The organism is Methanothrix sp. (assembly GCF_016706325.1).
Lineage (GTDB): Archaea > Halobacteriota > Methanosarcinia > Methanotrichales > Methanotrichaceae > Methanothrix.
The window spans coordinates 744,525-1,667,270 of sequence record NZ_JADJJX010000001.1 but is presented as its reverse complement, the minus strand read 5'-3'; the positions used below and the strand labels follow the sequence as shown (position 1 = coordinate 1,667,270).

The window sequence follows — 922,746 nt, the reverse complement described above, 5'->3', positions numbered from 1 at the left end:
GATCAACCCTCAGGGGCCGGGTCCCTGGAAGATCCATTTCTCTGAGTACATCCGGGCGGCATACCGCATGCGCAGCCCCAAATGGAAGCTGACCAATCGCGATCTGGCAGACGGATATCTCACAGTTACCGATGTTGAGCTAAGGCGGCTCTTGGAGGAGGCGATCCGGGAGAGGGTCCTCAGGGGTCTGCCGGTACCCGTGGACGAGGGGCTCTGTCAGAGCCTGGAGGAGTACCTCGCCCCGGCCAGGAGGGAGCTGGAGGCTCTGGCCGCCAGGCAGAAGATGGATTTGGGTGAGGTGAGAGAGGGCGCTTTTCCCCCCTGCATCAAGAAGATGCTCGATGATGTCTCCCGGGGCACCAACCTGGCCCACAGCGCCCGGTTTGCCCTGGTCAGCTTCCTCCTGCAGATCAATATGACTCCCGGAGGAGGTGATCGCCCTCTTTGCCGCCAGCCCGGACTTCGACCAGGACCGCACCCGCTACCAGGTGGAGCACATCGCCGGAGCGACAGGAACCCGCTATAAGCCGCCTGCATGTGCCACCATGGCCACCTACGGCAACTGCCCAGGAAAGGACGATCTCTGCCGGAGGGTTCGCCATCCTCTCAGCTATTATGAGCGCAGGTCAAGGATGCTCAAACCGGGACCTATGGCGGCGAGAGAGGCAGGGCAGAGATAAGCGATTGCATCCTGGGATCTCTTCCTCTCCCGGCTCCAGCCAGAAGCTGCAGCTCAACCTCTGCTACTGGCTGGAATCCCAGGCCGGCCTGGCTTGCCGCCTCCTCTTCTCCAAACCCCAGGTCCGCCCGGCCTGAGGCGATGGTGGCCGCCACAGCAGAGTGGGTCTTGGCCAGGCGGGCATAGACGGGTGGATCGACGCCCAATCCCTTCAGGGCCTGCTCGAATGAGCCCTTCATCCTCGAGTCCCCAGGCCAGCCCACAATCCTCCGATCGGCCAGATCGGCCAGAGCAGAAGGGTCCCTGTAGATCAGCCCCAGCCTTCTGCTGCCCCTCCAGATGGTCTCTGTCCCTTCCCCAGAGCCCTCCTGGGCCGGGCCCCAGACAGCTGCCAGGTCTGCAATGCCGTCCTCCAAATAGATCCTTCCCCGGTATGAGCCGGTGTTCAAGAGCATCAGCCTCCAGGGCAGATCCTCAGCCAGCCTCTCCAGGAGGAGGGAGTTCTCTCCTGCCACCACCAGACAGGGGGCCTGGAAGGGAGAGAAGAGCTTGACCTGGACCGGCGAGCCCCCTTCCAGGAACTCCACCCCCGCTGGGATCTCTATCACGCCATCTGCCAGGGCCAGTGTGGTGATCGAGCCACTGCCCTTATCCACTGGATAGACCAGATCCCCGGATATGCCCACTGCCATCATCTGCTGCCGTCCTTCAGTGCGCAACGGCCCGGCCAGCCTTCCTGCGATCTTATTCTCACTATGCTCCAGGCCCAGAGCAGAGCGTATGGCCGGGGCGACAAGCTCAGTGAAGACAGTCAGAGCACTGGTGGGATAGCCGGGCAGCCCGATACAGGGCTTGCCCTGGATCATCCCGAAGAGGGTGGGCTTTCCCGGCTTGAGGTTCACCCCATGGAAGATCAGCTCCCCGATCTCCTCCAGAACCTGATAGATCATATCCCCCACCCCGGCGGAGGTGCTGCCGCTCACCAGGATCATATCGCACTCTTCTGCCATCCTCAAGAGGGCCTTTGCCATCTCCCCTCTATCGTCAGGCAGGATGCCATAGCCCCTGGGGCAGGCTCCACACTCCTCCACCCCTGCGGCTATGGTGTAGCTGTTGATATCATGGATCTGGCCCGAGGAGAGCTCTCTGCCCGGGGGGACGAGCTCCGCGCCGGTGGAGGCCAGGCCTATATGCAGGCTCCGCACCCGGACCCTCTCCCTGCCCAGGGCAGCCAGAACGCCTATCTCCCGCGCGGCAACTGGCGTGCCCGGAAAGAGGACCGCCTCCCCGAAGGATATGTCGCTTCCTGCTGCCTGAACGTTCTCCCCCCCGAATACCGGCCTGCGGATGTGAACCATCCCCTCCCCGACCTGGGAGTACTCGATCATCACCACGGCATCAGCACCCTGAGGCATCATGGAGCCGGTGGAGACCTCTGCTGCCTCTCCTCGAGAGATCGCGATCTCGGGCTTCCTGCCCATGGGCACCGATCCTGCTAGGCGCAAGGAGACGGGCCTGTCCTCCCGGGCCTCGATTGTGTCCTGGGAGAGGACGGCATAACCATCCATGGAGGCGCGGCTGAAGCCGGGCACATCCAGGCTGGATATGACCTTCTCCGCCAGGATGCAGCCCAGAGAGGAGCCCAGGGCGACTGACCTCTCCTGAACTGTGGGCAGATGGTCGAAGATGATCGATTTTGCTTGCTGAAGTGAGATGAGGCTGCGAAATTCCTTGGGCATGCTGCTCCTGTAAGCCCGGAGAAGATATAAAATCAGAGCCTTACCACTCTCTGACGCAGGAGATGGTCCGCCAGGACGATAGCCACCATGGCCTCGGCCACGGGCACCATTCTGGGGGGTATGGCCGGGTCGTGCCTCCCTTTGATCTCTATCTCCACATCCTTTCTGCTCTTCAGGTCCACGGTATGCTGCCTTCTTGCAATGGAGGGGGTGGGCTTGACTGCTATCCGGCAGACTATATCCTCTCCAGTGGATATCCCTCCTGTAATGCCCCCCGCATTGTTGCTCTCAAAGCTGATCCTCCCCTCCTTCACTCGCAGAGGATCGTTCATCTCGCTCCCCCTCATCCTGGCGCAGCCAAGGCCAGCCCCTATCTCCACCGCCTTCACTGCACCCAGGCTCATGAGCCCCTTGGCCAGGTCGGCATCCAGCTTATCGAAGACCGGATCCCCCAGACCTGGGGGCACCCCGCGGGCGATGATCGTCACCATCCCACCCAGGCTATCGCCCTCCTGCCGGACGGCATCCAATAGCACCATCATCCTCTCTGCTGCCTCCCGATCCGGGCAACGAATGGGGTTGGCCTCTGCCCGGGCCTGGAGCTCGGCCAGATCCCCTGAATCGATCCTGGCCTCGATCCCCCCCATCTCGGTCACATAAGCGACCACCTCTATGCCCTCCTTTAAGAGAAGCTTCTTGGCCACTGCCCCTGCTGCCACCCTGCCCGCCGTCTCCCGGGCAGAGGATCTCCCCCCTCCCCGGTGGTCGCGCCTGCCATACCTCATCTGATAGGCATAATCGGCATGCCCGGGCCGGGGCCTCTCACGCAGAAGGTCGTAGCTGCCGGAATCTGCATCCCGGTTCCAGATGAGCATTGATATGGGGGTGCCGGTGGTCTCTCCCTCGAAGATGCCGGAGAGTATCTCCACCCGGTCCTCCTCCTTTCTCTGGGTGGAGGCCCGGCTCTGGCCCGGACGCCTGCGGTCCAGCTCCTTTTGGATATCATCCTCCTTCAATTCCAGGCCTGCAGGGCAGCCGTCCAGGACCACCCCCACTGCTCTGCCATGTGACTCGCCCCAGGTGGTGATGCAAAAGAGCCCTCCAAAAGAGCTGCCGGGCATAATTATCAACCTCGATCAATAACTGTAATTCTATCTCAGCCCCCGTTTAGGGGATGAAGTTCTGGGCTATGCCTCTCTCATCAGCCTCGGCGCAGGCGGAGAGGATTGGGCGGGCCCTCTCAGAGCCGTCCAGGAGGTGCCCGATGCGCATTGATGCCCTCTCCAGAAATGGCAGGCATTCAATCTCCTCACAGGCCAAGACCAGCGCCCCTTTCCTCTGCTCCCTGGAGATGACCGGGGCTGAGATCCAGCCTCTCTCTGACCCATCTTTGGCCTGATGAGACTGAGCCGGTCCGAGAAGGTCGCCGCGGGCCTGGATATCCTCGATGAACTCAATCAGGATCTCCACTGAGCCATGCAGGGCCCTCAGCACCAGGCTGCTGCCCTCCTGGAGGAATATCCCTCCCACATCCACTCCCCCCACCCCGGCGATGACACAGGTCAGGAGATCGGTCAGCATTCTGTCTGTATCCTCATGGGGAGAAAGGCAGATCTCCGCTATCCTATCCATGGCTTCCAGCTCCCGGTTGGCCCTGAGGATCTTTATCTCCAGCTCCTTTCTCTCCGTTATATCAAGGAGATTTCCCAGCATCGCCCTCTGCCCCTCGTGCTCTATGGGCACTGTGCGGAACTCTATCCAGCGGTATGTCCCATCCTTGCGTGCGACCTTTGATTCGAAGATCGGTATGCTGGACTGGCGGTCCCTCTCCAGCTGGCTGACACACTGGATGTCGTCCGGTTTGACCAGCTTCCAGAAGGGCATCCCCAGAAGGCTATCCGCAGTGCAGCCGAATATATCTCCCAGCTTTGGATTGGCCAGTTTGAAAGCCCCCTCCTGGAGGATATAAATGCCAGCCAGTGAGTTCTCCACAATGTTCCTGTGAATCCTCTCCGACCTCTCGATGCACTCTCTCATCTGCCTCTCGCTTATCTTGAACCGCGCCTCTTGTATGAGATTTTCAAAGACATAGGGCAGGCTCTTGAAGCTCTCCAGGCTCTTGACCACATATTTCGTCGCCCGGTTCTCAAAGGCGACCACCACCATCTCCGTTGTGCCATGGCCCGAGACCATGACCACGGGGATGTCAGGGTCCAGCCTTCTGATCCGCACCAGGACATCCAGGCCTCCAATCCCGGGCAGGACCAGGTCCACAGAGATCAGATCGTATCGATCCTGGGATATCATCTCCAGGCCATCCTCCCCGGTGGCAGCAAAGTCCAAGAAGAACTCATCATGCTTCCTGAAGCCCATCCGGATCAGCTCAGCATGCTCTGGATCGTCCTCAATGATAAGAATGCGATAAGGCCCTGTCATTGGAAACCGTCCTTCCAGGATAATAGATGTTTGATCTGTGTTATTATATCTTTCTGCTGCAGTTTTTGCCGATTGCCGGCATTAGCTTTAATAGCCTGCAAAAGCATAACCAGGATAGATGAGACCAATTGCCGCTTTCATTCTCATTTCCATTCTCCTGATAGCTTCATCCCAGGCCCGTGTCCTGACCGTCGAGCCTGGAGGCCGTGGTGATGCGAAGACCATTTCTGCTGCTGTACATCAGGCCAGTCCCGGTGATACCATCCAGATTCAACCGGGAAGGTACGGTGGCGCAGTCATCGACCGCAGCCTCAAGATCCAAGGCCGGGAGGGGGTATCAATAGAGGGACCGCTCAGCATCAATGCGCCGAATTGCGAGCTCTTTGACCTCAATGTCAGCAGCAGCAAGGATGATCCCTCTTTGAGCCTCCTCTCGCGAGACTGCCGGGCTCTTCGCTGCACCATCTCCGGGACGAAGGCGGCAGTAAGCTCGGAGGGTCCCAATAACACCATTTTGGAGTGCAGCATCAACTCTCCAGGGGGGATCGAGATCTTCGCCCCGGACAACCAGGTTAAGGGCTGCCGCCTTCAGGGCGGGGTGGGGGTGAGGATAAACCGGACCTCCGGCTGCCTGGTCGAGGATTGTACGATCTCCACTCTGCAAGGGGTGCTGATCGAGGACTCGAAGGGGAGCAGGGTGGCCAACAATACCATCCTCTCCGGTGGATTGGGCCTGGTCCTCACCCGTTCGGATGGAAATGAGGTCCGGGAAAATAACCTCAGCGGCGGATTTGTGAGCGGCATGGATGTCCTCGATTCCCGGGCAAACCTCATTGTGGCGAATAGGGTTGAGGGGGGGAAGGTGGGCATCAGCCTCAGGGCTGCAGAGGACTGCAATATAACCGAGAATCATTGCCTGGCAAATGAGAGGGCGGGAATATACAGCAATGAAGCGAGGGGATTGAACCTGGCAGAGAACCATCTTTATGATAACGGCAATGGCATACTTCTCTCCGCCTCTAACGACTGCATCGTCCGCTCCAATCACGTCTCTCGCAATGTCTACGGCATATCATTGCGCGGATCGGGAGAAAACCTCCTCCGGGAGAATCTCATGGAATTGAACCGCTACCATCTGCGCATTGATGGGGGTGAGGGCATGGGGGTTCCAGCTCTTGGCAGTTATGCTCAGGATATAGACCAGAGCAATCTGGTCGATGGCAGGCCGGTCTGCTATTTAGTGGGAAGATCGGGGACTGATGTGCCTGAGGATTGCGGCTTCCTGGGATTGGTATCCTGCCGGGAGGTGGCGGCCCGCAATCTGAGCATATCCAATAGCAGCGTGGGGATACTGCTGGTGAACTCCTCTGGCTGCCGCATTCAGAACGGCAGCATCGATTCATCAGAGAAGGGAATCCTCATCCAGGAAAGCCGTGACTGTATCATCGCCAGTTGCGAGGCCGAGGGCTGTATTGCCGGCTTTGAGAGCCGGGATTCAAGCGGCATTCAGTTTGTGGCCAACCGGGCTCAAGGCTGCTCCGCAGAGGGCTTCCGTCTGGATGGCTCTCTCAATCTGCTCCTGCTCAAGTGCAGCTCTGCCTCCTCCAACGGCGGCATATCCCTTCATAGCTGCCGGCTGTGCAGAGTGCAGGACTGTAGTGCTGCTGGCAATGCAAAGGATGGACTCTTCCTGAGCCTCTCCCATAAATGCTCTATTGTGGGCAATCAGGCCACCTCAAATGGCCGGGGCATCTCCCTTGCCGGCAGCAATGCCTGCATCCTGGAGGCCAATTCTGCCACCTCCAATCAAAGGGACGGCATATCCTTAGAGCAGCTGTCCGATGCCGAGGTGGTGAACAATACCGCCAGCGAGAACGGCCAGGGCATCTTTGTCCATTCGTCCAAGAGGTCGAGGATTGCAGGCAACACCCTCTGCAACAACAGCCGCTACGGTCTGCGCATGAGCACCACAACCAGCTGCAATATCACCAGCAATCAGATCTGCTCCAACCAGATCGCTGGCATCAATCTGGTCGACTGCACTGACAACCTCCTTTATCATAACATAATCCAAGACAACCTCATCCAGAATGCTGCGGACAACGGCAACAATCACTGGGATGCCGGGGCTGAGCTGGGCGGCAACTACTGGAGCGATCATGCCGTGATGGGCGATCCGGGGGATGTGCCCCGCCTCATCCCCGGCCGGGGCCGGGATCGTTATCCATTTCAGCATCCAGGAGGCTGGAGTTGATGGATGAGCGGGATTTAGAGCTTCTCAGGGTGGCACAGGATGGATTGAGCCTGGAGGAGAGGCCATACCGGATCTGGGGCGAGGCCCTGGGGATGGGGGAGGAGGAGGTCATATCCCGTCTCCTGGCCATGGAGGAGGAGGGCATCATCCGCCGGTTCTCCGCCACCATAGGCCACCGGGCCCTGGGGATTCTGGCCAATGCCCTCATCGTCTGGAGGGTTCCGCCGGAGAGGGTGGAGGAGGTGGGGCTGGCCTATGCCGCGGCTGAGGAGGTGACTCACTGCTATGAGAGGGAGACTGCCGAGGACTGGCTTTATAACATCTACACCATGGTCCACTCTCGCAGCAGAGAGGAGTGCCTGGAGATTGCAGACCGGCTCTGCAAGAATATCGGGCATAAGCGAGTATATCGTCCTTTTCAGCGAGAAGGAGTACAAGAAGACCAGCGCCAGGATTTGATACCAGTATGATGGAGTCTTATGGCTGGATCGGATGACCACAGCTCCAACCGCCCCCTTCTGCCCCTATATCTCGATATGAGCCACAGGAGGGTGGTGATCTTCGGCGGGGGCAGGGTGGCGGAGAGGAAGGCCGCCCTCTTTTCCGATTACGGGCCGGTGCAGGTGGTGAGCCAGAGCTTCACCCCCGCCCTTCTGGCCTCTCAAGATAGGTGGGAGCTGACGGAGTGCGACCTGAGGGTGGACTTCAAGAGATATCTGCAGGGGGCATTCATTGCCGTTCCTGCTACCAGCAACACCCAGCTCAACCGTTCGATTGAGGAGGAGGCGGTCAGGATGGGGGTGCTGGTCAACCGGGTCGAGGGCAGGGGGGAGGTGGTAGTGCCCTCGATCATCAGAAAAGGGCAGATATCCATCGCCATCTCCACTGAGGCCCCCGGCCTGACCAGATACCTCCGCCTCCGCCTGGAGGAGGAGCTGACTGAGGACTACCAGGGGATGGCAAGACTCCTCAGCCGGCTGAGGCCTGAGCTGAAGGAGGCTCTGCCCCGGCAGGTGGATCGGGCGCTGGTGATCAGGAGCATCCTGGAGGATGAGGAGGTGTGGAGGCTTCTGGGGGTCTCCAATGAAAAGGCCTATATGAGAGCCCGCTCACACGCATGCCAGGATGAGCGAGATAGCCTCGATGCTGGTGACTCACCGCACCGCCTCCATAGAGGAGATTGAGAGAGCCTGGCACGGTGACGTGGAGAGCATCCTCAAATGGGTACAGTCTTTGGACGCAGTGGAGGAGTGTGCTGTTCTCAAGACCTGCAACCGGGTCGAGATCTATGTGGTGGCGCCGCGGGGGGAGAAGGTGCTCTTCGACCTGGCCAAGAAAGCGCGTGTCTCCTCCCGAATCATCGATTTTCATGATCATGACGAATCCCTGGTTCACCTTCTCCGCCTGGCATCGGGCCTGGAGTCCATGATCATCGGCGAGGACCAGATCCTGGGACAGATGAAGGATCTGATCCAGATGGCGATGAGGGTGGGCACGACCGGCTGGATGTTGGAGACCGCCTTCAAGAAGGCCATTCAGGTGGGCAAGAGGGTGCGCAGGGAGACCCATATCAACGAGCGCTCAGTCTCTGTAGGCTCGGCGGCAGTTGATTTGGCGGAGGAGATCCTGGGCGACCTGAAGGGGAAGGCGGTGCTTGTGATCGGTGCTGGTGAGACGGGTGAGCTCATATCCCGGTCACTGCTCTGCCGGGAGATCGGATCTCTGACCGTCACCAACCGCACCCTCAGCACAGCAGTCTGCCTGGCGCAGAGCCTGGGAGGGGAGGCGGTCCCATTTGACGACATGCCCTCATGCCTTCATGCTGCAGATGTGGTGATCAGTGCCACCTCTGCCCCTCACTACATCCTTCTCAAGGGCGATATCGAGAAGGCAATGGCAGGCAGAAGCAGCAAATTGCTGATAATCGATATCGCCAATCCGCGTGATGTGGACCAGGCAGCAGCCGAGGTCCCGGGGGTCGAGCTGCATAACATCGACAGCCTGAAGAACATCAGCCGGGAGAATATGATGCAGAGAATGGCAGAGACGGTGAGGGTGGAGGAGATCATAGCAGAAGAGCTGCAGCTCCTCCAGGCCAAGTACAAGAGAAAGGAGGCAGAAGAGCTGCTGGCCCGGCTTTACTTCCAGGCGGAGCAGATCAAGGATCAGGAGGTCAGAAAGGCCATGAACAAGCTCTCCGCCAGGCATACCCTGGGCGAGATCGAGCAGCAGGTCCTGTGCGATATGAGCCGCTCCATTGTGAACAAGATCCTGTCCCAGCCCACCAAATCCCTGAAAGAGCGCTGCTGAGAGGGGGGACGTGCAGATACTGAATTCATTATGCGAGCTGTTCCGGCTGGAGGAGAAGAGATGAGGAGAATGAGGCGGCTGAGAGTGCCGGGGATCAGGGAGATGGTAAGGGAGACGGATCTGGGCCTGCAGGACCTGATTCAGCCCATCTTCGTGGATGAGAGGATATCCGGGCCGAGGATGATAGAATCCATGCCTGGTCAGTATCATCAGAGCATTGAGAGTGCAGCCAATGAGGCGGGGGCGCTGGAGGATCTGGGAGTGCCGGCGGTGCTCCTCTTCGGTCTGCCCTCCTTCAAGGATGAGATGGGCTCTGCTGCCGCCGATCCCGAGGGTGTGATCCAAAAGGCGGTGCGGGCGATCAAGGAGTGCACCGATCTGGTGGTCATCACTGATCTGTGCCTGTGTGAGTACACCAGCCACGGCCACTGTGGTCTGGTCCAGGGAGAGAGGGTGCTAAATGATGAGACCCTTCCCCTGCTCGGCGAGGTGGCTGTGAGCCAGGCCCAGGCGGGGGCGGATATCGTCGCCCCCAGCGGGATGATGGATCATATGGTGCGGGCCATTCGCACCTCTTTGGATTGGGAGGGATTTGCTGATACTCCCATCCTCTCTTATTCCGCCAAGTATGCCTCTACCTTCTACGGCCCCTTCCGGGAGGCGGCCCAGTCGGGCTTCGCTTTTGGCGACAGGCGGGGATATCAGATGGACCCGGCCAACTTTGCCGAAGCCCTCTGGGAGGTGCAGCTGGATATCGAGGAGGGGGCGGATATGGTGATGATAAAGCCGGCCATGCCCTATCTGGATGTGCTGCGGGCGGTAAAGGAGATGTTCGGCATGCCCACCTGTGCCTATCAGGTATCGGGCGAGTACTCCATGATCCAGGCCGCCGCCGAGAGGGGGTGGCTGGATGAGCGGGCCGCCTTTCTGGAGTCGTTGATGTGCATAAAGAGGGCGGGGGCGGATATGATCATCACCTACTGGGCGAAGGAGTATGCCAGGCAATGCGAAGGATGAAGGAGCAGTTGCCATGGATAGAATTATAACTGATAACGTTTTTATTACAACGGGTGTGCAGAGGGTCGCGAATACCCCGACCTTCAGGTCGGGGATGAAGTGAACCCTCGCCTCTTCTTTTCTGCTATCTAATTCAATAAACCGTCCCTTCTTTTAAAATGAGGCCTTTAAGCACCTTAGCCACAGGTGGTGCCAGCCACCTATGGCTAGGATGTGATAAGCTTGGAGTTGTGCAGTTTTAGCCATGGCTATGGTCAGATAACCTACCACATCGTACTGGTGCCTAAGTACCGATACAGAATATTCTACGATAGGCAAGTTAAAAAGGATTGCAAGTTGATCCTTAGAAATATTTACATGGAGTAAGGCTACAAGATTCATGCAATGGAAATTGTAGAGGATCACGTTCACTTGTTCCTGGAATTCCAGCCAAGCATATCTCTATCAAGATTTGTTCAATACTTGAAAGGATGCAGTTCTTATTGATTGTTCAGGCTTCATCTTGAATTGAAAAACGCTATTGGGGTGGAAATCTATGGTCAAGCGGCAAATTTTTTCGTTCTGTAGGAAATGTAACTGCTGACACAATTGCGCACTATATTAGGGAGTCTCAAGGAAAAGCTGTAACAGAGGTCCGATTTTTCAAGTCAAGGGCTTCAGGTCAACGAAGACTGGATGATTTCTGAATTCCGGAGAACGGCAGCGCGCGGCCCGAAGCATACCCCGTCCCTTTAGGGCGGGGTGGCCGCGCGCAGTTTGATTTTAATATAGATGGCCACTATTGGAATGGCAGAAAGGATCGCAATAATCTCATCCCCTGGGGAGGGAAAAGGGCTTGATGAGCTGTTTCTGCTGAAGTTAAATCCAGGGAGGCGAAGACAACGGCAAATGCCATATTGAAAAGGGCGACTTAAGTCGTCAATTTTCAAAAAGGAAGGACTTTTCAAACACCTTTACTGAAGGGTAAAAGATTAATAATTCATTAGTTATTATGGGAATGTAACCGCCAAGTGGTGGTTTTAAGAACTTATGTTTTGATAAAATACCAAAAATTAATTGGACAAGAGATATGCTTATAGGAACTTGAGGTGGCTTGAGTTCATCAAGCTCTTTGATAATGATCTTTAAACCGGCCTTAACATATCTATGTCGCTTGATTGGGTTCATCTCCTGAGCTTCATTCGTTGCAATGAGCATGTTGTAAATATTGTCACTGAATCGTGTCCAATCCTTTGGTTCGAGTTCCTTCGGGAGTTGATTTTTCAAAAAAGCATTCTTGATTTGCTCTATTATTGTTTGTTTTGCCTCTACCTCTGGCCATGCGTTTTCTGAAATGAATTCTGATGCTTGATCAAAACCCATCACAAGCATGTCCATCTGTTCAACAACTGCTTTAAGCTGAGCGGCCAGTCTGTAGCGTTTCCAATCAATTTTTTCGCTCTTATATATTAACGGATGCGTAGCTGCAATCCAGGCATGTTCAAACGCCGTGCGAATTTGAATCTCAAATTTAATATTGAATATTGGATTATTTTCGTCGCCTTCCCTAGAAATTAATTTGCCGATGAATCTCGTAGAATCAAACCTGAAAACATCTGGAGCCTTTAGTGTAGTCCCTCTTCGTTTAAGATGAACCTCGCAAAAAGTGGTTTTTAGGAATTTTATAACATTCTCTTCATAGCTGAGGTTAGGAATAATTATAGTGCATGCAAACAAATCATCAATATCGGACCATCTCTCGAATCGACCGGTCTCGATTTTTTCTGCTAACGAATCTAATGTCTTTATGCGATTAATATATGCAAATCCAGATTTACTGCAAAAAGTAGATACTGTTGTATCAACTGTTTTGCTGGTGTGTTTAAGATAAGGAGATATATAATTAAACTGCTGCTGCAAACGTGAAGGGATTATCATGTTACATTTAACAAAATAATATTTTTAATTATATCGATTCTATCTTTTCTGGGACCACTGTCATTTGAGGCGGCCCTTGTTGCTTCATAATATCTTTTCGCATTTTCGTCCTTAAGACGTTCTTCTTCGTTTCCGACTATATTCACAAATTTAGTTAAGTTTCCAGCTAACTTATTTGACTCAGGCAACTTGCCCTCTCTATTCAATAGTGCAATTGCACCAAATAGCGAGTAGAAATCTGCCTGATTATGGTATCTTGATCTTTGTAGATCGGCACCATAATCTTGATCTTCGACTACTTTATTAATAATATCAATAACTTCTCTGAATTCGGATTCTATTTCTTGCCTTGAGTTCCAAGACATATCCTTCTCCGCGAAAGCTTTATCCAAGTCGTCCTGAGAATATCCCTTTGGTCCCTCTTCGAGAAGCAAAAGCAAATGAGCTGTTAATTCCACATCTTTCATCTGACGCTTAGATTTCGCGTCGAACCGTGGGAAGTTTTGAGGCAATCTTGTAGACATAAACTCGGTCAAGTCTTCAGCTGTTCTGATAAAATCTCCACTGAAGCGAGCATGTCTCAGTTCTTGAGACGTAAGCTTGGCCACATTACGGTTAATCCGATTAAATATGTCGTTGATTATCTCCTCTTGATTGGTGGGGATGTATTCAACAGAAAACAAATAATTCCAGAAATTGACCTTATCCTCAATATCTAAATTAGAGAAATATTTTCCGCGAAAGCTCTTTTTACCAGCGACATCACTAACGGGAAATCTATCCTCAACAAACTCAAAAACGGTTGTAAGGCGTTGCTTTCCATCGACCACATTATATTTAGCGTGCCCATTTGAATCAATTTCTTCATAAAGGAAGATCGAAGGAGATGGATATTCGAGGAGAATTGTATCTATAAAATTATCTTTATATTCTTGCGTCCACACGCTTCTTCTCTGATATTTGGGATCAAGGTTAAGCAAGTTTCGTATATATAAATCTCTAAACCAGGAGATAGTCTGGAAATTCAGCCTGCGCTTCATCAGCTGATCTGAGAATCTGCTGGAAGATAAAGATTATCCCTCTGCGAAATCCATTTCAACTTAAGGCTTCACTCTTGCTAGATTTAAAATTAACCTATAAATTCCGGATATTTTTGGATTAAACTTTGGGATATGTCTAAATCATGAATTCAAATACATATCGCAAGTATTAAGTAATTTGGACGCTTAATAACAGGTTGAACCACCAAAAGAGGTTGAATGATATGCTACCTCTGTTGATTCCTGATATCCAGCATCCAAAATAGGTTTTAGTCATCAAGTTACTTGAGATTATCGCTTCTCCAAGAGCTATGTGTAGTCCCGAAACATTTAGGACTATACACTTCTCCAAAAGCTAATAAAATCGCGGAGAAACAGGAATAGAATATGTAAAGGGGATAAAAGATATAAATATGTATTCGCCGACTCAATTTTGACCCCCTATTTAAGGAAACGCCAGGTCGTTTTTGACCCCCCCCCAAAAAGGAAAGCCTTCCCTCTCCAAGTACTCTGAGAGGTGGGCGGTAAGGTGAAAACGATGGCAGATGTACGTAGAATCGTAGACCTGTACGAACTCCATAAGTCCTACAAAAAAGTAGCCCGCGAACTGAACATATCCCGGAACACTGTGAAAAAGTATCTTCATCAGGTCAAAGATGTGCAAGAAGGATTGGCGGAGGAGATCATTCCCAAAAACCGAAAGATCGTTCAACCCTCTCGCGTTCTCACTGATCTTGTCCGTCAGAAGATACATCAATATCTTGAGTCAAACATGGGATGCCCCAAAAACAACGACTCACGGCAAAAAGAATCTGGGAGCTTCTCGTCCAGGATGGTCATAAAATAGGTTATACCACGGTCAAGGACGAAGTTGTCCGCTGGAAACGCACTAATGCACCCCGAGAGGTGTTTATCTTGCAGGAGCCGCGCATTGGTCAGCGTGCAGAATTCGATTGGGGCGAAGTCACACTCAATATCGCCGGAGTATGGCAGAAATTCTACCTTGCGGTCTTCGTCTTGCCCTTCTCGCTCTATCGATTTGCTCGCCTCTATAACAGATCAACCCGTCTGGAAGTGATCCAGGCCCACATCGAATTCTTCCGCGAGATCGGCTCAGTTCCCGAGGCGATATTCTATGACAGAATGGCTGCTGTATACGATTCTCGAAAGCAGCAGTTCAATGATAAATTTCTGGAATTCTCTATGCATTTCGGTTTTCAGCCCTGTGTCTGCAATCCAGCTTCACCTAACGAGAAAGGGACAGACGAAGAAAGTGTAGGCTATGTCCGGCGTGCCACTTTCAGCGAAAGGAGTTCATTTGCATCCATAAATGAGGCTGCTGAATGGCTAAAAATGCGCCTTGGCGAGATAAACGGCCATCCTGTCTATCGTCGATCCGATGTGCCGGTCCAGGGCCTTGATCAAGAGCGAGCCTTGATGCATCCATTGCCAACACTCGAATTTGAAAACTGCGAACTGAAACGTGCAACTATTTCGCGGTATTCATTGGTAAAATTTGACGGGAACTTCTACTCAATTCCGGATACATACCGTCCTCGATATATTACACTGAAGATGTTGGTGGATAGGATCGAGTTCCTTGATGGAAACGATATCATTGCAGTTCATCGTCGATTGGCTGGGAATCAGAAGTATTCGCTTGATATCGCTCATTACATCAAGACTTTTCATCGCAAACCGGGTGCGCTCCCAAATTCCAGAGTTTTAGCTCAGGCAGATGAACTGATTCGGGATGCTTTCAATAGCTATTATGCGAATGATCCAAAAAAAATTCTGCCTATTCTTGACCTGATAAAAGAGACCCCCCTGAAAAATTTTCAACCGCTCTTGCGATCCTAAAAGAACAGAACATCCATCCGACCAGCGATAGCATTCGGTTTTTGCTTCATCAAACCAATGCTCTGATGGTTGAGCCCTTTGACATCGAGGGTGGTTTCGAGGTCCTGGAGCCGGATCTCACCATATTCGATCAGTTTATGGAGGGATAGACTGTGGAACCGAATCTTGCAGATCTATGTAAACAGTTGCGACTGAGCGGAGTCTACAACTACGTCCTGGACTATCAGCCTGATAATGAGGATATGCTGCAGTTTCTGACTTCAGCATTGCAGTCCGAACTCGACAAGAGACATCTGAACCGCCAGATGAGAGCGCTTCGGCAAGCCGGCTTTCCGACAAAAAGAGGTTCGAGGATCTATTGATGGATGATTTGCCACAAGATGGGCGAGAGGCTATTCCTGAACTAAAAGCGCTTGCGTTTCTTAAAGAAAGGAGGAATGTTATTCTCATCGGAAATTCAGGAACCGGCAAGACTCATATGGCTATTGCGGTAGGGATCAAAGCATGCGAGGAGAACTATCGAGTTGTATTTCGCTCCGCAGCGGCATTGGTCAATGAGATGATCGAAGCGAGAAAAGATAACAGGCTCTCAATTTATATCAAACAGTTTAAAAAGGTTGATCTCCTCATAATTGATGAGCTTGGGTACGTAACATTTGATCTCGCTGCTGCTGAATTGCTATTTCAGTTGCTTGCAGCACGATATGAGACTATGAGTACTATCATTACCTCGAACCTGGGATTTTCAGATTGGGTGAAGGTATTCCATGACAGGACTCTAACCGCAGCAATTCTGGATAGGATTACCCACCACGCGCTGATACTGAACATGAACGGAGAGAGTTTCCGCAGAAAGTAGCGAGACGTGAACTTTATACTCTATGAGTTAGGTTAGTCGTCTAAGGGGGTCAAAATCGGATCGGCGCGGGGGGTCAAATTTGGACCGGCGGATACATAAATATCCATATTGCCCATCCATTGGATATTATGTTGGATTTAAGTTAATTTTGGCGATAAATCAAGATAATGAACTTTTAGGATTAGAAATCTTCAATGATTCGCTTAACGACTTTGAATTGCTTATTCTGTTCCTTAAAAAGCTATATCGCTCTAAAATTATCAAATCAGAAGATATAATCATTTGCGACAAGGGTTTTGCGTCAAAAAAGAATTATCATGCCATTATAAATAGATTTAACGTGGTTTCGATCATTTATCCTAGGAAAAACACTAATTTAGATAAAATAATTCACAGCCTAAATCCACTGCCAGATCTTTTTTAAAAAATATAATTTAGCGATTTGGAAAGAACTGTTGTGGCATTCAAAGAATTGATCTGTAAATGAGAGGATTTCAAGATAATAGGGTCGAATATTTAAGATTTCTTTAATATAGCTAAGAATTTTCTAGAAATGAACCGAAATCACCAATATACAAGGATTAGCGTCAAAAAAAGAGTCACCCGAATAATTCTTTTGACCTAAAAGCTAATTTATTTGTTGGATGATCTAAATATCGACAAAAAAGCTATACCATATTGGTGTTCTTAGGAAAGGGGTATGTTCATTTCATGAGAGCCGTGCTCAAGAACATACCCAAGAAAGATAAAAAAGAGGTTGCTTATATGCTGAAGGATTCTCTTGAGGATGAGTGCAAGATGCAGGAGCAGGCAGTCATTCTTGATGATAGGGGGGCCAAAAAGTCAGCAGACGCGGTTGATAGCTTCAGATTTGATCTTTGGAACTACAAATAATTTCCTAGACAGCACCGGAGGCGGATCCGGACTACCAACGGCCTAGAAAGGATCAACAAGGAACTGAAACGAAGAAGTCTCGTATCAGGAGCATATTCGAATGATCAATCGCTTCTGAGTGTAGCGGTTTGCATCATGATGGATATAAACGAGGATTGGATAACAGGTAATAGGTATTTCTGAAGGAGTGAGTAGAATCAGGATACGGGGCCACTGAGATTTTGCAGCATTTATGGCACGCTACCCCGGCATAGCATGCCAGACATCCGAGTGCCATTTACATATTAAATCAAGCACCATTCGGGGCCATAACTAAATAGTAATAATTGTACTAGAAAACAGTTGTATTAGATAATCGAGGGATAAGACATGATCGAAGCTGCATTAGCTGGTCAACTGGCTGGTATTCTGGCACCTTTTTTGCCAAAGCTTATGGACACTGCTGCCGCCGGTGGCATGAAGGTCTTGGAGTCTGCAGCCGGCAAAGCCGGTGAAGCCGCCTGGGACAAAGCAGTTAAAGTGTGGAATATTCTCAGACCAGAGGTAAAGAAGGACCCAGAGGTTGACAGGGCCATACAGGATGTGGCAAAAAATGCCGAAGATCCTGACGCCAAGGTTGCTCTATCCTGGCAACTGAAGAAGCTGACCGTTCCACCAGGGACGCTAGCCGAGCTCCAGAAGATAGTCGGCGAGAGCAGGAGCGAGGTTCGCATCACCTCTGCCGACCGCGGAGGCGTGGCCGTCGGAGGCAGTGTATCAGGCAGCACGATCATCGCAGGATATCACGAAAGCAGTAAGGAGTCTGAGTCATAGATGTCAGCAGAATACCTGGCCGAGGCATTGAAACGCCTGGCATCAGGCCTGATCAGGCAGGATGATTTAAGTGAGCTGCAACAGGCTGTGGCTTCGGGCAATATCACCCTCACCAGCGCATCACAAGGTGGCGTGGCAGTTGGCGGCAATGTATCGGGTAGTATAGTCGGCAGCTTTATCCTGCCACCTGAGGTCCTGAAACTCCTGCAGCAGACTCCTTACCGACCGGCAGCACTGCCTCCTCCTGAGAAGCTCGCAGACCGTGGCATCTTGCCACCAGGCTTCAGGCTGCCTTTCTCGCAAAACGCGGTTTTCACCGGCCGGCAGGATGACCTGATCGAGCTGGGCCGATACCTGCTCTATTCACATGATAAACGCGGTGTAGTAGTTAGCGGCATGGGTGGCCTGGGCAAGAGCCAGCTGGCAGTTGAGTTTTGCTATCGTTACGGCCGGTTCTTCCGGGGAGTGCATTGGATCCAGGCCGACCTGGATATACAGGCGGAGATTGCCGAGAACGGTCTGGCCATGGGCCTTCCTTACTGGCCTGACAAGCTCCCTGAGCAGGTGCAGGCCACCCTAAAAGTCTGGCAGGAGGAAGGTGGACAGAGGTTAATAGTGCTTGACAATGCCGAGGATCTGCAGGTCTTGCAGAACTGGCTGCCGAAGCTCCAGTCAGCAAGGCTGCTTATCACATCTCGGCAGGAGAACTGGCCTATAGATATGGGATTGAATGTCAAGAAACTGGAGGTGCTCGCCCGCAGCCAGAGCATCGAGCTGTTGTGTAAGCTGGCTGCCAGACTGAAGAAGATGCCTGACGAGCAGCTGGACAATCTAGCTGATTTTCTGGGCGACCTGCCTCTTGCCTTGGACCTGGCAGGTCGGTATCTGGCGGACAGGCCGGAGTTGCCGGTAGAGGGTTATCTGGCAGAGCTTGAGGCTGGTTCAGCCCTGGAGCATACTTCTCTCAGGGATTGGGCGGAACACAGCCCTACTGGACACTTGACCAGCTTGGCTGCCACCTTCGCCCTTAGCTGGGAGCGGCTCACCGAGGGCGATGAGCTGGCAAAGCAACTGTTCAAGATAGGAGGATACTGTGCTCCCAATATACCTATACCCCGACAGATTCTGGCCAAGGCCATGAAGACAGATGTGCCTGACCACGAGCTGGACAGGGCGTTACGTAAGCTTACCAGCCTGGGGTTGATGGATTCTTCTGAAGGCAGCAGGAGGATGCATAGTCTCCTAGCGGAATTTGCTCGCCTTCAAGACCAAGATTCTGATGAAAGCGTTTTACCTGACCTGGCAGAAGCAATGGCCGAAATCACCACCCTAGCCTTGGAAAGCGGCCTGCCTGAAAATATGAGGCCTTTACATGAGCACCTTGATTTTGTGGCCAGGTCAGCAGAAGAATCGAACCTGCAGATATCCGGGGCTCTGTGGAACAACCTCGGAATGAATCTGAAAGATTTAGCGGACTATGAGGAAGCTAAAAGAATTCTTGAGAGGGCTCTGAAGATCGACGAGAAAGTTTATGGCCCATACCATCCCAACGTGGCCACAGATGTCAACAACATCGGAGGGGTGCTGCTAGATCTTGGTGACCACCAGGAAGCCAAGAAGTATCTCGAAAGAGCCCTGAAGATCGACGAGAAAGCCTATGGTCCAGACCATCCCAACGTGGCCAGAGATGTCAACAACATCGGAGGGGTGCTGAAAGATCTGGGTGACCTCAAGGAAGCCAGGAAGTACCTCGAAAGAGCTCTGAAGATCGACGAGAAAGCCTACGGCCCAGACCATCCCAACGTGGCCAGAGATGTCAACAACATCGGAGGGGTGCTGAAAGATCTTGGTGATCTCCAGGAAGCCAGGAAGTGCTTCGAAAGAGCTCTGAAGATCGACGAGAAAGCCTATGGTCCAGACCATCCCAACGTGGCCAGAGATGTCAACAACATCGGATCGGTGCTGAAAGATCTTGGTGACCTCCAGGAAGCCAGGAAGTGCTTCGAAAGAGCCCTGAAGATCGACGAGAAAGCCTACGGCCCAGACCATCCCAACGTGGCCACAGATGTCAACAACATCGGAGGGGTGCTGCTAGATCTTGGTGACCACCAAAGCCTACGGCCCAGACCATCCCGACGTGGCCATAAGAGTCAACAACATCGGATTGGTGCTGCAAGCTCAGGGTGACCACCAGGAAGCCAGGAAGTGCTTCGAAAGAGCCCTGAAGATCGACGAGAAAGCCTACGGCCCAGACCATCCCGACGTGGCCATAAGAGTCAACAACATCGGATTGGTGCTGCAAGCTCAGGGTGACCACCAGGAAGCCAGGAAGTGCTTCGAAAGAGCCCTGAAGATCGACGAGAAAGCCTACGGCCCAGACCATCCCAACGTGGCCAGATATGTCAACAACATCGGATTGGTGCTGCTAGATCTTGGTGACCACCAGGAAGCCAAGAAGTATCTCGAAAGAGCCCTGAAGATCGACGAGAAAGCCTACGGCCCAGACCATCCCAACGTGGCCATAAGAGTCAACAACATCGGATTGGTGCTGCAATATCAAGGTGACCTCCAGGAAGCCAGGAAGTATCTCGAAAGAGCCCTGAAGATCGACGAGAAAGCCTACGGCCCAGACCATCCCAACGTGGCCATAAGAGTCAACAACATCGGATCAGTGCTGCTAGATCTGGGTGATCTCCAGGAAGCCAGGAAGTGCTTCGAAAGAGCCCTGAAGATCGACGAGAAAGCCTATGGTCCAGACCATCCCAACGTGGCCAGGGATGTCAACAACCTCGGATCAGTGCTGCAATATCAAGGTGACCTCAAGGAAGCCAGGAAGTACCTCGAAAGAGCTCTGAAGATCGACGAGAAAGCCTACGGCCCAGACCATCCCAACGTGGCCATAGATGTCAACAACATCGGATCGGTGCTGCAAGCTCAGGGTGACCTCCAGGGAGCCAGGAAGTATCTCGAAAGAGCCCTGAAGATCGACGAGAAAGCCTACGGCCCAGACCATCCCAACGTGGCCATAAGAGTCAACAACATCGGAGGGGTGCTGAAAGATCTTGGTGACCTCCAGGGAGCCAGGAAGTACCTCGAAAGAGCCCTGAAGATCGACGAGGATGCCTACGGCCCAGATCATCCCAAAGTGGCCAGATATGTCAACAACATCGGATCGGTGCTGCAAGCACAGGGTGACCTCCAGGAAGCCAGGAAGTGCTTCAAAAGAGCCCTGAAGATCGACGAGAAAGCTTACGGCCCAGACCATCCCAAAGTGGCCAGAGGTGTCAACAACATAGGATTGGTGCTGCAAGCTCAGGGTGACCTCCAGGAAGCCAGGAAGTGCTTCGAAAGAGCCCTGAAGATCGGCGAGAAAGCCTGCGGCCCAGACCATCCCAACGTGGCCAGATATGTCAACAACATCGGAGGGGTGCTGCAAGCTCAGGGTGACCTCCAGGAAGCCAGGAAATGCTACGAAAGAGCTCTGAAGATATGCCGAGATAAATTCGGCCCAGACCACCCGAACACCAGAACAGTGGCGGACAATCTGAGTTCACTTGGTCAGGGGCTTAAATAGACTTAGGGTTATGCCCAAGCACATGTCATGAAATTGATATATTATGACATTGTCCACTGTTGCATGCACCCTGAGGACTTTCTCTCGTTAAACGAACGGCACAGACTGCTGGCTGCAGCCCCTTCCTTGCGAGAGGCTGCCCATCTCTCGGCTGATGGCCGGCTGTGGCCTTCGTGTCTCGGAAGTAGCAGCCTTGAAGGTGGAGCACCTGGATGGCGCCGGAGGATATCTGCATGTCGTGAACGGCAAGGGCGGTAAACGGCGTACCTCTATCCTCCCAAAGCCTGTCATAGAAGTCTTTGGTGCTCATCTCCAGGCGAAGACAGAGGATATATCTTCGAGGGCAGAGATCAGGGCCATATCTCTGCCAGGCAGATTCAGAGGCTGCTGGACGAAGCTGCTGAGAAGGCAGGGCCCCAGGAGACAAGAATGGGCAAAATGAAGCAGCGGAAGAGGATCACGCCGCATCTGCTAAGGCGCAGCTTCAGCCGGTGGTCACTGGATGCTGGAATCGATATCAGCTATCTGCAGCATCAGTTAGGCCATTCTTCGTTGACTACCACAGCAATTTGCTTACAGGCCAGGCCCAATCATCGGAGGAAGGCATATGAAAAGGCTGGATTCGATCAATTGCTCAGTCCTTATGAGCTTCCATGTTTCCTGGCTAGAGATATGAGGATAAGCTCGCTTGGGATATAATGATATCATGAAGAAGGGCCTGCAAATGAAAGAAAAGTCGGCCTCTGTAGGTGAGATGGGGAAATCAGGAGAGAATGAAATCGCCATTGCCTCAGAAGAGCTTATCGGCAACATCCGGCCACTCATAGAGCAGGCAAAGGCCCGTGTCGCTCAATCAGTGAACTCAGGGCTTGTGCTCCTCTACTGGCAAATCGGCAAGCGCATCAGCGATGATTTGCCAGCCGAGAGCCGAGCGGAGTATGGAGCGAAAGTTGTCGAGCTGGTGAGCGAGAGGCTTGCTGCGGAGTACGGAAAGGGCTTTCGTCGTAGCAATGTCTTTCACATGATCCGTTTTGCCGAGGCCTTCGATGATGCCAAGATAGTCCAGACACTGTCTGGACAATTATCCTGGTCGCACTTCATTGAGATCATCTACTTCAAGGATCCACTACAGCGCCAGTTTTACACCGAGATGGCCAGAGTGGAGCGCTGGAGCGTGCGAACCTTGAGAAAGAAGATCCAGGGCATGCTCTATGAGCGCACTGCCATCTCCCGCAAGCCTGAGGAGCTGGCCAGACAGGAGCTTGAGGACCTGAAGGAGGAAGACCGCATGACGCCCGATCTGGTCTTCCAGGATCCATATCTGCTGGACTTCCTGGGGCTGGAGGACACCTACAGCGAGCGAGATCTGGAGGCGGCCATCCTCCGGGAGCTAGAGAGGTTCCTGCTGGAGTTGGGCACTGACTTCTCCTTCATCGCCCGCCAGAAGCGTATGACCATCGGAGACAGAGACTTCTACCTCGACATGCTCTTCTATCACCGCAGCTTGCGTCGTCTGGTGGCTATAGAACTTAAGCTGGGCAGCTTCGATGCTGCCTATAAGGGCCAGATGGAGCTTTATCTGCGCTGGCTGGACAGATACGAGCGCCGGCCGGGTGAGGAGGCACCTATAGGGCTGATCCTGTGCAGCGAGAAGAACCGGGAGCAGATTGAGCTTTTGCAGCTCGACCGGGGCGAGATCAGGGTGGCTGAGTACCTGGTGGAGCTGCCGCCAAAGGGACTGCTGGAGGCCAAGCTGCATGAGGCCATACGGCTGGCAAGAGGGCAGGAGGAGCTATGCTCATATCAGAGCAAGTGGCATTGATGCAAAGCTATACATAACTATCAGCATAACATCTGAGTACATGAGCGAGATAGTTTTACAAGTGCCAGATGATGCCTTACTGGCTCTAAAGATGTCCCCAGACGAATTGGGAAAGGAGCTAAAGCTGGCAGCTGCCGTAGAGCTCTTTGAACTGGGAAGGCTATCATCCGGGGCTGCAGCCGGGCTGGCAGGCATACAACGAACGCTCTTTCTTGCCAGGCTGGCTAACTATGGCGTGGATACCTTCCGTCTGACGGAAGAAGACCTCAAGGCGGAGGCTTCTCTTGCCTGAAGTCGTCTGCAACACATCTCCCTCACAGTATATGCAATCGAATCTCGTTTGCTCCGCCACATGGCTTTGCGCCGTGTCCAGCAGGCGGCGAGAATTCAGGACTCTGCAAGCCAATTTGTCCAAGACTATCTCAGATTCAAGCCGCTCTTTTCCTTCTCACATAGCTCTCATATGCCACCCGGGAGAGCCGATCCGCCTCTTCGTTCTCCTCTCGCGGAACCCAGCGAAATCTGACCTCTTTTCCCTCCAGGAGCTTCTTGATCTGGGGCACATACCTCTTGGAGGTGGCCGAGCTTATCCTGTACTCCCCCTTCATCTGCTTGATCACCAGCTCTGAGTCTCCTCGGACCTCGATCTTCTCATCAATCCCCTCATCATTCAGCCAGCGGGCCGCGGCCAAGAGGCCCTCGTACTCCGCCACGTTGCTGGTCATCCCCCGGCCCTCGCCCACAGCGCCAAAGCCTTTCCAGATGGGCTCATTATCCCGATAGATCAGATAGCCATAAGCTGCCACCCCGCCGGGATTTTGGGGATAGCAGAGGCCGTCGAAGTAAACAATGATCATTTCAACTACTGAATTGGCTGTGCTATTATAAAAATTAAATGCAGATCTCCTTCTCTGGATTTCATATCAGCTCCGGGGTTTCTGCACACGATGCATTTATAACTGACTTATCCAAATCAGGGAAATTGACAATTCCCGGCAGCGGCGGGGAGAGGTTCTAAAGACCATGAAGGTAGCTGTTATTGGCGGGGGCATTGCCGGCGCAGAGCTGATCCGGGTGGCTGCACCCTGCCCACTGGAGTTCACACTGATTGAGCCCAAAAAGCAGATAGAGATGCAGGCTCTCTATCCCGAGTATCTGGGTGGGGTGGCCAGGCTCCAGGACCTGGCCGCTCCCCTCAAGCCCTTCTGCGAGCGGGTGGGTGCCCGTCATGTCCAGGAGAGGGCCCTCCGCCTGGAGGGAAGCACTGTGCTCTGCGAGAGAACCCGGGTGGACTTCGACTATGCTATAATCGCTACTGGTGCTGCTCAGAACTACTTTGGCATCAAAGGGGTGGAGAACACCTTCTCCATCAACACCCTGGAGGAGACAAAGAGGGCGCGACGATTCGTGGAGGACAACTATCCAGAGAGGATCATGATCATGGGCTCCGGGCTCACTGGAGTGGAGGCGGCATCCATCCTGGCGGAGAGCCTGGATGCCAGCATATATGTCATTGAGGCTAAAGAGCGCGTCCTGCCCCAGTTCTCCCCCCAGACCTCTGAGCTGGTGGAGAGGGCCCTCTCCAAGCGGGGGGTGAACATCCTCACCTCCACTCAGGTGACTGAGGTCAAGGAGGACTGCATAATGTTCACAGACAACACCTGCCTGGATTGCGATATGGCCATCTGGACGGCTGGGGTGAAGCCCTCCCAGTTCATCGAGGGTCTGGATCTGCCCAAGAGGAAGGGCTGGCTGCTGGTGGACCCTTACCTCAATGTCTCAAGCAACCTATTCGCCATCGGAGATTGCGCCTGGGTGGAGATCGATGGCCGGCTGGCCACCAAGACCGGCCTGGAGGCGGAGAGGCAGGCCAAGTACCTGGCCCGTCACCTATCCTATCTGATAAGAGGCAGGGGGCTGGAGCGGTATTCAGTCCGGGCCAGCACCGACAGCCAGGTAGCACTGATATCCCTGGGATCGGACTGCGCTGTGGGAGTGGTGGGGAAGACCTGCATTGGAGTGCCCACCAGATTGATCTACTCTCTGAAGAGCTGGATCGACAAATCATTCATCAAAAGATTTAAATAAAAATCAGAGGTCTGGCTGAGGGGCTCTCATCCTGCCCGACCCCGGCCAGGAAAATTTGATCGCTTTCCTCTAGCTCAGCCTCGTCTTCAGCTTAAAGCCACCAGAGCCCCGGTGGGAGCGGACCGTTATGTAGTATTCCCCCGGCCCGGTTATGGGAAGGATGACGCTCTCGCTGGCCTTGGATGTGTATCCCCGGGCATCGTACTTCTCTTTAGTGGGAGCTGCTCCCTTTCTCACATAAAGATCGTAGTCTGCTCCCCCCGGCCCATCCAGGTCCATGATCAGTTGGTTGGAGACAGCTATCCTGTAGACCTTCTCCTCTCCCATGCTCTTGAGATTGCCTGCCACCTCCTGAACAAAGGGCGGTATCTCCTCTGCCGGCTGGACCCCAGGCCCGTGAACCTCTTTGGCCGCCTTCAGGGCGTCTATTATGCCATATCCGGACTCTCTGTCATACTGGTCGCTCCTGCTGCTTGTCCTGCGGATAATATCGATGATCTCTGCCGGGGTGAGGCGGGGGTCGATGGATTTGATCAGCGCTGCCAGGCCGGCCACAAAGGGAGTGGCCATGGACGTCCCGTCCAGGGTCTCATAGCGTGAGCCGAAATAGGTGCTCAAAATGCCACACCCGGGGCCATGACCTGCTTGTAGTCCCCGAAATTTGAGAGGTTCGCTCTCTTTCCGTTCTTGCTCGCCGCCCCCACGGCAATCAGCTTGCTGTATCTCATCTATCACTCCGTCAGATATAATAGCAGAGAGCTGCATGTAAATGGAAACGATGCCCGGACAAAGCGCTCAAGGAGGATGGAGAGCTATAACCCTGCTCTTGTGCGCCTCTGCATAAGGCAGCAGGTACGCAGCAAATACAGGCTAGAGGCGGTGAAATTGGCGGATAACGTTGTATACTATACGACCAGGGGGACAAGACGGGGCTCTTGTGAGCACAAGCATCGAACAGTTGCCTATGCCTATCACTGCTTGAGGCATGATATCCAGGCCTGTCAGAAGGAGGGCACCATCTCCGATCGGCGGATCTATGCTGTGGAGGATGGGAAAGAGAGGGAGTTGGTGGAAAGAGAGATCTATGAACTCGATCATGCCAAGAGGCTGGTCCTGGGCAAGACCATTCTCAAGCAGGAGCAAAGGGAGCTGAAATCCAGGCTGATGAGTGATGATCGCTGAGTGCCAGGCTGTTCAACTCCATGACGGGGTGCTCAACAGATCGAAAAGGATTGCAGCAGCATCACAGGTTGACTACAGAGGAGAGGGATCTCATGTATTCTGTAATTGAGATAGTCGGAAAGGATTCAATGGGCTGGGAATACTCAGTCAGAAATGCCATCGAGGCTGCATCTGAAAGCATCAGGGACATGAGGATAGCGGAGGTGAAAGAGCTGGATGTGAAGATAGAAGATGGAAAGATTTCCGCCTACCGGGCCAAGATCAACCTCTCATTCAGGGACGAGAGATAGTAAGCTGCATAGAGATTGAGCCTGCCTCAACCCCATCCTTTACTGAAGATCGCATCCAGCCGTTCAAAGTATCAGCTGTTCGATGTTCAAATTATCAGCTATTTAATATCATCCGGTCAGAGTGTCATCCGGTCAGAGTGTCAGCCGATCAAGAGCCGACCGTGCCGGTCGATCTTTCCCTCCGATATCCGGGTGGAGCTTATGCGGATCTTATCCTGAGCCATCTGATACTCTATCCTGGATATCTGCAGGGGCGGCAGGCCCTTCTTGGTCCGGAGGCGATTGATCTTCTCCGCCATGGGCAGGGTCTCTGGGGATACCACAATAAAATCAAAGTTCTAATAGATCGATGGGCCGCATTGATCCTCGATCTTGGTGATATGGACATCATCAATCCCAAAGCATTTCTTGATCGCAGTGCGCAGATCCTCCTCTCTGCTCTCATAGCTGCGTACTGATCTGCTCCTGCTCGACCGGGCCATCTCGTCCGAGGTCAGGCCGATCACCACCTCTCCGTCCTTCCCCAGCTCAAAAGCGCGCCGGAGCAGGGCTATATGCCCATCATGGATGGGATCAAAGGTGCCTCCTACTGCGACTCTGGCCATACAGGCCCGCAAACTATCAATGCCGTATAAGTACTTGGCGGCTAGATGCGGCGGCCCCGGAAGCGTTCCAGTATCTTATTGACGATACGCCGGGAGCTGCACAGCTCACAGGGCTCCTGCTCATCTATCCTCACAATCTGGGGGTGTAGGCCGCGACGGAAGAGATCGTGCTCCAGCCTTAAGGGGTCGAAGTGCTGGTCGAAGCCCAGGGTGATTATATCAGGCCGGAGCTCCTCTATTGTCCGGAAGATATCGCCCACCTCGCCCAGAACTGCCCTGTCCACCGGCTTTAGGGATTCGATCATCCTCCGCCTCTGCTCCTCAGGCAGGATGGGCTTGGCCTTATGGCGGACATTCACATCCCTGGCCACTATGACCACCAGCTCATCTCCCAGAGCCCTGGATCGCTCCAGGTACAGGACATGCCCGGGATGGAGAAGGTCAAAGGTGCCTGTGGCAACCACCAGCGTCAAGGCTCAATCTCCATTCCGGACCCCGGCCATCCTCTCAATGAAGATCATCCTCAATGGATATCATCCTCAATAGAGGTCATCATAAAAGCCATCATCATCGAACTGTACATCCAGGACTGGAAGGTCGCGACGCTCCCCTGCGGCATTGTAGCACACCCAGCTCCTCTCGTCGAAGGGGGGACCGACGATGATATGATAGTCTCCGGTGCGAGAGAAGAAGAGGATATCCGGCTCTGAGGGGCGGAGCACTCCGGATGGATGGCTGTGGACTGAGCCTGCCACCTGCATATTGGGAAGCATATAGAGCCTTACCAGAGCGTTCATGCGAGAGCTTTCCGTGCCGGGCAGGATCAGAACCTCAGTTATGATATCATCATCCACCTGGAGCAGGCCAGCAAACTCCAACGGGGCGGTGGAGCGCGATGCCTCCAGTATGAACTTCAAAGTATCTTTAGCAATTCCCAAAACCTTTTTTCTCCTCATTTTCTCTCCAATCCTCGCAGATGAATGCAATCCCCTTCCAGGACTCTCATCAGATCGCCATTTATCCTCAGCATTAAGGCTCCGTCCCGGGCCAGGTCCACCACCTCACCCACCACCTCTCCAGAACGGGCAGAGATGCGCACCATCCTGCCCAGGGTGACTGAGCGCTGCCGCCACTCATCATAGATCTCCTCTGAGCCCATACTCTCATATGCCCTCTCCATCTCCAGGAGAATTCTCTGGATCAGAGCAGTACGACAGATACTGGATCCCATCTCCTGGGATAAAGAGGTCGCCATCCATTCACCGGGAAAGGGAGATGGATCGATATTAGCGTTGATGCCCACCCCCACCACTGCATACTCCAGCCTCTCTCCATTGGCTTGGATCTCCATCAGTATGCCTCCGACCTTTCTCCCTCCGATAAGAATGTCATTGGGCCATTTGATCCCTGCCTTGAGGCCTAGCAGTGAGGATATGGCTCTGCAGGCAGCGAGACAGACCGCCATATTGATCTGGTAGGCAAGGGCAAGGGGGATGTCCGGCTCTAAAATGAGGCTCATCCAGATCCCGCCGGGTGGCGATTCCCAGGATCGAGAGAGCCTGCCCCGGCCACCGGTCTGGCTCTCGGCCAGGATGACACTGCCCCTGCTGCCCTTCCGGGCCAGTGAGCTGGCCAGCTCATTGGTGGATGCGACCCTATCAAAGAGGAGCAAATCCCTGCCCAGCCACCTGGTCTCAAGGCCGGAGAGGATGCGCTCTTCATCCAGGGAATCCGAATCATTGCCCCTGGGATCATGGCCGGAGCTCATAGCCTGGGCCTCACCATCAGTGCTTCTCCTCTGGTTTCTGCTGGCCAAGGTAGGAGCCTACAGCTGCTGCTATCGCCGCCACCTTGCGGTTGTCGGCCCCAAGGGCGGAGGCCAGTGATTGGTGCTTATCAAAGTCCTCTGCAGCCACCCGGATAACAGCATCGGCGATGTTCTCCTCCTTGATGAATCCCGTATTGAAGTCACCGCTTCTGAACCGGGCATTTCTGAGCACTGCCTTATGGAAGAAGATGTTCGTCTTCACCCCCACGATGATGTACTCATAAAGGGCTCGCTCCATCCGGGCGATTGCCTCTTTGCGGTCTTTGCCATGGGCGACCAGCTTGGAGATCAAGGAGTCATAGTAAGGGGGAATAAGGTAGCCTGAATAGACTCCGCTGTCAACTCTGATGCCTGGACCGCCTGGACTTCTGTATCTTTGGATCCTGCCGGGCGCGGGAGAGAAGTCGTTTAAGGGATCCTCGGCATTGATGCGGCACTCTATTGCCCATCCCCGGATCTGTATGTCGCTCTGATCGTAGTTCAGGGGCTGGCCGGCAGCGATGAGGATCTGCTCTTTGGCCAGATCCACGTCTGTCACCATCTCAGTTATGGGATGCTCGACCTGCAGGCGGGTGTTCATCTCCAGGAAATAGAAGTCCCCCCGGGAGTACATGAACTCCACTGTCCCGGCGCTGGCGTATCCAATGGCTTTTGCCGCCTTAACGGCGATGGCACCCATGCTCTCGCGCAGCTCATCGCTCATCACAGGCGAAGGCGACTCCTCGATGAGCTTTTGGTGGCGGCGCTGAATGGAGCACTCCCGGTCGGAGACATATATCGTCTTTCCCATCTCATCTGCCAGGATCTGGAACTCGATATGCCTGGGCTCGGTGAGATACTTTTCGATATATATCGTATCATCTCCAAAGGCACTGAGGGCCACAGACTGGGATGAGGTGAGGGCAGGGAGCATCTCCCCCCGGCTTTTCACGATCTTCATGCCGATTCCTCCGCCACCAGCCGCGGGCTTGAGGATGATCGGATAGCCGATGCCATCTGCCAGGTCCATCGCTTCATCAGGATCATTGATGCCCTTTTCAATGCCCGGGACTATTGGAACCCCTGCCTCCTTCATCGTCTGGCGGGCGGTGATCTTCGATCCCATGGAATCGATGGCCGATGAGGGCGGCCCGATGAATACTATGCCGTTTTCAGCGCAGGCAGATGCAAAGGCGGTGTTCTCAGATAGAAAGCCATATCCAGGATGGATAGCTTGGGCGCCAGTCTCCAGGGCGGCCTTGATTATGTTATCTATCTTCAGGTAGCTCTGGCTGGATGGAGATGGTCCTATGAATACTGCTTCATCGGCGTACTTGGCGAACAGTGCATTCTTGTCCGCTTCGGAGTAGACGGCCACACTGGGGATGCCCAGCTCCCGGCAGGCTCGCATAACCCGGATGGCGATCTCTCCCCGGTTGGCTATCAGGATCTTGCTGAACATTCGCCTATGAAAGGCTCTGTTAGGGTAAAACCTTTTTGGAAGGAGGGCGATCTGAGCTGGCCAGCTGAGGGGCCAACTGGCAAAGGAGGCTCATCACCTTCCCCGTCCAGATCATCCGGCAAAAGCTAAAAACCTGGAGGGCCAACTGCAGATCATGAAGCCCAGGGAGTTATCTGAAGAGGAATGCAAAGCGCTTCTCCTGTCAGCCAGATATGGCAGGCTGGGGCTGTCCAGGGATGACCAGCCTTATGTGGTTCCAATGTCTTTTGTCTATCATGACGGCAAGATCTACCTTCACTCCCGGGGGAGGGGCAGGAAGGTCCAGTATGCCTCTGAGAATCCTCGGGTCTGCTTTCAGGTGGATGTTCTGGAGAAGGGCAGGTGGATGAGCGTCAATGCCTTTGGCAGGGCAGAGCTGTTGGATGATATAGAGGCCAAGCAGAGGATGTTTGACGCCTTTACCAGAATGGGCCTGGGCGGCCACGGAGGCAAGAGCTTCCAGCGCCAGGATCTGGAGAGGATGGATATGACCATATGGGAGATTGCCATCGATGAGCTGACGGGAAGAGAGGGCGTCTGGTAGATGCCCGCAGCATTGAAGTGGACTGAGAAGTACCGCCCAGCCTCACTCAAACAGGTCCTGGGCAATGGCAAGGCAGTAGATGACCTTCGAGAGTGGGCTCTATCCTGGGAGAGGGGTGAGCCTATAGCCGGCGCCGTCATTCTCTACGGCCCGGCGGGAACAGGAAAGACCTCAGCCGCTCTGGCCCTGGCACGTGATCTCGATTGGGACTACATTGAGATGAACGCCTCAGATGCCCGCACTGCGGGGATGATCGAGAGGATTGCCGTTCCTGCATCGCGAAGTCAGACCTTCTCTGGAAAGCCGAGGCTGGTGATCCTGGATGAGGCGGACAACCTCCATGGCACTGCCGACCGGGGCGGGGCGGCGGCCATGCTCCGCCTGGTCAGGGAGACCCTCCAGCCGGTGATCCTGATTGCCAATGAATACTATGAGATCGATAAGACCCTCCGCGATGCAACCCGGGGAATTCAGTTCCGCTCGGTGCGCTCCACCACCATCGCCCAGGCCTTAAGGGAGATCTGCCGGGCAGAGGGCATAGATTGCGATCCCGATCTGCTGGTTACGATCTCCCAGAGGGCAGGGGGGGACATGCGCTCTGCAGTAAACGATCTGCAGGCAGCTGCAGAGGGCCGGGAGAGCATTCTGATGGAGGATCTGGCCACTGCTCAAAGGGATGTCAAATCATCCATCTTCCGGGTGCTGGAGGTGATCTATAAGGGCAGCAGCGCCAAAGAGGCACTGGAGGCATCCTACACCCTGGATGAGAGCCCTGAGGATCTGATCAACTGGGTGGACGAGAACCTGCCCCTGGCATACTCCGGCCAGGACCTTCTCCAGGGATATGAGAGCCTGGCCCGAAGCGACATATTTCTGGGCCGGGTGCGGCGTAGGCAGAACTATGGGCTGTGGCGTTATGCCAGCTATCTCATGACCGGGGGGGTGCAGGCGGCCAAGAGGGAACGCAGGCATGGTTATGTGGCCTTCCGTCCCCCCAGCCTGTGGCGGAGGATGGGCCAGACCCGCAAAGCCAGATCGATCAGGGATTCTGCCGCCAGAAAGATCGGCAGGCATTGTCATGTATCCCTCTCCTTCGCCCGCTCGGAGCTGATGGACTTTGTGGGCATGCTCCTCAGGGACAAGAAGAGCGCCCCCCGGCTGGCGGCCCAGCTGGAGCTGACTGCTGAGGAGGTTGCTCTCCTCCTGGGAAGCTCTCCTGGCACCAAGAAGGTGCAGGGCATCATCGATGAGGCGGTGAGAATTCAGAGCAGAGAGAAGATTGAGAAGATAGAGCTGGCATGGCGGAAGAGCGGCCAGGCGGCAGATGAGCCGGAGGGGAGTGGACCTAAGGGACGGGATGGGCCGAGCAAGAGAGACGGCCAGGCCAGGGCGGAGAGGAAGAATGGCAGCGAGCCCGCCCCCAGCTCAGAGAAGAGGCAGAAGTCCCTGTTCGACTTCTGATCGAAAGGGCTAACTAGCATAGTTGAGAGAATAAACTGCGTCCGGCACTGCAATCCAAAAGCGCAAGAGCTGTGAGGGGTGTTAATTATGACAGTACATAGCAGCAAATTTCCAAGAATGAAATCCGGCATACCTGGGTTTGATGAGATGGTAGGCGGCGGATTTCATCTGGGAACTGTAAATACCATAACTGGTTCCTCAGGCACTGGCAAGACCGTCTTCGCCAGCCAGTTCATTCACTATGGCATCGGAGAGGGAGAGAAGGGAATGATCATCACTCCCTCAGAGAGCGCAGAATATATGAGAAGAGAGATGATGTCCTCCTTTGGCTGGGACTTCGGCGCAATGGAAAAAGCAGGGAAGCTGAGCATCATCGATGTCACAGACCCGGTCCTGAGGCTGCAGAAGAGCGTCGATATAGATCCAGTGGAGTTTCTCATCAATTTCAGAAAACTGGTGGAGAGGAAGGTGGAGGAGGAAAAGCCTAAGAGGCTCTTTATCGATGATCTGACAGCATTTTTCATGGCGGTAGAGGCGCCTTTCAAGGTTCGTTCATTAACCGACGACCTCTTCGGCACCATCCGCTCCAGCGGTGTTACCTGCATGGTCACCATAGGCACCGCCTTTGGCACCAATCAGTTCCTGGAGTACGGGGCGGACTCCGCCACCATGCTCAACCGGGAGAGAATAGGCAATACGCTCATCAGATCGATCTACATAATGAAGATGAGGGGATCGAGGATCGCCAATAGCATCAGAGTATTGGACATCTCAGATGATGGCATCTCTGTATCAACCCTCTCCCCTTATCCATGAGGAAAGAATGATAGAAAGATGGATCGTCCTGGCCGCAGAGGAAGCGGGCCCTGCCTCCAATAAGATGGGAGGCATTTGGAATGTAGTGGATGCCGAGGCCACAACCTTAGCGCGGCTGGTAGCGAAAGGGGAAATAGATAGCGAATTTCGTATTCTGGTAGCCGGCCCCAATTATCCTGCTGCAGGATCGGACTGGAACGCCGGCCGGAACCGGGTGACTGATATCTCTTCCTTCAACCGGCTGGAGATGGGAGAGGAGCTGGGCCAGGCCCTGGCGGAACTGAACTCCATGGGCATTGAGAGCATCACCGGCCAGCGGGTCGAGAATGGCGTTCCCATCGGCTATGTGCTATTTAATACCAATTATTATCAGTCCCGTTTGGTGCGCTGGAAGAACCAGGAGATGACTCTCAACAATGCCATCAAGACCGAGGCCTTTACTCTCCTGGGCCTGGACTCCATGAGGTTTGAGAAGGAGCACTACGGAGGGGAGTACAATCACTATCTCAATCTCTCCTATGCCGTCTCAGAGCTGGTGCGCAACCTTGCCCAGTCCCGGGATGAGGGGGCGAAGAAGTACGCCGATAAGGCGGTGGCGGATTTCGCCCGCTCGGTTATGCCCAAGGTCCGGATCTCATTGCACTGCCATGAGTTTGGGGTTTTCTATGCTGCTGCCAGGCTGGAGAAGCTGGGCATTCCAGTGAGAACCCTCTGTACCTTCCATGCTACTGTACCTGGAAGGACGGCGGGTTACAGATCGCTGGAGAAGATAAGGAGGAATGACTCAAAGATGGAGCCTGGAACCCCACTGGGCTTTGCCGCCCTGGAGGCCCTGGCCCGCTATGCTGATGGGGTCACATTTGTGGGCGATTCCACAATGAAAGAGGCGATGCTCTTTCACCGCATGAAGGGGGTGGTCATCCGCAATGGGATCGATGTTCGTGTAGACCGGATTGACTGGGATAAAAAGGAACGCTGCCGGGCCAGGATCCAGGATTTCATCATCAAAAACCTCTATGGGAACCACGAGGGAAACTGCCCAGCAAGGGAGAACATCATCCCCATCTTCTCCATCTCCAGGATAGAGATAGAGAACAAAGGCTATCCTCAGCTCCTGGATGCCCTGGTGCTTCAGGATCATCTCCTCCAGCACAGGATGATGGGACAGCGACATGCCGATCAGATCGTAGTGGTTTGCTTTCTCATCACTGCTCACGGTCCCAAAGCCAGGGATAAGCTTCCCGAGGGCTTCCCCATCAAACTGCCCATAGAGGTTTTAGTGGGCGATGAGATCCGTCTGGAGAACATGATCCATGAACGGCGGCTCGGCAAGGATGAGCTGATCTCCGGCCGGAGGGGTGTGGCGGCCGTTCTCTATCCTCAGTGGCTGGGACCGAATGATGGCGGCCTGGGAATGAGAACGGATGAGCTCATGGCCGGCTGTGTTGCTGGCATATTCCCCTCTCAGTACGAACCCTTCCTTCTAACTGCACTGGAAGCGGGACGGGAGGGGACTCCCAGCATCGTCAGCCGGAGCGCTGGATATAGCGATGCCCTGAAGAAGGTTGAGCATCGGGTGCCCGGATTGGGTGGGGTGGTGATTGTGGACAATATCGAGATGCAGCTCCAGGAGACAGTAATGGACTATGCCCTGGCTCTGGATTACTTCTCCCGCACCTATCTGGAGGACGAGGTGAAATACCGGCTGCTGTGCGAGGAGTCATTCTCCCTGGCCAGGCAGTTCAGCTGGGATCAGCCCGTATTGGAGTATTATAAAAACCTTACAGTCTGATCACCGGTCAGGTATCAGTCCCGGCGTCGGCATATCTATGGCATGAACACCCATATCTATGGCATGAACACCATCACATCTATCTGCCGGCATGAGCACCGGTTTGAGTACTGGCATGAATGCCGGTTTGCACCAGACAGATGAATCCAGAGGAGTGGCATTAATTGAGGTCAATGAGAATCGCCTATTTCAGCACTGAGTACCCTCCCCTCATCTATGGGGGGCTGGGGGTGTATGCAGATAATATCTCTCGCTCTTTAGTCGCCCAGGGGCAGGAGGTCACAGTCTTCTCCTGGGGATCGGAGAAGACTCCCAGACATGAGAGGATGAGCGGGGTGGAGGTCTTCCGGGAGAGGCCCCTTCCCATGAGGGAGGGAATGGAGATCTTTCTCTCCCCCCAGACCCTGGGCTGGGGAGAGGGGCTGGATTATCTTCTCAATCTGTTCTGCTACAACCAGCTCGCTCTTGACAGGCTGATGCAGGAGGGGGGTTTCGATCTGATCGTTGCCCATGACTGGCTGGCCCTTCCTGGTGGTATGGCCGCCAGAAGATCCGGCATTCCCCTGATCTACCACGTTCACGGCCTGGAGGCGGGCCGGTCCTCCCGCCCCAATCCTCAGCTCATTGCCCTGGAGCACAAGGGCGCTGAGGTGGCTGACCTGGTCATCACAGTATCCGAGGCCATGAAAAGGGAGCTTGCTGGCCTGGGCGTCCAGCCGGATAAAATCCGGGTCTGCTATCATGGAGTGGATTGCGATTTCTTCGATCCGGATAAGGTGGATAAAAGATCCCTGGCCGCTCTCAGAGAGAGATATGGCTTTGATGAGGATGATATCGTAATTCTCTTTGTAGGACGGCTGGAGCCTGTGAAGGGAATAAGAGAGCTTTTTGCTGCCCTGCCCCGCGTTCGGGCAGAGCACAACAGAATAAAGCTCCTGGTGCTGGGTGTCGGCAGCCTGGAGGATTGGGCTATGGATGAGGCCAGGCGGCAGGGCAATATAACCCTGGTTACTGATTTCGTCAGTGCAGAGGAGAAGAGGCTCTTTTATGCTCTGGCTGATCTATGCGTCTTTCCCAGCCTCTATGAGCCCTTTGGCATCGTGGCCCTTGAGGCAGCAGCCATGGGCAGAGCGGCAGTGGTTGGTGCAGCGGGTACCAGCGGCCTGGCGGAGATAGTCAGGAATCCAGGGGAGGACGAGCCCACCGGGGTTCATGTCAATGCTCGCGATCCAGCCGATCTGGCCTGGGGGATCAACCTCGCCCTGGAGAACAGAGAGCGCCTGGAGGCCTGGGGCAGAAACGGCAGGAAGAGAGCTCAGACCGCCTTCAGTTGGCAGAAGGCAGCGGAGAGCACCCTGGCCATCTATGAGGAGGCGATAGCTCTCTGTCAAGATAGGTCTCAGGCGGTATAGGTTTGCCCGAGATAAGGGGCATTATTTCTTGGAAGAGCACTGCATCATCGCTTCCGAATGCAATAGAAGGCCTTCGGATCTCCTGGCGGCCAAAGCAGTCCCGGCAGATGAGAGAGGCAGACGAGAGAGATTGCCCCCCTCTGCCGGGGCATGAGGATAGGACCTCGATGGCCCTTGCCGCTTATACTGGCGACGGTCTCCTGCGCCAGGATCAGATCGGATCGAAGCCCTGCAGATCAGGGCTTTTCTCAATGCATATCCTACTGTGATTCCAAGGCCTGGGCCCCTGGAAGCAGAATGGATTTCCCTCTTTGGCCAGGGCTATCATGAGGTGATCGCAGGCTCACAGGATCATCGCCAAAATCCCAAGGATTTCAGCAGGGGGCACATGGAGATGCTGGTTGAAGCCCATGCCGATTGCTACCGGCATTACTGCTGCCATGATTGCCTTCCACTTCCTGAGAGACATCACTTCAACACCAGGATTCAGCCGACATTCTCCAGGATCGCAGGCTTTGAGAGGTGCTCGGGCATATATGTCAATCCCCTTCCTCCAGAGCAGGCCGCGGCGGAATTGATTTTTCTGCCCTGCCGCCGAAAGATTAATCAATTATCGGACTAAAATCATACTGAGCCTTTGTAGGGCCTGAAATACTTTTAAAAACAGGCAAACAAGAAGAAACAGCACTAAAAAATGACCATACTGATAATAATTTAAAGGCACCTCTCCGAAGTACTACTGGCATAATGCTCTGAGCACCCTTTGCAGCATTCACAGCAGTACTCTCAGCGATATGGACAGGATGCCTTTAGGGATGCATGGTGAGTGGATGCGAATTGGAATGCTCTCCTGGGAGAGTCTATACTCAATAAAAGTAGGTGGTGTTGCCCCTCATGTCTCAGAGATATCGGAAGCGCTGGCCAGGCGGGGCCATGAGGTTCATGTCTTTACCCGCAGAGGGGACTTTGAGTCTTATGATAAGATAAATGGGGTGCACTACCAGCGGGCAGATGTAGATGAGCACGGCGATATCCTCGACCAGATGAACAGGATGTGCGATGCGCTGTACTATCGTTTTGGTGCAGTGCAGCAGCTCTTCGGCAGCTTCGATGTGGTGCATGGCCACGACTGGCATCCAGTTACCGCCTTGACCCGCATTAAGAGCGACTATCATCTGCCCTTCCTTCTGACTATGCACAGCACTGAATGGGGGAGGAATGGGAATCACTTTGGATATGGCATATCCGAGGAGATATCTCATAGGGAGTGGCTGGGCTGCTATGAGGCGGCGAAGGTGATTGTGACCACCAAGAGGATGCAGGATGAGCTGATGCAGATCTACAGCCTGCCCAAGGAGAAGCTCCTCATCATCCCAAACGGCATAATTGTGGGCAAGATGAGGCGGGGGGTTGATGCTGGCCGGATCAAGGAGAGATATGGCATTCATCCCCTGGCACCGGTGGTGCTCTTCTGTGGCAGGATGAGCATCCAGAAGGGTCCGGATCTCCTGGTGGAGGCCATTCCCCAGGTGCTTAGAAATAGGCCTGATGTCTGCTTCCTTTTCATCGGAGAGGGGGGCATGAGGGCAGAATGCGAGCAAAAGGCTCGCGATCTTGGCGTTGCTGATTCCTGCCGCTTCCTGGGCTATATCTCCAGCGCTGAGAAGCAGATGCTGATCAATGCCTGTGACATGATGTGCGTCCCCTCCCGCAATGAGCCCTTTGGGGTGGTGGTGCTGGAGGCATGGGATGCCTGCAAGCCGGTGGTGGCCACTGATGCTGTGAGCATCATCAACAACTTCCAGGATGGTCTGCTAGCATATATCCAGCCCGACTCCATAGCCTGGTGCATAAACAGGATGCTCAACGATCCCAAAGAGATGAGACATCTGGCGCGGGCAGGCTGGGCCAGGATAGAGAGCGAGTTTTCCTGGGATCATATTGCCGAGAGGACAGAGGAGGCCTATGAGCAGGCCATTGAGCTTAGCCATCATTGAGCTTAGCTATCATTGAGCTGAGCTATCATCGAGCGAGCCGTCATTGAGCTGAGCCATGAGCAAAGCAGTTGAAGGTCTGCCTTGCACTCCTCTCATTCTCTTTTCACGCGGCTTCATATCAGCCCCTTTCCCCTTTTCAGACCGAAAGGTTCATGAAGGGCGAGCGCAAGGGGCTCTTAGCGCCTCGATAGCTTAGCCCGGTATAGCGCGTCCTTGGTAAGGACGAGGTCGCGGGTTCGAATCCCGTCCGAGGCTTAACCTTTTTTTTGTCTCATAGAAAACAGTGAAAAGCCCCTTTTTCTTCGAGGAAAAAGCCCTGGACAGATGGAATTATCAGGGAATAGAAAGTTCGGTTGTTCTTGATAGATGCATAGTCTTGGGCATAGTCTTGGGCATTGCATTTGGCGCTCCGGGAGGGCCAGATGGATCGATCGACTGATCATCGGCAGAGCATCAATGCCGCCCGCGGCCAGCTCCCCTGCGGGCTCTCTCCCTCTCTTGGGCATCCATCTGCCGGGAAGCCGTCCTCCGGACTTGAGGCCAGGCCTGCCTTCTCAGTCGCGCCCTGAATCAGAGGTGGCGCTCTCAGTCTCCTCATGCGGGATGCGGCAGCGGAGAAATCGTCTGGCAAGCCAGGTGAAGGCCATCAGACCGATGAACAGCTTTATGAGACCTTTGATCATGATCTATATCACCAATAATCAGTATTGGCCTCTGAACCTATAAAAATACCTGGGTCTCTACTCCTCCAACCCCCTCCCATCAAAGGCCTCCACCCAAAACTATTTCTCATTGCCAGCCAGAGTAATGCTGGTGGCATCATCTTGAAGAGAGGCGCTTTTCTGATCATCTTGGCACTGCTCAGCATCTGGGCGGCCTTGATGCATTCTGGCATGGGCACATCTCCTGCCGCATCGGGGTTTGATATGGGCGGCACCATCACATATGTCCTCACCCCGGCGAGCATCGTTGTGGGCAACATCACAGTCGATCTAGCTGGCATCAATGCATCCGGCTTATCCAGCTCAGCATATGTCTATCTGATGGAGGATCTGAGAAGATATTACACCGGCAAGGGTGTGCTGGTGAAGGGAAATTATGCATATTTCGATCTAAACGGATCTTACAATTCGGAAAGCATAAATGAAATGATCCAGAGGCAGATCTCCGAGCTGGAGGCGGTCCAGGGATACATAACCTCCCAGAATCATACCCATAGCCATCATCACCATCCCAATCATCCCCATCCCAATCATCCCCATCCCAATCGCCGGATCATAAATCAAAAATAAAAGGCTCCTTGCTCTCTTTTATGGCAAAAATAAATAAAAGGATGTTTATCGTCCTGGCCGGGCAGAAGAGGCAGAGAAATCCAGCATATTCTCCTGAAGGTCAACAGCCAGATCATCCATATCCAGACCATTCGCATCCAGACCATTTGCAGCCAGGCCATCCGCATCCAGATCATTCATTGTCAGGGCACCCATGTCCTGCAGACTCTGCTGATAGAGGCTGTTGGCCGGATCCAGCTGGGCCGCCTTCTGGAAGCACTTCAGGGCTTCACTATTCCTCCCCAGCCTCATGAGAACATGCCCCTGGCGGAACCAGGCTCTGTCCAGATCCTCATCCAGATCGATCGCCCTTCTGTAGGCCTCCAAAGACTCGTTATTCCTCTCCATCTTCTCCAGGACCATTCCCTTGTTATACCAGATATTGGCATTGAAGGGCTCGATCTGCAGGGCTGCCTCCAGGGAAGCCAGTGCCTCATCATCCCGGTTCAGCCCTCCTGCGAGGATGAGAGCGCGATCGTTATAGGCTTCTGCATGGGAGCTATCCAGGGCGATGAGCATATCAAAGCTCTCCACTGCCTCTCTGTATCTTTCCATCTTCTTCAGGAGATTGGCCCTGAAGCTCCAGGCCCAGGTGTCTGTCTGATTGATCTTCAGGTATTGATCGATATCATCAAGGGCAAGGGAGTATGAGCCGTTATAATAATCGCTTTTCGTCTGGCTGATCCAGTGTTCAGCATCCTGGCTCATCACAGCAGGGATGGCCAGCATCATAATGGCAAGAAGAAGTGAGGCTATTGGCTTCATGCTTTCGAATGTATTCGAATAAGTGGATATAGGTTGCGGTCGGTTGAGCAATTCGACTGGACTTCTCAGCGGACTATTCAGCTCGAAGCTCTCATATTGAGGCTATCAGCAGCAGCGTTGAGCCGGCCGGTAACTATTCTCTCATCGAAGATCAATCGCGGATCTTCTGATATGGGGTATGCTCTTAAGGTGAATTGAATTGCCGCAGGTCGATATTATCCTTTTTTACCTCGGATGAGGCCCGGCTGCCTGGCGGCCTGGAGCTATCGATGGTAATTTCTTTTTCCGAAGGCCTAATGGCAGCATAAGTGGGGACCAAATTAGAATTGGCATGGGGTCAAATTCGGATTGGGAGTACATAAAAAGAGATCTATCGCATGCAGAAGGGATTGTATCTGCATGCTTGAAGCCTATTTTCGTATCAAAGCTGTTCATCCCGTTGCAACAATCAGCTGATGGCAAAAAATAGCTCCGCCAATTCAAATTATTGATAAAATATTTATTGTTATATTCTGGTATGAACAGTACAATCCCGGATAAGAATTGCACTCAATCGTCTATATTACTTAACGAAGTGTAGTGCATGCTGCCATTGGACTGGAGGGTAAACAGGTGAAAAAAAATATTTCGGTGCTGCTCTTGATGCTGCTCTTGGCCACAGCATACACTGCAGAGGGTGCCAGTCTGCTGGGGTCAAAGACATCTGGAGAGATAATCAGCCTGGCAACAGCGGCCCAGAATGCCCAGGATGAAGTGGATTATGACTACATTTGGACAGTAGTTGAGGTGGATGAGAATGGAAATGAGATCGGCGATGATTTAGTTACCACTGGGGTTCTTACACAGACAGGATCGAATACAGGATCGTTTGAGTTCTATGCCCCTGTAATCCCTAAAGGGCAGCAGAAAAGGTTCAGAATAAATGCAAAGCTCACCCCCAAGATAGGGCAGGATGGAGCAGGCCTGGCGGCATGCATTGGGGAGTCCAATATGGAACTCATAGTGGACGGTCCGACTGATTCTGCAATTGGCGAAGAGCTGGTTGTCTGCGAGGACGATTCGAATGTTGAGGTCGAGCTGGACGAATCCATCGGAGACAGTGGACTGGATTTGCAGTGGTCGGTGGATGATGAGGCTCCGGGATCCAGGAACCATCCGGAAAAGGGCAAACGCTTCGCAAAGATCGATGCAACGGGGCTCTCCCTTGGGGAGCACATCATAAAGCTTAAGCTTAAGAATCAATCAGGAAAAGGCGATGAAACAGAGATCACAAAGGAACTTCATGTGATTCACAAGCCCAAACCGATCATGCGATGAGCCGCAGGAGATGGCCAAATGAACATCACTGCCAGAGAGCAGCCGGATGTAAGGGCTACTGAATCGGCTCTTTCCGAATCATCAGCCCCTTCATAGTCCTGGTATTGAGCTCTTCGCCGTTTTCCTTGGATAAACCGGCAGAGGCAATCTGGATCAATTTCTTTGCGCCTAAGCTCCATGAGCCTGAGACTATCTCATTGCTGGAAAATAAAAAGAGATCAGAATTTATTTGTGCTGCCAGGATATGCCCTGCCACAATCATATGATGCCGATTGCATGCCCTAAGCGAGCTCAGTGGAATTGATGGTGGCGTTGTCCGTGCAGTTCAAGCACTCCTTGCTCTTACTTACACTATAGCTGATAATGGATGCACCCTTTTCAGCCTTTGCCTCATCACAGGTTGGGCAGACTATGACCGATCCCTTCTCTGAGGGACTCACATCCATTCCACCCTTCCTGGCCTCCTCAAGCTCTGGAATAGTGCTGCCGGGATCCTTGGCTGCCGCCTCTTCAACCAGTTGCAGTGTGGTCAGGAATCGGGCACCATTGGATCCAGCATAGTCCAGGAAGTTCCTGTAGGCATCAAGGTACTCCCCATTCCCAGAAACGAGATTGCTGAAGATAACGACAGTGGGCGCCCCATCCCTGACATTCTCGTCGAACTTGGACTGCAAGAGCTCCTGCCACTGTGAGCCGCTGAGCCCCTGCTCCTTGACATATTTATCGTAGAGGACGGCGTACTCTCCATTGACCTTCGCTGTAGTGATGGGAACGGCATATAGCTTGAATCCATCCAGGAGGTAAGGCCAGGCATCTTCTTCATGTCCGGGCGCATAGATCAGGCCCTGCTGGAAGCCTGCATTGTAGATTATGCTCAGATTCTCCAGGATGCGCAGTGTATCCTCATTCTGCTCGAAGCCCTGGGGACGGAAGCCCCTGATATCTATATGCTTTCCTCCGCAGACATAGCAGTGGTATAGCCTGTTATTTGCATCCTTCAGGATAGCTCCCTGCTCGGCATTGGATAGGATGGTCAGATCCTCGCCGGTATTGTTTCCATAGAGGGCAAGCTCATGGTTGGCCATAGTGCCCTGTGATGCCACTCCGAGCCTGTAGACGGTTGCCATCCCCCCGCTCACGAAGATGGTGACATTTCGTTTCTTGGGATCGATCTCATTGATTAATTTTATCAGAGAGGTGCCAGCTACATCTACATCATCCGCGGAGTGAGTTGGAGCGATATCAGCATCTATCATGATGTTCACTACAGGAGATTCCTGGCATAATCCAATGCATGCAGTTCCCAGCAATGCCATTCCTAGCAGTATTCCAAATGCTATCTTGCTAGACTCATTCATTTTTTCACCTCGTTTTGCTGTAAAGATCTGACAATCCTCGTTTATTCTCTTAATTTTTAATTTTATTAGGAATGATCACAGTTGAGGTTGCTCCTACTAATAATCTTTACGCCTAAAATAAATTTATGACATAGATGCTTAAATAAGTTGGGTTTAGTAAAATTTTATAACACTGGGTTATTATTATTAGTAAATTTCATAATTAATATAATTTTAATTAAGAAGATTATATCTATAATAAAGTTAATAACAAATTTTAAATAGTTTCGAGGCGGAGAGCTCTTTCAGGGTGATATCTATATGCAAAGATTTGTGAATAATTTGGCACTGTTGTTTTCGCTATGCCTGATGGGAATGGTATCGGGTGCATTTGCGGCTTGTACTCCAATCCAGCAGGGGCAAGTTGCACCAGGAGATATAATCGACCTGAGTGGCCCTGATGTACCGGCTGATCAGCAGGCCCTGGGAGTTCACTGGGATTATTACTGGACTGTCAAAGAAGAGGATGCCAGTGGCAAGACTGTTGCAACATTCAATACAAAAAGCATTTCCTATACAGTTCCAGCTTCTGAATATGCAAAGAATTATTATTTCGAATTGATGGTTACTGCACGTGAGGCACAGCTATGCATCAACCAGGCCTGTGTGACCTTCCCCATTGTGAAGCCTGGGCCGTGCGCAATCAAGACTGAGGCACCCAAACAGATCTGCATCACTGATGAGAATAAATATTCCTACAGTACAGGCTCAACTCCAGGCCAGGTCAATCAGCGCTGGTGGGTCTTCCTCAAGGATGATATGCCCGAGAGCCTTCAGTATAACAGCTTCGCCGATCATGTTGTTGGCGATGGCTCCGATGTGGGGCTGGTCTGGCATAAGGTTGCTCCCAAATCAGGCACATATGTGGTAGTAACGGGCTACTTCGCCAAGAAGGCTCCCTATGCCTTCCAGGGCTCATGCCAGGTGCAGGTTCAAGTCGTGGATATACCACTCAATACCATAACTGTGAGGTAGACCGCTGATCAGGGCACATGGCGATGCGCCATGTCCCTCTTTACCAATTTAATAATTTATATTTTTAAATATTTATGATAATAACTTCAAAAGATATATATAATAGTAATCCAAATTGGGTTATAAAATCATAAACGGAGTTATTATGAGATGCGAATCAGCTCTTATAAAAAAAACCAAGTTAATAATGATTGTTTTAATTATATTTTTAGTAAATATATCGCACTGCTCCGCCTACTCAGATACAGTCTATTCCGGTACGGTTAACATCTATCATGTGAAATCCTTGGATGGAGAGGATTTCGAAGGGCCCGGTTATAAATTTTACTGGGTACCATCTGATGGATCGTATGATTCCTGCAAAGAAAGCATTTTTAAATGGACTGCACCTGAGGTCAGCGAGCCCAGGAACGTCACAATAGCTGTTTATGCTGCAAATAGCATTGATGCTGATAGCATTTGCGTGGGCAAAGATGAGATTGAGGTAACAGTCCTTCCGAGGGAAAATGGAGGGATTCGACTTGAAAAGACTCTCCTCTCTGCTGCAGATGACATCAGGGTGAATGATATCATCACCTACCGTGTTTGCATAACCAATATTGGGAATAGCAGTATAGTCTCTATGCCTTTTTTAGATGACTATCCAGAGCAATTCCTGAGAGCAGAAAGCTCTGATCTGCCCTGGGATGAGGATACAGGATCTGCACTGGCCTGGATTGATTTGCTGAATTCCACTCTGCATCCAGGTCAGTCCATAAATATCAATATCAATTTCAGGGCCATTGCTGCTAGCAGTCTGAAGGTGACGAATATCGCCAGGGTGATTGGAGCCAGGATTGAGAATGGGGCTACTCTGAAGGCCGTATCAGCGGAGAGCACAATCGATAGCATAAGGGCTCAATGTCATTTGCTTGGGCCATCGACAGGATGTATTGGCTCTTCTATCATATTCTCCTCGCCATCTTGGAGCCAGGGGGATCGATGGATGGCATTCAATGCCAGCAATAATGTGCCTGTAGGTGGTTTTGATGATCCCACCCAATCCGAGGTCATTTGGACGCCTGCTGCAATTGGAGAATTTATCATATCTTATAATAATTTCTGCAAGCATAAAATAACAATATATCAATGCTCTGATTTAAAAGGAGATCTGGATCTGAAAAAGACACTGTTGGGAAATAAATATGATATTGGTATTGGAGATGTCATATATTATAGGATCGCCATCACCAATACCGGTCAGAACAATATCTCTGTACTGCGTCTGGTTGAGGACTATCCTGAACAATTTATAAAGCCCATGACCTCCAGTATTCCCTGGGATGAGGACAACCAATCTACATTGACCTGGAATGATTTGCTGAATGATCTGCCGACATCTCCACTTCCGCCCGGCAATTCCATAACAGTCAGCCTCAGCTTTAGAGCGATCGCCCCCACCAACCTCACAGTTGTCAACCTGGCAATGGTGAGCAATGCCATTGATGAGGGCGGAGCCAGTCTCAAAACAAAAACAGCGGCTGAACAATTTCCTGGCATCAGCACCAATTGCTCTTATATTGGGGCTGAAAGCGGATATGCTGGAGTGCCTGTGACATTTTCCGCTCCTTTTTGGCTTGATGGCGATGAGTGGACGGCTCAGGATAGCAAAGGCCGGCCAGTGGACGGTTTCAATGAGACAAAAAGAGCAGTGGTGATATGGACGCCGCCATATTCAGGCATCTTCCAGATTTCATATAATTCTCAGTGCAAATATTACATTTCTATAAAAAATCCTTCGCTTTGTATAAGCAAGAGATCGACCAAGGATGCCTACTCGCCTCAAGATACAGTCAAATACACAATCAATTATGCAAATCACCTCGAACTCGAAGCTGATGACGTGACCATTTATGATGTTCTTCCTGATGTCGAATATATGAACTCGACTCCCGGGCCCGATCATATAACAGGAAATACCTTGATATGGAAGGTGGGGACGATGGCGCCGGGAACTAATGGATCTATTGAGCTCTTTATCAGGATCAAAGAGAGGCCAGATCTGATGTTTAAAGAGGATCAATCGGTCTATGGCCAGGGGTATGTATATTCCAACAAGAGGCTATCAACAGCCACTCCGCCCACCAGCTTGGTGAATTATGCCAATATCACCGCCTTTTATGGAAGGGAATTCAATTCATCGACCTGTGCAATACAGGTTCAGGATTCAAAGGGGATAGAGTTCAGGTCTACAACGCATGGAAGCGGCAGCTATTCGAAAAGCATCAGATCCCAGCTCTCCTCCCTGAATAAGACTGTACAGATCGATACCGATCTTGCAGAGAGCTTCGGCATATCCTCCTTCTCACTTCCCCAGGGCAGATCGATAGACTATGCCTCTAGCTGGTCTGAAATGCAAATGGCGAAGAATCGTGAGACGGGCGCCTTCTTTGAGCAGCAGATCATGTATGCGGCGATGATCAAGAGCAATAGCTCGATCGCCCTGGATAAAAATGGCTCTATTGCGAAATCAAGGATATCTTTTGAGGGTGCCGGCCACTTCAGGGAACAGAAGATGCCCTCAAACAACTCCTCCCGCTCCAATGGGCCAGCCATTTACCATTCGGAAGAGGACTATCTGGGACAATTCGAGGTCGATAAGAGATTTGATGAATACGGCAAGAATGCTGTTATTGTGCACTCAGCCACAGGCAACGGATCGATCAGCTCAGAGAAGAGGGCGGGAAGAAGGCAGATGAGCTACCATTCCGGCACGGGAGCATATCAGTCAATGGAGGAAATTCAAACTCAGACAGACCACATGGACAAACTCATAAATGCCCGTTATGGACCCCTTAATTACATCTATCCATCAGGATTCAATATAAATATCTCTAAAAAGTGGGCAGAAGGTATGTGCTCCCGATCAGGAGAGTTAAATCCAAAGAGCTCGACCAGCTCCGAGCCGGCAAGCTACATCGCAGAGCAGATCTCAAATGCAGAGTTCCTTAATAAGATCACTGCTCTTGTGGGATTGGCTGAGATGAGAACCGATCTCAATCTCTCAGGAACTGCTCGCTTTGAAGCCTTCAGCAGCCTGCCGAGCACAAGCAAAGACGACAGCGGCACATATCTTTTTGAGGAGTATAGCGGCCGCTATGATATCTCAAGAAAGCTGAATATAGGGGGAGTGGCTCGGTTTGACGAGCCCCACCTCAACCTCACTATATCAGGAAAGCTCTCCGCAGCCGGAGACAGTCTCATTGACTATGTTATAAATGTAACAAATGACGGAAACATAGCACTTGGGCCGATCATCATAACTGACTATTTCCCGCCCGGCACAGAATATGTCTCCTCCTCATTGAGGCCCTCTGAACTGAACAGAAGCCTCGCCCAGTGGACTTTAATCGATCTGGGCATTGGAGCCTCTGCTATCATAGAGCTCAGGCTCAATATAACTGAGAAGCAGGCGGACAGCCTGATCAATCGGGTCAGAGCTCGCAGCAATCAATCCGATAAATGGACGGATGCAGAGGCCTTATCATCTCTGCAGCTTGACTGGCTGGGTTGCTGCTCGCCCCACCTGTCTGCGTCCAAGAAAGCTCGGGCAGACCCAATAGACCCCTTGCTGGTTCATTACTGCATCTCTGTGACGAATCACAACAATCAGACCATGACGGCGGCGGTTAGAGATCTGCTGCCGAATGGCATGGTATTTCAAAGCTCATCCCCTGCTGCCACAGGCCAGAGCACCGGTGAGGTTCTCTGGACGATCGCTGATCTTCACCCGGAGGAGACAAGGCGCATCAATTACACCCTCAGAGCAATGCGAGGAGGAATCTATGTAAATCGGGCTCATATCTCATTATATTCTGCTGATGCTTCCGGGTATGCGCAGGGAGATATCGCCTCCAGGATAGAAGTTCAGGGCGCACAGGACGGGGGCAGCGGCTCTGCCGGGCAGGGATCCTCCTGTCTTGGCCTGAGCTCCATCAAGCAGGAATGGACGGAGGATTGGATTTCGTGTGGCGCATGCGAGAATGCTCAGTCTGACTCTTCAGCCTGGGAATGCTCTTCTTGCATCACATCGGCTCTTAACGAATCTGATCATCCTGATCTATCTGATCGCTCTTCGGCCAGCTCGATCTAATTCGATCTAATCCGATCTAATCTCAGGTCACCTGCCCTCGGCTGCCGTCGCCTATTGCAATCTCGTTATCGGGCAGTTGTTGTGGTCGCGCACTGCCGGGGTGGGGGCGGCTGGGCGGCAGATGAGATCCTGCTGGCAGAGGAATAGCTGACCAGGCCTTGATCTTGCGCTGGGAATGTACCTTACAAGGCGGGGTTTTCTGCAGCAAGCCTTCCATATAATTAAAAGGCCAAAGAGCATATCAAAGAGTATATCAAGAAATGCAGTATCCTATTGTGAGGAGAGTCAGCTTTGGCCGGTAAGAGCCAGAACTCAATGAGCCTCAGGCAGATCCCTGCCACATTAATCCTGGCGGAGATAGAGCAGGGCAGGTCGGTGGAGTTCAATGAGGTTCTCATCAAGGGTGATCTGATCATAGGTTATGCCAGCCTGCCAGTGGAGGAGAAGAGGTTTCAGGTAAGCTCCGCCATAAGGATAACCAACTCCCAATTCGATGGCAAAGTGACCCTGGGACGGACTGCTTTCCTGGAACCGGTCGACCTCAGGGGATCGAGCTTCCATCAGCAGGCCAGCTTCAGCGGCTCCCTATTCAAATCGGTTGCCGACTTTGGAAATGTCTCCTTTTCCGGAGAGGTCAGCTTCAACAAATGCCAGTTTGAGGATGAGACAAGCTTCAACCGGGCGCTCTTCGAGAGGAAGGCATTCTTCAGCAAATCGCTCTTCAAGAGGGAGGCCTACTTCAGAAAATCCATCTTCATGGAGAGTCTGAGCTTCAATCGCTGCCAGTTCGAGGGCGATTCTTACTTCAAGGGATCCCAGTTTCATAAGGATGCCTCGTTCAGAAAGGCCAATTTCGCCCACGATGCCGACTTCAGCAGCTCCCACTTCACAGGAGTGTCGAGCTTCCAGTCCGCTCATCTCCTTGGAGATGCATTCTTCATCGATGCCACCTTCGATGGCGGCCTGATCCTCAGCCGGATCAAATATGAGAAGCTTCACATCCGCTGGAAGAGCCTGACCAGACCCAAGTATCGATGCCGCTTCCTGGAGCACCTGGAGAGAAAAAGCAAGCTGATCAGCACCAATAGCGATGGAGAGACTGCATATCTGCTTTTAATTGAGAACTTCAAGAGGTTGGGCTTTCTCGAGGATGCTGACGACTGTTACTATCACTACAGAAATGAGCGCCGGCCGGGCTTGCCGGCCCACTACCGCCCCATCGACTGGATACTCATGGCCTCCTATGGCTATGGCGTCCGCCCCCTCCGCCCTCTTCTCCTCTCCGCCGCCTTCCTCTTTGCCTTCTCCCTCTTTTATGCTGCCGTTCCGGGCTTGTTCAACCCCTCTGGATCTATGGGCCTGGGGGAGGCAGTAAACCTCAGCCTCACCCTCCTTCTCTCCGGCACCAGGCTCATAGATGATCCCAACAGCGCCGCCACAGGCGCTCTTTACTTCATCTTCACCCTGGAGAAGCTTGTTGGCTCGTTTCTCTTCGCCCTCTTCCTGATCTCAGTGGGCAGGACGATAATCAGATAGATGCTTGTGGCCGAATGGCCTCTGGTGCTCAGGGCAGTAGTAGCTGGTCCGTCCGCCAAGCTTCTCGTGCTTGAGAAGTGTGCCGTCCCGGGGACAGAGGCCGCCGGGATGGCGGTGGCGGAGAAGGTAGGAATCGGGCAGGCGGCTAAAATCCGCCTGGACGGAGATGGATGTTCTCAGTACCTCCTGAATGGTGGAGTGGAGGCGGCCTAGCTGCAGCTCATTCAGCCCCCGGGATTGGGGATGTATGCCCGCCTGAAAGAGGGCCTCATCAGCATAGAGGTTTCCAATGCCGGAGACGAGCCTCTGATTGAGGAGAAGGGACTTGATAGCTCCCCTCCTGCCGCGCATGATCTCTGCAAATCCCTCCCGGTCAACCTGCAGGGCATCAGGCCCTGTCTTCGCCTCTGCCAGAAAAGAGGAGGGGCTTGCTGTGAGCCCCGCCTCCCCGAAGATCCGAAGATCGTCAAAGGCCAGACAGAAGCCGTTTTGAAATCGGAGCAGCAGCCTGGTATGGGCAGGCTCATCCTCCCCTTTCTGCAGATAGATCAGCCTTCCAGTCATGCCCAGATGAATTGTGAGCCACAGCCTCCCGTCCAGCTCCAAAAAGAGCCTCTTACCATGCCTTTGAACTGAGCGGAAGCTCTTTTTTGCCAGGTGCTGCTCAATCTCAGCCGGAGTGATCCGGGAGAGGATGCGTTCATCTTCAACTAGCACCTCCTCTATGGGCTGGCAGAGGACAGCCGCCTCCAGATATCCTCTGGCCAGCTCTACCTCAGGAAGCTCGGGCATGGGCTTCAGCTATCCTTTCTCATAGCGTTATCGTCTCCTTTTCGTTATCGTCTCCCTTTGCGCAGTGCGGTATACCAGGAGAAACTTCTTACCATATATACACCAGGCCTGCAGATATGGCAGTGAAAGAATGATTGTGAAGCCAGCAGCAAAGGTGTGAGCATGGGCGGCATTACAGCCAATGAATCATGTGATAATGATAAGGCATATGTCTTTACAGAGACGGACAAGACCAAGTCCAAATGGGTAGCCAGGGTCTACCAGGATTTCCTCCGGAGGACCGGCAGGCCCAGGACCACATTGAGAGGGCTCTTCTATCATGCTCTGCAGATGAAGGATTCTGAGTATCCGATCTGCGGGGGGTTTGTGGGGGAGATCAGGATCATGAGGCCCTATCACGAGCAAGACGGGCTGAAGCTCTCCAAGTGGGCGCGCAAATCCATCGCCATGGGATTTGTCTCCCCGGAGGCTTTGATCGAGGAGCTCTCCGAAGAGGGCGGCTTTCTGCCGGAGGGAGAGCAGACAAATGTGAGCGGCCGACGGATGAGGTCCTCCCCGGCCATTGAGGTCTGGCTGAATAAACCCTCGCTCTCCAGCCTTCTCATCCCCGTATGCAAAAAGCATGGAGTTGCCCTGGTCTGGTCAGATCGCCGCCCCTCTCAGGAGGCCCTGGCCGCCCTCTTCGCCCGTGCCTCTGCTGAGATGACCATCCTCACCCTCTCCGACCTCAGCCCGAGGGATGCCTTCTTTGCCGGGGAGCTGGCCGAGCTGATCGAGGCCTCAAGACCCAGGGGTTGCACTGCCCGGATTGGGGTGAGATCGATTGGGCTGCTGCCTGAGCAGATCGGAGAGCTGAAGATTCCGCTGGTGCAGGGCAGCGGCAAAGGCCAAAAGGAGGAGGCGTCTCGTTATGCCCGGCTTATGAAGGAATGCTCTCTTGATCCGGGAAAGATGGCTGAGCTTGATGCCCTCGAGGTCTATTATCCGGGGGGTGTTGCCGCATTTCTGGAGGATGCACTCTCCCGGCATCCAGCCTGATTCAGCTCAATTCAGGGCGCGGAAGTATTATAACAGACGGGATCGCTCCTGGGTCGATATGACAGAAGTTCCGGATATCCCCCTGGACCAGATCCAGCAGCGGGTGGTGGCCATGTGGATGGGAAGCTTTTATGGCAGCAGCGGCTATGTAGCCCGGAAGCTTGGCAAGAAGGGCTTGAGGGAGTTTCAGGATATCGGAGCCCGCCAGGTTGCAGCCACATTCAAGCAGCTAGGCCTGGAGGAGCCGGAGGGGGTGGCCATGGCCATTGCCACCAATGACAAGAACCTCTTTGGCAGTGTGGTGGAGGTGGTAGAAGGAGATGGATTTGTTGAGATCAGGCGGCTTCGCTGCGGCCAGATGGAGGGGGCCAAGTCATTTGCCCGGGTGGGAGCGAACCTGATCGCTCGGGAGCACTGCAAGACCTGTATAGAATCCCACTGGCAGAAGGTGATCTCTGAGCTGAAGATGAATCTGGAGGTCGAGCATACCGATGAGGGATGCATCATGAGGATATCAAAGCAGAAGGCCTAAGAGAGCAGTCTCGGGCAAGTTCAATCTGATATAATTTTATTTATTTAAATCAAAATGCCAGACGTATAACAGCATTTTGATCTGGGTCCGATCTGGATCTGCTCTCCTGCAGCTTGCTCTTCCTTGCATTCGCCGCTGAGAGGGCCATCTCACTGGCCTTCTCCTTCGCCTTCATCCGCTCTGACTGGGTCTGGGCCTTGAGGGCTGCGGCTGAGGCCTTCGCTGCTGCTGCAGCAGCATTTCGATCGGCCCTCTGATCAGCGATTTTCTCCCGCCGTTCTGACTGGCTGCTCCTCCAGTCTCTCTCTGCCCGATCGGGGAACGAGGCTGAGGCCTTTGTCAATGAGGCAGCATCATCTCCCTCCAGTGCCGCTGGAGTGGATTGCTCAGATGTGGATTGTGCAGAGGGAGCGGTTTGTGCAGATGGTGCGGATTGCTCAGATGTGAATTGTGCAGAGGGAGAGGGTAGTGCAGGGGCCGAACTCGGGCCGTCATCTCTGCCCTGTGAGAGAGCCTTTGTGCTCATCGCTGCATCATTGCGCTCTGTTCTTTTCTGAGCCATGATATCATCCTTCTCTGAGCGTCTCTCCTGCAGCTTTGCGCTCCTCTCCGATGCCATCTGGCTCGCTTTTCTGGCAGATTCGCTCCTCTTTTCCAAGCCCTTCTCAATGGATGAGGATAACAGAGCCCTTTCTCTGGCCATCCTCTCATCCCTCTCGGCCATTTCCCCGGCTAAATCAGTACTCTGCTTTGACAGGCTCTCATGCTGATTATTTTCACTTTTGGCAGTCGTCTTTGTGCTGACTGCTGCCTCTGTGTTGGCTGCAGTCTCTGCTCTGGCTGGCAGCTCGATCTTGACCGGGGCCTCGATCTTTGCCTTCGCCTCTGCCTTGGCCTGCCCTTCCGCTTCTGCTGCATTCTCAGCCCCTGCCGATTCCGTGTCATCTGCCAGAGTCTTCATCCGGGCAGGTGTCCTGATAGCGCCAATCTCGCTCTTGAGCTGCTCCGATCCGGATTCGGAATCTCCTTCCTTGATATCGGCAGGCTGCTGCGGACCATCATTGCGATATAGCCCTGTTGACATCCCCTTCTGTTGCTGATCGGCAGAAGCTGCAGTATCCTTTGGCGCAGGGTGAATTGCTGAGCTATTTGCCAGAATCTGAGTGATCAATGCCCTATCTGTGGTGGTGTTATTCTCGCTCTTATTGTTCGCGATGGCGCCCCTCTCCTCTGCCTCCCCCTGGGATGGGGATCTTGAAAGAGGCAAGCCCGATGAGCCTGAGGAGACCGGTGAGCCTGAGGAGTCTGAGGAGCCCGATGAGCCCGATGAGCCCGATGAGCCCGATGAGCCCGATGAGCCGGATGAGCCTGATGAGCCGGATGAGCCCGATGAACCTGAGGAGCCTGAAGAGACCGGTGAACCTGAGGAGTCTGAGGAGCCCGATGAACCTGAGGAGCTCGATGAGCCCGATGAGCTATTGCTTTTTTTGCTGGTAGATGTGCCGGCCTTCCTCGCAGAGGCAGTGGAGGCTGTGGCCAGGCCTGCTGTGGAGCTTGTCGGGGATGAGTTCAGCTCTCGGCTCGCGCTGACCACCCTGTCCTCGGCGGTCGAATTCGAGGTGGATTGACCGTTTACTGCCTCATCTGGGGATGAGTTGCCATCTAGGGCCCCGGGGGAGAGCCCCTTCTCCAGCCCGCCATCCCCCACTCCCTCTTGGCCTGCTTTATCATGATCGATGCCGAGGGAGATGATATCCGAGACCAGAAAGGCGGCGACGCCAGTAAGCAGGAGCAATATGAATATCAGAATGAGATTGTATATCCTGGGATGCCTTCCCTTCAATCTATCTTTAGCCAGATTGTAATAGGTGATTCTCGTTCCCATAGAGGCCCTCATACTTAAATAGATATTTTTCAGAGTTTATAACCCTTGCGACTGAATGCCAAATCGAGTTGGATGGCATTACATCGAGATCCCACCCTGGTTGATTAACGATGAGCATGCCGGTACTCTATTTCAATATTTCCATCTTGGTATGGCCATTATCATATGAATTTGCTTAGTAAATTATATATACTGTTATTAGCTGAATACACTAATTGAAGGCGAGGAATATGAAGAAGATAATCTGCAAAAATTGTGGAGTGGTAAATGAGATCTCAGATGATGCTCAGATCGAAGATTCTGATTGGGTGGAATGCACCCTCCCTGAGGGCTTTGAATGGGTCCTTCCTGCAGGGAAGATAACTCCAGTCATTGGCGATCCCCTCTACATCTCCGCCCAGGGCGAGCACCTCTCCCAGCATGCCTACCTGGACCGGTACAGCATCGACCCAGAGATATCCTATCAGCTCATACGGGGAAGCAGCCGCTCTCGATCTGCCGTCATGGCTGCAGCCGGCAGGAGAAGAGGTCCAGAGGCAATCAGCTCAAAGGGCAGATCAGATAGCTGGCTGGATGAGGATGACTGGATCTCTTGATGGCCGGAGGTATATGCGCCCAGAATAGAGCAAATCTATAGCTCAGCACAAAGGATAGAGCAAATTTTCAGCACAAAGGAACGAAGGCATAAGGCGGGATAAACAGCAGTCCCTGATTTCATTCACAGGAGGGTGCAAGGGGCTGCAAGGGGCTGCGAGGAGCCTATCTGTTTTTGCAGGATTAGCATTCACCCTCTTCTATGGAAAAGCAAGGCATATGCCACGCTGCCGCTCGATCGATGTGGATCTCCCTGGATCGATCTCATTTAAGCCGAACCAGCCCGACTTGCAGAGATAGATTCAAATATAAATGTGGGGCAGTCTCAATCCTGCATTACCTGTGGCCTGGATCTACTGCTCTGGACCATGAAGTTGGGATGCGCCGAGGAATGTGCATGAAAGAAACGCTTGAGGAGATAGGAACGCGACTTCGTGAGCTGAGAGAGTTGAACCGAGTATCATCCAAAGAGATGGCAGAGCACCTGAATGTACCAGTGGATGCGTACAACTGCTATGAGGAGGGAAAGCTGGACATCCCGGCCAGCGCCCTCATAGGCATTGCGCGAAAGCTGAACGTGGACACAGGACTGCTGCTGACCGGCGAGGAGTCCAAGATGAGCATCTTCACCATAACCCGCAAGGGCGAGGGGGTGGAGGTGGAGCGCAGGAAGCAGTATCATTATCAGAGCCTGGCCAGGAAGTTCGCCAATAAGAAGGCTGAGCCCTTTATCGTCACCATCGATCCCAAAAAAGAGAGCCAATCACATCCCGGCCACTCGCTCTACAGCCATCCAGGCCAGGAGTTCGAGTATGTGCTCGAGGGCACCTTGAAGATCACCATCAATGAAAACGAGGTCATTCTCAATGAAGGAGACTCGATATTCTTTGATTCAACATATGACCACGTCATGGAAGCCTTAAATGATAGGCCGGTGAAGATTCTGGCCGTGGTCATGTAAACCCATTACAGAGGATTGAATATGACATCTTTACTGCCCAGGTATGTCACGCGATTGGATTTCAAATCATACGATGACTTCAGAGAGGATCTGAGGATAATCATCCCCGAGAACTTCAATTTCGCTTATGACATCGTCGATACTTATGCTGCTGAATGTCCTGACAAACGTGCCCTTGTCTGGTGCAATGATCATGGAGAGGAGAAGACCATCAACTTCAAGGATCTGAAGAGACTGAGCGACAAGGCAGCCAACCTCTTTCAAAGCTGCGGGATAAAGAAGGGCGATACTGTAATGCTCACCCTCAAGAGCCGCTGGGAGTTCTGGGTGTGCATGGTGGGCTTGAACAAGCTGGGCGCCATCTCCATCCCTTCCACCCATATGCTGAAGGCGAAGGACTTCCTCTACCGGATCAAAAAAGCAGACCTGAAAATGATAGTCTGCATCGGCGAGAATGGCGTTCCGGCGGAGTTTGATGCCGCCCATAACGAGGCAGGGAACATCCCCCTGGTCAAAGCCCTGGTGGGAGGCCGGGATCTGAACCGGGAGGGCTGGATCAACTTCGATCAGGAGCTGGAGAGGGCCAGCGCTGACTTCATCCGCCCCACAGGGGATCAGGCAACAAAGAACGATGACATACTCTTGGCATACTTCACCTCCGGCACTACCGGCTACCCGAAATTGGTAAAGCATGATCAGACCTATCCTCTGGGCCACATCCTCACCGCCAAGTTCTGGCAGAATGTGGAGGATGACGGCCTGCATTACACAGTGGCCGATACCGGCTGGGCCAAATGTGCCTGGGGCAAGATCTTCGGCCAGTGGATAGCAGGATCGGCCGTCTTCGTCTATGATTATGATCGCTTCGATGCCGGAAGGATGATGGACGAGATGGGCAAGTACGGCGTGACCACCTTCTGCGCCCCGCCCACCATCTTCAGGTTCATGATCAAGAGCGATATGTCTCGCTACGACTTCTCCCGTCTCAAGTATGCCGTCACCGCGGGCGAGCCCCTCAATCCATCGGTATACGAGAGCTTCCTGAAGACCACTGGCTTGCGGCTGATGGAGGGGTACGGCCAGACTGAGACTGTGGTCTGCATCTCCAATTATCCCTGGATGGAGGCCAAACCAGGTTCCATGGGCAAGCCGGCAGCAGGATATGATATCCTCCTGGTGGGCAAGAACAACAAGATCTGCGAGGTGGGCGAGGAGGGGGAGATTGTCATCCGGACGGATAAAGGAAAGCCGGTAGGCCTTTTCACCGACTATCACATGGATCCGGACAAGACCCATAACACCTGGCATGATGACTATTATCATACTGGGGATACCGCCTGGCGGGATGAGGATGGATACTACTGGTTCATCGGCCGGACAGACGATATGATCAAGAGCTCCGGCTACCGGGTAGGCCCCTTTGAGGTGGAGTCAGCCCTCATGTCCCACCCTGCCGTCCTGGAGGTGGCGATCACCGGGGTGCCCGATCCCATCCGCGGCCAGGTGGTCAAGGCCACTGTGGTCTTGACCGAGGGATTCAGCCCCTCAGAGGAATTGAAGAGGGAGCTGCAAGACCATGTGAAAAAGGTTACAGCTCCCTACAAATATCCCCGCATAGTGGAGTTCGTGGATGAGCTTCCCAAGACCATCAGCGGCAAGATAAGAAGGGTGGAGATCAGGGATAAGGACAAGCCATACCCGGTGATCAACACCCTGGAATGCAAGGCCTGCGAGAGATGCATTGAGGCCTGTCCGGTAGGGGTGCTGAAGATGGGCGATGAGCTGAACATTCGCGGCTACAAGTATGTGCTCTATTCAGGGGATGGTTGCATAGGCTGTGCTGCCTGCTACTATACCTGCCCCGAGCCGCTGGCAATTGAGGTGCATGTGCCTCAGAAGGAGAAGTCCGTGGGGGGGAGCTGAAGATGGCATCTGCATTAATGGCAGGGAACAGCGCTGTGATTGTGGGTGCACTCTATGCAGGATGCGACTGCTTCTTCGGCTATCCCATAACTCCGGCCAGCGAGATACTGCATGAGGCCTCAAGGCTCTTTCCCCTGGTGGGCAGGAAGTTCGTCCAGGCGGAGTCCGAGGAGGCAGCGATCAATATGGTCTATGGAGCGGCAGCCGCCGGCCACCGGGTCTTGGCCGCCAGCTCCGGGCCGGGAATGAGCCTGAAGCAGGAGGGGATCACCTACATCGCTGGGGCCCAACTGCCCTGTGTGATCGTGGATATCTGCCGGGCGGGGCCGGGCCTGGGAAACATCGGCCCGGAGCAGTCCGACTACAATCAGGCCTGCAAGGGTGGAGGCCACGGCTGCTATCATAACATAGTCCTCGCCCCGGCCAGTGTGCAGGAGATGTGCGACTTCACCGCCAAGGGCTTTGAGCTGGCCTTCAAGTACAGAAACCCGGTGATCATCCTGGCAGATGGCGTCTTAGGGCACATGGTCGAGCCCTTGGAGTTTCCCCATGAGGCGACGCATCCCACAATCGATACCAGCTGGGCGGTGGCAGGCAATGCAGAGACGAGAGGAAATCTGGTGACATCCATCTCCTTGGACTTCATCGACCTGGAGAGGCATAACCTGATGCTGCAGGAGAAGTACCGCCAGGTGGAGGAGAATGAGGTCTTATGGGATGGCTACCGTCTGGAGGATGCCGATGTCGTCCTGGTCTCTTATGGCATCAGCAGCCGTATCGCCCGGTCGGCAGTGGACAGCGCCCGCAGGGAGGGAATCCGGGCCGGGCTCTTCCGGCCTATAACCCTCTATCCCTTCCCCAAGGGGGAGATCGCCCAGCTTGCCGGCAGGGGCTGCAGATTCATATCAGTGGAGATGAGCAACGGCCAGATGAGGGATGATATCCGCCTTGCCAGCGGCTGCCGGCCGGTGGAGCTTGTCTCCCGTTACGGAGGAAATCTGATTGATGCAGAACAGATCATGAATAAGATCAGGGAGGTGGCATAAATGGCAGCAATGGAGAAGCTCTTCGGCGACCATCCGGGGCTGTATGATATCTTTCCCCGGAAGGGAGGATCTGCTCCCACTGCTACACATTACTGTCCAGGCTGCGGGCATGGCATCCTGCATAAGCTGATCGGCGAGGCCATGGCCGACCTGGGAATTCAGGACCGCTGTGTTGTGATCAGCCCGGTGGGGTGTGCTGTGTTCGCTTATTATTATCTGGATTGCGGGCATGTGCAGGCAGCCCACGGCCGGGCTCCGGCCATAGCCACGGGGATCTCCCGGGCAGAGGATGATGCCATAGTCATCTCCTATCAGGGGGATGGAGATCTGGCCTCCATCGGCCTTAACGAGACCATCCAGGCGGCTAACCGGGGGGAGAAGCTGGCGGTCTTCTTCGTAAATAACACTGTCTATGGCATGACCGGCGGGCAGATGGCGCCCACCACCCTGATCGGAGAGGTCACAGCCACCACCCCTCAGGGCCGTGATCCCCTGGAGCAGGGCTATCCCATCCATATCTGTGAGATCCTGGATACCCTCAGCGCCCCGGTGTACATCGAGAGGGTCAGCCTCTCGGATATCGAGCATATCCGCAAGGCCCGGCGGGCGGTGAGAAAGGCCCTGGAGGTTCAAAGGGATAAGAAAGGGTATGCTTTTGTGGAGCTGCTCAGCCCCTGTCCCACCATCCTGAGGATGGATGCCCGTGGCTGTGCTAGGTTCATCAATGAGCAGATGGAAAAGGAGTTCCCCTTGAAGAGGTTCCGGGACAGGTCAGCCCAGGCCCAGCCCATCAACAGGCAGGAGAGCGACTATTCTCTGCAATCCCTGAATAGGATCTTCGGCTGCGAGGATGATAGCTGCATTCAGTTCGAAGAGGATCCGGAGTTTGTGCCCAAAGGGGTGAAGATCGCCGGGTTCGGCGGGCAGGGGGTGCTCAGCATGGGCCTGGCCCTGGCCCAGGCAGCCTTTGGCTGCGGCCGTTTTGTATCCTGGTATCCCGATTACGGGCCGGAGCAGAGGGGCGGGACCTCCAACTGCTCTGTGATCATCTCCGGAGTGCCCATCGGCTCGCCGATGGTAGACCATCCCGATGTGCTGGTGGCCTTCAACCGGCCATCCCTGGAGAAGTTCGCCCCTTCCGTCAAGAAGGGGGGCGTGATCCTGTACGACTCTTTGGCCGGCCAGTTCCAGGCTCCTGAGGGGGTGAAGGCCATATCGGTGCCTGCAACAGAGATCGCTGTGGGCAGGGGAGCCAGTATGGCTGCCAATACCACCATGTTTGGGGCCTTGATGCAGGCTGGAGATCTGGGGCTGCCCAGAGAGGCTTACGGGAACGCCTTCCGCGTCACATTCGCCAAGAAGCCCAAGCTCATCCCCAAGAACCTGGAGATCTTAGAGGCGGGGGCGGAGGCGGCCCGTGTGCTGGAGATGGCAGCGAGAAAGTAGGGCTGCAGGCTGTATCGAGATAGGATCCGCGAGATCTTCCTGAGAGCGATTGGATCCTGACCCCCTTTTTTTATGGGCAGAATTTTTTTATGGAGCAGAAAGCCTCTCTTGGAGGAGCGATATATATCAGTTAATCTTCAGAGCGGCAGGTCTTTTCCCATAGCCACTGGCATGGGCCCGGTCTGCATTCAAAGATTAGCAGTCAGCAAGATAGAGATATATATACGATCAATATAATCAGAGTCCAGCCTCAAAGGGAGAAGAGAGTATGAGCGATCCCGTCCTCACCAAAGCGATAAAAGATGCTGCCATCGAAATGAATGCTGACTTCATAGGCATTGCGGACCCCTCCTGTTTTCTGAATCCAGACTATCTCGGAAACAGACCCCAGGAGATCATGCCCGGTCTGAGGTCGGTCATCGTTTTGGGGGTTGGCATTCCCAGGGGAGCATTTGAGCCCCTCCCCAAGGGGCGGGCGGAATATACCAATACCCTCATGGCTGCAACTGCAACCCTGAGGGTGATCGCCTTTCAGATTGCAAGGATGATCGAGAAGCAGGGCTACCGGGCGACAATCGTCCCCCCGGAGGGGAGCGAGTTTGGATACTGGTATGCTGATCGGGAGACGCTAAAGGCAAGCGTCTCCATCAAGTATGCAGGCTATTGTGCTGGACTGGGAAACTTCGGGATGAATCACCTATTGATCACAGAGGGCTTCGGCCCCAGAGTTCGCATGACAGCATTGCTGACCGATGCTCCCCTGGAGGCTGATGAAAATGGATCGATGCCTTTTATCCATGAGCACTGCAGAAGCTGTCTGAAGTGCATTGATATCTGCCCTGTAGGTGCCATCTCTCCCGATGGGAAGATCGGCCGGCATAAGTGCGCTGAGTATATGTTCAATGCTCTGGGCGGATTGCGTTGCGGCCTGTGCATCAATGTCTGCCCGTTGTGAAATCTATTCTGAGCTGAGAGAGCACGGGCCTCATCTCTGCAGGGCGAACCGGATCCTCTGCAGGGCAGTGGCATTGGCCAGGATGGCCGTCAGGATGATGATCGCCATCAGCCATTGATCATTGAAAAGCCCGAGGAACATGCCGAAATAGAGCAGCATGAGCCGCTCCAGCCTCTCAAGGAATCCGCCCATTCTCTTCAGATCACCCGGGTCCTTCACAATCCCCCGGTGGTCGGCATAGGCCCGGACAAAGCTGGTCATGAGCCCGCCAAATATCAGGAGCACAATCCAGGCCTCATTGGGAAGGCCCAGAGACTCCCCCCGGCCCACATAGATGAGCAGCCCCAGGTAGAGCATCAACTCCACATATCTGTCCACCACCCCGTCGATGAAAGCCCCCTTGTCGGTGACCTGATTGGTGACCCGGGCGACAGTTCCGTCCACTATATCGATGAAAGCCGAGAGTGCGAACATCGCCAGGCCGATGGCGAGATGGTGCATGACCAGAGCGAGCAGGCCTGCTATGGCCGGCAGCAGGGAGATGAGCGACCAGGTGTTGGGGCTGATGCCGAGGGCAGCCAGCCCCCCTGCCAGGCGATCGGTCCTCTCCGATCGAAGGGTGGCTTTGAGCATTTACTCTCTCCTCATCCTCTCCTTCTCTTCTCCTTATCCTCTCCTCTTACTGCCCTTTTGATCTCTCCCCGGCTACAGGCTCTTGATGAATGTCTCCATCCTGTCCAGAGCCTCTATCAGCTCCTCTCTGCTGGTGGCATAGCTGCAGCGCAGGAAGCCCTCCCCGCTCTCGCCGAAGACATTCCCCGGGACCACTGCCACCTTCTGTTCATGCAGCAGCCTCTCTGCGAACTCCTCAGAGGAGAGGCCGAAGCCCTCTATGGAGGGGAAGGCATAAAAAGCTCCCTTGGGCTCAAAGCAGTCCATACCTATGCGGTTTAGCCCCGAGACGAAGAGGCGTCTGCGCAGATTGTACTCATGCCTCATCTGCAGCATCTCCTCTTTTCCCGCTTCCATCGCCTCTAAAGCCGCCACCTGGGCCATGGTGGGGGCACATAACATGGTGTACTGATGGATCTTGGTCATCGCCCCGATGAGCGCCGGGTCTCCCAGGGCATATCCTATCCGCCAGCCGGTCATGGCATGGGACTTGGAAAGGCCGCTCAGGATGATGGTCCTCTCCTTCATCCCCTCCAGCTGGGCAAAGCTGGTGTGGTCCCTGTTGTAAGATAATTCTCCATAAACCTCATCAGATATCACAATCAGGTCGTTTTCCATCACCACATCCGCCAGATCCTCAAGATCCGAGCGGGTCATTATCGCCCCGGTGGGATTGTTGGGGTAGCTTAATAGAAGGCTGCGGGTCTTCCCGGTCACTACAGGGGCAATATCCTCTCTTTGCACCCGAAACTCGTTCTCCAGATGGGTGGGAACCGTCCTTGGCACCCCCCCTGCCAGGATGATGTCCGGGGTGTAAGCCACATAACAGGGCTCGGGCACCACTGCCTCTTCGCCTGGGTTCAGTGTCGCCCGGAAGGCCAGATCCACCCCCTCGCTGACTCCTGTGGTGATGAGTATCTCCTCACTGGAGTCATACTCCAGCCCCTTGTCCCTTTTTGCCTCCTGGCAGATGGCCTCTCTCAGCTCAGGCATGCCTTTATTGGAGGTGTAGTGGGTGTTTCCCAGCTCCAGGGAGTAGATGCAGGCCTCGCGCACATGCCAGGGGGTGACGAAGTCGGGCTCGCCCACTCCCAGGGAGATTGCTCCTTTCATCTCGTTTACCAGGTCGAAGAACTTTCGAATCCCTGAGGGGGGCATGTCCCTTACAGATTGATTGATGTGCCTTTTGGCATTCCAGGGGGGTACGTTCTTGAGGCTCTGCTTTTTTGTCTGCTTTTTCATGGGGTTACCACCAATCTCTCGGGCTTGGGCTGATCGGTGAGGATAGCCCCATGCTCCTTATAGCTCTTGAGGATAAAATGGGTGCAGGTGGACTGGATCCCCTCCAAGGGGGCGATCTTCTCCGCCACAAAATAGGCGATATCCTTCATCGATTTTCCCCGCACGGTGACCGATAGGTCATGCCCTCCGGAGACCAGCCGCACCGACTCCACCTCCGAGAACCTGGCGATCCTCTCTGCCACAGCATCGTAGCCCCTCTTTCTCTGCAGCGCCACCTTCAGCTCCAGGACGGCGAAGACAACGCTCTGGTCGAGCCTCTCCCAGTTGATCAGGGTGATGTACTTTCTGATTATGCCCGCATCCTCCATCTCTTTGATCTTCTCGGCCACCTCCTCCTCCGGTCTGCCGAGAAGTGCTGCGATCTCAGAGGGTGTTGCCTTGGCATTCTCATAGAGGATCTGCAAAATCTCGTGCATGAATTCCTCTATTAGCCCACTCCATTCAATTATAGGCTTTGCCCTTGCCAGAGTAATAGGGATAATCATATACTATCGAAAGTTATTAATACTCTTATTACAACTGTATTAATATGAAACGAATGAAATGCCCCAAATGCAATTATGCATGGGAGACGAGGGTGAACAGACCAAAGGCCTGTCCCAGGTGCAAGACCAGATTGGATGTGAAGAGAACGAGAAGGGCTTGAATGAATATTCCGGTGGGGGCAGGGATGAGGCCGGACCATTTCTTTTTCTTTCTAATTATTTTAGTCTTAATTGCATCCCCTGCCGGTTTACTGGAAAAGCCCCGAGCGTGATTCGAACACGCGACCTATTGATTACAAGTCAATCGCTCTGGACCAGCTGAGCTACCGAGGCACAGGATCGAGATATTTTTCACCATCACTTAAAGGCTTTGCTCCTGGCGGTCCCTGATCGATAAGATCTCTCAAACCCAGCTTCTCCAGGCTGCGCAGCAGGGAATACTTTGTTCCCGGGTGGCGCAGATCAAAGAGAGATAGCTCTTCCCGTGCCCGGGCTTGTCTCTCCTCTCTCTTCCCCCTCTCCCGGCAGAAGCAGAGGCCATGCTGGAGGGCATAGAGCCTGACCTCCCTGGCGGGTATGCGCCGCAGGGGCTGGATGATGGGAATCGTACCCCTCCCCCCCTGCCCTATCCCCTGCTCTACATCCGGCAGCCTGCATCGGAGTCCATCAATATCCCCATCAAGATAGCTCATGAATATCCCTGTGGCCACGTCGTCCAGGTCCTCGCCGGTGGCCATGGCATCCGCCCCCCTCTCTTGCGCGAGGTCTGCTGCCCTCCTCACTCTCTGGACAGGGCGGGAGGGATCGGGCAGAAGATCCCCTCTCTCCTCTCCATTCCGGGCGGAGCCGGCAGGAGCTCGATGCTCGAGAATAGCCCTAGCTGCTGGCAGGCAACCCGGGCCGCCCTGAGGCCAGGACCTCGGTCATCTACGATCAGGGCGATGAGATCGATATCCCTTCTGCAGCCAAAGAGGCTCTTGATGATACTGGCCATCACAGCGCTCCCCTCTCCTCCATCCATGAGCAGGGCCAGCCGCAGGCCGTGGGCAAAGAGCCCGCTCTGGCGCAGAATCTCTCTCGCCTTGCGGTGGATGTCATCCTCAAAGTGGGCCCGGCATAGATGCATCCCCGAGTACTTCTGGTAGATTATGGCAGGCAGGGGGCACTTGCAGCAGCAGGTCAACTCATTCTCCCCTTACGCCATCGATCCATCCTGTGGATGCATCTCTCTTGCTTATTCTCGTTCTCATTCTCGTTCTCATTCTCGTTCTCAAGCTATCTTGAATCTGAGCAGTGCCGCCACTCCCCCTAAAGAGGCCAGCCGGTCTCCGGGCTCAAACTCCGAGCTGAATATGACCACCTTTCCGCGGGCATCTCCCACCTCGCGCATGATATCGTCCATCCCTCCCCGGCGGGCGAGATCGTCCAGGACCAGCAGGCTCTCGACGGCCCCGTAGCTTATCGCCTTTCTGACCTCTTCCGGGCCATAGGCGGCCCTGCCATCAGTGGCGATCTCCCGGAAGAGCTCCTCGATCAGCCTCGCCTCGCGGGCGATGCGGCTGGACTCAAGGACGCTCTTTACAGCTCCCCGGCGGAGAACCTCCTGAAACCCGGACCTGCCAATGGAAGAGGCATCGTCCAATGCAATCCTCTCCGCTAGATCAGGGTAGGTGGAATCGATCACCTTTTTCAGGTCATCTTTGGCAAATCCCGGACCGGCGAGGATCACCTCTGCACCATCCTGAGCGATCTTGTCAATGGCCCCTGCCACCTCTCTCATGAATGAGGAGCGCCCGTCTTCACCCCCTCCCTTGCCGCTGCTCGTGCTGATCTCCGCTGCCATCTGCACCCCGAACTGGCGGAGAATGCCGATGGTGGCCTCGCCCTCCTCCACCAGAGCCAGCACCACCTTGGGCCGCTGAGACTCCTTCACAGCATCATCGATGCGCGCCAGAAGGTCAGGCCTCCAGTGGTATTTGAGTATGGACAGATCAGTGCCCACCTCGATATTCAGGGTGTGGTAAGAGCCCACATCCATGCCCGATACAATCCGCCCGTGGAGCCGCAGCCAGTTGGAGTACATATGAAACTCTATGTCCTCCACCCGCACCCCCAGGCGCACTGTCTTTCTCTCCATCTTCTCCGGCCGGGCCTTGTCTGCAATTGCCGGAAGCTTCCTCTGGGTCAGGGCGAAGACCAGGTCCCCCCTCTCCACCAGGTGGCGCAGGTGCCACAGGTCATCCAGGGACTCGGGAAGAAGGGCGATCTCTCCCTCCTCACCGCGCAGATCTCTCTTCAGGACGCGCATAGGATATGCTCTCAGATCAAAAGGCTTAAATCATTGTGCATCCAGGGTGGTGGTCGAGCCGCCATAACTCAGATGGTAGAGTGTCTGGCTGTTAATTGAGCAAGCAGCAACCAGAATGTCACAGGTTCGAGCCCTGTTGGCGGCGCATTCCTTTCGGGCCTGTAGCTTAGTCCGGTTAGAGCGCTCGGCTCATAACCGAGTGGCCGCCGGTTCAAATCCGGCCAGGCCCATGCTGGCTACTGAGGATTGGGATGCTCTGGACTTTGATATGGTGATGGACCTCAAGCATATCGCTATATTCTCTTGCATGTGATTGATCTCTTCGGAGATGCCCTTGTTCATTGATTCATTCTCATGCCCCAGGGCGCGCTTTTGCTGCTTTCATCCAGACGGCGATCTTCTTCTCAGATAAGCCCGTCTTCTCCGCCAGAGCCTTGGCCTTGGAGCTCAGCAGGTCCTGCGATGTCCTGACACCCGCTGCCTCCAGCTTCTCCAGGGTCTTGGGTCCCACGCCCGGCAGGCTGGCGAGGCCGTCGCCCCTGGCACTGGATGATTTGCTGGCAGTCTTCTTGGCTCCTGTTGCCCCTCCTGCTTTTCTGGCCGTCTTTTTGGCGGGCTGGGGCTTTGCCTCTCCGCTCTCTTTGCCCTCGGCCAGCTCCAGAGCCTTCCTGGCCTGCCATTCCAAGAAATTGCAGTGAGGGCAGCCCAGGTCCCAGGGCCTCTTGCCCTTGTTGATTATGCGGATATGGAACATGCCGTGCTCCTCGCAGAGCCTGTCCGTTACCACTATCGCTCCCGAGCGGGGGAGGGGAAGGGTGAAGCGGCAGTTCGGATAGCCGGAGCAGCCGATGAATCGCGATCCGCGATGGCCGCGCCTTATAATGAGTTCGGAGCCGCATTTCTCACAGGTCCCCACGATCTTGTCCGTCCTCAGGCCATCTTTAAGGGACTGTCCAATTCCCTCCTGATTGCAGCTGAGCTCATCGAAGACGCTGGTGAGCATGACCCTTGACTCCTCTATCACCTCATCCTCCTTGATCTTTCTCTCTGAGATCTGGGCCATATCCTTCTCCAGGGTCTGGGTCATCTCCGGCTTGGTGATGGTGGGGCGTACCTCTGCAGGGTGTCCACCACGGCATAGGCAGTGTTTGTGGGCCGCATGGGATTGCCCTGCACATAGGCGCGGGCATAGAGCTTGCTGATGATATCATGACGGGTGGACTTGGTCCCCAGGCCCAGCTTGTCCATCAGCTTGATCAGCTTGCCCTGGCCGTATCTGGCCGGCGGCTGGGTCTCCTTGGCCTCCACACTGTGGCCCAAGACCTTCAGCCTCTCTCCCTCCTTCACTGAGGGCAGTATATGCTCTTCCGCCTTGCTGTAGGGATAGTAGTACCTCCATCCCGCCTCGACCAGCCGCGCTCCATTGGCCCGGAAGGGCTCGGGGCCGATGTCCACCTTGAGGCTGGTGGCATCCCAGACGCATGGGTCTGCCAAGGTGGCGAAGAAGCGGCGCACCACCAGCTCATATATCCGCCACTGCTCTTCTTTGAGCTCGCTCTTCTCCGCAGGAGCAGTGGGATAGATTGGGGGATGGTCGGTGGTCGACCTCTTGCCCCGGGTGGGCACCATCTTTCCCTGCAGCAGCTTTTCTGCCTCCGAAGAGAACTCGCCCTTGGTGAAGAGGCGGGTGAGGGCCACCAGATCGATGGAAGGGGGATAGACGGTATTGTCCGTCCGGGGATAGGATATGAATCCGTTGATGTAGAGCCATTCGCCAATCCGCATGGCATTGGCAGCGGAGAAGCCAATTCCGCTGGCAGCAGAGATGAAGCTTGTGGTGTCAAAGGGGACGGGCGGCTTTTCCACCCTTGGCTTGGTCTGGATGGAGCGGATGATGCCCACCGGGCCCAGGCGGGCCAGGATCCCATCTACCTCATCCTTATCCCAGATCCGGCCCTTGGAGTGCTGAACGCGCAGCTCGCGTTCCAGGTCGGCATATATCTCCCAGTAGGGTTTGGGGACGAATGACTGGATCTCCTTCTCCCGATCGACGATCAGGGCCAGGGTGGGCGACTGGACCCTTCCCACTGAGAGGAACTCCTTGCCCAGCCGGCCGGAGGTGAGGGATATATATCGGGTCAAGGTCGCCCCCCAGACCAGATCTATGATCTGCCTGGCCTCCCCAGAGGCGGCCAGGTCATAGTCCACCTCGCCAGCATTCTTGAAGGCCTTGAGGATCTCATCCTTGACGATGGCGCTGTAGCGCACCCGATCCTCCTTAAGGCGGGGGTTTGCCTCCTTTGCGATCTTCAGGGCCTCAACCCCAATGAGCTCACCCTCCCGGTCGTAGTCCGTGGCCACAGTGATGCGGTCAGCCTCTTTTCCCAGGGAGCGCAGGGCATCGACTATCTTTTCATTTATGGGGCGGGCGATTATCTCTGCTCGGATCAGCTCCCGGCAGTCAACCTTCTGCCAGTTGTTGTATCCAGGAGGATAGTCCATTCCCACGATGTGGCCGGAGAGGCCCAATACCACCTTATCATCGAACTGGAAGGTCTCAACTCCTCCTATACGATGAGAGCGAGGCTTCGTGCCTGCCAGGATCTGGGCAATCCTCTTTGCAGCATCGTGCTTCTCCGCGATTATGAGATGCATTCGTCAAAGGCAAAACATGGCATTGATTTAAATTTTCTCTAAATCCCGAATTTTCAATATTCTGGATTGTTTATATAATTATTCGGCTGTTAACTCACTCAACTGACATTATTATTCACTGAATTTCACCAGTCAATTTTCGATATCAGCCAACAAAACACTGCCTTTGGAAGAGCCCTTCAACCCCCCAAGATCAAAGATGAGAGCAAACATTTGCGTCAGAGCTGAAATAAATTATTTAAAACGACTATATCAATTTATCAAAAATAGAAAATATTATCATCCCATTTCGGGAACGCTGTGAGCTCTCGCGATTTTGGGAGAAGGGGAGGCGTATCTCTTCAGGATAGGATCAGGCCAGATGTCGAGAGGCATGGAGCAGCATAATTAGATAAATGTATTTAATAAAAATAAACATAAAAAATTTTTTAATTATCGCTTCACAAAGGTTACAGATTCTTATAATATAATAAGTAATAATAAAATCACTCAAAACCTTTAAGTATAAATGGTGCATTGTGAAGAGAGGCGGGAGATCGTTACAGATTGTGCTGATGCTGGGCATGATACCTTTTAGACCTGGTTATCATGCTTTCGCTCCAGCATCACCTCTTGTCTCGATCTTGGCTGCTAAAAAAGGTAAAGGAGGATAAAGAACGTGTCTGATAAGATAGACCTATACAGCGACCGCGGAGTTCTTTTGAAGAGCGACGTCGACCTGAGCGCCGTCAGCCCTCTCAAGAACGCGGCCATGCAGAGGCTCATTGCCCTTACTAAGCGAACTGTCGCCGTAAACCTGGCCGGCATCGATGCTGCCCTTAAGACCGGAAAGGTTGCAGGCGGACGCAGGCAGATCAAGGGAAGGGAGCTAAATTACGATGTTCTTGGAAATGCCAGTGCCATTGCTGACAAGATAAAGTCTCTGCTCCAGGTGACACCTGGCGATGACACCAATGTTCAGGTTCTTGGCGGCGGCAAGCAACTGCTAGTCCAGGTCCCCACTTCCAGGGTCAATGCCGCCTCCGAGTTCGTTGTGGGATTGACCGGCGCTGCCTCTGCCACTGTTGAGGCTCTGATCCAGCAGTTCAATGTAGGCATCGTCGAGGCCCCAATGATCCATGCCTCCGTCTGGGGCGAGTACCCGCAGACAGTGGGCATGAACGGAGGAAACGTAGCCTCTGTTCTGAACATCCCCCAGAACGATGAAGGCCTGGGATTTGCCCTCAGAAACGTCATGGCCAACCACCTGGCCGTCATCACCAAGAGAAACGCCATGAATGCTGCCGCTCTGGCATCCATCTACGAGCAGATCGGCGAGTTCGAGATGGGCAATGCTATGGGCATATTCGAGCGCCATCAGCTCTTGGGCATGGCATATCAGGGCCTGAACGCCAATAACCTGGTCTATGAGACCGTCAAGGCCAATGGCAAGACAGGAACCATCGGCACTGTAGTGCAGAGCTTAGTGGCCAAGGCCCTTGAGGACAAGGTCATCAAGGCCGACAAGAAGCTGCCCTCTGGCTACGTCATGTATGATGCCAACGATGTATCCAAGTGGAATGCCTATGCCGCAGCAGGCGTCCTGGCGGCCACCATGGTCAACTGTGGCGCCCTGAGGGGTGCTCAGGCTGTCTCCTCGACACTGCTGTACTTCAACGATATACTTGAGAAGGAGACCGCCTTGCCCGGATGCGACTTCGGCAGGGTAATGGGAACTGCTGTCGGCTTCTCGTTCTTCAGCCACTCCATCTATGGCGGCGGCGGCCCCGGCGTCTTCAACGGCAACCACGTTGTAACCAGGCACTCCAGAGGATTTGCCATACCCTGCGTGGCTGCAGCAGTAGCGCTGGATGCCGGCACTCAGATGTTCACCCCTGAGATGACATCTGGATTGGTTGGCGCTATTTATGGAGAGATCAAGGAATTCCGTGAGCCGATTGTATCGGTTGCGGAGGCTGTGTAAGGCGAAATAAATGGTCACTGCATCAGACACCGCATCTTTGCAGATCGAGATAACACCCCAGAGATATCTCACCCCTGCTACAGCTCAGAAGCTGCTAAATGAGATCTATTCCAATGGGGGAGTAGCCAGGATAATGATCCACGGGCCCAATCTGCCCCGGACAATTCCCTACGGTCCGGGCAAGGGCACCCCCATCGATGAGAATAAAGATCTACTGATAGAGGTAGCTGGGCAGGCCTTCGAGCTGAGCGTTAAGGTTGGAAGGGTAAGGCTGGAGCTGGAGAGCGAAGAGTATATGCCCGGCCTTAAGGCGGCGTGTGAGCGAGCGCTTCCTTTCTCCTTTCAGATCAAACGCGGCAAATTCTTCCACAACCGTCCCACTCTTTCGGACTATGCCAAGTATGGCGATGTGGAGGACAAGAGGATCCTGGGGTTGATCGATCCCAAGGCCGGGAAGGATAAACTGGCCATTCTGTCTGAAGAGAAAGTGACTATTGAAGATGAGGAGAGATAATTATGGCATACACACCACAATTTTATCCCGGAAGCACCTCTGTTGGCATCAACAGAAGGAAGCATATGTCCGGCAATGTCGAGAAGCTCAGAGACATCCCTGAGGCGGACGTCGTAGCCATCATGGGCCACAGGGCCCCCGGCGCCGATTACTCCAGCACTCACCCACCCCTCAAAGAGATGGGCGAGCCGGACTGCCCCGTAAGGCAGATTGTGGAGCCTACAGCAGGCGCTGCTGCAGGTGACCGCATCAGATACTCTCAGTGGACTGACTCCATGTACTTCGCCCCCTCCATCCCCTACTTCAGATCCTACTGGGGAGCAATCAACTGCAAGGGCTGCGATCCTGGCACTCTATCCGGCAGACAGATCATCGAGGCCAGGGAGAGAGATATCGAGGACTATACCAAGACCCAGTACGATAGCGAGATGACCGATGTCGCCCTCTGTTCCATGAGGGGCTGCACTGTGCACGGCCACTCCCTGAGATTGGAAGAGAACGGCATGCAGTTCGATATGCTGGCCAGGACTGAGATGGGCGAGGACGGAAATGTCTATGCTGTCAAGGACCAGGTGGGCATTCCCCTGGATAAGAAGATCAACCTGGGCAAGCCCATGTCCGAGGCCGAGGCCAAGAAGAGAACCACCATCTTCAGGTTCGATGGTGTTCCCATGGGCGGAAAGGTCGGCGCCAGAGAGTTCGATGAGGCCATCGAGATGACCCACCATATGTGGGAGCGCAGAAGCAAATGGGGCTACAGGCCGGAGTAAGAGGGGTGATTTAAATGGCAGTTAAGCACACTAAGAAGCTATTCGTTAAGGCTCTGAACAAGAAGTTCGGAAAGGATTTCGATCTGGCCAGCCAGAAGACCGAGTACAAGAGGCTGGGCCCTGAGCAGAACGTCCGCAAGCGGGAGTTCATGGAGTACGCCAAGAAGCTTGAGGGCAAGCGCGGCATGACCGGCTACAACCCCTATGTCCACGCTGGCGGCATTCCCCTTGGACAGAGGCAGCTTGTGCCCTACAAGCTCTCATCCACTGAGTATGTGGTAGAGGGCGACGACCTGCACTTCGTCAACAATCCAGCCATGCAGCAGTTCTGGGATGATATCAGGAGGACCACTATTGTCGGCCTGGATATGGCCCATGAGGTGCTGCAGAAGAGGTTGGGCAAGGAGGTCACACCCGAGACCATCAACAACTACCTGGAGATCCTCAACCACGCCATGCCCGGCGCAGCCGTGGTTCAGGAGCACATGGTGGAGACCCACCCTGGCCTGGTAGATGACTGCAACGTCCGCGTCTTCTCCGGTGACGATGCCCTGGCCGATGAGATCGATGATCAGTACAAGATCGACATCAACAAGATGTTCCCCGAGGACCAGGCTGAGTCCATCAAGGCCGCTATCGGCAAGACCACCTGGCAGGCAGTGCACATCCCGACCATCGTGGTCAGGACCTGCGACGGCGGCACCACATCCAGATGGAGCGCCATGCAGCTCTCTATGACCTTCATCGATGCCTACAACATGTGCGCTGGTGAGGCCGCTGTGGCTGATTTGGCCTATGCTGCCAAGCACGCTGCTGTCCTGCAGATGTCTGAGATGCTGCCGGCAAGGCGCGCTCGCGGACCCAACAACCCCGGAGGCCTCTCCTTCGGCTATTTGTCCGACATGGTCCAGACCTCCAGGGTCAAGCCCCAGGATCCAGTCTATGTATCCTTGAACGTCGTCGCCGCCGGCGCCATGTTCTACGATCAGATCTGGCTGGGAAGCTACATGTCCGGCGGTGTCGGATTCACCCAGTACGCCACTGCAGCCTACACCAACGATGTCCTGGATGACTTCTCCTACTATGGCGTGGACTTCGCCAGCGACAAGTTCGGAGGATTTGCCAAGGCACCAGCGACCCTCGATATCGCCAAGGAGCTGGCCACTGAGGTCACCCTGTACGGCATTGAGCAGTACGAGTCCTTCCCCACCCTGCTTGAGGATCACTTCGGCGGGTCACAGAGGGCAGCCGTTCTGGCAGCCGCATCCGGTATCACCTCTGCCATCGCTACCGGTCACTCCCAGATCGGCCTTGCTGGCTGGTATCTCTCCATGCTCCTGCACAAGGAGTCCTGGGGCAGACTGGGATTCTTCGGCTACGACCTGCAGGATCAGTGCGGTCCAACCAATGTGTTCTCTTACCAGTCCGACGAGGGCAACCCACTGGAGCTGAGGGGTGCCAACTATCCGAACTATGCCATGAACGTGGGCCACCAGGGCGAGTACGCAGGCATCACCAGCGCCGCACATGCCGGCCGCATGGACGCCTTCGCCGTCAACCCCCTGATCAAGGTCACCTTCGCCAACCCCGGCCTGGTCTTCGACTGGACCAATATCCGCGACTGCTTCGGCAAGGGCGGTGCACGCGAGTTCCGCGCTGCAGGCGAGAGATCCTTGGTCATGCCCGCTGTGTAGGTCAGAAGACCTTCACACCATTTTTCTTTTTTTTCCTCTGCTATTCTGTTCAGCCCGGGCTATGAGATTGATTTAATTAATGAAAAATTATATATGAAATGCTCTTCGCTAAAATCCCGCTTATGGCAGAGCATCCCGGTATTTATCCAGAAGGTCGATGACCCTTCTGATATCCCTGCCCTGGCCCCGGCTCTCATCCAGATAGGCATTGTAGAGCCCTTGGCTCAGAGCTCTGGGAATGGGCTTGGAGCTTTCTCCCTGCAGCATCAGCTCAAAGCAGCGTGCTTCCCCCTCAGAGAGGCGGAGGGCCTTATACTCCCCCTGGTGCTTCTGATAGAGGGCCAGCTCCTCTTTGGGCATATCCAGGATCTGCCTGGAGAGGGGGGTTCCGGGTATCGGCTCGGCAATGCTCACAAATACATCATCCAGCATCGTCTCCTCTGCAAAGCTCATCGTCTCCTGGAAGTCCTCTCTGCTCTCTCCCGGATAGCCGACGATGAAGCTTCCCCCTACCTTCACCCCCAGCTCTCTGGCCATCTCCACTGCCCGCCGGTTCTCCTCCACAGTGACCCCTTTTCTCATCGCCTTGAGCATCCTCTCGCTTCCGCTCTCCAGCCCGAAGAAGACCCAGCCGATGGTATAATCGCGCACTGCCTCCAGCACTGTCTCATCCACCAGATCCACCCTCATGTCCGGCACTGATAGGTTCTTCTTGCCCAGGATCTGGGAGAGGGAGTGGATCATCTCCACAAAGGCCTCTCGATTGATCTGATTGCGGTAGCCGAAGAGAGATCCCGTGCCCCCACTTATCGCTATCCTTTGCACCCCCCGGCGCTTCATCTCTCTCACCTCGGCCACGATATTCTCAATGCTCCGGCTCCTTATGCTCCGGCCAAAGAAGCGGGGGACCTGGCAGAAGGTGCAGCTTCCCAGGCATCCGCGATGGGTCTCAATGTAGACATTGGCCCCCCGCACATTCTGCTGGGCCAGGTCATCGGGAATCAGGGGAAGGGCATGATCAAGGGAGCCGACCGGTTGGGGAGGGCTTTTTATGATCTCTCCTTCATGGCTGTAGGCCACGCCTGCCAGCTCCTCCGGCCCATTCTCAACCAGCCGGGCCACTATCTCCTCTCCCTCCCCGCTGACCACAGCCCTGGGGTTCAGCTCCCCCAAGACCATCTCCGGGCAGAGGCCCACAGGCCCTCCCACATATACATTCTCCTTTGCCGCCACGAAATCCCTGATCCTCAGGTCGAGAAGCTGAAGGGTGGAGAAGAGGCTGAGGAGGACGACCTCCCCCTGGGAGTGCAGATTCCTGCTGATCTTTACATCATGCCCTCTATCCCTGAGCACTCCTCCCAATACCAAAGAGCCGTAGGTGTATGTTCCCGGAGATACTATATCGATTCTCATCTGTAATCCCTCCTCATCTGTAATCCCTTCTCGCCTGTCAAATCAGAAAAAAACATGCCTGCTCTGGATATAAACCCAATTGCCAGGGCAGGCGAGCAAAAAAAGGGATTGGCCTTGCTCTATGCCGCTGATATCTCGTCCTCTTCCTCAGGCCTGGGCCAGCACATCCACAATGACCACATTGCTGGGCTGGCTGCCTATCACAAAGTAGAGCATATGCCTTCCTATTGCATCCGCCTGGAAGTTCATGCTGTTGTAGCCCGGGCTGAATTGATAGGTGCTGTACCTGGAGGTGGTGGCATCCGTCTGGATCATCTGATAGAAGCCTGCAGTCCCCCCAGCCGGGGCGTGGGCGATCAGTTGCAGCCAGGTTCCTGCAGGGCATATCACATACTGGGTCCAGCTGGACTCCCCGTGAATCCACAGCTCGCTGCTCTGGGATTGAGCCGAGGACGAGTACTGGGAGAACGGCAATCCTGTCCCGCTGCCATAGTATACCCTGGAGGGGGATTTCCCGGCGATATCGTACTTGGCCGGATTGCTTATGATCCCGCTGCCGGCGGCACTCCCACCAGCCGAGCCCAGGGTGGTATAGTACTCTTTATAGGGGGTGAATGTGGCATCAGGTGCAGCCTGTTTATAGAAGCTGGACTCGGAGCTGTACCATGGCAGGCTGACCGGCCGGTCCAGCCACTGAAGCATGCCGGATATGCCTGGATCAGCCATGGAACGATCCCCGCTGCCAACATATCCTCCCTGGAGAAAATCCCCCTCTCCTGATGCAAAACCAGCAAGCAGACACGTGATAAGTCCTGCTATGCAGATAATAATTCTGCTATTTATCCTGTAATTCATCAAATCACCCTTGAGAAGAGATAGCGCCCTTCTTTCTATCCATTGCGCTCGGGGTTTTATGATATTGGCTGAAGGATGAGCTAAAAAGGAGGGGGATATAGTCAGGGCTCAGTATGAGCAGCAGTCTATCTGAACAGTTCCTTTACAACCTCAGTCAATATAGGGCCGGACTGATCTATCACTGTGGCCTCATATAGCCATCCCTTGTGCTCGGGGAGAGAGCCAGTTACCATGATGGCTTTGCCTTCATATTCAGCCAGGTCTATCTCATGTGAGGTTACCAGTTCTTCTGCTATCGATGCTGGCTTCATTATTCTTGTGAGCCTGACGGTACAACATTGAGGACGGGGCAGCACTATAGAGAATCTGCCATCCTTCACTATGCCAAGAAATCTGTCCACTTTTATTGACCTCCTCAGAAGGCGACCTATTCCTGTTTATATTAGATATCGATGGCTTTTATCAATTAAATATCTTTGGACGCTTGAGGGAAAGATTATGGTTTTCCCTCCAGTTGAGCCAGAATCGATTTTACGATCCCCTCGAATGACCTGGCAGCGGCGGTATCTTTATTGGCAAAGGTCTTTCCCATATCGCCCAGCCTTCCTATCTCCGTGTCCAGAGGGATAGCTCCCAGGAACGGCACACCCAGCTCTCTGGCTGCATTCTCTCCCCCTCCCGTCTTGAAAACCTCAATTCTCTGGCCGCAGTGGGGGCAGACCAGCCCGCTCATGTTCTCCACAATCCCCAGCATGGGCACATTCATCATCAGGAACATGTTGACCGCTTTTCGAGAATCGAGAAGCGCTACCTCCTGAGGGGTGGTGACCACAATCGCCCCATCGAGGCCCGGAATGAGCTGGGCAATGCTTATGGGCTCATCGCTGGTTCCTGGGGGCAGGTCCACCAAAAGGAAGTCCAGCTCGCCCCAATTGACCTCTCCGATGAACTGCTTTAGGGCAGCCATCTTCATGGGCCCCCTCCAGACCACAGGGGAGTCCCGGCTCTGCAGGAGAAGGGCCATAGAGACCGCCTTGATCCCATCAGCATCTGCCGGCTCAAGGCCTGAGGGGCCGGGGATAAGCTTCTGATCCTCTATTCCCAGGAGCTTTGGTATATCCGGGCCTGTGATGTCGCCGTCCAGGATGCCCACCTTATAGCCCTGCTCCCGCAGGGCAGCGGCCAGGTTCACAGTGACTGTGCTCTTGCCCACGCCTCCTTTTCCGCTTGCGATTGCGATCTTGTACCTGATCTGTCTCAGCCGTTCATCGATCTGGCTTTGCCGGGCTCTGGGATCAGTGCACTTTTCTTTCTCGGCGCATGAACTGCAGACGCCTTCGCAGCTATCAGGGCTGCTCTTACTTGAAGGGGATGGATTCATCTTAACACCAGGGTATGATCGTTGCTCTTTTATTCAGCAGATTTAAGAGCCTATGAGAGCTTCTATTTAATTCTTTGGAGAAATAGCATTAAATCCAATGGGCGCATTTATGGCCGCAGGTGAGAATGATGACAACTGGCAGAATCCTTTTCCCCTTGATTCTATTTGCCGCCCTTTTGCTCCTGATCGGCTCATCCTCAGGCGACTGGCTGGAGGGCGGGTATGTGGGGCCGATCGACCGCAACGATGTATTGCCCTACTTCTCAGATCCGATATTCTATATGCCCGTTCCCTCCGGCAGCCAGGGCTATTCTTATGCCTCGCGATACTATTATCCCCGCCCGGATGTGGTCCGGCTGGGCAAGTATCCATATTCAGGATCCTGGGGGACCTATTCTGGGGAGAGCTATCCACCCAGCGATGAGCCCCGTGGCTCTGAGTTCAGACAAAGCTCTCTGGCAGCAATGCAGTGGGCCCCTTTTCAGAAGAACTGGACAGAGACAGTGAGCTATGCGCAGAAACACTCCACCCTGCGAGTGAATCAGGATGGGATGTGGAGGACTGCTCTTTGATTGCACTTTGATCGCCGTGATCACAGAGAGATCGCACTTTGACCTGTTCAGAGAAAATCGACGGCCTTGAGAGGTTTTAAATCCTCTCAGGGATCCTTCTTTATATCTTCATTCTCTCCCCGCTCCCGCGGGGCTGGCTTGCCTGGATTATCCCTCTTCAAGGCTGAGAGCGGCCCTCTCTTTGCCCATTTGGGCGGCCATCCTCCTGTTAAGATATTCCAGCCTTGAGCTGAGGAGTTCTATCTCCCTTTCCATCAGCGCCATCTCCTTCTGATGCTCCTGAGACTCTGCGCTCCCTGATGCTGCCTCTCCTCGCAGGGCAAAGCTGCCACCCTCAATTCTCAGGCCCATGCCGTAGACCAGGGCGGCAGAGATCTTCTTTCTGGCATTCATCAGGTCGTTCCAGAAGGCCTTTCTGGAGATCCCCATAAAGAATGCCGCCTCCTCCTGATTCAGATCCAGGAGATCCACCAGCCGCACGGCCTCCAACTCCTCCAAGGTGATGGAGACGCCCTCCACTCTGGGACAGCCCTCAGGCAAGAAGCTTCTCACAGAGGGGACCTCTGATATCCACCGCCTTCCCCTCCTTCTTCCTCTACAAGGAGACATGCTCCTTGTTATGCAGGCGGGGTGTATTTCAATCTTACTACACAGAAAGATTTAAATACTTTTTCTCATAAGTTACTATTACTTGGACAGAAGGCTCAGCTGGCATTGCAAGTCCAGCATGCCTTCCGCCATAAGTCCATATAAATATGTAAAATATAAAATGTAATGTGAGGTGTAATAGGTATGCCATGGGGAGATTTTACGGGGCCCTGGTGGATGGGCCCTCGCGGGAATAGAGCTGCAGGATATTATAATCCCTGGTGCCGCCGGGCAGCAGGTTTCGGCATGGGTTATGGCAGGGGCTATGGCAGAGGTTTCGGCATGGGTTATGGCAGAGGCTATGGCATTGGCTATGGCAGAGGATTTGGCTATATTCCAGACGTGCCCTTCCGTCAGCCTACTCCAGAGGAAAAGAGAGATTATCTGGAGGCAGTAGCCAGGAATCTGGAGGAAGATCTGAAAGCAGTGCGCGCTCAGATCGAGAATCTGCAGCCTTGAGCCTGATCAGGCTCAAACGCCCTCTCTTTTATTGCAGCCCGGCTTTTTTATATTTTTAATAGTTTTTAGATCTTCTGCCAGGACTGACGGCATTGCCCGCCATTGCATTCATATTTCCTTATTCATAGTAACCACTGCCACTCACATCGAGCCGAGCGCCAGGCAGAAGTGAGATATTGGCAGCTGAAGGCCATCCAATTGAGCTTCCTGAATGATCATATGCCGCCTCTCAACACCGGCTTTAGCCTCTACTCGCGAACCTTCCTTTGGATCATGGTGAATGCTATTTTGAGAGATCAAATTAGGCATGAGCCTGGCCGTGAGGCCTCTGCAATTCTGCAATCTTCGCCTTATCTTTGTACCTATTTCCGTTGCCTCTGAATGCTTGTTCGGGATCTTCGGCCAGCTCTGCCTTCCATCGGCAAGGAGGGCTCGGATGGAGGCCATATTCTCGGGCATTCTGAGCAGTGGCTTGTCAGCCCCAAGCTCGGATATTACTGATATCTTGAAGTTCTGGTTGTAGCGCCGCCTGGTCTTCTCCATACCTCCACGATTCGGCATCGCCGAACTTTTTGTCCGCTCCGGGGGTCCGCTCCATCTCTGCAGTATATCGCCCACACAATTCAGCGATGAGCTAAGAATTCTTTTCAGTACAATACCCGCGCAATTTAGCGAAGGTCCAAAAGATTAATAATCTGAAAATGGCACCATCATAATAGTGAAAGGGAACCTGGCCTCTTTGATCCCCGTAGCTGCGACGTTGATAGCTCTGGCTGCAGTTCTCTTCTGCTGCGCGGGGGCAATAGGCCATAGCCATGATGGCAGCGGGTCCCATTCCGCTCCGGGCCCGGCCCGGGAGGATGGTGCAAAAAAGGGTTTCCGCTTTGAGGAGTCATCGACGGTGAGAGGCTCAGGAGAGCTCTCGATAAAAGGAGCATTCCATGACCGCTCGATTGATTCCAGCGGCTGGATGAAAGGCTCAGGATCGATCAGCTTCGAGTCCCTCAGAAACATGAGCAAGGTTCGAGAGGAGGTTGAATTCAGCCAGAGGGGCGATCTTGTCTTTACAGGAGGAGAGCTCAAGAACAAAAAGAGCATGAGGCTGCCCTTATTCGAAAACGGCACTGGCGCTTCTGTCAGCGAGAGATTCAACACCAGCCACCTGGACCAGAGTGAGACCAGTCTGATGAGGTCCCTTGGCCTTCATAACAACTCGATGATCTACGATACTGCACTTGCATTTGAAGGGAAGTGGGATGTCGAGAACAGGAGGGGATGGTCCATCTATATGAATAGAAGTAAGCAGTCATATGTGGGATCATTCCAGACTCAAAAGATGATCGAGTTCGATGATTCTCCCTCCAATCGAGGCTGATCCAGATCGGCCTATATTTATCATAATATAACATATATCTGAGCTTGCCCCTGCCTCGCCTTCTGAGTCATCGATCTCCAATTCTAAAAGATCTATTTTAAAATATCTTTAACAGGAAAATGTCTATTTATGAATTTGCGTATTTCACAATAAATTGATCAATTGATTTTTCAAAATTTGGCTGAAATTAAGTTTTTATCTAATTTAGACCGCAATGTTGATAATATAGTATGCGATCTTGTCCTCATATCTGCAAATCAGTTGTCGGCGTATAGGATACAAAAATGGATGCAGGAGCAGCCTGGAATCCTGAGACTGCTCTCTTCACTCTGATTTGCAGGGGGTACTATCATGGGCTTTGAAGTTGACCTGGATGCTGTGGCGCAGTGCAATAACGCCATAAAAGAAAGCTCTTTCCTGGATGAGAGGACAGTGGAGTTGATCTCCATATCGGTCTTGGCAGCCATCAGAAGCAGCCATTATCTGAGGTTGCATATTCGGGCCGCTTGCAAGCTGGGCATACCGAACGATCAGATCGCAGCGGCGGTATTTTTCGCTGGAGACCTCTGTACAAGCAGCGTGCTCTCCTCGGCTGCTGCTCATCGGGAGGAGGAGCCTGCAGCCTGCACCATCTGTGAGCTGACGGGCAGGTGCAGCGAGATTCAGGCAAGGCCCAGGGATTGAAATATTGACTATTAGGTGATCATTGAATGATTGAGATTGCAGATGAGGCAGTTACACTGACCGATATAGGCCTGTTTATAATCTTTTTAATTGTATTGATCTTCCCCTTCAAGGTTAAGATGGTGGAGCAGAATCTGGAGGCGTTCCTGTTCATCATGGGGGCGACGGCTGTCACCATTACCAGCAAGTGGGGACTTGATCTGATAGCGTTGGCTGCGAGCGAGCCAGTGCTAAAAGGCATAGTCCCGGCAGTGTTCGTTGCCGGACTGATATTCTTCTATGGAAAGGTGCCGATGAATAGAGCCCTCAGAAGACTGACCAATTCCATTCCGTTGCCGGTTTTTGTCGCTGCAGTTGTATTCATCCTGGGAATGATCTCAAGCCTGATCACAGCCATCATTGCATCTTTGTTCTTGGTGGAGATCGCAAACCTCATGCCCTTGGAAAGGAGCGATAAGATAAAAATGGTTATCATCGCCTGTTTTGCCATCGTGCTGGGAGCTGTCCTCACTCCACTGGGCGAGCCGTTATCTACCATTGCCGTCACCAAGCTGCAGGGCCCGCCCTATAATGCCACCTTCTGGTACCTGGCAGACCAGCTGGGCATACTCATCACTCTGGGGGTTTTGGGATGCGCCCTCTTCGGGGCTTTCTATGTGGGAAGAAGAGGCTCAAGGGCGGAGGTACAGGAGATTGTGGATGAGGGCGGCTTGAGGGAGGTATTCGTCAGAGCGGCCAAGGTCTGGCTCTTCGTCTCAGCCCTCTTCCTGCTGGGGGCGGGCATGGAGGTGCTCATATTCAAGTATTTCACCAAGATCCCCGATTATGTCCTCTTCTGGGTGAACATGGTCTCTGCCATCCTGGATAATGCGACCCTCACTGCTGCAGAGATCTCTCCGGCGATGAGCCAGAGCCAGATCAATGCCGCTCTGTACGGCCTGCTCATATCCGGTGGTATGCTGATACCGGGTAACATCCCCAATATCATCTCTGCAGGGAAGCTGGGGATCACCAGCAGCGAATGGGCAAAGCTGGGAATTCCCATGGGACTGGCATTGAATGCGATATACTTCATCGTGGTCTTCATTCTGGGAATCAATCCCACACTGGGACTGTAGGGCGGTGCGTGTGCATCGCCCCTATGGGCAATGATCCTTGGAGTAAGAAAGAGAGAAAAGGGGTCCAGGCTGCAAATCCTCTGAAGGATCTCTCTTCGAATCCTCTGAAGGATCTCTCTTCGAATCCTCTGAAGGATCTCTCTTCGAATCCTTTGAAGGATCTCTCTTCGAATCTCTCTGCGAGTCTCTCTCTTTCAACAGCTCGATCAGGACTGAAAATACGGCAGCCTCCAAAGGATCATCCAGAGCATAGAATGCCTCGCTTGAGTGCATTTTTGCCATGTCCGCGAGCTTTTTTGCGTAAATCTGATCCCTCTTTTTCAATGCCCGGCCAGCCCTGGTCCAGCGAGCAGAGAGCTCGTTCACCCCCATGCGCAGGCTCTCAAAGCTCCGGCCCATAACAGGCTCCCTCCCGATTTGGCCACTGGAAATGTCTCTTCTTCATAGATCACCATCTTCTCCAAATAGGGATCTGCAAGCGAGGGAGTTATAGAGAGCAGTGCAGCCCTCTGCTGTAGATATCATCTTCCCGGCTTCAGCTCCATGGAACCGACTCCCTTTGAGGAGATAAGCCTGAGGAATGTGCACAGCGAAGGTGAATCCATGCGCGAATGGGTTGGTGGATGGATGAGCGTAATATGGAGGTGAAAGTAATATGGGTCGTGAGCCTCTAATGGGTTTGAGTTTTGTAATATGGAAAAGTCAAGAGTTCCTGCAAGCTCCAGACATGATCGATTAAGCCAGCTTGCTTCGCGGGACTATTGAACTTCGTTATGCCCATCTCATTTCTATATTTTAGAGCACGATGCTTTCGGCAGTAGTTGAAGTGCGCGAAATATAGGGTCATTTGGTTATTCAATTCTGCAGTCTCCTTAGAGAAACCTATGGTTTTCCTTGATATGCGGTTATTATCTTGTCTGCATGTCAGGTTTTGCCGTTCAATGTAGCTGGTAGATATCATTTTGTGGTCTATATCTTTGCCAAATATGATTCTCTTGACCACTTTTTTAGTCTACCGTTGACCCTCATTTTAATGACTTGAGCATATTGTAATAGTTCATCTACGATTAATTTAGGACTTCGAGGTCGCCCTCGCTTGCCTGTTGGTGCGAACGGCTGTAGTTTTCCATATTGCTTTCGAAGAGCTGCTGCATATAGTCTTAATCCATCTGTCACAAAGAGCGGCATTGATCTGAGTCTTTTGGCAGTATTTGAAACGAGCTGATCTGCATTTTCCTGAGATCGCTCACCGATAACATGTGAAAGCACCAACCTGCAATTTGCAGCCATGCTTATCCAGATCCAAGTTCCTTTATCTTCGTATTCACCTTCTCTGGGTAGTGTTTTTCCCCACAAAAGTCCATGCCTCGTCCATCTCTACCTTTGGGGTCTCTACATCCTTCAAGACAACTTCATTGACTTTTTCACTATGCTTTGCTGCTTTCGAGATCCAAGTGCTTACAGTAGATGGTTTTGACTCAAGGATCTCAGCTATTCCTAAGACACTCATTCCACGCATGGCCATTTTTAGAGCCAGCTTGATCTTTTCTTCGTTTGTTCTTGTGTCATAGAATGCAGTGTTAGTTCTATCACAGAATCTGGTACCACATGTGTGGCAAATATATTTCCTGACCTTGCCGGAGCTTATCTTGTAAGTTCCGTACACAGTGACGTTTCCTTTCCCAGCAATTCCAAATAGATTGCACTGCTCATTCGGGCATGCTACATCCAAGAATCGAGGCTTTGGACCTCTTTTGCCCATTTTGCTACACCCCATGTAGCATATAGGAATAGGTTATATAAATAACAGCCGATTGTAGATTCACGACCGAAGCAGCCAAAAGGATCAAATACTTTTAATTCTTACTATAGATAAGTATTACAAGTAGGAGGGTCGAGATGAGATGCTTTTTTGTAGCTTTGGTGATGCTGATAGCTTTGTACAGCCTCATGATGCCTGTCTTGGGCATCAGTGTGAGCTTTGTCGCAGAGGAAAACGGGAAGACGGCAGTCTCCTCATCTGCCTATCAGCTGGATAAAGAGACGAGTCTGCAAACAGAGACCAATGGCTGGATGACGGATACCAGGATCAATGGGGCAGGCATCGCCAGGCATAATGGTCTCTTCATTGCCACAGATCATCCCCAGATGAATACAAAGATTACCTCTGCCGGCCAGGATGTCAGCATTATAGCAGATGGAATGGAGGTCGCATCAAGATCTGATGATTTGATGATGGGCACCAGCATGCAGATGGAGAGGGGATCGCTTCTCGCCGGGCCTGATTATACTGCAGAAGGAGGGAGAGCGAATGCCTATACATTGTTGGGATACCGCTGGAATACGAGAGATCCTCAATTGAAATGGGTATTGAAGAATGATGCCATTCTGGCAGCTCAAGGCCTGAACAGCATGGATGTTAAGAATGCCCTGGAGGCGGCGGCGAATACCTGGGATGAGGCATCCAATCAGAATCTCTTTGCAGACAGCAATATGGTCACCTTGAACCCCACCGTCGAGGGCGATAAATTTAATAAGATAAATACAATTAACTGGCAATCCTTCCGAACATGCACCAATGCAATCGCATATGCCCGGACTTACTATTATGCAGGCAGACGGGTTGATGGATATGGAACGGCAATTGAGTCCGATCTGGTCTTCAATTCTGATAAGAGGTGGAGGGTGGAAAGCGGCAACAGTAAAGATATCGACATCCAGTCTGTGGCATTGCATGAGATGGGCCATACTTTGGGGTTGGGGGACATCTACGGCATTGCGATGTATAAGTATGATACAGATCAGGTGATGCATTACTACTCAGGAGAGAAGCGTTCTCTAGGAAATGGTGATAAGACTGCAATATGGAAGCTGTACGGATGATAGTATCTCAGCCGATTGCATGCCATACAGCGCGATCCCCGGAATCCACCGAATGGCTTGAGGGCCCCTGGGCCTTCAAGCATTATTCTTGACCACTCTGACCGCTGTCGCCATTTACTTCGACATTCAGCGTATATTTTTTCCGGCGGAATGACCCCTTTTTGGCATTCAACCTACCAATGATGGCGGACAATTGCTGCTAAAACCTGCGAAAGGACTAAATATAACGGCATTAAACGAATTAATCAGAGGAACTCTTTATTTAGTATGAAGAGTGCCCCGATTGATCCAATACGAATCAAGGATCGGTCCTTATTCCAAAGGAGGATAGATCTGATGAGAAGGAGTTATGCAATATTAGCATTAACAATATTTTTTTGTAGTTTAATAGCCCCCGCCCTCAGCATCGATGTGGGTTTCAGCTCCGAGAGGAGTGGACAGACTGCTTCGTCCTCTGCCAGCTATGACCTGGATGCCTCCACCAGATTGGGGGAGGCAGCAAAAATAGGCGATGGGGATGTAATCCGGGCCATCACTGCCAGTGGATCGGGTGAGAACAGCATTTCTGTCTCAAGCACTGCAAAGGGCAAGAGCACTGGCTCAAAGATGGACAGCTCAGGAGATTTCCGGACAACTGCCTTTGCTGGTGTATCCAAAAACGGAGCCATTATCGATCAGGATACATCCATCCATGGCAGCAGCGGCGAATTGGCCTATTATGCTGATTCCCCAGAAAACAGGATGCTCATCTCCGCCGGATTTGACAGCCAGGGCGATCTTTCAGCAAGGGTATTTGCCGGGGCTGCCAAGAGGGCTTCCATGTCCGGAGATATAGAAGCTCTTGGTGTGAAGATGCTTGACAGCGAGAGCATGCAGATTGTGGGCTCCGGTGATATATCCATGGCGGTCAATGGCCTCTCCAATGATGGCCAGGGAGGCTTCGGTCTGATAGCCTCAAATGCCAAGAAAGGGATAGGCAGCGATCTATCCCAAGAGCTCATCGGCCCACAGATGACCGCCAGCGGGGGGAGAGCCTCTGCCTATACGCTATTGGGATATCGCTGGAATACGAGGGATCCCCAGATAAAATGGATCTTGAAGAATGACAATATAATGAAGAATGAAGGACTGCAGACAGCAGAGGTGAAGAGAGCAATCGAAGCAGCCTCAAACACCTGGGATGCAGCATCAAATCAGAATCTCTTCGCCGACAGCAACCTGGTCACATTGGATCCGCTGATGGCTGCAGACCGGTATGACAGGAAGAATGTGATCAACTGGAAGCCTTTCGCCACCAACTGCAATGCATTGGCCTATGCCAGAACCTATTACAGCTCGGCTAAGGTTGATGGTTACAACAGTGCCCTTGAGTCGGATCTAGTGCTGAATTCGAATTACAACTGGCGCACAGATAGCACCAATAAGAGAGATATTGATGTGCAGTCGGTGCTATTGCATGAGATGGGGCATACCCTGGGTCTGGGCGATCTTTACAATAAAATGGAGTTCGCATATGATACCGGACAGGTGATGCATTGCTATTCAGGGGAGAAGCGCTCGCTTGGAAATGGTGATAAGGCCGGAATATGGAGGCTTTACCGATGATGGTGATGAGTGGCGAAACCATCGCCATATATTTTTAAAATATTATATGCTTAATTTTCAAAGAATATCCCCATCCTGGCAATAAAACATCAGCAAAAGATATATGTATCAAAAAGCTTAACCCAAATGTGGCCAAAGGAGGGCGAAAAAATAAGGCATGGGGCACTTTGCATCTTTATATTTCTGCTGACGATATCGATATTATCATTGGCCGAAGGGAGGATTGGCTATGATATCTCTGTTACAGTAAACGACAGCAACAACAGCACCTCATGGAGCCGGGGCCATTTTATATCGGCCTATGAGTTCAACTCAGAGAGCCACTGCAAAGGAGATGGGAACTCTTCCAAGTATATATTTATCAAAGGCCTGGACGATGTAAGCCTTAAGGAGAATACTCATACCAAAGAGGGAAGGCTTAAAGAGGATAGCCTTCTATCTGCAGGAAGTTCAATCAACTTTGTCAGCATCGAGGAGGCTGTATCCGATAACGCCGAAAGATATAATGTAAAAATAAACGAGAGCATGCCCTCCTATCTGATGAGCGTTGAGGAGACCATGTACCGAGGAGAGGGGCTACACAAGCGAAATATATTCCAAAACCATGATGATAAAATGATGACCAGCTATCATGCTAAGAAGTTCTCCGAATCGTCTGCTTTCGCTGCAAGATACAGAAATGCATTGATCATGGCCGATGTAGTCCCCAGTGGGGTCGATGAGTTTGCAGGAGAGAATCACAGCTCAATGCTTCGGTTTGTCTCTGAATCGGATATATATTCTGGATTTAAATTCAAATCACCGGACAGAGATATCGAGGAGGACTATGTAGGCTCATTCAAGATAAGCAAAAAGGTTGCTTCAGAGCATAGCTTCCAATTTGCGGAGGACGATATTGGCGGCATGCTGGATTGCTGTCCGGCCACCTATCCCGGGCTGGACTATTCCCTCAGAGCCGCCTGGTCATGCCTGCTCCATTCGATGCTGAATGATTCAAGTCTAGCAGTTAAATGAGGTGTTGAAATGAGATCAAGATTAAATGTCCTATTGGCGCTATTCATACTGGCCGCAACTGCAGCAATGAGCATGCCGCCAGTATCGGCACAAGATGAAAGCAGTTCGGCCGGCATGATCGATCAGCCTGTTCTGAAGATCATGCAGGCTCAAGATGCGGGGGATCCAGATGAAGGGGCAACAGAGAAGCGAATCTGGAACACCTTCGTTGAGAATTTCGACTATCAATGGGAGATATGGAATGCCACAGTGCATGGAAATGGCTCGAACCAGTCGATCAGAGAGGCCATGATTGCCACCACAGCACTCCTGGTCCTGAACTCACACGGCCTGGCTGAAGCGGAGAGCACTGTGCCATCAGAGAAGTTCGAAGATTTTCATAACTATACTGTCAGTTCCATGAAATATTTCAATATATATCTCTATAATATGGCGAAATACTTTGAGACCAGAAAGACGAAGTACTCCACGGCTGCCACAGACGCCCTCAACAACAGCATAAAATATTACGATTTGGGCAAGACAGAGGCCGAGTTCCTCTTCTGATAGAGGCTGACTCTATCATCTTATTTTCATTATTTTTGTTTTCATTATTTCCATATTCATTATATCCATATCCATATCCATTATATTTATATTCATTGTGTTTATATTCGTTATATTCATATTCATTGTGTTTATATTCGTTATATTCATATTTATTATTTTTACATATATTATTTCTATATTCATTATCTTTGTATTCATATGTTATAGCGTTTCTGCTCTTTCGGAATTAAGCTCTTAACACGCATACGCATCCATTGTTCGTCTCTCCTTAAGAACAGGAATGAGGTAATGACTACATAAAATAATCTGGAGGCAAAACCATAATGGAGGCAACGACTTATGTATAAAAGATCGCTCAAGGGCATTCTTATTCTCGGAGTGTTGCTGGCTTTGATGGCCTCACTCTCATCAGCAGCAACATGTCCCTGGCTTATCCGGGGGGAGCTTTATACAGCTCAATGCGGAGTGATAAAGGAGGTTCCTGAAAGCCAGGGGCTCTTGGCGAATGATCCCCAGGCCCTTGAAGTCCTGGATCCTGAACTGATAACGATCGATCCCAAATATGGATCCATAAAGGTAGCAGCAAATGGATCCTTTATCTACTCGCCATCACCGAATATCCGGCAAGGCACATATGTGTGGTTCAAGTATAATGCAACCAATGGAAGGTGCAAGTCACTATATCCAGCGATTGCTAAGATCCAGATCCGTTGCACATGCCGGCCCAATATCCCGACCATAGACCCCATCTGTCTGCCAACCACTCTGGGTGAGATCAGAGATATTCTGGCAGAGGCTGGAGCGGGCTGTTACGGATGTGGAGATGTATCTCCAATCATCGATCTGAGCAGGATCGGAGTGGATAAAAATGGCAATCCAATTGCTGGCACATACTCCTTCTGTGTGAAATGCCCGGGATGCAAAGAGCAATGTGGGCAGATCAGCCTCATAGATTGTGCCAATGATCATCCAGTGGCCAATGATGACACATTCAACACCATCGAGGACACGCCGATAACCGACAGTGTTGCAGGCAATGACATTCCCTCCAAGGACGGCGGAAATGTCTGGCTGAAGGAGACCGATCCAGAACACGGAACTGTAGTGCTCAATCAAGATGGCTCATTCACCTATACACCAGAGGAGGGCTACTGCGGAGAAGACGAGTTCACCTACATCCTCAAGGATGTCGATGGAGACTACGATACTGCCACTGTGACCATCAACATAGAGTGCATAAACCACATTCCAGTGGCCAATGATGACACATTCAACACCATCGAGGACACGCCGATAACCGACAGCGTTGCAGGCAATGACATTCCCTCCAAGGATGGCGGAAATGTCTGGCTGAAGGAGACCGATCCAGAACACGGAACTGTAGTGCTGAACCAAGATGGCTCATTCACCTATACACCAAAGGAGGGCTACTGCGGAGAAGACGAGTTCACCTACATCCTCAAGGATGTCGATGGAGACTACGATACTGCCACTGTGACCATCTATATAGAGTGCATAAACCACATTCCAGTGGCCAATGATGACACATTCAACACCATAGAGGACACGCCGATCACCGACAGTGTTGCAGGCAATGACATTCCCTCAAAGGATGGCGGAAATGTCTGGCTGAAGGAGACCGATCCAGAACACGGAACTGTAGTGCTCAATCAAGATGGCTCATTCACCTATACACCAGAGGAGGGCTACTGCGGAGAAGACGAGTTCACCTACATCCTCAAGGATGTCGATGGGGACTACGATACTGCCACTGTGACGATCAATATAGAGTGCATAAACCACATTCCAGTGGCCAATGATGACACATTCAACACCATCGAGGACACGCCGATAACCGACAGTGTTGCAGGCAATGACATTCCCTCCAAGGACGGCGGAAATGTCTGGCTGAAGGAGACCGATCCAGAACACGGAACTGTAGTGCTGAATCAAGATGGCTCATTCACCTACACACCAGAGGAGGGCTACTGCGGAGAAGACGAGTTCACCTACATCCTCAAGGATGTCGATGGGGACTACGATACTGCCACTGTGACCATCAATATAGAGTGCGTAAACGATATTCCAGTGGCCAATGACGACTCAGCCCGCATATGCCAGGACAGTACGCTATGCAGCAGCGTTGCGGATAACGATATCCCCTCCAAAGATGGTGAGAACACCTGGTCTTTGCTCTCGAATCCCGCCCATGGAACGGCAGTTGTCGACTCCGATGGCACATACTGCTATACCCCAATAGAAGGCTGGAGCGGCATGGACTGCTTCACCTATCAGCTCTGCGATATCGACAATGATTGCAGCCAGGGGACTGTGACCATAACTGTAGTCGAGAAGTGCAACTGCGATCTGATAAGCTTCTCGCAGGATGGATGCATGTATCCAGATGAGCTGGAGGATCTTATCAAGGACGTGAATGCCTATGTCTGTGCAGAATGCGATGATACGCCCGAGTGGTCGTTCCCTGAATGGCCTGTGGACCAAACAACAGGCTATGTGATGGGCGGCGAGTACACATTCAGCGTCACCTGCCATGCCGGGGGGGAGGAGCTTGAGAACTGCGACTCCACCTGCGAAGGGGTGATCCTGTGTACCTGCCAGCATGCTGTCTGCCCCTGCGAGGCCTATGCCGAGGATATCATTGTGGGCTGCGGCGTGAGCAAAGAGGATCTCTCCGCTCTGGTCGTCGCCGACTGTCAGAACAAAGGAGACTATGTCTGTGATCAGACGCCGGTGATAGATCTCAGCGGCGTGATCACCGATCCCAGCACAGGATTTGTCACCGGCGGCAGCTACACAGTCGACTGCAGCCCATCTTGGGTGGAATGCCCAACTGCCAAGGGCGATGTGATTGTGGAATGCAATGACATTGCTCATGCTCCCGATATCTGTCTGCCCATAGTATGTGTAGAGCTATCCGGCAAGCTCTCCTGCAGAGATTACAGCCTGCCGCTATACAGTGCGGGGCTGAAGCAGATGGTGACAGCAGCAGGAGGAGGGTGCGCAGACGAGCTCAGCGAGATGAGCGTTGTCTTGCCAGGAAATATCAATTGGGGGGTCCCGGGCCTGTACCAATATAAAGTGGTATGCAAGGACGCCAAAGGGCTGATTATCGCCTCAGATACAGGACGGCTGATCCTCGACGACGACTGCGGCTGCGGGCCATGCGGATGCTCAGGCTTCTGCTAAATGGATTCTGCCATAGGGAGCACCCCCTGGTGCTCTCCCTCTTTTTTTGATTCAATTCAATGAGCTCTTCACAGGATCAGCCATCTCTCCCCCAGAGATCAAGATCAAGTTAGTCGCCATTGCAGGGACTGCGATTCTTATCCGAGCTTAGATCAGTGTTCAGGATTCATCTGAATAAAGAGATGATCTCACTTGAATGTCAGCTTATCTTACGATTTCCTATAGATTCCTATAGCCTAGTTTATATAATAGATCCCATCTGTGTTATCGATCATCGCCGGGTTCTGGCTGATCAGATGGCTCCTAGACCACCTCTCCGTATCGGCGCGTGCTCTATCAAAGCATCTTTTCAGGAGGACTCTGTTGCTTCTCTCCCTCTCCTCTCTGATGGCTTTGATCAAATAAGAGGTGAATACGCTCATTGAGCCGGTCCATTCCCCATTGCTGGACTCATTGTGCCGGGATGAGGCTATGATGAGCTGATCTTTGCCGATTGCCCGGCTCATGCCCTCGCTATTGCAGGCATCGATGATCATAGCAAAATTTTTTAAATCTGCTATCTGCTCTCTCAGCTCGGCCTCGCTGATATATGTGGAGATATGTCCATCTGCATCCCGGGGTATGAGGTAGAAGCTATCATCTCCCTCCTTTGTTCCATGCCCGGAGAAGTAGAATATCACATTCCCCACATTCGGCTTAGCTTTTATCTCATCAAATGCCTTTTTCAGGATGTTCTCTTTCGTCGGCTTTTCATCAGTCTGATCGCTGAGCAGGAGGACATCATAGCCCATCTCCCTCATCAGATCTGCCATCGACCTGGCATCATTCGCGCAGGTGCGCAGCCTCATGCGATCATTGTACTGATCGATCCCCACAACTATGGCGTAGTTTTTCAGTTCCTTCTTATTTCTCGACTTGGGAAGCCTCTCCGGAAAATAGCTATAGACTTCTTTGGAGGAGCCGTCCGTTCTGCGAGGCTCCAGCGGGCTGATGAATGGATTCAAGGCCTGATCACCGCCCGCCTGAACGGAGGGCGTGCCAATTATGTGAGATGTAATGAGGGAGGTCTCATAAAACTGAGCGATGCGCTCCGGGTCCAAAAGCTTGAGGCTATTAGAATCGCTGGTTCTGAGCATGCCCTCAAATTCTCCTTCCGATGGCGCCCAGATACCAGTGATCATGTCGATGGGGCTGTCAATGATCTTTTTCTTTTCATCTACAAAGGCGATATCGCTCTCTTTGAGCATCCCCAGTGAGGTGCTGTAGTCAAGCAGCCTCTCTTGCGCTTTATCGCTCCTCTGAATGAACTGCAATTCAGGGGAGCTCTGGCTCAGGCCTGCGCGGCTGAAGGGACCGTCTCCTCCTGGCTCTTTGCTGCTGATCTTTGGCAGATGGCTATAGTTGGATGAGGCCGATTTTAAGAATTGAATATCATCCTCTCTCTCATCGGTCAGAAAGAGATCGTTCAGAGAGAATTGCAGGGATCTCAGCTCTCCTGAGTGGACAGAGGATGCAAAAGCCTCAGGATGATCCTGAGCATGGGATGGAGAGAGCCAGTCCCATCCCGACATATACTCATACTGCTGGGTGAGATTGGCCCCGGAGAGCGTGATAGCGAGGGTTCCCTCCCCTGTGGCCATGGAATCGTCTACAGCTCCCGCTAAAGAGATCTCCAAGCAGCATAGCAGCAGGGCAAGAAGACGCTTCATGCTCAAAGGCATCACTGGCCGTTTATCGATAAGTATAAGGCCTGCATGATCCTATATAAAAAAAATCCATATCACCTGTAAGTAACGAGGTTACTTATCAAAACTACCGAAATGCAACTCTTATAGATGGTTCCTATTCCTTTAATAAATTACAGGTGCAAGTAATGTACGACCACCTGGGAGGGGCAGATATCCCTTCCACGGATTGGGGAAGAATTATATATGAAACGTAAGGAGGCAAAAAAGCTATGTTGAAGTATCTAGCGGCGTTCATGCTGCTCCTGACAATAGGAGTGGTAGGCGCTGATGAACTGAAAGTCTGTCCCGATTGCTATGCGAACATCATCACCCAGAAGGACACTCAGACTGTCGAGAATGTCAGGGTTGGCATTTCCGTTAATGACGAGCAGAAGGTGGGCATTGGAAACGAGGGTCTCTCTGCAGCAATCATCGTCACACCCAAGGCCCAGGATGCAGCCGATGGCAGTGTATTCAGGATTGCTCCCTTTGCAAGAATCGATCAGGAAATGAACCAGAAGATCTCCAGCCTGGGACCCGCATCCTTCGAAGATGGTGAAGGAGCAAAGGGCCTCACCTGGAACAAGGCTATTCAGGGTGCCTGGATCGCTAACCAGGGCTTGAAGGAGCTGGAGACAGACGAAGATGGATCCATGGTCTGGTTGAAGGAGGGCTCCTACATCGGCCAGATCACCAATCAGGACATCCTGAATATATACGACTACAACTGCCATGATGAGGCCAAGGTCTTGAACGTCGACAACAAGCTGGCCATGATCGTCGATGATGTCAGGACTGTGATCGAGCTGACCGCCTCGGCCAACACCAAGTCACTCGACAACCAGACCTCCATCGGTGCAGTTGAGAACAACGTCAACATCACCGTCGCCGCCAAGGATCCGTAAATACTGGATTCAGAGTGGAAAAGCCATAAAGAGAACAAGATGTGAATAAGGCGAGGGGGTTGCCTTCCTCCCTTATTCCTTAAATTATTTATCACGATTATGTCTCAGATCTTCAGAATCTCCCGGCCGTTCATCCTGATGGCAGCGCTGATCATATTGGCGGGACTGTTCATGGAGAGTGGCTCCTCCCAGGAGGATCTCGATTTCACCAATGCTGAAGATGAAGATGGATATTATTTTGAGATTATCGATGAGCCCGCTGATGCACTGACCATCAGCAGCAAGGATATACATAGCGTCGCATCCTTCAGCAACAACCCCATGGGCCTATGGAGCATGATGAATACAGCCATCCTGACAGAGGATGGGGCCATCAAAAAAACTCGAAATCAAGGGTTGATCTCTTATGGATCTGAGCTGATGCAGATATTCGATTACTCATGGCTGACCATAGAATACGGAATGGGAGATGAGCGCTACAATGATGGATATCAGATAGACAGAACACTCCAGAATGCAGCACTGCCCTTTGCTGTGCTTCGAGAGGATATGTTGACTCTGTCCGATCTGGTCAATATCAACAATGAGACCATGAGTTCAAGCTCAGCGACAAAGCTATTGTTATATGAGGATTTTTACAAGAGCTACGATATTAGCGCTTTAAACGAGGCCTTTGGAAATTCAAGCACTGTGGAAGAGGTGCTGTTCAGGTACGATCCGGAGCTGGGGGAGCTGAACCCATTGAGTGCGTCAGGCCTGGATCTGAGCATATTCGGAGGTTTCTGGTCTGAGTTTGGCAGCATCTTTAATAATCAGGATATCATGCAGATGTTCCATGATTATGCAAAGGAACAGCTGGAGAGAGAGAATCAAGAACAAAACAACAAAGACCAATTTGAAAGGATCGAGAATATGTTTAATAAGTGCGAGGGTGGGATCTGCTGCAAGTGGGGCACATCGAGATAGAATAATCATGGATCCCCGTCATCTCTTTTTCCTGATTGTTCTGGCAACCATTATCATCTGCCCCTCTGCGGCGGATGGGCAGAGAAGCGATCTGGCAGCCGGTGATCGGGGCATTGAATATATATCCAGTTATGATATCGAGAGGGCGATCAACGAATCCAATAAAATTATCAGCAGCATTGTGTTTTTGAAGGAGCCATCGACAAGAGAGGAGCTGCTCTTGATCGGCGAGGTTACTATATCCTCAGTCATGAAGAGGCTGGCGGATATATCCAGCGATTCCCAGGGCAGCAGCATGGAGCTGGTTGAGGCTCGAGATCTGGCGGTGCTCTACAGCGATATGAGCTATTCTCTGGGGATTGAGAGGATCCCCATCGCACTGGCCCGCCCACAATCACAGAAAAAGTTCACTCCAATCGGAAACCTCACAGAGGAGAGGGCTATGATAAATAGAACCACCATCCGGGAAAATCTATTTCAACCATTGCAGCCAGAGTTCACTGTAGTTGAGATCTCAGAGGGAAGGAGACAGTCCTCAACTGGAGGCGATGTAATTTGGGTTTGAGAGATCTGCCAGCAATAATAGAAGGCCAAAAGACAATGAGAATGGGGCTGATTGTCCTGTCAATCATCCTTCTGGCCAGCATTTCATCTGCCGATGTAAGTCTGCAGAACACCTATGCAACCAGCGGCAGTGAGACTAAGGAGAGCATCTACCTGCAGGGGGTAGATTACACCAACACCGCCGGCATCTATCAGACCACTTACTTTGCCAGCTCCGCCGCCAGCCCGGCAGAAAATGCCAAAAGCAGCCGGTTCGAGGATACTGCTTATATGAGAACCCCGAATGGCGATCAAGGGGCAGGCCTCACGATCGATGCCGGTGATCTGAACTACACCCGCCGCATCTCCGGCGGACAGTCCAACTCCATCCTCTTCTCCTATCGCTCCGGCTCCGGCATTGTGCTTATGGACTATTTTACCCCTAAGTCGGCGATGCAGGAGGAGATCTATTTAAATAATAATTCATACATTGGCGATTTAGCAGTATTTGATTTAAAGGCATATTCTATGGGGGATGGAGAATGCTCCCTTGATGCCCAGAGCAGTCTGAAGCATAACATCACCATGAGGTTTCTGGATAAATTCAACCAGATAAATGCTGTCCTGAATACAGAGCCGATAAATGGAGGAGAGGTCCCCTTGAAGTATACATGGACCGGCTACAGCTCTCAGAGGGATTATGCATTATCGGGGATAAATATCAAGCTCACTCCTGGCAACAGAAGCGCCACTGCCTGGATCGATGGCACAAGCTCTATAATGGAGGCGAAGTTCTCCCCGGATAAGGATATGGGGCTATATGCCTATCCGCTGCAGATCAACGAACAAGGGAAGATCAGACTGAAGGGCGATGATATCTGGGTATACGAGGCCAACCGGACCATCGTCATGCAGTACAGGCTAAATGCAACCGGTGTAGAGGTGGATCTGGAGAATTCCACAATAGAGTAATCCTCCCCAGTGGGGCTCCCGGTGGACCTCCATGTGGAGCAGATCCAGCCGGGAAGGCTCCTGTCCAGTGCTTATTATGGCATCATCTTCCCAGCAGATCCTCCTCCTTGATGAGGTCCAGGGAGATCCGACCTGACGAAGTCAAGTGACAAAGCCGGGCGAAAATCAAGCTCCTGGCATCCTGGATAGATTGAGGAGATGATAGTCATCCTCTAGAGCACCAGACAAGCCATGGCATGACTTTGCTGTGATCAGGTCCAGGCAGGCAATCATCTCCCAAACCGCCTGCCGGCTGGAGTTCATATCTATCTCTTGCCATCCTTCCCCTGAATCCATCTGCAGCTCACCTGGAAGGCAGTAGAAAACCAGGATGTTCGTCCTGCAAAAGTCGATGCCTTTTGGATTATCTTTGCTTCTCATATCCTTCATGATCTCCATCAGGCCAGCAGCATTGATGTCCCGGGGAGCAGCTCCATGCCCCCCTCTCATAAATGATGCATCTGTGCAATCGAGATTGGTCCATTCTTGCTTCTGATTTATCTGCTGGATGATGAAGGCATCTTCCCCCTCGATGCCTGATATCTGGATGCTGCTTTGCAAGCTGCCTTTATCTTTTGAATAATCTATATCCTGGCTGACGCTCTGCACGATCCAGCTTTCTGCCGCCCCGGGCAAGGCCAGTAGGAGGAGAAGTACCAGGGCGCAGAGCATAAGTCTTATCATGAAGCTCATTTGGATAATCCTCAGGATGATGGCCGGTCCTGGTCCCTGCCATCTGCAATCTTATTGAACTTTTTACCGGATAAAAGGAGGCGAACCTCAAGATCGAAATTGAACTGAATTGTCCAATATCAGTAATTTAGTGGATTAGTGATTGCTTCTCTCCTCCTTGCACAGAAAGGGTTTTAACCGGAAACTGCCTCTGCATTCCGGGATAGCTTTGCAAATAGATCCAAAGACCTGGCCCGGGCTGATCGCTGGCCGATAAACTGCTGGTGGTCTCACCCCCACAGGAACCAGATGCAGTAGAAGGAGATTGATCGATTATGAGAATGATATCCTGGGAGGAGATGCGGGCCGTGGACGCCAACTGCCAGTACCTGGGCCTTCTTCCTCTCCAGCTTATGGAGAATGCAGGTGCTGCTATAGCCAGAGAAGTAATTGCATCCTCTCCGGGCAAGAGGGTCGCCATCATCGCTGGCCGGGGGAACAATGGCGGCGATGCCTTCGCTGCTGCCCGCCATCTGTCAGGCTTTGAGGTTACCATTTATCTTCTGGGCCGGGCACGTGATATATCCACAGAGGAGGCGAAGAGGAACTGGGAGATCTTAGAGCAGCTGCACTGGGATCTGCGCGAGGTGAGGAGCTCGGAGGAGCTGAAGCTTGGCGAGTGCGACCTGATAGTGGATGGGATATTTGGAACCGGGGTGAAGGGAAGGGTGGCCGGGCTGGAGGCAGAAGCGATCGATGCTATAAACCTCTCCGGAAAGAAGGTGCTATCGGTGGATATCCCCAGTGGCCAGGGGACGGGCAAGGTGGTGCGGGCTGATTATGTGGTCACATTTCATCGCCCAAAGCCGGATCTGGGTGAATGCGTTATCGTAGCTGATATCGGCATACCCCCGGAGGCAGAACTCTTTGTGGGGCCAGGGGACCTGGGGCTGATGGGAAAGAGGTCTCGGGAGAGCCACAAAGGAGATAGCGGCCGGGTTTTGGTGATCGGCGGCGGCCCTTACACCGGCGCTCCTGCTCTCGCTGCCCTTGCTGCCTTGCGGGCGGGTGCAGATATCGTCACCGTGGCAGCGCCAGCAGAGGCCGCAAGGGCCATCTCCTGCTTCTCGCCTAACCTGATTGTGCGGGAGCTCTCCAGCGATCATCTCACCCCCCAGGACCTTCCAGTGCTCCAGGACCTTATTCCAGCTCATGATGTGGTGGTCATGGGCATGGGACTGGGAAGGCATCCCGATACCGGTGATGCCCTGGCCAGTATAATCCCTCTGGCGGAGAAGGCGGTCATCGATGCCGATGCCCTCCTGCCAGGCCTGCCCCTGAAGGGAATTATCACCCCCCATGCCGGGGAGTTTCAGCGCCTCAGTGGACTCTCCCTGGCGGATATGGACTGGAGAGAGAGGATGGAGCCATTGAAGGGCTATGCCCGGGAGAGGGAGGTGATCGTTCTGCTCAAGGGAAAGGTCGACCTGATCACCGATGGAGAGCTCATTCGGGCCAATACCACCGGCAATCCGGGGATGACTGTGGGCGGCACGGGAGATGTCCTGGCGGGGATTGCCGCTGCCTTTTATGCCCGAACATCCGCTCTGAGGGCAGCAAACGCTGCAGCCTTCGTCAATGGCAGGGCAGGAGATCTGGCCTATGCAGAGAGGGGATTTGGCATGCTGGCCACTGATCTGGTGGAGAAGATCCCTCTGGCCATGCAGCTGGAGGGGGAAGAGCTGAGGAAGTGAGGATGAGGGAAGAGGGGGACGGGCCAGGCGATCGGGCCGGCACAGAAGAGCTGCTGGGCATGGTGGATATCACCTTCAAGCCCCAGGTCTTCAGAAGGGCCACTGCCGCAGGATCGATCAGGCTGAAGGAATCCACCATCGAGGCGGTGAGAAGAGGGGATACTAAGAAGGGAGATCCTCTGGCTACCGCCAGGCTGGCGGCCATACTGGCAGTCAAGGAGACACCCCGTCTGATTCCCTTCTGTCATCCCATTCCCATCACCGCTCTGGAGGTCGGCTTTGAGCTGGAGGAGATGAGGGTGAAAGCAACAGTCACAGTGACCTCCTTGGGAAGAACGGGGGTGGAGATGGAGGCCCTCGCCGGCGTGAGCGCAGCCTTGCTCAATATCTGGGATATGATCAAGTATCTGGAGAAGGATGAGAGCGGGAACTATCCTGAGACAGCGATTGAGGAGATCCGGGTGCTGGAGAAGATGAAAGAGGAATGACTCCAAATGCAAAAGCGATGGTGCTCCCTGGAGTCATTGGGCCCTTCGCCGGATCGTTGGGGTGATGTGCCACCGGGAGTTTTCCTCCTGTGCCTTGCAGTCTTTGCAATGAGGCCAAATGGCACCATCACTGCCCTCTATGCAGCCTGAAAGAGGAGCTGTGATGAGGCATAAAAGCGCAGGATAACTGCTGCCGCCAGGCTAACGCCACCGCCCTCATAATCATTCTGGCCCTTTAAAGCTCCATTTGCCTGCCACCCTCTGCCATCCTCATCCACCTATTCCTTCCGCTTAGAGGATGATTGCTACTGTATGATATATACTTGCGATTTTTTCTGTTTTCTTGATTGGGCATCGATTTCAATCCTGAGAACGGTGCCCGATATGCGGCAAGTAGATCGATTTCACAAGATGGTGCACGCAGGGCACGATCCTGCGCGAAGAATTTCCGGCAAGGAATTGAGCACAGGAGCAGTGATGCCCTCAGCGATGGGATCATTTGATCATGATCAAAGGATATTCAGGGCCTCGATGATCCATTCATCTCTGCCATAAGAGTTGACAGAGAAGATGGACATGATGATACAAATTGGAATTGATAAAAAGTTGATGTAATTTCCTCACATCACCAAGAATGTAATTATAACGAACAGCAAAATCTTCCTTTAAAAAATTTAGACATATACAGCAAAAATCGATAACAGTAAAGCTTTTATAGCCTTTTGGTTGAATTCATATTGTGAAAATAAGATCGGAGGTGAAAGCTAATGTGCTGTCATACAGAGGATAAACACTCCCACCCTCATGAGCATGATGGAAAGGTGCACGAGCATGAGCATGTTCATGACAAAGAGCATCACAATCATACCCATCAGTGCTGCCACAGCCACTAAATGCCATATTCCCTTGGCTCTATGGTAGGGTGGCATTGATGCCTCTTTTTTATTAATGCCTCTTTTTTGATACCTCTTTTTTGATACCTCTTTTTTTTTTTGATATCAGGCGACGTTTTTTTGATTTCGTAGCAAGATTTAAGTATGATTTCATATCTAGTATGATTGGTGTATTGAGAATGAGAAGGATTTTCCTGATATTGGTGCTGCTGATGCTATTTTGCTCGGCAGCAGGGAACGCACATCAAGTATTCATCAGGCCCGTATCCGGCTGGGTGAATATCGGAGATACAGCCATACTGCCTGTAGCTGCTGGTCATAACACCTCCTCCTCAGAGATGCCTGAAGGATTGACCAACCTGACTGTAATCAGGCAGGATGGCGGCGTGATCGAGCATATCCTTAATGAAAAGACAGATACCATGGGCAACTGGCCTATCTTCAGCTTCGATGTCGAGCATCCGGGACTGTACCTCATAACTGCTTACAACGGCGGCGGAGCCTGGACGCACATCATCACCAATCCTCCGGTAACAGGATACTGGGAGGCAGGAGGGGTGGACGAGATCGACTTCAACGCCATCAACAAGACGGGATGGGCCAATGACTGGTATGTCGAGAGATCTTATCCCCTCCATACCTATGGCAAGACATTCATTGCAGGCCCCGATTCTGATTACTCCATAGCCTCAAAGCCTGTGGGTCAGATACTAGAGATCGTGCCCCTCACCAATATCACTGAGGCGGGCAAGGGCAACTTCCAGCTCCAGGTTCTCTATCAGGGCCAGCCCTTCAGCGGCATCGAATTGATCGCTCAGAAGGTTGGCGATGATGCGAAGATAAGAGGCATGACCGATGCAGAAGGAAAGGTGATGCTGAACCTGTCCACCACTGATGAGTTCAGGGAGTGGGTGATTGTCGCCGATACTCTCATGGACACCAGAGTGGTTGAGGCAAAGGAGGAGCCCCGGGGCGAGGCCTCCAAAGAGCTGACATTTGTGGGCCCCGTCTACAGGACAACCCTGGTCCTGAGAACGGACTTCTGAAGCCCAGGGAGCATCTCCTGAGCTTTGCTTTTTTTTTTGGGGGGGGCGCACTCAGGCCTTGTATGATAGCCGAGTGCTTCATTTGCATGCCCCCTCCCTCATCTGTGCGCACATTCAGGGCTACAAGCACCGCCCTCAGCTTATCGGGACATAGATTATGGTCAGGATCTCCTCTGGGGCGACCTCTCTGGGATCATTGGCATAACCCTCCCTTATCGGTCCGGTGATCTGATAGTCATTCTCTTGCAGCCAGTCAAAGAGTCTCGTATAAGTTGATTCGCACTCCTGGTAAGGTCCTTTGTGAACTGTCCGGGCCATCCTTCCCCCACTAAGCTCATAGCAAGTTATCCCGCCATTCTCCGGGATCTTCTCTGCAATGGGAACGCAGACCTCTATCTCAGCATTCCCGGCCTCATCTGCCCTCTTCGCCTCCTCAGAGCTGCTCTCATGATATATAAAAAAGGGATGGCCGACGATTTTGGCTCCATGTCCCACTGCATATTTGAATAGTGTAGGGATCATTTCTGCAATATCTCTGTAGTGCCCCCTCCGCCTCATCCCGACAACCAGCTGAGGCTTCTCCTCTATCACAGTGATTTCGATCATGCTATCATGCCCGTGATGAGATTGCATGCAGATATACTTTATTAATTTGGTTCTGAAGGCGATAGGCTGCGCTATGCCGGTTTGGAAATTGAGGGTCTGGAAATTGAAAGGGAGATGCTAGCGCCACGGCCATCATCAGTGCCAGGTATGCTGCGATCGATGGCCAGGCTGCTGCTATTTGTCTGTGTGGATGACGAAGAGGATGATAGCAGATCGATGGGGCATTCTCCCGGTCAAGGACATGAGCTGCTGAGATCTCTGTTGATCTGTCTGCAGGCAGAAGGAGGGCGTGATCCTGATGGGAGATGGGAGCTGCCAGCCCTCCGGAGCTCTTCGCCTCCGCCCTCAAAGGGGCCTGGCTCTTCTGGCCCTAACCGGCCTTTGAGCACCATAAACCGGCCAGCCCCGAGAGGGCAGACCACCGACCCTGGGCTGACTGGCAGTTATGATCGATACCCTGGATGCTGTTCTATCATAACATCTTAAGAATTGTCCACTTCTGCTTATCTTAATCGTCTATATATTCTTTGAATTGTACATTGTGAATGTCATTAGGCTTGATATAGGTGGAGAATGAAATGAGATCAAAATTCAGAACCTGTGAAAGGACAACATCAATTGTTTTAAAAAAATGTATGAATGGAGCAAAAGGGACTAAGATCGTGACCAAGCCCGGCCCCGCCACCCTGAAGTTGATATCTTATCTGCTCCTGATCGATGATGGCCTGATCGAGGTGAGATCCAAAGGCTCCCGGTCTGTACACAAGACCACTCAGAAGGGGATGGAGGCAATAGAGAGGTTCGAGAGGTTCCAGAGCGGAGGAGAGAAGATCCATGTCTGAAGCGCAGGTTCATCCAGGAGATGATGGTGGAGCTTTGCTCTTTCCACAGGCAGGATGCATCCGGGCCCCACCCCCTGGAGCCCTTTTCCCTCCTGGGAGGCCCTGGATCTGGCCAGGAGGCCCAATGCCATTGAGAAAGCCCCTCGGACCGGCAGACCATCCTGGCTGAGCGTCATGCTCTCCCCGCTCCGGGTAGGGATGGATTTCACTGCAGTGATCAATCCATCCCCTTCTCATCAGCCGGGATGAAAAATGTGCCCGGATCGCTCTCATCAGAAAGGCTCTCATCAGAAAGATCGCTCTCATCAGGAAGATCGCTCTCATCAGGGATCATCATTCTCTCATTTGTATCTTATTCATACTTTCTAATGTGTAAAAATGCTTTCTTGCTATTAATTTCTAGAAAAAATACTTAAACTTACACGCAGTAGATGTCCATTATGGCAGGAGTCTTTGAGCATCTGACCAGGTCTCATAAGAGAGCAGTTCATGGAGGCCTTGAGGCCATGGAGCTCCAGGCAGCAAAGGAGATCCTGGCAGAGGTATTCAGAATCAACCTGGAGGAGGTGGAGGAGATGATCTCCAGCCGGCTGCAAGAGGTGCAAACCGGACCCGGTCAGGAGGGAGGGCTCTGGCCGCAGGAGTTTTGGGTGGAGGATTGAGGCCGGGGCCATGTCTGCACCGCCTTTGAGCATAGTGCTCCCACTACCCTGTGCCCTGCGGGGGAGCCAGGATGCACTAGACCCCACCATAAAAGCATCAAAGCACTGAGGATCCTCTGCTGCACACCGCCCATGTATTGGCTGAGGGCAGCACCCCTCCCTCCCTCTCCAATCAGGATGCTTTTTATGAGAATGGAGGCTTTCTGCTATGCTATTCCTTTATCCTTCATCAGCCGGGTTATATAGAGCCTGGCCCATAAATAACTCAAGAGGCTGCCAGCGGTGTTTCCAAACACAATTCCCCACCAGATGCCCTCCTGGCCCAGGCCCAGGACCATCCCCAGGAGGAAGGCCAGCCCGGTTATGAGAATCACATCTCTTAAGATATTGAGCAGAAGGGAGGTGAGACCTTTTCCTGCCCCCTGAAAGAGGCTGGAAGACATTATCCCCGGGGACATGAAAGGGTAGAACAGGCACATGACATGCATGAACGCCACCATCGTCCCGGCAAGATGGGCGCTCTGGGGGGAATAGGTGAAAAACAGGGTTATCTGAGGGGCAAATATGGCGGTGATCAGGGCGGTCACCGTTCCAATGGCAAAGCCGAGCTTTGTGGAAAATCTGTGAATTATCGCCAGGTTCTCATATTTCCTGGCGCCGATCGCAGCTCCTGCGACGGATACCTCTGCTGTGGCAATGGCGATCAGAGGAATTACAGCCATCATTATCACCCGCCAGCCTGCAGTGTACACAGCTACTGCATCCGTCCCTGAAACCCGAACCAACATGCTGTTGATTATGATGGCATCTATAGAGTAAAGGAGAAACTCGATACTGGCCGGGATCCCCACCTGAAGGATGTCACTCATCACCTTCCTGCTGGGGAAGAAAGCCTTCCTGGATAGGGAGACATAGGTATCCTTCTTGATGATCAGCCAGTAGATCTGAACCCCGGAGACGAACATGAGCGAGATGACTGTTCCCCATGCCGCTCCGGCAATCCCCAACCCCATCCAGTAGATGAGAATGGGATCCAGTATGGCATTGATCAGTGACCCCGCCCCCATGGCATACATAGTGCGCCTGGTATCCCCTTCCCCTCTCAGGATGGCGTAAGCGATGTTATTGAAGACTATGAATATCGATCCAGTGAATATGATACTGCCATAATCAACTGCCAGGCCCAGAGCAGCCCCTGCACCCATTGCAATAAGGAGGGGCTCTAAGGCAATGAAAAGGCCGGCCGTCAATATCATCGAGACGGCTAAGACCAGCAGGAGGGCATGCATGGTGGTATTGTCCGCTCCCCTTTTATCCTGTGCCCCTATCCGGCGGGAGATGGAGGAGGAGACCCCAGCTCCCAGGCCATTGCTCAGACCCACCACCACCATGAATATGGGGCTTGTAAATCCAACTGCAGCCAAGGCATCGGATCCCAGGCCTGCCACCCAGATGGCGTTCACCAGATTGTAGGCGGCAAGGATCAGCATGGCCATGATCATGGGCCAGGAGAGCTTTAGGATGGCCTTTTTCGGCTCTCCGATCAATAAGGAGACGCCCCGGGTCATGCTCTTTTGGCCTCTCTCTCCCCGATCCGGCAGGCCTTCGCTCATTGTTTCACCGGGCACTGTTGCCTCTTTGAATTCCCTGCCCGGAAAAAGATGTGGATATGATAGAACAACTCCCGACTCAAGCCACCTTCAGCTCCCTCTCCAGCCTGCGGACGGTATCCCGAAGCTGAATGGCCCTCTCGAACTCCAGCCGATCTGCTGCTGCCATCATCTCCGCCTCCAGCTCGATGATCGCATTTGGAATATCCGATTTCGGAATGTGCCTGGTGTCTGTGATCTCCACCACCTTTTCCCGGATGGGCTTTCTGATGGTCTGGGGGGTGATGCCGTGCTCTTGATTGTAGGCCATCTGCAGCAGCCTGCGCCTCTCTGTCGTCTCAACAGCCTTCTTTATGGAGGCCGTCATCCTGTCCGCATAGAGCACCACCCGGGAATCAGCATTCCTTGAAGCGCGGCCTATGGTCTGGATCAGGCTCTTCTCATCCCTGAGAAATCCCTCTTTGTCTGCGTCCAGAATTCCGATGAACCCCACCTCAGGGATGTCCAGCCCCTCCCGGAGGAGGTTGATCCCCACCAGAACATCGAATTTGCCCAGCCTGAGCTCACGGATGATCTCTGTCCTCTCCAAAGGCTGGATCTCCGAGTGCAGATAGCGTGCCCGGATATCATTCCGGCTCAGATAATCTGTCAATTCCTCTGCCAGCCGTTTGGTGAGGGTGGTGACCAGGGCTCGATCCCCTCTGAGGACCACCTTGCTGATCTCCTCCATCACATCCCTCACCTGCCCATCGACGGGCCGGACCTCCACCTCCGGGTCGAGAAGGCCAGTGGGGCGGATGATCTGCTCCACCAGGGAGCTGGAATGCTCAAGCTCATAGTCTCCTGGGGTGGCGGAGACGAATATCACATTCCTCATGAAGCTCTCGAACTCGCCAAAGTCGAGGGGGCGGTTGTCATAGCTGCTGGGCAGCCGGAAGCCGTAATCCACCAGGTTCTTCTTGCGGGACCGGTCGCCTCTGTTCATCGCCCGGAGCTGGGGTAGGGTCTGATGGCTCTCATCGATTATGAGCAGGAAGTCGTCCGGGAAATAATCGATCAAACAGAATGGAGGCTCCCCCGGCTGCCGGCGGTCAAAGTGGCGGGAGTAGTTCTCTATTCCCTTACAGCTGCCGGTCTCCTCTATCATCTCTATATCATGCATTGTTCGCTGCCGGAGGCGGTGGGCCTCAATCATTCCCAGCTGGGGCAGCCTCTCATCCAGCTCTGCCTTTATGGATTCGATCGCCGCTTTCAGCTCCTCCTCTGGTATGACATAATGCCTGGCCGGATAGATGAAGAAGTAGCTCATATCCTCCACCCTTCTGCCGGTGATCCTGTCAACCTCAGAGATCCTCTCCACAGTATTTCCAAATAGCTCAATTCTGATGATGTTGTTGAAGTAGCTGGGGACGAGATCGATGATCTCGCCATTGACTCTGAAGCGTCCTGGGGAGAGGTCCAGGTCAGAGCGCTCATAGAGGATATCCACCAGCCTTTCCAGGATATCCTTTCTGGAGATCCTGTCCCTCACCTTCAGCTCAAATCCCATGCTCTGGAAGTTCTCTGGATTGCCAAGGCCGTAGATGCAGGAGACGGAGGCCACCACGATCACATCCCGGCGAGAGAGGAGGGAGGCAGTGGTCGCCAGCCTCATCTGCTCTATCTTGGGATTGATAAGAGAGTCCTTCTCTATGTACTGATCCTTTGAGGGAATATATGACTCCGGCTGATAATAGTCATAATATGAGATGAAATACTCAACCCGGTTATCCGGGAAGAACTCTTTGAACTCATTATAAAGCTGCTCAGCCAGGGTCTTGTTGTGGGCGATCACCAGGGTTGGCTTTTGAACCCGTTGGATGACATTGGCCACAGTATAGGTCTTGCCTGAGCCTGTGACACCGATCAGGGTCTGGAATCTCTCTCTTCTCTGCAGGCCTCTGATCAGCTCTTCTATAGCCTCTGGCTGGGAGCCACAGGGAGCAAAGCTGGAGTGGAGGGAGAACTGCTCTTCATGCGGGATAAGGGAGGGGGAGTGCTCTGTCATATTCGATGGCTGAGGCATGATCCTCAGAGCTAATAGCCTTTGCCCTGCACCACATGTAATTGCTCCTTGCATCCTCCCGACTGCACAATGGCTAAATAATCCAGGGATAAAAGACCAGGGGGATGAGTGCGGAAATCATGAGCGAGCCAGATGAGAAGAGGGCAGATGAGAAGATGGCAGGAGGATGGCATTCCCTCTCCATCCAGGAATTGCTGGACCTTTATGCTCCCGTGAAAGAGCAGATAGAGGCAAGGCTGGAGGAGTTTGGGCATATCTGGGAGACGGCCAGCGATGAGGATCTCTTCCGGGAGCTGGTGTTCTGCCTTCTCACCCCTCAGTCCAAGGCCAGGGTATGCTGGAGGGCGGTGCAGAGGCTGGAGAGAAGGTGCCTCATCTCTTCTGGAGAGCCCTGTCAGCTTCAAGAGGAGCTGGTGGGAGTGAGATTCAACCGGAGGAAGGCGGAGTACATATGCCTTGCCCGATCCATGTTCTGCCATCAATCCCTTCGCTCTACCCTGGAGATGTTCTCCAGTCCTGCTGCTGCCCGGGAGTGGCTGGTGGAGAACGTCAAGGGCCTGGGCTATAAGGAGGCCAGCCACTTCTTGAGGAACATCGGCCTGGGAGAGGAGCTGGCCATCCTCGACCGGCATATCCTCAAGAATCTGCTCCTCTTAGGAGTGATAGCAGAGCTTCCCAGGTCACCTACCAAGAGGCTTTACCTTGAGATCGAGAAGGAGATGGCTGCCTTCTCTTCCCGGACTGAAATTCCCATGGGTCAGCTCGATCTATTGCTCTGGTACAAAGAAGCGGGCGAGGTGTTCAAATAAATTCAAGATTATTCCACCAGGAGGCGATCCCCTTTTCCATGAGAGTGCTGATCGCATCCTATCAGCCTCAGGCTCCAGCTTATCACCATCGCCTCCGTCCACTATCCCCGTCCGGCCACCATCCTGGCTCTCAACTGCGCCCGCCAATACCAGTGCATCGGCGATATCCATTGACCTGGCACGATATCCATTGACCTGGCACGATATCCATTGACCTGGCACGATATCCTGCCTCTTCACCATTACTGAGAGATATGCTACAGGCCCCTTTTTCATCATTCTGTAGCACTTATCCATTTGTATGTGGCTCTGCCGATCTTCTGAGGCTCTTTGATTCAAATATCCCTGGAGAGCCGTGAGAGCTTGTTTATCATCCACTTGGTCATGAATCCGGTCAAAAAGCAGATGAACATTATGCTGAAGAGACCATTCCCGCCATCATCGTTCAGAGCTAATAGCCCGGGGCTGGATATCAGATAGGCCATATAGCCGAAGACCATGCTGAGCAGGGGTATGGCCATATACCAGAGCCTCTTGTACCGTGTGGCCAGGCCGTAGCGGCGCAGGTCGTCAGCCACACCGGTGAGGATCTGAGCTGATGCCCCCAGGCCGGCGAAGAACGATGACCAGAGAGGAACGTCAAGAACCTTCACCTCCGGATATTCATAGATCAGCAGGCTGAAGAGGATCACAGCCAGTGCAGCAAATGCTATGGCATACAGGCCGTAGAGCTGGAAGAAGTAGGAGATAGTCCTTAAGCTATGAAACCGGGAGCCTCTGATATTGATCTTGGCTTCATTGAGAGCACTGGTGAGCTCATAGTTCGCCCGGTCGCAGTAGAGGAATGAGTCGGAGAGGTTCTGCTTGTTGAACTCCTTTAAGGCAAGGACATAGAAGTCATAGCCATCCTTTATGTCTATGGAGCTTCTATGAGCGGCCTGAAGCATACGGTCAAGCCTCTTGAGATCTATCTCCAACTCAGAGCATGATTGGGGGATGGAGCAGGGTGTAGAGTTCACATCATAATAACCTGTTAAATTAATATATATAGTTTGCGTGGCGAAAACGTTCTTACACACTTAAAATAATTTTAAAATATTTCAATTCAAAATCGCAGGCAAATAGCCCGATTATGCTCTGGATAGGCCTTCGGATAGCTTATTACAATATCTTATATTCTACCAATCTAATAAATTTATTTTTTTGTGTAATAGGGGATCAGCCCAGCCTTCTGTCATGCGATAAGCTATATAAAATGTTTTATGTATTTGATACTATTCTTGGCCGGATCTCTCAACCCGCCATGGCAAATCAATCCCTTAACCGAGCATAGCAAACCTCCTGGCATTTCTTATCTGCTGCAGAATCCTGCTTTTGAATGAGCCCTTGTGCCTTCCACCACCCGGGTGGCTGGATATCCTCTCAGGAAATGCTATCTGATGCAGCTCATCTATCATGCTCTCAGCGATGAGGTAGCACTCATCAGCTCCCTGGGCAGGGGGATCAGAGAGATCTTTGTTTATTTTCTTCATAAGTACTAATTGTACATCTTCCTTAAAAAATTTTTCCTTGTATAGAACTGGGGGATACCAAAGGATCCTCTCGTCCTCCTCCGGTCATGCTTAATACCTTAAAGGACAAACGGTATGGCATGCTTGAAGATCAGATCTTCTGCCCAGCCTGCGGCACGGATACCAGCCATACAACGATCAAATCCGGACAGGAGAACCTGGTGCGCTGCGATGACTGCGGGACGGTTCATTCCGTTGAGGCGAGAAGGGAGCGTTTGGTCAATCTGAAGGTGATCGTCAACCAGGACGACCGATCCACTCCTCACTTCATCACCATCCCGGCAAAGGAGGTGCTGAATGTGGGAGATGAGCTTTTAGTGGACGACCCATCAAAGGAGGTGGTGATGGCTCAGATCACATCCTTGGAGAGCGATCGCCGGGTCAGGAGCGCTCCCGCCGGGGAGGTGTCGACCGTCTGGGCAAGGGCGACGGATGAGGTGCCCCTGAGGATAACCATCTTCCGGGGAGGCAAGAGCCACCCCCTGAAGACAACTGTCCCTGGAGATGAGATCCTGGAGGTGGGCGAGAGGCGGAGGGCGGAGAGATTCCAGTTCGATATAGTCAAGATCAAGCTGCGGGGCGAGGGTTTTGCCGATGCGGCGGAGGCGAAGGATATTGTTCGGGTTTGGGGGCGGGAGATCTGAGCATGGACCAGAAAAAGAGGCTTTTAGATGGCATGCGGGGAAGGATCAACGAATCAGTCCTGAATGCCATGTCCCGCATTCCCAGAGAGCTGTTCGTTCCCGAGCAGCTTCGAGATAGAGCCTATGAGGATACCCCACTGCCCATAGGCCTGGGTCAGACCATATCCGCCCCCCATATGGTGGCCATAATGAGCGATCTTCTCGATGTCAGGCCAGGGATGAAGATCCTGGAAGTGGGTGGAGGAAGCGGCTATCATGCAGCAGTTCTGGCAGCCCTCACCGGCCCCCAGGGCCGGGTATACTCGGTGGAGAGGATGCCTGATCTCGCTGCTGCTGCCAGAAGAAATCTGCAGGCAGCAGGGATTGAGAATGTCACTGTGGTGGAGGGAGATGGCAGCCTGGGCCTTCCCGAGCATGCCCCCTACGATAGGATCAGCGTCGCTGCATCAGCCCCAAAAATTCCCGAGCCCCTAAAAGAGCAGCTTCAGGTGGGGGGAAAGATGGTACTTCCAGTGGGCGGGGGCTCGCAGGAGCTGATCTTGGTCACGAGAAAGAACGGCCTGTTGGCAGAGGAAAAGATGGGAGTGATCTTCGTCCCCCTCATCGGCAAAGAGGGATTTGGAGAACGGCAGATTTGATATATTCGGCGGGATGATCAACCAGGCAAGATGAGGCCAATTGCGATAATAATCATGGACGGATTCGGCATAAGCCCTGTCCTGGAGGGAAATGCCATTGCTCATGCCCGTAAGCCCAACCTGGAGCGATTATGGAAGGAATATCCAACCGTCACCCTCAAGGCCTCCGGTCTGGCGGTGGGCCTGCCCCAGGGGCAGATGGGCAACTCTGAGGTGGGACACCTCAACCTGGGCGGGGGGAGGATCGTCTACCAGGATCTGACCAGGATCAGCCTGGCAGTGGAGAAGGGCACAATTGAGAGCAATCCCGTTCTGCTGGAGGCGATGGCTCAGGCCAGGAGATCTGGTAGCAAGCTCCATCTGATCGGACTTCTCTCCGATGGCGGGGTTCACAGCCATATCACCCATCTTTACGCCCTTCTGAAGCTGGCAAGATCGATGGATCTATCCCGGGTATATGTGCATGCCATCTTGGATGGCCGGGATGTGCCGCCCCGCAGCGCCCTGGGCTATCTTCAGGATCTGGAGGCGAGGTTCTCCCAGACGGGCACAGGCAAGACGGCCACTGTGAGCGGCCGCTACTACACCATGGACCGGGACCGCCGCTGGGAGAGGATAGAGAAGGCATATCGCTGTTTGGTCTATGGCGAGGGGCCGAGGGCTAAGAGCGCTGAGGAGGCAGTCAGGAAGGGATACGAACGGGGGGAGAACGATGAGTTCATCATGCCCACAGTGGTGGATGAGATGGGCATGGTGGAGGATGGGGATAGCATCATCTTCTTCAACTTCCGGCCGGACAGGGCGCGGGAGGTGACCTGGGCCTTTGTGGACGAGGATTTTCGGGAATTTGCCACCAAACCCCTCCAGGTCCATTATGTCTGCATGACCGTCTATGATGCCACCCTGAAGGTGCCGGTGGCCTTCCCGGCGGAGAACCTCGCTGACACCCTGGGAGAGGTTGCCAGCCGGAGGGGATTGAAGCAATTGAGGATAGCTGAGACGGAGAAGTATGCTCATGTCACCTACTTTTTTAACGGGGGGAAGGAGGTGCTCAATCCAGGGGAGGATCGGGTGTTGATACCCTCGCCCAAGGTGGCGACCTACGACCTGCAGCCCGAGATGAGCGCCTATCAGGTGCGAGATGAGCTCTTAGCCCGCATCGATTCCGGCAGGTATGACCTAATAATCCTCAACTTCGCCAATCCGGATATGGTCGGCCATACCGGCATCTATGAGGCTGCAGTGAAGGCGGTGGAGGTGGTGGATGGCTGTGTTGGGGAGATTGTGGACCGGATACTCAGCGCGGGTGGAGCAGTCCTTCTCACTGCAGACCATGGCAATGCAGAGAAGATGCTCGACTCAGATACCGGCCAGCCCCATACTGCTCATACCACCAATCCGGTGCCATTCTCTCTGATCACCTCTGAGCAGAAGGGCTACCGCCTCCGGGAGGATGGAATCCTGGCTGATGTGGCACCGACAGCACTGCAGCTCATGAATATCCCTCAGCCTGAGGCCATGACCGGAAGGACTCTCATCATACCGGGATGAGGGCAGGCATCCGTCCTGAAGTCCTCTTTGGGATGCTCTTCGAGCCCTCCGGCGAAGCCCCAGCAGCCGCATCCCGCTTTTGATCTATCCCGGGGGTTCCGCCCTGGGAGCTGCTCTGAGATCCGTCTAGAGATCTGTCCTGAGATCGGTCTTGAGACCCACCGGGACGCCGCCCTAAGATCGGTCTTGGGATCTGTCCTGAGATCGGTCTTGAGACCCACCGGAGCGCCGCCCTGAGATCTGTCTAGAGATCCGTCTTGGGATCCGTCTAGAGATCTGTCCTGGGATCTGTCTAGAGATCTGTCCTGGGAGCCCGTCCTGGAATCTGGGAGCCTCCAGTCATTCATATGATTTCAGATTTCAGAAGCATTTTATATCTAGCGGGGATTGATATTATCTGATTGGAGAAGGGATAAACAGATGCGAGAAGATTCAAAGCGAGAAGATTCAAAGCGAGAAGATTCAAAGCCCGAAGAGCCCATCATCCCAGATCGAGACGAACTGCTGGATCTGCTGAAAAATATCATAAGTTTTAGAACGGTCGCCCCACCTGGGGACTGCTATAAGGAGATAGTGGAGTGGCTGGAGCCCATATTCAAGGAGATGGGGTTTAAGACGGCAAAGATTAAAATTCCCGAGGAGGTGTTCGCAGCTAAATGCTCCGACTCAAGGCTGGTGGGAGACCGGTATAACCTGCGGGCCGATCTATCTGTGGGAGCGGAGAAGACCCTGGTGATATATGCCCACCTGGATGTAGTACCAGCAGAAGGGGAATGGGAGACCGATCCGTTCTGTGCAGTGCAGAGAAACGGCCGGGTCTATGGCCGGGGGGTCTCAGATTGCAAGGGATCGATCGCTGCCCTCATCGCCGCCCTAAGGGCCCTCCTGCCCCGGAGCGCGCCCAGGTACAATCTGAGCCTCCTCTTGACCACAGATGAGGAGGTAGGGGGCTACTCCGGCCTGTGCTATCTGACCGATCTGGGCCAGGTGCAGGGAGATATGATGCTCTGCATGGACGGATTTTCAGATGACGTGGGGATTGGAAGCAATGGCATCATAACCTGGGAGGTAATAGTCAGGGGCCAGTCGGCTCATAGCGGTTCCAGCTTCATGGGGGTGAATGCAGTGGAAAGGTCGGTCCTGGCCATGGAGAGGCTCATGGATCTGAAGAGGGTGGTGCAGTCCAGGCGTTCCCGCCTCCCTGCCAGCTCGGCGGTGAGATCCCTGGGCATCGAGAACCTCATCCCCATCCTCAATATCACCATGATCAATGGAGGGATCAAGGAGAACATAGTGCCAGATAGATGCGTTCTCCGGGGGGACCGCAGGGTGATACCGGAGGAGAGGATGGAGGAGGCGATGGAGGAGATGGAGAGGGCACTGGAGCCCCTGAGGTCTGAGGATATCGACTTTGCCCTGAAGTTCTATCCTGGATATCCGCCCATGAGCGTGGACCCGGAGCATGCCTGGGTGAATGAGGTGAGAAGAGCAGTGGAGAAGGGAATGGGATTCTTCCCCCAGCTCTCGGCAGCACAGGGAAGCCTGGATCAGGCCTATGCCACAGAGAAGACAGGGATCCCCACCTGCGTCTATGGAGTTGGCCGGCAGTTGGAGAGCAATATCCATGCTCCAAATGAGAACGTGCGCATAGCTGACCTGGAAGGCTTTGCCCGGTTCCTAATCGAGCTATTGAGATAGCCCATGCTGCAGTTCAATCTTCGATTGTATCTTTGGGAAGAAGGAGGGGAACCGCAATGGTAAGACATTCAAATGCAAGATCTGTATCTCACAGATCGATGCCGATTTGAACACATCAAGATGCATCGCTGCATTCAGCAGAACTGATCGTAGCAGGCTGCCCGCCAACCAGCCAATGGCAGCAGAGCGATCACCGGCTGCAGGCGGCGCCCTTTAGGTTGGCAGTGACTCTCGCCGGTCAGATATGAAGGCCATAGCAGTTGTCGGGACCAAGAAGACGGGAAAGACCACCCTGGTGGAGGCTCTGGTCAGATCCCTGGCAGAGCACGGCAGAGTGGGAACGGTCAAGAGCATGCTCCATCACTCTGTGGACCGGGGAGACACCAAAAGGCATTACGATGCCGGGGCGGATGTGGTCATAGGCCTTGGCGATGCCCGTCTGGTGATCCGGAGGGAGCGGGGAGATCTGGAGTCCGCCCTGGCAGAGCTGGAGAGGGAGGGGATGGACTATGCAGTGGTGGAGGGCTTCAAGAACAGCTCCCTTCCCAAGATCGTCATGGGGGATATAGAGGTGCCAAAGATGCTGCGAAGGGTGAGGCTATCTGAGGTGGACGGGGCCCTGATAGAGGAGCTGACGGAGATGATCAGGGGGTTGGAGGAGTACAGCACACCTGTAGCCGGGCGAGGATAGCAGTCGAGAAGCAGTCGAGAAGCAGATGAGATATTCAATAGCGTCCCGCCCCCCTCATCCCGGCCAGCGCCCCGGCCAGCATCACCGGCCCGTCAAATCCGCTCCTCGCCCGGCTGGAATCGATGAATATCCAGTCCATCCTCTCCGTTATGACCGGAGCGCCATAGGACTGCGCCCCGCACAGGAGCATCAGAGTGCGGAAGATAAGGTTGCCGGAGATGCCCTCCGGTGCAATGACGATATCATCTCCCCGGCAGCCCTCGATCAGAATTCCCTTATGCTCTGCATTTATCCCTGCCTCGGCTGCTCGGGCGGCGATCTGATCTCCCTCCAGGAGGCTTGTATCCACCCTCTCACTCCTCCCCCGGTCCTCCATCCTCCCTCCAGAGAGAACTGCCGCCCGGGGGGAGACGCCCAGCCCTTGCAGGAGCTTTGCCCCCCCAAGCAGCAGATCCAGACGGGCAGAGGGCGTCTCACCCTCATCGATTCCCACTGGCCCGAGAAGAAAGGACCAGCCGAAAAGCTCGATCAGGGCCAGGCGGCGGACGGGCAGGCCGAATCGGTCCACCAGGGCGCGCATGCTCCTTCCTGCAGGCAGGTTGCCCCGCACAGCGCCATCGATCTCGCCACTGGCCAGGAGGCGCACCAGATCCCTCCAGGGCTCATTGCTATTCATGTGATCGAAGGGGCAATCCTCGCCCAAGTCGCCCACCAGCAGCAGCTCTGCGAACCTCTCTGCTGAGTGCAGGGATGCTATCAGCTCCTCGTCTGCATTCCAGATGCCAATTCCTATGCGGGCGCGCCTCTCTTCCGCCCGGTCCTGTAGGGATCTTATAAAGCTGGCGTCCATGAAGCCCCTCAATGAATCCCGGTCACGCTCTCCTGGGCCAGGTCAAAGAGCACAGCCTCCTCCTCTCTGCCTCTGATGATGAGCCTTCTCGCCTCTGTGATCCGGCCTATGACCCGGGCGGTCAGGCCGCGCCTGGTGAACACCTCCAAGACAGCCTCCTGATTCTCGGGCCTGGTGCTGACCACAAATCCCATTCCCGGGTACATCTTCAGCCATTCGACCAGGGAAAGTCCCTCGGGCACGGCTATGGCCTCTACATCCACCACTGCGCCCACCTTGCTCGTCTCCAGGAGCATGGCCAGGGTTCCCAGGAGGCCGGGGTTGCTGATATCCTTGCCCGCCCGGACCAGGCCGCTCTCGCCCAGCTCCCTCATCGATCCCAATTGCTCCGCCAGGACGCTGCTCTCCTTGAAGCTGGTGGAGTCGAAGTTGATGGCAAAAAGAGGATGGGGACTGCCATCCATATCATAGGCGGCAATGATCACCTCGCCGGGCTTTGCTGTGCTGCTTAAGATCACGCCATCCTTCTTCGCCTTTCCGAGGATGGCGACATCCAGGGCGTTGTAGGGCGTATCAGGATGGAGGTGGCAGCCGATGATGGGCACGCCGAACTTCTCTATCCCCTTCTTCATCCCTCGCAGGACCTTCTCTGCCAGCTCTGGATCCCCTATGGAGAGGACGTCCACCATGGCCACCGGCCAGCCACCCATAGCGGCGATGTCGTGCACATTCACCAGCACAGAGCAGTAGCCCGACCACTCTGGGTCTGCATCCATGAGCCTGGACCAGATGCCGTCTGCGGCGAGGAGCATGACCTCATCGCCATCATCTATCACTGCCGCATCCTCCCCGAAGGATGCAATGATCTGCTTGGACTCTATGGGAAAGAATGAGATGAGCTCGCCAATCTGCTTCTTCCTGGTGACTCCCACAAATCCGCGCAGTTCAGCTGCCAGAGACTCAAGATTCATCAGGGCATGCTGGAGCTATGATCAAAAATAGATGTCGCCTAAACTCGGCCGAAAAGTTCTTAAGCAGTTAACTGCATCAGGAAATTGAGCTTTTTGGATGGCGGTCATCTCCTCAGGGGTTCCAATGGAAACGATTCATCAAAAAATTTATAATGCTTTTAAGGATGCTGCTTTTCAGAGATAAAATAAAAAATAATAATAAGTTGTCCTGGAGTTCTTCTGGTAAAAAAGATGTTGTGATCCAAGTTTACACTGGAAAAAAAGGGGTTTATTAATAAAATATTTAATTAAGTTTGTGGGCGCTGATTGCCAAGGCCGCTGAGCTGCAGAACCTCAAAACCGCAGAACAGATGAGCTGCAGAACCACAGAGCCACGAATTGAATCGCTCCGTTAGATTCATCATATCCTGAGACCATCGGATGGTGGATACATCAAAAGAGCAACCGGAGGCGGGATTGAGTGCTGATCAGGGAGTTTGAGCTTGGGCGAAGCCTGCTGGCCAGGCTGGAGCACGGGGAGGAGATCATCGGCCAGATCACGAGCATCATAAGGGAGGAGGATATCCGGGCAGGCCACCTGAACGCCATTGGCGCCCTGGAGGAGGCGGAGATCGGCTGCTACAATCAGCAGACTCATAAGTACCAGGGCATCAAGATCAATGAGCCAGTGGAGATTGCCTCCTGCTCGGGCAACATCTCCCTTCTGGAGGGGCGACCATTTGCCCATGTTCATGCCGTTCTCTCCGGGATGGAGGGGAAGGTCTGGGCGGGACACCTCAACTCGGGCCGGATCTTCGCCGCAGAGCTATATATTCAGGAGCTTGGCGGGCAGGAGCTGATCAGATCTGAAGATCCTGTCACCGGCCTTAATCTGTGGAGAGAGGAGTGAACAACCAGGAGTATTTTCAGTCGTTGCAGCAGGGGCTTGACGAGGCCATGGCCATCGCCCAGGAGGCCCGCAGCCAGGGGCTGGACCCCACCACTGAGGTGGAGATACCCCTGGCAGTAGACCTGGCAGAGAGGGTAGAGAAGCTGATCGGCATCCCTGGAATTGCTGCCCGGATCCGGGAGCATGATGCAGAGGGGATGAGCAGAGAGGAGGCAGCTTTGGCCATAGGAATAGACTTCGCTGAGGGCCGGCTGGGAGGGGGAGCCAGCAAGATCGAGTCGGTGGAGAACGCCATCCGCACCTCTGTGGCCCTGCTCACCGAGGGCGTCGTCGCCGCCCCCATGGAGGGGATCGCCCGGGTGGAGCTGGGAAAGAATGATGATGGGACGGAGTACCTCAAGGTCTATTATGCCGGGCCGATAAGGTCTGCTGGGGGGACAGCCCAGGCGCTATCCGTTCTCGTCGCCGATTATGTGAGGAGAGGGGTGGGCATCGCCCCCTGGAGGCCGAGGCCAGAGGAGGTGGAGCGCTATGTGGAGGAGATCGGCCTGTACAAGCGGGTGGCTGGCCTGCAGTACTCTCCCTCGGACGATGAGATCAGAACCATTGTGAGGAACTGCCCCATCTGCATAGATGGCGAGCCCACAGAGGAGGAGGAGGTCTCAGGCTACAGGGACCTCGAGAGGATTGATACCAATCGGGTGCGGGGAGGGATTGCCCTGGTCTCAGCGGAGGGCATCGCCCTTAAGCGGCTCAAGCTCAAAAAGCATGTCTCAAAGCTCGGCATATCCGGCTGGGAGTGGCTGGACTCCCTGGCCAGCGGCAAGAAGGAGGGGGGGGACTCAACTCCCAAGTTCCTCCGTGATCTGATAGCAGGAAGGCCGGTCTTCTCCCATCCCTCCCGGCCAGGAGGGTTTCGGCTGCGCTACGGCCGGGCGAGGAACACCGGGCTTGCCGCAGCAGGGATCAATCCGGCCAGCATGCTCCTCCTGGGCGAGTTCATGGCCGCTGGAACCCAGATCAAGGTGGAGCAGCCGGGAAAGGCTGCAGCAGTGGCCCCGGTCAGCTCGATTGAGGGGCCCACAGTGAGGCTGCTCAACGGGGATGTGGTGCGTTTTGACTCCGATCGGGATATCCGGGCATGGATGCCTGTGAGCAGCAAAGATCCCAAGGCCATCCAGGCCGCCCTCAGGGCCCATGTAGCAGAGATCCTGGACCTGGGGGAGATCCTGATCAGCTATGGAGAGTTTTTGGAGAACAACCGCCCTCTGGCCCCGGCCTCATATGCCTTTGAGTGGTGGGCGCAAGAGCTTCTCAGAGCAGGGGGCGACCCCGCCGGCTGCCAGTCCATCGATGGCGAGCAGGCCATCGCCCTCTCTCGAAGATATGGGGTCCCCCTTCATCCCGCCCACACCTACCTATGGCATGATCTATCCCTGGAGGAGTACGAGCAGCTCAGGGAGCTGGCAGAAGAGCAGGGCCGGCTGCAGATCGAGGCTGGATCTGGAAAGCCCTTCCAGCTCATCCTTCCCCTGGAGGCGAAGAGATACCTGGAGACATTGCTCGTCCTGCACCGGGTCCGGAGGGGGAGGATAATAATCGATGATCCTCTGCCCCTCCTGCTCTGCCTGGGATTGGAGCCTGCACCAGCAGATCCAGCCGCCCCATCCACCCCGGCAGATCCCGCCGGGCCTGCAGATATCGCAGGCAGTTCATTGAGGAGGATCTCTGAGGGTCGGCAGGGGAATGAGAGAACTGATGAGAGGGCGGAGAGAGGGGAGGGCGGAGCAGAGGATAGAGCAGAGGATGAAGCAGAGGACGGGATGGGAAAAGAGGGCAAAGACTCGGCCCTGGCCTGTGTCAACCGGCTATCAGGATTGCTGGTCAGGGCGCGGGCGCCCACCCGCATCGGTGCCCGGATGGGCCGCCCTGAGAAGTCTGATCGGCGACTGATGCGTCCCCCTCCCCATGTCCTCTTCCCCACGGGGGAGATGGGGGGCAAGGGCAGGTCGGTTCAGGAGGCGGCAAAGCATTCCACTAGCAGCTCCACCGGGATCATCAATGTGCAGATCGAGAGAAGGGTCTGCAAGAGCTGCGGTAAGGAGGGCTTCGCCTTCAAATGCGAGTGCGGCAGCCATACAGAGATGAAGAGGGTCTGCCCCAGATGCAACATTCCCGCTCCAGGAAGGTGCCCCAAGTGCGGAGAGGAGACCAATGCCGTCGCCGATATGCAGATCGATATCAAAAAGCTCTATTTCCAGGCTCTGGAGAATCTGGGCGAGAGGGAGCCCGAGTCGTTGAAGGGGGTGCTGGGCCTCTCCTCCCGTGACAAGACCCCTGAGCCCCTGGAGAAGGGTATCCTGCGGGCCAAGCATGGGATCAATATCTTCAAGGATGGCACAGTCAGGTATGACCTCACAGATCTGCCGTTAACCCATTTCCGACCGGACGAGATAGCCACCAGCCCACAGGTGCTGCAAGGCCTGGGCTATACAGTGGATATGCATGGCCATCCTCTGACCAGGCCGGAGCAGGTCTGCGAGCTGAGGATCCAGGATATCATCCTTTCCCGTGATGCGGGCGAGCACCTCCTGAGGGTATCCTGGTTTGTGGACGAGCTGCTGGTCAAGTTCTATCATCTGGAGCCCTTCTACAATGCCCGCACCCCCCAGGATCTGATCGGCAAGCTGATGATAGGCCTGGCCCCCCATACCTCGGCTGGAGTCCTCTGCCGCCTGATCGGCTACACCCCGGCCTCAGCAGGCTTCGGCCATCCATTCTTCCATGCCGCCAAAAGAAGGAACTGCGATGGGGATGAGGACTGTGTGATGCTTCTCATGGATGCCCTGCTCAACTTCTCCATGTCCTACCTTCCAGCTAAGCGGGGGGGAAAGATGGATGCCTGTCTGGTGATGACCACCATCCTCAATCCAGTGGAGGTGGACAAGGAAGCTCATAACCTGGATCTGAGCCCGGCCTATCCCCTGGAGTTCTATGAGGCCACTCTATCTGCCGCCAGCCCCAAGGAGCTGGAGGGAAGGTTCGATCTGGTCTCTCAGAGGCTGGGCACAGAGCTGCAGTATCAGGGCTTCAACTTCAGCCATGCCACCACAGATATCGCCGCCGGGCCGAGAAACAGTGCTTACAAGACCCTAGAGACTATGATCGATAAGATGGATGCCCAGCTGGAGCTGGCGCGGATGATCCGGGCGGTTGATGAGCGGGATGTGGCGGAGAGGGTGATCAACTCTCATTTCCTGCCCGACCTGATAGGCAATCTGCATGCCTTCTCCAAGCAGAGGGTGAGGTGCGTGAAGTGCGGGGCCAAGTACAGGAGGCCTCCCCTGAAGGAGAGCTGTCCCCGTTGCGGAGGGAGGATCATCCTCACTGTGCATGAGGGGAGCGTGCGAAAGTACCTGGAGGTCTCGATCAAGGTGGCAGAGGAGTATGGAGTCAGCAGCTACACCAGACAGAGGCTAGAGCTTCTGAAGATGGAGATCGACTCCCTTTTCAAGAACGAGAAGGCCAGGCAGACGGGTCTGGCGGACTTCATGTGAGCAGATCATTGCAAGAGGATGAGAGATGAGCCCTGGGTTGGATCTGCAGGCAGGCCCACAACTCAGCCGGCCCGTGGCCATCAGAAATCGGATTGAATCTGCAATCCCTAAACCCTCACCTTCAGCATCCTCTCAATCGCCCCTCTCGCCCGCATGGCGATCTCCTCGGGCACAACAATCCGCGGCTGCAGGGTTCTGAGCGCCCTTAAGACATCGGGAAGGGCAGTCTTCTTCATATTCTGGCAGATAGCCTCCTCGCTCAGAGGATAAAACTCCCTGTCCGGGTGGGCCTTCTTCAGGCGGTAGAGCATGCCCACCTCTGTGCCGATGATGAACTCCCGCGCCCGGCTGGTATTGGGATGCCTGCACATGCCTGCAGTGCTGTAGACGAAATCAGCCAGGTCGATCACCTCCGGCCGGCACTCCGGATGGGCCAGAAACTCTGCACCTGGATGGAGCTGCTTTGCCCTCTTCACCATCTCCGGGGTGAAGTGGTCATGAACATAACAGTAGCCATCCCAGGGGATGATCTTCTTCTTCGTATGACGGGCCACATAGGCGGCCAGGTTTCTGTCCGGCACGAATATGACCTCGTCTTCAGATAACGAATTTGTCACCTGCACCCCATTAGCAGATGTGCAGCAGATGTCGCTTTTCGCCTTGATCTCGGCAGTGGAGTTCACATAGCATACCACTGCTGCTTGGGGATAGAGGGCCTTCAGATCATCCAGCTGCTGAGGGGTGATCATATGGGCCATGGGGCACCAGGCCCCTTTCACCGGCAGAACCACCCTCTTTTGCGGGGATAAGATGGCTGCCGTCTCCGCCATGAAATCCACACCGCAGAAGACTATAACCTCAGAGTCCAGGGCTGCTGCTGCCCGGGATAGCTCCAGGGAGTCGCCTGCCAGATCTGCTATATCCTGAACTGCCGGTATCTGATAGTTATGAGCCAGAATCGTCGCCCGGCGCTCTTTCTTCAAAGCCCGAATCTCTTCTATCGTATCCATCGAGAACAGTTCCAGGGAATGGGAAACTATTATTTCAATCTATTTAAATAGATTTACTGAATATTATTAGCTCAATTAAACTGTAATTGATTGCGATCGGTTAATCTCAATCATTTATTCTCACTCCTCTGCAATCTCTTTGGCCCTCTTCAAGGCCTCCAGTGCATCCTCCATCTTGAAGTCCCTCTGGCTATGAGCCAGGAATTCGCGAAATCTCTCCACCTCCTCCTCTGCCACCAGGCCAGCCGCTCCTTCCATCATCCTCTCATAGCTTCTCTCAGGAAAATACAGGGCCTGCGCACAATGAAAGAGCCGGTCTCTACTCTCTTTGCTGATCACTCCCCTCTGCCAGGCCTCCTCCAGATTGAAGCGGATGTTCACCAGAGGCTCTGAGCGCGGCTCGTAGGTGAAAGGATCAAAGGTCAGCGCCACCTCATCATCGGAGACCAGCCTTCCACTCTTATAAGCCTGATAGATGAGCCCCACTCCCTCCATGCCATAAACATCCAGCTCCGAGGCCCGCAGGGCTCCCATGCTCGATGCTCCCAGGACCCTCGCCCCCGCCTCCAGGGCATATATGACCTCTTTGTGAGCCACAGAGGAGGCTTGGAAGAAGACCCCATCGATGAGAAGGATGATCTTTGCTCCCTCCCGGGCCGCCCGGTAGATGTCGCCCCGCCGGGCAGGAGGGCGCCAGTCAGCCTGTAGCGAAAAGGCCTCCTCTGCCTTAACTTGGGATAGGCTTGGCCCTAGGAAGACGACGACCTCTGGCATTCCTGATCCTCTTGCCCACCCTCTCCGGGTCCACTCCAGCGATCTCAAGACCGGGGACGATCACCCTCACCACTGGGACTTCGATCTCCTCCCGGGTCAGGTCGACCACCACCACCCGCTCCAGCCCCACCTCCTCCAGCCTGCCGATCATAAACCTGATATCCAAAAGGAAGTCATCGCTCTCAAAGGATTGGATATCGCTGAAGCTCCTCTTCTCCCCGATATCAAACCAATACCGGTTGATCCTCTTAGTCCTTTCATAGCCTATCTGCCGGCGGAAATCGGCGGTGACGGTATCCTCTCTTGCCCCGTGGATCTGGGTGAGCCTGCTCTGCGCCACCTCAGTCAGGGCGCGCAGCACCGCCACCCGGGCGCTGGTATGAGTGCCCATCCCAGTGGTGAGCAGAGTGGGATCGCGCAGCTTTACATCATCAGCAGCGGCAGCACAGGTGGGAACAGCGATATCGCTGGTGATATCCCGCAGGTAGACATCCACCTCTGCAGCAGCAAACCTATCCAGGAGGCTCCTGGCCTGGCTATCCTGAATGTCAGTAATCAGCGGCCCCATGCGCCGCGTAGCCTCCACTATCGCCCAGGCATCCCTCTCTATCACCTCTGCCAGGCCGTGGAATATCGCCTCCTCCATGGTATTTCCTGATGCCAGGCCAGTGGTATTGCTCCGGAAGAGCCTCAGGTACTCAGAGGGCAGTGGATGAAATACTGCATTGGCCGGAACTATGATCTGCTCATCGTTCATCAAATCCCATCCCCAAACCCAGGGAATGGGGGCGTCAGCATCCGCCACCGCCTGGGGAGGGAGGATCAGATCGACGGGGTTCAGAGCCTCCGAGCCGAGACTGGAATAACGAGCAATGAATAGCTCCCGGTCTCGCACCTCTCCTGAGTAACGCTCAAGCCCCTCCATCATCGCCGAGACACGAGCCTCGACAGGAGTTGCCCCCTTGCCATTGTAGACGGAGATCGCTCCCCGATCGGCCATCGGCCGGATGGAAGAGAAGACCGGTATGCCGATCCGGTCCAGGTTGGTTATATCTGCCACCCTGGTGATCCCGGCAGCAGGCAGTTTCGCCTCGATGCGTTCCTCAGTCTCCTCCGGGGATACCGCCCGGTGAGTATCCTCCTTGTATCTCTTTATGCAGGGCTCAAGCTTCATCGCCTGATCCTTGAGAGGCGATGGAATATAAACCCTGTTCAAGAGAGGCCCTTGTGATGCTCGGGATATCATCAAGCAGGGATACCGTCAATTGCTGGGATGCCGTCAAATATGGGAACGCCCTCAAGTACGAGGTGCCCTCAAGTGGGGGATATCATCGTGTACTCGGAGCATCCTCAGGCGGCAGGAATGGGAGTCGGTCCCTCATTCTGTAGGCCAGGGCCTGGCAGGTGGCAACCAGCCGGCCGTCCCCTCCTGTCACCCGGATATCACAGGAGGCTATCCTGCGGGATCGATTGATCTCCCGCCCTTCCGCCAGCAGCATCTCCCCGGGATGGGCTGAAGACAGATAGTTGACATTTACCCCCAGTGCCACCGCCACTGTGCCATGGGAGTTGACTGTCAGCTCAAAGGCGGCATCGAGAAGGGAATATATGGCCGCCCCATGAACTGTTCCGAAGAGGTTGCTCATGCTCTCCTTCGTCCTCATCCTCAGGATGGCGTGCCCCGCCTCCAGCTCGATGATCTCTATCCCCAACAGTTGGGCATAGGGCTCCTGGGAAAACTCTCTCTTTAAAGCCGTTAAGCATTGGTCCATGGGAATCGATCCTCTCAGAGGATCATTTCTCGAAATGGTTATATCTGCTCCGCCAGGATCTAGAGATGATGCCCTCCTCCTCAGCCTCCAGGCCGGAACCGGTCTCCATAGAGATCAGTGGATCTTCTGCATCCATCCTGCTCACACAGGGCTCCATCAACATCTGGTTTGGCAGAAAATTCGATAGGCTGCTTCTCTCCAGAATTCTGCTGATAATCTCCAAGGTCGACTCGACCACAGAGCATGAGAAGGAGGTATTATGCCGCTTTGAGGAGATCAGCGAGTTCGAGAGCAATGGCTATATTCTGACCTCATATGCCCGCAAGCAGGACAGATACCGAGCGATATTCGTTGTACCATTCTCAAACAGCCGGGCTCTGGAGAGGTTCATGGAATCGCTATCATTGGAGATAGAGAAGGAGGATGTGAAGATCACCCTTTACTGGAGGGGAGGGAGGGTGAGGATGAACATCATGAAAGAGGAGTTGAGCACCCTCGGCTGCTTTAACATTCTCAATGTGGTCTACAGAGATGATCAGACAGGAGAGCAAATTCGGAGGGAGAAGCCATGAGGTTTGCACGTTGTACAGAGGAGATTGAGATATCTGGAATTAGGAGATGCTTCGAGTCGGCCAAGCCCGGTTCAGTCAACCTGGGATTGGGCCAGCCGGATTTCGATACCCCTGCCCACATAAAGAGGGCAGCGATCAAGGCCATTGAGATGGGGCAGTGCGGCTACACCTCCAACTGCGGGGTGCCGGAGCTCAGAGAGGCACTGGCAGAGAAGTTCAGAAGGGAGAACCTGATCGACTGCACCGCTGATGATATAATGGTCACCAGTGGTGCCAGCGAGGCCCTCTTCCTGGCCATTGCCGCCCTGGTCGACCGGGGCGAGGAGGTGCTGGTGGGCGATCCGAGCTTTCTCTCCTATGCCGAGCTGACCAAATTGGTGGGGGCAAGGCCGGTCTCCGTTCCACTGGACGAGAACCTCCGGCTGGCTCCGGAGGCGGTAGAGGAGAGGATAACCGAGAAGACCAGGATGATAATCATCAACTCCCCCTCCAACCCCACAGGATCGGTACAGACGGGCGAGCAGATGAGGGCCATCGCCGAAATAGCCGATGACGAGGATATCGCTCTCCTCTCAGATGAGGTCTACGAGCACTTCATCTACCGGGGGGAGCATGTCAGCCCCGCCCGGTTCGCAGAGAATGTGATCACCGTCAATGCCGTCTCCAAGACCTATGCCATGACCGGCTGGCGGCTGGGGTATCTCGCCGCCCGGAGCGGGGCCATAGAGCAACTGCTCAAGATACATCAGTATATCCAGGCCTGCGCCAGCTCCATCTCCCAGGCAGCCGCTCTGGAGGCGGTCTGCGGACCGCAGGATTGCGTCCATCAGATGAGGGACGAATTCAGGGCCCGCAGAGATCTGCTGGTGGCCGGCTTCAGGGAGATGGGTGTGGAGCTGACTGAGCCCGATGGCGCCTTCTATCTCTTTCCCCGGGTGGGAGATGGTGACCTGATGGCCGAGAGGCTGGCCCAGGCGGGGGTCATCACCGTTCCAGGTTCGGCCTTCGGTGTTGGTGGCCGCGAGCACATCAGGATCTCCTATGCCGCCAGCCGGGCCAATCTGGAGGAGGCCCTGCGGCGGATGAAAGATATCCTTTAAATAGATGAGTCGCATTCGCCCCTAGGAGTGATGAAATGAAGGAGCAGGTTGAGGTCAGAGAGCTGAAAGAAGGAAGGTATGTGATCATCGATGAAGAGCCCTGCATAATCAAGAGCATATCCCATTCAAAACCCGGTAAGCACGGCTCAGCCAAGGCGAGGGTGGATGCCATTGGCATCTTCGACAATCAGAAGAAATCCATTGTCCAGCCGGTCACCACCAAGATCTATGTGCCCACTGTGGAGCGCAAGACCGGCCAGGTTCTCTCCATCGGAGAGACATCAGTGCAGTTGATGGACCTGAGCAGTTATGCCACCATAGACGTTCCCATAGACGAGGACCAGAAGTCCAAGATCGAGGAAGGAAAAGAGGTGGCCTATCTGGCAGTGATGGGCAGGACAAAGCTGGATATCCGCTAGGGATAAAGCGGCTTCGTGGCCAAACGATCAGCTTTCTGCTCCTGGGCGGGCTGTCCAGGTTTTTCTGTAGCCTGCCTTCGATCCCAGCCATTTTTCTTTTAAGGATGTCGAGGTGATAATTGTCATCCTACTCCGCCTACAGCGGCACGGGCTCGGATCAGTTGGACCCATTCGATTCCAAGGACAGCAATCTATGGCGAAAGGCGGAGCATCTGGGCCGCTACCTCTTCGCCGCTGATTTTCTTCGCCATCGTTCTGTTGGGCTTGCCGCGGATATATCCTGCGGCCTGGGATATGGATCAGCAGAGCTGGCCTCGATCTTTGAGAAGGTTGTGGGCATAGACAGCAGCCAGAGGATGATCGATCAGGCGATGAATAGATACAAGCTGCCCAATGTCCGCTTCATCTGCCTGGACCTGGAAGAGGATGATCTGTGCAGCCATATCCCGCCGGAATCCTGTGGAGCAGTGGTCAGCTTTGAGACCCTGGAGCATCTGAACGATCCCGGCGGGGCAGCAGATCAGATCAGCAGAGTCCTCATGCCCGAGGGCTTTCTCATCTGTTCCGTACCCAATGTCATCTACGAGGCGGGCGATGGTGCCGGCCTGCCCAAGAACCGCTCTCATAAGCAATGGTTCAGCTTCCCCTCCCTCTCCCGGATGGTGGAAGGATGCGGCATGCGGGTGATATACCGGCTGGGCCAGTCTCGCTCCCGAGCCCTCTTTCGAAGAGAGCAGCAGCTCTTTAATGCCGGGAGGATTGAGCACAGGTTGACAGAAGAGCAGACAATGCATTCACCGGAGATGATCCGCTGGCTCTCTTATGTCGCCGCCTACCCCACAGTAGAGGATGTCGATGGATCCTATTCCATCATAATTGTGGCCCAAAAAAGGGGCCCAGAATAGATACAGCAGATCAATCAGATCCAATCATCAATCAGATCCAATCATCAATCAGATCCAATCATCAATCAGATCCAATCATCAAAGTAATATAGACTCAACTGTTATATTCTCATCAGCCATTCGCCCATCTCTCATTTTCTCAGCCAGGCCGATCACAGCTCCGTATCCCTGGCGCAGCTCTCCCACATTGATCACCAGCGTGGAGCCGATCCGGCATTCTCCCCGGTCCTCATGGATGTGGCCGCATAGAACCAGATCGGGCTGATAGTCCTCTATGAAACGGCGCAGCCCCAAGGAGCCCGATCTTTCGCCGTTGTAGAGAAGATCCTGCGCCCCACGTGGGGGCTGGTGGACGATGACGATCTTGCACCTGGCATCAGAGACCTTCAGATAGGCCTTCTCCAGAATTGCATAGACCTCCTCATCCCGATGGTAGAACCGATTTGGGTCTGCCAGCCTGCGGGGGTCCAAGGAGACCATTCCCCCAAGTCCCAGAAAACTGTACCCCTTATAGCGAAAGGTGGATTGATGGAGCAGGATAAACCCAGCCTCTTCCCAGAGCGGGTAGATGGTATCTCTATGGTCCATATTGCCGGGGACGATCAGCACAGGCGGCCCGAGGCGGGCCAAGGCCATGGCCGCAGGCCTCGCCCTCTCCCCGGGGCTGCCGTTATGAAGGTCGCCGCAAAAGGCGATGATATCGCATCTGATATCCTCCAGACCATCGAGCCTCTCTATGCTGTCATGAAGGTCTGCCAGCCCCAGAATTCTCAGAGCTTCACTCATTGATCATCTTATTGACGGTCTAGTCTATCATCTCGTTGATCATCTCGTTGATCATCTTATCGATCATCTTACCGATCATCTTATCGATCACCTCATGGATCATCGCCTGGGCAGGCTGCGGACTCACGGATATGCGGATCTCTAGGATACAGTATGGGCGGGCTTGGATGATGCCGGCTCAGCCTGCTGGGGGAAGACATCCACTATGATCAGGTTGCTCGGCTGGTTGTTTATCACGAAGTAGAGCATATGCCTCCCAGATAGATCGGCATCAAAGCTCATTGTGCTATAGCCCGGATTCAACTGATAGGTTCCATAATAAGGCAGTATGTTATTGGTCTGGGTGGTCTGATAAAAGCCTGCACTCCCCCCCTGGGGTGCATAGGCCACCAGCTCCAGTCTGCTTCCCAATGGCACGGCCGCATATTGAGACCAGTTGCTTGTTCCCTTTATCCATAGATCGCTCCTCATGGCCATGGCAGATGCATACTGGGAGTATGCCAGTCCCTGGCCGTCACCGTAATAGACTGCCTGGGGCTCTTTTCCAGATATATCAAATTGAGCGGGATTGCCCACCACCCCGCCCTCAGCAGCGGCTGCAGCGGCTTTATAATACTCTCTGTAAGGAGCAAAAGCGCTCTCTGTCGCACCTGTGGTATAAAGGGATGGGTCTGAGGTGGGCAGGGGATATCTGACGCTTGGTACGGGCTGGTCCAGCCAGTCCAGCATCCCGGCCAGGCCCTCATCCAGGGTACCCCGGCCGTATGACTGGCCGATATTGGGATTGGCATAGCCTCCATTCACTGCAAAAGCAGGCAGCATCAGACTGGTCGCCAGTATGCAGATGCATAATATTCCGCGATTCATCTCATTTTCACCTGCCAGCTGATCTTCGACACATCCTAATTAAGCTTGCGTCATAACTTCGACAATCGATGAAGCTCATCGGAGATGCAGATTGCCGCGAAATCGCCAGAGCAAAAAAAAGTATGAGATCAGCCTTACCTGTACAGATGGCCGTCTATGATCAGATCCATGATGATATCGAACTTCAGGGCATCGGCCCATCCGGAATTCTGAAAGATCGACATGAATCCGACACCAATAAGCCTCTTGTAACTCATCTGAGAGAGAAAAGCAGCCATCTCCTCTGCAGTCACTCCGATCTTGGGCATGGCCATGCCGCCCAAAATCACCACCGTGTCTGCATCGAAGCTGCAGGGATCAGCCAGCTCCAGACCGCATTCAGTGGAGATTATCCTCCTCATATTCTCCTTTTCCAGACCGGGAATAAAGGCCATCTCCTTCTCTCTTACTGGATAGCCCAGGAAGAGGGCGAAGGGAGTACAAAAACCGGGAGAGCCAACGAAGATTATCTTTTTGTCATCCTTGACCAGATCCCGAAAGCCATTCAGCATTCCGCCCAGACCCTTGAACTCTTGAATCTTCTCCATAGTTATCGATCATATATTTCCTGCTCATGGGCAATAATGTTTTGGGGATTCTTTGCTGTTTTCTGTGGGCGAGCCTGGGGATACCATTTCTCTTGTCTTTGTCCTCTGTATCTTTGTCCTCTGTATCTTTGTCCTCTGTTGGGGCCAGGGGCAGCATCGGGCTGCATTAGAATTGTCACAAGCCGATGTTAATTTATCTCCCGATCATCCTTTGCATCAACGACATGATCCCCGGCCCGCTGCTTTTTCCGCCTCCCGGCCCCATCCCCTCCAATCCCAGGCCCATGGAGCTCATCATCTCTCTGTTGAAGCGATCGGAGATCTCATCAAATATCCGCTTATAGGCGATGCAATGAGGATCGACCCCCCTGATCTCTCCCTCTGTTGGTGCCATGGCATTGTAGGGGCAGCCTCCCCGGCAGTAGCGGATGTGCTTGCAGCCTTTGCAGTTCACATCCACATACTCCTTGAACTGGCGCATGAGAACTCCTGCTGGGGAGGCGGCCAGGTCCGATTGGCTGGGGCGGTCGCGGACGTTTCCCATGACGAACTCGGGCATCCCCACAAACCGGTAGCATGGATAGATGCTTCCATCGGGGCCCACGGCAAAGGTGTTCTCCATGCAGTCGACGAAGGTGCAGACAGTGCCCCTTCCGGTGAGCACACATCTGGCATAATCGTTGATGTTCCTGACCTCGATCTGGTCCATGTTCTCCAGGTACTTGTCCAGGAGATAGACCAGCAGCTCGCCATAATCCTCCGGAGGGAGGGCCCACCGATCTGGCTGCTCGCTCTTCAGCGAGGGGAGGGCAGGGTGAAGCTTGAGTGTGAGCTCGTTTTCCAGAAAGTGATTGAATATCTCCTCTTTGAACTGCACTGAATAGGAGGTGAATGTACAGATGAACTGCACCTGCAGTCCGTGCTTTCGGGCCAGCTCATATCCGGCCATGGTCCTTTCAAAGTAGCCCTCCGACCTTTGCAGATCATTGAGCTCCTGGGGGCCGTCAAGGCTTGAGCCTATGGGGATCTCATGCTCTGCCAAGACCTCCGCCAGCTCCGGGGTCAGCAGCCAGAGGTTGGTCTGCAGGGCGAAGTTAGGGCAGAGGTGCTCAAGCTCCTTTTTGAGCAGGGGAAGGGCCGCCCGGTAGTAGTCCACACCGGCGAGCAGTGGCTCTCCGCCGTGAAAGGTGAAAGTAACCGGATCGTCCCGAAAGTCGCGCAGCCATTCCACTATCTCTCCTACAGTCTCGATGCTCATCCTCGGGGATCCGACCTCAGAGCTCCAGCAGTAGCTGCACTTGGAGGGGCAGCCGAGGGTGGGTATGATCATGACGTGAAAAGGCCTCTTCTGTGTTCTCATCTTTCTCATCTTTCTCACCTATCTCACCTATCTCACCTATCTCCTGTCCCCCTTCCCTGGCTCATATGCTCATATGCCCATGGCATTGATGGCCTCGATCAGCTCTCCGAAGGCCTCAACCTCCAGATCTATGACCTCCTCGGCACTCATGGAGATGCTCATCTCGCCGTCCACAGTGAGTGTATCCGGGCCCCGGATTATCATCCTCTCCCGGCCATCCTTTGATAGAATGCCCTTGATCTCTTTTTCATGAGCCATGGTCCGGCCGGGAATGATGACAGTCTCCATCACCCGGTCAAGGTCCAGGCCGTAGAAGTCCTCAATGGTGATCAGGCAGCCGATGTCCTTTTCCACCGGCAGGATGTTCACCCGATCACCCGTCTCCATCTGGGAGAAGATGCTCCTCAGCATTGGAGCCGCCACCCGGCTGGTGATGATGCTCGCCCCCCTCCGCAGAGGGGTCAGGCGGGATATGACATCTGGACGCCTGGCCAGAGCGAAGGGGGCGCCGGTGACCGGGTCCCACAGGGGAGTTCCAGTCACCCGGAAGCGATACTGCTCGGCAGTACGGGTGACCAGATCTCTGAACTCCTCGATGCTATGAGGGGTTATCCCCGGCAGAATGGGATCATTTCCCAGGATCAATCCCTGATCCCGCTGGTTGGCAAACCGCATGAGGATAAGGCCACGTGCGCCCATACTCTCCAGGTCATTGCAGGTCCTCTCCAACTCCGGGCCGTCGTTCACTCCTGGAATGATGACTGCTGCACAGTAGACAGCACAGCTACGGCAGAAGCTCTTGAGGTTCTCCAGGGCGATCTCCGGATGCCTGTCTCCCATATACCTGCGTCGGAGCTCGGGGTTGGTGGAGAAGACAGTGAAGGATACCTCATTCACCCCGGCATCAATAAGCTCCGCTGCATCGTCAGCACTCTCAAACCCCTTTCCGCTGGTGTAGCCAAGGCTGATGGGTACCATCCCCTGACCCAGCATCCTCGCCAGGGGAATGAGGTCCGGGTAGCAGCTCAGGTCGCCGCCCCCGCTTATGGTGACCTTGTCCGGTATGCTGCCCATGCACCTCTGGGCCACCTCGAACAGGACATCGTTTATGGGTTTGAAGCCCGGATAGCCCTCCATTATGGCACGGGAGCAGTAGTCACAGCCCTTCCTGAAAGGCATACAGTTCTTGCAGCCGAAAGCTGGCACCTTCTTCACCCCTTTGAAGTAGCAGTAGCTGCAAAATCCCCTGCAGTCCAGGCCCGGCCTTCCACCTACATCTGCGAGTACGTCCATCTCCCTCTCGATCATGCCAAATGGTAAATAAGCCTTGGGGTGGCAGTAGAAGCAATCATAATAACAAATAAATATCTTGATTTTGTGAATTTAATTATCGTGCTAGAGGAAAGGTTTACATATGGGAAAGTGATATATACATCCTCGAATACATAATTAAGTTAAGGAGCGATAGTAAGCGGAATCCTCGAAGGGGCCAGCACTGCAGGATTTGGCGGAGGTAGCCTTTGTACATCAAAGAGGTTGAACTCAAGAACTTCAAATCATTCGGCAAGAGCATCAGAGTTCCTCTGAAGAATGATTTTATGACGGTTACCGGCCCAAACGGAAGCGGAAAATCCAATATAGTCGATGCCCTTCTCTTTGCCCTCTGTCTCTCCAGCTCGCGGGCGATGAGGGCGGAAAGGCTGCCCGACCTCATCTACCGGGGGGATAACGGCAAGAATCCTGATTTTGCCCAGGTGATCGTCCGGCTGGACAATACCAGCCGTCACTTTCCCCTGGACCAGGACATAATCGAGGTCTCAAGGAAGATCAAGACGAAGAGGGATAAATATGCCTCCTCCTATTCTTTTAATGGCAAGACCTGTGGCCAGGCAGAGCTGCAGGATCTGCTCGCCAAAGCGGGAATAACCCCGGAAAGCTACAATATAGTCATGCAGGGAGATGTGACCCGCATCATCGAGATGACAGCTGTTGAGCGGCGCAAGATCATCGACGAGATCGCTGGCGTCGCCGAGTTCGATGAGAAGAAGAAAAAAGCACTAGAAGAGCTTGATGTGGTGCGAGAGCGCATAGAGAGGGTTGATGTCATCCTGGAGGAGGTGGGAGGCCAGCTGGATCGGCTGCGAGTGGAGAGGGACAAGGCCCATTCCTACCAGGCGCACAAGGATGAGCTGAAGAGGCAAGAGGCATTCCTTCTTCTGGCCAGGCTCAAAGAGGCCTCAAGAGAGCTGGAATGCCTCAACCAGGAGATACTCACCCTCCAGGGCAGAAACGATGAGATAAGGCTGCAGGCAGATGAGGAGCGCTCCTGCCTTGCCGTCCAGGAGGAGAAGCTGCAGAGCCTCGGCCAGGAGATCACCCATAAGGGGGAGGACGAGCAGATCGAGGTCAAGCGTAGGATCGAGGAGCTTAAAGGGGAGATCGCTCGCGAGGCCGATAAGGTCAAGATGGCGGAGAGGTCTCTGACCGAGATGGATCGCCAGCAGAGTGCGAGCTTCATCCAGCTGGGCAACCTCACCGATGAGGAGGAGCTCCTGGAAGAGAGGATTCGGGACCTTGGCATTCGCAAGGCCAGCCTGGAGGGAGAGCTTGAGGATCAAGAAGCTCTCCTCCGGGAGGCGACTTTGAGCCTGACCCGAGAGGGGGCTCAATTCTCCGCTCTCAGAGAGGAGCTTGAAGGGGCCAGACGAACCCGGGAAGAGGCCAAGGCAAAGCTGGGAGATCTCTTGCGGGAGAGGGACCGACTGCTTGATGCTGTGAGGAGGGGAGGCCTGGAGAGAGAGGAGCTCTCCTATGCCATCAAGGAGGCGATGGATGCCCTGGCCAGCAGCGAGCACGAGGCCGAGAAGTTGAAGGAGGATATGGCCGAGCTCAACAACCGGGCGATGGAGCTGGAGAGGGATAGAGACGACCTTGAGAGCGGGAGGCTCAGGCTGCGGCGGGAGATCTCTGAGGCCGAGAGGGAGATGCATAAATTGCAGGGGGAGTTCGCCCGCATTGATGGCCGGATCAAGGCGGCAGAGGACAGGGGCGGATTTTCCCGCGCAGTGGACGCCATACGCTCTGCTATCAAGAGAGATATGCTTCCGGGCCTGTATGGCACAGTGGCGGAGCTGGGAAATGTACAATCCCGCTATTCTGCCGCATTGGAGGTGGCGGCAGGAGGGCGGATGCAGAGCATCGTCGCCGCCACAGATGAGGATGCCGCCCGGGCCATTGAGTATCTGAAGAGGTCTCAGGTCGGCAGGGCCACCTTCCTCCCCCTGAACAAGCTGGATCGGGGAAGCCCCTCCCTCAAGCCCAATTATGAGGGGATAATCGACTATGCCTTCAACCTGGTGGAGTTCGATCCCAAGTTTCAGGGAGCCTTCTGGTATGTATTTCGTGATACTTTAGTGGTGGAGAGACTCGACCACGCCCGAGCCCTCATGGGCCGCTACAGGATGGTGACCCTGGACGGGGACCTGGTGGAAAGGTCAGGAGCTATGACTGGAGGACACTACAGGGCCAGGATGAAGTTCGCAGCAGAGGAGGGAAAGAAGCTGCTGGAGCTCTCAGAGAGGATCTCCGGCGCTGATGCTGAGCGGGGGAAGCTTATCGAGAGGCTGGACAGGATCGAGGGGCAGATCTCCCACTTAACCCGGGAGGTGGAGGAGCTGAACCGGGCCATCTCCAAGAAGACCTTCCAGGCGGATGAGATGGCGGAGGCAAGGCCCCGTCTGGAGAAGGGCATTGCAGAGAAGCGCGAGCGGCTTGTGCAGATGGAGAGAGAATTTTTCAGTTGCAAAGGAAGGCTGGATGCCCTGGAGGGGGAGGTTCGAGCATCTGAGGAGATCTTAACCAGCACGAATGAGAGCATCGACCGGATAGAGTCTGGCCTTTCAGGCTCATCCATCCCCGAGCTGAATCGCAGGGCAGATGAGGCTAAATCAGAGATAAGAAGGCTTCAGGACAGAATAGCAGAGATCGATGCCGAGATCCTCAAGGACAGGATCCGGTCAGAGGGAGTAATCGAGAGGAGAGAGGAGATCACCTCCAGAAGAGAGCAACTGGAGGCGGAGAAGGCGGAGGCAGCAGAGCAGAAGGAGGCGGCATCCGCCCGCATCCAGAGCCTGAACCAGGAACTGGAGGAGATGAAATTCCGCGAGGCGGAGATCGAGCATGAGCTGCATGGCCTGAAAGGGGTGAGAGTCGAGCTTTTAGAGAAGACCATCACCATGCAGCGAGCGATCGATAAGATGGAACGGGAGATGGATCGGATCCAGGCCCGCCTGGATGCTGGCCTCTCCGCCCGTGATGCCATTCAGCTGAAGGTGGATGGCCTGCGCACAGAGATCGAAGAGAGCGGCGTCGACTCAGCCCAGGAGCCGCCGGAGAGCAGCACAGTCGCCGAGAAGATCCGAGCTCTGACCCAGTTCATGAGAGATCTGGAGCCGGTGAACATGCTGGCCATCGATGAGTACGATCATGTCCAGACCCGCTACGACTTCCTGGCCCTGAGGAGGACCACTCTGAGGGAGGAGAGGGAAGCGATCATCGACAAGCTGGACAGGTACGACCAGATGAAGAAAGAGGCGTTCCTGTCCAGCTTCACTGCAATCAATAAGAATTTCAAGGATATATTCCAGGAGCTCTCCCGGGGCGAGGGAGAGCTGATCCTGGAGAGCCCGGAGGACCCTCTGAGCGGGGGGATGAGCATCAAGGCCCGGCCGGCGGGAAAGCCCTTCCACCGCCTGGAGGCCATGTCCGGGGGGGAGAAGAGCCTGACTGCCCTCTCCTTCATCTTCTCCATCCAGATGTTCCGGCCTGCTCCCTTCTATGCCATGGACGAGATCGATATGTTCCTGGACGGGGCCAATGTGGAGAGGGTGGCAAGGCTGATCAAGAAGATCTCTGCCCAGGCCCAGTTCATTGTGGTATCCCTGAGAAAGCCGATGATACTCCAGTCCAAGTACACCCTGGGAGTGACAATGCAGGAGAACAATATCACCACGGTGACCGGCATATGCACCAGCAGAGATGGTTGAGGCGGTTGAGGTAGGACTTTGTCTGAAGATTCATTCATCCCCGGCCTGGGAGCCAATCCCGGAGGCTTTGAGTTCGGCGAGCCGGCAGAGGTCTTGGTGGAACTGGCCCGAAGAGGGGATATCGATCCCTGGGATATCGATATTGCCCGGACCACAGAGAAGTTTTTGCAGTACATCGATTCCCTGGAGAAGAGGGATCTGAGGATACCGGCCAGGACGCTGCTTTATGCCAGCATCCTCCTGAGGATGAAGTCCGACTCCATGGAGGGGCAGAAGGAGGAGCGGAATGAGGAGCCCGCCCATGAGATCGAGGAGATGGGGGGAGAGGAAGAGGAGGCCTGGGAGGAGGAGAGGGAGAGCACTCTGCCCCATCCGCCGGTGAGAAGACGCTCCAAGAGGCCCGTAACCTTGGATGAGCTTATCTCGGAGCTGAAGAAGGCGGAGATGGTGGGCCGGAGAAAGGCCATGAGAGACCGCTGGCCTACACTTGATGAGAAGGTGTTGGACCTCTCCCACGATGAGGGCATCGAGGAGAGGATCAAGGCTTTGGGGCCCATACTGGATGATATGTTCATGGGGAGCAAGACCGTCACCTTCCAGGATATCAACCGCAGAGAGGAACTGAATGAGGATGGGGTGACCAACTATGTCTCGCTGCTCTTCATGGCGCAGAGAAAGCAGGTCTGGCTGGAGCAGGAGGAGATCTTCGGGGAGCTGTTTGTGAGAAGGCGTCCATAGCTGCTGCTTTATACCCACCAGATCATCTGGGAAAGAGGAGAACGCCAAAAAAAATGACTGTGGAAGTAAGGCGGAAGCCTATCCCTACATCAATTCATTCTTATTGAGATATGCGGTCGATGGTTGCAAAGCCCCCCTCCGCGCCCCGGAAAGCATTTTTGAAGTGGACGATCAATTCTTTCTGGGTTCCCGGCTCGATGTAGACGAATGTATCTGCAACTTCATTGGCTGATATTATCACCTTAGAGGCGATCACCTCTCCATCTTTGGAAAGCTCCAGGTATGTTTTATTCCCATCTATGTCTACGGACTGAGCAGTCAGCTCATATCCCTCATCCAGCGAAAGAGGCATCTCAGTGGTTATCGTCAATGATCGGGAGTCATTTATCAGGATAAGATTGGGATTTTTTTCTGAGTTCTGCCAGATATGATCGATAGTGGCCAGATTCTTATTCGCCCCCCGAAAGGCATTCTTGAAGTGAACCCTTATCTCCTGTGATGTTCCCGGCTTAGAGTAAATGAAGGTATCATCAACCTCATTGGCAGGTATGACAACTTGAGAGCTGACCACTTCTCCATCTTTGGAAAGCTCCAGATATGTTTTATTCCCATATATGTCTATGGACTGAGCAGTCAGCTCATATCCCTCATCCAGCGAAAGAGGCATCTCGGTGGTTATCGTCAATGATCGGGAGTCATTTATCAGGACAAGATCGGAATTTTTTTCTGAGTTCTGCCAGATATGATCGATAGTGACCAGATTCTTATTCACCCCCCGAAAGGTATTCTTGAAGTGAACCCTTATCTCCTGTGATGTTCCCGGCTTAGAGTAAATGAAGGTATCATCAACTCTGTTAGCGAGTATGATAGCCTGAGAGCCGACCACTTCTCCATCCTTGGAAAGCTCCAGGTATGCTTTATCCCCATCGATATCTATCGAATGGACAGTCAACTCATATCCTTCATCCAGCATCAGAGGCACTCCGACAGTCATTGTCAGGGATTCAGAGCGATTTATCAGCACCTGATAAGGATCTTCTTCTGAATTCTGCCAGATCCGGTCAATTGTGACCAGATTCTCATTCGCGCCCCGAAAAGCATTCTTGAAATGAAGCTTTATCGAGTGCGATGTTCCCAGTTTGATATATTCAAAGATATCATCAACCTCATTAGAGGGTATGATTATCTGAGAGTCGATTACATCTCCGTCCTTTGAGAGCTCCAGGTGTACTCTATTCCCATCTATGTCAACAGATCGGACTGCCAGCTCATAGCCTTCTTCCAGCGTTAGATTATACCCAGAAGTCACAATCAAAGGCTGAGAGTCATCGATCAGCTCCAGATCGGGATCCTTTTCAGAATTCTGCCAGATCCTGTCGATTGTGATGAGGGTAAGATCTGGAACTCGGAGAATATTCTTAAAGTGAACTCTTATCTCCTGCGATGTTCCCGGGCGTGAATAGAGGAACGTATCATATATCTGGTTGGCAGGAAGGATTAACTGGGAATCAATGACTTCCTCCCCCTTTCTGAGATCGAGACGAGCCTTATTTCCATCGATATCCACTGAATGGAGTACGAGGTCATAGCCCTCTTCCAGCTCTAAGGGCATTCCAGAAGCGATAGTCTTCAGGTCAGATTCATTCAACTGAATGCGATGAGGATGGATCTTTGAAGTCTGATAGACCCCATCGATTGTGACAATGTCGTATACGACCCCGCGGAAAACGTTCTTGAGGTGTACTGCTATCTTGTGCCCATCCCCAGTCTCTGGCCGGGGATGGACAAATGTATCAGAGATATCATTAGAGGGTATGATTATCCTGGAATCTATCATCCGTCCATTCTTATAAAGCTCAGAATAAAGCTTATTCCCATCAATATCAGCCGACTTGACCGCCAGCTCATAGCCCTCCTGCAGCTTCAGTCTATTCTCTTCTGAGATGCTGAAGAGAATCTCGGCATCATTCCCTTTGGGCAGCAGATCCGAGGAGTTATCTTGAGATTGAGATTGATCAGCTCCATCGCAGATCAGTCCACCCAAAAAAAGGACTAACAGCGGAATTAACAGAGTAATTTTAATTAAAATCCCTCCCGGCAGACTATATTTGGCCTGCTATATGTAGTTCATGATCAATTCTAGCTGCGGGGCAGATCTATCTGTGAACGTCTCTATGCAATCTGCGATGGATGATATCTCCCAATACTGTCCATAATAAAGATGGAGGTTTTACCACTTGCCTCCCCCGCTGCTGCCTCCTCCCATGCTGCCGCCGCCAAAGCTACCTGATCCCGAGCTGCCAAAACCGCCGTGGCGCACAGATGTAGCCCGCACTCTTGCTTTCATCTCCTCTATCCTTTGGCGGCCAATTTCCATCTCCCTCTGATGGCTCTGACGTCCGTGCTCGATATGCCTGTTGACAGACTCCAAGATGATATACAAATCGATGTTATTGATCTTTCCCGAGCGGTACTGCTGTGCCCTCTCATACTCTGCCCTGCTCGCCTCCAGGTCAGGCTGGGCAGAATAGGAGGTTCCAAACCTCTCTTCCGCAGCCTCCAAAGACTCTTTCATCCTCGCCAGCATCTCCTCCGGGTCCTGGCCCTGGATCTTTGCAGCTATTGATTTATCTCTGGCTGCCATTTGACTGACCTGGCCGACTGCCTCCTCTGCCTTCTGAATCCTCTCCTGGAGAGCTATCCAGTCGACTGCATCCGGGCTCTCGCCGGCCATGTCCTTTGCCTCGCGGAAAAGCTGTTTTGCCTTCTCCAGCTCCATCATCGTGGTCATGGATATCTGCGCGCCTGCAACCTCGTTTTCTGCCTGCTTGAATGCCAGGCCAAGCCCTGCCAAGCGCGACTGATATTCGTTCTGAGACTTCTTCACATCAGCCAGCCTCTCCATGGGAAGGGAGATGTTCTTGCTGGCGATCCTGGAGCTGCTTTCCAGGCCATCTATCAGTTGCTGGGCAGCAGGGGCATTGATCCAGCCCCTCTTGGAGGCCTTCACTGCTCTGATATATTCCAGCTCCAGCCTGTTCAGATCTACAATGCTGAAGGCATCCTCTGCTGGTTTCCAGACCGACGGAACATAATTGGCCCTGAGCTCTTTCAGTGCCTCAATGGCAGCAGTAGAATCCTCCACCATCATATCCAGATCTCTTCTGATCCCCTCGAGCTTCGTTTTATTCTTCCCCGCCTGGGCACTCCGGGGATTTATTATGTCGAAGAATGCCCTGGAGAGAGCAATGAGTGCTGCAAAGGCGGCTCCAACCCAGATCAAAATACCATCCTTCCCCCTCTGGCTTTGAGATGATGGTGCAGATGATCTTGACGGCGCAGCCGGCGCGGGGGCTCCTGCCCCTTGAACCGGAGACTGCCCATCAAAATGATCGATTATCGCTCTTGTTCCCTTGATTATCCCCTGATCGGGCCTTCCAGCACGGAATTCCGGTATGATGATCTCATCCACTATCTGCTGCACCTGGCGGCTGGATATATCTCCGGAGAGCCCCTGGCCGGTCTCAATCCAGATATCATGGGACTGCATGGCCACAAGAAAGATGATACCGTTATCCTTGCCCCTCTTACCAATCCCCCAGAGGTTGGCCAGATAGGTGGCATAGCCCTGAGGGTCCTCTCTCCCTATGGAGTTTACTGTCACCACTGCCAGCTCGATGGTGCTTCGATTGTCAAAGTCCCTCAGCTCCTGGTTCAGGCTCGATGCCTGTGGCGCTGAGAGCAGATGGGCATAATCGTTCACATATCCCACAAAATCGGGATAATCCTCGGCAAAGGCGCATGATACTGAAAAAAAGATCAGGATTGAAAGCGCAAACCGGCAGAACCAGGCCGGATTTATCTTATTCATCTCACATCACTCCGCCAACTCTCCTGATTATGATAATAGTCTCTGATCACATAAAAACAATTCGCTTTAAGTTCCCAGAAGCAGACCTTTGGCTGTATGCTCTGGCTAAAACTTAAATCCCTCGGGAAGAGATCATCCCTCAGGTAGATCTGATGATGGACTCCAGCGCCAAAGCAGTTATCGAAGCCGCCCTCTTCGCCGCCGGCAGAATGCTCACTTCTAGAGAGCTGGCTGAGATCTCCGGCCTGTCACTGCAGATGGTCGAACAAGCGGCCGGCGACCTGGCGCAGGAGTATGCCAGCCGAAACGCGGGAATAGAGATCAGGAGCATAGGAGAGGGCTATTCCATGCAGGTTCGACCCCTTCTGGCCAGACGGGTTCTCTCCTTCGCCCCCCGGGAGATAGAGGCCCCCCTGATCAGAACCCTGGCCATCATCGCCTACAAGCAGCCCATCAAACAGAGCGAGCTGGTCCAGGTCAGGGGAAACAAGAGCTATGAGCATGTGAGGGAACTGGAGAAGAGGGGCCTGATCAATGCCGTCAAGCACAGCCGGACCAAGCTTCTGACCACCACACCTGGGTTTGCCGACTACTTCGGCATCGCCTCCTCCAATCCCCAGACGGTGAGAAAAGCCCTTCTGCAGAACAGAAAGCTGGTGGGGGTCAGCCCGATGTACAGGAGCCTGGCTGTGCGATTGGGTCTGGATCATCTAGTGCTCAACCCCTACAATCCCGGGGAGGAGGACCTCTCCCGGCTGCAGGAGATCGACCTTCTGGTCATTGCCCCCGGCTACCTGGAGAGGGTGAGGGAGAACTACTCCGGAGATGTGATAGAGGCCAAAGTTCGCACCCTCTCCCAGCTCAAAGAGAGCGCCGAGCTGATCGCCCAGGCGGCAGGGGCAGGCGATGTGGAGCCCCTGGCAGCAGAGGTCGACCGCCTCCTGAAAAAGCTCCGCAAAAGGGCGAAGAGAGCAGGAGCAATCAAGCCCCTCACCCCCATGATCGAGGATATCGCCCGCGATCTCCGTTTGGATGTTCAGGAGGGGGGGCTGAGAGCAGCGCCCAGCTCTGCCCAGATGGAGGCGGAGATCCAGGTGCCCGTCCACCAGCCCTACGATATGGACATAGTGAGGAGGATAGTGGAGCGCTGCGAGAAGCTCCTGGCGGATAATGCTCCTGCCACGGGCGGGCATTGACAGCCCATTCACATCTCCGGGATGGCCGATCCTTCCGATTTAAGCCGTTACCCCTGATTTTGAGCCGGTGCCTCTGAATACGAGCCGGTTCAGAGGAACAACAGGGAGGCTGTGGGGGAGGCTGGCTGCTCCAAGGATATCAAGGCAAGATATATCAATTGCCAAAGATCTCGACTCCTCATGCTCATCTCGGAGGCTGAGTTCGGCTCCATCATCAGCAGATACAAGAATGTCCTGTACCTGTGCCACCGCAACGCCGATCCGGACGCCATAGGGAGCGCCTTTGCCCTGGCTGAAGCCTTCGGCGGGGCTGTAGGAGCGGCGGATGGCCTGAGCCGCACCGGCAAGAAGCTGTCAGATACCATCGGAGCAGATGTCCTGATCGACCCTGTGGCAGAGGATTGGGATCTGATTGTGGTGGTGGACACCTCCATCCATCTGCAATTGGGAAGAATCTCCCTTTCCAGATACGGCCTTGTAGACCATCACCAGGACGAAGGACTCCTGGAGGGTGCGGAGTTCTATATCCAAAGGCCGGCCAAATCAACTGCAGAGATCGTCTGGAAGATCCTGAAGGATAATGGGCGAAAACCGAGCAGGGAGATGGCCCTGGGACTCCTGGTAGGGATCATCTCGGATACAGGGAGGTTCAAACGGGCCAGCGCGGAATCGTTTCAGGCCGCTTCAGAGCTCTTGGAGGCGGGAGGGTTTGATTATGATGAGGCATTGCAGGCCCTATCCATTGCCCCGGACATCTCCCAGAGGATAGCTGTGCTCAAGGCCGCCTCGAGGGCAAAGATCGAACGGCAGGGAGAATGGCTGATTGCCTCCTCCAGGGCGAACTCATTTGAGGGCTCAGCAGCATCTGCGCTGATCGATCTGGGAGCGGATGTGGCCTTTGTTGCCGGAAGGCATAGTGGCCGGGTCAGGATAAGCGCCCGGTCCAGCCGCAAAGCAGTCAAAGCGGGCCTGAACCTCAACCAGATGATGGGCGAGATCGGCAGAGATCATGATGGGGACGGCGGGGGGCACAGCTCTGCCGCCTCTTTTGATGCCCAAGGAGACCCGGCGCCCTCCTGCAAAGATGCAGGGAGATGGCGGCTGGGCAGCTGCCTTGAATGAGCTTTTTAAGCCTTGCGCATCCTCCGGGCGGAGCTTTTCAGGGCCTCGATCCCCGGCAGGGGCTCCCCTGAGAGATAGGTTATGCTCGCTCCGCCGCCCATGCTCACATGGGAGAATTTTGACTCCAGACCCAGCTGATCTATGGCGGCCACGCTATGCCCTCCACCGGCTATGGAGTAGCCAGACTCGGCTGCAGCCTTCAGCAGCTCAGATGTGCCCAGCCGGAACTTATCCTGCTCGAACACCCCTGCCGGCCCGTTCATCACTGTAATCCGGGCATCCTTCAGCTCTTTGGAATAATCCACTATCGTCTCCAGACCGATATCAGCTATGGGAAGATCTTTGGGGATAGCAGTGACGGCAACCTCTACCCTCTTTCCATCCTTGTTCAGAGCCACGTCCAGCGGAATTGAGATCTTGTCCGGATAATCTGCCAGCAGCCTTGTGGCCAAGGGTATCTGCTCCAGATACTCCTGATCCTCGACGAACTTGCGATTGGCTTCTCCAACATCGATTCCTGCCGCCATCATGAAGACCGTTGCCACCACACCAGAGGTCAGAATCTTGTCCGCCCCACCCCGTTGCAGAACATGCTCTATCACCTTGATGGAGTCGTCTACCTTGGTCCCACCCAGGGAATAGACTGCAGGATGCTCATCGCCCTTCAGGCCTCTATCCAGTGCTGTGATCTCCCTGTCCATAAGAAGGCCGGCAATGCTGGGCAGGACCTCAGTGAAGCCGACCACAGAGCAATGAGAGCGGTGGGAGACGGCAAAAGCATCGTTTATAAAGAGGTCGAAAAGAGGAGCCAGCTTCTTTACCATATGGCTCTTGGCATGATCCGCAGGGGTGCGGTTCATGTTCTCCTCAGCATAAAAGCGGGTGTTCTCCAGGAGAAGAACCTCCCCTGGGATGAGGGATTTTATGGCCTTTTGAGCATGAGAGCCGAAGATATCATCAACATAGGTGACATCGCGTCGAAGTAGCCTGGTAGCAGAGCGGGCATGGGCCTCCATTGTGGTATAGTCCTTCTTTCCTGCCCTGCTCTGATGGGCCATGAGGACCACCCGGCAATCCTCCAGGGCGCGCAGAGTATCTAAATGGCTCTTGATCCGTTTGTCATCCAGGATATTTCCGCTCGGGTCCATGGGGGAGTTGAAGTCGACCCTTACCAGGACCCGTTTATTATCGAGTTTGACATCATCCATTGTGAGATAGGCCTTCAACTGAGTTCCTCCCGGTCTGTCTAGGGGGTTAGCAGAAAGGAATATAAAGTCGTTGCTGATTTGGGCAGGGCAGCTTTCAAAAATGATTCTGCTTTCAGGGAGCTCAACTATCCGGAAATGCCGATCTTCGCGCCACAAGCTTCAATGAAGACCTGAAGAAGAGACGAAAAGGATCAACTGGTCCAAGCACCTGGACGGACTGGCCTGGATCTCCTGCAGGTATGAGTTCGCCCCAGATACACTGTCCTCTTAAGCTGCCTATTCATCCTGCTCATTGCATTCTTCTACTGGCAGGGAGCAGGAATTGTGGCGATACCGCTGAGGGGATCCGCACAGTCTCAGGGGCAGAACCTGAAGCTGACGCTCCTGGATAATCCCTATCTCAGCGCAATGGCATTCACTGCCAAGAGCCAGGTCAAGAGGTATCCCATAGGGATTTACTGCTATCTGGCCGCATTGAAGCCCACCCTTGACTGGCCGCTCCTTGCTTTTTCCTGGTGAGCCTGGACCGAACTGTGATCCGCTAGCCCGGCCCATTCTCACTCCGGCTCCGGTCCGGTCCGCACCTAAACTCTTCTTGGATTGATCACGGCAAACGTCGAGAAAAGTCCTTATAGTGGCTCGCCAAAATCATGGGCCATCAAGCGAGAAAAGAGATCGTAGAATAGATCGCAGATGATCGTAGAATAGATCGCAGATGATCGTAGAATAGATCGCAGATGATGGATAATAAAGATCATAGAGCGATGAGAAGTAACGAGAAGTTGCGAGAAGTGATGAGAAGTTGCGAGAAGTGATGAGAAGTTGCGAGAAGTGATGAGAAGTTGTGAGAAGTGATGAGAAGTTGTGAGAAGTGATGAGATGCACAGGATGATTAGGCTTTCTATCATGATAATAGCTCTCCTCTTGGCAGGAATGGCCAGCGGGGTGGAGTTTGGAAAGGAACGCCCCATAGCCATAATTGCAGGAGAGCAGATGCAGCCTGCACTGGATGGGCATATTGTGGCCTGGTCAGACAACAGGAGCGGAAATTATGACATATTCATGTACGATCTGGAGACCGGCCTGGAGAGATGGGTTTGCATCGATCCCTTCTTCCAGATCAGCCCTGCCGTCTCCGGCGAGCGCATCGTCTGGCAGGATATGCGCTCTGGGAACGCAGACATCTATATGTATGACGTCATCAATAAGACTGAGTCTGCAGTCACCACTGCAGAGGGCAACCAGACCCAGCCGGACATCAGCGGCAATAGAGTGGTCTGGGCAGACGATCGCACGGGAACTTATCAGATACGCCTCCTGGATCTATCCACCGGGAATGAGGTGGTGGTATCCTCTGCGAACGGCGAGCAGATCAGGCCCAGGATCAGCGGTGACCGGATAGTCTGGATGGACAAGCGCTCTGGCGACTTCGATGTCTATTCATATGATATCTCCTCAGGCAAAGAGGCTGCCGTCTCTACCGGCCCCGGTGACCAGTCGTTCCCATCGGTCAGCGGGGATATTGTGGTCTGGGCAGACAACCGCACCGGCGAGTCCAACATCGCCTTCAAGGACCTGGCAACCGGCAAGGAGGGCACTATAAACAAACCCGGCATGCAGACCGATCCCAAGATCTACGGCCGCTATATCGCCTATCTCAACAATCACACAGACATAAACCTCTATGATATCGAGACTGGCGCAGATTCCACTCTTGCACCAGGCAGCATCAAGATGGAGCCGGCAATCAGCAAACGGGGTGTGGTCTGGACTGATTACCGGAAGGGAAGCATCGATCCGGACATCCAGATGTTCGACTTCGAGATAATGGCTGACATATCCATAACCAGCGGTCCCTTCAATCACACCAATCCCTCGATCTCCGGGGACAATATCGTCTGGACAGACAACAGGGACGGCAACTTCAATGTCTTTCTCTTCAACACCACTACCAATGAGGAGACGCAGATAACCAAGGAGAGCTTCGATCATAGCAGCCCTGATATCAGCAACGATAACCTGATCTGGACGGACCAGAGCCAGGGAAGTCTGCAGATATTTCTCTATAATCTGAGGACAAAAGAGAGAAAGCAGGTGACCACCGATCAATCCGACCACCGCTACGGGATGATCGATGACGACAGCATCATCTGGATCGATTCCCGCTCAGGAAGCGAGCAGATCTACCTTTATAATATCACTACCGGCCAGGAAAGGCAGGTCACCACTATCCAGTCCATGAAGCTCTCCCCGGTGATAGATAAAGACAGAATCGTCTGGATCGATTCTCGCAGCGGGGAGGATAAATGGGATCTGTATCTGCTCAACCTCACCACAGGCGAGGAGAGCGCCATCTGCACCAACCCGGCCCGTCAGGCTCAACCCTGGATCTCAGGCAACACTGTGGTCTGGGCTGACGGCAGAAACGGGAACTGGGATATATATGCCTATGACCTGACCACCAAAACAGAGAGGGCGGTGGTGATCAACCCCGCTCATCAGGGTAATCCAGTGGTCCATGGGAATTATGTGGCCTGGCTTGACGTCCGGCAGGGGGACTCAGATATCTATCTGTACGACCTGAGAAAGGGGGTAGAGGTAGCTGTTGCCACTCTTCCCAATCAGCAGACTCCTAATGACGGCAAGGGCGATCCATATCAGGTCAAACCCTACCTCTCCAGCAGGATCATAAGCGGAAACAGGATAGTGTGGATGGATAACAGCGACGGCCACTCCCAGATCAAGATGAGGTACATCAACTCCGATCCCCTTCTTCTCTTGGAGGCAGACTATCCAAACACCAACGGCAGCCTTCTGGTATGGAGCGATAACCGGAGGGGCAACTGGAATATCTATGGCTTTGACTTCTTCACCCGCTCGGAGAGGCCCATAACCAAAGGGGATTACGACCAGCTCTATCCCAAGTGCTCTGGGGATATAGTGGTCTACTCCGACTACCGGAGCGGAGATTCAGACATTTATATGACGAACATCGCCACTGGCATCGAGTCTGCCGTGGCCACCGGCAAGGGCGATCAGACATGGCCCTCCATATCCGGGAATCTGGTGGTCTGGCAGGATAACTCCAGCGGCAACTGGGACATCTATATGAAGGATCTGTCCACGGACAAGGTCACCCCCATCTACAAGGGAGCGGGGCAACAGATGTATCCCGTCATCAGCGGCGATCTGGTGGTCTGGCAGGACAACCGCAATGGAGACTGGGATATATATGTAAAGGACCTGATAAATGGAACTGAGACCAAGCTCACTGGGGATGGCGATCAGCTCTATCCGGATATATCTGGAAACACCATCGCCTGGCAGGATTCTTCGACAGGGGATATCTCCTATTACTTCTGGGACAAGAAATGGGGCAAGAGCTATCCGCGGGAGGGAGAGCAGAGCAGCCCGGCGGTATGGGGCAATTACATCGCCTATGTGGACGGTTCGGGCGAGGATACAGCCATAAGAAAGCTGGATCTCTCCAGCTGGAAGGATGAGCTGGTCCAGGCCGGTCCAGGCCAGGCCAAGCCAAGCATGGACAGGAAGCTGGTATGGATCAATACCTACAGCGGCAAGCCAAGGTCAATGGCAGTGGCTGCTGGCCAGACCAGCGTCATCTGCAAGGCCCCCGGAGACCAAAGCCATCCGGTGGTGGGCGGAAACGATCAGGTGGGCTACTATGTGGCCTGGATGGACAACCGCACTGGTGATCCTGATGTCTACGTCTACAGCCTGGCTCAAGAGCTGGAGCTGCCCCTCGCTGCCAGCCCCTATGAGGATATGTATCCGGATATCAAAGGAAGCATCATCGCCTGGGTGGCCAGAAACCCTGATAATCAATATAAGATAGAGGACTACTGGTGCATCAGGACGTTTGATGTATCCATAGACAACTCGACTGAGCTGGTCTATGGCCTGGAGAATGTCACCCCCATCTCCCTGAGCGAGAATTATCTGGCCTATTTGAGAAAGACATACTTTGGCTGGATGGTCTACTCCCGGCCGCTATATGAGAAGGAAGTTGCCCCTAAGTCACCTCCCAGCGGCATCAATGCCCGGGCAGGAGGGGATTATGTGGTCTTCCAGAACAATAAGGCTGGAAGCTGGGATATCCTCCTTTGGAAGCAGGGACAGGACAAGGATCCAGTACCTATTGTGACCGATCCCGCCGATCAGATCAATCCGTCCACTGACGGCCGCACTGTGGTCTGGCAGGACAACCGCAATGGAGACTGGGATATATATGCCCTCGATCTGAACACCAGCAAGGAGATGCAGATAACCACTGATTCAGCCGATCAGATCAATCCCGATGTCGAGGATGGTGTCATCGTATGGCAGGATAAGCGCAATGGAGAATGGGATATCTATGTCTACGACCTGAATGCAGAAAAGGAGATGCCCATCTGCACCGATCCTGGCAATCAGACAGATCCGCGCATAAGCAGCTCAAGGATAGTCTGGGCGGATGATCGCAATGGGGACTGGGATATATACATCTACGAAAACTATATGCCATAAGCGGGGATGCAGGGGTCTGTCCCCCTCTTCCTCAATCTTTTATGGCTTTTTTCCCTCCCCGACCCGCCCCTCTTTTCATCTCATTTTTTCAAGAGATATCGCAGTCCGTCGGGGCAAAGTTTATTTATTCTCGGTGTTTAGCTATCCCCTTAAGAATATTTGGGGCAATTCATGGAACTTGAAAATCTTCGATTTGGTACGGAACTGCTAAAGCGCGGTTTCGCTGAGATTCAGAGAGGGGGGGTGATCATGGATGTCACAACTCCTGAACAGGCCATAATAGCAGAAAAAGCAGGTGCTGTAGCCGTAATGGCTTTGCATGCCGTTCCCGCCGATATCAGGAAGATGGGCGGGGTGGCCAGGATGGCAGACCCCCTGATCATAGAGGAGATCATAGAGGCGGTGACCATCCCGGTCATGGCAAAGGCCAGGATCGGTCACTTCGTCGAGGCCCAGATACTGGAAGCTTTGGGCGTAGATATGGTGGACGAGTCAGAGGTCTTGACCCCTGCAGACGATTTCCATATCGAGAAGGCCAGGTTCAATGTTCCTTTCGTCTGCGGCGCCAGGAACCTGGGTGAGGCCTGCCGGCGGATCAAAGAGGGTGCGGCCATGATCAGGACCAAGGGCGAAGCAGGAACTGGAGATGTAAGCCAGGCGGTCTTGCATATGAGGATGATCCTGGGTCAGATCAGGAGCCTGAAGGGGATGGACGATCTTCAGCTGCTGAAGGTGGCCAGGGAGATAGAGGCCGATTTGGATCTGGTCAGAGAGTGTGCCCAGATGCAACGCCTTCCAGTGGTCAACTTCGCAGCTGGTGGAGTGGCTACCCCCGCCGATGCTGCCCTTATGATGCAGCTTGGGGCTGACGGGGTCTTCGTGGGCTCAGGAATATTCAAGTCCGAATGTCCGGAGGCGATGGCCAGGGCAATAGTGAATGCTGTTCATCATTATGATGATCCGGCTCGCCTAGCAGAGCTCTCAAAGGGTCTGGGAGCGGCTATGAAGGGGCTGGAGGCGGCGAGCATTCCCGAGGCTGAAGCCCTGCAGACGAGAGGCTGGTAAGAATCTGGCGAGCGCGACCGGCGAGGATCTTGTAGTCCTGGGGCTTGAGGCCCTGCAGAAGAGATCCTCGCCGGCTGAGCAGCAAGGTGAAGAGAGGCTAAGCGATGCATGAAATAGGGGACCTGTTCTGCAGGATGATGCCTAATGCAGGATGATGTCCCTTCTGAAGATGCTGGGGGCGTGATATGTTCTCGGATAAGGATCTGGTGGCCAGAAGCATAGAGGATATGGCAGAAGAGGTAGCGGATCTCCAGGCTCTGGCCAGGAAAGAGAGGGAGAAGTACGAAGCCCTTCGTCAGATGGAGATCGAGCTGCGCCGGAAGTCAGTGGAGACCCGGCCGGTGAGCGACAAACTGGCAGAGAGCTTCTGGCAGGAGGCAGAGAGCCTGCGGGAAGAGAGCCAGGAGCTGATGCGGCTTTTTATGGAGCATAAGCTGCGTGCGGCCGAGGTTCAGCGCCGCATAGATATTCACGATCAGATCGAATCTCTGGACGGCTACGACGAGGTCTGGAGAGAGGCTGCAAGAGCCAGACGGGGTTAAAATCCGATCCGATCATCCGGCCTCAGTACCCAAGCCAGATCATCCAGCCCGATCATCAGCCCTGATCTCCTCTTCTACCTGTTGTCCTGGAACTGTATATCCTTCTCCGTCTGGAAGGAGCCTTTGTACTGCTGATCTGCCTTAACCCTCTTGAATAGCCTGGCGTAATTGGTCTGAATATTCCATGTTCCATTGAAGGCCTGCTCGGTCTTGAAGTTAAGGGAGTTGTTGGCATAGCCTGCACTGGAGACGCTGGAGCTCTCCGATCGATCCACATGGCTCAGATTGTACCTCTCGCTGACCGATGCACCCATGCCTCCATCGAATCGCGGCGATTCGACTGTCTTGTGCCCTTTCAGGCTGCCACCAGTGAAGACCAGATCCTTGGTCTCAGTGAAGTTGTCCATAGATGATCTTCTATCAATGCTTCTCAGGGTCTCCATGGATATCGATCCATTGCCCATCATCCTATCGTTGTAGTGCATGGCCGCTCCATTGAAGTTGTCCTTTATTGAGACCTCCCCCTCTCCTTTCACCGATGTGGACTCAATGAATAGCCTCTTTTCCAGAGAAGCCGTGGTGCTCTCCCCTCTCTTCCCATCGGAAGCAGTATTGACTGTGCTCCAGTGAATCAGGTAGGGCCCGCCTTCCGCCGTGTTCGATCCATCGGTTATCCAGATGGATAGTGGCATGTAGGTGCCCGCTGCTCTGCCCGGTATGGTGCCGCTCCAGTATCCATCTGTCTCGTCCCCCGTCTCAATGGCCAGTCCGGTCTCGTAGACTCGATTAACTCTCATCATGCTCTGCCTGGTCAGAGGGGAATCAGAGAGGCCGTACTTCACAGAGGCATCCTCTATTGGAGTTTGGCTCTTTATATGGACTGTGACTACAACATCCTCCCCTGCAGCCGGCTGACGGGGCTGGGCGTTAACATCCAGTATAGAAATCACCCCGTGCTCTGAGTTCTTCACTCCCTCAATGCTCAATTCATAGTTCTCTGAGCCGGATAGATTCCTTTCCCTGGATTCAGGCTTGATCGAGGGCATTGGGATCGGTTCGATCCTGCCGGTGGAGCTGAGGTTGGAGGTTCCATCATCCACAATAAGATGATCTCTCGCCTCCTTGGCATCTCCCATTTCTTTAATACCTCCCACCTCCTCACCATCCCTTGCCCCTTTATCACCCCCCAAATCCTCAACATCCCTTGCCCCTTTATCACCCCTCAAATCCTCAACATCCCCTGCCCTTTTATCACCCCCCAAATCCTCAACATCCTCGCCCCTCTATCACCCCTTAAATCCTCAAAATCCCTCGCCCCTTTATCACCCCTCAAATCCTCAAAATCCTCTGCCCCTTTATCACCCCTCAAATCCTCAACATCCCTCGCCCCTCTATCACCCCTTAAATCCTCAAAATCCCTTGCCCCTCTATCACCCCTCAAATCCTCAAAATCCCTCGCCCCTTTATCACCCCCCAAATCCTCACCATCCCCTGCCCCTTTATCACCCCTCAAATCCTCACAATCCTCTGCCCCTTTATCACCCCTCAAATCCTTATCATCTCCCCCTCCACCAGAGAGGCCCAGGAGATTTTCCACATAGCGAAGGAGGTTTGAGACCCCCTCCACCACGACGTTGTTGGACCTTCGGGCGGTTTGATCGATGTCCCTGGCCATCGTTCCCGAGACCTGGGTGATGGTCGACTCCTCTTCTGGCAGATTGAAGGGCAGGCTCAGATTCCCATAGCTGATGTTTGATCGGACCATCTTTATGCTGTATTCAGGATAATCGTCCTGTGCTTTGCTGCTGCTTTCAACAGATGAGCCCTCGATCAGGACCAGGCTCAGGTGGTATTCTCCCCGCACCGACTCTCTATCCATGGTGAAGCCCTCAGCAGTTATGGTATCTTCTCCTCCACTGCTGATCGTCTTCTTTGCAGTGATCGTCTTCTGGTGCTTGGGAGAGAGGAAGTCAATGCTCCCCAAGGGGCCTGTATTTTTGCTGATTACGAAGATGCTATAAAGGGGCACACTGCCTGTATTGGCCACAGTGCAGGTGATGTTGCTGGTGCCACCAGGGGCCAGTGCAGAAGGCGAAGCACTGGCAAATACCTTGACTGCCGTTATGACTGTATTCGCCTCAACTGCCATTCTGTCAGACCAGGTCCTGCCCAGGGAATCCTTTCCTGCCACAGCAAATTGCAGTGTTCCATTCTCCTGGATGATCGGGCTTGCCTCCACCACTCTGAACTCTCCCGGTTCGAGGTCGCCCAGGGAGATGAGCATTGCGCCATCCAGGGTGAGGACCACGCCCTCCAGTCTATCCTGGCCAGAGTTGGTGACCAGACAGTTGATGGGGGCTGCATCTCCTGAAACGGCCTCGACCCTCTCGGGCATGATCTTCAGGCTGATGCCTGGCTGGATGCTCTTCAGCAACACACTACCATTGGCGGTGGTCTCAAAGCCGCGGCTGTCTACCCCCCGGGCGGTGACATTGATCATGGTGGTGGCATTCTTGTTGTAGATGGCGGCCATTCGCACTGATCCATTCGGAAGCATTACGGGCAGAATGCAGTCTGTCTCATCCCCCTGCAAAGTGACATCGAACAGAGTCTCCTGGCCGGTGTTGCTCAGGATCCAGGTCACCTCTGCCGGCTCCCCGGGATATGAGGCCACCTCCATTCTCTCGCTCTTGATCTCTAGAGAGGAGTTCATCACAGCAATCATCTGGCTCTGGCGGGCATAGAGCTGTCCACCCATCTCGTCTTGGGCGGATACAACAACCTCATAGGGCAGTGTGTGCAGAATTGTCCTGTTCCCATGCACCGTCCTGACCTCTCCTGCCGCCAGGACGGGGATCCGGGCCACCTCCCCCCATCTGTCATCCACCTTGAGGTCAGTGAGGCTATCTTCCCCGCTGTTGGAGATCTGGATCAGTATGGAGGCGTTCTCCCCTCGGTGAACAAGCTCCGGGGCTCTGAGCAGAAGGTCGATCTTCGGGGAGATCATGCGGATATCAAGGCTGCTGTTATTGGCATGGATATTGCCCCGGCCATCTTTGGCACGGGCCTCGGCCAGTAGCCTGGTGTTGTTCTCGATCAGCAGAACTCCATCCAGCTGAAGCTCCTTATCTGGTGTGAGGAACCTGGTGGAGGCGATCTTGCCCCCACAGGTGATGAGAACATCGGATAGCTCATCCTTGCCAGTGTTCCTGGCCAGGCACTGGAAGCTTACCGCCTCTCCTGCCAGCCCGGCCGATCTATTGACTGATAGGTTAAGGGACAGAGAGGCTGAGCTGGAGTTCTGGCCTGGCGGGCGGATGGGCTCTTCTGCCACTGGTGCTTCTACAGCAGGGGGGGCGGGGGCTGGAGCTTCCGCTGGAATAGCTCCTCCTGCAGGAATGGACATGGGAAGCAAGGCCATCTCTTCTATCGGCTCTTTGTTCAGGGCATCCTCTGGTTCGTTCTGCCCCTCTCCTGTGCTGTTGTACAGGACCCGCCCCTGAATCTCCAGGCCGGTTGGGTCTAGAGCGAAGACACCCACCTTCTCTGCCCTGCCGCCTATTGACAGGACCTTCTTCTCCCCAGGGTCAAGCTCGGAGAGGGTGCCAAGGGATCTGTCCCGTCCCTTCACCTTAATTCTATGAAGCTTAGTGATGCCGTTGTTTTCCAGATAGACCAAAGAGAGATCCGGGCTGGAGTTGACCACCGCCAGCAGGGATACATCTGAGGAGGCAACCCTGAGCACAGGCTCAGAGGGACGGCTTTGGGCAGATGAGGGCCCAATCCCTGAATTCTGGTCGGAGGATGAAGGGGATGATTGGGAGTCCTCTCCGGTGAACAGATAGAATACAGCCGGGACTAGAATTAGCAGAAATATGGCGGTGCCCATGAGCACAGGGCTTGCCTTTAGACTACGCTTCCCCCGAGGTAGTCTGAGCCTGGAGCTCCCCCTCCTCATTCAACTACTCCCTTCACCAGCCGGACCTATCCCTTCAATAGACCGCGGCCTTCGTTCCTGGCTAATTTATTATGATTATTTCCCTTTTGAGCGATTTTTATATTTCGATCTATAAATGCGTTTCGGATGTTTGAGCGAGAAAGGCGATGCAGGCATACTTTCTGACATATAGCACAGAAGATATATCAATATCGGCAGAACCTGCATCCAATCTATAATCGGCCCTCTCCCCCGATCATTCTCGCGAGGGCACCAAAGCCATTGATGCTGCCTGAGAATGGGCGATAGATACAGCCTCCCTCGTCCTCTCCAGATCATCGCCATAATAAAGATGGCTGATGCAGTTGCAGTCGCTGCAGCCGAAGCCCGCGACAGGACTGAGATGCTCTCCTACGGCCTTCGCTATGCTGCATTCCAGATCCCGGCTTGTCCTGGTTATGAACACCTCAACCAAACCAGTTTTGCAGAGAAGGTAGTCGATATGCCATCTGCGGGTAGCTCTACTGCCCTCAAGTATCTCTACATGGCGGTCCACCCTCTTGCATCCCCCCGGCCCCCGGGCAGAGCCGGTATAGGCATAGTATCCAGGGGCGAAATCGATGGTGCCCAGCGATCCGATGCCAATCCTCCTCCCCTTCTCCAGGAAGAGGATGATGGTGTAGATCCCCGGCTCATCACAGCCATATCTCATTATGAATCCCTTCCCCATTACCCTCATTTGATCCTAATGCTCTTTTGGAGGGCTGATACGAGATCTATATCAAAGCAAGACTTTTCTAGGATGAAAGGCAAGAGATGGTCAGGTGAATAGAGTGAGAATAGTACTAGCAGTTGCTTTGGTGCTGATGCTATCCTCTCTGGCCATGTCTGCGCCAGAGAGCAGCCAGCTTGGGCCGTATGGCATCACTTTCGATTTGAATACCAACCTGGGTTATACGGTAACTGAACAGAAGCCGCAAGTTATGGAATCTGCCACAATATACCTCCTGCAGATATCCACTGACAACACCACTGGAGCGAATGTGATAATAAATCAGTTCAATGAATTAGTAGATGCAACACTTGCGCCCCAAAAGCAAATTTCCATTATGGCCGCTGCATTCAGCGGGTATAATGTAACCAGTCTGGATGACATCATCATAGACGGGAAAGAGGGATATGTAATCAGTGCCATTCCAGCATCCTTCAACACCATGGTCCCCGCCGATCTCAACCGTTATGAGGCAGTCTACTGGCTGGACAGCGTGCAGTGCGATTGCGGGCCGGTCTCCGTGGGCACAACACGTGTAGGCATAACCTCAACCTATCCAGAGGATGTGACCATGAACCTGATCAACAGCCTGAGGATAGTGAAGGGTGAGGCTGTGGCTGCTGCAAATGCCCAGGTTCTGCCTCCGGCATGAACGAGATGAACGATCAGCAACAACTGAAGACGGCGAATAAGAGATTGCAAGCACGGCATGGGCCACAAGCCTCTGGCTTATAGCCTATTCCGATGGCGATAGCGACAAAGAGAGGCTCAAAAGGCCTCTTCTTCGCCTTTAAATAGCTATTTATCTTTTTTCAAGGCCATTTGCGACTGCACACAAGGCATTCGGGAAACTATTTATCCATCATCCCCGACTATAAGCGGCCTTAAATGGTTGCGGGGTTTGCCAAGCCGGCCAAAGGCGCAGGACTTAAGATCCTGTCTCGAAGGAGTTCACGGGTTCGAATCCCGTACCCCGCATTAAACCCATGCTGGATATTGATTTAGCCTTAGACTGCTTATTATGCCGTTAACGCAGCAGGCACTTGACCAAACCCGTCGTTTACATCGCGGCATAAACCACTTAGTTATATAAATACAAACATTTAAATAACGTAAAAATAATGATGTTTTGATATAAAAAATAAGGGATAGTATGAGTATAATAGTAACTATAAAATTAACCGCAACGGGCCTGAATGCATCGATGAGAAGGTTTTGAAGATAAAGCAGAAGGCTGCAAAGATGGCTATTGAGCTTAAACAGAAGAGATATTCACTTCCATGATGTTCAGATGAGGCCGATACAAGACTTAAGTCTAAATAGATACAATTCCTGTCAGAATCATTGAGGTGTGATAGTTGAGATTCAATTGCTTATGCCTGTGCCTCTTGGCCCTGACCGCTGGCCTGGGAATGGCAGCAGGATATGATATATCCATATCGCAGTCCATGGAGATCACCCAGACTGCCTTCGATGAGGAATTCGTCAAGAGCCTCTTTGGATTGGGCACAAATGGCATGATGAGCGGAGAAAGCTATTGGTTTGGCCCGGAGTTCGAGGATGTCAGCGCAGCCACCACCTTCTTCTCCGAGTTCTATATGGAGAGCACCATACCGGTGGTCAAGACCTTCACTCCAGTGAGGATCGATGTGGCTCAGGTTGCTCCCACCAGGATATACCTGGGCAGCGGCCAGGAGATCGCATACGCTCAGTATCAGTCGGCAGTGGCCTCCAATAGGGGAAATGAGCTCTGGATTCGTAAAGGTGCTGATTGGTCCCAATATGTCATAGTTCCTGCTGGGTCCGGGGTGGAGTTCATCGCCTTTGCCCCTGTGGGCGGCCAGGCGGACTACTACTGGATCCTTCAGAACAACACCCTCAACATCACCAGCAAGCGCCTTGACATCTTCCCGGGATACAACAGCCTGAACTTCCGGGCGGATGAGGTGGGCAGGCACATCATCCTCTTCGTTCTCAACAACCAGCCCAGCAATGCCATCATCATCGATGTGATCAGCCAGGCCCCTCCCGCCCAGCAGACGCCAATGATGGCTGATATGCCGCCATCCACCAATCCTCCCCTGCCCTCTGCCACCCAGGCCACTCAAATGGCACAGGCGACACAGCCAGTGCAGATGCCCACAGGAGTTTCCGCCCCAGGCGGCGGCATGCAGAGCTATAGCGCAACTGCTCAGCAGACTGCTGCAGCCGGCGGCACCACCAGCCAACAACAGATCGCAGCAACATATCCCCAGCCCAAACCAGCGGGCTCAGCCCACGCTGCTCCAGTTGCTGCAGCCCCCGTGCCTGCCCTCTCTACAGGCGATACCCCGGTGACCATCCAGACCACCATGAAGGGCTATGACGTCTATGTAGATGAGGTCTTCATCGGCAAAGAAGGAACTGGTGGCGACCCTCTGGATGGCATCTTCAAGTTCAAGGTGGTGGGCGGCATGAACCACCTCATCAGGGTCTTCGATGGCGAGAACAACTACCCGAGGGAGATTTACTTTGAGAGAGGGGTGCACAAGATCATCAATGTCCCCCCGGGCACAACCGTCTACGGAGCAGTCATACCCTATCGCTAATCGATGCCCGATCATCTTGGGCATATTTTTTTTTTTAAAAAAAAAAGAGAGGCCCAACTCTCCTCTGCGCCCTGGCGCATCAGCCAGATGCCATTCATTGCTGCAATCAGGCGGCCGATGATCATTCTGCCAGGAGGATTTGCGAATCTCCTCCAATACACCAACAGCTATTTATCCATAATAGATAGCATGAGAAGAGAACTCCATATTAACTAGGCTCATCTTGAACGGAGATTGGTATGAGGCCTGGATCCGCACCAGTTCACTGTTCAGCCGGCCAGCCTTCTGAGGAGGATATCCCTTGGTGAAAATTGCAGTCAAGAACCTCGTATTCGGCTATAACAGCCGCAGGATACTGGATGGAATAAACATCGATGTGAAGGATTCAGAGGTCATGAGCCTGGTGGGTCCGAACGGCTCGGGAAAGACCACTCTATTAAAGTGCATGGTCCGCATCCTCAAGCCCCAGGGAAGCATCCTCATGGATGGCCGGGATATCGAGAGGATGAGCCGCCAGGAGGTGGCCAGACAGGTCGGTTATGTGCCCCAGTCCAGCTCCACCCCCCTGGCCACAACAGTCTTTGATACCGTCCTCATGGGCAGAAGGCCCCATATCGGCTGGCGGGTACAGGATAAAGACCTGGACATAGTGGCAGAGGTATTGGAGAGGCTGCACCTTGAGGAGCTGGCCATGCGTGACTTCTCCCAACTCTCCGGTGGCCAGAAGCAGAAGGTCCTCATCGCCCGCGCCCTGGCCCAGGAACCATCTGTACTGCTCCTGGATGAGCCCACGTCCAACCTGGATATGCTCCATCAATTGGAGGTGATGGAGACCATCAGCAGCCTGGTCAAGGAGAAGGGGATCTCTGCCATCATGGCCATCCATGACCTCAATTTGGCCTCTCGCTTCTCAGATAAGCTGGTGATGCTGAAGGATGGCAAGGTCTATGCCGCCGGAGCGCCGAAGGCCCTCCTCAATGAGATCAATATCACCCAGGTCTATGGCATAGAGGCCATGATAATGAATGCTATGGACAGGCCTTATGTGGTGCCGATACGCTCGCTGGCAGAGGCGGCTGCATGCGAGTGATACAAACCTTTATCTATTTCAGATGTCAAAATTTACTTAATGGTCAACCCCATTGCAGATAAACTCGGATTCTCTGCCCAACTGACCGGGCAGGGGCCCGCCGAGGACCTTATAGCAATAATAAAATACATATACATACGTTACATTGGGGGCGCACTGGCAGAGAACATATTATATCTCATCTCGACCATCATATCCGTATCTATAATCATTATATTAACTTTTATTATCGCCAGGCTGGTCAATGAGCTTTTGGAGAAGCATATACCCAGAATCATGGAGTCCAGCCGGATAGGCAAGGAGTTCGATGAGACCTCCCATGCCCTGACCCGCAGGCTCATCGTTGCCGCGATATACACCGTCGGCATCCTGATGACCATACTCCTGATCCCCTCCCTGAACAGAATTGCCATCGCCATGCTGGCCGGGGCGGGGGTGGCAACCCTGGCCATTGGTTTTGCCGCCCAGGACTCCCTCTCCAATATAATATCCGGGATCTTTCTCGCGCTCTTCAAGCCAGTGCGCATCGGCGACTATGTCGACTTCAAAGGCGAGTACGGCTATATCGAGGATATAACCCTGCGCCACACGATAATCTGCACCTCGGATCTGAGGAGGATAATTGTGCCCAACAAGCTCATGGGCTCTGACTTCATCGTCAACTGGAGCATCAACAATCCCGAGACGGTCTGGCCGGTCATCTTCAGAATTAGCTATTCAGCGGATATCGATAAGGCGCGAAGCATCATCACTGAGGTGGTCGAGGACCATCCCAATGTGCTGAAGGAGAGGGGCATCAACGTCCGCCTCACTGAGCTGGGAGACTTCGCCATGACCCTGCGCCTGACCTTCTATGCCCCCAGCCGGGGGGTGGCATATGATGCCGGTTGTGATATAAGGGAGGCAGTCAAAAAGAGGTTTGATGCAGAGGGAATTGAGATCCCCTATCCCTATCAGAATGTCATAATAGCAAAGCATTTGGCCGATCCCTCAATCCATCCCGGTGCGGAGGACGACCAACACCCAGAAGAGGGATGAGCCGGGAGAGGGCTGGGAGAGGCAGCCGGATTTTTAAAAGAGATAAGTTTATCTTTCTCCCCTCCCTGAAGGGTTGCAAGGCATATGATCAGCACAGACCTATCCATAATCTTATTTCTGCAAAGCTATGAATGGGCCATTCCCATGATGAGGTTCGCCTCCTTTCTGGGATCACTGGAGTTCATGCTCCTCTTTATGCCCTTTCTCTTCTGGTGCTGGGATGCGCCGAGGGGTTTCAGAGTGGGGCTGATACTGGTCGCAAGCCACGGCCTGAATGCCGCCCTGAAGGTCGTCCTGCACGGCCCACGCCCCTACTGGATAGATCCCTCTGTCAAGGCGTTGAGCACTCAGCCCTCCTTTGGTATGCCCTCCGGCCATGCCCAGAATGCCGTCTCCATCTGGGGGCTGACAGCCCATCTCATCCACAAGAGATGGGCCGTTGCCCTGGCCGCTGGCGTCTGTCTTTTTATAGGGATCTCCAGAGCATACCTGGGGGCCCACCTCCTGGGGGATGTGCTTGTCGGCTGGGCCGCAGGCGCAGTGTTCTTGGGCCTGTTCATCAGGGCGATGCCTGTCTTGGAAGAGAGGATAGGGAGGATGGATCTGAAAGGGCAGATAGCCCTCGCCTTCCTGGCCTCTCTTGCCATCATTCTGCTCTATCTCCTGGGCCGGGCCAGTGTGGCAGGCTGGCAGGTGCCCCCGGCCTGGGAGGCCAATGCCCTGAGAGCAGGGGGAGAGACCATCGCCCCATTCAGTCCAGTAGATGCTCTCCTGGCCGCGGGGATGATGCTGGGAGTCTCCTCTGGCTATGCCATTCTGAATAGATGGGGAGGATTCAGGGTGGACGGGCTATCCAGGCGTCTGGCATGCTATCTTTTAGGAATGGCGGGCGTGGTCTTGATCTGGCATGCTCTGAGGGAGGCACAGATGCATGCTGTCGGTTGGATCATCAATTATATCATGATCACCCTGGCAGGCCTCTGGGTCACATTGGGGGCGCCATTGATCTTCATCCGCCTGGGCCTAGCTGAAAGGGAGGAGCCTGCTGACCGGTGAATGGGCAGAAGGGATGCCGGCGCAGGATGCCTCTGCCAATCAGAGAGCAGGACTCAAGATTTATTTCTCTATTCATCTCTAATCTCTCAATTGGATCCTCATCTCAGTCCGGACTCGATCTTGTTGAGGTTCAGGATGATATCTGCAGCCAGGATGTTGGTCAGGCCGTTGCGCTCGCATATGTTCAGTACCCGGTGAAGCTCATCTCTTTGTATGGAGGCTGTGTTCTGGGCGGCATATAGCATTCCTCCGGAGTAGCCCTCAGCCTGGACGACATCGTGCATCTTCGCCAGGATGCTCTGGTCGAAGCTCATCCCTGTGGCTCCGATCTCCTGGATGGCGCCCTCCATGGCGCTGCTGCCCGGAGCCCGGCGGGCCTTCTTAGACTCTTTCGCCTTTCTGATAAAATCAAGAGCCTCTTTGGAGATGCCCCGCATGATCAGCTCTGAGGCCAGCCGCTTCAATGTCTTCTCCTGTAAAATAGCCTCCACCTCAAGGGCCTTGTAAGCCTCGGGGGTGATCTCTATTCTGGTATATTTTGTGCTGGGCATTTGTCTGAAGCGCCTCGGTCTTCTCGCAGGATTGCTAATAAAATTATTCCTATTAATAGGCTGCGATCATATGCGATCAGCAATGGATGCAATATTGCTGACGAGCTTTTTCTCAATAACAAGGGCGGAGTGGGAAAGAGATCTCAAGTCCATCACTTAACCTGTATGTATGCCGATTTGGGGCTCAAGGCATTGCCCTCAGACATCGACTCCCAGGCTAACCTCACAGCTTCATTTCTGGATGAAGAGGAGCTGGAGGAATTCTGGCCAGACGGAGATCACAGCAAGAGCATCTGCGGCAGCTTAGATCCTCTGCTGTGCGGCGTTAGGCGATATTGCAGAGGATCCCCATGCAGAGGAGATCGATGAACGAATCCGCCTGATCATTGGAGATCAGGCGTTATCCCGTTTTGATGATGAACTATCCTGGCAGTGGCCGCATTGCCTAGATGGGAAGGAGAGGACATTTCGGAGAGAGTCTGCCATCTGGCGCATCATGAAGCGGATAATGGATAAATCCAGCATCGATGTCACTCCGGCTGACCTGGGGCCAAATCTAGGCCTGATCAATCATCCGATGCTTATAGCAGCAGATCATCTCGCTGTCCCATTGCTACCCGGTCTATCCCCCTCCCCGTGATTGAAGAACCGCGGCCCATCAGCTAGGGAATGGCGGGACGATTCACTCGTAAAGAACAACCTCCACCATATCCCCCTCCTCAAATCCCTCCAGCGGCTCGGGCACAACCACAAAGCCGTCCGCGCGGGCGACAGAGCTGAGTATCCCCGCCCCGGAGATCATTATGGGCTCAACCTGACCGTCCTCCCCGATGGCCACCCGGACCAGGCTCAGATAGCCGGGCTTGGAGGGCATCTTGCGGACCAAGCGGCCCTGAACCCGGGGCGGCTTATCACTCAGATGGGCCATCCTCTTTATGGCCGGACGGACGAATAGATACAGATTGGAGAGCGCAGCCACTGGATAGCCGGGCAGACAGATCACCTGCTTTCCCGATATCACTCCCAATGCCGTGGGCTTGCCCGGCTGCAGGCGCACCCCGTGGACATAAAGCTCACCCATCTCCGAGATGATCCGAGGGGCATAGTCCCTCTCCCCTACGCTGCTCCCGCCGATGATTATGATCATGTCGGCATCCAGGTTTGAGCGAATGGCCTCGCGAATCAATTCTGCATCGCCCGGAACCGTCTCCATCTTCTGCACATCCGCCCCCCATCTCTCGGCATAAAGCCGGGCCATGAGCCCGTTGATCTCATAGGCCTCACCGGGATTCAGGCTGCGCGCACCAATATCCACCAGCCCGTCGCCTGTGGGGATGATGACCACATCCGGTTTAGCATAGACACTGACCCGCCCTATTCCCAGAGCAGAGAGAAGGGCAAGATCGGGGGGACGCAGCCTGTGCCCCTCAGAGAAGATCACATCTCCGGCCATCACATCCTCCCCCGCCCTGGCCACATTCCTGTAGGGATGAGCCTCGGCTGTCACCTCCAAGACCTCGCCCCGAATCCGAGCATCCTCGAGCATCACCACGGCATCATATCCTTCAGGAACCATCATCCCTGTCTGCAGAGGAATGAAGTCCTGAATAAAGCGGGGTGCATTCAGCTTGGCTCCCCTGGTATCAGTAGATCGAACGGCATAGCCGTCCATGGCCGAACGGTCGAAGGAGGGGAGGCTGGCAGGAGAGCAGATCACCTCAGCCGCCACCCGATCCACAGCCCCAGAGGTATCAAGCTCCTCGACATCCTTTAAGGGAAGAGATCGCTCCAAAAGCATCCTTCTTGCTGCCATTGCCCCGGAGAAGCGTTTGAACATGCAATTCAGACTGGAATGATCCTTGATAAATGCTTTTGTATATATTCTATATATCATGTGAAAGCTTCATATAATGTCATGAGGGAGATGTGGGCGTAACTGGCCTGTAATATCGGGCGGGTGATTTGATGGATGCTGTTATATGGTTGGAGGATGTCGGCAAGGAAGATCTTTCCATTGTCGGTGGCAAAGGCGCAAGCCTCGGTGAGATGATCAATATAGGTGTTCCCGTTCCTGGCGGTTTCGCTGTCACAGCCCAGGCCTTCAGAGACTTCATCAACCGGGCGGGGATTGCCGATGAGCTCTTTGAGGCCCTCAACGTCGATGTGAACCAGGCGTCTGAGCTGCATCGAGCAGAGGAGACGGCAAAAAAGCTCATCATGGATGCCAAGGTACCAAAGGATATCGAAGAGGCCATTAAAGCCCGTTATGATGAGCTATGCAAGAGGGAGGGAAGAGAGGTCTTCGTGGCTGTGAGGTCCAGTGCCACCGCCGAGGATCTGCCCGAAGCCAGCTTCGCCGGCCAGCAGGAGACCTATCTCAATATGCGGGGCGCTGAGGAGGTATTCGATGCTGTGCGCAAGTGCTGGGCATCTCTTTATGGCGCCCGGGCCATCTTCTACCGGGTGGAGCATGGCTTCGAGCACGACAAAGTCAATCTCTCCGCTATAGTACAGTTGATGGTGGACTCAGAGAAGGCAGGGGTGATGTTCAGCTCCCAGCCGAGCACTGGCGAGCCACTGGTGGTCATCGAGGCCGCCTGGGGTCTGGGAGAGTCCGTAGTCAGTGGCAGTGTATCTCCGGACAACTATGTCGTGGACCGGCAGACAAAGAGGATAGTGGACAGGTACATCGCCACCAAAGAGATCATGATCACCAAAGATCCCAAGACCCTCAAGACCACCACTACCAAGGTCCCTGCTGAGAAGAAGGAGGCAGTGGTCCTGACAGATAAGGAGATCATCGAGCTTGCCAGGTACGGAGAGATCCTGGAAGAGCACTACGGCCTCCCCCAGGACATCGAGTGGGGGGTGGAGAGGGAGAAGATCTACATCCTTCAATCCCGCCCCATCACCACCATCAGCGGCGGGATGAAGGCCGCCGGATTAAAAGCAGTCGAATCTGGCAGCGGCAAGGTCCTCCTGAATGGTCTGGCAGCGGCACCGGGTGTGGCCAGTGGTATTGTGAAGATAGTCAGCAGCGGCAGAGAACTGGATAAGATCAAGCAGGGAGATATCATGGTCACCAAGATGACCATGCCGGATATGGTTCCGGGGATGAAGCGGGCGGGGGCCATAGTCACTGATGAGGGGGGAATGGCCAGCCATGCAGCCATCGTCAGCCGCGAGCTGGGCTGCCCGGCAGTGGTGGGAACCAAGAAAGCCACCTTCACGCTGAAGGACGGCATGGAGATCACAGTGGATGGAGGCAAGGGGATCATCTACGAGGGAGTGGTGGCTCATGCTGCCCCGGCCAAGGCTGCCGCCCCGACAACTGCAGGAGACATCTTCTACTCCAAGCCAGTGACGGCAACGGAGATCAAGGTGAATGTCAGCGAGCCGGACCGGGCAGAGGCCGCAGCCGCCACTCAGGCCGATGGAGTGGGGCTGCTCAGGATCGAGCACATGATCATAGGCATGGGCAAGACCCCCAACTGGTATATCAAGAACGAGAAGACCGAAGAGTACATATCAGCGCTGGTCGATGGCATCAAGACTGTTGCTGATGTCTTCTATCCCCGCCCGGTCTGGGTGCGCACCCTGGATGCCCCCACAGACGAGTTCCGGGCCATGGAGGGAGGAGAGGGCGAGCCTCATGAACACAACCCCATGCTGGGCTGGAGGGGCATCAGAAGGGATATGACTGAGACCGATCACTTCCGCCTGGAGGTCAGAGCCTTCAAGAGGCTGCATGAGATGGGCCTTACCAATGTGGGAATCATGCTGCCCATGGTCCAGCATGTAAGCGAGTTTCAAAAGGCCAAAGCTTTAATGAGGGAAGAGGGTCTGGACCTGAATAAGATCGATGTGGGGATCATGATCGAGACCCCTGGAGCGGCCCTGACCATAGAGGACTTCATTGAGGACGGAATAGATTTCATCTCCTTTGGCACCAACGATCTCACCCAGTACACCCTGGCTGTAGACAGGAACAATGAGAATGTGGCCGGGCTCTTCTCAGAGCTTCATCCCGCCGTCCTGAAACTGATCGAGTATGTGGTGGAGCAGTGCCGGGAGGCGGGGGTCAAGACCTCCATATGCGGCCAGGCGGGCTCCTATCCGGAGATGGCCAAGAGGCTGGTGGAGATGGGCATCACCAGCATATCCGCCAATATCGATGCTGTAGCCATCGTCAGGGATACTGTGGCCAGGAGCGAGAAGATCCTGATCATGAATGCCCTGAGAAATAAGGACTGAATACACAGAAGAGCAGATCAATCAAAGAGCCGAGGATGCCAACAGGCCAGGTCAAGGATCGAAGATGAGAGAGAGATCTCTTCCCGCAGATGAGGTGATCGCCAGTCTGGCGAGGACGAAAGAGCATGACTACAGCTACGACCGGTTCTTCTCCACCATGTGCTCCCGCCCTCACCCCATAGCTGTGAGGGCCCATGATATGTTCCTGGAGACCAACCTGGGAGATCCCGGGCTCTTCCCCGGGACGGCGGGGTTGGAGGAGGAGACAGTTCGGATGCTGGGAGAGCTCCTGGGCTGCCCTCAGGCCCAGGGCTACATCTCCACTGGCGGCACGGAGTCGAACATCCAGGCCGTCCGCGCAGCCAAAAACCGGTCTGGCAAGAGAGAGGGGAATATCATCGTTCCTGCATCGGCTCATTTCTCCTTTGACAAGATAGGGGACCTTCTATCCCTGGAGGTGCGCAAAGCAGAGCTCGACTCTCATCTCAGAGTGGACATCAGCTCTGTTGAGGCGCTGATCGATGAGCAGACAGCAGCCCTGGTGGGAATAGCAGGGACCACTGAGTTTGGCCAGGTGGATCCAATAGAAGAGCTGGCGGATATCGCCAGCGAATGGGGGATTCACCTCCATGTGGATGCTGCCTTCGGCGGCTTTGTCCTCCCCTTTCTGGATAATGGCCTCAAGTGGGACTTCTCTTTGCCTGCAGTAAGCTCCATCACCATAGATCCCCATAAGATGGGACTGGCCACTATACCTGCCGGCGGCCTGCTCTTCCGCAACCAGGATTGCATGAATGCCCTGGAGACAGAGACCCATTATCTCACCCGGGCCAAGCAGACATCCCTGACCGGCACCAGGAGCGGGGCTTCCGCTGCGGCCGCCTATGCAGTGATGATGCATCTGGGAAGGGAGGGATTCAGGGAGATGGTCGGCTACTGCATGGAGCTGACACGCCATCTGGTCCGGGGGGCAAGAGAGATCGGAGTGGAGCCCCTGATCGAGCCGGTGATGAATGTGGTTGCTCTGCAGGTTCCCCAGCCTCCCAAGGTTCGCGAGAGGCTGATGGATCGCGACTGGCACGTATCCATGACCAGGGAGCCGAAGAGGGCATTGAGGCTGATCCTTATGACCCATATGAGCCATGAGAACATCGATCTCTTTCTGGCAGACCTGAAGGAGATTCTGGCCGATATCAATTAAAAATCGAGCTTTCTGGATCCGGCCATCCCCTCCCTGCCGGAAAGAGGCTCGAAGGTCCGGGGGTCAAGCTGGATTGCATTCTGACAGTAGCTGCAGATCGTCTCCAGGAAGGTTCTCCCTTCCAGAGCAGAGTCCACCTCATCCTGGTCGGTCAGATACTGGGTCATCTCCTCTTCGCATCTGGGGCAGACCACCTTCAGCCACTCCAGGCGGCCCAACTCCCGGATGGTCTTTATCAAGATGCCGATGGCATCAGCATAGCTCTCCCTTCTGAAGGACAGAGGTCTCAGTGAATCGATGAGAAAAGGGAGCTGCACGCCCTCTTCCTGCAGGGGGATGATGAGCAGATCGATTCCCCTGGCCAGACCTATCTCCTGGCAAAGGAGAGGAGATCGGCTGCCCTTCTGCGTCACCAGGGCCACCAGGCACTCTGAGTTTCTTATGGCAAAGGAGACCCTATCGGCAAGAGCGATAGCAGGAGATTGGTTGTACAGAGCGGAATAGCTCTCCAGGCCCACCCGTTCCAGCGCCAGGGAGAGCCGAAGGGCCAGGTCCTCGTCATCCGGATCGTGGGATATATAGATTCGAGAGATCATCTTGGCATCATGATATCTCAGCTCGTCCAAACTAGAAGAAGATAACTGCAGCTACGGTGTTTGAGTCAAAAAAAGAGAAAAGATTTTTTGGCCCTGGACGATCACTGATTGTATGTGACCTGGCTTGTGTTCAGATCCGGCTTAGCCAGGCGCAGCCTCTCTACAATATACCTCTTGGAGGCGAACCCCTCACTCCTCTCCACCAGAGTTCCGTTCTCAAACACAAGCAGCGTGGGATGACCGGTGACGTTATACCTCTTCTCGGCGAGAGGGTTATTTTTGCCATTTATCATCCCGAATGCTGCCTGGTCCTCCAGCTCAAGGGATAGCTCATGGATTGCCGCCTCCATCCTCTCGCAGGGATTGCATAGAGGCTTGTGGATGACCAGGACGAAGAATGGATACCTGGCAATGGTCTCATTTATGGTGCTGTAATCCAACTGCAGGACGGCACTGTCGACAGGCTGCGAATCAATGATTGCGCCAGCCAGGGTTATGCTCGATAGCGAGAGCAATGCGCCCGCTATAAGATAGGTGATCATCATCCGCTTTATCTCTGTTCTGATATGCAAAGTATCGCCTCTGTCTAGTTCTTTTTCTGGCCCAGTGAAAGGCCGGGTTCCTTGGATAATGATCCCGGCTCGCATATCGGCGGCGGCCCTCCCGCTCATGCCTCCGGCCGGGCGGCCGAGAACATCGTCGCCGCCCGGCTCTCATTCAGTGTGAGGGAGCAGAACTCCGGCCTCTCCTTGAAGCCGCAGCAGAGCAGCTCCTTCAATGCTTCAGGGCTGCGCGCATTGGTGGTATTGGTGGCAAAGTGAGACTCCCTGACGATCTCATCGTTCATGAGCAATGTTGGCGAGCCTGTTATCTTGAACTTCTCAGCTATCTCGAAGTCCTCCCGGGCATAGGCCACGCCCCGGGAGGAGCCGTTGGTGCATGATTCGAGCCGACCCACATCTATTGAGGCAGACTGCAGGCACTCTTTGGCTTTGCCCTCCCTCATATAGCAGCGGATATAATCCCAGTACCTGTCGGGCTCTTCCTCTCTGATGCATATCTGGCGCAGGTTTTCCTGAGCCTCTACATCGCCATGCATAGCCCTTATGGTGTTGTTCTCTGCATCCACAGATCCGATATATCTCACCTTAAGGTGCTCTTCCGACCCCTCTGCCTCGCTGATGACAGCGGCCATGATCCTCTGCATCTGCAGGCCGAACGGACATCGGGATACAACGAAGGCCTGCAGGAGGGGCTGATCTGACTTATTCATCTTGGCGCATGCTTCTTGTGGCGTCAGCTTGAGCTGAGAGAGGGGGAGGGAGACTCTGCTCAGGTTCAGGCTCGGATCTATCTCCTTGAGCTTGGCCACAATTATGGACTTGTCCTTGTTGCCCTGCACCATTCCTGCGAGCCTTCCGTCCTTGAATATGAGAGTGGCTGGTATCCGAGTTATGTTGTACCTCTCCCGGCTCTCTAAATTTGGCCGTGTGTCTATCATGGCGAAGGCCACCTGGCCCTGCAGCTCTCTTGCCAGCTCTGAGACTGTGGAATTGAAAAGATCGCAATAAGGGCAGGGGTTTGTGAACCCTACAACAACAAGCAAGGGCTGATACTGAGATATAGCTGAATCTATGGTCGCATCATCTACCAGCATTGCCTGATCTGGCTCCTTTATGCCCAGCTTGATTAAGGGTATGCATTTCTCTGATGTATTCTTCTCTGCCCCCGCATCTGGCCCCTCAGAGGCCGGCTGCTTTGTGGATTCGGCAGCCGCTGGCAGCAAGACTCTGCTGTCATCAAGGGAGGGATTAAGCCCCTTAAGCTCTGCCAGAAGCTCTGACTTGCTGCTATTGCCATTTATTCTGCTGACCAGAGCCCCTGGTCGAAGATGAGGAGGGTAGGATACCTGGATACCTTATAATCCTTGATCGTCTTGCTGTTTCCTTTATCCTTGACATTCATCCTGCCGAACCGGACCTGTCCATCGAGCTCATGAGAGAGCTCTCTTGTGACATTGCCAACGAAGTTGCAAGGGCTGCAGCCAGGATAGTAAAATTCCAAGACAGAGAGAGTGCTGCTGCTCAAGAATTGATCGACGCTCTCGTCGGTCAGCTCCTGTACATACTTTGAATTATCCTGAAGCAACGCAGAGCTCGATGGCCCCGTATTGTTCACAGGGGCGAGCCTGACCACCGTCGCAGATATTGCCAGAAGGGCAACGACGGCGATTATGGCGATCTTATGACTCCTCTGTAATGGCATGAGGCTAAATTGGGAACTTACCGATATATCAGCATTCTGGCAGTGAAGGGGATTTGCCGCTCTCAAACTGATGCTGAACTGATAGGGATCCAATGAAAGGCCCATTTATCCGGTCTTTGGAGCACAACTATTATCATGAGCAGCCTCACTCTGCTAATGGGAAGAAGACGGCCTCTCCGCTCTTGAACAGACAGTTTAAGAGGTCTCTGGTAGAGAGGATCAGAGGAAAAATTGAAATAGAAGAGAAAAGGCGGGCAATGATAAGCTGATAGAAAGGAGGTAGTGGCTTGCAGAGAGGTGAGAGAGAGGAATACTCAACAGATCGCCCAGATCATCCATCCAGCGGCCGCACTGAAGCTCAGGCTGGGTCCTCTATCGCGGGATCGCCTCCCTCATTGCCAATTACATCCTCCACTGCATCACAGCCTGAATCAAAAAATACCTCACAACCTGAATCAAAAAATACGTCGCCTCTTATACAGCCCTCAGCCCAATCCGAGAATTGCTCGGATATCCTGGCCTCTGAATCGGATTCTGTGACCGTTCTCAATGGCCCAACGCTCCCTTCTTACATACAGCAGAGTCGAGAGCTGCCCAGGTTCACTGTGTTCAACTATGATGAGAGTCACTTCCTTGAGATGGAGACAGATGATGTTGAGGATTGTCTGATATTCCGGGATCGACCTAATATAACCTGGATCAATGTAGACCATCCCCGGCAGGTCTATTCACTGGAGAAGCTTGGAACGTGCTATGGATTGCATCCTCTGGTCGTGGAGGACATTCTCACCGATCAGCGTCCCAAGGTGGAGGATTATGAGGATTACATCTTCATAGCCCTCAAGATGTTATATTACGAGGAGGGGGAGGGAGACGATGACGATGAGATCGGGGATTTCAATATCGACATGGACCAGGTGAGCATAATCTTCGGCGAAAACTTTATAATATCTTTTTGCGAGAAGGATATAGATATATTCCGCCCCCTCAAGGAGAAGCTAAGGACATCCCGGGGACGGATAAGAAAGCAGGGGACCGATTATCTGGCCTACTCCATGATCGATCTGATCGTCGACCATTATTTTGTGATCATGGAGAAGCTGGGCGACAGATTCGAGGAGTTGGAGGACTCAGTGGTCTCCAATCCCGAACAGGGAACCCTCCCTGCAATCTACAATCTGAAAAGAGATATGCTCTTTCTGCGTAAGTCGGTCTGGCCTCTGAGGGAGGCGATAAGTCGCATGCATAGAATGGACTCGCACCTCATCTCTGAGACCACCAAGATCTATCTGAGGGATGTGTACGACCATACCATTCAGGTGATCGAGAACATAGAGACATTCAGAGAGATGTCCTCCTCCCTTTTGGAGACCTATCTATCCAGCCTGAGCAATAAGCTAAATGAGGTGATCAAGCTCCTGACCATCATCTCCACCATATTCATCCCCCTGACCTTCCTGTCTGGCCTTTACGGCATGAACTTCACCCACATGCCAGAGCTGGAGCATCCCTGGGGCTATCCCGCCGTCCTGGTGCTGATGCTGCTGGTGGTGGTGGTGATGCTGGCATACTTTTACCGGAAGAAATGGATCTGATGCTGAAGCCGGCACCCAGGAGGGCTTTGCCGACGCACTCTGCCGGCTGCTGGCCCACCTGCCCCCGCGCAGAGGATCTGGACCTGCTCTCAGACCCTGCGCCCCTTTTTCCCAGCTTCGCTGCCCCCCCTAGCGGGCCAAAGCCTTGCCCCAGCCCCGTGCTCCAGTTGATAGAGAGCATCCTGAAAATCATTTTACAGAATCTTTAAATATCCATTTTTCCTCCTCTCACTGATGAATCTCTCTAGAGCGATGAGCCTGGCAGACCCCCAGCTTGTGGCCGATCAGATTCAGTATCAGGTGGATTCAGCAGCAGGAAGGCATATAGATCTCGCATCCCTGCGCCTCCTGGCAGATGCTATCGAGGGAATAGATATTGTATATATCGTTGTAACTTTAATAGTAATAACAATCATAATAATTCTGACCAGGGCGGCTGCCGGGCTGGTGGATCGCATGCTGCGCAATCATATCCCCCAGGTGGCGAACCGGATGGAGGTAAGGATGGACGAGACCATGCAGCTTATGATCCGCAGGATCGTCTCTGCCGCCATCCATCTCATCGGCCTGATGCTGGTCATCCTGCAGGTTCCACAGTTGCATAGCATTGCCACTGCCATGCTCGCCGGAGCGGGGATTGCCGGCCTGGCCATCGGCTATGCGGCCAAGGATTCCCTGTCCAACTTCACCTCCGGGATCTTCATCGCTCTATTTCAGCCCTTCCGGGTGGGAGATCTGGTAGACTTTAGAAATGAATACGGCCAGATCGAGGATCTAACCCTAAGGCATACAGTGATTCGCACCTCAGACAACCGCAGGATCTTTGTGCCCAACAGCATCATGAGCACTGAGCCCATCATAAACTGGACGATCAGGGAGAAAGAGATCACCTGGTCGGTGGACTTCGATCTGGAGAGGGCAGCGGATATAGACCGGGCAAAGGAGATCATCCTGGAGAGGGCTCGTCTTCATCCTCTGGTCCTGGCGGATAGGCCGATGAGCGTTCAGTTGGCCAGCTCCAGGGCCTCGGAGATCCTTCTCAGACTGGAGGTGACCGTGCCGGGGAGAAATGTGGCCAAGAGGGTGGGCAATGAGATCAGAGAGGCAGTGATCAAGCAGTTCGAGGCTGAGGGATTGCCGCCCTCATCCCAGTGCCCGATCAGATTAAAGCCACCTTTGCAGAGATGAGGGCCCGAAGGGGCTCGATCTGGCCCTGCTTGGCGCTGATGGGAGCAACCTTATCCTGCCACTGGGTCCAGGGGGGGAGCATTCCCAGCCGCTCGCAGATCAGATCCAGTGCTCCGTCTCTATCCTGCCTGGCTATGCGGTCCATCTTATTCGCCGCCAGGATAACGTCCAGGCCCAGATCGTCCAGGAACTCCCACAGCTCGATCTCCAGGGGCACCTCACCCCGCCCCTCCCAGCGGTCGGCTATATCCAGGAAGGATGAGGCGTCGATCACCTGTACCGCCAGGAGGATCTCACTGGCGTGCTCCTCGAAGTAATGGACGATCAGGTCCTTGGTCTTCTCCTGCTCCGCCCGGCTGGCCTTGAACATGAATCCGTAGCCGGGCATATCCACATAATAGACCTTTCCAAGCGGGGCCTTGAAGGGATGCAGTGTGATGCCAGGCCTCTTGCCCACCCGGACCCGGGTTCCAGTGAGCTGCCAGAAAAGGGTGGATTTGCCGACATTGGACCGGCCGATGAGGACGATTTCGCGGGACATATTATAAGGGGAGAGGGCAATCTAAAAAAGGATGTCCATACCGGGAGAGGATACAGCAAAGGATAGAGAAGGGAAGGGAGAAGAGGATATAGAAGGGAAGGGGGAAGGGGATATAGAAGGGAGGGGAGAAGGGGATCCAAGAAATGATCTGAAAATGAATCCAAAAGATGTGGCCCTTCTGCTTTACCGGGCCATGATGCTCCCGGACGGGGAGGTCTTCCCGCAGCCCGATCAGCCGAAGTACACCTCCGCCGATTATACCCGCATGGCCTGTCACATTCTCTTCTGCTGCAAAAGGTGCGGGACCTGCTGCACCACTGGAGATCCCATCCGCCTGCGGCCCGAGGATGCTGTACAACTGGCAAAGCATCTCAAAATCCCCCTGAGAAAGGCCCTGAAAAAGTATACCGTTCCCGATCCCAAAAGGGCGGGAGTGCTCAATTTCAAGCATATTCTGCCCTGCAAGTTCTACGACAAAAGAGCAGAGGGCTGCAAGATCTACTCTGCCCGCCCCTGGTCCTGCCGCATCTTTCCCTTTCTGGGGGTCTACGGCTCCTCCCGCCAGGTGGTGGTAAACCCCTCCTGTCCGGGGTCAGTTGAGACAATGACCGCCTTAACCGAGGCAATGGAGGAGGTAAGACGAGAGCAGCAGGGATATTCCCCCAGCAGGGAGGAGATCAGGCGGAGCAAGGAGAGGCTGCGAAGTGCCCTGGAATCGATCTAAAATATAATAAATATGAATATGAATCTAAATGCAATTATTTATCTGGCCAGAAAGGCTAAAAGGCTGCACATCCCCAGAGGGTGTTATGAGAAAGGGGCTGGGGTCTGCCTTTGCAACTGTTATTCTCGCTGCTCTCATCCTGTCTCTTTTCGCCTTCAGCCTCCTCATTCCCGATGCTTGCGCCTCAGACAGAGGAGAGGAGAAGAAGAGCAACGCTCCTGCAATCGAGGTCTCAGCTATCCAGGGCCGGCTGGATCTGGGGAGCCCCTCTACTATTGCCGTTCTGCTGCTCAATAATGCCTCCGATCAGGGAGATGCTGCAAAGATGGACCCCGATCCGGCAAAGGCCTGCAGCATCACAGCGGAGCTCGTCTGCGATGACGGGAGGATCCAGCTCTTATCCGGGCCCCAGATGGCAGGCTCCCTGTCTCCGGGGGAGAGCACTGCAGTTGAGTTCATGGCCCTGGCAGAGGGGGCAGAGGTGGGCATCCATCCCGCCCGGCTGCGCCTGGGCTACACTCATCTGGAGAGGGTCTCAATATCGGGTGAGGAGGAGGCTCCTTATATCATATTCAACTATGAAGAGCTGTCCAGGGAGCTTCCCTTGCCGCTCAAGGTCGCCCTCGGGCCAAGAATCGAGATCGAAGAGATGCGGGGAGAAGCCATTCCGGGAGAGAGGTCAGTCCTGGAGGTGGTACTGGCCAACCGCGGGGATGAGAGCGCCTTCGACCTGCAGTTGAGGACAAAGCCCATTCCGCCATTTCTGAAGAGAGAGGATTCGCCGGCTGAGGAGGAGCCAAAGAGGCTGGCAAGCCTTGAGGCCGGATCTATGGCATCAATCAGCCTTATGGTATTCACTGATGCCAATGCCACTGCAGGATATGCGCCCCTTCCCTGCAGCATATCCTATCTGACTGCCGCCCTAAAAGGAGAGGGAGAGGCAATCCTCCCGGGAGGAGAGAGAGAGGAAGAGATCGCCCTCCTGGTCGATGTGAAGGAGAGCTCATACCCTTGGGCATGGCCTGCTCTGCCCGCTGCTGCGGCCTTCGTCCTGGTCCTGGCAGCAGGCCTCCTCTATTACCGGCGGAATATCTCCCCCGGCAGCAGCAGAAGGAGAAGGCGGCGATAGAGAATCAGGGTCACGGGCAGAGTGGCTGCTGATGCTAATCCTCAGAGGAGAGCCTCTGGAAGCGCTCCTGTGCTCTTTCCAGGATCTCCTCCTCCCCCGGTATGATGCCATTCTGCATCAGAATCCGTCCGTTGACGATGGTGGTCTCCACCCCCCCTGCCATGCTGTAGACCAGATGGGATATGATATTCGACCGGGGGACGAACCAGGGCTTTTTCAGGTCGATCAAGGCCAGGTCGGCATTGGCCCCGGCACGGATTCCGCTGTTCAATCCAAATGCCCGGCAGGCGTTATCTGTGGCGAACTGCCAGATCTCCTCCGCAGAGAAGGCGGCAGGGGTGTGATAGGCATTCTTCTGCACAACGGCTGTTGTTTTCATCTCCTCGAACAGGCTGAGGTTGTTGTTGCTGGATGCGCTGTCCGTCCCCAGACATACATTCACTCCGGCCTTCATCAGAGTGTTCAGCGGTGCGATGCCCGAGGCCAGCTTCAGATTGCTCACAGTGCAGGCCACCACATTGGCCCCCCTCCTCTCCAGGAGGCAGCAGTCCTCCTCAGAGAGCCAGACGCAGTGGATGGCGGCAAGGCGGCTGTTCAATAGGCCGAGCGAGTCCAGGTACTCCACCGGGCTCATGCCCCGGCTGAGCAGAAATCCGTCCACCTCCTTGCGGGTCTCTGAGAGGTGCATATGGACCATCACCTGATGCTTTTCTGCGATCTCTCTCACCTTGAGAAGGGTCTCCTCTGAGCAGGTGTAAGCAGCATGGGGGCCCACGGCCGGCCTTATCAGCGCATCATCCTTCCACCTGTGGATGAAGGGCTCGACCTGGGAGAGAAGCTCGGGCTTCATATCGAAGACCACGCCCGAGATAAACGCCCTCAGCCCCATCTCCTTTGTCGCCGCAGCAGTCATATCCGGGAAATAGTACATATCATTATAACAGGTGATGCCGAATCTGATCAGCTCCAGGCAGCCGAGCTTCACCCCCCAGTAGATATCCTCCTCAGTCAGCCGCGCCTCCAGGGGCCAGATCTTCTCCTCCAGCCAGGGCATCAGCTCCATGTCGTCGGCATAGCCCCGCAGGAGGCTCATTGCCAGGTGGGTATGGCAGTTGACCAGGCCGGGGATGGCCAGCATTCCATTGCCCTCTATCACCTCATCGCTGCGCTCTCGGGGCAGGCCGGGGCCGATCTGGGCGATCTTGCCCTCCTCGATTCTGATATCCTGCCCTGGCAGAAGGCGGCTGGACTGAAGGATGGATACATTCTTTATGAGCATTGGAGAAAAATATGCCTTGCAGATAAAAAAGATTGTCGACCTGAGGATACTGCGGGGGCTTCTTAGCTGCTTTTTGGGGCAGGGGATCGTCAGGCTTAAGATCTAGCGGGATCAAGTATGCGGGCGTGCTGAGGTAGCCAAGCGGCCTACGGCGCTGGTCTTGAGCTGCCGTCCTCTTTCGGGAGGACGGGACGGGCAAACCAGTGGTGCATCGCACCTCGTGAGTTCAAATCTCACCCTCAGCGCTATTTTAAAGGTAATTTTTTAAATAGCATCGAATACATTTATTCATTTATTCTCTATAATCTGTTTAAGCCCATTCATGGCCTGGCTGTGCAGCTTCTCTGGAGCCTGCATCTCCTGCACTTTCTCGAAATACTTCTAGGACCGCTCCATGTCGCCCAGCTCCATTTAGGCGAAGGCGAGGCTGCACACAGGTTCCGCCCAGGTTCTTGAGGGCCACCGGGTTCCTTGGATTGGATTTATGGGCGGGGGCCCTGCTGGTGCAAGCCCTGCTGGCCTGGGCCAGGTCGCCCTTCTTCTGATAGGCGATGCCCAGGGCCGTGCTGGAGTGATAGTGCTACAGCACCATCTTCAGGCCGCGGTGCATCAGCTCTCGCCCCTGATTAAGCTGGCCGAGATCCACATCACAGAGGCCCAGGTTGTAGAGGAGATCGGGATTCTCGGGAGCCTGGCGGAGGAGTTCCTCCAGGTAGATGCAGGCCTCGGCAAAGCGGCCTGCGGCGAGGAGCTGGTGAGCGCGGGAGAGGTTGTCGTTGTCGGTCAGGGGGAGATCAGTCCAAATGCAGAAGGGCGAATATTGTTATCCTGATGGCTGCAGTTTCTATTCTATGATCTAATGAATATGCTATTTAGGCTGAACGGCATAAATAGCTTTAAGTTACTTAGTGGCTAACGACCAGCGTTGGCATGAATAAATTATTGGGGATAGGTTATAAATATGATATTAGCTGATAATATTCTCAAAAAAATAAAGGAGTATAAAAAAGAATTGGATATGAAAGGTGATTTGCCGTCTGATACGCATCTTGCCAAATATTATGAAAATTTTCGGAAGCGTTTCGGTCCAGATAGACTTAGAAACCTAGATGGAGAAGCTCTTCTGGAAGCAATCCATGATCACAGGAACCGAGACAGTCTGGTCTATTGGTTAGAATTCAAAAACGATGACGAATTTCCTGCAATATTTGGTGGCATAGCTGGTGGAAGTGCCCTCAAATTCGGCATCTATCGACGTAAGGAGACTGGAGAATGGACAACGGGAAGCCCTCAAAATCAGAGGGGGTTGCCCATTGAAGAAGCAATTCTTATTGCCAGAACGCACCGAGACCAGCTATTAAAAGGCGCTGAGTTGCTGGATAAACTTCCAATAAATGCCACCGACTTGGATTATTCAAACCTGCAGCATGATATGGATTATTTGGCGCCAGCGATCAGCAATTCATCTTGGGGTCACAAGTACCTGAGTTTGCTTTATCCAGAGAAGCTAGATAACTACCATACCCCTTATTATCAGCGATTTCACCTTATAAAATTGCTTCAAATACCACCACAAGAAGATGGTCGATACGTCTGCGCTGGGCGATATGTATCCATAGCTCGTGAATTGGGAATATCCTTGAATAACCTTACTGCAACACTAATCAGCCTAAATGGAAGTCCTTATCAATATTGGCGCATTGGAACTACAAAGGGACTCCGCGGTGATAGTGAATGGAAATATATGCGGGAGGGTGGCTATATTGCCATCGGCTGGAACGAGCTAGGCGATATTTCATATATTTCCAATGACAAGGCTGGAAAGGAGAAAATTCGAGAGAAGATAACCGCACGTTACCCAGACTCTCCAGGAACAGCTAGTAAACAGGCTAACCAAGTCTTCAATTTCATTTTTGGAATTAAAAACGGCGACTTGGTATTAGCTTGCTCTGGGATGAAAGTACTAGGCATAGGCAAAGTCACGGGTGGATACGTCTTTAAGGAAGGACCGAATTTTTCACACCGTCGCCCCGTCGAGTGGCTCTCTCTAGATCCATGGGATCTTCCAGAGAAAGAAGGCCTTACGAGCACCCTCTCAAAACTCAAGATTCATGCAAATTTGGCTGAGGCTGAAAGTCACATACTTGATATATCCACACTTAAAACGCATCAACGACTTAGTGGTTTGCTCGGTCGTATCCAGTCTGCTTTAGCACGCAAAGGTCAGATCATACTCTATGGCCCTCCTGGTACTGGTAAGACTTATTGGGCCGAGAGGGCAGCCTATGAGCTAGCAGCTTTGTACAACTTTGGTAAAAGCTTTGATGAATTATCAGATGAACACCGAAAGCAAGTTCTCGGAAATGACAAATTTCCTGGAATTATTCGGATTTGTTCTTTCCATCCAGCATATGGTTATGAGGATTTTCTTGAGGGATATAAACCAGAAGTTGTCGATGGTCAAATGATTTTTAATTTGAGTGATGGTATCTTTAAAAAATTATGTGAAGATGCTCAGAAAGATACCGATCATAGGTTTTTTGATCATTGATGAGATCAATCGAGGTGATATACCACGAATTTTCGGAGAACTTATAACTATTTTAGAGAAAAATAAACGAGGAAAACCTGTAACCTTGCCCCTAAGTAAAGCGCAATTTCAAGTTCCAGATAATATATATATAATAGGTACTATGAACACTGCGGACAGGTCTATTGCTCTGTTGGATACTGCATTGAGACGCCGGTTTGGTTTCATTGAAATAATGCCAGATAGCTCAATTTTAGGACGTTCTAGTGTAAGAGGGATTCCATTAGGGCCCTGGCTAGACGCCATAAATCGACAGATATGTGATAATATAGGACGAGATGCACGCAACCTGCAGATAGGCCATTCATATTTATTGGAGAATGGGTCTCCGATCTCAGATTTTTCAATATTCTCAAGGGTTATTCAGGAGGATATAATCCCTCTCTTAGAAGAGTACTGCTATGAAGACTACTCTGTATTGGAGAAGATTCTTGGAAAAGGACTTGTTGATGTTGGTAATCAGCGGATTAAACATGAACTTTTTGAGGAATCACGTCGAGACGACCTTATTCAGGCATTGATCACACCATTCCCAGTAATGTTTACATCTTCGCGGGTTCAGGAATCTGAAAGTGAGGAACCAGAAGAGGATTTAACCGGATCAGAAATCATCTCTGAGGAAAATGCAGATGATTGAAAACAGAAATCACATTGATCTCCATGAATGGACTAAACTTGAGCCTACCGAAGGGAGTATAGGAGAACTCTTTCTCGAAAACGATCCACTCGCGCGCAAGATGGCCCAAGACCTTTCAGCGAAAGGTATGCTGCATATAACTGAGCTTCGTCAGGGGTTATCGATTAGGTCAACATCTTTCGTCGGGAGGATTAAACTGGGTGACATCAATATCTCTATTCGCCCCAAAATAAAAAATGCCCCTTTGCTTAAACTTATTCGCTATGCTTACGGACTTCGTGACCTTCAACTATTTTTTCCAACGGAATATGGTGTAGAATCTAAGAACTTCCAAGACTTGCTAATAACTCAACTTGCGGCAGAGGCCGACGAACTCATTTCACGGGGTTTGCATCGGAAATATACACGTGAGGATGGCAACATTATCAGCCCAAAAGGGAAGATAAATATACAAAAGATTGCCAAGGAAGGCGGGATTCGGCATGCATCTTTGCCTTGTACATACTATCCAAGGCTGGAAAATTGTTTGATCAACCAGTTTTTGGCCGAAGGTTTGCGCCTCGGAGCCTGCATTACAGAGGATATCCTTTTGATATCAAGGCTTCGCCGTTTGATAGTATTAATTCAAGATAGCTCATCTTCTGTTGAGCTAAATCGGTACACAATAAAGCGACTACATAGGGAGATGGATAGGCTGACTGCAGCTTACAGGCCTGCAATAAATATTATTGAGATCTTGTTTCAGCTAAAAGGAGTCTCACTGGAAGATATAGGTGGTTTAAAGCTTCCTGGTTTCCTTTTCGATATGAACAAGTTCTTTCAAGCGCTTTTATCACGGTTTCTAAGAGAAAATTTGCCCGGCTATGTTATCCAGGATAACTATCGATTAAGTGGCATGATATCCTATGTACAAAACCCAAGAAATAGACCAGATCCCTCTTTACAACCCGATTATGTTATTCAAAAAGAAAAAGGATCTGAAATAGTCTCCGTGCTGGATGCTAAATACCGAGATCTTTGGATTGAACCTTTGCCTTCAGAAATGCTATATCAACTGGCGATCTATGCTTTGAGTCCAATATCCGGAGGAACAGCAACAATCCTTTACCCAACAATTGACCCTGAAGCAGAGGAAGCTAGAATTAATATCAACGATCCTATTCATGAACGCAACTATGCTAAAGTTGTTCTGCGTCCTGTAAATTTGGACAAGCTCGCATACTTGATCTCGCACGAAAATGCTGTTCAGGAACGTGTTGAATATGCCCGATGGCTAGCTTTGAATGGAGTGAACCCCTCCGAGTGGACAATGAGTTAAGCAATGGCAACTCATGGAGGGAATCATATGAAAAAGACCAGACGGCGCTACGACCGAGGATTCAAGATATCAGTAGTAGCCGAGCTTGAGTCCGGCAAACCCCTGGCCCAGATTGCCCGCGAATATGGCATCCATCCGAGTCTTTTGTGTCGATAACGGGATGATTGGCCTGGAATCCTGAAGGAGTCCTGGCAGAGGCCAAGTACCTCAAGCTCCAGGCTCGGCTGGATGGCCTTAACATCTAGCAGATGAAGAAGTCCAAGAAAGGCAAAGACAGAGCTCAGATCCACACCTACTGGATGGGCTCCTGGTGCAAGGGCGGCAAGACATATAGCTACTGGATGACCTCATGGAGAGAGGGCGATAGCGTGCGAAATGTGTATCTAGTTAGCTGCGCGAAGATGGAACAGGAAGTGGCCATTCAGAGGGCTAGGAAGATAATGGCGAATGCCCAGGGATATCTTGGCATTCCATAACCACTTTCTATCCTCCAATCTGACAAGCTTGGACTCAGGCCAATTTACGGGTAAATATAGGCTGAAGTCTAACCCTCAGCGTAAATATCGGGTTGATTCTTACACTGCTGTTTATCCTCCTCTTCCAGCTTGTCTTGGGGAGAGAGAAGAGAGCTTTTATCCCGGACAGAGGCGCTGAGTTCAGGCCATAAGAAAAGGCCGCTCCTCGAGGGATTGATGGCAAGATCTAATAAGCCAGCGATTTGATCCTCTTGATAGAAGTTGATTAGAAGAGTCATTATGAGTGAAGTTATGAGCGATAAGATCCCGGAAAATCCAAAATACGATATCCTGGAGACGGCCAGGAGAATAGTCCGGCTGGGCCCCATCTGTGATAGCTGCCTTGGCCGCCAGTTTGCCATGCTGTCCACCGGCCTTACCAATGCCGAGCGGGGCCGATCCCTGAAGACCGTCCTGGCCATGCAGGCCTCAGCGCAGGAGGATCCGGCCCTGCTGGAGGATCTGGCCCCCTGCTACCTGCCTGCCCGGCTCAAGCTTGGCCGCAGGGATGAGCCTGACGCTCGCTGCACAGTCTGTCTGGGGGAGATGTCTCACGAGATGCTGGATAAATGGGCGGAGAGGGCTGCCGCTGCCCTTTCTGGCTGGGAGTATTCCACCCTGGTGGTGGGCACGAAGATCTCCGGCCTCCTGGCGGAGAACGAGGAGCTCCTCTTGGCAGATGGCGGCTCTCGCCACGCCGAGCCGTTCAAGTCAGAGCTGAACCGGGAGGTGGGCAAACGCCTAGCCCAACTCACAGGAAAGAGCTTCGATCTGAAAAGCCCGGATATGGTGGTCCACCTGAACCTGGAGAAGGGCGAGGTCGAGCTGCAGGTGGCATCCCTGTTCATCCGCGGCCGCTACAGAAAGCTCGTCCGGGGCATTCCCCAGACCCGCTGGCCCTGTCGCGAGTGCCGGGGCCGGGGCTGCCCGCGCTGCAACGGCACAGGGCGCATGTACCAGGAGTCGGTGGACGAGCTGATCCGGCCGGCGGTGATGCAGGCGGCAGAGTCTGAGGATACAGTCTTTCACGGAGCCGGTCGCGAGGATATCGATGCCCGCATGCTGGGCCGGGGCAGGCCGTTCATAGTGGAGGCCATCCGGCCGCGGAAGAGGAGGATCGACCTGCCGGGGTTGGCGGCAGAGATCAACCGCCAAGCAGAGGGCAAAGTAGAGGTGATCGAGCTTGCCCTGGCCGATTCCTCAATGGTCGAACGGCTCAAAGAGGCCACCTTCCAGAAGACCTACTCCGTCCTGGTCAGGCTGGGTGCAGAGGTCGCAGAAGAAAAGCTTAAATCTGGCCTGAATAGATTGGTTGGACAGGTCGATCAGCGTACGCCAACTCGGGTGTCTCGCCGCAGGGCAGATAAGCTCAGGTTGAGGAGGGTCTATAGCGCAGATCTGATCGAGGTTAAGGGCAGACTGGCTCGCATAAATGTAAAGGGCGAGAGCGGCCTTTACATCAAAGAGCTGATCTTTGGGGATGGAGGCAGAACCCAGCCGAACCTCGCTGAGATCCTCAGAGTGGATGCGATTGTCGAAGAGCTGGATGTAATAGATGTAGGTGGAGAATCAGATGGCACATCATCATGGAATGCGGAAGAAGTCTAGAGACAAGCTGAGCAAGACTGTCAGGAGCAGTGGAATATCTCCTGTAGTCAGGGCTATTCAAGAGTTCGATAAGGGGTCAAAGGTTCACGTGCTCATCGATCCCAGCATACATAAGGGGATGCCACACCCCAGGTTCCACGGCAAGACGGCCGAGGTCGTTGGAAAGAGGGGCAGAGCATTCGTCCTGAAGGTCACCGATGGCAATGCCACAAAGACCCTGATCACATTGCCTGAGCACCTTAAGGCGCAAAAATAAGATGATTGTCAAGAGCATCATAGAGGAGGAATTCCTGACCTTGGCGGAGGTCAAGGAGATCCTCGATCAGATCAGGGAGAAGCGGGCTGATGAAGAGGAGCTGGGCTATGAACTTCGCCGGGCGATAAGGCATGCCGAGTTCTTTTCCAAGGGCAGCGCAGAAGATAATAGAGCATTGGTAGCTGAGCTGATGAAAATGGAGAAGATGACAAAGCCTCTGGCGGTGAAGATCGCAGATATCAGGCCGGTCAGCAAGGATGAGCTGAGGGCGATCTATGCCAAAGAGAGGTTCAACCTCAGCGAGGAAGAGCTCAGCGGAATTTTAGAGATCGTATTCAGGGGGTAGGGCCAATGGCTGAGGGGAGACCGCCAAAGAGAGAAGAGATAGCTAGGGTTCTCGATTACCTCCCTCACGGCCGTACGACAGATGGCAGAACCTACCAGAAGCAGCCTTTAGTTCAGGCGGTGGGCGAGACCAACTTTGTGCTCATGGAGATGACCCCCAAAGAGGGTGTGGTTCCAGTAGCAGGGGATCGGGTCTACATCGGCAGTGGCAGCAGGGATGTAATCGATCATGTCAACCGCAGAATTGACTATTCTGAGCTCTCCAATAGCGCCAAGCTGGAGCTGCCTTTCATCATTCAGACCATAGTACTGGAGGATGAGGCCAGGTTCATTCGCTACTTCAATGATGCCGGCCCCATCACCACCCGCATGCACGGCCTGGAGCTTCTGCCGGGCATAGGCAAGAAGCTGATGTGGTCGGTGCTCAACGAGCGCAAGAAGGGGCCCTTCAAGAGCTTTGCCGAGCTGGTGGAGAGGGTGAAGGGCCTTTACAGCCCGGAGAAGCTCATAGCCAAACGCATCGAGGACGAGCTGATGGATGACCGGATCAAGTATCGGGTCTTTACCACATTGCCTCGCTCAAGATGATACTGGGCCAGCATTTTTTGATCGATCACTCAGTTGTGGATACCATTGTGAGCCATGCCGAGCTTGGGCCCCAGGATTGGGTGCTTGAGATCGGGCCAGGGGAAGGAATCCTTACCCGGGAGCTGGCTGCCCGCGCCGGCCTGGTCTACGCAGTGGAGATCGATCCCGATCTGGCAGCCAATTTATGCTCTCTGGCAGCGAATGTGCAGGTGATACATGCCGATGCTCTGACCGTCCCGCTTCCCGAGTACAATAAGATCGTATCCAATCTTCCCTACAGCATCTCCAGCAAGATCACCTACCGCCTCCTCGCCCGGCCCTTCGATCTGGCGGTCCTGATGTTCCAAAAGGAGTTCGCCTTGCGGCTCAGGGCCCAAACAGGCAGCAAAAATTACGGCCGGCTGGGAATGGTGGCCGGCTTCTTCTCCCATATCGAGATCCTGGAGAACGTCTCCAGAAAGTCCTTCCGCCCTGTTCCCGAGGTGGATTCGATGATAGTCAGGCTCCGTCCGCGTAAAGAGAGGCCCCAGGTGGACCCCAGGGCCTTTATGAGGATGGCGGATATGCTCTTCAGAAACAGGCGCAAAAAAGTGAAGAAAGGGCTGGCAGCATACGGGATTGATAAGATGACCATCTCTGAGCTGGACCGGACTCTGATCAATATGCGGCCCGAGGAGCTGACACCGGATCAGGTGGCTGGGCTGCTAATGGCAGCTGAAGCGAGCAAGCGGGATTGATGAGCATCATGCTTGGCAAGCGATCCTGCAGGGTCTGATCACGCCCGGATCTATTAAGATCCAAGGAGCCTCCTCTGCGCCCCGGTAGCCATCTCTTCGATCTCGGATATCACAGACAGCCGTCCCCCTCCAGTGCCTCTTCTCCGATCTCTATTCCACAGTCCAGCTCATCCAGCGACTGGCCGCTTATCCTCTTGCTGGAGTACCTCCATCTTGCCTCCCCCTCCAGGCTGTAGTTGCCCGCCAATCGCTGATCTATGAATCCACCCGCCCAGACCGCCCTCCTATCGGCGGTGCCATTGAACTGGGCAGAAGTCTGCAGATAGGATATCGTCTTTCCCAGACTTGTCCTGTAGCTCAGATTGATGGAGCCTGCCTCATGATATCTATCCCTCCAGCCCAGCTCCCGATAGTTGTTCTGCGCCCGGACGGCTGCAGACCAGCTCTCCTCCAAGGAGATCGAGCGGCGGGGAAGAAGGAGAGTGCAGGGCGCCTGGATGGCTGTCAGGCTGCGCCCTGCAGAGATGCTCGATGACCTGAGTTTGAGATCCTCCTCTGCCCGGTATGATCCTGAGCCGTGCTCGCCATAATCCAGGGTGGAGCCGATGACCGGTTTTATTGCTGTATTTACAGAAGCGGAAAAGCTGGTATTCCCCGCCAGAATCCGTACCTTGTTGGTGATGATGTAGCTCTCATAATCTGTGGATAGCATGCCATGAGTGGAGGTGTAGCCAACACCCAAGACAACGCCCGATATATCGGCTTTGGCAGCGGGCTTTCTGGTCTTCACCACCACCTTGATCTGGCCATGCTCGCCTGGGGCGAGAGAGGGGATGGTCCAGCGGTTGTTGGTTCCCGGATCGGGGGCGGGGTTAGATTCGATGAATACTGTTTTTGGGTCGTAGTTCTCATAGACTACAAGATTCACCGGCTGGAATTCATTGTTGCCATAGGTGATGGTGTAGGTGATCTTGCTCCCGGCGGCGGCACTCTTGGGGCCGCCCTTGACCTTCTTTTCCTCCAGGGGCTCGAAGGAGATGATCTGATCTCCCACCCGGATATAGTCTATGAGGGCCGAGGTCACAGGCACTTTGGAATCCTTGTAAAGGGTGATATAGATCCGGACCACCCTCTGTCCTTCCAGCCAGCCTTTGAAATCATTCAGGCTGCCGCGGGGGAATTTCTTGTCGCCGTATTTCTCATATTCGAGTGTGAAGCCATCCAGTTCACTCCACTGGCCGGGGGAGAATCCCAGCTCCGACCATGAGCGTTTGATGGAGCGAATCCTGGCATCCTGAGGGTCCTTGCTCTCATATCTGCCGCTCATGTCGCCATCCAGATAGAACTCGATCTCGACCTTTCCATCTCCTGACCCGGGATTCACCCACAGACTCAATGCATCTATCTTCTCCAGGGGCATGGGCTCGTCCATGTAGATGCGCGCCCGCACTGTGGTGCCCTTCTTGTCCACAGAGAGATCAGCACAATTGGCCCCGTGAAAAGCAGTCTCATTGTTGACTTGAGCTCTGGCGTACTTCGAGCTGCTCATGCGCCAGTCCAGGTCGGTGAGCCCCGCGGCAGGAGAGGAGGATATCTGCAGGAGGATGAGGACCGCCAGGATGCAGAAATGGAAGCGGCCGCTTATTAATAGCTTGTTGAGCTTGCCCATACTTCCTAATAATATTACGCTAGTAGAAAAAGGATTCGGTCCGGAAACTCCTCCTGATGGCCTCTCGGTCTGCCAATTGGCCAAGCCTTCTTATCTCATTGCTCTGGTGCCTCAGCCATTGCTCAACCCCTCAATCCCTCTCAAATATTTTCAATGCCATCCGGCAGGATGGATGCACCCGGCCTGACCACCAACACCTGCACAGGAAATCCGCGCTCCTTCAGCTCCTCTCCTGTTAGCTCCCTTTTATTGCCGTCCCGGTCCGCTAGTGTCAAGCTCTCCAGGCGCCAGATGCCGGTCTGATTGGAGGGCAGGATTATACTGGCGTAATACCAGCCATCCCTGATCGATCCTGAGCTGATGCTCGATGCCGGGAAGAGGGCGACAGCCTCCAATTCACCAGGCCCTGAAAAGCTGGCCCGGGCCTCATGGAATGCCTGGTCATCTATGGCATGAAGGCTGATATTGACCGGCTGGCTGGAGTTGACGGGGATCGATTGCGGCTCGATTGATAAGCCTGCCAGGCTGGGGGCCTGGTCGTCAGCAAGGGATCTGTAAAGGCTTCTGGGCGGGCTCAGTGGATCAGCCTCGTCTCCTGGGAGGAGGTCCTGGCTACTGCCACCGATCCGAATGGTCTTCTCGATTGAGAATACGCCTATTAGGTCCTCTGTGCTCCGGCCGTACTCAGTGACTGAGCCCAGGGCAGGGATGCTCAGGGCTACTGCGAGCAGGATGAATGCAGAGATGAGACGGGGGAAGAGAGATATTCCGTTCACGATCCTGGCAACGGGTTGGGAAGAGAAAAAGCTTTTCCCTCTGAAGAGGCCGGGGCGCCAGTGAGGCGAGCAAGCGGGATTGACGGGCATCATGCCCCATCCCCTACTGAGCCTCTTCAACCAATACAGCTCCGCTCTTGTTCACATAGATCCTGGCGTCCCTCTCCAAGGCCCTCTTATGAAATAGCCGGGGCGCATTTCGCCGCAATTGAACCAGTATATCCATCGATGTCACAGGCAGCCTGATACCCTTTTCATCGGCTGCGGCGAAGATCATCCTGGGAAGATCGAAGACATCCGTTCCCCCCTTTGCGAATAAGTGGATCGGAGCACGAATCATCATCCACTGCTGAACCGTCCTCTCCGCCCGGAGGATGTTCTGGTGGGCCCGCTTCTCCAGAATGCTGATATTGGAGCGGGTGGTCCCCAGCCGATCGGCCACATCCTGCTGAGAGAGGCCCTGATGACGCAACTGCAGCACCTCCCGCTGCCTGGCGGTGAGAAAGGAGAGGGGCGGCTCATCCGAACCCATCTCTTCCAGTCCGAATGCTCCTTCTGCTCCTCCTGCATCCCCCGCTCTCTCTGCTTCCCCTGCTCTCCCTGCATCCCCTGCTTCTTCTGCCACTCTCACCCTCCCCCTTGCCCTTCTTGCTTCTTTTGCCCTTTTTTTATCCCCTTGATCAAAGATCATCTCATCGACCCATACAGAGGAGCTACAAGAAGATAAAATCAGCTCTTCGCTAAATTGTGCGGGCGGTATACTACGATCCGAGAGCCTTTCCGGCCACAGATATCAAGGTCAGGAAAAAAGATAAAATTCGTCTCATGCCATGTCGCCAGGGCATGCTGCAGCCGTATTCATCCTAGATCTGGAGACCGTACCTCTGGAGGATAAGTGCCAGCTCGGCCAGCAGCTGTCTGGACATATCCGGTTGCATAGCTGCCATCGGATGAGCGGGCTCTCTGACTCCCGGAAAGGCCGCCACTCTGGGGGGCAGAGGCTGAGGATTGAGCATTCCATAGCTATACCGGGCAAGTATATCTGCAATCTCAGAGAGGAGATGATACCTCCAGGGGAGAGGCTGAGGCCCATATCGTTCCAGCAATCTGGCGATCTCATCCATGATCGGCCTCCACGGATAGGGGGTAGGGCCTTGGAGCCAGGGGTCAGCAGCCATCATATGTGCCGGCTCTCTTGCTCCCGGCCAGACGGCACGGGGAGGAGGCAGAGGCAGAGTGGGAGTCATGGCGTATTGAGCCTGATTCAACCTCTCACCAAGCTTCAGCTCCGGATAGACCTCGTCGATGGCCGAGACCAGCACCGTCTTCTCTATGATCATCTGATGCACCCTTGACAGATACTGGGCGGGCTCTGTATGCTCATACCTTCTCTCCTGGATCTTTTGCAGATCAGAGGGTTGGAAGACAGGATGGGCGGGCTCCAACCAGGGCATATGATGATGGGCAGGCTCCATCCAGGGTCTGTACCAGGGCCCATGATGAACAGGCTCCAGCCAGGGCATATGCGGATGGGCGGGCTCCATCCAGGGCATGTGAGGATGGGCAGGCTCCATCCAGGGTCTGCACCAGGGCCCATGATGAACGGGCTCCAGCCAGGGATGGGGCCGGGTGAGCATATCCATGCCTCTGGCACTCTGAGGAGACCTGCGCAGACCCATCAGCTCAGACTGCAGCCGGAATGCCGGATGAGCAGGTTCCATCCAGTCCGTCCTCAGCTTGAGATTCACGGCATCATACCAGAACAGAGCAATATTGTAGATGCCCGAGGATGCGCCGGTTTTGATATTACCCTTTATCATCCTTTCAAAGACGGCTAAAAGCTCTCTCTCCAGGGCAGTGCCCTTCAAGCAATCCGAGCCCAGGCCCAGGCTCTTTATGAAGCCACCCTCCCCCAACTCCAGGGTCACGGGGACGGTAGTGGTGACCACAAAGCCGATCTGCTGCGATCCCCGGTCGAAAGCAGCGTCTATCTCTTTCTGAAACCTATCCTTAACGAACCGGTATATTGCCACCAGATCGTCTCTGAGCTTTATCACCATGGGGTGAGCTGGCTCCACCCAGTAGCGTAAATTCTCCAAGCTATCATTCACCATCTCTTTGGCCTCCTGAATTCATTGAAATTTTTAAATTAAATATTGGATAAATTAACATTGATGCACATCGATTGCAACATCGAATATCATATCAAATCTGGCCTTCACCTCCCCGCTCCCCGAGATAATTGTGACTTGAAGAGATGATAGGGAATGGGAACTGGGGTCAGACCGAAGATATCCGCCTCCCCCATGGATGCCTCTGTTGATCGGAGAGTGTATGCTCCCTGCTCCGGCCCTCCCATACCAAAGTAAGGTGAAGCAAAACCGGCCTGGAGGGCTTCAACTGCTCTTTCTCTGGCCGGCCAAGCCCCGGGACTGCCCTGGCTCCGGCGGTCATAGGCATAATTCAGGGCATTGAGGATCCTCTCTCCCTGAGAATGGAGATGCCGGCTCCTTCCATCCACAACCGCCCTCATATCGGCTGCAAAGGCCTGCAGCTCCAGGCGGTTGGAGGGATCAGCTGATTCTATAAAATCATAGACCTGGCAGAGGCATTTGTAGGTGTCCAGGTTCGTCTCTTTGATGAAGCTCTTCACTGCTCCCCGCAGAGATTCGGAGAGTACCTCCGGATAGAAGCGCCGCAGGAGCTGATAGGTGAAGTCCACCTGCATATTGAAGTAGTGCAGGCCGAAGTCAGAGAAGTTGCGATCGAAGAAGGCATAGTTGACCACCTGATGGAATGCCTCGCATTGGGGATCCTTCAGCCTGTAATCCAGGCCGAAGTAGTCGCCCAGGAGCATTCCCTCCGCTTTGAGCCTCTCCTCCAGACCGGTGCCTGCATGGGCCTCCGCCCGGCAGAAGTTGAATGGATTGTCCAGATGCCGCTCGATGAAGCGAAGATTGATCAGCAGGTCATCCATCACTGTATCCGGCTCGAACATGAGCAGATTGAAGGCCAAATGAACATCGAAGTCGTTTAAGATCTCCAGGGCGTTGAGCGATTGCTCAACCGTCTGCCTGCGGTTGAGATTGGCAAGGCCATTCTCAGATGCGTTCTCTACTCCCAGGAAGACCCGGAATAGGCCCAGGTCATCAAGAATGCTTATGGATTCACGGGTGATGCTGTCCGGGCGGGCCTTGATGGCAATGGCGATATCCTCTACCCCCTCCTGGGCGAGCTTGTCCCTCAGGCTCTCAAACCTCTGCAGGGCTTGGCTTCTATCCGGCAGGAAGAAGTTGTCATCCTGGAAATTGAAAATCCGAACACCATGCAGATCATAGAGCTCTTTCATCTCGGATACAATGTTGTCTACGCTCCTCATGCGAAACTTCTTTCCCCCCACCCGGTCATACCAGGCATTGATGCTGCAGAAGGCGCAGTCTCGCCAGCAGCCCCGGCTGGTGAGGATGCTGGCTATGGGCTTGCCAAAGTAACTGTGGAAGGTGGTGCGCCTGGGAAAGGGCAGCCTGTCCAGGTCATCATGCTCATTTGTTGAGGGGTTTAAGGCCAAGCTTCCATCAGGCCTCCGGTAGCAAATTCCGGGAATGAGAGAGAGATCGTTCAGGTTCTCCGCCAGGTTGCAGATAAGAGTCTCCCCTTCGCCCAGGGCGATGGAATCGAAGGCCGGGAAATCTCGCAGCAGCAACTCACAGTTGAATGAGGCGAAAGGCCCTCCTGCAGTCAGATGGCCGCTGTAGCCACCCTTCCGCAAAGCCTCCGCCAGCCGGCAAAACTCCCTTCCCCTGCTGGTGAAGACCATGGAGAGGCCGACCAGCTCCGGAGAGTGAGAGAGGACCACCCTCACTACCTCCTCCATATCCGATTCCGAGTTGAAGGGTATGATCTGTACTTGATGTCCCCTGGCTTCCAGGGAGGACGCCATATAGCGGATTCCCAGGTTTTCCTCCAGCTCCGCTCCCACTAAGGCAACTTTCATACACAAACTCCCCATTGACTCCAGTTAGAATCCGATCCAAAGCTCTATGATCTTGGATATAATATAGCCCATTGCAATCTATTTAAGTATTATGCCATCTTGACGTTCATGATTGCAATGCTATTAATTTAGAAATTTAAAAACACCCACGGCCTGAATATATCACCCTCTCCACAATCTTGATTAACTTGCAGAGAAATTCACCCCCTGATGCTAAAGGATAGATCAATCCTCGTCACAGGAGGGGCAGGGTTTATAGGCAGCCATCTGGTGGAGAGGCTTCTCTTGGACAATGAGGTGACGGTGCTTGACAACTTCAGCTCCGGAAGAACGGAGTTTCTCGCCCCCTATCAAGACAACCCAAACTTTCATCTCCTGATCGGCGATCTCATGGATCCCGAGGTGCTGGATGAGGCAGTAACAGGAAAGGACCTCGTCTTCCATCTGGCTGCCAACCCGGATGTGAAATTGGGTGCAGAGGACACCCGCGTTCATCTGGAGCAGAATGTCCTGGCCACCTACAACCTCCTGGAGGCGATGAGGGAGAATAATGCCTGCAGGATAGCATTCACCTCCACCTCTACCGTCTACGGTGAGGCGGCAGTGCTTCCCACTCCCGAGGAGTACGGCCCTCTTCTGCCCATCTCTCTTTATGGAGCCTCCAAGCTCTCCTGCGAGGCCCTGATCTCCTCATACTGCCATACCTTCCAGATGCAGTCCTGGATCTACCGCTTTGCCAATATCGTGGGCGAGCGGGGGACACATGGAGTCCTGGTGGATTTTATCAGAAAGCTGCGGAACGACCCTCACAGGCTGGAGATCCTGGGCTCAGGAAAACAGCGCAAGTCCTACCTGGAGGTGAAGGATTGCATCCATGCTATGATCCATGCAGTGGAGAACTCCGCTGACCGGGTCAACCTCTTCAATATAGGATCAGAGGACTCCATAGATGTCACCGGGATTGCAGATATCGTAGTAGGCCAGATGGGTCTGGATGAGGTCCAGTACAGCTACACCGGCGGGGTAGACGGCCGGGGCTGGAGAGGGGACGTGAAGCTGATGCTCCTTTCCATTGATAGGATCAAGAGGCTTGGCTGGAGGCCGGTGCTGGGATCGGCCGGGGCCCTGGAGGTGGCGACAAGAGCTCTTCTCAAGGATTGAAGGGAGAAGAGAGGATTGATGAATTCGAGAAGATTCTTCCCCGGGAGGGGCTAGACAGCTCCTTTTTGCCGGCTTATCTCACATTGCTGACCGCCCACCTGCTCTCCTTCCACCACTCCCCCTCCAGCAGGGTGGCATTGTAGCCCATAAGCCGGAGGCTGAAAAAGAGGCTGTAGGCCTCTGGCGTCCCGTAGACAATGGCGGTCCCGGACTCATCCAATCGCCGGCCAAAGAGGTCCCCCAGTATGGAGGCATCCTTGATCCTCCGATCTTTATAGACCTTATCCAGGCCCAGGGGTATGGCCTCATTGGTGATCCTGTTCTTGCCGTATTCGGAGAAGTCCCGCGCATCCAGAATATTGACATCAGACCGCCCGAGCATCCCATCGAGGTTCTCAGGGGTCACCAGTAGCCATGGTACTGTGCGGCCGGTGTAGTTGGTCGGTGTGGGAGAGGGCGCATTTGCGCTCAGAGATAGGCCAGCATCAATGGCGGCATCAACCCCTCCATCAAGCAGGCTGACATCCTCCTGCCCGAGGTATGAGAGGGCCCAGAAGACAAAGGCTGCACCCTGATCACTGGAATCCCCATAGATGAGGAGACGGTCGCGGGCAGATATCCCTGCCCGGCTCAGAGCATCCCGGGCCAGGATCTGGTCCAAGGCCCCATCCTTTTGCAGATCCCTCCAGTAGATGTTGCGGGCACCAGGGATATGCCCCGCCTGATACTCCTGACTGGAGCGCACATCCAGGATGATCCTATCGCCATCGATCGAACCCGCCCGGGTGAGGAGGGAAGGGATGGGGTAGTCCTCCTGCTCTTTTTCTGGGAGGGATATGGTGGCGGCCTGTGCTGGCGAATCTGTCCTGCTCTCCCGGGCGGGAGGGCTGGGGTTATGCATGCCATTCACATAAGACTCCCGCTGGGAATACCAGCCATCAAGGTTGGTCCAATCGGGGCAATCGGGGCAGAACTCCCCAGTCTCAGTGCCTGCCAGTGCTGTTCCCAATATCAGGTTTAAAGAAAGGCCTGCCAGCAGAAAGATGAAAAAGGGCTCTTCTGCAGTCTTTTGCAGCCGATCGAGGCCAGATACACCGAAACCCATCCAAATCACTCTCTGGATACGGAGTTTTTTCCCCTATTTCAGGCTTACTCAACCACATCCCCTCCTTTTAAGGCGGACGGAAGGTATAAATATGCAATGTTGCACATCAATGATAGATATTATACAATGGTGTATTGATCTATACATTAAATGAGGGATATGCGAGATAAGCCAATAACAAGGGGTTGCCGAGATTGAGAGGAACATCGATTCGCCTGGAGAGGATATTCAATCGCAATACAGGAAACGCCGTCATAATCCCCATGGACCACGGGGTAACAGTTGGACCCATCACGGGAATCAAGAGCGTCAAAAGCATCGCCGATGCTGTGGCTCGGGGGGGAGCAGATGCCGCAGTGGTGCATAAAGGCGCTGCCACCTTCGGCCATAGAGGCTACGGCCGGGACCTCGGCCTGATCATCCACCTCTCAGCCTCCACAGCCCTGGGACCCGATCCGAACAACAAGGTCCTGGTGGCGACAGTGGAGGAGGCTTTGAAGATCGGAGCAGATGCAGTGAGCATTCACGTCAATGTGGGGGCAGAGGATGAGAGCAGCATGCTCTCTACCTTAGGGGAGATCTCCCGCCACTGCCAGGAATGGGGCATGCCTCTCCTGGCTATGATGTACCCCCGGGGAAAGAGGATCAAGGATGAGTACTCTGCTGAGAGCATCGCCCATGCCGCCCGGGTGGGAGCGGAGCTGGGCGCGGATATCGTCAAGACCAACTACACAGGGGATCCGGATAGCTTTGCCAGTGTCGTCGATAGCTGCCCGGTTCCGGTGGTGATCGCAGGCGGCCCCAAGGTGGAGACGGAGCTGGATCTTCTTCTCATGGTGCAGGGTGCAATCTCCTCTGGAGCGAGGGGGGTGGCCATTGGGAGAAATGTCTTCCAGCATCAAGATCCCGAGCTGATCACCAGAAGGATCTGCGGGGTGGTGCATAAAGGCCTTGACGCCCGAGAGGCAGCAGCCTTAACGATCTATGCAGATGGTCCATCCTGAGGCTGGCTGGTGAAATCAGTATGCTTGGGTCCAGCCGCAGAGATATCAAGGCACAGAGAAGAATTCTCTGCTGCACACCGCCCGCACGCCTCGGCGAAGAACCTAAAAATGCTCTCGGATAGGTGATCGAAGCATTGTTCTTATAGCACATGCGATCTACTCCTCATTGTGATAGATTCCGCCAAGAACCGCGAGATCGCTCTCATCCTCTATCAGATGGCAGAGCTCCTGGAGCTGCATGACCAGAATCGCTTCAAGATCATAGCCTACAGCAAAGCGGCAAGGGCGATAGAGTCTCTGAATGAGGACATCGAGAAGCTCTGCCGGGAAAGGAGGCTTCAGTCCATACCAGGCGTGGGAAAAGCAATCGCTGAGAAGATCGAGGAGTACCTGCGCACGGGAAAGATCAAATCCCATCAGGAGCTTCTGCTGCAGACCCCTCCTGGCTTGGCTGAGCTTCTCCAGATCTCGGGGCTGGGTCCGAAGACAGTCTCTCTGCTTCATGAGAAGCTGAACATAACCAACCTGGATGAACTGGAGAGGGCGGCAAGAGAGCACCGCATACGCCGGCTTCCCAGAATGGGCGAGGTGCGGGAGAAAAACATTCTGAAATCCATTGAAAGATACAGAAAGCGCAGCGGTCGCATCCTCTACAGCAATGCTGAACCGATAGTAAATGAGATCCTGGCTTATCTGGGCCGGATAGAGGGCCTGGAGCATGCCACTGCTGCCGGCAGCTACCGCCGGCGGAAGGAGACTGTGGGAGATGTCGATATCCTGGCCACTGCGGAAAGGCCGGAGGAGATCGTGGCCGCATTTGTGAGGATGCCCCTGGTGGAGGAGGTCCTGGCCAAGGGCCCCACCAAAGCGAGCGTCATCGTGAATGATACCATCCAGGTGGACCTGAGGATAGTTGAGCACCGCTCCTATGCCACTGTGCTTCAGTACTTCACCGGCTCCAAGGAGCATAATGTCCGCATGCGCCAGCTGGCCCTTGATCGCGGCTACTCTTTGAGCGAGTACTCCCTCACCCGCCTGGCCGATGGCCAGGAGCTCTTCTTTGACCGGGAGGAGGATATCTATCTGACTGTAGGCCTGCCCTACATCCCGCCTGAGCTGCGGGAGGATCGGGGGGAGATCGAGGCTGCACTGGAGGGGCGCCTGCCCAGGCTGGTCGAGGAGAAGGATATTCGGGGCGACCTGCATGTCCACAGCAACTGGTCTGATGGGAGGGGCTCCATCATCGAGCTGGCCCATGCCGCCCGCGCCCTGGGCTATGAGTATATTGCATTCTCCGACCACTCCCCCTCTGTGGGCATCGCCGGAGGGATCGTAATAGAGAGGATGGAGGAGAAGATAGAGGCAGTGGCCGAGGCGAATGAGAGCCTTGATGGCATCACCGTTCTTATGGGGGCAGAGGTGGATATAAAGGCAGACGGCAGCCTGGACTATCCTGACGATATCCTGCAGAGGATAGATATCGTCATTGCCTCGGTGCACATGGCCCAGCAGCAGAATGAGAGGGCGATCACAGGAAGGTTGATCTCGGCCATGGAGAACGAGAACGTGGATATCATCGGCCACCCGACAGGGAGGATCATCAACCAGCGAGAGCCATCAGCCATGGATTTCGCAGCGGTTTTAGAGGCAGCTGCGAGTACGGGCACCGCTCTGGAGATCAATGCCCATCCCAGCCGTCTGGACCTGAATGATGTCAATGCCCGGAGGGCGAAGGAGATGGGGGTTCTGATGTGCATCAACTCCGATGCCCACGATGCCGCCCAGCTTCTTAATATGAAGTATGGGGTGAATGTCGCCCGAAGGGCCTGGCTGGAGAAGAAGGATATCCTCAATTCCATGAGTCTGCCCGCTCTTCTCCGCTCTTTGAAAGAGAGACATTAGCTCTCTGAACTGTTGGACGGATCAATGCTTCACAGTTTGTGCTAAATATTCTTAGATTGTGCCATAAACTCCTTATTGGTGGGATTCATATATTTATCCAGAGGCTCCCTGGCTCCGATCCTGAGTGCATTCAATCTCATTTGGATGGAAGCAGGCTCAAAGAGGCAGAAGAGAGCCCATATGCAATATGCTGAGAGAAGCGGAGGTGGCTAATGCCATGATAATCGATTTTGAAATGACTGAATCGCTGGCCAACACTCTGAAGGCTTATGCGGTGAGAACAAGCTCCAGTAGCCAAGACCACAGCCAGATCGTAGAGGCGGCGCTGATAGAATTCTTTGAGAGGCGCGGCATCAAGGTTGATACTTGAAGCCCGTACTATCTGCTCATTGATACCTTTTCAACCGTTCTCATGCTTATGATTCGGGGGTCGGAACTAACATTTTTATCCTTCTTCTCCTTTTCGACTTCGGGCCCTATCGCTTGAAGCTTGCAAAGCTGTCCTCCTCGTCAGATATTGGCAATGCAAAAGCAACCCATAAGATAAATCATCAGAAAAACAATAGATTCCGATATGACTTGATAGTGATATGCTAAATTTTCTGCAATTTACATGGCTTTGTTATCTCATTTATCATTCGACATCCATTTATCTGGGCCGAAAGATAGACTACATAATGTGCTTAAAGGTGTAGGATTAAAAATCCAAAATATGTGAATATATAGCCATATATCATCGGTTAAGAACCAGCATAATGCCCACTGGCGATTGGTTTCAGTGATTCTCGGAATTGGGCTCAATAGCATAGCATAAAATAAAATTTTAGTATATTATTAATAAATCCTTAACTGAAGATGTATGAATATATAGCAGTTCCTAAGAGAATTACGATAATACCTGAAACGAAGTCAATAAGTCTTCTTTTCCAATTATCCCTTAATTTTTTGGCTTGATACTCATTCAATGAAGGCAACATTCTAATAATCTCGTTATAATCTTTCTTAGTCGTCTCAATAATTGCCATGTAAGCTTCTACCTGTTCTAGGTTCGGATCAGCAATATTCTTTCTCTTTCTATAATCTGGTATTATATTTATCGCATCAACAAGCCTCGGATTGATATCTCTATAGTACTCTGGAAACACAGTTGCCAATGTTTCTGGATAAATATTCGCAAGATTATTTTGTATAGCTTCATGCTGATAGATTTTTATGTAGTCCAGATGTTCGTATGTTGCTCTATACACATGTGAAAGCGCAGCATTTAGATTCGACTTAATATATTCGTGCTCTGTTTCTTTTCCAGTATCTCCAAAACCAAACACCACCGCAAAAACGCGCATTATATGGTCATTTGCATCTCTAATCTCATTTATTGGAGGCAAAAAGGTTTCGTCAGTCAAATCCTCTGCATAAAGCATCAAACATTTATTATAATTATATAACTTTACAATTGTTTTGATGATGTTCACTTCTATATCATCAAAAAACTCCATACGGCCCTCTTTAAAAAAATTATGGAAGCTTGATGCTTAATATTCTCTTTTTATCTTGCTCAAATTCTTCTTTTGTACGGATTCGTCCGGTGGCGAGTCTCACACTACCCATCCTATACTTCTGAGCATGATGTCTTGTCGCTTCTTTGTTCACTCTTATCTCGCGCAGATCTTTATTCCAGATCTCTTTCCGAACGCCCAAATATCCCACCCCAATATCGGCTAATCACGCAAATACAACACAATTTCCCAGGATGTACATAAAGCTAATCATGCTCAGATCTTTCAGATTTTCCGAACTCCGTGATGCATCCACCCCAGTATCATAAGTGATTCTCTTAAATCTCTAAATGATTTTATCGGCAAATCATGTATTTAAAGATACTGTTGAATAAGATTGCCAAATCAGTGTTCAATCCAACAGCCTCCTCAAATTAAACCCCCAACTGCAGTATTCAACGCTAAATAAGCCTCCCTCAACTCCCTCAGGTCGATAATGGTCATAATATTCATCGCCCTCCGTCTGGAATCACTCCTTAGCTCCCGGATGAACTCATGCCTCATCCCGCATCATCTCAGATAGGCAGTCATCCAGTGCCCGCAACAGTGCAGAGAAAAGCGATCCTCCATCCCATCGGGCCTGGGATTGTGCAGGCCTCTTGCTCCACCGCTTCTGCAATCGCCTGATATACGCCGTTCCGGAGTATCCTCTCCCCCCAAGAGCTGATGATAGGGCAGTCTCCTTCTTCTCGCCGATGCCTTTCATCGCTCGGGCCCATTGCCTGAGGGCCGGCCACCATACATGAACAACGCCTTGCTAGTCGATCTCTCAATCTGTTTGAGCCAGGGCTCGTTCTCGAGCGCATAAACTTCGCGCATAATTTGCCCCGGTTTGGTCAGGAGAAGACGATAACTGCCATCAGGCAGTTCCTGCAGTTTGCTTTTGATCTCCCACTGTCATACCGCCTGTCTGTGAGCAGGCATCTGCTTCTCTTATGATAGGCTCATGGATCAGCAGAGGCTTTCTGTATCATCTCCACCTTCAGATTCTTACAGATAGTAGGGATATTCTTTTATTTAAGGAGATATTAACCGAAGGCGCAAAGATGAGGCCTACACATATTTTGATCCTCCTGGCGCTGCTCCTTTGCCTTCCTCACCTGGCATCAGGATCGGTGATGATCAATGAGGTGGAGCTGGATTACCTGGAGGACGATGTGGAGGTTCAATGGGTCGAACTATATAATAGCGGTCCGGGAGAGGTGGATGTGAGCGGCTGGGCGATCATTTCCAGAGATGATCTGCCCAGAAAGGAGCTCGTCCCTGATGGAACAGTTATACCACCGGGCGGCTTTTATCAACTGAGCTTCAGCGAGAAGTGGATCAACAATTTTGGTGCCGTCCTCACCCTCTTAAGCGATACCGGTCAGGAGATGGATCGTACCATAAGCCTGTTTGATATCCAGGGTAATAGCTGTGCCTGGGGCAGGTATCCGGATGGAGGGGCTGAATGGCTGTTCATGGAATCCACTCCCGGCGAGGCCAATTCCGGCGTCCCCTGCGAAGAGGAGGAGAGCAAGGCATTGAGGTTCAATATGATTGAGAGAGTCTCTGGCAAAGGCTATGTAAACGTGCATGATCGTGCCGTCGGGCCGGATGGCAGCAGCCTTCTCTCCCATGAGCATGGATCAGGCGACTACCAGGGCGAGAGCTCCATCAAGATGAATCTCAATATGATCACCAATACAAGCAGCATTCAATTGAGGAAGGATGGCCTCTCTATGAACCATGAACAGACTGTCCATGAGCTTCCAGGCAACATGACTGCTGTATATGATTCCAGGTGGGCGGAATCATCGGCCACAGTTGCCGGCAGTAATGAGGGAGAGCACAGCTCAAGGGCAGCTGAGTCGACAACTTATGCCTCATCTGTATCCAAGGACCTCCTGACACGATCTGAATATGGCTCCCTGAAGCTCAACCTCAGCTCTGATTCTGTCGGCAGGACAAATATTGAGTATCATTCAGAGGGGCTGAAGCTCTCTGAGGATTACCTGGGCGCATTTGCAGTGGATGAGATCATCTCTGGAGATGACTACCAGAGAACAGTCAACTCCACCAGCGAACCGGGATATGTGGATGTATATAAGAAGGCCAAAAAGGGCTATTCCACCTACGAGCGGGGAAGCGGAATCTATCAGGCAGAAGAGCTCATCAAGGGAGGAGATCGGGCCCGAAAGGACTTGAGCCTGATCTATCTTCCATCAAGCTATGAATACTCACCCCACTCAGTTATAAACCGCTCTCATAAGTGGGAGGAGGGCCTCAAGCTGAACATCTCCAATAGCCTTTATGCTGAGGAGCATTACAGCAGTCTGGAAAGGATGGATAAAGAGGTTCAGGTAAACTGGCCCAATGTTCTGCAGACATCATCCAACTTCACAGGCAGAGCCAATCTCAAATCTGCCTTCAGGCCGGATAATAACTCCACCAGCCTATCGTTTGTGGAGGACGATTATGTGGGCAGCTATAATATCGAGAGGAAGATCACCATCCTGCCCAAGTATGCCACCCCCCACATGTCCGTGTACAAGAAGGGTCATGTCGACCCCGATCGCTGTGATATCCTCTGGTTCACAGTCACTGTGGTCAATGATGGCAACAGGACCTTCGCCCCGATATACGTCCGGGACACATTCCCCACGGGAACCCGTTTCATAGGCTCATCCATCGAGCCTATAGAGCTGACCAGGAGCTACGGCAACTGGTCAATCCCCTCCCTCGGCTCGGGGGAGTCCGCCTCTATCGATATGCAATTCCAGGTTATCACCCGAAAGGAGAACTATACCAACCGGGCGCGGGCAAACACCATCTATGTTTACAGCACCAAGGGAGCCTTTAAGGAGAGGAACCTCAGGGTGAGCAACAGCACCACACTGGATGTGGATTGGGGAGAATGTGCACCGGAGATATTGCCCCTGGATTTCAGCGCCACCATCTCCCAGAGCGATGAGAGGATTGTGAACTACCGGTTGATACTGAACAACTCCGCCGGCTATAATATGAGCGCCAATGTCACTGCTCTTCTCCCCCAGGGCATGAGCTTCATCAACTCCACCACTGCCACCCTGGAAAACCAGTCGGGAGTGATCAAATGGAATATCAAGAAGCTCGATTCTGGGCGGAGAAGGACGGTCAGCTTCATGGCCCGGGCGGAAAGGGAGGGACTCTTCGAGGTAGATGCCCTGGTTGAAGGCAGGTCCATTGAGGGCAACGATAGCATATCCGCTCGCACCTCTGCCCTCATCAGAGTGGGCAAGGTCCCCAGGGCGAGCAACATTGAATCGCTGCAGTCTATGCAATGGCTGCCCTGCGATGACAGCTCCCTATACCAATCCCTGGCCAGGCTGGAGTCCACCACCAGTTCCAAAGAATTAAAATGCTGTTACTGACATATCGAATCCCCGCATACCGCTATTAGAGGGGATCATCACGATTTTATGAGAAATTTTTTAAAAATAGGGTCTGTGATCGCCATCGAAGTGGATTCCATTTTTTTAAAAATATACCAATTATGATGTAGAATAGATATGAGGAACTGACAACTTTCTTTAAAACCAAGCCATGAACTGAGATTCTTCATTCAACTCATTATCATTAATACTAACAATTTGTAAAGAACTTTATGTCTGAGCAGGTTAAATACAAATAATGACTTTCTACTATTTGGTAAAATTGCGACAATTGTCCATTTACCGGAACGATGAGGGTCGCATCTCTCGAGGAGGATTATGGATAGAGAAAATATGAGCTTGAGTGAAGTGGTTAAGAGCACGTTAAGTCTGCTCTTGGCAATATTCATTGTGGCTTCGATCATCTCTCTCTCAGCAGGAGGGGTTGAAACAGCAACATACTGCGATACGCTTACCTTTGCTGGTAAGGGCTTGAAGGATAATCATACTCTTCCTCTCTTCGATCCAGGCCTGGGCAGACTGGTCGATGTAGGCTTAGCTGTAGATCTTGGAGTTCTTCAGAACTACAGCCTTGAGAATGAGGAGAATGAAGCCCATGAGGTCAGTGCGAAGTCCGAATCTGTGCTTATGATCTCCTTACCAGATGGGAGGTCGATTCCCATCAACGCCTCGAGCGGCATAAACGAGAAGCTTGCAGCATACGACGGTAAGACCGACTTTGCAGGAGCTTCCGGGAAGAGGATCGAGGCTTCTTCAGTGGGCACCTTTCAGGAGAAATATCAGGAACTGTCAGATTTCACGGCCTCATTCCAGAATGAGACCATCTCTCTCCCTGTGGAGATCTCCTTCACAAGCTCGACCTCAGGTAGCCTTGTCTTCAGATTATCTACCTATGCTGAGTCCAAGGTTTATGTGACTTACACCTATGAGCCAGATGGCTCAGGATAAAAGTGAATAAGAAATGAAGATTAATATGATCATATGGGTAATGCTCATAGGGCTGATATTTTGCCAATCGGCATCAGCCGAGAGCTACGCGCCCGATTGTGCTGTATTCATTAATACCAGTACTGATTGGACAAGAACTCAATCCATTGAGAAGTTTGATCCGAGCCTGGGTGTTCTTACAAAAGTGGTTTTAACTGCAGATGCCTGTGCTTCTCAGTCCTTTAAGATTGATAACGAAGACAGTGAAGGACAGTTTTATAAGGTCACATCTAGTGCCAGACTCACTACACCCATGCCCGATGGATCTAACCTGACCATCGATCTCGACTTGGGCTACCGCGAGTTCTATTTGGAAGAGGACTCCGATCCAGGTTATGGGGACTTCGAAGGAGATGACTCCTACAGTTTCTTTGAAAAAAAAGTGTGATGAAATAGTAAAAGAGTTCGATGATCCCGCCGCATTAGCAGCATGGATTGGCGTGGGCAGATTGAACTTTGTTACGAGTACAAAGGGTACTGCAAATATCGATGGCCCTGGCAACTATGATAGCAGAATTCGCACCTTTGGCGAAGAAAAGATCTGTGTTACCTACTATTATGAGCCGTGCGATGATGATAATGCCTGCACCACCGATTCTGTGGTCGACAACAAGTGCGTCCACACTCCAATAACCTGTGATGACAGCAATCCCTGCACTGCTGACAGCTGTGATCCCGCCAAGGGCTGTGTATTCACTCCAATAACCTGTGATGACAAGAACGCCTGCACAGAGGACAGCTGCGATCCAGCCGAGGGATGTGTATTCACTCCAATAGTCTGTGATGACAAGAACGCATGCACAGAGGACAGCTGCAATCCTGATACTGGATGCGTCTACACTCCAATAATCTGCGACGACAAAGATGCATGTACTGTGGACAGCTGCGATCCAGTCGAGGGATGCGTATTCACCCCAATAGACTGCGATGATGGAGATCCGTGCACCATTGATGAATGCGTAGATGGAGAATGCGTCTTCACCCCAATGGACTGCGATGATGGAGATCCGTGCACCATTGATGAATGCGTAGATGGAGAATGCGTCTTCACCCCAATGGACTGCGATGATGGAGATCCGTGCACCATTGACAGTTGCGTAGATGGCGTTTGCGACCACACTCCGATGGTCTGCGATGACGGCGATCCGTGCACCATTGACAGATGCGTAGATGGAGAATGCGTCTTCACTCCGATGGTCTGCGATGACGGCGATCCATGCACCATTGACAGATGCGTAGATGGAGAATGCGTCTTCACTCCGATGGACTGCGATGATGGAGATCCATGCACCATTGACAGATGCGTAGATGGCGTTTGCGACAACACTCCGATGGTCTGCGATGACGGAGATCCATGCACCACTGACGAATGTGTAGATGGAGAATGCATCTTCACTCCGATGGTCTGCGATGACGGCGATCCATGCACCATTGACAGATGCGTAGATGGAGAATGCGTCTTCACCCCGATGGACTGCGATGACGGCGATCCATGCACCATTGATGAATGCGTAGATGGAGAATGCGTCTTCACCCCGATGGACTGCGATGGCGGCGATCCATGCACCATTGACAGATGCGTAGATGGAGAATGCGTCTTCACCCCGATGGACTGCGATGATGGAGATCCGTGCACCATTGATGAATGCGTAGATGGAGAATGCGTCTTCACCCGATGGTCTGCGATGACGGCGATCCGTGCACCATTGATGAATGCGTAGATGGAGAATGCGTCTTCACTCCGATGGTCTGCGATGACGGCGATCCGTGCACCATTGATGAATGCGTAGATGGCGTTTGCGACCACACTCCGATGGTCTGCGATGACGGCGATCCGTGCACCATTGACAGATGCGTAGATGGAGAATGCGTCTTCACTCCGATGGTCTGCGATGACGGCGATCCATGCACCATTGACAGATGCGTAGATGGAGAATGCGTCTTCACTCCGATGGTCTGCGATGACGGCGATCCGTGCACCATTGACAGATGCGTAGATGGAGAATGCATCTTCACTCCAATGGACTGCGATGACGGCGATCCGTGCACCATTGATGAATGCGTAGATGGAGAATGCGTCTTCACTCCAATGGACTGCGATGACGGCGATCCGTGCACCATTGATGAATGCGTAGATGGAGAATGCGTCTTCACTCCGATGGTCTGCGATGACGGCGATCCGTGCACCATTGACAGATGCGTAGATGGAGAATGCGTCTTCACTCCGATGGTCTGCGATGATGGAGATCCGTGCACCATTGATGAATGCGTAGATGGAGAATGCGTCTTCACCCCAATGGACTGCGATGATGGAGATCCATGCACCATTGACAGTTGCGTAGATGGCGTTTGCGACCACACTCCAATGGTCTGCGATGATGGAGATCCGTGCACCATTGATGAATGCGTAGATGGAGAATGCGTCTTCACTCCAATGGACTGCGATGATGGAGATCCATGCACCATTGACAGATGCGTAGATGGCAAATGCGTCTTCACTCCAATGGACTGCGATGATGGAGATCCATGCACATCCGATGCCTGTGTTGATGGTGTATGTGTTCACACGCCCATAACCAACTGCAACTGTGCCTCCAAATGCCCCTGGTCCATCAGGAATGATTTATACACAGCTTCCTGTACAGAGGTGAAAGAGGTTTCAGCAATTGAGGGTATTTTGGCAAATGATCCTGCAGCAGTCGCGGTGTTGAATCCTGAATCAATAACCATCGATCCCAAGTATGGGACCATTGAGGTTCATGAGGATGGGTCATTCGTCTATGATCCAACCGAGGCTAGAGGCCTTTATAATGGTGCCTATGTGATATTCAAATACAGCGCGACAAATGGGTATTGCGAGGCCAAGAATCAGGGAACTGCCAAGATCCAAGTCCGGTGCAAAAAATAGATGAGGGGTCTAAACCCCTTTTCTTTTTTACAATATATTATTTAAAAAAATTAAAGCTCTTGACCTTTCCGGGCCCCCTCCCTTCAAGCTATGCCGGTCGGATATCAATGAACTTGAGATCTCTACTCACCCGCTATAACCTCTATGGTCACAAAGTCGGAAATGGTCTCGCCTGTGGGATTGAAGTCCTCGTCCAGCATGATCAGCCTGCATTCGATCTCGTAGATACCCACATCTGGCGGGGCCCAATTACTGCACTTGTTAAGCGCACCATTGATAAATGTCCTGACTCTGAAATCACTATTCCCGCCATTATCCACAACTGTGGATCTGATCAGGACTTTCTCTTTTCCTAATTCGTAAACCGCCCCATCCGTGGGAGAGGTTATATGGATATCAATGGCTGACACAACTCCACTGACTGCGAGTAGTGCAATCAAGAACGCTACAAAGGTCCTCATATCTCATCGCCTCAAATTTATCTTAACAGTATCTAATGTACTTACTTATTATAAGTACTTTACGACAGTAACTTAAGTATCTATCAGGGCCATGAGGCTGATACATTCTTGCAGCAGCATCATCTGTAAAATAGCACAAAAAATCTCTCGGCCTGGGAAGCTAATGCAGATATTTAGGAATGAAGATGATATACGGTCTCGTGGTTGATTCTCGGCCCATCTCTCCATTCCATCGATGACTATTCATCAAATCGTCGAGGTGGAGGCTTCTGCAGGAGGATCCTGCCAGCCTCCGCCCCGGACTCCGATCCTGCTTCCGCCCTTGACTCCGCCTCTAGCCAAAATCCAAGCGCCTGCACGCCTCTGCCATCCAGGGCCCTCTGCAAGCTTATGCGAGCTTGTGGCAGCTTATGCGAGCTTGTGCCAGCTTATGCCAGCTCATTCCTTTGAGAACATCGTAGCTGACCGGCTCTCATTCAGTCTCATTGAGCAGAATGAGGGCTCTTTGATGAAACCACAGCAGAGAAGCTCCTTCACTGCTTGGGGGCTCCTGGCGTTGGTGGTATTGGTGGCGAAGTTGGACTCTTTGACGATCTCATTGTTCATGAGCATAGTGGGCGAGCCGGTGATCTTGAACTCACCCGCCAGCTCGAAGTCCTCCCGGGCATAGGCCAGGCCGCGGGAGGATGTATTGGTGCAGGCGTTCAGCTCATTCACATCTATCTGGGCCGATGTGAGGCATTCTGCCGTCTTTCCCTCCTTCATGTAGCAGCGCAGGTAGTCCCAGTACCTCTCCGGCTGCTCCTCCCGGATGCAGATCTGGAGGAGGTTCTCCTGGGCCTCCACCTCGCCGTGCATGGCCCTTATGGTGTTATTCTTCTCGTCCACCGAGCCGATATACCTCACCTTCAGGTATCTGTCCGTCTCCCCGGATTCCATGATTATATCAGCCATGATCCGCTGCATCTGCAGACCGAAGGGGCATCTTGATACCACGAAGGCCTGCAGGAGCGGCTGCTCGGATTTGCTCATATTGGCGCAGACCTGCTGGGGGGTCGGCTTGGGCGGGGGCGGAGGAAGGACTACTTTGCTGGTGTTCAGGCCGGGCTGGATCTTTTTGAGCTGTGCGAGGACAACCTCCTTCTTCTTGGCCCCTACCACCTTTCCTGCCAGCTCGCCGTCCTTGAATATGAGCATGGTGGGCACACTGGTGATGTTATACCTGGCTTTTGTCTCCGGATTGGCCCTGGTATCGATCAGGCCGAAGGCCACCTGGCTTTGAAGCTCCCGGGCCAGCTCCTCGATGGTTACATTGATCTGCCTGCAGAAGGCACATGTTTCCCTGAATGCCACTACCGCCATCACTGGCTGGTACTGGGATATCGCCGCGCCGATGGACTCATCGGTGATCAGCATAGCCTGGTGGGGGTTTTTCGATCCCGGCTTGATCAGGGGAATTGCCTTCCCCGGGGCCTTCTCTCCGGCGGGTTCAAGTGGGTCGGGCTTTGTGATGGACTTTTCCGCAGGCTTTGTGGGGGCCTTTGATTCCTCTCCCCCTCCCTCTCTCTCCGCCTCTCTCTCTGCTCCTCTCTCTGCCCCTCTCTCTGCCTCTGTCTCTGCCTCTGCCTCAAGATCCGCCTCAAGATCCGCTGGCGGAAGCTTTACCCGGTCGCAGTTCAGGGCCGGCTCTATATTCTGCAGCTCTGCCAGAAGATCTGATTTGCTGATGTTGCCCCTCATCCTGCTGATCAGAACGCCATCATTGAAGATGAGAAGAGTGGGATAAGAGGAGATCTTATAATCCTTGACTGCCCTGCTGTTCTCTTTATTCTTGGCATTCATCCTGCCGAACTGGACCTGCCCTCCCAGCTCTTCTGATAGCTCTGAGGTGGTATTGTTAAGGAATCGGCAGGGCCCGCATCCTGGATAGTAGAAATCAAGGACGAAGAGGGTGCTGCTATTCAGGGCTTGAGAGATGCTCTCGCCGCTGAGCTCAAGCAGAGCAGCCGGCCGGCTGGAGGCGGAGATGGCATTCATCGGGCTTCCTTGATCTGCTGGGATGAACCTTAACACAGTGGCAGACATCACCAGCAGGCTGATGATGACAATTATGGCGATCTTATAGCTCTTCTCAAGAGGCATGAGTCTGTTAATTGGCATTTCGGTTATATTAGCATATCTGGTGCTTTGGGCTGGGTCAGGACAGATTGAAATTTATATTGCTCTCCCATGACAGGTGGTGTACGCTAGCTATTAATCAAAAGAAGTGATCTATGCTTTTGCCTATCGCGCCAAAGCCATTTCCTTGGATCATGAATAATCCAAGCCCCCCATCTCATTGGCGATGATCATAATCCGTCTTGTGATACTGGATGGACATGTCATACTACTTTTCCCGACGATTGATTCTCATCCCCCGCATAGAACCCTTAAAAGATCATATGACCGATCCAAGAGATAGAGTACGTATTTGTCATAAGATCCGGTTATAATTTCATTTATTACTTACAATATGTGCTTCTACCTTTATGAATTGGAAGATAGGTAGTTAAACCATTTATCGATCACCTGGAAAATTCACACCCAGGGGGTCAGGCGGAGGAATTTGTTAAAAAATTTTTGATGTAGGAGATGAAAAAGAGATGAGAGATAAGATTAGACTGAGAGGGGATTCAAAGCACACCGGTTTGAAGCCTCCTCTTGAAAGGAATAAAAGATATTTATGGACATCTTTAGCCGCCATTTTCATCTTTCTGGCTGCCGTTTGCCTTCTGTCCATCGGCCCGGCGATGGGACAGGATATAGCGGCCAGCTCGTCTGGTATCTGGACAAAAGTGAGTGGTGGCTCAGGTGTTATAGGAACGGGAACCGAAGAGGTTCGCTGGGGCAACCCAAGTATGGGTCAAAAGAGCGGATTGCGCTTTGATGGGCAGTCTGTCGCCTCTTCTTTCGGGCAGGAGTTCTGTCTGGGAAAGCTCACCCACTTCAACTGGCCAATCCTGAGCAATTCGGCGGCCAATGGAGCCACTCTGAAGATCCAGATGGAATTCACCAACCCGGCATTGGGCTCTGTCTACTTCACCTATGATATGGGCATCGACGAGACGCCCAACACTGGAACATGCGACGAATGCCAATATGAGCCATGCACTAAACCCTGTCCGGACAAGATATCCTGGCCATCAGTTCCCCCAGCAGATCAGAGCTTTGAGCTCAACGGCGACACATATACCCTGCAGATAGTGGGCATCAAGGATTCATGCTCAGGCGGAAAGCTGTTGCCGGACTTCGTAACTCAAGAAGAGGAGGATAACGCTGGATATCTTATTGGAAGAATCGTTCTCACCAGCAGGCCGGATGCAATCGACGACGAATACGAGACGAAAACGAATGTGCCCTTAACTGTGACTGCTCCCGGTGTGCTTGAAAATGATTTTGATAGGGGCGGATTGCCGCTAACAGTCACTGAGTACACCCAGCCCGCCAATGGCCAGGTCGAAATCAATAATGATGGATCTTTTACCTACACTCCAAATCAGGACTTCTGCGGCAAAGATACCTTCACCTATACCATAACGAATGGCAAGCCGGGCAAGTTTGATACAGCCACAGTCACGATCATAGTGGTCTGCGATGATGGCGATCCGTGCACCATTGACGAATGCGTAGATAATGTATGCATTCACACACCAGTAAACTGCGATGATGGCAACCCCTGCACAGACGATAGCTGCGACCCAGCCACAGGCAATTGCGTCCATACCGCTAACGACAATAATGCCTGCTCAGATGGGGACCCCTGCACAGAGGACTTCTGTTTTGAAGGGGAGTGCGTATCCTCAGCCATCAACTACGATGATGAAGATATCTGTAATGGTCTGGAAGCCTGCGATCCAAAGACAGGCGAGATGATATACATTGAGCCGCCTCTGAACTGTGATGACGGCATATTCTGCAATGGCGCTGAGACCTGTGATCCGGTTAAAGGCTGTCAGCCCGGCACGCCGCCCGACTGCAATGATGGCATCGACTGTACCATAGACTTCTGCAATGAGGAGACCGACAAGTGCGAGAACAATCCTGACGACGACTTCTGCGATGACGGCATATTCTGCAATGGCGCTGAGACCTGTGATCCGGTTAAAGGCTGTCAGCCCGGCACGCCGCCCGACTGCAATGATGGCATCGACTGTACCATAGACTTCTGCAATGAGGAGACCGACAAGTGCGAGAACAATCCTGACGACGACTTCTGCGATGACGGCATATTCTGCAATGGCGCTGAGACCTGTGATCCAGCCAAGGGCTGTATACCAGGCACGCCGCCCGACTGCAATGATGGCATCGACTGTACCATAGACTTCTGCAATGAGGAGACCGACAAGTGCGAGAACAATCCTGACGACGACTTCTGCGATGACGGCAAATTCTGCAATGGCGCTGAGACCTGCGACCCGGTTGAAGGTTGTATGCCAGGCACGCCGCCCGACTGCATTGACGGCATCGAGTGTACCATAGACTTCTGCAATGAGGAAACCGACACGTGTGAGCACCGTGCTAATGACAGCAAGTGCGACGACGGCATATTCTGCAATGGCGCTGAGACCTGCGACCCGGTTGAAGGTTGTATGCCCGGCACGCCACCTGACTGCAGTGACGGCATCGACTGTACCATAGACACATGCAACGAGGAGACCGACACGTGTGCGCTGAGACCTGTGACCCGGTTGAAGGTTGTATGCCAGGCACGCCACCTGACTGCAATGACGGTATCGACTGTACCATAGACACATGCAATGAGGAGACCGACAGGTGCGATCGCAATCCTGATGACGACTTCTGCGACGACGGCAAATTCTGCAATGGTGCTGAGACCTGTGATCCAGCCAAGGGCTGTATACCAGGCACGCCACCTGACTGCAATGACGGCATCGACTGTACCATAGACACATGCAATGAGGAGACCGACAGGTGCGAGAACAATCCTGATGACGACTTCTGCGATGACAGCATATTCTGCAATGGTGCTGAGACCTGTGATCCAGCCAAGGGCTGTATACCAGGCACGCCACCTGACTGCAATGACGGCATCGACTGTACCATAGACACATGCAATGAGGAGACCGACAGGTGCGAGAACAATCCTGATGACGACTTCTGCGACGACGGCAAATTCTGCAATGGCGCTGAGACCTGTGATCCAGCCAAGGGCTGTATACCAGGCACGCCACCTGACTGCAGTGACGGCATCGAGTGTACCATAGACTTCTGCAATGAGGAGACCGACAGGTGCGAGAACAATCCTGATGACGACTTCTGCGACGACGGCAAATTCTGCAATGGCGCTGAGACCTGTGATCCAGCCAAGGGCTGTATACCAGGCACGCCACCTGACTGCAATGACGGCATCGACTGTACCATAGACACATGCAATGAGGAGACCGACAGGTGCGAGAACAATCCTGATGACGACTTCTGCGATGACGGCATATTCTGCAATGGTGCTGAGACCTGTGATCCAGCCAAGGGCTGTATGCCAGGCACGCCACCTGACTGCAGTGACGGCATCGACTGTACCATAGACTTCTGCAATGAGGAGACCGACAGGTGCGAGAACAATCCTGATGACGACTTCTGCGATGACGGCATATTCTGCAATGGTGCTGAGACCTGTGATCCAGCCAAGGGCTGTATGCCAGGCACGCCACCTGACTGCAGTGACGGCATCGACTGTACCATAGACTTCTGCAATGAGGAGACCGACAGGTGCGAGAACAGTCCTGATGACAGCAAGTGCGACGACGATGATGCATGCACTATCGACTCCTGCGATCCACTGACCGGATGCACCTATGAGGACGTGGACTGTGATGACGACGATGCATGCACTATCGACTCCTGCGATCCACTGACCGGATGCACCTATGAGGACGTGGACTGCGATGACGGCGATCCATGCACTGAGGATTCATGCGATCCTGCTATAGGATGCATCCACATCCCAATAATTCCGGAGGCAGTTGATGACTCATACGGCGCGATCTATGGCAAGACCCTGACCGTTTCTGCTGGCGAGGGAGTTCTGGTGAACGATGTGTACGATGGCAGCGGCACGATGACCGCCACTTTAGTGACCGGCCCAAGCTCAGGCACTCTATCCCTTAATGCCGACGGCTCTTTCACCTACAAGCCCAAGACCGGCTTCATGGGCACAGTCACCTTTACCTATGAAGCCTGTGACGGCAACTGCTGCTCCGATCCAGCAACAGTGACCATCATCGTCGCCAAATGCCCGTGGACCCTCAGGAACGATATGTATTCTGCAAAATGCGGAGAGGACAAGGTTGTTCCAGCCAGCCAGGGAATCCTGGCGAATGATCCCACTGCAATCGCTGTCATAGACCCAGAATCCATCACCATAGACCCGGTCTATGGCACCATAGAAGTGAATGAGGACGGATCCTTCGTCTACCATGCAGCAGAGGTGATCTCCTCAGGCACCTATGTGCAGTTTACGTACACGGCAACCAATGGTGTCTGCCCGGCCTCTAATTTGGCAACCGCCAAGATACAGATAATCTGCCCGTGCAGATAGAGAGGACTCCTCATCCTCTCTCTTTTTTATGAGGGCATTCTCCCGAGAATGAGGCTGACATAACGCCTCGAATTCAGTCTGAGATCTCCTTTTTCGCCTGAGGGGCATCGATCTGGAGGATGGAATTTATCTCATTGAGCTCCTTTAGCATCTCTTCCCCTGCAGGGGTGAGCTTATAGAGCCTATCCGCCCTCTCCAAGTATCCCTTCTCAGTCAGCCATTTGAGATACGCGCCAGCATTCTTGAAGTTGAGGTTGACCTGGTAGACTATGCGCGTCTTGCTCGATCCCTCCCCTCTGCAGATCCCCAGAATGCTGCCCAGCACCTCCAACCTGGTTCGGCGTGCCATATACCTTCCTCTTAAAAAATATTTAAGAGTACTTGTTTTTCGGTGCTGATAAATCTTTCGTAAAATAAAACCATTTGTCAGGTCAATGGCGCAATGAAGCAGAAATCCTGCCGTCCAGAGCCTCTGCCTCCTCTCGCAGCCCGAGGTCCTCAGTTGCCATCATCTTTGCCAGATCTCTACGCAGAGGGCCAAGGGCCAGATGGGCCTCTGCCCCTCCACCGGCGGCATATGCCATCTCCACCAACCCCTCCAGACGCTTCAACCTCTGCATCATGCCATCCGGTCTGGTCAAGAGGTCGGAAAGCTCCTTCAGTGCTCTGGCCACCTCCCTTCCCCTGTCGGTCAGCTCCAGGTATCTGATCCTTCCCTCCGGCCGGGAGACGATCAGCCCCTGCCCCTCCAGCTCGCCCAGGATGCTGGAGGTATGGGGAAAGGTGGAGTCTATGTGCTTGGCGATCTGGGCGGCATAGACCGGCTCCATCTCCCTCAATGCCAGAAGGGCCAAGGACGGCTTCTCCCTGAGGAAGAGCCGCTGCAATGGGTCCCTCATGCTCTGGTTCTTGATCGAGTTCTCAGTCGGCAATGCTGTTGGCTTCCAGTGCTGTTATTGAGATCCCAGTGCTGTTATTGAGATCTCAGCACTGTTATCGGCTCTCCTTATCTTTGCCCCTGCGAGCTGTCCTCTGCCCGGATCTGTATGGGCCGGATAACTGGGGCCTCAAGGGCCTCCGCCGGCGGATCGATGCCCACCTGCTTGTCGAAGTCGTAGTACACATCACTCGTCTCTATGCGGACATCGATCGCTCCCATCCCTATCGATTCATTGAACATGGTCATCTGGCTGGTATTGATATCCAGAGCGCCCACAATAGACGGGGTCACAGTGAAGCTCATCAGACTATGATACTTAACCGGAAGATATGTGCTCTTGGAGATCCAGATGCTCTTCTCTATCTTGCCGGTCTCATTCAGCTCCGCTCTATCGATTTGTGGCATAAACATGGGATAAGAGACCATATTTGCGGCCAGGTTGAAGGCGGTATTGTAAAGGGCCTCATCATCTGATTCTCCCGTTATGATCCGCAGCTTATAGGCATCTGTATCATCGATCTTCTCCGAGCCTGCCATCTCCACCGGCGAGAGATTGAAGGTCTCGGCCATGGCCTTCACCTGGTTGTTATTGCCCCCGCCCCAGATCTCCTCTGTCGTCCTCGGATCCTGCAGGTGGGTCCAGTTGCCGCTCTCATCCATTATATATGTCGAGTTGCCCATCTGATAGACATCTGCTTTAGTGGTGGTGATGTTGCTGTCCAGTCCCGGTTGCTTTACCTCAATGGAAGTTGATCCCTTGGCATGAGCCTTATGCTCGACCAGGCTGACAATGGCGGTGGTCTCGGCGCTCTCTGTGATGGTAGTGGCATTCTCAGAAGTGGCATTCTCCCCAGCGGCATTGAGCGTCCTGACGCGGGTCATAGTGCTCTGCAGGCTGTAGCCGGTAAGGTTATCTGCTGCAGAGAGGGAGAGGGTCTTAAGCTCATCTATGCTCTTTTCCGGCTTATCCTGACTTTCCATACAGCCGGATATGAGCAGGGCTGCCAGTATCAGAATTATCATCAGCAATCTCTTCATATCATCATCTCTTCTCAAATTACGGCAAATCAGATCTCATCTTATAGGCTTGAACTTTTCTCCTGTGATCATCTCAAAGAGCTTGATGTAGATCCGGCTGGTCTCTTCCACCACATCGTCTGGAAGAGAAGGTATTGCAGGCTCTGCCCTCCCCTCTTCTCTGGCCTGATAGAGGCGGTCTTTGTAGCCGGTCTGGCGGTAGTACTGGCGCACATACTCCTTTGACAGATCCACCAGCTCTCCTTCATCATAGCTCTTCTTATCCCAGAATCGATCCTCATCTGCTGTTCCGTAGACGTCGACTACCATTATCTCCCTATCGGCATCGAAGGCCAGCTCCTTTTTGCCATCCACATGGATCAGGCCGCGGCTGGAAACGCTGTGGTTGATATCCTCGTCGATCCTGAGAACGATCTCCCGCGCCTGCTCGTACTCCTGGGAGGAGAGGCCGGATATCGCTAAAGCCTCCTCTTTCTTCAGCAGCCGATCGGTGCTCTCCAGCTTGGTGGAGACCTCCAGGAAGGGCTCAGGCAGAATCTCCCCCGCGCTGATGGAATGCCCGCTGGGGAAGCCCAGATCGCGGGCGGTGATCTCACCCGATCTCACCCGATCCAGAAGGGAGCCTGCCACATACCAGCGGCAGATCCACTCCAGGGGGATGAGATAGTCCCTCGATTGGGGGGTGATTTTGGTAGATGGTATTATCTTCACCCTTTTGCAGAGCATTCCCGTTGGGGGCAGATACTCCAGAAAGTGGCTCTTAATTCCCATCCGGCCCGCCCTCTCAAACCAGTAGACCCCCTCCCGGCAGAGGGTCTCGCCTTTGAAGGGGATGGTGCTGGGGATTATCTTATCAAAGACGGAGATGTTGTCTGTGAACTGGAACTCCAGTCGGTCTCCAAGGTCGTATGCCTCTTTGACCTTGCCTTTCATCAGAAGCTTGCGTTCCATCGCAGTAGATGAGTTCAACAAGAAGATAACACTTTTGCCTTTATGTCTGGCAATAGGGAAAAAAAGGATGATGGGAGAGATCTATTCGAAGTCCTCTCCGCCCATTCCGCCGGGCATTCCTCCCGGTCCGCCCGCCGGCCCGCCGGCCTTGGAGGCGATGACATCATCGATCCTCAGGATCATGACTGCCGCCTCAGCAGCAGAGTTGATGGCCTGGGTCTTGACCCGCAGGGGCTCAACTACGCCCAGCGTCATCATGTCCACAGGAACGCCGGTGTCCATGTCCAGTCCGGAGCTCTTGATACCCTTCTCATGCTGGCTGCGCAGGGCAACCAGGGAGTCTATCTGATCCAGACCGGCGTTCTCGGCCAGGGTCTTGGGTATGGCCTCCATGGAGTCGGCGAAGGCCTCAATGGCCAGCTGCTCTCTGCCTCCGACTGTTGCTGCATACTCCCGGAGGCGGAGGGCCAGCTCTACCTCGGGGGCGCCGCCGCCGGGAACGAGCATCTTGTCCTCTACTACCACCGCCACTACCCGCAGGGCATCCTCCATCGCCCGGTTCAGCTCATCCACCACATGCTCAGTTCCGCCTCTGAGGATGATGGAGACCGACTTGGGGTTCTCGCACTCCTCAACGAAGGTCATCTTCTCGTCGCCTATCTTTCTCTCCTCCACCAGGCCTGCCTTCCCCAGATCCTTCTCAGTCAGGTCGTGGATGCTGGTGACAACCCTGCCCCCAGTGGCGCGGGCCAGCTTCTCCATGTCGCTCTTCTTCACCCGGCGCACAGTGTAGATCCCCTCTTTGGCCAGGAAGTGCTGTGCCAGATCGTCGATGCCCTTCTGGCAGAATACGACATTGGCGCCGGTCTTGATGATATTGTCCACCATGCCCTTGAGCATGCTCTCCTCCTGATCGAGGAAGGCCTGCAACTGATCGGGCGATGTGATCTCTATCTTGGCATCGACCTCGGTCTTCTCTATCTCTATGGCGGCATTGAGCAGGGCGATCTTGGCCCCGGTCACCTTCTTTGGCATATTGGGGTGGAGTCGATCCTTGTCGATGACCATTCCATGTACCAGCTCGGAGTCGGTTATCCCTCCTCCTACCTTCTTCTCCACAGTGATGTTGTCTGTGTCCACTGAGCCATCCTCATCCACCACCGACTTCACAGCTTGCACCGCCAAGGCCGCCAGGCTCTCTCTCGCTGTCCCTGAGCCCTTGCCGGTCATGGAGGTGACGGCGATCTTCTTCAAAAATTCAGCGTCATCGACTGAGACGCTGGTGGAGATGGTCTTCAGGATCTCCATGGATTTGTCTGCTGCCGCCCTGTATCCGGCAGTGATGACTGTGGGATGGATCTCCTGGTCCAGCAGGCCCTCTGCCTGCTTGAGAAGCTCTCCTGCCAGGACCACAGCAGTGGTTGTGCCATCCCCGACCTCGGCATCCTGGGTCTTGGCGATCTCCACCATCATCTTGGCGGCGGGGTGCTCGATGTCCATCTCTTTGAGGATAGTGACACCATCATTGGTTATTACCACATCCCCCAGGTTGTCGACCATCATCTTATCCATGCCTTTGGGTCCCAGGGTGGTTCTCACAGCACCTGCGACTGCCTTGGCGGCCATGATGTTCGACCTCTGTGCCTCACGACCAGCCGTTCTCTGGCTGCCCTCTTTGAGAATAATTATGGGCTGTCCGCCCAGTTGTCCTGCTGCCATTTAATCTCCTCCGTTGCATTAGATCAAAGCGTGATATTCCGTGTTTAAACTTCTATATGAAGGTTGCGATAAGCAGCACTGCTGTGCAATCCCTGGGGGATTGATTTGGGGGAGTCTCTGATCCCTTATGTCCTTTCCGATCCCTCCTGTCCTTCCGATCCCTTATGTCTTCTTGGATTCTCTGCCAAATTGTGCGGGCGATATACTGCAGAGAATCCGTGCCTTGGTCTCTCTGTGGTGATGCCCGTGCATTCTGATCTCACCACAGAGGGCCGCGGGCACAGGGAGGAGAGGAGCAGCCGTCCCAGATGGGAAACGGCCCCTTCAGGGAGGGATCAGCTTGAATATCTTTGCCGTCTCATTCGCCGGCCCCATCTCACTGGAAGTGAGGACATAGATCTCGCCCTCATCATCCTGCCCGAAGCCGCGGATGAAGGCGCCGATCCGGCCGCCGGGGCGGCCAGCTACCACCAGCTCTTCCCACATCCACAATCCCTCTGCTGAGGGGGTGGCTACGAGCAGTGTCCCATTTCCCTTCCCAAAGTCATTGGACCAGTCGGCGAAGATATACTCCCCTTCCAGTTCGGGCATGGCTGTGCCGCGGTAGATATAACCCCCAACCACCACTGTGCCCAGGTCATGCCCATACTCGATGACCGGATCGATCAGCGGCTCGCCTCGAGGCCCTTTCTCCGGGCAGCTGGAGGGCGATTCAGCAGGGCTCTGGGGATCAAAGCAATGAGTGCCCTCACGGATGCGCCAGCCATAATTGCCCCCCCGGACTACAAGATCAACCTCCTCCCAGAGGTCCTGCCCGGCATCAGAGACGAACAAATCATGCTCCCCTCCTCTGTCGAAGCTCATCGCCCAGGGATTCCTGAATCCCAATGCCCAGATCTCGGGGAGAGTATCCTCATCCTCCCGGAAAGGATTGTCTGATGGAATACCATAAGGCAGGCCGTCATCCTGGTGGTCCACATCTATGCGCAGGATCTTGCCCAGGAAGGTCTGGGTATTCTGGCCATTGCCCTCCGGTGCATGCCCCATTCCCGTATCGTCTGCTCCGCCGCCATCGCCCAGGGGTATATAGAGATACCCATCCGGGCCGAAGGCAATGCCGCCCCCGTTGTGGTTCCCTTGAGGCTTATCAACCTCAATCAGGACCCTCTCGGAGCTCATGTCCACCTTATCTGGGTCCTCCTGGGAGACTCTGAACTCGGATATGCGATTGGTGCAATCCCAGCCCTCCGGTGCACTCTCTCTTGGGGGTGCACTGTACATGACAAAGAGCCGTCCATTTTCAGAGAATTGAGGGTGGAAGGAGAGGCTCAGAAGGCCGCGTTCATCATATCTGGAGGAGATTGGAACCATTCTGCCGCCAATGTCAAAAAAGGGCTCCTTGAGAATTGTGCCATCGGCCTGCATCACCCTTATCAGTCCGGTCTGCTCAACGATGAACATCCTCCCATCTCCTGCGCTCACAAATCCCATAGGCGCCACCAGTCCCTCTGCTATCAGCTCCAGGCCGACCACTGGCTTAAGGGAGGACTCCCCCGCCTCCACCGTTCTATCCGTTGTATCTATGTCTGCTGATAATCCCGCGGGCAATAACAGGATCATTGCCATGATGATCAGCCTGAATTTATCGATCATATATCTCACATCCTCAGGGATCGCCTCATGCCCCCTGTGAAAGCCCTCCTGATTTAGATCTCACACCCCCTTACAGGGCTGCTAACACAGATAAGGCGGAGCAGTTGGGCCAGGCCTTTGGAGGCTATTTCCCCTCTCTATTCAGCCCCTTCAGCCCCCTCCGCATCTGCGACGCTGATCACATAATCGATGTCAATCAGATATCGCACTCCTCCCTTCTGCTCGATCATCAGAGTGGAATCATTGAAATCAGCAAGTTTTCCAGCTATTGGATGAAACCCGCCTCCCTCCACGAGCACCCTTATCTCTTTTCCTTTCCTGCCTTCAAGAAAATTTCTCACTATATCACAGCATTCCATATCTATCGTCCTCCTGAAAGAGTTCATGCCTACGATCTATTGCCCATCAGCATCAGGCCCTCTTAACGCTCAGCCTTCTGATCAATTCCTCGACCCCTCAACCCCATCCGGGCTCTTGTCCTGAGAGGATGCCCATCTATCACCGGGTCCTCCCGCCGCCTGTTGACTGCTGCATCACTGGCTCGGTATCAAAGCCATGCCTTTTGATGTAGTCCGCTCTTTTCATCTCCTGCATGCTTTCATCCACATGCAGCTTTGTGGCTTGATCAGCCAGCAGCCTCTCTCCAGTGGGCATGACAGCAGGGTTGATACATACATCCTCGCAGCAGACAGACCATCCGCCCTCCGCTTCCTCTATTTTGAAAGGTTTTCCACATCCCAGACAGATTCCAATCGCCCTCTTGCCCCTGTTCCGTTATGTCCTCGATCGTCATGTCCCCGATCGTCATGTCCCCGATCGTCATGTCCCCGATCGTCATGTCCCCGATCGTCATGTCCCCGATCGTCATGTCCCCGATCGTCATGTCCCCGGTCGTCGTATAGTTCTGCAGCCAAAGCTAGTCGATCTTCACCTTTACCCCGGGCTGAAATGGCTTTTTATACGGCACATTGACTGTAAGAAGTCCATTCGCATAACTGGCGATGGCCTTCTCGGGCTCTACTGGGAAGATCAGAGAGTAAGAGGCCATATATTTGGTGCCCTCCCCCCTGGCCACCACATAGAATCCGTCTTCATAGAAATGCAGATTGATGTTCTCCTTATCCACGCCTGGAATCTCGATCTGGATGTTCATCGTCTCAAGGTTCTCATCACTGAAGAGACAAACCTGTGGAGCTATTACCTTCTCGGTCATGAATTCGCCCTCTCAATAAATGCTCAATCGATTTTCACTTCTTTGCCAGTTCTCTTTAATTTTTTATCCAGTTCTATCGTCAGAATTCCATTTTTATAGGATGCTTTGGTGCTGTCTACGTCAACCGTCTCATCAAGATCGATAAATTTATAGAACTTTTTTTCATCATTGGTCTGGATCTCAATGCTATCCTCTGCCACATTCAGCTTAACCTCATCCTTATCCACACCGGGCAGCTCAACAAATATCTTAAACTTGTCCTTCTCAGACATCACATCCACCAATGGCTCTCGCCCCTGGCTGGGCAGGATTCCCCGGCTGGAAGGGCGGATGTTGCCGAACTCCTGAAATACAGGCTCCTTTCCCGGCTCGGCGGTATAGCTGAATCCATAGACAAAGGGACCGTACCTGCGGATTGTACCGGTCGGTGTCTCCTCCTCTCGAACCAGATCTTTGAACTCAGAGGGCGTAGACTCCTCAAACCTCTTGATCATGGCCTTGAATGGATCCTGCAGCCAGTCCTCTGGGTCTCTGTCCCATCCAAATGGGTTGCCTTTCAAAAAATTCTCAAATATATCAAATATCGATGGTCGTCTTGTTGGCATATCTATCTCACCTTTCTAAATTGATGCTGCGCAATGGCGGCCTTCAAAGACGGTTTTATCCAGCCAAGAACGGCCCTTAGCTCTCAGGGCCTTATAGGCCGTCTATGGCCTCCGTCCTATTTGAATTGATATGGCACAAGCCGGGAAATGACTGGAACAAAGCGTGAATTCTGGATTCAACTGAAAGCCCTGGCCACATAGAGAGCTATATGCTAGGGACAAGAATATCTATCTTTAGATGCTATCAAATTGATGGTGATGATAGCATGGACGAGACTGATCGGACGAGAATCAGCGATGCTGCCCTGTCCATGGATCAGGGCGAGAGGATCCTGCTCTACGAGGTGATGAAAAAGAAGGTTGGCCTGATCACCCTCATCAGCATCTTCATCCCCGGTGGCGGTCAGATATATCAAGGGTCATATTTAAAAGGCATCCTGATCCTGCTCCTCGCCTGGCTCATCCTTCCCTGGCTGTATGGCATATACGATGCCCATACGGGAGCGAGCAGATTCAACCGGGAGCTTCTGAAGCTGATCTATCCTGAGAGCATGCCAACCAGGGCAGATTCATTGAGGGTTGCTGTGGGGGAGTAGGTCCGGCGGCAGCGGATATTCCCCTTTTATCCATCCACCCGCTTGAAGTCGATGAACCCGAGGCTCACATCCACTGAGACCAGCTCCACAGTGATCTCATCTCCCACATCGATCCCTTTTCTTCCGCTCTTCAGCATCCCTTCCACTGGAATCTCCAGCAGCCGCACCCAGGTGCCCTTCTCTGCTGAGCCGGTGACCATGGCGGAGAACCTCTCTCCGATCCGGGGCTCCAGCAGAAGGGCGGCAGCGGACTTGCTCACCTGCCTCTCCACCTTGACCACAGTATCCTCTTTTCTGGTGCAGTGATCGGCCAGGCGGTCCAGCTCATCCATCTTGTAGGGCAGGGGCCTCCTCTCAATGGCCGCCTTGAGCAGCCTCTGGGTGATAAGATCGGGGTAGCGGCGGTTGGGGGCGGTGGAATGGGCATAGTCCTTGACCGCCAGGCCGAAGTGGCCGGTGGGCTCCTCTCCGGGCCGTTCAGCCACGTACTCGCCATTTCCCAGCAGCTTGATTATCGCCAGGGAGAGATCGGGAAATCTGAGAGGATCTTTCTTTTTCATCATGTTCAGGAATATCTCCAGCTTTCTGGAGCTGGGGTTAGGGGGGAGCTTGAAGGCGTTCTGGGCGGCGATCTGGACGATCCTGTCCCACCTCTTCGGGACCCTCACCACTCTGCGAATGGAGGGGAAGTCTCGTTCAGTCAGGTAGCGGACGGTCACTCCATTGGCAGCGATCATGAAGTCCTCGATGATCTGTTTGGCCCGGTTGGTCTCCTCCACCAGAAGGTCGCAGATCCTCTCCCCCTTGAAGACCGGCCGGGCCTCAATGGTCTCCAGGCTGAGGGCTCCCCCCTCATGGCGGAGGCTCTTCATGCTCTGGGCCACCCTATCCTGAAGGAGCAGGTTCTCAGCCAGCCCGGCCACTGCGCCCACTGCATCCGGCATGGGCCCCGATCCCTCCAGCCAGGCGGCCACGCTGTTGTAGGCCAGCTTGGCGTGGTTGTGCACCACTGCCCGGTAGACGTCCGAGTCCACCAGAGAGCCGTCTGGGGCGATGCTCATGTCCACCACCACTGCCAGGCGGTCCTGGCCGGGGTTCAGGGAGGTGAGGTTGGTGGAGAGCTTCAGGGGGAGCATGGGGAAGATCTGGGCGGCGGTGTAGACGGTGGTGGTGTTGGCCTGGGCGTCCCGGTCGATGGCCGAGCCCTTATGGACCAGGCTGTCCACATCAGCCACAGCCACTCTGATCCTGGCCTTCCCCTCGGGGAGGGGCTCGGCCACAGTGAGTTGATCCAGATCCTCAGAGTCATCATTATCTATGGAGGCCCAGAGCAGGCCTCTCAGGTCGCGGATATGGGAGGCGCCGTCAATTGAGGCCGGGCCCTTGATCCGGGCCAGCTCAGAGAGGCATTCGGGCGAGAAGTCGGTCTGAAGGCCCCGCATAAGCATTATTCCTCTGGCCACCTTCTGCAGGACAGTCCTGTTCTGAGCCTCAGGCCTCTTCCCTGGGGCGTTCATGAATTATCCTCCTCTTCACCGGATCTCATGATCCTTCTCAGAGGGACTAATGATATAAATGATTCCTGCTCGATTGCCGTTGCCATCCCGCTACAGATTCGCCGGCCTTCAGGGCCGGCTGTATATCGAACAACAGCCCGATCCTCTGCATATATCCCTCCCTCTCCCCGCCTCACACTCCGCCCAGGTCACATTCTGCACAATTGCTCCATGATCGACAGCCTGCAGCACAGGAGCTATACCCGGACCTCATCCGATGGGAGATTTAGGTGGATTCGAGCTGTTCACTCCTCTGGATGGGCCAGCCTGCTGCGAGGCTCAAAGGAGGCGGGCATGGTGGATAGTGCCCTTGGGAATGGAAAATACAGATTATTGATTATGATTTAATGTTCGACTTGATTGCTTTTCAGCCTTCAACAGACCGGAAGAGCTTTGCATAACCGAGAGATCTGTGACGCAGATAACCTATTCAAATGTAAGTTTTAACCAAATTCTACATTCTTTTAGGTTGAAACGCCCTAGATATATGGTTTTGCGGCGGCCATTAGAAGAGCTCTTGCTTTTCACGACAATATCGCTCAAGTGCGCTCCATTCAAATGAGGATTCTCTGAACTGAGCTTATCAAAAGGTTAATTCGCCAACACAGGTCTTGAAGGCTCTCAACCAGGTGCCGCTTTCGTGTGCCTTTCTCTGAGGGCTGCGCTCATGCTACATCTAAGAATCAAGGCTTTGAACCTCGTTTGTCGGTTACTAAATTTCATATTGTATATATAAATAATTATATAAATAATATCTTATAACAAGTTCTAATCGAAAATTTGAGAAGATGATCGAACATTTTTTGATCCGGAAAATTTATCAAGCTTAATTGGATCTCTGTTATGATAAGCCTCACAGGGCACACGTGTATCATAATATAAATGCGCTGTGACGAGATGTGCCCTATCGACATCATGTAATATGGAATAGCATCTTGTGGAGATGACAGGGGGGCGTGCGATGCGATTATGGGTGGAAAGCACATGAGAGATGCACACTATGAGTGGAGATGTAAAGCAATAACGCCCATCTGGACTGGGGATGCCTACCAGAAGAATGGTCGTATGATACCTAGCGGACTACTCGGTTCAGTTAGGTGGTGGTTCGAGGTGCTGGTGCGTGGCATGGGTGGCCCGGCTTGTGACCCTACTGACCCTGACAGTCGATGCCCGGATAAGCATGGGAATCGGTGTGTTGTTTGCGAACTTTTTGGGTGCACAGGATGGGCGCGGAGGTTGCAGTTCAAAATAGTGGACAGTAATGGTCAGCCAGTTCAAGCTGCAATAGTGAAAGACCAAGAATTCGTATTTCATTTCACACCCTTGCGACCCATCCTAGATGAAGAGTGGGCGTTACTCGATCTTACGCTTAGACTTATAGCCGATTATGGTGCTATCGGCGGACGAACTGTATTCAAGCCTTCTGATGAAAGACGCAGGGAGAACATGCCACAACATAAGGACTATGGCCTAATTGAGATCACGAGTTGGCCAGACATAAAGGTCGAAGAAAGACAACTTCGTTCCTACCTCAAACAGAGCCATTGGCGCAATATGGATCATGGGGACTATGCCTGGGCGTCGCTAGATAATTTTTGGTGCGCAAATGGAAAGCATCTTGCACGTCAGAATAAAGATGATAGCAACTTCAACAGAGTGCTTGGGCGCGATGAGCGCAAGACCTGCAAAATTTGTGGAGACATTCATGATCCCCCGAATAAGTGCCCAAAAAACAATAGATATCCCCATCGACACAGTGAAAACCTAATAAATAAAAATCGAACTAATCAATGGATTGCTGGTGACAAGCAGGAGAGCAAGAAGGTCTTCAGTTTTAGGCATCCGCAGCGTACCTTTGGTTTTGTCAACCCAGAGGTCATCGATTTCAGTGAGATGAAAAAACGGTTGAGGAAGGCATGGCCTGACCTCAAAGACGATGAATTCCATCAGGGTTCTGATTTATTAAATGACCTTATCCGATCGCCAGGAGGTGCCCCATGAAGTTCGATTATTATGCAGAGCTTTCCTTTCTGCCAGCTTGCCCTACGGATCTAAAATCGCCTACAGGTCTTATCTCGGGCGGTGGGTACACTACATGGGCAGCACGGGGCGATGACGAAAAAAACCAAGCTCGGCAGTGCTACATAAAAAATGCAAAGCAGCTTTCTGCGCCCCAACTTCCTGAAGAACTCAAGCTTGATGTATGTTTATCCTCTCTGCCTGATTCAATGTGGATTGGATTCCAGATCGGCTTTGAACTCCAATATCCTTGGTATTCTAAGGATGACAAACCGTTTCACGTCCTCGATAATCCTGTGCGCAAAGACCGAGTCTTCGGCGTGCCATATATGTCAGCAGCGAGCTGGAAGGGGCTCTTGCGTTGGGCTTGTCGCATGCGGTCAGGATTGATTGGACATCTTAAGGATCATAGTGGCAAGATGGATGGTTGGCGCGACGATCCGTGGATCGTATACCTTTTCGGTAATGAGAAGATAGAAAAGAGAGAGTTTCAGCAGGGTGCAGTTGCATTCTATCCAACATGGTTTAAAAAGATCGGTTTTGAGGTGATCAATCCCCATAGCCGTGCTAGGCGTGCCGGAACGCAGCCTATCTACTACGAAGTTGTTCCTGCTAAAACCAAGGCCCTCCTTAATCTGCTCTATGCACCTCTCCCTGGCGCAGCCGCACGTGATGAAGTGGATTCCAGCAAGGGGTTATGCAACCTTCTCGACGCTACAGAAACGCTGCTAACATCCTACGGTATCTCTGCAAAACGAACCACAAGCTGGGGCACAGCGAAGATCGAAAGCTGGCAGGCTTTTAGCAAAGGTCGGACCCCAATTAAAGAAAGCTCACTTCTCAATTTCAAAGATAAAGTTCAGTCCTGGATGACTTCCGAGGTGAAGGCCCATGAGTAAATTTGAGCCTGCTGAAAAACTTCGTAATCATCGGCCGCTTCTTTTGGCCGTTGAAGCCATAGGATGGCTGCATATGGCAGGAAAGGCCAAGGCAGATTTCCTTCGAGGACAGGGGGGACAGTCCAATGGATACAGATACGAAACCTGGTTCGAGTATGAGAACCCGCCATTTCCCGGGTCAGATCTGCTTGGATGGGTGAATAGCCAGTATCCTCGTTATAACGAGGCTTGGCCCGACTTCGTGACTAAACATGCTGCATCCTCTGGTCTAGGCATCTTAGGGCTTCTACAGGCCGGACATGCTATGGCCTCTGGCATCGAGAAAAATCTACCAAAAGCCACCTCTGAATATCTCAAACAAGACATAACCCATACATGGCTGTCCTCTGCATTTGGCTATCCCGTGCGAAACCTACTTTTTGACCCACCGACAGTCTTAACGGACACTGGCTGGGGAGAACTCGTAGCGGAGATCCACAAAATTTTGGATGATCTCAGGAATCTTGGCACAGCCAACACTAAGGAGAAAGATAGCTGGTGGCAGTGGCGAGAACAAGCAATCGGTCAGAGGAGCCTCCTCCGTCAAGCTTTCACGTCGACTGTTGCTGAGACGCGACTGCCAAACAACGATGTGACGTTGTGGGATCAGTCCTATGTTGCAGCAGCTCTGTTCAAGAGTGCCATGGCTGGTGCAATACTTGACGACAACTTTAATTGGACAGACAATAAAGTCAAACAGAACACACGCTGGCGACTGCTTACCGTCGGGATTGGCACCGAGCATTATGAGTCGCGCGCGGTGAAGATCGGTGATTGGAAAGGGGCTCAGCAGACGTTCGAGGATTTCTTCTTGGTGATTAGAAAGCTAGTGGAGGTCGATTTAGCCTGTGGCTCGCTCCTTTACAGGGATAGAGAGGTCGCAGTGTTCTCATTTCCTGGAGAGCAGGAAGGAGCAGGAACAGATCCCTCGATGCAATCATGGATCGATTACTTCACAGAGCAGGCTACTGAAATTGCACGGGATTTAAAGCTAGAGACACCTCCGTATTGCAGAATAAGCAAACCAAGCCGATCCTTGATCCTGCTAACGAGTGAATCCGAAGAAGCCCGTCAGATTCTGGAGGTTCCTATTCACCGATTCTGGGAAATTCCGGGCGAGGAGAGCACAGGAGGGCATGTTTGTCCTGTGTGTTTTGTTCGACTAAACGAAGGATACCGTGACAAGCAGAAGCCATGCTCTGTATGTTACGAACGCAGGCGTCACCGCCTCGATGCTTGGCTTAAGGGGAATTTAGAGAACGATAGTATCTGGATCGATGAGATCGTGGATACCAACGATCGGGCTGCTCTCCTCACATTCAGCCTCGATATTAAGCCCTGGCTGAATGGAACACGGATAGATTCATTTCGTACACAGTCCATCCAGGAATGGCGGCGGCACAACCCTAAGCTAAAAAGTATGATCAATCCGATTGATCTTCTTGATCCATATAACAGCCTATTTGGATATGTCCGTGGAAAGCTTGACCGACCTGGTCGATATGAAAAAGATGACTTGGTGCTTAGCAGTCTGCAAGAGGGCTTCAAATATGAGCCAGACTGGTCTTCATTCTTCAGAAAGATAGTTGAGGACCGTGCCGATGCACCGTCATGGGACAAGCTCGACAAGCTTCCGCGTGAGCGTGCGAGTTGGCTTGTCCACCAGCTCTTTCGTAAGTTGGCATCACCAGGGCGAGTCTATCGTTTCTGGCGTCAGACGGAGGAGTTCTTCCAAGGTCGCCTGCAAGATTTCTGTGAGATCTGCTCTAGCGATCCCAACCGCTGGCGTGTGCGGCGGTTGAAACTCAAGCCGGATCTATCCACCTCCTCAGGCTGGGAAAAACATGAAACCTATAGTGCACGCTGGCGAGATGCTCCGTTGGAGTTGCTCTATGACAAAGAAGAATTCCTTACGATCTGTAACCTCGCTCGCTTGCTTGGTCCAGAAGAGACGAAGGACGTGCTTAAGGACGAGGACCTCAAACTGCGAGACGAAAAAGGACATGAACGATCTCTGAAGATCATGGATGTGATGGATGACGTTGGCGCTCTTGGTATCTACTATCCGATCATCCCTCTGGAACTTTCGCCCTTTCGATTTCGAGTTTTAGTGCCGCTGGAAGCGGTATCGGAATGTGTAAAATGCACCATCGAGGCATGGGAAGAAGAATTTGGCAGCGTTTGGGACAGGCTGCCATTACGCATAGGCATCGTGGCCTTTCCTCGCATGATGCCGTTTCAGGCCATCATTGAGGCTGCGAGAAAACTTGAGAAAGGACTTCAGGAAAGAAGCGAGAAATCAGAGATCTGTTGTGTGGCCGAATCTGCAGCTCGCGACGGTATGTCCATTTTGCGTCTGATTCGCAAGGACGGAGAACAGGAGATCAAAGCAGTTTCCGCTCGCTTGCCAGACGGACGGAAGGACGTGTTTTACCCCTATCTGGCAATCGAGGACCAGTTCATTCGCTTCTCTCATGACTTCCAGCACCCGGCCAGCGGCCAGGTCTATCGTCATGTAAAACAATTGCATGCATGAGGCGGCGTGAAGTTCTATCCATCAGTCGTTGCATCTCTCTTTCTAGAGACCACTGCAGCTAGGTTTGATCCAATAGAAATCCATTACTTGGCCGAATGGAAAGCGATGCAGGAGGTATGGGAAATCATCAAACGTATCTCTCCCAGTCAGACTGCACTCAGGGGATTTTGGAGCGAGATAGAGGCCTGTCGGGTGGCGTGGCAGAATCCTGATGGGTCTTGGATCGAAGGCGGAGAGCGTGACTGGATTGAGCTGGCTAAAGTAGGGCTGGCCAATCGACTAATGGCTCATGGTGCATCACTTGATGTGCTTGCGGATGCATTGCGGACTGGCCTGTTTGGAATGGCTCTGGAATGGCATCTACGAGTACTTAAGAAGAGTATAGGAGGGAAATTATGAGTGATGGTTTTGAGTGTTTCAAGCATGTCGGGCTTGCTCTGGACCCAATTCATGTAGGTACAGGCGGGGCTCGACTGGGGCGCGTTGATTTGAGCATAGTCCGGGATCCAGTGACAAAGATCCCAAAGATTCCAGGGTCAAGCCTGGCCGGAGTCCACCGTGCTTATGTGGCAATGGCCGAGAAAAAGTACCCTGGTTGTGCAGGTCAGGGGCAGCCAGATACTTCTGGAGCAGGAGGGCATTGCTGCGATCCAAAATGCCCTGTTTGCACAGTCTTCGGCTTTGCCAAGGGGAAAGATTCGACCACTGGATTTACTGGGCTGGCAGCATTCAGTGATGTTCACATTCAGCTCTTTCCAGTGGCAACTCGGGAAGGGCCATTGTGGGTGACCTCTCCAGAACAGCTTCGAATTGCGGGATTGTCAATCCCAGAGGATGCAAATGCAGATGCAGTCTATCGCAAAAGTACCTCCAGCCAACCGTTGAACTTGGGATGGTTGTTGCTTCCGGTCAAGGCACTATCTGAACATTCCTGCATTAGGGATGAGCTTAATAAACTTGGTGTACCGAAACATATTCTCGATCGGTTTGGGGTAGTCCCAGACAGACTCTTCAGCCATGTGGTCAATAGCAACCTAGAGGTGCGTACATCTGTTTCAATCAATCCTGAAACAGGTGCAGCCGAAGAAGGTGCGTTATTCACCTATGAAGCTCTTCCCCGTGCTACATTGCTCTTCTGGGAGGTCACCTGTAAGAATCCAAAACACTTTAAGATCGGCAATAAGGATATCGAGGCCGCTAATAATAAGGACAAAGTTCACAGTTTGGTGAAGAAGGCTTACCCATATCTTGAACATCTGGGCATCGGTGGCATGGGAACTAGAGGGATGGGACGGCTGAGAGTTCTAGAGCCAAACGCATCATCCAATCACTCATCAGAGATTGAGCAGAGCGACAAAGATAAATCACAGGAGGCAAGGCATTGATGGAAAACTTGGACCTTTGTTGCGCCAAGTTTGGGCGAAAGCTTTCTGCCATAGATGGGGTCGATGAGGAACTCCTGCAAGACTCATTGTCCGTCCTTGAGGAACAGGGTTTGTATGCCTTCTTTCTTTATCTTAAGGCGCATGGAAAAGAGCCGGGCAAGAAAGTAATGGATGAGTGTTATAAATTCTTTATTGACAATCCAGTGATGGGTCAGAAATTTCAGGTCTCAACAAACAATGTCTTTGATGCTGTGCTCGAACTGGGCCAAAGCATTAATGACCTAATCTTTGCACGAGAGCTGTTGATACAATCGCTGATCTATGCCCGTTATCATTCTAAGGCGAAAGGACGCTCGGTGAGCAAGACATGACTTGGTCATTATTCCGATGGGTATGGCGTCTCGAAGCACCTCTGCATGTGGGTATACCACCTGCTGGAAGCCTGGATCGCTGCCGTTTGTACCTGCCAGCGCGAAATCTCTGGGCGGCACTCACAGCGGCATTGGCGCGGCAAGAAATGGGCGATACACCTAAAAACCATAATAAATACCAGGAAATCGGAAAAGAGCTACAGAGGTCTTACCGCTTTAGCTATCTTTATCCTTCTGAGCGATGTGATGGAGAGTGGAGGGCGTGGCTGCCATTCTTTGCAAAGGGGAACCTCTACTGGCGAAAAGAAGCCAAATTTGATATTACGCTACATAGTGCCTTTCGAGGCCGATTGCTCGATTCTCGTCCAGGTACTGCCATCGATCCATGTACTGATTCTGCTGCTGAAAAGTCGCTGCACGAGACTGAGGTCGTCAATTCATGGTGGAGGGGATCTCAGGGGAGCAAGGCCGGGCCTGTGGCCATGATAGGCTATCTCTTCTGCAGAAAACACAGTACTTATAGCGATCTTCGAGAAGTTAATCTGCTGTACATAGGAGGAGATACCCGATACGGTCTCGGAAAGCTGGTGCGAGTTGAGATGGAAAAAGCCGAGCACTTTTTTGAATATGATGTGCAACCTGACCAGGATGATCCGAAAGTATTTTCAAATGTAGTTCTTGCTCACACTAAAGCCGATACAAAAAACGATTTAATTTGCGGAGCACTGGAGAGGTTAGGTGGCTGGAATATGGGAACGCCCATATCTATGGCTGATACACCCTTCTGGATACCTGGATCCAGGCTACCAGCGAGAAGTGGCATAAAATCCTGGACAACGGAACATGGAAGACATTATTATAGTAATCAACGGGCTGCATTAAAGCGTTGAAAAGTGAATGATTTATATGCCGATATCTAAGGAGAAAGGAATTTTTTCATATTTAATAGCTAATAAATTCACTTACCATAAACGATGATTATTAATACCTATATGTCTTCAATGGCTGCAATAATGATTTACGTCCCCAGGAAGGTGTGGCGATGACCAGAAGAGAGCCGAGATATGGTGATAAAAATACATGGATGTGTTTTTTTTTAGTATGCGCTCTGGCAGCACCGGCAGCTGGAATCTCAGTTAGCTGCTCCACTTCAGCGGGAGGAGAGACAGTAGGCTCACAGGAGAGCTTTTCCCTGAACGGCTCCACATCGCTCCAAGAGAGCCTGCTCCTGGGCTCGGGCAGCATCTCCGCCCACCGCCAGTCAGAGGGGAAGGGAAATAACAGCCTCAAACAGTCGCTCACCTTGCCGGGAAGGATACTGCAAAATGATATCAATAGCCAGGGGGAGTTCGCCTCTTCCACCACTTCTGCTGTCTCCGGCCAGTGGGCCAGCATCCACCAGAGAGCAGCCGGCACGGGGAGCATGAACCTTGAGCTTCGCGGCAGGAAGGGGGATACAGATGCTGGCCAGGAGGCGAGCGTCTCCAGCGGCACCCTGAGAAGCTCCCAGAGCCTCTCTGCTGCTGAAGGGATATCAGCCAGCCAGAGCACAGAGATTCAAGGCCTGGAAGGAGGCGTGCTGGCGGGAGCTTTAGGAAGTGATAATGTAATGGTAGCCAAGGGAAGCTTCGAGGGCCTTGGAAGCATGAAAGCCGATCTTGGCGCAACCACCCAGGATCAAGCTTCCATTACGGGCACCGCTTCTATTGATGGAGCGCCTTTGCTGAGTGGTCACACCTTCAGAGCCTTATCACTGAATGATGAGGGGCGGGGTGTGGGAATATCTGGCCTCCGAATGGTAGATGGTGGCCTGGGCAACTTTGATGTCAGCGTCATCAGTTCCGATTTGAATGACGCAAGTGGCAGGCCTTATGCCTCCAAAGAGTACAACCCCATTGCATCATCGGGTGGATCATCCTCGTCTTATGTCCTGACCGGATTTCGTTGGAATCAAGAGAATCCCAATATTCAGCTGTATCTGAATCCAACCGATATTCCTCCGGGCATAAAAGCGGAATCTGCTCGAGATGCCATATCGGCAGCGGCCAATACATGGGATGACGCCGTCCACAAGAACCTCTTCACGGATAAGTCCACTGTGATAATCGACTATAGCAAAGAGGTGCCAAATCCCTTCTCAGGCGACTACCGGGCCGATGGTATTAATACGAATGGCTTTAGGAATTTTGGAAACAATTATCTTGCCGTATCGATCTTCTGGACCGATTTAAAGAAAGAAGATGGTTATTATTCCACCATCGAATCCGATATCCTATATAATTTGGATTTTAAATGGACCGACGACCTGAAGCAGGCAGAGAGCAGCGGCAGACTGGACCTACAGAGCGTTGCCATTCATGAGCTGGGACATGCCATCGGCTTGGACGATCTCTACACACTGGATAACAGCGATGCACGCAAATATGACTTTGACCAAGTAATGAACCTATACAACGGCCCGCAAAGGACGCTGGGAAATGGGGATAAGGCTGGAGCACAGGTGCTGTATGGTATGCCTACAGCAACAGAAAACATATCAAAAAAGATAGCTCTCCAAGTCGCTAATGGCCAATATCTCTGTGCAGAGAACGGAGGCGGTAGCTTTTTGGTGGCTAATCGAGATTTGATTCAGGCGTGGGAAACATTTGGCTTAATCGATCTGGGAGAAAATAAAGTAGCTCTTCAGGCTATTAATGGCCAATATGTATGTGCAGAGAATGGGGGGAATAGTAATTTGGTAGCCAACCGAGATTGGATTCTTGCATGGGAAACATTTGGCTTAATCGATCTGGGAGAAAATAAAGTAGCTCTTCAGGCTATTAATGGCAAATATGTCTGTGCAGAAAACGGTGGCGGCAGCGATCTGGTGGCTAACCGAGATTGGATTTTGAAATGGGAGACATTCGGGATTCAGGCCGTGAACCTCTAATGAGAATTCCGATTAACTTAACGGCAATGGCCCCATAACGAACAACGCCAAGATACCACGAGTTTTGCTGTTCATGCCGATTACGAAGAACTGGACTGCAAGCATGCTATAGAGATAACTCCTGTCCATCCTAAAAACGGTCGCTGGGATCCAAAACAGTTAATTGTGAGCATGGTGACCAGTCAATGTGGTTTTTCCTGCATTTTAGATCATCGGGATCATCTTGAATGTTTCCCAGCTTGAAATCCAATTACGATTGGCCACGACAGCATTCCCCCCACCGCCTTCGGCGCAGACATACTGACCATTGTAGGCCTGCAAAGCCACATTACCATTTCCTCTATAAATTAGCCTGAATGTCTCCCAGCCAGCTATAGCATTGCGGTTTGCTACAATCTCCCGGCCACCGCTACCTTCTGCACAAAGATACTGGCCGTTATAGGCCTGTAGAGCTATATTGCCATTTCCACGGTCAATGAGGTTGAAGGTCTCCCAACCTAATGCAGCCTTACGGTTAGCTACTACCCCATCACCGCCACCACCTTCAGCACAGAGATATTGGCCGTTATAGGCTTGTAGTGCTACTTTTGCTGGTCTTCGGAGGTCCACAACCCGGAACGTTTCCCAGGCATCAATCCAGTTGCGGTTAGCTACTAATCCATCACCGCCACCACCTTCAGCACAGAGATACTGGCCATTGGCGGCCTGGAGAGCTACATTGCCATTTCCCAGATCGATTAGCTTAAAAGTCTCCCAGCCTAATACGGCGTCGCGGTTTGCCACAATACCATCTCCGCCTCCGCCTTCAGCACAAAGATATTGGCCATTGGCAGCCTGGAGAGCTACATTGCCATTTCCCAGATCGATGATTTTAAAACTCCCCCAACCATCCACTGAGATGCAATTAGCCTGGACCACCCCTCCGCCACCGTTTTCTGCGCAGACAAACTGGCCATTGGCGGTCTCAAGAGCAATTGACAATTCTTCCCTTTCCGATCCCAGTTTGACCACCCATATATCACCAAATCCATGATTTCCGCTTACATCTCCATCATTGGAATTTGTAAATCCTACAATGATATATTTATCATCACTTGTCAGTCCAACGCCATGTGCGATATCGGCAACCATGCCACCTAGAGCCTTTTGCCACTCGATATTTCCGACATCATCAAGTTTTGCTATCCAGAAATCTGGAAAGATATAATATGGTGCAACATGCGAGCCATTCACATCACCGTCATCTGAATAGGTATCACCAGCGATGATATATCCGCCATCACCCGTCTGCTCAATACTATAGGCTTCATCGGTGCGACTGCCGCCAAGGCTTCTTTGCCATTGGATAACACCAACGCTATTGAGTTTTACTACCCAAGAGTCAGAGGCACCGTGATTCTCAATTACATCTCCATCATCAGAAAAGGTATTGCCACAAAAGATATATCCACCATCAGCTGTCTGCTGACCGCTATATCCCCAATCATAGTCGCTTCCTCCTAGGCACTTTTGCCATTGAATAGCGCCATCACTGTTAAGCTTTACCACCCAGAAATCCGGATTGCGTGAGCCGGGATTGTGTTTGCCTGTTACATCGCCATCATGTGAGTATGTCGTCCCTGTGACAATAAAGCCACCATCAACTGTCATTCGTATGCTTTCCGCAGTATCATCGTCACTGCCTCCAAGGCATTTTTGCCATTGTATTGCGCCGTTCCTGCTTAGTTTGACTATCCAAATATCTGCCCCGCCATGGAATCCTCCCCCTGCTACATCGCCGTCATTGGATCGGGTCATGCCGGCCACAATATATCCGCCATCATTCGTCTGCTGGACGCTGCGGGCTGAATCGTAATCGCTTCCGCCAAGACACTTATGCCACTGAATAGAACCTGAACCATCGAGCTTCACCACCCAATAATCGAATTCTCCATGAAATCCTCCATCTATAACATCACCATCATTCGAATTGGTATCACCCGCTACAATATAGCCGCCATCATTAGTCTGTTGAATGCTATAAGCAGTTTCGGAACCATTTCCGCCCAAGCATTTTTGCCATTTGATAGCACCAGCACTAGTAAGCTTAGCTATCCAGAAATCAAATTCACCATGGAATCCACTGCCAGCCATATCGCCATCATCGGATCCCGTAGTTCCAGCCACAATGTAATCGCCATCATTCGTCTGCTTGATGCTGTTACCTCGTTCAAAGTCACTCCCACCAAGACATTTTTGCCAAAGTAGCTCCACAGATCCATAAATAGCCCTATATTCAATCCCATCTGTAAAAGAGGCTGAATTGGATAGATCCTCTTGAACATCTTGCTTATAATGCGGCATATCGCCTGTGCTATTATATGATCGGCTCACTGGGTATAGCACATCAAATTGAATGGAAGGGGTTAATAAAATATCTGATTTTATACCATCTGAGTCAATTGGATGGCATTTGGTCATTAAAGCGATTCTCGCATTCGAATAATTGTCTTGTTCGAAATTAACAGGGAATTTCTGCATATAATGGCAAGGTGGGACATCTGATTCAAGTGAGGCCTGAATAGCCAATGCTGATGCTGAGAATACAATAACAAGCACGAAAATTACTTCTAAGGCCCCGACGAATTTCCAAGCAGACATTGTGCTACCTCATTCTTTTTGATAGCTTTGGCCGATTCTGTATTTAAATTTGTTGAGCGCTTTCTTCAAAATTTGAGACCAAGAATAGGATCCTATTTTAACGGCATTCAATTTAATATTTATTGTTTATAATAAATAGGGAGCTAGTTTAGGGCACTGGATCATTGTCCTAAAAGGATGAATGCTTTCACTGCCCATATCAGGCTAGAATTAATGCAAATCGAATGTGAGGTTTTTTATCGGCCACGTATGAGCCCAGTCCTAAGGCTCATGAGGGTCTAGAGTAGGTGGCCGTATCATTATCTATTAAAAATGAAATTAATGAAAATTTCTTTTTGCTCCAAGAAAAGAAAAAGGTGATTCGCGCAAAATAGTGCGCGACCTGAACCGCACAGCTTTCCGATCCACCGTGAGAGGATTCTGCATCTTCTTGCCACCTTTTTCAGTGCAATCCAGGAAAAGGGGCAATCTCTGGTGGTTGAAGCGGAAATGATGCTTTCTACGACCATCCTTTCTCATCTAGTACCATTACAGCCGCATTTCGTATATAATCATCTTCATCTTCAGTGGAAGTCCTGATTAAGTGTTCAGCTGCTCGGCTATCATTGATATCTCCGAGGGCTATGATTGCCCAATATCTCACGCTGCTATCACTATCATTCAATGACTTTGCGAGCGCATCAACAGACCTGCTGTCTTTTATAGCTCCGAGCGCCTTTGCGGCCTCGTATCTGGCGCGAGGATCCTCGTCCCCCAAAGCTTGAATCAAAGGATCAACTGCTTTTTTGCTACCAATCTTACCAAGGGCCCCTGCTGCACTTGCTCGAACAAGACTGTTTTCATCGTTCAGTAATTGTAATAGCCGGTCTACAGCATTAGGATCTTTAAGATATCCCAAAGCCATTGCTGATGAACTTCTAACATTCCAATCTGGATCATCCAAAGCCCGAATCAATGGATCAACAGCACGATCATCCCCTATCCATCCGAGAGCTTTCGCAGATTCTGATCGGACTGAGCTGTTTTCGTCCTTGAGAGCCTGGATCAAAGGTTCTACATACGCAGCATCATTGAGTTCTCCCAGTGCCATTGCCGCTTGTGCTCGCACTGTGCTGCTCTCATCCGTTAGATCATCTATATACTGATCAAGATTCTCCCCCAAGGCAGCTCCGCCGAGAAATATTACACCAAAAACAAATATAGTCACATATCTATATTTCAAATTCAACACCACCTCTGATGCTATAAATTACTTTAGATGACATGCGATATAACTCTATCGGAATTAAACAGCACAACCGCTGCAAGCCACGGGGATGTTCACGCTATTTCCCTTCATTCGAAATCCTGCAAATTCATTTGCTTATAAACCTCCTTTTCTTCAGGCATTCCATTGCGTTTCAACATAATTCCGTATGGTATTCGCTATAACATCATCGTCTACTGTTCCAAGATAACCTCCATTGCTTCCAATTCTCCTCCTCAGAGTAGCTTTTCTCTTCTAGTTGGTAAATGCAATACCTATATTGGGATCAACTTGAAGGTCTCCCAACCAGCAATCCAGTCGCGGTTAGCCACCACATCATCTCCGCCGCCACCCTCAGCGCAGACGTATTGACCGTTATAGGCCTGCAGCGCTATATTGCCATCTCCTCTATAGATGAGCCTGAATCTCTCCCAGGCAGCTATGGCGTCGCGGTTGGCAACCATCTGCTGACCTCCGCCACCTTCGGCACAGAGATACTGGCCGTTATAGGCCTGCAGAGCTATATCGCCATTCCCACAGTCGATGAGATTGAAGGTCTCCCAGCCTAATACAGCGTCACGGTTGGCCACCACTCCATCTCCCCCGCCTCCTTCAGCACAGAGATACTGGCCGTTGTAGGCCTGAAGCGCCACTCTGGCAGGTCTTCGCAGGTCCAATATCCTGAAGGTCTCCCAGCCTAATATTTCGTCACGGTTGGCCACAACACCATCTCCTCCGCCTCCTTCAGCACAGAGATATTGGCCATTAAAAGCCTGCAGAGAATAATATCCGTTTCCCTGGTCGATAAGCTTGAACGTCTCCCAGCCTGCTATCCAGTCGCGATTGGCCATCACCTCGGCACCACCGCCACCTTCTGCACAAAGATATTGGCCATTGGCGGCCTGCAAAGCTACGTTGCCATTTCCAAGATCAATGAGATTGAAAGCCTCCCATGCATCTATTGCATTACGGTTAGCTACGACTGCACCACCTCCACTGCCTTCGGCACAGAGGTACTGTCCACAATAAGTCTGAATGGCAATTGGATTGATAACTTCAATCTTGATATCAGGAGAATATGTATTATGTATGGATGGTGTTTTCCTGAAGAATTGCCAGCATGTACCATTAATTTCCATCCATCCACCCATAATAGGAACCTCTCCCTGCAGTACTCGGATATGGTCTACATCAGCATTGCCGTCTGTCACCCACATTGATCGGAATCGTGCAAATGGGTGATTGGACGTATCATATTTAATATTTGAAACTTCGACAACATTCCGACTGCGATCAACATGGATGGTAATGTGTGCTGTTGTTGTATCCCCATAGACAATATCCATCTCCATATTTAGCGGATCGATCTCCACGAAGTCGATATCAGAGAAAGGACGCGGCAGATCTTCAGAGGCTCCAATGATCACCGATGAGCCAAATTTTACCTCACTTAAATACGTTGGAGGTTGTGGTGCAATGCGACAATTTCCGTCTTCATATAATACAAAAACTTGGGGATAATCCCAGTTGGTTCCTTTTATATATTTATAAATCCTAAAATATGTAACATTGTACTGGATAGTTCCACCTTTAACTCTGACGTCCATTGATTCCCCATCTCGCCACCAGGAATTGACATTGACTGCCTCGATTACAACATCTCCATCATCGTAAATTTTAGTTACTGTTTCATCATCAAATTTTACTCTACTAAATGCATTATCAAGATCGCAGTTGGTCCAATTAGCACCCTGATCAATTACATCTGTCGGCAAATATGTCGGATGGGTCGCTGTTATTCTAAATGCAGTTGGATTGCTGTGGAAAATAGGAATGTTGATATTATCCTCCTCTGCGCATAATGTCATGATGGAATTGTTTTTAATCGAACCAAAGACAGATAAGAAATATGAATTAGCCTTTTCAAATTCTGTAGCATCCATATGATCTGATCCATTCTCCCATGAGTTTGCTTTTGCATCAAAGGAAGGAAATAAGAACAATAATGCAAAGGCGAGCAAAATGATCCTTATTTTCATTGGGCACCACCTGCAAATTACTCCTAGTCTTTAAATAACCCTCAAATTATATGAACTTATTGGCTCAAAATCTGTCGTGTGAGTCCCGGAGAATTTCTTAGTATTCTACAAATATTAATAATAATTATAATATAATTATAAAAAATATAAAATTATAGATAGGTGAGGTGAAGAGGACCTCACATCGACAATTCGCGCTTTTTTACAGCTGATGTTTTATCTTGTGACTTCAAATGGCGATCAGCTTGAATGTCTCCCAACCTGCTATCCAGTCGCGGTTAGCCACTACTCCATCTCCTCCACCTCCTTCAGCGCAGACGTATTGACCGTTATAGGCCTGCAGCGCTATATTGCCATCTCCTCTATAGATAAGCCTGAATCTCTCCCAGGCAGCTATGGCGTCGCGGTTGGCAACCATCTGCTGACCTCCGCCACCTTCGGCACAGAGATACTGGCCGTTATAGGCCTGCAGAGCTATATCGCCATTCCCACAGTCGATGAGATTGAAGGTCTCCCAGCCTAATACAGCGTCACGGTTGGCAACCATCTGCTGACCTCCGCCACCTTCGGCACAGAGATACTGGCCGTTATAGGCCTGAAGCGCCACTCTGGCAGGTCTTCGCAGGTCCAATATCCTGAAGGTCTCCCAGCCTAATATTTCGTCACGGTTGGCCACAACACCATCTCCTCCGCCTCCTTCAGCACAGAGATATTGGCCATTGGCAGCCTGCAAGGCATAGTACCCATTCCCTCGATCGATAAGCTTGAAAGTCTCCCAGCCTGCGATGGCATCGCGATTAGCTACGACTGGTCCGCCGCCGCTGCCTTCAGCACAGAGATATTGGCCATTGGCAGCCTGCAAGGCATAATACCCATTCCCTCGATCTATGAGTTTAAAAGTCTCCCATGCACCTATGGCATTGCGATTAGCAACGACCTCACGTCCGCCGCTGCCTTCAGCGCAGAGATACTGGCCATTGGCAGCTTGAAAGGCTACGGAATTTGATGCAACTATATTGGTAATGAAGGCATATTTGGTCGAGGTTGAAGTGATAGATTGACTCCAGCTTTTAGTGTTATAGCCGCTCTTGGATGCAGTGAAAGACCACGTCCCTGGAGTACCGCTTATGGTTACATAACCTGCTGAATTGGTCACTTTATTGAAGCTATTGCCTCCTGCATCGGTACCGGCTACAGTCGCACCTGATATGACGGGTCCAGATGTACTTCCTTCATGGACATAGAGAGTTAGAGTAACTGAAGACGGCGAAGCCGTAAGGTAAGCATCTTTGGTCGAGGTTGAAGTGATAGATTGGCTCCAGCTATTGGTGTTATAGCCGCTCTTGGATGCAGTGAAAGACCATGTCCCTGGAGTGCCGCTTATGGTTACATAACCTGCTGAATTGGTCACCTTGTTGAAGCTATTGCCTGCTGCATCGGTACCTGCTACAGTTGCACCTGATATGACGGGTCCCGATGTACTTCCTTCATGAACATAGAGGGTTAGAGTAACTGGAGACGGCGAAGCCGTAAGGTAGGCATCTTTGGTCGAGGTTGAAGTGACAGATTGACTCCAGCTTTTAGTGTTATAGCCGCTCTTGGATGCAGTGAAAGACCACGTCCCTGGAGTACCGCTTATGGTTACATAACCTGCTGAATTGGTCACTTTATTGAAGCTATAGCCTCCTGCATCGGTACCGGCTACAGTCGCACCTGATATGACGGGTCCAGATGTACTTCCGTCATGGACATAGAGAGTTAGAGTGACTGAAGACGGCGAAGCCGTAAGGTAGGCATATTTGGTCGAGGTTGAAGTGATAGATTGACTCCAGCTTTTAGTGTTATAGCCGCTCTTGGATGCAGTGAAAGACCACGTCCCTGGAGTACCGCTTATGGTTACATAACCTGCTGAATTGGTCACTTTATTGAGGCTATAGCCTCCTGCATCGGTACCGGCTACAGTCGCACCTGATATGACGGGTCCAGATGTACTTCCGTCATGGACATAGAGAGTTAGAGTAACTGAAGACGGCGAAGCCGTAAGGTAGGCATCTTTTCTAGAAGTTGAAGTGATAGATTGGCTCCAGCTATTAGTGTTATAGCCGCTCTTGGATGCAGTGAAAGACCATGTCCCTGGAGTACCGCTTATGGTTACATAACCTGCTGAATTGGTCACCTTATTGAAGCTATTGCCTGCTGCATCGGTACCGGCTACAGTTGCACCTGATATGACGGGTCCCGATGTACTTCCGTCATGGACATAAAGGGTAAGGGTAACTGAAGATTGAGGGGGTCTGACTTTGACAATCCATTTCTGAGCAATCCCCATTTCGCTCCAAGTGTACTGGACATCTGCACCATTGCAATTACCATAAGTTTCATACTTTCCATCACTCCGCCGTTTTCCAAATGGATCATTAACAATATAATACCCATCTGAAGTGTACCCTTTAATAACGACTATGTGGCCATTATCAGTAAGCTTCGTGGAAGCCACCACTGGGTATCCTGCATCTAGCTCACTTTTTATGTCATTTTCTGTGGGAGCTGATATGTATGGAAGTGCCTGAAGCCCGTTTTTATTGAAGAAATCGACCATCAAACCGGCATATGCTGCTCCGCTAGAATCCGATATATATCCGTATGCTCCTCTGGCATGATTTCCCAGTACATCATCAGTCTGCCAATAAAAAGTTATACCGGTTAGGGGCGAAGTATATTCATTTGAAACATACCACCCATAGCTGCACCCGCCTGAGGAGCATGGTGTGTTGCACGTTGTAGATTTGGGTGAAATAGCACTATATTTAGCCAGAATCATAACTGCGCTAGTGGCTCCGCATGCATATCTGCCATTAAAATTATTTGGAGTATCATTGCATTGGTGTATGTATGGTACTTCCCAGTTTTTTATTGGGGTTCCCAATGGAACACTTGTACTATTTCTGCATGTTTCTATTGTTGGTGCTGCAGCAGCAAAGATTGATCCAGAAAGCATTATTAAAACGAATGCAATCATGCTTCCCCAGATTAAAGCGTGTCTAGACATACTATCCATCCTACATCTCCATTAAATGAAATAATACTTAATCTGCATATATATATAAAGTTATTCAATGTATATCCTCCAAGCAGACAATGGATTGAGTAACACAAACTCATGAAGGGAGATGCATGAAAATGAAAAGCATGAGGCAGCATTAGAACCGAGCATTCAAGATCTCAGTAGCAGTTGAACTCGAGAGTGTCAAACCTCCAGCTTAGATAGCCTGCGAGTTGGGGTCTCATTCGCCGCAAGTAATAACAGATTAAGAACCAACATCTATGGATTAATCTTGAATAATAAGACGGTTACCAGTAATTTTCCTGCCTTGTCGTAGTAATGCTGCAAATCTATTGTACGTACTTTCTTACATAATTTCTATCTTCAGTCTTAATACTACTGCGCGCATCTTGAGATCAATCTCTATAACCGTTACTGTGGGACTTTCGAGATTCTACACGCTCATGAGGCTCGGAATCAATAATACTAATTCACCATAGAATGAATCCAGGGCATGGATACCTGTTATCAATCTTCAGGTACCCTACTTAGGAAACACGAGAAGGACGACTCCAGATCCCTGGGCGATCAAATAGATCCTGGCCGAGGATTTTTCCCTCGCCAGTATAACCATCAAGGGATTTGCCGTGATCTCTAGTACCCATAAGGCGTGCTTCTAACTTCCTGCCTTGGAAAGTAGCTATAGTAGTAATAAACTGGCCACCTATCCTCCGCTGCGCTATCAGGCACGTATAGCGCCATGGATCGAGGTATTGCAATCCAGGTTACAGATGCGGCATAAAGGCGAGTATCACCCCAGGTTGCGTAGCGCAAGACAAAACCATTATTGGTTATATCCTCCGCAGTAACATGCACTCTCTCGTTTCTATCGTCAGAATCCAACCCATTTAGCATTACAAGAACGATCGGTGGTTGCCTCTCAGTAAATGGCTTTTGAAAATCAATATGCTGCAAAAAATATCTGTCTCCTGGCGGTTGAGCCAAGTGCAGATACCAGACGCCAGCATCATTGATATAATCATTCTGTATCGTCCCTGTTTGTATCATGTCGCAGCATGCTGGGGGCACAATCCCAATGCAGACCAATATAAGCAAAAAGAATAATCTCATACTCGTAGCCTCTCTCAGTTAAAGACGCTATTTCTATTTAATCCTACATTCCGCACTTTAGACTCATGATTTCCGAATTTAGGCTTTTAAATATCAGTAACATTTTTAAATAAATAGCTGATATACCCTTTTGAAGGGATGTGGCATGGATGTAGATGTCCAGTCATACAATATAAGTCATCTTGGTATCGTAGCTGGCATTTTTGATTATCTGAAAATAGCAGAAGTAATAGATAGAGCACTACCAAAACAAGGTTCAAGGAATCTTCCTCATTCGATAACAACTAAAGCCATGGTCCTTAACGGTTTAGGGTTCACTCATCAGCGGCTATACCTGTTTCCCAATTTCTTCATGACCATACCAACCGAAAAGCTTCTCGGCGAAGGCGTCACTCCATCAGATCTCAATGATTATGTAGTCGGCAGGACGCTCGATGCGATTTATGAATACGGCCCGACCGAGCTGTTCAATGAGATTACTCTGCAGGTCATGAAAAATTTCTCATTAGGAACTCAGCTGATCCACGTTGATACAACGAACTTCAGCGTTCAGGGCAAATACGAAAATGATGCCCCTGACGGCACGGATTCGATGAGAATTACCTTTGGTCATGCCAAAGACGGCAGAAAAGATCTTAAACGGTTTGTTCTTGGTTTGGTAACAGACCAGTTTGGATTGCCACTTATACCGAAGCGTTTTCTGGTAATGAATCGGATAAGAAAAGCATAATCAAAATGATCCAAAAAACGCAAAAGGCAATCAACTTTGATGACGAAAGCTACTGGATCGCGGATAGTGTTATGTATACCGAGGATAATATCAAGCTTCTGGGAACGGAGAAGAAATGGATCACTCGTGCCCCGGCGACTTTAGAAGAGGTAGATAAACTTCTCAATGCTGAACTGAATTTCACTACTGGCATCGATTCTAGATATGCCTTTTACGCTGCCGACCTAAATTATGGTGGCATTCCGCAACGTGCCGTTGTTGTTTGGTCTGATGAAAAACAAAAGAGGGATGAACAGACCTTCGACAGGAAGATCCAGAAGGAGACCACTCAGGCCGAAAAGAGCTTAAAAAACTCACGAGTAAGAAGTTCGCCTGCATTCCTGATGCCGAAAACGATGCTAAGATCTGGGCATCTGCGCATCCTCATCACATTCTCAAAAATCTAGATATACTTCAAGTGGCAGAAAAAGTTGAAAAAAAGCGTGGCCGACCAAAGAAGAATGAACCCATAAAGGTCAGCTTTAAAATCGAAGCCCAGATTGGTCTAAATGAGGATGCACTAAACAATAAACGCAAGAAGCTCGGTCGATTCGTATTAGTCAGCAACGATACCGATCTTGATCCTGAGGTCATGTTCAATTATTATAAAGGGCAACAGACTGCAGAACGTGGGTTTCGTTTCCTGAAGGATAAAAGCTTCCATGTCTCTGAGGTTTACCTGAAGAAGGAGGAAAGGATAGAAGCGCTATGCATGATTATGGTTCTCAGTCTACTTATTTACTCCTTTGCCGAATGGCAGCTAAGGGAGAAGCTCAAGGAAACGGGACAAACAATACCTAATCAACTAAATAAACCAACTCAGCGGCCGACAATGAGATGGGTTTTCGAGATTTTTATGGGAGTAATCCAGTCTGTTGTTACTTCAGAAGGCAAAGTCATCAAATTCAGCGTGAACTTGAACAGCGTACAGGTCACAATTCTGAGGTTGTTGGGGCATGGATGCGAAAATTATTACGGGATGAACTGAAGGTGCGGAATGTAGGTTTAATCTATTTCCCGCAGAATTACCTGGTTGATCTTGTGCACGTCGAAGCGCTCTTCTGCCATTCGTCGGCTCGCCTTTCCCATCTTCTCTATAAGCTCGGGCTGCAGAATGAATTTCTCCATTGCATCTGCCAGCGCCTTTACATCACATACAGGCACTAGGAAGCCGTTTTCGCCATCATTCACAGTCTCACGGCAACCAGGTGCATCTGTGGTGATTATTGGACGTCCCATGGCCATAGCCTCCTGAGTGCTGCGAGGAACGCCCTCGCGATAGGAAGGAAGGACAAAGACGCTGGTCTCCGCCAGCCAGAGACTCATATCTCGGACATGCCCAGGCCACTCGATGATTCCCTCAGATACCCATTGCTGTACATCACCCATAGAGAGGCTGCCAGGATTAGAGTCGAGGCTTCCCAGAAGGATAAAGCATGTTCCGGGATACCTCTGTTTAATGACCCTGGCCGCTCCAGCATACTCCACTATCCCCTTCTCCCGCAACAGGCGTGCGGCCAGAGTAAAGGTCATCGGCTTTTTAACCGATGGCGCGGGCGTCCATTCATCCAGATCCACACCGATACCGCCGAGCAGGAAGGCCTTTGTGGGGGAGACAAGCCGGTTTTTCAGGAACTCATCAATATCGTCTTTATTGAGGAAGAACACTAGGTTGGCACGCCTGAGTGCCGCAGTGTAGAGCATGCTGACAGTTCTTCTCAGCACTCGGCGCTTAAGCGGCTCTGCGCCCTCGGGCGGGGTAAAGACATAACCCAGACCCTCGATCATGGCAAACCTTCGCGGGACGCGCGCCAGCCATGCAGCAAGAGTGCCGTAGATCACAGGCTTGGTGGCATAGCCCAGGGTGATGTCTGGCTTCAGCCTGCGCAAAAGAAGAGTCAAGCGTAGCATATCTGTCGCATCCCTCACCGGATTCATGCCTGTGCGAGATAGCGAGAAGTCCACAGGCTCCGCTCCAAGTGCTCGCACCGCTGCTCGCGTGGCTTCATCGTAGTCTGGGGCAAGGGCGGAGACTTCATGGCCCTTGGCAACTATGTCTTCGATGAGTGGACCGCGGAAATTCAGGAGCGAAAATGCCTGGTTGCCGATGATGCTGATGTGAAGATGTGAGTTTGATTTAACGGACATGTTCTGCACCATGGAAATTCTCATCGATCCCCTTCTTGGCGAGAAATTTCCTATACAGATTCTCCCACATGTCCGTTATCCGATCCAGTGAGTAGTTGTCTTGGATGTGCCTGCGGCCAGCCTCGCTCATTCGCCCACGCTCGCCTTCGGAGAGACCCATGAGGCGAATCATAGCCCCTGCCAGGGCTTCAGAATTTTTTGATGGCACTAGGAACCCCGTTTCGCCATCCTTTACAATTTCGCTGTTCCCGCCTACATCAGTGGCTACAACCGGAAGTCCCGTTGCTGCCGCCTCCAGGAGCACTACTGGCATGCCCTCCCAAGCAGAGGACATCACATAACCGTCCGCCGCTTTCATCAATCTGGGAACATCCTGTCCGGTGCCCAGAAACTTCACACGATCTTTTTGGCTCAGTTTTTGAGCAAGCTCCTCCATCGCTGGGCGCAGGCGGCCATCTCCAACGAGGATTAGAATAGTATCCGGCAGCTCCCTGACAACATAAGCAAATGCCTGGAGCATGTTGATATAATCCTTTTGGATGTCAAATCTCCCAACTGCAAGCCAGAGGAAGGCATTCTGCAGCCCCAATCCTTCTCGGATGCTACTCCGGTTCTCTAGATCTGGTTGAAAGCGGATAGTGTCCACACCATTAGGGATGTATCGTATCCTGTGCCGGGGAACTGCACTAATCCTCACGTAGCGTTGCATTCCCGCCTGGCTCACCTGGGTGGTAAGATCACAAAACGGATCAGTCAGACGGTATAGAAACTCACGGAAACGCCCGCCTTCATTGGTATTATGTGCAGTACATATCAAGACGTTAGCCGGTGCCAACGGTCGCACTATTCTTGCCAGGAGATTGGCGTGCACCATGTGGCTATGTACAACATCGGGTTGCCAGGATCGAATGATCCTGACAAGACGTAGGATTGGCCGCGGATCAGGAATCTTTCGAGCAATTCCAAGGGATGATACATGTATGCCCGCTGCTTCAAGCTCATCCACATAGGCCTTGGGCCGCATCATGCTGACCACTCGCACGTCCCAGCCACGCTTCTTTAGCCTGATTGCAAGGCGTATCACTTGCGTCTCCGCACCGCCATAGGCAAGGGTGGTGGAGACAAAAAGAACTCGGAAAGGTTTGCTATACATCAATATAATCCTCCATCAGTGATGGATGAACTATTAAAGTCAGTAAATAAGTCCAGAGTATAGTATGGAAACCATATCTCAATATATTAAGCTCGAAAATTTCATGAGAAATCATAGCAATTAATATCGCTAAGGATGTAGCAAGAATCAACCGCACAGGCGCAGGAGCAAAGCGCAACAATTTTCGCCCCTGCCAGATCGGTATCAACCAAATTAGCATAAATATTAAAAAAAACGGCAAGCCCATCTCACTCAATATCGCTAAATAAACATTATGGGCGGAAAAATCCAGTCCTGTAGGTTCTAGAATAGCTTCGTAACTTACCCCAAAACCAACCCCCAGAAGAGGATTATTGAGGATACTTTCCCACAAAGGCTCCCACGCCAGCTCGCGTAGGTTGAGATCTGCGGATAAAATGCGAATCTGATGCAGATCGAATGAAAAGAGGGCATATACCATTGTCAAGAAGGCTACAAAGAGGCTAAATGGAAAAAGCTTGCGAACTTGAAGGTGCCCGTCTCTTGTGGACAGGTACTTAAATAAGATCAGGCTTATAATGGTCGCAGCGATACCTGCTCGAGAGGATGTAATGAGGATTGCTATCACTTGGATAAGTGCCATTAATCCCCACATAAATTGATGTGATCCTTTTGAAATAAGATAAATGGCCATCGTTAAAGTTACTAAAAGCCATGATGCCAAGGTATTAGGATTCCCAAGTAGAGATGATATCCTATAGAATGGTGACGATACAAACATCCGTTGGGAAATCTCGAGAGGACCAACATTCAAGATAGAAACATAGCCAAATACGGTCGGCTCAATTCTTCCGAAGAAGTAGATTATCAGTCCAATTAGGCTTATGACTGTCCCAAAAAGAACCATATATTCAGCCAGTCGATCAAATGTCACTATAGGCCTGCGATCGGCAAATGAGAGCACTACAATAAATATCGAGATTCCCAATATCATCAACGTCCTTTGAACAACCAACTCTGGATAGAGACTCCAGAAGGAAGAGGCCAATGCCATCAAAAAAAGCACAGAAATTCCCAATAATAGCCAAGCACTATTGATATGTATCTTAATTCTCAGAAATGGTATAAGCAAGATGAAAACGCTTATTTGCAGAGCAAGCTGAAGATAAGGCGCATAAGGGAATATATAATCAAGGGAGGCTGTCTGAAGGCTTAATAATGCAGTCGTTAGGAGACAAAGGACAAGCCAAGAACCAATAAGTGTTGGTTGGGATATAGCCTTACGTCTCATTACAGAGGATTTCTGCATATTGCCTCACAATACGATCTATCGAGAATGCCAAGCTTCTCTGATGGGCGTCTATCTTATTTCCTTGAAAAACTTCAAGTATCGCCATAGCCATTTCTTGGATATCGCCCACGGGAACCAGCATACCCCAGCGACCTCGCTGCAAAATCTCAGAGGGACCACTGGGACAATCCGTTGCCACAACAGGAGTACCACAAGCCATGGCTTCCACCAGGACCAATCCGAATCCTTCATACCTCGATGACAGCACAAACACCCCTGCATGCTTCATATACTTATAGGGATTGTCCACAAACCCCGGCAGCGCCACATCCGCCTCCAGGCCCAGTTCCTGGACTAGAGCCTCCAGCCTGGGACGCTCTTCACCCTCGCTGAGAATCATGAGCCGAGATGGAAGTTTCCTTTGCACCAAAGCAAAGGCGCGAATCAGCGTGGGAAAGTCTTTTTGCGCAGTTAATCTACCAGCACCTAAGATAACCGGCGGCTCTCCAGGCTGGAACCAAGGGTGATCTAGGGCTTCCTCTGCTTTGGCCAAGAGTTCAGGAGTGACTGCAGGATTATAGATGACTTTGACTTTGTCCATGGGCAACCCGGTGAGCTGCACGAGGTCTTTAGCCACTCCCTGCGAAACAGCTACCACTGTATGCGCCCAAGGGTAAAAAATTTGCCCCCAAAGGGGCATGAGTTTGGCTCGAAAGGTTTGCGCGTTAGCTGTATCCAGACTCGGAGGATTATGCACACTTAACACAACGCGAGTAGGCACCCCTGCGAGCTTCTTTGCCCATAGTGCCACTACATTGGCATGATCCAGAGCGGAAAGCATGGCGGAGGGCCTTTCGCGTCGCAGATAACGCACCAGCCCCGGCAGGCTGTAGAGAACACGCTTTGCTCCCAGGTCCACCACCCGCACCTCCTTGGGAACCTCTGCCAGGAGGGGGCCCTCTGCTCTGGCTAGAACCAGGTCCACCTGCAGGCCCAGTTCAGCTAAGCCCCGAGCCAGGTTTACCATCACTCGTTCTGCTCCACCGCCCCGGAGTGAGGGCAGAAAAATAGCTACATTTTTTCCCATAAAACCCTCCCATTATCCAGAAGATATACTGCAATCCCCAATGGAGCCGTTAAAATCCATAAAAACTTGGAAGGTGTATTCGCGATCATTTCCTTTGGATATATGTGTGCATGTAATCCAAACCTAGTATAGCTAACATATGATTTAAGACGAAACTTAAAAGGCAAATTTTTCTTCTCAAAAATTGTACATAGTCTTTTGAAATACACCCATGCACTCCTAGCGTTTTCAATCGCAAAGCGGATTTTTTTGGATGATAGGCCACCGGGAAGATATTCCTTATAGGCAACCACCTCATTGAAAAAGCGTGTCTCATAGCTCAGACTCAGTTCGTTCCAAATGAGACCCTCTGGAACGAACCGTCCAATATCCTCTGGAAAGGGATAACGCCTGAGAACATCCACCCGAAAGCACTCCATTTTATCCCCATAGATATTCAATTTAGCCCATCGTTCCAGCATATCTGAGTCAAATACAGTTGATGGAAAAGGGTCACCAACTATTTCTCCATTGAAATAAGCGAACAATCCTCCTACACCAACGAAATTCTCCTTCTGGCCATCAGGTATGCTCTCCCAGCACCTGAGCATTCGCTCCAGAGCATCTGGATGCAGCCAATCATCGGAATCGACTATGACAAAAAGAAATCCTCTCGCTCTTGCTACACCTCTATTAATTGCCACATGCTTACCGCTATTGTGTTGGCAGTAAATGATTGGGAAATCCGATTCCTCCATCCACCCTCTGACCAACTCGGAAGTGTTATCCTCCGAGCCGCCATCAATGACAATCCATTCAAAATCCCTGAATGTCTGTTGTCTTATGCTCTGGAACACCCTTCCGAGAGTATGAGCACGATTATAGGTCGGCGTAAAGATGGTGAAGGCATGAACTTTATTAACTTCCATTATATGCTCCTTTATCATTTTGATTTAGAGCGCAAGCCATGTTGTTTCCTGCAACTAGTGTGATGCAGCCATCAACATAGAGATATGTCGAGGTAACCTGATGCAGATGCTCATTTTCCGAATCAATGAATCCGCCAATAATCATTAATTGGCTGAAATTGAGACTATCTTCTTTACCTGGCAGGCTCATGGTGCCACCTCCATCGCAGATAATATATAAAAACAAATAAAATAAAGAAATAACAAAGATACATGATACTGGTTCCCATAGCAAGGCCATTTACCCCATACAACTGCATCAAAACGGCATTGCAAATCAACTTGATGACTAAAACTACAGCCGCAGAAAAAAGCAGAACTCGGTAAAGCGATCGGCTCGTGGTCCAAGACATCAAGACAATTCCTGCAAAATAAAACGGAACCTGCAATAGATAATATCTCAGCACTTCGCTAACCGCGATTGTATCCTCCAGTCTAAATGCCCCTCGCTGGAACAGAATTGCGACTGCCCATGGCGCCAGCCACCAGCCAATCAGGACTATAGGCACGCCAGCTGCCAGGATGAATCCAGACAGACGCAAGGCCATATTCTGGCTGTCGCTATCACCGAATTCAGCCTGGATGCCGGAGAATACCGGCAATGTAGCACGATGAACCGAGGTTGCTCCCAGTCCCAGTATCAGAGCCATGATGCGGTTGGCATAACCCAGAGTAGCTATGGAGCCAGGACTCAAATGGGCTGCAAAGAACTGATCACTGATTGGAGCTAAGCTCAAAGCAGCTTGGGCTACAATCATTATGCCTATTCCGCTCCAAATTCCCTGCCATTGAGTACTTGCGCGCTGCAAGAGCGGGGGCTGCAATTCGTCACGTCGCGCCAATGAAATGGAAAGCATTAAGAGCTGAACGAAGGTTCCCACAATGGTCCCCCATATCAGTGGCTCGATTCTTCCGGACGAAGTCAACAAGACCGCTAAGAGAATAATGAGTGCTGGAATGCCCTCAAATAGTGTGTTGATATAGCTTTCCCGCGACATCATCCAAACGGAAAACAGGCTGATCACACAGCCTAAAGGAAGCAGCAGGGAGAATGGTCCAACTGCGGCAATAGCAGCATGCTGTGCACCCGGGGCTAATCCGATCCAAGGAGATTCCAATAGAATCCTCAAGGCGATCCATGTCACTAAACCAAATGCAACTCCCATAGTCAGCGAGAAACCCAACATTTCAGCACGAAAACGTGGCAGCTCCGCAGGAGCATCTTGCCGCGCTCGGACGGCTAATGGGATCAAGACGGCGCTGATCACTGAAAACCAGATTGAAACCGGCCAATTTACTAGATTGAAAACGAAGAGATAACCATCTATAATATCGCTCACACCATACTGCCAGGCAACCGCCATCTCCTTAACAGCACCAATAATTTTTGCCCCAATCAAGAAAAAGGTGACGTATATCATGCCCCAAATGATCCTCTGATAATCTGCGTTCACCTTTTTTTGGTATCCTGGCAATCTTGCGGCCATAAGCTCTCTAAACGATCGCTTCATAGATCCCTCGGAGCATTCGACATCGAAGTGTGTAATATCCTGTTCTTAGATGGCATGCAACGGTATTCATTCCTAAATATGTTCTAAAAAATTCCAATAGGACATCTCCAAGACCGCGCCTTTGAGGCATCTCTCTAAACCTCAATTAGGATTGACTATCTCAATCGAGCCATCCACCTCTTCTCATAGGATTCCGCACGGGCTGAATGGCTCTCGCAAGAGCCCGGCGATCGAGAAAGCGATCCAATCCACCTTAAAATATCGAGGTATGCAACTTGAATCGTTAATCATTTATTCTGCCCCCTAGTCCCTCCAGCAAGAATGCCGCGAATATCCCAACCATCAGCCCCAGCATCCCCGAGATCGCCACCATCAAGACTCTGCGAGGTCCAATCGGGCTCGCGGGCTCTCCTGTCGGCTGTACGACCTCCAGGTGCCTGAGCAGCTCCAGTTGCTTTTGCAGATCCAGACCTCGATCTATCAGGGCTGAGCGCTGCCCTTCCATGCTGCTCAATCGATCTAGAGCACGCGAAAAGCTGATCTCGCTCTCCACCGCGTACGAGCCTGAGGTTTTTTGTATGTTCTGCAGTGCGCTACGTGCTTGATTTATCTCTGAATTCAAGATATCCAGGCGTTCTTGAGTGGTCGCTAGCTGATCAGACAAGATCTTCTTGTATTTATTATAGCTATTCTCGCTGAGATCGGCATATAAGAGGACCATCTTCTCAACAGCTATCTTTCCCTCCCTCCTATCTGGAGTTTCAACCGATATCTCAATAAGCCTATCGCTATCTTTCACGGACTCCACTTTGACGCTTTTCTTAAATTTTTGGAAGTCATTTATTGTACTGTTTGGGAGCTGCTGTAAAATGTCTATCAAGAATTGATCACTAAGCATAATGCTTTTTGCAGATGCCTGGGTGGTGTAGACTGGATCCTCAAAATTTCCCAGAGCAACAATTGAAGATACTCTGTATACCGATGGCATAGTGAAGCTTATCACGCCTGCCATCAGTACTGCGATTGCAAAGACGCCTATGATCAGGAGCCGTCTCTTCCAGAGAATACGGAATATATCACGCAGATCTATCTCATCATCCATTTTGCAGCCTCAGGCACATATTATTATAGACAGGTTAGAAAACTTAGTCCGACTACAGCCAGCTCCAAGCCGCACAGTAAAAGCACTACATCCCTCTCATATACATTTTGCTTCATCCTCTTGAGCACTGCTATTGCCAGATGGGTGAGGTGGTATATACCTTTATAAGGCTTCTCCAGGCTGCCATCTTCATTCACCCTGGCGAAAGCCTCCTTTCGAAATCCGCCTGCTGCCTGGATGATAAAGTCGAAGGCGTAGGGCAAGAAGATCGCAACCGCTATCTTTTCCATGTTCCCCAGAATGGCAACGCATGCTATCAGCGCGCCCACCGGATAGGTCATGGTATCACCAGGAAATACCCTTGCCGGGTACCAGTTAAAGTATAAAAATGCGACCAATGCGCCCACCATGCATATGGCCAGTATCATGGCGCTCTTCTCATTCGTGAGAAATGCATAGTAACCGAGGGCAGATAGCATTATGATTCCCATCCCCGCTTCCAGACCATTATATCCTGCAACCATGTTGTAGGAATTTGAAGCTCCGACAATTCCCAATGGGACGATCAAGAGTGGAAAGAGAATTCCCCAATCGACAACTCCTATGATTGGCAGATTCATGGTAGATTGACCGGCATTAATTACCATCATGGGAAGGGCAGCAAATAGGGTGAAGATCGGCTTTTGCCACTGCCGCAGCCCTTTCTTCCAACCCAGCAAGTCATCCATCATCCCAATTATGCACATGCTCAAAATAGTACATAGAACACCAAGAATTGCTACATAATCTGGATTATGCAGACAGAAAGTCATCAATCCAATATAGATGAGCATGCTGAGAACAAAACCAAAAATTACGCATACACCGCCCATCTCTGCCACCTTAGGCCTACCGGATTTATTCATATCGAAGCCTAAAAGGCCGATCTCTGGCGCTTTTTGTATCCACTTGCGTAATGTAATCCACGTGGCAGCAAAGCTTATAAGGACAATTAAATAAGGGAGCATACATTTTAACCGTCTGCTTTTTGTCTACTTAGGTCAATCAGTCACTATTTTGGACTCTTAAGTGTACTTCGATCTATATTTAAGTGTTTCCAATACCGCCAAAATCTGTGTAGTCCTAAAATTACTTCGCGCCCGCCCTAATTTTATATTTTTAAATTATTCATATTTTTTACAACCCAAGCGATCTATGGCCGATTGAGAAATAAGCTTCCAAAGGCATTTTTCGCCTGAAAGCCTTTTCAAGACCTCCAGGCTTTGGAAATTCGAATATCAGCTCCATCGTGGGATTGAGCCACCAGAATCCATCCACCAATTGATCGATTATCAGCATTCTGTTATCCGTATTGAACTTGGTGAGCTCTCCGCCAGCCTGTATCATCCCGGATGCATCATCCAGAATTGCGCGAACCTTAGCGCGAGTGCCTTCCCATTCATGCCAGTTGATATGCTCTGCCGACATGCTGTGCTTGCATTCATAACGAACCAACTTCAGGCGCTTATGCAAAAACCCCAATAATCTTATGGGGAGTTGTATGACTAAGCTTGTGAGGGTACCATTAAAGCTCAATCCATATTTAGCGAGCTTCTATGATCTTTTTACCAGGCCAAGTTGTGTATTTTCATAAGCCTTTTCATATTTTTTTTGATAGCTGCCGTTATGCTTTTTCATTGCGGCATCATATTCTTTCGTCTTGGCAACTGTGACCTCGATCCTTCCATAGCATCATGCGGCTCGTAGTCGGAAAAGGATTTTGCTCCTTTCTTCGCCCACGCTCCTCTTTGCTCCGCCTGGTCTTGACTTCACTGACGCGAGGGTCTCTGCATTGCCTTGACCAGTATCAGCAGCCACGTTCGATATTGTTCCTGTACATAGCTTCAAGAGGCGGTCTGAATTCTTCCCAATTCAGTCTACTGTACTTTCCAACTTTTAGCTTTATTTATAATATATTTTGATTAATTTAAATCTCAAACGCGATTTTAAAATTTAAAGTTTTTATACTTGGATTGATTTTACTCGTACGGGAGTAGAATGATCAAAATAGTAAAGGTACCATTACAATTAGAGCCATTCTTGAAAAAATTTGAGGATCTCTTTACCAAACCGAGCTATTGCTCATTTCGAGACCTATGCGGGGCTCTGAGCGTATGTGATAAATCCAAGACTGTCGCCAACCTATGTGATACTATGGCGGATTGCAGTAAAGGTAAAAAGGCACGTTCTTCATATAATTGGTTTTTAAGCGATGCTAACTGGGATGAGAATGAGGTCGCGCAGCGTAAAGTGGATCTTTTCATCGATAAATTATGTTTAAAAAATAATGATAAAATACTGCTAATAATTGATGATACATATAACGAAAAGAATGGAATCCAAACGGATGGTGTTGGTAGATTTTACGATCATAGTAAAGAATCCTACATTTGGGATAACAATTTTGTTACCTCTGTAATCCAGTCAAAAGGATTATTCATTCCACATAAGGCTAAGATGTACTTCAAAAATAGCGATGAATGTTTGAATTTCAAGACAAAGCTGGAAATTGCCTTTGATGAGATAATTGAACCATTGAAGGTCCCAAAAGGGATGGACCTCTGTATAGTTTTCGATAGCTGGTGGTCATCCGAAGACTTAATTAATAAATGCATAAATTTAGGGCACAGCGTAGTGTGCCAAATTAAATCCGATAGAAAAGTTGGGATAAATAACATCATGAAATTCCAAGTTAAGGAAATGGCAAACCAAATTGATGAAAAGCATTTCACCAAGACAATTATCAATGTCCGGGGAAAGAAAAGACCTATTACACATTTGAAAAAAATGTTATAATTGATCGCATCGGAGAGGTCAAACTTGTTATCTCTAAAAGAAAGAGAGACGGAGGAACAAAGTATATCATAAGCACCGACAAATCCCTTTCTTCGAAAGAAGTCATATCTATTTACGAGGATAGGTGGGATATCAGAAACAGCCCACCGAGAAACAAATCAAAATTGGGGTTCAAGGATTATCAATTAAGGGATAAAAACTCCATTGAGAGATTTATCCAGCTTGTCTTTTCAGTATGGGCTGCAATTCTCTTCTGGGAAATAGACAATCCATCAGCAAAAGACGGTTCAAATCCAAGAACAATGGGCGAGATGATCGATCAAGTAAAAATGCAGGCACTTGGAGAAACATTTGAATACATAATGATATATTTTAATTTGCCTGTGCCGAAAGGTGGACTACTTCATGTGCTTAAAGGTCTAGGATTGAAAATTTAAAGAAGCGAATAATTTGAATAATAAAAAATTAGGAGAAACTTGGAAAGTACAGTCAGTCTACATAGATGACTGCCGGCGTCTTTGTCAGAGCTTGATGAATCAAGACTGATATGCTGCAGTCGACTCTTCGCTTGGGGGGAGGATCTCTTCTGCTCAAAGCACAATGGAGAAAAGCAGAGTGATCAAACCAAAGGCAATGCAGAATCCAGAGAAGTTTATCCTTTGAGCAAATCTGATCAAAAGATCCATGGTCAGGTATCCTACTGCAAGGGAGGCTATCAGCATGACGGTAGCTGTCGCCCATGGGATCTCAGAGATGGAGTGATCCAGGAGAATGGCACCCAAGACAGCAGGAACGCTTATGATGAAGGATACCGCCAGTGCTTCATCCTGTTTAAATCCCCTCATGAGCAGCACTGTGAGAGTCGTCCCAGATCTGGATACTCCGGGCAGGATTGAGAATCCTTGGGCTAGACCAAGTACAACCATATCCATTAGGCCCATATCCTCTGTTCCCCTGGCCCCTGAGCCTTTGAAGCGGAGCATGAAACCGGTAGCTATAAGAAGACAGCCAATGAGAATTGTCGCCTCCCTGCCCCCAGTGAAGCTCTCTTGAAATAGCAGGTATAGGGGAATTCCGGTAATTCCTGTGCACAAAGTTGAGACTATTATAATTCGAGTCATCATGGAATCGATATCTTTGATCATTTTTATGAACTCCCGCCTGAACCGGATCAGCACAGCAAACATCGTGCCCAGGTGAAGGAAGATTGAGTTGGTGAGGGCATCATTGGGACTTAGCCCGAGCCAGTATATCATGGCTAGCATACTCTGGCCCTGGCTGCTTACGGGAATCCATTCCAGTATCCCCTGTGATACACCCAAAACAATACCCTGCAAGGCATCCATATTCCGCTACATTTGCCTTGGTGTATATTATATTTTGGATTTACTGGATATGAAGATCTCGCGTAAGCGGGTACAGCAAATCTAGAAAGGCTATACAGAAGGAGGGCGAGAGCCCATCCTCGGCGAGAGCATAGGCCGTCCCAGGAAGCCTTTTGGCAAGAAAGAGGCAGAGATCATTGACGAAGCTTATGCACTTTGCAGATTTGGCGCGCACCGTGTTCATGACGATGGAAAATAGGATAGCGATTCAGGCAGCATCTCGAATGCCATAGCATAAAACCAATCTTGGTAAAGGTGAAGCACCCTTAGACCACCGGGAAACTGGAACGACGGTTTGCCGAATATCAAACGCATCGGCAAGCATTCCTTTCCTTTTGGGCATTTGTTGAATGGCATAATAACAGGCCGCATGGAAGCCTGGATTTTGAGCGGCTGGAAACACTGGAAAAGGCATTCAGATGAAAGATGCGTCTGGAGATGTATTTCGCAATAGGTAACAGGTTGTTTGGGCTATAAGCAAAATATGCAAAATATGAATCACTCACATGAAGGGAGACCTGAGCAGGCACGAAATACTCTCGGGACTAAGCGACCAATGAGAGGGATCGGAGCATTGATATGCTATTTAATCTCAATGAAGCCGTAATGAAGAATACGAATGCCCTATTGATCGGTTCCTTTTGTTTGCTGGTCCTGGCCAAGGCATTCTTATCCCTTAGATTTCATTCGCCATGGATGATGCCCGATGAAGTTGCATACGCGAAGATGGCAGCAGATATCTTTGGGTCAGTGCATCCGGCATTATCGCCAGGATATCCGCTATTCCTATCCATAGCGTATCTATCCTCCGGCGATATGAACGTAGTATATCACTGCATGCTTCTGATCAACTGTTTTCTCTCATCATTGATACTCTTTCCTTCTTATTTTATCTTAAACAAGTATTGCGCCAAGGACTTCGCGATAATGGGGGCTGTGCTGGTGGCAACTCTTCCCTCGTCTGTACTATACACATTTCTCATAATGACAGAAAACCTATTTATTCCCATCTTTTTATTCAGCATCTGGTTTTTGCTACAAGCCTATGAGACTGAAAAGCCATACTGGATCTTTCTAGCCATTCTATCAGTCGCCCTGCTCTTTTTCACAAGGCATAACGGCATATTCATGGTAGCCAGCATGGCTGTCTCCTTAGGCTATTTTCTGCTTTCGTCAGGAAAGCTAAAAGACTACAGTAAATTAATATTATATAATTCACCTCCAGTAAACTTTGCAGGCTTTTTGATCCTATTTCTAGTCATAAGTGCTATCATCCTAAACAGAATGGATGGATATCATTACCTCGTCTGGATGTATTCTCACGCTAATACAGACATGCAAATCTATTCCGCCTTATTCAGCAATGCAGACAATCTAAAAGCATATTTGGTGCTGCTGCAAAATGAGATTGGATATATCATTATAACTACTTACTTTATATTTATTGTTTTATCTTCTATATTCTTCTTACACCTGTTCTTGCCAACCAATAAGATATGCATATCCTCGTCCCTCGCAGAATGGTTTAGAACTATGAGCGCTCAAAGAAAGATTTCATTGAAATCCACAAGTATCTATTTTCTTCTGATCTTTATAGTACTCGTCCCCAGTACGACCACATACGTTTATAGAATGAACCAGGAATTCCCTGAGGGGAACTGGGTATTAATAAGCAGATACATAGACCCTATAATCCCGGCCTTTTTTCTTTTTGGTTTGATGGCGTTATATAAAATACGTGAAACTCCGGAAAAAAGGAGCCTAGCATTGATTGCAGCATTTGTCGCTATATTCTCAGCTATATTCTTCATCCGTTTTCCCGCACTACTTAATGCGGACATAATTTCAATATTTTTTATTAAATTTTTTATGAATAGAGCGCCAAATTTTGCGGCATTTCCTGCAGTTGCCGCTGGCTTCTTCTCGCTATTAGGTATGTATCTGATAACTAAAAGACACAAAGAGATCTTCTTTCTTGCACTAATAATCTTCTCTATCTGCGCCTCTGCCTACACCTACCATCAAACATTTGTATATTATTCTGAAAAAAATAATACTGAGAACGGAATTGGGCAATTCCTTAATGCACATGCAGATAGCGATAATCATCCGATAATTATGGACTGGGAGGATTATCAGCGAGATTGGTATTTCTCAACCTTAACCAGCTTCTGGACCAAAAAAGAGATCACTTACGGCGACATCAATGGAACGCTCACAGATTTAAAGAACAATGAGAAAAAAGAGTATCTGATAAGCTCCAAAGTGCTGCAGCTTGAGACTTTAGCGGTCTCCTCGCGGGGGTACTATTTATATAGCTCTTAACTCTGAGAGCCAATTTCTGATTTTAGCGGAATTTGTAGAATCCCGAAATTATTTCGCCTATCATCTAATGATATGCAGATCTTAAATTGTTTCCGGACCACAGTCTCCAGCATTTGCGCTCCGAAGCGGTAGCGAGTGTGCGCTGCTATGACGACATCTACTTCACTCTGATGGTAAGGTCTGCGGGGGCGCGACCAACACTTTCGCCCAAGACAGGTTCTTCCCCGGTCCCTTTGTACTCTTTGATGACCTGCAGGACTTCCATTGTGAGACCTTGACATTCTGCGCAATCTCTTTTTGTGGATACCCTTTGCGGTTTTGACGAAGAATATAGCGAATCTTCGTCTTATTCAATTTCATATCATGGACTGTGCGTCTAAGCTTGGATTATATATTTACCTTTCTGGCATTATTCATCATCCGATCATACTCTTTCAAGACCTCTTCGGTATCTCCAATTGCCATCATCTTCCCATTACCCAAGAGCAGAGATCTGCTGCATAGCTGCCGTACTGTGCCCAGAGCATGTGATACCAGCAGTATGGTTTTTCCATCCCTGCGGATCTCATCGATCTTTATCTCACACTTCTTCTGGAAGGCCTCATCGCCCACAGAGAGGACCTCGTCCACCAACATAATCTCCGGATCAGTATGGATCGCGGTGGCAAAGGCCAGCCGCACATACATGCCCGATGAGAAGTTGCGCAATTTCATATTCTCAAAGCGTTTCAGCTCGGCAAAATCCATAATCTCCTCATAACGGCGGCTCACCTCCTTGCCAGTCATCCCCATGATAGCACCATAAAGGTAGACATTATCCCTGGCGGAAAGCTCTGGCTGGAATCCAACACCCAACTCGAGAAACGGCGCGATCTTCCCGTTAATCATTACCCAGCCATCATCCGGATATAGCACGCCAGCCAGGACCTTAAGGAGAGTGCTTTTGCCGCAGCCATTCGGGCCGATCACTCCAAAGGTCTCTCCTCGCTTGACGGAAAAGCTCACATCATTAAGAGCGGAGAACTCCTCATAGTTGCCAGCCTTCCCCTGAAATAGGCCGATCAAGTTTTCATAAACCGTACGCTTCTTTTCTCGAGGTATTCGGAACCTCTTCGAAAGGCCCTCAACAACGACGGCATTGTGACCGAGTTTCATTTTGTCTATTCCGGATTTAGACCGTCTGAGTCCTTGGAGTACCAATCAGATCTCCTCCGCGAATCTGCGTTCAAGCCGGCGAAATATGTATGAACCAATAATGGCGATGAACAGCCCTGCTGAAAGGGTGAAGACAATTGATTCTAAAGGTGGTATTTGATGATACAGCAGAATCTCACGGTACATCTGAATTATTCCGGTCATTGGATTTAGCATATAATAATCTATATATTCGGATGGAACTGCCGATAAAGGATATACAATTGGAGAGAGGAAAAATCCCATCTGGATAATCACATTCCATATCTGAGTGAGATCTCGATAATAGACATAGAGAGCTGCAAGGATCAGACTTACTCCATAGACTATAAGGAAGTAAATAGCATGAATTATGAGGAATAAAGGTATGTACGGTGATAATCCTGCGCCAAGCACAATGAGAAAAGGGATTAGCACCAAAAACTCCATCAACGAGCTTATGAAAGCAGACAGAGTCGCGCTAAGCACCAGCCCCTCTCTGGGGATGAAGATCTTGGTCACCAGGCTCGAGTTGCTCACAATGACGTTCATCGCCGATGTGGTTCCATTGGCAAAAAAGCGCCAGCTTATCACCCCTATCAGAAGATAAAGTGCAAATTGATCCTCTGCCGCCCGGAATGCATTGGAGAATACTGCATAGAGGATTAGCATTAGCAGAAGGGGATTTAGCATAGACCAGGCAAATCCCAGAACCGAACTCTGGTACTTCACCTTCAGATCACTTATGGTGAGGATTTTTATTAGCTCCCTATACTCCGCAAACCACATCTCTAGTGCCTCTTGATCTCTGCCCAGCAACAAATAAATCTGCTGATCTCATCCCCGGAATACCGGCGCACCACATCTCTTCTCTTCTTCAGCATTCTTGGCAGACCCTTCATCACGTCTATCTTCGATTTAAGGATGACCCTTCCCTGGCCGCGCAGAGCATAATAGGGTATTGTGGCCAGGTTTCTGGCCAGGATAAACGGCAGGGAGGTGATATAGGGTCGTGAGCCTCTAATGGGTTTGAGTTTTGTAATATGGAAAAGTCAAGAGTTCCTGCAAGCTCCAGACATGATCGATTAAGCCAGCTTGCTTCGCGGGACTATTGAACTTCGTTATGCCCATCTCATTTCTATATTTTAGAGCACGATGCTTTCGGCAGTAGTTGAAGTGCGCGAAATATAGGGTCATTTGGTTATTCAATTCTGCAGTCTCCTTAGAGAAACCTATGGTTTTCCTTGATATGCGGTTATTATCTTGTCTGCATGTCAGGTTTTGCCGTTCAATGTAGCTGGTAGATATCATTTTGTGGTCTATATCTTTGCCAAATATGATTCTCTTGACCACTTTTTTAGTCTACCGTTGACCCTCATTTTAATGACTTGAGCATATTGTAATAGTTCATCTACGATTAATTTAGGACTTCGAGGTCGCCCTCGCTTGCCTGTTGGTGCGAACGGCTGTAGTTTTCCATATTGCTTTCGAAGAGCTGCTGCATATAGTCTTAATCCATCTGTCACAAAGAGCGGCATTGATCTGAGTCTTTTGGCAGTATTTGAAACGAGCTGATCTGCATTTTCCTGAGATCGCTCACCGATAACATGTGAAAGCACCAACCTGCAATTTGCAGCCATGCTTATCCAGATCCAAGTTCCTTTATCTTCGTATTCACCTTCTCTGGGTAGTGTTTTTTCCCCACAAAAGTCCATGCCTCGTCCATCTCTACCTTTGGGGTCTCTACATCCTTCAAGACAACTTCATTGACTTTTTCACTATGCTTTGCTGCTTTCGAGATCCAAGTGCTTACAGTAGATGGTTTTGACTCAAGGATCTCAGCTATTCCTAAGACACTCATTCCACGCATGGCCATTTTTAGAGCCAGCTTGATCTTTTCTTCGTTTGTTCTTGTGTCATAGAATGCAGTGTTAGTTCTATCACAGAATCTGGTACCACATGTGTGGCAAATATATTTCCTGACCTTGCCGGAGCTTATCTTGTAAGTTCCGTACACAGTGACGTTTCCTTTCCCAGCAATTCCAAATAGATTGCACTGCTCATTCGGGCATGCTACATCCAAGAATCGAGGCTTTGGACCTCTTTTGCCCATTTTGCTACACCCCATGTAGCATATAGGAATAGGTTATATAAATAACAGCCGATTGTAGATTCACGACCGTGATATAGAGCATGACAGAAAAATCCTTGACCGGATAGATCGGATACCAGACAATATTCCGGTTGTCATAGTAGACCGCCAGGTCCTTGACCACTCCGGCAGTCTTTCCGTGATGGTGAACGACCTCAGCCCGGGGCACATATAAGCACTTCCAGCCAGCCAGACGGAGCCGCATGGCCAGGTCTACATCTTCCAGATAGAGAGAAGTCCTCATCGAAGAGGCCGATCTCATCCAGCATCCTTTTCCAGTAGAGGGCCGCACAGGCTCCAAGTACCTCTTCCATGGAGTCGTACTGCCCCTGATCTGGCTCAAACATTCCCCGGTCTCAGGCCGCTCCGCTGCGAGAGATGCATATCCCGGCAGAATTGATCCACCCGTCGGGGAACAGCATCTTGGCGGCGCAGACGCCAACCTGTGGATCGACCCATGGGCCTTTCAGCTCCTGGATAAGATTCTTGCATCTTATCACCCCATAGGTGGGAATATCTGCTGATGAAGAGATTGGCTCGCTACATTAAGCTCTTTGAGGGTTTAATATCGCTATCGCCCACGAGAGCATATATATCCGTTTGATGAGGAGATATCTATGTGAAGAGGTTTTGGAATGTCAGCTAAATTGATGGAATACTTCAACCGGCAGCCCAGGCTTGGTGCTCTTGGCACTGCAAACAAGGATGGAATAGTAGACGTGGCAGTAATGGGCTCGCTGCAGATGATCGATGAGAAGACGGTTATCGCGGCCTTTGCCCGCGGCCGCACCTTCGCCAATCTGCAGGAGAACCCAAATGCAGTCTACATTATCATGGAGCCCCATGCTGAGATCCTTGATTGGAAGGGGATCCGAGTCTATCTGCGGATGAGGGATTATGCCACATCCGGGCCCCAGCTGGAGGGCTACAAGAGTCAAATGGCCAGGGTCGTGGGCGAGCAGGCAGCAGAGATGGTCCAGGTGATGGTCACCTTTGATCTGACTGAGATCCGGCCTCTAATAGACCTCGGCCAGGGTTGGGAGAAATCCATCTGATCCCCGATAACTGACCTTGGATACCTGGCCATTATGCCATATAAGTATATCTGATCAATGTGTCTGATCAATGTGTCTGATCAATGTGTCTGATCAATGTGTCTGATCAATGTGTCTGATCAATGTGTCTGATCAATGTGTCTGATAAATATATCTGATAGATATATCTGATCAATATGTCTGGTCAATATGTCTGGCCAATGTATCTGATCAATATGTCTGGTCAATATGTCTGATCAATAATCTCGACCCATTCAAACACATTCGCTCTCCGCTCCCCTCGCCCTTATCACCTCGCCCGCCGGATCGTTCCAGCGATCCCTGTGCAGACGGCACCGGGCATCTCTCGGAGCAGCGATGTGGATCTTCGACTCATATTATAAGGGCTCAGTGGAGTTATGGGGCAGAGAGAACGGCCCGGTAAAGGTCAGCGCTCCCTTTCCCCATTCATTTTATATGCACCTGAGAGATCCTCCCGCCCACAGGGAGATGCTGGCGGCATTGGAGGACCTCTACCGGGTGGAGGAGGGCACTTTCAGGACCATCTTCGGCCCTTTAGAGGGCTACAGGATCTTCGCCGGCCGCAAGGTGGCAGAGAAGATCGAGATCCAGACCCGCTACTCCGCTCAGCTTTACAATGTGGACGTCAGGCATGACCAGTGGTATATGGCCAAGCACGATCTCTTCCCCTGCGGAGAGAAGGATGAGTCCCGCTTCTCTCCCGATTTCCCCATTCCCCTGACCTCTCTGCAAATAGAGGTAAAATCAGCAAAGGTGAAAGGGGCAGAAAGAGCAGGAGGAACGGGAGGAGGAGGAGCGAGAAGAGCAGAAGATGCAGAAGGAACGGGGAGCAGCCCCCTCCTGCCCGGGGCGGAGATCACCTCCATTCAGATCTGCAGGGGCAAAGAGAGGAGGCTAGATGGACCGGAGAGGAGGGTCATCGCCGACCTGATGGAGCTGATCCGCTCCTACAACCCGGACCTGATCCTCTTTCCCTATGCCGACAACTGGGTCCCGGCAATGCTCCGCAAGGCGGAGAGGTATGGCATCGAGCCGGCCTTCAGCCGCAGCGGCTGGTTCAAATCAATAGCCCCCAAATCCTACTGGAGCTACGGCCGGGCCAATCACAAGGAGGGCGCCCTCATCCCCGAGGGGCGGGTGCTCATAGATACCGCCAGGAGCTTCGTCTATCGAGAGGGGGGGCTGAAGGGGGTGCTGATGGCCTCCCGCCTCACCGGCCTCTCCCCAAACCTCACCTCCCGCTTCACCCCAGGCACTCTGATCTCCAGCTATGAGGTCTTTGAGGCCCTCCGAAGAGGAGTGGCCGTCCCCTTCCGGAAGAGCGATGCAGAGAGCACAAGAAAGATCACCGATCTGAGAGCCTGCGACCGGGGAGGGATGATGTTCCAGCCCCAGCCCGGGATTTACGAACGGGTCTATCAGATCGATTTTACATCTTTATACCCCTCCATCATTGTGAAGTACAACCTCTCCCCGGAGAGCCTGGAGCATCCGGAGGTGAGGGGCTTTCTCGCCACAGTGATCTCCTCTCTGCTCAACCTCCGGATTGAGACCAAGAAGCGGAAGAAGACCGACCCCGAGTACAGAGGAATCGACTCGGTGCTGAAGTGGATGCTCGTGACCTGCTTTGGCTACACCGGCTACAGGAATGCCAAGTTCGGCCAGATCCAGGTGCACGAGAGGATCACCGCCATCTCCCGCGATCTGCTCATGGACATCAAGGAGCTGGCAGAGGATATGGACTTCGAGGTACTGCACGGCATTGTGGACTGCCTCTGGGTCCGGGGCGGGTCCATATCGAACTACCAGAGGGCAGTAGAGCAGATGACCGGCATTCTCACTGAGGTCGACAGCTTTGACTGGATAGCCTTCCTCCCCATGGCCGATGGCTGGGGCTCTTACACCCGTTACTTCGGCCGGCTGGATAATGGAGAGATGAAGGCGCGGGGAGTTGCCGCCCGGAGGGGTGATACCCCGCATTATGTGAAAAGGATGCAGATGGATCTGCTCGGCCTTCTGGCCCGGGCAGAGAGGAGGGAGGAGCTACACCTCTTGAGGCCCGAGGCGGAGGAGGTGCACAGAGGGTACCGGCAGGGCCTTATGGACGCCAGGGTCGATCTCCGGGAGCTGGCCGTGCGCCGCCGGCTGAGCAGGACCAGTTACAGCCGCCGCTGTGCTGAGGCCTCTGCCCTCCAGGCCCTGAAGAGCGCCGGCCGGCGTCCTGCACCAGGAATGGAGGTGGGATATGTGGTGGCTGATGCCAGACGCTGGGAGGTCGATCTGGTGGAAGAGGCAGCAGAGTATGACGCCCGGTACTACGAAAAGCTGCTGGATAAGGCCTGGGAGGAGGTGGCCTTTGTCTTCGGGCCGCAGACGGAATGATCAGCTCGCAGATGGATGCCGTACCGGAAAAAAGAGCAAACGGAGATGAGGTAACCCCTGGCGCGTCATCCTTAAGCCCTCAGCAATCATATATCAATACATGCTCCAGAACCTCAGTCTGACCATTGTGGTCGAGAACTCTGCATCCCTTGAGAATGATCAGCTACAGGCCCAGCACGGCCTATCCATCCTGCTGGATATGAGCCTGGAATCAGAGAGCATGAAGCTGCTCTGGGACACGGGTGCCACCCCGGAGGTGATGCTCCATAATGCCGATGCTCTGAATATAGATCTGGAAGAGATCGGTCTGATCTGCCTCAGCCACGGCCACTATGATCACACCGGCGGCCTGATGGGCATCCTGCAGGAGAGGACTGCTCCCGTGCCGCTCATCGCCCATCCCGAGATCTTCTCCCCCAAATTGAAGCTCCGGCCCTATCTCAAGTACATAGGCGCTCCCTTCACCCGCGATCAGCTGGAGGCTGCGGGGGCGGTAATGCTCCCCTGCCGCGGCCCGGCAACCTTAGCTCCGGGGGTTATGACCACAGGAGAGGTGCCGCGCATGGAGGTCTTCGAGACGGTGGAGGGATTCTGGACGGTGAAAAATGAGCAATACACTCCTGATCTCATTCCTGATGATCAATCATTGGCTGTACATCTGCCAGGAAAGGGGCTGATTGTGATCAGCGGCTGTGCCCACAGCGGCATCATCAACACCATAAGATATGCCCAGAGGATTACAGGAGAGGAGAGTCTGTATGCAGTGGTAGGCGGATTCCACCTCATGGGCGCAGACAATAAGCGCATAGACTCCACAGCCCGCGCCTTGCTCGATTTGGGCCCGGCGGTGGTCCGGCCTGGTCACTGCACCGGCCAGAAGGCCCTCTCCCGGCTGCAGGAGGTATTGGGGGAGAGCTGCCAGCCCCTGACAGTGGGGGAGACAATTGAGCTGTAGGTCTAGGTCTGATGACGGGCTGAGTCTCAGATCGGTGGCGAGGCGATGAGGCGATGAGGTGAGAGGGTTGATAGCCTTTGGCCCTGTGCCCTCCCGCAGGCTGGGAAGGTCACTGGGGATCAACAACATACCAGCCAAGATCTGCAGCTATTCCTGTGCCTACTGCCAGGTGGGCAGGACTGTACAGATGTCGGCTGAGCGCCGCCCCTACTACCCCCCTCAGCAGATCTTCTCAGAGGTGGCAGAGAAGGTGGCAATGGCAAAGAGCCAGGGGCTGAGCATCGACTACTTGACATTTGTCCCTGATGGCGAGCCCACACTGGACATCAACCTGGGAGAGGAGATCGAACGGCTGAGATCCCTGGGAATCAAGATGGCAGTGATAAGCAACGCCTCCCTGATCTGGAATGAAGGGGTCAGAGAGGATCTATTCAAGGCGGACTGGGTCTCAGTCAAGGTGGATTCTCTCCAGGAGAGCACCTGGCGGCGGATCGACCGGCCCCACAGCAGCCTCAGGCTTGAGACCATACTTGAAGGGATTCGAGATTTCGCCCGGGATTATGAAGGGGTGCTGGCCACAGAGAGCATGCTCTTGGCGGGAATAAACGATGACCAGGCCAGCCTCCAGGCCATAGGAGAGTTCCTGGAGGGGATCGATCCCGATGTATCCTACGTCTCAGCTCCCATCCGCCCCCCAGCAGAATCGTGGGTTCAGATGCCATCCCCGGAGAGGCTGTGCCAGGCTTATCAGATATTCGACCAGAGAGTGAAGAGGGTCGAGCTTCTGGCTGGATACGAGGGAGACAGCTTTGACCTCACTGGAGATACAAGAGAGGATATCCTGGCGATCGCCTCCGTTCATCCCATGAGAGAGGCCGCCTTAAGAGGATTTTTGGATAAATCCGCCGGCGGCTGGGCTATCATAGAAGATCTGGTGGAGAGGAAGGAGCTCCTTCGCATTGAATACCAGGGGAATGTCTTCTACCTGAGAAGGCCAAAGAGAGAGAGAATTAAGTGACAAGAGAGATGAGATGATTCAATCCCATCTCTTTGCTTTCACTCTCCGCTCATATTCTCAGTTTGCACTCTCTTCGTACATTCTCAGTTTGCACTCTCTTCGTGCATTCTCAGTTTAAATTATCAGACCGTTCTCTCTGATCGCCTTTGATCTATGTCAGGCGGCTTCCCTGCATTGGTCCCGACCAGCTTCCGCCCATGGCATCATAGGCGCTGAAGCTGCCGGAGAGGCTGCTTTCGCTCATAGTCAGAGTGCACCGGAAGAGCATCATATTCTGCAGATCCACCAGGTCTAAATAGAGCACATCCTTCACCGTCCAGCCGCTGGCGGACAGCTCCTTTGTCGTGCCAGCAGAGGTGAGTATGCCCCTGCCAAAGACGGCATCCTTATTCTGCGCCAGCAGCAGATCTATTGTGCCCGGCATGCTGCCATACATCGACATCCTCCAGTTGCCTCGCAGATTCAGAGCGATTATCGCAAAGGGGCCGGCATGATCCCGACCGCTGATCACATCCAGGTATTCCGCAGAGTGCTGTGGATCGATCGGCCTCATCAAGGGCTCAATGCCCAAAGGATCGGCATAAGGATCGATGATCCTCTTCACACTATCCTGACCGCCGATGGCCCTTTGCTCGCCGGGGAGGAGAAAGATCTCGCTTCCCAACGGATCGTATCCCTGAGCCGACACAAAGAGGCAGGTCATAAAGCAGGCCATCAGACAGGTCGCTAAACAGACCATCAGTGACCTGCGAGCCAAAGATTTTTTAGCTGACATTTTTTCAAAACCCCCAATTCATATACATCATCTCCAGAATAAAAAAAATTCGCCCGGAGGGAGATTCTAAATATACCCTCCAGATCTTTCCACATCTCTTCGATCGCCTCTGCCACCGGCCCTCCGATCTCCACCACCGCCTGGGCCCTGACCATGGCATCTATGACCGAGGTATGGTAAGGCAGCCTTCCGATGATCTCCACCCCTCTCCTCTGGCAGAGCTCCTCGATCTGCTCTGCCGCCTTGATGTTGAGATCGTACTTGTTGATGCAGACTGTGGTCCTTATGCCGAAGTGGCCGGCCACGTCCAAGAGCCGGAGCAGATCATGCTCTCCAGTGACAGTGGGTTCAGCCACCACCAGCGCCAGATCGACTCCAGTCAATGATGCTATCACCGGACAGCCTATGCCAGGAGAGGCATCTATGAGGATCAGATTCAGCTTCTTCTCTTCAGCCAGATCGCGGGCCATCTCCCTTACCATGGCCACCAGCATCCCCGATGCCTCCTCTCCTGGATATAGCTCGGCGTGGACCATGGGGCCGAACCTGGTCTGGGAGATGTAAGCCTCCCCGGCCTGGACGTCCCTCATCTCGACTGCCCCCTCAGGGCAGACCAGATGGCATACCCCACAGCCCTCGCAAAGGGAGGTCTCTACCTGGAAATCTCTGATGGCATCGAAGCGGCAGGCATCCTGGCAGATCCCGCACTGGATGCACTTCTCTTCATCTATGAATGCCCTCTTGATGCCATAGAACTCCCGCCTTTCCAGGATCTTGGGCTGGAGGAGGAGGTGCAGATCAGGGGCGTCCACATCACAGTCGGCAAAGACCGCCTTTCCCTGAGCAAGAGCCGCCAGTGAGGCGATGATCGAGGTCTTGCCGGTCCCGCCCTTACCGCTCACTATGGCGACCTGCTTCATGATATCATCTCCTCAATTCTCTTTGCCAGTTCAAGGAACCTCTCCTTCCATTCCGGCATCTGCAAGACGAATATCTCTCCCCGGGAGTAGATCTCAGCGATCCTGCGGTCCAGAGGGATCTCCATCAAGAGGGGGATCTTCCTCTCCATCAGGTACTGGTAGAGCTTCCGGTCGCCCACACCACTCTTGTTGACCAGAACAGCTTGAGGAATTCCCATCTTATCCAGCACCCGTAAGGCGATATCCAGGTCGTACAGGCCGAAGGGGGTGGGCTCGGTGACCAACAGGCAGAAGTCACTTCCCCGCACCGACTCCACCAGGGAGCAGGAGGTGCCCGGAGGGCAATCGACGATCACCGTATCGCTCTGAGCCCTATCCTTCACTGCTTTGATGAGGGGGGTGGTCCTGGCCTCGCCCAGAGCCAGCTTGGCCCAGACGATATCCATTCCCTCTGAACGGGCATGAAATATCTCCCCTATGGAGCGACTGCTCTCGCTTATGGCCTTCTCAGGACAGACGATGCTGCAGGCTCCGCAGCCGTGGCAGAGCTGGGGGAATATCAGAACCGTCTGGGGAAGCACAGCCAGGGCATGATAATTGCAGACCTTGCTGCATTTGCCACAATGGGTGCACTTCTCCTCATCTACCACCGGCACAACAACCTGGCAGCTCTCCTCCTCCAGAAGGATCCTGTCCGGAAAGAAAAGGTAGGCATTGGGCTCCTCAACATCGCAATCAGCGATTGTGATCCCCCGTCCCCTCTGGGAATGAAGGGAGGCGGCAAGAGAGGTAGCAACCAGGGTCTTGCCAGTACCGCCCTTGCCGCTGGCTATGGATAGCTTCAATTACAGCTCCCCATGCAAAGGCTAATGTCTGTGCTCTTGGCAGGCATTCTCCTGGCTGGCGCGGCTCAGCAGATCCTCATGCCAGTCATCGATGGCATCCTTGACTGTACCCGTAGCCCCCACGAAGACATCTATGCCCGCCTGGCTGAAGGCCATGACCGCCTTGGGGCCCAGGCCGCCTACAATCAGCACCTGGACGCCCTCTGCAAAGATGGTCTCTGTGGGAAGGCCCTTCCCCCCCATATGCTCAGAGACATTGGGCAGGATGCGGATCTCATCGCTGTTCAGGTCCACCACTGTGAAGGTGGGCGCCCGTCCGAAATGCTGGCAGATGGCCTCGCCCAGGCCGGCATTGCCCATGGTGGGAACGCAGATCTTCATCAGAATTGGCCTCCCTGACCGCCGCCTCGTCCCATGCCCTGGCCGCCGCCGCCCCGACCTCTTCCTCCGCCTCCTCTTCCTCTGCCCGCTCCCTGACCGCCACCACGTCCCATGCCCTGACCACCTGGGCCCATGCCGGTATGGCCCGGCACGGATGCACCAGTGATCTTGACAAGCTCGCCTCGCTTGAACTTCTCCACCACCTCTCTGACGCTACCTGCGCCCTGGTACTGATAGACATCGATATTGGCTGAGGTTAGGGTCTGCATAGCATTGGGGCCGACATTTCCAGTGATCAGGGCACTGGCCCCCTCTCTGGCTATATCCTGTGCCGCCTGTATGCCAGCGCCACTGGCTGCATCGACGTTGGTGTTGGCGATGGAGTTCTCGCTCATGCTCTCTGTATCTACGATCACAAAAAAGGGGCTGCGCCCAAACCTGGGATCCATAGGAGCATCAAGCCCTGATGCCCCTGCAGTAACACATACCTTCATTAAACCTCACAGATTCTGAATTTTTCAAACACATCATGCTCTAATTCGGACTGTCCTGCTCCACCAGCAGATGTCGACGACAAATGCCGATAAGGGTAAAGAGTAATTGCGCTTATATGCGATATTGTATTTAAAGGTTTGTACTCCCTTCTGCCTGTAGCAGACTGTCCACCAGCTCCTCCAGGGTCCTGGCATCTGTCTGCAGCGTCTCCACTCCAGCTTCGGCAAAGACATAGCCCGGCCCCTTGCCCTCCAGGCGCTCTGAAGAGAAGACCACATCAGGCTTGAAGCCCAGGAGAAACTGGGCGACCTTCAGGCCCTTGCCCTTGATCAGATCTTTATGGGGGTTGGCCACTATCTCCTGGCGGAGAAGCCTCATCTCCTCGAAATCTATCTCCACCAGGGCGAAATAGGGGGATTCGCCGAAGTGCTTGCCCAGTGTGCCTCGCATATCGGCCAGAGGAGTAGTGTATCTGCGCCGACTCTCCACAATGGGCTCATAATGAATCTGCACCCGGTCCACCTGAGGAATCTCTCTTTTGATCCTGGACTCGATCCTCTCGCTAACCTGATGGGCCCTCTTCAGATCGGCCACCCTCAGGGTCAAGCTGGCCTGTACAAAGAGATACCGCCCGGAGTTCCTGGCCACCAGTTCACTGATGGATACGACCTCTGGAGCCTCCATGATCTGAGTGCGGATCTCCTCCAGTGTTGCTGCGTCCACAGAGGCATCCAGGAGGACGCGCATGCCGGAGACCAGTATCTTCCAGCCCTCCTTGACGATCACCAGTGCTATGATCACTGCCGCAATCCTGTCCAAAGGAAGGGAGACGCTCTGGGCGATCAGAGCGAGGAAGACCAGGGAGGAGGTGAGGACATCGGCCTTATGCTGCACGCCATCTGCTATCAGGCTGGGCGAGCCGGTCCTCTCCCCCACCTTGATCTGAAAGCTGCCGAATAGATAGGGCAGGGGGATTATAGCTGCCACAGCATAAAGAACCCACCCCTGATAGCTGATGAGCACAGCATCCCCTCGCACCGCCTCTATGATGATCTCATAAGCAGTGAGGAATAACAGGAAGGAGATGACGATGGATGCCAGGTTCTCCACCTTATAAAGCCCCAGGGGAAAGCTCTCGCTCTTCCTCTCAGAGATCTTCACCCCCAGGATGAGGGCCAGTGAGGCCAGAACATCCACTGTGGAGTGAACAGCATCGGCTCGCAGGGCCAGGCTGCCGGATAGAGAGGATAAGACGAGCTTTACTACCACCAGTGACAGGTTGAAGAGCAGGGAGTAGAAGGCCACCCTCAGGACGGAGGGAGGATTAGAGGAAGAGCTTAAGGTGGGAATAGAGGGAGGAGCGGATGGGGGATTGGAGCGGGAATCGAAGGCTGAGCGCGCCTTCGCACCACTGGACTTCACGGGGATCAACGGATTTTCAGCTATGCTTTCAACCTCCTGTATGCCATACTGGCGCTCTTTAGAGAGACTCCATCAATGTCAACCCTATCATCATCACCAAAAACCCGCCGATAAGGCCTATGTTTGTGACATGCTCGCCCCCATAACGGTTTGCTATGGGGATGAGCTCGTCAAAGCTGAGGAAGATCATGATTCCCGCCACCAGGGCAGTGGCAGCAGCAACGAGCCATTCATTTAAGAATGGATAGAGGATCAATATGGCCAGGATTGCTCCCAGGGGCTCAGTCATTCCGGCGGCAAAGGAGATAAGGCAGGATTTCCTCCTGTCGGATGTGGCGCAGTAAAGGGGGATGCTGCAGGCCAGCCCCTCGGGGATGTTGTGGATGGCGATGGCGATGGCCACTGGCACTCCCAGGCGCAGATCGGCCAGGGAGACCAGGGCCACAGTCATACCCTCGGGGAGGTTATGAATGGCGATGCCGATGGTGGTCATAATCCCGGTGCGATAGAGCCTATCGCAGTGGGAGTCCACCTGGCCGTCAATATGGATGTGAGGAACGAGATGGTCGAGCAGATAGATCAATGCAAGGCCTATCAGGAAGAAGAGATTGGCATACCCGAAGCCCAAGACCAGCTTTGAGCTGCAGAAGAGATCCACAAAGCCCACATAGATCATCACTCCGGCGGCAAAGCCCAGGCTCAGTGATAGGTAGCGCATGTTGGGCTCGGGGATGAAATATGAGATCAGGCTCCCGATACCTGTGGCCAGGCCAGCGAGCAGGGTCAAAGCCAGGGCGATGAAGATATTTCCTTCCACAACAGGCCTATGCCGAGAATATATTTCAATTTGCTGCTCGATTCATCCTAATCAGCCCTCTCTCCGAAGCCCCCTCTCCGAAGCCCCCTCTCTGAAGCCCTCTCTCTGAGCCGAGCCTCCAGGCTTTGATATCTTCTGGCTGGATATATTCAGCTCTTGAATCTCTCTTCAGCGAGCGTCTTCAGGAGTTAACCTCATATAAGGGCATGCAAAAGCCGTCCGCATGAGCCTGAGCATATCCTTGCCCCGCGATCAGGAGGCTCGGCCTCCGTCACGGGTACGGGAGATCACCCAGCTTACCCTGGCACACCTCATCAACGATATCTATGCCCCGGTGCTGATGGCACTCCAGCCGCTTCTCATCACCACTCTCGGGTACAGCTATTCTCAGGCCGCTCTCCTGCCGGTAATGCACAGCCTGATCTCCTCTGCCCTCCAGCCGATCTTCGGCAGCCTCGCTGACAGGCGAGGATTTCGGGTCAGCGTGGCCCTCTCCGTCCTTCTCTCCGGCAGCGGGATTGCATTTCTGGGGCTGTTATCAGATCATTACCTGATCATGCTCTGCTCCATTGCAATTGCCGCTGTGGGCGCTGCCACCTTTCATCCCGGTGCTCTCTGCAAGGTGGCGGCGATTGCAGTATCCAGCAACCGGGGCCGCCTCACATCGTTCTTTATCGTGGGCGGCAACCTCGGTCAGGCGCTTGGGCCGATCCTGGGCGGCATTGTGATAACCACCGGCGGCCTCTCCGCTGTGACCTGGCTTCTGATACCTGCTCTGCTCGCTGCCCTTCTCCTCGCCGTCCGGCCGATTCCGGACATCTGCCCGGTGGCAGGGCGGCAGGCAGAGTCCAGTGGAAGCGAGAGCTGGATGCCTGTGCTCCTCCTCTTTGCCGGTTCGATCCTTCGCTCCTGGGTCACCTTCGGAGCGATGACCTTTCTGCCCACCTATCTCGTCTTGAGCGGATATCCGTTGATCGAGGCCACCTTCCTCATCAGCGCCATGCTCCTGGCTGGCGTTGCCGGCCAGCTCACTGGAGGCTACCTCTCCGACCGCATGGGCAGAAAACCGATATCTGTCGCGACTACCTTCTTCTCCATCCCGGCCTTTGCCGCCATTCTCCTCACGCAGGGTTCGCTTCAAATTGCAGCAATGCTCAGCTTTGGATTTTTCCTCTGGGCCTCGTTCTCGGTGACGATCGCCATGGCTCATGAGCTCATGCCCAGCAGGATCGGCCTGATCTCGGGCCTCTTCATGGGTATTGCAATGGGTGCCGGGGGCATTGGCGTCTCTGTCTCAGGAGTAATTGCCGACCACTTCGGGCTCACAGCCACCCTCTCTGTATTCCCGGCCCTGATCCTCGTGACAACACTGCTCTTCGCAGTTGTTGGATAACCGCGAAGAGGCTAGATACCATTTTTTGGCTCTTCGCTCTCCTCTGCAGGCGAGCCTGAGGAGGCCATCTCCCTTCTCACTGTGCCTTTGTTCCTTTATGCTCTTCCTGCTCTCTGTGGTCGAAATCCGTTAGCTTCAAACCGATTTGCAATAGAAATAACGTACGTGTTTAGCTGGCCAGTCTCATGGTTAGCATTTGGAGGCAATCCAACCCTCTCTGTCCCCATGTTGTCAGCGCCGTCATGATCAGCTCGTGGATAGCAGTTCCCTTGCTATTTCTCAAAGTTCCCAAGATTTTTCTTAGCACAACATGTGGCCGCAAAGCTCTCTCTGCTCTATTATTTGTCGGCTCCACGCCTGGATTTAGAACGAACGTGAGCCAGTAGTCAAAGCCATTGCAGATTTTGCGGATGAATTTTTGGACCTTCACTTCCAAGTACTCTCTGTCGATCCAATGCTGCAGCACTTCTCGTGCTGATTGCCAGATATTTATTCTCACCTCTGGCGGAGGATCGCATTCTAAGGGCGTGTTCAGCGATTCATAGAGTTCCTTTCATACGTCTTCGGTTAAGGATTCTGTACTTTCCAAGTTTTTCATTTCAACCACCAACTTTATAAACTGAATCCAATTCTTACATAATTAACTATCGATAGACATCCTTTCTGTGCTAATACCTTGCTATTTAATTACATTTGTTTTACCTTTTTACTGCATTGTGTATGCAAAATCAAGAACTTGGAAACTACAGGCTAAAAGTTGGAAAGTATAGAACTTATCTGTACTTTCCAAGTTTCTCCTAATTTTTTATTATTCGAATTATTCGCTTCTTTAAATTTTCAATCCTAGACCTTTAAGCACATGAAGTAGTCCACCTTTCGGCACAGGCAAATTAAAATATATCATGATGTATTCAAATGTTTCTCCAAGTGCCTGCATTTTTACTTGATCGATCATCTCGCCCATTGTTCTTGGATTTGAGCCGTCTTTTGCTGATGGGTTGTCTATTTCCCAGAAGAGAATTGCAGCCCATACTGAAAAAGACAAGTTGGATAAATCTCTCAATGGAGTTTTATCCCTTAATTGATAATCTTTGAACCCCAATTTTGATTTGTTTCTCGGTGGGCTGTTTCGATATCCCATCTATCCTCGTAAATAGATATGACTTCTTTCGAAGAAAGGGATTTGTCGGTGCTTATGATATACTTTGTTCCCCCATCTCTCTTTCTTTTAGAGATAACAAGTTTGACCTCTCCGATGCGATCAATTATAACATTTTTTTCAAATATGTAATAGGTCTTTTTCTTTCCCCGGACATTGATAATTGTCTTGGTGAAATGCTTTGCATCAATTTGGTTTGCCATTTCCTTAACTTGGAATTTCATGATGTTATTTATCCCAACTTTTCTATCGGATTTAATTTGGCACACTACGCTGTGCCCTAAATTTATGCATTTATTAATTAAGTCTTCGGATGACCACCAGCTATCGAAAACTATACAGAGGTTCATCCCTTTTGGGACCTTCAATGGTTCAATTATCTCATCAAAGGCAATTTCCAGCTTTGTCCTGAAATTCACACTTCATCGCTATTTTTGAAGTACATCTTAGCCTTATGTGGAATGAATAATCCTTTTGACTGGATTACAGAGGTAACAAAATTGTTACCCCAAATGTAGGATTCTTTACTATGATCGTAAAATCTACCAACACCATCCGTTTGGATTCCATTCTTTTCGTTATATGTATCATCAATTATTAGCAATATTTTATCATTATTTTTAAACATAATTTATCGATGAAAAGATCCACTTTACGCTGCGCGACCTCATTCTCATCCCAGTTAGCATCGCTTAAAAACCAATTATATGAAGAACGTGCCTTTTTACCTTTACTGCAATCCGCCATAGTATCACATAGGTTGGCGACAGTCTTGGATTTATCACATACGCTCAGAGCCCCGCATAGGTCTCGAAATGAGCAATAGCTCGGTTTGGTAAAGAGATCCTCAAATTTTTTCAAGAACGGCTCTAATTGTAATGGTACCTTTACTATTTTGATCATTCTACTCCCATACGAGTAAAATCAATCCAAGTATAAAAACTTTAAATTTTAAAATCGCGTTTGAGATTTGAATTAATCAAAATATATTATAAATAAAGCTAAAAGTTGGAAAGTACAGAACTTATGCATAATATTATAATTTGGCCAAAAACCATTTATAGATGCGATTAAACCAAAATTGATTTAAAGCAATTTGGATGGAATAAGATGGATTCTAAAGGGAGCTATGTCTCGATATTTGCGCTATGTTTTTTTCTAGTTATCATGCCAACTGATGCCGCGGGTTATACAGAATTTGCCTGGGCTTGGGGTGATACGCTTACAGTTTATGGGAATGCCAATTTGGATGATATCATAGACGAAAGGGACGTAGAATACGTTCGAGGGATCATCGACGGGACAAAAGATGAGACTGCATTTGCTGATGCCAACTACGATGGCCGGATCGATGAGGATGACATCGCCCAAATCGAACTGATCATAGCTGGTGAGGAGGATTACCTTGTCATCCTGGATATGGACAATCGTACTGTGACCGTGCCCATGCCCGTAAAGAGAATTGTAGCGACGGGTTATGGTTCCATACACACTCTGATGCAGCTTGGCGCCGAAGACAAGATCGTCGGATGCAGCCATCCAGATCAATGGTCTGCGTTGCCATATGTTGCCCCCGAGCTGGACGAACTTCCTGATACTGGTGGTCCATCAAAAACGAACTTCAACGTCGAATTGGCGGCATCATTAGAGCCTGATGTCATATTCGCCTGTTCATCAGGCGGCGGATTTGGCGATGTTGATATGATTTCGGACAAAACCCAGGTGCCCACTATAGCCGTTAACATTGGTAAGGGTCTCTGGTTCGTTGATGAACTCAGGATTATAGGAGCTATCACGGGAAAAGACGATAGGGCGAGGGATGTTATAGCCTACACAAAGGAGAAGGTCGATGAGATTGCTGAAATCACTTCGAAAGTTCCCGATGAAGATAAACCAGTCGTCTTCGCTTGTGGGTGCAGCAAGAGCCTTACCACCAGCTGTGGCACCACTCCTGAAATAGAACTGGCAGGTGGTCTATGCGTCCCAGGGGCAGCATGGGGTCAGCAGGTTTCAAAGGAACAGATCATCAAATGGAACCCCGACGTAATCGTCATCCAGTGGGCAAGCCCCGAGTGGATTGAAGAGATGCTTTCAGATCCAGTTTTACAAAATACAAACGCTGTAAAGAACGGAAGGGTTTACTCAACCATTGGCGGATACTGGGGTGATGCTCCACTGGATCAACACATGGCCTCGGTGTATTATCTTGCAAAGCTCTTCTACCCCGATAAGTTCGAGGATCTGAACGTGGAAAAAGAGAGCAACGAGATTTGGAAACACTTCTATGGCGTGGACGGACTGTACACGGAGATGGCGGAAGAATATAATTTCTATAGGTGGGATTAAGGTGGTTAAAAATGATTAAAAATATATCATCACACTCGGTGATCCTGGTTGCGTTATGCTTGTCGGTGGCCATCACGCCCGTTATTGCAGATTGGGATTCGTTTCACAGGGCGGACGAAAACACACTTGCAGTTTATGGTAACGCCAATCTGGACAACGTCATAGACGAAGATGACATAGAGTATGTTCAAGGGATATTAGACGGAACCGAAGATGAGACGCAGTTTGCGGATGCCAACTACGATGGCCAGATTAGCGAGGAAGACATAGTTCAAATCAGGGCGATAATCTCGGGGAATGAGACAGAACTGACCCTTCTAGACATGGCAGGCCGAGCGGTCACCGTTCCAGGATCAATAGAGCGAGTAGTATCGGCTGCAGGCCTTGACAGCACCAGAGCACTGGTGTATCTCGGCGATAAGGATAAGATCGTGGGAATAGGCATGAACAGCTCTTCTTGGTCCCTGATAAATTATGCTGCACCTGAACTTGCAAAGGTGCCTGTCGTCGGCTCCGATCAGCTGAACCTGGAGCTGATTGCGACATTGAAGCCGGATGTAATACTTGCCGGAACGAGATCGAACCTCGACAAAATCCAGGAGAAAACTCACATCCCAACAGTAGGGGTTCTGTCAGGGATCGATAGCTGTTTGGCCTTCGACATGCTCAGGACCATCGGCTGGACCATGAGAAGCGAAGGCAGAGCTGAAGAGCTGATATCTTACGCCGACAGGAAGATCTGCGAAGCTACAAATATTACATCACAGATACCCGAAGACGAAAAGCCAAGGGTATACTCTTGCAGCGGCCTTCACGAAGGGATAACAACAGCTTTGAGCTACAAGCTCGTCATCGAAGCGGCAGGCGGAATCGACGTTGCGCCCGAACTTGCTAATAGCAGCAAGACGAAAGTCTCAAAGGAGAATATCATCGATTGGAACCCGGATATCATCATCCTTCATAACGGCAATCCTGAAGAAATCAAAGCCGTTTTGTCAGACCCGGTTTTGCAAAGCGTAAACGCGGTGAAAAACGAGCGCATATATCCGGTGATGATAGGTCTGGGCGGAAAGGGCATCCTCGCAGAATCCGTTACCCAAGTCCTTTACCTTACTAAGATCTTTCATCCCGATAGATTCGAAAGCTTAGACGTGGAAAAAGAGGGTAATGAGATCTTGAAGACTTTTTATGGTATAGACGGACTCTATACCGAGCTTGAGAACGAGTTTCAGCTTTACAGTTGGGATTAAAGAGGACGAACCGATAGAGATGGCCGTTGCGATGCAATGATTCGAAAGGTAAGCAATCGACCGGTCATTCTCAATTTTTGAGATGAATTTGTTGTATAATTTGGAGACGTAGATAATGGCTGGAATAGTAAATTGGAGCGAGCTTTGGAAAATATCAATTGCAGGTCATCGCCACAGAAGGCAAAATGAAGATCTAGTGAAGACCTGGGACAATAGGGCCCAAAGGTTCAACGAGCGCGCCATGCGCCATACGGAGATGACCAATAAGCAGATCGCTAAAATGCACCTGGAGCCGGATTACACGATTCTGGATCTTGGCGCGGGCACAGGCAGGCTTTCAATTCCAATCGCCAAGAAGGTGAAGAGCGTAACCGCCATCGATCAATCTGGCGGGATGCTCGCTCTCCTAAAAGAGAACATGCGAAAGGAGGGGATGGATAACATCACTTGCCTGCAAAAACGGTGGGAAGATGTAGTTATTGGCCAGGACATCGAGCCTCATGATGTGGTAATAGCATCTCATTCTCTGGGAATGCTCGATCTGCAGGAGTCTCTTGCGAAGATAGATGCCGCTGCAAAGAGGTACGTGTACATATCGACAGGTTTAGGCTCCTGGATGAACCGTGATGATAGAGACGTCAAATTCCAAAAAGACATCTTTGGCCAGAACGATCGTCATCACGGCTGGCATTGGGATTATATCCTGCTCTACAACATCCTGCATGACATGAAGATATACGCTAATGTGGAAATAGATGATTCTGAATCTGAACATTGTTACGACGATCTGGACGATGCCGTTAAGAGCTGGTCGGAGATGCAAGACATACCTCCAGATAAAACAGATGTGCTGAAGGAACATCTTGTTAAAATACTAAAATGTAACGGAGACGGAAAACTTTGTTACAGGCACACTTCCAAAGACGTGTTGATCTGGTGGCAGAGGGATGGGAAAAGTGAATTGCGGTGACCTAGCATGGACTTGAACCTCGCCCTCCTGGCAGGAGCATTTCTGGTGGCTTTGATCTTGATCAGTTCAGCTAAGATCACCAGGCAATATGAACGAGCAGTAGTCTTCAGGTTCGGAAAACTCCTGGGAGAGAGAGGTCCGGGACTGTTCTTCATCATTCCTATCGCAGACAGGATCGTTAAGGTCGATTTAAGGGTGAGAGAGCTGGATGTTCCCAAGCAGACGGTGATCTCCTGTGACAATGTCACCCTCGATGTGGACGCGGTCATCTACTACAAGGTGATCGATGCCACCAAGGCCATCATCGAAGTGGAAGACTTCGAGGCTGCTACACTTCTCCTGGCGCAGACCACTCTGCGAGACATCCTGGGTCAAAACGAGCTGGATACAATCCTTTCGGACAGAGACGACCTCAACCTGAGGATTAAGGAGATATTAGACTCGATAACCGAGCCTTGGGGTATGCATGTGGTCATGGTCACTATGAGAGACGTCTCCCTGCCTGAGAACATGTTGCGCGCTATAGCTCGCCAGGCTGAGGCTGAGAGAGAGAAGAGAGCCCGCATAATCCTGGCGGAAGGAGAGCTTCTGTCCTCAAAGATGATGAATGAGGCTGCAGATATGTATGAAAACAAGCCAAGCGCATTGAAGTTAAGAGAGTTTCAGACCCTGACTGAGATTGCCAAGGAGAAAAATTTGATTGTGGTATCCACGGGCTCAGATAGCGCCAAAGCTTCAATGGAGATCAGCTCCACTGTCGGCTTGGCGAAGGCGGTCGCTGAGAGGTAGGGATGACAAAGGCTTTCAGGTACACTTCATCCCGCACTGGAAAGAAGTCAGATGTTCAGAGAGATTTTGACAAGTTCGTTGGAAGAAAAATACTGTTTATGCTTGTCCTAGTGGTCCTGGCAGTTTTCCTGGTGGGGGTAAGCGTAACCTTTGGCCCGCTGGAGATCACCGTATTGGAGGTGTACAGGACCATAATTCAGAGGGTTCTGTCCACCGATCTCGGCATGAACCGGCTTACAGAGCTCGTCATCTGGAACATCAGGCTCCCGAGGATCATGTGGGGGCTCGCGGCCGGTTTCGGCCTGGGTGTTGCAGGATGTATCATGCAGGCCGTGCTCAGAAACCCGCTGGCCAGCCCCTTCACTTTGGGGATTTCAGCCGGCGCCAACTTCGGCGTCTCCTTGGCGATTATTCTGGATTTCGCCATCTTCGGCGGGATGTATGCAGTTATCGGAAACGCCTTCATCTTTGCATTTTTGACCTCGATGATAATAATAGGCATCTCTGCCATAAAAGGAGGGACGGTAGAGTTGCTAATCCTCGCCGGGATCGCATTGAACTACGTTTTCCGAGCGGCAAGTGACCTTTTCCGGTACTTTGCAACCACTGAACAGAAGGAAGCGACACAAGCGTTCGGTCAGGGCGACCTGGGTACATTCGGCTGGAGTGAACTATCCCTCGTCAGTCTTACTATCCTCATCTGCATGATCCTGGTGACACCAAAATTGAGGGATCTGAACATAATGACCGCGGGCGATGAGACCGCCAAGAGCCTGGGGATTGATGCTGGAAAGCTGAGGATGTTTGTGATGACTGTGGCCAGCTTTCTTGTAGCAAGCGTGGTCGCCTTCGTCGGGCCGATTGGGTTTGTAGGGCTGGTGGCACCCCATATGTCCCGGATGATTATTGGTTCCGACCACCGGTTCCAGCTTCCTGCTTCCGGCCTTCTTGGAGCCATAATACTGGTATCCTCAGACATCCTCGGAATGAACATCATCCCGCCCATAATCATCCCTGTAGGGATCATGACCTCCATTCTGGGGGTCCCCTTCTTCTTCTATCTGATATTGACCCGGAGGAGGGAGTACTGGTAAAATGATGATCAAGCTGCAGATCAACGGCCTTACCTTCAGTTACAGCAGCGTTCCAATTCTTGACGATATATGCATGGAAGTGGCGTCGGCAAAGTTGCTCAGCATCGCCGGGCCAAACGGCTCCGGCAAGTCCACATTGCTCAAATGCATCGATCGGGTGCTAAAGCCTCAGCGGGGAAGCATCCTCCTGGATCGCAAAGAGATCATGAAGATGGACCGGATGGAGATTGCAAAACAGGTCGGCTACGTCCAACAAAACGTAAAAAGAAGCTTTCCAACTACGGTCTTCGATACGGTGATCATGGGAAGAAGGCCTCATCAAGGCTGCCATACCAACGACGAGGATCAAGAGATCGTCTGGGAAATACTGGAGCTTCTGGACATCGATCAGTTCGCGTTGAAGTATTTTAACGAGCTCAGCGGGGGCCAGCAGCAAAGAGTTCTCATAGCGCGAGCTCTCGCTCAAGAGGCCAGTGTTCTGTTACTGGACGAACCCACCTCTAACCTGGACATCAAACGCCAGCTTGAGGTCATGGACATAATACAGGATCTCGTGAGAAGGAAAGGGATAACAGCTATCGTTGCCATTCACGATCTTAATCTGGCGTCACGATATTCAGATAGAATGATTATGATGAAGGATGGGAAGATCATCGTTGCCGGATATCCGGGTGAGGTTTTGACCGCTGAGAACATAGAGGCGATTTATGGCGTTAAAGCTGCAATAAAAACCCAATCAGATGCGCCTTACATCATACCTATAAAACCGATCAAAACGAACCGGGATAATAGTCGCAATGACGGCTTTTCCTACAGAAGGAAGAAAAAGGACTCTACCATTGATCGGATTTCGGATAACCTCTATGAGCGTTTCGGCCAGATGAAGATCCTGAAGTGAATAGGGATACAGAATATAACCAGATCAAATATTTATAGTCATATATTTATATCAAATTCGATTTGAGGCGAACTGAGATGAACTATGAAGAGATATCTATGGAGGGAAGATGCATCCGGCTGAGCGAGTTCGTGGAGGGCGGGGCCCTGCCCAAACCAGCCGACTCCCAATATCCAGGGTCACATTGCGCCTTCAGGGCCGTGGCGGGCATAATTCCATTGATCAAAAACTCCTATGGTCTGCTCTTGGGCCCGGCCATCTGCCTGTATAACGCCAAGCTGACCACGAACATCAGGTCTTTAACCTCCGATCCCCAGCCAAACACCCTCCTCTTTCTAACCTACTCCCAGGATGATATCATATTCGGATTTCACGATAAGGTCAGAGAGGCCATCTTGGAGGTGGACCGCAAATATCGCCCTCAGGTGCTGTTCTTGGTCACCACCTGCCTGCAAGAGATCGTGGGCGAGGATTTCGATGCCTCCGTAGAGGAGATCCAAAGGGAGGTGAAGGCCAGGCTGCTGGTGATCCACACCGACAACTTCACCTGCGAGAATGCATCCCCCGGCATCGAGAACATCTTCTTGTCCTTATCAGAGTTGATGGAGCCCTGCGAGGTGGAGGAGGGGTCTGTCAACCTGCTGGGCTTTATGGCCCCGAACGCGAGGAGGACGGAGCTTGCACGGCTGCTGGGATCTGCGGGAATTAAGATCAAGAACATTGTACCCTCTTTCTGCACCCCCGAGGATCTGAGTCGCGCCCCCGGAGTCTCGCTCAATATCGCCCTGGACCATCACGCCCTGAAGCTCGCCGAGAAGATGAAGGAGGAGTTTGGAACAGAGTACATCTACTGTGAAAAGCCCTATCATCCAGATTCAATCGAGCTATGGTACCAGAAGATGGCTGAGGCTTTGAGGATCGATCTCGATGAAGAGATAAATGATCTGAAGAGAGAGACTGAAGATCTGATCACTAAGACGAAGGGCCGTTTTTCCGGGAAGAGATGTGCCCTCTCTGGCCAGCCAGGTAGGACCCTTGATTTCGCCTCTCTTCTGGTCGAGCTGGGGATCGAGCCGGTGGTGATCATGATCCACCACCTCTCCAGAGAAGACAGGAGGGATGCCCAAAGGCTTTTGGCCCAAGGGGTCGATTCTCTCCTTTTCCGAGGGGACAACTCCCTTCAGACGGATAAGCTTCTCTTTATGCTGAAGCCCGAGATCTGCATAGGGAGGATGGATTATAAAGTCCTGGCCCAGCTGGGGATACAACCCTGCATGCTGATTCGATCCCACTTCAGGCTGGGGTTTGAGGCCAGCAATGAGATTCTGCGTCTCATGGTTCGGGAACCGGCAGGTTTTGGGGCCTTGAGGTACAAAGAGAGGCTTTTGGCCGGGAGGGCGATCTAGGATGGATCTAAAGCTGGAGAGCTATCCCGTGCCCTCCGATTACTTCGGGGTATTGTGGGGTCTCTCAGGGGTTGAAGACCTCCTCGTTCTGGAGCACGGGTCCACGGGAACCTGCAGCTACAACGTCGTCAACTACATGATAATGAACAAGCAGTCTCCGAAGGGGAAGCTCTTCTCCTGCGGGATGGACGAGGATGACGTGGTGATGGGGAGAGAGGACAAGCTGAAACGAGCGGTGAAGGATCTCGATTGCACCCTGCACCCCAAGATCATCGCCCTGGTGGCAACGGGGGTCACCTCCGTGATTGGCCTGGACCTGGACGGCGTCATCGAGGAGATCCAGCCCCGCACAAAGGCCAGGCTACTCTCCTTCTCCGGCGGAGGCTTCAAAGGAGACTATACCCAGGGGATAAAGGAGGCCTTCTCCACTTTGGCCAGAGAGGTGGCAAAGGAGCCCAAAGAAAAAAAGCCCTTCTCCATCAACATGATCGGCCCCACCATCGACTCTTTCAACAACGTCTCGGACCTGGTCGAGCTGAAGCGGCTGTTGGGGCTATTGGGCGCCGAGGTGAACACCGTCTTCACCTGCCGAACAAGCACGGACGAGATAGAAGAGATGGCTTCAGCCTCTCTGAACCTGGTAACCAGGGACGTGGGGCTGGAAGCCGCCGGGATCCTGGAGGAGCGTTTCGGGATTCCTCACCTTTACAGCCTTCCCTTTGGGATAAGGGGAACGGTGGAGTGGCTGGAGGATGTGGGAGAGAGGCTGGACCTGGATCTGGGACGAGGTGTCCTGGCCTCTGAGCTTGAAAGGTACGGATTTTCGATCCTGGAGCTCACCACCCCTCTTCAGAGATTCGATCACCTGAGGGCGATGGTATCCTGTCCTTACGACTATGCCCTGGGATTGGTCAGGTTGATGGTGGAGGAGTGGGAGATGAAATCGCCCCTGGTGGTCCTGCCGAAGTCCCCCGAAGATCCGAGATTCGAAGAGAAGTTCAAGAGGTGGGGCACGCCCGACATTCTGATCGGGCCAGATACTGCGATCCTGGAGGAGGAGATCGCCAGGATCGATCCTCAGGTGATCTTCGGAAACTCCTACGACCTCTACTTGGCAAAGGATGTCCCTATCAAGATCCATGCCGCCTTTCCGGCCTTCGATCACCTCTACCGGTTCAATGGTACGCCCTTTGTCGGTTTTCGGGGGCATGCCTACCTCACCCAGACCTTCCTCAACCGACTCAACCAGAATCCAGAGGTGTTTCGAAGATGAAGAAGATTGCCATCTATGGTAAGGGGGGGATCGGAAAGTCCACCACCACCGCCAACATTTCTGCGGCCCTGGGAGAATTGGGGTACAAGGTGATGCAGATCGGATGCGACCCGAAAGCCGATTCGACCAGCATGCTGATGAACGGAAGGCCGGTGCCGACCATTCTGGACACCCTGAGAGAAAGCGGAGGGGAGGCGTCCCTCGACGATATGGCCTTTCGAGGCTTTGGAGGCGTGCTCTGTGCAGAATGCGGCGGACCAACTCCTGGGGTCGGGTGCGCCGGACGAGGCATAATTGCCTCTTTCGAGAAGCTCGAATCTCTAAACGCCTACGAGATCTATCAGCCCCAGGTCGTCTTTTATGATGTTTTAGGAGACGTCGTATGCGGCGGATTTGCCATGCCCCTCCGAAGAGGATACGCAGAGGAGGTCTATATAGTGACCTCTGGAGAGAAGATGTCCCTCTTCGCCGCCAGGAACATCGCCAAGGCGGTGGAGCAGTTCAAGGGCCGGGGATACGCCCGGCTGAAGGGCGTCATCCTCAACGCCCGGGGAGTCACAAATGAGTCAGAGATGGTGAAGAGAGCAGCCCAGGAGATGGGCACGGAAGTGGTGGCTGAAATTCCTCGTGACCCCATCATTCAGGTCTGTGAAGAAAAGAACATGACCGTGATCGAAGGGGCGCCCGGCTCGCCTCAGGCCGAGGTGTACAGAAGGCTGGCCCAGAAGATCATGGACTGAGCTTTCCTGGGGCAAGGCCTCTTTTTTATTACATAAAGGGGGTAAAGTATTACGGACCTCCTTTTTGGGGCAGATGTCCGCGCCCAATTTAACTTATTGGATTATAATTTTGTACGTGTTTAGCTAGCCAGTCTTATGGTTAGCATTTGGAGGCAATCCAATCCTCTCTGTCCCCATGTTGTCAGCGCCGTAATGATCAGCTCGTGAATAGCAGTTCCCTTGCTATTTCTCAAAGTTCCCAAGATCTTTCTTAGCACAACATGTGGCCGCAAAGCTCTCTCTGCTCTATTATTTGTCGGCTCCACGCCTGGATTTAGAATGAACGTGAACCAGTAGTCAAAGCCATTGCAGATTTTGCGGATGAATTTTTGGACCTTCACTTCCAAGTACTCTCTGTCGATCCAATGCTGTAGCACTTCTCGTGCCGATTGCCAGATATTTATTCTCACCTCTGGCGGAGGATCACATTCTGAGGACGTGTTCAGCGATTCATAAAGTCCCTTGAGTGCTTCATGCAAAGGAGCTGCTTCATCAAACATCTCAGAAAGGTCTTTTGATTCTCGAAGAAGATGCGCCCAACATCGCTGCAACCTTTTTGTGAATCTAGCATAAGGTTTCCATCCGTCACATACAATTATCCCCTTGAACTTCCGCGTAAGGACGTCTATCAGGACATTCGTTCCTCGACTTTTTCGAATTACAAAAAAGGTCTCAAATGGAGTAGTAAACGCCCAGATCCAGTGCTTTTCTCCCTGAACATGAATCCCCGTCTCATCTATGTAAAGAATCGGAGCACCACGAATCCTTTCCAAGATGGCATCGTATTCCGGCCTAACTGCTTCCCCAGCGCGACGAGTCAGATCAAATATCGCAGCAGGGCTTAATACCAGGCCATGCATTCTCTTCAGAGCATCCTGGATCTTTCTGTGAGGCAACCTATCCGCGTATCTCATAAGCGTCGCCTGCGCAATAACGTTGTTTCCGAATTTGCCTTCATGTGGGCAATTTGGATCGGATGCAACGACCTCCTTCCGACAACATGGACAAATGTAATGGGCTATTTTGTATTCAGTGACTGTGACAGGCTGTGGTTCAGGAATTTCCTCGATAATCTTAGACTCAAATCGAAAAGGAAGGGCAAGCTTTGCTCCGCAATCCGGGCATCGATCGGCTGTAACCTCAACTTGGCTATCCGGGATAGCCGAGGGTCTGGTTACACCTTTATGCCCGACTTTTTGGCCGGGCTTTCCCTTGTTGGTCACATCCTTTTTGCGATTGCGGCCACGTCGCAGGCTTGGCGGAGTGTGGGCATTTTCATATTGAGCTAAACGGGCTTCTAGCTCACAGATCCTGGCTTTGAGAAATTCATTCTCAAGCCTTAATTGCTCATTTTGAGCTTGAAGTTGACGGATGATCTCTGATTGATCCATACTCTCAATTAAAGATTATTGACATAATATTACTTAATTTTTCCGGTCTAATTTATTTCGGCATGGTGGGAAAATATTAAGAACCATGTGAGAGCTAAACACGTACGAACTTTTTATGGCTTTCTTCTCTTCCAGCCTCAAGTGATAATCATTTATCCTATCTGATATAATCGCTTCTTGTAGCGTCTGGATTGTTGATATGTGATAGTAGATGCTGCAAATCCTCCAGCATTATGGTGCGAGAAGTATGTATTCCAACCTTTTCGAGCCTGAACCCGAAACGCGATGTTTTGCTTGTATTTTTTTCCTTCATTTCAATGACTTTTGGGAGTATTTCTTTCTAGCACAAAAATTGATCGCTTGAATCTCAGTTCCCGCTGAGATAGCATCAGTCCTTCAAGGTTATTCAACTAAAATTATTATACGCATATTCCTATAATCAGCCCCTCTGCTACCCTCTTCTCCTCTAAGGTCCACCACGATATCCCATCCCCTGCTCGATCATCCACGAGCACGGGGTTACATGATGCACGACATAACCGGCTACTTGCTCTCAGACAGGTGCATAATATCCAGCAGATAGGTGATTGGCATCCTTTGCGCGGCCTGGAAGAATTCAGGGCCACGCAAGCGCAGAAGGGCAGCCGCTCCTATCTGCGGGCAGTGCATAGGCCCTTGCCCGGCCCGGTCCCCTAGCTTATCCTGGCTATCGCCGCCACCTCGTCCCCCGGCTTGACCGCCATGATCCGCACCCCCTGGGTGGAGCGGCCCTGCACCCGGATGTCGCTCGCCGGGATCCTGATCATCACCCCATCTTTGGTGGTGATGAGCAGCTCGTCCTCCTCGAAGACGGTGGTGGTGCAGCAGACATACCCCTTGCGGGCATCGATGTTCTTAACCCCCTTGCCCCCCCGCCTCTGCGAGGGATACTCCTTGAGGTCAGTCCTCTTGCCATAGCCCAGATTGGTGATGGTGAGCAGCGTCGAGCCTGAGTCGGGCTCGATCACATCCATGCTGATCAGCTCGTCCCCCATATTGAGGCTGATCGCCTTGACCCCCATGGTCCCCCGGTTGGAGGCACGCACATCCCCCTCCTTGAAGCGGATGGCTTTGCCATACTTGGTGGCCACCAGCAGCTCCTTCTCTCCGTTGGTGAGCTTGGCCGAGACCAGGCTGTCCCCCTTCAGATTCACTGCTTTTATCCCACCCTTGCGGGGATTGGAGAAGGCCCGCAGGGCATCTTCACAATATTGCCGCTTCTTGTGACCAGAACGATGTAGCCCGCCTCGAAGCTCTTCACCGGAATGGCCCCGGTGATCCTCTCATCAGGCTCCAGATGGAGAAGGTTCACTATTGACTTGCCCCGCGCCACTCTCCCCAAAGAGGGCACCTCATAGACCTTGAGCCAGTGGGCTTTGCCCTTATCGGTGAAGAAGAGAAGATAGTCCTTGGTGGAGGCGGTGGACACGTCGGTCACAAACTCCTCTGTCTTGGTCTCAGCCCCTATCACCCCCCGTCCACCCCTTCTCTGCATGCGATAGGCATTGAGGGGCTGGCGTTTGATGTATCCGGAGCTGGTGATGGTCACTGCCACCTCCTCCTCCTGAATGAGATCCTCATGGGTGACCTCGCCCTCGGCCTCGATGATCTGGGTGCGCCGCTCATCGCCATACTTGCTTATAAGCTCCGTCAGCTCATCCTTGATGATGCCCAGTATCTCCAGGTTGCTGGAGAGGATCTGCCGGAGCCTCTCTATCTGCCGCTCCAGCTCTGCTGCCTCGGAGGCTATCTTCTCCTGCTCCAGGCCAGTGAGCCTCTGCAGCCTCATGTCCAAAATGGCCTTCGCCTGCTCCTCAGAGAGGAGGAATGCCTCAATCAGACCACTCCTGGCCTCGGCCGGGCTGGGTGCGGCCTTGATGATCCTTATCACCTCATCGATGCTCTTCAGGGCGATGAGCAGGCCGGCCAGGATATGAGCCCTCTTTTCAGCCGCATCCAGCTCGAAGCGGGTGCGCCTCTCCACCACAATGGAGCGGTAGTAGATGTACTGCTCCAATGTCTCCTTCAAGGAGAGGATCTTGGGCATGCCGTCCACCAGCACCATATTGTTGATGCCGTAGCTGGTCTGCAGAGCAGTATGTTTATGCAACTGGTTTAAGACCACATTGGCATTGAATCCGGCCTTGACCTCCACCACCAGGCGAATGCCTTCCTTGTCCGACTCATCCCGCAGATCGGATATGCCCTCCAGCCGCCCCCTCTTCACCATCTCCGCTGTATCCTCAATCAACTTGGACTTGTTCACCTGGTAGGGAAGCTCAGTGAAGATGATCTTGCTGCCCTTTGGCCCCTCCTCCATCTCCGACCTGGCCTGGAGGATTATGCTCCCCCTGCCGGTCAGATAGGCGGACTCGATCCCTGCCCGGCCCACAATATAACCACCTGTGGGAAAGTCAGGGCCCGGCAAGTGGTGCATCAGCTCAGCCATTGATGCCTCGGGATTGTCTATCAGATGGATGATCGCCCCCGCCAGCTCGTTCAGATTGTGGGGAGGTATATTGGTCGCCATGCCCACAGCAATGCCGGTCGAGCCATTGAGAAGCAGGTTGGGGAGCTTTCCCGGAAGGACCGTCGGCTCCTTCAGCGAGTTGTCGTAGTTGGGCGCAAAGTCCACAGTATCTTTATCTATGTCCTGCAGCATCTCCCCGGCAATGCGGGAGAGCCGCACCTCGGTGTAGCGCATGGCTGCTGCCGGATCACCATCGATGGAGCCGAAGTTGCCCTGACCGTCGATCAGGGGATAACGCATGGAGAAGGTCTGGGCCATTCTGACCATGGTCTCATATATGGCGGCATCGCCATGGGGATGGTACTTGCCCATCACATCGCCCACCACGCGGGCGGACTTCTTGTAGGGCTGATCGTGGGTCATCCCCTGCTCATACATGGCATAGAGAATGCGGCGGTGGACGGGCTTCAATCCGTCTCGAACGTCGGGAAGCGCCCTCCCCACAATAACGCTCATGGCATAATCGATGTAAGAGGACTTCATCTCCTCGGTGATGTTTACATGTACCTCTGTCACAATCCACCTCAGATATCCAGATTCTTCACAAACTTGGCATGCTTCTCAATGAACTCCCGCCGCGGCTCCACCCGGTCGCCCATGAGAATGGTGAATATACGGTCCGCTTCAACTGCATCCTCCAAGGTGACCTTGAGCATGATCCTCCTCTCCGGGTCCATGGTGGTCTCCCAGAGCTGATCTGGGTTCATCTCACCCAGGCCCTTGTACCTTTGGATGACCGGCTTGGTCATGGAGCTCACCAGTTGGTTGAGCTGCTCATCGCTATAGGCATAATTGATCTGCTTTCCCTTCTTGACCTGATAGAGGGGGGGCTGGGCGATGAAGACATAGCCGGCATCGATCAGAGGCCGCATATAGCGATAGAAGAAGGTGAGAAGAAGGGTGCGAATGTGTGCGCCATCAACATCGGCATCGGTCATTATAACCACCTTATGGTATCTCGCCTTACTGATATCGAAGTCATCTCCTATCCCGGTGCCGAAGGCCACAATCATATTGCGGATCTCGGCGTTCTTGAGGATCTTGTCCAGCCTTGCCCTCTCCACATTGAGGATCTTGCCCCGCAGGGGCAGTATGGCCTGAAAATGCCTGTTCCTTCCCTGCTTGGCGCTATTGTGGACGAAGACACCGCTGGCCAAGGCGAAGTTGTGTGTATTGGGCACCTCGATGTCATACACATCCATCTTGACATCCACCGGCTCAATTGATACTATCCGATGGTTGAGGCTCTGAGCGGCCTGGGCAGCCAGATTCCTGTCACAATAAGGATCTCTTTCCTCTGATGTCTCAAAATGTAATAGGGACTTATCTCCTATGGCATTGCAATGCGAGCTGCATTCTACGATATCGATGCTGTGGCCTGGATTTGCAGGAAGATCATTCTTTTGAAGGCGTCTGATATTTGTCGGATTATTGTTACCTCTGTTGAGATCGATGTGATGGCAATGATCGCCATCTGAATTGGCATATGCGCCTTGCCTGAGATTGTACCAATCAGCCAGGATATGAGTGAACAGCCAGGAGTCTGTGCGAGGATTCAAGACCATCTCATAGCCAGCAGTTGAGGCTGCTGGTTGCCCGATATCCGAAAGCCTGCGATATAAGGGCATCAGCGGGTCATCTGCTGTGAGCTCCTTTGCCATCTTATAGCTGCCATCGCGCAGCATGAATCGATGGTCTGGAGTGCAGGTGATCCTCTTGCCGCTGTCAAGGAGGACTCTGATCACCTCGGCATCTCTGCTTGTGATTCTGGCGTTCTCAATTCTCTCCAGTCCGATGGCGCCATCCCTGCAAATGGTGTAGCAGAAGTGCTCCTTTCCCTCTGCCTGCTCTGCCAGCAGCTCTTTGAAACTTATGTTCCGGCCATCAGCCAGCGATATCTCGGTGTCGCCTGAGAAACAGCCACCAGCAGACTCGCCCTCCACGATGTAGATCTCGCATCTTGCCGGATCGTTGTCTGAGCAGTCGGCCAGCTTTCCGGGCAGTCCGCCGGAGCTGAGGGCATTCTTGCGCCGGGTCAGCTCCTTGGCCTTCCGCGCTGCCTCTCTGGCGCGCATGGCCTCAGCCGCCTTCTCCACAATGGTCGTGGCAACGGCAGGGTTCTCCTCGAAGTACTCCGCCAGGCCTTCTGCCACCAAGGAATCGACTATCCCCCGGATGGAGCTGTTGCCCAGCCGGGTCTTGGTCTGGCCCTCGAACTGGGGGTCAGGGAGCTTTACGCTTACAACCGCCACCAGCCCCTCTCGCAGATCCTCTCCCCCCAGCTTCATCTCGCTCTTGAAGAGCTTGTTGTTCCGGGCATAATCATTGACCGTGCGGGTTAAAGCAGCGCGAAAGCCCATGAGGTGAGTTCCACCCTCACGGGTGTTGATGTTATTGGCATAAGAGAATATATTTTCTGCATAAGAGTCGTTGTACTGCAGGGCTACTTCCACCTGGGTCCCATTCTTGCTGCGCGAGAGGTAGACTGGCTCGTGTAACGCCTCTTTATTCTTATTGAGGTACTCCACAAAGGAGATGATGCCTCCCTCGTACTGGAAGATGTTCTCCTTATCGGAGGGCTCATCCTTTATGGTTATCTTCAGGCCGCGGTTGAGGAAGGCCAGCTCCCTCAGCCGGGAGGAGAGGGTATCGAAATGGAACTCCGTCTCCTCGAATACGGCCGGATCGGGCTTGAAGGTGATGGTGGTTCCGGTGCTATCGGAGCTGCCCCGATCCTCCAGATCCGAGGCCACCTTGCCCTTCTCAAAGCGCTGCCAGTAGATCCGCCCGTTCCTGCGGACCTGCACCTCCATCCACTCGGAGAGGGCATTTACCACCGAGACCCCCACCCCATGCAGCCCGCCTGAGACGCCATAAGACTCGTGATCGAACTTGCCGCCGGCGTGCAGAACTGTCAAGACGATCTCCAGGGCTGGCCGGTTGAACTGAGGATGGATATCCACCGGGATGCCCCGGCCGTTGTCTCGTATGGAGACGCTCCCACCGGGATTGATGATCACATTGATCTCAGTGCAAAAACCACCCAGGGCCTCGTCCACGCTATTGTCCACTACCTCATAGACCAGATGGTGCAGCCCCAGGGAGTCTGTGCTGCCTATGTACATCGATGGCCGGCGCCTGACCGCCTCAAGGCCATCGAGAACCTGGATTTGGCTTGCATCATAGCCTGTAGCTTCGCTCAAAATCGACTAAGCCTCCTTAATAATTAGGACTGTATCAAACTGACTTGAGCGGATATAAGCCTTTCCCTGAAATATATCACAAATTAAAAGAGGATATTAATACAATATGATGTCAGAATGGGGACGATATCTCTACAAAATCGGGGCAGAGAGGGGGACATTTGACAGGGGCATAGGGAAGAGATGAAAGATTGAAAAATCATTGAAGATGAGGAAGCCAAGGTCCGGATTCGAACCGGAGTAGTAATGCTCTGCAGGCATTTGCGTAGCCGCTCCGCCACCTTGGCACAGGGAGGCTCAATCTGCCAGAGCACTGCTTCACCCTGGACATCGCCTGGCCTTCACCGGACAGGGCAGCACTCTGCGCAGAGATCTTGCTGCACCTCTCTCCTTATAAAGATTGCCTTTGAAGGCGGGGCTGTGCACTTGATAGCGAGGATGGGCAGGATGATCGGGCGGAATGGAATGAGGTGGAATAGAGTGGAATGGAATGAGGTGGAATAGGATGGAATGGGATGAGGTGGAATAGGATGGAATGAGATAAGCCGAGCGGAATGAAATGAGAGATGGAGAGATTGGGGAAGAGCAAACCCCGGGCAAAGACTAGATAAATGGGCCCGAAGAGAGCTGGGCTTGATGCCAGCCAATAGCGGCAAGAACCGCCTGGATATCCGGCCCGGCCTGGTGGTGGAGGTGGTCTTGAAGAAGGATCAGCGCAGCGGAAAGAGAACGCGCGGGATTGTGAAGGCCATCCTCACCACCTCCTCTTTTCATCCTCATGGCATAAAGGTGAGGCTGGAGGACGGCCGGGTGGGAAGGGTACAGGAGATCCTGCCTTAGATCTGCTGAAAAGCTCAATGTTGCCGGGAATACTTTTTATCCCATCTCATTCATACGCCCAGCCCATGACAAAAGAAGTCCATGCTGCACACATACTGTGCAAGACGGAGAAGAAGGCCTTAGAGCTCAAAGAGCTGCTGGCAGCCGGGCGGGCGAGCTTCGCGGAGATGGCCCGCAAGCACTCGCAGTGCCCATCGGGCAAGGACGGCGGAGACTTAGGCTGGTTTGGCAGGGGCAGAATGGTCCCTGAGTTTGAGAAGGCCGCCTTCGAGGGGGAGAAGGGAAAGGTCATCGGCCCGGTCAAATCCCAGTTCGGCTATCATCTCATCCGGGTCCTGGAGAGGAGATGATGCTCCATACCCGCACAAGTGAGAATACTTATGAGCGAATAACCCCTGGATGATCTGGGAATTCGATTGCCTGGACAGCAAATGCCTGCCATTTATGATGCGCTGCTGAGCAAAGAGCTGCATGATATCAGTGTGCCCATAGAGAGCTCTCCCCTCTATCCGGGAGACAGCCCCCCTCTCAGGCAGTGGAGAGCGGGATTGGAGGGGGGATCGGGCTATCGCCTCTCCCATCTCTCCCTGGGCTCTCATGCCGGGACTCATATCGACTCTCCCTCTCATACTCTCAGGGACGGCCCCCCTCTGGACAGCTATCCTTCGGGCAGGTTCATAACCCCGGCCCTGGTGATCGCCGCCCAGGATTGCCATGCCATCCCCGCTGAAGCATTGCAGAATGCCAGCATCCTGAAGGGAGAGGCCATCCTCTTCAAGACCAGCAACTCCTCCCGGGGGCTGATGCACGAGCCTGTATTCCGGGATGAATACGTCTACCTCTCCATGCCTGCGGCAAAGATGTGCATAACTCTGGGAGCCGGCCTGGTGGGAATCGATTATCTCTCAGTGGACCGGTATGAGGATGATTCACTCCCTGTCCACAATATTCTGCTGAAGAACGACATCCTGATACTGGAGGGGATCGATCTCGATGCTGTTCTCCCCGGAAGATACTGGTTGATATGCCTTCCCCTGAAGATGAAGGATGCTGAGGCATCTCCAGTGCGTGCAGTCCTGCTGGGGCGATCTGCATGAGCCTTGAGAGGATGCTTCAGTCCGCCCTGGAGGCCCTGGAGGATGGAATATGCATCTGCGACCAGTCCGGGGCGATCCTCTACTCCAATCCTGCAGCAGAGATGCTGGCAGGATCTATGAAGGGGCTGGCCCCCGGCAGAGGATGCGAGATTCTGAAGGATCTATGCACAGGAATCCTGGAGAGCGCCAGGAGCTCTGACTGCTCGATCCATAGGGGTGATGCCGATCTGCAGGGAAGGAGGGTAGAGTACTCCATCGCCCCCATGCAGGGGCAGGGGGGTGAAGGCAGATCCATAATCACATTTAGAGAGCCTTCGCCCCCCGGGGAAGAGAAGGAGGGAGGGCATCGTTTTTCCGGAGATGTGAGCTGTGGGATAGCCCATCCGGGATCAAATGAGGACCTGCGGGGGAGGGACAGGATCATGGCAGGAGCCACCCTGGCCGCAAATCAGCTCCTGATCACAGAGGAGATGGATGTCGCCCTTACCCAATCCCTGGAGATGCTGGGCTGCTCGGCCAATGTGGATCGGGCCTGCATCTATGAGCATTATCTGGATGAAGAGGGCGGAGATCAGATCTGGCTCCGGTATGAATGGATATCTGACGATGAGGGATATGCTGGCAATGAGGAAGGTGCTGGCCCAGCCAGGATTCACCATCCTGATCAGGGCTACAGGGCATACAGCTCTATTCCTCAGTGGTTTGAGATCCTCTCCGGAGGGATGCCCCTCCGGGGAAGGAGCCGTGATCTGCCCCCATCGGCGAGGGAGGCATTGGAGAACCTGGGGGTGTTATCATTCCTGATCGCCCCAATATCCACTATAGACCGCTTCTGGGGCTTCATCGGCTTCGAGGACCGCAAGCGTGAGAGGGTCTGGAGCTGGGGCGAGGCCTCGATACTGATGACCATGGCCAGCGCCATAGGGGGATTCATCGATCGTTTCGAGGCAGAATCCGCCCTCCGGGAGAGCGAGGAGAAGTACCGGGAGCTGGTAGAGAGCTCAAGCAGCGTCATCATCCGGGTGGACACCAGTGGAGCTGTCAGGTTCATCAATAAGTTCGGCCTGCATTTCTTCGGCTACAAAGAGGAGGATATTCTGGGACGGGCTATATCTGAGACCATCTTTCCGCCGGGGGGGGAGGGCTGCAATCTCGATGAGATAATCCGGCATATAAGAGAGCATCCAGAGGAATGCTCCTCACAGATAACGGAGAACATAAGAGCCACCAAAGAGCGAGTCTGGATCGCCTGGACCCACAGGCTGGTCTTGAATGAGCGGGGAGAGGTGATAGAGGTCCTGTGCATCGGCAACGACGTAACTGAAAACAAGCGCTCTTCTGAGGAGCTTAAGCGAGCTGCTGCCGAGCTGCGGGAGACGGGGGACTATCTGGAGAACCTCCTCGGCCATGCCAATGCCCCCATCATCGTCTGGGATCCCAACTTCTGCATCACCCGCTTCAACCATGCCTTCGAGAGGCTGACCGGCCGGCTGGCGGAGGAGGTCTTGGGCCAATCGCTGGGGATCCTCTTTCCGGATGAGAGCCGGGCGGAGTCGTTCGCCTATATCCGCCGAACCCTCTCCGGAGAGAGCTGGGATGCATTGGAGATACCCATACTCCATCAGAGTGGAGTTGTGAGGACTGTTCTTTGGAACTCAGCCAACATCTACGATGAGAGCAGAAGCCGGGTAATTGCCACCATTGCCCAGGGACAGGATATCACTGAGAGGAAGGAGGCGGAGGAGAGGGTAGCATTCCAGGCCTCATTGCTCGATCAGGTCAGGAATGCTGTTATTGCTACCGACCTGGATGGGAGGATAGTCTACTGGAACCGGTTTGCTGAATCCCTCTACCAGTGGAAGGCAGAAGAGGTGCTGGGGCAGAGGATCAAGGATACCATCATTCCTCTGGATAATAGATCCGCCCAGGAGGATCTGATGGAGGAGATCCTCGCCCAGGGCTACCGGGAATGCGAGTGCCTGGCCAGGAGGAAGAACGGCAGCCTGTTTCCCTCCTCTCATGCCTTCAGCACCATCTGCGATAATCGGGGAAGGCGGATTGGAATAGTCTCTGTGAGCAACGATCTCACAGAGAGAAAGAGGGTGGAACAGGACCTTCGTGAGGCCAAAGAGAGGGCGGAATCGGCTACAAAAGCCAAGTCCGAGTTCCTGGCCAATATGAGCCATGAGATCCGCACCCCCATGAATGCAGTGATCGGCTTCACCGACCTTCTTCTCAATACCAATATCGACCCTGTGCAGAGGGACTATATCGAGACCATTCGCAGCAGCGGTGATTCCCTGCTCAAGGTCATCAGCGACATCCTGGACTTCTCCAAGATCGAGGGGGGGATGATGGAGCTGGAGAATGAGTGCTTCGACCTCATCGAGTGCCTGGAGGGCTCAATCAACATGGTGGCTGAAGCCGCCGCCCGCAAGGGGCTCGCCCTCTCCTATGAGGTCAAGCCCACTGTTCCCAGGTACCTTCTGGGCGATCTGACCAGGCTCGGGCAGATCCTGGTCAATCTCCTGGGCAATGCAGTCAAGTTCACTGAGAAGGGCTTCGTCCGGGTGGATGTATCCGCCCTGCCGGTGGAGGATGGCTATGAGATCCAGTTCCAGGTGAAGGACTCTGGCATTGGCATATCCCAGGACAGGATGAGCCGGCTCTTCCAGTCCTTCAGCCAGGTGGATGCCTCCACCACCCGCAAGTATGGCGGAACAGGGCTGGGCCTGGCCATCTGCAAGCATCTGTCTGAGCTGATGGGCGGTGACATCTGGGCGGAGAGCACCCCAGGAGAGGGATCCAGCTTCTGCTTCACCATTCGGGCTGAGGCCTCAGAGCAACCTCATCCCAAGCCCAAGAAGAAGCTGCCTGAGATATCCCTTGACCTATCCGAGCGGCACATCCCCAAGAGCCTGAGAATACTGCTCGCCGAGGACAATGTGATCAATCAGAAGGTGGCGGTGCGCATGCTGGAGCGGCTGGGCTATCGGGCGGATGTCGCCGCTGATGGCCGGGAGGTCCTGGCAGCGCTGAAGAGACGCCCCTATGATGTGGTGCTGATGGATGTGCAGATGCCGGAAATGGACGGCCTGGAGGCGACCAGGAGCATACGCCGTACCCCCTGCCAGCAGCCCTATATCATCGCCATGACTGCTCATGCCATGAAAGGGGACAGAGAGGTGTGCCTGAATGCAGGGATGGATGACTATGTATCAAAACCGGTGAGAATCGAGGAGCTGAGAGAAGCTCTTGAACAGAGCAGAACGCCGGTCCTCAAGGGCTGAGCAGCCTGGCAGGTCAATCTAAAATGATGCTGGATCATCTCTTCTCTGGGGCCATCAGGGCGAAGTATGCCAGCAGGGCCTCGAGCTGAATCCTCTCGTTTGCCCCCTCCGTCATGCGGAAATCGATCTCACCGATGCGATCGATCAGCTTTGTCCTGTCCCGGTCTGCAACATCCTCCAAGTCCAGCATTGCCCGGTGGATCTGGACCACCACATCCTGGCCGGAGAGGCCTTTGGAGAGCAATAGATCGTCCAGCATGGCGCGCGCCCCCACAAAGTCTCCTGATATCGCCGTCTTGATGAAGCTCCTGATCTCCTCTGGCCTGGCAGTGGATGTGATCTGGTAGATCGTCTCCTCATCCACCTCGTCGCCCAAGAGGGCTGCTGCTTGCAGGGCGTTGATCGCCCTTCTCATATCGCCCCCAGCAACATACTCTATGGCGGACAGACCGCCCTCTGATACCTTTAGCTTCTCCTCAGAGGCAATGAATCCGATCCTCTTTCTCACTGCATCAGCGGAGAGAGGCTTGAAGCGGTAGACTGCACAGCGGGATTGAATGGGCTCGATGATCTTGGAGGAGTAGTTGCAGGAGAGGATGAACCTGGTGGTGGCGGAGTATCTCTCCATGGTCCGGCGCAGGGCGCTCTGGGCATCATTGGTCAGGGCATCGGCCTCATCCAGAAATATCACCTTGAAATCCGCCTTGCCCAGGGGGGCCATCCGGGCGAAGTCCTTCACCTTATGGCGGATGACATCTATGCCCCGTTCATCGCTGGCATTCAATTCAATGAAGTTATTCCGCCAGCCCTCGCCGAAGATCTCTTTGACGATGGAGATGGAGGCGGCGGTCTTGCCCACCCCCGGGGGCCCGGAGAACAGAAGATGGGGCAGGTTCCGTGTCTTCACATAGGACTTCAGACGGCGGATTATCTCGTCCTGGCCCACGATGTCGTCCAGCCTCTCCGGGCGGTACTTCTCTATCCAGATCTCCTCTTTGATATGCAACCCCTCAGTTACGGGGTTTGGGCTATCTGTATATCAATATTCCTCCCTGAATCTTCCTGCAAGGTGGGCAACAAAGGCTAAATATAGAGGAGCTACATGGATGCCAATCGTTTTTCGGAGGATTGCAAGTGATCTGTGAGGTGGCGGGACAGTATAATGCGCAAGATCTTGAGAATGAGGTAAGATCGCTGTGGGAGCGAACGGATGCATACCGCAAGGTTCGAGAGTTGAGGCTGGGGGGCAAGAGATTCTTCTTTGTGGACGGGCCGCCCTATACCACAGGCCGCATTCACCTGGGAACCGCCTGGAACAAGGTGATCAAGGACTCCGTCTTGCGATACCGATCCATGAATGGCTTTGAGGTCAAGGACCGGGCGGGCTGGGATATGCACGGCCTGCCCATTGAGGTGAAGGTGGAGGAGTCCTTCGGCTTCCGCAACAAAAGGGATATCGAGGCCTATGGGGTGGACAAGTTCATCCAGAGGTGCAAGGAGTTTGCCCTCCAACAGATGGATGACATGACAGGACAATTCAAGATCCTGGGAGCCTGGCTGGACTGGGACGACCCCTACATGACCCTTAAGAATGAGTATCTTGAGGCTGCCTGGTGGGCGCTGAAGAGGGCGCATGAGCATAACCTCCTGGAGAGGGGCTCAAGGGTGGTCAACTGGTGCCCCCGCTGCCAGACGGCCATTGCCGACTCGGAGGTGGAGTACTGGGATGAGACCGACTACTCGATCTACGTCAAATTCCCGCTGATCGGAGAGGAGAACACCTACATAGTGATCTGGACCACCACCCCCTGGACTATTCCCGCCAATGTGGCAGTGGCGGTCAATCCCGCATTCCATTATTCCCGGGTCAGAGCCTGGAAGGATGGAAGGTCTGAGATCCTGATCATGGCCTCAGAGCTTGTCGACTCCGTCCTCCGCACTGGGCGCTACCAGGACTATGAGCTCCTGCAGGAGCTATCAGCCGATGATATGCAAAGGCTGAGCTACGAGCATCCTCTGCTCGATCTGATCCCCAGACAAAGGGAGATAGATCATGGCGTCTATGCTGCGGACTTCGTCACTGCTGAGAACACCGGCTGCGTGCACATCGCACCTGGGCACGGCCTGGAGGACTATGAGCTGGGGATGGAGCACCATCTGGAGATATTCTGCCCGGTGGGCGAGGATGGCAGGTACACCGCCGGGGCGGGAGAGAGATATCAGGGCCAGTATGTCAAGGAGGCGGACAGCATTGTCATCGATGACCTGGAGGAGAGAGGCAAGCTCCTGGCCCAGGGAAGGCTGGCCCATCGCTATGGACACTGCTGGCGCTGCAAGACCCCCATCATCTTCATCGCCACCAACCAGTGGTTCCTCCGGATATCCGATCTTCGAGATAAGATGCTCGATGAGATCTCCCGCGTGACCTGGTATCCGGAGTGGGCAGGATCGGCGAGGTTTGCCGACTGGATAAGCAATGCCCGTGACTGGTGCATATCCAGGCAGAGGTACTGGGGCATCCCCCTGCCCATCTGGAGCTGTCCTGACTGCGAGCACATGGAGGTTATAGGCACTGCAGCAGAGCTTGAGGAGAGGGCGGGCAGAGAGATCGCCGACCTGCACCGGCCGGAGGTGGATGGAGTCCTCCTGGACTGTCCCTGCGGAGGCAAGATGCACCGCTCTCCGGATGTCTTTGATGTATGGTTTGACAGTGCAGTGGCCTCCTGGGCCACACTCAGATTCCCCAGCCAGAAGGAGGAGTTTGACGACTGGTGGCCGGCGGATTTCATCACTGAGGGGCATGATCAGACCCGTGGTTGGTTTTATTCTCAGCTTGGGGCCTCAATGGTCTCCTTTGGCCGGGCACCCTATAAGAGCGTTCTCATGCATGGCTTCACCCTGGACGATCAGGGGCGGAAGATGTCCAAGAGCATAGGGAACATCGTCCAGCCAGAGGAGGTGGTGGAGAGGTTCGGTGCCGATATACTGCGCTTCTATGTGCTGGGAGCCAATGCCCCCTGGGAGGATCTGCACTTCTCCTGGGAGGCGGTGGAGAACACCAGCCGGATGATCAATATCTTCTGGAATGCTTATCGCTTCGCCCTTCCCTATATGGTCCTGGACGGTTTCGATCTGAAGCAGGCGGATCTCTCCTTATACCAAAGCAGCCTGCGAGCTGAGGACCGCTGGATCCTCTCCCGGGCGAACAGTCTGGCAGAGGTGATAAGAGAGGAGATGGAGGGCTATCAACTGCACCGCATCGTCCGCGCCATATCCGAGTTCATCCTGGAGGATCTCAGCCGCTGGTACATCCAACTGGTCCGGCCCAGAACCTGGATTGAGCAGGATGATCCTGATAAGCTCGCCGCATATGCTACCATCTACGAGGTCCTGACCAAGCTCGCCCTGCTCATGGCCCCCTTCGCCCCCTTCATCGCCGAGTCCATCTATCAGAACCTGGTGCGCGGCCTGGACGGGAGTGCCAGGCCCTCAGTTCATATGTGCGACTGGCCCCGGGGGGATGAGAAATGGATCGACACGGGCCTGGAGGAGAGCATGGATCTGGTAAGGGAGATCTCAATGGCCGCCTCCAATGCCCGGCAGAAAGGCGGGAGAAAGCTACGCTGGCCGGTTTCTGAGATTGTAATCGCCCCCTCCAAAGAGGCTTTGGACCTGGGGGGCCTGGAGGATGTCCTCCGGGGGCAGACCAACTCCAAAAAGGATCACCCTGCTCTCGCCAGGTGAGAAGCCCAGAATGGACCTGGAGATCTCTCCCGTTCATAAGATGATCGGGCCGGTCTACAAGGGGGAGGCCAGGCTGGTGGTGGAGGCTATAGCCGCCGCCGATCCCTTCACAGTCAAATCAGATCTGGACAGAAGCGGCCAGGCGGTCTTGAGGCATCAGGGCCGGGAGTACTCTATCACCCCCGAGATGGTGCAATTCCGGGAGCTTCCTCCGGAGAACCTGCCGGCTGCAGAGTTCTCGCGGGGACTCGTCTATGTGGACATCACCCTCACCCCGGAGCTGGAGGCGGAGGCCTACAGCCGGGAGATCATCCGCCGGATTCAGGATATGAGAAAGGAGCTGAATCTGCGGGTAGAGGACCAGATCCGGGCGGTGGTGGATATCGAGAGCAAGCCCATCCTCGATCTGGTGGTGCAGAGAAGGGAGCACATCGCTGGAGAGGTCCGGGCGGCTGATCTGGAGATGGGGCTGGGGCTGCAGATGCACGGCTCCCTGCTGAAGGAGTGGGATGTCGAGGGCATATGCATGCGCATCGGCATAGATAGGGTGTGATGTATTTTGATCACCGGAGTTTTATAAGATGAACGACCATGACAGTAGTATGGAGTCGCCAGTCCCTGTAAGGGTCAAAGGAGTTTATATAGCGGAGTCAGAGGGGAGCAATCCAGCGCCGGTGGTTCTGCTGGAGGATGAGGGGGGGCGGATAGTGCCCATATTCGTGGGGCTCTCCGAGGCCATCTCCATCCATCATGCCCTCTGTGGAGAGCTGGCCCCCCGGCCCATGACCCATGATCTGTTCATCTCCGTCCTGGAGAGCCTCGCCGCCAGCATCACTAATGTGCTGATCGATGACCTTGATGGAGGGATCTACTATGCCCGGCTGACCATCAGAAGTGACTCCCGGCAGAGTGAGATCGATGCCCGGCCCAGCGATTGCCTGGCACTGGCCCTGCGGGCCAAGGCCCCCATTGAGGTCCAAGAGAGGGTGATGGCAGATGCGAGCATCAGCAAGAGCGATGCTGAGAGGCTGACGAGTATCGACAACTACCTGCAGTAGCCTATATGCAGTAGCCTATATGCAGTAGCCTATATGCAGTGCCCCATGTGCAGTGCCCTTTAACAGGCCGATCTACCAGAGAACGATATAGACAGTATCTCCCTCTTTCTTCCCCTTCAGGAGCTGGCAGTGCCTGAGAATGGCGAACTGGTTGTTCAGTTCAGCCTCAGATAGATTGAACCTCGCCTTTATATCGGCCATGGTGACCCTGCCCTGGGACTGGATATACCCGTATATCTCCTTTTGCAGATCAGTCAATCCATCAGTCCCCTCCAGGCCGTGGCTCTCCCGGTAGATCTTCTTCGACCTCTCCCCCCAGGGATCACAGGCCCGGATCCTGCTGCTCAGATCGATGTAGCAGTCCTCGCAGAGGGTCTTGCCCTCTGTCGCGAAGGCCTCATCCTCCGGGACGCTCCTGTCGCAGCTGTGGCATCTTACGAAATCTGGCATTATAGTCCACCTGGCGGCATTGTTTTATCTCAAGGTTAAATATCCTCATCCCAACAGAGAGGTTAGTATCGCTCCACCCAGTCCGCCGGCATCTGCTATCGCTGCTTTTGCCGGCGCGGCCCGCAGCCCGGCGGGATCTTGACAAATATGAGATCTTAACGAATATGGGATCTTAACGAAAAAGTTCTAATAGGAAAATGGGGTCAAAATACGATTTATGCATGCACGATCAATAATAATGATCCTTATCTTAATTCTGATCATAGGGTATGCGAACGCTGCCCGGATCTCGGTGGCGCCCGAAGGTGCAGATCATAGCAGCATCCAGCAGGCATTGAATAATGCCAGCGATGGAGATGTTATTGAAGTGCAAAGCGGCCATTATATAGAGCACGTCCATGTCCTCCACTCAGTGGCCCTGATCGGCCTTGATACCGGCGGCGGACGCCCAGTGGTGGACGCCAATAAATCCTCCACTGCCATCACATTGAGGGCCAATGGCACCCGGATAGAGGGCTTCAACCTCACCGGCTCCGGGGGATGCGGATGTGGCAATGCCGGGATACTGGTTGACTCCTCTGATAACATCATCCGGAACAATATCCTCTACAAGAATCGGTATGGCATTTACATCGAGGAGGGGGCAGTGAACAACACCATCTACGGCAACGATTTTCTGGAGAACAGAGTCCCGGCAAGTGATACTGGTGGCAATCGGTGGAGCATGGAGGTGAAGGAGGGAGGTCTGCTGGGATTGTTCAAGGCTGCAAAGCCCATGGGAAATCATTACAGCGATTATGATGAGCCAGACGAGGGCTGCAATGATACCAACCTAGATGGCTTTTGCGATGAGGCCCGGATGATCGGGAAGGGGCCGGGGATCGATGAGCATCCGCTGACAGCCCCCGTTAATGTTTAGGAAGGGGGCCATTCGCCTGACTTGAATTGCTGCTCAAAGGCTTTATATTGATCGAATATCTTTGATAAGAAACATGGACCAGGGGAGGAGAAGCGAGCCGCTTGAGCTCATTGCTGTCATTTTTTTCGGACTGATCTTGAAGCTCTTTGCCGGGCGGAACTCTCTTACTGAAGACGGCATAATGCTCCCGGGCTATGATGAATACTATCATATGCGCAGGATAGTGCATGGAGCAGGCAGTTTTCCCGATGTCCTCTGGTTTGACTCCTACCTCAACTACCCTCACGGCCTCTCCATAAGCTGGCCCCCCCTCTTCGACCAGATATCTGCTGCTTTGTGTATCATTCTGGGCCAGAATACAATAGCGGGGGTGGAGATGACGGCGGCCTTCGTGCCGGTGGTCATCGGCCTTCTGGCCCTGGTTGTGGTCTACTATATGATGCGTGAGCTCTTCGACCACCGGGTTGCCCTTCTGTCCAGCATTATGGCTGCCCTTGCCCCCTATTACCTCCTGTATACTATGGTTGCCGCCACCGACCATCACTCTTTAGAGGTATTTCTTCAGCTCCTCTCCCTGCTCTTCCTCATCCTGGCCGTCAGCCGGCCCCAGAGAAGGTGGCTTTTTGCCTCTGCCAGTGGAGTGGCTCTGGCTGCTCTGGCCTATACCTGGCAGGGCGCGGATGTCTATCTCGGCGCTTATCTGCTCATTGCTGCCGTTGCCCTGAGCCTTGAGCTGCGGGACGGCTCGCCATTGAGGGTAGCTCCCACCCTGCTGGCAGCATTCATCCTTGCCCTCCTCCTGGTCCTGCCCTATAGAGATACGCTCTGGATGTCCCCCTCCTTCTTGGGATTGGCGGCCATACTCGCCGCCCTGGCGATCATGCTCGCCCTGGCCCTCCTCCTGGTGCGGAGGGGAGCATCCTGGAAGGCATTCCCCCTGGCCATCCTGGTGGCATCCCTTGCCCTCATTCTCCTCTCCAGGCCATTGGGAGGTCTGTTCGGGCTGGAGAGCCTGATCCGCATGGGATTGGGATACATCTGGGGCGGGGGGATGATCGGCCTGATCGGCGAGGCCGAGCCTTTGATCTACAATATGGAGACATTCTCTCAGGTGATGTTCTCCTGGTTGGGATTGAACATCCTGCTATCCCTGGCGGGTGCCGCGGCCACCATGATCTATCTGCGAGGAGTGAAGGGCGAAGGGAGGCAGGCATTGCTGCTCTTCCTGATGTGGGCGGTCTACTCCCTCGTTCTCACCTTCGGCCAGTCCAGATTCCTGTATCTATCCACCATATACATGGGGATGCTGATCAGCATATTGGCATTCTATATCCTGGATAACCTCAAGAAGAGCTGGGAGGAGGAGGGGAAGAAGACTCCGCGTTCTCTGGCGGCGGCAGTCATCCTCGTGCTCATTCTGCCAACGGCAATCGGTGCCATCTCATTTGCTCAGAGTACCCCGCCGGCAGTGGCAGGCGACTGGTATGAATCTCTGCTATGGCTGAAGGAGAATAGCAATACGACCAGCTTCTATGCCGATCCGAGAGAGGCTCCAGAGTACAGTGTGATGAGCTGGTGGGATTATGGCAACTGGATACTCTATCTATCAGAGCGAGCAGTGGTGGCAAACAACTTCCAGTCCGGGGTGGAGGATGCCGTCCGGTTCTACCTGACGGAGAGCGAGAGCGAGGCGGCGGGGATCATGGACTCCAGGGGAGCAAGATATGTATTCGCCGATTACAGCATAGCCTATGGCAAGCTCGCCTCCCTGGCAGAATGGGGAGGTGAGGATGTCAACAGCTATATGCTGCGGGAGGATCGCGGAGACCAGGTCTCGCTCATTCACACAGGAAAATTCTTCGATACCACACTGGGCCGGCTTTATCTCGTCGACGGCACCGGCATGGGCCGCTTCCGTCTGATATACGAGTCGCAGACCCTCCTGGGAGGCAATCCGGGGAAGAGCAAGGTCAAGATATTCCAGTATGTTCCCGGGGCATTGCTCAGAATTCATGCCGGTCCAGATCAGAAGGCAGGGGCATTGCTAAATATGAGCTCCAATAGGGAGAGGAAGTTCGTCTATATCAACCAGGCCACCTGGAATGGGGATGTACTTGAGCTGAGAGTTCCCTATTCCACTGAGAAGAGTTATGAGACCCATGCCCTTGATCCTTATCTGGTGTTCTCGGGCAATGAGGCCGGGGTGAAGACGCAGATGGTCGAGGTGAGCGAGGAGGATGTCCTCTTGGGCAGGAGCATTGATATCACCTTCTGAGATGGGTTTTCTGCTGTCTGCTGCTGTCTGCAGCATATACTCCCATTTATCAAATGGGTAAGCCGGGCCTCTTTGCCGCTTTAATTGTCGATTGTGCTTATTATCTTTCCTTTTTCCATGACAGCGATCCTGTCGCTCATATGTCTCATGACGTCCATATCATGGGATATGAAGAGCATCGTCAGGCCGAACTCGCTCTTGAGGTCCATCATGAGCCGCAGGATCTGAGCCTGCACAGAGACATCAAGAGAGGCAGTGGGCTCATCGGCAACGATGAACTCCGGCTTTATGGCCAGGATCCTGGCCAGGACCACCCTCTGGTTCTGTCCGCCGCTGAGCTGATGAGGGAAGCGGTTGACATGCTCCGGGTTCAGGCCCACCACGTCGACGAGCTCTAAAACCCTCTTTTTCATCTCCCCCCGGCTCATCCCTCCCCTCAGCTTCAGCCGGAAAGGCTCAGAGATGCTCTCCCCTATTCGCATCCTGGGATTGAGGGATGACTCTGGATCCTGAAAGATCATCTGCATCCGGGGCCTGAGCTTTCTCATCTCACCCTTCTTCAGCCCGATGATATCTGTGCCATCAAAAGTTATGCGGCCTGATGTGGGCTCGACCAGCCGCAGGAGCAGCCTTCCCACAGTGGTCTTGCCGCAGCCGCTCTCTCCCACCAGTCCCAGGGTTTCCCCCCGGTTGATATGAAATGAGACTCCATCTACTGCTCTTGAGTATTGCTTATTTATCAATCCGGAGGAATAGTACTTCTTCAGATCCCGCACCTCTATCAGTGGCATAAGTAACACCTCGAAGAATGCCCCCTTTCCAGTCTGATCATCTGGGGATGCTCTCTCTTGCAGATCTCCATCACATAGGGGCAGCGGGGGTGGAATCTGCAGCCAGAGGGCGGATCGATGAGAGAGGGGCTGGACCCGGATATGGGATGCAATCCCTGGCTTGGCAGCGAGCGGATGAAACCCTGGGTGTAGGGGTGCTGGGGATCGCTCAATATCTTATCTGCCCCCGCCTCCTCTAAAATCTCGCCGGCATATAAAACCGCAATCCGGTCGCATATCTCCCCGGCAGCGGCCAGATCATGGGTTATCATGAGCATCGACCGGCCTGAGGTCATATCCTGGATCAGGCTGATGATCTCCGCCTTGGTTCGGGCATCAAGCCCCTTGGTGGGCTCATCGGCGATGACAAAAGAGGGATGGCTGGCCAGCCCCATAGCGATCATTACCCTCTCCTTCATCCCTCCAGAGAGCTCGTGGGGGTATTGTTCAGCCCTCCTCTCCGCTTCCGGGATCATGGCCGCCTCCAGCATCTGCACTGCTCTGGCTTTCGCCTCCCTTTTCCCCAGGCCCAGGTGCAGGCTGATAACCTCTGCGATCTGGTCTCCTATCTTCAGGACGGGATTGAGGGAGGTGGTGGGATTCTGCAGGATCATAGCGATCTCCTTTCCCCTCAATCTCCTCATCTCCTCCTCTGTCAGGCGGAGGAGGTCCCGCCCTTTGTAGATCATCCTGCCCTCAACTATGGCAGAGGGGGGCAGCAGGCGGATGATGGACATGCCAAGCACAGTCTTTCCGCTACCGGTCTCGCCGATCAGCCCCAATCGCTCGTTATCTTCTATTTGCAGATCTACAGAATCCACCGCCTTCACCAATCCATCCGGGGTGGGAAAATGAGCCTTAAGATCAATTATGTCCAGCATAACCATTGATAGGGCAAAAGGATTTCTCCATAATAAAGATTGCTACAAAATGGCACCGATGTTAAGATCAGCCCTTGCCCTGCAGAGCTGCTTTTGCGAGCAGACTAGTCTTAATAAATCATACTTTTATCGACATACTTATAAACAGATGGATCAGTCTCAGTACAGCCTTGGCAATTGAGGTGACGGACTGTGAGCAAAACGATCTACGCATTGATCTCATTGGGATTATTGCTGATCCTCTCCGCGACCGCCCAGGAGTTCACCCTGGATATCTTCGGCAATGCGAATGAGGACGGCCTGATCGATGAAGAGGACATAAGCTATGTGCAGGGCATCCTGGATGGCAAGAATGAAAAGACCGATCTCTCTGATGCCAACCGGGATGGAAAGGTGGATGAGGCAGATCTGGATCAGATCAAGAAGATCATCCAGGGGACTGAATCTGAGATATATTATCTCGATGCCTTTGGCAATGCCAGCCGGGTCAAGCATCCCTTGGAGAGGATCGTTCTGGTATATGACAATACGGCAGAGATCATCCGCATCCTGGGTGCAGAAGAGAGGGTGGTCGGGGTGGATTCTGAGGGGAGCTCCGGCGCCATTGGAAAGTACCCCACCTACTTCCCCCAGTTCATTCAGACTGCCTCCATCGGCAACAGAAACGATTGCGATGTGGAGGCGATCATGAAGCTCCAGCCGGATGCGATCATCATCGGCACAAAGGCCGGCTGCCCTTATCTCAAGGAGAAGCTCAGGGGCTCTGGCATAGATGTGGTCCATCTGGAGACCTGGAGCAAGGGGACGCCATCTCTTTTCACCATCGCCTATATGCTGGATGAGGTGGATAAGGCGCTGGAGTACCAGGAATGGAAGGACGGATATCTGGATATGGTTGTTGAGAGGGTAGCTGCTATTCCAGAGGACGAGAGGGTAAGGGTCTTCGTTGACCGGCCGGGCAACACCACAGTCGCCCGGGGAAGCGGCTACTCAGAGGCGATAGAGCTTGCTGGAGGGATAAACATTGCTGCAGACCTGGGGGATAGCCTCCGGGTGGATGGAGGCATCTCCTCAAAGAACACCCTGCCCCCAGTGGAGACCGAATGGGTGCTGAAGCAGAATCCGGATGCGATCATTGGACTGTCCTGGAATGGTGGCTATGAGGTGGATGATGAATCCGTCCTGAAGGAGCGCCATGATGAGATCATGGGAACAGCAGGATTTGGCAAGACCGATGCAGGAAAGAATGGCCGGATCTATGTGACCTATTTCATAAACACCCTGGGAGCAGGAGATCATATTGGCGTGCTGTACTTTGCCAAGTGGCTCTATCCCGATCTATTCCGGGACCTCGATCCAGAACAGGTGCATCAGGAATTCATCGATAGGTTCCAGAATGTGGACTACGACCTGAAAAAGCATGGAGCATTCGTTTATCCTCCAATGAGTTAAAGGCTGCAAATGGTTCCCCCGGATCCGGTGGGCGGAAGATGCAGTGATTGAGGCCACCCTGCATTCAGCCGCTTTGCATCTGCTGCTTTGCATCTGCTGCTTTGCATCAGCGGCCCCGATCTTCCGCCTTCCCCCCCTCCGGTTGGAGGGGCAAACCGAAGCATAGAAAAGTAGCATTATTTTTAATTTTTGATTTAATGTATTATTACAAAATATTATTGTCATAGGAAAACTTATTAATAAACAAACCTTACAACCCCAATCAATCACACCTGCAATGAGGATTGGATATATGCAAGAGAGAAATCTATCATTGATGATTCAGGGCCATGAGATATGGCTGGAGAGATCGAAGATCGAGAAGGATGATGTGGAGCTTTTCCTTGTCTACGGCCACAATATGCGCCAGGATGGCGTGGCCGATATCAGCAGGTTTTCGCCGTTTGTCTTTCGTCCTGACGGAAGCAGAGGAGAGGCCGTTTTATCAGCGGGCGATGATCGCCATTCAATGAGGTTCAAGGCAGAGAACGCCGGCCACTACACTGCTTTCGTGGACATGGGCACCACCGTCTGGTCTCAGACCAAAGATGGCTACAATCAGGGGCCAAAATTCCAGTTCAAGGATGTTATCTATGCTGGAGCTTACAATCAGATGGCCAAGACGATAGTCTCTGTGGGAAATGGCAGCAGTTACACAGGCCGGCCATTGCATGGAATTCTGGAGATAGTGCCCAAAGAGCCCTTCTGCCGCACCGGGCAGGAGATCGAGCTCTCCGTCCTGTACGAGGAGAAGCCACTGGCATCTGCTGAGGTCAAGGCCGTCTCCAAGAGGGAGGGACGGGAGATAGCATCCTCCAGAACGGACGGGACTGGTGTGGCAAGGATTCCCATCGATGTGGAGGGAGAATGCATGTTCTTGGTCAGGCATGCTGATGGGACGAAGAGGGTGAACGAGGAGTTCGACGAAACCGTATTTGTCAACACTCTCGTTCTGGAGTCCCGATGAAACGGATCATCTTCTCAGGAAAGGGTGGTGTGGGCAAGACCACCATCCTCTCCAATCTGGCCAGGCTGCTGGCCCGGGATGGCTATAAAGTGCTGGTCATAGACTGCGATCCGAGCATGAACCTGGCCATGTCCCTGGGCATCTCGCTCGACGATATAGTCTCCCTGGCAGATGATAGCGCCCATCTCCGGGAGATGCTCGGCTCACATATGGAGGAGCATGATGAGCATGAGATGGAGTGCACTGAAGAGGATCTTCACGAGTTCATCCTCCCGGCAGCAGACGGAGTGAGGCTGATAGTGATGGGAACGATCCCCTTCGGCGGCGCCGGGTGCCTGTGCGCCCCCATATCCCTGGTCAGGCTGCTGGTGAACTACCTGGCATCCGACACTGAGGAGTACGACTTCATCTTTGTCGACTCTCAGGCCGGGGTGGAGATCTTCGGCCGGGGGCTGGCCTCGGAGTTTGACCTCTCCTTCGTCATCACTGAGCCCACCCCCAAGTCCTTGGAGGTGGCAAAGCACGGCCTGAAGCTGGCGGGGGATCTGGGCGTCAAGAGGCAGATCGTGGTGGTGAACAAGGTAGAGGTCGATGGGGACCTTCAAACAGCAAAAAGAGAGCTTGATGGAAACGCTCAGCAGATAATGTCTGTGAGCTATGATCGAGAGGTGGTGGAGGCGGACAAGAAAGGAGCATTGCTCCTCGATTATTCCCCTCAGTTCAGCTCCCTTCAGGATATCATGAAAGTGAAGCAGTTCATGCTTTCGGTGGAATAATGTGCGAATTTACAGTATATCTATTGGATGATGGTACAGGAGATCGTCAGATGATGGCAAAAGGCATCCTCGTTGCCAGGAGAAAGGAGGGAAAGGTGCTCTTAATGGATGGCTTCGGGGGCATTACACCAGTGGAGAATGCCACTATCGAGGAGGCGAATACCCTCTCTCAGGAGATGATACTGAAGAGGATGAATTAGAATTGATGAATTAATTAGTATCGGCGAGGGGGTGGCGAGAGTGGCGACAGAGATGACGGGCTTGTACCCCCCTCATCTTAGCCGGAGCCAAATGATAAGCATTGAAAACGATACCTGCGATTGCCATTCTTGGCTCTAACTCTTGGAATCGCTGTAACAGCGACATGTCCTGCCTTGCAGCACACTTGGCGAAAGCGCAGGACCTTAGCAGGACCTTACCACGTCTGGATACTTCATCAAGCGCCATGAGATGAATGGCTCCCAAGTAGGCCGTCATCCCGTGGCCACATGATGGAGAGTTGAAATGTGAAGCGATCACCAATTCATCCCGCAGATACGACCTTATTTGCTACATATACTAATCCCATAATATCATTTATATGTTTTTTGGGTCGATATTACTGGACAGTTCATACAGTCAATGCTATCTGAAAAGCTAAGATGGCTATCCAGGACCTGTTCATCATCCCCTGCATTTTCTGTTGAACCATAAGAGCACTGCCTACCAAGGTACTACGTAAACCACGCCATCTCTATCTTGTCCTTTTAATAATTCGCAATGCCTGAGAATGGCTATTTGGTTTTGAAGTTCATTGGGCGATATTTTAAGCTCCTGAATGATCTCAGCTGAAGTGGCCCCATTTCTTGACACTATAAGGTCGTAGATCCTTTTCTGCAAATCAGTTAGCCCTTCTGTGCCCTCTTGGCCTGCGCGTTTTCGTAAGACCGTCTTGGAGTGAACACCCCATGGATCGCAGGCTTTGATTTTTTGATGTATATCTAAATAGCATTCTTCACAGATGAACAGATCACCTTCTTGAAACATGTCCTCCTTTAAAGCCTCTTGGCCGCAGTTTGGACATTTAACGATGGAGTTTTTTTCGTTTTCCACCTAGCATCACGCCTTTTGCTATTTTTATCATAATATCTCAATATATCAATGCTGCTATTCTTATGGCCACAATCAGATTTTTCCCGCATGAATTCATGACTCTCATGAGGGAATCATTCACCCTCTGACTCCGGCATATTGGAATAGATCTCTTCAACAGTGATTAGAACTGCTGCCTTCGGTTTTGATTTCTTATGCCGCTCGCCCATTCGTCTAAATTTCTCCTTAATTTTTGGATCGCTGATCTCGCTGAGAAGATCCTCATGCCTCCGGGAATTCTTCATTATTTCCAGGACTTTCTCAAACATATCTCCTTCAGTATAGATTCTTGCTTTCCCCTTAAGCTGGAAAGACTCCCATCGTTTCACATCAGTAAAAGACATGGCAACCTGTGGATTGTCTTCCAGGTTTTTCCTTGTTTTCTTGAACATCATATCATGAATCAAAATCTCGTTCTCGCTTATGGCGTGAGCCATACCGATAGGAACCACATTTGGCTTTCCATCTTTGGTCGATGTCGCCAGGTAGACTATGTTTTCATCCAGCATCTGTTTAATCTCAGTGCTCAGTTTTATATTCATCAACTCACCACCAGTTCTTAACGCCCTTTGATATTTCCAATCCAACCAGCCACCCCATGCCCCGGGCGATGGAGGGTTTCCAGGCTGAGATGGTCAAGATATCCATTCGCTAATTATCGTATATTAGTATGAGGATATATATCTTTTCTTGAGTCTTTTAAACAAAGAACCATAAGATTTTAGAGTTAATGAATTAACAGATACCCGGCTTTGGGGCGGCGAGAGTGGCGACAAGATGATGGACTTGTACGCCTCCCTCATTTTAACTGGATTTGCATCCCAGCCTATTGGCTGAGATACATTGTTCATTTATTCAACTTCTGCGGGCGAATAGATGTTATCTGGAGTATTATTAGTTGCCAGACCCGTATTACCCACCAGATTACCAAGCAGTTCTATGAAAATACCACCACCTTCTTTTGCACAGTTATTTGAGATCTTAGCGTTTCTCAGGTCGAGCGTGCCTCGGTTATAAATTGCTCCACCCTTTTCTTTTGCCTGGTTATCGATGATGGTTACTTTGCCATCCAGCCTTATTTGGCTTCCTTCATCTATGTAGATCGCACCTCCTTTTCTGGCAGCGTAATTTCTTTCAATTGTAACATCGTTCAATGTGGCGTTACCAATGATAAAAATGCCTCCGCCATCTCCGCCAAAAGTATCAGGAATGCTGTCGGTCTGATCAACTCGTTCACAGCCCGTATCGGTGCATTTAGATAAACTTAAAGAAGTTAATGTTATTCTTTCAGGCAATTTAATACCTTTAGCTACGTTATCTGAGATTATTCCACCATTTACGATTAAATTGCCTTTAAATACATTTATGCCTCCTCCGTAAAATGCCTTGTTGCGTCGTATATCACAGTTATCCACAGTCACATTAGATTCTGAAGCATAAATACCGCCGCCAGTCCCACATGTTTCATGCAAATTCTCAACCATGGCTTCGTTATCGAGAAGGGAACAATTCTCAATAAGCGCATTTTGTCCGAAGATGAAAACGCTAGCCCCAATACCGGCGTTAAAACAGTTATCCGCCATCTTACTGTTCAGAATTTTGCAGCCCGTGGCTATTAATGGGCAATTAAAGGCGTAAATCGCACCCCCAGATCCTCTATTGGATTCGAAGGATGTCGAATCTATTATAAGACTGCCGCCTTCACTACTGATGGCACCTCCTGTATCTCCACGGTTGTATGAAATGGTGCAATTTCTCACGATCACCTGCATGCCACTCCTGAAATCATTCCTGTATTCTTCACGGATCTTCTGCAGGTCATAGCTATCTTTTCGCAGCACGGCTCCCTTACTGGAGATGCCACCTCCCATAGATGCTATATTTTGGGAAAATGTGCTGTTTTCCACGATCAATTTTCCTCCCTCGTTAACCACTGTACCATCATGAAGAGCGAAGTTATTCGTTACTAAGCTGTCATTTATCCACACTTCACCGTATTTATTGTAAATACTTGAACCATTGTATGCTATATTGTTACCTAATAAGCAATCATCCAAGATCAGCATTTTGCCATGGTTGAGTATAGCCGCGCCAGTCTCACCTTTGCAGTTTATCAATTTGATATTAGATAGTTTTACTTTTACTTGGGGATTGTTTTTGCCTATGGCCAATGCACTGCGCAATCTCCGACCGTCTATGATTGCCATCCCTTGTCCTTTCAGGGTCAGGTTCTTATCAATCTCTACAAGAAATCCCGAAGAATTCTGGTCAGATTTATACCAGCCTGGCTGTAATTCGATGGTATCACCATCTACAGCACTGTCTATCAACTGCTGTAAAGTATCATTATATGAAGACAGAGATACCAGTTCAACGCCGTAAATGCTAGTCCAAACCCGCCCGTAGCCTGATCGCAGATCCACATCCCCCATAACAGCGTGTTCAAGCTCATCCGCCTGTCCATATACTTCCCCTAATGTGATTAAGAATATTGCTAATGCCAGCAATTTTACGTTCATAACTGATTTCCTCCTAGCAGGTAACTAAGCATAACAATGCAAGCCTGAGCTATCCCAATATCCATACAAACAGCATACATGCGATCTTGAATAGCTAAAACAATTGGGACAATGCCCATCAACATAACAGTTATTGGAATATTGGCATGTACCTGAATATATAGTGGCACAGGATATTATGTGCCAACTAACTGCATCATCAAGGGCTCCTTTTTCTCGATCACTGCAGTTTGTCCTTTGCTCACATTTTGTATCATTTTCAATAAGACTACGGTTATCCCTTGCAGTCCTTTCCAACCCAATCGGTGTCGATGTTGACTGATTCAAAGCGACGCTATTATTTGGCAAAGGAGCAAACTCAGTATTAGACTGATTCTCTTGTAGTTCGAGTTCTGTTTCTGCACCTTGATTCTCATTACCTTGAGCGGACATTACGACATGCATACAAGAAAGTAGTATGCATACCATTAATACATTCCATTTCAGTAGCATACCTCCTGATTATCAATACAAAGCACCATTGTATTCTAAATATTTAAAGATATTGGAATGCGCGGAGTGCACACCTGATTGTCCTTTACCACATCGACATTGGCCAGTTCGCTTCGATTGAGGACTTGATCTCTTGATGCGATCATCTTGGAGAGATCGTCCCACCCGAGGAGAGGCCGATGATCAACAGCCTGACCTGGGCAGTATGCTACCTGTTTGTGGGGACAGGGACATATGCCGGAGGAATTATGATGGCATGAAGGCATAACCAGATGCCGTTCCTGATAACCGGTGCACTTATGCCCTGACAGCATTCCTATTTTATGCATTCTTTGGCTGCGATTCATCCATCAGGATGGACTGGATGGATTGCCTTTTCTCGGGTCCAGTTGGTCACGCAGGCCATCGCCGATCAGGGTGAAACCGGTCACGCAGACGATTATCAATGCAGAGGGCACAAGAACCAGATGGGGATGGCCTGGGAAGACGGCAAATCCGTTCTTGATCATCATCCCCAGCTCTGGAGTTCCCGCCTCCACCCCCAATCCTATGAAGCTCAATCCGCTCACGCTGAGAAGCAAGCTCCCAAGGCCCAAGGTGATCATCGGTATCAGGGGGGCGATGGAGTTGGGAAATATGTGTCTTCCCATGATGTAGCTCTCGCTTGCCCCCAGAGCACGGGCGCTCTCGACGAATTGGTTTTCTCTGCCTGCTGCGCAGCTCCTCTCATATATCTTTCAATCCTCATATCTATGCCTCCTATATCTCTTGCATGCACGTCTATCGACCGGGATAGAATTGCAGGCGGTGATATGATCTGCCGCAGTTAACGGCTCGTACATTAATAAGCATTTCGACATCATAGCAATTAATAAAAAAAATCATAAAAAACGTGTTAACAAATATTCCTAAAAACATGCGAACCCATCTGGTGATGCACTACAAGGCCATCGATTTCTCAAGCTTGTTAAAGTATATGTAATAGAGCACTGCCGTTACACCGTAGAGCAGGGCGGTGATGAGAAAGGGCATACTGCTATACCCTTCAGCCATCATCATACCTCCGGCATAGGTGCCAATCCCCACAAAGGTGTAGCAGGCCATCCACATCACACTGTTTATTATCGACCTCTCCTCCGGCTTGACTATCTCCAGCTTGAAGCTGTTTAATATTGGGTTTGCCATATTCATTAGCATATATCTCATCACAAATCCAATCACAGCAAGGAGAAGGTTGTTGGTGTGGACGAACAATAAGAGGAATGGTATGGATAGGATCTGCACTGATGCCACCAGCTTCACCCGACCCGTTCTCTCAGCGAGGATGGGGACCATGAAGTATCCGAAGATCATAAAGAGCTGGGAGATGGAGAAGAAGATGCCGATCTGATTGGCATCCGCCCCCAGCACAGTAGCGAAATATACATTGAAATAGGGCAGAGAGGTTCCCCATCCGATCCCATACAGGCAGTAAAAAAAGGTCATCTGCCGGACAGCTTTTGATTTGAATATGGATATGTAGATGCCCAGTTGACTGCCAATACCATCTCCGTTCAGTGCCTTGGCCTCAGTGACAAATATCAGTGGCAGCAATGATGCAGTTGTGGCAATGAGGGAGAGATAAAGGGTCAGCCGGTAGGCTTCTGCCCCACCGATCTCAAGGGAGAAGATGCCGGCCATAACGCCGGGAAATGATCCGCCGATCATATTCCCGGAGAGAATGGAGAAGGTATAGATGAGCGAGGACATGGAAAAAAGATACATCCTCTCCTCTCTTGCCGAGTTCTCCAGGAGGAAGGTCGAGCCTGTGATCAGACTCAGGGAGCCGGCCATACCCATTGCCACACTGAAGAGCACCAATAGACTGGGCGAGGTGATGTTATAGAGGAATAGAAGGGAGAATACTGAGAGGAGAGAGGAGAGAAGAAGTGTCCTCTTCCGTCCCAGGCGGTCACAGACGAAGGCCGCCGGTATGGCGAAGAGGCCCATGGCGGTCGAGGAGCTGGAGAGGATCAGCCCCAGGAAGTCCTCGCCGAAGCCGAGCCGAAGGATGTAGAGATTGAATATCACCCCATAAATCCCCGCATTCAGGGTGGTGAGGAATACGAAGAGAAGGTACATTCTGGCATTGAAGCTGAAGCGCTTCACCTTGGCAGCATAACTGCCGGAGGCTATCAACATATTCCTGACCAGGATATTGAATCGCGGCTTCACTTGAATAACCTCAAAGAATAGTCCCGCTCAATCTCTCTTACCGCCTCACTTAATGCCTGTGATCAGGAACTGCCTGCCGCTGTGTCCATGCTTCAGATAGTTGAGGGTGAAAAGAAGCCTTCTATCAAGGTCATAGCTCACCTGGACATCCTTGAAGCCCAGATTCGAGAGCATCTCTATATCGATATCAGGCCTCTTCACATTGCAGGACCACAAGTTCCTTTTTATATCCTTGTCCAGCTCCCGGTAGCAGGGAACTCTCCTCTCTGCGAGCATGATCAGGAGGGGCGAGAGTCCTCGCCATAGCTGCCTCCATGCGGTGAGGCTTTTATGGTCAAACCAGGTGCCATCAATGATAACCAGCCGGCCTCCTGGCAGAAGAACCCTCTGCCATTCGGCCAGAGCCTTTTCCGGCTGGGGCAGGGTCCAAAGGACATACCTGTTGACCACAGCATCAAAGGAGCCGCTGGCAAAAGGCAGGCGCTCGCCATCTCCCTGCAGGAGCTGAATTGAGTTCTGCAGGGCAAAAGAGTTGGATCTGGCCCTCTTGAGCATCCCCTCTGAGGCATCAATGCCCGTGACCTCATGGCCCAGCTCGGAGAGAAGATTAGACAGAATACCCGGCCCCGTGCCCACGTCAAGAATCCTGAGAGGAGTGCTGCCTATAGCTTCACTGAAGATCTCCTGCCATATGCGCCTCTCCCGGGGTGAGTATATGACCTGCCTGACATTCTCATCATATGCCTTTGCCCTCCCATCCCAATGCCTGGTTATCCGATCCTTCATCTCAGGCTCCAGAAGGACGGATGGAAGGGGAAGAGAACTATCATGTCCTCATGCCCCCACCGGCCAGCGATTATATGGAGGATAGAGGAATGCTCCCTGCTCTTTGACGTCGAAGTCCATGCGGCAGAAGCGATCCACATATTCTTGATGTATGGCCGAGGGATCTATATCCTGGAATAGATCGGGATGTAATAGCTTGGCCACGTAAGAAGTGCCTATGATGTTGTTTCCCGCGCCTATAAGAATCCAAAAGCTCATGCAGTATGCATCATTACCTCTAACAGCAGCAGTATTTGCCAGCTCTGTACGATTCATCACCTGCTCTTTGTAGGCGGCCAGTGCCCGGGAGTTATCGAACTGATAGCCGCTATCCCAGCTTCCCACTGCCTTAAAGATATATTCAGGATCCTCCCTGACCACGAACTCAGGCTCGATATCCAGCATTGAGCCATATTTTGGATCATCCGGGCCGATCTTCTTATCGAGGATGTTCTTTCCCCCAGCAAGGGCCAGAACCTGGCCCAGACTGCTTCCCGATGCATAGCAGTAGTAGGGGGTATACTCAATGACGCATCTTGGCCTCTCATCATCGGAGAGGGATGCAGTTCTGCTCAGGAACAGATCATAGTATTCAGAGTACCAGTCTATGAACTCCTCTGCTTCCTGCTCTCGATCCAGTATGTATCCATATGTCCTTACATTCTTCACCAGAGTATCTTGCTCGCGCATGTTGAGGCTGATCAGGGGAATATCCTTTAAATTATTTTCAAAGATGCGCTTCTGATCCAATCCCCCCACAGTGAAGCTCGCCCTTTCTATATTTGTCTGGACGGCATCGGGCTTGAGGCTGACTATCATCTCATAGTCGCAGTCATTGGGGTCATTTCCCACAAAAGGCAGCTCAGCGAATTTGGGGAAGAATATTGCATGCTCAGTTCTATCCTGGCCGTAGGCGACAAGGATATCCTCTGCGCCCAGGATTCTGGTCATCTCCACCCCATTGTAGCCCATGTTCACCAGCCGGCGGATGGGCTTGTTGATGGTGACCGGCTCGCCCAGCATGTCAATGAATGTGAGCTTCTCCTCCCTGCCCTCCAGTATTGCCTGTATCTGTGCTATGTCCTCTTCATCCACCTTCCCATCGAAGTTGGCATCGGCAAGCTTGGTGGGCTCGATTTTGCCCGATACAATATCGTTGATATAATCCAGGTCGTCCTGGTTCAGATATTCATCCATATTGGCATTGCCATAGATCTCCAGGACAAAATCGGCTGCATTAGCAGGAGATAATGCCACTAAAGCATAGATCAGAATCCAGATCAGATGGTTTTTCATCATGACATCTTACCTCGCACAGAATTATAATCGGCGGTCATTTTTCATACGACGTTATATCCTGTTAATAAATATTGTGATAAATCAGGGGCTTTCAGAGCCCTCTCCGTCCAGATTCCGCCATTTCATCTCATTGGCCATCGATCACTTTCAGCCGCCTGAAGCTGCCTTTATCATCTATGGCGCGGGCCTGGGCCTAAGCATTCAATTCAGTGTCCCTCTTCTCGTACCTGGGATCCATCTCATCCCTCAGGCCATCGCCCAGGAAGTTGAAGGCCAGGACGGTGATCATTATGGCCAGGCCAGGGAAGATCATTATATGCGGTGCTTTCCTCATGAACAGCCGGCCATCATCGAGCATTGAACCCCATTCGGGAGTGGGTGGCTGCACGCCAAACCCCAGAAAGCTAAGGCCGGATGCAGCGAGGATGGCATAGCCTATGCCGAGGGTGGCGATCACAATCAAAGGAGAGAGTATATTCGGCAGGATATGCCGGGTCAAAATATAAGCATCTCCCGCACCCAGACACCTTATTGCATCGACAAACTCCTTCCCCCTTATGGAGAGAATGGAGCTTCTCACCACCCGGGCATAGCTCGTCCACTCCACCACAATCAGGGCAACAGTCAGATTGAACAGCCCCGGCCCCAGAGTGCCGGCCAGGGCCAGGGCGAGGAACATACTGGGAATAGCAAGAAAGCCATCGACAAGCCTCATGACGATGTCATCGACCAGGCCTCCAAGGTAGCCGGAGATGGTTCCCAGAAAGATCCCGATCATAAGAGAGCCAAGAATCACCATCATCCCGATGAGCAGGGATATCCTGGCCCCGTATATGGTCCGGCTCAGCACGCAGCGGCCCATATGGTCCGTCCCGAAGGGGTAATCCATTGTTGGCGGCTCCAGCCTGATCTGGGGGTTGGCAGCTATGGGGTCGTGGGGGGCGATGTAGGGAGCAAATACGGCAAGCACTACCAGAATTGAGATGATGGAAAGGCCAATCAGGATGTTTCTGTTCTTAATCGAGCTCATCATAGCGTATCCTTGGATCCAGGTAGGTATATGATATGTCCACAATTAAATTCAATGTTACGAATATAGCAGCAATAAAGAGCACCGACCCCTGGATCATGGTATAATCCCTCTTATATATGGAATCCACAACCAGTCCGCCGATACCAGGCCAGCCGAATATCCACTCTATCACCACTGAGCCGTTTAAAAGAAAACCGAAGCTGAGGGCGAGCATAGTCACCACCGGGATCAATGCATTTCTCAGGGCATGCCTTCCTATCACCACCCTCTCCGGAAGGCCTTTTGCCCTGGCGGTGATGATATAATCCTGGTTCATCGCCTCCAGCAGGCTTGATCTCATCAGCCTGGTGGTCATGGCAGCAGAGCTCGTCCCCAGAACGGTCGCCGGCAATATCATATGCATCAGGTCTCCCCCATGGCCGTATCCTGCTACTGGCAGCCAGTCAAGATAGATGGAGAATATCATGATGAAGATGAACGCCTGCCAGAAGTTGGGGATGGAGACCCCAATGAGAGCCCCGAGACGGCAGAAATCGTCTATGATCGTATTGCTCCTGACGGCGGCTATGATTCCCAGGGGAATGGAGATGACCAGGGATATGATCATGCTGAGAATGGAGAGCTTCAAGGTGGCCTGGAAGCATCTCATAATCCTGTCCGCCACCGGCTGATTGGAGATATAGGAGTATCCCAGATCGCCGTGGATGAGCCGATTGAGCCAGTTCAGGTACTGAATGTAGACCGGCTGGTCCATTCCCATTCGAACCTTGAACTTCTCAATGGCCTCCTGGCTGGGGCTGCCCTCGGGGCTGGTCAGAAGCACAACAGCAGGATCCCCCGGAGCGAGAAAGATCAATGAGAAGCTGATGACTGAGACCAGGAGCATTGCCGGTATGACCTGCAATACTCTCCTTGCCACATAAGCCAGAAGGCCCGTTTAATCACCAGCCTCATTTCCCTGGCCGGAAGGGTTCATCTGACCGGGCTGGATCGTTCTCATTGCATTCACTCTCCTCTCTTCGCCACATCGCCCGTCACCAGGAATGTGGGCTCGTGATACTCCAGCCTCCTCAGGAGGGAGCCCTTCTCATCCTGGAGCTTCTGCACCTCTATCAACTGGCGAAAAGAGATGTTGGACAGGCCTGCCTCATGGAAGATATTGCAGATCCTTTCCGGCTGGGAATGGCTGTAGAGGGGAAGATCCCCTTTTATCGAATGGTAGTGCTTTTTAAATCTCGATTGAATGGAGGGGCCGCTCTTCAAGCTTATTTTGGAGACTGCTCTGGAGATGCCCCGGCGGATCTGGGCATTGAGGGAGGGGTCAAACCAGGCTCCATCGATGGCCAGGATCCGGCCCCCACCCGACAGAACCCTAGACCATTCTCTTACAGCATCCAGGGGATGAGGAAGGGTCCAGAGCAGATGCCTGTTGACCAGCAGATCGAAGCTACCATCATCGAATGCAAGCTGCTCGCCATCCGCATGGCGAAAGTCGACCTGTAAACCCATCGCCCTGGCGTTCTCCCTGGCCTTCTCTACCATTCCTTTGGAGATGTCCACACCAGTCACATCAAAGCCCATCTCCGCCAGTATCAGGGCCATAAATCCGGGTCCAGTCCCCACATCCAGGACTCTCTTATGCCTATTTCCCGGGAGGAATGGCTCCAGTTCCCTCTTCCAGACCGCCTTCTCCTCCTCTTCGAATCCGTGGCTGCCATTGGTATAGCTCTGACTTCTCCAGTCCCAGTACTGCGATATACTCTCCTTCACATCCATGATCTTCCTCCAAATCCTTCATCTGGCCGAACTCATCTCTATATCCCAAAGGAGATCTTTGCTATAAGATGATACTAAGTAATATTAGTCATTTTAGTATTATCGATATATCATACTTATTGGCTGAATTTAGAGTCAAGTTAATAAATCTATTGGGCTCTTCGCTCTAGCCAAGAGTGTGGCTGCCACCTCCCTCATCCATCTGCCTCTTCAGCTCTTTGGTGGAATCAGGATGAGTGGGCCATGCCACAAAACAGCATGATCCTTTTTTTCAGGCAGCGATTGAATCGCACCTGAAGAATGAAAATGGTCACGCAAGAGCGCTAATTGAATCATTGAATCATTTTTCATAACAAGAGACAGGCGAGGCAAAAGACATAAAGGAGTAAAGATGTAAAAATAAAGATGTAAATGAATAAAGAAAATAAAAAAAAATAATAAAATTTAGATCAGAGCACATTCACCTTATCGGTGATTATGGTGATCTCATTGGGATATATCTCAAAGCCTTCCACCTTATCGCTGATCCCCCACCATCATCCGATCGTAGAACAGGAAGATCTCAGGACAGTCCTGCAGAACCCTCTCCTGGATCTGCTTGTATATCTTCATCCTCTCGTTCTCGTCCAGGGTCGATCTTCCCTCCAGAATCATGTCATCGATCCCTGAATAGCGGGTGTAGCCCGCCTCGATACCGCTGGAGAGGAACTGCTGGGAGACGAAGTAGTCCGGATCGCCGCTGGTTGCTGTGCCATAGGCATAGAGTGCTAGGTCATAGTCCCCTTTGCTCATGTCAGATGTTATGGCTGCACCTTCCAGGGTTGTGATTGAGGTCTTGATGCCGATCTTCTCCAGCTGAGATGCCACCAGCTCAGCAGAGGGCTTGTTGGCTGGCCGGCTGGTGTAGGTCTTGATGACCAGCTCAAAGGGCTGGCCATCATAAAGCCATGCCTGGCCATCCCAGGTGAGGCCTGCACTCTCAAGCAGCTCCTTCGCCCTCTCTGGATTGTAGGGGTACCCCTCGATCTCATCGTTTGCCGACCAGGGATAGTTCGAGGACCAAAAGCCCTTCGCTGGAGTGCCAGCCACCCCTTCCAGAGCGGAATCCACCAGCTCCTCTCTGTCGATGGCATAGCTTATCGCCTGCCTGACCTCCACCTTGTCCAGGGGGGGCTTGGCGGTGTTGACGAACATGAAGTAGGTCCTCATGGTGTCCTTGGAGACGACCTTGGTGGATGGGGCATCATCGATGGTCTCATACCACTGGGCCGGCAATGCCCAGACTATGTCCGCCTCCCCGCCCTCGAGCATCAGCGCCCGGGTCTCGGGCTGGGAGATGTAGCTGACTGTGGCCCTATCCGCCTTCACCGGTCCCTTCCAGTAGTTCTCGTTCTTCTCCAGTACCAGCTTCACATCCGGCTCGTAGCTGACGAACTTGAAGGGGCCGGTTCCCACTGGATGATGCTCCAGGTCAGTGGCTGCAGGGCTCACAATGCTGGCAATCCGGACATCGGCAAGGGCGGCCAAAGTGGGGGCATAGACCTCCTTGGTTGTGATCTTGATGGTGTGATCGTCCTGGGCATCGATGGAGTCCACAAAGTCAAAGCGATCATGCCACTTGTTGTTCGGATCGTCCATCACCCGGTGAAGGGAATAGATGACGGCATCGGCATTGAGCGGAGTGCCATCATGAAATTCCACCCCTTCCCGCAGTTTTATGATCCACTCCTTATCGCTGGCCATCTCATATCCCGTGGCGAGCTCGGGGACGAGGTTCATATCCTGATCAAAGGCGAACAGGGTCTCAACTATGCCCGACTCTCTGACATACCAGCCCGAATAATCAAATGTGGGGTCGAGATTGTCTCCCGGCAGGTGCTGCATCACCAGCCGAACATCCCCGGCCAGGGCGGAGAGGGGCATCAGTAGTAGAATACATATTGAAAGTATGCTGATCGTATGTTTTTTCATTATAAGATACCACCTTTCATCTGAAGAGAACCCTCTAAGATAAAACTTTTCCCCTGGTTGAAAATAATGGCATTTTGTCATACTGAGAAATTTTAGATCCTTCTCTGCCGGGGCGAGGCTGAGGATGCTAATCCTCCTCTTTTTGCCTTTGCTCCTTTACAGTGAGATCGGGATTCTTCTGCCCCGCCATAGATGGCGATTGCTGTTTGCTTCCGGTGGCAGAGGGCCTTATCACCTTGATATTGATCTCCCCGGCGCTTGTGGCAGGGGGCTCATGCTGGCGATATCAGAGATGAAAATCGATCCACTCCAGTGATCTGGAGGCGAATTTACACTCAAATCAAATCCAGCATAGATCTCATCCCAATGTAGATCTCCACCCTGCAGGATCTAGTCAATGAATCCTTGCGCCTCGAAGAGCAGGTCTCCCTTCTCATCCACCTCCCGGAAGACCGCCCAGGTGGCTCTGTCCCTGGGGACGGGATTGAGATCATTATCGAAGTATCTTATCTCTGAGCGACCCAGTCTATTCGGGCTGGAATCAACATCTCTCTTTCGCATAATATGATATTGAGCTCTACTTGTATAATAAATTTGCTACAGTAATAGTGAGTTTGAATTAAGTAGATAGTTGAAAATAGGATATCTTTATAAGAAAAAGCATAATTGATGATATGTCTATCTCCAATCGCGAAATTAAATATCAGAGTATCAGTAATCAGGGCGGGATATTGTAATCATATTGCCACCGGGATTGGCTCATCTATTTGGAATTAAAATCTTTGGATATTCTTCTATAACTAGTCAGCCCCGCTCGCGGAATCATCAAGAATTCGGACAGCGGAAAGAGTTCTCTGAGGATTGAATGGCTTCTCTTGAAAAGCTCCTCGAATAGCATCGATAGCTGAGCAGTAGTTCTCTTTAGCCGTGGAGATAAGCCCTCTAATGGGGCAAAGGGCCGCGGCCTCTGGGCAGTAGTTGATGATATAAAGCCTGCGGAAAAGAAGAAAGATTTTTCATCTATCCCAGACCATATATAATGCAAAAATTGGAGTCGAGGAAATGGAAGAGCTGAGCGATATCCTGAAGACCATCACCACGGAGATGCAAAAGTCCCTCTCCCCCCAGACAGCAGTGGGCGAGCCCATCACTGTGGAGGGAAGAACCATCATCCCTCTGATGAGTGTGGGAATGGGGTTTGGCGCTGGATCTGGAAAGGGAAAGGAGAGCGAACCGGGTGGAGCCGGCGGGGGCGGCCTGGGGATGAAGCCCATAGCAGTGGTGATAATCGATCCACTGGGTGTGAGAATAGAGAGGATGGCTGTGAGCCGTGACTCCCTGGTCGATCACCTGGTGGAGGCCGTACCCAGGTTTGTGGAGAACATCTCCCGCAAAAAGGAGACCCGGGTACAGATCGAGGGGGCAGAAGAGGGATGAAGAGCAGAGGTTTTTTCTGCATGCCAGATTGAAGGAGACTTCACTGCCCTCCCACGGACAGACCCGATACCATATTTCCTCGTCTTTGTGCCTCTGCACCTCTGCGGTGAGAGCAGAATGAACGAGCCTCACCACAAGGATGCCAAGGAATAGAGAAGGGGGATGTAGCAGGCTCTGCCATACATCCGCCACACAATCGAGCAGAAAGCCAATTATGAGCCGCGGCTCAGATCCACTGCAGCACCTTCGCCGCCCTTGGCTTTGCCTCCGGGACATCATTTGGATTTGGATAGCCGAAGATCAGGGGGGCCATCAGCTCGTGATCCTCTGGTATCCCTATCCTGGCCAGATGCTCCGGAGACTGGTTCAGCAAGGAGGCAAATCCGATAAAGCAGCTACCGAGGCCCTCCTGATAGGCGGCGAGGAACATATTCTGGGCGGCCAGTCCGCAGTCCAAGAGGTTGACTGTCCTCCAGTCAGGATTCTTTTTGACGCTGATGAGAATGAGCAGGGGAGCACTGTAGAATACCACATCCCTCCCCGACTTGAAGCTCGCCTCCATCTCCGGGGGGAGGGGCCTGGACTTCATCACCAGCTCTGCAGTTCTGGCTGAGAGGCTCTTTATGACCTCCCGGTCCTGGATGACAGTGAACCGCCAGGGCTGCCCGTTCATGCCCGAAGGAGCCCAGACAGCAGCATCCAGCAATCTGTCGATGACCTCTCTGGGCACAGGCCGGTCCAGATAGCTCCTCACACTTCTTCTGCCTTTAATGCAAAGATTCAGATCCATGGATTGATGCTGGCCTCAGATCTATATTAAAGGCATCTTCCCTGGCAAAATCGAAAATCTATTTCCTGGGATGCTCTTTATATCAATAAGGGAATGGAATAATGAAGATCTCGGAGGAATGAAGAATGAGATTGATAAAAGGACTGACCATATCTATGAAAATGCTCTTCGCCTTTGCCCTTATCAGGCCTGCCTTGGCCCAGAGCGATTCTCTGACCGATTATCAGAGGGGGGTCCTGGACGGCCTGGGCGTGGGATGGGAGATGGCCAAAAAGCATGATCAGGCACTTCAGGGAAGACCAGAGGAGTTCAATTTGGCCGTCCCGATATACAACGCCTGGATAGAGAATATATTCGGAAGGAATGAATCGCTGATGCTGCTGCCCGTATCCTCCGCCACTGCGGGGCAGGCCGCCCGGCAGAAGGACTCCTACTTCATAAGCAAGACATTCACCCCCATACACTCCCTGGATGCCAGCTGGAACCAGACGGAGATCTCCTTGCTGCCCGAGCCGGATGCTTACGGCCTTATCGATGGTGTTCCTGCCCATGCCTACTACTCCTTCGGCCCCGCCCTGGCGGACTTTTAACGAGTGACGATCCTTCCATCTCATGGGCCTTCATATCATGGAGCAGCTGAGCGATCATGAGGGAGTGATCAGGAGAGAGTGATCATGAGGAGCGATCATGGGGGAGCGATCCTGTCAGCATGATCACATTTATATTTCCCCGCTCCATCTGATACAGGAGGTTCGTGAGGTGCAAGTATGAAGTCGATGGCTCTGGCTCTGAGCATAATCTGTATCGCCGCCCTGGCGGCTGCCGGGCAGGCGGCGGGCTCTGCCGGTTTATTGGCCCAGAACACAACTGAGCACTCCTGGATATTCGTCAATGGCTACATGGATGAGTTCAGGATCCTTCAGACCCAGCCCGGCTTCGCCGGACAGAAGGCAGTGCTGGGGGCAAGCGGCAGCGGAATGGTCACCAGGAGCATCGACTCCTTCACCTATCGGGATGCAGATATGGATGAGACCTCCCTTGCCACATCAGTGGAATTCAATTACAAGCCCTATTATGCGCCCCTCACTCAAAGCGAGCTGAGAAATGCCCTCTGCGCCAAGAACTATGAGGTGGGCTCGGTATTCTCTGAGGTCTACTGCATAGATGAGGATCTGATCAAGGATACCAAGGCCTATCAGGACGACAGCATCTCTGTCTATGAGATAAGCTCTGAGATCCAGGGCTCGGCCAGGATCGGCCAGAGGGTGCAGAAGAACGCCCGCACAGTGCCCACTATGATGATGGGGGGGAGCTACATGGGCTATGCCCAGATCAGATCGGAGACCGTGGCAGGAAATATATCCATCCTCAACCTGCCCTGCCCCTGAATGAATAAGAGGGGATAGAGCATCAGCTGCAGTATATCTGCTATGCATCTGCCATGCACCTGCTACACACCTGCTATGCACCTGCTACGCACCTGCTACACACCTGCTATGCACCTGCTGTCCATCCCCCGGCCCGTCTGCTCAGATCTTCTGCAGATCAAGGGCCCAGCGGCTGACATTTGGGGCCACATTTCCACAACGCCGGCATAGCAGCAGCTTCCAGCCCAGATCTTGATAGCTTCTCACCAGCCCCTCGATCTCCGGGGCCTTCTTGAAGGTATAAAAATGGACCACTCCCCCCTTCTTCAGCATCCCCGGCAAAGAGTCCACAATTCTGTCCATTCCATAGGGGGTGGGAACAACTGCCCGGTCAAAGCTCCTCTTCAGCAGGATAGCAGCCCCGAAGGCATCGGCATTGATGACTGCGACCCTCTCATCCACCCCGTTCTCGCGGGCGTTCCTTGCCAGCCAATAGCAAGCATTTGGGCTCTTCTCCAGGGCCACCACCCTCGCCCCCCTGGCGGCAGGGGGGATGGCAAAGGGCCCCACCCCGGCGAATAGGACCAGCACCTCCTCCCCCGCCCTCACCTCCCCAGCCACCCTCATCCTCTCGTGGCCCAGATGGCTGTTGAAAAAGACCCCTTGCACATCCAGATGATAGCGGAAGCCATACTCTTTGTGAATGGTAGTCGAGCTGCCTCTGCCCGCCAAAAGCTCCAGGCGGGGGATCCTCCTCTCCCCCTGCAGAGGGGAGGCCTTGTTGAAGACGGTGTGAACATTCCCGCACTGCTCCAGGAGGGCTATGGCAATCTCCCTTCTGTAGCCCTCCAGCTCAGGGTGAAGGGAGAGGATGGCGATATCTCCTATCACATGAAAGCGGCGGGAGAGATGCACAAGCCTCTCCTCGGGCACAACCCCCCTCAGCCTCTCTTTCAGACCCATCCATTGCCACCCCCTAAAAGCAGCCCAGGGTGAACTGATCCTGTGGCCGGATCTCCTTGGGCTGATGGGGGATCTGCAGGAGATCCATGTGCTGCAGAGCATTCTTTGCCGCCTTGGAGCGGGCGTGGTTATTGAAATAGATCCTGATCATCTGCTCATTCAGCTCCATCTCCCTGATCCTGGGAACCCAGGGCTCAAGCTCCTGGAGGGAGTAGAGATAGTCGTAACGGTTCAGGCGGAGATCATCCTCCCCCCTCTCCCTCTCGCCCCGATACCAGATATCATAGTTGCGCCCGTGGAAGCGAATGTAGGCGTGGCCCGGACCCTCCGCCCAGCGGATATGGGGCCCGGGGCCGTCGATCAGTGCCAAAGCGATGCTTCTTTGCCGGAGGATCTCTGCTGCTTGTGGGTCGATCATATCCCCCACCCCGTCCCGCCAGGAAGGATGGCGGAACTCCACAGCATAATCGTAATCAAGAGATGACAGGGATTCCAGGACAGCTTCAAGAGTCCTCAAATTGGACTCATCTTTGGAAAAGAAGGGGGAGAGCTGCAGGAGCACTGAGCCCAGCAGCCCGGCCTGGGCCAAAGGCTCAATGCAGCCTCTCTCGAAGGCTGCTGCCCCCCGGATGGCGCCATCCCTCTCCCCCCGCACCATATGCTCATGGGTCACCTGCTGGGGCATCTTCAAAGAGTACTGGAAATCCCTCAGCTCTGAGCCCTTTCGCACCCAGGAGGCGACCTGCAGCTCGCCAGGAGGGCGATAGAAGGTGCTGTTGATCTCCACAGTGGAAAAATAGCGGGCGTAGTATGCCAGCCACTCCCCCCTCCTCCGGGCCAGCTCCCGTGGGTAGAAGCTGCCCACCCAGTCCTCATAAGACCAGCCACTGCAGCCGATGAGAATGCTCAATATCCCTCCGACTCTAGCATACTCCAGGATTTCTTGAATTCAACAGCAAAAATCACCCCACCAGCTATATAAGTGTCGTTTTTCCAGGGTTTATGAGGTCGATGAGATGAGCTATCTGGAGAACATCCGGATCCGGGGCAGGGATGCCAATCCGTTCTTCCGTTTGATGGACATAGAGCTGGGCCCTTATGGCGGCGGGGAGGCAGTGCTGTTCATGCCCGTCCGCCCGGATATGCTGAATGGGGCGGGGTGGCTGCAGGGGGGGCTTTATTCTGCCCTGTGCGATGAGGCCATGGCCCTGGCCCTCTTCACTGTTCTTGAAGAGGGGGAGAGCATAGCCACCATATCAGAGAGCACCAGCTTTTTGCAGGGAATCAGGAGAGGGAACCTCGCCGCCCGGGCCGAGGTGGTCAAGAGGGGCAGAGCTGTGGCCTTTGTCCAGGGGAAGGTGACAGAGAGAGATGGCGGCACCCCTCTCTCCAGCACCCAGGCCTCATTTGCTATCATCCCCCGAAGAGAAGACCGCTCTGGCGGGGAATAAGCTCCCAGAGCACTAGAGCTTAGCCTGTCTGAAGCCGGTCATTCCGGACTCGCCCAGCTGCAGCCTTCTCACCATCTCCCCTGCAATGCGGGCATCAGGGGCGGTGGCCAGAATCCTCGCCTTGCTCAGGGTCGTCCTCTTTCCGCAGGGGCAGGTTCTGCTCTTGGCATCATCAGGAGAGTAAAGATGCCGCCCGCAGCTACAGCGGAAGACCACGAACATCATGATAAAAATGTGCTCTCACTGGGAGGGGAGCAGCACGGCATTGACGACGCCATCCTGGCCCGGCCGGTTGGTTATCCTGGCGTCCCCGATCTCAGTCTTGATGACAGCCCCTTTGGTGAGGATGCTCCTTCTCATGTAGTGCAGATTGGCCTGGTTCTCCTTTGCCGTCTCGATCTTGACCATCTTGGTCATGCCGGTTACGGGATCGGCAACGGCCGCCATATTGCCCCGCAGCATTCTGATCTTCTTCTTCCCGCCCCGGGTCTGGACCCTCTTGATCCTCGATTCGCCGATGGTGGTATCGCTCTGCTCTCTTCCGATCTCGAACTTCCTCTTGCCCCGGGCCAAAATCAGCTTTCCGCCCGTGGGCTTCCTTCCCATCTTGCCTTGCCAACGCATATCTTCATTCCTCAGATCGCAGAGGGTCTTCAGGGCACTGAATTTAAATGTTGTGGTAAATCCAGCCTCTCTGGCATTCTACGCCAGCCTCTTTCTCATATAGGGTCCACTGAGCTCGTAGCCCAGCCGGCGGTAGTAGCCCCGCGCCCCTATGCCGCTGGTAACCTCGATCTGGGGGTAACCCTCCTCCCGGGCCAGCCTCTCCCCCTCCTCCAACAGCCGGGCTCCATATCCCCGGTGCTGCCAGCCCTCCTTCCTGCTGCCGATGGGAACCAGAGGGCCGTAGACATGCAGCTCTCTCACCCGGGCAGATCTGCTCAGGCGCAGGCGGAGGAATCCCAGCAGGACATCCTCCTCGCTCTCAAAGGAGAGGAAGTGCTCCCTTCCCCCGGAGGCGGTATAGGACTCATGCACCAGCCTGGGCTCAGCCTGGGCCACTCCTCTCAACCCCGCCTCCCGGCAGCGAATGCACTGGCAGCTCCCTCCCCTCTCCTCCAGCCTCTGCCGGGCCAGTTGGCGCAGATTGGACCTTCTCACCCCGGCCACAATCAGAGGGGAGGGGATGTCCCTTTGCACCCTCTGCAGCCGGACATAGCGGGGGAGGATCTCCTTGATCCTCGATACCAGCTCAGCGGCATCATCGTCCCCCAGGGGAGAGTACTCCCCCCTCTGGTACTGGCAGAAGAGCTCCGTTCCATCGATGACCAGGGTGGGATAGATCTTGAGGTAGTCAGGGCGAAAGCGGTGATCTGAGAAGAGCCTCCTGAATATCGCCAGATCATTCTCTTGGCTGGAGCCGGGAAGGCCGGGCATCATATGAAATCCCACCTTCAGGCCCGCCTCCCGCAATAGGCGGCTGGCATGGGCGGCATCCTCGACTGTATGCCCCCTCTTCATCCTCACCAGGATATCATCATCCAGGCTCTGCACCCCTAACTCCACCTTGGTCCCTCCTAAGCGCAGCATCCCCTCGATATCCTGAGGGCGGCACCAGTCCGGTCTGGTCTCAAAGGTGGTGCCGATATTCCGCACAGAAGAGCTCTCATTTGCCCGTGCCACATCCTCGAAGGACTGCCAGCCAGAGCACCCCAGTCTGGCGGGAAAGTCGTTCATGGCCTGCAGGCAGCGCTTGACAAACCAGTTCTGATATCCCAGGGGGCGGGAGGTCATCGTCCCCCCCATGATGATCAGCTCCGACTTATCCAGAGGGTGGCCGATCTCATCCAACTGGGCCAGCCTGGCCATCACCTGATCATAGGGATCAAAGCTGTGCTGCCCGGCTCGAAGAGCTGCCGGCTCTCTGCCGGTGTAGCTTTGGGGAGAGAGGTTTGCAATCCCCCCCGGGCAGGGAACGCAGGTCCCGTGTGGACAGCGGGCAGGAGAGGTCATGGCGGCGATGACTGCCACCCCGGAGAGGGTTCGGGTCGGCTTTCTGATCAGCATCTTCAGAGCCTCCCTCTCCCCCGCCCTCGCCTGGCCCAGGATATCGGCATTGCTGGGCAGAGAGGGCAGGCCGAGCTGAGATGAGAGATCCCTCTTGGCCCTCTCTAAAGCGGCCTCATCTCTTATCGCCCCTGCCAGGATCGCCTCTACAATGCTGCGCAGCCCGGCGGCTAGTCTATCCAACGGACATCCCCAGCGCGTCTCGGGCGCTCCGGCCGGGCAGGGCTCTCCGCCGGCCAGCCCAATGAGAGTATGGCCACGGGCAGGACGCCGTCCTCCAAAGTGAGTGCTTCGCGCACTAGATCATCATCGAACGCCCCGTTCCAGCAGCCTCCCAGGCCGGCATCATGGGCGGCCAGGAGAAGGCACATGGCAGCAGCATCAGCATCCTGGATGGCATACAGGCTGCCCCGGCTGCCATAGCGGATGCTGGAGGCGGCGACATCTGCACAGATCACAATGAGAAGGGGAGCCGATTCGATATGCTCCTGGCTGTAGGCGGCCATGGCCAAAATTCTCTTCATATTCTCATTGCTCACCAGGATATACCTTCTGGCAGAGAGGTTCCCTGCTGAAGGGGCTGTCTGGGCGGCATCGATCAGGGATGCTGCCAGATCCTTGGGAATGGGGCGGGGCTGATACCTTCGGATCGACCTCCTGCTCCTCAGGACATCTATGAGATTCATCGATTACAAAAGCAGACCACTACGATAATAACCTTCTCACCCCCTCAATTCAGAGAAGTTCGCATAGATAGACAGGCTCTCTTCTGCCAAGCTGTCTCAGGGCCAGGCCATCATCGTTCAGAATGATGTATGTATCGGGAAGCTCGATCCGAGAGCTCTTTCCCGGCTCGCGGGTGAAGCTTCCCGCATTCACCGCCAGCGGGCCACCCCTCCTCTGGAAGATCCCCGCCCGGTGGGTATCGCCGTAGATGAAGCAGTCGACTTCACCCAGGTTTCTGTCGCGAATGAACCTCATTATGGCCTCATACTGCATCTGCACTGAGGCGAGGCGCTGATCATGAAAGACCCCGCAGGTCAGCCTCTTGAGCAGACTGGAGGCCTTCCAGATCCGCTCCTCAAAGGAGACCATCTCACCGATGTATGATGAGCGGTAGATGCTCTCATAGACATAGGCCATCATCATCTCCAGGTCTGCGGGGAGGATCTCCTCCCCATAAAGTTGGCGAATCCCCCCCACCATCTGCATAGTGAAGGTCTGGATGCCATCCAGGTGGTGGCCATGGGTGAAGAGCACTCTGCGATGGGAGCAGCGGACCTGGTAGGTGGGATAGAGCATATCGATGTTCAGGCCGTTTATGGTCTGGCGCCAGCGCAAAGAGGGCGAGTATACCGGGAAGAGATCTCCCCGCGCCACCCTCTCCATGAAATCGGACTCCTGCTTCTGCACCACTAAATGGTGGTCATGGTTTCCCACCACATAGTGGATCTTCAGATCCTCCTCTTTCAGCCTATTCAGAAGGGGGACTGATTCTCGCAGAGCACATTCAGGCCGCACCCTCCAGAAGTCGAATATATCTCCCAACAGGATGACCTCGTCGCATCCGCCCCCAAACTCCAGTATCTCTCCCATCAACTGATCGACCCTGGCCGGATCGCTGAGCGTAGATGAATTCAGCCCAAAGTGCGTATCCGAGATTATAACCGCTGACATGATCTCTGCTACCCCTTTGCCAGTGTTTATTACGGTAGTTATTTATAAATATTGTGAAGGTCGGCGGCGGATCCGAGGCCGCGGGGATGCAATGAGATCGAGCAAGAGAGACTGCTTGCATGATCGGCCAATGAAATCAGTTATAAAGCGAGAGGGGCTTTCAGATTGGGCATAAGACAAAAATACGAAGCCTCAGAGGAGATCAAGCAATGATTGATATCGCCATTCCCAAGGGCAGCCTGCAAAACCAGACCCTGCAGCTGTTTGAGCAGGCTGGACTGGAGGTCAAGAGGACGGAGCGGGAGTACAATGCCCGCATAGATGACCCGCGTATAGGTAAGGTGAAGATCCTCCGCCCCCAGGAGATTCCGGGATATGTGGCCAAGGGCTACTTCGACCTGGGGATCTCTGGCACAGATTGGGTTATGGAGTCCGGCGCCATTGTGACCAAGGTCGCAGATCTCAACTACGGCAAACAGGGGCCGGGAGTGGTAAAGCTGGTGGTGGCCGTTCCGGAGAGCCTGGAGATAAGCTCTGCCCGCATGATAAAGCCCGGCAGCAGAGTGGCCACGGAGTATCCCAATCTCACCCAGTCCTACTTCTCCAACCTGGGAATTCCAGTGGAGATCCAGTTCTCCTTTGGGGCCACTGAGGCCAAGGTTCCTGAGTTGACCGATGTGGTGGTGGATCTCACTGAGACCGGCTCCACCCTGAGGAAGAATGGCCTGAAGATCATCGATGTCATGCTGGAGTCGACATCAGAGCTGATAGCCAATAAGAAGAGCTTTGCCGATAAGAAGAAGCACGATGACATCACCGCCGTCCAGACCCTTCTCCTGGCGGTGATGAGGGCAAGGGGAAAGGTCCTCTTGAAGATGAACGTGCCAGAAGCTGCTCTGGACGCCGTCATATCCATGCTGCCCAGCATGAAGAGGCCCACCCTCTCCAAGCTCTACAATACCGATTACTATGCCATAGAGACAGTGGTGGACCGCTCCCAGGTCAATCTGCTCATCCCCCAACTGAAAAAAACGGGTGCTGAGGATATACTGGAGCTGGCGATATCCAAGATCGTGCCCTGATGGGAAAAGCAAGCGGGCGCGGAGGGATTCGAACCCCCGATCTACAGCTTAGGAGGCTGCCGCCTTATCCTGACTAGGCCACGCGCCCTTGTTTTGGACTCTCCCCGTTTAACCAGCAGATATATCAACCTTTCCGGATCGGTCTGCTGGCCGAACGGTGGCGGCCAGGATCAGGAGATAAGCCGGCCCTCCTTCAGCGGATCAGCACCCCGCTCAGGACGACCACGAACAGGCCCAGGAAGAACCATCCAAGGATCCCCTCTGCCATGGCCAGATGGCGGTAGACCCCTACGGGATAGGTGTTGACGGGCGCTTGAGAGGTGGTGAACATGGCAATGGAGAAGTAGAGGGCATCGGTGAAAGAGACCCTGGATGTGGGCTTCAGGCTGGTATCGCCGGGAAGCTCCATCCCCACAATCTCGAACTTGTTCATGCCCTTTCCCGCCCAGAATACCACTCCGAAGAAGAGAATGGTAAAGAGGCACCAAAAGGAGGTGTAGCTCACCCGGACCCCATAGCCGCAGGAGAGCCAGGAGATCAGATCGGAGATCTTTCCCCAGCCCCAGGGTGCCTGGTCCTGCCCTATTCTGCGGTACTGATAGTAGCAGTCGTCGGAATCATCAAACCACTCCAGGCTCTTGTAGTTCTTGACCAGGGCCAGATAGGCAGCCCCGTTGTAGACCAGCCGATCCTTGAGCATCCCCCATCTCACCTCCAGCTTGGTGAAATCGGAGTTGTTGAGGTTGATCCTGGAGCCCCCCATAAAGCTCACATTGTCCAGGCGCAGGTTATAGAGCCTGGAGTCCTCCATGTTCAGATCACGATCGAAGCGAGCATTGATGAAGTAGGCCAGATCGGTGAACCGCACCCCTCCGAAGTAGGCTGTGCTGTTGAAATAGACATTGGTGAAATCGGCCAGCCCGCCGAAGCTGGAGAGGCCGAAGGTGCTCCCCGAGGAGAAGCTTGCCCCCCGGAAGACCACACTGCCAAGGAATCTGGTGGCGGCAAAGGCCGCATTGCCCTGAAACCGGGCATCCAGGAATGTGGTATGACCGCCGAACTGGGTCTCCAGAAAGCTCACATTCACAAAGCTGGCATCAGCGAAGGAGGCCAGCCGCTGGAACTGAGCGAAATCGAAGTCCACATCCCGGGCGAAGCTGCTGTTGAGGAAGACGGCATCTCCGGCGAACTGGCTGTTCCCGAAGCTGGCGTCCTCAGCGAATTGGGCGCTGAAGAATGAGGCCTGCCCTCCGAAATAGGCGTTGCGAAGATCTGCCTGGCCCTGGAAGGCGGCCCCAGCCAATCTCGCCCCCCCTAAAAACCGGCAGCCAGCAAAGTTTGCGTTATCCTGAAAGAGGCTTCCCTGCAGGTCGAGTGGCTGATCGAAGCTCGCCCCGGCAAAGCTGACCGGCCCGGTGAAGATGCTATTGGTGATCTTCACCGGCTGCGGCAGCGGCCCCTGCAGCTCTGCCAGGTCCAATGAGCCGGCAACGGTTACATTGTCATATCTCACCGGCTCGCCGATCATCAACTGAGAGAAGATGTCCTCAGCTGCTACGATCTCCTGTTCTGGCGATGCATGGACTGGCGATGCATGACCTGCCGCCGGCTCTGCCGCTGATGTCGCGAAGGAGAGGAGCATTACGAGGAGCAATGTCCAGGGGGATACTTCGAGCACTGGATAAGGATTGAGCCGTCAGGGATTTATGACTTTGTATGGCAGGAATATCATGCGAGATACTATGGCAGAGAAGACCCTCGCCCGCCAGGGCTACCACCTGGTGGGCTCAGGTGCAGTCAAGCCCTGCCTCTGGCTGAACCGCTCCCTCCGGGGGGGCGATCAGTGCTACAAACATCACTTCTATGGCATAGCCAGCCACCGCTGTGTGCAGATGACCCCCCACACTGGAGTGCAATCACCTCTGCCTGCACTGCTGGAGGCCGATAGATGATCCAGTACCGGGAAGGAAAGCCACTGAGCCGGCAGAGCTTCTGGAGGGGATACTGCAAGGCCAGCAGAGGTTTATATCCGGATATGGAGGCTCTGCAACCACCGATCCCGAGCGCCTGGCTGAGGCGCGCGATCCGAAGCATATGGCCATATCCCTGATGGGCGAGCCCACCCTCTATCCCTATCTGAAGGAGTTCATCGATTTAGTCATGAAGCGGGGCATGACCACATTTCTGGTCAGCAATGCCACCCGCCCCGAGGTTCTGGCGGAGCTGAGGCCCACCCAGCTCTATCTCAGCCTCAATGCTCCAAATGAAGAGAAGTACCGCCAGGTATGCAATCCCTCACAGGAGCTCTGGCCAAAGGTCCTGCAATCCCTGCAGCTCTTGAAGGAGCGCCGGTGCCGCAGCGTTATCCGCATGACCCTGGCCCGGGGCCTTAACATGGATGGTATCGAGGATTATGCCCGGCTGATAGGGGATGCTGAGCCTGATTTCGTCGAGCTGAAGGCCTACATGCACCTTGGCCGCTCCCGTGCCCGTCTGGAGAGGGCAGCCATGCCCCAGCATTCAGAGATCATGGCCCTGGCCCATTCCCTGGGCGAGCTCTTGGGCTACCGCCTGGAGGCAGAGGTGCCCCTGAGCAGAGTGGCTCTCCTCAGCCGGGAGAGCAGCCCCAGGTTCATTGAGATGGAGCTTCAGCCGGATGATGAAGAGAGATTCTGAGCGGCGCGAGATATGAGGGAGGATGATATTCATCGGTGGAGATGATGCCTCGGCTGGAGGAGGCGACTGAGATGGCAGGAGGAATTTTATATTCACTGCTGCCTAAACCAATAGCTGTAGACGATATTCAAATTCAATATTTATTTGAATCACAAAAAATTAAGCAGCTGGGAGGGGCCGATTTATCATTCGGATTTGGGCCGCCGGCCGGGCCAGCCTGCTGCCAGAGAGGCTCACTTTTGGCTTTCAGTGGGAAAACTATTTTTGCGGGTAGTTCAATCATGGATCAGGGGCTCAGTTCAACAGGAGAGCGTTGATGATCAAGGGCCAGGGGTAAATCAATGGGTCGCAAACTGAAGATCGTACTGGTGGAGGATAATGCTGAGGACATCGCATACACCAGGCGGGTCCTGAAGCACAATGATCTGATAAGAGATCTCATCGTGGCCACCGATGGCAAAGGGGCACTGGCTGCCCTTCAGAAGATCAAGAGAGATGATCCCGCTGATCTCATCCTCCTGGACCTGCTCCTGCCCGATATCAGCGGCATTGATCTGCTCACCCTGATCAAGAAGGACGAGAGATTGAAAGATATACCCGTGGTCATTCTCACCGGCTCGAATGAGGATCAGGATATCCAGAAGAGCTATGATCTGGGGGCGAGCAGTTACCTGGTCAAGCCCGTATCCAATGAGGCTCTGATGCTGGTCATAGAGAGGCTATTTGATATCTGAAGCAAGCGCCCTGATCACCTCCAGGTTTCCTGAATCATCGCGGCGGGAGTCCTCTGGCGTTTCCAGTATCATTGCCCTCTCTCGCAGGAGGGGGTGGCAGACGATCGAGCGGAAACCCTCCAGGCCGATCTGTCCCAGGCCGATGTGCTCATGCCGGTCAAGATGTGAGCCCAGGCCACCCCGGCAATCATTCAGATGGACCAGCTTGAGCCTCTCTGGATCTATACAGCCCTCAAACTCCCCCAAGGTCCTCTCCAGAGCCTGAGGGGTGCGAATATCATATCCGGCAGCAAAGAGGTGGCAGGTGTCCAGGCACACCCCCAGCCTCCTGGACTGGCGGGGGAGGGACTCGATGATGGAGGCGATATCTTCGAAGGTGCTCCCCATGCTGTTTCTCGTCCCGGGGCTGTTCTCCAGGAGGATCAGCACCTCGCTGCCTGAATCGATGATCGCCTTCTGCAGGGCCTCGGCGATCCTCTCCCTGCCACTTCTCCTTCCAGCGCCCAGATTGCTTCCCAGGTGAACCACCAGATATGGTATGCCTAGAAGCTGGCAGCGCAGCAGTTCATCGGTCAGGGCCTCTACCGAGCGGGAGTAGACCTCCTCCCTTGGGGAGGCGAGGTTGGGAAGGTAGGGCATATGAGATACGACAGTCTCCAGGCCGCAGCCCTTGAGCCGGATGGAGAAGAGACGGGCTGTCTCCGCGGAAATGGGCCTGGATCTCCAGCTGCGAGGATTGGTGGTGAATATCTGAAAGGCCTGGCAGCCCTTCCTATGCGCTCTGTCCACTGCCCTCTCCAGGCCGCCGGCAACTGAGACATGCACACCCAATTGAAGCATAGATCCAGGAGGGGTGGCAAGACGGATCAAGTTTGCCCAGGGAAAAATTGATCATGGGAGAGGACTGAGAGTTGAAACCAGACTGCAGCGCCGATGATGATCAATCTGCTCTGAAAAAATGATGAGCCCTATGAGTCCTGAGGCGTGATGAGTCCTTAAGGGCGATGAGTGCTGAGATGATGAGGTCTTGGAGACAATGAGACACTAGGGACGATGAGACACTAAGGATGATGGGACACTAAGGATGATGAGGCCTATGATTTTGAGGCATACAACTCTCATGCGGCCTTATGAGCCTGGGCCCAATGGCTGATGTTGTCGATGAGATTGAACTCCAGGATCTTCTTTGTATCATAAAGCATATCCGAGACTTCATTGATGAGGAAAGGCCTCATCAGGCCGTTCCTGTCGACCACCTCGATCTTCTCATCCGGAAGAGCCCGTCCCAGTTCCCGCATCAGAACCGCCAGGTCAGAGCATGCCTTTTTGAGATACCTTATTGAATAATCAGATGTGGCCGGCCTGTCGCTGAGGTTTCGGTTGACCTCTTTAATGGACCAGCAAATGGTGAGAATATACCCGTACATATCGGCACCTTCCAGTTAGTTCATAGCAGAGATATTTAAACGCTGTGGAGAGGGCAAGAAAAAGGTGGGGCTGGTGAGATTCGAACTCACGATCGACGGGTATCTCCGATACTGAAGTCCTTACAGGGATTGCTCCTCCTGTAACAACCCATTTCAGTGCTCCAACGGATCATCAACGACCTCCCCGTCGAGAGGTCTCAGCAGACCCGTTGCTCATCATCAAATATACCGCTGGAGCCCATCGCCCTACCTGGCTAGGCCACAGCCCCGTTCTTTCAAGCGGGCCGAGAGGGATTTGAACCCCCGACCTAAAGGTTAAGAGCCTTTCGCTCTGCCTGACTAAGCTACCGGCCCGGACCCCCCAATGTCAATGCTAGATATATACATTTCGGATGAAGCAGTGGCATGAGAGGCACTGCATGCGGGCAGCATAAACCTTTTCTGGAGAGGAGAGCCCTGATCTGGGGGATCATTCGCCATGCAATTCAGATCCTTTAATAGGTGTTGATGTATCTCTCGATCTCCCAGGGGTGAACGAATTTATTGTACTGCTCCCACTCCAGCATGCCCAATCGCATGACATTCTGATAGACGTGCTCGCCCAGGGCCTCGCGTATCACCTTATCCTCCTCCAGACAGGCGAGAGCCTCCTTCAGATCGGTGGGCAGCGTCCTGATCCCCAGAGATTTCCTCTCAGCTGCTGTGAGATGGTATACATTCAGGTCCACTGGATCTCCCGGATCGATACCCCTCTTGATTCCGTCCAGGCCAGCGGCCAGGATGACAGCAAAGGTCAGATAGGGGTTGCAGCTCGGATCAGGGGAGCGGAACTCCACCCGGGTGGAGAGGCCCCGGCCGGAGGGAATGCGGATAAGAGAGGAGCGGTTCGGGCCGGACCAGGTTATATAGACAGGAGCCTCGAACCCGGATACCAACCGCTTATAGGAGTTGATCAGGGGATTGGCGATGGCGGTGATAGCGCCTGCATGCTCTATCAGGCCGCCCACAAAGAACCTGGCCAGATCGCTGATATTCAGACTGGTCTCTGGGTCATAGAAGGCATTCTCCAGCCCTCGGAAGAGGGAGATGTTGACATGCATTCCGCTGCCGGCGGCACCGAATACAGGCTTGGGCATGAACGTCGCCCTCAGGCCGTGGCGCATGGCGATGGTCTTGGTGACGTACTTGAATGTCACCACGTTATCGGCATTCTTGATGGCATCGCCATAGACGAAGTCTATCTCATGCTGCCCCCGAGCAGTCTCGTGATGGGAGGCCTCAATGGTGAAGCCCATCTTGATCAGAGCCCTGATGATCTCCCGGCGCACATCCTCTGCCAGGTCCACCGGGCCCAGGTCGAAGTAGCCCCCGAAGTCGTGTGGGATGGTGGCAGATCCGCCATTCTCCTTTTCAAAGAGGAAGAACTCCAGCTCCGGACCGACCTTCATCTTGAGGCCCATCTCCTCTGCCCTCTCCAACTGCCGGCAGAGCACCCGGCGGGGAGCACCCTCGAAGGGCAATCCATTGGGAAGATGCACATCACAGATCAGTCGAGCCTCATTGGCATCGTCCTTATTGCTCCAGGGCAGGAGGCTGAATGTGGAGAGATCGGGGCGGAGGACCATATCCGACTCCTGAATTCTGGCGAAGCCCTCAATGGATGATCCGTCAAAGGAAATGCCACTCTTCAAAGCCTTTCCCATCTGGGTGGCGGGAATGGCCACATTCTTCACTATCCCTGATATGTCAGTGAACTGCAAGCGGAGGAACTCGACGTTCTTCTCTCGAATGACTTTAAGCATCTTCTCTTGGGAATACATTCCGTTATCATCTCCTGCGCGACCTGCAAGATATTCTGCAACAGGCAGAGACTTGCGGGATGGGGCCAGAGCTGTACCTGGGCATCAACGATGGTGCGGGACTTGCTGCCTTTGCCTTAGCCTGTCATTTTATATAGCTAACTGATGAAAGAAGAGCCATCAGAATCGCCGCGCTGCCATAAATATCAGCCGGTCAAATATGCTTATCTAGGGTTAAAATCCTCAAATGGATCTGATGTCAGGCAAGAGAGTTCTTGTAGTGGATGCAGGAGGCAGAGGAAATGCCATAGCCCATAGATACTGGGACCAAAAAGGGAGGCAACCGTCCTGGAGAGCAGCAAATGCCAGACCAAGGATCTTCTCAAGAGGCTCAATGTCCCCATCCCCCCCTACCGGAACTTCAGCGACCCTCAAGAGGCAAAGGAGTATGCCCGGCAGCGTTGCGCAGAGGATCCGGGGATGGGATTGGTGATCAAGGCGGACGGCCTGGCAGCGGGAAAGGGCTCCATCCTCTGCGCAAACCAAGAGGAGGCAGACTCAGTCATCGAGCGCATCATGGTAAGCCCCAGGCCCTTCGGCCAGGCGGGGGACAGAATCGAAATCGAGGACCGGCTGGAGGGCAGGGAGCTGATGTTCTTCGCCCTGAGCGACGGCCGGACCGTCCGGGCGATGCAGTCCGCCCTGGACTACAAGCAGGCCTTCTCCCCGGATGAGGAGGTGGCCATCCGCCTCTTCAACCGTCTGGCAGGCAATCCCAATCAGGATAACAATCCCAATACCGGTGGCATGGGCGGGTTCTCTCCTCACCCCTGGCTGGATGAGGAGTTGACGGAGAGGATAATGAAAAAGATCGCTCTTCCCACACTCCGCGGCTTCAAGGAGATCTCCGGCCAGGAGTACAGAGGAGTGATCTACTTCGGGCTGATGATCTCAGAGGATCGGGAGCCTTCTGTCCTGGAGATCAATGTGAGGCTGGGGGACCCGGAGGCTGAGGTGATACTTCCCCGCCTGGAGACCGACTTCTACCAGCTCTCCAGGGCTGTAGTGGAGGGAAGGCTGGATGAGGTTCCTCTGCAGTGGTCGGACGACTTCTGCCTGGGGGTATGCGCCATATCCGGGCGGGTGGTAAAAACCCTCACCTCCACCGGCCCGGAGAGGCCCGGCTATCCTGGAGAGCATTATACCAATATGCCCATCAGAGGCTTGGAGAGGGTGGACCCGGAGGTCATAGTCTACCATAACGGCACCGCCTGGGGCACAGACTCTGCAGGCAACAGGAGGCTGTACACCACTGGTGGCCGGGTCTTCACCCTGGTCGCCCGGGGCAGGAGCCTGGCTCAGGCCAGGGCCAGGGCCTATGAGAACATCAAACGGGTCCGGTTCAATGGCATACGCTACAGGAAGGATATCGGCCTGGGATACATCTGAATGTCTGAATGATAAGGGGGGCAGGATAGAGAATGATCATATTCGGCCTGGAAGGGACCGCCTGGAACCTCAGTGCCGCTCTGGTGGATGAGTCCGGGGTGATCTATGAGAAGAGCGCCACCTATACCCCGGCGCGAGGAGGAATCCATCCCCGAGAGGCCTCCCAGCATCATGCCCAGCACATGAGGGCTGTGGTAGGAGATGTCCTCGGCCGGGCGCGGGAGATAGGCCTGGAGATAGAGGGGGTGGCCTTCTCCCAGGGGCCCGGCCTGGGGCCCTGCCTGCGCACTGTGGCCACTGCTGCACGAGCCCTCTCATTGCATTACAGGATTCCCCTGGTGGGCGTCAATCACTGCGTCGCTCATATCGAGGTGGGCAAATGGCAGTCGGGGGCCAGCGATCCCGTAGTGATATATGTGAGCGGCGCCAACACCCAGATCCTGGCCCTGCGCCAGGGCAGATACAGGATCTTCGGGGAGACCCTGGACATCAGCGTGGGGAATGCCATAGACAAATTTGCCCGCTCCGTCGGCCTGGCCCATCCCGGTGGCCCGAAGGTGGAGGAGCTGGCAAAGGGGGCGAAGAGCTACATCCCCCTGCCCTATACAGTCAAGGGCATGGACCTCTCCTTCTCTGGCCTGTCCACTGCTGCCACCGAGGCCGCAGGAAAGCATCCCCTGGAGGATGTCTGCTACAGCCTGCAGGAGACGGCCTTCGCCATGCTGGTGGAGGTGACGGAGAGGGCCATGGCCCATGCGGAGAAGAGGGAGGCCATGCTGGTGGGTGGGGTGGGGGCGAACGCCCGTCTGGGGGAGATGATGAGAATCATGTGCCATGAGAGAGGAGCAGAGTTCTTCCTCCCACCCCGCGCCTTCATGGGGGACAACGGCAGCATGATCGCCTACACAGGCCTCTTGATGCTCAAAGCCGGCATCTTTACCCCTCTGGAGCAGTCTCACGTTCGGCCCGGATACAGGACGGATGAGGTTCCTGTGACCTGGGCCTGATCACCGCCTCCATCTTCCGGTTACTGCCCGGCGGCCTGTGATCGTGATCGCCTGCTCTCCCCTCCTGGAGGATCCATGCTCAGCAGAACTGCATATCTGCCCTCATGCGGTGGGCGGTCGATCTCCAGCTCCCCCTGGCCGATGGTGCCCCCGGGGGAGGGGGATATGCTCAGATTGATCCTGCCCAGGATGGCTGAACGGTCCCCCAGCTGGAGGGATTCCGGGTCGGCCAGGTCGGCCTTCAGAAGGGTGGAGTTATCTGCTGCCGGGAGGATGAGGATATTTATGGCTGCATAATGGCTCCCCTCAAAGGCCAGGCTCCCCCGGTGCAGCTCGTCTCCTGCATTCTCCCTGATCTGTTCTCTGATCTCCTCCAGGCTTCTGTTGGAGGCCACCAGATTGCGAATCCGCTCGGGAGGCACGGAAAGGAGAACCTCAACCTTCAGTCGCAGGGCATGGGACTCGTCCCCCCGGAGGGCAAGACCATGCCCGCTGAAGAGCAGATCAACCGGCAGACCGAGGGGATGGCCTGGATTAGGATGGTGCATCCCGCCTCCAGCGCCCTCCGCACCCATCCTGCCGTTGCCCCCATCAGATCCATCCATATTGCCAAGACCTGACTGGCCCACACCTGCAAATCCAAAAGATATCAGGCCCGCCAGCAGCACTGCCAGTGCCGGATTGATAATCCTTCTGCCAACCTTGTTCATCGAGACTCGCCTGCCAAATGCTGATTAGACTCAATCCGATTTAAACATCTCCAGTGGGCAGGAAAAAAAGCATGAGCGGCAGATGATGATCTCTGCCATGCGCCACTTGGGGGTGGAAGCCAAAGGCCCGTCAGGCCACCAGGCGACGGTACTGCAAAGAGACCCAGTTGAAGATCCCCTCTTTGGCCTGCCTATCTCGAGCCTCCTCCACCAGCTCATTTAGAGTCATATTGCTCTGCGCCTCCATGCTCTTCTTCCACTGCTCCCGGAGCTCATTGATGGTCATACGGTCAAGCTCGTCCACCTTCTGATCATACAGATCCAGGATCTGATTGAGGCTCATCTCCCCCAGCTCCTCCAGACTGATCTCATCCATCAGCAAAAGAGGGGAAAAGCCACGCCCCAAGGTGCCAGACCAGCAATGCCGGCAGGATGAGGGGGGCGCGAAGGCCATCTGCGCCCCGCGCCCGGCCTTTCCGCAGAAGGGCATTCCCTCTTCCAAGGAGCAGTTAAGAGCATCGATCTCCCGCTCTTTTATCTCTTTCAAGGTCATGTTGCCCAGCTCCTCAGGGGTGACATTGAGGGGCGAATGGATCATCATCCCTCTTGCATGCATTCCCATTCCTCGATCCAAGGGCATGGATAATGCCCCAGCTATGAATAGACAGGAGACGGCAAGAGCAATCAGAGCCATCCTCCAGTCCCGTCCAATCGATCTCATCTGTACAATACCTCTTAAACCCATTTTTTGGAAGGATCTGCCTTCCTCCTTCCATTAAACCTCATCTCCTGAACGATAGAAAAAATAAGAGCAGAACGAACCATAAGGGAGAGGGATAAGAGCATGCTCCAGGCTCCGGGGCTGAAGAGCTAAAGGATCAGGAACGTTCCCTTTGGGATAAAAACCATTCAGAGAGTTCTATCATGTTTGTTCTCCCCCATTCCTTCTTGGTTACCAGGCGTCTCCTCTCCAAAGAGATCAGAATACCGGTCAGAGACGATTTAGGAGTTCTGGTCTCATATCTGATCTCTGCCTGCGTCATTCTCCCTCCGTTCTCGACCAGGGTGGTTATAACCGCCCTCTCTCTGGGGGTGAGGGTCTGAATGACCGCCTCCATCTCCCGGCTCAGCTCTATCTTCTTCAACCCCATATCCTCCGCCTCCGCCCGGTTCGCGCTCCCAGCAGCGCTCCCAGCAGCGGCTTGATCCGGGCCAGAGTCAGAATGGCTGCTGCTGCTGCCGTCCGCGGGGCTATCGGCGGAGGAGGAGAGAGAGGCGGTGGTGGGAAGGTGCCTGTCATCTGCGTCTGCCGGTACATGGGCGAGAGGGGAGAGGAGAGCACCAGTGCCCTCTTCTCCGGATGCAGCCGGATTGGATGGATCTGGATTGGATGAGTCTGGACTGACAGGGAGTCTGGCCCTCTCATCCCCAGCCGCCTCATCCCCATCCCTCTCATCACCAGACCCCTCATCACCAGCCTCAAAATGGCTCATAAGCGGGGAGGAAGAGATGATCCCATCGGCCTTCGGCTGCACATCCCTCTCCGGAGATGAGGAGCTGTCGGGCAGAGGGAATCTGTGCCTCCAGAGGATCATCCCCAGAGCGGATCCCATGGCCAGAATGAATGCTCCTGCCAAGAAGAGGATGAGATCAAGATCGATGCTGGAATCGCCCGGAGAAGGGCGGGGAGGAAGGGCGGAGGAGGGAATGGGGGCTGATCCATTGGCCAGAGGTTGCTGATATTGAATGGATATCCGGGGGTTCTGAACCTCATAGCCCTGCACATCCGCCACCAGAGAACCATTGAAGGCTGAGAGATGATACTGCAGGCCAGTAGAGCTGTTGATAGCTCCCAGGCGGATATCCCCGGGCAGATAAAAGGTGATCCTGCAGTCCTCGAAGGTGCCAGTGGCACCGAAGTTCAAAGTCCAAAGCTGGCCGGACTTTGCTGTCAGGCCGTCGGTGAGGGCATAAAGCCTGCCAGTATCGTTCTCATACTGGTACTCCGAGCCGGCAAGAGACTCAATGCCGGAGATGTTATCAGCATAGCCTGTCAGCAGGGCCTTTCCCGCAGGATCCAGATAGACATTGAGAATGAGGCTATCCTGTATGGGCGTACTCTCCATTCCCAGAGAGGGGGAGAAAAGGGAAGGGAAAAGGAGGGGAGAGAAAAGAAGAAGAGAGAGATAAATGCCAGCCAGCAGCATTCCGGCCTTGAAGGCGGCTGGCCTGCGCTGAGTACGTTTCCTGTCGATATCATCTCTCATAGCATGTACCATCTTCCGCCTGGATCTATTTAAAATCACTTTCTGCTCCGAGATCCTGCGCCACCATCCCCCCGTCGCTCTATGCCCCCCTCCCCTCCTCCCTCACCGCCCCTGACCGGCCGGTCCGGCAGGCCACAGGCATCCTCCAGCCCCTTCCAAAGCTGCTATCGATCACCTTCAGGCCGGGTGGAGCCTGAAGCCTCTTGAATTGAGCTTTTCCGATCAGGGAGATGACCTGGTCCACCACCGCCTCATCAAACCCGGCGGCAAGCAGATCCGCCCGCGACTGATGCTCATCGATATACCGCTTGAGGATCTCGTCCAGGACTGGATAAGGGGGGAGGCTATCCTGATCGGTCTGACCGGGGCGGAGCTCTGCTGAGGGGGGCTTGTCTATGATGCTTGGGGGAATGACAGATCTGCCGGTGGTGGTGTTGAGCCACTCAGCCATCCTGTAGACCATCCCCTTGGGCAGGTCGGAGATGACCGCTAGCCCGCCGGCCATATCGCCATAGATGGTGCAGTAGCCCACAGAGAGCTCTGAGCGGTTCCCGGTGGCAAGGAGAATGGAGCCGTATTTATTGGACAGGGCCATAAGAATGTTGGAGCGGATGCGGGCCTGGATGTTCTCCTCGGTGACATCCTTCGGCCGGCCGAGGAAATGATCTGCCAGCTCCCTCTCATAGGAATCCATGATGGCAGTGATGGGGATGGTGATCCTCTCGATTCTCAGGCCGTCCGCCAGGGCTATGGCATCATCGATGCTCCTCTGGCTGGTATAGGGCGAGGGCATGATAACCCCCAGGACGTTCTCCGGGCCCAGGGCAGAGGCGGCGATGGCTGCCACCAGGGCAGAGTCGATCCCTCCCGATAGGCCGAGAAGAGCCCGGAAGAAGCCGCACTTGCGTACATAATCCCTCGTCCCCAAGACCAGGCCCCTCCAGATCTCTGCCTCGGGGGTGAGATCGTCTCCGGCTATCCTTCCCCCTGGCCGGTCGAGATCTACAAGCAGGATATCCTCCTCAAAGCCACTCCCCCGGGCGGCCAACTTCCCTTTCGAGTCAAAAAAGCAGCTTCTGCCGTCGAATATCAGATCATCATTCCCTCCCACCTGGTTGATGTACAGCAGGGGAAGGCGGCACCTCCCGGCCAGGTCTGATAGCTGCTCTTGCCGGCGCAGCTGCCCCCCTGCTGTGAAGGGCGAGGCTGAGATGTTGATTATGGCTTCTGCTCCCTTCTCCTTGAGGGAGGGCAGGAGGCTGAAGCCAGCTGCGCTGCTCTTCTCTTTGTGCCCTGTCAGAGCCTCGCCTATGAGTATCCCAAAATGCATCCCTCCGATCTGCAGGATGCCGGGCTCATCTCCCGGCTGGAAGTAGCGCTCCTCCCGATAGAGATCGCTGCCAGTGAGAGTGCTCTTCTGAAAGGTATCTTCTACCCTGCCTCCCCGGATGAGGGCGGCGGAGTTGAAGGGAAGCCGGCCCCGGCCAGCGGGGTTGGGCTCGGCCAGGCCCACCAGGACGGGGGGGAGATCTGTCAGCTCCTCCGCCAGAGCGCCCAGTGCCTGCCAGCTCTGCTGCACAAATTCCTCATTCAAAAGCAGATCGCAGGGGGGATAGCCAGGCAGGGCAAGCTCAGAGGTGACGGCCAGATCGAATTTCGGTGCCCGGCGGACAGCACAGGCGATGAGATCCTTATTTCCGGCCAGATCTCCTACAATGGTGTTGAGCTGCAATAGGGCGACTCTCATTCTCCAGCATCTGCCTTCATCTGTGATATCACCTGGCCGGACCTCTCTGTGAAGGCCTCGGCAGCAGCATGAAGGGCAGCAACTGCATCCGCTGGCCCCTCATCCATATCGATGCTCACCAAGAGCATGGCATTGACATCAGTCGCTGTCATCCAGGCGATATCCGAGCAGCCTATGCCCTCGCCGATATTGTCCCTGACCGCCCCCAATAGGGCTTCCGTCGCTGCCACAATCCTCTCTGCCTCAATCTGGGCGGGTATGATGATCTGCACCCCGGTCTCCAGATGAATCAGGCCCATGCCCGGGCCGATGCTGGACCTTGCCTTAGTATCGCTCATGAGAGGATGATATACACTGCAGGGGTTTATTAATTCCCGCTGTAAAGGAGCTTTATCCGGCACTGCCCGGCAGAGCTGGAGAGAGCTTATCATGACACGCCTGCCACGGCATATGCCAGCCTCGCCTCGCTTTGAGGGGCAAAGCTCATGCCAGAAGGCTGCATGGGAGCAGGCCAGGCCCATAGAGCGAGGAGGGCTGAGGCACTCATCTATACCGGGAGCCGCTGGGAATCGAATAGGGGGTGGCGCAGACCGCCCATCCCCCTGCAGCCCTCCCCTGGATTGACGATGATATCGCTGTTTGCCGGGCTCATAAGGGGATGAATGCAAGCACAAATATCAAGAGAACGGATCCTCTTTCTGCTATGCCCTTCATGCCATCCAACTCATTTTTGGTATAAAACGCCATTTCTCAAGCCGAGGCATGAGATGATTTATTTAAAGGAGAGCTCCAGTGTTAGATATGAGACAGCCAGTTGAAGAAATAGCGAAAAGGGATAATTAAATGGAATCGGGCAATCACTTCCTCTACTTCGTGTACGTCTTCAGCTCTGTCTTTGTGATAGTCAATCCCATCGAGGCCAGCATGGTCTATGTCTCTCTGACTGCTGGCATGAACCCTCTGGAAAAGAGCCACATCTACAGGAGAGCCACTCTGGTCGCCTTCATCATCGCCATTCTCTTCGCCCTGGCAGGCGATCTGGTGCTGCGTCTCTTTGGGATCACCATCGACAGCCTCTCAGTGGCAGGAGGAATTCTCCTCTTCCTGGTGGCAATGGACATGCTCCGCGGGGTCCACCAGCAGAAGAAGGTCACTGATCTGGAGCTGAAGGATGCCAATCACAGGGAGGATATCTCCGTCTTTCCCCTGGCCACCCCCCTTCTGACCGGACCGGGTGCGATAACCACAGTGGTGGTGCTGATGGGATCGGCAGGAAGCATCGCTGAGAAGGCGATAGTCATCCTGGGAGTATCCCTAACCTATACTGCAACCCTTTTCGTCCTCAGGTTCTCCGATTACATCGACCGGGTGCTGGGCGTCACCGGGATAATGGTCTTGACCCGGGTGATGGGCCTGATCCTGGGAGCAGTGGCAGTGAACTTCGTGGCAGTGGGTGCATGGCACCTGTACCGATCAATGGCCGGGGGCTGAAGCGGATAGAAGAGGAACTCTGAGCGCCTGGAACTGGAATGGAATGATTGAAGGCAGCAATAACAAAGCCAGTGCAGCCCTAAAAGTCGAAGAGAGACTTCTGCTTCAAGGGCTTATTGCAGTGGCCAGAGAAGCTGAACAGGCTGCTCTGCGCCCGGCTGGAGCAGAGCCGGTCCTTACTCACCCCGAAGCTCTCCAGTATGCGCAGCACAGGCGGTAGAATCTGCTTTTCCACATAATACTCTGTATCCAGGGGGATGTTGTTCTCCAGGACATAGGCTGGATCCTCTGCCCGGTCCACGAACAGCCTCCTGTTCCTCCTCCCCCCTCTGCCCCGGGTGATCACAAAGGGCACTCTGTCCCCCACATTGGGCACCTTGCCCCCCCTCTCCCTCATCTTCTCCACCAGTTGTATGTGAGGCTGCTTGTTCTTGTACGAGCCCGTGCTCTTGGTGTACCTCCTGGTCAGGGTCAGCTCCTCCAGTATTCCCGGATCCTGGGATAGGTCCAGGTTCTGCAGCCTGAGCACCACCGATCTGATGTGCTCTACCGCCTCGTCCACCTTTCCCTCTCTGAGAACCAGATCCAGGCAGGTCTTGAGCGTTCCTGAGGTCAGCTCACACCAGTCTCGCCGCACAGTCTCCATCCCCCGCACCTTGATTCTATCCTGCCATCCCTCGCCCATCGGCTCGAAGATCCAGAGAGCATACCGCTTCTTGGCCAGGAATATGCCCCTCCGGGCGAAAGCCTCAAAGACCAGCTCCATTGGTTGGGGCAGGCTGGATGTGACCATCTGGGCGATCCTCTTGCCGATCAGCCCGGCATCATCGAGCGAGACCGGCTGGCTATGGGGAAGGAGACGGACGAAGACGCTATCAGTATCCCCATAGACCACACTGAGATCGAATCCCTTTTCCGTCTGTGCCCCCAGCACCAGCTCATCCTTGAAGACCGCCTGACCCTCCACTATATAGACCGATCCGATCTCATCGATGATCCTCTTCGTTCTCAGGATGTTCTCCCGGCCAAAGGAGGTGACTGCATTGGCCAGAGCCAGGCTGTATAGCCTCGCCCGGGCATAACCGGAATATCCATAGAAGCTGTTCAGCAGGATCTTCAATGCATACTGCTTGGCATCCAGGAATCGCCTCTCCTCTTCGCTTGCCTTCTTCATCAGCCCCTTGGTCTCTGTCCTCTGATCGAGCAGCTCTCTTAATACTGCGGGCATGATCCCCGGCGATACATCCGGGGATACGAACCTCCCGCCGGAGGGTGCTGTTATGATCTCGCCCTCTTCGGGGGAGTCGGCCAGCACCACTGTGGAGTAGCAGAGGTTATGAGCCATCATGATGGTGGGATAAAGGGACTTGTAGTCCAGTATGACCACATCCTCCACCAATCCCTTCTCAGGCACCAGCACTGCCCCTCCTTTAAGCTCCTCATTCTCCTCATAACGCTCTCCCGAGAGATCGGAATCGGGTTTGGGGGGTACTACCCTCGACGTCTCCCGGAAGCGGCGCAAGAGGAGGCTCTCCACCATCCCCGACTGGCCGCCATTGACTACATCCTGCAAGAGCGAGCCGCTGGCGCGGGAGAGGGCGATGTACTTGTTCATCAGCCGCAGGTCCAAAAGCAGACGGAGGGCGAGGAGGGCATCCCGGCGGGAGTAGCTTATAAACCGTCTCAGCCCCTCCCCATTGCCATCCTCCGCCCAGAGGGCCTCGATCTCCTGGGGGTTCACATCGTACTTCTCCAGTTGGAGAAGCTCTGCTGCCACATTCCTCAGAGTATACTGCTTCAGGCTGAATGAGGAGCGTATGATGGGCAATAGGTCTACCACCACCCGTCCGGTGATGGAGATATCGCTCCGGTTGACTATCTTTCTGATATACCAGGAACTGCCATCCCTTCCCACTTTGAAATCGAGCTGAAGATGTTTTGCCCTCTCCTGCAGATAGGGGAAATCGAACTCATTGGAGTTGTAGCCAGCGATGATATCGGGATTGTACTCCCTGATTATGGCTGCGAACTGAGCGAGCAGATCATACTCATCCCGACAGGCTCTGGTGTCCGGTCGGGGGCATTCGATCTCCTTTCCCACCAGCACCAGCTCTTTGTTGCCCTGAAACTCAGGCTCGAAGGCCATGCTGATCAATATCACTGGAGATCTCTCTGCCTTGGGCATTGCTCCGTGGTCGGGCAGGCACTCGATATCAAAGCTCATCAGGCGCAGGGGTGCATTGGCCTCGTTCTCCACTGGCCGGATGGAGGCTACACCCACTGGGGGCAGGCTTCTTCCCCCGGGCACCGAGCCAGAATTCTGGTCCAGCGTCCACTCCGGCACATCCACCTCGACCCATCTCATTCCACCAAGAGATCTGTCGATCAGAAATCTGTTCTTGAAGAGGATGTCCGTCTCGTAGACCGCCCGGATGTCTGGATGAGAGCGCACCTTCTCCCTTAGGCCTCTCACCTCCTTGGGGTCAGTGGTGGTGATGCAGAGCATCCTCTCGGGCTGCCTCTGATAACCTATGGGCTCGAAGCGCTCTATCTCCTCCACCTCCAGGCCCATTGCCCTCAGGCCTTCTATGGCACTCTCCAGGCAGCCCTCCTCTGCTCTGGCATAAAAATAGGGCCGGAATCCCGCTACCCTGATGGTGACGCTCTGCCCGTCGGCCGTGGTGCCGAATAGCTGCACCAGGGGCTCTCTGCCGGCATCATAGGCATAGTTAACATCCAGGATCTGGAAGATCATCGCTTATAACTGGGAACTTTCCCATATATATCTAATTATCATGGTCGGGAGGATGAAAAGGGGAATGGCGGTTCAATATGAGGGCTAAAGCAGCCCCATATTCTCCAGCTGCTCCCTTACGATCTTCACTCCCTCTTCGCACTCCTCTGGCGACTTGCCACCAGTGACCACCAGCTTACCGGAGCTGAATATGAGCACCACCACCTTTGGAGCCTTGATCCTGTAGACCAGGCCGGGAAACTGCTCTGGCTCGTACTCGATGTTCTCCAGACCCAGGCCGAGGGCGATGGCATTCAGGTTCAGGTCGGTCTTCAGATCGGCAGATGCCACAATATTCTGAACGTGGATCTCAGGCTCCAGATCGATATTCTCGAAGCCGATGGACTTGAGGGTCTGGGCCATATTGGTTATCACTGTGCGGACGTCCTCAACGTTCTTGGCCCCGGTGCATACCACCTTTCCAGAGGTGAATATCAGAAAAGCAGCTCTGGGGGATTTCACCCGGTATACCAGGCCCGGAAACTTCTCCTTATTGTATTCCGCGCCCTCCAGCTCGGCCTCGATCTTATGAAGATCAAACACCTCTGCCAGCTTGGTGGATGCCACCACGTTCTCTATATTTATTGTGGACTCCATACTCAAGTATCTCCATTCTATACCTTACAGGCTGGTGGTATATATACATGAGTATTTAAGATATATAAACTGCTTATAAGCTGGTTATATACCACTTATAAACTGCCATCAATGGGGCAGGATTCTTAAAAATAGAAAGCCGCCGATGGGATTCGAACCCATGGACTGCTGATCTTTCGGACTGTCTTACGAATCAGCCGCTTTAACCGGGCTAAGCCACGGCGGCTCCTGGGACTCCTCTAACAGGGGCATATGCAGATAAAAGATTTGCGATCCAGTCAGGCAGCTTCAATCAGACTGCCTGCACAGCCAGCTTTTTCTGCTCCTGGATCTCCCCGGTCAGCTGGGGCAGGAATATCCCGATGTCGGTCACAAGACCTATGGCCTGAGCTGATCCCCTGTCCATCAGCTTGGTCACTGTGGAGGGATTGATGTCCACGCAGATGGTCTTGACATATGAGGGCAGGAGGTTGCCCACTGCGATGGAATGGAGCATTGTGCCCAGCATCAAGGTCATATTCACCCCCTGCAAAGCCCTCTCCATGGCATCCTTGGCCTTGATGGTATCAGTGATGACCTCGGGGAGGGGGCCGTCATCGCGAATGGAGCCAGCCAGGACGAACTCGATGCCTCTGGTGATCGCCTCATACATTATCCCCCCCTTCAGCTTGCCCTCCTCTATGGCCTTCTTGATGGAGCCGCTGGCCATGATCTCGCTTATGGCGTACAGATGGTTTCTGTGTCCGCCGGATGTGGCATTTCCCGAGCAGTCCATTCCCAGGCTGGTGCCAAAGAGCTGGCGCTCGACATCATGTACTGCGACTGCATTGCCCGCCAGGAGGACATCCACATATCCCTCCCGAATGAGCTTGGCCAGGGAGGGGGCAGCGCCAGTGTGAACCAGTGCCGGCCCGCAGACCACGGCTATCTTGCCCCCCTCTCTTTTGGTGCGGATGATCTCCTGGGCCAGCTGGCAGATTAGCTCTCCGCTGGGCCTCTCTGAGGAGACCTCATTGGACATGAATCCAAAGAAGCTCCTCTCCCTCGGGCGTTCGGGAGGGACCACCTTGACCCCTGTGGTTCCGATCACCACCCGATCCCCCTTCTTGATATGGCCGATGGGAGTGCATACCGCCCTGCCATTATGCAGGACGATGATACCATCCATATGGTTTGCCTCCACCTCCACCCATATCCCATGATAGCGCACATAGGTGGGGTGATTGGTGGTGGTGTAAAATCCCCGCGGCACCACCATATCTCCAGGAGCTATCTGGGACCTGACATCCTCCATCTCCAGGAGGCGTGCTCCCAGGGCGTTCAGCTCCAGGAGTATCCGTTCCAGGTGGAGGGAATCCTCCCCGGTTACTGTGATCTGAACATAGCTGGTATCGTTCTTCTTCTCGCCTATCCGGAAGGTCTTGATCTCAAACTCTCCTCCCATGTCCATGATCCTGTCCAGGACCTTTGTCAGCATCTGGGAGTCGATCAGATGGCCTTCCATCTCAATGTCAGCGATCTCTGTCCTCACCACATCTCACCATCCAAGAGGGCTTCGGTTTTATCGTTTGTGCTCATAATGATTTTGGTTATTCCTATTCTATATCCATCGTCCTCGGGCAGCGGCTGGTCGAATATCGCCCTGATCCCGCATCGACGCAGGTGATACTCAAAGCCCCTCGCTGTGGCCAGGCTCTCCACCCGGATCTGGATCCTCTGGGTGATAGTCTCCCCACGCTGCTTTTTCTCGATGGTCTCTATCAGGGGCAAGAGGATGCTCTCTCCGATGCGCCGGGCCCTCTCCCTCCTCTCCTCCTCTGGCTCCTTCCACTCCACAGACTGAAATCCCTCCCGGACAGCGCGGGATAAGAAAAAGTCCTGGGCATAGTCGTTATAGTAGCGGAAGGCTATCTCCAGATCGCTGCAGTTAGACTCGGAGCTGGTGTATTTGAGGGGCTCTACCCTGTTTTTCGGATCCTTCAACACCACCCCCTCCCTCCCTTGCCGGCCCAGTTTGAGTATTATCTCTCTGATCCTCTGATGAGCAGTCTTCAATGGGAACTCTCCAAAGAATGCCGTTGCCCTCAGGCCGAACTCCTCTGCTATCTCCTGGGTTTTATATACTCCATAGGTCCCCCGCCGGTTCTTCTGGGCGACATCGAAGAGATACAGATCGATGCTGTCTGTGGGATAGACCTCAGAGGAGACATAAGGGTTTTCCGGGCCCACCATCTCTGCACATAAGACCAGGCCTGGGAGCCTCTCGAATATCTCCTCCGGCAAGAGCCTTGCTGCCACCTCAGTGGAATAAGGGCAGATGAAGCCTCCCCTGGTCAGGGCCACAATATTCCCGTCTATGGATGTGATGCGAACATTATGTCCGTTCATCTTCTCCTCCACTGCCACAGAATCGATGAAATGGTCTTTTATGGCTGCTTCGAGCATCAGAGGACGGCGGATGCGGGGATAGCCCCAAACGATCTCCCCACTCTCGAAAATCACCGTCCCGGCCTCAATTCCCGAGATCTCCTTATCAAACCTCAGCAGTTGAGGCTCGGGCCAAAACGATTTGGATACCTTCGTCTCTTGCAGGCTTTCCAAGCGATCTACTGTTATTCCCAGCTTCTCTGCAACCCTTTGCAGATTCATCCAGTCCTCACCAGATAATCCAGTATGGACCGCCTGGTGATCACGCCGACTACCTCCTCCCTGTGGTTGAGCACAGGCAGGCCGCCTATGTTATCTGTGAGAATAATCCTCTTGACCTCTTCTAAGGGAGTATCAGTGTAGACGAACTTGACATCATGGGTCATCACATCTGAGACCAGGATATTGTAGATGCGAGCATGTTGCTTGCTGGCAGTGTCGTTCAGATCCCTGAAGGCCCGAAGAGCCCGGGCCACATCTCCCTCGGTTATTATCCCCACCAGCCGCCCTGACTCCACCACAGGAAGCCTTCCGATATCCCTGTCCAGGATTGTGCGCCGGGCATGAACCAGCCGGTCGCTCGGATTGGCGGTGAGAGGATGTCTCATGGCATCTGCGGCCACCCCGCTCACAGTGGCCTTCTCCAGGATCTCCCTTGGCCTGACCCAGCCCAAGATCTTATCCCCATCCACTGCCACCAGTACTGATGTCTTCTGCAATAGGACCATGGCATCATCCATATCCATGTCCGGCAGAACCTTGATCACGCTGTCCATGGTGGCCGATGCCACATGCAAAGAGGAGGCGGGCATGCCCAATGCTTTGCGGGCACCAAGAACACGAGCGATCTGCCTGGTGGTGGTTATGCCCCCTATCTTGCCCTTATTGGTGACCAGGAGCCTGCGCAGATCGTTCTTCTCCATGATATCCAGTGCATGGCTCAACCGTTCCGATTTATCTATGGAAACGGGCTCTGTCATAATCTCCTTAACCTGCATCACTTCCACCTGCCAATCTCTGCTATGATCTCATCGGCTGAGAAGTAGCCCACCACCTCATTCCCCTTCACCACAGGCATGCCGATGATATGCTTCTCTGCCAGGGTCTTGCTGGCCTGTACAGCCCCCATCTCCGGGGCCAGAGAGTATACGGGCGATGTCATGACGTCCTCGGCTACGAAGGGCATCTCTTTTATGTATCGCTGCTGCTTTCTCCCAGCAGTGCTCTCCTTTCTGGTCATCTTGATGCTCTTGGCCTCCATCTCGTCCTTGGGCCCCATGATCTGGGAGAAGGTGAGACCTGAACGGGTCACTATGCCTACTGGAACGTTGCCGCCCTCATAGACCAATGCCCGGCTGAGGCCCTGAGCATTCATCTCATCCAGTATGTGGCTGATGGTATGATGGCGATGCACAGCGAGGATATTCTTGCTCATCAGATCCTCCACCTTTGATGATACATCCTGATCGGAGAAGTACCTCACCATATCCCGGGAGGTTACCATGCCCACGATCTCTCCATCCTTCTCCACCGGCAGGCCGCTGAAGTCATTCTCGATCATCAACTCCGCTGCCTGAGGCATGGTGGCATCGGGGAATATAGTTATCGGCTTCTCGGTCATGACCACCTGGATGGGGATCTTGTCTATGGGCCTCCTTCGCCATTCTGGGGCTGCCTGGCTGATCCGGTTGGTGATATCGTATTTGGTGACTATGCCCACCAGCTTGCCATTGTCCATGACCGGCAGCCGGCCGATGGAGTACTTGAACATCAGATTTCTGGCTCTCTGGATGGGCTCGTTCCGCTCAATGACATTTACCGGGGTGCTCATGTAGTCTTTGACTTTCTTTATGATCATGGCAGTATTCCTCTGTTCTCTGCTAAAGCCCTCACGAAGTCTCTTTCCGTCAGAATCCCCGCTAATGAACCCCTGTCCATAACGGGCATCGATCCAATCTCGTTGTCGATCATCTTTCTGGCTGCGTGGCCGAGGTTCATCTTCCTATCAATGGTGATCAGGCTCCTCTTGATCAGGCCCTTTATGGGCTGGTCCATCACCTCGCCGATGGCGCCTGTAACCACCTTCTCGAATGCCTCGCCACTGCCCATGTATTTCATTATATCCGATGCGGTGACCATTCCCATGAGGACACCATCCTGGACCACTGGCATCCGCCGGAAGCCCTTCTGGATGATCATCCGGGTCATCTTCTCAATTGTGGTCTGGGCGGGCGCAGTTACCACATTGGGGCTCATGAAGGATTCCACCAGCAGAGTTGTATCCACCCCCCGGCAGGAGCGGACGAAGTCCTCTTCGGTGATTATCCCCTTTATACGGGTATCCTCATCCACTATTGGAAGGCCGCCAACGTTCTTCTCGTACATCAGCTTCAAGACCTCTGGCAGGGAGGAGTTCTCGCTGGCATAGATGAGCTTGCTGCTCATTATCTCCCTTATATCGGCATTTATGGCGGTGAAGATATTGCCATGGTACTTCTCCTGCAGAAGGTTATGCCGCAGCCCGCCGCCCAGAAAGTCTACAATATCCACCGATGTCACAAAGCCCAGCAGCCTCTTGGTGCCGGCATCTACAATGGGAAGCCTGGAGAAGCCATAGAAGGTCATGGTCTTTATCGCCCCCATGATGGTGGTGGTAGGGGGGACGGTGACCACATCCGGCGACGCTGCGCTTAGCACCTCGCTGACATGCTTGGCATGCCTGGAGTTGAACTGCAGAGGTCCTCTCTCCCCCGAGCCGGGGGCTCTTGGCATTCGATCGTTCTTTTGCGGAATCCTTGTTATCTCTTTTCCAGTAGTTGGACCATTGCTCATACTCACTCACCCAGGTAACATCTTATCAGATCGCTTCTATCTACTATTCCCGTGATCCTTCCCCCGTCTACCACTGATACCCTGCCCACATCATGCTTGAGCATAAACTCTATAGCCTCGGCAACGCTGGCCGTCGGCTTGAGGCTGTAGAGGGGAGAGCTCATCAGCTTCTCAGCCAGAAGGTGCATTGAGTCTGTCGGTCGGGTCTCGCTCTCTTTGCTGATCCTGGCCCATCCTCTCTTGAGTATATCAAATCTGGTGATCATTCCTACAGGCTTATCCTCCCTCACCATGGGCAGACCGGTGAAGTCCTGGCTGACCATTCGCTCCCAGACCTTGGTAACCGGCTCATCGAGGCGGGCGGTTACCACCTTGGTGCTCATGATCTCGCTTATCTGCTTTTTGGGAATTTTAGATAAATCCAAATGCTTGAATATGTCGATTATAGTCACAACACCTCTGAGGGCCTTATCCTCTTGGGATTCGACCACCGGAAGCAGGTTGCTCTTCTCTTTAAGCATGAGCCTTGCTGCATCAAGCACATCGGTGTCGCCGACCACTGTGGGTACTGCCGTTATGAATCCAGAGACTGTAACATTCGATCTGGTTGAGGTCACCCGAAGTGCATCCTGCGAGGTTATGACCCCCAGAACCTGGCCGCTGCTATCCACAACTGGCAGCCCTCGCACATGGTTATCTCTGATCAACTGGCGTGCCTTGGTCAGATAGGTGGAGTCCTCCACATAAAGAGGATCTCTAGAGAAAATGTCTTCGACTAGCATTTAAACTCCCCTGCTGTCCCGCAATTGCCATATTGCATTTTGCCATATTGCATTTTGCCATATCGCATTTTGCCATATCGCATTTTGCCATATTGCATTTTGCCATATCGCATTTTGCCATATTGCATTTTGCCATATCGCATTTTGCCATATTGCATTTTGCCATATCGCATTTTGCCATATTGCAATCATGTTAAAGCTATCGATTTCCGTCCCTGCAGCTCCAGCAGAGCAACTCACCATTCACGTTTTCCAGATTATCCGAAAGCTGGCCGCAGACCTCACAGATTCCACTCACCGCCCCTCGAGGCTGCTCGAAGTGAATGCTCTCCCGGTGCATCTCCAATAGATCGCTCAGGATATCATTCAATCCCAGCGAGGAGCCAGAGATCAGGTCGGTGTCAGTGATTATCCCCACAAGCTTCCCTTTATGAATCACCGGCAGTCGTTTTACCCCCACGCGGAGCATCAGAGCGGCCGCATCCCGCAAGCTCGCATCTGGTTCGATTGTAGTCACAGGCGAGCTCATGACATCTCTCACCCTCAAATTTCTGGGATCGACGCCCTGAGCTACGACCTTTCTTACCAGGTCCCTCTCCGTCAGAATGCCTGTGATCATATCTGCTGATACTATTATCAGACTCCCCACGTTGGCCGAGCCCATCCTCTTGGCAGCGCTCAATATATCCATGTCGGCATCAGCAGTGATCACCGGCCGGGTCATGATATCTCGCACTGGAATCTCCGTCTCCATTGGCCAAATCTCCGTGTATAGCTCTATGTGCTTATTGGTGCACTAATGATATAAAAGGCTACTCCGAAGCATCAGGACTTGATTTGATAACTAATATTTTTTTCTACTCAGCCACGTGCTTCAGTATATGCTCTATCTCTGCTAAGATCAGCTCTATGCCCAGTCGGGCGGCAGCGGGAGAGCCGGGCAGGCAGAATACAGGCCTCTTTCTGTGCACCCCTGCCGTTGCCCGGGTCAACATGGCGCGGGTGCCAACCTCCTGCATGCTCTGCCAGCGGAATATCTCCCCAAATCCCGGAAGCCTCTTCTCAAAGAGCGGCTCTACCGCCTCGATCGTCTGGTCCAGGCGGGTGAGCCCCGTGCCGCCGCAGATCACTATGGCATCAGCAGTGCTCGATTTCACTGCTTGCTGGATGGGCTCTATTCCATCGGGAAGAAGCTGGTATTTGCCGGTATGCCCTGCCCTGCTGATCCTTTCCAGTATTATCTTTCCGGACAGGTCCTCTGCTCTATCCGGATCGGTGACCGTACCGAAGCTGTTATAGCGAGAGGTGCTCGCGACTACCACATCTATGATCATGCTCCCCCCTTTCTGGATAAGGATAAAATTTTTTCCTGTGGAAAGGATTGACGATCAAGGAGCACTGCTGCTTGCCCGGCAGGCCCAATCTCCAGATCTGCTTCCAGCATCTGCAGTACGGAAAAGAGAGGGGTCCAGTAGAGTGACTCTGCCTGGGAGCACTGGAGGAGAATGACATCTTCGAAGATGGAGATCGTGGCCCTTGAGGTCATGGCCCTTATATAGAGGGCCTCTTAGGTGGGGATGGGAGAATAAATACGGAGAGATCAGATGGGAGCTGACAGATGGAAGCTGGCAGGTGGGAGTTGGCAGGAGATGCAGGCCTCATGGAGATAGGAAGAGGGGCAGAAGCAGTCATAACCCTTGAGAATGGAGTGGTCAGGAAGTGGCGGCTTCCCAAGAGCTACCGCCTGCCCGCCTTGGACGAACGCATCCGTCAGGAGAGGACCATTAGGGAGGCAAGGATCACCTCTGAGGCCCGCAGGCATGGAGTCCTCACCCCCATCATCTGCGATGTGTCCCGGTTTGAGCTGAGGATGGAGCACGTACAGGGGGATAAACTCAAGGATGTGATCTGCCCGGCGCTCTCAAGCAAGGTGGGGGAGATGGTGGGAAAGCTGCACCGGGGTGGGATCATCCATGGAGACCTTACCACCTCCAATATGATCCTGGTGAGGGAGGGGATCTGCCTGATCGACTTCGGCCTGGCATTTTATGAGCGTTCGGTTGAGGCTCAGGGGGTGGATGTGCACGTCTATTTCCAGACCTTGGAGAGCACCCACGACCGGCCGGAGGAGTTGATAGAGTCCTTCAAGTCCGGCTACCTGAGGGTTTATCCTCAAGGGAAGGCGGTTTTAGAGAGGGTAAAGGAGATAAAAGCGCGGGGACGATATCTGTAGGGGAAAATGTTTGTAAGGGAAGATGTTTGTAAAAGAATATATTTGTGAAGGAGGATATCTGTAAGCATAGCGATCTCGTCAACAGATTAATCAGTAGATTTATCTATGATATCATAGGATATTAAAATTTAATTTTCAAGGTGATGAGCCAATGGCGGAAGATGAGGTCGTATTCATCGGCAATAAGCCTGTGATGAATTATGTGCTGGCAGTGGTAACCCAGTTCAACAGCGGCGCCAAGGACGTCAAGATCATGGCCAGGGGGCGGGCGATCTCCAGGGCGGTGGATGTGGCAGAGGTCTCAAGGTCTCGATTTCTGCCGGATGTAAGGGTGATGGGAATTCAGATCTCCACCGAGACTCTCAATACCGATCGGGGGGAGGCCAATGTATCTGCGATTGAGATCACTTTGGGGAAGTGAGTCAGCAGTTTGACCGCCTCCATTGGCATCATATCCTCTGGCAGGGGGGAGAATCTCCGCTACATCCTGCAGGCAGAGCGAGCGGGCCAGCTTCCTGCCCGGGTGAAGATAGTCCTGGCCGACCAGCCTGATGCCGGCGCCCTCAGGATCGCAGAGGAGTTTTGCGTCCCCCATATGTTCATCGAGCCTGCAGGAAGCTCCAGAGAGGAGTACGATCAGAAGCTCATCGAACATCTGGAGGGAGCGGGGGTGGAGCTGGTGGTCCTCACCGGCTACATGAGGATCCTATCTCCCGGATTCGTCCGCCATTACAAGAACAGGATCTTGAATATCCATCCTGCCCTGCTGCCCTCTTTCCGGGGTTTGGATGCCTTCGGCCAGGCCCTGGAGCATGGGGTGACCTGGACCGGCACCACTATTCATATCGTGGATGAGGATGTCGATCACGGGCCCATCGTCTATCAGCAGCCGGTGCCGGTGAGGAGGAACGATACCCGCGAGAGTCTGAAGGCCAGGATCCAGAAGGCGGAGTACAGAGCCTATCCCCGGGCGATAAAGATGTTCATCGAGGGGAAGCCTAAAGTGGTGGGAAGAAAGGTTGTATTTGAGAACGGAGCGAAGTGATATGGAGCACCTGTGGGCACCCTGGAGGATTGAGTACATCCTCAGCAAGAAACCGGAGGGCTGCATCTTCTGCACCAAGCCCGGGGAGAAGAGGGATGAGGAGAATCTGATACTCTACAGAGGAGTACACCATTTCATCATCATGAATGCCTATCCCTACAATAATGGCCACATGATGGTGGTCCCATTTCGTCATACCTCAAAGCTCTCAGGCTGGGCTGATGGCGAGCGGGAGGAGATGATGGAGCTTGCCGATCTGGCGGTGGAGCTCTTGAGACATACCATGCATCCGGATGGATTCAACCTGGGGATCAATATGGGCATTGTGGGCGGCGCGGGAATTGCCGATCATATCCATATGCATATAGTGCCCCGCTGGAATGGCGATACCAACTTCATGCCCGTCATATCCGATACCAGGGTGATATCTGAGCACCTGCGGGCGACATATGCGAATTTGAAGAGAGGGCTGGAGGAGATGCTTTAAATCCTCATGATCGAAAGCTATATATCTCGTCGATTCTCTATATAGATCAATGTGAAAGTCGATAGGTGCTTCCTCCTACCTCCTTTGCCCTTCTCGACTTTCCTTCCCCCTGACTCTGCATTGAAGTTTATAAACTCAATTCTGCGAATTAGGGCTCAATCCCAATAGTGACAGATGCCCTTGCATCACTGAAGCCATTTGAAATCATTTTTCAATCTTCTCTGAGCGTCTGATTTATCTTGGTAGAGTGGCTACAGGTGGATGGAAAATGCAAAACGGCGGAAGTTATCCTCTGTATCCGTCCAAAGGATCGGTTGTGCTATGAAGGTCAGAGAGTTGATGAGCTATCCCATTGTCACCGTGCCTCCCGAGGCCATGGTGCTGGATGCCATAAGGGTGATGGCAGCACAGAAGAAAGGCAGCGTTCTGGTGGCGGAGGAGTGCCTCCTCAAGGAGTGTCTGGGGATTGTCACCACCAGCCAGATCTTCCTGGAGGTATTTGCCAAGGGGCAGGATCCGGCCAGGGTTCGGGTCACTGATATCATGACCCCCGGTCCTCTGATCACCATCGATCTTGATGATTCCACCCAGAGGGCGGCGGAGCTGATGCAAGAGCACAATATCAGAAGGCTGCCGGTGTTGAAGGATGGGGCCTTGGTGGGCATCATCACCAGCAAGGATCTGCTGGCCTGTGTGAGGTGAGGGCTGGGGCCCAGACCCTTGATCCTCCCGCCGTCATGCCGGTGCCACAAAGCAGATCTCGATTTTGCCATTGTTTTACATCTTCAATCTTTAGCAAAATAATATAAAAATATATAATAATAAATATAATCTGCTTGATGCCACTGGCTTCCCGGTCTTTATACTCAACAGTGCCCCGGAAAAATCCAAGCTATCATGCTATCATGCTTCTTACAACACTTAAATATCTTAGAGGATCATTTAGTTGAAAAGCACAGGTTTGCTGCCAAAAGCCCAAAAGCAATATATACCTGAAAGAGTATTCCAATGACGCCGATCGAAGCATATCACCACAAACTTTAGCTTAGGCTGTCGAGGTCGCCTAGCCTGGTATGGCGCAGGTTTGCTAAACCTGTTCCGCTCCGCGGATCGTGGGTTCAAATCCCACCCTCGGCGCTTTCTTACAGGGTAAAAGGGCGAAGAAGAGAATTATTCCCGCCGACAGAGTGCATCCCTGTCATTCCGCTTCATCAAAAGGATGGCTCACCAGAATCAAGGCCTTCCCTTTAACCAAAAGCGGCTGCTGAGCCTCATGTATCTGGATTGCTTGTTGTGCCATAGGAGGTCATTCGAGCCAGCCATTGGATATCACATACATCCGGCTATATATCCAGCTGCATATCCTATTGGCCTGTTCATAAGGCGCAATGATGATATGGCCTGTCTGATTGAATGATGAGGATATTGAGTTCTGAGCGCCTTATAGATCCCTTCCTGGAACGAGATCGCAGCCGGTGCAGCAATAGCAGCCTGTGAGGGCCAGCCTGCCGTCCAGGCCCTTCTGATCCAGTCTCATCCTCAGGTATCGAGCCAGCTTCAGCAGCCGCTCTGCCGATGGCCGGGTGATATCCACCTCATCCAGGCGCAGGGGATGAGGGTAAGCCGCCCTCAGAATGGGAAGAACGCCCCGATCCGTAAGCTCATCCATCCCCTGGCGGAGGGACTGGTCCGACTCCCCCAGGCCAACGAGCAGATTGGAGAAGACGTGGTTTTCTCCGAAGAGCTCCACAGCCTCCTCCAGGGCATCCATTATCTCTTGATAGGACAATCCCGGGCAGACCCGGGAGAAGAGAATGCGATCGGGCGTCTCCAGATTGTACTTGACTTCATCTGCCCCGGCATCGTAGAGCATCCGGTTGACTCCTGGAAAGGGGTTGACAGATACTCCTATCGGCACTCCAAACTGCTTCAGATCGCAGACCAAAGCCGCCACCCTCTCCCCCTCAAGCTGTGGGGAGACCTCAGTGCCGCTGGTCAGGGAGATGGACTCCAGCCTGCCGGTGGCATTCGCCTCTTTCACCATCTCCACCACCCGCTGATGAGACTTCACCCCCCCCTTCAGCCTGGGGACAGCACAGAACCTGCAGTCGTATATGCAACGCTCAGAGACGGTGATATAGGCCTGGCCCGGTGAGTGCAGCAGGGGCTCAACCATCCTGCCCCTGGAGATCGCTCTGCCCTGCAGGGAGATGAGCGCCTCATCCCCTCTCACCTCCAGGCTGAGAGGCGATCTGTCCACTACGCTGAGGCGTACCAATCTCCTGCCGGACTGAAAGAAGACTGAGCTCTCCCCCGCGCCGGGGCCGGCGGTGGACGGCTGGCCGCCATCCTGAGGCCGGGAGAGCTGCACTCTCCCTATAGAGAGAAGAAGGGCTTTTGTCTTCAGATCCATCGTACCAGCTCTTATCCTCCAGGTTAAAGAGAATGATGCTCCAGGCCGATAGCCGCCCCGGCCCCGGTACCCCTCCGATGATCCTCAGGTCTCCTGGTGCCCCGCCTGACCGCCATCTGCTGGGATCTCCTTTTTCTCCACCAAGGAGCGGAGCAGATCAAGGGATGCGCCGCTGGACTGGACGGAGAGGCGATCACCCCCCTTTAATATTGTGCTCCCTCCAGGACGAATGGGATGACCCTCCCTTCTCAGGACAGCAATCCAGGTGTCATCGGGCAGATTGAGGTCTGCAATCTGCTTTCCATCAGCAGAGCTGCCGGAAAGGACCTTGAGCTTGACCAAAGGCTCCCATCCCTCCTTTCCCGCGACCCCCTCCGGTGGCTCGGGAAGGAGGGCCAGGGGAGCATCCAGGCCCAGCCTGCGGGCGAAGAAGGGTATGCTGGAGCCCTGCACCAGTACGCTGGTCAGGACCACGAAGAAGACCACATTGAAGATCATATCCGCCTTCTGAACCCCGGATACAAGGGGGAAGGTGGCCAGGATGATGGGTACTGAGCCCCGCAGGCCCACCCAGGAGATCATGACCCTCTCCTTGATCGGAATCCTCCGGAAGGGGAGCAGACATATGAGGACGGCCATCGGCCGGGCCAGGAACATCAGGACCGAGCAGATGAACAGGCCAATGCCCACCACTGGAAGGAGCTGCGAGGGGAAGACCAGCAGGCCCAAGGTCAAGAACATGGCGATCTGCATCAGCCAGGCCAGGCTGTCATGATCGTCTATCAGGCTGCGCTTGTGAATAAAGGAGTGCTTGCCCAGGCCCAGCCCGGCCAGGTACACAGCCAGAAAACCATTTCCTCCCAGAGAGGCGGTCAGTGCATAGGCCAGCATGACCAGCGATGTGGTCAGCAGGGGATAAAGCCCCCGGTAATCAAGGCGAATCCGATTGATGATGATGGCCATTCCCCGGCCCATGATATAGCCGAATACCGCTCCCAGGGCCATCTGCTGGGCAAACATGGGGAGCAGAGCAGTGGGGGTGGAGACATCTCCAATGATCAATCCAATCAGGCTGGTGGTCAGGAAGATGGCCATGGGATCATTGCTGCCCGACTCCAGCTCCAAGAGGGGCCTTAGATCCCCCTTCAGACTGATATGCTTCGAACGGAGGATGGAGAACACTGCCGCCGCGTCGGTGGAGGAGATGATCGCCGCCAGGAGCATTGCCTCAAGAAGGCTGAAGTCCAGGACGTAATAGGCGGCATAGCCGACGATTATAGCAGTGAGGATGACCCCCAGTGTGGCGAGAACCGCCCCCTGCCAAAGAACGGGCTTGACCTCCTTCCATTTGGTGTCCAGGCCGCCGGCGAAGAGGATGAAGATCAGGGCCACTGTCCCCAGGTACTGGGCCATCCAGGGGTTATTGAACTCTATTCCCCCTGGCCCATCCGATCCGGCTAGCATGCCAATCAGCAGGAAGAGGACCAGAGTTGGCACACCCAGCTGAGTGGATGCTTTGCTGGATACCACGCTTAAGAGGAGCATTACGGCCACTCCCAGCAGAAGGAACTCCAGCGATATCATAATAAATTTTTACACTTCAGTTCTGCGATATTAATCTTCGGGAGAGCTTCAGCTTCAGATATTCGCCAATCAATATCGACGCCGGATAAAGAACATCTTCCTCTGTCTGGGCATGGAACATCAGCTTCTCGGCGAAGATCACTGCCTTTTCATTCCCTTCCCCCTCTGCCGCTCTGATGAGGGACTTGAGGGCGGTCACAATCTCTTCATGCTCCTTGAGCATATGCCCAAGATCGGCTTTCAATCGATCGGTCAATTCTATTACCGCTTGCATCTCGGGCAGGACTGTACCCTCCGCCAGAACCGGCAGCATGCCCAGCGGCGGAAGGGCATACTCCTCCTCCTTCAAGAAATGAGCATGGAGGATGTCGGCCACCTTCTTCGCTGCATTGCCCGTATTTCCGCCGGCCTCTATTGTCTCTGCAAGCTCGGCATGAAGCTCTTCATGCTCCCTTCTCAGAGATGCTGGTGGCTTGAGTTCCATGAATCGATCCTCCCAGTTCAGAGCAATCTCGTTGCCTCCTTCTGCCCGGGGGTCTTGACCACCAGGATCCGGGTGACGGCATTGCTCTCGTTAATCCAGCGATGGGGGATCTTGGCCGGGCTCTCGATGAGAGTGTCGGCCACTGCCACCTCCTTCTCCTCACCGATCTCCACCACCCCTTCCCCCTCCAGGACATAGAAGATCACATCCACGGGGGTGACATGCTTTTTCAATGACTCGCCCGGCTGCAGGGTTATGTGTACCACCTGGGCGTTCTCGGTATCGCTGAGGCTCCGGGCATCCACCCCGTGGGGGTTGGGTTTGCTGGAGGCATTCATGACTTTTATGGTTTTCATGCTCATAATCAACTGCCCAATCCAGCATTAAGTGTTTCCATAGAGAAGCCCTCCATAAAGCGGGCAGCACCAAGCGGGCGGCATCAGAGAATCTGCTCTCTTACAACTGTATCCGAGAGCCGGTTAAAGAGCCTCTGCCGCCCTCCCCGGAAGGCAAAGAGGCCTATCAGAAGATCGGCGGGGAGAAGAAAGGCCTTGCCAAAGGACTGCACCGCTGAGTCCCTGTAGCCGATGGCCTCTCCATAAGGGCCCACGACAACGATATTGAGCAGCATCTTTCCCAGGGACTGCCCCCGATAGCCTTCCAGCACCGTCCAGTAGAGGAATAACAGGCAGGATAGCATCAGCGCTCCCTCCAGCTGCACCGCCTCGACTCTCAGGAGGATGCTAAGCCTATGCCAGACCAAGCCCATCAAGAGAACATCTATCAGCCAGGCCCAGAAGCGATCGACCCATCTGGCCAGCACCAGTTCCTCCAAATCCAGTCACCTCTTGGGAAATGGGTTCAAGGGGCCTGATACCTCTTCAGGCTCCTCCCCCGGCCCCCTCAGGGCTTCCTCTGCCTCTTGCTGTAGATATAGCCGCCCAGAACGATCAGAAGGATCAGCACCAGGGCTGCCGGCAGGAGAAGGGAGCGGGCAGCAGGCTCGACCCTGACTGGTATTTTCATGCTCTCCGAGATCACCGTCTCTCCCTTGACATCGGTATACTTGATCTCACTGCTTATGCCATAATCTTTGGGCGTGGCATCGGAATCGACATCCATCCGGAATAGGACTGTGCTCTCATCCCCAGGATCCAAAGATCCAATGAAGGCCTGATCATCAGTGGAGGAGAAGGGCTTGAAGATGGAGAGCCTGGCCACGGCATCTCGCACCGGATCCTCGCCGATATTCTTGTATGTGGCATAAATCTCCTGCCTCTTGCCCCCGGCAACAAGAGATGCAGTGGTCTTCTGGATCACAAAATCCGCCTGCCTCTTCACCCGGATGGTGATGGGCACCGTCTGGTTGGCCTTCTGATAGACATAGGAGACCCGGTAGTTGGAGAAGGTGGATGTGCCCCCTTCACTGACCAGCTTGGAGGCATAAACCCGGACGTTATCCTGATAATCATAGGTCATATTCAAGTGGAGTGGGTACTCGCCAGCAGGGGCATGCTCTCCGATCTTTATGGTGAACTTCAGAGGGGACTGGGTCTTATCCCCCGACCGGAGTGATTCGACCACCTGGGCGCCGGATTTGACATCTATCAGAGGACTCCCGGAGACGAGGGTGGTGGTGATCCCCAGCGCTGTGGGCTTCTTGTGCTCCTCCTGCAACTCTGCACTGGCCAGGGCATACTCCTTGGCATTCTGGGGTGTCTGGTCCTGCTTGAAGCCTATGATCCGGCCATAGTTGGTCAGATCGAGGAGGAGGGTGACGGTGTCTCCCCGCTCGAACTCATCTGTGCCGGAGATGCTTGCCGATATATCCGGGCTGCCGTACATAGTATAATAATTGTCACCGCCAAGCTCCAGGGGTATGTAGCTGTTCTGGGCCGACCCGGGAGCCAGGAGGATGAACATAAAGGCCAGGGCGATGGCATACTTAATTTCCATTACACCTTCTCCATCTTTGATTATTTATCAGGGCGATTGCTCTTTTCAGTTCCAGTCTTGCGTTCTCCAGCACCTCACGCTGAACCTCCATCCTTATGGCCAGGACCACGAAGACTGTGAAGGTGGTGACCAGGGCGAGGACGACCGACATCACTGTGACCACTCCGAAGTTGCTGATTATGTTGAAGGGAGAGGCGATCAGAGCGCCAAAGCCGAAGATGACCGCCATCCCCGATGCCACCAGAGCCGATCCTATGCGATTGGCAGTGATCTTCAGGGCGTCAAAGGGGTTGCCTACATTTGCCAGCTCCTCATAGAAGCGCTCCATCATAAGGATGGCGTACTCAGAGCCCACCCCCAGGACGAGAGCACCCAATGTGGCTGTGAGGGGGGTGTACTTCAGGCCGCCGTAGTACATGACCAGCCCCATCCAGCCGATCACCACCAGCATGGGCAGCACTGGCAAGAGGGCCTTGATCAGGTCCCGGTAGATCAGCAGAAGCAGGAGGAAGATCAGGAGGAGGCCGAGCAGTGACATCTCCACCCTCCCATCAGTCAGGGCGTCCATCACTGTGGTCATGAGCACTGGCTGGCCGGTGATCCGGACTGAGACTCCAGGCGGAGGGGTATGCCAGGCCAGGTCGTCCTCGTAAGACCGGACCAGCCGCTCCATCCCCTCCGTTCCCAGGTTGAGCTGGGCATTGCCTATATTAACATCGATTATCGCCAGGTTGTGGCCGCTCATGTATGCACTGCTCACGGATGCGGGCAGAGAGGCGATGATCTCCCTGGCCCGGGTGCTCTCATCGGGCAGCTCTCCTCCGTTGGCCGCTTTGATGTAGGTGGCAATGCTTGTGGCCCCATCTGTCCGATCCTCCCGCGATGTCAGCAGGTAACGGCTAAAATCATCCATCCATTTGAGGTTCTCCGGCCTGGTGACGTCATCCGCCTGGATGAGGAATTTGATCGAGTCTGTTCCCCCATAGATATCTTTCATGTGCTTCAGGTCGATCAGAGGGGGCAGATCAGAGGGGATATAGTTCTGGGAGTTCGTCTCTATGGGGACCAGAACATCAGCATAATTTCCCGCCAGGGCCAAAAGCAAAGCCAGGGCAAGCACCGTCTTCCATCTCTGGATGCTGAAGCTGGCAGTGCTCTCAATGAAAGCGCCGATCGGCGAGCCTCTCTCAGAATTTGCAGCGCTCTTCTTCCCTCTGGGGAACCTCTTTTCCGACTGATAAAGGATGGTCATATTCACAAACAGGGCTGATAGGTAGCACATGAATAGGCCGATCATGCACATCTTTCCGAAGTCCTGAGTCGAGGGAACGGTGGAGCTGAGAAGGGAGAAGAAGCCAGCCTCGGTTACCGCCAGGGCGACGAGAACCGGGATGGCCACATATTTCACAGTTCTGGCAGAGGCCTCCAGGACGCTCTTGCCTTTGGTCACCTCTTCATCCATACGGTTATGGAACTGGATGGCATAATCTATGCCAATCCCGACCATTATGGGAAAGGCGGCAAATGTGGTCATGCCCATTCGGATATGGAGGAAGCCCATGGCACCCAGAGTCCAGATGATGCCCAGCAGGACCACTGGCAAAGGGAGCAGAGGCCAGCGGACATGATTGAAAAAGAGCAGCAGGGCCACGATCATCAGCACACCACATAGGGCAAGGATCCGGCCATTGGTGTTATTCATCATCTCCACTATTGCCGCCTGAAAGGAGGGATCGCCGGTGATGGTCACGCTGTAGCCGGAGGGGAGCTCTGCCCAGTCCACAGCCCTCTCTGTCTCCACGAGAAGCTTGTTCCTCTGCCTCTCAGTCAGGGCGGAGCTGGTGGGCATGCCAATGATGACCCGGGTGTGTCCCCGATCTGGCATCAGGTGAGCGATGGAGGGGCCGGCAGCGGCCAGGATCTCGTCTATCCTCTCCTGAGAGGGGATCTGACGGATTCCCCTCCTCCTGAACTCCTCATCGGCGACCCAATCGGCCACGCTCTGCACCCCCAGGACATGCTCCACCTGGTGCATATGATCCGATAGGCGGAGGATGGCTCTCAGGACTGCATCCCGTGCCACATCATCGCCCTCGATGAGTATCATATTGCCGTCGGAGCCGAAGTTCTCCAGATAAAGATGATCGTAAAGCTGGTAGAGGGCAGAGTCCTTGGAGATGAAGGCCTCGGTGGTCATCCCCTGGCTCTCTATCTGCTGGGCGTAGTGGAAGGATGCCAGTGTCAGAAGAAATGCCGCCAGGATGATTATCGCAGGATTAGCGGTGATCCAAGCGCCCAATCGTTCCAAATTAGACATGGCAGTGAGACCCTCCATCCAGATTTTTTCGAACGAACCAAATTAACGCGATGTACTTAAACTTTGTGTCCTGCTCAGACGGATTGGCATAGATGCATACCTCGCTCATGCCGGCAAGAGCGAGATCCTGGAGTGGCGGTGCGCCTTCAAGGGCCTCCTGGCTGGGCCTTAATCAATCGCAGGAGGGGCAGGCAACAGAATCACCGGCCTGGGCCACAAGGAGCGGCTCTGGCCTCATAGCCGAAATCCAGACAGCTGACATCCAGACAGCTGACATCCAGACAGCTGACATCCAGACAGCTGACATCCAGACAGCTGACATCCAGACAGCTGGAATACAGGCAGCGGGCAGCAGGCAGCAGGCATCCCAACAGTCAACATCCAGGCAGCCAGCATCTCAAGGATGAACCTGGAATGACGGCAGTGCAGACAAATTCGCCGCCGATCATCCACCAGCCTTAAGTAAAGGTATTGCTCATTATTAATGATAGTATTTTTCCTATCCAGATTGATTTGTAGAAAAAGGAAGGTATTCCTATGACAATAAGCGATCAGATAACTCAGATCTTGGGGCCGATGAGCTCCAATATCACTATTGCCCTGATCATCCTCATTGTGGGATGGATCGTGGCCCTGGCTGTAAGCTCAACCATTGGCAAAGCGCTACGCCGCACCTCGATGGATGAAAGGATCGTCCGCATGGCATTGGGAGAGGAGAGGGCCAGGTCTATAGATTCAAATCAGTGGATCACTCGGATAATATATTATATATTATTATTCTTTGTAGTGGTGGCGTTCTTTGAGGCCTTAGGCCTTACAATGGTTGCTCAACCACTGAATGCGATGCTGACTGTGGTCTTCGCCTATATCCCCAAGCTCTTTGCTGCAATCCTGATAGCGATCGTCGCTATAGTCCTGGCCATGCTCCTCAAGAGGGTGATATTGAGAGTGCTTCGATCGGCAAAGGTGGATGAGGGGCTGGGCAGCAGGGCAGGGCTGGAGGGAAAGGAGATGCCCTTGAGCCAGACCGTTGCCGAGATCGTATTCTATCTGGTGTTGCTACTCTTTTTGCCCATGGTCCTCAATGCCCTCTCATTGGGCGGCCTTCTCGAGCCGCTACAGGTGATGATGGCCAAGATGCTGAGCTTCCTGCCCAATCTGCTTGCTGCAGCAGTGATCCTCCTTCTCGGCTGGTTTGTCGCCCGCATTGTGCAAAGGATCCTCACCAGCCTGCTGGTGGCCTTTGGCTCGGAGAGGCTGAGCGAGAGGGTGGGCCTCTCCCGGGTTTTAGGCCAGCGAGGGCTGGCCGGCTTGCTCGGCCTGATAGTCTATGCTCTGATACTGATCCCTGTCCTCATGGCTGCGCTTCAGGCCCTGGATCTGGTCTCAGTCACAGGACCCATATCCAATATGCTCAATCAGATATTAGCTGCCATCCCCTCTGTATTCGGGGCCATTTTGATCCTGGCCATCGCTTATGTGCTGGGCAAGATCGTGGCAGAGCTGGCCACAAACCTTCTGGCAGCGGCTGGATTCGACTCCATACTGGTCTGGCTGGGCCTGGGAAAGGAGCCGGCAGAGGGAGAGAAGAGCCCCTCTCAGGTGGCGGGGATCTTGGCGTTGGTGGCGATAATGCTCTTCGCCCTGATAGAGGCATCAAGAATCCTCAACTTCACCCTCATGGCCGATCTGATCTATGAGTTCATCATCTTCGCCGGGCAGGTTCTGATGGGATTGGTGATACTGGCTCTGGGCATTTACCTGGCCAATTTGGCCTATAGCACAGTGATGGCCAGCAGCAGCAGCCAGGCGAAGATACTGGCCCAGGCAGCCAGGATCTCCATATTGGTCTTCTCCGGGGCTGTGGCCCTCAGGCACATGGGGCTGGCAGATGAGATCATCAACCTCGCCTTTGGGCTGCTGCTGGGCGCTATAGCTGTGGCCATAGCCTTGGCGTTCGGACTGGGCGGAAGGGAGATCGCCGCACAGGAGATTGAGAGGTGGCTGAGGTCGCTGAGATGAGGCTTTCTGAATAGAGGGCGTGTCAGGGCACAAGGGCGGCATCGCCTGCCGCCCCATCGCTTTTTTGCGGTAAGCGGGCCGTTCATGGAAACATTTAGTAATCATGAGGAGATCATGGGATCTATGTTTGGATCCAAAGATCATCTCAGCTCTCTTGATGGCCATCTTTATATCGAGGAGGTCGATTGCTGCCGGCTGGCAGCAGAGGAGGGCACACCGCTTTATGTCACCTCTGAGAGAAGATTGCGGGAGAACATCCGCCGCTATCACAGAGCATTTCCGGATGCGGACAAATACTTTGCAGTGAAAGCCAACGGCAACCTCACCATCCTGCAGATCGCCGCCCAGGAGGGAATGGGGGCGGACGTATTCTCTGCCGGGGAGCTCTCCTTGGTCAGGATGGCAGGCATTCCCAGGGATATGATCCTCTTCAACGGCAACTCCAAAAGCGAGCTGGATCATGCTGCCGCCCTCCGGGCAGGGGTTCGCATATCAATGGACTCCAATGAGGAGCTGGAGCACCTGGCCCGGACCGCCTGCGAGCTGGGCCTGGAGGGGGAGATACTCTTCCGGGTCAACCCCGATGTATCGCCAAAGACCCATCCCAAGATCGCCACCGGCCTGAGATCCTCAAAGTTCGGCATCTCTGCAGAGGAGGTGGCAGGGGCCTATCAGAGGGCAATGGATCTGGAGGGCATAAGGCCGGTGGGACTGCACTGCCATATAGGCTCCCAGATTCTGCAGACCGCCCCCTTCGCCGAGGCGGCGGAGAGGATGATGGACATTCTGCGGGAGGTGACGGCAAAGGGGGGAGAGGTGGAAAGGATAGACCTGGGAGGAGGCCTGGGGATCCAGTACCATCCAGATGTCCCCGCCCCCTCGCCCTCGGATCTGGCCCAGGCCATCCTGCCAGTGATCGAGGATGGCTGCCGGGATCTGGGGATATCCCCCCGCCTCATACTGGAGCCGGGCAGGAGCATAGTGGCGGATAGCACCATTATGCTCACGAGGGTCAATGTGGTCAAGAGGGCTGCTGTCAACTTCGCCGCCGTTGATGCCGGCTTCAATGCTCTCGCCCGGCCCATGTTATATGACTCCTATCATCATATCCTGCCGGTCGATCATGCAGAGGAGCGGGAAGAGATGATCTACACCATCGTCGGCCCGATCTGCGAGAGCGGCGATATTCTGGCCCGGGACCGCCCTCTGCCCCGCCTGGTGAGGGGGGATATCCTGGCCTTCCTGGACGCCGGTGCCTATGGCTTCTCCATGGCCTCTCAGTACAATGGCCAGCCGAGGCCAGCAGAGATCCTGGTCTCTGGGGATGACTGGGAGGTCATCCGCCGCAGAGAGGATGCAAGCGCCCTGTTGGCCGGGCAGACCATCCCCCCCCGGCTGATGTGGTAGAGGATTATGAGCGACGATCTGCTGGCTGCTGTGGATAGGATAAAGGGGCTGATTGTGCCCCTGCTGCAGGGCCAATCCGCTGCGGAGCTGGGCCGGGTCCTGGTCTATGTGCAGTCAGTGCCCCGGAGCCTGGATGCCTCTCGCGCTGCCCTGAGGGCCTTGGAGGAGAAGGAAGGAGAAGAGACTGATCCTGACCGGGATGAGCAGGAGAGGAGAAAGAAGAGAGCAGCCATAGAGCAGGCTTGCCGGAGGGGGGTGCAAAACTCCCTCTCCTTTGCCCGCCGCAACCTGGACTCTGCCCGTATGCAGGCCCTGGAGGCGCTGGTGTACCGCCCCCGCCTGGCCCGCAAGGCCGATCTGGAGAGGAGGGCTCTCGCTCTGCAAAAGAGCCTTGACAGGATGGAGGATCCCGCCCCGGCGATGCTTGAGCATTATGCAGGCAGCTCCGATCCACTGAACAAGTATCTGTTGGCTGGGCCATGGGGACACGAGTACCTGCAGAGGAGGAAGATCGATACAGAGGAGTACGACACCGCTCTCTGCCGGCTATTGGGCTGGCGGGAGAAAGAGGGGGGCGGAGTGGTGATGAGCTACGCCCCCCTCCGCCGGGCGATAGATGAGCTGGAGGCAGTGGCCCAATGCACCCTGGATCCAATCCCAGGGCCCGATGGCAGCAAAAGATAATATAAGCCCTGAGCCAGACCTAACAGGTAATTGGAGGTGATGCGGCTGCTGGAGATTGAAGATCTGTCGGTCAGCATCGGCAGTAAACAGGTTCTGAAGGACTTAAACCTTAGGATAAACAGTGGCGAGACCCATGCCCTCTTCGGCCCCAATGGGACGGGAAAGACCACTCTCTTGAATGTCATAGCCGGCATTCCCAGGTATACCGTCGACAAAGGACGAATCATATTCAAAGGAAAAGATATCACCCATATGTCCATGGATGAGCGGGCCCGCCTGGGCATCGGGATGGCCTTTCAGCGCCCTCCGGCCGTCCGCGGCCTGAGGCTCAAGGATCTGATCAAGATCATCAATCCCCAGGCAGACATCAGCACCATTCTCAAGAGCATGGACTTTGAGGCCTTCGCGGAGAGGGATGTCAACCGCGGGTTCTCGGGGGGAGAGATCAAGCGCTCGGAGATGGTCCAGCTCCTCGCCCAGCAGCCGGACCTGGTGATGCTTGATGAGCCCGACTCGGGGGTGGATCTGGAGAACATCAAGCTCATCGGTGATGTCATAAACCAGCTCACTCAGAAGGATCAGCGCCCAAGCCAACGGACCAAATCCGGGATCATCATCACTCACTTCGGCCATATCTTGAATTATATGAAGGCGGACCGGGCCCATGTCATGCTGGGGGGAGCTATCGTCTGCAGCGGAGATCCAGGGGAGATCTTGGAGCAGATCAAGAGAAGTGGATATGAGGGCTGTGTGGGGTGTGTATGTCAGGCATAGAGGAGAAGGCACGCCGGGCGCGGGATAAGAAGGCGCTCTACGGCACCGATGTGGACCTGGATAGCTACCAGTCCGAGGCCAAGCCTCAGAGCATAGTCGATGATGCTGAGGACCTGCCCAATACAGTAAAGAAGGCGGCTCTGGACGTGGGTGTGACCCTGGACGATGAGAGCTCTGGGGCTTATGTGCAGATGGATCAGACCCCGGTGGTGGCCAAATCACTGCACGAAGGGGTGGAGATCATGGACATTGCCTCCGCCCTGAAGAAGTATGACTTCCTGCAGGACTACTGGTGGAAGCTGGTGGCGGCGGATGCAGACAAATACACTGCAGATGTGGCTGAAGCTCCGCCGACAGGCTTTTTCATCCGCGCCAGGAAGGGCATGAAGACCGTCTTCCCGGTCAAGAGCTGCCTGTATCTGGGCTCCACCAACCTCAACCAGCGGGTCCATAACATCGTCATCGCCGAGGAGGGCTCTGAGCTGCATGTCATCACCGGCTGCACTACACCCTCTCATGTTCAAAGGGGGCTGCATATAGGGGTCTCAGAGTACTACATCCAAAAAAACGCCAAGGTTAGCTTCACCATGGTGCATAGCTGGGGAAAGGAGGTGGAGGTACGCCCCAGGACCGGAGTGACCATCGCTGAAGGCGGGTCCATGTACAACAACTACATCATGCTCCGCCCGGTCAAGACCCTGCAGACCTTCCCCACTGCAACCCTCGCCGGCCGGGGTGCAGTGGCCAGCTTCAATACAGTGATCTACTCCACTATGGGCAATATCGATGTGGGGAGCGATGTATTCCTGAATGCCCCTGAGACCAGCGCCGAGTCCATCTCCCGGGTAATCTGCATGGGGGGAGATGTGATCGCCCGGGGGAGGATGACGGGCAATGTCCCCGGAGCGCGCGCCCATCTGGAGTGTGCGGGCCTTCTCCTCTCCAATGAGGGGCGGATCTACTCCATACCGGAGCTTGATGGCCATTGTCGGGATCTGGATATGTCCCATGAGGCAGCAGTGGGCAGAATCTCCGAGGAGGAGCTGGAGTATCTGATGGCCCGAGGCCTCTCCTCTGAGCAGGCCACAAGCGTCATCGTTCGCGGCTTTTTGGATGTGGAGATCAAGGGGCTGCCCGAGGATCTGAAAAAAGAGATAAAGGATATCACCTCACGGGAGGATCTGAAGGGGGCGTAATCACCCCCTCAGTCCAACTTCAATCACCTGGCTCTTTTTTTGTTTTTATAAAAAAAAAATCAGAGTTGGAGCAGGATGGTGCTCCTCACTCTGTTCAGCAGAAGCCGGAGCATCCACAAGCTCCGCAGCCGCAGTTATAGTCCAGGACCAGCCTCCCTGTATCTGTGGAAGAGCAGGTTTTGCTTGCATCTTCACAGACAACGCTATACTCATACGGGCCAGGAGTATTCCAATTGATACTGGATGGAAGGACTAGATTGAAGCTCTTGCAGTCACCTGTGCATCCTCCACCAGCAGACATCACCTTGTTCTTCACTTGCGGCAGGTATTGAGGGAGGCTGTAGTCTTTGCAGACCAAGACGCCACCTCTTTCAATGCAGACCATAGGCAGGCATATATCCGGTGCATAGGCAGAACAATCGCAGCCACAGCCTGGTATTTGGGTGTGGACGCATATGCCATCGATGCACTCATCAATGGTGCATGGATCGCCATCATCGCAATCGATGGCCGTGTGGATGCAGCCCTCTATTGGATCGCAGCTATCAATGGTGCAGGGATCTTTGTCATCACAATCCAGGGGAGTGCCGGGCAAGCAGCCTGAGGCTGGATCACAGACCTCGATGCCGTTGCAGACATCATAGTCATCGCAGAAGTCGTCATCAGGACTGTGCTCGCATTCGTCGGTCTCCTCGTTGCAGAAGTCTATGGTGCACTCGATGTTGTCATTGCAGTCGGGCGGCGTGCCGGGCTGACAGCCCTTGACTGGATCACAGGTCTCAGCGCCATTGCACCACAGTCCGTCGTCGCACTTGCTGTCATCAGGACTGTGCTCGCACTCGTCGGTCTCCTCGTTGCAGAAGTCTATGGTACAATCGATGCCATCACTGCAGTCAGGGCGTGCCGGGCTGACAGCCCTTGACTGGATCACAAGTCTCAGCGCCATTGCACCACAGTCCGTCGTCGCACTTGCTGTCATCAGGACTGTGCTCGCATTCGTCGGTCTCCTCGTTGCAGAAGTCTTGGTACAATCGATGCCATCACTGCAGTCGAGCGGCGTGCCGGGCTGACAGCCCTTGACTGGATCACAGGTCTCAGCGCCATTGCACCACAGTCCGTCGTCGCACTTGCTGTCATCAGGACTGTGCTCGCATTCGTCGGTCTCCTCATTGCAGAAGTCTGGTGCACTCGATGTTGTCATTGCAGTCGGGCGGCGTGCCGGGCTGACAGCCCTTGACTGGATCACAGGTCTCAGCGCCATTGCACCACAGTCCGTCGTCGCACTTGCTGTCATCAGGACTGTGCTCGCACTCGTCGGTCTCCTCATTGCAGAAGTCTATGGTGCACTCGATGTTGTCATTGCAGTCGGGCGGCGTGCCGGGCTGACAGCCCTTGACTGGATCACAGGTCTCAGCGCCATTGCACCACAGTCCGTCGTCGCACTTGCTGTCATCAGGACTGTGCTCGCACTCGTCGGTCTCTTCATTGCATGAGTCTATGGTACAGTCGATGCCTTCACCCCAGTCGGGCTGCGTGCCGGGCTGGCATCCCTTAACTGGATCACAGGTCTCAGCGCCATTGCACCAGTCCGTCGTCGCACTTGCTGTCATCAGGACTGTGCTCGCACTCGTCGGTCTCCTCGTTGCAGAAGTCTATGGTACAATCGATGCCATCACTGCAGTCGGGCGGCGTGCCGGGCTGACAGCCCTTGACTGGATCACAGGTCTCAGCGCCATTGCACCACAGTCCGTCGTCGCACTTGCTGTCATCAGGACTGTGCTCGCACTCGTCAGTCTCCTCGTTGCATGAGTCTATGGTACAATCGATGCCATCACTGCAGTCTGGTGCCGTCCCTGGCTGACATCCCTTGGTTGGATCACAGGTCTCAGCGCCATTGCACCACAGTCCGTCGTCGCACTTGCTGTCATCAGGACTGTGCTCGCACTCGTCGGTCTCCTCGTTGCAGAAGTCTATGGTACAATCGATGCCATCACTGCAGTCGGGCGGCGTGCCGGGCTGACAGCCCTTGACTGGATCACAGGTCTCAGCGCCATTGCACCACAGTCCGTCGTCGCACTTGCTGTCATCAGGACTGTGCTCGCATTCGTCGGTCTCCTCATTGCAGAAGTCTATGGTGCACTCGATGTTGTCATTGCAGTCGGGCGGCGTGCCGGGCTGACAGCCCTTGACTGGATCGCAGGTCTCAGCGCCATTGCACCACAGTCCGTCGTCGCACTTGCTGTCATCAGGACTGTGCTCGCACTCGTCGGTCTCCTCATTGCAGAAGTCTATGGTGCACTCGATGTTGTCATTGCAGTCGGCGGCGTGCCGGGCTGACAGCCCTTGACTGGATCACAGGTCTCAGCGCCATTGCACCACAGTCCGTCGTCGCACTTGCTGTCATCAGGACTGTGCTCGCACTCGTCGGTCTCCTCGTTGCAGAAGTCTATGGTACACTCGATGTTGTCATTGCAGTCGGGCGGCGTGCCGAGCAGACAACCTTCAACCGGGTCGCAGGTCTCAGCGCCATTGCAGAATATGCCGTCGTCGCACTTGCTGTCATCAGGACGGTGCTCGCACCTGTCAGTCTCCTCATTGCAGAAGTCTATGGTACACTCGATGTTGTCATTGCAGTCGGGCGGCGTGCCGGGCAGACAACCTTCAACCGGGTCGCAGGTCTCAGCGCCATTGCAGAATATGCCGTCATCACACTTGCTGTCATCAGGACGGTGCTCGCACCTGTCAGTCTCCTCATTGCAGAAGTCTATGGTACACTCGATGCCGTCATTGCAGTCGGGCGGCGTGCCGGGCTGACAGCCCTTGGCAGGATCACAGGTCTCAGCGCCATTGCACCACAGTCCGTCGTCGCACTTGCTGTCATCAGCACGGTGCTCGCACCTGTCGGTCTCCTCATTGCAGAAGTCTATGGTACACTCGATGCCATCACTGCAGTCGGGTGGCGTGCCGGGCAGACAGATCAGACCATTGGAGGTCTCTATACCATTGCACCACAGACCATCATCACACGATTCATAGTAGTAAGTGACGCAAATAGTCTCATTGGCAAAGGTTCGTACCCTTTGATCAAAGCTGGAGCTCCCAGCAACATCGGTGATTCCTTTAGCAATTACTCTGAATTCCACCTTGCCTGGGCCGATCCAATTCTCCAGATCATTATAGGTTCTTTCATCTTTAACGCATTCTTTGATGAAGAAGCTGAAGGAATCATCTCCTTTAAAGTCGGGTTCCTCATCCAAATCCGCCGAAAGACAAAACTGATTGGTTTTCTCCGGAAGGGAGAGGACGAAATCCTTTCCATCCGGCATGGCCGCAGAAAGCCATGCGTTGGTGACTACAGTCCAGCATTGTGGCTCTGAATCCTCGCTATCCAGCATGAAGAGCTGAGAGGCACAGGCGTCTGCGCTGACCTTGACCCCCTTTAAAACCCCCAAACTCGGATCGAATTTGTCCACGGATAGCGTTCTGTTCCAATCTGTGGTCTTATTGCTGAATTCAGCACAATCGGGCGAGTATTCCAGAGCTGATGCCGATAAGCCAAATATCAGCCCTACTAAGACCACCAGTAACATCAACTTATCTCTCATTATCGACCGCCTCTTTTGCCAAGAGCCAATAGGGCTCGCCTATACTATCAAATGATTTTAATCATGAACTCTAGATCTCTTAAGAGAATGTGGCAGAGATGCTCCTCTTGAAGGAAGATCTGTTGAGAGGAGATGATCTCATCAGGGATGAGACAATACCCTCTAGCTGTTCCATGTAACGAGGATAGTGCTTCAGTCTGAAAAATCTAAAGATTAATATATAGCATTGCATTTCATTTAGGCCCCTGATTACACATAAGATGAGATGAGCAAAATAAAACGACAAGCAATATTGGCGGATTGATTAAATTCATATTCATGATATACTTATATTGAGACTATTGAGATTTAAACTAATACTAAAATCAAAACAGTATTTCTAATCAGTATCAAACATCTTATCAACTTAGCACAGGATGCAGCGTTCGTGTCTATGTGTCACTGCTCGAGGCGGCGGTTCAATAATTCTTATAATTCTTAATAAAAAAGGCATGCGAGTGGGAATATGAGGGAGAAGGGGGCGAGAGAAGAAGAAGGAGAAGCTCTAAAGCTCCAGCTCCCCCAACTCAATCTCCAGTCCCACCACCGGCTGCTCCAGTCCGAAGTTGCGCAAGAGCACAGGGTGTAGCTCACCAAAGCAGCCCATCCGCTCACCGCCGGCGAAGAGGTCCCCTCCCCTGCCCGGCATGAATGCCCCATCCTCAGTGGGGGCGATCTTTACCCTCGCCTTCAGATCCATCTCCCTTAAGACGGCATCCACCACTGATCTGATCTCAGAGAAATTCGCCCTGCTGTCAATGGATGCTGCTGCCAGATGCATTCTGGTCTTCTTCTCCAGCACTACATCCCCAACGGCGAATATCCTCTGAGGAAGGGGATGATGCTGATTGAGGGTGAAGATCTCCAGAAGGGAGCTGAGAAGCGAGGTGCGGAGGATGGTATGAAGCTCGCTTATGGGATGAAGAACCCGTACAGCGCCCGCCACCTCCGGAGCATTGGGCCGGCGCATCCACTGAAAGTGCGCCTTCTCATTGGTCAGGGTGAAGGGCATGGTCTCCAGATACCCCAGGCCCGCCATTATCTCCCGGATCTCTCCCTTGAGCCACTCAGAGGGATGAGCTCGGCCCACAGTCACCGTCTGGGGAAGGCGAGCTATCAGATTGTCATAGCCATATGCAATAGCTGCATCCTCGAAGATATCCCAGGAGTGCATAATGTCCGCCCGATAGGCTGGAACCTGCACCAGTACCATCTCATCCCCTCCCTCCCCGCCGGCAGTGCTGGCTCCAAATCGCATCCTCTGCAGGCATTCGGCCAGCTCTGCGCCCGTCAGCCCGAACCCTATCAGCCGGTTGGCCTCCTCCGCCCGCACCCTCCAAGGAGTGGGAGAGAGGTCAGGGCTGATATGATCGCCCTCGTCCCCCTTGATCAGAACCCCCTCGATCCTCCCTCCCCTCTCCGCCAGGGAGCTGACAACGATGTTCAGGGCCTTGTGGACCATGGGGTCGGTCCCAGTGACATCGATGAAGAGGTCTTCAGTCTCCTCGGTGACAGAGGTCAGCTCGCCATTGATGATCGGCGGGAAGGAGAGAACCTGATCATCGGCATCCACAATCAGGGGATAGACCGGGCAGCCCTTCAGGATATGGCCGTACTCCCTCCCCTTGGGATGCAGCTGCAAGATCTCCTCCATGCTCATCTCCTCGCTGAAATCCAGGGGGATGAACCTTCGCTGCGGGCTCTCCCCGAAGTAGCGGAAGGGGGGCCTGACCCTCGATATGTCATGCACCCCTATGGCCACCTTCCTCCGGTTCCTGCCCAGACCCCAGTGCAGGTCTTCTTGAAGCCCCATCAGTGACTCGATGGCCTCATTGGTGAACTCCAGCCCGCGGACAACAGCGCAGCCGATGAGAGGGCGCACCGGCTTGACTGACTCCTCCACCTGCAGGGTCACAGAGCCCGGGGAGACATTGTAGCTGACCAGCCCGGTCTTGATCCCCAAAAAGCCCTGCATCGCTCTGGCCACCCCCTCCGGGCTGTAGAGGTCGGGGCGGTCGGGGAAGAACTCCACATCCACATAATCCTCCTCCTCCCTCTTTCCTATGTCCGCACCCATCATGGCCAGCCTGCTCATGATCGTCTCCCGGGAGGCGCCAATCAGCCCCTCCATATCCTGATAATAAAGCCTGACAACGGGCATAATACACACCTCACAATTTTATGGATACAGGCGTCCGGCGCAGCCATTCGATATCTGACTGATACAGCAGCCTCAGGTCCTTCAGCCCCAGCCTGAGCATCGCCACCCGGGAGACGCCCAGCCCCCAGGCCAAGACGGGATGATCGATGCCGAAGGGGCTGGTGACCTCCTTTCTGAACACTCCCGCCCCGCCCAGCTCCACCCATCCCAGCCCCTCGATGTAGACCTCGGGCTCTACAGAGGGCTCAGTGTAGGGGAAGTAGCCCGGGCGGAAGCGCACCTCAGGAAATCCCATCTTCTCATAAAATTCCTTTAAGATGCCCAGGAGGTGAGAGAAGCTCACATCCTCATCCATCACTATCCCCTCAAGCTGCTCGAACTCTGGGGTGTGGGTGGAGTCTATCGCCTCCCGCCGGTAGACCCGATCGATTCCGAAGGCCTTGACGGGCGGCCGGGGATGCTCTGCCAGGTACTTGATCGTCACCCCGGTGGTATGGGTGCGCAATACCTCCTGCCGGGCCACCTCCGGGCTCCAGCAGCCGCCCCATCCGGTGGAGCCGATGCCTCCGCCGCATTCATGCATCTGCTTTATCCGGGAGTAATCGGGAATATCCCCCTGGCTTTCCAGATAGAAGGTGTCCTGCATCTCCCTGGCTGGATGGTCCTGGGGCTGGAATAGGGCATCGAAGTTCCAGAAGCTGGTCTGGACGATCGGACCCTTGATCTCCACAAAGCCCATCTCCAGCATGATCTCCCGCATGTTATCGATCAGCCGCTGGTAGGGATGCCTCTTTCCAGGAAAGATCCTGTCCGCAGGGAGGGAGACATCATAAGGGCGCGGGAAGAAAAGGGGGGTGGCCTCATCTCTCTCCCAATAAATGCGCTCATTCACCTCCCGCCATTGCCCTGTTTTTATCATATCTGCTGTTATATTGGAAATCGTACGATATGCAATGGCCTCTGAAGATAATGTTATGGGACCTATTTCGATAACTGCACTGCCAATAATAGCTTCACCTGTTGATCCGCTGCCCTTTGCCCTTGACCGGCCCGAATCTGTGATCTGGTACTTCCAGGACTTCGTCGTTTCTGATTTCACAAGCCCTCTGCTCTTTAAAGCAAGGCAGGCCCCCTCATCCAAGTCCCTGGCGCTCTTTGGACCGGAGAGCAGCTCTTTGAGCATCCTCTCATCTTCACCCTCCTTGGGCGTGCCAATGGGTCTGATCACGCCCCCTTCTATCGCTGCCCAGCCCTTCTTGCGCAGCCAGCCCAGGCCGATCTTGAGGGCGGGGTCCTTAAGCTCGGAGATGGCCTTTCCAGTGCCCAGGGACAAGAGGAGCCTTCTCTCCGGCAGCCCCTCCCGGGCGTAACTGGTGCCCTCAGTGGTCAGGGAGATGCTCTCATCCACCGACTTATGGACCTGGATCAACTCCTGCTCCGCCAGGGTGTCGGCTGCCGCTCGAGCAGTCTCAACCTTCATATTCAATCTTTGGGCTATGCTCTGTGGATCTGAAAGTCCTTCTGATATCGCTTTCAGCACTGAGAACTCATTTTCCGATAAATCTGATGGCATGGTATCATCCCGGATTTGGTTGATTTTCAGGGCAACTGCCAGTTGCCCTCAAAAGAAAGAAGAGACTGGGTGGCCGAACATCCTCAAAGCTGGCCCCGGCTGCCTTGAGAGCAGGGTTGGGGGCGGGGTTTTGTGATGGAGGTTTTTGGTCTGTCGGGCATTCTGAGGCACATTTTTTTCCTTGGATTGATGATTTATAAACCTGTCGAACAGGATCTTTTCAGAGGAAGGGAAAATGAAGGCTCCTCGCTGGTGGGGATCACCCTTGGCCCGTTTTGTATCTGCTCCCGGGGTACCCCCCCGGGGCGAAGGCCAAAGGGTGGCCGGGGGATGAAGATGATTCAATTATACTGAATAGTTCCTATGAGGAAACAGATATCAGGGAGGCAGTTCCTGGATTTCATTAGGATCAGCGTTAAGTATTTCTACAATTGACGGATTCTCATTATCCCAATGCAAAAGAGGTCCGAAATCTGTGAACTGGCATTCAATGACCGCAGAAGAGGTCTTATCCAAGCTGGATTCCAACCACGAGGGCTTAAGCTCAAAGCAGGCTAAAGAGAGGCTCTCCCAGCAGGGCCCCAATCAGCTCGCAAGCCCCACCAAACCCTCGCCATTGAGGATATTCATAGGCAAGTTCAAGGATTATATGGTCTTGGTCTTGATCTTTGCCGCCATCATCTCTTTTATCGCCGGCGAGACCACCAACGCTTATGTCATTTTAGGGATTGTAGTTCTTGTCGCCATCATCGGCTTCGTCCAGGAGTACAAAGCAGAGAAGGCCATGGAAGCTCTGAGGGAGATGGTGGCCCCGGAGGCGGATGTGATCAGGGATGGCAGGCTGAGCACCATCCCGGCTGCTGAGCTGGTCTTTGGAGATGTGATCTTCCTGGAGGCAGGGGATAAGGTGCCCGCTGACGGCCGCATCCTGGAAGAGAGCTCCCTTCAGGTCATCGAGTCCTCTTTGACTGGAGAGTCCCAGGCGGTGGAGAAGATGGCCCTGCCCCTGCCCGAGAGGCTGGCCCTGGCAGACAGGAAGAACATGGTCTTCATGGGAACCATCATCTCTCAGGGCAACTGCCGGGCAGTGGTCACCGCCACCGGCCGGGGTACAGAGCTGGGGATGATCTCCGGCTTGATGAAGCAGGAACAGGCCGAGCCCCCTCTCAAGATCAAGCTCCAGCAACTAGCGAAGAGGCAGGCCATCCTGGTGCTGGTGATATCGGCTGCAGTCTTCATCCTCATGTTCAGCCGGGGATTGCCGGTCGTCGATGCCCTCATCGCCTCCATCGCCCTGGCGGTAGCCGGAATCCCTGAGGCCCTCCCCTTCATCGTAACCCTGGCCCTGGCCTTTGGAACCCAGGCCATGGCCAAGAAGAATGCCATCATCAGAAGGCTTCCCGAGGTGGAGACCCTGGGCTCGACCACAGTTATATGCACCGATAAGACCGGCACCCTGACCACAGGAGAGATGACACTGCGTGAGATCCGCACCTACAGGAAGATCGATGTCACAGGAGCGGGATATGATCCCTCCGGTCAGTTCATCTCCAATGGATCGAGGCTCGACCCGGCAGAGAGAGATTTGGCGAGGATCCTCAAGATAGGGGTGCATGCCAACAACTCGGCCATGGAGAGGGGCAATGATGGCTGGCGGGTGGTTGGTGACCCCACTGAGGGGGCGCTGATTGTGGCCGCAAAGAAGGCAGGGATTCTCGATAGGATAAAGGAGAGCAACAATAGATTGGTTGAGTTTCCCTTCGATTCAGAAAGGATGCGGATGACAACAGTCGATGAGGCAGGAGGAGAGGGCTATACTGTATCCATGAAAGGCGCTCCAGAGGTGGTCTTGAGCCATTGCACAAAGATCATGCGCCCCAATGGGACCAGGCCCATCTCAGACCAGGATAAAAGATCGATCCTGGGGGAGGCTGATCAGATGGCTGAGAATGCTCTCCGGGTTTTGGCCCTCGCCTGGAAGCCCATATCGATCAATGATCTCGCAAAAGCAGATAGCATCGACTCAATGGAGTCCGGGCTGATCTTCGCCGGCCTCACCGGCATGATGGATCCGCCAAGGAAGGAGGTTCCGGAGGCGATAAGAATCAGCAAGATGGCGGGCATCAGGACGGTCATGATCACTGGAGACCACCGCCTGACTGCCCGGGCCATTGGCAAGGAGCTGGGGATAGGCAACGGAGAGGTGATCGAGGGAGCGGAGCTGGACCGGATGAGCGCAGAGGATCTGTGTGAGCATATAGATGAGGTATCTGTATTTGCCCGGGTGACAGCAGAGCACAAGGTTCGCATAGTGGAGGCCTTGAAGGCGAAAGGCCATATCGTGGCCATGACCGGTGACGGGGTAAACGATGCCCCTGCACTGACTGCAGCCGATATCGGCGTGGCCATGGGCAGAACGGGCACCGAGGTCACCAAGGAGGCCTCAGATGTGGTGATCGCTGATGATAACTTCGCCACCATTGTCAGCGCTATTGAGGAGGGGAGAAGGATCTTTGACAATATTCGGAAAGGCACCTCCTATCTCCTATCAGTCAGCTTTGCTGAGCTGGCCACCATCTTCTTCGCCCTCGCCTTGGGATTCCCTCTCCCCCTTCTCGCCGCCCAGATCCTGTGGATCAATGTGGTGGCAGAGGAGTTTCCCGCCATCGGCCTGGCTCTGGAGCCCTCCCACTCCGATATCATGAAAAGAAAGCCCCGCGATCCCCGGGAACCCATGCCCTCCCGCACGCTGATGATCTACACTCTGGGGACTGCTGCTGCCATTGTGGCTGGAACTTTGGGGCTATATATCACGACTCTGCAGTCGAATGCCGATGTGAGCTATGCCCGGACTGTGGCCTTCGTGGGCCTGGGTTTTTTTACTGTTTATAATGCCTACAGCAGCCGCTCTCTGCAGGAGTCTGTCTTCAGCATGGATCCCTGGGGAAACAAGACACTGCTCATGGGAATCGGGCTCTCGATTCTGGCCATACTGGCAGTGGTCTACATCCCATTCATGCAGTTCATATTCGAGACCCGGCCGCTTACAATAGAGAGCTGGGCCCTTATCCTGGCAACAGGACTGCTGGTGCTCCTGGTGGCAGAGATCATGAAAAAGCTGCTCTCCAAATGGAGATGAATTCCTCTCTGAAGATCGGTTCAGCGGTACCGAAATCCTTATATCTCGGCAATCGCCGTATAGAGCTAGAGGCAAAGGTCGAATCCCATCTCTTTCCCGCCTGAACGGCTGACTTTTGCCCCCCTCCCACCTCCCTCCTTGGCCATCTAAAAATCATCCAGCCTTCTTTGTGCAGGAGCTCTGAGAAGCGATGCCCTCCCGATCCACAAGCTGGCCGGGGTGCGCAGGCGTCTGAGCAGCTCATCCCGGGCAGCGGGGAGGGAGTCGAAGCGCTGCGGCGAAGAGCCCATCGCCTCTCGTGCCACCTCCCGCACCACCCACACCCCCAGAGGAGCCCAGTAATCCTCTGAGATCTCCCTTACCACCAGGATCCCAGCCTGCCGGCCCCAACGCTGGAGATGCTCCAGCACCGCCAGCCGGGCGGCATAGTATCCGCCGGCCAGAGAGCTGTAAGCCCTCTTGGGGCGGGCGTCCTCTCCATCCCGGCCAATGAACCCCTCCTTCGCCCAGAGGGAATTGGGCCGCCAGATTTCGATAAGCTCGAAGCTGAAGGGGCGGGGAAGGAGGAGGACCTCGAAGTGGTTTCCCAGCTCCTCCCCGGAGAACAAATAGAACTCCCGGACCTCAGGAAGATCAAGAACAGCATCCTTGAGATTCCGGCCGATCATCTCGTCAGATGCTGTTATGGACCAGCGGGTGGGCACGACCTTTCTCCTCTTGCCCAGCAGGCCTAAAGAGAGGAGGCGGGAGAGGTGATCTACGCCTATGCCTGCAGAGTAAAGCTCGGCTGCTGCCACATGTGCTGACACATCCCGATCCAGAACCATCTGGTCCACCTTGCGAGGGATCAGGGGGTTGGTGGTGATCTCCATCCCATCCAGCTCCCCCCAGGGGCCGGTGGGGGAGAGGATGCCATCGAACTTCAGGCCCGCCCGGGGTGGTTTGATGAAGGAGACCTCCGTTCCCACCGGGGCAGAGGACATGGCGATCTGCTGGCAGGCCTCCAGAAGCCTTCCCGGCGAGCTGGCATCAGTGACCCTGATCTTCGTCTCAGAGCGGACCATGCCCATGCGGGCAGAGATGATCTGTTCCATGTCCATCCCCAGGCGAACACTCTCCTCGGCCTGAGCCGATGGGAGGACGGGCCCCGCTCTGACCAGGGGGTAGCCGGACCGGCCCACGAAGAGCTCAGGGGGGGTGAATCCCTCCATGCGGCTGCCTATCTTGGGAGAGGATGCCAGCTCCTTCAGCCGCTGGGCTATAGGGCAGAACGGAAGGCCGCACTCTCCCCGGCCCTTACAGGTGATGCAGCTCATGATCCTTGGGCAAGGCCCTTATAGGATATATCAACTACCACTTTTCGATGAACGAGAGGTTGATTCCGGCCATCGCCCAGGACTGGCGGACAGGAGAGGTGCTGATGCTGGCCTACATGAACGATGAGGCTCTGGCCAGAACCCGTGAGACCGGCAGGGCTCATTACTGGTCCAGATCGAGAGATAAGCTCTGGCTGAAGGGGGAGTCCTCGGGGCACTTTCAACTGGTGCGGGAGATAAGGGTGGACTGCGATGAAGATGCCATACTTCTCCTGATCGAGCAGGAGGGAGGAGCCTGCCACACCGGTTATAGATCCTGTTTCTATCGCACCATTGACGGCCAGGTGGTGGGGGAGAAGGTCTTCGATCCTCAGGATGTCTATTGAGGGCAATCTCTGTTGAGGATTGGCGAGGATGACTGCTGCCCGGATAGAGAAGGAGAAATGCGTCTCCGAGACCGGCCCTGGCGTAGAGCGATCGTATCCCCTCTACCGCAGCCCTCTGGTCTGGGCTGAGGCCGGGCTGGTGGAGGGCCGGGTGAAGATCAGGGTTGGCGGACCCCTTGCCCCTCTGCCAGCGATCAGATCCAGCATGGGGCTGTTCGACGGCCAGTTGGCGGTGCGAGCGGATAGCGAGCAGCTCTCCCTCTCCACCTGGATTCCCCCTCTGCCCAGCCCGGCCTTCGACCGGCTGGCGAAGAGCCGCATCCGATCCCTCCTCGGCCTGCGCACTCCAGATCAGGTGACGATCTCCATCACTGAGGAGTGCCCCAACTGCTGCTCTCACTGCGCTCTGCCCGACTCCGGAAACCGGCTGCGCCTCCCCCCAGAGATCGTCCGCGATCTCATCGGCCAGCTTCTGGATATGGGAACCACCCTGGTGATATTCGATGGGGGTGAGCCAACCCTCTACCGGGAACTGCCGGAGCTGGTCAGATATGTGGACCACAGGGCAATCTCCACCCTCTTCACCTCAGGGGCGGGCTTCAGCCCCTCATTGGCCAGAAGGCTGAAAGAGGCTGGCCTGTATGCAGTCAACATCAGCCTGGACAGCCCTCTGGAAGAGGAGCACGATGCTATGCGGGGGAGGGAGGGGGTATTCTCCGAGGCGATGCAGGCGGCGAGGTATGCCCTCCAGGCAGGGCTGTTGGTGGACCTTTATGTGGTAATTCGCCGGGAGAACCTCCCCCACCTGCAGGGATTCCATCAACTGGCCAGAGCTCTGGGGGTGCACGAGCTGACCCTCTTCGAGGTGGTGTCCACCGGCCGCTGGTCCAGTCGCGAGGGGCTGGCTTTGAATGATGCTGAGCACGTCCGCCTGGCGGAGTTCGTCTCCAGCAGTGGAGGGCCCAGGATCTTCTCCGTTCCCGATGCCTATCGCCGCTTCGGCTGCTTTGCTGCCAGAAGCTGGATGCATGTCACACCGGCGGGAGAGGTCTATCCCTGCTCCTGTTTTCCACAGTCCTGGGGCAACATATTGAATGAACCAGTGAGGAAAATCTGGCAGCGTATGGGACGGTTCCCTCATAAAGGGAGAAAAGTATGCCCCATGAGGAAATAAGTGGATTTTTCTCCATCCTGCATGATTTTCTCAATCCAAAGAGGGATTTTGAACTGGGTTTTAATTAAACGGAATTTTTATAGGCCCGCTACAATCAATAGATCTATATAGGACATTAATCGTGAACAATGCTGATCTAACCATGGATTTGACAACTGTCCAAAGGGATATACTAACAGCATTGATCAACATCTATCGTGTTGAGGGAAGAGCAGTTAAGGGCGAGGAGATCGCCCGGCTGATAGACCGCAATCCCGGCACCATTCGAAATCAGATGCAATCCCTGAAAGCCCTCAATTTGGTGGAGGGGGTGCCCGGCCCCAAGGGGGGCTACAGGGCCACAGGATCTGCCTATGATGCTCTCAATATCGAGGCGATAGGGGATATGGTGACCGTCCCAGTCCTCAGGAATGGCGTTCTCATGGAGGGGACCACAGCCAGCGAGATCATATTCAATAAGGTGATGCATACCCATCAGTGCGATGGCGTGATCCGTATCATCGGCAATATCAGAGACTTCAATGTGGGCGATGAGGTGGAGGTGGGACCGACTCCGGTGAACAAGCTCTACATCCGGGGCACCGTCCGGGGCAGGGATGACACCATGAGCCGGCTGATCATCCATGTGGATGCGATGATATCCGTGCCCAAGATGGCCATCAAGAAGGTCGCCCGTCGCGCTGTGCGCATCCCTCCTGCCGCTTCCATGCAGGAGGCAGCGCGCATTCTGGTGCACAATGGGGTTCAAGAGGCCCTGGTGGAGGACAGCTCCCCGGGGATGGTCAATCAGACGGACATCGTCCGGGCGATAGCGGATGGAAAGGGCGATCAGGAGGCGAGGGCGTTCATGAACCGGGGGTTTTTGACCATCGACTCCGAGGAGACCACATTCGAGGCGATAAAGATGTTGGGGAGGACAGGCGCCAGCCAGTTGGTGGTCTCAGAGGACGGCGTCCTCTGGGGCTTCGTCTCGCCCGCCGACCTGATAAAGAGCCTCACCCCTGCCTGATCTCAGTTCCTGTGTGCCCCCCCAGGGCACCCTTTTTTAGGTTTTCGATGTTGCTGCCCAGGACGATCGAGGTGGGGATTGCGCTTCGCTCGATGATCTTGGCCGCCAGAGGATCGATGGGGGAGCGAGAGCCGGCCTTCATCTCCGTCTGGGCGGCCATTCGTGATAGCTCTCTGTGGGTCATACTGCCGATCCGCTGCGCTTTGGGATCCCTCTCCGGATCAGCAGTATAGACGCCATCCACTGAGGTGGCGATGATCAGCCGGTCTGCCCGCACATACTCTGCCAGCAGGGCAGCGACGGCATCTGTAGTCTGTCCAGGGGCCACCCCTCCCATCACCACCACCCTGCCCGGACAGGCCAGGCAGACGGCCTGGGCATAAGAGGAAGGGACCTCCTGCGAGGCGGCGGAGCCAAGGGCAGCGACCAGGAGGGCGGAGTTGAGCTTTGTTGCCTCGATGCCGATCAGGTCACAGAAGATCTCCGGAGCGCCCAGCGCCCGGGCCTTCTCGATGTACTCGCGAGCGATCCTGCCTCCGCCCACCACGGCATAGATCTGATGCTCCTCAGAGAGATGGCGGAGGGCATCAGCATACTCCTGTAGGCTCTTGGCATCGCAGCCGGCGAGGATGGAGCCTCCCAGGGAATAGACAAGTATCATGAGAAGGGGCTAGCGAGGAGAGGGAATAAAAAGGTTGTCAGTCCTGCCCTCAGGTGAAGACCGTCCGATCAGAGGGGCATGCTGTCGGCGCAAACGGCTCTGCCCGACAGAAATCTGCCGGGCCGCACAGAGAATTCAGAGAAAAATTATAGCGAAAAAAAGGGTTCGAAGGCTCTATGCCTTCTTGTCCAGGGCCTTGGTGATCTCGCCGAAGATAGCCTTGATATCGCCCACACCAGACACAGTGGCGACGAGACCTCGCCCATTGTAGTAGTCGATCAGAGGCTGGGTCTGGGTATGATAGGCAGCTACCCTCTGCTTGACCGTCTCCTCGTTGTCGTCCGCCCTCTGGTAGAGCTCCGCTCCACAGGCATCGCACTTTCCAGCCACCTTTGGCGGATTGAACTGGATGTGATAGGTGGCACCGCACTTGCACATCCTCCTTCCTGTAACCCTCTTGACCAGCTCCTCATCCGGCACGTCGATATTCAGCACCACATCGATCTTCTGCCCGAGTGCGGGCAGGATATTGTCCAGAGCCTCAGCCTGGGGCATGGTCCTGGGAAATCCGTCCAGCATCCATCCTCCTTTGACATCATCCTTGGCCAGGCGGTCCTTGATGATATCGATAAGCAGGGCATCTGGAACCAGCTTTCCCGCATCCATGAACTTCTTGGCCTCAACCCCCAGAGGGGTGTTGCTGCGGACGTTCTCCCTCAGAATATCACCGGTGGAGATATGGGTGATCTTGTACTTGTCGGCGATCATCTTGGCCTGTGTGCCCTTGCCGGATCCCGGCGGGCCGAGCAGTATGATATTCATCTTTCCAATCCTCCTAATTCCCATAACTTAGCAGCCAAATGCTGCTTTCTAGCGGGGAAAGATACAATCCCCGGCCTTAAAAAACCTTCTCCATTACAGCCAATGGGAGAGCCGAGGCTATAATGAGGCTATAATGCTGCTGCCACCACAGCCATAACCAGCCCGGAGAAGACCGGTATGGAGAAGTTATCATCCAGGACCATGCCATTGATGATGATGCAGACACCATCGGCGGCCGTTGCCGCCGCAGCCCCCGCCAGGTAGATGGGAAAGGAGAGACGGGTGATGCCCGAGGCGAGGTATCCGATCAGAAGACAGCCGGAGAACATGATGGCTATGATTGAGAGGGGCTTGCAGCCCCACAGCACCCTCCTGCCCCGCACGTCGGCGTTCGCCAGAACCGATCCCGCCAGACCGCTTATGGTATCCCCCAAAGAGAGAAGCAGGACAGCATTCACTGCGATCATCTCCGGAAGAAAAATAAGACAGAAGAGGCAGCCGGCGATGTAATAGATGAAGCTGGCCACTTTATGCTCCTCCTGGGCCCGGACCTCAGGAAGGCGGATCCTTCCCTTCAGCCTCTGCCACTCCAGGATCAATGAGACGGCCAGGGCCAGGGCCACAAAGCCGATGGCAAAGCCCCGGCCAATGAGCAGAAGAGAGAGGGGGACAGAGAGGCCTGAGAGGTGGATGGCCTTTCTCCTCATCTCCAAGATCAGCCTGCTCTGCCAGTCGGCGGCGATATCAGGCGGGGATAAACATATCCTGCAACCACCCTTTCCCAAAATTCCCATCTCCCCCTTCCCTTCCTCCCGCTGGCACCCTTTCCCTCAGTTGCTCTTTTCTGAACGGACTGGATCGCCCGCATCCTGGAATGGGAGCGCCCCGTTGAGAAGAGCCTGCAGCTTATCTGCCACCTGCCAGCGGGGGACTCTGACCTGGCTCATGCTGTCCCGATCCCTGATGGTGACTGTGCCCTCTTCTATGGTCTCATAGTCCACAGTGACCTCATAAGGGGTGCCGATCTCATCATTACGCCGGTAGCGGCGGCCTATGGAGCCAGAGGTATCGTAATCAGTGCGCATGCCACGGGAGCGCAACTCCTCCAGAATCTCCTTCGCCGGGCCCACAAGCTCGCTTCTATCCATTAAAGGCAGCACCGCCACCTCGATCGGTGCTATCTGGGGCTTGAGCCTGAGAACTGCCCTCTTCTCGCCATCGATCTCATCCTCATAATAGGAGTGGTCCAGAATGGAGTAGAGTATCCTGTCGATGCCAAAGGAGGGCTCAATCACATGGGGTACCACCTCCTCTCCCCGCACCTCCTCCTCCACCTCCTCAAAGGAGACCAAAGCCGGGTCGATATCTATCCTCTCCCCATCCACGGATACCTGGATCTTCTCACCGGCCAGCTCCTCGGGCGCAAGGGAGCGAAGGGCTTCGCCCACTGCTTTGGCCTTTGACTTGAACATCGGCCCTAAGGCCTTGAAGTCCGGTTTGACCACTATCTTCTTCCTCTTTTGTGGCTGGTCGTAATGCACAAAGACGGAGAGGTTCACCTTACTGATGGCGGTATGGGCTTTGAGGTCGTAGTCGGTCCTGTCCGCCACCCCCACCAGCTCTATCCAGCCCAGGCGATCCAGCAGGACCTCTGCATCCCAGCAGTCGGCAGCATAATGGGCCATCTCATCGGCCTTATGCTGGCGGAAGCGCAGCCTCTGCGGATCTATGCCCACCTCCAGGAGGTACTGATAGGTCCTGGCCACATAATAGGCCAGGATCTGGTGGGCGACCACCCCCCTCTCCACTGCCTGGCCAAAGCTCATCTCCTCCTCCTCACCCCTCTCCTGTGCCTCCTGAGAGTAGAACTTCATTCTGATATCCTGGATATCTGAGAACCGGGGATGGCTCTTATCACGGGGATCGATGAAGATCTCCGCCTCGGCCTGGGTGAACTCCCTCAACCTGATCACCCCCTGACGGGGAGAGATCTCATTTCGATAGGACTTGCCGATCTGCACTGCTGCAAAGGGCAGAGCCCCCCGGAAGTAGCGCAGGAGGCGGGGGAAGTTGATGAACATGCCCTGGGCGGTCTCCGGCCTCAGATAGCCTGCCATCTTGTTCTCCGGGCCGATCATGGTCTTGAACATGAGATTGAACTCATAGACAGTGGAGAGCTCGCCGCCGCACTCCGGGCAGACGATCTCGTTCTCCTGCATACACTGGAAGATCTCCTCATTGCTCAGGGCATCGGGAACCTCCACGATATGCTTGATCAGGTGATCTGCTCGGTAGACCTCCTTGCACTCCTTGCAGCCGGTGAGTGGATCGGAGAAACCGCTCAGATGGCCTGAAGCCTGAAAGATCCCCTCCACCCCGATGGTTGGGGCCTCGATCTCTGCGAAACCCTCGGAGATGACGAAGTACTGCCGCCAGATATCTTCAATTCTCCTCTTGAGGGGTGCCCCCAGAGGGCCGTAATCATAAAATCCCGCTGCTCCGCCGTAGAGCTCGAAAGCGGGCCATAGAAAGCCCCGCCTACGGGCAAGCTCATTTACCAACTCATTCCTGTCCATTTCCCAATCCTCGGTATGGCTTCTGAGTATCGGAGGTGATTTAATCTTTGTTATGAAAAAAGAGAGACTATGCAGATCTCAAAAGGAGCAGATCTTCCTCCCCCCTCTGCTGCCCTTGATCTCAGCAGGCGGCAGAGAACGCTAAGAGCATGATGAAGGCAGCCATAACAGTGCACAGCAGGATCACATCCCCATATTTGCCCTGAATGAGCCGCCCCAGTCCTAGAATTATGCTCTTCTGTCCACCCTCATAATCCGCCTCCGCTCCCTGACGCCATATCTCACCCATCTGCTGCATGTGATCCACAATGCATGGGATGATTTAAGTAACTGTTTTTCATATCGGCTTTTTATCAGATCATAATGGCTCGATTTCGATCATATGAGTTCCATGTGGCCTTTATCTAGGCAGAATATGCAAAAAAATGCTGTGATCTTTCATCAGTTAAGGGATACCATGCCCCTCATGAAGCTACAACTGCATGAGGCATTGCTTCATACTGGATTGAGGATGAGCTGAGCTGAAGAGAATTTATCAATGAGCTATCAAGAAAAAGCAGACCAGGTCCAGGAGACAAACACCCTCCTGGAGGCCTCTTACAGCCTCGTCCGATTTCCTCATCTTCTGAATGTATCCTGATGTATAGCGGGGTGGATGGTGGGGTGGATGGCGGAGTGGATGGCGGGGTGGATGGTGGAGTGGATGGCGGGGTGGATGGTGGAGTGGACGGCGGGGTGGATGGCGGAGTGGATGATAGGATGGATCCAGTTCCATCCTTCAATCGCCATTCGATCGTCACTCAGCCACCTTCGATCCATCCAGTCGATCTGCTTAATCGAGCTCCTGGTCGATCCACCTAGTCGATCTGCACCTCCTTTCCTTTTCTCTTCTGCTTCTTGTCCAGCTCCAATGTCAATATGCCGTTCTTATAGGATGCCTTGGCGCTGTCTGGATCGGCAGGAGTGTCCAGATATATCATCTTGTAAAACTTCTTCTCATCATCGGTCTTGATCTGCACGCTATCATCTGTCACGTCCAGCTTCACCTTATCCTTTTCCACTCCAGGAAGCTCGACGAATATCTTGAACTTGTCCTCCTCGCTCATGACGTCGACCAATGGCTCCCTGCCCTGGCTGGGCTCAATTCCCCGATAAGAGGGCTTGATGTTGCCAAACTCCCGGAACACGGGCTCTTTTCCCGGCTCTGCAGTGTAGCTGAAGCCATAGACGAAGGGGCCATAGCGGCGGGATACGCCGGAGGGGGTCTTCTCCTCGCGAACCAGATCCTTGAACTCAGAGGGCATTGATTCCTCAAACCTCTGAATCATGCTCTCGAAGGGCTCTTTGAACCAATCATCCTCGAATCTCTCCTTCCTCTCAAAGGGGAAGCCCTTTGTGAAACTCTCGAATATATCAAATATGGATGGATATTTCTTGTCCCACATATCTATTTCACCTCACAATTACCTATGCATACTAACCTTAAGATAGTGATGGGATATAAATTTTTTGCCTGCCGCGATAGAAGGGACTCTCAGAAGAACCGGCCTGGCAGTTGAGATCAAGGCTGGATGAGCGCCGGCTCCAGAAGTGGAAGCAGAGCTATAACCAATACACTCGTATCATCCTGCCCTCGACCAATTCCAGGCTAAATCTCTGCTCGTATAAGTCCATATGATCCTCCAACCCCCTCCCTGTCCGGAGAGGGGGACAATAAGCTTCAAGAGGAAGGAGATGCTAATTAACAATAGCTATTCGGCATGCAGCCAGAGTCGGGCCGATAAGCAGCCGGGCCAATCAGCAGCCGGCAGCAGGGACAGTTGATGAAACAGAGCATACAGTCAAAACACAGCCAATGCAAAAGGGATGTGAGATCTATTGAGAGATGGCTTGGTTCAGTTTGAGGCAGAGATTCAGGGCCTGAATCAGATCCGATCAAGGGTGATCTGCGCAGAATCCAATAGCCCCTGGATCGAGGGAAGATTGGAAGACCTCATGGTCCACTTCACCTATGCCAGTTGGATGGCATATAACCTTGGCTATATATTGTCGATAGCCCTCTCCAGCAAAGAGGAAGACCTGGGGCAGAGGGTATCGGAGATGATGACCAGAATGATCTCCTCGATGGGAGCAATCCAGCTAGCAGAGATCAGGCTAACCCCGAAGGCCATGGAAGAGCTGAAGAGAGACCGCCTTGAGCCCTGAGACTCGAGCAGCCTTGAAGGAGATCCGAAGGAGGTTGATGGCAGCCGGATCGACTGGCTGGATGTTTTCTCTTTTTTCCCTTGACATCCCTCCCTCGCCTGGCCGTTTCCAGGGCCGATTCCCTTCAGATCGAATCAAAAGGCAAAAGGAGAGAAATGAGGAAAGAGAGAATGGAAGGAAAGGGGGAATGGATAAAAAAGGAAAAGCAGAAAAGTAGCCCGGCCAGGATTCGAACCTAGGTAAGGAGGTCCAGAGCCTCCTGTGATTGACCGCTACACTACCGGGCTTCGCCACTAACCTTGCAACAGGTGGTTATTAATCTTATCGATCCCCCGCCCCCTGAATGCAGCACATGGCAGCAGCCGGAAGAGCCCGCTCTTGTAGGGCTATTCGATCCTGGCATCCACCACGGAGTGGAGAACTCCCGGCGAGTACTTCTTCACCCGGATGCATCTCAGGATCTGAGATCCTCTGCCCAAAGCTCTTGCTGCCTCCGCGATGTCGCGGACTGCCTGTTCCGGATAGGCTCGGGAGGGCACTGTCTGATGATAATGAAGCACCCCACCGGGACGCAGGGCCCTGATCCCCCTCTGAAGATATCGATCCGTTACCTGGACCATGCCCATCACCACTCTGTCTGCCACCCCCTCTGGAGTGGCCTTCGCGCAGTCACCCAGTATGGGCTTCACTATATCCTCCACCCTGTTTTCTTTGATGTTCAAGCAGAGATAGTGGTAAGCATTGGGGTTCAGCTCAATGGCCAGGATCCTCCTGGGCGGGGAGTGGACGGCCATGGGAAGGGAAAAATAGCCAATACCGGCGAACATGTCCACCACATACTCCCCCCGGCCCAGATTGCCCATGCGCATCCTCTCTCTCAGATTGCCCGCCGAGAACATCACCTTCCTGGCATCAAGATGAAAGATGACACCATTCTCTCGATGAACCGTCTCCGTCACTGTGCCTGCAATGATCTCCCGGACCGGCTCTCTGAAAGGGCCCTCTATGCCATAATCGCGCAGGACGCTCCGGCAGCGGGGATAGCAGTCCAGCAGCGCCCGTCCTATGCGGGCCTGGTGAGGCTCAAGGCGCGGATGGATCTTGACCACTATCACATTCCCCAGGATATACCATCCTCGAGGCAGAAGCTCTATCTCCTCTGGCAGCAGCTGGCCTCTTAGAGATTCAGCCAGATCCGGTGCCTTTCGATAGTAAAGAGGAGCATCCTGAGATATAATCCGAAAGCCAGGGGCGCTGGCTGTGACAGGTATCTCTGTATAGACTCCCCTCTCCACCACCTTGCGGCTGCGATCAAGCAATCCCTGAGCAGTGATGCTCCTGAGAGCAGCAAATGTATCCTCTCTTTTAGCCCGCACCGCCAGAAAAGAGAGATCAGGATTTTTTGCTGTAGCTCTGCTCAAACTTCACGCCATCCCCAGTCAGATTCAGATTTAAGATCAGGGTATCGTTCTTGCGCGTGACATAGTAATCCTGGCCATGAACCTGCAGGCCGGTATCATAGTTCTCAATGCTCGCAAAGCTGAGGGTCAGGGGAACCTCAGTCCAGTTATTGAGCAGATATATCTTCACGCTGGCATCGGTGCTGCTGTTCATCTTCACCAGGGTGTGGTCCCCATGGGTGATGGTCACTATTCCCCCCTGGGCACTGATGCTCTGATCGATATTCGGAGGAAGCCTCATCTCAATCTCATTGGGCATTCCCTGGGGATTGATTATGTCAAAGCCCAGATAGCTCTCATTGCTGAAATTTACTAAAGAGGCAGTGTAATCAACAAATATCAAGGGCTTGCCAGAACTATTGGCGACCTGGCCATCTGTTGTGAAGCCGCCAGAGAATAGATATGCCCCCACAGCAAAAAGAATCATCAATCCTGCCAGCCCGGCAATCAACATCTCTTTGCTCAGCCCTTCTCTCGCAGGGGGCACTGGTGGCTCTTTATCCGAGAATGATGTGGCTGGAGCGGGCTCGGCGATCCTGGACGGTGCCATCCCTTCCCCCTTCGCTATAGGCTGCTCGACGATGCCAGCGGCCCCATTCTCCGTCGCGATGCTCTCCTCCTCCTCGAAGAGATGGGAAGGGGGTTTTGGCTTGAGCTCGCCCGCGGACTTCTCATCCGGCTCCGCTGCCAGTTCAGCATCATCCTCCGGCTCGAAGGTGACAGCTTCCTCTTCATCGGAGGAGGGAGCAGCAGGCCCACCGAGGGAGGGGGTCTTCCTGCGTGTAGGCAAGACCACCGCCCCTTCATCGAAGTTCAGTATCAGATCAGTATATGTGCCCGTGGAATCCACAAATTTCAGGGCTCGCGGAACCAGGTAGGAGACGCCGGATATCTTGACCTCCTCGAAGAACTCAGTGTTCTTCATCAGTCGATCTTTGAATGCATAGACAGCGCCGCTCTCCATCTTAGCATCGATCTCGCTGAGGCTGGGAAAGCGATCCTCCTGCGCAGCCAGCTCTTTGGTGGCGACGACATAAGCCTCGAAGAAGACCCGGCTCATTCGATTGAGCCTGTTGGTGTAGCGCCTATCGAAGAGAAAGGAGAAGCTATCCCCTTTGAGCTGCAAGCTCTCTTCGCGCGAATGCCGCCAGGCAGAGAAAGAGACGTCCATCAGATATGCATATCTTCAATGCAAATAAGTATTTTATGTATAGGGCAAGAGAAGCTCACCCTCTCTTATTCGATAGAATCATTATCGATATGGCAAGTAGAGCTCATATAAATCTCGTATGACAGCTATCTTTAAATCTCGCCGGGAAAAAAGGAAGCTCGATGAAACATTTGGGATTGGTGTGGGTTCTTTTGCTCCTCGGGATAGGTGCGCTCATGTGGTCGGCCGTGGCACAACTGACCGCCTATCAGAGCGTGCCTCCAGCGTTAAATGTAGGCGAGAATGCTATGGTAACAGTTTCGCTGACCTATTACGGAAGCGACGCCACTCAGGCGATTGTCACACCCGAACTCCCTCCGGGCATTGAGACCAGCAATCCGGAAGGTCAGACAGCACAACTGTATCCCGGCATAACCGCGCCCATCAGTTATCCCATAAGAGCAATGCAAAGCGGCAATTATACTATAGCCTCTCAGGTATTGTATGCAGAAGATGGGTCCTGGAGAAATCTGGCCCTGTTGTCCACCCTCATGGTCATGGGCCAGACTATGCCCATGCAGCCCGGTCAGATGTATCCCGCGGGCATCTCACCCCAGTCAGGCGAGGGCCCCCAAGGGATAAACGGATCTGAACTCTATCCGCCGGGCTATGCTCCTCTGAATCAGAGCCAGTTGATGGGAAACAGCACCATGCCCATCAGTCCAGATGGCTATAGAGCGCCTCACCCAGAGGATGCCCCATACTTGTATGATCTGAATCCAGAACGGAACAGACCGGCAACCGAGCAAAGGGGCTGAAAGGAGGCTCCGGAATTGGGAGGCCCTGCACCAGGATAGAATGTGCAAGGTCAGCTCAAGCTCCAACTAATTTGCTTTTTGGTCATCCAATCCCAGATCGCTGCGATTATAGAGCGCCTGCAGGTGGAATCCGCGCTCCTCGATGGCCTCGCGCCCCCCCTCCTGGCGGTCTAGTATGGCCAAGGCCTGCACCGGCTCATAGCCGGCAGCGGCAATCCTTTCAATGGCCCTCAGCAGTGAGGCTCCGGAGGTGACAACATCCTCCACCACTGCCACCTTTGCCCCTTCTTCCAGCATCGGACCCTCCACATAGCTCATGGTGCCATGCTTCTTGGGCTCCTTTCTCACTATCAACCCTGCCAGCCCCCTGCCCTGCAGATGGCTCAGGACGGATATGGCCGATACAATGGGGTCCGCCCCCAAGGTCAGCCCGCCGATGGCCGAGGCCTGGGGATGGATCATCTCCAGCATCAGCCTGGCAGTAAGATAGGCCCCTTCCGGGCTCAATGTGACCCTCTTGCAGTCTATGTAGTAGTCGCTCTTCCGGCCGGAGGAGAGGGTGACCGGCCTTATCTCCAGCGACCTCTCAATCAGCAGCCTCAGCAGTCGATCTTTATCGTTCACCATCAGATCCCTCTTATCCTGCTGCATAGTTGAGGGAGAGCAGATAATCCTTGCTCTGCCTCAGATCGACCCCCCTCCAGAGGCCTTTATCTCCGCCAGCAGGCCAAGATCAGTGCCATCCAGCAGATAGAGACGAGCACATTCCATATCGGCCATCGCCAGCACCGGGCCGCGCATATCCTCTGCCGGCTCATTGAGAGCCAGTCCGCCACAGAGGGGGTTGAAGGCCGGCATGATGATGATCTCCCCGGAGGAGGCAAGGCCGTAATGCTCCTCTATCGCCTCTGCCTTTAGGGGCGCCCGGGCCCAGACGGGATGGCTCTGAGAGTTGCCCAGAGGATCTTTGAGCCTTACTGCGGGATGAAGATGGGCGGCAACCAATAGGCCCGAGCGCACCACCCTCTCCTCCGGCCAGGTATGGCCGTGAAAGTAGCCCCTGCCCTCCCGCACAATTCCAGAAGGGGGATGGACTCTGACCCCCAGGGGAACCATATCTGCCAGGTTGCTGTCGTGGTTTCCCGAGACGATATCCACCTTTGTCAGTCCAGATAGCTGGTGGAGGAAACCGGGGATCTCCCTTCTCTCCTGCCAGCTCGTCTTTGGCACATTGTGCTTCAGGTCTCCCAGGATCAGCAGCCTATCCGGGCGGATCGCTTCCAGGTATCCCTTCAGGGCGGCGAGGATCTTTTTGGTCTGGCTGGGTATGGACACCCCTCCCAGCCAGAGCTCATACTCCAGGCCCAGGTGGATGTCGGAGGCGATGAGAAGCCGTTCCTTTCCCTCTGCCAGAAGAAGAGGGGCGCCGAAGACGGGGGCTATGGAGGAAGCGGAGGGGGCGGTTGAGCCTGAAGAGGAGGAGGAGCAGGTGCCAGGAGCAGGCAGTCCAGCAGTCAAGCCAGCAGCCCCTCCAGCTCAGAATAGAGTTCCCTGATGCTTGAGGATATGCTCAGGCAGGAGAACTCGATCATCAGGTTGATGCGGGAGGCCTTGAGCTCCCCTGCATTCCTGATATCGGTTCTTATCCCCAGAACCCTCTTTCTCTGCTGGAAGAAATGGCCGATCTCCCAGGCGGTGCCATCATCCACCTGGGGCCCGTCCAGGATGGCCACCATCAGATCGCAGCTATCCAGAGCCCTCAGGTTCTCCTGGAAGATCTCCTTCGCCCCCCATTGGTTTGTGGAGAGCTCATAGGGCCAAATGATCTGGCCGTTCACATCAGCCTCTTCAAGCCATTCTCGGAGGGCGTTGCATAGCTCTCTTGCCCAGGCGATCTCCCCGGCAGAGAATATGGGACCGGCAAGATAGATCCTGTGAGGCTGGCCCATCGACGCATCTCCTTTCAGTCCGGGGATCCGGCTGCCTCTTCTAGCCTGGACCGGACAAAATCCCTGTCCAGGCTGGCCAGGAACCAGCCCGCCTTAGGCCCTTGCCTGTCACCCAGGAATGCCAGGTATACCGCCTGGAAGAACTTCTTGGAGTCAAGGTTCATCTCCTTGGCCACGGCATAGACCAGGTCATGGATCTCGGCGGCGGTCTTCTCATCTATTCTCTGAGCAAGAAGGCCCAGGCCCTGCCGTTCGGCGGCAGAGAGGTTGTTCACCTCTGCGGGGAGCTTCTCTTGTAACTGGAACTTGACATAAGGGGGAGCATACTTCTCCAGCCAGACCTGCACATTCCTGGCCCGGGCCAGGATCTCCTCTCTTCTGGATACCACATCATAGCCGGACCTCTCCAGAGCGACGAAGAGCTGCTCCTCATCTCCGCGAGCGATCTGCACAGCAGTGACCATATGTCTGAATGGTATCCCAAAGGGTCCGCTCTTGCTGACATTGGAGAGCTCTATGGCCCTCTCATCCCCTTTTCTCTGGTCATACTCATCCACCAGGCTCAACAGGGGCAGGCCGGGGTCGAACTCGATATGCTTTTCCGGCTTGTTTCTGATGATCAGGTAGCGCAAAACCTCCGGCGGGACGACATCCAGCATCTCCTGGATGGTGACCACAATCCCAGTGGAGCTGTGCATAGCCCCCACGCCCTTGAGATGGATCCATTCGTAGACCACGGGGAAGGGAGCGGGGTAATTGTAGATCTCCTCACTGATCCTCTTGCCGGTATCATATGAGCCCCCTGCAGTAGCATGATCCTTGCCGAAGGGCTCAACTGTCACCTGGAATATGGGCCAGCGGGCCGGCCAGTCCACCCGCCAGACCAGCTTCCCCCCGCCAGCCATGGGAACTGTGCCCTGGCTGCCGCAGGAGCAGACATAGTCCACCGTCTCGGCATCCAGGTCGAATCCGGTAACCCGGGTGGTGTTCGTCCGGCCGCAGACGGAGCAGATGGCATCAAAGGGGCTCCAGCCCTCGGGGACGGCGCGGCCCGAGACCTCTTTCAGTATACGGGCGATCTCATCCTTTCGGGAGAAAGCAGTCTTGATGGCCTCGTTATATCTGCCCTCCTTGTAGAGGAGATCCGCCCGGTAGATCTCAGGCTTTATGCCCAGCCGCTCCATGCTCTCCAGGAAGGGATTTAAAAAGTGATCTGCATAGCTGGCGCAGCAGCCCTCGGGGCAAGGGATCTCTGAGAGCGGCTTGCCGATGTGCTCCTTGAAGCTCTCCGGCAGGAAGGGATAGAGCCTGCGCAAGCGGTCGAAGTTATCGGCGATGTATATCAGACGCACTTCCACCCCTCTGTCCAGAAGAGCGCGATAGACCGCCTCTGCAGTCATGACCTCGCGCATATTGCCGATGTGAACCGGTCCGGAGGGGGTGATGCCTGTAGCGATGGTATGGGGGCCAGAGCCTTCCAGCCTCTCGGCTATGACATCCGCCCAGTGAATAGACATATGGAGCAATCGATGCTAAGAGGGGATATTAAGCTTCCGTTCTCCCCTGGCAGCCGGAGGTCTCCAAGAGGGCTTATTAATAAAGAGGAGAGCTATCCAGGATGATGCCCTCAATCGAGCGTCCCGGCCTGGATGAGTACTTCATGGAGATCGCCATGGTGGTGGCCAAGCGTTCCACCTGTCTGCGCAATCAGGTGGGGGCCCTCTTTGTGAAGAACAAGAGGATACTGACCACAGGATACAACGGCGCGCCTGCGGGCCTTGAGCACTGCGATACAGTGGGCTGCGCGCGGGAGAATGTCCAGAGCGGCACTCACCATGAGTTGTGCCGGGCGGTGCATGCAGAGCAGAACGCCATCATCCAGGCGGCGATGCACGGCATATCCATCGAGGGAGCGACGCTATACTGCACCCACCAGCCCTGCATCCTCTGCGCCAAGATGATGATCAATGCGGGTGTGAGAAAGGTGGTCTATCATCACTCCTATCCCGACCAGACGGCCTTGAAATTCCTCGAGCAGGCGGGAATTGAGGTGGTGAGGGTGAAGGATGGGCCTTGAGCCGGGCCTACAAGCCAAGCACGATAGAAATTATGAGATCTGCTCTATTCTGCAGAGCCTACATCTTTTACTTGAAAATGGCGATATTTCTTGAATCCTGCGCAAGAGATTATGCGTCGTGCAGATCCATCCACGGACGAACGAGCTGGAGCCGTCGTCAAGTCAAGAATTCACAGAACTGCAGTTTTTAGTGATCTGCTTTAAACCCGGGCCCTCATGCGTAATCTAATATCGATCTTTGATTTTATAGGAGTATACAAGTCAACCGAGTATTTGTGTGCTACCCTTACTACTACTGCATATTTTTGTTCATATGCAGGGTCATCAATCCATTTGTCGCGGCATATTAATGCCAATTGAAGTTTTTCATCCGAAAATCGTGGATTCTTTAGGATTATAGAGCCCTTTTGTGTGCATCCTTTGCTTCTTGCTTGCGGTCCTGGCAAGAGGGATATTTCCTTCAGGTGCGCCTCTTCAGACTTGACATCGTCTAGATTTGTATATTTTGCTTTTAATGCGCTAAGGGAGGCCCCTCTATGCAATCTAAATTCCATTGTACAGCCAAGATAAGAATCCCCTCTAGTTCTCTTTGTCCTGGGATCAAAACAAAGAGCAACGGAAAGCTCTCTATCACCCCTTGTAGAATAATAATTATTTGGAAGAGGAATTTCATAAAATCTAGCAGAATCCAACTTTATTGTAGATTCATCGAGCAAAACGACGCGGTTTAGATCCGATGAACTTGCCTGAATAATATTTGGCCGTCCATGTCCATAGATGGCGTTGACTTTTCCTTCATCAAATGCTGGCCGATAGCATAGAGGCGAAGAACACTCAAAAGTAGTTTGTCCATCCCTAGGAGAGAATTTTTCAGGATGAGAACAAGAAGATATTATTAGTGCCTTTATTAAGTTTGCAGACGCCGAAGGAAATTGATTCCATAATTTGGCTATAAGATTCGAAATTTTCGCACTTGAAAAACTGGTTCCATTCTCGACGACAAAGGGGCTACTTATAATGAAATCTTTATTCGCCGTAACTACCCCAATTGATGGATCTTCATCAGCCGGATATACCCAGTCACCGCCCACTTCAACAAGATCTGGCTTGATCATTCCCCCCAATCCAGGTCCAGTTCGTGTGAACGGTGACGGAAAGCCTGGGTGCTTTGCTATAGGACGACGTGCTGGATCAATCGATTTCAGACCTGGACTAATGGACCCAACGGTAATGGCTAATGCTGCTGTTGAAGGATTGATCAGCTTCGATTCATCATTGAATAAACAATGAGGATAGTCATTATAATCATCACTACTGAAATTCCGGTCGTGAATCTACAATCGGCTGTTATTTATATAACCTATTCCTATATGCTACATGGGGTGTAGCAAAATGGGCAAAAGAGGTCCAAAGCCTCGATTCTTGGATGTAGCATGCCCGAATGAGCAGTGCAATCTATTTGGAATTGCTGGGAAAAGAAACGTCACTGTGTACGGAACTTACAAGATAAGCTCCGGCAAGGTCAGGAAATATATTTGCCACACATGTGGTACCAGATTCTGTGATAGAACTAACACTGCATTCTATGACACAAGAACAAACGAAGAAAAGATCAAGCTGGCTCTAAAAATGGCCATGCGTGGAATGAGTGTCTTAGGAATAGCTGAGATCCTTGAGTCAAAACCATCTACTGTAAGCACTTGGATCTCGAAAGCAGCAAAGCATAGTGAAAAAGTCAATGAAGTTGTCTTGAAGGATGTAGAGACCCCAAAGGTAGAGATGGACGAGGCATGGACTTTTGGGGAAAAAACACTACCCAGAGAAGGTGAATACGAAGATAAAGGAACTTGGATCTGGATAAGCATGGCTGCAAATTGCAGGTTGGTGCTTTCACATGTTATCGGTGAGCGATCTCAGGAAAATGCAGATCAGCTCGTTTCAAATACTGCCAAAAGACTCAGATCAATGCCGCTCTTTGTGACAGATGGATTAAGACTATATGCAGCAGCTCTTCGAAAGCAATATGGAAAACTACAGCCGTTCGCACCAACAGGCAAGCGAGGGCGACCTCGAAGTCCTAAATTAATCGTAGATGAACTATTACAATATGCTCAAGTCATTAAAATGAGGGTCAACGGTAGACTAAAAAAGTGGTCAAGAGAATCATATTTGGCAAAGATATAGACCACAAAATGATATCTACCAGCTACATTGAACGGCAAAACCTGACATGCAGACAAGATAATAACCGCATATCAAGGAAAACCATAGGTTTCTCTAAGGAGACTGCAGAATTGAATAACCAAATGACCCTATATTTCGCGCACTTCAACTACTGCCGAAAGCATCGTGCTCTAAAATATAGAAATGAGATGGGCATAACGAAGTTCAATAGTCCCGCGAAGCAAGCTGGCTTAATCGATCATGTCTGGAGCTTGCAGGAACTCTTGACTTTTCCATATTACAAAACTCAAACCCATTAGAGGCTCACGACCGAAATTCCCAGAAGGTATAACTATTATTATGTCTCTACCGATCGCAGACAGCTCATACAATGTATCATCAATTAATGAAGCCCACCTAAATTGACGCTTTCCAATACCTATAATATCGTTTTCATTACCAATAGAGAGATTAATAACTTTAATCTGGGGATATTGGCGCAAAAATACATTCAATGATTTTAAAAATTGAGACTCTATCATTTTCTGATTATCATATTCACCATTTTCATCAAGAACTCTTGCAGAAAATAACCAACAATCTGGATAGAACTTTTTATCACTGATACATTGAACAAGATCGCCATATAGTGATAATCCTGCGATAGATGTTCCATGTCCACATTCATCAATCGGAGATTTTCCGCGCAAAAAAGATTTTGCTTCTCCAACAGCTCTTTCCAGAAGAGGGTGTCCTGAGGTAATTCCTGAGTCAATTACCAAGACGCCAGTAGCATCCAGCGAAGGTTCTATGATATCGAAATCTCTTATGGATTCTTCTTTGATTTGTGCAATAGATAGCTTAGTTCTTGGCGGTATGTCGATCGATGCTATTTGGGGCAACTTAATGATCTCATCAATCAATTCCGTGTTTAATTCCATTCTCATTACATAAAAAGATCCGGTTTTTAATTTGCTGAGCCATTTACCCCCATTGTAAATAACAATATTTCTTAGTTCGCGAGACCATTTATCCATTTGTCGGACAGAATCTCTATCTTCTCCGAGGAACCAAAATTCGACATCTACAATTGCTTTTTCTTTTGAAGATAAATATGATGATAAATGAGGTCCCTTCTTAGTTTTTTCATCAATTTTTTCCAGATCGATGAATGCATCTAAAAAGGGGTATTTTCTTCTTGCAGAATCAGTAACATATTCATCCAATTTATCATAAAAATCATCGAAATGTTTATTCGAAGAAAATACTATAATAGCTTTCTTATCAACTACAGATAATATTTTTAGACCAAGTCGCTCAATTTCGCTGGATTTTACAGAACCCTTTAGATCGATCCGATATATAAGAGCTGGATCTATGTGACCTTTATATTGTTCTTGTAGCTGCTGAAATTCTTTGAATATTTTATCACAGTCTTCGCGTGCCTTCTCTCTGAATTTTTCTCTCTCTTTAGGCCCTCTAGGAGTAATATCACTGTCTGGACGCCCGCGCCTTCTACTCCTTGGCAAGTCTGATTCTAGCTTGATTAACGGTAAGTGTGGAAGTTCCTGCATTAGTCTTTTAACTTTATATAATTTTTCTGATATGTTATTCTTTTTTTCTGGTTTGACAATTGCTTATTAATATCATCCATTGAAATAGTGCCCTTGTTATCTAATATATTCCTTTTATAGCGTTTAAACAAACCATCTCGATATCGGCAGGGGACATTCCTTTCATATTGTCGGCAAGTAAATGATAATCCATTGATGTAGTTCGGACAGATCGCAGGTTGCGTTTGATTAATTTGATTCTATTTTCTTTATTAGGAATATCAAATAAAATTATATCATCGAATCTTCTCCAAAGTGCAGGATCTAATAAATGCTGATGGTTTGTTGCACATATTATTATAGATTCGCTTGAATGATTATCTATCATTTGGAGGAAATTATTGACAACCCTTTTCATCTCTCCGTGCTCAAAAGGATCGTCACGTTGCTTACCGATAACATCAAATTCATCAAAAAAGATTATCCATCTACCATCTCTTATAAAGTCAAATATCTTTCTCAGATTTCCGGCTGTTTCTCCAAGATAAGACGATATAACTCCATCAAACCTTATATAAACCATAGGGTATCCTAAGATCCCACTTAATACTTGTGCTGTTAGTGTTTTTCCGCAACCAGGCGGACCAAAGAATAAGAGAGTTTGTTTAGGTTTAAGGCCATAAACACTTAATATTTCCCTTTTATTATTCTCCTCAATAATACTCTCTAATGAATTGCGAATCTTAGTTGTTACGACCAGATCTGTCCAATCTTTCTTAAATTTCTTTATTTCCAATAATGGTAACCTTCTCTCATTATCAACGGGTATTTTCAAAGATTTAAAACTATTAATAGAACTGTTTGGACGATAAAGCATATTTCTTAAATCCCTAGCTAAGAGATTGTTCCTCTTCAGTTCTTCTTCTTCGATAATCTCTTCTGCAGCTCTCAAGAATTCCTCTTTATCGCCATATGAAGCAATCAATTTCCTTAACTTGGATCCACTGTCCATTTCACTTTATGTACACACTCATAATATAAAGCGATTATGAGAGATTGCGCCACGTGTATAGCCCCGAAACTTATGACTTTATATAACCATCGCTGGGCTCTTTCCGCCCTGGGAAGGAACGAAGAAGCTGTGACCGTTTTCGACGGGGCCGTAGAGCCTGTCAGTTCCCAGCTGTGAGAGTATCTACAGGCTCCCGAGGGAGGTCTCACATTCACCCCGCACACAGCTTGGCCTTTAATCTCTGCAAGCACCCCGTACTCATCCATGGAAATCGAACTCCATCCGGCAGTCTCCCTGCTGGAAGAGACATTCAATGTCCTGGTCGCCCCGGTACAGATGCTGGTCTGTGCCCTGAACAGCCACATCGATCTGCAGCGCTACAGGACCCTCTACATCCCTGGCAACTACTCCCGCATTCTCAGCCGGCTGGATCGCAACATCACCGAGCTGGAGGTCCGCCGGGCCTTCACCTCCTTCCAGCTCATGACCATCCTGGATGAGAACCGCCACAGCTTCCTGATCATCGAGCATGATCCTATGCTCTACCAGGATGCAGGAGAGATGGTGGAATGCATCGCCCAGCATCTGCGCCAGACCTCCAGAGAGGCGACAGTCCTGCTCTATGCACCGGCTCTTGATCCACACCTGCAGAGGATGGCCGAGCTGGCCGACAGGATGTTCTGCTTTTATGAGATGCCGGGGGCTTCAGCAAAAGGCCGGGGAAAGGCCAAACAGAAGATGAAGGAGGGCGCCCAAAGAACACTGGAGGCATACTCATGAGCTGGCCGGGGGGGCTAGCAGGAGAGCCTCATCGGGCCGGGCGGGCGCAAATGGTGAATGGAATGGAATGGAATGGAATGTAAATGAGACCATCAAGGCGGCGGCTTGAGAATCTCGCATTCAATGCCCGCTTCATCTTCGAAATCCTCTTAAATCGTTCGCACAGATCGATCCCCAATGAATGAGATCCAGAGCCCTACCTATCTCGTCTTCGGCACAGGAGCCATCGGCAGCGTTCTGGGGGGCTTTCTGCACAAGATCGGGAGAGATGTAACCCTTGCCGGCCGGGGAGCTCATTTTCGAGCCGTGCAGCAGGAGGGGTTGGGGATCAGAGGGATCTGGGGAGAGCATCTCGTCCCCAAAGAGGAGATCAGGACTCTCTCCGATCCCAAGAGCGAGGCGGGGAGGTTCTCGACCATCCTCCTCGCAGTCAAATCCAAGGACACCCTGGATGCAGCCAGAGAGGCGGCCCCTCTCCTGTCAGAGGATGGGATCATGGTCTCCATCCAGAACGGCCTGGGCAACTGGGAGACGATCGCCAGATTTGTGGGCGAGGGGCGTACAGTCGGGGCGCGGGTGATCTTCGGGGCGGAGATTCCCAGGCCTGGCCTGGCAAAGGTCACTGTGAATGCAGACGACGTCCTCTTGGGAGAGCCCTTCTGCCCGGTGAACCGGCAGCTCTTGCAGTCGCTGGAAGAGGACCTCCGGCTCTCCGGCATCCCGGCCAGGGTGGTAACAAGGGAGGAGATCTGGTCAGCTCTGTGGGGAAAGGTGCTCTACAACTGCTCTCTCAACCCCCTGGGTGCCATCTTAGAGGTTCCCTACGGCCGGCTGGGGGAGAACGAGGAGACCAGGATGATCATCCGGGGGATAATAGAGGAGATATTTCAGGTCTGCCGGGCCCGGGATGTCACCCTACCCCATAAGGATGCAGAAGAGTACTACCACTTTCTGCTGGAAAAACAGCTCCCGCCCACCAGTGATCACCGCGCCAGCATGCTGCAGGACATCCTCGCAGGAAGGAGGACGGAGATCGAGGCCCTGAACGGGGCCATCTCCCGCCTGGGCAGGGAGAGCGGGATCTCAACCCCCTGTAACGATCTTCTCTCTCATCTCATAAGGTTCAAGGAGAAGAGGGGCGAGCTCATCCCTCCATGAGATGACCCCTTCCAGCCGGGCCTGCTAAACGCTCATCCTCCGAAGGGCCATCATCCCTCCACCTAAAAACAGCAGGAAGAAGAGGAAGAGAACCAGAAAAGATGACCAGGGAAGCGGCTGATCCAATGCCGCCGCCCTCAGAAACTGGCTGGAGTGGGTGAGGGGCAGGGCATACAGGGCCATCTTCAGCCCTAATGGGACCTGGGAGACGGAGAAGAAGGTGCCGCCCAGAAAGGTCATAGGCATCAGAATCAGGCTGCCGAATGTGGCCATATCCTCGTGAGAGCGGGCCAGCAGTGCCGCCAACACCCCCAGAAAGGCAAATGTAAGGCAGCTCAGCAGCAGCCCGATCAGAAACGGCAGAGTGATATGGATATGCCTGGCGATGAGAAAGGCCACCAACAAGAACGCTACTGAGCTCAATAAACCCCTCACCACCCCGATCAGGGCCTTCCCCAGGAGAATGGAGGGCAGTCCCACCGGGGCCATGAGGCATTCATCAAAGCTCTTGAAATAGAGGCGATCGACATTGAGCCTGGTGCCGGCCCCATTGAAGCTGGTGGTCATGGCGGTCAGAGCGATGATTCCCGGTATCACGAAATCAAGATAATTGGTTCCGTTCATATCTATCCCCCGACCCAGGCCCCAGCCAAAGGCCACCAGATAGAGAAGAGGGCTCATCAGAGTGGTGAGAAGATAGCGAGGCCAGCGCCGCCTGAGCGCTGCCAGGTCCGACCAGAGTATGCTGAAGGCATCGATCATGCTACTCTCCCATCACCCTTTCGCCTGTCAGCTCAATGAACACATCCTCCAGGTTGGACTGTCGCATGATCACCCTCTCTGAGCCTGGCAGATCCTGAATAAACTGGGAGGCGCTTGACCGATCCGGAAAGTAGCTGTAAGTTGTGCCATTTGCCTCCCCTTGCACCTCCACGGCCACCATTCCCAGCTTCCTTCTGAGCTCTAAAGGAGCTCCCAGGGCTATGAGCCGGCCGTGATGAAGGACTCCAACCCGCTGACACAAGGCCTCGGCCTCTTCGATGTAATGGGTGGTCAGGAAGACCGTCGCCCCCTCAGAGTTCATCCTGCGGATGAGATCCCAGACCCGGCGTCTGGTTTGGGCATCCAATCCCACCGTCGGCTCATCCAGGAAGAGGAGCTTGGGCCTGTGAATGAGAGCCCGGGCGATCATGGCCCTTCTCTTCATCCCTCCGGATATGCTATCGATGAGCTGATCAGAGTGATCGGACAGCCCCACATAATCGAGCAGTTCTGCTATCCTCTCTTCTCGTTTTTTGGATGGAAGGTGGTGCAGCCGGGCATGAAGCTCCAGGTTCTCACCTATGGTCAGATCCCGGTTCAGGCTCAAATGCTGCTGAACCACGCCAAACTCCGACTTCACCCTGGACGGGTCCTTTGCCACATCGATGCCATTGACGAAAACCCGTCCGGACGAGGGCTTGGTGAGGGTGGTGAGGATGCGAATGGTGGTGGTCTTGCCCGCGCCATTTGGCCCCAGGAAGCCGAAGAGCTCTCCCCGGGCGACCTCAAGATCCAGGTCATCTACCACCTTCTTCCCCGAGTACACCTTGCTCAGGCCCGATATCTCGATCATCGCATTACGTTGTAGCATACTCATTTATGGCAGCATCATCGAACAGAAGCCTCTGCTCTTCATCTACAATCCTGAGCAGGGACTCGGGGGTTAAGCTGGATAGGGGATAATACTTTCCCTGGCACCTATCAGCGATCTGATGACAGTAGCCCAGGCGCATATCCAGAAAGGAGCTTTCCACGACCTCCGTATCGATGACGATGGTATGAATCCCCAGGTGCTTTATCCTCTCTGAGATCTCCATCAGCTCGTCTTTGATCTTTCCACCCATTCCCTCATTGGCCCTGCCATCGGAGATGAGAACCATCATCAGTTTGCTCTCCTCATCCTTTCTCAGCTCGCCTTGCAGGAGCTGCAAAGCCCGGGAGAGGCCGGAGGATAGGGGTGTCTTGCCCCCGGTGGGGAGCTCTTGCAAGCGGCCAAGGGCCAGGTCCACGCTGCTGCAGGGGGGGAGTATGATCTCGGCTTCTTTTCCTTTGAAGGCGATCATGCCGATCTTGTCCCTCTTCTGATAGGAGTCCATCAGCAGGGAGAGGACTGCACCCTTGGCGCTCTCCATCCTCTGATTGGCCCCCATGGATCCGCTGGCATCCACCACGAAGAGGACTACTGCGGAGGTCTTGCCCACCCTCTCCTTCTCCCTTATGTCCTCGCCCCTCACAATGATGGCATTGGGGCCGGACCTGACCTTTTGATAGGGGGCAGCGGCACGAATGGTGGCATCAATGGCAATATCCTTTCCCTCCTGAGGCATCCTCTGGCGCAGATACCGGCCGCGGTTGCGCAGGGACAGCGTATTCATCCTCCTGCCACAGCTCTTGCGGCGGGCGATCCGGTCCCTCTTGCGGGGCATATTTATGGCACGCACATCGATAGGTGCCCCGATCTCGAATATCCTCTCTTGGGGCTTTGCGGCCTGTTTTTGATCTGTGCCCTTCTGTTCCGAGGCCTCCTGTGGCTGCTGCTCATTCTTCTTCTGCTGCTTGGGCTCTTGATCCTGCTGCTGATGCTCATGCTGCTGATGCTCATGCTGTTGATGTTCCTGCTGCTTTTCGGAGATGGACTTCTCCAGCCGCTCCTTGTTCAACGTGGGCGGATCAAATGGCCTGCTCCTCATCCTATGGGCCAGGGCCAGTTCCATGGCCTTCCTGACATCCTCCAAGCTGACCTCAGTTCGACCATCGAAGGCGGCGATGGTCTTGGCGGTTCTGGTAACGACTATCTCCGCTCGGTGCGTCTTGACTCCAAGATCGATGCAGGTGGAAGCGATCAACCGGAGGAGGTCATCATTCAAGCTCACCTGACTGAGAAGCTGGCGAGCCCTGGAGATCCTCTGCTTCATATCCATCTGCTCTTGTTGCCATTCTCTGGCAAATCCCTCCGGGTCAAGGTCAAAAGCCTCTGCGGTCTTGACGATCTGCATTCTCTGCTCCACATCCTCAATTCCAGCAACGCTTACCTGCAGGCCGAACCGGTCCAGAAGCTGGGGCCTGATCTCTCCCTCCTCGGGATTCATCGTCCCCACCAGGATGAATTTGGATGGATGAGCCACAGACACACCCTCCCGTTCCACAATGTTGACTCCCATGGCGGCAGCATCCAGCAGCACATCAGCCACGTGATCGTCCAGAAGATTGACCTCGTCGATGTAGAGGATGCCACGATTGGCGGCTGCGAGAATGCCGGGCTCCAGCGCCTTTATCCCCTCTTTTATGGCCCGTTCCACATTCAAAGATCCGACTACTCGATCCTCGGTTGCTCCCAGGGGCAGATCAACCACAGGGGTCTTTTTCTCCACTGCTGTGATCTGATTTGATCGGCTCTTCTGATAGCACTGGTCGCACATATCCTCCGGGTTCTCCGGATTACAGTTGAAGGGGCAGTCGGATGCCACCTGGATGGTCTCCAGTAGATCTGCCAAGGACCTTACTGCTGTGGATTTGGCAGTCCCCTTGTCGCCCCGGATCAGGACGCCGCCGATGCGGGGATTGATGGCATTCAGAATCAGGGCAAATCTCATATCGTCCTGCCCTACAATGGATGTAAATGGTATGGTCCTTCTCTTCAAGTGATGCATGCAATCGCCTTTTTTTTATTTTCGTGCCACTGACGTATATAAGGCTTATGTCATATTAAAAAGCAAGTCATAAAGATAAAGCCTGTTGATCGTACACTAGATGCTAAAGTAATACTTTATAGAGAAGATATATAAGGAAAGAATACAATGATGCAAAAAAATCATATCAGAATGGATGGATTAACATGCTTTCAAGAGCCCCGTTGAGTTGTTTAGCTGCTACACTATGTATCCTTATTCTATCTCATCCTATCTTATCTGAGGAGACAGAATACCCGTTGACCATCAGTGATTCAGCCGGACGGACCATAACCATACCCATGCCGGTACAAAGGATCATCACCCTTAGCACCGATCATGCGGAAGCAGTGATGATGCTTGGAGATGGAGATAAGATCATAGGAGTCAGCGATAACCTGAAATCGAAGGTCGAAATATTCCCAAGTCTCAAGAATAAGCAGGGTGTGGGCAAATGGAACGAGGTCAACTTCGAACAGATCGGCGAGATCGCCCGCCAGGGAGATACAATAGTCCCCGACATCATCGTCCTCGCTTACACCTATCCCGATAAACCTTATGGAGCAGCGAATGTAGCTATGGGATTGAAGCCCTTTGGAAATATAACCGTCGTAGGTCTTGATTTCTACAAGCCGGAGAACCTCACGCAGGACGTCCAGCTCCTTGGAAAGATATTGAACCGCAATGATGAGGCTCAAGATTATCTGGACTGGCTGGATTCTAGCCGCACGAAGATCACCAATGCCATCAAGGGCGATGACATTCCAAATGTCTACTTTGAGAGCAATAATAAAGGTGGGCTGGGGGAATTAGCCACTTATGGGATGGGCTCCGGGATCGATGAAATGATCAGGCAATCCGGGGGAATCAATATCGCAGGGGATCTCGAAGAGATGTATCCAAAGGTCACCTGGGAGTGGGTGATAACTCAGAATCCCTCTGCAATTATAAGGATTCAATCCTCAGATAAGATCGGATGGGATAGGTCAGCATCACAGGACACAACGACTCTAGAAGGTATAGCAGATGAGATCATAGGCCGGGCAGGTGGGGAAAAGATACCAGCAATATCCGACAAAGACGTTCATGTGATCTACTGGGATATGATGTTCGGAATGGACAGCGTTGTCGGGCAGACATATCTAGCCAAAATTTTGCACCCGGATGCAGATCTACATCCCAAAGATGTATACCGCGAGTACTTGAAGTTCTTGGGGATCGAGTTCCCGGAGGAGAGAATATTCGTCTATCCGCCCTTGGATGAGAATTAAATGAGGGCATCACATTTTTTTATCTGCTGTAATTGGCATCTACGGCGATGCTGGTGATATGCCTGCAGTTCTCGCTTTCGATTATACTCTGGAGATCCTCTATAATCAAACCGCAGATGTCCACTCCTCCCTAAAGGATGGGATATGCTCTTCAGGCTGGTTGCGGAGAAAGGTGGGGGCAGATATTCTTTTAAAAGTGTTTAGAAGCGAATTCTGCAAGACCAATTATATATCCTCAGGAAAACAGGAAGGTATTCATATACTCCAGGGTGGAAGGCAACCAAATAAATAGACCTCGCCTGCAACTGATCGAGAGTTGGAAAGCATCCAGAATGAAATATGATGGCCCAGCTTGGCGGTATGCAACAGCCCGATGAGCTGCAGCCTCTCGCAAACCCATCTTTTTTACTGTTAACCAAACGGAAATTCTTATAACTATAGATGTATTTACTGTATTGATTGAGGATAAAATATGATCATATTAGATCAAAGTAACATTGAATCATTTGAAGGGATGCGTTCATGAGAATCACATGCCTTGTAGGTAATGCATATATATCCGTATTCACCAAGGCCGGAAGACATCTGGCCTTAGATATGCAGCTCTTTTCCACTCAGAGGCTTGATGATCAGCCGGACAGGATTTCCGAGGCATTGAGGGCCTGCCAGGAATGCGACCTGATCTTCATTCACCGCGGCAGCAGTGGGATCTGGGACGAGATGGAGCCGAGTCTAAGAGAGCTGGGAAGGATCAAGCCCATCGTCTGCCTGGGCTATGATCAGGCCTACTGGATGCTCTCTACAGCTCCCGCAGATGTTGTGATAACTGCAAATGCTTACCTGACGCATGGCGGAGAGAGCAACATAAAGAACATGTTCCTGTATCTCTGCCGGGAGCTGCTGCACAATGATGTGGACGCCCTTCCACCCAGTCCCATGCCATGGGAGGGGGCATACCATCCAGATGCCCCGCATCACTTCGAGGATATTCATGAGTATCTCAAGTGGTATGAGCCTGACGACGGCCCTGTTGTAGGCCTTCTCTTCTCCAGGTTTTACTGGGCGAACAGAGATATGGCCGCAGAGGAGGGGCTGATCAGATCTCTGGAAAGGGAAGGACTGAACGTAATTCCTGTGTTCTCATATTCAGTTAAAGATGATGATCTTGGCACCAGGAGCATGGGCGAGGTGGTACGGGACTACTTCTTCATCGACGGCAAACCGATCATAGACGTCATGGTAAAGACGGCCGCCTTCTTCCTGGGCCAGGACAAGAACAATATGAGCGGGACAGAGAAGAACCAAACCGGCATCGCTCTATTGAAGGAGCTGAATGTGCCTGTATTTGAGCCCATCCCCTCCACCCGCATGACCCTGGAGGAATGGGAGAACAGCATCGGACTTTCCGATGATATAGGCTGGGCTGTGTCCATGCCGGAGTTCGAAGGGATGATAGAGCCCATCGTCATCGGTGCCAGATCGAAGCAAGGCGATTATGAGATGCGTACGGCTATCCCTGAGCGCTGCACGAAGCTTGCCAGAAGAGTTAAGGGATGGACCAAGCTGGCCAGAAAGCCCATAACCGAGAGGCGTGTGGCTTTCATATTCCATAACAATCCCTGCACCTCAGTGGAAGCATCAGTGGGCGGCGGCGCGCACCTGGATACCATAGAGAGCGTTGCACGCATCATGGATAGAATGGATCAGGCCGGCTACTACCTTGAGAGCATCCCGAAGAGCGGCAAAGAGCTGATCGAGACCATAATGAACAGAAAGGCCATCTCCGAGTTCCGCTGGACGCCCATCGAGGAGATTGTGGCCAAAGGCGGCGTCCTGGCATATCAGACCAAGGAGGAGTACGAGCAGTGGTTCAATGCCCTCACCCCCCAGGTGAAGGACCGGGTCTGCGATGCCTGGGGAAATCCGCCTGGAGAGCCCAAATATGGCATCCCTGCGGCCATGCTCTACCAGGGCAAGATAGTCATCACCGGCGTTCAGTATGGCAATGTGGTGATCTGCGTGCAGCCCAAGCGCGGCTGTGCCGGAGCACGCTGCGATGGCCAGGTATGCAAGATCCTGCACGATCCCGATGTTCCTCCAACTCATCAGTACATGGCCACCTACCGTTACCTGGAGGATATATTCGGCGCAGATGTTCTGATCCACGTCGGCACTCATGGCAACCTGGAGTTCCTGCCCGGCAAGGGGGTGGGCCTATCCAAGGACTGCTATCCCGACATATGCATCGGCACAATCCCCCATCTTTACATTTACAATGCAGACAATCCGCCCGAGGGCACCATTGCCAAGAGGCGCAGCTATGCCGTATTGATTGACCACATGCAGACTGTCATGACTGAATCTGGGCTTTACGATGAGCTGCTGGAGGTGGACCGGCTGCTGGGCGAATACGAGACCGCCAAGCATGACCATGCCCGCTCGCACGAACTGCGCCATCTGCTCATCGATGCCCTCAAGGCAGCCAATCTCGATAAGGGCATGAAGGGGCTCGATAGTATGCCGGCAGGAGAGATTGTGACTGAGGCACACAATCAGCTAAGCCGCATCAGGAACACCCAGATAGATTCGGGAATGCACATATTCGGCGAACTGCCGCAGGACGAAAAGCGCATCGAATTCATAAACTCCATAATGAGATTCGAGGGGAATGGCGTCCCCCTTCGCAGCACAGTCGCCTCCATGATGGGGCTCTCATTGGAAGAGCTGCTGGCTGAGGCGGGGGCCATGAACGAGAGATATGGCAAATCGCATGGGCAGCTCTTGGAGATGATCGATGGAGTATGCAAGCAGCTCATCGGCGTATATCTTCAGGAAGGCGGGGCCGAGCCGTGCGAGGTTCTGGGCCTTCCTGCTGCAGGCTATGAGGATAAGCTGCAGGCCATTAAAGAGAAGGTGCTCGATCTCCAGGCCCGGATGGAGGCCTCGCTGGAGATCGAATCCCTGCTGAACGGCATTGGGGGCAGCTATATTGAGGCGGGGCCGAGCGGGCTTATCACCCGTGGCCGGGACGATGTTCTGCCCACAGGGCGCAACTTCTACTCCCTGGACCCCTACCGGGTGCCCACCAAGACCGCCTGGAAGGTGGGCTGCAAGCTCGGCGAAGCAGTGATCTCCAAGCACCGGAGTGATGAGGGTCGCTATCCCGAGAACGTCGCCTTCTTCTGGATGTGCAGCGACATCATGTGGGCAGATGGAGAGGATATGGCTCAGATGCTCTTCCTGCTCGGCGCAGAGCCGGTCTGGCTTTCTAATGGAAGGCTGAAGGGGTTCAGGATAATACCCCTGGAAGAGCTCGGCCGCCCAAGGATCGACCTGACCATCAGGGTCTCGGGCATCACCAGAGACAACTTCCCCAACTGCATCGATACAATCGACGAAGCTGTGCAGGCGGTGGCGGCGCTCGATGAGCCCCTGGAGATGAACCACGTTCGCAAGCACGCCCTGGCCAATTTGGAGAACGGCACAGCAAAGGACTGGCGAGAGGCAACCCTTCGAATATTCGCCAGCAAGCCGGGAACCTATCAGTCCGGCACCAATCTGGCCGTCTACGCCTCGGCATGGAAGGACGGGAAGGATCTCTCCGACATCTTCGTCTACTGGAATGGTTATGCCTATGGAAAAGGCGTGGCGGGGAGGGAGTCGCATCAGCATTTCGTCAACACCCTCAAGTCGGTGGATGTGACCTACAATAAGGTGGTCAGCGATGAGTACGATTTATTCGGATGCTGCTGTTACTTCGGTACACACGGAGGGATGACTGCAGCCGCCAGACACCTCTCCGGCAAGGATGTTAAGGCCTACTACGGAGACACCAGAGAGCCGGAGCATGTTGAGGTGCGGGACCTGGCAGACGAGGTCCGCCGCGTCGTTCGGACCAAGCTTCTCAATCCCAAGTGGATTGAGGGCATGAAGCAGCATGGCTACAAGGGTGCAGGCGACATATCCAAGCGTGTGGGGAGGGTCTACGGCTGGGAGGCCACGACGCAGGAGGTTGACGACTGGATCTTCGATGACATCGCCCGGACCTTTATCATGGATGAGGAGAACCGCAAGTTCTTCCAGGAGAACAACCCCTGGGCTATGGAGGAGATGGGACGCCGGCTGCTGGAGGCCGAGCAGAGGGGCCTGTGGAAGGCAGACCCTGAGGTCCTGGATGCCCTGAAGAACCTCTACCTGGAGATCGAGGGATGGATGGAGGAGAGGATGGGCGATGTTGAAGGCCAGTTCCAGGGCGGATCGATCGATGTCATCAATGCCGACGAGGTGGCTGCCTGGAAGGAGAAGATGAGAAAGGTGATCGGGGTGTAAGCCCAAGATCAATACAGGGCTGAAGATGGGCTTGGGGATCAACGGAGCCCGGGAAAAAATTCGCTCGCATCTGTGCATATTGCTCACAGTGGCCTGGCAGATATCAAAGGTCGATCGGAGTGCCGTGCGCCGATCGGATGACCACCCCAAAGATGCAGCTTGATCCCGGGCGCAGGGCAACCGTCTGCCTCATTCGATCCCAATTTACAAATGGTTCAGCTCCCGGCTGCGGCCAGAGGAACGGCCGCCCGGAATCAGAATGGCTCTTGGAATCGATAGAGAGCCAGGGCGCGCCGAAAGATATCGCTCCTATGGAAGGCCTCCTGGAGGCCTCCAGAAATCAGATTTGAGGGGCTGATTCAATTATACCCCTCCCTCCTGCCCATCTTCTCCCTCTGCTCCATCCTCTTCTTCCTCTTCTCCTCCTTCATCCTCTCCGCTTTATAATCCTGAAAGAGGCTCTCCAGCCTCTCCGCCTCCCGCCTCGCCTGCCGGGCCTTCTGCTGCACCCCCCACTTCTCCCGCGCCGCCTCCAGCTCCTCCGGCCGGATGAAGGGCAGGCCATCGATCCTCTGTACTGCAACCTCCCTGGAGGTGAATACGGGAAGATCCAGATCCAGGAAGTGCTCCTGCATCGCTGGGGCCATCTCCCCCTCTGCCACTATCGCCGCCACTCCCTTCTCCCGGAAGATCTCTGCTGTGCTCCTTCCCCCGCCGCTGGCATCCTCCAAGAGGACGAGATCCCCCTCGGCGAGAGCATAACGCTCCGCCGCAGCCAGCACTGCCTCGCGGGAGAAGGCCGCCACAGGCTTCAAGCGGCGCAGCCCCTTCACCGCCTCTATCCTCTCCGCCCTCTTCCGGGCAGCCACAGTCCTCTTCAGCCTCTTGGTGTACTTCCTCTCCGCGCGCAGGATAGAGCGCAGCCGTTCAATCTCTTTCTCCCGGATCCTGATCTCATGCTCCCTCTTGATCTCCCGGAGGGTCTTGTCCTTGGCCCGGTCCAGCCTCTCGTTCGCCCTCTGCAGATCAGCATCCTTCTTTGCCATCTGAGACCGAAGCTCATCCACATAGGAGCGCAGAGTCCTCACCTGCTCAGTCAGCTGCTGGATCTGCGAGCGCAGTCCGGCTGCATCGGGATCTGTGGCAGCTGCCCCTGTGACCGGGGTGGCCGCCGGGGCAGCCGTCGATGGCCTGCCCTCAGGCGGGGATGCCTGGGTGAACTCGGCGATGGCATTCTCGATGGAATAGCCCCGGACCACCAGGGCCTTGATCTCATCGGGGTCAACCTCCGCCGGCGCCTTCTTCTCCACTTGCATGAACTTGTTCTTGTATCTCTTGAAGGCGGCCAGGGCGGCGGCCAGGGCATCTCTCTCATGATCGTTCCTGTAGCCCAGCTCCTTGCCCAGGGCGATCTTCTCCTCGCCCGCCATATCCGTTCCCGGACTGAACAGGATGGCATTGAAGGCCCTCTTCACCTTCTCCACTGCCCCCGGAGTGGGAGAGACATCTGTGGCGACAATCAGCGGCCTTCCCCGGGCAGCTATCCACTCGATCACGTCCGAGGAGGAGATGGCACGGGAGCTGATCAGATCGACCAGTTCCCCCCGCAGGTTCAGGGCGGCGATGCCGGTGGTGGTTCCTGGGTCGAGGCCCACGATGATGTAGCCCCTGCGGTGCAGGAGGGGCTTGTACTGCAGAGCAGGCCTCTCTATGCTCTGTACCTTCAGTTGAGCATCGACTGAATAGCCGGCATTGATATGCACCTTATCCCGCGGGGCCTCCACCAGAAACTCCGCCCGGGTGAAGCCGCCCAGCCCCTCCACCGTCCGCAGGGAGTACTCCAGGCCCGCCTCGCGAAGCTGCCTTTCCACCTCACGGGCCAGAGACATCACTGCGCCATGGATCTTGCGGGTGTAGCGGTTCTGGCTCCAGCCACCCCTGCCCAGGGATCGCCTCCGGCTCACCTTGATCAGCGTCCTATCCTCAAAGGCGGAGACGACCGCCCCCACCCCCCTGGCCGCCAGCCTGGCCGAGGCCTCGGCCTCCTCCAGGGGTTTGGTGCGATCGAAGGTGATGCCATTCCAGCGGGCCAGACGGACCAGGGACTCCGGCCTCTCCCCGCCCGTCACCTGCACCAGACGGGTGGAGGAAGGGAGACGGCGCAGAAGGTTGATCAGGTCCCTGTGGCTCTCTGCCAGCTCATGCACATTATCCACGGCCACTATCTCCGGCTGCCGTTCCCTGATCATCCGGATCAGCTTATGCCTGCTGATCATATGGTGAGGGACAAGCGAGTCCCCCTCCAGGATCACCAATGAGTAGCTGGGAGCTCTGCGGCTGCCCGGTGAGCCGCTGGCGATATCCACCCCAAAGATGCTCAAATCCCCTCTGCCCCCCGGACGATCGAGAGCGCCTCTTCCAGCGGCATTTCCAGGCGGTATTTTCTCCAAAAGAAGCTCAATACATTGCTCAGGTCCCTCTGCAGGAGATCAGTTGCATGGGGGTGGGTGGCATCCACCGCCTGAGGCCAGTCGATTATCACCGGCCCTGAAGCGGCGATCATGATATTGAACTCGCTCAGGTCGCTATGAACGATATCCAAAGCCAAGGCCCGTCCCACCTCATGGAGAATCAGCCTCAGGCCCTCCTCGGGATCGGAGAGGGCCATCCTGTTGAGCAGCGTCCCTGGGACCTGCTCCATGACCAGAGCATGTCGGCTGATGGCCACCGGCCGGGGAATGGAGACATCCGGATGGAGCTTTGTCATCACCTGAAACTCTCTTCTTGCCGCCAGGGCAGCGGCATAAAGCCAGGGAACCCGAGGCTTATCCACAAGGTGATCGCGCAGGCGGCGTACATGCCTGAAGCTGGTCCGCCCCTGGCGATGGAACTTGATGGCCAGGGGCACATCGCCCTGGGCGAGAAGGACGATAGACTCCTTTCCCACCCCAATCTCTCCCCCTATGCCTCTCACCTGATCGCGCCGGACCAGCTCCGAGAGCGCCAGAAGGTCATAAGAATCGAAGTTTATCTGATATCCCAGATAGTGCTGCGCCTCCCGCACCACCAGCTTCCTCTCATAAAGGCGCTGGAGGAGGTACTCTGATTTGCCGGCGGAGAGGCCGGAGAGCTTGGTTATCAGAAAGGTTGGGACCCACTCATGGGTCCTCATCCCTCTTTCAATCGCAGCCAGAAGGGAGATATCCTCTCGGCTCAAGCTCAGAAATGCTTCTGCAAGATTTTCCACGGATCTTTAGTATGGGATTACTCCAGCTAAAGCTTTGCCTCTCCAGAGGGTTGATAGCTCTGCCAGCGGCCCAGCAGATCGGGATTGGATATGGTCTCAAGCACATAATCTGCGAACTGGGCACCCGTAGCGCCATCGGGCCGGCCGGTGATGCGTATCCTCTTCTCGAACTGGCCACAGATATCAAGGGCCATCTCCATCCGGTTGGCCTGTTGGGAGAAGCCGATATGGCGTAGCATCATCACACAGGCCCGCATCATGCTCGCCGGATCGGCGTACTGCGCTCTGCCCTCATCGACCATGCGCGGCGCAGAGCCATGTATGGCCTCGAACATGGCATATCTCTTGCCGATATTCGCACTCCCGGCAGTGCCCACACCGCCCTGGAACTCAGCCGCCTCATCGGTGAGGATGTCCCCATAGAGGTTGGGCAGGACGATCACCCGAAACTCGCGCCTCCGCTTCTCATCCACCAGCTTTGCTGCCATTATGTCCACAAACCAGTCATCGAACTGAACATCAGGATACTCGCCTGCCACTCGCCGGGCTATATCCAGGAACTTGCCATCAGTGGTCTTGATCACATTGGCCTTGGTGACTGCAGAGACCCTATTGATTCCGTTCTTCCGGGCATACTCGAATGCCAGGCGGACGATCCTCTCAGCTCCCTGGCTGGTGATCACCTTGAAGTCCACTGCCAGGTCATCGGTGACATTTAAGCCCAGGCTCCCCAGGACGTACTCCCCCTCAGTGTTCTCCCGGTAGAATATCCAATCGATGCCCTTCTCCGGCACCTTCACCGGCCGGACGTTGGCGAAGAGGTCCAGCTCCCGGCGCATGGAGACATTGGCGCTCTCAAGGTTTGGCCATTTGTCCCCCTTTTTGGGGGTGGTGAGGGGGCCCTTCAGTATCACATGGCACTGCTTGAGCGCCGCCAGGCTCTCCTCAGGAAGGGCCTTCATCGCCTGCGCCCTCTCCTCGATGGAAAGGCCGGAGATCCACCTCAGCTCAACCTTCCCCGACCGGATCTCTTCTGCCAGAATCTGCTCGAGCACCCGGACAGCCTCTTTGGTGATGAAGGGGCCGATGCCATCTCCTCCTACCACACCGATCACTACCGGCATAAGCCGGCTGTAGTCCGCCCATTCCTCCTCCGCTTTCATCTGATCAATGCGCTTGAGCTGCTCACTGAGCAGCGCGGCGAAGTGCTCCTTCGCCCTCTCTATGGCCCCAGTATGATTCATGATTCGCACCTGACTTTAAGGAGAGTACGGTTCTGTAAGATCAATCTTTTGCAGAAGCGAGCCTTTGTGAAGTCTCCAAAAGCTCCACTAAAACATTTCGCAATGACATAGTAAGGGCTAAAAAGTGCCATTTGGTCAATATGTATAGATTCAGATACTTGGTATCATTTCTTTGCATATCCAGAGGCCCCCTTTTATATTAATATCTTCATCCTTTATGATATAGATAGGAAATTGCATAAGAAGATCCCTCTGATTTTTATTTGAATGAATCTCGCGAATCATTCCACTATGGTCAATAAAAATTTCGTTTTTATTTATAGAATGTCCGCATAGGAAAATTCCACCATATGGTTGAAGCAATAAAGCCATGGTTTGAGCCATTCGTCCAACGCATCTGTAATAGAGATCAAGAGCTTGTTCTGATAGCAGATCATTTCGCTTAATTGCATTATCCGCAATTTTTTCAGCTGAAAGCTCCCTGCTCATATAAGTTCCAGACAAATGGGATATATTATTAATATTTTGCATACCTTTATAGATATTTACCAGCCCATCACCAGATGCAAAATCTTCCCAGCTAGGCCATATACCAGCGTTAATATTTTTCCTAAACCATTTGATCAGCCTCTCGTGTCTATAATCTAACGGATATATGGGTGAGTGCTGAATTTCAGATGGCAATATAATCCTGAGTGTGTTTCCGTTTTTTGCTTTTCCATAAATGATTCCTACGGTGCCTAAGCCTGTTCCAGGGGATAAAAGGATCATACTTGAAAACGGCGAAACATGCAGAACCTCATTTTCTTGCCTATAAATATTTTTACAAGATTTAGATAACGTTGGATCTTCCTCGAGCAGGTTCAACAGACCATACGCTGCTGCTTCCTGATCATTTAGCATTAGTGTGCGATCATCAGGAAATCCCCAATTAATTAGATCCCTTAAAGTTATAGTTGGAGATCCACACCAATTTGTAATCTTTGCCTTTCTATGCTCAAATACAGGACCAGCAAAATCAATCGCGCACTTAATTTTGCATTGTTTTTCAAAAATGGATTTTAATGTATATTTAATAAAACTTTCCAAATCGTTTTTAGAATGAATCGCCTTCTTAGTTATGTGGGGACAATTCGAGGAGGATGTTATTTTATTATTTTTTATAAAACTAATACATATACGTGTATTTGTTCCGCCGACATCTATTGCAATGGTAATATCCTCATCAGTCATTACTTTAGCACCTTTTTATTTGGCCATATATATAAGATTCTGAAATGGCATATCATATGCTATTTACAATATCAAGACAGAATTCTGTACAGAAGTTTAAAGATATAAAGTTAGTGGATCGCAGATTGGACGTTCATAGGAAGTCTATTGTTGTCGCAATCTTAAAAAATTGAAGCGAAGCAAACTCAGAATCTTAAAATCAAACTGCGCGCGGCCACCCCGCCCTAAAGGGACGGGGTATGCTTCGGGCCGCATGCTGCCGTTCTCCGGAATTCAGAAATCATCCAGTCTTCGTTGACCTGAAGCCATTGACTTGAAAAATCGGACCTCTGTTACAGCTTTTCCTTGAGACTCCCTAATATAGTGCGCAATCGTTCCAGCAGTTACATTTCCTACAGAACGAAAAATTTGCCGCTTGACCATAGATTTCCACCCCAATAGCTTTTTTTCAATTCAGGATGAAGTCTGAACAATCGATAAGAACTGCTTCCTTTCAAGTATTGAACAACTCTTGATAGAGATATGCTTGGGTGGAATTCCAGGAACAAGTGAACGTGATCCTCTACAATTTCCATTGCATGAATCTTGTTGTATTCGCCGACTCAATTTTGACCCCCCTATTTAAGGAAACGCCAGTTCGTTTTTGACCCCCCCCCAAAAAGGAAAGCCTTCCCTCTCCAAGTACTCTGAGAGGTGGGCGGTAAGGTGAAAACGATGGCAGATGTACGTAGAATCGTAGACCTGTACGAACTCCATAAGTCCTACAAAAAAGTAGCCCGCGAACTGAACATATCCCGGAACACTGTGAAAAAGTATCTTCATCAGGTCAAAGATGTGCAAGAAGGATTGGCGGAGGAGATCATTCCCAAAAACCGAAAGATCGTTCAACCCTCTCGCGTTCTCACTGATCTTGTCCGTCAGAAGATACATCAATATCTTGAGTCAAACATGGGATGCCCCAAAAAACAACGACTCACGGCAAAAAGAATCTGGGAGCTTCTCGTCCAGGATGGTCATAAAATAGGTTATACCACGGTCAAGGACGAAGTTGTCCGCTGGAAACGCACTAATGCACCCCGAGAGGTGTTTATCTTGCAGGAGCCGCGCATTGGTCAGCGTGCAGAATTCGATTGGGGCGAAGTCACACTCAATATCGCCGGAGTATGGCAGAAATTCTACCTTGCGGTCTTCGTCTTGCCCTTCTCGCTCTATCGATTTGCTCGCCTCTATAACAGATCAACCCGTCTGGAAGTGATCCAGGCCCACATCGAATTCTTCCGCGAGATCGGCTCAGTTCCCGAGGCGATATTCTATGACAGAATGGCTGCTGTATACGATTCTCGAAAGCAGCAGTTCAATGATAAATTTCTGGAATTCTCTATGCATTTCGGTTTTCAGCCCTGTGTCTGCAATCCAGCTTCACCTAACGAGAAAGGGACAGACGAAGAAAGTGTAGGCTATGTCCGGCGTGCCACTTTCAGCGAAAGGAGTTCATTTGCATCCATAAATGAGGCTGCTGAATGGCTAAAAATGCGCCTTGGCGAGATAAACGGCCATCCAGTCTATCGTCGATCCGATGTGCTGGTCCAGGGCCTTGATCAAGAGCGAGCCTTGATGCATCCATTGCCAACACTCGAATTTGAAAACTGCGAACTGAAACGTGCAACTATTTCGCGGTATTCATTGGTAAAATTTGACGGGAACTTCTACTCAATTCCGGATACATACCGTCCTCGATATATTACACTGAAGATGTTGGTGGATAGGATCGAGTTCCTTGATGGAAACGATATCATTGCAGTTCATCGTCGATTGGCTGGGAATCAGAAGTATTCGCTTGATATCGCTCATTACATCAAGACTTTTCATCGCAAACCGGGTGCGCTCCCAAATTCCAGAGTTTTAGCTCAGGCAGATGAACTGATTCGGGATGCTTTCAATCGCTATTATGCGAATGATCCAAAAAAATTTCTGCCTATTCTTGACCTGATAAAAGAGACCTCCCCTGAAAAATTTTCAACCGCTCTTGCGATCCTAAAAGAACAGAACATCCATCCGACCAGCGATAGCATTCGGTTTTTGCTTCATCAAACCAATGCTCTGATGGTTGAGCCCTTTGACATCGAGGGTGGTTTCGAGGTCCTGGAGCCGGATCTCACCATATTCGATCAGTTTATGGAGGGATAGACTGTGGAACCGAATCTTGCAGATCTATGTAAACAGTTGCGACTGAGCGGAGTCTACAACTACGTCCTGGACTATCAGCCTGATAATGAGGATATGCTGCAGTTTCTGACTTCAGCATTGCAGTCCGAACTCGACAAGAGACATCTGAACCGCCAGATGAGAGCGCTTCGGCAAGCCGGCTTTCCGACAAAAAAGAGGTTCGAGGATCTATTGATGGATGATTTGCCGCAAGATGGGCGAGAGGCTATTCCTGAACTAAAAGCGCTTGCGTTTCTTAAAGAAAGGAGGAATGTTATTCTCATCGGAAATTCAGGAACCGGCAAGACTCATATGGCTATTGCGGTAGGGATCAAAGCATGCGAGGAGAACTATCGAGTTGTATTTCGCTCCGCAGCGGCATTGGTCAATGAGATGATCGAAGCGAGAAAAGATAACAGGCTCTCAATTTATATCAAACAGTTTAAAAAGGTTGATCTCCTCATAATTGATGAGCTTGGGTACGTAACATTTGATCTCGCTGCTGCTGAATTGCTATTTCAGTTGCTTGCAGCACGATATGAGACTATGAGTACTATCATTACCTCGAACCTGGGATTTTCAGATTGGGTGAAGGTATTCCATGACAGGACTCTAACCGCAGCAATTCTGGATAGGATTACCCACCACGCGCTGATACTGAACATGAACGGAGAGAGTTTCCGCAGAAAGTAGCGAGACGTGAACTTTATACTCTATGAGTTAGGTTAGTCGTCTAAGGGGGTCAAAATCGGATCGGCGCGGGGGGTCAAATTTGGACCGGCGGATACACTTGTAGCCTTGCTCCATGCAAATGTTTCTAAGGATCAACTCGCAATCCTTTTTAACTTGCCTATCGCAGAATATTCTATATCGGTACTTAGGCACCAGTACGATGTGGTAGGTTATCTGACCATAGCCATGGCTAAAACTGCGCAACTCCAAGCTTATCACATCCTAGCCATAGGTGGCTGGCACCACCTGTGGCTAAGGTGCTTAAAGGCCTCATTTTAAAAGAAGGAACGGTTTATTGAATTAGATAACAGAAAAGAAGAGGCGAGGGTTCACTTCATCCCCGACCTGAAGGTCGGGGTATTCGTGACCCTCTGCACTCCCGTTGTAATAAATCATTATGATTGATTGAATCAAGATAGTGGTGTCATGAAATTGACTACACCTAGACCGGACTCATCTGAAGTAAAATTTAAAAATGCATAGCACGTTGGGATAATCGAGGTCTGGTTGAGACAAAGAAAGGAGAAAGAATGATATTCAAGGAAGTCGATAATAAAAAAGGATATTTATCATGGTTGCCATTTCAACTACCAAATCATCTATTCAAGGACAAGGTGCAGAAAATAGGGATAGAAATGCCTTGTAAGCTGAGGTGTGTGCAATTGGGGGAATGCAGAGGTCATATTGAACAGGAAGCCGCAAGTCGAGCAATCATGTAAAGGCGTGTTACTCAACAGCGTGCCGTGCTGACGAACAGCTATACAGTCGGACGAAGAGTAGAACGACACGAATTGATGTATGCTTCAATAGAGACATGCCTCATTGGTTCAGAGGTCGTGGGCAAAAGCATGTTAGCCAATCCAGCAAAGGTAGGGCTTTCCCGTCGGCCCAACTGCTATCAAGGGAGGGGCAAATGTGCTTGATCCAAGCACGCCGTGCGAATTCTGATGGCAATAGAATATCGGTTAAATGGAGCAGGAGACGTACCAATGAACACCATAATTAGCTTTCTCACCAATTACTGGTTCTATGTATTTGCGACAGCTCTCGTCACCTTGATTCTTGCTCTAATTTGGAAAAGGAGACTGCGCAGAATAAAGTTTTTAGATTTCGAACTTGAGTTTGGAGCGGATTCCATTAATGAAAACAATCCGCACCATATGGAAAAGAATCCGAGCCAGATCTTTGCGCGCAGTGATAGTTCTGAGTTTACAGGTTGCTTTGAGAAATTGGCTGGAAAGGCAAGACGAATCATTCTGATTGGCATTGGTATTAATATCCTTCACCACGATACCATAATCATTAGCCTCATGGATCGGGTAAAAAAGGGGGAATGTAATCTCGAGATATACTTGGCGAATCCATTTAGTCCAGCTGTTGAGATGCGCCTGATCGAAGAAGAAATAGGAGACATGAAGCCGCCTGTTGGAAAAGTGGGTCTAATCAATCGGCTGAATTCAATCATAGAAGAACAGAAAAAAAATCCATCCAACTTTGTGCTCAAATTATTTTCTCACTATCCCACATTCGCAATGTTCATCATTGATGACGACTATTTCTTCTATCCCTATGGTTACGCCTTGCTGGGCAATCTAAGCCCTGTCTCTCATTTTTCGAAAAGTAACTCCGCCCATACGTCAATGATTGAATTTCTTGCCAGGCAATACGAGAATGTCAAGGCATCTAGTGCAGAAGCCCAACTTGTCTTTGATGCGCAGATGTGCAAACCCGTGAGTGTGGAGAAGTTCCTGTCGTTTGCAGTGTATCTTGTACCAAACGATTCTTCTGAAATCTACAGGTTCGGCTCCAAAGTCTTGGGATATGATGTCCGAAAAAGCTGCACAGTTGAGTCAGACTGGTCTGAATATGTAGGATTTGCGGCCGACTTCGGTTTTCATTTGACAATAGCTGACGTGCTGTACTATCCTTGCCAGCGCGACATCGATCTTTTGTGTAAAACGGTTGAGTTTGTAGCGCAAGAGCTTCATCCTTTCAGCCTCAGTGCCGAGATAAAGGAGCGCTTTCCAAATGATAGTAGTATTTCTTTGGTATGTCATGATAAAAGTGGGACTCTAGAGTCTATGCATTATGAAATGGTATTTAGGTGTTACCGACAAGCTGTTGCATCGAACTACAGTCTCGGATTGTCTTCTTGCGATCGAGATTCGAGTTTGCCACGTGATGATTTGATGATCAAACGCTATCATGCTCCATATATACTCCAAAGGTTTAATCCACATTTCACACTATTGACCGAGGTACCCCCCGATAAAATGGATGAAGTCGCACGAGAGTTAAAGGAGATATACGAAACGGTTATGAAGAAAGAGCAACAAATACTAATCAATGATATAGCAATCATGGTTAAGTCACAACCGGACCGCCCCTGGCAGATAAAACAGAGGATTCAACTCAGATGACCAACATTCTGGCCAAACAAGATTTTCTATATCAATGCAGAATTGCCTACATAAAGATAGCCAACGAGTTGTACCATAATGGGCTAGACCTGCGAGCTATTCAAAAGACTTCCAATAATTTGATAAATATACTGCCAACTCAGTGTCTTTTGCGGGAAGAGGCCTATAAGCCAACAGGGATAGCTCTTGGCTGCCCATTGCCCGAATCAAAACAGTTTGAGCTGTTCGCTCTATCCCATCTGGTCGATGCTCGGCTTAGAGAATACTCTAGTTCCGAGCAGCCGAGTTTCGCTTACGTTCCTGCGGATTCTTATCATATCACCATTGCAAATCGCACACACTACGAATCTTCTGTTGTTAGTTATCTTAATGGAGAAGAGCTGGAAGCTGTCAAAGCTCTGATTCATAAATTACACCTGCAAACGATTCGAGTCATCGCGGCTGGACTGATCCTGACCTATTCAGGACATTTGTTGGTCAAGTGTCTGCCAATTGATGACAAAATTCTTCAATTGCGCACGCAGCTTGCACATAATTTCCGATGGCTTAGAACCAACATGCCCACGATGGCTCACATCAAGCTGGGTCACCTAATGGTGCCTCTGGTGAACTCGCAACTACAATCTTTCAATGCCTGGCTGGCAATGATAGAGCAACATGCCATTTTCGATCTTGTCTTTACAGATGTCTATACGCCGCAAGGTCGAATCAGCCTATGATTTTGGGAAGGGTTGCGACTATGAGCATCAATTTCGTTAAAAATCCGAATTCAATAGTGCTGCCAGAATCATTAGGGGGTTGCTGCATCATCAATCGCTCAAGTGGAAAGACTGTTCATCTGAATCCATTTCAGGCTTCTCTTTGGTACGATTGGCATTCCGATTGCCTGGCAGGTCTTAGTAGCATTTTTTCCAATCTAATTGCGTGCGACTTGGTCCGGGAAAAAAATTGTAATGCGAACCCTAGGATGGAATCCATACAGCTCGATTCGCTTCAGCCAGTAATGCGCGACAAGTATGTGAGAAGCTATTCAGAGACACCTGACCTCACGATCTTATTTAATACCCAGTCAATGCTCCAGAACAATCCTCTCCTGGTTCTTGGTCCATATGGCAGCTTGATCTGGCGCGGTGTTTATGCCCAAAAAACAGTCGCTGAACTGCGCGGCGAAGCGCAGTCCATATTTGGCAATGATGAGGTCTTACCCTTTCATGCAGCGTCTCATGAACCTAGGATTTCTCACATCCGTCAGAGATCTGATCGATTCGAGATTACCGACAGAGAAAGTGATCAAGGAATTCCCAGCGCCCGAAATTCAATTCATGCTTAAGCATTCAAAAGTGCCGTGGTATTGCCTTTGGGAGATCTGCACTAAATGCGATTCACGCTGCAAGATTTGCTATTTGTCCGATTTTGACTCAGTCGGACCTACATCAAATGCTGCACAAAGAATCGCGGCTCAAATCATCGAAGCCGGAATTTTCTACGTTACTCTTCTCGGCGGAGAAGCGCTTCTCCGCCATGATCTCGAAGCGATTATTGCCACTCTGCGTAATGCCGGAGTATTCGTCAAGCTCATTACCAATGGGTTCCAGCTTTCTTTGGCCAGATCAAAGTCTCTAGCTACTGCAGGGCTGAATCATATCGAAGTGAGTTTTGATGGATTGACCCCACAGTTTCACGATAATTCCCGTGGGAGTGGAGCGTTCATTGAAGCAGAAAAAGCTTTAATTCAGGCAAAGAGAGGTGGTATTCCCAGGGTAGGAATCGTTCTGACATTGGATTCTAAAAATGCTAGTGAGTTCCATCTACTTCCATCATTCATGCATGAGCATGGCATTAGAGAATGTTACATCAGCCTATTCAAGAAGGTTGGTATGTCAGGATCAAATGCCCAAATGGACAGCCTTGCCAGTGAGGCGATCATTTCCCTTTATCGTCAGATTCAAATTTGGCATTCGACAGATCCTGAGTTGTTAATAACTTTATTGCCTGCCTGCACATGTGGAAGAACAAGCGTCGTCATCGGAGCGGATCAGCGATTAAGACCATGTCCATTTGTTCATGCAAAAACTGTAGGAAGCTTGGAAGAAGCGTCTTTATCGAGCTTATGGGCAAGTATTGGAGATGTTCTCTATTCGGATGAAAATTTTCCTTGTCAATCGTGTTTGGTTCGATAATTCTCAATTAAATCTTTAAACTAGAAATTCCTTTGTTTTTTCCATGGACATAATGAGTATTGCCTTCTACGTCATCCTATTTGTACTTGCCTTTATGATAGCTCGAATTATAATGAAGATAATGCGTGGCTACTAGCCAGAGATGGGTTGGACAACAGGTTGCAGCGACAGGCTTAATATTTGCCCGGCCCAATTATAAGGTATGTTACCCCAGGTCTTAGCAACGGTGGGCGGTTCAGGAACGCGCTTGTACCCGCTTACTTTGGATCAGCCGAAGCCGCTTGTAGAAATATGCGATACGGCCATAATAGCCAATCTCTTCCGGGTTTTAGCTAGCCAGGGCTGCCGTAGGTTTATCTTGGGCAGCAAGGGTGCCAGCAACACCCTTAGCCTAAGTAATTATTTCAAAGCAGGCGAGGGCTTCTTCAAGCGTTTGGGCATCGCCGACCACCAGGACTTCAGCTATCAGCCGCTCTACAATGACAAGGGCAGCGCCGACTCTCTACGCTACTGCATGAACTACTATGACATCAAAGATGACCTGCTGGTGGTCTCGGGAGATAACCTCATCGACATCGACCTAGGAAGCCTAATCGGCTTCCATAGAAAGCACCAGTCTCTGGCTACGGTGGTACTCAAAGAGTTGGGTCCTGAGGAGAGCATCTCGCAGTATGGAGTAGCCCATCTGGGACAGAATATGCGCGTCGAGGGATTTGTGGAGAAGCCAAAGCCTGGCAGCGAGCCCAGTCGGATGATAAACACTGCGTTCTACCTCTTCTCATCACGCATTCGCGAGGTCCTGATGGAAATGGGCGACCGGGCCCGCGATATCGCAGGAGATCTGATCCCCTACCTGATTGAGAACGGCTATCCCGTCTACGGCTTTCCTATCTCTGGATACTGGATAGATATCGGCACACCGGAAAGGCTGCATCAGGCGGCCATGGATTGCCTCTCCGGCCAGGTTAAGCACTTCGACCGCAAGTACTGCTACCAGACCAATCAGTGGATTCATCCCAGCACCCTCTCCCGGATAGAGCCATTGCTTCTCTCAGGAGATATCACCCTGAAGGGAGATGTCTCCATAGGGCGGAACTGCCGCATCGAGCGGGGGGTAGTGATAGAGAACTCTCATATCGGCCATACCAGTCTCATCGAACGCGATGTCGAGATCAAGGAGAGCATGGTGATGAGCTTCGCTCATATCAAGCATTCAGTCAGCATCAGCAGGGCAATAGTGGGCCGCCACTCCACATTGGAGGAGCATAGTGATCTGGGTCTGGATGGCGGAGCAGAGGGGGTCTCTGTGATCGGCGAGAATGTGATCCTCCCATCGGAGTCAGTGGTGGCACCCGGAGTTAGAGTGGCTCAGCTCAAGCACAGCCATAGCATCCTGGCCACGGGCAGATTCAATGAACTGGGAATAGATGAGAGGAATATATACTTCAAAGAGAAGATCAGATGAAGCGCTAATAGTAGCGCTCCCAGACCTCATCCATCTTCCTGATCTTATATTTCCGCCCGTTCTCCAGAAGATAACGATTCAGATCCTGTACATCATTGAAAAAGCGCTTATCTCGCAGGTTGTTGTATATATCTTCAGTGGTGAAGCCCTTCAGCTCTCCCTTGTCGTAAACTATTTTTTCAATAGTATAATATATGTCATCAAACTTCCTCAGGGGATATGTCCACTCTGCAAACTGCATCAGTACCCTCCTCAATTGGCAAGAGGGTTTGAATAAATAAGAACCTTTCGTTGCGGTTGGTTTTTCCGGGAAGAGGGATCAATGGAGAAGGATTATCAAGGGAGAGGGTCAATGGCCTGCATTATGTGCCCCCCAGACCTGGTTATGCTTCAAGAGAAGATCAACTCCTGCAAGCTCTGCCCCCTCTCTTTAACCCGAAACCATTCTGTGCCCGGAAGCGGACCCTCCAAGGCCGAGATCATGCTGATAGGAGAGGCCCCGGGACGGGAGGAGGACCTCAAGGGGCTGCCTTTCACCGGACGGGCGGGAAGGGTGCTGGATGAGGCCCTGGAGAAGGCCGGCCTCTCAAGGTCCGATCTCTTCATCACCAGCGTCGTCAAGTGTCGGCCTCCGAATAACAGAAATCCGAGGAGGGAGGAGATCGAGCTTTGCCTGCCCTATCTAAAGGATCAGATGGAGGCCATAAACCCCCGGATCATCTGTCTGATGGGCAATATCGCAGCGGGGGCAGTCTTGGGAGTGGTGGGAGTCTCCGCTCTTCGCAACCAGACTCTGAGCGATCGCTTTCTGGTGACCTATCATCCTGCAGCCGTCCTGAGGAACAAGAATTTGATGGAGGACTTCGTCTCCGATCTCAGAAGGGCGAGGATGATGAGCCTGGGGATGGCGGGTGAGGGCAAGGATGAGGGCAAAGGTCAAGATTTATTATCATGAAGGGCAACAGGGTCTACATGAGCGGCCAAACCCTGTCTGAGAGGATATTATCCAGAGCGGCAAAAAAAGAGGCTAAAGCGGGCGAGTTCATCATGGCGGACATCGACTGCGCCATGATTCATGATATCACCGGCCCCCTGGCAGTGAAGGGATTCTATGAGATTGCAGGCCGGGATGCCCGGGTCTGGGATCCAGACAAGATCGTCCTCCTCTTCGATCATCAGGTGCCGGCAGACAGTCTGGAGGCAGCAGAAAACCATATCCAGTTGCGTAAATTTGCTGCTGAGCAGGGAATTCTCAACTATGACATCTTCTGCGGCGTATGCCATCAGGTGATGCCTGAGAAGGGTCATGTGCTTCCCGGTGATGTCATTGTCGGCACTGACTCGCATACCTGCACCTACGGGGCCTTGGGCGCCTTTGCCACCGGCGTAGGATCGACGGACATGGCATCGGTATTTGCCACCGGCAAGCTCTGGTTCATGGTTCCCAGGACTCTACAGATAATGATTCAGGGACGGCTGCCCACCCGCGTCACCTCCAAGGACGCCATTCTGCGCATCATCGGGGATATCGGTGCTGATGGGGCCAACTATCTGGCCTGCGAGTTCCGGGGCGAGGCGGCGGAGAGGATGAGCATTCCGGAGAGGATGACGGTCTCCAATATGGCTATAGAGATGGGGGCCAAGGTGGGCATCTTCCCCGCCGACCAGACGACCAGGGATTATCTGCAGGAGAGGGTCCAGGATCGGGGGGCGATCGAGGCGGGAATCATCGAGGGGGATGAGGATGCATCCTTCTCCCGCCGGGAGTGGGATGTATCCGATCTTGAGCCCCAGATCGCCATGCCCCATAATGTGGATAACGTCCTTCCCATCAGCCAGGTTCCCAAGGTCCGGATCGATCAGGTCTTCCTGGGCTCCTGCACCAACGGCCGTTTTGAGGACCTGCAGCTTGCCAGCGAGATGATGAGAGGAGAGCCCCTGGCAAAAGGGGTGAGGATGATAGTGGTCCCCGCCAGCCGGGAGGAGTACCTGAAATGCCTGCGAGCCGGACTGGTGGAGAGGTTCATGGAGGCGGGGGCGATGGTGGAGTCGCCCTGCTGCGGCCCCTGCATGGGCGGAAGCTTCGGCCTGCTGGGGGCAGGCGAGCACTGTCTGGCCACCTCCAACCGGAACTTCGTGGGCCGGCAGGGAAGCCCCCAGGCATTCGTCTACCTCTCTTCCCCGGCCACTGCAGGAGCAAGCGCCATCACCGGCTATATCACCGATCCCAGGGAGATCTGATTGGGGCTTTCAGTGCTCTGTAATCAAGCTTCGTCCGGGACAGGATCAGGATGAAGGTTGCCCTCAAGCTCGCCTACCTGGGAGACAACTACTATGGGTTTCAAAAGCAACCCGACCGGGTGACAGTGGACAGCCAGGTCCGGCGGGCGCTGGAGAGGATAGGCGTCATCCATGGCGACTTCTGCTATGCTGGGCGGACGGACCGGGGGGTCTCCGCCCTGGGCCAGGTGATCGACTTCTGGATAGATGAGGATAAGATGGATCTGACCAGGCCGCGCTGCGTGAACGGACGCCTCCCCCGGGACATCTGGGCCTGGGCCTGGGCCATTGCCCCCGTGGGATTCAGCGCCCGCTGGAATGCCCTCTGGAGGGAGTACCGCTATCTTCTCTGGCATCCGGGGCTGGACATGGATCTGATGGAGGAGGCTGCAGAGATGCTCTTGGGGGAGCATGATTTTCGAAACTTCTCCTCCGCGAAGGTGGAAACGGTAAAGAGGGTGGAGAAGGTGGATATATCTGAGAGGAATGGCCTGTTCATCCTCGATATCCGGGCAGATGGCTTCCTATGGAATATGGTGCGAAAGTTTGTTGGCGCCCTGGAAAAGGTGGGCTCGGGCCAAAAGGGGATGGGCTGGTTCTCCGATCTCCTCCGGCCGGAGACCAACCACGGCGCTCCCACTGCTCCGGCAGAGGGGCTGATCCTGATGGAGGTGGGCTATGAGGGCCTGGACTGGCAGGTGGACGAATACTCCCGGGCGCGGGCAGGCCGGATGCTGGCAACGACAGTGAAGGAGAGGATGGCCGGGGCAATGGTGGCGCGGGAGTTGCAGAGGACGATGAAGGGATGCCGGCGGGATGAGAGCGGATAAAAAAAAAGGCGCCAGCCTCTCATCTAAGGTCTTAAAACGTAAGCCGGAGAAGGAAGCTAGCTTCTCAGGCCGGTTGCAATCGTCCTTCCAAGATGAAAGCACTTTTCAATATCATCCTTGCTTGGCACCTGTATGGCTGCCGTTCCGGGCTCAACCACATTCATGCCAAAGGATTTCATGTGGGCGATCAGGGTGGGAATGCTCTCCCCACTCCATCCATAAGAGCCGAATGCAACCCCCACCTTTCCCTTTAGATCAAGCTTTGCCATCTCTTTCAGCAATGGATCAATCGACTTGATCAGCTTGTAGTTATAGGTCGAGCCGCCAAGGGCGATTGCATCCGCATCCACAATATCATTCGGCGAGGCTTCAAAGGCATCCTTTAGCAATACCTCTGTTCCTTCAATGCTCATTGCCCCGTTGGCAATCGCCTCTGCCATCTTCTTGGTCCTTCCCAGGCCGCTGGCATAGATTACAGCTATCTTTGGCATTTAAGATCCCCTCGGATGATCTATGCTGCATTTTATAACTATTTTTTGCTGAGATCGGATAGAGGATTCGCGGGCGATCGCACAGGCCAGCAGGCGCACAGGCCAGCAGGAATAGAGCACAAAGCCTCCCCTTGATCGGGAATGCAGAAGCGATTATCATCAAGAAGCTGAAATACGCTAATGAGGATGAGGGGCCTTTAACTTTAAAATAAAATAAAACTTGTGCCCTTATTCAGGGCACTTCCCATCGATCTACTTCGGTGGCCAGAAGTCCTTCATCCAGCCGATGATTCTTCCGGAGTCCTCTGGGCCGACCATGATCTTGGCCTTGCCTGCGAAGAGGTCCTCCAATTCACCGCTGAACTTGGCCGCCATGCCGGGCAGGACCATCGCCGGGTACTTCTGACCGGCCCAATCGAATCCAGCCTCATTGAAGGAGTCCAGGATCTTGGCCGGGGTGAGCTGGCCGCCAGCGACAGATGCCTGCACCCCGATGCCGTCGGTGTTGATGGCGATGATGTAGGCATCGATGTTGTTTGATGCCACATCCGACTCGACGGTGTAGTAGGTCAGGGCGAAGTTGGTGGTCAGGAAGACAGGCGACTCCGGTCCCGGATTGCCGACCTTGTAGATGCCGGGCTTGACCTGAACCGGCGTTCTGGGGTCGGTGTAGATGTTGAAGCGCAGATGCATATCGGGCATCATGCTGTGCGGCTCGAGGGAATGCTTGATCATGATCGCACCGCCGCGAATGACGAAGGCTGCAGTGAGCACAGACTCCCAGTAAGCCGCACGGACCGGGTCATCAGTGGTCAGCCAGGCGTTGATGGGCAGGACCATGACCGGATAAGCGATATCCCTCTGCGCCTCCTCCACTGCCGCCCTCCTCAGATTGATGAAGTTGAGCAGGGTCTGCTGCAGCATCTTGCCGTTGGGTGCCGTTCCAGGGTCAAGGACCAGGTCGGTCAGCCCCATGGAGGAAAAGGTGACGGCCATGGACTTGAGGCCATCCAGGTCGAAGGGAACGCTCAGTGTGACCGGAACCTTGTAGTCATAAGCGAGCTGAGCAACCTCCTTCCAGTTGTCCTTGTTGGCGGCATAGATGAGGGGCTTCTCCTTGGCTGCGACCTCCAGGCCGGCCTTGAGGACTGCCGGGTTGAAGGAGCAGAGAATGAGAGGGAAGCCATCGCCATTGGCCATGACGGTCTTGACACAGGCGGCGAACTTGGCAGGATCGTCGGTCACAGAGCGGACGGCGATCATCTCCACACCCTGCCACTTGCCGATGTAGAACTTCCGCCAGGTGGTGATCTTCTTGACCCTTTCTATGAGCTTTGCCTCTTCCATGTTATCGGCAACATCATAGGCAAATGGCGGTTTGTTGAAGAAGGTCATCTGATGGCGGTACATGACGTCCTCGCCACCTACCTTGACCTGTCTCTCACCAACACCCACATAGATCATCTTCAGCTCGGGTGCGACTGTGGTCCTGAGTCCATCAAGCTTCTTGGCGTACTTCTTCTCATCGATCAGCGGAGTGCACTCCTCTACCTTGCGGGTTCTGGCGATAAGGCCGGCGGCAAAGGCCATGCAGGTCTCCTCTCCGCACTTCTTGCAATTTGTCTGCGGAAGCAGCTTGTAAAGGTTAAGCGGGCTAGTCTCCTTCATGTTCCTCACACCCCCATCTTGAGCCAGGCATTGGCATCAGGCGTCTTGGCCTCGATTCTTCCCATCAGAGATTGGGTGATCTCATGCAGATATGCGACAGCAGTTGGATGCATCATCATGAAGATGTCCACTCCAGCCATGGCTAAGGAGTAGCCGGTGAGGATCTCCCAGATCGGGCCTCTCAGCATTCTGTCACCCCAGTCGGAGTCGTCCTTGTTTGGTGAGCGGACCATCCAGGACTCTCTCACGCCCCAGGCATTGGTGGTACCGGAGGACATGGGGAATGTCAGCTCATCATCGCCCTTCAGAGCGCCAAGCCTTATCCTCTCCATATTGGAGTAGGCGAAGTCCAGGCCGTAGGCGAGAGCAGCAGTGGTTGGATCCATGACGATGGACTCGCGCGGAACTCCCGCCACCTTCATCAGCTTTCTGTTCAGCTCCTTTTGGGAGTTGATCTCCAGCTGGGTCCAGGCGAGACAGACATGTCCGTTGTCCACGCAGGCCTTGCCTATCTTCTCCCAGTCCATGTTCAGGTTGGCAGAAGCAATGAGAACCCGCTCCCCCTGGCAGACCTCGGCTGCCTTGGAGAGCACAACCGGATCCTTGTCCGGGTTGCCTGATCCGCCGATGCAGATGGGCACATCCACAGCCTGCAGGACCTCCTCCACTGTCTTGACTGCCTCCTGAGCAGGTGTATCCTTCAGGAGAGGATCAGTGCTGATCAGGTGAACGGTGACCATATCGGCGCCGAACTCCTTGACCGCCTTCTTGGCCCACTCGCCTGGGGAGTTGATTACATCCTCATAATGCATCTTGACTGCCTTGGCCATGCCAATGGGCATATCGAAGACGTCCATGGTGATCTTGGGGGCATGAGGCATTTCTGCATCCGGGAAGAAGGGCATGGCCTTCTCGCCGCCCAGCTTTACCACATGGCCGCGGCTCCCGCCGTCTGCCTTGGTAGCCCCCAGGGTTACCTCCTGAATGGGATGCTTCCAGGTCTTGTCCACGCCCACACTGAACTTGGCGCTGGCCAGGGCGCTGGCTATCTTAAAGGCAGGAACTGCTTCCGCGGCTGCTGCAATCTCCGCGGGCGCCGGGGCTATGGCCTGAGCGACAGCCACCGGCTGCATCAGGTTCTGTACTGGATAGCCCACAGCCTTGGCGAATTCCATAAGCTGCATGGCGATCTTTGCCGCCTGCTCTCCGAAGTAGTATGCAAAGAGCGGGCCTACGCCTCCTGCCCCTATATCCAGATCTATCTCAACATCTCCCTCGATCTTCAGTCCCTCGAGGGATTGAACATTCATCTCTGTTAATGTCTTATTCAGGTCAGATAAAGTGATCTTCTCTGCCATTCAAATCACCCTCACAGGCCCAGTTTTCCGACGACATTCGCCATCTCTTTTACCGCAAGCGAATCATCGGGCAGGCCGGTCAATGGATCTCCCACTAAATCGAATTTGGCCAGGCTTTCATCATAGGGGATAGTACCGATAACAGTAAGGCCCAGACTGCTTGCGTTCTCAATAACCTTCTCCCGCCTTCCAGTGGTGATCTTGTTCACAATCACATAGAGATCCTTGTACTTCAGCCCCATCTCGCGGGCAATGTCCCGAATCCTCTCTCCTGTGGTGAGCCCCCTCTTGGACTCGTCAGTTACGACGATAAGGTCGTCGAGGTCTGGAAAAATTTGCCTGCTGAAATGCTCAAGGCCCGCCGGGGAGTCGATTACAATCAGATCATAATCCGTGGCGGTCTTCTCCATAATGGCACGCAGAAGATTATTGACATAACAGTAACATCCAGAACCTTCAGGCTTGCCCATTACCAGAAGATCGTAACCATCTTCTTCCAAAAGGATCTCAAAGATCTTAGCCTCGAAAAGCGCCTGCTTATCAGTATCCGGTGAAGCTGTGAACCTGGAATCCTGCATGAACTCCCTCATGTCACCAACGGTCTTATCCACTTTGGCACCCAGCGCATCGGCCAGGTTGGCATCGGGATCGGCATCGATGGCAAGAATTCGAAACCTTTTTTTGGAGTTCTTCAGATGTCTAATGAGCATCGCAGTTATGGCGGTCTTGCCGGTGCCGCCTTTACCTGTTATCGCAATTACTTTCCCCAAAGTCTAGCCATCCTTACTTCTTTGGTTTTATTACAACTTCCGCCACGTGGATGGATGCGCCCCTCAATTCAATGGTCATTCCACCCGATGCTGCTGGCATAGCGAAGGCCGGAGCTGCTGCGCCTGTTGCTGGTGCTGCCGCTGGTGCTGCGGCCGGAGCCGCTTCCTTCTTCTTAAGCTTAAGCTGCATAGTATCTCTCCCTCACTCTTCGATCAAGATAGTTGCATTCGTAGGAAAACCGCGTCTCCCAAAAAAGGGAGAAGAAGGCGGTACTCTACTTGGCGAGTACTACCTTGTCTATGCTTATCTTGGCATCCTTCAGAATCAGCTTTATGCCGCCGGCGCTGCCGGACATGCTTATGGCTGGTGCTGGTGCTGCTGCGCCTGCTGCTGCAGGTGCGGCTGCGGGAGCCGCGGCTGCAGGTGCCTTGGGTTTCAGTTTTAGCTGCATAGTTTTAACACCCTCTCTTAGATTTGGATCTGCTCACTCGAGCACACCATCTTCCTGCAGGGCCTCGACGACCTGCATGAACTGGCCTTCGGAAAGTCCGAGCTCAGACTTGACGGTATCCATGTTGATATCTCCGCCGGTCTTCTCGATATAGGCTATGACCTTCTCTTTGATATCATCATCAACCTCTTCAAGCTTCCAGCCCTCAGTGATCTTCTTGTTGTCCACCTTTCTGGTAACGCCATCGACCACTGGATGGTTGACCTTGAGCAGGAAGGCCTTCAGGGAGGCAATGTCATTGGCATCGTCCTCGGTGGCGATCTTATCAATCATATCAGCATCGATGCCCTCCTTTACCCTCTCCTTGAGGCCCTTGGACATCCAGACGATCCTTCTCCAGCCGCCATCTGCCTGAAGGAACTTGGGGGAGAAGTAGTAGAGAATGCCCATGCCCAGGAAGCCCACGACCTGCTTGCCGCCGCCGGTCTGTCCTGCCATGGTGGAGAAGGGCAATCCGTTGGGGGTTGCGCCCTTGAAGTCACGATCGGCAAGGCCGATGCCGTCGACCTCGGGCATATAAAAGCCAATGGTCTCAAAACAGCCACAGGAGGTGTGAGGAGCTTCGAAGAACGTATAGAGGAGCATCCTGCTGTACTCGCCGCCGGACCTCTGCTCAGCCATCTCATTGATGGCGGTGTACTCGCCGGTGATCTCATCAGTTGCCGTCCCCTTCTCTATGGCGAACTGGGGCCCCTCTGGGTCCACCTTGGCGGCAGCCCTGCCGTCGAACCAGGTGATAGCTCCACAGAGGGACGGCCTGTCCGGGGTGACCACACAGGCGCTGGTGGGAGCGAATGCCTGACAGAGGGTGCAGCCATAGAAGACATCGACATCCTCATCATGCAGTCCCTTGGCCCTCTCGTCGCGGGCCTTGTATACGGCCATGGCCTTGGCCAGCTCTTCCTTAACCTTGGCGGGATCGGTGACGATGGTGACATCCATCACCTCGATGAATGGCATCTCTGCCTTGTACAGCTCAATGACCGGGGCGTAGATCTCCTTCCAGGAGGTGACTCCCTTCTTCTTGAGGTTCTTGCCAACCCTCATCCAGATATCGTATCTCTGGTTGAGGTGCATAAGCCCGGAGATGTAGGAGAGGAGAGCGTGGTTGCGCCTCTCGATGATGGACTCCAGGTCTTTCTCAATCTTCTCGCCGCCCACCCTGAAGATCATGCCAAAGGGGATGGTGCTCCCCTCTGCCATCTCACCGAGATCGGGACCGACGACAGTTACCTTTCCGTCCTCGATCTCAGCCATCGGTGTGGCCAGGGACAGCTCGAATCCATCTGCCTTGGGGCCACCCAACTCTACCCATAGATCGTCCTTTCTGATTCTCTCTCCCTCATACATGGGAGATATATCCAACTTTATGTCTGCCATTAATACACCTCTTCTGTTTTTTTTGTTTTGGGATAAACTCTATTTCTTTATCGCTGCAATGACCTCATCCACAGCGGCATGATAGTCGTCCGGATTGAAGGCCAGGTTGCCGAAGGTCATATCGGCATTGACATGATAGTAGCGGTCGATGGAGACGCGCTTGATGCTCCGGTTGAAATTCTTCAATGTGGACAGCATGCCATTTGCGAACTTGTAGTAGATGCCCAGGAATATGACCACATCATACTGGCCCTGTCCGTCCAGGCCCTTCCAATCAGGGAACCTCAAATAGTTGGTCAGGGGATGCAGGCCGATTTGATAGACGTTCTCCAGGTAGCCCCGATCAACGAAGCCCTTGACGCTATGCGCCGTGGCGGCGATGGGAATTCCCATCTTTCCCATCTCAATCATCTTATCGAACATCACTGGATCGTCGAAGAGCTCTGCTCCTACTACGAGCAGAGGCCTCTTCGCCTTTTTGATGATTGCGCCGATCACCTTCGGCATATAGGTCTTCGCCATCTCAGGCCCAGGGATCTGAGCCATCTCAAAGGGAATGGGATTCCTGGTGGTGTCAATGCCCTTCTTTGCTTCTGCTGCCATTTTTTATCTCCTCCTCACCCTCACTTCTTGGCCCTTATCTTGCGCGGGATGTTCGTGGGATCGAAGCTGACATCTGCAGGCCGGAGCGGTCCGGAGATGAACTTCTTCGCCTTCCAGTCGATCTGCCAGCCGTGCTTCTCCTCCAGTTCCTTCATCATCTGCGCCTGGTAGTTCAGGGGCAGATCCTTGACATCGCGGACAAAGAGATGCCAGTCATCGGGCAGCTTGCCGAAGTACTTCATAGAGATATCGCAGTAATGGGTCAGCTTGATTCCTCTGCCCTGGGTGTTGTCAGATGGGCGGAAGCAGAGCTTTGCCATCTCCAGCATGGCCTCCTCCTTGGTCTCGGCGATATAGAGCATGGCCTCGGGTGCGGGCTCGATCTGCTGCATCTTGCCGTCCCTGGCATCTATGACCATCCAGTCCTCGGGCTTATCGGCCCTGCCCATGAAGGTCCGGCGGTATATGACCGAGCTGGGCTGAACAACCACCGGGATACCCATCCTGTTCACGCCGGTAGCGATGGATGCTGCCTTCTGGGAGTATGCTCCCCAGGCCACGCCACATGCTCCGACCTTGGACAGGATATAGTCAGCGATATCATCGTAGTTGCCACGCTCATTTCTGTGGGCGAAGATGGTTGCCACCTTGATTGCTGCTCCGTGGATGTGGGCATTGGCCACACATGAACCTATGTTGCAGATGTTCCTGCCATCAAAGGCGCCCTCATACTGCTCCCATATGGTCTTGCCCTCTTCATCCTTGTAAAGGGACATGTCCATGGCCATGCAGCCTGTGGCGACGACGATGTAGCCCCTGTCCACAAACTCCTTGGCAATGTCGTAGCATTCCTTGGTGCCATTGGGATAATTCGAGCATCCGACCAGCGCTATGACTCCCGGGATCTGGCCAAGCACCAGGGGTGCACCAACCTTTCTGATCTCGGTATCGAGCACAGGTCCCCTGCCCGCCCTCATCTTGAACTTCTGGTTTCTGATGTACTCACGGTTGGCATACTCATACAGCTTCAGGATGGGAATATCCTGGGGGCAGCTCTGCTCGCATCTCTGGCAGCCCACACATACCTCATAAGTGGAGGAGAACGGCTCCAGATTGCCCTTGAGGGCCTCGGCGATCATCTCACTGATCCTGATATGTGGCGGACAGACGAAGGCGCACTGATTGCACTCTGTGCACTTCTCCAGCATCTCCTTGAACTGCTGCTCATTGAAGATGATCTCATCCTTGAACTGAGCTCGCTTGGGCTTGACAGCAATGGCTGTCCTGATGGCCACCTCTCCCGCCTTGACCGGATCGAGGATTGCAACCCCTGGCATCTTGAAGCTGACCAGGTCCTCCACAATGGCATCAGCAGAATCGTTGGTCCTGTCGGGCAGGCCGAGCATGATCTTGTCGTTGCTGGCTATGACCGGGATGTGCCTTTGCTGGCAGTCCTCCAGCACATCGCAGTAGACGCACTGCTCGTCAACCATCACAGTATCCATGATCCCGGCGCGGACCATCTTTCTCCACCAGCCCATGGCCCCGGCCACCTTGGCCTTGGGTCCCAGGTTGGCGGGTATCTTGGACTCCCTGTCGGTCTCAGTGATCCTGGTGAGGTCAATTGCAGTACAGCATACGCCGCCTATGTCGACCTTCTCCCAGAGGTTGTTCTGCTCGGCATAGATCATGGCCTCGGCGCCTGCTGCCAGGTTGTGGCCGTAGGCGATGAGAACCCCCTTGTTCTGATCCAAGGTGCCCATGCCGATCTCCACCAGGGGTGCATCGGCTGCCCCGCGGGGCATATCATAGGCGACGACCTGCAGCATATCGCAGATCTCCTTGCCCAGGGAGTCGATCATGCCGCCATGCAGCGACTTGGACTCGAAGTCCATATAAAATGCTTCCTGGCCGGTGTGGGTGGCTGCCAGGAGCTGCACGATCTCCTCCTCGCAGTACTCCAGGGCCTCGCCGAAGTCCTTGAGGGACTTGGGCTTGATTCCCAGGATGGTGCGGGTGAGGGGAGCATCCACCAGGATCTCGCTGCCCATATCGAACTTCATATCTCCGAACTTGTCAAGACACCAGTGATACAGGTGTCTGCCGTGAGCAGTATGGGCGCAGGTTCCCATTAAAACCGCAACCAAGACGATCTTACCGCAAGCGGCTGCCATGTCGATGCCACAGGCACCCTTCTTATCACCGGTCAGATCGCAGGGTCCATAGGTACAAAGAGTGCATGTATCATCTGCCGGGGAGTACATGATCTTGTACCGGTTGCAAATCTTGAAGTCCCAATCACGAAGCGTTGCCACACCTGGCTTGGGGAAGGGGCCCATTGCTTGGTCCCATTCATCCTCTTCTTTTACGACAGCCCCTATGTTGATCTGGACGTTCTTCATGTCCTCAACAGAGAAGCTGCCCTCTCTTGTTGCCATCGGAATCTTAGCCTCCTCTTCCTTTGATATACGCCGCATGGGTTCGCATAGAGTAGATAAAACCCTTTCGGAATGCCAAGTATTATAAAATTTTATTAATTATTATTAGAGATCGTAATACTATTGTTGAAGATCATAGTACTGTCATAGGAGATCAAAATATTATTATTGGAGATCATAATATTATTTTTATGTGAGGACAATCAGTTGAGAGCGAATAACGAAGATCACTGATGTTAATGGAGCATCGTCTGCCCACAAGCTTGAAATGCCAATACAATGAAGGCCACAACAACCTATGAAAAACCGATTGCGGAAGAGCTTTGCCACTGCTACAGAGTGCAAGCATGGGGGCAAGGTGCAGGAAGCAAAGAGGAGGCTGGGAGCTGAGCCGCTGGACTTCTCCGCCAATATCAATCCCCTGGGATCGCCTCCCCTGGAGGAGCTGGTCAAAAAGGAGCTCAGACAGATCGGCCATTATCCTGATGGCAGCTACCTGGGATTCTCTCGCGCAGCGGCCCGCTTCGTCCAGGTCGGCCCGGAATGCATCGTTCCTGGCAATGGCTCATCCGAGCTGATCAGGCTCTTCGCGGAAGCTGTGCTGGAGGAAGGGGATCTGGCACTGGTCCCCACCCCTACCTTTGGGGAGTACGAGAATCAGTCACATCTGGCAGGGGGAAGAACGGAGAGGCTGGCCTTCGGCCCAGAGGGGCTTCCCCTTCTTCGCGACTCAGACCTTGACCGGGCCAAGGCCCTCTTCCTCTGCAATCCCAATAACCCCACTGGATGGTTGCTCTCCTCTGAGCAGGTCCTGGAGCTGGCGGACAGATGTGAAGAGGCCCGGGTCTTCATGCTGGTCGACGAGGCCTTCATAGAGCTCTCCGGGCCGGAGGAGAGTGTGGCCCGGCTTGCTCCCAGCAGGGAGTATCTCTTTGTGATGAGATCCCTTACCAAGTCCTTTGGAGTGCCTGGTCTGCGATTGGGCTTTGGCGTGACCAATCCCCTCCTGGCCCAGATCCTGAACCGGGCGAGGATCCCCTGGTCCATCAGCTCCATCGCCGCCGCTGCAGCAGAGTATCTCCTGGGATGCGAGGATCATCTATGCCGGTCCAGAGAACTCATCGCCAAGGAGCGGAATTATCTCATCCCCGCCCTGAGGGATCTGGGCCTGGAGCCTCTGCCCAGCCAGGTCAACTTCATCCTGGTGAGCATTGAGTCCTCAGGGCTTGACTCAGATCTCCTGGCAGAGGAGACCATGGCCCGCGGTGTGCTGATAAGAGACTGCCAGTCCTTCGGGCTGAAGAAGAGCTACATCCGGGTGGCAGTGAGAGGCCGGGAGGAGAATGAGAAGCTGATCGATGTTCTGAGGCAGGCATTGAGATGCAGAGGCTGAACTGCGAGAGGTTTCCCTGCCACCACCCCCAGCAGGACTGCTCCTTGTGCTTCTGCCCCTTTTATCCCTGCCGGGATGAGAGAACGGGAGGCAGAGAGGTAGACGGCTCCTGGTGCTGCGAGAATTGCCGGATCGTGCACCAAAAAGAGGTGGCGGAAATGGTGCTGGATGGACTCTTGCAGGGCCAGAGCATCGCCCAGGTCTGGAAGAGATTGGAGGCTCTGCTATGACCCTGACCATCCCAGAGGGGCTGGCAGTATTTCTCTTGGCAGCAGCATTTGATATCCTGATCGGCGAGCCTCCAGTTCGCATTCACCCTGTGGTCTGGATAGGCAGGTTGATCTCCTCATTGCGCTCAAGAGCCCGTCCCTCGATGATGCAGGGAATCCTGCTGGCCATGATTGTGATTGCCGTCTCAGTTCTATCCGCCCATCTGCTGGTTGAGGGAGCGAGAGCTTTCCCGGTACTGCCCCTCTTGGTGGGAGCATATCTTCTCAAATCCACATTCGCCATAAGATGCCTGCTGGAGACCTCAAGCAGCATTGGAAGGATGGTAGGTCAGGATATAGAAGAGGCAAAGAAGATGCTGCTCGCCCTGGTGGGAAGGGAGACCGGCTCCCTCTCCCCTGCTCAGGCCAGCTCAGCGGTGATCGAGTCGCTCTCTGAGAACTATGTGGACTCCATTCTCACCCCCATATTCTATTATGTTCTCCTCTCCCCCCTCGGCCTGGGGCTGGAGGCGGCCATGGCCTTCAAGGCCATAAGCACCATGGACTCGATGATCGGCTACAAGAAGCCCGGTCTGAAGGAGCTGGGCTTTGCTGGAGCGAGGCTGGACGATCTGGCCAACTGGATTCCTGCCCGCATGAGCCTCATCCTGATCGCCCTGGCCAGGCCCGGCGGTGCCCGGGATGCCATCAGAGGGGCCTGGAAATACCATCATGCCACCCCCAGCCCCAACTCCGGCTGGCCCATGGCCGCGGCCGCCGGCAGCCTGAAGATCCGGCTGGAGAAGCCCGATCAGTATGTACTGCTGGAGGAGAATCCAGAGCCGGGGGCAGGGGATATCCACCGGGCTACGGCTCTCATGCAATCGGCCATCGCCCTCACTATGCTGGCGGCGATCATTCTTCTCTTCCTTTATAGCTCATAACTGTATAGCCCATAACTGTATAGCCCATAACTGTATAGCCCATAACTGGGCAGTCCATAACCATAATGTTTATCCCATTCGAGGTGGAAGTGAACGAGAATGGAAACCATGCAAGATCTCCTGGAGAAGGTTCAAGAGTTCGCTTTTCATGACTATTCCAAGGAAGAGGCGAAAAGGGTCTTTGGCTGGGATGTCACTGATTTTCTGGTCAACAGCTCGAAGGATGATGAGGCCCATATCCTGATCATCTTCGAGAACAGGTTCATGCTCTTCATCAAATACTTCCTCAACCTTGATCCCGCAGAGACAGATGATACCTGCGAGCTCACCCTCAGCCTGAGGACCGACCTTACCTCTCGAATCAAGTATTCGATCAATTATGGAAACTATATTCATGGCCAGGGATACATACGCATCCGGGTGGCCGATACAAAGAACAGGATGCTTCAAATGATGCTGGAGGAGTTCTACGTCCCGGCGATAAAGAACGTCTACAAGCCCATAATTGCCCGGTTCAAGGGATTCTATGGCAAGGACTTCTTCGGGGTGGAGGCGGACGCCAACGGCTCGCAGATATACTACGCCCCCACACGCAGCATGAGCGAGCACAAAGAGGCCCGGCTGGGTGATGTGTTCGGCAGACTGACGGAGCTGGAACTGCTCATGAAGGATCCCAGAATAAGACAGGATCTGGCCAAAGTGGACCTCCAGCTCAGCCTTCTCCCCTCCATGATGGGCTCTGGCATCTAGCCCGTCCTCCCACATTCCAGCTCGCGGGGGAGCTCCTCCAGCAGCCCCTGGTAATCCCCCTTCAATAGCCTCTCCCGTAAGAGGCGGGCCTGGTTGGTGCCATCGGGCAGACCGGCATCCTTCTCCAGGAACCCTATCGCCTTTTCTGAGATCAGATGGAGAATGGTCGAGGGGATCTCATCCCCCTCCTTTTGGACCTGGCGCAACGCACTGGCATAATCCGCCCTGGACTCCTCCAACCGACCGGTGCGGGCCTCGCACTCCGCCAGGTCGAGCAGGGCCAGGAGGTTAAGGTCAGAATGGCCCAGAACCCTGGCCTGGTGCTGCCTCAGCCTGGCCATCTCCTCTGCCCGGGAGAAGTCTCCCTGGGCTAAGAAGAGCTGTGTCATGTCCCGGTAGACAGCGACGATGTCCAGCAACGCCCCCAACCGGCGAAAGATGGCAAGAGCCTTCTGCATCTTGACCAGGGCAGCATCATGCTCTCCTCTGGCCAGGGCCAGCCGTCCGAGATTGGATATAGCCCGCGCCTCCTCATAAGGAATGGAGAGGCGGCGGGAGAGGGCCAGGGCCATCTCAAAGCAGCCCTCGGCCTGGGGATACTGGGATTCCCCCTGAAAGCACTCTCCCTTTGCACTGAAAAGCTGGATTTTCAGGGGCAGATAATCGGTGCGGGAGATGAGAGTCTCCGCCCGGGAGAGATAAAAACGGGACTGCAGAGATTTGCCCTCCCGGATGTTGAACAGGGCAAAGGCGATGTAGCCCTCACATAGATCGGGCAGCGCCCCCAGCCCCTCCATCATCTCTATGGACTGGGAGAAGAGATCCATTGCCTCCTGAGATCTTCCCCTCTGGGCAGAGATGACGGCCGAAGAGAGGGTGGCAGAGGCGATGCAGGGCAGAGCGCCCAGGGACTGGAAGATGTCTGCAGCCTCCTCGAGCAGGGATTGAGCCCGTTTGAGATCTCCCATATCCTTATAGACCAGGGCGGCATTGAAGAGGACCTGGCCGGTGTTGTAGATCTCTCCGCTCTGCCTGAACTGCTCCAGGCTCTCGCAGTAGCAGGAGAGGGCCTCATTCCAGCGGCCGCAGTCGGCATAACAGCCGGCGAGGGCGGATAGGACCTCCCCCTGGCCGGAGATATCCCCCGCCTCCTGCAGCTCGGCAAGCTGTCTTCTGTATCCATCGATATCATTAGGTCCATCCGCCCGGCCAGTGCGGATCATATCGATGCTGGCCTGCATCTCCGCTGCGCCCTCCCGGTCCCCCAGACGCCTGTAGATCTCCAGACCCCTCTGGAAGTGCTCCGCTGCCAGATCGCGCTCTCCTTGACGATGGTAGAGGTTTCCCAGGTTTGAGATCACCCGCGCCATTCCGGAAAGGTCCTCCAGCTTCTCAAAGATGCCAAGGCTCTTGCTGTAGCTATCCTGGGCTTGGGGCCACTCTCCCCTCTTATAACTGAGGCTGGCCATATTGCTCAGAACTGAGGCCTCGCTCTTCAGATCTCCCGCTCTGCCAAAACCCTCCAGGCTCAAGCGGTAGTTCTCCAGGGCAGCAGCCCAATCACCACGGCGGTAACAGATATTGCCCAGGTTGTTCCTGGCCACTGATATGGAGTACTGGTCCCCCAGCCCCTCCATGATCGCCAGGCTCTCATTGTACTCCTCTACAGCCTCATCCCACTGGCCGAGATCGGCGGAGAGATTCCCCAGTGAGCAGAGGACAGCAGCCACTGCTGCCGGATCGTCGCGGGAGCGGAGAGCCTGCAGGACCTGGGCATATCTGGCCTGGGCCTCCTGCCAGCCCCCTTTTTTCTGTACCAGCGATACCAGGGACTCAAGAGACTCGATCATACAGCGAGGGTCACCCTCCTTGATCTGAAGCTCCAGGCAGTCCCGGTAGCACTTCAGGGCCCCCTCCAGATCCCCCTCCTCTGCCAGGCATCTTCCCAGGCCGTAGAGCGATCTGGCCCCCCCATAAGCATCCCCTATCTCTCTGAATGACTCCAGGCTCTGCCGGTATAGCTCCGCTGCCCTCTTCCCCTCCCCAGTCTGGAGATAGACCCCGGCCAGGTTTCCCAGGGTGATGGCCATGCCATGCTTATCGCCCAGGGCAACCCTGGCCTCCAGGCCCAGGCGATAGCATAAGATGGCATGGAGGGGATCTGAACGATCCAGATAGAGGTTTCCCAGGTTGTTCTCCGCCGCAGCCAGGCCCTGCAGGTCACCATGATTCTCAAATGTCCTGGCTGCCCTCTCAAAGCAGCTCTGGGCCAGCTCCCACTCCCCCTGGAGGTGAAAGATCTGGCCCAGGCTCAGCCTGGTGCTGGCAGCGCCCAGATCGTCTCCCAGCTCATCCCTGGCGGCGATGCTCCTCTCAAAGAACTCCCCGGCCAGGCGAAGGTCACCCCTGCTCTGATGGACCAGGCCGATATTCGACCAGACCACAGAGGAGGCCTGCCTATCCCCCAGGCGGGAGAGGATCTCAATGGCCTGGCAGTGCAGGTCCAGGGCTGAATCCAGATCTCCTTTCAGATGGTATACGCCGCCCAGATTGGATAGAGCCTCAGCCGCAGACAGGTCTTCGCCATTTCCGATGAAAATCTCTGCTGCCCTCTGGTAATGCCCTATCGCCCCCTCCCAGTCCCGGCTCTCGCAGCAGATCCTGGCCATGAGGCTCAAGGCCTCTGCCGCTCCACTCCAGTCCTTGGACCTCTCCCTGATCTTCAGGCTCTGGCGGGAGCAATGCAAGGCCTCCTCCCCCAGCCCCTGTCTGTGGTGAATCCTCGCCAGAAGGATCAGAGCCCGGGAAAGGGAGAGGGGATCTCCATGCTTCTCCATGAGGGCTATTGCCCTTTGCAGATGGTCCTCTGCCGGGATCAAATCCCCTATCTCCAGGCAGCACTGGCTCATATGAGAGAGCACCATAGAGGCAAGGGAGGGATTGGCTTTGCGCAGAGCGGATATGCTCTTGTGGTATATCTCCAAAGCCTTCTTGAACTCACCTTCTTGAAAATAGATATCAGCCAGCTGGCATTGTATCTGAGCTGCTCTGCCATGCTCCCCCAGATCGGCCAGCAGATGGCTGGCAGACTGGAGGCTTATCTTAGCTCTCTTGCCCTTGCCGGTCTGCCAGTAAATGGAGGCGAGGGAGGCGAGAATGCCCGCAGCCCCTGCCGGATCATGGGAGCGCTCCCTCTCCTTCAGGCATATCTGATACAGCTCCTCCGCCCTCTCCATATCCCCCTGGATCCGGCACAGCTCAGCCAGGCTGGCTGTGGCCTGCATCCTTCCCTCGCTATCACCCGGCTCCAGTGCCTCCAGGATGCGGGAGTAGCATATCCGGGCTCGATGGTAATCGCCCTGCTGCCGGCGGGCCCGGCCCAGTCTATCCAGAACTTGAGGGAGGAGAACAGGTCGCTGGGCACCATCCATGGCCTTCCAGAGCCCTCTCATAGCACTGGCAGGCCCGATCCCAATCCTCCTCCTCTCCATAAAGGCCGCCCAATGAGAGAAGGATCCCGGGAAGAGAATCATCCCTCCTGATCTCGGCCAGATCGGCAGCATTGTTATAGTATCCGATGGCCGCCTGATGAAAGAAGAGGCGATGGGCAAGCCTTCCCAGATTGAACCATGCCTGGATGCTGTTGGCCTCAGCGGCATAATCCTCCAGATCTGAGAGGTGCTCTCTCATCACATCCTCATCAGAGTAGAGAATGGCCTCGATGAAGGAGGATAGTGGAATGGGAACGAGAGAAGACAGGCTCTTCAGCCTCTCAGGATTGTAACCCTCAGGATCTGAGAGCATCTCAGCAAAGGTGCCAAGGGATAAGACGACGCTCTCAGAGCTCGGATCCATGCTCTCCTCCCGGACCGGGATGCAAACGAATGGATGTATGCTCGAATGATGTCATCCTTTTAAGGATTGCATCGCCCTCCCCAGCCAGAGTATCGGCATCAAACAGCCCATCATGCCAGCCCCGCAACCCCTCGGACCTCTCCAGCAACATCTTACATCATTATAAACTGTTCGATCATATAAATTCTTCTATTTCTTTAGAATGTTAATGGCTTAATTCGAGCCCATTAATATTGAGATGAGAAAAACAGTGGAGGCGCCCGGGCCGCCAGCAGGACTACTTCAATACCAGCTTTAAGGCCCTCTGCGGACAGCCCACAACACATGCTCCGCATTGAATGCACTTCCCCGAGTCGGCAACCACCCGCCACTCCTCAAAGCGAAATGTCCCGGTGGGGCATATGGATACACATGCTCCGCAGTCCACGCATTCAGACTCATCCCTGATCACCGGGATCTCTAGGGGCACCACCCTCACCCCCCGCCTCTCAAAGGCCTCCATCACCTCCTGGCACTTCTCAGGCGGGACCTCCAAGACGATCTCCCCGCTCACAGCATCGATGCTCGCCCTCTCGATGTTGACCAGAGCATCGGTCTCCAGGATCACTGAGGCGATGAGGGGCTGGCGTACAATCCCCGGGGCGACATGAAGCATCAGCTTCAAGGCTATCGCCTCCGGGCCAAGAGGCGGGAGAGATGATCACTGGTAATCATTCCTATCACCTTATCCTCTCTGTCCACCACCGGCAGGGCAGAGATGCTGTGAGTGTCCAGGGTGCGGGCCGCCAGCTCGACCGGCTCATCCAGCCGCACTGAGTGAACCCGCCGAGTCATGATCTCTGCGATCTGGGATGGCTTTCCACTGGCCACAGCCTTTGATATGTCCCAGGCAGTGATGATGCCGATCAGCCTCCCATCGCGGGAGACCACCGGCAGATGATCGGAGCTGCCGCTGACGATCATCTTCGCCGCCTTCTCCACCGGAATATCCTCAAAGGCGGTCATCACATCCCGGCTCATCACATCACCCACATTGGGCGACTCCTTGGTCTGCTTCATGGGCCGGCTGCTCCCCACCCGTGTGAGGGGCTCAGCCGCCTGACTGAGCAGGAACTCCCCCCGTTCCACCTGCTCTTTCAATGTCCTGGCCACCTCTCTTGCCATCCAGAAGCTGGAGAGAGAGGAGCATGAGACCTCCCTTCCCCCCAGGTCGATCGTACCCGACTTCAGCTCCTCGTAGCTCGCCATCCTCACCGAGGGCCTATCCCGGCGCTGGATGCCATAGTCCTGCACCGGGACGGTGATATCGCTGTCTCGCACCGCAGTGCACCTGGCGAGCCTTTCATTCAATATCGGTATGGGTATTCCTATCCCCAGGTAGAGGCTGGGCCCATATCTATGGAATGTGGCCGCCCGCAGGAAGCTGTTGTTCATCCTCTTCAGGTCGCCGGTGACCATCAGAGTGGAAAAGCCGCTCTCGGGGTTGTGCTGGGTTCCCGCGCCCATGATATAGCCCTGCGCCCCCGCCAGGAAGATGCGCGTCCCCACCCCGATGTACTCGAATCCCGGATCATTGGAGAGAGGGGAGAGAACCCCCGCTCCGCTGTAATGGATATTGCCAAAGCCGGGAAGGAGAGTGCCCATATAGGTATACATCGTCCTATCGGAGGAGTTGGTAGCTGCATTGTAGCGCTGATAGGCATTCCTGGGGTTGACCATGACGGCCTGGTTGAATTCCTCCAGGCGGAGGCTGGTCTCCAGGTTCATCTGGGGATAGCAGTCCGAGGGGGATCCCTGGGCCTCGACCTCTATCTGCTTTCCCGCTACCAGGTCCTCCATAACATGCGCTCCGCCATACTCGATCCCCTGGTCCTCAGAGGGCTGAGTCGCCCCCAGGAACAGGTCGACGGCGGCGATGCCCCCGTAGGCCTCCACCCGATTCAGATATGCGCGGGCTATCTTTATGGGGGGATCGCTATGGCCTAAATTGAGAAAGAGCCCAGAGGAGCACATGGCGCCGAAGGTACCAGTGGTGACGACATCCACCTCACGCACCGCTCCCGCCGTGCCCAGCTCATCCACGAGATCTGGCATCTCCTCAGCCGTAACAACGCGGGCCGAGCCGTTGCGAATGCGTTCGTTGATCTCCGATAACGACTTCTCTTGCACATCGGCAAAGGGTTGGCGATCCGATAAAAACTTATTGGGCTAGTGCTGGCCAATAACGTTATCTGCCAATAAAGAGTCAGAGTCGATGGATGGCGCAGTTTCCAGGCAAGAGGATCGTCCTCACCACAGATACCACTATGATGAGCAGCTATCACGGCGGAGTGATGCTGGGCTTTGCCGCCATCATGCCCCGGGCGGCCCTGCCCGAATGGATCTTCAATAATCTCTTCTGCCCGCCAGCGCCGGCGCTGGAGGATGGATCGGCGGCAATTGCCCCCTGCGGAATGAGAAAGGTGGAGGCGGCCCTCCTGGAGTCCGGATTCTCCCGGGATGAGGTGATGGTGGCCCATCCTCTTCATCTGGACCGGGCTATAGGAAGGGAGACGAGGATCGTGGGGATAACCCATGACGACCCCCTGGGAAAGATCGCCCTCCGGCAGATAGAGGATATCATAGGCCGCGGGCCCCCCTTCAATCGCTCCCGCTTCATGGAGCTACTGGACCATCCCCTGATAAGAAAGCACCGGCCGAGCGTTGTTTTGGGCGGAAACGGGGCCTGGGAGGCCCTGGGGGAGAAGGTGGGCGTTGACCACATCTACTTAGGGGAGGGCGAGAGCGATTTTCCCGAGATCTGCCGGCAGATAATAAGAGAGGAGAGCGTTCCACGGGTTCTGCGCGGATCGGCTGTGCCCGGGGAGAGGATACCGGTGAACAGGGGGGCGACCATCGGGGGGATTGTGGAGATCGGCAGAGGATGCTGGAGAGGATGCGCCTTCTGCTCGCCCACTATGCGCTCTATGCGCCACCGGCCGATGGAGAACATCCTGAAAGATGTGCAGGTGAACCTGGACTGCGGCCAGAAGGATATCATCCTCCACAGCGAGGATGTCTTCTCCTACGGCTCCAGGGGAATGAAGCCGGATGAGAAGAGGATGCTGGAGCTGGTATCTGAGGTCAAGAGGCTGGGGCCGAAGACAGTTGACTTCTCCCATCTCAGCCTGGCCTCGATCCATCACAACCAGGGCCTTCTGAGGGAGATCTCCCGGATAGTGGGCATAGGCTCGGATCAGAATCATATGTCCGCCTGGATAGGGATAGAGACGGGAAGCTGCCGCATCCTGAAGATGCATATGCCCCAAAAGGCCCTTCCAGGAGAGATAGAGAACTGGCAGGGGATCGTCAGGGACTGCTACCGCCTCTTCGACCAGGAGTCCTGGCTTCCTGTGGCCAGCCTGGTCCTGGGATTGCCAGGAGAGGGGGCAGAGGATGTCATCCGCACCACAGAGCTGGTGGAATCTCTTATGGATTACACCGGGCTCATGCTCCCCCTCTTCTTCACCACCATCGCCGAGACGAGGCTGGGCGGCACCAGGGGCTTTTCCAAGGCCGATGCACTGCCCGAGCACTGGCATTTGGTGGGGTTGTGCCTGGAGTACAACCTCAAGCATCTGAAAAGGCTGCACCGCTTCTATCGGGAGAGGATGACTGCCGGGCCGCTGGTTCATGCCGCCCTGACAGGGGTGAATCTGATCGCGGACGTAGCCCTCAATAAATATCTAAAGAGAATGAAGAGGGGCGAGCCGCCCAATTAAATCTCCAGACCGCCCGGGAGAGGGAGGGGAGAGATGTCCAAGCACCAACATCATACTATCATAATAGTATTAACGTCAATATTTTGCAATCCCAAATATTACACTATTGATATGATGAGATTGCCGAGCGCGCATCCGGGTTTATCGAGGTTTTGAGATCAATAATTCTCCAAAACAGACTGCACCACTCCTTTGTGGTCCCCTTTCAGGGAGTAGACATTGTGATCCCCAGAGACATCAATGCTCAAAATGCCCAGGCGAGTGTTCATCAGCCCGACCATCGCCGAAACCCCCCGGTAACTGACGTCAAAACCCTCCTTGGATAGATAGGTAAAAACGTCCTCCGTAGTATAGGCGCCATCGCTCAGGAAAAGCTTCAAGACAGCTTTCCGGATTCCCACACCATCCCGCTTAAGATAATTTCTCAGTCTTTCCTGGATTCGTTCTTCAGCGCTCTCCATCCGGCAAAATCACCGCCCGTAAGAATGAATTTAAGGATTATAAAGGTATTCTCTCCACGACCAGACCATTCTTCAGAGGATATCTCTCAATTATAGAAAGAGTGCACCTGCTGCCCATCAGATCCGCACATATCTCCTCCAGGATCCAGGCAGCGATCTCTATTCTCCCATTCAGAGAGCAGTACATATCATAAGGCACCTGCAGCCCCTCGATGATCTCCAAAGCAGCCATAAGGTCCGCCTCCTCCCCCTCGATTATGCCGTGGATTATCGTCCCCTCACTGGTGATGTGGTCGAGCGGCCGGGATGTTCTCTCTGCCCGGCGCCTCAGCCTCTCTCTCAACTGGACAGCATCCTTGAAACGGGAGGGGCAGTAATGCACCCTGATCTCTTCTTTCAAGAAGCAATCCCGGGCCAGCTCCTCGCTCCCGACGGCTGCACAGCCCAGGTCCTGAGGAGAGAAGCCCTCATCTCGAAGGCGGGCGAGGTTGCTCTCTGAGAACTCAAGCTCGTTCAGGTTCAGAAAGGCATCCGTCTCCCTGACCGCCTGAACCAAGGCCGGAGCGGGCATATACGCTGGGATCTCCACCCCCGCCTCCAGCCCCAGCTCCCGGGCTTGCTGCAATGCCCGTTTCAGCCCGGCGGGATCTGACCACTCCTCATCTGGTGGATGGAAGCGGATCTCATCCAGGCCGGCCTCAGCCAGCTTCTCCAGGAGAGGGCGGCGGGGCAGCAGGCCGGTGTAAAGATGGATATGATGCTCATCCCCGAACTCCTTCTTCAAAGCCCGGATGCAATCGAGGACATAATCCAGCCTCAAGAGAGGCTCTCCCCCGGTGATCCCCGTGCCCAGGGCGCCGATGGCCCTTCCCTCCCTCATTATATCGGCCAGCTCATGCACCGGCTGCTCATCGGCATAGACCACATCCCTTCCCCTCCGCTCCTCGGAGATGGGGCAGTAAAAGCAGCTCCGCTCACACCTGCCGGTGACGAAGAGGACCAGACCCGCTCCCTGCCGGCAGATCTGGCAGCCAGGGGAGAGATAGTTGAAGATCGATCCCACAGAATCGGATTGCCAGGGCATGATAAAAGGGACGAGGGGGGGATTTATCAATTTTATGGAAGCGGTCTGCGGGCTGAAGGGGCGGTGGCATCAAAACGGTTATCAGAGAGAAGGGCATTGATCCAGCCAAAGAGAGAATAAAATTAAAATATATTAAAAGGATGGTTCTTTGTGAGAGAATATCTCCTCGGAAATACAGCTATTGCCAAAGGCCTGCTGGAGGCGGGGATCGGACTTGCCGCCGGCTACCCGGGAACCCCCTCCTCAGAGATCATTGAGAGCCTGGTGGAGCTGAAGGGCGATCTGCCCCTGCATATAGAATGGTCTGTGAACGAGAAGGTGGCACTGGAGGTGGCGGCGGGAGCATCATGGACCGGCGCCCGGGCGGCGGCCACTATGAAGCATGTGGGCCTGAATGTGGCCGCCGACCCCTTCATGACCCTGGCATACCTGGGAGTGGGCGCAGGGCTTCTGGTGATCTGTGCCGACGACCCCTTCTGCCATTCATCGCAGAATGAGCAGGACTCCCGCCGCTACAGCCAGTTCGCCTCCATTCCCTGCCTGGATCCGGCTGACCCCCAGGAGGCGCGGGATATGACGATCTACGGCCTGGAGCTATCAGAGAGATTCAATATCCCGGTCATGCTCCGGCCCACCACCCGCGTCTCTCATGCCCGGGCGGATGTGGAGGTGAACGGGGGGCGGCCACCCACAGGCGAAAGCCATTTTGTCAAGAATCCTGCGCGACGGGTGGCACTGCCCAGCCATGCCCGTCCCCTTCATAATGAGCTCTTGGCCAAGCAGCCAGAAATAGAGGAGGAGCTGGAAAGCTGCCCTTGGAACCAGCTCACTTTGAAGGGGGAGACGGGGGTGATCGCCGCAGGGATCGCCGGTCTGTATGCCGAGGAGGCGCTCATGGATCTGGACCTTGACCATTCCCTCCTCAGGGTGGGAGGCTATCCCGCTCCAAAGAGGCTGATCCGCCGCCTGATCGAGCATGTCTCGCGTCTGCTGGTGGTAGAGGAGCTGGAGCCGGTGATCGAAGAGCAGGTGCTGATGCTGGCCGGGGAGACAAACCCCTCCCTCGATATCCTGGGCAAAGAGGAGCACATCCCTCGCTGGGGGGAGCTGGACCTTCTCGCAGTAAAGAATGCCCTGGCCAGGATGAACGGCCTTGAGATCGAGCAGAGAGGGCCCCTGCCAGCAGCAAAGATGCTCCCCCCCCGGCCTCCGGCATTGTGTCCGGGCTGCAGCCACCGTGCCACCTACTATGCCATGAGACGGGTATTCGGCAAGAAGGCGATATATCCGAGCGATATAGGCTGCTATACCATGGCCGTGGGCATGGGAACAGTCGACACCTGCCTGTGCATGGGGGCGAGCATCAGCATTGCCAGCGGCATAAGATTCGGCGGGGAGGGGGAGGGGATCTGCGCCAGCCTCGGGGACTCCACCTTCCTGCATAGTGGCATGACCGGCCTGCTGAATGCCGCCTACAATCAGGCCCGGATCACTGTGACCATCCTGGACAACTCCACCACCGCCATGACCGGCCACCAGCCCCATCCTGGGACTGGTGTCACTGCCACTGGCCAGACCACAGTCCAGATCTCCCTGGAGGCCCTGGCCCGGGCTTTGGGGGCAGGTCTGGTCGAGAGCGTCGATCCCAATGACCTGGAGGGGACGATGGAGGGATTTCAGAGGGCCAGGGATTATCCCGGCCTCTCAGTGGTCATAGCCAGACAGCCCTGTGTGATCAAGGCCCGCCGGGGGGGAGCGCGGCCCAGAGCCTTCCAGGTGAGCGATGAGTGCCAGGGGTGCAGGATCTGTGTGGAGTACGGCTGTCCGGCGATTGAGTTCGATGGAGAGGTGGCGAGGATCAACAATCTGTGCACGGGATGCGGGGTCTGTGCTCAGATCTGTCCTGCCTCCGCCATAAAGGAGGTGAAGGGATGAGGAGCTCAGAGTGCGATATGGTGATTGTGGGAGTCGGAGGCCAGGGGGTGATATTGATATCCGATGTGATCGGCAGGGCGGGAGTCCTGGCAGGAAAGCCGGTGCGGGGCGCTGAGACCCACGGCATGGCCCAGAGGGGAGGGAGTGTGGTCAACCACACCCGTATAGGTTGCCGTTACAGCCCCATGGTCGCACCGGGCAACGCCGATCTCCTGGTCGCTTTAGAGCCGGCGGAGGCCCTGCGCTCCGGCCATTTTCTCTCCCCCCAGGGGGTGGCCCTGGTCAATACCCAGCCGGTGCTGCCGGTCACAGTCACCACTGGAGAGGCAAGGTACCCATCCTTAGAGGAGCTGCTCAGGCCCCTGGAAGAGCAATGCCAAAGGGTGCTGGCCATCGAGGCCACCGCCCTGGCAGAGAAGGCGGGAACCGTTCAGGCCATGAATGTGGTGATGCTCGGCGCCCTCTCCGGTTATATCCCCCTCTCTGAGAAGCATATCATCCAGGCCCTGGAGAGGGTGGTTCCCCCCAGGCACCTGGAGAGCAATAAGAGGGCCTTCCTATTGGGAAAAGCTGAAGTAGAATAGGGGAGAAGAGGAGCATATGGAAGAAGAGAAAAAGATAGATGAGATCAACCCTGAGGAGAACAAGACCGAGGAGAAGGCAGCGCCGATAATCACCCGTTCCATGAGGGATGAGGCCCGTTCCGCAGCTGAGGAAGCCCCCATTCCCGCTGTCCTTCCAGATCAGAGCTGGTCCACTGAGAAGCTGATCGCCGCCACCAAGGACAAGCATATGCTTGTGCGCTCCAATGCCATCATGCTCCTCTCAAAACGGGAGATATCCGAGTCCCTTGAGGCCCTGATCGAGGCCCTCAAAGATGAGGAGTATCTGGTCAAGAGCAATGCCATGGTGGCCATTGCCGGATATGGAAAGCAGGTCTCCGAGCGCATGATCCAGGCCCTGGAGGATGCAGACAAGGATGTGCGCGCGGGAGCGGCCTGGGTCATCGGCGAGCTGAAGGAGAACCGGGCAGTGACTGCCCTGGAGAAGGTGGCCAAGGATGACTATCCCCTGGCCAGAATCCAGGCCAAGGCCTCATTAGTTGCCATGGGCAAGGGGCCAAAGAAGCCCGAGGCGCCACCTGCAGCAGCGACAGATGCCCCCCAGGCAGAGGGAAGTGAGGAGGAGAGCAAAAGAGAGAGGGCTGAGGAGGAGAAGAGCGGGGAAGAGAAGAGCACTTAAGGGCGCAGAGCATATCTGCGCAGAGCATATCTGCGCATCCCTCTGGCCATCTCTTTTCTTTACCCAACAAAATATATCAATCAGGAGAGCAGATAATATCTTATGAGAGCCCTAATTGGCAAGAGCGTGTACAATCTTATCGAGCTTGTGGGAACCTCAAATGAGAGCTGGGAAGATGCCGTCCAGTCAGTTATCAAGACTGCAAACCGAAAGCTGACCAATATGAGGATCGCCGAGGTATCGAGGATGGACAGCAGGCTTTCAGAGGGAGGGGTCGTGGAGTACAGAGCAAGGGTGACCCTCTCCTTCAAGCATGAGGTCGAGCCCGAGACGCTCTGAGATCAACCGACTGAGGCTGGGTGAGAGGGGTCAGCATATCTGCAAAAGGAAAGGCTTAACAGCTAAACCAAAGTAAGGGAAGATGTGCCCCAGATAAGCCTGATCATCCCCACCAGAAACGAGTCCCAGACCATATGCCAGTGTATCCAGAGAGCCCAGGAGGCCTTCAAGAGGGCTGGCCTCTCCGCAGAGATAATAGTCTCCGACAGCTCCACCGACCAGACGGCGGATATCGCTGCCTCCTGTGGGGGCAGGGTGGTATTCCCCCAGAGGCTGGGATATGGCAATGCATATCTTTTGGGCTTCCAGGAGGCTCGCGGGGATTATATCTTTCTCATGGACGGGGACCTGACCTACGATCCCGAGGCCATACTGGATATGCTGCCCCTGCTGGAGAGCGGCCAGTATGACCTGGTCATGGGCTCAAGGCTGAAGGGCAGGATCCTGCCCGGGGCGATGCCCGCCCTTCATCAGTATCTCGGAAACCCTCTCCTGACCTGGATCTTGAACCGGCTCTTCTCCGCTGGGATCTCCGACGCCCATTGCGGTCTGCGCGGCATGACCCGCGATGCCCTGAATAGACTGGACCTCAGGTCAGGAGGGATGGAGTTCGCCTCGGAGATGGTGATCGAGGCCGCCTCCCGCGGCCTGAGGATCGCTGAGGTTCCCATCACCTACCATCCCCGCCAGGGGAGCTCCAAGCTCAATTCGTTCACCGATGGCTGGAGACATCTACGTTTCATGATGCTTTACCGGCCAGGGCCCTTTCTCCTCCTCCCCGGACTGCTCGCCCTCCTCTTAGGCCTGATCCTGGCGGTGGCGGTCTATATGCAGGGCGGCTCGAGGATGCATTCACTGATACTGGGGGGGCTCCTGCTGATCATCGGCTATCAGATGCTCTTGGCCGGGCTTCATTTCAGGGCTTTTAGCGCTGCCTGGGGCCTGTCCAGGTCGGGCGGAATGGAGAGGCTGATCAGCTACCATTCATTGGAAAAGGAGCTGCTTATAGGGCTGGCTCTCCTGGCAGGAGGAATTATCATCGGCCTGGATCTCCTCATGAGCTGGCGAGGGACAGGTTTCGGTGCGCTGGATGCCGCCCAGAATGCCATGCTGGCCATGATACTCACCATCCTTGGAATTCAGACCATATTCTCAGGGATGTTCATCAGCCTGCTGTTGCTTTACAGGAGCCACCAGGACGGGGATTGAGAGGTGGAGATCGCCTACGTCTATGATGCCATCTATCCCTGGATCAAGGGCGGGGCGGAGAAGAGGATCTATGAGCTCTCCACAAGGCTGGCCTCTCGCGGGCACACCGTCCACTGCTATGGTATCAAATGGTGGCCGGGGGAGGATGAGATCCTGAGAGATGGTGTCCGCCTGCACGGCATATGCAAGCCCAGGCCTCTTTATGTCAATGGAAGGAGATCGATCAGGGAGGCTGCGGCCTTCGCTGCTGATCTGCTCGCCCGCCCCCCCCGGGAGGCAGTGGTGGACTGCCAGAACTTTCCTTACCTGTCCTGCTTCTCCACCTGCCTCTCCTCTCGCCTCTCCCCTCACCTCCCCCCTCGCTTCCTCTCTCGCCTCTCCCGTTGGGAAAAGGGAAACGGCCAGGCCCCCCAGAGGCTCTTCATCACCTGGCATGAGGTCTGGGGGGAGTACTGGTATGATTACCTGGGAAGGAGGGGGGCGGCGGGCAGGATCATAGAAAGGGCTGCTGCCCGGCTGACAGATTGCAATATAGCAGTATCGAGGAGAACGAAGAGGGATTTAGAGGGGCTGGGGGCAAAGGGGGTGCAGCTGCTTCCCAACGGCATCGACTGGCAGAGGATCGATGAGATCTCCCCCTCTCCGGAGGGATCGGATATAATCTTTGCTGGAAGGCTGGCCGCCCATAAGAACATCGATCAGCTCATCTTGGCAGTGGGCATGATCAGGTCAGAGCTGCCGGATGTGCAGGTGGCGATCATTGGCGACGGCCCGGAGAGGGAGAGGCTGAGATCTCTGACCGGGAGGATGAATCTGGATGAGAATATCAGGTTTTATGGATTCATGGAGAGCTACAATGATGCTCTGGCCCTGATGAAGTCCTCCCGGGCCTTCGCCTCCCCCTCCACCAGAGAGGGATTCGGCATGGCCGCCCTGGATGCCAATGCCTGCGGCCTGCCGGTGGTGACAGTCGAGCACCGGATGAATGCAGTGATGGACCTGGTCAGAGGGGACACGGGATTCATCTGCCCGCTCCGGCCCCAGGCGCTGGCAGAGGCCCTCCTCTCAGCCCTGCGAGAGAGCGACAGGATGCGCATCCCCTGCCAAGAGCTGGCGCGAAGCTACGACTGGGAGAGGATCTGCGATAGGGCGGAGAGGATCTATGAAGAGGGGCAGATCCGGGGAGAGGATTGGATCTGAGGGCAAGATGCATATTCACAGAAGGAGCATAAGATCAGAAAAAGGCGATTTGGTCATTTGCCTATGGGAGGTGGCTTGCTATGCCGGAGAGAGAAGGAAAGAGAAGGATAATGAGAGACTCGGATAACCCCATCCTGGAGGAGTATAAGGAGGATCTTCTGACCAGGCCCATTCCGGTTCCCCGGGACGAGGAGAGGATCGTCCGCCTGGAGGGGCTCCTGAATGAATTGATGGAGAAGATCAGATCCCTGGAGAGGAGGGTGGAGATCCTGGAAAAAAGAGGCTAAAGAGAGGCTATTCGCTGCTTGCTCTGAGGGAACCTGAGGCCACAATCTCTCTCTTGCTTTTGTGCCTGTGAAGCTCTTCCTCAGCGGCTTTTCGCCTCAGTGGCTTTGTGGCGAGATCTGGATTCGCAGGCCTTACAACAAAGACCCCGGGGCCCCCCGGCCGTCCCCCCCCCACCTAACCCCCAGGGGCCCCTCCCCCCCCCCCCCCCCCAGGGGCCGGGATGGCTTTATGAATATATGCCGCCCAGAGCAGCATTGCCATGAACGATAAGAGAGCAGTGCTGCTTGCAGCCTGCATGTCCTCCTTTATCACCCCCTTTCTCAGCTCATCTGTGACCGTTGCCCTTCCCGCCATCAATAGCGACTTTTCCATCCCCGACCAATCCCTCTTGGGGTGGATAATGACGGGATATCTGCTCGCAGCTGCTATTTTCATCGTTCCATTCGGCAGAGTGGCTGATATCCACGGAAGGAGGAGGGTATTTCTGGCAGGGCTCTTGATGGTCGTTGTATCCTCTCTTCTCTGCAGCATCTCCTCTGGGGTTTACATGCTCATCGCCTCCCGGATGATGGAGGGATTGGGCAGCGCCATGATCTTCGGCACCTCCATTGCCATTCTCGCCTCTGTCTTCCCCCAACAGAAGAGGGGAAGGGTGCTGGGGATCAATGTGGCGGCAGCATACCTGGGCCTCTCCACCGGACCCCTTCTGGGCGGGATCATAACCTCATATGCCGGCTGGAGGTTCATCTATCTTGGCGTTGCCGTCTATTCGCTGCTGGCCCTGGCCATTGCCCGGTGGAAGATCAAAGAGGAGTGGCGCTGCGCACAGGAGGGGGAATTCGATGCCACAGGATCTATCCTCTATGCAGCCATGCTCCTCGCCCTGATATACGGCCTGACCATCATCCCTGATCGAATGGGAGCTCTGCTGCTGCTTGTTGCATTGGTGGTCCTGATCATCTTCCTTCGCTGGGAGAATGAAAACGCCAATCCCGTTCTGAAGGTGAACCTACTCCGCAATAATGTGGTCTTCCTCTTCTCGAACCTGGCCGCCCTGATCAATTACAGCGCCACGGCAGCAGTGGCATTTCTGCTCAGCCTCTACCTGCAGTATATGAAGGGCTTCGGACCGGAGGCGGCCGGCCTGATCCTGGTCGCCCAACCGGTGGTGCAGGCCATCCTCTCCCCCCTGGCGGGAAGGCTCTCGGACCGGATCGAGCCCAGGATTGTGGCCTCCGCCGGCATGGGTCTGTGTGTCCTCGGCCTGGCTCTGTTCTCTTTTCTTGAGCCCATTACCCCTCTGGAGAGAATCCTTTTCGGTCTGGTTCTCATGGGACTGGGATTTGCCCTTTTTGCCTCGCCCAACACCAACGCTATTATGAGCTCGGTGAATCCTTGCGACTATGGAGTAGCATCGGGGATGGTGAGCACCATGCGGCTGGTCGGCCAGTCGCTCAGCCTGGGTATTGTCATGCTCATATTCTCTATTATCATGGGCCATGTCCAGATCGGTCAGGAGAGCGCAGATATGCTCATGGAGAGCATCCGGCTGGCCTTCATCGTCTTTGCCGGGCTGTGCCTGGTGGGCACCGTATTCTCATTGGCCAGAGGGAGCTTGAGGGGGTGATATTTCGCCTCGGGCCCCACAGGAGGTAGAGGTGAAATGAGAGAGAGCAAGATCTTGTCCGAATAGTTGAAAATGTGTTTTTCGATTGCTTCTTCCGCCAGCCCCTTGATCCGCCAGATATTGGAAAGAATCTTGCCGATCTCCTTGGTTATGTAATTGCGATTCTGCTCAGTAATGAGTCCACAGCTTTATCATTGGCCTGTATTGGAAGAGCTTAATTTATGATACAGCCTTTGCCGATACTCATTCGCCAGTTGCTAAATCCCATCCGCAATGGGCACCTTCATACTGAATTCCTCTTCCTGCCTGCCTATGCCCTCTTCGATATAGGTTATCCAGATCTTTTGCTCCAGCTCGCCGGACTTGCGGTACTGTCTTTCTATTTCCTCATAAACGGCATAGAAATCGAGGCCCCCTCCCATCAGAGCGGCGCAATCGTCGGCATCACCTTCCCGGTTGGCAATCAACTTCATGACCAGGATGTCTTCTCTTGAGGCGTTCCTCACTATCAGATCCCCAAAGGTTCTGGTCACGATAGACCGCTGCCACATGGGCACACCCAACTCGAAGTCATAGCAGAGCCTACCGGCGAAGACGTCCAGATTTCGCATGCGCTTCACAGCCAGCCTTTTGGCACCCAACCGAGCATGTCTCTTCTCCGGGCCAACCAGTTCGAAACCCAGTCTCCTGGCGGAAAGGAGAAGGGTATCCTTGTCAAACTCATTTCTGCAGACCACATCGATGTCCTTGGTGGAGTCTTTAAGTCCCAGCTCCAGCAATACGGCTCCGCCTATGAGCATGACCTGAATCCTCCGATCAAGAACCTGGCCGAGCTGCTCGAAGAGTTCATCGACCTCCTCTCTTCGGGTTATCCTATCATAGCTCAATGCCATACATCTCCGCCCTATCCTCGATATCTTCCATCGAAGGATAGCCTTTGACCTTTTCTCCCTGCAAAACCGCCCTTATTTCCTTTACCATTGGATGTAGGACGCTCTGCAATTTATCCCTGTTCCTCAAATAGAACAATATGCAAAAGAGCCTTTGAGAACGGCCCTCTGCCGAGTCCAGGGAGTGGATGAAAACGTCCTCAATAGACAGCTCTCTTTTGGGCAATGTGTAGTAGTTGTCCCGCAGGCCCAGCTCAATCCCGTAGTCTATGTAGGCACTGAAGGATGTAGGGGTGGCATCCTGCACTCGCAGGCTCTTGAAGAGCACGCTGTCTTTGTAGATCTTTATGATCAAGGCCTCTCTGGGAACAAGGCGAGACTTGTCGTACTCCTGCAGGGCAGAGACGAAGTCCTTCAGAGCGCCCCAGTAGACATAGTTGAATGAGTATAGCGAGTGTTTTCCCTTCCTGGTCGTAACAACCACGCCCAAACGGGCCAGGTCGTGCAGATAGTAGTATACGGTCTTGAGGGGAATGCCGGTTTCTTCATGAAGCTCTTTCGCGCTCTTAGTGCTCTGGTCCAACCGGGAGAGGAGCTCTATCCGTCCGTCAGCGAGAAGAAGCTGGAAGGGAGAGGCCCGGTGGGCATAATAGAGCCTTTTGAAGCTATCTGCTGGAGGGGCCCTGGCCAGGACAATCTCCGAATCCTCCCGGTCTACCAGTCCTTTGTCCCTGAGCTGAGTGATTATTCGAGACACCGACCCGCGCCGCAGGCCAAGGTGGGCGTTGATATCCAGAGGACGGAGAGCGCTCTGGGAGCTGGTTATCAGGAGCAGAGCGTTGATCTCATTTCGGTTCAAACGCATTTAGTCTAATCCTGCGTGGATAGTATATATACATTTCACTTTTTATTAGAAAATGCGAGTAAAACCGCCACGGTCACACCAGACACGTTTCTGGATGTGGAAGAAAAGTGGATCTCCGATCGATCTGTTGTAGAAATCCAGGAACAATAAGCACTGCTTATCACACACAAAGAAAAAAAATACCGTGGGTCAGAAAAAGAGCCGATCATCACGCCCGCATGTTACGAGGCATGTTGCTTCGTTGACAATCACACCGAAGTAACAATCTCGGGAGAGCTGTCCGACTGGTCTTTCAATGAGTTTCGATCTATGCTAAACAGCCTGCGGATCACTCCTCCGAGCGGATATTATTAGTAGCATACAACCGCCTAGCTAATCGTCTTAAGAAAAAGCTCAAAGAGATGGAAGAACGCCTCCCGGCTATGGCAGATATTCATAATGAATCAGAGATCCAAGGGAAATATCTGGAGCATAACGACCAACTTCAGGGAAAGAAGAGCCCTGATATCATCCTCGACTCCAATTCTCTCAAAGAACGCACTGGCAGCAGTCTTGGCTCTTGCACTCGATGTTCTTTATCTTCCAGCGCAGTGCCCACAGCTTCATGCCCTTGATGACATCGATCATCTCCAGGCCGCTCTCAGTGAGTGTATACTCGCTCTTCAGGGGAAAGGCTGTGCCCTCCATCCTCTTCTCCACCAGCCCCTCCCGCTCCAGCTCCTTGAGCCGGGCGGAGAGAACCTTCTGGGTGATCCCCGCCAGGCAGCCCTTCAGCTCTGAGAACCGCCGGGTGTGCCCCTCGCCCTTATAGAGCTCCAGCAGTATGAGCATGGTCCATTTCCTGGCGATATACTTCACCGTCTGGTTTACTGTGCATCCTTCCTGCATGGTATACTCGGGGAAACTTTCCAGGTTATATACTTTGGTATCATTAGTATACTTGATAGTGAGGCAATAGAAAATGGCAGCTACTGAGAAACTGGATATGTTCTGCTACCAGTGCTCCCAGACCGCCCGGGGCACCGGCTGCACAGTGAAGGGAGTATGCGGAAAGGAAGCGACCGTCGCCCGGCTGCAGGATAACCTGCTCTTCGCCATCAAGGGCATCAGCGCTTATCTCTATCATGCCCGGGAGCTGGGTTACACCGATCCGGAGGTGGATGCATTCATCGAGAGGGGCTTCTTCTCCACCCTGACCAATGTCAACTTCGATCCGGAGGAGTTCTTGAACCTGGCAGTGAAAGCGGGAGAGATGAATATCAGGACCATGAAGCTCCTCAAGCGGGCGCACATCGAGAGCTTCGGCGAGCCTGAGCCGACCAAGGTGAGTACGGGGACGGTGAAAGGGCATGGCATCCTCATCACCGGCCATGATATGAATGCTCTGGATAAGCTCCTGCAGCAGGTGGAGGGCACAGACGTCTTCGTCTACACCCACTCGGAGATGCTTCCCGCTCACGGCTATCCGGGTCTGCGCAAGTACAAGAACCTGGCTGGCAACCTGGGCAAGGCCTGGTTTGATCAAAAGAAGCTCTTCGCCCAGTATCCCATGGCACTCTTCGGCACCTCCAACTGCTTCCTTCCTCCCCGGGAGGAGTATATAGACCGCATGTTCTCCACCGGCCCGGTCTATCTCCCCGGGGTAAAGCACATCGACGGCTATGACTACTCAGAGCTGATAGCCAGGGCGCGGGAGCTGCCCGAGCTGCCCGAGGCTCCAGGAGAGTATGTCCTTACCACTGGCTTTTCCACCTCCGCCCTCCTCTCGCATGCCGCCAAGATCAAGGAGCTGGTGGAGAAGGGCAAGATAAAGAGGTTCTTCCTGGTGGGAGGCTGTGACGCCCCCCTGAAGAAGTCCGACTACTACCGGGAGTTTGTGCAAAAGCTGCCTGGAGATACTGTGGTCCTCACCCTCGCCTGCGGCAAGTTCCGCTTCAATGACCTGGATTTAGGGGATATCGAGGGCATCCCCCGCCTGATCGACCTGGGGCAGTGCAATGATGCCATCGTCGCCCTGGAGGTGGCCGATGCCCTGGCCGATCTCTTCGGAGTGAGCGTAAACGAGCTTCCCCTGACACTGGTGATAAGCTGGATGGAGCAGAAGGCAGTGGCCGTCCTGTGGTCGCTCCTGGCATTGGGAATGAAGGGGATATGGCTGGGGCCCATAGTCCCCGGATGGATCAATGACGAGATGCTCAAGATCCTGGTGGACCGCTATGACATCCGGCTGATCAGCACCCCGGACGAGGACATCAAGAGGATGATGGCGGAATAGAATGGTCAAAAGAAATATCATCAAGATCGATGAGTCCCTCTGCGATGGCTGTGGCAGTTGTGTTATCGCCTGCTCAGAGGGAGCAATCGAGATAGTGGATGGAAAGGCCAAAGTGGTGAGGGAGTCGTTTTGCGACGGCCTGGGGGCCTGCATTGGCGAGTGTCCCAAAGGAGCCCTGACCATAGAGATGAGAGAGGTAGAGGCATTCGATGAGAAGGCGGCGGCAGAGCATTCCCGGCAATCCAGGGCCCTTCAAAGCGCCAATGCTGAGAGGGCAGAAGGGCATGAGGGAGAATCGGAGCCAAAGTCCCCCTGCGATCTTCCCATTCATAGAATGCCGGGCTCGCAGATGGAGAGGGGAGAGGGGCAGGGAGAGGGGCCGGGAAAGCATCTGAAGAGGCTCGGCCCCGGCTCCCAGCTCTCCAGCTGGCCGGTGCAGATGCGCCTCGCCCATACCGATGCCCCCTACTTCAAGGAGGCCAGCCTGCTGATAGCCGCAGACTGCTCGGCATTTGCCTGCCCCATGATCTCTGAGTTCATCCGGAGGAGGGTGGTCCTGATAGGCTGTCCCAAGCTCGACCCAGGCGAGCCCTTCGTCTCCAAACTGACAGAGATACTGAGCTCAAATGATATCCGGGATATAACCGTCCTCAGGATGGAGGTTCCCTGCTGCTCCCATCTCATCGGCCTGGTTGAGCAGGCAATAGAAAGATCAGGAAAGAAGATCCCCCTCGATCAGTTCATATGCATGATCGACGGAAAGGTGGTAAAGGATAATGAGATGGTGAGAAGATGAAGCTGGCGGTATTCTACAGTGGCGACTTCGGCAGCAGAGTAGTGGGCAATCTGGTTAATTACTCAGGGTTCTGCATCTCCTGCGCAGATGCCTGCACTGAATGCCGGAATGTCGCCCCGGACCTGGCTAAGGATATTGTGGCCCTGGTGGAGATGCCCGATCCCTCGACATACGGGGATTTCATAGATGATGTGGAGCCCCTGCTGCCCAAGGATATACCAAAAGCGGATATCATCATAGTGATCAATATCCATCCCGATATCCTCTACGGCCTGCTTCCCAAGTTCAAGGAGGCGGGGATCAAAGCGATCATCGGCGGATCGGAGTCCCCCAAGGAGATGCCTCTGGGGCAGAGAAGGCAGGTGGAGGAGAAGGCAGCTGAGCTGGGCATGGAGGCGGCCTTCGCCAAGCCCTTCTGCGCCCTGCGGCCGGACCCGAATAAGCCCATCATCGCCCAGTTCCTGAAGGAGGCCAGAATTGGCGACCCGGTGATCGAGTTCACCGTTCAGGGGAGCAGAGAGGGCAAGGATGTGATAATGGGGGCCAATGTCGTCCGCAGCGCCCCCTGTGGCTCCACCTGGTTTGTGGCCAAGAGGATGCTGGGGCTGGAGCCGGATCAGCCCGACCTGAGGGAGAGGATATCGGAGGCCCACCATGCCTATCCCTGCACCGGCTCCATGGAGAGGGATGCAGAGCTGGGAGATACTGTGCTGCATGTGGGCGGCTATATCATCCGCGATGCCGTGGAGGACGGCCTGAAGAAGGCAGAAAGGCTGCCCAGATCCAGGCTGCCCAAGCCAGGAAGTCTAATTGTAATCTGAAGACGGATCAGCCCGGAGAGCCAGCCCACATCCCCTGCGGGGAGGGGTTGCAGCTCTTGGGTTGCAGCTCTCCAGTTGATCTGTTCAGGGTATGGCCTGAAGGCAGGCCGCCCCCCCACCCACTCCAGAATCCTCTTGTGTCTCTCTTTTGCTCTTACAGCATCATAGAAGCCCTCATCCAGTATACAACGGGCAGCATCTGGCCCTTCAGAGAGCAGATGCGCCATCCATCTTCAGGCAAAGCCCACTACCCCAAGTCCCCCACCAAGACCTGATCTTGCATTCAGGGCAGATCACTCCGCCCGCAATGCCTCTATAGGGTCAAGCCTTGCTGCTCTGTTCGCCGGATAAAAGCCGGCAATGGTGGTGGTGAGAACGCCGAACAGAATGCCCAGGATCATAGACTCCGGGGTTATGGAGAAGGGCAGCCCGGCCAATGAGCCGATAGCAGAGGAGGCCCCGGCCCCCAGGATAATGCCGATGATGCTTGAGACCATCCCCAGGACGCCAGCCTCCAGCAGATACTGCCTGCGAATGTCCTCCACCGTCGCCCCCAGGGCGAGCAGAGTGCCGATCTCCCTGACCCTCTCCCTTACAGTAAGCATCATCACATTGGCGATGCCGATTCCCCCCACCAGCAGGGATATGGCCCCAATCCCCGCCAGAGCGTACTTGATCATGGAAAGGGTGCTCATCAGTGTGCTGAGGATTTCCCGGGGGGTGATGGCATCGTAGGCCTCATCCCTGTGGTGGCGGCGCAGGTCGTTCATGATCCTGTCGATTATTGAATCCAGCTGATTGGGATTGTAGACTGTCACCTGAAAGACATCGTAATAATAGCTCTCCCCGCCCAGGAGCTCATCCATGGCCTTGTGGGTGATGTATAGGATATTGCCAGCGCTGTCCCCCATACCACCGCCGAAGCCCGTCTCCTTCTCCTCCTTCAGCACACCCACCACAGTGAAGTCCATGGGCCGATCTTTGTAGTACAGCCGGATCTTGTTTCCCGGGGCCACCTTCATGCGAAACATCCCCTGGGATATGCCGTTGCCGATCACTATCGACCGGTGATCAGATCCCGAGAGCCACCGGCCCAAGACCACCTCCTCCCTCAGGCCCTGCTCCTTCTCCGGGTCAACGCCAGTGATGCTGCTTGAGCTGTTGGTGTTCCGGAAGGAGATCACCACGCCGGCCAAGCTCCGGGGGGCGACATTCTTCACCCCCGGCACGTTCTCCAGGACCTTGGTGTCCTTATCGGTGAACTTGGCGGGCTCAGCTGCATTTCTGCTACCCGGACCCCCGCCCGGCCCGCCGAAGTGAGCGCTGCCCGGAATCACATGGATCACATCCAGGTCCAGGGTGGAGAACTGGTCAGAGACGCCTGTGTACAGCCCCTCGCCCACAGAGAGCATCACCACTATCGCCAGAACGCCGATTATGATGCCCAAAGATGACATGAGCGTCTTGAAGCGATCGCTCTTGAACCCCAGGGAGATGAACTCCAGCATATCCTGCAACCTCATCTCTGCAACCTCGTCTCTGCCACCACCAGCTCTCAGGCCGGCCCCTTTCCCGCTCCGCCGCCCTTCGAGAGCCGCTTGCGATAGAGGAAGCCGCCAGCAGCCAACAGAGCCAGAAGGCCGATGGCCAGCAGCAGGAGATAATTATTCGAACCGGCATCATGCACAGGCGGGCTGTAGGTGGTGATGTAAGGCTCTGACTGGTGCCAGGTGTCACCGTTCTTGAACTCAGCCACAAAGCTGATATTGCTCGCCCCCCGGATGGAGCTTTGGAGGGGATCAGTGGACTGCACAACGAAGCTGATGGTGAAGATCTCATCCGCATCCATGGTGCCGATATAATACCTCTCGGGAGAGAATCTCAGCCCCTGAGCTGAGGGAACTATAGTTACTGCATTTAGGGTGTTCTCCCGGGGATTGGCCACATTCAGGTTTAATGTGGCAGCAGTCGCGGGGGTAGCGGAGGGGTTGGCGGAGGGAGCAGATTCTATGATCGCCATGCTCACCGTCGAGGAGTCCACCTTGACTGGAATCTCCCTTTTGATGGTGATCATGTCATAGCCTCCCTGGACCTCAAAGCCGAGCAGATAGGTGCCACTGCTCACGTTATCCGATGCCTGCAGCTTATAATAGATGGGAAATGAATCATTGGGCCCGATCATCCCCAGATCATAGCAATCGGGATCGATGACCTCCAGCTCAGAAGTGCCATGCAGAGTGGTGTGGTTTATGGGAGTGGATAAAACGATATTTGAGGAGGAGGAGGCTCCCGCATCCCTTCCCACACCATATGCCGCAGCACCATTCTGCATCTGGATGGTAAGGATCGCCTCGTCCCCGGGCATCAACACCGCAGGAGCAGTACTGCTCTGGATGTTCACAGGCATACGATACTCATATCCTGCTGCCTGGCCCCCAACCAGCAGCATCAGAATCACTATAAAAATCCTATTCATTCAGGCATTCTCCATTAGTCGTCCGTCTCTGAGCCGGATGACCCGGCTGCAGTTCCCGGTTATCTCCGGGTTGTGGGTGACCATGATGATGGTTCTGCCCTCCTCATGCAACCGGTTTAGGATTTTCATGACCTCGGAGCTGTTTTTGAGGTCCAGGTTGCCGGTGGGCTCATCGGCGATGATGATCCTGGGATCGTTGGCAAGGGCCCTGGCTATCGCCACTCTCTGCCGCTCTCCGCCAGAGATGTTCTGCGGGCCGAACTCCGCCCGATGGGCCACATTCAAGCTCTCCAGGAGCTTTGTGGCCCTCTCCCTTCTCTCCCTGCGGGAGATGCCGCGCAGCATCAGGGGAATCTCCACATTCTGCTGGACGGATATCCGGGCGATGAGGTTGAAGGTCTGGAAGATGAAGCCCAGCTCCTCCCGGCGGATACGGGCCAGCTCCTGGTCAGAGGTCCGGCTGATATCCTTGCCCTGCAGGACAAAGCGCCCACTGGTGGGCCGGTCCAGGCAGCCGATGATGTTCAGCAGTGTGGACTTGCCGCTGCCTGAGGGCCCCATCAGGGCCACGAACTCGCCCTCCTCTATCTCCAGGTCTATGCCCTTCAGCACCGGATACTCGCTCCTTCCGACCAGGTAGGTCTTCTTGATATCCTTCAGCTCTATCAATGCAGGAATTGAACTCAACCTCAATTACTTTTCTAATTTATTCTAATGCTTTTTTAATGCGGGCAGCAGCCTCCATCACAGGTTCTTTTGGCCTTCGGCCTGACTGCCTTGCACTCCGACCGATCGGCTTTAGGCAGCGTCCGGATGGGCAGGCCGTAGCTGTTCTTGCTCAGCCCATAGCCCAGCCTTCTGAGCTCGCCCCTGGCCTTCTGGGGGCTCAATCCGCAGGCCCGAGCCAGCCGCTTAAGCTCGCCCCGATCCAGGGTCTGACCTCTCAGACACGGTTTATGCTTTAAGTACTCTCTGATTGTTCTCATGATCCTGCTCCTTTATCAATAAGGTGCTCTGCCTGGGCATGGGATCAATCCAGAATAGAACAATATACAAAAATCAAGGAGAACGAGCGGGATCATCCGGGGAGATCAGTGGTGCAGACCCCGGGGAGAATTTTCCATTTGGAGAATAGAGGAGCAGGGTGGTTCAGTCTCCATTGAGGGCTGGATAGCCTTCGCCCAGAGTTGAGTGGTGATCCCTCGGATCGAGAGAGCCTCAAACGCGCCCAATTCCCATTGCACTCCGGGGCAAAGACCGGGTAAGGAAGGTGCTAAGATGGATCTGAGAGCCCGATTATGATTCTTCTCATCGGTATCCAAGTTCTTCAGCTTTGGAGAATGCATCCTTGGCCTTAGAGTCCAGATCAAGCTTTTTGAGGGCAAACCCCTTGCGTTTCCAAGCATTTGCGTTTTTCGGCTCAATCCTGATGGCCTGATCATAAGCCTCGATGGCGTCCTGGTACATGCCAAGCTCGTGGAGGGCCGAGCCCTTATTCATCCAGGCATCGACATAATTCCCGTCCATATTCAGGGCATTGTCGAAGGCCTTTATGGCTTCGCCATACTCTTGGAAGCGGAAGTTTTCAACGCCTCTCTTGAGCCAGTCATCCCGGGTCGCCAGCCCCGAGGAGGCTTTTTCAATGAAAGCATTCTTCTCCCGGGAACGCTTTTCATCCACCAGGCCGCTGACGATTGTTGTCAGGCCGATGAAGATCGGACCCAGGGATATGATCAATCTATCCCCTTCAATTGATGTGGCGAAACTGAGCACCACACCAATAAGAAAGATCACAATTCCATAAATAACTCTCTTATTCATCGCTATGAGGTGTTATGACAGGTAGGTAATAAAATTTTTTATCTCATCTGTGATGTGCTCATATCTGTGATGTGCTCATATCTGTGATGTGCTCATTCTTTGCTGTCCAGGACTGAGGAGTAGAACTTATTATAAATATGAGGAATGGGAACCGAACACCGGCCAGATCACAACAGTCTGAGCAGCTCAGAGAGGCTATGCACGCACTCACCATCCTCCGGTCTGCACTCCCCCCAGTTTCGCTTCAGTATCGCCCTCCAGCCATAGCAGCGGGCGGCCAGGATGTGATCATGCTCCTCGGTGACGAAGATGGGGCTGCCTGCTGCCCCAGCCAGTTTGCCCTTTTCCAGAGCCAGGTCGAAGATCCTTTTATCGGGCTTCTTGATGCTCTCTGGATGCTCAGAGGAGAAGATGATGAGATCGGATTCAATGAACGAGGCGATGCTGCACTCCTCCAGGAATGCATGCACCTCATCCTCTGTCACATCTAAAGAGAGGTTGGAGATCACTCCCAGCCGGTAGCCACGCTCACGCAGTGCCTTCAGCGTATCCAGTGTATCACTGTAGAGATGGTATTCGCCATCTGTCTTCCCGAGCAGGGTATGGGTAAGGTCGAAGAAGATCGCCGGGGCCAAGGAATCACCAGTTATGATATCAATATCAACCAAAGAGAGCATTTTGCTGGGCTGTATATGAAGGTTTTCAGGGCGGGATAGTCTCGCAAAGCAGGCTGCATAATCGATATGTCTGGAGCTTCGGACGAAGCGATGAGGTGCGAGATGCGAAATGGTTTGATCTTGATTAAATGGCGGGCACGCCGGCGGTTGCCCACAGGCTTATGCGCCAGTTTTTCCCGCTGCCTTCTCCTCCCCTTATACCTATAAGCGATAGTTACCCGCAGTGGGTCTGCTCCCTTCCGGGCCTGAACCGGTTCCTGCAATCATGGTACATGGATCATTCCTCAGAAGGACCCATGGACCGGTGCCATCCCTACAGGACGGAGAATCATAGTTGGCAACTGGACTGAACGCACAGCGCCCGCGGTCTTCCGTCAGCTTCGCCCCCCGCGTATCGGCGATTTCGGGTTACAGGTGACGCCGAGCCACCCAGACTGCCCGCCACTTTTAACATTGAGATGTACAGCTAATAAAGCTAACGCAAAAAGGAGGGAGAGATATGGCAGATGACCTGGCAGCAAATATGGGATTCATCACGGGAAACAAGCAGCGCGAAAGGGTTGTCCAGATACTGGGAACCAAGGGGAAGATAGCGGCGGACAAGGTCTCCAAGTTCGGGCACATACCGGCACCAATAGTGGGCAAGATCCTGGCGGAGATGGCAGAACGAGGTCTGGTCTCAGAAGAGAACGGCATATGGGGCCTGACCGAGGCGGGGGCGGAGATAGAAAAGGAGATCAAGAAGAGAGGCTGAGGTTTGCGCCATCGGACGGAGGGGGAGGATGCGATCCGGGCAGCTGGATGCCCGCCCCCTGATCGACCGGGGATCAACCCCGCCTTCCGGGCATTTACGGCCGAAGAGCGGCCCCTACGCCCTCTCGATCATTCTCTTCGTTAAATCATATGGGCGATGTACTGCAGAGAATTTTCCACTGTGCTTTGCTCATGGAAATGATCCTATAACCGCATCTTGCGAACATCTTCATCCTCCGGGTGCGACCATCTATCATCCGCGCCAAGACCACGTGAAGAGATGGAAAAAGATAGCAGTTGAGGTCCATGTGCCGCTTTCCAAGGCTCCTCGCTGTTTCGTGCGGGTGGATTTAAGGGATCTCTAATCCTATAGCTTGGTCCTTATAGCGTCATGACGGCCGGGATTTGGGATCATCATGAGATGTGTCGCTACCTACCGACTCTACGCCGGGATTCATGCCTGATATTATCATGATTGAGTCCGCCTGCCGCTATCCTGAAGTTGCCCAAATGCAGCGGCGCGCATTGGCCTGCACAAATCCGAATCGGAGAGGATGAAAGAGCACCTCTATCCGCACTGTTGCAGGCACTGGTTTACAACTCACCTAAGACAGGCTGGGGATGAGGCGCGAATTCATCTAGGAGCTCAGGGGCGATTCCAGGCGGGAAGCGATCGATATCTATGGCCATATCGACCTGAAGGAGCTGACGGAAGCCTATTTAGCTTGTGTTTCTCAGTTAGGGATTTAATAGCAAGATAAGATTATGTTATTAATTTAATACATATATGTTACAGAAAAGCTATCCCTAACATAAACTGAGGTGGCATCATAGACTAAGTCTCCAATAATTTTTTCTTTTTTATTGAGTCTTATAACCCATAAAAATCTTGGTAAAGATCTTGTCAAAAGATCTATTTTGTTCTCAATAGAATTTCTCATTAAGTTTTCTTTGTAATCTGAGGAAGTAGTAAGAAATAGCTCCAATTCTCTGCTTATATCGTTCCCAAGCTGTTTCTCCAGCTCATCCCTTATTTTTGAATATTCAATATACATCTTGAAAAAAGACAACCTAATTTTTGGATAAATTGGAACCAATAAATGCTGTAGATTTACTTCATATCCTGTTTCGTTCCACTCATTTTCCCATATACTGAAGTTACCTTTTGGTTTTACCCTACTATATGGCCCTATTCCATCATCATGAATGAATAATTCTACTAGCTTATTATTTTTGTCTAACTTGAAACCGCTTATTACTACGGCATGCCTTCCGGGATTAATTTTATGATCTAAATATAAATCAGCTATAATAGGTAATTCAGCTGATAAATATGCCCTTACTACTGTTTCAATAACATCATCATTTATGGCCTCTATGTACTCTACATCTAGACCAACTAATTTGATATAATTTACCATTTGTTCCAAAGTTAGTCCACTTGATGGAAACTTTCGAAATGGAGAGGGCAGTGAAGTTGATATTTCTGTTATTTCTGCAGGAGAGTGGCCTGGTATTCCGAAAACAGTTCTTAGCGGATGCAGTGCAGCCCATAAAGCTATCGTTGCACAAGCACTTACGCCCTGATCTTGAGCTTGAAATGGTAGAGTATTTATTTCTAGGCGAAATCCGAAAAGATTTGCGTAATATATTTTTCCAAGGAATCTTCGCCGATTCAAGTTATTCGAATGATACGGATCTAGCAGCGTCCTACCTATGAATTTTTGATCGTTTTCATCTTTAATAGGCTTTATAACGACAAATCCCAAATATGATTCTTTGAAAGATCCATCGTCATTCAGTAATGAGTATTTAAATTTTGTCGATGAGATAATGTCCTTGAAAAAGTGGAGCCTTTGTGTGAATTTGCCTGTATGATCGAAAGATCTGCAATAGAATTTTTGAAAATCTATTAAAAAATCTTTATCGACATATTCTTCTTCAAGGATACACGTTTTAGCCCCTAAATCTCTGAGGTATCTCTTTAAGTATTTGCCTTGCGGACTTTCTCCTAAACGCGATTCTACTTCATCAGAACAAAACGGCACTACTAGATAAGAAGATTTATCGGACATATTATATTAAAATGATTAAATTGAATAAATCTTCCTAAGGTCGTCCTCGCCAATGGCCCCATATTTCAATTGATATTCCTCGGCCTTTTTCCTTGTTTCAGGATCGCTGCGAACATCCTTAGCAATCCTTGTTAGAGTTGACATCAAGTCCCCGACCAATCACAGACCTCCTTTAATTAAAGTACTTTCATTTTATTTAATGCTTTGGTTTGATTCTCTCGGCGGCAATAGTGTAAGTAACTTTGATTCCTAATGCTCTTTTGGCTCACTTAGTATCTATATGCGCCGATCGGGATTCGAACCCGAGTTTAGGCGTTGGCAACGCCTAGTGATAACCGCTACACTATCGGCGCGGCGTTTGCGGAAAGCACCCCCATCAACAACCTTCTAGTCTAAAAACATTGCGGGCAGAACAGATCTCTGCAGTGTTCCCGCAGACTCACTCACAGGAGCTGCATACACTTTATCTACCTTGAAGAGGAAGTTGGTTTACGGTGAATTCGTTTGTATGATGTGGTCATAGTAGGAGCAGGCCCGGCTGGGCTGACCGCAGCCATGTACTGCGCAAGAGGTGGGAAGAAGACGCTGGTCTTGGGCAGCATCTATGGCTCCCAGACTGCCATGGGTGGCCTTTATGAGAACTATCCCGGTTTTCCAGATGGCATCCACGGCATTGAGCTATCGGAGAGGATTCTGGCCCAGGCGCAGAGGTTCGGAGTGGAGAACCAGGTCGAGCAGGTGGAGAAGATAGTCAACCTAGGCGACTTCTTCCGCCTGAAGACCGAGAACTGGCAGTATGAGGCCAGGGCGATCATCCTGGCCATGGGAGCCAGCCACCGCCAGATCGGAGTTCCGGGAGAGGAGGAGCTGACCGCCAGGGGGGTCTCCTATTGCGTCCATTGCGATGGCGCCTTATTCCGGAACAAGAACGTGGCGGTGATAGGCTATGGCAATGGCGCAGCCAGGGCAATTCTATATCTGGCCAATATCGCAAGCAAAGTCCACCTCCTCTCCCCCAAAGAGAGGTTGGTGGCAGAGCCGATCTATCTGGAAAGGCTGAAGTCCCTCACCAACTTCGCCGCCACCTTCGGCGCCCGTATCACTGAGATCCAGGGGAAGGAGTTTGTGGAGGGCGTGCAGTTCGATGTGGGAAAAACCCCCCGCTCCCTGAGGGTGGACGGAGTGTTCGTAGAGATGGGCATGAAGCCCAACATAGAGCTGGCAGAGGGCCTGGGGCTGGATATAACCACTGGAGGCTACATCAAGGTCAAACGCCTCAATCAGGAGACGAGCATGCCCGGGGTGTTCGCCGCCGGGGACCTGACCGGCGGGCGGATGCAGGCAGCGACTGCTGTGGGCGAGGGCGCCTCAGCCGGCATCAGTGCTCTGCGATATCTGGGGTAAAGGACGAAAGGCAGAGGATGAAAGGCAAGAAGATGAAAGGATCAGGGGATAGGCTGGACCCAAGAAGGCCGGTCAGCGTATGGCGCTCCCAGGACCTGGTGGATGGGCGCCCTGCCCAGGCCCTCACCATGATCCTGCGCACTAGGGGATGCCGCTGGAACCGCTGCACCATGTGCGGCTATGCCAGCGAGGGCGCGCCCACCTCGGCAGACGACCTCATCGCCCAGTTCGAGAGGGGCATGGAAAGATGCTCTCCTGAGGTGAGCGTGGTCAAGATCTATACCAGCGGCAGCTTCCTGGACCCGGAGGAGATGCCTGCGAAGGCCAGGGGCCAGATCCTGCGCCGCCTGCAGGCCGCCGGGATCGAGAAGCTGATCATCGAGACCCGGCCAGAGTACGTGAACTCCAGTGCAGTGGAAGAGTGCCTCTCTCGCCTGCAGACCGAGTTTGCCATGGGCCTTGAGACGGCAAACGATCTGATCAGAGAGCAGCTCATCCGCAAGGGCTTTCTCTTCCAGGACTTCGTTCGCGCCTCGGAGAAGATACACCGCCTGGGAGGAGGAGTCAAGGCCTACCTTCTGCTGAAGCCCCCCCTGCTGACTGAGGGTCAGGCCCTGAGGGATGCCATAGCCTCTGCCCGGGCGGTTCGCCCTTATGCAGATATGATCTCCCTCAATCTCTGCAATGTGCAGCGCAATACCCCCGTGGAGAGGCTGTGGGAGCGCGGGGAGTTCAGACCCCCCTGGCTGTGGTCCGCTCTTGAGGTTCTGAAGGCCGCCCCCCCTCCGGTCATCTGCGATCCAGTGGGCGCTGGCACCAGGCGGGGGCCCCATAACTGCGGCCTGTGCGATGCCTCCCTGGCGGAGGCGATCAGAAAACATGACCTCACCCAGGATATCGGTATCTTCAATGATCTTAACTGTCAGTGCAAAAAAGCATGGCAAAAGCTCTTGGAGCTGGAGGAGGAGTCCTTCGGCTGCCCGCTCTGCTGAAATAGATTGAAATATAAGGAAATGGAAATAGAGTTGTAAGGTGAGCTAGAAATGTTTGAGAAGGTGTTGATTGCTACAGATTTCTCCGCACATGCCAAGAAAGTGATCGAATGCATCGGCGAAATGCCAGGATTGAAAGAAGTAATTCTCCTTAATGTCATTTCTAGGGATCCTCTCGCCAGGGTCTGGGACCCGGTATCGGATATGAAGGATGTCGAGAAGAAGCTGGAGGAGGAGGCAAAGACCATCAGAGCCCCAGGGATTGCCGTCAAGGTGAAGGTGGTATCTGTTCTGGAAGGTGAGGTGGCGAGCGCCATCAATAAGGTGGCAATGGATGAGGATGTCTCCCTGGTGGCCATGGGGGCGAGGGGAAGAAGCCTGATAATGAGCGCTCTGCTGGGTAGCGCCTCCCGAAATGTCCTCCGCTTCGGCAAGACCCACCTCCTGATCATGCGCTACAAGACCCTGGAGGACAGCACCATGGAGAAGTATTGCGCCCGGGTCTTCGCCAAGGTGCTCTTCCCCACTGATCTCTCCCAGCAATCCGAGGTCGCCCTCTCCTTCCTGAAGAGCCTGAAGGGAATTGGCGAGATAGTTCTTCTCAATGTCGTATCCAAGGGGGAGACCGATGAGGAGATCGACGCCAACGTCGCCCTAGCCAAGGATAAGGTTGCAGAGATATCTCAGAGCCTGAAGGCCATCGGCATACAGGTGACTTCCAAGGTGGTTGTGGGCCAATCAACAGAGGTGATCAAATCAGAGGCAGAGAAAGAGGATGTCTCCCTGATCGCCATCAGCTCTCAGGGAGCCTCAGCCATAAAGAAGGGCAGAATAGGAAGCACAGCCTATGATGTGGCCAACTCTGCATCCAGGCCAGTTCTGATATTAAGACAGGAGAAGATGGCTGCTTATTAGCTGTTTTTCCTTTTTAATCTTGATTATTTTTTATATTAATATGCAACTGACCAATTCATCATGGTTTGCTCCTCAGAGGCTGACCTAATCATAAAAACTGTTTTGGGAACGGTATAATATGTATTATCACAGTAATCGCAAATATATCGCTTTATATAAGTTGTTTCTACCTAATGTTCCTTTTTTTAATGATTCAATCTGATTTGATCCTCTACTTTGTGATCAAGCCGGTTTGAGTCCCTAAAACGAAAACCAAAAGCATTTAATATTGGGTTGAGCATCTCAGTAAGAGACTCTCCAGATAGGGAGAGGATCTGTCGATACAGGAATGAGAGGAGCGGTCATATGGTTTCGACTTGTAGAGAGCTTGAGCAGAATTGGGGAGAGATGGAATTACCTGACCGTATGATCGGAGCCATGAGCTCCAATGGCAGCCTCTGGCCTGCAGAGATAAAGATCGTTGATGATGAAGATCTTATAGATATTGGAGGGAATATTTGTGCTATTTGACCCACTGGACATTGGCTTATTTGTCATTGTACTAATTGTTCTTGTCGGACCATTCGTGGTCAAGAAGATCGAACGCAACCTGGAGGCCTTTCTGTTCGTCATGGGCGTTCTGGCAGTGACGGTATCGAACTTCTACAACAAGGCCAATCTCGTTGAGACTTTGGGCTATACAGAGCAACAGCTGGAACTCATCGGCTGGAATATGCATATCGTAATGGAGGCAGTCCAAGAGCCGGTGGTAAAGGGAATAGTCCCTGCAGTGCTTTTTGCCGGCCTGATCTTCCACTATGGGCGTTCCTATGCTCAGAGAGGGATAAACGGGATCCTCAAGCTTATCCCCCTTAAGATCGTGGTATTTTTGATTGTGGTCATCCTGGGACTCTCTTCCAGCATAATCACCGCCATCATCGCCTCGCTCCTCCTGGTGGAGCTATTCAACTGCATGCCCTTCGACCGCCAGACTAAGATCAATCTGGTCATAATCGCCTGCTTTTCCATTGGCCTGGGAGCAGTTCTCACCCCAGTGGGCGAGCCCCTCTCCACCATCGCTGTCACCAAGCTGCAGGGAGAGCCTTATCATGCCGGATTCTTCTTCCTCTTCAATCAGTTGGCAATATACATCATACCCGGCTGTATAGCCTTCGGCCTTCTGGCCATGCTCTTCACCGGCAAGGCCAAGATGGCAGAGTGCGTGGTCGCTGAGGAGGAGGACGGCGGCTTAAGAGAGGTTGTGATAAGGGCAGCCAAGGTCTACCTCTTCGTCATGGCCCTCCTGCTCCTCGGCTCGGGGATGAAGGTGGTAATAGACAAGTACATCCTGGGGATAGCGCCTCAGATCCTCTACTGGGTGAATATGATATCCGCCATCCTGGATAATGCCACCCTCACCGCCGCTGAGATCAGCCCATCCATGGGATTGGATCAGATCCAGGCGGTTCTGATGGGCCTTCTCATATCCGGCGGCATGCTGATTCCCGGCAACATCCCCAACATCATCTCCGCAGGCAAGCTGGGAATCACCAGCAAGGAATGGGCAAGGCTCGGCGTGCCCCTGGGCTTAATCGCCATGGTGATCTACTTCGTATGGATCTTCTACGTGCCCTTCCATATCGAGTTCCATTTCTAAGGGCGATGATCCATTCATCGCACCTTTTTTTCTTTGATCAAGAGAGTATGATGATAATAGCAATGATATAATTGATAAATTATATCGATGATGATAACAATGATATAAATCGATAAATTGTATGCTTGATCAAAAAATAGCCGCCGCGATCATCCTCACCACTCATCAACGGTGCATATCATCCCTTTCCAGTCCACCTCCTTCCAGTCTTCGCAGGCCAGGGGTGGCGATATACCAGCGCCCATTCTTTCCCCGGAGAAACTGCATCGCCTCCGGGTAGTCGGGGAAGTAGTGGCACTCCCTGCTCTCCAGGTTTATCACCGCCACCCGCTCCTCCCATACCAGCCCCCTCTTCTGCAGCAGCTCTTCGATCTCCTGGCGCAACCTGCTCTTCTTTTTGATCAGGAGAAACTCCTCTTCCTGGCGGGAGTCCGGCATCGGCCTCAGCCCTCAGATTCGAGCGGGACGGGCTTTATCCAGGGCCCACCTTATGTACTTTGCCGCTGGAAACTCATGCACAGAGGTGGCCACAATGAGCCCCTGGCCGTATCGGGCTATGACCAGAATGGCCCTGCCCTTATCATCCTTAACCACTGTCTCGAAGCCCTCTCCCGGGATCAGGTAGCCATCACACTCCGGCGTGGGGGTGCAGAGCAGGCAGGAGCAGTCCTCCCCTACAGGGGTGACGCTCTGAGTGCTCATCTCGCAGATGTATTTCAGGGGTAAAGGCAGCCAATCGAAGTCATGCTCCGGGATCAGGGGGCCGAATACCGTCAGCACCCCCCCATCCTTCACAAAGCTCTCTATGCTCGATCTCGCTCTCACCAGGCCGGGAAGGGTCTGGGAGTATTCCGGATTGGCAAAGCCGGAGGGGATCATCACCATCCGGTAATGGGGGAGAAAGGGGCTCCCCAAAATAAGAGGCGAGAGGAACTGATAGCTTGCTCCTACATCCTGGAAGAGCTTCTCAAAGAGCAGAGTCCTCTGGCCGATGAGTGCAATATCTGGCATGGATATCATCCTGGCCTGAGCAGGGAAAGACTTTGTGGTTCCTCCACTCTGTCAATTATGATTTTCTGATTTTCGTCCATAAAGCTTATTACTAAATATCAACTGTATTTTAACCGCGATTATAAATGGAACAGGAATTGATGAGGATAGGTGTCTCGTTACCGGAGAAGCTTCTCTCCCGGTTCGACGAGATAATATTGAAGCGCGGCTACTCCTCGCGCTCCGAGGGTATAAGGGATGCAATCAGAAATTACATCGTCCATTATGAATGGATGAGCGATGTGCAGGGTGAGCGAGTTGGGGTCATCACCCTGGTCTACTCCCACTCCCAAAGGGGGCTGGTGGAGAATCTTACAGAGATTCAGCATGACTCAGGCGACATCATCCAGTCCACCCTTCATGTTCATCTGGACCATGACAACTGCTTGGAGGTGATCGTCCTGCGGGGAGAGGGAAAGGATGTGAGAATAGCAACTGAGAAGATGATGGCCCTGAAGGGCGTAAAACATGTCAAGCTGACCACCACCTCCCTGGGAAAGGAGCTGTAGTTCTGCGCCAAAAAAAGGAAGGCAGCCTCTCGATGTCCCCGGAAGAGATCGCTCCAGGCATCTTCATACTCCAGGAGAGGGATGCTGCGCGGCTGGCGACGAGATCGCCAGATGCAGTGCCGGTATATGGAGAGCGCATTCAGAACGGCTACCGCCTCTGGGACCCATACCGCTCCAAGCTCGCCGCCCTCATCCTGAAAGGGAAGGGGCAGGCCATCTCCTTGAGGGTGGACTCCAAGATACTGTATCTGGGGGCTGCCACCGGCACCACTGTCAGCCACCTGGCAGATATAGTCTCCGAAGGACTGGTTTATGCTGTGGAGTTCTCCGCCCGCTCCATGCGCGACCTGATCGGGCTGTGCGAGAGGCGCAATAACATCATTCCCATCCTTGCCGATGCAGCAAAGCCGGAGGATTATGCCCCGCTCTTAGAGCCGGTGGACCTGATCTATCAGGATGTAGCTCAGAGGAATCAGGCCCAGATCGCCTCCCTCAACTGCGCCCGGTATCTTCGTCCCGGAGGAGGGCTGTGTCTGTTGCTCAAGAGCCGTTCAGTGGATACCACGGCAAGCCCTCGGGCTGTTCTGCAGTCAGAGCTGAAAAAGCTGATCGGGCTTGAGCTCATGGGGATCAATGATCTGGAGCCCTATCACCTGGACCACTGGGCGGTGCTGGGAAGGTGGAATCCGGGCCCAAGAGAAGAGACGAGCTGATCCACCGGCCGCACCAAATCACTGCGATCCATTTTATCCGGCATTTGGCTATCTGATGATCCTGTGAATCCTATCGGAGATTATATTGGGCAGCAGCCTGATGTAGCCCACCATAGGGATCTTCACCCTGGCCACTCCAATCACCCACTCCTCCTTGACTGGGGTCAAGTAGCTGATGCCGTCGCCCACATATGTCCCGTTCTCGGTCTGGTAAAGGAGCAGGCCGGTGTTCTTGTCCAGATATACATCGCGGCCCACGCGCATGACCTCATCGCGATGCTGATCGAAGTACGAGATATTGGCCATTCCCAGGGTCTGGCCTGCCATCTGGTCGATGACAGCATTGTGGTCCCCTTTGGTGATGTATCCGGCGAAGGGTGCCTTTGGCCCCCCCTCCCACATCGGCTCATTCTCCTCTACATAATACAGAGCACGATGGATTATGGGTATGGCCTTGCCCTGGCCGGGCGGCATCCCCAGGAGCATCTTCAACTGGTCGAGGAGGGTCAGGCTCTCCTTGCCATAGGGCCGGTAGAGGATGACATCTCCGGGATTGTTGAATGCAGTATAGTTCTTCTTCTCTGCCTCATCCCAGGGGATCACCTCGGTGCGGCTCGCTCCCTGGACGAGGACGATATCCCCCACATTCAGATTGGGCACCATGCTTCCCGACTCCACCGCCACCATGGGGGTCCACAGACCCAGCGCCAGCTGGGAGAGGAGGGAGATAGCTCCTACCACCACCGCCACGAAGATTATGTCCTTGGCCAGCTCCGGAACAGGCAGATTGTTAAACCATTCTCCGATCTTCATCAGCCACATTTATCAGTTGGTACATTCTTATACTCCTTTCGATGCTGCAGATATCCCCCAAGTCCATCCAGAGCACTCCAGCCCAAGGCCGGGAGATTGTGCAGAGGTTTGCCGATCAGGGCTACCAGCTGGAGCCAGAGGCCCTGGAGGCCATATGCCGCTACCAGGGAAGCAGCGAGGATCTCCTCCGCCGCATCATCGGCTGTGTGGATCGATCGGTTGCAGTGATTGGGATTCAGCATATAAATGGCCTCATCCAGCCATCCTCAGATGACAGAGCCGGCAATGCCACTTCCCCCTCCCCCACCCAAAGAAGCCCTCCCGCGCAGGCTGCCCCGCCTGCTTCACCCAGAGCTGCTCTATCCTCCCCCGCCCCCCGGACCCAACTGGCAGCCCCGGTAAGCCCAACCGTCGCCAGGCCTCTCCCAGACTCCATTGCAGATGGCGCTCACCTTCCAGAGCACTCTGCCCAGTTGCACTGTGACATAACCGGGCGTTCCACCTGTGTGGGCGAGTATGATGACTTTGTCTGCTACTTCCGGGATAGATATGCAAAGATCAGAGAGATCCTCTCCCGGCGGATAAACTCCCGGCCGATAGAGTCCTTGGGAAAGAGCACATCGGGCCGGGAGGTCTCTCTCATCGGCATGGTCCTGGATATCAGAAATACCACCAAGGGCAACCGGGTGATAGAGCTGGAGGACCCCACCGGGGTGGTTGTGGCTGTCATCCAGAAGGATGGAGAGGCATATGAGGAGTCTGGGCAGATAATTCCCGATGAGGTGATAGGGGTTACAGGCATATCGGACGGAAATGGAAGAATCTTTGTCAGGTCAATCCTCTGGCCGGATATGCCCAACCACACCGCCCCCCTGGCGAGGGGAAGCGGCCATGCCATATTCATATCCGATCTTCATGTGGGGAGCAGGTACTTTATGAGCGATGCCTGGCAGAGGTTCTCTGACTGGCTGAATGGAAAGGCGGATGATCCCTCAGGCCTTGCCACCCAGGTGGAGTACCTGGTGATTGCCGGGGACCTGGTGGATGGCATCGGTGTCTATCCCGGCCAGGAGAAAGACCTGGCGATATTGGATATATACTCTCAATATGAGGCGGCTGCAGGACTGCTGAATGCCATTAGAAGCGACATCAAGATCATCATCTCTCCGGGCAACCACGATATCGTGCGCCAGGCAGAGCCCCAGCCCGCTCTGCCCCAGGAGGTGCAGAGGTACTTCCGCCCGGATATGCTCTTCGTGGGAAACCCGGCCACTGTTACATTGAGCGGCATTTCAGTGCTGATCTACCACGGCCGGAGTATAGACGATCTGGTCTTGCGCCTGCCTGGCATTGCTTATGCCAATCCGGAGAGAGCGATGATCGAGATGCTGAAGAGAAGGCATCTCTCACCCATCTACGGCAGTCGGGTCTCCATTGCACCGGAGCACGAGGATCATTATGTCATCTCCCGCCCCCCGGCGATACTCCATTGCGGGCATGTCCACACTGTGGGAATCGCCCGCTACAAGGGGGTGGCAGTGATAAACAGTGGCACCTGGCAGTCTCAGACCGATTTCCAGAAGAAGATGAACATTCAACCGATCTGTGCTGTAGCGCCGATTGTCGACCTGGCCACGATGAAGGTCCGCAAGCTCATATTTGATTAATCCGAAGTGGCATAACCCGGCCTTTACAGTCCTCTGCTTTCTGTGAGCGAACCTGGGGCCATTCTCTGCCCCTCTCTGTACCTCCACCCCCCTCTGTGCCTCCACCTCACCATGGTGAAATCGGGATGCTGGGCCTCACTACAAAGAAGCAAGGGCAAAAAGAGTGATCCTCCGCCACAGACTATCCACATAATTTGATAAATTTATTGAAATTTATATAAAATCCAGGCGGCAGGGATTATACAGAATCTGCATCTTTCACCAAAAAAGATAAATATTATAGATACATACTATATTGATATCAAACAACAAAAGGGGTGAGATTATCAGACAGAAGGGAGTAATTTTGGTGCTGGCTGTAGCTTTGCTTTCAATTCCTGTGTTTGCACAGGATATGGGCGGCATGGGCAGCATAGATATTCTCGGAAAGAACGGCGGAATATTCGAGACAGAGGGATCGGCATTCAGTTTCCCTGGGTTTCAGGATACTAATGTAGACACCATGACCATAGGAAATGACAGGGCTTTGGCCTTTGGTGTTCCCTGGCATAAGGCACCGGTGACCCTGGCCACCAATAATCTGGAGATCCTCAAGAACCAGGATACTGGAGAGTGCAATTGCTGCAATAGTGGATCCATCTGTCAGGATTGCTGCATCAAGGTCAATATAGACCAGATCAAGGTCGGCAATAGAGACGCTCTGGCATTCGGATTCGCCTCCGCCACTAACAACGTCAAGGTGGTGGCCAACCAGCAGTGATAGCAGGCCAATCGATCCGGAAAGGATAGATATGAAGATTTCACGGAGACCCGCGAATGCAATAATGGCGGGCCTTCTATTAATTTTTCTCTTATCGGGCCCAGTATTAGCCGGACCGCCTCCAGGCCATCCGGCCGGGCCCATCACCTCCAGTGAGATCGCAGATGCCCTCCATAAGCCATCCAGATGCCTGCCCTTCAGTGCATCTCCCCGGGATAGCATCTCCTGCCAAAGGGAGAGGGCTCTTATGGATGAGGCCAATCTGAGGGCGAAGCTGGAGAATTTATCTGCTGCATATTCACAGGAGAGCAGACAGACTGCCTGCCACCCCCCGGAGGGCAGAGAGAACAGCAGTGAGCAGAATCTGCCGGGAGGGGCAGGCCCTGGCAGCAGCCTTGAGAACCGCCTGGATATAAAAGTCATAGGGATATCCGTCCGGGCGATCAATACTGTGGAGGGGGGAAAGGCCGCTGCCATCTCCAACATAATCATCGAGCCGGTACAGATAATCAATCTCGCCCCCCAGGGGGCGGATAAGCTGAGATGATCCAGGCCCTCAAAATCCCAAATTTATCAGAGCTGAACCGGGATCAGGCCCGTTCCTGATCCTTATTCCTCCCCTTCTCCATCGCCTCCCTGGTCAGGCGGATGGCACACAGCTCTGAGCACATGGTGCAGGTGTCAGTCTCCAGCCCCCGCCTGTGCCTGATCCGCCTTGCCAGAGAGGGGTTTATCGCTGCCCGAAACTGGCCGTCCCAATCCAGAGCTGCCCTCGCCTGGGCCATCTGCAGATCCCAGGACCGGGCTCTTTCCCTCACCCCCGGTCGGGTGAGGTCGGCAGCATGGGCGGCGATGCGAGTGACATATGCCCCCTCGACTACATCCTCTCTGGTGGGAAGATCGAGATGCTCCGAGGGGGTGGTGGCACAGAGGAAGTCCGCCCCCGCCATGCCCGCAATCACCCCCCCCATGGCAGCAGTGATATGATCGTAGCCGGGGGCAACATCCGTCACCAGGGGGCCGAGAAGATAGAGGGGCGCTCCATCGGTCAGGTGCTTCATCGCCCGGACACTGGTCTTGATCTCATCTGCAGGCACATGCCCCGGCCCCTCCACCATGGCCTGCACCCCAGCGGCCCGCGCCCTTCTCACCAGCTCTCCCAGCATAATGAACTCAGTGTACTTGGCCCGGTCCGAGGCGTCCTCAATGCAGCCCGGCCGCAGGCCGTCGCCCAGGGAGAGGGTCAGATCATACTCCCTGGCCATCTCCAGCAGATAGTCGAACTCCTGGTAGTAGGGGTTCTCCTCACCTGTATCAGCGATGTATTTCATAGTCAGGGACCCGCCCCGGCTCACCACCCCCATCAGGCGGGGGTCCTGCCTCAGCCTCTCCAGTGATATCTTGTTCACACCGGCATGAACAGTGACAAAGTCCACCCCATCCCGCGCCTGCCGCTCCAGGGCATCGAACATCCCCTGACAGGTCAGCTCCTTTTGCACAGCAGCCTGATAGATGGGAACTGTGCCCAATGGAACCTTCACCGAGGCCAGTATTCTCCTGCGAACCAGGTCCAGGTCCCCTCCAGTGGACAGATCCATCAGGGCGTCCGTCCCCGCCTCCACTGCCGCCAGAGCCTTTTCCACCTCTGCCTCGGGGGAGTCGAGGTTTTGGGATGTTCCCAGGTTGATATTCACCTTGACTGTCAGCATCTCCCCTATGCCTACGGGATCCAGTTCAGCCCGGCAGATGTTTGCCGGGATGACCACCCTGCCCGCCGCCACCAGCCGGGCCAGCTTTTCCGGATCTATTCCCTCTCTCCCCGCCACCTGGGCGATGCTCGGGGGCACACGCCCTCTAATTGCCTCTTCCATCAGGGTCATTGTTACCAACTAATATATTGTAGGAGCAACTTTCTCGCTGCAGGTGTTTATCAATGGTTGAAGTGCATAAGGTTAGCGGTGCCGCCTTCGATGGCAATGTCTACCTGGTCTTGGACAGAAGGCCCATACTGGTGGACGCTGGAATGATGGCCGGGCCGACCTTAAAGAATATCAAGAGATTCATCGATCCCACCAAGATCGAGCTGATCGTCCTCACCCACTGCCATCATGACCATGCCGGAGCCGCTCCCGCCCTGAAGGAGGCGACAGGAGCGCGCTTGATGCTCAGCGAGAAGGAGGTGGGCTGCATTGGTGACGAGCTGGCGTCGGTTGCATACCTATTCGGCCAGCAGGCCCCGGAGTATAAGGTGGATGAGACGCTGAAAGAGGGAATGGTCCTGGATACCGGAGAATGGAAGCTGGAGGTCTTGGAGACCCCGGGCCACTCCCAGGGAAGCATATGCCTATATGAGAGAAAGCAGAGGGTTCTCTTCTCCGGGGATACTGTATTCCCAGACGGGAACATAGGCCGGACAGATATGTTCGGCGGCAGCACTGAGGATCTGGTCCGCTCCATCCAGAGGCTGACGGAGCTGGATGTGGAGATTATGTATCCAGGCCATATGGATATAACCAGCCGGGATGTTAATCGCCAGATTCAAATGAGCCTGAGGTTTGCAAAGAGCATCTAGAGGAAAGGGAATCGATCTTATGATGGACAAGAGAGATCTGATGAAAAGGGAATCCGAATCCATATTCCAGACCTACGGCCGCCAGGATGTTCTCCTGGTCAGGGGAAGGGGTGCCAGGGTCTGGGATAGCGATGGAAAGGAGTATCTGGACTTCGTCGCCGGAATAGCAGTGAACAGCATAGGCCACTGCCATCCAAAGCTGGTGGAGGCGGTCAGCCGTCAGGCTGCAGCCCTCATCCACACCTCCAACCTCTACTACACAGAAAACCAGGTTCTGCTGGCGGAAGAGCTGAATGGCCTCACCGGCATGGAGCGGGCATACTTCTGCAACTCCGGGGCGGAGAGCATAGAGGCGGCGCTCAAGCTGGTCCGCCGGGGAACGGGAAAGGAGAGGATAGTGGCTGCAGAGAGGGCATTTCATGGCCGCACCCTGGGAGCCTTAGCACTCACCTACAAGAGTGCTTACAGAGAGCCCTTTCGCCCTCTGCGGGAGGCCCAGTTCGTGCCCTATAACAATGGCGAGGCCCTGAAGGAGGCGGTCACCGCCAAGACGGGTGCAGTGATCCTGGAGCCGGTGCAGGGAGAGGCAGGGGTCTATGTGCCGGAGGAGGATTATCTCCGGACAGCAAGGGATGTATGCGATGACCGGGGGGCCCTTCTCATTCTGGATGAGGTGCAGACTGGATTTGGCCGGACTGGCAGGTGGTTTGCCAAGGAGCACTCCGGAGTACAGCCGGATATCATCTGTCTGGCCAAGGCATTGGCCGGAGGCCTGCCCATGGGAGCGATGCTCGCCCGCGGCGATATCGCCGGGGCCTTCCAGAAGGGAGATCACGGCTCCACCTTCGCCGGAGGTCCTCTGATCTGCGCCGCTGCCCTGGCAGTGATCGAGGTTATAAAGGAGGAGGGGCTGGTCGAGCGCTCCCGCGAGATGGGGGCTCGTCTGAAGTCGGAGCTGGAGAAGCTCAAGCCCCGGGAGGTTCGCGGAATGGGGCTGATGGTCGGAGTGGATCTGGACTGCGACTGCAAAGAGATGGTGGAGAAGGCCCTGAGAAGAGGGGTCCTGATCAACAATACAGGAGAGCATACCCTCCGCTTCATCCCTCCCCTGGTGGTGACAGAGGAGGAGATAGATAGAGTGGTGGCGGTCATAGGTGAGCTCATCTAGGCAGAAGGTGAGGGAGAGCATCAAGCAGCTCCGGCCTTATGTGGCGGGCAAGGGCTTCACAGAGATCTCCCGCCGCTATGGACTGGACCCAAAGGAGATTGTGAAGCTGGGCAGCAATGAGAACCCCTACGGCCCCAGCCCCCAGGTGAAAGAAGCCCTGCAGAGGATCTCCCCAGAGAGATACCCAGAGCCTGAGGAGCTCTCAGAGGCATTGGCCCGCTATACCGGTCTTCCGGAGGAGATGATAGTCATAGGTGCGGGCATGGACGGGGTGATGGAGACCTTGACCCGCATCTTTCTGGAGGCGGGCGATCTGACATTCATCCCCACCCCCACCTTCAGCTACTATGAGATCCTGACCATCCTGGCAGGGGCCAGGCCCCTCTTCTCCCCCCGTGGTCTGGACTTCCAGATCCAGGATACAATTCCAAAGGATGTTAAGATGGCCTTCCTCTGCTCGCCCAACAACCCCACGGGAAACGTCCTGAAAGAGGATGAGCTCTGCCAACTTCTGGAGACAACTGATGCCATCGTCTTTTTAGATGAGGCCTATGTGGAGTTTGCAGAGCAGAGCCTGGCGGAGCTGGTCGGCAGATATGATAACCTGGTGGTGGGACGGACTTTATCCAAGGCCTTCGGCCTGGCGGGCATGCGCCTGGGCTATGCCCTGATGCCCCAGTGGATGGCCCAGGAGTACCGGCGAGCGGCGCCGCCCTTCTTTGCCATATCCTGTGCCTCTGCGGCCGCCGGCGTGGCAGCTCTTGCGGACCTTGATTATATGCACAAGTCAGTGGACAAGATCAGAATGGAACGCGAGCGCCTGCGAAAAGAGATCAAGTCTCATCCCTCTCAGGCCAACTTCCTCTACCTGAAAACCGAGGAGGCCTCGGAGACATTTGTCGAGAGATTCCTGCAAAGGGGGATCATCATCCGTGACTGCCGCCCATTCCGGGGGGCGGGAGAGCATCATGTCCGGGTGACAGTGGGAACCCCGGCAGAGAACGAGCAGTTCCTGGCCGCCTACAGGGAGATTCAGCGCTGATATGCATATCGCCCTGACCGGCACCCCGGGGACGGGGAAGACCACCGTCGCTCATCTCCTGCCCTACCGGGTGATAGACATAAACGCCCTGGTCCGGAGCGGCCTGAATCTGGGCACCGACCCGGTGAGAGGCTGCCTGGAGGCGGATATGGATGGACTGGCAGAGCATCTGGCGGAGATGGACTCCGGGGAGATCTCCATCCTTGAAGGCCACTATTCCCATCACTTCGCCCCCTGGTCGATAGTCCTCCGGCTCTCACCCCGGGAGCTTGAGCCCCGGCTGGAGAATAGGGGTTACCTGCCGGAGAAGATCAGGGAGAATCTGGAGGCTGAGGCACTGGATGTGATACTGGTGGAGGCGGTGGAGCTCTCAGATCGGGTGGATGAGATCGATACCACTGGACGTAGCCCCCAGGAGGTAGCCGATCTGGTGGTGGAGATCATCCAGGGGAAGCGGGCCATGCCCCCCGGCCAGGTGGAATGGCTTACAGATTTTCTTGGCAGAAGCATGCTCCCTCAAAGCAGAGGGCTGAAAAGATAATAGATGCAGAATGGATGCAGAATGGATGCAGAGAGGCAGAAAAGATATTTGCCCGGGGCTGCAGATGCTCTGATTGAGCGATCAAGCCGAGGCTCCTGCAAGGCTGACTCTGACTCCAACTTCAAGGCAGACACAGTTCAAGACAGGCACAGGGCGGACGGCGCTGCCAGAGGATCGCCTGCTATCCCAGAGCAGGCAGCGTTAGGGCGATCTTCTGGCGCCCCCAGTTCAATAATAAACTGAATACGTCCAGGGCCAACCATACCAATAAGCAGGGCGGTAGTAGCTTACTGGATAGCTTCGATAATACCAAGACGGCCAGTACCAGCTATTGAGGTATGGTCCTGCCACATATCTATACCACGGGTCGGATGCGGCATAGTCGAAGTATCCATAATAGTAGGTTGTGGGGCCCCATACGGCTGCGGGGTAATAGCCGGTGACCACATAACCACTGGATAACCAGTCTCTTGCCCCATCTGCTACGCTTGATCCAATGAATGCCAGAATTATACAGGCAAAGACAACAGCTAATTTTTTTCTCATTTCTTATCCCTCATTCTCCTTGATCTTTTCTCTCCTTTTTCCGTCATTTATTCTCCTGGTTCTAGATCCACCTTTCTTGATTTCCAATGCCTCCGCTCTTCGATGGAAGTATGGTCTCCTGCCAGAAATAAATGAGTAACCATTATATGAACTTCATATGACTGCCATCCATTGCTTGCTGGCTGAAGATGTACGACTGCGGCAGGCAATGCTGATTTATTCGGGAGGGCAACGCACAGGCTGGGGCCGGATCTGCCCAGGAGGGGGGATGGCTTTGAGCGGGCCCGGCGGCAGGGCTCATAGAGGGAGAGGAAGGCTCTGCCTGGCAGGCCCGCTGGGAGGAGGGCAGAGGTGAGCGCCAAAAGCTCATACATATTCATCTGCATTTTGAAGTACAAAAATTGAGGGATTGGGGGATTGGGGAATCGAGGAATTGTGCCATCGGAGCACTGGAGCATACAACTGGATAGCTATCCTAGGCCGCTGGTCCAGGCCCAGTTGAGGGGGCCGCCGTGACAGATGAAGGGATGGCCGGTCATATTCGCTGTGGGACGAGAGCTTGAGCCTCTCCAGCCGCCGGCAGAGGGGGATCTGTACATCGGCTGGAAGGGGGGGTTCAATCCGCCGCTGGAGAAGGCATCCGGAAGGGTGAGGGGCCTGGTAGCGGCCAAGCTCCGGGGGGAGGTGACCTCCACCGGATAAATGTACCTGGAGATCATGCGGCCGGTGGCATCCGTCAATGTGGCGGCGCCGATCTCGCCCCAAAGCAAGCTGCTGTTGAATAGATCTGAGGGCGTGTTAATGCCATCCCGGGAGTGAACTGTGATCGTTGAGCCGGCCTTAAGGGTGACATTTGCCGGGAATGTATATGTTCGGTTCTCCTGATCGATGAGCGTCCAGCCTTCAAGGTCGATCCTGCCGGTTCCCTGATTGGCTATCTCAATCCATTGCTCCTGGGGGCTTATGCTTATGATTCTGATGGCATCAGCGCCCACAATCGGCTGAGCATTTGCAGCCGTTCCTCCCATTATGAGGGAGAGGATGATCAATGATACTCTCAGTCCAGTTGAGCTTACATCCAAGAATCTCATCAATATGCCTCCAATTGCAGGCCGAGAACTATTCGACAGGCAACGTATATAAGAGTTGGGAGATATCATAAAAGGATCAAAGGGCGCTTCAACCGGAGATCCAATACATCAGCGGCACTTCGCAGGCCAGTGCACTACAGAAGATCTCCTTCTGCCGCCTGGTGCCTCTATGATGAGGCTTATGCACTCTGATTTCACCTAAAGAGAAAAAGGCTCCTCGCTGTTTCGTGTGGGTGGATTTAGGGGATAGCTAATCCTACAGCTTGGTCCTTATAACGTCATGACTGCAGGGATTTGGGATTATCATGAGATGTGTCGCTACCTACCGACTCTGTGCCGAGATTCATGCCTGATATTATCATGATTCAGTCCGCCTGCCGCTATCCTGAAGTTACCCACATGGAATAGCGAAGAGCCAAGATGCAGCAATTGATTCAAGAACTCGAAGACCGAGGCTATATCAAATCCGCAGATACGGCTGAACGCTTCAGATTCAGTTTATGGAATTACAGGGCGTTCCCCAGAGAGCACTGACGGAGGGTCAGGACAACCAATGGACTGGAGAGGATCAACAAGGAGCTGAAAAGGAGATCGAGAGTGGTAGGAGCATTCCCGAGCGATAAATCATTCATGAGGTTAAGCGTGTCGATGTTGATGGACATCAACGAAGAATGGATGACGACTAGAAAGTATTTATCTATGGATGCTGAGTGATGAGTAGGATAACAGGGCCTGTACAAAATTACAGAAAATTCGGCAAACTACCCGCCAAAATTATTTGGCCTAGTGGAAGCTGTCGAAGAAGGACCAAATTGAAGCAATTCAAGGGTGAAATGATGGTAATTACAATTGAGTCGAAAGGAATTGAATTAGATCTACCATCTGATCCAGATTCCCGAATCCAACCCTTATTAAATTTTAATAAAGTTATTTTAAATAGTTTGATAGAGAATGGTTATGTTCCATTGATCACCAATGCAAGACGAAGCTTCTTGAAAGTTTTGGGCGGCTCCGAGGAAGAAGAACCTCCTGAAGAGTGGTCAGAATGGAATTCTCCTTTTCGATACAGAATAAGGCGGGATAAATCCTCTAGCCGAGTATTGGGAGATAGAGAAGTGGCACTTATTGTCGGAGATCTATTTCTAACAGAAGATGCTAAAGGGATTTTGTACGAAGCTTTGCTAATGGATACATCATCAGGTTCTCGGATAGAGCGAAAATTCTTTTTAGGTGTGGATATATGGGCGAAAAAGGAGATATTTCATATCTTGATGGGTTTATAGAATCACTAAAAAGCCCTTTATCCGAGTTCGGCATCACCAACGATTGGTTTCCGAGCCAATCGACTAGTTCACGTTTTATGGATTTAGCAAACAGTTCTGATAAAAAATTCTTAAAAGCATCCGAAATTGATCTGCAGGACTTTGAAGCATCTCAACATCTAGAAAATAAGAAAGCTAGAGATATTTCATTAGTTATTAAAAGATCTGGTAGCATATTATCTTCAGATTTATTTAAAAAATTAAATATGGAAGAAGATGAATCGGAAAAAATTATAGCTGATCTGATAAAAAATGAGTTCATTACAAAAGAGTATGTTATTATTTGTAAAAATACTCAAAATCAAATAAATAAAGTAAAATCTCTTGTGGATTTAGAGGAGGCTGCGAGATTAGGAATATTATGCGCATGTGGTCGATCCATCTCAGAAGAACGGGTTGAGGAGTTATTTGTTCCAACTTCAAAGTTGCAAAAGCTGTTAGATAAGAGCTATTGGCTTACAGTAAGACTAGTAGACCAGCTCGTGAAATTTAACACATTGCCTGACCATATTTTGCTAAATCTTCAAGAAGGTTCTGATGAAATAGATGCTTTCGTGGATATGGATGGGATTTTATTAATGTTTGAGCTAAAAGATGCACAATTCTCAATGGGGCACGCCTATCCATTTAGTGGTAGAATAGGATTATACAATCCGAATTTTGCCATTATTATTTCAACTGACCAGGTCGAACCACAGGTTAAAAAGTATTTTGCAAAAATTAAACCTGATGTGGAGATTGTCTATGTTGAAAATCTCGACCAACTTCCTGCTAAGCTAGATCAAATTATTTCAAAAATAAAGTCTGTTGAGGCTTATGAGATACTTTCCTTATTCGATCCCCTAGCAAATGTGAATATTATGATTTCAAAAATTCTTTCATCTAGAATTGGCATAAATTTAGAGGAAAGTATTGATTATGACACAAGAGGAACGTATTATAGACATCCAATTTTATAAAAAATGTAGCGAATCTATAAGCTTTATACTATGCTATCCACTTCCAGCTCATCAATTGCTCTTGCAGCAATCAGCTAAAAAGATGAAGAAGACCCGTAAGGTGGGAATAGAATGAACCCTTGCTCATTCTTTGTTCCACCAAATTGATTAAAGAGAACTCCGAAAAACCCCTTTTAATTAATAAATATAGTGAATGAGAAACCTCACTGATTTTGCCCTTCATCTGGAATACAATTCGTTGCGGCAACCATCGACGTTAAGTTAATCGGAGTTCTCCGGAGTAAATTAGGACAAAATCCTAAAAAGCAACATCAATAAATGATATATGGTGCGGGGGACGGGAGTCGAACCCGCGAACACCTTCGTGACAGGGTCCTAAGCCCTGCGCCTTTGACCTCTTGGCAACCCCCGCGCTTGCAATCGATTTTAGTGCCCAACCCGCCTCGACAAAGTGAGAGCGAGCTATCTACTGCTTCGTGAGGTATAAGAACTTGCCGAAGCATGCCAAGATCGATTGTTATATCCCGGCACTCGATCGGGCAGTCCAAAAACCAGAATACCATAATGGGGGCCTGGGATTCAGCGGGGTGGCGATACCTGATCCCCCCGGAAGACCCTGGCAGGCAGCCCCATCAAATCGCCATCTCTTAAGCATAGTGACTGGCTGCCCGGCGCCTCTGATGAAAACGATTCCGGCAGGCCCTCTCCCGCACAGACCATCATCGCGGGCCATCATCGTGGGCCATCACCGCCGCCCTGCCTCTCTCCCATCAGCCAGGCCATCACTGCTTTGCTGGTATGCATCCTGTTCTCAGCCTCATCGAAGACCCGCGACCGGGGCCCATCCATCACCTCATCAGTGATCTCCTGCCCCCGGTGGGCGGGCAGGCAGTGCAGGGCAATGGCCTCCTCCCCGGCCAGGGCCAAAAGCTGGCTATTGATCTGATACCGGCCAAAGACCCGCAGGCGCTCTGCCTCCTCTGCCTCATCCCCCATGGAGATCCAGGTGTCAGTGACCAGCACATCCGCCCCCCTGGCCGCCTCCTCCGGCTCAGTCACCACCCGCGGGCTCCCCCCAAGGGCCCGGGCCTCCTCCAGTATCCTCTCCCGGGGAGAGTACCCTGGTGGGGAGGCCACAGCGATATTCATCCCCATGACGGCCGAGGCCAGAATGAGGGAGTTGCAGACATTGTTCCCATCCCCAATCCAGCCGATATCAAGCCCCTCCAGAGATCCGAAGCTCTGCTGCATGGTCTGCAGATCGGCCAGGATCTGCAGGGGATGCTCCCAATCGGAGAGGGCATTGACCACTGGAACCTGGGCATGCTCAGCCAGTTGGAGCAGAGTGCTGTGAGAGTAGACCCGGGCGGTGATGGCATGCACATAGCGGGATAGCACCCGGGCGGTATCGGCAATCGTCTCCCCCCGGCCCAGTTGCAGCTCACCTGCCGATAGATAGAGGGGATGGCCGCCCAGCTCCCAGGCCGCCACCTCCAGGCTGATGCGGGTCCTGGTGGAGGGCTTCTCGAAGATCGCCGCCAGGCTCTTTCCTGCCAGGGGCTGGCCGTGCTGGCCGCGCCTGGCCCGAAAGGCCTCGGCGCTCTGGATCAGCCGCAGGACATCCTCCCTGCCCAGGTCGGCAATGGAGATCAGATTCATATCAGAATCCACCCATTCTGCAAGCAATAACCTAAGACTGCAGCCTCTCCAGTATTTGGGCCATCTGGGTGATGTCCTCACTGCTGGGAGAGACCCTCGCCCTGATCCCCCGGAATCCAGGGGCGCCGGGCAGGCAGGAGTCGTCCCCCTCCAGTTGATTGGACCAGGGGCTCTTTATCATGAACGCCAGGCCGGGATGGGGCTCGTCTGTGGAGGCTGTGGCATTCACCACGATCTTATTCACATCGCTTTCCACCAGAACCCTCCCCCCCTCTGCTATCCCCAGACTGGCCAGGTCCTGCTTGTCCAGTATGATGCTGGCGCTGAGACGGAGATACTCCTCAGAGTGCACCCCCTTCTTTCCGGCCTCATACTGGAAGATATCCCTGTAGGTGACCACCTTCACATCCACTGCCATTTCAAATCGCCTCCATGATCCTGGTCAGGATCTGTTCATCTGTAGGCTGCTCGCTTTTCATCAGGGGCTCAAAGGAGATCTTCACCCCATCCGTTCTCAGGGCAGTGCCCCCGGCCTCAAGGCCGGATATGGCAGCGGGAATCACCACCTGAGCCAGGTCCGCAGTCAGAGAGCGGCGGGGATCGATGACGATGAGGGGGGCAGCAGCAAAAGCCCTGGCCAGCCCTGCCGGCAGATCCAGGAGAGGATCTGCACCCAGGACCAGTATGGCATCCGCCTCCTTCGCCGCCTCCACCAGATTCGGACCCGCCGCTGCCTCTCCTGAAGGGGAGAACTTGACAGCCTTCGTCCGGCCCGTCCGCTCGAAGAGGAGCTGGCCAAAGCCACGGGAGTTGTACTGCTCAGTCACCGGCAGGACCTTGAAGGTGGTGATCTCATTCAGCCGGCGGAGGAGATCCTCGAACCTATCCATCTTATCCTGCAGGGATATGAGCATGCCAGGGCCGGGAAAGATCACGCCATACTCGGTCTTCTTGATTATGGAGCCCAGCTCAATCATCCTCTTCTTGTCACCGAATTTCGGGATCTTGCCATCCAGGACGGCCAGCAATGCCTCCAAGAACTGGAGATCCTCGCCCGGCGGGACACGGTAGGTGGTAGTGGGGCAGAGCTTGGCAGTGGACGACTCCCTCACATCCACCACAATACAGGTCCTCTCCTCCTCATAGCTCTTCTGCCTCTTGGATCCGCGGGGAAAGTAGGAGAACCGGGATAGATGCCTGGGCTGGGTGCTGGAGGGGTCCGAACCCCAGAATATCGCTGTATCGGCGAAGTGGCGCACATCATCCAGGGTGCAACTGGGAATCCTCCCCGAGAGGAGCATCTCCATCAGCCGCCCCTCGCAGTGGCTGGAGGGGTCATCAACGAACGCTCCTATCTTCTCCGCCAGTGCGAGCCCGGCCATCTGGGCCTCCAGGGTGCAGTTGGACCAGCCGTATATCACCGGCGCGCTGGCATTCCTCAGAATCTCCGCCCCCTTTTCTATCGCTTGATCAATGGATGCCTCCTTCCCCTCCATCAGAGGGCCCGTCCTCTCGACAAAGAGGGCCTGATAATGGGCCAGGCCTTTGCGGCAGAGGTTCTTGGCATGGGAGATGGAATCCTCATCTGGAAAGAGGATATCCTCGCATAGAAGCGAGCAGCCGGTGCAGGTTTTATAATCGAATTCCGTCATCGATATCAACTCCTCGATCATACGAACTCAATGGCCTTGCTCGGGCAGGTGGCAGTACAGGCATTGCATAAGACCCTATTCGGCCCAAAGCGCTTGCATTCCTCCAGGTTATTGGCCACCACCACCCCGTCCTCCACCCGGAGGATGACGCGATCCCCCTCCGGGCCGAGGCCTGCGCCACACCTGGTGGGCTCGGCGGCCACGTTCACCGGACAGGCGATCACGCAGTTGCCGCAGCCAAAGCACTTCTCCGGATGGATGATCAGACCGGTCTCTGTGGCGCTCTCCAGGGGAGCTACGATCTCCTTCAGTTTGGCGAGCTTCGCCTCATACTTCTTCTCTTCGAATAGAGGAGTACACTCCTCCAGCTTCTTCTCCCTGCCCAGAAGGCCGACAGCAAAAGCCATGCAGGTGGGAACCCCGCACTTCTTACAGTTGGTCTTGGGCAATAGCATATAAATCTCCATAGCGCTGACCATAGCCAGATACCTCAGTTTGGGAAGGGATAACAGTAGTAGCCTCAATCCCGATCATATTTATGGCCTGCGCAAAGCTTTTCATACTTCTTCAGGAATTCTCTTTTCAATGCCCTTCAGCAATCCCCTCGCCCTCCTGGGCCTCCTCGGCATAATCCCTCTGGTGATAATCTATCTCATCCGCCCCCGCCCCAGGGAGATTCTCTTCTCCTCCACCCAGTTCTTGCGGGAGGGAGAGGCCAGGCGCACCGCCGTCCTCAGCCGCCTGATAACCGATCCCCTCTTCTGGATACAGCTTTTGGCCATCTGCTCCCTCTCCCTGGCCGCCGCCGGGCCCTACAGCAGCGGACAGGGCCCGGCAAGCAGCCATCTGGCAGTGGTCCTGGACGGCTCGGCCAGCATGCAGGCCTCAATTTCCCCTGCTCAGAATATCATCCGCCCCTACCTGGATCGCTATGAAAAAATCAGCATCATCCTGGCGAAGAACATCCCCCAGACCGTCCTCACCGGGGGCAGCCCGGCTGAGGCCCGCGATGCCCTCCAGCAGCTTCAGCCGGCTGCCGTCTCCGCCGACCTCTCCAGTGCATTGCTCCAGGCGGACATCCTCCTGGGCTCCAGCGGAGGGGATATCCTCTTGGTCTCGGACTTCATCAGCTGGATAGGAGACGACCCCGATGTCACCCGCAACCTCCTCCAGGCTAAAGGCCGGGTGGGGGTGGTCTTTGCCAGCTCATACCGGGGAGGAGATAACCTGGCCCTGATTGAGGGCTGGAATGTGCCAGGAACAGGTTATGTGAACCATACCGCCCTGATCCACAACTACGGCCCGGCCAGGACTGTGCCCATCACCATCACCGGCCCGGGTGGCAGGAGCAGCCAGTCGGCTCTGATCCCCCAGAACGGCGACTACTACCTCTCCTTCACCGCCTACCCCGGGGTGAATAAGATCTCCTTGGAGCTAGAGGACGCCATCTCCTGGGACAACCAGGCCTATGTCTATGTGCCGGATCAGGCCAAGAAGAATGTCCTCTATCTGGGAGATCCCGGGCCGGCCCTAAAAGCCCTCCAGTCCCTGCCCAATGTAGCTGTTATGACCTCTGGCAGCCTCCCGGACTTCGACCTGATAGTGCTGGCAAGGAATGCCTCAGCCGATGGCGAGCTGAACCGCTACATCGATGGCGGCCGGGTGATATACCTCCCCTCCGATCTTGAGAGCCCGGAGTACCTTCCTGTGAGGATTACAGGAGAGCTCTCCGGGCCCGCCAGGCTATGGGTGAGGAATGCCGCTTTTGCCGGGGACCTGCACTTCGATGAGATCGGCATTTATGGCTATCCCAATGCTGCTCCTCGCCGGGGGACTACCACTGTGGTGGAGGCCAATGGAGTCCCCATCCTCGCCTTCTGGCGGCTGGGCGGGGGGATGGTGATCTACAACGGCCTGGAGATGGACTCCGACTTCTATCTCCGCCCTGAGTACCCCATATTCTGGTATCAGATGGTCAACTGGATGACCGGGGTGCCGGATATAGAGGACTCCAATCGGAAGACGGGGGAGATCCTGGCCCTAGGAGAGCAGTCCACCATCCAGACCCCCAGCCACAGCCTCTCCGCCCGCACTGTTGCCCTGGATGAGGTGGGAGTCTACCGCTTCCAGGGGCGGGCTGTGGCCGCCAATATGTACAATCCGGCTGAGTCCTCCCTGGGCCGGAGCCGGGATTTCAAAGAGGGTGAATTTTTGGGAGTGGTTCGCGATACCATGGTGCAGAAGGATCTATCCCCCTGGGCGATGGCCATTGCCGCCCTGGCCATCATCCTGGAGCTTCTCATCATGCGCTGGAGGAGAGAGACATGATCCAGGAGCTCTACTTCGCCCGCCCGGAGCTGCTCTGGGCCCTGCCAGCACTGGCCCTGCTGGGGCTGGCCTACATCCACCTCCGGGCGGAGAATAAGACCCTCGCCCTCTCCCGGCTGCTGGTCTTCTGCTTGATACTGACGGCTGCTGCCAACCCCTACTCTGTCCAGACCCATGCCATCCACTCGGAAAGGCCGAACATCATCATCCTGGAGGATAAGAGCGGATCGATGGCGGTTTTCGATCCCGACATCGCCCCCCGGTTAGCCGATCTGACCGGGGCCTCCCTGCAGACCTTCTCCGGCGATACAACCCCTCTGGGGGAGAGGATCCTGCAGAATGCCCTTCCGGGAAGCACAATCCTCCTGGTGACCGATGGCTACAGCAATAGCGGCCGACAGCTGGCAGATGCCCTTGCCCTGGCCAGGAGCTCAAACTGCACTGTCTTCGCCCTTGCCATCGATCCGACGAAAGAGGATGCTGGGGTGGAGATATCAGGGGCGAACACCGCCGTCCTGGCAGGGGGATATCCCTTCCGGGTGATAGTCAGAAGCTCCCTGAACTACAGCGGCCCCCTATCGGTCTATGCCGATGATAAGCAGATCTACAGCGATCAGATCCAGGCCAACGGTAGTGCTTCCATCAAGATCTCCCATTCCTTCCTGGAGACGGGCAATCACATCCTGCGAGCTGAGATCGCCCCGGATATGCAGCCGGCAAACAATGTCTACACAAAGTCGGTATATGTCGTCCCCAAGCCAGAGGTGCTCCTCATCGCCTCTGCTGGCTCTCCCCTGGCCCAGAACCTGGATGACCTCTACAAGCTGACAGAGCTCTCTGAGCTTCCTGCCGACCTGCAGGGCTACAAGTCCATCATCCTTGATGATATCGAATATCGTTCCAGCCTGGACCGGCTGGTGGATTATGTGCGCGAGGGTGGCGGCCTGGTGGTGGTGGGGGGCAAGGACTCCTATGACCTGGGAGAATACCGCAACTCGACTCTGGAGAAGGTTCTTCCAGTCCAGTCCTCCCCCAGCCGCTTCGAGGGGGGCAAGACCCTCATCTTCGTCCTGGATGTCTCCTTCAGCCTCCTCTCCACCCTGACCAGGGATGGCACCACACTGCTCGATTATGAGAAGGCGCTGGCGGTGGAGCTATTGAGTTCGCCGCAGTTTCAGGACTACAATGTGGGGGTGGTGGTCTTTGGAACCCGGGCCTACAATGTGATCGATCCCGTTCCCCTAGCCCGCAGCCAGAACGTCCTCGCAGACAGGATCGCCACCCTTGCCCCCACCGGGACGGAGGACAGCTATCTTGACTCGGGCCTGGAGCTGGCCCAGGATATGATCCTGGCCGGTGGTGGGGAAGGGGAGATCATCGTCCTCTCCGATGGAAACCTCCATAACTACCAAGAGGTGGTAGCCCGATCCAAAAAGCTTATCCAGGAGGTGAATATCACCACCAGGCTGATTCAGGTCCAGGCCATCCCCGGGAGGATGGGAAGCTTCCCGGAGATCGCCAGCAGCACGAACTCGGAGTTTGCCTCCTTTGTCTATCCCGATTCCCTGACCACCATCAGCGCGCCTCTCTCGGATGAGCCGAAGCCAGAGGAGGTGAATATCACCAGCTACAGCCTGGCTGTGGTCAACAGGAACCACTACATCACCACCGATCTGGATCTTAACGCCTCCATCAGCGGATTCAATGATGTCACCCCCAAATCCGGCTCTATAAAGCTGGTGGCATTGGCGGATGGCAAGCCAGTCCTCACCGCCTGGCGCTATGGGCTGGGGAGGGTGGCAGCTCTTACCACTGATGATGGCAATGCCTGGGCCGGCCAGCTCTACAGCAGCCCCAACTCTCAATTGATCTCCTCTGCCGTCAACTGGGCGGTGGGAGACCCCAGGCCGGAGATGGACCGGGTGGAGGGGGAGGATGGATGGCAGAACACCCCTCTGCAGATCACTATAAATAGCAGATATCGGCCCAGCCTGCCTGAAGCCAGTGTGGAGAAGGTGGGGGAGAATAGATATATAGCAACATTTACCCCCAGCAGAAGAGGCATATACTATATAGGAGAGTATGGGGTGGCTGTCAACTACCCCCTGGAGTACAGATATATCGGCTTCAATCCCGATCTTCCCGGCCTGATAATGGCCAATGGAGGCAAGGTCTTCACCGAGGGGGAGGCAGAGAGGAGCTTGATTGCAGAGGCCTCGCGGCTCAGCCAGAGGATGGTGGAGGAGAGGGTATCCAGTAGAGATTCCCTGCTGCTCATTGCCCTCTTGATCTTCCTTCTGGAGATCGTCTCAAGAAAGATCAATGAGATCCGAAGGCAGGGACAAAGAGGGGCCTGATGTCACCATCAGATTAAAATAGCATAATCAGCCTTATTGGGTTACATTTATGGAGGTAACTGCCACCAAATGAGTTCTCAAATGTGTGCCGTCTGTGGCCTTCCCCAGGAGCTTTGCATCTGCGAGGAGGTCGCCAAGGAGCAGCAAAGAATTGTAGTCAAAATCCAGAAGCGCAGATATGGAAAAGAGGTGACAGTTATCCAGGGCATCGATCCTCATGAGATCGATCTACAGGAGCTGTGCACTCATCTGAAGTCCAAGCTGGCCTGCGGAGGGACAGTAAAGGACAGCCTTATTGAGCTTCAGGGCAATCATATTCAGAGAATCAAGGATATCCTGGTCAAGAAAGGTTTCGGCGCAGATCAGATAAGCACCTGAATTCCGCTCTACGGGCCTCTATCGATCTGCAGGAAAAAAGCAAACTGGCTTGCCTATTTTCTTCGCTTCAAGACAGAGGGCTTATGATGAGGAAGAGGCCACTGGCTGGCCGCCCTCATCCCCTTGAATCGCATCCGAAGGAGCCTCTTCGTCCAAGCTCATCACAATGGCAAATATCCACTCGCTCAAGCGGGCGCAGTGCTCGGGGACGCATTCCTCGATGCAACCGGCACAGGGCTCAAAGGCATCCAGGGCCATCAGAGGATCAAATCGTCTGCCGCTGGGCCTGCTGACGCAAAAGAGCCGATAGGTTCTGATGCCGTCAATGGATTCCACCTCCCGGGTGATGAAGCGATCCTTGAGCAGCTTGGCCACAATGCGAGAGCATTTCCTGGAATCGATCTTCAGAGCCTTCCACAGGTCGCTTTGCAGAGCTCCCTCGGGATGTGATTTGATATAATCCAATGCTTCCTCGACGGACATTCCCACCTCTCACTCCACTGGGCTGATGAGAATGATGTTATTGCCACGCAGGATGACCGATCCCAATGAGCGGGTCTTCTCGCCCCCGATCAACTCCACAGTCTCCAGCAGGTGCAGGTTCAAGTACTCGTCCACGCTGTTCAGAATGCCTTCCAGGACATATCGCGGCGATCCCTTCATCTCCACCTGAATCTTGCTTCCTACCAGGCTCTGTACCTTCTTAGTTGGGAACATATCTCAGACTCCTCGGCAATTCAGGCGGATTGCACGCCTTTGACGCCCGAGACGCTCCTCATCAGCTCCTTCTCAATGAAGTTCTTCAGAGTCATCTGGGAGAAGGGGCAACCTGCGCAGTGCCCCTGCAGCCTCACAGTAACAATGCCATCGCTGATGTCCACAAGCTCAACATCTCCGCCATCCATGCGAAGGCCTTCCCTGATCCTCTCCAGGGCCGCTTCCACCTCATCATTTAGGTTTGGCATGAGTACTTTCGTCTCCTTTCACCTTTATGGAACTAACCTGGTGCCCGATGATGGTAAACCTTATCCCTTTTAAAGCTTCCTCGAGCTGCCTTATGAGCTGCTGGCATTTATCTGAGCTCACCACTGTATTGACCATCACTCCGGGCTCAGAATGATCTCGAATGGCCTTCAATGCCATATCAGGCTTCTCGCTCAGCCGGAAGCTCTTCCAGTTGGCAGGAGCCATTCCCTGATACTCTACGAGGTAAAAGCCAGTGATCCCCAGCTCCGTCAAGCTATTTATTACCCTGACTAGATGCTCGTGATCCACAAAAATCTTGACCATGGTCTTCATGGAGTCTCCTCACCCATATATCGGGCATCAGTCCATATAAACTTCGCGATATCGGATATTCTTTTATTCCCCCAGACCATGCATGCTTTACCATGGCGTCCAGAGATATCAGAGATGTGCTGAAGAGCAGGGGAATCACAGAGGAGAAGATCATATCTGCAGCAATGGAGCTTTACTTTCCCCATCCCGGGGTGGAGACGCAAGAGAGGGCAGAAGCAGAATTCCGGCGGGAGATGGATCTTGCCCTATCCGATCCCAACCTGGCCCTGCTCATATACGCCGCCATCCTCCTGGAGGGGGAGGGAGAGAGGCGCAGCCTGCCCAACCTCAATCCCTCCGATTATGAGAACGATCTGAGCTGCCTTATTGCAGACGAGGTCTTGGGCCTGAGCATTGCCAAGTATGTGGGAGGCTACAAGGGGCTCTTTGATTATGTGCGCTACGACAAGGCCAAACCGGGAATACTCTCCCAACTGGGACCCTTCCTGGATGATGCTCTGGCCGGCCTGATCGGCGGGGTCTCAGCCAATATGTACACCAGAGCGGCAGCCGATCCGGGGAGCAGAAATTGAAGGAGATTCTCTTCGCCCTCAAATCCGGTTTCGGCTGGCTCTCCACCATACCGGTGGGCATATCCATGGAGGGGGTGGAGGCCCTGATGAAGCATGTCTATCTCTTTCCTCTGGTGGGCATGGCCTTGGGCGCAGTCCTGGGTGGGGTCTGCTGCATTGCCTTGCAGGCATTTCCGGCTGGCCTGGCGGCAGTGGTGGTGATAGCCACGACCTATTGGCTCTGCGGCATAAACCATATCGATGGCCTGGCGGACTTTGCCGATGGGGTGATCGCCCACGGCACCAGGGAGAAGAAGATAGCAGCGATGAAGGACATATACCTGGGAACGGGAGGAGGGCTCTATATCGTCCTTCTCATCCTGGCCTCATTCGCCCTCCTCTCCAGCCTGCCGGAGGGGCTGGCGCCCCTGGCAGTTCTCAGCGCCGAGGTGAGCGCCAAGGAGGCGATGATAACCTTTGCCGCCTTCTCCCATCCCCTGCAGAAGGGCTTTGGGCAGATAATGATCCAGAGGACTGATCTGGGCCAGTTCCTCCTCGGCCTGGCCATCTCGGCGGTCATCTGCTCTCTCGCCCTGGGGGCCCTCGGCCTGGCGGTCCTGGCAACTGCCCAGCTCGCTGCCCTTTGCCTGGTTGAAGTCTCCAAGAGGAACTTCGGGGGAGCTACCGGCGACGGCATAGGGGCAACAAACGAGCTGGCGAGGGTGACTGCTCTGGCCGCCGCCCTGACTCTGGGAGGTGTTCTTCCCTGGACGCTCTGGTGATGGCCGGCGGCCGGGGCTCCCGGCTGAAGAGAGGGGAGAAGCCCATGGTGACCATCCTCGGCCGGAGGCTGATCGAGTATGTGGCCCTGGCTCTGGAGGAGAGCTCTGTGGAGAGGATATACATTGCCACCACAGAGAATGTGCCCCTCACCCGGGAATGGGCACTGGACTGGAACCTGTCTGTGCTGGACACCCCGGGGATGGGCTTCGTCCCGGATATGATCTATGCAGTGAAGGCGGCAGAGGTTGCCGATCCCATAATGATTGTCATGGCCGATCTGCCCCTGATCAACAGCGATCTGATCGATACAATAATCGAGGTCTATGAAGGCCGTCCTGAGCCCGCCCTCTCCACCCACACCCCGCTGGATCTGCACCGCCGTCTGGGACGCCGGCCCGACTCCCTCTTCAACTACCGGGACCAGCTGATAGTCCCCTCCGGGATCAATGTCCTGGAGGGCAGAGAGATCGAGAGAGAGCAGGAGGATTATCATCTTATAATGGAGAGGATAGAGCTGGCAGTGAATGTGAATGTGGCAGAGGACCTCCGCCTCTGCGAGAGGATACTGCAAGGTGATTTTATTTGAATGAGAGCATAGCAATAAACGGCGAGAAGTTCTCTTTGGAAGACCTGATGCTCCTTACCGGCGAGAATGAGGTAAAAGAGCCGAAGGACTACACTCTGCTGGTGGCGCGGGCACTGGGAAATCCCATGAAGCTTCCCTGGCTGCTCCGGGAGATATGTGACCTGAAGATCAGGGAGGAGGAGCAGAGGGATATGAGGCTCAGCCTGATCCGGGTGCAGGTCGATGCCGAGCTGAAGATGAACCAGGATATCCAGAGATTCCAGCAGAGGCGCTATGTGGCCCAGGTGATTGAGATCCTGCTGTTCAATGATCTGATGCTCGCCCCCAGGGATACAGTGGAAGAGGGAGAGATGGACTGATCCCGGACAAGATCATATCGGCAGGCTCTGAGGATCTGCCCGCTGAAGAAATAAAGAGGGGACTGCAGCCCCAATTGCCAAATCCTCAATTCAGCGAATCTGCAGAGCCAGACAAAAAGCTGCATTCCCGGCTGTGAGCAGGACCCTCAGGGGATTGTACAATCAGATAGAGGCATTCAAAGCATCAGCCTGAGTCAAAGCATCAGCCTGAGTCTGGGAGGCTGCGGGGGTTTGAGGCCTCGTAGCGCTCTCTTTTACGCTGCTGCCAACATAAGCGGCCTTTGCCGTCAGTCCCACTCTTGCTGCAGCTATAGTGATATTGCTCTTGCCACCATCAGGATCGTAGGCCAGGAATGCATTTATGCTCTCAGTGTATGATGCTGCTGAGACGCCTCCCGGGGTCTTCTTGAAGGCGATATTCTGAAATATGGTGGGGCTTGTTCCGGAGAGCGGCACCGCATATGGATTGTTCCAGACATATGCCGGATCGAATGGATTTGTCACCGTCCGATCGATGGTGGAGACATTAACGCGATTCTCCTTTACTGCTTCTGATGGGAGCTGTGCCACTGCAGTTGCGATCATTGCCAGTGTGGTGGCCATGATAAGTATACTAAAAATTTTCTTCATGTTGATCCTCCTATATGTGCATCTCGCCCCCTCCTCACAGGACGGAAAGAAATGCTACCGATAGTTGAATTGCCAATACCGTTCTTCCTGGATTCGAATGCCATTTCATCACGGCAAATGGCGAATAAAACTGTAATGACTATAAACCTTGTGGTTATATTCACATTCAGTATTCAAATACAATTTTTAAATATTGGAAGACAAAGAGCAGATTGCGTCTGAGGGAGAAGGAGGGGCAGAGGGGCCATTGATGCCGAGGCAGCCTTGAGCCTCCATATTGCATACGATCGATGATCACGATCGACAATTTGGAGAGGCTACCTCTGCTGCAGCCGGAACTCATACCTGCCCCCGCCCATCCTCATAGTCCATATCCTCCAGCCCGATGGAAAGCAGGTGCCCTTATCGGCGATGCCCATGAGGGTGAACTGTACAGCATCTCCCTTCTCAAACTCCCCTGCACTCAGCTCCTCCCCCAGGGTGAGAGGGCCGATCCGGGCATTGTTAACCAGCAGTATGGCACTCTTCTCTGGGGCCTTTGTCATAGTGACATACAGGGTGCCATCGATGGGAATGGTGAGATCAGGCACCCCTGGCGAGGGCGGGATGGGGGCCGAGCCTATGGCTGCAGAATAGAAGGGGAAGGCAGAGCCCATGCCGCACTCTCCCTGCTTGATCTTGAACCAGCCCTCCATTCCCCAGGCGGGGCCCCAGGAGTTCTTTCCCAGCCAGCAGCCTTCACTCTCATCGTAGCCCACCAGCAGAACGGCATGGTTGCCGATGTATTCCCCGTAATCCTGGCTGTAGATCCCGCCATCATAATCGAAGAGGTCGGCATAGACCGCCAGGCCGCTCATTAGGGGTCCGGTGGAGGCGATGTGGGCCTTGGCCTGCTCAGGGCTGAAGATGGTCTTATAGGATGTGATGGCGACAAGCCTGCTCTTGAAATCGGGGCAGGGGTTCCAGTCGCCGGAATAGGGGCAGCAGAGCTCATCGCAGACCCCGGACTCAGCCGCCTTGAGCATGCGCACGAACTGGGCGCCGCGCTCGCACCTGCCGCCACCGCGAGGAAATAGATAGGCCTCGGAGAGATCAGGCTGCAGTTCAGGCTCCTTCTTTGCTATCTTCATCATGGACTCCATCAGGGCGACAGTGGCGAAGGCAACGCAGCTACCACATCTTCCCTGATCGCGAATGGAGGTGGTGTAGTCCTTGCCCTCAAAGCTCCTCCAGTCAAAGGAGGATGGATACTCCGCCGCCATCAGAAGCTCTGCCATGGCGGCTGACATGGCCATGTTATGTTGAATCTCGGCCAGCGATACTATCAGCCCGGTGGAATAGGTCCTTCCCATCATCTTCATCTCCCTTACAATGGCTGCAAAGAGCAATCTGTATGTCAATGCAAAGACTGCAGAAGACCATATTTCTATAGTATAATAGGCGGGATGGAATAAATACTTGGCCATGCAGTCTGCCCTTCCAGCTCTCAGAGGGCAGGAAGCTCTTTCAACTGAAAACATTAAAAATACATCCATGCATCCATGCTATACATCACAGCCGAGGCGGACGGATATGAGAGCTAAAAAGGTGCAGATAGCGATTATCCTGGTATTTCTGTCATGCATATCGATCGCAGCTACAGCCCTGGAGCCGGGGACCATAGCTGTGCCCAGCATCACCGGGGCGAACATGGACATGCCCAAGCCCCTGATCACTCCCCCCACTATGGATATGCCCGATCCCTCCCCCAAGGTCACTGTGGTGGAGGGCAAGAGGGATCCATTCGCAGATGGATCGCCCTTCAATGAGACAGAAGGCAGCGATTCCGATAGGGTGAGCGGGAAGTGGAGGGTGAGGTTTGCCAGCCGGAATGACCTCTCCCTGAGCCTCACCCTCTGGGGCTCTGGAGGGAATAAGGTGATGGGCTTTGGCTCTCTTAATGAAGGGGCGGCAGAAAACTCATTCTCCGCCAGCGGGTCCATCTCCGGCGATGAGCTGATGCTCACCGCCCGATCAGCTGCACCCAAGTTCGAGGGCCAAAGGTATGACCAATGCGACCTCGATCTGATTTTGGCCAACGATACCCTATCGGGGAGCTATATCCTGAGGTGGCAGGGGGAGGAGAGGGAGCGGGGCAATGCCACCGCCGTGAGGGCATAGATCTGTCAATTTTTTTAAAAAGGCTTATGTGCCTTGCCATTGTTAAAATACCATCACGATATAGTATTATCTCAGGCATAACCTTAAAGTGATCAGGATGGCGCAATATGGCGAGATAATAACTGCTTCCGGTGGCAAGATCCTCTTCGAGATCGAGGGTCCGGGTGCCGGCCGGGTGGCCAAGGATCGGGCGACCTTCAGCCTGGAGGGGAAGATTCAGGATATCATGGCTGTGGTCAAGGAGACAGCGGACAGCTCATATCAGGGCCTGCAGAGGATAGAGGAGAAGGCCCGGCCCAGCGAGTACACCATGAAGTTCGGCCTGAAGCTGGGCCTAGACTCCAATCTGCTGTTTGCCAAAGGGGAGAGCGAGGCGACCTTTGAGGTAACACTGAAGTGGACAAGGCCGGATGAACGACAACGAAATCCTTGAAAGAATTGTGGTGGAGGTCTCCAGGGACAAGAAAGAGGGTAGTGGAACTGGCTTTTATATCTCCGCGGATATGATCGCCACCTGCTACCATGTGCTCGTGGGAGAGGATGGTGTCAAGAAAAAGATCAAACCAAAGAAAGTGTATTGGATCAGACATGATGATGACAAAGGGCGCTGGCAGAAGGCAACACTGATAAGGGCCCAGTCCCTGCCAAACGATATTGCCATACTCAGGACGGAAAAGACGCTGAATTCATTAGACTTCTCAGAGCTCCTTAAACCTTGGAATAAAAGGGAATGCAAATTTATATCGCGAGGCTATGCTCAAGTGGTTGGCGATGAGACCATTGACGGTTTTTATGCAACGCAGATCAGCGGCAAGATACTGACAGACATCTGGATCTATAAGGAAAAGAGCCGCCGCATGCAGCTCCAGATCCCTCTGGAGGCTTTAAAATTCGGCAGGAGCGGCTCGCCTGTTTTCTCCCTCACCCAGAAGGCCATTGTGGGGATGATAGACTGTCAGGGAGGAGAGTTGCACGAGGGAGTTCAGATCGGCACCGCTATACCAATCGGAGATATAGTTCCTCCCATTGGAAGCCCAGGGAGATGCCGCCTGATTGCCGGCATTCCCGAGCTGCCCGCCAACTTCCTCCCCCGCCCGTCAGATCTGAGAGGGCTCAGGGATGCTCTGATCTCAGGCGATCATTCTACCACCGCCATTACCTCCCCCAGGAATGAGCACCAGACCCCATCTCGAAAGCTGGGCGTACATGGCATGGGCGGAATAGGCAAGTCCGTCCTGGCCGCGGCTGCCGCCAGGGATGAAGAAGTTCAGAGATATTTCTCTGATGGCATCTTCTGGGTGACCCTGGGCACTGAGCCCAAGATCGCTCAGAAGCAGGCAGAGCTGGCGAGGATGATCGACTGCCAGCCCCATGCCTTCGAGAGCACCGCCGAGGGCAGGATAGCCCTTGGCCGCCTTCTGGCCGGGAAGGCCTGTCTGGTCATTCTGGACGATGTCTGGAGCAGCTCGGATGTGAAAGAGTTCATAGGAGATCTCGGCCCGAAGGGGAGGATGTTGATCACAACCCGCGATGGGCGCATCATAACCGCTCTTGCTGCTATAGAGTACCCCCTCGGCCTTCTCAAAGAGGAAGATTCAAGAGAGCTTCTGGCCAGTTGGGCTGGTCTGGATCAAGCCCAACTTCCGTCACAGGCAGCAGAGGTCATAGACCAGTGTGGGAGATTGCCTTTAGCCCTGGCCCTCTGCGGGGCGCAGATAAGGGATGGCGTATCCTGGAGCGATCTTCTTGAGGCCCTGAAGGAGGCTGATCTGAAGTTCCTGGATCACGAAGAGCGCAGTGTCATGAAATCCCTGAAGGTCAGCGTGGACAGGCTATCAGAAGAGGAGAGAGAATGCTACCTGCTGCTGGCTGTCTTCCCTCCGGATGAGACCATACCTGAGGCTGCCATCCTGACTCTGTGGGCTCATGCCCGGAAGCTAGATGAGAAAAACGGCAGAAGGCTGCTTGCAGTCCTGGATCGCCGATCACTGCTGAAGAGAGACATCGATAATATTTCATCAGCAATCGAGATCCATGACCTGTTGCACGACTTTTTGAGGGCGAGCTGTTCTGATCTCCAGGCCCTTCATAATCGGATCCTGGATGCCTACCGTCCAGCAGGGGGCGGCTGGCCATCTGGCCCCAACGACGGCTACTTCTTCCAGCACCTGGTCTACCATCTCTCCCAGGCGCAAAGATCTGAGGAGATCAAATCTCTGCTCCTTGATTTCGACTGGATAGAGGCGAAGCTTCAGGCCACGGACGTCCCCTCCCTCCTCTCCGATTATGACCGGGCAGACTCAGATGAGGATCTGTCACCCATCCAGGGGGCGATCAGGCTCTCTGCCCATGTCCTATCCCGGAATCCGGAACAGCTTCCGGGCCAGCTCACCGGAAGGCTCGTGGGTGTTCAAATTTCCTCTGTAGAGTCACTGATAATGCAAATTCCTACCAGGATTACCTATCCCTGGCTTCGTCCTCTAGCCGGGAGCCTGGCCTCACCCGGTGGGCCCTTGATCAGAACATTGCAGGGGCATACCGGCGGGGTCGGGACGGTGGCAATATCCCAGGACGGCAGGCGGGCAATATCGGGATCTGAGGATAGAACTCTCAAGCTATGGGACCTGGAAAAGGGGCAGGAGATCAGGACCCTAAGGGGGCATGCCGACTGGGTCTGGGCGGTGGCAATATCCCAGGACGGCAGGCGGGCAATATCGGGATCTGATGATAGAACTCTCAGGCTATGGGACCTGGAAAAGGGGCAGGAGGTCAGGACCCTGGAGGGGCATGCCGGCGGGGTCAGGGCGGTGGCAATATCCCAGGACGGCAGGCGGGCAATATCGGGATCTGATGATAGAACTCTCAGGCTATGGGACCTGGAGAAGGGGCGGGAGATCAGGACTCTGGAGGGGCATGCCGGATGGGTCGAGGCGGTGGCAATATCCCAGGACGGCAGGCGGGCAATATCGGGATCTGAGGATAGAACTCTCAAGCTATGGGACCTGGAAGAGGGGCAGGAGATCAGGACCCTGGAGGGGCATGCCGGATGGGTCGAGGCGGTGGCAGTATCCCAGGACGGCAGGCGGGCAATATCGGGATCTGATGATAGAACTCTCAGGCTATGGGACCTGGAAAAGGGGCGGGAGATCAGGACTCTGGAGGGGCATGCCGGATGGGTCGAGGCGGTGGCAGTATCCCAGGACGGCAGGCGGGCAATATCGGGATCTGATGATAACACTCTCAGGCTATGGGATCTGGAAAAGGGGCAGGAGATCAGGACACTGGAGGGGCATACCGGCGGGGTCAGGGCGGTGGCAATATCCCAGGACGGCAGGCGGGCAATATCGGGATCTGATGATAACACTCTCAAGATATGGGACCTGGAAAAGGGGCAGGAGATCAGGACACTGGAGGGGCATGCCGGCGGGGTCGGGGCGGTGGCAATATCCCAGGACGGCAGCCGGGCAATATCGGGATCTGATGATAGAACTCTCAGGCTATGGGACCTGGAGAAGGGGCAGGAGATCAGGACCCTAAGGGGGCATGCCGGATGGGTCAGGGCGGTGGAAATATCCCAGGACGGCAGCCGGGCAATATCGGGACCTTTTGATAGAACTCTCAAGATATGGGACCTGGAAAAGGGGCGGGAGATCAGGACTCTGGAGAGGCATACCGGCGGGGTCGGGGCGGTGGCAATATCCCAGGACGGCAGCCGGGCAATATCGGGATCTGATGATAGAACTCTCAGGCTATGGGACCTGGAGAAGGGGCAGGAGATCAGGACCCTAAGGGGGCATACCGGCGGGGTCGGGGCGGTGGCAATATCCCAGGACGGCAGGCGGGCAATATCGGGATCTTTTGATAGCACTCTCAGGCTATGGGACCTGGAGACGGGCCGAATTCTGGCGGAGTTCTCTGGCGAAGGATCAATTATGGCCATTGCTCTTTCCCGAGACGGTCAGAGGATGGTGGCAGGCGATTCATTAGGAAGGGTGCATCTTCTCGCCCTGGAGAACTCGCCCAAATAGAGGGGGAGATGTGCTCATTATCCAAGGAACATTTTATATGGCTTGCTGGACCATCCTGATCTCGAAGCATTATGGTCCTGGACAACTTAGGCGGATCGCTGCGCAATGCCTTAAAGAAGATTGCCTCAGCGAATAAGATCGACAAAGCCCTGGTAGATGAAGCAGTGCGGGAGATCCAGCGCGCCCTCCTGCAGGCGGATGTGAATGTGAAGCTGGTGATGCAGCTCTCCAACACCATCAAATCCAGAGCCCTGAACGAGAAGCCCGCTCCGGGGATGAACCCGCGCGAGCATGTGATCAACATCGTCTACCAGGAGCTGATCAACCTGGTGGGCCGGGGCGCAGACATCCCCCTTAAAAAGCAGAACATCATGCTGGTGGGCCTGCAGGGCTCGGGAAAGACCACCACTGCTGCCAAGCTGGCCACCTTCTTCCAGAGGAAAGGCCTCCGCACCGCAGTCATATGCGCCGACACCTTCCGGGCGGGAGCCTACGATCAGCTGAAGGCCCTCTGCGAGAGGCAGGGGATATTCTTCTACGGAGAGAAGGGCAACCCCGATGCTGCGGCCGTAGCCCGAAACGGCCTGGAGGCCACCAAGAGGTACGATATCAGGATCGTCGATACTGCAGGCAGGCATGCCCTGGAGGGGGAGCTGATCCAGGAGATGAAGGAGATCCATGCCGTGGTCAATGCCGATCAGAAGCTGCTCGTCATGGATGCCGCTTTGGGCCAGCAGGCGAGCGAGCAGGCACGGGCCTTCAATGAGGCGGTCAATATCACTGGCGTTATCATCACCAAGCTGGATGGCACTGCCAAGGGCGGCGGCGCCCTTTCAGCAGTGGCGGAGACCAAGACCTCAGTGGCCTTCATCGGCGTCGGGGAGACCCCTGCAGACCTGGAGAGGTTTGAGGCCGATCGCTTCATCTCCAGAATGCTGGGGATGGGCGACATCAAGACCCTCATCGAAAGGGCCCAGGAGGTGCAGACTGAGCAGGAGGTGGATGTCGAGTCCCTGATGCGGGGCAAGTTCACCCTCAAAGATATGTATCAGCAGATGGAGGCCATGAACAAGCTCGGCCCCCTGAAGCAGATCATGCAGATGCTCCCCCTGGGAGGGATGGGCATTGAGCTCTCGGACAAGGAGTACCAGATGACCAAGGACCGGCTGGACAAATACCGGGTGGTGATGGACTCCATGACGGCAGCAGAGCTGGAGGACCCCAGGATCATCACCGCCTCGCGCATCAAGCGCATATCCCAGGGGAGCGGCGCCCCGCCCGAGCTGGTCAGGGAATTGCTCAAATCCCATCAGGCCATGCAGAAGGCGATCAAGGGGATGAGAGGGGGCATGGGCAAGATGAACATGAAGAGGATGATGAAGAGGTTCAGCGCCGGGGCAAAGATGTAAGAGAAGAATCCTGATTATTTCCAAAGCCCTCTTCTGGTCGGGCAGATTCTCGATGATCGGGCCGGCGACCTTGCAGCCAGATCAGCCCGCAATCCGCCTCTCCCCCGCCCTCCCTGCACAATCTCTCCCATTGAAGCTATCCATCAAGGCCCATGGGCCGGCGGCAGTGACCGATCCCTCTGCACCGGCGCTCTGGCCCTTGTAGATGCTCTTATTGATCCGCCCCGAGGGGCTGCCCCTTCCCAGATCTCTCACCGCCCCGGCATAAGGGGAGCTCGCCGCCGGCAGGGTGGCGGCGCTGATTGCTGCGATCCTCTGATCCTGAGGAGCAGAGAGGATCATCCTTCCGGTCACCGTTCCCGATTCGATCGGCATCCCCGGGGAGGATGCCTCATATACCCCAAAGATCGCCGTCCCGCTGGCGGACATCTCCAGCCGGAAGAGCTCCCCTTCGCCCTCATTCAGGACAAAGAGCGTCAGACCATCCGCCCGCACCGATCCGGTGGCAGTGACGCTGCCGCTCCGCTCCTCTGAGTGCATCTGCCCCCAGCCCATCAACAGCCTTTGCTGCTGGAGCATCTCCAGGTCCAGATGCCTGGGCGGCCCGCCGCCAGCCAGGTCCACCGACCAGTTCCCGCTGAGGTTCAGTCCTCCGGACAGGCCGAGCTGGGCACCTGATGCCTCCTCCATTCCCACGGTGATGGGGGAGAGAATCCCCCGGCCAGTGGAGACGGTGCCCAAATAGCCCTGCGATGCCGCCCCCTCCAGGAGGATCAGAATGAGGAGAATGGCGATCGGAAATTCAGCTCTTACCAATTGTCTATCACCACCTAGACCCCTCTGTGCAGATGATGCCGGCTTCAGATGATATACCAATCGCTTCAAGGATATCAAGGGGACAGATACGCCAGAAGAAAAAATAGATGGGCGGAGAGGACCCGGGGCTGTTTGAAGCCCGGATTGGCCGGGCCGGAGCTCCCTATGCCCCCAGGGCAACGGGCGCAGCCGGCGAAGCCGCCAGCAGCTTTCCGAAGGCGACGCCCGGCTGGGTCACTCCCGGAGCGGTGTAGATGAAGTCGCCGTTCAGCGATCCCGGGGTTATGGTCAGGCTCAGACGGTAAAGGCTCTGGCTGGCCACTGGGGTCACAAACAGCGCCACCCTATCCCCCAGTATGGTGCCGGCAGCAGTGACCTGAGCCATGGCCCCATTCTGGGTTATTACGCCATAGCCCGATACTGCATCCTGATTCTGGTACAGATTAAGGGTGAGGTGGCTGGTAGCCGCCCCGGTGAGGGAAAAGGACCAGTTCCCGGCTATTGCTGCATATCTGACCGGCACCTTTGTGACGGCATTGGGGCTCATCCCCGTCTGCCTGTCGGTATAAAACAGGCTCTCATTCCTGAAGGACAGAGAGGGGTCACCTCCAAGGCTGGAGAAACCCTCCTGAACCTCCTGCTTGATCACACTTCCGGACATCTCCTCGGCGGGAAATTGCGCAACAGCATTCAAGGGGCCCGCGCCCAGGGCGGCCGCCGACAGGCAGGCCACCAGGAGCAGCCCCATTACCACAGACTTAAATCCCATTCTCCTGATACCTCCATCATCTGTAGCATCCCCGGAAGGTCTTAAATTTTTCCATTTGCTTTTGCTCAATCCTTCCCCCTCGCCCTGGTGATCCTCTTATGTTGCTGGTACATGACCCCCAGGGCATCTGCCACCTGCTCAGGCGTGGAGAAGACCGGGATTCCTGCCTTCTCCATCTTTATCACCCCGGGCATCTCAAACTCCTTTCCGGCCACACAGGCGATGATGGGCTTTCCCTGGTAGTTGATGCTCTTTAAGGCCTCTACATAGCTGTCCAGGATCTCCGCCTGGAGGATGACAATGAAGCTGCCCACATCACTGCTCTCCACACCGATCTCTATGGTGCTCTTCACAATCCTGGCATCCTGGCTGAAGGTGTAGTCCACCGGGTTCATGCCGCAGACATAGTCGGGCAGAAGCTCCTTCAGCCTCTGCTTGAGGGGCTCATCCAGCTCGGAGAGGCGCATGCCATTGTCGGTGATGGCATCGGCGGCAATGACCCCCAGGGAGCCGGCATAGGTTATGATGAACACCCCCTCCCGATCGGGCAGGGGCTGCTTGGATATGGCCCGGGCCAGGTTGAACATATGCTCATAATCCCGCGCCCGGATGATCCCCGACTGGCGGAAGACGGCGCTATAGATCTGGTCGTTGCCGGCCAGGGAGGCAGTATGGGAGGCCACGGCCTTCTTTCCCGCCTCAGTCCGGCCGGACTTGAGCACCACCATGGGCTTCTCCCTGGTGATCCGCCGCGCCTGGTCTATGAACCGCCTCCCCCCTTTCACCGACTCCAGATACATGCAGATGACATTGATGTTCTCATCCCTGCTCACTGCCTCCATGATATCGGTCTCATTGATATCCAGCTTATTGCCGATGGTGGCGATGATGCCGAAATCCATGATATGGCGCAGACCCCAGAGCATACCGGCAGCGCAGACCCCCGCCTGGGAGACCAGGCCGATATTGCCCTGGCTCAGGGCATCAACAATCCCTATGGACTGCACCATGCTGCAGTGGGTGTTGATGATCCCCGAGCAGTTCGGCCCCAGCAGCCTCACCCCATACCTATCGGCGATCTCTTTCATCTGCAGCTCGATCTTCTTGCCCTCCGGACCGAGCTCGGCAAAGCCCGCCGACTCGACTACGATATAGCGCACGCCGCACTGGCAGCACTCCTCCACCACATCCGCTGTCATGTCCGCTGAGACCAGGATGATGGCCACATCCACCGGCTCGGGCACAGCACTGATCCGGGGATAGGCCTTGATGCCATGGATCGCCTCTGCCCGCGGATTGATGGGATAGAGCATGCCCTTGAACTTGTGGCTGACCAGATTGGTGAAGACATTCCAGCCCAGCTTTCCCGGAGTCCCTGATGCCCCGATGACGGCGATGCTCTGGGGATAGAAGAGGTCATGCAGATCCTGCTCCTCTCTCTCTTCTGGAGGGCTGGGCCTGGGCTCCCCCAGGATGATGCGGGCATCGACGGCTGTGCAGCCCTGGGGATAGAGGAAGACGGGGTTCAGATCCATCTCCCAGACCCGCGGCTCTGAGGCCACAAAATCCGATATCTTCATCAGGAGCTCTTCTAAAGCCTCGATATCAGCAGAGTGGCCCCGGCTGCCCTTGAGCAGCGTGTATCCCCGGATCTCCTCGATCATCTCCTGGGCATCGGAGAGGGTGATGGGAATGGAGCGGAAGCTGACATCCTTCAGGACCTCGACGAATACCCCTCCCAGGCCGAACATCAGAACCGGGCCGAAGGTGGGGTCGTTTGCCACCCCCACGATGGCCTCTATTCCCGGCGGGGCCATCCTCTGCACTGATATTCCCTCCACCGCCCTCCCCTGGAATGCGCTGATCATCTCCCGGTAGGCCTGCCGGACGGCATCCTCCCCCTCCAGATGGAGCTTGACCCCACCGGCATCGGATTTATGGACCACCTCCGGGGAGAGGACCTTCATGGCCACAGGAGAGGCCAGGGAGAGGAAAATCTCCACTGCCTCCTCCTCTGACCTGGCCACTCTGGAGCCGGTGGTGGATATCCCCAGCTCCTCCAGAATGGCTTTGCTCTCGTTCTCCATGAGGTAGGTTCTGCCTGCCGATATCGCCCCATCTATAATATCATTGATAAGTTCCGCCATTGTCAACCCCAGGTTGCCCGTTTTTGCTTTTCGCTATGCTCATCAATAGGGGATTCGTTATTTTAACTTGTGGGATCGCGAAGGGCGGAGCAGAGATCCTCAAAGCTCTAATGCCCCGGTGCATTGTTCTTCGGGCTGAAGCGGCATTCAAAGAGGAGAGGCAGAGGCACAAAGCGAATAGCTTATCTGAGATTAAATATCATTATCCCTCATGGAGAAGGATATTGTCCAGGTCATCCTTGAGAAGAAGCTGACTGTCAAGAACCCCATTTTAATTGAGGGCTTCCCGGGAATCGGCCTGGTAGGGAACATCGCCAGCCAGTACATAGTCAACGAGTTGAAGATGACCTACATCGGAGCCATGAACTCCAAATACTTCCCGCCACTGGCAGTGCTCTTGGGTGGGGTGGTGAATATGCCAGTTCGCATCTACGAGGAAGCGAGCAAGGAGGTGGTGGTTCTCACCGCCGATATCCCAGTTCACCCCCTGGCATCCTATGATATCGGAAAGGAGATAGTGACCTGGGCCGAGTCCATCAATGCTCAGGAATTGATCTGCCTGGCAGGGATAACAGTGATGGACGACCAGAACCGGGTCTTCGGCGCAGTGAGCAGGCACGACCTCCTCGATAAGATAAAAGGGACTACAGAGATCTTTGAGATCGGCACCATCACCGGAATTACCGGCAGCATCATGAATGAGTGCCGCATAAGAAATCTGCCTGCAGTCTGCCTCCTGGGGGAGACGGCATCAGCTGAGCCCGACCCCCGCTCGGCGATTGCTGCCATTGAGAGCATCAACAAGATCTACGGCCTGGGGGTGAATACTGCCAAGCTGGCTGAGCAGGCAGAGGAGATCGAGGTGCAGATGGCTCAACTGGCCCAGCAGATGAAGGCGGCCGCGCCCGAGGAACAGCAGACACAACTGCCAAAAGAGTTTCCAATGTACGGGTGATGCCAGATGATTTACACAAGCCTTACAGGATTATCCAGACATGTGATAAAAGAGATTCTCGCCGCCAGGGTGAGGACGGTGGAGATCAGGAGCCCGAACAACTTCATTGCCATCTACGATCACCAGCCAGGCGATAGACTCTTCGTCACCGATTCCAGTGCCATGGATGTTGTCCCCGGTACAACCGGCCTCATCACCACCATAAAGGCCCTGCAGATCATAACTCATAGAACCATCCAGTCAGGTGAGTATTATTATGAGGAGAGGGAGTCTCAGGCAGCAAGGCTGCAGTTGCAGCTGGTGGGAGTGGGAAGGGTGAGAAGGATCACCTCCATTGAGCCGGGAACGCCTCTCACCCTGGATGTGGACGAGGTGAGATACTGCGGAGCGAGATGAGAAGCCCTCTTCTTGCGGAGAAGGGCGGCTGAGAGGGCGGCAGCCCCAGGAGATGAGGGTCCTTCTCGTCACCGGAAATCTGGCCAGTGATCTGGTGAGAGAATCGGCTTGCGGCACAGATGTCCTGGTGCTGGATGTCGATGTAGCAGCATTCATCACCCCGGAGATGCTCTGCCGGGCAGGGCCCAGAGGATACGATCTGATACTGATCCCCCGGGGCTATAACTGCTGACTTCAGAGGGGCGGAGAGGATCCTGGAGACAAAGATCCGCCTGGGACCGAAGCACGCCATAGATCTTCTCTCCCTCCTGCCTCGCCTGGATGAGGTTGAGCTCTCCACCACCATTCCGGCCTGCGCCCTGCTGGAGGGAAAGAGAAGGCAGGAGGCGATGGCCGATCTGGAGAGGCTGGAGGCAGAGGCTCCCGGCCAGCTGACCATCAGAGGGGTCAAGATCGGGGGCAGCTCGCGGATGAAGGTCTTAGCAGAGGTCGTCGATGCCACCCGGCTCGATGATGGGGCTCTTGGGAAGAGGATCAGATACTTCGAGGAGCAGGGGGCTGACCTGATCGACCTGGGAGCATCCACAGATGCCACCCCCTCCAGTGTCAGAAGAGCCCTCCAGACGGCAAGGGCGTCACTGCACTCCCCATAAGCATAGATGCCGTCCGCCCGGACCTGATCCTTGCCGGCATCGAGGCGGGGGCGGACATGATACTCAGCCTGAATGCAGAGAACCTTCCCCAGGTGGGAAGGAGGGTGGCAGAAGAGGGCATACCAGCAGTGGTCATACCAGGGCCTGGACCCATCAGCATAGAGGAGAACCTGGAGAGGGCCAGGAGCTATTCCATTCAGGCCATCGCCGATCCGGTTCTCGATCCTCCCCTGATGGGCCTGACCTGCTCGATTGAAAGATACATCCGCCTGCGCAGGGACCATCCCGATATACCCCTGTTCTTCGGGGCGGGCAATGTCACTGAGCTCATGGATGGAGACGGGCCAGGGGCCAATCTGCTGCTGAGCGCCCTGGCAGCAGAGGTGGAGGCCTCACTGCTCTTTACCCCCGAGCACAGCGCCAAGGCGGCAGGGTCCGTTCATGATCTGGCTGTGGCCTCGAGGATGATGCTCCTGGCCAAAGAGCGCCAGACCCCTCCCAAAGACCTGGGCCTGGACCTCCTGATCCTCAAGGAGAAGAGGAGGATTCAGGAAATTGCCCCCTCCCAGGAGGTGGTGGAGGCGGGAACGGAGCACCCCTTCCAGGCCGACCCTGCCGGGAGCTTCAGGATCTTTCTCTCTGAGGGGAGGATCATGGCCGACAACGGCAGGATCACCATAGCCGGAGAGAGGGGGCGCGATGTGCTCAACAGCCTCATAGAGCAGGGATTGGTGGGAAGGCTGGACCATGCCGGCTACCTGGGCCGGGAGCTGGAGCGGGCGGAGATCGCCTTGGCCCTAGGGCGGAGCTATATACAGGACGAGCCCCTCTGGCAGAGAAAGGTTAAATAATAATTATTACCGAGTGATGATGATGAATCAGAAGGCCTTTGCTATCCTCATTGGCACTCTCATGGTGCTCTCTGGAGTCGCCTACTATCTGCCCTTAGGCACCGATGAGAAGCAGATTGTTGTGCCGAAAAGCGTCGATCCCGCTGAGACCTTTGGGGTCAGGGGGACCCTGGTGGAGTGGAGCTTCGAGGGGCTGAGAGATGTCCTGGAGATGGCGCCACAGAGCACAGATATAGCATACTGGATCGACCTCAATGCATCGAAGAGCCTGACCGATGCGGCCATGATTGCCCTACCTCAATCCATCGGCCTGCTCTATGGAGGTCAGCTCTATTCCACCAGAATCGAGAGGCTGGGTGTGGCCCGTTTCAACAACACCTGGTCTGAGTTCCACTGGATCCAGCCCTATCCCATGGGCTATGACGGCCTGGTCATACCCTATAAGGGCTATATGCTGATCCCCAGGGGCACGGATCTCGTTTTGGCCATGGGAAGGCCTGCTCTGTGCGGACCGCAGGAGGGGATCGAGCAGACCATCGATGTCATATCCGGTGGCCAGCCGGCAGAGAGCTTCACCCTGGTAGATGAGAGCGGGGGAGATCTGCAGCTTGCCGCCCTGGGCAGTGGCGGGGCGATCATGCCCCTGGCCGGCGGGTATAAGGAGTTCAACCTCAATGTCGCCCAGTCAGGCAATAGCTCTGCCTTTGATCTGGTTTGCCGCTGCATCCAGCCCACAGCTGATACAAGTCAGAGGATGAAGGATCTGGCCCTGAAGAACGATCTGCAGTATTCGATCAAGGGATCAGAGGGAGAATTATCCGGGGTTGTATCGGAGGAGGATATTCAAGGGGTGCTGATGGAGCTGCTCGGACCCTAGCGCAACCTTTTTACATATGGAACTGATGGCAGATCTAGTCTTGAGGTATGATCCAAAAGGCGCTTTTGCGATGAATGATGATGGGCAGTGCTAGGCCCGGAAGGAGAATTAATTATGGCAAGACCAATATATGTAAGATTTGATGTTCCAGTTGATCTGGCTACCAAATCACTTGAGGCCCTGGAGCTGGCTCGCGATACCGGCAGGATAAAGAAGGGAACGAATGAGGCCACCAAGGCCATTGAGAGGGGAGTGGCCCGCCTGGTTATCGTGGGCGAGGATGTCCAGCCCCCAGAGATCGTAGCCCATATCCCTGCGTTATGCGAAGAGAAGAAGACCCCCTATATCTATGTCAAGAAGCAAAGCGAGCTTGGCGCTGCCGCCGGCCTGGGTGTGAAGAGCGCAGCCGCGGCGATTGTGGAGCCGGGCAAGGGAAAAGAGCTGCTGGATGAGATCGTCCAGAAGGTCGGATCTCTGAAATAGGTGATCTCCAATGGATGACGATAGCGGAATACCGGCTGAGGTCATCGAGGTGATAGGCGTTACCGGCATGCATGGGGAAGCAATGCAGATCAAGTGCCGTATCCTCGAGGGCAATAACAAAGGCCGGATCATCACCAGAAACAGCATGGGACCGATAAGAATCGGCGACGTCCTGATGCTGCTGGAGACAGCAAGAGAGGCCAAGAAGCTTACCAGCAGGTGAAGGAGATGGAAGAGAGAAGGTGCAGCTTCTGCAATAGGATCATTGAGCCGGGCACAGGCAAGCTCTATGCCAGAAGGGATGGAACGGTATTCTATTTCTGCTCCTCCAAGTGCGAGAACAATGTCGCCCTTGGCCGGGTGACCAGAAGGGTGAAGTGGGCCCGTAAGGGGGCATAAGCTTGGCAGATATAGAGAGAACGTTCATCATGGTCAAGCCCGATGGCGTGCAGAGAGGCCTGGTGGGCAAGATCCTGCAGCGAATCGAGGAGAAGGGATTCAAGATCGTGGCCATGAAGCTGGCGCAAATGCCCGAGGAGAAGGCCAAAGAGCATTATGCTGAGCACGTGGACAAGAGGTTCTATCAGGATCTGGTGGATTTCATCACCTCTGGGCCCTCTGTATCCCTGGTGGTGGAGGGGAAGGGCGCTATTGCCGCCATGAGGAAGATGAACGGCGCCACAAATCCCGCCGATGCCGTCCCTGGAACCATTCGCGGTGACTGGGGCATTGAGACCGGGCGGAATGTGGTGCATGGCTCAGACTCTCCAGCATCAGCCTCTCGCGAGATCGCCCTTCACTTCGATCCCTCAGAGCTGGTCGAATATGAGCGAATAGATGAAGAATGGCTCTACGAGTAGCCCCGGGCAGAAGAGATCTGCCGGGCTCTCATGGGAGCCTTTAAATTCTCAAAAAATAAACTCCTTTTTTAGGGCTAATTCTCAGAGAAGCGATCTTTCATGCAGCAAAAATCCAAAAAGGCCGCCAAGACAAAGGGCAAGGAATCAAACCTCAGGACACCAATAGTAGTGGTGATGGGGCATGTGGACCATGGCAAGACCACTCTCCTCGATAGGATCCGGGGGACAGCAGTGGCCAAGGGCGAGGCCGGCCTGATAACCCAGCACATCGGAGCCACAGAGGTTCCCTTGGATGTGGTGCAGGATTTCTGCGGATCGCACTTCGGAAAGGAGATCCAGATTCCGGGATTGCTGTTCATCGACACCCCTGGCCATCATGCATTCACCTCCATGCGCAGCCGGGGGGGCTCACTGGCCGATCTGGCAGTGCTGATCGTGGATATAAACGAGGGCTTCCAGCCCCAGACCATCGAGTCCCTGAAGATCCTCAAGCGCTTCAAGACCCCATTTGTGGTGGCTGCTAATAAGATGGACCGCATTGGCGGATGGCACAGTGCCACCAACGCCCCCTTCGCCAAGAGCCTGAAGGCACAGAGCGAGAGGGTCTCTGAGGCCCTCGATACCAGGCTTTATGAGCTGGTGGGGGAGCTTTACAAGTATGGCTTTGACGCTGATCGCTATGATCGCATCACCGATTTTACCCGCACAGTGGGGATTGTGCCCATCAGCGCCTTGACTGGGGAAGGGGTTCCCGATCTCCTCATGATCCTGGTGGGCCTGGCGCAGAGATTCCTGAAGGATAATCTGCAGCTCACCGCCACTGGGCCTGGGATTGGCACCATCCTCGAGGTCAAAGAGGAGAAGGGGCTGGGCACCACCCTGGATGTCATCCTCTATAATGGAGAGTTCTTTGCCGGGGATACAGTGATCGTTGGCACCTCCCGCGAGCCCCTGGTCACCAAGATCAGGGCCCTGCTCAAGCCCAAGCCTCTGGCGGAGATCAGGAGCGAGGAGAGATTCAAGCCGGTCAAGCATGTGACTGCTGCCTCCGGGGTGAAGGTCTCAGCTCCCAAGATGGACAACGCCCTGGCCGGGTCCACCATCCGGGTGGTCTCCAATCCAGATGAGGCGGAGGCGCTATCCCAGGAGCTGAAGTCCGAGCTGGAGGCAGTGAGAATAGACACCGAGAACGAGGGGATAATCCTCAAGTCGGACACCATCGGCTCATTGGAGGCCCTGGTGGGGGAGCTGAAAGCAAGGGATATTCGCATTCATTATGCTGATGTGGGGCACATATCCAGAAGGGATGTGATAAGGGCCGCTGCCATCAACGATCCCCTTCTCTCCGCCATCCTGGGGTTCAATGTGGACATCCTGCCCGATGCCTTGAGCGAGATCCAGAAGACAGATGTACCTGTCTTCTCCAGCGATATCATCTACACCATCATCGAGAGCTATGAGACGCTGGCTGGAGGATCAGAAGATAAAGATGGAGCAAGAGCGTCTGGAAGCAGTCATCCGGCCAGGTGCAGTGCGCCTTCTGCCTGACTGTGTCTTCCGCCAGTCCAAGCCTGCAGTGGTGGGAGTGCAGGTCATCGGTGGAATAATCAGGACCCAGGTCAATCTGATGAGGGAGGATGGCGCCAATGTGGGAACGATCAAAGGGATCCAGGCCCATAATGAGAACCAGGGATCGGCAACTGCCGGCCAGGAGGTGGCCATCTCCATCGATGGGCCCACTGTGGGCCGGCAGATCCATGAGGGCGATATCCTGTATGTGAACATACCGGAAAAGCACGCTCGCATTGTGGAGCTGGAGCTGAAGCCCAAGCTGGCCGAGGATGAGAGAGAGGTGCTGGAGGACTTCCTGGAGATCAAGCGCAAGAAAGACCCCTTCTGGGGAAGGTAGGCTGATCTCACTGGCCATCCCCCTCGATGAGATCATAATTCCATTCCTGGCGGTTGGCCTGGCGGAGATAGGAGACAAGACCCAGCTCTCTGTGATTCTGCTATCCTCCCGGACAAAGGAGTATCCTCAACTCCTGGCTGGTGTGATGCTCGCTTTTCTGATCACAGATGGGATTGCAATCTTTTTCGGCTCCTGGGCTACGGAGATCATACCGATGTATCTGGTTAAGCTGATATCAGGCAGCATCTTCATTCTCTTTGGGATATCGGCCCTCAGGACAGAGCAGAAAGAGGAGGAGGAAGAACGTCAACTCCCATCTGGAAATGCCCTCATATCCGGATTCTCTTTAATCTTTCTCTCGGAGTGGGGGGACAAGACCCAGATCGCCTCCGCCCTCTTTGCCACGGAGTATGACCCAATCCCGGTCCTCATAGGGGTTATGGCAGCACTATTCGCCCTCTCCGCCATGGCCATCTATATGGGACGGATGATCTCAGCGAGGGTGAAAAGAGAAGTGATCTCCCGGGCAGCAGGCATCCTCTTCATGACCATAGGGCTGGCCATCAGCTTATCTCTTCTCCTGCCTTGATCAAGGCAGCGGCTGAAGGGGGGAATGATCTCTCAGATCAGTGGAATCAAGAGGCGGCTGAGGTAGGCCAGATCTCGGCCCGGGGCTAGATTCAGTCCACAATAAAATAGAGCATGGCAATAGGAGGACAATCCGCCTCGCTATTGCATATGAGCATTCCGTTTATAATCTTTCTAAACCTTCTCTACCTTATCGGCCTTGGGGCCCTTCTCGCCCTCAATGACATCGAAGCTGACCTTGTCACCCTCATCGATTGCGACGCCGGGCTTCAAGCCAGTCACATGAACGAAATAATCCTTGCCATCGTCACCAGCTATGAATCCGAAGCTCTTGACGCGATTGAAAAACTTGACTGTTCCAGTTACCATTGTTTATTCCTCAATACGGTTAGTAATTTTGCATGATCTTCAACTACTTATAGTTGCTGGCAGAGAGGCCGCCCGGGGGAGCAGAACAGCCACGTGAAGCCTCATCCACAGGAAAAGGTTTTATAGAAGAGCAAATACTGCTTAACGAGAGACCAGGAGAATCATTTGCTGGAGGATTATTATACATGGCAGGAATGGGTGGAACACCAGTTATCATTTTAAGAGATACCCGCAGAGAGACGGGAACGGAAGCCATCTTGAATAATATCATGGCTGCCCGCGCAGTGGCCAATGCTGTGCGCAGCTCCATGGGCCCCAAGGGCATGGACAAGCTGCTGGTGGACCCCATCGGTGATGTCACCATCACCAATGATGGTGTGACCATCCTCAAGGAGATGGATGTTCAGCATCCTGCTGCTAAGATGCTCATCGAGGCCGCCAAGACGCAGGACAAAGAGGTGGGCGATGGCACCACCACCGTGGCAGTGCTGGCCGGGGAGCTTCTCAAGAGGGCGGAGATGCTCTTGGACCAGAAGGTCCATCCCACAATGATCGTCAAGGGCTACAGAATAGCAGCAGACAAAGCAGTGGAGATAGCAAAATCCATCGCCTCAGATGCCCAGGAGTCCGATCGTCCTCTGCTGGAGAGGGTAGCTAAAACCGCCATGACTGGGAAGCTGGCCGAATCTCCGGACAGCAGGATGGCCAGCTATGCCGTCGATCTGGTCCTCAATGCCATGGAGAATTATGGCGAGAGAAGGGTCTTCGATATGGACCGGGTCAATGTGGAGAAGAAGGTGGGGGAGAGCACTGCTGAATCAGAGATCATCGAGGGAGTGGTGATCGACAAGGAGATAGTTCACCAGAATATGCCCCGCAAGGTCACAGATGCCAGGGTGGCCCTGCTCTCCTGCCCCATAGAGTCCAAGGATACTGAGACCAAGACAGAGGTACAGATCACCTCCTCTGATCAGTTTCAGAAGTTCATGGAGCATGAGAAGAAGAGGATCAAGGAGGCGGCCGATAAGGTGATCGCCAGCGGGGCAAATGTGGTCTTCTGCCAGAAGGGCATCGATGACCTGGCCCAGCATTACCTGGCCCGCGCGGGAGTGCTCGCCCTGAGAAGGGTGATCAAGAAGGATCTGGACAGGCTCGCCCGGGCCACCGGGGCGAGCATCGTCACCAGCCTGGATGAGCTGAAGCCCTCTGACCTGGGCGAGGCCGCACTGGTGGAGGAGAGGAGAGTGGGAAGTGGGATCATGACCTTCGTCACCGGCACCAAGAACCAGACTGCCACCCTCCTCCTCCGGGGAGGAACCCAGCAGGTCTTAGACGGCCTGGAGAGGTCCCTTGATGATGCTCTGCATGCAGTGGCGGATGTGGTGGAGGACGGGAAGGTGGTGGCAGGAGGTGGAGCCCCGGAGATAGAGATAGCATTGCGCCTGCGGGAGTATGCCGCCACACTGAAGGGCAGGGAGCAGCTGGCAGTCACCAAGTTCGCCGAGGCGATGGAGATCGTCCCCAAGGCGCTGGCAGAGAACGCGGGCTTTGATGCCATCGATAAGGTGGCTGAGCTGAAGAGCAGGCACTCCAGCAATAAGAACATTGGACTGGATGGCTATACTGGAGAGGCGGTTGATATGTATGAGCTGGGAGTGGTCGAGCCCCTCAGAGTCAAGGTTCAGGCCATCCTCTCAGCCACAGATGCTGCTTGCCTGATCCTGCGAATCGATGATGTTCTGGCCTCCACCAAAGAGCCCCCTGCCCGGCCCAGCGGCCCGGGAGGCATGCCTCCGGGAATGGGCGGAATGCCCGGGATGGGGATGGGAGGGATGCCCCCCGGGATGTTCTGAATCTCCCTTCATGCCTTTAGGGCCTCTGCGACAAGGCCCAAGCATGCCGATCTCACCACAAGAGGCACAAAGGCAGGGAGGGGAAGATGAAAATGGTATCCCAGCCTCGCCCCCAGGAGAGGGCAGGGAGCCAAATTTTTTATTCAGACTTGCTATATTAATTAAGGTCATTATAAGCCATGATCTTCATCTGAGGCTTGCTATGCCTTCCAGTAGTCCGGTGCATATATTGATAACGCTATCTATATATAACTTCATAATGATAACTGCTTCAGGGGTATTGCAGCAATGGAAGGGTACTGGATCGGGCTGGCCTTCCTGGCTGTAGCAGTTATATCTCTCAGCATCATCCAGCTGGAGGCCGGCCGCAATAAAAGGCTGCTAGCAGGCTACCGCCAGGTCCAGATGGATCTGCAAAGGCTGCAGGGCCAGCTTCGAGAAAAGGAGATCCATCTGGACCAGCTCCAGAGGAGATACGGACAGATGCTCAAGCATAAGAGCCGCAACCTGGATCTGACAGAGGAGCTCAAGAGGGCGAAGAGGTCGGAGGAGTACGAATCGGCAGAGAGGCTGCAGTACCTGGAGAGCTATCTAGCCCGCCAGGGGAACGATCCCTCTGCCCTATTCCTGGGCACCTTCTCCCCCCTTCGCCTCCACTCCATCGAGGACCGGCTCTGCCAGATGCTGGAGGAGGCCAGCTTCGAGGTGGTGGTCGTCTCCCCCTGGATAAAGAGGCAGACCTGGAACCGGATTGCTCCTCCATTGCAGAACTTCTCCCGCCGGGGAGGGAGGCTGGTGGTGTTCATGAGAGGGCGGGAATCGGATTTCAGCTCGGGAATGAGCGATGATATCCAGGATGAAGTCAGAAGGCTGGAGGGAGAGCTGTTCTTCGTCCATCCGCTCCATGCCAAGATCTATATGATCGACAGAAAGGAGGCAATAGTGACCTCTGCCAATCTCTCTCAGGGAGGGATCGATGAGAACTACGAGGCGGGGGTTTGGCTGAATGATCCCCGTGTCCTGAGTGATATCTGCTCCTTTGTGGACGGCCTGTACAGGTGCCGCCAGAGCTGAGAGAAGGAGAGGATCATCTATTCCCGCTGCTACAGACCCCTCAAAGCAAGCTCCTTTGGAGGCTGATCTCATCAATCCAAGATTTCAATCCGAGGAGGTTTATCCTCCTGATGAAGATACATTTCTCCTCCTAGAGGCGGCCATAAGAGAGGCCCGCCCGGAGGATCATGTGCTTGAGGTCGGATGCGGCTCGGGACTTGTTTCCCAGGAGCTGGCCGGCAGGGTGAAGAGCATCACCGCCCTGGACATAAATCCTCATGCCACCAGGGCGGCCAGGGAGAGGGGGGTAGAGGTGGTGAGGGCGGACCTCTTCCGGGGGATAAGAGGGAGATTCGACCTGATCGTATTCAACCCCCCCTACCTTCCCACTGAACCGGAGGAGAGAGGCGATCAATGGATCAACTATGCCCTGGACGGAGGGGCAAGCGGCCGGGAGACCATAGGCCGGTTCCTGCTCGATTTGGCCGATCATCTCCGCCCAGGGGGAAGGGCGCTGCTGCTCATATCCAGCCTGACCGGGCCTGAGGAGGTAGAGGGGATGGCGAGGGACGCTGAGCTCGTCGCTGAGCTGGTGGCCAGCAAGGGATGCTTCTTTGAGAGGCTCATGGTGCTGAGGATCACTGCTGAGGATCACCCGCAGCGATCAGGCCCTCTGAAGACGGTGGCGGAGAGATGTCAGAGATGATCGCCGCCTTATGCTTCAGCCAGACTGCTGGTGGATCCGTCGCCCTGGCCCTCCAGCAGCTCGATCAGCCTCTCCATCACCTCCAAGACGCCCTCTCCCGTCTCAGTGGACATCTCTGCCAGATCGCTGTACCTCTTGATATCGACCTTATTGGCAACCATCAGCATGGGCAGGGTGATCCAGCCGGATAGGTCCTCAGCCAGTCGAAGCTGCGAGTCCAGGGGATAGCCGCAGTGCTCGCTTGGGTCCAGTATGAACAGCACCACCCCCTGCAGATGGCTGAGAGCGGCCACAGCCTGCCTCTCGATCTCATTTCTCTCCCCCATGGGCCGGTCGAGCAACCCAGGGGTGTCCACCACCTGATACCTCTTATCGCCTCTGAGCAGATGGCCCACTACTATCCCCCGGGTGGTAAAGGGATAGCTTGCCACCTCTGGCCTGGCTCCAGTGATGCTGATGATGAAGCTTGATTTGCCCACATTGGGATAGCCGGCGATGAGAATGGTGGGCTTCTCCGGATCGATGCTCGGCATCTTGCGAAGCAGATTCCGGGCCTCATTAAGGAAGAGGAGGTCCCTATCAATCGATCTCATAATGGAGGAGAAGCGCCCGAAGGCCGACCTTCTAAGGGGGGCGCTCTCCGCCCCCCCCGTCCTCTTGATCCTGCCCACATACTCCCTGGTTATCTGCCTTATCTGCATGGAGGCCCAGCGCAGGCGGGATAGGCTGATTCTGATCCTGTCTATGCCCACTGTTATCTCCACCATCTCTCTGTAAAATGGAGGAAGCCTCTCGAAGGAGGGGAACCTGCGGATCAGATTGGAGAGATTGTCTGAGAGGATATTGCCGGCATTCTGGACCATGGACCCATCCTCAGCGGCGCGGGAGGCGCGCCGGAATGACCTGTCCAGTAGCTCCTGCGATGTGGGAATGGTTGGAAGCTGCTCAAACATCAGAGGAGAATTGCCGGCATTAACAGATAAAGCTTCGGTCTGGCTCTTCTGTATTCGCAGAGCTGTGCACCGGAGCGGCGGCTGAGTTCATTTGATAAATGGTTTTCGGAAGGCTTAAATAGTACCTCTTTATCTATATAGATGAGGTGGCCTTTTGAAGAGACTAGGCACCGCGCTTCATGTCGTACAGAATAAATTGATTGTGCAGAGCGAAGAGATCGTTGGAAGAGGGGCCGGCATTCCCAGGGGGAGCTCCTGGGTGGTGGACCAGAAGAGGACCAGGGTCGGAAAGGTTTTCGATATATTCGGCCCCGTCAACCGTCCGTACATAATCGTTCTGCCAAATAAAGGAATGGACGCCGCTGCCCACATCGGAAAGAAGCTCTATATCGATGAGGCGCCGGGGAGAGATCGTAAGTGGAAGAAATAGAAAAGCTGAGAGAGATAGAGAGGGCGGGACCGGAGAAGCTCAAGGAGCGTACCCGGCTCAGACGCGAGAAAGAGAAGGTAGACGAGTTTGAGAAGTTCACAGTCGAGTGCCCGGAGTGCAAGAGCCACACCCTGGTACGGGACTATGAACGGGCAGAACTGGTTTGCTCCGACTGCGGCCTGGTGATCGATGAGAACTTCATAGATCAAGGGCCGGAATGGAGAGCCTTCGACCATGATCAGCGCATGAAGAGGTCGAGGGTTGGAGCACCCATGACATATACCATCCATGATAAAGGGCTCTCCACCATGATAGACTGGAGGAACAGGGACTCATATGGCAAGACGATATCCTCCAAGAACAGGGCTCAGCTCTACCGTTTGAGGAAATGGCAGAGGCGAATCCGGGTCAGCAATGCCACCGAGCGCAACTTGGCCTTTGCCCTGTCTGAGCTGGACAGGATGGCATCAGCCCTTGGCCTGTCCAGAAATGTACGGGAGACGGCGGCGGTCGTATACCGCAAGGCTGTGGACAAGAACCTGATCCGGGGACGGAGCATTGAGGGCGTGGCCGCAGCGGCGCTCTATGCCGCCTGCAGACAGTGCAATGTACCCCGCACCCTGGATGAGATAGCAGAGGTTTCCAGGGTATCGAGAAAAGAGATCGGCAGAACATACCGCTTTGTATCCCGAGAGCTGGCCTTGAAGCTCATGCCCACCAGCCCCATCGACTATATTCCCCGCTTCTGCTCTGGCCTGAATCTGAAGGGCGAGGTGCAGGCAAAGGGAATTGAGATCCTCCGTCAGGCAGCAGAAAAAGAGCTCACCAGCGGGCGCGGGCCCACGGGCGTGGCCGCAGCAGCGATTTACATCGCCTCCATCCTCTGCGGGGACCGGCGCACACAGCGCGAGGTGGCAGATGTGGCGGGAGTCACAGAGGTCACCATCAGGAACCGCTACAAAGAGCTGGCAGAGGAGCTGGACATAGAGATAATCCTTTGAAGGGTTATCTCCCCCATCAGACTTCTGTTCTTGCCTTCAGCTGCCATGACATCAGCATCCACCTTGATCCGGCCACTATCGGGCCTCCGGGCTTGACCGGGAGGGACAAAGTCCCAGGCAATGGAGATCACCCCGGCAATGGAGACCATCCGCCAGGCGGTCGCTCTCTTTGCAGCTTGCCAGAGATATAAGCAGTCAGCCTGTAAGCAGTCAGCCTGTGCATCACTCCTGATTATCACTATTTTTTTTTATTTAAACATATTTGAGCATATTACCTGAAACTGGTAAAAGAGGGATTCAAGTTACGGGTATGGTCTCAAGCTGGCTGGCAACATTCCAGATCAGGGTTCTGGTATGAAGTGGAATATTGGGATCGTTGCTTATCTCATCAAGTATGGAAATAGCAGATGCTGCTTTTATCGCCTCGCTCACACCCTCATCCATGAGAATGCTCTTTACGTTCTCTGCAGAGCGGCGGATATTTCTCGGGACGGCATCATCGCTCATTATACGCTCTAATACCTCAACACATTGCTTAAGGACATTTTCAGCTGTCATATGACCACCACCCATATCTATGGGAAAAAGGTTATGATGTTTATCTGACTTCAACTCAAGGATGATATATCGTTGTATTTAAACGTATGTGGTTGTACAGGTGATGACCGATGGACGAGGATGAGATTCTCAGCAAGATAACCCGGCTCCTTGAGAGGGGATGTACAATGCTGGCCACACATCATGACTGCGGCGCGCCTCTATTTCGCTGTCAAGGAGAGATAGTATGCCCGGTTTGCTCATTTCCAGATAGGCCATCTGCAGGTGAGCTCAGCCCGGAAGCAGGGGAGAAGTCCGATCTTTCGGCCTCAGGGGAGGATATACCAGCCCCCATGCACAGGCCGCCTGCGGCTGAAAAAAGCAGAGGGGGCGGTCCTCTGGAGGCAAAGAGAGCAGAGGCATCCGGGGGGATGGGTTCGCCAGAGAGGGCGGACGGGTCTGTGAGGGCGGCTGCAATTGCTGAAGAGAGAATGGATAAGGAGGTTGCAGAGGCCAAAGATCTGCTGCGCACATCATTGATCGCGCGGCTGAATGAGATCTCCGGGGCAATCGGGTCGGAGGGCGATCTGGATCGGCTCAAGAAGCTGCTGGACTGCGCAGAAGGATTGCTGAGTGTGCTCCGGTTATTGTGAGCGCCCGGGCTCACCCCTTCCTGCGCCCGGAGTGACATCTGTCATAGAGAGCAGCTCCAGGGATTTCGTTTTCCACTGGAAATCAAGGGGTTGATCAATTGGATATAAAGATTTTTAGAATGTGTGGCGTTCTGCAGTTGATTCCGCTTATCCTGGCACTCTCCCTCATCACCGGCTGCATCGATCTGAGTTCCCAGTCCCTTCATAGCTCATCCGCCAGCGTCCCCGATCTGCAGCCGGCAGAGTGGTCGGGCCAGCTGAGAATGGAGATCGATCCCGAGCTGAGGGGTGATCTGTTCAGCCTGCGCGGAGATGCCGCTCTGGCCAGCAATAGCACCCTTCCTTACCTTCTGCTCAATGCCACCCTCCGCAATGCTACCATCAGCAATGCTGCTGCCAGCAATACCACCCTCCGCCAAAAGAGGAGCTCAGTGGTCAGCACTAAGTACCTGCTGCTGAATCTTGAGCCGAACCGGGATTACAGCTTCGAGATCGCCAAGAACATCAGGCTGCTGCCTGGGGAGTACATCTGCACCCTGGAGGCATCGGGTCCCTCTGGCCTCCTCGCCAGCGAGAGCAGGAAATGTAGCCTGGAAGGGGATAGGATGGATTTGATCTCCCCCAAGAATCCTTCAGGGGTTTCGATATCACCCTCTACTGCCCACACCCTCTATTCTGGCCGGCCTTCAAATGAATATGAAGAGATTGAAAGGTCAATCCAAAGGGAGAGCCCATCCAAAGAGGAGAGGTATGAGAGAGAGAAGAGAGAGGATGCGGGGAGCGAGGAGAGGAGCGGAAAGGAGAGAGGGCAGGCAAAGGATGCTCAAGCCTCATCTCCATCCCCCAAGCTTCAGGCCTCCGGGAGTGAAGAGAAGCGAGAGGAGGCGGATGAATCGAAGGCTGAGACGGGGGCCAGGCGAGGAGGAGCTCAATTGGAGAAGGAGCTAAAAGCGGATAGCAAGGCTCCTGACATCGATGATGATGCTGCCGATTATGCCGACTGGCCCGGCAGAGAATATAACCAGCCAGGGACGGTCATCTCTGCAGCCGGTCCGGATATGTCCTCAGAAAGGGCAGAAGAGGAGCCAGTAGGGCAGTTCGTGGGGAGCAAGAGCTCAAAGAAGTACCATCTGCCCGGCTGCCGCTTTGCCCAGAAGATCAAACCGGAGAATAAGATCACCTTCCTGAGCGCTGAGGAGGCAGAGAGCCAGGGCTACCTTCCCTGCAAGAGCTGTCATCCCTGAAGAGGATACGCATATGGAAAGCCCTATCGCTCAGATGGAAAGCCCTATCGCTCAGAGCTGGCCGATGAAGAGACAGGAGAGGCCGGGGGCACGGGGAGGGGATGCAGTGCTCCCTTTCTCGATCCTCTCCTGGGGATAGCCGAGATCGGTGAGAGCGACCACACTCTTTCTCAGCCCCTTCTCCTCCAGGTGCTGGCAGAGGCCCTCCAGATCGGTATGCTCATCGATGAGCAGGAAGACGGATCTGTTCCGGCCAAGCTCTCCGGCTATGGCCTCCGGATCCATTCTCCGGCCGTGGACGGTGATGGGAGTCACATTCAGCTCGCTGATCTTCAGCCGGGCGCAGGCCACCTGCAGACTGGAGATCCCGGGTATCACCCTCCCCGGCAGGTAGCCCAGGCCGGAGAGCATGGGATCCCCGGTGCTCAGGACCACAGCATCCTCAGGCAGAGTGAAGAGGCTCTTGTAGTCCTCTATCTCCATCACCCGGCTGCCGGGGCTTATGTGCTCACAGGCAAGATCTATCGCTCTCCTCGATCCATAGATCAGATTCGCCCGTCGGATGGCCTCTCCGGCCTCCTGGGTCATCATCCCCGGGCCGATTCCCACCCCCACTATGATCATAGGGCCTCCCTCAGGATCCTTCCATCCCTATGGAGCAGGACGATGCGGGTGTGGGGCAGCCTCTCCTTGGCCCTTCTCAATCCCAGTGCGATGTTCTCATGCCCAGGCTCCCTCTCCACCATCTCCGCCACAGTGTTGTAGCCCGTGTTCCTCAGTATCTCCGGCCAGGCCCATTTGAGTATCAGGGCGGGAAGGCCGCATAGGATGCTCTCCTGATCGGGGGCAAACTCCAGCCGGTTCAGCTGGCTTCCCATGAGGACTGCTTCATGATCGGGAAAGAGAATCCGGCTGAACTTGAGCCCGGTCCTGCCCGTGCTGACCACCACCCTCTTCGCCCCTTTCAGCTCCTCTGCCCTCTCCCCGATCAGATGCTCATTCCAGGGCTCCACAAATCCAGTCGAGCCGAGGATGGATATGCCTCCTGTTATCCCCAGTCTGGGGTTGAGGGTCTTGCGGGCGATCTCCTCTCCTCGGGGGACATAGATCTCCACCTGCACATGCTCAATCCCCGCCTCCTCGCAGCCCTCAGATATCGCCAGCATGATCTGCTCCCTGGCGGAGGGGCTTATGGCCGGGCGGCCGATCTGGTCGCACAGGCCGCCTGCTCCTATGTTCCCTATCCCCTCCCCGGCAAAGAGAAGCGTCTCCTCAGACGGTCTTGCCCATGCACATATCTCCAGGCCGGCGGTGACATCGGACTGATGGTCCCCTCCGTCCTTGCGGGCAGTGCAATGGCCATTCTCCGCCCTGACAGGGAGCATGACCGGGATTCCGGCCGGGGTCATCACCACCAGGCTCTCTGTTGGCCGGAGCAGGGATATCACTGCCCCTTTCGCAGCAGCAGAGGCCACAGTCCCCGTGGTCAGGCCTCGCTTCAATAGCTGGCCGCTGGAGAGGATGGTCCATCTGCCCGAGAGGACCTTCTCCAGAGCTCCGGGGTCGGGGGAGGATCTGATCCAGGAGAGGGGTATGCCAAAGCCGCTGACCGGATCGGCTATGATCTCAGGCTCTCTCTCGGGCATAGGCGTTTATGATCTCATTTAGGGCTGCCACAGCGATAGGGGTCCCGCCACGGGTGCCGACTGTGGATATGGAGGGCACAGCTATCTCCCTTAGCCTCTCTTTGCTCTCCAGGGCATTGACAAAGCCCACCGGAACCCCCACCACCAGGTCGGGCTGCGCCCGTCCCGACTCCATGAGTTCGCACAGTGTCATCAGGGCGGAGGGGGCATTTCCTATCACCACTATCGATCCAGAGAGCCTCTCCTGCAGGGCCATCACCCCGGCAGAGGTGCGGGTGGTCCCCAGGGATGCCGCAGCCAGCTCATCTCCCCGATCGATGAAGGCCTCTATGGGGCTGCTGTGCCCTTTCTTCAGCACCCCTGCCTGGACCATCCTGATATCCACGAAGATGGGAGCGCCCCGTTCCAGGGCCCGCAGGCCGGCCTGAAAGGGCTCATGCTGGAATCTCATGATCCCGGCAACGCTCTGGTCGCCGGTGGCGATGACACATCTCTGGACGATCCTGTCCTCGGGGCTCCGGTCTCCTATCAGAGCGGATATCAGCTCCCGGCTCTTTCTGCTTATCTTTATCCCTTCTGGCGTGCTGGCCCCAATATCGGTATAGTTCTCCATCATATCAATCAAATCTAATAGCTGTATTTGGTATCGTATCCTCTCTTGGCGATGATCCTGCCCTCTCTAATCTCTGCCCGGGGGCAGGATATAAGGAGGGTGAACCGGAAGCCCGACGGCCTGATATTTATCATCTCTTCCGCTCTCATTATTATCATCTCCTCCCCCCTCCGGGCCACATCCCGCGCCAGGGCCACCGCCCTCTCCGGCTCCAGATCCTGGAGGAGGGGCAGGAGCTCGTGACCCCTCACATTGTAGACCACCACCCCAAAACCGGCTGCTGCCAGCAGCGATGGTGCTGCCGGATCATCCGGCCGGGAGAGAAGGGCGAAGTCTCCGCAGAGCGGGGCTCCTGCTCTCGCCGCCACAGATGAGAAGGCGCTCACTCCGGGGGAGATGTGAACTGGCAGCCGATCATCTGCCAGCTCCATGATCCGCCAGCCAGCGGAGAAGATGCTCGGGTCGCCGCCGGTGAGGATGCTGGCCCTCTTACCCGAGCGGGCGAGCCTGGCCGCCTCCTGGAAGCGGGCATAGGACCTCTCCGGGCAGGGGCCGGCATGGGCCAGCTTCTCCCCGGGAAAGTCCCCGATGAGCTCCAGGTAGCGCTCTGCTCCCAGGAGCTTCTCAGAGGAGCTGAGGATGGCCTGGGCCTCTGCAGTGAGGCTGTCCCTGCCTCCGGGGCCGGTTCCCACCAGATTGATCAGCGACCGGGGGGCGGCCTCTCCCCGGTGGCAGCCCCTTCCGGGCAGGATGATGACCGTGGTCATATCGATCTCCTCCCGCAGCGATTCGCTCTCCAGCAGGCGGCTGGCAGTGCTCCAGAAGATCCTCTCTCCCTCTCTGCCCACCCCCTTTGCCACCAGAAGATCCCTATCCTGGTAGATATCAAGGGCGCGCAAGAGCTGCCAGTCCCGTCTCTTGCTCTGAGGGTTGTAGAGGGCGACGGGCATCCCATGATCTGCTGCCTGGCGCAATCTCCCCTCGATCCCCTCCCAGGGGGTGAGAAGATCGCTGAGGCTGATCACTGCCACGCACTCCCGGAAGAGCAGGCCGGCCCGGCAGGCAGCGGCGGTGAATGATGTGACCCCCGGGACCACCTCCACCTCTGCCGGATGCTCTGCCATCTCCAGGCCCAGGCCGGCCATGCCATAGACATTGGCATCTCCTGAGCTGACCAGGGCTACAGAGCCTCGATCGAGCAGATCCAAAGCCGCCCGGACCCTGTCCACCTCCCCTCTCATGCCGCTGGAGTAGACCTCCTTTCCCGGCAGGAGATCTTCTATGAGCTTCAGATAGGGCCGGTAGCCGACAACATAATCCGCTCCCTTTATGGCCTCCACTGCAGCCAGGGTGCGGAGAGAGGCCTCCCCCGGCCCGATGCCAACGATCGAGAGCCTGCCTTCTGGATGCATATTCATCTCAATTCTCCCCGATGGCGATGGTCACCCTGCCGTAGGCCCTCTTAGGGAGGATGAGCCTCTCCGCCAGGGCGAGGACGGCGGGCTCAGCCACCCCCGCCAGCCCCAGATCCTCCGCCCGGGAGGGGGTGGTCGGCTTTTGGGAGTTGAGCTCCTCCCGGGAGAGAAAGATGATCTCCCTATCCAGAGCCCCCGCTGCCCTCAGCAGGCCCTCTTCCTCCCTTTTGATCCAGGCGCTGGCCAGAAATGCTATCTCCTCCCTTCTCCTGCCGCACTCCTCCAGGGCCCGGTCCACCGCCTCCAGAACCTCATCCGGGGATATGCCCTTTCTTGCTCCCACCCCCAAGACCAGCCCTTTGCCCTTGAGCACTGCTACATCCTCATCCACCAGCAGGATCCTGGGGCCCTTCAGCCTCAATACCGGCACATCCTCCCTCAGGAAGGCGAGGTTGATCGCCTTGGAGGAGCTCCTGTTCAGCACAGAGGCATTCAGCCGCCGGGCCACGCTCTCCAGGCAGGGCCGGCCGGAGGCGTCAGTGGCAGTGGTTATAGCCGGATATAGGCCAAGCCCCTCCGCCAGGTGGAGGGCCAGATCGTTGGCCCCATGGTGGCCCCCCACCACCGGCACAGCACATCTCAGGGCGGAGTCGACTGCCACCACTGGCCGGTCCCGCCATTTGTCCTGCAGGTGGCGGCAGAGGCTTCTGGTCACAATCCCCACTGCCATGATCGCCACCAATAGATCGTACCTCTCCAAGAGCCTCTTCATCCTCCCCTCCTCGTAGAGGATTATAGTAGACTGATATCGATCGCTCAGGGCCTGAGCGATCCTCTCCCCCTTATCCCTGTCCCGGGGGAAGAGCAGTATAGCCAGGGACTTCAGCGGCTCCGGTATAGGTGTGACCTCCTGTATCCCGTCCTCCTCAACACATCCCCCACCAGTATGAGAGCGCTGCGCTCTATCCCCTCCTCCTCCACCTTATCGGCGATATCGTCCAGGGTTCCGCACAGGATCTTCTGGTCCGGCCAGGAGGCATGATAGACCACTGCCACTGGTGTATTCCCGGGCCGGTCCAGGGAGCGGACTATATCCCTGATCCTGTCGATGCCTAAAAATATGGCCATGGTCGTCCCCAATCGGCCCAGAGCGGGCAGCTCATCCCTCTCCAGGGTGGCTCCGGCAGGCCTGGTCAGGATCAGAGATTCGGAGACCCCTTTGAGGGTGAGCTGGGTCTTCAGGGCGGCGGCGGCGGCGAAGAGGGAGGAGACCCCGGGAACCACCTCCACCTCGATCCCCATCTCCTCTAAGGGCTTCATCTGCTCCAATATGGCCCCATAGATTGAGGGGTCGCCGCTGTGCAGCCGCACCACCTTCTTTCCCGCCCGCAGAGAGCGGAGCATCTCTGCCTGAGTCTGCTCAATGGAGAGTCCATTGCTATCCAGCTTGTCCGCCCGCAGCCCCTCCAGGAGCTGGGGGTTGACCAGAGAGCCGGCGTACACCACCAGATCCGCCTCCTCCAAGAGCCTCTTGCCCTTGACTGTGATCAGCTCCGGATCGCCCGGACCTGCTCCCACGAAATAGATCTTCATGGTCTCCTCTGGGCGAGAAGGACGCTGAAGTACTCGCTCCTCTCCGGCATCTCCCCCCGGACGATCCTCTCCTCCGGGGTGAAGAGCCTGCTGCCCAGGGTGAAATCCTCGTACCCCTCTCCTCGCAGCTCTTCTGCCAGCTCCTTGGGCCTTGTCGCCTTTATCCTGATCACCGACTGCACTGGAGAGCCGTCCGAGACCAGGAAGGATCTCTCCAGGAGGACGCTGAATCTGGAGGCCAAAGCGGGGACCACTCCCACCCCGGGGATGGTCTGGATCTCGATCTCCGGGTAGATCTCCTCTATCACCCTCTTCAGATGGCTGAAGGTGGAGAATGTATTCACGTCGCCAATGCAGGCAAAGCCCACCGGGCTAAAGCAAGCCTCCTGGGCGATGATCCCTGCATTCTCCCGCCAGATCCTCTCCAGCTCCCTCTTGTCCTGGATCATGGGAAAGTCCAGGATCTGGGGGGTGGAGTAGAGCCCGGCCAGCTCTGCTGCCAGTTCACCGGGAACGAAGACCTGCTTGCAACTTTTCAGAGCTGCTGCTGCCTTGAAGGTCAACAGCTCCGGGTCGCCCGGTCCGAGGCTTATGCCAATTAACATTTGCCGATCACCATGAATATGGGGTTTATGGGCCTGAGGGCTATGTCCCCTGCCAGGTCATAGCCCCGGCTTATATTGATCTGCAGGATCTCCCTGTATATGCCCAGCCTCTTCATCAAATCCACCACCTGGCTGGCTATGCCCATCCTGGCCAGATCAGCGACGATCATGCAGCCGGGGCTGGCCCTCTCCAGCAGAAGGGGAAGGAAACGGTCTATCCCCCGGGTGCCGCCGATGAAGCAGCTGTCCACTGCTGGCAGGCGGGGGATTATCTCCTCTGCCTCGCCCAGGAGGAACTCTCCCCCGGGGACCAGATCCTGGCTGAGCTTTACTGCCTCGGGCCGGCGGTCCAGGCCGTAAATGTGGTCAGTGTAGCGGGAGGCAGCCAGGGAGACGGCTCCTGAGCCGCATCCGACATCTAAGAAGAGATCGCCGCGCTTTATGGCGAGCTTTCCCATGGCGATGTGGATATTCTCCTCTGCTGTTGCCGTGCCCGGAAGCTTCATGGCTCTAGGAGATGCGGGCAGGGATAAAAGGTTAATTGCTGGCCATCAGGTTATATATCCCGGCTGCAATGGCAGCTTCGAGAATCCATGAACATTCTTGTTGCCGAGTATGCATCCGCCCTCGGCCTGGGCGGAACCCTTGAGCTGGAGGGCAGAGCCATGCTCTCCGTCCTGGTGGAGAGCCTCCTTTCCAGCGGCCATGAGGTGAGCTATCCCACCCGCGGCCCCAGGATAGGGGCGGGCAAGCCCGTATTCCTGCAGGGAGAGGGGGAATTCGAGTCTCTGCTGGAATCGATCGATGTAAATGCCGCCCTCCTGATCGCCCCTGATGGCCTGCAGCCCCGCTTTCTGGAGAAGATTGAGAATCGAGATCAAGTCGCTAATCTGGGTAGCAGCCCCGCTGCCGCCCGGCTGGCGGCGGACAAGCTGCTCTGCACCAGGGCCCTGGAGCAGGCCGGGGTTCCAGTGGCCCAGATCGTGGACCGGCCCGATGAAGTGGATAAGGGCTGCCTGCAGTATGTGGTCAAGCCGCGCACCGGCTCGGGATCGGAAGGGGTACGCATAACCTCTTCAGCTCGGGCGGGGCGGGATGAGATCATCACCCGCTATCACGAGGGGCTGCACCTCTCCGCCAGCTTCATCGTGGGCGAAGAGGGCTTTCTGCCCTTAACCCTTAACCGCCAGCTTATCGATCTTGTCGATGGGAGGATGGAATATCAGGGGAGCCAGGTGCCCTACAGCACCCCCCGAGGGGATGAGATCTGGAAGGCAGCCAGGAGGGCGGCAGAGGCCTTAGGTCTGCGCGGCTATGCAGGGATCGACTTCGTCCTCGGTGATCTTCCCCGGGCGGTGGATGTGAACGCCCGCCCCACCACCTCCATCATCGGCATCGCCCGGGTGATGAGAGAGCAGATCGGAGAGCTCATCCTCCGGGCCCGGTTTGGAGGGCTGCCGGAGAGGGTGCATATCGAGGGGGAGCATACCTTCCGGAAGGGAGATCTGGCCTGAACAGCGCGGGATGGGCGGCCGGCAGAAGCGAGACCTCTCCTGCCCCTTGAGGCATTCTGCAGGCCGCCGACCTGGCGGAGGCCAAGGGGCTCTCGCCCGGATGATCCTCCGCTTTAATGAGCTTCGCCTCCTCTGCTTCCCCTCATAACCTCAAAATCCGCCCTTTAAGGCTCAAGAGGCTCTGCCCTCTTCATGAACTCGACCACATCCTCCTCGCTTGGCAGGTCGGTGCTCGCTCCTGGGGTGATGATGTTCAGGGCGGCCACAGCGGAGGCGAACTTGACCGCCTCTTCATTTGAGTATCCCTTGTACTTGGCATGGATGAAGCCAGCAGTGAAGCTATCCCCCCCGCCGGTGGTGTCCACCACCTTGACCTTGTAGGCGGGCACCCGGAAGCTTCGTTCATCATCCAAGACCAGAGCACCCCTGACATCCAGGGTGACGATCACCGTCTCTGCACCGTATTCTTTCAGCTTCTTGATGGCGGAATCGACATCTTTCTCCCCGGTTATCAGCATCGACTCCTTGCCGTTCATGATTATCACCTGGCTGTTTTGCATGGCATACCTCAACTCCTCCGGTCTGTGGGTGACCATGCTCATGCTGGGGTTCACGACGATGTAGATTCCCCTCTTCTTCGCCCCCTCTACGGCCTTTCTCATCAGCGCCATGTTCTTCTCGCTTATCAGGCTGGTCAGGACCAGGGTATCGACCCTATCAAAGACCTCGAGATTGAGATCCTCCTCTCCCAGGAGGTCATTGGCCCCTCTGCTGGTCAGGACGGTCTTCTCACCATTGTAGAGGAAGACCAAAGATATCCCCGTCAGCCCCTTCTTCAGGGTGACATACTTGGTGATAGCACCATGAATCCTAAGATTTCTCAGGTATTCCTCCCCGTGGTCGTCCCTGCCCACTGAGCCGAGGATGTAGGTGGTTGTGCCCAGCTCTGCCAGGTTGGTGGCCAGGTTATGGGCTGAGCCACCGGTATCCTGATTGAGCTCATCCAGGGTTATCTTGGAGTCGAAGGGAAAGCAGAGATTGTCGTTGACCAGCTTGAAACGCGCAGATTTGGCGATCAGGTCCACGATTATCCCTCCCACTACGAGCACCCCTTTGCGGTTGATGGTGCATTCTTCAAATTTCATGCCTCTTGTGATAGCTCTGCTGATAGATAACATTAAGGGCCCAATCCCCAATTCGCTGCCAGGACAAAGGGGAGGGGAGAGCGGCCATCCAGCAGATAGATCAGGAGAAGCAGAAGAGGCTGATGGAGAATATAGACCGCCAGAGAGTTTCTGCCCAGGAATAAGAGCCCTTTTGCCGGCGCGCATGCGCAGGCTTCTGGGAGAGGAAAGCGGCGGGAGAGGTCCCGGTAGAGCAACGATCCTGCAGCCATGCCCATCAGCACCATTCCAAACCAGGGAAATAGGGGAGTGTAGTCCAGGGAGACGAAGCCGCGGGGGGCCAGGCCCAGCCAGATGAGCCAGAGGGAGTCTGCCTCCATCCCCTGGATATGCAGTCCCAGCAGGATCGCTCCCAGCCCCAAGGCGATGTTCATCCTGCCCAGGGAGAGCAGGGGATAGGCCAGTAGAATGGAGATGGATATGAGGTGAAGGATTCCAAAGATTATGTAGCCCCTCCCGATGAGAATATAGGTCACAGAGGTAACTCCCAGGGCCAGGCAGAGAATCCACAGGCTCCTCTTCCAGAGCCTGGATGGGTATTGGCTCAGCTGTCCGGTCAGAACTGCCCGGGAATGGCTCAGGGTGAGGGAGATGCCAACCAGGAGGAGAAAGAGGGAGGCGGTGAGGCGGGCCAGATAAAACCAGAGGGCTGAGTCAAGGTCGATCCTGAGGATGCCGAGGTAGTTCAGGTCAAATGCCAGATGAAAGATGACCATTGATACCACGGCCATTCCACGGATGAGGTCCACCTCCCAAAGGCGGGCCATCTGGCTGCTCTGGCCGTAATTCATAGATCATATTACCCCTCTCCCAAGATCACCAATATGGTATGGCCCTTTTATCAATATTTAGATCATCCAACAAACAAATCAACGTTTGGGTCAAGAAAATTATTCGGGCAACCCTCTTTTCGATGCTAACCTTCGTATATTGATGGTTTCGGTTCATTCCTAGAAAATTCTTAGCGATATTAAAGAAATCTTCAATATTCGACCTTATTATCTTGAAACTCTCCCATTCATAGATTAGTTTTTTGAAAGCAACTACAGTTCGTTTCCAAATGGCCAAATTATTTTTTACAAAAAAAACAACCAAGGTGGATTTAGGTTATGAATTATCTTCTCTAAATTTGGTTTTTCCTGGGATATGATCGGAACGATGTTAAATCTATTGATGATAGTCTGATAATTGTTTTTGACGTAAAACCCTTATCACAGATGATTATATCTTCCGATTTGATAATTCTAGAGCGATATAGCTTATCGAGGAAAGGAATAAGCATTTTAGAGTCATTGGGCGAGTTTTGAAAATTTCAAACCCCAGGAGCTCATTATCCTGATTTATTGCCAAAATCAACTTAAATCCGACATAATATCCTATAGATGGACTATATGAATATTTATTTTTATCTCCTACAATTTTGTCGGTTCTCCACAAATTAAGGTCGATAGCGAGAACTAGTGTCAATAATTACTTTCTACCTTTTTATCCCTCAATCTCTTTCTAGGCTGAAATAATCTTTTAAAAACGTGAAAATCAATTCATAATCGAGATTTGACTGCATCTTGTATATTTCATTTGCTTTTACCTTTGAATTAATCCCTAAAAGCCTCTTTAAGGCAATATTTTCATTTATTTCGGAAACAAGCCTTGAAATATCTCTTTCAAATAGATCCGATAGGATTAAGACTTTGATTGACAATAAAATTTATCTTTGTCATATATTTTTAATCTGCCCGCGATTTTATTAGCTCTTGGAGAAGCGATAATCCAAGTAATTTGACGACTATAATCCATTTTGGATGCCTGATATCAGGAATTAAGGGAGACAACATAATATCCAACCTCCTTTGGTTGTGCAACCTGATATTAGGTGTCCAAATTACTTAAAAGTTTTCATAGCTACTTGAATTCGTATTTTGAACATCCCCTTGAGTTTAATCAAAAAAATATTCTAAATTTGTAAGTTAAATTTGAATTCAGCTCGAATGAAGCCCTAAGATAAAATAGATTTTAGGAGAGGGGTAATCATATCAAAAGAGTGCATTCAGAGTATATAGAATTGTGCCAGAGCCGCTCTGCTCCCCTCGGGCAGAAGCATAAGAGCCGAGGGCTGGCGGCCTGATCAATGGAGGACTGATCGGCTTGCGTCTGCTGGATAGGGCATCCCGATCGACCTGACGAGAAGGGCGAGATAAAAGAGATGTTTTGAGAGAATGGAGGTGCTTGGAGATGATCGAACAGAACCGCAGATATATTCATAAGGAGATCGGAAGGCTTCTTTCCGATATCTGGCAGATAAAAGAGGTGGCAGAACAGGAGTATGGCCCACAACATCCCATCAGCAAAAAGCTTGCCAGTATGCATAGGGAGGCACAGGCACTGCTGCAGGAGGCCACTTGCAATAGCTGCTATCAAGAGCCCGAGCATCACCCTCTGAGACTGTATCATAAACTTCTGCCTGGCATCCTCCTGCATCAAGCCGGATTGAACCCGATCTCTCTCCGGGGGACCGTATGGTTTCCACTGGAACTGGGTCTTGACGAAATTGAGCCTTGATGAAATTGAATCTTGATGAAATTGAGCCTTGATGAAATGCCCATCAGCCCGGACGAAGGCCAGGCAGAGGCTCTGAGGGAAGAGACAGAAGAGGCCTGCCGATGCTGAAGGCTGCCTTTCACCGGGAATGCTGCCGCATATCCGATAGCTCAATTTTCTCTTTCCAAAGGCGGGCTCGGTTTTATAGGCACTGCGATCTAATTCATAAGGGAGCATTATAAGCTTGAGCTCCCACTGAATTGGAGTGATCCCGTTTATATCAAGGCATCATCCTGCCAAGCAGAGCCTGCTCCGGACGATATTCTGGCTGTGAGAAGATCGAGTTGGTTTTAAATTATTTTTATCAGTGTCGCGAATTATGCTATCGCTATCAAGCATCACAATCTACAAGCTATGTCATCCTTTTTTCAGATAAAACGACATATAATACCTGTTAAACAGTATTTCTCTACATAAATTGATGTAATCATCTAATCTCTCAGGAGAGGAAAATTTATATATCAGAAAAAGAAAGTTACAAACGGCATATTTTATTTCATTATCTATCAGGTGCCCACTGACAATTTTATTTCTTCTCCACTGGAAATCATGGGGTAGGGGCGTATATCTCCACCGGAAATAGGGGGGTGTGAACCATAACTCTTAATATCAACCAGGATGATTTGAAAAATGTTCAAGGGGAATTATCTTGGTACCTATATCTGGAGGGCTATTTGCCGATCTACTGGCGCAAGGGGGGATATTTCAATCCAGAGATGTCCTGCGTCCTAGCTACACACCAACTGAGCTGCCCCACAGGAAGGAGCAGATCAATAATTTGGCATCGGTTCTGGTCCCGGCTCTGAGAGGGGAGACTCCTTCCAATGTTCTGATATATGGAAAGACTGGCACCGGAAAGACAGCCGTGGCCAAGTATGTGGGAAAAGAGCTAGAGGAGGCCAGCTTTGGAGATATAAAGTGTGCAGTCATCTACATCAACTGTGAGGTGGTCGACACCCAATACAGAGTCCTCGCCCACCTGGCAAGACACTTCGACAAGGACATCCCCATGACCGGCTGGCCCACAGATCAGGTTTATGCCGAGTTCAGGAATGCTCTGGATGAAGAGAAGCAGGTAGTGGTGATAATGCTCGATGAGGTGGACAAACTGGTACGAAAAGGGGATGATGTCCTCTATAATCTATCACGGGTGAACTCAGATCTCCTCCGCTCCCGGGTGAGCCTCATCGGCATATCCAATGACCTCAAGTTCACAGAATTTCTCGATCCAAGGGTCAAGAGCTCTTTGGGAGAGGATGAGATCATATTTCCTCCCTATGATGCGGAGCAGATCAGGGAGATCCTGGAGCAGAGGGCCAAGGTTGCCTTCTGCCCTGGCGCTCTGCACGAGAGCGTAATACCCCTGTGTGCCGCCTTTGCCGCCCAGGAGCACGGAGATGCCCGCCGGGCTTTGGACCTCTTACGCACATCTGGAGAGCTGGCTGAAAGGGCCAGATCAGCAGTGGTAGATGAGTCCCATGTGCGCCAGGCAAGGGAGAAGATCGAGCAGGATAGAGTAGAGGAGGTGATAAAGACCCTGCCCACTCAATCCAAGCTGGTGCTCTATGGCATCATCCTCCTGGAGGAGCAGGGTGCAAGAAACATCACCACCAGTGCAGTCTATAATATTTACAAGCAGCTCTGTCCCCTGGTTGAGACCGACTTTCTCACCCACCGCCGGATCACAGACCTAATCGCCGAGCTGGATATGCTGGGCATCCTTCATACCATTGTCATCAGCAAGGGCAGATACGGCCGGACCAAGGAGATCACCCTCAGTGTCTACTCTGGCAAGCTAAAGGGCATACTGCTGCAGGACTATCGGCTGAAGGTCTTGGCCAATGTCAATGTGCCTCAGCAGTCTCGCCTGGGGCTGGTTTGAGGCCCCATAGGTAAAAAAATTAAAATTTTATATCCCAAATCCTATGAAACGAAGGGCCAGCAGCAGCACTGCGCCTACTACGCCGCCAATTCCGCAGACCAGTATAACCAGCCAGCTATAGCCTATATCCGCGCTTATGAACTGATTAGCAAGAAAGAGGATGAAGAGCCCAGCGATTGCATTTATGATGAACTTCTTCAGAGATCTTAGAATGATATAGGCTCCGAATATGAGGACAATGGTCAGCAGGACCAATCCAATCTCGATCATAACTGGTTATTAGGATGGAACTGCTATAAAAATAAGCCTTCCATCAGATCAGCCTCTGGCGAGGGTCATTGCTGCAGGCGGTCATTGTATTGATTCTAATTTTAACAGGCGAGATCTTGTAGCAGAATGGGGGGATCGTACCCAGGAGATGGTTGGCCTCTCTGAAGAGCTCTTATGCCGCTATCCCTGGCAGATCCCTTGGAGGCAGAACCGGAGAGTGGCCCTGGGAAGAGTCCTGCTTCTGAATCCAGAGTCCTGATCCGGGACGAGCCGACATCAGCTCTGGACATCTCCGTTCAGGCTCAGATCCTGGGCCTGCTCAAGGATCTGCAAAGGAAGAGGGGGACTGGGGTATCAATTGATCTCCCAGCAAGTGGAAGCGATAAGATTCATGGCAGATGAGATGATCGCGCTGGGTGGAGGAAGGATAACTTGAGGAGAAGACAGAGGCCTGCATTTTCCTCCAGGGAAAGAGGAGGACGGCTATGCCAGGAGGGGAGAATTTATCCCGGCTGCAGTGGCCATATTCGGGATGGCTGTGCCATCAAGGGATCTTATGGGCACGACATAGGGTCTGCCTGCAACCTCAATCACTGTGGCCTCGACTCCAAAGACATAAGCCATGTTCCTGGAGCTGAGCAATGCTTCCGGAGGGCCGAATGCAAAGATCTTCCCTTTCAGCAGCATGGCCAGCTTATCTGAGAAGCGAGAGGCGAGGTTGAGGTCATGGATAGCCATCACTGCAGAGATCTCCTTCTCACGGACCAGGTATCGGATGATCTCCATCACCTCTAGCTGATGCAGGATATCCAGATTGGATGTCGGCTCGTCCAGCAGGAGAACTGCTGGGTCCTGGGCCAGAGCGCGAGCGATGAGAACCTTCTGCTTTTGACCTCCTGAGAGCCTGGCAAAGTCCCTCATGGCCAGATCCCCCAGATGAAGGAGCTCCAGGACCTCTGCCACCATGTCCAGGTCGGCATCCGAGACATTCCAGCTTATATGAGGCCTTCTGCCCATGAGCACTGTATCGAAGACCGTCGTGGATAGGGGACTGGAGCTGCTCTGGGGGACGTAGCCGATGCTCCTCGCTATATCCTGCCGGCTCAGACTATCGATGCTCCTGCCGCCCAGAAGGATGCTGCCTTTGGCCTTTAAAATGCGGTCGATGCACTTGATAAGCGTTGTCTTCCCGGAGCCGTTTGGCCCCACAAGGCTTATGATCTCTGAATCCTCAACCTGCATGTTGATGTCATCGAGGATCTTCGTGCTGCCGTAGCTGAAAGACAGGTTTTTTATTTCAATCCTCACTGATAAAACCCCATCATCCCGATCAAATAACCTCCATAGCAGTTATCGCTTTTTGATCTGGCTTTGCCCAGCCTCGGATGTACTGATCTCCTGAGCACACGCCTATTCCGAGGAGGGTACTGCATGCCGGTTGAAGTGATCAGATGAACGTCCCCTTGTAGCCCAGCGCTCTGGCCCTCTCCTGCGCCTCCTCCGCCTCCGGCCCTCTGCCGGCAAGCTGCAGGGCATTGGCCCGGTTTGCCCAGGCCTCCATACAATGCGGATCGATCTCTAGCGCCCGGTCAAAGCTCCGCAGGGCCTCCACATAGCTCTCATTCATCATGATCATGGCTATTCCCCGGTTGTTCCAGGGCTCGACATAGCTGGAGTCCTGCTCGATGGCCCGATCGTAGGATGCTATCGCCTCCTTGTACAGGCCCTGCTCAGCCTGGAGCATCCCCAGGCTGTTCCAGCATGCGACACACTCGGGATGCTGCCCTGCCGTCCGATGAAGTAATGCCGCCGCTTCGCTGTAGTTGCCCAGCTCCCTGAGCAGCAGTGCCTTGTTGTACTGGAATCCGATCTCATCCGGATCGATCCGGATGGCATTATCGAACATTGCTAGGGATTCGTTATACCTCTTGATCTGCTGATAGGATATGGCCAGGCCGTTCCAGGCGGCAGCATTCCCGGGATTGATCTGGATTGTGCGGTTATAGGCGGCCAGTGATTCATTGTATCTGCCCGCCTGGCGGAGGGACTGCGCCCTGCCCAACCAGGCATCATCATTCATCGGCTCGATCTCAGAGACCTTCATAAAGGCCTCGCTGGCCTCATCGTATCTGCCCAGGGCGCTGAGGGACTGCCCCCTCATCAAGCCGGCGAGAGGGTTTATCGGATTCAGATAGATGACCCGATCGAAGGCCATAAGGGCAGCACTGTGGTTTTCCTGGCTGGCGTACATCAGCCCCAGATCAAACCAGGCCGCCTCATTCTCGCCGTCCAGCTCTGTGCTCTTCATCAGGGAGTGGAGGGATTCCTCATCCCGGCCCAGCTCCGCCAGGACCAAAGCCCTGCTGTACCAGGCACCAGTGAGGTTCTCATCCCTGCTCAGCCCCTCATCCAGGGCCAGGAGGGATTCATTGTACCGCCCCAGACTGGCAAGGCCCATCCCCTTGCCGTACCAGGGCAGAGCGGCAGCGGAATCAAGCGCTATGGCCTCATCGAAATCCCTGACGGCCTCATTGTATCTGCCCAGATGGGAGAGCGCCAGCCCCCTGAAATACCAGGCCTGGGCCTGATCTCTTTTCAGGCGGATCGATTCATTGTATGCGGATAAAGCCTCAGAATATCGCTTAAGGCCGCTGTAGGCCAGGCCCAGCCTCATCCAGGCGGACGGGTCTGTGCCATCCAGTTGAATGGAGCGGTTGTAGCAGTCCAGGGCCACAGATAGCGAGCCGTTCTCCTTTAATTCATCCCCCTTCTGCTGCCAGTAGTTCGCATTATCCAGTTCGGCGCACAGACCGCTGGCTGCCGTCAGGGCAAACAGGATGAGAAGCAATCTGACGATGATATTAGATCCCTCTATGAATTTTTTCTGACTTAGACCTGCTCTCAGCAGGGCATGCATATAATAAATTGATGGTGGTTGAACTTGATGGCAGGCCCTCCGGGAGATGGCAGGCCCTCCGGGAGATGGCAGGACAGATCGATATGCCGGCCTATGCCAGCCAGCCGGGCTTATAGCTCCTTTCCCAGGGAGGTGGTGGTCAATTTGACATGCTTTACCCCCTTCAAGGCCATCATCTTCTCAGCAGCTCTTCTCACCTCCAGCCCCTCCCCGCGCAGGACCACAACCTCAAGGCACATATCCTGGTCCAAATGAATATGCAGGCTGGACTGAATTATGCTTCCGAAATCATGCTGGATCTCAGTGAGAGCATCCTCCAGGCCCCTTTGAGAATGGTCGTAGACGATGGTGATCACTCCCACCCTCTCCCCCTCCATGTCGCTCATCCATTCAAAGTTTACTATATAATTTCTTATGGCGTCTCTGACCCCTTCTGAGCGGGAGGAATAGCCCCGGTTCTGGATAATCTCATCGAACTTTCCAAGGAGATTCTCAGGCAATGATATGCCAATTCTCATTAATTCTTGTTCCATTCGTATCGTAAAGATAAATTGATTCATACTTAGTAATAAGCTTATTGGATTATATCCGGAAAACAACAATTCAGGCTGGCAAAAGAAGTACAGAGCCCGATCCCTCATGAGCTACTAGCATGGTATACAAGCCATCGCATGGACGTAGATCACAGATCTGCTCTGGTTGCATGCCAAATACGCAAAGATGGAGTGTGGGGATCGGCTCCGCATCAGTACTATCCTATCATATTATAAATGGTTTTCGTAATACATAATTTTAAATTCTCTTTGACTCAAATACCAGCACTGAGCAGAGCTCACTTGCTCTTTGCCCTCATCCTCTCGTACTCCGCTAAGACCTCCTCGGTCTCTCCCAAGGCCACCATCTCTCCGCGGTTCAGGAGCAGGCAGCGGCTGCATAACGAGCGAACCATGGGCAAGGAGTGTGAGACCAGGAGGATGGTCTTGCCCGCCCTGCGAATCTCGCCGATCTTCTCCTCACACTTCTTTTGGAAGGACTCGTCCCCCACTGAAAGGACCTCATCCACCAGCAAGACATCCGGATTGGTCTGAATGGCAGTGGCAAAGGCCAGCCGCACATACATCCCCGAGGAGAAGTTGCGCAGCTTCATATTCTCAAAACGCCTCAACTCGGCAAAGTCCATTATCTCCTCATAGCGCCGCTCAACCTCTCTACGGCTCAGGCCCATTATCGCCCCGTAGAGATAGACATTATCGCGGGCGGACAGCTCCGGCTGAAATCCCACACCCAGCTCCAGAAAGGGGGCGATCTTGCCATTGATCTGTATCCGGCCGCTGTCCGGATAGAGAACGCCCGCCAAAAGCTTAAGGAGGGTGCTCTTGCCGCAGCCATTGGGCCCGATCACCCCAAAGGTCTCGCCGTGCTTGACAGTGAAGCTGACATCCCGCAGGGCCATGAACTCGTCGTAAGAGTTGGCGCCTCTGCCCAATAGCCCCGTCAGATGCTCGAAGATGGTGAGCTTCTTCTCCTTTGGTATTCTGAACTTCTTGGAGATGCTCTCCGCCACTATGGCATTGTTATCGGCGCCTCTCCCAGAGAAGCTCTTCGCCGGATTGAGCCTATTCAGACCACTGCAGATGATGGTAGAGGGAAGGGCCATTTCAGATCTCCTCGGCAAATCTGCGCTCCAGCCTCTTGAAGATTGCCGATCCGGCGGCGAGGAGCAGCAGCCCCACCGCCAGGCTCAGGGCAAGATTCCGCAGCCCTGGCAACTGATGGTAGAGCAGCACCTCCCGGTACATCTGAATCAATGCTGTGACGGGATTGAGCAGATAATAATCCAGATACTGCGGCGGAACAGTGCTGAGGGGATAGACGATGGGAGAGAGGAAGAATCCGATCTGAATCAGCACATCCCAGATCTGATTCAGATCACGGTAATAGACATATAGGGCGGCCAGGATCAGGCTTAGACCATATACAATCAGAAAATAGATTAAATGAATGAATGGAAAGAGAAGGATATAGGGAGAGATTCCAGCGCCAAGGATTATGAGCAGGGGGACCAGCACCAGGAACTCCAGAATTGAGCTTATCAGGCTGGATAGGACTACGCTCATCACCAGAACCTGGCGGGGAATGTAGATCTTGGTCACCAGGCTGGGTTTGCCTACGACGGCATTCATGGAGGCAGAGCTTCCTATGGCCAGAAATCGCCAGCTTACAATGCCGATCAGCAGGTAAAGGGCGAAGTTGTCCTGGTTGGCTTTGAATACATTGCTGAAGACCAGATAGAGGACCAGCATCATAAGGAGGGGATTCAAGAGCGACCAGGCAAAACCCAGGACTGAGCTTTGGTACTTCACCTTAAGGTCGCTGATGGTGAGAATCTTGATCAATTCCCGGTACTCAAAGATCCACATCTCAACCCTCATCCCCCATCTTCATCCATCCCAATCCCCGTCCGCCTCAGCTCTTATCCATTCCAGCCCTCATTGCCCAATCCCCGTCTATCTCCGCCCTCATCCATCTGGGTCTCTCTTATCCTATTGCCTCTTCATTTCGCCCCAGGTTTTTACAAACCGTCTGATATCGGAATACTCCGCCCGGCGCAGGACATGCTCTCGCTTTCTCATCATCTTTGTGATGCCCCTCAGAGCATCGAGCTTCGATTTAAGGATGACCCTTCCCTGGCCGCGCAGAGCATAATAGGGTATTGTGGCCAGGTTTCTGGCCAAGATAAACGGCAGAGAGGTGATATAGAGACTGACAGGAAAATCCTTGATCGGATACCAGACTATATTCCGGTTGCCATAGTAGACCGCCAGGTCCGAGCCCACTCCGGCGGTCTTTCCGTGATGGTGAACGACCTCAGCCCGGGGCACATATAAGCACTTCCAGCCAGCCAGACGGGCTCGCAATGCCAGGTCCACATCTTCCAGATAGAGAAAGAAGTCCTCATCGAAGAGGCCGATCTCATCCAGCATCCTTTTCCGGTAGAGGGCCGCACCTGCACAGGCTCCAAATACCTCCTCCATGGAGTCGTACTGCCCCCGATCAGGCTCGAACATCCCCCGGTCCCAGGCTGCTCCGCTGCGAGAGATGCATATCCCGGCAGAATTGATCCGCCCATCGGGGAACAGCATCTTGGCGGCGCAGACGCCAACCTGTGGGTCGGCCATGGGCCCTTTCAACTCCTCTATGAGCCTGCGATCTGCTATGGTGTCATTGTTCAAGGTGAGGATATAGCTCCCCTCAGCCGCCCTGATACCGGCATTGGTCCCTCCGGCAAACCCCAGGTTATCTCTGTTTCTCACCAGCCTGACCCAGGGATATTGCTCCTGGATATACTCTGGACTGCCATCGCTCGATCCGTTGTCGACCAGCACCACCTCAAAAGGGGAATAGGTCTGGGAGGCGAGGGAGGAGAGGCAGCCATCCAGAAGATCTCTCCCATTATAATTCAACACTACTACACTTATCAAATCCATCCCAAGCACAGTCCTGCGTCCACTAGAGCGATTCTCGGTAGACCCTTTCGATCTGCTCTGCCGCTCTACGCCAGCTATACCTCTCCTGGGCGAGCCTTCTGCCCTCTCTGCCCATCCTCTCCGCCAGATCCTCATCCTCCAGGATGGCAAGCAGGGAGGATGCCAGCCCCTGGGCATCATTGCATCTCACAACCATTCCTGCTCCGTAATCCTTTATATCCCCGGCCATGCCCATGATCTCTGTGACCACCACCGGCCTGCTGCAGGCCATCGCCTCCAGGGGAACGATCCCAAAACCCTCCCTCTCAGGATCGGTGGACGGGAGGACAAAGAGCCTGCAGCCGTTATAATACTCTATAAGCCTCTCTGAGGGGATGAAGCCGGAGAAGATCACATTATCCCCGATGCCCAGGGATTGGGCCATCTGCCGGTAATACTCTAGCAGGCTCCCCCTGCCGCCAATGATCAGCCGCACAGCGGGCAATCTATGCCTCAAGATCTTCAAGGCAGCGAAGAGGACCTCCAGGCCCTTATACCGGTGAAACTCATCCAGGACGCTCAAAAAGAAGATATCTCCTTTGATATCAACCTCCTGGGGGCGGAAGGCCGCAAGGTCTATGCCCAAAGGTATGAAAGAGATCTTTTCACCATAATCCCGGAGATATGGCGATACATAACGCTCCCGGGTAACGATGATCCTCTTCGCAGACCTCAATAGCAGCTCCAGAGCAGTTCTATTATAGATCCCGGCGATCTTACCCGCCCATCCCTCGCCCACTATGTCATTGTGATATGTCAGGACAGTGGGCCTCCTCTTGAGCTGCGAGATCAGGCCGCTCCAGTCAGCGCTCCAGGGGGTGGGAAGGTGAGTGTGAAGGATATCATAATCCTCCCTCCAGATAGCTGCGGGCAGCTCAGGGGTGATGCTGGTATTGGCTATATGCCCCCAGCTTCTCAGGGTCCTGGTGCGTATCCGTCCATCGACCTCGTTCTCCCCCGGCTGGTCTGAGCATATCACCCCCACATCATGCCCCATCCGGACGAGCTCCCGGGAGAGATTGCGAACATAGCTCTCCACCCCGCCGGTGGCAAAGAGCCTCACCGGGGTCTGCAGAATTCTCATATCCCCTGCCTTATGCGTCCCTCTCATATGATAGGCCGATTCTCCCCTGCGCGCTTTTGGAGGAGATGATACCGGGCGATCTTCATCCAGGCTGGAGGAGGAGAGAGGCCCGGATCGGCGAGCGGATAGCATATCGCCAACGCTCTTTTGGCCTTCTCAGTACACCTCTCAGTACAGACGGATAAGCTCTCTGATCCCCTCTTTTAATCCGAACTCCGACTTGAAGCCGATCATCCTCTCTGCTTTGGCGGTATCGGCGCAGGTGTGCATCACATAATTTTTTATGGGATTTTCGGCGTACTGCGCCTCCAGAGAGCGGCCGGTCATCAGGTTCAATAGCTCGATCACCTCATTGAAGCTCCAGGCCTCTCCTGTGCCCACATTCAGTATGCCATGATAATCTGAATCCATGGCCAGGCGCATTGCCCGCACCACATCCAGGACATAGGTGAAGTCCCTGCTCTGTGTACCATCACCGTATACCAGTGGCCTATTGCCTGCCTTCATCTCCCAGAGAAACTGGGTGACCATGTTTGCATACTGCTTTTTTGCTCCCTCCCGGGGGCCGTAGACTGAGAAGAACCTCAGGCCCACCGAGCTTATGCCATAAAGCCTCTGATAGAGCTGGGCCAGCCTCTCCATGGCCAGCCGGGCCTCAGTGTAGTAATCTGTCACCTGGATGGCCATATCCTCGTTGTGAGGGGGCACAAGGCCGTTGTAAAGGGAGGAGGAGGAGGCATAGACCACCCGCGACCCTTCCCTTCTGGCCAGCTCGAAGACCGAGGCAAAGCCATTGATGGCCTCGCCCACCAGATATGGATCTCTCTTATACATGGGAGAGGATGAGGGTATCCCCAGGTGGTAGATCCTCTGGGGGTGAAGATCGAGTTGGGGCAGATCGTTGCAGCTCCTTTGGACGATCTCCAGCCGGCCTTCAAGGCCGGCCAGATTGCTCCGGCTGCCGGTATGCATATTATCCAGGACCACAACCTCCTCCCCAGCAGCCAAGAGGGCCTCCACCAGATTCGAGCCGATGAAGCCCGCGCCGCCTGTAACCAGTGTGCTCATAGCTCATATCCCCCAGATCGTCGATCAGCCCTCATGCTCCTTCACCCCGGGTCGCCCCTGGGACAGCAGGGCCTCAGCCGCCCCATCCACCCGCTTCCTTCTCTCCTCCAGCAGAGATTCTTCTGCTGCAATACTCGCCCATCTCTCTGCAATCATCCGCCCCACCTCTTCAGGCGCCGGGCCCCCGGTGTTCGCTCGCAGGGCTACATTGCCCCTCGGGTCCAGTGCCCTTCTCAGATCCTCCTCGGAGAAGCCCGCCTCGCTCACCGCAAAGCCCGCGATCTCCAGGGATATGGAATCCATCTGGCTCAATTCCGGCCGGCCACCAGAGGCGGCTGCCCGGCCCACAATGCTGTGTGCTGTGCGAAAGGGCATTCCAGTGATCCTCACCAGGGAATCTGCCAGTTCAGTGGCAGTGGAGAACCCCAGGGCTGAGCTCTCCTCCAATCGTTCCAGATGAAAGTGCAGTGTGGAGAGGCAGCCGGCCAGGATCTTCACTGTGCTCCGCGTCCAGTCCAGGCTGCGCCATAGATGGGGTGTCACCTCCTGAAGATCCCGGTTGTAGCTCATGGGCAGGGCCTTGCAGATGGACAGGGCTGCCATGAGCGATCCTATCACCGATCCGGACCTGGCCCGGGCCAGCTCTGCCGTATCTGGATTCTTCTTCTGGGGCATGATGGAGCTGGTGGAGGCATAGAGGTTGTCCAGCTCCAGATATCCGAACTCGGAGCTGGACCAGAGGATCAGCTCCTCTGCCAGACGGCTCAGGTTGACCATAGCAATGGAGAGGGCGGCCAGAACCTCCAGGATGAAGTCCCGGCTGGAGACGGCATCCATGCTGTTCTCCACCAGCCCCTCGAAGCCCAAGAGCTCGCAGGTCCGAGCCCGGTCGATCTGAAAGCCGGTGGAGGCAAAGGCCGCTGCCCCCAGGGGGCTCTGATTGACCCTTTTATAAGCATCCTTCAGCCGGGCCAGATCCCGAAAGGCGGCATCGGCATGGGCGAGGAGATGGTGGGCCAGGGTGGTGGGCTGGGCATGCTGGGTGTGGGTGAAGCCGGGGATGATGCTCTCCTTATGCTCCCCTGCCAGGCGGAGGAGGGTTCTGATGAATGATAGCTCCTCTGCCATCAGCCCGAGCAGCTCCTCCCTCAGGGCCAGGCGGATGCATGTCGCCACCTCATCATTGCGGGACCGGCCGGTATGCATCCTTCCCCCCTCCGGGCCCACGCGGGCGATGACTGCCGCCTCAATCGCCTCATGGATGTCCTCCCCCTCGCCCAGAGGCAGTCCCGTCTCGATCTCGTCTAGGGCGGAGAGGATCTTATTTGAGAGCTCCTCTGCAACCAGCCCCCTCTCCTTCAGCATCAACAGATGGGCCCGGTCCGTCAGCAGATCGGCATGGAGGATCCTTTGGTCAGCCCTCCGGCTGGACAGGTAATCCAGAATCTCCTCGCTGATCTCTCCCAGGCGCTGCTCTCGAAACATATCAGGTGGTGTAGCTGGCGTTCACATTCACATACTCATGGGTCAGGTCACAGCCGAAGCTACGCGCGCTGGCTGTGCCCAAGCCCAGATCGATATTGATTACGATCTCCTCCCCGGACATGATCTCCCGCGCCTTCTCCAGCCCCCCCTCTGCGATCCGGCCCCTCTGGACGAGCTCGACCCTCTGCCCCGAGCCCTCCAGGCCCAGTGTGACCAGCTCCGGGTCCATCTCCGCTCCCGAGTAGCCCAGGGCACAGATGATCCTCCCCCAGTTGGGGTCGGCCCCGTAGACTGCTGTCTTGACCAGGCTGCTGCTCGCCACGGCCTTGGCCGCCAGCCGGGCATCTTCTATGCTCCTGGCTCCGGTGACGCGGGTCTCGAAGAATCTGCTCGCCCCCTCCCCGTCTCGGGCCATCTGCCGGGCCAGGTCAGTGCAGACATACCTCAGAGCCTCCTGAAAGTCCTCTACCCTGGCCTGCCTCCGTCCGGTGGCTGTGAGAATGACAGTATCATTGGTGCTGGTGTCACCGTCCACAGTGAGCATATTGAAGCTATCTTGGACGGCATCGGCCAGGCAGACCTTCAGGACCTCCGGGGAGAGGTCAGCATCGGTGAAAAGAAAACAGAGCATAGTGGCCATGTGGGGCGCAATCATCCCTGCTCCCTTGACTATCCCTGCCACCCGCAGGCCCCGGTGCTCCACGGCCACCTCCTTCTCCCTGCTGTCGGTGGTCATGATCGCCCTCTCCGCCTCCAGGCTGGCCTCAGCCTCCGACCGCAGGCGCCCTTTTGCCTCCTGGAAGAGCCGGCTGATGAGATCCATATCCATGTACCGGCCTATAACCCCGGTCGAGGCCACAGCGATCCTCTTCTCATCTGTTTTGAGGAATCCCGCCAGCAGAGAGGCCATATCCCTGGCATCCTTTGCCCCTTGCCCTCCAGTATAGGCATTTGCACAGCCGCTATTGGCGATGATCCCGTCCAGGTGCCCTCCAGTCAGCGTCAGGTGCTCGGCGGTGACCGCCAGCGGCGCTGCCCTTACCCGGTTGGTGGTGAACATCCCCGCTGCCGCCCCGGAGGCAGCAATCAGAGCCAGGCCGTACCTGCCTTCTCGCACTCCGCAGGCCCGGACGCCCTCGATGGCACAGATCCCGCCCTCAACCCTCTGCATGGGCCATCCCCAGACCGGTTATGATATCGCCCCGGGTTACTATCCCCACCAGCCGGCCATCCTCGACCACTGGAAGGCGGTTGATCCTGTGGCGGGTCATGACGCTGGCCGCCTCCTCTATGGAGTCCTCCGGCCTGATCTCATGCAGATTCCGGCTCATAATATCTGCCACCACCTTCTCTGGTATCTCCCTCAGGCTTGATTGCATCCTCTCCCATTTCACCAGATCCCGGAATGGAACCTCGAATATCTCGAAGGGGCTGGGCAGCCACAGGCTCCCCTCCGAATCGCCCTCTACCGATAAGAGGCGAAGCAGGTCCGACTCGGATACAATTCCAACCAGCCTCTCTCCATCCAAGACCGGCATACCGCTGATCTTATTCTCCCGGAGAAGCCTGGCCGCCTCGCTCACCCTTGCCGATGCTTGCACAGTGACCGGCATGACATTCATCACATCTCTGACTTTCATCTTCATCCACCCTCTTCTGCATCCCCGCCTGCCTCTTCATTCTCCTCTCTTAAGGCAGCATTCCCGGAAACCACAGGCCTGTCCTCTGGTCCAGACCCGCCATGAGGTTCATGTTCTGAATGGCCTGGCCGGAAGCGCCCTTCACCAGGTTGTCTATGGCCGATACCACCACAATTCTGTCGCTCTCCCTCTCCGCCTCGAAGCTTATATCGCAGAAGTTCGAGCCCCGGACGGCGCCCAGGCGAGGAGCTCCATCAGCCAGGCGGATGAAGGGAGCCTCCTTATAAAAAGAGCTGTAGATCCGGGCCACAGCCTCTTTATCCTGCAGGCTCTCTGCTGCTCCCTCCTTGGCGAAGACATGAGCAGTGGTCAGGATGCCCCGCACGGCAGGGATCACATGAGGGGTGAAGTTCACCTCGATCCCGGGTGAGAGGAGCCCCAGTTCCTGCTTTATCTCTGGGACATGCCTGTGAGAGGTGATCTTGTAGGGAATGACATTCTGGGACATATTGGGATAGTGGCTGGTCGCACTGGGCTCGATTCCAGCGCCGGATATTCCCGATTTGGAGTCAAAGACCACCCTCTCCACCAGCCCGGCATGGGCGAGAGGTGCCACCGCCAGGATGGCTCCAGTGGGATAGCAGCCGGGGTTGCCAACCAGCCTCGTCCCTGCCACCTCGGGATGAAGCTCCGGCAGGCCGAAGACCGAGTCTCTCGGGGCGCGGTGCTTCATATCATATGTCCTCTCAAAGACCTCCACCGGCAGGCGGTAATCTGAGGAGAGATCGATCACCCTGGCTCCAGCATCCAGCAGATCGGGCACCCAGTCCATGGCCGTTCCATGAGGAACGCCAGTGAAGACAAAATCGCAGCGCTCAGCCGCCTCCTTCGCACTGAGCGCCTCGAAATTCAGAGAGTAAATGCCCTTCAGATGAGGATGGACCAGGCTCACAGGCTTTCCCGAGAGCTTGCGGGAGGTGACCAGTCTTACATCGACCTCGGGATGGTTTGCCAGGAGGCGTAAGAGCTCCCCCCCAGTGTAGCCCGATCCACCGATAATTCCTACATCTATCATAGGGCAGCAAAAGCTCTACTGATATAAATTCGCCGCGGCTAATGGAGGCCAAATGAGCAGGAGAGATGGAATAGATCCCTGGCAATCCTCTCAATCTCCTCCCTCTGATCGAGCCTGGCCAGCCAGCGTTCCGGCATCCAGCCCGCCCCATAAGAGGCACCGAAGAGATTGCCGGCGATGGAGGCGATGGAGTCGGTGTCCCCGCCCCCGTTGGCGGCGGCGATCAGCCCCTCCTCCGGCTCAAATCTCATGAAGCAGTAGAAGGCGCTCACCACAGTCTCCCTGGCTAGAGGGCTGCCTCCAATCCGGTTTAAGGCCTCCCTTGGAGGGAGGGCGAGGAGATCTCTGATCCAGAGGAGCCGTTGGCCAAGATCCGGGTCCAGCCTGCCTGCCCGACTGGCGGCCTCCTCCAGGATCATATCCCGGGGGAGGTTCATCAGGCCCAGGGCCACCCCCACTGCAACTGCAACCGCCCCGGCGCGGGAGGGGAGAGCGGAGTGGGTGGGCAGGCTCTGCAGATCGGCATAGCCCCTGACCAGTCCCAGGTCGGCATGATAGAGAAGGCCGATGGGGGCCGAGCGAATGGCCGACCCACATGTCGGTATATCCATGCCGGACTCCTGCCAGGGGATGCCGGCGATCATCCTCTCCACAGCAGAGCGGGTAGCAAATCCCACCCCGCTGCTGAGCCGCTCATCTGAATCCCAGGCCGATCCCCATCTGATGAGCTTCCGGGAGAACTCGTCTGCCGAGAAGCCGGAGTGCTCGATCAGGGATTCGGCCAGCATAAGAGTCTCCTCAGTATCGTCGGTGAACTGGCCCGCCCTGAAGCCAGCATGAAAGTGCCCCTCCGGGGCGGGCAGCATATCATCAATCCGGCCGAAGAGGGATTGAATCTCAAGGGCGGTATATCCCTCTGCTGGCATGCCCAGAGCATCCCCTGCCGCTCCCCCCAAAAGGCAGCCTCGAAAGCGATCCTGCGGATCCATCTCTGCCATCATCCGGCCAGAATGCCGATCAGACTGGTGGCATCCACCCTGCCGTATCCACCCTTCTTCGCCCACTGCTCATCAAATCCCTCCACGCCGTCCGGCTCGATCCCCTTCCCGGCGATGACAAAAGGAACCGGCTCTCTGCTGTGGGTCTTGAGGGTTATGGGGGTGGCATGATCGGGCAGGAGGAGAATGCGCCAGTCCCATCCGCTCTTATCCAGCTCCTCGACCGCCGGGCCCACCACCCTCTGGTCTAGAAGCTCTATCGCCCTGATCTTTCCCTCCAGGTCGCCCGCATGGCCGGCCTCATCAGGGGCCTCGATATGCAGATAGACGAGGTCATGGCGGGAGAGGGCATCGATGGCCCCCTCAACCTTGCCCGAGTAGTTGGTCTCAATCGTTCCCGTGGCTCCAGGAACATCTATCACCTCCATTCCCGCATAGACAGCTATGCCCCGGAGGAGATCCACAGCCGAGATCATGGCCCCGCTCAGGGCGTGCATATCCATGAAGGAGGGCATAGATGGCGCTGGCCCCTGGCCCCACAGCCAGATGGCATTCGCCGGTCTTTTATTCTCTGCTATCCTCCTCCGGTTCACCTCCTGGCGGGCCAGCACGGGCTTTGCCGCCTCCATCAGCCCCAGGAGCATCTCGGCCCCCTCCCCCCGGGGCAGATGATCTGCCACCGGCTGGTCGCTGATATCATGGGGGGGCGTGCAGACCGCCTCTGCCCCCTCCTGCAGTATCAGAAGATGGCGGTAGCTGACGCCGGCATAAAGCCTCTCTTCCGGCATCAGTGGCTTCAGCGCCTCGATCAGCTCCCCTGCCTCTGCAGTGCTGATATGCCCGGCGCTGTAGTCCATCATGATGCCGTCCTCTATGGTGACCAGGTTGCAGCGAAAGGCTATATCCCCCGGATCCAGGTGCACGCCCATGGAGGCCGCCTCCAGAGGGGCCCGGCCGGTGTAGAAGAGGCGGGGATCATAGCCGGCGACTGAGAGGTTGGCCACATCGCTTCCCGGAGGAAATCCATCCGGGACGGTCAGGGCCAGCCCGCTCCTTCCCAGCCTTGCCAGCCGGTCCATATTGGGCTTCTCTGCTGCCTGCAGGGGGCTTTTCCCCTGCAGCTCCTCTATAGGGAGATCGGCCATGCCGTCCCCTAGTATCACCATCAGCTTCATTCGGTCCATCCTATCTAGAAAATGGCAAATCCATTCATCGCTTCTTCTCTTTGGCCGCCTCTCTGGCCTCGCGATCGCTGATCTCAGCGAGATGCTTGTTTAGAACCTTGGCCAGCTGGTTGAGCTTGACCCGATTGCAGGTGGCGCCCCTGGTGATGCCGGTGACAAGGTCCACCACCTCGCCCAATGTCTCAGTCTTCTGCCGGGAAGGCCTGACCAGCCTGGTCTTCACCCCCTCCTTGGCGAAGTCCTCCAGGTCCATGGGGCACTGGGCCACCACCACTGCCGGGATGTCCACCAGGGCGAGTATCTCCTTCGTCTTGAAGACGACATGGGATCGGACATTGCCCATATGGAAGACAGCGATCTTATGGCGCGCTATTTGCTCTACCTCCTTCTCCGTTAGCCCAAAGGTCGGTCCATAGCCTCGCGATGCCTGGGGAAAGCTGTCCGGAACCCCGGTCCCGGAATCCAGGACCAGGACGCTGGTCTGGATGCCCTCCCGGCGCAGGCCGTATGTCATCTCGCAGACGGGCTTGGTGATATGCCGCCGCCCCGGAGACATGGCTATGGCGATGACATCCGGCTTTGCCGCCTCGGATAGTGTTCCCCGCTGGGCCAGTCCGCCCCCTTTGGCCAGGCCCATGCTCTCCCGACAATCGACCACTTGAGTTGTCCTGCCAATCATGCCCCTCACTCTGCAGGTATGGGATATAGACCTGACGTGCTGCCCCTGAAGGGAGATATTTAAGCAGGCAGTACCAGCAAAGCTCATGCTCCACTTCATAGGTCTAGGGCTTTATGATGAGCGGGACATCTCTCTCAAAGGGCTGGAGGCTATCCGCTCCGCTGATGCAGTCTATGCCGAGTTTTATACCTCCCGGCTGATGGGAACCACCAGGGAGAGGATGGAGGCGCTCTATGGAAAGAGGATCCATACCCTGTCACGGGAGGAGGTGGAGGCAGACCCCGCCTGGCTGGAGGAGGCGAAGGATAAGGATATCGCCTTTCTATCGGGCGGAGATGCCATGGTCTCCACCACCCATCTGGACCTGAGGCTGAGAGCGATCAGGCTGGGGATCAAGACCGATCTGATCCATGCCAGCTCCATTGCCACAGCCGTATCCGGCCTCTGTGGACTGCAGAACTACCGCTTCGGCCGCTCGGCTACCATCCCTTTTCCCTATACCGCCCGCGGGCGCAGGATCGTCTCCCAGACCCCCTACCAGGTGCTGATGGAAAACCAGGCCCGCAATCTGCATACTATCCTCTTCCTGGACATCCAGATGGAGCCAGAGGAGAGGTATATGACTGCAAATGAGGGGGCAGGCCTGCTCCTGGAGATGGAGGCCGATGAGAATGGGAAGAATGGGAAGAATGGGAAGAATGGAAAGGGCCTCCAGGAGGCAATTGCAGTTGCAATCGCCCGCGCTGGTGCTCCCGATGCTGCTGTTAAGGCTGACCTTCTCCCCCGCCTGCAGGGCTACGATCTCGGCGGGCCCCTGCATATTCTGCTCCTTCCAGCAGAGCTGCACTTCATGGAGAGGGAGGCTCTGAAGATCCTGGCGGGCCTGCCGGCCGGTCTTTGAGCATGAAAAGCTATTAATAAGCCCGGGGCATTGGTCCGGCCATGCGGCAAGAGAGCATGCTGCTGGCTTGCTCTTCGCAGAGGGGATTTATGTCCAGGATTACAGCAATTCTATGCCGACATGAGGTGCTCTACCGGCGGGGCAATGTCAGGAGAAGGCGGGGGTGCACCCCGGGATGAAGCTCGGACTGGTCACGGAGTTCGATGCCGCCCACAGCCTGCCCGGCTATCAGGGAAAATGTGCCTGCATGCACGGCCATACCTACCAGGTGGAGATGGTGGTGGAAGGGGAGGTGGGGCCGGATGGCTTCGTCATGGACTTCTATGAGCTGAAGAAGATCCTGAGCTCTGCTATTGAGCCCCTGGACCACATCTGTCTGAACGATATCCTTCCCAATCCCACTGCTGAGATGATCGCCCAGTGGATTGCAGAGAGGCTGAAAAAGGAGATGGAGCCCACATCGATCAGGCTCTGCTCCCTCAAGCTCTGGGAGGGAAAGAACAAATGGGTTCTGCTGGACTGATCCCCTCGGCATGAGAGGCAGGCAGCATCACTGGGGGCTGATCTCCCAATTGCTCACAGCTTCTGGGTTGTCTTTTACCTCCTTCAGCCTCAAACGGGCCTGCTCCTCGTAATATTTTCTGTATTTCTCTTCCTTGTCTCCTCTGTTCCACTCGGCAAGCTTTCTGTCCAGGGCCTCAAACATATACTTCTCGGCTGCCCTGACGGTCTCCAGATCTCCCCGCAGAACCAGTATCTCCCGGTTCATCATCTCGCCGGTCATATCCATCTTGGCCGGCCGCAAAACAGGCTCGATATCGAACTTCTCCACCAGCTCGCGTATTACAGTGATCGGCATGCTCAGGGGTATGGCCAGATCATAGAGGCCTTCGAGATCCTCTTTATTCTCCTTATCCTCTTTAATCCCTTTGACGTAGATATCTTCATTATTATTAGAGTCCATAAACACCAAGGCCATACTCTCTTTGCCTTGATTTAAGGCTGTCGAGGAGGGGAGCTGTGCCCCTGTCCGCCTCTGAAAAAAAGCTCAACGGGCCAGTGTCCGCAAGCCTGCAACTGCCTCGATGGGGCGCGCAGATCCCCTGCCATCCTGGCGGTGTGCCTTCACTGCAGGGAAACAGTTATAAATGGGATCGGCAATGCAGTGAGCGGACCGGGCCCGTAGCTTAGCCAGGTTGAGCGCACGGCTGATAACCGTGAGGTCACGCGTTCAAATCGCGTCGGGCCCATCAACTCTTCCTATCCAATCGGCATGGACTCGATCTCTTGCCAGATCGTTCTTATCATTCATCTGCTTCGCTTGTCATCTTCTTGACTGGCCATCTGCCTCACTGGATGATTCAAAACGTTTAAGAGGATAGAACTGTCTTTGGGGCTCTGATGTCTAACAGATCAGTAGGTAAGGGTGATGAAGGCAAAAAAGCCGCAGCTTCTGGCCAGAAGGCCAGGCCGCAGGATGCTCCTCCCATCCCCCTGGAAAAGAAGGCCAAGAGAAAGGGCGTGGCCGGCATCGGGCAGAACAACGATATCCTCCTGTATGTGGGATTGATTGTGACTGCTGCCATCTCGCTCTTTTTGCGCACCTATTACAACTGGAAGTATGTATTTACAGAGAACGGCGTCGTCTTCAGCAGCGAGACTGATGCCTGGTATCACATGATGCTGGCCAAGGGGGTGGTGATCAACCACCAGAGGATGTGGTTTGATCCCATGACCAACTTCCCCAGCGGAACGGTCTTGCATTTTGGCCCCTTTCACAGCTGGTCGATTGCCATCGTCTCAGAGATCCTGGGCCTGGGCAACCCCAGCATGCATCTGGTGGACACAGTCGGAGCCCTCATGCCTGCCGTTCTGGGAGCTCTCTTGGTCTTCCCGGCCTACTTCATTGGAAGGGAGCTGGCAGGCAAGAGCTGCGGACTGATATCGGCATTGATCATCGCTGTCATCCCCGGCCAGTTATTCAGTCGCACCACATTGGGATTCACTGATCACCATGCAGCGGAGATCCTGCTCAGCACTGCGGCTATGATGTTCCTGATGCTGGCTCTGCGCTCTGGAAGGCGCATGACCTTCGAGTCCCTCAGAGGGGACTGCTCCAAATTCAAGGCCCCGCTCGTCTACTCCTTCCTGGCAGGGATCTTCCTGGGGCTGTATATCGATGCCTGGTCGTCCGGATTCCTGTTCGTGGGAGTGATACTGTTCTTCGTCTTCTGGCAGTGTATCTTCGAGCATCTGAAGGGCAGAAGCGTTGAATACCTGAGCATCATCACCACTATTGCCTTCCTGGCGGCGATCATTCCCATTCTCCCCTTCGTCAAACCCTACTACGGATTCAATCATTATTACTACAGCCTCTTCCAGCCCACCATCCTCCTGATTGGGGCGGCGGCGGCATTGGTCTTCGCCTTCCTCTCCCGCTATCTCAAAGAGAGCGGCCTGGCCAGATACTACTATCCTGGTGTGCTGCTGGGCGCCGTTGCCCTTGGCACTGGCATATTCTATCTCTTCCTCCCCCAGTTCACCAGGCCCCTGTTGATGGGGATATTCACCATATTCCAGAAGAAGGCCGGAGGAGCGGCCACTGTTGCCGAGGCCTCACCGCTGTTCGGCAACGGCCCGGGCAATGTCCTCACCTATTTCCCGGGCATGGGCTTCTTTGAGATCGGAGGATTTTTCGTCCGGACCGATGATATGATCGCCCTTCTCCTGACCACATTCACCTTTGCCCTCCTGGCCCTCATCCTGCTCGCCGCCCGGAATATCAGGAGCCCAAGAGCAGTGGATACAGCGATGATATCATGGTCTCTGATCATCCTGGTCCTGGCCCTCGCCCAGAACAGGTTCACCTATTACTATGGGGCCAATGTGGCCATACTGACAGCTTTCCTGGTGGTATGGGCCATGCAGAAGGTGGGAATTGAGAATCTGGATCTGGATATCATCAGGCAGGGGGAGGGCAGCAAGACGATCTGGCCAGCCCTCAAGGTGGTCATCGCTGCCATACTGATATTTGCATTGATCATAATGCCCAGCATGAGCTGGAGCATTAAATTCGCCCAGAGTGCCGTCGGCCCGGACTCGGACTGGCTGACCTCCACTGCCTGGCTGCAGAATAATACCCCAAGCCCGGGAATGGATCTATGGGAGAAATACCAGCGCCCGGCCAGCGGGAGGTATCAATATCCGGAATCAGCCTATGGCGTCATGTCCTGGTGGGATTACGGCCATCTGATCGAGGTGGTGGGGCACAGAATTCCCAATGCCAACCCCTTCCAGCAGGGGATAGGAAGCGTCAAACTGGGAACGCCTGGATCCTCTCCCTTCTTCCTGGCGGAGAACGAGACCCAGGCGGAGAAGGTGCTCTCCGAGCTGGACCTGAACAGGTCTCGCTATATGAACACCAGGTATGTGATGGTCGACCATCAGATGGCCACAGGGAAGTTCTATGCCATGACTGCCTGGAGTGGCATATCCAGTTCAAATTACTTAGGAGGGTTCCTGCAGGAGCAGGGAGATGGTTACGGCCAGGTCTATCTCTACAGAGAGCCCTACTTCAGGTCCATGACGGCACGCATGTTCTTCTTCGATGGAACAGAGGTGGATGGAAGCCAGGGGATAGGATTGGCCTACCTGCCGAAGGAGATCCGCGAAGGGGTGGAGGTTCCCGTCCTTGCCCAGGCCCCCAAGATCACCAGCAACCGCACTGAGCTGGAGGAGTTCATCCAATCCAGCAGGGAGAAGGGATACATGGCCGAGATCGGATCCACCAGCCCCGCCGTTTCCGGAGTGCCCCTGGAGGCCCTGCAGCACTTCCGGCTGGTGCATGAGTCAGAGACCCCAGTCACTACCTCCGGCCAGAAGTGGGTCAAGATCTTCGAGAATGTGCCAGGAGCAGTGGTCAGCGGAAGCGCCACAGCGGGAACCAGGGTCTCTGCAACAGTGGACATCCTCACCAACCAGAACAGGCTCTTCAAGTACAGTCAGTCCAATATCACCGATTCCGATGGCCGGTTCACACTGATCCTCCCGTACTCGACTGAGGGACCCATTGCTGGCGGCACTCAGTTCGATACCATGCCGCAAGGAAACTACACCCTGGTTGTGGGGAGCACCGCCTACGGCCTGAGGGTGCCTGAGAGATATGTCCTGGAAGGAGCGAGCATCGAGGTATGAAGCTGCTGGAGGAGATGAGCTGGCCCCAGATCGAGGAGGGCCAGAGGGAGAGCAGGACAGTGATCCTGCCGGTGGGGGCGACAGAGGAGCACGGGCCCCACCTTCCCGTATTCACCGATACCATCGAGGCCCTGGTGGTGGCGCGTGCGGCTGCTCAGAGAAGGGGCGTTTTCCTCGCTCCACCGCTTCATTACGGCGTCTGTCGCAGCACCCGTGGCTTTCCCGGCACCATTGCTGTCGGCCATGATGCCCTGCGGGCGTATGTAAAAGATCTGCTGGTCTCATTTGCGGAGAGCGGATTTGAGAGGGCTCTGATCCTCACCGGCCATGCCGGAAGCCAGCATATATCCGCCCTGAAGGAGGCCTGTCAGATGGCCCTGCAGGAGTGTGATCTCTCTGTCAGCCTGGTCTCCCTCTTCGATCTGATCGATCCAAAGGCGGTGGAGACTGCCGGTGACGGGCATGCAGGGGAGATAGAGAGCTCAATGATGCTGGCCATTCGCAGCGATCTGGTGGCCGGACTGCCCGGGAAGCACTCTCCTCAAAGGCCCAGATTCCTCATACTGAGAAGCGTCCGTCACCTGATGGGAAACGGGATCATGGGAGATCCCTCCCTGGCCACCCCTGAGAAGGGGAGGCTCTTTTTAGAGATGGCCACAGAGGGGGTCATCAGGGCGCTGGATGAGCTGGAGTCGGATCTATGGAGGGCGTGAATGCCCGGGCTGGAGGGGCTCGATAGCCAGCTGCACAAAGATTGAATGGTGCCGGTTCTTCTGCCTGAACGCAGGGCGCGCCCCGGTGAGAAGCATGATTCGAGAGGGATTATTCTCAAGTCACTGAATGGCGTTATCGGCCAGCATACATGAGATATTCCTTCATCCAGATGAGTGTCCTATGAAAGCCCGCCCACCGACTCCGGCTATTGCAGCAGAGGGAATGCCGGATCCCGCCCGGGCCCGACTGGCAGAGGGAGAAGAGCCTCTGCGGGCATCGATTCGGGCGGGCCTTGAGGCTGCCTGGCCCATATGCATCGGCTACCTCCCCCTGGGGCTGGCCTTTGGGGTGCTGGCCCAAAAGGAGGGGCTCAGCCTTCTGGATATTGCCCTCATGTCTGCTGTGGTCTTCGCCGGAAGCTCCCAGTTCATCGCCGTGGCGATGCTCGGCCTGGGAGCCTCACCCCTATCCATCATCCTCACCACCTTCATCGTCAACTCCAGGCATATCCTGATGAGCTCTGCCCTTGCCGTCCACCTGCAGGGATTGAGCAGAAGCTTCCTCTCCCTTTATGCCTATGGAATCACTGATGAGAGCTTTGCCGTCAATATAGCCAGGTTCAAGGAGGCCGGCTGGCATCCCTACCGGGCGCTGGCGGTCAATCACACTGCCAACCTGGCCTGGATCGGCAGCACCATCCTGGGAGGCTACTGCGGCCAGTTCATAGCCGCAGGGAGCTTTGGCATCGATTATGCTCTGAGCGCCATGTTCCTCAGCCTGATTGTATTTCAGCTCAAAGGGCGGATATATGCCTTCACCGCCCTGATCACCGGCCTGGTGGCCGCGGCCCTCTCCCTCGTCCATCCAGGCCACTCATTCATCATCATTGCATCGCTGCTGGGGGCAAGCCTGGGATTCGCCCTCAAGAGATATGATCGCCGCAGGAGAGGGATTGATGGCTGAGGCTGGATACCAGTACCTGCTCCTTATACTGGGCATGGGGCTGGTCACCTACATCCCCCGCTGGTTCCCATTGCTCTGGCTGGCCCGGCGGAGGCTGCCCGAATGGTTCATTGAATGGCTGGACCTGGTCCCAGTGGCCATCCTGAGCGCCCTTATATTCTCCGATCTGTTTGTGGTCGGCGAGCCCCGCCATGTGGAGCTGCTCCAGAGCAAGTCGCTTGTGGCCATACCCACCCTCCTCTTTGCCCTCAAGACCAGATCCCTGGGGGGGACGGTTATCATGGGAATGGCCCTCTTCTGGCTGAGAACGAGCTATCACTGGGGCTCTTAGCCATTAGCCAAACCATCTAAAATCCGGCCCTCTGCTCTCTTATGGGCGGTCCTGGAACACCGTTGTTAAGCGAAGAGATTGAGGTTCAGCCCTTCAGCAGCGCCTTCGCAATTATCGGTGCCACAGAGACGGTGCTCACTCCTCTGTCCAGGGTGTCAGTGGCCAGGATGCCCTCTACCCCGGAGCGATAGAGCTTGAGGACTGCTGAGCCGGTGAGGACGGGATGCACTGCTGCCAGGTAGACCCGGGCTGCGCCCTGTGCCCGCAGCATCTCTATGGCTGTGGCCATGGTCCCTCCCGTGGCGATCATATCATCGAATATCACCACATCTCTGTTCCGGAGATCGATCTCTTTGGGGGCCATGCTGACCTCAGTGCCGGAAAGGCGGGTCTTCTGCAGGTAGTCGCAGTCCGCCCCCAGGGCAGAGGCCGCCGTCCGGGCCATGGCCACTGCTCCCTTATCCGGGGATATGACCACCAGATCCTTCAGGCCCAAGGAGGCCACCTTATCCGCCAAAAGCGGCGTAGCATCCAGATTGTCTGCTGGACAGGAGAAATGGGAGAGGATGGAGGGGGCATGGATGTTGACCAGATGGACTTTTCCCCTCCTCAGGAAGGGATTGAGAGCCGTGGCCACTGCCCTGGCGGTCATGGGCTCGCCGGGCTTGAAGATCTTATCCTGGCGGGCATAGCCGAAGTAGGGTATGACCAGGTCGATGCTGCTCTCCTGGCAGATATCCAGTAGCTGCAGCAGATAGACCAGATCCTGATCGGTGGGGGTGGACTGGATTATGATCACCCTCTCCTCCAGTGAAGCCACCACCTGGGTATACGACTCCCCATCGGGAAATGTCCTGTACTCGCATAACGCCAGCTCCTCCCCTAAAACCGCTGCCACCCTGCCCGCCAGAAGCTGGGAGCTCGGACCTCCAATGATCATCCTTTATCCCCTCCTTTGCCCCTCTCCTTTATTCTTCTCCTCTCTTCTCCCCTTTTATTCCCCTCAGCTCCCTACCACCCTCATTCTGACCTTCAATGAGGGGGTGACAATGGGGCCCACAGATCGGCGGTCAATGCCCACCTCGACCGTCTGCAGGATTTCGAATATATTCCCGGCGAGCATGAGAGAGCGAACCGGCTGCGCCTCCCCTCCCGGGGCGAGGCGGAAGGCATTGCGCGCCTCGACTGAGAAGTCGCCCGATATGGGATTGGCAGTATGAGCGCCGATGAGTCCATGGACGAGATAGCCTCCCCTCTCTGCCTGGAGCTCATGGGCAGAGGGAGAGCTGACGATCAGGTTTCTCGATCCCACCCGGGGAAGATCGGAGTAACCGGAGCGGACGGAGTTTCCTGTGGAATGGGTGCCGTCCTTCCCGGCGGCATAGCTGTCATAGAGAAATCCCTTCAGCGCCCCCCCATCCACCAGGACTGTCCTCTGAGAGGGCACCCCCTCTCCATCGAAGGCGGAGGAGTCTATCCCCGCGGGAAGAAGGCCATCATCTATGAGCATGAAGTCCTCTGATGCTATCATCTCCCCCACCCTGCCCCGAAGAGAAGAGCGCCCCTTCTGAACGTTATCCGCCTCCAAAGAGGTTAAGAGAGTGCCCTCCAAGAGCTCCGCCGCTGCCAGGGGCCTGAGCAGCACATCAAAGCTTCCGCTCTCCCCCCGAACTCCTCCCAGAGATGACCGGGCCAATTCCCCTGCTGCCCGGCCCACGGGCTCCATCGACAGCTCCAGGCGGCGGGAATTGAAAAACTCACTTCCGGTGGCCACATCTTCTCCCCGGGCTATGGCCTCCATTGAGGCCTGCATCAGCGTCGATGTCTCCATCAGCTCTATACCCTGGGAGTTGAGCACAAATCCCGTGCCCGAGACGCAGGCCACTCCGCCGGAGACCGGCTCCGCCCCCCGGACCTCCTGGCAGCCGGCCAGCAGGCCAGCGGCAATATCGATGCACTCCTCGGGAGTGATCTGATCGAGCCGGCGGTCATAGATCCCCTCTGGCTCAGTCACCCTCTCCGGACGGGGCAGGGAGATCCAGGAGTCATCCCTTCCCCGCGCCCTGGCCGAGCGCACTGCACTCTTGGCCACGAACTCCAACTGGCTCATGTCGCTGCTGCTGGAGAATCCGACTGCGCCGCCGACCACGGCGCGCAATCCCAGGCCAGAGTGGTAGCTCTCGCTTGCCATCTCCACATACTCCCGCCTGAGGTCGACATCCACAGAGCGCCCCACCATTCCATAGACCTCAGCCTCCTCCGCCCCCTGCTTAAGGGCCAGGTTGAGCAGCCTGCGGGCGAATTCGACCAGGCTATCCGATGTATCTGAGATCCTCATCCCCACCTGAATCGAAGGGAGATTGGGCCCGCTCCATCTCCTGGAGCTTGCCTATGATCTTCTCCATCTCCTTCGCCCTCTCCTCCAGGGCATGCATCCCCACCTCTATGCCCAGGATGCTGGAGAGAACACGCAGCACCTCCGAGGCCGCTTTGGGGTCGACCAGATAGCCGCTGGTAACACCCATCAGGCAGACCACCTCCAGCCCCCTCAAGGCTCCCAGGCCCAGCAACAGCCCGGAGACTCCTATGATGCCACCACCCGGCTCGTTCTCCTGGAATAAGACCCCCTCTCTTTTCATCTCCTCCACCAGCTCCAGGCTGGTGGCCGCGCCCATCACTGAGGACTTATCCACGAACTGGCCTGTCCCATAGCCACCCAGGGCATAGATCCGCTTAACCTTATAGCTCTCGGCGATATCCAGGTATATGCTGGCCAGCTCATAATGCCCCTCATTGGTGGCACTCTGGTAGTCGCCGATGACGATCAGAAGATCGGGCCCGCCATCCTCTCCCCGTCGCGCATAGATCTCGTTCTTGACCTGTTTGATGGTCCCGTCCTCCTTCACCATCACCTGGGGAGGAAAATGGGGGGAATAGATCTCTATGACCTTCTCAGCGTTCAGCTCTTCTACCATATGATCGGCCACCAGCTTTCCCACGTGGCCTACACCAGGCAGCCCTTCCACCATAATCGGATCGACAAGTTCAATATCTTTTATGCGAAAAACCAGGGTCTCTTTCATTCTGCCTCCGAGGCCAGGGCTCTCCTGTACTTGCCATATGGATCGTCAGGAGAGAACCTCGCCGGCTTGCTTATAATGGCCCGGCCCCTGCAGAGGGGACAGATCTCCTTTAAGGTGTATTGAGCACAGGACTCACACCGCAGGATCTTCGATCTCATGCCTCTCTGTAGAAAGCGCCCTCTCCGCCGTGTTGTTCTATATAGTTCACTATAGCCTGAGCTGACTTTTTGAGAACAGACTCCGCATATTTATAGTCGGGAGCAGTGACATGAATGCGATAACGTGGTGCTCCGACATAGGATACAAAGAGCGCTGCATCCTTGTCCTTGATCCTCTTCACCTGCTTGAGAGCCTTGCGGATCACCTCCACTCCATCCGGAGCAGGAGAGGTGATATCCACATAGCCGCTGATCTCAACTGAGGGAATCTTGACGTTATCTCGAGAGAGGCTCTCCAGGATCTTGACATCCTCCTCACTCAGATCGGCATCTTTCAGGGCCTCAGGGCCGCTGATAGCTGTCTCTTCCATGGCCAGGTAGAGGCTATCGTATAAGGCCACCAGGGCATCAGCCACCCTCTTGGCATCTCCAGGCTGCTCTTTATAGGCCATCTCCAGCCATTTCCAGGCCTTCTGATCGGCCTTCCACTCCTGGATCTTCTCCCGCCTCTGATGCTCATTCACATCCTTGAGGGAGAGATCGATATGATGCCGGGAGGTATCCACATTCAGTACCTTGCAGACTATCTTCTGCCCTTCTCGCACATGGTCGCGGATATACTTGATCCATCCGCTGGCTACCTCGGAGATATGAATCAGGCCCTGCTTGCCTGCGAACTCGTCTATGGAGACGAAAGCACCGAAGTCCACCACCTGAGTGACAGTGCAGACCACTAGAGATCCAGGCTCTGGCCAGCCCTCACGTTGCATCACAAATCACTCGAGCACTTCTATTACAGTGGTCTTGATCAAGGCCTTGCCTCCAGTGGGCTCAGCCAGAGTGCGCCCGCAGACCAGACATTTTACCACAGTCGCGGCATGGGCGAAGATCACCTGCTCATTCTCGCAGTCGTTGCACTTAACCTTCACGAATTTGCTGGGCATGTTCAGCTCTCCACCAGATCGAACTTGCCCGCCCTGAATCCGGGTCGGTTGTGGGCCTTCTTGCAGCTGCTACAGCGGTATCTCAGGTTCAGCCTCTTCGTGGGCTTATCTCCTCCTGGAACCTTGGAGAATTTGCCCTGATTTCCTATTCCATTAGCTCTGAGCTTCTGCCTGGTAATGCGGGTCAAGGTGGAAGCCCGGCCTTTTCTTACCCTCTCCACCGTCTGTGCGGTGTGCTTCTTGCAGAACGGACAGTAAGCATTAAGCTTCTTTGGCATCTTCACTTCTTATCATCTCTGGATCTTCACTTCTGAAGCTAAATTTTTGTTGCGCAGATTTCTGGCATGGACGGCAGGGATGACGGCGACATCGTCCCTGGCGAGAAGGTAGTTCTTCCCGTCGACTCCCGCAAACATGGGAACATCATCCAGCAACCGCACGACTTCGTATTCCCGCGTTATATCTTTTTTGCCCGTTAAAGGCCTTTCGGTGGGAGTCATATGAAAGAGGATGGACTCCCGGCCAAGAGCAATGGTGGAGAGCACCTGCCGGTAGATCTCAGTCTCCTCTGCTGTCATTCCTGCGAATACCACCTCTCGAGAGGCAGATCTGGCGTTGCGGAGCGCCCGGCGGACGATCTTCTTTATTCTCTGGTCTATGAGCTTGTTCAGGCTGCCCCTCTCGCTCTTGAGGGTATCCTGGAGGATTTGAGCCTCCACGCTGAAGGGGTCTTCCACTCTGGAGAGTTCCTGGCTCATGCCGGTCAGATAGATGCCGACCTGCTGATAGAAATCCTCATCCAGTGGCTGAAGCTCTGCAGACTTGCGCTCTTCCCGGAGCACATTGGCCAGATCCAAAACATCCACCTCATCAGCAATTTTTATACGGACTTATCATAGATGCCTGGATGGTATAATAGCCTTTTCGCCCCTCTATCTAAAGCCTCATCCTGGCCTCTGCCACCCCCCTGCCCATGAGGAATACCGCCAGGTATAGCGGCAGCTCCTCCGGCCCCTCCCTCAGGCTGTAGCTGTTCCCCTTCATCTGGGTGCTGAAGGGCTTTAAGATCTCCAGGGCCACCGGCTCGTCCCCGAAGACCACAGCATCCTGCAGGGGATCGAACTCCTCCAGATCGTTGATCGATAGGGGCGTTGCCCTCAGGCCCGAGCCGCCGTGCAGACTCCCCGGGCAGCGAATCAGCCGGCGCACATCAGCAGTCACAGGCTCGTCGGTCTCTCCCCGTTCCCGGTCCAGGTTAAACCCCACTGCCACCCCCTCGTCCTCCAGGCAATTCTTCAGAAGAAGCTTCCAGATGCCTGCGCTGCCCCGAAAGAGATCAAGGTTCCCCCGGCGGATCTCCTCTATCACCCCCTCTCCCTGCAGGCTGCGGTAGAAGCTGCTGGCCTTCTTGGGGCCGATGCCCTTGACCCGGGAGAGGACGGCCACTGCTCCGGGCTCATCCAGGATGCGCAGACCCTCCACAAAGGAGAGGATGGAACGGTTGATCCTCCCCCCCCAGCCCGGCGAGTCCTGTGCCGGGGCTCTCAGGCGCCTTCCTCCTGCTCCCCCCCATCCCTCCACTGGGGCCTCATGGATGAACCGGTCCATGGACAGGCCCCGGCCGGAGAGGTAGTCCACTATCTCCCGCCGCTCCTCTCCTCCGAAGCTGAATATCCGCTGGTCACGGACATGGATGTGATAGCCCCGGCCGCCGGAGAAGGCCAGGCTGATCCTGCTCTCAGCAAAGCCGAAATCGGATAGCAGGAAGGTGAGGAGCTTTTCGGTCTCCTTTTTGACCTGCGCCAGCATCCCGGCATAGCTTTCGGGGGCAGAGCGGAGGTGATCGGCATCCAGATCGAATATCAGATCCGCCCCCTGCCAGAGCTTCTCGTTCATTGTGGGCGCGCCTGGCCGCTGGTAGTAGGCGGCAGAGTGATAGACATGGCGGGGGACCATGGAGCGCACATAGTCCACCAGCTCCCCCCGGCTGAAGAAGGATTTGTGCCGTCGCATGCCCGAGTCATCGAAGAAGAGAAAGCCCCATTCCCTGGACTGCAGTTCGGGGGGAGGCTCCAGGGTGGCCTGGATATAATACTCCCGGAACTTCGAGATCAGCAGGTCGGTGGTCAGGGGGTTTATGCCATCACCTCAGGTATACCTGGGGGCGGCGGTCGGCGAAGCAGGGGATCTCTCCTCGCACCTCGTCCCTCTCTCCGGGATCGATCTCGCCCATTATGATCTCTTCTCCGCCCTCCGCCCCCGCCACCACCAGGCCCCGGGCGGTGATGATCATGGAGCCCCCACCATCTGCCCAGTTGCAGGCCAGGTGAGGGATCTGGTTCTCTACTGCCCTGGCGATGCATAATGCCCGCCACTGCTCCTCCCTCTGCCGGGGAAACTGGGCCACTGTCACCAGGAGATCGGCACCTTGAAGGGCCAGGGAACGGGCCACCTCAGGAAAACGCAGATCGTAGCAGATCTCCAGCCCCACCAGGCCCCAGGGGGTGGATATGGGAGATATTGTATCCCCCCCATCGAAGTGCCTCTTCTCCTCCCCGAAGGGATGGATCTTGGCCCGCAGATACAGGCCGGAGCGGTCCAGGCAGAAGCCCAGGTTTGACCGGCCGCGGCGGACTGAGCCGATGATCAGGCAGTCGTGATCTCTGACCAGGTCGCGGAAGGGATCAAGCTCTTCGAATGCATCCGTCCCTCTCACCCCCTGATGTGCGACGGGCTCATAGCAGAATCCAGTCAGGAAGAGTTCAGGATAGACCAGGATCTTCGCACCCTCTGCCAGGGCGGTGCGGGCCAGTAAGAGGGCATGAGAGAGGTTCTCGGATTTCCGACAGGGCAGGACGGTCTGCTGAAGGAGGGCAGCACGCATACTAAAAAGAAGGCCAGTCCGCATATATTAAGATGAAGATGGGCTGCCTCCAGAGGCTCAAAACTGGCAAGAGCCGCAGATGCCAGATCATGAATGAAGGGCCTCTTTCTGTGCCGGATGGCAGGGACGGGCTGCACCTTCTCCCTCCTGCGAGGCCCCCTGCAAGGCCCCATCCGACAAATTGATCATCTCATAATTGCCATAAGATCAGTCCATCCAGCCGATCAGATGGTTGGATGCTACGAGGAGAGGGCCGAGAGCGGCAAAAGGTAAAGGAAGAGATTGTAAGGAAAAGCCGCCCCCGGCCACAAACCAGTAGCGAAGATATTGCCGCTAATTAACCTTATTGGTCGAAAGCCATCGTTTTGTAGTTCTGAATGTTTGGACACTATATTATATAAAGCAATCAAATATTTATTTTATCGCAATACCCCGATTCTTGCATCGGGGATAAAGGGCATCCGTATCTAACTTAGGGATTGAATCAGATCCGAGTAGTATTATCTTTATGCGGCGACGCCTCGGATGCCCCGTCTGCTTACAGCGGGGTGCGTCGCCGCCGTTTCACTTCTACCCCAAAAGGCGCTTTTTCATTCAGCAATAATCAATCCCACATTCCGCACTTTAGGTTAAGGGTTTAGCATTTTTACAGCTATCGATTTGTCCAATTGAATGAAAATATTTTTAATAAAATATGATTTTCTCGTTAGATTTTTTCGCAGTATGTTGATTTAAGTCGATTTTCTCTCTAGGGGACAAGACAGCAGAATGTTCTCTCGATTGGAGCGGTATGGCAAGCGAACAAATTATTAATGTAGATAAATATAGTTATTTATGATTATATTTAAAGAATCGTTAGCTGAAGAAATACTCTATTTAGGAAGTTAAAGTGCGGAATGTGGGCTGAAGTAACAACAGACTGGATTACTCCCATAAAAATCTCGAAAACCCATCTCATAGTCGGCCGCTGAGTTGGTTTATTTAATTGATTAGGTATTGTTTGTCCCGTTTCCTTGAGCTTCTCCCTTAGCTGCCATTCGGCAAAGGAGTAAATAAGTAGACTGAGAACCATAATCATGCATAGCGCTTCTATCCTTTCCTCCTTCTTCAGGTAAACCTCAGAGACATGGAAGCTTTTGTCCTTCAGGAAACGAAACCCACGTTCTACAGTCTGCTGCCCTTTATAATAATTGAGCATGACCTCAGGATTAAGATCGGTATCGTTGCTGACTAATACGAATCGACCGAGCTTCTTGCGTTTATTGTTTAGTGCATCCTCATTTAGACCAATCTGGGCTTCGATTTTAAAGCTGACCTTTATGAGCTCATCCTTCTTTGGTCGACCACGCTTTTTTTTCAACTTTTTCTGCCACTTGAAGTATATCTAGATTTTTGAGAATGTGATGAGGATGCGCAGATGCCCAGATCTTAGCATCGTTTTCGGCATCAGGAATGCAGGCGAACTTCTTGCTCGTGAGTTTTTTAAGCTCTTTTTCGGCCTGAGTGGTCTCCTTCTGGATCTTCCTGTCGAAGGTCTGTTCATCCCTCTTTTGTTTTTCATCAGACCAAACAACAACGGCACGTTGCGGAATGCCGCCATAATTTAGGTCGGCAGCGTAAAAGGCATATCTAGAATCGATGCCAGGAGTGAAATTCGGTTCAGCATTGAGAAGTTTATCTACCTCTTCTAAAGTCGCCGGGGCACGAGTGATCCATTTCTTCTCCGTTCCCAGAAGCTTGATATTATCCTCGGTATACATAGCACTATCGGCGATCCAGTAGCTTTCGTCATCAAAGTTGATTGCCTTTTGCGTTTTTTGGATCATTTTGATTATGCTTTTCTTGTCCGATTCATTACCAGAAAACGCTTCGGTATAAAGTGGCAATCCAAACTGGTCTGTTACCAAACCGAGAACAAACCGTTTAAGATCCTTTCTGCCGTCTTTGGCATGACCAAAGGTGATTCTCATCGAATCCGTGCCGTCAGGGGCATCATTTTCGTATTTGCCCTGAACGCTGAAGTTCGTTGTATCAACGTGGATCAGCTTAGTTCCTAATGAGAAATTTTTCATGACCTGCAGAGTAATCTCATTGAACAGCTCGGTCGGGCCGTATTCATAAATCGCATCGAGCGTCCTGCCGACTACATCATCATTGAGATCTGATGGAGTGACGCCTTCGCCGAGAAGCTTTTCGGTTGGTATGGTCATGAAGAAATTGGGAAACAGGTATAGCCGCTGATGAGTGAACCCTAAACCGTTAAGGACCATGGCTTTAGTTGTTATCGAATGAGGAAGATTCCTTGAACCTTGTTTTGGTAGTGCTCTATCTATTACTTCTGCGATTTTCAAATAATCAAAAGTGCCAGCTACGATACCAAGATGACCTATATTATATGACTGGACATCTACATCCATGCTACATCCCTTCAAAAGGGCATATCAGCTATTTATTTAAAAATGTTACTGATATTTAAAAGCCGAAATTCGGAAATCATGAGTCTAAAGTGCGGAATATAGGTTTTAGGATTCTACATGAATTTTCGTACGTAGAAAGGTTGATATACTTTTTTAACTTATCTGCTAGATGTAGCAGGGATTAAATGGATAATGGAAATGAATTCAAGAATATTACGTTTGGCATGGCCGCAGCAGAAACTGAAAAAACTCATAATCCCAATTTATTAATAGAAGGATTTCTAGATGCAAATGGATACATTGAAAGCCTTCTGAGTAGCAACACCTTTCTTATTCTAGGTCCAAAAGGCTCTGGAAAAACTGCTATTGCATCAAAACTAGAACTAATATCTGAAAGTGATAAAAGTCTTATTGTAAAGTTATATTATCTAGAAGATTTTCCTTATGCACAATTTTCTAAATTATTACCTATAAATGAAGCTCCACAGACACGTTATCCTAATTATTGGGAGTTCCTGCTTTTAATTTCTTTTTTGGAAAGCTTTTCCAGGAACAAAGATACAGAATATTTTGATACCAATATCTATAAAAATATTGTAAAAGGTCTTCAGGATCTTGGTTTAACCCCAGGCCAATCTTTGGCTGATATGGTTAAGACGGTATCTAAGAAAGAATTTAGAATAAATATAGCTAGTGTCATTAATATCGCTCATATGTCTGAAAAGGCAAAAGCTGATTATGGAATAGATGTCATTTTCCAAAATTTGCGGGAATTGTGCTACACTGTAAAGGCCAAATGCAAGCATATGATAATAGTTGATGGCTTAGATGATGTCTTGACGAAAAAAGATAGACAATATGAATCGTTAATCGCACTAATTCAAGCTGCCGAGAGAATGAATAGGAAATTTTTAAAAAATAATGTAAATTCTAAAGTCATTATCCTATGTAGAACTGACTTATTTGATAAATTACCTGGTCCCAACAAAAATAAAATCAAGCAGGATTACTCAAAAACATTGGATTGGTATCAAGATGTGAGAGATGTAACCTCGGTTAATTTGGTAAAATTAGTGAATCTGCGGGCGAAAACATCCCTAAAAAGGGAAGTGGATATTTTCCAAGAATTCCTGCCTAGCGAAATAAGATCCGGAGATCCTACTGTAAAAACACTTCTCGATAATACTCGCTATCGTCCAAGGGATTTTATACATTTGTTGAAAAACATTCAAGAACATACAAAAGGAGCCATTCCTACTGTGGGTGAAGTCTGGAATGGACTAAGGACCTACTCACTCAATTACCTCATAGAAGAGATTACAGATGAATTATCCGGTTATCTAACCCCGGAAGAAATCGATAATTCAATAAAGCTCTTGGGATCGATGAATGAAATCAGGTTTAATCTCACTGATTTAGAAATAAAGAAAAATACAGATGAGCGTTTTAATTCTTTAGAATTAACGAGAATACTAAATGTCCTTTTTGATTCCAGCGCAATAGGAAATGTAAGGAGGAATAACTTTGGAGAAGACAGATACACGATGAAGTATCGAAATCCCTATGCAAGTTTTGATCCAAATAAAACTATCACGATTCATTTGGGCCTCTGCAAGGCTCTCAATATACTATAAAAATTGGTATGTGTTTAGCTCCACTGAATAGTTCGATTGATGGAGGTTTCATCTCATGATGAGCATGAGGAAAATAACCTATCCCAGACGGAAAACGATAGTAATAAGCTAGTCTTGCCCGAAATCTGCTATTGAGAATTGGTTGCGCAGGATGCTGCTGAATGGGCTCAATGATATCGATTATGATGAGCTAAACACATATTCCTAAACATATAAAAATAGTAATTATTATTGACAATGTCCGCGTACATACTTCCAAAAAAACTCTGAAATTCCTTAAAGCAGTTCCGCAGCGATTCCATTTTGTTTTTACACCTAAACACGCTTCTTTGTATTCGCCGACTCAATTTTGACCCCCCTATTTAAGGAAACGCCAGTTCGTTTTTGACCCCCCCCCAAAAAGGAAAGCCTTCCCTCTCCAAGTACTCTGAGAGGTGGGCGGTAAGGTGAAAACGATGGCAGATGTACGTAGAATCGTAGACCTGTACGAACTCCATAAGTCCTACAAAAAGTAGCCCGCGAACTGAACATATCCCGGAACACTGTGAAAAAGTATCTTCATCAGGTCAAAGATGTGCAAGAAGGATTGGCGGAGGAGATCATTCCCAAAAACCGAAAGATCGTTCAACCCTCTCGCGTTCTCACTGATCTTGTCCGTCAGAAGATACATCAATATCTTGAGTCAAACATGGGATGCCCCAAAAACAACGACTCACGGCAAAAGAATCTGGGAGCTTCTCGTCCAGGATGGTCATAAAATAGGTTATACCACGGTCAAGGACGAAGTTGTCCGCTGGAAACGCACTAATGCACCCCGAGAGGTGTTTATCTTGCAGGAGCCGCGCATTGGTCAGCGTGCAGAATTCGATTGGGGCGAAGTCACACTCAATATCGCCGGAGTATGGCAGAAATTCTACCTTGCGGTCTTCGTCTTGCCCTTCTCGCTCTATCGATTTGCTCGCCTCTATAACAGATCAACCCGTCTGGAAGTGATCCAGGCCCACATCGAATTCTTCCGCGAGATCGGCTCAGTTCCCGAGGCGATATTCTATGACAGAATGGCTGCTGTATACGATTCTCGAAAGCAGCAGTTCAATGATAAATTTCTGGAATTCTCTATGCATTTCGGTTTTCAGCCCTGTGTCTGCAATCCAGCTTCACCTAACGAGAAAGGGACAGACGAAGAAAGTGTAGGCTATGTCCGGCGTGCCACTTTCAGCGAAAGGAGTTCATTTGCATCCATAAATGAGGCTGCTGAATGGCTAAAAATGCGCCTTGGCGAGATAAACGGCCATCCTGTCTATCGTCGATCCGATGTGCCGGTCCAGGGCCTTGATCAAGAGCGAGCCTTGATGCATCCATTGCCAACACTCGAATTTGAAAACTGCGAACTGAAACGTGCAACTATTTCGCGGTATTCATTGGTAAAATTTGACGGGAACTTCTACTCAATTCCGGATACATACCGTCCTCGATATATTACACTGAAGATGTTGGTGGATAGGATCGAGTTCCTTGATGGAAACGATATCATTGCAGTTCATCGTCGATTGGCTGGGAATCAGAAGTATTCGCTTGATATCGCTCATTACATCAAGACTTTTCATCGCAAACCGGGTGCGCTCCCAAATTCCAGAGTTTTAGCTCAGGCAGATGAACTGATTCGGGATGCTTTCAATCGCTATTATGCGAATGATCCAAAAAAATTTCTGCCTATTCTTGACCTGATAAAAGAGACCTCCCCTGAAAAATTTTCAACCGCTCTTGCGATCCTAAAAGAACAGAACATCCATCCGACCAGCGATAGCATTCGGTTTTTTGCTTCATCAAACCAATGCTCTGATGGTTGAGCCCTTTGACATCGAGGGTGGTTTCGAGGTCCTGGAGCCGGATCTCACCATATTCGATCAGTTTATGGAGGGATAGACTGTGGAACCGAATCTTGCAGATCTATGTAAACAGTTGCGACTGAGCGGAGTCTACAACTACGTCCTGGACTATCAGCCTGATAATGAGGATATGCTGCAGTTTCTGACTTCAGCATTGCAGTCCGAACTCGACAAGAGACATCTGAACCGCCAGATGAGAGCGCTTCGGCAAGCCGGCTTTCCGACAAAAAGAGGTTCGAGGATCTATTGATGGATGATTTGCCACAAGATGGGCGAGAGGCTATTCCTGAACTAAAAGCGCTTGCGTTTCTTAAAGAAAGGAGGAATGTTATTCTCATCGGAAATTCAGGAACCGGCAAGACTCATATGGCTATTGCGGTAGGGATCAAAGCATGCGAGGAGAACTATCGAGTTGTATTTCGCTCCGCAGCGGCATTGGTCAATGAGATGATCGAAGCGAGAAAAGATAACAGGCTCTCAATTTATATCAAACAGTTTAAAAAGGTTGATCTCCTCATAATTGATGAGCTTGGGTACGTAACATTTGATCTCGCTGCTGCTGAATTGCTATTTCAGTTGCTTGCAGCACGATATGAGACTATGAGTACTATCATTACCTCGAACCTGGGATTTTCAGATTGGGTGAAGGTATTCCATGACAGGACTCTAACCGCAGCAATTCTGGATAGGATTACCCACCACGCGCTGATACTGAACATGAACGGAGAGAGTTTCCGCAGAAAGTAGCGAGACGTGAACTTTATACTCTATGAGTTAGGTTAGTCGTCTAAGGGGGTCAAAATCGGATCGGCGCGGGGGGTCAAATTTGGACCGGCGGATACACTTCTTGGCTAAATATAATCGAGAGCTTATTCAGCAAAATGACTCGAAGCATGCTGAGAGGAATTCGTGTGTCCTCTAAAGAGGAGTTGATCGCGAGGATAAGCCAATATATTGAAAGTATGAATGAAATGCTTATTATATTTAAGTGGAAATACAAAATGGATAAAATGGCCGGAGGAATTGTTGTTGATAACGAATCGGGCGTATTGATATGTTAATTTGAATTTACCCCTCTCCCAAGATCACCAATATGGTATGGCCCTTTTATCAATATTTAGATCATCCAACAAACAAATCAACGTTTGGGTCAAGAAAATTATTCGAGCAACCCTCTTTTCGATGCTAACCTTCGTATATTGATGGTTTCGGTTCATTCCTAGAAAATTCTTAGCGATATTAAAGAAATCTTCAATATTCGACCTTATTATCTTGAAACTCTCCCATTCATAGATTAGTTTTTTGAAAGCAACTACAGTTCGTTTCCAAATGGCCAAATTATATTTTTTACAAAAACAAATCCAAAGGTGGATTTAGGTTATGAATTATCTTCTCTAAATTTGTGTTTTTCCTGGGATATATGATCGGAACGATGTTAAATCTATTGATGATAGTCTGATAATTGTTTTTTGACGTAAAACCCTTATCACAGATGATTATATCTTCCAATTTGATAATTTTAGAGCGATATAGCTTATCGAGGAAAGGAATAAGCATTTTAGAGTCATTGGGCGAGTTTTTGAAAATTTCAAACCCCAGGAGCTCATTATCCTGATTTATTGCCAAAATCAACTTAAATCCGACATAATATCCTATAGATGGACCATATGAATATTTATATTTTTATCTCCCTTACCAATTCTATGTCGGTTTCTCCACAAATTAAGGTCGATAGCGATAGAACTAGTGTCAATAATTACTGTTTCTACCTTTTTATCCCTCAATCTCTTTCTAGGCTGAAATAATCTTTTAAAAAACGTGAAAATCAATTCATAATCGAGATTTGACTGCATCTTGTATATTTCATTTGCTTTTACCTTTGAATTAATCCCTAAAAGCCTCTTTAAGGCAATATTTTCATTTATTTCGGAAACAAGCCTTGAAATATCTCTTTCAAATAGATCCGATAGGATTAAGACTTTGATTGACAATAAAAATTTATCTTTGTCATATATTTTTAATCTGCCCGCGATTTTATTAGCTCTTGGAGAAGCGATAATCTCAAGTAATTTGACGACTATAATCCATTTTGGATGCCTGATATCAGGAATTAAGGAGACAACATAATATCCAACCTCCTTTGGTTGTGCAACCTGATATTAGGTGTCCAAATTACTTAAAAGTTTTCATAGCTACTTGAATTCGTATTTTGAACATCTCCTTGAGTTTAATCAAAAAAATATTCTAAATTTGTAAGTTAAATTTGAATTCAGCTCGAATGAAGCCCTAAGATAAAATAGATTTTAGGAGAGGGGTATTTGAATTATAACACTAGCATTTGAGACAGTGCCGTTGGATGCTACGAGGAGAGGGCCGGGAGCGGCAAAAGGTAAAGGAAGAGAATGTAAGGAAAAGCCGCCCCCGGCCACAAACCAGTAGCGAAGCAATTATCCTTATTAATTCTATCGGTCGACAGCAGAGAAAAATCCCCCTTCAATCCCGGGAAGGGGAGGAGCGATCGGCATCGCTTATCCTCCTTGATCATCACCTCTCCTCAGCGGATTTATATCAATCAAGATGCCTCTGCCATAGATATGTATCAGTTCGTACTCACCCGGCGGCAGGAAAAAGACTGATAGCAAGAGCCCTAGCCATCCACCCCGCTGTTCAAGAGGCTATGCACTCCCATACCATGGTGATCATCGCCGGCACCACCAACGGCTACCTGGCAGAGGAGATATTGAGGGCATTGGGCCAGGAGGAGGGCTTCTCTAAGAGGCAGTTCTTCCGGGGGATCACCCTCCCGCCAGGAATGACCACTGCTGAGGGCCGCCTGGCCGATGAGAGCCATTTTTTTGGAGACGTGGTTATAGAGAGAGGGGTCTGGCAGAAGGGCGCCACTATATTCGATGTCGCCACCAGCCTGGAGGAGGGGGATCTCATTCTCAAGGGGGCCAATGCTCTTGACCCGGTTCGCCATCAGGCTGGGGTTTTGATCGGCCACCCCCAGGGAGGCACGGCGATTGCTGCCCTGCAGGCGGCTGCAGGCCGCAGGGTGGGCTTGATCCTCCCCGTGGGGCTGGAAAAGCGCATACCCGGAGATCTGATCGATCTGGCGGCGCGGGCCAATGCCCAGGGCAGGAGCGGCCCGCGGATTCTGCTCCTGCCAGGAGAGGTCTTCACCGAGATCGAGGCCATAAGGCTGCTCTCAGGTGCCGAAGCTGAGATCCTGGCTGCGGGAGGGGTGGGGGGAGCAGAGGGTGCTGTCCGGCTGCTGATAGATGGGCGCCCGGATGAGCTGCTCGCCTGCAGAAGGGAGTTAGAGCTGATAGCAAAGGAAGAGAATTTCAGGATCTAGATCAGGCCGGAGGATCTTGATCCATCCTCCCTCCAATCCACCAGCTCTGGTCAGTGGCATCATCACATCACCATCCAGATGGCGGCCAATTCAGGGAGATAGTTATAAATTCCTGGTTGTCTTCTTATAAGGTAATAAAAAATAAATATTTGGTATCATTGTCAATCCCAGGAGGGGTGTCATGAACAGATCAATTCGGATATCATCAGCATTGTTGATCGCCCTGGCGGCATGCACAGCCAGCATAGCAATTGGCTCTGATTTCACATTGAATATCTTCGGCAATGCCAATATGGACGATAGGATAGACCAGGAGGATATAGATCTCATCCAGCAGATCATCGCCGGATCGGCAGAGGCCACTATGCTCTCCGATGCCAACCTCGACGGCATAGTGGATCAGTCAGATATCAAGCAGGTGCAGGATCTTATGGGAGGCAGGGCAGAGAAGATCAGCCTGATCGATGGCAATCAGCTGAACCGGACTCTGAAGCTGCCCTCAAAGAGGATCCTGCCCCTCAATATGCGCCATGCCATTGCCCTGGCCGTCCTGAGCGGTGAGGAGAGGGCAGTGGGGGTGGACAGCACTGTAGTGGAGAGAGCAGATCTCTTTCCCAGGATGAGCCAGCTTCCCGCTGTGGGCAGCACCAGGGAGCCGGATATAGAGAGGATCGTCTCGCTGAAGCCCGATCTGCTGATCACCTTCACCAATATACCATCCCCCGATGCACTGGATGATAAGCTGCCTGAGGGGATAGAAGTGCTCAGATTCGATCTATCCCGGTCCGCCAGCCTGAGGGAGGAGATGGCAGTTTTAGGCTTCCTCCTGGACGAGCCCGAATCGAGCCAGAAATACCTGGACTGGTATGACCGCTATGTGGGGGAGATCGAGGAACGGGCATCATTAATAGAGGATAAAGATCGGGTGAGGGTCCTCATGGAGAGGGAGAGGAGCGCCGATACCGGTCCCACTGCCCGCTGGGCCTATGCCAGCGAGACCGGCTATACCGATCTGGTGGACAATGCCGGGGGCATCAATATCGCCCGGGGTTTTATGGAGGGCAATAAAGACCTGGAGGCGGAGTTTGTCATCGATAAGGATCCCGAGGTCATAGTGGGCCTCTCATACAAGGGCGGATACAAGTCAGACGACAGCGAGGCGATGAAGGCCTATTACGATGAGATCATGAGCTTTGGCGGCTTCGCAAACATATCTGCAGTGAGGAATGGGCGGGTGCACATCATCTCTGGAGACTTCTCCATCGGCCCCCAGCTGGTGGTGGGAGCAGCGACCGTGGCTAAGTGGCTCTACCCGGAGCAGTTCCGGGATCTCGATCCAGTCCAGGTGCATAGAGAGTTCCTCAGCGATCTGATGAATCTGGACTACAATCCGACGGAGAAGGGTGCCTTCACCTATCCAGAATGAGATGGCCGCCCGTTCCGATTTCATCACTTTTTTTGTGAAGGCCGATAAGCCTAAAAGCCAATCCCTCCAACTGCTCCACTATGAAACGCATCGGCATTGCCGACACCACCTTCGCCCGGGTGGATATGGCCCGGGCGGCTATGAGCACCATCAAGAGGGAGGCCTCAGTCCAGATCGTCCGCTACACCGTCCCCGGGATCAAAGATCTCCCTGTGGCGGCCAAGAGGCTGCTGGATGAGCAGGGTTGCGATATCGTCATCGCCCTCGGCATGCCCGGCTCAGCGGAGAAGGATAAGATGTGCGCCCATGAGGCCTCCAGCGGCCTGATCATGGCCCAGCTCATGACCAACAAGCACATCCTGGAGGTCTTCGTGCACGAGGACGAGGCGCAGGATGAGAGGACTTTGGCCTGGCTGGCGGAAAGACGCACAGCAGAGCATGCCATAAATGCCCTCCACCTGCTTTTCAATCCCGGGATGCTCACCCGGCTGGCAGGGACTGGACAGCGGCAGGGCTATGAGGACGCCGGCCCCCTTGAGGGCGGTGCAGGCGGATATCTGGGCCATTGAGGGGCGGGGGAAAGGCCCAGAGAGGGCGGCAAAAAGGGAAGGAAGAGACTTCAAGCCCTCCCGGCTAATGGATGATTCCGGGGCGCGGATCGGGCAGGGGAAGCCTGGTCTTTGCGTAGGTGTTGTTTATCGGCATCCCACTGATCGTTGTATTGCTGGCCTTGAAGCGGGAGGAATTCTCCTGAGATTGGCTGCCCAGAACGGCGCCTGCATTATCTTGAGGGAGGGCATCAGCCATCGCCGCAAGAGGCTCAGTGACTGCTGTCTCATTCAGTCCCATCTCATCCACAGAGCTGAGGGCGACCGCCTCGCTCTGGGGATAAGAGGGGATCTGCAAGAGCTGAGCGGCACTGGCCTCGGCCGGCAGAGCGATATTTATGCTCTCATTGAAGCCATCGAAGAGCATGGAGGTGGTGGAGGTTATGCTGATCGCTGTGTTCTCCTCCCCCGCCGCCAGCTGTTCCATAGATGGAGCGGTCATATAGAGGATCTCTGATATATCCGCCCTTTTTATGAGATGGCTCTCTTTGGATATCCAGTAGTGGACCTCCAGGCTCGCATTGTGGAAGAGGTCGGGGATGTTCATAGGGAGGAAGGGCACATATGCGGCCGCCTCCCGGGAAAGGAGATCAGCATAAGAGGCGATGTCCACCTCTGCTCTCACCTTATAGCACTCCTCGCCCTCCACCATCTCCGAGCCGATCAGAGTGAGCCGGGAGAGATTGAGCATATCGGCCTGCTGTTCCAGGGGATTCTGCCGGGACCAGGCGCCGCCCAATCCGGATAAGGTCAGAGCAGTCCAGTCGCCGTTCATCTTGATATAAATGGTCTCGTTCTGCAGATACTCCTCCAGGGCCACTGCTGAGGAGTTGCCCTCATCGCCAGGGGCAAGGGTCAAAGAGGCCATGACCAGCTTCAGGGCCTCATCGGTCATATTTACCAGGCCAAAGCCGATGGAACGGGTCTGAAGCCGCTGGGACTGGCCGGAGGAGAGGTTCTCAAGCGCCATATCCAGCTCCATCTTCATAAAAAATGTGTAGGATTTCAGATCGTCAGATGATGCGATCACCATCTCCTTCAGAGCGGATGATATGGCATCATCACGGGAGCGATCAGCTGTCTGGCAAGAGGCACAGGTGCATATGAGCAGCAGGGCCACCGCCATTATCATGAGGTGTCTCATGGGAAGGAGATGGATGGAACAGGGTAAATCTTTTTTGCTCTACTCGACCCTCTTGAACATGCTTCCCTTGACCCCGCAGACCGGGCACTTATCAGGAGCCTCGCGCTCCACAGTCATGCCACACACCGGGCAGACATAATAGGGGAACAGCTCCCTTTGGGAGTCCAGCCCATCGAGCATGTTATGATAAAGCCGGGCATGATGCTCTTCCACTGCATTGGCATAGTTAAATGACCTCTCAGCATCACTTGCCTCCTCCTCCTTTGCCGCAGCAATCATCTCCGGATACATATACTTGAACTCATGCGTCTCTCCGGCGATCGCCTCGCGCAGGTTCTCCTTGGTGCCCTTTATGCCCTTCAGGGCGCGCAGATGGTTGGCCGCGTGCACTGCTTCTGCCTCTGCTGCTGCCCGGAAAAGCCTGGCGGCCTGGGGATGGCCCTCTTTGTCCGCCTGAGCAGCAAATGCGCTGTACTTCCTGTTCGCCTGGGACTCGCCGGCAAACGCCTCCCATAAGAAATCCTCTGTTCGGCTCATATCCTTTTGCTCCTGTTCATGATGGCTCAATACTGGTTCGATACCTGCAGTTCTTTTCAGTTGTTTTCTCTCAGATGAAGCGATGGAAATTTTAGAATGATCGGATCATTCACTCCTCAAGGCCTAGATCCTCACCCTCAGGGCATAGATCCTCAAAGAGCAGATCCTCAGAGCAGGGCTCTGTATCTATAGAGCGATCATTGAGCACCAGATCGTAGTATCCAGTGATCCTCAGTATATCCAGACGGGATATCTCATAGGCTCTGCCCTTTCTACTCAGGGGGGGATTCACCTGGATCTCCTGTAATGTTATCCCTGCCCCGCCCTCATTGTAGCGGTCGAAGATCAACCCCCAGGGGATTAGGTGGGCTGTCTTGCTCCTGCCCGTTCCATTTCGCAGCTCCACTGCCAGTATGCCCTGGCGGCCGGAGCGAGTGATGAAATCCGTCTCCCTCTCTATCTGGTGGGCCCCGGCGGCTGTGCTGAAGTGCTGCTTGAAGTACAGCGACCTCGTCTTGCGCGCATCCAGGCTCTTGCATTCAATGGCCAGGTAGTACTCAGGAATTTTGGAGTCCACCAGGATATCGGCCAGCTGAGTGGCGAATTGCGACTGGCGCAGGCGGTAGGCTATGGCGGCGATGCCCTCCCTCTCGAAGAAGGTGTTGAGCGAATTGACCATCGCCCACTCAAAGTCTCCCATCAGTCAAGATTTTTCGACCCCCTTATTAAAGTAGCTTTTCCCGGAGCGATCACTTTCGCCCTGCCCTCATTCCCACACTTTATAGCCTTTTGACAAGAACATCCTCTGTTGCACTCTGTGAGGATTCATATGGTAGTGGGAAGGACTCCGTGGGATTTTGCAATTGAGGCCATCAGAATGCCGGGATTCGGCCTGTTTCTGATAGCTTTGCTCATCTTTATTGAACTTATAATAATATTGATATTCATAGTGACTTATGCCGGATTGATCAATATAGAATTCAGCTATGGAGGATTGGGGGTGTTGATCCATCATCTCACCGGGCATCTCTCCTGAAAAACTTGAAGTACTGAAGGGAGGATGGTGATCTCATGTACGGGAGGAGGATGGGATTTGCCGCACACATCATCATCTGAACTGAAGAGCAATGGCCTTGGGAGGTTTATTCGCGCACGCACCATCTCTGATGCCTGGCACAGAGGCCTGAACCTCATCTGGCGGCAGGGAGAGGAGATGGTAGATGAGAGGGGGGTTCGTATCCTGGAGCTTTTATCCCTGCAGATGGTGGTGCAAGATCCATATCAAGAGATGATTCCTGAGGAGTACTCCTGGAATGAGGAACGGCTGGAGGAGTATGCCCATCAGCTCCAGTGCGGCGAGAACCCCGGCTTTGAGTATACCTATGGAGAAAGGCTGCGCTCCTGGAGGATGCCGGGCATGCCCTCCCTGGATCAGATCGATATGGCCATCCGGCGGCTGCGGGAATCTCCTGCCACCCGTCGGGCCACAGCAGTCACCTGGATCCCTCCCCTGGACTCGTCCCGGGATGAGGTCCCCTGCATGATCGTGGACGACTTCAAATTGCGTGGCGGCAGGCTGCACCTTTCCATCTTCTTCCGGAGCCATGACTTCGCCGGCGCCTATCCCGCCAACCTCTATGGCCTGGCCAGGCTGCTGGAGTATGCCGCCTGCGAGGTGGGGGCTGAGCCGGGCTCCATCTCCACCACCAGCGCCTCTGCCCACATCTATGAGCATGACTGGGACTGGGTAGAGGAGATGCTTTTGGGGAGAGGCGAGAGCTGAGCAGAGGGAGCGAAAGGCATATCTGCATTCATCGAAAGCCACTGCGCTTATGGTCGACAACCTCCTGATGATCAGAGCAGAAGAGGTGCATAAGAGGCTAGAGGAGGGCAGGCCGGTTGAGTACGAGAACGTCATCATCTATGGCGACCTGGATCTGCACGATCTGGACCTCCCTTTGGACAGGGATATGCGGAAGATCGTAAGATCGATAATCAAGATAGAGTACTCTGTGATCAAGGGCAATGCGTTCTTCGATCGCTGTGCCTTCCAGGGGCTGGTGGACTTTGATGGCACAGTCTTCTCTCAGGTGGCCAACTTCTCGGACTCCAATTTCCAGGAGGATGCCGGCTTCTCCCTGGCCCAGTTCCAAGGAGAGGCCAACTTCTCCCGTGCCCACTTCGCCACTGAGGCCAACTTCTCTCGCGCCAGGTTCAATGATGCAGACTTTGGCCGGGCGAGATTCCAGCGCAGCTTTCACCTCTCCAATGCCAAAGTCTACACCCTGCGCCTCTCCGATGCCATCTTCGAGGAGCACTCCAGCATTCACTTAAAAGACCTCAACTACAACCGGATTGCAGTCCGCTGGAACTCCATCCGCAGCAACCTTCCCTACAATGGATCAGTCTATCTCACTCTGATAAAAAACTTCAGAAATTTGGAGCAGTTTGAGGACGAGGACTGCTGCTACTATCAGTATCGAAGGGAGAAGCAGACCCGGACCACAAAGGCATTTCCGAGATTGGTCGACAAATTGGCCTGGCTCTCCTGCGGCTATGGGGTCCGGCCGTCCCACACCATGCTCCTCAGCCTGGCCCTGATCATCCTCTTCACTGCCATCTATTGGGGAGGACATGCCCTCCAGCCATCAGCCTCTGCCGATCCAGGGAGCATCATAACCCTGAGCGATGCCTTCTACTTCAGCAGCATGTGGTTTCTTGGCCGGGCCCCCCAGAATATCTGCATCATCGAGGGCTTCGAGTTCCTGACTGTCTTTGAGACCCTGCTCGGCTGGCTGCTCATGGCTCTATTCCTGATCACTATGAGCAAGGTGATGCTGAGATGAAGCCCTCAGCCCAGCTCAGCGCCTCCCACAGGAGGCATCCTCAGATGGGCGCCTCCAGCCGGCAGATGAGCTCCTCTGTGCTGTATCTTGACATCAGATCCAGCATCTTATCGGTCCGTCTATAATATCGTCTGATCTCCTCGATCCTCTCCGGGACTGATGGGTCCGGACCATCTCTGGCCTTCAGATCGGCCTCAGTTCTGTCAAGAGCGATCAGAATATCCTGCAGATTCTGGCGGATGTTGACGATCATATCCCTCCGGAGAGAATCAGGATCTCTGACTGGTACATAGTGGTATCTCTTATCCCCAGGAATGACCTCTCTTTTGACCAAACCCATTCTCTCCAGGATGCCCATATTGATGCTGACTGTGGATTTGCTGTAGCCGGTCTCCTCCACCAGCTGATCCATGGATAGAGGGGCATCCGTGAGAAAGAGGGTGCCCTGCAATACCCCAACGGCATCACAGCAGCCGCGGCTATTGGCCACCTTGACACAGGCATCTATCATATGCCTCTTCAAGAGGGCTCTCACCTCCTGGTCCATCACCATTGGGAGAAGACCACAACTTTTATCTATCTTTCGCATGTTTCGATTGGTCGGTAAAAACCGAACTTTTGAGGCATTTGTTATGGACAGCGCAGAGCGGCTTGGCCGATGGATAGCTCAAAACCCCATTCTGATCATCGCTGCCACTCTGCTTCTCACCTCTGTCTCCATTCACTATGCCCAGCAGATCGAGATGCAAGGACTGGCCACTGAGAGCATGGTGGGCAAGGACTCCAGCCTCTACCAGATCTACGAGCACCTCTATGTGCAGAACTTTGGGACTGAGTCCATCGCCATATTGATCGAGGCGGATGATGTGACAGAGCCGGAGATACTCAGAAGGATGCTCCTCTTCTCCGATAGGATGAAGGAGGCACCGGGCGTCCTCTCCGTCACCAGCATCGCCGACATTGTGGCCGATGAGGAGAAAGAGAGCAGCGGAAGGAGGTCCATTCCCGATCAGGAGAGAATAGCTGAGATCCTGTCTGCTGACAGTCCCATATTGGCGGCGATATTGCCCGATCGCAGCCATACCATGCTCTCCATAGAGCTGCCTGTCTCCCTCACAGAATCGGAGAAGAGGGAGCTGCATCAGGAGGCGAACGGCCAACTGCAACTGGCCAGCTTTCCTGCCGATACCAGGCTCACCCTCACCGGCCAGCCCGCCCTGATGAACTCGATCACTGCTGAGATGGCCAAGAGCAATGCCCCTATTCTTCTCCTGGCGGGCTTTCTGATGATAGTGGCACTTCTGATGACCTTCTCTAAGGTGAGATGGCCTCTTCTTCCCATCCCAATCGTCTTTCTGGGCGTGGGCTGGACCTTCGGCGCCATGGGCCTTCTCCAAATACCGTTCACCATGGTCTCGATGTCCGCATTTCCGATATTGATCGGGATTGGCATCGATTATGCCATCCAGTTCCAGAACCGGATAAATGAGGAGTTCATCCGCACCGGCCTAGCGCAGAGTGCAGTGATACAGACGGTAAAGCATGTCACCAAACCGGTGATCATCGCCCTGATCATAACCTCCATGGGCTTTCTCTCCCTGCTCACCTCCTCCATCCCCATGGTGAGGGACTTCGGGCTGGTCTGCTTGATCGGGCTTGTCCTCTGCTTCCTCTCCGCCCTCTTTGTGGGGGTGACAACGCTCTCCATACTCATGGAAAAAACCCACCATCGCCGCCCAGAAGAGGGGCATGCAGCCAGGGATACGGATGCAGAGGAGGGGGGAGAGACTGGCAAGGGGAGAGAGGAGACGATCATCGAACGGATGCTGGAGAGGATCTCAGCCTTCTGCATTGCGAGCTGGCAGCTCATTTTAGCCGCTGCACTCCTTCTTGCCCTGGCTGGCATCTATTCCGATACTCAGGTCCCTGTAGACACCGACTTCAAGAACTATGTGCCCCAGGACCTGCCCCCTCTGATAGATTTCAGACATATGAGCGAGATCTTCGGGGGCACAGATAGCATCCAGCTGCTGGTGCAGGCCGATGATATCACCGATCCGGGGGTGCTGCAATGGATGGATGAGTTCTCCATCTATCTGAAGAGATCCAGAGATCAGATACTGGGGTATACCAGCATCGCCAGCCTGGCAAAAGGGGCAAATCAGGGGATCCTTCCTGAGGATAGAACAACCATCAGGGAGCTGGTCAATTCCCTTCCTCCCAGCAGGCGGGATATATACCTGGATGGACGCAACACCGCCATAATCGATCTTGATGTGGGCCAGACCATATCCAACCTGGGCACTGAGGGCTCAGACCGGCTGATGAAGGAGATCGAAAAAGATATCGCCTGGAACCCTCCTCCGGCGGGGGTTGCAGTGAGGATGACCGGCGACTCTGTGGTGATGACCACAGTGATAACCGCCCTGACCAAAGGAAGGACGGAGATGACCCTCCTCGGCCTGCTGCTGATATTCATAGTCCTCCTGGCGATCTATCGCGATCTGATAAAGGCCCTGCTTCCTGTGCTGCCCATGCTGGTGGTGATAGGCTGGATGGGCGGGGTGATGTACCTATCGGGCATGAAGTACACCCCCCTCACAGCCTGCCTGGGAGCGCTGATCCTGGGAGTGGGATCTGAGTATGCCATCCTGATGATGGAGCGCTTCTATGAGGAGCTGGAGTCGATCGGCGATCCCGAAGAGGCCCTCTCCATAGCCACCAAAGCCATAGGCTCCGCCCTGATCGCCTCCGGCCTCACCACCATATTCGGCTTTGTCGCCCTGATATCATCCCCCTTTAATATCACCAATAACTTCGGCATGGTGACAGTGCTGGCGATACTCTTCGCCCTGGCCACCACATTCACTGTATTTGTGGTGCTGATCTTCCGCATGGAGTTGAGAAGAAAGCCGATCAAGGCTGCAATTGCCAAAATCTCTCAGGCTCTGTGGCATTGAATGCTATGACAGCTGTTTCATATAAGTAGCAAGATACCCAAGATCTATTGTTAGTCTGCAGGACAACACTGGCTGAACCATATAGAAAAATTAAGATATTCTGCCGGAGAGAATATCTGCAAAAAACCGGCTTGGGGGCAACCTCCAGGGAGAAGGATCGCCGGGATCATCCCGGCGGTTCAGCCCCTGTGGTCATATAAATTTCACACAGTTTTCCGGTATGACTCTCCCTCAGGTCATGGCCATGAGCTCAAGCTTCATACGGTCGGATTCACCAGCGCCTGATGACGATTCTGCCCTTTGGGCATCCTCATCGGAGACGTAGGCCAGATAGAGCTTACGCCTCTTCCCCTGGCTCATCTTGACATGCTTTGGATCAAGCTCCAGAGCACGTTTCATCACACTTATGACCGTTGTCTTATTCAGACCGAGGATGTCCACCAGTTCGCTGGTAGTGTATCTGCCCGGCTTTTCCGCCATGATATCGATCAGAGATCGGGCATGATTATCCAGTGCCCGCCCCTCGCCCGGACCAGACACCGCTGTAGCAGAGGAACGGGCCTGCCTGGTACGAAGCTGGCTCTTGAGGTCGGAGACCTCTTTGGAGAGGCGATCAACCTGATCGATCAGCCGCCCCAATAGCTCGACATCGCTCTTCTTGGAGTCCAGATCCTTTGACATCCTGTCGATGGCAGAGACGAGCATGATCATGGCCTGTGCCTCTTTACGATCTCTATCAATCTCTTCAGCCTTTGTTTTGTATAGCTCTAAAAGCTCTTCGAACATTTATTGGCTACTCCTAGTTTCTTCCAGTTCGATCTCATTTCGAAGCGAATTAAAAGGTTGCCATTCAAAGGAACAACTGCCAAGGTATATAATACTTTTCCTAGAATAAGCCATGTCCGGCCCATTTCAGATAGAATATATTTAACATCATGTCAATTGCACCATAACAAAGGACCGGAAAGAGAGGGAGGATTCAGGCGGGGATGAACTCATCCCTTTCGATAGATCTGGATCTTTCGATGATGCCCGGCAGATCGCTGATGCTCTTGATGATCACATCAGCGGCATCCAGCAATCTGGTTGAGGGGCGGGTCTGCTGCTCTACCGTCAGCACTCCCAGGTCGGCTGCTCTCAGGGCATAGATATCATTCAGACCATCCCCGACCATAACCACCTGGCGGTAGCTTCTCTTGAGCTCTCTTACGATCTCCCCTTTTCGCTGGGGGTTGGCGACAGGGTTCATTCGCGAGGGCTCTATGCCCAGATCCGCCAGGCTGCTCAGGCTCCTTCTGCTATCGCCAGAGGCCAGATAGATATCCGCACCCATGGCCTCCAAATCCAAAAGCGCCTCCTCCAATCCGGGAAAGGGGATGCCCCCAGTGCTCATGGCATAGACGATCTCCCCGAGATCCCTGTCGATTATGAATCCGGCGGTGTGGTAGCTCCCCTCACACTTCGCCTTCACCATTGCACATGCCTCCTGCAGGTCGCGCATTCTGGCCGGCGAATTTTTGAGGATCTCCAGGGCCTCATCAGCGGATACCCGGCCAGAGGAGCAGCTGACCTTGATGCACTCCTCCCGGCCCGTCGCCAGCACCCGGACTGGCTCCTCGGGATGCAGGGAGATTATCATATCCGGATCCATCTGAGGCACCACCAGCGCCCGGCCGCTCTTCTCCATGATGAGCTCCCAGGTGACGACCCCCTCCAAGATCACATTGCGAGAGATATCCTTGGCCACGCGATACATCCTCATGATCGTCCCTGCCACATCCATGACCACAGCGAGATCCCCTGACATCAGCCCTTGATCTGGGCATGGGGTCTGATCAAACTATCGCTCTTCAGTGCAATAACTTTTTTATCTAGAAGGTACAAATAGAACTTCAGCAAGAAAAATGGGGTAGGATCACGAGGGGAGTAGTGCTGGCTCTGTTGCTGATATTCCTCATCTTCTCCGGGCAGATAGATATGGCCTCAGCTCTATCCGGAAAGGTCCAGGAGGGGGAGTTCACCAACGGCCTGAGGGTAGCCGGAACAGGCTATTTCGAGGTTGGCGTCTCGATAAAGGACAGAGATCTGGCCCTGGAGTATAACAGCTTCATGACCGGGGACGGCGACCTGGAGATGGACACTGGAACTGTTGAATCCCAGAGAGCTGGGCGGCTGCCGGGGATGGGCAACAGCTCTCTCATTCCTCTGAACCTCTGGGAGAGCTCCAGGATCAGCTACTTCGGCACCACCCCCATGGTGGGAACGAAGCACATCCATTCCAAATCGTTCTGGGGAGGAATAGGAGCCCAGGTACAGGAGTCCTTCTCCGTCACTGAGATGGAGAGAGGGAGGAAGCACATTCTTCGCCTCCGCCGATCCCTCCTCCGGCGCCGCCGATCAGGAGAAGATCGCCGGATTGCTCAGAGCAAGGCCTGTGGATTCAGTGGGCATAGCGACCAGGAACTCATTCAATGGGACCTGGCAGACCGATGCCCATCTGCACAAGCTGCTCTCCAAGGATGTCAAGGTACATGAGTCCTTCACCGGCACCTTCGATGTGGAGAAGAGGCTGATCTTCAGGGAGGAGCCCGCCGGGGTGAAGAGGGATGCGGGATGCGAGGGCATAGACTGCTAAAGAGAGGATTCATATTTTTGCCATCTTCTAGGGCAGATATCTTATCTCATTGCCCTCATATGAATCTCATCTCAAAACAAGCCTTTTATAAACTCAAAGGATGGAAGCCCTGGGTGAATGGATTGATTACCAGTATCGACGCTAACGGCAGGGTTCAGCTTCCCCTGGCCATCAGATATGGCCTTGATCTGTGCACAGGAGACAGGATCGCTATAGACCATCTGGGCGATGGGACCATCATTCTCAAGAAGATCGATGAAGGGGCTATTTTGAAGGGGGCAGATGGATCAAATTCCGGGAGGGAGAGGGGGAAGGCCGCAAGCAGCTGATCCTTGAGGGGGTGGATGGGAGGGATTGAGGGGATTATCAATCAAATAATCCGGTTTAAAAAAGTTTCACGGACCCGCCGGGATTCGAACCCGGGCCCGAGGCTCCGGAGGCCTCTATTCTATCCAGACTATACTACGAGTCCCCATCTTTGTCCCTCTTGGAAGAGAGCATGTATCACCAGTAAAATTATGGAATATATAGGCATCGGGCTCTCTTCCCGGAAAAGCAGCCCTACCTAATCTCTAGCTCTCCAGAACAATCTCAATATTTACATTTTTGGGAACCTGAATTCTCATGAGCTGGCGGAGAGCGCGCTCATCGGCATCAAGATCGATAAGCCTTTTATGGACCCTCATCTCCCAGTGGTCCCAGGTGGCAGTTCCCTCTCCATCAGGGCACTTTCTACAGGGAACGACCATCTTCTTGGTGGGGAGGGGAATGGGTCCTGCCATATGGACTCCCGTCCTCTGGGCAATCCCTTTGACCTGATTGCAGATATCGTCCAGCATCAAGGGATTGGTGCCAGAGAGCCGAATTCTAGCTTTTTGCATGTTTTAACACCGAAAAAAAGTTGATTTAGCGTGGTACCACGCTTATGCACATTCCTGCAGCGACGGTCGTGCCCATGTCTCTGATGGCGAACCTGCCCAACTGGGGAATCTCCTTCACCGGCTCGATGACCATGGGCTTGGAGGGGGTGACCATGATGATGGCTGCGTCACCTGCCTTGATGAATGCGGGATTCTCCTCCTTGACCGCTCCTGACCTGGGGTCCAGCTTGGCCAGAATGGAGGTCAGAGTGCAGGCGATCTGAGCAGTATGGCAGTGGAATACAGGGGTGTATCCGGCGGATATGGCGCTCGGATGCTGCAGTACCACTATCTGGGCCTTGAACTCCTTGGCCACTGTCGGGGGCTTCTCCACCGATCCGCAGACATCTCCCCGGCGGATATCCTTCTTGGATACGCCGCGCACATTCCATCCGATGTTATCCCCTGGGAATGCCTCAGGCACCTCCTCGTGATGCATCTCAATGGACTTGACCTCGCCGGACACTCCAGCGGGCTGGAAGACGATCTTATCGTTCTTCCTCATGACCCCGGTCTCCACTCTGCCCACGGGCACAGTGCCCACGCCAGAGATGGTATAGACATCCTGTACAGGTACACGCAGAGGCAGGTTGGTGGGCTTCTCTGGAACCTTCAGGTTGTTCAGGGCATCAAGCAGAGTGGGACCCTTATACCAGGGCAGATTGGGGCTGGCCTTGGAGAGGTTGTCTCCAGTCAAGCCGGAGAGGGGGATGAAGGGGATCTCATCGATCTTGTATCCAACCATCTTGAGGAGCTTGCCTACCTCTTCCTTGACCTCGTTGAACCTCTTCTCGTCGTAGGGTGGGGTGGTGGCATCGATCTTGTTCATGGCCACAACCAGCTGGTTGACGCCCAGGGTCCTGGAGAGGAAGACGTGCTCCTTGGTCTGAGCCATGACTCCTTCCGGCACGGCCACAATCAATACTGCTGCATCGGCCTGGCTGGCTCCGGTGATCATGTTCTTCACGAAGTCCCTGTGGCCAGGGCAGTCCACCACAGTGAAGTAGTACTTGGCGGTATCGAAGCGGTGATGGGCGATATCAATGGTAACACCCCTCTCGCGCTCTTCCTTCAGGCTGTCCATGACCCAGGCGAACTCGAATGTCGCCTTTCCCTTGCCTGCTGCTTCTTTCTTATACTCATCAACTGTGTGGGGGTCTACGGCCCCGGTCTCGTACATCAATCTGCCTACGGTAGTCGACTTTCCGTGGTCGACATGTCCAATGAATGCTAGATTGAGATGCGGCTTTGTATCTGCCATAACTTATCTCCTCCAACTGGCACTATCCATATTTTTAGTATTTCTGCGTTTAATCCTTTCGAAGGGTGGTTATACTACCTTCAGGTAATCACTGGGTTTGGGCATCTCCGGCTTCAAGCCCTTTCTGGTCCTGATCTGCCTGACGGTCTCCTGCAATAGGTTCGCCGGCAGGGGCTCGAATCCTGCGAACTCCGTCGACCAGAGTGCTCTCCCCTCTGTGGCCGATCTTATCGCCCCGGAGAAGCCGAACATCTGAGCCACGGGCATCTTGGACTTGAGGATCACCATATCGCCCTGGCTTTCCATGCTCAGGATGACACCTCTTCTTCCCTGGATCTCAGACATGGCTCCACCCATTTGATCCTGAGGCACCTGTATATAGACATTCTGGAAGGGCTCGAGCAATACAGGATCTGCCATGAGGATTCCAGCCTGCACAGCCTGCCTGACTGCAGGAATGACCTGGGCCGGGCCGCGGTGCACAGCATCCTCATGCAGCTTGACATCCATCAGCTTGGCCTTCACCCCTTGCACCGGTTCCCTGCAGATGGGGCCATTCTTCAAGGCCTCCTCAAAGCCCTCCAGCATGAGCTCCATTGTCTCTCTCAGGTACTGGATGCCTTTGGTCATATTGAGGAGGACATTGGTGCCATAGTAGCCGGAGATGTTCCTGGCCTCATCCTTGTCCATGCCGTTGTCGGTGAGCAGTTTTCTGCGCTCCAGCTCCTCCATCTTCATGCTGAGCTTGCCCTCTTTCAGGGCAGTGACCACTCCCTCTTCCAGCGGCTCGAACTCGATATAGAAGCGGTTGTGGTGATTGGGCGATTTCCCTTCCACCGGCCCGGCATGGCCGGCTATGGACTCCCTGTACACCACAATGGGGGGCGAGGTCTTAAGCTCCACCCCGCGATCGCGCTGGATCCTGGTTATGGTTACATCCAGGTGCAACTCGCCCATGCCCGCCATGAGGTGCTCTCCTGTCTCCTCATTGATGTTGACCTGCAGGGTGGGGTCCTCCTTGGCGATCTGCCTCAGCACCTCGACCACCTTGGGCAGATCGCGGGTGTTCTTGGCCTCGACCGCCACTGTCATGACCGGTTCTGAGACATGCTTGATCTGCTCGAAGGGGGTCATTCCCTCTTCAGAGGAGACAGTAGATCCGACGATCGCATCCCGCAGGCCAGTGACAGCAGCGATGTTCCCCGCCGGGATCTCCTCCACCTCCACCCTCTCTGCTCCCATGACCACGCCTGTCTGTTGAATGCGGTTGGTTCCGCCGTAGCCCGATACATAAAGCTCCATGCCCCGCCTGAGGGTCCCGGAGAAGAGCCGGCCTGTGGCCACCTCGCCTGCATGGGGGTCGACCTTGACCTTGTTGATCATGAAGGCCACCGGCCCGTTCGGATCACAGTTGGACATGGCCTTTCCCACTGGGCTGTTCCAGTCTCCATGCCAGATGATATTGACCCGTTCCTTCTGGGCCTCGACCGGGCTGGGCAGGAACTTGACGATCATGTCGTTGACTGCAATATACAGGGGAACCTTCTCTGCCAGCTCCTTCATCTTTCCGGCATTACAGTAGTCGACCACCTGATCAAAGCCGATTCCCGTCTTCTTCATCTGGGGAACGCTTATTGCCCAGTTATAGAGGGCGGAGCCGAAGGCGATATTTCCCTTGGCTGCATCCAGCTTCCAGCCGGCCTTATATTTCTCCTCGTCCATTCCCTGGATGAGCTTGTTGACATTGTCTATTACCTTGCCCAGGCGGGCGGCCATATCCTTCTTCTCCACCTTGAGCTCATTGATCATCCGGTCAACCTTATTAACGAAGAGGACTGGACGGACGCCCTCCTTCAGAGCCTGCCTCAGCACGGTCTCCGTCTGGGGCATAGCGCCCTCCACTGCATCCACGACCACCACTGCGCCGTCCACGGCGCGCATAGCGCGGGTGACGTCCCCCCCGAAGTCCACGTGACCGGGAGTGTCTATCATATTGATCAGATACTCTTCGCCGTCCACCTCATGGACCATGGAGACATTGGCGGCATCGATGGTTATTCCCCGCGCCTGCTCCAGGGGATCGAAATCCATGAAAAGCTGCTTTCCTGCCAGATCCATGGAGATCATGCCTGCTCCGCCCAGCAGGTTATCTGAAAGGGTTGTCTTGCCATGATCGATATGAGCAACGATCCCGATGTTCCTTATAGACTGAGGTTTATCCATCAGGGTCGTTACACGTTCTGCTATCTTCTTCCTCTTGCCCATAATACGCCTCGCGAAGTTTGAGATAAACCTTATAATCCTGACTAGGACTGTGACTGCTCGGGCTCAATCTATTTAAGCCTTCGGCCCTCTTCTTCGGCGGATTGTAAGGGGAGATAAAGCTTAAATCAGTGCGAAGAAAGCTCTGGATCGGTTTTTACGATGGCACGCTTGGTAATGAAGTTTGGTGGCGTTTCTGTTGCGGACGGAAACCGGCTGAGGCATGTGGGAGATCTGGTCGGGCACTTCAGCCGCGATAATGAGATAGTCCTCGTTACCTCTGCCCTTCAAGGGGTAACCGATGAGCTCCTGGCCTGCGCCAGGAGGGCGGCAAGCGAAGGCGATGTCTCGGATGTGATGGACTTCATGGAGAGGCTCACAGAGAGGCATGACCAAGCAATAGCAGATGCTATCCAGGATCCGAAGATAGCCAAAGAGGTCCAGAATGTTGTATCCGAGAAGCTATCCCTTCTGGAGAAGGCCTACATCGGCATCTGTTATCTAGGAGAGCTGACCCAACGCTCGCTTGATTATATCTCCAGCTACGGCGAGCAGTTGGCGGCGCCCATCCTCTCCGGGGTGCTCAGGGATATGGGCATACCATCCCAGCATTATACCGGCTCGGAGGTGGGAATCATCACCGACAGCAATTACGGCGATGCCAGGCCCCTGGAGAAGACCTACAACCTGATCCCCCAAAAGCTGCTGCCGCTGAGAGGGGTTCCCGTGGTCACCGGCTTCATAGCCCAGGATGAGAAGGGGACGATCACCACCCTGGGCCGGGGAGGGTCCGACCTCTCCGCCTCACTGATTGGAGCGGCGATCAATGCAGATGAGATCTGGTTCTGGAAGGAGACCTCGGGCATCATGACCACCGATCCCAAGATCGTCCCCGAGGCCAAGACCATCCCCCTCATCTCCTATCGGGAGGCGATGGAGCTCTCCTACTTCGGGGCCAAGGTCCTCCATCCCCGTGCCATCGAGCCCGCCATCAGGAAAGGAATTCCAGTGAGGGTCAAGTGCACCTTCGATCCCGAGGACCCGGGGACCCAGGTAGTAAGAGATGATATTCCAAAGGAGGATGTGATCAAGGCGGTCACACTGCATAATAATGTGGAGCTTTTGAACATATCCGGTGCAGGGATGATCGGGACACTGGGCGTTGCCGCCCGCGCCTTCACTGCTCTGGCCAAAGCGGGGATCAATATAGTGATGATCAGCCAGGGCTCCTCTGAGGCCAATATATCCATGGTCATAGAGGAAGGGCAGGCGGATCGAGCTGATGAAGCACTGCGATCTGAGTTTCCCAGGGATGTGGTCAAGGAGATCTCCCATGACCGTGATATCTGTGCTGTGGCAGTGACCGGATCTGGGATGGCGGGCACTCCGGGGGTTGCTGCCCGGGTCTTCAAGGCCATGGGTCAGGCCCGGATCAATGTGGTCATGATCAGCCAGGCATCAGGGCAGCATAACATCTCCTTTGTGGTCTCATCGGCGGATGGGCAAAGAGCAGTCAGAGAGCTTCACAGGGAGTTCGGCCTGGGTGGAGAGGCATGAAGAGGCTCACCTATGCCCGGGCTGGGGTGGACATCGATCTGGAGAACAGGTCCATTGCGGCCATGAAGTCCGTTCTCACCACCAAGCGCAAAGGATTCGGGGCGCCATTGACTGATATTGGCCACTATGCAGGCCTCCTGGATATGGGAAGCTTCGCCCTGGCCATGACCACTGATGGTGTGGGCTCAAAGGTCCTGATCGCCAATGCCCTCTCCAAGTGGGATACAGTGGGAATCGACTGCATTGCCATGAATGTGAACGATCTTTATGCCATTGGCGCCGAGCCCATCGCCTTTGTCGACTACCTGGCAGTGGAGGAGGTCGACCCAGAGCGGTCTGAGCAGATAGCCATCGGCCTGGCCCGGGGGGCGGAGCTCTCCAATATGAGCATCGTGGGAGGAGAGACCGCCTCCCTGCCGGAGATCATCCGGGGATTCGATCTGGCAGGGACTGCCATTGGCGTCGTGGACAAGGATAAGGTGGTGACCGGGGAGAGGATCAAGAAGGGGGATGTGCTGGTGGGGGTTCCCAGCAGTGGCCTGCACAGCAACGGCTACACCCTGGCCAGGGCGATAGTGGCCCAATCAGGGTACAGCTACCACGATCGACTGCCCGGAGGCAAGGGGAGCCTGGGGGAGGAGCTTTTGGTTCCCACCAGGATCTATCACGAGGTCTTAGAGCTGGTGAGGGGCTGTGATATCCACGGCCTCGCGCACATAACCGGCTCCGGACTGCTCAAGCTGCGCCGGATCAGCGATCTGGGATTCGAGATCACCGATCCCCTCAAGCCCCAGCCCATCTTTGACTTCCTGCAGGAAGAGGGCAATGTGGAGGATGAGGAGATGTATCGCACCTTCAACATGGGGATGGGTTTTCTGGTGGTCTTGGAGGAGGAGGAGGCAGGGGAGGCCTGCCGGATCATGGGACCGGGATCTCGCATCATAGGCTCAGTGGTGGAGGAGGGATTGAGGGCCGGCCACCTGGTCTTCTAGCCCCGGCCCCCTCCAGGGCCTGCCCATCCATCTCTTCTTATCTCTATCTTATTTTTCTCTATTTTTATCTGAGCGTTACTTCTTCTCGCCGAACATCTCCTCGAGCTGCTCTTTGATCCTCTTTATGGACTGGACTGCAGGGCAGTCGGCATCCATAGGAGTCTTGCCTGCCAGATCTGCCTCCACCAGGCAGCGGTCGAAGGGTATGGTTCCCAGGACTGGTATGCCCATAGCGGAGAGCTTCTCTGCCACTGGACCTGGGTCATCCGCCTTGTTGATCACTGCAAAGTACCTGGAGATCCCTATCTCTTTGCCCAGGTGCATTATTCTCTCCACAGTCTCAATGGATCTCATCCCCGGCTCCACCACGGCGATCATGGCATCAACGCCCCTGGCAGTAGCCCGGCCCAGATGCTCTATCCCCGCCTCCATATCCAGGATCACCAGATCCTTCTCTTTGGTTATAACGTGGCGGAGCAGGGCCTTGACGAAGGCATTGGCCGGGCACATGCATCCCGAGCCCCCGGAGTCGATGGTGCCCATGACCACCAGCTTGACATTGTCAGGCCCAGTGCAGCCGCACATGGATACCACATCATCGACCTTGGGGTTCATCTTGAACATCCCCATGGGCATGCCTGCCCGCTCCTCAACCAGCTCCTTGTGCTCGGTTACCGGCTTGGGCAGATCCTTAACTCCCAGGGCCGAGGCCAGGTTCATGCTCGGATCGGCATCGATGGCCAGGACATTGTATCCGTCGCGTGCAAAGAGACGGGCCAGGGTTCCAGCGAGGGTGGTCTTGCCCACGCCTCCTTTTCCTGAGATGGCGATTTTCATTTCATTAACCTCTGCAATTATAGCCAGTCAGCAGTCAAGCCATAGAAATTTTGCGGCTTGAGCGGGGAAAGATGCAGGTTTATATCTGATTCCCCCTTTCTTATCTCTGAGAATTGGCGGAGAGGGAGGCATGATCGAGAGCATCAGAAAACGGGATGGCCGGGTGGTGCAGTTCCAGCCGGAGAGGATAGCTCTGGCCATCTCCAAGGCCTTTCGGGCTGTGGGCAGGGAGGAGAAGGACGCCCCGGCCAGCCTGGCAGAGAGGGTAGCAGAAGAGGCGGAGGAGCGATTTGCCTCCTCCATTCCCGGGGTGGAGGATATCCAGGATCTGGTGGAAGGGGCTCTCATATCCGCGGGCTACGCCGATGTGGCCAAGGCTTACATCCTCTACCGCCAAAGAAGGGCGGAGATCAGAGAGGCCAAAGGCTATCTGGGCGTGGCAGACGACCTGAAGCTCTCTGTCAATGCAGCAGAGGTGCTGAAGAGGAGATATCTCATGAGGGATGAGCAGGGAGCGGTGGTGGAGAGCCCAGGGGAGATGTTCGCCCGGGTGGCCAGGCATGTATCGCGGGCAGAGGATCGCTATGGCGGAGATGGCGAGCAGTATCAGTCCCTCTTTTTGCAGATGATGAGGGGCCTGGAGTTTCTGCCCAACTCCCCCACCCTGATGAATGCCGGGCTGCCTTTAGGCCAGCTTGCAGCATGCTTTGTCCTGCCGGTGGAAGACTCCCTTGCCGGCATATTCGAGGCCTTGAAGAGCATGGCCCTCATCCATCAGAGCGGAGGGGGAACGGGCTTCTCCTTCTCCCGGCTGCGGCCAAAGAATGATGCCGTCCGGGCCACAGGAGGCGTGGCCAGCGGCCCGGTCTCCTTCATGCGCATCTTCGATACGGCGACCGATGTGATCAAGCAAGGCGGGCGCCGCCGGGGGGCGAATATGGGGATCCTGCGGGTCGACCATCCCGATATCATGGAGTTCATCGGGGCCAAGGAGCAGCCGGGATTTCTGGAGAACTTCAACCTCTCTGTGGCTGCGACAGATGAGTTCATGAGCAAATCGCGCCAGGATGGCGAGATCGAGCTGATAAATCCGCGCACGGGACTGGCAGCGGGCCGGCGGAGGGCCAGGGAGCTCCTGGGCCTCATCGCCACCTCTGCCTGGAGGGGGGGCGATCCGGGGATGATCTTCATCGATCGCATCAATGCTGCCCATCCCCTCCCCGAAAAGATCGAGGCCACAAACCCCTGCGGGGAGCAGCCGCTATTGCCCTATGAGTCCTGCAACCTGGGCTCGATCAACCTCTCCCGGCTGGTGAGGGGAGGGGAGCTGGACTGGGACCGCCTGGCAGAGCTTGTCGGCCTGGGGGTGAGGTTTCTGGATGATGTCATCGAGATGAACCGCTTCCCACTGAAGGAGATTGAGAAGGCGACCCTCTCCACCCGCAAGATCGGCCTGGGGGTGATGGGGTTTGCCGATATGCTCATCGGGATGGGCATCTCCTATGCCTCGCCCCAGGCGGTGGTCCTGGCGGAGAGGGTGATGGGATTCATCACTGAGCATGCCCGTGCCCAATCGGCCCTTCTGGGAGAGGAGAGGGGCTCATTTCCCCTCTGGGAAGAGTCGCCCCATCGGGGCTATAGCAGCATGAGAAATGCCACTGTGACCACCATCGCTCCCACCGGCACCATCAGCATCATCGCCGGGACGAGCAGCGGGATTGAGCCCCTCTTCGCCCTGGCCTTTGTCCGCCGGGTGCTGGAAGGGGCTCAGCTCTTGGAGGTCTCGCCCCTCTTTGAGAAGATAGCAGAGGAGCGGGGAATCTACACCCCAAAGCTGAGGGCAGAGCTCGCCCGGAGAGGGGGTGTGCAGGATATTGCAGGGGTGCCACAGGAGCTGAAGGAGCTCTTTGTCACCGCCCTGGACATCTCCCCTCAGCAGCATGTGCGCGTTCAGGCTGCCTTCCAGAGGCATACTGACAATGCTGTGTCCAAGACTGTGAACCTGCCGGCAGAGGCGACGGTTAGCGATGTAATCGGGGTCTACAATCTGGCTTATGAGCTGGGATGCAAAGGGGTGACTGTATTCAGATATGGCAGCCGGAGCCAGGTGCTTTATCTGGGAAATGGGGAGACCGTTCCCGGTTGCAAGTACTGCGGATAGAGGGATTGGCCAAGCCCGCCCCTTAAGTGGATGTCACCATTCCAGAGAGTGGGGGAAGGCTATCGGGTCCAGCCGGCGGCGGAGGCGGATATCATCTCTCCATCGCCTTTCTTCTCAATTCCTCTGGCATCTTCTCAATGGCATAGCGGAGAGCTGTCCTGGGCATGATGGCCTTGTTTCTCATCACATACTCGAAGACCTGGTCCTGATGTGTCCGGCTTGCCTCCTTGAGAAGCCAGCCATAGCCCTTCTGCACCAGATCATCCTTATCCTCAAGGAGGATGTCAGCGATCATGAAGACCTCCGGCAGAAAGTCACCCCTGCGAGCGGGAAGGATGAGAGTGACTGCAGAGCCCCTTCGCACCCAGCGATTGTCTGACCGGGCCCAGAGAAAGAGATCTTCTACAAACTGGGGGTACATCTCAATTAAGCTTCCCAGGGCGTGGTTGCAGAGGGAGTCGCACTTTGCCCAGTTGTTTACGTACTGCTTCAGCCACCTCTCAAAAATATAAAAATCAGATGGCTCATACTGACGGCGTAATGAGTGGGCCCATTCAAAGGCAATGGACGCCTCCTCCCCATAATCTGAGCGGAGCAGACTCTCGCAGAGGGCGAAGATCTCGCTTTTCTCTTCTCCCTTCAACTCCTGGAGGTATTTGGCTGCGATCCTTCTGACCAGGCTGCCTTTAACCCCATAAAACCGGACCTCCTCTTTGAAGAAGCGTGATGCGCCATCTCTGGTCTTCTCATCGATCCCCTCTATTAGCTCCTGGCGCACTGCGAACAGAATATCCCTATCCATATTTCAGCATAGAGCGGCCCAGGCCAAAAGGTCATCGCTGAGGATCGGATGGCATGGGAGATGCTGAATATAATAAACAACAAGCAACAAGCAACAAACAATAAACAACAAACAACAAACAATAAACAATAAACAATAAATAATAAACATAAACAATAAATAATAAACATCTGTAGCCTATTTTAAACGCCTTGCCAATATCCTCAGAGTAGGGGGCTATGACCAGCTCGTGCCGCCCCGCCTCCGCTCCAATGCTCAGCACCGCCAGGAGAGGTCGAGCTCCAGGGCAGTGACCCTTCTCTTCCCATCTGCCCTGATATTCTCAGAGCAGTCGTAGCTTTGCACGCCCTCCTCCAGTCCATAGCAACTGTCTTCAGTAAGCCGGAACGTCAGGAGAGCATCCTTCCAGATCAGATTCCAGTCGATCATATAAATCAGTTTATCCTGAATTTGTCGCGAGTGTTTTTGCATTGCAGGTTGCATCCCATACCTCTTCGCCTCCAAACCTCTGCATAAAACATCAATCCATCTCACTCTCTTCATAGCTATATTGTTACAAAAAGCAAAAAGCTTATTAATTAGTTCGATCCAAACAAATGAAATAGCGACAGAAAGCTGGTTGACCTCCTTTACCGTCGTCCGCCTGTCGTCGGTCTCCGGCCTCTGCCAGGGCCGGACTCCTCTTCTGATTTGCATCAGAGTGCATAGAGATTGGAGCTGCCATGCCATGAGCTTGCTGATGATCACTGATATAAGAAAAAGCAGCTATGATAGCGGGTCGGATATAGTCACCGCCGTATTTCTGAATGGAGCGGCCCATGATGGCGGCAAGATCAGATCCCCGGATGAAAGGACCTTTTTGGCACTGGAGAGCGCCACCGCCCAGGAGGAGATCCCATTGATTGGAGTGCATTGTGGCGACCAGTACATCCGATTGCGGGCCAGCCCCGGCCATGGTCTGTCTGTCGGGGAAAGGATAATCCTGGAGAGCATATAACAATTGCATAGCCATACTGGAGAGCATATAGCAATTGCATAGCCATACTGGAGAGCATATAGCAATTGCATAGCCATACTGGAGAGCATATAGCAATTGCATAGCCATACTGGAGAGCATATAGCAATTGCATAGCCATCTGATTGCATATAGCCATACTGGAGAGCATATAGCAATTGCATAGCCATACTGGAGAGCATATAGCAATTGCATAGCCAGGCTGATTGTGATTCTACATTATCGAATGATCCAGGGCATACATCCCCCCACTCTGCGGGATCGAGGACGAAGGCGCCCTGGTTTAAAGCCTTATTCCAAATTCCGGCAGCCTCTCCCGCGCCGCCTCGCGTGCCTGCTGGTGATCATGCAGGAATCTCTCTATCCTCTCCGCCACATCCTTCTTGCATGTGCCGCACATCCGCCTGCCGCTTCGACATTCAAGCTCCAGTTCCAGAAGCTCTCTATCATCCTCTGATAGATGGAAGAGAAGGAACTCATATATAGAGCACCTCTCAGGCTCTCCTCCCAGCCTCTTCTGCTCGGCCAGGCTCTGCCTGCCGCCGGTGATGGCCCGCAGGACCTTACCTGCCGCCTCCTTGGGGTCCTCGGTGAGGGCGATGTAGCTCTCCGGCTTGGAGGAGGACATCTTCCCGCCGGTAAGGCCGGTCATGAAGCGGTGGTATGTCGAGGCCGGGGGGATGAAGCCATACCCGCCGTGCTCCGTCTCCAGGCTTATGATCAGCTCTTCGATCTCCTGCCGGGCATCATCGATGCTCTGGCCCTCTCTCAGCCGGAGATCGGTCAGGTCGATATGCTCCTCATACCTTTTGACCTCTCCCAGCCCCGTCCCCAGCAAGGCCGATTCAGCCGCTTTCATCAGCTCCTGGCCTGCGGCCTTGCCCCGGACGGAGATGTACTCACCCCTTCTCTCGATGAGGAATCTTCTCATCCGGCGGGCAAGGTCGCGGGTGAGCTTGATATGGGGATCCTGATCGGCGCCCACCGGTATCACCACCGGCTTTGGCCCGCCATACTTCGCCAGCTGTGGATGGAGGATATCGGCGCTCTGGACCATCACGCTCTCCATATGAGAGATGCAGGTCTCTCCGCTAAAACCGTAGATGGCGCTGACCTCGGAGAAGTTGGCCTCTATCCCCAGTTCAAAGGCCAGGTCTCGCACATCGAGGTTCTCGGACTGAAAATAGATGTGGCTGTTCTCTTTGGGCTGAAAGCCCAGGGCGATGAGGCTGAGGATATACTCCTCAATGCCCAATTCTCTGCATCTCTTCCAGCTTATGCCCCGCACAGAATGGGCCTCCATATCGGCCACGGCAGCGAAAGCATCCCCTCCTTGCTGCTGGTGCCAGATGATCTCATTCATGACCATCATATGGCCGAAGTGAGCCTTGCCGGTGGGCATAAAGCCGCTCATGACGGCGAAAGGCCGGCCGTTCTGCATGGCTGCCAGGACAGCATCGTAGTTTCTATGGCCGAATATTATCCTGCGCCTCATGTAGCGATGAGGCTCTGCCAGATAAGGAAGGATATCATCGAAGCTCGATATCCCAAACTCCTCGAAGAGCTTGGTGTAATCTTCCACATGAACTGAACCCCAGGGATCAAGCCTCGTCTCCATGGCCGAAAGAGGAGGGGGCGCTGATATATCTATTTTCTCATCCTATTATCCTGCCCCATCAGCCCCTCCCCCCCCCCCCCCCCCCCCCCCCCCCCCCCCCCCCCCCCCCCCCGCCCCCCCCCCCCCCCCCCCCCCCCCCCCCCCCCGCCCCCCCCCCCCCCCCCCCCCCCCCCCCCCCCCCCGATCAATCCGATCCATCCACTCCATCCGCTCCTTCTGATCCATCCGATCCATGCTGTCTTGCCCAAAGATAGTTAGCAGAGATGATAACTGTGATAATATAGATATTAATTTCTTAATACAATTTATTCTTCTCCATCACTCAACCCCCATTCATAGATGCAAATAGCCTCCTATCATGCCCGTCGCATTGCGGTTATCATTGATATGCATCTATGATATAATGAATATAATATCTGATCATAATGAGATAATGTCAACCGAGAGCTATATCGATAACATAATCTTATGCCCCAGAAGAATATCACACCTCGAAATAAACTATTTATATCATAAGGTATTTGTTATATACAAAAATAGAATGAGGTTATTATGAGACAATTCTCGGTGAAAGTTTTGGATGATGCCGACAGGGAGTTTGTAGAGGTCCTCCGCGAGCTTGGCATTCCCAGAAATGTGGCCAGCATGATCACCTATCTGGCCAATGTGGAGGAGGCCACATCACGGGAGATCGAGATAGGATCCAACCTCCGCCAACCCGAGGTGAGCATTGCCATGCGCACACTGCGCAATAACAACTGGGTGGAGGAGAGGGAGATCAAGAAGGACGGCAAGGGAAGGCCGATGAAGATCTATCGTCTGACCATATCCCTGAGCGATATCATAAAGCACTTCGAGGATGAGAAGAGAAAGGAGTCCGCCAAGACACTGGAGAGTATTGAGAGGCTCAAGGAGCTGAGCAGAAGCCTGAGCGTCACACCCTGATGGCCCAATTCCTTTGCCGCCAGACAGCTCGCCCTGTCCGGCTGTAAATTTGAACCCGCCCGAATTGGCTTTATTAGAAGGGATGAGATGGCAATTCAGACATCCCATCTCTCCAGCATTCAGCAATTCAATATCAAGACCTCTCTGACCGCGAACCCTTGGAGCTATAGGATCAAAGAGAAGTTCATTCTACTCGGGGTATGATCAAAGTCCACGAGCCTGTTGCTCTCATCGGTCAGAGGCTTGAGCCATACACTGCGAGAAGCCTATTTCTCCGCTTCTCCTCTGCCTCTTAATGCATCCAGATTCTCTTCCATGAGCTTCTTGCTTTTGATCTCTTCTTTTTTGCCACCTTTTCTCTCCGCATTTCGCTTCTTAAAGTCGGCCAAGAATCTCACCACTCTCATTGAGGTATGGGATGGATAATTAAGCTTTCTATCATTCTTTCAAAGTGCCTCTCGCCTTCCCCTGTAGACCCACTGGTCGTATATCCCTCCTGGGTCTTGATTGTCGATTACCTCTCCCCTCCAGCCCGCCCCCTCCATCTCCTTCGCGATGAGATTCGCCTCCTTTTGGGAGTAGACAGTTATGAGAAGCTCGCTTTCGGAGAGCGAGGCTGCAGCGAGGAGTATCTCCCTCCAAAAGGGCCAGTTGGAGGCATCGATCAGCCCCACCATGAAGCCGAGAACAGCATGAAACGGCCTGCCAGAAAAAAAGTGGGGCAGTAGCCTGGCATCCAGAACAAAGGATCTGGCGGGGTCCATCCGCCCCTTCTTTAGGGCTAAACAGAGCTCACAGCGATCGGAGTCCATGGCAAAGGGATTGAAACCGAGACGGATGAGGGCCTGGGTGGCCGGTCCATTGCCGCAGCATACCTCCAGTATGGGCTTTTCTCCTGTAGAGGAGAGGTTAGACCTCAGTAGATCGATCAGCCTTGCTATTCTATCCTCTGGGTAATGCAGCTCTTCTGTACTGCTGCAGCTCTCGCAGAGCAGCTCATCCCTCAGGGAGAGGGCATAATACTCGATCAGGGCACTGAGAAAGTCACCCTCATCGATGGTGATGCTCTTTGCAGCCTCTGCTCCGAGCTGGCCGGCGGCATCCATCAAGATCCTCTCCCTGGAATACCGGTCGGTCAGGAGCAGCCAGAAGTCCTCCGGGCCGGCGATATGAAAGGCAATGCCGATATCTGTAAGCTGGATGGAGCGATCCCAATCCAATCCATCCTCCATTATCCTCCGGGTTACAGGAAGGTCGAGCAGATCCTGCAGGGATTCCTCCGCCAAGAATATGCTCTCCTCCTCACCCAGATCAAGCAATCGATTAAGCAGCACAAGAACGGTTCTCTGCCTTGAGAATATCAATCTTCTCAGCGCAGCCTCTCCCGCCGGGCAGAGACTGTCCGACCCGGACGGCATTTCTGCTGGCGGAACAGATATATTATATTCCTGTTAAAATGGGAGCGCTTGAGACTGGTGGATCTTCCGGGAGTAGGCCCTCGTTTAAGAGAGCGCCTGAAAGAGCATTATGGGGATGAAAAGAAGGCCCTGCAGGCGGTATGGGAGGGTGATGTGCCTGGCCTGTGCAGGGTCCTAGCGAACGCCAGGCGCTGCAGCTAGTCCAGCATGCCCGTGCCCGGCAGTTCGATGTCTCCCGGGATGAGTTCCTGGCCACTGATGAGGCTGTGAGGATCTATTCCCTGATCATCTCCCGGCTGGCTGAGTTTGCCCATACCGATTATGCCCGGCTGAAGATCGGGACCCTCTTTCCCTCCTCCTCCCGAGAGCTGATAGAGGAGAACCGCATCGTTGCCTCTCGTTCTCTGCAGGCGGCACGGCTAATGGCAGGGCAGGGTATTGAGGAGCAGCTTCGCTCCCTGCGCCCTCTGCGGGAGAGGGCCCCTTCGAGGATCAGGGAGAGGGCTCTTGTCGCCAGCAATCCCGAGGACTTCCAGAGGCTGAAATCCTGTGGCCTGGACAGATTGATCGATCTTCATCTGGCAGAGAGCCCTCAGGAGCTGCTGGCCCTCGCCCAGAGCTATAGCCTGATCAGCCTGGTGGGGGAGGGCATAGGGGATGCCGAGGGGGTGGAGAGGGCGGAGTCTTTGGAGGAGTGGTATCTGGTTCCGGAGGCGGTTTTAGGATTCTATAAGGAGAATATGGAGACCCTGCTCGCCGCGGCAAAAGCGGCCGCAAAGCTTCAGGCGGCGGGGTTGGAGGATTTTCTGCACTGGGATGATCTCTTCCGCCTGATTGGCAGCCTGGGCGAGGAGGGAGATCCGGAGGAAGAGCGGCTGAGCACCCTTGCCGCCAGGCTGAAGGGCTGTTTGGAGAAGGCGGCAGCAGCTGCCAATGAGGAGCTTAAAAGCAGGATCGAGCAGAGCTCTCTCACCCTGGAAGGAACAGACCTCTTGCAGGTGATGAGCCGGGGAGAGGGCATCAGGGAGCTCTTCGAGCTGCAGATGAAGGAGATCTTCTCCGGGGTCGCGGAAGAGGCCAAGGAGAGGGCCAGAGAGGAGCTGGATCTGAAGGGATCGGAGGGGGTCTGGCTGGATGAGATATTCCCCTCTTCCGTATGCTATCCTCTGGAGCTGGACCAGGGAGCATTGCGATCCTTTGAGCAGGAGCTGCGCGGCCGGGTGGAGGAGAGGGGCCTGAGGGCAAAAAGAGAGCTGGCTCGCAGTCTGGCCGGGGAGCGGGGCCGGGCGGAGGAGCTGGTCCGCCATATGATGGAGTTCGACTATTATTATGCTCTGGGCTCATTCGCCCTGGAAGAGGACCTGAGCTTCCCGGAGATTGTGGAGGAGACCTGCCTGTGCTTTCAGGGGGGGAGGAACCTCTTCTTGAGGCAGCCGGAGGAGGTGAGCTATTGCCTGGGGGGAGGTGCAGGTGAGCCTGGGGAGAGGGTGGCCCTTCTCAGCGGAGTCAACTCCGGAGGCAAGACATCTCTCTTGGATCTGATCTCTCAGATCGCCATCCTGGCGCAGATGGGCCTGCCTGTGCCCGCTGAAAGCTGCCGGATCTGCCTATTCGAGCAGCTTTACTACTTCAGCAAGAGCCGGGGCACTCTCTCCGCTGGAGCCTTTGAGACGGCGATGAGAAAGTTCTCTGTGGTGGAGAATGAGAAGAGAAAGCTGGTCTTGGCAGACGAGCTGGAATCCATAACTGAGCCCGGAGCCTCAGCGCGCATAATCGCCTGCATGCTCGACGAGCTGAACCGCAGGAGGTCGGCTGCCGTCTTCGTCAGCCACCTGGCCGAGGATGTGCTTCGCTTCACTGAGAGCTCAGTGCGGGTGGACGGAATAGAGGCGGAGGGGCTGGACGAGAACAACTGCCTGGTGGTCTGCCGCAGCCCGCGCTACAACTATCTGGCAAAGAGCACCCCGGAGTTGATACTGGACCGGCTGGCTCGCACCACCAAGGGGCGGGAGAAGGAGTTTTATGCCCGCCTCTTGGGGAGGTTCAGATGAGCTTTTTATATTCCCCGGCTTACTGTTCTATATATGGAGATCTGGCATATAGTTGTGATCTGTATCCTCTTGTTCCCCTTATTCCTCGCTGCCAACTACATCCTGGTAAAGAGGATGGCGGAAGAGAGGAGGCGGCGTGATGACCGGCTGGAGAGGGCGGCCTCAGATAGTGTGAGGGAGAGCTATGCGGGAAAGGGGATGCCAAAAGAGAGCTGGCCCAAGTACAAGGCAGCAAGGAAGAGGAGATAGCCCCTGAGCAATTGGCTGGCGCACTATTCTAGCACAGTCCGGCACTCCCGCTGAGATCGATAAAAGCAGGGGCAAAGAGGCCACAGCACATTGCATCCTGCGCCCGGCATGGGCTGCTCGCTGGAGGGGCAGGCTCACAGGCCCGCTCCCCCCTCCGGGCAATGGCCGAATCAGCCTCTTGCCTCCTTTAGAGCCTTGAGGAGCACTCCTCTATTATACCAGGCCCCGGCCAGATCGGGATCGATCTGCAGGGCCCTGTCATAAGCCTCTAAAGCCTCATCGAACCTTCCCAGGCCGGCGAGGACATTGCCTATGTTGCCCCATGATTCTGCATCCCCGGGATCGAGGCGGATGGCCTCCTGGAAGGCTTTTATGGATTCATTGTACCGGCCTGAAATGGCCAGAACATAGCCCTTATCCTGCCAGAGATCTTGATCATCCGGATCGAGCCACAGCCCCTCATCGTAGGCCTCTAAAGCCTCTTCATGCCGCCCCATCTCACAGAGCACATCCCCTTTATCATTCCATGCATCGGCATCGCCGGAATCCAGGCTTATGGCCTCCTCATAAGCCCTAAGGGCCTCATCCTGCCTGCCCAGGCACCTGAGGGCATTGCCTCTTTGATGTCGGGCGGCGGCAAATGTGGGGCCCAGGCGTATTGCCTCATCGCAGGCCTCCAGGGCCTCATTGCACCTGCCCAGGCTCAAGAGGGCCGCCCCTTTGCTGAGCCAGGCCAAGGTGGAGTTGGAGTCGAGGGCAATCGCCTGCTCAAAGGCCTGCAGCGATTCATTGTATCTGGCCTGGCCGGCGAGGGTGGTGCCGTTATCCAGCCACTCCCCCGCCGTCCGCTGGCAATGGACTGGTGGCAGCAGTCCCAGCAGGAGGATCAGAGCAATTGAAGCCGTAAATATCAATCTCATGGCCAAAAAGATCAGATATAAAGGACATATACTTATCGGATTTGGATGGGATGATATCTCAAGTTATCTGCTGTGAGGGTTACCTCCTCGGTGCCCCAGATACCGTCTGCCCAAGCCGCCCTTCTATCTCCTCCAGCGTCAGCGCCTCCTGCTCTCCACTGGACATGTCTCTGAGGAGCAGCTTGCCGGAATCCAGCTCCTCTCTGCCCACGATCACAGCATACTTCGCCCCTGCTCCAGAGGCGGCCTTGAGCTGGGCCTTCATGCTTCTGCCCATGACATCCAGCACTGTGGGAACGGACCTGCGCAGTGAGAGGGCGATCCTTACGGCATCTGGCTTGACGTCCGGGGAGTAGATGAGGAAGATGGGGGGGGCTCTCTCCCCTACAATCCGGGCGATCTGCATGATCCGATCGAATCCCAGTCCGAAGCCGGTTGAGAAGGTCTCCTTTCCTCCGAAGAGGCTGGCCAGCTCATATGTTCCTCCACCGCAGATCTGGCGCTGCGCCCCCAGGCCCTGAGCATAGATCTCGAAGACCGTGCCCGAGTAATAGTCCAGGCCCCGCACGATCTCAAAATCGATATGGAAGTCCACCCCATAAGCTTGGAGAAGGTCCACAGTCTCCTGGAACTCATCCAGCCTGAGCTGAGAGTCAACTGCCCTGGCAGTGCGAGCAGACCTCCGGCCATCAGCCTGCAATCCTGGTTTGGGATCAGTAATCGCCCCCGCCCCTCCGGCGGCCTTATTCAGCTCGAGCTCCTGGGCGATCTCCCTGGCCTTATCCAGAGCGGCATTGCCTTTGAGATCGATCAGCTCCAGCAGTCCCAGGACATCCTGATCCTGATCCTCCAGCAGCTCTGCCAGAAGGGACCGCTCCTTCTTGTCGATCATCCTCATCGCCGCAGCCCTCTTATCCTCCTGGATCCTCTCCAAAAATGCCCTTATGAGCCCCAGATAGCCGAGGTGGATCTCCCCCCGGATGCCAGCGCTCCGGATCAACTGATCGGCCAGGGCGATGGCCTCTGCCTCTGAGTCCGGCCTGGCTCCGCCGATCAGCTCAGCTCCCAGCTGCCAAAACTCCCTGAACCGCCCCTTCTGGGGGCGCTCGTAACGGAAGCAATTGCCAAAATAGTAAAGCCTTATGGGCTTGGGCGAGTTTTGCAGCTCTGAGACGTACAGGCGCATGACGGGAGCAGTAAGCTCTGGCCGCAGGGCGATATCGCGCCCACCCTTATCCTGGAATGCGTAGATCTCCTCCAGTACCGATGCCCCGGATTTCTCAGTGAATAGCTCAAGATGCTCAAAGGTGGGGGTGGCCACCTCCCGATAGCCCCAGTGTTCAAGGACCTCTTGCATCGCATTTCGGGCCAGGCTCCTCCTCCAGGTCTCTTCAGGAAGGAAGTCTCGCGTTCCCCTCGGTCTTTGGATGATGCTCATGTCAGGAGGGAGATAGACATAAAATGCCCTTATAGTTTGTGATTCAAAAAGAGGAGATCAGGAGGATCATCTCAGCTTCTCTTTCACCTCAGATGGACAGAGTATGATCTGCACCGGCCTGATTATTATATTGGATGTAGCAGTGGCGCTTCCCCCTTTCACAGTATTTATGGCGCTCACAGAGATCCCGCTGACATCTATGATCATATTATTGCCCAAAGGTGCTGTCAACCCCCCCTTAGTGCCATTGTGCCCTTGAGGATTGTATCTCAGACCCTCGTTCAATGCCCCATCCACGACCCTCTCTATGTTCATCGCGACATCCCCCTTATTCCTGAAGATCGATTTATCGTTCATCTCCTGGCCGGTGACGCTGATCGCCAGGGAGTTGGACAGGCCTCCAGATTCCCGATCCCCCTCCTGACCCCCTTCCCAGATCACCTCCCTCTCTCGGCAGCTGTTTATCGCCGTCAGATCGGAGAGCGCTCTATGTGGATTGCTCTCATTCAGAGCGATCCTCTCCCTCGAAGGCGCCGTCATGGGCACGGGCGGCCGGGGGGCAGAGCGGGGCTTATGCCGCTCCGACCAGGGGAAGGTGATGGTATCTCCATGGACCCGGAGCTTTCCCATAGCACTTCCCTGGGATTGATCCAGGTTGCCGGAGAGGGATCTTTTCATCTCCTTTTGCAGGTCTGGGAGATCGGAGATGGATCCTGCTGCACTGAGCGTGAGAGATAGGCAGATAAAAATGGTGCCCACCAGCAAGATGCCAGTGGGCTTTAGCGTATCGTTCATGTTCCGTCCTTCAAGGTCCATAGACCTCATTACTGCTGGTTGGTGACGATCTTCACATTGTTGGTAGCAATAGCGTCCCCGAAAGCCATGGCCTCCCTATTTCCCACCCGGATCTGCTCCATATTGACCTTCAAGCAGCATTCCTGGCAGATGGAACCGCAGCACTCGCAGTCTCCAGAATCCTGATTCTTCTTGATCACCAGGTTATTGGTGGCTGTGGTCAGTGGCGATCTCGGCCTGATGCCGCCAAAGGCCAAGGCCCTGTCATTTCCCACTGTCAGGCTGTCGAAGTTGGTGTTTGCAAACTCGGGGAACTGGAAGGCAGAGGACTCCGACTCGAATATGCCCCCCTCTCTCCCCAGAATGTCCACTGCGCCACAGGAAGCCACGCCCTGGGCCAGAACAGGAACCGATAGCATTGCTATGGCCAATGCCAAAAGTACTCCCATTTGCCTAATAATTTCACCCCATTATCCTTTTAGGATATAAGCAATTACTCACTCGATGATATTTATACGTTCTGGTGGTTTTTGCCTGAAAAAGCTAGATTTATAGGGATATTCGTTTCAGCATAATTTTACAATAGGTATGCATCAGCGATAATATGCAGCCCTTTTGCAAATATAATAATTTTTGAAGTGTGTGAAGGGAAGATCGAGGGTGTCTGTGTCCTGGGAGAGACAGAAGATAAAGAGATCAAAAGATCAGAATAGCCTTGGCCCAGATCAAGGGATCAAGCGATCAGAATAGCCTTGGCCTCTGATCATCCCCTATCGCCTAGGTCCCGCAGGGACTCGCTGTGAAGCTCTTCTCAAAGACCTCCCTCTCCGGCGCCACCTCAGCGAAGATCTGGGCCTCGAAGTGCTCAATCTGGGTCTCCTCATCCAGCCAGGCATCAGCTGGCAGGCCGGCTTTGATGCAGGTCTGGCCCAGGAACTCCAGGGGGTCAAAACCCCATTCGACCGCCACCTGGGGCAGGAGCAGGCCTGAGAACGGCCCTTTGGAGATGATCAGGCCGTCCCTTCCCACCTGGATCCTCTCTGGCAGGCTCCTCTTGGGCCCTTGATAGGCCTCGGGCTTGGTGAGGATGGTCACCTCGATCTCAATCCTCTGCAGCTCTCCCGGCCGCAGGCCAGGAAAGCGCGGGTCGCGAAAGCCGGCATTGATCGCAGAGTCCACAATCGCCCGGCCAAGGGGCAGGACCGGTTGAGGATAGCCTATGCATCCCCGCAGCTCTCCCTCCTCATGCAGGGTTACAAAGACCCCTCGCTTCTGGGAGAAGACAGCCGGCAGGCCTTCCAGAGCCAGAGGCTCCCTCGCCTCCATATAGTGAGCCAGGGCGCGTCTGGCTAAACGGACGGCTGTTTTCCCCTCATCCACAGTCAGCATGGCTGTTAATAGGCCTGGAAGATATTAAAGAGTTATGAGGGATGAGCCCAAAGATGAGTTCAGCAATGAGCTTCGCTCGACCTAGCGCCAGTCTATGCTGTTCCAGTGATCATACTGATGCTTCCAGTTCTCCTTGTTCATGCGCACCAGCTCTTTGAAGTGAGAGCGAATGGATTGCTGCACTGCTCTCTGCTCGGCATACTCGCGCTTGTTGCGAATATCATCCACCAGGCTCCTTCCCAGTGCACGGGCCTTCCTCTCCCCCTCCTCCAGGGCGGCAGGCCCTCCGCTCATCTCAGCTCCCGCACTGCCGGTGAAGAAAGCGCCGAAACCGATCATCAGATCCCCCAGATAGCCTGTGACCTGATCATAGTTGCTGCCGCCGGTGGCCAGGCTGCAGCAGTACTTTCCGGTCAAGAGCTGGCAGTGTGCTGCATCAGCCATCCTATCGATGAGAGTCTTCAGCTGGGCGGTCACAGAATGGAAGTAATTGGGCGAGCTTATCACCAGGCCGTCCGCCGCCAGGATCTTCTCGTACAGCCCCTGAAAGTCGTCTTTATGAACGCACCTGCCGGTCTTATAGCAGGTCTGACAGGCATTGCAGTACTTGATCTCTAGCTGGCATAGATCGAGCAGCTCAACCTCTGCCCCGTTCTCTTCTGCCCCTTCCTTCGCCGCCCTGACCAGGCGCAGAGTGCTGCTCCGCGAGCCTTTGGGGCTCGAGCAGATTCCCAGTATCTTCATTCTATCATCCTCCGGCATTCTGTCGATGCTCTCTGCAAATAAGATAAACGGTCTGATGCAGCAGGTCTGATGCAGCATGATGATTCCCTGAAATCAAGTGATCACCGCCCTCTTGAAGACCTGCCAGGCGACAAGAAACATGAGAGCGGCAAACCCCATCAGGGCGAGGAGGGAGACGATCAGATCGTTGCTGCTGTAGACGTAATGAATGCCGATGGCATAAAAGTCGCTGCCTATCATGAAGTAGCGCACACCGTCTACCAGATGGGTGAGGGGATTGAACTGGGAGAGGAACCGGACCGGCCAGGGGAAGGCATCGATCGGATAGAGGGCATTGCTGGCGAAGAAGAGGGGCAGGGTCAGGAGGGTGATGACCGCCTGCAGCCCCTCTGGAGTCTCCATGCTCATGGAGATGGTCGAGGAGAGGAAGAGAAATCCCAAGGAGAATATGCCCACGAAGAGCAGTATACCCAATACCGCTCCCATCTTCTGAAGCAGTGAATATCCGGGGAAGAACTGAACCCCTATCACCAGACCAAATCCCATGATGACCATGACCTGAATGAAGGATTTGGTGACCCCGGAGAGGCCTATTCCCAGTATGATGTGATTTCTGGGCATGGGGCTGGCCAAGAGCTCCCGCATCAGTCCCCAGTTCTTATCAAACAGCAGAGTGATCCCTCCAAAAAGGCTGGTGAAGAGGGTGGTGAGGGCGATCACGCCCCCGCCCATGAAGGTCAGATATGAGACCGTCATCGCCCCCGGGGGTACGACCATTCCCGCCTCAAGGCGGCTGAAGTTGTTGGACATGGCCGCCCCGTAAAGCGCCATCCATAATGCGGGCTGTATCAGTGAGGCCACCAGAGCTGCCTTGAAACGAACAAACCTGAGCATATCGCGCCAGTAGATGGTCAAAAACTCAGATGACAATCCTCTACCTCCTCCCTTTCGGCTGGATGCGGCGCAGCTTCTCAGCCCCGGCATCTCTGATGGCTCTCCCGGTGTGATGGACGAAGACATCATCCAAAGTGGGCTTTTTCAGGTTCACACTTATGATCTCAATGCCATTCTCCTCGATCTGATTCATGATGATGGGAAGGCAGTGCGTTCCATCGGCGCTGATGGTCACCACCAGCCCCTCCCCCGTGGCCTTTATGCCTCTGACCACACTCAAGCCCTGCAGAAGCCTTTCAGTGACTGTATCATCGCTGGTGTTCAGATAGATCATATCATTTCCCAGAGCATCCTTGAGCTTTGCCGGGTCGCCAGAGGCTATGATCTTGCCGTGGTCCATGATATCGATCCAGTCGCTGACCTGGTCGGCCTCATCCATATAATGGGTGGTCAGAAAGATGGTGGTCCCTGATGCATTCACCATCCGGATATAATCCCAAAGCCGCCGTCTGGTCTGGGTATCCAGGCCAATTGTCGGCTCGTCCAGAAATAGCACCTCGGGCCTGGTCATCAGTCCCCGGCCGATCTCCAGGCGGCGCTTCATCCCTCCAGAGAGATAGCGGGTGCGCACATCCCTCTTATCTTCCAGCTCCACCAGACTGATGATCTCCTCGATCCTCTCTCTTCTCTCCCGCCCGGGCATGGAATAGATCCTGCCATGCAGCTCCAGGGTCTCCCAGACAGTGAGATCGCGATCCAGTGTCTCATCCTGAAAGACAATCCCAATGGAGCGGCGAACCTCCTGGGGCTCTGTGGCCAGATCGTACCCGGAGATGGTGGCATGACCCTTCTGAATGGGGAGCAGTGTGGTGAGGATGTTGATTACTGTGCTCTTGCCGGCACCATTGGGGCCCAGAAGGGAGAAGATCTCCCCTTTGCGTACGAAGAAGCTGACATCATCCACTGCTTTGAAGCTGCCATACCTGTATTCGAGGTTCTTTACCTCTATGATCTTATCAGGCATCCTGTCCTTCAATATTGTCTGGCCATATATGTGCGCTTTTCTGTCACCTTGCCGCAGACGGCGCAGGCTGCAGGGGAGAAGCTCTGGTACTGGGGCTGGCCCAGCATATTCGCCCCCACCTGCTCCTCCAGCCTGTGGCCGCACTCCTCCTCACCGCACCACGGAACCATTGCCACCCCGGAGCCGGCCAGGGCCCTGGCCTCTTCAATGCTTGCCGCCTCCCCCATCCGGGCGCGGGCAGATGCCTCTGCCCGCCGGAACAGCTCAACCTGCAGCTTCTCGGCCTCTGCGAGCAGGGCACAGGCCAGCCCTTCCCTGGGCAGGGCGAGCTTCTCTCCATCCCGGCGCACCACTGTAACCACTCCTCTCTCAATATCCCGCGGGCCGACCTCCAGGCGGAGGGGGACCCCTTTCATCTCCCACTTATAGAACTTGGCACCAGGCCGCTCATCGCTGGTGTCCAGCTCCACCCGGATGCAGTCCGCCTGCAGGGTCCTTTTCAGATCCCGGCAGACCTCCAGCACCCTCTCCTTGTCGCCAAGGAGGATGGGCACAATCACCACCTGGACTGGTGCCACCTCCCAGGGCAGTGCCAGGCCCCGATCGTCCCCGTGAACGGATATGAGGGCGGCTATACAGCGTTCAGAGATGCCGTAGCAGGTCTGATTGACCAGCCTCTGCTCCCCATCCTCGGCCTCATAGGTTATCTCATAGGTCCTGGCGAAGGTGGAGCCCAGATGATGGGCCGTCCCCACCTGCAGCGTCCTGCCATCGGGCATGATCACATCGATGGCCGTGGTATAATCTGCGCCCGGGAACTTATCCCAGCTAGGGCGGCGGCTCACCAGGAAGGGTATGGCCAGGCGGTGGTAGAACTCCGAGTACCTCTTGATCGCCTCCTCCACCTGCTCTGCAGCCTCCTCCCAGGTGGCATGGACGGTGTGCGCCTCCTTGAAGGAGGTGATCTCCCGCAGGCGGATCAGGGGCCGGGTGTGCTTGGTCTCATAGCGGAAGGTGTTCACTATCTGGTAGATGCGCAGGGGCATATCGGCATGCGACCTTATCCAGAGCTTGAACATGGGGTATATGGCGGTCTCGCTGGTGGGGCGGAGGGCGAGCTTCACATCCAGGGGGGTGGTCCCGCCGCAGGTCACCCAGTAGACCTCCTCCTCGAAGCCCTTGATATGCTGGGCCTCCTTCATGAACTCGTTCTCCGGGATCATCAGGGGAAAGAGGGTCTCCTGATGATCGGGATCCAGTAGCTCCCGGATGATGCCATAGACCTTCTTCTTGATGGCAAAGCCGAAGGGGAACCAGACGCACATTCCCTTAACAGGATAGCGGTTATCTATGATCTCCCCGGTCATCAACAGCTCGTGGTACCACTGGCTGAAGTCCTCCTTGGAGGGGAGCTGGGCCTTCTGTCCGCCGGCTCCACCTGTGCTCGCTCTTCCCGCGCTCGCTCTCTTTGTGGGATTCCCTTTGGAATCCCTCTTGCCACCATCCTTCCGGCCGGCAGAGGAGTTGCCTTCATTCTCAGTATCTGGATATATCATGCGACCCTCGATATGACAAAGGGGGTGATAAAAGTTTCAATGGCCGCGGCCAAGAGGAGCAGGGGCATGATCCAGCGGAGGAGGAGACGAATTGCCACTCTCACCTCTCCTGAGAGGTCCGCCCTCTCCTTTAGCAGGGAGAGGAGGAGAACATGGCCTAAGCGCAGGCCAATGGCGATGCTCAGCAGGACCGCGGGAAGCTCGATGATGCCATGGGGGAGGATGCCTGCCGCCAGATAGAGCCATCCCTCCCTCTCGACAGCACTATAGCCGACTATCCCCAGGAGAAAGCCGTTGCTGGTGGCGACCATCATGGGAACGATGCCCAGCCCCAATCCCAGGAGGATGGCCGCTGCTGAGGCGAGGAGGTTTTTCAGGAATATGATCATCATTATCATAAGGGGCGGCTGCCCCAGGATCCATTGGATCAATGACTGAATCTTCATCTCCTCTGTCCAGCTGGCGGCAAACTCAGGGTCCAGATGGGCAGTATAATAGCCCATGACGGCGGTGAGGGCGAAGAGGAGAACGGAGATGGCAATATAGATGTATATCGACCTCAGATAACTGGCATCCTCCTTGATGGACATGATACACTCCCTACCAGATCACTCTTTTTTGCCTTATTTAAGGATAGCGTGATCTCGCGAGGCGAGAAGGATGAAAAAGGCACTCTCTGCGAGGACGCAGAATGCTGCCGGGAGCCCTGCCGCCGGGCTGAAGAGCAAGAGGGATACTGCAGCTGCCAGCCCCAGGTTCTTGAAGGAGCCCAGAAGGGTGCAGGAGATGGCCTGGCTCTCCTTCAGCCCGGCGAGCCTCGCCATAATGAGGACCGCCGATCCCAGAGCGAAGGTGCGGGCGATGGCTATCCAGGCCACATCCCCCCAACCCATCCAGAGAGCCCCCCGGTTCAGGCCGATCACAGTGTATGTGACCAGGAAGAAGCCCAGATTTATGGGAAGGATGGGGTTGATTGGGAGGAGTCGCACCAGCCGAGAGGCGATGGCGGGGATGATGATCAGTACAATGGAGATCTGAAGCAGATAGAGGGGGCTTATGCCCGTCTGGCGGGAGAAGAGATAGATGATCAGGGGCATCAGCAGAAGCGATGCCAGGTAGGAGCTGATCTCGCCGCATAATGAGAGGCTCATGTCCCCTTTCAGGATGCGGGTCATGGGCAGCACAGCCACCGCCGGCGGGACAGCGGCCATGACTATGAAGCCCTGCCGGAGGGATTCATCCGCCAGGCCGTGGCTCAGGAGGAGTATCAATCCGCTCAGAAGGCCGTAGTTCAGGAGAATGCCACAGGCTCCGCTCTTCAGTATGCCCGAGGATCTGATCGCCCTGATCATATCCACCTCGGCCAGGGAGAAGGCCATCATGATCATGAGCGCTGGAGTGATGAGAGCCTCAGTCGATTCTGCCGGGCCGGGCAGCAGCAGGCCGAGGAGAAGGGAGAGGATGAGGACCAGGGTGGAGCATTCAATCAGATCCAGAATCCTCGCTTTTCTGCTCATTTATCCATCATCAGCCGACCACTCCCACCCCGCTTCCCAGATAATAGATGCCGAACAGGACCAGGAAGATGCCGCACAGGCCCAGTATTCTCCGGTAATTCTCCGGCGAGAGGAGGCTTCTTCCCCTATCCAGGCTGCTGGAGACGAGAAGATACCAGCCGAAATCAGCACTCCAGTGGCCGAGCATGAATATCGCTGCCACCATCAGGCCGGCCTCAAGCCCCGATATGACCAGGGCGCTGCCTATGGAGAGCCACCAGATCCAGAAGTAGGGATTGGCTGCGCTGGTGAGCATCCCTGCGAGATAGGGATTGGTCTGAGATCCTCCCTCTGCCGAGGCCATGGTGGCGCTCCTGCTATTCCGCATAGTCAGAATGCCAAAGAGGATCAGGGCTAGGCCGCCTGTGAGGGCGATGAGACGCGAGTACTCCTGCATAGCCACAGCCAGACCCTTTACAATCAGGAGAAATATCACCATCTCTATCAGCGCATGGCCGGCGGCAACCTTGGGCCCGGCCAGCCAGCCGTCCTTGAGGGAGGAGTTGACAGTGGCCAGGAGGGTCGGGCCAGGGGCCATGGCTCCGGTCAGGCCAACAGTAAGGCCGATGGAGAAGGTCATAGCTATGGTGGCCGCGGATCCTGGCAGTGTCTCTCCGGCCTGAATGATATCGAACATCTTCGTCTCAGATCTCTTTGGGGATAGACTGTTGCTCTCCCGATAAAAATGATTTGCTGATTCTAGCTAATGGACAGGTCGGGATTTGAACCCGAGGCCTCTACCATGCCAAGGTAGCGATCTTCCAGCTGATCTACCTGCCCTCAGAGGCACAAGGTGCGCTGTACTGCATTTAAACATGTCGGTGGAAGGCGGTCGGTCGGTCCACTGATCTGCAGAGAATGCTGCCACAGCGCTGCCGTGGATCATCCCCGATCACATGGGGCATGTCCTCCTGGAGATTGGGCCGGTCTCCTCTTCTGGACGGGTATTTTGTGCCGGTCCGGCTGTCGCGATGGCCGATGAGATCCGTCCATCACTTTCGTCCTGCGAGGGTCTGGTTGATAATCCGGGCACACTGATAATCCCAAGCGTTTACTTTATAATTGAGTTGGGACATAATTGCTAAAAAATTTCGCGGCTGTTTGGAGCGCAAAGGGAATAAACTGGAGTGGAAATACTGGTCTAATGGATCGATCGTCGAGAGGAGGCATGATGTTGCTTTATTGTAGAGGGGATGGGCGTTGAGCAGCAGAATCGTTCAACAGACACTGGAAGGGCTGGCTGTCTCGTCTATGCCCAGAGTCAGGACCACAGACGGCCATCTGCTGGACTGGGATAGAGAGGCCATAGCCAAGCAGCTCCTGAAGGAGACAAAACTATCAGAACAATTTTATAAAGAGCCGGGCATAACGGAAGAGGAGGCAGAGGATATCGCCAAGGAGGTGGAGCGCCGGGTGAGGTGGATGAACGTCCGCTACCTCAGCGGTCCTCTGGTCAGAGAGATCATGAATGTGATCCTCTTGGAGAGGCATCACACCGAGTGGCGAAACATCTGCACCCGGGTGGGGACGCCCGTCTTTGATGCCCACTTAATCGACATCGGTACAGGCTTTGAGTCCAAGGAGAATGCCAACCTGCAGGAGAACGCCGAGACCAGCCACAAGAAGAAGGCGGATAAAATAAGCAAGGAGCAGTACCTGTTGCTTCTCCCCCCCTATCTGGCCGACCGCCACCTGGCCGGGGATCTGCATATCCATGACCTGGAGTACTTCGGGACCAGGCCGTTCTGCCAGGACTGGGATCTGCGCTACTTCCTCTATTACGGGCTGATGCCCGATGGCCTGGGCACCAAGGCCAGCGTTGCTGGCCCGGCCAAGAAGCCTGAGGTGGCCATACTGCATGCCGTCAAGGCCCTGGGCAGCGCCCAGACCAACTTCGCCGGCGGACAGGGCTTCTATAACTTCCTCACCTTCATCGCCCCCTACTTCGAGGCTCGCAGCTATGAGGAGATAGTACAGCTCATGCAGATGTTCGTCTACGAGATGACCCAGATGATGGTAGCTCGCGGCGGCCAACTGGTCTTCTCCTCAGTGCAGCTCACCCCGGGCATCCCCAAGCTCTGGCGGGACAAACCGGCTGTCTATGCGGGAAGGGTCTGGGATGGCTCCTCTCCGGATGCACCGCTCAAGACCTACGGCCAGTTCGAGCGCGAGGTGCGTTTGGCCTTCAAGGCCCTGATGGAGGTCATGCTCCAGGGCGATTACTGGGGCAAGCCCTTCAACTTCCCCAAGCCCGAGATCAGCATCGAGCCCGATTTCATGAAGGAGGACGAGGAGTTCAATGCCGCTCATCCCGATCTTCCCACCTATCAGGAGCTGTATCTCATGACCTTCAAGCTGGCGGCGGAGTATGGCACGCCATACTTTGACAACCAGCTTCCTGCCTACCGGGGCGCAGGGGAGGGGATATCATGCTATCAGTGCTGTGCATATCAGTTTGCTGCCACCTTCAACAGCGACGCTCAGTTCGATGACAAGCTCCGCTTCCGCGATGGCAAGCACTTCTCCATGGGCTCCTGGCAGGTCGTCTCCCTCAACTGCCCCCGCGCTGCTTATCTCGCCCGGGGGGATGATGATCTCCTCTTCGAGTACCTGCGAGAATTGATGGACATATCAGTTGAGATATTCAAGGTGAAACGGCAGTGGATGAACCAGATCGTCAAGAACCGCCGCATGCCATTTGCCACCCAGCAGCCCAGAGATCCCATAACCGGCGAGATGGGCTCAGTCGCCGTAGACCTGGATGCCCTGGTCTACACCATTGGCGTCGTCGGAGTGAACGAGATGGTGCAGTTCCATACTGGAAAGCAGATGCATGAGTCGAAAGAGGCCTGGAAGCTGGCCGTCCGGGCCATGACTGAGATGGAGATCTATGCCAAGAGACTCTCTGAGCAGCATGGCATGACCATTGCTCTTGCCCGCACCCCGGCTGAGACCACTGCCCAGCGCTTTGCCGTATCCGATCTCATCCACGAGGAGTTCAGGGAATGTGCAGAGAGGGTGGTGAAGGGCGATCTGGAGGCGATGAGGAGGAATGTGCATAAGACGCGGGATCTGCCCGTCTACTACACCAATGGCACCCATCTGCCACCCGGTGCAGAGGTCACTATCTTCGAGCGGGCAAAGCTCGAGCATGTCTTCTTCCCCATAGTCGACGGGGGCAATATATTCCACATCTTCCTGGGCGAGGCCGCCCCCGATCCCCAGGGGCTGATGGACTTCGGCATGCGCCTGGCTAAAGAGACCCAGATCGGCTACTTCACCTTCACCAAGGATATGACCGTCTGCCTGGGCTGCTCCCAGGTCTCAGGCGGGCTGGACGATCGCTGCCCCAACTGCGGATCGGAGAACGTAGACCATATCAGCCGGATCACCGGCTACCTGCAGGCAGTCAGCGGATGGAACAGCGCCAAGAGACAGGAGCTGCGGGACAGAAAGAAATACAAGGAACTGGCCTAGATCTGCGAAAGGTATATATCGGATATACATGCAGGTGGATTTGCCTTTGAGGCAAACTGGAGGACTCAATAAATGCCCGCAGTTGTTAATAGAGACGAATGTGTAAGCTGTGGAACCTGCGTCGAGGAATGCCCTGAGGAGGCCATCACCCTGGACGACGAGGAAATAGCAGTCGTAGATAAAGAAAAGTGCACTGATTGTGGGACATGCGTTGAAGCTTGCCCCTCCGAAGCAATCACCATAGAGAAGTAATCGCACTTTTCAGCCCATTTTTTTTAGCTGAGCCAGTATCCCTTTATCTGCTCGGACCGCCCGCCTCGCTATTGCCCTTCTCCCTGCTTGCGCCCTCTGATATGGCCTCATAGAAGGTCTCCCAGTCTATGGTGGTGGCAACGCAACCTGCTGTCGATAGTGGGACTCCCCGGGCCGGTATGCTGTGGCTGTGGCACAGGTCCAGCCCCTCCTTTATCTCCATGTGGCATCCCACTCCCACAATGGCTCCGGGACGATATTTCTTTATGATCCTCTTTATGAAGCTGGAGCCGGGAACTACGAAGAACTTGTAGCCCATGCCCTCAGCATATCTCTTGGCCTCGCCAATGCCACAGCGGCCGCAGTCTATGCACATTATTCCCTCCGGAGTGAGCTTGGCCGGGCACTGGACGCTGCGGAGGCATTGGGGCATGAAGATGAAGCGCCTCTCATAGGGGGTCTTTAAAAACTCCTTGGTGTTGATGTAATTTCTCAGGCGCACCCCTACATCATCCACTATGGAGTCGTCGACCCTGGCCATCGAGAAGAGGGCCTTTATCACCCCCTCTAAGAGCATAGTGCCCAAGAGCATATATCTGGCAGCGAAGAAGTTGCCCGTCTTAAAGGAGTAGAGGATGAGCAGAGCTACCAGAAAGGAGATGATGAGAATGACGGCGACTATAAGGACCACCGCCTGGCCGATGAGATAGAACAACTGGTTCAAGTACTCCGGAAGCATGCCCTGACCTTCAAATCCTTTGCTTATTAAACCTGCCACCAGGACCTGCCTGCGGGGGGAGAGGACGGCGCAAGTTTTTTATCTCACCTGGCCGTGAGCATTATACCTTCGCCATTATGAGATTTAATGAGGATTGAAAGATGGCAAAAATGCATAGCCGAAAAAGGGGCTCCTCACGGTCCCGGCCACCCATGGTGAGCAAAGCGCCAGAGTGGTCTGATATATCCAAGGAGGAGTTGGAAAAGACAGTCATGAAGCTGCATGATACAGGCATCTCTCCCAGCCGCATTGGCCTCATCCTGAGGGATCAGTATGGCGTGCCGAACGCCAAGCTGGTGATGGGAAAGAGCATAACGGGCTTTCTTAAGGAGAACAACGCCCTGGCAGATATTCCAGAGGATCTGACCAATCTGATGCGAAAAGCGCTTCGTGTGAGAAAACATATAAGAGCTAATAAGCGAGACGTCCATAATAAGAGGGCTCTCCAGCTTACAGAAAACAAGATAAGAAGATTGGTGAAATACTATCACAGCTCAGGGCATCTGGCTCCGGAATGGGCCTATTCGCCGGAGACCGCTGAGATCCTCATCTCATGAAGCGGCTGGATAGGGCAGCAGAGGCCATAGCCCGGTCCATTCTGCATTGCGAGCAGATGCGGGTGATATCCCATAACGATGCCGATGGCATCACCTCTGCCGGGCTGATCTGCCATGCCCTTCTGCGTGCAGGCATTCCCTTCCAGGCCACACTGGTCAACCGGCTGGACAGCTCTGTGATCGAGGGGCTGACCGGGCCGGTGGTCTTCTGCGATATGGGGAGCGGAAAGCCGGAACTGATCTCTCTTGTGCCTGGTGAGTGCTTCGTTTTAGATCATCACCGCCCGGTGGGAAGCCTGGACTGTATGCATCACAATCCTCATCTCTTCGGCATAGATGGGGCCTTTGAGCTCTCTGCCTCCGGCACCGTCTACTCTGTGGTCCGCCATATGGGCGATAATGCCGATCTGGCCGGCCTTGCCCTGGTGGGTGCAATGGGCGACCGCCAGGCGATGATAGGGGCGAACAGATCCATCCTGGAGGAGGCAGTGGCCAGCGGAGCAGTACAGGTCAGACCCGGTCTGAAGCTCCCCGGCGACGGGCCGGTGGAGGAGGTTCTGACAAGGAGCATAGAGCCTCTACTGGACTTCACCGGCGATCGGGAGAAGGTCAGAGAGTTCCTGGATGCTCTGAGGATAAGTGGCAATGCAGAAAGCCTGGAGGGGGATGAGCTGACCAGGCTGGCCACGGCTCTAACCCTTAAGCTGATCATGCAGGGGAGCTTTGCTGCAGACTCTATTTTGGGTGAGGTGATCCGCCTCCGCCATGAGGTGGTGGAGAACTCCCTGCATATGGTACAACTGCTCAATGCCTGCGGCAACCGGGATCTTCCCGGCATAGGGCTCACCCTCTGCCTGCGCGACAGGGGATCGCTCATGGAGGCCGAGAGGCTGGGGGATGAGTACAGAGAGCACATCCTGCGGGAGATAAGCCTCCTTCGAGAGCAGAGCCGGCAGATGAAGAACCTTCGCTATCTGAAGAGGATGAATATGGAGGCGGGGGCGATCGTATCCGGTCTTGGGATCCGGTATCTTTACACCGATCTCCCTTTGGTGACCTTGAACCATAAGGATGATATGATCAAGATATCCGCTCGGGGGAATAAACCCCTCATAGCCCGCGGCCTGGACTTATCTGTAGCCCTGCGGGAGGCGGCTAATGCCGTGGGCGGAAACGGAGGGGGCCATACCATAGCCAGCGGGGCATCCATACCGCCGGGCAGAGAGGATGAGTTCCTGGCCCTGCTGGACAGGATCCTGGACGAGCAGCTCAATAGGGGAGCAGATGCCTCCAGCCGGCCGGTTGGGGATGATGCATGATCCATGCGCATCTGGTCCTGCTGGGAGAGGGAGGAGAGGATATGGAGAAGGTCGGCCGGGCCATCGAGCCGGACAACCTGCCCAATATGAATCTAATGATCGATGAGCGCTGTCTGCGCCTGCAGTTCTCCATCGAGAAGCCCGGGACCCTTCTCACCACTATGGATGATCTATTGATGAACATTAAAATAGCAAGAGAGATGCTATCTGTTGCGGAGGAGAGATGAGATTTCATTTGGAGGCAAGCCTTCGGCTGAGCGCTGATGCCAGCCCTGCCGAAGAGGCCATTTCCGATTTCATAAGGGATGCCGGGCCGATGCTGGAGAAGGGAGCTTCCCCGGGCCAGGGGGCAAAGATCGCCTCCTGGCGGCTAGAGGGAAACAAGATCGATCTGGTCATCGATAGCGATCGATATGTTCGGGCTCATGATGCCCTGCTCAGGCTGCGCCGCCCTCTCTCTGAGCTCTTGGGAAAGCAATTCAGGATCGGCGTTCGGGGATTGGATATAACCCGGTTTGAGATCGAGGTTCAGTCCGATAAGGGGATAGACCACCGGATCCCTTATGTGCGGGAGATGAGGCATGAGGGAGGTAAGCTGCTGCTCGTCCTGGATGTGGGCCCGGAGGGCACTTTGGGCCAGCCGGAGATCGAGAACCGCATTCCCGACCGGATAGTCAGCCTTCTGGAGGAGAAGCTGGAGGAGGGCTATGGAGGAAAGGCTGAGCACTGGGAGCTTCTCTGGGAGAGCCCGAAGAGGGAGCCGAAGTTCAATGCCGATCCCACAGAAGAGATGAAGAAGGCAGGCTGGATCAAGCATGGCTCTGCCCGGGGGCAGTGGATCTACGGTCCCCAGGCCACCCACCTCTTCCGCACCTTCGAGGCCATCGTCCTGGAGGAGATCATCCAGCCTTTAGGCTACCAGGAGATGATATTTCCCAAGCTTGATACCTGGGACGTCTGGAAGAGGAGCGGCCATGCCCAGGGGGTCTATCCGGAGATCTACTTCGTCTGTCCGCCTAAGACCCGCGATCCGGCCTTCTGGGAGGAGGTCATGGACTACTACAAGGTCACCCATGAGGTCCCCTTGGAGCTGGTCAAGGAGAAGATCGACCTGCCCATTGGGGGGATGTGCTATGCCCAGTGCCCCACCTTCTGGGGATTCCTCCAGGGGATGACCCTCCCCAACAGCGAGCTGCCCATCCGGGTCTTCGACCGGTCGGGCACCAGCCACCGCTATGAGTCAGGGGGGATTCATGGCATAGAGAGGGTGGACGAATTCCATCGCATTGAGATCGTCTGGCTGGGGACGAGAGAGCAGACCTTAGAGGAGGGGGAGAGGCTGAAGGACTGCTACAAGCACATCTTCGAGGATATCTTAGAGCTGCACTGGAGGACGGCCTGGGTCACCCCCTGGTTCATGGCCCAGGAGGGCAAGACCGGCCTGGCCCAGATGACCGGCGCGGGCACAGTGGACTATGAGGCTCTGCTGCCCTACAATGGAAACTGGATAGAGTTTCAGAACCTCTCTGTGAACGGGGAGAAGTACCCCAAAGGGTTCACAGTCAAAGCCCAGAGCGGCGAGCCCCTGTGGTCTGGCTGCAGCGGTGTGGGGCTGGAGCGCTGGGCGGCAGCCTTCCTCAGCCAGAAGGGGCTGGATCCATCAAACTGGCCGGAGGAGTTCCGCCGGCGTTTCGGGGAGATGCCCAGGGGAATCAGGTTCCTCTGATCTCCCTTCAGCATTTTTATAAATTCACGGGAAATAACCGACATAAAAAGGGAGATGGCACGGGCGAAGCCCGCGATTCTCGCTCACATTCTCCCCCTTCCCAGGGCGACCACCCCTTTGGCGATGAAATCCAGCCTGGTGGTCCGTCCGGAGGCGACGAATGCTGCCCTGGGCGGAATTCCATAGCCGGGCTTGAAGGGATCGATTATGTGCATTCCCGGTGAGAGCTCAAGCCGGTAGTTGCCCTGCTCGTCGGTGGCATATGCCGTCCTCCAGCCATCGACGTTCAGGGAGGCAGAGGGAACGCCTGCCCCGGTCTGATCCATCACCCTTCCCTGAACCCATCCTGTGCCTGTGCCTGTGGCATAGTAGGCCTGCCCGTACAGCCCGGAGTCGGGGGGCGATACCGCCGCCTGGGCTGCAGGGCCTGCCCAGTAGCCGACGATTCTCGGGGCGGCGGAGAGGAGGCTCGTCTGGACGAGCACCGTGGCAGAGGTGAAGCTGTATCCGGAGAGCTCTGCAGTTATGGTGTAGCTGCCCGGGGCCAGGGTCATGCTATAGCCACCAGTGGCATTGCTGGCGGTCTCTTTGGCCTGGCCGGTGCTATCGATTATCCAGATTCTGGCTCCGGATATGCCCTGGCCATATGAATCAACCACCTGGCCCGAGAGGCCGGTGGCAGCGCTGCTGCCTGGTACCTGTGCGATCTGCGAATCTGCCGTTGCCACCAGCAGAAGCATCAGCACCAATAGTTTGGACCGATATTTGACCATTGAAATCCCCCACGTTTAATTATTTGATGTTTATTATCGGGCGCTATTGCGCTTAATCACGATGAATAAAAAAAATTTAAAAATTTAATTTTTGCTGGCATCCTCGGCCATCTGGGTGAGGTTCATAAGGGGTGCATCCCAGCTGGTCGAGACGGTGAAGGGCTTTATCATGATCTCTCCTTCAGCCATCTGCTCAGTATCTATTGTTGGATACTCGAATACCCCTATCTCCCCCCGGTCATAGTGCAGGACGGCAAAGAGGTTATCTGTTGCCACGAAGGCATGGATTGTAACAACAATGTTGCTATTGTTGCCGCTATCGACATGAGTGTATCCAACCGCTCCCCCTGGATGGCCGAAGAGATTGTTGTGTATCACAACCCATCCCGGCCCGTCTGATATTGCCTCGGCTACAGTGACATTGGCGACCATACTGTCGCCTACGGCTGTTTGGTCTGCGACTGTCAGGGAGGGTGTGATCCCTGCCGTCTCATTCTCCGCACTCTGGCAGAGGACAGTCCCCACCAGGGAGGCGAGCAGTATAGATAAAGCAATCAATCTGTGTATATTCATTACAATCACCATCTGTCGCAAAGTCCAAGCTCCAGGAGCCCCAGGAGCCCGAGGAGCTTCAGGATACATCTATTGTCTGCATTGTTAATAATTCTTTTGCCGTGCTGGATCTGCTGTGCAGTCATGAATCAGACGGCACATTCGTTATTTGGCGGGGGAGGGCGATCGTCGCCATAAATACATTCACCTATCCGCTGACATCGTCCGCCCGATGGGGATGCCGATGCCGAAGCACTAATAATGCCATTTAGCTGGCATACATCCCAGTGGATAGAAGGCTTTATTTTAAGAGACTGTAAGAGAGCATCGGGAGGGATTGCTTGACCCGAGGACTGAATATATTTGGATTTATGTTATTGATGCTGATCTCGCTTAATGCTGTATCCTATCAGGGCATCGCATCGGAGGGAGCTATAGCTGATAAAGGCTTGGCCCTCTATAACCAGGGCAGGTATGATGAGGCCATGGAGGTTTTTGACGAGGCCATCAGAATTAATCCTGAAGATGCTTGGGCATGGAACGATAAAGGCTCGGCCCTTCATGGAATGGGCAAGTACGATGAGGCCATAAAGGCATATGACGAGGCCATCAGAATCGATCCTGAGTTTGCCTGGTCATGGAACAATAAAGGCATTGCTCTCTGTAGTCTGGGCAAGTACGATGAGGCCATAAGGGCTTGTGGCGAAGCTATCAGAATCGACCCTGAATATGCCTGGGCATGGAGCAATAAAGGTTGTGCCCTCTATGGTCAGGGCAGGTACGATGAGGCCATAAAGGCATATGATGAGGCCATCAGAATTGATCCTGAAGATGCCGGAGCATGGTACAATAAAGGCAATACTCTCGATACACAGGGCAAGCATGACGAGGCCATAAATGCATATGACGAGGTCATCAGAATTGATCCTGAATTTGCCCGGGCATGGAGCAATAAAGGCCGGGCTCTCAGTGATCAGGGCAAGTACGATGAGGCCATAAGAGCATATGACGAGGCCATCAGACTTGATCCTGAATTGGCTGGGGCATGGAGCAATAAAGGCCGGGCTCTCAGTAAGCAGGGCAAATACGATGAGGCCATAAGGGCATATGATGAGGCCATCAGACTTGATCCTGAATATGTCTGGGCATGGTACAATAAAGGTTCGGCTCTCAAAAACCTGGGCAAGTACGATGAGGCCTTCAGGGCTTTTGAAGAGGCCATCAGACTTGATCCTGAGATGAATATGGTACAATAAGGCTGATGCCCTGAGGATGCTTCATCGCAACTCTGAAGCAGAAGCAGCATATAAGCGCCACGGGAGCTGGGATATAACGGAACCATGACATTGATGGAGATGACGGCGAATTAGTAATCGCAAATCTCTTCTCCCAGGCCAGGGCGAATAGAAGAGGGGAGAGTCGAAGGGCAAAGGAGGGGGAGAAGCCCTACCGACTTTCGCTTCTTTTACATAGACTGCTGTCGATATGTGTATATGGTCCTCTCCCAGCAAAGACCAGCTGCAGGAGAGCAGCCACCAGGCCCTTGAGCCCGGAGGTGCCTCTGCCGATTTCAAGGATGTGGTTGCCGTAGTCCCTGTGGCTCAAAAGACTTTTCTGTAAGAGACGATAATGTTATATCAAGAGGGATTGCTTGACCCGAGGACTGAATATATTTGGATTTATGTTATTGATGCTGATCTCGCTTAATGCTGTATCCTATCAGGGCATTGCATCGGAGGGGGCTATAGCTGATAAAGGCTTGACCCTCTATAACCAGGGCAGGTACGATGAGGCCACAAGGGCTTATGATGAGGCCATCAGAATTGACCCTGAATATGCCGAGGCATGGTTCAATAAAGGCTTGGCTTTCTATAACCAGGGCAGGTACGATGAGGCCATAAGGGCTTACGACGAGGCCATCAGACTTGATCCTGAATTGGCCGCGGCATGGAGCAACAAAGGCGTGGCTCTCTATAGCCTGGGCAAGTATGATGAGGCCATCAGGGCTTACGACGAGGCCATCAGGCTTGATCCTGAATTGGCCTGGGCATGGAACAATAAAGGCTCTGCTCTCGGTAGCCTGGGCAGGTACGATGAGGCCATAAAGGCATATGATGAGGCCATCAGAATCGATCCTGAACTCGCTGAGGCATGGCACAATAAAGGCTGGGCTCTCGGTAGCCTGGGCAGGTACGATGAGGCCATAAGGGCTTATGACGAGGCCATCAGAATCGATCCTGAACTCGCCAGGGCATGGTACAATAAAGGCGTGGCTCTCTGTAGCCTGGGCAAGTACGATGAGGCCATAAAGGCATATGATGAGGCCATCAGAATTGATCCTGAAGATGCCGCGGCATGGAACAACAAAGGCATTGCTCTCAAAAACCTGGGCAAGTACGATGATGCCATAGGAGCTTTTGACGAGGCCATTAGAATCGATCCTGAAGATGCCGGGGCATGGAACAATAAAGGCATTGCTCTCTGTAGCCTGGGCAAGTACGATGATGCCATAGGAGCTTTTGACGAGACCATCAGACTTGATCCTGAAGATGCCGCGGCATGGAACAATAAAGGCTCTGCTCTCGGTAACCTGGGCAGGTACGATGAGGCCATCAGGGCTTTTGACGAGGCCATCAGACTTGATCCTGAATTGGCCTGGGCATGGTTCGGTAAAGGCAATGCTCTAGGTAACCTGGGCAAGTATGATGAGGCGATAAAGGCTTACGACGAGGCCATCAGACTTGATCCTGATTTGGCCACGGCATGGTTCAGTAAAGGCAATGTTCTTGAAAGCCTGGGCAAGTATGATGAGGCCATAGGAGCTTTTGACGAGGCCATCAGACTTGATCCTGAATTGGTCGTGGCATGGAACAACAAAGGTTCTGCTCTCTATAACCAGGGCAGGTACGATGAGGCCATAAAGGCTTATGACGAGGCCATCAGACTTGATCCTGAAGATGCCGCGGTATGGTACAACAAAGGCTTGGCTCTCGGTAACCTAGGCAAGTATGATGAAGCCATAAAGGCATACGACGAGGCCATCAGACTTGATCCTGAATTGGCCGTGGCATGGAACAACAAAGGCTTGGCTCTCAAAAGCCTGGGTAAGTATGATGAGGCCATCAGGGCTTACGACGAGGCGATCAGAATTGATCCTGAATATGCCTGGGCATGGAGCAATAAAGGCTCAGCTCTCGGTAACCTGGGCAATTATGATGAGGCCATAAGGGCTTATGACGAGGCCATCAGACTTGATCCCGAAGATGCCGCGGCATGGAACAATAAAGGCGTGGTTCTCTATAACCAGGGCAAGTACGATGAGGCCATTACGGCTTATGACGAGGCCATCAGACTTGATCCCGAAGATGCCGCGGCATGGAACAATAAAGGCAATGCTCTCGATAGCCTGGGCAAGCATGATGAGGCCATTACGGCTTATGACGAGGCCATCAGACTTGATCCCGAATACGCCGCGGCATGGTACAACAAAGGCTTGGCTCTCGATAGCCTGGGCAAGCATGATGAGGCTATCAGGGCTTATGACGAGGCCATCAGACTTGATCCTGAATATGCCTTGGCATGGTTCGGTAAAGGCTCGGCTCTCTATAGCCAGGGCAAGTACGATGAGGCCATAGGACCTTTTAACGAGGTCATCAGAATTGATCCTGAATTTGCCTTGGCATGGTTCGGTAAAGGCTTGGCTCTCGGTAGCTTGGGCAAGTACGATGATGCCATAAGAGCTTTTGACGAGGCCATCAGAATTGATCCTGAATTTGCCGGGGCATGGTTTGGTAAAGGCTCGGCTCTCTATAACCAGGGCAGGTACGATGAGGCCATAAAGGCATATGATGAGGCCATCAGACTTGATCCTGAATTTGCCGGGGTGTGGAACAATAAAGGCAATGCTCTCGATGAGCTGGGAAGATATGAAGAGGCTATCAAGAGCTATAACCGGGCGGCTGAGCTGAGCGAGGATTATTCCGAAAACAGGCTAAGGAAGGGCAACTCCCACTATGATGCCGGCAGGTATCTTGCTGCCATAAAATACTATGATGCCATAATCAAGGATGATCCTGAAGATGAATATGCCTGGTACAATAAGGCCAATGCCCTGAGGATGCTTCATCGCAACTCTGAAGCAGAAGCAGCATATAAGCGAGCACGGGAGCTGGGATATAACGGAACCATGACATTGATGGAGATGACGGCGAATTAGTAATCGCAAATCTCTTCCCCCAGGCCAGGGCGAATAGAAGTGGGGAGAGTCGAAGGGCAAAGGAGGGAGGATGGGCCCTACCGACTTTCGCTTCTTTTACATAGACTGCTGTCGATATGTGTATATATTCCTCTCTCCCAGCAAAGATCAGCTGCAGGAGAGCAGCCACCAGGCCCTTGAGCCCGGATGTGCCTCTGCCGATTTCAAGGATGTGGTTGCCGTAGTCCCTGTGGCTCAAAAGACTTTTCTGTAAGAGACGATAATGATATATCAGGAGGAATTGCTTGACCCGAGGACTGAGTATATTTGGATCTATGTTATTGATGCTGATATCGGTTAATGCTGTATCCTATCAGGGCATCGCATTGGAGGTAGCTATAGCTGATAAAGGCTTGGCTCTCTATAACCAGGGCAAGTACGATGAGGCCATCAGGGCTTATGATGAGGCCATCAGACTTGATCCTGAAGATGCCGAGGCATGGTTCGGTAAAGGCTCGGCTCTCGATAGCCTGGGCAAGTATGATGAGGCCATCAGGGCTTATGACGAAGCCATCAGACTTGATCCTGAAGATGCCGAGGCACGGTACAACAAAGGCTTGGCTCTCAAAAGCCTGGGCAAGTACGATGAGGCCATAAGAGCTTATGACGAGGCCATCAGAATTGATCCTGAATTTGCCTGGGCATGGAGCAATAAAGGCTTGGCTCTCAAAAGCCTGGGCAAGTATGATGAGGCCATAAGGGCTTATGACGAGGCCATCAGACTTGATCCTGAATATGCCGCGGCATGGAACAATAAGGGCATTGCTCTCGGTAACCTGGGCAAGTACGATGAGGCCATAAGGGCTTATGACGAGGCCATCAGACTTGATCCTGAATATGCCGCGGCATGGAACAATAAAGGCAATGCTCTCGATAACCTGGGCAAGTACGATGAGGCCATAAGGGCTTATGACGAGGCCATCAGACTTGATCCTGAATATGCCGCGGCATGGAACAATAAAGGCATTGCTCTCAAAAGCCTGGGCAAGTACGATGAGGCCATCAGGGCTTACGACGAGGCCATCAGACTTGATCCTGAATATGCCGCGGCATGGAACAATAAAGGCATTGCTCTCTGTAGCCTGGGCAAGTACGATGATGCCATAGGAGCTTTTGACGAGGCCATCAGACTTGATCTTGAAGATGCCGAGGCGTGGAACAATAAAGGCGTGGCTCTCTGCAGCCTGGGCAAGTACGATGATGCCATAGGAGCTTTTGACGAGGCCATCAGACTTGATCCTGAATATGCCGAGGCGTGGAACAATAAAGGCATTGCTCTCCGTAGTCTGGGCAAGTACGATGATGCCATAGGAGCTTTTGACGAGGCCATCAGACTTGATCCTGAAGATGCCGAGGCGTGGAACAATAAAGGCGTGGTTCTCGATATCCTGAGCAAGTACGATGAGGCCATAAGGGCTTTTGACGAGGCCATCAGAATCGATCCTGAATACGCCAACGCATGGAACAATAAAGGCTCAGCTCTCGGTATACTGGGCAAATACGATGAGGCCATAAAGGCTTTTGACGAGGCCATCAGAATTGATCCTGAAGATGCCTGGGCATGGAGCAATAAAGGCAATGCTCTCTATGGCCTGGGCAAGTATGATGAGGCCATAAAGGCTTTTGACGAGGCTATCAGACTTGATCCTGAACATGCCTGGGCATGGAGCAATAAAGGCAATGCTCTCTATGGCCTGGGCAAGTATGATGAGGCCATAAGGGCTTATGACGAGGCCATCAGACTTGAGCCTGAATTGGCCGGGGCATGGGACAATAAAGGTATGGCTCTCTATGGCCTGGGCAAATACGATGAGGCCATAAAGGCTTTTGACGAGGCCATCAGACTTGATCCTGAAGATGCCAACGCATGGAACAACAAAGGCAATGCTCTCTATAGCCAGGGCAAGTACGATGAGGCCATAAGGGCTTATGACGAGGCCATCAGACTTGATCCTGAATACGCCAATGCATGGTACAACAAAGGCTCTGCTCTCGATAACATGGGCAAGTATGATGAGGCCATAAGGGCTTACGACGAAGCCATCAGAATTGATCCTGAATTGGCCGCGGCATGAAGCAATAAAGGCTTGGCTCTCGGTAGCCTGGGCAAGTACGATGAGGCTATAAAGGCCTATGACGAGGCCATCAGAATCGATCCTGAACTCTCCAGGGCATGGTACAATAAAGGCGTGGCTCTTGATAGCCTGGGCAGGTACGATGAAGCCATAAGGGCTTACGACGAGGCCATCAGACTTGATCCTGAATTGGCCGTGGCATGGGGCAACAAAGGCCTGGCTCTCGATAGCCTGGGCAAGTATGATGAGGCCGCAAAGGCTTATTATAAGGCCATCAGAATCGATCTCAAGACGGATATGCCTAGCACTACAGTAAAGTCAGTGCCTTGAGGGTGCCTCATCGCAACTCTGGATTGACGCAACAGGTCGGATCCCATGAGTCTCTTGATACGATATTAGATATCCAGACACCCGATATCTTATTTTGGGCTAGATTGGCGGAAAGCTTAAATTAGCTGTGCCCTCGAATCACATGGATACAGGAGTGGATGGTTGAAAACTCGTTGGCGTCTGCCGTCCGATGAGGATGCTGATGCCGGGGCACTAACAATGCGAGTTAGTTGTCATATATCTCAGTGGCCAAAAGGCTTTATTTTAAGAGACTGTAAGAGAGCATCAGGAGGGATTGCTTGACTCAAGGACTGACTATATTTGGATTTATGTTGCTGATGCTGGTCTCGCTGAATGCTGTATCCTATCAGGGCATCGCATCGGAGGGGGCTATAGCAGATAAAGGCTGGGCTCTCTACAGCCTGGGCAGGTACGATGAGGCCATCGGGACTTACTATGAGGCCATCAGACTTGATCTTGAAGATGCCGGGACATGGTACAATAAAGGCAATACTCTCTGCAGCCTGGGCAGGTACGATGAGGCCATAAAGGCATATGACGAGGCCATCAGAATCGATCCTGAAAATGTCGGGGCATGGAATAATAAAGGCAATGCTCTCGATAGCCTGGGAAAGTATGATGAGGCTATTGAGGCTTTTGACAAGACCATCGGAATTGATCCCGAATTGGCCGCGGCATGGAACAATAAAGGCAATGCTCTCGATAGCCTGGGCAAGTACGATGAGGCCATCAGGACTTTTGACCAGGCCATCGTAATTGATCCTGAATTTGCCTTGACATGGTACAATAAAGGCAATACTCTCAAAAATTTGGACAGGTACGATGAGGCCATAAGGGCTTACGACGAGGCCATCAGACTTGATCCTGAAAATGCCGCAGCATGGAGCAATAAAGGCAATGCTTTCAACATCCTGGGCAAGTATGATAAGGCCATCATGGCTTTTGACCAGGCTATCAGAATTGATCCGGAATTGGCCGCGGCATGGAACAACAAAGGCATGGCTCTCTATGGCCTGGGCAAGCATGATGAGGCCATCGGGGCTTATGACCAGGCCATCAGAATTAATCCAGAAGATATCAATCCTTGGTTCAATAAAGGCTGGGCTCTCAGCGATCTGGGCAAGTACAATGAGTCCATCGAAGCTTACGACGGGGCCATCAGAATTAATCCAGAAGATGTCAATCCTTGGTTCAATAAAGGCTGGGCTCTCAGCAATCTGGGCAGGTACGATGAGGCCCTAAAGGCTTACGACGAGGCCATCAGAATTGATCCTGAATTTGCCTGGGCATGGTTCGGTAAAGGCTTAGCTTTCGGTAGCCTGGGCAAGTATGATGAGGCCATAAAGACATATGATGAGGCCATCAGACTTGCTCCCGAAGATGCCGCGGCATGGTTAGGTAAAGGCTGGGCTCTCAACAGCCTGGGCAAGTATGATGAGGCCATCATGGCTTTTGATCAGGCTATCAAAATTGATCCTGAATCGATCGAGGCATGGAGCAATAAAGGTTGGGCTCTTTATAGCTTGGGTAGATACGATGAGGCCATAAAGGCATATGATGAGGCCATCAGAATCGATCCTGAATTTGCCGAGGTATGGAACAGTAAAGGCTTGGCTCTCTATGGCCTGGGCAAGTACGACGAGGCCATGAGGGCTTATGACGAGGCCATCAGACTTGATCCTGAATTGGCCGCGGCATGGAGCAATAAAGGCTCGACTCTCGATAGTCTGGGCAAGTATGATGAGGCCATCAGGGCTTATAACCAGGCCATCGTAATTGATCCTGAATTGGCCTTGGCATGGTACAATAAAGGCAATACTCTCAGTAACCAGGGCAAGTACGACGAGGCCATCGGGGCTTATGACCAGCCATCGTAATTGATCCTGAATTTGCCGCGGCATGGAGTAATAAAGGCAATATTCTCAGCGAGCTGGGCAAGTATGATGAGGCCATCGGGGCTTATGACCAGGCCATCGCAATTGATCCTGAATTGGCCGACTCATGGTTCAATAAAGGCTCGGCTCTCAGCGACCTGGGCAGGTACGATGAGGCCATAAAAGCATTTGATGAGGCCATCAGACTTGATCCTGAAAATGCCAATACACAGAATAATAAAGGCAATGCTCTCAGTCGCCAGGGCAAGTACGACGAGGCCATAAGGGCATATGATGAGGCTATCAGAATTGATCCTGGATACACCAAAGCATGGTACAATAAAGGCTCGGCTCTCAGCGGCCAAGGCAGGTACGATGAGGCCATAAGGGCATATGATGAGGCCATCGTAATCGATCCTGAATTTGCCGGGACATGGTACAATAAAGGCAATGTTCTCCACAGCCTGGGCAAGTACAATGAGGCTGTCAGAGCTTATGACGAAGCCGTCAGAATTGATCCTGAATTGGCCTTGGCATGGGACAATAAAGGCTCAACTCTCGGCAAACTGGGCAAGTATGATGAGGCCATCATGGCTTTTGATCAGGCTATCAAAATTGATCCTGAACGCGCCAGAACATGGTACAATAAAGGTGCGGCGCTCTATGACCTGGGCAAGTACGATGAAGCCATCAAGGCCCTTGACGGGGCGATCAGAATTGATCCTGAATTCGCCTGGGCATGGTACGATAAAGGCAATGCTCTCTGCAGCCTGGGCAGGTACGATGAGGCCATAAGGGCATATGATGAGGCCATCGGGATTGATCCTGAAGATGAATATGCCTGGTACAGCAAGGCCAGCGCCCTGAGGATGCTTCATCGCAACGCTGAAGCAGAAGCAGCATATAAGCGAGCACTGGAGCTGGGATACAGCAGATCATGGCATTGATGGAGATGATGGCGAATCAGGAATCACAAACCCCTTACCTTGGGTCAGGGTGAATAGAAGTGGGGAAAGTCGAAGGGTAAAGGAGGGGGAGAAAAACTCTATCGACTTTCACCTGAATCTATATAGACTATTGTCGATATATATAGTTTTCTGTCCCGGCGAAAAACGGCTGCTTGAGAGCAATCACCTGGCCATCGAGCCCGGAGGTGCCTCTGCTGATTCCAGGGATGTGATTGCCGCCGAAAGGCTCATCAAAGATCCAGCCTCATATATCATCAATATGGCTGCCTACAATATTATGCCCCCAAAGATCCTTGAAGAGCGTGCCAGCACCGCTTTGGCCCATCTTGAGTCCTGCCGGATCTGCCCCCGCCGCTGCCAGGTGAACCGGCTGGATGATGAGTGGGGCTTCTGCCGCACAGGCAGGCGGGCCCGGGTGGCCAGCTTCGCCCCCCACTTCGGGGAGGAGCCGCCCCTGGTGGGGCGCGCGGGCTCCGGCACCATCTTCTTCTCCGGCTGCAACCTGGCATGCGTCTTCTGTCAGAACTGGGATATCAGTCAAATGGGCGCCGGCCGGGAGGTGGAGGCAGAGGAGATGGCGAAGATGATGCTCGTCCTGCAGGATGGCGGCTGCCATAACATCAACCTCGTCACCCCCACCCACGTCGTCCCCCAGATCCTGGAGGCCCTGCTCCTGGCGCGGGAGGGGGGCCTCTCCGTCCCCCTGGTCTACAATAGCGGCGGCTATGACTCAGTGGAGACGCTGCGCCTCCTCGATGGTATCATCGATATCTATATGCCCGATGCCAAATACGGCCAGGATGGCCCCGCCCAGAGGTACTCTGAGGCCCCAGGCTACACAGCAATCATGAAGGCGGCCCTCAAAGAGATGCACCGCCAGGTGGGAGACCTGGAGATGGATGAGGAGGGCATTGCCCTGCGGGGGCTTTTAGTCCGCCACCTGGTCCTGCCCGCAGGCGCTGCCGGCACTGAGGAGGTGGTCCGCTTCATCTCTCAGGAGATATCTGTGAACACCTACCTCAATGTGATGGCCCAGTACCGCCCGGAGTACAATGCCTGCCGTTACCCCGAACTCGACCGCCCCCTGGCTGCGCAGGAGTATGCCCGGGCCATAGACCTGGCCCAAAGAGCAGGGCTGGTCCGGGGAATAACAATCCTTTAAATGCCTGCGGCTCCTAAATAGAATGCATATGATTCCTTTCCAGTATCTGGAGCATACTGCTGATATCAAATTCCGCGCCTATGGCACTACCAGGGAAGAGATGCTCTCCAATGCCGCCTCTGCCCTCTTTGGAGCCATGATCTCACCGGAGCAGGTGACCGTCCAGGAGGTCTGGCCGGTGGAGCTGGAGGCGGAGGAGCTGGAGGATCTGGCCTACCAGTGGCTCTCTGAGATCGTCTTTCTCTTCGAGACCGAGTCCGCAGTCTTCTCCACCTTTCAGGTGGTGCTGCAGGAGGGTGAAGAGGGAAGGGGGTGGAAGCTCAGGGCAGAGATAGGCGGAGAGCGAATGGACCTTGAGAGGCACCTCTTTCGGTCTGAGGTCAAGGCGGTCACCTGGCATAAGTTCGCCATCGTGAAGAATGAGCTGTGGTGCATTCAGGTTGTGCTGGATGTCTGAGGATTCCCTGGTATCGATATGATCTGCGGATCGACATGATCTACGGATCGATACGATCTGCGGATGATGATTCTCTGATATGATGATTTTGGAGGTGTGAGATATGGAAATTGAGAAGATCAGTGATAACATTTACGAGGTTCCCATAGGCTACCGGCCGGGGATGAGGGTGGCGGGCAGAATCTTCGTCTCCTCCAGCCTCTTGGAGATGGTCGAGCCGGGGACGATCGAGCAGGTGGCCAATGTGGCCACCCTTCCCGGAATCGTCGGCCACTCCATGGCCATGCCCGATGCCCATCTGGGCTATGGCTTTCCCATCGGCGGGGTGGCCGCCTTCCGGGAGCAGGGGGGGGTCATCAGCCCCGGTGGTGTGGGCTTTGACATAAATTGCGGGGTGCGCCTCCTCCGCTCGGACCTGAGAGCTGATGCAGTGCAGCCGCTCATCAACACCCTCGTAGATGCCCTCTTTCAGGCGGTGCCCTCGGGCCTGGGATCTACAGGCAGGCTGCATATCACCGATCAGCAATTGACAGAGACCTTCCTCCGGGGAGCAGAGTGGGCGTTAGAGGAGGGCTATGGGGTGGAGGCAGACCTGGTGCACTGCGAGGAGAGCGGCTGTATGTCTGGAGCTGACCCCTCCCAGGTGGGGGTCAAAGCGAGGAAACGGGGCCGACCGCAGTTGGGAACCCTAGGCAGCGGCAACCACTTCCTGGAGATTCAGAGGGTGGATGAGATCTACGACCAAGAGGCGGCAAAGAGATTCGGCCTCTTCGAGGGGCAGATCACAGTGATGATTCACACCGGCTCCCGGGGAGCTGGCCACCAGATCTGCACTGATCATCTGAATGTCCTCTCCAAAGCAGTGCGAAGGTACGGCATCGATATACCGGACAGACAACTGGCCTGTGCTCCCCTGGGCAGTCCGGAGGCAGAGAGCTACTTCGGGGCTATGGTCTGCGCCGCCAACTATGCCTGGACCAACCGGCATATCATCGCCCACTGGACGAGGGAGGTCTTCGACCGCTACTTCCCCGGCTCCCAACTGCCGCTGCTCTACGATGTGGCCCATAATGTGGCCAAGATCGAGGAGCATCAGGTGGAGGGGAAGAAGGAGAGGCTCTATGTGCACCGCAAGGGTGCCACCCGCGCCTTCGGCCCCTCGAGAGAGGAGGTCCCCGCTGCCTATGCCGGCATTGGCCAGCCGGTGCTCATCCCGGGGAGCATGGCCACGTCCTCATATGTGCTCTGCGGCCAGGACAAATCCCTGGAGCTGACATTCGGCTCCGCCTGCCATGGCGCAGGGAGGGTGATGAGCAGGAGCCAGGCCCTAAAGCAGTTCACAGGCAAAGAGGTGAAGGCCGCCCTGGACAGAGAGGGGATCGCCGTCCGGGCCACCTCCTCTGGGATGCTGGCCGAGGAGGCCCCTCAGGTCTACAAGCCGTCCAGCGAGGTGGTGGATGTGGTCCATGACCTGGGAATAGCCATCAAGGTAGCCAGGCTGTCCCCCCTGGGCGTCTGTAAGGGATAGGATACAGGATTAGGAGGCAATGATAGAGGATGGATGATGGATCTGCGTGTGGTCCTGGTCGAGCCCCTCTACGAGGGCAATGTGGGCTCTGTGGCCCGGGCGATGAAGAACTTCGGCTTTCGTGATCTGGCCCTGGTCAACCCCTGCAGGATCGAAGACTTCGGCTGTGCCATGGCCTCCCATGCCCGGGATGTCCTGCAGATGTCCAGAAACTTCTCCACCCTGGCCGAGGCCCTGGAGGGGGCGAACCTGGTGGTGGGCACCACTGGCAAGAGGCTGGAGCATGAGCAGCACCACCTGCGGCTGCACCTGAGGGTGCCCTGCCTGACCCCGGCTGGTCTAGCAGAAAAGCTCCGGGATAAGGAGGGGACAGTAGCCCTGCTCCTGGGGAGGGAGGACTGCGGCCTGAACAGCAATGAAATCTCCCTGTGCGATATGATCGTCTCCATTCCCACCTCGGAGGAATATCCAGTGATGAACCTCTCCCATTCGGCAGCTATCCTGTTCTATGAGCTCTCCCGGATTGGAGGCAATAGCCCGGACTGTGTGCAGATGGCCAGAAAAGAGACGTTGAAGCTATTGCAGGAGAGGGCAGGAGATCTTCTTGCGGATATTGCATATCCTGAGCATAAGAAGGACTTTGCTCTGCTCATGCTGCGGCGGATCTTCGGCCGGGCAGAGCTGACGGAGAGGGAGGCTCGAGCCCTTCTCGGGATCATAAAAAAGATCCGCTGGAGGGTAAGCCATGGCCAGAAGGGCTCAGATCGAGATTAAAAAGGACTGATTCTGGCCGGCGGGAAAAAAAGGTGGCCGGAGAAGAGGCGATCCCTTCTTTTCTTATTACTTATCACAGTGCTGCTCTATTGCTTGCAGCCATGATCAGGCGGCGGAGGGCGTACAGAAGTCCGGCAAAGCCCAGGCCCATGGACACAATGGACACCAGGCCGCCCAGGTAGGGGATCGGGAAGAGGAGATTTAATAGCACAAATCCGATGGCGAAGCAGACCAGATCTCCCTGTCTCAGATTGCCCTTCATACAGATCCACCTGCCCAGGCTGTAGGAGACGAACATCCCACTGCTCATCAGGGCGGCGATCATCAGGAAGGTGGATAACAGTGCTATCGGCAGCCCCACAACAGTGACAGCCACCAGCAAGAGGGCGATGAACGAGGCGATGACGACGATGAACCCCAGACCAGTCTTAAGAAGGGTGGAGGTGCGGATCTCCTCATCCACCATCCGGAAGAGGGGGGACAGATACTTCACCAGGATCAAACCTAAAATGAGGTATCCGATGATGATCATCAGGTTGAGCAGATCAAAACCACCCCACCTCTCCTCTCTGGCCGGGGCCATATCCTCTTTCTTTTCTATCTTATAGAAGTCGACCTTTCCCGCAGATCCGGTGTTGTTGAAACTGCCGGCATGAACAGTCAATGTGCCATTGACCCGGCCGGAGTTGAGAGCAGCGCCGCTGCTGATCAGGGCATCCCTGGCCACTGTCCTTCCTGGCAGAATGCTCACCTGGCCGCCGGCGGCCACCAGATTGGTGCCGATATCACCGCCCAGATTGACCGTCCCCCCAGCCGCCACCACCTTTCCGCCCACATCAGAGCTCACAGAGACCTGGCTGCCTGCAGCGATGACATCTCCTTTCACCGGGGCATTGATATTCACTGTGCTCCCTGCTGCCACCAGCGAGTCCACAGGGGCGTTGATGCTCACGATATTGCCCGCGGCAAAGACATCATCCTCTACCGGACTGTCAATGGCCACCACATCTCCAGAAAATGTCCTCAATGCCTCCCCGCTGGCGGAGAGGAATAAAAGGACTATCAAAATCATCATTGCGCGAGAATGATCCATCACATCCACCAGAACATTAAAAATGTAGCTCATCAGATAAATAGCCTCCTGCCACCTCACCCCTCCTTCACTCCACCTCATCCTCCTCATCCTCTTCATCCTCCTCATCCCTCTCATCCTCCTTCACTCCTCCTCATCCCCCCTCACTCCCTCTTTGGGCAGCCAATGAAATCGAGGGGAATGACAGGCCCCTCCAGCAGGAGAGGGCTTATGAACTAAGCGAGGCACAACCATGCTGACTGATATTGATGAGACTGCCTGAACTCCTCGCCCCTGCCGGATCGCTAGAGGCTCTGCACGCAGCCATAGCAGCAGGCGCAGATGCTGTCTACCTGGGCGGCAGGAGATTTGGAGCAAGAAGATTCGCCGCAAACTTCGATCATGCCGACCTGGCTCAGGCCATAGATTATGCTCATCTGCGAGGGGTGAGGGTGTATGTCACCGTCAACACCCTGATCAGGGAGGATGAGCTCCCCGACCTGGGGGAGTACCTCCTCCAGTTGTACGAGCTGGGCGCAGATGCCATTCTCCTCCAGGATCTGGGGGCAGCAGCCCTGGCCGGACATCTGGTGGCCGGCCTGGAGAGGCATGCCTCCACCCAGATGACCATCCACAATCTCCCCGGAGCTCTCTGTGCCGCTCAATTGGGCTTCAAGAGGGTGGTCCTGGCCAGAGAGGTGAATTTGGAGGAGATCCGGGCCTGGGGGCCTGAAGCCGAGAGGGCCGGGCTGGGGCTGGAGGTCTTCGTTCACGGGGCGCTCTGCTATTCATACTCCGGGCAGTGTCTCCTCTCCTCGGCCATCGGCGGGCGGAGCGGCAACCGGGGGATGTGCGCTCAGCCCTGCCGCAAACCCTACCTTCTGCTTCACGGCCCGGCGGACGAGTACGGCCGCCCCTCAAGCCTCCAGGCAGTCTCAGGGCAGGAGAGCTTCATCCTATCCACCCGCGACCTCTCCGTCTACCGCCATCTGGACCGGATCGTAAGCTCTCCCGTCCACTCCCTGAAGATCGAGGGGAGGATGAAGTCCCCCCAGTATGTGGCCATCGTCACCAGCATCTACCGCAGGGCACTGGATGCCATTGCCTCGGGCACCTGGTCATTCTCCCCGGAGGAGGAGAGAGATCTGGCCCTGGCATTCAACCGCGACTTCACAGAAGGCCATCTCCTGGGAGGCAGGGATGTCATGGGCCGGGAGATGCCGGATAATCGAGGAGTGCTGATGGGCAGGGTGGCCTGGTATGACCCCCGCAGATCAGAGGCAGGGGTTCGCCTCTGCAGCCCGCTTCTGCCGCAGAGGGGGGATGGGCTGGTCTTCCGGTCCCCGGGCCTGGAGAGGGGGCTGACGGTGCAGAGGGCTGTTGAGAGGGACGGCCTGCTCTGTCTGAGGACTGGATATGAGGTCCCGTCGGGGGCTGAGGTCTATCTGACCAGCAGCACTGCTCTGGCCAGGAGGGCAGAGGAGATCCTAGCGCAGGAGAGGCCGCCCATCCCGGTGGATATCACCCTCACCTGGGAGGATGGATATGTCCTGGCCCAGGGGCGGCTGGATAACGGCCTGATGGCGGCCGCCCGGGGGGAGAGCAGAATGCAAAAGGCTCTGAACCGGCCCCTGACCCCTGAACAGATCGAGACCCAGATGAGAAGGACAGGAGGCACCCCATTTGTGATAAGAAGGGTGAATATGGACTATCCTGGAGGCCTCTTCTCCCCTCTGGGAGCCTTGAACCAGTTGCGCCGCGATCTTCTGGCCGGGCTGGAGAGGGCAGTGCTGGAGGGGCGCCGGCCGGCCCCAGAGCAGATCCAGGAGGCGAGGGATCGCCTCCAGAGGTTCAGCCCTCCGACCGGCAGGGTGGAGGGGAGGAGGAGGCCTCCCCTGTTGTCCGTCTGTGCCGACAGCCTGGAGGCGCTGAAGGGAGCAGTTGAGGGCGGGGCCTCTCGCATATACTTCGATCCCCTCCTTCGGGCAGGGCATGATGCTATAGAGAGGGCAGAGAGGATCCGGGCCCTTCTGCAGGAGGGGAGGCAGCTATGCGGCCGGACAGAGCTGATCTGGAAGTGGCCGCAGATCACCCGCGATGATTTTATCGATACCGTCCTGCCCCTCCTCCCCTCCGTCCCGGTGGACGGGATCATGGTCGAGAATCTGGGACCGGCCTGGGCGGTGCGGCAGAGGGTGCCTGAAATGATGCTTTACGGTGGATTGGGGCTGAACGTCTGCAACCACCTGACTGTCCAGGCCCTTGCCTCCCAGTTCTCCTCGCTCACCCTCTCCTCGGAGCTATCCTGCCTCCAGCTGATGGATGCCGTCTTCGCCACCCGCGCCCTGCCTGGGCAGGGCGGCCTGCCGGCACTGGAGCTGGTGGTACAGGGAAATCTGGAGGTGATGGTGGCCGAGGACTCCATCCCCCACATTCCCCAAGGAGGTGATCTCGGGGAGTTCTGGGGCCTTCGGGATTCCAGGCACATCTTTCCCGCAAGGCTGGACGATCAGGGCAGAACCCACATCTTCAACTCCATGGAGACCTGCCTGATAGACCAGATGCCAGAGATCTTCCGGATAGGTCTGGATGGCATAATCCTGGACGCCCGGGGAAGGACGGGAAGGTATGCTCAGGAGGTAACAGCAGCCTACCGGCGGGCAGTCGAGCTGACTGCCGGGAGGTATGCAGACAATTCGATCAGGAGGGACTCGCCGCAGAGAGACTCGCCAGAGAGCGGATCCCTGGAGGCGGGGCTGCAGGAGTTGAAGGAGAGGATCAGGCTCCTCAGCCTGGGAGGGATCACCCATGGCCACTTTCTCCGGGGGTTGAAGGACTGAAGGACTGCAGGAATTCATCCTCAACAGACGTAAATCCTATTAGCTCCCAGATAGCAATGCCGCATACTGGATGGAGTGGTACAAATGACTACCGCTAAAGGGAGAGAGGAGCTGGATGCCGTGGCCGCCAAGGTCCTGGAGGGCCTGGATGATATCCTCAGGGTAATGCAGAGGGCGGCAGAGGAGATCGCTTGCGGGAAGCGGCCTGAGGAGGTCGACATATCAGGCCTGCCCCTCTATATGGCCAGATCGAAGGAGGATCAATCCGGCCAGGTCCGGGGAGTGGTCTATGCCATGGACTACGATGATTACCTGGAGATGCTGGACCGGGTGGCCACAGAGAGCGGTCTGTGCCTGGAGGAGCTGACGGAGTTGGAGGTGAACCTTCCCCAGATGGAGTTCGGAGAGGACCTGGTCACAGGAGGCTTTGAGGACTTCAAAGGCATATGCGTGGAGAGGCACAACCAATGCATCCTGCAGTTGATGGAGGCGGTCTTTGTTCTTCTGCAGGGGCGCGGCCTATCTGTGGCCTGCATTCCCGATGAGGATGTGCTCTTGTACCTCCCATTGAGATGCAGCCCTGAGGAGAGCCCTCCTGAGGAGAGCCCTCCTGAGGAGAGCCCTCCTGAGGAGAGCCCTCCTGAAGAAGAGCAGATATGATATCAGGCGCATTGGCCATAAGAGCATATGCCCTGGTTTTGTAATAGAAGGATGATGGGCAAGGCCTGCCTGGCAACGGGAAGGGTTAAACCGGCCGTATACAGCTGAGATGACCGGCTCTGAACTCTGTGGAAGGCAGAGAGAGCAGGAGATGGGCAACCTGGCAGGGGAGGTCAATCCGAAGGGCTCATCGTCTGGGAGATGAGCATTGAAGAGATATCTGAGCTGCTGTGCTTGGAGGTAGATTGTGATGTCGTAACACGATCACCAAAAGGCTTATTAATATCGACATAAGCCAGCAGCATGATACTGATGATAGGATCTGGTGAGAGCAAGGCTGTCCTCGAAGGAGCAGGGCATGATGAGGTCGGGGTTGCTGTTATGAATAGAGCGTCCATCCCTCATCCCGGGGCATGAGGCCGATGCCCGGATCTCAGACAAAAGAGGGGCTGTGCGCCGGTCGGACGGCCATTCCTAAGGCGACGCCTGCCCAGCAGCTCAGGGCGGAGTACCAGAGGTTCATCGGAAGGAAGCTCCTCTTTCTTCTCCTTCTCGCTCTGGGCATTGTATTGCTGGCAGGCTATGCCGCCACCCGGGGATCGGCGGATATCAGCGTGATTGATGTCTACTCCACCATCCTGGCAAAGTTCTTTCCCCAGCATTTCCAGACCACCTGGTTCTCAGAGACCATCGTCTGGGGGCTGAGGCTGCACAGAATCCTTCTGGGGATTGTGGGGGGCATCGGCCTGGCCATCGCCGGTGCAGTCATGCAGGGCATCCTCAAAAACCCCCTGGCCAGCCCCTTCACCCTGGGCATCTCCTCCGCAGCCTCCTTTGGAGCGGCGGCGGCGATAATCATGGGGGCGGGATTTGTGGGCGGGGAGTGGCTGATCATCGGCAATGCCTTCATCTTCACCCTTCTCGCTGCGGGGGCGGTCTATGGACTGGCAAAATACAAGGGAATCACCCCTGAGACCATGATCCTGGCGGGAATTGCCATCTCATACCTTTTCAGTGCCATGACCTCATTTCTGCAATATGTGGGCCATGCTGAGCAGGTTCAGGAGGTGGTCTTCTGGTCGATGGGCTCTTTAGGCCGATCCTCCTGGGAGAAGGTCTGGATAGTCAGCGCCATCATAGCCATCTGCCTTCCCTATCTCATCATCAAATCCTGGGACATAAATGCCATGGGGACGGGGGATGAGACCGCCAAGAGCCTGGGGGTGAATGTGGAGAGGACGCGAGTGGTCAGCATGATGCTGGTCTCGCTCATAACCGCCTCGGTGATCTGTTTCACCGGCACCATAGGCTTCATCGGCCTGGTCGCTCCCCATATCACCCGGATGGCGATAGGAGGCGATCACAGGTTCCTGATTCCCGCCTCAGCTCTGGTGGGGGCTCTCCTCCTCCTGGGGGCTGATACCCTGGCCCGAACCATTCTCGCTCCAGTGATCCTGCCGGTGGGAATAATGACCGCCTTTCTGGGGGTGCCGTTCTTCGTCTTCCTCTTCATGCGCCGGAAGAGGGAGTTCTGGTAGAAAGACAGAGGTCTGAGCCCGGTGGGTCTGGCGTGATATAGGATCCAAGTCTCTTATATCATGGATATCCAATAGCATATACAGCCAAAGGGTGGTCATGATGAAGAGAGATGAATTCCAGGCACAGATAGAAGGATATATATTCCCCCAGACGTTCCATCAGGATCTTCTCGACAGAGCAGCGAAGATGTTCATGAAGTGGGGCCGGAGCTCTCATCTGGATGAGAAGGAGCATCTCTTCCAAAGCTTTGGGCTGAACTCCCAGCCGGGGGATGATGAAGAGATCAAGGCGCAGAAGGCTGCCATCAGAGTCATCTGCTCCAAGATGATGGATGCCAGCATCAGCCGCAAGGAGGCAGCCGACATCATCCGAAACTTCAACCGGATAAAAGATCCTGGCTACAAGTGGCTGGACTGAGACTTATTTTTTAGTAGCCTCTCCGAATTCATGGGAGAGGTGCCTGTCGAAGACTGGCTGCTCTCAAAGAGAGCGGAGGCGGGAATTCGGGAGGCAATCAGAAAAATTTAACTATAATGATATGTATAATGGATTGGAGCAATTAAAGGGGGATTAAACGTGAATTATGAGAAGGAGAGAAATTACTGCAGGATATTTTTGGTATCAGCTTTGCTGATAGCATTATTTATCGGCTCTGCCCAGGCGATAACCACCAGGGATATCATATTCGCCCGGACTCCTGAAGCCGCACAGCCCATATCAACAGTGGTATCAGATGCCATGAACCAGCCGCCTGTGGCCAAGGGCTTGACCGTCGATCAGGAGGGACCTCTTGCCGCTGGCTCATCGGTCTTCTGGACCGGCGATGCCTTCGACTCAGATGGAGATGAGCTATACTATCAGTTCTGGTTGAATGGGCCGATGACCGGGAATGCCTGGAAGCCGATGACCACCTGGAGCAAGAACAATACCTGGACCTGGGAGACCAGCTCTATAGACATCGGGATCAATGTAATCGATATGCGTATAAGAGATGGACGGCATGCCCCCCCCTGGAATCATGACAGCCACATCAGTGCCGAGTATGTCATAAGCGAGAATGCGGGCATCTCCGCCAGCTCGAAATGGAACTCCAAGCCTAAGCTGAGCAGCCTGAAATCGGACAGACAAAGCCCGCAGGATAAGGGCGTATCTGTGACCTGGACGGCAAAGGCGGCCGACCCGGACGGGGATACAGTTCTATACCGCTATGTCCTCAAAGGACCCTCTACAGAGGAGCAATGGGAGCCCATGACCGACTGGACGACAAACGGGGTCTGGACCTGGGATACAAGCTCTGGAAAGGCGGGCATATACATGATAGAGGTCAGGATAAGGGATGGATATCATGCCGACATCGATAATTGGGACGACAGCATAACGACGCCATTTGTCCTGATTCAGAAGGGAATAATCAAGTGATCGATTGAGAACGCCCGATTTGCTGGGAGATGCATTCGTCTCCTGGACAGGGGGAAGGGATGGATGTCACTCCCTATAAATCAATACAGGGGGGGCTGGCAGCTCCTGCCTGCCAAAATATTTTTAACACTCGTGCACCAATAACTAAATATGACGGGACATATTAATACAAAGAAAAGACTAAATATGAATAAACACAAGTGCGAGCAGGAAATGTACGAATAAAGGAGGGAATTGTATTAGGAAAGTATTAGCAAAGATTGGATTAGTATTAATTTTTCTGCTGTTAATTACAGGTACTTCCTGGGCGGGAAAATCTGATATGAATCCAGGGAGAGAAGCGATCAAGTACAAGCACGAGATGACAGATGATGTCACAGGGCAGGGATTTGCTGTAGAATATAAGAGTGTAAATACAAATAACTTATCCCTGTTGGAGTACTACCACGGCAGCGGCACTGCGGACATGGCCGATGTATTGAACTCCGAGCAGAAGACCACCGGCGGCTCCTACCGCGTCCTGGATTATGATGGAACGATGAAAACGGTGGAGAAGGGGGCAAACAGCATTGTCACCTACACCAGGCAGTATGACAACATCCAGTCGCCAACCACATTCGCCTACGGCACAGGCTGGTATGCTGCCAATCCCATTCATTACAATTCTCTTATCAAGGACAAGACCGTGGCCAAGAGCTATCAGGAGGCGGCATCAATGCACCGCCAGGTGGAGTATGCTCATGCTCTGAAAGGGGACATCGCTGTGGATATCAACTGCACGGGACCCACAGATAAGGCCGATGGCAAGGGCATTCTCAGCATGAGGATAGATGATGATATCACCCAAGGTACTCTTCACATCGGCGAGCTTCTCTTAAGCCCCAAGGTAAGCCCCAAGGAGACTTCCAAGGCAAAGACCAAGACCAAGCCAAATACATTCGATCCCATAATCGAGGTCCAAAATGACTACATCGGCGACTTCCATGTGCAAAAGACGATGAAGCTGGAGATCACCAAGGGCAAAGAGAGCTCTCAGGTGGACTGGCTCCCCTGCTGTATGGGTGGCTTCTTCGACCTCCCGTCATTTAACTTCGATGCTCAATATGCCAGCTGGAAGGGGATCTTTGACTGTACCTGCCGGGAGAAGTCCATCTCCACCATGAAGCCGGAGTGGAACACAACCAAAGCCCAGTTCCCGACAGAGGAGTACCGGTACAAGCCCTGAATGGGGGACTCCAACCTTATTTTTTTTATATATTAATAAAATTAAAGAATATACAATCAACTCCAGAATCGATCTGAGGCATCAATTCACAATAGCGGTGCAGCTCATCGATCTGATGGCCTCAAGGATCCTGGGCTATGGCGCAGATCACCCGGATGTCTAGAGCACTGTGATCTCTCCGGCTCGCCTGCTGCGGCTGGCAGCCTGGATGGGGCAGATGGAGCTGGCAGGGCTCATGGGCTATGTCCTGCAGAATCAGAGGCAATCGCCTCCCTTCACCGCCCTGGACATAGTTCTAACCGGAAGGATGCCTCACCTCTCAGTGCTCACCCAGCCCGGGGCCGTGGATATCGAGAGGGCGCAAAGGGCTCTGGATATGGTAGGAGCCCTCCACCTGGCATCCCGGCCCTACACCTAGATCAGCGGCGGAGAGCGACAATTGGTCATAATCGCCCGTGCCCTTGCCCAGGAACCATCCTTCCTCCTCTGTAGCCGCCATAGCGCCCAAAACAGCCGCACCACATATCAGTGATGCAAGCCTTAGTGATGAGGGGGGGAGCCGCGCCCTTCTGGACGCGATAGTTCACAAGGCTCCATCTCGCTGGTCAGGCGATGCAGCTCTTTTGTGTCCAATGACAGGGGATCGATATGAACCAGCATTATGGCATTCTTCAGGGCGATCTCATCCCTTTGGGACTGAATGAAGCGGAGCACAGTCTCGTAGTTGCTCTGGGTGATGAGATAGCCCATTCCCTCCAGCAGAATAACAGGATAATCGGCCCGCCCCAGAAAATCAGAGAGCATGCTGCTCAACCTGGGAAAGTTCGTTGGATCCACTGTCCTGTATTCTGGCTCGCTCTTCTGGGTGAGCCATATGACTGTCTCTGGGGGAATGGCGTATCGCTCATAGAGGGTTTCAGGGTTATGGCGGCTCAGGCATAACCCTTCCATGCCGTGGGCCACCAGCTCGCTGAACACCTCCAGGCTTCTCTTGGGCTTCTCCTCCTCGATTATATAAGTGGTCCCGGGAATCAGGGAGAGCTCATAGGGGCTTCTACCATAGCTCTTCATCATCTCAGCCAATGTGGCCGCAATATCGAAGGATGGATCGTAGCTCCTGATGATCCTGTCCAGCCTGCGCAGGGCGAGGAAGAAGGCATGCTTGGTCAGCACCAGGTCGGGCCTGATATCGAGGGTGACGAATAGGGTCAGAGCATCACGCATATCCGGCTCGCAGGCCGGGCCCGGCTCATCAGAGGGCCCGCCCTTCCTCAAGGACACCTCAAAGAAGCCGCCTGCTGCTATCAGCTCATTGGCCTTCATCACCACCTCCCTTCTCGTTCCTTCACTCAGCGTGGACAGCATGACCTCAGAGAAGACGCGGAAGAGGTACGCAGATAGTGGACCGAGGATGAATATCAGTTCTTTTGCCTCATTGATGCTTGATTTTAATTCGGTGTGCACGAACTGCTGCCTCTCAGCCAGCAGCAGGCGGGTTCTCCTGCTCAACATCTCCATCTGATAGACGAAGTCCAGCATCTCTCTCTCCGGCAGCTTGCCCTTGTTCTCCTCTATCAGCTCTTCTATGCTATCGATTAGAACAATGCTATTTCTGCTGGAGTCGACAAAGGATTTTATAGTCATGAAAAGGAGGGGCAGGTTCCGGGGTGAGATATATCGATCGCTGCCCCTCTCATCGGAGAGCTTGATGATGGGCGTCTCCTTGAACCCCCAGCGCTGCCTTACATCATTTGGCGAGAAGTGAGTGATGCACAACCCCTCCACTCCATGGGTGATCTGGTCGGTAAATACCTCATAAGCAATGTCAGGCACGACATATGCCCTGCCCATGGATAACTCATAGCTGGGCCGGGTCTCTTTTGTCTCCTCCACTACCGGCTTTACCGGCACCTGATCCTCTACAATCATCCTGGTGGCGGAGGGGCCCAATGAGCCGGTGAGAATCTTTTCGAACTGATCCCACAGCTCCTGAAGCTGAAGAGCATTTACAGCCCTTCGGCTGGTTCCCAGCTCTCCCAGGTATAAATCGACCTGCTGCTTTGCCCTCTCCTCTCCTATATACTTGGCCAGAGTCGTCTCCAGATCATCGATCGTCCCATAGGGCATGCTCTTGGATATAGCAGGCAGCTCCTGGCTCTCTGTTACCCTCTTTTTGCCCCCTTCTAGGAATGAGTTGGCGATCTCTGCCTCCTCGGGGCTGGGAGTGGTGAGGAGGGATACCAGGACGTACAGGCTGGTATTGGCGAACAGGGTCCAGAAGACAGAATTGGTCCACAGGTCCAGGCCCAGGCAGAATAGATCTGTGGGTCTGAGGATGGCCAGGCCAAAGGCACCATCCTGGATCAGACTGGAGAGCATGCGGCTTTCTCCGCTGATGGTGGGGATGAGAGCGGTATAAGACCAGAGGAGAAATCCTGAGATCAGTCCTGCCAGTGCTCCCTTCCTGTTCCCTCTCTTCCAGTACAGCCCTCCGAGGGCAGCAGGAGCAAGCTGGCTGGCGGCAAGAAATGAGACGATGCCGATATCCGCCAGAATATGGTAGGCGGCAACCTGCGAGTAAAGGTATCCCAGGATGACCACCAGAAATATGTTCAGCCTCTTGATGTTGAGAAGGACATTGGCCAGGCTTTTCTGTTTTTCGATTCGCCGCAGGATGTATGGCAGCTCCAGGTTATTGAGGAGCATGGTCCCTACAGCTACGGATTCCACCATGATCATGGCGGTTGCAGCCGATGCTCCGCCGATGAAGACCAGCATAGATAGAAGATCTTGATTGTGTATATACGGTATGGTCAGGATGAAGTTGTCCTTCGGCCCGGGGGTGTTGAGGAGCAACCCTCCCCAGGCTATGGCGGGGACAAAGAGATTGATCAGCAGAAGGTAGAGAGGAAACAGCCACATAGCCCTCTTCAGATGCCCTTCATCTGAGTTCTCTACCACCATGACGTGAAACTGCCTGGGCAAGAACAGGATGGCGAAGAAGGAGATCAAGACAAGAGAGAACCACAGAGGCTACTGAACATCCATCAGTTCGGCATAATGTGGATTGCGAACGGCCTCTTCTGCCATCTGGCTGAAGATATCTCCATATCCCTCAAATATGCCGTACGCCACGAAGAGCCCTATTGCCAGAAATGCCACCAGCTTCACCAGGGACTCGAATGCCACCACGGCGATCAATCCCTCATGCCTCTCCATGGGATCTAGCTGGCGGGCGCCGAACATCACAGCGAATATCCCCAAGAGCAGTGTCACCACCAGGGTGCTCTCCCAGGAGAAGTTGAGCAGGACATGACTTCCGGCCAGGGTCTCTAAGGAGGTGGATATGGCGATCAGTTGCAAGGCGACATAGGGTGTCACCATGATCAGGCTCAGCAGAGCAACCACAGCCCCTATGGCATAGCTTCTGCCATAGCGAAAGCTCAGGAAGTCGCTGATGGAGGTCAGCCGGTGCTCTTTGGAGACACGGATCATCTTTCGTATGATCACCCAGCCCAGTGTCATTGCCAGAAGCGGCCCGATATATATAGGCAAGAACTCCAGGCCGGTTGATGCTGCTCTGCCTATTGAGCCGTAAAAGGTCCAGGCGGATACATAGACCGAGAGGGAGAGGGCGTAGATGTAGGGATTGCTGACAATGCTCCTGCCCTCTAGCTTTCTTCTGTCTGAGAAGCGGGCGATGGCGAAGAGGAAGAGCAGATAAAGCACCATGACCACTAGGGCAGCATTCTGGACTATCAATCAGAATTCCCCCGGTCAAATAAGTAAAGCAGAATGATGATCAACAGCCAGATGGCTGCTACGTAGATCAGTATTGCAGGCACGCCGAGAAGAATTGAGCCATCGGCCAAGGCCAGCAGGGGCCAGTTGAACAGCATCCCTCCCAGGATGAAAACGAAAACCCAGAAATCCCTCTGGCCGATCAGGTCGTTTAATGAGAGCATAGCTACAATCCCGGATAGATGATTATCCCTCTAGCAGATATATCCAATGCATGCTTCCCAAGATGATGGGATGTGCCACACATCTTAAGGACCTCTATGTATCTCCTTCTTGTTAAGTTTATTTCTTCGTTCTTCAGCAGTATTATTCCATCTGCCAGCTCAGCAATGCGAGGGGGATAAAGGCTTCCGGGCAGCGAGTCCTCCGCTAAGAGCGCAACCACCCTTTTCGCTCTAAGCAGATGGGATAGCTTGACGAGAAAGCGCCAATAATCCTCTTTGAGGGCGTCTTCCAGCTTGGATAAGCCTTCGATGACAATTCGTGTAGGATTGCTTTTATTGATCTGTGTCTCGAATTCCTCAATTACTGCTTGCGATCTCTTCCCCTCTGATTCCTCTTCAAGCAACCCCCCCAGCTCTACATAACAGATCTCGGCACCAAAAAATCTCCTTTTCACAAAATCATAGCTTGATGCGAAATCCTGCAGGATGTCAAGAGGCCCACCAAAGGTCAAAAAGCATAACCCTCGCTCTCCAGATTCAGCTCCCCTGAAGAGAAATTGTGTGCAAAGAGTGGTCTTGCCAGTTCCAGTATCCCCTGCCAGCAATATGATAGAGGGTATTGGAAAGCCGCCTTCGATCATATTATCGAGGCCTGCAACTCCTGTGGGCATTCTTTCAATAGGATTCAAACCCTTCACCTCGTGATCGATCCATGTTAGTCGAGGGCTTCTGTTCTTGCCTTCTGGAATACCGGTCTTGGTCATACCGGGCTGTTATACTCTGATCTCCTCTGTGTATGGCATATATCCCTGTGCCATATCTTCCTATTCCATATCTTCCTATTCCGTATCTTCCTATTCCATATTCTCCTATCCCATTAATATTATTTGACCTTATTCTCTGTCAGTGGCTGCAGTAGATCAGACTGCTTTTATATCAGGAATTCCTTCTGGCAGTCGTGAGATGAATTGATCCTCAGAACTCATTATTCAGGCCAGATATCTGCAGAACTGGACGGCAAAGAGGTAACGCTGGCGGGCTTCGCCCATGAGATAAGGGATCTGGGAGGGATAGCTTTCCTGGTGCTCAGGGATAGGGAGGGCATAGCCCAGATAACCCTGATCAAGAAGCTATTGGGAAAGGATGTCTTCAAGGCGGCACGCTCCATCAGCCGGGAGAGTGTGGTCATGGTCCGGGGGAATGTGAAAGCTGAGGCCAAAGCGCCTCGTGGATATGAGATACTCCCCACTGAGATCCAGGTTTTAAGCTCTGCTCAGGTTCCCTTGCCTTTAGATCCCACAGAGAAGGTGGAGTGCGAGCTGGACACCCGCCTTGATTCCAGGTTCATGGACATCCGCCGCCCCTCTGTACTGGCCACCTTCGAGGTCGAGAGTGCTGTCCTGCATAGCCTTCGCGATTACTTTTACCAAAAGGGAGCAATTGAGGTCTTCACCCCAAAGATAGTGGCCGCGGCCACTGAGGGAGGGACGGATCTATTCCCCATCAGCTACTTTGAGAAGGAGGCCTTCTTGAACCAGAGCCCCCAGCTCTACAAGCAGATGCTGATGGGAGCGGGCATGGACCGGGTCTATGAGATCGGCCCCATCTTTCGGGCAGAGGAGCATGACACCAGGCGCCATCTGAATGAGGCCATCTCCATCGACCTTGAGGTCAGCTTTGCTAATGATAGGGATGTGATGGAGATACTGGAGGAGGCTGTGGCCGGAGCCTATAGATATGTGGCTGAGAACTGCTCCCGCCAGCTTGCCCTCCTCGGCCTGGAGCTGGAGGTGCCCAGCCTCCCCTTCAAGAGGATCACCTATACTGAGGCCCTGGATCTGGCCGGAGAGAAGGCAGACTCCAATATGGAATGGGGCGATGATCTGGACACAGAGACTGAGAGGTTCTTAGGAGAGAGCATAGGAGAGCATTACTTCCTGATCGACTGGCCCTCCTCTATCAAGCCCTACTACACCCTGCCTTATGAGGAGAGGCCAGAGGTCTGCCGGGGGTTCGATCTCATGCATCCCCGGATGGAGCTGGCCAGCGGGGCACAGAGGGTTCACGACTACAACCAACTGGTGGAGAGGATAAAGGAGAAGGGCCTGGACCCGGATGGATTTGAGTTCTATCTGAAGGCATTTCGCTATGGTATGCCGCCACATGCCGGCTGGGGGCTGGGCCTCTCCCGGCTGGTGATGACTATGCTAAAACTGGAGAACATTCGCGATGCAGTGATCTTTCCCAGAGATCGAAGGCGCCTGGTGCCTTAGGGCAGGGCCGGGTGGAGGCTTAGGGGTGTTGGGAGGAAATGGAGCAGGATTGCACTCTGCTCCATATGGCTCTAGACCTCATCCAGCTTTTCAATGCCTATCTTCCTCACCTTCGGCTTCCAGATCTTGTCTGGCATCCAGGCAGGGGCCCCTTGTGGCTTGTCCACCTGCACCCTCTCTCCCGAGAAGATATGCACCTTCTTTGTGCCCCGTTCTCGCAGCTTGATCTCAGTGTAGCCGCGGTTGGCTGCTTTCAGTGCCGCTTGTCTGGGCGATTTTCCTGTAAAGACGCCGATCTCATTTCCCTGAACATCTCTCAGGGCGAAATTTCTCATCTCAGCCAAATTAATCCCTCCTAATGGTTATGATATGCCTCTCCGGTTCGGTATATTAATTTAATCCAAAAGTATACCCAGGCTGCCTCCAAGCAAGCGGCATCCGGCGGCCAGATCGCCTCCGGGCGATATGATGTGGTATCGACAATTGTGATAGTATCAACAGAGAAATTAACGAATTTGGAGATAAATTGAGCTATTCAAACTACTATTGAGCATTTTATTCCCCGACCAGGCCCTTCATATCCTTCCGCCGGACTGTCGCCAAGCCACCGATCAGATGGGCTGCCGTACCGCAGATCCGATCGATAAATAAGGGGAAATGAGACGGTCCCGATGTCACCAGGCCGCCTGGGAGGAGCTGGCAGGGAAGGGAGCAGCATCAGTCTCCCTTTGCCAGAGGGCGCCTGGGGAGGAGCGCCGGGCGCAGCAGGCAGCGGCTCTATGCTGGCTGCCGCCAGGGTCACAGTAGGGCGGCATATGCCCACTGATCGTTACCTACATCATTCAATCGGAAGATAGAAGTAGTAGCAGGATCTAATTATAATGGTCAAAAAGGCAAAATTAGAAGGGTGAAATCGGAAAGGTGAAATCAGAAGGGTGAAATCAGAAAGGTGAAATCAGAAGGGTGAAATCAGAAAGGTGAAATCAGAAAGGTGGAGATCTATGGAGCCTCGAATTCTTAAGGTCGGCGAGAAGGTCACAGGCAGATACAGCGGCATGGAGCTGGGCAAGAGCAGGAAGTTCTTCCGGGTGAAGCTTGGAGATGAGGAGTTTTACCTGCCCAAGGATGTGGGCAACTCCCTTCTTAAGAGCCATCAGATGGGCAACCATCTCTTTACCATCCAAAGGCAACTGGATGTATATGAGATAAAGCCGCTCGCCAGTGCGCTTTAATGGTGAGACTGGGATCTTTGTAGTGGGGCCTGCATAACAATCTCATCATAAGACACAAGGCGGGATAAACAGTGCTCCCATGCTGTCTGGAGGAGCAGCGAGGGCCCTGTCACTTTCTTTCTCCTCAAATACAGGTTGATGTATACCCTGGCAGTAGCCAGGCTCTTCATCTAGCAACTGTATATTCGGAAGACAGACATGGACTGCTCCTCAATGCTGACCTGGCCAGAGTATTCTCCATTCATCTCAGTCTCCCAAGGAGGTGTCAGCAGCCATGGGTCCCATTCATCGAAGGGCTCTTTGGGCTTTGGTTCAACCATCGGATCTTTCATATCATGCTTGGGGCGGCTTTCCGGTCTCATATCTATAACCGGGGGGATGAAGCGACTGGATAGATCATCCCCCAGTGTTGCTTTCTCTGCCGAAAACGATTCTACTACACTCATGAGATACTCCCTCTTGATGTTCTCCAAGGTCAGCTTCAGGTCCAATGCGGCATTTGGTTTTGTGGGTTTCTTAAACCAGTTTAAGTGCCTTATGTCCACTATCTGCTCGCCCTGCTGAGTATCGTCAATATAAGAGTTGTTAAAAAGCGATTTATTTATGCTCGTGTTATTTACACTTATATTGCTCATATTTGTATTATTTATAATAACACTCGTATTATTTACGCTCGCATGGTCTAGAGGCGGGGTATTCATGGGAGAGCCGATCAAGGTCAATAACATGAATATGATCATGATTTTGAGCATATGTTCTACACACCTCTGTATTTATAAAACTTTTCGCTAAGCTTTGATACTTATTAAAAATAAGTAATTTACTTAAGAATCGATTTCCCTCCTATGACACTCGGATGGCTTAATGTATTTACTCTCAAACATCACACACTCCCAGCATCAGCCCGGCAATGAGCGAGAAGCCTCTGATCTTCTGGGCAGGCCTGGCTCGGGAAGAGAGGCCGCTTCAGGACTGCACACTATTCGAGGAGACCACAAAGCCGATATATATCCTGATTCAGAGCGCCTATCGAAAGGCGAATGAAAATGCTGGTTGGAATAGATGTCGGCGGGACCACCACTAATGCTGTTCTGGTGGATGGGGACCGGGTGGATAAGACGGCCTATGTGCCTACAGATCACGATGATCTGCTAAGATGCCTGCTTGAGGCTCTGGATGAGCTGATCAGAGGTGTGGATGTCAGCAAGATTGAGAGGGTGGTTTTGAGCACCACTCTGATCACCAATATGATTGCCGAGAGGAAGACCGATCCTGTAGCCCTGGTATTGATCCCGGGCCCGGGGACCAATCCCCGGGACTACAATCTGGGCGAGGCCATCATCCTGGATGGGGCGATGGACTTCCGGGGCAAGGAGATCGATCGGTTGAATGAGCCCCAGATAAAAGAGGCCGCCGCCAGCATAGGAAAGAGCGGGATATCCCGGGTGGCGGTGGTGGGAAAGTTCTGCCAGAGAAATCCATCTCATGAGGAGAGGGTATCCCAGATACTGGCCCGGGCCCTGCCCAATTCGAAGATCGAGCTGGGCCACCGGGTGTCCGGCCATCTCAACTTCCCCCGAAGGGCAGCAACGACAATGCTGACCCTGGCCACCAAAGAGAGATATGCCGATTTTGCTGCTGCCATATCCAGAGCCCTCGAGGAGAGAGGGATCACCTCGCCAGTCTATATCCTCAAGGCAGATGGCGGCACCTTGCCCTTGGAGGGATCGCTCAAGATGCCAGTGGAGACCATCTTCTCCGGGCCGGCAGCCAGCATAATGGGGGTCATGGCCCTCACCCCCCCCGGCCAGACCTCTGTGGTGGTGGACATCGGCGGCACAACCACCGACCTGGCACTCATCCTCTCCGGCCGGCCTCTTCTCTCCTCTAAAGGAGCACGAGTGGACTCCATGCTGACTCACGTGCGTGCCTTTGCCATAAAGTCAGTGGCCATAGGCGGGGACAGTGCAGTGGATGTTGATGATGGCTGTCTGGCAGTGGGCCCGGAGAGAAGGGGCCCTCCCCTCTGTCTGGGGGGAGGCGGCCCCACCCCCACAGATGCTCTGCGCGTTCTGGGCAAATCGAGTGTAGGCGACCTGGAAAAGGCAAAAGGGGCAATGGCAGGAGTGGCAGGCAAGATGGGCTGCTCAATTGAAGAGGCAGCAGGCATGGTGGTTGATCTTGTGGTGGAGAAGATCGCCTCTGAGATCGATGAGATGTTTCTGGAGTGGGAGCAGGAGCCTGCATACCGCATCTGGGAGATCATGAAAAAGGAGAAGCTTCAGGCGCAGAATGTGGTAGGGGTGGGAGGAGGATCAGTGGCCCTGGCGCCCCTCGTCGCCGCCCGGATGGGTGCAACCTCGATTGTGCCCGAGCATGCCCCTGTAGCCAATGCCATCGGCGCTGCCGTTGCCCGGCCGACAATTACCCTCAACCTTCATATTGATACCGAGAGGGGTGAGTATGTGGCGGCAGAGGATGGGATCATGGGCCGGGTTAATGACAGGCAGATGTCCCTCATTCAGGCTGAGCAGCTGGCCAGGAGGCTGTTGACGGAGAGGGCAGAGCGACTGGGGATCGGTGAGTATGCTGCTGAAGCAGAGGCCACTCGCAGCGAGGTCTTCAATATGATTCGAGGATGGTCGACGGTGGGAAAGCTGCTCGATGTCAGAATGGAGATTCCTGCTGGCCTGCTTCCCTCCTGGAGGTGCTCGTAAATGGCATCTGCAATAAGGGAGGGAAGACCGGCCTGATCTTCTTCCCCGCATTCGATTGGGCCATCTCGCCCACCCACCCGGAGAGGGAGGAGAGGCTGCTTTATACCAGGGATCAGATCTTCGAGGAGGGGCTGATGGACCTTCCTCAGATCGAGGAGTACAAGCCCCGCCTGGCGGAATCAAAGGACATCGCCCGCACCCATTTCTGCGTTCCAGATGTTGAGAGCCAGGTGACTGAGGCCCATCTCATCGCCGCTGGAAGCACCCTCACCCTGGCCGATGCCTGGGAGAGGGGAGAGATCAGAAATGGCTTTGCCCTGGTCCGCCCGCCTGGCCACCACAGCATGCGGGTGGTGCACGGCAACCGGGGATTTTGCAATATCAACAACATTGCCATACTGGTGGAGTACCTGAGGAGCAGGTACGGGCACAAGAGACTGGCCGTGATCGATACCGATGTACATCACGGCGATGGCACCCAGGAGATCTTCTGGCATGATCCGGATGTGCTCTGCATATCCTTCCATCAGGATGGCCATACCCTCTATCCAGGATCCGGCTTCGTCAATGAGATCGGCGGGCCACAGGCACTGGCGCGAACCCTCAACATCCCCCTGCCCCCGGGCACCACAGATGAGGGCATTCATTATGTTCTGGACAACCTCATCCTTCCTGTGCTGAAGGATTTCCAGCCCGAGCTGATCCTCAACTCCGCCGGCCAGGACAACCACTATACCGATCCTTTGGCCAATATGCGCTTCTCTGCCAATGGCTACGCCCAGCTCAATGAGAAGCTGGCCCCCGATATCTGCGTCCTGGAGGGAGGATATGCAGTGGAGAGTGCCCTGCCCTATGTGAACACCGGCATCATCCAGGCCATGGCCGGGCTTGACTACTCCCATGTGAGGGAGCCGGATTATGTGCCCGGCAGCTTTGTGCAGAGCGATGCCATGTGGCGGGAGATCAAAAAGACTGTGGAGCAGGTGAATGAGGCCTGGGCAGAGAGGGAGGAGATGGTGCAGATGGCTCTGGAGGGTCTGGGGGACTTCTACCGCCGGAAGAAGAGGATCTTCTATGATACAGATATGATCAATGAGAGCCAGGAGGAGTCGGTCAGGCTATGTCCGGACTGTCCGGGCTATATGACCATCTCCTCCTCTGCTCAGAGGGGGCATGGCATCCTGAACAATGCCTTCTGCGTCTCCATTCCCCGCGGAGCATGCTCCTCTTGCCGGGAGGATGCCTCAGAGGAGTATGAGGAGCAACTGGAGAACCGGAGGATAGGATATGTCTATCTGCAGGACAAGGACCGGGACAGGTTCAAGTTCTGCAATAATATGACCCGCACCCAGAAGGGATACTGAGTGCCGGCCAGCCCATCGCCCCCCTTCTGCCATAGGTTATGAGCCATAGAGCAGGTGATCTGGAGGAGGCTGCAGCATCCATCGATGCCGCATCCCTTGATGCGGCCAGGAAGGCGGTTCTCAGGGGCTGCCAGGAGCTGATCTTCTGGCTGGAGCACTTCTGTCGCCAGTTGGATAAGGTGGAGCCGGAAGGGCTGCATAAATTCGCCCGCGCCCTCTCCCTTACAGTGCTCGGCCACCTGCCCACCCGGCCTGAAGGCTGCCCCTTCTGCATCCAGCACGGAAAGAGCCAGAGCTGTCGGGGTTGCGGCTATGCTGCCACTCATGGCCGCTGCGACCTCGACCGATCGGCATTCAACCTGTTCATTGAGGCCTTCACTCTGCTGGGAAGGGCCATTTATCAGGATACAGAAGGGCTGCGCTGCCATCCGGATGAAGCCCGGCTGATTCTTGATCTGTGCATCTCCTCCTCCCGCCGCCTGACAGTGGAGATGATGGAGGATATCGGCTCCCTCTCCACCCGGGAGTTGATGGAGAGAAAGTCCAGATACTTGGGGCAGATGGTCGATGCATTGCCAAGGGAGCTCTTCGGCCTGGAGGTCACAGAGCAGTGGCAACGGGTGAAAAGGGCGCTGCTGGATTACTGGTAGGCCGATATAGCGTAGAGCGATATAGCGTAGAGCGATATAGCGTAGAGCGATATAGCGTAGAGCGATATAGCGTAGAGCGATATAGCGTAGAGCGATATAGCGTAGAGCGATATAGCGTAGAGCGATATAGCGTAGAACGATATAGCGTAGAGCGATATAGCGTAGAGCGATATAGCGTAGAGCGATATAGCGTAGAGCGATATAGCGTAGAGCGATATAGCGTAGAACGATATAGCGTAGAACGATATAGCGTAGAGCGATATAGCGTAGAACGATATAGCGTAGAACGATATAGCGTAGAACGATATAGCCGCACTGCAGAGAGCCCGAGCACTGCAGAGAGCCGGGCACTTCTGGGAGGCGCTTACGCTCCCTCTCTGCAAGGATGCCATAAAAGCCTCAATTCAGCTCCTCAGTTCAGCTCAAATGCTGCCTGAACACATCATCATAGAGCCTCTTGACATTCTCCGCCGTCTTGCTCATCTCCGGGAATCCATGATAGTTCATCGCCTCCTGGACATCCTCGACCAGGCGGAGCTTGTACTGGCTGCGGGAGAGGAACCAGCCCTGGCGAGCATAGTAGCGGGAGAGGTACTCCTGCTCTGTCTGGCCGGGGGTGGGGGTGAAGAGGCCGTGCCTCTTGTCCAGCTCCGCCATCTCCATCATAGTGGTGTAGCCGGACCGGGCGATCAGAAAGCGGGCCCGGTTCATCAGCTCCACCTTCTCCTCTGTAGATAAGTAGGAGTGGACTGTGGTCTGGCCATCCAGCCTCTCATGCCTCTCTTTCTGGGGGCTTCCCAGGAGCACCACCTTCTCCCCGGGGAGCTTTTGCACCTGGCGGAGGATGATCTCCTCCAGCTTGCTCCTCTGGGGCTCAGGCCCGGAGACTATGAGCAGATAATCCAGATCCAGATCCCGCTCCATCTTCCTGGTGCTGGTGAGTATTCCAGCGAAGTAGGCTCTCTTGTTGGTGGCATCCAGCCGGGAGCGGCTGAGCTTGCCGCTCAGGTTGGGCTGGCTGGACCAGGGATAGATATCAGGCACTATGACCCCATCGAACTTCATATGAAAGAAGCTGTTTGCCGGTATGGTGAGCATCTCAAAGGGATAGAGATACTGGGGAAGGCTGAAGCGGAGCTGGTGGGTGATGAAGTAGCTGGGGATATCATGGGAGTATACCCCCATGCGATTGTCGCTTATTATCAGGTCGAACTCATTCTCAGCCAGTATCTGCTCCAGCCTCTTTCTCTCCCTGGCCAGGGCGCGGAGGAGAATGGGGATGCTGGCAGTGAACTTGGGCAGGAAGAAGCGGCTGGAGCTGTAGGGAGCGGGATAGTCCTTGAATGTTATGAAATTGCATTCCGGACATTCCCTCTTTAGAAGGGCCAGGGCATTGCCGCTGGTGCCTATGGTGACCTCGTGGCCCCTTCTGAGCAGCTCCTCGATGATGGGAATGTCCCTGGTGGAGTGGCCCAAACCCCAGTTCAGAGGGCTCACGAATACTTTCCCCATGGGGCGGAAAATCGGATTCAAGGTATAAATCGTTTTCTTGATAAGAGATAAATATCATCCTGCCCTATCCAAAGATGTGTACGATCAGATTGTGCAAGCACTGGATAGGATGAAGAAGGGAAGCCCGGGCTATGAGGGGATGAGCGCCATCCTGAACAGATATGCTAAGGGCGAAATCGACCTGGACGAGGCTTACTACGACCTCCTGGAGGGGGAGCTGATCCCCATGCCCCAGAGGTGCAGCATGTCGGCAAAGCGCCCGGTGGCGGCTGAGGATGAGCTGCGCCTGAAAGAGAGGATCATAGAGGCGAGCAAAGAATGATCTCCCTTGGGCTGCATCTGACAGAGGGATATTAAGCAATGGCCAAAGAGGAGAGCTCCGGATCATGATGATGGGCATAAGCGCTACTGAATTGAGGGATCTATTCATAAGTTCACAGCCCAGCATTTTGGCTATCTGGCCGAGTACCGGGCCAATCTCATGGGGCTGGCTTTGGCGGTGTTCTCCGCCTTCGCCGGCATTCTCATCGCCGCCCCGGGAGCGGTGATGATCAGCCGGTACCGGCCTGTGCTGCAGGCTTACATCCCGGAAGGGCTGCCCGGCTCTAATGGACCCCATCCCTTCCAGCAGGAGGAGCTGGCCAGCCGGATGAAAAGGGAGATGCTCCTCATATCCCTGGCCGGTCCCATGACCAATATCGTACTGGCGGCAGGCTTTTTTATTCTGATGATGAGCGGCCTGGCAGGAGAGGGCATCTGGGCGCATGCTGTGGGATTTGCCATATTCATCAACCTGATCCTGGCGGCCTTCAATATGCTTCCCTTCGGCCCTCTGGACGGCAAGAAGATCTTCGATGCCGATCGGCGGGTCTGGGCTCTGGTGGGTCTGCCCGCCATCTTGATCGCCCTGTCGGTTTATTTTGGCATCTGATAAAATAAGAGATGCTCAACCATTCCCCTGCTCTTAAGGGTCAGCTATATCAATATGTGTGCAGGGAGCGGAAGAGAGGTGTTTGGAAGATGACTCAGATTGAAGTCCTGCAGGAGATCTCTGATACGCTCATCTCCATCAATGATTGCCTGGAGGAGATTGGTGCAGAGCTTGAGGAGATAAGCATGGCCAGCAAGATGATGATATTCTTCAAGCTGATCGAGTTGAGGCCGGAGATGAAGGATAAGCTGGGGCCTTTGATCGATGAGGTGGCCGCCTCTATGGAGTTTGAAATGGACGAGGGGCCGGAGAGGGACTGACTGCGGGGCTTTCCTTGAAGAGCTTGCTTGGGAAATTCAGGGAGGAGGTGGGGCCCTGAATCTCTCATGCATTCTCAATTTGATCTAACTTAACAAATAGACTATAGATGTTTATTATATTTAGCCTTTTCCTTGTCACTGGCTCTGCATGTAGACTCCCTTTTTGGAGCGACTTAATTTGCAGACGCGATGCTTTATTCGCAGAGGGTACTAATATCTTTAAATATGATACGATCTTGTTTTTATATTAGGTATTATTAATGGTGAACGAGAGAAGCACCCTCTCCTCTTAAGCCGTTCTGGAATATGAAGCTCTCCTGGGATCGGGGCCAAAGGAAGAAGATCCTTCAGCCCCTTATCGCCCTCCTTGGGTTGTCAGGGCATCCCCTTACAGCGGCGGGTAGAAGAACGCGCCCTTCTCCCGGACATCATAGTCCAGGCCCATCATATTGACATACTCCTGATGAGCTGCCTGCGGATCCAGATCTGCAAATTGATCCGGATAGAACCATTTGGCCAAAAGCATCAGAGCGGAGGGATAGTTGGGGGTCACAGCGTAGTCATTGGTGATGATATATATCCTGTCGGTACGGACTGCTGAGACATTATCGAATCCAGGAAGGCTCTTCATCTCCTCGACATACTCCTGCAGAAGGCTATCGTTCTCGTTCTCATAAGGCCTGATCCCTTTGCCCATGGCCCGGCCCACAATAACCTCTGGATTTTGGGAGAGAACCCATTCCGTCTCTATCTCGCCGTATTCCATCGGAGTGTCCTCATATGAGGGAAGAAAGCCGGCAGCGATATTCTCTCCTCCCGCCATCTCGACCAGCTTGTGAGCGGCATGCCCTGTGCCTATGGCCGTGCGAGAGACCAATGGTTTGTCCCCTTCTGGAGTGCTCTCCAGGTAGACCTTCACCCGATCGTCCAGAGCAATTCCATTGATGCGTTCCTCCACCTGAGAGAGGCAACGATCATGCCATTCCAGATACTCATTCGCTTTGGCCCTGGCTCCCAGCAGGATTCCCAGAAGCTTTACTTTCTCTCGCATGGCATCAGGGCCAAGGCCGCTGCATTCGCAATCGAACCGGAGAACCTTCACATCTGCTGGAAGCTTTTCATCCAGGGCCATCTCTGTTGGGTAAAAGGTATAGGCCAGTATGGCGTCGGGATTGCTATTCAAGACGGCCTCGACATCAGGCTCTCCTCCACTGCCTATGTTCAGATCCTGGCTCATCTTGGGGAATCTATTGGGCTGCTGGGCAAATGTGTCCCGAACGCCTACCACCCTGTCCTGCACTCCCAGCAGCTGCAGTATCTCCGCACACTGATGGGTGTAGATCACCAGCCTCTCCAGGGGCTGCTTTATGGTCACAGTCTTGTTGTCTGAGTCGACGATTGTGATTTCTGTCTGAGTGCCGTTTATGATTCGTTCCACTTGAGTGATATCGGATCTGTCTATCTTCCCATTGTTATCAGCATCTGAAAGCCAATTTTGCCTCTCTTTGTCGTCTATTATCCCCTGCAGATATGCCAGGTCTTGCTCGTCGATATCGTCATCAAGATTGGCATTGCCGAAGATATGCAGGACATAATCTCCCGCCGATGCCGAAACCACCAAACTGCATAGTGCCAGCATTATTGCTATCTGATATCTCATATTTCAGTCTCCTTCTGCAGGATGGCCGGTCCGCCTGAGCTGCTGCAAAAGGGCGGAGGAGCCGTCAATGCAGCATTCCGTCTTAGGGCATTTTACTATTTAATCATAACTAAATCAAGGGAATTATTACGAATATCAATCTTGATTGTGTTTATATAGTCACGTGTTTAGATTCTATTATAATTAGCTATAGGCAGGCTACTGTCACTGGAGATTAAATGCATAGGCATTCTGCCAGGAGCGGTTTGATATGCTGCAAAAAAATCGAAAAATCGAGGATGAAAAAGGGCTTACTGGAGGCAAAGGGCCTGCATTCGACCTTTTTCATGCCCTTGGGGTTATATTTCCTGCCACCATCTCATAGTAGCTGTCAGGCACGCCGCCCAGCTCTCCGGGGCCTTTGATCAGAGGGGGATATATGAATACACCATGCTGGTCCAGATCGTAATCCAGGCCCAGGAACCTCTGCAAGTACTCCTGATGCAGATCCTCTGGATCCATCTCCGCCTCTTCGGGATGGAAGATCCGCGCCAGGTAGGCTGCGCCGATGAGTCCCTTACTGGCATCATTTCTCATGTTGCCGCTCAATATGTAAACATCGCCGTTCTGCACTGCTCTGAGGTTGGCATACTCCGGGCGGCTCACAAAGGCCTCAAGAGCCTCCTTCATTCCAGTGGGGTCATCGGCATCGTAGCCGCTGGGCGGATCCATCACCAGGCCACTGTAGGTGGTGGCAACAACCAGCAAGACGATATAATCCGGATCTTCCTGCAAGACCCACTCCGGGTCCACCTCTATTCTATAAGTGGACTTCATAAAATCAGGCAAGTCGGCTGCCACCGTCCTCCCACCGGCCAGATCCACCATGCTGGTAAGGGTATCTATCTTGGCAAAGGTGAATATGCTCTTCTCCTCAGCTCCGGGATAGGCGGCCACCAGGACTGTCGGCCTCATGCTATCAGGAATGCTTCCTGTGCTCTCAATCAGTCTGTTGAGAGAACCTATATGCCATTGGATATACTCTTCTGCATCCTGTTGGGCGTCAAGGACATAGCCTAGCTTGCGCACTGCATCGGTGAAAGGGGAGCTCTCAGGTCTGAGGAGGTCGGGATAGTACAGGCCGGCAAAGAGCACTGGCACTCCAGGCAGGTTCTTATCCTTCTCCTGGGTGGCATTGGAGAATACCAAGAGCAGATCGGGATCAAGGCTCAATACCTTCTCATAGTCCGGCTCCTTGTGCATGGCTCCCACACACGTCCGGTTTGACAGCTCCGGGAACTCCGCCGGGGATTTGGCCACTGCCAGGTCCACCCCCACCACCTTATCCGTCCTCTTGAGAATCTGCATCAGATCGGCATTATCCAGATATTCGACCACGATTCTCTCCACAGGCTTGTTGATGGTGATGGGCAAATGGTTGCCGTCCAGAATGGTCAGGTTCTTCTCTGTTCCATTGATGATCATCTCCACCTGGGCTATATCCCGCAAATCGACCTCGCCATCGAGGTTGGCATCGGCAAGCTCGGTAGGGCTCATATTATTGCTGATGATCTCTCTGAGGGTTGCTATATCCTCCTGGTCGATTGTGCCGTCCATGTTGGCATTGCCAAAGACATTGAGCACATAGCCTGACCCCGATGACAGGGTAATGATACTGGCGAGTAGGGCCAGCGCCAGTACTAAGATTTTATCTGCTCTCAATTATCGCATCTCCTTTCTCATGACAGACGTCGAATTCATCAACCTCAGCCGGAATATATCCCGGATCCTCTGCTTACTTCTCGGGGAAGAAGAACGCACCCTTCTCCCAGACATCGTAGTCCAAGCCCATCATATTCACATACTCCTGGTGAGCTGCCTGGGGATCGCTATCTGCGAATCGATCCGGATAGAACCATCCGGCCAGAAGGAGGACGGCAGAGGGGTAGTTGGGCGTTATTGCATAGTCATTGGTTATGATGTATATCCTATTGTTTTTCACAGCCTGGACCTCATCGAATCCCGGCAGGCTCCTGATATCCTGAGCATATCCTTCAAGAGGGCTGCCATTGGCATTTTCATACGGCCTGATCCCTGAACCCATGGCCCGGCCTACGATTATCTCCGGATTTTGGGATAGGACCCACTCCGTCTCTATATCGCCATACTCAGAGGCTCTATCCTTATATCCGGGGAGGTGGCCTGCAGCAATGTTGACGCCTCCTGCCATCTCCACCACCTTGTTGGCGGCATGGCCGACACCAATAGCCGTTCGCGAGCTTGCAGGCCAGTCGCCCTCGGGTGTGCTCTCCAGGTATACCCGTGCCCTTTCATTCTGGGGGATCTCGCCGACCTCCTCCTCCACCCGGTCGAGGATGGCGTCATGCCACTGAAGATACTCCTCTGCCCTATCCCTTGCGTCCATCAGGATCCCGAGCAATCTGACTCTCTCTCTCATGTCGTCGGGGCCTTGGCCGCTGCACTCACAATCGAATCGCAGGACCTTAACCTCTGGGGGGAGCTTATCGTCCAGCGACTCTTCAGATGGATACTGGGTATAGGCTATGATGGCATCGGGATTGGTCTTCAGGACTGCCTCCAGATCAGGCTCTCCTATGCTGCCTATGCTCTGATACTTGCTCAATCGGGGGAACCTGTTGGGCTGCTCAGCGAATGTGTCCCTGACCCCCACCACCCTCTCCTCCAGCCCCAGGAGCTGGAGGATCTCAGCGCACTGGTGGTTATAGATGACCAGCCTCTCCAGGGGCTGCTTAACAGTCACAGTCTTGTTGTCTGAGTCGACGATTGTGATCTCGCTTGGGACTCCGCTGATGATGCTCTTTACCAGTGAGATATCTGATTCATCTATCTTTCCATTATTATCCGCATCAGAGAGCCATGTGGGCTCTTTGGTTCCTTCTATCACTCTCTCCAGATATTCTAAATCCTGGTCATTGATATCATCGTCGAGATTGGCATTGCCGAAGATATGCAGGACATAGCCGTTGCCCGATGCAGAGAGCATCAATAATGCAAAGGCCAGCATCAGCGCTTTTAAGGGTCTCATCACCATCCTTCCTCTGCCCAGCTCACCATCCTGCAGCCGGGGTGCTCCATTCTGCAGACAGGAGATGGTAGCTGTTGCATGCCGACATATCAATCAAATTGATATTAGAATTTAATCATAATCAAGTTTAGATAATTGTTATTTCTCAGGATGAGGGCTTGGGCAGATGACAGGGCCAACACGGGAGATGTGCTGGCCGCCTCCTCTGACAGAGCAATGATGAGCTCAGATCTTCTCCAGCCTCTCTACCCCAATCTTCTTCACCGTCGGCTTCCAGATCTTATCGGGCATCCAGGCCGGAGCGTTCTTCGGCTTTTTTACCTTTCTTCTGTTGCCCTGATATATATGGACCTTTTTTGTGCCCCTTTCCCTCAATCTTATATCCTTGACCCCTCTGCTCGCCACTTTGAGGGCTGCCTGCCTGGGTGCTATTCCAGTATAGATGCCAACTTCATTGCCAGCGGCATCACGGAGGGCGAAATTCCTCTTCTCTTTCAAAGCATACCACCTACACAGGAATCGATGAAGTGATGATATAATATTAACTTTTCTACATAAAGTGCTATTTTGAGGCTTATGCCATGGGCCGTCCAATGCAGGCGGATGGAGGGTCTGGGGCACCCAATCGGCATGGATGGATGAAATCAGGAGGAAGTGAGCTGCCTCTCACCAACTTCGGCGAGCAGAAGCCCGATTCATTCTCATTCACCTCCAAGACGGGATAATAATATGAATTTATAATATCGCATACGACAGATTTATTAATATGTGTAACACGACTGGGTTTGATTTTATAGCGCAGAAGAGAGGCTGCAGCAAAGAAGGGGAACATGGAAGGCTTAATCGATAAAAGGGTTTTGAAGTTCGCCCCTGGCGCGAGGCGCTGGATCGCCCTCACCTTCCTGTCTGGCCTGATGGGATCTACGGCCAACATCGCCCTCCTCTTCCTGGCGGGAAGGATCATCGTGGGAATATATGATGGTCGCCCTCTCCTCTCCATGCTGGATCTATTCGCAGGCATGCTGGCGGCCATTGGCCTGCGAGCCATCGCCGAGGCCTCCAGGGATATCACCTCCCAGCGTTCCGCCGCCATGGTCAAGAGAAGCATCAGAGAGAGGATCAATCAGCATCTTCTCGATCTGGGCCCCTCCTTCGTCGAGATGCGCAATACAAGCGCCCTGGCCACCACGGTCTTGGATGGGGTGGAGGCGCTTGAGGCCTATGTGGGTCTTTATGTTCCCTACATGGCTCTCTGTCTGGTCATGCCCGTTCTTCTCTTCTTGGGCTTTGCCATCTATGTGGATCTTATCTCTGCCCTGATGCTTCTGGCCTTTGTTCCCCTGGTTCCCCTTTCCCTGCTGATATTCACCAATCTGGAGGAGTGGAAGGTGGGGAGAAGGGCATGGGAGACGTACCGGGAGCTATCTGCTTACTTCGCCGAGAGCCTTCAGGGTCTGGCCACCCTCAAGCTCTTCAACCAGTCAGAACGCCGGGGGCAAGAGCTTCATAGAAGGTCCAGGGACCTGGAGAGGGCATTGGTGCAGAGCCTGCAGCTCTACTTCGGGGCCAGCTTCGTCTCCGAGGTGGTCCCAGTTCTGGGCTACTCCCTGACTATGATCGTCTCATCATTCCGCCTCAGCCAGGGGGCCTGTTGATGGACAAGCTGGTGATGGTCCTATTGTTGGGCTCGCTCTTCTACGAGCATGTCAGCAATCTGCTTTTATATCACCACTACAGCCTTCAGGGAAGAAGATCAGCGAACGCCATATTCGAGCTGTTAGATCAGCGCCCAGAGGTCCTGGACAGCCAGGCTATAGCACCTTCTGCTATCGAGCCCGAGATCAGATTTGAGGGGGTTTTCTTCTCTTATCACTGTGATAGGCCGGTCTTGCATAACATATCATTTGAGGTGAAGCCGGGCAGCACTGTGGCTCTGGTGGGAGCGACTGGAACTGGCAAGAGCACAGTCATCGATCTCCTCTTCCGCTTTCACGATCCCCAAGAGGGCAGAATACTCCTGGGAGGATATGATATTCGCAGCCTGCCCCTCAATTTCCTGCGCAGCCAAATGGCGCTGGTGGCTCAGGAGCCCTACCTGTTCTATGATACTGTGGAGAATAACCTCCGCTTGGGGAATCCCGGGGCCAGCCATGAAGAGATCGTCCGGGCGGCAGAGGCGGCCAACGCTCATCAGTTCATTGTGGCGCTTCCTGAAGGCTACCAGACAGTCATAGGCGAGAGAGGGGTGCTTCTCTCTGGAGGAGAGCGGCAGAGAATCGCCATTGCCCGTGCTCTTCTCAAGGGGGCACCAGTCCTCCTCCTGGATGAGCCGACCTCCAGCATCGATGCTGAAAACGAGGAGGATATCCAGAAGGCCCTCGGCCGTCTGCAGTCCCAGCGCACTGTTATGATCATTGCCCATCGGCTGAGCACAGTCAGAAAGGCGGACTGCATCTTAGTCATGGAGAGGGGGAGAATCGCCGAGTCCGGCAGCCATGAGGAGCTGCTGGCCAATGGAGGCATTTATGCCCATCTGGTGGCGGCTCAGTCCCTGGATATTCCAGAATGCGGGGATGACGAAAATGCCCTGTCCATGGAAGCCGGCAGCAGCCTCCTCGCTATGGCAGGAGGAGAGCTGTGATAAGAGAGCTTCTCGATTCCAGATCGGTTTGGCGCCGGCTGATCTATCCTATTCGCCCTCATATGGGACTGATGAGCCTGGTCGTAATATTCGAGATCTTAAGGCAGGTCTCAGGGATCGGCGTTGCCGTTCTTGGTGCCGCCCTCTTCGCCCGGGCAGTGGCCGGCACAGCCACCGGGGAGCTTTATCCTTATGCTGCTGCTATGATCATCCTCGGCCTGGCCAGAGGGACCTTTGGTTATTTGGGCCCCTATCTATCTCATGTGGCAGCATTCCGCATCCAGGTCGGCCTGAGGGATGAGTTATTCTGGGCCATAGAGCCCCTCGCTCCGGCAAAGCTTGCCAACAGGCGCACAGGCGATCTGGTCAGCACAGCAGTATCTGACATAGAATTGCTGGAGTTCTTCTTCGCCCATACAGCAGGGCCGGCGGTAGTGGCTTTTGTCATCCCCATCATCGCCCTTGCCGCTCTGGCAACAATCAATCTGCTTTTGGCAGAGGTATTGCTCATATTTCTCATCCTGCTGATCCTCATGCCCAGGCTGGCCTTCTGGCTGGGCTCGGCCTTAGGGGATAGGCTGAGGGGGCAGCAGGCCCTTCTCAACTCCCTGGTGCTGGATACGATTCAGGGAATGAAGGAGATTCTCTCTTTCGGCTACAGCAGACGGAGAATTGAGGAGCTATCTGAGAGCTCCGCCACACTGCTGGCATTGCAGGCCAGGCAGGCGAGAAACATCGGGCTGCAAAGCGCAGCGAGCATCAGCATAGTCTCTGTGGGGACTCTTGCCATGCTCCTGTGTGCCAGCATCCTGGTAAGGCAGAATTCCCTGGCGCCAGGCTTTCTCCCCGCCACTATGATCCTGGCCTCAAGCGTATTTCTCTCCGTAACCTCTGTGGTCGAGATCTCCAAGCAGCTCTCTTTGACCCGCGCTGCTGCTCGCAGACTCTTTCTGCTACTGGATGAGCTGCCAGTGGTGAAGGACGAGCCGGGCCTGGCTCCAGCAGTTCCGATCGAGTCCATAGAGCCATCCATCTCCCTGCAGGATGTCAGCTTCCGATATGCTCCTGATGAGCCTTTGATCTTAAACTCTATCTGCCTGGAGATCCCCGCAGGCTCGTCAGTGGCATTGGTGGGGGCGAGCGGAGCGGGAAAGAGCACAGTGATCAATCTGATGCTCCGCTTTTGGGATCCGGAAGCGGGAAGGATACTGCTCGGTGGAATAGATCTGCGCTGTTATCCCATGATGCAGCTACGCAGTCTGTTCTCAGTGGTCTCTCAGGATGTCTTCCTATTCAGCGATAGCATCAGAGAGAACATCCGCTTAGGCCGGGCAGAGGCGAGCGACGCCGAGGTGGAAGAGGTCGCTATCAAGGCCCGCATTCATGATTTCATAACCACCCTGCCCCAGGGGTATGATACCCTGGTGGGGGAGAGGGGCGTTCGCCTCAGCGGCGGAGAGCGACAGAGGATCGCCATTGCCAGAGCCCTCCTGAAAGGAGCGCCCATACTCGTCCTGGATGAGGCCACCTCCAGCCTGGATGCTGAGAACGAGAGGGCAATCAAGGAGGCTCTGATGGAGGGGGGAGGGGCTCGCACCACCATCATGATCGCCCACCGCTTGAGCACAGTGGTGGATGCGGACTGGATCTTCGTCTTAAATGAGGGGCGGGTAGTGGAGCAGGGAAGGCATCAGGATCTCATCGCCCGGAAAGGAAGATACGCCCGGCTGGTGGAGGCGCAATCTTAGGGGGAGGAGCATGTCAATTTATCTCCTATCGATATGACCCTTTATACTGCTCTCATCGGCACAGTGGAGATATCTCGGGTCATGATCCCACCGATTGTGATTGGATTTTTCCTGGCCAATGTAATTCGCCGCTCACCCTATTTTCGATATCTCACCATGCCCACCAACTGGCTGGCGGCTGTATCCCGTCTTCCAGCGGAATGCTCTGCAGCCCTGACGCTGTTCCTGATCAATAGCTGGGCAGCCCTTGCCCTCCTATCAGAGGTGCACAGGAAGAGGCAGATCACCGATCGTGAGCTGGTTGTGGCCATTTTAGTGGGCTTTATTCCCAAGGGGTTGAACAGCATGCTCATCTTCTCGCTGCCCGTGGCCCTCTCCGTTCTGGGCCCAAAGGCCGGAGGCCTTTACGTATGCCTGGATCTGCTCGCCAGCTTCTTTGTGGCCGGCATTGGCATCCTCGCCTCGAGACGATTGCTCTCAGCCAGGGGGCTGACATTGGAGCGCGGGGAGGACCCGGAACAATGGAATGGATGGGCAGCGATACTGAGGGCCGGCCTTCTGGAGTGCCTGTCCTCATCCATCAAGATCATCAAGGTGCTGGTCCCCACCATCTTTCTCGCCCAGGTGGCCATTGAATATGTGCTGGTGCTGCCCATAGTGGAGAGATACAGTATCCTGGTCGAGCCCCTCGGATTCTCGTCATCCAGCCTGATAGTCCTCATGGCCAGCCTGGTCAGCCAGAGCGCTGCACTGGTGGCCTCAGGCACATTGCTTCATGAGGGCTCCCTCTCCACAGTCAGCTGTCTTCTCCTGCTGTTTATGGCCAGGTTTTTGCACCTGGGAATAGGATGCTTCAGAATCGGACTTCCCACTAATGTCTCTTATTTCCAGGGATCCCTGGGGCTGAGGATAACAGCGATGGAATACTCGTTAACTGAAGTGGCCAATATTCTGATAATATTGCTCTTATTCATATTCTTATAGATGAGCATCAATCATCCCGGCCACCATGTGCATCTTCCTGGTGGCAGCATAGCTCGCTGGAGTGGATTTGGATGATATGGGGGGCTGTTTGAAGGCCATCGGTATGATCCAGCCGCTCATGGCTATCAGCCCAGCCCGGAGGAGTATATTGAAAAATTGGCTCATCGCTGAATTGCGTCTCCGTCCTCCTCCAGGGGACTGCGAAGGGGCAAAAAGCCATCGCCCAAGAGATGGGCTTTGGCAGGATTACGATCTTCGACTTTTTATAAGTAATAGGCTTTTATGTTATAATAATGGAAAGGTTTAACATGAAATGATATATCTTTAACCTTTCATGCCCTTAACCGACTCAGAGGTGAAGAGCGTCATACGCTCTCGATGGGATATCTCGTCCCAGAAGTATGATACGCGTGATGGTCACGGCATAAAGAGCGCAGAGGAGAGGGATGCCTGGAAGAGGGTATTGGGAGAGGCTCTTGCCAGAAGCGGCCTTGATATCCTGGATGTGGGTTGCGGCACAGGGGAGATGAGCCTGGTCTTGGCGGAGATGGGCCACAATGTCCAGGGAGTCGATCTATCTGAGAAAATGCTCTCCAGGGCGAGGGAGAAGGCCCGGGCCTCCCGTCTGAAGGTCAAGTTCTCTATAGGAGATGCAGAGAGGCTGAAATTTGATCCTGGCAGATTCGATGCCCTGATCAGCCGCCATGTGCTCTGGACTCTGCCCCATCCAGACAGGGCAGTGGAAGAGTGGAAGCGAGTGGTGAAGGTTGGAGGCCAGGTGCTGGCCATCGATGCGCGATGGCGAGATGATTCAATCTCTGGTCGGTCAAGAAGGCTGGCCTCAGAGGTGGGAATGATCTTGTTAGAGAGGCAGAACCCCTGGAAAGGCTGGTACTCGGATGATCTCAACTCTGCCCTCCCCCATCGCTACGGATTGACCTCTCAGGAGGCGAAAAGGTACTTCGAGGGATCCGGCTTGAAGGATGTGAGCCTCATCGATCTGCATGATATTCTAAAGATCCAAAAGATCGGAATGCCATTTCATCGCAGGATCTCCTTCAACTGGACATATTACATGGTGAAGGGCACAAAAAGTGAATAGGTGATCTCAATGATGCTATGCAAATCGCTGCTTCTGATCATATTTTCCCTCTTCGCGGCAGGATCTGTTGCAGGAGGATCGGACTTCGATAACGTTCTCGCCGTAGGAGAGCTGTGGGACATACCGAGTATCGATACATCCAATGATGACGGGCATGTGGCTTTGAATGATAAGGCGCTTGTCACTGAGACGCTGGTAGGCACCAATCCCGATCTGTCGCTCAAACCGGTGCTCGCCTTATCCTGGAGCCGGATTGATGACCTGACCTGGGAGGTTGCCCTCAGGGATGATGTCTTCTTCCACGACGGCTCGAAGATGACTGCAGATGAGGTGAAGTTCTCCCTCGAGAGGGCAGCGGAACTGGATTCAAAGGCGGCATCTCTTCTGATGCTGAAGTCCATTGAGGCAGTGGATCCCCTCACCATAAGGATCCATACCATCGAGCCCAATGCGATCCTGCCGGCAGCGCTGCACTATCCCAGCACGGCGATAATAAGCCCCAGCTCTCTGGACGACAAAGGCGAGTTCATCTCTCCCATTGGAACCGGCGCCTTTATGGTGGAGAGCTTCGATCCCAGGACCCATGTCTTGGCCGTTGCGCGTAACGATAAGTGGTGGGGGGGCGAGGTCAAGCTGGAGAAGATCATACTCAGGCCGATTACCGATCCCAACACTCGCGCTCTTGCCCTGGAGAATGGAGAGGTGGATTTCACTGTGGATGTGCCATACAGCGAGACTGATAGAATCGACTCCATAGAGGGTCTGGGTGTGGAGAAGTACAGCATACCCAGGATCTATCTCATGGCCATAAACTTGAAGCATGCACCATTAGATGATATCCTGGTCAGAAAGGCCATCTCCTATGGCATCGATAGATCCTCCATAGCAAGGTATGTGCTCTTCGATGTCGGCAAACCAGCAGTCGGACCTTTCATGCCGGATTTCTACTGGACCAATAAGAGCCTTGAGGAGTACAAATACGATGCCCAGAAGGCCAGAGATCTTCTGGCAGATGCCGGATGGACGGACAGCGATGGCGACGGCATAGTGGACAAGGATGGCGGATCGCTGGTGCTATCTCTGCTCACCTACCCCAACCGACCAGGTCTGCCGCCCATGGCAGAGGCCATTGCCGGACAGCTCAATGAAATTGGCATAAAGACGGATGTTGAGGTACTGGAGAGTGGAGCCATATCAGACAGGCGCAAGAGCGGCAACTGGGATCTATCACTCGCTGCTATGAGCACCGCAATGGTTGCCGATCCATCCTACTATCTATCGTTCAGCTATCAGACAGGAGGTGCCTTCAATCATGCAGGCTACTCCAATCCGGGGGTGGACGGGCTGCTCGAAGGGGCATCAGAGTCTCAGGATCCAGAAGAGAGGCTTTCAATGCTAAATGAGGTGCAAAGCATTGTGCATGACGAACTTCCCATCATAAATGTTGCTTACTATGGCGTGGCAGTGGCCAAGAAGGATTATGTGAAAGGCTACCAGTTCGATCCCACCGCCCACGACTACAAGCTCAACCCGGAGATGTATCTGGAAAAATAGATATCGATATCTAATTCGGGGCTCGGGGACGATTCGGTCGATTCGAGCCTCCTTTTTTTAACCTCGATTGCTCTGCCGAGGCATTACCAGTGGAAGATGGCAGCCGTCTGCGAAGTTTAATATCACCTAATAAAGTTTTTCATATATTTTATTATAATCTATATTTATATTCATCTCTTTTGCTCCTTATCATATAGAATAATCTTAAATATTGTTACTGAAAACGCTGCATTTCATATAAAAGCTAAATGGATGTATTAAGATGAGAGAAAAATCTCAATTGGGCAAGTGGGCGAAGACAATTCTGATTGCCCTATGCCTGCTCCCTGCAGTAGCGCTGGCTGCTGGGGCAGGACCTGATGATGTACTGATTGTTGGAGAGCTGTTTGACATCAAATCCATGGATCCTGTCCAGAGCGGCTCAGCCCTCACCGAGAAAGCCCTGATCACTGAGAGCCTGGTGGGCGTGAACTCCGATATGTCCCTCAAGCCGGAGCTAGCAGAGTCCTGGACCCAGATCGACGACAGGACATGGGAGATCAAGCTGAGGGATGATGTGCTCTTTCATGACGGATCAAAGATGACCGCCAATGAGGTCAAGTTCTCCTTGGAAAGGGCGAACGAGCTCGACTCAAAGGCTGCTGACCTCATGGACCTGGAATCAATTGAGGTTGTCGATGACCGGACCCTTCTCATCCATACAAATGAGCTCAATCCCATCCTCCCTGCTGTCCTCCACTACAGCAGCATAGTCATCTTCAGCCCGAGGTCCCTGGACGATAAGGGTGAATTTGTCTCGCCCATCGGCACCGGTCCGTTCATGCTGGAGAGCTTCGATCCCAAGACCCATGTCCTGAACCTGGTCCGAAACAGCAAATGGTGGGGCGGAGAGGTCAAGCTCTCCGGTCTCAAGATCGTTCCCATCATCGATCCCAACACCAGAGCCTTGGCCCTGGAGAACGGAGATGTGGATTTCACAGTTGATGTCCCCTATAGTGAAGCGGACAGAATTGGAGATGAGAGCGGGATCAATGTGAAGAAGTACCAGAACCCCAGGATCTATGTGATGGACTTCAATACTCAGGATGCTCCTCTGGATGATGTCCGGGTGAGAAAGGCCATCGCCTATGGAATCGACACCGACTCCATAGTCAAGTATGTCCTCTTTGGCATCGGCAGGCCGGCGATAGGCCCCTTCATGCCCGAGTTCATCTGGGCGAATAAGGATCTGGCAGCGTACGAGCATGATCTGGACAGGGCCAAAGAGCTGTTGGCGGAGGCTGGCTGGATGGACAGCGATTCTGATGGAATTTTGGACAAAGATGGAGAGCCCCTGGAGATCGGCCTTCTTACCTATCCCAACCGTCCCGGGCTACCGCCCATGGCTGAGGCCATCACCGGTCAGTTGAAGGAGATCGGCATTAAGGTAAACGTCGAGATCACAGAGTCAGGTGTAATTAATGAGAGAAGGAAGACCGGCGACTGGGATATCTATCTGCAGGCAATTAACACTGCAATGGTGCCCGACCCCTCCTATTACCTGGGCTTGACCTACGAGACCGAAGGAGGCTACAACTATCCAGGGTACTCCAACCCCAAGGTCGATGATCTACTGGATCAGGCATCCAGGACCGCCGACGAGCAGGAACGGCTGGAGATAATGAATGAGATCCAATCCATTATCCAGGACGAGATTCCTGTTCTGACTGTGGCCTACTATGGAGTGATTGTCGCCAGCCGGGATTATGTGTTGGGCTATGAGTACGATCCCACTGCCCATGACTACAAGCTCAGCCCGGATATGTACATCGAGCGGTGAAACAGAAGATCTCTCAGGAATGGGTGCATTGAGCTTCCGGCAGCTTCGGAGCTCAGGGGCCCCTTTTCCTCATTTTCTTGGCTCATATCTGATTCCGATCCCATCCCTTCGTCCTTTGGATCACTCTATTAAAAGATTATAAAATTTTGTGTTATTACTAACGAAAGATTTATTATTGAATAATATCATCACCCTATGATCTGCGTGGGCGATATCCCACCCGGGAGAATCATACATGATTGATGACGATCGGACCCCTATAATGTTAGAGGCTTGATGTCTCTAATGCTCCGCTATCTGGCCAAGAGGCTGGCCTTCATGGGGCTGACAGTCCTGGCTGTCTGCGCTCTCACCTTCTTTCTCATGAACATCATACCCGGAGGCACTGCCGAGCTGATACTCAAGCACACCATCCTGGAGATGGAGGAGATCCCCACAGATGAACAGATAGCAGAGATCTCCAGCCGGTACAACCTGCATGATCCTCTTTATATTCAGTTCGGCCGCTGGTTATCCAGTGCCCTGGAGGGAGATCTTGGAAGCTCATACATCCAGAAAAAGCCCGTCTCATACCTCCTCCTTCTCCGCATGCCCGCCACCATCATGCTGGCCTCTGCTGCCATGTCCATAGCCATCATCTTCGGGATACCCCTGGGGATATACTGTGCCATGAGGAAGAACAGGCTCACTGACTATATCCTGAGGATAGTGACCCTCCTTGGCGTATCCATGCCCGGATTCTGGCTGGCACTTCTCCTGATCTTGGTCTTATCCGTCAATCTGAAGCTCTTTCCTGTGGCCGGATATGGGGGAGCCAGGTACCTCGTCCTGCCGGCGGTAGCCCTATCCGCCCATGCCCTGGCTGTGACCGTTCGCATGATGCGCACAGGAATGCTGGAGGTTATGAGCCAGCCGTATATCACCTATGCCATATCCAAGGGTCTGTCCTCGCAAAATGTGATCCTCAGGCATGCTCTGAGAAATGCCCTCCTCCCTGCCATCACCGTTCTGGGGATGAGCTTCGGCCATATGCTGGGGGGAGCGGTGGTCATTGAGAGCATATTCGCCTGGCCCGGGGTGGGAAGCCTTCTTGTGGATGCCATTTCAGCAAGGGACATACCCCTGGTTCAGGGCTGCGTTCTCGCCATTGTGGGAGTATTTGTGACCATCAATCTCCTCGTCGATCTCACCTACACCTATCTGGATCCGAGGATCAGGTATACATGATTATGAAGTTTGTTGATATGTTCTTCAGCGCCAATAGAGCGAGTCTCATATCCTCAGGCCAGGCTAAATGGTCGTCTTATCAGAGGATATTCTCCAACCGGATGGTATCCATGTGCCTCATTATGCTGGCTGTTATTGCGGTGATAGCCCTATTTGCGCCCCAAATCGCCCCTTATAACCCCAACGATATCGATCTCAAGAGTAGCCTCCAGCCGCCTTCATCGTCCCACCTGCTGGGGACAGACCACCTGGGCAGGGATGTCCTGAGCAGGCTCCTTTATGGCGCAGCCACCTCGTTCACCATCTCCACTTCAGTGGTGCTCCTTGCCCTATTCATGGGAATAGCCTTGGGAGGAGCAGCCGGCTATATGGGCGGGCTGGCTGATGAGGTGATATCCAGAGTAATAGACCTATTCCTCTCCTTTCCCAGTATGATCTTCGCCCTGGCCATAGTGGGAGCCCTGGGCAGCAGCGTGTTCAACCTCATCCTGGCTCTGGCCCTGGTTCACTGGGCCAGCTATGCCCGGCTGATGAGGGGGCAGGTTCTATCCGTCAAGAGCAATGATTATGTCTCCTCCGCCCGGGTCATTGGGGCAAGCGACAGGCGGATACTGGTCAAGCACATCCTTCCCAATGCCCTGGCACCAGTGATTGTGCTTGCCACTCTGGACATGGGGCATGTCATCCTCTCTGCTGCTGCCCTGAGCTTTCTTGGCCTGGGGATTCCTCCCTCTATTCCTGAGTGGGGATCGATGCTCAATGCGGGCAAGGAGTTCATGAGGACTGCCCCCTATTTGACCATCTTTCCCGGGATGGCCATAACTATGACTGTGGTTCTATTCAGCCTCCTGGGAGATGGATTCCAGGAGGTTCTTGATCCTGAGAGTGAGGTGAGCGGCCTTGTCTCTTCTTGAGGTAAAACATCTGGATGTGGGATTTAAGACCAAGTTGGGCACAGTCGAGGCGGTAAATGATGTCTCATTCCATATCGATAAGGGTGAGATCTTTGGATTTATTGGGGAGAGCGGCTCGGGCAAGTCGGTAATAGGCATGTCCCTGCTCAGGCTCCTGCCCAGGAATGCGCTGGTTAAGGGAAGCGCCATCTTCGAGGGAACTGATCTGCTGGATGCAGGCGAAGAGGAGATGCAAAGGCTCCGGGGGAAAGAGATCGCATTCATCCCTCAGAATCCCTCCGATTCCCTCAATCCTCTGATGAAAAATGGCCAGCAGATCTCCGAGGTTTTTGAAGCAAAAGGGCACGGGAGAAAGGAGGCAAAAGATCTTGCTCTCAAGGTGATGAAGCGCCTGCTGATCAGGGATCCCAGGCTCTCCGCAGACAGGTATCCTCATCAGCTCTCCGGCGGCATGAAGCAGAGGCTGCTCACGGGAATCTCCCTCTCCCTCCAGCCCCGGCTGGTGATAGCAGACGAGCCTACCAAGGGGCTGGACTCGATCACCAGGAGAAGCTCCATTGAGTTTTATCAGGGTCTTGAGGGCAAAAAGGATCGATCGATGCTCCTCATCACCCACGACCTGGACCTGGCATACGAGATCTGCGATCGTCTGGCGGTCCTGTATGCCGGGGAGATCGTGGAGATGGGGCCGGCAAAGAAGCTATTGGATGACCCTTTGCACCCTTACACTCAGGGGCTGATAAACTCTCTGCCCAAGAACGGGCTCGTCCCCCTGGAGGGGAGCAGTCCGAGCCTTCTTGACCTTCCCAGAGGCTGCTTTTTCAGTGAAAGGTGCAGAAGCTGTATATCCGATTGTATTAAAAGTCACCCGAAGCTTGCTCAGAATGGGGGGTGGATGAAAAGATGCATTCTCCCCTGATCGAGGTTGATGCCCTCAGCAAACAGTTTGGCCGGCTACAGGTGCTGGACGGGGCCAGCTTCTCCATCGATCGGGGGGAGACGCTGGGGATGTTTGGGACCAGCGGCTCGGGAAAGACCACTGTTGGCAAGTGCCTCGTGCTCCTGGAGAGGCCCGACTCGGGGCGGATTGTGTTTGAGGGCAGGGATCTGCTCAAATTGAAAAAGAAGGAGCTCTCCCGGACCAGGCCCCGGCTGCAGATGATATTTCAGAACCCTGTGACAAGCCTGAATCCGAAGATGAGGGCGATTGATAGCATATCCGAGCCAATGGTGATTCATCGGAAGATAAGCAGGGAGCAGATCCTCCAGGAGGTCGATAGGCTGATAGCCAGGGTGGGCCTGCGGCCTGAGCATCTGGCAAGGTACCCCCAGCAGCTCAGTGGGGGGGAGATCCAGAGGGCAGTTCTGGCGAGGATCATATCCCTCCAGCCCAGTTTTGTGGTGGCCGACGAGCCGACATCAATGCTTGATGCCTCGGTGCAGGCTCAGATCCTCAGGCTGATGATGAAGATCCAGGAGGATACAGGCCTCGCCTACCTCTTCATCTCTCATGACATTGATGTCCTGAGAGCGGTATCGGACAGGATCGCCTATATCGAGAACGGATCGATAAAAAAGATTGAGACGAACAGGGAGAAGAGGTCGTGGGCCAGGAGTTAGAGAGGCCCTTTGGCTCTCTCTCGTAATGAATAGATGGAGCAGTGTTATGAAGAATATGAATATCGTAATGGTGGCACTGGCCCTGGCCGTGCTGCTCTCATTCTCGACAGTATCGGGAGAATCGGAAAAGGTGCTCAGGGTTGCGGCCATGTGGGATATACCGTCCATAGATCCGGACGATAGAGGCGATGCCTGGGCGGAGAAGACGCTTGTCACTGAAACGCTGGTGAAGTCCGATCAAAATTACCGTTTATTGCCGCAGCTTGCTCTCAGCTGGGAGCAACTGGATGATGATACATGGGAGATCAAGCTGAGAGATGATGTCCTCTTCCACGACGGAGGCAAGATGAGTGCAGATGATGTCAAGTTCACACTGGAGAGGGGAGCGGAGCTGGATTCGACTATAGCAAATTTTCTGAATCTTGACCATATCGATGTCGTCGATCCCGTCACCCTGCAAATTCATACCAAGGAGCCAAATTCCATGCTGCCTTCGATACTCCATTATCCGGAGCTGGGCATCATCAGCAGAAATTCTATGGATAATGAGGGGATTCTTCGCCAGCCCATAGGAACAGGACCGTTTAAATTTGAGAGCTTTGATGAGAAGACACATGTTCTGACTGTGATGAAAAACGATAAGTGGTGGGGAGGAAGCACTCAGATCGATAGGGTAGTAACCATACCCATGACGGATGCAAATACGAGATCTTCTGCCATAGAGAAAGGAGATGTCGATTTCACTGTGGATATACCCTACAGCGAGACAAACAGAATCGACTCTCTCGATGGCGTGAATGCAAGGGTCTATAACACATCATACCTCTACCGTCTGGATCTGAATATAAACCATGATCCTCTGAGTGATATAGACGTGAGACATGCGCTCAGCTATGCCATCAACAGGGATGATATCGTCAAGTATGTTCTATTTGGCGTGGGATCCGCTGATAGCGTCCCCTTCAGCTCGGAGATGCCCTGGGCGAACAGAAGCGTAAGAAGATACGATTACGATCCCAATGAGGCGGAAGAGCTTCTGAGAAACGCCGGCTGGAAAGATGATGATGGCGACGGCATACTGGATAAGGATGGCAAGCCCCTGGAGCTGTCTTTGCTCACCTATGCCACAAGGCCCGGCCTTGTGCCAGTGGCCGAAGCACTCATTGGCGAGCTGGCAAGCATCGGAGTCAGGGCTAACCTCGATGTGCTGGAGTGGGGGGCGATAGAGAAGAGACGCAGCGAGGGCGACTGGGATATGGTGCTCTTCGCCACCAACAGCGCCCTGATTCCTGATCCACAGTACTACCTGGAGAGGAGCTATGGCACAGGCGGATCCTACAACTACGTGGGCTATTCCAATCCAAGAGTGGATGAACTGCTGTCGGAGTCCATGGCGACGAGGGATATGGAAGAGAGATACGACCTGCTGCGGGAGGTCCAGTCTATAACCCAGGAAGAGGCCATAAATCTAGTTATAGCACACTATGGCATGGTTGTGGCACAGCGGGATTCTATTAAAGGATTTGAGTTCTATCCCACTGCTCATGACTATAGGCTGAATCCGGAGATGGACATAGAGGATTGAGAGGATATATCAGATCGATAGTATATATCAGGTCGATAGTATATTAACAGATTGATGGCACCCTGGCTCTGCCAGGCCGGAAGGGAGCCGCTTGATCCCTACAGGCCCCGGGGGGGCGCCTGGCAAGCCCCTCCTTTTTCCAGATTTCAGCTTTTTTCCAGGAATGGCCGCATTTCACCAGGACAGGATAATTTGGGTGTTAACTGATGGCCCGCAAGCATTAATAATTCATATCATATCAGGGTTAGTATTAACTTTTATGAGGATATCCGATATGAATAGGAAAGAAACCACATGCAGGTATACCGGCCTGGATAAAGAGTACTCTATCGAAGAGCTGGCGGCATTTCACGGCCACCTGGGGCCCTACATCGTCCTCGGCTACAGAATCGGCAGGTATGTCAAAGAGAATTTCTGCCCTGATCCCTTCCTGATGAGGGCAAGCGTCTTCTGCGCAGGCATGCCCCCGGAATCCTGCCTGGCGGATGGGGTACAGATCGGCAGCGGCTGCACTCTGGGTAAGAGGAACATACAGATTGTGGAATGCAATGAGATCCTCTGCGAGTTCCTGGCGGGGGAGAAGCAGATGGTCATCAGGCCAAAGAGGATCGATTTTCCGCCTGAGGGGGAGGCTGATCACGACCAGATTATAGAAAAGCTGGCGGAGGGTATGTACCGCCTGCCGGACAGGGACCTCTTCTCAGTCCAGAGCCGCTAGTTCAGATTATCAGGTGGGTGAATTGAGCATCATCGATCTGGAGGGGATATATACTGCATATGAGGGCGGCTCAGAGCCAGTTATCAGGGACCTGTCCCTGATGGTTGATCGAGGGGAGTATGTGGTCGTTGGCGGCCCAAACAGCGCGGGCAAGACGACCCTCTTGGAGTCGATCAACGGCCTGGTCAAGATCACCCACGGCAGGGCCAGTGTCTGCGGCCTGGACGTTCGCCGCCTGGGTCCAGAGGTGAGGCGGAGGGTGGGATATGTCATCCAGAACTTCTATTTCGATCCCTTCACCCCCTTCACTGCCCGGGAGGTGGTGATGATGGGACGCTTCGGCCGCCTGGGATTGTTGAGCCGCCCGAAGGAGTCCGACTACGATGCCGTTCAGAGGGCCATCTCCCTGGTGGGAATTGAGGACCTGGCCCATAAGACCATAGGCACCCTCAGCGGCGGCCAGCAGCAAAAGGTGATGATCGCCCATAACATCGCCAAGGAGTCAGAGGTGATGATGCTGGATGAGCCCTTCAGCAATCTCGACTTTCAGGCCAGAGAGTTCCTGCAGGATGTGTTCAAGAGAATGGTGCAGCAGGGAATTCCCGTCCTCATGGTGGCTCATGCATTCGATGGACTCCCTGACATTCCCATCCATCTCGTGGTCATGAACCGGGGCAGGATCATCTGCGACCTGAGCTGCCAGGCGGAAGAGGTAGAGGAGATAATAAGAGATGAATGTGGGGTCGAGGGAAGATGCTCGAGTGGCTGATAGAGAACAATGTGGTCTGCCATGCCCTGGAGGCGATGATCTTTGCCTCCGTTACCTGCAGCATCCTGGGGGTGATCATCTCCAGGATGAGCCTCTCCTCAATTGGTTTTACCATGTCCCATGCTGCCTTTGCCGGTGCGGCTCTGGGCATGTTTCTGGGAGCGAATGCTCAGGTGGCAGCCATCGCCTTCAGCATGGGGGTAGCTGCGCTTATCGGTCCGGTGAGCGAGAAGGCCAAGATGGCGGCCGATGCAACATTGGGCGTCCTATTCTCCCTGTCCATGGCCGTGGCCATCTTCCTGATCTCTTACATGGAGTACATGGGCAGAGGGCTCTCGGCGAGCAGCCTTCTATTTGGGGATGTCATATCTTTGTACCGGGAAGAGATCTATGCTCTGGCCGCCATCTGCGCCCTTTCCATCCTCTTCGTTTTAGCGTTCTACAAAGAGATCTCGGCCATCATGTTCAACATGAAGATCGCCGAGGCAGCGGGCATCAGGGTCAAGCTGGTCTATTACCTGCTGCTGTTCATCATCGCCATATCTGTGGCCCTCAGCCTGAATATCGTGGGAGGGCTCTTGATCTTCGTATTGCTGGCAGCACCGGCATCTATAGCCAGCCAGTTCTGCTTTGATGTGAAGAGCATGTTCATTGTCGCCCCGGCGGTAGCCCTCATCGTCAGCTCCTTTGGGGTCTGGGCGGCATTTGAGTATACGCTTCCGGTAGCTCCTCTGGTGGCCCTGCTGCTCACAGCAGGCTTCGGGCTATCGGTGGTACTCTCCTTTAAGCGGAGGATAAACCGTAGTAACAACTAAATAAATGATATTACGAATTAGAGTTCATGAAAGGGATTCAATCCACTGGGCCGGCCTTATTGATGTTGGCCATCCTCATCCTGGCTCCGGCCTTTGCCGAGCCTGCCCCGAATACGATCAAGATCGTCTGCACCACCAGTGTGCTGATGGACCCGGCAACCTATATTGGTGGAGATAGAGTGAGAAGCGATAACGATTGCCGATCCCACACTCTGCCCCCATCTGCAAGGGGACATCATCCCCAGCAGAATCCAGCTCAATATGGATTTCATCCCGGGTGCTGATCTCTTTATGGCCTACAATGACAGCAATGACCAAAGGTATAATATTCCCGCGGTCAATGACTTCATGAAGGCCAACAACTATGGATCGGTTACATGGAAGACTGTATCCGATCCCTCTCGCGAATGGAATACGCCCGCCAAGGCCAAGCTTCTGGCTGAGGAGGTTAGGGGATGGCTGGTGCAGTACGATCCGATCAATGAGAGCTATTATGATGAGCGCTATGGTGAGTATGTGAAGAGCTTCGATGCCATAGAGCCGACTCCGGCTGAGAAGGAAAAGCTCAACCAGACCCAGGTCATTGTGATGCTTTGGCAGAGGGAGCCTGTGGAAGAATGGCTGGGCATGAATGTGGTCAACATCTTTGCTCCTGAGTTCGCCCTGAATGGAACCCGGACTGCGGCCAAGGTGGTGGACGATATCAATGCCAATCCAGAGAAATACCGGAACGTGAGCTTTATCATTGAGAATATGCAGTCTGGCGAGCTGGCCAAGGGGATTGAGGAGTCTCTGAAGGATAAGGGAATCAACGTCAAGCGGGTGGTCTTCACCAACTTCCCCAGGTCTATCGAAGGCGTGGATACAATGGCCGAGGTCCTGGAGCACAATAAGCAGATCGTTCTTTAGGCAGACTGGGCCGCTCTCTTTTTTGTCTCTTCGCCTGATTGCAGGGTATTGCACTGCGGAGCGGTCTCCTCTGTGCCCTGGCCTCTTTGTGATGAGGCCCAAGAACCCTGATTTCGCCATTCGTCCCTCAGAAGGCAGCTAAGAGCCTCTTTTTTCCTTTCGGCTTTCAGGGAAGATGCATCCCTTGATAATACTAATACCAAAAAGTTTATTACACAATGATACAGACCCTGCGCTGAATTGTGTGGTAGGAGAGGGCAATGCTCTTCATAGAATGGTGAGTTGAGATGGCACCTGAAACCGGATCTGATTTGAGCTATGGCAATGGAATGCACCGCAATGGGGCTTTGAGCATTCTGCTGGCAGAGGACGACCCTGCCAACCGGATGATCACCTTGCGGATGCTCAAGAAACTGGGCCACAATGCCGATACAGCAGACAATGGCGTCGAAGCGGTGCACGCCATGGAGAGCCATCCTTATGACCTGGTGCTCATGGACATTCAGATGCCCAAAATGGATGGGCTGCAGGCTGCAAGGATCATCAGGAAACGCTGGCCGGAGGGCCCCAGGATTATCTTCGTCACCGGCTGCACCAGCCGCAGGGATGAATGCATCAATGAGGGGGGAGATGGCTTCATCTCCAAGCCGATAAGCTTGCATCAACTGCAGGAGGCGATTTATGATGGGGCGTGCTGATTGATGCCCCTCTATTATCATTTATATTTTTTATACTTGTCCTCCAGCTCTATCGATATACAGTGAACTCGTATTTGATCTGTGGTTCCAGCAATCTCTAATAAAAAAATTATACGGGTTCAGGATAGACCCAGAGCCCCTCAAGATCTATATCTAAAAATTCCTTCCAATATTCTGCATGGATGGCATCTGGATTTAGGTCCTTGAACAGTTCTGGGTGCAGCCATTTTGCGAAATAGACCTTTCCTATTTCAGATCTGCTCCGAACAAAGCATTTGTTGTACAAGTATACATGGCCGTTTTTAACAGCTTTCAGATTCTCCCACCCAGGTCTGTCGATCAGTGATTCTAATTCCTTTTTTGCCTCTTCTTCAGTCCAGTTAAACCCTGCAACGTTTGTATTTTCCCGTATAAATATATAATCAGGATTCTGATCGATCAGCCATTCGGCGTCAATTGTGACCTCTCCGTCCAGCAATTCGTTCTTTTGAAAACTTGAGCCATCAACAATGTTGATCCCGCCGCAATCTTTTATTGCTTTTGAGTCATATTGATCGGACATATAAGTCAAATATTTCTCATATGTCTCCACATAGTATGTGGGCAGAGCGTCTGGATCTAAATTGTTTATTTTGTTGCTTAATATATTTTTATATTTACTCCTCCAATTAATGATTTCGTCGGCCTTCTCTGGCTCATTTACTATGTATCCTAGCTTTTTTATTATCTCATCTTGAAAAGCAAGGTCTGGATCAACCTCGCAGTCCAGCGCAACTACGGGGATATTTCCCGGGATCTTGTCCGCCAATCCCTTTTTCAATGAGGGCGATGTGGCTATAACCAGGTCGGGATTAAGAGATATTATTGCCTCATAGTCCAGGCTTCCCGAATTGAAGTTTCCCACGCTTTGGACTTTATCTACTCCAGTCTTTCTGACGATGTCGGGATTATTCTGTTTTGCGTCATCACCAATGCCCACGATTTTGTCTTTTGCCATCAGTATTGTGAACTCCTCTGCGCCTTTTCGTGCTATAACAATCCTTTCAATAGGCGTCTTTAGCGCGACTGTCCTGTTGGCAGAATCGATGAGAATCAGTTCTTTTTCATCGCCATCAATTATCTGTTTTATTTGTTCGATGTCTCTTTCATCGACCTTTCCGTCATTGTTTGCATCCGAAAGCTTTGTGAGTGTCTCTTTTCCATCGATAACTGCTTTTATGTATTCTATATCCTTGTCATCGATATTGTTGTCCATATTTGCGTTGCCATATATATTCAACACGAAGTCGTAATTCTCTGCGTTCACAGCATTAAAAGAAATACACAATATTAAAGCCAGCAATACATAGCGTAATCTCATTTAATCTTCCACCTATATGTCCTTAGTTCTATTCGTTTAAGAATAAGTATGAATTGCATAAATATCTGTTGGGTCTTGACTGTTATCTGTGGGTTCTCTTTCGCGGGTCGTGAATCTACAATCGGCTGTTATTTATATAACCTATTCCTATATGCTACATGGGGTGTAGCAAAATGGGCAAAAGAGGTCCAAAGCCTCGATTCTTGGATGTAGCATGCCCGAATGAGCAGTGCAATCTATTTGGAATTGCTGGGAAAGGAAACGTCACTGTGTACGGAACTTACAAGATAAGCTCCGGCAAGGTCAGGAAATATATTTGCCACACATGTGGTACCAGATTCTGTGATAGAACTAACACTGCATTCTATGACACAAGAACAAACGAAGAAAAGATCAAGCTGGCTCTAAAAATGGCCATGCGTGGAATGAGTGTCTTAGGAATAGCTGAGATCCTTGAGTCAAAACCATCTACTGTAAGCACTTGGATCTCGAAAGCAGCAAAGCATAGTGAAAAAGTCAATGAAGTTGTCTTGAAGGATGTAGAGACCCCAAAGGTAGAGATGGACGAGGCATGGACTTTTGTGGGGAAAAACACTACCCAGAGAAGGTGAATACGAAGATAAAGGAACTTGGATCTGGATAAGCATGGCTGCAAATTGCAGGTTGGTGCTTTCACATGTTATCGGTGAGCGATCTCAGGAAAATGCAGATCAGCTCGTTTCAAATACTGCCAAAAGACTCAGATCAATGCCGCTCTTTGTGACAGATGGATTAAGACTATATGCAGCAGCTCTTCGAAAGCAATATGGAAAACTACAGCCGTTCGCACCAACAGGCAAGCGAGGGCGACCTCGAAGTCCTAAATTAATCGTAGATGAACTATTACAATATGCTCAAGTCATTAAAATGAGGGTCAACGGTAGACTAAAAAAAGTGGTCAAGAGAATCATATTTGGCAAAGATATAGACCACAAAATGATATCTACCAGCTACATTGAACGGCAAAACCTGACATGCAGACAAGATAATAACCGCATATCAAGGAAAACCATAGGTTTCTCTAAGGAGACTGCAGAATTGAATAACCAAATGACCCTATATTTCGCGCACTTCAACTACTGCCGAAAGCATCGTGCTCTAAAATATAGAAATGAGATGGGCATAACGAAGTTCAATAGTCCCGCGAAGCAAGCTGGCTTAATCGATCATGTCTGGAGCTTGCAGGAACTCTTGACTTTTCCATATTACAAAACTCAAACCCATTAGAGGCTCACGACCCTTTCGCGCATACTCGGCAATAAGCTGCCTGCGGATATGCCTCTCTCCCTCTAGAAGCCTCCTGACGGCCGGCCCTACGGCTCCAATGCCTTTTGGGATCTCTCCGGCTCCATTGATATCATCGCAAATCCCAGAACACAGGCGCAGATCATGAGCCCTGGCGGCAGATACCACCACCACATGTCATTGGCAAATCCGCCCCGAGAAAAGGCGAAGTGGATCATCTCTCCCCAACTGATGTTTAATGGATCGCCAAGGCCCAGAAAGCTCAAGGACGCCTCAGTGAGCATGGCCGATGCCACCGCCAGGGCGAACTTGGCGTAGATGATCTCTTTGGTATTGATCAGAATGTGGTTTAGCATTATATAACCATCACCGCCCCCCAGTGATCGTGCCGCCTCCACGAAAGGCATCTCCCGCAGTTGCAGAACCCGGGAGTGAACGACCCGGGCCGTAGAGCACCACCAGAGCAGGCCGACGGCAAGGACTATGTTCCACATACTGGGGGAAAGATAGGCCGCCAGGATGATCATAAGAGGAAGCCCGGGCACAAGCAATACCACATCGCTGGTGGCCATGACCAGCTCTTCCATACCTCCACGGTAATATCCAGCCAGTATTCCTAGGGTCGCGCCGATGGTAACTGAGATCAGTCCCGCCAGAAATCCGATAGTCAATGAAACGCGAGAGGCATAGATCAGCTCAGATAATATATCCTGGCCGATGTCATTCGTTCCCAGATAATGCTCCTGGCTTGGGGGCTGGTAAGGCATCCTCGTCTCCCGGGGATCATTTGGTGCAATGATCGGTGCAAAGATGGCCATGACCAAGAATAATGAGAGAATCGACAGTCCGATCAGTTTGATACGGGAGAGGGGGACAGGGCCTTTTTTTGCTTTCATTTAGCGCCATCCTCCAATTCTGGGATCGGCTATTGCATAAAGCATATCTGCTGCGAAGTTGGCAGCCAGCACGCACACCGTAAGAACCAGGAAGCAACCCTGCATGACAGGATAATCCCTCGCCACCACTGCATCATAGATGAGCGTTCCCATGCCGTTCAGGGAGAATACGATCTCCACGATGAGAGCACCAGAGACCATGAATCCAAGGCTTATGGCCACCATGCTGATAAATGGTGGCAGAACATTTCTTATGACGTGGCGCGTGAGGATGCGCGTCTCCTTGAGGCCCTTGGCTCTGGCTGCAACTATAAACTGCTCATCCAGTATCTGTGTAACTGAATTCCTTACCACCCTCACCAAGATCAAAATCCTGAAATCCCGGCATCAATTCCACGATACTCAGTATATCCCCTCATTGATACCACAAAAGAAAACCTGGGAACTCTCATTCCTGATGGGTTGATTCTGTAGCCATCAGCTCCCCCATTCAAAAAAGCGGCCTTGTGGGGCAAGGATGCCGATCTCATAGAATAGTGAAGACCGACAGCAATGAATTGCCCGAGAATGCTTCATTATCCCGCCAGCACCATCAATACGATCAAGACCATCAGCCTGACCAGCACGCTGATCCCCGTGGATATCACAACCAGCGACAGCCCCAACCTCATTCCAAAGACAGAGGTATAATTGGGCATGAGCGAGCGGATGGAGTAGAAGGGAAGCATGAACATACTGCCCAACATCAGGACTATCAGCGCCTTCGCCTCGCTTATGCTGCCATTGCTGATCATCGGCCCCAGAAGGGTGATGCCCGCCTTGGGGCTGGCCACATAGATGGTCAGAGGGACTATGGTCTCCGGCGGCACACCGAAGAGATGGGCAATGGGAAGGGCATTTATCGACTGGAGAATGCCTCGTTCGCTCAGATATAAAACGAGAAAGGTCATGACGAAAAACAAGGATGCTATGCGCAAAAACAGTCTCCCCTGCCCCCTCAGGGATCTCAATGCAGCCTGGGAGATGCTCTTTTTGTCTTCTGGTAGATCCACCTCCTGGGAGGGGTCAGATTCTCCAGGAAGATAAGCCCGTCCCAGGATCATCACTATAAGGAGCTTGATGATCCCGGTGGAGAGAGCAACAATGGCGTAAATACCCCCGGCGAAGATGCCCAGCACCGGGACTACAAAGGCCAGATGATATGTGAACAGCTCTCGAAAGTAGACGGGAACGCTGTTCATGATGGCACAGAGAAAGGTCTGCCGCTCAGTCAGATTGCCCTCTGCTCTCATCCTGGCGATCATGGTGTTCGCGGCCAGAGCTGATCCCAGGCTCACCACAAATGTAGATGCAGAAATAGCAGGAAGGTGAGAGAACGATATCAAAGGCTTTGCCAGGTGAGATATCCTGTAGAATAAGCCCAGCTCATTCATCAGTCCTGTCAGAAATAGCATTATGAATACCACTGACATGGTGCTGGCGGTGGCGCCCAGAGACTCAGCAAATATAGAGAGCATTTTCTGTATCTAATAATAATCGAATTGCCCCTTAAAGCTGTCGAGCATTGGGCGCCCGGGCTGGGGTTGAAAAAGGGGGCCGGAGGGATTTCCAGGAGATGCTACCCATCTCTCCTGGAATATCATTGCCCACGGGGCTATGGATATACAAAGATCCCCCGATATTCTAGCCCCTGAAATCTCTCCAGGTATTCTCTGTGTATGGCCTCTGGGTCCAGATCCGGGAACCTCTCTGGATAAAACCATTTGGCCAGATATGAGAGGCCCACAAACCATCTTGGCCGGCTGGTGATCTCTGTGGTCATGAGATGCACCCGCTGGTCCTTCGCTGCCTCCACCTGTGATAGCTCCGGGGCCTGGACGATCTCCGTCCATAGCTCTCTCATCGCCGTATCATTGCTCTGGCTGTAGCCTCCAGGAGAGCTCCAGGTGAAGATGATCTGGGGATTCTCCTGCACCACCCATTCCGGGTCCACAGTGGGATACATCCCGCCTGTTCCTCCAGTCAGATCATGGGCGATATTCTCGCCCCCGGCAAGACTGCAGAGCATATCCACAATAGAGCCATTGGATCCCGTCTTCCATAGATCGGCAGAAGTATAGTATATGGGATAGACCCTGGGCCTCTCACTCTCAGCAATCGATGAAACCCGTTCCTCGATGAGGTCCAAACATCTTCCTGCGAGATTGTTCAGCTCTCGGGCATCATCCTTCCGGTCCAGGATATAGCCCAAGGCCATGATCTCCGACAGAGAGTAGTCGGGATAGGTGAAGCCCATGCGAAGCACTGTAATGCCTGTGCCCTCTAATTTGTCCTCCAGCCTCTCTGGGTCTGGCGTCCTCAAATCGGCAATCACGATATCGGGATTGAGGCTGATGATGGCCTCGATATCCGGCTCGCTCCATTTTCCCACTGTCGGAAGGCCTGCCATCTCCGGGAAGAAATCCCTGTTTGGTCCCTCCACCAGGGATGAGCCGACGCCGACGACCATATCCTGCGCATTTATGCCCCGAACCGACTCTGCGCAGGCCAGGTTAAGGACTACAATGCCCTCCACCGGCATGGGAATGGTGACATTCACCGCCTCCTCATAGATGGTGCAGGCCTTGAGGCTAATCTGCTCTCCAGTCCCGTCAATCAGCCCTTTTACCTGCTCGATATCCTTCTCATCCACAATACCATCCAGATTGGCATCTGCCATCTCCGTTGCTGGGCTCCTGCCGGCTATCACATCCTCCAGATAAGCGATATCCAATTCATCGATGGCATCATCCATATTGGCGTTGCCAAATATATTCAGTGTATAGCTGAAGGCCAGCGATGGGGAGGATATTGCCCATGATATGGCACATAAAGCAATCAGGAGCATCCCAACTTCAGATGATCTTCTCATCTCTATCAGACCTCAATTTCTCATCAATAGCCGGATATACAAATGTCCTGTTCTTCTGCTCCTCCCGGCCAAGTATCGAGCCCAAAAGCCTCAACTCCCGGCTGAGGTTCTCCTCTTTGTAAAAGTCCAGCCCCAGGGAAATAATTCCGCTAAATGGCTTCAGATTCTGGGAGACGGCCTCAACCCCATTCGGCTTTCCAGGATAGACATACGCCAACCCAACAATCAGATCCGAGGCTCCTAGAGCAGATACAGCCTCCGCGGCATCGGTATTCAGAACGATGATCCCCTGCGCGGGCCCGGGAAGTGTGACCACCCTTCCCGCGGAATCGGTTATGGCCAAAGGAGATTCGCTCTCCTCTGAGCTGGCATCGATGACGCTGACCGCCAGCAAAAAAATGAAAGATAATGCCAGAGCTATCAGATGCTTATTTCTCTTCAGTTCGAACACCTTCCAGATTCAATGTCTGGATAGACGATCATCATAATGCCACTAATCCAAATCGGATATGAATTATTGTTACTATGCAATTTGCTTATAATACTTTCGGCCCGTTCAGGTTGCAGCTATGGATGCATTTTCTCACGTAATATGATAAGTGATAGATCAGAGCTATTGATCGTGAAAAGTTATACGACTGGTATTAAATATGTGTATGTGTTTAGCTGGCAAGCCTTGCCGTTATCATTTGGAGATTATCCAGTTCTCTTTGTCTCTAGGTTGCCAAAACGGTCATGATTCGTTCGTGAATCGAAGTTCCTTTGGTATTGCGCAGAGTTCGCAAAAAACTGCCTCAAAACGACCTGCGGGCGTAGTGCCCTTTCTGCTCTATTATTTGTCGGCTCCACACCTGGATTAATGATGAAAGTGAACCAGTACTCGAATCCGTTGCGGATATTGCCAATGAATTTCTGGACCCTCTCGCAAAAGTACTCTATCTCTATCCAATGCCGGAGCTCTTCTCGGTGGATCGGTTTCAAGAGCTGTGGTTAGCGATTCATAAAGCACCTTGGGCGCTTTATGCAGGGAATTGCTTCCTCGAACCTTTCAGCTAGGTCCTTCGATTCCCGAATGTGTGCCCAGCATCGCTGCAATCGCTTTGTGAATCCGGCATATGGTTTCCCTCTATCGCATACAATTGTGCCCTTGAATCATGATTGGAGCACATCGAATCTTGCTCAAAACGGCATCGTATTCCGATTGTACCACTTCAGCAGCGCGACGGGTTAGATCGACTACCGTAGCCGGGCTCGTATTCAATCCATGCAGTCGCCTCAGTGCATCCTGGATTTTCCTATGTGGCAGTCTATCCTCGTACTTCAGCAAAGCTGTCTGCGCAATTATGTTATTTCCGAATCAGCCTTCAGAGGGACATTCTGCATTGCTGGCAACAACTCCTTTCGGGCAGCCCGGATATCATATTTGGCTAGCCGGGCTTCAAGCTCGATTATTTTTGCCTTAATCAACTCGATCTCACGTCTTAACAGCTCATTCTCTTCTTGAGGTTGCTTGATTATTTCTTCTTCGTGTATACTCTTAATTGATGAATATAATTATCATTTAATTCTTTGGTTTAATTGATCTTGGGTAAAGCTTGCATAAGTGTGATAGGAGCTAAACACGTACGTAAGCAGAGCTTATATAACCTAATGCAATGCAAAGAGATATCATGGATGTAAGAGGGTCGAAGATTTGCAGAATGGCGATCATTGTATCCATGGTAGCTTTGGTTGGCTGGTTTACGGCTGCTGGAAATGCCCTTTTAGTGGCGATTTCTATAACAGCAGGTGTGGTTCTACTCTACTTATGCAAATCGAAAATCAAAGAGGTCGTAGAGGATGAGAGAGATGTTAAGGTAAGCGAAAAGGCATCCAAGCTGGCCATAGAGATCTTCGCTGCGACAAACATCTTGATAGGTGTTGTCTTGATTGCGCTCAGGTATAGATACTCAGAGTATACAAATATCGGCTTTACTCTGGCATTCTCTGCCTCCTCTTTGATGATATTATATTCGCTTCTGTATGGATATTACAACAAGAAATATGGATACGAGCCTCCAAATGAAGAATAGAGTCAGGGTTTATCGGGCCATACACGATCTAACACAGGAGGAACTTGCCAAAAAGATTGGAGTGACCAGACAGACAGTGTTAGCCATCGAAAAGGGCAAATATAGCCCATCTCTAGACCTTGCCTTTAAAATAGCGAAGATCTTCGGCGTTAAAATTGAGGAGATTTTCATCTATGAAGATCCTCAGGAGAAAAACGACGTAGAAGGCATTTAGATTAGTATGATTAACCTCTGGATGAATTTGGCTACAATCGAAGGTGGAAATATGGTTATAAATTTCGCGGAAGCGCTCTTGATGGAGTTGACCTATAGGTGAACAAAGAGTCTTCTATCCAACTCCTTATCCGCAAAATAAAATCATCCATCACATCTACAAAGTTCAGCGAGGACCCGTTAATATTAGGGCTGGCCATATTATTGATGTTATTACTACTGCTGCATACATTTGGGGCCTTTGCGCCTCAGGAGGAGATGTGGCATAGATCCTATGGCGGTGCTGGGTCTGATGTTGGAAACTCTGTATTAGAGGTAAAAGATGGCGGATATGTCATTGCAGGCACTACTAGCTCTTATGGTGCTGGAAGAGATGATGCCTGGCTAGTAGAGGCGGATCAAAATGGCAATGAGAAGTGGAACAGGACTTTTGGCGGTTCTGATGACGATTCTGGCGCATCAGTAATGCAGATTAATGACGGCAGCTATATCCTTGCGGGCGCGACAAGCTCCTTTGGCGCAGGAGATTTTGATGCCTGGCTAATAAAGACCAACTCTGATGGAAAAGAGCGCTGGAACAAAACCTATGGGGGGGCCAGCTACGATTGGGGTTACTCGGTTCAGGGGACAGAAGATGGTGGCTATATCATCGCTGGTGAGACAAGATCCTATGGAGCCGGTGGAAGCGATGTCTGGCTGATAAAAGCCGATGTGTCCGGCGATGAGGAATGGAATAGAACCTTCGGAGGGCCGAAGGATGACGGTGGCCGTGCAGTACAGAGGACTAGAGATGACGGCTATGTTATCGCAGGTTTCACAGAGTCTTATGGTACAGGCGGCAAAGATGTCTGGCTGATAAAGACGGATTCAGCGGGCAATGAGCAATGGAATATAACTTTCGGGGGATCGAGAGACGACCGCGGAGAATTAGTCCAACAAGTAAAAGATGGTGGCTACATCATTGCAGGCGGCGCAAATGCTCCTCTGGCTAATAAATCTCTCACGGGCGATGCCTGGCTGATAAGGACCGATTCCAATGGCATCATGCAATGGGGCAAGATCTTCAGCTTCGGGAATTCTAATTATGATCTTGCCACCGCAGCTCAAGAGACAGCGGATGGCGGCTATATCATTGCAGGTTACGGCTTAGGTACCGGGATGTACTCATGGCTGATAAAAACCGATAACGTAGGAATGAAGCAATGGGATAAAGTCTTCGATGAGTCGGGCAGAAATGAGGGTTCATCAGTTCAGCAAGCTGGAGATGGCAGCTACGTCAGTACTGGATGGACGACCTCTTCCGGCAATGTAGATGCCTGGCTGATGAAAATAGCGGCGAGAATGCAGTCTTAAATGAATTTTGCATTCTCTCCATTCATAGCCATTTTTCAGGTAGTTCTCTTTTCCGGCTTCCTCTGTGCTAAATGCTTGTGTGAAATAATTTCAGAATGATAGCACTTGAAAAGAGTTATGCCGCCCACTTATTCAGTTTGCATAGCTGCAATATGCTACGATATTAGTAATAAAATATCGGCTACATGCATGCAAGAGCTGAAATCCCTATCGGTGGCAGGTTAGAAAGAAAACCACCTTATTTAAGCCTTTGCATTTTGTTCGGATTTTTGAACAAAATGAGATATTATGTATTTATATATTTGCTTTTTGTTCGGGAAATCCGAACAAATTCAATAGATTTATCTAGCTATAAGTGGTATCAGTGGTTGTGCTTCCAAAGAGCACAGTTGTGCGATAAAAGAGTGGGGAATTGATATGGAAGAAAAAGAAGCAAAGGATAAGCTGGCAAGCCTGCCTGTGAACCAGGCACCTTGCCAGGAGAGCCAAGAAAACAAAGCCTCCTCTCAAGGAATGGCAAAGCGTAGCTGTGGATGCGGAGAAGGTACGAAAGCCAAGGGCACAAATGCGCCCCAATACGTCTACGCCCTTGGAAAGATCGACCCTCGCTTTCGAAGAATGGCCGTGGAAAGAGAGTTTGCACAGGCTACTGGCAGGGCGAAGACAACCGGGCTTACGGATCAACAGGCCTTCTACTCGGTTCTGTCAAAGAAGGAAAATAGGTATCTGGTACGTGAGCTGTGTTGGACTCTAACCATAGAAGGTGTGGCCGCCTATATCCTGTTGCCGAAGGACCCATTGGATTTCGATCGTCTGGTGGAATCCGTCAAGCCTCAACAGGATAAAGCGGGCATGGATGTCGTGGTCGGATTAAAGGGACCAGTTGCTCCGCCTGAAATGTGCAGCGGACTGCAAGTCCCGTTGGTCGGATTCGATCAGCTCTTCTCATTCAATAGAGATGCCTTCATCAAATCTATTCCGAGGCCTGAGTCGATTCCCGAGAAGCAGGAGGAGAAGTTCAGAACTGCAGCCAATGAGCTGTTCGACAGGATCCTGCAGATGGCGGACAATACTGGAGCCACTGACGAGCACAGGGCGCTGAATTACCTGGCGGTTCGATATCCAGCAATCTATGCCAAGGCGGCAGAGGAGTTCGAGCACAACTTTTCCCTGACAGGCGTAGAAGCTAGGCCATCAAGGCTAAGCGGTGCGCGAAAAATTGTCTCTGTGATCTTCTCCTACACTAACAGAGAGACCGATGTCACGGAAAAATTCTTCGTCCGCGTGGATGTGAGCGAAGAGTTTCCATTCCTGGTCACCAAGATGGCGCCATACTACGATAGGTGAACAATTTGAAAGGAGGTGAAAAAAAATGACATGTTATTGCTGCTATTGGACTAGCACACCATCCGACGGTTGTGTAGGACCTACTTACTGCAGCTTCTACGTGGGTCCAGCATGCTCTGCAGCCCTTTCGGCGTTCAGAGCACAATGTGGTTCCTCTGTACCAGCGTACCAGCATACGTATATAGCTCCTGACTACTACTGCCGGTAACTAAGTGTTCCTCCGAATAACATTTTCTATTTTTTTTTTAATTTTATAATTTATGCAGCAACAGGTGGTGAATAATAACATACCATCACGTCTCTCTATAATCAAGTAACTTTTAACTTGACAGATAATCTAAAAATAAAGCTTTTAAGATAGTTACCTCTCAATTTACCCTTATCAGCCATGCATCTACGCTTTTGTTACCATATGAAGTAGTACTGCCTCCAATAATATATCCTCCAGCTTTGGTCTCTTGTATTGAGTAGGCACCATCAGTTCCCTTTCCGCCAAAGGTCGTATTCCATAGTTCGTTGCCATTAGAATCTGTTTTTATTAGCCAAGCATTACCCGGGATACGTTTCTCAGGTCCTGAGGTAGTCACTAATAAGCCGTAAGATTCCGTTGAACCTGCGATAATATAGCCACTATCATTAGTCTGCTGTATTGAGAATCCCCATTCATAGCCAGATCCTCCATAGGTTTTATTCCATTGCTCTTTACCAGAGGGGTCGGTCTTTATTACCCAAACGTCCTGTGCGCCTGCACTAAAAGACTGCGTATCACCTACTAGAATATAGCCGCCATCTTTTGTTTCTCGGACTGCTCTGCAGCCATCCCAGGCTGAACCACCAAATGTCTTTTCCCATTGCGTGATACCAGTAGAGTTAGTTTTTATCAGCCAAAAATTACTACTTCCATCAGGGCCATAAGACTCTGTGGAGCCTGTGATGATATATCCACCATCGTTTGTCTTATCAACTGCCCAGCCTGCATCATAACCCGGTCCGCCAAAGGTTCTGTTCCATTGCTCTTTACCAGAGGGATCCGTCTTTATCAGCCATGCATCTGAATCCCCAGCGCCAAAGGAGCGTGTTAAGCCAGCAATGATATAACCCCCATCATTTGCCTGTAGAACGGATCTACCCTCATCTATATCTCTTCCGCCAAAGGTTTTATCCCATTGTTTATTTCCAGCAGCATCTGTCTTTATTAGCCATGCATCTGAATCCCCGGAGCCATAGGATTTAGTGGCACCCACAGTAATGTATCCACCATCTTCTGTCTTCTGAACAGAATACCCGTTATCCTCTTTTGGACCGCCATAGATCCTATTCCATAGTTCGTTGCCATTGGAATCAGTTTTTATCAGCCAGGCATCTTCTCTTCCAGCACCATATGATTCAGTGCTGCCAACGAGGATATATCCACCATCTTCGGTTTCTTGTGCTTGGCTACCAAGGTCGATACCCGATCCACCAAAGGTTTTGTTCCATACCTCTTCAGGCTGAGCTGAAGCTCCTAAAATGCCTAGCATCAGCATTGTCAACCCTAATATTAATACTATCTTCAAAATATATCGCCTCTTAAATCGGTTGCATTTCTGTGAAATATATTGTGGAAGGCAGCAGTTGCTGTTCCTCTAAGCCTACCTACTGCCTTATACGACCCTACTATTCGTTTTATCGCAGTTTTGCTCACTAAGTTTTGCTTATCGGCACTATACTTGGAACTTTATCTATTACCGGCTCCTGCACTTGAGGCGAAGGCTCGCACGGCCTCGGGAAGGGTATGTTCTCTACATAGGGCGTACTTCCTAATCCAGTTTTATCCTTTTCAACGCCCTTGTAAGTAGCCCAGAAATTTCCGTCCCAGATATTGTTGGCAAATCTGATGTTAATATAGCTGCTCTGTTCGGCATCGACGCCGTTGTAGATGAAGTTATTCTGAGTGACCCTGTTGTTGTTGCCGGAGACTTTGATGCCGACGATGTTATTTGCTATCGTATTTCCCGTGAAAGTGTTGTTGCCTCCAGCCTGTATGCCGTATCCTGAATCCGTGATTATATTGTTCTCGAATGTGTTGTTACCATCGGATGGCGAGGCATCAATACCCGAAGCAAATAAGTTTTCGCCGAAATACCGTTCGCTCTTGGTTATAATGTTATGGTATAGAGTGATGTTACTTGTGCCCGTATCTAGCTTTATTGCTTCCCTGGCGCTTGAACCTCTCAAAGTGTTATTGACGATCAGTACATCCTTTGAGAGGGCAAGAATAATCTGATTAGCCTTTGATCCCTCTATAGTGCTACTGTTTGAGTTGATCGCAAAAATGCCCCCAGCTTCAACCCCTTCGATCCTGGTTTCTGGGCAGTCAACCAGCCATATATACCCTGCAGTCAGGTTTTCCAAGTGCAACCCTTTCTGATCATGATAGTAGTAGATCTTTTCACCATTTGCTGTGCTGTTCTTCACCACCGGCGAATAGCTCTCTGGGCTGAATCCCCCGAGGTTTATGCCCTTAAGGTCAACTAAAGTCATATTCTCAAGGGTTGTATTTGAAGAGAAATCCATCTCCATTGTGGCATTTACTACAGTGCTATTTATGAATGAGGTATTGATAGGGGTGAAAGCCATAAGCCATCCGTCTTTAACATAGCAGTTCTCCACAATACAGTTCTTGGGGCTGAATAATACGATCTCATATGCCGATTTACAATCCTTTATCAAGCAGTTCTGGGAAGGAACACGGGTCTCAGGCATAAAATCCGTTGTTACCCTAGGGGACGACATGAGCTCTATCTTTTCTTGAACAAGAATATGCTCGGAGTTGCAGTTCTCGATTAAGCCATTTTTGACGCCATTGAACATTATGTTCTCGCCCCTATAGTTCGTGATCTGAATATTTTCAGCACTGCTAACGCTAAGACTGCTTCCGCTGCCTGATAGCCTGCAATTCTCTACGCGAACGTTCTTGGCATCATCAATATTTATTCCGTTTACATCATATAGGCCATAATAATTTCCTGTTAAGTTAGCCATTGTGCAGTTCTTTATCAAGATGTAGGCATCTGTATTTCTTATCACTATTCCGTTTCCAATATGGTTGTTCAGATTCAAGCCATCGATAATATAAGGGTCATCGGCCGTGCCGCTTCCTTTGAACTTCATGAGGTCAGCATTGCTAGAGATGTTTACATAATCGCTAGCCAGTTGGAAGGTCATCGAATCAACTTTGAATTCTGAGACCCCTGTGCTAATAGCCAGTCCAATCATAGCGAATAAGCCTAGAAATAATCCTATTTTCTTAGTCAAACTACCCACTCTCCTTATAAGTCATGGAGTCATATTACTCCTATGTAATGTGTATATAACATTATGTAATATAAACTTTACTATTAGAAAAAGAATAGCTTTCTCAGGCAATATAGAAAATGGATTTAATTATATTACTACTTTCATAGATAGCAATTAATTCCCTAAATGCCTCGGCACGAGCAATTATTTTTCAAATCTCAGCCGACAAACAAAATATATAAAATTAATTAAATATAAAATTTTCAATCATTATCATCTCAATTGCTGATTAAATACTGGTATTTTTGCTTGGCTCAAGCTAACTTATTGGAATTATACTTACGTAACTTTAAGCTGAACATAATTTTAATATTCTCAAGACTGCTGTAGTTTCCAAGTTTTTGATTTTGCATATGTAATGCAGTAAAGAGGTAAATTAAATGTTATTAAATAGCAAAATATTAACATAAAACGGATATCTATCGCTAGTTGATTATGTAAGAATTGGATTCAGTTTATAAAGTTGGTGGTTGAAGTGAAAAACTTGGAAAGTACAGTCAAGACTGCATCTATCATTATAATCCAAAGTTTATGCACTATGTTCGATCCAAAAACGAAAAGATATATCTATGAGCGATCTACTATCCGATAAAGCTTTTAGTAGCAAAGCACTCAAGGTCCCGGCCTTAAGTAAGAGAACTACTATTATCAGGAATCTTTCTTCGAGGCGTATGACTGTGACTGAGCTATCTAGAACCTCTGGCCTTCCAAAATCGACGATCTATGACAATTTGAGCGTATTGGTTAAGGCCGGATTGGTCGTGAAAGAGGACAAAATAAATCAATGGGTATATTATGAGCTGACAAAGAAAGGGCACAGATTGGCCGAAGCCATAAAGGCATCGAACTAAAATGACGACATATGTCGTCTTCCCATGAAATCTGTTCAGCTAACATGATTACCCTCCCCTTCAATAGCTCTTTGCTCGTCGATTAGTACAATATACTCCTTCACCAATCGTTCGCTCATCTCAAGTATTCGATCAATTTCCAGTGGTTTTATCTTGCCATTCAACATTCTGACTTTCTTAAAGGCCTTGATATATCGATCACATGCCCCCTCTGTATGCTGTGTCGTTCTGGCAATATGCGGTGCAGGGATACCCCGGAGAAACTTGGCGATAATCACCTGTGTCATTGAAGGTCCAATATCACGTATGGTTCCCCAATATGGCAGGATAACCCCCTGCTCCGTCTGATATGCTTTGATGTTCTAGCATACGCTTCCTTCAATGTGCCCTTTATAACCGAAAAAGCTCTTGACGCCCTTTTTTGCCCAGCTACCTTCATTTATCGGTTCATAATGAGATCTCATTGGTTTTTTCTGGCTATTAATAATATTATTTGAAATATCTAGCAAGCCTTTATCAAATTCTTGAACCTGTATCGACCCAATGGTTTCCGAATCTTTGTCCTCCTTCTTGCATTCGGCCTCTTGATCCTTCTTTTTCCTCTTCTGACCGGGATCGGCGTTATAAACGTTGCATCCTGGATAGAGCCCTCCTTTACGGTATACTCTTTCTCGTCGATCTGCCTCTGGAGCTCCCCCCCAAAGATCCTCGAGTTTGCCGCTCTTGATAACGCGCTCGCGAAATAGCCAAACAGTACTGAAATCGGGAACCACTTCTGTAGTGTATGGGATTGACCCCCGCGGTTGGAGAAACTCCGTCTCGTACTTTTGCGGAACTTGTCGTTCGAGGGGGGGTGGGGGGCGCGGGGATGGTCGGTCCGGGAGGGGCGGCGGGACCCAAGCTCTGGGGCCTTAACTGTTTGTATAATTGGCTGGGTGCGGGGGGGACTCGGGTGCTGCTACGACTGGGGCTGTCTGGATAACACTCCTTTCTTTAAGACACGTTTAGTTCGGGATAACCTCTCGCCTCTTGGGCAAACTCCTAATAGATCCTCGAACCTCTTTTGTGGAAAGCGGCTTGGGGCGGTTGTCGGCGGACTGCAAGCGAAGTCGAGCACTCTTTCGGGCTGGCAGGACGTGGGGGTCGCGTTTACGTGCGCGGTAAAGGGGGGCGGACCCCCTGGTCGGGCGTGATGAAAAACGAGGGGGGGGCTGCTTTTGGGTCGGGTTGGGCTCTTTTTCGGCTGGGCTCGCATATAGCGAAAGCCCAGCCTGTTAAGTGGGGGCGGTGCGGGTTGATGAGCGCGCATGTGGGCGTCCCGCGTTCACACAGGTTGGGGGGCGTAATGGGGCGCAGGCGTCGGCTGGGCTAGGGGTGGGGGGTGGGGGGTATCTCGGGCGCTAGCCATTCGGGGGGCTGGAAGGGGAAGTCTTGTTGGTGGGGGGGGGGGGGGGGGGGGGGGGGGTTGGAGGGGGGGGGGGGGGGGGGGGGGGGGGCTGGAGGGCTTCCGCCACCTCTAGAGACTAGGAGGTTTCTGGGGGGTCAAAAACGAACTGGCGTTTCCTTAAATAGGGGGTCAAAATTGAGTCGGCGAATACAGTAGTGCCGAGAAAAATGCAAAATGAGATCCTATCGGCAACTTGTCTCTCTAATTCAGGATCGGATAAGCCAAACCAATGCTGAAGTACAAGCAGCTTAATCATAATCACAATATCAATATTGGGGCGGCCTCCATGACTGGTCTTATTTTTATACATCAATGGCTAACGCTCCCAATCGATTTGCGATCCCATTTCACAGAGATCGTCTCCGAGAGTTTTAATCCGAGCATATTCTGTTCTAATGGCAAAATCAATGAGAGTTCTCATATAGAATTATTATAGTATTAATAGTATATAAACATTTCGATGGATAGGTTTTTCGAAACGCTCATATGAGCGATCGCATTGCCGTTATGAAAGAGGGAAGGATAACGGATATTGTGCCGCAGATGAGATACAGCAGGGCATCAGATGCCACAGGAGAGAGAATTTGTGACCGCCTAAAGGTAGCGATCCAGAGCCACTGAGAGCAGCAATATGATCAGTATCAACAAAATCGATAGCCTCTGCCCCAGGCCAGATCTGCTCTCAGCCGCCCCATGATCGGGCCTCCTGGGAATCAGCCGTTCCTCATCCCGATTCCTGCTATCCGGTGATGGGGCTATTGCCTGGCCATCTTCCTGGCCATCTCCCGGGTCGCTCACTTTGGACATGCTGCTTTCGGCAGTATCATTCCGGGAGGCATTTGATGGGCTGCCCGTCTTCTCTTCCTCCACTGTAACCCGGAGGGGAGAGGTTCTGGTGCTGTAATCATTCCCCCTCACATCCCGATATCTCACTACGGAAGAAGGGATGCCGATTCCATCCGGATCCATCACCAGCAGTCGGATCTTCCTGTCGGCCTTCTCGCCCGGGAAGAGCATGAAGGACTCATTTATCTCCCCTGAGATCAGCTCTGCCCCCTCGGGAATCATCTCTGCCATCCTCAGCACTGCCTTTCTATTGCCGCGATTCTCCAGCTCCAAGGACATCACCACCTCTTCCCCCGCCTTCACCCTCTTGGGGCTGATGCTCCTCTTAGCATCGATCAAGGGCCCGGTGACATCCACCACCGGCCTGTTGGAGCGGATGGTGTAAATCCTCTCCCCCACGCGGAACGAGGCTACGGCATCGGGAAGAGATATGCCCATGGCTGGCTCTGTGGGCTTTATGCGATAGCTGACCGTCTTCGTCTGATCAGGCTCAAGAACGATCTTCCACTGGAGGGTCTCATTGCTGCTAAATTCCTTTCCCGTGTAATCGGACAGATCCACAGAGAATGTCCTGTTTCCAGTGTTGCTGAGGGTATTTATCACATAGTAGCTTTCAGATAACTCCATAGTCCCTTCAACCCTCTTGAAAAGCCGGAGAGGGCCGAATATATGCGCCTTGCCTCCGCCCCATGACTGATGGGAATTTCCATCTGGATCAGCATATTGAGCATGGACATTGACCTGCAGATCGCATGCCTCGAGCAGATATGGAGCCACCAGATCGATCCTGATGGGATCGATTTGGGCCGTCTTTTTCTTATCATCCCAGGCCGATCCCGCCTGAAGGCTTGATATGTTGAACCTCCTGCTGAAAATAGGGGGACTGGAATCCAGTGTTATCTTCAGATCTTCTGCATCAACAGCGCCTCGATTCTCCACAGATAGCAGCATTTTGATCTCCTCCCCGCCTCGGTAGAGATCCTTATCGAGGCTTAAGATCAGTGATATCTCCGGGGCGCTGGGAAGCTGCATTCTCATAATGGCATAAGGCTCATCCTTATCCCCTTCATCAGCGATCTTCAGGGCGCTGACCCTCAATGAATCGTTTATGACGAGCCACTCACCAGCATGAAGAGCCCGGCGGGCAATGAGGCGCCCTCCCTCCTGCAGCTCCACCAAGACCATCAGCCTCTCCTCCAGGGAAAAGTCGGCCAGGGTCAGGGTATAATCCTCCAGTGTCAATTGCTCTTTCCAGTGTAGCTCGCCTGAGATCCCCTGTCCCCAGACTGTTGCCTGAGCAGTGGAGAGCAGCAGCATCAGGATCAAAAAGGCTCTGATCATCTCAATGCCTTAAGAGAAGATAGATCGTCAGCATGATCAATGCCGCGTAGATGTACAATCGATTTTCGTCCTCCAATGAACCCCCAATCATGGAGTTGGCATTCTTTGCGGGTGGGTTTTTCCCCTTCGAATTATCCTGATGGAGGTTGCCTATGCTGGCAGCAGGTCCACTCCCATGCTGGCTTGATGTCTGATCCCCCTTCTCAATAGCATCCTCCTTTGCACCCCTCTTCTCAATAGCAACCTCCTTTGCTCCCTCCTTCTCATCATCGACCTCTGCAGAGGAACTATTGCTCTTTGAAGCATTCTTGCTGCTATCATCCACCTTATCGACGGAATCCTCTTTGTCGATATTCTCATTTTTTGTGCTCGCTTTTTTATTGCTGACACCAGGGGAGCTATCCACTGCCGTGGAGGAGGCATTCTTGGCCTCAAAGGATACCCCTTTTGGGGCATAGAATATGATTGCCTCATCGCGCTTTACCATCAGCTTTTTCGTCTTTTCATACTCTATTCTGGTATCATCATCCTGCCATCTGACCGATAGATTGTGAATGCCCTCTTTGAGCTTTATCTTCCCCAGCTCAGCACTGCTCTCCTTTCCCACCTTCTTGCTCTTCTTGAAGCTGCCGTCGGCATAGAGAAATGCTTCCAGCTCCCGGGAGTTCTCATTGACCAGATTCACAGTTATCTCATACTCCTCAGGCTTATCATTGAGGATGGTGTATAGATTTACCGATGTCTCGGCTGTTATATCTCTTGTCTCTTCCACCTCAAAGGAGCTCTTCACATCCTCATCCCACCAGGTTATCTTGAAGGTGTGCCTTCCCTTCTCCAGAAGATATCTGTCCATCTTTTGATCCGATCCTGAGGATATCGATTTGTGGTCTATCAATTCCGAGTCTATAAACAGGGAGACATCAAGCTTCTCATTGTCATTGTTTGTGATGTAGACGTGCACCGGTATCCCTTCTTGGGCCGGTGATTCATTCCCCTCCGTCAGCTTCGATAGTGCAGTATCGGATGAGAGGTTCATCTCCTCCGCTTCCCCCCCGCGGGCAAGGCATATCTGGGAGGGAATGATGATTGAAAGCAGAATGCAGGCCCCGAAAAGGGCGGTGAGAATAAGAGCAAATGCTGTATCTCTTCTCTCAGGCGGGGGAGTGCACCTCATATGTGGCAGTCATGCTATGATGCTTTAAATAACATTTGGTAAACAAAAAATTTAGATTCATATTATTATTAGTCTATTGAATAGATTTTTAATCATATATGTTATTCATCATAACGAAAGTATTATCTACGAGAGGATGGAATAAAGCCATCGAGAGGATGAGATATTGACAGATACTGCCATCTTGCTTTTGGTAGTGGAGGGAGTGCCCTTTCTGGCTCTGGTATATTATCTGATTCATAAGAAGCAGATGTTCATGCTGGAGAGAGGAATCGAGAAGAAGGAGGACAGATATGTGAGGTCCGAGCGCCGAATAATCAATGGACTCTTCTTAACTCTGGCCGGATTATCTATGATCCTGGCGCCTCAGTTGGCATCCATTGCAGGAATAGAGGCACAGCTCTCCTTTGATCTTCTGCTGGTGAGTATGATACTGCTCTGCGCCGGACTGGCCATGCTGATCGGCGGAGAGCTGCTCAAGTACCGGACCGCCCCCCTTGAAGGCCCAGATGGGCCGGCTGAGCTGAAGTGATCATAAGCGTCTCTCAGAAGAGGAAACCCTGACCGCAGAAGACCTCACCGAATCCATTGCGGCCAGGTATCCATTAATGGCATCTAGCCTGGAGGGCTATAAATTTCCTGCATACCTGCATATACATGCTGCTTTCTGTATCACCTCCACACTTCACTGACCGGTGTAGATTCGAAGCATCCTGACCGGCCTTTCCCTCCTATCAACAATCAGAACATCATCACCATCCTTGATTCCCGGATCCGTTGAGATCACCTGCCCGGAGAATAAGCGCCCCCCCCGGGCGACGAAAGGCACTGCAGCATCTGAGATCATCACCTTGCTTACTTGACTATCGCTTTTATCCTTCCACATATCACAATCACCTCTATCCTAATCAGTGATCAATAGAGGTATTGCTCTTATTAAGTAATAAACTTTTTGATCGAATTATTACCTGCATTAATCCCGAGGCTTTCTCAGTATCAAATAACTATTGATGATGAATTGTGTTATGATCCCCTCCGATGGGAATGATTTAGGGGCCATGCCAAGGAGGGCCGGGAGCGAACTATATCGCCAGACGGTGAAGTGAACTCCTCTGAGCGGGCAGATGTCCGGCGATGCCAACTCACGGGGGTGCATGAGGAAGAATGATCGATCAGATATCAGTGCCTATAAAAAATTAAATACGTCAAGGCAAGGACTGTTAAGATTATCTCCTGCATCAGAGAGCTTGGGTTAGGAAAAAAGTTGATTTGAGGATTCAGGCCCCCTTGCCCTCCTCAGGATACATGGAGATGGTATTTCCCTCAGGGTCCTTCAGGACAGCCAGATCCCCATTGTTGTTCCAGACGGAATTGCTGCGGTTCCAGAAGAGGTTCTCGATGTCATCATCTCCCTTGCCTGTGCGCACAAAGACTTTGGCCCCCGCGGCGAGGGAGAAGCCGGGGAAGGTATAGGTGTGATTCTGAGCATCGCTCAATGTCCAGCCGGTCAGGTTGATTTCCGAGGTTCCCAGGTTGGTGATCTCCACCCATTCCTCATTCAAGTGCTCCTTCTCTGGACTGGGGGCAACGAAGTTGGCGGCGGTTATAGCGATCTGGGGACTGGCAATGCTGTCTGTAGTACTGGCGTTTTCCTTATCGGCAAGCGCTATGCCCATGAACATCATGGCAAGCAAGATGCCGAGCATCCCTGCAAATACTCTGCTGTACATTATTTCACCCTTTGTTAAATTTCTGATTTAACAGTATCTCTGATCAATCCCATGTTATATAAATTTTTCTACTGTATTATTAATCTCTCCTGAGGTTGAGCCTCAATATCTGTTAATTTTTGTTATCAGTGGCATTGTTATTGCCCCGGCTGGCCCTCCAAATGATAAGTATTTATACAGACCACATACACATAATAGAGAAAAAGGGGATTGATCATGAAGCGCCCGTTATTCTGGATGATGATGCTCATCCTGATGATCTTCTTCGCCGGCCAGGCCAGCTCGCAGCTCTATTTCACCCTCTCCGTGCCTGATGGCTGGGACATAACCGGATTGGGATGCAATGGCATAACGGCTGTGGACAAAAGCAATCCCGCCCGGGGAATTGTAGCGCTGAACCATCTGCACCAGGGCTTCGATATCCTGCCCTCTTATACCACACCCGAGGCCTATGTGGAATATTATATGCCGCAGGACTTCAGCCTGGGCGAGACCAGGGTTTCGGAGATGAAGATAATTAAATATGAGGCCGATCAGCGGCTATCAAACGCCTACGTCTCCTGGGCCGGCCCCACAAGCTCCGCCAGGTCGATGCGCTGCTCATTCCAGGTAAATGGCATCCCGGCGGAGGGCTCGTTCATGGTGGCCACAAGAGAGCTATTTGGCTATGGAACCACGATCGAACTTCTCTACGGCATCTTTGCCCCTGCGGCGGAGTTCGAGAAGGAGGCACCAATGCTCCTTGGCAGCATCGATTCCATCCGGCTGATAAGGGATTACTTCTGCGTCTGCTTTGACTGTAGTGGCTGTGAATACCAATGCAGCAATGGATGCTGCAATGAGCCATGCGATGAGAATGATCGCTGCCGGGAACTGGATTGATGCCCTTGAAGGGATTCAATAGGGGGCCCTTCGCCGAATTGGATGGGCGATCCTCTGCAGCAGGCATCCTCCTTCTGCTTTTGGGCTTTGTGGTAAGGCCCAAGCATCCCGATTTTCAAAGCGGATAAGAAACTGGATTCAGGAATCATAATTAAGGAATCTTCATATACTAATTAACACAGTATTAATGCAGGTGATCTATGTGATCAATAAAATGTCTTTGGCCACAATCCTGGCAGCGCTGAATCTGATGCTGCTCGGCTGTGCTTATGCATCCGCTGAGGCCGCCTCGGCCGGGAGCATCCCGGCCCCAATCGAGCCGCTGGACACCACCGGGGCCCTGAGCCTCTCCGGGATGAAGGAGATGCTGCTTTATGAGAGTGCAGAGTATGGAATCCGGTTATCCTACCCGGCAGGTTGGATCCCCCAGGAGCCGGAGCCGAATGAGGAAGGGATAATCCTGGGTTTCCTGGCGCCGAGAGAGGATATCGATAATCCGGCTGTATATCTGGTGCTCCAGAACGATAAGCTGCCCGCAGGGCAGGATGTAACCCTGGATCAGTACAGCCAGGCAATACTGAGAAGCCTCAAGGAGGTCATGCCTGATTTGGAGATCCAGGCTGAAAGAGAGATCACAATCGGCGGGATGGCGGGCCGTGCCATTGTTTATGAGCTGGAGAGCGAGGGTGCGGCATTCAGAGTCTGGAAGGCCTGGACGGTGGTTGGAGCGGATGCTTATGTATTCACCTATAATGCTCCTGTCGAGCTTTATGACCAGTTTGCTGCAGATGCCGCAGAGATGATCGACTCCTTTGAGGCTGGAACAGCAGCCCAGAAGGCTGAGAGCTCGGGCCTCTGGGCGGAGCCAGCCGCAACCGGAAGCCAGGCAGAGGCAGATCAGATGGAGGAGAGCACCAGCGTTACTTCTTGATCTGATTGGCGATCAGGGCTATCCAATCGGTGCCGGGAAATGGGGATTCCAGACAGGGGATTCGGCTGCCGATTGCTGGCAGCCCTCATCCCTTTGAAGACCGGGGGAATTGCCGCCCTGCCCCTAAACACCCTATAACCAGTCTGCATCTACCGCAGCGAATGGATAGCCAGATATCCGCCTGGCAGCAGGCCAGGCTGCTTTCGTATGGGATTGGATACCGCCGAAGTCATCTATTTGAATATATTCCGTCAGCAGACAGATCTGATGATATGGCGGTCTGCGCAAAGAATATCTCCAGGAACTGCAAGGAATGGACAGATGTCCTGGCAGCCCCAAGCACTGGTGGTTGTTCTGCTACTAGCAGCGGCGTCCCTGGGCGGCGCCCAGCAGCCCCTCCCAGCCCAGCAGATCCTATCCCAGATCGCGGCCGGCCAGCCGGTCCACTACGATGGCATTGCCATCACTGGCGATCTCGATCTCTCCACCCTGTCCGGGCAGAAGATCCCGGCAGCAATTGTTCTGGTCAACTGCACCATTCCTGATGCTTCCTTCGATGGCATAACCTTTGAGCAGGAGGCCCTCTTCTGGGGCAGCTCTTTTGGCAATGCGAGCTTCAATGAGGCCACATTTTCAGGCCGGGCGGACTTTGTCAATGCCTCCTTCCACCAGGCAGGCTTCGCCGGCAGCGTCTTTCATCAGCCGGCCCTCTTTGATGGTGTGCTCTTTGAGAATGATGTCAGCTTTGCGGATGCCTCTTTTGGCCTCGATGCCTCCTTCAATGCTGCCCGCTTCCTGGGTAGGGCGGACTTCAACTACTCCGATTTTGATTCCTACTCCTATTTCAGGGGAGCAGAGTTCGCCGGGGACGCCTTCTTCTCCGATGTCGATCTCTTTGCAGCCTCGGATTTCTCCGCCGCCACCTTCTCAGGCGAGGCCAACTTCATCCGCTCCCGTCTCAATGAACCCTACTTCGGAGAGGTCCTTTTCGCCGGCCCCGCCCAGTTCGGCCTGGTCCGGTTCACCGGCCTCTCCTCCTTTGGGGGAGCAGTGTTTGCCGATGAGGCGGGATTCGGCCTGGCCCGGTTCTCTGATGCCGCCTACTTCTCCGGCGCTCGCTTCCAGGAGCTGGCCCTCTTCGGTCTGTGCAGGTTCGAGGGCATTGCCACCTTCCAGGAGACCCGTTTCGAGGGCGACCTCAACTTCAAGGCAGCGACCATCACCTCCCTGCTCTTTGAGGGGGCAGAGCTTCATGAAGGCTCCCGCCTCATCCTCAATGATACTGAGATCAACCTCTTCCGGGCTCACTGGGATGAGATCCAAGAGCATGTGGCCTGGCAGCCGGGGGCTTATTTAGCCCTGGTGGAGAACTACCGCCGCCTGGGCTGGTCAAAGGACGAGGATGACTGCTACTACCAGTATCGGAGACTGAATCAGGCCGGCAAGGGCTGGGGCTGGTCAAAGATCATAGATATTCTGGCCTGGGTCTCCTGCGGCTATGGGGTGCGGCCCAGCTATGCTGTTGCCTGGTCTTTGCTCGCCATTCTGACATTCGGCCTGCTCTATTGGACTGGGGATGGCATTCGCCGCTCCTCCAAACCCCTGAGCGGGCCGGTGGAAGTGGATAGCATCCCAGAGAGGGTCACCCTTCGAAATTCCCTCTTCTTCAGCACTATGATCTTCCTTTCCCGGGGTCCCATCGATTTCCTGCCCATAGGCAGGTACAGGTACTATGTAATCCTGGAGGGGATACTTGGCTGGCTGCTCCTGGCGCTCTTCCTGGTGACACTGGGCCGGGTGATGATTAGATAGCCAGGACATATTTTGATTTTGGCTCTTAGCTATTCCATGTGGGTAACTTCAGGATAGCGGTAGGCGGGCTCAATCATGATAATATCAGGCATGAATCCCGGCGCAGAGTCGGTAGGTAGTGACACATTTCATGATAATCTCAAATCCCGGCAGTCATGACGTTATAAGGACCAAGCTACAGGATTAGCGATCCCTTAAATCCGCCCACACGAAACAGCGAGGAGCCTTGATTTTCATCTCATCTGAGAGGCAGGCAGCAGCCATGCCGATCGCCATAATGGGCTGAGCTCAGCATCTCATGAAAATGCAACTCACACTCGAGTGGATGGTACAGATAAAAAATCAATGCCCAAACCCGGACTCGAACCGGGGACATTCAGATCTTCAGTCTGACGCTCTCCCAACTGAGCTACTTGGGCTCTGAGGTGGGCCCGACGCGATTCGAACGCATGACCTCCGCCATGTCAAGGCGACGTCATAACCAGCTAGACCACGGGCCCGCAAGCAGGTTTCCTATCCTCTCCTCGCAGATAAAGGCTTCGGTCAGTGGAAAAGAGAGCACGCGGGAGGACGATCTCGCCGGGGCAATGAGCCTCCCTTATGCCCCTCCATGGCCTCAGATCTATTGCATAAGACTATTCTTTGCACCTTTGCGCCTTTGTGCTGAGGGCTGATCAACCCTCATCTTCTCCAATATCTTCTCCAATCTTTCAGCTGGAGGATCCTGATTTTGAGGGAGGGGGGGCAGATGATCACCATTGCCCCTCCTCAGAGCAGCAGCAATTCGCAGCAAGGATATCATCATCTTTTTTAATCTGGAGGCCGTCATCTGATCTATGGAAGTATCTGTAGAGACCACACGCAGCCCTGACTTCAAGCAGATCTATGCCATCGGGGCAGTAGGCGGCCACAGCCCCTACGACTTCAGAATCGCCTTCTACAATGACTCGCCCCGGACCACAAGAGAGGGGGGAAAGAATATCACCGTCATGGAGAGAAAGATCGAGATGGAGGTCATCTTATCCCCGCTGGCAGCCAAGGAGCTGGCCAGATGGCTTAGTGAGCATATCAAGGACTATGAGAGAAAATTCGGCGAGATAAAAAGGCCAGGAGCAGGGATCGCCGAGAAGGGCAACCCGGAAAAATCAGGGGATTCTGCCCCCATCCAGGGCTATATGTGATGAGCAATGAACAGCAAGGAGAGAGTTCAGCTTCACAAAGGAATGGATTATGTCCGGAGGAAGGATTTTGAGAGGGCCCTGGAGATATTCCAGAATGTCATCGCCTCCAATCCGGAGATACCAGAGGCCTGGAACAACCAGGGAGTAGCTCTCTTCGGCCTCGGCCGAATCGATGAGGCCCTGGAGAGCTACAGCCGATCTATATCCCTCGACCCAGCTAACCTCGATGCCCTGCGGAACAAAGCTTTTCTGCTTCGAAATCAAAGGAGGCTGCAAGAAGCCCTGGAGGTCTACGATACAGTCCTGGAGAAGGGTGGGGATGCCATAGACCTCGAGTCCACGGCCATCGTTCTCACAGCGATGGGAAGGCTGGAAGAAGCCCTACATTGCCTGTATCTTGCCCGGGAGAAGCTTTCTTTGCCCCGCCTGGAGGATGAGATAGAGATAGTGCAAAAGAAGATTCTGGAAAGGGGCGGGCAGAGCGGATATGGGGCAGTAGACGAGGCAGGTCACATAGAAGATAACAAGATAGAAGATAACAAGATAGAAGATAACAAGATAGAAGATAACAAGATAGAAGATAACAAGATAGAAGATAACAAGATAGAAGATAACAAGATAGATGACTGAGAAGAGGGTGGAGAGGGGAGCGGGCTAGGGGGCAGGGGGTGAGGTGGAGGAGAGGTCAGAGGAGAGGACGGGGCAGTGGGCGCAACTGAGGGAAAAGGGTAATAATAGCAAGGGACTGTTGGCGTGGTGAATATTTATAACGATTGAAGAAGAGACTCCCCGAATCATCAACTGGAACAGGGAGGTGAGGGCCTATGAAGGGTTTCATAATGATCAACGTCGAGCCGGGAACTGAGAAGTTGGTCTACGACCGCCTGGAGAAGATCAAAGGGATCTGTGAGGTCGTTCCCGTCTATGGTGAGAGGGATTTCATCGCCATAGCAGAGGTGGAGGGCATATCCGACCTTAACCGGGCAGTGATGAATGTAAGGGAGATAAACGGAGTGACCAATACTCAGACTATACTGGGCATGGAGCTGAAGTTCTAGGGAAGGATGCCATCTACCAGGGATTCAAGCTCTCTTTGGCCCCTTTACCTGGCGGTATTCGTCGCCGTCCTGGGGTTCACTTTAGTTGCACCATTCTTTCCCAGCTATGTTATGGGTCTAGGGGCATCTTACACCCTGCTCGGATTCATAATCTCCATCTATGGAGCAGCACAGCTAGCAGTCCAGGTGCCCATAGGCCGTCTCTCCGACAGGATGGGGAGAAAGAGGCTAATGCTCCTGGGAATGATGACATTCGCTCTCCTCCCACCGCTATACATCTATGCTGAGAATGCCTATACTCTGCTGTTCATAAGAGCCTTAGGGGGAGTGGGAGCGGCATTGGTCTGGCCCACTGCCATGGCTCTGATCATAGATCAATCCCGGCCTCAATGCCGGGGAGCAGCCATGGGCTACTATAACGCCTCCTTCTTCTCCGCCCTGGCCTTGGGACCATTTCTGGGGGGAGCACTCTATGACCATATGGGGCTGGAAGCACCCTTCTACTTCTGGGCCCTCATGGGAGTAGTATCGATCATCATCGTCACCTTCAAAGTTCCCGAATCCAGGAAAATCCTCCTTAAAGAGAGCCAGCCGCCTCAAAGAGGAGACGAGCCTCTGCTCGCTCCCGGTTATGCAATCACATTTCTCGCCTGCTGCGCTGTCATCCTCTGGTCTGGGGTGGTGGCAGGCTTCAACATCACCCTCCTCCCCTCATATGCCAGGGCTCTGGGCTTCTCCATCACTGATATTGGACTCATCTATCTGGTCTATGGTGGAATAACCGCCATCTCGAACATCTATTTTGGCCACCTGGCAGACCGGGGGAGGAGAAGACTGCTCATCCTTCTGGGCAGCCTTGCCGGCCTGATCTCCTTTGCCTCTCTCTTCCTGGCTGCAAGCCTGATTCAGGTCATGCTTCTCTTTGCCGGCCTGGGGCTGGGATTGGGCATATGCGGCCCCGCTGCTGCCGCCCTGGTGGCCGACATCACCAGCGCCTCTCGTCGGGGGGAGACCTATGGCATCTTCAATACCGCCCGCATGTCCGGAGTGGTGATAGGACCGATTGTGGCCGGGCTGGCTGCTGATATGCAGGGAATCAAAGGGGCTCTTTATGCCTTCACTCTGATCGCCCTGACGGTAACCCTGATAGCCGTTGCCATCAGGGAGCGGGAGGAGGACCCTGAAGGAGGACCCTGAATCAGCACCCGACGAGGACGGGATCGGGCAGGATTAGCAGCAGCCCTTAAAGCTGATAGAGAGATGAAGCACTCCTCATAAGCTCAGATTCCTCCAAGAGCCCTGGCCACCCACTCTGAAGGATGATTTGCTCTGGGCATAGAGCAGATTGTTCTCTTTATGACCGCCGAAGGTAGGAGAGGTCAGGAAGGAGGCTGTCCCATTTGCTGTGCTGCTGATCATCACTGAGTTGGTGGCATTGGTGTAATTGACAGGAATGGCTCGCTTATAGAAGTCCTCACCCAGGGTGGTATAATAGGTAAAACCGGCGATCTTGGTGAGAGCAGTATCAGTGAGATTGAAGCCGGTCTCAGCCGATTGATACGGCGATATGGGGAAGGAGAGTGGATCGACATAAAGCCACACCGTCCCAAGGGCGGCCCCGGTCAGCATGAGGAGCACAGCAGATGAAATAAGATACTTTATCATGAATTCTCTTGCTTACATAAAGGGATTTAAATCTATCTGATGCTGAAGGCCAAAAAAATAAGAGGGGCAGATCCTATTCTGCCTGCCCCAAGAAAAGAGCCTCTCGCCTTCGCCTCCGCCCAGATCCTCAGGCTGCAGGCTCGAGCTTATCTACTCTTAGGCTTTGCATTCGATGCTCTCTCTTTATCGCCTCACCATCCCCTGCAGGATATAGTCCCGGCCCAGAGCGCTGTCGTAAGCATTGGCCGGAGCATGCTTGCCATCTCTGACATATACATAGACCTTGTAGCTGCCAGCATCAGTGGGGGCGCTGCTCCAGGTCCACTGATTCTTGGCCGACCAGCTCTGCACTATCCTCCAGACATTGCCTGTGGAGGGGCCCTTCAGCCAGAACTGATAGTACAGAGGATCTTTCTCTGCATCCATAGCAGTAGCCGTCCACCTTACAGCCGTCCCAGCCACCTGCGGGCTGGGACGATCAGCCTGCAGAGAGGTCAGAGCCGGAGGCTTATTGGATATCAGCTGATAGGGGGACCCCAATGCGCTATCGTATCCGGTGTCAGGGTAATGCCAGCCGTCCCTGGCGTAGACATATACTGTATAGGCTCCGCCATCATGAGGCATGCTCGTCCAGGTCCACTGGTTTTTCAGGGACCAGTCCTGGGCTATCTGCCAGGTGTTGCCGGTGGAGGGCCCCTTCAGCCAGAAGCGGTAGTATATCGGATCTCCTTCCGCATCAAGAGCAGTGGCCGTCCATTTGATGGGAGTTCCCGCCCCCTGTGGGCTGGGGCGGTCGGCCTTCAGAGCAGTCAGCACCGGGGGTTGATTGGGGGCCAGAATGAATGGTGCCCCCATTGCGCTATCATAGCCTGTTGCAGGGTTATGCCAGCCATCCCGCACATAGACATAGACGGTATAAGCCCCGCCATCGGATGGGCGGCTGGCCCAGGTCCACTGATTCCTGTAGGACCAGTCCTGCACTATCTTCCAGGTGTTGCCGGTGGAGGGCCCCTTCAGCCAGAAGCGATAGAGCAGAGGCTCCATGTCCGGATCCGATGCAATAGCTGTCCAGGTCACAGGCGTTCCCGCCTTCTGAGAGCTGGGCTTGTCCGATCCAAGAGAGATCAGAGTGGGGGGCAGATTCTGCCGCAGCACAGTGAACAGCGCTCCAGCATCATCATCCCATCCGGCAGGGCTGGAATGGAAGCCGTCCCTCACCTGAACCTTGATCTCGCTGGTGCCCGCATCAACCGGTGTTGTCGGCCAGATCCAGGTTGGATCAGTGGACCAGTCGCGGACCACTCGCCACATTCCGCCCGTCGCCGGCCCCCTCATCAGGTATCGGAAGAAGAGCGGGTCGCCCTCAGGGTCGCTGGCAGTGGCCGCCCATCTGATGGTGGCGCCCACAGGCTGTGCACTGGGCAGGCTCGTGCCCAGGCTGGTGATCACAGGGGGCAGGTTCAGATTCATGATGAAGAACTGGCCCACCTGATAGTCATCCGAGCCAGCAGGTCCACTGTGCTTGCCATCTCTGACAGCTACCAGCACCTCGCTGTAGCCTACATCAGCAGGAGTGGTCCTCCAGACCCACTGGTTGTTCTTGCCCCAGCCGGTCATATCCACCCAGAATCCGCGAGTGGCAGGGCCGCGCAGGAAGAACCGGTACTGCAAGGGGTCTCCTTCTGGATCAGAGGCTATGGCCGTCCATTTGACCCAGCTTCCAGCATACTGCGGCCCAGGCCGGTCGGTGCAAAGGACCTGTACCCTGGGAGGCAGATTGGCGCCGGTCAGGCTGAAGGGGACGGTCTTCTTGACATCGTATCCACCGGGACCGGCATGCTGACCGTCCCTGATCCAGACCTCAACCTCGTACTTGCCAGGAGGATAGCCGAGGGTATTCCAGGTCCATACGCTTCTGCTGGTGTATCCGGTATCCAGGTTGACTCCCGGTCCTCTGACCATGAACCTATACTGGAGAGGATCAAGGTCGTCTGCTCTTGCCGTCCAGATGATGGGGGTGCCCGATCTCTGAGGGCTGCTCTTATCCGGGATCAATGTGGGATTGGCAGGCAGTGGATTCCAGTTGCCGAAGTCCTTTCCGGCCACGCTGGGTGTGGATGCATCCAGGGTGACGGTGTAGGTGCCACTGGCCGGTGACTTCTGCTCCCATCCAGGCTTTTGGATCTCCCGGATGGTATAGGTTCCAGAGGCGACATCTGTGAAGCTATAAGAGCCGTCAGCCTCAGTGGTGGCAACCTTGATCACCCCGCCTGAGGCTGGCTCCAGGTTGATATTCCAGCCACCCATGCCGGGCTCGCCTGGATCTCTGGCTCCATTGCCATTGATATCGTTGTACTTCACCCCGGAGATGGACTGAACTGCCAGTCTGTTCCCGAAGTCGTTGTTCTTCGCCTCTCTGGGGGGCGCTCCCACATCGAAGAGTATGCTGTAGCTTCCTCCCGCAGGAGCGGTCTGGACCCAGCCGGTCCTTGAGGTCTCGCTCAGCTTATAGCTGCCGGGAAGGAGCCTGTCGAACTTGTAGTTTCCGTTGCTGTCTGTGTAGGCAGTCAGAGTGGGAAGCGGCCTGCCGTACCAGGTTCTGCCTGTCAGGACCATCTCCCAGCCGGAGAGGCCCTTCTCGCCGGAGTTCCTGATTCCATCGCCATTCAGATCCTCGTACTTCGTCCCGGATATAGAATTCGATCCACGTATTCCGAAGTTGACATTGGTCACCACAACTGTCTTCACAGTCACTACGACTGTGGAGGAGGTGGTGAGGACCAGGCCCGCTGGCACGGGATCGCTTATGGTGTAGGTTCCAGGCAGGACGTTCTCGAAGCTGTAGAATCCATTATCATCGGTGGTGGTATTGGCCACCACCTTTCCGTCCAGGAGCAGGCTCACTGATCCTCCGGGAATGCCGGGCTCATCCTCGTCCTGCAGGCCGTTGCCATTGATGTCATAGTACTTCTGGCCGGAGATGGACAGACCACCGCGGTTGGCGAAGTCCTTGCCAGTAATATCGGCATTCTCAATCTCCACCGTCCAGGGGCCTTCAGGGGCTATCTGGGTGATGCCCTCAGCGGCAACCTGGCTTATGCTGTAGGTTCCTGGTGCAAGGTTGCGGAAGGCGAAGGAGCCGTCCTCCTGGGTGATGGTAGCATTGATGACGCTGCCGTCACGGGATAACTGAATGGCCGCTCCTGCCCAGCCGATCTCGCCCTCGTCCCTGATGCCATTGCCGTTGCTGTCCAGGAAGCTGGTTCCAGATATGGCAAAGGAGCCGTGATTTCCAAAGTCCCTGTCTGTTACATCTCCATCCACAAGCTCTACCTTGTAAGAGCCCTCCAGGGGCGCTGTCCTGGTCCAGCCAGGCCGCTCTACCTCAGATACTGTGTAGCTTCCAGGTGATAGCTCAGAGAATCTGTAGGAGCCATCCTTCTCAGTGATGGTGCTGCCGATCACACTGCCGCCTTGGGAGAGCTCAATTGTCCAGCCCTCCATTCCCGGTTCGCCCTCTGATATGCCATTGCCGTTCAGGTCATTGTATTTCCTGCCGGATATGCTGTACTGGAAGAGCTTGTTGGCGAAGTTCAGATCCCGAACATCCTCCTCTGAGAGATCCACGCTGTGAGATCCGCCTTCTGGGGATACTGCCCTCCAGCCGGAGGGCAGGATCTCGCTTACAGTATAACTTCCAGCATCCAGATCCTGGAAGCTGTAGGATCCATCCTCTCTGGTTAAGACGCTGATCTGGCTTTGATCCGGCTTCGTTATCTGCACCGTCCAGCCGGATAGGGCCTCGCCGCTGTCAGCCACTCCGTTTCCGTTCTTGTCCTCATACACCAGGCCCGAGATGTTCATCTTGGGCTCGGAGAGGGTGAAGTAGCCGGAGTACTCGCTATCGAAGCCCTCTTCGCCGGCATGCTGTCCATCTCTGACCTGCACCTTGACCTGGTTCTCCCCCAGATCTGCAGAGGAGGTTGTCCAGGCCCAGGCATTATCAGAGGTCCATCCCGTCCTCGCCTCCCAGGCCCCATTGGTTGCCGGTCCATTGAGGTAGAAGCGGAAGAGCAACTGATCCATGTCCACATCAGTGGCATTGGCGGTCCAGGTCACAGTCACCCCTGGTCTCGGCGGGCTGACGAGATCCGGAATCAGAGAGTTCAGGACAGGAGTCTGGTTCTCTGCAATAGGAGCTACAATCTCTATCTCTTCCTCAGATATCTCTTCGGTAAGATTCTTGGTGATGTTCTCCGGTGCTACGGGGGTGGTGATGTTCTCAGTCACAGGAGGGATAAGGGTCTCCTCTGGGATCTCCACCACTTCCGTCACATTCTCCGCCTCGGCTGTTATGTTGGCCGGTGCAGTCACATTGATCAGTTCGGTGACATTCTCGGGGACGGTCTGCTCCGCTGCTGCTTCTGTAAAGGGAGCCTCCTCCTCGGGCGGCATGATCACGAACTCGGAGCTTCTGTTTCCAGCCTCGCCCTCCGGTCCGGGATGCTGATCATCCTTTGCCTGGGCGGTGATCAGATATGGTCCGGCCTCAGTTGGCGTCCAGGTGAATCTGTTCTCAGGCTGCCAGTCTGTTGCCGGGGTATCATTGACCAGGAAGCGGTAGGATATGGGGTCATTCTCAGGATCACTGGCCGCTGCCGTCCAGTTGAGACTGCTTCCCAGAACCTGGGGGCTCCCCAGATCTGCTGAAAGTTCAGTGATGCTGGGCGGTAGATTGACAGGCAGAGCCTCCTCGACTGCTGGCTCAACCATTTCTGCCGCGCTTTCGGTTACGGGCTCGGCTGCGAGCTCAGGAGCAGTTATGAGAAATACGCGGCTTATGCTACCGTTTTCAGCTGCAGGCTCATCATGCTGGTCATCCTTTGCCTGGGCGGTGATCAGATATGGTCCGGCCTCAGTTGGCGTCCAGGCGAATCTGTTCTCTGGCTGCCAGTCTGTTGCCGGGGTATCATTGACCAGGAAACGGTAGGATATGGGGTCATTCTCAGGATCACTGGCAGATGCCGTCCAGTTGAGACTGCTTCCCAGAGCCTGGGGGCTGGCTAGGTCTGCTGCCAGATCCACTACCTCTGGAGGATTGTTTGGAACAGCCTCGATTACAAACTCGACTGTCCTTGAGCTATCCCCCTCCGGATTGTGGTTGTTATCGCGCGCCCTCACTTCTATGATATGTGTTCCGATGCTCTCTGTGCCGGTCGTCCAGGTCCAGCTTGGGTTTTGTGTGAACTCCGTCTGAGCCATTCCATCCAGGATGAAGATGAACTCCACGGGATCATTCTCAGGATCTGCTGCCGCTGCTGTGAAGGTCACAGCTGCTCCGGCTATCTGTGGGCTGGCTAGGTCTGCTGCCAGATCCACTACCTCTGGAGGATTGTTTGGAACAGCCTCGATTACAAACTCGACTGTCCTTGAGCTATCCCCCTCCGGATTGTGGTTGTTATCGCGCGCCCTCACCTCGATTGTATGTGTGCCGATGCTCTCTATGCTGGTTGTCCAGGTCCAGCTTGGGTTTTGTGTGAACTCCGTCTGAGCCATTCCATCCAGGATGAAGACGAACTCCACGGGATCATTCTCAGGATCTGCTGCCGCTGCTGTGAAGGTCACAACTGCTCCGGCTATCTGGGGGCTGGCTAGGTCTGCTGCTAGATCCACTACCTCTGGAGGATTGTTTGGAACAGCCTCGATTACAAACTCGACCGTCCTTGAGCTATCTCCCTCTGGATTGTGGTTGTTATCGCGGGCTCTTACCTCGATTGTATGTGTTCCGATATCCTGCTCGCCGGTCGTCCATGTCCAGCTTGGGTTTTGTGTGAACTCCGTCTGAGCCATTCCATCCAGGATGAAGACGAACTCCACGGGATCATTCTCTGGATCTGCTGCCGCTGCTGTGAAGGTCACAGCTGCACCGGCTATCTGTGGGCTGGCTAGGTCTGCTGCCAGATCCACTACCTCTGGAGGATTGTTTGGAACAGCCTCGATTACAAACTCGACCGTCCTTGAGCTATCCCCCTCCGGATTGTGGTTGTTATCGCGCGCCCTCACCTCTATGATATGTGTGCCGATGCTCTCTGTGCCGGTCGTCCAGGTCCAGCTTGGGTTTTGTGTGAACTCCGTCTGAGCCATTCCATCCAGGATGAAGACGAACTCCACGGGATCATTCTCTGGATCTGCTGCCGCTGCTGTGAAGGTCACAGCTGCTCCGGCTATCTGGGGGCTGGGCAGGTCTGCTGCCAGATCCACTACCTCTGGAGGATTGTTTGGAACAGCCTCGATTACAAACTCGACCGTCCTTGAGCTATCTCCTTCTGGATTGTGGTTATTATCGCGAGCTCTTACCTCGATTGTATGTGTTCCGATATCCTGCTCGCCGGTTGTCCATGTCCAGCTGGGATTGCTGCTGAAATCAGTCCTGGGCACACCATCAACCAGGAACAAGAACTGCAAGGGATCGCCCTCAGGATCTGATGCCGCTGCTGTGAAGGTCACAGCTGCACCGGCTATCTGGGGGCTTGCCAGGTCTGCTGCCAGATCCACTACCTCTGGAGGATTGTTTGGAACAGCCTCGATTACAAACTCGACCGTCCTTGAGCTATCCCCCTCCGGATTGTGATTGTTATCGCGCGCCCTCACCTCGATTGAGTGTGTTCCGATATCCTGCTCGCCGGTCGTCCATGTCCAGCTTGGGTTTTGTGTGAACTCCGTCTGAGCCATTCCATCCAGGATGAAGATGAACTCCACGGGGTCATTCTCAGGATCTGATGCCGCTGCTGTGAAGGTCACAGCCGCTCCGGCTATCTGGGGGCTGGCTAGGTCTGCTGCCAGATCCACTACCTCTGGAGGATTGTTTGGAGCAGCCTCGATTACAAACTCGACCGTCCTTGAGCTATCCCCTTCTGGATTGTGGTTGTTATCGCGAGCTCTTACCTCTATGATATGTGTTCCGATGCTCTCTATGCCGGTCGTCCAGGTCCAGCTCGGGTTTTGTGTGAACTCCGTCTGAGCCATTCCATCAAGGATGAAGACGAACTCCACGGGATCATTCTCAGGATCTGCTGCCGCTGCTGTGAAGGTCACAGCCGCTCCGGCTATCTGGGGGCTGGGCAGGTCTGCTGCCAGATCCACTACCTCTGGAGGATTGTTTGGAACAGCCTCGATTACAAACTCGACCGTCCTTGAGCTATCTCCTTCTGGATTGTGGTTATTATCGCGAGCTCTTACCTCGATTGTATGTGTTCCGATATCCTGCCCACTTGTAGTCCATGTCCAGCTCGGGTTTTGTGTGAACTCCGTCTGAGCCATTCCATCCAGGATGAAGATGAACTCCACGGGATCGCCCTCAGGATCTGATGCCGCTGCTGTGAAGGTCACAGCTGCTCCGGCTATCTGGGGGCTGGGCAGGTCTGCTGCCAGATCCACTACCTCTGGAGGATTGTTTGGAACAGCCTCGATTACAAACTCGACCGTCCTTGAGCTATCTCCTTCTGGATTGTGGTTATTATCGCGAACTCTTACCTCGATTGTATGTGTTCCGATATCCTGCTCGCCGGTTGTCCATGTCCAGCTGGGATTGCTGCTGAAATCAGTCCTGGGCACACCATCAACCAGGAACATGAACTGCAAGGGATCGCCCTCAGGATCTGATGCCGCTGCTGTGAAGGTCACAGCTGCTCCGGCTATCTGGGGGCTGGGCAGGTCTGCTGCCAGATCCACTACCTCTGGAGGATTGTTTGGAACAGCCTCGATTACAAACTCGACCGTCCTTGAGCTATCTCCTTCTGGATTGTGGTTATTATCGCGAGCTCTTACCTCGATTGTATGTGTTCCGATATCCTGCCCGCTGGTCATCCAGGTCCAGCTGGGATTGCTGCTGAAATCAGTCCTGGGCGCACCATCAACCAGGAACATGAACTGCAAGGGATCATTCTCAGGATCTGCTGCCGCTGCTGTGAAGGTCACAGCTGCTCCGGCTATCTGGGGGCTGGGCAGGTCTGCTGCCAGATCCACTACCTCTGGAGGATTGTTTGGAACAGCCTCGATTACAAACTCGACCGTCCTTGAGCTATCTCCTTCTGGATTGTGGTTATTATCGCGAGCTCTTACCTCGATTGTATGTGTTCCGATATCCTGCTCGCCGGTCATCCATGTCCAGCTGGGATTGCTGCTGAAATCAGTCCTGGGCACACCATCAACCAGGAACAAGAACTGCAAGGGATCGCCCTCAGGATCTGATGCCGCTGCTGTGAAGGTCACGGCTGCACCAGCTATCTGGGGGCTGGGCAGATCTGCTGTCAGGCCTTCCACTTGTGGCGGATGGTTGGGCGGTGCCTCGATTGAGAACTGAATCGATTGGGAGCTATCGCCTTCTGGATTGTGGTTGTTATCGCGAGCTCTCACCTCGATTGTATGTGTTCCGATATCATGTCCGCCGGTCATCCATGTCCAGCTGGGATTGCTGCTGAAATCAGTCCTGGGCACACCATCAACCAGGAACAAGAACTGCAAGGGATCGCCCTCAGGATCTGATGCCGCTGCTGTGAAGGTCACAGCTGCACCGGCTATCTGTGGGCTGGGCAGATCTGCCGTCAGGCCTGCCACCTGAGGCGGATTGTTAGGCGGTGCCTCAATTGAGAACTGAATCGATTGGGAGCTATCTCCTTCTGGATTGTGGTTGTTATCGCGAGCTCTTACCTCGATTGTATGTGTTCCGATATCCTGCCCGCCGGTCATCCATGTCCAGCTGGGATTGCTGCTGAAATCAGTCCTGGGCACACCATCAACCAGGAACAAGAACTGCAAGGGATCGCCCTCAGGATCTGATGCCGCTGCTGTGAAGGTCACAGCTGCTCCAGCTATCTGGGGGCTGGGCAGATCTGCCATCAGGCCTACCACTTGAGGAGGTTGATTCACTGGAGCCTGCACTGCCGGCTGTTCCACTGCGGGAGGCTGCTCCACAGCAGGAACAGCTTCCGGCACAATCACAGCCGGGCCCTCAGGAGCTGTTATTTGAAAATCAATGATCCTCTCATCGGGCTTGAAGTCCTCACTGGTATGCATCTGATCCCTTACCAGAACCTTGATCTGGTGGATTCCCGGATTCAATGTCGCAGTGTTCCAGGTCCAGGTGTTCTCATCCATCCAGTCGGTCAAGGGGACCCAGGGATCCTTTTCCGGATCTATGATCGAGGGATCCTTTATCCGGAACATATACGATATGCTGTCTCCCTCAGCATCCTGCGCCATTACTGTCCACTTTATGGCTGTACCTTGCTGCTGAGGAGAGGGCCTGTCCGGCATAACGCTCACTATAAATGGTGCCTGATTTACGCCCTCTCTTGACAGCTGGCCATACTGGGAGGGCGCAGCCATATCAGCGGGGAATCCCATGCCTTCGGCGAACCCCTCAAACTGGCCCTGGGCAAAAGCAAATGAATTTAATAGAACGCCTATTGTCAGGAGCATAACAAGGACAATAGACTGTCTCCTGTATCTATGATCCTTCAATTTGTTTATTTTTGGGCTGATTTCATAAATGCTATCCTTTTCCCTTTTATGCATATCCTCACTCTCCTCTCCAATCCCATTTCCAGCAGACGGCCTTGGGACCGGGAATCATCATTCGATATCTCATCCCTGCTATCCAACCAGTCTTCGGCTGAAGATTATGAACCTTTTTTTCACATGGGCCCTATCGAGGCCAGCTTTCAGGCCTCGATCTCATGTGAAACCTCTGTGAGCCATGTGTGGATCTGGACCGGCCGCGGGCTTCAGGCAAATGGATGCTTTGCAGTGCCCTTCGCTGCCAGGATATCAGCTGCCTTTGGCTCACTCTTCACAGCGCGCTCCAAAGCAATTTTTGTACTCTGATAATTATATTCATAAACCTTATCTTTATCTTTTGCATCCCACTCCACAAACACCGACACTATAATAAAGAGATTATCCGCCAACTCCTCAGGCAGTACTCCTGACTCCACGCAGTCCATCACCGCCTGTGCTACTGCAGCCTGCACCGGGCCAAAGACCATTATTGCCTGCTGAGCATTCTTGATGGTGACCTTATTGACCATCAGTGTCGAAGGCTTGACTGGAAGATTGGGCGCCAGCACAGCCAGCAATGGTGTATGACCCCTGGATGGCGATGCCAGTGCTCTTACAAATGCCTCCTCCACTGCGCTGTTCCTTGGTCCCATAACCAGATCAATATGCGCTACCTCGGGCCCCTCTCCGACCAGCGCTTCACCCACCAGTACCCTCTGAAAAGATTGCATCATAATAAGTCCTTTGTCTTATTCATATAAATTTGTAATCTAAGCAGACGGCCAAAAGATATATCATCATAATGACATGCATTGATTCACCAATGCGAGGGATCACAGAAGAGGCCATACAGGCGGCCATGAGAGCAGCCATACAAGTGGCCATGAGAGCGGCATACAAGCGGCCAGGATCAACAACTATGGACAGTTCAATCATTTTATGAAGCAGCGCCTGAGCAGGAGGATGACAGTCCTTGGATATGGTTGCGTACTGTCGCGATTAAGTTCAGGATTTGTGCTGCTCAGAGCCGGCCCGGCAGGATTATGAGAATCAGTATGGATTTATGAGAATTAGTATGGATTTATGAAAATCAGTATGGATATCCTTCTTTATGCCTGAGCATCCACCCTTTGTGACCGATAAAGAGCTGTTGCTGGCAGCTCTCCGGCGGTCATACGCCGCCGCCCTGCTCATCTCACCACTGTCCCTGGCTGATCAGATAAAGGGGATTGGATTTCAGTGCCTGAGCTGCGGCCAGTGCTGCCAGGGCGAGGATAACAGCGTCCTTGTCTTCCCCTTTGAGATAAGAGAAATAATGGCGGAGAGGGGACAGGATTGGCTCCAGGTAGCTCAGCCACCAGAGGAGGGTGAATGGGACTCCTTTGGCGACTTCCACACCCTGGAGTGGAGGCTCAAAAAAGAGGGGCTGCGCTGCTGCTTCTATGTCGACGGGAGGTGCGCCATATACGCCTCCCGCCCCCTTCTCTGCCGCACCTATCCCTTCTACCTGGTGGAGGGCAGGTTATGCTGCTCAGAGTGCCCCGGGCTGGGGATGAGCATAGAGATGGATGCCGCCCAGGACATCGCCCGGCAGCTCATCCTGCGCCACATCACAGAGATAGAGGAGGCCATAGAGCTTACGGAAAGATTCGAGGACTTCCCCCGGGGCAGATGGAATGGGGGGTGCTGCTGCTGCATCATCCATGATAGCGAGGGAGAGCATATCATCCCCCTATTCACTGCACAGCACTCTTAACCTCATCCACGATCTTATCGATGAGGCTTTTCTCCTTTTCCTTCTCCCTCTCGCCAGCTGGCCTCTTCTGCTCGCCAAACTCCTCTGCCAGCTCCTCAAGCAGCTGCTTTTGCCGGGCAGTGAGAGCAGAGGGGGTATTGATCCTGACCCTTACATGCAGATCGCCCGATCCGGTGCCATGCAGCCGGGGCATGCCCTTTCCTCTCAGGCGGAATACCGTTCCGGTCTGGGTCCCTGCAGGCACCTTGATCCTGGCCCGGCCGTTCAGAGTGGGAACCTCCAGGTCTGCTCCCAGGGCCGCCTGGGTGAAGCTGATGGGGCTCTCCATGATCAGATCGCTGTCCATTCGCTGAAAGATCCTGTGGGGAAGGATGTTTATGACCACATAAAGATCGCCGCTCACTCCCTTGGGGCCGGCAGAGTCTCCCTGGCCGCGGAGCTTGAGGTGCTGGCCGTCCTCCACCCCCGCTGGAACCTTGATATTGATCTTGCGGGACTTGCGCACCCTTCCCGAGCCACTGCAATCCTCACAGGGGCTGGTGATGATCTCCCCTCTGCCGCCACAGGTGGGGCAGGTGGTGGAGGTGACCATCTGGCCGAAGGGGGTGTTCTGGGCGCGGGTGACCTGGCCTGAGCCCCGGCAGTTGCTGCAGGTCACGGGAGTTGTGCCGGGCTTAGCCCCGCTCCCCTGACACTTGGGGCAGCTCTCCGTCCGCGGAACCTCGATGGTCATCTCCAGGCCCTGAGCCGCCTGCTCCAAGGTCAGCTCGATATCATAGCGCAGGTCCCGACCTCTGGCCGGCCCCCGCCGCCCTCCCCCTCCGCCGAAGAACATATCGAATATGCTCTCCCCGCCCATGCCAAAGCCCCGGAGAAGATCCTCGAAGTTCACCCCCCGGAACAGATCCTCTTGCGAGTACTGACTGTTGATTCCCGCATGGCCGAACTGATCGTACTTCTGGCGCTTATCCGAGTCGGAGAGGACGGCATAGGCCTCGGAGAGCTCCTTGAACCTCTCCTCTGCCCCGGGATCGTCCGACCGGTCGGGGTGGTGTTTCATGGCCAGCTTGCGATAGGCGGCCTTGATGTCCTTCTCGCTGGCATCCTTGGATACTCCAAGCACCTCGTAGTAATCCTTTTTATCCGGCATGGTACGATCAGATCCTTCTGGCTTTCCTGTTCTTCCAGCAGCCTTTGCTCATTATGGGTTCTACTCCGATTTACCTCTTATCGTTCACTACCTCATAGTCCGCATCCACTGTCTGATCCTGCCCTGCTGATCCGGGACTGGCCTCTGAGCCGGCGCCCTGGGCAGCCTGCTGGTCCTGTGCCGCCTTCTGGTACATGGCTGCGGAAAGCTCATAGATTGCGCTCTGCAGGCCTTCCGTCTTGGCCTTGATCTCAGAGATATCCCCGCCCGTCTGAGCGTTTTTCAGATCACTGATGGCCTTCTCGATCTTATCCCTCTGCTCACTCGTGGCTATATCGCCCGCATCCTTGAGCATCTTCTCCGAGGCATAGATCAGAGAGTCGGCAGCATTCTTAGTCTCTATCTCCTCTTTTCTCTTCAAGTCATCTGCCGCAAACCTCTCCGCATCCTTGATCTTGGCCTCTATCTCCTCTTTGCTCAGCTTGTGGGGGGCAGTGATGGTGATCCTCTGCTCTTTCTTGGTGGCCAGATCCTTGGCTGAGACGTGAATGATGCCATTGGCATCGATATCGAATGTGACCTCGATCTGAGGTATGCCCCGTGGTGCTGGGGGAATGCCCACCAGGGTGAACCTGCCCAGGGAGACGTTATCCTTGGCCATGGGCCTCTCTCCCTGCAGGACATTGACCTCGACGCTGGTCTGGTTATCGGCGGCAGTGGTGAATATCTGGCTCTTCCTGGTGGGGATGGTGGTGTTCCTCTCGATCAGCTTGGTGGTGACAGCCCCCAGGGTCTCAATGCCCAGAGATAATGGTGTGACATCCAATAGCAGCAGATCCTTGACCTCTCCACCCAGAACCCCTGCCTGAATCGCAGCCCCCATGGCCACGCACTCCATGGGATCCACACCGCGCTCGACATCCTTTCCTATGAAGTTCTTCACGAACTCCTGCACCACGGGCATCCTCGTGGGCCCTCCCACCAGGATGATCTTGTCGATATCCGACTTCTCCAGCTTGGAGTCCTTCAAGGCCTGGATCATGGGACCGCGGCAGCGCTCCAGTACATCACCGACCAGCTCCTCCAGCTTGGAGCGGTCAATGGTCATGCTCAGATGCTTGGGACCGCTGGCATCGGCAGTGATATAGGGCAGATTGAGGTTGGTCTGCAGGACGCTGGACAGCTCTATCTTCGCCACCTCCACCGCCTCCCGCAGGCGCTGCATGGCCATGGAGTCTCCGCGCAGATCGACACCAGATTCCTGCTTGAACCTTTCCAGGACATAGTTCATCAGGCGGTCATCCATATCCCGGCCGCCCAGCTGGGTGTCTCCCGATGTGGACCGGACCTCGAAGACCCCCTCGCCGATCTCCATTATGGTGACATCCAGCGTGCCTCCGCCCAGGTCGAATACCATGATCTTATGCTCGCCCGACTTGTCCAGGCCGAAGGCCAGAGCAGCGGCGGTGGGCTCATTGATGATCCGCAAAACCTCCAGTCCGGCGATGGTGCCGGCATCCTTTGTTGCCTGCCTCTGATTGTCATTGAAGTAGGCGGGGACGGTGATGACAGCTCTGTCCACGCTGTCAGCGAGATAGGCCTCGGCATCGGTCTTGATCTTCCGCAGGATCTGAGCGGAGATGTCCTCAGGGGAATACTCCTTGCCGAAGACTCTGACCTTATAGTCAGTCCCCATCTTTCTCTTTATGCCCTGAACAGTGCCCTCGGGATTGGTCACAGCCTGCCTCTTCGCCGGCTCGCCCACCAGGACCTGACCCTCTTTGGTGAAGGCGACAAAGGATGGGAAGGCCTTGCCTCCGATGCTGGTCCCCTCTGCACTGGGGATTATGGTGGGCCGGCCACCGACCAAGGCGGCTGCTGCCGAGTTGCTGGTACCAAGATCAATGCCTATAATTTTTGACAAGATTTCATCTCCTGAAGTTAGTAACTGCCAATACTCTGTAAATATTTAAACTTATCATCTTATCCATTCAATTATATCTCAACATGTCGATCGATATGCCCTGTTGAGCGCCCTTCAAATTGCAGCCTTCAATCACATCCTTCTCTTCCCGCTGGCTTATTCACTGCTACCTTGGAGAAGCGAATGACACGGGAGTTGAAGAGATAGCCTTTCTGTATCTCCTCTGCCACTACATCCTCTTCCATATCACTCCTCTTCACCTGAAGTAATGCCTCATGCCGGTAAGGATCGAACTTCTTGCCAACCGCCTCTATGGGGGCCAGCCCTTCTGCAGAGAGGATGCCTGAAAGCTGCATATAGAGCACATTCATACCTCCATCATGCTTTGCCGCCTGCTCGAGGCTATCGAGCACTGGAAGGAGCTTGTGGACGAGCTTCTCTGAGGCATATCGAACGGTATTCTCCTTCTCCCGGAGAGACCGCTTCATCAAATTGTCAAGATCTGCCCGGCAGCGCATAAGCTGATCGAGGCGTTCCTCCGAGAGGCTCTGAGCCTCTGAAAGCTGCTGTTCCAGCTCATCTATTCTGGCAATTTGATAGCTGGGATGCTCTTCGTCCAGAGGGCCTGTATCCCTCTCTTCATCCTGAGGGCTCGTATCCCTCTCTTCATCCTGAGGGCTCGTATCCCTCTCTTCATCCTGAGGGCTCATATCCTTCTCTTCATCCATATGCTCCACCTGGAATGTGCTCTCTTTCATCGCTCAAATGAAGGACACGGGCATAGTTGCCCTGTTCCATCAGTAGTGAGGCATTGGCATCTGGGGCATGGTGTAGTCATGCGGGCTCTGTCCGGGCTCGGCCGTCAGCTCCTCTCTCTTGGCGGCGATGACATCGTCCACTCGTAGTACCATGGCGGCGGCCTCAGCCGCAGACTTGATGGCCTGGGTCTTCACCTTCAGGGGCTCGACTACGCCCTGAGCCATCATATCCGCTGGCTGGCCCGATTTGATGTCCAGTCCATAGCCGGTGCCCGAAGAGAGCTTTGCTCTCAAAGCGACAAGAGAGTCCACAGGATCGAATCCCGAGTTCTCAGCCAGAGTAAATGGAATAGCCTCCACGGCATCGGCAAAAGCGCGAATGGCAAGCTGCTCTCTCCCCTCCAGGGTTGAAGCATACTGCCTGAGCCTCTCGGCCACCAGGATCTCCGGAGCTCCGCCACCGGGGACGATCTTCCCTGAGCGAATGACATCCATGACCACATTCAAGGAGTCGTCCAGGGCTCTTTCCATCTCCTCTAAGAGCTGATCTGAGACTCCGTGCAGGATGATTGAGACCGCCTTTGCCCCCTCACAGCCCTCAACGAAGATCATGCGCTTCTCCTCGCCCACCTTTCTCTCCTCTACCAGGGCAGCAGATCCCAGATCCTCCTGTCGCAGATGCATCACATCTCCCACCAGCTTCGCTCCTGTTGCCAGGGCCAGCATCTTCAAATCCTCTCTCTTAACCCGGCGGGCTGCCAGAATTCCCTGATTGGCCAGATAGCCCTGAGCAAAGACTCCTATCCCCTTCTCGCAGAATACCACATTGGCACCTGCGGCTACGATGGCGTCGACTTGCTCTTTGATGATCCTCTCCTCGCCCTCCTTGAAGGAGGCGAGATCCCCGGCCTCGGTTATGGTTATCTTGGCATCAGTTCCCAGCTTTTTCAGCTCCAAGGTACCCTCAAGAAGCATGATCCTGGCATCCTTGATCGATTTTGGCATCTGGGGGGTGGTCCTCTCCTTGTCCAGGACGATGCCGTAGTTTATGAAGGAGTCCTCGACCCTGCCGCCAGGAATACGGATCATCTTGATGTTCTCCTCGATATCCTTCCCCTCAAACCCAACCACTGCCTTGGCTGCATCCACTGTTATCTGGGAGAGCTTATCCATGGCCATCTCTATGCCTTTTCCTCTCATGGCGGTCTGAGCGATCTTCAAGAGCATATCCTGGTCTCCGGAGATATCAGTGGCCATCTGCTTCAATACCTCCTGGGCCTTTGCAGCTGCCTGCTTGTACCCCTGTACAATGACTGTTGCATGGACATCCTGCTCCAAGAGCGCCTCCGCCTTCTCCAGCAGCTTTCCTGCTATGATAACCGCCGTGGTGGTGCCGTCCCCAACCTCATCGTCCTGGGCTTTTGCCACCTCCACAATCATCTTGGCTACGGGATTCTCTATATCCAGCTCTCTGAGGATGGTGGCGCCATCATTGGTGATGGTGGCATCACCACTGCTATCGATAAGCATCTTGTCCATGCCCTTGGGGCCCAGAGTTGTCCTGACCGCCTCTGCTACTGCCCTGGCAGCCAGGATGTTTCTGTGCTGAGCATCCCTTCCGCTCTCTCTTTTGCTTCCTTCCTTCAGAATGATTACCGGTACACCGCTCAAACCTGCCAAACCTTATTTCCTCCCCGACTTTTTTCTAAATACGAGTTTGAAGTTCTATATAAACTATTCGCGCCATCGGCCAGATCATAGTTATTTATCTCCCTATACATATAGTCTATATAGGAAGATCTTTATAGGCTGGCTCAGATTACAGGTGGATGCCTGCCTATAGATGCATTATCTCTAGCAGATGGAGGGAGAATGCTATCCGGCAAACCGGCCACGGCCATAAGGATCGATGGCGTCTGCCGCTCCATCGCTATCGCTGGGCAGTAAGGCGGGTAAAACGCTGACAGCAATTCCAGGATACTACAAGGGGATTCGATTTGACTGCTAAGATCGTCTCAGAAGATCTGAACCTCTGGTATGGGAAGAAGCATGCCCTAAAGGACATATCCCTGGAGATACCAGAAAAACAGATCACCGCTCTCATCGGTCCATCAGGCTGCGGAAAGTCGACATTCATCCGCTGTCTGAACCGAATGAACGACCTGGTCTCCAGTGCTCGGATTGAGGGCCGGGTCTTCTATGAAGATATCGACATATACGATAAAAAAACCGATGTGGTGGAGCTGCGCAAGAGAATAGGGATGGTATTCCAAAAGCCCAATCCATTCCCCATGTCCATCTATGATAACATCGCCTATGGCCCCCGGATTCACGGGCAGAAGAACATCGATCAGATAGTTGAGCGCAGCTTGAAGGAGTCCGCTCTCTGGGAGGAGGTCAGCGAGAGGCTGGACCAGCCAGCTCTGGGCCTATCTGGCGGGCAGCAGCAGAGATTGTGCATCGCCCGGACCATGGCCATGCGACCTGATGTCATCTTATTCGATGAGCCCTGCAGTGCATTAGACCCCATCTCAACCGGCAAGATCGAGAGCCTGATGGAGAGCCTCAAGGAGGAGTATACCCAGATAATTGTCACCCACAATATGCAGCAGGCGGCCAGGGTCTCCGACCGCACTGCCTTCTTCCTTCTCGGCGAGCTGATCGAGGTGGGAGAGACCAAGCAGATCTTTGAAGCGCCGAAGATGAAGAGCACCGAGGACTATATCACCGGGCGGTTTGGATGATCTCTGGGGAAGACTAAATGATCCCTTATAGACAGCGTTATCGCAAAGATCTATCAGATCTGAAGAGGCTGACAAAGGACCTGGCCGACCGGGTGGGGGAGGCCATAGAAAGATCAGTCCTTGCCCTCACCGACTCGAATGTCGAACTGGCACGAGAGATCATAAAGAACGATCAGGATGTCGATGATCTGAGCATCAGGATTGAGAATCTGTGCATGGAGCTTCTGGTGCTTCAGCAGCCCATGGCCAGGGATCTGAGGAGGATCATAGGAATACTGAAGATCGGCATAGATCTGGAGAGGATAGGTGATCTGGCTGTGGATATCGCTCGGGTCACAGCTCAGTCTCATAATAAGATCGAGATAACAAAGCTGGAATTCATTCCACGCATGGCAGAGATCAGCGGCAGAATGCTCAGGCAATCGATGGAAGCCCTTGAGAAAGACGATGCCGATATGGCCCGCCAGATAACCAAGTGGGATTATGAGATCGATGGCCTGTATGTAAAAGCAAGGGATAAGCTCTTGAATATCATAATTGAGCGACCCGAGGTGATCAATGAGGGGACCTTGCTGCTCATGGTGAACAGGCATCTGGAGAGGACGGGCGATCACATCTGCAACGTATGTGAGACTATCGTCTACATGGCGGAAGCAAAGAGAGAACACCTGAATTAAGGAGGGTTCATGGATACTAGAAAGGTGCAGAGGACGGGCAAGTCCACATTCATCGTCTCCCTTCCCAAGGCCTGGGCCACGAAGAACGGGATTTCTGCCGGCTCAATAGTCTATATCAGCCAGGGGGACAATGGGGCCTTAACCCTGTCCACCGATCGCTCGGAGAGGGATCTGCGGGTGAGGCTGGATGTGGGAGAGAAGACAGGAGATGACCTGATAAGAGACATCATTGGATGCTATGTAGGCGGCTACAGGATCATCGAGGTCACAAGCCAGCATATGTCCCCTGCTCAGAAGAAGGATCTGCATCAGATTGTAAACAAGCTCATCGGCCCTGAGATCTTGGAGGAGACCATAAACAAGGTGGTCATTCACGACCTATTGAGCTCAGAGGAGCTTCAGTCCGAGAAAGCCCTGCGGAGGATCAAGACGGTGGTCAAGTCCATGATACACGATTCCTTTGTCAGCCTCATGAACAATGATGAGGACGAGCTGGCAATGGATGTTATCCAGAGGGATGATGACGTGGATCGACTCAACCTCCTCATCTCCCGCCAGTTCACTGAGATCCTGCGGACAGGCTCGGTGAAGCAGGAGCTGCAAAACCCCATTCATGCATTCAACTACATGCAGGCGGCGTCGAATCTGGAACGAATTGCTGATCACGCCCACAGGATAGCTCAGATCGCCAGAGAGTACAACTGCACCCTGGCCGATGATCTGAAAGAGGAACTGCTGACAATAGAATCTCAATTGTGCAGCCTGATTGACGACTCTCTCTCCCATCTGCTTCAGACCAACTCCGACAAGGCCAATGAGATGATAGATACGATCAGGGAGATTCAGATGGGGGCGGCGGGAATAGCAGTCGTCTCTGACAATCTGGGCAAATCGGAGATGCTAAAGCGCCTCGCCCTGGCGGCGAGCCTGGAGAGGATGTTCGACTATATCATGAACATCTGTGAGCTGACCATCAACCTCAGCCATGCCACCCGGGCGGCGGAGAAGAGCTGACTATCCAGATCCCTCCAGGCTCTCCAGGGCAAGCATCCTCTCTTTGACATCCAGTCCCAGGGCGAATCCCCCCAGGCCTCCTCTGGCCACCACCCGGTGACAGGGGACGATGATCAGGAAGGGGTTGGTGGCCATGGCCCGCCCCACAGCCCGCGCCGCCCCCGGTCTTCCCGTCAGGAGGGCCACCTCCCCATAGGTCATTCTCTCTCCCCGTTCGATCCCCTGAACTGTTGAGTACACCCTCTTTTGAAAATCGGTGCATCCGGAAAGATCCAGCTCCACACTGGGGCAGGGTGCCCCCTTCTCCAGATGTGCCGCTATCCTCTCTGCCAGTGGCGAGGGCTCATCCGGAAGCTCATAGGAGAGGCTGATCCGCTTCACCTTATTGCCAGTGCACTCCACATGGAGGTATAGCCCCAGCGAGCTGATCAGGGCGCCTTTTGTCATCCTTTTATGATCTCCCTGTAGGTCTTGTGCCGGCCCAGATCCACCCTCTCCACCTCCAGGCTGGATGTATCCAGGATGGCTGCAGTGGAAAAGCCGGTCAGATGCCCCCAGATCTCTCCCGGATTGACCAGGAGTGTCTTTCCATGGCGGGATACCTCAAAGATATGGCTGTGCCCTCTCACCAGGACATCATAGATCTGGGATGCCAGGACCGCCCTCACCAGGGGCTCTTCTGTGCCATGCATCAATGCTATCCGCAGGCCATCGGCCTCGACCTCACCGAAGTCTCCCAGGTACTCTCCACCCACCCGGGCGAACTCCTGCGCCAGCCCCACCCGGTCGCCATCATTGTTGCCATAGACCAGCTTGATGGGGATCCCCAGGTCCTGGAAGGTGTAGCAGTTGCCTGAGCCGATCATATCCCCGGCGAAGAGAATCAAAGAGACGCCTCTTTGGGAAAATGCACTCAGAGCATCCTTGACCCCCTGGAACTGGTCATGAGCATCGGACATGATACCAATCAGCATAAGATCCCTTTATGTCACGCTGGCAGCATTCTTATTGCTTGCGCTCATGTTCAGGGCAGCAGCCAGAGAATAATTCCCGTAGAAGAGCTCCTCCCCCTGGCTGATGATGCTGCTCATATCAGATGCCCTCTGGGCATATGAGAGTCCGGTCCGGCCGGATGAGAAGGCCTGGATGCTATAGTTCAGGCTCTTCACAGGGAGGAATTCAACCTGCAGCGCATCATCATCATCTGCGAGCAGAGAGATGTTCAACCGCTCCAGATCCATCCTGCAGCTTCGGATGCTGTAGAGCTGGGGAGAGCGGCGAAAGCTCATGGCCACCCAATCCTGGTTGTTCTTGCTCAGTTCGAGATCGTTGATCATAGTGCCACTGTAAACAAGAGCCCTTTCGGACTGAAGATGAACCGGCCAGAGCTCAGTGAAGTTGAATTGATAGTAAGGGGAGCCTGAGAGTTTGAGGATATTCCGGGTTATTGGCTCCTCCGCTTCTGCAGAGGCATTGGTGTACTCCTCCGTTTTTATATCGCCCTTAAGAGCGCTTCGCCTCTGCTTCACTCCCACGCTGTTAAGATCGATATTCACATATCTGGAGTGAATGCCATCCACCATCATACCCCTGGGAGTGGTGTTGATCCCGGTGATGTTTCCGTGGCAGTACTCCTCAATTGTGAAATTCACCGTCTCGCTATTTCGATCTATCTGCCAGTTGCCCACGCGGGCATACCAGGATACAGCATGGACTGGCGTTGATAGCGTTATGAACGATGATGAGGTCAAAATATAAAAGATTAATAATACGAATAAGAGCTTTAAACTGCACAGAGTAGATAAAACATTAAAAATAAATGGGCATAGTTTAACATGGCGGTGGCCCCTAGATTTGGTCAACCACCCCCCAAATGAGATGGGCATGAAAGCAATAGCCTGCTTGCATGCATCATCATGAGGGGTGTATGGATGGAGATTGGCGTTCACGCCGATCGTATCTTGATATCTCATCACATTTTGACCTTGTCCTTGCTCTTGCTCGCCATGTTCAGGATCATGGATCTCTTCTTCGCCGCTGCAGCAGTCGTCTTTATGTCCAGTGCAGCAGAGGAGCTCATCAGGCCCATTGATCTCATGGCAAATATCCCCTGCTTGGCCTCTGAAAAGACGCTAAACCGGCTGCCGGCAGGAATGGTTGCCTCTTGGTCGGCAACGACGCTATCACTGCTGGCATCTCCGTAGCTTCTATAGCCATCCAGAGAGCCGGAATCCATCTTGAGTCCCACCTTTGCTGACTGCCCAAAGGAGTTCCAGGCCTCGGTGGAGCATTCAATCATCCTGCCCTGATCCACATCCAGCGACTGAGAGACCCTGATCCGGTCCCACTTTCGCGTCTCAATATCACAGCTATGGACGAAGCTCTTGCTATCCTTCATGCCGGCAGCCAGGCGCACATGCTCGCCCCTGCTAAGGGAGGAGAATGTCTTTTCGAATTTATAGGGACCATTGCCTTTAAAGGTCATGCTGGTCACATGGCTCACAGGGCGGGCCTCTGTGCTGCTGATCAGGGAGCTCTCCAAAGGCGCATTCAATTTGATGCTCTCAGAGGCACCATTTATGCCGTTTGATGTGCCCATGGAGTAATCCAGGCCGAATGCTCCAGGAAGAAGGAGGAGAATCGCAGATATCAGAATTATGCTTACTTTTTTTAATCCATCCATTAAAATACCTCTCGTTTTTCTTCTCCCCTCAGGTTGATAAATATTTCCAACTTCAGAACAGTAAACTCGATACGTATTACATATCACTAGCTCTACTGCAAGCGATTTATCTCGATTCTACGAACTGAACAGATATTCATATTTGCCGGATGACAGGGACCTGGAGTCTTGCGAGAAGCGATCTGCTCCGATCGGGCTGATGGGGGAAAAACCGCGGGGGCAGATCCGGCTGGCCAGCAGCCAATATTTGCCCGAAAGGTCTAAGTACAAGGACTAACCTGGTAGCGAGAGGCCCGCCTTAACTCAGCCTGGTAGAGTGCGCGGCTGTAGTATGTCTCGCACCGCAGAGGTGCTACGCGCAGTCACCGCGATGTCCCCGGTTCGAATCTGGGAGGCGGGATCTGATTGTGTCCGGATAGTGTAGTGGCCTATCATGAAGGCCTGTCGAGCCTTCGACCCGGGTTCGAATCCCGGTCCGGGCGTTTCATTTACCTGTAAAAAACGGCCAGCAGAAAAGGACTTAAGCTGATAAATTCGCGGTCATTTACTTGCACCACAAGAAATGGCTTAGGGATTAAGCGGAAGCCTCATAAGGTTTTTCGCTTTTCTCTGAAGTCAAGATTCGCTATCTTCTGGTTGATGCCACCACTTCAAGGTGAGATGCGGTGCCCAGTACAAGAACAGGGCTCTGCTGGTTGTAGTGGGGATTCGCGAGGATGGTCTTAGGGAGATCCTGGGCGCCAGCATAGCGGAATCGGAGGACAGCGGCTATTGGATGACGCTATTCAGAAGCCTCAAGGATAGGGGATTAGAGGGCGTCGAGCTGGTGATATCGGATGCACACAAGGGAATTCAAAAAGCCGTGGAATCTTCGTTTGTGGGAGCCTCCTGGCAGTATTGCCATGTCCATCATTCAAGGGCGGTCCTGGAGAGCATTCCCAACAAGGACAAACAGGAGATCGCCGATAAGCTAAAAGAGGCATCGGATGACGAGATTAAGATGCAGGAATTGGCGAAGGATCTGAGAGATCGAGGGTACGATCCTGCTGCAGAAACAATCGACAGGTTCAGATTCGATCTCTGGAATTATAAGGCGTATCCGAAGGCGCATTGGAAGAGGATACGAACCACAAACGTCATTGAGCGCATCAATAAGGAATTGAAGCGCAGAAGCAGGCCTGTGGGAGCATTCCCGAGTGATCAATCCCTGATGAGATTAGCAGGACGCATAATGATAAATATAAATTAGGAGTGGGTCACAGGTAAAAAGTATTTAACGATGGACGTGGAGTAATGACAGTAGGATACAAGGCGGCTACGAAATTACAGCATTTTCGGGACACTACCACTAGGTATATAGCTACACTATTCTAAGCAATTCAAAAGATGATATTTATGAAAGATGACGACATTCTAAAAAATAATACAAGACTAAAACTGGTTGAAACAAAGAATTTTCTTGATGAAATAAAAGTGGCGTATTCAGAATTTATTGATAATGATACTATCAGTAATTTCATTATACTGAGGGGGAAGTTTAGTGCGTTCATATCAGCGGCTAGAAGCATCACATCTTTCATGCGGAAACAGTATTCACAGGTACCAGGATTTCTTGAATGGTATGAACTGAAAAAGTATGAAATGTCTCAGGATCAAGAACTATTTTATATGAATAAAGCCAGAGTAGAAAACATTCATATTGGGGTTGTCCCTCTGGGGATGGTAAATGAAGTCAAATTCTCAATAAGTTGCGAAATTGTCTCCCAAGAAGAGGCAAGAAGACGAATGGAAAATATGAGCAGCAAAGAACCCGTGGAAATAGACGGACCAGAACCAGCTAATCCAACAACTCCAAGCAAAACAGTAGAACTGTTTTTGCCCAAAGAGGTGATCCTTGATAGGAAAATCGTCCGAATGAATGACAATATAAACCTTATCGCATTTTGTGAGAATCAATTTAATAAATTAAAAGACCTGGTTGATGAGTGCGAGTATAAATTTTTGCGGAAATGAGTGTCATGATAGGATGTATCTGGCAAACGGCGATACCCAGAAGATCCTGAAACGGGAAAAGAATAGGGTATATAGCGAGGCGAAGAGGAGCCGCTCGGGCTATTTGGGCTGCTCTTTGTTATCCAAAATATGGCTCCTCGCTGTTTTATGTGGGTGGCCAAGAATCCGAAGGTATGATCAGAGTTATCGCCCAATTGCCAGGATACTACAGTTGATGATGGGATCAATACCAATCACCCCTAGAGCCTGACTCATTGTTGTATCATGGATTGAGAATCGATATCCTGAAGTTACCCACACGAAATAGCGAAGAGCCCAAAATATCATCAATTTCATCAAGCTGAGAAATAGAATCAGCGGGAGATGGGATAACTTTAACCAGCCAGCTAGTAATAAATTCTTGCCACGCGATTCAAGCCTAATAGACCACCGCGTACATATTCCACGAGAGAATTAAACGAAAGAGTAACTCTTAGGAGGACTCCGAAAAATTTTTTAATTGATAACTATAAATACTATTATTAGTATATAATATCTCATGAGAAACTTCACTGATTTTGCCCTTCGTCTGGGATACGAACGGGTCAAAGATCTTGGAGATAAGCTGGTCGATATTGGGGGTAGATTGAATTGGGAAGAGTTCAGACCGCTGCTTGAAGCTATGTACAAGAACAATACCGAACGCGGCGGCCGACCATATCTTGATGTGATCGTTATGCTCAAGTCACTTTTCATTCAACAGCTTTACAGCCTATCCGATGAGCAGCTTGAACGGGAAATTGCCGATCGCATCTCGTTTAGAGTGTTTCTTGGCACAACGGAGATTGTTCCAGATTCCACAACAATATGGAAGTTCAGAGAACGCCTTGCTGAGACCGGTACAGACCAGAAAATATGGGCTGAGATGCAAAGACAACTTGATGCTATGAAACTCAAGGTGCATAATGGAATCATGCAGGATGGCACTTTCATAACATCGGATCCTGGCCATGCTAAAGCAGATACTCCTCGTGGCGATGAAGCCAAGACCAGACGAAGTAAAGATGGAGCGTGGGCAAAGAAAGGAACCAAATCCTTCTTCGGCTACAAGCTGCATGATGCCATGGACGAAAAATTTGGTTTGGTTAGAAGGATCGAGGTCACAGCTGCCGATGTCCATGATAGTCAAGTAGATTTAGCAGAAAAAGGCGAAGTTCGATATGCTGATAAAGCATATTTCGGAGCCAAGACAAAGGGATATGATGCAGCAATGAAAAAGGCAACGAGGGGCCATCCTTTGAGTTACAAAGATGAAATGCGCAACAAACGGATCTCCAGAAAAAGATCGCCTGTCGAGAGGTTCTATGCTTTCATCAAGTGTGTCTGCAAGGCAGGGCATGTCACTGTTACTGCGATTCCAAGGGTTAGGGTCAAGATGGTAATCACAGGTATCGTTTTCAATGCTTATCATTTGGATTCGGCCAAATGCAAATTGCAGGCATAGCGGAAGCTATCGAAAAATTATGAAAAAAACTGATGAAAGTGAGAAATTCCAAAGATAAGAACAGGGAAAACTAGATCGAAAACGCAAAAATATTGGCGATGTTCGTTATGGGGACCATCGACGTTAAGTTAATCGGAATTCTCTAAGGATCTTTGGGAGGCAGGACCTCGATTTCTCGATGAATTCTAAAGCAAGGATCAAGATCTGTCTCCATCAACAACAGCAAAAGACGTTAAACTCTTAACCTCTGCAATAGATGTGACTCTGCGAATGAGGCTCCCGAATGCTGTTATATCCCAATAATTTCCAGAAATGAGCACAAGATTGCTGATTTCAAGTCCTATATGGTGAGCATCAAGGATAACTTCGATATCATCCATATCGTTGATAGATTTCTCCAATATGCCATATATTTCTCTGTATGGTAAATTTCTATTATGAAATGTTACTATTGCATCAACGGTATCTTGCCTAGCTAAACATCCGCCTTCGAAATCGCGCTGACTGGCTCTCAAGACCTCGACTAATGAAATGGGATCTCCATTGTATGTCTCAGCAAGCTCCTTGATAATATAATACGTCTTGCAATTTTTCCCCTCCATTTGGTTTACTATTTCATTCAGCATTGATCCATTCATCAGTGCTGCTATAATTTTTCGAAATTCTCCAGTGATTTTTCTTTTGACGGTCAGGCATCTCCCGTTTGCATGAAGTCCAAAGCATTCATTTTTTACAGTCTGACCGGAGTGCTTTTGTTCATCGCAGTCCATAACAACTTTTGCATATTTTCCAAGGCTATCCGCATTATAAAATATATATCCTATTATTACATTCGAATCAAGGAAATATGGCAATTATTTATACCCCTAGTATTATCTTTTAGTGGACAATTGATAAGCTAAGTTATTCATACAGGCGACGATTTTTTTGACTTCATCATTACTCTCGTGCTTTTTCATGTGAATTCGAAGAAGGTTGTTTCTTCTCGTTTCCAAGTCTTCAAGATATTCCCAGCATTTAGTAGGGAACATATCTGACCAATTGCGCTTAATATTCTCAGATATATTCTCATTCTTTTTTATTCTTAGCTCTTCTGTGAAAATAGACCAATATTTTGCGGCCAAATCGCTAACATCCAATGAGTTACCATAAATCAAAGCCAATCGAATCGTATCGTCCCACTCAAGAAAGACGTCATATAATTCATTCATTTCATCGCGGGGGTAAATTTTTACCAAGCGATCCAGGTGAAATTCGACCTCTTCTTTTGAGATATCATATGTCCTAAATCTCCCTAAGGCTTTGATAAAGTCCCTATTAAATGCAATCTGAAATTTAAATGGCGCATATGCATAAGCATCATCTAATAGATCATTGATGTAATCAAATTTGTATCTATCATTCTCTTTATATTTATTAACAATTTTGCGAACCTCGATCTCTATTAGTGCGGCGTCTCTTGCTGAGACATCACCTCGAGAAATATCGGTGATGGCGATAGTCGGCCCTTCCAATGGCGCATAATAAGTTAATGGAACTCCTACTTGCCGCTCAAATTCCATTGCTTCCATGTAGGGACCATAATGATACCAACAGTAAGGTAGTTTAAGGTCTAGATGCTTTTTCCTAAGTCTTTGGTAAAGCAAAAACATCATCTTATGAAAATGGGTGGTCCTAAAGTAAGCTTCACCTTCCGGGTTCGCGGTCATTAGCAGCATCTCAACCGCAAACCTAAGGCAGGAATTCGACATGACCCGGTTCCTCAATTTACTTAAAGATATTTGATTCGTTAGGTTATCTTCGAGATATTAAAAGGTAATCATTCCCAATTACTATAATTATTTAAATTATAAATATCATGCAATTTATATCTCTAACTGCGGAATGCACGCCAAATAAGCCTCCCTCAGCTCCTTCAGGTCGATATGGTTGTATAGATCGAAAGCCTCTTTACGGCTATCGCCCCTCAGCTCCTTGATATATTCCCTTCTCATGCCAGCTCTGAAGAGATGAGTACATAGCCAGTGCCTGCAACAATGGGGCGAAAAATGATCTTCTAGCCGCTCCGACTCTGGATTATGCAGGCCCGCACGTTTGGCCGCTTCTGTGACCAGGTTATAGACTCCCCCTGATCTTCAGCCATCGCCTGAGGATATAAGTGCACTCATCATCAAAGAATACCGTCCTATTGGTTCACTTCGCCGTGGGCTTAAGCCTGATCTTATTTTCGATCAAGTCCACATCTGCCAGGTCTAAGGTCACAAGCTCATTTCTTCTGATGTCAGTCTTTGCCAGGAGAGTAATAACCGCCTTATCCCTGATATCTAGTGTGGAGTTAATGAGCGCTGCCATCTCTTCCACACTGATCAGCTTACGCCCTTCTGGTGTCTCCTTATAGCTCCTGATATACCGGCTTCGAACCGGCCTCACATAATTTGCTTGGATCTGCTCCTTGAAAAGCAGATATTCACGGAGCGATGATATAACAGCCAGGTATCTTTTTAGAGTCATTACTGAAAGGCCTCTCCAGCCTCAGAGATTCAATGAACCCTACAAGATCTCCCTTTTGAGCAGTAAGAAAGTCCTTGTCATGGGAGGCCAAATAATCCCCATATCCCCGGATGCAGGTATGATATGAATTTATAGATCGCTCTGTCATGCCTCGGACCTGGCAATCTCTTTCAAAACCTTTAATTACGCTATCCATTGCCAGCCCTTACCATCTGCTTTTACCAGGTTAAACTTCTCCAGCTCTTCCAGTTGCTTTGAGACTGCCTTAATAGCCTCAGCCCCATCCGGCCTGATCCCTAATAGCTCAAGGATCTGATAGTTTCTCACATGAGCACGCGCCTTTAGGATATCCACCAGCTCTTTTGAGTAGGGCCTCATACCCTGAAATGCATCAGTTTGGAAGGGTTCAGCTCTATAGCGTCGCAATTCAGCCTTATATCTCTGTAAAACTATCTCTTTTTGCCTCAGATCATCGCGCAGAGACTGGTTTTCAGCCTTTAAGGTCTCCAGCTCCTTTACAATCTTTTGCCGTGGGCGGTGGTCCTCCTCCTCTGCTATCCGCTCCTCGATGATAGAAGCACACCAGGCCGATAGAGGAGTATTCGCCCTTGCTGCCAGGGCCTGCCATTCATCCTTTTATGCTTTGGATTTCTGCAAAGTCAAATGTGTCGCGATCTATCAGGTTTGTCATGTGCTCACATGATAACGGAATGATCTCAAGGGCATATAAGCTGTAAAATAGGTTGACATTCCGGTCCGGGCGTTTGATAAGAAAAAAGGCTCCACGCATATCGATGGATCTCTCCTGCATCCGATTGATGTCTTTGAGAATGCCTTCATGACATGACCTATTTTCATGCCTCATGGGTGCCTAGCCAGGCATGACGGTTTCATTTACGGGTAAAGGGACATAGATTGGATTTTTTCCTATCTATCCTCCATGTGGTGAGCTCTTGAGCATTACGATTTCATCACATATCGGAAAACAAAATCCTTTTATCTTCTCCCTGCCTTTCGTACTGGCATGTTTAAGATCGGCTTTGTCAAGCTCGGCAACATAGCCACCTCTACGGCTATTGATCTGTCTCTGGATGAGATCGCAGAGAGAACGGACATAGAGTTCAAGATCATCAGCTTCGGCCCCAAGATGACAGAGAAGGAGGGACGGGCAGCAGAGGAGCTCAAGTCCTGGCAGCCTCAAATGGTGGTCATCAGCAGCCCAAATGCCGCTACTGCAGGCCCCACTGCAGCCCGGGAGATGTTCAGAGGAACTCCTACCATTGTCGTCTCTGACGGCCCGAGCAAAAAAGAGGCACGTGAGGCCCTATCTGCTGAGGGCTTCGGCTACATCATCCTTCCCATGGATCCTCTCATCGGGGCGAAGAGGGAGTTTCTCGATCCAGCGGAGATGGCCCTTTTCAACTCCGATGCCCTGCGCGTCCTTGCAGCCTGTGGAGCCATTCGTCTGGTGCAAGAGGAGCTGGACGTGGCTGTTGCCAGCATCATCTCCGGCCAGGCCAAGCTGCCGGCAATTCTGGCCACCCCTGAGAAATGTGTCGAACGGATGCACTTCTCCAGCCCCTATGCCCGGGCCAAAGCCATTGGCGCCCTTTATATAGCTCAGACGGTGGCCAGTATAGATGCCGCTGCCTGCTTCCGCTTAAAGGAGCTGGAGGCCATTGCCCTCACCGCCGCTGCTGGGCATGAGGTGATGCGGGCTGCAGCCCGCCTGGCCGATGAGGCCAGGGAGATGGAGAAGGCGAATGATACTGTATCTCGCCATCCCCATGCCCGGACGGGAGAGCTGATGCAGAAGGTGGGCCTCCTGGATAAGCCGGAGAAGGTCTAGGCTGAGAGCTTGGGCTGAGAGTCCGGGCTGAAAATCTGGGCTGAGGGCCTGGGCAAGTACTTTCGCCCCGCATGCATTTGCTCTAAATAGCATCAAAGGAGGATCTCCACTATAATTAAAGGAAGAATTGCGGCCCTGCTCCTTACACGCTTCAGGAGAAAGAGGGCTGCCTTCCAACCTCTCTTCTCTACGGAAAGAGATAAAGCATCCTAATATCTCCCTGATAACAATGGCTCTGCTGGAGATCAAAGGAGTATATAAGAAATTCTTTGCAGATGGCAAGGAGATGGAGGCCCTGCATGACGTCAATCTGACGGTTGCAGACAATCAATTTATCTGCTTCATAGGCCCCTCAGGGTGCGGTAAGACCACATTGCTTCGGATAGTGGCCGGCCTGGAGCTGCCGACCGCCGGCACAGTCACAATAGATGGCAAGCCCATAACCGGTCCCTCCCCGGAGAGGGGTATGGTCTTCCAGGAGTACTCCCTCTTTCCCTGGCGAACCATCCTCGATAATACCATCTTCGGCCTGGAGCTCAAGGGCATGGACAAGGTCAAGAGAGGTTATAAAGGGAGACAGTATCTGAAGATGGTCGGTCTGCAGGGCTTTGAGAACCGCTATCCTCATGAGCTTTCCGGGGGATGAAGCAGAGGGTGGCTATAGCCAGAACCCTGGTCAATGATCCCAAGGCCATTCTGATGGATGAGCCCTTCGGGGCCCTGGACGCTCAGACCCGCAATACAATGCAGTCTGAGCTGCTCAGAATCTGGGAAGAGGAGAAGAAGACGGTACTATTCGTCACTCATAGCGTCGATGAGGCCATATATCTGGCGGACGCCATAGTGATCATGTCCGCCCGGCCGGGGAGGATAAAGGATATAATCGATATTCCTCTGCCCAGGCCCAGGAGCAGAACCAGCACTGAGGTCAATCAGATAAGGAATAGCATCCTCTCTGACCTCCGCTCGGAGATTGCCAGCCGCTGAGGATATGATTTTATATTGCAGAAGAGGACTACTTCTCACTCCATTTTTTAACAGGTGAGGCAGTTGACGGGATCGAGATGGATGGAGCTTCCACGCATCGTTGCCGTGGGAAGCGGGGCATTATTGGAGCTGCCTGAGATCTGCTCTTATCTTCATCTAAAGGGTCCCGGACTCATCATCACCGGCCCTCATACCGATGATGTTGTAGGAAAGAGGATCCTTTCGTTATTGGAGGAGGAGGGATTTCAGATCCAGACCCTTGTCTCTTCCGACTCAAAGCTGGAGGAGGTCGATCGCGTAGAGGCTGTGGCCAGGGAGATCGAGGCCAACTTCCTGATTGGCGCAGGCGGCGGCAGATCGATCGATATCGCCAAGATCACCTCCATGAGGACGAATATCCCCTTCCTCTCCCTGCCCACAGCCGCCTCCCATGACGGCATCTGCTCCTCCCAGGCCTCCCTGACAGTCAATGGGGAAGCAGTATCCCTTCCCGCTCAATCCCCCCTCTCCATCATCGCCGATACCCGGATAATAGCTCAGGCCCCGGCCAGGCTCCTTGCCGCAGGCTGCGGGGACATCATCTCCAATTACACTGCCATCCTGGACTGGCGGCTCGCCCACCGGTTGAGGGATGAGGAGCTGAGCGAGTATGCCTCCGCCCTCTCAGCCATGACCGCCAAGATGATCGTCGAGCGTGCCTCCGATATCAGGCCGGGCCTGGAGGAGTCGGCCAAGATTGTAGTAAAGGCTCTGATCTCCAGCGGAGTGGCGATGAGCATCGCCGGCTCATCCCGCCCGGCCAGCGGCTCAGAGCACAAGTTCGCCCATTCTGTCAACCGCATAGCTCCGGGAAGAGCCCTGCACGGCGAGCTCTGCGGCCTGGGCACCATAATGATGATGTATCTGCACGGAAAAGACTGGAGGATGATAAAAGAGGCCCTTATCCAGGGTGGGAGCACCCACCACCGCCGGCCAGATCGGGCTGGATGCGGAGACTGTGGTTGAGGCCCTGGTCAATGCCCATAAGGTTCGCCCGGAGCGCTATACCATCCTGGATTCAGGGCTCAATCGGGTGGCCGCCGCCAGGGCGGCCGAGGCCACAGGGGTGATTTAGCAGAGGAGGCGGTGAGCTCAATAATAAAAAAACAAATTGTTGAAGATCTAATGAAAAATGATAATAATCATATAATTATGATAAAAATAAAAATATCGCTAAGAATATAAATATAAGAACATTATTAATAATTAATTTATAATCAAAAAGGAGGATAAGATATGTCCGAGGCATCTACCCAAATCACATTGATTGGAACAAAACTTGCCAGCATTGGCATGGAGTTCACCTTCATGGGCCCCACTCCGGAGTGCGAGTCCTGTAAGCTGAGGAATACCTGCATCAATCTGGAGCCGAGGAGGCGCTATAGGGTGTTGGGAACGCGCGGCGAACTGGTGCATGAGTGCCCCATTCATGAGGCAGGGGTCAGAGCAGTGGAGGTGGCAGAGAGCCCCATAATCGCGGCCTTCGATGCCAGAAAGGCCTTCCCCGGCTCAAAGATCGTCTTCGAGGCCATGAGATGCGATAACCCTGAATGCAGCATGTACGACATATGCCATCCCACCGGGCTGAAGGATGGTGAGAGGTGCACCATTGTCGAGGTGGTGGGGGAGGCGCCGGAGGACTGCCCGCGGGGGCATGTCCTGAAGCTGGTGGAGTTTCGCCGCTAGATGAGAACTATAACTTACAGCAAAAATATTTTTTTGCCGGTCACCAACCTCTGCCGCAACCGCTGCCAATACTGCTCTTTTCGAAGGGATCTGGATGAGGCCCAGCTCATTAAAAGGTCTCGGGCTCTGCATCTAATGGAGGAGGGCAGGGAGCAGGGTTGCTCTGAGGCTCTGCTCACCCTGGGGGAGAGGCCAGAGGAGGTAGAGGGATTCCAGATGATGCTCGCTGAAGAGGGGAGGGAGGACCTCTTGGGCTATCTGATAGAATTGTGCGAGCTGGCGATAGAGAATGATCTTCTCCCCCATACCAATGCCGGGCTGCTATCTCAGGAGGAGCTGGCCTGCCTGCAGCCCTATAATGCCTCCATGGGGCTGATGCTGGAAAGCTGCGCCCGGCTCGATGCCCATCTCGACTCTCCCGGGAAAGATCCGGGGCTACGCCTTGAGCATATCGCCTGCGCAGGCAGGCTGAACATCCCATTCACCACCGGCATTCTGGTGGGCATAGGCGAGAGCAGATGGGACAGAATCCAGTCTCTTCAGGCTATAGCTCGCCTGCATGCCGGCTTTGGCCATATCCAGGAGGTCATAGTGCAGCCCTTCGACCCCAAGCCGAAGACAGCCATGGGATCATTTCCGCGCCCTCAAGAGGAGGATCTGCTCTGGACGGTGAGAATGGCCCGAGAGATCCTCCCAGGAGAGGTGGCAGTCCAGGCCCCAGCAAACCTGGCTGAGCCCTTGACCCTGATAGAGGCGGGAGCAGACGATCTGGGGGGGATCAGCCCTGTAACCCGGGATGAGATAAATCCAAATAGCTCCTGGCCGAGAGAGGAGGATCTGGAAGGGAGGCTGCTGCCCTATGAGCTGAAGGAGAGGCTGCCTGTATATCCCCGGTTCATAGAGAGGGGGTGGCATGGCCGCAGAACCCGGGAGCTGACTGCTCTCCTGGCCGGAGAGGACGGCCTGCGGCGAAAAAGTATATCTTCCAGAGCATGCTGGTGAGTTTTGTGAAGAAGAAATATCTTGAGATAGGGTTGAGCACACAGGATTTCTGGAAAAGCTCAAGCTCATTGGAAGGTTCAGCGAGCAGGATTACACTGAGGTGGATTTAGGCCAGTTCGAGGAGCCCAGGGGCTCAAATGAGATCATGCTGCGGGTGGCGGAGATGGGAAGGATTGAGGTTCTGCCTGAGGTCAAGCAGGAGATCTATAACGGAAATATCGTCCTGGCGGACATCGCCGGCCTGAAGAGGGATAAAGCCGCCCTGGACAGGGCAATCGGCGAGCTGAAAAAGGCGGCCGAGGATGTATCCGGGGATATCGCTGGCATCGGCGATGACCTGATAGTCCTGGTGCCAAACGGCATAAAGATAGACCGTGAGAAAGTGGTGGGAGGAAGAGATTGAATCTTACAACCAATGCCAACTGCCCGGTATGTTCTGCCCAGATGCAGTTCTCCTGGGAGACGCAGGATATACCTTATTTTGGAGAGGCCATGCTGATCTCCGGGGTCTGTGAGTGCGGATTCCGGCATAGCGATACCATTCTACTGACCCAGAAGGAGCCGGCGAGAAATACCCTGGCAGTACAGACCCTGGAGGATCTGAATGCCAGGGTGATCCGCTCCTCCAGCGGAACGATTCGGGTGCCAGAGCTGGGGGTGGACATAGAGCCTGGGTATGCCTCCGACTCATACGTCTCCAATGTGGAAGGGGTGCTGGAACGGATCGAGGAGATCGTCTGCTTTGCCACCTCCCAGGCGCGGGCGGCGGACAACCAGGAGAGCACTAAGAGGGGAGAGGAGATCCTGGAGAATATTGCAGCAGCCCGGAAGGGGGAGTTTCCCCTCACCTTCATCATCGAGGATCCCCTGGGGAACAGCGCCATAGCCTCGGAGAAGGCAGTCGTCACCCCTCTGACAGATGAGGAGGTCGCCCGCCTCCAGACCGGCATCACGCTCTTGGAAGTCTGAGATGCTGATCTTAAGCGGCGGCACGGGAACCCCCAAGCTCTTGAGGGGCCTGAAGGAGATCATCACGCCAGAGGAGCTATCAGTTGTGGTGAACACCGCCGAGGATCTATGGGTCTCTGGGAACTATATATCGCCGGATATCGATTCCGTCCTTTATACCCTGGCGGATATGATCGATGAGAAGAGATGGTGGGGCATAAAAGGGGACAGGACTCTAACCCACGATTTCCTCCTCATGATGGGGGTGGATGAGAAGCTCACCGTGGGTGATAAGGATCGGGCAGTGCACATATTTCGATCCAATCTCCTCCGCCGGGGGGTCAAGCTCAGCCTCACCACAGAAGCGATAGCTGACGCCCTGGGAGTCATGCAGAGGGTGGTCCCCATGACTGATGATATCGTCTCCACAGTCATAGGCACCCGGCAGGGGGTGATGCATTTTCAGGACTTCTGGGTGAGCCTGAGGGGTATGCCGGAGGTGGAGTCTGTGATCTTCACCGGACTGGAGGAGGCCCTCCCCTGTCCCGGATTCCTCGACCTGCTGGAGAGAGAGGATACAGTTATCATCGGCCCCAGCAATCCCGTCACCAGCATCGGCCCGATCCTCGCCCTCACCGGGGTGAGGGATCGCCTTGAGAGGAAGAGGGTGGTGGCGATCAGCCCCTTTGTAGGAAATAAGCCGGTAAGCGGCCCGGCGGCAAAGCTCATGACTGCCTGTGGAGTCCCGGCCAATGATGAGGGGGTGGCAGCTCTTCTGGGAAAGATAGACCTCTTTGTGGTCGACAGGAAGAGCGACTACTGCGGGGATTGCGTGCGCATGAAAACCCTTATGAGGACAAAGAATGAGAGTCTGGCAGTGGCGAAAGGCTTGCTGGATCTGATCGAATGTTCTTAGGCATAGACCACGGGACCACGGCTATCAGGTTTGCCAACGAGGTTGGCTCCTGTTATGAGATCTCGCGCAGAGTGGCCGCTCGCCTCCCCTCCCAACAGATCCTCTTCCGGGTGGCAGAGAACCTGGGCTCCGACCAGGTGGATCTGGTTGCTCTCTCCTACTCCATGGGCGACGGCCTGACCAGCATTGTGAGGCTTGAGGATGCTGCCAACCGGGGATTGATAAGCCAGGATGGAGCGGGCCTGCACCAGGGAGGAGGGACTCAGGTATTCGAGGCCATCAGGGCCTCAGGCTGGCCGGCCGTGCTTCTTCCTGGAATTCATCGCGCAAGCAGGATAGATCCAAGATTCAGGGTTTTCAGCCACGGCATGAGCCCGGAGAAGGTGGGCCTGGCCTATGGGGTCTTCCGGCAGGGATCCTCCAGCTTCATAGTCTGCGATGCCAGCTCCAATACCGTCAGCTTTGCTGTGCTGGAGGGCCGGATAGTCGCCGCCATAGATGCACCCATATTCGCCCCCGGCCTCCTGCAGGGTCCTTTGGATGTACAGGCGATAAGGGATGTGGATGGGGGAAAGCTGACTGCAAACCAGGCCTTCAACTGGGGGGGCATCCTCTCCAAGATGGGCAGGAAAGGGCTGGATCAGTGCTCCCCTGAGGAGCGCCACCTGGCCACAGAGAGCCTCGCCCTCTTCGCCGCCATGGAGATCAGTGCCCTTCTGCTCCTCTGCCGCGATCTGGGCCAGGAGGACGTGCAGCTATTCCTGGCGGGAAGCCCGGCGAAGGAGATCGAACCGCGGGTATCCGCCCTCCTGGGCAAGAGGGTCAGACCTCTGAAGGGATCGGCAGCCGCTCAGGGCTGCGCCTGGATTGCTGAGGATGTATTCGCCGGGGAGAAGAGCATCCTGGGGATAGCTGTGGATGAGAGGGTCCAAAGGGGAAGGGAATGCTGATCCACCCGGCCAAAGGAGGCCTGATCGATGGAGAAGGTGACTGAGAGAGAGGTAAGAGATCTGGAGGATAGGGCCTCATATATCAAGGGAGAGCGGGCCAGGGCTTTGAGGGCGGAGACGGAGGCCGTCATGGCCAGGGCAGAGGCCTTAGGGGTGGGGGAAGATCTGATCAATCGCCTGGATCTTCTCCTGCTCAATCTCACAGAGGCATCACGCGATGTCTGCACCAATACCAGATGTCCTCATTATGGCAAGAGATGCAAGATGAGATGAGCATCTGAATGATAGTGGTATAGTCCTGACGGGCTGCCAGGACTATAGAATAAAAACGATATTTTTTCACCTCACACCCGACCTGCTATCAGACCACTTATTCAGTACCGTTGGCAGGACGATGACAAGCACACCAAATATGATAATGGCATATATCTGAGACATTATGTCCATATTCTCTCACCTCCTTAAATTGAAATACACCTCATTTTGAGCTTAGGTGCAGGCCATGATAAACCTTTTGCTGAGCATGCCATCCTTTCGGCTTTCTGGTAACTGGCAAAAATGGTAAAATGGTGAAAATGGTAAAAAAGGAAAATAGCAATTCAACCAATTTGTCAAATGAATATTTGTTAATTATGGCCTTATACGATGATATTTAGGCAAATAAATCAATTAAATAGCGAAATAATTGCTTATTATCGGAAAAGCTTAAATAAAGGAATGGATGCCCTACAACAGTGCATTAACCCGGTAGAACCCGGGTGCGTAGCACAGGTGATTGCAATGGCAGGCTTCATTCAAAACGAACCACCCCGGGTGGGAAAGGATGTACAGGTCAATGGATCGATAACCTCAGAGGATAGCGGCTTTTATGTCATCATCATCTCAGCAATTATATTCTTGATTGCCGCACTAACTGGACATCTGGTATAAGAGGTTCCATCCACCTGGATCTGGCCTCCTGGCCCGGGATGGGATCGGTCCCTATCCACTGGTCTGCATCCCGGGCCGAAGAGATAAAAAAAAGAAAAAGATAATCTTTTTTTGGCCCCCTCGCTTCTCCTAGCGGCAAGCCCGGGAGTGCTCTTCATCCCATCTTTCTGCCTTTATGCTCCTCGCTGTGGAATCGGATCGTATGGGCCTTGCCACAAGGGCTCCAGGCCCATTTTTCAGGACGATCTCAAATCAAAGGAGGCCTCTTCTCCCCTCTGCCGGAAAGGGTTCTATAGACCCCCGCCCCGGAGGCTATCCTTCCGGAGGCATTCAGCCTCTGGATATGGGGCGAGATATCCCCGCTCCTCTCCAGGAACTGCTCTACCACCAGCCCCTCCAGCTTCTTTCTGTCCACCCTCTTCCCTTTTCCAATCCCAGGGCAGGTGGGATTGTAGCTGACGCTTAAGAGGATATCCCCATTGGATAGCGTCTCCTCCTCCACTCGGAAGGGAAAGAGGCGGCAGGCGACAGGCCTTACCTGGTATATGCCGCATCCCTCCCGATAGAAGATGCAGGTGGTATCCTCATTGCTCCTCAATACCGGCAGGTCTAAGATCACCTTCCTGCCCTCATCTTCAATCTTCACATAGCAACCATCGTAGTCGTAAAGGGTATCCACGAACTCCTGCGGCCTTCTGCCTGTCCTCTTGCTGATGTTATGAACATCCCTCTCTGTGAGATAGATCAGGTTTGAGCGCCTCCAAAAATCATCCAACTGCTCAGCGGGAATGAGATCCTCAAACTCGGCAGGCCTTTTATGATGGCAGCATGAGCCACATCTTTGGCACTGGAAACGGATATCATCAAAGATGGCCTTTATTATAACCCGGGGCATAAATCCCCTCGAAAAAAGGAAAAGGAGAAGGCGACCTAGAGGGTCGTCTTCAGAGGATGCTTCTCTGCCAGAACCTCCAGTCCCAGCTCCTGCGCTGACTCGGCCTTCATGATGTCCACCATTGCCGCAGCGGGGAAGATCATAGAGGCGTTCTCGATGGGACCGTATAGGTAGTAGTCAGCACCAACGATCCCGGCCACCAGGTTCGATCCGATATCGACGGGAGCGAAAGCCTCCTTGTGCTGTTTCTTCCACTTCTTCATCCAATCCCAGGCAGAGGCACCATTGTGGAAGCCTCCGCCCACCGGCAGGCCGTACATGGCCTTGATGGCGATGCAGGCACGATAGGTTGCACCGGATCCAGCACCCAGAGGCATGGCCGCAGTATCGATAAGAGGCCTGGTGATGCCGCACTCCTTGGCATAATCCATCAGGGGCTTTTGAGCGCCGCCCGCTGCCTTGTTCATCATATCCATCTTGCCCTTGGTCCCCGACTCAATGGCATTGAAGATGAGGACAATGGCCGAGTCCAGATCGCTCTCTTTGACCGCATTCAGCTCCTCATCGGTGATTGAGGCGTTGATGGAGTTATGAATGGCTCTATCGGCCACACCGATCTCAGTGGCATGCTTGACGCCGAAGGCGCGAACCTCTGGAGCAGAGGAGTCGATGAGGAAGGGATAATCGGATATGCCCACGAACCAGTCTATCTCCTTGGCCATGGCCTCATTGCTCTCGGCCACGATCTGGTTCATGCAGCTATTCCCTGTGACATCGCTCATCTCAACCTGTGTATTCCAGAGCCGCTCTGCGGCGGCTGCGTCAAAGACACCGTGCTCCGGGTCAGAGACGATCTTATGCCTGGCATAGAACATGGTGCCGATGCAGCATGTGGGGTACTCGCCAGGCTGACCCCCTAACTTGAATTTACCGAAATCGAAGACTTCCTGCTTCCTATCAAATCTGAACATTCAAATCACCGCCGTCCAATTGCCTGCGTATACGAATAGTATGTATGCTAAGACCAGGATCAATCCTGCGCAGATGCCATAGGCCATGCCCAGATCTCTGCCGATGGATTTGCCAGCCCTCATATACTTCTCTGAGGAGTAGAACTCTACCTTCTCCTCTATCTTCTCCAGCCTTGCCATCACATCTCTGAGCTGATCAGGATCGACCACAGCAACCGGTACTACCGGCTTGATATCTTCTGGCATATGTTCTGGCATGCTTCAAATCCCTCCAAAGAAGGCGAAAGGCCCCAGCATCATCGCAACTGCGAGGACAAAGCCGATGGCAAATCCTATGGAGACCGTGGAGATGACGCCCGAGCTGAGCTTGGTCTCCCTGGCCAGAAGCTGGCCCTTGTAGCGCACGTCCTCCACTATTGCATCGATCAGCGGCATATTTGGCTCTACCACCGCGGGCAATCCCTGGCCATATGCAATCTCTTCTGCCATTTTATACTCCTCCTGCCACTCTGATAATCAACCCAAAGAGGACGAGCACCACTGTCATGCCTAAGGCTATGCCCTCGATCTTGCCGGCATAGATGCCAGCCTGCAGCTTGTTGAGGAGGCCGACGTCGGTTACGACGGCATCGATGCCTCGCATCCTCCCCCTTACCTCCACCATCTCTGCTGCCATGGGCATGAGGCCGCCTGCCTCCTCTTCTTCCCCGCCCTCTTTGATCTCGATGGTCATGGGCTCGACATCGAGGGCACCCGGATCCTTGGAGGCCAACTCCTTGACCTTGCTGCTGATGGCTCCGATGTCCTCTGTGTCCATCATCATAACCGCCTGCACCTGCTCCCTCCAGCGTTCAATTGCCTCTGGGGTCAGGTTCTGAATGAAGGGAATGGCTCCCTTGGCTCCGATGATCCTGCCTTCCTTATCGATTCCGCTTTGGGTGAAGGCCTCGACCGCCTGTCCGGTGATGTGCCCCTTGACCTCCATTCCTGTGATCAGGATGTATCTGATATTGGGGTTGGAGATGACATTGGCCACCATCTTCTCTATGCCGATGTTCTCGGTCTTACAGGGTCCTGCCAGGGCAGCCCCTGCTTTGATCAGATCGGCATTATGAAGGTGTGATCCACAGGTGCAGACAGCGACTGGGCTCTCTGGATTGCCCACCTCGTACTCGCCGGTGATAGTTGGCCAGGGGTCAGAAGGCTTCTTTTTAAGAACCATATCTAAGCACCTCCGCCAAGCGCTTTCTTGACGATCTCAAATGTCGCCGGATTGGTGAAGGATATCGACAGCAGTAAGACAAAGGAAACCACCAGGCCGATGATGAATCCCATCCAGATGTTGGTGTACAGGCCGGCTATGTATGAGGCCTTGCCCCGGTTGGCATACGAGGAAAGGAGCTCATTGTCCGGCACCAACTGGTTCACAAGATCGTCAGCGATCTTATCCAGCTTTTCTATTCTCTCATAGACTGGGTCGAAGGTGAACAAGACCACGTCCGCCCTCTGCTCCGAGACCACTCCTTTCAGTGGATCGAAGATCAGGCCCAGTTCCGGTGAAACTCTAACAAATCCCATTTAGAACACCTCACTGCACCGTTGGCGGCAATAATCCTGTTCCGACGACTGCGGATGCATCCCTCTTCACCAGCTTGTAGAACATCTTGAAGAAGTAGAACCACAAAGCAAAGCCGATGATGATCTGCAGCAGGCCCGCGCCCAGGCCCTGGATTGACAAGGCCGCAATTCCAGTGGCGACCATGGCCAGTCCTCCCACCATGGCTGCATTGACCAAAGTCCTGTCCTGCTTCTCATCCGGGCCGAGATTGGCATTGAAGGGATGAAGAACGGCCAGGCCTCCAGCGATGAAGATGATGGCGATGTAGCCGGTCATGAGCACATCGTCTACAATTCGGGTATACCCCAGGTTGCCGGATACAGCAAAGCTCCAGCCGAGAATGGCCAGTGCCCCTGCCATGGACAGGTCGGCATTGCCCTCCTCCATCACCGGAATGTTGAATTTGATGACCTTATTGGCTATGACCCCGACGATGTAGCCGAAGACGCCAGCGTAGATCAGGGTGATGATCGGACTGAGCAAGGGGAGATTGATCGATTCCGCCACAGATAGGCCGAACATGACGGCGATGATGCCCATGCCCAAAGCGAGCATGCCGATCGAGGGAACTCCAGTGCCAATGCCGTATGCACAGACTCTTCTCACTGCATTGGCGCCCATGACTACAGCGAATATGGCGGCCACTGCTCCTATGAAGGAGAACAACTCAGTGTTAAGGGTGGAATTGAGTATTGAGCCCAGATATATGCCCGCGATGGAGCCCACCAGGCCGTATATCCTCAACTTCTTGGGTTCATATGCAGACGGCGCTCCGCCTGCTGCTCCTCCTACAGACATTTCAGGCACCTCCTGCGATTAAGACTGATGCCAATGCGAGCAGTATGCTAGCAACGAGGCAGGCTCTGAAGGCGAAGGGCCACTTCTTGAACTTGGGGTCGTGGAAGCCCTCGATGGTGCCCTGGATATTCCAGGAGGCGATCACAGCATTCACCAGGAATATGCCGATGGCGAACATGGCGCTCAGAGCAGTATTGTGATTGATCAGATATAGTGCATAGTAGATCATGGCACCGCCCAGACCGCCCATCATGCCGCCAATGAGGCCGCTGACGAAACAGATTGTGGGTATGCCCTGGCCAACTGTTCCCGGAGCGACATAGGGTGGCTGAGAGAAGCCGGTAATGGGATCATAATTGACCTTGGCCGAGGCGAAGGGCACGCCTACAGCATAAGCGTAGATCCAAGAGCCGGTGAGCATAGTAGAGCCGATCATAATCCCTGCTCCCACTGCTCCAGAGGCCAGGATGAGCCAGATGTTATCGGTGACGGACATCATCAGGCCGGCAGCCAGCAGACCGGTGAGGCCCGCTCCAGCAGCCAGTTGCACCGTTCCGGTGCCGATACCAGTAGCCTGGGCCATGGCCGCAGGTGCGCCGCCCACAGGAACGAAGTGAACACCGACTCCAACCAGCAGCCCGCCCACGATGATCTCCAGGACATATATAATTGTATTTTGATCTATCATGCTGCTATATCCCCCTTATACTCTGGATATGGCCCATATTTTCTCCTGGTGGACCTCTCTATATAGTGGTTATAGACAACTTCCACAAGAATGAAGAAGATTCCCATGAGAATGGCATAGCTGGCCTGGGTTACAGGATCGAATACCGTTGTCCGCCAGTTGTCCAGAAAGACCGTCAGGCCGAAGCCCATTCCCGTGGCCGGTCCGCCGAACTTGGTGCAGAACCAGGCGTTGTCGATGGAGTTTCTGAGGCCTGCCTCGGCCTTCCTCACGATCTGGCCGGAGAGCATGGTGTTCAGACCGCATCCGAACTGCCGGTTCTGGAACTGTCTCTCACTGCCATAATGGATATCTCCCACTGAGGAGCCGATGGCACCCACTGCCAGCCCCCAGATCAATGCGATGATGGGCATTGGGAAGGGATGTGGCGTTGGCAGCATGTATACCATGATATACGATATAGTTGCAATACAGAATGATGTTATCCAGGCATGCGCCATAATCGATGGCGTGGTGTACCTGACGATATCCAGATAAATCCACTGGTTGAACCTGGCCTGGCTGGAGTTCCTGCCAAAATAAGCGCTCATCGAAAAAACGCCATTGAATAAAGCAGCAACTGAAGCGCCTACGACCAGGGCCATCAATGCAGGCAACTGGAAAGTGGTGATAAGCGTATAGGCTACCATAGCAGCTGTGGCGGCCCACAGGGCATTGGCCGGGGGTTCACCCGATATGGCCTTATTATAGATCCTGTGGGGATTGCCGACCTGGGCAGCCAGCTGTACTTGCGAGTTGGGATTGCTCTGAGATCCTACATCGGACTCAATATCTTCAGAAGCACCAGCAACCGTCGCAAGGGCTCCCATTGCGGCTACAAGCCCCATGCTAAATGCGTCCATTTATTCCTCCTCCTTTTCATTTTACCAATTTCATACTTTTCTACGATAAAATTGGCTATGACGCTCTTGGTATCAATTACCCAAACTTATAAACCTTTCGCGATCTCTGGTCGGGCCAAATCCTCTCCCCCGCGATGATCGAGGAACCTCTACCAGGGCTCCTTCTTCGCCCCGATTTTATAGCCGATGATATTGGTTACCCGGTGGAGGATGGGAGTGATGATGAGCACGATCATCATTATAAAAGGGGTGAAATTGTGCCAAAACCATTGCGGCGCAATCAGCATAGTGAAAAGCCATGCCCCTATCACAAAATCGATCTGATCTATCAGAAAGAGAGGAGAGCCGCGCTTCATCTTCAGCCGGCGCTTGAAGAAAGCTGCGAATATATCCCCCAGCATTGCCCCCAGGGAGAGGCCCAGGAGGATGGGGAGCTGCTCGAATCCCGCGCCGAAGACCGGCAGGCCTAAGGACGGAGCGATCTGGTTTTGCAATAGACCCATCAGCATGCCGCATACTGTCCCGGCTATAGTTCCCCTGAAGGTCTTGCCATCACCCAGTGTCCTCTCTCCATCCTGAAAGACCTGGCCCAGGTCCAGAGGCATTCCGCCCCCGAAGATGGCAGCGAAGTTGTTCGGCACATAGGCAGGCAGCATCAGCCAGAAGGCGACGATAAGGGCAATCATTCTCTTTCCTATTTCCATTCGATTCCTTTTTTTCCTTCGCGGTCACCCCCATATATCAAATTATCTCCTGGGGATCGGCCCTTAAGGTCGAGGAGCATTACATTGAAGGAGGGAGGCTGGAGTGCGGGGGAGGGCGAGGGTTGCGAGAAAGTGCTCGCTTGGGAGATGCCCAGCCCGGAGGTGGTGTGCTGGAATGGATACATCAAGCTGACGGGGTGGCATTCGCGACTATCACCGCTCTCCTCCTGGCATAGGGGAGAGATGGGCGGGCTCTTTGCTGTTTTAGTGGGGGGCCGAGGAGTGTTATCTCTCGCGCTTTTGTGCCTTTGCTCCTTTATGGTGAAATAGCGAAGGGCCGGAGATTATGCTCTGCTCTGGGGGAGGGATTTGGATCGAAACAGTTAAGTTCAGGCTGTGAAACTAACTGGCGGGCGTCGATGGTCTAGCGGTTATGACTTGGGCCTTCCAGGCAGATCAGTAGATCTGCGAAGCAAGCCTACAACCCGGGTTCGAATCCCGGTCGACGCACTCCCGGCCTCTTCGCAGCATACCCTTGGCAAACCTCGAATTCGTTAAATGCCGAATTATTTTCGCTACATTTATATGCTAGTTTCACCAGTTTATATCTCATGAAATCCGGTGGGGAGATCTCCAACGCACGAGGATTGCTGGCAGAGAAGATCGCAGGCGAGATCACCTTGTCTTCAAACCCAGGGGAGACATTGAGGAAGTGGAGGCGAAACTTCGGCATAACTCAGACCGATCTCTCCAACCATCTGAATATATCCCCTTCAGTGATATCAGACTATGAGAGCGGCAGGAGAAAGTCCCCAGGCATAATGATCGTCAGCAAGATAATCGATGCCCTGCTCAGACTGGATGAGAGCCGGGGCTGCAATGTTATGCGTGCTTATGAGAATATGTGGGGGGATATCCTGGGCCTGGACTCCATCTGCAGCGTCTGCGAGTATCAAGAGCCCCTTCCATTGAATGATATCGCCCGGAAGCTGGATGCGGCGGTGATATATGGCCGGACGGATATCACCATCTGGGGCTATACACTGATAGATAGCTTGAAGGCCATTGTGGAGATGCTCCCCGACCAGTTCCAGAAGATCTATGGGCGGAGCACTGCCCGGGCGCTGATATTCACTGGAGTTCGATCCGGTCGATCGAGCATGGTTGCCGTGCGGGTGAGCAATCTGAAACCAGGGGCAGTGGTACTGCAAGGGATGGATCCAGTGGATGTGGACCCCATTGCAGTCAAGATCGCCAAGGTTGAGAATATTCCTCTTTTGACGACACATTTTTCCGTGGATGAGATCACCAGTGCTCTGAGCAAAGGGTGAAATCCATTGGTCTCGGGAATTGTCAGCTACGGGGTCTATATTCCCCGATTCAGGATAAGGGTAGATGAGATCGCCCGGGTATGGGGGGATGGCGATGACATCTCTTTAGGCCTGCAGGTCTTCGAGAAGTCCGTGCCTGATCTTGATGAGGATGCAGTGACCATCGCCGTGGAGGCAGCAAGAAACGCCATCGATCGCGCCGGTGTGGACCCGCGAAGGATAGGGGCCATCTATGCAGGCTCAGAGAGCCATCCTTATGCAGTCAAGCCCACGGGGACCATCGTGGGTCAGGCGGTCGGCACCTCCCCCTCCTTCACCACTGCGGACTTCGAGTTTGCCTGCAAGGCAGGGACAGCAGCCATCCAGGCATGCCTGGGCCTGGTAACCTCAGATCTGATCGATCTGGGGCTGGCCATAGGCGCCGATGTCAGCCAGGGAGCGCCCGGGGATATGCTGGAGTACACCGCCGCCGCCGGCGGAGCAGCCTATTTGATAGGAAAGAAGGACCTGGCAGCTCAGATCGAGGGCTTTTATTCCTTTACCACCGATACCCCTGACTTCTGGAGAAGGGAGGGAATGCCCTATCCAGAGCATGGGGGGAGGTTCACCGGGGAGCCGGCCTACTTCAAGCATGTCACCAGCGCCGCCACGGGATTGATGGAGAGGATGCAGACCAGCCCAAAGGATTATGATTACGCCGTCTTCCACCAGCCCAATGGAAAGTTTCCGGTGCGGGTGGCAAGGATGCTCGGCTTCTCCAAGAGCCAGATCGAGCCGGGGCTGATTGTGCCATTGATCGGGAACACCTACTCCGCCTCCTGCCTGATCGGCCTGGCTGCCACCCTGGATGTGGCCCGGCCGGGGGAGAGGATCTTCGTCACCAGCTTCGGCTCCGGCGCGGGGAGCGATGCCTTCAGCATCAGGGTGCTGGACAGAATCGAGGAGATACGCTGCCATGCCCCCAGCGTTCGCGACTATATCGGCAATGCGCAGTATCTTGATTATGCAATGTATGCCAAGCACAAAGGCAAGCTGAGAGTATGAGATCGGTATCAATCGTTGGTGTGGGTTGCACCAAGTTCGGGGAGAGATGGGACAGCTCTCTGCGCGATATGATCGCTGAGGCAGGGGTCCTGGCCATTGATGATGCAGAGATCAGCGGTGAGCAGATAGATGCCCTCTATGTGGGCAATATGAGCGGCGGGCGATTTATTGAGCAGGAGCATATCGGGGCTCTGATCGCCGACTGCGCAGGCCTCTCCCGGCTGCACGTCCCTTCCACCCGGGTGGAGGCGGCCTGCGCCTCCGGTGGCCTGGCCCTTCGCCAGGCGGTCTTGGCTGTGGCCAGCGGCTACTGCGATATTGTGATCGCCGCCGGGGTGGAGAAGATGACCGATGTATCCTCGGGCACTGCCGCTGATGCTCTGGCCGCAGCAGCAGACAGGGAGTGGGAGTGCTTCTTTGGGGCCACATTCCCTGCTCTTTATGCCATGATGGCCAAGATGCATATGCGCCGTTACGGCACCACCCACGAGCAGATGGCCCGGGTGGCAGTGAAAAATCACCATCATGCCTGTATGAATCCCGTCGCCCAGTATCAGATGGAGATCGATATTGAGGATGTGGACAGCTCTCCTATGGTGGCCGATCCTCTGCATGTGCTGGACTGCTCTCCCATATCCGATGGAGCAGCAGTGGTAGTGCTGGCGCCGAGCGATATCGCCCGCCAGTTCTCTGATACCCCCATCAAGATCGCAGGCTGTGCTCAGGCCAGCGATACCCTGGCCCTGCATGACCGCCGCGACCTGACCACCCTGGATGCCACCGTCCATGCCGGCAGATCCGCCTTCCGTCAGGCAGGCATCGAGCCCCGTCAGGTGGATGTGGCTGAGGTCCATGACTGCTTCACCATAGCTGAGATCCTGGCGATTGAGGATCTGGGATTTGTGGAGAAGGGGCAGGGGGGTAAGGCAACAGAGGAGGGGTGGACAGCATTGGATGGAGAGGTGGCTGTCAACACCTCTGGCGGGCTGAAGGCCTGTGGCCATCCTGTGGGGGCCACGGGCATCAAGCAGGCCTATGAGATCGCCTTGCAGCTCCGAGGAGAGGCGGGACGGAGGCAGGTAGATGAGGTGGAGATCGGCCTGGCCCACAATGTGGGCGGCTCGGGGGAACGGCGCTGGTACATATATTCACGAGGTAGTAGATGACGACCCAAGCTCCCAGATTCTGGCGAAGCATACCTCAGAGATACAATCTCTTGGGAACGCACTGCAATATATGCAACGAGTACTTCTTTCCTCCCCGAAACCTCTGTCCCAACTGCCGGCGAGGGGCTCATCTGGAGAGCCATGCCTTCAAGGGAACGGGGACCATCATCACCTATACCACCATCCACAATGCCACAGAGGACTTTGAGAGCCTGACCCCTTACAATCTGGCCATAATCCAGCTGGATGAGGGGCCGAGGATCACCGGCCAGATAGTATCCAGCCGAGAAGAGGTGAAGATCGGGATGAGGGTTCGCGCCGTCTTTCGGATTTTAGGAAAGGAGGGTGACCGGGGAATAATCTATTACGGCACGAAGTTCGCCCCGTTGATCGAGCCGGGCTGCCAGGGGAGAGAGAAGAAGAAGAGAGGCCCGGGCTGAGGTGCTCCGCAGGCATCCGCGGGCGGTCTGCCTGCACAAATCATAAAGAGAGGCCCTCTTGGCCAGATCTTTGTGGGCATTGTACCCCTGAGAATCTCTCTTTTTGCTCTGGCGTCTCTGTGGTGAGGCCAAACCGTGCTGATTTCATCACAAAGGAGCAGGGGCACTGAGGAGTATCCCCGGGTCTGCTCGCACAATTCATCGAAGAGAGCGAAAAAGAGTCCTCTGCCTTCATCGCCATCCTTGCAGTTCAGTGAATGGCAACAAGGAGATAATAGATGTCGTTTGGCTTTCCAGATCATCTTCGATGAATTTATAGGAACTGCAGCGTTGGGTTTTTATCTGATATCAGCTACAATAAAGGTAGTAGGTCTGAAAAATCTTTAAAAAAATCGAGGATAGTATTGAGGAGATGTCCAAAGACAGATTAATTAATTGCATGATCTGTACAGCAAAGATCTGAAGTGCCAAGGTCAGCCATCGATTCCAGGCATGAGATCGATCTTGATAGATCAATCAGCACCAATAATGGCGATAATGCAGACTGAAGCATGCTGATGGAAACATGCAGACTGAAGCATGCAGATGGAAACATGCAGACTGAAGCATGCAGATGGAAAAATGCAGACTGAAGCATGCAGATGGAAACATGCAGACTGAAGCATGCAGATGAAGGCTTCAGAGCGATCTGAACAATTGCGCAAACAGGAGGAAGGTAGTATGCCAAAGAGACTGGAACGAAGGGGAGGCGCGGGATGGCCGAGTCTCGCCATAGCCATAAGCGTGATGCTAATCTTCATGGGGGTCCTGCCAGGTCTCTCATTTGAGCTCTCCGCTGACAGCATCACTGCAGGAGAGAATGTGAGAATAACCGGGATGAGTGAGCCGAACAGTGAGAATAACTTTCTCACCAGCTTCACCATGAAGCTGCCAGTGGTCTCAGGGAGATACAGCTATGAGACGGAGATAAAAGTACCTCATAAGCCAAACCGCATTGCTGTTACAGCCAGAGATGTTCAGGACCTCAATGCAGGAGTTAAGATGGGCATCTGGATCACCAAGGACTTCAATGCTCAGGGAGGGGAGGTACACCTCTCTGCCCAGGATGTCCCACCGGGAAGGTATAAGCTCAAGGTATCTGGCAGAGCAATGCCGGACAAGAATGAGGTTCCTATAACTGTTGAGGCCGAGACCGGGGTCAAGGCTGACTCCGAGGGCAGGTATAAGCTGATAATCGACACCACTGGCATGCCGGAGGGCGAGTACCTCATCAAGGGCGATGGCGATGTGAAGGGCGTGAACATTTTAAGGAAGGAGGCAAAAAACGCATCCGCAACCGTTGAACTCAGGGCGAGAGGACATATTCGGGAGGGGGTGGCAGGAGCAGATGAGGCCATTCCGCCAGCCCAACCTGGGCGGGATATGGGAGTTGCTGCCAGGCTGACAGAATGGTTGGGGCTGTAAAGAGAGATTCAAGGGGAATTGGGGATGGATAGGGGAAGGGTAGAGGGTGGATAGGGGAAGGGTAGAGGGTGGATAGGGGAAGGGTAGAGGGTGGATAGGGGAAGGGTAGAGGGTGGATAGGGGAAGGGTAGAGGGTGGATAAGGGATGGATAGAGGTTTAAAGAGTATACCTGCAGACCTCCTGGGGGCAGCAATTATGGCCCTGGCAGCATTGCTCTTCACCCTCACCCCTTTGAGCGCCCTATTCCTGCGAGTGCCCATCGGCCTTCTGATGGTGCTATTTGTTCCCGGATATGTCCTCATCGCCGCCCTCTTTCCCAAAAGAGAGGATCTGGACGGAATTGAGAGGATTGCCCTGAGCTTCGGCCTGAGCATTGCCGTGGTTCCTCTGATCGGCCTGGGCCTCAATTACACCCCCTGGGGGATCAGGCTGCTCCCGGTTGTCATATCCATCTCCGCCTTCACCCTGCTCTTGGCCGCCACTGCCCACAGGCGGCGCCTGTCCCTCCCCCCAGAGGAGAGGTTCTTCCTTCATCTCCGCCAGTGGGCTGATTCATTGAAAGAGGAGATCGGAAGGGAGAAGGATAGGGGCTGGGTGGACAGGGCCCTGACAGTGATTCTGCTCTTATCCATTATCGCCTCCATCGCCGCCTTGGTATATGTGGTGGTCACCCCCAAAGAGGGGGAGAAGTTCACTGAGTTTTATATCCTGGGGCCGGGGGGGAAGGCCTATGACTATCCGACTGCGGTCAGGGCAAAAGAGAACAGCACAGTGATCGTGGGGGTGGTCAACCACGAGTACCGGCTGACCAATTATACCCTGCAGATTGAGGTGAACAATACCCCCCCAGTTGATATTCTGCTGAATGAGAGCATGCTTGAAGAGAGGGTGGAGGATGAGAGCGCAGGCAATATCACCTCTATGCCGGGCGCACTGTATCGCAATCGATCGGATCTGGTACTTCCCGTGATGGAGATGGACATCAGCCTGCTGCATAATGAGACCTGGGAGCGGCCAGTTGCCTATTCCCTGGATGAACCGGGAGACAGACAGAAGCTGCAGTTCCTCCTCTATAAAGAGGGCAATCTCACAGCTCCGTATAGAGACCTGCATCTTTGGGTCAATGTCAGCGAGATGGACTAAAGGCCATTTGGAGGGTCTGCAGAAGGATCGCCTTTTTCCTTCTCTGAAGGGCGAAGCCGATCCCTCTGGTTCGTCTTGATCTTCTCTACCTCCTCGCGAAATTCCATGTAGCTCTCAAAGCAGCCCATACCATACTCCAGGTGGATTTTGGCCCATTATTCATGGCTATCATTCATGGCTATCATTCAGGGGATCATTCAGGTGATCATTTGGGGATCATCATGGCCTATAATTATTTATCTGCTCTCATTCCCAATACACCTTTACAATTATCGATTGGCTATTTGAGGAAGAGAGATGCTTGATCTTAGAGGAAGGGCGGTGCAGCTGGCCGCCCGAGAGGAGATCTTCCAGGCGATTGCTCAGGGGGCGCTGAAGGCGAGGGCGGGAAGGCTTGCCCCTGAGTCTTCGATAGAGGTGGGAGGGTTCAAGATGATGGTGGTCGAGGACGAGAACGGCGAGGGATGTGCCGTCCAGCTCATTGAGAGCCAGAAGAGGATGGAGGACCTAGCTCTCGAGAAGGCCCTCTCCCTGGATGAGGGCGCTGAGGCATGGAGCGAGCACGATCGCCGGGTGTGGCTGGAGGGCTTCTGGCGGGAGCTGGGGCCATACCTGCAGAGGTGGAAGCAGATCCGGATGAGGCTCGGTCCGGGGGAGAATAGCACCTTTGAGATGCAGGTGAGCAGATAGGGGAATTGCCGGGGAATATGTCAGAACGGCAAGCCAAAGGAGGGGGAGAGGGCAGGCCTCCCGGGAGGCTGCATAGCAGCGGGAGCTCGATGAGCAGCGCTCCTTCTCCAGCCCGCCTCTCCCCCCCGGTGGATGTGGGGAGAGAGAGGTTTGAATTCAAGCCTGTTCCGGTTGCCAGCAGAGTAATTGAGTATCGCCAGCCCTGGAGTGGTTATACTCCCCTGTGCACCCTGGAGGATCAGGAGGAGTGCAGGTATTATCCCGTCCAGACAGCCAATATCAAGCCGGAGGGCATCTACAGAGGGATCGAGGTGGAGGGCGATTCCTGGATGCGGCTGGCCTGCCAGGCGGCCCGGGAGTCGGTGGAGGATGGGGGCGGTCCTTTTGCGGCAGTGGTGGTACAGATAGATGACGAGACCGATCAGATCCTGAGGTACTGGATAAATCACAACCAGGTCGTATCGTCGCTGGACCCCACCGCCCATGCAGAGATCATGGCCATTCGCAGCGCCTGCGCCAGCCTGGGGGTCTTCGACCTGGGAAGGATTGAGAAGGAGGTGTCAAGGCTGCCCCAGCCGGGCGGTGTATCCCACTGCGTCATCTACAGCTCTGCAGAGCCCTGCCCCATGTGCTTCGCTGCCATCTGCTGGGCCAATATACCCATGCTGCTCTTCGCCGCTACCCGCTTTGATGCCGCCGCCCAGGGGGTGGGCTTCTCAGATGAGGCCATCTATGAGGAGCTCTCCAGGCCCTACTCCCAACGCTCTCTCAGGGTCTATCAGTGCACTGTGGACAACTCCCTTGACTCTTTTAACCTTTGGAAGGTCTCCCCCAAGATACAGTATTCCCCGGATGGGATAAGATAAAATCGTGGCCAAATCCTGGCGTGATGCTGGGGGCTGCCCTGGCGTGCTGCCTTCAGCAAAAAACCATGGACATAAGGGGCCGGGACCGGGATTCGAACCCAGCTTGAGGGATCCACAGTCCCTCAGGATAACCACTACCCTATCCCGGCATGCCAGAATCCCAGTCTACTGGGAGATGATAAAACTTTCCCCGCTGTAGGCCCTCTCCGAGACCTCCACCACCAGGGATATGAGATCATCAAGCTGGCGGATGTGGTAGACCTGGCCCAGGCTGGAGAGGGCCTCTTCCACATGCTTATCCCGGTAGGCGGGATCGATGGAGAAGAGAACGAAGCTTCCCACCTCCGCGGCCTTCTTGATATCCTCCCACTCCTGGTAGAGATTTTGGATATGGGTGTCTGTGATGCAGAGGATCAGGCAGCCTGGCCGGGCCCAGGCCAGCTCTCGAATCCTGTTCCCGGGTATATGGGTGCGGGTGCAGAAGAACTCCACCAGGACATCCTCCACGGCATTCAGGTCTCTTGTCCAGCCAATGGAGTGATAGCTCTCGCTGAAGTTTATCGCCGCCAGCTCCGCCCCCATGGAATGAGCGAACTGGCAGGCCTTGAAGGCGGCCAGGGTCGCCTTATGGGTCCGGGTGCCCTTCCTCGGCCCCTCCATGGAGCGGCTGCTGTCCAGGACCACAAGAAGATCGGGCACCCCCGCCCTTCCCGGGATCAGGGGATTGGACTGATGCCTCCTCCTGTAGGTCGAGACCCCGGGAATCAGATAGGGGCTCAGGCTCAGGGAGTAGGATATATCCAGATCGGAGAAGGGGTCGGTCAGCCTCCATTTGGTGTAATCAGAGGGGCAGGTCTCATAGCGGGCCCGGGGAAGCTCTCTGATCTCTATGAAGTAGCTCTGATCGCGATACCAGCGCTTCAGATCTCCTCTCTGCCCCAACACCGCCCGGGCCTCCTCATACTCCCCGGCATCAAGGCCTGAGGCGCAGAGCAGGGGCACGGCATCTGCGCTGCCATTCAATATCTCCTGCGCCCTGACCGGCCCCTGCCCCAGAACGCCCGGTTCGAGGGCTCCCAGGATGCGGGCCATCTCCTGGCACTGCCTGGGCCAGAGGCTTCTGTCCCTGATGCCGGGAGAGAAGATCCGCAGGAGATGCTCGACCTCTGGGAGGGGGCAGGGGGGGAGGTCGGCCCCCCAAAAAGCCCTCAAGAATCCCAGGATCACTCTATCCATCGGCATGAGGGGGCATCCTGCCTGCCCATCCCTATCCGCCAGCCTCCTGTAGCCCATCAGCACCAGCTCTTCGTCCCTCCTGCTCCTCTCCAGCCGGAAGGAGTCAGATACGATATCCGAGAATATGTTCACCATTCTGCGGGCAGACAGGATGTGCGCTGCCCGATCGAGAGACATCTTGCCTCTCGGAGTGTATGCCAGAGAATAAGCTGAGGAATACGCCTGGGTATATGCTGAATCGGATGGTAGATGATGGCCCAGACCCTTGAGCGCAGCCAGAGCGAGGAGCCCGGCGTTCTCCAGAGAGCGGGGGCAGAAGATGTACTGCACTATGAGATGATCGAAGAGGTTCTCCAGGTACAGCGGCCCGAGCTCCAGGTCCTGCTGGTTCAGGGTGATCTGGTAGTTCGGGAAGACAAAGCTGCTCGATATTCCTTCTTCCCTCAGAACGGGAGGGGGGAGAAGCGGCCAGTGCCAGCTCTGGCGGGAGCGCTGCCAGATCTCAATCCAGTCCCAGGACTCCATCCGCCGCCTCAGGGCCAAACTCCCTTCCTCTGATCGTGCCGCCCTTCATCCGCCAGCCCGCCCTCCTTCCTGCCCGGCCAAAGATGGTGATCCGCCCCCCCTTCATCAGCAGCCCCAGATAGTCGCCTGCATCGCCATGAATGCGCAGGCTTCCCCCGCTCATCAGCCAGCCCGCTCTCTCCCCGCAGCCGCCCTGGCATACCACCCTTCCCCCAGAAGAGCCCAGTGCCAGGAAATTGCCGCCCTCTCCCCTGATCACCCCCCAGCCTCCGCTCATTCTGCGAAAGGCATAGCTTCCCACGCCGGCGGTTATTATCCCCCCGCCGGTCATCTCCTGGCCCAGATAGTCGCCTGCCCCCTGATGAAGGTATATCCTCCCCCCGCTCATCCTCTCTCCCACATGATCGACGCTTTTGCCTTCACCCTCCAGGATGATGCCTCCCCGGGATAGCCCAAGACCGGCATAGTCCCTGGCCGGAAGGCGCAGAGGCTCAGGGCTCCTCTCAGCAGCAATGCTGGAGAGATGCCCCCAGATGATCTGATATCCCTTGCCCGGATCGGACATGAGAAGCCTCTCCAGGGTGCCTGGATCCGGGGGCAGAAGCTCCTCCACCTCCACCCGGCTGGGCCTGCATCCCACCCTCTCTGCCAGGTCATCGAGGCTGAAGATGGGATCGCCTTCCTGACTCTTCAGCCTCCGCCCTCTGTTCAGGCCGCGGTAGGCATCATCTACGAGCCTGGTGAGCCTCACCTCATCTCCTCCAATGAGGGTATGAAGTCCAGCCGGGCGATGGGATCGTCAAAGATCGATAGCTCCTCTATCGCCCCGGAGATCGATCTTTTTCCATCCACTGCACGGGAGAAGATGAGGTTCATGTCCATCCGCTCGTTCATTGTGCGGTTGATGCTCTTTTCCACCAACTCCGCCACAAAAGCAAGCTTTCTTGCTCCATAATAAGGAGGGCGGTCGATGATGGAACGGACGGGATTTATGCGGTGCCAGATGACATAAGGGGCCACTGCCTTCAAGACCTCCAGGTCGGCCTCCCTGTCCAGGAGATAGGCGATTGCCCGGCAGAAGGATCTCAGATCCTGGCGCGCCCGATCTGATAGCCCCTCATCCACCTGCCAGCAGATGGCCTCAGGATTGCCGCTGTAGTGGCAGCCTGCACACAGGCCCCGGGATGGGCGGGCAGAGGATAGCTGGGTCTTGTCATATGAGGGCGCTCTCTCGCAGAGGGTGAAGTCTCTCACCAGGCAGAGGACTGCCAGCTCCACCTGAGGGTCGAGCCTCTTTCCGGCCACCAGGCCGGGCAGGGAGTCGAACTCCTGGGGGGTGAACCCGGGCAGCTCTCCAGCCAGCTCCCAGACCTCCCTCTCTCTCTCGGAGAGGGCCAGCCCCGCCAGGAAATCGGGCTGAAAAGCGGGCACACAGGCGGAGATGCGATCCAGCAGAGCCTCGTCCAGGGGGTAGGTGGCAGAGAACTCGGGGTTCATGGTCAGGTAATAGCAGGTATCCCCTGGCTCGTTGACCTGCCCGGAATAGCTGATCTTCCTCTTTTTCAGTATCTCAAGGAAAAGGTTCTGCTTGCCACCAGGAAAGCGGTTGACCTCATTGATCAGCTTCCAGCGGGACTTAGACCAGGGGGTCCAGAGCACTGTGCAGGCCCCGCCCTCCTCCCGCATCCACTGTCTGGGATCGAGAAAGCCCACCATCTTCTCCTCCGTCTGCTCTGGATGGCCGGTAACCATTCTATCCTCCACCTCGCTGAAGGGGAGAGATAGGAAGGAGGATCCGAGCAGATTGATCAGGGTGGTCTTGTTGGCCCCCATCCCGCCGTAGAGGAGAAGGGCGCGATTTCTCAGGCAGGCATTGGCAATGGAGAAATAGAGCTGGGAGTTGATCCTGCGGTCGCCTATGAAAAGGTCCTTTCTCGCCACATGCAGCCTCAGCTCCTCCAGAGCTCTGATCAGGGCTTCGATCTTCTTCTTTGGATCGGGCATAAAAGGAGGGCTATGCGTTTGCGATATATGAATTAGGCGAGAGGTTACGAAAAGGAGGGAGGGGCAAAAGTCATCAAAACGGGAGGGATTGATGGCCGTCGACTTTTGCCTGGGCACAATGTCGGCATTTGACGACTTAAGCCTTTCGGTTAAGATGATGCTGGTTGAGATGATGCTGGTTGAGATGATGCTATGCTAACACAGATATCAATGAATAATTAGGAGGGGGGGCAAAAGTCATGGAAATAGGAGGGATTGGGGTATGACCTTTGCGCAGAAGGAATACGATCATCAACGTATATATTTGTTTCCGTCTGAAGCAATCGCCGAAGGGCATCCAGGGAAAAGAGTAATTAGATTTGCTGTATAAATGAGATCTGATGATATACACAATCACCCTAAACCCGGCATTGGATCGCACCTTATGGATTCAGAGGATGAGCGATGATGCCTCAAACAGAATAATCGAGGAGAAGAGCTTTGCAGGAGGAAAGAGCGTCGATGTCTCCAAGGTGCTCAAGAACCTGGGAGAGGATAATGTGGCCCTGGGTTTTGTGGGAGGCTTTGCCGGCCGGGAGCTGGAGGGGAGGTTGCTCAACGAGGGCATTGAGACCGACTTTGTGCGCGTCTCCGGCGAGACCCGCACCAATATCGTCATTCATGAGAAGGATACTGGAAAGCAGTACGTCTTAAATGCCCGCGGCCCGGAGATCAGGCCGGATGAGCTGATGCAGTTCATAGAGCAGCTGGAGAGGCTTCCCTGCAGCGAGCTGGTCACCATTGGCGGAAGCCTGCCCAGGGGCATCAGCCCGGAGATCTATCGTAAGATCATAAACCTGGTGAAGAGGTGCCAGGTGAGAGTGGTCCTGGATGTGGATGGCGAGGCGCTCCGCCAGGGGATCCGCGCCCGCCCCGATATCATCAAGCCCAACATCCATGAGCTCTCTGAACTGGTGGGCAGAGAGCTGGTGGATATGGATGAGATCATTTCTGCCTCGCGAGAGATCAATCAAAAGGGGGTGGAGATCGTCCTGGTCTCCATGGGGGCGAAGGGCATACTCCTGGTCTCGGGCAGAAGGACCTATCTGGCTGTCCCGCCGACGGTGAAGGTGGAGAGCACTGTGGGGGCGGGCGACTCTTCGGTGGCCGGTTTCGTCCTCGGCCTGGTGCAGGGAAAGGAGCTGCCAGAATGCCTGATATATGCAGCCGCTGCTGGTACTGCCACCACCCTTCACCAGGGAACTGCGCTGTGCCAGAGGGATGATTTTGAGAGGCTGATCCCTCAGGTCGTTCTCACCGACCTCTCCCCCAGGGACTGAGGTGGAAGAATGATCGAGAATGAGAATATCAAGATCCCCCTGGATGTCCCGGCAAAGAGCCGGAATAGATACCGGGATAACTATCTGAGGATCACAAAGGGCCGGGAGAGGTTGATGCTATTTGCCGGCGACCAGAAGGCAGAGCACCTGAACGACGACTTCTTTGGAGAGGGAATCGACCGAGAGGATAACGATCCAGAGCATCTATTCCGGATAGCAGCCAGCTCCAATATCGGCGTCTTTGCCACCCAGCTGGGCCTGATCGCCCGCTATGGCATGGACTATCCCTCCGTCCCCTATCTGGTCAAGCTGAACTCCAAGACCAACCTGATCAAGGCCGAGCAGGCTGACCCCCGCAGCCCTCTGTGGATAGATGTGCCTCAGGTGGTTGAATTCATGGAGAGCAGCAAACTGGATATCCTGGGGGTGGGCTACACCATTTATCTGGGAAGCGAGCATGAGGGGGAGATGCTCTCCCAGGCCGCCAGGCTGGTCTATCAGGCCCATCAGGCAGGCCTGGTGACAGTCCTCTGGGTCTATCCCCGCGGACGGGCAGTGGCAGATGAGAGGGATCCTCACCTCATCGCCGGCGCTGCTGGAGTGGCCCTGACCCTGGGAAGCGATTTCGTCAAGCTGAACTATCCCGCCGGGGCGGAGGAGGATCGGGCAGATCTATTCAAGGAGGCTGTGCAGGCAGCTGGGCGCACCAAGGTGGTCTGTGCCGGCGGAGAGAGCACTGATGCCCGTCTTTTCCTGCAGAGGCTGCATGATCAGATCCATATCAGCGGTGCTGCGGGGAATGCTACCGGCAGGAATATTCATCAGAGGCCTTTGGATGAAGCGATCAGGCTGTGCAATGCCATCTATGCCATAACATTGGATAATGCCAGTGTGGACTGGGCCTACAGGCTCTACAGCGGGGAGTAGCCTGGAGGATGATTTGCCCCGGTTGATACTGCTCAGGCACGGCCAGAGCCTCTGGAATCGGGAGAGGAGGTTCACCGGCTGGACGGACATCGATCTATCCCCTCAAGGGGTGAAGGAGGCCCGCCATGCCGGACGGCTGATGAGAGGGGCGGGCATAGCCATTGATCTCGCCTACACATCGCTTCTGAAGCGGGCTTTGAGGACATTGTGGATAGTGCTGGATGAGATGGGCCTAGTGGGAGTTCCAGTCATCCAGAGCTGGAGGCTGAACGAGCGCTCTTATGGCTCCTTTGAGGGATTGTGCCTGGATGAGGCAGAGGAGATATATGGGGCAGAGCAGGTGCGAGTGTGGCGCAAGAGCTTCCACCATCGGTTCCCTGCCCGGCCTGAGGGGGGTATCGGCCTTCAGGAGGGGGGCCATCGCCGCACCAATCCGATAGCAGGGCCCCCTTCATCCTCCGAATCTTTGAAGGAGGTACAAGAGCGTCTTCTGCCCCTCTGGCAGGAGGAGATAGCTGCTGACCTGGAGGAAGGGAGGAGCATTCTGGTGGTCTCCCATGGCAACACCATCCGCGCCCTGGTCAAGCATATAGAGGGGATATCCGATCTGGATATAGAAGATCTGGCCGTTCACAATGCCGATCCCCTCGTCTACGAGCTGGACGGCCGGCTGTGGCCCGCAGAGCGCATCGTTCTGGGCAATAATGACATGTAAGGAGGTTTAAAGGTGGCATATGCTGTAGTTCATATCTCAATAGAGAAGAAAGAGGAGCTGATCGAGAGATACTCCCGCCAGGTGCTCTATGAGATAAAATCGGAGATATATGGATGCTGCATCAAGCTTCTGACCGGCAGCCCGTCGATCAAGGAGGCCTGGGAGGAGAGCTTCTACTCGGCATCGCAGAGCATTCGCTCCCACGGGAGGCTTTATGTTATCCAGGATCAGGATGGGGAAGAGAATCAGGTCCTTTATGATCCCCAATCAAGGACAGCATTTCTGATCAATATGGACTATTACGGCTGGGTCAAGTCCCTGGCTCTGAGTGTGGCAGGCGATATCCTGGAGGACTATCATAACATCTATTCAGTTCACGGCGCCTGTCTGGACATGCGCGGCCAGGGGATATGCATACTGGGCGGATCGGGGGCGGGGAAGACCACCCATACCTACGGTCTCTTACGAAACCCGCGAATGAGAGTGGTATGCGATGACTGGTTCTTCGGAAGGATATTCGGCGATGATGTCTTAGCATATGGCTCGGAGAAGAACTTCTATATCCGGGCCGATCTCCCTGATATCTGGAAGGAGTTCGCCGGCCTGGTGGAGAAGGCGACCTTTGATGCCAAGGGGCGGGCGGTGGTGGACCTCCGCCAGGTGATCGGGAAAGGGCGCATCATGCCTCTGACCACCATCGAGAGGGTGATCTTTCTCAAACGGGACCCCGAACAGAAGGAGATTGTGCTCCCCTTGGAGATGGATCAGGCTTTGGCAATTCTGGAAGGGAATGGCTACTACAATCCCCATCTTCTGGTGCACAATGAGTTCAAGACCAATCTGCGCCGCCACTTTTTCCAGGTACTCTTCTCCCGCTCAAGGGTGATTGAGGTGAACACCACCGGCACCCCCGAGGAGACGCAAAGAAAGATATCGGAGATCATAAGGGAAGCTGAGAGCCAGAGGCTATGATAATAAAAGCTCCCTGATCCTCCATCAGCACTTCGCCTTTGGGAGTGGTGAGGCACAGCGGGAAGACCCAACCCTCTGGGGTGGTCTTCTGGACTGCGAAACCGGTGAGCTGTGCTGCAGCCGCAACAGGATGAAAGCGAAGCTCTAGCACCATCAAGCAGAGAATGAATGGATCTGATGGACTCATCCAGGCAGCTTCTATTTTGGAATGCCAATCGCCAGCTACAAGCCACACCTTTTGGGTGCGGCAGTTGACTTAGGCATCAGCGGTGTAGATGATGTGCACCGGGAAATAGTCATCCTGCTGGGTATCATCAGAGGTATGCAAATAGCGGCGATCCATCAGATGATTCTTCCAGATGGCATCTCTGACTGCAAGGATCCTCCCGTCAATGCTATTCAAGTTCCTGTTCATCTTCATTCACCTCGCTTTGGCTATTCAATTCGATGCTGCTGACAATGCCTGCCGGCGAAGGGGACAGAGACGGTGTAGGTCTCCCAGAAGGGATCAGAGAAGATCTGTGATTGGATTTAGGAATGGATCTGGGAATGGACGTAGCACAGATGGACTGGATCGGGGTGATTGACCGGCCCGGGGACAGGCAGAGAGCATACAACTGCTCTTCTCATCATCTAATGCATATCGTCCAGAAGCTCACCTCAAGGGCCTTGTAATACAGCACTTAGGTTCTTAAATGTTATAATTATCCACTTTTACTATTTATAAGTTTCGACTTATTGTTATGGATGTTGATACAGGATTTCAGGATCTGAGTAATGCTTGCCTGCTGCTATTTCGCCTCCTTTCGCCCTCTCTCCCGATGCTTTGCCCCTCTGTATTGCGCAGGAATGAGGCACCTCACCCCCTCTCCTATGAGATCCTGTCTTCCTGCCCTCCTCAGCCCCTCCCTGACCAGGTGATAGTTCCTGCGATCCCTGTATTGCAGGATGGCTCTCTGAATCCTCTTCTCCTCCCCCTTTGGCACGTGCACCGGCAGGAGGGTGAAGGGGTCCAGGCCGGTGTGATACATGGCTGTGGAGACGGTCATGGGGGTGGGGGTGAAGTCCTGCACCTGCTCAGTGTACAGGTGGTTGTCCTGCAGATACTCTGCCAGCTCCACCATATCGGCGATGGTGCATCCAGGATGGCCGGACATGAGATAGGGCAGAAGATACTGCTCCCGGCCCGCTGCCCGGGAGGCAGCCGCGAACCTCTCCCGGAAGGCATCCAGAGCCTGGCGGGGGGGCTTATGCATGCAGTCTGTAACCCTCTTTGAGATATGCTCCGGGGCGATCTTCAGGTGGCCGGAGACGTGGTGGCGGCACAGCTCCTCCAGATAAGAGGATTGATCGGCCAAGATCAGATCGTGCCTTATCCCGGAGCCGATGAAGACCCTCCTCACCCCGGGAATGGCCCGGAGGCGGCGGAGCAGCTCCACCTGGCGGGAGTGGTCTATATCCAGGCTGGGACAGTCGGTGCTGCAGAGTCTGTCCGGGCAGGCCCCCTGATGCCAGCGGTGGCAGGAGAGGGCATACATATTGGCGGTGGGGCCGCCCACATCCTGGATGATCCCCTTGAAGCCGGGCATCCGGACCATCCTCTCTGCCTCCCGCACAATGGAGCTCATGCTCCTGCTCTGCACAATCCTCCCCTGATGGTGGGTGAGGGCGCAAAAGGTGCAGGATCCAAAGCAGCCCCGGTGGCTGGTGATGGAGAACTGAACCGGCTCCAGTGCTGGAATGGCCTCCCGGTAGGAGGGATGGGCCTCTCTGCTGTAGGGCAGCTCGTAGATGTGGTCCAGTTCTGCAGAGCTGAGAGGCCAGGCAGGAGGGTTCTGGATGATCACCGTCTTGGGATGGGGCTGGACCACCGCCCGGCCCTGATAGGGGTCCTGCTCATTATAGTGCGCGGCGAAGGCCTCGGCATATTTTCTTTTCTCCTCCTTGACCTCAATATAGCCGGGGATGAGAACGGCCTCCTCTCTCTCCTTCTCCCGCCAGCGTCGCAGCTGTTCTTTGACTGCTGTTCCGGGGACATCCCCGATCTGGGCGATCTCTTCCCCTGCCTTCAAGCGCCGGGCCACCTCCAGGATGGGCCTCTCCCCCATGCCATAGACCAGGAGGTCGGCGGGGGCGTCCGCCAGGATGGACTGGCGGACGGAGTCCGACCAGTAGTCGTAATGGGCGAAGCGGCGCAGGCTGGCCTCGATCCTCTCCCAGAATCACTGGCGCCTTTGGAAAGAGGGCATGCACCCGGTTGGCATAGACGATCGCCGCCCGGTCCGGGCGGAGGAGGCGGCCGCCGGGGGAGTAGACATCCCGGCGGCGGCGCTTGAGGTTGGGGGTGAGGTTGTTGACCATGGAGTCCACGTTGCCCGAGGTTATGCCAAAGAAGAGGAGAGGCGGTCCCAGACGGAGGAAATCCCCGTCCTTTTTCGGGTCTGGCTGGGCGATGATCCCCACAGTGTAGCCGGCGTCCCAGAGAACCCGCCCCAGAAGGCCCGCCCCGAAGGAGGGATGGTCCACATAGGCATCTCCGCTCACCAGGATGATGTCGAACTGCTCGATGCCCAGGTCCCCAGCCTCCTGCAAGGAGATGGGCAGAAAAGAGGGCTGCTTGATCATGGCTGGGCGGTGAAGGGGGCTGGGACAACATATACCCTTCGAAGCAGTTCAAAAACAAGATGGGCATCATATAGATCCCAAGGCCATACAGGTTCTGAGGCAGATAATATATCCTAAGAGCGATATAGATGAGCCATCTTTGGAGGGAGAATTTGCCCAGAGTCTCAGTGATAAGCAACGGCCGGCTGGCTGTGGCCTTCGATGGCCAGACGAACGTCCGCGATCTCTTCTATCCGCGGGTGGGATTGGAAAACCACCTCTCAGGACACATGCTTAAGATGGGGGTATGGGCTGACGGCCGCTTCAGCTGGCTGGGAGATGGCTGGCAGACAAAGACCGGATATATGCCCGAGACACTTGTCTCTCGCAGCATTGCCGGCAATGCCGCCCTGCAGATCAGGATCGAGACCAATGATGCCGTTCACCGCACCCATGACCTCTTCCTGCGAAAGATCATGGTCAGCAACCTGGCTCAACAGCAGCGCAAACTCCGGATATTCTTTGCCCATGACTTTCACATCTACGGCGATGTCGTGGGCGATACGGTGATGTATGAGCCGGCCATAAATGCCATGATCCATTACAAGCGCCAGCGCTACCTTCTGGTCAACGGCATCACCGGCAAGGGGGAGGGAATCAGCCAGTTTGCCGCCGGCCACAAGGAGCTGCCGGGCAGGGATGGCACCTGGCGGGATGCCGAGGATGGTATTCTCAGCGGCAATCCCATCGCTCAGGGCTCTGTGGACTCAGTGCTCGGCTTCGATCTGGATCTTTCGGCGAAGTCCAGGGGCACCATCTATTACTGGATCGCCTGCGGCCGGAACCTCTCCCGGGTTTTGGATCTGGACGCCCGGGCAAAGAGCATAGGAGTAGAGCAGCTGCTCTTGGAGACTGAGAACTACTGGTCGGCCTGGGTGAACAAGCCGGAGGTGGATCTCAACCCCCTCCCCAGGGAGATCGCGAGGGCCTACAAGAGCTCCCTGGCCATAATGAGCGCCCTGGAGGATCGCCGGGGCGGGATAATAGCATCATGCGACTCGGACATACTGCAATTCAACAAAGATACCTACTCCTACGTCTGGATGCGTGACGGCGCTATAGCTGCTCAGGCCTTCGACCTGGCTGGATTCAGGGAGTCCAGCATCCGCTTCTTTTTGTTCTGCAATCAGGCCCTGACTGAAGGGGGTTTCTTTCACCACAAATACTCTCCAGACGGATCTGTGGGCAGCAGCTGGCTGCCCTCACCGGGAGGAGGGCTGCTGGCCATAGAGGAGGATGAGACCGCCCTGGTCCTCTATGCTCTCTGGAGGCACTTTGAAAGATACAGGGACATAGAGTTCATCGAGGGCGTCTATCCCAACCTGGTGCTGAAGGCCACCGACTTCCTGCTTGATTATCTGGATTCCGATACCGGCCTTCCCAGGGCCTCTTTTGATCTGTGGGAGGAGAAGCTGGGAACCTTCACCTGGACAGCCGCCACCGTCTATGCCGCCCTGATCGCTGCAGCCAGGTTCGCCCGGGTATTCTATAATCGCGAGCGGCATGAGATACTGGTCCGGGCTGCAGCAGATCTGAAGGCGGCCATGATCAGCCAGCTCTACGATCCGGAGAAGGGCCGGTTCCTGAGAGCCATCTACCCGGACGACTCTCGCGACACCATCGTGGACAGCAGCATGGCGGCGGTCTTCCTCTTCGGAGCTTTCAGTGCCAGGGACAGGATGGTAGAGGAGACAATGGCCTCCATCAGGGCGCAGCTATGGATAGGGACCGATGTTGGCGGCCTGGCCAGGTACGAGAACGATGAGTATCAGAGGATCTCCCCGGATCTGCCCGGGAACCCCTGGTTTATCTGCACCCTCTGGCTGGCAAGATGGCTCATCGCCCGTGCCGATGGGCCCGGGGGGCTGGATGAGGCTCTAAAGCTGCTGGAATGGGCTGTCAGGCACTCCCAGCCATCAGGGGTGATGGCAGAGCAGATCCATCCGTTCACCGGCTCGTCCGTCTCCGTCTCCCCTTTAGCCTGGTCTCATGCCGAGTTCGTCATCGCCGTCTGCGAGTATCTGCAGAAGCGCGGGGAGATGGCATCTGCAGAGGAGAACAGAATGGCAAAGGAGCCGGGATCATGTTTCTGAGGCTCTGCTCCATCGAGGAGATCAGCCCAGGGGAGATGAGGCAATTTTATCTGCAGGGAGAGGAGATCCTGGTCGTAAATCTCGAGGGCAGACTCTATTGTCTGGATGCCAGGTGCTCGCATGCAGGCGCTCCCCTGGCCGAGGGATCGCTGCAGGGCGAGATGCTGACCTGTCCTTGGCACTACTCTCAGTTCCGCATCACCGATGGATCGGTCTTGAGGGGGCCGGCGACCAATCCCCTGCGCGTTTACAGGACAGAGATAAGAGATGGACAGCTATTCGTTGATCTCCTGGCTCCTGAGATCTGAGAGGAGCGATCTTCAGGAGCCGGGCGCTTTTCAGGAGCCGTTTGGGCGATCGGCCTCTAAAGGGATGCTTGCAAAGTGATGCTTGCAAAGGGATGCTTGCAAAAGGATGCTGGAAAAGGATGCTTGCAAAGGCAAGTCTTAAGATCGAGAACCTTCATAACCTCATCTGGGAGAAGCAATGAATAATAAGGTAATAGCTCTAGCTGTCCTTTTTTGCGGGATCCATCCTGCTTGCAAACCTGGGCCATGCCGCTCTGATCAGTGTCGAGCCCGGAGAGAGCATTCAGGCAGCCTTGAATGCTGCCCAGCCCGGTGACATTGTGCAGGTGGAGGGCGGGGTCTATCACGAGAGCCTGGACATCAACAGGCAGGTGGTGCTGCAGGGCAGGGGCCGTCCGCTGCTGGATGCAGGAGCAAGCGGCAATGCCATAACACTGCGCGCCGATGATATCACCATCTCGGGATTCAATATCAGGACCACCCGCCGCATAGGCATCCACGCCATCTCCAGTGGCAATACCATAGCCAACAGCAGCATCTCCGGCTGCCTGGACGGCATCCGCCTGGATGGGGGCCACTCCAATAGCATCGTCAAGAATGAGATCAATAACAATACCAATGGCATAATCCTCTACCGCTCAAATGACAATCTGATAGAAGAGTGCGATATCAGGGACAACAACATAAATGAGGAGAGCGACTGCGGCATATATCTCATCTACTCCCAGGGGAATGTCATCCAGAACAATCAACTGAGAAATAACGGCGATACCTCCATCTCCCTTCGCTCTGCCAGCGGCAACTCCATCCTCAACAATACCGTCCTCAAGAATGACTGGTATGGCATCTCCTTATCTGAGTTCAGCAACAGCAACCGGATAGCATATAACAACGCCAGCAACAACAAGGATTCAGGCATATACCTGGACGGCTCCCGGGATAATCACCTCCTGGGAAACTGGGCTGCTGACAACTCCAAGGGGATATATCTCTCCTATGATAGCAATGACAACCTGCTGGAGGGAAATCACCTCCGCCAGAATGGCAAAGGCCTCTATCTGGCCAATCATGCCAGCAATAACACCATCGTGGGCAACACCGCCCAGGAGAATGGCTATGGCATCTACCTGACCTTCTCCTCCCGCTGGGATCTGGTCTATGCCAATCATCTGATCGATAACGGCTGCAATGCCTACGACCGGGGGGAGAACAACCGCTGGGACAATGGAAGCCTGGGCAACTATTACAGCGATCTGGGAAGGAGATTCTACATCCCCGGAGGGCCGGGAATCGACAATCACCCCCAGGCGGAGGCCTCCGGGCCTGGCCCCCTGGCCGATCTGCCAATCCTGCCTGGGGAGAGGACAGGGGATTGGAGCCGCTCGCCCTTCTGAACACCACTCCTGCCTAGATCGATCTGGCCAGCAGCTCCCTTCAGATGAACCTGGGCCTCTCCGAGAGCCTCATGGCGAGGGGCAGCCTGCGCCAGGGCTTTCCTCTTGTCTCTGCTGCCAGCCTCTCTTTGAGCTCATCCACACTCCTCGCCCTCTTTGCCGGCGACTTGGGGGGTGGACTCGCTGCGCACTGTGACTGTCAGTTGGCCGGAGTGCAGCTCCTCGTCCCCGATCACTGCCACATAAGGCACCCACTCTCTGCCCGCATCCCGGATCTTCTTGCCCACGGTCTCGTCCCTATCATCGATATCTGTGCGGAATCCAAGAATTCCGGCCACCTCAAAGGCCCTCTCCTGGTGGCGCTCGGCCACCGGTATGATCCTCACCTGGGTGGGTGAGAGCCAGGTCTCGAGCATGGGCAGCCTGCCCTCCTCGGAGAGCCGGGCCGACTTCTCAAGTATGGCATACATCACCCTCTCTATCGCTCCGGAGGGGGAGCAGTGCAGGAGGATGGGCCGGCGCCGGGCACCGGACTCATCGATATAGTTGATGTCGTAGCGTTCAGCATTCTCCACATCGATCTGCACTGTGGAGAGGGCGCTGGCCTTGTCCATGGTATCCACGAAGTTGAACTCGAACTTGAGGACGAAGTAGAAGAACCTCTCATCCCACATCTCAATCAGGACCGGTTTTTTGACGATGTCCACCAGGCTCTCGATGAACTCCCTGTTCTCCTGATAGAAGTCGCGGGTGAACCTGATCGCCACCTCATAGTCATCAACCTCCAGGCCCACCTCCTTCAGGACATCGATGCTGGCCAGATACTGCTTTCTGAACTCCTCCATGGCGGACTGCATATCCCGGCTCAGGGTATGCATGTCGGGCATGGTGAAGGCTCTCAGGCGGCGGATGCCCACCAGCTCCCCCCGCTGCTCCCTCCTGAAGCTATACCTGGTGATCTCGAACATCTTCAGGGGCAGGGACTTGTAGGAGATGGACATATCATGGCTCATCAAGAACTGGCCAAAGCAGGCGGCGAAGCGGAGGAAGAGCTTTCTCTTGTCCGAATCGATCTGGTACTGCCGGGCGGGGAAGCGGTCCAGATACTTCTTCAATGTGGGGTGCTCCATATCGTACATGATGGGGGTCTCCACCTCCATCGCTCCCATATCCTCTGCCTTCTCCAGGACCAGTGTCTCCAGGAGGGATTTGACCAGGCGGCCCTTGGGATAGTAGCGCATGTTGCCCGAGTCGGATCCAGGCTCGTAGTCCACCAGCTCCAGCCGCCTCATAAGCTCCACATGGGGCGGGATCCTGTCCACTGCTCTGGCCTTGGAGATCTCATAGTTGGCGAACTTCTGCAGGTTGGGATGGCCCTGGAAATCGAACCCGTCCGCATCCACCAGCCTGCCATCCAGATCCAGGATCTTCCAGTAGGATACTGCCTTGGCCTCGGACTTGAGGGCCTCGGATACCACCTCCCCCTCGCCCAGCTTGATTGAGCGGGAGAGCTCAGAGAGGGGATGGCCCTTGCAGCTTATTGTGAAGGCCTTGTACCAGCCGAAGGGGGCGCGCATGACCTCGAAGTCCCGGGAGAGGTGCTCTTCCATTCCCTTGAGGATCTTGACTGCTGTGGCCGGGGTGGAGAGGCTGGAGCTCAAGTGGGCATAGGGGTAGAGCATGATGCGGCGGGAGTTGACCTGGCCGGCCACTTCAGCTATCTGCTTTGCACCCTCGGCGATCACTGCGTCGCTGTCGTCCTCATCGAACTTCTCCACGGCGATGAAGGCGCACAGCGCCTCATCAAGGCGGCCTTTTTTGGCTGATTCTTCGATCTCTTCTGCCAGCTTCGTGGGCCTCTTGGCCTCAAACTCTATGAAATCTGAGTGGATTAGGAGCAATTGCAATATCGGTCACCTGAACATTAGAGGGATAAGTGAAGGTGTAATTCAATGTTTCTATCAGGCATCAGAGAGCCTATACTGCTTCCCTCTGCCATCGCCAGTAAAAAAAGGGAGGGGGAGAGCCCATAGATCAGATCCTGCCGGCCGGGTGCTTTGGAAAGCTCTCTTGCTCATCCCCGCATGAACTTGTCCCAGCCCTGATAGTTCTCCTTGAGGACGGTGCAGATCCCCTCCATCATCTCATAGGGAATTCCCACCACCACCTCCTCATCCTCCAGGCCGGCGTTCCTCACCGAGCCGTCGCAGCCCAAAGAGACATTCACCTCTCCTTTCAGATAAGGGGAACTGGTAGCATCGACGCAGAATGACTGGATGCCTGCGGTGTTGAATGTGGCCCTGCCCCCCTTCTCGAACATGGCCGCCTGGACGATCCTCCGCGCCTGGAGGGGATTGCCCACCAGTATGACCACATCCGGCCTGGTCACCATCTTGTCCAGAGGGGCCACATAGCTGGCCACTGTGCTGCCGGGAAGGATGCGGGGCATATTGGCAGCGATCAATGTGCCGGCCTCCTTGGTTGAGCACTTGTGCAGTTTATTGAAGTACAAGGTCCCAGTGCGGATGTTCTCAGGGCACTCCACCAGGCCCAGGCCGGATGCACCTCCCTTGCACTCGTGGTAGTCGGCGTGGGCGAGATAGCTAACGCCATCCCGCCTTGCCCCTGGATCATAGAGCAGTAGCGGAAGGGCCTCTCTATTATGTTGAGGTCCTGAGGGATCTCCTCCTCGCTCTTGAAAAGTCTCACGCCCACGATATTGTCCCGGATTCCCAGGGAGGACTTCAAAATGTCCGACATCTCTTCCAGATTCATCATAATACACCGGCATTTGAGTTGCAGGCATGGGATTTGGAGCTTGCGCTCTGGCAGACAACCAGGAGAGCGATCACAGTATTGGTTCAGACTATGAACGCCGGCCACCCGCAAACTATAAGTATTAATAATGCCTATATGTGAAGGCCGCGTCTTAAGCTGAATGAACCAGATTCCGGCAATCCGTCCGGGCTCTCAGGCCCAGAGGGTCAAGAGAAGCATCCCACCACAGATGCTCCAAAGGGCCAATGCCTGAGAGGTGCTGCTCCTGAACAGCATTCGGAAGCTCGAAAGGGCTTAAAGGGCAGAAAGAGATGCACGCCGTGATGGGCGTAGCAGCATGCCCAAAGGAGATCCGGTTCAAACCAGTCCAGGACGCGACATTTGCTGATTGAAAGGCGAGCTGAAGGCCCAGCATCATAAGGTGCTATGGGTTCCCGTAAGAAGGACGCCGTGTGAGAGTCCGGCGCTAAAGCCGCCTGGAGAGAGGCATAAAGTCGAGGTCTTGGGCGTGGTCAGGCCTTCCATCTCGGTGGATATGGCTCCTCTGAAGGGCGCTGTGGATCGGCGTTGGCCCGCCCGAGAATCGATTGCTCAATTCAGCACAGAGCCATTCTTGCATTCTACTCCCTCATTCCTCTCTTCTCCAGATCCTCACAATCGCAGCCGTCCCCGCCAGATTGATGACCAGGATCATGGCCACCCCCATGCCCCTTCGTACGCCCTCTGGCAGGGCTTTCTCTCCGGTCAGGTCCACGCTCTGCTCCCCGTCCACCAGGAGCCTCATGGAGAGGCCTTCTCCCCTCAATGTGTACTCTCCCCGCACCAGTCCCCGGAAGAGCTCCTCCTCATCGCCGGAGGCTGCAGCCAGGCGGATGCCATCCCGCCATAGCTCCAAACCGGCCGGAGCCCCCCTGACCCGCAGAGTGCTCCCTGCCCTGATGGGAAGGGAGAGGCCCTCTGTGGATTCATTGGATGATATCTCCAGCAGTGAGAGCACTGTGGGGGCAACATCCACCTCCGACCAGAGGCCACCCAGGTTCAGCTCCTCTATCCCCGGACCGGTGATGACCAGGGGCACCCGCAGAGCCTCCAGGCGGGCGGCATACTTCTCAGCAGAATGGCCGCCCTTTCCTTTTGGATCGGGAAAGACCATGCCGTGATCGGCGGTGACCACCAGCAGGATCTCATTCCTCCGACAGGCACCGGCCAGCCGGCCCAGGGGCTCATCCAGGGCCTCCACAGCCTTCAGGTAGCCGCTGGCGTTCAGGTTGTGCCCGGCGCTGTCCACTGCCCCAGCATTGACCAGCAGGATGAACGGCTTTCCTATTAGATGCTCGACAGTGTCCGCAGCCGCATCCAGAGCCCAGGCATTATAGCCGGCATAGCCATGGATTCCCTGGGGATTGGAATACTCAGCGAACCTGTCCCTCCACTCCTGAAAGAGCACAGTCAGGCCCGCAGGGGCACTGGAGCTGAAGCCTGGGATGGGCTCAGCGCCGCGCAGGGAGTTATCCTCCAGGTACAGGACAGCATCCATCTCCTCCAGGATGGACATCGAGTCTCCCCGCTCCATAATGGCCAGGCAGAGATATCCCCTCTCGCGAGCAAGATCGAAGATGGTGGGGCCGAGCTGATTCCAGTCCGCCCCTGTGCGGCCGGTGACCAGAATGGAGTGGCTCTTTGTGGTCTCGGGGACGGGCACCCGCACATCCACCGCCCGCGCCCCGCCACCAGTGAGATTGAAGAGCACTGCCTTTCCCAGGGGCGAGCCGTCCAGGGCATAGGCATTGTGCTCCGGATAGACATAAGAGGAGCCCAGGCCGTCTATGACCAATATGACTGCACCTGCAGGGCGGTCGGTGGGGCCCACCTGGACCTCCAGAGCGCCTCCGCCGGGCAGCAGCAGGAGCAGGAGGAGAATGGCAAGGAGCATCCCCTGGATTCAGTCATCTAAATATTAAAATCTTTCACATGTTTTATGGATTGCGCCACCAGAACTCCAGTCCCCAGAACGGGCCTGCTCTCAACCCCTGGAGAAGATGACTGAAGATATGCAAAAAAAAGGCTTTTGGATCGCACCCTGCAGGACCTTTAAAAGTCGGTCATGATCCTGTACTGGTCGATCTCCGTCTGCTTCAGGCCGGTCAGGAACTGCTCAGCCATATCGCGAATGTCGCCGGAGCGGGTGATCGCCCGGCCTACCACCAGGATGTCAGCCCCTGCAGCCAGGGCCGCGCCTTCGGTATCGGTGCGAATCCCCCCGGCCACAGCTACCAGAAGCCTTCTTCCCTCCTCGGCCAGGGCCTTGATCTCGGGGATGTTCTGCCAGGAATGGGCGCTATGCTCCATGTCGATCGCCCGGTGCAGCTCGACCACATCGGGCAGAACATCCAGTCCCCTGAGCACCGCCAGTGGATCGTCCACATTGAGCATATCGATTATGGAGTAGATCCCCGTCTTTCTGGCCTCATTGATGGACAGCTCTATGGTCTTCTTGGGAGCGAGGCCCGATATCACCACTGCATCGGCGGTGGAGTCAGCAGCAAGGCGCACCTCCAGGTTTCCCGTATCCAGGGTCTTGAGATCCAGTATGACAAAAGCCCCCGGCCGGATGGCCCGAATCTCTTTTACCACACTCATCCCCAGCATCTTGACCAGAGGGGTCCCCACCTCGATCAGGATGTGATCGCTCTCAGGCAGAGCTGAGAGCACCCGGCGCACCTCGGCTGTATCCACCAGATCGAAGGCCACCTGCAGGTAGGGCGGGTCCCAGAGACGGGTGACTTTGAATCCCATGATGGGATGGGTGGAGCGCTCCTTCTCGTAAAGGACTTTATCGACATCCGGGAATCCGGCCATCGCCCGCTGTACCGCCAGCTTTGTGGCTCCATAGTTATATCGATAGATGGCATCATAATCCTTGGCTTGAGGATCGATGTAAACGGAGACGATTATCAGCAGCTCTTCTGCTTGATCCCTGGGGATGACTCCCTCTGCCACTGAATCTGCCACTGCCTTGGCCACGGCCATCTGGGCCGGCCCAAAGATCTGAGCCACCTGATCCATATTCTTCACTGTCACCTTGGGAACGATAAGGGTAGAGGGCTTGGGGCGGCAAGTTCGGCCTGATGACCCTGGAGGAGGGGTGTGCCCCGCTGAGAGCTGGGCCATCCCGGAGGCAAAAGCTACTCCCACTGGCCCCTCCTTATCTCCTATGATCAGATCGATATGTGCTACCTCAGGCCCCTTTCCAATGAGAGCCTCTCCAACCAAGAACAATAAGATTCACCTCGCCACCGAGTGAGCAATCTCTATTTTAATCCTGTTGCCGATTTTTAGAGGATTCAGATGATCTGCCAGTAGATGAGAGGAGCCAGTGCCAGGAGCATCAGACCGGTAAAAAGCCTCATTCCCACCCGGTGATCCTTGCGGAAGCTGTCCACTCTATCCGGGCTCATTCCCAGGGCCAGGAAACCGCCCACCACTATGATCGGCAGTACCACCCCCAGATTGAAGAACATCAGATAGGCTGCGCCGACAAGGTAGCTCTTGGAGGAGATGAGGTCCAGTATGGCCAGATATAGACCCCCCACACAGGGAGCCTTCACCAGTGAGAATAGTGCTCCTGCCAGGAAGTAGGAGCTTGACCTTCCCCGGTCCACTCCCGCCTGGAAGTACTGCAGCGCCCAGTCCGTCCGGAATAAGGACGGCCTGCCCTGTCTGAGAAGGGCGGCATCTACGACCTGGGACAGGCCCGCTCCAATGAGCAGCACCGTCAGAACATAGCGGAATGAGGCGGCTATGGCCTCGGAGTGCAATAGCCTCTGCATCCCCAGCCCGGAAGAGAAGGTACATGGTGAATATGCCAAGGAGAAGAAGAGCACCATCATCATCAGCTCCCCTCTTTCCGGAGATGGAGAGGATGGATGCCGCCAAAAAGACGAGAATGCCAAAGAGACAGGATTAAAGCCGGCCACAAAGCCGCCGGCAGTGACGGCCAGGGCAGTGGAGAGGGAGAGCTCCTGCAGATCATAATCATATCCCGCTGTGGCATCATCCCGGCCCTGGATAGGGCTTGCCCTGTCAGGGAGGGCGATGGCCGGGGAAGGCCCGGAGTTCAGGCTCTGATTGGCCAGAGACTGGAGGACCTTGCTCTCAAGCAGAGAGCTCTCTCCTCCGTAATCCCGGTAGTCTATCACCTCAGACCCGATGATGATGGCGGGGATATCCCGGGCGCGGTATTGATCGATGATCCGGTGCCCCTCATCGGTATAATAATAGTGGGCTGTGACATTGAGGGCCACCTTCTGGCCGATCCTCTCCAGGGTTCTCTCTGCAGCAGCGCATTTAGTGCATCCGGGGGAGGTGATGACTACCACCTCCACTGGATCTGAGCTCGCCCCGTATCCCCCCACAGGAGCCATTCCAGCGGAGGGGGAATGATTCCCAGCCGGGATGCTGCCATCGATCTTCTCCTCTCCCCCTGCGGCATAAATGCAACTGCATAGGGATAGCAGCACCATCCCCAGAATTATCATGAGCTTAAGGAACCCTCTGGCTGGCAGGATAGGAGGAGGCAGTCCGGGGCGGCTTGGCGGCATCAGTCACCTTATGGTATGGAAGTGATATAAAAAAGAGGCCCTACACCGGCTGGAATAGCGGGGAAAAGGGAGGAGAGAGTGGCCCTTGCTCTCAGCCAAGGGAGCAGTATCCCGCCCTCCTCTCTTGTGCCTCTGTGGACAAGTCATGGACCTCACCACAAAGGGCGCAGAGAAGATTCTCGGCAGTGCAATGCCATGTGATCTGGCGGTGAGCCAGAAGATCTTCTCCGCCCTTCAGTATCATTTTACTCTTCAGTGACGTACTTCAGGACGGGTTTATCCTCATCCGATGCCTCGCTGGATACAAATGCCACTGAGACATCCCCCTCCCCCACCAGAACTATGCTGTAGGGACACCCTTCTGCACAGACCTCAACTGCCTTCTTGATGATGGGGGTGACATCCAGCTCAATCGCACTCTTCACATCGCTCTCTTCTATCTTGACGGACTTGGATGAGACATTTATATCGTAATCCACCTTATCCTTCCAGGTCAGTGTGGAGAGCGTCGCTCCCTCCAGGAAGTAAGCCCTGATCCTGCCATCATCATCCACCCGGGCCACATTGAGGGTGAGAGTGGCAGACTTGATCTGCTCTGGCTTGAAGACGCCCTGCGATCCGAAGAGATTCTCAAAGCCAAGGCGGGTCTCATTTATTGCGTCATCATCATCGTCGTCATCATCCTGAGAGGAGACCCACAACAGATTGCTCTCGCTAAAACTTGCATCCTCATCCGCTGAGCTGATATAGGTGTCCACATCCATATCCACTGTGAAGCTTCCTGCACTGCCGGCAGCCGCCAGCAGGAGGAGTATGCCGATACTCGCAAGCCAATATCTCAAACTTCGTTCCTCCGTTGAATTAACCAATACTGCATGTACCTGTCAATTGATAAAAAAGCTTACCTTCATATGTATCCTATGTTAGATGACTCCAGGGAGCTTTGAGATAGATCCTATCCGGCATCTTATCCGGGAGCAGCTCGCGGCCATCCCATGCCAGAACAGAAGGTCCATCTCAAGCGAATCCCGGGTCCATCTCCGATCCACCCCAAAGCTATACAAAACCTAGATTGAACCTATTTCATGCTGAACATTATTCCATGCTGAACCTGTCCCAAACCCCCTGAATCCACCCCCAATCGATGTGAGCCATGAATCTTTATAAGTAGATATCTCATCAGGGGATGGATCTCTATGAGCCCTAAAATAAGAAGATCATCAACTCCCCCCGAGACGCTGGGAGATGCTATGCTCAGGCTTTATCGAATACATGCCGCCCCTCGCAGGGAGGGGGCCGCCCGGGAATTTGGGCGGCATCACTTCTTTATGCTGCCCTGCTGATCGCCTCCACTGCCAGCGCTGCCACCATAAGCGTCAGCTCCGATCTGCAAGCAGCAATCAACTCCGCCCAGCCCGGCGACACCCTTCTGGTGGCCCCGGGGGTCTACAGCAAGATAGCCCTCGATAAGAGCCTGAGCCTGGTGGGCGATGGCGCTGTCATCCAGGCGGGGGAGAGGGATGCATGCGTCAATGTTCTGGCGGATGGTGCGAGCATATCCGGCTTTCTGGTCCAGAACGGATTTTATGGCATAAAACTGAACAATGTCCAGGGCTGCACTGTGGCCAACAATACAGTCATCCACTGCACCCAGCCAGGAATTGCCCTCCTGTTCTCCGACGGGAATACCATCAGGGGCAACAATGCCAGCTTCAACGGCCTGGGAGGCGAAGGATGGTATGGGATATACCTCTCCAACTCCAATGACAACCTGATCCTGGATAATGTGGCCTATGGCAATGGCGCCTACGGCATTAATCTCTTCCCCTCCTGCAGCAATAACACCATCCGGGGCAACATCCTGCAGGGAAATATGTACGGCCTGTACATGTTCACAGACTGCAGCCATAACCTCATAGAATTCAATGACCTCTCCAGGAACACCAACTCCGGCCTGGACCTCCGCTTCAACTGCACACACAACCTGATCCGGAATAACAGCATGATCGATAATGTCGTCGCCGGCCTGACCCTGTTGGATTCTGGATATAACAGCATATCTGGCAACCAGATAGAGGGAAATGGGCGCTACGGCCTGCAGATTCAGAGCAATTCCAATGGCAACACCATCATTGATAATGCCGTCTCCAACAGCCAGACCGGGATCTTCCTGTACTCGGACAAGAATCTGATCTATGGAAATAAGATCCTCTACAATGTGATCCAGGCCGAGGATAGAGGAGAGAACTCATGGAATGCCAGCTATCCGCTGGGGGGCAACCTCTGGAGCGACTACCACGGGAATGATGAGTACCAGGGGCCGGGGCAGAATGTACTGGGTGCCGATGGCTTTGGCGATCAGCCATATGAGGTGAGCAGAACGGCCCGCGATCAGTATCCCATTATAGGCGGTCAGGTCAGGCAGATCTCCATCATCCAAAAGAGCCTGAATCCCACCCAGGCCCGGGTGGGAGATGATATAAGAATCGCTGTGCAGCTGGAGGCTCTATATGATCTCAACCAGCCGACGGTCAGAGCATATCAGCCAGGGGGGGAGGCAAAAGGCTATGGCCGCCTGGTGCTATCTGGGGATACATACCAGGGAACCTTCTCCACGGCGCTGCTCGATCCCGGGGAGTACGACCTGGTCTTGAAGGTCAAGGATGCTCGCGGATTTGAGCTGGAGGAGGTTTTGGGCAGAATATCAGTCGCTTCTAGAGGCGGCTGATTTCATTTCACAAATGCATTCATGAAGGCCTTCATAAAGACGTTCATAAAGGACAATTCAATTTATATAGAATGTGAGAGCAAAAAGAGTGCCTAGAGGCAAGATGATGAAGATCGCAGGCAGAGCTGGCGTGATCCTGATATTGATGGCAATCATCTCCATATCTATATCAGTATCCATTGTATCTCCTGCCATGGATGAACGCACTGGCAATCGCTCCAATGCCTCCGGGGAGCTGGCCTCCTCTCTCCTGATACCCCCGGAAAAGATCAACATCTCAGATGCCGGCAGCATAATCATCGATATCAGTCCCCGGCCGGCTGAGTATATTCCGGGAGCGATAAGCATTCCCTATGACCAGTTCATCGATTCTGGAGGAAGGCCCAAGCCGGCCAATGTGATGGCCCGGATTCTGGGGGAGGCAGGCGTATCCCAAGATGATTCAGTCATTATTTATGGCGAATGCCAGCCCTGCGGCGGAGGCCCATCCGCTGCCACCTATGTCTTCTGGATATTGAAGTACCTGGGGCATGAGGACGTCCGCCTCCTGGAGGGAGGGATAGATGAGTGGGTGGCAGCCTCAAATCCCACCTCTGCCGAGCCTGTTGTCCTCGCGCCGGCGATCTACACCCCCTCAGCAGATGCCGGTCTTCTGGCCACATATGAGTTCGTGAGAAGCGGCCTACCTCTGATCATCGACGCCCGGACTGAGAAGGAGTTTGAGAGCGGCTCGATACCTGGGGCGATCAATATCCCCTATGAGAGCGTTCTGGATGGGAGGAGGATAAGGGATCGGCCAGAGCTGGAGGAGCTCTTCTCAGATCTGGAAAAGAAAAGGCCGGTGGTTGTCTACACCAATACCGGTATCAAGGCCTCCATGATCTGGCTGCCCCTGATCCTTCTCGGCTATGATGCCAAGATCTATACCTGGAAGGATTGGATCGCAGATCATTCCCAATTGGGCATCGATATCGTAAAAGCGGAGGCAGACCCCAATCCAGCCTCATCGGGTGATGCAGTCAAGATCACTGTTACCATAAGGGAGAGGGGAGGAGAACGCAGAGGGCAGCGGGGGCGAGAGCAGCCCGGGCAGCAGGATGGAGCCCTCAGCTGGAGAGCAGATGAAGGGCGACGGTGGCCCATACACCCTCCGGGCGCTGATCCGGGATGAAGGGGAGAACAGGCTCCACGGAGTGATGCTGAAAGAGATCTCTGATGACAGGTTCGCAGGCGTCTGGGCGGCCAGCCACCCGGGCACTTACAACCTCGGGATCATGGCGAGGAGGGACAACATCAACAGGCTCTTTCCCCATATCCTCCAGATCGAGGTGAGATGAGACCAGCAGATATAAGAATGTCAAAAAATAATAGCTGGAGTTAGAAGTGAGAGAATGCGCCCTGGCCATATCCTCCATCTAGTCCTGCTGCTGGCCCTGGTCAGCTATGCATCAGCATTTCCGGTGCAAAATGCCCTGGAGAACAATAAGGCAACTGCCTGGTTTCAAAAGGAGTATGATAATTACTTCCGGCCCAATCTCGATGACAGCACCCCTCCGGTCATCTATGGGGTGAGCGTGAGGCCCCCTGTCCTTAAGACCGGCGACCCCAGAAGCGAGATAAGGGCCCTGGTCCATGACCCCTCCGGCCTGGGAATGGTCTATGCTGAGATAGGCAATCGCATGAACCTCATGCTCGATCTGGACCGAGACGGCACCTATACCGGCTATTGCGGCTCCAATCTTCCTGCTGGGACCTATAATGTGACCATCATCGCCATAGACAGATTCGGCAATGCAGCAAAGGACGAATCCAAGAAGATCACCATCCGCGATCCCAGAGATCTCAATGGCAATGGAATAGAAGATAGCCTGGAGGGACAGAAAGCCAGGGACCTGAAGGTCATCGTCCTTCATGAGGAGAAGCTGAAGGGAAACCTGACCGGCATCTCCACCACCCGGGAGAAGAGCTTCAATGTTCTGCCAGGGAGCGCAATGACAGTCCCCTCTGACAGGCTGGAGGAGATCGCCAGGACAGACGGAGTCCGAGGGGTGTACACCGATCAGAAGCTCACCCTGCTATCCTTGCAGGAGAGCCCAGGCAGCCCGAACCCTGCTCCTTCGATCATAGACGATCCCCGGAAGAGCACAGGCCCTGTGGGGAAGGGGGTGACTGTAGCCCTCATCGATACCGGCGCAGATGCCGGTCATGACTCCCTCTCCGGGAGGATAGTCGCCTTTCAGGACTTCGTAAACGAGCAAGACGAGCCCTACGACGACAACGGCCATGGCACACACTGCGCCAGCCTGATCGCTGGCGGCCTGGGGATGGGGGTGGCACCGGGAGCGAATCTGGTGGTGGTCAAGGTGATGGACAGGAATGGAGCCTGCTACCTCTCCGATGCCCTCAAAGCGCTGGACTGGTGCCTGGAGAACCGGGATCGTTACGGGATAAAGGTCATATCATTCAGCGTGGGCGGAGAAGGCCCTTCTGATGGCACTTCTCTGCTGGATGAGGCCTGCAGCAGGATGGTCGAGGAGGGGCTGGTCATGTGCGTCGCCGCCGGGAACTCCGGGCCTGCGCCCTCCTCCATTGTCATGCCCGGCGGCGCAAAGGAGGTGATAACTGTGGGGGCCATTGACCACACCGGAATGATATTCGATCTATCATCGCGCGGTCCGACCCAGGCCGGCGAGATCAAGCCGGACCTGGTCACCCTGGGGGTTGATGTCCCCTCTGCCCTGGCCGGCTCCAGGGATGGCCAGAGCTCAGTGAGCGGCACCTCAATGGCCGTTCCTCAGGTCTCCGGGGCATCAGCCATCCTCTTGGAGGTAGAGCCCGAGCTGCAGCCGGCAGATGTCAAGAGGCTGCTTCTCAAGACGGCAGATGACCTGGGGGCGGAGGGAAAGGACAACCTCTACGGCTACGGAGCGCTCAATCTGACCCGAGCTCTCAGAAGCACCAATGCTCCGGAGGAGGGGCTTTATCCTCCCGATCTGGCGGATGTGAGGCTGAACCGGGATGAGGCCACAGAGGGCGAGCCGGTGATGGTCGAGGCCCAGGCCTCAGGGGAGATCAGGTCCCTAAATGCCAATATCATCGGCCCGGACAGAAATCTGGAGATTCCCATGGATGACCTGGATGGCAATGGTGTATACTCCGCCCGCTGGGAGACGAGCTTTTGGACGGCGGGGGAGTATCAGATATCAGTGGATCTGGAGGGAGGATTTGGCGAGAGAGAGTCAATGGCCGTCCCTTTCCGTCTCCTGAAGAGGGATTGAGATGAGAGAAGGGCCTTGGGAGGAGATCGCGCAGTTCGGGAAAAAGATCGTCTCATCGGGGCTTACAAGCTCCATATTCGGAAACATCAGCATCCTTCGAGAGGGCAGGATATTCATCACTGCTACGGGATCGATGCTCGATGAGCTGGATTCATCCACGGTGATAGATGTCGATCTCAAACAGCCCTGCGAGGACGATAAGATGGCCAGCATAGAGACCTGTGTTCACCGGGCGATCTATCTGGGCACAGGAAATACAGCCATCATCCACACCCATTCTCCATATGCAGTTGCCCTGTCCATGCTGGAGGCGGAGACGATAGAGCCCATCGACAGCGAGGGTGTTCTTCTCCTGGGAGAGATGCCTATAATCAAGGGCCGGCTGGGGACAGATATGCTTGCCCGGACAGCTTCCCTTGCCCTCAAGTCCCATAAGGCCTGCATCGCCCGGGGGCATGGCGTATTTGCTGCGGGCAAGAGCCTGAGGGATGCGTATACTGCCGCCTGTATGGCAGAGCATAGCTCTCAGGTGAGATATCTGGTGCGCTGCTACCCGGAAGGGAGGCAGCAGGGATTAGATCAGGATTGATCCGGTGATCTCTTTCAGGGGAAAAATTTATATCTTAACCGGCGCCATTTAAAATTGAGCGGGTAATCCTAGTTTTTAGAATCCACACTGAACCCCCACTCTCCTACCCGCTCACTTAATAAATTAATAATAGCTGCTTTCAGAGCGATGGCCATTATTTGCCCCATAAATTGTCAAAAGACCTATTAATACCCGGGGGAATACTGGCACATAATGAACTCTTCATTGCAGCTTGGGAAGATTATGGGAATACCGGTGCAGTTGCACTGGAGCCTTCTGCTGGTCATCCTTTACATCACCTGGGCCTTTGCCTCCTTCAGCCAGCAGGTTCTGGGCAGGAGCTATGGCTTCGGCGGAATCGAGCCCGCCAGCCTGAGATGGGCCTTTTCACTGATCTTCTCCCTTCTCCTCTTCACCTGCGTAGCCCTTCATGAGCTGGGGCACAGCTACATCGCCCTCAAGAATGGGATCAGCATCAGGAGCATTACTCTCTACTTCTTTGGCGGAGTCTCTGCCATGGAGGAGATCCCCAGAGATCCCCGCCTGGAGCTGCAGATGGCCTTTGCCGGCCCCCTGGTGAGCGGCATTCTGGGGGTGGTGGGCATTCTCCTCTCCACTCTGCAGGACGAAGGCAGCCCCCTGGGCATAATGCTCTGGATGCTGGGATTTCTGAATATCATCCTCATGCTCTTCAATCTGCTCCCCGCCTTTCCCATGGACGGGGGCCGCCTCCTGCGGGCCTGGTTTGCCACCCAGATGCCTTATATAAAAGCCACCCAGAGGGCGGCAAGCATCGGAAAGCTCTTCGCGATCATCATGCTCGTCCTCGGTCTGTTCTCCTTCAACTTCATCCTCCTCTTTGTGGCCTTCTTCGTCTATGTGGGGGCCTCAGAGGAGGAGAAAGCAACTCGAATCAGTGTGAGCCTGGAGGGGACGAGGGTCAGGGACATAATGTCTACAGATGTGCATACCGTCGATCCGGATATGACCCTGCTGGAGCTCAAAGAGCATATGTTCAAAGAGAAGCACCGGGGCTATCCGGTGCTCTCCGGTGAGGAGATGATAGGGGTCATCACCCTCTCAGATCTGCAGAGGGTTGCAGAGAAGGATCACGCAGATACCCGGGTTGCTGAGGTGATGACAAGAAAGTTATATGTGATCGCTCCTTCAGAGGAGGCATCTGCCGCAATGAGGATGATGAACATGCTGAATATCTGCCGGCTGCCTGTAATGGAGGATGGCCGCCTGGTGGGCATCATCTCCAGAGAAGACCTGGTCCGGGCCATTGAGCTGTGCTCGGGACAGGACTGGAAGAGGTAATCGATTTGGATTTTGAAGAGAGTGAGATGAAAGAGGACTGCCCTGAGGCCGCCAGCCTTGCAGGCCAGATAATAGAGCCTGATGGCCGCACCCACCTGGCAGATGGCCCCTTCCACGAGATCACCATTGTGGGAACGGCGCACGTATCTGAGAAGAGCGCACTGGAGGTGGCCAGCAAGATCGAGCAGATAAGGCCGGATATCGTGGCAGTGGAGCTATGCCTCTCCCGCTACAAGGCCTTGACCGGACAGGAGGAGAGGTCTGAGATCAAGATCGAGGAGCTGCTGAATGGCAGCAAGCTCTATGTATTCCTGGTGCAACTGCTCCTTGCCTATATGCAGCAGAAGATCGGCCAGGAGCTGGGGGTCAAGCCCGGCGCTGAGATGCTGGCAGCGATCAAAGCTGCGCAGAGCACCGGGGCCAGGGTGGCTCTGGTGGACAGGGATGTGGGAATAACCATCCAACGCTTCTGGTCGGCAATGGGATTCTTCGATAAGCTGAGGCTGATATGGTCCCTCATCCAGGGGGCCTTTTGGGGGGAGGAAGAGGAGATCGATATCGATAACATCACCCAGGATGATATCGTCTCCCAGATGATCAGCGAGTTCCGCAAGATCTCTCCTGGAGCGGCCAGCGTTCTGATCGATGAGAGGGATGCCTATCTGGCCCGAAACCTGCTCAGCCTCTCCAGGCAGGGCCGGGTGCTGGCAGTGGTGGGGGTCGGCCACAGGGAGGGCATAGAGAGGCATCTGAGAAACCCAGGAGCCATTCCTGCCATAGAGGAGCTCAATGTGAAGGCCAAGAAGAGAATCTCCTTTGCCAAGCTCTTCGGGGCAGCGACGACACTGATCATCCTGGTGATGATCGTCCTGGTGGTGATCACTGCCCAGTCCAGCCAGAGCCTGATCTTGGCATTTGCCCTCTGGTTTGTGATAACTGGGACTTTGGCTGCACTGGGGGGCATCCTGGCCCGGGGCCATCCCCTCTCCGTATTGACCGCCTTCGCCATCGCCTGGATGACCACCCTCAATCCATTCCTGGCTGCAGGCTGGTTTGCCGGCATCGTCGAGGCCCGGAAGCTCAAGCCCACGGTCTCTGATCTGAAGGAGCTTCCCCAGGCAGAAAACTTCCGGCAGATGATGGACAACCGCCTCTTCAAGGTCCTGCTGGTGACAGCACTGGTCAATCTCGGAGCCACAGCCGGCACCTTCATCGGAATCATCGTCATCTGGAATGTGATGAATCTGATAGATCCAACAGAGCTCGCTGGCATGCTGATGGCGACCTTAACTAAAATCATACAGAATATCATTTGAGGGCAGGCGGCCTCTCCGATATTATGCTCACCCCTGCATCTTTGATCTTATTCCTCCGGGCGACATTCAAGAGCATGGGGGTCAGGCTCTCCACCAGAGAGGAGGCAGTCAGCGGCCCGGCGAAGAGCGGCCTGAGGCTTTTTATCTCCAAAGTCAAGCCCCTGACCACCTCCACCGCCCCGGTATCATCGCCGCAGATCAGCACATCGCCTCTCAGCTCCCTATCCTGGGCCTGAAGAGATGCTGCAGGAACGGTATGAAAGGCAGAGACCACCTTGATCTGAGGGGGGAGGAGAGACTGGGCCTGCTGGGCGGAGCTGCCCTCCGGGGGTGGATCGAATCTGAAGAGCTTGCCGTCGTAGCCCAGGGGAACCACAGGAGAGATCACAAGCTGCTTGTCAAAGGACGAGGAGAGATCGTAGGTGACCGATCTCAGGTGCTCAGGGGGCACGCAGAGGATGACCACCTCCGCTGCAGCCACGGCGCTGGCATTATCCGTTCCCCATACATTCCCATCTGCCCTGGGAAGCTGCATGATATCCCTGACGCACTCTTGCGCCTTATCCGCTTTGCGCGAGCCGATGATGACCTCATGGGAGGGCATGAAGCGCACAGCAAAGCCGGTCCCTATATCGCCTGTCCCACCAACAAGAGCAATCTTCATGAGTGGGAGTTATCCGACCCATTATTACGTTTTTGGGTCGAGAGGATGAGATTGAGGCGGGGGATGAGATTGAGGATAAAGTGCGATGAGGCCAGGAGAAGAGTGGATGAGAGCCGCACCTGTTCTATTGAATTATAAATACCTCTAAAAGGGTAATAAGGGATGGCACGAGATGCGAAAGGGAGTAGCAATGAAGGGGGTAATAAACGTCACCTCGTGCCGCGGATTCCTGCATTATCTGTATCATAATGCAGCTATCACTATTACGTATCTTCTCCTTTATTAAGTTTTAGGTACAAAAAAAGAATTGACAGTTTTATAAATTTTTAATGATTATTATCTCTCAGTACCTCCTCCAACTGGGGAAGGGTGGCATCTGTCTTTATCCCCAGGCCGGTGAAATGGGTGCGAGAGGCCTTATGGCCCAGAGACCTCAGCCCGGATATGATATCATCGATCCTGCCGGGGGTGATCCTGAGCTTTTCGCAGATCCTGTGATGGTCATAGTACATGGGCACATCCACCTCCTCAGAGCAGGTGGCAAGGATCTTCTCTGCTCTATTGCTCAGATCACCACCCTCAAGGGCACTTCTAATGACAGCAGGCTCCTGAATGCTGCCCAGCCATAAAGGTCCGGCCAGGGTGGTGGGGGAGCGGCAGTGGGGGCAAACCCCTGCCGGGCGCGGCTGGGCCAGGGGCTCAAAGCTGCCACAGAGATTGCAGTGCTCCACGTACCCCAGGGAGTGCAGAGAGCTGTCTGCAGCATCAGCACCCCTGATCAGGCGAAGGTAGATGCGCACATAGTGATCGGTGACATGGGTGAGCAATGGCTCTGTCCCCTTATCCCATCGGGCCAGCTCCCTGGCGGCCAATCCGAGGAGGATCCGGGCTCCCATCTCCCGGTGGTAGTCGGTGCGCAGGGGGCGGGCCATATACTTGCGGATGCCGCTCTTCAGATGGGCTCCGCAGAGGGGGGCAGTATCAGTGGCGGTGATGAACAGATAGGACCGGGCAGATCTGCTGGCTGCAGAGAGATAGGGGGAGGGGGATCCAAATGGGTCCAGATCTATGGCCTGGAAATGCTCCTGGTGCATCAGGACATTGGCATCTTTCTCCGTGATTATGCAGTCCAGATCGTTTCTGGCCACATTCCTCTGCATCAGCTGCACCGCCCGGGGATCGAAATCATTGAGGGTCACCCTCTCCGTCCCTGCCTCCCTGGCCACTCTCATCCCCCGGATGCCGCTGGCTGAGAGGGCATCCAGGTACTCATCGATGCCCAGAGCGCTGATCATGGCCACTCCTATATCCCGACAGAGCATCATCTTGGGATTGTAAAAGGCCCCAACGGTCTCGAATACGATGGCGCCTTCTCTTTTCAGAGCCATCTAAAAATAATTCTCTTCCTGGAAGGGCGAACGGCTCACATCTAAAGGCTCAAAGTCCCCCCACCGGGGCGAAAGTCTGGGCCGGGGAGAGGAGATGACCATTATCCCCTTCTCCAGCCGTGCTGCTGGCTCTGCCTCCTCCTCATCGGGCAGGGTGGCATAACCCCGGACAAGCTCCTGGAGTTCTGCCGTCCCCATTCTCTCCTCATCTTTCCCGAGGGGGCGGAGCAGTGGCATGTGGTCTGCGGACTTGGACTGCGGGCCGGGAATAGAATAGGGCTGCTCTCCTATGCCGTCTCCGTTCTCATCCTCTCCCTGATAGTCGCTGTAGCAGTTCCCAATAGTGGTGTTCCAGACGTTGCGGCTGAGGTTCTCATAGGCATTGATGTTGTTGTTCAGGAAGCTGTTCCCAAAGATCAGGTTGTTTCGATTCTCATTCATCCTTATTCCGTGCTTGTTCCCAGAGGCATTATTGGCATAGGCGGCATTATACTGGCAGCCTTTGGAGATCTCCAGGCCATTGTAGTTGCCCCGGGCGACATTTCCAACAACCAGGTTATGGCTGCTGTTCTCCTGCAGGGAGAGGCCGATGCCGAAGCCTGCTGTGATCTCTCCCCTGCTGTTATCGATGAGGAGGTTGTCAGTTATATTATTATAACAGGACCAGTTTGTCACCAGGATGCCATAGTAGTTATGATCGACCCGGTTTCTTCTCACCTGATTGTGGGAGGCGTTCCACAGAGAAAGGCCGAAGGTGCACCCCGATATCAGATTATCATCCACATCTGCCCCCTCCCCCTCTCGGAAGAGGATCCCGACATTGGAGTTATTTATAATGCTGCAGTTCTTGACGGCTGTATCCCCGGACCACTCGATATCCAAGCCGAATTTCCGGCAGTTTATTATGCTGCAGCCTGAGACATCGAGGCCCCTTCCCCCATGAAGGAATAGGCCCGTATCGCAGCCGTTCAATATGCAGTCTTTGATGGTGATCCCATCAGCGTCCAGGGCATAAACCCCGGCCTGAGCTCGATAGATGCTGCTGTTCAGGAGAAGAAAATCGCTTCCCTCTACCATCACAGCCGCATTGGGCACATCTAGGCGCTGGCCCCTGGCAGCCTCCCGGTTTTTCATATAGTACTCGAACTTGGAAGCGGTGTCCTTTTCCACTCCGCGGATCTCAAAGCCTTCCAGGGTCACGCCATTGCTCTTCACTGTCACGGCCGGCTTCTGCAGGGCGGCATTCAGCACCGGCCTGCCCTCGCCGATCAAACTCAGCGGCCGGTCGATGATGATTGAGGAGTAGCTTCCAGCGCCCACAGAGATGATGTCGCCCGCCTGGGCGGAGTCTATCGCCGCCTGGATGTCCTGGCCGGAGTTGATGTGGCCGGCAGATGCTGGGCTGAAGAGAAGGGGACTGAAGAGCAGTAGAGCTAGAAGGATAGAAAGAAGAGCAAGAGGGCTTATGCGTGCCCTATGCCCATGGCAGATTTCAGTGTCTGAAATGGCGCATGCCTGTGAAGACCATGGCCATATCATGCTCATCTGCGGCATCGATCACCTCAGAGTCCCGGATGGATCCGCCGGGATGAATTACCGCTGTCGCTCCTGCCTGGAAGGCCTGATCCAGGCCATCCCGGAAGGGGAAGAACGAGTCTGTGGCAGCGACAGTGCCCCTCGTGGACAGGCCATGCTCATCCGCCTTCTCCGCTCCAAAGCGGGCGGAGTCCACCCGGCTAACCTGGCCCGATCCTATGCCGATGGTCTGATTCTCAGTGGCATAGACCAGGGCATTGGACTTGACGTACTTTGCTATCTTCCAGGCAAAGCGGAGGGCGCGGGCCTCGGAGTCTGTAGGAGCTCTCTTGGTCACCACCCTCCACTCCTTGATGTCGCCGGTATCGTAATCCTGCAGCATCATGCCCCCGAAGATGGACTTCTGATAGTATCCCTGGTACAGATCCCTTCTCCTCTGCAGCAGGTCTCCGATGTCCAGGACCCGGCGATTGGGCTTGCTCTCAGTGAGCATCCGCAAAGCCTCGGGCTCATATCCCGGGGCGAGGAGGACCTCAACGAAGCTATCGCCAATGCTCTGCGCCGTCGAGAGGTCCACCACCCTATTGAAGCCGATCACCCCGCCGAAGGCGGATTTGGGATCGGTGGCAAAAGAGAGCCTGTAGGCCTCATCCAGGCTTGAGCCATAGGCCACCCCACAGGGGTTTGCATGCTTGACGATCACTGAGAGGGGCCTGCCAAAGGCTCTTCCATCGTACTCCGAGAGATCGATGAGCATCTCCAGGACTGTCTCCGCATCGACCATATTGTTGTAGGACATCTCCCGCCCGTTCAGCTTCCTGGCGGCGGGCAGGCCCAGCTCCCGGAGGTTTGTATAAAGGGCCGCTCTCTGGTGCCAGTTCTCTCCATAGCGCAGGTCCCCTACCTTCTCGTAGGCGCAGGCCACATATCGAGGCAGCCCTTCAGAGCGGGACTGAAGATCAGCCAGCCTCCGGGCATCCGCCTGCAGACACCTGTATAGCGCCCCAGCCTCCAGGAGATCTCTCGTCTCCCGGGAGAGCTCGCCCGTCCTTCTGATCTCCTCCAATATCTGGGGGCAGTTTGAGTTATGCAATAAGACCGGGCAGCCCTTTGCCAGCGCCTCCCTGATGAGGGCGGAGCCGCGCAGGCTCTGTGCATATTCCGGATCACAGACCAGTAGACAATCCTCTCCCTGATCCTGAGGAGAGAAGCTTTCGCACAATTGCAGGCCAAGCTGCTCTAAGCCTGAGGGGATGGAGCAATCAATGCCATTCTCGCCTGCCAGTACGACGACCTGTTTGATCTTCATCGAACCCCTCCCCCTTCATCGCTGGCGGTATTTTAACCTTTTCCCAAATAGCATCAGAGCAGGCTGCTCAGGTTCCCTCCATCTTGACATTGAGATCGATATTATTTAAGCTCCGAGAGCATAGTGATGGGTATGGATTCTGCTGATGCAATTGATACCCATCCCTCAGGGTGCATCATCCGCTTTGAGGTGGTCCCCGGCTCCTCCCGCCTGGCCGTTCCCTCGGGCTACAATCCCTGGAGGAGGTCTTTAGAGGCCAGGCTGACTGAGGAGCCCAGCCGAGGACGGGCCAACCATCAGCTCGTCTGTGAGCTGGCTGGGACCTTAGGCCTGCCGGCATCCCAAATCCGGGTGATTAAAGGGGAGAAGAGCAGCCGAAAGCTCCTGCTGGTGAAGGGAATCGGGAAGGATATGGCCGCCTCCATCCTTGAACCGGTGCTGGATAAGCACAGGGATGGTTGAGCTGGGCGAAGGGTGAAGGGTGTGGCCCGGAGTAGAGAGCAGAGGGAGAGCAGAGAGAAGGGGACCTACGATCTGGAGGCGTTGGAAGAGCTGCTGGCTGCCCTGGTCGAGGCATCAGGCCAGGGGGCGGCGACGATTGTTGAGGGAAGGCGGGATCTTCTGGCCCTGCGCGCCCTGGGCCTCGCCGGCCCGGTGATCTTTGCCTCGCGCCGCTCGGCCCTCGACCTGGCCGAGGATGCCGCCCGCAGCCACCGGGAGATCATCCTCCTCACCGACTGGGACCGCAAAGGGGATGAGATGGCCAGGATCATCGGGCGGCATCTGAGGTCGGCAGGCGCACGCCCCGATGGGGAGATCCGCTCTCGCATCAAAAAGCTGGTCCGAAAGGAGATCAAGGATGTGGAGAGCCTGTACCATTACATGGAGAGGATGAGGTATCTGTATGGCCCCTAGGATAGGAGCACAGGCGGTGGAGAGCACTGAGCTGCGATCTGGTGATGGTTGTTGGATGAGCCGGATCGGGGCCGTCCGGCCACAGCATCCAGGTGGCGAACGTCAGCAAAGAGAACAGGGATTGCCCCGGCCATGAAGAAGGGATGACCCCTGCTCTGAATCGGGGAATGGAGGCGAGGGTCAATTCAGCCCCAGATCCAGGGCGATGCGGGCGGCCTCTTCTGCCTCTTGTTCGCGATGCAATGATCTATAGGCGACAGCAAGATTCTTCCAGGCGACGGCGTATTCTGGATCGATCTCGATCGCCTTCTGAAAGCATGCTACCGCCTCATCCTGCCGGCCGAGGATGGAGAGGGAGACCCCTTTGTTATTCCAGGCATAGAAGTCGAAGGGGCTGATCATTATCGCCTCCTCATAGCTCTCTATCGCCTCCTCATGCCGGCGCAGGTTGTCTAAGGCAGCCCCCCGATTGTTCCAGGCTCTCCTGCCATCCGGCCCAAGTGGATTCAGCTCAATGGCCCGCGCATAGCTCACCACAGCCTCCTCGTACCGGCCGAGTATATGCAGGGCAAAGCCTCTCACAATCCAGGTCCTGGGGTTATAAGGATCGATGGCCAGGGCCTTCTGGCAGGATTTGAGGGCATCAGCCCCCCGGTCAAGCTGGTTCAATGCCAAGGCATGATTTCTCCAGGCATCAGCATCCTCTGCATTCAGGGAGAGCGCCTGCTCAAAGGCGCGCACTGCCTCCTCATACCGGCCGAGCTTGCGCAGAGCCACCCCTTCCCGGTAGTAGTGCTCAAAGCCCTCCCTCTCGCATCCTGATTGCTCCCAGGCGGCAGCTGCCTCCTCGTTCTCGCTCCTTGGGCCGGGGTTATCTGCGCCTGATCTCTTATCATCTGACATAATATCCTCTGATATAGACAGCACTGGATCTGCTGTATGGTATACATATGCCCGCTTATCCTTAAAAGCCCATCCTCTTGCCAGGAGGATGAGGATCTGCATATCTTCTGGATCGGTATTAGTAAGGTATATATATTATAAATATTACTAAAGTATTAGTAAATGTAAGGGAGTGGTCCAGGGGGAGGTTTCTACGAGGCTGCAGCGATCTGAGATACAGGATAGGATGATGGATTTCCTCAATCTGGATAGCGATGGCTTGAGGAGGTTGGTCCTTGAGTCCATGGTCCAGTCGCAGGAGTTTACAATCATATCTCTTCATGAGGAGGTGTGCAAGGAGGTCGATGTATCCAGGAAGGTGGTGGCCTCCATGACCGGCTATATCAGCTCCCGTCTGGGGATATTGCGGGTGAACAAAAAGTCTTACCGGGCACCCAGGACCTATGCTCTGAGGGATGAGTATGCAGATATAGCCAGAGAGATACTGGCAATCTCATGACCAATGTACTCAAGGCTCCAAGGACGGCCACCACATTAAAGGTCCGCTCTAAATCGGAGTATGCAATCAGCCGGTCAAGAGATCCGTATCACGAGCTTATGCTTCGCCTATTTCAGAAGGAGGAAACGGCAGAGAGAGGGCAGAAGTTCCTGAGCATTGTGGAGGAGAGGCAGAAGAGAGGGGATCCATTGAAGACCAGTGAATGGAGGGACCTCCTGCAGGAGCTTGACGTCAGCCGATCTGCCTTTTATGCCATGCGAAACAAGCTGCTGGGCGCGGGGATGATCAGCAATAGGGGGGGAGAGTACAGGCTCTCGGGCATGTTCAGCCGAGATCTGATGGATATGGCCCGGTGGTGGTGGACGGCAGTGCTCTCCAACAGCCTGGAAAACCTATAGCCTTGGATAAAATAGCACTTACAAGCAGGCCTTCAAATCCCTTATCTGCTTCTCTATCGCCTCTACCACCTTGGCATTCTCCATATACTCCAGGCTTCCCTGGCAGAAGGGGCAGACGAAGTCGGCATCGCTCGCTTCGTCGAATACAAACCTGGCGCAGCCCTCAGTGCAGGCATAAAAGATGTTCTCCTTCTCATAGACCAGCCTCTCTTCCAGCTTTCGCAACAGCCTCCTGGCCTCTGACTCCAGGGCTTTCTCGAAGTTCTCTGGACAGAGCTGCCACAGGTAAGTGAGCCAGCCGGAATCTGGATCCCGTTTGCGCCGGTAGATGGCCAGGCGATGCTCATACAGAAGATACAGAGTACGCCTGACGGTATTCAGGCTTATCCCAGTAAGCTCCGCCAGCCGCTCATCGGTTATCTCCTCTCCGGGAATGCATTCCACAATTCTTAGACCTTCTTCACCAACAAGCTTGTTCAGATAAGCCCGATGGATTGACTCTTCAATGACTGCCAATGAATCACTACCATGATATGAGCTGTCTGATATAGGCTTATTGCCGACCCCTAAAGCCGCATCCGATCTGACCCCCAGCTCATCTGGAAACGGCCTTGCCAATTGTTGCCATTCAAATTCTTGCATACTTCTTCCCGGGCAATGGAATACATCGGCCCCTGATCTATTTGATTAATATAGGGTCCTCCTTCTATATATCCTCATCGTGAAAGCGTTTTTTGTGTAGTTTAGGATAAGAAAGATAAATCCATCGGAGGTGCATTGCCCTTGGGCGATGGATCATTTAAGTGTTTATAAGAAGGTGGGGGGATAGGGAAAAAATGAGTGGCTCTATATCCGTCCCAGACCTACCCGGTATCGCTGAAAAGGGACTTAAGCCTCTGGATGGACTGCAATGCCTCATTGGCCTCATCGAGCTTCTCCTGCTCGTAGTGCTGCAGGATCTCTTCAATGGGGGTCTTGAGGCGGTAGACCTTCATCGGCCTTCCGGTTCCATCGCTGCGGCAGATCTTCTCTTCAATCCAGTTGTTCTTGCGCAGAGTGCGAAGGGCAATGCTCACCTCTGGCTGGCGCAGGTCTGAGCCCCTCTCGATCTCACGTGAGGTGGCCTCTGTGCCATTGGCCAGGAAGGCGATCATATTGGAGACCTTCCTTGGCACCCCCAGGCTCTTCAGAGTCTCTACTACCTCGATATCCTTCTCGTCGAATCTCATTATGAATGATTCTTTCATTGCTATCTCCTTCTTAATTTTTTCCCCTTGTAATAATTGAAAGAGCTTATCATATAAATAGTTTTTTAATGTAAATAAATTTTTTACTATTATTATTACATACAGTAAAGACCTTATAAAAAAATCACTTTAGTAAAATTTAAAAGATATCTCATCCATGCCGTATCCTCTCCACAAACCTCCTCTTCTTCTCAACTGCCTCTCTTGCCGCCTCGTCCACCTTTCTCTTCATCTCCTCCACATCCCGCGCTGCCTCCTGGCCGATGGCTTTCTTGATGGGGGTGTAGGCCGCCTCCCGGAAGCGGGGGGAGAAGTCCCTGAGCTGTCCATTGATATCAAGATAGGCCCCCTCTCCCTCTTCCACCCTGCCGATCACCTCTATCTCCACCCCAGCACCCCGGATGGCGGAAGAGATCGCCTCCACCTCCTCCGGCGGGGCGATGATGAGCAGAGCATCTATGGAGACTCCCAGATAGTCTATCTCCAGTTGGTCGAGCATCTCCAGCACCCGGGGGTTGACCAGGCGGCGCATACTCTCCTCCAGGAAGGTCAGCTTCACCCCAGCGGTATAGGAGATCTCCTTGGCATCGCCCCGAATGCCGCCATTGGTCACATCGGTCATAGCATGGATCCGGAGGTCCGCTTTCAAGAGCGCCTCGCTCGCCTCCAGGAACTTGATGTTCAGTGTCTCATCCACCACCTCATGCCGGTCATAATACAGGGCAGCGGAGCAGACCGTCCCTCCTCCTGCCCCCTCGGTCATCAGGATCACATCCCCCGGCCGGGCGCTCTTTCTGGCGGTGAGGCTCTCTGAGACCCCGACTGCGCCCACGCAGCCGGTGAGCCGGTCCCCAATCACCATATCCCCGCCGATGCGCAGCGTGCTGCCGGTGATGAGAGGAACGCCGATCAGCTCCGAGACCGTGGCGATGCCGGCGATATGGTCGAAGAGCTTGGAGACATCGCCATCATCAGCCAGATGAACATCGGAGAGAAGAGCCACTGGCCGGGCCCCCATCACATAGACATCGCGCAGGGCGGCGCGGGTGACATGAAAACCAGCCAGGAAGGAATAGTCACTCAAGCGGGAGTGCATGCCGTCCACAGTGACAGTGATGTACTTGCCCCCGGCCTGGACCACCCCCGAGTCATCCAGTTGGCGGGAGTCGACCACCGCTCCTGTGCGGCCGATGACCTCGGCGATCTTGGTGTGGGTATAAAAGTCGCCCGAGCCGCGCGAGCCCACACCGAAGTCGCCCATGCTCACCCCCGCGCTCTTCAAAGAGAAGACCTCTCCTCGCGGATTGAGGGTCGCCCTGGCCTCTGCCAAGATCGCTTCCGCCAGGATGGCAGCCCGGTCGATTGGGATCTCCTTTACCTCTCTGATCAGATCAATGAGCTTGGACTCGATCTCCGGGTCATCTCTCCTCAGGCCCCGCTTGGCAAATCCTTCCAGATCCATGAGGAGTCAATTGGGCTGCCCATAGATATTATCATCTCCCATCACCGACCCCATCATCTTCTGCCAAAGAGCCTCTCCAGCTGGCCATGATCCAGGGTGACCATCACCGGCCGGCCATGGGGGCAGGTCAGGGGGTTACTGCATTCCCCCAGATCGTCCAGCAGCCGCTTCATCTGGAGCAATGTGAGCTCCTTTCCCGATTTTATTGAGCCCCGGCAGGCCAAGAGCTTGAGGATCTCATCCCGGTTGCTCGATTCCGCTGCCGGCCTTCCCCGCTGGAAGAGGTCCTTTAGCAGGTCATACACCGACTCGGCGCTCTCGATCCCCCCTCCCAGAGCAGGAACGGAACGGACGCTGTAGGCCCTTCCTCCAAAGGATGAGATCTCAAAGCCGATCTCCTCCAGGACCTCCTTCCAGGAGGAGAGCATGACCTCCTCGCCCGCTGAGAGCTCGATCGTCACCGGCCAGGCCAGCTCCTGGCGGATCGACCTTTTCTGGTACTGCTCCGCCAGCCTCTCAAAACGGATCCGCTCTGCAGCAGCATGCTGATCGACCAGGACCAGCCCCTGCTCGCTCTCTGCCACAATATAGAGCCTATTGATCTGACCCAGGATCTTCAGGCTCGGGCGCATATCCCTGGAAGGAGTGCTCTCATCTCGGGGGGCTTCTTCTGTGCTCTCCAGGGGAAGCGTCCTTTGCATAATGTTCTGCGCCAGCGTCTCCTCGCCGGCTCCAATCTCATCTCCCCGCTTCAGGCTTTCAGCAGCCACACTCCTGGCATGAGAGGAGAGAACCCGGGCCGCCTCCTGAGTGAGAGCCAGGCAGATCTCATTCTCATGCAGCAGCCGGATCTCCCTCTTCGCCGGATGAACATTCACGTCCACTATCTCCGGGCTGATCTCCAAGGAGAGGACAGCTATGGGGCTCTTGCCTGCTGGGATGATGTTCCTGTAGGCCTCTCTCAGGGCAGCAGACAGGGGGCGGGAGACGACTGCCCTGCCGTTGACGAAGATGAATATCCTGTCCGGACTGGATCTCAGGCTGAAGACATCGCCGATCATCCCCTCCAGCCTCCATCCCCGGCCGGATGCCTGCAAGGGGGCCATGCCGGCCACCGCCTTCAGGCCGAAGACGCGGGTGAGGACATCCTCCCATGAGGTGGAACGGGCCGATTTGAAGTGGGTGCGCTGCCCGGAGAAGAGCTCAAAAGCGATATCATAATGGATGATGGCCAGCTCGGTTATGGTATCTATGATATGGACCAGCTCCGCTTCTGCCCCCTTGAGGTGCTTTCTTCTTGCCGGGATATTGTGAAAGAGGTTCCAGACGGTGATCGATGTGCCTGCGGGGCAGCCAGCCTCCTTTGTCTCAGCCGTCCTTCCTCCCTCCAGGCGGAGATAGCTGCCCCAGGGCGCCTCGCGGGTCTTGGTCCGCACCTCGACTGCTCTTGAGACGCTGGCGATGCTGGCCAGGGCCTCGCCCCGAAATCCCAGAGTGCAGATCCTCTCCAGATCCTCCGCCCCGGAGATCTTGGAGGTGGCATGCTTCTGGAAGGCCAGGGGGAGGTCGAGCGGATCTATGCCGCAGCCATCATCTGTCACCCTGATGAAGCTCTTTCCCCCCTCCAAAACCTCGATCAGAATCCTGTGGGCGCCGGCATCGATGGAGTTTTCCACCAGCTCCTTTACCACTGAGGCCGGCCTCTCAATCACCTCGCCGGCAGCGATCTTGTTCACCGTCTCCTCATCCAGGGCTCTGATTCTATTCATCTCTCTTACCGATCCATCCTCTCCCTTTGCATCTGCTGATACTGGGCCAGGCGGCCCAGGGCCTCCCTGGGGGTCATCCGATCCAAGTCCAGGGACATGATCTCCTCTATGATGGGATCAGGTCTCTCGCTCTCCTTTTCTCCGGCTGCCCTCTCCCCGTCATCGCCATCGAAGAATATGAGCTGGGTGTAGCGAGCAGCTCTCCTCTGTCTTCCTCTTCCCGATCCGGGTAAAACGACTGCCTCCCTCTCGATCTCCCTCAGGATCTCATCCGCCCGCCTCGTCACCATCCTGGGAACTCCCGCCAGGCGGGCGACATGCACCCCGTAGCTCCTGTCAGTCGCCCCCGGGACCACTGTGCGCAGGAAGGTGATGGTGCCCTTATCCTCCTTCACAGCAATGCTGTAGTTTCTCACCCCGGGAAGGATGCTCTCCAGCTCTGTGAGCTGGTGGTAATGGGTGGCGAAGACGGACTTGCATTTGATGCTCTCGTGCAGGTATTCGGTTATGGCCCAGGCCAAGGAGAGGCCGTCGAAGGTGCTGGTCCCCCTGCCCACCTCATCCAGGAGAACCAGGCTCTTATTGGTGGCAGAGGTGAGGATGTGGGCGATCTCCGTCATCTCCACCATAAATGTGCTCTGTCCGGCGGACAGATCGTCATAAGCCCCCACCCGGGTGAAGATCCGGTCCACCAGGCAGAGTGAGGCATGGGCTGCGGGCACAAAGGAGCCGGACTGGGCCATGATCGCCGCCAGGGCTATCTGACGCATGAAGGTTGATTTTCCTGCCATATTCGGGCCGGTGAGGATGATCAGGCGGTTGGAACCCTGATCCAGGAGGATGTCGTTGGGCACAAAGCCCCCCCGCATCGCCCTGGCCAGAACCGGGTGGCGGCTGGAGCGCAGAGAGATCCTGCCCTCCTGATTGAACTCCGGCTGGACCAGATCATTCTCCTGGGCCACCTCCGCTAAGGAGAGGAGCACATCAAGCTCCGCCAGGGCCATGGCCCTCCCCTGGATGGCCCCTGCCTTGCCTGCCACCTCATCCCGCACCCGGGCGAAGAGCTCCTGCTCCAGGGATACTGACCTCTCCTGGGCGGAGAGGACGCGGGACTCCATCACTTTCAGCTCCGGGGTGACAAATCGCTCCCCGTTGGTCAGGGTCTGCTTGCGGATGTAATCCTGGGGAACCAGGTGCAGGTTAGCCCGTGAGACCTCGATGTAGTAGCCGAAGACATTATTGAAGGCTATCTTCAGCGATCTTATCCCCGTCCTCTCCCTCTCCGCCCCCTCCAGCCGGCTTATCCAGCCTCTCCCATCCCTTAAAAGCTCCCGGAGCTGGTCGAGCTCGGCATTGTAGCCCTCCCTGATCACCCCCCCATCCCGCAGAAGGAGGGGCGGGTCGGCTACGATCGATCTCTCTACCAGGGAGACGGTATCATCCAGGGAGATAGCCGGGAGAGAATATCCTGCAGATAAGAAGAGCCAGCCTCCCCCAGGATCGCCTGCAGGCGGGGCAGCCTCTCCAGGGTGCCCTTCAGGGCGAAGAGATCCTTGGGGCTGGCAGATTTGCATGATATCCTTCCAAGCAGCCTCTCCAGGTCTGATGCCCCCTTGAGCTCCTCGGCCAGGCTGCGCTGCAGGAGGGACCGGCTGGCCAGCTCCTCTACCCCCCCCAGCCTGCGGTCTATCGCCTCCTCGCTCTGCAGGGGCATTTGAATCCAGCGGGCCAGGGTTCTCGCCCCCATAGCAGTCCGGGTCCGGTCCAGGAACTCCAGCAGTGTGCCCCGGCGGGAGCGATCGCGGATGTTTCTGGAGATCTCCAGGTTTCGCACTGTGACCTCATCTAAGACCATATAATCGGATCCCGAGTAGATCTGAATATCCTTCAGATGATCGAGGAGATCGAAGCGTGAGGCGATAAGATAGGAGAGGACCGCCCCGCAGGCCCTCTGGGAGAGCTCTCTTCCCTCCAGGCGGAGCCTCTCCTTCCAATCCGGGCCGTAGCGATCTGCCAGGGCGAATGCAGCCCTTTCTAAAGAGAAGCTCTCCTCATCCAGGATCTGCTCTCTTGCCTCCTCCCAGTGCAGGGGGGCGGCAGAGAGGCACTCCGCCGGCCGGAAACGGGCCAGCTCAGTGGTGAGGCGGTGGGACGGAACCTCTGTGGTCAGGAACTCGCCTGTGGAGACATCCACAAAGGCCAGGCCCGCCCGGTCCTCCTCCTTTGCCACTGCTGCCAGGAAGTTATTGCTGCCCTCTTCCAGCATAGAGGGCTCGATGATCGTTCCCGGGGTAACCACCCGGGTGATGGCTCTCTTCACCAGACCACGGGCCTGCTTTGGGTCCTCCACCTGGTCGCAGATGGCCACCTTATGCCCCGCCCGGATCAGCCGGGCGAGGTAGGCATCCAGGGCATGGTAAGGGACCCCGGCCAGGGGGATCTTCTCTCCCCGGCCATCCTTCTGCCGGGAGGTGAGGGTGATGTTCAGATCTCTGGCCACAGTGACAGCATCATCGGCAAAGGTCTCATAGAAATCGCCCACCCGAAAGAGGAGCAGAGCATCTGGATAGAGCTTCTTGTTCTGGTAGTACTGCTCCATCAGGGGAGAGAGCTTGGCTGGGGGCATCGTTATCTATTGGTCTTCTACTTCTGCCAAAAAGGCTTTGGTCCAGCACTGAAGATTTGCCAGATGTGAGGCCGGGAGAGGGGAAATAAAATAAAATAGGAAATTAAGATGAGATGCCGATCTCATATCATCGCCATCTAGGCGATCTTCACTCCCTCAAAGCTTCCCGTCCAGGACTCTGCTCGAGCTGAGATGGCCCAGAAGCTTCCGCTGGCCACATCCCCGTTCAGATCAAGGGAGAGGATATAAAGATCGATGGGGTTTATGGTGATGATATCCAGCCTTGCTGTTCCGTCCTCGAAGACCTGCCCCGAGGCGGCCGCATCGATGGTGCTGTTCTCCACCCTCATCTTGCCTGCGCCGAAGAGCTGCTCGTCCCTCTGGAAAAGGGTTAAAGCCATGCTCCTCGGCAGGCTATCGTTCAGGGCAAAGGACCAGCTCCCGCTCATTGAGGGCAGAGCAACCTGAGCTGGAGGAAGCTCTGTCGTCACTGCCGCAGCAGAGGCATTCTCCTTTGCTGATGCCTCAGCCGCTGTGCCCTCCTCCTTCACCTTTTCCAGGCTGGCCGCCTCTGCCTCAGCGCGGGAGGCCTTGGGATCCCTCGCCCCCTTGGAGAGGGTGCTTGGCATGCTCCAGTCCATGGCGCTCTCATTCTCTCTAAGCGCTCTGACCTGTTGGGGGGTTCCCGGAGCCTTGGGGCTCTTCTCTATGCCGCTTATCAGCTCATCTGCACTCAGATGCTCCTGATTATCCCAATCGGCGCCAAGGGTCGTCACTGCCATGAAGGCGATGAAGGATAGGGATAATGCTATTGATAATTTGAAATTCATGTTATCTCGACCTTGTACTGAGATCCGGCATGCCATTTATAGTTGATAAGCTTAATGGTAGTACGACAAAAAGCGTAGTGGAGATCGATCCAGGAGCGGGAGAAATCGGGCCGTCCTGATCACTCAGCCGGCCGATCCTTCCCATGGCTATGCCCTTCTGGGGGAGAAATCGGGCGCTATAGATGTGGTAGTCCCCATAGATGGATTTGCCGTTCTGGGTGAGGATGAGGCGGAAGAGGGATAGGTCATCGGATAGGACATCCAGATGGAGCTTATCTCCCAAGGTCGTGCCGCTGGCAGAGACGTTCTGCTCTTTCCCCTCCGCCAGGATCTTTCCCTTGCCGAAGATGACATCATTGGACTGATACATATCCAGTTGGAGCCTTCTTTCTATACTGTCATCCAGCTCCAGCACCCAACTGACTGAAGGGCTCAGGAGCCTGGCTTTGGGCCCGGTCGCCTCCTGGCCCACTCCCGCTTCGGCCACATTCTTTCCCATCAGGACAGGGGTGGCGTTGCCCCTCTGGTCCTGCTGGGGATCGGGGTCAAGGGCGCTGGCGTCCATAGGGAGCACTCCTGCAGCCAGGACGAAGAGAACAATAACGATGGCAATAGGCCTTATAAGCCCCATTCAGATCCCGCCCGGCTCACCTCTATCCTATCTCCCTTCCTCATCCTCTTGATGATCCTCTTGGCCATCTCCGAGGACTTGGCGATGCGAATATCCCCCCTCCGCCCCACAGTGGCGGTGAAGGCCGGCTCATTTCCCACCTGAACATCCACCGACTCCCCGGCCATGCCCTCCAGCCAGAGGATGATGTGCTTGGACGTCTCCTCCATCCTCAGCTCGGGCACCGCCGGCTCGTCCTTTGCCCGGACATCGATATGCATCCCCAGGCTCCTCTCGATCTGATCGATGTTCTTTCCCGCCCTCCCTATCACCCTTGCCGCATCCTCTTGAGGCACATGGATCACTGCACTGGAGTCGGTGAGCATCTCCACCTTGAAGGGGCCCCGCACATGGTGAGAGATCTCCTTCTCGATCTCCCTGCTGGCCAGCCTCCAGGAGGGCTTCTTCTCCTCCCTGGTGACGGGCATCACCACAATCTCCTCTCCGTAGGAGTACATCTCATATTCCGCCTGCCCGCCCTCAAAGTCCTTGACCACGATCACCGGCCGGGCAAGATCCGCCTCCATCATCCCTGAGGGGACCTTGACTGTGAACTCCACATCCAGGACCTTGGTCACCTCGCCCTTCTCGATGAAGACCACTGTATCCACCACCTGGGGGATCATGCCCAGCTCCACCCGGCCCAAGAGCCTCTGCAGGGCATCGATGGGCTTGTTGGCATGGACCACTCCGATCATGCCCACCCCGGCGAGCCTCATATCAGCAAAGACCTGGAAGTCGCGCGTCTTTCTCACCTCATCGTAGATGGTGTAGTCAGGCCGGACCAGGAGCAGTATATCAGCCGATGCCTCCATGCTCCCCTCCAGAGGGCCGTACTGGGTGATCTCCGGAGGGACCTGCAGATCGCGAGGAGACTCCATCGTCTTGACCACATAGTTGCAGTCCAGGAGATGCTGGGCCACTCCCGCGGCGAAGGTGGACTTGCCCGACCCCGGCGGACCGGCGATGAGAATCCCCCTCTGCCCCTCGCGGAGGCGGGTCTTGAGCATAGAGCTGTGGCGATAGGAGTCGAAACTCACCTTTGCCACCGGCCGTACGGCTGTGATCTCCAGGCCGTCGGAGAAAGGCGGCTTGGTGATGGCGATTCTCATCGGCCCGATCTGGATTATCGCTGCCCCCATCCTCTCCATCTCCACATAGCCATCTGGATCGGCCTTGGCCCGCTCATATATCTCCCGGGACAGCTCCCTCAGCTCCCTCTCCGAGGTCGGCCTCTCGCCCAGCCGGACCAGGGAGAAGTCACCCACGTGCCCCCTCTTGGCCATGGGTATGGCGCTCTCCTTGAGGTGTACGGATAGAGTATCCTCTGTGAAGTACCTCTCCAGGGAGAGGGGCCGGATCGCCTCCCTCTGGGGGCGAACATACTCCACATCCAGGCCCATGGCCTCTGCCACCCGAGATTGAACCTGATCGCTGGTGAGAAAGGACGCCCCCAGCTCCAGGGCGACATCCCTGATCATGGCATCGATCTCTCCCCCACCGGCGAGCTTGATCTGATCCAGGTTCGGCCTGATTCCCACATACTCCAGCTCGATCCTGCCGGCCTTGGCCAGCTCGGAGAGCTTTCTCAACTCCTCCAATCCCCTCAGGCCGATCTCCCGGCCGTGGTTGGCCTGGGCCTCCAGCTCCGCCACCACAGCCTCAGGCACTACAATTCTCCGGCCCTGGAGCTCTCCTGCCTTGATTCTGGCAGAGACTCTGCCATCTATTACCACACTGGTATCTGGCACTAGCGGTTGCGCCATTGTCGAAAACATCCTTTAATTATCAATTATCGTCTAAATCAAAAATATAGCTAGAGATATACTATATCCATCTTTCGCTTTTTGGCGATCCAATCCAGTACATAGTCAATATCAAGCTGCCTTCTGATCTGCGGGCTGGCCCTGAGGGCCATTACCGGACCCTTCTTCAGGGCCTCAGATATCCTGCTGGAGGCCTCCTCTCCGAATCCCGGATCAAGCCTCCTTATGATAAAAAGCCTGATATCGTTGCAGGCAAATCCGCCATCTGTGTGGTGGCCAAACTGGATGCAGATGTTGCCCGGATTGGAGAGCAGGCGAAAGGCCACATTGTAGCTGGCAAACTTATGCCTGTCGTACAGCTTTCTATCGCAGAAGGCAGGCTTGAGGTCCTCCTCTATGATCTCCTGGCCCAGCCTCATCAGCTCCTCTCTCTCCTGGCTTGAGTATTGGGGGCAGCCGGCCAGCTTCAATGTATTGAGATTTTTTAAAGAGTTCTCCTTCTGATGGCAGTACTCATCGCTGTCCGCCTCCCAAAAGTCCCGGCTTAAGGGAAACGAGGCGGATGCGTAGCTGTCGCAGTTCTTGCATTTCAATCCAATTACGACCTCTTTCTCCAGGAACGGCGCGATGCCTTCCATTATATCCATGGCCTCAGCAATGCGAAAGTCCGCTCCCTCTCCGAGATGCCTCTTCGCCTCCCGGACTGCATTGAGTATCTCGTGCTCATTGTCCATAGGCTGTCCTTCAACTGCCAGGCGCAGGCCTGGCCATACGAACCCTATCAAAGAAACCCATCTCAGATAAATAGATTGCCGAAGGTCCTCATCGGAGAGCGATCGGGTCCTGTTTTTCAGTGCATGGACAGCAGCCCCAGGGGCAGCCTGGGGGCCATCCAGCGTACAAACTCCTTATAAGACCTCCTGGCTGCAGGAATCTCAATATACCTGTCCAAAGCCTCATTATGCCGTTCCAGCACCCAGGAGAAGGCTTTGGGATGGCTATGCATGGCCCGGGAGAGGAGCAGGGCATATCTGAGCTCCTCGCCCAGCTCTCTGTTGCATCTCTTCTCATAGAACCGGGCTGCATCCCTCTCCTCCTTCTCTTCTATTGCCTCTGCTGCCATCCCTCCCGAGCGGAGAGCATAGTAGATTCCCTCGCCGGTGAAGGCATCAACCAGGCTGGCTGCATCCCCGGTCAAGAGCACCCTGCCCTGGGCGATGCGCCTTTTTCTTCCTCCCATCGGTATGGTGTGGCCATGTAAGAGCTGATCCGGTTCGAATCCGTTCTCCAGAAGAAAACGCCTCATTATCTGGCGGGGATGGCGAAGCTGGGATGCCAGGCCTCCTATGCCCACGGAGTAGTACCCCCGGTGGGGGAAGATCCAGCCATAGCCCCCGCTTGCGATTCCGAAGTGAATATCCAGAAGGCTGCCCAGCCGGGACTCGATCTCTCGATCATCAGCCTCGATCTCCGTCACCAGACAGATCCCGATATCATCCCTTGAGACCTTCCCCGATATCCCCTCTTTCAAAGCATCCTGACAGCCGGAGGCGATGACAAGAAACCGGGACCTATAGATCTGATCCCTTGTCCGGACAGATACATGATCCTCTCTTTCGCTATAGCTCAGAGCGCGGGAGAAAGAGATGCCGGCTCCAGCCTCCTCTGCCTTCCGGAGGAGGAACTGGTCAAAAGCGCTCCTGGTGACCAGGGTGGTCAGCCTGTAGCCTTTGCTCTTATCCTGAACCAGATCCCGGAAATGGATTCGAGCCCCGGTTATGGTCCTCTCGCATATGGACTCGGGAAGACGAAGCCCCAGACAGGAGGCGGCGCGCTCAGTCAGGGCTCCTCCACAGGCCTTGTAACGGGGAAACACCTTCTTCTCCAGGACCAGGACCTTCATCCCCATTCCGGCTGCCGTCCGGGCGGCATTCGAGCCCGCCGGTCCAGCGCCCACCACCACCAGATCATACACAGATATCAATCTATTATATTGCCAGTATATGGTTAATAGCTTTCGCCGGTCGGGACTGCTGTCCAATAAAGCTCTCTTGGTCCAGTTTTTAGCGATGGGGCAGATCACTCTTAAATAGCCCTGCATTGTCAGATGATGCTGGTGAAGAGATGGGATTAATAGAAGATGCACGTGCAGGCAGACTGACGGAAGAGATGAAGATCGTGGCCGAGGAGGAGAGGAAGAGCCCTCAGTTTATACTCCGGGGCATAGCCAGCGGCAGGATAGTTATCCCCCGCAGCCCTTACCGTTATACCAGGCCAGTGGGAATAGGCAAGGGCCTGCGCACCAAGGTGAATGCCTCTATCGGCACCAGCAGCGATATTGTGGATGTAGACATGGAGGTGGCAAAGGCGCGCACAGCGGAGGAGAATGGTGCAGACACTCTGATGGAGCTCTCCACCGGCGGGGACTTCCTGGAGATAAGGAGACGGGTGATCGAGGCCACAACACTGAGCGTGGGCAGCGTCCCCCTTTACCAGGCTTTCATTGAGGCCATAAGAAAATATGGTGCCGGGGTGGACATGCCTGAGGACGACCTCTTCCGGGCGACAGAGGCGCAGGCGAAGATGGGGACCAACTTCATGGCCATCCACACCGGCATCAATAGCATCTGTATAGAACGGCTCCGCGGCCAGGGGGGGCGGTTTGGCGGCGTATGCAGCCGGGGAGGAGCCTTCATGATCGGCTGGATGCTGCATAACCAGAAGGAGAATCCTCTCTACCGGGAGTTCGACTATCTCCTGGAGATCCTCAAAGAGCATGAGGTAACCCTAAGCCTTGGCAATGGCCTTCGGGCAGGGGCGGTGCACGACTCCACCGATCGCGGTCAGATCCAGGAGCTGATAATCAACTCCGAGCTTGCAGACAGAGCCCATGCGGCAGGAGTTCAGACCATAGTGGAGGGGCCGGGGCATATCCCCATCGATGAGATAGAGGCCAATGTCCGGGTGATGAAGAGGATGACCTCCGAGAAGCCCTTCTATATGCTCGGCCCTCTGGTCACAGATATCGCTCCCGGGTATGATCATATCGTGGCAGCCATCGGAGCCAGCCTCTCTTCTGCCTATGGAGCGGACTTCATCTGCTATGTCACCCCGGCTGAGCACCTCGCCCTTCCCGATGTGGAGGATGTGAGGATGGGAGTCATCACCGCCAGGATAGCAGCTCATATCGGTGATATGATCAAGAACGATGATCGAGAGAAAGATCTGGAGATGGGAAGGGCGCGCAGGGATATGCTCTGGGAGAGGCAGTTTGAGCTGGCCATCGATCCCGAGACCGCCAAGCTGATCCGGGCGGATAGGATCCCCTCAGATGCAGAGGTCTGCACTATGTGCGGGGATTTCTGTGCTTTAAAAATAATAAAAGAGAATATCGACCTTGCCCGTTAGGTGAAGAGGACATCATAGCCGAACTGCAGGACAGGGGTGCTGGATAAAACGATCTTCAATTTTGCCCCGGCGATCAGGTCATTCGCCTGGAAGGTGATCCGGCCGGCATCCCTCTCCTCTCCAAAAGCTGCTATCGGCTCCTTTGATAGTCTGATATTGTCTATTGCCTCTTCTGAGGCTCTGATGCTGATGGTGGGATCATTCCAGCCGCCCTCAATGCTCCTGTTTATTCGCGCCGATCTCATATCCAGGCCCACCCGGAAGGTGCTGGCATCATCCCGCGCCACCTCCAGATTGATCCTCTCATCACCCATAATGGCCTTCAGGATATCTGGGGCTTGATCGATCTTCCGGTTATAAGAGTCGATATGCTTTTGCGTCTCCGTCATGTCGATGACGAAGGCACCGGCTCCAAAGATCAGAAGCACAAGAGAGATCGCTGTGCATAAGATTGATCTTCTCATAGCCGTCCATCGCCTCTTTTTAAATAAATATTTTTTGGACAATTGATCAGGTGTCATTTGCCACAGAATCATTTAAGTACAATCTTTTCAAATAGTAAAGCATGGATGTCCTTGTGCTCTGCATAGACCGGGACAATGACCTGGGCCGAAAGGGTGGTGTCATAACCCCCGTTGTGGGCAGAGAGGCCAACATAAAGGCCGCCCTGAATCTGGGCATGGCCGACCCGGAGGACTCGGATGTCAACACCATCTTCGGTGGGATCAAAGCACTGGATGAGATCATTGCGTCAGGGAAGAGCGCTGAGATCGCTTCCATTGCCGGGGACCTGAAGGTCGGCCTGATCTCAGACAGAATGCTTGCCGCTCAACTGGATGATCTGCTCGATCGCCTGCATCCCATGGGAGTGGTTGTGGTCTCAGACGGGGCAGAGGATGAGGCCATACTGCCCATCATAACCTCGCGGGTGAGGGTGGAAGGGGTGCGCCGGGTCTTGGTCAAGCAGAGCCCCAACCTGGAGAGCACCTACTACCTTTTAAAGCAGCTCTTCACCGATCCCAAGCTCAGCCATACCATATTCATCCCCCCGGCCCTGGCTCTGCTCATGTTCGCCTTCTTCAGCCTGATCGGCTACCCCAGTTGGGCGATAGTGGCCATCACCGGCTCGATAGGGCTGTATCTCTTATTCCGCGGACTGGGACTGGACGACTCCATGGAGGAGGTCAAGCAGACCCTCAAGAAATCCCTTTATGCCCGAAAGATCGCCTTTATAACCTATATCCTGGCGGCGATGCTCGTCGTAATCGCCACTGTCAACGGGGTGGCATACTTTTGGCAGTACCTGCATGAGCCCACCTTTCCTGGATACTTCACCCTGATCATGATCTATCTTTACGAGAGCATCTGGTGGTATATGGCTGCGGCCTTATGTGTGAACCTGGGCAAGGTCATGGATATGTATCTGGAGGGGATAAGAGATGCTCGCACCATATCCTTCCTCTTCTTCATCCTGGCCACAGGCCTGATCATCTGGTCCGCCAGCAGCTTCATCCTGGCCAGCAATGCCGATCTGGAGTTTGGCATCGGCATGGTGGAGTCGGTGCAAAAGCTGGCCATCTCCGCCATCGGAGCCATCCTGATCACCGTTGTGGGGATCAATGTATCCAAACGCATAGCCACTGACGAGGCCTTCTTGCCCTTGAAGTGATCCTCAATGCTCAGGATCCAGGCTGCGGGGGAGAGGTGCCTTGGTGATAGCACCTTCGACTTCTACTGGCAGCATAAGGGCACCAGGCTCGATCCCGATAAGAGCGTCGACGGCATCAGCCTCAGGCAGATTGTGCAGGCACTGCGCCGGGGAGAGAGGGTGATGATCAGCGGGGATGTGGGAAGCCGCCTGGGCTCCAGCCTGGGGGTGGACCTCCTCCGTCTGGGCGGAAGGGGCGGGCCGATCGAGGGCACGGGCAGCATAGTGGTGGAGGGAGACGTGGGGCGGCGAATGGGGATAAGCATGCTCAGAGGAGCGATTTATGTCTCAGGCAGAATCGAGGAGCCCATGGGAAATGTGATCGAGGCTGAAAGCGATCTGGCCGGATATAGGAAGTTCGTCTCCATCACCGAGGCCCTGGAGAAGAGCATCGATATCATCGAGCCGAACAGAATGGACGAGCAGGGGATGTTCATCGAGGATGGGATAATCCGGGATACCCTGGGGGCGAGAAATCCCACTGCCAAGGTGATCCACCTGGAGGGGGATGCGGGAATGAGCACCGGCATACTGATGAGCTCCGGCCAGATAATTGTGGAGGGATCCGCCCGGGAGAACACCGCCGTCCTCCTGCGCGGAGGGAGGATTGTGATAAGGGGCCGGACCGGGGATTTCACCGGGGCAGAGATGAGAGGCGGAGAGGTCTATATAGAAGGAGACGCCGGAAGCTTCACCTGCGCCAGGATGAGAGGAGGCGCAGTCTATGCCCGTCAGGCCCGGCCCCTGCCGCCGGCGGGGACGCATCCCCTGAGCCCGAGAGAGAGAAGCCTTGTGGCCAGGGTGCTGGATCTGGGGCCGATGCAGGCTCTGATGTACAGCCGCTTTGGCCTTCAGTAGATCTCTTCCAGATCCTCTATATGGGCAAAGGCATCATCGAGCTGCTTTCTGGCACGCAACCTCTTCTCCTTCTCCTCCTGCATTCCCCGCGCTGCCTGGGCATAGATCGATTCCAGCTCCGGTGCTGCTGCCAGGGTGAAGATGGAGAGCACCCTCGGCTGCCCCTTCTTGACCACGATCCCCTTGAAGACATGCCCTGCGCTGGCAGCGATCTTCTCCACCTCCTTGGTGATCTGATCCACATCCAGATGCTCCTGCGACCCCTGGATGATGACCATCGCCCGGGCGGCATCATTCGCCACATTCGCCGGATAGAGCAGGTTGTTGGGCTTCAGGCTGTTCTCTATGGCATCCTTGACTGAGGAGTTCTTTCCATCCGCCTGGTAGAACCCCATGGTGCCTATGCGCAGCCCTCCATTCATGACCGTCTTGAAGTCCCCCAGATCAGTCACCGAGAGCATCTCACTGTCCAGGGACTCTATCAGGAAGAGCAATCTCCTGGCAATGGTGCTGTTGATCCTGTCATAGGCGCTGGCAATATCACCACCGAGCCGCTTCATATACTGGTTGTCAGCAAGGATGATGCCCTCTGCATCCAGCTCCATCAGCTCCCTCATGCTGAAGGCAGCATTCTGGAGATAGATCGATCCCTCCTCCCGGAAGGGCAGAATGGCGATGGTCACCACAGCGATGTTCGGGTACTGCCTCTTCAACTCATTTATTAGGAGCGGGGTGAAGGAGGAGCCCGTGCCGCCGGAGGTTGAGGTGATGACGAAAGCGAGATCAAAGTCACCCCTCTTCTCGATCTCTCCCATGATGCTGTCCCGGTTCTCCATGAAGGCCTGCTTGCCCACGTTTCTGTTCGCTCCCATGCCATGCAGATTGGGAACGTGCAACCGGTCTTTGGCGGTGGTGTATCTCAATTCCTTGAGATCATTGATCGCTGTATTGATCGCCAGGGTCTCCACCCGGCTGGGGAACTTCGGTCGCAGGCAATACTTGGCGATCTTCGAGGCTCCCCCGCCGCCCATTGCTTCCTTATTCACAGCATCCAGGATTCTGTTTCCGCATTGGCCCAGGCCAAGGATAATTACGTTAAGCATGATATCAGTCTCTCTATTCTGTTGAGTTTATGTGGCATTAAGTGCGATTTTATCGATCCGCTCCCTCTGGTGTATATACCTTTGTTTAATATTTATATTCTCTGTGTCTCCTATACAGCCAGGCAATGATAATTATGATTGGGATCAGGAGTAGTAAATATTCATATTTATACTCTCGTTTCAGTACCACTACCTCTGTCGACCCTTCCCTGATCGCAGAGCCATCTCCTCCATCGAATGTGGCCTTGAGGTGGACGGTGTAGTTGCCAGGATCTTTGCCCGAGAGCATCACTGAGTAGTTGACCTCGCCGCCCGGCGGTATCTCAAAGAAGCTTCTGTCAAAGCTGCCGCCCTCCAGGCCCACCGGCGGGGTTATATCCCCTTTGGCCTCGATCCTGGTCGCCGGTGCTGCCCCCACATTGGCGAGGCTTATGTTCACCATCGCCTTGCCCCCAGGGGCTATGGGCCCGGATGAATCCATCCTTACTGCCAGCTCGGCGATGCTCTTTGGATTGATCACGATCTCAAAGGGCAGAGAGCTGTTCATCTTGACGTTATCCTTGGAGTCGGTGTAGCTGACCTGGATGGCTGAGACCTGGATGGTGCCCTCTTTTATGGCATTCATCATATACACAGCCGAATCCGACTGCCCTGGATCCAGGCTATCCTTGATCTTGGGCGGGTAGCCGGCCACATAAGAGAACTGGGGCAGGGGCGGGGAATCGTCCAATCTGATATTCAGTGCTTTGCCTGTCCCCTCATTTGTGATGGTGACAGTGGCCTTGACCTCATCGCCCACATTCAGTTCGTTCCTGTCAAAGCTCTTCTGGACGGAGAGGGCAGGCTTGCCGCCAGCGGATATCGGCCGATCTGAGGCCCGCCGGCTGGGGGTTCCCAGGCTTTTGCGGTACTCAATCCTCACCCTGGCGGAGCTCTCATCCAGGATGTCGACCACCGTAAGGGTAATGCCCCCTATCTCTGCCCCTCCGATGAAGTTGTTCGCCCGGTTCTCCAGGAATGCCCTCTGCTCATCCAGTCCGCCGCCAATTTTTGAGACCTGCAGGACTGCTATGCCGTCTTTGACCGACTGGATCTCAATGAGCTCCACTCGATAATTGCTGATATCTATTCTATCCCCGATCCCCAGGGTGAAGTCGTTATAGATTACCTCGTCCTCATCCTTGTCGCTCTTATCTGCCCCCTGGGCTGCTCCCATGAAGGCCCCTGACAGGAAAAGAATAAGGACGGCCAGGCAGACCAGGCGCAGAACATCGGGGCGCTGCTTTTTGCCTTTAAGGGATCTCTCTGCCCGCATTCCACTCTCCATCATTCTCAATCTCCAGGCTCAAGTCAATCCATTTAGCATCTTTGGTCAGAGCACCAAGGGATATGACATCCACTCCACTTGCACCGTAATCCTTGATGTTATTCAGGGTTATGCCTCCTGATGCCTCCAGAATCAGCCTCTTGCGCAATCCCTCGGCCTCCAGGAGCTTGACCCCTGCAGCGATCTTCGCCGGGTCCATGTTATCGAACATGATGATATCCGCGCCCTCTTTTGCTGCTATGAGCATATCCTCAAGGCTCTCCACCTCCACCTCGATCTTCTTGGTGAAGCTGGATGCTTCACGGGCGCGACGCAGACATTCCTTCAGGCCGAGGATCATTATATGATTATCTTTGATGAGGATGGCGCCGGACAGGTTAAACCTATGGGTGTCGCCCCCTCCCAGATAAACTGCCCTCTTCTCGAATAAGCGGAATCCAGGGGTGGTCTTGCGCGTTGCTGCCACCCTCACCCCCCCGGCCAGGAGAACGCACTCCCGGGTGAGGGTGGATATGCCGCTCATCCGGGCAAGGAAGTTGAGTGCCAGCCTCTCGGACTGCAGGATCCCTCTCGCGCTGCCCGATACCTCCAGAACAGTGCTCATCGCCGGCACAAACTCGCCATCATCGAAGAGCAGCTCGCACTTCAGGCCAAAATAATGAAAGATCTCAGCCGCCTCTGCCAGCCCGGAGATGATGCAAGACTCCTTGGCGATAACGACTCCGCGAGCAGGCAGTTCTGGAATAAGAGTGCTGGAATCATCCCATTGGCCCAGGTCCTCGTCTATAAACCGCTCCAGCTCTGACCTTAGCATACCGCAAGGGTTTTGATCCTTGATCGATTTATAACCTGCGATGCCTCTCAAGGTCGGGTTGGTGGGCTGTGGTGCCATAGGAGCAGAGATCGCCGGGGCAATAGACTCTGGCATGGTGGATGCTGATCTGGTCAGTGTATTCGATCATAATCCTCAAACCGCCATTGATCTCATCGCCAGCCTGCAGCATAAGCCGAAAAAGAGCGATCTGGAAGAGCTGGTGGAGCTCTCTGATGTGGTGGTGGAGGCAGCCTCCCAGAGGGCGGTGCCTGCTGTCGCCAGGGCGGCCCTCTCCAAAGGCAGGAGGCTGATGATAATGAGCGTGGGCGCCCTTGCCGATCCAGTGCTCTTCACAGAGATAAAGGAGCTTGCCAAATCGCACTCCTCTCAGGTCTACATCCCCTCAGGGGCAATATCGGGCCTGGATGCCCTCAAGTCAGCCCGTTCCGGGCGGATCGAGAGGGTGACCCTGACCACCACCAAGAATCCAAGCAGCCTGAGAGGGGCCCCCTTTATCCTGGAGAACGGGATCGATCTGGATGCTCTCACCGGTCCGAGGGAGATCTTCTCCGGCAGTGCAATCGATGCCGTCCGGGCCTTTCCCGCCAATGCGAATGTTGCCGCCACCCTCTACCTGGCAGCAGGGGAGAAGGAGGTGCTGGTGAGGGTGGTCGCCGATCCGGATATCAGAGTAAATCGGCATGAGATAGAGGTGGAAGGGGATTTCGGAAGGCTTTATACCCGGGTGGATAACGTCCCCTCACCGCGAAACCCAAAGACCAGCCATCTGGCGGCTCTCTCCGCCATATCCACATTGCGCTCCATATCAGAGCCTGTCAAGATCGGGACCTGATGGGCCTGATCGATGATGGCCAAGGATAATTGTTAAGGATAATTGTTAAGGATGATGGCCAGAAATGATGACCTAAAAGAGAGAATGAAGCACATTCATCCTCTCTTTCAAGCCCAGAAGGGTCATTGAGAGCTCTTTATCGATCCTCTGCCCGGTCTGCGGGCCGATCCTCATCTCTATATCCGGATGGCAGAGGGGCTCATAGCCGGTGAGGTTTCTGAAGAGCTCTACCCAGTAGGGGGGGAGATACTCGGGCAGCGGCTCTCCTCTCAGGATATGAAGGACGCCGGTCCAGGCGGTGGGAACCACCATCATATTATAGCCTCCGCCGCCCAGGGCCAGCAGCCGGGAGCCTGAGTGCTTATCGGCCAGATCGAGTATCCTGCGGACGAGGGCGAAGTAGCCGGTAAGGGTCAGGTTCAGAGTGGTGAGGGGATCGGAGTAATGGGCATCCACCCCCAACTGGGCTACCACTGCCTGGGGCCGGAACCACTCGAAGATGGGGGGAACGATCTGGTCGAAGGCTCGTAGGTACTGATCGTCTCCAGCGTACATGGGCATGGGGATGTTCACGCTGTATCCCCTTCCCTCGCCCTCCCCCACCTCCTCTATGAATCCGGTGCCCGGAAAGAGGTACAATCCGGATTCGTGCATGGAGATGGTCAGGACATGGGGGTCGGTGTAGAATATCTGCTGCACCCCATCGCCGTGGTGGCCATCGATATCGATATAAAGCACCCGGTCGAAGCTCTCCCGCAAGACCCGGATGGCCAGGGCGGGATCATTGAAGACGCAGAAACCGGAGGCAACAGTGGGCAGGGCATGGTGCAGCCCCCCGCCGATGTTAAAGGCACTGCAGTCCTCGGCTGCGATCCTGCGGGCGGCATCGATAGAGGCCCCGGCCAGCATTCTGGATGCCTCATATATTCCCCCGAATACCGGGGTGTCGTCGCTGCCCAGACCAAAGGCCAGGTCCGGCTCCTCCAGCCTCACTGCCTCCAGGTACTCGGGGGTGTGTACCCGGAGGATGTCCTCTTCGCCGGCCGGGCAGGGCTCCAGCCTGCATACCCGCTCATCGATCAGCCCTGACTCCTCCATAAGGCTGAAGGTGAGCATAAGCCGGGCGGGGTTGAAGGGATGCTCCGGGCCGAAGTTGTATCCCTGGAACCGTTCGCTGTAATACAGGTAGATCATTTATAGCCTTTCTCTATCAGGCCGTCGCTCCAGTAGTTGTCACATCTCTTGCAGTAGTAGATCGTCTCAATTACGATCTTCTTCCAGTTGTCTGCATCCAGTGCCCGCCGGAGGTCCTTATTCTCGCACTCATTGCCGCATTTAGGGCAGAATGGTATGAAGTGCTCCAGGACTGCTTGGTCCTCGTCAGCCATCTGATATTCCTCTTTGGGAGCAGAGAGTCACGGGATAAGGCAAAAAGCTGTCGGTGCCCGGATGGCTCTGTGGCAAAGCCCAAGCATCCCCATTTCACCACAGGTGCAGGGGCACGAGAGTGGAGAGGAATGATTCTCCCCCGAGAGCAGCGAAGAGCTCTAGAAGGGCCGGAGCCCTGCAGCAAGACAGCCGGCGAGAAATCCGAGGATGACGCCGGAGTTGAGGAAGGGAAGGCCTGCCTGAGGGCGGCCCCTGGCAATGGCCATCAGAATGAGAAAGCCGGCATAGCTTCCCAGCATTGCTCCAAGAGCGGGGAGGTTTGGGCCGGGAAGGCCGCCTGATGGATATGACCAGCTTGCAGATACCACCAGGATGGTGGGAATGATGGCATCCCCCAGGCCCAGGAAGTAGGCTCCTCTCTCCCTCTCTCCCGTTCCTCCTCCCTGGTGGATGGCATCCTCATTCCTGCGCCTGAAGCTGTAATCCCTGCTCTTGGGAACGATAAACAGCAGGGGAACCTTCATCCTTATCGCCCCCTCGGCTAAAGAGATCATATGACGGGTTTTATAGACGGATATGGCATCGTAGACCGCCAGGACCGCCAATAGGATGATGACCGGCAGCACAGCCATGCTCAACCCCAGAAGGGAGCTGACCCCTGCGCAGATCAGGATTCCAAAGGCATCCAGGATATACCACTCGGGGTAATAATGAAGGAGCAACATAACTGCCAGTGTCGAGAGGAGGGCCGGCCACAGGGGCACAAAGGCGGATATCACAAAGAAAATGGTGATGGCAATGGAGATCTGGATGAATCTGCTGATCAGCCACTCTCCTATCAGCCTCATGGCCAAGAGGAGAGCAGCAGTGAAAATCAGGATGAGCAGAACATAGAATAGGGGATTGTAGATCGATCCTGGATCCTCAAATACCCGGCTGTCGGTGGCCGATATGGCCGGGGTTATGGCCAGGGCTATCAACTGCACTGCCACCAGAAAAGAGAGCATGACCAGAACTTGGAGCTTGGATCTCATGGGCCTGATACCGTCTCCCCTCCGTCCTTCCCGGACCGGCTCTTGCCCTTCTTCTCCTCCAGCAGCTCCAGGTAGGAGCAGCGGCTGGTCTCTCCCAGTCCCAGCTGCTCCAGCACCGATAGGACCTGCTCCCTCTCTCTCTCCCAGTCCTCCCCTCCCCGGGCCTCCACCTCCAGAAAGCAGCCCAGGCCCTCCACCTCATCCAGGGCGATGACCATTCCCTGATAGGAGTATTTCGTCCTCTTCTTGCGCAGCTCTGCTGAGGGGACAAATCCCAGGAGGGAGAGGATCTCCCCCATCCGGACGGGATCATCGATCTTGACCGTCAGCTCCTGGCGGGACTTGGTCTTCTGATCGAGCCTGGGGCCCTTATAGGTGAGCCGGGCCCCATCCTCCTTGATGCGGATTCTCAGCGCCTCATCGCTGGTCCTGAGGTCCCTTAAAGGTGAATTGAAATAGAGGTCAAGGTGGTTTTCCACCTGGAGGGGCGTGGCCCCCAGAGAGGCTATCCTCTCCCTTGTCCCCTCCTCTGCCCGGGCTTTGACCTCCACCTCGATCATCTTCGAACCAGCACTGTGGCCTCTTTGGTCCTGAGTATATCGACTGCCTCGCCGGCGGAGAGGGTCTGAACCTCCACCTCCACCCCCTCAGGGGGGAGCTGGATGGCCTCGCCATCCAGATCAATCCGTATCGATCCTGCCTCCCTCTGGCGGGCGACATCAGCCGGATCCATGCTCATCAGGGCGGCGATGATGCGCTGGCTCGTATCCTTGAACCGGGGGCCTATGACCTTCATCTGCGGCTTGACTGCCACGGGCTTCATCTCCAGGGAGGGGCTTCCCACCCTGCTCTCCACAGGTGAGTTGGCCACCCCGGCCAGGTCTGCCGTCTCCAGATCGAGATCGGAATAGACCACAATTCCGGGCAGCGGGGAGTTGAGAGCCATGCCCTTCTCTGCCTTATAGCGGCGTATAGTTGCCGCCACCTCTTTTATCGCTCTGCCCGCCTCATTCGCCGGCCATCCCCGGGCCACCGGCCAGCTCTGCACATGAACGCTCTGGCCTGTGAGGGTGTGATAGATCTCCTCGGAGAGGAAGGGGGTGAAGGGGGCCATGAGCCGGGCGAGCGTCTCCAGGGCGGTGAAAAGGGTGTTCTGGGCCGCCCTTCTCTGGGCCCCATCCTCGCCGTAGAGCCGGGCCTTGACCAGCTCGATGTAGTTGTCAGCCAGTACATCCCAGGCAAAGGCCCGGATGGCCTTCAGGGCCTCATCGAACTGAAACCTGTCCATGGCCTCTGTGGTCTTTGTGATCAGTTGATCCAGCTCTGCTGAGAGCCAGCCGTCAACCTGCCCGGGGGGGGCGTCAGTTGAGGCGATCAGGGGGAGGGAGAAGCGGAATATGGACCAGATCTTCTGCTGGAATCTGCTGGCGGCTGTTATCTCCTTCCACTGGAACGGGATATCATTTCCCGGGCTGCCGCCTATCGCCGCCCACTGGCGGAGGGCATCAGCCCCGTTTCTCTCGAAGACCTCCTCTGGGCGGATGAAGTTGTTCAGGGATTTGGACATCTTATGGCCGTCCTCGCCCAGTGCCATGCCGTTGATCAGAATGGTGTCCCAGGGCCGGATCCCTTCCAGGGCTTCTGTCCGCTGGATGGTGTAGAAGGCCCAGGTGCGAATGATATCATGCCCCTGGGGGCGGAGCTGGGTGGGCATGCGCAGATCAGCCCGGTCCGGCCAGCCGGCAACAGCCAGAGCAGAGATGGAGCTGTCCATCCAGGTATCCAGAACATCCTGCTCCGGGATGAACTCTGAGCTGCCACATCTGCATCTTTCCGGAGGCGAGGTCTGATTGGGGTCCAGGGGAAGCCACTCCTCCTCTGCCACCAGGGCCTCATGGCAGTGGCAGCAGTACCAGGCGGGTATGGGGGTGGCGAAGATCCTCTGCCTGGATATACACCAGTCCCACTCCATGGAGTCAGCCCAGTTCTCCAGCCGGACCCTCATGTGGGGAGGGACCCACTCTATCTGCTCAGCCATCTCTTTTATCGCCGGGGAATCGATCCTGACGAACCACTGCGGCTCAGAGAGGATCTCAATGGGGGTCTTGCAGCGCCAGCAGAGGCCAATGTTCTGCTCTAAGGGCTCATGCTTGAAGATCACGCCCTGATCGGTCAGGTCACGGGTGATCCTATCCTTCGTCTCCTCCACAGTCAGGCCGGAGTAGGGGCCGGCGATCGGCATCATCCTGCCGCTGCGATCTATTGCCTGGCGGAGGGGGAGATGATGCTCCATCCACCATCTGACATCCTGCTTATCTCCGAAGGTGCAGATCATGACCAGGCCCGAGCCGAAGCTCGAGTCCACCGCCGGATCGGCTATAACCGGCACCTGATAATCGAATATTGGTACCTTGACGCTCCTGCCGATGTATTTTTGATAGCGCAGGTCCTCGGGATGAGCTGCTACCGCCACGCAGGCGGGCAGGAGCTCAGGTCGGGAGGTGGCGATCTCGATCTCGCCCTCACCGGCCTGAAAGTGCATATAATTCAATGTCGAGGTGCGGGAGTCGTACTCCACCTCGGCCAGGGCAATTGCTGTGCCGCAGCGGGGGCACCAGTTCACCGGATGCTCCTCCCGGTAGATCTGCCCCTTCCGGTACATGCGCACAAATGAGGCCTGGGTCTTGACATAATACTCCGGCTTCATGGTGGCATACTCATTTGACCAGTCTATGGACAGCCCCAGCCGTCCCATGGACTTATGGAAACGATCGATCGCCTCCTCAGTCAATTTCTCGCAGAGCCGCCTGAACTCCGCTCTGGGAACCTGGTTTTTGGTGATGTGATTTATCTGCTCCACCTTCACCTCAGTGGGCAGGCCGTGGCAATCCCAGCCCTGAGGGAACATCACATTGTAGCCTCGCATGCGCTTGTAACGGGCAGCGAAGTCTATGTAGCACCAGTTGAGAGCATTGCCTATATGGAAGTCTCCTGTGGGATAGGGAGGAGGGGTGTCGATGATATACTGGGGCTTCTCCGACTCCCAATCAAAATAATAGATGGAACTATCCCAGCTCTGCTCCCATTTCTCTTCTACCTGCTTGAAGTTGTACTCTTTGGACAGCTCACTCATCAAATGGCTCCCTGCTATTGGCTGTTAGGGGGTTGGACACAATGTTAATAGGATTATCGGTAGTTTTCACCCATCAATGGAACTTGTGATCTATCATGCCAATCAGTGCGACCCCCGGAAGTGCTCGGGAAAGAAGCTGGCCCGCTTCCATCTGGCGCGGCTGACCCACAATGTAAATCAGCTTCGACCGTATATCGTCCTCAGCCCGTTCTCTGAGAAAGCCCTCTCCCCAGAGGATCGTTCAGCTCGCGGTCTGGCGGCACTGGACTGCAGTTGGGCACATGCAGAGGATCTATTCTCCCGGATCAGGCTGCAGGAGAGGGCCCTGCCCTATCTTCTGGCTGCCAACCCGGTGAACTGGGGAAAGCCCTTCAAGCTCTCTACCGTCGAGGCCCTGGCAGCGGGACTGGTCATCCTGGGGAGGAGGAGCCAGGCAGAGCAGATCCTATCCAAGTTCAGTTGGGGGCATGTATTCCTGGAGCTGAACTATGAGCCTCTGCTTGAGTATGCTGCAGCCAGGGACTCGGCTGAGGTGATCAGGATTCAGAGTGAGTACATGTCGGAATAGATTTAAGTGCCAAAAAACCCATTATGTTATGGTGTTTAGGATGACCGCAGGATTGATTCCGGCAGAAGAATTGCGAAAGCTGCAGATCAGAATGAATAAACTGATGGAGGAGCTGGGCCTGGATGCCCTAGGGTCCAGGTATACCGATGAGATGGCGCGGATACAGAAGCGCATGGGCGATCTCACTGAGGAGGGGGAGGGCCTGATACTGAATAAGGGGGTGATGAAGCCCCTGGCCGATGTCCATGAGACAGAGGATGCAGTGGTCGTGACCATGGATATGCCCGGAGTGGAGAAGGAGGATATTGATATCTCAGTAGCAGATGAAGAGCTGCGGGTCTCGGCGCAGAGAAAGAGTCAGTCGGAGGTGGACGAGCAGGACTACCACCGCCGGGAGAGGACCTACACCCGCTTTGAGCGAAGGGTGCTCCTGCCGGCGAGCATCAAGGCTGAAGAGGCGCGGGCGACGCTGAATAACGGCGTTCTGCAGATCACCCTCCCCAAGCTCTCCGTCCTCGTTCGCAAGAGGATAACCATCGATTGAGGGCAGAAGTTCCTGATTGCTTCAGAGGCCTCCGAAAAATCATTTAATGCCCTGCAGAGAGCATCCTTTGGGCATGCTTGGTCCTGCCTCAACCTCCTCTTCTTCTCTTTTTTGCTATCCCTCATCCTGCAGCAGGAGATGATTCATTTTATCCCTCTTCGTCTCCAGGTAGCGGCGGTTGATGCTATTGGGCTCGACCTCTAAGGGCACCCTTTCTGCTATCTTCAGGCCGTATCCCTCCAGGCCGATGACCTTGCGCGGGTTGTTGGTCAGAAGGCGGATCTCCTTTATTCCCAGATCGACCAGGATCTGAGCACCGATGCCATAGTCCCTGAGGTCTGCTGGATAGCCCAGCCGGTGGTTGGCCTCCACTGTATCCGAGCCCCTGTCCTGCAGGGCATATGCTCTCAATTTATTGGCGAGGCCAATGCCCCTTCCCTCCTGGCGCATATAGAGGAGAACGCCATCTCCGTTCTCGCTTATAAGCTGCATGGCCCGGCGGAGCTGCTCGCCGCAGTCGCATCTTTTGGAGAAGAAGACATCGCCAGTAAGGCACTCGGAGTGGACCCGGACCAGGGCATCAGGGCTGGTGGGGTCCCCGGCCACCAGGGCGACGTGGCACTGGCCGTCCAGGACGGACTCATAGCCTATGGCGGTGAAGTTGCCATAAGCAGTCGGCATGCTCACCTCGGATATCCTGCTGACCAGCTTCTCATACTGCATCCTGTGGCGGATCAGGCTCTCGATGGTCAGCATCTTCAGGCCGTGCTCCCGGGCGAAGAGCTCGAGCTGTGGGAGCCGGGCCATGGTGCCGTCATCGTTCATGATCTCCACAATCACCCCGGCCGGCTGGAGCCCCGCCAGCCGGGCCAGATCGACACAGGCCTCTGTATGCCCGGTGCGCTGCAGCACCCCCCCTTCCTTGGCCTGAAGGGGGAAGAGATGGCCCGGGGTGACAAGGTCGCTCCGCCTGGTCTGGGGATCGATCAGGACATGGACAGTCGTCGCCCGGTCGAATGCAGAGATGCCAGTGGTGGTATTGATCCTGGCATCCACCGATACAGTGAAGGCAGTGCCCATGGGCTCGGTGTTCCGGCTGGTCATGAGGGGGATGTCCAGCTCGCGAAGGCGTTGAGCAGTCATGGGCATGCAGATCAGTCCCCGGCCAAAACGAGCCATGAAGTTGATCGCCTCCGGGGTGACCATCTCCGCCGCCATCATCAGATCTCCCTCGTTCTCCCGGTTCTCGTCATCCAGTATTATTATGAAGCGACCGGCACGGATATCTGCTATCGCCTCCTCTACAGAGCAAAATGGCATATGATCTGAAGGTCGGTCTTCTCAGCTATTAAAGATCTCTGTCAGGAGCAGACGATCTCCGTCAGGACCACACTCCCGCCACAGCAGTCTTGCACTGAGGGCAGCCCCCCTCGACCACTGAGTTTTTCATCACCCTGTGCCCGCCCCTTTCGACGAGCAAGAAGCCGCAGCTCGGGCAGATGGTGCTCTCGCTCTCCCCCCTGACGTTGCCCGGGTAGACGTATTTCAGTCCTGCCCTCCTGCCGATATCAATTGCTCTTCTCATCGATTCCATTCCGGTGGGAGGAGCATCCCGCAGCTTGTAGGTGGGATAGAAGGCGGAGACATGCCAGGGGATATCCTGGCTGATCCCGGCCAGGAACTGGGCGATATCGGTCAGCACCTCAACTGAATCATTATAGCCGGGGATGACAAGGGTTGTCACCTCCACCCAGACCCCTGCCCGCCAGAACCTCTCTATGTTGCCCTTCACCGGCTCCAGCTTTGCCCTGCACACCTTGCGATAGAACTCATCGTCTCCCTTAAGGTCGATGTTGATGCCGTCAAGGAGGGGAATGATCTTGTCTGCAGCATCCTGGCCGATGTAGCCGTTGCTGACAAAGACATTGCGCAGTTCAGAGGAATGAGCAAGTACTGCCACATCGTAAGCATACTCGAAGAAGATCGTGGGCTCGGTGTAGGTGTAAGCGATGGACTGGCAGCCCCGCGAGACCGCCTCCGCCACCACCTCCTCCGGGGGAACATAGTTGTCTGGTATCCTCCCCCCCTCCTGAGGAAGCTGGGAGATATCTGCGTTCTGGCAGTGCAGACAGCGGAAGTTGCAGCCTACAGTGGCTATGGAGTAGGCCAGGCTGCCGGGAAGGAAATGAAAGAGTGGCTTCTTCTCTATGGGATCCTCATTGGCGGCGATGAGGTTCCCATAGACCAGTGTCATCAGCTTTCCCGCTTGATTCTCCCGCACAGAGCATATCCCCCTCTTGCCGGAGCGGATGCGGCAGTTCTGGTGGCAGAGGCTGCACTTCACATCCTCCGAATCCTGCTCGAGCCTCTTCCAGAATTGGGCCTCTCGAATGTTCTGTTTGGAATTTTGCATAGGATTTTGCATGTCGTATCACCATATAATTTGCTTGAATATATGGCGCTGCCAGATGTAATACTTATTCGTCCTGCCCCAGCCATCCCGCAACTCTCCTTCAAACTGGTTGTACAGACCGATTTAATAGAGGCAAGGCATAATATGTCAGGGCATAATAGAGACGAGAGGGGATTTTGAAGATCAGGATGATGATTTGTGGAATAAAATACTACAAAAAAGGAATAGTTCTGGAGAGCCTAAGCCCTCCAGCTACTTGGTCTTTCAGTCTCTCCTGCTCAGAACGAGGTAAGCTACAGCCAGAAGGCCAGTCAGAGCGAAGATGCTGCTAAATCCGGGAGCTTGGGGAGCAGTCTTATTCTCCTCTTCCTTCTCGGGTTCAGCCTTTACCTCTTCTTTGGCCTTCTCTTCAACAGCTTTGGCTTCCTCTGCTGTCTTGTTGACTTCCTCTGCGGCCGCTGTCTCGACCTTCTCTACAGCAGTCTCTTTCTCAGTCTCATCTACAGCAGTCTTGTCCTCAACAGGAGTGGGCGCAGCCTCCTCTCCCTTGATGGTTGCTTCCTTGTAGATGTAGTATCTGAGCTCATCAGCATCGGCGGTTCTGATGGAGATGCCGGGCATGAGGACGATATCCTTGTTCTTGCTGAGGGTGATATCGTTGTCCTCGTTGTTCATGATGATGGTGTCGGCGGTGACCGTCTGGATGGTCATCTTGTCGTACTCGGTGTTCTCAGAGACATCCTTGGGTGTGTCAGAGAGCTGCCACAGTCCGTCAACAGTTGCCAGGTTTGTGTCAGAACCGCGGAAGGCGTTCTTGAAGTGGGCAGCGACGATGACTACATCCTTGGAGTCTCCGATGTCCTTCTTGTAATAGTAGGTCTTATCCTTCATGGTGGCACCGGTCTTGGATGGGGAGATGACCTTGCTGTCCACGACTACTCCGTCCTTCTGCAGCTCGAGGTAGACCTTGTTGCCATCGATATCGATGGCGGAGATGGCCAGCTCATAGCCCTCTTCCAGATCGAGGGGTGTGCCAGAGGTGAGAGTTCTCTCATCATCATTATCCACCAGGATCTGGAGGACCTGCTCATCGGATAGGACGTTCTCATCCTCGGACTCATGGAAGAGGACATCATCAGTGGTATCCGGGGTGTCAAGGTAGCCGGCGAAGTACTTCTCAGCCATGAAGCCGATCACATTGTAGGATCCCCAGGCCTCATACTCGAAGTCTGCCTTCTGAGCGGTGGTGGTATAGACGACACCATTAGGCTCGGAGAGTTTGTTCTCACCGGTTATGGTTGCAGTCAACTCTTCAGTCTTGATGTTGTCATCGATATCATAGTAGAAGCCAGCGAAGTTATCAGCATCCCAGGTGTAAGTGCCAGTGGCCACGTCGCCCCTTATCTCATGGACTCCAGGCTCGGTGATCTCCTTGTAGATGTAGTATCTGAGCTCATCAGCATCGGCGGTTCTGATGGAGACGCCGGGCATGAGGGTGATATCCTTGTTCTTGCTGAGGGTGATATCGTTGTCCTCATTGTTCATGGTGATGGTGTCGGCGGTGACCGTCTGGATGGTCATCTTGTCGTACTCGGTGTTCTCAGAGACATCCTTGGGTGTGTCAGAGAGCTGCCACAGTCCGTCAACAGTTGCCAGGTTTGTGTCAGCACCGCGGAAGGCATTCTTGAAGTGAGCAGCGACGATGACTACATCCTTGGAGTCGCCGACATCCTTCTTGTAGTAGTAGGTCTTGTCCTTCATGGTGGCGCCATCTTTGGATGGAGAGATGACCTTGCTGTCCACAACTGTCCCATCCTTCCGCAGCTCGAGGTAGACCTTGTTGCCATCGATATCGATAGCGGAGATGGCCAGCTCATAACCCTCTTCCAGATCGAGGGGTGTGCCAGAGGTGAGAGTTCTCTCATCATCATTATCCACCAGGATCTGGAGGACCTGCTCATCGGAGAGGACGTTCTCATCCTTGGACTCATGGAAGAGGACATCATCAGTGGTATCCGGGGTATCAAGGTAGCCGGCGAAGTACTTCTCAGCCATGAAGCCGATTACATTGTAGGATCCCCAGGGCTCATACTCGAAGTCTGCCTTCTGAGCGGTGGTGGTGTAGACGACACCATTGGGCTCAGCGAGCTTGTTATCTGTTAAGGTTGTTGTCAACTCTTCGGTCTTGATGTTGTCATCAAGATCGTAGTAGAAGCCGGCAAAGTCGTCGGCAGTCCAGGTAGCGCCCTCTGTGGCGACCTTCCCGCGGATCTCGACACTGTCGACCGCTCCTACTGCCATCGCTGTTGCCAATAATAGCACCATCGATGTAAATGTAATTGCAGTCAATTTCTTCATCTTTTAACCTCCTATTTACCCTTCATGATCACTTTCAGCAGCATACAGTCTGATTATTCTTAAAACTATTGCCTGAATAACGTCTCGAACCGCCCGCTAAGGGCATGGCGCATGGTATCTCCTGCTTTGCCATCGCTTTCGGGCGCATCTCTGACATGTGTATAGCTACGTCACCCTCCTAATCCCGTATGGGACTATAGGGTAGTGATAGAGTATTTCCCTATTATATCTTTTTTGGTCACTGACAGCAGCTTGGTGCTGATCTCCCCCCATAGGAGCCAGTGGTTGACCAAAGAGCTTTACGAGGCTCAAAGCCTGAATTATCTCTCCTGTTTAAAAGCTTATTCTTGCTATCTGGCATCAATACATATCGCTATGGGCTCAGATTACTGATGCTATTATAAATATCAGTATAAATATCAGCTCTCGCTCCCATTTAAAACATCAGACCCTTTCTTTGGAGGGAAAACCGTTTTACGGGAGGCGATGGTATGGACGAGTATGAGTGAAGGGAAGTTTGCCCTGATCTATCATCCCCTCTTTCTCATGCACGATACAGGCGGGCATCCAGAGAGAAAGGAGCGCCTGACGGCAATCCTGGAGAGGATAAAGTCCGAAGGGTTGGATATAGAACATATCACACCGAAATCCGCGAGGATCGAGCAGGTTGAGGCTGTGCACGGGAGGAGGTACATCGATCAGGTGAGGGCCATCTGCGAGCGGGGTGGCGGCTACCTGGATATCGATACCGTCCTCAGCAAAGACTCTTATGAGGCCGCACTGATGGCTGCGGGGGGAGCCATAGCAGCAGTGGATGCTGTGATCGAAGGCCATCGGGGTGCCTATGCCCTGGTCAGGCCGCCGGGCCATCATGCTCTTCCCAATCGCGGCATGGGCTTTTGTATCTTCAATAATGTGGCCATCGCGGCAAAGCATGCCCAGTTCCGGGGCCTGAAGAAGGTCTTGATAGTGGACTGGGATGTCCATCATGGGAACGGGACCAATGCCATATTCTACTCCGATCCCTCGGTTATGTACTTCTCCACCCACCAGTTCCCCCACTATCCGGGCACGGGCAGGATGAACGATGTGGGAGAGGACGGGGCGGAGGGGACCAAGGTGAATGTGCCCCTCCCCTCGGGCAACGGGGACGAGGGCTATCTCATGGCCTATCGGGAGCTTCTGCTGCCCGTCGCCCTTGAGTTCTCCCCTGATATCGTCCTGGTCTCGGCAGGTCAGGACCCGCACCGGGACGATCCCCTGGGGGGGATGAGCCTGACAGCTCGCGGATTTGCTGCCATCGCCGGGGTGGTGAAGGAGGTGGCAGACTGCTGCTCAGAGGGAATGGTGGCTGCCGTCCTGGAGGGGGGCTATAACCTCTCTGCTCAGGCGGAGGCCATTGTGGCCCAGATCAGGGCCTTTCAGGGGGAGGTGCCGGAGGTCAGCGGATTCGACTCCAGAGTGGCCCGGCGGATCGATGAGATAAAGGCCATCCATAAAGCCTACTGGAAGTGCTTTCAACCGGATGGGATGCGAGGGCCTTCGCCCTCATGATATGGGGGCCCGGGCATCGAGATACCGGGCCAGAAAGGTCCTGAACTCTCTGTCCCTGACCTGCAGGATCTCCCTTCCGGCATATATCTTGTGTCCGCGGCGGATGGCGCGGGAGAGATGCTTTCCCAGGGAGAGGCCCTCCAACTCCGCCGCCAGCAGATCTCGGGCGTAGATATGCTTGCGTGGCTCCTCCACCACCACCCTGCCCCCTCTGACGTAAGGGCCGGACAGGGGATGGGGGTGGGCGGCCAGGAAGCGGGCGGCGTGCTCTGCCTCCCAGACCGGTGGGCCGGCTCGGGAGCAGGCCCTTGACAGCTCCCAGACCTCCATCTCAAAGAGCATCACTGCTCTGTCGCGATAGGCGGTGACATCGCTGCGCAGCACTGAAAAGCCGTTTCTCGCCATCAAAGCCCGGACGGACTCCTCTGCCTTGCGCAACTGGGGGTAGAGGATATCCTCCACCACATCTGGGGCCTGGAACTGAAGGATGATGGGCATCGTCCCTCGCGCATCCATCCTGGATTGGACCTCTTCATCCCCGAGGGGCTCGTGCTCAGGGGGAAAGAAGAACTCCAGGTCCGGCCGGGCGAGAAAAGAGCGGGCTGCGGCGCTGAAAAGGAGCATCCTGTCCAGGGTCAGGGCAGCGGCCACATTGCGGTTGGGATCCACTGGGTCCACCACCACCAAAGGCTCATCATGCAACCTCCCCCCCCTTCTCCCTCCCTCCAGCTCCAGGAGGGTGTTGGGCCTCCAGAGGGAGGCGGCGCGGAGCACGCCGGCGAAGGAGCGGTAGTGTATCACCAGCAGCTCTGCCAGATAGCCGGAGAAGCCTCCCGTCTTCAGCTCCGAGCCGTAGACTCCAACCCCCTTGAGAAACTGCTTCAAGAGGAGGACCTCATCCTCCAGGCCGGTGATCCTGGAGGCGATATACCTGGTATGAAAAGGGGTTCTGTCCACAGCCGACCTCAGCCGGCTGGCATCATCCACCAGATAACAGGGGACCAGGTCCACCTCAAAGCCGTCCACCCGGGCATGGATATAGGGGTGCTCGGCATACCTCTCCTCCTGCTCCGGGGCGACCAGCCTGGCCAGCCTCACGGCTTCGCCCAGGTCGCTGCTCTCGGGCACGCCCAGGAATATATCAAGGTCATAATCCTGCGAGAGCCAGGTCCCCCTGGCCGCCGAGCCCACCAGCATGGCTTGAAGGACTATTCCCTGCTCCTGTGCCATCTGCTCGATCTTTGTTATGATCTTTCTGGAGACGGCGCGAAGCCTCTCCCTTTGGGCTGGGCTGGGCCGGACCTGGCTCAGCACTATCTCTCCAATCTCAGAGAGGGAATGCTGCCAGGTCTTCGTATATTGGCCCTCCCGGTGTCAGTGTGCTTTTTTTTAGATAGAATCTATCTACAGTGAAGCTTCCCAGGTCCAGAGCAGATCGAGAGCCGATCTTGGCCAGAAGCTCCCGGCTGATCCTGGCATTGGGCCGGCCCACCCTTCCTATTGTCACATGAGGGATGAAGCCCCGCTCCTCCCGGGGATAACCCAGGGGCCCCAGAGCCGTCTCCACCTTATCCGATAACGAGGTGAAGTCCCCCTCCAGGCCCAGCCAGACCACGCGCACCGATCTTCCCGGAAATGCGCCCATGCCCGTCAGGCGAGCAGCGAAGGGGGCGGCCTTGACTGTAGCCAGGGCCTCCTTGACCCGGCCCACTCCTCCCTCAGGGACATCTCCCAGGAACTTGATGGTGATGTGGACCAGCTCCGGCCGGACCAGGCGCAGCCCTGCTGTGGCGATACCCTCCTCCAGGCGGCCGATCTCCTCGCGCATCTCCTCTGGCAGGTCCACGGCAACGAAGCACCTGATTCCTGTCATCTCAGTACGCTGCCTTTGCTGGCTGAGGTCACTGAATTTCTGTAGCGCGCCAGCACACCGGTCTTTATGATGCCCTCAGGCATATCAGGCATCTTCCATTCCCCTCTCCTCCGCTCCAGCTCCTCCTGGTCAACCTGCAGATCGAGCCTGCGGGCGGGGATATCGATGCTGATGATATCGCCGGGCCGGACCAGGGCGATGGGACCACCAGCGGCGGCCTCGGGTGAGACATGGCCGATGCAAGGGCCCCTGGTGCCCCCGCTGAACCGTCCATCGGTTATCAGGGCCACTGACTCAGAGAGGCCTGCCCCGGCGATGGCTGATGTGGGGGCCAGGGCCTCTCTCATTCCCGGGCCGCCCCTCGGGCCCTCATATCTTATCACCACCACATCGCCGGGCCTCACCTCTCCTCCCACTATCCCCGCCATCGAATCCTCCTCGCTATCATAGATCACCGCCGGGCCGGAGTGCTTGAGCATTCCCTGCGATACAGCAGTCTGCTTGACCACAGCACCCTCCGGGGCCAGGCTGCCATAGAGTATGGCTATGCCCCCCTCGGCATGCACCGGTGAGCTGATGGTGGCTATCACCTGGGAGTTGACGAGGGGATTGATCACCTTGAATGAGTCCAGGCTCTGACCAAGCCTTTTGCCTGTGACAGTCAGGGCATCCAGGTCCAGAAGAGATCGGAGGGCGCTCATGACTGCGGGAACTCCCCCTGCCTTCTCCAGGTCAAGGATGTGATAGGGGCCTCCGGGCCTGAGATTGACCAGATGTGGCGTCTCCCGGCTGAGCTGATCGAAGCGCTGGATGCTCAGGTCCAGGCCGAACTCAGCTGCTATTGCCAGCAGGTGCAGGACGGTGTTCGTCGACCCGCCGATGGCCATATCCACCCGGATGGCATTATCCAGGGAGGCGGCAGTCACTATCTGCCGGGCGGTGATCCCCTTCTCCACCAGTTCCATGATCTTCATCCCGGAGAGCTTGGCCAGGCGAACCTTTCGCGCATCCACTGCATGGGCGGTGGCGCACCCGGGCAGGGAGAGGCCCATGGCCTCAGTGAGGCAGGCCATGGTATTGGCGGTGAAGAGGCCGGCACAGGAGCCTGCGCCGGGGCAGGCCATATCCTCCAGGGCATCCAGGGTCTCGCCCCCTCTCTGCCACTCCTCGAAGACATTGATCAGATCCAGATCCTTGTCGCAGGCAAAGCCGGGCATCATCGGCCCGCCAGTGACCACGATGGTGGGCAGATCCAGCCTCCCCGCGGCCATGATATGTCCGGGGACGATCTTATCGCAGGTGGGGATCATCACCAGGCCGTCTAACTGATGGGACTCGGCCATGATCTCGATGGTGTCCTCGATCAGCTCCCGGCTGGGCAGGGAGTATCTCATCCCCTTATGGCCCATGGCTATGCCGTCGCAGACCCCGATGGTCTGGAACTCAAAGGGAACCCCCCCGGCAGAGCGGATGCCTGCTTTAACCGCCTCCCCCAACCGGTCGAGGTGAATGTGTCCGGGTATAAAATCGTTACATGAGTTTACAACGCCGATGAAAGGACGGCGAATCTCCTCATCGCACAGGCCGGTGGCCTTGAGAAGAGCCCTGTGAGGTGCTCTCTCCCGGCCCACCTTGGTGACATCGCTCCTCATATCCAAAGACCTCACTCGCCCTAGCCACTCTTCCGTTTAAGTAGTTGCTGTTAAATACCACAAGATACGTTGCCGCCAGAGGGTGTTTTAAAAGCATGGATGCCTATTCATTGTTCCTGGTTTTCCTGTCGATCTACATCGCGGTCCTGCTCGGGATAGGCCTGTATCTCTCCCGCAGGCAGAGGTCGGAGACCGACTTCTGGCTGGCGGGAAGAGAGCTGGGACCGATAAGCATAGGACTTGCCGCCGCATCAGCCTGGACCACAGCCAGTGCACTGCTCCTGGCCACGGGGCTCTTTCTTCTCTTCGGCATAGGCTCGATCTGGATCTGGGTCTTCCCGAATATCGCCGGCCTGGCCATCATCGCCGCCATATCAGGAAGGATCAAGAATATCCCCGCCCTGACCCAGCCCGAGCTCATGGAGATAAGGTACGACCCCATGATCCGGGCACCGGTGGCTCTCGCCGTCACCATCATGATGGTGCTCTTCTCTGTCACCGACTTCATAGGCTTCAAATTGGTGCTGGGCACCTTCTTCGGCATTGAGCCCGTCTTCGCCATCGCCATCATGGCCATCTCTGTAGCCCTTTATGTTGGCGTGGGCGGCTTCCGGGCGGTGGTCTGGACGGATATGATTCAGTATGCTCTGCTGGCCGGCCTTGCCGCCTATGTGGCCTATATGGCTCTCGACCTGTCAGCGGACATGGACATCTCCATCATCACAGCATCCTCAATGCTGGGCGCTGACTGGTGGGATATCTTCTCCCTGGGCGGCATATTGGGGGCTCTGGTCTTCATAGTGGCCCTGGTTCCGGGATGGGTGGCAGAGCAGGACCCCTGGCAGAAGGTCTGGGCAGCGCGTGATGATCCCTCTGCGAAGAGAGGGCTCTTGCTTGGTGCTGCCTTGCTCGCCTTGGTGTACATCTTCTGCCTTCTGTCGGCCATAGGCCTCTCTGTGATCTACCCCCGCCCTTCCGGAGAGGTGGAAGCGGAGATGCTGTATCTCCGGATTATAAGCGATAACGTCCCGGGATGGCTCTTAGGCCTCCTGACCATCGGCTTTGCGGCAGCATCCATGTCCTGCACTGATACATTTGCCACCTCTGGGGCATCCTGCCTCTCCCGCGACCTGATCCAAAGGTATCTCTGGCCCACGGCTACAGTGAAAGAGATGCTGGTTGTAAACAGGATACTGATTGTGATCATGGTCTTCTTATCCGCCTTCATCGCCCTGAATGTGGAGAGCATCATGGATGCAGTGATCATCGCCACAGTCATTGGCACTACATCCTACTTCTTTCCCATCATCGGCGGTCTGTACTGGAAGCGGGCCACGAAGTGGGGAGCCATGGCGGCCCTGGTGGTGGGCGGCGGAACTCAGATCCTTCTCATATCCTATGAGCAGTTCTGGCTCAAGGAGCCACTGGACAGCATCTCTCCCTATCTGGTGGAGCACGGCGTTCTGGTGGGCTTATCCTTGAGCGCCCTCTTCTTTCTGGGGGCATCTCTGGCCACCAGGCAGGCGGAGGATATCCGCCTGGCTCCATTCTTCCCCGATATCGCAGAGAGGGTCTTCGAGGGCAGCACTCCGGGGATGGATCGGACGAGCCCGATCTATCAGAGGATCAGCACAAAGATCGAGGAGAAGCCGGCAGGGGAGCGGATTCATCTCCGCTTGGCCATTGATTACTCTCCCGCTCGCGAAGAGAAGGAGCATGCAAATCTGATCTGGAAGCCCTTTGTGGAGAGTCTCAAGGAGAGCAATTCCATCTGGTTCACCCCCACCGGCAGCCACGTCGCCTACCGCCTCAGCCAGGCCGATATGCTGGCCTGCGTCAAGATGGTACACGGCAGCACCCGGCAGATCTGGCTGGATGCAGATCCAAAGGGCGAGAGCATCGAGCGGCAGAGGGATGAGCTGGTTGTTGCCTACCAGGAGATCGAGAGGGTGCTGGCCGAGATCGGCCTGGCAGCATCACCAAGATGATGAGAGAAGATATACAACTGGCTGTCGTGGGCGCGGGGCCGGCGGGGTGCACTGCAGCCCTCGTGGCAGCCCGGGAACTGGATGTGGTGCTCATCGAGAGGAAGAGCGAGATAGGCAGCCCGGTTCAGTGTGGCGGTTTCCTCCCTGAGGGCGGGGAACTGGAGGCTCTGCTGCCCCGCGCCCGGCTGCCTGAGGAATTAAAGGAGATCCCAAAGCGCTGCATACTGCATCACACCCGGCTGCAGCGGATCTACTCCCCCTCTGGAATGAGCAAGGAGTTTGCCGTCGCGGGTCGGGTCTTGGACCGGCGGTCTTTTGATCGCCACCTTGCCTCCCAGGCCGCTCGCGCTGGTGCTAGGATCCTTCCCGCCACCCGGGCGGCGCTGCTGGAGGGCGGGCTGGAGCTCTCCGGCCACTATTCCGGGAGGCTCAGGCCCCGGATGATAATTGGCGCTGATGGCCCCCGCTCCACAGTCTCCCGCCATATGGGAAACCCCCTCCAGGAGATGGGCATCTGCCTGGAGTACGAGATGGCGGATGTGGATATCGATAGCGATGCAGCAGAGATGTTCTTCTCGGCAAGGTACGCTCCAGGGGGCTATGCCTGGATAATTCCCCTCGGCCCGGATAGGGCCAATGTGGGCGTGGGGGTGCGTTCGTCCTACCTCTCCGGCCAGAAGCTTCCCGATATCCTGGAGGGATTTGTGCACGGTCATCCCCAGGCCAAAGAGAAGCTCTCCTCAGGGGAGGTTTTGGCGGTGATGCGCGGCCTGGTCCCCGCTGGCGGGAGTGCAGGGTCGATTCACAAAGGCAATATGATCCTGGCAGGAGATGCCGCCGGGCATGTACTGGCCAGCAGTGGCGGAGGCATACCTTTAGCGGTTGTTGCCGGGAGGATTGCAGGCGAGTTGGCAATTGAGCATCTTTGCCGCGGCAAATCCTTATCGGAGTATTCATCGCGCATTGGAAGGGAGTTCGGGCGGGAGCTGGAGCGGTCAGTGCAGATAAGAAAGATGGTGGATGTGGCCATGAGAAGCGATCGGCTCATCAATGCCCTCTTCGCTGCCTTGAGCCCAGAACAGATGAAATCGGTGATGCGGGCGCAGATACCCTCGCCACTCAGCTCTCGCGAATGGTCTATAAAATGACTACAGGACGGCAGGCCGTCCCTTTCTGATGCTCTCCGTCCCAGCTACTCAGGGCTCTCCTCCTTGGGGGTCCTGCTCAACAGCTCCTCCAGCGATTTGGCCCCCGACTCCACCACCTTGACATTTATCTGGCCGATATCGTGGGATATGTCCCTCCCATGGATGCTCTTCCTCTTCTTCTTGCCCTCAGCAGTGGGGTGATAGCCGATTCCAGTGGAGAGAAGGATCTTTCTTCGTTTGTTTCCCGGGAGGTCGGCCCGCATGGGAAATCCCTCGCGATCGCTCCCTCCTGTGATCTGCATCGAGTATCCTGGCATGCCCAGGATCTCCCCTTCGATCTTCTCGCCGATATGCTTCCCCAGTAGCTTGCTCGCTCCGGTATCCTTAAGCTCTACCTGATAGGCTTTACCGCTTTTGGGATCTGAGACCACAACTCTAAAATCCATTATACTTCCTCATCGACGTAAATGTGACTTTCTGTCTAGAGACTGATGCCCTATAAAACATTATCTTGTCTTTTAAGCCTTGAAGTGATGAATATCAGCTCAGGAAGATCGATTGGGGGATATCAGCTCAGGAAGATCGATTGGGGAATATCAGCTCAGGAAGATCGATTGGGGAATATCAGCTCAGGAAGATCGATTGGGGGATATCAGCTCAAGAAGATCGATTGGGGGATATCAGCTCAAGAAGATCGATTGGGGAATATCAGCTCAGATCGGCCATCCGGGAGTAGTCCACGAGCATGGATATCGGCAGGGTCTTTATCCCCGCTCCCATCTCCTCTGCAGCCACTGCACCATTGACCCCAGCATAAAAGGCGATGCCGATCTTTCCTGCGGCCACTGGACAGCCCAGTATCGGCTCGGCGGGACCTCCGACTTTTATAAGGCCGCCAAATCCTGCACATCGAGATGCTTCCAGGATATCGAGGGCATATCCAGCCGCCGCGAGGGGTACCTCCCGGACATTGGCCAGCACCCGCCCCGATCCTCTGCTGATGGCATTGGAGACGCTTGTCACCCTCCCTCCCATGAAGATCTTCACCGGGTCGAGGGATGAGCCCGCATAGGCTATGAGATCAGTGAACTCCACCGGCTGCTTATCTTTGATCCTTACCAGGCCTGCGAAGCTGGTGAGGACGGGAATCCCCTTCTTCATCAGAATCCCATCCATGGTCATGCTGCATACCGTGACCATACCTATAGATCCAGCGGGCACCACCTGGGTGGAGAGCATCTCGCCCTCGTCCAGGATCAATACACGGCGGCTTATCCCGTATCCCTCGTCGAAGGCGCGGGCGAGGATATCCAGGACCCGATCGGAATCGGTTTTATCGATAATGCTGGTATTGGCGATGACCAGACCCTGGCAGCTGTGCGGATCAAAGCTGCTCCTGTACATATATTCCTCAATCCTGGTGTTCACAAAGCCTATCCGATCGTCTATCAGGGCATCGGCTAGCTCTCTGGAGCCCAGCGGGGTGATCACCCGGCCGCTATAGCCCTTCTTCTTGGTGAACCCCAGCTCATCGAGGATCTTGAGATTATAGCGCACCGCCCTTTCGCCCAGATCATAGCCCCGGTTGGAAAGGGTATCTGAGATCGCCCTCGCTCCCACTGGCGTGCTGGCGCTCTCGATCACCCTGAGGATCTCCATCAACCTGCGCTGGCTCATATGGGTCCTGGTGAGCAGCTTCATCCAGATTGATCCTCCGGGAAAGAGAATATATATCTTATGGGGACAACCAAGGGCAGGCTTCTGAGGGCAGGGGCTGCCGCGTCTGAAGAAGCGAGAAAATAGTCCCGTAGGGTAGAGGTCAATCCTGAGGGCCTTTGGAGCCCGCGACGGCGGTTCGAATCCGCCCGGGACTACTCAAAATCCAGGATCTCACTGGAAATGTAGATATATCTGTTCAATCTCATTTAGGAGGGCCAGGCAGGTTGATTTGATGAAATCATTGCTCCGGTAGTGTAGCCCGGCCAATCATTTCGGCCTTTCAAGCCGAAGACTCGGGTCCAAATCCCGGCCGGAGCACCTTTCAATAATCCCATCTGGACGGCCTGCGCAACTTCCCAGAGTCGAAAGGGGCTGATGTTGCCAGCCAGCGTCCTGGCGCGCATTCTACTGCTATTGCATCAGGAGGATAGTAGCACTTTCCCTGCAATCCCGGTGAAGATCGATGGCATTTTTGCTGGGGCAAAACGATTGACAAGACTAGCCGATATCGGTTTTTCTGGATAAAGACCCGATACGTTTATATTCCTGAAGGCGGTATAGGGTGCTCTTGCCTGAGCAAAATACTCAAATATGAGCCGATAAGCATGAGGATCAGGTACTCCATAACGCCAGCAAAATCGGAGTTGCTCTGCATGGGCTTGTTGCCGTGCAGAAGACGAGGTCTTGCTGTCTTATGGTGTCAAGTGGATTTAGGCCTCTGTGGACGGCTTGGATCCTGAGAAATGTTGGTATATCAAGGAGGTGGGAAAGAAATGAGAAAACTGATAGCTGTTTTGATTATAGTCGCCATGGCCGTAGTAGGCATGGCCGGTGCAGCTAACTATATGTACGAAAAGGCATCGGTCAAGGGCGTTGGATATAAGAACGTAGAGATGATCATTTCCACCCAGTCTGGCTTCAACGGCCAGAAGCTGGTTGAGAAGGAGTCCGGATCCGGAAACGTGATCGTAGAGAGGACCGAGGTAGAGGCTGAGAGGCAGCTTAATGCCTATGGCGCTCAGTTGCCCTGTATGTATCCCAATACCTGTGCCATGGACTACATCAACTTCACCAAGGAAGCTGAGTTCGAGTACATGCCGGTATCCTATCAGACAGGCACCTATGACCAGAAGTGGGTCGAGAAGCTGTGTGTGCAGAACTACAGAATCGGCGCTGTGCTGACTGAGATGTACAGCCACGCTGAGCACCTGCAGAAGACCACCGAGGTCAAGACCAGAGGCTACCAGAACACCTGTGTCGAGAACTGCTGCACTGGCGTTCTTGAGGCCAACCTGAACAGCAACGTCATCGGCGTTGCCCATATCGGATGGCTCTCCAGGGATCCCGAGCCCAGCAGGCAGCTCAAGGGCCGCCACGCTGAGTACGGCAGATCCGTCGAGGACCTGACTGGTGTCTTCTCCATTGAGAAGTTCATCCAGCTCTGGGGCAACTCCACCTGTGGTGCCATCAGCGTTGACTGGCTGCCCTGCATTTAGATAGACAAAGTGATATACATCGGATTTTGACCCTGGGTGGAGACGCCCCGGGTCCAAACCACATTTTTTAAGCTATTCAACCATAGCCGCTTTTCATAAATGTATACTCTCTTATATTCCCATTCTAAAAAGGCTCTATAGCCCTCAGGAGAATGAGCTCTCACAGCCACAATGGAATATAAAATTCCCCCATCCCTGCTCGATAGCTTTATATGCCAGTAATCTAATGGGAAAGGTTGTGCCTGAGACAATAGCTCAAATAATATCTAGTGGTAATCCTGAATTCAGGCGCCTCACGCCGGATAGGATGACAGTTCGCGCTTTTGGCTTATGTACTGGAGCAGAGCGGAGCCGAATGGTTTCATCTCTGGTTTCATCTCTTCAGGGGGAGCGATTCTGGATCACTGATCGAGGATCTGTATATCCAGCCGGGGTGATGTACTAAAGGATCATTTGTTGCTATCAGTAGCGACTTTGGATCCTCATGTAAAGGAGGTGGGAAAGAAATGAGAAAACTAATAGCTGTTTTGATTATAGTCGCCATGGCCGTGGTCGGCATGGCCGGTGCAGCTAACTATATGTACGAAAAGGCATCGGTCAAGGGCGTTGGATACAAGAACGTAGAGATGATCATTTCCACCCAGTCTGGCTTCAACGGCCAGAAGCTGGTTGAGAAGGAGTCCGGATCCGGAAACGTGATCACTGAGAGGACTGAGGTAGAGGCTGAGAGACAGTTGGATGCTGCTGGACTGCAGCTGCCCTGTATATATCCCAATACCTGTGCCATGGACTACATCAACTTCACCAAGGAAGCTGAGTTCGAGTACATGCCGGTATCCTACCAGACAGGCACCTATGACCAGAAGTGGGTCGAGAAGCTGTGTGTGCAGAACTACAGAATCGGCGCTGTGCTGACTGAGATGTACAGCCACGCTGAGCACCTGCAGAAGACCACCGAGGTCAAGACCAGAGGCTACCAGAACATCTGTGTCGATAACTGCTGCACTGGCGTTCTTGAGGCCAACCTGAATAGCAACGTCATCGGCGTTGCCCATATCGGATGGCTCTCCAGGGATCCCGAGCCCAGCAGGCTGCTCAAGGGCCGCCACGCTGAGTACGGCAGATCCGTCGAGGACCTGACTGGTGTCTTCTCCATTGAGAAGTTCATCCAGCTCTGGGGCAACTCCACCTGCGGCGCAATCAGCGTTGACTGGCTGCCCTGCATTTAGATAGACAGATTGATACAGATCGGATTCTGACCGCAGGCGGAGACGCCTGAGGCCATTTTTTTTATATGTCAGGCATTATTCATAAGGGCGATGATGTCCGGATAAACTCGACAGATTTATATCACAATAATCCAACCACAGCGATTGTGCCTGCAACATGCTTCTATGCTCAACTGTGGGGATATCCAGGGCGGATCAAGAATGATCCTGGATCGCAATACAAAAGGAGGGATTGCAAATCAAAAAACTAATAGCTGTTCTGATTGTGCTCGCCATGGCCATGCTCGGCATGGCCGGTGCAGCCAACTACATGTACGAAAAGGCGTCGGTAAAGGGCGTTGGATACAAGAACGTAGAGATGATCATTTCCACCCAGTCTGGCTTCAACGGCCAGAAGCTGGTTGAGAAGGAGTCTGGATCGGGAAATGTGATCGTAGAGAGGACTGAGCTGGAGGCCGAGAGGCAGCTTAATGGTGATGGGGTCCCCATCGGCTGGGTTATTGATCCTTACGGCTTCCCCTGCGATTGGTGCGTATGCGACTGGCCCACAGGAACTCTGTGCCCCATGGACTACATCAACTTCACCAAGGAGGCTGAGTTCGAGTACATGCCAGTATCCTATCAGACAGGCACCTATGACCAGAAGTGGGTCGAGAAGTTGTGTGTGCAGAACTACAAGATAGGCGCTGTGCTGACTGAGATGTACACTCATGCCGAGCACCTGCAGAAGACCACTGAGGTCAAGACCAGAGGATATGGCATTTACAACCGAGAGGATCCCAACAGATACATCTTCACCGACAGCGGCTGTCCTCGCTGCTGCACTGGCGTCCTTGAGGCCAACCTGAACAGCAATGTCATCGGTGTTGCCCATATCGGATGGCTCTCCAGGGATCCCGAGGCCAGCAAAGCCCTCAAGGGCCGCCACGCTGAGTATGGCAGATCGGTCGAGGACCTGACTGGTGTCTTCTCCATTGAGAAGTTCATCCAGCTCTGGGGCAACTCCACCTGCGGAGCAGTCAGCGTCGATTGGCTGCCCTGTTTGTAGATGGCCGCATAAAGGACTCCTGCACAGGCCGATTGCGCCTGCAGCGGGAACCATTTTTATCTTTTTTTCCCATCAACAGATAGATTTATATCGAATAAAAGCATCAGCTTATATCAGCTTATAATTGTAGCTCAAGTTCTGCATATCAGGCAGGACAGAAAAAAACCCAAAGGGATCAAAGACTGTTACGTCAAACATCGGGGGTAATTGTAATATGAAGGGAGTGACGATAGTCATCGCAGTAGCTCTGATGGGGCTATGCGGCATTGTCCTGGCGAATCCGCCATTGGTACCGCCAGTGCAGTATGAGCAATTTTGTGAAAGTCATAAGGTGTCCGGCACCGGGATTATCGATGTCTCCAATTCTATAATCGACAAGAAGATAGCCCTGGAATACTTCGACACCATGAACGGAGACGGGGACTTCGAGCTAGATCAGGAGACGGCATATTCCCAGAATGCTGATGTCCTCAAGAGAAATGTCTCCACAGTCAATGGGGGAAACAAGTCCAATCTGAACCTCGTCCAGAACACCAAGATGACCTACAGCGGCCAGATTCCCCTGACCGGCGGTCGATTCATCAACTCCAAGGCCTTCTATGGCGGCATTGGCGCCAATGTGCAGGAGCTGTTCTCGGTAAACGAGCTGGAGCAGGATGAGACGGCATTCTTCTCCTCCACCACGCCCTATAACCCGCCGGGGACAACGCCAGAGGACCTCATCGGCTCCCTCGCGAAGGCGGGAAGGGATCAGGATGCTGTTGCTGCCTTGATGGGCAACAACCCCGCTCATCTGGTGGGAATTGAGACCAAGAACTCCTTTAACGGCACATGGGGAACCGATGCCACATGGCATAGGATATTCTATAAGGACATCAAGGCTCATGAGATGTTCACAGGAACTTTCGAGGCAGAGAAGATACTGAAGTTCCATGAGAATCCCGTGCCAGAGAGGCAACGCGCGCCTTGTGAAGGAATAGACTGCTAGGTCGGGATGACCTGGCTGCTTTTTTTACCTTATTTCAGGGGGTTAGCATGAGAAGAGATCTGATTATGATGATAACGATGTTGATCCTGACAGCATGCCAGGCGCAAGCTACAGTCGAGGATCCGGGGATGACACTGGGTGACGTTTCAGCCACCTGGCCCGGTCTCCCCACTCCATCCATTCCCGACTACCTGCCCAGCCCCTGTGGGGGAGATTCTGGGGCGCTATCAGTGGATATCACCCTCACTGGACCCGAATCGGAGAGGGATAAGTCCTATACCACCCAGGGGAATGGGCTGGACTTCGTGGTTACTGTGACCAATGGGGGCTCAACCGATGCCGAGGTGGAGGTGTGCGTCAAGCCGATGGATTGTGCTTTAGACTGGTTTGGCTGGACCAGGACCTCATTGAATATCCCGGCAGGGGCGACCCGTTCCCGGAACCTGGCTGTTCAGCCGGATGCAAATGCTGTAGAGGGAAGGTACAGGTTTGCAGTCGAGGCCTCAGCCAAATGCCGCACCTCCGCCTCGAAAGAGGCATCTGTCCGGGTGCAGGCATACGATTATGCTTCGGAGACCGCTATCAGTGGCTCAGGCCAGTTCCAGATGAGCAAAGATCTCCGATCCATGAAATCGGGGATCAAGTCCAGCAAGGATGTGATCTTCAGCGGCAGCGTTGATGCCCTGGTCAAGAATGAGTACATGGTGAATGAGGCCAGAGGAAAGAACGCCAACTTCATTGAACGGGATGCCGTTGACAACTACAATGCCCTGGCCAGTGGAGATGCTCTGGTGGGGACGGAGAGCTTCAAGAGCTCTGCTATATTCGGCGGGGTGGGCGCCAAGGTGAAGGAGACCTATGATCTGCAGCAGATGGAGTTCAAGAGCCAGGATTTCACCTTGCATCAGACTGGATCTTTGAAGAAGACTGCGGAGTTCAAGACGATGGACAACTTCACTGGATATTACCTCCTGGATGCTAAGCAATCTGTCCCCGGGCAAAAGAGCCTCAAAGAGCTGGAGGAGTACTTTGGGTCATTCGAGATAAACCGGAGGATTCTCTTCCGCAATAATGCCGAGTCCAAGCCCGCCTGTGAGGATGGTGAATGCCAGGGAATAGCTACACCAGCTGCCAATAGCTCTCGAAGCCTTCCCGCCTCCAGTCCCTGCACCAGCAGCTCATGCCAAAATTTTGTAAACCGGCTGAACAATTTCGGTCATAGGGCATGAGCTCATACGTTTTTTTATTTTCTTTTGAGTTGAGGGCATCCTCTCCCCATGATCGCCGGGCCGAGCCTCTCTGATGAGATCAGAATGGGCCAAAAGCTTGAAATAGGCTGCTGAGAAGCTCAATAGCGGGTGTTAGGGTTCCTTTAAGGGAGCGATCTTTTCGAAAAGGAGGTAGTGTGGATTGAGTAGAAAAATGATCATTTTAGCGGTCATAGCCATGACCCTAATAGGCATGGCAGGCGCTGCCAATTACATGTACGAGAAATCGTCTGTAAAAGGAGTGGGGTACAGAAGTCTGGAGATGGTCATCTCCACCCAACCTGGCTTTGAGGGTCAGAAGCTGGTGGAGAAGCAGTCCGGCTCAGGAAATGTCATAACCTCCCGGATAGAACTGGAGGCGGAGAGACAGCCTGCGGGCTTAGATTGCATTTGGGCGAACGGCTATCCCATGGATTATATCAACTTCACCTCAGAGCAGGAGCTGGAGTACATGCCCGTCTCTTATCAGACCGGCACCTACGACCAGAAATGGGTAGATAAGCTGTGCGTGCAGAACTACAAGATAGGCGCGGTTATGACGGAGATGTACACCCATGCCGAGCACCTGCAGAAGACCACCGAGGTCAAGACCAGGGGCTACAATGGCCAGACCGAGACGCCTTGCTGTAACGGAGTGCTCGAGGCCAACATAAACAGCAATGTGATCGGCGTCGCTCATATCGGCTGGCTCTCCAGGGATCCCGAGGCCAGCAGCTCCCTCAAGGGCAGACATGCTGAGTATGGCCGGTCGGTCGAGGACCTGACTGGTGTCTTCTCCATTGAGAAGTTCATCCAGCTCTGGGGCAACTCCACCTGCGGAGCAGTCAGCGTTGACTGGCTGCCGTGCTTATAAGGCGCCCCGAATGTTAAACCAACTGCCAGCGCCGTAAAAAGGCGCTATCATCTCCTTTTTTCCTAGTTCTGTGGGCGGAGGGCGGGATAAATGCCCTTTACTAACTGCTGCCCTATAATTATTAACAAAAACGATTTATACTCAGCGCCGTCTTAATAATGACAGGTTATGTGAGGAATAGATATGAAAATACAACTGTTTTCTGTACCCGTAGCACTTGTCATGGTGGCATTGCTGCTGGCACCGGCATGGGCGGCTGAATACCCCCTGACCATCACCGACTCTGCTGGCAGAGAGGTCACTTTCACCCAGCCGATCGAGAGGGTGATCGTCACCAGCTCGGACGCAGCCGAGGCAGTGGTGATGCTGGGAGCGGCGGACAAGGTGGTAGGGATCTCTGATACAGTGAAGAATAAGGGCTACTACTTCCCTCTTCTCAAGGGAAAGCAGAGTGTGGGGAAATGGAATGCTCTGGACTATGAGATGATCGGAGCGATCGCCAGCAATGGAGAGGATACCATCGTTCCCGATATCGTGGTCATCGGCTACAGCTATCCAGGCAAGAGCTACGGCATATACGGCCTGGAGAAGGGACTGGAGCCCTTCAAGAACATCAAGGCGGTGGCTCTGGAGTTCACCAAGCCGGAGAACATGACGCGAGAGGTTGAGATCCTGGGCCAGATTCTGGGCAAGGAAGAGCAGGCTTCCGACTACATCAAATGGTATGATGAAAAGGCCAAATCCATCAAGAATGCTGTGGAAGGAACGAATTTGCCTGTGGTCTATGTGGAGTGGAGCTCCAGTGGAGGCGACCTTTCCACTCTGGGCCCGGGGTCTGCATTTGATCAGGTACTGAAATTGGCAAGGGGCTACAACATCGCCGGCACACTGGAGGATACATATCCGAAGGTGGACTGGGAATGGGTGGTAACAGAAAATCCTGAGGTGATCATTGTGAGACAGACCCAACCTGCAGATCATGCTCAGATCGGCTGGGAGTCTGCCCCCTCTCAGGAGGCAATCAAGCTGCAGAATGCTAAGAATATGCTTATGGAGAGATCGGGAGCTAGCAGAATCAAAGCTGCAAAGTCCGATCGGATCTATTTCATGGACTGGGATATCATGAACGGCCTGGACCAGGTGGTGGGCGCGACCTATCTGGCAAAGGTGCTCCATCCCAAAGCTGATCTCAATCCCGAGGGGGTATACAGCGAATACCTGAAGCGGATAGGCCTTGAATATCCTGATGGGAGGACAATGGTCTATCCGGAGATTTAGTATTGGTGTAATAGGGGGCGAGGCTTCCCTCCTCTTTTTTAGATGCTCGTTTATGCTCTTTGATCCAAGAATAGCCGCTGGACTTCTCTCCTTCGATATCATGCCCAAGGACAGGGCTGCTGATAGACAGATGACAATCTCCAAATAGAGGAAGCAGCACATATCTATTCCCCTAGCCCAGCTAAGCCCGCAGGAGGATTAATCCATTGATTTACAGAAAAACAGATGATAGCCTGAAGAAGGGAGTCTCTGCCCAGATCTCCCTGCCACTCTCACCATTTATGATCGCTGCACTTGTGATCCTCCTCTCACCTCTGCCTGCTCTGGCCGCGGAGGTCGGAGCTCCCGTCCCGCCGGAGAGGTTCTCAGCCGATTACTACAAGGTCTACGGCACCCCTAATCTGACGGCATCCCTGGATAGGTCCCGCATCTATCAGGGCGAGGAGACAGTTCTCATCCTGACACTCACCAACCGGGGCCGAATAACCTCCTTTCAGATAAATGAGGAGCCGGCAGCCAATAGAAGGGAGGAAGTCTTGGCCGCTCAAAAGGAGCTGGAGCTGGAGAAGCAGAGGACTGTGGCTCAGGATGTCTCTGTCCTTCTCCGGGCGGAGAACGAGAGCGCCCTGGAGATCAAACGCCAGATGGCCTTTCCCGGCAGCATCCGAGAGGGCCAGAGCTCTCCCCGGCTGGAGTTCCCCCTGGAGGCCTATGAGAACGCCCTCCCCGGCAGCTACCAGCTGTGGGCTCAGATAGACTACATCTACCAAAAGGATGTGGCTGTAAAGGAGGATGCTAGCCGGCCGGAGAACCCAGACATCTATTACTGGTACGATAGCCTCAGCCAGAGCATTCCCCTCGATCTGATTGTGGAGAGAAGAAGTGGTGTCCAGTTCGAGCTCTTGAATATCACCCCCACCTCCCTCCGGGCGGGCTCGGAGGGGAATGTGATCAGGATAAGGGTGAAAAACACGGGGGATGACCGGGCCAGTGATCTCGTCGCCCGTCTCCGCCCGGAGAGCGGCCTGTATGTGAGCGTTGATGAGTCTCCCATCCCCATTCTCGAGCCCCAGGAGGAGGCGGAGCTTTTCTACAAGATCGATGTCTCCAAGGATGCCCTGCCCGGCAAGAACTACCAGTTAAAAATTATCTTCCAGTTCTCCGACAGCCGCCGGGATGACCTCGCCGACTGGGAGAACGCCTATGTGAGAATCGATGATGGGGGTATTGAATGGTCGCTGGCAGCTCTCTTCATCCTCGCTCTGCTGGCTGCAGCCCTGATCATAGCCGCCCGAAAAAGGATGATGGTCTGAGTTCCATGGCAAGCGATAAAGGCCCGGCGGTATTGGCTCGTGGTGTGACCAAGAGCTTTGGGAGGTTGCTGGCCTTGGACCGGCTGGATGTGGAGATCCCCCGTGGTGTGACCTACTGCCTGCTCGGGCCAAATGGCTCGGGCAAGACCACATTCATCCGCGCCATCGTCCGGCTGCTCCGCCTGGATTCCGGGGAGCTAAGGGTCCTGGGCCGGCCGGTAGCACAGGTGGGCCGGATCTACTCCCGCATCGGATATATGACCCAGCATAAGGCCCTCTATCCCGATCTGACGGTGGAGGAGAACATGGAGTTCTACTCCGGACTCTATGGCATCATGGGGCGAGAGAGAGAGAAGAGAATCGAGGAGCTGCTGGGGATGGTCGCCCTCTCCGAGCACAGAAAACGCCTGGCAGGAGCTCTCTCCGGGGGAATGTACCAGAGGCTCTCTTTGGCCTGCACCCTCATCCATGAGCCAGAGATGCTTTTATTGGACGAGCCCACAGTGGGTGTCGATCCCCGTCTGAGGAAGGTCTTCTGGGAGTACTTCGAGCGCTTGGCGGAAGATGGCAAGACAGTGGTCATCACCACGCACCTCATGGACGAGGCTGAGAGGTGCCAGATGGTGGGCTATATGCGGGCGGGGAGGATGGCCGCCCAGGGGAGCCCGGAGGAGGTTCTGCGGCAGGCTGGCCTTCGCCCAGTTCTGAGCCTCTGGCTGGCAGAGCCGGAGAAGGATGCAGCACATCTGGGAGATCTGGGATACGATATAGAGGTTAGAGGAGAGGTGGTAAATGTCTCTCTTGAGGGCCACGCTCAGATCAAGGAGATATTGGCAGAGGTCTCTCCCGTGGACATACGCCTCTTGGAGCCAAAGCTCGAAGAGGCTTTCCTGCGCCTCTCAGAGGGGTCATGAAAAGGCCGGACCCAGGACGGGTGGGTGTGGTGGCACTGAGGGTCGTCCGCCAGTTGAAGCGCGACCGGCGCACAATTGCCCTGATCACATTTGCCCCCATCTTCCTCATGCTCCTCTTCGGTTATGCCCTCTCTGGAGAGATGACGGGCGTTCAGTTGGGGCTGGTGGACGGCGGAGGCCATCCTGCACTGCGAGACCATCTGCTGTCGATCCAGGACTTCGATATTCTCCGCCTTGGATCAGAATCAGATGCCGAGAAGCTTGTCGCTGAGGGAAGGCTGGACGGCGCTGTGGTCATATATCCCGAGGAGGTGCGGGTCCTATTGGATGCCAGCAGCCTGCAGATCACCCAGGCCATCATCACCGCGGTAAGGGATGGATTGGGGCAGGAGGGGGCAGGAAGAGCATCTGAGACCCTGCTGGTCACCCGCTATATCTTTGGCTATGACCTGGAGATGATAGATACAATCGGACCCGCAATTCTTGGCTTCGTTGTATTCTTCTTCACCTTCATCCTGGCTGCGATCTCATTTCTCAGGGAGAGGACCCTTGGCACGCTGGAGAAGTTCATGGTATCGCCCTTGAGCAGAATAGAGATAGTCTCCGGCTACATCCTCGGCTTCAGCCTGGTTGCCGTCATCCAATCAGCGACTACATTGCTCATAGTCATTTATCTCTTCGGCGTGCCGATGAGAGGCAGCATTCTTGATGCCTTTATCGTGATCCTCCTTTTGGGGGCTGGGGCTTTGGCCCTGGGCTCATTTGTTTCAAACTTTGCCCGAAGCGAGTTTCAGGTGGTACAGTTCATCCCCGTTGTCATCATCCCCCAGATAGTTCTCTGTGGCGTCTTCTGGCCGGTGCAATCGATCCCCGGATTTCTTCGCCCCCTCTCAAACATCCTCCCCCTGACCTATGCCAGCGACGCCCTGAGGGCGATTATGCTCAAAGGATCCAGCCTATCTGAGATCTTTCCTGATCTAGCATTCCTGTGTGGCTTTTTTCTTCTGATGTTCGCCGCTGCCACACTGATGCTCAAAAGAGAGGTGGGCTAGAAGGCTGGCCCAATGGAAGAGATTAGAGTGAAAAGAGTTCGGATCAAAAGGCGGAGAGGGAAAGAGCAGCGAAGAGATGGTGTCCTCCAGCTCATTCGCCTCTAGGTCAGCTTGCTCTTCACCTTGGCATAAAAGCCGCCCTCTGCCACCTTTACAAACCTGGCCGGGGTCTTGGCCTTGCTTATCACTATTCTGTCCTGGGAGGATACGGATGTCGAGCTCTGGCCATCCACCACCACCAGCGCCTCCTTCTCAGGCAGCTTGAGCCGGACCTCGATGACGCTGCCCCCGGGCATCACCCAGGGGCGGCTGGAGAGCTTGAAGGGGGCCATGGGAACCAGGACGATGGCATCCACACGGGGATCGACGATGGGGCCTCCGGCGGACATGGCATAAGCAGTAGAGCCGGTAGCAGTGGCTATGATCACCCCATCCGCCCGGAAGTCCTCCATCAAAGAGCCATCCACCAGGATCTCAAACTCTATCATCTTGGCCGGGCTGGCGGTGATAAGGGCGATCTCATTGGTGGCGCGGGGCATGCAGACCCCGTTTATGAGCATCTTCAGCCGGGAGCGCTCATCCACCACAAATCCTGAAAGGAGGCGCTTTATGGTCGTCTCCGCATCCGCAGGCTCCACATCCACCAGAAAGCCCAGGGTGCCCATGTTTATCCCCAGGATGGGCACCGGGTCGGCCATCTTATGAATGGTCCTGAGGATGGTGCCATCTCCTCCGATGGAGACTATGAAGTCCACCCGTCCCTGTTCCATCTCCTGAACAGAGGAAGGAGGCCTTCCTATCTTTACAGCGAGGTCCTCGTCCACCAGGATCCCAACGCCCTCTTTCCAGGACTCGATCTCCTGGATGAGCTTTGCTGCCAGCGAGACAGGCCCCTCCCCCCTCCGAGAGACAAATCCGATCTTAATCTCAATCACCCTCGATGAGCCTCAGAAGATCCTGATGCCTCCGGCCGTTGGAGCCGACCACACACCTCTTCTGCCACATACCCCTCTCCAGTTGGAGCTGACATCCCTTTGAATCGGATACCTGTCCCCCTGCCTCCTCTATGATCAGGCAGCCCGCCGCCACGTCCACCACCCTCATCATCCCCCGCAGATCGACGAATGAGTCCAGCTTTCCTGAGGCGACCAGGGCCATCTCCAGGGAGGCGCTCCCTAAGGTGCGAATCCTCCTCACCCGGTCTCCTATCCTTGTGACCCGGCCAGTATGAGGGCGAATGGTATAGGCGGAGATGCTGAAGCTCATGAGATCATCATTTTTGGACACGGATATTCTCTCACCAGATCCTGCATAAGCCCCTCTGCCGGCCTCGGCATAGAAGCTTGCCCCCCGGGCAAGGTCGTAGATGTATCCCAGACGGCAGTCATCTCCGCGGATGTATATCGAGAGGGCATAGAAGGGGATTCCTGCAATGGCATTGAATGTTCCGTCCAGGGGATCGAGATGAAGGAAATGATCCGGGTTCCTGCCCACTATCATCTCACCCTTCTCCTCGCTCAGCACCCAAAAGCCCTTGCCTGATGATTTCAGCACCTCCAGGACTGCATCCTCTGCCGCGCGGTCTATCCTCTTGGTGGGGGTGCCGTCAGCACCTATGTTCACCATCTGTCCGCCTGCGGCCATCCCAACCATATCCCGGATGGAGGAGGATACAGCGGCAGAGGCGCGGTCGCAAATCTCCAGGAGTTCACTGCCTGAGGAAGAAAGTAGCTCACTCATCCCTGGAGATGTGGTGAGATCACTATAAAAGCCCTCAGTTGAGAACTCTCCGGAAGCTCTCCTGAGGGGACGGTTAGATTTATTAGACCCTGGCCTGAACCATGCTCACACGCAACACATATGGAGGGTTTAATCTGATCTTAGGACTGCCGACAGAGACATTCATTGGAATCATCATTGTGCCAGTATTCATCTCAATTCTGCTCTTGATATGGGCCCTGAGGTGGTGATGGAGATGGACATTAGCACTCTGGTTGTAGTCGCTGTCTATTTCATAGGTCTCATCACCATTGGCGCCTTCGCCTCAAAGAAGATCAAGAACTCTGAGGACTTCCTGGTGGCGGGAAGGAACCTGGGATTCTGGACGTTCACCCTTCTCATAGTATCGAGCATCTGCAGCGGGATGACCATTCTGGGGGTGGCGGGCCTCGGATATGCCACTGGCTGGCCGAGCATCTGGGAGCAGATATTCGTCCCCCTCTGCGCCGCAGTCTGCATACTCTTCTTCGGAGCGAAGATCCATTCAGTCGCCGCCAAGACAGGTTATGTGACCATGCAGGACTATTTTGCCCACCGCTTCTACAGCCCGCGGGGGATCAGAGGTACTTCGGCCATAATCGGCGTCTTCATCTCCATCATCTATCTGGTGGGGCAGTACATCTCCATCAGCATGGTCTTGTCATGGCTCTTCAAGATACCCTATCAATGGGCTCTGGTGATCGGCGCAGTCATCGTCATGGGCTATACCATCCTGGGAGGGTTGTATGCCATTGGCATGGCTTCCTTGATCCAGGGAATGATGATCCTCCTGGGAGTGCTGCTCGTCGGTCCGGTGGTGATCGATGCCGCCGGTGGACTGACCCATATCAATGCCATCCTGGCGGAGATCGATGTCAATATGACCCATCTGTGGTATCCTCAGATCCATCCCCCCTATGCCGGCTATGCCTTCATGACCCCCATGTATCTGATATCATTCTTCTTCCTGCTCACCTTCGGCCTGGCAGCAGCTCCTCATGTGGTAAACAATGTGCTAGCCGCGCGGGAGGACAGATATTTCAAGTGGGCACCCCTTGCCGCCTTCGTCATTTATGCAGTGATCATGTACCTGTGCAAGATCACAGGATATGCCGCCAGATCGATGACCCAGGAGGGTATGATCGCCATGCCCACCGGGGTCACCAATCCTGCTGACTACTCTTTCATTGTGGCCTCGGAGTATGTCTTCCCCGGTTTATTTGCTCCTCTGGTGGCGGTGATCGTCCTCTCGGCGGTGATGTCCACCACCGACCGCCTGATGCTGACCATCGGAAGCTATGTTAGCTGGGACATATACCGGCAGTTCATCAACAGGGATGCCTCTGAGAAGTCGATCACCCTTCTCAGCCGGGCGGCAATAGTCGCCTCTACCATCCTCACTCTGTACCTGGCCTGGTCCAATCCTCCTGAGCTTTTGGCCTGGCTGATCTGGATGGCCATCGGAGTGATGCTGGCCTGCTTTGTGACCCCTCTCTTCGCCGGGCTGTACTGGCGCCGGGCCACCAGAGAGGGAGCCTTGGCCTCGATGGTCGTGGGATTGGTGGGGACGTTTGCCTTCAGCTATTATGCCAAGTATGTTGCCGCCATGCCCATGCATCCCAGCATGTATGGATTTGTCCTCTCAGTGGCAGCGATGATCCTGGTCAGCCTGGCGACGGCCAAGCCCTCCGAGAGGCTTTTGGATGAGACCCGGACTGGGATGTATATTCGCAGCGCAGAGGAGAGAGGGCCCCGGTCCTAAGCCCCGTTCCTAAGCGATAAGGTCTAATATGACGAGCAGATAGTAAGGGGCAGGGCCCGTGGTCTAGCTGGTTATGACATCGCCCTTACACGGCGGGGATCACGCGTTCGAACCGCGTCGGGCCCATCCTCTCCTTTTTCCCTGTTCTAGAGCAAGAGCAACGCTAGGATTCCAGCCAACGCAGTTGGTAGAAGGATCGCAGCTGTCTGGTTGCCGAAATCTCTGCTGCCCAGGGTATAGGATATGACCAGCTTTACCAGGGTGTTGGCGATCACCGCCAGGGTGATGGAGGTAGCAGCAACGCTGGGGAGCAGGCTTGACCTGGCCAGGGTGGCCAGGCTCAAGGTGATGGCATCGAGATTCACCAGGCCCGAGAGTATGCTGGCGGCATAGATTCCCATATCTCCAAAGTACAGGCTGGCGAGATTGGATATGATCAAGACCAGGGCGAAGAGGGAGCCCAGCTTGAGGGCGGGGAGGATGCGGAAGGGGTCTGAGATCTTCACCTCGCTGTCCTGAGGCGGGCTCCTGCGCCGAGATATATAGGCAAGCGCAGTTCCGACGGCGGTCATGGCCAGCAGAGGGATGAACAGATCCGGCAGTATCTCCTTGTTTATCACAGCGGCAATTAACAGGACTCTGGGAAAGGCAGTGCTGCTGGCGATGGCAGTGGCAAAGACGGCAGAGGATGTTATCTGGGGATTGATCCTCGACCTCTCAGCCAGGGAGGTGGTGACGGCGATGCTCGAGGCCATCCCCCCCAGGATGCCAGTGAGGGTCAGGCCCCTCTCCGTTCCCACTATGCGGATGAGGATATAGCCGGTGAAGCCTATCAGACTGACCAGAATCACAAAGAGCCAGATCTGGCGGAGGTTGATGACCCCCCAGGGGTCCAGGGGCTCCTCGGGCAGTAAGGGGTAGATCACCAGGGCGATGATGCCCATCTTCAGTGTGTCGAGCAGGTCAGCCTCATGCAAGCCCTCAACGTAGTGGTGGGTGATCGTCCGGGTGGCCAGGATCCAGGTGATGATAATGGCCAGGGAGACGGCCAGGGTGATCTTCTCGGGAAAGGTGGCGAGCATTCCCAGGATGAATGTGACCACTGCAGCCACAGCGGCAGTTAGATCTATCCTTCCCAGGGAGCTGACGGCGGAGGCGTAGCCCACTGATACCAGGATGACCAGTGAGACAAGAGCGCCCACGGCAAAGAGGGGGCCAAAATCGGTTGCCAGGGTGGCAGAGAGGGCCCCCAGGAGGGAGATAAGTATGAAGGTCCTCAGGCCGGCCACCCCCCTCACCTTCTCCCCTGCCAGGCGACGCTGGCGCTCAGTGCCGATGAGCGCTCCTATGAGCATGGCCACTAGAAAGGGATAGATCTCGACAAAATCCATCTGCCCCTTTATTTCATTACATGGTTTAATAAATTTTTGCTGACTGAATATTCGTGATAAGCTTTAAAGCATTGTGATCAGTGCTATGAGGGATGGTCGGGCAAAAGGCAAGCGATAAGGTTGGAGAGTGCATTTGCATTCTGGAGGAGCTGTACGGTCTTCCCGAGGTGGATGAGATCGATCCGGTGGACCTGCTGGTGAGGACCATTCTCTCTCAGAACACTAGCGATATCAACAGCCTGCGGGCATTCGCCAGTCTGAAGAGGGCCTATGGGGACTACGAGTCTCTCCTCTCCACCCGAGCGGAGGAGGTGGCGGAGAGCATTCGGGAGGGGGGGCTGGCGGAGATCAAGGCCCGGCGGATACAGGAGGCTCTCTTGCGGATCAAGAGCGATCGGGGGGCGATAGAGATCGGCTTTCTGAGGGGGATGGAGAAGGAGGCGGCCATGAGCTACCTTCTCTCCCTGCCCGGGGTGGGGCCCAAGACCGCCTCCATCGTCCTGCTCTTTGCCTTTGGCATGCCGTTCATGCCTGTGGACACCCACGTTTTCCGGGTCTCGCAGCGGCTGGGGCTGGTAGCTCCCGGCCTCTCCCCGGAGAAGGCGCAGAAGGCCTTGGAGGAGATCGTGCCGCCGGAGAGATACAGCTCCTTTCACCTCAATCTGATCAGCCACGGGAGGCTGGTCTGCCGGGCAAGGGGGCCAAAATGCGAGGAGTGTGCATTGCAGGGGTGCTGCGACTTTTTCCTCCAGGGCCAAAAGCCTTAAATGATAGAAGGAACCACCCCCAATCCGCGCTCCGGTAGTGTAGCTCGGCCAATCATGTGGGACTCTCACTCCTTCGACTTGGGTTCAAATCCCAACCGGAGCATATAAACACCAAGCAATTGCAATGAAATTTTAGATGGATTAAAATACAACTATCATTCTGCTCTCACCAAACGGATGAATCAGGGAGATGCCAGGGCCTCACAGGGGTTTACCCGGCTTTTCTTTGCTGCTCCTTTGCGGATTACTCTTTTTGCTCCTTCCTCAAAGAGGTGGGAGATGCCCTTATAAGCATCAGATCTCCTGATCTCCATCACCTCCTGATCTCCATCACCCCCTGGTCTCCATCACCTCAATGGTGAAATGGTCCTTGTGAAGAGCGATGAGGCCGATGGCTGTTATGTCACCGGGGCGAGCTCATGCAATTGCTCCGCGGCGATCTGCAACCTTGGGAAGTTGTGCAAACACTCCTGGAAGCGCTTTAGCCAGCCAGTGAAGCCTGCGGCCTGGAGGGTGGTAAGCTCAGGGACAGCCTGCCAGGCTGGGCAGGGCCGGATGGCCGGCGGGCAAATAGGCCGGTGGAGGCGGTTTGAATGGCCGCCGCCTGCACTCTCCAGCAGCTTGAATATGAGGCCGAATTGGGGCGCTACTGTATGGAGATGGCCGCCCACCTGCAAGCTCGGCCGCCTTGCCAAGGTCGATGAGTTCATAGGGCTTCTGCAGGAAATGAAAAAGGAAAGCAAAGAGCTTTTCGCCGAACTCTTTCCGGCCTCTTTCCGGAGATGGTTCGTATATCGTGAATCCAAAAATTTGTTATTCAATCTGATTTCGAATCATGTATTGTACGCAAAAGCATTTGTGTATCAAAAACAGCCAAGTTACGATATGCAAATTGTTTTGTATACCATGTAGGTTACATTTTAATATGCAATTCAATTAATAGGTTATTATTCTACATCCTCTGTAATATTAAGCAATTTTGAAAAGTGAAAATTGTTGGCCTACTGCCGCGGCTTTCATTTGCGATGACAGCCAGAAAGCTGCAGAGCTTGTTGGCATGCATGTAATGAGACCCATGGCTGTCGATATTCCGAAGCTGGCAGTATGCTTTAGAGTCTTCCAGCAGTGTCACAGCCACCGCCACCCATGAGAAGACTCCCTGATCAGACCGAACCTTTTGAGCTCTTCAAGCTGGTTTGAGACGAGCTTAACAGCCTGGCTATCCCGAGGATCTATGCCTAGTCCTCCGTACCTGAAGGCAGCAGGCCTGGTCCAGGAAGATCTGAAGAATCAGAAACGCTGGAAGTAGGTTCGTTATGAACGAAAGCACAGCATGTCGGCTGGGCATATTGACTGGCATGAATGGGATAGGACTGATATCAAAGTTTGTGTAATTCTGGATGATGCATCCAGGATGGTGCTGGCTGGTGGGGAGTTTACCGAGATCAATACAGAGAACATCATGCTGATGATCGACCAATTAGTGGACAAATTCTGGTGGCTTTGTCCCTTGAGGGAGCTGATACTCGATCATGGCAGCGAATTTGGAGCCCATAGAATCCATGGCGACGGAAGCTGGAATAGTGAATTCAAAGATCACCTCAAAAAATATGGGGTCGTGAATCTACAATCGGCTGTTATTTATATAACCTATTCCTATATGCTACATGGGGTGTAGCAAAATGGGCAAAAGAGGTCCAAAGCCTCGATTCTTGGATGTAGCATGCCCGAATGAGCAGTGCAATCTATTTGGAATTGCTGGGAAAGGAAACGTCACTGTGTACGGAACTTACAAGATAAGCTCCGGCAAGGTCAGGAAATATATTTGCCACACATGTGGTACCAGATTCTGTGATAGAACTAACACTGCATTCTATGACACAAGAACAAACGAAGAAAAGATCAAGCTGGCTCTAAAAATGGCCATGCGTGGAATGAGTGTCTTAGGAATAGCTGAGATCCTTGAGTCAAAACCATCTACTGTAAGCACTTGGATCTCGAAAGCAGCAAAGCATAGTGAAAAAGTCAATGAAGTTGTCTTGAAGGATGTAGAGACCCCAAAGGTAGAGATGGACGAGGCATGGACTTTTGTGGGGAAAAAACACTACCCAGAGAAGGTGAATACGAAGATAAAGGAACTTGGATCTGGATAAGCATGGCTGCAAATTGCAGGTTGGTGCTTTCACATGTTATCGGTGAGCGATCTCAGGAAAATGCAGATCAGCTCGTTTCAAATACTGCCAAAAGACTCAGATCAATGCCGCTCTTTGTGACAGATGGATTAAGACTATATGCAGCAGCTCTTCGAAAGCAATATGGAAAACTACAGCCGTTCGCACCAACAGGCAAGCGAGGGCGACCTCGAAGTCCTAAATTAATCGTAGATGAACTATTACAATATGCTCAAGTCATTAAAATGAGGGTCAACGGTAGACTAAAAAAAGTGGTCAAGAGAATCATATTTGGCAAAGATATAGACCACAAAATGATATCTACCAGCTACATTGAACGGCAAAACCTGACATGCAGACAAGATAATAACCGCATATCAAGGAAAACCATAGGTTTCTCTAAGGAGACTGCAGAATTGAATAACCAAATGACCCTATATTTCGCGCACTTCAACTACTGCCGAAAGCATCGTGCTCTAAAATATAGAAATGAGATGGGCATAACGAAGTTCAATAGTCCCGCGAAGCAAGCTGGCTTAATCGATCATGTCTGGAGCTTGCAGGAACTCTTGACTTTTCCATATTACAAAACTCAAACCCATTAGAGGCTCACGACCGCAAAGTGGGTCGTGAATCTACAATCGGCTGTTATTTATATAACCTATTCCTATATGCTACATGGGGTGTAGCAAAATGGGCAAAAGAGGTCCAAAGCCTCGATTCTTGGATGTAGCATGCCCGAATGAGCAGTGCAATCTATTTGGAATTGCTGGGAAAGGAAACGTCACTGTGTACGGAACTTACAAGATAAGCTCCGGCAAGGTCAGGAAATATATTTGCCACACATGTGGTACCAGATTCTGTGATAGAACTAACACTGCATTCTATGACACAAGAACAAACGAAGAAAAGATCAAGCTGGCTCTAAAAATGGCCATGCGTGGAATGAGTGTCTTAGGAATAGCTGAGATCCTTGAGTCAAAACCATCTACTGTAAGCACTTGGATCTCGAAAGCAGCAAAGCATAGTGAAAAAGTCAATGAAGTTGTCTTGAAGGATGTAGAGACCCCAAAGGTAGAGATGGACGAGGCATGGACTTTTGTGGGGAAAACACTACCCAGAGAAGGTGAATACGAAGATAAAGGAACTTGGATCTGGATAAGCATGGCTGCAAATTGCAGGTTGGTGCTTTCACATGTTATCGGTGAGCGATCTCAGGAAAATGCAGATCAGCTCGTTTCAAATACTGCCAAAAGACTCAGATCAATGCCGCTCTTTGTGACAGATGGATTAAGACTATATGCAGCAGCTCTTCGAAAGCAATATGGAAAACTACAGCCGTTCGCACCAACAGGCAAGCGAGGGCGACCTCGAAGTCCTAAATTAATCGTAGATGAACTATTACAATATGCTCAAGTCATTAAAATGAGGGTCAACGGTAGACTAAAAAAGTGGTCAAGAGAATCATATTTGGCAAAGATATAGACCACAAAATGATATCTACCAGCTACATTGAACGGCAAAACCTGACATGCAGACAAGATAATAACCGCATATCAAGGAAAACCATAGGTTTCTCTAAGGAGACTGCAGAATTGAATAACCAAATGACCCTATATTTCGCGCACTTCAACTACTGCCGAAAGCATCGTGCTCTAAAATATAGAAATGAGATGGGCATAACGAAGTTCAATAGTCCCGCGAAGCAAGCTGGCTTAATCGATCATGTCTGGAGCTTGCAGGAACTCTTGACTTTTCCATATTACAAAACTCAAACCCATTAGAGGCTCACGACCGCAAAGTGACATTGTTTATTGGACCACTCCTATCCGAAAAGGTATATAGGCATGAGATGCAGGCATGAGAGGACGAGTGTGAGAGCGATGCAACCACTGAAAAAGGGGGATTGTGCCCTCTGACTGATGATCTCTGGGTCATATCTTTCATAGGCCGGGACAGGCCTGGCCTGATTCGCGACATTCTGAATAGGCCCGCCCTTCAGAGTGTGAACATCGTGGATATGGATCAGAGGGTGATGCAGGGGATATGCGTCATGACAGTGGTTGCCGATTTTGCCTCAGCAGAGACCACCCCCGGCAAGCTGGAGCAGTGGTACCAGGATAATGCAGAGAGACTGGCCATAGACTTCTCCTTCCTTCCCCTGGAGGGGCATCAGGGCCGGCGTCAGACTGCTAAGGAGCTCTATGTGGTCACCATTCTGGCCAGGGACCGGCCGGGGATCATTCGCGATGTGGCTGAGGTGGCCACCAGATATGAGATCAATATCGAGAGGGCCTCGGTCACCGCCCGGGGGGAGTTGATCTCCATTGAGTTTCTGATGGACTTTGCCGAATGCATTGTTGAAGACTGCCGGGCACAGCTTAAGAGGGAGTGTGAGCGGCTGGGGCTGGATGTGGTGATACAGGATCTGAGCCAATCCAGAAAGGAGAAGAGGCTCATAGTCTTCGATATGGATATGACCATTGTGGACTTCGAGATCATCAACCGCCTGGCCAGCTTCGCCGGGGTGGACGAGGAGGTGAAGGCGATCACTGACCGGGCGATGAACGGCGAGATGGACTTCAAGGAATCCCTCCGCCAGAGGGTGTGCCTGCTGAAGGGAATGCCCCTCACCACTCTGCAGGAGATAGCCGCAGATCTCGAGCTCACCCCGGGCTCTGAGGAGCTGATCCATCACTTAAAACAGGTGGGATACAAGATCGCCCTGATCAGTGGCGGGTTCACTTACTTCACAGATGTGCTGAAAGAGCGCCTGGGATTTGATTATGTCTTTGCCAATGTTCTGGAGATCGAAGATGGTGTTCTCACCGGGAGGATCAAGGGGGATATAATCGATGCCGAGGCCAAGGGGCGGATGATCTTCCAGTTGGCAGAGAAGGAGAAGATCAGCCCGGACAACATCGTAGCAGTGGGGGATGGGGCCAATGACTGCCTGATGATCAAGAATGCCGGCTTGGGGGTGGCCTTCAATGCCAAAGAGGTGCTCAAGAAGGTCTCAGATGGGTCGCTATCCAGGGAGAACCTCCTGGGATTGCTGAATGTCCTGGGCCTGGCGGAGAAGGAGAGAGAAGTTTAGACAGCCAAAGCCCCTGGATCTCTGTCCTGTCTGCAGGATCATCGAATCCGTTGACGAAAAAAAACAGTCTGGTCCACTGCTATTTCATCGTTGATTGGAAAATTGTAAAGGATGTTTTGAGGATAGAGCCCTCAATCCTCAGATCCAATGTTCAATAAAAATTTTTTGATCAAATCGTCACCAATAAATAGTAAAATGGCGATTCATCGCTGCAAGTGCTCATTATAGAGGGATCAATAATGGTAAACGATGTTCGCAGTAGATCAGTGGATCCTGCCTGCCAGGAGATGCTTCGTGTCTGTGAGAGATCGGGCCTGGAGACGGCCTGGGATAGGCTGGAGAGACTGCAACCTCAATGTGGTTTCGGTGAATTGGGCATATGCTGCAGAAACTGCAACATGGGACCCTGCCGGATCGATCCTTTCGGGGAAGGGGCAAGCGCGGGCGTCTGCGGGGCCACTGCTGATATAATCGTTGCCCGAAATCTCCTGCGGAGCATTGCCGCCGGGGCAGCAGCCCACTCCGATCACGGGAGGGATGTCGCGAACGCCTTCAAGCTCATAGTGGAGGGCAAATCCCCCTCCTATGGCATCAAAGACCAAGAGAAGCTCGACCGGCTGATGAAGGAGTATGGTGTGGATAGCCCGGCCCTCCTGGCCACAGCCATATTGGCGGAATTTGGAAAACAGGACGGACCCATCCAGTTCACCCGTCGTGCCCCTCCCCAGAGGCTCGAGCTGTGGAAGAGGCTGGGAATCGACCCTCGCGGCGTGGACAGGGAGATCGTGGAATGCATGCATCGGACCCACATCGGCGTGGACAACGATTATGTGAACCTCATACTGCACGGCCTCAGGACCAGCATCTCCGATGGTTGGGGCGGCTCCATGATCGCCACTGAGCTGCAGGATGTCATCTTCGGCACCCCCAAGCCCCTGCTCTCTGAGGCCAACATGGGGGTCATAGAGCCGGAGAAGGTGAATATCATCATCCACGGCCACGAGCCCCTTCTCTCGGAGATGATCATCGCCGCAGCATCCGATCCGGAACTGATCTCTCTGGCCCGGGAGGAGGGAGCAGAGGGAATCAATCTGACGGGGATATGCTGCACCGCCAACGAGGCCCTGATGCGCCAGGGCGTCCCTGTAGCAGGCAACTTCCTGGGCCAGGAGCTGATCATGGCTACAGGCGCTGTGGAGGCGATGGTGGTGGATGTGCAGTGCATCATGCCCGCCCTAGGCCCCCTGGCCAGCTGCTTCCATACCAAATTGATCTCCACCTCACCCAAAGCAAAATTCCCGGGCGCAACCCACATGGAGTTCCATGAGGAGACAGCAGGGCAGACGGCAAGAGAGATCGTGCGCACAGCAGTGAAAAACTTCCGCAACCGCGATCCTTCACGGGTCCAGATCCCGGACATCAAGACCAAATGCATGGCCGGATTCTCTGTAGAGGCAATACTCTCCGCCCTGGGAGGCAGCTTAGATCCGCTGATAGAGGCCATAAAGGGCGGCAGCATCCGGGGCATAGGGGCTGTTGTCGGCTGCAACAACCCCAAGATCACCCATGACCTCGGCCATATCAGCATGGTTCAGGAATTGATCGAGAACGATGTCCTGGTCCTTACCACCGGCTGCAACGCCCAGGCCTGCGCCAAGGCCGGCCTCCTTCAGCCGGAGGCAGCAGAGAGGGCAGGCGGTGGCCTGAAGGGCATCTGTCAGGCCCTGGGAGTGCCCCCGGTTCTTCATATGGGCTCCTGCGTTGACATCAGCCGCATTCTCATTGCTGCTGCAGCCCTGGCCAATGCCCTGGGGGTGGACATAAGCGACCTGCCGGCAGCAGGAGCAGCTCCAGAATGGATGAGCGAGAAGGCAGTGTCCATCGGCGCGTATGTTGTCAGCTCCGGGGTGTTCACCGTCCTGGGAACAGTCCCCCCGGTCATGGGAAGCAAAGCAGTGGCTGATCTGCTCACCTCCGGTGCCAAGGAGGTGGTGGGAGCGTGCTTCGCTGTGGAGCCAGATCCAGTGAAGGCGGCCGGCCTGATGATCGAGCATATCGATAGCCAGCGCAGAAGACTTGGTCTGGCCTGATGGCGGTGGATAGTGATGGCGATGAAAGAGAATAAGGAGATATTCGTCCGCCTGGAGAGGTGCATGGGCTGCCGGTCCTGCGAGATGGCCTGCGCAGTAGAGCACTCCAGATCCAAGAGCCTCTATGCGGCCGCATCGGAGAAGCCTGTGCCCGTCCGCCTGCTCTTTGTGGAGAGGGCAGAGGGCAGGAATGTGCCCATGATCTGCCGCCACTGCGAGGATGCGCCCTGTGTTGCCGTCTGCCGCACTGGAGCTCTGGTCCAGGACCCGCTCACAGGAGTGGTGGAACGGATCGAAGAGAACTGCATAGGCTGCTGGATGTGCGCCATGATCTGCCCCTATGGTGTGGTGGGCAGGAAGACTGAGGTCAGAATGGCAGTCAAATGCGACCGCTGCAAGGATCGGGATCTTCCAGCCTGTGTCCAGGCCTGCCCCACAGGAGCCCTGGTCTATGCCACCCAGAGGGAGTTCATGGAGATGATGAGAAAGGAGGCTGCGAGCAGGATCGCCAGAGAGGCGCGGGCTGTAGCCGGGGCCTGAACCCTCACAGGCCTCTCAGACCATCGGTGTCAGACGGATCCTGTTTCTGTCCTCTAAAAGCATATTGTAGGGCTCAGTCCTGGGTATGACCCCATACAGACAGAGCCCTCCATTCAGCTCATTTACCAGAAAGTAGCTGTCTGCGGTGTGAATGGCCATGTTCATGCTCTCCTGGCCGCTCTTTACCACCAGGACATTGATGTCATTGGTCTCCTTCCAGTCTCTGATCATCAGGTTGGTCAGGTTCAAAGACGCCTTATAGCCGAAGGTGAACTCAATGGAGTCCAGGCCGATGATATTCAGAATGGGCCGGCCGGTCCTCTCCCGCAATGCATCCCACCTCTTCAGCAGGTCCTTTCCCCAGGCTCCTGCATCATCACCCTCTGGCTGGGAGACGACGACATTGGTGGGCACAAAGATGTCCCGCGAGCTGAGCTGATAGCCGATGCTGGGAAGGATGGACACTCCCCGTCCGTTCTTGATGGCATTGGAGGCCAGGGCAGTCAGAATCTGGTAATACCTCTTGCCCACACCGTGATCTATCTCCAAGACATTGCACGAGCCGTATTTCAGGCCGCCGGTTACGATATCCAGGTCAGGGATGCCAGTTGATATCCGGTCTTCAGAGGGATCGGGAACCCTTATCCCATCGCTCACAATTCGCGCATCTTTCTGCTCCCGATAAGGCTCAAAGAACCTGAACCGGCCGTTGTGCAATGTGACAGTGTAGTTCTTCTGATTGATCTGGACTCCTCTCAGCTTCTCCAGCTTGATCTGCCGGAAGTAGCGGGTCCTCATATTTCCCTCTGTATGGCCGGGGAGGTTGAACTGCTCCATGGTCACCACCCCATCCACAATATAGTCCAGGGGCATGACGCTGGCGAACTCGGAGACGAAGATGAGATGGGTGTCAAGATCACGGGCGAACTCGCAGATGTTCTGCTCGAAGCTGTGCTGGGAGGAGCCTATCAGATGAGAGGTGTAGTTCAGGACTGCATCCCAGCTATCGATTATTATCATGGGGTTGTCCATATCCTCTGTCTCCTCGAAGAAGACCCGGAAGAAGTCCAGGACAGCATAATAGCTGGAAAGCTCCTTGCCCGCCTTTCTCAGGCTCTCCAGGAGCTTGGTTTGAGTGGCATTGACCACATTCCTGGGCATTAGAACCTCCTCCACCCAGGGATTGGTGGCATAGAGCCGGCGGGGATCCACCCGCGTGGATATGTAAACCCCATTTCTCTCCTCGCACAGGCTGCTCATGATCTCCAGGGCGAGGGTGGTCTTGCCCGTTCCCGGCATCCCCTTGATGAGGAGCGTTTGGCCTTTATCGACATGAAAGAAGTCGATTATCTCCTTTGGTACGGAGGTCTGCACATTGCTCTGCATAAAATCTATCCTCGATCAATTCTATCTGAGGTTTCACAATCGCATTTCCTGGCTTTCTTCATCAGCTGGCAGATCTGTTCCGACTTGACCCGAAATGAGAAGTAGACTGTCTCCTCCTCGCCGTTATGAAAATCAATATCCATCATGGGAAATGCCTCCGCCTTCATCCTTCCCTCCTGCTCTTCCCCATGCTTTGTGATTATGCTCTTCGTCCTCCAGAGCTTAGAGGGTCCCACCTCCACGAACTCGACCTCCCCCTCAGAGCTGAGCACAGAGAGATATTTTATGACTGTGGTCTTGCTGACATTGGCCTTCTTGGCCACATCAACTGTGGTCAGACCCACCTCAGACTCGTCTATGACATTCAGAATCCTTTCCTTGTACGAGGCCATTTAGAGCCACCAACTCATAGCATAGCTAAATTCCTGTGAAGTGTTAAACATTTTATGACCGCCTACACATATGATCTATCATGATATTTCAATTTTTCATATAGCTTTCTAAATCGGAAAAAATTATATGCTGATCTATCAATTCCAAGAATGGCAAGAGGAAGATCCAGGGGAGCAATATGACAGAGGAGGCCGAAGATATCAACAGAGAGGCTGCGTGCCGGGGATATCTGGATCCCTGGCCGCCGGTGCGGGGAGAGTACCTGTTGGGCGATCCGGGGGCGAGGGTGGCAGTGGTCACCCTGGCCAGCACCTTTCATCCCCGGGGGGCGGCCATATCCGGCCCCTGCAGGACAGAGAACCTGGGATTGGAGAAGATTGTGGCCAATGTGATCAGCAACAGCAATATAAGAGTGCTCATCATCTGCGGAGCGGAGTCAAAGGGCCATCTGCCGGGCAACACCCTGATCGCCCTGCATAAGAATGGCATCGACGAGAGGGGAAGGATAATCGGATCAAAGGGTGCAATTCCATTCATCCAGAACCTCCCCGCTCAGGCCATCGAGCGCTTTGCAAGGCAGGTGGAGCTGGTGGAGAGGATCGGCCTGGAGGACAGAGAGGAGATAGAGAGGCTGATCTCCCAGTATGAACAGATCTCCACCCCCTTTCCCGAGGAGCCCTATCAGGTGATTGAGAGAAAGGCAGCCCGTCAGGAGATGGTATCTGTTGACAGCGACCTCTTCTTCGGGGCGGGGGTCGGCATGGAGACCGGCAGATGGCTGGTCGCATCCGGGGTATGAGATATGTTCCGTTTCAAGAATGGGCAATCGATAGTCAATGTGGCCGGGGTGAGGTTTGGAGGGCAGCCTGGATTGCTGCCCACCGTCCTTTGCGGCACCATCTTCTATCAGGGGCACAGAATTGTCGAGGATGATGAAAAGGGCAGATTCGATCGCTCTGCAGCAGAGAGGATGATGCTCCGCCAGTCCGAGCTCTCCGGGGAGACGGGATGCCCTTTTGTCCCTCATATCTATGCCCGGACAGCTTCTGCCCTGCTGAGATATCTGGATTTCATAGAGGGGATCTGGTCTGGGCCCTTCATCATCGACTCGGCTGAGAAGAGCACTCGCTCTGCAGCCCTATCTCTGCTCTCGGAGCTGGGGTATGCCGATAGGGCCATATTCAACAGCATAAGCATAGCCACCGACGAGGCCGAGGCCAGGGCTTTGCTGGATAACGAGGTTGACAGCGCCATCATCCTCGCCTACAACCCGGGCGAGCCGGGGGTGGAGGGGGGGATGCAGATCCTGGAGAACGGTGGCCGGGTGAAGGATGAGGGGCTCGTCCCCCTGGCCAGAAGGCTTGGGATAAGCAACATTCTCATCGATCCGGGTGTGATGCCCATGGGAAACGGGGCGGGCTCTTCTCTGCGCTTTTCTGTAGTCGCCAAGTCCCGCCTGGGGCTGCCTGTGGGCTCGGGAATTCATAATGCCATCAGCTCCTGGCAGTGGCTCAAGGGGAGGGATAGAATCAACCGCAGTTGTTGCGATGCTGCTGCTGCCTGCATGCAGCTGGCCATGGGGGGCGACTTTCTCCTCTACGGCCCCATTGAGAGCGGTGAGGTCATCTTTCCGGCCGCGGCTATGGCCGACATCCTGGTGGCAGAGGCGGTAAGGGACCTGGAGGTCTATCCCGAGGCCACTCATCCCCTCTTCCGGCTGGTATAGCCCCCGGCGGTGTATCTGGAAAGGATTAATACTCAGGAGGAGGTATCCAGTGCATGTATCTCTCTCGCGATGAAGAGGCTGTATACCGGGGAGATCGGGGTGAGACCCTTCGCCGGATGATGGAGATCCTGGTAGCCCTGGGCGACATCTACGGGGCAGAGAGGCTCGTTCAGGTGAAATCGGTGCAGATTGCCGGGGTATCCTATAAGAATATCGGAGATGCTGGCCTGGAATGGATATCCGATCTTGAGGGAGAGGTGGTCGTCCCCAGCATTCTAAATCCCGCCGGCATGGACCTTTATTGTTGGCAGGATATGGGGATCAGTGAGCAGTTCGCCTCCAAGCAGAAGGAGATCATCGAGGCCTACCGCCGGCTGGGAGTGACAGTCGACTGCACCTGCACCCCCTACCAGATCTACGACGACCTGGCCCAAAGAGATGACCATCTGGCCTGGAGCGAGTCCTCGGCGGTCTCTTATGCCAATTCAGTTATCGGCGCCAGAAGCAATCGAGAGGGAGGCCCCTCTGCTCTGGCTGCCGCTCTGATCGGCAAGACTGCTCTGTACGGCTACCATCTGGATATCAACCGCCAGCCCAGCCATATCATCGAGGTGAAGGCGGATCTCGCGGGCTCTGACTATGGCGCCCTTGGACTTCTGGCTGGCAGAGAGGTGGGTGATGGTGTTCCTCTCTTCCGGCTCCGGTCCACGCCCAGCAGGGATGAGCTGAAGGCTCTGGGGGCGGCGATGGCTGCCAGTGGCTCAGTGGCTCTCTACTATGTGGATGGCGTCACCCCCGGTCCGCCCGTTCCCCCCGGTTCCGCGGCAGATCATGATGGATGTGAGAGGATCAGCATTGAGAAGGAGGAGATCGAGGCGGTCTATGAGGAGAGCAGAGGAGCTGATGCCGATATAGTGGCCCTGGGATGCCCTCACTGCTCTCGAGAGGAGCTGGAGAGGATAGCCGACCTCCTGGCCGGGCAGAGGGTTCAAAGGGAGATGTGGGTCTGCACTGCCCGCAAGATCAGAGACTCATGCCCAGAGCTGGTGGAAAGGATAGAGTCCTCCGGGGCCCGGGTATTTTGTGATACCTGCATGGTGGTCTCACCGGCCACAGAGGGGTTTGGAAGGATGATGGTCAACTCGGGCAAGGCTCTGGTCTACCTGCCCGGGCTGGGGGGGGTGGATGCCGCCTTCGGCAGCCTGGAAGAGTGCATCGATGTCGCTTTGGGGAGGAGGAGATGAGGGAGGTTCCCTGCCATAAGGTGGCCTCAGGATTTGCCAGCGGGCCTGCTCTGACCACGAGGATGGCCATCTCATTCCTGGGCAATGTCGACCCCAGAACGGGGATGGTGGTCGACCCCGGCCACGAGCTGTACGGCCAGAAGATCAGTGGCAAGGTGCTCATATTCCCCGGAGGAAAGGGCTCTACAGTGGGCTCTTATGTCATCTATCAACTGAAGAAGAGAGGTCTGGCCCCGGCAGCCATGATCAATCTCCGCTCCGAGCCCATTGTGGCTGTAGGGGCCATCATCAGCGGCATCCCTCTGGTGGATAGGGTGCCGGCCGATCTCCTCCAGGTGAAGAATGGAAGCTGCATTGAGGTTGATTCCGACCGGGAGAGGGTACGAATCAGAACTTTCCAAAATGATCCTGCTTTATGAATCCCCTCTCTCTTCTCCTCTTTTCCATCATATAAGCATCGATGGCCGGATGGTAGAACTTATCTGCATACTCCTTGGCCATGCGGGCAGCAGAGAAGTTCGGGCCATTCATCCTGATGGCCTCCTTCATCACTGTCACCCAGCCATGAGGAATGCCGTCCTCAGCAATGTTATAGTAAAGAGGCACGATCTCCTTCTCCAAGAGGGTATAGATTGAGGCTGCGTCCTTTGCATCTCTATCCAATCCGTCCTCTGCTCCCGAGAACGCCCAGCCGTTCTTGCCATTGTATCCCTCAATCCACCAGCCATCCAGTATGGAGAGCTGGGGGACGCCATTTATTGAGGCCTTCATCCCGCTGGTCCCGCTCGCCTCCATGGGAGGAATGGGATTGTTCACCCAGACATCAACCCCGTGCACCAGATACTGGGCCAGCAGCTCATCGTAGTCCTCGACAAATGCGATCCTGCCACCTGATGCTCTGTCCTTGGCGGCATTGAATACCTGCTGCAATAGCATCTTGCTCTGATCGTCGTCCGTATGCGCCTTTCCGGCGAATATGATCTGCACCGGCTTCCAGGGATCATTGAGAATCCGTCTCAGCCGGTCGATATCCTGCAAGAGGAGAGTGGGCCGCTTGTAAGAGGCAAAGCGCCTGGCAAACCCCAAGGTGAGGGCAGAAGGATCCAGAAGCACTCCTGAGGCCATGATCTGTCCCGGTTCGGCTCCCCCTTCCAGCCATTTGTTCCGTGCCCGTTCCTTTATCTTGGTGATCAGCATGCTCTTCATGGAATTATGATGGTTCCAGAGCACCTCGTCGGGGATCTCACAGACCAGATTCCAGATGCGGCTCTCATCATGCTCTTCCAGCCAGGTCCGGCCCATGTAGCGGCACAGGATTTCTGAACCCAGGCGGCGATCGATCCAGGAGGGGACGTGAATGCCATTGGTGACATGATCGATGGGGATCTGATCTACAGGGAGGTTGGGCCATAGAGGCTGCCACATGCTCCGGCTCACCTCTCCATGCCTCCTGCTCACAGCATTGCGGTAGGCTGAGCTCCTGAGGGCGAAGGCGGTCATATTGAACTCACCGGGCCGGGTGGGGTTCAGCCCCAGTTCTATGAACTCCTCCATGGACAGATCCAGGGTGGGAAGATAGGATGAGAGGTACTTCTCTAAGAGCGGATAGGCAAAGGCATCATGGCCCGCAGGAACTGGGGTGTGGGTGGTAAACAGGGTGGTATCTCTGACCAGCCTGGAGGCATCGTGATAGCTCATTCCCCGCTCGACCTTCTCTCTGATCCTCTCCAGCACAGCGAATGCTGGATGGCCCTCATTCAGGTGAAGGACGGCATAGTCCTCGCCCAGGGCTCGCAGTATCCTCGCCCCACCGATTCCCAGTACTATCTCCTGGCGCAATCGCATCTCCCGGTCGCCGGTGTAGAGCCGGTCGGAGATGATCCTGTTCTGTGGCTCATTGGCCTGGCTTGATGTATCGATCAGATAGAGCTTGGTCCTCCCCACCTGGACCATCCAGACCTCAAGGGTGATTGGAGGATCCATGACGGGAACCCTGATCGATAAAGGCTCTCCATTCTCGTCCATCAGCTTGTGAATGGGTGCATTCTCCCGGTCCAGCATCTCGCATGCGCCAACCTGCCAGCCATCTGCAGAGACCAACTGACGGAGGTAGCCCTGGGGGTACATGAACCCCACACCCACCAGGGGGATTCCCAGGTCGCTGCACTCTTTCAGGTAATCTCCAGCCAAAAATCCCAAGCCTCCGGCATAAAATGGCAGGGCATGATGCAGGCCATATTCGGCAGAGAAGTAGGCGATGGCGCATTTATCCAGCTCGCGACCCTCAGCAGAAAACCAACTGCTGGCAGGCTCCATATACCCTTCGAATCTGGCCATCACAGAATCGTAATGCCTCAGGAAGTGAGTATCAGTAGATGCTGTCTTGAGCATATGAGCATCCATCTGGTTGAGCATCTTGACTGGATTGTGATTGCTCAGATGCCAGCCCTGTCTGTGCAGGAGCTTGAACAGCATCCTGCCCTCTGGGTGCCAGCTCCACCAAAGGTTGTAGGCCAACTCTCTTAATCCTGCGATCCTCTCCGGCAGATGGGGAAATTTGTCTCTGATGCCTCTCATGATTTTTTTCAGCTCCAAGCAGATTTTCTATGCATTTTTCCTTAGAGATAAGGCCTTCGATGCCCGATAGAACAGTCATTAAAACGGAGGCATGGGATTTGAAATCGGAATGCTTGGGCCTCATCTCAAGACAGCATGGTTTTTTTAAAGGCAGGTGTGATATTCGCCCTCAAAGAATGAAAATGGCAGCAAGACGGCGACAGCAGCATCATTTTCATAGGGCACAGAGAAAGCTCCCCTCCGTAAATCGACTATACAATTCAGTGAAGAGCTGTTTTTCTGCAGGCACATCACCACACAATTCAGCTCAAGGCAAATTATTTCAAACTGTTTTATTGTTCGCATTATGTACTATAATTCTCAATCTGTGTCATAAAACACTTATACAAATATGTCCAAACCGAGAATGAAGGCTTACATCTCAGGCCTGGTTGCATCTTAGGCCTGTGTTTTAGGTGCATGGGGAAGAGGGAAAGCCGAGGTGAGGGCAATGAATGAGATGGAAGCACTGCTTCAAAGGCGCGAGCTTCTTATTGGGAGGATCATGAGGATGGAGTGTGAGATCCAGAAGATAGATCTGCGCATTGCATTCCTGCAGAGCCAAAAAACGGAACGCATCGATCTTGTCCCCTCCCAGAAGAGCCTATTGAATGAGGTGCTCTTCTGAAGCTCCCTCTCTGTGATTTTGAGCTGGCGAGGCAGAATACACTCCCCGTCTGTTATCCTCAGTCCGACCTGCTGGATTCGATCATATCCATCCGGAATAATGAATTGCGGATAGAGCGATCTGGCCATCCGCGGATATGCGATGGGTGTGCTCTGCAGCCCACTGCCCATCGGACACAATTGAGGCTGAAATCTATTGGGCTTTAAAGCCTAAAGCGATTTGAATCCCATCACTTTATTTACATTTTCCATAGCTTTCAAAAGATTTTCGCCTTTTTTTGTAGTTTCATAGAATGTCCTTTTCCCAGGCTGGACCTTCAAGAGCTTGTTCTTTATCAGAAGTTCCAGATAAGGCTCTACAGTCTTAAAATTCAGGTTTGCCTTATATACGACACGGGTCTTGATAGCCCCATCCATGCAGATGCTCAGGATCTGGGAAATTATCTCTTCTCTATTTCTCTTCATACCTCCACGCTCCTATAGTTCTTATGTTCAATAAGATGCTATGATCTCTGCTTATTAGCCCTTATAATTTAAATATCTATGGCACAGATGAGGGATTATAGCACAAAACGTGAACTATTCGCCATCTATTTTGATTTATTACAAATGTCCATATCTGGCTGTCCTGATAGCTCAGTGCCAATCAGGGGCAGAGCCACGATGGTGGCTCAATCGCAATCAGGAGTAGTGCCATGCTGAGGACAGAGCCCAATTTAAAGGCTTGGCCTCAACATGGCCGGCCTGCTAGTCGGCCTCATAGAAGACATTCTGAGTGGAGTTGACATTGTAAAATGTATCGACCTTGCCCCCGGGATAAACCACAGAGAGCCTCTCCACCCCCCTCTTCAGCGGCTTATCCTTGCTGCCGAAGGGGCGGGAGTAGAACAGGTAGCAATTGTCCAGATTCTTTCCTGCCCCGTTGACCTGTAGAGAGGCTCTACTCTCATCTGCTTTTATGAGCTTCACATCCTTGTATCCGCCCAAAAAGGAGATCAGATCCGGTTCAAGCTGCCTGGCCCCCAGTGCGAGTACATAGAGACGGGCAAAGGTATCAAGGGTATAATTGAGATCGAAGGTGGCGCGATCCCCCTCCAGGTGCATTGTAACATCCCGGACCTTGATATAGTCACCCCTGGCACTGCCACATGAGGAGAAGGCGATTGCCGCCAATAATACCAGAATTATCACTGCTTGTCTCATCTTTCACCCAGCGGTTTTGAGAATAGACGGCATAAACAATATCAACATCATTATTAATATAAATATTATAAACAGAATCTGCTGCCTCTTTTGCGCCGACTTATACTTCGATTCGCAGAGCTCATCGCAGAAGTTCTCGTCTGCGCGCACGGAATTGCCACAGACAAGGCAGTGTTTGTGCGGCTGAATCTCTGTCATCTGATCATCGTCCATCAAAAGCATGGGTGGAGAAGTAGATAAGGTTTATCCTTTCGCATTCGCTGATTAACTGGGTCTGCTGTGTTTGATGGACTGAGCCCTTTAGCAAAATGAAGGAAATGCATTTTATAATAAATTTCGATAAAAAATTATTAGCGGTGGATCAATGAAATAAAAGGCTCTGAAAGAGCAGACCATGCCCTCTCTGATATATAACTTACGAAATAACATTATCTGTAAATCATTCAGTTTGATACAATTTTCCCAGATTTTATGTCCATCAAGGCAAGAAATCTGATTTGGTTTTTCCACTGGAAATAAAGGGGTTTGGTGAAGATCTGATCCCCGCCAAATGCATTAACTATAAAAGGTGCCTTGGCAAGTAGTACTCATGCCAAGAATACCATTGATCATCCTCATAGCTATTCTCATATGGTTTACTCCTGTTGATGGCATAAGAACTCATATTGTAGATGATGACGGTCACTCCAATTACAGAACGATCCAGGAGGCAGTGGCACAGGCCAATGATGGCGATACGATATATGTCAGGCCGGGAGACTATAGCGGGGAGATCATCCTCAACAAGAGCCTCAGCATTATGCCCCTTCTAGGGGAGAGCGGCCCGATAATCCTCCACGGCAGTGGCAAGGAGACGGGAGTCACAGTATCTTCAGATGGGTGCCTGCTGGAAGGGCTTACCTTTCAGGGATATTCAGGGGCAGCAATCAATCTCCTCTCCCGGGGAAACAGTATTAAGAACAATGCATTCGAAGATGCCAGCCCGGCAATACTTGCCACTGGCTCAGAGGGGAACTCAATTACCGGAAATCTGATAAAAGGCTGCCAGGGAGGGGTGGCATTGAGGGACTCCTCCCGCAACAATAACATAACAGCAAATGAGTTCGCCGGCTGCAATATCTCCATATTCCTGGGGGAGTCAGATGGGAACAGGATCAATGAGAACAGCATCTCAGATGCCTATTGGGGCATTTGGCTTGATAACTCCAGCCAGGTGCAGATCCAGAGAAACAACATCACCAGCCGGGGCTATGGCATACTCCTCTTGAATGGCAGCAGTATATCGGTCGCCGGCAATCTGATCGGCATGGAGGATGGAGGCCTTCCCTCCAGCCGCGCCGCCCTGCTGGCCAATGTGAGCGGGGTTGATTTTCAGAGAAACGAGATCATTGGCGGACATATAGGTCTGGCTGCTTTGGAGTGCCATAACAACAGCCTGCAGTATAACGACATCAGCCGGTGCAGTAATGCCCTCTATATCCAGGATGCTATAGGGTTGCAGATCAATAACAATAGCATAAGAGAGGGAGAGTATGGCATAAGATTGGACAACACCAGCCGCAACACCATCACTGGGAACCAGATGGACGGCCTCACCGCCGCCCTTGACCTGGGGGGAGGGGATTATAATCGGATTGCAGAGAACAGATTTACAGACATAAGCGATACTGCAATGCAGATAGTATCCTCTTCTCACTGCGAGATCCTGAGAAACGAGTTCGTCGATGGCCAGCAGGGCATTATGCTCCTTGAATCGCCGGCCAATCTGCTCTGTGCCAATCGCTTTCAAAATGTGAGCTGGAGCCTTTATGTGGAGAGCGGGGATAAGGAAGGCTTCAATAACAGCATAGATGAGTCAAACCTGGTGGATATGGTTCCCATTGCTTATCTGTTTGATCGCTCAGGCGCACAGATTCGGGACAGAGAGCTGGCTCATCTCACCCTGGCCTATTGCAGAAATACAGCAGTGGAGAATATCAGCCTGACCCAGGATGCCGTCTTCCTCTTCCATTCCATGAACAATTGCATAAAAGATAGCAATATCTCAGGATGCTTTGGCATGAGGCTGATCAACTCCTCTGGAAATGAGATCCTTGACAACCTTCTGCAGGGCAACAGATACAGCGGCATCTTTCTTTATGCCTCAGGCTGGAACCTGATTGAGGGAAACAATGCATCCTATAATGAACAGAACGGCATCTCCCTTCTCTCCGGCGAAGAGAATATCATCCGCGGCAATTCTGTGCGGGAGAACCTGGTCACAGGAATCTGGCTGAATCTCTCAGACAACAACCAGATCTATCAAAATGAGATCATCTCCAATTCCCTGGGCTGCCGGGTATCATTCTCTTCCGGGAATATGATCTATCACAATAATTTCCTGGACAATATAGAGCATTCGATCGATGCCGATGGAGAGAATAGCTGGGATGCTGGCAGCAGCACAGGCGGAAACTACTGGAGCGACCATTCAGCCAAGGGCAACCCCAGCAGCAACTGGCCCCGAGCGATTAAGGGAGGGAGGGGAAAGGATGGCCATCCCTTCCAGGATATGAACGGCTGGCGGGAGCCATAAAACGCCACCCATCCTTTTTTCTGGCCGTCCCCGCCCGGGCCGCCTCCCCTTGAGGCCGCAATCTTCTTAAGATGATGGGTCAAGGTGATAAATATGGCAAGAAGAAAGAACGAAGGAAGCGGCCTTCAGTCGTCAGCCGGCCTGATGAGATACTTTGAGGCCGATGATGATTCGATCAAATTCAGTCCCAAGATGGTTCTTGGTGCCTGCATTGGCGCGGGGGCGCTCATCTTGGGCCTGAATATCGCCTTTGGCCTCTGGCCCTAGCTTTGGCTTTGGGCTTTGTATTCTTTTTCCGGCAATGGTATCAAGGGAGCTTGGGCTCTTGGCCCGTGAAAGGGATAAATACCAGGACATACGACGGCCTGCCCAGATATGAATAAAAAGAGCTCTCTGATCCTGGCCTTGGATGTGCTCTCCAGGGATGAAGCCCTGAGGCTGAGCGAGCAGCTCGGCAATTACTTCGATGCCATCAAGATCGGCTATCCCCTCATCCTCCATGCCGGCCTGGGAATAGTGGGGGAGATATGCACATCGATCCCTGTCATCGCCGATCTGAAGATCGCTGATATTCCCAATACCAACCGCCTGATATGCGAAGCAGTGCTGGGCGCGGGCGCCACAGCCATAATCGCCCAGGCCTTTCCCGGGAAAGACTCCCTGCTTGCCTGTGCCGATTGCGCCCGAGACTTTGCCGCCGACCTCTTTGTCGTCACGGAGATGAGCCATCCCGGGGCAGAGGAGTTCATGGCCCCTGTGGCGGAGAGGATGGCCCGGCTGGCAGTGGAGACGGGTGCCAGCGGGGTGGTGGCTCCCGCCACCCGTCCGGAGAGGATAAGGCTCATCCGCTCGATGATCGGAGAGAGGCTCATCATCTCACCCGGGGTGGGGGCTCAGGGCGGCTCCCCTGGGGGGGCGCTGGAGGCAGGAGCAGACTATCTGATTGTGGGAAGGCAGATCTATGGCAGCGCAGATCCTTTGGCCAGCACAAAGGAGCTCATTGAATCACTCCGAGCTGGCTAGATCCGGATGGCCTCGGGCCCGGCGGGCTTCGAATAAAAAGAGGATGACAATCCACTGAGGCGGGGTATATCATGGCACTGCGGGGGAGCTGTTGCAATTGATATTGATCACACCATGGAAAGGGAGATCCTCTTTCTCTCCCGATCCACATCCAGCACCTTCACCATCACCTTCTGTCCAACCCTCACCACATCACCGGGCGCCGGGGCAGAACCGCTGGCGAGCTTGCTTTTATGCACCAATCCATCCTGATGCACCCCCACATCCACGAAGGCTCCAAAGGTGGTGACATTGGTCACAATGCCGGGAATTCTCATTCCCACCTGAAGGTCGTCGATCTCCTTTATTCCCGGAGCAAAGCTGAAGGCCTCAAACACCGGGCGCGGATCTCTTCCCGGCCAGAAGAGCTCATTCAATATATCCCGAAGGGTGCAGATGCCGACTCCTTCCTCCTCATTCGAGTAGTCCTCCAGCCTCAGCCCCGACAGCAGCCTCTCGTTTTCCATGAGCTGGGCCACCGTCACCCCCAGATCCCCGGCCATCCTCTCCACAATCGAATATCTCTCCGGGTGGACTGCAGTGCGATCCAGGGGATTGTCACCCCCGCGAATGCGCAGAAATCCTGCCGCCTGCTCGAAGGCCTTCGGCCCCAGGCGGGGCACAGCCAGCAGATCCCGGCGGGAGCGGAATGGCCCGTGCTCATCTCTGTATCTCACCACCGCCTCTGCCAGCTTCGGCCCCAGGCCGGAGACACGGGAGAGGAGCTGGATGCTGGCGGCATTGACATCCACTCCCACCTGATTCACGCAGGCCACCACCACATCATCCAAGGAGCGGCGCAGGCTTGATGGATCCACATCATGCTGGTACTGCCCAACACCGATCGCCTGGGGCTCGATCTTGACCAGTTCAGCCAGAGGATCCTGCAGCCGGCGGCCTATGGAGATGGCGCCGCGCACTGTGGCATCCTGATCGGGAAACTCGCTTCTTGCTGCTGCAGAGGTGGAATAGACTGAGGCCCCCGATTCATTGACCTGAACTATCTTTATTCTCGGGGGCAGATTGAGCCCTCGCAGGAACGATTCCGTCTCCCGGCCTGCAGTGCCGTTGCCCACTGCTATAACCTCCACATCATATTCCTGGCAGATCCCGGCCACCTTTGAGCCTGCCTCTGCTCTCCTATTGTGGGGCTCATGGGGGTATATCACATCGCTTTTCATCAGCCGCCCCAGGGGATCGAGAACCACCAATTTGCAGCCGGTGCGAAATCCAGGGTCTACTGCCAGGACCCAGCTTCTGCCCAGGGGTGGCTGCAGGAGAAGATGGCGCAGGTTCTCGGCAAAGACCTCTATCGCCCTCTCCTCCGCCCTCTGACGAGCTATGGATACCGTCTCCGTCTGGAGGGATGGTGCCAGAAGCCTGCGGAAGGAGTCCTGGGCAGCGGCCTTGACCAGATTGGAGGCTGGACCGTCCCCCTTAATGAAGATCTTCTCCAGGATGGCCAGGGCATCCTCTTCGTTGACCGCCAGATGGAGGGAAAACACCCCCCTCTTGGCCCCTCTGAGAGCGGCCAGCAGGCGGTGGGAGCTCATGCCGGCAATGGGCTCGGAGAGCTCCAGATAATCTTTGAACTTGCCCTCCTCTGGATGGTCCTTCCCGGCAGCAGACCGGCTCTGCAGAATGCCTTCCGACCAGAAGAGTGACCTCAACTCGGACCGGGCCCCAGCATCCTCGCTGATCCATTCGGCGATGATGTCCATTGCCCCCTGGAGGGCCTCCCCGGCCGATGATACTCCCTTTGCGGGATCGATGTAGAGGGCTGCCTCCTCTTCTGGATCTCGTTCTCCTCTCTCATCCTGGGCGAGGATGATCCGGGCCAGAGGCTCCAGGCCGCGCTCTTTTGCCACTGTGGACCGGGTTCGCCTCCTGGGCCTGAAGGGAAGATAGATGTCCTCCAGCTCAGCCAAGCTTGCCGCCCCGTTGAGCCTCTCCTCGATCTCTGCGCTCATCTGGCCCTGCTTGAGCAGAGAGCGAATGATTGCCGCTCGGCGCTCGTCCAGCAACCTGAGGCGGTTGAGGCCCTCGCGAATCCTGCCTATTGCCAGCTCGTCCAGATCTCCTGTGGCCTCCTTCCGGTATCGCGCTATGAATGGCAGCGTCGCGCCGCCATCAAGAAGCTCTGAGACCGCCCTGACCGATCTCCGGTCGAGCGAGAGTTCTGCAGCTATCCTTTCTATATGCTGATCGAGCATATCAACCTCCATCAGGGGGGAGAAGATCAGAAGGGCTATGCTTTGAGATCATAATTGAAGAAAGTGGAAATCGGGGCCAGTCTCCCAGCCCATGAAAGGCTATGCTCTATGAAATGTGCTTATAAGATCTTGGCGATCATTCTGGATTACACTTTGCTTACTCTATCTGCCTTGGGGCCTTTCTCGCCCTCAACTACCTCGAAGCTGACCTTGTCACCCTCATTGATGGTGACGTCCGGCATGAGGCCGGTTGCATGAACGAAATAATCCTTTCCATCGTCGCCTGCAATGAATCCAAATCTCTTGGTTCTATTGAAGAATTTTACTGTTCCGGTTACCATTCTGATTCCTCAGTATGGTATCGGTGATATTAATCAAATATTTAAATCTACTGGCAGAAAAAGAGCATGGAGATGAATGGACCCCGGAGCTTTCCGGAGACATCCTCTGAATATGAAGGACCCTGGACGATCATCTCAATGGCCCATTCAGCTTCATGAGCTCTGATCTTATTTGGGGACCGGCGGGCTTGTTCAGCTCTTTGTAGATCCTCTTCGCCTCATTGACTGCTATGCATCCCCGGGAGCATCTCCCGCAGTGGTTGCACCGCTCCTGATCCACAATGAGGGTGTCTTGCAGGGTGATCGCCCCCTGGCGACAGTTTTTCGTACAGATTCCACACTTTGTGCACATCTGCACCCTTAATATGACCTCGACCACCCTCTGCAGAAGCTCCTCTGCCTCCGCCCTCCCCGCTATGACCAGGATATGGCCATTGGCGAAGATGGTGGCCCTTCCGCTCTCAGTCCTGAGCAATGCTGCTCCCATATCCTCCTCATACTTCACCCTCCCCAGGATGCCCAGAGCATTGGCCACACTGGAGAAGGGATGATTCTGAGGAAAAGAGAGGGTAGCCTCGATGGAGTACTCCAGTCCGCATGGCGATCTTCCCCGTACTGCCTGAAAGGAGAGCTCCCCTCTTGATCCTCCCCGCTTCGTTAGATCGATACCATGGGCCGCTGCGATCTCCGTCATCTTGGGGGGGTGCCTTCTCCAGCGCCAGAACCCCCAATCGATATATCTCCTGTCCAGGCCGTTCTCCTCTCTCCATTGATGAAGGCAGGAGCTCCACTGATGGTACAGGTCTGGGTGGCTCTCCCTGAGGCGGGAGAGTTCAGACTGCGGCGATGCTGGACAGAGCCAGCAGCCTATTCGCTCATAGTCCTCCTGGTAGAGAGGGTTGGGCAGCTCGCCGTTCCAGTGGATGTAGAGCATGACCTCCAGCGCCCTCCAGTCTCGGATGGGGGAGAGCATGGTCTGGCCGGGGACATAGGGATTCCTCTCCACCCCCTTTATGGCGGAGCGGTTGAAGGACTCGAAGATCCGCCGCCCCTCTATGGTCACGCAGCCACGGGGATACTGCCCGGCCAGGAATGCCGTCATCGGTCCGAGCTTATTGCTCTTACAGCACCAGCGATAATCCTTGGCCGGGGGGCCGAAGATCTTCACCTGCTGGAAAAAATCGCTCTCTGCGCGGATCTCATGCAGCCTGAGCTTGCGGCGGAGGCACAGCTCTCGTACATACTGCACGGTCTCGGGAAACTCCAGGCCGGTATTAATGAATAGGACCTCAATTCTGGGCAGAAGCTTCTGCGCGAGGATGAGCGAGGCCAGGCTGTCCTTCCCCCCGCTGAACGAGATATTCACCGGCAGCCTGTTTCTGGATAAGTAACCCCTGACCTCGGCCAGAGCCTCTCTCTCCAGGCGTTTGAGGTGATCCTCATTGGCCAGGATGGCATTCTCCTGGGTGAAGGAGCCCTTCTTCAAGACAAAATCACTCTGGGTTACATCCTTGATCCTGATCGCCAGGCCATCGCCTCTCTGGCGTACAGTTCCCACTGCAGAGAACTTCCCGATCTTGAGCACCAGGCTCTCTCCCTCCTCCAGAGAGGGAAGCGGGCTTATGATCTGATCCCTGGCCAGCCACTTGCCCTTTATGTGCCCCTTCAGGAGGCTCTCATGGCAGATGACCAGGTTCCTCTTCGCCCTCTCTTTGAGCAGGGCGGCGCCGGCGATCTCCAGGTCCAGCCTCTGCCGGTCTTCTGTGATATCAAACCAGAGGGTGGCAATATGTCTGCCATCAAGTATCACCTGATCTCTGCGGTCCATTCCGGCGATCTTATTGAGAAGGATCAGCCTGTTGTCCAGGAAGTCGGCTGCACCCCAGTTATGCAGGAACAGCTCTCTTAGCAGCTCTCTTCCCCGGGGAGAGCAGAGGCGGACGTCTCCTGGAGGGGAGAGGGGAATTCTCCTGCCGGGTTGGCGGCAGAGGGAGCAGCGCTCTGAGAGGAGAGGAAGATTGCAGTCATTGCACCAGAAAAGCTCGCTTATCCCTGGTGAGAATGATCTCCTGCGGTCTAGCGTGGATCGGTTCAGCATAAGCTTTCATATGATCTTTGGCTGCAGGTATTTAACTTGTGGGATGCTACGCTAGACCGGAATGAGCGTCCTGGAACCTCTGCTTCTCGATGTCCCTGGCCTCAGGGCCTCGGGCCTCCGTTTATCTTTATGGATGAGGATTGCTTTCTGGGCAGCTCCTCTTCAAAGTCGGGGCTAAATCTGCGGCCATTTGGGCATATTGGGGTAGTCCCTATACCAGAAAGCTCCATACCAGGCGTCGACTCCCAGATGCATATAGTCCCAGGGAGTTGGCGGCTTGTACGCCCCCTCATCCGGGGGACAGGTAGGACATGTGGGGCAGACCGGTGTGGGATATATGGGCATTGGACATGTGGGGCATGCCGGACAGATCTGGCACGATTGACAGATCGCCAGTGACATGTACGGGGATACAGTGGTGTTTTTCGCTGTGCTCCCGATTATCTCCAGGTCGATTCCTCCCCGTCCATCGGCCACAACGACTGTATCCTTCACATCGCTCCCCACAATATCCACGACCACTGATCCCGGACCGCCAAAGGCCATGGCGTTTGATGCCATCAGAATCAGCATTGCTGCCAATATAGAATGCTTCAACTAATTCCCCTCCATTGGATCTAATATTTAGCTTGTCTTTTATATATACTGAAAGTAGAAAAGTCTTTCGGCTGGCAGAAGAGAGCTCTGGCTCAGCCGAAGGCTTTCCTCCCCACCTTCGATCTCAGCCTGTAGTGCTCATCCCCTGGCCTAAAGAGACTGCTCCCTGAGCCATCCCTCCCCAGTTCCTGTTGATCATCGGCCGGTTGTAGCGGGTGGGGATATATGAACTCCAGGGATAGCATAAAGGCCGCCTGAAATCATCCCAGGGCGTGGTATAGATCTTCAACTCACCACATGCCCCACATTCATAGCAATTGCGGCACTGCAATGGCCTCTCCTTTGCCAGGGCACCCACCTGTATATTGCTGGCGGTGCTTCCTACTATTTCCAGCACAACCGGAACCCCATCCGGCGATATGAAGGTGGTGTTTGCAACATTGCTCCCCACGATGTCCAGGCTTGCCTGGCCCCCTCCGCTCGCACCCTGCGCCCCAATGGTGCACAGGATGAATACTACTGCCGCTATCAGTTGCTTACTCATCCTTTCGCCCCCTTTTTATAATTAGTTCCGTTAAAGTGTCTTGAAAGTAGAAAAACCTTTTTATTGGCAAACAATTAAATCTCACCCTCGACCAGTTGAAGCCATGAAGCTCATTTATGTGGCAGGCAAGGGTGGCGTGGGAAAGAGCGTATGCTCTGCAGCGACTGGCATATGGGCCGCAGAGAAGGGTTTAGAGACTCTTGTCTTCTCCATGGACCCTGCTCATTCTCTATCTGATATCCTCGATCTGGACCTGGGGGGCCAGACCAATAAGATCGGAGAGCATCTATCCGCCTATGAGCCAGACCTTGCCGAGGAGTCACGCAGCTTCTTTCGCAGATATAAGAATATGATCACCGCCCTCTTCGGCCTCTTCGAGGTGGAGGTAAGGCCGGAGGACTTTGCCAGCATGCCCGGCGTCTCTGAGCTGATATTCATGGATAAGCTCAATGAGATCTATGTCCAGGAGAAGTACGATCTGGTGGTGATAGACTCGGCGCCCACGGCCATGGTCCTGCCTCTGCTCCAGTTGCCCTCCATCACCACTGGATTTGTCACCCGGGTTCTTGGCATCAGAAACAGATGGATCGGAGTCCTCAATATGCTGGAATCGGGGTTTGGAGACTCCATCCTCAAAGAGGTGAGAGCAATGCGGCTGAAGGCAGAAACCATGAGAAACGCCCTTATCGATCCCAATACTGCGAGCATAACTGTGGTGACCATCCCGGAGAAGGCGGCAGTGGAGGAGAGCAGACGGTTGATCGAGACAGTGCAGTCGCACGGAGTGAATGTCTCCGCCATTGTCATCAACCATGTGATTCGGGATTGCCCCTGCCAGTTCTGCCAGGGGAAGATGGCCTCTCAGAGCTCTCACATCCAGGATATCCGCAATCGTTACCAGGATAAGAGGATAGTAATTCTGCCCGACTATGGGGGAGAGATAAAAGGAGAGGGCCTCAAGCGGGTGGCAGAGGACCTCTATGCCAGGGGAGAGATGGAGCTGTAACTGCCCGGATCAGCCGGATTGGGCGGGATTGGGCCTCTTCCAGCAGCGCCTTCATCCTCTATATCCAGAATCTGAACCCTCCTCAGGCACTGTCTCATAGGCCTGACCTCCCGCGCCTCATCCGCCTCCAGGATCTCACCGTGCACGGCAGTGCCGTCCACCCACATCACAAGGTCACTCACCACCGCTCCCTCGGGCAGGGGGGAGATGTAGGTTCCCTCTGCTGTCCAGGGCTGGTCATTGATGAATGCCTGGTCAACATGGGTAGTGGCCACCTGCTCTTTTATCTGGATGTCCACATGGTGGTATTGATGGCCAGGGACTGGTCCAGGCGAACATTCACTCCTGGTGGAGGATCGACGATGATGATGCCATCTGCTCCTGCCGGGCTCATCAGGCCCACAGATATGGTAAGTAGTATTAGTAGGATATATTTCTAAATGTATTTCCACATGATTCCACCCTCGGAATCAGCTCAAAAAGAGCAGATCAGATTCTTAACAAATGATAATGTGTTATTGGTATAAATATGTCTTTGTCCTGCCATTCCCTCTTGCCAAATCCGATGCATCCTCAGACACATATCGCTATTTTGATATATTTTGGCGTGCTCATTCATGACCAATTGATAATCTGAGGTGATTTGGTGAGGGTGAGAGGAGATGTTTGAAAAAGTCCTGATTCCTATAGACTTCTCCCGCTACACTGGCAGGATGATAGAGTGCATAACCAAGATCCCCGGAATAAGAGAGGTTGTGCTTCTCCATGTTCTCGATGCCAGCAATCCCAAGCTCCTGGAGAAGAGCGGGTGGAGCTATGACAGCATCATAAGCGAAGCGAGCACCAGGCTGAATGAACAGGCAGAGCTGCTCTTTGCCCTTATCGGCGGAAAAGAGGCCACAATTTCGGTAAAACCCGTTCTGAAGGTGATAGTGGAGCCCATGAGCGGTGCGGACGGGATCAACCTGAAGCCTCCGGAGCCCAGACAGGATGCTGATTTTATCTATGGGGGTACAGTGGGCGAGGCCATCCAGAAGGCGGCAATGGAGGAGGATGTATCCCTGATAATCATGGGGGCTCAGGGCAAGGGAATGATGGAGGGGATGCTGCTTGGAAGCGTATCCACGGAGGTGCTCCGCCAGGGGGAGACGGATCTTCTCATCATCCGCCATAAGATTCTGGAAAAGGGAGAAGAGGCGGGCATAGAGAGCTTCTGCCCTGATATATTCTCCCGGGTTTTGGTCACCACTGACCTCTCGCCCGCATCAAGGGATGCTATAGCCCTGGCGGGAGGATTGAAAGGAGCAAGAGAGATCCTGCTGGTCCATGTGATCTCCAAAGAGGCGGAGTTTGATCGGGCGGCAGAAGAGCTCAACCGTATGCGGCAGGATTTGGAGCAACCAGGAAGAGCAGTCACAATCCATATCCTCAAGGGCAGGCCAGCCGATCGGATACTGGAGCTCGCCAAAAAGCAGGATGTCTCCCTTTTGATCTTCAGCTCTCAGGGAAAGGGCTGGATCAAGCAGATGAGATTGGGCAGCACCTCATTCGATGTCGCCAGGCGGGCGGACCGACCAGTACTGGTGGTCAGGCAGGAGAGGAGGCCCTATGAATGATGTGAATTTGGACTGCCTTCTCCTGGAGCTGAAGGAGGTCCATCCGGACATCTTCTACATCTCCACTGATGCCATAGTGGTGGCCGATTGGGTGAGTCTGAAATGCAGATACGGCTGCCGGGCCTATGGCAAACACCTATGCTGCCCGCCCTTCGCCCCCTCACCGGAGGAGATGAGGGGGGTGGTATCTGAATACCAGACAGCGATTTTGGCCAGGTTCCAGGCGGAGCCCGGGCCGGGGACCGATCCTGAGCATATCCATCACTACCTCTGGGACTCCATTGCTCATCTGCACGATACCATCTATCAGCTGGAGAGAAGGGCATTTCTCAATGGCTACTACAAGGCCCTGGGCTTTTACGCCCTTCCCTGTGCCCTCTGCGAGAGCTGTGTGGCAGAGGAGATGCAGGAGAGGGGGGTGGGGATGAATCCACTGGACGTTCTCAAGTGCCGCCATAAAGAGAGGGTGAGGCCCTCCATGGAGGGCTGCGGGGTGGATGTGTTCAAGACCCTGGAGAATGTAGGATACCGTCCACAGGTGATAAGATCCTATACGGAGAGGGTTATCCTCTTCGGAATGGTGCTGCTGGAGTGAACCGGCAGATCTCTGTTGAATCTCTCATTCCTTCAAGCCAGAAGTGGATAAGAATAAATAGTAAGAAATATGATATATGACTGCATGTGATTTCGTGTGGATGGGCTTGATATGGCAGAAGGAGATGAGATTTCAGGCAACACTCTGGATCGATCGGTTCTCGATTGTCTCAGGGAGCTGCAGAATGATGGCGATCCGGATATCGTTGCCGAGGTAGGCGGTCTGTTCATCGAGCATTCACCGCAAAAGGTGACGGCGATCCTGCAAGCAGTGAAGAACGGGGATGCTGACGGGCTGAGGATAGCTGCCCACAACCTAAAATCCAGCAGCGCTTATGTTGGAGCAATGCGCCTCTCTGAGATCAGCCGGGAGCTGGAGATGATGGGCCGCTCTCAAGTGCTGGATGAAGCAGAGAAGAAGGCGGAGGTCCTCAAAAAAGAGCATATGAGGGTCATTCAGGAGCTTGACGCTGAGATCAAGAGATCAAACTGAGCGTACAGAATCTTTATATTCGATACGCATCCAGTAGAGGGTGATAGGGGTGGAGTATCGCTTTGACAATTACATCCTGAAGGCTTTTCTTGCTTCGGGATTGCTGGCGGTGGTGATTATGGTTTTAGCCCTGGGGCTGATCCAGCTCTTCCGCTACGGTCCAGGCCTGCCCATATCCATAACCCTGATCCTGGCGGCAATAGCCTTTGTTCTCTCTGCCTCGTTCTTCGAGCGGTATGAGGTAGGCTCCATCATGTGGTCCATGCTGGTCTCAATCATCGCCACCCTGATCTTGGCTCTTCTCTCCGGGGGGATCATATATGCCTTCACCGAGAACATACATCCCTGGGAGGAGATGCTCTCTGGATTTGCCATCTGTGTGATAATATCCATGACCCTTCTCAGCTATCTCAAGCGCAGCCTGGGAGAGATTGAGTATTGATTGCATAAGATGAACCGGACGACAATGGCGTATTCGCCCCCGAAAGCTCTCTTCATAGAGAACGAGCACTAACAGAGTACTAACAGGATTACTAATCGGGCATTAGCCGGGCATTGGCCGAGTAGTAGCCGAGTATTGGTTGAGTATTAACAGATTACTAATACTAGCAGTATAATGAACTCCCCAATGGCCGGTCAAATGATAGACTCTTATGGCCGCAAAGTCACAGGCATACGAATCGCCCTCACCCCCGACTGCAATCTGAGATGCATCTACTGCCATCATGAGGGGGAGCTGCTGCCAAGCGGGGAGATTCCAGCAGAGATGGTGGTGAGCATAGCCAAAGCTGCAGCGGAGTTGGGGGTCTGCTCGGTGAAGCTCACCGGTGGCGAGCCTCTGCTGAGAGGGGATCTCGATGAGATCATTGCCCGGATTCCGCAGAGCCTGGAGATATCCCTCACCACCAATGGCATCCTTCTCGCCGAACAGGCAGAGGCTCTGGCCCGGGCCGGTCTGGACAGGGTGAATATCAGCTTAGACTCCCTTCAGCCGGGCAGGTACTGTGGTATCACTGGAGGAAGGCCAGAGGACTTGGAGAGGGTTCTGGCGGGAGTTGATGCTGCCATAGAGGCGGATCTCTTGCCCATCAAGCTGAATTTTGTCCTCCTTAAGAATAACGAGCCTGAGGTCCCGGATATGATCGAGTTCTGCCGTCAAAGAGGGCTGATACTGCAGCTCATTGAGCTCTTAGACCTTCAGGGCCAGGGCATCAGCGGAGATATTGAGGGGATCGAACGGAGCCTGGCGGCCAGGGCAGATGCCATTCGAACCCGGGAGATGCACAGGCGGAAAAAGTATATCCTGGATGGGGCAGAGGTGGAGGTGGTCAGACCGATGGACAATACTGAGTTCTGCTCTCACTGCACGCGCTTGAGGGTAACCTCGGATGGAAAGATAAAACCCTGCCTGCTCAGAAGCGACAATCTAGTGCCGGTTGATAGCCTGGATCCGGACAGGATCAAGGAGTTATTAAGGGTAGCGAACGCCAGGAGGAAGCCGTACTTCTCCCCGCCGGTCCCGCCGGCGTCAAGAGCCTCTTCGAAGACCACTTTCATTGAACCGAATGTCGGATAGCCGAGCATTTAGCCGATCAGATAGCCGATCAGATAGCCGATCAGATAGCCGATCAGATAGCCGACCAGATAGCCGATCAGATAGCCGATCAGATAGCCGATCAGATAGCCGATCAGACAGCCGAGCATTTAGCCGATCAGATAGCCAACCAGATAGCCAACCAGATAGCCAAACAGCAGGAATGCCCCGGCAAAAGCTTATCCTTGAGAAGAGATGAACCCTGGATGGAATGCAGCTGCCCGGCTGGCTCTCAGCCAGATGCTGTCAGAGCTTGTTGGTGCAGCATTATGAGATCATTCCGATCTAAATGACAATCGACGGGGGTTCATGATTATGGTCACAAACATAACGCTGGAGAGGCTGGAGGAGCAGGTCAGATGGCACAGTCACAATGCAAAATGGAATCAGGATCGATATAAGTGGCTGAAGGGGGTGGAGTTCATTGCCGCAGCCCTGGTTCCATTCTTCGCCGGCTGGGGGGCCTATCCGATTGTCACTGGGCTTTTGGCTGTGGCGGTGGTGGTTCTTGAGGCCATTCAGAGCATATACCAGTTCCAGGGCAAGGGGATAACATACCAGTCCACTGCCGAGGCTCTGAAGCATGAGAAGTATCTATGGTATGCAACTGCAGGACACTATCTGACGGCAAGGAATCCCGAGGCTCTGCTGGCAGAGAGAATCGAGGAGATTTTATACTCAGGGCATGGAAGGTACAACTCCGAGATGGAGCCGATGAGCAGAGCCAGGGTGGCTGGTAAGCAGTAACCAGATGCGGGCAGAGGGGGACGGGGCCTGCCTGCGCTTGGGCGGCAGTGATCAGCACAGAGGACAAAGGCACAGAGGGGAACTCTCAGCAGCGCCATCGCCTGCACAATTTGGCGCAGAGCCGCAGGCTCCACAAATCGCCATCATTCGACCTTTTTCCGCTCTGAGGGGTTCACGCCAAAACCTCTATACTGTGCACATCCATACAGTCCGAGGGCGCGGGAGCTCTCCTGGCCTCGCCCAGCGCCAGCGCCGTCCTCTTGATCCCAAAGCAGACTGCAGCCCCAGCGCGCATACAATAGGGCATGAGGATTTGGCAGAGCACAGGGCAGAGCACAGTATGGTGATAGTGAATATCCTCTCCACAAATCCCACCCATCTATAAAATTTATATTAAATATCTGTAATAAATTTATCTTGCCGGTTATCTGGATTTATTAGCGCCCAATTCGATAACCTTAAATATGATAGGCTAAAATTATTAACATAGAGGGGGTGGGGGCCTCATGATCACAGGATGTAATTGGGCAGGGGAGGCGATCATCAGAGATACTATCGTTTATGATAAGAGGGCTGTTGTCGGCTGCACAGGCATCCTGATTCCTACAGATATCCGGGACTGGCTGTCTCATACTCGGAGCAAGGTGATCGCCAGGGCCCTGCAGGAGATAGGCCTTCCCGTCTCCCGAGATTCAGGTACATTCGATATGAGGACCTGGCTGATCTGGGACTATGTGACGAGGTCAATAGATTACGTCACCGATAAGAGTGCTTTTGGCCTGGAGGATCTCTGGCTCTTTCCTGAGGAGACGCTGATTCTTGGCAAAGGGGACTGCGAGGACACCTCCTTTCTCCTGGCCTCTCTTCTCCTGGCCAGCGGGATCTCAGAGCAGTGCGTGCGGGTGGTGATGGGGCGGGTCGCCTCCCCTGCAGGAGCCTATGGCCATGCCTGGGTGGTCTACCAGTGTGAGTCAGGTCAGTGGTGTCTGCTGGAGACCACCCTGGAGTCGGCCCCTCCCCGCCTTGCTCCTGCCGATCCTTTCACCCTGCCAGGAAATCAATATCAGTACCAGCCCCAGTTCTGCTTAAACTCCTCTCATCTCTGGTCTATGACCCAGATGAAGGCCGAGCTGGCCGATTATCTGAATATCCGGGTCAAGCCCCGGCAGCCGCTGCTATCGCAATGATGCTGATGGGAGTCAGAAATTGCAGATGGTATATTGAAGATGATATGAGACATAAATAATGTATGCCCGCAACGGTATCTATCTGTTCTACCATCGCCTTAGTGTGCCGACTTCAGCCTTCCGCCTTCAGCTTGCCAGCTATTCTCGTTGGTGCATCCTATGGTTCAGGGCCATAAGCATCTCTTCCATACTCTTCCAGTGGCCGCCTCGCCAGTAGAACCTCTGGCAGACAGGACAGATCCAGAGCTCTCCCCTGCGCCCTTCAGCCTCTTCGAGAGGATTGTTGCACAATGTGCACCTCTGAGGATCTATCCTCAAAGCGATACCTCTTTCAGCCATCTCCAGGATCTGCTCTGAGATCTGGGAGGATCGGATGAGAATGCCCTCCACCCCGGCAGCAGAACAGGAGGAAAAGAGCCTCTTATCCCTGGTGATCAGGATCCGCCCCTCTCTCTTCGCCTGTCCCAGCAGTGCCTCATCGCAATCGTTCTCGGGATTGGCCACATCCTGGCCCAGGAGGCGCAGCCATCTGCCCAGGCGGAGGAGCATGAGGTCGACGAGAAATCCTCTCTGTTCGGTCTCTCTTTCCGTCTCTTTTCTCATTCCCTCTCCCCTCTCATTCCCTCATCTATCTCTTCCACAAACCCCAGATATTGATCCGCAACTATTTATCAATTGATCCAGATCCTCCTCTTCATGAAGAAGGCGATGAGCAATGTGGATGTGGCAGCAATCGCAAGAGAGCTTCGGGATCGAATCTCAGGAGGATTTATGGGCAAGGCCTACCAGCAGTCCTCGGACAGGATCTGGCTC

893 protein-coding genes, 28 tRNA genes, 1 other RNA gene and 28 pseudogenes (2 of these 950 running past the window's edge) are annotated in these 922,746 nt (G+C 53.9%); 475 read left to right on the top strand and 475 right to left on the bottom strand.

Annotated elements, in window-relative coordinates; all coding sequences use genetic code 11:
• Positions 1–526 carry the 3' portion of a DNA primase regulatory subunit PriL gene (locus IPI63_RS08625; protein ID WP_292477970.1) on the top strand. 344 nt of this gene lie to the left of the window's left edge, so only the last 526 of its 870 coding nucleotides appear in the window; its start codon lies off the left edge, out of view; its stop codon occupies positions 524–526.
• Positions 432–680, top strand: a complete 249-nt coding sequence (locus IPI63_RS08620) for a hypothetical protein (RefSeq protein WP_292477969.1) — start codon at positions 432–434, stop codon at positions 678–680. Before IPI63_RS08625 ends, IPI63_RS08620 begins: the two co-directional genes overlap by 95 nt.
• Here the strand turns inward: IPI63_RS08620 and IPI63_RS08615 are convergent.
• The 3 genes from IPI63_RS08615 to IPI63_RS08605 are packed head-to-tail and all read right to left on the bottom strand — an operon-like array spanning position 649 to position 4,854.
• The gene (locus IPI63_RS08615) at positions 649–2,418 is read right to left on the bottom strand and encodes a molybdopterin biosynthesis protein (protein ID WP_292477968.1); all 1,770 of its coding nucleotides are present in this window, start codon (positions 2,416–2,418) and stop codon (positions 649–651) included. The two genes, IPI63_RS08620 and IPI63_RS08615, sit on opposite strands and share 32 nt — an antisense overlap.
• Before the next feature lie 32 nt (positions 2,419–2,450).
• Positions 2,451–3,539: a chorismate synthase gene (gene aroC / locus IPI63_RS08610; protein ID WP_292477967.1), complete on the bottom strand. Its 1,089-nt coding sequence runs from the start codon at positions 3,537–3,539 to the stop codon at positions 2,451–2,453.
• Positions 3,540–3,585: 46 nt separating this feature from the next.
• Positions 3,586–4,854, bottom strand: a complete 1,269-nt coding sequence (locus tag IPI63_RS08605) for a PAS domain S-box protein (RefSeq protein ID WP_292477966.1) — start codon at positions 4,852–4,854, stop codon at positions 3,586–3,588.
• 118 nt (positions 4,855–4,972) lie between these two features.
• Here IPI63_RS08605 and IPI63_RS08600 point away from each other — a divergent pair, with 118 nt between their 5' ends.
• The 6 genes and pseudogenes from IPI63_RS08600 to tnpA (IPI63_RS08575) all read left to right on the top strand — a co-directional run bounded on the left by IPI63_RS08600 (position 4,973) and on the right by tnpA (IPI63_RS08575) (position 11,121).
• Entirely contained in the window at positions 4,973–7,108 is a 2,136-nt protein-coding gene (locus IPI63_RS08600) for a nitrous oxide reductase family maturation protein NosD (protein WP_292477965.1), read from the top strand.
• On the top strand, positions 7,108–7,578 hold the full coding sequence (locus tag IPI63_RS08595; RefSeq protein ID WP_292477964.1) for an Lrp/AsnC family transcriptional regulator: 471 nt from the start codon (positions 7,108–7,110) through the stop codon (positions 7,576–7,578). The genes IPI63_RS08600 and IPI63_RS08595 overlap by 1 nt, the downstream gene beginning before the upstream one ends.
• Before the next feature lie 9 nt (positions 7,579–7,587).
• Positions 7,588–8,292, top strand: coding sequence for a bifunctional precorrin-2 dehydrogenase/sirohydrochlorin ferrochelatase (locus IPI63_RS08590; RefSeq protein WP_214080194.1), 705 nt, complete (start codon positions 7,588–7,590; stop codon positions 8,290–8,292).
• Positions 8,234–9,418: a glutamyl-tRNA reductase gene (hemA, locus tag IPI63_RS08585; protein WP_292477963.1), complete on the top strand. Its 1,185-nt coding sequence runs from the start codon at positions 8,234–8,236 to the stop codon at positions 9,416–9,418. Before IPI63_RS08590 ends, hemA begins: the two co-directional genes overlap by 59 nt.
• Positions 9,419–9,478: 60 nt before the next feature.
• Complete coding sequence (gene hemB, locus IPI63_RS08580) at positions 9,479–10,435, top strand: porphobilinogen synthase (RefSeq protein WP_292477962.1); 957 nt, start codon at positions 9,479–9,481, stop codon at positions 10,433–10,435.
• A 222-nt stretch (positions 10,436–10,657) separates the two neighbouring features.
• Positions 10,658–11,121 (top strand): annotated as a pseudogene (tnpA, locus tag IPI63_RS08575) (IS200/IS605 family transposase).
• Positions 11,122–11,353: 232 nt separating this feature from the next.
• Here tnpA (IPI63_RS08575) and IPI63_RS08570 read toward each other — a convergent pair.
• The 3 genes from IPI63_RS08570 to IPI63_RS08560 all read right to left on the bottom strand — a co-directional run bounded on the left by IPI63_RS08570 (position 11,354) and on the right by IPI63_RS08560 (position 13,972).
• The gene (locus IPI63_RS08570) at positions 11,354–12,334 is read right to left on the bottom strand and encodes a hypothetical protein (protein ID WP_292477961.1); all 981 of its coding nucleotides are present in this window, start codon (positions 12,332–12,334) and stop codon (positions 11,354–11,356) included.
• A 14-nt stretch (positions 12,335–12,348) separates the two neighbouring features.
• On the bottom strand, positions 12,349–13,392 hold the full coding sequence (locus tag IPI63_RS08565) for a DUF262 domain-containing protein (RefSeq protein WP_292477960.1): 1,044 nt from the start codon (positions 13,390–13,392) through the stop codon (positions 12,349–12,351).
• Between the two features lie 445 nt (positions 13,393–13,837).
• A complete protein-coding gene (locus IPI63_RS08560) occupies positions 13,838–13,972 on the bottom strand; it encodes a hypothetical protein (protein WP_292477959.1) in 135 nt (44 codons plus the stop codon).
• On the opposite strand from IPI63_RS08560, the gene IPI63_RS12935 reads away from it, so the two are divergent.
• The 12 genes and pseudogenes from IPI63_RS12935 (at position 13,931) to IPI63_RS08510 (ending at position 23,506) form a co-directional block, all read left to right on the top strand.
• Entirely contained in the window at positions 13,931–14,239 is a 309-nt protein-coding gene (locus IPI63_RS12935) for a sigma factor-like helix-turn-helix DNA-binding protein (RefSeq protein ID WP_366850773.1), read from the top strand. The two genes, IPI63_RS08560 and IPI63_RS12935, sit on opposite strands and share 42 nt — an antisense overlap.
• Positions 14,170–15,252: an IS21 family transposase gene (istA, locus tag IPI63_RS08555; protein WP_292477958.1), complete on the top strand. Its 1,083-nt coding sequence runs from the start codon at positions 14,170–14,172 to the stop codon at positions 15,250–15,252. Before IPI63_RS12935 ends, istA (IPI63_RS08555) begins: the two co-directional genes overlap by 70 nt.
• Positions 15,253–15,404: 152 nt before the next feature.
• Positions 15,405–15,614 (top strand): hypothetical protein, encoded by a 210-nt coding sequence (locus tag IPI63_RS08550; RefSeq protein ID WP_292477182.1) that lies wholly within the window; start codon positions 15,405–15,407, stop codon positions 15,612–15,614.
• Positions 15,614–16,111 (top strand): IS21-like element helper ATPase IstB, encoded by a 498-nt coding sequence (gene istB / locus IPI63_RS08545; RefSeq protein ID WP_292477179.1) that lies wholly within the window; start codon positions 15,614–15,616, stop codon positions 16,109–16,111. The genes IPI63_RS08550 and istB (IPI63_RS08545) overlap by 1 nt, the downstream gene beginning before the upstream one ends.
• A gap of 79 nt (positions 16,112–16,190) precedes the next feature.
• The gene (locus tag IPI63_RS12930; RefSeq protein WP_366850771.1) at positions 16,191–16,535 is read left to right on the top strand and encodes a transposase; all 345 of its coding nucleotides are present in this window, start codon (positions 16,191–16,193) and stop codon (positions 16,533–16,535) included.
• Positions 16,536–16,813: 278 nt separating this feature from the next.
• A pseudogene (locus tag IPI63_RS08540) lies at positions 16,814–17,188 on the top strand (transposase); the annotation flags it as partial.
• 186 nt (positions 17,189–17,374) lie between these two features.
• Positions 17,375–17,818 (top strand): hypothetical protein, encoded by a 444-nt coding sequence (locus IPI63_RS08535; protein WP_214065578.1) that lies wholly within the window; start codon positions 17,375–17,377, stop codon positions 17,816–17,818.
• The gene (locus IPI63_RS08530) at positions 17,819–20,005 is read left to right on the top strand and encodes a tetratricopeptide repeat protein (protein ID WP_292477957.1); all 2,187 of its coding nucleotides are present in this window, start codon (positions 17,819–17,821) and stop codon (positions 20,003–20,005) included.
• Entirely contained in the window at positions 19,920–21,392 is a 1,473-nt protein-coding gene (locus IPI63_RS08525) for a tetratricopeptide repeat protein (RefSeq protein WP_292478217.1), read from the top strand. Before IPI63_RS08530 ends, IPI63_RS08525 begins: the two co-directional genes overlap by 86 nt.
• A gap of 154 nt (positions 21,393–21,546) precedes the next feature.
• Positions 21,547–22,091: pseudogene (locus IPI63_RS12925) on the top strand (tyrosine-type recombinase/integrase).
• Between the two features lie 25 nt (positions 22,092–22,116).
• Positions 22,117–23,214 carry a YhcG family protein gene (locus IPI63_RS08515; RefSeq protein WP_292477955.1) on the top strand — a complete coding sequence of 366 codons (1,098 nt, stop codon included), beginning with the start codon at positions 22,117–22,119 and terminating at the stop codon, positions 23,212–23,214.
• A 40-nt stretch (positions 23,215–23,254) separates the two neighbouring features.
• The gene (locus tag IPI63_RS08510) at positions 23,255–23,506 is read left to right on the top strand and encodes a UPF0175 family protein (RefSeq protein WP_214079934.1); all 252 of its coding nucleotides are present in this window, start codon (positions 23,255–23,257) and stop codon (positions 23,504–23,506) included.
• A 136-nt stretch (positions 23,507–23,642) separates the two neighbouring features.
• Here the strand turns inward: IPI63_RS08510 and rnhA are convergent, their stop codons facing one another.
• Positions 23,643–24,071 carry a ribonuclease HI gene (rnhA, locus tag IPI63_RS08505; protein WP_292477954.1) on the bottom strand — a complete coding sequence of 143 codons (429 nt, stop codon included), beginning with the start codon at positions 24,069–24,071 and terminating at the stop codon, positions 23,643–23,645.
• Positions 24,072–24,237: 166 nt separating this feature from the next.
• Between rnhA and IPI63_RS08500 the strand changes: the two genes are divergently transcribed.
• Complete coding sequence (locus IPI63_RS08500) at positions 24,238–25,302, top strand: NAD(P)/FAD-dependent oxidoreductase (RefSeq protein WP_214065779.1); 1,065 nt, start codon at positions 24,238–24,240, stop codon at positions 25,300–25,302.
• 69 nt (positions 25,303–25,371) lie between these two features.
• Here the strand turns inward: IPI63_RS08500 and IPI63_RS08495 are convergent, their stop codons facing one another.
• The gene (locus IPI63_RS08495; RefSeq protein ID WP_292477953.1) at positions 25,372–25,920 is read right to left on the bottom strand and encodes a S8 family serine peptidase; all 549 of its coding nucleotides are present in this window, start codon (positions 25,918–25,920) and stop codon (positions 25,372–25,374) included.
• Positions 25,921–26,106: 186 nt separating this feature from the next.
• On the opposite strand from IPI63_RS08495, the gene IPI63_RS08490 reads away from it, so the two are divergent.
• Positions 26,107–26,484: a hypothetical protein gene (locus tag IPI63_RS08490; protein ID WP_292477952.1), complete on the top strand. Its 378-nt coding sequence runs from the start codon at positions 26,107–26,109 to the stop codon at positions 26,482–26,484.
• A gap of 92 nt (positions 26,485–26,576) precedes the next feature.
• Positions 26,577–26,774 carry a dodecin family protein gene (locus IPI63_RS08485; RefSeq protein WP_214065523.1) on the top strand — a complete coding sequence of 66 codons (198 nt, stop codon included), beginning with the start codon at positions 26,577–26,579 and terminating at the stop codon, positions 26,772–26,774.
• 140 nt (positions 26,775–26,914) lie between these two features.
• On the opposite strand, the gene IPI63_RS13110 is transcribed toward IPI63_RS08485, so the two are convergent.
• From IPI63_RS13110 to IPI63_RS08455, 6 genes are all read right to left on the bottom strand, one after another.
• Complete coding sequence (locus IPI63_RS13110) at positions 26,915–27,097, bottom strand: hypothetical protein (protein ID WP_292477950.1); 183 nt, start codon at positions 27,095–27,097, stop codon at positions 26,915–26,917.
• Positions 27,098–27,112: 15 nt separating this feature from the next.
• Positions 27,113–27,379 carry an adenylyltransferase/cytidyltransferase family protein gene (locus IPI63_RS13105; protein WP_292477949.1) on the bottom strand — a complete coding sequence of 89 codons (267 nt, stop codon included), beginning with the start codon at positions 27,377–27,379 and terminating at the stop codon, positions 27,113–27,115.
• A gap of 41 nt (positions 27,380–27,420) precedes the next feature.
• On the bottom strand, positions 27,421–27,852 hold the full coding sequence (locus IPI63_RS08470) for an adenylyltransferase/cytidyltransferase family protein (RefSeq protein ID WP_214079929.1): 432 nt from the start codon (positions 27,850–27,852) through the stop codon (positions 27,421–27,423).
• A 66-nt stretch (positions 27,853–27,918) separates the two neighbouring features.
• Positions 27,919–28,335, bottom strand: coding sequence for a Mov34/MPN/PAD-1 family protein (locus IPI63_RS08465; protein ID WP_214065520.1), 417 nt, complete (start codon positions 28,333–28,335; stop codon positions 27,919–27,921).
• Entirely contained in the window at positions 28,332–29,147 is an 816-nt protein-coding gene (locus IPI63_RS08460) for a biotin--[acetyl-CoA-carboxylase] ligase (protein ID WP_292477948.1), read from the bottom strand. The genes IPI63_RS08465 and IPI63_RS08460 overlap by 4 nt, the downstream gene beginning before the upstream one ends.
• A gap of 16 nt (positions 29,148–29,163) precedes the next feature.
• Entirely contained in the window at positions 29,164–30,648 is a 1,485-nt protein-coding gene (locus IPI63_RS08455) for an acetyl-CoA carboxylase biotin carboxylase subunit (RefSeq protein WP_214065518.1), read from the bottom strand.
• A gap of 154 nt (positions 30,649–30,802) precedes the next feature.
• Between IPI63_RS08455 and IPI63_RS08450 the strand changes: the two genes are divergently transcribed.
• The 10 genes from IPI63_RS08450 to IPI63_RS08405 all read left to right on the top strand — a co-directional run bounded on the left by IPI63_RS08450 (position 30,803) and on the right by IPI63_RS08405 (position 39,148).
• Positions 30,803–31,231 (top strand): pyridoxamine 5'-phosphate oxidase family protein, encoded by a 429-nt coding sequence (locus tag IPI63_RS08450; protein WP_292477946.1) that lies wholly within the window; start codon positions 30,803–30,805, stop codon positions 31,229–31,231.
• Positions 31,232–32,692 (top strand): replication factor C large subunit, encoded by a 1,461-nt coding sequence (locus IPI63_RS08445; RefSeq protein ID WP_292477944.1) that lies wholly within the window; start codon positions 31,232–31,234, stop codon positions 32,690–32,692.
• A gap of 87 nt (positions 32,693–32,779) precedes the next feature.
• Positions 32,780–33,508, top strand: coding sequence for an ATPase domain-containing protein (locus IPI63_RS08440; protein WP_292477942.1), 729 nt, complete (start codon positions 32,780–32,782; stop codon positions 33,506–33,508).
• A gap of 7 nt (positions 33,509–33,515) precedes the next feature.
• On the top strand, positions 33,516–35,300 hold the full coding sequence (locus tag IPI63_RS08435) for a glycosyltransferase (RefSeq protein WP_292477941.1): 1,785 nt from the start codon (positions 33,516–33,518) through the stop codon (positions 35,298–35,300).
• Positions 35,301–35,473: 173 nt separating this feature from the next.
• Positions 35,474–36,712 (top strand): glycosyltransferase family 4 protein, encoded by a 1,239-nt coding sequence (locus IPI63_RS08430; protein ID WP_292478215.1) that lies wholly within the window; start codon positions 35,474–35,476, stop codon positions 36,710–36,712.
• Positions 36,713–36,740: 28 nt separating this feature from the next.
• Positions 36,741–36,866 carry a hypothetical protein gene (locus IPI63_RS08425; RefSeq protein ID WP_292477940.1) on the top strand — a complete coding sequence of 42 codons (126 nt, stop codon included), beginning with the start codon at positions 36,741–36,743 and terminating at the stop codon, positions 36,864–36,866.
• 234 nt (positions 36,867–37,100) lie between these two features.
• Positions 37,101–37,334 carry a hypothetical protein gene (locus IPI63_RS08420; protein ID WP_292477939.1) on the top strand — a complete coding sequence of 78 codons (234 nt, stop codon included), beginning with the start codon at positions 37,101–37,103 and terminating at the stop codon, positions 37,332–37,334.
• A gap of 193 nt (positions 37,335–37,527) precedes the next feature.
• Positions 37,528–38,709: a glycosyltransferase family 4 protein gene (locus IPI63_RS08415; protein WP_292477937.1), complete on the top strand. Its 1,182-nt coding sequence runs from the start codon at positions 37,528–37,530 to the stop codon at positions 38,707–38,709.
• A 181-nt stretch (positions 38,710–38,890) separates the two neighbouring features.
• A tRNA-Thr gene (locus IPI63_RS08410) sits at positions 38,891–38,964 on the top strand.
• 28 nt (positions 38,965–38,992) lie between these two features.
• On the top strand, positions 38,993–39,148 hold the full coding sequence (locus IPI63_RS08405) for a hypothetical protein (protein WP_292477936.1): 156 nt from the start codon (positions 38,993–38,995) through the stop codon (positions 39,146–39,148).
• 115 nt (positions 39,149–39,263) lie between these two features.
• On the opposite strand, the gene IPI63_RS08400 is transcribed toward IPI63_RS08405, so the two are convergent.
• Entirely contained in the window at positions 39,264–39,392 is a 129-nt protein-coding gene (locus IPI63_RS08400; RefSeq protein ID WP_292477935.1) for a hypothetical protein, read from the bottom strand.
• 141 nt (positions 39,393–39,533) lie between these two features.
• Between IPI63_RS08400 and IPI63_RS08395 the strand changes: the two genes are divergently transcribed.
• Entirely contained in the window at positions 39,534–40,001 is a 468-nt protein-coding gene (locus tag IPI63_RS08395; protein WP_292477934.1) for a hypothetical protein, read from the top strand.
• 45 nt (positions 40,002–40,046) lie between these two features.
• Here the strand turns inward: IPI63_RS08395 and IPI63_RS08390 are convergent, their stop codons facing one another.
• Complete coding sequence (locus tag IPI63_RS08390; protein ID WP_214065511.1) at positions 40,047–40,805, bottom strand: tetratricopeptide repeat protein; 759 nt, start codon at positions 40,803–40,805, stop codon at positions 40,047–40,049.
• Between the two features lie 612 nt (positions 40,806–41,417).
• On the opposite strand from IPI63_RS08390, the gene IPI63_RS08385 reads away from it, so the two are divergent.
• A complete protein-coding gene (locus tag IPI63_RS08385; protein WP_292477933.1) occupies positions 41,418–42,122 on the top strand; it encodes a hypothetical protein in 705 nt (234 codons plus the stop codon).
• A gap of 281 nt (positions 42,123–42,403) precedes the next feature.
• On the opposite strand, the gene IPI63_RS08380 is transcribed toward IPI63_RS08385, so the two are convergent.
• Positions 42,404–43,480, bottom strand: a complete 1,077-nt coding sequence (locus IPI63_RS08380; protein ID WP_292477932.1) for a hypothetical protein — start codon at positions 43,478–43,480, stop codon at positions 42,404–42,406.
• 321 nt (positions 43,481–43,801) lie between these two features.
• Between IPI63_RS08380 and IPI63_RS08375 the strand changes: the two genes are divergently transcribed.
• The gene (locus IPI63_RS08375) at positions 43,802–44,494 is read left to right on the top strand and encodes a hypothetical protein (protein WP_292477930.1); all 693 of its coding nucleotides are present in this window, start codon (positions 43,802–43,804) and stop codon (positions 44,492–44,494) included.
• A gap of 747 nt (positions 44,495–45,241) precedes the next feature.
• Here IPI63_RS08375 and IPI63_RS08370 read toward each other — a convergent pair.
• A complete protein-coding gene (locus IPI63_RS08370) occupies positions 45,242–45,385 on the bottom strand; it encodes a hypothetical protein (RefSeq protein ID WP_292477929.1) in 144 nt (47 codons plus the stop codon).
• Positions 45,386–45,665: 280 nt separating this feature from the next.
• Between IPI63_RS08370 and IPI63_RS08365 the strand changes: the two genes are divergently transcribed.
• Complete coding sequence (locus tag IPI63_RS08365) at positions 45,666–48,626, top strand: hypothetical protein (protein WP_292477928.1); 2,961 nt, start codon at positions 45,666–45,668, stop codon at positions 48,624–48,626.
• 291 nt (positions 48,627–48,917) lie between these two features.
• On the top strand, positions 48,918–50,162 hold the full coding sequence (locus tag IPI63_RS08360) for a pentapeptide repeat-containing protein (protein ID WP_292477927.1): 1,245 nt from the start codon (positions 48,918–48,920) through the stop codon (positions 50,160–50,162).
• Here the strand turns inward: IPI63_RS08360 and IPI63_RS08355 are convergent.
• On the bottom strand, positions 50,136–50,954 hold the full coding sequence (locus IPI63_RS08355) for an Fpg/Nei family DNA glycosylase (protein ID WP_292477926.1): 819 nt from the start codon (positions 50,952–50,954) through the stop codon (positions 50,136–50,138). The two genes, IPI63_RS08360 and IPI63_RS08355, sit on opposite strands and share 27 nt — an antisense overlap.
• A gap of 162 nt (positions 50,955–51,116) precedes the next feature.
• Here IPI63_RS08355 and IPI63_RS08350 point away from each other — a divergent pair, with 162 nt between their 5' ends.
• Both IPI63_RS08350 and IPI63_RS08345 read left to right on the top strand, forming a co-directional pair.
• Entirely contained in the window at positions 51,117–51,992 is an 876-nt protein-coding gene (locus IPI63_RS08350; protein WP_214065262.1) for a hypothetical protein, read from the top strand.
• Between the two features lie 58 nt (positions 51,993–52,050).
• Positions 52,051–52,524, top strand: a complete 474-nt coding sequence (locus IPI63_RS08345; RefSeq protein ID WP_292477924.1) for a hypothetical protein — start codon at positions 52,051–52,053, stop codon at positions 52,522–52,524.
• 49 nt (positions 52,525–52,573) lie between these two features.
• Here the strand turns inward: IPI63_RS08345 and IPI63_RS08340 are convergent, their stop codons facing one another.
• Positions 52,574–53,608 carry a hypothetical protein gene (locus tag IPI63_RS08340; RefSeq protein WP_292477923.1) on the bottom strand — a complete coding sequence of 345 codons (1,035 nt, stop codon included), beginning with the start codon at positions 53,606–53,608 and terminating at the stop codon, positions 52,574–52,576.
• 121 nt (positions 53,609–53,729) lie between these two features.
• Between IPI63_RS08340 and IPI63_RS08335 the strand changes: the two genes are divergently transcribed.
• The 7 genes from IPI63_RS08335 to IPI63_RS08305 all read left to right on the top strand — a co-directional run bounded on the left by IPI63_RS08335 (position 53,730) and on the right by IPI63_RS08305 (position 61,334).
• On the top strand, positions 53,730–54,152 hold the full coding sequence (locus IPI63_RS08335) for a hypothetical protein (protein WP_292477922.1): 423 nt from the start codon (positions 53,730–53,732) through the stop codon (positions 54,150–54,152).
• A 487-nt stretch (positions 54,153–54,639) separates the two neighbouring features.
• The gene (locus tag IPI63_RS08330; protein WP_292477920.1) at positions 54,640–55,005 is read left to right on the top strand and encodes a hypothetical protein; all 366 of its coding nucleotides are present in this window, start codon (positions 54,640–54,642) and stop codon (positions 55,003–55,005) included.
• A 395-nt stretch (positions 55,006–55,400) separates the two neighbouring features.
• Positions 55,401–55,964, top strand: coding sequence for a helix-turn-helix domain-containing protein (locus IPI63_RS08325; protein ID WP_214065257.1), 564 nt, complete (start codon positions 55,401–55,403; stop codon positions 55,962–55,964).
• A 21-nt stretch (positions 55,965–55,985) separates the two neighbouring features.
• The gene (locus IPI63_RS08320; protein WP_292477919.1) at positions 55,986–57,887 is read left to right on the top strand and encodes an AMP-binding protein; all 1,902 of its coding nucleotides are present in this window, start codon (positions 55,986–55,988) and stop codon (positions 57,885–57,887) included.
• Between the two features lie 2 nt (positions 57,888–57,889).
• Positions 57,890–58,933, top strand: coding sequence for a 3-methyl-2-oxobutanoate dehydrogenase subunit VorB (locus IPI63_RS08315; protein WP_292477918.1), 1,044 nt, complete (start codon positions 57,890–57,892; stop codon positions 58,931–58,933).
• Positions 58,934–60,379 carry a 2-oxoacid:acceptor oxidoreductase family protein gene (locus IPI63_RS08310; protein WP_292477917.1) on the top strand — a complete coding sequence of 482 codons (1,446 nt, stop codon included), beginning with the start codon at positions 58,934–58,936 and terminating at the stop codon, positions 60,377–60,379.
• 268 nt (positions 60,380–60,647) lie between these two features.
• Complete coding sequence (locus IPI63_RS08305) at positions 60,648–61,334, top strand: 4Fe-4S binding protein (RefSeq protein WP_292477915.1); 687 nt, start codon at positions 60,648–60,650, stop codon at positions 61,332–61,334.
• A gap of 30 nt (positions 61,335–61,364) precedes the next feature.
• Here the strand turns inward: IPI63_RS08305 and IPI63_RS08300 are convergent, their stop codons facing one another.
• From IPI63_RS08300 to IPI63_RS08270, 7 genes are all read right to left on the bottom strand, one after another.
• Complete coding sequence (locus IPI63_RS08300; RefSeq protein WP_292477914.1) at positions 61,365–61,967, bottom strand: CDP-alcohol phosphatidyltransferase family protein; 603 nt, start codon at positions 61,965–61,967, stop codon at positions 61,365–61,367.
• 72 nt (positions 61,968–62,039) lie between these two features.
• Positions 62,040–63,248 carry an aminotransferase class I/II-fold pyridoxal phosphate-dependent enzyme gene (locus IPI63_RS08295; protein ID WP_292477912.1) on the bottom strand — a complete coding sequence of 403 codons (1,209 nt, stop codon included), beginning with the start codon at positions 63,246–63,248 and terminating at the stop codon, positions 62,040–62,042.
• Entirely contained in the window at positions 63,245–63,724 is a 480-nt protein-coding gene (locus tag IPI63_RS08290; protein ID WP_214064897.1) for an Lrp/AsnC family transcriptional regulator, read from the bottom strand. The genes IPI63_RS08295 and IPI63_RS08290 overlap by 4 nt, the downstream gene beginning before the upstream one ends.
• 327 nt (positions 63,725–64,051) lie before the next feature.
• A tRNA-Thr gene (locus IPI63_RS08285) sits at positions 64,052–64,126 on the bottom strand.
• Positions 64,117–64,575: a hypothetical protein gene (locus IPI63_RS08280; protein ID WP_292477911.1), complete on the bottom strand. Its 459-nt coding sequence runs from the start codon at positions 64,573–64,575 to the stop codon at positions 64,117–64,119. The genes IPI63_RS08285 and IPI63_RS08280 overlap by 10 nt, the downstream gene beginning before the upstream one ends.
• Positions 64,572–64,976 (bottom strand): hypothetical protein, encoded by a 405-nt coding sequence (locus tag IPI63_RS08275; RefSeq protein WP_292477910.1) that lies wholly within the window; start codon positions 64,974–64,976, stop codon positions 64,572–64,574. Before IPI63_RS08275 ends, IPI63_RS08280 begins: the two co-directional genes overlap by 4 nt.
• A gap of 87 nt (positions 64,977–65,063) precedes the next feature.
• On the bottom strand, positions 65,064–66,101 hold the full coding sequence (locus IPI63_RS08270; protein ID WP_292477909.1) for an mRNA surveillance protein pelota: 1,038 nt from the start codon (positions 66,099–66,101) through the stop codon (positions 65,064–65,066).
• Positions 66,102–66,158: 57 nt separating this feature from the next.
• Here IPI63_RS08270 and IPI63_RS08265 point away from each other — a divergent pair.
• Positions 66,159–66,246: transfer RNA gene (locus tag IPI63_RS08265), tRNA-Asn, on the top strand.
• Positions 66,247–66,256: 10 nt separating this feature from the next.
• Positions 66,257–66,331 (top strand) — tRNA-Ile (locus tag IPI63_RS08260).
• A gap of 122 nt (positions 66,332–66,453) precedes the next feature.
• Here IPI63_RS08260 and IPI63_RS08250 read toward each other — a convergent pair.
• Positions 66,454–68,756 (bottom strand): annotated as a pseudogene (locus tag IPI63_RS08250) (DNA topoisomerase I).
• Between the two features lie 658 nt (positions 68,757–69,414).
• On the opposite strand from IPI63_RS08250, the gene mcrB reads away from it, so the two are divergent.
• The 4 genes from mcrB to mcrA are packed head-to-tail and all read left to right on the top strand — an operon-like array spanning position 69,415 to position 73,697.
• Entirely contained in the window at positions 69,415–70,719 is a 1,305-nt protein-coding gene (mcrB, locus tag IPI63_RS08245; RefSeq protein ID WP_292477904.1) for a coenzyme-B sulfoethylthiotransferase subunit beta, read from the top strand.
• 10 nt (positions 70,720–70,729) lie between these two features.
• On the top strand, positions 70,730–71,233 hold the full coding sequence (mcrD, locus tag IPI63_RS08240; RefSeq protein WP_292477902.1) for a methyl-coenzyme M reductase operon protein D: 504 nt from the start codon (positions 70,730–70,732) through the stop codon (positions 71,231–71,233).
• Between the two features lie 2 nt (positions 71,234–71,235).
• Positions 71,236–72,003: a coenzyme-B sulfoethylthiotransferase subunit gamma gene (gene mcrG / locus IPI63_RS08235; RefSeq protein ID WP_292477900.1), complete on the top strand. Its 768-nt coding sequence runs from the start codon at positions 71,236–71,238 to the stop codon at positions 72,001–72,003.
• 14 nt (positions 72,004–72,017) lie between these two features.
• The gene (mcrA, locus tag IPI63_RS08230; protein ID WP_292477899.1) at positions 72,018–73,697 is read left to right on the top strand and encodes a coenzyme-B sulfoethylthiotransferase subunit alpha; all 1,680 of its coding nucleotides are present in this window, start codon (positions 72,018–72,020) and stop codon (positions 73,695–73,697) included.
• A gap of 120 nt (positions 73,698–73,817) precedes the next feature.
• On the opposite strand, the gene IPI63_RS08225 is transcribed toward mcrA, so the two are convergent.
• The 4 genes from IPI63_RS08225 to IPI63_RS08210 all read right to left on the bottom strand — a co-directional run bounded on the left by IPI63_RS08225 (position 73,818) and on the right by IPI63_RS08210 (position 77,346).
• On the bottom strand, positions 73,818–75,110 hold the full coding sequence (locus IPI63_RS08225; protein WP_292477897.1) for a methyl-coenzyme M reductase glutamine C-methyltransferase: 1,293 nt from the start codon (positions 75,108–75,110) through the stop codon (positions 73,818–73,820).
• A gap of 147 nt (positions 75,111–75,257) precedes the next feature.
• Entirely contained in the window at positions 75,258–75,965 is a 708-nt protein-coding gene (locus tag IPI63_RS08220; protein WP_292477896.1) for a hypothetical protein, read from the bottom strand.
• 125 nt (positions 75,966–76,090) lie between these two features.
• Positions 76,091–76,366, bottom strand: coding sequence for a hypothetical protein (locus IPI63_RS08215; protein WP_214066308.1), 276 nt, complete (start codon positions 76,364–76,366; stop codon positions 76,091–76,093).
• Between the two features lie 95 nt (positions 76,367–76,461).
• Entirely contained in the window at positions 76,462–77,346 is an 885-nt protein-coding gene (locus IPI63_RS08210) for an Mrp/NBP35 family ATP-binding protein (protein WP_292477894.1), read from the bottom strand.
• A gap of 119 nt (positions 77,347–77,465) precedes the next feature.
• Here IPI63_RS08210 and IPI63_RS08205 point away from each other — a divergent pair, with 119 nt between their 5' ends.
• Positions 77,466–77,918, top strand: coding sequence for a hypothetical protein (locus IPI63_RS08205; protein ID WP_292477892.1), 453 nt, complete (start codon positions 77,466–77,468; stop codon positions 77,916–77,918).
• 147 nt (positions 77,919–78,065) lie between these two features.
• Here the strand turns inward: IPI63_RS08205 and IPI63_RS08200 are convergent, their stop codons facing one another.
• Complete coding sequence (locus IPI63_RS08200) at positions 78,066–78,527, bottom strand: DUF134 domain-containing protein (protein ID WP_214066311.1); 462 nt, start codon at positions 78,525–78,527, stop codon at positions 78,066–78,068.
• A gap of 183 nt (positions 78,528–78,710) precedes the next feature.
• On the opposite strand from IPI63_RS08200, the gene IPI63_RS08195 reads away from it, so the two are divergent.
• Positions 78,711–79,025, top strand: a complete 315-nt coding sequence (locus tag IPI63_RS08195) for a DUF5320 domain-containing protein (RefSeq protein ID WP_214066312.1) — start codon at positions 78,711–78,713, stop codon at positions 79,023–79,025.
• Positions 79,026–79,146: 121 nt separating this feature from the next.
• Here IPI63_RS08195 and IPI63_RS08190 read toward each other — a convergent pair.
• Positions 79,147–79,568: pseudogene (locus IPI63_RS08190) on the bottom strand (transposase); the annotation flags it as partial.
• Positions 79,569–79,743: 175 nt separating this feature from the next.
• Between IPI63_RS08190 and IPI63_RS08185 the strand changes: the two are divergent.
• The 3 genes from IPI63_RS08185 to IPI63_RS08175 all read left to right on the top strand — a co-directional run bounded on the left by IPI63_RS08185 (position 79,744) and on the right by IPI63_RS08175 (position 82,202).
• Complete coding sequence (locus tag IPI63_RS08185; RefSeq protein ID WP_292477890.1) at positions 79,744–80,400, top strand: hypothetical protein; 657 nt, start codon at positions 79,744–79,746, stop codon at positions 80,398–80,400.
• A gap of 351 nt (positions 80,401–80,751) precedes the next feature.
• Positions 80,752–81,084 (top strand): carboxymuconolactone decarboxylase family protein, encoded by a 333-nt coding sequence (locus IPI63_RS08180; RefSeq protein ID WP_214066313.1) that lies wholly within the window; start codon positions 80,752–80,754, stop codon positions 81,082–81,084.
• 26 nt (positions 81,085–81,110) lie between these two features.
• Positions 81,111–82,202, top strand: coding sequence for a DUF1646 family protein (locus tag IPI63_RS08175; RefSeq protein ID WP_292477889.1), 1,092 nt, complete (start codon positions 81,111–81,113; stop codon positions 82,200–82,202).
• Positions 82,203–82,223: 21 nt separating this feature from the next.
• Here the strand turns inward: IPI63_RS08175 and IPI63_RS08170 are convergent, their stop codons facing one another.
• Complete coding sequence (locus IPI63_RS08170; protein WP_292477888.1) at positions 82,224–82,568, bottom strand: hypothetical protein; 345 nt, start codon at positions 82,566–82,568, stop codon at positions 82,224–82,226.
• 304 nt (positions 82,569–82,872) lie between these two features.
• Positions 82,873–83,964: pseudogene (locus IPI63_RS08165) on the bottom strand (IS1 family transposase).
• Between the two features lie 137 nt (positions 83,965–84,101).
• Here IPI63_RS08165 and IPI63_RS08160 point away from each other — a divergent pair.
• The 4 genes from IPI63_RS08160 to IPI63_RS08145 all read left to right on the top strand — a co-directional run bounded on the left by IPI63_RS08160 (position 84,102) and on the right by IPI63_RS08145 (position 88,250).
• The gene (locus IPI63_RS08160; protein WP_292477887.1) at positions 84,102–85,085 is read left to right on the top strand and encodes a matrixin family metalloprotease; all 984 of its coding nucleotides are present in this window, start codon (positions 84,102–84,104) and stop codon (positions 85,083–85,085) included.
• A 411-nt stretch (positions 85,086–85,496) separates the two neighbouring features.
• A complete protein-coding gene (locus tag IPI63_RS08155) occupies positions 85,497–86,690 on the top strand; it encodes a matrixin family metalloprotease (RefSeq protein WP_292477885.1) in 1,194 nt (397 codons plus the stop codon).
• A gap of 207 nt (positions 86,691–86,897) precedes the next feature.
• Positions 86,898–87,704: a hypothetical protein gene (locus IPI63_RS08150; protein WP_214080188.1), complete on the top strand. Its 807-nt coding sequence runs from the start codon at positions 86,898–86,900 to the stop codon at positions 87,702–87,704.
• Between the two features lie 9 nt (positions 87,705–87,713).
• Positions 87,714–88,250: a hypothetical protein gene (locus tag IPI63_RS08145; RefSeq protein WP_214080187.1), complete on the top strand. Its 537-nt coding sequence runs from the start codon at positions 87,714–87,716 to the stop codon at positions 88,248–88,250.
• Between the two features lie 15 nt (positions 88,251–88,265).
• Here the strand turns inward: IPI63_RS08145 and IPI63_RS08140 are convergent, their stop codons facing one another.
• Positions 88,266–88,451, bottom strand: coding sequence for a hypothetical protein (locus IPI63_RS08140; RefSeq protein WP_292477883.1), 186 nt, complete (start codon positions 88,449–88,451; stop codon positions 88,266–88,268).
• 141 nt (positions 88,452–88,592) lie between these two features.
• Here IPI63_RS08140 and IPI63_RS08135 point away from each other — a divergent pair, with 141 nt between their 5' ends.
• Entirely contained in the window at positions 88,593–91,460 is a 2,868-nt protein-coding gene (locus IPI63_RS08135) for an Ig-like domain-containing protein (protein WP_292477881.1), read from the top strand.
• Positions 91,461–91,696: 236 nt separating this feature from the next.
• Here the strand turns inward: IPI63_RS08135 and IPI63_RS08130 are convergent, their stop codons facing one another.
• Entirely contained in the window at positions 91,697–93,169 is a 1,473-nt protein-coding gene (locus tag IPI63_RS08130) for a caspase family protein (protein WP_292477879.1), read from the bottom strand.
• Positions 93,170–93,417: 248 nt separating this feature from the next.
• On the opposite strand from IPI63_RS08130, the gene IPI63_RS08125 reads away from it, so the two are divergent.
• The 4 genes from IPI63_RS08125 (at position 93,418) to IPI63_RS08110 (ending at position 96,573) form a co-directional block, all read left to right on the top strand.
• Positions 93,418–94,092, top strand: coding sequence for a hypothetical protein (locus IPI63_RS08125; RefSeq protein WP_292477878.1), 675 nt, complete (start codon positions 93,418–93,420; stop codon positions 94,090–94,092).
• A gap of 99 nt (positions 94,093–94,191) precedes the next feature.
• Positions 94,192–95,058 (top strand): hypothetical protein, encoded by an 867-nt coding sequence (locus tag IPI63_RS08120; RefSeq protein WP_292477877.1) that lies wholly within the window; start codon positions 94,192–94,194, stop codon positions 95,056–95,058.
• 7 nt (positions 95,059–95,065) lie between these two features.
• Complete coding sequence (locus IPI63_RS08115; RefSeq protein WP_214065541.1) at positions 95,066–95,623, top strand: hypothetical protein; 558 nt, start codon at positions 95,066–95,068, stop codon at positions 95,621–95,623.
• Positions 95,614–96,573, top strand: coding sequence for a hypothetical protein (locus IPI63_RS08110; RefSeq protein WP_292477875.1), 960 nt, complete (start codon positions 95,614–95,616; stop codon positions 96,571–96,573). Before IPI63_RS08115 ends, IPI63_RS08110 begins: the two co-directional genes overlap by 10 nt.
• A gap of 165 nt (positions 96,574–96,738) precedes the next feature.
• Here the strand turns inward: IPI63_RS08110 and IPI63_RS08105 are convergent, their stop codons facing one another.
• Entirely contained in the window at positions 96,739–97,305 is a 567-nt protein-coding gene (locus tag IPI63_RS08105) for a hypothetical protein (protein ID WP_292477873.1), read from the bottom strand.
• A gap of 314 nt (positions 97,306–97,619) precedes the next feature.
• Here IPI63_RS08105 and IPI63_RS08100 point away from each other — a divergent pair, with 314 nt between their 5' ends.
• Positions 97,620–99,038 (top strand): NAD(P)H-hydrate dehydratase, encoded by a 1,419-nt coding sequence (locus IPI63_RS08100; protein WP_292477872.1) that lies wholly within the window; start codon positions 97,620–97,622, stop codon positions 99,036–99,038.
• Between the two features lie 2 nt (positions 99,039–99,040).
• On the top strand, positions 99,041–99,526 hold the full coding sequence (gene moaC / locus IPI63_RS08095) for a cyclic pyranopterin monophosphate synthase MoaC (RefSeq protein ID WP_292477870.1): 486 nt from the start codon (positions 99,041–99,043) through the stop codon (positions 99,524–99,526).
• A 137-nt stretch (positions 99,527–99,663) separates the two neighbouring features.
• Here moaC and IPI63_RS08090 read toward each other — a convergent pair whose 3' ends face one another.
• Both IPI63_RS08090 and IPI63_RS08085 read right to left on the bottom strand, forming a co-directional pair.
• Positions 99,664–99,804, bottom strand: coding sequence for a hypothetical protein (locus tag IPI63_RS08090; protein ID WP_214066289.1), 141 nt, complete (start codon positions 99,802–99,804; stop codon positions 99,664–99,666).
• A gap of 486 nt (positions 99,805–100,290) precedes the next feature.
• On the bottom strand, positions 100,291–100,455 hold the full coding sequence (locus tag IPI63_RS08085; RefSeq protein WP_292477869.1) for a hypothetical protein: 165 nt from the start codon (positions 100,453–100,455) through the stop codon (positions 100,291–100,293).
• Between the two features lie 125 nt (positions 100,456–100,580).
• Here IPI63_RS08085 and IPI63_RS08080 point away from each other — a divergent pair, with 125 nt between their 5' ends.
• Positions 100,581–101,465 (top strand): DUF4198 domain-containing protein, encoded by an 885-nt coding sequence (locus IPI63_RS08080; RefSeq protein WP_292477868.1) that lies wholly within the window; start codon positions 100,581–100,583, stop codon positions 101,463–101,465.
• A 135-nt stretch (positions 101,466–101,600) separates the two neighbouring features.
• Here IPI63_RS08080 and IPI63_RS08075 read toward each other — a convergent pair whose 3' ends face one another.
• Entirely contained in the window at positions 101,601–102,071 is a 471-nt protein-coding gene (locus IPI63_RS08075) for a GyrI-like domain-containing protein (protein WP_292477866.1), read from the bottom strand.
• A gap of 662 nt (positions 102,072–102,733) precedes the next feature.
• Here IPI63_RS08075 and IPI63_RS08070 point away from each other — a divergent pair.
• Positions 102,734–102,913 carry a hypothetical protein gene (locus IPI63_RS08070; RefSeq protein WP_214064891.1) on the top strand — a complete coding sequence of 60 codons (180 nt, stop codon included), beginning with the start codon at positions 102,734–102,736 and terminating at the stop codon, positions 102,911–102,913.
• Between the two features lie 440 nt (positions 102,914–103,353).
• A complete protein-coding gene (locus tag IPI63_RS08065) occupies positions 103,354–103,575 on the top strand; it encodes a hypothetical protein (RefSeq protein ID WP_292477864.1) in 222 nt (73 codons plus the stop codon).
• A gap of 206 nt (positions 103,576–103,781) precedes the next feature.
• Here IPI63_RS08065 and IPI63_RS08060 read toward each other — a convergent pair whose 3' ends face one another.
• Complete coding sequence (locus IPI63_RS08060) at positions 103,782–105,203, bottom strand: MATE family efflux transporter (RefSeq protein ID WP_292477863.1); 1,422 nt, start codon at positions 105,201–105,203, stop codon at positions 103,782–103,784.
• A 61-nt stretch (positions 105,204–105,264) separates the two neighbouring features.
• Complete coding sequence (gene uvrB / locus IPI63_RS08055; RefSeq protein ID WP_394357587.1) at positions 105,265–107,250, bottom strand: excinuclease ABC subunit UvrB; 1,986 nt, start codon at positions 107,248–107,250, stop codon at positions 105,265–105,267.
• A gap of 104 nt (positions 107,251–107,354) precedes the next feature.
• Here uvrB and IPI63_RS08050 point away from each other — a divergent pair, with 104 nt between their 5' ends.
• Entirely contained in the window at positions 107,355–108,059 is a 705-nt protein-coding gene (locus IPI63_RS08050; RefSeq protein ID WP_292477859.1) for an N-glycosylase/DNA lyase, read from the top strand.
• On the opposite strand, the gene IPI63_RS08045 is transcribed toward IPI63_RS08050, so the two are convergent.
• The 3 genes from IPI63_RS08045 to IPI63_RS08035 all read right to left on the bottom strand — a co-directional run bounded on the left by IPI63_RS08045 (position 108,018) and on the right by IPI63_RS08035 (position 109,591).
• The gene (locus IPI63_RS08045) at positions 108,018–108,356 is read right to left on the bottom strand and encodes a hypothetical protein (RefSeq protein ID WP_292477858.1); all 339 of its coding nucleotides are present in this window, start codon (positions 108,354–108,356) and stop codon (positions 108,018–108,020) included. The two genes, IPI63_RS08050 and IPI63_RS08045, sit on opposite strands and share 42 nt — an antisense overlap.
• A gap of 38 nt (positions 108,357–108,394) precedes the next feature.
• Entirely contained in the window at positions 108,395–109,078 is a 684-nt protein-coding gene (locus IPI63_RS08040) for a hypothetical protein (protein WP_214064683.1), read from the bottom strand.
• Between the two features lie 300 nt (positions 109,079–109,378).
• On the bottom strand, positions 109,379–109,591 hold the full coding sequence (locus IPI63_RS08035; protein WP_214064682.1) for a hypothetical protein: 213 nt from the start codon (positions 109,589–109,591) through the stop codon (positions 109,379–109,381).
• Positions 109,592–109,710: 119 nt separating this feature from the next.
• Between IPI63_RS08035 and IPI63_RS08030 the strand changes: the two genes are divergently transcribed.
• From IPI63_RS08030 to gpmI, 3 genes are read left to right on the top strand one after another with little or no spacing between them, the layout of a single operon-like run.
• Positions 109,711–110,274: an HVO_0476 family zinc finger protein gene (locus IPI63_RS08030; RefSeq protein WP_292477855.1), complete on the top strand. Its 564-nt coding sequence runs from the start codon at positions 109,711–109,713 to the stop codon at positions 110,272–110,274.
• Positions 110,275–110,276: 2 nt separating this feature from the next.
• Entirely contained in the window at positions 110,277–110,912 is a 636-nt protein-coding gene (locus IPI63_RS08025; protein ID WP_292477854.1) for a protein-L-isoaspartate(D-aspartate) O-methyltransferase, read from the top strand.
• 30 nt (positions 110,913–110,942) lie between these two features.
• On the top strand, positions 110,943–112,463 hold the full coding sequence (gene gpmI, locus IPI63_RS08020; RefSeq protein WP_292477852.1) for a 2,3-bisphosphoglycerate-independent phosphoglycerate mutase: 1,521 nt from the start codon (positions 110,943–110,945) through the stop codon (positions 112,461–112,463).
• Here the strand turns inward: gpmI and IPI63_RS08015 are convergent.
• On the bottom strand, positions 112,418–112,684 hold the full coding sequence (locus tag IPI63_RS08015) for a hypothetical protein (protein WP_292477850.1): 267 nt from the start codon (positions 112,682–112,684) through the stop codon (positions 112,418–112,420). The two genes, gpmI and IPI63_RS08015, sit on opposite strands and share 46 nt — an antisense overlap.
• Positions 112,685–112,883: 199 nt before the next feature.
• Here IPI63_RS08015 and IPI63_RS08010 point away from each other — a divergent pair, with 199 nt between their 5' ends.
• Together IPI63_RS08010 and mobB are read left to right on the top strand one after the other, a co-directional pair.
• Positions 112,884–114,161, top strand: a complete 1,278-nt coding sequence (locus tag IPI63_RS08010; protein WP_292477848.1) for a M20 family metallopeptidase — start codon at positions 112,884–112,886, stop codon at positions 114,159–114,161.
• A gap of 244 nt (positions 114,162–114,405) precedes the next feature.
• Positions 114,406–114,852, top strand: a complete 447-nt coding sequence (gene mobB / locus IPI63_RS08005; protein WP_292477847.1) for a molybdopterin-guanine dinucleotide biosynthesis protein B — start codon at positions 114,406–114,408, stop codon at positions 114,850–114,852.
• 34 nt (positions 114,853–114,886) lie between these two features.
• Here the strand turns inward: mobB and IPI63_RS08000 are convergent, their stop codons facing one another.
• Together IPI63_RS08000 and IPI63_RS07995 are read right to left on the bottom strand one after the other, a co-directional pair.
• Entirely contained in the window at positions 114,887–115,702 is an 816-nt protein-coding gene (locus tag IPI63_RS08000; RefSeq protein ID WP_292477845.1) for a methyltransferase, read from the bottom strand.
• Positions 115,703–115,710: 8 nt separating this feature from the next.
• Positions 115,711–116,673 (bottom strand): methanogenesis marker 2 protein, encoded by a 963-nt coding sequence (locus tag IPI63_RS07995; protein ID WP_292477844.1) that lies wholly within the window; start codon positions 116,671–116,673, stop codon positions 115,711–115,713.
• Between the two features lie 460 nt (positions 116,674–117,133).
• On the opposite strand from IPI63_RS07995, the gene IPI63_RS07990 reads away from it, so the two are divergent.
• Positions 117,134–117,562, top strand: coding sequence for a PPC domain-containing DNA-binding protein (locus tag IPI63_RS07990; protein WP_214064674.1), 429 nt, complete (start codon positions 117,134–117,136; stop codon positions 117,560–117,562).
• 47 nt (positions 117,563–117,609) lie between these two features.
• A complete protein-coding gene (locus IPI63_RS07985; RefSeq protein ID WP_394357586.1) occupies positions 117,610–121,119 on the top strand; it encodes a DNA polymerase II large subunit in 3,510 nt (1,169 codons plus the stop codon).
• A 107-nt stretch (positions 121,120–121,226) separates the two neighbouring features.
• Here the strand turns inward: IPI63_RS07985 and nadA are convergent, their stop codons facing one another.
• From nadA to IPI63_RS07965, 4 genes are all read right to left on the bottom strand, one after another.
• Positions 121,227–122,129, bottom strand: a complete 903-nt coding sequence (gene nadA / locus IPI63_RS07980) for a quinolinate synthase NadA (RefSeq protein WP_214064673.1) — start codon at positions 122,127–122,129, stop codon at positions 121,227–121,229.
• Between the two features lie 120 nt (positions 122,130–122,249).
• Entirely contained in the window at positions 122,250–122,903 is a 654-nt protein-coding gene (locus IPI63_RS07975) for a TfuA-related McrA-glycine thioamidation protein (RefSeq protein WP_214064672.1), read from the bottom strand.
• Entirely contained in the window at positions 122,857–124,077 is a 1,221-nt protein-coding gene (locus IPI63_RS07970) for a YcaO-related McrA-glycine thioamidation protein (RefSeq protein WP_292477840.1), read from the bottom strand. The genes IPI63_RS07975 and IPI63_RS07970 overlap by 47 nt, the downstream gene beginning before the upstream one ends.
• A 154-nt stretch (positions 124,078–124,231) precedes the next feature.
• Positions 124,232–124,675 carry a PaaI family thioesterase gene (locus IPI63_RS07965; RefSeq protein ID WP_214064670.1) on the bottom strand — a complete coding sequence of 148 codons (444 nt, stop codon included), beginning with the start codon at positions 124,673–124,675 and terminating at the stop codon, positions 124,232–124,234.
• A gap of 65 nt (positions 124,676–124,740) precedes the next feature.
• On the opposite strand from IPI63_RS07965, the gene IPI63_RS07960 reads away from it, so the two are divergent.
• The 4 genes from IPI63_RS07960 (at position 124,741) to IPI63_RS07945 (ending at position 127,671) form a co-directional block, all read left to right on the top strand.
• Complete coding sequence (locus tag IPI63_RS07960) at positions 124,741–125,247, top strand: hypothetical protein (protein ID WP_292477838.1); 507 nt, start codon at positions 124,741–124,743, stop codon at positions 125,245–125,247.
• Positions 125,244–126,347: a pyridoxal phosphate-dependent aminotransferase gene (locus tag IPI63_RS07955; RefSeq protein WP_214064669.1), complete on the top strand. Its 1,104-nt coding sequence runs from the start codon at positions 125,244–125,246 to the stop codon at positions 126,345–126,347. The genes IPI63_RS07960 and IPI63_RS07955 overlap by 4 nt, the downstream gene beginning before the upstream one ends.
• A gap of 35 nt (positions 126,348–126,382) precedes the next feature.
• The gene (locus IPI63_RS07950) at positions 126,383–126,766 is read left to right on the top strand and encodes a translation initiation factor IF-5A (protein WP_214064668.1); all 384 of its coding nucleotides are present in this window, start codon (positions 126,383–126,385) and stop codon (positions 126,764–126,766) included.
• Between the two features lie 119 nt (positions 126,767–126,885).
• Positions 126,886–127,671, top strand: a complete 786-nt coding sequence (locus tag IPI63_RS07945; RefSeq protein WP_292477836.1) for a bifunctional 2-polyprenyl-6-hydroxyphenol methylase/3-demethylubiquinol 3-O-methyltransferase UbiG — start codon at positions 126,886–126,888, stop codon at positions 127,669–127,671.
• A gap of 78 nt (positions 127,672–127,749) precedes the next feature.
• Here IPI63_RS07945 and IPI63_RS07940 read toward each other — a convergent pair whose 3' ends face one another.
• The 5 genes from IPI63_RS07940 to mmp10 form a co-directional block, all read right to left on the bottom strand.
• Positions 127,750–128,457, bottom strand: a complete 708-nt coding sequence (locus IPI63_RS07940; protein WP_292477834.1) for a metallophosphoesterase — start codon at positions 128,455–128,457, stop codon at positions 127,750–127,752.
• Positions 128,458–128,598: 141 nt separating this feature from the next.
• The gene (locus tag IPI63_RS07935; RefSeq protein WP_292477833.1) at positions 128,599–129,324 is read right to left on the bottom strand and encodes a hypothetical protein; all 726 of its coding nucleotides are present in this window, start codon (positions 129,322–129,324) and stop codon (positions 128,599–128,601) included.
• Between the two features lie 134 nt (positions 129,325–129,458).
• Positions 129,459–129,911: a DUF2124 domain-containing protein gene (locus IPI63_RS07930; RefSeq protein WP_214065141.1), complete on the bottom strand. Its 453-nt coding sequence runs from the start codon at positions 129,909–129,911 to the stop codon at positions 129,459–129,461.
• 193 nt (positions 129,912–130,104) lie between these two features.
• Positions 130,105–131,280 carry a TIGR04083 family peptide-modifying radical SAM enzyme gene (locus IPI63_RS07925; protein ID WP_292478214.1) on the bottom strand — a complete coding sequence of 392 codons (1,176 nt, stop codon included), beginning with the start codon at positions 131,278–131,280 and terminating at the stop codon, positions 130,105–130,107.
• 60 nt (positions 131,281–131,340) lie between these two features.
• Complete coding sequence (mmp10, locus tag IPI63_RS07920; RefSeq protein ID WP_292477831.1) at positions 131,341–132,564, bottom strand: methyl coenzyme M reductase-arginine methyltransferase Mmp10; 1,224 nt, start codon at positions 132,562–132,564, stop codon at positions 131,341–131,343.
• Positions 132,565–132,791: 227 nt separating this feature from the next.
• Here mmp10 and smc point away from each other — a divergent pair, with 227 nt between their 5' ends.
• Positions 132,792–136,316 carry a chromosome segregation protein SMC gene (gene smc / locus IPI63_RS07915; protein ID WP_292477829.1) on the top strand — a complete coding sequence of 1,175 codons (3,525 nt, stop codon included), beginning with the start codon at positions 132,792–132,794 and terminating at the stop codon, positions 136,314–136,316.
• Between the two features lie 18 nt (positions 136,317–136,334).
• Positions 136,335–137,054, top strand: a complete 720-nt coding sequence (locus IPI63_RS07910; RefSeq protein WP_292477828.1) for a segregation/condensation protein A — start codon at positions 136,335–136,337, stop codon at positions 137,052–137,054.
• 100 nt (positions 137,055–137,154) lie between these two features.
• On the opposite strand, the gene IPI63_RS07905 is transcribed toward IPI63_RS07910, so the two are convergent.
• On the bottom strand, positions 137,155–139,098 hold the full coding sequence (locus tag IPI63_RS07905; protein WP_292477826.1) for an S-layer protein domain-containing protein: 1,944 nt from the start codon (positions 139,096–139,098) through the stop codon (positions 137,155–137,157).
• A 186-nt stretch (positions 139,099–139,284) separates the two neighbouring features.
• On the bottom strand, positions 139,285–140,925 hold the full coding sequence (locus tag IPI63_RS07900; protein WP_292477824.1) for a YgcG family protein: 1,641 nt from the start codon (positions 140,923–140,925) through the stop codon (positions 139,285–139,287).
• A 152-nt stretch (positions 140,926–141,077) separates the two neighbouring features.
• Here IPI63_RS07900 and scpB point away from each other — a divergent pair, with 152 nt between their 5' ends.
• Both scpB and IPI63_RS07890 read left to right on the top strand, forming a co-directional pair.
• A complete protein-coding gene (gene scpB / locus IPI63_RS07895) occupies positions 141,078–142,121 on the top strand; it encodes an SMC-Scp complex subunit ScpB (RefSeq protein WP_292477823.1) in 1,044 nt (347 codons plus the stop codon).
• A gap of 180 nt (positions 142,122–142,301) precedes the next feature.
• Positions 142,302–143,243 carry a bifunctional oligoribonuclease/PAP phosphatase NrnA gene (locus IPI63_RS07890; RefSeq protein ID WP_292477821.1) on the top strand — a complete coding sequence of 314 codons (942 nt, stop codon included), beginning with the start codon at positions 142,302–142,304 and terminating at the stop codon, positions 143,241–143,243.
• 5 nt (positions 143,244–143,248) lie between these two features.
• On the opposite strand, the gene IPI63_RS07885 is transcribed toward IPI63_RS07890, so the two are convergent.
• Complete coding sequence (locus IPI63_RS07885) at positions 143,249–144,451, bottom strand: phosphoglycerate kinase (RefSeq protein ID WP_366850899.1); 1,203 nt, start codon at positions 144,449–144,451, stop codon at positions 143,249–143,251.
• Between the two features lie 324 nt (positions 144,452–144,775).
• Between IPI63_RS07885 and IPI63_RS07880 the strand changes: the two genes are divergently transcribed.
• The 4 genes from IPI63_RS07880 (at position 144,776) to IPI63_RS07865 (ending at position 150,585) form a co-directional block, all read left to right on the top strand.
• Positions 144,776–144,970, top strand: coding sequence for a hypothetical protein (locus IPI63_RS07880; protein WP_292477818.1), 195 nt, complete (start codon positions 144,776–144,778; stop codon positions 144,968–144,970).
• Positions 144,971–145,339: 369 nt separating this feature from the next.
• Complete coding sequence (locus IPI63_RS07875) at positions 145,340–148,978, top strand: biopolymer transporter Tol (RefSeq protein ID WP_292477817.1); 3,639 nt, start codon at positions 145,340–145,342, stop codon at positions 148,976–148,978.
• Positions 148,979–149,149: 171 nt separating this feature from the next.
• A complete protein-coding gene (gene pdxS, locus IPI63_RS07870; RefSeq protein WP_214064691.1) occupies positions 149,150–150,043 on the top strand; it encodes a pyridoxal 5'-phosphate synthase lyase subunit PdxS in 894 nt (297 codons plus the stop codon).
• Positions 150,044–150,228: 185 nt separating this feature from the next.
• The gene (locus IPI63_RS07865) at positions 150,229–150,585 is read left to right on the top strand and encodes a hypothetical protein (protein ID WP_292477815.1); all 357 of its coding nucleotides are present in this window, start codon (positions 150,229–150,231) and stop codon (positions 150,583–150,585) included.
• Positions 150,586–150,659: 74 nt separating this feature from the next.
• Here IPI63_RS07865 and IPI63_RS07860 read toward each other — a convergent pair whose 3' ends face one another.
• The 3 genes from IPI63_RS07860 to IPI63_RS07850 all read right to left on the bottom strand — a co-directional run bounded on the left by IPI63_RS07860 (position 150,660) and on the right by IPI63_RS07850 (position 155,234).
• Positions 150,660–151,847, bottom strand: a complete 1,188-nt coding sequence (locus IPI63_RS07860; RefSeq protein WP_292477814.1) for a hypothetical protein — start codon at positions 151,845–151,847, stop codon at positions 150,660–150,662.
• Positions 151,808–154,543: a hypothetical protein gene (locus IPI63_RS07855; protein ID WP_292477812.1), complete on the bottom strand. Its 2,736-nt coding sequence runs from the start codon at positions 154,541–154,543 to the stop codon at positions 151,808–151,810. The genes IPI63_RS07860 and IPI63_RS07855 overlap by 40 nt, the downstream gene beginning before the upstream one ends.
• A gap of 235 nt (positions 154,544–154,778) precedes the next feature.
• Positions 154,779–155,234 carry a DUF123 domain-containing protein gene (locus IPI63_RS07850; RefSeq protein ID WP_214064688.1) on the bottom strand — a complete coding sequence of 152 codons (456 nt, stop codon included), beginning with the start codon at positions 155,232–155,234 and terminating at the stop codon, positions 154,779–154,781.
• Between the two features lie 112 nt (positions 155,235–155,346).
• Here IPI63_RS07850 and IPI63_RS07845 point away from each other — a divergent pair, with 112 nt between their 5' ends.
• The 6 genes from IPI63_RS07845 (at position 155,347) to IPI63_RS07820 (ending at position 161,066) form a co-directional block, all read left to right on the top strand.
• Positions 155,347–155,946 carry a hypothetical protein gene (locus tag IPI63_RS07845; RefSeq protein WP_292477811.1) on the top strand — a complete coding sequence of 200 codons (600 nt, stop codon included), beginning with the start codon at positions 155,347–155,349 and terminating at the stop codon, positions 155,944–155,946.
• 242 nt (positions 155,947–156,188) lie between these two features.
• Positions 156,189–156,272, top strand: a tRNA-Leu gene (locus tag IPI63_RS07840).
• A gap of 380 nt (positions 156,273–156,652) precedes the next feature.
• Positions 156,653–157,882, top strand: a complete 1,230-nt coding sequence (locus tag IPI63_RS07835; protein ID WP_292477809.1) for a hypothetical protein — start codon at positions 156,653–156,655, stop codon at positions 157,880–157,882.
• 301 nt (positions 157,883–158,183) lie between these two features.
• Positions 158,184–158,972, top strand: a complete 789-nt coding sequence (locus IPI63_RS07830; RefSeq protein ID WP_292477808.1) for an ABC transporter ATP-binding protein — start codon at positions 158,184–158,186, stop codon at positions 158,970–158,972.
• Between the two features lie 39 nt (positions 158,973–159,011).
• Positions 159,012–160,010: a mechanosensitive ion channel family protein gene (locus IPI63_RS07825; RefSeq protein WP_214066431.1), complete on the top strand. Its 999-nt coding sequence runs from the start codon at positions 159,012–159,014 to the stop codon at positions 160,008–160,010.
• An 84-nt stretch (positions 160,011–160,094) separates the two neighbouring features.
• Positions 160,095–161,066 (top strand): phosphatase PAP2 family protein, encoded by a 972-nt coding sequence (locus IPI63_RS07820; protein WP_292477805.1) that lies wholly within the window; start codon positions 160,095–160,097, stop codon positions 161,064–161,066.
• A gap of 98 nt (positions 161,067–161,164) precedes the next feature.
• Here the strand turns inward: IPI63_RS07820 and IPI63_RS07815 are convergent, their stop codons facing one another.
• Positions 161,165–161,617, bottom strand: a complete 453-nt coding sequence (locus tag IPI63_RS07815) for a hypothetical protein (protein WP_214066429.1) — start codon at positions 161,615–161,617, stop codon at positions 161,165–161,167.
• Here IPI63_RS07815 and IPI63_RS12915 point away from each other — a divergent pair, their 5' ends adjacent.
• The gene (locus IPI63_RS12915) at positions 161,618–161,986 is read left to right on the top strand and encodes an AAA family ATPase (protein WP_366850736.1); all 369 of its coding nucleotides are present in this window, start codon (positions 161,618–161,620) and stop codon (positions 161,984–161,986) included.
• Between the two features lie 313 nt (positions 161,987–162,299).
• Here the strand turns inward: IPI63_RS12915 and IPI63_RS07810 are convergent, their stop codons facing one another.
• Positions 162,300–163,454: a molybdopterin molybdotransferase MoeA gene (locus tag IPI63_RS07810; protein WP_292477803.1), complete on the bottom strand. Its 1,155-nt coding sequence runs from the start codon at positions 163,452–163,454 to the stop codon at positions 162,300–162,302.
• A 128-nt stretch (positions 163,455–163,582) separates the two neighbouring features.
• Here IPI63_RS07810 and ppsA point away from each other — a divergent pair, with 128 nt between their 5' ends.
• Together ppsA and mfnA are read left to right on the top strand one after the other, a co-directional pair.
• The gene (ppsA, locus tag IPI63_RS07805) at positions 163,583–165,871 is read left to right on the top strand and encodes a phosphoenolpyruvate synthase (RefSeq protein WP_292477802.1); all 2,289 of its coding nucleotides are present in this window, start codon (positions 163,583–163,585) and stop codon (positions 165,869–165,871) included.
• 64 nt (positions 165,872–165,935) lie between these two features.
• Positions 165,936–167,072 (top strand): tyrosine decarboxylase MfnA, encoded by a 1,137-nt coding sequence (gene mfnA, locus IPI63_RS07800; RefSeq protein WP_292477800.1) that lies wholly within the window; start codon positions 165,936–165,938, stop codon positions 167,070–167,072.
• On the opposite strand, the gene IPI63_RS07795 is transcribed toward mfnA, so the two are convergent.
• The 4 genes from IPI63_RS07795 to IPI63_RS07780 all read right to left on the bottom strand — a co-directional run bounded on the left by IPI63_RS07795 (position 167,069) and on the right by IPI63_RS07780 (position 169,933).
• Positions 167,069–167,698, bottom strand: coding sequence for a toll/interleukin-1 receptor domain-containing protein (locus IPI63_RS07795; protein WP_292477799.1), 630 nt, complete (start codon positions 167,696–167,698; stop codon positions 167,069–167,071). The two genes, mfnA and IPI63_RS07795, sit on opposite strands and share 4 nt — an antisense overlap.
• A 71-nt stretch (positions 167,699–167,769) precedes the next feature.
• Positions 167,770–168,240, bottom strand: a complete 471-nt coding sequence (locus IPI63_RS07790; RefSeq protein WP_292477798.1) for a co-chaperone YbbN — start codon at positions 168,238–168,240, stop codon at positions 167,770–167,772.
• 95 nt (positions 168,241–168,335) lie between these two features.
• Positions 168,336–169,454: a thioredoxin family protein gene (locus IPI63_RS07785; RefSeq protein ID WP_292477796.1), complete on the bottom strand. Its 1,119-nt coding sequence runs from the start codon at positions 169,452–169,454 to the stop codon at positions 168,336–168,338.
• A gap of 74 nt (positions 169,455–169,528) precedes the next feature.
• The gene (locus tag IPI63_RS07780; protein ID WP_292477794.1) at positions 169,529–169,933 is read right to left on the bottom strand and encodes a co-chaperone YbbN; all 405 of its coding nucleotides are present in this window, start codon (positions 169,931–169,933) and stop codon (positions 169,529–169,531) included.
• A gap of 536 nt (positions 169,934–170,469) precedes the next feature.
• On the opposite strand from IPI63_RS07780, the gene corA reads away from it, so the two are divergent.
• A complete protein-coding gene (gene corA, locus IPI63_RS07775; RefSeq protein WP_292477793.1) occupies positions 170,470–171,528 on the top strand; it encodes a magnesium/cobalt transporter CorA in 1,059 nt (352 codons plus the stop codon).
• A gap of 234 nt (positions 171,529–171,762) precedes the next feature.
• Positions 171,763–172,716 (top strand): mechanosensitive ion channel family protein, encoded by a 954-nt coding sequence (locus tag IPI63_RS07770; RefSeq protein WP_214064726.1) that lies wholly within the window; start codon positions 171,763–171,765, stop codon positions 172,714–172,716.
• Here the strand turns inward: IPI63_RS07770 and engB are convergent.
• On the bottom strand, positions 172,688–173,257 hold the full coding sequence (gene engB, locus IPI63_RS07765; RefSeq protein ID WP_292477791.1) for a GTP-binding protein EngB: 570 nt from the start codon (positions 173,255–173,257) through the stop codon (positions 172,688–172,690). The genes IPI63_RS07770 and engB overlap by 29 nt on opposite strands.
• A 31-nt stretch (positions 173,258–173,288) precedes the next feature.
• Here engB and IPI63_RS07760 point away from each other — a divergent pair, with 31 nt between their 5' ends.
• A complete protein-coding gene (locus IPI63_RS07760; RefSeq protein ID WP_292477790.1) occupies positions 173,289–173,981 on the top strand; it encodes a YkgJ family cysteine cluster protein in 693 nt (230 codons plus the stop codon).
• Between the two features lie 85 nt (positions 173,982–174,066).
• Positions 174,067–175,110 (top strand): hypothetical protein, encoded by a 1,044-nt coding sequence (locus IPI63_RS07755; protein ID WP_292477788.1) that lies wholly within the window; start codon positions 174,067–174,069, stop codon positions 175,108–175,110.
• A gap of 34 nt (positions 175,111–175,144) precedes the next feature.
• Here the strand turns inward: IPI63_RS07755 and IPI63_RS07750 are convergent, their stop codons facing one another.
• Positions 175,145–176,389, bottom strand: coding sequence for an amidohydrolase (locus IPI63_RS07750; RefSeq protein WP_292477786.1), 1,245 nt, complete (start codon positions 176,387–176,389; stop codon positions 175,145–175,147).
• A gap of 127 nt (positions 176,390–176,516) precedes the next feature.
• Here IPI63_RS07750 and IPI63_RS07745 point away from each other — a divergent pair.
• A tRNA-Ser gene (locus IPI63_RS07745) sits at positions 176,517–176,634 on the top strand.
• Between the two features lie 335 nt (positions 176,635–176,969).
• On the opposite strand, the gene IPI63_RS12910 is transcribed toward IPI63_RS07745, so the two are convergent.
• Entirely contained in the window at positions 176,970–177,107 is a 138-nt protein-coding gene (locus tag IPI63_RS12910; RefSeq protein ID WP_366850897.1) for a tetratricopeptide repeat protein, read from the bottom strand.
• A gap of 243 nt (positions 177,108–177,350) precedes the next feature.
• Between IPI63_RS12910 and IPI63_RS07735 the strand changes: the two genes are divergently transcribed.
• The 10 genes and pseudogenes from IPI63_RS07735 to rsmA all read left to right on the top strand — a co-directional run bounded on the left by IPI63_RS07735 (position 177,351) and on the right by rsmA (position 184,983).
• Positions 177,351–178,940, top strand: coding sequence for a hypothetical protein (locus tag IPI63_RS07735; RefSeq protein ID WP_292477782.1), 1,590 nt, complete (start codon positions 177,351–177,353; stop codon positions 178,938–178,940).
• The gene (locus tag IPI63_RS07730) at positions 178,900–179,616 is read left to right on the top strand and encodes an AAA family ATPase (protein WP_292477781.1); all 717 of its coding nucleotides are present in this window, start codon (positions 178,900–178,902) and stop codon (positions 179,614–179,616) included. Before IPI63_RS07735 ends, IPI63_RS07730 begins: the two co-directional genes overlap by 41 nt.
• Positions 179,603–180,934, top strand: coding sequence for an McrC family protein (locus tag IPI63_RS07725; protein WP_292477779.1), 1,332 nt, complete (start codon positions 179,603–179,605; stop codon positions 180,932–180,934). Before IPI63_RS07730 ends, IPI63_RS07725 begins: the two co-directional genes overlap by 14 nt.
• Positions 180,935–180,961: 27 nt before the next feature.
• Positions 180,962–181,087: pseudogene (locus tag IPI63_RS07720) on the top strand (transposase); the annotation flags it as partial.
• 95 nt (positions 181,088–181,182) lie between these two features.
• Entirely contained in the window at positions 181,183–181,410 is a 228-nt protein-coding gene (locus IPI63_RS07715) for a hypothetical protein (protein ID WP_214064719.1), read from the top strand.
• Between the two features lie 291 nt (positions 181,411–181,701).
• Positions 181,702–183,057, top strand: a complete 1,356-nt coding sequence (locus tag IPI63_RS07710) for a tRNA pseudouridine(54/55) synthase Pus10 (RefSeq protein ID WP_292477777.1) — start codon at positions 181,702–181,704, stop codon at positions 183,055–183,057.
• Entirely contained in the window at positions 183,023–183,313 is a 291-nt protein-coding gene (locus IPI63_RS07705) for a 50S ribosomal protein L21e (protein ID WP_366850729.1), read from the top strand. Before IPI63_RS07710 ends, IPI63_RS07705 begins: the two co-directional genes overlap by 35 nt.
• A gap of 1 nt (position 183,314) precedes the next feature.
• Positions 183,315–183,659, top strand: a complete 345-nt coding sequence (locus tag IPI63_RS07700) for an RNA polymerase Rpb4 family protein (RefSeq protein ID WP_214064717.1) — start codon at positions 183,315–183,317, stop codon at positions 183,657–183,659.
• A gap of 5 nt (positions 183,660–183,664) precedes the next feature.
• The gene (locus IPI63_RS07695; RefSeq protein WP_214064716.1) at positions 183,665–184,246 is read left to right on the top strand and encodes a DUF655 domain-containing protein; all 582 of its coding nucleotides are present in this window, start codon (positions 183,665–183,667) and stop codon (positions 184,244–184,246) included.
• Positions 184,247–184,263: 17 nt separating this feature from the next.
• Positions 184,264–184,983 carry a 16S rRNA (adenine(1518)-N(6)/adenine(1519)-N(6))-dimethyltransferase RsmA gene (rsmA, locus tag IPI63_RS07690; RefSeq protein ID WP_292477773.1) on the top strand — a complete coding sequence of 240 codons (720 nt, stop codon included), beginning with the start codon at positions 184,264–184,266 and terminating at the stop codon, positions 184,981–184,983.
• Positions 184,984–185,092: 109 nt separating this feature from the next.
• Here the strand turns inward: rsmA and IPI63_RS07685 are convergent, their stop codons facing one another.
• The 5 genes from IPI63_RS07685 to IPI63_RS07665 form a co-directional block, all read right to left on the bottom strand.
• A complete protein-coding gene (locus IPI63_RS07685; RefSeq protein WP_214064714.1) occupies positions 185,093–186,652 on the bottom strand; it encodes a DUF11 domain-containing protein in 1,560 nt (519 codons plus the stop codon).
• A 140-nt stretch (positions 186,653–186,792) separates the two neighbouring features.
• Positions 186,793–187,428 carry a hypothetical protein gene (locus IPI63_RS07680; protein ID WP_214064713.1) on the bottom strand — a complete coding sequence of 212 codons (636 nt, stop codon included), beginning with the start codon at positions 187,426–187,428 and terminating at the stop codon, positions 186,793–186,795.
• Positions 187,429–187,531: 103 nt separating this feature from the next.
• Positions 187,532–188,053 (bottom strand): Tfx family DNA-binding protein, encoded by a 522-nt coding sequence (locus IPI63_RS07675; RefSeq protein WP_292477770.1) that lies wholly within the window; start codon positions 188,051–188,053, stop codon positions 187,532–187,534.
• 238 nt (positions 188,054–188,291) lie between these two features.
• Positions 188,292–189,542: a hypothetical protein gene (locus tag IPI63_RS07670; RefSeq protein ID WP_292477768.1), complete on the bottom strand. Its 1,251-nt coding sequence runs from the start codon at positions 189,540–189,542 to the stop codon at positions 188,292–188,294.
• A gap of 104 nt (positions 189,543–189,646) precedes the next feature.
• Positions 189,647–191,422, bottom strand: a complete 1,776-nt coding sequence (locus IPI63_RS07665) for a B12-binding domain-containing radical SAM protein (protein ID WP_292477766.1) — start codon at positions 191,420–191,422, stop codon at positions 189,647–189,649.
• Between the two features lie 210 nt (positions 191,423–191,632).
• Here IPI63_RS07665 and IPI63_RS07660 point away from each other — a divergent pair, with 210 nt between their 5' ends.
• The gene (locus tag IPI63_RS07660; protein ID WP_292477764.1) at positions 191,633–192,583 is read left to right on the top strand and encodes an NAD-dependent epimerase/dehydratase family protein; all 951 of its coding nucleotides are present in this window, start codon (positions 191,633–191,635) and stop codon (positions 192,581–192,583) included.
• 73 nt (positions 192,584–192,656) lie between these two features.
• Here IPI63_RS07660 and IPI63_RS07655 read toward each other — a convergent pair whose 3' ends face one another.
• Positions 192,657–193,688 (bottom strand): sulfurtransferase, encoded by a 1,032-nt coding sequence (locus IPI63_RS07655; RefSeq protein ID WP_292477762.1) that lies wholly within the window; start codon positions 193,686–193,688, stop codon positions 192,657–192,659.
• Between the two features lie 194 nt (positions 193,689–193,882).
• On the opposite strand from IPI63_RS07655, the gene IPI63_RS07650 reads away from it, so the two are divergent.
• The 3 genes from IPI63_RS07650 to IPI63_RS07640 all read left to right on the top strand — a co-directional run bounded on the left by IPI63_RS07650 (position 193,883) and on the right by IPI63_RS07640 (position 196,964).
• The gene (locus IPI63_RS07650) at positions 193,883–194,692 is read left to right on the top strand and encodes a 2-amino-3,7-dideoxy-D-threo-hept-6-ulosonate synthase (RefSeq protein ID WP_214064652.1); all 810 of its coding nucleotides are present in this window, start codon (positions 193,883–193,885) and stop codon (positions 194,690–194,692) included.
• 168 nt (positions 194,693–194,860) lie between these two features.
• Positions 194,861–196,594 (top strand): DNA polymerase/3'-5' exonuclease PolX, encoded by a 1,734-nt coding sequence (polX, locus tag IPI63_RS07645; protein WP_292477760.1) that lies wholly within the window; start codon positions 194,861–194,863, stop codon positions 196,592–196,594.
• 187 nt (positions 196,595–196,781) lie between these two features.
• Complete coding sequence (locus tag IPI63_RS07640; RefSeq protein WP_214064654.1) at positions 196,782–196,964, top strand: hypothetical protein; 183 nt, start codon at positions 196,782–196,784, stop codon at positions 196,962–196,964.
• A 475-nt stretch (positions 196,965–197,439) separates the two neighbouring features.
• Here IPI63_RS07640 and IPI63_RS07635 read toward each other — a convergent pair whose 3' ends face one another.
• Positions 197,440–198,090 (bottom strand): hypothetical protein, encoded by a 651-nt coding sequence (locus IPI63_RS07635; protein ID WP_292477759.1) that lies wholly within the window; start codon positions 198,088–198,090, stop codon positions 197,440–197,442.
• Positions 198,091–198,519: 429 nt separating this feature from the next.
• Positions 198,520–198,654: a hypothetical protein gene (locus tag IPI63_RS07630; protein ID WP_292477757.1), complete on the bottom strand. Its 135-nt coding sequence runs from the start codon at positions 198,652–198,654 to the stop codon at positions 198,520–198,522.
• 542 nt (positions 198,655–199,196) lie between these two features.
• Between IPI63_RS07630 and IPI63_RS07625 the strand changes: the two genes are divergently transcribed.
• The 5 genes from IPI63_RS07625 (at position 199,197) to IPI63_RS07605 (ending at position 205,458) form a co-directional block, all read left to right on the top strand.
• Complete coding sequence (locus tag IPI63_RS07625; protein ID WP_292477755.1) at positions 199,197–201,542, top strand: lamin tail domain-containing protein; 2,346 nt, start codon at positions 199,197–199,199, stop codon at positions 201,540–201,542.
• Between the two features lie 339 nt (positions 201,543–201,881).
• Positions 201,882–202,511 carry a choice-of-anchor E domain-containing protein gene (locus tag IPI63_RS07620; protein WP_292477753.1) on the top strand — a complete coding sequence of 210 codons (630 nt, stop codon included), beginning with the start codon at positions 201,882–201,884 and terminating at the stop codon, positions 202,509–202,511.
• Between the two features lie 13 nt (positions 202,512–202,524).
• Positions 202,525–202,938, top strand: coding sequence for a choice-of-anchor E domain-containing protein (locus IPI63_RS07615; RefSeq protein WP_292477751.1), 414 nt, complete (start codon positions 202,525–202,527; stop codon positions 202,936–202,938).
• The gene (locus IPI63_RS07610; RefSeq protein ID WP_292477750.1) at positions 202,922–204,271 is read left to right on the top strand and encodes a choice-of-anchor E domain-containing protein; all 1,350 of its coding nucleotides are present in this window, start codon (positions 202,922–202,924) and stop codon (positions 204,269–204,271) included. Before IPI63_RS07615 ends, IPI63_RS07610 begins: the two co-directional genes overlap by 17 nt.
• Positions 204,211–205,458, top strand: a complete 1,248-nt coding sequence (locus IPI63_RS07605) for an Ig-like domain-containing protein (RefSeq protein WP_292477748.1) — start codon at positions 204,211–204,213, stop codon at positions 205,456–205,458. Before IPI63_RS07610 ends, IPI63_RS07605 begins: the two co-directional genes overlap by 61 nt.
• Before the next feature lie 122 nt (positions 205,459–205,580).
• Here IPI63_RS07605 and IPI63_RS07600 read toward each other — a convergent pair whose 3' ends face one another.
• Positions 205,581–205,919: a hypothetical protein gene (locus tag IPI63_RS07600; RefSeq protein WP_214065592.1), complete on the bottom strand. Its 339-nt coding sequence runs from the start codon at positions 205,917–205,919 to the stop codon at positions 205,581–205,583.
• Positions 205,920–206,357: 438 nt separating this feature from the next.
• Complete coding sequence (locus tag IPI63_RS07595; RefSeq protein ID WP_292477745.1) at positions 206,358–208,061, bottom strand: thioredoxin family protein; 1,704 nt, start codon at positions 208,059–208,061, stop codon at positions 206,358–206,360.
• Positions 208,062–208,561: 500 nt separating this feature from the next.
• Between IPI63_RS07595 and IPI63_RS07590 the strand changes: the two genes are divergently transcribed.
• On the top strand, positions 208,562–210,706 hold the full coding sequence (locus IPI63_RS07590) for a choice-of-anchor K domain-containing protein (RefSeq protein WP_292477743.1): 2,145 nt from the start codon (positions 208,562–208,564) through the stop codon (positions 210,704–210,706).
• The gene (locus tag IPI63_RS07585) at positions 210,658–212,514 is read left to right on the top strand and encodes an Ig-like domain-containing protein (RefSeq protein ID WP_292477741.1); all 1,857 of its coding nucleotides are present in this window, start codon (positions 210,658–210,660) and stop codon (positions 212,512–212,514) included. Before IPI63_RS07590 ends, IPI63_RS07585 begins: the two co-directional genes overlap by 49 nt.
• Positions 212,515–212,587: 73 nt before the next feature.
• On the opposite strand, the gene IPI63_RS07580 is transcribed toward IPI63_RS07585, so the two are convergent.
• The 10 genes from IPI63_RS07580 to hsp20 (IPI63_RS07535) all read right to left on the bottom strand — a co-directional run bounded on the left by IPI63_RS07580 (position 212,588) and on the right by hsp20 (IPI63_RS07535) (position 220,588).
• Positions 212,588–212,863, bottom strand: a complete 276-nt coding sequence (locus IPI63_RS07580; protein WP_214080116.1) for a winged helix-turn-helix domain-containing protein — start codon at positions 212,861–212,863, stop codon at positions 212,588–212,590.
• Between the two features lie 82 nt (positions 212,864–212,945).
• Positions 212,946–213,401: a hypothetical protein gene (locus IPI63_RS07575; protein ID WP_292477738.1), complete on the bottom strand. Its 456-nt coding sequence runs from the start codon at positions 213,399–213,401 to the stop codon at positions 212,946–212,948.
• A 119-nt stretch (positions 213,402–213,520) separates the two neighbouring features.
• Positions 213,521–214,492, bottom strand: a complete 972-nt coding sequence (locus IPI63_RS07570) for a hypothetical protein (RefSeq protein ID WP_292477736.1) — start codon at positions 214,490–214,492, stop codon at positions 213,521–213,523.
• A 36-nt stretch (positions 214,493–214,528) separates the two neighbouring features.
• A complete protein-coding gene (locus tag IPI63_RS07565) occupies positions 214,529–215,443 on the bottom strand; it encodes a phosphoribosylaminoimidazolesuccinocarboxamide synthase (RefSeq protein WP_292477735.1) in 915 nt (304 codons plus the stop codon).
• 81 nt (positions 215,444–215,524) lie between these two features.
• Complete coding sequence (gene thsA / locus IPI63_RS07560; protein ID WP_214065150.1) at positions 215,525–217,162, bottom strand: thermosome subunit alpha; 1,638 nt, start codon at positions 217,160–217,162, stop codon at positions 215,525–215,527.
• Positions 217,163–217,486: 324 nt separating this feature from the next.
• On the bottom strand, positions 217,487–218,815 hold the full coding sequence (locus IPI63_RS07555; protein WP_292477733.1) for a sorbosone dehydrogenase family protein: 1,329 nt from the start codon (positions 218,813–218,815) through the stop codon (positions 217,487–217,489).
• Between the two features lie 137 nt (positions 218,816–218,952).
• Positions 218,953–219,174, bottom strand: a complete 222-nt coding sequence (locus tag IPI63_RS07550) for a hypothetical protein (RefSeq protein ID WP_214065153.1) — start codon at positions 219,172–219,174, stop codon at positions 218,953–218,955.
• A 139-nt stretch (positions 219,175–219,313) separates the two neighbouring features.
• On the bottom strand, positions 219,314–219,469 hold the full coding sequence (locus IPI63_RS07545; protein WP_292477731.1) for a hypothetical protein: 156 nt from the start codon (positions 219,467–219,469) through the stop codon (positions 219,314–219,316).
• Positions 219,470–219,731: 262 nt separating this feature from the next.
• The gene (locus IPI63_RS07540; protein ID WP_214065155.1) at positions 219,732–220,028 is read right to left on the bottom strand and encodes an Hsp20/alpha crystallin family protein; all 297 of its coding nucleotides are present in this window, start codon (positions 220,026–220,028) and stop codon (positions 219,732–219,734) included.
• A gap of 23 nt (positions 220,029–220,051) precedes the next feature.
• A complete protein-coding gene (gene hsp20, locus IPI63_RS07535; protein ID WP_292477729.1) occupies positions 220,052–220,588 on the bottom strand; it encodes an archaeal heat shock protein Hsp20 in 537 nt (178 codons plus the stop codon).
• Between the two features lie 311 nt (positions 220,589–220,899).
• On the opposite strand from hsp20 (IPI63_RS07535), the gene IPI63_RS07530 reads away from it, so the two are divergent.
• On the top strand, positions 220,900–221,229 hold the full coding sequence (locus tag IPI63_RS07530; RefSeq protein ID WP_214065157.1) for a hypothetical protein: 330 nt from the start codon (positions 220,900–220,902) through the stop codon (positions 221,227–221,229).
• A gap of 26 nt (positions 221,230–221,255) precedes the next feature.
• Here IPI63_RS07530 and IPI63_RS07525 read toward each other — a convergent pair whose 3' ends face one another.
• Both IPI63_RS07525 and IPI63_RS07520 read right to left on the bottom strand, forming a co-directional pair.
• Entirely contained in the window at positions 221,256–222,746 is a 1,491-nt protein-coding gene (locus IPI63_RS07525) for an RNB domain-containing ribonuclease (RefSeq protein WP_292477727.1), read from the bottom strand.
• A 485-nt stretch (positions 222,747–223,231) separates the two neighbouring features.
• Positions 223,232–223,455, bottom strand: a pseudogene (locus tag IPI63_RS07520) (transposase); the annotation flags it as partial.
• Between the two features lie 299 nt (positions 223,456–223,754).
• Between IPI63_RS07520 and cmr1 the strand changes: the two are divergent.
• The 7 genes from cmr1 to IPI63_RS07485 all read left to right on the top strand — a co-directional run bounded on the left by cmr1 (position 223,755) and on the right by IPI63_RS07485 (position 230,924).
• On the top strand, positions 223,755–224,786 hold the full coding sequence (gene cmr1 / locus IPI63_RS07515) for a type III-B CRISPR module RAMP protein Cmr1 (protein ID WP_366850717.1): 1,032 nt from the start codon (positions 223,755–223,757) through the stop codon (positions 224,784–224,786).
• The gene (locus IPI63_RS07510) at positions 224,783–225,703 is read left to right on the top strand and encodes an RAMP superfamily CRISPR-associated protein (RefSeq protein ID WP_214065160.1); all 921 of its coding nucleotides are present in this window, start codon (positions 224,783–224,785) and stop codon (positions 225,701–225,703) included. The genes cmr1 and IPI63_RS07510 overlap by 4 nt, the downstream gene beginning before the upstream one ends.
• On the top strand, positions 225,696–228,278 hold the full coding sequence (locus IPI63_RS07505; protein WP_292477724.1) for a CRISPR-associated protein Csx11: 2,583 nt from the start codon (positions 225,696–225,698) through the stop codon (positions 228,276–228,278). Before IPI63_RS07510 ends, IPI63_RS07505 begins: the two co-directional genes overlap by 8 nt.
• Before the next feature lie 6 nt (positions 228,279–228,284).
• The gene (locus tag IPI63_RS07500; RefSeq protein ID WP_292477722.1) at positions 228,285–228,677 is read left to right on the top strand and encodes a hypothetical protein; all 393 of its coding nucleotides are present in this window, start codon (positions 228,285–228,287) and stop codon (positions 228,675–228,677) included.
• Positions 228,674–229,663: a type III-B CRISPR module RAMP protein Cmr4 gene (gene cmr4 / locus IPI63_RS07495; protein ID WP_292477720.1), complete on the top strand. Its 990-nt coding sequence runs from the start codon at positions 228,674–228,676 to the stop codon at positions 229,661–229,663. The genes IPI63_RS07500 and cmr4 overlap by 4 nt, the downstream gene beginning before the upstream one ends.
• Positions 229,663–230,034 carry a hypothetical protein gene (locus IPI63_RS07490; protein WP_292477718.1) on the top strand — a complete coding sequence of 124 codons (372 nt, stop codon included), beginning with the start codon at positions 229,663–229,665 and terminating at the stop codon, positions 230,032–230,034. The genes cmr4 and IPI63_RS07490 overlap by 1 nt, the downstream gene beginning before the upstream one ends.
• 146 nt (positions 230,035–230,180) lie before the next feature.
• Positions 230,181–230,924, top strand: coding sequence for a hypothetical protein (locus tag IPI63_RS07485; protein WP_292477717.1), 744 nt, complete (start codon positions 230,181–230,183; stop codon positions 230,922–230,924).
• Positions 230,925–231,015: 91 nt separating this feature from the next.
• Here the strand turns inward: IPI63_RS07485 and IPI63_RS07480 are convergent, their stop codons facing one another.
• Complete coding sequence (locus IPI63_RS07480; RefSeq protein WP_292477715.1) at positions 231,016–231,459, bottom strand: hypothetical protein; 444 nt, start codon at positions 231,457–231,459, stop codon at positions 231,016–231,018.
• Between IPI63_RS07480 and IPI63_RS07475 the strand changes: the two genes are divergently transcribed.
• A complete protein-coding gene (locus tag IPI63_RS07475; RefSeq protein WP_292477714.1) occupies positions 231,458–232,963 on the top strand; it encodes a matrixin family metalloprotease in 1,506 nt (501 codons plus the stop codon). The genes IPI63_RS07480 and IPI63_RS07475 overlap by 2 nt on opposite strands.
• A 204-nt stretch (positions 232,964–233,167) precedes the next feature.
• Here the strand turns inward: IPI63_RS07475 and IPI63_RS07470 are convergent, their stop codons facing one another.
• The 6 genes and pseudogenes from IPI63_RS07470 to IPI63_RS12905 all read right to left on the bottom strand — a co-directional run.
• On the bottom strand, positions 233,168–235,603 hold the full coding sequence (locus IPI63_RS07470) for a hypothetical protein (RefSeq protein WP_292477712.1): 2,436 nt from the start codon (positions 235,601–235,603) through the stop codon (positions 233,168–233,170).
• Between the two features lie 499 nt (positions 235,604–236,102).
• Positions 236,103–236,831, bottom strand: a complete 729-nt coding sequence (locus IPI63_RS07465; RefSeq protein WP_292477710.1) for a HEAT repeat domain-containing protein — start codon at positions 236,829–236,831, stop codon at positions 236,103–236,105.
• Positions 236,832–236,938: 107 nt separating this feature from the next.
• Positions 236,939–237,071, bottom strand: a pseudogene (locus IPI63_RS07460) (IS200/IS605 family transposase); the annotation flags it as partial.
• 53 nt (positions 237,072–237,124) lie between these two features.
• Entirely contained in the window at positions 237,125–238,888 is a 1,764-nt protein-coding gene (locus tag IPI63_RS07455) for a hypothetical protein (RefSeq protein WP_292477709.1), read from the bottom strand.
• A gap of 229 nt (positions 238,889–239,117) precedes the next feature.
• Positions 239,118–241,217, bottom strand: coding sequence for a hypothetical protein (locus IPI63_RS07450; RefSeq protein WP_292477707.1), 2,100 nt, complete (start codon positions 241,215–241,217; stop codon positions 239,118–239,120).
• A 66-nt stretch (positions 241,218–241,283) separates the two neighbouring features.
• Positions 241,284–241,778: pseudogene (locus tag IPI63_RS12905) on the bottom strand (C39 family peptidase); the annotation flags it as partial.
• Here IPI63_RS12905 and IPI63_RS07445 point away from each other — a divergent pair.
• Positions 241,660–241,962, top strand: a complete 303-nt coding sequence (locus IPI63_RS07445; RefSeq protein ID WP_292477705.1) for a hypothetical protein — start codon at positions 241,660–241,662, stop codon at positions 241,960–241,962. The pseudogene IPI63_RS12905 and the gene IPI63_RS07445 sit on opposite strands and share 119 nt — an antisense overlap.
• 623 nt (positions 241,963–242,585) lie before the next feature.
• Here the strand turns inward: IPI63_RS07445 and IPI63_RS07440 are convergent.
• Complete coding sequence (locus tag IPI63_RS07440; RefSeq protein ID WP_292477704.1) at positions 242,586–243,062, bottom strand: H-type lectin domain-containing protein; 477 nt, start codon at positions 243,060–243,062, stop codon at positions 242,586–242,588.
• Between the two features lie 145 nt (positions 243,063–243,207).
• On the opposite strand from IPI63_RS07440, the pseudogene IPI63_RS07435 reads away from it, so the two are divergent.
• Positions 243,208–244,819, top strand: a pseudogene (locus IPI63_RS07435) (IS1634 family transposase).
• A 17-nt stretch (positions 244,820–244,836) separates the two neighbouring features.
• Here the strand turns inward: IPI63_RS07435 and IPI63_RS07430 are convergent.
• From IPI63_RS07430 to IPI63_RS07385, 10 genes are all read right to left on the bottom strand, one after another.
• On the bottom strand, positions 244,837–246,003 hold the full coding sequence (locus IPI63_RS07430) for a glycosyltransferase family 4 protein (protein ID WP_292477702.1): 1,167 nt from the start codon (positions 246,001–246,003) through the stop codon (positions 244,837–244,839).
• Positions 245,969–247,132: a glycosyltransferase gene (locus IPI63_RS07425; RefSeq protein ID WP_292477700.1), complete on the bottom strand. Its 1,164-nt coding sequence runs from the start codon at positions 247,130–247,132 to the stop codon at positions 245,969–245,971. The genes IPI63_RS07430 and IPI63_RS07425 overlap by 35 nt, the downstream gene beginning before the upstream one ends.
• Positions 247,125–248,420, bottom strand: coding sequence for an O-antigen ligase (locus IPI63_RS07420; protein WP_292477698.1), 1,296 nt, complete (start codon positions 248,418–248,420; stop codon positions 247,125–247,127). Before IPI63_RS07420 ends, IPI63_RS07425 begins: the two co-directional genes overlap by 8 nt.
• Positions 248,392–249,489, bottom strand: a complete 1,098-nt coding sequence (locus tag IPI63_RS07415; protein WP_292477697.1) for a glycosyltransferase — start codon at positions 249,487–249,489, stop codon at positions 248,392–248,394. Before IPI63_RS07415 ends, IPI63_RS07420 begins: the two co-directional genes overlap by 29 nt.
• Positions 249,474–250,397: a glycosyltransferase family 2 protein gene (locus IPI63_RS07410; RefSeq protein ID WP_292477695.1), complete on the bottom strand. Its 924-nt coding sequence runs from the start codon at positions 250,395–250,397 to the stop codon at positions 249,474–249,476. The genes IPI63_RS07415 and IPI63_RS07410 overlap by 16 nt, the downstream gene beginning before the upstream one ends.
• A complete protein-coding gene (locus IPI63_RS07405) occupies positions 250,387–250,587 on the bottom strand; it encodes a hypothetical protein (RefSeq protein WP_292477694.1) in 201 nt (66 codons plus the stop codon). The genes IPI63_RS07410 and IPI63_RS07405 overlap by 11 nt, the downstream gene beginning before the upstream one ends.
• Positions 250,571–251,923, bottom strand: a complete 1,353-nt coding sequence (gene murJ, locus IPI63_RS07400; RefSeq protein ID WP_292477692.1) for a murein biosynthesis integral membrane protein MurJ — start codon at positions 251,921–251,923, stop codon at positions 250,571–250,573. The genes IPI63_RS07405 and murJ overlap by 17 nt, the downstream gene beginning before the upstream one ends.
• Positions 251,924–252,230: 307 nt before the next feature.
• On the bottom strand, positions 252,231–253,049 hold the full coding sequence (locus IPI63_RS07395) for a Wzz/FepE/Etk N-terminal domain-containing protein (RefSeq protein WP_292477690.1): 819 nt from the start codon (positions 253,047–253,049) through the stop codon (positions 252,231–252,233).
• Positions 253,050–253,072: 23 nt separating this feature from the next.
• Positions 253,073–254,056: a glycosyltransferase 4 family protein gene (locus tag IPI63_RS07390; protein WP_292477688.1), complete on the bottom strand. Its 984-nt coding sequence runs from the start codon at positions 254,054–254,056 to the stop codon at positions 253,073–253,075.
• 169 nt (positions 254,057–254,225) lie between these two features.
• On the bottom strand, positions 254,226–254,516 hold the full coding sequence (locus IPI63_RS07385) for a hypothetical protein (RefSeq protein WP_292477686.1): 291 nt from the start codon (positions 254,514–254,516) through the stop codon (positions 254,226–254,228).
• A 570-nt stretch (positions 254,517–255,086) separates the two neighbouring features.
• Here IPI63_RS07385 and IPI63_RS07380 point away from each other — a divergent pair.
• Positions 255,087–256,321: pseudogene (locus IPI63_RS07380) on the top strand (IS701 family transposase).
• Positions 256,322–256,474: 153 nt separating this feature from the next.
• Here the strand turns inward: IPI63_RS07380 and IPI63_RS07375 are convergent.
• A complete protein-coding gene (locus IPI63_RS07375) occupies positions 256,475–257,230 on the bottom strand; it encodes an undecaprenyl-diphosphate phosphatase (protein ID WP_292477684.1) in 756 nt (251 codons plus the stop codon).
• 645 nt (positions 257,231–257,875) lie between these two features.
• Between IPI63_RS07375 and IPI63_RS07370 the strand changes: the two genes are divergently transcribed.
• The gene (locus IPI63_RS07370; RefSeq protein WP_292477683.1) at positions 257,876–259,594 is read left to right on the top strand and encodes a glycosyltransferase family 39 protein; all 1,719 of its coding nucleotides are present in this window, start codon (positions 257,876–257,878) and stop codon (positions 259,592–259,594) included.
• A gap of 387 nt (positions 259,595–259,981) precedes the next feature.
• Here the strand turns inward: IPI63_RS07370 and IPI63_RS07365 are convergent, their stop codons facing one another.
• From IPI63_RS07365 to IPI63_RS07350, 4 genes and pseudogenes are all read right to left on the bottom strand, one after another.
• Positions 259,982–260,659 carry an ABC transporter ATP-binding protein gene (locus tag IPI63_RS07365; RefSeq protein ID WP_292477681.1) on the bottom strand — a complete coding sequence of 226 codons (678 nt, stop codon included), beginning with the start codon at positions 260,657–260,659 and terminating at the stop codon, positions 259,982–259,984.
• 135 nt (positions 260,660–260,794) lie between these two features.
• Positions 260,795–261,556, bottom strand: a complete 762-nt coding sequence (locus IPI63_RS07360) for an ABC transporter permease (RefSeq protein ID WP_292477679.1) — start codon at positions 261,554–261,556, stop codon at positions 260,795–260,797.
• A 231-nt stretch (positions 261,557–261,787) separates the two neighbouring features.
• Positions 261,788–262,880, bottom strand: a pseudogene (locus IPI63_RS07355) (IS1 family transposase).
• 4 nt (positions 262,881–262,884) lie between these two features.
• On the bottom strand, positions 262,885–263,181 hold the full coding sequence (locus tag IPI63_RS07350) for a glycosyltransferase family 2 protein (protein ID WP_292477677.1): 297 nt from the start codon (positions 263,179–263,181) through the stop codon (positions 262,885–262,887).
• A 373-nt stretch (positions 263,182–263,554) separates the two neighbouring features.
• On the opposite strand from IPI63_RS07350, the gene IPI63_RS07345 reads away from it, so the two are divergent.
• The 4 genes from IPI63_RS07345 (at position 263,555) to IPI63_RS07330 (ending at position 268,350) form a co-directional block, all read left to right on the top strand.
• Positions 263,555–263,974, top strand: coding sequence for a pyridoxamine 5'-phosphate oxidase family protein (locus tag IPI63_RS07345; RefSeq protein WP_214064839.1), 420 nt, complete (start codon positions 263,555–263,557; stop codon positions 263,972–263,974).
• Positions 263,975–264,331: 357 nt separating this feature from the next.
• Positions 264,332–266,377 carry a type B DNA-directed DNA polymerase gene (locus IPI63_RS07340; protein ID WP_292477675.1) on the top strand — a complete coding sequence of 682 codons (2,046 nt, stop codon included), beginning with the start codon at positions 264,332–264,334 and terminating at the stop codon, positions 266,375–266,377.
• Positions 266,378–266,477: 100 nt separating this feature from the next.
• The gene (locus IPI63_RS07335; RefSeq protein ID WP_292477673.1) at positions 266,478–267,332 is read left to right on the top strand and encodes an MBL fold metallo-hydrolase; all 855 of its coding nucleotides are present in this window, start codon (positions 266,478–266,480) and stop codon (positions 267,330–267,332) included.
• 58 nt (positions 267,333–267,390) lie between these two features.
• Positions 267,391–268,350, top strand: coding sequence for a radical SAM protein (locus IPI63_RS07330; RefSeq protein WP_292477671.1), 960 nt, complete (start codon positions 267,391–267,393; stop codon positions 268,348–268,350).
• Between the two features lie 151 nt (positions 268,351–268,501).
• Here IPI63_RS07330 and IPI63_RS07325 read toward each other — a convergent pair whose 3' ends face one another.
• From IPI63_RS07325 to zupT, 7 genes are all read right to left on the bottom strand, one after another.
• Positions 268,502–269,089: a hypothetical protein gene (locus IPI63_RS07325; protein WP_292477669.1), complete on the bottom strand. Its 588-nt coding sequence runs from the start codon at positions 269,087–269,089 to the stop codon at positions 268,502–268,504.
• Positions 269,089–270,045, bottom strand: coding sequence for an ATP-binding protein (locus IPI63_RS07320; RefSeq protein ID WP_292477668.1), 957 nt, complete (start codon positions 270,043–270,045; stop codon positions 269,089–269,091). Before IPI63_RS07320 ends, IPI63_RS07325 begins: the two co-directional genes overlap by 1 nt.
• Entirely contained in the window at positions 270,042–270,890 is an 849-nt protein-coding gene (locus tag IPI63_RS07315; protein ID WP_292477667.1) for an ATP-binding protein, read from the bottom strand. The genes IPI63_RS07320 and IPI63_RS07315 overlap by 4 nt, the downstream gene beginning before the upstream one ends.
• A gap of 21 nt (positions 270,891–270,911) precedes the next feature.
• Positions 270,912–271,271: a NifB/NifX family molybdenum-iron cluster-binding protein gene (locus tag IPI63_RS07310; protein ID WP_214064282.1), complete on the bottom strand. Its 360-nt coding sequence runs from the start codon at positions 271,269–271,271 to the stop codon at positions 270,912–270,914.
• Complete coding sequence (locus tag IPI63_RS07305) at positions 271,271–271,765, bottom strand: NifB/NifX family molybdenum-iron cluster-binding protein (RefSeq protein ID WP_292477666.1); 495 nt, start codon at positions 271,763–271,765, stop codon at positions 271,271–271,273. Before IPI63_RS07305 ends, IPI63_RS07310 begins: the two co-directional genes overlap by 1 nt.
• A 130-nt stretch (positions 271,766–271,895) precedes the next feature.
• Entirely contained in the window at positions 271,896–273,188 is a 1,293-nt protein-coding gene (locus IPI63_RS07300; RefSeq protein ID WP_292477665.1) for a cation diffusion facilitator family transporter, read from the bottom strand.
• A gap of 58 nt (positions 273,189–273,246) precedes the next feature.
• A complete protein-coding gene (gene zupT / locus IPI63_RS07295) occupies positions 273,247–274,005 on the bottom strand; it encodes a zinc transporter ZupT (protein WP_214064349.1) in 759 nt (252 codons plus the stop codon).
• A gap of 223 nt (positions 274,006–274,228) precedes the next feature.
• Here zupT and IPI63_RS07290 point away from each other — a divergent pair, with 223 nt between their 5' ends.
• Positions 274,229–275,398 carry an MFS transporter gene (locus IPI63_RS07290; protein ID WP_292477664.1) on the top strand — a complete coding sequence of 390 codons (1,170 nt, stop codon included), beginning with the start codon at positions 274,229–274,231 and terminating at the stop codon, positions 275,396–275,398.
• 169 nt (positions 275,399–275,567) lie between these two features.
• Here the strand turns inward: IPI63_RS07290 and IPI63_RS07285 are convergent.
• Positions 275,568–275,951, bottom strand: a pseudogene (locus IPI63_RS07285) (transposase); the annotation flags it as partial.
• Between the two features lie 276 nt (positions 275,952–276,227).
• Positions 276,228–277,460, bottom strand: a pseudogene (locus tag IPI63_RS07280) (IS701 family transposase).
• Between the two features lie 207 nt (positions 277,461–277,667).
• On the opposite strand from IPI63_RS07280, the gene IPI63_RS07275 reads away from it, so the two are divergent.
• From IPI63_RS07275 to IPI63_RS07235, 9 genes are all read left to right on the top strand, one after another.
• Positions 277,668–278,903 carry an ABC transporter substrate-binding protein gene (locus IPI63_RS07275; protein ID WP_292477662.1) on the top strand — a complete coding sequence of 412 codons (1,236 nt, stop codon included), beginning with the start codon at positions 277,668–277,670 and terminating at the stop codon, positions 278,901–278,903.
• Between the two features lie 11 nt (positions 278,904–278,914).
• Complete coding sequence (locus tag IPI63_RS07270) at positions 278,915–280,153, top strand: ABC transporter substrate-binding protein (protein WP_292477661.1); 1,239 nt, start codon at positions 278,915–278,917, stop codon at positions 280,151–280,153.
• Between the two features lie 115 nt (positions 280,154–280,268).
• Positions 280,269–281,123 carry a class I SAM-dependent methyltransferase gene (locus IPI63_RS07265; protein ID WP_292477659.1) on the top strand — a complete coding sequence of 285 codons (855 nt, stop codon included), beginning with the start codon at positions 280,269–280,271 and terminating at the stop codon, positions 281,121–281,123.
• Positions 281,124–281,129: 6 nt separating this feature from the next.
• On the top strand, positions 281,130–281,912 hold the full coding sequence (locus tag IPI63_RS07260) for a slipin family protein (protein ID WP_292477658.1): 783 nt from the start codon (positions 281,130–281,132) through the stop codon (positions 281,910–281,912).
• A gap of 2 nt (positions 281,913–281,914) precedes the next feature.
• Positions 281,915–283,006, top strand: coding sequence for an iron ABC transporter permease (locus tag IPI63_RS07255; RefSeq protein ID WP_292477655.1), 1,092 nt, complete (start codon positions 281,915–281,917; stop codon positions 283,004–283,006).
• Between the two features lies 1 nt (position 283,007).
• Entirely contained in the window at positions 283,008–283,904 is an 897-nt protein-coding gene (locus IPI63_RS07250) for an ABC transporter ATP-binding protein (protein ID WP_292477653.1), read from the top strand.
• 77 nt (positions 283,905–283,981) lie between these two features.
• Positions 283,982–285,310, top strand: coding sequence for a nitrogenase component 1 (locus IPI63_RS07245; RefSeq protein ID WP_292477652.1), 1,329 nt, complete (start codon positions 283,982–283,984; stop codon positions 285,308–285,310).
• A 1-nt stretch (position 285,311) separates the two neighbouring features.
• Positions 285,312–286,583 carry a nitrogenase component 1 gene (locus tag IPI63_RS07240; protein WP_292477651.1) on the top strand — a complete coding sequence of 424 codons (1,272 nt, stop codon included), beginning with the start codon at positions 285,312–285,314 and terminating at the stop codon, positions 286,581–286,583.
• Complete coding sequence (locus IPI63_RS07235; protein WP_292477650.1) at positions 286,580–287,323, top strand: nitrogenase iron protein NifH; 744 nt, start codon at positions 286,580–286,582, stop codon at positions 287,321–287,323. Before IPI63_RS07240 ends, IPI63_RS07235 begins: the two co-directional genes overlap by 4 nt.
• 119 nt (positions 287,324–287,442) lie before the next feature.
• Here the strand turns inward: IPI63_RS07235 and tnpC are convergent, their stop codons facing one another.
• From tnpC to IPI63_RS07210, 5 genes are all read right to left on the bottom strand, one after another.
• Entirely contained in the window at positions 287,443–288,753 is a 1,311-nt protein-coding gene (gene tnpC / locus IPI63_RS07230; protein ID WP_292477648.1) for an IS66 family transposase, read from the bottom strand.
• A 692-nt stretch (positions 288,754–289,445) separates the two neighbouring features.
• A complete protein-coding gene (locus IPI63_RS07225; protein ID WP_292477647.1) occupies positions 289,446–289,946 on the bottom strand; it encodes a DNA gyrase C-terminal beta-propeller domain-containing protein in 501 nt (166 codons plus the stop codon).
• Between the two features lie 5 nt (positions 289,947–289,951).
• Positions 289,952–291,838 carry a DNA gyrase subunit A gene (gene gyrA, locus IPI63_RS07220; RefSeq protein WP_292477646.1) on the bottom strand — a complete coding sequence of 629 codons (1,887 nt, stop codon included), beginning with the start codon at positions 291,836–291,838 and terminating at the stop codon, positions 289,952–289,954.
• Between the two features lie 8 nt (positions 291,839–291,846).
• Positions 291,847–294,525: a DNA topoisomerase (ATP-hydrolyzing) subunit B gene (gyrB, locus tag IPI63_RS07215; protein ID WP_292477644.1), complete on the bottom strand. Its 2,679-nt coding sequence runs from the start codon at positions 294,523–294,525 to the stop codon at positions 291,847–291,849.
• 215 nt (positions 294,526–294,740) lie between these two features.
• Positions 294,741–294,812 (bottom strand) — tRNA-Cys (locus IPI63_RS07210).
• Positions 294,813–295,161: 349 nt separating this feature from the next.
• On the opposite strand from IPI63_RS07210, the gene IPI63_RS07205 reads away from it, so the two are divergent.
• From IPI63_RS07205 to IPI63_RS07190, 4 genes are all read left to right on the top strand, one after another.
• Positions 295,162–295,365 carry a YwbE family protein gene (locus tag IPI63_RS07205; protein WP_292477642.1) on the top strand — a complete coding sequence of 68 codons (204 nt, stop codon included), beginning with the start codon at positions 295,162–295,164 and terminating at the stop codon, positions 295,363–295,365.
• 65 nt (positions 295,366–295,430) lie between these two features.
• The gene (locus IPI63_RS07200) at positions 295,431–295,715 is read left to right on the top strand and encodes a peptidylprolyl isomerase (protein ID WP_214064345.1); all 285 of its coding nucleotides are present in this window, start codon (positions 295,431–295,433) and stop codon (positions 295,713–295,715) included.
• 81 nt (positions 295,716–295,796) lie between these two features.
• On the top strand, positions 295,797–296,462 hold the full coding sequence (locus tag IPI63_RS07195) for a cyclase family protein (protein ID WP_214080522.1): 666 nt from the start codon (positions 295,797–295,799) through the stop codon (positions 296,460–296,462).
• Complete coding sequence (locus IPI63_RS07190; RefSeq protein WP_292477640.1) at positions 296,459–299,752, top strand: PAS domain S-box protein; 3,294 nt, start codon at positions 296,459–296,461, stop codon at positions 299,750–299,752. The genes IPI63_RS07195 and IPI63_RS07190 overlap by 4 nt, the downstream gene beginning before the upstream one ends.
• Positions 299,753–299,786: 34 nt before the next feature.
• Here the strand turns inward: IPI63_RS07190 and IPI63_RS07185 are convergent, their stop codons facing one another.
• A complete protein-coding gene (locus IPI63_RS07185; protein WP_214080523.1) occupies positions 299,787–300,758 on the bottom strand; it encodes a replication factor C small subunit in 972 nt (323 codons plus the stop codon).
• Between the two features lie 128 nt (positions 300,759–300,886).
• Between IPI63_RS07185 and ileS the strand changes: the two are divergent.
• Together ileS and IPI63_RS07170 are read left to right on the top strand one after the other, a co-directional pair.
• A pseudogene (gene ileS / locus IPI63_RS07180) lies at positions 300,887–304,049 on the top strand (isoleucine--tRNA ligase).
• 49 nt (positions 304,050–304,098) lie between these two features.
• A complete protein-coding gene (locus IPI63_RS07170) occupies positions 304,099–304,554 on the top strand; it encodes a bifunctional nuclease family protein (protein WP_292477636.1) in 456 nt (151 codons plus the stop codon).
• 72 nt (positions 304,555–304,626) lie between these two features.
• Here the strand turns inward: IPI63_RS07170 and IPI63_RS07165 are convergent, their stop codons facing one another.
• Positions 304,627–305,004, bottom strand: a complete 378-nt coding sequence (locus tag IPI63_RS07165; protein ID WP_214065404.1) for a hypothetical protein — start codon at positions 305,002–305,004, stop codon at positions 304,627–304,629.
• Positions 305,005–305,296: 292 nt separating this feature from the next.
• On the opposite strand from IPI63_RS07165, the gene IPI63_RS07160 reads away from it, so the two are divergent.
• Together IPI63_RS07160 and IPI63_RS07155 are read left to right on the top strand one after the other, a co-directional pair.
• Complete coding sequence (locus IPI63_RS07160) at positions 305,297–305,923, top strand: nitrous oxide reductase family maturation protein NosD (RefSeq protein WP_292477635.1); 627 nt, start codon at positions 305,297–305,299, stop codon at positions 305,921–305,923.
• Positions 305,924–305,996: 73 nt separating this feature from the next.
• The gene (locus tag IPI63_RS07155; RefSeq protein ID WP_292477634.1) at positions 305,997–308,198 is read left to right on the top strand and encodes an STT3 domain-containing protein; all 2,202 of its coding nucleotides are present in this window, start codon (positions 305,997–305,999) and stop codon (positions 308,196–308,198) included.
• A gap of 80 nt (positions 308,199–308,278) precedes the next feature.
• Here the strand turns inward: IPI63_RS07155 and IPI63_RS07150 are convergent, their stop codons facing one another.
• Together IPI63_RS07150 and IPI63_RS07145 are read right to left on the bottom strand one after the other, a co-directional pair.
• A complete protein-coding gene (locus tag IPI63_RS07150; RefSeq protein WP_292477633.1) occupies positions 308,279–308,989 on the bottom strand; it encodes a dipeptide/oligopeptide/nickel ABC transporter ATP-binding protein in 711 nt (236 codons plus the stop codon).
• Complete coding sequence (locus IPI63_RS07145) at positions 308,980–309,915, bottom strand: ABC transporter ATP-binding protein (RefSeq protein WP_292477632.1); 936 nt, start codon at positions 309,913–309,915, stop codon at positions 308,980–308,982. Before IPI63_RS07145 ends, IPI63_RS07150 begins: the two co-directional genes overlap by 10 nt.
• Before the next feature lie 186 nt (positions 309,916–310,101).
• Between IPI63_RS07145 and IPI63_RS07140 the strand changes: the two genes are divergently transcribed.
• The 4 genes from IPI63_RS07140 (at position 310,102) to IPI63_RS07125 (ending at position 313,343) form a co-directional block, all read left to right on the top strand.
• On the top strand, positions 310,102–311,361 hold the full coding sequence (locus IPI63_RS07140; protein WP_292477631.1) for an ABC transporter substrate-binding protein: 1,260 nt from the start codon (positions 310,102–310,104) through the stop codon (positions 311,359–311,361).
• Positions 311,362–311,653: 292 nt separating this feature from the next.
• Entirely contained in the window at positions 311,654–312,367 is a 714-nt protein-coding gene (locus IPI63_RS07135; RefSeq protein ID WP_292477630.1) for a DUF4198 domain-containing protein, read from the top strand.
• Positions 312,364–313,143, top strand: coding sequence for an AAA family ATPase (locus IPI63_RS07130; RefSeq protein WP_292477629.1), 780 nt, complete (start codon positions 312,364–312,366; stop codon positions 313,141–313,143). Before IPI63_RS07135 ends, IPI63_RS07130 begins: the two co-directional genes overlap by 4 nt.
• Positions 313,143–313,343 (top strand): CooT family nickel-binding protein, encoded by a 201-nt coding sequence (locus IPI63_RS07125; protein WP_214064700.1) that lies wholly within the window; start codon positions 313,143–313,145, stop codon positions 313,341–313,343. Before IPI63_RS07130 ends, IPI63_RS07125 begins: the two co-directional genes overlap by 1 nt.
• A 502-nt stretch (positions 313,344–313,845) precedes the next feature.
• Here the strand turns inward: IPI63_RS07125 and IPI63_RS07120 are convergent.
• The 12 genes from IPI63_RS07120 to IPI63_RS07065 form a co-directional block, all read right to left on the bottom strand.
• Positions 313,846–314,235, bottom strand: a complete 390-nt coding sequence (locus IPI63_RS07120; RefSeq protein ID WP_292477628.1) for a hypothetical protein — start codon at positions 314,233–314,235, stop codon at positions 313,846–313,848.
• Positions 314,236–314,348: 113 nt separating this feature from the next.
• Complete coding sequence (locus IPI63_RS07115; protein ID WP_214064698.1) at positions 314,349–314,816, bottom strand: pyridoxamine 5'-phosphate oxidase family protein; 468 nt, start codon at positions 314,814–314,816, stop codon at positions 314,349–314,351.
• Positions 314,817–315,125: 309 nt separating this feature from the next.
• Complete coding sequence (locus tag IPI63_RS07110; RefSeq protein WP_292477627.1) at positions 315,126–316,793, bottom strand: hypothetical protein; 1,668 nt, start codon at positions 316,791–316,793, stop codon at positions 315,126–315,128.
• Between the two features lie 842 nt (positions 316,794–317,635).
• Entirely contained in the window at positions 317,636–318,019 is a 384-nt protein-coding gene (locus IPI63_RS07105; protein WP_292478213.1) for an ABC transporter permease subunit, read from the bottom strand.
• A gap of 205 nt (positions 318,020–318,224) precedes the next feature.
• Positions 318,225–319,499 carry an MFS transporter gene (locus IPI63_RS07100; protein WP_292477626.1) on the bottom strand — a complete coding sequence of 425 codons (1,275 nt, stop codon included), beginning with the start codon at positions 319,497–319,499 and terminating at the stop codon, positions 318,225–318,227.
• Between the two features lie 45 nt (positions 319,500–319,544).
• Entirely contained in the window at positions 319,545–320,285 is a 741-nt protein-coding gene (locus IPI63_RS07095; protein ID WP_292477625.1) for a class I SAM-dependent methyltransferase, read from the bottom strand.
• Between the two features lie 48 nt (positions 320,286–320,333).
• Positions 320,334–321,623: an ABC transporter substrate-binding protein gene (locus tag IPI63_RS07090; RefSeq protein WP_292477624.1), complete on the bottom strand. Its 1,290-nt coding sequence runs from the start codon at positions 321,621–321,623 to the stop codon at positions 320,334–320,336.
• A gap of 193 nt (positions 321,624–321,816) precedes the next feature.
• Positions 321,817–322,656 carry a nickel transporter permease gene (gene nikC / locus IPI63_RS07085; protein WP_214065797.1) on the bottom strand — a complete coding sequence of 280 codons (840 nt, stop codon included), beginning with the start codon at positions 322,654–322,656 and terminating at the stop codon, positions 321,817–321,819.
• Complete coding sequence (nikB, locus tag IPI63_RS07080) at positions 322,640–323,575, bottom strand: nickel ABC transporter permease (RefSeq protein ID WP_292477623.1); 936 nt, start codon at positions 323,573–323,575, stop codon at positions 322,640–322,642. Before nikB ends, nikC (IPI63_RS07085) begins: the two co-directional genes overlap by 17 nt.
• An 86-nt stretch (positions 323,576–323,661) precedes the next feature.
• On the bottom strand, positions 323,662–324,432 hold the full coding sequence (locus IPI63_RS07075; protein ID WP_214065796.1) for a class I SAM-dependent methyltransferase: 771 nt from the start codon (positions 324,430–324,432) through the stop codon (positions 323,662–323,664).
• A 516-nt stretch (positions 324,433–324,948) separates the two neighbouring features.
• Positions 324,949–326,403: an ABC transporter substrate-binding protein gene (locus IPI63_RS07070; protein ID WP_292477622.1), complete on the bottom strand. Its 1,455-nt coding sequence runs from the start codon at positions 326,401–326,403 to the stop codon at positions 324,949–324,951.
• Positions 326,404–326,793: 390 nt separating this feature from the next.
• Entirely contained in the window at positions 326,794–326,964 is a 171-nt protein-coding gene (locus tag IPI63_RS07065; protein WP_292477621.1) for a hypothetical protein, read from the bottom strand.
• 501 nt (positions 326,965–327,465) lie between these two features.
• Between IPI63_RS07065 and IPI63_RS07060 the strand changes: the two genes are divergently transcribed.
• Complete coding sequence (locus IPI63_RS07060; protein WP_214080421.1) at positions 327,466–327,840, top strand: GerW family sporulation protein; 375 nt, start codon at positions 327,466–327,468, stop codon at positions 327,838–327,840.
• A 226-nt stretch (positions 327,841–328,066) separates the two neighbouring features.
• Here the strand turns inward: IPI63_RS07060 and IPI63_RS07055 are convergent, their stop codons facing one another.
• Positions 328,067–328,630 carry a nitroreductase family protein gene (locus tag IPI63_RS07055; protein WP_292477620.1) on the bottom strand — a complete coding sequence of 188 codons (564 nt, stop codon included), beginning with the start codon at positions 328,628–328,630 and terminating at the stop codon, positions 328,067–328,069.
• Between the two features lie 125 nt (positions 328,631–328,755).
• On the opposite strand from IPI63_RS07055, the gene IPI63_RS07050 reads away from it, so the two are divergent.
• Both IPI63_RS07050 and IPI63_RS07045 read left to right on the top strand, forming a co-directional pair.
• A complete protein-coding gene (locus IPI63_RS07050) occupies positions 328,756–329,220 on the top strand; it encodes a hypothetical protein (RefSeq protein ID WP_292477618.1) in 465 nt (154 codons plus the stop codon).
• A 177-nt stretch (positions 329,221–329,397) separates the two neighbouring features.
• Positions 329,398–330,018, top strand: coding sequence for a hypothetical protein (locus tag IPI63_RS07045; protein WP_214065055.1), 621 nt, complete (start codon positions 329,398–329,400; stop codon positions 330,016–330,018).
• Positions 330,019–330,159: 141 nt separating this feature from the next.
• Here the strand turns inward: IPI63_RS07045 and IPI63_RS07040 are convergent, their stop codons facing one another.
• A complete protein-coding gene (locus IPI63_RS07040) occupies positions 330,160–330,960 on the bottom strand; it encodes a class I SAM-dependent methyltransferase family protein (protein ID WP_292477617.1) in 801 nt (266 codons plus the stop codon).
• A gap of 13 nt (positions 330,961–330,973) precedes the next feature.
• Positions 330,974–331,870: a DUF72 domain-containing protein gene (locus IPI63_RS07035; RefSeq protein WP_292477616.1), complete on the bottom strand. Its 897-nt coding sequence runs from the start codon at positions 331,868–331,870 to the stop codon at positions 330,974–330,976.
• Positions 331,871–331,976: 106 nt separating this feature from the next.
• Here IPI63_RS07035 and IPI63_RS07030 point away from each other — a divergent pair, with 106 nt between their 5' ends.
• On the top strand, positions 331,977–332,411 hold the full coding sequence (locus tag IPI63_RS07030; RefSeq protein ID WP_214065706.1) for a PaaI family thioesterase: 435 nt from the start codon (positions 331,977–331,979) through the stop codon (positions 332,409–332,411).
• A 12-nt stretch (positions 332,412–332,423) separates the two neighbouring features.
• Here the strand turns inward: IPI63_RS07030 and IPI63_RS07025 are convergent, their stop codons facing one another.
• From IPI63_RS07025 to IPI63_RS07005, 5 genes are all read right to left on the bottom strand, one after another.
• Complete coding sequence (locus IPI63_RS07025; RefSeq protein WP_292477615.1) at positions 332,424–332,636, bottom strand: DUF1922 domain-containing protein; 213 nt, start codon at positions 332,634–332,636, stop codon at positions 332,424–332,426.
• 15 nt (positions 332,637–332,651) lie between these two features.
• Positions 332,652–333,035 (bottom strand): 30S ribosomal protein S8e, encoded by a 384-nt coding sequence (locus tag IPI63_RS07020; RefSeq protein WP_292477614.1) that lies wholly within the window; start codon positions 333,033–333,035, stop codon positions 332,652–332,654.
• A gap of 78 nt (positions 333,036–333,113) precedes the next feature.
• Positions 333,114–334,661 carry a tRNA uridine(34) 5-carboxymethylaminomethyl modification radical SAM/GNAT enzyme Elp3 gene (locus tag IPI63_RS07015; protein ID WP_292477613.1) on the bottom strand — a complete coding sequence of 516 codons (1,548 nt, stop codon included), beginning with the start codon at positions 334,659–334,661 and terminating at the stop codon, positions 333,114–333,116.
• Complete coding sequence (locus IPI63_RS07010) at positions 334,649–335,164, bottom strand: nitroreductase family protein (protein WP_214065709.1); 516 nt, start codon at positions 335,162–335,164, stop codon at positions 334,649–334,651. The genes IPI63_RS07015 and IPI63_RS07010 overlap by 13 nt, the downstream gene beginning before the upstream one ends.
• A 49-nt stretch (positions 335,165–335,213) precedes the next feature.
• Positions 335,214–336,155 carry a UDP-2,3-diacylglucosamine diphosphatase gene (locus IPI63_RS07005; RefSeq protein WP_214065710.1) on the bottom strand — a complete coding sequence of 314 codons (942 nt, stop codon included), beginning with the start codon at positions 336,153–336,155 and terminating at the stop codon, positions 335,214–335,216.
• A gap of 209 nt (positions 336,156–336,364) precedes the next feature.
• On the opposite strand from IPI63_RS07005, the gene hisG reads away from it, so the two are divergent.
• A complete protein-coding gene (gene hisG / locus IPI63_RS07000) occupies positions 336,365–337,237 on the top strand; it encodes an ATP phosphoribosyltransferase (RefSeq protein ID WP_292477612.1) in 873 nt (290 codons plus the stop codon).
• A 13-nt stretch (positions 337,238–337,250) separates the two neighbouring features.
• Here the strand turns inward: hisG and IPI63_RS06995 are convergent.
• Both IPI63_RS06995 and IPI63_RS06990 read right to left on the bottom strand, forming a co-directional pair.
• Positions 337,251–337,325: transfer RNA gene (locus tag IPI63_RS06995), tRNA-Arg, on the bottom strand.
• Positions 337,326–337,430: 105 nt separating this feature from the next.
• Complete coding sequence (locus IPI63_RS06990; RefSeq protein WP_214065712.1) at positions 337,431–338,915, bottom strand: pentapeptide repeat-containing protein; 1,485 nt, start codon at positions 338,913–338,915, stop codon at positions 337,431–337,433.
• Between the two features lie 52 nt (positions 338,916–338,967).
• Between IPI63_RS06990 and IPI63_RS06985 the strand changes: the two genes are divergently transcribed.
• From IPI63_RS06985 to IPI63_RS06970, 4 genes are all read left to right on the top strand, one after another.
• Complete coding sequence (locus IPI63_RS06985) at positions 338,968–339,189, top strand: hypothetical protein (protein WP_292477611.1); 222 nt, start codon at positions 338,968–338,970, stop codon at positions 339,187–339,189.
• Positions 339,143–339,913, top strand: a complete 771-nt coding sequence (locus IPI63_RS06980) for a radical SAM protein (RefSeq protein WP_366850895.1) — start codon at positions 339,143–339,145, stop codon at positions 339,911–339,913. The genes IPI63_RS06985 and IPI63_RS06980 overlap by 47 nt, the downstream gene beginning before the upstream one ends.
• 71 nt (positions 339,914–339,984) lie before the next feature.
• Positions 339,985–340,230 carry a hypothetical protein gene (locus IPI63_RS06975; protein ID WP_292477610.1) on the top strand — a complete coding sequence of 82 codons (246 nt, stop codon included), beginning with the start codon at positions 339,985–339,987 and terminating at the stop codon, positions 340,228–340,230.
• A 24-nt stretch (positions 340,231–340,254) separates the two neighbouring features.
• A complete protein-coding gene (locus IPI63_RS06970; protein ID WP_214065715.1) occupies positions 340,255–340,647 on the top strand; it encodes a response regulator in 393 nt (130 codons plus the stop codon).
• On the opposite strand, the gene IPI63_RS06965 is transcribed toward IPI63_RS06970, so the two are convergent.
• The 5 genes from IPI63_RS06965 to glnA form a co-directional block, all read right to left on the bottom strand.
• A complete protein-coding gene (locus tag IPI63_RS06965; protein WP_292477609.1) occupies positions 340,633–341,487 on the bottom strand; it encodes a deoxyribonuclease IV in 855 nt (284 codons plus the stop codon). The genes IPI63_RS06970 and IPI63_RS06965 overlap by 15 nt on opposite strands.
• A 278-nt stretch (positions 341,488–341,765) precedes the next feature.
• Positions 341,766–342,074: a hypothetical protein gene (locus IPI63_RS06960; RefSeq protein ID WP_214064666.1), complete on the bottom strand. Its 309-nt coding sequence runs from the start codon at positions 342,072–342,074 to the stop codon at positions 341,766–341,768.
• A gap of 65 nt (positions 342,075–342,139) precedes the next feature.
• Positions 342,140–342,343, bottom strand: a tRNA-Trp gene (locus tag IPI63_RS06955).
• A gap of 11 nt (positions 342,344–342,354) precedes the next feature.
• A tRNA-Lys gene (locus tag IPI63_RS06950) sits at positions 342,355–342,428 on the bottom strand.
• 140 nt (positions 342,429–342,568) lie between these two features.
• Positions 342,569–343,894, bottom strand: a complete 1,326-nt coding sequence (gene glnA, locus IPI63_RS06945; protein WP_214080292.1) for a type I glutamate--ammonia ligase — start codon at positions 343,892–343,894, stop codon at positions 342,569–342,571.
• 297 nt (positions 343,895–344,191) lie between these two features.
• On the opposite strand from glnA, the gene purD reads away from it, so the two are divergent.
• Both purD and IPI63_RS06935 read left to right on the top strand, forming a co-directional pair.
• A complete protein-coding gene (gene purD / locus IPI63_RS06940) occupies positions 344,192–345,322 on the top strand; it encodes a phosphoribosylamine--glycine ligase (RefSeq protein ID WP_366850893.1) in 1,131 nt (376 codons plus the stop codon).
• 32 nt (positions 345,323–345,354) lie between these two features.
• Positions 345,355–346,329: a bifunctional N(6)-L-threonylcarbamoyladenine synthase/serine/threonine protein kinase gene (locus IPI63_RS06935; protein WP_214080291.1), complete on the top strand. Its 975-nt coding sequence runs from the start codon at positions 345,355–345,357 to the stop codon at positions 346,327–346,329.
• Between the two features lie 20 nt (positions 346,330–346,349).
• Here IPI63_RS06935 and IPI63_RS06930 read toward each other — a convergent pair whose 3' ends face one another.
• From IPI63_RS06930 to IPI63_RS06910, 5 genes are all read right to left on the bottom strand, one after another.
• On the bottom strand, positions 346,350–347,039 hold the full coding sequence (locus tag IPI63_RS06930) for a hypothetical protein (protein ID WP_292477607.1): 690 nt from the start codon (positions 347,037–347,039) through the stop codon (positions 346,350–346,352).
• A gap of 130 nt (positions 347,040–347,169) precedes the next feature.
• Complete coding sequence (locus IPI63_RS06925) at positions 347,170–347,760, bottom strand: hypothetical protein (protein WP_292477605.1); 591 nt, start codon at positions 347,758–347,760, stop codon at positions 347,170–347,172.
• 157 nt (positions 347,761–347,917) lie between these two features.
• Positions 347,918–349,306: a hypothetical protein gene (locus IPI63_RS06920; protein WP_292477604.1), complete on the bottom strand. Its 1,389-nt coding sequence runs from the start codon at positions 349,304–349,306 to the stop codon at positions 347,918–347,920.
• A gap of 79 nt (positions 349,307–349,385) precedes the next feature.
• Positions 349,386–351,053 (bottom strand): NAD+ synthase, encoded by a 1,668-nt coding sequence (locus IPI63_RS06915; RefSeq protein ID WP_292477603.1) that lies wholly within the window; start codon positions 351,051–351,053, stop codon positions 349,386–349,388.
• Positions 351,050–351,391, bottom strand: a complete 342-nt coding sequence (locus IPI63_RS06910) for a hypothetical protein (protein WP_214064600.1) — start codon at positions 351,389–351,391, stop codon at positions 351,050–351,052. The genes IPI63_RS06915 and IPI63_RS06910 overlap by 4 nt, the downstream gene beginning before the upstream one ends.
• A 505-nt stretch (positions 351,392–351,896) precedes the next feature.
• Here IPI63_RS06910 and IPI63_RS06905 point away from each other — a divergent pair.
• Entirely contained in the window at positions 351,897–352,544 is a 648-nt protein-coding gene (locus IPI63_RS06905; protein ID WP_214064602.1) for a MarC family protein, read from the top strand.
• A gap of 79 nt (positions 352,545–352,623) precedes the next feature.
• Here the strand turns inward: IPI63_RS06905 and IPI63_RS06900 are convergent, their stop codons facing one another.
• The 12 genes from IPI63_RS06900 to IPI63_RS06845 all read right to left on the bottom strand — a co-directional run bounded on the left by IPI63_RS06900 (position 352,624) and on the right by IPI63_RS06845 (position 363,310).
• Positions 352,624–355,299, bottom strand: a complete 2,676-nt coding sequence (locus IPI63_RS06900) for a DNA-directed DNA polymerase (protein WP_292477600.1) — start codon at positions 355,297–355,299, stop codon at positions 352,624–352,626.
• A gap of 84 nt (positions 355,300–355,383) precedes the next feature.
• Complete coding sequence (locus IPI63_RS06895; protein ID WP_214065851.1) at positions 355,384–355,935, bottom strand: TATA-box-binding protein; 552 nt, start codon at positions 355,933–355,935, stop codon at positions 355,384–355,386.
• 137 nt (positions 355,936–356,072) lie between these two features.
• A tRNA-Thr gene (locus IPI63_RS06890) sits at positions 356,073–356,161 on the bottom strand.
• 66 nt (positions 356,162–356,227) lie between these two features.
• A complete protein-coding gene (locus IPI63_RS06885; protein ID WP_366850891.1) occupies positions 356,228–357,439 on the bottom strand; it encodes a TIGR00300 family protein in 1,212 nt (403 codons plus the stop codon).
• 23 nt (positions 357,440–357,462) lie between these two features.
• Positions 357,463–358,584, bottom strand: a complete 1,122-nt coding sequence (locus IPI63_RS06880) for an RNA ligase (RefSeq protein ID WP_292477597.1) — start codon at positions 358,582–358,584, stop codon at positions 357,463–357,465.
• A complete protein-coding gene (locus IPI63_RS06875; RefSeq protein WP_292477596.1) occupies positions 358,581–359,342 on the bottom strand; it encodes a CBS domain-containing protein in 762 nt (253 codons plus the stop codon). Before IPI63_RS06875 ends, IPI63_RS06880 begins: the two co-directional genes overlap by 4 nt.
• A gap of 17 nt (positions 359,343–359,359) precedes the next feature.
• A complete protein-coding gene (locus IPI63_RS06870) occupies positions 359,360–360,220 on the bottom strand; it encodes a CBS domain-containing protein (protein WP_292477594.1) in 861 nt (286 codons plus the stop codon).
• Positions 360,217–361,134 (bottom strand): CBS domain-containing protein, encoded by a 918-nt coding sequence (locus tag IPI63_RS06865; protein ID WP_214065855.1) that lies wholly within the window; start codon positions 361,132–361,134, stop codon positions 360,217–360,219. The genes IPI63_RS06870 and IPI63_RS06865 overlap by 4 nt, the downstream gene beginning before the upstream one ends.
• A gap of 62 nt (positions 361,135–361,196) precedes the next feature.
• Positions 361,197–361,976: an HPP family protein gene (locus IPI63_RS06860; protein ID WP_292477592.1), complete on the bottom strand. Its 780-nt coding sequence runs from the start codon at positions 361,974–361,976 to the stop codon at positions 361,197–361,199.
• Positions 361,951–362,157 (bottom strand): pentapeptide repeat-containing protein, encoded by a 207-nt coding sequence (locus IPI63_RS06855; RefSeq protein ID WP_214080285.1) that lies wholly within the window; start codon positions 362,155–362,157, stop codon positions 361,951–361,953. The genes IPI63_RS06860 and IPI63_RS06855 overlap by 26 nt, the downstream gene beginning before the upstream one ends.
• A gap of 18 nt (positions 362,158–362,175) precedes the next feature.
• Positions 362,176–362,730 (bottom strand): cyclic nucleotide-binding/CBS domain-containing protein, encoded by a 555-nt coding sequence (locus IPI63_RS06850; RefSeq protein ID WP_214065858.1) that lies wholly within the window; start codon positions 362,728–362,730, stop codon positions 362,176–362,178.
• Positions 362,731–362,833: 103 nt separating this feature from the next.
• Positions 362,834–363,310, bottom strand: a complete 477-nt coding sequence (locus tag IPI63_RS06845; protein ID WP_214065859.1) for a molybdenum cofactor biosynthesis protein B — start codon at positions 363,308–363,310, stop codon at positions 362,834–362,836.
• Between the two features lie 284 nt (positions 363,311–363,594).
• Here IPI63_RS06845 and IPI63_RS06840 point away from each other — a divergent pair, with 284 nt between their 5' ends.
• From IPI63_RS06840 to IPI63_RS06815, 6 genes are all read left to right on the top strand, one after another.
• Entirely contained in the window at positions 363,595–364,209 is a 615-nt protein-coding gene (locus tag IPI63_RS06840) for a Kae1-associated kinase Bud32 (protein WP_292477591.1), read from the top strand.
• A 151-nt stretch (positions 364,210–364,360) separates the two neighbouring features.
• Positions 364,361–364,630: a DNA-binding protein Alba gene (gene albA / locus IPI63_RS06835; RefSeq protein WP_214065860.1), complete on the top strand. Its 270-nt coding sequence runs from the start codon at positions 364,361–364,363 to the stop codon at positions 364,628–364,630.
• A 9-nt stretch (positions 364,631–364,639) separates the two neighbouring features.
• Complete coding sequence (gene purN, locus IPI63_RS06830) at positions 364,640–365,254, top strand: phosphoribosylglycinamide formyltransferase (RefSeq protein WP_292477590.1); 615 nt, start codon at positions 364,640–364,642, stop codon at positions 365,252–365,254.
• A gap of 1 nt (position 365,255) precedes the next feature.
• Positions 365,256–365,741 carry an HIT domain-containing protein gene (locus IPI63_RS06825; protein WP_292477588.1) on the top strand — a complete coding sequence of 162 codons (486 nt, stop codon included), beginning with the start codon at positions 365,256–365,258 and terminating at the stop codon, positions 365,739–365,741.
• Positions 365,742–366,002: 261 nt separating this feature from the next.
• Complete coding sequence (locus tag IPI63_RS06820) at positions 366,003–366,443, top strand: cyclic nucleotide-binding/CBS domain-containing protein (protein WP_292477587.1); 441 nt, start codon at positions 366,003–366,005, stop codon at positions 366,441–366,443.
• A 350-nt stretch (positions 366,444–366,793) separates the two neighbouring features.
• Positions 366,794–366,878: transfer RNA gene (locus tag IPI63_RS06815), tRNA-Ser, on the top strand.
• 304 nt (positions 366,879–367,182) lie between these two features.
• On the opposite strand, the gene IPI63_RS06810 is transcribed toward IPI63_RS06815, so the two are convergent.
• The 8 genes from IPI63_RS06810 to IPI63_RS06775 form a co-directional block, all read right to left on the bottom strand.
• Complete coding sequence (locus IPI63_RS06810) at positions 367,183–368,154, bottom strand: radical SAM protein (protein ID WP_292477585.1); 972 nt, start codon at positions 368,152–368,154, stop codon at positions 367,183–367,185.
• A gap of 84 nt (positions 368,155–368,238) precedes the next feature.
• The gene (locus tag IPI63_RS06805) at positions 368,239–369,738 is read right to left on the bottom strand and encodes a potassium/proton antiporter (RefSeq protein WP_292477584.1); all 1,500 of its coding nucleotides are present in this window, start codon (positions 369,736–369,738) and stop codon (positions 368,239–368,241) included.
• A 16-nt stretch (positions 369,739–369,754) separates the two neighbouring features.
• A complete protein-coding gene (locus IPI63_RS06800) occupies positions 369,755–370,222 on the bottom strand; it encodes a hemerythrin domain-containing protein (RefSeq protein ID WP_292477582.1) in 468 nt (155 codons plus the stop codon).
• 17 nt (positions 370,223–370,239) lie between these two features.
• Positions 370,240–370,578, bottom strand: coding sequence for a cupin domain-containing protein (locus IPI63_RS06795; RefSeq protein ID WP_214065866.1), 339 nt, complete (start codon positions 370,576–370,578; stop codon positions 370,240–370,242).
• 83 nt (positions 370,579–370,661) lie between these two features.
• Positions 370,662–371,057: an RDD family protein gene (locus IPI63_RS06790; RefSeq protein ID WP_292477581.1), complete on the bottom strand. Its 396-nt coding sequence runs from the start codon at positions 371,055–371,057 to the stop codon at positions 370,662–370,664.
• Positions 371,058–371,125: 68 nt separating this feature from the next.
• Positions 371,126–372,178, bottom strand: a complete 1,053-nt coding sequence (locus IPI63_RS06785; protein ID WP_214065868.1) for a COG1361 S-layer family protein — start codon at positions 372,176–372,178, stop codon at positions 371,126–371,128.
• Positions 372,168–374,495 (bottom strand): RND family transporter, encoded by a 2,328-nt coding sequence (locus IPI63_RS06780; protein ID WP_214080284.1) that lies wholly within the window; start codon positions 374,493–374,495, stop codon positions 372,168–372,170. The genes IPI63_RS06785 and IPI63_RS06780 overlap by 11 nt, the downstream gene beginning before the upstream one ends.
• Positions 374,496–374,729: 234 nt before the next feature.
• A complete protein-coding gene (locus IPI63_RS06775) occupies positions 374,730–374,861 on the bottom strand; it encodes a pentapeptide repeat-containing protein (protein ID WP_366850889.1) in 132 nt (43 codons plus the stop codon).
• 171 nt (positions 374,862–375,032) lie between these two features.
• On the opposite strand from IPI63_RS06775, the gene IPI63_RS06770 reads away from it, so the two are divergent.
• From IPI63_RS06770 to IPI63_RS06750, 5 genes are all read left to right on the top strand, one after another.
• Positions 375,033–376,517: a mechanosensitive ion channel gene (locus tag IPI63_RS06770; protein WP_214080283.1), complete on the top strand. Its 1,485-nt coding sequence runs from the start codon at positions 375,033–375,035 to the stop codon at positions 376,515–376,517.
• Between the two features lie 123 nt (positions 376,518–376,640).
• Positions 376,641–377,924, top strand: a complete 1,284-nt coding sequence (gene lysA / locus IPI63_RS06765; RefSeq protein ID WP_292477579.1) for a diaminopimelate decarboxylase — start codon at positions 376,641–376,643, stop codon at positions 377,922–377,924.
• A 6-nt stretch (positions 377,925–377,930) separates the two neighbouring features.
• On the top strand, positions 377,931–378,608 hold the full coding sequence (locus IPI63_RS06760; protein ID WP_214080282.1) for a hypothetical protein: 678 nt from the start codon (positions 377,931–377,933) through the stop codon (positions 378,606–378,608).
• A gap of 45 nt (positions 378,609–378,653) precedes the next feature.
• Positions 378,654–379,382, top strand: coding sequence for a Fe-S cluster assembly ATPase SufC (sufC, locus tag IPI63_RS06755; protein WP_366850887.1), 729 nt, complete (start codon positions 378,654–378,656; stop codon positions 379,380–379,382).
• Entirely contained in the window at positions 379,370–380,578 is a 1,209-nt protein-coding gene (locus tag IPI63_RS06750) for a SufD family Fe-S cluster assembly protein (RefSeq protein ID WP_292477574.1), read from the top strand. Before sufC ends, IPI63_RS06750 begins: the two co-directional genes overlap by 13 nt.
• 94 nt (positions 380,579–380,672) lie before the next feature.
• On the opposite strand, the gene IPI63_RS06745 is transcribed toward IPI63_RS06750, so the two are convergent.
• Both IPI63_RS06745 and IPI63_RS06740 read right to left on the bottom strand, forming a co-directional pair.
• Positions 380,673–381,839 carry a hypothetical protein gene (locus IPI63_RS06745; RefSeq protein ID WP_292477571.1) on the bottom strand — a complete coding sequence of 389 codons (1,167 nt, stop codon included), beginning with the start codon at positions 381,837–381,839 and terminating at the stop codon, positions 380,673–380,675.
• Positions 381,745–382,188: a hypothetical protein gene (locus IPI63_RS06740; protein ID WP_292477569.1), complete on the bottom strand. Its 444-nt coding sequence runs from the start codon at positions 382,186–382,188 to the stop codon at positions 381,745–381,747. The genes IPI63_RS06745 and IPI63_RS06740 overlap by 95 nt, the downstream gene beginning before the upstream one ends.
• Before the next feature lie 7 nt (positions 382,189–382,195).
• Here IPI63_RS06740 and IPI63_RS06735 point away from each other — a divergent pair, with 7 nt between their 5' ends.
• Positions 382,196–382,387: a hypothetical protein gene (locus IPI63_RS06735; protein ID WP_292477567.1), complete on the top strand. Its 192-nt coding sequence runs from the start codon at positions 382,196–382,198 to the stop codon at positions 382,385–382,387.
• A 126-nt stretch (positions 382,388–382,513) separates the two neighbouring features.
• On the top strand, positions 382,514–382,915 hold the full coding sequence (locus IPI63_RS06730) for a hypothetical protein (protein WP_292477566.1): 402 nt from the start codon (positions 382,514–382,516) through the stop codon (positions 382,913–382,915).
• On the opposite strand, the gene IPI63_RS06725 is transcribed toward IPI63_RS06730, so the two are convergent.
• From IPI63_RS06725 to IPI63_RS06715, 3 genes are all read right to left on the bottom strand, one after another.
• The gene (locus tag IPI63_RS06725; RefSeq protein WP_292477564.1) at positions 382,867–384,183 is read right to left on the bottom strand and encodes a choice-of-anchor E domain-containing protein; all 1,317 of its coding nucleotides are present in this window, start codon (positions 384,181–384,183) and stop codon (positions 382,867–382,869) included. The two genes, IPI63_RS06730 and IPI63_RS06725, sit on opposite strands and share 49 nt — an antisense overlap.
• A 544-nt stretch (positions 384,184–384,727) precedes the next feature.
• Complete coding sequence (pheT, locus tag IPI63_RS06720) at positions 384,728–386,383, bottom strand: phenylalanine--tRNA ligase subunit beta (protein ID WP_292477561.1); 1,656 nt, start codon at positions 386,381–386,383, stop codon at positions 384,728–384,730.
• 10 nt (positions 386,384–386,393) lie between these two features.
• Positions 386,394–387,956, bottom strand: coding sequence for a phenylalanine--tRNA ligase subunit alpha (locus IPI63_RS06715; protein WP_292477559.1), 1,563 nt, complete (start codon positions 387,954–387,956; stop codon positions 386,394–386,396).
• A gap of 475 nt (positions 387,957–388,431) precedes the next feature.
• Between IPI63_RS06715 and IPI63_RS06710 the strand changes: the two genes are divergently transcribed.
• Positions 388,432–391,095 (top strand): HAD-IC family P-type ATPase, encoded by a 2,664-nt coding sequence (locus tag IPI63_RS06710; protein WP_292477557.1) that lies wholly within the window; start codon positions 388,432–388,434, stop codon positions 391,093–391,095.
• Positions 391,096–391,241: 146 nt separating this feature from the next.
• Here the strand turns inward: IPI63_RS06710 and IPI63_RS06705 are convergent, their stop codons facing one another.
• A complete protein-coding gene (locus tag IPI63_RS06705; RefSeq protein ID WP_292477555.1) occupies positions 391,242–392,411 on the bottom strand; it encodes a hypothetical protein in 1,170 nt (389 codons plus the stop codon).
• Between the two features lie 47 nt (positions 392,412–392,458).
• Between IPI63_RS06705 and hisI the strand changes: the two genes are divergently transcribed.
• The 3 genes from hisI (at position 392,459) to IPI63_RS06690 (ending at position 394,980) form a co-directional block, all read left to right on the top strand.
• Positions 392,459–392,797 carry a phosphoribosyl-AMP cyclohydrolase gene (gene hisI, locus IPI63_RS06700; RefSeq protein WP_214065027.1) on the top strand — a complete coding sequence of 113 codons (339 nt, stop codon included), beginning with the start codon at positions 392,459–392,461 and terminating at the stop codon, positions 392,795–392,797.
• A 28-nt stretch (positions 392,798–392,825) separates the two neighbouring features.
• Positions 392,826–393,971 (top strand): radical SAM/SPASM domain-containing protein, encoded by a 1,146-nt coding sequence (locus IPI63_RS06695; protein ID WP_292477553.1) that lies wholly within the window; start codon positions 392,826–392,828, stop codon positions 393,969–393,971.
• 142 nt (positions 393,972–394,113) lie between these two features.
• Positions 394,114–394,980, top strand: coding sequence for a CBS domain-containing protein (locus IPI63_RS06690; RefSeq protein ID WP_292477550.1), 867 nt, complete (start codon positions 394,114–394,116; stop codon positions 394,978–394,980).
• Here IPI63_RS06690 and pyrH read toward each other — a convergent pair.
• From pyrH to IPI63_RS06665, 5 genes are all read right to left on the bottom strand, one after another.
• Entirely contained in the window at positions 394,967–395,641 is a 675-nt protein-coding gene (pyrH, locus tag IPI63_RS06685; protein WP_214065024.1) for a UMP kinase, read from the bottom strand. The genes IPI63_RS06690 and pyrH overlap by 14 nt on opposite strands.
• Before the next feature lie 174 nt (positions 395,642–395,815).
• On the bottom strand, positions 395,816–396,463 hold the full coding sequence (locus tag IPI63_RS06680; RefSeq protein WP_214065023.1) for an adenylate kinase: 648 nt from the start codon (positions 396,461–396,463) through the stop codon (positions 395,816–395,818).
• 128 nt (positions 396,464–396,591) lie between these two features.
• A complete protein-coding gene (locus tag IPI63_RS06675) occupies positions 396,592–397,257 on the bottom strand; it encodes a hypothetical protein (RefSeq protein WP_292477546.1) in 666 nt (221 codons plus the stop codon).
• Between the two features lie 36 nt (positions 397,258–397,293).
• A complete protein-coding gene (glyS, locus tag IPI63_RS06670) occupies positions 397,294–399,039 on the bottom strand; it encodes a glycine--tRNA ligase (protein WP_292477544.1) in 1,746 nt (581 codons plus the stop codon).
• 121 nt (positions 399,040–399,160) lie between these two features.
• Positions 399,161–399,328: a hypothetical protein gene (locus tag IPI63_RS06665; RefSeq protein ID WP_214065020.1), complete on the bottom strand. Its 168-nt coding sequence runs from the start codon at positions 399,326–399,328 to the stop codon at positions 399,161–399,163.
• A 350-nt stretch (positions 399,329–399,678) separates the two neighbouring features.
• Between IPI63_RS06665 and IPI63_RS06660 the strand changes: the two genes are divergently transcribed.
• Positions 399,679–399,900, top strand: coding sequence for a hypothetical protein (locus IPI63_RS06660; RefSeq protein ID WP_292477541.1), 222 nt, complete (start codon positions 399,679–399,681; stop codon positions 399,898–399,900).
• Here the strand turns inward: IPI63_RS06660 and hsp20 (IPI63_RS06655) are convergent.
• Entirely contained in the window at positions 399,897–400,484 is a 588-nt protein-coding gene (gene hsp20 / locus IPI63_RS06655; RefSeq protein WP_214065018.1) for an archaeal heat shock protein Hsp20, read from the bottom strand. The genes IPI63_RS06660 and hsp20 (IPI63_RS06655) overlap by 4 nt on opposite strands.
• Positions 400,485–400,917: 433 nt before the next feature.
• Between hsp20 (IPI63_RS06655) and IPI63_RS06650 the strand changes: the two genes are divergently transcribed.
• Positions 400,918–401,244 carry a hypothetical protein gene (locus IPI63_RS06650; RefSeq protein WP_292477536.1) on the top strand — a complete coding sequence of 109 codons (327 nt, stop codon included), beginning with the start codon at positions 400,918–400,920 and terminating at the stop codon, positions 401,242–401,244.
• Between the two features lie 214 nt (positions 401,245–401,458).
• On the opposite strand, the gene IPI63_RS06645 is transcribed toward IPI63_RS06650, so the two are convergent.
• The 3 genes from IPI63_RS06645 to IPI63_RS06635 all read right to left on the bottom strand — a co-directional run bounded on the left by IPI63_RS06645 (position 401,459) and on the right by IPI63_RS06635 (position 403,875).
• Positions 401,459–401,531: transfer RNA gene (locus IPI63_RS06645), tRNA-Gln, on the bottom strand.
• Positions 401,532–401,630: 99 nt separating this feature from the next.
• Positions 401,631–402,665 (bottom strand): class I SAM-dependent methyltransferase family protein, encoded by a 1,035-nt coding sequence (locus IPI63_RS06640; RefSeq protein ID WP_292477533.1) that lies wholly within the window; start codon positions 402,663–402,665, stop codon positions 401,631–401,633.
• The gene (locus IPI63_RS06635; protein ID WP_292477530.1) at positions 402,637–403,875 is read right to left on the bottom strand and encodes a hypothetical protein; all 1,239 of its coding nucleotides are present in this window, start codon (positions 403,873–403,875) and stop codon (positions 402,637–402,639) included. The genes IPI63_RS06640 and IPI63_RS06635 overlap by 29 nt, the downstream gene beginning before the upstream one ends.
• Before the next feature lie 191 nt (positions 403,876–404,066).
• On the opposite strand from IPI63_RS06635, the gene IPI63_RS06630 reads away from it, so the two are divergent.
• Positions 404,067–404,672, top strand: a complete 606-nt coding sequence (locus tag IPI63_RS06630; RefSeq protein ID WP_292477527.1) for a hypothetical protein — start codon at positions 404,067–404,069, stop codon at positions 404,670–404,672.
• A 66-nt stretch (positions 404,673–404,738) separates the two neighbouring features.
• Here IPI63_RS06630 and pyrE read toward each other — a convergent pair whose 3' ends face one another.
• Genes pyrE through lysS form a run of 4 tightly spaced genes read right to left on the bottom strand, consistent with a single transcriptional unit; the run spans position 404,739 to position 408,138 of the window.
• A complete protein-coding gene (gene pyrE / locus IPI63_RS06625) occupies positions 404,739–405,323 on the bottom strand; it encodes an orotate phosphoribosyltransferase (protein WP_292477524.1) in 585 nt (194 codons plus the stop codon).
• A gap of 33 nt (positions 405,324–405,356) precedes the next feature.
• A complete protein-coding gene (locus IPI63_RS06620; protein ID WP_292477521.1) occupies positions 405,357–406,190 on the bottom strand; it encodes a metallophosphoesterase in 834 nt (277 codons plus the stop codon).
• Positions 406,187–406,621, bottom strand: a complete 435-nt coding sequence (locus IPI63_RS06615) for a nucleoside 2-deoxyribosyltransferase (protein WP_214080158.1) — start codon at positions 406,619–406,621, stop codon at positions 406,187–406,189. Before IPI63_RS06615 ends, IPI63_RS06620 begins: the two co-directional genes overlap by 4 nt.
• A 14-nt stretch (positions 406,622–406,635) precedes the next feature.
• Positions 406,636–408,138: a lysine--tRNA ligase gene (gene lysS / locus IPI63_RS06610; protein ID WP_292477518.1), complete on the bottom strand. Its 1,503-nt coding sequence runs from the start codon at positions 408,136–408,138 to the stop codon at positions 406,636–406,638.
• A 104-nt stretch (positions 408,139–408,242) separates the two neighbouring features.
• On the opposite strand from lysS, the gene IPI63_RS06605 reads away from it, so the two are divergent.
• Complete coding sequence (locus IPI63_RS06605; RefSeq protein ID WP_366850885.1) at positions 408,243–408,698, top strand: dCMP deaminase family protein; 456 nt, start codon at positions 408,243–408,245, stop codon at positions 408,696–408,698.
• 200 nt (positions 408,699–408,898) lie between these two features.
• Here the strand turns inward: IPI63_RS06605 and IPI63_RS06600 are convergent, their stop codons facing one another.
• Positions 408,899–410,032, bottom strand: coding sequence for a S8 family serine peptidase (locus IPI63_RS06600; protein WP_292478210.1), 1,134 nt, complete (start codon positions 410,030–410,032; stop codon positions 408,899–408,901).
• Positions 410,033–410,090: 58 nt separating this feature from the next.
• Here IPI63_RS06600 and IPI63_RS06595 point away from each other — a divergent pair.
• Positions 410,091–411,181, top strand: a protein-coding gene (locus tag IPI63_RS06595; RefSeq protein WP_292477513.1) for an IS1 family transposase whose coding sequence is annotated in 2 segments (ribosomal slippage) — positions 410,091–410,844 and positions 410,844–411,181 — 1,092 coding nt in all. Because the reading frame shifts where the segments join, the coding sequence is not laid out codon by codon here.
• Here the strand turns inward: IPI63_RS06595 and IPI63_RS06590 are convergent.
• Positions 411,113–412,435 (bottom strand): S8 family serine peptidase, encoded by a 1,323-nt coding sequence (locus tag IPI63_RS06590; RefSeq protein WP_292477510.1) that lies wholly within the window; start codon positions 412,433–412,435, stop codon positions 411,113–411,115. The genes IPI63_RS06595 and IPI63_RS06590 overlap by 69 nt on opposite strands.
• A 100-nt stretch (positions 412,436–412,535) precedes the next feature.
• Positions 412,536–413,426: an AAA family ATPase gene (locus IPI63_RS06585; protein ID WP_292477508.1), complete on the bottom strand. Its 891-nt coding sequence runs from the start codon at positions 413,424–413,426 to the stop codon at positions 412,536–412,538.
• A gap of 264 nt (positions 413,427–413,690) precedes the next feature.
• Between IPI63_RS06585 and IPI63_RS06580 the strand changes: the two genes are divergently transcribed.
• Both IPI63_RS06580 and IPI63_RS06575 read left to right on the top strand, forming a co-directional pair.
• On the top strand, positions 413,691–414,206 hold the full coding sequence (locus IPI63_RS06580; protein ID WP_292477506.1) for a hypothetical protein: 516 nt from the start codon (positions 413,691–413,693) through the stop codon (positions 414,204–414,206).
• A 177-nt stretch (positions 414,207–414,383) separates the two neighbouring features.
• Positions 414,384–415,364, top strand: coding sequence for a ketopantoate reductase family protein (locus IPI63_RS06575; protein WP_214064904.1), 981 nt, complete (start codon positions 414,384–414,386; stop codon positions 415,362–415,364).
• 24 nt (positions 415,365–415,388) lie between these two features.
• Here IPI63_RS06575 and IPI63_RS06570 read toward each other — a convergent pair whose 3' ends face one another.
• From IPI63_RS06570 to IPI63_RS06560, 3 genes are read right to left on the bottom strand one after another with little or no spacing between them, the layout of a single operon-like run.
• The gene (locus tag IPI63_RS06570; RefSeq protein WP_214064903.1) at positions 415,389–416,126 is read right to left on the bottom strand and encodes an ABC transporter permease; all 738 of its coding nucleotides are present in this window, start codon (positions 416,124–416,126) and stop codon (positions 415,389–415,391) included.
• 1 nt (position 416,127) lies between these two features.
• Positions 416,128–416,979: an ABC transporter ATP-binding protein gene (locus IPI63_RS06565; RefSeq protein ID WP_292477503.1), complete on the bottom strand. Its 852-nt coding sequence runs from the start codon at positions 416,977–416,979 to the stop codon at positions 416,128–416,130.
• Between the two features lie 4 nt (positions 416,980–416,983).
• Positions 416,984–419,056: a putative cobaltochelatase gene (locus IPI63_RS06560; protein ID WP_292477500.1), complete on the bottom strand. Its 2,073-nt coding sequence runs from the start codon at positions 419,054–419,056 to the stop codon at positions 416,984–416,986.
• 278 nt (positions 419,057–419,334) lie between these two features.
• Here IPI63_RS06560 and IPI63_RS06555 point away from each other — a divergent pair, with 278 nt between their 5' ends.
• The 3 genes from IPI63_RS06555 (at position 419,335) to cobN (ending at position 424,674) form a co-directional block, all read left to right on the top strand.
• Positions 419,335–420,345 (top strand): ABC transporter substrate-binding protein, encoded by a 1,011-nt coding sequence (locus IPI63_RS06555; RefSeq protein WP_292477497.1) that lies wholly within the window; start codon positions 419,335–419,337, stop codon positions 420,343–420,345.
• 58 nt (positions 420,346–420,403) lie between these two features.
• Entirely contained in the window at positions 420,404–420,637 is a 234-nt protein-coding gene (locus tag IPI63_RS06550) for a hypothetical protein (RefSeq protein WP_292477494.1), read from the top strand.
• Between the two features lie 230 nt (positions 420,638–420,867).
• Positions 420,868–424,674 (top strand): cobaltochelatase subunit CobN, encoded by a 3,807-nt coding sequence (cobN, locus tag IPI63_RS06545; RefSeq protein WP_292477492.1) that lies wholly within the window; start codon positions 420,868–420,870, stop codon positions 424,672–424,674.
• 359 nt (positions 424,675–425,033) lie between these two features.
• Here cobN and IPI63_RS06540 read toward each other — a convergent pair whose 3' ends face one another.
• The 5 genes and pseudogenes from IPI63_RS06540 to tnpA (IPI63_RS06520) all read right to left on the bottom strand — a co-directional run.
• Positions 425,034–427,124 (bottom strand): DUF460 domain-containing protein, encoded by a 2,091-nt coding sequence (locus IPI63_RS06540; protein ID WP_292477489.1) that lies wholly within the window; start codon positions 427,122–427,124, stop codon positions 425,034–425,036.
• The gene (locus IPI63_RS06535; protein WP_214066202.1) at positions 427,052–427,921 is read right to left on the bottom strand and encodes an RIO1 family regulatory kinase/ATPase; all 870 of its coding nucleotides are present in this window, start codon (positions 427,919–427,921) and stop codon (positions 427,052–427,054) included. Before IPI63_RS06535 ends, IPI63_RS06540 begins: the two co-directional genes overlap by 73 nt.
• A gap of 26 nt (positions 427,922–427,947) precedes the next feature.
• Positions 427,948–429,165, bottom strand: coding sequence for an isocitrate/isopropylmalate family dehydrogenase (locus IPI63_RS06530; RefSeq protein ID WP_214066203.1), 1,218 nt, complete (start codon positions 429,163–429,165; stop codon positions 427,948–427,950).
• Positions 429,166–429,315: 150 nt separating this feature from the next.
• Positions 429,316–430,398, bottom strand: coding sequence for a glucokinase (locus tag IPI63_RS06525; protein WP_292477483.1), 1,083 nt, complete (start codon positions 430,396–430,398; stop codon positions 429,316–429,318).
• Between the two features lie 273 nt (positions 430,399–430,671).
• Positions 430,672–430,985, bottom strand: a pseudogene (tnpA, locus tag IPI63_RS06520) (IS200/IS605 family transposase); the annotation flags it as partial.
• Between the two features lie 127 nt (positions 430,986–431,112).
• Here tnpA (IPI63_RS06520) and istA (IPI63_RS06515) point away from each other — a divergent pair.
• Together istA (IPI63_RS06515) and istB (IPI63_RS06510) are read left to right on the top strand one after the other, a co-directional pair.
• Positions 431,113–432,585 (top strand): IS21 family transposase, encoded by a 1,473-nt coding sequence (gene istA / locus IPI63_RS06515; protein ID WP_292478209.1) that lies wholly within the window; start codon positions 431,113–431,115, stop codon positions 432,583–432,585.
• Between the two features lie 3 nt (positions 432,586–432,588).
• Positions 432,589–433,296, top strand: coding sequence for an IS21-like element helper ATPase IstB (istB, locus tag IPI63_RS06510; protein WP_213996866.1), 708 nt, complete (start codon positions 432,589–432,591; stop codon positions 433,294–433,296).
• Between the two features lie 96 nt (positions 433,297–433,392).
• Here the strand turns inward: istB (IPI63_RS06510) and IPI63_RS06505 are convergent.
• Positions 433,393–433,545, bottom strand: a pseudogene (locus IPI63_RS06505) (transposase); the annotation flags it as partial.
• Between the two features lie 779 nt (positions 433,546–434,324).
• On the opposite strand from IPI63_RS06505, the gene IPI63_RS06500 reads away from it, so the two are divergent.
• The 4 genes from IPI63_RS06500 to IPI63_RS06485 all read left to right on the top strand — a co-directional run bounded on the left by IPI63_RS06500 (position 434,325) and on the right by IPI63_RS06485 (position 439,400).
• Positions 434,325–435,755 (top strand): DUF1045 domain-containing protein, encoded by a 1,431-nt coding sequence (locus IPI63_RS06500; RefSeq protein WP_292477470.1) that lies wholly within the window; start codon positions 434,325–434,327, stop codon positions 435,753–435,755.
• Positions 435,752–436,474, top strand: coding sequence for a hypothetical protein (locus tag IPI63_RS06495; protein ID WP_292477467.1), 723 nt, complete (start codon positions 435,752–435,754; stop codon positions 436,472–436,474). The genes IPI63_RS06500 and IPI63_RS06495 overlap by 4 nt, the downstream gene beginning before the upstream one ends.
• 492 nt (positions 436,475–436,966) lie before the next feature.
• Positions 436,967–437,935, top strand: a complete 969-nt coding sequence (locus IPI63_RS06490) for a radical SAM protein (protein WP_292477464.1) — start codon at positions 436,967–436,969, stop codon at positions 437,933–437,935.
• Positions 437,936–438,137: 202 nt separating this feature from the next.
• A complete protein-coding gene (locus IPI63_RS06485) occupies positions 438,138–439,400 on the top strand; it encodes an NDP-sugar synthase (protein ID WP_292477461.1) in 1,263 nt (420 codons plus the stop codon).
• Positions 439,401–439,404: 4 nt separating this feature from the next.
• Here IPI63_RS06485 and IPI63_RS06480 read toward each other — a convergent pair whose 3' ends face one another.
• A complete protein-coding gene (locus IPI63_RS06480) occupies positions 439,405–439,641 on the bottom strand; it encodes a hypothetical protein (protein WP_214066205.1) in 237 nt (78 codons plus the stop codon).
• A gap of 111 nt (positions 439,642–439,752) precedes the next feature.
• On the opposite strand from IPI63_RS06480, the gene IPI63_RS06475 reads away from it, so the two are divergent.
• The 3 genes from IPI63_RS06475 to truA are packed head-to-tail and all read left to right on the top strand — an operon-like array spanning position 439,753 to position 442,510.
• Entirely contained in the window at positions 439,753–440,355 is a 603-nt protein-coding gene (locus tag IPI63_RS06475; protein ID WP_292477458.1) for a uracil-DNA glycosylase, read from the top strand.
• Positions 440,352–441,641 (top strand): 3-isopropylmalate dehydratase large subunit, encoded by a 1,290-nt coding sequence (locus IPI63_RS06470; protein WP_292477455.1) that lies wholly within the window; start codon positions 440,352–440,354, stop codon positions 441,639–441,641. The genes IPI63_RS06475 and IPI63_RS06470 overlap by 4 nt, the downstream gene beginning before the upstream one ends.
• A gap of 50 nt (positions 441,642–441,691) precedes the next feature.
• Positions 441,692–442,510 (top strand): tRNA pseudouridine(38-40) synthase TruA, encoded by an 819-nt coding sequence (gene truA, locus IPI63_RS06465; protein WP_292477453.1) that lies wholly within the window; start codon positions 441,692–441,694, stop codon positions 442,508–442,510.
• Positions 442,511–442,566: 56 nt separating this feature from the next.
• Here the strand turns inward: truA and IPI63_RS06460 are convergent, their stop codons facing one another.
• The 9 genes from IPI63_RS06460 to cdhA form a co-directional block, all read right to left on the bottom strand.
• On the bottom strand, positions 442,567–443,001 hold the full coding sequence (locus IPI63_RS06460) for a flavodoxin domain-containing protein (RefSeq protein WP_292477450.1): 435 nt from the start codon (positions 442,999–443,001) through the stop codon (positions 442,567–442,569).
• 252 nt (positions 443,002–443,253) lie between these two features.
• Positions 443,254–444,669 (bottom strand): acetyl-CoA decarbonylase/synthase complex subunit gamma, encoded by a 1,416-nt coding sequence (gene acsC / locus IPI63_RS06455; protein WP_292477447.1) that lies wholly within the window; start codon positions 444,667–444,669, stop codon positions 443,254–443,256.
• 5 nt (positions 444,670–444,674) lie between these two features.
• The gene (gene cdhD, locus IPI63_RS06450) at positions 444,675–446,027 is read right to left on the bottom strand and encodes a CO dehydrogenase/acetyl-CoA synthase subunit delta (protein ID WP_292477445.1); all 1,353 of its coding nucleotides are present in this window, start codon (positions 446,025–446,027) and stop codon (positions 444,675–444,677) included.
• Between the two features lie 11 nt (positions 446,028–446,038).
• Positions 446,039–446,797, bottom strand: a complete 759-nt coding sequence (locus tag IPI63_RS06445) for an AAA family ATPase (protein WP_292477442.1) — start codon at positions 446,795–446,797, stop codon at positions 446,039–446,041.
• Between the two features lie 13 nt (positions 446,798–446,810).
• A complete protein-coding gene (locus IPI63_RS06440) occupies positions 446,811–446,987 on the bottom strand; it encodes a hypothetical protein (RefSeq protein ID WP_292477439.1) in 177 nt (58 codons plus the stop codon).
• 85 nt (positions 446,988–447,072) lie between these two features.
• Entirely contained in the window at positions 447,073–447,249 is a 177-nt protein-coding gene (locus tag IPI63_RS06435; protein ID WP_292477438.1) for a hypothetical protein, read from the bottom strand.
• Between the two features lie 33 nt (positions 447,250–447,282).
• On the bottom strand, positions 447,283–448,689 hold the full coding sequence (gene cdhC, locus IPI63_RS06430) for a CO dehydrogenase/CO-methylating acetyl-CoA synthase complex subunit beta (RefSeq protein WP_292477435.1): 1,407 nt from the start codon (positions 448,687–448,689) through the stop codon (positions 447,283–447,285).
• 39 nt (positions 448,690–448,728) lie between these two features.
• On the bottom strand, positions 448,729–449,292 hold the full coding sequence (cdhB, locus tag IPI63_RS06425; RefSeq protein WP_292477432.1) for a CO dehydrogenase/acetyl-CoA synthase complex subunit epsilon: 564 nt from the start codon (positions 449,290–449,292) through the stop codon (positions 448,729–448,731).
• A 20-nt stretch (positions 449,293–449,312) separates the two neighbouring features.
• On the bottom strand, positions 449,313–451,730 hold the full coding sequence (gene cdhA / locus IPI63_RS06420) for a CO dehydrogenase/acetyl-CoA synthase complex subunit alpha (protein WP_292477429.1): 2,418 nt from the start codon (positions 451,728–451,730) through the stop codon (positions 449,313–449,315).
• A 298-nt stretch (positions 451,731–452,028) separates the two neighbouring features.
• Here cdhA and cobD point away from each other — a divergent pair, with 298 nt between their 5' ends.
• The 4 genes from cobD to IPI63_RS06400 all read left to right on the top strand — a co-directional run bounded on the left by cobD (position 452,029) and on the right by IPI63_RS06400 (position 455,026).
• Positions 452,029–453,123, top strand: coding sequence for a threonine-phosphate decarboxylase CobD (gene cobD, locus IPI63_RS06415; RefSeq protein WP_292477427.1), 1,095 nt, complete (start codon positions 452,029–452,031; stop codon positions 453,121–453,123).
• The gene (locus IPI63_RS06410) at positions 453,111–453,353 is read left to right on the top strand and encodes a cysteine-rich small domain-containing protein (protein WP_292477425.1); all 243 of its coding nucleotides are present in this window, start codon (positions 453,111–453,113) and stop codon (positions 453,351–453,353) included. Before cobD ends, IPI63_RS06410 begins: the two co-directional genes overlap by 13 nt.
• The gene (cbiB, locus tag IPI63_RS06405) at positions 453,350–454,276 is read left to right on the top strand and encodes an adenosylcobinamide-phosphate synthase CbiB (RefSeq protein WP_292477422.1); all 927 of its coding nucleotides are present in this window, start codon (positions 453,350–453,352) and stop codon (positions 454,274–454,276) included. The genes IPI63_RS06410 and cbiB overlap by 4 nt, the downstream gene beginning before the upstream one ends.
• Before the next feature lie 99 nt (positions 454,277–454,375).
• Complete coding sequence (locus IPI63_RS06400) at positions 454,376–455,026, top strand: hypothetical protein (RefSeq protein WP_292477419.1); 651 nt, start codon at positions 454,376–454,378, stop codon at positions 455,024–455,026.
• Here IPI63_RS06400 and IPI63_RS06395 read toward each other — a convergent pair.
• The 5 genes from IPI63_RS06395 to IPI63_RS06375 all read right to left on the bottom strand — a co-directional run bounded on the left by IPI63_RS06395 (position 455,023) and on the right by IPI63_RS06375 (position 461,050).
• Positions 455,023–458,478, bottom strand: coding sequence for a tetratricopeptide repeat protein (locus IPI63_RS06395; RefSeq protein ID WP_292477417.1), 3,456 nt, complete (start codon positions 458,476–458,478; stop codon positions 455,023–455,025). The two genes, IPI63_RS06400 and IPI63_RS06395, sit on opposite strands and share 4 nt — an antisense overlap.
• Complete coding sequence (locus IPI63_RS06390) at positions 458,411–458,881, bottom strand: tetratricopeptide repeat protein (protein ID WP_292477414.1); 471 nt, start codon at positions 458,879–458,881, stop codon at positions 458,411–458,413. Before IPI63_RS06390 ends, IPI63_RS06395 begins: the two co-directional genes overlap by 68 nt.
• Positions 458,865–459,032, bottom strand: coding sequence for a hypothetical protein (locus IPI63_RS06385; RefSeq protein ID WP_214065836.1), 168 nt, complete (start codon positions 459,030–459,032; stop codon positions 458,865–458,867). Before IPI63_RS06385 ends, IPI63_RS06390 begins: the two co-directional genes overlap by 17 nt.
• A gap of 126 nt (positions 459,033–459,158) precedes the next feature.
• A complete protein-coding gene (locus IPI63_RS06380) occupies positions 459,159–459,536 on the bottom strand; it encodes a 4Fe-4S binding protein (RefSeq protein ID WP_292478208.1) in 378 nt (125 codons plus the stop codon).
• An 11-nt stretch (positions 459,537–459,547) separates the two neighbouring features.
• Positions 459,548–461,050: a homocysteine biosynthesis protein gene (locus tag IPI63_RS06375; RefSeq protein ID WP_292477412.1), complete on the bottom strand. Its 1,503-nt coding sequence runs from the start codon at positions 461,048–461,050 to the stop codon at positions 459,548–459,550.
• Between the two features lie 89 nt (positions 461,051–461,139).
• Between IPI63_RS06375 and IPI63_RS06370 the strand changes: the two genes are divergently transcribed.
• On the top strand, positions 461,140–462,642 hold the full coding sequence (locus tag IPI63_RS06370) for a radical SAM protein (protein ID WP_292477409.1): 1,503 nt from the start codon (positions 461,140–461,142) through the stop codon (positions 462,640–462,642).
• Positions 462,643–462,800: 158 nt separating this feature from the next.
• Here the strand turns inward: IPI63_RS06370 and IPI63_RS06365 are convergent, their stop codons facing one another.
• Both IPI63_RS06365 and IPI63_RS06360 read right to left on the bottom strand, forming a co-directional pair.
• On the bottom strand, positions 462,801–463,103 hold the full coding sequence (locus tag IPI63_RS06365; protein WP_214080350.1) for a DUF2551 domain-containing protein: 303 nt from the start codon (positions 463,101–463,103) through the stop codon (positions 462,801–462,803).
• A gap of 37 nt (positions 463,104–463,140) precedes the next feature.
• A complete protein-coding gene (locus tag IPI63_RS06360; protein WP_292477406.1) occupies positions 463,141–464,187 on the bottom strand; it encodes a radical SAM protein in 1,047 nt (348 codons plus the stop codon).
• 150 nt (positions 464,188–464,337) lie between these two features.
• Between IPI63_RS06360 and iorA the strand changes: the two genes are divergently transcribed.
• The 8 genes from iorA (at position 464,338) to IPI63_RS06320 (ending at position 472,027) form a co-directional block, all read left to right on the top strand.
• Positions 464,338–466,122, top strand: coding sequence for an indolepyruvate ferredoxin oxidoreductase subunit alpha (iorA, locus tag IPI63_RS06355; RefSeq protein WP_292477402.1), 1,785 nt, complete (start codon positions 464,338–464,340; stop codon positions 466,120–466,122).
• Entirely contained in the window at positions 466,119–466,706 is a 588-nt protein-coding gene (locus IPI63_RS06350) for an indolepyruvate oxidoreductase subunit beta (protein WP_292477399.1), read from the top strand. The genes iorA and IPI63_RS06350 overlap by 4 nt, the downstream gene beginning before the upstream one ends.
• Positions 466,707–466,722: 16 nt before the next feature.
• A complete protein-coding gene (locus tag IPI63_RS06345) occupies positions 466,723–467,364 on the top strand; it encodes a HEAT repeat domain-containing protein (RefSeq protein WP_292477397.1) in 642 nt (213 codons plus the stop codon).
• 102 nt (positions 467,365–467,466) lie between these two features.
• On the top strand, positions 467,467–467,703 hold the full coding sequence (locus IPI63_RS06340) for a dodecin family protein (protein WP_292477394.1): 237 nt from the start codon (positions 467,467–467,469) through the stop codon (positions 467,701–467,703).
• An 84-nt stretch (positions 467,704–467,787) separates the two neighbouring features.
• Positions 467,788–468,912 (top strand): glycosyltransferase family 2 protein, encoded by a 1,125-nt coding sequence (locus tag IPI63_RS06335; protein ID WP_292477391.1) that lies wholly within the window; start codon positions 467,788–467,790, stop codon positions 468,910–468,912.
• Positions 468,913–468,915: 3 nt separating this feature from the next.
• A complete protein-coding gene (locus IPI63_RS06330) occupies positions 468,916–470,112 on the top strand; it encodes a glycosyltransferase family 4 protein (RefSeq protein ID WP_292477389.1) in 1,197 nt (398 codons plus the stop codon).
• A gap of 80 nt (positions 470,113–470,192) precedes the next feature.
• The gene (locus IPI63_RS06325; RefSeq protein WP_214065606.1) at positions 470,193–470,399 is read left to right on the top strand and encodes a hypothetical protein; all 207 of its coding nucleotides are present in this window, start codon (positions 470,193–470,195) and stop codon (positions 470,397–470,399) included.
• A gap of 260 nt (positions 470,400–470,659) precedes the next feature.
• Complete coding sequence (locus tag IPI63_RS06320) at positions 470,660–472,027, top strand: MFS transporter (RefSeq protein ID WP_292477386.1); 1,368 nt, start codon at positions 470,660–470,662, stop codon at positions 472,025–472,027.
• A 257-nt stretch (positions 472,028–472,284) separates the two neighbouring features.
• Here IPI63_RS06320 and IPI63_RS06315 read toward each other — a convergent pair whose 3' ends face one another.
• The 3 genes from IPI63_RS06315 to IPI63_RS06305 form a co-directional block, all read right to left on the bottom strand.
• The gene (locus IPI63_RS06315) at positions 472,285–472,914 is read right to left on the bottom strand and encodes a hypothetical protein (RefSeq protein WP_292477383.1); all 630 of its coding nucleotides are present in this window, start codon (positions 472,912–472,914) and stop codon (positions 472,285–472,287) included.
• On the bottom strand, positions 472,904–473,782 hold the full coding sequence (locus IPI63_RS06310) for a MarR family transcriptional regulator (protein WP_214065609.1): 879 nt from the start codon (positions 473,780–473,782) through the stop codon (positions 472,904–472,906). The genes IPI63_RS06315 and IPI63_RS06310 overlap by 11 nt, the downstream gene beginning before the upstream one ends.
• 528 nt (positions 473,783–474,310) lie before the next feature.
• Positions 474,311–474,670, bottom strand: coding sequence for a helix-turn-helix domain-containing protein (locus IPI63_RS06305; RefSeq protein WP_214065610.1), 360 nt, complete (start codon positions 474,668–474,670; stop codon positions 474,311–474,313).
• Positions 474,671–474,743: 73 nt separating this feature from the next.
• Here IPI63_RS06305 and hcp point away from each other — a divergent pair, with 73 nt between their 5' ends.
• From hcp to IPI63_RS06285, 4 genes are all read left to right on the top strand, one after another.
• Complete coding sequence (gene hcp / locus IPI63_RS06300) at positions 474,744–476,057, top strand: hydroxylamine reductase (protein WP_292477379.1); 1,314 nt, start codon at positions 474,744–474,746, stop codon at positions 476,055–476,057.
• Position 476,058: 1 nt separating this feature from the next.
• Positions 476,059–476,853: an ATP-binding protein gene (locus IPI63_RS06295; protein ID WP_292477376.1), complete on the top strand. Its 795-nt coding sequence runs from the start codon at positions 476,059–476,061 to the stop codon at positions 476,851–476,853.
• The gene (locus IPI63_RS06290) at positions 476,850–477,674 is read left to right on the top strand and encodes a DUF166 domain-containing protein (protein ID WP_292477373.1); all 825 of its coding nucleotides are present in this window, start codon (positions 476,850–476,852) and stop codon (positions 477,672–477,674) included. Before IPI63_RS06295 ends, IPI63_RS06290 begins: the two co-directional genes overlap by 4 nt.
• 137 nt (positions 477,675–477,811) lie before the next feature.
• Positions 477,812–477,949, top strand: a complete 138-nt coding sequence (locus tag IPI63_RS06285) for a hypothetical protein (RefSeq protein ID WP_292477372.1) — start codon at positions 477,812–477,814, stop codon at positions 477,947–477,949.
• An 18-nt stretch (positions 477,950–477,967) separates the two neighbouring features.
• Here IPI63_RS06285 and IPI63_RS06280 read toward each other — a convergent pair whose 3' ends face one another.
• The 7 genes from IPI63_RS06280 to ffs all read right to left on the bottom strand — a co-directional run bounded on the left by IPI63_RS06280 (position 477,968) and on the right by ffs (position 483,092).
• Positions 477,968–479,197, bottom strand: coding sequence for an ABC transporter permease (locus tag IPI63_RS06280; protein WP_292477369.1), 1,230 nt, complete (start codon positions 479,195–479,197; stop codon positions 477,968–477,970).
• Positions 479,198–479,229: 32 nt separating this feature from the next.
• The gene (locus tag IPI63_RS06275; RefSeq protein ID WP_292477366.1) at positions 479,230–480,150 is read right to left on the bottom strand and encodes an LPXTG cell wall anchor domain-containing protein; all 921 of its coding nucleotides are present in this window, start codon (positions 480,148–480,150) and stop codon (positions 479,230–479,232) included.
• Entirely contained in the window at positions 480,151–480,828 is a 678-nt protein-coding gene (locus tag IPI63_RS06270) for an ABC transporter ATP-binding protein (RefSeq protein WP_348528773.1), read from the bottom strand.
• Positions 480,829–480,872: 44 nt separating this feature from the next.
• Entirely contained in the window at positions 480,873–481,136 is a 264-nt protein-coding gene (locus IPI63_RS06265) for a hypothetical protein (protein ID WP_292477361.1), read from the bottom strand.
• 322 nt (positions 481,137–481,458) lie between these two features.
• The gene (locus IPI63_RS06260; RefSeq protein ID WP_292477360.1) at positions 481,459–481,971 is read right to left on the bottom strand and encodes a tetratricopeptide repeat protein; all 513 of its coding nucleotides are present in this window, start codon (positions 481,969–481,971) and stop codon (positions 481,459–481,461) included.
• A 167-nt stretch (positions 481,972–482,138) separates the two neighbouring features.
• Positions 482,139–482,639, bottom strand: coding sequence for an HAD family hydrolase (locus IPI63_RS06255; RefSeq protein ID WP_292477357.1), 501 nt, complete (start codon positions 482,637–482,639; stop codon positions 482,139–482,141).
• A gap of 138 nt (positions 482,640–482,777) precedes the next feature.
• An RNA gene (gene ffs / locus IPI63_RS06250) (signal recognition particle sRNA) lies at positions 482,778–483,092 on the bottom strand.
• Between the two features lie 55 nt (positions 483,093–483,147).
• On the opposite strand from ffs, the gene IPI63_RS06245 reads away from it, so the two are divergent.
• Complete coding sequence (locus IPI63_RS06245) at positions 483,148–483,402, top strand: transcriptional regulator (protein WP_214066575.1); 255 nt, start codon at positions 483,148–483,150, stop codon at positions 483,400–483,402.
• Positions 483,403–484,177: 775 nt separating this feature from the next.
• On the opposite strand, the gene IPI63_RS06240 is transcribed toward IPI63_RS06245, so the two are convergent.
• The 3 genes from IPI63_RS06240 to IPI63_RS06230 form a co-directional block, all read right to left on the bottom strand.
• Positions 484,178–485,476, bottom strand: coding sequence for a hypothetical protein (locus tag IPI63_RS06240; protein ID WP_214066576.1), 1,299 nt, complete (start codon positions 485,474–485,476; stop codon positions 484,178–484,180).
• A gap of 15 nt (positions 485,477–485,491) precedes the next feature.
• Positions 485,492–485,635: a hypothetical protein gene (locus tag IPI63_RS06235; RefSeq protein WP_214066577.1), complete on the bottom strand. Its 144-nt coding sequence runs from the start codon at positions 485,633–485,635 to the stop codon at positions 485,492–485,494.
• A gap of 122 nt (positions 485,636–485,757) precedes the next feature.
• Positions 485,758–485,829 (bottom strand) — tRNA-Gly (locus tag IPI63_RS06230).
• A 160-nt stretch (positions 485,830–485,989) separates the two neighbouring features.
• Here IPI63_RS06230 and IPI63_RS06225 point away from each other — a divergent pair.
• The 5 genes from IPI63_RS06225 to IPI63_RS06205 all read left to right on the top strand — a co-directional run bounded on the left by IPI63_RS06225 (position 485,990) and on the right by IPI63_RS06205 (position 490,423).
• Positions 485,990–486,880, top strand: a complete 891-nt coding sequence (locus tag IPI63_RS06225) for an NAD(P)/FAD-dependent oxidoreductase (RefSeq protein WP_292478207.1) — start codon at positions 485,990–485,992, stop codon at positions 486,878–486,880.
• Positions 486,881–486,897: 17 nt separating this feature from the next.
• Positions 486,898–487,872: an archaeosine biosynthesis radical SAM protein RaSEA gene (locus IPI63_RS06220; protein ID WP_292477353.1), complete on the top strand. Its 975-nt coding sequence runs from the start codon at positions 486,898–486,900 to the stop codon at positions 487,870–487,872.
• Between the two features lie 51 nt (positions 487,873–487,923).
• On the top strand, positions 487,924–488,787 hold the full coding sequence (locus IPI63_RS06215) for a universal stress protein (protein ID WP_292477351.1): 864 nt from the start codon (positions 487,924–487,926) through the stop codon (positions 488,785–488,787).
• Positions 488,788–489,060: 273 nt separating this feature from the next.
• Positions 489,061–489,297: a hypothetical protein gene (locus IPI63_RS06210; protein WP_292477348.1), complete on the top strand. Its 237-nt coding sequence runs from the start codon at positions 489,061–489,063 to the stop codon at positions 489,295–489,297.
• A complete protein-coding gene (locus IPI63_RS06205; protein WP_292477346.1) occupies positions 489,287–490,423 on the top strand; it encodes a DUF1646 family protein in 1,137 nt (378 codons plus the stop codon). Before IPI63_RS06210 ends, IPI63_RS06205 begins: the two co-directional genes overlap by 11 nt.
• A gap of 165 nt (positions 490,424–490,588) precedes the next feature.
• Here the strand turns inward: IPI63_RS06205 and IPI63_RS06200 are convergent, their stop codons facing one another.
• Positions 490,589–490,861 (bottom strand): hypothetical protein, encoded by a 273-nt coding sequence (locus IPI63_RS06200; protein ID WP_292477343.1) that lies wholly within the window; start codon positions 490,859–490,861, stop codon positions 490,589–490,591.
• A 12-nt stretch (positions 490,862–490,873) separates the two neighbouring features.
• Positions 490,874–491,434 carry a hypothetical protein gene (locus IPI63_RS06195; protein ID WP_214066371.1) on the bottom strand — a complete coding sequence of 187 codons (561 nt, stop codon included), beginning with the start codon at positions 491,432–491,434 and terminating at the stop codon, positions 490,874–490,876.
• 125 nt (positions 491,435–491,559) lie between these two features.
• Here IPI63_RS06195 and nikR (IPI63_RS06190) point away from each other — a divergent pair, with 125 nt between their 5' ends.
• The gene (nikR, locus tag IPI63_RS06190) at positions 491,560–491,982 is read left to right on the top strand and encodes a nickel-responsive transcriptional regulator NikR (protein WP_214066372.1); all 423 of its coding nucleotides are present in this window, start codon (positions 491,560–491,562) and stop codon (positions 491,980–491,982) included.
• A gap of 32 nt (positions 491,983–492,014) precedes the next feature.
• Positions 492,015–492,695, top strand: coding sequence for a fibrillarin-like rRNA/tRNA 2'-O-methyltransferase (locus IPI63_RS06185; RefSeq protein ID WP_292477338.1), 681 nt, complete (start codon positions 492,015–492,017; stop codon positions 492,693–492,695).
• Positions 492,696–492,743: 48 nt separating this feature from the next.
• On the opposite strand, the gene IPI63_RS06180 is transcribed toward IPI63_RS06185, so the two are convergent.
• Entirely contained in the window at positions 492,744–493,508 is a 765-nt protein-coding gene (locus tag IPI63_RS06180; RefSeq protein ID WP_292477336.1) for a S26 family signal peptidase, read from the bottom strand.
• Between the two features lie 41 nt (positions 493,509–493,549).
• Between IPI63_RS06180 and IPI63_RS06175 the strand changes: the two genes are divergently transcribed.
• From IPI63_RS06175 to IPI63_RS06165, 3 genes are all read left to right on the top strand, one after another.
• Positions 493,550–495,175, top strand: a complete 1,626-nt coding sequence (locus IPI63_RS06175) for a DNA-directed DNA polymerase II small subunit (RefSeq protein ID WP_292477333.1) — start codon at positions 493,550–493,552, stop codon at positions 495,173–495,175.
• Positions 495,176–495,524: 349 nt separating this feature from the next.
• On the top strand, positions 495,525–495,935 hold the full coding sequence (locus IPI63_RS06170; protein WP_292478206.1) for a hypothetical protein: 411 nt from the start codon (positions 495,525–495,527) through the stop codon (positions 495,933–495,935).
• Positions 495,936–496,182: 247 nt separating this feature from the next.
• Positions 496,183–496,482 carry a hypothetical protein gene (locus IPI63_RS06165; RefSeq protein WP_214066376.1) on the top strand — a complete coding sequence of 100 codons (300 nt, stop codon included), beginning with the start codon at positions 496,183–496,185 and terminating at the stop codon, positions 496,480–496,482.
• A gap of 43 nt (positions 496,483–496,525) precedes the next feature.
• On the opposite strand, the gene thiC (IPI63_RS06160) is transcribed toward IPI63_RS06165, so the two are convergent.
• On the bottom strand, positions 496,526–497,815 hold the full coding sequence (thiC, locus tag IPI63_RS06160; protein WP_366850646.1) for a phosphomethylpyrimidine synthase ThiC: 1,290 nt from the start codon (positions 497,813–497,815) through the stop codon (positions 496,526–496,528).
• A 53-nt stretch (positions 497,816–497,868) separates the two neighbouring features.
• Between thiC (IPI63_RS06160) and IPI63_RS06155 the strand changes: the two genes are divergently transcribed.
• The 4 genes from IPI63_RS06155 to IPI63_RS06140 are packed head-to-tail and all read left to right on the top strand — an operon-like array spanning position 497,869 to position 501,258.
• The gene (locus tag IPI63_RS06155; protein WP_292477328.1) at positions 497,869–498,507 is read left to right on the top strand and encodes an MBL fold metallo-hydrolase; all 639 of its coding nucleotides are present in this window, start codon (positions 497,869–497,871) and stop codon (positions 498,505–498,507) included.
• A 19-nt stretch (positions 498,508–498,526) separates the two neighbouring features.
• Entirely contained in the window at positions 498,527–499,675 is a 1,149-nt protein-coding gene (locus tag IPI63_RS06150) for an acetylornithine transaminase (protein ID WP_214066387.1), read from the top strand.
• Entirely contained in the window at positions 499,662–500,717 is a 1,056-nt protein-coding gene (hisC, locus tag IPI63_RS06145) for a histidinol-phosphate transaminase (protein WP_292477323.1), read from the top strand. Before IPI63_RS06150 ends, hisC begins: the two co-directional genes overlap by 14 nt.
• 1 nt (position 500,718) lies before the next feature.
• Positions 500,719–501,258, top strand: a complete 540-nt coding sequence (locus IPI63_RS06140; protein WP_292477321.1) for an adenylate kinase family protein — start codon at positions 500,719–500,721, stop codon at positions 501,256–501,258.
• A 228-nt stretch (positions 501,259–501,486) separates the two neighbouring features.
• On the opposite strand, the gene IPI63_RS06135 is transcribed toward IPI63_RS06140, so the two are convergent.
• Entirely contained in the window at positions 501,487–501,804 is a 318-nt protein-coding gene (locus tag IPI63_RS06135; RefSeq protein ID WP_214066381.1) for a hypothetical protein, read from the bottom strand.
• Between the two features lie 208 nt (positions 501,805–502,012).
• Here IPI63_RS06135 and IPI63_RS06130 point away from each other — a divergent pair, with 208 nt between their 5' ends.
• Positions 502,013–502,159, top strand: coding sequence for a hypothetical protein (locus IPI63_RS06130; protein WP_292477317.1), 147 nt, complete (start codon positions 502,013–502,015; stop codon positions 502,157–502,159).
• 115 nt (positions 502,160–502,274) lie between these two features.
• Here the strand turns inward: IPI63_RS06130 and IPI63_RS06125 are convergent, their stop codons facing one another.
• On the bottom strand, positions 502,275–502,895 hold the full coding sequence (locus tag IPI63_RS06125) for a lamin tail domain-containing protein (protein ID WP_292477316.1): 621 nt from the start codon (positions 502,893–502,895) through the stop codon (positions 502,275–502,277).
• 417 nt (positions 502,896–503,312) lie between these two features.
• On the opposite strand from IPI63_RS06125, the pseudogene IPI63_RS06120 reads away from it, so the two are divergent.
• The 3 genes and pseudogenes from IPI63_RS06120 to IPI63_RS06110 form a co-directional block, all read left to right on the top strand.
• Positions 503,313–503,609, top strand: a pseudogene (locus IPI63_RS06120) (transposase); the annotation flags it as partial.
• 98 nt (positions 503,610–503,707) lie between these two features.
• A complete protein-coding gene (locus IPI63_RS06115) occupies positions 503,708–504,178 on the top strand; it encodes a hypothetical protein (RefSeq protein ID WP_292477313.1) in 471 nt (156 codons plus the stop codon).
• The gene (locus IPI63_RS06110; protein WP_292477311.1) at positions 504,136–505,176 is read left to right on the top strand and encodes a hypothetical protein; all 1,041 of its coding nucleotides are present in this window, start codon (positions 504,136–504,138) and stop codon (positions 505,174–505,176) included. Before IPI63_RS06115 ends, IPI63_RS06110 begins: the two co-directional genes overlap by 43 nt.
• 326 nt (positions 505,177–505,502) lie before the next feature.
• Here IPI63_RS06110 and IPI63_RS06105 read toward each other — a convergent pair.
• The 5 genes from IPI63_RS06105 to IPI63_RS06085 all read right to left on the bottom strand — a co-directional run bounded on the left by IPI63_RS06105 (position 505,503) and on the right by IPI63_RS06085 (position 508,966).
• A tRNA-Leu gene (locus IPI63_RS06105) sits at positions 505,503–505,588 on the bottom strand.
• A gap of 320 nt (positions 505,589–505,908) precedes the next feature.
• Positions 505,909–506,835 (bottom strand): ornithine carbamoyltransferase, encoded by a 927-nt coding sequence (gene argF, locus IPI63_RS06100; RefSeq protein WP_292477308.1) that lies wholly within the window; start codon positions 506,833–506,835, stop codon positions 505,909–505,911.
• A gap of 31 nt (positions 506,836–506,866) precedes the next feature.
• Entirely contained in the window at positions 506,867–507,253 is a 387-nt protein-coding gene (locus IPI63_RS06095) for a molybdopterin dinucleotide binding domain-containing protein (protein WP_214064325.1), read from the bottom strand.
• A 1-nt stretch (position 507,254) separates the two neighbouring features.
• Entirely contained in the window at positions 507,255–508,487 is a 1,233-nt protein-coding gene (locus IPI63_RS06090) for a formylmethanofuran dehydrogenase subunit B (protein WP_292477305.1), read from the bottom strand.
• A 17-nt stretch (positions 508,488–508,504) separates the two neighbouring features.
• A complete protein-coding gene (locus IPI63_RS06085; RefSeq protein WP_214064327.1) occupies positions 508,505–508,966 on the bottom strand; it encodes a (Fe-S)-binding protein in 462 nt (153 codons plus the stop codon).
• A 106-nt stretch (positions 508,967–509,072) separates the two neighbouring features.
• Between IPI63_RS06085 and IPI63_RS06080 the strand changes: the two genes are divergently transcribed.
• The 3 genes from IPI63_RS06080 (at position 509,073) to yciH (ending at position 513,550) form a co-directional block, all read left to right on the top strand.
• Complete coding sequence (locus IPI63_RS06080) at positions 509,073–510,815, top strand: BatA domain-containing protein (RefSeq protein WP_292477302.1); 1,743 nt, start codon at positions 509,073–509,075, stop codon at positions 510,813–510,815.
• On the top strand, positions 510,812–513,172 hold the full coding sequence (locus tag IPI63_RS06075; protein WP_292477300.1) for a VWA domain-containing protein: 2,361 nt from the start codon (positions 510,812–510,814) through the stop codon (positions 513,170–513,172). Before IPI63_RS06080 ends, IPI63_RS06075 begins: the two co-directional genes overlap by 4 nt.
• Positions 513,173–513,241: 69 nt before the next feature.
• The gene (gene yciH, locus IPI63_RS06070) at positions 513,242–513,550 is read left to right on the top strand and encodes a stress response translation initiation inhibitor YciH (RefSeq protein WP_214080399.1); all 309 of its coding nucleotides are present in this window, start codon (positions 513,242–513,244) and stop codon (positions 513,548–513,550) included.
• 81 nt (positions 513,551–513,631) lie between these two features.
• On the opposite strand, the gene IPI63_RS06065 is transcribed toward yciH, so the two are convergent.
• Genes IPI63_RS06065 through IPI63_RS06050 form a run of 4 tightly spaced genes read right to left on the bottom strand, consistent with a single transcriptional unit; the run spans position 513,632 to position 514,849 of the window.
• Positions 513,632–514,033: an Lrp/AsnC family transcriptional regulator gene (locus IPI63_RS06065; RefSeq protein WP_214064331.1), complete on the bottom strand. Its 402-nt coding sequence runs from the start codon at positions 514,031–514,033 to the stop codon at positions 513,632–513,634.
• A gap of 9 nt (positions 514,034–514,042) precedes the next feature.
• Entirely contained in the window at positions 514,043–514,267 is a 225-nt protein-coding gene (locus tag IPI63_RS06060; protein ID WP_214064332.1) for an LSM domain-containing protein, read from the bottom strand.
• 20 nt (positions 514,268–514,287) lie between these two features.
• Complete coding sequence (locus IPI63_RS06055; protein WP_214064333.1) at positions 514,288–514,515, bottom strand: NifU family protein; 228 nt, start codon at positions 514,513–514,515, stop codon at positions 514,288–514,290.
• Positions 514,499–514,849 carry an MJ1244 family protein gene (locus IPI63_RS06050; RefSeq protein ID WP_292477295.1) on the bottom strand — a complete coding sequence of 117 codons (351 nt, stop codon included), beginning with the start codon at positions 514,847–514,849 and terminating at the stop codon, positions 514,499–514,501. Before IPI63_RS06050 ends, IPI63_RS06055 begins: the two co-directional genes overlap by 17 nt.
• Before the next feature lie 92 nt (positions 514,850–514,941).
• Between IPI63_RS06050 and cobZ the strand changes: the two genes are divergently transcribed.
• Genes cobZ through IPI63_RS06030 form a run of 4 tightly spaced genes read left to right on the top strand, consistent with a single transcriptional unit; the run spans position 514,942 to position 517,128 of the window.
• Complete coding sequence (gene cobZ, locus IPI63_RS06045) at positions 514,942–515,421, top strand: alpha-ribazole phosphatase CobZ (RefSeq protein WP_292477292.1); 480 nt, start codon at positions 514,942–514,944, stop codon at positions 515,419–515,421.
• Entirely contained in the window at positions 515,418–516,182 is a 765-nt protein-coding gene (gene cobS, locus IPI63_RS06040) for an adenosylcobinamide-GDP ribazoletransferase (protein ID WP_292477291.1), read from the top strand. The genes cobZ and cobS overlap by 4 nt, the downstream gene beginning before the upstream one ends.
• Positions 516,182–516,769: an NTP transferase domain-containing protein gene (locus tag IPI63_RS06035; protein ID WP_292477289.1), complete on the top strand. Its 588-nt coding sequence runs from the start codon at positions 516,182–516,184 to the stop codon at positions 516,767–516,769. Before cobS ends, IPI63_RS06035 begins: the two co-directional genes overlap by 1 nt.
• Positions 516,766–517,128 carry a hypothetical protein gene (locus IPI63_RS06030; protein ID WP_292477288.1) on the top strand — a complete coding sequence of 121 codons (363 nt, stop codon included), beginning with the start codon at positions 516,766–516,768 and terminating at the stop codon, positions 517,126–517,128. Before IPI63_RS06035 ends, IPI63_RS06030 begins: the two co-directional genes overlap by 4 nt.
• A gap of 162 nt (positions 517,129–517,290) precedes the next feature.
• On the opposite strand, the gene IPI63_RS06025 is transcribed toward IPI63_RS06030, so the two are convergent.
• Positions 517,291–517,758, bottom strand: coding sequence for a hypothetical protein (locus tag IPI63_RS06025; protein WP_214064338.1), 468 nt, complete (start codon positions 517,756–517,758; stop codon positions 517,291–517,293).
• Positions 517,759–518,075: 317 nt separating this feature from the next.
• A complete protein-coding gene (locus IPI63_RS06020; protein WP_292477286.1) occupies positions 518,076–519,224 on the bottom strand; it encodes a C1 family peptidase in 1,149 nt (382 codons plus the stop codon).
• A gap of 106 nt (positions 519,225–519,330) precedes the next feature.
• Here IPI63_RS06020 and IPI63_RS06015 point away from each other — a divergent pair, with 106 nt between their 5' ends.
• The 4 genes from IPI63_RS06015 (at position 519,331) to IPI63_RS06000 (ending at position 525,355) form a co-directional block, all read left to right on the top strand.
• Complete coding sequence (locus IPI63_RS06015) at positions 519,331–519,918, top strand: hypothetical protein (RefSeq protein WP_292477284.1); 588 nt, start codon at positions 519,331–519,333, stop codon at positions 519,916–519,918.
• 97 nt (positions 519,919–520,015) lie between these two features.
• A complete protein-coding gene (locus IPI63_RS06010) occupies positions 520,016–520,351 on the top strand; it encodes a CU044_2847 family protein (RefSeq protein WP_292477282.1) in 336 nt (111 codons plus the stop codon).
• The gene (locus IPI63_RS06005) at positions 520,329–523,946 is read left to right on the top strand and encodes an NB-ARC domain-containing protein (RefSeq protein ID WP_292477280.1); all 3,618 of its coding nucleotides are present in this window, start codon (positions 520,329–520,331) and stop codon (positions 523,944–523,946) included. The genes IPI63_RS06010 and IPI63_RS06005 overlap by 23 nt, the downstream gene beginning before the upstream one ends.
• 71 nt (positions 523,947–524,017) lie before the next feature.
• Positions 524,018–525,355, top strand: a complete 1,338-nt coding sequence (locus tag IPI63_RS06000) for a signal recognition particle protein Srp54 (protein ID WP_292477279.1) — start codon at positions 524,018–524,020, stop codon at positions 525,353–525,355.
• Between the two features lie 81 nt (positions 525,356–525,436).
• Here IPI63_RS06000 and IPI63_RS05995 read toward each other — a convergent pair whose 3' ends face one another.
• The 3 genes from IPI63_RS05995 to IPI63_RS05985 form a co-directional block, all read right to left on the bottom strand.
• Positions 525,437–526,171 (bottom strand): hypothetical protein, encoded by a 735-nt coding sequence (locus IPI63_RS05995; RefSeq protein WP_292477277.1) that lies wholly within the window; start codon positions 526,169–526,171, stop codon positions 525,437–525,439.
• Positions 526,172–526,334: 163 nt separating this feature from the next.
• Positions 526,335–526,940: a hypothetical protein gene (locus IPI63_RS05990; protein ID WP_214066276.1), complete on the bottom strand. Its 606-nt coding sequence runs from the start codon at positions 526,938–526,940 to the stop codon at positions 526,335–526,337.
• 65 nt (positions 526,941–527,005) lie between these two features.
• The gene (locus IPI63_RS05985; protein WP_292477275.1) at positions 527,006–529,087 is read right to left on the bottom strand and encodes an acetate--CoA ligase family protein; all 2,082 of its coding nucleotides are present in this window, start codon (positions 529,085–529,087) and stop codon (positions 527,006–527,008) included.
• A 211-nt stretch (positions 529,088–529,298) separates the two neighbouring features.
• Between IPI63_RS05985 and IPI63_RS05980 the strand changes: the two genes are divergently transcribed.
• The 12 genes and pseudogenes from IPI63_RS05980 (at position 529,299) to IPI63_RS05920 (ending at position 536,660) form a co-directional block, all read left to right on the top strand.
• Positions 529,299–530,042, top strand: coding sequence for a proteasome assembly chaperone family protein (locus tag IPI63_RS05980; protein WP_214066278.1), 744 nt, complete (start codon positions 529,299–529,301; stop codon positions 530,040–530,042).
• Between the two features lie 6 nt (positions 530,043–530,048).
• Positions 530,049–530,438, top strand: coding sequence for a DUF473 domain-containing protein (locus IPI63_RS05975; protein ID WP_292477273.1), 390 nt, complete (start codon positions 530,049–530,051; stop codon positions 530,436–530,438).
• A gap of 52 nt (positions 530,439–530,490) precedes the next feature.
• Positions 530,491–530,670, top strand: coding sequence for a hypothetical protein (locus IPI63_RS05970; RefSeq protein WP_292477271.1), 180 nt, complete (start codon positions 530,491–530,493; stop codon positions 530,668–530,670).
• A 157-nt stretch (positions 530,671–530,827) separates the two neighbouring features.
• Complete coding sequence (locus IPI63_RS05965) at positions 530,828–531,091, top strand: hypothetical protein (protein ID WP_292477269.1); 264 nt, start codon at positions 530,828–530,830, stop codon at positions 531,089–531,091.
• A 56-nt stretch (positions 531,092–531,147) separates the two neighbouring features.
• On the top strand, positions 531,148–531,942 hold the full coding sequence (locus IPI63_RS05960; protein WP_292477267.1) for a DUF4346 domain-containing protein: 795 nt from the start codon (positions 531,148–531,150) through the stop codon (positions 531,940–531,942).
• A 16-nt stretch (positions 531,943–531,958) separates the two neighbouring features.
• Positions 531,959–532,819: a hypothetical protein gene (locus IPI63_RS05955; protein WP_292477266.1), complete on the top strand. Its 861-nt coding sequence runs from the start codon at positions 531,959–531,961 to the stop codon at positions 532,817–532,819.
• 114 nt (positions 532,820–532,933) lie between these two features.
• Positions 532,934–533,302 (top strand): 50S ribosomal protein L7Ae, encoded by a 369-nt coding sequence (rpl7ae, locus tag IPI63_RS05950; protein WP_214066282.1) that lies wholly within the window; start codon positions 532,934–532,936, stop codon positions 533,300–533,302.
• 10 nt (positions 533,303–533,312) lie between these two features.
• Positions 533,313–533,525 carry a 30S ribosomal protein S28e gene (locus IPI63_RS05945; protein WP_214066283.1) on the top strand — a complete coding sequence of 71 codons (213 nt, stop codon included), beginning with the start codon at positions 533,313–533,315 and terminating at the stop codon, positions 533,523–533,525.
• A gap of 5 nt (positions 533,526–533,530) precedes the next feature.
• Positions 533,531–533,701 carry a 50S ribosomal protein L24e gene (locus IPI63_RS05940; protein WP_214066284.1) on the top strand — a complete coding sequence of 57 codons (171 nt, stop codon included), beginning with the start codon at positions 533,531–533,533 and terminating at the stop codon, positions 533,699–533,701.
• Positions 533,702–533,712: 11 nt separating this feature from the next.
• Complete coding sequence (ndk, locus tag IPI63_RS05935; protein ID WP_214066286.1) at positions 533,713–534,162, top strand: nucleoside-diphosphate kinase; 450 nt, start codon at positions 533,713–533,715, stop codon at positions 534,160–534,162.
• Positions 534,163–534,261: 99 nt separating this feature from the next.
• A pseudogene (gene infB / locus IPI63_RS05930) lies at positions 534,262–536,071 on the top strand (translation initiation factor IF-2).
• Entirely contained in the window at positions 536,004–536,660 is a 657-nt protein-coding gene (locus IPI63_RS05920) for a TMEM165/GDT1 family protein (RefSeq protein WP_292477257.1), read from the top strand. The pseudogene infB and the gene IPI63_RS05920 overlap by 68 nt, the downstream one beginning before the upstream one ends.
• Positions 536,661–536,833: 173 nt before the next feature.
• Here IPI63_RS05920 and IPI63_RS05915 read toward each other — a convergent pair whose 3' ends face one another.
• Complete coding sequence (locus tag IPI63_RS05915; RefSeq protein WP_214066499.1) at positions 536,834–537,028, bottom strand: cold-shock protein; 195 nt, start codon at positions 537,026–537,028, stop codon at positions 536,834–536,836.
• 185 nt (positions 537,029–537,213) lie between these two features.
• Between IPI63_RS05915 and thsA (IPI63_RS05910) the strand changes: the two genes are divergently transcribed.
• From thsA (IPI63_RS05910) to IPI63_RS05900, 3 genes are all read left to right on the top strand, one after another.
• Complete coding sequence (gene thsA / locus IPI63_RS05910) at positions 537,214–538,881, top strand: thermosome subunit alpha (protein ID WP_292477255.1); 1,668 nt, start codon at positions 537,214–537,216, stop codon at positions 538,879–538,881.
• 288 nt (positions 538,882–539,169) lie between these two features.
• Entirely contained in the window at positions 539,170–539,955 is a 786-nt protein-coding gene (locus tag IPI63_RS05905) for a phospholipase D-like domain-containing protein (protein WP_214066501.1), read from the top strand.
• Positions 539,921–540,640 (top strand): HemK2/MTQ2 family protein methyltransferase, encoded by a 720-nt coding sequence (locus IPI63_RS05900; RefSeq protein ID WP_292477253.1) that lies wholly within the window; start codon positions 539,921–539,923, stop codon positions 540,638–540,640. Before IPI63_RS05905 ends, IPI63_RS05900 begins: the two co-directional genes overlap by 35 nt.
• 8 nt (positions 540,641–540,648) lie before the next feature.
• Here IPI63_RS05900 and IPI63_RS05895 read toward each other — a convergent pair whose 3' ends face one another.
• Positions 540,649–541,593: an NOG1 family protein gene (locus IPI63_RS05895; RefSeq protein WP_292477251.1), complete on the bottom strand. Its 945-nt coding sequence runs from the start codon at positions 541,591–541,593 to the stop codon at positions 540,649–540,651.
• A gap of 154 nt (positions 541,594–541,747) precedes the next feature.
• Here IPI63_RS05895 and IPI63_RS05890 point away from each other — a divergent pair, with 154 nt between their 5' ends.
• Together IPI63_RS05890 and IPI63_RS05885 are read left to right on the top strand one after the other, a co-directional pair.
• On the top strand, positions 541,748–542,023 hold the full coding sequence (locus IPI63_RS05890) for an H/ACA ribonucleoprotein complex subunit GAR1 (RefSeq protein WP_214066503.1): 276 nt from the start codon (positions 541,748–541,750) through the stop codon (positions 542,021–542,023).
• Entirely contained in the window at positions 542,011–543,024 is a 1,014-nt protein-coding gene (locus IPI63_RS05885; RefSeq protein ID WP_214079994.1) for a transcription initiation factor IIB, read from the top strand. The genes IPI63_RS05890 and IPI63_RS05885 overlap by 13 nt, the downstream gene beginning before the upstream one ends.
• Here IPI63_RS05885 and IPI63_RS05880 read toward each other — a convergent pair.
• Both IPI63_RS05880 and IPI63_RS05875 read right to left on the bottom strand, forming a co-directional pair.
• Complete coding sequence (locus IPI63_RS05880) at positions 542,979–543,263, bottom strand: hypothetical protein (RefSeq protein WP_292477249.1); 285 nt, start codon at positions 543,261–543,263, stop codon at positions 542,979–542,981. The two genes, IPI63_RS05885 and IPI63_RS05880, sit on opposite strands and share 46 nt — an antisense overlap.
• A 58-nt stretch (positions 543,264–543,321) precedes the next feature.
• The gene (locus IPI63_RS05875; protein WP_214066462.1) at positions 543,322–543,582 is read right to left on the bottom strand and encodes a UPF0147 family protein; all 261 of its coding nucleotides are present in this window, start codon (positions 543,580–543,582) and stop codon (positions 543,322–543,324) included.
• Between the two features lie 110 nt (positions 543,583–543,692).
• On the opposite strand from IPI63_RS05875, the gene IPI63_RS05870 reads away from it, so the two are divergent.
• The gene (locus IPI63_RS05870) at positions 543,693–544,214 is read left to right on the top strand and encodes an Sjogren's syndrome/scleroderma autoantigen 1 family protein (protein WP_292477247.1); all 522 of its coding nucleotides are present in this window, start codon (positions 543,693–543,695) and stop codon (positions 544,212–544,214) included.
• Positions 544,215–544,333: 119 nt separating this feature from the next.
• A complete protein-coding gene (locus IPI63_RS05865; protein ID WP_292477246.1) occupies positions 544,334–545,458 on the top strand; it encodes an Ada metal-binding domain-containing protein in 1,125 nt (374 codons plus the stop codon).
• A 51-nt stretch (positions 545,459–545,509) separates the two neighbouring features.
• On the opposite strand, the gene IPI63_RS05860 is transcribed toward IPI63_RS05865, so the two are convergent.
• Genes IPI63_RS05860 through IPI63_RS05825 form a run of 8 tightly spaced genes read right to left on the bottom strand, consistent with a single transcriptional unit; the run spans position 545,510 to position 551,836 of the window.
• Entirely contained in the window at positions 545,510–546,082 is a 573-nt protein-coding gene (locus IPI63_RS05860) for a cobalt-precorrin-7 (C(5))-methyltransferase (protein ID WP_292477245.1), read from the bottom strand.
• Positions 546,079–547,104 carry a cobalt-precorrin-5B (C(1))-methyltransferase gene (locus IPI63_RS05855; RefSeq protein ID WP_292477243.1) on the bottom strand — a complete coding sequence of 342 codons (1,026 nt, stop codon included), beginning with the start codon at positions 547,102–547,104 and terminating at the stop codon, positions 546,079–546,081. The genes IPI63_RS05860 and IPI63_RS05855 overlap by 4 nt, the downstream gene beginning before the upstream one ends.
• Positions 547,085–547,720 (bottom strand): precorrin-8X methylmutase, encoded by a 636-nt coding sequence (locus IPI63_RS05850; RefSeq protein ID WP_292478204.1) that lies wholly within the window; start codon positions 547,718–547,720, stop codon positions 547,085–547,087. Before IPI63_RS05850 ends, IPI63_RS05855 begins: the two co-directional genes overlap by 20 nt.
• 11 nt (positions 547,721–547,731) lie before the next feature.
• The gene (locus tag IPI63_RS05845) at positions 547,732–549,135 is read right to left on the bottom strand and encodes an SAM-dependent methyltransferase (RefSeq protein ID WP_292477242.1); all 1,404 of its coding nucleotides are present in this window, start codon (positions 549,133–549,135) and stop codon (positions 547,732–547,734) included.
• Between the two features lies 1 nt (position 549,136).
• Complete coding sequence (gene cbiG / locus IPI63_RS05840) at positions 549,137–550,000, bottom strand: cobalt-precorrin 5A hydrolase (protein ID WP_214065576.1); 864 nt, start codon at positions 549,998–550,000, stop codon at positions 549,137–549,139.
• 14 nt (positions 550,001–550,014) lie between these two features.
• Positions 550,015–550,725: a precorrin-4 C(11)-methyltransferase gene (cobM, locus tag IPI63_RS05835; protein WP_214065571.1), complete on the bottom strand. Its 711-nt coding sequence runs from the start codon at positions 550,723–550,725 to the stop codon at positions 550,015–550,017.
• A complete protein-coding gene (locus tag IPI63_RS05830; protein WP_292477240.1) occupies positions 550,722–551,330 on the bottom strand; it encodes a cobalt-factor II C(20)-methyltransferase in 609 nt (202 codons plus the stop codon). Before IPI63_RS05830 ends, cobM begins: the two co-directional genes overlap by 4 nt.
• The gene (locus IPI63_RS05825; RefSeq protein WP_292477238.1) at positions 551,324–551,836 is read right to left on the bottom strand and encodes a methyltransferase domain-containing protein; all 513 of its coding nucleotides are present in this window, start codon (positions 551,834–551,836) and stop codon (positions 551,324–551,326) included. The genes IPI63_RS05830 and IPI63_RS05825 overlap by 7 nt, the downstream gene beginning before the upstream one ends.
• A gap of 87 nt (positions 551,837–551,923) precedes the next feature.
• Here IPI63_RS05825 and IPI63_RS05820 point away from each other — a divergent pair, with 87 nt between their 5' ends.
• A complete protein-coding gene (locus IPI63_RS05820; RefSeq protein WP_292477236.1) occupies positions 551,924–552,844 on the top strand; it encodes an ATP-grasp domain-containing protein in 921 nt (306 codons plus the stop codon).
• A gap of 164 nt (positions 552,845–553,008) precedes the next feature.
• On the opposite strand, the gene IPI63_RS05815 is transcribed toward IPI63_RS05820, so the two are convergent.
• From IPI63_RS05815 to IPI63_RS05805, 3 genes are all read right to left on the bottom strand, one after another.
• On the bottom strand, positions 553,009–553,989 hold the full coding sequence (locus IPI63_RS05815; protein WP_214065211.1) for a carbohydrate kinase family protein: 981 nt from the start codon (positions 553,987–553,989) through the stop codon (positions 553,009–553,011).
• 32 nt (positions 553,990–554,021) lie between these two features.
• On the bottom strand, positions 554,022–554,819 hold the full coding sequence (locus IPI63_RS05810) for a heparan-alpha-glucosaminide N-acetyltransferase (protein ID WP_292477233.1): 798 nt from the start codon (positions 554,817–554,819) through the stop codon (positions 554,022–554,024).
• A gap of 701 nt (positions 554,820–555,520) precedes the next feature.
• Positions 555,521–555,730: a hypothetical protein gene (locus IPI63_RS05805; protein WP_292477232.1), complete on the bottom strand. Its 210-nt coding sequence runs from the start codon at positions 555,728–555,730 to the stop codon at positions 555,521–555,523.
• A 1,539-nt stretch (positions 555,731–557,269) separates the two neighbouring features.
• On the opposite strand from IPI63_RS05805, the gene IPI63_RS05800 reads away from it, so the two are divergent.
• Positions 557,270–558,508 (top strand): ORC1-type DNA replication protein, encoded by a 1,239-nt coding sequence (locus IPI63_RS05800; RefSeq protein ID WP_394357585.1) that lies wholly within the window; start codon positions 557,270–557,272, stop codon positions 558,506–558,508.
• A gap of 27 nt (positions 558,509–558,535) precedes the next feature.
• Here the strand turns inward: IPI63_RS05800 and IPI63_RS05795 are convergent, their stop codons facing one another.
• On the bottom strand, positions 558,536–558,778 hold the full coding sequence (locus tag IPI63_RS05795; protein ID WP_214065215.1) for a pro-sigmaK processing inhibitor BofA family protein: 243 nt from the start codon (positions 558,776–558,778) through the stop codon (positions 558,536–558,538).
• Between the two features lie 174 nt (positions 558,779–558,952).
• On the opposite strand from IPI63_RS05795, the gene IPI63_RS05790 reads away from it, so the two are divergent.
• Complete coding sequence (locus tag IPI63_RS05790) at positions 558,953–559,180, top strand: hypothetical protein (RefSeq protein WP_214065216.1); 228 nt, start codon at positions 558,953–558,955, stop codon at positions 559,178–559,180.
• 81 nt (positions 559,181–559,261) lie between these two features.
• Here the strand turns inward: IPI63_RS05790 and IPI63_RS05785 are convergent, their stop codons facing one another.
• The 15 genes from IPI63_RS05785 to mcrC form a co-directional block, all read right to left on the bottom strand.
• Positions 559,262–560,086 (bottom strand): ABC transporter ATP-binding protein, encoded by an 825-nt coding sequence (locus IPI63_RS05785; RefSeq protein WP_292477227.1) that lies wholly within the window; start codon positions 560,084–560,086, stop codon positions 559,262–559,264.
• Positions 560,087–560,225: 139 nt separating this feature from the next.
• The gene (locus tag IPI63_RS05780; RefSeq protein ID WP_292477226.1) at positions 560,226–561,626 is read right to left on the bottom strand and encodes a tetratricopeptide repeat protein; all 1,401 of its coding nucleotides are present in this window, start codon (positions 561,624–561,626) and stop codon (positions 560,226–560,228) included.
• A 179-nt stretch (positions 561,627–561,805) separates the two neighbouring features.
• Positions 561,806–562,228: a nickel-responsive transcriptional regulator NikR gene (gene nikR, locus IPI63_RS05775; protein WP_292477224.1), complete on the bottom strand. Its 423-nt coding sequence runs from the start codon at positions 562,226–562,228 to the stop codon at positions 561,806–561,808.
• A 299-nt stretch (positions 562,229–562,527) separates the two neighbouring features.
• Positions 562,528–563,352: an ABC transporter ATP-binding protein gene (locus IPI63_RS05770; RefSeq protein WP_292477223.1), complete on the bottom strand. Its 825-nt coding sequence runs from the start codon at positions 563,350–563,352 to the stop codon at positions 562,528–562,530.
• 1 nt (position 563,353) lies between these two features.
• Positions 563,354–564,115: an ABC transporter permease gene (locus IPI63_RS05765; RefSeq protein ID WP_292477222.1), complete on the bottom strand. Its 762-nt coding sequence runs from the start codon at positions 564,113–564,115 to the stop codon at positions 563,354–563,356.
• Positions 564,116–564,238: 123 nt separating this feature from the next.
• Positions 564,239–565,183: a glycosyltransferase family 2 protein gene (locus tag IPI63_RS05760; RefSeq protein ID WP_292477220.1), complete on the bottom strand. Its 945-nt coding sequence runs from the start codon at positions 565,181–565,183 to the stop codon at positions 564,239–564,241.
• A 22-nt stretch (positions 565,184–565,205) separates the two neighbouring features.
• Positions 565,206–566,438, bottom strand: a complete 1,233-nt coding sequence (locus tag IPI63_RS05755; protein ID WP_292477218.1) for a glycosyltransferase family 4 protein — start codon at positions 566,436–566,438, stop codon at positions 565,206–565,208.
• A gap of 36 nt (positions 566,439–566,474) precedes the next feature.
• Positions 566,475–567,374, bottom strand: coding sequence for an NAD-dependent epimerase/dehydratase family protein (locus tag IPI63_RS05750; protein ID WP_292477216.1), 900 nt, complete (start codon positions 567,372–567,374; stop codon positions 566,475–566,477).
• Positions 567,375–567,398: 24 nt separating this feature from the next.
• Positions 567,399–568,859, bottom strand: a complete 1,461-nt coding sequence (gene argH / locus IPI63_RS05745) for an argininosuccinate lyase (protein ID WP_292477214.1) — start codon at positions 568,857–568,859, stop codon at positions 567,399–567,401.
• Between the two features lies 1 nt (position 568,860).
• Positions 568,861–570,030, bottom strand: a complete 1,170-nt coding sequence (argJ, locus tag IPI63_RS05740) for a bifunctional ornithine acetyltransferase/N-acetylglutamate synthase (RefSeq protein WP_292477213.1) — start codon at positions 570,028–570,030, stop codon at positions 568,861–568,863.
• Entirely contained in the window at positions 570,017–570,499 is a 483-nt protein-coding gene (locus IPI63_RS05735) for a CBS domain-containing protein (protein WP_366850880.1), read from the bottom strand. The genes argJ and IPI63_RS05735 overlap by 14 nt, the downstream gene beginning before the upstream one ends.
• A gap of 49 nt (positions 570,500–570,548) precedes the next feature.
• Positions 570,549–571,574: an N-acetyl-gamma-glutamyl-phosphate reductase gene (gene argC, locus IPI63_RS05730; protein WP_292477210.1), complete on the bottom strand. Its 1,026-nt coding sequence runs from the start codon at positions 571,572–571,574 to the stop codon at positions 570,549–570,551.
• A gap of 38 nt (positions 571,575–571,612) precedes the next feature.
• Complete coding sequence (locus IPI63_RS05725) at positions 571,613–572,563, bottom strand: ADP-ribosylglycohydrolase family protein (protein WP_214066297.1); 951 nt, start codon at positions 572,561–572,563, stop codon at positions 571,613–571,615.
• Positions 572,564–572,571: 8 nt separating this feature from the next.
• Positions 572,572–573,747, bottom strand: a complete 1,176-nt coding sequence (locus tag IPI63_RS05720; protein ID WP_214066303.1) for a cofactor-independent phosphoglycerate mutase — start codon at positions 573,745–573,747, stop codon at positions 572,572–572,574.
• Between the two features lie 34 nt (positions 573,748–573,781).
• Positions 573,782–574,435, bottom strand: coding sequence for a methyl-coenzyme M reductase I operon protein C (gene mcrC / locus IPI63_RS05715; RefSeq protein ID WP_324532969.1), 654 nt, complete (start codon positions 574,433–574,435; stop codon positions 573,782–573,784).
• An 85-nt stretch (positions 574,436–574,520) separates the two neighbouring features.
• Here mcrC and dph5 point away from each other — a divergent pair, with 85 nt between their 5' ends.
• Positions 574,521–575,336 carry a diphthine synthase gene (gene dph5 / locus IPI63_RS05710; RefSeq protein WP_292477206.1) on the top strand — a complete coding sequence of 272 codons (816 nt, stop codon included), beginning with the start codon at positions 574,521–574,523 and terminating at the stop codon, positions 575,334–575,336.
• A gap of 175 nt (positions 575,337–575,511) precedes the next feature.
• The gene (gene queD / locus IPI63_RS05705) at positions 575,512–575,859 is read left to right on the top strand and encodes a 6-carboxytetrahydropterin synthase QueD (RefSeq protein WP_214066300.1); all 348 of its coding nucleotides are present in this window, start codon (positions 575,512–575,514) and stop codon (positions 575,857–575,859) included.
• Positions 575,860–575,886: 27 nt separating this feature from the next.
• Here the strand turns inward: queD and IPI63_RS05700 are convergent, their stop codons facing one another.
• On the bottom strand, positions 575,887–576,300 hold the full coding sequence (locus tag IPI63_RS05700; protein ID WP_292478202.1) for a hypothetical protein: 414 nt from the start codon (positions 576,298–576,300) through the stop codon (positions 575,887–575,889).
• Between the two features lie 212 nt (positions 576,301–576,512).
• Between IPI63_RS05700 and IPI63_RS05695 the strand changes: the two genes are divergently transcribed.
• From IPI63_RS05695 to IPI63_RS05675, 5 genes are all read left to right on the top strand, one after another.
• Positions 576,513–576,586: transfer RNA gene (locus IPI63_RS05695), tRNA-Ile, on the top strand.
• A 151-nt stretch (positions 576,587–576,737) separates the two neighbouring features.
• The gene (locus IPI63_RS05690; RefSeq protein WP_292477204.1) at positions 576,738–579,530 is read left to right on the top strand and encodes an oligosaccharyl transferase, archaeosortase A system-associated; all 2,793 of its coding nucleotides are present in this window, start codon (positions 576,738–576,740) and stop codon (positions 579,528–579,530) included.
• The gene (locus IPI63_RS05685) at positions 579,527–580,243 is read left to right on the top strand and encodes a creatininase family protein (protein ID WP_214066302.1); all 717 of its coding nucleotides are present in this window, start codon (positions 579,527–579,529) and stop codon (positions 580,241–580,243) included. The genes IPI63_RS05690 and IPI63_RS05685 overlap by 4 nt, the downstream gene beginning before the upstream one ends.
• A 181-nt stretch (positions 580,244–580,424) precedes the next feature.
• Complete coding sequence (locus IPI63_RS05680) at positions 580,425–581,207, top strand: AzlC family ABC transporter permease (RefSeq protein WP_214079999.1); 783 nt, start codon at positions 580,425–580,427, stop codon at positions 581,205–581,207.
• Positions 581,200–581,538 carry an AzlD domain-containing protein gene (locus tag IPI63_RS05675; RefSeq protein ID WP_214066221.1) on the top strand — a complete coding sequence of 113 codons (339 nt, stop codon included), beginning with the start codon at positions 581,200–581,202 and terminating at the stop codon, positions 581,536–581,538. Before IPI63_RS05680 ends, IPI63_RS05675 begins: the two co-directional genes overlap by 8 nt.
• An 85-nt stretch (positions 581,539–581,623) precedes the next feature.
• On the opposite strand, the gene IPI63_RS05670 is transcribed toward IPI63_RS05675, so the two are convergent.
• The 12 genes from IPI63_RS05670 to IPI63_RS05615 all read right to left on the bottom strand — a co-directional run bounded on the left by IPI63_RS05670 (position 581,624) and on the right by IPI63_RS05615 (position 591,024).
• On the bottom strand, positions 581,624–582,478 hold the full coding sequence (locus IPI63_RS05670) for a ribose-phosphate diphosphokinase (protein WP_214066220.1): 855 nt from the start codon (positions 582,476–582,478) through the stop codon (positions 581,624–581,626).
• Between the two features lie 63 nt (positions 582,479–582,541).
• Complete coding sequence (locus tag IPI63_RS05665; protein WP_292477200.1) at positions 582,542–583,876, bottom strand: TldD/PmbA family protein; 1,335 nt, start codon at positions 583,874–583,876, stop codon at positions 582,542–582,544.
• Entirely contained in the window at positions 583,851–584,621 is a 771-nt protein-coding gene (locus tag IPI63_RS05660) for a proteasome assembly chaperone family protein (RefSeq protein WP_214066218.1), read from the bottom strand. Before IPI63_RS05660 ends, IPI63_RS05665 begins: the two co-directional genes overlap by 26 nt.
• Positions 584,618–584,779, bottom strand: a complete 162-nt coding sequence (locus tag IPI63_RS05655; RefSeq protein ID WP_214066217.1) for an RNA-protein complex protein Nop10 — start codon at positions 584,777–584,779, stop codon at positions 584,618–584,620. Before IPI63_RS05655 ends, IPI63_RS05660 begins: the two co-directional genes overlap by 4 nt.
• Positions 584,776–585,549 carry a translation initiation factor IF-2 subunit alpha gene (locus IPI63_RS05650; RefSeq protein WP_214066216.1) on the bottom strand — a complete coding sequence of 258 codons (774 nt, stop codon included), beginning with the start codon at positions 585,547–585,549 and terminating at the stop codon, positions 584,776–584,778. Before IPI63_RS05650 ends, IPI63_RS05655 begins: the two co-directional genes overlap by 4 nt.
• A 6-nt stretch (positions 585,550–585,555) precedes the next feature.
• Positions 585,556–585,723 (bottom strand): 30S ribosomal protein S27e, encoded by a 168-nt coding sequence (locus tag IPI63_RS05645; RefSeq protein ID WP_214066215.1) that lies wholly within the window; start codon positions 585,721–585,723, stop codon positions 585,556–585,558.
• 2 nt (positions 585,724–585,725) lie between these two features.
• Complete coding sequence (locus IPI63_RS05640; protein ID WP_214066214.1) at positions 585,726–586,007, bottom strand: 50S ribosomal protein L44e; 282 nt, start codon at positions 586,005–586,007, stop codon at positions 585,726–585,728.
• Between the two features lie 6 nt (positions 586,008–586,013).
• Complete coding sequence (locus tag IPI63_RS05635) at positions 586,014–586,589, bottom strand: hypothetical protein (protein WP_292477196.1); 576 nt, start codon at positions 586,587–586,589, stop codon at positions 586,014–586,016.
• 70 nt (positions 586,590–586,659) lie between these two features.
• The gene (locus tag IPI63_RS05630) at positions 586,660–587,736 is read right to left on the bottom strand and encodes a DNA primase small subunit PriS (protein WP_292477194.1); all 1,077 of its coding nucleotides are present in this window, start codon (positions 587,734–587,736) and stop codon (positions 586,660–586,662) included.
• A 130-nt stretch (positions 587,737–587,866) separates the two neighbouring features.
• Complete coding sequence (locus IPI63_RS05625) at positions 587,867–588,607, bottom strand: nitrilase-related carbon-nitrogen hydrolase (RefSeq protein WP_214066213.1); 741 nt, start codon at positions 588,605–588,607, stop codon at positions 587,867–587,869.
• An 844-nt stretch (positions 588,608–589,451) separates the two neighbouring features.
• Complete coding sequence (locus tag IPI63_RS05620; RefSeq protein ID WP_292477192.1) at positions 589,452–589,967, bottom strand: IS1634 family transposase; 516 nt, start codon at positions 589,965–589,967, stop codon at positions 589,452–589,454.
• Complete coding sequence (locus IPI63_RS05615) at positions 589,933–591,024, bottom strand: IS1634 family transposase (protein WP_292477190.1); 1,092 nt, start codon at positions 591,022–591,024, stop codon at positions 589,933–589,935. The genes IPI63_RS05620 and IPI63_RS05615 overlap by 35 nt, the downstream gene beginning before the upstream one ends.
• 185 nt (positions 591,025–591,209) lie before the next feature.
• Here IPI63_RS05615 and IPI63_RS05610 point away from each other — a divergent pair, with 185 nt between their 5' ends.
• Positions 591,210–592,658 carry a P-loop ATPase, Sll1717 family gene (locus IPI63_RS05610; protein ID WP_292477189.1) on the top strand — a complete coding sequence of 483 codons (1,449 nt, stop codon included), beginning with the start codon at positions 591,210–591,212 and terminating at the stop codon, positions 592,656–592,658.
• A 200-nt stretch (positions 592,659–592,858) separates the two neighbouring features.
• Positions 592,859–593,011 carry a transposase gene (locus IPI63_RS12900; RefSeq protein WP_366850878.1) on the top strand — a complete coding sequence of 51 codons (153 nt, stop codon included), beginning with the start codon at positions 592,859–592,861 and terminating at the stop codon, positions 593,009–593,011.
• A 9-nt stretch (positions 593,012–593,020) separates the two neighbouring features.
• Here the strand turns inward: IPI63_RS12900 and IPI63_RS05605 are convergent, their stop codons facing one another.
• Positions 593,021–593,155 (bottom strand): hypothetical protein, encoded by a 135-nt coding sequence (locus tag IPI63_RS05605; protein ID WP_292477186.1) that lies wholly within the window; start codon positions 593,153–593,155, stop codon positions 593,021–593,023.
• Between the two features lie 75 nt (positions 593,156–593,230).
• Here IPI63_RS05605 and istA (IPI63_RS05600) point away from each other — a divergent pair, with 75 nt between their 5' ends.
• The 4 genes from istA (IPI63_RS05600) to IPI63_RS05585 all read left to right on the top strand — a co-directional run bounded on the left by istA (IPI63_RS05600) (position 593,231) and on the right by IPI63_RS05585 (position 595,608).
• On the top strand, positions 593,231–594,508 hold the full coding sequence (gene istA, locus IPI63_RS05600; RefSeq protein ID WP_292477184.1) for an IS21 family transposase: 1,278 nt from the start codon (positions 593,231–593,233) through the stop codon (positions 594,506–594,508).
• Positions 594,509–594,587: 79 nt separating this feature from the next.
• Positions 594,588–594,797 (top strand): hypothetical protein, encoded by a 210-nt coding sequence (locus IPI63_RS05595; protein ID WP_292477182.1) that lies wholly within the window; start codon positions 594,588–594,590, stop codon positions 594,795–594,797.
• Positions 594,797–595,294, top strand: a complete 498-nt coding sequence (gene istB / locus IPI63_RS05590; protein WP_292477179.1) for an IS21-like element helper ATPase IstB — start codon at positions 594,797–594,799, stop codon at positions 595,292–595,294. The genes IPI63_RS05595 and istB (IPI63_RS05590) overlap by 1 nt, the downstream gene beginning before the upstream one ends.
• 164 nt (positions 595,295–595,458) lie before the next feature.
• Entirely contained in the window at positions 595,459–595,608 is a 150-nt protein-coding gene (locus IPI63_RS05585; RefSeq protein WP_292477178.1) for a hypothetical protein, read from the top strand.
• 286 nt (positions 595,609–595,894) lie between these two features.
• Here the strand turns inward: IPI63_RS05585 and IPI63_RS12895 are convergent, their stop codons facing one another.
• Both IPI63_RS12895 and IPI63_RS05580 read right to left on the bottom strand, forming a co-directional pair.
• A complete protein-coding gene (locus IPI63_RS12895; protein WP_366850876.1) occupies positions 595,895–596,173 on the bottom strand; it encodes a transposase in 279 nt (92 codons plus the stop codon).
• 26 nt (positions 596,174–596,199) lie between these two features.
• Positions 596,200–596,538 carry a hypothetical protein gene (locus IPI63_RS05580; RefSeq protein ID WP_292477176.1) on the bottom strand — a complete coding sequence of 113 codons (339 nt, stop codon included), beginning with the start codon at positions 596,536–596,538 and terminating at the stop codon, positions 596,200–596,202.
• A 686-nt stretch (positions 596,539–597,224) separates the two neighbouring features.
• Here IPI63_RS05580 and IPI63_RS05575 point away from each other — a divergent pair.
• The 3 genes from IPI63_RS05575 (at position 597,225) to ribC (ending at position 599,900) form a co-directional block, all read left to right on the top strand.
• Positions 597,225–597,905: a hypothetical protein gene (locus IPI63_RS05575; protein WP_292477173.1), complete on the top strand. Its 681-nt coding sequence runs from the start codon at positions 597,225–597,227 to the stop codon at positions 597,903–597,905.
• A 181-nt stretch (positions 597,906–598,086) separates the two neighbouring features.
• Entirely contained in the window at positions 598,087–599,331 is a 1,245-nt protein-coding gene (locus IPI63_RS05570) for an ABC transporter substrate-binding protein (protein ID WP_292477171.1), read from the top strand.
• 80 nt (positions 599,332–599,411) lie between these two features.
• Complete coding sequence (gene ribC, locus IPI63_RS05565) at positions 599,412–599,900, top strand: riboflavin synthase (RefSeq protein ID WP_214065670.1); 489 nt, start codon at positions 599,412–599,414, stop codon at positions 599,898–599,900.
• A gap of 64 nt (positions 599,901–599,964) precedes the next feature.
• Here the strand turns inward: ribC and IPI63_RS05560 are convergent, their stop codons facing one another.
• The 3 genes from IPI63_RS05560 to IPI63_RS05550 form a co-directional block, all read right to left on the bottom strand.
• Positions 599,965–601,083 (bottom strand): DUF6612 family protein, encoded by a 1,119-nt coding sequence (locus IPI63_RS05560; protein WP_292477169.1) that lies wholly within the window; start codon positions 601,081–601,083, stop codon positions 599,965–599,967.
• A gap of 39 nt (positions 601,084–601,122) precedes the next feature.
• Positions 601,123–601,620, bottom strand: coding sequence for a rubrerythrin family protein (locus IPI63_RS05555; protein WP_292477167.1), 498 nt, complete (start codon positions 601,618–601,620; stop codon positions 601,123–601,125).
• Between the two features lie 109 nt (positions 601,621–601,729).
• Positions 601,730–602,320, bottom strand: coding sequence for a hypothetical protein (locus IPI63_RS05550; RefSeq protein ID WP_292477165.1), 591 nt, complete (start codon positions 602,318–602,320; stop codon positions 601,730–601,732).
• A gap of 117 nt (positions 602,321–602,437) precedes the next feature.
• Between IPI63_RS05550 and IPI63_RS05545 the strand changes: the two genes are divergently transcribed.
• Genes IPI63_RS05545 through IPI63_RS05535 form a run of 3 tightly spaced genes read left to right on the top strand, consistent with a single transcriptional unit; the run spans position 602,438 to position 604,466 of the window.
• Entirely contained in the window at positions 602,438–602,656 is a 219-nt protein-coding gene (locus IPI63_RS05545; RefSeq protein ID WP_292477163.1) for a hypothetical protein, read from the top strand.
• 57 nt (positions 602,657–602,713) lie between these two features.
• Complete coding sequence (locus tag IPI63_RS05540) at positions 602,714–603,403, top strand: thymidylate synthase (RefSeq protein ID WP_292477161.1); 690 nt, start codon at positions 602,714–602,716, stop codon at positions 603,401–603,403.
• Positions 603,404–603,452: 49 nt separating this feature from the next.
• Positions 603,453–604,466 (top strand): pentapeptide repeat-containing protein, encoded by a 1,014-nt coding sequence (locus IPI63_RS05535; protein WP_292477160.1) that lies wholly within the window; start codon positions 603,453–603,455, stop codon positions 604,464–604,466.
• 40 nt (positions 604,467–604,506) lie between these two features.
• Here the strand turns inward: IPI63_RS05535 and IPI63_RS05530 are convergent, their stop codons facing one another.
• Positions 604,507–605,013, bottom strand: coding sequence for a GbsR/MarR family transcriptional regulator (locus IPI63_RS05530; protein ID WP_292477158.1), 507 nt, complete (start codon positions 605,011–605,013; stop codon positions 604,507–604,509).
• Positions 605,014–605,098: 85 nt separating this feature from the next.
• Between IPI63_RS05530 and IPI63_RS05525 the strand changes: the two genes are divergently transcribed.
• The gene (locus IPI63_RS05525) at positions 605,099–607,426 is read left to right on the top strand and encodes an RND family transporter (RefSeq protein ID WP_292477156.1); all 2,328 of its coding nucleotides are present in this window, start codon (positions 605,099–605,101) and stop codon (positions 607,424–607,426) included.
• Positions 607,427–607,657: 231 nt separating this feature from the next.
• Here IPI63_RS05525 and IPI63_RS05520 read toward each other — a convergent pair whose 3' ends face one another.
• Positions 607,658–608,212, bottom strand: a complete 555-nt coding sequence (locus tag IPI63_RS05520) for a hypothetical protein (RefSeq protein WP_214066116.1) — start codon at positions 608,210–608,212, stop codon at positions 607,658–607,660.
• A gap of 193 nt (positions 608,213–608,405) precedes the next feature.
• A complete protein-coding gene (locus IPI63_RS05515) occupies positions 608,406–609,233 on the bottom strand; it encodes an HAD family hydrolase (RefSeq protein WP_292477155.1) in 828 nt (275 codons plus the stop codon).
• Between the two features lie 122 nt (positions 609,234–609,355).
• Between IPI63_RS05515 and IPI63_RS05510 the strand changes: the two genes are divergently transcribed.
• A complete protein-coding gene (locus tag IPI63_RS05510; RefSeq protein WP_292477153.1) occupies positions 609,356–609,961 on the top strand; it encodes a hypothetical protein in 606 nt (201 codons plus the stop codon).
• A 213-nt stretch (positions 609,962–610,174) separates the two neighbouring features.
• Complete coding sequence (locus IPI63_RS05505; RefSeq protein ID WP_292477150.1) at positions 610,175–610,390, top strand: AbrB/MazE/SpoVT family DNA-binding domain-containing protein; 216 nt, start codon at positions 610,175–610,177, stop codon at positions 610,388–610,390.
• 69 nt (positions 610,391–610,459) lie between these two features.
• Here the strand turns inward: IPI63_RS05505 and IPI63_RS05500 are convergent.
• The 4 genes from IPI63_RS05500 to IPI63_RS05485 form a co-directional block, all read right to left on the bottom strand.
• Positions 610,460–610,533, bottom strand: a tRNA-Arg gene (locus tag IPI63_RS05500).
• Between the two features lie 100 nt (positions 610,534–610,633).
• Positions 610,634–610,942 carry a 30S ribosomal protein S10 gene (rpsJ, locus tag IPI63_RS05495; RefSeq protein WP_214066113.1) on the bottom strand — a complete coding sequence of 103 codons (309 nt, stop codon included), beginning with the start codon at positions 610,940–610,942 and terminating at the stop codon, positions 610,634–610,636.
• A gap of 25 nt (positions 610,943–610,967) precedes the next feature.
• A complete protein-coding gene (gene tuf / locus IPI63_RS05490) occupies positions 610,968–612,242 on the bottom strand; it encodes a translation elongation factor EF-1 subunit alpha (RefSeq protein ID WP_292477148.1) in 1,275 nt (424 codons plus the stop codon).
• Between the two features lie 69 nt (positions 612,243–612,311).
• The gene (locus tag IPI63_RS05485) at positions 612,312–614,507 is read right to left on the bottom strand and encodes an elongation factor EF-2 (RefSeq protein ID WP_214066111.1); all 2,196 of its coding nucleotides are present in this window, start codon (positions 614,505–614,507) and stop codon (positions 612,312–612,314) included.
• Positions 614,508–614,666: 159 nt separating this feature from the next.
• Here IPI63_RS05485 and IPI63_RS05480 point away from each other — a divergent pair, with 159 nt between their 5' ends.
• Both IPI63_RS05480 and purM read left to right on the top strand, forming a co-directional pair.
• The gene (locus IPI63_RS05480; RefSeq protein WP_292477147.1) at positions 614,667–616,061 is read left to right on the top strand and encodes an aspartate kinase; all 1,395 of its coding nucleotides are present in this window, start codon (positions 614,667–614,669) and stop codon (positions 616,059–616,061) included.
• Complete coding sequence (gene purM / locus IPI63_RS05475; RefSeq protein WP_292477145.1) at positions 616,058–617,053, top strand: phosphoribosylformylglycinamidine cyclo-ligase; 996 nt, start codon at positions 616,058–616,060, stop codon at positions 617,051–617,053. The genes IPI63_RS05480 and purM overlap by 4 nt, the downstream gene beginning before the upstream one ends.
• Positions 617,054–617,128: 75 nt before the next feature.
• On the opposite strand, the gene IPI63_RS05470 is transcribed toward purM, so the two are convergent.
• Positions 617,129–617,890, bottom strand: a complete 762-nt coding sequence (locus IPI63_RS05470) for an AAA family ATPase (RefSeq protein WP_214066109.1) — start codon at positions 617,888–617,890, stop codon at positions 617,129–617,131.
• Positions 617,891–618,020: 130 nt separating this feature from the next.
• On the opposite strand from IPI63_RS05470, the gene IPI63_RS05465 reads away from it, so the two are divergent.
• A complete protein-coding gene (locus tag IPI63_RS05465) occupies positions 618,021–620,051 on the top strand; it encodes an adenosylcobalamin-dependent ribonucleoside-diphosphate reductase (RefSeq protein WP_292477143.1) in 2,031 nt (676 codons plus the stop codon).
• Between the two features lie 91 nt (positions 620,052–620,142).
• Here IPI63_RS05465 and IPI63_RS05460 read toward each other — a convergent pair whose 3' ends face one another.
• Together IPI63_RS05460 and IPI63_RS05455 are read right to left on the bottom strand one after the other, a co-directional pair.
• Positions 620,143–620,853, bottom strand: coding sequence for a DNA alkylation repair protein (locus IPI63_RS05460; RefSeq protein ID WP_292477141.1), 711 nt, complete (start codon positions 620,851–620,853; stop codon positions 620,143–620,145).
• A 255-nt stretch (positions 620,854–621,108) separates the two neighbouring features.
• Complete coding sequence (locus tag IPI63_RS05455; RefSeq protein WP_292477139.1) at positions 621,109–621,282, bottom strand: hypothetical protein; 174 nt, start codon at positions 621,280–621,282, stop codon at positions 621,109–621,111.
• 310 nt (positions 621,283–621,592) lie between these two features.
• On the opposite strand from IPI63_RS05455, the gene IPI63_RS05450 reads away from it, so the two are divergent.
• Complete coding sequence (locus tag IPI63_RS05450) at positions 621,593–621,850, top strand: hypothetical protein (protein WP_214065939.1); 258 nt, start codon at positions 621,593–621,595, stop codon at positions 621,848–621,850.
• Between the two features lie 301 nt (positions 621,851–622,151).
• Here the strand turns inward: IPI63_RS05450 and IPI63_RS05445 are convergent, their stop codons facing one another.
• Both IPI63_RS05445 and IPI63_RS05440 read right to left on the bottom strand, forming a co-directional pair.
• On the bottom strand, positions 622,152–623,486 hold the full coding sequence (locus tag IPI63_RS05445) for a tryptophan--tRNA ligase (protein WP_292477138.1): 1,335 nt from the start codon (positions 623,484–623,486) through the stop codon (positions 622,152–622,154).
• A gap of 45 nt (positions 623,487–623,531) precedes the next feature.
• Positions 623,532–623,711 (bottom strand): hypothetical protein, encoded by a 180-nt coding sequence (locus IPI63_RS05440; protein WP_292477137.1) that lies wholly within the window; start codon positions 623,709–623,711, stop codon positions 623,532–623,534.
• 327 nt (positions 623,712–624,038) lie between these two features.
• Here IPI63_RS05440 and IPI63_RS05435 point away from each other — a divergent pair, with 327 nt between their 5' ends.
• Positions 624,039–624,431, top strand: a complete 393-nt coding sequence (locus IPI63_RS05435; protein ID WP_214065937.1) for an ArsR family transcriptional regulator — start codon at positions 624,039–624,041, stop codon at positions 624,429–624,431.
• Positions 624,432–624,697: 266 nt separating this feature from the next.
• Here IPI63_RS05435 and IPI63_RS05430 read toward each other — a convergent pair whose 3' ends face one another.
• Both IPI63_RS05430 and IPI63_RS05425 read right to left on the bottom strand, forming a co-directional pair.
• Complete coding sequence (locus IPI63_RS05430) at positions 624,698–624,829, bottom strand: hypothetical protein (RefSeq protein ID WP_292477136.1); 132 nt, start codon at positions 624,827–624,829, stop codon at positions 624,698–624,700.
• Between the two features lie 48 nt (positions 624,830–624,877).
• The gene (locus IPI63_RS05425) at positions 624,878–625,765 is read right to left on the bottom strand and encodes a hypothetical protein (protein WP_292477134.1); all 888 of its coding nucleotides are present in this window, start codon (positions 625,763–625,765) and stop codon (positions 624,878–624,880) included.
• A gap of 132 nt (positions 625,766–625,897) precedes the next feature.
• On the opposite strand from IPI63_RS05425, the gene IPI63_RS05420 reads away from it, so the two are divergent.
• The 3 genes from IPI63_RS05420 to IPI63_RS05410 are packed head-to-tail and all read left to right on the top strand — an operon-like array spanning position 625,898 to position 628,149.
• The gene (locus IPI63_RS05420) at positions 625,898–626,050 is read left to right on the top strand and encodes a hypothetical protein (protein ID WP_292477131.1); all 153 of its coding nucleotides are present in this window, start codon (positions 625,898–625,900) and stop codon (positions 626,048–626,050) included.
• Positions 626,014–627,900 carry a DNA mismatch repair protein MutS gene (locus tag IPI63_RS05415; protein WP_292477130.1) on the top strand — a complete coding sequence of 629 codons (1,887 nt, stop codon included), beginning with the start codon at positions 626,014–626,016 and terminating at the stop codon, positions 627,898–627,900. Before IPI63_RS05420 ends, IPI63_RS05415 begins: the two co-directional genes overlap by 37 nt.
• A 33-nt stretch (positions 627,901–627,933) precedes the next feature.
• A complete protein-coding gene (locus IPI63_RS05410) occupies positions 627,934–628,149 on the top strand; it encodes a hypothetical protein (RefSeq protein ID WP_214065935.1) in 216 nt (71 codons plus the stop codon).
• 170 nt (positions 628,150–628,319) lie between these two features.
• Here IPI63_RS05410 and IPI63_RS05405 read toward each other — a convergent pair whose 3' ends face one another.
• The 13 genes from IPI63_RS05405 to IPI63_RS05345 all read right to left on the bottom strand — a co-directional run bounded on the left by IPI63_RS05405 (position 628,320) and on the right by IPI63_RS05345 (position 639,245).
• Positions 628,320–629,069, bottom strand: coding sequence for a tetratricopeptide repeat protein (locus tag IPI63_RS05405; RefSeq protein WP_292477127.1), 750 nt, complete (start codon positions 629,067–629,069; stop codon positions 628,320–628,322).
• A 79-nt stretch (positions 629,070–629,148) separates the two neighbouring features.
• Positions 629,149–630,507, bottom strand: coding sequence for a histidine--tRNA ligase (hisS, locus tag IPI63_RS05400; RefSeq protein WP_292477125.1), 1,359 nt, complete (start codon positions 630,505–630,507; stop codon positions 629,149–629,151).
• Between the two features lie 66 nt (positions 630,508–630,573).
• Complete coding sequence (locus IPI63_RS05395) at positions 630,574–631,323, bottom strand: hypothetical protein (RefSeq protein WP_292477124.1); 750 nt, start codon at positions 631,321–631,323, stop codon at positions 630,574–630,576.
• A gap of 8 nt (positions 631,324–631,331) precedes the next feature.
• Positions 631,332–631,751 carry a hypothetical protein gene (locus tag IPI63_RS05390; protein WP_292477122.1) on the bottom strand — a complete coding sequence of 140 codons (420 nt, stop codon included), beginning with the start codon at positions 631,749–631,751 and terminating at the stop codon, positions 631,332–631,334.
• Positions 631,752–632,079: 328 nt separating this feature from the next.
• Positions 632,080–632,691, bottom strand: a complete 612-nt coding sequence (locus IPI63_RS05385; protein WP_292477120.1) for a TIGR00296 family protein — start codon at positions 632,689–632,691, stop codon at positions 632,080–632,082.
• Positions 632,692–632,772: 81 nt separating this feature from the next.
• Complete coding sequence (locus IPI63_RS05380) at positions 632,773–633,435, bottom strand: flavodoxin family protein (RefSeq protein WP_214064470.1); 663 nt, start codon at positions 633,433–633,435, stop codon at positions 632,773–632,775.
• Between the two features lie 93 nt (positions 633,436–633,528).
• On the bottom strand, positions 633,529–634,365 hold the full coding sequence (locus tag IPI63_RS05375; protein ID WP_292477119.1) for an ABC transporter permease: 837 nt from the start codon (positions 634,363–634,365) through the stop codon (positions 633,529–633,531).
• A 4-nt stretch (positions 634,366–634,369) separates the two neighbouring features.
• The gene (locus IPI63_RS05370) at positions 634,370–635,353 is read right to left on the bottom strand and encodes an ATP-binding cassette domain-containing protein (protein ID WP_292477117.1); all 984 of its coding nucleotides are present in this window, start codon (positions 635,351–635,353) and stop codon (positions 634,370–634,372) included.
• A gap of 8 nt (positions 635,354–635,361) precedes the next feature.
• Entirely contained in the window at positions 635,362–636,720 is a 1,359-nt protein-coding gene (proS, locus tag IPI63_RS05365) for a proline--tRNA ligase (RefSeq protein WP_394357584.1), read from the bottom strand.
• A gap of 185 nt (positions 636,721–636,905) precedes the next feature.
• The gene (locus IPI63_RS05360) at positions 636,906–637,499 is read right to left on the bottom strand and encodes a stage II sporulation protein M (RefSeq protein WP_214064474.1); all 594 of its coding nucleotides are present in this window, start codon (positions 637,497–637,499) and stop codon (positions 636,906–636,908) included.
• 33 nt (positions 637,500–637,532) lie between these two features.
• Positions 637,533–638,426 (bottom strand): hypothetical protein, encoded by an 894-nt coding sequence (locus IPI63_RS05355; protein WP_292477113.1) that lies wholly within the window; start codon positions 638,424–638,426, stop codon positions 637,533–637,535.
• 10 nt (positions 638,427–638,436) lie between these two features.
• A complete protein-coding gene (locus IPI63_RS05350) occupies positions 638,437–639,102 on the bottom strand; it encodes a LysE family transporter (protein ID WP_292477111.1) in 666 nt (221 codons plus the stop codon).
• A 70-nt stretch (positions 639,103–639,172) separates the two neighbouring features.
• Positions 639,173–639,245: transfer RNA gene (locus tag IPI63_RS05345), tRNA-Ala, on the bottom strand.
• Positions 639,246–639,716: 471 nt separating this feature from the next.
• Between IPI63_RS05345 and nrdD the strand changes: the two genes are divergently transcribed.
• Together nrdD and IPI63_RS05335 are read left to right on the top strand one after the other, a co-directional pair.
• Positions 639,717–641,942: an anaerobic ribonucleoside-triphosphate reductase gene (gene nrdD, locus IPI63_RS05340; RefSeq protein ID WP_366850874.1), complete on the top strand. Its 2,226-nt coding sequence runs from the start codon at positions 639,717–639,719 to the stop codon at positions 641,940–641,942.
• A 72-nt stretch (positions 641,943–642,014) separates the two neighbouring features.
• Positions 642,015–642,194, top strand: coding sequence for a 4Fe-4S binding protein (locus tag IPI63_RS05335; protein WP_214064790.1), 180 nt, complete (start codon positions 642,015–642,017; stop codon positions 642,192–642,194).
• A 43-nt stretch (positions 642,195–642,237) separates the two neighbouring features.
• On the opposite strand, the gene IPI63_RS05330 is transcribed toward IPI63_RS05335, so the two are convergent.
• Positions 642,238–642,972: a DUF116 domain-containing protein gene (locus IPI63_RS05330; RefSeq protein WP_292477107.1), complete on the bottom strand. Its 735-nt coding sequence runs from the start codon at positions 642,970–642,972 to the stop codon at positions 642,238–642,240.
• A 101-nt stretch (positions 642,973–643,073) separates the two neighbouring features.
• Here IPI63_RS05330 and IPI63_RS05325 point away from each other — a divergent pair, with 101 nt between their 5' ends.
• Genes IPI63_RS05325 through IPI63_RS05310 form a run of 4 tightly spaced genes read left to right on the top strand, consistent with a single transcriptional unit; the run spans position 643,074 to position 646,574 of the window.
• Positions 643,074–643,529 carry a 30S ribosomal protein S15 gene (locus IPI63_RS05325; RefSeq protein WP_214064792.1) on the top strand — a complete coding sequence of 152 codons (456 nt, stop codon included), beginning with the start codon at positions 643,074–643,076 and terminating at the stop codon, positions 643,527–643,529.
• Entirely contained in the window at positions 643,526–644,848 is a 1,323-nt protein-coding gene (locus IPI63_RS05320; RefSeq protein WP_292477105.1) for a DHH family phosphoesterase, read from the top strand. The genes IPI63_RS05325 and IPI63_RS05320 overlap by 4 nt, the downstream gene beginning before the upstream one ends.
• On the top strand, positions 644,845–645,075 hold the full coding sequence (locus IPI63_RS05315; protein ID WP_292477103.1) for a KEOPS complex subunit Pcc1: 231 nt from the start codon (positions 644,845–644,847) through the stop codon (positions 645,073–645,075). Before IPI63_RS05320 ends, IPI63_RS05315 begins: the two co-directional genes overlap by 4 nt.
• Positions 645,072–646,574 carry a serine--tRNA ligase gene (locus IPI63_RS05310; protein ID WP_292477101.1) on the top strand — a complete coding sequence of 501 codons (1,503 nt, stop codon included), beginning with the start codon at positions 645,072–645,074 and terminating at the stop codon, positions 646,572–646,574. The genes IPI63_RS05315 and IPI63_RS05310 overlap by 4 nt, the downstream gene beginning before the upstream one ends.
• An 83-nt stretch (positions 646,575–646,657) precedes the next feature.
• Here IPI63_RS05310 and IPI63_RS05305 read toward each other — a convergent pair whose 3' ends face one another.
• Together IPI63_RS05305 and IPI63_RS05300 are read right to left on the bottom strand one after the other, a co-directional pair.
• Positions 646,658–647,347 (bottom strand): carboxypeptidase regulatory-like domain-containing protein, encoded by a 690-nt coding sequence (locus tag IPI63_RS05305; protein ID WP_292477099.1) that lies wholly within the window; start codon positions 647,345–647,347, stop codon positions 646,658–646,660.
• Between the two features lie 84 nt (positions 647,348–647,431).
• Positions 647,432–647,920 (bottom strand): hypothetical protein, encoded by a 489-nt coding sequence (locus IPI63_RS05300; RefSeq protein ID WP_292477098.1) that lies wholly within the window; start codon positions 647,918–647,920, stop codon positions 647,432–647,434.
• Positions 647,921–648,279: 359 nt separating this feature from the next.
• Here IPI63_RS05300 and IPI63_RS05295 point away from each other — a divergent pair, with 359 nt between their 5' ends.
• The 11 genes from IPI63_RS05295 to IPI63_RS05245 all read left to right on the top strand — a co-directional run bounded on the left by IPI63_RS05295 (position 648,280) and on the right by IPI63_RS05245 (position 661,343).
• On the top strand, positions 648,280–649,155 hold the full coding sequence (locus IPI63_RS05295; protein WP_292477096.1) for a tetratricopeptide repeat protein: 876 nt from the start codon (positions 648,280–648,282) through the stop codon (positions 649,153–649,155).
• Between the two features lie 434 nt (positions 649,156–649,589).
• The gene (locus IPI63_RS05290) at positions 649,590–652,115 is read left to right on the top strand and encodes a tetratricopeptide repeat protein (RefSeq protein ID WP_292477094.1); all 2,526 of its coding nucleotides are present in this window, start codon (positions 649,590–649,592) and stop codon (positions 652,113–652,115) included.
• A gap of 70 nt (positions 652,116–652,185) precedes the next feature.
• Positions 652,186–652,368 carry a hypothetical protein gene (locus IPI63_RS05285; protein WP_292477093.1) on the top strand — a complete coding sequence of 61 codons (183 nt, stop codon included), beginning with the start codon at positions 652,186–652,188 and terminating at the stop codon, positions 652,366–652,368.
• 70 nt (positions 652,369–652,438) lie between these two features.
• Complete coding sequence (locus IPI63_RS05280; protein WP_292477092.1) at positions 652,439–654,229, top strand: tetratricopeptide repeat protein; 1,791 nt, start codon at positions 652,439–652,441, stop codon at positions 654,227–654,229.
• A gap of 12 nt (positions 654,230–654,241) precedes the next feature.
• On the top strand, positions 654,242–654,559 hold the full coding sequence (locus tag IPI63_RS05275) for a tetratricopeptide repeat protein (RefSeq protein WP_292477090.1): 318 nt from the start codon (positions 654,242–654,244) through the stop codon (positions 654,557–654,559).
• Positions 654,560–654,858: 299 nt separating this feature from the next.
• Complete coding sequence (locus IPI63_RS05270) at positions 654,859–656,457, top strand: tetratricopeptide repeat protein (RefSeq protein WP_292477089.1); 1,599 nt, start codon at positions 654,859–654,861, stop codon at positions 656,455–656,457.
• On the top strand, positions 656,451–657,401 hold the full coding sequence (locus IPI63_RS05265) for a tetratricopeptide repeat protein (protein ID WP_366850873.1): 951 nt from the start codon (positions 656,451–656,453) through the stop codon (positions 657,399–657,401). The genes IPI63_RS05270 and IPI63_RS05265 overlap by 7 nt, the downstream gene beginning before the upstream one ends.
• 280 nt (positions 657,402–657,681) lie before the next feature.
• The gene (locus IPI63_RS05260) at positions 657,682–658,584 is read left to right on the top strand and encodes a radical SAM protein (RefSeq protein ID WP_366850871.1); all 903 of its coding nucleotides are present in this window, start codon (positions 657,682–657,684) and stop codon (positions 658,582–658,584) included.
• A gap of 22 nt (positions 658,585–658,606) precedes the next feature.
• Entirely contained in the window at positions 658,607–659,041 is a 435-nt protein-coding gene (locus IPI63_RS05255) for an archease (protein ID WP_292477085.1), read from the top strand.
• Positions 659,042–659,144: 103 nt separating this feature from the next.
• Complete coding sequence (locus IPI63_RS05250; RefSeq protein WP_292477083.1) at positions 659,145–660,569, top strand: RtcB family protein; 1,425 nt, start codon at positions 659,145–659,147, stop codon at positions 660,567–660,569.
• A gap of 33 nt (positions 660,570–660,602) precedes the next feature.
• The gene (locus IPI63_RS05245; protein WP_292477082.1) at positions 660,603–661,343 is read left to right on the top strand and encodes an RNA methyltransferase; all 741 of its coding nucleotides are present in this window, start codon (positions 660,603–660,605) and stop codon (positions 661,341–661,343) included.
• Positions 661,344–661,416: 73 nt separating this feature from the next.
• Here IPI63_RS05245 and IPI63_RS05240 read toward each other — a convergent pair whose 3' ends face one another.
• Positions 661,417–662,553, bottom strand: a complete 1,137-nt coding sequence (locus IPI63_RS05240) for a hypothetical protein (RefSeq protein ID WP_292477080.1) — start codon at positions 662,551–662,553, stop codon at positions 661,417–661,419.
• Positions 662,554–662,684: 131 nt separating this feature from the next.
• On the opposite strand from IPI63_RS05240, the gene IPI63_RS05235 reads away from it, so the two are divergent.
• The 7 genes from IPI63_RS05235 to IPI63_RS05205 all read left to right on the top strand — a co-directional run bounded on the left by IPI63_RS05235 (position 662,685) and on the right by IPI63_RS05205 (position 670,516).
• Positions 662,685–665,255: a U32 family peptidase gene (locus tag IPI63_RS05235; RefSeq protein WP_292477079.1), complete on the top strand. Its 2,571-nt coding sequence runs from the start codon at positions 662,685–662,687 to the stop codon at positions 665,253–665,255.
• An 84-nt stretch (positions 665,256–665,339) separates the two neighbouring features.
• Positions 665,340–665,915 carry a hypothetical protein gene (locus IPI63_RS05230; protein ID WP_292477077.1) on the top strand — a complete coding sequence of 192 codons (576 nt, stop codon included), beginning with the start codon at positions 665,340–665,342 and terminating at the stop codon, positions 665,913–665,915.
• A 422-nt stretch (positions 665,916–666,337) separates the two neighbouring features.
• Complete coding sequence (locus IPI63_RS05225; RefSeq protein WP_292477075.1) at positions 666,338–667,453, top strand: iron ABC transporter permease; 1,116 nt, start codon at positions 666,338–666,340, stop codon at positions 667,451–667,453.
• 97 nt (positions 667,454–667,550) lie between these two features.
• The gene (locus IPI63_RS05220) at positions 667,551–667,871 is read left to right on the top strand and encodes a hypothetical protein (RefSeq protein WP_292477074.1); all 321 of its coding nucleotides are present in this window, start codon (positions 667,551–667,553) and stop codon (positions 667,869–667,871) included.
• A 210-nt stretch (positions 667,872–668,081) separates the two neighbouring features.
• Positions 668,082–668,873 carry a hypothetical protein gene (locus tag IPI63_RS05215; RefSeq protein ID WP_292477072.1) on the top strand — a complete coding sequence of 264 codons (792 nt, stop codon included), beginning with the start codon at positions 668,082–668,084 and terminating at the stop codon, positions 668,871–668,873.
• Between the two features lie 322 nt (positions 668,874–669,195).
• Entirely contained in the window at positions 669,196–670,098 is a 903-nt protein-coding gene (locus IPI63_RS05210; RefSeq protein ID WP_292477070.1) for a hypothetical protein, read from the top strand.
• Positions 670,099–670,267: 169 nt separating this feature from the next.
• Complete coding sequence (locus IPI63_RS05205) at positions 670,268–670,516, top strand: ABC transporter ATP-binding protein (RefSeq protein ID WP_292477069.1); 249 nt, start codon at positions 670,268–670,270, stop codon at positions 670,514–670,516.
• A gap of 122 nt (positions 670,517–670,638) precedes the next feature.
• Here the strand turns inward: IPI63_RS05205 and IPI63_RS05200 are convergent, their stop codons facing one another.
• From IPI63_RS05200 to IPI63_RS05185, 4 genes are read right to left on the bottom strand one after another with little or no spacing between them, the layout of a single operon-like run.
• The gene (locus tag IPI63_RS05200) at positions 670,639–673,110 is read right to left on the bottom strand and encodes a DUF835 domain-containing protein (protein WP_292477067.1); all 2,472 of its coding nucleotides are present in this window, start codon (positions 673,108–673,110) and stop codon (positions 670,639–670,641) included.
• A 21-nt stretch (positions 673,111–673,131) separates the two neighbouring features.
• Positions 673,132–673,860, bottom strand: a complete 729-nt coding sequence (locus IPI63_RS05195; protein ID WP_292477065.1) for a hypothetical protein — start codon at positions 673,858–673,860, stop codon at positions 673,132–673,134.
• A complete protein-coding gene (locus tag IPI63_RS05190; RefSeq protein ID WP_214065194.1) occupies positions 673,857–674,063 on the bottom strand; it encodes a hypothetical protein in 207 nt (68 codons plus the stop codon). Before IPI63_RS05190 ends, IPI63_RS05195 begins: the two co-directional genes overlap by 4 nt.
• A 2-nt stretch (positions 674,064–674,065) precedes the next feature.
• The gene (locus IPI63_RS05185; protein WP_292477064.1) at positions 674,066–674,827 is read right to left on the bottom strand and encodes an ATPase domain-containing protein; all 762 of its coding nucleotides are present in this window, start codon (positions 674,825–674,827) and stop codon (positions 674,066–674,068) included.
• 204 nt (positions 674,828–675,031) lie between these two features.
• Here IPI63_RS05185 and aspS point away from each other — a divergent pair, with 204 nt between their 5' ends.
• Entirely contained in the window at positions 675,032–676,336 is a 1,305-nt protein-coding gene (aspS, locus tag IPI63_RS05180) for an aspartate--tRNA(Asn) ligase (protein ID WP_292477062.1), read from the top strand.
• A 71-nt stretch (positions 676,337–676,407) separates the two neighbouring features.
• Here the strand turns inward: aspS and IPI63_RS05175 are convergent, their stop codons facing one another.
• Both IPI63_RS05175 and IPI63_RS05170 read right to left on the bottom strand, forming a co-directional pair.
• Positions 676,408–676,680 carry a non-histone chromosomal MC1 family protein gene (locus IPI63_RS05175; protein ID WP_214065197.1) on the bottom strand — a complete coding sequence of 91 codons (273 nt, stop codon included), beginning with the start codon at positions 676,678–676,680 and terminating at the stop codon, positions 676,408–676,410.
• A 330-nt stretch (positions 676,681–677,010) separates the two neighbouring features.
• Positions 677,011–677,151 carry a hypothetical protein gene (locus IPI63_RS05170; RefSeq protein ID WP_214064512.1) on the bottom strand — a complete coding sequence of 47 codons (141 nt, stop codon included), beginning with the start codon at positions 677,149–677,151 and terminating at the stop codon, positions 677,011–677,013.
• A gap of 186 nt (positions 677,152–677,337) precedes the next feature.
• On the opposite strand from IPI63_RS05170, the gene IPI63_RS05165 reads away from it, so the two are divergent.
• The gene (locus IPI63_RS05165) at positions 677,338–677,568 is read left to right on the top strand and encodes a hypothetical protein (protein ID WP_292477060.1); all 231 of its coding nucleotides are present in this window, start codon (positions 677,338–677,340) and stop codon (positions 677,566–677,568) included.
• Between the two features lie 170 nt (positions 677,569–677,738).
• Here the strand turns inward: IPI63_RS05165 and IPI63_RS05160 are convergent, their stop codons facing one another.
• On the bottom strand, positions 677,739–678,320 hold the full coding sequence (locus IPI63_RS05160; RefSeq protein WP_292477058.1) for a hypothetical protein: 582 nt from the start codon (positions 678,318–678,320) through the stop codon (positions 677,739–677,741).
• Between the two features lie 294 nt (positions 678,321–678,614).
• Here IPI63_RS05160 and IPI63_RS05155 point away from each other — a divergent pair, with 294 nt between their 5' ends.
• Genes IPI63_RS05155 through IPI63_RS05145 form a run of 3 tightly spaced genes read left to right on the top strand, consistent with a single transcriptional unit; the run spans position 678,615 to position 682,299 of the window.
• A complete protein-coding gene (locus IPI63_RS05155; protein WP_366850869.1) occupies positions 678,615–680,285 on the top strand; it encodes a hydantoinase/oxoprolinase family protein in 1,671 nt (556 codons plus the stop codon).
• On the top strand, positions 680,276–681,649 hold the full coding sequence (locus IPI63_RS05150; protein WP_292477055.1) for a histone deacetylase: 1,374 nt from the start codon (positions 680,276–680,278) through the stop codon (positions 681,647–681,649). The genes IPI63_RS05155 and IPI63_RS05150 overlap by 10 nt, the downstream gene beginning before the upstream one ends.
• Positions 681,650–681,687: 38 nt before the next feature.
• The gene (locus IPI63_RS05145) at positions 681,688–682,299 is read left to right on the top strand and encodes a hypothetical protein (RefSeq protein ID WP_292477053.1); all 612 of its coding nucleotides are present in this window, start codon (positions 681,688–681,690) and stop codon (positions 682,297–682,299) included.
• Here the strand turns inward: IPI63_RS05145 and IPI63_RS05140 are convergent.
• Together IPI63_RS05140 and IPI63_RS05135 are read right to left on the bottom strand one after the other, a co-directional pair.
• Positions 682,290–682,691, bottom strand: a complete 402-nt coding sequence (locus IPI63_RS05140; RefSeq protein ID WP_292477052.1) for a hypothetical protein — start codon at positions 682,689–682,691, stop codon at positions 682,290–682,292. The genes IPI63_RS05145 and IPI63_RS05140 overlap by 10 nt on opposite strands.
• 25 nt (positions 682,692–682,716) lie before the next feature.
• On the bottom strand, positions 682,717–683,811 hold the full coding sequence (locus tag IPI63_RS05135; RefSeq protein ID WP_292477050.1) for a hypothetical protein: 1,095 nt from the start codon (positions 683,809–683,811) through the stop codon (positions 682,717–682,719).
• A gap of 37 nt (positions 683,812–683,848) precedes the next feature.
• On the opposite strand from IPI63_RS05135, the gene IPI63_RS05130 reads away from it, so the two are divergent.
• The 3 genes from IPI63_RS05130 (at position 683,849) to IPI63_RS05120 (ending at position 685,062) form a co-directional block, all read left to right on the top strand.
• Positions 683,849–684,133, top strand: a complete 285-nt coding sequence (locus IPI63_RS05130) for a hypothetical protein (protein WP_292477048.1) — start codon at positions 683,849–683,851, stop codon at positions 684,131–684,133.
• A gap of 159 nt (positions 684,134–684,292) precedes the next feature.
• On the top strand, positions 684,293–684,742 hold the full coding sequence (locus IPI63_RS05125; protein WP_214064519.1) for a site-2 protease family protein: 450 nt from the start codon (positions 684,293–684,295) through the stop codon (positions 684,740–684,742).
• An 89-nt stretch (positions 684,743–684,831) separates the two neighbouring features.
• The gene (locus tag IPI63_RS05120; RefSeq protein WP_214064520.1) at positions 684,832–685,062 is read left to right on the top strand and encodes a hypothetical protein; all 231 of its coding nucleotides are present in this window, start codon (positions 684,832–684,834) and stop codon (positions 685,060–685,062) included.
• A gap of 388 nt (positions 685,063–685,450) precedes the next feature.
• Here IPI63_RS05120 and IPI63_RS05115 read toward each other — a convergent pair whose 3' ends face one another.
• The 4 genes from IPI63_RS05115 to IPI63_RS05100 all read right to left on the bottom strand — a co-directional run bounded on the left by IPI63_RS05115 (position 685,451) and on the right by IPI63_RS05100 (position 690,266).
• Complete coding sequence (locus tag IPI63_RS05115) at positions 685,451–686,722, bottom strand: ABC transporter substrate-binding protein (protein WP_292477045.1); 1,272 nt, start codon at positions 686,720–686,722, stop codon at positions 685,451–685,453.
• A gap of 324 nt (positions 686,723–687,046) precedes the next feature.
• Positions 687,047–688,423 carry an ABC transporter substrate-binding protein gene (locus IPI63_RS05110; protein ID WP_292477044.1) on the bottom strand — a complete coding sequence of 459 codons (1,377 nt, stop codon included), beginning with the start codon at positions 688,421–688,423 and terminating at the stop codon, positions 687,047–687,049.
• Positions 688,424–688,496: 73 nt separating this feature from the next.
• The gene (locus IPI63_RS05105) at positions 688,497–689,861 is read right to left on the bottom strand and encodes an ABC transporter substrate-binding protein (RefSeq protein WP_292477042.1); all 1,365 of its coding nucleotides are present in this window, start codon (positions 689,859–689,861) and stop codon (positions 688,497–688,499) included.
• Between the two features lie 132 nt (positions 689,862–689,993).
• Positions 689,994–690,266: a non-histone chromosomal MC1 family protein gene (locus IPI63_RS05100; RefSeq protein WP_214064521.1), complete on the bottom strand. Its 273-nt coding sequence runs from the start codon at positions 690,264–690,266 to the stop codon at positions 689,994–689,996.
• An 83-nt stretch (positions 690,267–690,349) separates the two neighbouring features.
• Here IPI63_RS05100 and IPI63_RS05095 point away from each other — a divergent pair, with 83 nt between their 5' ends.
• The 5 genes from IPI63_RS05095 to IPI63_RS05075 all read left to right on the top strand — a co-directional run bounded on the left by IPI63_RS05095 (position 690,350) and on the right by IPI63_RS05075 (position 695,141).
• Positions 690,350–690,493, top strand: a complete 144-nt coding sequence (locus IPI63_RS05095; protein WP_292477040.1) for a hypothetical protein — start codon at positions 690,350–690,352, stop codon at positions 690,491–690,493.
• A 105-nt stretch (positions 690,494–690,598) separates the two neighbouring features.
• The gene (locus tag IPI63_RS05090) at positions 690,599–691,423 is read left to right on the top strand and encodes an ABC transporter transmembrane domain-containing protein (protein WP_292477038.1); all 825 of its coding nucleotides are present in this window, start codon (positions 690,599–690,601) and stop codon (positions 691,421–691,423) included.
• Positions 691,423–692,409, top strand: coding sequence for an ABC transporter ATP-binding protein (locus IPI63_RS05085; protein WP_292477036.1), 987 nt, complete (start codon positions 691,423–691,425; stop codon positions 692,407–692,409). Before IPI63_RS05090 ends, IPI63_RS05085 begins: the two co-directional genes overlap by 1 nt.
• Entirely contained in the window at positions 692,406–694,157 is a 1,752-nt protein-coding gene (cydC, locus tag IPI63_RS05080; protein WP_292477033.1) for a thiol reductant ABC exporter subunit CydC, read from the top strand. Before IPI63_RS05085 ends, cydC begins: the two co-directional genes overlap by 4 nt.
• A gap of 33 nt (positions 694,158–694,190) precedes the next feature.
• A complete protein-coding gene (locus tag IPI63_RS05075; RefSeq protein WP_292477031.1) occupies positions 694,191–695,141 on the top strand; it encodes a hypothetical protein in 951 nt (316 codons plus the stop codon).
• Here the strand turns inward: IPI63_RS05075 and IPI63_RS05070 are convergent.
• Positions 695,136–695,306, bottom strand: a complete 171-nt coding sequence (locus IPI63_RS05070) for a hypothetical protein (protein WP_292477029.1) — start codon at positions 695,304–695,306, stop codon at positions 695,136–695,138. The genes IPI63_RS05075 and IPI63_RS05070 overlap by 6 nt on opposite strands.
• Positions 695,307–695,475: 169 nt before the next feature.
• Between IPI63_RS05070 and IPI63_RS05065 the strand changes: the two genes are divergently transcribed.
• The 14 genes from IPI63_RS05065 (at position 695,476) to IPI63_RS05000 (ending at position 708,871) form a co-directional block, all read left to right on the top strand.
• Complete coding sequence (locus tag IPI63_RS05065; protein WP_292477027.1) at positions 695,476–696,243, top strand: class I SAM-dependent methyltransferase; 768 nt, start codon at positions 695,476–695,478, stop codon at positions 696,241–696,243.
• Positions 696,244–696,252: 9 nt separating this feature from the next.
• Positions 696,253–697,797: an ABC transporter substrate-binding protein gene (locus IPI63_RS05060; protein WP_292477026.1), complete on the top strand. Its 1,545-nt coding sequence runs from the start codon at positions 696,253–696,255 to the stop codon at positions 697,795–697,797.
• A 262-nt stretch (positions 697,798–698,059) separates the two neighbouring features.
• A complete protein-coding gene (locus IPI63_RS05055; protein ID WP_214065309.1) occupies positions 698,060–699,616 on the top strand; it encodes an ABC transporter substrate-binding protein in 1,557 nt (518 codons plus the stop codon).
• A gap of 276 nt (positions 699,617–699,892) precedes the next feature.
• The gene (locus tag IPI63_RS05050) at positions 699,893–700,843 is read left to right on the top strand and encodes an ABC transporter permease (RefSeq protein WP_292477024.1); all 951 of its coding nucleotides are present in this window, start codon (positions 699,893–699,895) and stop codon (positions 700,841–700,843) included.
• A 2-nt stretch (positions 700,844–700,845) separates the two neighbouring features.
• Positions 700,846–701,757 (top strand): nickel transporter permease, encoded by a 912-nt coding sequence (gene nikC / locus IPI63_RS05045; RefSeq protein WP_292477023.1) that lies wholly within the window; start codon positions 700,846–700,848, stop codon positions 701,755–701,757.
• Entirely contained in the window at positions 701,744–702,676 is a 933-nt protein-coding gene (locus tag IPI63_RS05040; protein ID WP_292477022.1) for an ABC transporter ATP-binding protein, read from the top strand. Before nikC (IPI63_RS05045) ends, IPI63_RS05040 begins: the two co-directional genes overlap by 14 nt.
• A complete protein-coding gene (locus IPI63_RS05035; RefSeq protein ID WP_292477020.1) occupies positions 702,661–703,377 on the top strand; it encodes a dipeptide/oligopeptide/nickel ABC transporter ATP-binding protein in 717 nt (238 codons plus the stop codon). Before IPI63_RS05040 ends, IPI63_RS05035 begins: the two co-directional genes overlap by 16 nt.
• A 46-nt stretch (positions 703,378–703,423) precedes the next feature.
• Positions 703,424–704,962, top strand: a complete 1,539-nt coding sequence (locus tag IPI63_RS05030; RefSeq protein ID WP_292477018.1) for an ABC transporter substrate-binding protein — start codon at positions 703,424–703,426, stop codon at positions 704,960–704,962.
• A 274-nt stretch (positions 704,963–705,236) separates the two neighbouring features.
• Entirely contained in the window at positions 705,237–705,680 is a 444-nt protein-coding gene (locus IPI63_RS05025; RefSeq protein WP_292477016.1) for a formylmethanofuran dehydrogenase subunit E family protein, read from the top strand.
• 22 nt (positions 705,681–705,702) lie between these two features.
• A complete protein-coding gene (locus IPI63_RS05020; protein WP_214065931.1) occupies positions 705,703–706,449 on the top strand; it encodes an ATP-binding cassette domain-containing protein in 747 nt (248 codons plus the stop codon).
• Positions 706,434–707,264: a metal ABC transporter permease gene (locus IPI63_RS05015; RefSeq protein WP_214065926.1), complete on the top strand. Its 831-nt coding sequence runs from the start codon at positions 706,434–706,436 to the stop codon at positions 707,262–707,264. The genes IPI63_RS05020 and IPI63_RS05015 overlap by 16 nt, the downstream gene beginning before the upstream one ends.
• A gap of 26 nt (positions 707,265–707,290) precedes the next feature.
• Complete coding sequence (locus IPI63_RS05010) at positions 707,291–707,548, top strand: hypothetical protein (RefSeq protein ID WP_292477012.1); 258 nt, start codon at positions 707,291–707,293, stop codon at positions 707,546–707,548.
• The gene (locus IPI63_RS05005) at positions 707,526–708,173 is read left to right on the top strand and encodes a metal ABC transporter solute-binding protein, Zn/Mn family (protein WP_292477011.1); all 648 of its coding nucleotides are present in this window, start codon (positions 707,526–707,528) and stop codon (positions 708,171–708,173) included. The genes IPI63_RS05010 and IPI63_RS05005 overlap by 23 nt, the downstream gene beginning before the upstream one ends.
• A 287-nt stretch (positions 708,174–708,460) precedes the next feature.
• A complete protein-coding gene (locus tag IPI63_RS05000) occupies positions 708,461–708,871 on the top strand; it encodes a response regulator (RefSeq protein ID WP_214065928.1) in 411 nt (136 codons plus the stop codon).
• A gap of 109 nt (positions 708,872–708,980) precedes the next feature.
• Here IPI63_RS05000 and IPI63_RS04995 read toward each other — a convergent pair whose 3' ends face one another.
• Positions 708,981–710,177: an ABC transporter substrate-binding protein gene (locus tag IPI63_RS04995; protein ID WP_292477009.1), complete on the bottom strand. Its 1,197-nt coding sequence runs from the start codon at positions 710,175–710,177 to the stop codon at positions 708,981–708,983.
• A 227-nt stretch (positions 710,178–710,404) separates the two neighbouring features.
• Here IPI63_RS04995 and IPI63_RS04990 point away from each other — a divergent pair.
• Positions 710,405–711,497 (top strand): IS1 family transposase gene (locus IPI63_RS04990; RefSeq protein ID WP_292477007.1). Its coding sequence is split into 2 segments (ribosomal slippage): positions 710,405–710,826 and positions 710,825–711,497, totalling 1,095 coding nucleotides; the frame shifts between segments, so codons are not numbered across the junction.
• An 86-nt stretch (positions 711,498–711,583) separates the two neighbouring features.
• Here IPI63_RS04990 and IPI63_RS04985 read toward each other — a convergent pair.
• From IPI63_RS04985 to IPI63_RS13100, 6 genes and pseudogenes are all read right to left on the bottom strand, one after another.
• Positions 711,584–712,411, bottom strand: a complete 828-nt coding sequence (locus IPI63_RS04985; protein WP_214065595.1) for an ABC transporter permease — start codon at positions 712,409–712,411, stop codon at positions 711,584–711,586.
• Positions 712,412–712,771, bottom strand: coding sequence for an ABC transporter permease (locus tag IPI63_RS04980; RefSeq protein WP_292478199.1), 360 nt, complete (start codon positions 712,769–712,771; stop codon positions 712,412–712,414). It abuts the gene before it with no gap.
• Positions 712,772–712,986: 215 nt separating this feature from the next.
• Complete coding sequence (locus IPI63_RS04975; protein WP_214080247.1) at positions 712,987–713,928, bottom strand: nucleoside recognition protein; 942 nt, start codon at positions 713,926–713,928, stop codon at positions 712,987–712,989.
• Positions 713,929–714,065: 137 nt separating this feature from the next.
• The gene (locus IPI63_RS04970) at positions 714,066–715,322 is read right to left on the bottom strand and encodes an ABC transporter substrate-binding protein (protein WP_214080248.1); all 1,257 of its coding nucleotides are present in this window, start codon (positions 715,320–715,322) and stop codon (positions 714,066–714,068) included.
• Positions 715,306–715,773 (bottom strand): hypothetical protein, encoded by a 468-nt coding sequence (locus IPI63_RS04965; protein ID WP_214080249.1) that lies wholly within the window; start codon positions 715,771–715,773, stop codon positions 715,306–715,308. The genes IPI63_RS04970 and IPI63_RS04965 overlap by 17 nt, the downstream gene beginning before the upstream one ends.
• 265 nt (positions 715,774–716,038) lie before the next feature.
• Positions 716,039–716,736: pseudogene (locus IPI63_RS13100) on the bottom strand (transposase); the annotation flags it as partial.
• A 256-nt stretch (positions 716,737–716,992) separates the two neighbouring features.
• On the opposite strand from IPI63_RS13100, the gene IPI63_RS04950 reads away from it, so the two are divergent.
• From IPI63_RS04950 to IPI63_RS04935, 4 genes are all read left to right on the top strand, one after another.
• On the top strand, positions 716,993–717,394 hold the full coding sequence (locus IPI63_RS04950) for a DUF2178 domain-containing protein (protein ID WP_292477001.1): 402 nt from the start codon (positions 716,993–716,995) through the stop codon (positions 717,392–717,394).
• Positions 717,384–717,608, top strand: a complete 225-nt coding sequence (locus tag IPI63_RS04945) for a helix-turn-helix transcriptional regulator (protein ID WP_214065687.1) — start codon at positions 717,384–717,386, stop codon at positions 717,606–717,608. Before IPI63_RS04950 ends, IPI63_RS04945 begins: the two co-directional genes overlap by 11 nt.
• Positions 717,609–717,706: 98 nt before the next feature.
• Complete coding sequence (locus IPI63_RS04940; protein ID WP_214065688.1) at positions 717,707–718,960, top strand: hypothetical protein; 1,254 nt, start codon at positions 717,707–717,709, stop codon at positions 718,958–718,960.
• Between the two features lie 417 nt (positions 718,961–719,377).
• A complete protein-coding gene (locus tag IPI63_RS04935; RefSeq protein WP_292476998.1) occupies positions 719,378–720,307 on the top strand; it encodes a hypothetical protein in 930 nt (309 codons plus the stop codon).
• Positions 720,308–720,675: 368 nt separating this feature from the next.
• Here IPI63_RS04935 and IPI63_RS04930 read toward each other — a convergent pair whose 3' ends face one another.
• On the bottom strand, positions 720,676–721,863 hold the full coding sequence (locus IPI63_RS04930) for a hypothetical protein (protein ID WP_292476996.1): 1,188 nt from the start codon (positions 721,861–721,863) through the stop codon (positions 720,676–720,678).
• Positions 721,864–721,990: 127 nt separating this feature from the next.
• Complete coding sequence (locus tag IPI63_RS04925; RefSeq protein WP_292476994.1) at positions 721,991–723,604, bottom strand: right-handed parallel beta-helix repeat-containing protein; 1,614 nt, start codon at positions 723,602–723,604, stop codon at positions 721,991–721,993.
• A gap of 611 nt (positions 723,605–724,215) precedes the next feature.
• Here IPI63_RS04925 and IPI63_RS12890 point away from each other — a divergent pair.
• Complete coding sequence (locus tag IPI63_RS12890; RefSeq protein ID WP_214066491.1) at positions 724,216–724,497, top strand: helix-turn-helix domain-containing protein; 282 nt, start codon at positions 724,216–724,218, stop codon at positions 724,495–724,497.
• A 35-nt stretch (positions 724,498–724,532) separates the two neighbouring features.
• On the opposite strand, the gene IPI63_RS12885 is transcribed toward IPI63_RS12890, so the two are convergent.
• From IPI63_RS12885 to IPI63_RS04905, 5 genes and pseudogenes are all read right to left on the bottom strand, one after another.
• Positions 724,533–724,856: a DUF1670 domain-containing protein gene (locus IPI63_RS12885; RefSeq protein ID WP_214066492.1), complete on the bottom strand. Its 324-nt coding sequence runs from the start codon at positions 724,854–724,856 to the stop codon at positions 724,533–724,535.
• A gap of 3 nt (positions 724,857–724,859) precedes the next feature.
• On the bottom strand, positions 724,860–725,270 hold the full coding sequence (locus IPI63_RS13095; RefSeq protein WP_394357579.1) for a hypothetical protein: 411 nt from the start codon (positions 725,268–725,270) through the stop codon (positions 724,860–724,862).
• Positions 725,271–726,044: 774 nt separating this feature from the next.
• Positions 726,045–726,365, bottom strand: a pseudogene (locus tag IPI63_RS04915) (transposase); the annotation flags it as partial.
• A gap of 173 nt (positions 726,366–726,538) precedes the next feature.
• Positions 726,539–728,131, bottom strand: coding sequence for a hypothetical protein (locus IPI63_RS04910; protein WP_292476992.1), 1,593 nt, complete (start codon positions 728,129–728,131; stop codon positions 726,539–726,541).
• A 1-nt stretch (position 728,132) separates the two neighbouring features.
• Positions 728,133–729,305, bottom strand: coding sequence for a hypothetical protein (locus IPI63_RS04905; RefSeq protein ID WP_292476991.1), 1,173 nt, complete (start codon positions 729,303–729,305; stop codon positions 728,133–728,135).
• Between the two features lie 166 nt (positions 729,306–729,471).
• Between IPI63_RS04905 and IPI63_RS04900 the strand changes: the two genes are divergently transcribed.
• A complete protein-coding gene (locus IPI63_RS04900; RefSeq protein ID WP_292476989.1) occupies positions 729,472–729,837 on the top strand; it encodes a hypothetical protein in 366 nt (121 codons plus the stop codon).
• Positions 729,838–729,990: 153 nt separating this feature from the next.
• On the opposite strand, the gene IPI63_RS04895 is transcribed toward IPI63_RS04900, so the two are convergent.
• Positions 729,991–730,191, bottom strand: coding sequence for a PUA domain-containing protein (locus tag IPI63_RS04895; protein ID WP_214066486.1), 201 nt, complete (start codon positions 730,189–730,191; stop codon positions 729,991–729,993).
• Between the two features lie 391 nt (positions 730,192–730,582).
• Positions 730,583–731,011, bottom strand: a complete 429-nt coding sequence (locus IPI63_RS04890) for a lamin tail domain-containing protein (RefSeq protein ID WP_214083733.1) — start codon at positions 731,009–731,011, stop codon at positions 730,583–730,585.
• Positions 731,012–731,251: 240 nt separating this feature from the next.
• Here IPI63_RS04890 and IPI63_RS04885 point away from each other — a divergent pair, with 240 nt between their 5' ends.
• The 3 genes from IPI63_RS04885 to IPI63_RS04875 all read left to right on the top strand — a co-directional run bounded on the left by IPI63_RS04885 (position 731,252) and on the right by IPI63_RS04875 (position 734,660).
• Positions 731,252–731,917 carry a hypothetical protein gene (locus IPI63_RS04885; protein WP_292476987.1) on the top strand — a complete coding sequence of 222 codons (666 nt, stop codon included), beginning with the start codon at positions 731,252–731,254 and terminating at the stop codon, positions 731,915–731,917.
• 193 nt (positions 731,918–732,110) lie between these two features.
• Complete coding sequence (locus IPI63_RS04880) at positions 732,111–732,848, top strand: PsbP-related protein (RefSeq protein ID WP_292476985.1); 738 nt, start codon at positions 732,111–732,113, stop codon at positions 732,846–732,848.
• 321 nt (positions 732,849–733,169) lie between these two features.
• Positions 733,170–734,660, top strand: a complete 1,491-nt coding sequence (locus IPI63_RS04875; protein ID WP_292476984.1) for a pentapeptide repeat-containing protein — start codon at positions 733,170–733,172, stop codon at positions 734,658–734,660.
• A gap of 346 nt (positions 734,661–735,006) precedes the next feature.
• Here IPI63_RS04875 and IPI63_RS04870 read toward each other — a convergent pair.
• Positions 735,007–735,079 (bottom strand) — tRNA-Phe (locus tag IPI63_RS04870).
• Positions 735,080–735,086: 7 nt separating this feature from the next.
• Positions 735,087–735,160: transfer RNA gene (locus IPI63_RS04865), tRNA-Val, on the bottom strand.
• Positions 735,161–735,496: 336 nt separating this feature from the next.
• On the opposite strand from IPI63_RS04865, the gene IPI63_RS04860 reads away from it, so the two are divergent.
• The 4 genes from IPI63_RS04860 (at position 735,497) to IPI63_RS04845 (ending at position 738,096) form a co-directional block, all read left to right on the top strand.
• Complete coding sequence (locus IPI63_RS04860) at positions 735,497–735,841, top strand: DUF3467 domain-containing protein (protein WP_214066481.1); 345 nt, start codon at positions 735,497–735,499, stop codon at positions 735,839–735,841.
• A gap of 6 nt (positions 735,842–735,847) precedes the next feature.
• A complete protein-coding gene (locus IPI63_RS04855; RefSeq protein ID WP_292476982.1) occupies positions 735,848–736,471 on the top strand; it encodes a tetratricopeptide repeat protein in 624 nt (207 codons plus the stop codon).
• Positions 736,472–736,665: 194 nt separating this feature from the next.
• Positions 736,666–736,899 carry an Lrp/AsnC ligand binding domain-containing protein gene (locus tag IPI63_RS04850; protein ID WP_292476980.1) on the top strand — a complete coding sequence of 78 codons (234 nt, stop codon included), beginning with the start codon at positions 736,666–736,668 and terminating at the stop codon, positions 736,897–736,899.
• A 6-nt stretch (positions 736,900–736,905) separates the two neighbouring features.
• The gene (locus IPI63_RS04845) at positions 736,906–738,096 is read left to right on the top strand and encodes an MFS transporter (protein WP_292476979.1); all 1,191 of its coding nucleotides are present in this window, start codon (positions 736,906–736,908) and stop codon (positions 738,094–738,096) included.
• A gap of 75 nt (positions 738,097–738,171) precedes the next feature.
• Here the strand turns inward: IPI63_RS04845 and IPI63_RS04840 are convergent, their stop codons facing one another.
• The 3 genes from IPI63_RS04840 to fae all read right to left on the bottom strand — a co-directional run bounded on the left by IPI63_RS04840 (position 738,172) and on the right by fae (position 748,856).
• Entirely contained in the window at positions 738,172–738,564 is a 393-nt protein-coding gene (locus IPI63_RS04840; protein WP_214066477.1) for a hypothetical protein, read from the bottom strand.
• A 183-nt stretch (positions 738,565–738,747) separates the two neighbouring features.
• Positions 738,748–748,044, bottom strand: coding sequence for an SdrD B-like domain-containing protein (locus tag IPI63_RS04835; protein WP_292476977.1), 9,297 nt, complete (start codon positions 748,042–748,044; stop codon positions 738,748–738,750).
• A 305-nt stretch (positions 748,045–748,349) separates the two neighbouring features.
• Positions 748,350–748,856: a formaldehyde-activating enzyme gene (fae, locus tag IPI63_RS04830; protein WP_292476976.1), complete on the bottom strand. Its 507-nt coding sequence runs from the start codon at positions 748,854–748,856 to the stop codon at positions 748,350–748,352.
• A gap of 377 nt (positions 748,857–749,233) precedes the next feature.
• Between fae and IPI63_RS04825 the strand changes: the two genes are divergently transcribed.
• Positions 749,234–749,878 carry a YkgJ family cysteine cluster protein gene (locus tag IPI63_RS04825; RefSeq protein WP_292476974.1) on the top strand — a complete coding sequence of 215 codons (645 nt, stop codon included), beginning with the start codon at positions 749,234–749,236 and terminating at the stop codon, positions 749,876–749,878.
• On the opposite strand, the gene dnaJ is transcribed toward IPI63_RS04825, so the two are convergent.
• The 4 genes from dnaJ to thsA (IPI63_RS04805) all read right to left on the bottom strand — a co-directional run bounded on the left by dnaJ (position 749,859) and on the right by thsA (IPI63_RS04805) (position 755,390).
• The gene (gene dnaJ, locus IPI63_RS04820) at positions 749,859–751,028 is read right to left on the bottom strand and encodes a molecular chaperone DnaJ (protein ID WP_214080169.1); all 1,170 of its coding nucleotides are present in this window, start codon (positions 751,026–751,028) and stop codon (positions 749,859–749,861) included. The two genes, IPI63_RS04825 and dnaJ, sit on opposite strands and share 20 nt — an antisense overlap.
• A gap of 70 nt (positions 751,029–751,098) precedes the next feature.
• Positions 751,099–752,952: a molecular chaperone DnaK gene (dnaK, locus tag IPI63_RS04815; RefSeq protein ID WP_292476971.1), complete on the bottom strand. Its 1,854-nt coding sequence runs from the start codon at positions 752,950–752,952 to the stop codon at positions 751,099–751,101.
• 128 nt (positions 752,953–753,080) lie between these two features.
• Positions 753,081–753,710, bottom strand: a complete 630-nt coding sequence (locus IPI63_RS04810) for a nucleotide exchange factor GrpE (RefSeq protein WP_292476969.1) — start codon at positions 753,708–753,710, stop codon at positions 753,081–753,083.
• Positions 753,711–753,749: 39 nt separating this feature from the next.
• Positions 753,750–755,390 (bottom strand): thermosome subunit alpha, encoded by a 1,641-nt coding sequence (gene thsA / locus IPI63_RS04805; protein WP_292476968.1) that lies wholly within the window; start codon positions 755,388–755,390, stop codon positions 753,750–753,752.
• 317 nt (positions 755,391–755,707) lie between these two features.
• On the opposite strand from thsA (IPI63_RS04805), the gene pstB reads away from it, so the two are divergent.
• From pstB to IPI63_RS04790, 3 genes are read left to right on the top strand one after another with little or no spacing between them, the layout of a single operon-like run.
• Complete coding sequence (pstB, locus tag IPI63_RS04800) at positions 755,708–756,454, top strand: phosphate ABC transporter ATP-binding protein PstB (protein WP_214066257.1); 747 nt, start codon at positions 755,708–755,710, stop codon at positions 756,452–756,454.
• Positions 756,455–756,471: 17 nt separating this feature from the next.
• Positions 756,472–757,131 carry a phosphate signaling complex protein PhoU gene (gene phoU, locus IPI63_RS04795; RefSeq protein ID WP_214066256.1) on the top strand — a complete coding sequence of 220 codons (660 nt, stop codon included), beginning with the start codon at positions 756,472–756,474 and terminating at the stop codon, positions 757,129–757,131.
• Between the two features lie 9 nt (positions 757,132–757,140).
• Entirely contained in the window at positions 757,141–758,145 is a 1,005-nt protein-coding gene (locus IPI63_RS04790) for a phosphate uptake regulator PhoU (protein ID WP_292476965.1), read from the top strand.
• Here IPI63_RS04790 and IPI63_RS04785 read toward each other — a convergent pair whose 3' ends face one another.
• The 4 genes from IPI63_RS04785 to IPI63_RS04770 all read right to left on the bottom strand — a co-directional run bounded on the left by IPI63_RS04785 (position 758,146) and on the right by IPI63_RS04770 (position 760,828).
• Positions 758,146–758,592 carry a methylated-DNA--[protein]-cysteine S-methyltransferase gene (locus IPI63_RS04785; RefSeq protein WP_292476964.1) on the bottom strand — a complete coding sequence of 149 codons (447 nt, stop codon included), beginning with the start codon at positions 758,590–758,592 and terminating at the stop codon, positions 758,146–758,148.
• A complete protein-coding gene (locus IPI63_RS04780) occupies positions 758,589–759,119 on the bottom strand; it encodes a metallophosphoesterase (RefSeq protein ID WP_214066253.1) in 531 nt (176 codons plus the stop codon). Before IPI63_RS04780 ends, IPI63_RS04785 begins: the two co-directional genes overlap by 4 nt.
• 9 nt (positions 759,120–759,128) lie before the next feature.
• The gene (locus IPI63_RS04775; RefSeq protein WP_292476961.1) at positions 759,129–759,896 is read right to left on the bottom strand and encodes a hypothetical protein; all 768 of its coding nucleotides are present in this window, start codon (positions 759,894–759,896) and stop codon (positions 759,129–759,131) included.
• A gap of 221 nt (positions 759,897–760,117) precedes the next feature.
• Complete coding sequence (locus IPI63_RS04770) at positions 760,118–760,828, bottom strand: hypothetical protein (RefSeq protein WP_292476960.1); 711 nt, start codon at positions 760,826–760,828, stop codon at positions 760,118–760,120.
• A gap of 292 nt (positions 760,829–761,120) precedes the next feature.
• On the opposite strand from IPI63_RS04770, the gene IPI63_RS04765 reads away from it, so the two are divergent.
• The 5 genes and pseudogenes from IPI63_RS04765 (at position 761,121) to IPI63_RS04745 (ending at position 764,324) form a co-directional block, all read left to right on the top strand.
• Positions 761,121–761,228: transfer RNA gene (locus IPI63_RS04765), tRNA-Tyr, on the top strand.
• 9 nt (positions 761,229–761,237) lie between these two features.
• Positions 761,238–761,310, top strand: a tRNA-Asp gene (locus IPI63_RS04760).
• Between the two features lie 129 nt (positions 761,311–761,439).
• Positions 761,440–762,077 (top strand): annotated as a pseudogene (locus IPI63_RS04755) (transposase); the annotation flags it as partial.
• 146 nt (positions 762,078–762,223) lie between these two features.
• Positions 762,224–762,841: a hypothetical protein gene (locus tag IPI63_RS04750; RefSeq protein ID WP_292476959.1), complete on the top strand. Its 618-nt coding sequence runs from the start codon at positions 762,224–762,226 to the stop codon at positions 762,839–762,841.
• A gap of 538 nt (positions 762,842–763,379) precedes the next feature.
• Positions 763,380–764,324: an IS5 family transposase gene (locus tag IPI63_RS04745; protein ID WP_292476958.1), complete on the top strand. Its 945-nt coding sequence runs from the start codon at positions 763,380–763,382 to the stop codon at positions 764,322–764,324.
• Between the two features lie 197 nt (positions 764,325–764,521).
• Here IPI63_RS04745 and IPI63_RS04740 read toward each other — a convergent pair whose 3' ends face one another.
• The 5 genes from IPI63_RS04740 to IPI63_RS04725 form a co-directional block, all read right to left on the bottom strand.
• Complete coding sequence (locus IPI63_RS04740; protein WP_292476956.1) at positions 764,522–765,178, bottom strand: hypothetical protein; 657 nt, start codon at positions 765,176–765,178, stop codon at positions 764,522–764,524.
• A gap of 18 nt (positions 765,179–765,196) precedes the next feature.
• Entirely contained in the window at positions 765,197–765,895 is a 699-nt protein-coding gene (locus IPI63_RS04735) for a hypothetical protein (RefSeq protein WP_292476955.1), read from the bottom strand.
• Between the two features lie 294 nt (positions 765,896–766,189).
• Complete coding sequence (locus IPI63_RS12880; protein ID WP_394357583.1) at positions 766,190–766,408, bottom strand: hypothetical protein; 219 nt, start codon at positions 766,406–766,408, stop codon at positions 766,190–766,192.
• A 109-nt stretch (positions 766,409–766,517) separates the two neighbouring features.
• Positions 766,518–766,835 carry a hypothetical protein gene (locus tag IPI63_RS04730; RefSeq protein ID WP_292476954.1) on the bottom strand — a complete coding sequence of 106 codons (318 nt, stop codon included), beginning with the start codon at positions 766,833–766,835 and terminating at the stop codon, positions 766,518–766,520.
• A gap of 183 nt (positions 766,836–767,018) precedes the next feature.
• Positions 767,019–767,213 (bottom strand): hypothetical protein, encoded by a 195-nt coding sequence (locus IPI63_RS04725; RefSeq protein ID WP_292476952.1) that lies wholly within the window; start codon positions 767,211–767,213, stop codon positions 767,019–767,021.
• 646 nt (positions 767,214–767,859) lie between these two features.
• Between IPI63_RS04725 and IPI63_RS04720 the strand changes: the two genes are divergently transcribed.
• From IPI63_RS04720 to IPI63_RS04665, 11 genes and pseudogenes are all read left to right on the top strand, one after another.
• Positions 767,860–768,684 (top strand): F420-dependent methylenetetrahydromethanopterin dehydrogenase, encoded by an 825-nt coding sequence (locus tag IPI63_RS04720; protein ID WP_292476950.1) that lies wholly within the window; start codon positions 767,860–767,862, stop codon positions 768,682–768,684.
• A gap of 229 nt (positions 768,685–768,913) precedes the next feature.
• Positions 768,914–769,671 (top strand): annotated as a pseudogene (locus IPI63_RS12875) (ABC transporter ATP-binding protein).
• A gap of 81 nt (positions 769,672–769,752) precedes the next feature.
• A pseudogene (locus tag IPI63_RS04705) lies at positions 769,753–770,785 on the top strand (NAD(P)-dependent glycerol-1-phosphate dehydrogenase).
• Between the two features lie 161 nt (positions 770,786–770,946).
• Positions 770,947–771,396 (top strand): UPF0179 family protein, encoded by a 450-nt coding sequence (locus IPI63_RS04700; protein WP_292476945.1) that lies wholly within the window; start codon positions 770,947–770,949, stop codon positions 771,394–771,396.
• Positions 771,397–772,398 (top strand): 7,8-didemethyl-8-hydroxy-5-deazariboflavin synthase subunit CofG, encoded by a 1,002-nt coding sequence (gene cofG, locus IPI63_RS04695; RefSeq protein WP_214080172.1) that lies wholly within the window; start codon positions 771,397–771,399, stop codon positions 772,396–772,398. It abuts the gene before it with no gap.
• A gap of 100 nt (positions 772,399–772,498) precedes the next feature.
• Positions 772,499–772,801 (top strand): cell division protein SepF, encoded by a 303-nt coding sequence (gene sepF / locus IPI63_RS04690; RefSeq protein ID WP_292476944.1) that lies wholly within the window; start codon positions 772,499–772,501, stop codon positions 772,799–772,801.
• The gene (locus IPI63_RS04685; RefSeq protein WP_214064637.1) at positions 772,798–773,367 is read left to right on the top strand and encodes a ZPR1 zinc finger domain-containing protein; all 570 of its coding nucleotides are present in this window, start codon (positions 772,798–772,800) and stop codon (positions 773,365–773,367) included. The genes sepF and IPI63_RS04685 overlap by 4 nt, the downstream gene beginning before the upstream one ends.
• A gap of 1 nt (position 773,368) precedes the next feature.
• Positions 773,369–774,262, top strand: coding sequence for a 2-phospho-L-lactate transferase (gene cofD, locus IPI63_RS04680; protein WP_292476943.1), 894 nt, complete (start codon positions 773,369–773,371; stop codon positions 774,260–774,262).
• Complete coding sequence (locus tag IPI63_RS04675; RefSeq protein ID WP_292476942.1) at positions 774,253–775,212, top strand: methanogenesis marker 12 protein; 960 nt, start codon at positions 774,253–774,255, stop codon at positions 775,210–775,212. The genes cofD and IPI63_RS04675 overlap by 10 nt, the downstream gene beginning before the upstream one ends.
• 27 nt (positions 775,213–775,239) lie before the next feature.
• Entirely contained in the window at positions 775,240–775,485 is a 246-nt protein-coding gene (locus tag IPI63_RS04670) for a hypothetical protein (RefSeq protein ID WP_214064640.1), read from the top strand.
• A 507-nt stretch (positions 775,486–775,992) separates the two neighbouring features.
• Positions 775,993–776,142 carry a hypothetical protein gene (locus IPI63_RS04665; RefSeq protein ID WP_214064641.1) on the top strand — a complete coding sequence of 50 codons (150 nt, stop codon included), beginning with the start codon at positions 775,993–775,995 and terminating at the stop codon, positions 776,140–776,142.
• A gap of 247 nt (positions 776,143–776,389) precedes the next feature.
• Here the strand turns inward: IPI63_RS04665 and IPI63_RS04660 are convergent, their stop codons facing one another.
• The 10 genes from IPI63_RS04660 to IPI63_RS04615 all read right to left on the bottom strand — a co-directional run bounded on the left by IPI63_RS04660 (position 776,390) and on the right by IPI63_RS04615 (position 782,700).
• Entirely contained in the window at positions 776,390–777,037 is a 648-nt protein-coding gene (locus tag IPI63_RS04660; protein WP_292476941.1) for a YkgJ family cysteine cluster protein, read from the bottom strand.
• Between the two features lie 35 nt (positions 777,038–777,072).
• Positions 777,073–778,008: a tetrahydromethanopterin S-methyltransferase subunit H gene (gene mtrH, locus IPI63_RS04655; protein WP_214064643.1), complete on the bottom strand. Its 936-nt coding sequence runs from the start codon at positions 778,006–778,008 to the stop codon at positions 777,073–777,075.
• Positions 778,009–778,266: a tetrahydromethanopterin S-methyltransferase subunit MtrG gene (mtrG, locus tag IPI63_RS04650; protein WP_292476940.1), complete on the bottom strand. Its 258-nt coding sequence runs from the start codon at positions 778,264–778,266 to the stop codon at positions 778,009–778,011. It lies immediately after the preceding gene.
• 3 nt (positions 778,267–778,269) lie between these two features.
• Positions 778,270–778,497 carry a tetrahydromethanopterin S-methyltransferase subunit F gene (locus IPI63_RS04645; RefSeq protein ID WP_214064645.1) on the bottom strand — a complete coding sequence of 76 codons (228 nt, stop codon included), beginning with the start codon at positions 778,495–778,497 and terminating at the stop codon, positions 778,270–778,272.
• A 1-nt stretch (position 778,498) separates the two neighbouring features.
• The gene (gene mtrA / locus IPI63_RS04640; protein ID WP_292476939.1) at positions 778,499–779,230 is read right to left on the bottom strand and encodes a tetrahydromethanopterin S-methyltransferase subunit A; all 732 of its coding nucleotides are present in this window, start codon (positions 779,228–779,230) and stop codon (positions 778,499–778,501) included.
• Positions 779,231–779,232: 2 nt separating this feature from the next.
• Complete coding sequence (locus IPI63_RS04635) at positions 779,233–779,586, bottom strand: tetrahydromethanopterin S-methyltransferase subunit B (protein ID WP_214064647.1); 354 nt, start codon at positions 779,584–779,586, stop codon at positions 779,233–779,235.
• A 10-nt stretch (positions 779,587–779,596) separates the two neighbouring features.
• The gene (gene mtrC, locus IPI63_RS04630) at positions 779,597–780,424 is read right to left on the bottom strand and encodes a tetrahydromethanopterin S-methyltransferase subunit MtrC (protein ID WP_292476937.1); all 828 of its coding nucleotides are present in this window, start codon (positions 780,422–780,424) and stop codon (positions 779,597–779,599) included.
• Between the two features lies 1 nt (position 780,425).
• Positions 780,426–781,112: a tetrahydromethanopterin S-methyltransferase subunit D gene (mtrD, locus tag IPI63_RS04625; protein WP_214064649.1), complete on the bottom strand. Its 687-nt coding sequence runs from the start codon at positions 781,110–781,112 to the stop codon at positions 780,426–780,428.
• Positions 781,109–782,014 (bottom strand): tetrahydromethanopterin S-methyltransferase subunit E, encoded by a 906-nt coding sequence (gene mtrE / locus IPI63_RS04620; protein WP_292476935.1) that lies wholly within the window; start codon positions 782,012–782,014, stop codon positions 781,109–781,111. Before mtrE ends, mtrD begins: the two co-directional genes overlap by 4 nt.
• 149 nt (positions 782,015–782,163) lie before the next feature.
• Positions 782,164–782,700, bottom strand: a complete 537-nt coding sequence (locus tag IPI63_RS04615) for a CDP-2,3-bis-(O-geranylgeranyl)-sn-glycerol synthase (RefSeq protein ID WP_366850865.1) — start codon at positions 782,698–782,700, stop codon at positions 782,164–782,166.
• Positions 782,701–783,131: 431 nt separating this feature from the next.
• Here IPI63_RS04615 and IPI63_RS04610 point away from each other — a divergent pair.
• The 7 genes and pseudogenes from IPI63_RS04610 (at position 783,132) to IPI63_RS04580 (ending at position 789,307) form a co-directional block, all read left to right on the top strand.
• Positions 783,132–783,228, top strand: a tRNA-Gly gene (locus IPI63_RS04610).
• A 101-nt stretch (positions 783,229–783,329) separates the two neighbouring features.
• Entirely contained in the window at positions 783,330–784,049 is a 720-nt protein-coding gene (locus IPI63_RS04605) for a helix-turn-helix domain-containing protein (RefSeq protein WP_214080173.1), read from the top strand.
• Between the two features lie 6 nt (positions 784,050–784,055).
• Positions 784,056–785,093: a hydroxymethylglutaryl-CoA synthase gene (locus IPI63_RS04600; RefSeq protein WP_292476932.1), complete on the top strand. Its 1,038-nt coding sequence runs from the start codon at positions 784,056–784,058 to the stop codon at positions 785,091–785,093.
• Positions 785,090–786,252: pseudogene (locus IPI63_RS04595) on the top strand (thiolase domain-containing protein). Before IPI63_RS04600 ends, IPI63_RS04595 begins: the two are co-directional and overlap by 4 nt.
• A gap of 3 nt (positions 786,253–786,255) precedes the next feature.
• A complete protein-coding gene (locus IPI63_RS04590) occupies positions 786,256–786,699 on the top strand; it encodes a Zn-ribbon domain-containing OB-fold protein (RefSeq protein WP_214064695.1) in 444 nt (147 codons plus the stop codon).
• 720 nt (positions 786,700–787,419) lie between these two features.
• On the top strand, positions 787,420–788,163 hold the full coding sequence (locus tag IPI63_RS04585; RefSeq protein ID WP_214064696.1) for a hypothetical protein: 744 nt from the start codon (positions 787,420–787,422) through the stop codon (positions 788,161–788,163).
• Between the two features lie 145 nt (positions 788,164–788,308).
• Entirely contained in the window at positions 788,309–789,307 is a 999-nt protein-coding gene (locus tag IPI63_RS04580) for a DUF1616 domain-containing protein (RefSeq protein ID WP_292476927.1), read from the top strand.
• Here IPI63_RS04580 and IPI63_RS04575 read toward each other — a convergent pair.
• Positions 789,304–789,435 (bottom strand): hypothetical protein, encoded by a 132-nt coding sequence (locus tag IPI63_RS04575; RefSeq protein ID WP_292476926.1) that lies wholly within the window; start codon positions 789,433–789,435, stop codon positions 789,304–789,306. The genes IPI63_RS04580 and IPI63_RS04575 overlap by 4 nt on opposite strands.
• A gap of 169 nt (positions 789,436–789,604) precedes the next feature.
• On the opposite strand from IPI63_RS04575, the gene IPI63_RS04570 reads away from it, so the two are divergent.
• Both IPI63_RS04570 and IPI63_RS04565 read left to right on the top strand, forming a co-directional pair.
• Positions 789,605–789,997 (top strand): hypothetical protein, encoded by a 393-nt coding sequence (locus tag IPI63_RS04570; protein ID WP_292476924.1) that lies wholly within the window; start codon positions 789,605–789,607, stop codon positions 789,995–789,997.
• 17 nt (positions 789,998–790,014) lie between these two features.
• Entirely contained in the window at positions 790,015–790,863 is an 849-nt protein-coding gene (locus tag IPI63_RS04565) for a nucleoside deaminase (protein ID WP_292476923.1), read from the top strand.
• Positions 790,864–790,940: 77 nt separating this feature from the next.
• Here the strand turns inward: IPI63_RS04565 and IPI63_RS04560 are convergent.
• From IPI63_RS04560 to IPI63_RS04545, 4 genes are all read right to left on the bottom strand, one after another.
• Positions 790,941–791,012: transfer RNA gene (locus IPI63_RS04560), tRNA-His, on the bottom strand.
• 16 nt (positions 791,013–791,028) lie between these two features.
• Positions 791,029–792,624 (bottom strand): VWA domain-containing protein, encoded by a 1,596-nt coding sequence (locus IPI63_RS04555; protein ID WP_292476921.1) that lies wholly within the window; start codon positions 792,622–792,624, stop codon positions 791,029–791,031.
• Positions 792,602–793,375, bottom strand: a complete 774-nt coding sequence (locus IPI63_RS04550; RefSeq protein ID WP_292476920.1) for a hypothetical protein — start codon at positions 793,373–793,375, stop codon at positions 792,602–792,604. The genes IPI63_RS04555 and IPI63_RS04550 overlap by 23 nt, the downstream gene beginning before the upstream one ends.
• A complete protein-coding gene (locus IPI63_RS04545; RefSeq protein ID WP_292476919.1) occupies positions 793,372–794,628 on the bottom strand; it encodes an ATPase in 1,257 nt (418 codons plus the stop codon). Before IPI63_RS04545 ends, IPI63_RS04550 begins: the two co-directional genes overlap by 4 nt.
• 380 nt (positions 794,629–795,008) lie before the next feature.
• On the opposite strand from IPI63_RS04545, the gene pfkB reads away from it, so the two are divergent.
• From pfkB to IPI63_RS04525, 4 genes are read left to right on the top strand one after another with little or no spacing between them, the layout of a single operon-like run.
• On the top strand, positions 795,009–795,947 hold the full coding sequence (pfkB, locus tag IPI63_RS04540) for a 1-phosphofructokinase (RefSeq protein WP_292476917.1): 939 nt from the start codon (positions 795,009–795,011) through the stop codon (positions 795,945–795,947).
• Positions 795,948–795,956: 9 nt separating this feature from the next.
• Complete coding sequence (locus IPI63_RS04535; RefSeq protein ID WP_292476915.1) at positions 795,957–796,874, top strand: aldolase; 918 nt, start codon at positions 795,957–795,959, stop codon at positions 796,872–796,874.
• A 13-nt stretch (positions 796,875–796,887) separates the two neighbouring features.
• Positions 796,888–797,589: a 2,3-diphosphoglycerate-dependent phosphoglycerate mutase gene (locus IPI63_RS04530; RefSeq protein WP_292476913.1), complete on the top strand. Its 702-nt coding sequence runs from the start codon at positions 796,888–796,890 to the stop codon at positions 797,587–797,589.
• Positions 797,590–797,601: 12 nt separating this feature from the next.
• Positions 797,602–798,561, top strand: a complete 960-nt coding sequence (locus IPI63_RS04525) for an HPr kinase/phosphorylase (RefSeq protein WP_292476911.1) — start codon at positions 797,602–797,604, stop codon at positions 798,559–798,561.
• 256 nt (positions 798,562–798,817) lie between these two features.
• Here the strand turns inward: IPI63_RS04525 and IPI63_RS04520 are convergent, their stop codons facing one another.
• Positions 798,818–798,976 carry a hypothetical protein gene (locus IPI63_RS04520; protein WP_214064927.1) on the bottom strand — a complete coding sequence of 53 codons (159 nt, stop codon included), beginning with the start codon at positions 798,974–798,976 and terminating at the stop codon, positions 798,818–798,820.
• 110 nt (positions 798,977–799,086) lie between these two features.
• Here IPI63_RS04520 and IPI63_RS04515 point away from each other — a divergent pair, with 110 nt between their 5' ends.
• Entirely contained in the window at positions 799,087–799,236 is a 150-nt protein-coding gene (locus tag IPI63_RS04515; RefSeq protein WP_214064926.1) for a hypothetical protein, read from the top strand.
• Between the two features lie 116 nt (positions 799,237–799,352).
• Here IPI63_RS04515 and IPI63_RS04510 read toward each other — a convergent pair whose 3' ends face one another.
• Positions 799,353–800,759 carry a YgiQ family radical SAM protein gene (locus IPI63_RS04510; RefSeq protein ID WP_292478198.1) on the bottom strand — a complete coding sequence of 469 codons (1,407 nt, stop codon included), beginning with the start codon at positions 800,757–800,759 and terminating at the stop codon, positions 799,353–799,355.
• A gap of 76 nt (positions 800,760–800,835) precedes the next feature.
• Positions 800,836–801,186, bottom strand: a pseudogene (locus IPI63_RS04505) (YgiQ family radical SAM protein); the annotation flags it as partial.
• Positions 801,187–801,338: 152 nt separating this feature from the next.
• Here IPI63_RS04505 and IPI63_RS04500 point away from each other — a divergent pair.
• From IPI63_RS04500 to IPI63_RS04490, 3 genes are all read left to right on the top strand, one after another.
• The gene (locus tag IPI63_RS04500) at positions 801,339–803,318 is read left to right on the top strand and encodes a glycoside hydrolase family 15 protein (RefSeq protein WP_292476909.1); all 1,980 of its coding nucleotides are present in this window, start codon (positions 801,339–801,341) and stop codon (positions 803,316–803,318) included.
• Positions 803,309–803,626 carry a non-heme iron oxygenase ferredoxin subunit gene (locus IPI63_RS04495; RefSeq protein WP_292476907.1) on the top strand — a complete coding sequence of 106 codons (318 nt, stop codon included), beginning with the start codon at positions 803,309–803,311 and terminating at the stop codon, positions 803,624–803,626. The genes IPI63_RS04500 and IPI63_RS04495 overlap by 10 nt, the downstream gene beginning before the upstream one ends.
• 293 nt (positions 803,627–803,919) lie before the next feature.
• Entirely contained in the window at positions 803,920–805,020 is a 1,101-nt protein-coding gene (locus tag IPI63_RS04490; RefSeq protein ID WP_292476906.1) for a nitrous oxide reductase family maturation protein NosD, read from the top strand.
• 40 nt (positions 805,021–805,060) lie between these two features.
• On the opposite strand, the pseudogene IPI63_RS04485 reads toward IPI63_RS04490, so the two are convergent.
• The 5 genes and pseudogenes from IPI63_RS04485 to IPI63_RS04465 form a co-directional block, all read right to left on the bottom strand.
• Positions 805,061–806,927 (bottom strand): annotated as a pseudogene (locus IPI63_RS04485) (threonine--tRNA ligase).
• Positions 806,928–807,094: 167 nt separating this feature from the next.
• Complete coding sequence (locus tag IPI63_RS04480; protein ID WP_292476903.1) at positions 807,095–807,805, bottom strand: DUF169 domain-containing protein; 711 nt, start codon at positions 807,803–807,805, stop codon at positions 807,095–807,097.
• 621 nt (positions 807,806–808,426) lie between these two features.
• Positions 808,427–809,731: a sulfatase-like hydrolase/transferase gene (locus tag IPI63_RS04475; RefSeq protein WP_292476901.1), complete on the bottom strand. Its 1,305-nt coding sequence runs from the start codon at positions 809,729–809,731 to the stop codon at positions 808,427–808,429.
• Between the two features lie 158 nt (positions 809,732–809,889).
• Entirely contained in the window at positions 809,890–811,077 is a 1,188-nt protein-coding gene (locus IPI63_RS04470; RefSeq protein ID WP_292476900.1) for a bifunctional 5,6,7,8-tetrahydromethanopterin hydro-lyase/3-hexulose-6-phosphate synthase, read from the bottom strand.
• Between the two features lie 65 nt (positions 811,078–811,142).
• The gene (locus tag IPI63_RS04465) at positions 811,143–812,321 is read right to left on the bottom strand and encodes a cytochrome c biogenesis protein CcdA (RefSeq protein ID WP_292476898.1); all 1,179 of its coding nucleotides are present in this window, start codon (positions 812,319–812,321) and stop codon (positions 811,143–811,145) included.
• A gap of 163 nt (positions 812,322–812,484) precedes the next feature.
• Here IPI63_RS04465 and IPI63_RS04460 point away from each other — a divergent pair, with 163 nt between their 5' ends.
• Positions 812,485–812,658: a hypothetical protein gene (locus IPI63_RS04460; RefSeq protein WP_292476897.1), complete on the top strand. Its 174-nt coding sequence runs from the start codon at positions 812,485–812,487 to the stop codon at positions 812,656–812,658.
• Here the strand turns inward: IPI63_RS04460 and IPI63_RS04455 are convergent.
• On the bottom strand, positions 812,645–813,241 hold the full coding sequence (locus IPI63_RS04455; protein WP_292476895.1) for a DNRLRE domain-containing protein: 597 nt from the start codon (positions 813,239–813,241) through the stop codon (positions 812,645–812,647). The two genes, IPI63_RS04460 and IPI63_RS04455, sit on opposite strands and share 14 nt — an antisense overlap.
• A gap of 590 nt (positions 813,242–813,831) precedes the next feature.
• On the opposite strand from IPI63_RS04455, the gene IPI63_RS04450 reads away from it, so the two are divergent.
• The 7 genes from IPI63_RS04450 (at position 813,832) to IPI63_RS04420 (ending at position 821,630) form a co-directional block, all read left to right on the top strand.
• A complete protein-coding gene (locus IPI63_RS04450; protein WP_292476893.1) occupies positions 813,832–815,127 on the top strand; it encodes a nitrous oxide reductase family maturation protein NosD in 1,296 nt (431 codons plus the stop codon).
• Between the two features lie 103 nt (positions 815,128–815,230).
• Positions 815,231–816,298: a sulfurtransferase gene (locus IPI63_RS04445; protein ID WP_292476892.1), complete on the top strand. Its 1,068-nt coding sequence runs from the start codon at positions 815,231–815,233 to the stop codon at positions 816,296–816,298.
• The gene (locus IPI63_RS04440) at positions 816,249–816,464 is read left to right on the top strand and encodes a hypothetical protein (RefSeq protein ID WP_292476890.1); all 216 of its coding nucleotides are present in this window, start codon (positions 816,249–816,251) and stop codon (positions 816,462–816,464) included. Before IPI63_RS04445 ends, IPI63_RS04440 begins: the two co-directional genes overlap by 50 nt.
• A 54-nt stretch (positions 816,465–816,518) precedes the next feature.
• Entirely contained in the window at positions 816,519–818,405 is a 1,887-nt protein-coding gene (locus IPI63_RS04435) for a S8 family peptidase (protein WP_292476888.1), read from the top strand.
• Between the two features lies 1 nt (position 818,406).
• Positions 818,407–818,994, top strand: coding sequence for an aldolase (locus IPI63_RS04430; RefSeq protein WP_292476886.1), 588 nt, complete (start codon positions 818,407–818,409; stop codon positions 818,992–818,994).
• A gap of 213 nt (positions 818,995–819,207) precedes the next feature.
• Entirely contained in the window at positions 819,208–820,314 is a 1,107-nt protein-coding gene (locus IPI63_RS04425) for a CBS domain-containing protein (RefSeq protein WP_292476885.1), read from the top strand.
• Positions 820,315–820,319: 5 nt separating this feature from the next.
• On the top strand, positions 820,320–821,630 hold the full coding sequence (locus tag IPI63_RS04420) for a TraB/GumN family protein (protein WP_292476883.1): 1,311 nt from the start codon (positions 820,320–820,322) through the stop codon (positions 821,628–821,630).
• Here IPI63_RS04420 and npdG read toward each other — a convergent pair.
• From npdG to IPI63_RS04400, 4 genes are all read right to left on the bottom strand, one after another.
• Positions 821,623–822,294 (bottom strand): NADPH-dependent F420 reductase, encoded by a 672-nt coding sequence (gene npdG, locus IPI63_RS04415; protein WP_292476881.1) that lies wholly within the window; start codon positions 822,292–822,294, stop codon positions 821,623–821,625. The genes IPI63_RS04420 and npdG overlap by 8 nt on opposite strands.
• A 326-nt stretch (positions 822,295–822,620) precedes the next feature.
• Positions 822,621–823,682 (bottom strand): tRNA (guanine(10)-N(2))-dimethyltransferase, encoded by a 1,062-nt coding sequence (locus tag IPI63_RS04410; protein ID WP_292476879.1) that lies wholly within the window; start codon positions 823,680–823,682, stop codon positions 822,621–822,623.
• A complete protein-coding gene (locus tag IPI63_RS04405) occupies positions 823,683–825,236 on the bottom strand; it encodes a nitrous oxide reductase family maturation protein NosD (protein WP_292476878.1) in 1,554 nt (517 codons plus the stop codon).
• Positions 825,175–826,527, bottom strand: coding sequence for a phosphoribosylaminoimidazolecarboxamide formyltransferase (locus IPI63_RS04400; RefSeq protein WP_292476876.1), 1,353 nt, complete (start codon positions 826,525–826,527; stop codon positions 825,175–825,177). Before IPI63_RS04400 ends, IPI63_RS04405 begins: the two co-directional genes overlap by 62 nt.
• 126 nt (positions 826,528–826,653) lie before the next feature.
• Here IPI63_RS04400 and IPI63_RS04395 point away from each other — a divergent pair, with 126 nt between their 5' ends.
• Both IPI63_RS04395 and IPI63_RS04390 read left to right on the top strand, forming a co-directional pair.
• Entirely contained in the window at positions 826,654–826,989 is a 336-nt protein-coding gene (locus IPI63_RS04395; RefSeq protein WP_292476875.1) for a DUF167 domain-containing protein, read from the top strand.
• 12 nt (positions 826,990–827,001) lie between these two features.
• Complete coding sequence (locus tag IPI63_RS04390; RefSeq protein ID WP_292476874.1) at positions 827,002–827,442, top strand: toprim domain-containing protein; 441 nt, start codon at positions 827,002–827,004, stop codon at positions 827,440–827,442.
• A gap of 180 nt (positions 827,443–827,622) precedes the next feature.
• Here the strand turns inward: IPI63_RS04390 and IPI63_RS04385 are convergent, their stop codons facing one another.
• Entirely contained in the window at positions 827,623–828,345 is a 723-nt protein-coding gene (locus tag IPI63_RS04385) for a tetratricopeptide repeat protein (RefSeq protein WP_292476872.1), read from the bottom strand.
• 172 nt (positions 828,346–828,517) lie between these two features.
• Between IPI63_RS04385 and IPI63_RS04380 the strand changes: the two genes are divergently transcribed.
• Positions 828,518–828,844, top strand: a complete 327-nt coding sequence (locus IPI63_RS04380) for a DUF2551 domain-containing protein (RefSeq protein ID WP_292476870.1) — start codon at positions 828,518–828,520, stop codon at positions 828,842–828,844.
• Positions 828,841–829,242, top strand: coding sequence for a hypothetical protein (locus IPI63_RS04375; RefSeq protein ID WP_292476869.1), 402 nt, complete (start codon positions 828,841–828,843; stop codon positions 829,240–829,242). The genes IPI63_RS04380 and IPI63_RS04375 overlap by 4 nt, the downstream gene beginning before the upstream one ends.
• A gap of 18 nt (positions 829,243–829,260) precedes the next feature.
• Here IPI63_RS04375 and IPI63_RS04370 read toward each other — a convergent pair whose 3' ends face one another.
• The 11 genes from IPI63_RS04370 to IPI63_RS04320 all read right to left on the bottom strand — a co-directional run bounded on the left by IPI63_RS04370 (position 829,261) and on the right by IPI63_RS04320 (position 841,587).
• Entirely contained in the window at positions 829,261–829,758 is a 498-nt protein-coding gene (locus IPI63_RS04370; RefSeq protein ID WP_214064429.1) for a transcription factor, read from the bottom strand.
• 347 nt (positions 829,759–830,105) lie between these two features.
• Positions 830,106–830,489, bottom strand: a complete 384-nt coding sequence (locus IPI63_RS04365) for an ArsR family transcriptional regulator (protein ID WP_292476867.1) — start codon at positions 830,487–830,489, stop codon at positions 830,106–830,108.
• 151 nt (positions 830,490–830,640) lie between these two features.
• A complete protein-coding gene (locus tag IPI63_RS04360) occupies positions 830,641–831,951 on the bottom strand; it encodes an AIR synthase-related protein (protein WP_292476865.1) in 1,311 nt (436 codons plus the stop codon).
• 53 nt (positions 831,952–832,004) lie between these two features.
• Positions 832,005–833,720: a DNA mismatch repair endonuclease MutL gene (gene mutL, locus IPI63_RS04355; RefSeq protein ID WP_292476864.1), complete on the bottom strand. Its 1,716-nt coding sequence runs from the start codon at positions 833,718–833,720 to the stop codon at positions 832,005–832,007.
• A gap of 5 nt (positions 833,721–833,725) precedes the next feature.
• Positions 833,726–835,108 (bottom strand): DNA mismatch repair protein MutS, encoded by a 1,383-nt coding sequence (mutS, locus tag IPI63_RS04350; protein ID WP_292478197.1) that lies wholly within the window; start codon positions 835,106–835,108, stop codon positions 833,726–833,728.
• A gap of 32 nt (positions 835,109–835,140) precedes the next feature.
• Positions 835,141–836,346 (bottom strand): hypothetical protein, encoded by a 1,206-nt coding sequence (locus IPI63_RS04345; RefSeq protein ID WP_292476862.1) that lies wholly within the window; start codon positions 836,344–836,346, stop codon positions 835,141–835,143.
• 137 nt (positions 836,347–836,483) lie between these two features.
• On the bottom strand, positions 836,484–837,176 hold the full coding sequence (locus IPI63_RS04340; protein ID WP_292476860.1) for a hypothetical protein: 693 nt from the start codon (positions 837,174–837,176) through the stop codon (positions 836,484–836,486).
• Between the two features lies 1 nt (position 837,177).
• Positions 837,178–837,807, bottom strand: a complete 630-nt coding sequence (locus IPI63_RS04335; protein ID WP_292476858.1) for a hypothetical protein — start codon at positions 837,805–837,807, stop codon at positions 837,178–837,180.
• On the bottom strand, positions 837,795–839,612 hold the full coding sequence (locus IPI63_RS04330) for a PINc/VapC family ATPase (RefSeq protein WP_292476856.1): 1,818 nt from the start codon (positions 839,610–839,612) through the stop codon (positions 837,795–837,797). The genes IPI63_RS04335 and IPI63_RS04330 overlap by 13 nt, the downstream gene beginning before the upstream one ends.
• A 50-nt stretch (positions 839,613–839,662) precedes the next feature.
• The gene (locus tag IPI63_RS04325; RefSeq protein ID WP_292476854.1) at positions 839,663–840,397 is read right to left on the bottom strand and encodes a hypothetical protein; all 735 of its coding nucleotides are present in this window, start codon (positions 840,395–840,397) and stop codon (positions 839,663–839,665) included.
• A gap of 65 nt (positions 840,398–840,462) precedes the next feature.
• Complete coding sequence (locus tag IPI63_RS04320; protein WP_292476853.1) at positions 840,463–841,587, bottom strand: geranylgeranyl reductase family protein; 1,125 nt, start codon at positions 841,585–841,587, stop codon at positions 840,463–840,465.
• A gap of 149 nt (positions 841,588–841,736) precedes the next feature.
• Here IPI63_RS04320 and thiC (IPI63_RS04315) point away from each other — a divergent pair, with 149 nt between their 5' ends.
• A complete protein-coding gene (gene thiC / locus IPI63_RS04315; RefSeq protein WP_292476851.1) occupies positions 841,737–843,020 on the top strand; it encodes a phosphomethylpyrimidine synthase ThiC in 1,284 nt (427 codons plus the stop codon).
• On the opposite strand, the gene IPI63_RS04310 is transcribed toward thiC (IPI63_RS04315), so the two are convergent.
• Positions 843,017–843,484, bottom strand: a complete 468-nt coding sequence (locus IPI63_RS04310) for a hypothetical protein (RefSeq protein ID WP_292476850.1) — start codon at positions 843,482–843,484, stop codon at positions 843,017–843,019. The genes thiC (IPI63_RS04315) and IPI63_RS04310 overlap by 4 nt on opposite strands.
• 101 nt (positions 843,485–843,585) lie before the next feature.
• On the opposite strand from IPI63_RS04310, the gene IPI63_RS04305 reads away from it, so the two are divergent.
• Both IPI63_RS04305 and IPI63_RS04300 read left to right on the top strand, forming a co-directional pair.
• Positions 843,586–844,689 (top strand): DUF373 family protein, encoded by a 1,104-nt coding sequence (locus tag IPI63_RS04305; RefSeq protein ID WP_292476848.1) that lies wholly within the window; start codon positions 843,586–843,588, stop codon positions 844,687–844,689.
• A gap of 6 nt (positions 844,690–844,695) precedes the next feature.
• Positions 844,696–845,586, top strand: a complete 891-nt coding sequence (locus IPI63_RS04300; RefSeq protein WP_292476847.1) for a tributyrin esterase — start codon at positions 844,696–844,698, stop codon at positions 845,584–845,586.
• Here the strand turns inward: IPI63_RS04300 and IPI63_RS04295 are convergent.
• The 3 genes from IPI63_RS04295 to nadC form a co-directional block, all read right to left on the bottom strand.
• Positions 845,580–846,689 carry a cell division protein FtsZ gene (locus tag IPI63_RS04295; protein ID WP_292476845.1) on the bottom strand — a complete coding sequence of 370 codons (1,110 nt, stop codon included), beginning with the start codon at positions 846,687–846,689 and terminating at the stop codon, positions 845,580–845,582. The genes IPI63_RS04300 and IPI63_RS04295 overlap by 7 nt on opposite strands.
• A gap of 85 nt (positions 846,690–846,774) precedes the next feature.
• Positions 846,775–848,019 carry a hypothetical protein gene (locus IPI63_RS04290; protein WP_292476843.1) on the bottom strand — a complete coding sequence of 415 codons (1,245 nt, stop codon included), beginning with the start codon at positions 848,017–848,019 and terminating at the stop codon, positions 846,775–846,777.
• Entirely contained in the window at positions 847,982–848,830 is an 849-nt protein-coding gene (nadC, locus tag IPI63_RS04285; protein WP_292476841.1) for a carboxylating nicotinate-nucleotide diphosphorylase, read from the bottom strand. The genes IPI63_RS04290 and nadC overlap by 38 nt, the downstream gene beginning before the upstream one ends.
• Before the next feature lie 40 nt (positions 848,831–848,870).
• Here nadC and IPI63_RS04280 point away from each other — a divergent pair, with 40 nt between their 5' ends.
• Positions 848,871–849,683, top strand: coding sequence for an aspartate dehydrogenase (locus tag IPI63_RS04280; RefSeq protein ID WP_292476840.1), 813 nt, complete (start codon positions 848,871–848,873; stop codon positions 849,681–849,683).
• 72 nt (positions 849,684–849,755) lie between these two features.
• Here the strand turns inward: IPI63_RS04280 and IPI63_RS04275 are convergent, their stop codons facing one another.
• The 5 genes from IPI63_RS04275 to IPI63_RS04255 all read right to left on the bottom strand — a co-directional run bounded on the left by IPI63_RS04275 (position 849,756) and on the right by IPI63_RS04255 (position 855,239).
• Positions 849,756–850,877 carry an acetoin utilization protein AcuC gene (locus IPI63_RS04275; RefSeq protein WP_292476839.1) on the bottom strand — a complete coding sequence of 374 codons (1,122 nt, stop codon included), beginning with the start codon at positions 850,875–850,877 and terminating at the stop codon, positions 849,756–849,758.
• The gene (locus IPI63_RS04270; protein WP_214065990.1) at positions 850,874–851,071 is read right to left on the bottom strand and encodes a hypothetical protein; all 198 of its coding nucleotides are present in this window, start codon (positions 851,069–851,071) and stop codon (positions 850,874–850,876) included. Before IPI63_RS04270 ends, IPI63_RS04275 begins: the two co-directional genes overlap by 4 nt.
• 159 nt (positions 851,072–851,230) lie before the next feature.
• Complete coding sequence (locus IPI63_RS04265) at positions 851,231–852,106, bottom strand: presenilin family intramembrane aspartyl protease PSH (RefSeq protein WP_292476837.1); 876 nt, start codon at positions 852,104–852,106, stop codon at positions 851,231–851,233.
• A complete protein-coding gene (gene cyaB / locus IPI63_RS04260) occupies positions 852,103–852,666 on the bottom strand; it encodes a class IV adenylate cyclase (RefSeq protein WP_292476836.1) in 564 nt (187 codons plus the stop codon). The genes IPI63_RS04265 and cyaB overlap by 4 nt, the downstream gene beginning before the upstream one ends.
• Positions 852,663–855,239, bottom strand: a complete 2,577-nt coding sequence (locus IPI63_RS04255; protein WP_292476835.1) for a valine--tRNA ligase — start codon at positions 855,237–855,239, stop codon at positions 852,663–852,665. Before IPI63_RS04255 ends, cyaB begins: the two co-directional genes overlap by 4 nt.
• Positions 855,240–855,315: 76 nt before the next feature.
• On the opposite strand from IPI63_RS04255, the gene IPI63_RS04250 reads away from it, so the two are divergent.
• Together IPI63_RS04250 and IPI63_RS04245 are read left to right on the top strand one after the other, a co-directional pair.
• A complete protein-coding gene (locus IPI63_RS04250; protein WP_292476833.1) occupies positions 855,316–855,807 on the top strand; it encodes a DUF367 family protein in 492 nt (163 codons plus the stop codon).
• A 91-nt stretch (positions 855,808–855,898) separates the two neighbouring features.
• Positions 855,899–856,351, top strand: coding sequence for an Hsp20/alpha crystallin family protein (locus tag IPI63_RS04245; RefSeq protein ID WP_292476832.1), 453 nt, complete (start codon positions 855,899–855,901; stop codon positions 856,349–856,351).
• A gap of 114 nt (positions 856,352–856,465) precedes the next feature.
• On the opposite strand, the gene IPI63_RS04240 is transcribed toward IPI63_RS04245, so the two are convergent.
• The 3 genes from IPI63_RS04240 to IPI63_RS04230 form a co-directional block, all read right to left on the bottom strand.
• Positions 856,466–857,671, bottom strand: coding sequence for a bifunctional 3,4-dihydroxy-2-butanone-4-phosphate synthase/GTP cyclohydrolase II (locus IPI63_RS04240; protein ID WP_292476830.1), 1,206 nt, complete (start codon positions 857,669–857,671; stop codon positions 856,466–856,468).
• A 61-nt stretch (positions 857,672–857,732) separates the two neighbouring features.
• Positions 857,733–858,764 carry an AmmeMemoRadiSam system radical SAM enzyme gene (gene amrS, locus IPI63_RS04235; protein ID WP_292476829.1) on the bottom strand — a complete coding sequence of 344 codons (1,032 nt, stop codon included), beginning with the start codon at positions 858,762–858,764 and terminating at the stop codon, positions 857,733–857,735.
• A 264-nt stretch (positions 858,765–859,028) separates the two neighbouring features.
• Positions 859,029–861,122 carry an S-layer protein domain-containing protein gene (locus tag IPI63_RS04230; RefSeq protein ID WP_292476827.1) on the bottom strand — a complete coding sequence of 698 codons (2,094 nt, stop codon included), beginning with the start codon at positions 861,120–861,122 and terminating at the stop codon, positions 859,029–859,031.
• 501 nt (positions 861,123–861,623) lie between these two features.
• On the opposite strand from IPI63_RS04230, the gene IPI63_RS04225 reads away from it, so the two are divergent.
• Entirely contained in the window at positions 861,624–862,676 is a 1,053-nt protein-coding gene (locus tag IPI63_RS04225; protein WP_292476825.1) for a histone deacetylase, read from the top strand.
• Here IPI63_RS04225 and cca read toward each other — a convergent pair.
• The 3 genes from cca to ilvD are packed head-to-tail and all read right to left on the bottom strand — an operon-like array spanning position 862,671 to position 866,201.
• The gene (gene cca / locus IPI63_RS04220) at positions 862,671–863,990 is read right to left on the bottom strand and encodes a CCA tRNA nucleotidyltransferase (protein ID WP_292476823.1); all 1,320 of its coding nucleotides are present in this window, start codon (positions 863,988–863,990) and stop codon (positions 862,671–862,673) included. The two genes, IPI63_RS04225 and cca, sit on opposite strands and share 6 nt — an antisense overlap.
• A gap of 13 nt (positions 863,991–864,003) precedes the next feature.
• Positions 864,004–864,549 (bottom strand): RNA 2',3'-cyclic phosphodiesterase, encoded by a 546-nt coding sequence (gene thpR / locus IPI63_RS04215; protein WP_292476821.1) that lies wholly within the window; start codon positions 864,547–864,549, stop codon positions 864,004–864,006.
• The gene (gene ilvD / locus IPI63_RS04210) at positions 864,546–866,201 is read right to left on the bottom strand and encodes a dihydroxy-acid dehydratase (RefSeq protein ID WP_292476819.1); all 1,656 of its coding nucleotides are present in this window, start codon (positions 866,199–866,201) and stop codon (positions 864,546–864,548) included. Before ilvD ends, thpR begins: the two co-directional genes overlap by 4 nt.
• A 110-nt stretch (positions 866,202–866,311) precedes the next feature.
• Here ilvD and IPI63_RS04205 point away from each other — a divergent pair, with 110 nt between their 5' ends.
• A complete protein-coding gene (locus tag IPI63_RS04205; RefSeq protein ID WP_292476817.1) occupies positions 866,312–868,189 on the top strand; it encodes a sodium:solute symporter in 1,878 nt (625 codons plus the stop codon).
• Complete coding sequence (locus IPI63_RS04200; RefSeq protein ID WP_292476816.1) at positions 868,186–869,337, top strand: NAD(P)/FAD-dependent oxidoreductase; 1,152 nt, start codon at positions 868,186–868,188, stop codon at positions 869,335–869,337. The genes IPI63_RS04205 and IPI63_RS04200 overlap by 4 nt, the downstream gene beginning before the upstream one ends.
• Positions 869,338–869,381: 44 nt before the next feature.
• Here the strand turns inward: IPI63_RS04200 and IPI63_RS04195 are convergent, their stop codons facing one another.
• Positions 869,382–869,783, bottom strand: a complete 402-nt coding sequence (locus IPI63_RS04195; protein ID WP_292476815.1) for a 30S ribosomal protein S6e — start codon at positions 869,781–869,783, stop codon at positions 869,382–869,384.
• 262 nt (positions 869,784–870,045) lie between these two features.
• Positions 870,046–871,038: a DUF128 domain-containing protein gene (locus IPI63_RS04190; RefSeq protein ID WP_292476813.1), complete on the bottom strand. Its 993-nt coding sequence runs from the start codon at positions 871,036–871,038 to the stop codon at positions 870,046–870,048.
• Positions 871,039–871,138: 100 nt separating this feature from the next.
• Between IPI63_RS04190 and IPI63_RS04185 the strand changes: the two genes are divergently transcribed.
• From IPI63_RS04185 to IPI63_RS04130, 12 genes are all read left to right on the top strand, one after another.
• Positions 871,139–871,211: transfer RNA gene (locus IPI63_RS04185), tRNA-Gln, on the top strand.
• 88 nt (positions 871,212–871,299) lie between these two features.
• Positions 871,300–871,374: transfer RNA gene (locus IPI63_RS04180), tRNA-Glu, on the top strand.
• A gap of 455 nt (positions 871,375–871,829) precedes the next feature.
• Positions 871,830–872,552 (top strand): hypothetical protein, encoded by a 723-nt coding sequence (locus tag IPI63_RS04175; RefSeq protein WP_214075605.1) that lies wholly within the window; start codon positions 871,830–871,832, stop codon positions 872,550–872,552.
• Between the two features lie 506 nt (positions 872,553–873,058).
• Positions 873,059–873,781 (top strand): hypothetical protein, encoded by a 723-nt coding sequence (locus IPI63_RS04170; RefSeq protein WP_292476810.1) that lies wholly within the window; start codon positions 873,059–873,061, stop codon positions 873,779–873,781.
• 238 nt (positions 873,782–874,019) lie between these two features.
• Complete coding sequence (locus IPI63_RS04165) at positions 874,020–874,829, top strand: hypothetical protein (protein WP_214066094.1); 810 nt, start codon at positions 874,020–874,022, stop codon at positions 874,827–874,829.
• 214 nt (positions 874,830–875,043) lie between these two features.
• On the top strand, positions 875,044–875,817 hold the full coding sequence (locus IPI63_RS04160) for a hypothetical protein (protein ID WP_214066092.1): 774 nt from the start codon (positions 875,044–875,046) through the stop codon (positions 875,815–875,817).
• Positions 875,818–875,864: 47 nt separating this feature from the next.
• Positions 875,865–877,046: a hypothetical protein gene (locus IPI63_RS04155; protein WP_292476807.1), complete on the top strand. Its 1,182-nt coding sequence runs from the start codon at positions 875,865–875,867 to the stop codon at positions 877,044–877,046.
• Between the two features lie 181 nt (positions 877,047–877,227).
• Positions 877,228–877,938: a hypothetical protein gene (locus IPI63_RS04150; protein ID WP_292476806.1), complete on the top strand. Its 711-nt coding sequence runs from the start codon at positions 877,228–877,230 to the stop codon at positions 877,936–877,938.
• A 183-nt stretch (positions 877,939–878,121) separates the two neighbouring features.
• A complete protein-coding gene (locus IPI63_RS04145) occupies positions 878,122–879,216 on the top strand; it encodes an ABC transporter substrate-binding protein (protein ID WP_292476805.1) in 1,095 nt (364 codons plus the stop codon).
• Positions 879,217–879,422: 206 nt separating this feature from the next.
• The gene (locus IPI63_RS04140; protein WP_292476804.1) at positions 879,423–880,529 is read left to right on the top strand and encodes a hypothetical protein; all 1,107 of its coding nucleotides are present in this window, start codon (positions 879,423–879,425) and stop codon (positions 880,527–880,529) included.
• 5 nt (positions 880,530–880,534) lie between these two features.
• Positions 880,535–881,443, top strand: coding sequence for an ABC transporter ATP-binding protein (locus IPI63_RS04135; protein WP_292476802.1), 909 nt, complete (start codon positions 880,535–880,537; stop codon positions 881,441–881,443).
• On the top strand, positions 881,440–882,495 hold the full coding sequence (locus IPI63_RS04130; RefSeq protein ID WP_292476800.1) for an ABC transporter permease: 1,056 nt from the start codon (positions 881,440–881,442) through the stop codon (positions 882,493–882,495). The genes IPI63_RS04135 and IPI63_RS04130 overlap by 4 nt, the downstream gene beginning before the upstream one ends.
• A 101-nt stretch (positions 882,496–882,596) precedes the next feature.
• On the opposite strand, the gene IPI63_RS04125 is transcribed toward IPI63_RS04130, so the two are convergent.
• Complete coding sequence (locus tag IPI63_RS04125; protein WP_292476798.1) at positions 882,597–883,430, bottom strand: NAD(+)/NADH kinase; 834 nt, start codon at positions 883,428–883,430, stop codon at positions 882,597–882,599.
• A complete protein-coding gene (locus IPI63_RS04120) occupies positions 883,423–884,235 on the bottom strand; it encodes a bifunctional fructose-bisphosphatase/inositol-phosphate phosphatase (RefSeq protein WP_292476796.1) in 813 nt (270 codons plus the stop codon). The genes IPI63_RS04125 and IPI63_RS04120 overlap by 8 nt, the downstream gene beginning before the upstream one ends.
• Before the next feature lie 229 nt (positions 884,236–884,464).
• On the opposite strand from IPI63_RS04120, the gene IPI63_RS04115 reads away from it, so the two are divergent.
• Both IPI63_RS04115 and IPI63_RS04110 read left to right on the top strand, forming a co-directional pair.
• Positions 884,465–886,015 (top strand): sodium:solute symporter, encoded by a 1,551-nt coding sequence (locus IPI63_RS04115; protein WP_292476794.1) that lies wholly within the window; start codon positions 884,465–884,467, stop codon positions 886,013–886,015.
• A gap of 52 nt (positions 886,016–886,067) precedes the next feature.
• Positions 886,068–886,141: transfer RNA gene (locus IPI63_RS04110), tRNA-Val, on the top strand.
• A 20-nt stretch (positions 886,142–886,161) separates the two neighbouring features.
• On the opposite strand, the gene IPI63_RS04105 is transcribed toward IPI63_RS04110, so the two are convergent.
• Positions 886,162–887,406 (bottom strand): MgtC/SapB family protein, encoded by a 1,245-nt coding sequence (locus IPI63_RS04105; RefSeq protein ID WP_292476792.1) that lies wholly within the window; start codon positions 887,404–887,406, stop codon positions 886,162–886,164.
• A 92-nt stretch (positions 887,407–887,498) separates the two neighbouring features.
• On the opposite strand from IPI63_RS04105, the gene nth reads away from it, so the two are divergent.
• Positions 887,499–888,173: an endonuclease III gene (nth, locus tag IPI63_RS04100; protein ID WP_292476791.1), complete on the top strand. Its 675-nt coding sequence runs from the start codon at positions 887,499–887,501 to the stop codon at positions 888,171–888,173.
• A gap of 28 nt (positions 888,174–888,201) precedes the next feature.
• Positions 888,202–888,276: transfer RNA gene (locus IPI63_RS04095), tRNA-Glu, on the top strand.
• Between the two features lie 79 nt (positions 888,277–888,355).
• On the opposite strand, the gene IPI63_RS04090 is transcribed toward IPI63_RS04095, so the two are convergent.
• On the bottom strand, positions 888,356–888,487 hold the full coding sequence (locus IPI63_RS04090; protein WP_292476789.1) for a hypothetical protein: 132 nt from the start codon (positions 888,485–888,487) through the stop codon (positions 888,356–888,358).
• A gap of 84 nt (positions 888,488–888,571) precedes the next feature.
• Positions 888,572–888,868 carry a hypothetical protein gene (locus IPI63_RS04085; protein WP_292476788.1) on the bottom strand — a complete coding sequence of 99 codons (297 nt, stop codon included), beginning with the start codon at positions 888,866–888,868 and terminating at the stop codon, positions 888,572–888,574.
• A 719-nt stretch (positions 888,869–889,587) separates the two neighbouring features.
• On the opposite strand from IPI63_RS04085, the gene IPI63_RS04080 reads away from it, so the two are divergent.
• From IPI63_RS04080 to IPI63_RS04055, 6 genes are all read left to right on the top strand, one after another.
• Positions 889,588–889,851: a hypothetical protein gene (locus IPI63_RS04080; RefSeq protein ID WP_292476786.1), complete on the top strand. Its 264-nt coding sequence runs from the start codon at positions 889,588–889,590 to the stop codon at positions 889,849–889,851.
• 4 nt (positions 889,852–889,855) lie between these two features.
• A protein-coding gene (locus IPI63_RS04075; protein ID WP_292476785.1) for an IS1 family transposase occupies positions 889,856–890,949 on the top strand; the annotation gives its coding sequence in 2 pieces (ribosomal slippage) (positions 889,856–890,276 and positions 890,276–890,949; 1,095 coding nt in all).
• A gap of 88 nt (positions 890,950–891,037) precedes the next feature.
• Positions 891,038–892,128 (top strand): IS1 family transposase gene (locus IPI63_RS04070; protein ID WP_292476783.1). Its coding sequence is split into 2 segments (ribosomal slippage): positions 891,038–891,791 and positions 891,791–892,128, totalling 1,092 coding nucleotides; the frame shifts between segments, so codons are not numbered across the junction.
• 161 nt (positions 892,129–892,289) lie between these two features.
• Positions 892,290–893,441 (top strand): phosphoserine phosphatase SerB, encoded by a 1,152-nt coding sequence (gene serB / locus IPI63_RS04065; RefSeq protein ID WP_394357582.1) that lies wholly within the window; start codon positions 892,290–892,292, stop codon positions 893,439–893,441.
• A 239-nt stretch (positions 893,442–893,680) separates the two neighbouring features.
• Positions 893,681–895,531 (top strand): anaerobic carbon-monoxide dehydrogenase catalytic subunit, encoded by a 1,851-nt coding sequence (gene cooS / locus IPI63_RS04060; protein WP_292476778.1) that lies wholly within the window; start codon positions 893,681–893,683, stop codon positions 895,529–895,531.
• Between the two features lie 15 nt (positions 895,532–895,546).
• The gene (locus IPI63_RS04055) at positions 895,547–896,071 is read left to right on the top strand and encodes a 4Fe-4S dicluster domain-containing protein (protein ID WP_292476777.1); all 525 of its coding nucleotides are present in this window, start codon (positions 895,547–895,549) and stop codon (positions 896,069–896,071) included.
• Between the two features lie 15 nt (positions 896,072–896,086).
• On the opposite strand, the gene IPI63_RS04050 is transcribed toward IPI63_RS04055, so the two are convergent.
• Both IPI63_RS04050 and IPI63_RS04045 read right to left on the bottom strand, forming a co-directional pair.
• The gene (locus IPI63_RS04050; RefSeq protein ID WP_214066526.1) at positions 896,087–897,457 is read right to left on the bottom strand and encodes a gas vesicle protein GvpD P-loop domain-containing protein; all 1,371 of its coding nucleotides are present in this window, start codon (positions 897,455–897,457) and stop codon (positions 896,087–896,089) included.
• Between the two features lie 5 nt (positions 897,458–897,462).
• On the bottom strand, positions 897,463–897,849 hold the full coding sequence (locus IPI63_RS04045) for a FaeA/PapI family transcriptional regulator (protein WP_214066525.1): 387 nt from the start codon (positions 897,847–897,849) through the stop codon (positions 897,463–897,465).
• A 179-nt stretch (positions 897,850–898,028) separates the two neighbouring features.
• On the opposite strand from IPI63_RS04045, the gene IPI63_RS04040 reads away from it, so the two are divergent.
• From IPI63_RS04040 to IPI63_RS04025, 4 genes are read left to right on the top strand one after another with little or no spacing between them, the layout of a single operon-like run.
• Positions 898,029–898,649 (top strand): tetrahydromethanopterin S-methyltransferase subunit A, encoded by a 621-nt coding sequence (locus tag IPI63_RS04040; protein ID WP_292476775.1) that lies wholly within the window; start codon positions 898,029–898,031, stop codon positions 898,647–898,649.
• A gap of 3 nt (positions 898,650–898,652) precedes the next feature.
• A complete protein-coding gene (gene mtrH / locus IPI63_RS04035) occupies positions 898,653–899,576 on the top strand; it encodes a tetrahydromethanopterin S-methyltransferase subunit H (RefSeq protein WP_292476773.1) in 924 nt (307 codons plus the stop codon).
• 53 nt (positions 899,577–899,629) lie between these two features.
• Positions 899,630–900,820, top strand: coding sequence for an aconitase X catalytic domain-containing protein (locus tag IPI63_RS04030; protein WP_214080130.1), 1,191 nt, complete (start codon positions 899,630–899,632; stop codon positions 900,818–900,820).
• Complete coding sequence (locus IPI63_RS04025; RefSeq protein WP_292476771.1) at positions 900,817–901,239, top strand: DUF126 domain-containing protein; 423 nt, start codon at positions 900,817–900,819, stop codon at positions 901,237–901,239. Before IPI63_RS04030 ends, IPI63_RS04025 begins: the two co-directional genes overlap by 4 nt.
• Here IPI63_RS04025 and glgP read toward each other — a convergent pair.
• Positions 901,208–903,397, bottom strand: a complete 2,190-nt coding sequence (gene glgP / locus IPI63_RS04020) for an alpha-glucan family phosphorylase (protein ID WP_292476769.1) — start codon at positions 903,395–903,397, stop codon at positions 901,208–901,210. The genes IPI63_RS04025 and glgP overlap by 32 nt on opposite strands.
• A gap of 490 nt (positions 903,398–903,887) precedes the next feature.
• Between glgP and IPI63_RS04015 the strand changes: the two genes are divergently transcribed.
• A complete protein-coding gene (locus IPI63_RS04015) occupies positions 903,888–904,064 on the top strand; it encodes a hypothetical protein (RefSeq protein WP_214065965.1) in 177 nt (58 codons plus the stop codon).
• A gap of 209 nt (positions 904,065–904,273) precedes the next feature.
• On the opposite strand, the gene IPI63_RS04010 is transcribed toward IPI63_RS04015, so the two are convergent.
• The 3 genes from IPI63_RS04010 to IPI63_RS12870 form a co-directional block, all read right to left on the bottom strand.
• Positions 904,274–904,528, bottom strand: coding sequence for a winged helix-turn-helix domain-containing protein (locus IPI63_RS04010; RefSeq protein WP_214065964.1), 255 nt, complete (start codon positions 904,526–904,528; stop codon positions 904,274–904,276).
• 282 nt (positions 904,529–904,810) lie between these two features.
• On the bottom strand, positions 904,811–905,266 hold the full coding sequence (locus IPI63_RS04005; RefSeq protein WP_214065963.1) for a hypothetical protein: 456 nt from the start codon (positions 905,264–905,266) through the stop codon (positions 904,811–904,813).
• A 3-nt stretch (positions 905,267–905,269) separates the two neighbouring features.
• Positions 905,270–905,464 carry a DUF2116 family Zn-ribbon domain-containing protein gene (locus IPI63_RS12870; RefSeq protein ID WP_366850860.1) on the bottom strand — a complete coding sequence of 65 codons (195 nt, stop codon included), beginning with the start codon at positions 905,462–905,464 and terminating at the stop codon, positions 905,270–905,272.
• A gap of 391 nt (positions 905,465–905,855) precedes the next feature.
• On the opposite strand from IPI63_RS12870, the gene IPI63_RS04000 reads away from it, so the two are divergent.
• From IPI63_RS04000 to pyrF, 3 genes are all read left to right on the top strand, one after another.
• Positions 905,856–907,841, top strand: coding sequence for a NosD domain-containing protein (locus tag IPI63_RS04000; protein WP_292476766.1), 1,986 nt, complete (start codon positions 905,856–905,858; stop codon positions 907,839–907,841).
• Positions 907,842–907,934: 93 nt separating this feature from the next.
• On the top strand, positions 907,935–908,108 hold the full coding sequence (locus IPI63_RS03995; protein ID WP_214065960.1) for a preprotein translocase subunit Sec61beta: 174 nt from the start codon (positions 907,935–907,937) through the stop codon (positions 908,106–908,108).
• Positions 908,109–908,216: 108 nt separating this feature from the next.
• Entirely contained in the window at positions 908,217–908,864 is a 648-nt protein-coding gene (gene pyrF / locus IPI63_RS03990) for an orotidine-5'-phosphate decarboxylase (protein WP_214065959.1), read from the top strand.
• Between the two features lie 107 nt (positions 908,865–908,971).
• Here the strand turns inward: pyrF and IPI63_RS03985 are convergent, their stop codons facing one another.
• The 5 genes from IPI63_RS03985 to IPI63_RS03965 form a co-directional block, all read right to left on the bottom strand.
• A complete protein-coding gene (locus IPI63_RS03985) occupies positions 908,972–911,116 on the bottom strand; it encodes a Tex family protein (protein WP_292476764.1) in 2,145 nt (714 codons plus the stop codon).
• A gap of 146 nt (positions 911,117–911,262) precedes the next feature.
• Entirely contained in the window at positions 911,263–911,457 is a 195-nt protein-coding gene (locus IPI63_RS03980; protein ID WP_214065957.1) for a cold-shock protein, read from the bottom strand.
• A 130-nt stretch (positions 911,458–911,587) separates the two neighbouring features.
• Entirely contained in the window at positions 911,588–913,555 is a 1,968-nt protein-coding gene (locus IPI63_RS03975) for a phosphoadenosine phosphosulfate reductase family protein (protein WP_292476762.1), read from the bottom strand.
• Positions 913,556–913,729: 174 nt separating this feature from the next.
• Positions 913,730–914,152, bottom strand: coding sequence for a hypothetical protein (locus tag IPI63_RS03970; RefSeq protein ID WP_292476761.1), 423 nt, complete (start codon positions 914,150–914,152; stop codon positions 913,730–913,732).
• A gap of 124 nt (positions 914,153–914,276) precedes the next feature.
• Positions 914,277–914,696: a hypothetical protein gene (locus tag IPI63_RS03965; protein WP_292476760.1), complete on the bottom strand. Its 420-nt coding sequence runs from the start codon at positions 914,694–914,696 to the stop codon at positions 914,277–914,279.
• Between the two features lie 103 nt (positions 914,697–914,799).
• Here IPI63_RS03965 and IPI63_RS03960 point away from each other — a divergent pair, with 103 nt between their 5' ends.
• The gene (locus IPI63_RS03960; RefSeq protein WP_214065953.1) at positions 914,800–915,702 is read left to right on the top strand and encodes a TRC40/GET3/ArsA family transport-energizing ATPase; all 903 of its coding nucleotides are present in this window, start codon (positions 914,800–914,802) and stop codon (positions 915,700–915,702) included.
• On the opposite strand, the gene IPI63_RS03955 is transcribed toward IPI63_RS03960, so the two are convergent.
• The gene (locus tag IPI63_RS03955) at positions 915,675–916,001 is read right to left on the bottom strand and encodes a VIT domain-containing protein (protein ID WP_292476759.1); all 327 of its coding nucleotides are present in this window, start codon (positions 915,999–916,001) and stop codon (positions 915,675–915,677) included. The genes IPI63_RS03960 and IPI63_RS03955 overlap by 28 nt on opposite strands.
• 363 nt (positions 916,002–916,364) lie before the next feature.
• Between IPI63_RS03955 and IPI63_RS03950 the strand changes: the two genes are divergently transcribed.
• The 6 genes from IPI63_RS03950 (at position 916,365) to IPI63_RS03925 (ending at position 920,746) form a co-directional block, all read left to right on the top strand.
• A complete protein-coding gene (locus IPI63_RS03950; protein ID WP_292476758.1) occupies positions 916,365–917,318 on the top strand; it encodes a universal stress protein in 954 nt (317 codons plus the stop codon).
• Positions 917,311–917,913 carry a DUF2284 domain-containing protein gene (locus IPI63_RS03945; protein WP_292476757.1) on the top strand — a complete coding sequence of 201 codons (603 nt, stop codon included), beginning with the start codon at positions 917,311–917,313 and terminating at the stop codon, positions 917,911–917,913. Before IPI63_RS03950 ends, IPI63_RS03945 begins: the two co-directional genes overlap by 8 nt.
• 111 nt (positions 917,914–918,024) lie before the next feature.
• The gene (locus IPI63_RS03940; protein WP_214065949.1) at positions 918,025–918,405 is read left to right on the top strand and encodes an Hpt domain-containing protein; all 381 of its coding nucleotides are present in this window, start codon (positions 918,025–918,027) and stop codon (positions 918,403–918,405) included.
• 40 nt (positions 918,406–918,445) lie between these two features.
• Positions 918,446–918,847: a hypothetical protein gene (locus tag IPI63_RS03935; RefSeq protein WP_292476755.1), complete on the top strand. Its 402-nt coding sequence runs from the start codon at positions 918,446–918,448 to the stop codon at positions 918,845–918,847.
• A gap of 198 nt (positions 918,848–919,045) precedes the next feature.
• Complete coding sequence (gene moaA, locus IPI63_RS03930) at positions 919,046–919,981, top strand: GTP 3',8-cyclase MoaA (protein WP_292476753.1); 936 nt, start codon at positions 919,046–919,048, stop codon at positions 919,979–919,981.
• A 333-nt stretch (positions 919,982–920,314) separates the two neighbouring features.
• The gene (locus IPI63_RS03925) at positions 920,315–920,746 is read left to right on the top strand and encodes a DUF4231 domain-containing protein (protein WP_292476752.1); all 432 of its coding nucleotides are present in this window, start codon (positions 920,315–920,317) and stop codon (positions 920,744–920,746) included.
• 172 nt (positions 920,747–920,918) lie between these two features.
• Here the strand turns inward: IPI63_RS03925 and IPI63_RS03920 are convergent, their stop codons facing one another.
• Positions 920,919–921,125, bottom strand: coding sequence for a hypothetical protein (locus tag IPI63_RS03920; RefSeq protein ID WP_292476750.1), 207 nt, complete (start codon positions 921,123–921,125; stop codon positions 920,919–920,921).
• Positions 921,126–921,252: 127 nt separating this feature from the next.
• Between IPI63_RS03920 and IPI63_RS03915 the strand changes: the two genes are divergently transcribed.
• Entirely contained in the window at positions 921,253–921,933 is a 681-nt protein-coding gene (locus IPI63_RS03915; protein WP_292476749.1) for a transglutaminase domain-containing protein, read from the top strand.
• A gap of 138 nt (positions 921,934–922,071) precedes the next feature.
• On the opposite strand, the gene IPI63_RS03910 is transcribed toward IPI63_RS03915, so the two are convergent.
• Positions 922,072–922,536 (bottom strand): Mut7-C RNAse domain-containing protein, encoded by a 465-nt coding sequence (locus tag IPI63_RS03910; RefSeq protein ID WP_292476747.1) that lies wholly within the window; start codon positions 922,534–922,536, stop codon positions 922,072–922,074.
• Positions 922,537–922,629: 93 nt separating this feature from the next.
• On the opposite strand from IPI63_RS03910, the gene rqcH reads away from it, so the two are divergent.
• A protein-coding gene (gene rqcH / locus IPI63_RS03905) for a ribosome rescue protein RqcH (RefSeq protein WP_292476745.1) crosses the window boundary here: on the top strand, positions 922,630–922,746 show its start. Its footprint extends 1,515 nt past the window's final position; 117 of the gene's 1,632 nt are visible here — the first part of the coding sequence; its start codon is at positions 922,630–922,632; the stop codon falls past the right edge of the window.

Excerpts from the sequence above, each read along its gene's own strand:
- IPI63_RS06265 (WP_292477361.1), bottom strand. The coding sequence starts at position 481,136 with ATGAGAACAATCAGAGAGTACTTAAAGCATAAACCGTGTCTGAGAGGT.
- IPI63_RS06715 (WP_292477559.1), bottom strand. The coding sequence starts at position 387,956 with ATGCCATCAGATTTATCGGAAAATGAGTTCTCAGTGCTGAAAGCGATA.
- IPI63_RS04590 (WP_214064695.1), top strand. The coding sequence starts at position 786,256 with ATGACGACCCAAGCTCCCAGATTCTGGCGAAGCATACCTCAGAGATAC.
- IPI63_RS07705 (WP_366850729.1), top strand. The coding sequence starts at position 183,023 with ATGGCACATCATCATGGAATGCGGAAGAAGTCTAGAGACAAGCTGAGC.
- IPI63_RS07245 (WP_292477652.1), top strand. The coding sequence starts at position 283,982 with ATGAACTATGAAGAGATATCTATGGAGGGAAGATGCATCCGGCTGAGC.
- IPI63_RS04410 (WP_292476879.1), bottom strand. The coding sequence starts at position 823,682 with ATGGCTCTGAAAAGAGAAGGCGCCATCGTATTCGAGACCGTTGGGGCC.
- IPI63_RS08530 (WP_292477957.1), top strand. The coding sequence starts at position 17,819 with ATGTCAGCAGAATACCTGGCCGAGGCATTGAAACGCCTGGCATCAGGC.
- IPI63_RS07075 (WP_214065796.1), bottom strand. The coding sequence starts at position 324,432 with ATGGATGTGAAGGAGAGTATATCGCAGTACTGGGACTGGAGAAGTCAG.
- IPI63_RS06930 (WP_292477607.1), bottom strand. The coding sequence starts at position 347,039 with ATGAACAAGGTTGGCAGAAGGATTATCAATCCGGCACTGGCAGTGCTG.
- IPI63_RS06035 (WP_292477289.1), top strand. The coding sequence starts at position 516,182 with ATGGCCGGCGGCCGGGGCTCCCGGCTGAAGAGAGGGGAGAAGCCCATG.
- IPI63_RS08370 (WP_292477929.1), bottom strand. The coding sequence starts at position 45,385 with ATGCTATCGATTGTGCTCTCCGCTGATACGGCCTTCAGAGTAGCCCCA.
- nikR (WP_292477224.1), bottom strand. The coding sequence starts at position 562,228 with ATGGAACAAGAATTAATGAGAATTGGCATATCATTGCCTGAGAATCTC.
- IPI63_RS05830 (WP_292477240.1), bottom strand. The coding sequence starts at position 551,330 with ATGTTAATTGGCATAAGCCTCGGACCGGGCGACCCGGAGCTGTTGACC.
- IPI63_RS05055 (WP_214065309.1), top strand. The coding sequence starts at position 698,060 with ATGAGAGAAAAATCTCAATTGGGCAAGTGGGCGAAGACAATTCTGATT.
- IPI63_RS03960 (WP_214065953.1), top strand. The coding sequence starts at position 914,800 with ATGAAGCTCATTTATGTGGCAGGCAAGGGTGGCGTGGGAAAGAGCGTA.
- IPI63_RS04825 (WP_292476974.1), top strand. The coding sequence starts at position 749,234 with ATGCCTGAGCATCCACCCTTTGTGACCGATAAAGAGCTGTTGCTGGCA.
- IPI63_RS05405 (WP_292477127.1), bottom strand. The coding sequence starts at position 629,069 with ATGAGATTGATATTTACGGCTTCAATTGCTCTGATCCTCCTGCTGGGA.
- IPI63_RS05390 (WP_292477122.1), bottom strand. The coding sequence starts at position 631,751 with ATGGGAGTACTTTTGGCATTGGCCATAGCAATGCTATCGGTTCCTGTT.
- IPI63_RS08345 (WP_292477924.1), top strand. The coding sequence starts at position 52,051 with ATGACAGAAGTTCCGGATATCCCCCTGGACCAGATCCAGCAGCGGGTG.
- argC (WP_292477210.1), bottom strand. The coding sequence starts at position 571,574 with ATGATAGATGTAGGAATTATCGGTGGATCGGGCTACACTGGGGGGGAG.
- IPI63_RS04945 (WP_214065687.1), top strand. The coding sequence starts at position 717,384 with ATGAAGAATAGAGTCAGGGTTTATCGGGCCATACACGATCTAACACAG.
- IPI63_RS07930 (WP_214065141.1), bottom strand. The coding sequence starts at position 129,911 with ATGGAGAAGATTCAAGAGTTCAAGGGTCTGGGCGGAATGCTGAATGGC.
- IPI63_RS08030 (WP_292477855.1), top strand. The coding sequence starts at position 109,711 with ATGCTTGAAGATCAGATCTTCTGCCCAGCCTGCGGCACGGATACCAGC.
- IPI63_RS07040 (WP_292477617.1), bottom strand. The coding sequence starts at position 330,960 with ATGGGTCTGAAAGAGAGGCTGAGGGGGGTTGTGCCCGAGGAGAGGCTT.
- IPI63_RS04845 (WP_292476979.1), top strand. The coding sequence starts at position 736,906 with ATGCCATCTACCAGGGATTCAAGCTCTCTTTGGCCCCTTTACCTGGCG.
- IPI63_RS05665 (WP_292477200.1), bottom strand. The coding sequence starts at position 583,876 with ATGAGGATCTCAGATACATCGGATAGCCTGGTCGAATTCGCCCGCAGG.
- IPI63_RS06460 (WP_292477450.1), bottom strand. The coding sequence starts at position 443,001 with ATGCCAAAGATAGCTGTAATCTATGCCAGCGGCCTGGGAAGGACCAAG.
- IPI63_RS04535 (WP_292476915.1), top strand. The coding sequence starts at position 795,957 with ATGATCGAGAATGAGAATATCAAGATCCCCCTGGATGTCCCGGCAAAG.
- gpmI (WP_292477852.1), top strand. The coding sequence starts at position 110,943 with ATGAGGCCAATTGCGATAATAATCATGGACGGATTCGGCATAAGCCCT.
- IPI63_RS07475 (WP_292477714.1), top strand. The coding sequence starts at position 231,458 with ATGAACCTTGAGCTTCGCGGCAGGAAGGGGGATACAGATGCTGGCCAG.
- IPI63_RS03920 (WP_292476750.1), bottom strand. The coding sequence starts at position 921,125 with ATGGGTGGGATTTGTGGAGAGGATATTCACTATCACCATACTGTGCTC.
- IPI63_RS05815 (WP_214065211.1), bottom strand. The coding sequence starts at position 553,989 with ATGAAATTTGAAGAATGCACCATCAACCGCAAAGGGGTGCTCGTAGTG.
- IPI63_RS05860 (WP_292477245.1), bottom strand. The coding sequence starts at position 546,082 with ATGATCATAGTGGGGGTGGGAATCGGCCCGGGGATGATGACCCAGGAG.
- IPI63_RS06900 (WP_292477600.1), bottom strand. The coding sequence starts at position 355,299 with ATGATCTTCCAGATCCTGGATGTTAACTATGCCTATGATGCCGGCAGA.
- IPI63_RS07735 (WP_292477782.1), top strand. The coding sequence starts at position 177,351 with ATGATATTAGCTGATAATATTCTCAAAAAAATAAAGGAGTATAAAAAA.
- IPI63_RS05605 (WP_292477186.1), bottom strand. The coding sequence starts at position 593,155 with ATGGAGTTCGTACAGGTCTACGATTCTACGTACATCTGCCATCGTTTT.
- IPI63_RS08050 (WP_292477859.1), top strand. The coding sequence starts at position 107,355 with ATGAGTGCGGAAATCATGAGCGAGCCAGATGAGAAGAGGGCAGATGAG.
- IPI63_RS04555 (WP_292476921.1), bottom strand. The coding sequence starts at position 792,624 with ATGGAGTCCTGGGACTGGATTGAGATCTGGCAGCGCTCCCGCCAGAGC.
- IPI63_RS04435 (WP_292476888.1), top strand. The coding sequence starts at position 816,519 with ATGCGCCCTGGCCATATCCTCCATCTAGTCCTGCTGCTGGCCCTGGTC.
- IPI63_RS08130 (WP_292477879.1), bottom strand. The coding sequence starts at position 93,169 with ATGAAGCGTCTTCTTGCCCTGCTGCTATGCTGCTTGGAGATCTCTTTA.
- IPI63_RS05550 (WP_292477165.1), bottom strand. The coding sequence starts at position 602,320 with ATGGGAGACTTTGAGTGGGCGATGGTCAATTCGCTCAACACCTTCTTC.
- IPI63_RS06750 (WP_292477574.1), top strand. The coding sequence starts at position 379,370 with ATGTCAGGCATAGAGGAGAAGGCACGCCGGGCGCGGGATAAGAAGGCG.
- IPI63_RS05010 (WP_292477012.1), top strand. The coding sequence starts at position 707,291 with ATGAAAGGGATTCAATCCACTGGGCCGGCCTTATTGATGTTGGCCATC.
- IPI63_RS07325 (WP_292477669.1), bottom strand. The coding sequence starts at position 269,089 with ATGGTCTGTTTAGCGACCTGTCTGATGGCCTGCTTTATGACCTGCCTC.
- IPI63_RS05555 (WP_292477167.1), bottom strand. The coding sequence starts at position 601,620 with ATGAGCCGAACAGAGGATTTCTTATGGGAGGCGTTTGCCGGCGAGTCC.
- IPI63_RS04580 (WP_292476927.1), top strand. The coding sequence starts at position 788,309 with ATGGATAGAGGTTTAAAGAGTATACCTGCAGACCTCCTGGGGGCAGCA.
- IPI63_RS04785 (WP_292476964.1), bottom strand. The coding sequence starts at position 758,592 with ATGACAAAAGGCGCCCTGATCAGCTCGCTGGGGCTATACCTCCATGTG.
- IPI63_RS07190 (WP_292477640.1), top strand. The coding sequence starts at position 296,459 with ATGAGCCTTGAGAGGATGCTTCAGTCCGCCCTGGAGGCCCTGGAGGAT.
- nth (WP_292476791.1), top strand. The coding sequence starts at position 887,499 with ATGGTCGGGCAAAAGGCAAGCGATAAGGTTGGAGAGTGCATTTGCATT.
- IPI63_RS05820 (WP_292477236.1), top strand. The coding sequence starts at position 551,924 with ATGAACATTCTTGTTGCCGAGTATGCATCCGCCCTCGGCCTGGGCGGA.
- IPI63_RS07935 (WP_292477833.1), bottom strand. The coding sequence starts at position 129,324 with ATGAATCGCGGAATATTATGCATCTGCATACTGGCGACCAGTCTGATG.
- IPI63_RS06910 (WP_214064600.1), bottom strand. The coding sequence starts at position 351,391 with ATGAGCGATACTAAGGCAAGGTCCAGCATCGGCCCGGGCATGGGCCTG.
- IPI63_RS07965 (WP_214064670.1), bottom strand. The coding sequence starts at position 124,675 with ATGGACCAATGCTTAACGGCTTTAAAGAGAGAGTTTTCCCAGGAGCCC.
- IPI63_RS04395 (WP_292476875.1), top strand. The coding sequence starts at position 826,654 with ATGGGTATGGATTCTGCTGATGCAATTGATACCCATCCCTCAGGGTGC.
- IPI63_RS06090 (WP_292477305.1), bottom strand. The coding sequence starts at position 508,487 with ATGACGGAATTCGATTATAAAACCTGCACCGGCTGCTCGCTTCTATGC.
- IPI63_RS07620 (WP_292477753.1), top strand. The coding sequence starts at position 201,882 with ATGGATAGAGAAAATATGAGCTTGAGTGAAGTGGTTAAGAGCACGTTA.
- IPI63_RS06290 (WP_292477373.1), top strand. The coding sequence starts at position 476,850 with ATGAAGCTGGCGGTATTCTACAGTGGCGACTTCGGCAGCAGAGTAGTG.
- IPI63_RS07640 (WP_214064654.1), top strand. The coding sequence starts at position 196,782 with ATGCTGAGAGAAGCGGAGGTGGCTAATGCCATGATAATCGATTTTGAA.
- IPI63_RS05230 (WP_292477077.1), top strand. The coding sequence starts at position 665,340 with ATGACTACCGCTAAAGGGAGAGAGGAGCTGGATGCCGTGGCCGCCAAG.
- IPI63_RS05570 (WP_292477171.1), top strand. The coding sequence starts at position 598,087 with ATGAACAGATCAATTCGGATATCATCAGCATTGTTGATCGCCCTGGCG.
- IPI63_RS08010 (WP_292477848.1), top strand. The coding sequence starts at position 112,884 with ATGCGAGAAGATTCAAAGCGAGAAGATTCAAAGCGAGAAGATTCAAAG.
- IPI63_RS05090 (WP_292477038.1), top strand. The coding sequence starts at position 690,599 with ATGGAAGGCTTAATCGATAAAAGGGTTTTGAAGTTCGCCCCTGGCGCG.
- cobM (WP_214065571.1), bottom strand. The coding sequence starts at position 550,725 with ATGAAGATCTATTTCGTGGGAGCAGGTCCGGGCGATCCGGAGCTGATC.
- IPI63_RS04200 (WP_292476816.1), top strand. The coding sequence starts at position 868,186 with ATGATGAGAGAAGATATACAACTGGCTGTCGTGGGCGCGGGGCCGGCG.
- IPI63_RS04135 (WP_292476802.1), top strand. The coding sequence starts at position 880,535 with ATGGCAAGCGATAAAGGCCCGGCGGTATTGGCTCGTGGTGTGACCAAG.
- IPI63_RS05895 (WP_292477251.1), bottom strand. The coding sequence starts at position 541,593 with ATGTTTGAGCAGCTTCCAACCATTCCCACATCGCAGGAGCTACTGGAC.
- IPI63_RS04810 (WP_292476969.1), bottom strand. The coding sequence starts at position 753,710 with ATGAAAGAGAGCACATTCCAGGTGGAGCATATGGATGAAGAGAAGGAT.
- IPI63_RS04575 (WP_292476926.1), bottom strand. The coding sequence starts at position 789,435 with ATGGGCTGCTTTGAGAGCTACATGGAATTTCGCGAGGAGGTAGAGAAG.
- IPI63_RS08065 (WP_292477864.1), top strand. The coding sequence starts at position 103,354 with ATGGCAGGAGTCTTTGAGCATCTGACCAGGTCTCATAAGAGAGCAGTT.
- IPI63_RS07335 (WP_292477673.1), top strand. The coding sequence starts at position 266,478 with ATGCTCCAGAACCTCAGTCTGACCATTGTGGTCGAGAACTCTGCATCC.
- IPI63_RS07890 (WP_292477821.1), top strand. The coding sequence starts at position 142,302 with ATGCTCATCTCGGAGGCTGAGTTCGGCTCCATCATCAGCAGATACAAG.
- IPI63_RS06820 (WP_292477587.1), top strand. The coding sequence starts at position 366,003 with ATGGAAAATGCAAAACGGCGGAAGTTATCCTCTGTATCCGTCCAAAGG.
- IPI63_RS05455 (WP_292477139.1), bottom strand. The coding sequence starts at position 621,282 with ATGATCGACTGGAATCTGATCTGGAAGGATGCTCTCCTGACGTTCCGG.
- IPI63_RS04305 (WP_292476848.1), top strand. The coding sequence starts at position 843,586 with ATGGATGTCCTTGTGCTCTGCATAGACCGGGACAATGACCTGGGCCGA.
- IPI63_RS05025 (WP_292477016.1), top strand. The coding sequence starts at position 705,237 with ATGAATAGGAAAGAAACCACATGCAGGTATACCGGCCTGGATAAAGAG.
- IPI63_RS04465 (WP_292476898.1), bottom strand. The coding sequence starts at position 812,321 with ATGGTGCTGCTATCCCTATGCAGTTGCATTTATGCCGCAGGGGGAGAG.
- IPI63_RS06475 (WP_292477458.1), top strand. The coding sequence starts at position 439,753 with ATGGCCTGCATTATGTGCCCCCCAGACCTGGTTATGCTTCAAGAGAAG.
- IPI63_RS05905 (WP_214066501.1), top strand. The coding sequence starts at position 539,170 with ATGGAAGGGTACTGGATCGGGCTGGCCTTCCTGGCTGTAGCAGTTATA.
- istA (WP_292477184.1), top strand. The coding sequence starts at position 593,231 with ATGTGCAAGAAGGATTGGCGGAGGAGATCATTCCCAAAAACCGAAAGA.
- IPI63_RS05795 (WP_214065215.1), bottom strand. The coding sequence starts at position 558,778 with ATGATCGAGATTGGATTGGTCCTGCTGACCATTGTCCTCATATTCGGA.
- truA (WP_292477453.1), top strand. The coding sequence starts at position 441,692 with ATGAAGGTTGCCCTCAAGCTCGCCTACCTGGGAGACAACTACTATGGG.
- amrS (WP_292476829.1), bottom strand. The coding sequence starts at position 858,764 with ATGCAAAATTCCAAACAGAACATTCGAGAGGCCCAATTCTGGAAGAGG.
- IPI63_RS04295 (WP_292476845.1), bottom strand. The coding sequence starts at position 846,689 with ATGCTTAACGTAATTATCCTTGGCCTGGGCCAATGCGGAAACAGAATC.
- IPI63_RS08465 (WP_214065520.1), bottom strand. The coding sequence starts at position 28,335 with ATGAGGAGAAAAAAGGTTTTGGGAATTGCTAAAGATACTTTGAAGTTC.
- IPI63_RS06200 (WP_292477343.1), bottom strand. The coding sequence starts at position 490,861 with ATGCCGGACTCCCGCCAGGAAGAGGAGTTTCTCCTGATCAAAAAGAAG.
- IPI63_RS07305 (WP_292477666.1), bottom strand. The coding sequence starts at position 271,765 with ATGAAGGTATGTGTTACTGCAGGGGCATCAGGGCTTGATGCTCCTATG.
- IPI63_RS06530 (WP_214066203.1), bottom strand. The coding sequence starts at position 429,165 with ATGAATCATACTGGGGCCATAGAGAGGGCGAAGGAGCACTTCGCCGCG.
- glnA (WP_214080292.1), bottom strand. The coding sequence starts at position 343,894 with ATGTATTCCCAAGAGAAGATGCTTAAAGTCATTCGAGAGAAGAACGTC.
- IPI63_RS04605 (WP_214080173.1), top strand. The coding sequence starts at position 783,330 with ATGAAATCCGGTGGGGAGATCTCCAACGCACGAGGATTGCTGGCAGAG.
- IPI63_RS04475 (WP_292476901.1), bottom strand. The coding sequence starts at position 809,731 with ATGCTCCTTGCCATTCTCCTCCTGCTCCTGCTGCTGCCCGGCGGAGGC.
- IPI63_RS04720 (WP_292476950.1), top strand. The coding sequence starts at position 767,860 with ATGTTTAAGATCGGCTTTGTCAAGCTCGGCAACATAGCCACCTCTACG.
- IPI63_RS04985 (WP_214065595.1), bottom strand. The coding sequence starts at position 712,411 with ATGAAAGCAAAAAAAGGCCCTGTCCCCCTCTCCCGTATCAAACTGATC.
- IPI63_RS08295 (WP_292477912.1), bottom strand. The coding sequence starts at position 63,248 with ATGAAAAAGCAGACAAAAAAGCAGAGCCTCAAGAACGTACCCCCCTGG.
- IPI63_RS04425 (WP_292476885.1), top strand. The coding sequence starts at position 819,208 with ATGAACTCTTCATTGCAGCTTGGGAAGATTATGGGAATACCGGTGCAG.
- IPI63_RS05790 (WP_214065216.1), top strand. The coding sequence starts at position 558,953 with ATGCCGCTATCCCTGGCAGATCCCTTGGAGGCAGAACCGGAGAGTGGC.
- IPI63_RS07390 (WP_292477688.1), bottom strand. The coding sequence starts at position 254,056 with ATGCTCCCTTATTTAATTGTCCTTATAAGCTTTGCTGCCACGTGGATT.
- IPI63_RS06775 (WP_366850889.1), bottom strand. The coding sequence starts at position 374,861 with ATGCCTGCTGCCTGCTGCCCGCTGCCTGTATTCCAGCTGTCTGGATGT.
- cofD (WP_292476943.1), top strand. The coding sequence starts at position 773,369 with ATGCTGATCTTAAGCGGCGGCACGGGAACCCCCAAGCTCTTGAGGGGC.
- mcrD (WP_292477902.1), top strand. The coding sequence starts at position 70,730 with ATGGTCACTGCATCAGACACCGCATCTTTGCAGATCGAGATAACACCC.
- IPI63_RS05670 (WP_214066220.1), bottom strand. The coding sequence starts at position 582,478 with ATGATCATTGGAGGTCCGAGCTCCCAGCTTCTGGCGGGCAGGGTGGCA.
- IPI63_RS04195 (WP_292476815.1), bottom strand. The coding sequence starts at position 869,783 with ATGGATTTTAGAGTTGTGGTCTCAGATCCCAAAAGCGGTAAAGCCTAT.
- IPI63_RS06500 (WP_292477470.1), top strand. The coding sequence starts at position 434,325 with ATGAACACCATAATTAGCTTTCTCACCAATTACTGGTTCTATGTATTT.
- IPI63_RS06180 (WP_292477336.1), bottom strand. The coding sequence starts at position 493,508 with ATGAAGATCGGAGAATGGTTTAACAATCTGCCTGTTCCGGAGCTGGCC.
- IPI63_RS03945 (WP_292476757.1), top strand. The coding sequence starts at position 917,311 with ATGAATGATGTGAATTTGGACTGCCTTCTCCTGGAGCTGAAGGAGGTC.
- IPI63_RS05825 (WP_292477238.1), bottom strand. The coding sequence starts at position 551,836 with ATGAAGCTTCCGGGCACGGCAACAGCAGAGGAGAATATCCACATCGCC.
- IPI63_RS04670 (WP_214064640.1), top strand. The coding sequence starts at position 775,240 with ATGGAGAAGGTGACTGAGAGAGAGGTAAGAGATCTGGAGGATAGGGCC.
- IPI63_RS07685 (WP_214064714.1), bottom strand. The coding sequence starts at position 186,652 with ATGGGCAAGCTCAACAAGCTATTAATAAGCGGCCGCTTCCATTTCTGC.
- IPI63_RS06350 (WP_292477399.1), top strand. The coding sequence starts at position 466,119 with ATGAGGAGCTCAGAGTGCGATATGGTGATTGTGGGAGTCGGAGGCCAG.
- IPI63_RS07485 (WP_292477717.1), top strand. The coding sequence starts at position 230,181 with ATGGGCGATACACCTAAAAACCATAATAAATACCAGGAAATCGGAAAA.
- IPI63_RS07900 (WP_292477824.1), bottom strand. The coding sequence starts at position 140,925 with ATGAATAAGATAAATCCGGCCTGGTTCTGCCGGTTTGCGCTTTCAATC.
- mtrD (WP_214064649.1), bottom strand. The coding sequence starts at position 781,112 with ATGATAGATCAAAATACAATTATATATGTCCTGGAGATCATCGTGGGC.
- IPI63_RS05125 (WP_214064519.1), top strand. The coding sequence starts at position 684,293 with ATGGGGCTGGCTTTGGCGGTGTTCTCCGCCTTCGCCGGCATTCTCATC.
- IPI63_RS07825 (WP_214066431.1), top strand. The coding sequence starts at position 159,012 with ATGGTCAACCCCATTGCAGATAAACTCGGATTCTCTGCCCAACTGACC.
- IPI63_RS06780 (WP_214080284.1), bottom strand. The coding sequence starts at position 374,495 with ATGTCTAATTTGGAACGATTGGGCGCTTGGATCACCGCTAATCCTGCG.
- IPI63_RS04645 (WP_214064645.1), bottom strand. The coding sequence starts at position 778,497 with ATGGCAGAAGAGATTGCATATGGCCAGGGATTGCCCGCGGTGGTAGAG.
- IPI63_RS05920 (WP_292477257.1), top strand. The coding sequence starts at position 536,004 with ATGAGAGAGAGGTGCTGGAGGACTTCCTGGAGATCAAGCGCAAGAAAG.
- IPI63_RS08035 (WP_214064682.1), bottom strand. The coding sequence starts at position 109,591 with ATGAAGAAAATAAACAAAGATCTCTCTGATCCCCCTGCCCAGGGAGCT.
- IPI63_RS04005 (WP_214065963.1), bottom strand. The coding sequence starts at position 905,266 with ATGAGACAAGCAGTGATAATTCTGGTATTATTGGCGGCAATCGCCTTC.
- istB (WP_292477179.1), top strand. The coding sequence starts at position 594,797 with ATGGATGATTTGCCACAAGATGGGCGAGAGGCTATTCCTGAACTAAAA.
- IPI63_RS06635 (WP_292477530.1), bottom strand. The coding sequence starts at position 403,875 with ATGGACGTCTCTTTCTCTGCCTGGCGGCATTCGCGCGAAGAGAGCTTG.
- IPI63_RS06140 (WP_292477321.1), top strand. The coding sequence starts at position 500,719 with ATGCATATCGCCCTGACCGGCACCCCGGGGACGGGGAAGACCACCGTC.
- IPI63_RS07595 (WP_292477745.1), bottom strand. The coding sequence starts at position 208,061 with ATGCCTCTTGAGAAGAGCTATAAGATCGCCATAATTGTCATCATCAGC.
- IPI63_RS05480 (WP_292477147.1), top strand. The coding sequence starts at position 614,667 with ATGGCACGCTTGGTAATGAAGTTTGGTGGCGTTTCTGTTGCGGACGGA.
- IPI63_RS07730 (WP_292477781.1), top strand. The coding sequence starts at position 178,900 with ATGCTCAGAAAGATACCGATCATAGGTTTTTTGATCATTGATGAGATC.
- IPI63_RS06440 (WP_292477439.1), bottom strand. The coding sequence starts at position 446,987 with ATGCAGCTTAAGCTTAAGAAGAAGGAAGCGGCTCCGGCCGCAGCACCA.
- IPI63_RS08340 (WP_292477923.1), bottom strand. The coding sequence starts at position 53,608 with ATGTCAACAGGGCTATATCGCAATGATGGTCCGCAGCAGCCTGCCGAT.
- acsC (WP_292477447.1), bottom strand. The coding sequence starts at position 444,669 with ATGAAGGAGACTAGCCCGCTTAACCTTTACAAGCTGCTTCCGCAGACA.
- IPI63_RS04895 (WP_214066486.1), bottom strand. The coding sequence starts at position 730,191 with ATGTGGAAGGATAAAAGCGATAGTCAAGTAAGCAAGGTGATGATCTCA.
- IPI63_RS05615 (WP_292477190.1), bottom strand. The coding sequence starts at position 591,024 with ATGGATGTAGATGTCCAGTCATATAATATAGGTCATCTTGGTATCGTA.
- IPI63_RS06080 (WP_292477302.1), top strand. The coding sequence starts at position 509,073 with ATGCCCTTCAGCAATCCCCTCGCCCTCCTGGGCCTCCTCGGCATAATC.
- IPI63_RS04270 (WP_214065990.1), bottom strand. The coding sequence starts at position 851,071 with ATGGCTGACGAGGACCAAGCAGTCCTGGAGCACTTCATACCATTCTGC.
- hemB (WP_292477962.1), top strand. The coding sequence starts at position 9,479 with ATGAGGAGAATGAGGCGGCTGAGAGTGCCGGGGATCAGGGAGATGGTA.
- IPI63_RS06770 (WP_214080283.1), top strand. The coding sequence starts at position 375,033 with ATGACAATAAGCGATCAGATAACTCAGATCTTGGGGCCGATGAGCTCC.
- IPI63_RS07260 (WP_292477658.1), top strand. The coding sequence starts at position 281,130 with ATGGACTTGAACCTCGCCCTCCTGGCAGGAGCATTTCTGGTGGCTTTG.
- IPI63_RS07995 (WP_292477844.1), bottom strand. The coding sequence starts at position 116,673 with ATGAATCTTGAGTCTCTGGCAGCTGAACTGCGCGGATTTGTGGGAGTC.
- IPI63_RS05990 (WP_214066276.1), bottom strand. The coding sequence starts at position 526,940 with ATGGGATTTAAGTCTGTGGTAATGGGGCTGCTCCTGGTGGCCTGCCTG.
- IPI63_RS07270 (WP_292477661.1), top strand. The coding sequence starts at position 278,915 with ATGATTAAAAATATATCATCACACTCGGTGATCCTGGTTGCGTTATGC.
- istA (WP_292478209.1), top strand. The coding sequence starts at position 431,113 with ATGGCAGATGTACGTAGAATCGTAGACCTGTACGAACTCCATAAGTCC.
- IPI63_RS04340 (WP_292476860.1), bottom strand. The coding sequence starts at position 837,176 with ATGAATTTCAAATTATCAATAGCATTATCCCTATCCTTCATCGCCTTC.
- IPI63_RS07360 (WP_292477679.1), bottom strand. The coding sequence starts at position 261,556 with ATGTGGTTTGCGGAGTATAGGGAGCTAATAAAAATCCTCACCATAAGT.
- IPI63_RS04280 (WP_292476840.1), top strand. The coding sequence starts at position 848,871 with ATGCCTCTCAAGGTCGGGTTGGTGGGCTGTGGTGCCATAGGAGCAGAG.
- IPI63_RS03940 (WP_214065949.1), top strand. The coding sequence starts at position 918,025 with ATGGCAGAAGGAGATGAGATTTCAGGCAACACTCTGGATCGATCGGTT.
- thiC (WP_292476851.1), top strand. The coding sequence starts at position 841,737 with ATGGGATTAATAGAAGATGCACGTGCAGGCAGACTGACGGAAGAGATG.
- IPI63_RS08440 (WP_292477942.1), top strand. The coding sequence starts at position 32,780 with ATGACAGTACATAGCAGCAAATTTCCAAGAATGAAATCCGGCATACCT.
- IPI63_RS05855 (WP_292477243.1), bottom strand. The coding sequence starts at position 547,104 with ATGCCCGAGAGAGAGCCTGAGATCATAGCCGATCCGGTCAGCGGCTTT.
- IPI63_RS07440 (WP_292477704.1), bottom strand. The coding sequence starts at position 243,062 with ATGAGATTATTCTTTTTGCTTATATTGGTCTGCATTGGGATTGTGCCC.
- queD (WP_214066300.1), top strand. The coding sequence starts at position 575,512 with ATGAAGCTCGGACTGGTCACGGAGTTCGATGCCGCCCACAGCCTGCCC.
- cbiB (WP_292477422.1), top strand. The coding sequence starts at position 453,350 with ATGACCCTGACCATCCCAGAGGGGCTGGCAGTATTTCTCTTGGCAGCA.
- glgP (WP_292476769.1), bottom strand. The coding sequence starts at position 903,397 with ATGAGAGGCATCAGAGACAAATTTCCCCATCTGCCGGAGAGGATCGCA.
- IPI63_RS04030 (WP_214080130.1), top strand. The coding sequence starts at position 899,630 with ATGTATCTCTCTCGCGATGAAGAGGCTGTATACCGGGGAGATCGGGGT.
- IPI63_RS05975 (WP_292477273.1), top strand. The coding sequence starts at position 530,049 with ATGATTTACACAAGCCTTACAGGATTATCCAGACATGTGATAAAAGAG.
- IPI63_RS04660 (WP_292476941.1), bottom strand. The coding sequence starts at position 777,037 with ATGCCCCGGGTTATAATAAAGGCCATCTTTGATGATATCCGTTTCCAG.
- nrdD (WP_366850874.1), top strand. The coding sequence starts at position 639,717 with ATGCCCAGAGTCAGGACCACAGACGGCCATCTGCTGGACTGGGATAGA.
- IPI63_RS06855 (WP_214080285.1), bottom strand. The coding sequence starts at position 362,157 with ATGGCAAAATGCGATATGGCAAAATGCAATATGGCAAAATGCGATATG.
- IPI63_RS03915 (WP_292476749.1), top strand. The coding sequence starts at position 921,253 with ATGATCACAGGATGTAATTGGGCAGGGGAGGCGATCATCAGAGATACT.
- IPI63_RS05770 (WP_292477223.1), bottom strand. The coding sequence starts at position 563,352 with ATGGCCCTTCCCTCTACCATCATCTGCAGTGGTCTGAATAGGCTCAAT.
- IPI63_RS04335 (WP_292476858.1), bottom strand. The coding sequence starts at position 837,807 with ATGGGGCTTATAAGGCCTATTGCCATCGTTATTGTTCTCTTCGTCCTG.
- IPI63_RS07255 (WP_292477655.1), top strand. The coding sequence starts at position 281,915 with ATGACAAAGGCTTTCAGGTACACTTCATCCCGCACTGGAAAGAAGTCA.
- IPI63_RS04130 (WP_292476800.1), top strand. The coding sequence starts at position 881,440 with ATGAAAAGGCCGGACCCAGGACGGGTGGGTGTGGTGGCACTGAGGGTC.
- mtrC (WP_292476937.1), bottom strand. The coding sequence starts at position 780,424 with ATGTCTGTAGGAGGAGCAGCAGGCGGAGCGCCGTCTGCATATGAACCC.
- IPI63_RS06785 (WP_214065868.1), bottom strand. The coding sequence starts at position 372,178 with ATGGAAATTAAGTATGCCATCGCCCTGGCCTTTATGTTCATCCTCCTG.
- IPI63_RS05220 (WP_292477074.1), top strand. The coding sequence starts at position 667,551 with ATGATGAAGAGAGATGAATTCCAGGCACAGATAGAAGGATATATATTC.
- IPI63_RS05285 (WP_292477093.1), top strand. The coding sequence starts at position 652,186 with ATGGGCCCTACCGACTTTCGCTTCTTTTACATAGACTGCTGTCGATAT.
- IPI63_RS05700 (WP_292478202.1), bottom strand. The coding sequence starts at position 576,300 with ATGGACTCTAATAATAATGAAGATATCTACGTCAAAGGGATTAAAGAG.
- IPI63_RS07150 (WP_292477633.1), bottom strand. The coding sequence starts at position 308,989 with ATGCCACTGATAGAGGTGCGGGATCTGAAGAAGTACTATTCCTCCGGA.
- IPI63_RS07240 (WP_292477651.1), top strand. The coding sequence starts at position 285,312 with ATGGATCTAAAGCTGGAGAGCTATCCCGTGCCCTCCGATTACTTCGGG.
- rpsJ (WP_214066113.1), bottom strand. The coding sequence starts at position 610,942 with ATGCAAAAAGCTAGAATTCGGCTCTCTGGCACCAATCCCTTGATGCTG.
- lysS (WP_292477518.1), bottom strand. The coding sequence starts at position 408,138 with ATGTCTATTCACTGGGCGGATGTCATAGCCGAGAGGCTGGAAGGCTCT.
- IPI63_RS06325 (WP_214065606.1), top strand. The coding sequence starts at position 470,193 with ATGCCGGAGAGAGAAGGAAAGAGAAGGATAATGAGAGACTCGGATAAC.
- IPI63_RS04750 (WP_292476959.1), top strand. The coding sequence starts at position 762,224 with ATGAAAGATGACGACATTCTAAAAAATAATACAAGACTAAAACTGGTT.
- IPI63_RS08535 (WP_214065578.1), top strand. The coding sequence starts at position 17,375 with ATGATCGAAGCTGCATTAGCTGGTCAACTGGCTGGTATTCTGGCACCT.
- scpB (WP_292477823.1), top strand. The coding sequence starts at position 141,078 with ATGATGGACTCCAGCGCCAAAGCAGTTATCGAAGCCGCCCTCTTCGCC.
- nadA (WP_214064673.1), bottom strand. The coding sequence starts at position 122,129 with ATGGATACGATAGAAGAGATTCGGGCTTTGAAGAAAGAGCGCCGGGCG.
- IPI63_RS08025 (WP_292477854.1), top strand. The coding sequence starts at position 110,277 with ATGGACCAGAAAAAGAGGCTTTTAGATGGCATGCGGGGAAGGATCAAC.
- IPI63_RS04430 (WP_292476886.1), top strand. The coding sequence starts at position 818,407 with ATGAGAGAAGGGCCTTGGGAGGAGATCGCGCAGTTCGGGAAAAAGATC.
- IPI63_RS08485 (WP_214065523.1), top strand. The coding sequence starts at position 26,577 with ATGTATTCTGTAATTGAGATAGTCGGAAAGGATTCAATGGGCTGGGAA.
- IPI63_RS04190 (WP_292476813.1), bottom strand. The coding sequence starts at position 871,038 with ATGAAGCTGCTCACCAGGACCCATATGAGCCAGCGCAGGTTGATGGAG.
- glyS (WP_292477544.1), bottom strand. The coding sequence starts at position 399,039 with ATGGACAGGAATGAGTTGGTAAATGAGCTTGCCCGTAGGCGGGGCTTT.
- ribC (WP_214065670.1), top strand. The coding sequence starts at position 599,412 with ATGAAACGCATCGGCATTGCCGACACCACCTTCGCCCGGGTGGATATG.
- IPI63_RS06495 (WP_292477467.1), top strand. The coding sequence starts at position 435,752 with ATGACCAACATTCTGGCCAAACAAGATTTTCTATATCAATGCAGAATT.
- cmr1 (WP_366850717.1), top strand. The coding sequence starts at position 223,755 with ATGGGTGGAAAGCACATGAGAGATGCACACTATGAGTGGAGATGTAAA.
- IPI63_RS08045 (WP_292477858.1), bottom strand. The coding sequence starts at position 108,356 with ATGGATAAGTGCTACAGAATGATGAAAAAGGGGCCTGTAGCATATCTC.
- IPI63_RS04950 (WP_292477001.1), top strand. The coding sequence starts at position 716,993 with ATGGATGTAAGAGGGTCGAAGATTTGCAGAATGGCGATCATTGTATCC.
- IPI63_RS06860 (WP_292477592.1), bottom strand. The coding sequence starts at position 361,976 with ATGCTAGTCGAAGACATTTTCTCTAGAGATCCTCTTTATGTGGAGGAC.
- IPI63_RS05245 (WP_292477082.1), top strand. The coding sequence starts at position 660,603 with ATGATGGATCTGCGTGTGGTCCTGGTCGAGCCCCTCTACGAGGGCAAT.
- IPI63_RS04700 (WP_292476945.1), top strand. The coding sequence starts at position 770,947 with ATGTCCGAGGCATCTACCCAAATCACATTGATTGGAACAAAACTTGCC.
- IPI63_RS04440 (WP_292476890.1), top strand. The coding sequence starts at position 816,249 with ATGAAGGGCGACGGTGGCCCATACACCCTCCGGGCGCTGATCCGGGAT.
- istB (WP_292477179.1), top strand. The coding sequence starts at position 15,614 with ATGGATGATTTGCCACAAGATGGGCGAGAGGCTATTCCTGAACTAAAA.
- IPI63_RS04010 (WP_214065964.1), bottom strand. The coding sequence starts at position 904,528 with ATGAAGAGAAATAGAGAAGAGATAATTTCCCAGATCCTGAGCATCTGC.
- IPI63_RS07205 (WP_292477642.1), top strand. The coding sequence starts at position 295,162 with ATGCCAGCCAATAGCGGCAAGAACCGCCTGGATATCCGGCCCGGCCTG.
- IPI63_RS07420 (WP_292477698.1), bottom strand. The coding sequence starts at position 248,420 with ATGCAGAAATCCTCTGTAATGAGACGTAAGGCTATATCCCAACCAACA.
- IPI63_RS05185 (WP_292477064.1), bottom strand. The coding sequence starts at position 674,827 with ATGACCAAGACCGGTATTCCAGAAGGCAAGAACAGAAGCCCTCGACTA.
- IPI63_RS04545 (WP_292476919.1), bottom strand. The coding sequence starts at position 794,628 with ATGCCCGATCCAAAGAAGAAGATCGAAGCCCTGATCAGAGCTCTGGAG.
- IPI63_RS07505 (WP_292477724.1), top strand. The coding sequence starts at position 225,696 with ATGAGTAAATTTGAGCCTGCTGAAAAACTTCGTAATCATCGGCCGCTT.
- pyrE (WP_292477524.1), bottom strand. The coding sequence starts at position 405,323 with ATGCAGCAGGATAAGAGGGATCTGATGGTGAACGATAAAGATCGACTG.
- IPI63_RS04975 (WP_214080247.1), bottom strand. The coding sequence starts at position 713,928 with ATGCTCTCTATATTTGCTGAGTCTCTGGGCGCCACCGCCAGCACCATG.
- IPI63_RS03910 (WP_292476747.1), bottom strand. The coding sequence starts at position 922,536 with ATGAGAAAAGAGACGGAAAGAGAGACCGAACAGAGAGGATTTCTCGTC.
- IPI63_RS06150 (WP_214066387.1), top strand. The coding sequence starts at position 498,527 with ATGATGGACAAGAGAGATCTGATGAAAAGGGAATCCGAATCCATATTC.
- IPI63_RS07250 (WP_292477653.1), top strand. The coding sequence starts at position 283,008 with ATGATGATCAAGCTGCAGATCAACGGCCTTACCTTCAGTTACAGCAGC.
- IPI63_RS06000 (WP_292477279.1), top strand. The coding sequence starts at position 524,018 with ATGGTCCTGGACAACTTAGGCGGATCGCTGCGCAATGCCTTAAAGAAG.
- IPI63_RS04175 (WP_214075605.1), top strand. The coding sequence starts at position 871,830 with ATGAGAAAACTGATAGCTGTTTTGATTATAGTCGCCATGGCCGTAGTA.
- IPI63_RS07450 (WP_292477707.1), bottom strand. The coding sequence starts at position 241,217 with ATGGGGATTGCTCAGAAATGGATTGTCAAAGTCAGACCCCCTCAATCT.
- IPI63_RS06480 (WP_214066205.1), bottom strand. The coding sequence starts at position 439,641 with ATGCAGTTTGCAGAGTGGACATATCCCCTGAGGAAGTTTGATGACATA.
- IPI63_RS04725 (WP_292476952.1), bottom strand. The coding sequence starts at position 767,213 with ATGAGGCCCTACTCAAAAGAGCTGGTGGATATCCTAAAGGCGCGTGCT.
- IPI63_RS12890 (WP_214066491.1), top strand. The coding sequence starts at position 724,216 with ATGAGCGATCTACTATCCGATAAAGCTTTTAGTAGCAAAGCACTCAAG.
- IPI63_RS06165 (WP_214066376.1), top strand. The coding sequence starts at position 496,183 with ATGGATGAGGCCAATCTGAGGGCGAAGCTGGAGAATTTATCTGCTGCA.
- phoU (WP_214066256.1), top strand. The coding sequence starts at position 756,472 with ATGATCCCTTATAGACAGCGTTATCGCAAAGATCTATCAGATCTGAAG.
- IPI63_RS06340 (WP_292477394.1), top strand. The coding sequence starts at position 467,467 with ATGAGAGCCCTAATTGGCAAGAGCGTGTACAATCTTATCGAGCTTGTG.
- IPI63_RS04265 (WP_292476837.1), bottom strand. The coding sequence starts at position 852,106 with ATGAGATCCAAGCTCCAAGTTCTGGTCATGCTCTCTTTTCTGGTGGCA.
- IPI63_RS05015 (WP_214065926.1), top strand. The coding sequence starts at position 706,434 with ATGCTCGAGTGGCTGATAGAGAACAATGTGGTCTGCCATGCCCTGGAG.
- IPI63_RS03995 (WP_214065960.1), top strand. The coding sequence starts at position 907,935 with ATGGCAAGAAGAAAGAACGAAGGAAGCGGCCTTCAGTCGTCAGCCGGC.
- IPI63_RS07030 (WP_214065706.1), top strand. The coding sequence starts at position 331,977 with ATGAGCTATCTGGAGAACATCCGGATCCGGGGCAGGGATGCCAATCCG.
- IPI63_RS05155 (WP_366850869.1), top strand. The coding sequence starts at position 678,615 with ATGCTGGTTGGAATAGATGTCGGCGGGACCACCACTAATGCTGTTCTG.
- IPI63_RS07975 (WP_214064672.1), bottom strand. The coding sequence starts at position 122,903 with ATGCCAGAGGTCGTCGTCTTCCTAGGGCCAAGCCTATCCCAAGTTAAG.
- IPI63_RS05320 (WP_292477105.1), top strand. The coding sequence starts at position 643,526 with ATGAAGCGGCTGGATAGGGCAGCAGAGGCCATAGCCCGGTCCATTCTG.
- IPI63_RS04040 (WP_292476775.1), top strand. The coding sequence starts at position 898,029 with ATGACAGAGGAGGCCGAAGATATCAACAGAGAGGCTGCGTGCCGGGGA.
- thpR (WP_292476821.1), bottom strand. The coding sequence starts at position 864,549 with ATGACAGGAATCAGGTGCTTCGTTGCCGTGGACCTGCCAGAGGAGATG.
- IPI63_RS07110 (WP_292477627.1), bottom strand. The coding sequence starts at position 316,793 with ATGAACGTAAAATTGCTGGCATTAGCAATATTCTTAATCACATTAGGG.
- albA (WP_214065860.1), top strand. The coding sequence starts at position 364,361 with ATGGCGGAAGATGAGGTCGTATTCATCGGCAATAAGCCTGTGATGAAT.
- thsA (WP_214065150.1), bottom strand. The coding sequence starts at position 217,162 with ATGGCAGCAGGACAACTGGGCGGACAGCCCATAATTATTCTCAAAGAG.
- mcrG (WP_292477900.1), top strand. The coding sequence starts at position 71,236 with ATGGCATACACACCACAATTTTATCCCGGAAGCACCTCTGTTGGCATC.
- yciH (WP_214080399.1), top strand. The coding sequence starts at position 513,242 with ATGAGTTCTCAAATGTGTGCCGTCTGTGGCCTTCCCCAGGAGCTTTGC.
- IPI63_RS08160 (WP_292477887.1), top strand. The coding sequence starts at position 84,102 with ATGAGATGCTTTTTTGTAGCTTTGGTGATGCTGATAGCTTTGTACAGC.
- IPI63_RS08455 (WP_214065518.1), bottom strand. The coding sequence starts at position 30,648 with ATGTTCAGCAAGATCCTGATAGCCAACCGGGGAGAGATCGCCATCCGG.
- IPI63_RS06915 (WP_292477603.1), bottom strand. The coding sequence starts at position 351,053 with ATGAGAGTCGCCCTATTGCAGCTCAACACCATTGTAGGAGATCTGGCC.
- IPI63_RS07665 (WP_292477766.1), bottom strand. The coding sequence starts at position 191,422 with ATGAAAGTTGCCTTAGTGGGAGCGGAGCTGGAGGAAAACCTGGGAATC.
- IPI63_RS04885 (WP_292476987.1), top strand. The coding sequence starts at position 731,252 with ATGAAGCGCCCGTTATTCTGGATGATGATGCTCATCCTGATGATCTTC.
- IPI63_RS07425 (WP_292477700.1), bottom strand. The coding sequence starts at position 247,132 with ATGTATAGCAAACCTTTCCGAGTTCTTTTTGTCTCCACCACCCTTGCC.
- IPI63_RS05810 (WP_292477233.1), bottom strand. The coding sequence starts at position 554,819 with ATGAATTACGGCCAGAGCAGCCAGATGGCCCGCCTTTGGGAGGTGGAC.
- IPI63_RS07725 (WP_292477779.1), top strand. The coding sequence starts at position 179,603 with ATGCAGATGATTGAAAACAGAAATCACATTGATCTCCATGAATGGACT.
- IPI63_RS05280 (WP_292477092.1), top strand. The coding sequence starts at position 652,439 with ATGCTGATATCGGTTAATGCTGTATCCTATCAGGGCATCGCATTGGAG.
- IPI63_RS05750 (WP_292477216.1), bottom strand. The coding sequence starts at position 567,374 with ATGAGCACACTGGTTACAGGCGGCGCGGGCTTCATCGGCTCGAATCTG.
- IPI63_RS05865 (WP_292477246.1), top strand. The coding sequence starts at position 544,334 with ATGTGTGGCGTTCTGCAGTTGATTCCGCTTATCCTGGCACTCTCCCTC.
- IPI63_RS05535 (WP_292477160.1), top strand. The coding sequence starts at position 603,453 with ATGGTCGACAACCTCCTGATGATCAGAGCAGAAGAGGTGCATAAGAGG.
- IPI63_RS05290 (WP_292477094.1), top strand. The coding sequence starts at position 649,590 with ATGCTGATCTCGCTTAATGCTGTATCCTATCAGGGCATTGCATCGGAG.
- IPI63_RS04255 (WP_292476835.1), bottom strand. The coding sequence starts at position 855,239 with ATGAGTGAGCTGTCCAAAGAGTACAACTTCAAGCAGGTAGAAGAGAAA.
- IPI63_RS08115 (WP_214065541.1), top strand. The coding sequence starts at position 95,066 with ATGGATCCCCGTCATCTCTTTTTCCTGATTGTTCTGGCAACCATTATC.
- IPI63_RS07395 (WP_292477690.1), bottom strand. The coding sequence starts at position 253,049 with ATGGATGATGAGATAGATCTGCGTGATATATTCCGTATTCTCTGGAAG.
- IPI63_RS05940 (WP_214066284.1), top strand. The coding sequence starts at position 533,531 with ATGGAAGAGAGAAGGTGCAGCTTCTGCAATAGGATCATTGAGCCGGGC.
- IPI63_RS05385 (WP_292477120.1), bottom strand. The coding sequence starts at position 632,691 with ATGCTGACTGTGGATGAGGGGAAAACAGCCGTCCGTTTAGCCAGACGC.
- IPI63_RS07625 (WP_292477755.1), top strand. The coding sequence starts at position 199,197 with ATGAGGCCTACACATATTTTGATCCTCCTGGCGCTGCTCCTTTGCCTT.
- IPI63_RS07960 (WP_292477838.1), top strand. The coding sequence starts at position 124,741 with ATGATGCCCTCCTCCTCAGCCTCCAGGCCGGAACCGGTCTCCATAGAG.
- IPI63_RS05250 (WP_292477083.1), top strand. The coding sequence starts at position 659,145 with ATGGAAATTGAGAAGATCAGTGATAACATTTACGAGGTTCCCATAGGC.
- IPI63_RS07855 (WP_292477812.1), bottom strand. The coding sequence starts at position 154,543 with ATGAGGAGGGGGAGCTCCAGGCTCAGACTACCTCGGGGGAAGCGTAGT.
- IPI63_RS04360 (WP_292476865.1), bottom strand. The coding sequence starts at position 831,951 with ATGGATCTGGAAGGATTTGCCAAGCGGGGCCTGAGGAGAGATGACCCG.
- IPI63_RS05030 (WP_292477018.1), top strand. The coding sequence starts at position 703,424 with ATGAAGAATATGAATATCGTAATGGTGGCACTGGCCCTGGCCGTGCTG.
- IPI63_RS04230 (WP_292476827.1), bottom strand. The coding sequence starts at position 861,122 with ATGAAGAAATTGACTGCAATTACATTTACATCGATGGTGCTATTATTG.
- IPI63_RS07405 (WP_292477694.1), bottom strand. The coding sequence starts at position 250,587 with ATGAGCCTGCCAGGTAAAGAAGATAGTCTCAATTTCAGCCAATTAATG.
- IPI63_RS06960 (WP_214064666.1), bottom strand. The coding sequence starts at position 342,074 with ATGTACGGGTATATTCTCACCATTTGCTGGTCCATTAAAGAGGTCAAC.
- IPI63_RS04120 (WP_292476796.1), bottom strand. The coding sequence starts at position 884,235 with ATGAGTGAGCTACTTTCTTCCTCAGGCAGTGAACTCCTGGAGATTTGC.
- thsA (WP_292477255.1), top strand. The coding sequence starts at position 537,214 with ATGGCAGGAATGGGTGGAACACCAGTTATCATTTTAAGAGATACCCGC.
- IPI63_RS04160 (WP_214066092.1), top strand. The coding sequence starts at position 875,044 with ATGAAGGGAGTGACGATAGTCATCGCAGTAGCTCTGATGGGGCTATGC.
- IPI63_RS04345 (WP_292476862.1), bottom strand. The coding sequence starts at position 836,346 with ATGCCCCCAGCCAAGCTCTCTCCCCTGATGGAGCAGTACTACCAGAAC.
- IPI63_RS06470 (WP_292477455.1), top strand. The coding sequence starts at position 440,352 with ATGAAGGGCAACAGGGTCTACATGAGCGGCCAAACCCTGTCTGAGAGG.
- IPI63_RS08420 (WP_292477939.1), top strand. The coding sequence starts at position 37,101 with ATGGAGATGCTGGTTGAAGCCCATGCCGATTGCTACCGGCATTACTGC.
- IPI63_RS04330 (WP_292476856.1), bottom strand. The coding sequence starts at position 839,612 with ATGGCGCAACCGCTAGTGCCAGATACCAGTGTGGTAATAGATGGCAGA.
- IPI63_RS06585 (WP_292477508.1), bottom strand. The coding sequence starts at position 413,426 with ATGGACAGTGGATCCAAGTTAAGGAAATTGATTGCTTCATATGGCGAT.
- IPI63_RS08080 (WP_292477868.1), top strand. The coding sequence starts at position 100,581 with ATGATTGGTGTATTGAGAATGAGAAGGATTTTCCTGATATTGGTGCTG.
- IPI63_RS05760 (WP_292477220.1), bottom strand. The coding sequence starts at position 565,183 with ATGGATTTGATAAGTGTAGTAGTGTTGAATTATAATGGGAGAGATCTT.
- IPI63_RS06310 (WP_214065609.1), bottom strand. The coding sequence starts at position 473,782 with ATGCGTTTGAACCGAAATGAGATCAACGCTCTGCTCCTGATAACCAGC.
- IPI63_RS07875 (WP_292477817.1), top strand. The coding sequence starts at position 145,340 with ATGATTAGGCTTTCTATCATGATAATAGCTCTCCTCTTGGCAGGAATG.
- IPI63_RS04790 (WP_292476965.1), top strand. The coding sequence starts at position 757,141 with ATGGATACTAGAAAGGTGCAGAGGACGGGCAAGTCCACATTCATCGTC.
- IPI63_RS07265 (WP_292477659.1), top strand. The coding sequence starts at position 280,269 with ATGGCTGGAATAGTAAATTGGAGCGAGCTTTGGAAAATATCAATTGCA.
- IPI63_RS04665 (WP_214064641.1), top strand. The coding sequence starts at position 775,993 with ATGGCAGGCTTCATTCAAAACGAACCACCCCGGGTGGGAAAGGATGTA.
- IPI63_RS07570 (WP_292477736.1), bottom strand. The coding sequence starts at position 214,492 with ATGAAGAGATTGCTGATGATAATTCTGATACTGGCAGCCCTGCTCATA.
- IPI63_RS07430 (WP_292477702.1), bottom strand. The coding sequence starts at position 246,003 with ATGAGAATTTCCATGGTGCAGAACATGTCCGTTAAATCAAACTCACAT.
- IPI63_RS04400 (WP_292476876.1), bottom strand. The coding sequence starts at position 826,527 with ATGAAGATCAAACAGGTCGTCGTACTGGCAGGCGAGAATGGCATTGAT.
- IPI63_RS06925 (WP_292477605.1), bottom strand. The coding sequence starts at position 347,760 with ATGAGATCGATTGGACGGGACTGGAGGATGGCTCTGATTGCTCTTGCC.
- mmp10 (WP_292477831.1), bottom strand. The coding sequence starts at position 132,564 with ATGGACGTACTCGCAGATGTAGGTGGAAGGCCGGGCCTGGACTGCAGG.
- uvrB (WP_394357587.1), bottom strand. The coding sequence starts at position 107,250 with ATGCCTCAGCCATCGAATATGACAGAGCACTCCCCCTCCCTTATCCCG.
- IPI63_RS07370 (WP_292477683.1), top strand. The coding sequence starts at position 257,876 with ATGAAGAATACGAATGCCCTATTGATCGGTTCCTTTTGTTTGCTGGTC.
- IPI63_RS12935 (WP_366850773.1), top strand. The coding sequence starts at position 13,931 with ATGGCAGATGTACGTAGAATCGTAGACCTGTACGAACTCCATAAGTCC.
- cobZ (WP_292477292.1), top strand. The coding sequence starts at position 514,942 with ATGGCGTCCAGAGATATCAGAGATGTGCTGAAGAGCAGGGGAATCACA.
- IPI63_RS04570 (WP_292476924.1), top strand. The coding sequence starts at position 789,605 with ATGCTTGATCTTAGAGGAAGGGCGGTGCAGCTGGCCGCCCGAGAGGAG.
- IPI63_RS07580 (WP_214080116.1), bottom strand. The coding sequence starts at position 212,863 with ATGGCACGCCGAACCAGGTTGGAGGTGCTGGGCAGCATTCTGGGGATC.
- IPI63_RS05305 (WP_292477099.1), bottom strand. The coding sequence starts at position 647,347 with ATGGTCAAATATCGGTCCAAACTATTGGTGCTGATGCTTCTGCTGGTG.
- IPI63_RS06125 (WP_292477316.1), bottom strand. The coding sequence starts at position 502,895 with ATGAGATTCTTGGATGTAAGCTCAACTGGACTGAGAGTATCATTGATC.
- mtrH (WP_292476773.1), top strand. The coding sequence starts at position 898,653 with ATGTTCCGTTTCAAGAATGGGCAATCGATAGTCAATGTGGCCGGGGTG.
- IPI63_RS04090 (WP_292476789.1), bottom strand. The coding sequence starts at position 888,487 with ATGGAGATCAGGAGATCTGATGCTTATAAGGGCATCTCCCACCTCTTT.
- IPI63_RS07045 (WP_214065055.1), top strand. The coding sequence starts at position 329,398 with ATGAAGTCGATGGCTCTGGCTCTGAGCATAATCTGTATCGCCGCCCTG.
- IPI63_RS08605 (WP_292477966.1), bottom strand. The coding sequence starts at position 4,854 with ATGACAGGGCCTTATCGCATTCTTATCATTGAGGACGATCCAGAGCAT.
- IPI63_RS06020 (WP_292477286.1), bottom strand. The coding sequence starts at position 519,224 with ATGGCCAAGTATTTATTCCATCCCGCCTATTATACTATAGAAATATGG.
- nikR (WP_214066372.1), top strand. The coding sequence starts at position 491,560 with ATGGAACAGGAATTGATGAGGATAGGTGTCTCGTTACCGGAGAAGCTT.
- IPI63_RS07410 (WP_292477695.1), bottom strand. The coding sequence starts at position 250,397 with ATGGAAGTTAATAAAGTTCATGCCTTCACCATCTTTACGCCGACCTAT.
- IPI63_RS08390 (WP_214065511.1), bottom strand. The coding sequence starts at position 40,805 with ATGAAGCCAATAGCCTCACTTCTTCTTGCCATTATGATGCTGGCCATC.
- IPI63_RS04730 (WP_292476954.1), bottom strand. The coding sequence starts at position 766,835 with ATGACTCTAAAAAGATACCTGGCTGTTATATCATCGCTCCGTGAATAT.
- IPI63_RS06605 (WP_366850885.1), top strand. The coding sequence starts at position 408,243 with ATGCCCTCAATCGAGCGTCCCGGCCTGGATGAGTACTTCATGGAGATC.
- IPI63_RS07090 (WP_292477624.1), bottom strand. The coding sequence starts at position 321,623 with ATGATGAAAAACCATCTGATCTGGATTCTGATCTATGCTTTAGTGGCA.
- IPI63_RS06390 (WP_292477414.1), bottom strand. The coding sequence starts at position 458,881 with ATGGATCCGAGCTCTGAGAGCGTCGTCTTATCCCTTGGCACCTTTGCT.
- IPI63_RS06740 (WP_292477569.1), bottom strand. The coding sequence starts at position 382,188 with ATGACAGCAAGTGCGACGACGGACTGGTGCAATGGCGCTGAGACCTGT.
- IPI63_RS06095 (WP_214064325.1), bottom strand. The coding sequence starts at position 507,253 with ATGGCAGTGGATGTGAAGGTGGTCACCTACAGGGATATCTTCCAGTAT.
- IPI63_RS04300 (WP_292476847.1), top strand. The coding sequence starts at position 844,696 with ATGCTCAGGATCCAGGCTGCGGGGGAGAGGTGCCTTGGTGATAGCACC.
- IPI63_RS06215 (WP_292477351.1), top strand. The coding sequence starts at position 487,924 with ATGTTTGAGAAGGTGTTGATTGCTACAGATTTCTCCGCACATGCCAAG.
- IPI63_RS07290 (WP_292477664.1), top strand. The coding sequence starts at position 274,229 with ATGAGCCTGAGCATATCCTTGCCCCGCGATCAGGAGGCTCGGCCTCCG.
- IPI63_RS04520 (WP_214064927.1), bottom strand. The coding sequence starts at position 798,976 with ATGAACAGGAACTTGAATAGCATTGACGGGAGGATCCTTGCAGTCAGA.
- IPI63_RS07235 (WP_292477650.1), top strand. The coding sequence starts at position 286,580 with ATGAAGAAGATTGCCATCTATGGTAAGGGGGGGATCGGAAAGTCCACC.
- IPI63_RS06380 (WP_292478208.1), bottom strand. The coding sequence starts at position 459,536 with ATGCTTCATGTCGCCCCGGGGATTGTACGCCAGCCCCTCATCGCCTCA.
- IPI63_RS06935 (WP_214080291.1), top strand. The coding sequence starts at position 345,355 with ATGATCATATTCGGCCTGGAAGGGACCGCCTGGAACCTCAGTGCCGCT.
- pyrH (WP_214065024.1), bottom strand. The coding sequence starts at position 395,641 with ATGATACTTGTCTATTCCCTGGGAGGCTCCATCCTCGCCGGCTGCGAT.
- IPI63_RS08600 (WP_292477965.1), top strand. The coding sequence starts at position 4,973 with ATGAGACCAATTGCCGCTTTCATTCTCATTTCCATTCTCCTGATAGCT.
- IPI63_RS07010 (WP_214065709.1), bottom strand. The coding sequence starts at position 335,164 with ATGAATCTCATAGATGTCCTGAGGAGCAGGAGGTCGATCCGAAGGTAT.
- IPI63_RS08560 (WP_292477959.1), bottom strand. The coding sequence starts at position 13,972 with ATGGAGTTCGTACAGGTCTACGATTCTACGTACATCTGCCATCGTTTT.
- IPI63_RS07885 (WP_366850899.1), bottom strand. The coding sequence starts at position 144,451 with ATGGATGATGTCAAACTCGATAATAAACGGGTCCTGGTAAGGGTCGAC.
- IPI63_RS06985 (WP_292477611.1), top strand. The coding sequence starts at position 338,968 with ATGCGAGATACTATGGCAGAGAAGACCCTCGCCCGCCAGGGCTACCAC.
- IPI63_RS06435 (WP_292477438.1), bottom strand. The coding sequence starts at position 447,249 with ATGCAGCTAAAACTGAAACCCAAGGCACCTGCAGCCGCGGCTCCCGCA.
- IPI63_RS08135 (WP_292477881.1), top strand. The coding sequence starts at position 88,593 with ATGTATAAAAGATCGCTCAAGGGCATTCTTATTCTCGGAGTGTTGCTG.
- IPI63_RS06360 (WP_292477406.1), bottom strand. The coding sequence starts at position 464,187 with ATGCCCTGGCAATCCGATTCTGTGGGATCGATCTTCAACTATCTCTCC.
- IPI63_RS07615 (WP_292477751.1), top strand. The coding sequence starts at position 202,525 with ATGAAGATTAATATGATCATATGGGTAATGCTCATAGGGCTGATATTT.
- IPI63_RS05560 (WP_292477169.1), bottom strand. The coding sequence starts at position 601,083 with ATGAGACACCTCATGATAATGGCGGTGGCCCTGCTGCTCATATGCACC.
- IPI63_RS08075 (WP_292477866.1), bottom strand. The coding sequence starts at position 102,071 with ATGATCGAAATCACTGTGATAGAGGAGAAGCCTCAGCTGGTTGTCGGG.
- IPI63_RS04225 (WP_292476825.1), top strand. The coding sequence starts at position 861,624 with ATGAGTGAAGGGAAGTTTGCCCTGATCTATCATCCCCTCTTTCTCATG.
- IPI63_RS08510 (WP_214079934.1), top strand. The coding sequence starts at position 23,255 with ATGAGCGAGATAGTTTTACAAGTGCCAGATGATGCCTTACTGGCTCTA.
- IPI63_RS07820 (WP_292477805.1), top strand. The coding sequence starts at position 160,095 with ATGATCAGCACAGACCTATCCATAATCTTATTTCTGCAAAGCTATGAA.
- IPI63_RS07970 (WP_292477840.1), bottom strand. The coding sequence starts at position 124,077 with ATGAAGCTTGAGCCCTGCATAAAGAGATACAAGGAGGATACTCACCGG.
- IPI63_RS05315 (WP_292477103.1), top strand. The coding sequence starts at position 644,845 with ATGATCCATGCGCATCTGGTCCTGCTGGGAGAGGGAGGAGAGGATATG.
- IPI63_RS07170 (WP_292477636.1), top strand. The coding sequence starts at position 304,099 with ATGGAGTCGCCAGTCCCTGTAAGGGTCAAAGGAGTTTATATAGCGGAG.
- IPI63_RS03985 (WP_292476764.1), bottom strand. The coding sequence starts at position 911,116 with ATGCTCGATCAGCATATAGAAAGGATAGCTGCAGAACTCTCGCTCGAC.
- IPI63_RS05360 (WP_214064474.1), bottom strand. The coding sequence starts at position 637,499 with ATGTCCATCAAGGAGGATGCCAGTTATCTGAGGTCGATATACATCTAT.
- IPI63_RS06345 (WP_292477397.1), top strand. The coding sequence starts at position 466,723 with ATGGAAGAAGAGAAAAAGATAGATGAGATCAACCCTGAGGAGAACAAG.
- IPI63_RS07635 (WP_292477759.1), bottom strand. The coding sequence starts at position 198,090 with ATGGAGTTTTTTGATGATATAGAAGTGAACATCATCAAAACAATTGTA.
- npdG (WP_292476881.1), bottom strand. The coding sequence starts at position 822,294 with ATGAAGATTGCTCTTGTTGGTGGGACAGGCGATATAGGGACCGGCTTT.
- IPI63_RS08210 (WP_292477894.1), bottom strand. The coding sequence starts at position 77,346 with ATGAATCCATCCCCTTCAAGTAAGAGCAGCCCTGATAGCTGCGAAGGC.
- IPI63_RS04770 (WP_292476960.1), bottom strand. The coding sequence starts at position 760,828 with ATGGATGGATTAAAAAAAGTAAGCATAATTCTGATATCTGCGATTCTC.
- IPI63_RS07850 (WP_214064688.1), bottom strand. The coding sequence starts at position 155,234 with ATGAGATATGGCTGTGATGAGCCGGGGATCTACACCATCATCCTCTTC.
- IPI63_RS04635 (WP_214064647.1), bottom strand. The coding sequence starts at position 779,586 with ATGGGATTTGTTAGAGTTTCACCGGAACTGGGCCTGATCTTCGATCCA.
- moaC (WP_292477870.1), top strand. The coding sequence starts at position 99,041 with ATGAGGGAAGAGGGGGACGGGCCAGGCGATCGGGCCGGCACAGAAGAG.
- cofG (WP_214080172.1), top strand. The coding sequence starts at position 771,397 with ATGAGAACTATAACTTACAGCAAAAATATTTTTTTGCCGGTCACCAAC.
- IPI63_RS05765 (WP_292477222.1), bottom strand. The coding sequence starts at position 564,115 with ATGTGGATCTTTGAGTACCGGGAATTGATCAAGATTCTCACCATCAGC.
- IPI63_RS07060 (WP_214080421.1), top strand. The coding sequence starts at position 327,466 with ATGGAAGAGCTGAGCGATATCCTGAAGACCATCACCACGGAGATGCAA.
- IPI63_RS05350 (WP_292477111.1), bottom strand. The coding sequence starts at position 639,102 with ATGTTCGATATCATTCAGGCCGGAGAGACACTGCCAGGATCCGCGGCC.
- IPI63_RS07020 (WP_292477614.1), bottom strand. The coding sequence starts at position 333,035 with ATGCGTTGGCAAGGCAAGATGGGAAGGAAGCCCACGGGCGGAAAGCTG.
- IPI63_RS08515 (WP_292477955.1), top strand. The coding sequence starts at position 22,117 with ATGAAAGAAAAGTCGGCCTCTGTAGGTGAGATGGGGAAATCAGGAGAG.
- IPI63_RS04585 (WP_214064696.1), top strand. The coding sequence starts at position 787,420 with ATGCCAAAGAGACTGGAACGAAGGGGAGGCGCGGGATGGCCGAGTCTC.
- IPI63_RS06875 (WP_292477596.1), bottom strand. The coding sequence starts at position 359,342 with ATGACAGAGCCCGTTTCCATAGATAAATCGGAACGGTTGAGCCATGCA.
- IPI63_RS06005 (WP_292477280.1), top strand. The coding sequence starts at position 520,329 with ATGAACGACAACGAAATCCTTGAAAGAATTGTGGTGGAGGTCTCCAGG.
- IPI63_RS06060 (WP_214064332.1), bottom strand. The coding sequence starts at position 514,267 with ATGTTCCCAACTAAGAAGGTACAGAGCCTGGTAGGAAGCAAGATTCAG.
- IPI63_RS07750 (WP_292477786.1), bottom strand. The coding sequence starts at position 176,389 with ATGCTCATAAAGAATGTATCCATCCTTCAGTCCAGCCGCCTTCTGCCA.
- IPI63_RS05070 (WP_292477029.1), bottom strand. The coding sequence starts at position 695,306 with ATGAGCCAATTTTTCAATATACTCCTCCGGGCTGGGCTGATAGCCATG.
- pheT (WP_292477561.1), bottom strand. The coding sequence starts at position 386,383 with ATGCCCGTTGTCAGGCTTTATTATCAGGATATGGAGGGGCTGATTGGC.
- cdhC (WP_292477435.1), bottom strand. The coding sequence starts at position 448,689 with ATGGCAGACATAAAGTTGGATATATCTCCCATGTATGAGGGAGAGAGA.
- IPI63_RS07340 (WP_292477675.1), top strand. The coding sequence starts at position 264,332 with ATGTGGATCTTCGACTCATATTATAAGGGCTCAGTGGAGTTATGGGGC.
- argJ (WP_292477213.1), bottom strand. The coding sequence starts at position 570,030 with ATGCAGAGGGTTGAGGGCGGGATCTGTGCCATCGAGGGCGTCCGGGCC.
- IPI63_RS05955 (WP_292477266.1), top strand. The coding sequence starts at position 531,959 with ATGATGATGAATCAGAAGGCCTTTGCTATCCTCATTGGCACTCTCATG.
- cdhA (WP_292477429.1), bottom strand. The coding sequence starts at position 451,730 with ATGGCAACAAGAGAGGGCAGCTTCTCTGTTGAGGACATGAAGAACGTC.
- IPI63_RS06130 (WP_292477317.1), top strand. The coding sequence starts at position 502,013 with ATGCTGATTTATTCGGGAGGGCAACGCACAGGCTGGGGCCGGATCTGC.
- IPI63_RS04245 (WP_292476832.1), top strand. The coding sequence starts at position 855,899 with ATGAATAAACTGATGGAGGAGCTGGGCCTGGATGCCCTAGGGTCCAGG.
- IPI63_RS05945 (WP_214066283.1), top strand. The coding sequence starts at position 533,313 with ATGGATGACGATAGCGGAATACCGGCTGAGGTCATCGAGGTGATAGGC.
- IPI63_RS05530 (WP_292477158.1), bottom strand. The coding sequence starts at position 605,013 with ATGGACCAGGAGGTGAGAGCCCTCTTGAAGAGGCATATGATAGATGCC.
- IPI63_RS06025 (WP_214064338.1), bottom strand. The coding sequence starts at position 517,758 with ATGAAGAAAATTTTTAGTATACTTATCATGGCCACCACACTGGCAATG.
- IPI63_RS08300 (WP_292477914.1), bottom strand. The coding sequence starts at position 61,967 with ATGCTCAAAGCCACCCTTCGATCGGAGAGGACCGATCGCCTGGCAGGG.
- IPI63_RS06395 (WP_292477417.1), bottom strand. The coding sequence starts at position 458,478 with ATGAGAGGGCTCTGGAAGGCCATGGATGGTGCCCAGCGACCTGTTCTC.
- IPI63_RS07055 (WP_292477620.1), bottom strand. The coding sequence starts at position 328,630 with ATGGATCTGAATCTTTGCATTAAAGGCAGAAGAAGTGTGAGGAGCTAT.
- lysA (WP_292477579.1), top strand. The coding sequence starts at position 376,641 with ATGTTTGGATCCAAAGATCATCTCAGCTCTCTTGATGGCCATCTTTAT.
- mfnA (WP_292477800.1), top strand. The coding sequence starts at position 165,936 with ATGAGAGAGAGATCTCTTCCCGCAGATGAGGTGATCGCCAGTCTGGCG.
- IPI63_RS05435 (WP_214065937.1), top strand. The coding sequence starts at position 624,039 with ATGAGACAATTCTCGGTGAAAGTTTTGGATGATGCCGACAGGGAGTTT.
- pfkB (WP_292476917.1), top strand. The coding sequence starts at position 795,009 with ATGATATACACAATCACCCTAAACCCGGCATTGGATCGCACCTTATGG.
- IPI63_RS04780 (WP_214066253.1), bottom strand. The coding sequence starts at position 759,119 with ATGCTGATTGGTATCATGTCCGATGCTCATGACCAGTTCCAGGGGGTC.
- IPI63_RS06580 (WP_292477506.1), top strand. The coding sequence starts at position 413,691 with ATGGAAATCGAACTCCATCCGGCAGTCTCCCTGCTGGAAGAGACATTC.
- IPI63_RS04860 (WP_214066481.1), top strand. The coding sequence starts at position 735,497 with ATGGAAGTATCTGTAGAGACCACACGCAGCCCTGACTTCAAGCAGATC.
- IPI63_RS06490 (WP_292477464.1), top strand. The coding sequence starts at position 436,967 with ATGCAGCGTCTCATGAACCTAGGATTTCTCACATCCGTCAGAGATCTG.
- IPI63_RS07310 (WP_214064282.1), bottom strand. The coding sequence starts at position 271,271 with ATGAAGATCTGCGTTCCCACCATGGGCAATGCCGGCCTGGGCGAGGCC.
- IPI63_RS06810 (WP_292477585.1), bottom strand. The coding sequence starts at position 368,154 with ATGGATCTGAAGACAAAAGCCCTTCTTCTCTCTATAGGGAGAGTGCAG.
- mutL (WP_292476864.1), bottom strand. The coding sequence starts at position 833,720 with ATGAATAGAATCAGAGCCCTGGATGAGGAGACGGTGAACAAGATCGCT.
- IPI63_RS08100 (WP_292477872.1), top strand. The coding sequence starts at position 97,620 with ATGAGAATGATATCCTGGGAGGAGATGCGGGCCGTGGACGCCAACTGC.
- IPI63_RS07545 (WP_292477731.1), bottom strand. The coding sequence starts at position 219,469 with ATGCCCACTGGAGAGAGGCTGCTGGCTGATCAAGCCACAAAGCTGCAT.
- moaA (WP_292476753.1), top strand. The coding sequence starts at position 919,046 with ATGATAGACTCTTATGGCCGCAAAGTCACAGGCATACGAATCGCCCTC.
- IPI63_RS06135 (WP_214066381.1), bottom strand. The coding sequence starts at position 501,804 with ATGAGAAAAAAATTAGCTGTTGTCTTTGCCTGTATAATTCTGGCATTC.
- aroC (WP_292477967.1), bottom strand. The coding sequence starts at position 3,539 with ATGCCCGGCAGCTCTTTTGGAGGGCTCTTTTGCATCACCACCTGGGGC.
- IPI63_RS06660 (WP_292477541.1), top strand. The coding sequence starts at position 399,679 with ATGTATAGCGGGGTGGATGGTGGGGTGGATGGCGGAGTGGATGGCGGG.
- IPI63_RS06870 (WP_292477594.1), bottom strand. The coding sequence starts at position 360,220 with ATGATCATAAAGAAAGTCAAAGACTACATGAGCACCCCGGTAAATGTC.
- IPI63_RS06370 (WP_292477409.1), top strand. The coding sequence starts at position 461,140 with ATGGCGCAGTTTCCAGGCAAGAGGATCGTCCTCACCACAGATACCACT.
- IPI63_RS08430 (WP_292478215.1), top strand. The coding sequence starts at position 35,474 with ATGAGAATCGCCTATTTCAGCACTGAGTACCCTCCCCTCATCTATGGG.
- IPI63_RS07950 (WP_214064668.1), top strand. The coding sequence starts at position 126,383 with ATGAAGGAGCAGGTTGAGGTCAGAGAGCTGAAAGAAGGAAGGTATGTG.
- IPI63_RS08380 (WP_292477932.1), bottom strand. The coding sequence starts at position 43,480 with ATGAATGAGTCTAGCAAGATAGCATTTGGAATACTGCTAGGAATGGCA.
- IPI63_RS07095 (WP_292477625.1), bottom strand. The coding sequence starts at position 320,285 with ATGAAGGATCGGATAACCAGGCATTGGGATGGGAGGGCAAAGGCATAT.
- IPI63_RS05515 (WP_292477155.1), bottom strand. The coding sequence starts at position 609,233 with ATGTCAGGGGATCTCGCTGTGGTCATGGATGTGGCAGGGACGATCATG.
- IPI63_RS04115 (WP_292476794.1), top strand. The coding sequence starts at position 884,465 with ATGGAGATGGACATTAGCACTCTGGTTGTAGTCGCTGTCTATTTCATA.
- IPI63_RS04840 (WP_214066477.1), bottom strand. The coding sequence starts at position 738,564 with ATGATAAAGTATCTTATTTCATCTGCTGTGCTCCTCATGCTGACCGGG.
- cdhB (WP_292477432.1), bottom strand. The coding sequence starts at position 449,292 with ATGGCAGCAGAAGCAAAGAAGGGCATTGACACCACCAGGAATCCCATT.
- IPI63_RS07815 (WP_214066429.1), bottom strand. The coding sequence starts at position 161,617 with ATGCCCAGCACAAAATATACCAGAATAGAGATCACCCCCGAGGCTTAC.
- IPI63_RS06015 (WP_292477284.1), top strand. The coding sequence starts at position 519,331 with ATGAGAGCTAAAAAGGTGCAGATAGCGATTATCCTGGTATTTCTGTCA.
- IPI63_RS05645 (WP_214066215.1), bottom strand. The coding sequence starts at position 585,723 with ATGCCCAGCAAATTCGTGAAGGTTAAGTGCAACGACTGCGAGAATGAG.
- mtrG (WP_292476940.1), bottom strand. The coding sequence starts at position 778,266 with ATGCCAGAACATATGCCAGAAGATATCAAGCCGGTAGTACCGGTTGCT.
- IPI63_RS06220 (WP_292477353.1), top strand. The coding sequence starts at position 486,898 with ATGAAAGGCAAGAAGATGAAAGGATCAGGGGATAGGCTGGACCCAAGA.
- IPI63_RS05625 (WP_214066213.1), bottom strand. The coding sequence starts at position 588,607 with ATGCGTGCTGCCCTCCTTCAGCAGACCGTCCTGCCCTGTCGGAAATCC.
- IPI63_RS04970 (WP_214080248.1), bottom strand. The coding sequence starts at position 715,322 with ATGAGAAGATCATCTGAAGTTGGGATGCTCCTGATTGCTTTATGTGCC.
- IPI63_RS05470 (WP_214066109.1), bottom strand. The coding sequence starts at position 617,890 with ATGAAAATCGCCATCTCAGGAAAAGGAGGCGTGGGCAAGACCACCCTC.
- IPI63_RS05735 (WP_366850880.1), bottom strand. The coding sequence starts at position 570,499 with ATGAAAGTCAGAGATGTGATGAATGTCATGCCGGTCACTGTGCAAGCA.
- IPI63_RS05970 (WP_292477271.1), top strand. The coding sequence starts at position 530,491 with ATGAGGGTCCTTCTCGTCACCGGAAATCTGGCCAGTGATCTGGTGAGA.
- IPI63_RS08595 (WP_292477964.1), top strand. The coding sequence starts at position 7,108 with ATGGATGAGCGGGATTTAGAGCTTCTCAGGGTGGCACAGGATGGATTG.
- IPI63_RS07455 (WP_292477709.1), bottom strand. The coding sequence starts at position 238,888 with ATGAAAATAAGGATCATTTTGCTCGCCTTTGCATTATTGTTCTTATTT.
- IPI63_RS08225 (WP_292477897.1), bottom strand. The coding sequence starts at position 75,110 with ATGAGAATCGATATAGTATCTCCGGGAACATACACCTACGGCTCTTTG.
- IPI63_RS07590 (WP_292477743.1), top strand. The coding sequence starts at position 208,562 with ATGAGAGATAAGATTAGACTGAGAGGGGATTCAAAGCACACCGGTTTG.
- IPI63_RS07145 (WP_292477632.1), bottom strand. The coding sequence starts at position 309,915 with ATGGTTATGCTGGACATAATTGATCTTAAGGCTCATTTTCCCACCCCG.
- IPI63_RS06705 (WP_292477555.1), bottom strand. The coding sequence starts at position 392,411 with ATGAGCTGCATCACCTGTAAGGGCCGGGGAGAGTGCGGCCTTCCGTTC.
- IPI63_RS07755 (WP_292477788.1), top strand. The coding sequence starts at position 174,067 with ATGAGAAAGGGGCTGGGGTCTGCCTTTGCAACTGTTATTCTCGCTGCT.
- cyaB (WP_292476836.1), bottom strand. The coding sequence starts at position 852,666 with ATGATCGAGGTGGAGGTCAAAGCCCGGGCAGAGGAGGGGACAAGGGAG.
- IPI63_RS04890 (WP_214083733.1), bottom strand. The coding sequence starts at position 731,011 with ATGCTCGGCATCTTGCTTGCCATGATGTTCATGGGCATAGCGCTTGCC.
- IPI63_RS08500 (WP_214065779.1), top strand. The coding sequence starts at position 24,238 with ATGAAGGTAGCTGTTATTGGCGGGGGCATTGCCGGCGCAGAGCTGATC.
- IPI63_RS05845 (WP_292477242.1), bottom strand. The coding sequence starts at position 549,135 with ATGAATATGCATCCAGAAGGCAGGCTCTCGATCGTTGGCATCGGGCCG.
- IPI63_RS05095 (WP_292477040.1), top strand. The coding sequence starts at position 690,350 with ATGGGCCGTCCAATGCAGGCGGATGGAGGGTCTGGGGCACCCAATCGG.
- IPI63_RS04565 (WP_292476923.1), top strand. The coding sequence starts at position 790,015 with ATGTCAGAACGGCAAGCCAAAGGAGGGGGAGAGGGCAGGCCTCCCGGG.
- IPI63_RS06570 (WP_214064903.1), bottom strand. The coding sequence starts at position 416,126 with ATGATCGATGCCTTCAGCATACTCTGGTCGGACCTGGCAGCGCTCAGG.
- IPI63_RS04875 (WP_292476984.1), top strand. The coding sequence starts at position 733,170 with ATGTCCTGGCAGCCCCAAGCACTGGTGGTTGTTCTGCTACTAGCAGCG.
- IPI63_RS06245 (WP_214066575.1), top strand. The coding sequence starts at position 483,148 with ATGGCAGATGACCTGGCAGCAAATATGGGATTCATCACGGGAAACAAG.
- IPI63_RS05145 (WP_292477053.1), top strand. The coding sequence starts at position 681,688 with ATGAGCCATAGAGCAGGTGATCTGGAGGAGGCTGCAGCATCCATCGAT.
- IPI63_RS07130 (WP_292477629.1), top strand. The coding sequence starts at position 312,364 with ATGAAACGGATCATCTTCTCAGGAAAGGGTGGTGTGGGCAAGACCACC.
- IPI63_RS06905 (WP_214064602.1), top strand. The coding sequence starts at position 351,897 with ATGGAATCGGGCAATCACTTCCTCTACTTCGTGTACGTCTTCAGCTCT.
- IPI63_RS06675 (WP_292477546.1), bottom strand. The coding sequence starts at position 397,257 with ATGGGAATTTTGGGAAAGGGTGGTTGCAGGATATGTTTATCCCCGCCT.
- IPI63_RS05450 (WP_214065939.1), top strand. The coding sequence starts at position 621,593 with ATGATCACTGATATAAGAAAAAGCAGCTATGATAGCGGGTCGGATATA.
- IPI63_RS07415 (WP_292477697.1), bottom strand. The coding sequence starts at position 249,489 with ATGGGAAAAAATGTAGCTATTTTTCTGCCCTCACTCCGGGGCGGTGGA.
- IPI63_RS06690 (WP_292477550.1), top strand. The coding sequence starts at position 394,114 with ATGGATTTGACAACTGTCCAAAGGGATATACTAACAGCATTGATCAAC.
- cmr4 (WP_292477720.1), top strand. The coding sequence starts at position 228,674 with ATGAGTGATGGTTTTGAGTGTTTCAAGCATGTCGGGCTTGCTCTGGAC.
- IPI63_RS05725 (WP_214066297.1), bottom strand. The coding sequence starts at position 572,563 with ATGGATCCGCAGGATCGCTTTCGAGGCTGCCTTTTGGGGGGAGCGGCA.
- IPI63_RS06865 (WP_214065855.1), bottom strand. The coding sequence starts at position 361,134 with ATGCCAAGAGCCCCCGGCTCGGGGGAGAGAGGACCTCTGCAGTTCAAC.
- hisG (WP_292477612.1), top strand. The coding sequence starts at position 336,365 with ATGATTGATATCGCCATTCCCAAGGGCAGCCTGCAAAACCAGACCCTG.
- IPI63_RS07600 (WP_214065592.1), bottom strand. The coding sequence starts at position 205,919 with ATGAGGACCTTTGTAGCGTTCTTGATTGCACTACTCGCAGTCAGTGGA.
- IPI63_RS05960 (WP_292477267.1), top strand. The coding sequence starts at position 531,148 with ATGATACTCAGCCTGAATGCAGAGAACCTTCCCCAGGTGGGAAGGAGG.
- IPI63_RS05325 (WP_214064792.1), top strand. The coding sequence starts at position 643,074 with ATGGCAAAAATGCATAGCCGAAAAAGGGGCTCCTCACGGTCCCGGCCA.
- IPI63_RS05005 (WP_292477011.1), top strand. The coding sequence starts at position 707,526 with ATGGATTTCATCCCGGGTGCTGATCTCTTTATGGCCTACAATGACAGC.
- IPI63_RS06365 (WP_214080350.1), bottom strand. The coding sequence starts at position 463,103 with ATGGAGAGCGCTGAAGAACGAATCCAGGAAAGACTGAGAAATTATCTT.
- IPI63_RS07810 (WP_292477803.1), bottom strand. The coding sequence starts at position 163,454 with ATGTTCAAACGCTTCTCCGGGGCAATGGCAGCAAGAAGGATGCTTTTG.
- IPI63_RS07530 (WP_214065157.1), top strand. The coding sequence starts at position 220,900 with ATGGACGAGACTGATCGGACGAGAATCAGCGATGCTGCCCTGTCCATG.
- IPI63_RS06920 (WP_292477604.1), bottom strand. The coding sequence starts at position 349,306 with ATGAGAGATGATATCGACAGGAAACGTACTCAGCGCAGGCCAGCCGCC.
- IPI63_RS08105 (WP_292477873.1), bottom strand. The coding sequence starts at position 97,305 with ATGAGCTTCATGATAAGACTTATGCTCTGCGCCCTGGTACTTCTCCTC.
- IPI63_RS08175 (WP_292477889.1), top strand. The coding sequence starts at position 81,111 with ATGATTGAGATTGCAGATGAGGCAGTTACACTGACCGATATAGGCCTG.
- IPI63_RS07955 (WP_214064669.1), top strand. The coding sequence starts at position 125,244 with ATGAGGTTTGCACGTTGTACAGAGGAGATTGAGATATCTGGAATTAGG.
- cdhD (WP_292477445.1), bottom strand. The coding sequence starts at position 446,027 with ATGGCAGAGAAGATCACTTTATCTGACCTGAATAAGACATTAACAGAG.
- murJ (WP_292477692.1), bottom strand. The coding sequence starts at position 251,923 with ATGGCCGCAAGATTGCCAGGATACCAAAAAAAGGTGAACGCAGATTAT.
- IPI63_RS05240 (WP_292477080.1), bottom strand. The coding sequence starts at position 662,553 with ATGAGAGGGATGAGGAGGATGAAGAGGATGAGGAGGATGAGGTGGAGT.
- IPI63_RS06840 (WP_292477591.1), top strand. The coding sequence starts at position 363,595 with ATGGAAGCTGGCAGGTGGGAGTTGGCAGGAGATGCAGGCCTCATGGAG.
- IPI63_RS06485 (WP_292477461.1), top strand. The coding sequence starts at position 438,138 with ATGTTACCCCAGGTCTTAGCAACGGTGGGCGGTTCAGGAACGCGCTTG.
- IPI63_RS07510 (WP_214065160.1), top strand. The coding sequence starts at position 224,783 with ATGAAGTTCGATTATTATGCAGAGCTTTCCTTTCTGCCAGCTTGCCCT.
- IPI63_RS07760 (WP_292477790.1), top strand. The coding sequence starts at position 173,289 with ATGTCCATACCGGGAGAGGATACAGCAAAGGATAGAGAAGGGAAGGGA.
- IPI63_RS06385 (WP_214065836.1), bottom strand. The coding sequence starts at position 459,032 with ATGTTGCTGGAGAGGTCCGAGGGGTTGCGGGGCTGGCATGATGGGCTG.
- IPI63_RS06805 (WP_292477584.1), bottom strand. The coding sequence starts at position 369,738 with ATGATATCGCTGGAGTTCCTTCTGCTGGGAGTGGCCGTAATGCTCCTC.
- IPI63_RS06175 (WP_292477333.1), top strand. The coding sequence starts at position 493,550 with ATGCTGCAGATATCCCCCAAGTCCATCCAGAGCACTCCAGCCCAAGGC.
- IPI63_RS05575 (WP_292477173.1), top strand. The coding sequence starts at position 597,225 with ATGCACTCCCATACCATGGTGATCATCGCCGGCACCACCAACGGCTAC.
- engB (WP_292477791.1), bottom strand. The coding sequence starts at position 173,257 with ATGTCCCGCGAAATCGTCCTCATCGGCCGGTCCAATGTCGGCAAATCC.
- IPI63_RS05335 (WP_214064790.1), top strand. The coding sequence starts at position 642,015 with ATGCCCGCAGTTGTTAATAGAGACGAATGTGTAAGCTGTGGAACCTGC.
- IPI63_RS07550 (WP_214065153.1), bottom strand. The coding sequence starts at position 219,174 with ATGGAATGCTGTGATATAGTGAGAAATTTTCTTGAAGGCAGGAAAGGA.
- IPI63_RS07540 (WP_214065155.1), bottom strand. The coding sequence starts at position 220,028 with ATGACCGAGAAGGTAATAGCTCCACAGGTTTGTCTCTTCAGTGATGAG.
- IPI63_RS05610 (WP_292477189.1), top strand. The coding sequence starts at position 591,210 with ATGGATAATGGAAATGAATTCAAGAATATTACGTTTGGCATGGCCGCA.
- IPI63_RS06885 (WP_366850891.1), bottom strand. The coding sequence starts at position 357,439 with ATGGAAGGCCATCTGATCGACTCCCAGATGCTGACAAAGGTCCTGGAC.
- IPI63_RS06825 (WP_292477588.1), top strand. The coding sequence starts at position 365,256 with ATGGAGCACCTGTGGGCACCCTGGAGGATTGAGTACATCCTCAGCAAG.
- IPI63_RS04105 (WP_292476792.1), bottom strand. The coding sequence starts at position 887,406 with ATGGATTTTGTCGAGATCTATCCCTTTCTAGTGGCCATGCTCATAGGA.
- IPI63_RS06615 (WP_214080158.1), bottom strand. The coding sequence starts at position 406,621 with ATGGGCCAGCCTCACAGGATCTATCTTGCCGGTCCCATATTCTCTGCC.
- IPI63_RS05050 (WP_292477024.1), top strand. The coding sequence starts at position 699,893 with ATGTCTCTAATGCTCCGCTATCTGGCCAAGAGGCTGGCCTTCATGGGG.
- cooS (WP_292476778.1), top strand. The coding sequence starts at position 893,681 with ATGGTAAACGATGTTCGCAGTAGATCAGTGGATCCTGCCTGCCAGGAG.
- IPI63_RS05255 (WP_292477085.1), top strand. The coding sequence starts at position 658,607 with ATGCATATGATTCCTTTCCAGTATCTGGAGCATACTGCTGATATCAAA.
- IPI63_RS05445 (WP_292477138.1), bottom strand. The coding sequence starts at position 623,486 with ATGGAGACGAGGCTTGATCCCTGGGGTTCAGTTCATGTGGAAGATTAC.
- IPI63_RS05720 (WP_214066303.1), bottom strand. The coding sequence starts at position 573,747 with ATGAAGCTGATGGTGATACTAGGGGACGGCATGGCCGATCTCCCTATA.
- IPI63_RS08435 (WP_292477941.1), top strand. The coding sequence starts at position 33,516 with ATGATAGAAAGATGGATCGTCCTGGCCGCAGAGGAAGCGGGCCCTGCC.
- IPI63_RS06155 (WP_292477328.1), top strand. The coding sequence starts at position 497,869 with ATGGTTGAAGTGCATAAGGTTAGCGGTGCCGCCTTCGATGGCAATGTC.
- IPI63_RS04240 (WP_292476830.1), bottom strand. The coding sequence starts at position 857,671 with ATGCCATTTTGCTCTGTAGAGGAGGCGATAGCAGATATCCGTGCCGGT.
- IPI63_RS05235 (WP_292477079.1), top strand. The coding sequence starts at position 662,685 with ATGAGACTGCCTGAACTCCTCGCCCCTGCCGGATCGCTAGAGGCTCTG.
- IPI63_RS06550 (WP_292477494.1), top strand. The coding sequence starts at position 420,404 with ATGCCTGCAGTTCTCGCTTTCGATTATACTCTGGAGATCCTCTATAAT.
- IPI63_RS07490 (WP_292477718.1), top strand. The coding sequence starts at position 229,663 with ATGGAAAACTTGGACCTTTGTTGCGCCAAGTTTGGGCGAAAGCTTTCT.
- IPI63_RS06745 (WP_292477571.1), bottom strand. The coding sequence starts at position 381,839 with ATGGCGCTGAGACCTGTGATCCAGTCAAGGGCTGTCAGCCCGGCACGC.
- IPI63_RS06845 (WP_214065859.1), bottom strand. The coding sequence starts at position 363,310 with ATGATCATAGATGTGGTAGTCGCGAGCACCTCTCGCTATAACAGCTTC.
- IPI63_RS07940 (WP_292477834.1), bottom strand. The coding sequence starts at position 128,457 with ATGAGTGAAGCTCTGAGAATTCTGGGGCTGGCAGACCTTCATGACAGC.
- IPI63_RS06320 (WP_292477386.1), top strand. The coding sequence starts at position 470,660 with ATGAACGATAAGAGAGCAGTGCTGCTTGCAGCCTGCATGTCCTCCTTT.
- IPI63_RS06895 (WP_214065851.1), bottom strand. The coding sequence starts at position 355,935 with ATGGAGTCCACAATAAATATAGAGAACGTGGTGGCATCCACCAAGCTG.
- IPI63_RS06195 (WP_214066371.1), bottom strand. The coding sequence starts at position 491,434 with ATGCCAGATATTGCACTCATCGGCCAGAGGACTCTGCTCTTTGAGAAG.
- IPI63_RS07480 (WP_292477715.1), bottom strand. The coding sequence starts at position 231,459 with ATGCTCCCCGTGCCGGCTGCTCTCTGGTGGATGCTGGCCCACTGGCCG.
- IPI63_RS04015 (WP_214065965.1), top strand. The coding sequence starts at position 903,888 with ATGAATGAGATGGAAGCACTGCTTCAAAGGCGCGAGCTTCTTATTGGG.
- IPI63_RS05980 (WP_214066278.1), top strand. The coding sequence starts at position 529,299 with ATGGAGAAGGATATTGTCCAGGTCATCCTTGAGAAGAAGCTGACTGTC.
- IPI63_RS05035 (WP_292477020.1), top strand. The coding sequence starts at position 702,661 with ATGCATTCTCCCCTGATCGAGGTTGATGCCCTCAGCAAACAGTTTGGC.
- dph5 (WP_292477206.1), top strand. The coding sequence starts at position 574,521 with ATGCTCCACTTCATAGGTCTAGGGCTTTATGATGAGCGGGACATCTCT.
- IPI63_RS04675 (WP_292476942.1), top strand. The coding sequence starts at position 774,253 with ATGTTCTTAGGCATAGACCACGGGACCACGGCTATCAGGTTTGCCAAC.
- IPI63_RS08355 (WP_292477926.1), bottom strand. The coding sequence starts at position 50,954 with ATGCCCGAGCTTCCTGAGGTAGAGCTGGCCAGAGGATATCTGGAGGCG.
- IPI63_RS05085 (WP_292477036.1), top strand. The coding sequence starts at position 691,423 with ATGGACAAGCTGGTGATGGTCCTATTGTTGGGCTCGCTCTTCTACGAG.
- nadC (WP_292476841.1), bottom strand. The coding sequence starts at position 848,830 with ATGCTAAGGTCAGAGCTGGAGCGGTTTATAGACGAGGACCTGGGCCAA.
- IPI63_RS04055 (WP_292476777.1), top strand. The coding sequence starts at position 895,547 with ATGGCGATGAAAGAGAATAAGGAGATATTCGTCCGCCTGGAGAGGTGC.
- IPI63_RS05225 (WP_292477075.1), top strand. The coding sequence starts at position 666,338 with ATGCCCGGATCTCAGACAAAAGAGGGGCTGTGCGCCGGTCGGACGGCC.
- IPI63_RS07050 (WP_292477618.1), top strand. The coding sequence starts at position 328,756 with ATGAGATTGATAAAAGGACTGACCATATCTATGAAAATGCTCTTCGCC.
- IPI63_RS06280 (WP_292477369.1), bottom strand. The coding sequence starts at position 479,197 with ATGAGGTTGCAGGATATGCTGGAGTTCATCTCCCTGGGGTTCAAGAGC.
- pdxS (WP_214064691.1), top strand. The coding sequence starts at position 149,150 with ATGGAACTTGAAAATCTTCGATTTGGTACGGAACTGCTAAAGCGCGGT.
- IPI63_RS07115 (WP_214064698.1), bottom strand. The coding sequence starts at position 314,816 with ATGAATATAAAACTGAGCACTGAGATTAAACAGATGCTGGATGAAAAC.
- pyrF (WP_214065959.1), top strand. The coding sequence starts at position 908,217 with ATGAATAAAAAGAGCTCTCTGATCCTGGCCTTGGATGTGCTCTCCAGG.
- IPI63_RS08315 (WP_292477918.1), top strand. The coding sequence starts at position 57,890 with ATGGCATCTGCATTAATGGCAGGGAACAGCGCTGTGATTGTGGGTGCA.
- IPI63_RS07700 (WP_214064717.1), top strand. The coding sequence starts at position 183,315 with ATGATTGTCAAGAGCATCATAGAGGAGGAATTCCTGACCTTGGCGGAG.
- IPI63_RS08460 (WP_292477948.1), bottom strand. The coding sequence starts at position 29,147 with ATGAGCTCCGGCCATGATCCCAGGGGCAATGATTCGGATTCCCTGGAT.
- istA (WP_292477958.1), top strand. The coding sequence starts at position 14,170 with ATGCCCCAAAAACAACGACTCACGGCAAAAAGAATCTGGGAGCTTCTC.
- IPI63_RS04275 (WP_292476839.1), bottom strand. The coding sequence starts at position 850,877 with ATGATCTACCTGTATTACAGCGAACGGTTCCAGGGATACAACTTCGGC.
- nikC (WP_292477023.1), top strand. The coding sequence starts at position 700,846 with ATGAAGTTTGTTGATATGTTCTTCAGCGCCAATAGAGCGAGTCTCATA.
- IPI63_RS08490 (WP_292477952.1), top strand. The coding sequence starts at position 26,107 with ATGGAGAGCTATAACCCTGCTCTTGTGCGCCTCTGCATAAGGCAGCAG.
- IPI63_RS05210 (WP_292477070.1), top strand. The coding sequence starts at position 669,196 with ATGAATCCAGGGAGAGAAGCGATCAAGTACAAGCACGAGATGACAGAT.
- IPI63_RS06880 (WP_292477597.1), bottom strand. The coding sequence starts at position 358,584 with ATGAATCTGCAAAGGGTTGCAGAGAAGCTGGGAATAACAGTAGATCGC.
- IPI63_RS08290 (WP_214064897.1), bottom strand. The coding sequence starts at position 63,724 with ATGCACGAGATTTTGCAGATCCTCTATGAGAATGCCAAGGCAACACCC.
- hcp (WP_292477379.1), top strand. The coding sequence starts at position 474,744 with ATGGCAGCTACTGAGAAACTGGATATGTTCTGCTACCAGTGCTCCCAG.
- IPI63_RS08180 (WP_214066313.1), top strand. The coding sequence starts at position 80,752 with ATGGGCTTTGAAGTTGACCTGGATGCTGTGGCGCAGTGCAATAACGCC.
- IPI63_RS06590 (WP_292477510.1), bottom strand. The coding sequence starts at position 412,435 with ATGCAGGAACTTCCACACTTACCGTTAATCAAGCTAGAATCAGACTTG.
- IPI63_RS05650 (WP_214066216.1), bottom strand. The coding sequence starts at position 585,549 with ATGCAACGTGAGGGCTGGCCAGAGCCTGGATCTCTAGTGGTCTGCACT.
- IPI63_RS05380 (WP_214064470.1), bottom strand. The coding sequence starts at position 633,435 with ATGAAGATACTGGGAATCTGCTCGAGCCCCAAAGGCTCGCGGAGCAGC.
- IPI63_RS07195 (WP_214080522.1), top strand. The coding sequence starts at position 295,797 with ATGCCTGCCATTTATGATGCGCTGCTGAGCAAAGAGCTGCATGATATC.
- IPI63_RS08330 (WP_292477920.1), top strand. The coding sequence starts at position 54,640 with ATGAAGAAGATAATCTGCAAAAATTGTGGAGTGGTAAATGAGATCTCA.
- IPI63_RS04145 (WP_292476805.1), top strand. The coding sequence starts at position 878,122 with ATGAAAATACAACTGTTTTCTGTACCCGTAGCACTTGTCATGGTGGCA.
- IPI63_RS05370 (WP_292477117.1), bottom strand. The coding sequence starts at position 635,353 with ATGCCTGATAAGATCATAGAGGTAAAGAACCTCGAATACAGGTATGGC.
- IPI63_RS04310 (WP_292476850.1), bottom strand. The coding sequence starts at position 843,484 with ATGAGAAGATCAATCTTATGCACAGCGATCTCTCTTGTGCTTCTGATC.
- IPI63_RS05965 (WP_292477269.1), top strand. The coding sequence starts at position 530,828 with ATGGCCGATCTGGAGAGGCTGGAGGCAGAGGCTCCCGGCCAGCTGACC.
- IPI63_RS05440 (WP_292477137.1), bottom strand. The coding sequence starts at position 623,711 with ATGGATCAGAAGGAGCGGATGGAGTGGATGGATCGGATTGATCGGGGG.
- hisI (WP_214065027.1), top strand. The coding sequence starts at position 392,459 with ATGAACGAGAGGTTGATTCCGGCCATCGCCCAGGACTGGCGGACAGGA.
- IPI63_RS07555 (WP_292477733.1), bottom strand. The coding sequence starts at position 218,815 with ATGATCGATAAATTCAGGCTGATCATCATGGCAATGATCCTGTTATTG.
- IPI63_RS04935 (WP_292476998.1), top strand. The coding sequence starts at position 719,378 with ATGGAAGAAAAAGAAGCAAAGGATAAGCTGGCAAGCCTGCCTGTGAAC.
- IPI63_RS04735 (WP_292476955.1), bottom strand. The coding sequence starts at position 765,895 with ATGGAAGCAATGGAATTTGAGCGGCAAGTAGGAGTTCCATTAACTTAT.
- IPI63_RS08085 (WP_292477869.1), bottom strand. The coding sequence starts at position 100,455 with ATGCCACCCTACCATAGAGCCAAGGGAATATGGCATTTAGTGGCTGTG.
- IPI63_RS12870 (WP_366850860.1), bottom strand. The coding sequence starts at position 905,464 with ATGACAGAGATTCAGCCGCACAAACACTGCCTTGTCTGTGGCAATTCC.
- IPI63_RS08120 (WP_292477877.1), top strand. The coding sequence starts at position 94,192 with ATGTCTCAGATCTTCAGAATCTCCCGGCCGTTCATCCTGATGGCAGCG.
- mcrA (WP_292477899.1), top strand. The coding sequence starts at position 72,018 with ATGGCAGTTAAGCACACTAAGAAGCTATTCGTTAAGGCTCTGAACAAG.
- IPI63_RS06075 (WP_292477300.1), top strand. The coding sequence starts at position 510,812 with ATGATCCAGGAGCTCTACTTCGCCCGCCCGGAGCTGCTCTGGGCCCTG.
- IPI63_RS05000 (WP_214065928.1), top strand. The coding sequence starts at position 708,461 with ATGGCACCTGAAACCGGATCTGATTTGAGCTATGGCAATGGAATGCAC.
- purM (WP_292477145.1), top strand. The coding sequence starts at position 616,058 with ATGAAGAGGCTCACCTATGCCCGGGCTGGGGTGGACATCGATCTGGAG.
- IPI63_RS06970 (WP_214065715.1), top strand. The coding sequence starts at position 340,255 with ATGGGTCGCAAACTGAAGATCGTACTGGTGGAGGATAATGCTGAGGAC.
- IPI63_RS08350 (WP_214065262.1), top strand. The coding sequence starts at position 51,117 with ATGGGCGGCATTACAGCCAATGAATCATGTGATAATGATAAGGCATAT.
- tnpC (WP_292477648.1), bottom strand. The coding sequence starts at position 288,753 with ATGGATCAATCAGAGATCATCCGTCAACTTCAAGCTCAAAATGAGCAA.
- IPI63_RS08565 (WP_292477960.1), bottom strand. The coding sequence starts at position 13,392 with ATGAAGCGCAGGCTGAATTTCCAGACTATCTCCTGGTTTAGAGATTTA.
- IPI63_RS04495 (WP_292476907.1), top strand. The coding sequence starts at position 803,309 with ATGTTTCTGAGGCTCTGCTCCATCGAGGAGATCAGCCCAGGGGAGATG.
- IPI63_RS05685 (WP_214066302.1), top strand. The coding sequence starts at position 579,527 with ATGAAGCTGCTGGAGGAGATGAGCTGGCCCCAGATCGAGGAGGGCCAG.
- IPI63_RS04405 (WP_292476878.1), bottom strand. The coding sequence starts at position 825,236 with ATGCCGCAGATGAGCATGATATGGCCATGGTCTTCACAGGCATGCGCC.
- IPI63_RS07070 (WP_292477622.1), bottom strand. The coding sequence starts at position 326,403 with ATGAAAAAACATACGATCAGCATACTTTCAATATGTATTCTACTACTG.
- IPI63_RS08000 (WP_292477845.1), bottom strand. The coding sequence starts at position 115,702 with ATGGACGCCAGCTTTATAAGATCCCTACAGGACCGGGCGGAAGAGAGG.
- IPI63_RS07565 (WP_292477735.1), bottom strand. The coding sequence starts at position 215,443 with ATGGAACGCAAGCTTCTGATGAAAGGCAAGGTCAAAGAGGCATACGAC.
- IPI63_RS04745 (WP_292476958.1), top strand. The coding sequence starts at position 763,380 with ATGAGAAACTTCACTGATTTTGCCCTTCGTCTGGGATACGAACGGGTC.
- IPI63_RS08415 (WP_292477937.1), top strand. The coding sequence starts at position 37,528 with ATGCATGGTGAGTGGATGCGAATTGGAATGCTCTCCTGGGAGAGTCTA.
- IPI63_RS07770 (WP_214064726.1), top strand. The coding sequence starts at position 171,763 with ATGAATCTCTCTAGAGCGATGAGCCTGGCAGACCCCCAGCTTGTGGCC.
- IPI63_RS06850 (WP_214065858.1), bottom strand. The coding sequence starts at position 362,730 with ATGGAGACGGAGATTCCAGTGCGAGATATCATGACCCGGCCGGTGATC.
- IPI63_RS07165 (WP_214065404.1), bottom strand. The coding sequence starts at position 305,004 with ATGCCAGATTTCGTAAGATGCCACAGCTGCGACAGGAGCGTCCCGGAG.
- IPI63_RS07715 (WP_214064719.1), top strand. The coding sequence starts at position 181,183 with ATGAAGAAGTCCAAGAAAGGCAAAGACAGAGCTCAGATCCACACCTAC.
- IPI63_RS07985 (WP_394357586.1), top strand. The coding sequence starts at position 117,610 with ATGGCCATCGCCCAGGAGGCCCGCAGCCAGGGGCTGGACCCCACCACT.
- IPI63_RS04080 (WP_292476786.1), top strand. The coding sequence starts at position 889,588 with ATGGTGCTGGCTGGTGGGGAGTTTACCGAGATCAATACAGAGAACATC.
- IPI63_RS07385 (WP_292477686.1), bottom strand. The coding sequence starts at position 254,516 with ATGTCGGCAGAGCATATCAACTGGCATGAATGGGAAGGCACTCGCGCT.
- IPI63_RS05985 (WP_292477275.1), bottom strand. The coding sequence starts at position 529,087 with ATGGCGGAACTTATCAATGATATTATAGATGGGGCGATATCGGCAGGC.
- IPI63_RS06275 (WP_292477366.1), bottom strand. The coding sequence starts at position 480,150 with ATGAATAGGATTTTTATAGTGATTCTGATGCTGCTGGTTGGGGGCCAG.
- IPI63_RS04615 (WP_366850865.1), bottom strand. The coding sequence starts at position 782,700 with ATGATTGCCCTTATCGTCGCCTTCTGGCTGATGCTGCCTGCCTATGTG.
- IPI63_RS05170 (WP_214064512.1), bottom strand. The coding sequence starts at position 677,151 with ATGCCGCCCTACTGTGACCCTGGCGGCAGCCAGCATAGAGCCGCTGCC.
- IPI63_RS06295 (WP_292477376.1), top strand. The coding sequence starts at position 476,059 with ATGGTCAAAAGAAATATCATCAAGATCGATGAGTCCCTCTGCGATGGC.
- IPI63_RS05915 (WP_214066499.1), bottom strand. The coding sequence starts at position 537,028 with ATGGTAACTGGAACAGTCAAGTTTTTCAATCGCGTCAAGAGCTTCGGA.
- IPI63_RS06680 (WP_214065023.1), bottom strand. The coding sequence starts at position 396,463 with ATGAATATCATACTGCTCGGCCCGCCGGGATCCGGCAAGGGCACACAG.
- IPI63_RS05165 (WP_292477060.1), top strand. The coding sequence starts at position 677,338 with ATGGAGCCTCGAATTCTTAAGGTCGGCGAGAAGGTCACAGGCAGATAC.
- IPI63_RS04375 (WP_292476869.1), top strand. The coding sequence starts at position 828,841 with ATGACCAATGTACTCAAGGCTCCAAGGACGGCCACCACATTAAAGGTC.
- IPI63_RS07660 (WP_292477764.1), top strand. The coding sequence starts at position 191,633 with ATGCTAAAGGATAGATCAATCCTCGTCACAGGAGGGGCAGGGTTTATA.
- IPI63_RS05310 (WP_292477101.1), top strand. The coding sequence starts at position 645,072 with ATGAGATTTCATTTGGAGGCAAGCCTTCGGCTGAGCGCTGATGCCAGC.
- IPI63_RS06410 (WP_292477425.1), top strand. The coding sequence starts at position 453,111 with ATGCAGAGGCTGAACTGCGAGAGGTTTCCCTGCCACCACCCCCAGCAG.
- IPI63_RS06665 (WP_214065020.1), bottom strand. The coding sequence starts at position 399,328 with ATGGGTGAGATATGGCGTCAGGGAGCGGAGGCGGATTATGAGGGTGGA.
- IPI63_RS07155 (WP_292477634.1), top strand. The coding sequence starts at position 305,997 with ATGGACCAGGGGAGGAGAAGCGAGCCGCTTGAGCTCATTGCTGTCATT.
- IPI63_RS07585 (WP_292477741.1), top strand. The coding sequence starts at position 210,658 with ATGCCAGGCACGCCACCTGACTGCAATGACGGTATCGACTGTACCATA.
- IPI63_RS05160 (WP_292477058.1), bottom strand. The coding sequence starts at position 678,320 with ATGCTCAAAATCATGATCATATTCATGTTATTGACCTTGATCGGCTCT.
- mtrA (WP_292476939.1), bottom strand. The coding sequence starts at position 779,230 with ATGGTTCTTAAAAAGAAGCCTTCTGACCCCTGGCCAACTATCACCGGC.
- IPI63_RS03980 (WP_214065957.1), bottom strand. The coding sequence starts at position 911,457 with ATGGTAACCGGAACAGTAAAATTCTTCAATAGAACCAAGAGATTTGGA.
- dnaJ (WP_214080169.1), bottom strand. The coding sequence starts at position 751,028 with ATGCCGGATAAAAAGGATTACTACGAGGTGCTTGGAGTATCCAAGGAT.
- IPI63_RS04250 (WP_292476833.1), top strand. The coding sequence starts at position 855,316 with ATGGAACTTGTGATCTATCATGCCAATCAGTGCGACCCCCGGAAGTGC.
- IPI63_RS05460 (WP_292477141.1), bottom strand. The coding sequence starts at position 620,853 with ATGGATAGGGATATTCTGTTCGCAGTGCGCCAGGAGCTAATAGAGGGG.
- IPI63_RS06185 (WP_292477338.1), top strand. The coding sequence starts at position 492,015 with ATGTCCCCGGAAGAGATCGCTCCAGGCATCTTCATACTCCAGGAGAGG.
- cobN (WP_292477492.1), top strand. The coding sequence starts at position 420,868 with ATGAGAATCACATGCCTTGTAGGTAATGCATATATATCCGTATTCACC.
- IPI63_RS05260 (WP_366850871.1), top strand. The coding sequence starts at position 657,682 with ATGGCTGCCTACAATATTATGCCCCCAAAGATCCTTGAAGAGCGTGCC.
- IPI63_RS08270 (WP_292477909.1), bottom strand. The coding sequence starts at position 66,101 with ATGCGCGTCCTGAAGAGAGATCTGCGCGGTGAGGAGGGAGAGATCGCC.
- IPI63_RS06760 (WP_214080282.1), top strand. The coding sequence starts at position 377,931 with ATGAGCGACGATCTGCTGGCTGCTGTGGATAGGATAAAGGGGCTGATT.
- IPI63_RS07710 (WP_292477777.1), top strand. The coding sequence starts at position 181,702 with ATGAGCGATAAGATCCCGGAAAATCCAAAATACGATATCCTGGAGACG.
- IPI63_RS08195 (WP_214066312.1), top strand. The coding sequence starts at position 78,711 with ATGCCATGGGGAGATTTTACGGGGCCCTGGTGGATGGGCCCTCGCGGG.
- IPI63_RS06795 (WP_214065866.1), bottom strand. The coding sequence starts at position 370,578 with ATGAAAACCATAAAAGTCATGAATGCCTCCAGCAAACCCAACCCCCAC.
- IPI63_RS06525 (WP_292477483.1), bottom strand. The coding sequence starts at position 430,398 with ATGACTGATGAGGATATTACCATTGCAATAGATGTCGGCGGAACAAAT.
- IPI63_RS06975 (WP_292477610.1), top strand. The coding sequence starts at position 339,985 with ATGGCAGGAGGAATTTTATATTCACTGCTGCCTAAACCAATAGCTGTA.
- thiC (WP_366850646.1), bottom strand. The coding sequence starts at position 497,815 with ATGACCCTGATGGAAGAGGCAATTAGAGGGCGTGTGCCCCCGAGCATC.
- proS (WP_394357584.1), bottom strand. The coding sequence starts at position 636,720 with ATGACCGGGGAGATCATAGATAACCGCTATCCTGTTAAGGGAATGTGC.
- IPI63_RS07470 (WP_292477712.1), bottom strand. The coding sequence starts at position 235,603 with ATGTCTGCTTGGAAATTCGTCGGGGCCTTAGAAGTAATTTTCGTGCTT.
- IPI63_RS08325 (WP_214065257.1), top strand. The coding sequence starts at position 55,401 with ATGAAAGAAACGCTTGAGGAGATAGGAACGCGACTTCGTGAGCTGAGA.
- IPI63_RS08145 (WP_214080187.1), top strand. The coding sequence starts at position 87,714 with ATGAGATCAAGATTAAATGTCCTATTGGCGCTATTCATACTGGCCGCA.
- fae (WP_292476976.1), bottom strand. The coding sequence starts at position 748,856 with ATGATGCAATCTTTTCAGAGGGTACTGGTGGGTGAAGCGCTGGTCGGA.
- IPI63_RS08615 (WP_292477968.1), bottom strand. The coding sequence starts at position 2,418 with ATGCCCAAGGAATTTCGCAGCCTCATCTCACTTCAGCAAGCAAAATCG.
- IPI63_RS07125 (WP_214064700.1), top strand. The coding sequence starts at position 313,143 with ATGTGCGAATTTACAGTATATCTATTGGATGATGGTACAGGAGATCGT.
- IPI63_RS05630 (WP_292477194.1), bottom strand. The coding sequence starts at position 587,736 with ATGCGACGGCACAAATCCTTCTTCAGCCGGGGGGAGCTGGTGGACTAT.
- IPI63_RS08445 (WP_292477944.1), top strand. The coding sequence starts at position 31,232 with ATGCCCGCAGCATTGAAGTGGACTGAGAAGTACCGCCCAGCCTCACTC.
- IPI63_RS05690 (WP_292477204.1), top strand. The coding sequence starts at position 576,738 with ATGTCTAACAGATCAGTAGGTAAGGGTGATGAAGGCAAAAAAGCCGCA.
- IPI63_RS05870 (WP_292477247.1), top strand. The coding sequence starts at position 543,693 with ATGGACGAGGATGAGATTCTCAGCAAGATAACCCGGCTCCTTGAGAGG.
- IPI63_RS08220 (WP_292477896.1), bottom strand. The coding sequence starts at position 75,965 with ATGAATTACAGGATAAATAGCAGAATTATTATCTGCATAGCAGGACTT.
- IPI63_RS04045 (WP_214066525.1), bottom strand. The coding sequence starts at position 897,849 with ATGGCCTCGTACAAGGAAAGGATTCTGAATGTCATAGACGAGTCTGAG.
- IPI63_RS08140 (WP_292477883.1), bottom strand. The coding sequence starts at position 88,451 with ATGAATACAAAGATAATGAATATAGAAATAATATATGTAAAAATAATA.
- IPI63_RS08305 (WP_292477915.1), top strand. The coding sequence starts at position 60,648 with ATGAGCGATCCCGTCCTCACCAAAGCGATAAAAGATGCTGCCATCGAA.
- IPI63_RS04850 (WP_292476980.1), top strand. The coding sequence starts at position 736,666 with ATGAAGGGTTTCATAATGATCAACGTCGAGCCGGGAACTGAGAAGTTG.
- IPI63_RS05520 (WP_214066116.1), bottom strand. The coding sequence starts at position 608,212 with ATGTTCGAAGAGCTTTTAGAGCTATACAAAACAAAGGCTGAAGAGATT.
- IPI63_RS05875 (WP_214066462.1), bottom strand. The coding sequence starts at position 543,582 with ATGACAGCTGAAAATGTCCTTAAGCAATGTGTTGAGGTATTAGAGCGT.
- IPI63_RS07350 (WP_292477677.1), bottom strand. The coding sequence starts at position 263,181 with ATGAGATCGGCCTCTTCGATGAGGACTTCTCTCTATCTGGAAGATGTA.
- IPI63_RS04050 (WP_214066526.1), bottom strand. The coding sequence starts at position 897,457 with ATGCAGAGCAATGTGCAGACCTCCGTACCAAAGGAGATAATCGACTTC.
- IPI63_RS07200 (WP_214064345.1), top strand. The coding sequence starts at position 295,431 with ATGACAAAAGAAGTCCATGCTGCACACATACTGTGCAAGACGGAGAAG.
- IPI63_RS06695 (WP_292477553.1), top strand. The coding sequence starts at position 392,826 with ATGACTGCTGCCCGGATAGAGAAGGAGAAATGCGTCTCCGAGACCGGC.
- IPI63_RS04910 (WP_292476992.1), bottom strand. The coding sequence starts at position 728,131 with ATGATCAGAGCCTTTTTGATCCTGATGCTGCTGCTCTCCACTGCTCAG.
- IPI63_RS07780 (WP_292477794.1), bottom strand. The coding sequence starts at position 169,933 with ATGCCATTACAGAGGAGTCATAAGATCGCCATAATCGCCGTCGTTGCC.
- IPI63_RS04905 (WP_292476991.1), bottom strand. The coding sequence starts at position 729,305 with ATGAGGTGCACTCCCCCGCCTGAGAGAAGAGATACAGCATTTGCTCTT.
- IPI63_RS07865 (WP_292477815.1), top strand. The coding sequence starts at position 150,229 with ATGTTCTCGGATAAGGATCTGGTGGCCAGAAGCATAGAGGATATGGCA.
- IPI63_RS06400 (WP_292477419.1), top strand. The coding sequence starts at position 454,376 with ATGGAAACCATGCAAGATCTCCTGGAGAAGGTTCAAGAGTTCGCTTTT.
- IPI63_RS06305 (WP_214065610.1), bottom strand. The coding sequence starts at position 474,670 with ATGCAGGAAGGATGCACAGTAAACCAGACGGTGAAGTATATCGCCAGG.
- IPI63_RS06055 (WP_214064333.1), bottom strand. The coding sequence starts at position 514,515 with ATGCCAAACCTAAATGATGAGGTGGAAGCGGCCCTGGAGAGGATCAGG.
- IPI63_RS08590 (WP_214080194.1), top strand. The coding sequence starts at position 7,588 with ATGGCTGGATCGGATGACCACAGCTCCAACCGCCCCCTTCTGCCCCTA.
- IPI63_RS08125 (WP_292477878.1), top strand. The coding sequence starts at position 93,418 with ATGTTGAAGTATCTAGCGGCGTTCATGCTGCTCCTGACAATAGGAGTG.
- tuf (WP_292477148.1), bottom strand. The coding sequence starts at position 612,242 with ATGGCAGATACAAAGCCGCATCTCAATCTAGCATTCATTGGACATGTC.
- nikC (WP_214065797.1), bottom strand. The coding sequence starts at position 322,656 with ATGATGAGCTCGATTAAGAACAGAAACATCCTGATTGGCCTTTCCATC.
- IPI63_RS07605 (WP_292477748.1), top strand. The coding sequence starts at position 204,211 with ATGCGTCTTCACCCGATGGTCTGCGATGACGGCGATCCGTGCACCATT.
- IPI63_RS07925 (WP_292478214.1), bottom strand. The coding sequence starts at position 131,280 with ATGAGAAAGATGAGAACACAGAAGAGGCCTTTTCACGTCATGATCATA.
- IPI63_RS13105 (WP_292477949.1), bottom strand. The coding sequence starts at position 27,379 with ATGGCCAGAGTCGCAGTAGGAGGCACCTTTGATCCCATCCATGATGGG.
- IPI63_RS05410 (WP_214065935.1), top strand. The coding sequence starts at position 627,934 with ATGGAGATCTGGCATATAGTTGTGATCTGTATCCTCTTGTTCCCCTTA.
- IPI63_RS05395 (WP_292477124.1), bottom strand. The coding sequence starts at position 631,323 with ATGGACCTTGAAGGACGGAACATGAACGATACGCTAAAGCCCACTGGC.
- IPI63_RS05465 (WP_292477143.1), top strand. The coding sequence starts at position 618,021 with ATGATCGAGAGCATCAGAAAACGGGATGGCCGGGTGGTGCAGTTCCAG.
- ppsA (WP_292477802.1), top strand. The coding sequence starts at position 163,583 with ATGGATGCTGTTATATGGTTGGAGGATGTCGGCAAGGAAGATCTTTCC.
- IPI63_RS06800 (WP_292477582.1), bottom strand. The coding sequence starts at position 370,222 with ATGGAACTCAAGCCACCAGCATCTCTGAGAAGGGAGCATGAAGAGCTT.
- IPI63_RS06050 (WP_292477295.1), bottom strand. The coding sequence starts at position 514,849 with ATGAAGACCATGGTCAAGATTTTTGTGGATCACGAGCATCTAGTCAGG.
- IPI63_RS04385 (WP_292476872.1), bottom strand. The coding sequence starts at position 828,345 with ATGTCAGATGATAAGAGATCAGGCGCAGATAACCCCGGCCCAAGGAGC.
- IPI63_RS04000 (WP_292476766.1), top strand. The coding sequence starts at position 905,856 with ATGCCAAGAATACCATTGATCATCCTCATAGCTATTCTCATATGGTTT.
- IPI63_RS06240 (WP_214066576.1), bottom strand. The coding sequence starts at position 485,476 with ATGTCCGATAAATCTTCTTATCTAGTAGTGCCGTTTTGTTCTGATGAA.
- IPI63_RS08400 (WP_292477935.1), bottom strand. The coding sequence starts at position 39,392 with ATGATCAAAGGTCTCATAAAGCTGTTCATCGGTCTGATGGCCTTCACC.
- IPI63_RS07005 (WP_214065710.1), bottom strand. The coding sequence starts at position 336,155 with ATGTCAGCGGTTATAATCTCGGATACGCACTTTGGGCTGAATTCATCT.
- IPI63_RS05680 (WP_214079999.1), top strand. The coding sequence starts at position 580,425 with ATGAAAGCCCGCCCACCGACTCCGGCTATTGCAGCAGAGGGAATGCCG.
- IPI63_RS07670 (WP_292477768.1), bottom strand. The coding sequence starts at position 189,542 with ATGGTGAATGATAGCTTGGAGAATTTACGCTACTGGGTGGAGCCAGCT.
- IPI63_RS06010 (WP_292477282.1), top strand. The coding sequence starts at position 520,016 with ATGGCGCAATATGGCGAGATAATAACTGCTTCCGGTGGCAAGATCCTC.
- rpl7ae (WP_214066282.1), top strand. The coding sequence starts at position 532,934 with ATGGCAAGACCAATATATGTAAGATTTGATGTTCCAGTTGATCTGGCT.
- IPI63_RS07345 (WP_214064839.1), top strand. The coding sequence starts at position 263,555 with ATGTCAGCTAAATTGATGGAATACTTCAACCGGCAGCCCAGGCTTGGT.
- IPI63_RS07320 (WP_292477668.1), bottom strand. The coding sequence starts at position 270,045 with ATGAAGCAGGTCGCCATAGTGAGCGGTAAGGGCGGGACCGGCAAGACC.
- mtrE (WP_292476935.1), bottom strand. The coding sequence starts at position 782,014 with ATGGACGCATTTAGCATGGGGCTTGTAGCCGCAATGGGAGCCCTTGCG.
- IPI63_RS05140 (WP_292477052.1), bottom strand. The coding sequence starts at position 682,691 with ATGGCATCCTTGCAGAGAGGGAGCGTAAGCGCCTCCCAGAAGTGCCCG.
- hsp20 (WP_214065018.1), bottom strand. The coding sequence starts at position 400,484 with ATGTGGGACAAGAAATATCCATCCATATTTGATATATTCGAGAGTTTC.
- mobB (WP_292477847.1), top strand. The coding sequence starts at position 114,406 with ATGAAGGCCATAGCAGTTGTCGGGACCAAGAAGACGGGAAAGACCACC.
- hemA (WP_292477963.1), top strand. The coding sequence starts at position 8,234 with ATGAGCGAGATAGCCTCGATGCTGGTGACTCACCGCACCGCCTCCATA.
- mtrH (WP_214064643.1), bottom strand. The coding sequence starts at position 778,008 with ATGTTCAGATTTGATAGGAAGCAGGAAGTCTTCGATTTCGGTAAATTC.
- IPI63_RS05525 (WP_292477156.1), top strand. The coding sequence starts at position 605,099 with ATGGACAGCGCAGAGCGGCTTGGCCGATGGATAGCTCAAAACCCCATT.
- IPI63_RS07135 (WP_292477630.1), top strand. The coding sequence starts at position 311,654 with ATGCAAGAGAGAAATCTATCATTGATGATTCAGGGCCATGAGATATGG.
- IPI63_RS05355 (WP_292477113.1), bottom strand. The coding sequence starts at position 638,426 with ATGAGCAGAAAAGCGAGGATTCTGGATCTGATTGAATGCTCCACCCTG.
- argH (WP_292477214.1), bottom strand. The coding sequence starts at position 568,859 with ATGTTTCGAGAGCAGCGCCTGGGAGAGATCAGCGAGGAGATTCTGGAT.
- IPI63_RS08320 (WP_292477919.1), top strand. The coding sequence starts at position 55,986 with ATGACATCTTTACTGCCCAGGTATGTCACGCGATTGGATTTCAAATCA.
- IPI63_RS07655 (WP_292477762.1), bottom strand. The coding sequence starts at position 193,688 with ATGGGTTTCGGTGTATCTGGCCTCGATCGGCTGCAAAAGACTGCAGAA.
- IPI63_RS03965 (WP_292476760.1), bottom strand. The coding sequence starts at position 914,696 with ATGAGTAAGCAACTGATAGCGGCAGTAGTATTCATCCTGTGCACCATT.
- IPI63_RS05295 (WP_292477096.1), top strand. The coding sequence starts at position 648,280 with ATGCTGATCTCGCTTAATGCTGTATCCTATCAGGGCATCGCATCGGAG.
- IPI63_RS04835 (WP_292476977.1), bottom strand. The coding sequence starts at position 748,044 with ATGCTCCTGACAATAGGCGTTCTATTAAATTCATTTGCTTTTGCCCAG.
- IPI63_RS04155 (WP_292476807.1), top strand. The coding sequence starts at position 875,865 with ATGAGAAGAGATCTGATTATGATGATAACGATGTTGATCCTGACAGCA.
- IPI63_RS06560 (WP_292477500.1), bottom strand. The coding sequence starts at position 419,056 with ATGCATCACTTGAAGAGAAGGACCATACCATTTACATCCATTGTAGGG.
- IPI63_RS05755 (WP_292477218.1), bottom strand. The coding sequence starts at position 566,438 with ATGCTATCCGCTCGCCGATCCGGGCCTCTCTCCTCCTCCAGCCTGGAT.
- IPI63_RS03925 (WP_292476752.1), top strand. The coding sequence starts at position 920,315 with ATGGTCACAAACATAACGCTGGAGAGGCTGGAGGAGCAGGTCAGATGG.
- IPI63_RS08450 (WP_292477946.1), top strand. The coding sequence starts at position 30,803 with ATGAAGCCCAGGGAGTTATCTGAAGAGGAATGCAAAGCGCTTCTCCTG.
- IPI63_RS06065 (WP_214064331.1), bottom strand. The coding sequence starts at position 514,033 with ATGTCCGTCGAGGAAGCATTGGATTATATCAAATCACATCCCGAGGGA.
- IPI63_RS07025 (WP_292477615.1), bottom strand. The coding sequence starts at position 332,636 with ATGATGTTCGTGGTCTTCCGCTGTAGCTGCGGGCGGCATCTTTACTCT.
- IPI63_RS04170 (WP_292476810.1), top strand. The coding sequence starts at position 873,059 with ATGAGAAAACTAATAGCTGTTTTGATTATAGTCGCCATGGCCGTGGTC.
- IPI63_RS04025 (WP_292476771.1), top strand. The coding sequence starts at position 900,817 with ATGAGGGAGGTTCCCTGCCATAAGGTGGCCTCAGGATTTGCCAGCGGG.
- IPI63_RS07065 (WP_292477621.1), bottom strand. The coding sequence starts at position 326,964 with ATGCGAAAGAGAGATGTTGATTCCAGCCCGAATAGACTGGGTCGCTCA.
- IPI63_RS03950 (WP_292476758.1), top strand. The coding sequence starts at position 916,365 with ATGTTTGAAAAAGTCCTGATTCCTATAGACTTCTCCCGCTACACTGGC.
- IPI63_RS05660 (WP_214066218.1), bottom strand. The coding sequence starts at position 584,621 with ATGAAAGAGACCCTGGTTTTTCGCATAAAAGATATTGAACTTGTCGAT.
- ilvD (WP_292476819.1), bottom strand. The coding sequence starts at position 866,201 with ATGAGGAGCGATGTCACCAAGGTGGGCCGGGAGAGAGCACCTCACAGG.
- IPI63_RS07375 (WP_292477684.1), bottom strand. The coding sequence starts at position 257,230 with ATGGATGCCTTGCAGGGTATTGTTTTGGGTGTATCACAGGGGATACTG.
- IPI63_RS05675 (WP_214066221.1), top strand. The coding sequence starts at position 581,200 with ATGGCTGAGGCTGGATACCAGTACCTGCTCCTTATACTGGGCATGGGG.
- IPI63_RS04290 (WP_292476843.1), bottom strand. The coding sequence starts at position 848,019 with ATGATGGAGAGTGGAATGCGGGCAGAGAGATCCCTTAAAGGCAAAAAG.
- IPI63_RS07525 (WP_292477727.1), bottom strand. The coding sequence starts at position 222,746 with ATGAACGCCCCAGGGAAGAGGCCTGAGGCTCAGAACAGGACTGTCCTG.
- argF (WP_292477308.1), bottom strand. The coding sequence starts at position 506,835 with ATGAATCTGATCTCCATTGCCGACCTGGGCAGGGAGGATGTCCTGCGG.
- IPI63_RS06260 (WP_292477360.1), bottom strand. The coding sequence starts at position 481,971 with ATGAATAAGAGAGTTATTTATGGAATTGTGATCTTTCTTATTGGTGTG.
- IPI63_RS05655 (WP_214066217.1), bottom strand. The coding sequence starts at position 584,779 with ATGAGATCGAAGATCCTGCGGTGTGAGTCCTGTGCTCAATACACCTTA.
- IPI63_RS08200 (WP_214066311.1), bottom strand. The coding sequence starts at position 78,527 with ATGTCTCCTTGTAGAGGAAGAAGGAGGGGAAGGCGGTGGATATCAGAG.
- IPI63_RS05485 (WP_214066111.1), bottom strand. The coding sequence starts at position 614,507 with ATGGGCAAGAGGAAGAAGATAGCAGAACGTGTAACGACCCTGATGGAT.
- IPI63_RS06110 (WP_292477311.1), top strand. The coding sequence starts at position 504,136 with ATGGGCGAAAAAGGAGATATTTCATATCTTGATGGGTTTATAGAATCA.
- IPI63_RS07630 (WP_292477757.1), bottom strand. The coding sequence starts at position 198,654 with ATGAGGCATGAGTTCATCCGGGAGCTAAGGAGTGATTCCAGACGGAGG.
- IPI63_RS07695 (WP_214064716.1), top strand. The coding sequence starts at position 183,665 with ATGGCTGAGGGGAGACCGCCAAAGAGAGAAGAGATAGCTAGGGTTCTC.
- IPI63_RS03975 (WP_292476762.1), bottom strand. The coding sequence starts at position 913,555 with ATGCTGAACCGATCCACGCTAGACCGCAGGAGATCATTCTCACCAGGG.
- hisS (WP_292477125.1), bottom strand. The coding sequence starts at position 630,507 with ATGAGCATCATCCAAAGACCGAGGGGAACGCGAGACTTCCTTCCTGAA.
- IPI63_RS06965 (WP_292477609.1), bottom strand. The coding sequence starts at position 341,487 with ATGCTTCAATTGGGTGTGCATGTCTCAGTTGCCGGCGGCCTGGAGAGG.
- IPI63_RS05850 (WP_292478204.1), bottom strand. The coding sequence starts at position 547,720 with ATGATGGAGAACTATACCGATATTGGGGCCAGCACGCCAGAAGGGATA.
- mcrC (WP_324532969.1), bottom strand. The coding sequence starts at position 574,435 with ATGATTGGCAGGACAACTCAAGTGGTCGATTGTCGGGAGAGCATGGGC.
- IPI63_RS06575 (WP_214064904.1), top strand. The coding sequence starts at position 414,384 with ATGAATGAGATCCAGAGCCCTACCTATCTCGTCTTCGGCACAGGAGCC.
- IPI63_RS05300 (WP_292477098.1), bottom strand. The coding sequence starts at position 647,920 with ATGAATATACACAGATTGATTGCTTTATCTATACTGCTCGCCTCCCTG.
- IPI63_RS05065 (WP_292477027.1), top strand. The coding sequence starts at position 695,476 with ATGCCCTTAACCGACTCAGAGGTGAAGAGCGTCATACGCTCTCGATGG.
- IPI63_RS05190 (WP_214065194.1), bottom strand. The coding sequence starts at position 674,063 with ATGCTCTCATTAAACGACCTGATCGGCCAGAGGGATTTCTGGGTTTTC.
- IPI63_RS05060 (WP_292477026.1), top strand. The coding sequence starts at position 696,253 with ATGATGCTATGCAAATCGCTGCTTCTGATCATATTTTCCCTCTTCGCG.
- rnhA (WP_292477954.1), bottom strand. The coding sequence starts at position 24,071 with ATGATCATTGTTTACTTCGACGGCCTCTGCTATCCCCAAAATCCCGGC.
- IPI63_RS04365 (WP_292476867.1), bottom strand. The coding sequence starts at position 830,489 with ATGAAAGAATCATTCATAATGAGATTCGACGAGAAGGATATCGAGGTA.
- cobD (WP_292477427.1), top strand. The coding sequence starts at position 452,029 with ATGAAAAACCGATTGCGGAAGAGCTTTGCCACTGCTACAGAGTGCAAG.
- IPI63_RS04855 (WP_292476982.1), top strand. The coding sequence starts at position 735,848 with ATGAACAGCAAGGAGAGAGTTCAGCTTCACAAAGGAATGGATTATGTC.
- IPI63_RS08310 (WP_292477917.1), top strand. The coding sequence starts at position 58,934 with ATGGCAGCAATGGAGAAGCTCTTCGGCGACCATCCGGGGCTGTATGAT.
- IPI63_RS06085 (WP_214064327.1), bottom strand. The coding sequence starts at position 508,966 with ATGGTCAGCGCTATGGAGATTTATATGCTATTGCCCAAGACCAACTGT.
- IPI63_RS06565 (WP_292477503.1), bottom strand. The coding sequence starts at position 416,979 with ATGATCGAGATATCGGGCCTGAGCAAGGTGTACTCGGGGAAGAAGGTG.
- IPI63_RS07275 (WP_292477662.1), top strand. The coding sequence starts at position 277,668 with ATGGATTCTAAAGGGAGCTATGTCTCGATATTTGCGCTATGTTTTTTT.
- IPI63_RS05120 (WP_214064520.1), top strand. The coding sequence starts at position 684,832 with ATGACTCAGATTGAAGTCCTGCAGGAGATCTCTGATACGCTCATCTCC.
- IPI63_RS05115 (WP_292477045.1), bottom strand. The coding sequence starts at position 686,722 with ATGAGATATCAGATAGCAATAATGCTGGCACTATGCAGTTTGGTGGTT.
- IPI63_RS06725 (WP_292477564.1), bottom strand. The coding sequence starts at position 384,183 with ATGAGAGATAAGTTGATGTTACTGGTGGTCTTAGTAGGGCTGATATTT.
- IPI63_RS04445 (WP_292476892.1), top strand. The coding sequence starts at position 815,231 with ATGATGAAGATCGCAGGCAGAGCTGGCGTGATCCTGATATTGATGGCA.
- IPI63_RS05135 (WP_292477050.1), bottom strand. The coding sequence starts at position 683,811 with ATGGGGAAAGTATTCGTGAGCCCTCTGAACTGGGGTTTGGGCCACTCC.
- IPI63_RS05075 (WP_292477031.1), top strand. The coding sequence starts at position 694,191 with ATGACCCTTTATACTGCTCTCATCGGCACAGTGGAGATATCTCGGGTC.